The following is a 725934-nucleotide window of genomic DNA, read 5'->3' on the forward strand; positions in this document are numbered from 1 at the left end:
GGCAACTCACCCAACGGAACGATCACACCGGGCACCATGTACTCAGGAAGCCGCCCACCCACAAAACCCCGCAACCCCTCCACATCCAAGTCAACGCCCTCCACCGGCACCACAAACGCCACCAACCGCTTCGACGCACCCGAACCATCCACCAACACCGCAGCACCCCGAACACCCGGATGCCCCGCCAACACCCCCTCCACCTCACCCAACTCAATACGAAAACCACGCACCTTCACCTGATCATCCACACGCCCCAAAAACTCCACATTCCCATCCGGCAGAAAACGCGCCAGATCCCCCGTCCGATAAAGCCGCTCACCCACCCCACCAAAAGGACTCGCCACAAACGCCTCAGCCGTCAAATCAGGACGCCCCACATACCCACGCGCCAAACCCACCCCACCAATGAACAACTCACCCGCCACACCGACGGGAACGGGCTGGAGGAGGCCGTCGAGTACGTATGTCCGCATGTTGTCGAGGGGCCTGCCGATCGGCACGGTGTCGGGTACCGCGTCCCCCGGTTCGATGCGGTGGCAGGTGGCGAAGGTGGTCGTCTCCGTGGGGCCGTAGCCGTCCACCACCACCAGCTCCCGGCAGGCCGCGCGCACCCGGTGGACCGCGTCGGCCCGTACCGCGTCGCCGCCGGTCCACACCTCGCGCAGCCCGGTGAAGCACCCCGGGTCCTCCGCGGCGAACAGGTGGAAGAGCGCGGCCGTGAGCCACACCGCGGTGACACCGTGGGCGCTGACGCACTCCCGCAGCACCGCGGGGGTCACCGGTCCTGTCGGGGCGATCACGGACCGGCCGCCGGTGAGCAGCGGCGCCCAGAGTTCGTAGGTGGCGGCGTCGAACGCCTGCGGCGAGTGCAGCAGTACCCGCTCGTGGCCCCGCTCGAAGCGGCTGTCCAGGGCGAGCGCGGCGACGTCGGCGTGGGTGACGGCCACGCCCTTGGGCCGGCCCGTGGAACCCGATGTGTAGATCACGTATGCCAGGTCGTCGCCGGTGCAGAGCGCGGGCAGCGGGGTGTCGTCCCACCGCTCAAGTTCCGCCCAGACGTCCTCCACCACGAGGACCGTCGCGTCGGACTCCGGCAGCATCCCGGCCGACGACCTGGCCGCGAGCACCAGGCCGACCCCGGCGTCCGCCACCATGTACGCCAGCCGCTCCCCGGGATAGCCGGGGTCGAGCGGCACATAGGCCCCGCCCGCCTTCAGCACGGCGAGCACCCCGACGGCCATCTCCACCGACCGCGGCACACAGAGCCCGACCGGTGAGCCGCGGCGCACGCCGCGCTCGCGCAGCACGCGCGCCAGCCGGTTGGCCGCCCGGTCGAGCGCCGCGTACGACACCTCCTCGTCGCCGCGGACGGTGGCGACCGCGGCCGGTGTGCTGCGCACCCGGCGCTCGAACAGCTCGGTGAGGGAGGCCCGGGGGAGCGCGTGCTCGTTGCGGGGGCCCACGCCGGTGCCGACGGCCTCGCGGTGTTCGGCCTCGTCGAGCAGCGCGAGCTGCCCCACGGGCCGTCCCGGGTCGGCGAGCGCGGAGCACAGCAGCGTCTCGAAGCGGCCCGCCATGCGGGCGACGGTGCGCTCCTCGAACAGGTCGGTGCTGTACTCGAAGCCGATGTGCATGCCCTCGGGGGCGGCCTGGATCATGAGGGTGATGTCGAAGCGGGAGACGCCGACGCTCATGCCCTCGGCGATCAGGTCGTGCATCCACGGCTCGGGGCTCGCCACGGCCTCCGCGTGGTCGAGCAGGGGAAGGCTCTCGTCGGCGAACATCGCCTGGAAGACCGGGTTGTGGCCCAGGCTGCGTGCCGGGCGCAGCGCGTCGACGAGCCGTTCGAACGGCACCTCCTGGTGGCTCTGGGCGTCGAAGGTCTGCTTGCGCACCTGGAGCAGCACCTCGGCGAAGGTGGGGTTGTCGCGCAGGTCCACCTTGATGGCGACCGTGTTGACCAGGAACCCGATCATGGATTCCAGTTCGACGCGGTTGCGGTTGGCGATGGGCATGCCGATGACCACGACGTCCTGGCCGCTGTGCCGGGAAAGCAGGACGGCATAGGCGCTGAGCATGGTGATGTAGTGGGTCACCTGGTGCTCGCGGCTGACCTCGGCGACGCGCCGCGTGGTGTCGGCGGTGAGCCTGCGCCTGAGGAAGTCGCCCCTGAGGCTCTGCTCGTCGGGGCGCGGGAAGTCGGTGGGCAGCGCGAGGAGTTCGGGGGCGCCGGTGAGCTGTTCCTTCCAGTAGTCCAGGTGGAAGGCGAGGCGGTCCTCCGCCACCCAGCTCTGCTGGCTGACGGCGTAGTCGGCGTACTGCACGGCGGGCTCGGGCAGCGGGCAGGGCTCGCCCGCGGCCAGGGCCCGGCAGATCTGGACGAACTCCTCGCCGAAGAGGCCGATGGAGTAGCCGTCGAAGACCATGTGGTGGGCGCCGAGCACGAGAAGCTGCTGTGTCCCGGAGAGCAGCACGGTCATGGCCCGTAGCAGGGGGCCTTCGACGAGGTCGTAGGGCCGGTCCCACCAGCGGCGTATCTCCTCACGTGCCCGCTGCTCGCGCGCGTCGGCGGGGAGCGCGGACAGGTCGGTGACGGGGAGGTCGAGCCGCCAGGTGTCCGCGATGGTCTGCCAGACCTGGCCGTCCTCCTCGTGGAAGGTGGTGCGCAGCGGCTCGTGGCGGCGCACCATCTCGTCGAGTGCGGCACGCACGAGGGCGGTGTCCATGGCGGCGGGCAGCGGGATCAGCCAGTTGACGGTGTAGGACGTGGTCCCGGGGCGCATGCGGTCGATGAACCACAGGCGGCGCTGGTCGAAGGTGGCGGGCAGCGGGCCGCCGCGCGGCACGGGGGTGAGGGGCGGCGCCCCGACGGGCTGCAACTCGTCCTGGAGGCGCTGTAGTTCGCGTGCCACCTCGGCGATCGTCGGCAGGTCGAAGAAGAGGCGTACGGGTACTTCGAGGGAGAACACCTGCCGGATGCGGGCCGCGAGCTGCACCGCGAGCAGGGAGTGCCCGCCAAGATCGAAGAAGTTGTCGAGGACGCCGACGGGCGAGCGGGAGAGTATCTGCTCCCAGACGGAGACCAGCAGCGCCTCCGTGGTGGTGCGGGCCGGGACGCGCGCCGCGGACGCCCCGGCGGTGGCCGCGTCGGGCAGCACCAGGGCGCGGCGGTCGAGCTTGCCGCTCGCGGTGACCGGCAGGACGTCGAGCGCCACGAGGGCGGACGGCACCATGTAGCCGGGCAGCCGCTCGGCCAGGTACTCGGTGAGCCTGGGCAGCAGCAGGTGCTGGATCTCGGGCTTCAGCGGCTGGTTGACGTGGGCCGTCCAGTCGGGGGCCGCCGCCCCGGGCGGTGCGGGGGTGATCAGCTCGTGCTCGTCGGCGAGGTCCCCTCCGCCCGTTCCCCGGTGGGCGTCGGCGGGGACGAGCAGGGCGCGGAAGGCGCCGTCCGCGCCGTGGGCTGCCCAGTCGGGGACGGCCAGGTAGCCGGCCCGCGCGGCGAGGTCGCACAGGTCGTCGGGGTCGATGCCGTGCGTCGTCCTGTCCTGGTCACGCCATGCCTCGGCGGTCTCGGGTCCTGGGCCGCCCCTGAGCCAGGCGAGGGTGCGCACGGCGTGCTCGACGCGCGCGTTGGGGATGTTGTGCAGCCGCAGCCGCCCGGGGCGGGTGTCGGCGAGCAGCCGTTCGAGGCCCGCGGGGGTGAGGCCGTCGGCCGCCCAGTCGAGGACCGTGCCGCCCGGCGCCCGGGGAGCGGTGCGCGCGGGCGTGCCGACGTGGAGCACCACCTGGTAGCGGAACATCGACATCTCGTTGTGCTGGCGGCCCCCCTTGGGGCGGATCTCGACCCGGGTGACGCGCCCGGTGGCGCAGGCCCAGTCGCGGAAGAAGGCGGGCGCGACGGTCAGCTCCTCCTCCTCGCGCACCCGCTGCTGCACCCGCTGCCCGAGCTGCGCGCGCGTGGTGGCCCCCGGGGCGCGCTCCGTCTCGACGTCGGCGTGGAACGCGTCGAGCAGCGGGAGGCTGCGGACGTCCCCGACGATGATCCGGCCGCCGTCGGTGACGTGGGACAGGGCCGCGTCGAGGACCCGCAGCAGGTAGTCGACGTCGGGGAAGTACTGGACGACCGAGTTGACGACGACGGTGTCGACGGGTTCGAGTGCCAGCTCCCCCAGGGTGTCCGCCTCCGCCTGGTGCAGCGACACCGACTCCGCGAGGCCGGGGTGCGCGCCGAGGCGACCGCGTACCGCGGCGAGTGCGGCCGAGGAGAAGTCGGTGCCGTGGTAGCGCGCGCAGCCGGGGGCGAGCGGGAAGAGCAGCAGCCCCGTACCGCAGCCGATCTCCAGGACCGCGCGCGGGGCGTGGCCGCGTACCAGGTCGACGGTGTCGCGCTGCCAGGCGCGCATCTCGGCGACGGGGATGGGCAGCCCGGTGTAGCTGCTCGTCCAGCCGGAGAAGTCGTTGCCGTCCGCGGAGTCCCTGGCGGCGTCGGGGTCGAAGGAGTCGTACACCTCGCGCCAGCGCTCGACGCGGCGGCCCGCGAGGGTGTCCGCGTCGTCCTGGACGGCGGAGCGTGCGCGCCGCGGGTGCAGCACGACGTAGGAGACCAGGGACCGGTCGCCGCCGCGGTCCTCGTGGACGATCGTCGCCGCGTCCTGGACGACGGGGTGCTCGCCGAGGGTGCTGTCGATCTCGCCGAGTTCGATGCGGTAGCCGCGGATCTTGACCTGGGAGTCGGTGCGGCCCAGGAACTCCAGGTTGCCGTCGGGCCGCCAGCGGGCCATGTCGCCGGTCTTGTAGAGGCGTTCGCCGGGGGCGGCGGCGAAGGGCGAGGGCAGGTACTTGGACGCGGTCAGGCGGGGCTCGCCCGCGTACCCGGCGCTCAGGCAGGGGCCGCCGATGTAGAGGTCCCCCGGCACGTCGAGCGGGCAGGGGTGCATGCTCTCGTCGAGGACGTAGTAGCGCGCGTTCTGGATGGGCTTTCCGTACGGGATGCTGGACCAGGCCGGGTCCACCTCGCCGATGGGGAAGTAGTTGGACCAGACCGTCGCCTCCGTGGCGCCGCCGAGGCCGACCACCTGGACGTTCGGGAACACCTGGGCCAGCACGCCGGGCGAGTGGACCGGAATCCAGTCGCCGCTCATGAAGATCAGCCGCAGCGAGTCGGAGACGGTCAGGTACTCGCCCTCGTCGTCGGTGGGCAGCAGCGGGACCAGTTGCATCAGCGCCGCGGGGGCCGAGTCCCAGAAGGTGATGGGCTCCCTGGCGAGGTGGCGCAGCAGGTTGGCGGGCTCCCTGATGTCCTCGGCCGTGGCCATCCTGATGGAGCCGCCCGCGGCGAGGATGCCGAAGACGTCGTAGACGGACAGGTCGAAGGTGGGCGCGGTGACGAAGAGGATGCGGTCGTCCTCGCCCACCGAGAAGGTGTGGTTGACCCACTCGATGAGGTTCACCGCGGGGAAGTGCGCGACCTCGACGCCCTTGGGGGTGCCGGTGGAGCCGGAGGTGAAGATGATGTAGGCGAGGTCCTGCGGGGTGGTCCTGCGGGGCGGGTCGGCCACGGGCATGGCCGCGAGAAGGGCCGTGGGGTGGACGGTGTGGGGGACGCCGCCACCGGCGGGGGCCTCGGCGGCGGCGTCGGCTGAGGGTCCGGGGGGCGCGTCGGCGCCCGCCGGGTCGAGGCACACGACATGGGCGAGGGCGGGCAGCGGGTCGGCGCTCGCGAGGCGGGGCAGCAGGGAGCGCTGCGTCAGGACGCAGGTCACCCCCAGCGAGTCGATGATCCAGTGCCAGCGCCTGACGGGGGCGCCCACGTCCAGCGGGATGTAGGTGGCGCCGGACTTCAGGATGCCGAGGAGCGCGGGCACCAGCTCGGCCGAGCGCTCCATGACGACGGCGACCTGGTCGCCGCGGCCGAGGCCGAGGCGGATGAGGTAGTGCGCCACCTGGTTGGCCCGCTCGTTGAGTGCGCGGTAGGTCCAGCGCTCGTCCTCGAAGAGCAGCGCGAGGGCGTCGGGGGCGTCGGCGGCCCGCCGCTCGAACAGCTCGTGGATGCACAGGTCATGCGAGTAGGGGGTGTCCGTGTCGTTCCACTCGCGCACCAGCAGGGAGAACTCGGGCGGGGTGAGCAGCGTCAGCTCGCCCAGGCGGGCGTCGGGCCGCTCCGCGAGGCCCAGCAGGACGGTCCGCAGATGGCCCGCCATCCGCTCGACGGCGGGCGCGTCGAAGCGCCGGGTGTCGTAGTGGAGGGTGAGCGTGCAGCGCTCGCCCGGGGTGGCCACGACGCTCAGCGGGTAGCCGGCGTGGCTCTCCCGCCAGACCCGGCGGGTCCGCAGGCCCCCGGCGGGCCCCGGGTCCCCCGGCCCCGCCTCCTCCTCGTCCTCCACCAGGACGACGGTGTCGAAGAGCGAGGAGCCCGAGGCGATCCCGCTCCACTGCTGGATGCGCACCAGCGGGCTGTACTCGTGCGCGACGAGGCGCGCGTACCGGTCCTGGAGGCCCCGCAGCCACTCCGCGGCGCCCGCGTCCGGGGTCAGCCCGACGCGCAGCGGCAGCGTGTTGACGAGGAGCCCCACCATGGACTCGACCCCGGGCAGGGCGGCCGACCTGCCGGGGGTGGTGACCCCCATGACGACCTCGTCGGCGTTCTTGTAGCGGGCCAGGAGGAGGGCCCAGGCGCCCTGCACGACCGTGGCGAGGCGCAGCCCGTGCCGCCGCCTGGCCTCGTCGAGCGCGGCGGTCTCCCGCTCGTCGAGCACGAGGGCGGCCTGCCCGTACGCGACGGGGCCCGGGGCGCCCGCCGGGTCGGCGGCGGGGGCGGTGCGCTCGACGGGCAGCGGCGTCCCGGGCGAGACGGCACGCAGCTCCTCGCGCCAGAAGTCCTCGTCGGACCCGGCGTCCCGGCCCTCGGCCCCCTCCTGGCCGCCGCGGTGCTCCAGCCAGTCGACGTAGTCGGAGAACGGGGTCACGGGCGGCAGGTCGAGGGGGGTGCGGGTGCCCGAGGTGAGGTGCGCGTGGGCCCGCTCGACCTCGCGCAGCACCCGGGCCTGGCTCAGCCCGTCCATCAGGAGGTAGTGCAGGCTCCAGAGGAGCTGGTGGCGGCCGTCGCCGAGGCGGGCGAGGTGCAGCCGCCACGGCGGGGCGCCGCCGGGGTCGAAGCCGCGCGCCCGGTCCTCTTCGAGCAGCGCCGCGAGGCGCCCCGCGCGCTGCTCCTCGTCCAGGGCGCTCCAGTCCTCGGTGGTGAGGGGGACCTCGACGGCCGCAAGGACCGTCTGGCGCGGCTCCTCGCCCCCGGCGGCGTCGAAGCGGGTCCGCAGCGCCGCGTGCCGCCCCGCGACCAGCTCCCAGCCGCGGCGGAACGCGTCCACGTCGAGTCCGCCCACGACCTCGGACACGGTCTGGGTGTGGTAGAGCCCCGCCCTTTCCCCGCTGCCGATCTGGAACAGAATGCCCCGCTGGGCCGGCGACATCGGGCAGGAACTCTCGACCCGCCCCGCCTGCGCCTCGACAGGCCGGTTTTCCGCTGAGTCACGAGATGCACGCAAGGCCGAAATCCCCCGAAGTCATGGACGATATTCCGCGCGTTACGGAACCGGCCAGGGGAATACGCGCGCCCGTGGGCGCACACGCGCATTCCCTGGTTCCGCGACGGCCCCCTCGGGCCGTTCCGCAAACCGCGCATGGGCATGGTGAACCGCTTCGGGACCCCTGGCGGCGGACCCCGTGAATTCTCTCGTCAGGATGCGCCCTGAGCGCCTGGCATTCCGGAACTCCGCATTCCATGGACCGGCTCTGAGCTGTGCCGCACGGCCGAGCCGACGCCGATCGAGGCGACGGCTACGGGACCGGGCACAGGGCTGCGGCCTGCGGGGCCGAACGTGACCCTACTTGACATTCTTAATCCCCCGGGCGTTTCACGCCTTCATTTGAATGGCATGCTCATCCACCGAACAGCACCTGTCAACGGTTTGCATCCGGTGAACTGGATCATGTTCGAAGATGTTTTCCACATGCCGGTTACCGGGCTGACCTGCGCTAAGTCCCATGAAATCAGCGGGCGTCACGGGCGACCGCACACACGGGCGGCGGCAGCACTAGAAGAACTTCCATTCTTTGCATTGGACGTGAGGTGCGGCCCGGTGGCCGTGCGGGAGACTGGTCGTGCACGGTCGGCGGCGAGCACTGCGCGCGGCACCCCCACGGACGGGAGCTTCCTGCATGGCCCTCCTACTTCTGAACGCGGCCCTGATCCTGGCCGCCCTCGCGCTCGCGCACTGGTATCTGCTGCGCCGCCTGGTGAAGGACGTCTCCCGGGAGCGCGGCGGCTGGCGGCGCGTGGGCACCGGGGTCATCGCCCTGCTGGCGGCGACCACCGTGGCCGTACTGACCGTGGGGCCCGCGGAGGCGCCGTTCGAGGTCACCCGGGTGACGGACCTGACGGCCGCGGTCTGGCTGCCGGTGCTGCTCTACCTGACCCTCGCGCTGCTCGTCGGCGAACCGCTGCGCCCCCTGCTGCGGCGGCTGCTGGCCCGCAGGGCCGCGCGCCGGGCGGGCGGGCCCGGCGACACCGGGGCCGTCGCCACCGCGGGGGACGCCGCGGCCGCCGACGCCTCCCGCCGGCTGGTCGTCGCGCGCGCCGTCGCCATCGGGGCGACCACCCTCGCCATGGCGGGCACCGCGGCAGGCCGCTCGGGCGGCGGGTCGCCCGCGCAGCGGCCGGAGCAGCGCGGCCTTGAGGTCGCCTGGCCCTTCTCCGGCAGATGGCGGGTGCAGAACAGCCCGGCAAGGCGGGTGCCGAGCCACGGCACCCGGCTGATGGGCAGCAGCTACGCCATCGACTTCATAGCCGTGGACGAGCAGCACCGCACCGCGGGCAGCCGGAGCTGGCGCACCTTCCTCGCCTCGGAGCCGCCCGAGCTGTTCTACGCGTTCGGCAAGCCCGTGCACTCGCCCGTCGACGGGACCGTCGTCGCCGCCCACGACGCCGAGGAGGACCACGAGGCGCGCCGCTCCCAACTGGCCTTGATCCCCTACACACTGGGGCAGGGGGCGCGGCTGCGCGAGGGGGTGCACGCGATCGCGGGCAACCATGTGATCATCAAGCTGCCCGGCAGCGGCCACTGTGTCGCGCTCGCGCACTTCAAGTCCGGCTCGGTACGGGTGTCGCCGGGCGACAAGGTGGTCACGGGACAGCACATCGCCGACTGCGGCAACTCCGGCAACTCGACCCAGCCGCACGTGCACATCCAGGCGATGGACAGCTCCGACATCTCCCACGCCCGGGGCCTGCCGATGCTGTTCCGGCCGTTCCGCGAGTGGGCGTCGGGGCCCCGGGGGCGCTCCCGGGTGCGGGAGCGGACGGTGCCGGGGGAGGAAGTGGTGGTGCGCCCGCTCTCCGACGAACGGGCCTGAGACGCCGGGCCGCCGCGGCGGGGCGGCGGCGCCCCCGGCCCGGGGGTGTGCCGGGAGCGCCGCCTGCTCGTGGGTGGTGGCTCAGGGCCGCCTGGACATCATCCGGAAGGTGATGAGGAACCCGACGACGGTCCAGGCCGCGAGGACCGCGAAGGGGAGCCCCGAGACCCCGTCCGACGGGGTGTTGAGGGTGTCGCGCACCGCGTCCGCCATGTACTGGAACGGGAGCACCTTGTGGACCCCCTCGAACCAGCCGGGCAGCCGGGACGCGGGGAAGGTGATCGGCGAGAACATCAGCGCCACGAACACCACGAGCTGCGACATCATCCGGGCGGCGGGCGGCGCCATGCCGTACCCGATCCCGTATCCGAGGCCGATCGCGGTGAACGCGGTCAGCAGGATCGCGGGGACCACGAGCGGGCTGACGTCGAGGCTCAGGTCGAAGCGGAGTCCCGCGACCACCAGCGCGGCCACCATCCCGGGCAGCGCGGTGAGCAGCGCCACCGTCGCGTCCGACGCCATCAGCGCGCTCCTGGGCACCGGCAGCGAGCGGTTGAAGTCGAAGATCCCCTCCTGCTTCGAGGCGGCGACCTCCTGGGGGCCGATCACCATGCCGACGGTGATGAGCCCGAGTACGGGGGCGCCGGTCGAGAAGTAGAGCGCGGTGGCGTCGTCCATCTCGGGCACCAGATAGCCGAAGCCGATGATGATGCCCACCGCGAGGAAGGTCTGGATGACCAGGTTCAGCGGCAGGGTGGCGCGGCTGCGCAGCGCGGTCCAGCCCAGCAGCAGCCCGTAACTACGCAGCCAGTGGTTCACCCTGTCCGCCCTTCTCGCCGACGGCGCCATCCGCGCTGTCCACCAGGTGCATGTACACGTCCTCAAGGCCCACGGGCACCAGCCCGAACTCGTCGATGTCGCCCGCCGCGCGCAGCTCCTGCGCCCAGGCGAGCGCCGCGGTGGCGGCGTCGGAGTCCAGCGGCACCACGAGCCGCCGTGAGCTGCGCAGCAGCGGGCCCGCCGGGACGAGATGGGGCGGCAGCCCCGGCACGCTGCCGGGCGCCGCCTCGGTCAGTTCGAGCCGCAGCTCGCCCGCCGCCCGGGAGCGGAGCTGCGCCGCCGTGCCCTCGGCCAGCACCTTGCCCGAGCCCATCACGACGATGCGGTCCACGCTGCGCTCGGCCTCGATCACGTTGTGCGTGACGAGGAGGACGGCGCTGCCGCGGTTGGCCAGCTCCCTGATCTGCTGCCACAGCAGCCGCCTGCGGACGGGGTCCACGTCGTTGGTGGGCTCGTCGAGCATCGCGACACGGCCGGGCTCCGTGGCGGCCATGCCGAACGCGGTCAGCCTGCGCACGCCCCCGGAGAGCCGCTCGCCCGAGGTGTCGGCCCACTCGCCGAGGTCGAGCGCGTCGAGGAGTTCGGCGGTGCGCTCGGCCGCGGCCCGCTTGCCGAGGCCGCGGATGCGGGCCATCACCTTGATGGCCTGGCGGGGCGAGACCCCGGTCAGCGGTGCGTGCGCCTGCGGCATCACCGAGACCATCCTGCGCACCCGGGCGGGCTCCGCCACCGGGTCGCAGCCGTCGACCCTGATCGTGCCCGACGTCGGCACGGCGAGCCCGGCCACCTGGTTGATCAGCGTCGTCTTGCCCGCGCCGTTGTGCCCGAGCAGGCCGACCACCTCGCCCGCCTCGACCCGCAGGCTGATGCCGTCGTTGGCGCGTGTGCCGCTCCGGTAGCACTTCACGAGATCTTCGATGATCAGCAATGTTCCACCCGCTGCCGTTGATGGTGTCGCCGGGAGCCTTCCCCCGGCCGGTGCCCCCGGTGGCTCAACGGGGCACCTGGAGAAGCCGGTTGGGGCTGCCGTCGGCGGGCACCCCGCTCAGCGCGTCGCCGGCCGCGGCGCGGCCCAGCGCCTCGCCCACCCGGCGCGGGCCCGCGCCCCGGTGCTCGCCGAGGTAGAGCGCCGCCGCGCCCGAGGCGAACGCGGCGGAGACGGTGGTGCCCGACTGGGTGCTCGTGCCGCCGCCCGGCCAGTCCGACGCGATGTCGACGCCGGGGGCGTAGAGGTCGAGCCCCGGGCCGTGGTTGCTGAAGTCGGCGACCCGGTCGTCGCAGTCCGAGGCGCCGACGGTGATGCCCTCGGCCACGCGCGCGGGCGAGGCGTCGGCGACGTCCGCGCCGTCGGCCCCCGCCTCGAAGACGTAGGTGACGCCGGACGCCATGGAGGTGCGCACCGCCTCGTCGAGCGCGTCCGTGGCGGGCAGCCCGATGACCCAGTTGACCACCGCGGGCTTCCTGGCGTGCTGGGTGATCCACTCGATGCCGTCGAGCACCCCGTCGATGCTGCCGCCGCCGTCCTTGTCGAGGACCTTCACCGAGACGAGCCGGGCCTTCTTGGCGACGCCGTAGCGGGTGCCGCCGATGATCCCCGCCATGTGCGTGCCGTTGCCGTTGTCGTCGCTGCCGTCGCCGCCGAAGGCGTCGAAGCCGAACCTGGCGCGGTGGCCGAGGTCGGGGTGGCCGTAGTCGATGCCGGTGTCGACGAGGTAGACGTCGACGCCCCGGCCGCCGCCGCGCGGCGCGGTGTAGGAACCGTCGAGGGGCAGCGCGGGCTGGTCGATGCGGTCGAGGCCGCAGGTCGCGGCGGCGCCGCCGGCCGGGTGCCCGGGGCGGCCCCTGTGCAGGGGCGCGTTGCGCTCCACCGAGCGCACCCCGGGGTCGGCGGCCAGCCGCCGTATCTGCGCGTCGCCGCCGGTGACGAGGGCGCCGTCGAGCGCGTGCCCGTAGCGCTTCAGCACCCGTACGCCGTACGCGTCGGCGACGTCGGGGTGCGCGCCGTCCTTGAACACGACGACATAACCGGCGTCGGCCGCTTCGGCGGCCGCCCCCGCGGCGCCCGCGTTCGCGGGGGCGACGGCGGCCCCCAGGCACAGCAGAGTTCCCGCGGCCAGGGCACCGAGCATCCTTCCCCCGCGGGTCGAACCGGCTGATCGCATTTCTTCTCCTCACGCGAGAACTCACGGGGCACAGGCCGCGCCTCGCCGACCACAATTCCCGCAACCCCCCAAAACCGCAGGCCCCCGTGCGCGTTGCTACAAGAATTACCAGTGTGCGCGGCAGCGGGTTGCGGTACGCGCTCTTCGCCGCCCGCGCCCCGACACCCGCAATACGGTGCCGATGTGACGGGGGTTCCAGGGGATTCCCCGGTTGTCGCGGGTGCGGGGCGCGGCTACGTTCCTGGCGGATTCACCGGCGCCACCGCCATCCCGCGGGCACCGTCCGGTGTCCAGGACCGGCCGGGAGCGGGACGATCTTCCGCCCCGGGCGGTCACGGTGCCCCGGGCCCCCTGCGCGGGCCCGGGGCGACCAGCCGGTGGCCGCCCGCCGCGTCCGCCTCGACCAGGGCGGAGAGCCCCGGGCGTGCGCGCAGGGAGGCGAGGCGCTCCGGCAGCGACGCCCGCAGCGCCGCACGGCGCCCGCGCAGCACCTCCTCGGTGAGCTGGTCGGCGGAGAGCGTCTCGCCCTGGCGCCCGGCGAGCGCCGCCAGGATGTCGAACTCCTCGTCGGGCAGTTCTGTGGGGACGCCCTCGACCAGCACCGCGCGCTCCGCCAGATCGATCCGTACGGGCCCCGCGAGCAGCAGGCCGCCCGGCGGCTCCTCGGCCGGGGGCCGCGCGGGGCGCACACGGCGCATCACCGCCCTGAGCCTGGCCAGCACCTCGGCCAGGTTGTAGGGCTTGACGAGGTAGTCGTCCGCGCCGAGGTCGAGACCGCGGACGCAGGAGGCGTGGTCGCCGCGCGCGGTGGTCGCGAGGATCGGGACCGAGCAGGCCGCCCGCATCCGGCCGCACAGCGCGAAGCCGTCGCAGTCGGGCAGGTCGAGATCGAGCAGGACGGCATCGGGGGCGGCCCTGTGCAGCAGGTGGAGCGCGTCGGCGCCCGTGGTCGCGCACACCGCCTCGAAGTCCCGCTGTTCGAGCGCCGCGCACAGCGCCGCACAGACCCGTACGTTGTCCTCGACCACCAGCAGCCTCATGTCGCCCCCCGTGACAGTCAGAACGCCCGGAACCCCCCGGCGCCGGACGGCGGCCGGGCCGCCGCGGTCAGGCCCGCCGCGCCGCCACCCGCGCCTCCGCCCGCGCGGCGTCGTCCTCCTGGTCCCCCTGGTCCTCGGCGCGTACGTAGTCGGGCAGCACCCTGGGCGGCCAGGAGCCGATGCCGAACATCCCGAGCGAGTACGCCTTCGCCGCGAGCGCCGTGCGGTTGGGCACGTCGAACTGCCGCAGCAGCATGCCCACGTGGTACTCGATGCCCTGGCTGCTCAGGAACAGCCTGGCGGCGAGCCGGGCGGTCGCGTTGCCCGCCGCCACGCCTTCGAGGACCTTCGCGCTCAGCGGCGTGAGGCGCGCGCAGCCGGGGGGCGCGTCGTGCTCCGCGACCGCCTGCTCGGGGGTGAACTGCACCACGATCATCCTGGCCTGCCCCTCGTCGTCCGCGACGCGGAAGGCGGTGAGCCTGCCCCGTACCGCGCCGCCCTCGAAGCAGAGCGCGACGGTGCGGCCGACGAGCCGCCCCCTGTGCCCCTGCACCAGCCGCCCGAACTGGCGCAGCGTGTACTGGCGCACGCTCGGGTGCAGGAACTCCGCGAAGTCGCGGTCGCGGACCTCGCCCGGGTGGCGGGCGCCGAGTGCGCCGTTGACGGACCGCACGCGCAGCGACGGATCGAGGATCGCGACGACGACTCCCGAACGTTCGAGGAGCGAGAAGAAGACATCGCGGTACTCGTCCTCCTGGATTTCCTTTTCGGAGAACGCCCCGCCCATGCCGCGGGGTTCCGCGCGGGAATGCGGAACGCCGGTGCCGCGGAAGGCGTATCGTCCGGCCGCGTTACGCCGAGGGCCCGGCGCGGCGAATTCAGCTTCGGCCATGGCAGCCAGGCTCCTTCCCTTCACTTTTTCCGGCCCGGCGCGGCGCAGCCTAATGACGCGGAACGGCGCCCGGCAACGGCGGGGTACGGACGCCCCGTAACACTGTGGTCCCGCGGGAGAAGTTCGGAGCGGCCGCGGCCGCGGCCTCCGGCGGGCGGCCGGGCGCGGGGCCGCGACCGTGAGTTCCGCACGGCCGGGTGGGTGATACCGGCGAGTCACCCGGTCGGTGCACCGGTCGGTCACCGAAGTCCCGCGGCCCGTCCGGGGGCCGGAACGCGGCCTGCGCGGCGGCCGGTTCCGGCCGGCTCCGCCTCCGCGAACAGGCCGGAGCCGAAGGCGGCCCGCCCCGCGATCCCGTGCACGACGGGCACGAACTCCGCCCTGCCGGTCACCCCGAACCGCTGGTAGAGGCGCGTCAGTACCTTCTCCACGGCGCGCCGTGTGACACCGAGCGCGTCGGCGACATCCTGGCTGGTGTGCCCGACGGCGACCAGTGCCGCGACCCGGCGCTCCGTGTCGCTGAGCGGCCCGCGGCCGAGCACCACGGCGGCGGGCGAGGCGCCGGGCCCCCGGTGCCCGCCCGGCACCGGCGCCGCGTCGAGCAGCGAGGCGCCGACCTCCTCGGCGATCCGGTCGGCCTCGGCGAGCGCCGGGCCGTGCCCTGGCCGCCCCGCGGCCCGCAGCCGCCCCCCGTACGCGATCAGCGCCCTTCCCAGCTCCAGCCGGTCGGGGCCCTCTCTGAGCACCTCGACGGACTCGGCGAGCAGCGAGAGCGCGTAGCGGCCCTGGACGGCGCCGCCCCACAGCCGCAGCACCCGGCCGAGCGGCGCGTGGGCGCCGAACTGTCTGGCGCGCTCGCAGGCGTGGGCGAAGAGGCCGAGCGCGGCGTCGCGCTCGCCGAGGCGCCGCAGCAGCGTCGCGCACCACAAGTCCATCGGCAGCAGCACGTGGTTGGTCCAGCCCCCCGCCTCGGTGCGGCGCAGGGCGTCGAGCAGGAGGTCGGCGAGGGCGCGCAGTTCGGGTTCAGGCGCCTGCGGGGTCCGCAGCATCCGCAGCGCGAGGTCGTGCACCGGGGTCTCGGCCGCCTGGTCCTCCCGCAACAGCGCCCGCAGCCGCCCGGCCAGTACGGGATCGCCCGTCTCCAGGGCCGCGGAGGTCAGGGCGAGCGCGGTCAGCACGTCGTCGTCGCCGAGCACGGCGGGCGCCGCCACGGTGGCCGCGAGCGCGCTCGACCAGGCGTCAGCGAGCCGTCCCGCCCGCAGCGCGGTCAGCGTCCGCCACCCCAGCACATGGGTGCGCAGCCGGTCGTCGCCGCGCTGGCCCGCGGTGACGAGCGCCATGTCGAGCCAGCTCAGCATGGACTCGTCGGCGACGGAGGCCGCGGCCCCCGCGGCGACCATCAGCGCGGGGGCGGCGTATCCGGCGGCGGCCGAGGCGGGCTCGTGCTCCAGCATCCAGCGCACCCGGGCGGCCACCTCGGGCGCGGACAGCTCGCCGCCGAGGAGGCCGGAGAAGACGAGCACAGAGACGAGTTCGCGCTCCGCCACCCCGACCGGCCCGTGACCGGGCGTCAGCGCGCGCAGCCGCTCGACCGCGGCGGCCGCGGCGGGCCGCGTCCCGGCCCGGAAGAGCCGCGCCCTGGCCTCAAGGCGCATGGCGGAGTCGGCGGCGGCGGGTCCCGTGGCGGGCCCGACGGGCCCGGGCGGGCGGCACGGGTCGCCGTGGTCCTGGTACCCGGTGTGCCGCAGCATCTCCCACGCGGTCTGGGGCGCGGTGAGGAAGAGCGTGAGCGGTACGCACGCGGCGACCGCGGCGCGTTCGCCCGGCGAGGAGAGCAGGGGGAGCGCCTGGATGACATGGCGCAGCATGACGGAGGTGTCGGCGCCCTGCTCCGCGTCGGCGAGCGCGGCGAGGAAGTCACCGCGCTGCGGGCTGTCCGGCAGGAACTCGCGCAGCGCGCGGCGCAGACAGCGCGCGGCGAGGGAGTCGTCGCCGCGGCTCCACGCCTCGCACGCGGCCTCGCGCAGCACCCGGGCGGCCCCCGACCACTCCCCGGGGCTGACCTCAAGCAGCAGCGGCACGGTCTGCTCCGCGGGGGCGCCGCTCTCGTGCAGCAGCTCGGCGGCGCGCCTGTGCAGCCTGGTGCGGTCGGTGAGGGAGAGCGCGTCGTCGGCGATCTCCCGTACGCAGTCCCAGAGCACGGGCGGCGACGCGCGGTCGGCGGCCCAGCCGAGGCGCAGCAGCGTCCGCGCGGCGCCCGCCTCTTCGAGGGGGTCGAGGCCCGCGAGGCGGCCGAGCAGGCTCCCCTCGGCGGGCCCGCCGACCAGCGCGGCGCAGTGCGCGTAGCGGCGTACGGTCCCGGAGTGCCCGGTGAGGACGGCCGCCACCCTGGCCCACAGGTCGAGCGGCGAGGGCCGGGAGCGCGCGAGGGCGAGCAGGCCCGCCGCGGGGTGGCCGTGGAGGTCGTCCAGGCGGTCGAGCAGGGACGCGATCAGGGCGGGGTTGCCGCCGGTCGCCTCGGTCCACTCCGCCGCCTGGGCGCCGGTGAGGGCGATGCCGCGCGCCCGCAGCAGCGCGCGTACGTCCGCCGCGCCGAGCGGGCCCATCCGCACGATGTGGTCGGCGGCGGTCAGGATGTCCTGCACGTCCGGCTGCTCGGTGGCGGCCTCGCCCTCGCACACCGTGACCACGGTGAGCCTGGGGACGTCCTCCCGGCCCCCGCTGGACCGGGCGGAGCCACGTGCCGAGTCGGCGAGGCGGGTCAGCAGGTCCCGGTCGGCCCAGTGCAGGTCGTCGACGAGCAGCGCCGCGGGCCCGCCGTCCGGCCGCCCCGCCGCTTCGAGCACCACGGTCCGCCGGGCGCCCGCGCGTGCCGGTTCCGGACCGGGCGGCGGGGCACCGCCGCCGGGCGGGAAGCGGAGGCCGCCGTGCGCGGAGCGCCCAGGGAGCACGTCGTCCGCGGGGGAGGCGACGGGGAGCGGGAGGCCGGGCAGGGGGTCGGCGGTGAGGTCGGCGCCCGCGGGCGCGCCCATGGTGCGCCGCACCGTGAGCCCGTCCCTGGCGACCTCGTCGGCGACCGAGGCGAGGAAGGCGGAACGGCCCGTGCCCGGAGGGCCCGTGACCGCCACGAGCACGTCGGCGCCCGACCGCACGCGGGCGGCGGCCGCGCGGACGGCGGCGAGTCCGTGCGCCCGGTCCTGAAGTGGCACGTGAGCCTCCGTTCTCTCGCGGTACTGGGCGGATACGCCCCCGGTCACGGCGGGTGGGGACCGCCCGGAGCGGGTGGCGCGGCGGACCTCGCCACAAGCCGACACTCTTGTCGTATCGTAAAATCATGTGCGCGAGTTGTTCTGAGCACGTGTGTCCAGTTGTCTCGCTTATCTCGCTTATCTCGCACTCTGCTTCCCTCCCCGTCCCCCCGACCGGTTCCGCACCCGCCGTCCAGGCCCCGCGCCAGGACCGCCACCCGGGGTGCCGGGTCCCCGCCGACCGCGTCACGGCCCACTGCGCCGTCCTGACCGGCGCGCGGCGCGCGGTCCCGGTGGCCGCCCTCGCGCGCCATGTCGCCGACGCGTACGGACAGGGCACGAGCGTACGACGCGTGGTCTGCCGAACCGACGAGTCCGGCAAGGGCACTTCCTTCCTGCGGCGGCTGCTCGGACTGCCGCGCGGCGCCGCGCTCCCCGCGCACGAGGAGCGGCACGCGTACGGAGCCCTGGTGGACGAACTGCTGGCGTCCGGGCCCCTGGTCCTCGCCGTCGAGGAGGCACAGCGCTGCGACGACGCGGCGGTGCGGCTGATCGACGGGCTGGTGGGCGCGGCGGCCGGCCGGCCGCTGATCGTGCTGCTCGCCGCCACGGGCCGCAGCGCTGCCCCCGCCGCCTTCCGTGAGCTGACCGCGCGCGAGTACTGCACGGTCCTCGACGACGACACCCCGCAGCCCGGCGCCGCCACCCCCCGGGCCGACGCCGCCCCCGCGGCCACGGGCGTGTTCGCCCGGCACGAGCCCCAGGTGCTCAGGGTCGCGCTGGCCGCCTCGGTGCTGCGCAGCACCGACCCCGACCTCGTCGCCGCACTCGCCGGGTTTCCCGCCGGGGTGACGGAGCGCCGGCTCAGGACCGCGCGTGCCCAGGGGCTGCTGCCGCGGCGGATACCGGCACGCGGCGTCCCCGCGCTGCTCGGCGCGCTGCCCGCGAGCGCCGCCGAGCGGATGCGCGCCCAGGCCGCCGAGATCCTCAACGACGCCGGGCGGCCCGCCCGCGAGGTCGCGGAGCTGCTGCTCGGTCAGGCCCGCATCGACCGCCCCTGGATGACGGCCGTACTGAAGGAGGCCGCCGACGAGGCCAGGCACGAGGAGCCCGCGGCCGCGGCCGCCTGCCTGCGCCGCCTGCACGAGGCCGACCCGGAGAACGCCGCCCTGCGCACCGACCTCGCCACCGCGCTGCTCGACACCGACCCCGCGGCGGCCCACCAGCACCTGGCGGGCGCGCTGGCCTGCGCCGCGGAGCCCCGGCTGCGCGGGCGCATCGAGGGCGGGCTGCGGCTCGCCGCGTTCATGACGCACCGGGCCCCCGAAGGACCCCGGGAACTCGGCACCGTACTCGACACGTTGGGCCCCGGCGACGGGGACGCCTCCCTGGCACCCGACACCGCGGCCACCGCGCCGGTGACGCCCGACGACCCGACCAGGCAGCTCCTGGTCGCCGCCCGCGCGCTGCGCGCCGCGCTGACCGGCACCGGCCGCCGCCGCGCGGTCGCCGACGCCCGCGCGGTCCTCGGGTCGCAGCGGCCCCGCACCGTCTGGGCCAGGGTCGCCGCCGCCCGGGTGCTCGCGCTCGCCGACGAGACCGCGGACGCGCTCGACCATCTGCGCCGGGACGCCTCGGCCAGCGAGCGGCGCGGGGAGACCTGGGCCGCACAGCACGTCTCGTCGGCCCGTGCGCTGCTGCTGCTCGAATCGGGCCGCGCGCAGGACGCGGTGGCGGCCGCCACCCCGGCGGGCGGGGAAGGGGGCGGCGGCCCAGGACCCCTCATGCGGATCGTCCTCGCCCTCGCGCTCGTGGCCCGCGCCGACCTCGACAGGGCCGAGAAGGTCCTGCGCGACCTGCGCGGCTGCCGACTGGGCGACTCGGTCCTTGAGTACCACCACCACCTCATGGCCATGGCGCTCGTGGAGCGCGGCCGCGGCCGGGCGGAAAAGGCGCTCGACCTGACGGAGCGCTGCGGTACGAGCCTCGCCGCCGCCGGGGTGGAGAACCCGGTGTTCACGACCTGGTGGGTGCAGAGCACGGAGCTGCTGATGGAGCTGGGCCGCACCGGCGCCGCCGCCGAGCGCGCCGCGTTCGGCCGCCAGTTGGCCGAGCGGTGGCCGACACCGCGCAGCACCGGGCTCAGCCTGCTCGCCCGGGGCGTGTCGGCCGCCGCCGCCGAGCGGGTGGAGCTGCTCGCGGAGAGCGTCCGCGTACTGGCCGCAAGCTCCGACCGGCACGCCCACGCGCTCGCCGAACTCCGCCTCGGCACCGCCCTGCTGCGCCGCGGCGACGAGCGGGCCGCCCGCGAGCGGCTGCACACGGCGCGGGCCACGGCCGCGGGCTGCGGTCTGACCGCGGTGGCGCAGCGGGCGCGGGACGCGCTGGTCGCCGCGGGCGGCCGACCGACGCGCGCGGCGCTCAGCGACGCCGAGCGCCCGGTGGCCAGGATGGCGGCGTCCGGGGCCTCCAACAGGGCCATCGCCGACGCCCTGTGCCTGACCGTGCGCACCGTCGAGTACCACCTGACGAACGTGTACAGAAAGCTGGGCGTCGCCGGCCGCGTCGGCCTGGTGAACCGGCTCGCGCCGCCAGGACCGCGCGCGGGCGGTCCCACGCGCCCCGCGGACCGGGCCCGTTGAACCCGGTGCGCCCCGCCCCCGTACCCACCGGCCTGCTGGAGCGGACCGCGCAGCTCGCGGCGGTCAGGGCGGCCGTGCGCGAGGTGGCGGCAGGCGGCTCCGCGACCGTCCTCGTCCACGGCAGGCCGGGCACGGGGCGCAGCGCCCTGCTCGACGCCGCCGCCGCGCTGGCCCGTGGCGCCGGTCTCACCGTCGTCACCACGCCGTGGGACGCGGCACCCGGCGCGCCCGCGGCGCCGCTCGCCGTGCTCGACGACGACGCGCCGTGCACCGCCGCGCCGCCCGAAGACCCGGGCGAGGGCCCCCTGCTACGGGTGACCGCCACCACGGCGCCCGCCGCCGCCCCGCCTGAGCACCCCGGCCACCGGCGCGTACTGGCGCTGCGCCCGCTGAGCGCCGCCGCCGTGCGCGCCCTCCTCGCCGCGGCGTACGGGGACGTCGCGGCCGGGCGGCTGCTGCGGACCGCGCTCGCCGCGACCGGCGGCGTCCCCGCCGTGCTCTGCGCCACGCTGCGCCGGTGGCCCGCGCCGCCCCCCGCGCCCGACGAGTTCGCCGCCCTCGCCGACCAGGTCGGCAGGCACCATCTGCGCCGCACCCTGGCCGGGGCGACGGAGCGCACGGCCGCGCTGGTGGAGGCGTCCGCGGTGGCGGCGGGGGACTTCTCCTTCCGCCAGGTCGGCGAGCTTGCGGGCGTGCCGCCAGGCGACGACGGGCGGGCCCGCACCGACCTGGCGGCCACCGGCCTGTTCGACTCGGTGGCACAGCCGTGCCTCTACGACCGGCTGGTGGCCGAGCGCGCCCTCGGCCTGCTCGACGACGGGCGGCGGCGCGAACTGCACGAGCACGCCGCGCGGCTCGCCCGCCGCGACGGACTGCCGCAGGCGGTGCTCGGACGGCTCGTCGCCAGGACCCGGCTCACCGGGCCCTGGGTGCCCGCCGCCCTGTACGCCGCGGGCGTGCGCGCCAGGCGGCGCGGCGACGACGACGCGGCCTGCTACCTCGAACGCGCCGTGGACCACGGCCCCGACGAGGCGCTGCGCACCGACATCCTGCTGGAGCTGGCGAAGGCGCAGGCGCCGCTGCGGCCCGAGTCCGCCGACCGCACGTTCCGCCGGGTGCTGGAGACCTCGGCGCCCGACAGGTCAGCGGCCCGGCTGACCGCGGCGGACGCGCTGACCCTGCGCGGCTCCAGGGACACCGCACCGGCCCTCGGCACCGCGGCGGCCGACGGCTCGGTGCCCGAGGCGGAGCGGCGCACCCTGCGCGCGCTGCGGGAGCTGGCGCTCGAACCGGGCCGCCCGGCACCGGCGGCGCTCCCGGCGGCCGCCGCGGGCGGCGGGCCGCGGCGGGAGTTCGACGCGGCGGAGGCGGCCGCCGAGGCGTGGCACCACTGCCTCGCGGGGCGCGGGATCGGCACGGCACGGCGGCTCGCCGATACGGTGCTCACGCGCGCGGAGGGCGGACTCTTCGCCCCGCGCCTGGTGGCGGCGCGGGCCCTCGCCGTCGCCGAGGACGTCGAACGCGCGCGGCACGGGCTGCGGCGCGTCGAGGCCGAGGCGAGACGGCGGCGGATGGGGCCCGCGGTCGGCCACGCGCTGCTCAACCTCGCGGAGATCGCGCTGCGCACCGGCGAGCGCGCCGAAGCGCTCGACCGGCTCACGGAGGCCGTCACCGAAGTGCCGCGCCGGCACTGGCACCCCCGGGTGCTCCAGCGGCTGACCGCGCTCGAAGCGCTGATCGCCCTGGAGTCGGGGCGGCCCGACCTCGCCGAGAGCGTCCTCGCGAGCGCCGCCCCCGCCCGTCACGAGCACGGCTTCGGCTGGGCCCAGGTGCTGTTCGCACACGGGGTGTTCGCACTCGACTCGGGCAGGAGGGCGGAGGCGTCGGCCCGGCTGCACGAGTGCGGCCGCATCCTGCTCGGCCTCGGCTGCGTCAACCCCGCGGTCCTGCCCTGGCGACCGGCGCTCGCCCTGGCGCGCGCCCCCGTCGATCCGCATGGCAGCGCCCTGCTGCTCGCCGACAGCCTCGCGGCGGCCCGCGCCTGGGGCGCGGCGGGCGCCGTCAGCGCCGTCCACCTCTGGGCCGGGCTCGCCACCACGGGCGCGACGGCGCTGCGGCATCTGCGGACGGCGATACGGCTGCTCCCCGGCACGACCGCCCGCAAGCAGTGCGCGCGCACGAAGGCGGAGCTGGCGCTCGCGCTGCTCGACGCGGGCCGCCCCGGGGAGGGTCGGCGGCTGCTCGACGAGGCCGCCGGGGCCGCCGGGGGGCCGCCGGGCACCCGCGCCCTTGAGGTCGCGGACCGGTTCGCGGCGCTGTCCGCGGAGAACCGGCGGCGGCTGAGCCGGGCCCAGCTCAGGGTCGCGCTGCTCGCCGCCGACGGCCTCTCCAACAAGGCGATCGCCGGGGAGTTGGCGGTCGGCGTCCGCACGGTCGAGATGCACCTGACCGACACCTACCGGGCCCTCGGCCTGCACGGACGCGCCGACCTCGCGGCAGCACTCGGCCGCCCGTGACACCGCCCCCGCGCGTACGGCCCCGTACACACGGCCCCGTACGCATGGCCGCCCGCGCCCCCGCGGCTACGTGCGCAACGCCTCCCCCGAGCCGACAAGTCCCTCGCTCAGGGCGACCGCGACGGCCTGGGTGCGGTTGGGGCAGTCGAGCTTGGACAGCACGATCGCGAGGGTCCGCTTGGCGACGTGCTCCGACACCCCGAGGGCCACACCGATCTGCCGGTTGCTGAGGCCCTCGGCGAGCAGCTCCACCACCCGCTTCTCGCGCTCGGTCAGCAGCGCCCTGGGCCGCGGCGGCGACGCGTCGGCCCCGCCGCGCACGGCGGGCGCGGCCTGCCGCGGCGCGGCCGCGGCCCGCGGCTCAGGACGCAGCGTCTCGCCGCCCGCGACCCTGACCACCGCCTCGTCGAGACCCGCGGTGGTCAGGGTGTCCTGGTCGAGCACGCCGTCGCAGGGCACGGTGGCGCGCTGCGGCTCACCGCGCGGCAGCACCAGGACGACCCGGACCCCGTTCCTGCGCACGACCGCCGCGAGGTCGACGGCCCACGCCTCGTCCCCCTGCCCGCAGCCGTTGCCGCACCACAGCGCCAGCAGGTCGCTGGAGAGTATGAGCAACTGGATGGCGTCCTCGGGCCGCTCCCCGGTGAACTCCTCGGGCCGGAACACCGCGTAGTCCTGTACGTGCCCGGCCCGCGCGAGCATGGCCGCGAGCCCCCCGCGCGCCACCTCGCTGCGCGCCACCACCGAGACTCTGACCGACTCCTCGCCGACTCCGACCGATCCCTCGTCCATGAAGCGCTCCCCCGTTCCTGCGCCCGGCCACCCCGCGGGCGTCCACCACGCACCCTGCCGATTATTGCCCCCCTCGTCCACCCACGCAGACCAGGACAATCCCCCCGCAACCGACCCCCGCCCCCGGGAGCACCCGCCATACGAAACGGCCCCCCGGGAAGTCTCCCGGGGGGCCGCATCACGTCTGTGACCTGCTGGACAACGGTGTGGAGCCTAGGGGAGTCGAACCCCTGACATCTGCCATGCAAAGACAGCGCTCTACCAACTGAGCTAAGGCCCCTCGGGCGTCGGCCGCCGGGTGGGGAGGGCGGGCCGTGTGCCGGTGGACAGCGTACCGGGTCTTCCCCCGTATCCCGCAAAAGGATTGGGCTCCCCGGGCGCGACCACGCTCCGTAGGATGCCATGCACGGGGTTCGCTGGAGCGAACCCGGCGTTCTTGGGGAAGCGATGGGGAGACGCACATGGATGCCACACAGCAGGAAGCGACGGCGAGAGCCAGGGAGCTACAGCGGAACTGGTACGGGGAGCCGCTGGGGGCCCTCTTCCGCAGGCTGATCGACGACCTGGGGCTCAACCAGGCCAGGCTCGCCGGGGTCCTCGGCCTCTCGGCGCCCATGCTCTCCCAGCTCATGAGCGGCCAGCGCGCCAAGATCGGCAATCCGGCGGTGGTGCAGCGGGTCCAGCTCCTCCAGGAGCTGTCGGGGCAGGTCGCCGACGGGAGCGTCAGCGCGGCGGAGGCCACCGACCGCATGGACGAGATCAAGAGGTCACAGGGGGGCTCCGTGCTGAGCAACACCGGCGGCACCACGACGAGTTCCGGCGCGCCGACGGTCAAGCGGGTGGTGCGGGAGATCCAGTCGCTGCTGCGCTCGGTCGCGGCCGCGGGCGACATCATCGACGCCGCCGACTCACTGGCCCCGAGCCACCCGGAACTCGCCGAGTTCCTGCGGGTGTACGGCGCGGGACGCACCGCGGACGCGGTCGCCCACTACCAGGCGCACCAGAGCTGACGCCACCGCCGTCACCACCGGCACCGGCAACGCGAAGGAGGGCGACGCACCGCCATGGGTGAGGTCTTCGCCGCACGGTACGAACTGGTCGACCCGATCGGGCGCGGGGGCGTCGGCGCGGTCTGGCGCGCCTGGGACCACAGGCGGCGGCGCTATGTGGCCGCCAAGGTCCTCCAGCAGAGCGACGCCCACACACTGCTGCGCTTCGTGCGCGAGCAGGCGCTGCGCATCGACCACCCCCATGTGCTCGCGCCCGCGAGCTGGGCCGCGGACGACGACAAGGTGCTGTTCACCATGGCCCTGGTCACCGGCGGTTCGCTGGCCCATCTGATCGGCGACTACGGCCCGTTGCCGCACGGTTACGTCTGCGCGCTGCTCGACCAGTTGCTCTCCGGGCTCGCCGCGGTGCACGCGGAGGGCGTGGTGCACCGGGACATCAAACCGGCCAACCTGCTGCTTGAGGCCACCGGCACAGGACGCCCCCATCTCAGGCTCTCCGACTTCGGCATCGCGATGCGCAAGGGGGAGCCCCGGCTGACGGAGACCAACTACGTGGTGGGGACGCCCGGTTACTTCGCGCCGGAGCAACTGCTCGGCTCGGAGCCCGACTTCCCCGCCGACCTCTTCGCGGTGGGGCTCGTGGCGCTGTACCTGCTCCAGGGGGCCAAGCCCGACGCCGCCGCGCTGGTGGAGCGCTTCACCGCCCAGGGCACCCCGCCCGCGCCGAAGGACGTCCCCGAGCCGCTGTGGCAGGTCGTGGCGAACCTGCTGCACCCCGACCCCGCGGACCGCTTCCGTACCGCGACGGGCGCGCGCAAGGCGCTCCGCGCCGCCGCCGAGCTGCTGCCCGAGCCAGGACCCGACGACGAACTCATCGAGGTCTTCGACCAGATCGGACCGCTGCCCGCCGGGTACGGCCCCGAAGGGCCCCTGAAGCGGCACCGCAGGACGCCGGGCACACCGCCGGGGCGGCAGGAGCCGCAGCGGCGTGGCCCTGCCGGGATGTCGGACACCGGAAGCTTCCACCTCCCGCCGCCGCCCGGGGCCGACGGCGGCGGCCCTGGGGCGGGGCAGGGCGCGCCCCCGTACGCGGGCGGCGCGGACGCCGACGCCGGAGGAGCCCCCTCGGGGCCCTCGCACGCAACACCCGGCTCCCCACAAGCGACGCCCGGGTCCCCGCAAGCGCCCGGCTCCCCGCACGCGGCCTCGGGCCCTCCCCACCCGGCACCGGGAGCGACCCCCGCCGCCGGGCCGCAGCCGATGCCGATGTCGATGCCGATGGTCCCGGCGCCGCCCGCGCAGCCGCCCTCAGGCGGCCGCCATCTGCCCCCGCCCCCCGCGGCCCAGCCCCCCACACCCTCCTCCCCACCACCCCGGTCCCCCTCTTCTTCTCCTTACGCACCGACCCCCACTCCCACTCCCACCCCGGCCACCTCATCCGTCCCGCCCGCCACACCCCACACACCCGCCACACCGGCACCTTTCGCCTCCGCCGCCCACGCGGTCCCGGGCCCCGGCACCGCGACGCCGCACGGCACCCGCCCCTACACCTCTCCCGGCGGCTTCGGCCTGCCCCACCCGTCCGGCGAGGTGCTGCCGGGCGCCGAGCCGTCCGGGGGCCAGCAGGTGGCGGCGCAGGGCGCGGGGGCCGCGCCACGGGCGCCGCGCGGCGCGGGGCCCCAGCACCGTGCCGCCGCGGCCCGCAGGCCGGGCCCGCCGCGTGCGGTGGCCGTCCCGCTGCTGGTGCTGGCGCTGCTCTGCTTCGCGGTCGGCTTCTGGGCCCTCACCCAGACCTGAGCCCCCGCGCCCCCGGACTCCGTACCCCCGGGCCCCGGCGGCTCACCAGCCCCGGTATCCGCCCTGGCCCTCCTGGCCGCCCCCGGCCCCGTACACCCCGCTCGTATGGCCGTCGCCCCCGCCCTCCTGGGAGCCGTAGGCGGGGGGATAGCCGTATCCACCGGGGGCTCCGGCGACCGGCTGCCCGCCGGTGTCGGCGGCCGGGGCGGCTGCGGCGAGCCTGCGGGCGCGGCGGCGGGCCAGCAGGGTCCACAGGCCGAGCGTGGCCATCAGCAGCACCCCGAGGCCGAAGGCGCCCGCGGCGAGCAGCCGCATGGAGCGGGCGTCGCGCGGGCTGCCGCCCGCCGCCGTACCGCCCGGGGCCTTGGCGCCGCCGGCCCTCGCCTCGCGCTCGTCGGCGCTGGTGACGGTGAACTCGTCGGCGGGCGCGGGGGTGCCCGCGTACCCGGGTCCCTCCTGGGACGAGCCGTCCAGGGTGACGTCGAGGGTCAGCCCGAAGGGCCCGTCGCCGACCCGGTCGCGGACGTCGGAGGCGAGGTTCACGACGACGTAGTACCACCCGGCGAACCGGACGGAGGCGAGCCGGGCGTCGGAGGAGAAGCGGTTCGCGTACGCCACCGTGGGCAGCGGCTTCGGGGCCGCGGTGCGCTGGGACCCCGAGTAGGGCGCCACCGCGTCGTCGACGAGGCCGCGTACCGGGTTGTAGACGGACACCACGAGCGCCGAGGCTACATAGCCCGCGTCGTCGGCGCCCGGCGCGCTGCCCAGCTCCGCGCCGACGGACATCCGCCGGCCCCAGTTCACGGGGACCCGGTAGAAGAGGGTCTGCCCGGGCGAGATGTGGTCCTGCCAGCCGCCCTCGGTGAGCCCGCGCGCGCTGCCGAAGCCCGCGCCGCCGCGCCGCTCGCCGTGGCCGCCGTGCGGCGGTGCGGGGGAGGCGGGGGTGCTGTCGTCGGGCGGCGCGCCGGGCGGATCGCCCTTGAGCACGGGCTCGGTGGCGTAGTGCAGCTCCAGGTCCCAGGTGCCGCCGCCCGAGCCGGAGCCGCCGCCCCCGCTGACCCGCTCGACCACCGCGTAGTAGGCGCCGGGCGTCTGGCAGTTGCCGCTGCCGGGGTCCACGGGGCGCTGGGCGGCGGCGGAGATCGGGCGGGGGCTCTCGGTGGCGCCGAAGACGGCGTCCGCCGTGGAGCAGTCGTTGCCGTCGCGGTCCTGGATGTGCACCTTGATGCCGTCCCCGTAGGAGACGGCGGCGCCGGGCGGCGGCACGGCGGTGAAGGACACGTACGCGTTGTCCTTGGCGTCGAGGTCGACGCGGTAGTAGCGGGTGCCACCGGCGTCCCCCGCCGCGCCCAGGGTGCCGCGGTAGGTCTCCCCCGGGGTCAGTCGCTTCGCGCCGGAACTGCTCTGCGCGCCCTCGACGGCCTTCGCGCCCCGCGCGAAGGCGTAAGAGGACGACGGGAACGACGGGGACGCGGCATCCGCCGTGGCGGGTCCTGTGCCCGTGGCCGCGGCGCCGAGCGCCAGCGCCACGAGGGACGACGCGGTACGGGTCAGACGCGGGCGCGCCGTCCCAGGCCCCCTCTTCACTCGCCACCCCCGGATGTCCGCCGGTCACGCCCCCTGCCCCGTCCTGCCTAGGCCGTGTCGTTCGGATCTTCGCGGGGGTGCGACGCCAGCTACGGCACCTCGCCGCGTTGTCGGAACGTCCACGTACGCCCAGTACGAGGACGATCCTCCGCCTTGCGATGCACCGCATCTGACGCCGCACCCTGACCCACGAAGATCCAAACGACACGACCCAGCCGGGCCCGGCGCCCGGGTGCGGGGTCGGGCGGCGCGGGGCCCGCGGGCCATCCTGCCTCGCCGCGGGCTCCGGTGTCCCCGCAAGGGCGGTGAACGCGGGCCGTATCTGTCTTGTTCTCGACGGTTACGGCGCCCGGCTCCGGGTGCTCCGTGCGGGTGGGCGTCACTGGTTCACTTATGTGAACTGGGCGCGCCGGGAACGGGCCAGGGGCGCGGCCGTGCCCCGTAACGCGACAGGGCCCCCGCCGCAACCGCGGCAGGGGCCCTGGTGAGACAGTTCAGTGGGACTCACGAACCGTTCGGCACGGAGTCGGTCGCCTCCGTCCACAGATCCTGCTCGGCGCGATCCGCCTGGATCTGGCGGTACACGAGGAGCCCGCCGATGGCGGCCAGTGCGACCAGGAGAAGCTTCTTCACCGCGCGACCTCGTCTTTCCTTGACGTAGGGGACTTCTGGCGCCCGACTATACACACCGACCGATATCGATCGGTGACCTGGCCGGGCGCCTCAACTCCGGCTCCAGAGCGCCTTCGGCGGGCGATCCGGCGCATCCGCGGACCGGTGCGAGCGCCGGGGACGGCACCCCCCTCAGTACGACAAGCGTCTCACTTCGGTCATATGACGGCAGGTGGGGCCATCCGAGTGCTGTTCATCTGAAGATCGACGCGCCACGGGCGTCGGTCCACCACTCTCCGGGGCTCGTACACATCATGAGGAAAGTACGCAAATCGCCTGACCTGAAAGTGAGGGGCCATGACCGGCACCAGGGTCATGAAGCTGTGGACCGCACTCGTCTCCGCCATTGTCGCCGTGCTCACCGCGCTGGGGCTCGCCGCCCCCGCGGCAGCCGCCACCACCGCCGCTCCGCGGCCGACCGAGTCCTGCAACGGCAACGCCGACGGCGCCGGGGACCGCGCCGCGATCCCGGCGCACACACTGCCGGCTCCGACGCGGTCCGATCCGTACGGGAGCGCGCTGCCGCCGACGATGAAGCAGCGCATCAGGGCGGAGGCACACGGCTCATCGCCGTCCTGCCGCAGTTCGGCCTCCGGCTCGGGGCTGCTGGCCGGTGCGCTGGCGGTGACGGCGGACGCCGCCCGGTACGCGGCACGGCATGACACGGCCCGGCAGGGCACCGCGGTGCACGGCCCCGCGGAGGGCGAGCACGACGGCACCACCGCCGTCGTACGCCGCTGACACCCCCGGAGCGCCCCGCAGACGGCCGGGCCGTCACCGCCCCTCCCGCAAGACCTCGGTAGTTCTCGACAGTCTCGACAGTCCAGTCCTGCGCAGTTTCCGCCGTTCTTCTTCCGGTACGGCACCGACCGGCCGCCCCGTCGGCCCTCGGTCCCCCCGTGCTGCCCACCCTCACGGACAGCCACGGCGCCGCACCCCGCTCCGGCCCCGGCCTGCGTACCCGCGCGCCGGCGCGACCACCGAACGAACGGCCAGGCAAGCCCCTCCATGGGATCAGAAGGGCCCGGTGACTCGGGGGAGTCACCGGGCCCTTCCCCATGCCCCAGCACCAGACAGACAAAACGACCACCCAACAACACCCTCACCACAGATGGGGACCCGCAGACAACAACGCCCCCGCACCCAAGGGGAGGGGGGCCGCGGGTGGCGAAGCCCCCGCACCGCGAGGCGCAGCCGAGCAAAAACGACGAGGACGACCCGGTTCGCGCTTCCCGCGAACACAGATCGCCCTCGTCCGAGTGGGGCTAACAGGACTTGAACCTGTGGCCTCTTCCTTATCAGGGAAGCGCTCTAACCGTCTGAGCTATAGCCCCGCGCACTGCGCGTTGACCACTGAAGATTAGCGCAAGGACGCGTCAGTCCCAAAATCAATACCCGGCCCCGGGCAGCGGCTTCGGGGCTGCTGTCGCGCCGACGGCTACTCGTCCTCGGCGAGGGTCAGTTCAACGCCTCCGACAAAGCCCGCCGACAGGTTGTAGATGAAGGCGCCGAGCGTGGCAAGGGCGGTGGCGAGCACCACGTCGATGACCGCGATGATCGCGGTGAACATCAGGACCCTGGGCAGCGAGAGGAACGACTGGAGGTCGAAGCCGTTGGAGTCGTTGGACCCGGTGGCCTCGGAGATCGTCCCGCCGACGGTCGAGAAGACGCCCATGGCGTCCAGCACCATCCAGAGCACCGCGGCGGCGATGACGGTGCAGATGCCGAGGGCGATGGAGAGCAGGAAGCTGACCTTCATCACGGACCACGGGTCGGCCTTGGCGACGCGCAGCCTGGCCTTGCGGGTGCGCGGCACCGTACGCGCGCCGGTGCGCGGGCGGCGTACGCCCCCGGGGGCCGTCTGGTAGGCCGACGGCGGGTGGTAGGGGCCCTGCGGGGGACCCGGCCTGCGCTCGCCGGGGAGCGTCCCCGAGGAGTTCGCACCGCCCGCGCCGCCCGCCGAGGCGTCGTACCCCTCGGAGCCGCTGTATCCGGGGCCTGCCTGCGCCCCTCGGGTGTCCGTCACAATCCCCCCTGGGATCGGTGAGAGTCATTCTGCGAACCGGTGGCGGAGCCCCGGGCACCGGTGGCTCCGGTGCGTCCTGCTCCGGGGCCCGTGGCTCCGCTCACGGCGATTCACTCCTCGCGCTACTCGGCCTCGGGCGCCGTGCCCTCGTCCGTCCCGGTGGCCTCCGGGTCGTCGGCCGCCGCTGCCGGGTCGGCCGGGTCCTCGGGGGCCTCCCCCTCGACTTCCTCGGCCTCCCGGCCCGCCTCGGCGTTGCGTGCGATGCCGACCACGGCGTCGCGCTTGCCCAGGTTGATCAGTTGGACGCCCATGGTGTCACGGCCCGTCTCCCTGACCCCGCTGACTCGCGTACGAATCACGCCGCCGCCGAGGGTGATGGCAAGGATCTCATCACTTTCCTCGACCACCAGCGCGCCGACGAGCGAACCGCGGTCCTCCACGATCTTGGCGGCCTTGATGCCGAGGCCGCCGCGACCCTGGACACGGTAGTCGTCGACGGCGGTCCGCTTCGCGTACCCACCGTCGGTTGCGGTGAACACGAAAGTACCGGGCCTGACGACATTCATCGAGAGCAGTTCGTCACCTGCGCGGAAACTCATGCCCTTGACACCTGAGGTGGCACGGCCCATGGGCCGCAGCGCCTCGTCGGTGGCGGTGAACCTGATCGACTGCGCCTTCTTGCTGATCAGCAGCAGATCGTCGTCGGACGAGACCAGTTCGGCGCCGATCAGCTCGTCGGGCGAGCTGTCGTGCCCGGTCTGCGTGGCGTCCGTCTCACGGAGGTTGATGGCGATGACGCCGCCGGAGCGCGGGGAGTCGTAGTCCTTCAGCGGGGTCTTCTTCACCAGGCCGCCCTTGGTGGCGAGTACCAGGTAGGAGGCCGCCTCGTAGTCCCGGATGGCGAGGATCTCCGCGATGGACTCGTCCGGCTGGAACGCGAGCAGGTTCGCCACGTGCTGGCCGCGGGCGTCCCGGCCCGCGTCGGGCAGTTCGTACGCCTTCGCGCGGTAGACCCGGCCCTTGTTGGTGAAGAACAGCAGCCAGTGGTGGGTGGTGGAGACGAAGAAGTGGTCGACGATGTCGTCCTCGCGCAGCTTGGTGCCGCGCACGCCCTTGCCGCCGCGCTTCTGGGAGCGGTAGTCGTCGGTCTTGGTCCGCTTGACATAGCCGCCGCGGGTGATCGTGACGACGATGTCCTCCTCGGCGATCAGGTCCTCCATGGACATGTCGCCGTCGAAGGGGACCAGCATGGAGCGCCGGTCGTCGCCGTACTTCTCGACGATCGCGGTCAGCTCCTCGCTGATGATGCCGCGCTGGCGCTCCGGCGAGGCGAGGATCTGGTTGTACTCGGCGATCTTCGCCTGGAGTTCGTCGTGCTCCTGGACGATCTTGCGGCGCTCCAGGGCGGCGAGGCGGCGGAGCTGCATCTCCAGGATCGCGTTGGCCTGGATCTCGTCGATCTCCAGCAGGCCCATCAGGCCCCCGCGCGCGACGTCCACGGTCTCGCTGCGCCGGATCAGCGCGATGACCTCGTCGATGGCGTCCAGGGCCTTCAGCAGGCCGCGCAGGATGTGGGCGCGCTCCTCGGCCTTGCGCAGCCGGAAGCGGGTCCTGCGGACGACGACCTCGACCTGGTGCGCCACCCAGTGCCGGATGAAGGCGTCGAGGGAGAGGGTGCGGGGCACGCCGTCGACCAGGGCGAGCATGTTCGCGCCGAAGTTGGTCTGGAGGTCGGTGTGCTTGTAGAGGTTGTTCAGGACGACCTTGGCGACCGAGTCCCGCTTGAGGACGATCACGAGGCGCTGCCCGGTGCGCGAGCTGGTCTCGTCGCGTACGTCGGCGATGCCGCCGACCCTGCCGTCCTTGACCAGGTCGGCGATCTTCTGCGCGAGGTTGTCCGGGTTGACCTGGTAGGGGAGTTCGGTCACCACCAGGCACTGGCGGCCCTGGATCTCCTCCACCTCGACGACCGCGCGCATGGTGATGGAGCCGCGCCCGGTGCGGTACGCCTCCTCGATGCCCTTGCGGCCGACGACGAGGGCGCCGGTGGGGAAGTCGGGGCCCTTGATGCGCTCGATGAGGGCTTCGAGCAGCTCGTCGTGGGACGCCTCGGGGTGCTGGAGGTACCAGAGCGCGCCGTCGGCGACCTCGCGCAGGTTGTGCGGGGGGATGTTGGTCGCCATGCCGACCGCGATCCCGGCGGAGCCGTTGATCAGGAGGTTCGGGAAGCGGGACGGCAGGACGGTCGGCTCCTTGGAGCGGCCGTCGTAGTTGTCCGTGAAGTCGACGGTCTCCTCGTCGATGTCGCGGACCATCTCCATGGACAGCGGCGCCATCTTGCACTCGGTGTAGCGCATGGCCGCCGCCGGGTCGTTGCCCGGGGAGCCGAAGTTGCCGTTGGAGTCCACGAGCGGCATCCGCATCGACCAGGACTGCGCCAGCCTGACCAGCGCGTCGTAGATCGAGGAGTCGCCGTGCGGGTGGTAGTTGCCCATGACGTCGCCGACGACGCGGGCGCACTTGTAGAAGCCGCGCTCCGGCCGGTAGCCGCCGTCGTACATCGCGTACAGCACCCGGCGGTGGACGGGCTTGAGGCCGTCCCGTACGTCGGGCAGTGCGCGCGAGACGATGACGGACATCGCGTAGTCGAGGTACGAGCGCTGCATCTCGGTCTCGAGCCCGACGGGCTCGACCCGCAGCGCGAGGCCCGCGGCGTCCGGTGCTTCGTCGCCCTCGCCGTCGCCGGGCGTCATGGGGGGGTTCTCGTCGGCCATTGCCGTAACTCAATCCTTTCGGACTCTTCGCATCGGTCGTCGACCGGCTCCGGAGTCGTCGACCTGCTCAGATGTCGAGGAAGCGGACGTCCTTGGCGTTGCGCTGGATGAACTGGCGGCGGGCCTCGACGTCCTCGCCCATGAGGACCGAGAAGAGGTCGTCGGCCTGGGCGGCGTCGTCGAGCGTGACCTGGCCGAGGACGCGGTGGTCCTGGTCCATGGTGGTGATCCGCAGCTCCTCGGCGTTCATCTCGCCGAGGCCCTTGAAGCGCTGCACCGAGTCGTCCCTGATGCGCTTGCCCTGCTGGCGGCCAAGATCGATCAGCGCGTCGCGCTCGCGGTCCGAGTAGGCGTAACTGAAGTCGTCCCTGGTCCACTTGATCTTGTAGAGCGGGGGGCGGGACAGGAAGACGTGGCCGGCCTCGACCAGCGGCCGCATGAAGCGGAACAGGAAGGTCAGCAACAGGGTGTTGATGTGCTGGCCGTCGACGTCGGCGTCCGCCATCAGGATGATCTTGTGGTAGCGGAGCTTCTCGATGTCGAAGTCCTCGTGCACCCCGGTGCCGAAGGCCGAGATCAGGGCCTGGATCTCCTGGTTGTGCAGGATCTTGTCGACACGGGCCTTCTCGACGTTGAGGATCTTGCCGCGGATGGGCAGGATCGCCTGGTACATCGGGTCGCGCCCGGACTTCGCGGAGCCGCCGGCGGAGTCGCCCTCGACGATGAAGATCTCGCACTTGGTCGGGTCGTTCGACTGGCAGTCGGAGAGCTTGCCGGGCAGCGACGCGGTCTCCAGCAGGCCCTTGCGGCGGGTGAGGTCGCGCGCCTTGCGGGCGGCGACCCGGGCGGTGGCGGCCTGGATGCCCTTGCGGATGATCTCCGCGGCCTCGTTGGGGTTGCGGTCGAGCCAGTCGGTCAGGCGCTCGTGGACCACCTTCTGGACGAAGGTCTTGGCCTCGGTGTTGCCCAGCTTGGTCTTGGTCTGGCCCTCGAACTGGGGCTCCCCGAGCTTCACCGAGATGATCGCCGTCAGGCCCTCGCGGATGTCATCGCCCGTGAGGTTGTCGTCCTTCTCGCGCAGCAGCTTCTTGTCGCGCGCGTACCTGTTGATCAGGCTGGTGAGCGCGGCGCGGAAGCCCTCTTCGTGGGTGCCGCCCTCGTGGGTGTGGATGGTGTTGGCGAAGGAGTAGACGCCCTCGCTGTAGCCGCTGTTCCACTGCATGGCGACCTCGACGGAGAGCAGCCTGTCGGCGTCCTCCGACTCCATGTCGATCACGGTCTCGTGGACGACCTCGCCCTTGCGGGAGTTGAGGTAGCGCACGAAGTCGACGATGCCGCCCTCGTAGTGGTACGTCACCGTGCGCGCCTCGGCTGCCGTCTCGTCGACCGCCTCGCCGGCGTCGGCGCCGCTGGTGGCCTTCGCGGAGGCGCGCTCGTCGGTGAGCCTGATGGTGAGGCCCTTGTTGAGGAACGCCATCTCCTGGAAGCGCCTGGCCAGCGTCTCGAAGGAGTAGTCGGTGGTCTCGAAGACGTCCGGGTCCGCCCAGAAGGTGACGGTGGTGCCGGTGGTCTCGGTGGCCTCGTTGCGCTTGAGGGGGGCGGTGGGGACGCCGAGCTTGTAGTCCTGGGTCCAGCGGTAGCCGTCCCGCCTGATCTCCACGGAGACCCGGGTCGAGAGCGCGTTCACCACGGAGACGCCGACGCCGTGCAGACCGCCGGAGACCGCGTAGCCGCCGCCGCCGAACTTGCCGCCCGCGTGCAGCACCGTCAGCACGACCTCGACCGCCGGCTTCTTCTCCGAGGGGACGATGTCCACGGGGATGCCGCGGCCGTTGTCCACACAGCGCACGCCGCCGTCCGGGAGGATCGTTACGTCGATGGTGTCCGCGTGCCCCGCGAGCGCCTCGTCGACCGAGTTGTCGACGACCTCCTGGACGAGGTGGTGCAGACCGCGCTCCCCTGTGGAGCCGATGTACATGCCGGGCCGCTTGCGTACCGCGTCGAGCCCTTCGAGGACGGTGATGGCGCTGGCGTCGTAGGACGCGCCCTCGGGGGATGCCGGGGAGCCCGCTGCGAGCCCGCCGGTCGCGGGGGTGGGGATGTTCTCGATGGGGTTGCCGGAGTCGGCCACGAAGCGCCCTTTCTGGCACAGCACAACCAGGGTCCCGGCAGTGGCCGGAGCGGCTGCGGCGTGGTGCGTTGGTAAGCCTTGGTATGCCCTGACAAGCCGGACCGGCCTGGGTCGGCCTTGCTCGGTGGTGCGTGGTGCTACTCGTCGTACTCGTCGTATGCGTGGTGGTGGCGGTGTTCGCCCGCTGATCGCCTGTTTCTGATCTCGTTCGGACCTGGTGTCTCTGCTGGTGCGGTCGGTGTGGCTCGGCCCTGCCACCGGAAGGAGCGCCCGGCGATCGTTCGCCCGCCATCGGTTGATCGCCACGTGATCGCTCCTTGAGCGTTTGGCGATCGCACGATGATCGTGCGTTGATCGTTTACGGTCGTTCCGTCCGTTCCCCCGTGACTCTCTCCACGACGGGACAGGATTTCCCGCTCAGTCTACCGGTAGCGCCGAGTGCGATGGGGGTTTGCCGGTACCTGAGTCCGCATGTGCCGCCCTGAACCGGCCGCTACCGACTCCCCATATTCGGCCTGGGCCCCCAAGAGGCTCACAGCGGCACTCAGCGCTTCGGGGCGTCAACCCCCAGCTACCGCCGCCGCGGGCACGGGAAAGGATCATCCGTAGGTGTCGCCCGGGCCCTTGCTGCCGGGCGCCCTGAGCCTGCCGAAGCCCTGGTGGGGGCCGCCCTGGGGCCCCTGGACCTTGAGGAATCTCACGGTGCCGTGGCCCAGTTCCTCGTTGATGCGCGCCACGAGGCGGGGCGCGAGCAGCCGCACCTGGGTCGCCCAGGCCGTGGAGTCGCAGCGCACGGTGAGCACGCGCGCGTCGGGCGCCTCGTCGTAGCTCACCGGGACGCAGTGCCCGGCGAGCTGTTCCCCGACGATTCCCGGCCAGCGGCCCATGACGCCGCCGACCGCGGCCGGGGTCTCCCAGGCGCGCTCGGTGATCAGCCGGCTGATGGCGGCGCCCAGCGGCACCGGGTCGCGCCCGTCCGCGCGGGCGCCCGACCTGAGGCCGCCGCCGCGCCTGGCCTGGGTGCGCTGCTTCGCCAGCTCCCCGCGCTCCTTCGCGCGCTCCTTGGCGGCCCGCAGCGCGACCCTCGCGAGGTCCACGCCGGAGAGCCCGGCCGCCTCGGCGGGACCCGCGGCGCCGTCCGCCGCCCCGGCCGCCGGTTCGCCGGGCCGCTCGCCGTCCGGCGGCGGGGGCGCGCTCATCCGGGCTCCACCGCGCCGTCGGCGACCCGGAACCTGGTGCCGCTGAGCACCGCGGGCACGTCGTCCTCGACGGCGGCGGTCACCAGCACCTGCTCGCCGGGGGCGACCAGCTCCGCGAGCCGCTGTCTGCGGCGGCTGTCCAGCTCCGCGAAGACGTCGTCGAGGACGAGCACCGGCTCGCCGCTGCGGCGCCCCTCGCCCGGCGCGGGCTCGGGCGTCGCGTACGGGCTCTCGGCGCGCAGCAGGTCGTACGAGGCGAGCCGCAGCGCCAGCGCGCAGGACCAGGACTCGCCATGGCTCGCGTACCCCTTGGCGGGCAGGTCACCGAGCCTGAGGACGAGGTCGTCGCGGTGCGGCCCGACCAGGGTGACGCCGCGCTCGATCTCCTGGCCCCGCACACCGGCGAGCGCGGCCGAGAGCTGCTCGAACAGCTCCTCGCGGCGCTGCGCCTCGCCGGGCGCCGACGACCGGTACTCAAGGGCCACGGGGCCGCCGCCCGGGGCCAGTTGCTCGTACGCCTTGTCGGCGAGCGGGGCGAGCGCCGCGATCAGGTCGAGCCGCTGCGCGAGGAGTTCCGCGCCCGTGCGCGCGAGGTGCTGGTCCCATACGTCGAGCGTGGACAGGTCCATGGAGCGCCCGCCGTGCCTGCGGGCGAGCGCCGCGGACTTCAGCAGGGTGTTGCGCTGCTTGAGCACCCGGTCGTAGTCGCCGCGCACCCCGGCCATCCTGGGGGAGCGCGCCGTGACGAGTTCGTCCAGGAAGCGGCGGCGCTCCGAGGGGTCGCCCTTCACCAGGGCCAGGTCCTCGGGCGCGAACAGCACGGAGCGCACGATGCCGAGGATGTCCCGGGGGCGGGAGGCCGCGGCCCTGTTGACGCGGGCGCGGTTGGCCCTGCCGGGGTTCAGCTCCAGCTCGACCAGTTGCTGCCGGTCGTCCTGGCGGACGGCGGCGCGCACCACGGCGCGCTCGGCGCCCGCCCGCACCAGGGGGGCGTCGGACGAGACACGGTGGCTGCCGAGGGTGGCGAGGTAGCCGACGGCCTCGACGAGGTTGGTCTTGCCCTGGCCGTTGGGCCCGGCGAAGACGGTGACGCCGGGCCCGAGCGGTATCTCTGCCCTGGTGTACGAGCGGAAGTCCGCGAGCGACAGATGCGTGAGGTGCATGGCCGTGCGCCGCCCTCCCCAGGGTGTGGATCAGTTCTTCTCGACCGCGTGCCCGCCGAACTGGTTGCGCAGCGCGGCGATCATCTTCATCTGGGGCGAGTCCTCCTGGCGGGAGGCGAAGCGGGCGAAGAGCGACGCGGTGATCGCGGGCAGCGGCACCGCGTGGTCGATCGCGGCGTCCACGGTCCAGCGGCCCTCGCCGGAGTCGTCGGCGTAGCCCTTCAGCTCCTGAAGGTGCTCGTCCTCGTCGAGCGCGTTCACCGCGAGGTCGAGCAGCCAGGAGCGGATGACGGTGCCCGCCTGCCAGGAGCGGAAGACCTCGCGCACGTCGGTGACCGACTTGACGGACTCCAGCAGCTCCCAGCCCTCGGCGTACGCCTGCATCATCGCGTACTCGATGCCGTTGTGGACCATCTTCGCGAAGTGGCCTGCGCCGACCTTGCCCGCGTGCACGGCGCCGAACTCGCCGTCGGGCTTGAGGGCGTCGAAGACCGGCTGGACCTTCTGGACGTGCTCGGTGTCGCCGCCGTACATGAGCGCGTAGCCGTTCTCCAGGCCCCAGACGCCGCCGGAGACGCCGCAGTCCACGAAGCCGATGCCTTTGAGACCCAGCTCCACCGCGTGCTTCTCGTCGTCGGTCCAGCGGGAGTTGCCGCCGTCGACGACGACGTCGCCGGGGGAGAGCAGCTCGGCCAGCTCGTCGATGGTGGACTGGGTGGCGGCGCCCGCGGGGACCATGGCCCACACCACGCGGGGCGCCTGGAGCCGGCCCACAAGATCCTGGAGGCTGCCGACGTCGGCGGCGTCCGGGTTGCGGTCGTAGCCGATGACGGTGTGGCCTGCGCGGCGGATGCGCTCACGCATGTTGCCGCCCATCTTGCCGAGGCCGATGAGACCTAGCTCCATGGCGTTCCTTTACGTCTGCGTCGCGGTCTTGGCGGGGCGGGCGGCGCGCCGCCCGGGTCGAGCCTACGCCCGGCCCCGTCCGCGCAACTGTGGGCTCGGCCGCTCGGACGAGACCGTCGTCCCGCCGCCTTCGCACGTTCACCGAGCCGGTGTGACCTGGGGGTGTTCCCTCCCGCGCGGGCCGGTCAAGGCCCGCGCGGGAGGTGCGCCGTGGCCGGCCGGGGTCAGCCGGAGAGCCGCACCGGCATGATCAGGTACTTGTACGCGTCGTCCGCCTCGGCGTCCACGGCGGGCCTGCCGCTGAGCAGGGCCGGCTTGGTGGAGGTGGTGAACGAGAGCTGGGCGACCGGGGAGTCGATGGCGCTGAGGCCGTCGAGCAGGAAGGTCGGGTTGAAGGCGATGGAGATGTCGTCGCCCTCCAACTGCGCGTCGACCCTCTCCACAGCCTGTGCGTCGTCGCTCGACCCCGCCTCAAGGGTGAGCACGCCCTGCTCGAAGCTGAGCCGCACCGGGGTGTTCCGCTCGGCGACGAGGGCCACGCGCTTCACGGCCTCGACGAACGGGGGGGTCTCGATGACCGCGACCGAGTTGAACTCGGTGGGGAACAGCGTGCGGTACTTCGGCAGGTCGCCTTCGAGCAGCCGGGTGGTGGTCCTGCGACCCGCGCCCTCGAAGCCGATCAGGCCCTCGCCCGCGCCCGTACCGGTGCCGGAGAGCGCGATGGTGACGCTGTCGCCGCTGGTGAGCGCCTTCGCGGTGTCCAGCAGCGTCTTGGCGGGGACCAGGGCGACCGCGGATGTCTCCGACTCCTCCGGCTTCCACAGGAACTCGCGGACCGCGAAGCGGTAGCGGTCGGTGGAGGCCAGGGTGACGGTGTCGCCCTCGATCTCGACGCGGACGCCGGTGAGCACCGGGAGGGTGTCGTCGCGGCCCGCGGCGATGGCCACCTGGGCGGCGGCGGAGGCGAAGACGTCGCCCGGGACGGTGCCGGTGGCGGACGGCATCTGGGGCAGCGCCGGGTACTCCTCCACAGGCAGGGTGTGGAGGGTGAAGCGGGACGAGCCGCAGACCACCGTCGCCCGTACACCGTCTGTGGAGATCTCCACCGGCCTGTTGGGCAGGGAGCGGCAGATGTCGGCGAGCAGGCGCCCCGACACGAGCACCGTGCCCTCCTCCTCGACCTCCGCCTCGACGGAGACCCGCGCCGAGACCTCGTAGTCGAAGCTGGAGAGGCTGAGGGCGCCCTCCTCCGCCTTCAGCAGCAGACCGGCGAGCACCGGCGCCGGAGGACGGGCCGGGAGGCTGCGCGCCGCCCAGGCCACTGCGTCCGCGAGTACGTCGCGTTCCACCCGGATCTTCACCGTAAGCCGCCTCCTGCTGTCCCGGCTGCTCTCGCCCTGTCGGCTGCGCCGTCTGCTGTCGTCTGGTCCGCACCGGCGGGCCGCCGCTCTGCTGGCGGGCCCTCCGGCCGTCTTCGGGCGGTGTCCTCGGTCCCGGCGAGGGAAGGGCACCGGGGAACAGTCTGGCCCATGCCACTGACACTCGTGGCCCGTCGGGGTCAAGTCGGGCCAGGCGGCCGTGCGGCCTCCGAGGGCGAGTTGTGCACAGCCCCGGCTTCGAGACGGATTCCCAGGGCTAACTAGGTGGGGGTAGTAGTAGGGCTTGTGGAAACCGTGGATAACCGCGTTTTCCCAGCTCAGTGGCGGTTTTTTATCCACCGTGCCTGTGGGCGGCACCCGTGGATAACCATGCCTTCCTGTGGACGGGGGAAAGTTCTGCACACCCCGTGCACAGGGAGGGGCCACTTCTCCCCAGCCGCGTCCCCAGTTTTACCCACGTTCCCCACAGGCCATGCGCACCCCACGATGTGACGCCTTTCACTCGACCCGGTGAGAGGGCGCGTCGTGTTGCCGAACAGTGGACAGAGATGTGGAGAAGGGCGGAAAACCTGGGGACAAGCAGCCCTGGCCTGTGAGTTCGCGGTGGACAACGGGACGAGGGGCCCTGTGGACGGATCGGTGTCCACAGTCTGTGGAAATCTTCTGTCCACGAATCCACACCCCGCTGACCTGCCGGTACGAGTCCGGACCCGGCCCCGCTGTGGATACATTCTGGACAACTCCCACGTCCCCAGGCTGTGGAAGCGAGAAAGTCCGTCAATCTGTGGAGAACACCCGTAACCCGCCCGGGGATTCGAACAGCGGCGGATTCTGTACGAGCCGTGTTTCGGGCCGGGTGCGGGGCCGCGCGGGGGCGTGGGGGTGCGGTGGGGTGCGTGGCGTGGCGTGAGGCCGGGTGCGGGAGGGCGCCCTGGGGGGCGCCGCGGCACGGGAAAGCCGCCCCCAGGCTGTGGAGAGCGGGGGCGGCTCGGGGGTGCGGGGAGCGGCTGGCGGGGCTGGCGGGGGCCGGGCGGGCCCGGCGGCGGCCCGGAGTGCGGAGCTGGCGACTGCCGGGCGGGGGCCCGGAGTTCAGCCGTTCTTGATGCGGTTGGTCAGCTCCGTCACCTGGTTGTAGATGGAGCGGCGCTCGGCCATCAGCGCCCGGATCTTGCGGTCGGCGTGCATCACCGTCGTGTGGTCGCGGCCGCCGAACTGCGCGCCGATCTTCGGCAGCGACAGATCCGTCAGCTCCCGGCACAGGTACATGGCGATCTGCCGGGCGGTCACCAGCACCCGGCTGCGGGACGAGCCGCACAGGTCCTCGACGGTGAGCCCGAAGTAGTCGGCGGTGGCCGCCATGATCGCCGTCGCCGTGATCTCGGGCGCCGCGTCCTCGCCGCCCGGGATGAGGTCCTTGAGGACGATCTCCGTGAGGCCCAGGTCCACCGGCTGCCGGTTCAGCGACGCGAACGCCGTCACCCGGATCAGCGCGCCCTCCAGCTCCCTGATGTTCCGGGAGATCCGGGAGGCGATGAACTCCAGCACCTCGGGGGGCGCGTTCAACTGCTCCTGGACCGCCTTCTTGCGGAGGATCGCGATCCTGGTCTCCAGCTCCGGCGGCTGCACATCGGTGATCAGGCCCCACTCGAACCGGTTGCGCAGCCGGTCCTCCAGCGTCACCAGTTGTTTGGGCGGGCGGTCGGAGGACAGCACGATCTGTTTGTTCGCGTTGTGCAGGGTGTTGAACGTGTGGAAGAACTCCTCCTGGGTCGACTCCTTGTCCGCGAGGAACTGGATATCGTCCACCAGCAGGATGTCCATCTCCCGGTACCGCTTGCGGAAGCTGTCGCCCTTGCCGTCACGGATCGAGTTGATGAACTCGTTCGTGAACTCCTCGGAGCTGACGTACCGCACCCGGGTGCCCGGGTAGAGACTGCGCGCGTAGTGCCCGATGGCGTGCAGCAGATGCGTCTTGCCGAGCCCCGACTCCCCGTAGATGAACAGCGGGTTGTACGCCTTCGCCGGGGCCTCCGCCACGGCCACCGCCGCCGCGTGCGCGAAGCGGTTCGAGGCGCCGATCACGAACGTGTCGAAGAGGTACTTCGGGTTCAGCCGCGCCGTGGGCTCGCCGGGACCCGGCGCGGGGGCGGGCTGCGCGGCCAGCGGCCCCGGCGCACCGCTCGACGCGGGCAGCACGGGGCCCCCGGGACCGCCGTGCGGACCGCGCGCGCCTGGCAGGCCCATCACGCCGCGCGGCCCCGGGGGGCCGGGCGCCTCGCCACGGTCGCGGCGCTCGGGCCGCGGGTCGTAGTCGGGACGCTGCTCGTACTCCGCGCCCCGCTCGTAATCCCCGCTTCGCTCGTAATCCCCGCTTCGCTCGTAGTCTCCGCGCTTCGGGTCGTACTGCGGCAGCTCCGGTTCGTAGCCGCGCTCGCCGGGGTAGCCGCCGCGGTCCGCGCCACGGCCGGCGGAGCCGGGCGCGCGCTCGCCGTCGTAGCCGCCGGGCCGCTCCCCGCCGTAGGGGGAACGCTCCGCCTCGTAGCCGGGCCGCTCCACCTCGAAGGGCGGCCGCTCCTGCCCGTGGTAGTCGTGCCGGGGCCCGGAAGGCGTCGCGTACGGATCGCGCTCCGGGAAACCGAGCCGCGGCTGCTGCCAGCCGTACTCCTCGCCAGGCCGGGGCCAGGAGCCCGGCTCGCGGCGCTGGTAGTCCTGGTACACGGGCCGCGCCACCGGGACCTGCTCGCCGCGCGGCGCGGGCAGCGGGGCGTCGGCGTGCTCCCCCGGCTGCTGCTCGCCGCGGCCCGCGGGGCGCTCTTCGCCGCGGTGGCCGTACTGCTCGTAGTCGCCGAAGCCCTCGTATCCCTCGTACCCCTCATAACCGCCGCGCCCGCCCGGGCCGCCAGGCCCTCCGGGGCCGACGGGCGCGCCCTGCCCACCGGGGCCGCCCTGGGGCGCCGCGCCCTGCGGCTCCTGGTCCTCGTAGCGCCGCCGCGGCGCGGGCAGGGCCGGGGACTGCTCGACGCCCGCGGGCTCCGCCGGGTTGTCGACCGTGATCGCGATGCGGATGGGGCGCCCGCACTCCCGGCTCAGCGTCTCGCTGACCACCGGCGCGAGCCGCCCCTCAAGCACACCCTTGGCGAACTCGTTCGGCACCGCGAGCAGCGCCGTGTCGGCGACCAGCGCGAGTGGCTGGCAGCGCCTGATCCAGTGCTCGTCCTTCGCCTCCACACCGTGTTCCCTGCCACCCTGGCCCTCGCCCAGTAGCTGCTCCAGGACTCGTGGCCACACTGCGGCAAGATCGGCAGGTACGTCAGCCACAGGGGCACGCTCTCTCGCAGGTCCCACGAAGGTGTGGTTCTTGGGACGGATCGGAAGTGGATCTCGATGTTCCCCGGCCCGGCTCGGGCGGCGCCTGGGACGGCTGGGGCGTAAGAAGCGACACGGGACGGAAGTGGGGGCGGAAGGGGGAGCGAGGGACGAAACGGAGTTCAGTCACGGTAGTCAGGGCACCGTTTCGGTTCAAGTTGTTGTCCACAGCCTGTGCACAGTGTCTCCCGGCGCCGGACCGCCTGGCCCCCGCCCTCGCTGGTTTGACCGAATGGCGTAGCCCCGCGTACCGTGACCAGGTCGAGTTGTCGACGGCTGCTGCCGCCTGCCTCCGAAAGTCATGATCGTCCATACGGTCTTGAGGGCAGGGATCACCTCCGGGCGATCCCCCAGCGGTGCACTCGGGCGTGAGCGAGCTGATCGTGGGCGCACGGTGACAGCCGTGCGGCACCGCCACCCATCCATATTCATTACTGGAGCCCCCGAGTGAGCAAGCGCACCTTCCAGCCGAACAACCGTCGTCGCGCGAAGACCCACGGCTTCCGGCTGCGGATGCGCACCCGTGCCGGCCGCGCGGTCCTCGCGTCCCGCCGCACCAAGGGTCGCGCCCGCCTGTCCGCCTGATCGCACCGGTCATGACGTCGTGCTGCCTACCGAACACCGGCTGAGGCGGCCCGAGGACTTTGCGACAGCAGTACGCCGAGGACGCCGGGCCGGTCGCCCGCTCCTCGTCGTCCACCTCCGTAGCGGTGTCACGGACCCGCACGCACCTGGGGAAAGCGTTCCCCCGACGCGTGCGGGTTTCGTCGTGAGCAAGGCCGTGGGCAACGCCGTCATACGGAACAGGGTGAAGCGCAGGCTCCGCGACCTGATGCGCCACCGGCTGTCACTTCTGCCGCCCGGTAGCCTGGTAGTCGTACGAGCGCTGCCCCCCGCGGGCAGCGCCGATCACGCACAACTGGCCCGAGACCTGGATGCCGCGCTTCAGCGACTGCTGGGAGGGGGCGCGCGATGAAATACCCGCTACTTGCCCTGATCAAGCTGTACCAGTGGACCATCAGCCCACTGCTGGGGCCGGTGTGCCGGTACTACCCGTCGTGCTCCCACTACGGCTACGAGGCCATCGACCGGCACGGCGCGATCAAAGGTACGGGGCTCACCGCCTGGCGCATCCTGAGGTGCAATCCCTGGTCGCCCGGCGGTGTCGACCACGTACCGCCGCGCAAGCGACCACGCTGGCACGAGAGGCTGCGTGCGACCTGGCGCCTACGCAAGGGCGGGCCTTCCGCCACCGGCGAGCCTTCCGGGGTTCATCCCGCTGAGACCCACCCGGTCGCCGAGACCCCGTCCCATGCCCAAGGAGCCTGATTAGTGGACACGATTGCCAGCCTCTTCAGCTTCATCACGACCCCGGTGTCGTGGGTCATCGTGCAGTTCCACACACTGTTCGGCGCGATCTTCGGGCCAGATACCGGCTGGGCATGGGGTCTGTCCATCGTCAGCCTGGTGATCCTCATCCGGATCTGCCTGGTCCCGCTCTTCGTGAAGCAGATCAAGGCGACACGGGCCATGCAGACGCTCCAGCCCGAGATGAAGAAGATCCAGGAGCGCTACAAGAGCGACAAGCAGCGCCAGTCCGAAGAGATGATGAAGCTGTACAAGGAGTCGGGCACCAACCCGCTCTCCTCGTGCCTTCCCATCCTGGCGCAGTCACCGTTCTTCTTCGCCCTGTACCACGTGCTCAGCGGCATCGCCTCGGGCAAGAAGATCGGCGTGATCGACGACTCGCTGCTCCAGAGCGCCCGGCAGGCACACATCGCCGGTGCCCCGCTCGCGGCGAAGTTCCTCGACAGCGCCGACAAGCTCAACCAGCTCAACGCCAGCCTCACCGACGTCAGGATCGTGACCGCGGTCATGATCGTCATGATGTCGTTCTCGCAGTTCTACACGCAGCGGCAGCTCATGACGAAGAACGTCGACACCTCGGTGAAGACGCCCTTCATGCAGCAGCAGAAGATGCTGATGTACGTCTTCCCGCTGATCTTCGCCGTCTTCGGCATCAACTTCCCCGTCGGTGTCCTCGTCTACTGGCTGACCACCAACGTGTGGACCATGGGCCAGCAGATGTACGTGATCCGGCAGAACCCCACGCCCGGCAGCAAGGCCCAGGCCGCCTTCCTTGAGCGTCTGCTCAAGCACGTCACCCACAGCAAGCAGACCCGTAACCGCCGCGAGCGCACCGTCGTCAAGGCCATCGTCGCCAAGGGCCGCGAGCGCAACGAGTACGAGCGCAAGTTCATCAACGGGCTCAGCAAGGCCGGTCTCGCCGCCCAGGCCGACGGCACCGTGACCGCCGGCGACGGCGCCGTCGCGGTCGACTCCGAGACCGGCGACGCCACCTCGGGCGGCAGCGGCGGCGGTGCCCCGCGGCGCCAGCAGCCCAAGCGCCAGTCCAAGGCGCAGCGGCAGTCGGGCGGCGGCTCCGGCGCCCAGGGCTCCAGGCAGTCAGGGGGCGGCTCCGGCGCCCAGGACGACACCAAGGCGGCGGACGCGGCAGGGGACGGCCCCGAAGACGCCCAGGCGGCCTCCTCCGGCTCCTCCAGGGCCTCGGGGTCCTCCCGGGGCTCGGGCCGCAGCGTCGCCCGCTCCGGCAGCAACGGCCGCAGCGTCGCCCGCAGTGCCAAGGCGTCGCAGGAGAAGCCCCAGGAGCCCCAGGACGCCAAGCCGCAGTCCGGGAACCAGCCCAAGGGCAAGCCCTCCCAGAACAAGCCGTCCCAGGGCAAGCAGGGCGGCCAGCAGGCGGGTGGCCAGCAGGGCAAATCCGCTTCCGGTAACCAGCGCCAAGCCAAGTCCGGACAGCGCAAGGGCTCGTCTCGGCCCAAGCACCCGTCCAAGAAGTAAGAAGGAGTCCATCCGTGACGGAAGGCACCGCCTCCCCCACCGCCGCCGCCGAGCCCGGCGACACCCTGACCCGCCTGGAGCAGGAGGGCGAGATCGCGGCGGACTACCTTGAGGGTCTGCTGGACATCGCCGACCTCGACGGTGACATCGACATGGACGTCGAGGCCGACCGCGCCGCCGTGTCGATCATCAGCGACGCCGGAGGCCGTGACCTCCAGAAGCTCGTCGGTCGCGACGGCGAGGTCCTGGAGGCGCTCCAGGAGCTGACCCGGCTCGCCGTCCACCGGGAGACCGGCGACCGCAGCCGCCTCATGCTGGACATCGCCGGCTTCCGCGCCAGGAAGCGCGAGGAGCTGAGCGAGCTGGGCGCCAAGGCCGCGGCCGACGTGAAAAGCTCGGGCGAGCCCGTGAAGCTCCAGCCGATGACGCCCTTCGAGCGGAAGGTCGTCCACGACGCGGTCAAGGCCGCGGGCCTCACCAGCGAGTCCGAGGGCGAGGAGCCCCAGCGCTTCGTCGTCGTACTGCCCGCTTAACCAGCACGTCGTACCCGGCCCCGTCTGTCACTACAGGCGGGGCCGGTCGTTTCACCGCAAGCTTGAGACGCACCACAGCAACGAGATCCTTGGCCCGAGGCAGTCGGCCCCGCGGGGTCCGGCGCGGCATGGAAGGACGGCCCTCGTGACGGAGGCAGCGGAGCCACCAGCGGCTCCGGAATCGGCCCGCACGGTCTTCGGCGAGCGTCTCCCCGACGCGATGCGTTACGCCGAGCTGCTTGCCGAGACAGGGGTGCGCAGGGGGCTGATCGGCCCGCGTGAGGTGCCCAGGCTCTGGGAGCGCCACCTGCTGAACTGCGCCGTCCTGGGCGAGGTCGTGCCCGAGGGCGTCATGGTCTGCGACGTCGGCTCCGGCGCGGGGCTGCCCGGCATCCCGCTCGCCCTGGTCAGGCCCGACCTCAGGATCACCCTCCTCGAACCCCTGCTGCGGCGCACCAACTTCCTCCACGAGGTAGTGGAACTGCTGGGCCTCGACCATGTCACCGTCGTACGCGGCCGGGCCGAGGAAGTGCTCGGCACCCTGCCGCCCGTCCATGTGGTCACCGCCCGCGCCGTCGCCCCGCTGGACCGGCTCGCCGGCTGGGGCGTGCCGCTGCTGAAGCCCTACGGGGAGATGCTGGCGCTCAAGGGCGACACCGCGGAGGAGGAGGTGGCCGGCGCCCGGGCCGCGCTGGCGAAGCTCGGGGCCGAGCGGGTCTCGGTCATCCATGTCGGCGAGGATGTCGTCGAGCCCGCGGCGACCGTGGTGCGTGTCGAGGTCGGCGAGAGCCCGGGCGGTGTGCGGTTCGCCGCGAAGCGCGCCAAGGCCGCGAGAACGGGGCGTACGCGCCGCCGCCGCTGAGGGCTTGAGGGCTTGAGAGGAGCAGGAGCGTACGGCGGGGTCCCGCGGGGCGGGAGGGGGCCATGGGGCGTCCCTGTCGGCTCTGCGGTCCCGGGAGCCCCGCCGACGCTGACGTTTCGTCATACGCCACACAAGCTGCCTGCTTCCGCTCCCACGGAGTGTCTGCCCGGACCCGCGCCGATGGCTAGGCATCGTGTTTCACGTGAAACGTCGCTCACTGCTGCATGGCATCATCAGTCGGGGCCGCGCCGCGGCCGAACCCCGCGAGCGGAAGCCCCTGGGGTCCTTGGGATCACCGGTAAGGGTGACGGAGTTTTCCACAGATGCGGATTTCTCCACAGAAGACCGGGCCTCGCTGGTTCACGACCCCAAGGGCATGGGAGGCTCTGACTATCGCGAGCCTGAAGTCGAGGAGAGTGAATCCTTGCGGTCCGACGCCAATATCGCGGGACCGATGACCGATCCGGTCCCCGGCCCCCGTACCGAGACGGTGGGAGACGATGTTTCACGTGAAACACCGCCCCCGCTGGACGACACCCCCATCGGCCGCGCTGCCCAGTTGGCCATGGAGGCTCTGGGACGGGCCGGTGAAGGGCTGCCACGTCCGGAGCAGACCCGGGTCATGGTGGTCGCCAACCAGAAGGGCGGGGTGGGGAAAACCACCACCACGGTCAATCTGGCGGCCTCTCTGGCGCTCCACGGCGGCCGGGTCCTGGTGATCGACCTCGACCCGCAGGGCAACGCCTCCACGGCGCTGGGGATCGATCACCACGCCGAAGTCCCCTCCATCTATGACGTGTTGGTGGAGAGCAAGCCCCTCTCCGATGTGGTCCAGCCGGTCCCCGATGTCGAGGGACTCTTCTGCGCCCCCGCCACGATCGATCTCGCCGGTGCGGAGATCGAGTTGGTGTCGCTGGTGGCCAGGGAGAGCCGTCTGGAGCGGGCGATCCAGTCGTATGAGCAGCCGTTGGACTATGTGCTGATCGACTGCCCGCCCTCGCTGGGACTCCTCACCGTCAACGCCCTTGTGGCGGGCGCCGAGGTCCTGATCCCCATTCAGTGCGAGTACTACGCACTGGAGGGCCTGGGCCAGCTCCTCCGCAACGTCGATCTGGTACGGGGGCACCTCAACCCCAACCTGCATGTCTCCACCATCCTGCTGACCATGTACGACGGCAGGACTCGACTGGCATCGCAGGTGGCCGACGAGGTGCGCAGCCACTTCGGCGAAGAGGTGCTGAGAACCAGCATCCCGCGCTCGGTACGGATCTCCGAGGCGCCGAGCTACGGGCAGACGGTGTTGACCTATGACCCGAGTTCGAGCGGTGCCCTCTCCTATCTGGAGGCCGCCCGGGAGATCGCCCTGCGCGGGGTCGGCATCGAGTACGAACTGCCCGCGGGCACAGAGAATGATCAGCAGAGCATGGTGGAGGGGAACCAGTGAGTGAGCGACGTCGAGGGCTGGGGCGCGGCCTCGGTGCACTGATCCCTCCGGCCCCCACGGCCGAGAAATCATCGCCGCCGACACGCGGCGGCACACCCCCCGTCTCGGGCGGGGGACCCCTCGCCGGTGAGCGCGGGGTGGCGGCCGCGAAGGTGGCCACCCTCCCCCAGAGCACCGTCTCCCCCGAGGCGAGGGAGGAACCGGCGGCGGTCGAGGCGCCGGAGGAGAACGCCTCCTCACCGGACGCGTACTTCGCCGAGATCCCCCTGGAAGCCATCACACCCAACCCCCGTCAGCCCCGTGAGGTGTTCGACGACGACGCCCTGGCGGAGCTGGTGACCTCCATCAAGGAGGTCGGCCTTCTTCAGCCGGTGGTGGTCAGGCAGCTCGGGCCGAACCGCTATGAGCTGATCATGGGGGAGCGGCGTTGGCGGGCCTGCCGGGAGGCCGGTCTGGAGCGCGTCCCCGCGATCGTCCGGGCCACCGAGGACGAGAAGCTGCTCCTGGACGCCCTGCTGGAGAACCTGCACCGCGCCCAGTTGAACCCGCTGGAAGAGGCCAACGCCTACGACCAGTTGCTGAGGGACTTCAACTGCACCCATGACCAGTTGGCCGACCGCATCGGCCGCTCCCGGCCCCAGGTCTCCAACACGCTGCGGCTGTTGAAGCTCTCCGCCGCGGTCCAGCGGCGGGTGGCGGCGGGCGTCCTCTCGGCCGGGCACGCACGCGCCCTGCTCTCCGTGGAGGACTCGGAGGAGCAGGACCGGCTGGCCCATCGCATCGTCGCCGAGGGGCTTTCGGTGCGGGCGGTGGAGGAGATCGTGACGCTCATGGGCTCCCGCCCGCAGAGCGCCCCGAAGCAGAAGGGCCCCCGGGCCGGTGCCCGGCTCTCCCCGGCCCTCAACACCCTCGCCACCCGGCTCTCGGACCGCTTCGAGACCCGGGTGAAGGTGGACCTGGGCCAGAAGAAGGGCAAGATCGTCGTGGAGTTCGCCTCCATGGACGATCTGGAGCGCATCCTCGGCACCCTGGCGCCGGGCGAGGGACCGGTTCTGCACAGCGGTATTGCGGGCGAGGACGACGCGGAGGACGAGTCGACGGAGGCCGACGACGAGGGCAGCGGGGAAGCCCTCGGCTAGCCACCCGCCACGGAGGGGAGCGGGTCGTGTCCGGTCTGTGCCGGAACACGGCTCGCTCTTTGCTTTCCATCGGTATCGATGGAATCACATCATGGATACGATGCGATCAGGGACGGCCAAGGTCATCGGCGCCCCGGTGAGATCATCCACCGGACGCCCCGGGCGACCGTACCGGCCCCTGCCGGGGATCTGGGCTGGGCCCCGGTGACAGTGGTGGACAGTCTGCTCAGGGAACGATGCGCTCTCTGACGGCCGCCCTCGGCGCGGCAGCCGGAGGAAGTGAGGAACTGGCTTCATGGGGCGTCGGCTCGTACCGCTCACACTCGACAACCTTCCCGATCTCCCCAAGCGGTGTCGGCACTGTGTCTTCTGGGAGCTGGACCCCGTCAGCGGTGAGGCCGCCCTCAAGGCCGGCACCCCCGAGGTCGAGAAGGAGGCGTGGATCTCCGCCGTCCTCCTGGAGTGGGGCTCCTGTGGCCGGGTGGTGTACGTCGACGAGACCCCGGTCGGTTTTGTGCTCTACGCGCCGCCCGCCTATGTCCCCCGCTCCACCGCCTTCCCCACGAGCCCGGTGTCGCCGGACGCCGTCCAGCTCATGACGGCCTGGATCACCCCCGGGTACCAGGGGCAGGGTCTGGGTCGGGTCATGGTGCAGACGGTCGCCAAGGATCTGCTGCGCCGCGGTTTCAAGGCCATAGAGGCGTTCGGGGACGCGCGGTGGAAGGAGCCCGCCTGTCTGCTTCCGGCGGACCATCTGCTGGCGGTCGGCTTCAAGACCGTCCGCCCGCACCCCGCGTACCCCCGGCTCCGGCTGGAGCTGCGGACGACGCTCACTTGGAAGGAAGACGTGGAGATGGCGATCGACCGGCTGCTCGGCGCCGTACAGAAGGAGCCCGCTCTTCGGCCCCTCTGAGGGGCGCCCGGGTGCCGTCGTGAACAAGGAGAACGGGCCGACCCCGATGAGGTCGGCCCGTTCCATGTTTCACGTGAAACATCGGGGGCGGTGTTTCACGTGAAACACCGCCCATGCCTCGCGAGGAGGGTCACTCGGCGATGAAGTCCTCCAGGTCGCGCACCAGCGCGGCCTTCGGCTTGGCGCCGACGATGGTCTTCGCGACCTCGCCGCCCTGGTAGACGTTCAGCGTGGGGATCGACATGACGCCGTACTTGGCGGCGACCGCCGGGTTCTCGTCGATGTTGAGCTTGACGACCTCGATCTTGTCGCCGTACTCGCTGGCGATGGCCTCAAGCGACGGGGCGATCTGACGGCAGGGACCGCACCAGGCGGCCCAGAAGTCCACCAGTACGGGCTTGTCGCTCTTGAGGACATCCTGCTCGAAGGTGTCGTCCGTAACGTGCTTCAGAGTGCCGGCCACGGCGGGCTCCTTTGGTCGTTGGTGCGGGGTGTGGAGAGGGTCAGACGGTGGCGGCGACGGTCGCGGCGTCGGCCAGTCCGGCGAGGTAGCGCTCGGCGTCCAGGGCGGCGGAACAGCCGGTACCGGCCGCGGTGATCGCCTGGCGGTAGGTGTGGTCCACCACGTCACCGGCCGCGAAGACACCGGGGATGCGGGTACGGGTGGTGGGGGACTCCACCTTCAGATAGCCCTCGTCGTCCAGGTCGAGCTGGTCCTTGAACAGCTCGGTCCGCGGGTCGTGGCCGATCGCGATGAACAGGCCCGTCACCGGAAGCTCCGAGGTCTCCCCGGTCTTCACGTTCCGCAGCGTGAGCCCGGAGAGCTTCGGGTCGCCATGGATCTCGGAGACCGCGCTGTCCCAGACGAACGAGATCTTCGGGTCGGCGAAGGCGCGCTCCTGCATCGCCTTGGAGGCGCGCAGAGTGTCCCGGCGGTGGACGATCGTCACGGACTTGGCGAAGCGAGAGAGGAAGGTCGCCTCCTCCATGGCCGTGTCACCGCCACCGATCACCGCGATGTCCTGGTCCTTGAAGAAGAACCCGTCACAGGTGGCACACCAGGAGACGCCCCGTCCGGACAGCGCGTCCTCCCGGGGCAGCCCCAGCTTGCGATAGCTGGACCCGGTGGCGACGATCACCGAGCGGGCCTGGTGGACGGTGCCGGCGGTGTCGGTGACGGTCTTGACGTCACCGCTGAGGTCGACGCTCACCACGTCGTCCGGGACCAGCTCGGCTCCGAAGCGCTCCGCCTGCGCCCGCATCCCGTCCATGAGGTCGGGGCCCATGATGCCGTCGCGGAAGCCGGGGAAGTTCTCCACCTCGGTGGTGTTCATGAGCGCCCCACCCGCGGTGACAGCACCCTCGAAGACCAGCGGCTTCAGTGACGCCCGTGCGGTGTAGAGCGCCGCCGTGTAGCCGGCGGGCCCTGAGCCGATGATGATCACGTTACGAACGTCGCTCACGGCTTCATTCCTCGTCTCTGGGGACTGACGGTGTTCTGCTGGCGGAGCCATCCGGAGACTCTCACCCCACCCAACGGATACTACGGGGCGGGCATTCCCGGCCGCCCTGAGGGCGCGGGGCGCCCGCCCGTCCCCCGAGGTCGGAGGGCGTACGGGCGTGTCTCCACGGGATCGTCAGGAGTGGACGCGGCGCGGGGCGCGAGGGAGGGCTCGTCACCTTCGCGCGTAGCTGCCCGTCAGCAGAATCTGCCCCGGGTGGGCAAAGGACTCCCGGGTGCAGGAGGCGTCGACGATATAGGCCGACACCCGGGAGCTGTCGGTGGCATGCGGCAACACCACCAGAAAGGCGTCCACTCCCTCGAAGGTCCCGCGCTCGGCCGCCAGCGGCGGCTCCACCCGCCCGATGCCCTCCTGGACACAGTCCGGCACCCGTACGGCGGGCGCGGAGTCCTTGAGGGGCGACTCCCCCGCGGGCTCGTGCTCCGGGGACGCCATATCGAGCGAGGGCGCGGTGGCCACCGGGCCGGAGTCGAGGGACGGGCCGGTGTTCTCGGTGGACGGCTGAGCGGTGAGCAGGGAGCCGATCTGTGTCTCAAGACGGTCCGAGGAGAATGTCTCGCTGCTGGGCGACGGGGCCATCGAGGACGCCTCCGTACCGCCGTCCCGTCCGTCATCCGCGAGGGACTGGAGGAGCAGGGAGCCGAGACCGATCACCGCGGCGGTGAAGACCGCTCCCAGGGCGCGTGTCCTGCGCCGCCCGGCGCGGCCCCTGTCGCCGCGGCCGGGACCCTTGGCGGCACGCGGATGCCTGGTGGCGGCACGGGGGTGCCCGGCGGGGCGATCGGGGCGGGACGCGCCGCCCGGGGTGAATGTTTCACGTGAAACATGGCCGCCGACGCTTGCCGCCGGGGCGGCCGCCGCGGCTGCGGCTGCTTCGGTCTCGGCCGCCGTCTCTGCCTCGGCCGTCGCATCGGCTTCCGCCGCCGTCCCGGGCCCTGCTGCCGTCTCGGCTTCTGCCGCCGTCTCGGCGGTGGCGGCGGTGTCGGTCGCCGCCGACCGCGATGCCTCCGCCGCCAGGGCGAGGTCAAGGCGGGCGATCACGTCGTCGGGCATCGGTGGCGCAGGAGGGAGGGAGCCGAGGAGCGCCCGGATCTCCTCCAGGGCGGCGTAGGCACCACCGCAGTCTGCGCAGTGGGCGACATGCCGGTGCAGCTCCGTCGCGCGCGGCTCGGGCAGCAGGCCCTCGGCGAGCGAGGACAGCTCGTCTTCGTCGGGGTGTCCTGCCCCGTCGGTCATGCTCGTCACGCTCGCCCACCTCCTCGCCACACCGTCGCCGAATCGGCCGGCCCCTGGCCCGCCGGACTGTCTGGGGGTGGGACGGATGACTGGGGCCTCTGGTTCCTTGCTCTCCCTGCTTCCTTGGAGCCGTGTTCCTCCGCTTCCTTGGGGCCGTGTTCCTCCGCGGGAGGCGCCGTGCCGCCGCCGGGGCCCGAGGGCGCCGCAGGGCTCCCGGAGCGCCCGGGGCTCGCGGGCCCCGGCGGGGTGGGCCTGAGATGGGTGAGGAGGGGGAGCAGTCTCGCCCTGCCGCGGGCGCAGCGGCTCTTGACGGTGCCGACGGCCACGCCGAGTACCTTCGCCGCCTCCGCCACGGAGTAGCCCTGCATGTCCACCAGCACCAGTGCCGCCCGCTGCTCGGCGGTCAGGGTGCGCAGGGCCTGGAACAGCTCCCGGTGGAGGTCGTTGCGTTCGGCGGGGGCGGAGGCGGCCTCATGGGGCTCGATGAGTTCGTCGAAGCGCTCGGTGTCGTCCACCGAGGACGTTCTTCGGGAGGCGGCCTTCCGCGCCCGGTCGAGGCAGGCGTTCACGGTGATGCGGTGCAGCCAGGTCGTCACCGCGGACTGGCCCCGGAAGGTGTGGGCGGCGCGGTAGGCCGAGACCAGGGCGTCCTGGACGGCGTCGGCGGCCTCCTCGCGGTCCCCGAGGGTCCGCAGCGCCACGGCCCAGAGCCGGTCGCGGTGGCGCCGTACCAGCTCGCCGAACGCCTCGCCGTCGCCGGCCACATGGCGGGCCAGAAGGGCTTTGTCGGAGTCCTCCGACATGTCCTCCGCCCGCATCGTGCCCCCTGTCAGCCCGTCCAGGGCGCTCAGAATATAGGCGGCCCTGACGGCTGTAAACGGTGGGTCCCACGGGCGTGAAAAAGCGCAGCGCGGGTCCTGGAACGGACCAATTCGCGGTGGAATTCAGTTCACCGTGACCCGTCCGCGCGCCCACGACCTGGTGTGCACGGGCCCTGCGCGACGAAGAGACCCCCGGCGGGGCGCTCCCGCCGGGGGTCCGATTCGTATCGGTCGGCCGGTGGATTCCCTGTCGGCCGGTGGTGAAGTTATTGCGAAGGATTCCCGATCACCTTTATCTCGGAAATTCCGCCCCGGAATTGATTGGCGACGTCGTCGGGTGCGAGCGAGGTGATGTGCACCAGGACGTACTGGGTCTTCACGGACTTTCCGAGGCCCTTCTTGAGGGTCTTCCCGGCCTCGGCCAGCGGCGTCAGGCGCTGGGAGAAGTCCCCGAGGGCGCTCGGGTCCGAGGCGTCGGAGCCCGCCGCCAGGACCTCCACCCGCTGCCCCGCGCGGGACATGGTGATCTCAAGCCCCGTGACCGACTGCACGCTGCCCAGGTCGACGATGATGCCGCTGCCGTCCTTGCGCTGCGGGAGGTTCCCGAACTCGGGATAGCCCTTGTAGTAGTCCGTCACCCAGGCGGTGGAGGCGTTGCCGTCGATGGCGAGCGGTACCCGCTGCGGCTTGATCGTCGAGCCGTTGGGCGCGAACTCCGTCGCCCCCGCGATCTCCAGCGGCTTGCCGGGCGCCTCGTCCTTCTTGTCGCTGCCCGAGTCCGTCTCGGACGAGCCGCCGTTCTGGTGGCTCCCTGAGCCGCTGCGGTTCATGAGGGCGTCGGCGAGCTGCCAGCTCCCGAGCCCGAGCGCCACGATGAGCAGCGCGGAGACCGCCCACTTGAGGACCGTGCCGGTGCGGCTCTGGAGCGGTGGCGGAGGCGGCGGCGGGACCACGGCCGCGGTGGGGCGCTGCGGTGCCGTCCTGCGGTAGGTGCCCTGCTGGTACGTCGTCTGCTGGTACTGCGCGGCGACCGGGAAGACCGGCTCGGGCGGCGGGACGCGCGGCATCTCCGCGACGGCCTTCACCAGGTCCTCGGGCGTGGTGCACGGTGGCTCCTGCCGGGACGCCGTGGCGCCGTTGTTGGCGAGCGCCCGCATCGCCAGCTCGGAGAGCCCCCGGTGCACCCCGGCACGGACCTGGTCGGGCGCGATCAGCCCGACGCCGCGCGGGAGTCCGGAGAGGCCGTACGCGTCGTCCTCGTACGGCCAGCGCTCCGTGAGGGCGGCGTACAGCAGTGCGCCGATGGCCTCCGTGTCGGTGCGCCTCGGGGTGTCCGAGGTGATGCCGCGCAGCGCGGCGTTGACCGCGAGCCCCCTGATCCGCCACTCGCCCGTGGAGGTGCGCAGCACCGCGCTCGGGGTGAGCCGCAGATGGGCCAGGCCCTCCCGGTGGGCGGCGGCCATGGCCTGGGAGACCTGGCTCACCATGAGGTAGGCGTCGTGCACGGGCAGCGGGCCCGCGGCCAGCAGCGCGGTCATCTCGACGGCGTCGGGCAGCCACTCGTGGACCACGTAGACGAGGTCGTCCTCCTCGACGGCGTCGAGGACCTGGACGAAGCGGGGGTCGCCGAGGAGCGCGGAGGAGCGGGCCGCGGCGAGCACGGAGCGGGCCCTGGGGTGGGCCGAAAGCAGCAGGTGCACACCGACGGCGCGGCGCAGCTTCTCGTCGACCGCGCGCCAGCTACTGAAGCCGTCCAGTCGGGTGACGCACTCCTCCAGACGGTAGCGGTCGGCCAGCTTGTGGCCGCTGTGCAGGTCAGGCGCGGACAGGTGCACCGGCGCCGGCGGCTCTGGCTCGGGAAGCTGCTGGGTGGAGGTCGTGGAGCCGCCGCCCTCCCCCTCCTCCCCCGGACTGTCGCCCTCGGCGTTCTGAGTGTCCCGCGTGTCCTGGGCGTCCTGGGCGTCCTGGGCGTTCTCGGCGCCGTCGGCGCTCTCCGCCGCGTCGGCGGGTCCGTCGGGGGCGTCCGGGTCCGGGCTCTCGGAGGCGTCGCGGGGGGCCTCGGTGGTCCGCGGGGTGTCGGTGGCCGCCAGGACGTCGGGGACCGTCGGGGCATCGGCGTCGATCTCAGGGGCCTGCGGCCCGTCCCCCCGGGAGGCGTCGTCCTCGGGGGAGGCGTCCTCCGCCTCGGGGGAGGTGTTCTCCACGGTGGGCGCCGTGCCGGGGTCCTCGTCCGGCGCGGGGGCGTCGTCCTCGGCCGTGGGTTCCGCCGACGCCTGGGGGTCCACCGGCGTCATGGGGGCCGTGGTGTCCGTCGGGTCCCCGGAACCGGGGGCCCGGTCCGCCTCGTCCGCCTCCGTCCGGCCGTCGTCCGTGTCGCTGCGCTCGGGGCTCTGGGCCACCTCGTCGGCCGTGGTGCGCTCCGCCTTGGCGGTCAGCGGGGTGTCTCCGCTGGTGTCTGCCACGTCGACGGCAGACGTGCTCCGTTCCGCCACCGTCGTTCCTGCCTCCCCATCCGTTGCGCTCTGTACGACGCCAAACCCAATTGTGCCCACAGTCCGCCGCTTAGCACGACACGCGGCGGGTGGCGATGGTTGTGCGATCCACCGCCGTACCCCTGTCCCTCACGGCCTCCCGGCCGCCGCTCAGCGGCCGAGTCTGCCGCGGACCATGCCGACCATCGCGTTGAGTTCCTGGATGCGCATCTTGCGCGCGGCCACGTAGAACACGGCGAGCAGTACCGCGCCGCCCACCAGCAGCGCGGCGATCGAACCCAGCACCCCGTGCCCGAGAACGCGGCTGATCATCAGCCCGACCAGGCCCCCGATGAGGGCGGCGGGCAGCGACGCGATGCACAGCCGCGCGTAGGTCCGCAGCACATGCGCCCCGTCCAGGTCGCCGCCGAGCCTGCGGCGCAGCCGCCGCCAGGCGACCCCGACCCCGACGGCGTACGCGATGCCGTAGGCGGCGGCCATGCCGATGACCGCGTAGCGGGCCGGCAGCACCACGTAGCAGAGCGCCGCGGCGGCGGCGTTGACCGCGGCCACGATCACCGTGTTGTAGAAGGGCGTGCGGGTGTCCTCGAAGGCGTAGAAGCCGCGCAGGACGACGTACTGGACCGAATAGGGGATGAGCCCCACGCCGAACGCCATCAGGATGTAGCCCATGGACTGGGCGGCGCCGGTGCCGGTGGACGAGTACAGCAGTGTGCACATCGGAATGCCGAGGGAGACGAACGCGAAGGACACCGGGACGATCGCCACGGCGCTGGTGCGCAGCCCCTGGGAGATGTCGTCGCGGACGGCGCCCATGTCGTTGTCGGCGGCGGCACGCGCGATACGGGGCATGATCGCCGCCATCACGGAGACCGTGATGATGGCCTGCGGCATGCCCCAGATCAGTTGGGCGTTGGTGTAGGCGAGGAAGCCGGCGCCGCTCTTGCCCGACTGGTCGCCCGCGGCGGTGGACAGCTCGGTGACGACGATCAGGCCCGCCTGGTTGGCGAGGACGAACAGCATCGTCCACTTCGCCAGCTTCACGGTCTTGCCGAGGCCGTGGCCCCGCCAGTCGAACCGCGGGCGGAAGCGGAAGCTGGCCTCGCGCAGATACGGCACCATCGCGAGCGCCTGCACCACGAGCCCGAGCAGGGTGCCCATGCCGAGCAGTCGGATGCCGTCGGGCGGGATGGTCTCGACGCCCATGTGGGACTCGGCCGAGGTGCCGTACACCCAGATGAAGAGGCCGAAGGTGGAGACCATCACGATGTTGTTGAGGACCGGGGTCCACATCATCGCGCCGAACTTGCCGCGGGCGTTGAGGATCTGGCCCATCACCACGTGGACGCCCATGAAGAAGATCGTGGGCAGGCAGTAGCGGGCGAGGGTGACGGCGGCGCTGTTCGCGGCCACGTCGTTCGCGATGGTGGGGGACTGCACCCGGATCAGCAGCGGCGCCCCGACGACCACGATGACGGTCACCAGGCCGAGCGCCACCATGACCAGCGTCAGTAGCCTGCTGGCGTACGCCTCGCCGCCGTCGTCGTCCTCCTTCATGGAGCGGACGAGCTGGGGCACGAAGACGGAGTTGAGGCCGCCGCCGACGGTGAGGATGTACACCATGGTCGGCAGCGTGTAGGCGACGGTGAAGGAGTCGCCGAGCATGCCGGCGCCGAGCGCGGCGGCAATCACGATGGTGCGGACGAAGCCGGTGAGCCGGGAGACCAGGGTCCCCGCGGCCATCACGGCGCTCGACTTCAGCAGGTTGCCCGTGCGGCCCCCGGATCTCGCGGGCGCCGCGGCGGCCGGTGGCGGCTCGGCGGCGGGTGCCGCCACGGCCCCGGCCGCGGAGCCTGCCGCGGCGGGCGCGGGCGGGACGGCGCCGGGGGGCCGCCCCGGTCCGCCCTGCTGGTCGCGGTAGAGGTAGGCGAAGGCGTCCTGCTCCTGGCCGCCCTCGGCGGCGGCGCCCACGAGTCCGTCGACGCCCGGGTACGGGGCGGTTCCTGCGTTGTCGCCGTAGGGCGGCTGCCCGCCCTGCGCCCCGGGCCCGGGGCCCTGGGGGTTCGCCCAGAGGCGCGGGTCCTGCCCCTGCGGGTGCGCCTGCGGGGAGGGCGCGGGGGCGGCGTACGCCTGTCCCTGGTGCTGCCCCTGGTGCTGGGGCGCCGGGGCGCCGGGGTGCTGCGGGGGGTGTGCGGCCTGGTCGTAGAAGGCCCCCGCGGCCGGGCCCTGCGCGGCGGGGGCCTGGCCGCGGTACGGGTCCTGCGCGTAGGCGTCCTGGTCGTACATGTCCGGATACTGCTGCGCGGCGGGGGCGGTCCCGTACAGACGGGGGTCGGGCGCCGGCTGCGCGCCGGGCCCCTGGCCCTGGGACGGGGCGTACTGCTGGGGGTGCTCAGGCTGCTGGTAGGCCGCCGGGTAGTAGAAGGTGCCCGTGTCCTGGTAGCCGGGCTGCCCCATGTACAGCGTCGGGTCCTGGTACTGCATGGGGTCGTGGTACTGCTGCTGGTACGGGTCGGCGGCCGGGTAGCCGTAGGCGTCCTGGGGGGCGGCGGGCTGACGGGGGTCGGGTGTGCCGGGGTACTGCCCGCCGGCTCCCTCGCCGCCCGTGCCCTCACCAGGGTCACCGTTGTACGGCGCGTTCATGGATACCCCACCTCATCGTCCCGGGCCGACCAGCCGTGACTTCGCTCAACGGTCCACTCTCTCACCCGGGCCGGACACGTCGGCGGTTTCCGGTGCGGTGTCCGCTCCCTGGTCACCCGGCTGCTGGGAGTCGTCTGCCCGGGACCTGGCGCGGAATGCGCCGACGGGACCGTTTTCGTCCGGATTGGACGATGGCGGGGTTTCCTCTGCCTCGTCGTGCGCGCGGTCCCGGGCCGCTGTCTCGTCGTGCGCGCGGTCCCGGGCCGTGTCGGCGCCGTCGGACGTGCCGCCCGCCCCGTCGTCGGGCTCCCGGCCCTCATCCGCGTCGGGGCCGCCGTCCGAGGGGGCGTCGCCGGTGGCGGGCCCGCCACCGCTGCCGCCGCCGTCCTCGGCCGCCTGGCGCGCCGCTGCCCGCTTGCGCTGTGTGTACATCCGGAAGCCCGCGAGCACGAGCAGCAGCAGTCCGCCCGCGATGACCAGCATCACCGCGGGGGTGACCTCGGTGACGTTGACGTTGAAGGTCACCGCGCCGCCGTACGGGCGCCCGTCCTCGGTGTAGAGCTGCGCGACCACCGGCACCGGGCCGTTGGCGTTCGCGGTGGTGGTGAACTTCACCGACTGGCTGTGGCCGCCGGAGACCTGCACCGGCTGCTCGGTGTAGGGGTGGTCGCCGATCTTGAGCCTGGCCGGTTTGCTGGACGTCAGCCGCAGCATCAGGTGGTCGACGCCCTGGAGCAGGTTGTTCTGCACCGTCACCGGGATGGTGGCGCTGCGGCCCGAGAGCTTGGTCTCGGACTTCCTGATCAGGTGCACGCTCTGGGTGAGCCGGTCCAGATAGGAGGCCACGCCCCCGCGGAAGCTCCTGGCGTCGTCCTCCTTGCCCCGCCACGAGGTGGACATCTCCCGGTCCATGGCCCGCCCGAAGGGGGTCACCACCCGGGAGGGGTCGGTGAGGACGTCCTTGAACTCGGTGAGCTTGCGCTGGGTGTTCTGGATCGTCACGAAGTCGTCGGACGGTATGTCGTGGCCGCGCAGCCGTGCGGGGTACGAGCGCGGGACCTGGGTGGTGGCGCCCGGGTCGGGGTCGGCGTCGGCCGCCGCGGCCAGGTCCTCGGGCTGTGACCAGCCGCTGTCCTGGAGGGCGTGCACCGCGGCCGCCATCGCCTGGGCCTGGCCCGCGGTGGGCATCCGCTGGGGCGCGACGACGATGCTGCGCTGCTTGTCGGGCGCCTGCTCCTGGATCATCAGGCTCTGTGCGAGGAACTTCTGCACGGCCAGGGTCGTGGTGTCGGCGCGGGTCATGTCGCCCTGGAAGGCGGTGGACAGCCGGGAGTCGGCGACCACCGCGGTGGTGCCGCCGCCTACGGGACGGGCCGCGGTGGGGGTGTAGGGCAGGTTGCCCCGCTCCTCGAAGGTGTCGCTCCTCGCGATGACCGCGTCGGCGCCCGCCGAGGTGGCGACGTCCACGACGGAGGAGTCGAGGGCGCCGTCGACGGGCCAGGCGAAGTCGGTGTCGGGCTTCACGTGCAGGATGGTCCCGACGGTGCTCGACGCGACGTCGGTGGCGTCCTGGAGGTGGCTGAGCGAGCCCGAGACCGCCTTGCCGGTGTGGGCGAGGGACGCCAGGTCGGGATCGGCGAAGGGCAGCGCGACGACCTTGGCGCCGGTCACGGCGCTCTCCAGGTCGTTGAGCCAGTCCTTGGCGACGCCCTGGTTGGTGCCGTGGACGGTGGTGTCGCCGGGGCCCTCGATGTCGTAGCCGCGGGTCATGGCGTCGACGGAGGCCAGCAGGTCGGGGTCGATGACCCAGGTCACGTCGAGGTCGGCGCCGAGCGCCACCAACTGCTGGAGCCTGCCGCCCGGCGCGATCTCGCGGGCGAGCGAGTCGTCGTGGAAGACGGGGGTCTGCTCCTCGTTGGAGCCGGTCTCCGCGGTGATGTGGGTCGAGGAGATCAGCGGCCACAGATACGTGGTCTTCGTCTTGGTGCCCGCCGCGTCCGGCTGCCAGGGCAGGAATGTCCGCTGAATGCCGAGCGGCTGTACCCAGGGCTGCACCGACGACTGCCCGCTGACGGTGACCCCGAGCTGGTAGACCCCGTCGGGTCCGAGGTCGAGGTCCTTGACCGGGACGCGGATCGAGAAGGTGTGCGGGACCCCTGCGCGCAGCGTGCCGATCTTCTCCTGGTACTTCCCCGGGATCTCCACACCCTCGGAGATCGTTCCGAAGGCGTGGTCCTCCGCCGCGGTGTCGACCGCCGCCCTGCCGCCGAGCAGCGGGCCCGTCCGCAGCGCCATGAAGGCGTCCGTGACGGTGTGCCTGCTCTTGTTGGTGACCGTGCCGGTGACGGTGAGGGTGTCGTCGTCGGTGGGGGCGTTCGGGGTGAGCGAGTTCACGGTGACGTCCACCGTGCGCGAGCCGGTGGGCTCCGCCTTGGCCGCGGGGGACCCGGGCGCGGAGGCGTGGTCCTGGGCGCTCGCCGCGGGGGCGAGCTGGAGCAGACCCGCCAGGAGCGGCACCGCCGCGGCCAGCGCCCCCGCGCGCCGCAGCCACCGGCGGCCGGGTGAGGCACTGGTGCCCTGGAAGTCTGCCGCCTCGGCCACGCGTTCGCCCGTCCTCGTCGTGTGTGGTCGTCGGTAGGGATCAGTCGTCGGTGTCGGTCTTCTGTGGTGCGCTGCGTCGTCGGTCCCCGGTCGGTGCTCCGTACTGCGGTGTACGGCCCGGCGCGCCCTGGCATGGTAACGAGACACGCCGGGGGGAAGTGCCGGGCACTGCTCCACAAGATCGGACGACCGGTGCGGGCAGAGTACCGGCATCAGGGGGTACGGGCGTCTCCCAGGGGGCGCGTGGGAACGGCTCTCCGGGCTCTCCGGGCCCGCTGGGCGCCCCGGAGCCGCCGGGCTCCCCCGCAGCGCCGGAAATGCGGGAGTGGGCCTCCAGCGCGGCCACGTACCCTTTCCTGCTGTGCCGAACGCCAAAGAAGACCTCCCCAGTGCCCTGAGCCAGGTGCAGCGCCGTGCCGTGAGCGAGCTGCTCCGGGTCTCCCCCGTCGCGGACGAACTCGCCCGCCGCTTCGAGGCGGCCGGGTTCTCCCTGGCCCTCGTCGGGGGCTCCGTACGGGACGCGCTGCTCGGCCGGCTCGGCAACGACCTGGACTTCACCACCGATGCACGCCCCCAGGACGTCCTGCGGATCGTGCGGCCCTGGGCGGACGCGGTCTGGGAGGTCGGCATCGCGTTCGGCACCGTGGGCTGCCAGAAGGCGAAGCCCGCCGACGGCGCCGGTGGCGTGGAGGAGCCCTTCCAGATCGAGATCACCACCTACCGCTCGGAGGCGTACGACCGCACCTCGCGCAAGCCCGAGGTGTCCTACGGGGACTCGATCGAGGAGGACCTGGTCCGCCGCGACTTCACGGTGAACGCCATGGCGGTCGCGCTCCCGGCCAAGGAGTTCGTCGACCCCCACGGCGGGCTGCGGGACCTGGCGGCACAGGTGCTGCGCACCCCGGGCACCCCGGAGGCGTCCTTCTCCGACGACCCGCTGCGGATGATGCGGGCCGCGCGCTTCGCGGCGCAGCTCGACTTCGAGGTGGCGCCCGAGGTGCTGACCGCGATGACGGAGATGGGGGGTCGCCTGGAGATCGTCTCCGCGGAGCGGGTCCGGGACGAGCTGAACAAGCTCCTGCTGTCGGCGCACCCCCGCAAGGGCCTCAGCCTGCTCGTGGACACCGGGCTCGCCGACCATGTGCTTCCCGAGCTTCCCGCGCTGCGCCTGGAGCGCGACGAGCACCACCGGCACAAGGACGTCTACGAGCACTCCCTGATCGTGCTGGAGCAGGCGATCGCGCTGGAGGAGGACGGCCCGGACCTGACGCTGAGGCTCGCCGCGCTGCTGCACGACATCGGGAAGCCGAGGACCAGGCGCTTCGAGAAGGACGGGCGGGTCTCCTTCCACCACCACGAGGTGGTCGGCGCCAAGATGACCAAGAAGCGGATGACCGCGCTGAAGTACCCCAATGAGCTGGTGCGCGAGGTGACCCGCCTGGTCGAGCTGCATCTGCGCTTCCACGGCTACGGCACCGGCGAGTGGACCGACTCCGCGGTGCGGCGCTACGTACGGGACGCGGGCCCGCTGCTGTCGCGGCTGCACAAGCTGACCCGCTCCGACTGCACCACCCGCAACAAGCGCAAGGCCGCGGCGCTGTCCCGGGCGTATGACGGCCTGGAGGAGCGTATCGCGCGGCTTCAGGAACAGGAGGAGCTGGACTCCATCCGCCCGGACCTCGACGGCAACGAGATCATGTCCACCCTGGGTATCGGTCCCGGTCCCATGGTCGGCCGCGCCTACGGCCATCTGCTGGAGCTGCGTCTGGAGAACGGGCCGATGGAGCACGATGCGGCGGTGGCGGCCCTGAAGGAGTGGTGGGCGGCACAGGAGCAGTGATACTCCGCCCATAGGACGGCAAGTATCGATGTTTCACGTGAAACACGATGTTCGATGGGCCATCACGGACATGGCGAACATGGTGGACATGCGAAAGGGCGGTGTTTCACGTGAAACACCGCCCTCTGGCCGGCTTCCGACCGCTGTCGGCCGGACCGTGCGGGCGCCCCGTGGACGCCCGCACCGCTCCTACTTGTCCTTGAGGCAGAGCAGGAAGCTGTCGCCGCTACCGGTCTCGGTGTAGGCGTACTGGAACTCCGGCGCCTCGTCCTTGCACTTGTTCTGGGCGAGGGTGCCGGAGTACGAGCCGTCGACCTTCGCCAGCACCTTGTACTGCGCCTTGGAGTTGGAGCAGTCCACGACCTCCAGGTCCGGGTCGCTGTCGTCGGTGCTGCCGCGGTGCATGCAGTCGCCGACGGAAGCGGTGTCCGCGTCGTCGCGGCTGGCTATCCAGCCACCGATCGCCACAGCGACCACCACGACCGCGATACCGATGCGCAGATACGTCTTCATGCTGCGGCGAGGACGCTGCTGCGGCGTGGGCGCGGTCGGGCCGCCCTGGTTCATGTACGGCGACTGCTGCGGGTAGCCCGGCTGCCCAGGCTGACCGGGCTGGCCCGGCTGTTGCTGCGGGTAGCCGTATCCCCCCTGCGGGCCCGGCTGCTGACCCTGAGGGCCAGGCTGCTGACCGTAAGGATTCTGGCCTTGGGCGAATGGATTCTGCCCTTGCGGCGGCGTGCTCACTGAGGGTCCCCCTCGAACTTAGGCGCGTGGCGCGGATAAGACCCACGTAAGCTATCGGGCTTTTGGTGTCCTCTTGAAGTCGGGCCGGGCTCTGTGGCACTGATGTGACAGTTAATGCTCCCCAAACCGGGGCAAGACGACCACAATCCTTATGGATACCGCCACTCCCGTGACAAGAAGCGGAACATTTCCACTGCCCGGCGAGCGCCTCGGGCCTTGCGACAGCGGCGGCATGACCGACCGAAACCCGGCGTGACCCCTCCTAAACGGAGAAGATCTGGCCATCCCCCCACCCCACAAGGGGCGTTGCGGCCACGCCAGGAAAAGAGGCGGGTCCCCGGGCGGGTGTGCCCGGGGACCCTGGGACGTCCCCTGCGGAGATCCGGCAGGCGTCCGGCACGTTTCACGTGAAACCGCGTCTCACGGAACCAAGCGGACGGACCTCGTCGGGGGACTCTGGATCGTGCTGGGATCGACGCTCAGCGCTCAGCGCTCGACGGAGCCCCTGATGAACTTCTCCACGTTCTCCCGCGCCTCGTCGTCGAAGTACTGCACCGGCGGGGACTTCATGAAGTAGGAGGAGGCGGAGAGGACGGGGCCGCCGATGCCGCGGTCCTTGGCGATCTTCGCGGCGCGCAGCGCGTCGATGATGACGCCCGCGGAGTTCGGGGAGTCCCAGACCTCCAGCTTGTACTCCAGGTTGAGCGGGACGTCGCCGAACGCGCGGCCCTCAAGGCGGACGTAGGCCCACTTGCGGTCGTCGAGCCACTGCACATAGTCGGACGGGCCGATGTGGACGTTCTTCGCGCCCAGCTCCCGGTCGGGGATCTGTGAGGTGACGGCCTGCGTCTTGGAGATCTTCTTGGACTCCAGGCGCTCGCGCTCCAGCATGTTCTTGAAGTCCATGTTGCCGCCGACGTTGAGCTGCATCGTGCGGTCCAGGACGACGCCACGGTCCTCGAACAGCTTCGCCAGCACGCGGTGCGTGATGGTGGCGCCGACCTGGGACTTGATGTCGTCGCCGACGATCGGCACCCCGGCCTCGGTGAACTTGTCCGCCCACTCCTTCGTGCCGGCGATGAAGACCGGGAGGGCGTTGACGAAGGCGACCTTGGCGTCGATGGCGCACTGGGCGTAGAACTTCGCCGCGTCCTCTGAGCCGACCGGCAGGTAGCAGACGAGGACGTCGACCTCGCGGTCCTTGAGGACCTTGACCACGTCGACCGGCTCGTCGCCGGACTCCTCGATGGTCTCCCGGTAGTACTTGCCGAGACCGTCGAGGGTGTGGCCGCGCTGCACGGTCACCCCGGTGTTCGGGACGTCGCAGATCTTGATGGTGTTGTTCTCGCTGGCGCCGATGGCGTCCGCGAGGTCGAGGCCGACCTTCTTCGCGTCGACATCGAAGGCCGCGACGAACTCGACGTCACGGACGTGGTAGTCGCCGAACTGGACGTGCATGAGGCCCGGGACCTTGGTCGCCGGGTCGGCGTCCCTGTAGTACCTGACGCCCTGCACCAGCGAGGCGGCGCAGTTGCCCACGCCGACGATGGCTACGCGAACCGAACCCATTCCGGTTGCTCCCTGTGTGTTCTCGGTATGACCGATCATGCGGAAGAGGGCCTGCGACGGCGCAGATCCTCAATTGGCGGTGTCATCGGGCGTATCCGGCAGGGGGTCGCCCCCGTGCCGGGGCAGGCCGCCCGGTTTCCCCGTTGTCGGCTGCGGTCTGTCCTCCGGGGCGGCGGCGTCGGAACGCTGCCGGGGCTGACCGGAGCGCTCGCTCTCGATCAGTTCGTTCAGCCAGCGCACTTCGCGCTCCACGGACTCCATGCCGTGGCGCTGTAGTTCGAGGGTGTAGCCGTCGAGCCGTTCCCTGGTGCGTGCCAGCGAGAGACGCATCTTCTCCAGCCGCTCCTCCAGCCTGCTGCGGCGTCCCTCAAGCACGCGCATGCGGACATCGCGCGAGGTCTGGCCGAAGAAGGCGAAGCGGGCGGCGAAGTGCTCGTCCTCGTACGCATCGGGACCGGTCTGCGACAGCAGGTCCTCGAAGTGCTCTTTCCCCTCCGCCGTCAGCCGGTAGACGATCTTGGCGCGGCGCCCGGAGAGGGGCGCGGCGAGAGCGTCCTGGGAGGTGCTGCCCGGCTCCTCGGTCAGCCATCCGCTGGCGACGAGCGTCTTGAGACAGGGATAGAGCGTGCCGTAGCTGAAGGCCCTGAAGACCCCCAGTGAGGTGTTGAGTCGTTTACGCAGCTCATAGCCGTGCATCGGGGACTCGCGGAGCAGTCCGAGCACGGCGAATTCCAGGATGCCCGAGCGCCGGCTCATCGTCGTCTCCTCTCCGCCTCGCGGTGCGGGACGGGCCGCCGGGCCCACCCGCACGGTCCCTGACCGGCAGCGGTGCCGGTCTTTATGCCGTGCTGATGTATCGACTCGATACATCTCGACGATAGAACGAGCCCGGGGATGCGACAAGAGGGGAAACGGTGAACGCTGTCACATCGCTGATTAGTGGGAAGCAAGTTGCCTGATTTGCCATGAAGTTCTGCGCTACACGCGTTTTGACGGTGCGTAGTCTGTGCGCCATGCGTAACGCAGGGAACCGAGTGAGGACGCCGGTCGTCTCACTCCCTGGTGCAGTGCGGATGAAAGCCAGCAACCGCATCCGCATGTCGGGGGGAAACCGCAAACCGCTGCCGTGTCCAGGCGTGCCAGCGCCTGCCCGAGGAGTAGTCCTTCGATGAGCGAGCACCGTCGCAAGCCACCGCAGCCAGGAGGGGGCGGCCGCGCCGCCGCGCGCCGCGGCGCACCGGGCGGGCAGCCCCCCGGCCGCCGGGCCGCCCCGCGCGACGCCACGGGTTCCCCGTCCGACGGCTACGGCCCCACGGGGGCCTCCACGGGCGGCGAGCGGCCCCCCGGCGGCAGGGCAGAGGCCCGCCGCGCCGCACAGCGCGGGGGGCGGCGCAGGGCCGCAGAGGGCCCGGGAGCCGGTGGGGGCGGCGGCCGCGGCGGAGGGCGGCGCGCCGGTGGCCCCGCGGGCGCCCCGGGGCCGGGCCGCGGACGCGGCAGGGGCGCCCCGGTCAAGAAGCGGTTCATCGACTACCCGCGGGCGGGCAAGTTCGGCTGGCGCCACTGGGTGCCCTCATGGCGCCTGGTGACCGGTCTGTTCATCGGTTTCCTCGGCAGCCTGATGGCGATCGCGGGCATCGCGTACGCGATGGTGGACGTGCCGGACATCGCGAAGACCGCCAGAGCCCAGAACAACGTCTACTACTGGGCCGACGGCTCGGAGATGGTCGCCACCGGTGGTGAGGCGAACCTGAACCGGCAGATCATCCGCTACGAGGACATCCCGGCATCGATGCGCAACGCCATCGTCTCCGCCGAGAACAAGACGTTCTGGACCGACAAGGGCGTCGACCCGATGGGCGTCTCCCGCGCCCTCGTCAACATGGCGCGCGGCGGTGAGACCCAGGGCGGCTCGACCATCACCCAGCAGTACGTGAAGAACGCGCTGTTGGACGACCAGAGCCAGACCATCAGCCGTAAGTTCAAGGAACTCTTCATCTCCATCAAGGTGGGCGCCCAGGTCTCCAAGCAGGAGATCCTGGCCAACTACCTCAACAGCGCCTACTACGGCCGCGGGGCGTACGGCATCCAGGCCGCGGCCCGTACGTACTTCGGCGTGGACGCCTCCAAGCTCGACGCGAGCCAGACGGCCTTCCTCGCGGCGATCCTCAAGGGCCCCACGTACTACGACCCGGCCGGTGCCACGTCCATCGACCCCTCGGCGACCCAGGAGGCCAACACCAAGCGGGCCACCGACCGTTGGGGGTGGATTCTGGACCAGGAGGTCAAGGACGGCCACCTCAAGGCGTCCACGCGGGCCACGTACAAGGAGTTCCCGAAGCTCCAGGGCCCGCGCTCCAACCACCAGTTGAGCGGGCAGGTCGGCTATCTCGTCGACCTGGCGAAGGCGTATGTCATCAACAACGACATCGTCTCCGCGGACAAGCTCCAGCAGGGCGGCTACGAGATCCACACGACCTTCGACAAGAAGAAGGTCGGCGAGCTGGAAGACTCGATCAAGAAGGTCGAGAAGGAGAAGATCGACCCCAAGAAGCGCCCGGACACGGACAAGTACGTCCAGTTCGGCGGCGCCACCGTCTCCCCGAAGACGGGGGCCATCCAGGCGATCTACGGCGGTGAGGACGCCACCAAGCACTTCACCGACAACGCCGACGCCACGGGCGCCCAGGTCGGCTCGACCTTCAAGCCCTTCGTCCTGGCCGCCGCGATGCGCGACGGTGTGCGCGATCCGGAGGGGCAGGCGACCCAGACGCCCGACGAGCGGACCATAGTCTCCCCGCAGAGCATGTACAGCGGGAAGAACAAGCTCAAGATCAAGCAGTACGACGGGAGCGTCTGGACCAACGAGGAGGGCAAGGAGTGGCTCCAGACCAACGACGGCGGCGACAGCCTCGGCGCGCCCCCCGACTACAAGATCACCCTGCGCAAGGCCATGGAGCAGTCCGTCAACTCGGCGTATGTGCAACTGGGCATGGATGTCGGCCTTGACAAGGTGAAGCAGTCGGTGCTCGACGCGGGCATCAAGGAGAACAGCCTGGCCAGCTCCGCCTTCCCCTCGTTCTCGATCGGCACCTCGGACCCCAGCGCCATCCGCATGGCGAGTGCGTACGGCACCTTCGCGGCCAGCGGAAAGCAGCGGGAGCCCTACTCGGTCACCAAGGTCGAGTCGAAGGGCGACTTGCTCTGGAAGCACGAGGACAAGGCCAAGCAGGCATACGACTCGAACGTCGCCAACAACGTCACGGATGTGCTGGAGGACGTCGTCAAGAGCGGTACCGGCACCCCCGCGAAGCTTCCGGACCGCCAGGTCGCGGGCAAGACCGGTACCACCGACGGCAACAAGTCGGCCTGGTTCGTCGGCTACACCCCGCAGCTCTCCACGGCGATCTCCATGTACCGGATGGACGACAACGAGAAGAGCAAGGAGCGCAAGTTCCTTGAGATGTACGGCACCGGTGGCGAGGAGAAGATCCACGGTGCGTCGTTCCCGGCCCAGATCTGGCACGACTACATGACGAAGGCGCTCAAGGGCACCCAGCCGGAGAAGTTCGAGCCCGCCGAGGAGATCGGCGAGGTCGTCGGCAGCGCCCCGAAGCCGTCGGACTCGCCGTCCGTGAGCGACTCCCCGTCGACCTCGGACAGTCCCTCGCCGACCGAGACCGAGCCGTCGGAGCCGCCGAGCGAGACCCCCGACCCGACCGACACCTGCAAGGGCCAGTGGTGGGGTTGCAGCGACGCCGGACAGGACGGCGGTACGGACGCCGGACAGGACGGAGGCTCCACGACCTCGCCACCACCGGGAACGGACGACGGCGGTGACGACAGAGGCGGTGAGAACGCCGGAAACGACGCCGGTAACGACAACGGCGGAGGCATCTTCGGCTGAGGCCGACCGGCCGCGTTTCACGTGAAACATGGGCCGTCCCGTTCATCCGACGGGGCGGCCCATCCGTCTGTTCTCAGCCGGGTACGGCAGGATGTGCGACATGCCCAGCGCAGAGATGACGCCCACCGGCGCCCGTGAACCGGACCCCGTACGCCCCACGGCGGAGGACGCGGTGGCCGCGGCCGGGAGCGAGCTGATCGGCGGCCCCCTGGGGCGGTGGGCCCTGACCGGCACCTCCTGGTGGACCCCCGTACGGGTCGTCACCCTGGTGATGCTCGGCATGTTCGCGCTCGGCATGATCCAGAAGCTGCCCTGCTACGACGGGGCGTGGTTCTTCGGCGCCAGCTCCCAGTACACCCACGCCTGCTACTCCGACGTCCCCCACCTCTTCCAGGGGCGCGGCTTCGCCGACGGCCTCGTGCCGTACTTCGACCGCATCCCCGGCGACATGGACTATCTGGAGTACCCGGTCCTGACCGGTGTCTTCATGGAGGTCGCCGCCTGGCTCACCCCCGGCGGCGGCACGCTCCAGCACCAGGAGCAGGTCTACTGGATGGTCAACGCCGGGATGCTGATGATCTGCGCGGCGGTCATCGCCGTCTGTGTCACCCGCACCCACCGCGGCCGGCCCTGGGACGGGCTGCTGGTGGCGCTGGCGCCCGCGTTCGCGCTCACCGCCACCATCAACTGGGACCTCTTCGCGGTGGCCCTCACCGCGGCCGCCATGCTGATGTGGTCCCGCCGCCGCCATCTCGCCTTCGGCATCCTGCTGGGGCTCGCCACCGCCGCCAAGCTCTACCCCGCGCTGCTGCTGGGGCCGCTGCTCCTGCTCTGCTGGCGCGCGGGCGCCTGGCGGGCGTACGCCACGGCCCTCGCGGGCGCCGTCGGGGCCTGGCTGGTGGTGAACCTGCCGGTGATACTCCTCGCCCCCGAGGGCTGGGCGAAGTTCTACACCTTCAGCCAGGAGCGCGGCGTCGACTTCGGCTCCTTCTGGCTGATCATCGCCCAGCGCGCCAACCCGTCGCTCGCCACCGGGACCGTCAACACCCTGGCGACCCTGCTGATGCTGCTGTCCTGCGTCATCCTCGCCGCGCTCACCCTGACGGCGCCCCGGCGGCCGCGCTTCGCCCAGCTCGCGTTCCTGGTCGTGGCGGCCTTCATCCTCACCAACAAGGTGTACTCACCGCAGTACGTGCTGTGGCTGGTGCCGCTCGCCGCGCTGGCCAGGCCCCGCTGGCGGGACTTCCTGATCTGGCAGGTGTGCGAGGCCGGGTACTTCCTCGGCATCTGGATGTACCTCGCGTACACCACCAGCGGGGACAAGCACCGTGGCCTGCCCCAGGACGGCTACCACATCGCCATCGTCATCCATCTGCTCGGCACGCTCTACCTCTGCGCCGTTGTGGTACGGGACATCCTGCTGCCGGAGCGCGACCCGGTGCGGCGCTCGGGGGACGACGACCCCTCGGGCGGGGTGCTGGACGGCGCCGAGGACCGCTATGTCCTCGGGCACGCCGCCCATCCGCCCCGGCACGCCGCACACACGGCGAGCACCCAGGACGCCCCAGGAGCCCATGGAGCCGTCCGCTGGGGCCTGGAGCCCCCGGGAGCCCCGGGCGACTGACGGGGCCCGCAGACGGCCGTACGGCGGCTCACAGGGCCCGGAAGGGACGCACGGAAGCCCCGGAAGCGGCACGCGGGACACCCCGGAAGGGGCGCGGTGGGGCGGGAGAGGCCGGCGCGGCCGGGGTCAGCGGTCGACGATCCGGTCGAACTGGGTCGTGGTGTGCCGCAGGTGCGCCACCAGCTCCTCGCCCACATGCGGCTCGGGGGCGTCCGCGGACGGCACGAAGAGGATGGAGACCTGCATGTGCGGCGGCTCGGCGAACCAGCGCTGCTTGCCCGCCCACACGAACGGCGACAGGTTCCGGTTGACGGTGGCGAGCCCGGCCCGCGCCACCCCCTTCGCCCGCGGCATCATCCCGTGCAGCGCCTTCGGCGCCTCCAGGCCCACCCCGTGCGAGGTGCCGCCCGCGACGACCACCAGATAGCCGTCGGCCGCCGCCCGCTGCTGCCGGTAGCCGAACCGGTCGCCCTTGACCACCCGCGTCACGTCCAGTACCGAGCCCCGGTACTCGGTCGCCTCGTGGTCCCCGAGCCAGAGCTGGGTGCCGATCCGCGCCCGGAACCTGGTCTGCGGGAACTGCTGCTGGAGCCGCGCCAGTTCGGTCGCCTTCAGATGGCTGACGAACATGGTGTGCAGAGGCAGCCGCGCCGCGCGCAGCCGGTCCATCCAGCCGATGACCTCCTCGACGGCGTCCGTGCCGTCCGTGCGGTCGAGCGGCAGATGGATCGCGAAGCCCTCCAGGCGCACGTCTTCGATCGCCGACATCAACTGCGGCAGGTCCCGCTCGCTGACCCCGTGCCGCTTCATCGACGACATCACCTCGATGACGACCCGCGCCCCGACGAGCCCGTGCACCCCGTCGAGCGAGGACACCGAGCGGATCACCCGGTCGGGCAGCGGCACCGGCTCCTCACCGCGCCTGAACGGCGTCAGCACCAGCAGGTCCCCGCCGAACCAGTCCTTGATACGGGCCGCCTCGTACGTGGTGCCGACGGCGAGGATCTCCGAGCCGAAGCGGGTCGTCTCCTCCGCGAGGCGCTCGTGGCCGAAGCCGTATCCGTTGCCCTTGCAGACCGGGACGATCCCCGGGAACTGCTCCAGCACATGCTTGTGATGTGCCCGCCAGCGCGCGGTGTCGACATAGAGCGTGAGCGCCATGGCCGTTCCCGGAACCTTTCTGGTCTTCGTGGTCTGATCGGATCTGTGAACGGACATTGTGCCCGTTCCTGAGGCCGGGCCGCGCGACACGCGACGGCCCGTGACCCTCCGGTGACCCCCGTCTCCCGGTCAGCGGCGCGACATGTAGATGTCAAGTGCCTTGTGCAGCAGCTTGTTGAGCGGGAAGTCCCACTCGCCGATGTACTCCGACGCCTGCCCGCCGGTGCCCACCTTGAACTGGATCAGACCGAAGAGATGGTCGGTCTCGTCGAGGGAGTCGCTGATACCGCGCAGGTCGTAGACGGTGGCGCCGAGCGCGTACGCGTCGCGCAGCATCCGCCACTGCATCGCGTTCGACGGCCGCACCTCGCGGCCGATGTTGTCCGAGGCGCCGTACGAGTACCAGACGTGGCCCCCGACGACGAGCATGGTCGCCGCCGAGAGGTTCACCCCGTTGTGCCGGGCGAAGTAGAGCCGCATCCGGTTGGGGTCCTCGGTGTTCAGCGCCGTCCACATGCGCTGGAAGTAGCTCAGCGGGCGCGGCCTGAAGCGGTCGCGCTGCGCGGTGATCTCGTAGAGCCGCTGCCACTCGGCCAAGTCCTGGTAGCCGCCCTGGACGACCTCGACGCCCGCCTTCTCCGCCTTCTTGATGTTCCGCCGCCAGAGCTGGTTGAAGCTCTTGTGGACGTCCTCAAGGGACCTGTTCGCCAGCGGCACCTGGAACACGTAGCGCGGCTGTACGTCGCCGAAGCCGGCGCCGCCGTCCTCGCCCTGCTGCCAGCCCATCCGGCGCAGCTTGTCGGAGACCTCGAAGGCGCGCGGCTCGATGAAGTCGGCCTCGATGTCCCGCAGTCGCTTCACGTCCGGGTCCTGGATGCCCTTCTTGATGGACCCGGCCTCCCAGCGCCTGATGACCACGGGCGGCCCCATCTTGACCGAGAACGCACCCTGTTGCTTGAGGTGCGCCAGCATCGGGCGCAGCCAGTCGTCCAGGTTGGGCGCGTACCAGTTGATGACCGGGCCCTCCGGCATGTACGCCAGATACCGCTTGATCTTCGGGAGCTGCCGGTACAGCACCAGGCCCGTGCCCACGAGCTGACCGGTTCGCTCGTCGAACCAGCCGAGGTTCTCCGAGCGCCACTCCGCCTTCACGTCTGCCCAGGCCGGGACCTGCATGTGACTGGCCGAGGGCAGGCTCTGGATGTACGCCAGATGCTGCTCACGGCTGATGGTCCTCAAGGTCAGGCTCATTCGGGGCGCTCCTTGGGCTGGGGTCTCCCCGGGGGCGGGGTTCCGGCTCTCGCGGCGAAGCCTACTGCGCCCTCAGCCCACCCCGTTTGGGCATGCGCCACCTTCACCCCGCCGGTCGTCGGCCGAGGGGCGCGAGGGGTACGGGCGGCCCGGCGCCGTCAGCCGACGAGGCCCCCGAAGAGGCCGCCGTGGGCCATGCCGACGAGGAGGCCGAGCGCCGCCAGGCCCATGCCCACCACGAGGCCGGTGCGCTCGCGTGTCGTCACGGAGATGTACTGGCCCCAGGCACCCGTCAGGATGCCGACGAGGCCCGCCCAGGACGTGAGCAGGTGCAGTCCGTGGAAGATGGAGGAGACCGCCGCCGTGAGCCCGAGGGCGAGCGTCACCAGCAGCAGCGTGTCCTGGAGCGGATGGGCCCTGCCGTCCGAGGCCAGCAGGGACGAGGATGCGGTGGATCGCACTGCGTGTGCCATGGCACCTCCTGCGTAAGCGGCGCGTCGTAGCGCCCTGCACACCCGATGTGTACAGAGTGCGGACCAAAAGAGCCGGATTTCAACCGGAAGCGGGGGGCGAGTACTCTGTAGCGTCTGTGACGGTGTGGGCCCGGCTCCGCTGATCGCCGGGGAACGTCCGGGGCCCGAGCCCCGGGAAGCCGCCCGGCGGCAGCCGATGTCAGTGGCGGCCGATACCGTTGCACACGCATAACGACCCTCCTGCCACGGAACGACCGTGGCCGCTGAGACCAGAGGAGGTGGGTTCCACATGCGTCACTACGAGGTGATGATCATCCTCGACCCCGATCTGGAGGAGCGCTCCGTCGCCCCCCTGATCGAGAATTTCCTCTCCGTCGTCCGTGAGGGCAACGGCAAGGTGGAGAAGATCGACACCTGGGGCCGTCGCCGTCTCTCGTACGAGATCAAGAAGAAGCCCGAGGGCATCTACTCGGTCGTCGACCTCCAGGCCGAGCCTGGGGTCGTCAAGGAACTCGACCGCCAGATGAACCTCAGCGAGTCCGTCCTGAGGACCAAGGTCCTCCGTCCCGAGACCCACTGACCCCAGGCCCCGAGCCGTCGGGGCCCCGGGGTGAGCGGTTCTCGCGATCCGAGCAGCACAAGCAGCCAGCAGCAAACCCGCCGAGAGGTTCATCCATGGCAGGCGAGACCGTCATCACGGTCGTCGGCAATCTTGTCGACGACCCCGAGCTGCGCTTCACCCCCTCCGGTGCGGCGGTCGCGAAGTTCCGCGTCGCGTCCACGCCCCGCACCTTCGACCGCCAGACCAATGAGTGGAAGGACGGCGAGAGCCTCTTCCTTACCTGCTCGGTCTGGCGCCAGGCGGCGGAGAACGTCGCCGAGTCGCTCCAGCGCGGCATGCGCGTCATCGTGCAGGGCCGGCTGAAGCAGCGGTCGTACGAGGACCGGGAGGGCATCAAGCGCACGGTCTACGAGCTGGACGTCGACGAGGTCGGCGCGAGCCTGCGCAACGCCACGGCCAAGGTCACCAAGACCTCGGGCCGCGGTGGCCAGCAGGGTGGCTACGGCGGCGGTGGCGGCCAGCAGGGTGGCGGCGGCTGGGGCGGCGGCCCCGGCGGCGGCGCTCCCCAGCAGCAGGGCGGCGGAGCCCCCGCCGACGACCCCTGGGCCACCAGCGCTCCGGCCGGTGGCGGCCAGCAGGGCGGCGGTGGCGGCGGCGGCTGGGGCGGCGGCTCCGGTGGCGGTGGCGGCTACTCGGACGAGCCCCCGTTCTGACGGGGCAATCTCACACTTCTTGATCACACAGGAGAAACACCATGGCCAAGCCGCCTGTGCGCAAGCCTAAGAAGAAGGTCTGCGCATTCTGCAAGGACAAGGTCACGTACGTGGACTACAAGGACACGAACATGCTGCGGAAGTTCATTTCCGACCGCGGCAAGATCCGTGCCCGCCGCGTGACCGGCAACTGCACCCAGCACCAGCGCGACGTCGCCACGGCCGTGAAGAACAGCCGTGAGATGGCGCTGCTGCCCTACACCTCCACCGCGCGATAAGGGAAGGGTGACCGAGTCATGAAGATCATCCTCACCCACGAGGTCTCCGGCCTCGGCGCCGCGGGCGATGTCGTCGACGTCAAGGACGGCTACGCCCGCAACTACCTGATCCCGCGGAAGTTCGCCATCCGCTGGACCAAGGGCGGCGAGAAGGACGTGGAGCAGATCCGCCGCGCCCGCAAGATCCACGAGATCGCCACCATCGAGCAGGCCAACGAGATCAAGGCCAGGCTCGAAGGCGTGCGGGTCCGCCTCGCGGTCCGCTCCGGCGACGCGGGCCGCCTGTTCGGCTCCGTCACCCCGGCCGACGTCGCCTCGGCGATCAAGGCCGCGGGCGGTCCCGACGTCGACAAGCGCCGTATCGAGCTGGGCGCGCCCATCAAGACCCTGGGCGCCCACTCGACGTCCGTCCGGCTGCACCCCGAGGTTGCCGCCAAGGTGGACGTCGAGGTCGTCGCCGCCTGAGTCCCCCGGGACCGGGCGCCGCGCTGACGCCAGAGGGGGCACACCGACCGGTGTGCCCCCTCCGTCATGCCCGGCCCCGCTGGTTTCACGTGAAACACCGCCCCTCCGGGACCGGGGGGCAGGGACCTGCGCCCCACGTTTCACGTGAAACACTCCCGCACCCGACGGGCTTCGTGACCGCTCAGCGCGTCGCCCCGGTGACGATCCACCGCCCGGAGCGCGTACGCGCCCAGAGCGTCACCCAGCGGACCACCATCATCAGCGCCATCGCGCCCCAGAGCGCCCCCAGGCCGCCGTGGAACGTGGGCACCAGCAGCGCGGCCGGGATGAAGACCGCGAGCGTCACCAGCATCGCCCCCGCGAGATACGGGCCGTCGCCCGCGCCCATCAGCACGCCGTCCAGCACATAGACGATCCCGCACACCGGCTGGACGACCGCGGCCACCACCAGGGCGGGCAGCGCCGCGTCCCGTACGGCGGAGTCACCGGTGAAGAGCGGCACGAACAGCGGGCGCCCCGCGATGAGCAGGAGGCCCAGTACGGCGCCCGAGGCGATGCCCCACTGGATCATGCGGCGGCAGGCGTCCCTGGCGCCCGCCGCGTCGTCGGCGCCCAGATATCTGCCGATGATGGCCTGGCCCGCGATGGCGATGGCGTCCAGCGCGAAGGCGAGCAGGCTCCACAGGGACTGCACGATCTGGTGGGCCGCGATGTCGGCGTCGCCGAGGCGGGCGGCGACCGCGGTCGCGATCATCAGGATGGCCCGCAGGGAGAGCGTGCGGACCAGGAGCGGGGCGCCGGCCTGGGCACAGGCCCTGATGCCTGCCAGGTCGGGCCTGAGCGACGCCCCGTGGCGCCGCGCGCCGCGGACCACCACGGTGAGGTAGACGACCGCCATCGCGCACTGGGCGATCACGGTGCCCCAGGCCGAGCCCGCGATCCCGAGCCCCGCCCCGTAGACCAGGGCGGCATTCAGCGCGCCGTTGGCGATGAAACCGCCGACGGCGACGTACAGCGGGGTCCTGGTGTCCTGAAGGCCGCGCAGGATGCCGGTGGCGGCGAGCACGACCAGCATGGCGGGTATGCCGAGGGCGGAGATCCGCAGATAGGTGGCGGCGGGCGGTGCGGCGGTGTCGGAGGCGCCGAAGAGGTCGACGATCGCGGGCGCGGTGGGCAGCACGACGGCGATCACCAGGGCGCCGAGGAGCAGTGCGAGCCAGACGCCGTCCATGCCCTGGCGGATGGCGGCGGGCAGGTCCCCTGCGCCGACCCGGCGGGCGACGGCGGCGGTGGTGGCGTAGGCGAGGAAGACGAAGATGCTGACCGCGGTTGTCAGCAGCGCGGAGGCGACGCCGAGTCCGGCAAGCTGGGCGGTGCCGAGATGGCCGACGATGGCGCTGTCGGCCATCACGAAAAGGGGCTCGGCGACGAGTGCGCCGAAGGCCGGGAGGGCCAGTGCGACGATCTCCCGGTCGTGCCGTCTGCGGGCAGCTCGTGGCGTCGCGGGAGCCTGGGTCATGGCCGTCAATCTAATCTTCCACAGGTAACGGATGCAAGCCCTATGTGACCCTTACTTGTGGTGCGACGCGCGGGCTGTTGTGCAGGCTTTGTGGTGATCTTGGGCCGACCGGGAGACTTTTTCTTCTGCACAGCCGGTGGATGTCGAAACACCAGGTCAGTAGGGGTGTGGCAGAGGGTTCGTCCGCTTGTTCACAGAGCTGTCCACCGGCTCGTGCACAGGTTTTCCCCGGTTCTCCACAGACTGGGGCCCGTCATCCACAGGGCCTGTGGATAACCAGATTGGCTGACGGTGCGGAGCGGCCTACGGTAGTGCGGCGCCCGCCTCGTTCGGTGGCCCGGGAATCGCCACAAAACCGACGCGTCAGAACCGGAGTTGGGCCTCTTGCTTTGTCAGTGTCGTGCCGTAGGAAAGAAGGCGGTACGGCTAGGTCCGCACGGCGGACGCGAGGAGGTGGCCCGGTGAGCATTTCCGAGCCCTTGGACGACCCATGGGCCGACAGCGGACCGGGGGATCGTCTGCCCACTTCCCGCCGCCGCCCCGACCGCGGCCGTGACGACCAGCACGAGCGCGGCAGGGACGTGGACGGCTGGGAAGGACCCGGGTCGGGCTTCGAGCGGGTGCCGCCCCAGGACCTGGAGGCCGAGCAGTCCGTGCTCGGCGGCATGCTGCTGTCCAAGGACGCCATCGCCGACGTCGTCGAGGTGCTGCGCGGCCAGGACTTCTACCGCCCCGCCCACGAGACGGTCTACACCGCCATCCTCGACCTCTATGCCAAGGGCGAGCCCGCCGACCCGATCACGGTCGCCGCCGAGCTGACCCGCCGCGGCGAGATCACCAAGGTCGGCGGCGCCTCGTATGTGCACAGCCTGGTCCAGATGGTGCCGACGGCCGCCAACGCCGAGTACTACGCGGAGATCGTCCACGAGCGCGCCGTCCTGCGCCGCCTCGTCGAGGCAGGCACCCGTATCACCCAGATGGGGTACGCAGCCGACGGAGACGTCGACGAGATCGTCAACAGCGCGCAGGCGGAGATCTACGCCGTCACGGAGCAGCGCACCAGCGAGGACTACCTCCCGCTCGGCGACATCATGGAGGGCGCGCTCGACGAGATCGAGGCGATCGGCTCCCGCAGCGGCGAGATGACCGGTGTCCCCACCGGCTTCACCGACTTCGACTCCCTGACCAACGGCCTCCACCCGGGCCAGATGATCGTCATCGCGGCCCGCCCCGCCATGGGAAAGTCGACCCTCGCCCTGGACTTCGCCCGCTCCGCGTCGATCAAGAACGCTCTGCCCAGCGTCATCTTCTCGCTGGAGATGGGCAGGAACGAGATCGCGATGCGGTTGCTCTCGGCCGAGGCGCGGGTGGCGCTGCACCACATGCGGTCGGGGACCATGACCGACGAGGACTGGACCAGGCTCGCCCGGCGCATGCCGGACGTGACGGCCGCACCGCTCTACATCGACGACTCGCCGAACCTGTCGATGATGGAGATCCGCGCCAAGTGCCGCCGCCTCAAGCAGCGCCATGACCTCAAGCTGGTGGTCATCGACTATCTGCAACTGATGCAGTCGGGCGGCTCCCGGCGCGCCGAGAGCCGGCAGCAGGAGGTCTCGGACATGTCCAGGAACCTGAAGCTGCTCGCCAAGGAGCTGGAGATCCCGGTCATCGCGCTCTCCCAGCTCAACCGTGGCCCCGAACAGCGCACGGACAAGAAGCCGATGGTCTCGGACCTCCGTGAGTCAGGTTCGATCGAACAGGACGCCGACATGGTCATCCTGCTGCACCGCGAGGACGCGTACGAGAAGGAGTCCCCCCGGGCGGGCGAGGCCGACCTGATCGTGGCCAAACACCGAAACGGCCCCACCACCACCATCACGGTCGCCTTCCAGGGCCACTACTCCCGCTTCGTGGACATGGCCCAGGCGTGAGCCGACCGCACGCGCGGGCGCCCGAGACGCGTGGTCAGTTCCCATCGGCAGTGCTCATCGCGATCGACAGCGGTCATCGCGTGGCCAGTTGGTGTCGTCCGGGGTGAACGGGCGGTGGAAGGTGAAGGCGTGGGGTGTGGGGCCGTGGGTGTGGAGGTGGTCGAGCCGGGAGACCCCGTCACGCCAGAGGGGTATCGCGCCGTCGGCGACCCACCAGAACACATGACCCGGGTGTCCTGTCCTCTCGAACCAGTCGTAGCGCCTGTTCAGCGCCCCACGGTGCACACCGGTGTAGACGGCGTCGAAGGCGGGGCGCAGGCCGGTCCAGAGTGAGAGGGTCGTGGCCAGGGCGGCGGTTTCCGCCGTACGGCCCTTGTCGTACCAGGCCGGTACGGTGAACTCTCCCCACGCACCCCAGTCCGCCTCGAAGAGCCCGCCCCGGCTGCTGTCCGCCGCTTCGGCGTGGGCGAGGTATCCGGGGTGCTGACTGATGCTCCGGTAGACGGTCTCCCCGATGTCGTAGAACTCGCGTGTGAGAGGTGCGGGATCGGCGAGAGGTGACTTCAGGACGCCGAATGTGTACAGAGCAAGCCGCGGCATGCGTCTCTCCCTGGTCGGGGGTGCGTGGTGTGCGGGCGATCGCCGGGGACCAGGTGAAGGTAGCTGCCTGTGCGGGCCTTGTCGAAGTTGCGTTTTCCCTGTTCAAGTGGCCTCGTGTACAGGACATCGCGGGGCCGGTCGGCCGATGGCAGAGGGGCCCGTCGGGCGTGCCGACGGGCCCCTCTGACCTCCGGTCGGCCCGCGGTGCGGGGCCGACGCGACGCCGGGAGGCGTCACTTCATGGGCAGCGCCTCCGCCAGTTGACGCCACTGTGCGCGGGGCAGGTCGCTGCGGGGGTCGGCGGTGACCGTCTGTACGGCCAGGTGGTCGGCGCCCGCCGTCAGGAACTCGGTGGCGCGTGCGGCGATCGCGTCAGGGTCGCCGATCGCGAAGACCGCGTCGATGAGCCGGTCGCTGCCGCCGTCCCTGAAGTCCTCATCGGTGAAGCCGAGCCGTTCGAAGCTGCGGGTGTAGTTGGCCATCCTGAGGTAGTTCGCCAGGTAGCCGCGGGCGAGGTCGTATGCCGCGTCCCGGTCGCTGCTCACGATCACCTTCAGCTCCGGGGCGAGCAGCGCCTCGCCGCCCAGGACCTCCCTGGCGTGCGCGGTGTGCTCGGGGGTGACCAGGTACGGGTGGGCGCCCGCCGCGCGGTCCCGGGACAGCTCCAGCATCTTCGGGCCGAGCGCGGCCAGCACCCGCGCGTCGGAGGGGACCGGCACCGGCGCGGCGTCCAGCGCCGTCAGATAGTCGCGCATCGCCGAGTAGGGGCGCCGGTAGCGCTCCGTCATCAGGCTGTGGCTCACACCGAGGCCGAGCAGGAACCGCCCGGGGTGGTCGCGCTCCAGCACGGCGCGCTGGGCCGCGGCCTCCTCCGCCGTGTAGTCCCAGATGCTGACGATGCCGGTGGCGACGGTCAGCCGGGTCGTCGCCCGCAGCACCGGCGCCGCGAACGAGGCCGCGGGGCTGCCGCCGAGCCAGAGCGTGCCGTAGCCCAGCTCCTCAAGCTCGGCCGCGGCCTCGTCGAACTCTGCGGTGTACGCCGAGCCGTCGCCGCCGAGGGCGGTGCTCCAGGCGATGCTCCACACACCGATCCTGCCCAGCCGGTTCTGCTCTGACATGGAAAGCCTTCCTGTCCGGGGGGTGACGCGGCACGGCCGGGGGTCCGGGTGCGCCCCGGTCCCGACGCGGTGCCGCGGGGGACGGCGCCCTGGCCGTGTCCGCCGCGCCGTCTCTGTCCATGGTGGCCATGGTGGTCGCGGACGGCCGCCGGGCCGCCGGGCCACGCCCCGTACGCAACCAACTTCCCCCGCCCGTCTGTTCCCTGCCGGCGCAGCCACGGGGGCCGGTCGCGCCGTCCGGGCGCGCTGGTCGAGAATGCCCCCGGGGGCGCGCAGCGGCGCCGCGCGGACGAGAGGGGTGGGCGCGATGACGACGGCGGCACAGGAGGCGTTCCTGAGGGGGTTCCACGCGGCGTACCCGGCCGTGACCTCGCGGACGCTGGGCGGCGGACGGAGCGACGACGACAGGTCGGGCTACGAGATCCTGCGCGACCGGGTCGCCGGTGCGACCCGCGTCCTCGACCTCGGCTGCGGCGACGGCCACCTGCTGGAACTCCTCGCCACAGCCACAGCCACGGCGACAGCGACAGTCATAGACACCACCTCCGCCTCCGCTTCCGCCGCCGCCTCCGCGCACGCCCCCGCCCCCTCCACCGCCTCCGCGCACGCCCCTGCTCCCACCCGCAGGCTCGCGGGCGCGGACCTCTCGCGTGCCGACCTCGCCCTTGCCCGCCGCCGTCCCGCGCTCGCGGGCGCGGTCCTCGTGGAGTGCCGTGCCCAGGAGTTGCCGTTCGCGGACGGCAGCTTCGACGCCTGTGTCTCCCATATGGCGCTGATGCTGATGGGCGACATCGAGCGGGTGGTCGCGGAACTTGCCCGTGTCCTCGCGCCCGGCGCCACTCTGGCCGTCGCGGTCGGCGGCGGCGCCGCGGGGGGAGAGGCGTACGAGCTGTTCGTCGACCTGGTGCGCCGCAGGCTCGCCGCGGAGCCGGGCGGCGGGACCATCCCCGCGCTCGGCGACCGCAAGGCCCGCAGCAGGGAAGGACTCGACGGCCTGCTCACGCCCGCCGGGTTCACCCCCGTGGACTGGGAGACCGTACGGATCGACCTCAGCGCCCCCCTCGACGAGGTGTGGGACCGCCTCTCCGGGACCTACGACCTCGGGCCCCTTGGCCCCGCCGACCGTGCCGCGCTGCGGGCCGCCTTCCACACCGCGGCGGCGCGGATCACGGCGCCTGACGGCATCACCCCCTGCGCCATGAACCTCCGCGTCGCCACCGCCCGCCGCACGGGCCGACAGGCGCCCTGACGCCCCGAAATGCGCTCGACATCGCCGGGCGCATTGGGTGGACTGCGCCCATGACGACACCCCCAGAACCGTTGCTGCCCACCACCGGCCGGGCGCTGCTGCACCGTCTCGCGCGCGCACAGTCCGAGGGGCGCGCGCCCTCCGTGGCCGCCGCCGTGGTCAGGGACGGCGAGACTGTCTGGCAGGGGGCGCGCTCCTGCGTTCCCGACCATGCGCCGGATGGGAACGTGCAGTTCAGGATCGGTTCCATCACCAAGACGTTCACCGCGGTCCTGGTGCTGCGGCTGCGGAACGAGGGCGTCCTCGCGCTTGACGACCCGCTGGAGCGGCATCTGCCGGGCACCGGAGCGGGGGGTGTCACCATCCGCCAACTGCTCTCCCACACCGCGGGGCTGGCCTCCGAGTCTCCCGGGCCCTGGTGGGAGCGGACCCCGGGGGCGCTGCGGCCCACGCTCGCGGACGTGCTCGGGGAGCGGCCCTTCCGCCATGCCCCTGGCGCTCGCTTCCACTACTCCAACCCCGGTTTCTCCGCGCTGGGCTCGCTCGTGGAGAAGCTGCGCGGTGCGCCCTGGGAGGACGTACTGCGGCGGGAGGTCCTGGAGCCGCTGGGGCTGCGGCGCACGGGGCTGGAGCCCGAGGCGCCGCATGCCGGGGGCTGGGCGGTGCACCCGTGGGCCGATGTGATGCTGCCCGAACCCCTCGAAGACCTCGGTGTGATGGCGCCCGCGGGGGCGCTGTGGTCCACCACCGGGGACCTCGCACGGTTCGCCGCGTTCCTCGCCGCGGGCGACGAGCGGGTGCTGGACGCGGACTCGGTACGGGAGATGCGGACGCCCGCGGCGCCCTCCGAGGGCTCCGGCGTGGTGGACGGCTATGCGTACGGCTTCGGTATGGAGGTCTTCGGGCGCGGCGACCGGCTTCTGGTGGGGCACACCGGATCGCTGCCCGGGTTCCGGGCGTCGCTGACCCTGGATGTGGACGAGGGGCTTGCGTCCGTGGTGCTGGGCAACTGCACCTCGGGTCTCGCCGTGAGCGCCCTCGCCGCGGATCTCGTCTCCCTCGTCCGCGACGCCGAGCCCCGGATTCCGGAGCCCTGGCGGCCCGCCGGGGAGGTCGATCCGGCGGTGCTCGAACTGGCGGGGCCCTGGTACTGGGGGACCCTGGCCTATGTGCTGCGGGTGAGGGCCGACGGGATGCTGTCGCTCGAAGCCCTCGGCCCCGGCCGCGCCTCCCGCTTCGAGGCCGCCGCCGACGGTACGTGGACCGGTCTCGACGGCTACTTCGCGGGCGAGGTGCTACGGGCCGAGCGCCGCCCCGACGGTCGGCTCAGCCATCTCGACCTGGGCTCTTTCACCTTCACCAGGGAGCCGTACGACCCCGGCGCCCCGGTCCCCGGAGGGGTGGACCCACAGGGGTGGCGGGGGCTGCCCTAGGCCGGGGCAGTGCAGCGGCGTCGTCCCGTTTCCGTAGGGGGCGGCGTCCTGTCCGTTCTGGCGGCTGTGCCGTGTTTCACGTGAAACATGGCATCGGCCCGTTCGGTGGCGGGGGTCAGAGCGTCAGCTTGAAGCCGACATGGGTCGCCTTGAAGCCCAGGCGCTCATAGAAGCGGTGCGCGTCGGTACGGGACGCGTCGGAGGTGAGCTGGACGATCCGGCACCCCTGGCGCCTGGACTCGTCGACTGCCCAGTCGATCATCTGTGTGCCGAGCCCGGTGCCGCGCTCCGAGGCGGCGATGCGCACCGCCTCGATCTGGGCGCGTGCGCTGCCCCGATGGGAGAGGCCCGGGATGACCGTGAGCTGAAGGGTGCCGACCACGGTGCCCTCCCGCTCGGCCACCAGCAACTGCTGATGGGGGTCCTCCTCGATGTCCCGGTAGGCGGAGGCATAGGGCGCGAGGTCGTCGAGCGACTCTCGTGCGGCGCCCAGGGCGTCGTCGGCGAGCAGTCCCACGAGCGCCGGGAGGTCGTCGGCGGTCGCCGGCCTGAAGTCGAGTGGTTCCATGCCGGCGACTCTAAGCGGGCGGGTCAGGAGAGTTGGTGCCGGGTGCCGTTGGCGACGGCGTGCAGCTTGTCCGGGTTGGCCACGTTGTGGATGGCCGAGATACGGCCGTCCGCGTCGAAGTCGAAGGTCATCGTGGCGATCACGCGGTCCTGGCCGCGGAACACCAGCCCCGGGCCGCCGTTGATCCAGGTCAGCTCCGCCCGCATCTGTTCGGGCTCGATGCCCTGGTAGGTGGTGGTGCCGAGGGCGGCGAACCAGCGGGCCACGGTCTCCAGGCCGACGACCGGCTTGAGGGCCTGGCGGACCTTGCCGCCGCCGTCGGTCCACAGCGCCACGTCCGGGGAGAGCACTTCCATGAGGGTGTTGATGTCGCCGCCCGTCGCCGCCGCGAAGAACCGCTCGGTGACGTCGCGTTGGCTGGAGCGGTCCGCGGGGTAGCGGGGGCGGCGGGCCTGGACGTGTTCGCGGGCGCGGTGCGCGGCCTGCCGGACCGCCGGTTCCGAGCGCTCCACCGCCTCCGCGATCTCCCCGTAGCTGAAGGCGAAGACCTCCTTGAGCACGAAGACCGCCCGCTCCAGGGGGCTCAGCGTCTCCAGCACGACCAGCAGGGCCGTGGAGACCGAGTCCGCCGTGGCGATGTCGTCGGCGGTGTCGGGGCCGGTGAGGATCGGCTCGGGCAGCCAGGGCCCGACGTAGGTCTCGCGCTGGTGGCGGGTCGAGCGCAGCCGCTCCATCGACAGGTTGGAGACGATCCGGGCCAGGTACGACTTGGGGTCGGCGACCTGGGAGCGGTCGGCCGCCGACCACTTGAGCCAGGCGTCCTGGACCACGTCCTCCGCGTCGGCGGCGCTGCCGAGGATGCGGTAGGCCACGGAGAAGAGCAGGGTGCGGTACCGCTGGAAGGCGAGCTGGTCGGGGCCGTCCTGGTGCGGCTGGGTCACTTGGTGCTCCTGGTCCTGGTGTAGCGGCCGCCGTGCGGCCAGAAGGCGCCCGAGGCGGGCAGCTTCTTCATACGGGCGAAGGTCGCCCACGGCGCCGCGCTGACCGTCTCCTTGTACTTCGCGGCGCGCCTGCCGGTCAGCACGATCCTGCGCGGGCCGTCGTCGGGGCGGGTGAACTGCACGACGGCATCGTTCCTGCCCAGGCTGACGGGCGTGTGATAGTAGCCGAACCTGAAGGGCCTGGGCTCCTTGCCGGCCACGACACGCAGGATCGAGAGGGCCGCGTGCACACCGGTGGGCATGCCGCCCTGGCAGGTCCCGTGCATCACGCCGTAGCCCTGGCGGATCGCCGCGGCGTCGCCCACGGCGTAGACGTCCGGGTGGGAGACCGAGCGCAGCGCGCTGTCGGTGACCACGCGGCCGCGCTCGTCGACGGTCAGGCCCGCGGCGGCGGCCAGCGGTGGGACACGGGTGCCGCTGGTCCACAGCACCGCGGCCGCTTGGACGGTGGAGCCGTCGGCGAGTTCGACGCCGTGCGGCAGCACCTTGGCGACCTCGACGCCCGCGCGCACCCGCACCCCGAGCCGGGCGAGCGCCGCGTCCAGATGGGCCTTGGCCTTCGGGTGCATGTCCGCGCCTGGTTCCCGGCGGCCGAGCAGCTCCACCCGCAGCTCCGGGTACCGCTCGGCGATCTCCGCGGCGGCCTCGACGCCGGTCAGGCCGCTGCCGCCGACCACAACGCTCCCGCCGCCGAGCCCGGCGAGCCGGTCGGCGAGGAGCGCGGCGTCCTCCGGGCCGTCGAGGGTGTACGCATGGTCTTCCACGCCGGGCACGGCGGCGGTGTCCGCGGCGCTGCCCAGGCCGTAGACCAGGGTGTCGTAGCGCAGGACCCGGTCGTCGTCGATCCGGACGGTCCTCGCCCCGGGGTCCACGGCGGTCACCCAGCCGCGGACGAGGACGGCGCCGGTGCCGTCGAGCAGCTCAGGGATGCTCATCGCGGCCGTCTCCTGGCCGGTGGCGGTCATATGCAGCCGAAGCCGCTCGGTGAAGGTCTCGTAGGGGTTGACCAGTGTCACCCGCAGGTGTCCCCGCTTCCTGGTGCGGGCCGCGAGCTGGATCGTGGCGGAGAGCCCGGCGTAGCCGGCGCCCAGGACCAGGACCTCGTGCCGCCGTGCCGCTGTCGCGTTCATCGCTGTCTCCCTTCGGGCGGGCCGTTCCCGCCGTGCGGACGACCACGAGACGCGAGCTGCCCTTTCGATCGTGACCCGGGGCGATGGTGACCTGCGTCATACCCGTGAGAAGAGAACAGCGGCCCCCGGTCAGCCCGCCGCGACGGTCAGCGGCGCCAGCCGCAGCGTCCGGTCGCCGGGCAGCTCGGTCGTTCCGTAGTGCATGATCGCGATCTCGCCGGTGGGTGCGAGGCCCCGCTCCCCGAGCCATGCGGACAGCGCCTCGTGCCGTACGTCGACGTCGGCGCGCAGCGGGCGGTCCGTGTGCGCGGCCAGGGAGGCGACCAGCGCCCGGGCGGTCGTGAGGTCGCGGGCGATCAGCGGGCCGATCATGTCGGTGGACTCATTGGGCCAGGCCGCGGCGTAGCCGACCAGCTCCCCGCCGCTCTCGGCGACCCTGAGCTGCCGGGTGAAGGCGGGCAGCCTGGTGATCACATGGGTGCGGTCGGCGCCGAACGCCTCCTCGTCGAGCCGGAGGATCGCGGGCAGGTCCTCGGCGGTCGCGGGCCGGGTACGGCCGACCTCCTCCGTGCCCTCCGGGGTGAAGGCGCCACGCAGCGTCCTGGCGCGGCCCTGTGCCTTGAAGCCGGTCTCCTCGTAGAGCGGGCGGCCGGAGGAGGTGGCGTAGAGGGTGAGCGGAACGGCGCCGGACTCGGCGACCACATGCCGCAGCAGCCGCCGCCCGACGCCCCTGCGGGAGTACCGCTCGGCGACCAGCATCATGCCGATGGCCCGGAAACCGGCCCCGCCGCTCGGCTGCTCGTAGGTGGTCACGACACAGGCGCAGACCAGCCCACCGTCGGGGGCGTCGATGCCGTAGCCCCTTCCGGCCGCGAGCAGCAGGCTCCACTTGTGTTCTTCTCTGGGCCAGCCGCGGTCCTCCGAGAGATCCGCGCAGGCCATGAGGTCGCGGGGCGTCAGGCGCCGGATGGGGAGTGCGGTGAGGGTAGGTGTCGACACGCGGGTCAGGCTGTCGGATGCAGCGCCCTGGCGTCCACCTTTTTGCGGCCCGCTGACCGCTGCTTTCGGCCACGCCGGGTCAGGCCCCAGGGCTTGAGCACGGAGATCACGGTCATGAACAGATACGCGGACAGCGACACACAGGGCGGGACGAGGATGTCGGCCGTCACGGGCTGCCCGGCGATCGATTCCGCCGTCGCCCCGTTGACGTCGGGCCGCAGCGCGAACACGGTGAGCCCGGTGGCGACGAGCGTCATCCAGAACTTGGTGTAGACCCAGCGGTGCCTGGCAAGGCCCCAGGGGGTGCCGAGCGAGAGCACCGTCCCGGAGCCGAACGTCAGCAGGGCGATGGGGACGAGCAGCCAGTCGGTGAAAACCTTCATCGACCGGTACGACGCCTCCGCCACCTCGTGCGAACCGGCGGTGGTGGCGGTGACGGCGAGTGCGAGCAGCCCAAGCGCGAGCCCGAGCCAACTGACGGATGTGGCTACATGGACAACGAGGATGGCCCGTCGGGCCCGTCGGGGGAGTTTCACGTGAAACAGGCTCCCGCCCGGCCGTCCCCACGGCGTCTGACGGCGGGAGTAACCCCGCGTACTAGCGGCGGCGTATCCGGGGCCCCCGGCTGCTTCCTCGGGTGCCGTGGCGCCGGGTGGGGCCGCCCTGCTTGCCGAGGGTGCCGTGCCGCCGCTGGCCGTTCTCGTCAGCCCAGGTCGGGGGCGTGCAGGGCGCGTACGCCCTCGATATTGCCGTCCAGATAGTGCCGCAGCGAGAGCGGTACGAGATGGACGGAGGCGATGCCGACCCGGGTGAAGGGGACCCGTACGATCTCGTACTTTCCGCAGGGCTCGTCGATCTCGGGGCCGTGCCGGAGCGACAGGTCCATGGACGCGAGCCGGCAGACGAAGAAGTGCTGCACCTTGACGCCTGCCGCGCCGTCGTCCTCCCGGATGTGCTCCACGGTGTCCACGAAGCACGGGACCACATCGACGATCTTGGCGCCCAGCTCCTCGTCGACCTCACGGTGCAGTGCGTCGATGACGGTACGGTCGCTCGGCTCCACCCCGCCGCCGGGCGTGATCCAGTAGGGGTCGACCCCCGGCTTGGTGCGCTTGATGAGGATCAGGGCGTCGTCTTCCAGGAGAACGGCGCGTGCGGTGCGTTTGACCACGGGTCGGACGGTCATGGATGACAGTTTCGCCCGGCTCGTTCCACGTGAAACATCGCACTGCTGCACGCGGTACGCCCCCGGTCAGTACCAGTCGAGCGCGGCGTGCAGCAGCTCATCATGGGCCCGGGCGATATGGGGCAGGGCCAGGGTGCCGGTGCGGACCGCGAGAAAGTAGGTGCGCAGCGGCGGCACCACCGGGTCGAGCAGTGCCACCAGCACCCCCTGCTCCAGCGCGCCCGCGCAGAGATAGCGGGGCAGTACGGCCAGGCCCGCCCCGGCAACAGCGCAGGCGAGCACCGCCCGCAGATCCGGCACGATCACCGCGCCGGGCGCGGCGGGGGCGGCGTCGAAGACCAGCCCCCAGTACCGGGTCACCAGGGGCAGTGACTCGTGCACCTCCACCAGCGGCAGCCGGTCCAGCGTCGCTGCCGACTTCCGCCGCAGCCGCCCGGGGCCGATCCTGGCGGCCCAGCGCGGCGCGGCCACCAGGACGTGTTCCTCGTCGCACAGCGCGGTCCCGGTCAGCAGCGCCCCCCGGGGCCGTACCGTCGTGATCGCCATGTCCTGACGGCCCGCCGCAAGCCCCTCCAGGGCCTCCTCGGCGTGGCCGAAGCTGGCCCGCAGTGTGAACTCGGGGCCCTCGCGGGAGGCCAGTTCCGTCAGCGCGGGCACGGCGCGCTCCGCCGTGAACTCGGGGGTGCCGATGAGATGCAGAGAACGCGGCAGCACCGTGTCGTCGAGACCGGCCTCGGCGATGCCGACGAGCGCGTCCAGATGCGGCGCCGCCCGGTGTGCCAGCTCGTCGCCGATCGAGGTGGGTGTCACACCGCGGGCCCTGCGCAGGAACAGAGGGCGGCCCAACTGCCGTTCGAGCGCCTGGATCTGCGAGGTCACGGCGGGCTGGGACAGCCCGAGCAGCGCGGCGGCGCGGGTGAAGGAACCGGCCCGGTGCACCGTGACGAATGTGCGCAACAGGGCCAGATCCATGGCTTGGTCCCTTCCCAGGGCGTCCAGGACGAGCCAACTATAAATATGTCAATAGGCTCCTGTCGCTCCCGTGATTGGACAATGACAGAGAGTCAACTAGCCTTGGAGCAGTGGTTCTTCGCGCGGAGAACGCCCGGTGCGCCGGTGCGTGAAGAGTCGGCTGCGGCCCGAGCCAAGAGGGGGGAGGCTCGGGCCGTTTGACGCCTGCGCGCCCCCGGGGCGCGCCGTGATCAGCTCCCGGCGGCCGAGTCCAGTGCCCGCAGTACGTCTCCCACCAGGTCCTCGGTGTTCTCGACGCCCGCCGAGAAGCGGACGAAGCCCTCGGGGACCGCGTCGCCGCCCCAGCGCCCGCGCCGCTCCGCCGTGGAGCGCACCCCGCCGAAGCTGGTGGCCTCGTGCACAAGACGCAGCGCTCCCAGGAACCGTTCTGCCTGCTCACGCGAGGGCAGCGTGAACGACACCACACAGCCGAAGCGGCGCATCTGACGCGCCGCGAGCCGGTGCGAGGGGTCGCCCGGCAGCCCGGGATAGCGCAGCCCCGCGATCTCGGGGCGCTCCCGCAGCGCATGGGCGAGCGCCAGCGCGTTGGCGTCCTGCCGCTCCACCCGCAGTTCCAGGGTGGCGAGGGAGCGGTGCGCGAGCCACGCCTCCATCGGGCCCGGGATCGCACCCGCGATCTTGCGCCAGCGCCGCACCGCGGCGGCCGCCGCCGGGTCCCGGCAGACCACGTAGCCGAGCAGGACGTCCCCGTGCCCGGTCAACTGCTTGGTGCCGCTGGCCACCGCGAAGTCCGCGCCCAGCGCCAGCGGCCGCTGTCCGAGCGGGGTGGCGAGGGTGTTGTCGACGGCGACGAGCGCGCCACGCGCATGCGCCTCCCCGGCGAGACGGCGCACGTCACACACGTCGAGCACCGGATTCGACGGCGTCTCAAGCCACAGCAGCCGCGCCCCGTCGAGCGCCTTGAGCTGGCCGTCGCCGCCGGTCGGCGCCGTCCGCACCTCGACCCCGTACGCCGTGAGCTGCTCGCGCAGCAGCGGAAGGGCCTGGTAGCCGTCGTCGGGCAGGACGGCGACGTCGCCCGCGCGTAGCTGGGAGAAGAGCACGGCCGAGACGGCGGCCATCCCGGAGGCGAACACCACCGTGCCACCGGCGCCGTCCGAGCCCTCGGCGGGCGGTGCCTCAAGCTCCCCGACGGCCTGCTCAAGGCGGTCCCACGTGGGGTTCTCGTCGCGCCCATAGGTGTAGGGCCCCGTGGGATCGCCCGGCAGGTGGTAGTGCGCGGCGAAGACGGGCCCCGGCAGCGGGGGCTCGTGCTTCCGCGCCTCGGGCAGGCCCGCGTGGACCGCGCGGGTGCCGTCCCCCGCCGCCCCGGCGCCCCCGGCGGGCGTGCCGGTGCCCGCGCTCATGCCGCCTCGCTTTCCAGGGCCTCGCGCACCGTGCTCAGCAGGCCCTCGCTCGCCGACTCCACCATGCCGAGACATGTCCGAAAACCGTCGATGCCCCCGTAGTAGGGATCGGGAACATCCAGATCCCCGGTGTCCCCCGCATCGCGGCCGGGTTCGTACGCGCGCAGCAGCCGCACCTTCGCCGCGTCCTCCGGGGTCGGCGCCAGCCGGCGCAGCTCGCGCAGATGGCCGGCGTCCAGCGCGACCACCAGGTCGCGCCCGGCGAACCAGGACCGCCGGAACTGCCGCGCCACATGCTCCCGGGGGCCTTCGGGGCCGGGCCGCAGGGTGTCGTAACCGGCGTCCCGCAGCACCGAGAGCGTCCGCTCGTCCGCGCCGCTGCCCTCGTGCCAGTCGCCGGTCCCCGCGCTGTCCACCTCGACCAGGCCGTCGAGTCCCGCCTCGACGAGGCGGGCCCTGAAGACGTACTCGGCCATGGGCGAGCGGCAGATGTTGCCGCTGCACACAAAACAGACGTGGTAGGTCATCGGCGTCAGTCGCGGTCGGGGAGGAGGAGGTGGAGCACCCAGGACACGATCGAGATGATCAGACCGCCGAGCACCGCCGTCCAGAATCCCTGCACGTGGAAGTTCACGTCCAGTTTGTCCGCGACCCACGAGGTGAGCAGCAGCATCAGGGCGTTCACCACCAGCGTGAACAGGCCGAGGGTCAGGATGAACAGCGGCAGCGTCAGCAGCCTCACCACCGGTTTGACCAGGACGTTCACCAGCCCGAAGATCAGTGCCACGATGATCAGGGTCAGCGTCTTCCCGGCGACACTGCCGCCGGTCAACGTGATGTCGCCGATCACCCACACCGCGACGGCCAGGGCGGCCGCGTTGGCGATCGTCTTGACGAGGAAATTCACCATGTGTCTGATCGTGACAGACACACCGGAGCACACCCGAGGCCAAGGGGCGGATACCAGAGATGAAGGCATTCCGGCTGGACGAACTGGACGCGGAACGCGCCGCGAACGACGGCGCCTACCTCCAGTTCCTGCGGGAGCGGAACATGTCCGTCGGCCTGTACGCCCTGGACGCGGGCGCCGCCGACCCGCAGCAGCCGCACCGCCAGGACGAGGTGTACTTCGTCGTCAGCGGCCGGGCGTCGATCACCGTCGGCACCGAGACCACCCAGGTCGCCAGGGGCAGCGTCATCCATGTCGCGGCGGGCGTCCCGCACAAGTTCCACCACATCACCGAGGACCTGAGGGTCCTGGTGGTGTTCTCGCCGCCCGAGGGCTGACGCCGCCGGGGCTGCCCCCGAGGGCGGACGCTGCCCCGGACGACCGGTGTCGCGCGGTGTCGCGCCGGGCCTTCTCCTCCGCACGTCGGGGTCCTGGCCCCCGCTGCCCTTAGGGGACGGTTCAGGGGAGGGCAAGGGCCGCGGGAAGCCCCACTGCCCCGTCCGCCGCCCTACTATCGACAGCAGACATCCGGACAGGAGAAGGCCGGACCGGAGAAAGGCTGACGACAATGGCGGGACGGGGAATCTTCACAGGCTTGCCCTGGTGGCTCAAGTGGGTCGTGGTGCCCGTCATCGCGCTCGTGGTCTTCGGAGGGCTGATAGCGGGAATCGTGTCGTTCCTGGTGGGCCTGGTCTTCAAGCTGCTCATCTTCGTCGCCGTCGTCGGCGCCGTGATCTTCGTCGCGCGGAAGTTCATGGCATCGAGTTCGGACTCACGCGACGAGTGGTAGCCGCCGCCGGTCGGGGCACCGCCCCTCAGGCACAGTCGCACGGCGCTCGAAAACACTGCTGAAACCAGCACCGTACGGCCACGGCCGGGGCCCGGGACACCGTCCCCCGCGCGGGGGAAGTTCCCCCCGCGCACCCTGGCCGCGCGCGAACGCGCACTAGAGTCCCCCGAATCGACGCGGACACCCCGCCGTCGAGCGCAGACACCCCCGCGACCCCTCGCGGGCGGACCGCCACGCGCTGAGGGAGTGACCCCGGGCCATGGTCGACACACCGCCCGTCGGCAGCACACCACACCCGGCACCCCGGCCCGGCAGGCTGGCACAACCCCCACCAGGCGGCGGCGCCCGCGGCTGCCCCGACTGCACCCACCGCGCCACCACCGGCGGCGGGCGCGACAGCGGCCACGACGCCGACACCGGCGTCCCCGCAGGCCGCCCCACCCTCATCGGCTCCGTACAGCGCGCGCTCCGGCTGCTCGACGCCGTCGCCGCCCACCGCGACGGCGCCCCCGCGAAACAGCTCGCGCGCGAGACGGGGCTCGCCCTGCCCACCGCCTACCACCTGCTGCGCACCCTCGTCCACGAGGGCTATCTCCGCCGGGAGAGCGGTGTGTTCGTCCTGGACACCGCCTCACGCAGGCTCGCCGCCGCGGGCGGCCGACAGCAACGCCTCACCGGAATCCGGCAGTCACTGGCGCGCTGGCACGAAACCCTCGGCGTCCCCCTCTACTTCGCCGTCTACGACGAGGGCGAAATCGACGTGGTCGCCGTCGCCGACAGCGCGGGCCGCCCCGCCGTCAGCGAGTGGGCCGACTTCCGCGCCACCGCGCACGCCCACGCCATCGGCCTCTGCCTGCTCTCCCAACTCGACGACGAGGCCCGCCGCGACCACATCGCCCGCCACCCCGTGGCGCCCCTCACCCGCCACACCGTGCAGGACACGCCCGGTCTGCTGCGCCGCCTCGCGGACATCGGCCGGATGCGGCCCGTCGTCGAGCACCAGGAGTACGAGATCGGTACCGTCTGCGCGGCCGTGCCCATCACCGCGGGCCACACCGCCGCCACCCTCGCCGTGTCCCTGCCCGTGCGGCAGAGCCACCGGCTGCTGCCCATCGCCCACCGGCTCGGCGCCGAGGCCCCCGCGATCCTCGGCTCCCTCGATTTCTCTATCAGCATGTGAAAACTCACTCATTGTCATGACGTGAATACGGTGAGCAAGATGCCGGGGGTGTCAGGATGAGCGCCAGGATCTGCAATCCGGCCAGTCGGCGGCAAGCGACGGGGTACAGCATGCATGAATCGGTACAGGCGGAAGTCATGATGAGCTTTCTCGTCTCCGAGGAGCTGTCCTTCCGTATCCCGGTGGAGCTGTCCTACAGGACGTGCGATCCGTACGCCGTCAGATTCACCTTCCATCTGCCCGGCGACTCCCCCGTGACCTGGGCGTTCGGCCGCGAGCTGCTGTACGGGGGGCTGCGCGGGGCGTGCGGCGAGGGGGATGTGCGCATCGCCCCCGACTGCCCGGAGGACGAGGGCGAGTCGGCCGTGCGCGACACGGTCCTGATCCGGCTCCAGGTCGGCCACGAACAGGCGGTGTTCCGCGTCGGCGCCGCGCCCCTCGCCGCCTTCCTGGACCGCACGGGACGCATCCTCCCGCTCGGTGAGGAACGCGGTCTCGCCGACTACGACGCCCTCATCGACAGGGCGCTCGACCGCATCCTCGCGGAGGAGCCCAGCGCGGGCTGAGCAGGCACGCGACCGCCACCACCACTGCCGTAACGCTTCACCAGCACCAGCACCAGCACCAGCACCAGCACCCACCCGCCACCCCGCGCTTCCGGCCCCGCGCCCGCGGCCCCGGCGCCCCACCCCGCGCACCCCCGCCCCGGCGGCCCCGCGGCCCCGCGGCCTCAGTGCCTCCGTCGTCGTCCGCCCCCGCCGCTCCACGGTGCCCGTCGCCCCCGCGGCGCCGGGGTGTGGGCCTCGGCGCCCGGGGCCTGTGCCGGGAGCTGCGTGGCTGTCGGCCCCGGCGACGGGGCCCGGTCGGCCGACACCACCAGCGTCGCCAGCGCCGTCGTCACCGGGACCGACGCCACGAGGCCGATCGACCCGACCAGGGTCCGTACGATCTCCTCCGCCACCACCTCGCTGGTCGCCACCGCCGCCACCCCGCTGCGCGCCACCGAGAACAGCAGCAGCAGCGGCAGCGCCGCGCCCGCGTACGCGAGGACCAGCGTGTTCACCACCGAGGCGATGTGGTCACGGCCGATCCTGATCGCCGCCCCGTAAAGACGCCGTCTGCCCATCGTCGGATCGGCCGCGTGCAGTTCCCACACCGCCGACGTCTGCGTCACCGTCACGTCGTCGAGGACGCCGAGCGAGCCGATGATCACGCCCGCGAGCAGCAGGCCGCTCATGTCGATCGACGGATAGAGCCCGTGAATGAGCCCGGTGTTGTCGTCGGTGTTCCCGGTCAGCGAGGACCAGCCGATGAACACTGAGCCGAGCACCCCGATCAGCAGCAGCGACACCAGCGTCCCCAGCACCGCCACCGAGGTGCGCGCCGTAAGACCGTGGCACATGTACAGCGCGATCAGCATGATGGCGCTCGCCCCGACCACCGCCACCGTCAGCGGGTTCGAACCGTGCAGGATCGCAGGCAGGATGAAGAACGTCAGCACAAGGAAGCTCGCCGCGAGCGCCACGAGCGCCATGACGCCGCGCATCCGGCCCACCACGACCACCGCGAGCGCGAAGATCCCCGCGAGCAGCATCACCGGAACGTGCCGGTCCACGTCGGTCACCGAGTACTGGAGGTCCTTCGGCGCGTCCGGCGCGTAGGCGACCACGACCTTCTGGCCCTTATGGAGTTGGCGCGGCGCGTCCGGCTGCACGATCTCGGTGAACTCGCGCCCCTTGTCGGGCCCCGAGGCGACCCTGACCGTCGCCTTCCCGCAGTTCCGCGTGGCCTTCGCCCCCGAGCCGCCGGACCCTGCGGCCCCGCCGCCCGCGCCCGTGTCGCCCGTACCCGTGTCCCCCGTCCCCGCGTCGTGCTGCCCGGTGACCGATGCGCAGTCCACCTTCGCCAGCGCGACGACCTGCGCCTGCTGTGTCACCCGGTCGAAGCCGACGCCGGAGCGGTGGTGCGAGGGCGCGGACCCCGGCCACAGCACCACGAGGCCGGCCACCACCGCCACCGCGAACGGGATCAGCACGGCGGCGATCACCCGCCGCAGATGCCGCGACACGGGGGCCGGCGGGCCGTGCGAGTGGGAGTGCGCGTGCGCATGCCCGTCCGGCGCCGGGGGGTGGTGACCGGCGTGCGGCTGCGGTGGCTGCTGCGGGAAAGTCACGGCCCGATCATCGCAAGAGGAGGGGGCCCTCTGTTCAGCGCGGCCGAAACCGAGTTAGCGTGGTGGGGCATTTGCACCGCGGGAGCTCGGAGCACCGGGCTGAGAGGGCGCTGAATCCCCGCGCACGCGACACCGCCGTACGGCTCGACACCGTACGGGACGGGGCGTGCGGGGAGCGCTGCGCCGACCGCCGAACCTGTTACCGGGTAATGCCGGCGTAGGGAGTAGGTCTCATGACCGTATCGGACGCACACACGCCTGCCTCCGGGTCCACCGGGGAGAGCCTCGCCGACGGCGCGTCGGACGACGACCGCCGCGAACCGGCCGAATCGGCCGAAACGGCCGCCGTCGGCTGGCACAAGGCATACCTCGCGGGCGCGGAGGGCACACGCCCCGACATCCGGGTGCCGGTCCGCCGGGTCCACCTCACCAACGGCGAAGCCGTGACGCTGTACGACACCTCGGGTCCTTACACCGATCCGAACATCACCACCGACGTCCGCCGCGGCCTGCCGCCGCTGCGGGAGCACTGGATCACCGCCCGCGGCGACACCGAGGAGTACCCGGGCCGCCGGGTGCGCCCCGAGGACGACGGGCTCAAGCACACCTCGCCGCGCGGCGGTCTCCGCAACCTCGACGCGGTCTTCCCCGGCCGCTCCCGGGTGCCGCGCCGCGCGCGGGCAGGCCGCACCGCGACCCAGCTCGCGTACGCGCGCCGCGGCGAGATCACCCCGGAGATGGAGTACGTGGCGCTCCGCGAGAGCCTGCCGCCCCAGGCCGTACGCGACGAGATCGCGGCGGGCCGCGCCGTGCTGCCCGCGAACGTCAACCACCCGGAGACCGAGCCGATGATCATCGGCAAGCGGTTCCTGGTGAAGGTCAACGCCAACATCGGCAACTCCGCCGTGACCTCCTCCATCGAGGAGGAGGTCGAGAAGATGACGTGGGCGACCCGCTGGGGCGCCGATACCGTCATGGACCTGTCCACGGGGCGCAACATCCACACCACCCGCGAGTGGGTACTGCGCAATTCGCCCGTTCCGATCGGAACCGTGCCGCTCTACCAGGCGTTGGAGAAAGTGGACGGCAAGGCGGAGGAGCTGACGTGGGAGATCTACAAGGACACCGTCATCGAGCAGGCCGAGCAGGGTGTCGACTACATGACGGTCCACGCGGGCGTGCGCCTCGCATACGTACCGCTGACCGCGGGGCGTAAGACCGGCATCGTCTCGCGGGGCGGCTCCATCATGGCCGCGTGGTGCCTGGCGCACCACGAGGAGAGCTTCCTCTACACGCACTTCGAGGAGCTGTGCGAGATCCTCGCGGCGTACGACGTCACATACTCCCTCGGCGACGGGCTGCGCCCAGGCTCCGTCGCCGACGCCAACGACCGGGCGCAGTTCGCCGAGTTGGAGACGCTGGGGGAGCTGAACCGGATCGCCAGGCGGCATGAGGTACAGACCATGATCGAGGGTCCCGGCCATGTGCCCATGCACAAGATCAAGGAGAACATCGACCTCCAGCAGGAGGTGTGCGAGGAGGCGCCGTTCTACACGCTCGGCCCCCTCACCACCGATGTCGCCCCCGGCTACGACCACATCACCTCCGGGATCGGCGCCGCCATGATCGGCTGGTGGGGCACCGCGATGCTCTGCTATGTCACGCCCAAGGAGCATCTGGGGCTGCCCAACCGCGACGACGTGAAGACCGGCGTCATCACGTACAAGATCGCCGCCCATGCGGCGGACGTCGCCAAGGGCCACCCCGGCGCCCAGGACTGGGACGACGCCCTGTCCGACGCCCGCTTCGAGTTCCGCTGGGAGGACCAGTTCAATCTGGCCCTCGACCCCGACACGGCCCGCGCCTTCCATGACGAGACGCTGCCGGCTGAGCCCGCCAAGACGGCCCATTTCTGCTCGATGTGCGGGCCGAAGTTCTGCTCCATGAAGATCTCGCAGGACATCATGGAGAAGTACGGGGACAGGGTGGCGGAGCGCCCAGGCGAGGACGAGATCGCGGAGGGACTGCACCAGAAGGCGGAGGAGTTCAAGGCAGGGGGAAACCGGCTGTACCTGCCGCTGGTGGAGTAGGAGCGGTCCACGGCCGCACCGCGACGGGCCCGTTCGTACGACGGGCCGTTCGCACGACGGGCCCGTTCGTACGACGGCCCGTTCGCGCGGCGGGCGCGTCCGTACGGCGGGCGTGCCCGCCGGGAACCGCACTCCCCGCGCCGGTCCCTGCCCGGCCGGTGCGGGGAGGCGGCGGCTGTTCTATCTCCAATCTGCGTTGTTCCTAGAATGGCCGGGTGGAGGACATCGACGCGATCGCGGCGCTACAGGACCCGGTACGGCGCCGCCTGTACGAGTACGTGGCGGCGCAGGGCCGCGAGGTCGGGCGCAACGAGGCGGCGGAGGCGGCCGGGGTGGCGCGCACACTCGCCGCGCACCATCTGGACAGACTGGCCGAGGCCGGGCTGCTGGAGAGCGGCAGCCGCCGCCTGACCGGCCGCTCGGGGCCCGGGGCTGGCCGTCCCGCCAAGGTGTACACGCGGGCGCGGACCGAGCGGTCGGTCTCGCTGCCCGCCCGCGACTACCGCACCGCAGCCGAACTGCTCGCCGAGGCCGCCGAGCAGGCCGGTCTCGACGCCGGGCTCTGCGCGGCCGCCCGGCGCCGGGGCGAGGCCCTGCGCGGCTCCGCCGCGCCCTGCGGCGGCCTCGAAGAGGCCATGGAGATGCTGGCCGTCCGCGGCTACGAGCCGCACGTGGAAGGCGCCGAGGGGGCGACCGGGCCGACCGGGGGTTCGACCGGGCCGACCGGGGCGGCCGAGCGCGTCGTCCGTATGCGCAACTGCCCCTTCCACGCGGTCGCCGAACGCTTCCCGCCGCTCGTCTGCGGTATGAACCTGGCGCTGCTTGAGGGGCTGCTCGGCGCGGACGGTCCCGTACGCGCGCGCATGGACGCCAGGCCGGGCGAGTGCTGTGTGGTGGTCGAGGATTCTAAAAACAATGACGATTGACATAGAAAAGCGGGCCGTGCTGGGATGAGGCCATGACCGCATCCACGCCTGCCGCCCATCTCGCGCACCTCAACGTGGCTACGCTCCGCCACCCCCTCGACGACCCGCGCACGGCGGGGTTCGTCGAACTGCTCGGCCCGGTCAACGCCTCCGCCGACGGCGCGCCCGGCTTCGTGTGGCGACTCGTGGAGGAGGGGGAGGCCGACGCCACCCGGCTGCGCCCCGCGGGCGACAACGTCATCGTCACCCTGTCGGTGTGGGAGACCTCGGAAGCCCTGTGGGACTTCACCTACCGCAGCGGGCACCTGGAGGCGATGCAGCAGCGCCGCGAGTGGTTCGAACGGCATGTCGAGGCGCACCTGGTGCTCTGGTGGGTCCCCGTCGGCCACCTCCCGAGCGTCGGCGAGGCCCTGGAGCGGCTGGCGCACCTGCGGGTGCACGGTCCCTCCCCCCGCGCGTTCACCTTCGCCGCCTCCTACACCGCGGCCGAGGCGGCCCAGCACGCCCAGGCTCCGCGGTGACAACGAACCCCGCTCCGCGGGTGCGGGGAGCGGGGTTCGGAGGCTTGCGCGTGCGCGCGTTCGTCAGTTGGTGCGGCTGAACTTGCCGGCCCTGAGGCTCCCTACGAAGGTTTCGAAGGCGCCGGAGGCGATGGTGAGGGCCGGGTGGTGGGGGTTCTTGGAGTCGCGGACGGGGACCACGCCGCACGAGTTGGCGAGGTTCGCGGCGATCTCGACGCAAGCGCCGCCGTTTTCGCTGTACGAGGACTTGAACCAGCGAGGTGACTCGGTCACAGGTTGCCCTTTCGTAGCTGCTCCAACATGGCCACGGAAGCCGTCTGGGACAGGGCTTCTGCCTGCAACTGATGGTACGCCGAGAGCAGAGGCAGCACGGACTTGGTGTCTCGTTCGAGGTGGCCTTGCTGGGCGGACTCCGAATAGCACATCAGCGACCGGTCCGGCATGGTCAGAAGGTAGAAGGGCAACGAGACCGGGCGTCGTGCGCCGATGTCGAACGGGGCAAGTTGCAGAACGGTGTTGGGCCGTTCGGCAAACTCGATCAGGTGCTTCAACTGCTCGTCCATGGCAGCGGGCTCGCCGATGGGGCGGCGGATGCAGCTTTCGTCCAGCACTACGAAGATTTGCGGCGGGGGAATCCGGCCGAGTAGGGCTTGCCGTTCCACGAGGGTGGAGTCCCGGTCGTCTGCCTGCTCTGCCGTGATCCTGTTTCCCCTGACGGCGTGACTTGACAACGTCTCGGTGTACGAAGGCGTCTGAAGCAAACCGGGAACGACCCCGACCTCATACACCCGGATCTCCGAAGCCCGCCCCTCGTACCCCACGTACTCCGGGAACCCCTCCAACATGCTGCCGTTGCGGACTTCGCGCCATTCGCGTTCGAACGTGTCCGGCTTGTGTTCCAGGCCGAACACCCGGTCAAGGCTGCGTGCCAAACGCAGAGTCGGCACTTTGCGGCCGGTCTCGACGGCCGAGACATGGGTGGCCGAGTACTGCATGCGTGCGGCTAAGTCCTCCTGCCTCCAACCGTGCCGCTCGCGCATCCTGCGCACATGCGCCCCGAACGCCGCTTGGGGGCTGCTGTCCGGCTCCAGCTCCTTCAGGTTCAAAGGGTGTCACCAACCTTTTTCCGTACCAGACATATCGAAGGGTGCCCAAGTGTAGGGCGCTCCGTGTCTGTTGGGTAGTCGGTCGGTCACGGGGTGTGCGCGCGCTCAGGGGACGGAGAGCAGGAAGAACAGGGCGAAGGTGAAGAAGACGATGAGGAAGAGGATCTCGGCGGCGGCGTGGGCGTACTCGCGGCCCTCCCGGTGTGGCTTCGCGGTGGCGCGTTCGGGGCGCTCCGGAAGATAGGTGACGGTGGCGAAGTCCCCCTCCACCACCGTGGCGGGTCCTTCCGTCTCCTCGAAGCGCATGACGTCGCCCGCCAGGGTCCGGAACTCGTATACGTGGTGCATCGTGCTGCTCCCCCCGTTTCTGCCGGACCGGATGCTCACCCAGGTCCGTACGCAGCGCCCCTCCGCGTGCGCGCCGTGCCGCCAGATGCGTAGCTGCCGGGACAGCTTCACGACGCGCCGCACGAGCATGCTCACGGCGAGGCACATGAAGAGGATCGGGAGGAGTTGAGACATCGCGTCCATGCCCTCCACGATGGCCAACGCCCGGCGCCTGCCGCACGGTTGCGCCGGCGTCTGTGACGGTTTTGCAGCATGCTTCAGCAAAGATCCGAACGGCACGGCCCAGGTGTGTTGACCACAAGCGTTGTTGACACTCGTACCGGTATTGACCGGGGTGTGCTGAGTTACCGGTCGCCGTGCAGGTATCGGGTGATCATGGCAACCAGCTCCGTCTCCAGCCTTTCAACCTGGTTGGGGTGTGGAGTCGCCATGAGTTTGTGGGTGTTTATCTCCACGGTGCCCACGACAAGTTCTGCTGCCATGTCGAGGTCCTGTACCTGGACGTCCGGATGGCGGGCGAACACATCGCGTACCTGGCTTACCCGGGCTTTGCCATGCCGGTCGATCGCTTCGATCAGGTCACTGGAGACCGGCGCTTCCTCGATCATGATCCGCAGGAGCTGGGGGTCGTCGCGATGGTGGTCGATCGCGTCGCGGACCAGGGACCGGACGGCTTCCTCCAGGCTGCCGGGAGTCATGTCCAGCTCATCGGCTCCTGTCCATGCGCCGCGGTCGATGTGCCGGACCAGCAGCTCGGCGAGGATGGCGTCCTTGTTCGGGAAGTACTGGTAGAGCGAGCCGATGGACATGCGGGCCTGTTCGGCGATCCGGTTGGTGGTGCCGGCCGCGTACCCGTACTCGGCGAAAACGTGAGCAGCGGTGGTGAGGATGCGCTCGCGGGTGAGTTCGGCGCGTACCTGTCGGGGCTTGCGACGTGGGGTGAGTCGGCGGTCGGCGGGGGTCATCCGTTGTTCCTTCTGGCCGGTGGAAAGCGAGTAGCCAATAGCTGAGCTTTTACTCAGAATACTGTCATGAGCTGCGGAAACAAGCGGAACCAAAGCCTGGGAGCGGGGCGGTGATCCCCCGGGTGAGCCTCCCCAGGGAGCGCAGGATGATCACGTTGGAGGTGCGGCGCTGTCAGCCGGTCTCGCCCGGCTTCGCCACCGTCACCCTGGGCGGCCCCGACATCCGGCACCTCGTTCCAGGAGGCCCTGACCAGGCCGTCCGTCTCTTCTTCCCGAGGGAGGGGCAGCGCGAGCTGCGGATGCCGACCGCATCGAACGAGGCGTGGATGGCACAGGTCCTGCTGATGCCGAAAGCGGTCCGTCCATGGGTGCGCAACCTGACCATCCGGAGCCTGCGCCCGGTGGAGCGGGAGCTCGACATCGAGTTCGCCCTCCACGGCGACTCGCCCATGACCTCGTGGGTCCGCCGGGTCCGGCCGGGTGACCCTGCCGGGATCTTCGATCTCGGCTCCATGTACCGGCCGCCCGGACATGCCCGGGGGCGTCTGCTGGTGGGCGACGAGAGTGCGCTGCCGGCCATCTTGTCGATCCTGGACAGTGACCCGAGCCCGCCGCCCACCGAAGTCTTCGTGGAGGTGGCGAGGGCGCACGACATCCGGTCCGTACCCACGCCGCCCGGGGTGCGCGTCCACTGGCTCAGCCGCGACAGCGAGGTCCCGCGTCCCGGTGTCCGCGCGCTACAGGCGGTTGGTGATGCCGAACTGCCCGGAGATCCCCTCTATGCGTGGGTGGCGGGCGAGTCCCGACTGGCCACGTCTGTTCGGCGGCACCTGGTCAACGACCGCGGCGTACCCAAGCGGGACGTCTCCTTCTACGGCTACTGGCGACTGGGCCGGTCGGCCCCCGGCTGAAAGAACCCTCATGCAGCAGTACACCTTCGAGCCGGACTCGATGCACCGGCTGTCCCGCGTGGACGAGGTCGAGGCGGTCGTCGGCCGCCCGGCCGCGATAGTCATGAAGAAGCAGATCAGCGTCCTGGACGCAGGGTGCCGCAGCGTCCTGGCTCACAGCCCGGTCGCGGCCTGTGGCTACCAGGACACCGACGGCACCGTCCGCACCACCTTCGTCGGTGGCACGCCCGGATTCGCGCGCGTCCACTCCGCGCGGCGGTTCTCGTTCTCCGTTCCGGGGGCGAGTGTCGCCTCCGGCCCGGTCTCGCTGTTCTTTCTGCTGCCCGGGGTGGGCGAGGTGCTGCGCGTCAACGGCACTGCGTCCGCCCTCAAGGGTGGGGAGACGGCCGTGGACATCTCCGAGGCGTACGTGCACTGCGCACAGGCCGTCATCCGCGCCGGCCTGTGGGAGCCGCCCGCCCCGCTGCGACCCGCGGAGCCTGCCCCTGACCGGGGGCCGTTGGCCGGCCCGGGTATCAGCGACTTCCTGGCCGCCTCCCCCTTCCTGGCCCTGTCAACCTGGGACACGGAAGGCGGCGGCGACACCAGCCCGCGCGGGGAGCGGCAGACGGTGGCCCGCATCCTGAACGGCCGCACTCTGGTGCTGGCCGACCGCAAGGGCAACAGACGCGCGGACACCCTGCACAACCTGCTCCACGACGACCGGCTCGCACTCGCCGCCCTCGTCCCCGGCCGCAGCGGTGTCCTGCACATCCACGGGCGCGCCGCGATCACCGACGACGCCGCGCTGCTGGAGACCTTGGCCTTGCGCGGCGTGCCACCGAACCTCGCCCTCCTCATCGACGTGGAGTACGCGAAGATCCGCAGCAATGACGCTGTTTCCCGCGCCCGCCTATGGAACCCTGACGTACGGTCCGGCCGGGACTCGGCACCCGACATGATGGCCCTGGGCGGCGCCCATCTGGCCGCAGGCGCAGCCGAGTCCGGGCGTGCGTCCGCCTGGCTGATCAAGCTCATCACCGCCATTCCCGGCATGAGTCGGCTGATGCGGAAAGTGGCGGACCGCGCCTATGTGTCCGGGCTGCGTAAAGAGGGCTACGACGATGTCCGCGCCCCCACTGCCGCACGCCGTGGCGCAACGCCGCACGGTCAGGTGCCGCAGAGCCCACTGCGACCTGTGCGCATCTGCGAGATACGGCAGGAGACGTCCTCCACCCGCACCCTGGTGCTCGAAGACTCAGCCGACGAGACCAATCCGTTCCACTTCCATCCCGGGCAGTTCTTCACCCTGGTCACGGACATCGCGGGCCACCCCGTACGACGCGCCTATTCGGCCTCCTCGGCGCCGGGCACCACCCGGCTGGAGCTGACCGTCAAGCACGTTGAGGGCGGCCGGTTTTCCACACACGCCCATCGTGACCTGCACCCCGGGGACCGGCTCGCGGTACGCGGCCCCTCCGGCGCCTTCCACGCCCCGCCGCAGACCACTGAGCAGCTCGTGCTCATCGCGGCCGGCAGCGGCATCACGCCCATGATGAGCATGATCCGCGCCCGCCTGTCCGACCCCGCATCGGCCGGCAGGATCGATCTTCTGTACAGCAGCCGGAGCCCCGAAGAGATCATCTTCAGCGACGAGTTGACCCGCATGGAAAAGGACCATCCGGACCGGCTGGCGGTCACCCACGTCCTCACCAGCCGCGATGGCCGACTCGACGCCGAAGGTATCCGCCGATGGGTGACGGCCCTGCCGCTGACGGACAGCGCACATCACTTCGTCTGCGGCCCCGAAGCACTCATGGACACCGCGCGGGACGTACTGCGACAACTCGGCGTGCCGGACGAGCACATGTACCAAGAGCGCTTCAGTGGTGGCGCCCCCGCCGTGACCACGCAGGCACCCCGGGCGATGCGAGTCGAGAAGGACGGGAGCCTCGTCGGAGTGGCCGTGGTCGAACCCGGCCAGTCCCTGCTCGATGCCGGTCTCGCCGCAGGACTGCCCATGCCGTACTCCTGCACGGTCGGCACCTGCGGCGCATGCATGGTGCGTGTGAGCAGCGGCGAGGTCACGCAGCCCGAACACACCTGCCTCACCCGCAAGCAGAAGGCGGACGGGCGGGTACTGGCATGCGTCAGTTGCCCGTTGTCCGAGGTGACCCTTGATATTGCCGATCCGACGCCTCCCGGTCCACGCTGAGGCTCTCCCCTGCCCGCCGGGCATATCACAGCCATACGACACACCCCACGCACTTCTGCCCGCGCTCACGCGTCCATGGCCCACTGATGAGGTCTTCGTGCCCCACCCCCATGCCCGACTCACCGACGCCCGCTGACGGCCGCCGAAGGGCGCCGGGGCGGCCCGGCCGTTGCGGGGCGGCCGCGTGGGTCAGTCCGATTCGGGGCTGGTGAAGTCCGGGGAGTCGTAGTCGGGGCTGGTGTACTCCGGGCTGCTGTACTCGGGGCGGCGGGTCCTTGCCGAGCCGGTCTCGGGGCTGGTGAAGCCCGGCCGCTCGTAGCCCAGGTGCGGCATGCGTCCTGTGGGCTCGGCGGCCGGGGACGGCTCCTGCGCCTCAAGGCGCGCCAGCGCCTCCTTCAGAAACGGCACGATGCCGCGCTCCACCAGCGCGACGCGCCAGGCGTCCCTGGCCAGTTCCACGTCCTGCCGCAGCCTGGTCCCGGCGTCGGCGCGCAGCGAAGTGGAGCCGTTGCGCAGGGCCGTGACCAGCAGCGCGGCGCCCGCGAGCAGGATCGCGACGGCGGCGACCACGGCGAACACCCAGCCCACGGTCACCATCGTCGAGGCGAACGCGGGTGCCGGGTCGAGGAGTTCGAGGACGTAGCCGACCAGCAGGAAGATGAGCGCGGCCGCGCCCGCGAGCACCGGCGTCAGCACGGCGACGACCGCGACGAGGCCCGCGCCGTGCGGCTCGTCGGCGTCGGGCCCGACGACGGGGCCGCCGTGCCCCGGGCCGCCGCCCGTGCCCGGCATCAGCGCGAGCGCCTTCGCGCGCACGGGGCCGCGCCTGCCACGGCCGGTGAGCACGGCGCGCAGCTTCACGTACTGGCGGTACTCGGCGTCGGCGGCAGCGGTGATCTCGTCGGTGGCGTCGAGCGCCAGTGACCGCAGCCGGTCGCGGTCGAACCGGTGGCTGAAGGCGACCAGATCCGTACGGTGCGGTGCCGTGTGCAGCACCTCATCGAGAATCCGCTCGTACTCCTCGCGGTCCTCGGTCAGCAGGTGCGGAGCGCTGTTCATCTGCATCCCCCGATGCTCCGTAGGGCTGGCCCGCGCGGGGACGGGCCGTCGGGCAGAAACGGAGGGGAGCCTGCTACGGATGAACAGATGGTAGGGCGCGCGCCGCGCCCCGTGACAGGGGGTTTCCACAATTGGCCGCGCTGGCCAGCACAATCGGGCGTGCGTGCGAACCGGGGGCGTCTCCTCAGCCGGAGAGCGGAAGCTGACAGACCAGTAGTTTTCCGGCCATGGTCACCCCGCCGTCCATGGCGACGGCGAGTCCGTCGGCGTAGACGTGCGGCCCCTCCACCGCCGGGCCCGCGCTGTCCTCGCCGTCCTCGGAGCCGACCTCGCCCAGCAGGTACGGGATGGGGCTGTGGCCGTGCACGATGCGTGTTCCGCCGTAGGCGCCGAGGAGTTCGCGGACGGCGCCCGAGTCGTCGCGGAACGCGAAGCGCTTGGTGAACTTGCGGAAGAGGTCCCAGCACTCGTCGGCGTCGTTGCGGGTGAGGGTGTCGCGGATGGTGTCGTTGACCGCCTCGATGGAGTCGCCGTAGTCCAGGTAGGCGGTGGTGTCGGAGTGCACCAGCAGGTGCCCGTCCTCCTGCTCCATCGCGTCGAGCCTGGCCATCCACTGGAGGTGGTGGTCCTGGAGGCGCTCCATGTCCGTCTTCTGGCCGCCGTTGAGCAGCCAGGCGGCCTGGAAGGTGGCGGTGCCCGCGCCGGAGTTGACGGGGGTGTCGCCGAAGCGCTTGGCGCCGAGCAGCAGCAGCTCGTGGTTGCCCATGAGGGCCTTGCAGTAGCCGCCCGCGGCGGCCGCCTCCGCGGAGAGCCGCATGACCGTGTCGATCACGCCGATGCCGTCGGGGCCGCGGTCGGTGAAGTCGCCGAGGAACCACAGCCGGGTGTTCCCCGCCGACCAGGCGCCCGCGGCGTCGATGATGCCCTGCTCGCGCAGCGCGGCGAGGAGTTCGTCGAGATAGCCGTGCACGTCGCCGACGACGTACAGCGGGCCGAGGCCCTCGGCGGCGGCCGGGGCGGTGGGCTCGGGCGTAGGGAACGGGACCTGCACGGTGTCGCCCCTGTTGATCACCGGAAGATCGCGCTGCGTCGGGGTGTAGCCCTCGGGGGACTCGGCGGGCGGGGCGGTCGTCGCGCCTTCGGCGGTCTCCGCGTCGAGCGGCGGCTTGTGGAACCTGCCCTGGCTGAAGGCGGTGGCCGCGCTCGGCGGCACCGGGCCGCTCGCGGTGGGCGGCTGCCAGGAGGGCGAGTTCGGCGCGCCGGAGACGGCGGGGGGCGGCGGCGGGACCGCGAGCAGGACGGTGGTGTCGGAGGCACCAGGCGGCTCTGCGGGGGCCTGCGGCCGACCGGTCGCGGGGGGCTGCGGGGCGAAGGGGGTCTGGGGCCCGGAGGCGGGGGGCGCCGGGGGGGTGTGCGCTGCCGCGGGGGCTTGGGGCGCCGCGGGGGCGTGGGGCGCCGTCGGGGGCTGCACGGCCGCGGGCGCCCGGGAGGGGCGCGGGGCCTCCCCGGGGGCGTGGGGTGGTGTCGGGAGCTGCCCGTCCGTGGGCGCCTGAGCGGGGCGCGGGGCGTCCTCGGGGGCGTCGTGGGCGGGGGGCGTCGCGGGCGCGCGCGCGTCGTTCTGCGGCCCGGTGTCGCGTACGTACGCGGGCACCCGGAAGTCGCGCAGTGTCGCTGTCCGCGTACCGGGTCCTTGACCGGCCCCCTGAGTCATCGACCCCTCCACCATCGCGCCGCATCTGCACCGGGTCGGACTGCCTGGTCGCAGCGGCCCGCGGTGTCGTGCGCCCATCATAGGAATGCGGATCGCGCTGTGTGATGACCCAGGGGTGGTGAATCGGCGCCGGACTCCGTTTCCCGGGGGCATTCGCCCGAATTGGGGCGACCTCCGTTGCGGAACCGGCCGCTCCGACCGCAGCCGCCCCACCCACCACGGGAGCCGCGAGACCGCGAAGGGGGCGGCGGGGGCGGCCGGTTCGGGTCCGGGGGCGGGGCGATGCGCGTACGGGCACCGCCCGGGCCCGGCCCCACGCCGACGCACCACGCCCGACCGAAGCCACGCCCCCAAATCCACACCAAGCCCCGCGCGCCCCGCGCCTTCCTCGGAACCCGGAGCCCCTGGAGCCCCGAGACTCCGGGAGCCGGGGAGCCGGGGAGCCGGGGAGCCGGGGAGCCGGGAGACCCGAGAGTCCGGAATTCTGGAACTCCGACACCCCGGGACCCTGGAACTCCGGAACCCGGAACTCCGAGACCTCGACACCCGGAGACCCCGGAGTCCCGAAACCCTGGAACTCCGGGACCCCGGAGCCCCGTAACCCCCGACCTGGCCCGCCGCGGCGAGCGGCTGGTTCAGCCCAGGCGTGGCGAGCGCGGCGGGCTCACCCTCGTGCGTGGCTCGCGCCGCTGCGACGACGCCCGCACGATCAGCTCGGTCGGTATCACCTGCTCCACCGGCTGCTCGGCGTCGATGCCCTCGATGGCGTCGATGAGCAACTGGACCACCGCGGTGCCGATGCGCCGCGGCTTGAGCGAGAGCGTGGTGACCGGCGGCTCCGTGCTGGCGTACACGGTCGACTCGCTACAGCAGACGAGCAGCAGGTCCTCCGGGACGCGCAGCCCGTAGCGCCGGGCGGCGGCCAGCAGGTCGGTGCCGTTCGGATCGAACAGGCCGTACACCGCGTCCGGGCGGTCCGGCCTCGCCAGCAGCCGGTCGGCCGCGACCGCGCCCGCGCACGGGTCGTGCGCGGGGTAGCTCTCGTACACCGGGTCCTGCCCGACCCGGGCGCACCAGCGCAGGTACGCCGTCGTCGACAGGTGGGTGTACGTGTCCGTGGACGTGCCGGTGAGCAGGCCGATCCTGCGGGCCCCCGCCTCGGCGAGGTGGTCGAGGATGCCTGCGACGGCCGCCTCGTGGTCGTTGTCGACCCAGGCCGTGACCGGCAGCCTGCCTGACGGGCGCCCGTCGGAGACGACGGGTAAACCCTGCCGCACCAGTTCGGTGACGACCGGGTCCTGGTCGGATGGGTCGATCACGACCGTGCCGTCCAGGGCGACGTTCGACCAGACGTCGACCGGGCTGCGGCGGGATGTCGCGGGGAGGATCACGAGGGCGTACCCGCGCGCGAGTGCGGCCGACGTGGCGGCGCGCACCATTTCGGCGAAGTAGGCGAATTCGGTGAAGGTGAAAGGTTCATCCCCGTACGTGGTGACGGTGAGACCGATCAGCCCTGACTTGCCGGTCCTGAGCGTCCTGGCCGCGGCCGAGGGCCGGTAGCCGAGGCGCTCCGCGACCTCGCGCACATGGCGGCGGGTGGCTTCGGGGAGTCTCCCCTTGCCGTTCAGGGCGTCGGAGACCGTCGTGATGGAGACCCCGGCGGCCGCGGCCACATCTCTGATGCCCGCCCGGCTCGGCCGACGCCCGCCCTGGCGGGTCGTCTCCGCCCGGCTCACCTGGTGCTTCCCTGCTGCTGTCATGGCGAGCCGATAGTAGGGCTCATGGGGTGGGGTAGCGCGGACACCAATCCATGCATTGACAGGCACGTTTCTGCATGGCGGAAGCGCCATAATTGCCTTGGAAAGTAAGGGTGTTGAGCCCCCAACAGGAGAATGATCGTCAATAAGGGTCCAAGTGCCTGCCAAATGATCGATGTTTCGAAGAGGTCTCAACTCACCTTGACGAGGGATGCGCGCCACGGCGCAAGCCACCGGCGCGCGCCAGCCCGCGCGGCGCGCCCCTCGATCCGTCCGCCGACGGCACGAAGATCCACATATGGCCGTGGCCCCACCCGGCCGTCAGGCCGGAAGCCGGACCACACCCTGTGGACAACTCGCCCACTCGTTCGAGGTAAGCATGACGTGTGCCGGACAAGCTTGTCCAGACTTATCCACAGGCCGCACACCCTCCCGCCCCAGCACATAAAGTGAGCAACACGAACGCCAGTCCCGGAAGCGCGCCGAGCAGCATCGCGGCCCCGGCACCGAGCGCGGAAGAGCCCGAGCACAGAAGAAGGAGGACAGCCATGAGCGAGACGAGCCCCAAGCTGCGTGCGGCGCTGGACGGCATCCCCACCTACCGTCCGGGGCGGGCCGCCTCCCTGGCGTCCGCCCCCGGCGCGGCCCCCGCCCCGACGCCCTACAAGCTGTCGTCGAACGAGAACCCGTACCCGCCCCTGCCCGGCGTCATGGAGCAGGCCATAGCCACGGCCGGCTCGCTCAACCGCTATCCGGACATGGCGTGCACCGCCCTGGTCGAGGAGCTGGCCGACCGCTTCGGCGTCCCGCCAGCCCACGTCGCCACCGGCACCGGCTCGGTGGGCGTGGCCCAGCAGCTCATCCAGGCCACCTCGGGCCCCGGCGACGAGGTGATCTACCCCTGGCGCTCCTTCGAGGCATATCCGATCATCACGCAGATCAGCGGCGCCGCCTCCGCACGGGTCCCGCTCACGCCCGGGGACGCGCTCGACCTGGACGCGATGGCCGCCGCGATCAACGAACACACCCGCCTGATCTTCGTCTGCAATCCCAACAACCCCACCGGCACCATCGTCCACCGCGCCGCTCTTGAGCGGTTCCTCGACCGGGTGCCGTCGGACGTCCTCGTCGTCCTCGACGAGGCGTACTGCGAGTTCGTCCGCGACCCGGAGGTCCCCGACGGCGTGGAGATCTACCGCGACCGGCCGAACGTCTGCGTACTGCGCACGTTCTCCAAGGCGTACGGGCTCGCCGGGCTCCGGGTCGGCTTCGCCGTCGCCCATGAGCCGGTGGCCGCGGCGCTCCGCAAGACCGCCGTGCCGTTCGGGGTGAGCCAGCTCGCCCAGGACGCGGCCGTCGCCTCCCTGCGCGCCGAGGACGAGCTGCTCGGCCGGGTCGGCTGCCTGGTCACGGAGCGGGCCCGGGTCCTCGCCGCCCTCCGCGACCAGGGCTGGACGGTCCCGGAGACCCAGGCCAACTTCGTCTGGCTCCGCCTCGGCGAGCACACCGACGACTTCGCCGCAGCCTGCGAGGCGGCGGGCGCCATCGTGCGCCCGTTCTCCGGCGAGGGCGCCCGCGTGACCATCGGCGAGACGGCGGCGAACGACGTGTTCCTCCAGGCGGCGGCGGAGTTCCGCAAGGCGCTCTGAGCGGGGCCGCGGGGCGCGGCGGCGGCGACCCGGCCAGGGTCCGACGGGAGCGCGGGGGACCGCGCCGCGGCCTTTGAACGGGCGTCGGCGCCCGATGTGAGGCAGCTAACCAGCCGGCCTTGACATGCGGCCGTCGCGGCGAGTGCATAATGAGCTTGTGAATGTGAACGCATTCACAACCGCGTCTCATTGGTCCGGCTTTGATCGGGATCTGCCGCCGATCCATGGCGGCCGGTGCGGCGGGGCCCCGCTCGACCACGGCGACATAAGGAGTTGGCGGCATGCACCTGGCACTGGCGCCCGAGACCCTGGCGCGCTGGCAGTTCGGCATCACGACCGTCTACCACTTCCTCTTCATCCCGCTGACGATCTCGCTGTCCGCCCTCACGGCGGGGCTCCAGACGGCCTGGGTGCGGACCGGGAAGGAGCGGTACCTCAGGGCGACAAAGTTCTGGGGAAAGCTCTTCCTGATCAATATCGCGATGGGCGTGGTCACGGGCATCGTGCAGGAGTTCCAGTTCGGTATGAACTGGTCGGACTACTCCCGTTTCGTCGGTGACATCTTCGGCGCCCCGCTCGCCTTCGAGGCGCTGATCGCCTTCTTCTTCGAGTCCACCTTCATCGGGCTGTGGATCTTCGGCTGGGACAAGCTCCCCAAGCGGCTCCACCTGGCGACCATCTGGATGGTGTCGCTCGGCACCGTCCTCTCCGCGTACTTCATCCTGGCCGCCAACTCCTGGATGCAGCACCCCGTCGGATACCGGCTGAACAAGACCACGGGCCGAGCGGAGCTGACCGACTTCTGGGCCGTTCTGACCCAGAACACCGCGCTGACCCAGGCGTTCCACACCCTCTCCGCGTCGTTCCTGACCGGCGGCGCCTTCATGGTCGGCATCGCCGCGTACCACCTCATGCGCAAGAAGCATGTGCCGACGATGAAGACGTCGCTGCGGCTCGGGCTCGTCACGCTCGTCATCGCGGGCCTCATGACCGCGATCAGCGGCGACCAGCTCGGCAAGGTGATGTTCAAGCAGCAGCCGATGAAGATGGCCGCCGCCGAGGCACTGTGGGACGGGCAGAAGTCGGCGCCCTTCTCGATCTTCGCCTACGGCGACGTGGAGAAGGGGCACAACACCGTCGCGATCCAGGTGCCCGGGGTGCTGTCCTTCCTCGCCGACGACAACTTCACCTCCCATATCCCCGGCATCAACGACGTGAACAGGGCCGAGCGGCAGCAGTTCGGGCCCGGGGACTACAAGCCCGTCATCCCGGTCACCTTCTGGGGCTTCCGCTGGATGATCGGCTTCGGTATGGCGTCCTTCGCGGTCGGCCTCGCCGGGCTCTGGCTGACCCGCAAGAAGTTCTGGCTGCCCGCGGGGCTCCGGGTCGGCGACGACGAGGTCCCCCATCTGGTGCCGTACCGCAGGCCCCTCGGCGAGCGGTTCAGCCGCTGGTACTGGCGCATCGCGGTCTGGACGATCGTCTTCCCGCTGATCGCCAACTCCTGGGGCTGGATCTTCACCGAGATGGGCCGCCAGCCCTGGGCCGTCTACGGCCTCTTCCAGACCCGGCAGGCGGTCTCCCCCGGGGTCTCGCAGGGCGAGGTCCTGACCTCGCTGACGATCTTCACCCTGCTCTACGCGGTCCTCGCGGTGATCGAGGCGCGGCTGATGGCCAAGTACGTCAAGGCCGGGCCGCCGGAGCTGGCCGAAGCCGACCTCCATCCGCCGACCAGGATCGGCGGCGGCCCCGGCGGCTCCGACACCGACGCCGACGCCGACCGGCCGATGGCCTTCTCCTACTGAGCCCGCGCGCGTCGAAAGGAGCCGAGGGGCATGGAACTGCACGACGTCTGGTTCGTCCTGATCGCCGTCCTGTGGACCGGCTACTTCTTCCTGGAGGGCTTCGACTTCGGGGTCGGTATCCTCACCGGGGTGCTGGCCCGCGACCGGCCCGAGCGGCGGGTGCTGATCAACACGATCGGCCCGGTCTGGGACGGCAACGAGGTGTGGCTGCTGTCGGCGGGCGGCGCCACCTTCGCCGCCTTCCCCGAGTGGTACGCGACCCTGTTCTCGGGCTTCTACCTGCCCCTGCTGCTGATCCTAATCTGTCTGATCGTGCGCGGCGTGGCCTTCGAGTACCGGGCGAAGCGGGACGGCGAGCGCTGGCAGCGGAACTGGGAGCGCGCGCTGTTCTGGACCTCCCTCGGGCCCGCCGTGCTGTGGGGGGTGGCGTTCGGCAACATCGTGCGGGGCGTGAAGATCGACCGCAGCCTGGAGTACGTCGGCTCGTTCGGGGATCTGCTGAACCCGTTCGCGCTGCTGGGCGGCCTGGTGACGCTCACCCTTTTCACCTTCCACGGGGCGGTGTTCGCCGCGCTGAAGACCGAGGGCGAGATCCGGGCCAGGGCACGGCGGTTCGCGTCCTGGGTCGGGCTGCTGACGGCCCTCGCCGCGGCCAGCTTCCTGGTGTGGACACAGCTCCACACCGGCAACGGCAACAGCCTGGTGGCGCTGGTGGTGGCGGTGGCGGCGCTCTGCGGGGCCCTCGCCGCCAACGGGCTGGGCAAGGAGGGCTGGGCGTTCGCCCTCTCCGGGCTCACGGTGGTGGGCGCGGTGGCGATGATGTTCCTGGCGCTCTTCCCCGATGTGATGCCGTCGTCGCTGCACTCCGACTGGAGCCTGACGGTCAGCAACGCCTCGTCGAGCCCCTACACGCTGAAGATCATGACGTGGTGCGCGGGCATCGCCACCCCGATCGTGCTGCTCTACCAGTCGTGGACCTACTGGGTGTTCCGCAAGCGGATCGGCACCCGCCACATCACCGACACCGCACACTGAGGCCGGGCACCGAGAGCCGGGAGTGTTTCACGTGAAACCAATCGATCCGCGTCTGCTCCGGTATGCGAGGGCCACCCGTTTCTTCCTGATCGCCGTGGTGGCGCTCGGCCTGCTCGGGGCGGGGCTCGTGGTGGCGCAGGCGATGCTCATCGCCTCGCTGGTGGTCGCGGCGTTCCAGCACGGGGCGTCGGTCGGCGAGGTGCAGGGGCGGCTTCTACTGCTGGTGGCGGTCGCGGTCGGACGGGGTCTCGTCGGCTGGGCCACCGAGCTGGCGGCGCACCGGGCCAGCGCCGCGGTCAAGTCGGAGCTGCGGGGGCGGCTGCTGGAGCGGGCCGGGGCGCTGGGCCCGGTCTGGCTTGAGGGCCGCAGCACGGGGGAGTTGATCACGCTCGCCACCCGGGGCGTGGACGCGCTCGACGACTACTTCTCCCGCTGTCTGCCGCAGTTGGGGCTCGCGGTGGTGGTCCCCGCAGCGGTGCTGGCGCGGATCGTCACGGAGGACTGGCTGTCGGCGGCGATCATCGCGGGCACCCTGCCGCTGATCCCGGTCTTCATGGCCCTCATCGGCTGGGCCACGCGCAGCCGTATGGACCGTCAGTGGCGGTTGCTGTCCCGGCTGTCGGGCCACTTCCTCGACGTCGTCGCCGGGCTGCCCACGCTGAAGGTGTTCGGACGGGCCCGGGCGCAGGCGGAGTCGATCCGGCGGATCACCGGGGAGTACCGCCGCGCGACGCTGCGCACGCTGCGGATCGCGTTCCTGTCGTCGTTCGCGCTCGAACTGCTGTCGACGCTCTCCGTGGCGCTGGTCGCGGTCACCGTCGGCATGCGGCTCGTCCACGGCGAGATGACGCTCTACGACGGGCTGCTGGTGCTGGTGCTCGCGCCCGAGGCGTATCTCCCGGTGCGGCAGGTGGGCGCCCAGTACCACGCGGCGGCGGAGGGCCTGGCCGCCGCCGAGGAGATCTTCGGGGTGCTGGAGACACCGGTGCCGGAGCGGGGGACGGGGCGGTGCGCGCCGGGGGCGCCGCTGCGTGAGGTGCGCTTCGAGCGGGTGACGGTGCGCTATCCGGGGCGGGACGCCGACGCGGTCACCGAGGCGTCGTTCCGGGTACGGGCGGGCCGGACGGTGGCGCTGGTGGGGGCCAGCGGCGCGGGCAAGTCGACGCTGGTCAAGGCGGCGCTCGGGCTGCTGACCCCGACGGCGGGACGGGTCCTGGTCGACGGGGTCGACCTGCGCGACCTCGACCCCGCCGACTGGCACCGCCATATCGCCTGGGTGCCGCAGCACCCGCAGTTGTACGCGGGCTCGGTTGCCGAGAACGTACGGCTGGCGCGGCCGGACGCGAGGGACGAGGAGGTGCGGGCGGCGCTGGCGGACGCCGGGGCGCTGGAGTTCGTCACGGCGCTGCCGAGGGGCGCCGACACCCCGCTCGGCGAGGACGGCACCGGTCTCTCCGCGGGCCAGCGCCAACGGCTCGCCCTGGCCAGGGCGTTCCTCGCGGACCGCCCCCTGCTGCTGCTCGACGAGCCGACCGCCGCGCTCGACGGCGCCTCGGAGGCTGCGGTGGTGGACGCGGTCCGCAGGCTCGCCCGGGGCCGTACGGTGCTGCTCGTCGTGCACAGGCCCGCGCTCCTCGCGCTCGCGGACCGGATCGTACGACTGCCCGACCCCGCGGACGCGGGGGACTCGACGCCGCTCGCGGGCTCGGCGTGTGCCGCGGGCTCGGCACCGGTGGTGCCCGCTGCGGGCGCGCCCGCGGCGACGGAGGCGGGGCCCGGGGTGCGCGGGGCGGCCCTCGCGCCCGAGGGTGCCGCTCCCCCGCGTGAGCCGGGCGCCGCTCCGGACACCGAGCCGGGCGCCGGGCGGGGAGCCCTGGCCCGGGTGCGGGCGATGGCCGCAGGGCACCGGCGCGGACTCGCGCTGGCGCTGCTGCTCGGCAGCCTGGCCCCGGCGAGCGCGGTGGGCCTGATGGCGACGTCCGGCTGGCTGATCTCGCGGGCCTCGCAGCAGCCGCCGGTGCTGTATCTGATGGTGGCGGTGACCGCGACGCGGGCCTTCGGGATCGGGCGCGCCGCGTTCCGCTACGCCGAGCGCCTGGTCTCGCACGATGTGGTGCTGCGGATGCTGGGGGGCACCAGGGCGGCCGTGTACCGGCGCCTTGAGCGGCTCGCCCCCGCGGGGCTCGCGCCGCTGCGCCGCGGCGACCTGCTGGCCAGGCTGGTGGCCGACGTGGACGCGGTGCAGGACTACTGGCTGCGCTGGCTCGCCCCCGCGGGCTCGGCGGCGGTGGTGGCGGTGGCGAGCGTGGGGTTCGCGGCCTGGCTGCTGCCCGCCGCGGGCGCGGTGCTGGCCGCGGGCCTGCTGGCGGCGGGCGTGGGGGTGCCGCTGCTCGCGGCGGCGGTGGCGCGGCGCGCGGAGCGGGCGCTCGCCCCGGCCCGTGGGGCGCTGGCCACCAGGGTGGGCGACCTGCTCACCGGCACCGCCGAGTTGACGGTCGCCGGCGCGCTGCCCGCCCGCAGCGGCGAGGCGGCGCGGGCGGACGGGGCGCTGCGGCGGATCGCGGACCGCACCGCGGCGGCGACCGCGCTCGGCAACGGGCTCACGGCGCTGCTGACCGGCCTCACCGTGGTGGCGACGGCCCTGCTCGGCGTGCGCGCGGTCGCCGAGGGGCGGCTCGACGGGGTGGCGCTCGGGGCGCTGGTACTGGTGCCGCTCGCGGTGTTCGAGGTGGTGCTCGGGCTGCCGCTCGCGGCCCAGCAGCGGCAGCGTTCCCGCAGGAGCGCCGAGCGGCTGCACGAGATCCTGGACGCGCCCGAGCCGGTGCGGGAGCCGCGGACCCCGGTGGCCGCCCCCGCGACACCGTTCCCGCTGCGCCTCGCGGGCGTCACGGCGCGGTACGGGGACGGGCGGGCGGCGCTCACCGGCTTCGACCTGACGCTTGAGGAGGGCCGCAGGGTGGCCGTCGTGGGCGCGTCCGGCTCAGGCAAGACCACACTGGCCCGGGTACTGCTCAGGTTCCTCGACACCGGCACAGCCCCCGCGACCGGAACCGGCATCGCGACCGGAACCCAGACCGCGACCGGCACCGAGACCGGCACCGGCACCGGCACCGGTGGCGAAGGGTGCCCAGGACCGGGCGCGTACACGCTGGGCGGGGTGGACGCCACGGCGCTCGACGGGGACACGGTGCGCCGCTTCGTGGGGCTCTGCGCCCAGGACGCGCATGTCTTCGACAGCTCGGTACGGGAGAACCTGCTGCTGGCCAGGAAGGATGCCACGGGCCCCGAGGTCGCCGCGGCGCTCGCCGGGGCCAGGCTGCTCGGGTGGGCGCGGGGGCTGCCCGAGGGCCTGGACACGCTGGTCGGTGAGCACGGGGCGCGGCTCTCCGGCGGCCAGCGGCAGCGGCTCGCCCTGGCCAGGGCGCTGCTCGCGGACTTCCCCGTGCTGGTGCTCGACGAGCCGGCGGAGCATCTGGACGTCCCCACCGCGGACGCGCTCACCGCCGACCTGCTGGCGGCGACCAGGGGCCGCACCACGCTGCTGATCACCCACCGCCTCGCCGGGCTCGACGCCGTCGACGAGGTGGTCGTGCTGGACGGCGGCCGTGCGGTGCAGCGCGGCCCCTTCGCCGAACTTGTCGCGGCGGCGGGGCCGCTGCGTGACATGTGGGAGCGGGAGCGCGCCGCCGACGCGCTGCTCGCGGTGCCCGCCCCCGCACCCGCGCGTGAGCCCCTCGCGGCGGGAGCCGCCGGGGCCTGAACGGCGGTACCCCACTGGTCCGTACGGGGCAGCGGGTCCCCCGGGTGCGGCAGCGGGACGCGCACAGGGGCGGCAGGGCGGGACACGATCCGTGCCATGCGCTTTGTCCTTCATCGCCGTTCGCCGCTGCTCGTCCTGGTGCCCGCCGCACTGCTGCTCCCCCTCGCCGCGCCCGTCGCCGCGGACGAGGGGGCGGGCGCGGAGGTGGCGCGGCTGTACGCGCAGGCGTCGGCAGCGGCCGGGCGGTACGAGAGCGGGCGCAGGGCCGCCGCCGACCGTGAGGAGGAGCTGCGGCGCATCGAGGCGGACCTCGGCGAGAGCCGGCGCAGGACGGCGGCGGCACGCAGCGGGCTCGGCCGGGTGGCGCGGGAGCAGTACCGCTCGTCGGGCGGTCTGTCGGCGGTGGCGCGGATGCTGGCGGCGGACAGCCCCGAGGAGCTGCTGCGCGGCCGGCACATGGTGGCAAGGGCGGGCCGGGCCGCGCGGCGGGCGCTCGACGACGGGCGGCGCGCCGAGCGCGGCCTGGAGAAGCAGGAGCGGCGGGCGGCGGGGGCGCGGCGCGATCTGGAGCGGCGCAACACGGAGCTGGCCGCCCTGCGCAGGGGCGTGGCGGCGAAGCTGGACGCGGCGCGCGCCCGGCTCCAGGACGAGGCGGAGCGCTCGGTGACGGCGGGTCAGTGCCCGGGGGCGGCCAGGCTCGAACAGGACGAGCCGCCCTCGGGGCAGCCCTGGGTGGCGCCGGTGGAGGACTACGCGCTGTCAGCGGGCTTCGCCAGCGCGGGCGCGCACTGGGCGAACCGGCACACCGGGCAGGACTTCGCGGTGGACGTCGGCACACCGGTACGGGCGGCCGCCGAGGGCCGGGTGGAGCGGGTGTCGTGCGGCGGGGCGTTCGGGATGCAGATCGTGCTGCGGCACGAGGACGGCTATTTCACGCAGTACGCGCACCTGTCGTCGGTCGCGGTGGACGAGGGGGAGCGGGTGGCGGCCGGACAGTGGATCGGGCAGTCCGGCTCCACGGGCAACTCGACGGGCCCCCATCTGCACTTCGAGGTGCGGCTCACCCCCGAGCAGGGGTCGGCGGTCGACCCGGTGCCGTGGCTGGCGGAGCGCGGGGTGGTGGTGTGAGGCCGCCCGGGACCCTCCGGGCCCTGCGGGAGGGGCCGGGGGCGGTCAGGCGGGGGCGTTGTCGCGGAGGATCTGCTCGATGACGGCGGCGACCCCGTCGTCGTTGTTGGCGACGGTGCGCCCCGAGGCGGCGGCGAGGATGTCGGGATGCGCGTTGCCCATCGCGTAGGAGGTGCCGGCCCAGGTGAGCATGTCGAGGTCGTTGGGCATGTCGCCGAAGGCGACGACCTCGTGGGCGCCGATGCCGCGCTCGGTGCAGCACAGTTCGAGGGTGCTGGCCTTGGAGACGCCGGGGCCGCTGATCTCCAGGAGCGCGCTGCGGCTCGACCGGGTGATGGTGACGGAGTCGCCGACGGCGGCGCGGGCCAGGGTCAGGAACGCGTCGGGCCCCATGGAGGGGTGGAAGGCGAGGATCTTCAGCACGGCGCCGCGTGAGTCGGCGGCGGCGTCGGTGAGCAGCGCCACGGCGTCGGCGACCAGCGCGGGGGTCTCGAAGAGCAGCGGCGGGTAGCCGGGCTCCTGGTCGAGGCCGCCGGTGCGCTCCACGGCGAAGCTGGTGCCGGGGGCCGCGGTGCGCAGCAGCGAGACGGTGCGCAGGGCCGCCGCGCGTGCCAGCGGCCGGATCTTCAGGAAGCGCGGGCTGCCCGAGGCGTCGTGCAGGTCGACGAGCGCGGCGCCGTTGCCGCAGATGGCGAGGCCGTGCCCGTGGACGTGGTCGCTGACGACGTCCATCCAGCGCGCGGGCCTTCCGGTCACGAAGAAGACCTCGATCCCGGCCTGCTCGGCGGCGGCGAGCGCGGCCACGGTCCGCTCCGACACGGAGTGGTCGTCGTGCAGCAGGGTGCCGTCCAGATCGGTGGCGATCAATCGGGGCGGAACGGAGCGCGGCGGCATCCAGGCGGGTCGGGTAGCTGAGGTCACGGGACCATTCTTGCGTATACGTACGCACAGGTGTGATACGAGGGCACAGGTGTATGAGGCGGATGCGGGCGGCTGGCGGCAGGCGCCGCCGCCCCCGGCCGCGCGGGCTCATAGGCTCGCCCCATGAGCCCACGTCTGAGCACCGTCATCCTGCCCGTCGAGCGCTGGCACACCGGGGGCGGGGAGACCTGGCGGCGCGCCGAGGACCTGGGCTTCCACACCGCCTACACCTACGACCACCTCTCCTGGCGGGTGCCGTTCAGGGACCGGACGTGGTTCGGGGCGGTTCCGACGCTGACCGCGGCGGCGGGCGTGACACGGCGGGTACGGCTCGGGACGCTGGTGACCTCGCCCAACTTCCGCCACCCGGTGCCGTTCGCCAAGGAGTTGATGTCGCTCGACGACATCAGTGGCGGGCGGCTCACGGTCGGGATCGGGGCCGGGGCCACCGGATTCGACGCCGAGGTGCTGGGGCGGCGGCCATGGGAGCCGAGGGAGCGCTTCGCCCGCTTCGAGGAGTTCGTCGGGCTCCTCGACCGGCTGCTCACCCGGGACGCCACCACCTTCGAGGGGGAGTTCTACGCGGCCTCCGAGGCCCGCGGCATCCCCGGCTGTGTGCAGCGCCCCCGCCTGCCCTTCGCGGTGGCGGCCACGGGGCCGCGCGGTCTGCGGGTCGCCGCCCGGCACGGGCAGGCGTGGGTGACCACCGGCGACTGGAGGCTGAACGAGACGGGGACCCCGCAGGAGTCGCTGCGCGCCGTCCGCGGCCAGGTGGAGCGCCTCGGCGCCGCGCTGGAGGCCGAGGGCCGCGATCCCGCGGGGGTGGCGAAGATCCTGCTCACCGGCTTCACCCCGGAACCTGCGGCGCCGTTCGCGTCGGTCGACGCGTTCGTGGACTACGCGGGGCGCTACGCCGAGGCCGGTGTCGACGAGATCGTCATCCACTGGCCGATTCCGGACACGATCTTCGGCTACGACCCCGCCGTCTTCGAGCGGATCGCCCTGGAGGCCCCGGCCCAGCTCGGCGCCGGAGGACCCGCCTGACGGACGGCTCCGCGGGCCCGGCGGCTCCCCCCCCGCGAGGCCGTCTCAGAGGGTCAGCGCCGCCCGCACCGTGTGCTGGAGCAGCAGCGCGGTGGTGACGGGTCCTACGCCGCCGGGGACCGGGGTGAGGGCGGCGGCGGTGGTGGCGACGGCCGGGTCGACGTCGCCGACGAGGCCGCCGTCCGGGGTCGGGTTGGTGCCGACGTCGATGACCACCGCGCCAGGACGCACATGGCCGGGGGTGATCAGACCGGGGCGGCCCGCGGCGGCGACCAGGATGTCGCCGGTACGCGCCGTGCTGGCGAGGCCGACGGTGCGGGAGTGGCAGACGGTGACGGTGGCGTTGCGGTCGAGCAGCAGATGCGCGACCGGCTTCCCGACGACGGTGGAGCGGCCCACGACGACCGCGTGCCGTCCCGCCGGGTCGATCTTGTAGTGGTCGAGGAGCGCGACGACGGCCTCGGCGGTGGCAGGCGCGAAGGCGGGCAGCCCGGCGGCGAGCCGCCCGAGCGACAGCGGGTTCGCGCCGTCGACATCCTTGACCGGGTCGATCGCCGACGCCAGCCCCTCCAGGCGGGCGCCCGCGGGCAGCGGCGTCTGGAGGATGATCCCGTGCACCGTGGGGTCGGCGCTCAGCTCGGTCAGCCGCTCGTGGACCCGGGCCACCGGCGCCTCGGGCCCCAGGTCGGCGATGGTGCAGGCGAGGCCCGCCTTCTCGGCGCTGCGCGCGATCGAGCGCACGTACCAGGCGCTCGACTCGTCGGCGGTGGCCGTGACCACCGCCAGGTGCGGGGTGGTGCCGCGGGCGGTGAGGGCGGCGGCGCGCTCGGCGGCCTCGGCGCGCAGCGCGCCCGCCAGCTCGCGGCCCGGCAGCTCACGGCCGTGCCCTGTGCCGTGCTGGGCCGCGGCGGCGGGTTCAGGGGTGCCCTGGCTCATGCGGCGATCTCCTCGCGTACGGCGGCGGTGATCCGGTCGGCGCGCTCGCTCAGGGCGTCGACACGGGCGACGGACTCGATGAGCGCGTCGCGCACCAGCGGGTCCCTGACACCGCCGAGGTTGATCTCGACGTTCACCCGGGCCGTGGTGGCGGCGGCGCGCGCCGCCTCGGCCGCGGCGGCAACGTCGGTGATCACATTGCGGTTCCCGACGGGCAGCAGTTCCTCGGCGAGGTCGGTCAGCCGCGCCGCGGCGGCGATGACGTCCGCGGGCGGTACGGCGGCCCCGGCCAGCGCCCGGGCGATCGCCCCCGACCTGGCCTCCTTCTCCTCAGGCGTGGCCTTCGGGAGCGCATAGGCGGTGGTGACGGCGGTGAAGGCGCGGGCGTCGTCCTCGGCGAGCCGCAGCGCCGTGTCGCGCAGTTCGTCGGCCGCCGCGGTGACACGGGCGATCGCGGCGGCGTGCGCCTCGTACTTCGGGCCCGTGCTGTAGCGGGCGACCATCGCGAGGAGCGCCGCGGCCTGGGCGGCGTGCAGGGCGGCCGACGCGCCGCCGCCGGGCGCCGGTACGCGGGCGGCGAGCCGGTCAAGGAAACCGGCGACGGTCTCGTCGCGCAGGGGGAGTTCGGCGGGCGGGGGCTGTTCGTCGGGCATGGCGCTCGCTCCAGAACGATCGGTACCGGTTCCTGCGGTCATCCTTCCACGGAGGGCGGACGCCCGGGCGCCGCGCGCCCGCCCCGCCCACGGCGCCCCGGGGAACCACGCACCGGCGCGCGCCGCCCCGCCCCTCCACACACCGGCGCCCGCGCCGCCGCCCGGCACCCCCACCTCCGCGCCGCCCCGCCGCCCCGTCCCGAGCCGTGCTACCGTCTGACTGAGTCAGCCAACTAACTAAGAGGAGCCCTCATGATCGTGGTGACAGGTGCGACCGGCAACGTCGGACGGACCCTGGTGCCCCTGCTCGCCGAGCGGGGCGAGGACGTCGTGGCCGTCTCGCGGCGCGAGCGTCCTGAAGGGCTTGCGGCGGGGGTGCGGCACGCCAGGGCGGACGTCGGGAGCAGCGCGGCCATGCGGCCCGTCCTCGACTCGGCGGACGCCTTCTTCATCCTGCTCGGCGGGGAGTTGAACGGGTTCGGCGAGCCCCCGGAGGCGCTGGTCGGCGCGGCCCTGGACGCCGGGGTCAAGCGGATCGTCCTGCTCTCCTCGCAGATCAACGCCACTCGCCCCGAGGCCCCCTCGCACGGCAGGCTGCGCGCCTTCGAGGCCGCGGTGCGGGGTTCTGGGGCGGACTTCACGGTGCTGCGCCCGGGGGGTTTCGCCTCCAACGCGCTCGCCTGGGCGGAGTCCGTACGGGGCGGGCGCACCGTCCACGCGCCCTTCGGCGACGTGGCCCTGCCGGTGGTCGACCCCGCGGACATCGCCGAGGTCGCCGCGGTCGCGCTGTGCGAGGAGGGGCACGCGGGCGCCACGTACGAACTGACAGGTCCTGAGGCCGTCAGCCCGCGGCGGCAGACCGAGGTGATCGCCCGCGCCCTGGGCGAGGACGTCGCCTTCGTGGAACTCTCCCGCGCGCAGGCCCGCGCCCGGATGGCGCAGTTCATGCCCGAGGAGGTCGTCGACGGCACCCTGGACATCCTCGGCGTACCGCTCCCGGCCGAGCGCCAGGTCGGATTCGATGTGGAGCGCGTACTCGGCCGGCGGGCGCGGCCGTTCGGCGACTGGGTCGCGCGCAGCCTGTCGGCTTTCCGGTAGGCCCGGAGGAGTTCGGGGGCCGTACGGCCGGAGGGGCGCGGGCGGGCGCGGCCCGTACGGGTACGGCCCGTACGGGTACGGTGCGGTCGCTACGGGTGCGCGGGCCCGGGGAAGCGCAGGTACGCGGGGGGCACGGCGGCGGTGAGCCAGACGCCGTTGGCGCTGACGGAGAAGGTGTGGCCCGCGCCGTGCATGGCGGCGGCGTCGACCGTGAGCACGACGGGGCGCCCGCGCCGCGCCCCCACCCGCAACGCGGTCTCACGGTCGGGTGACAGGTGCACCGCGTGCCGGTTCATGGGCCGCAGGCCCTCGGCGCGTATCGCGGGGAGGTTGCGGGAGACCGTGCCGTGGTGGAGCAGCGGCGGCGGCTCGGACGGGATGAGCCCCAGGTCGACGGGGACGCTGTGGCCCTGGTTGGCGCGGATGCGGTCGCCCTCGACGGTGAAGCGGCGCTTGTCGTTGGTGCGCACCGCCTCGTCCAGTTCGGCGCGGGTGAAGCGGAAGCCGTGTGCCGCGGCGGCGGCGAGCAGGGTGGGGATGTCGGTCCAGCCGCCCGGGTCGAGGGCGAGACCGATGCGTTCCGGCTGGTGGCGCAGGTGCCGTGAGAGGTACTTCGACACCCGCACGGTGCGTGGTTCGTTCATCGTCCTCCCAGGGTGCCGGGCCGTCCCGGAAATCTTCCAAGTATTTTTGCCGTCGATGTTTGATCCACAGCCAAATACAGTTATCCACAGGGGAATTGCTGATTCTGTGGACAACCGGCGCGGCTCTTGCGGGAGTTGATCAACTATCGCCGTATCGACGCCATCTGCGGTGAGGGCGTCCAATGTCCCGGATTGCGGCGGTGCTTGGGTGTCGCACGGGTAAACCCGGTTTTCGCCGGGCGCTCGTCTCTCACCTGACGCTCCCTCACTTGCCGGTTCCCGCAGGGCGGTTGGCGGGCCCTCACATTGGCGGCTTGACCCGGGCCAGTGCCCGCGGCACCCCGGGCAGCAGTCGCGAGAGCGCGTACGCGGCGCGGGCCTCGGGGGTGACGGGCACCACCGCGCGGTTGTGGTCGACGGCGTCAAGGATCGCGTAGGCCACCCTCATCGGCGGGTAGTTGCGCAGCCCGTACAGCCTGGTCACCCTGGCCCTGTGGCGCTCCTGCCCGGCGTCGTCGGAACCCGCGAAGCGGGCGGACGAGGTGATCGAACTGGTCACGAAGCCGGGGCAGACCGCGCTCACCCCGATGCCGCGGCCCGCGAGTTCGGCGCGCAGCGACTCGGAGAGCAGCAGCACCGCCGCCTTGCTCGCGCCGTACGCGGGCAGCACCCGGGAGGGCTGGAAGGCCGCGGCCGACGCGGTGTTGACGATGTGGCCGCCCTGGCCGCGTTCCGCCATCTGCCCGCCGAACAGCCGGCAGCCGTGGATCACGCCCCACAGATTGGTGTCGAGCACCGCACGCCACTCCTCGGGGGTGGTGGCGAGGAAGGGGCCCGCGAGGCCGATCCCGGCGTTGTTCACCAGGATGTCCACAACTCCCCTGGTGGCGGCGGTGCGTTCGGCGAGGCGGGCCATCGCGTCGGCGTCCGACACGTCGGTCTCCTCGGCCCACGCCCCCGCGGCGCCGAGCCGCAGCGCGGCCCGTGCGGTGCGCCGTGCGCCCGCCCCGTCCCTGTCGACGGCCACCACCCTCGCCCCGGCCCGCGCGAACGCGAACACGGTGGCCTGCCCGATGCCGCTCGCGGCGCCCGTCACCAGTACGAGGCTGCCGCCGAACCGGCGCGCGTACCGCTGCCGCCGCCGCTCCCCGCGCCGCGCGTCCGCCGCGAGCCGGGGCGGCGCGACCGCGCGGGACTCCTCGGCCGCGGTCACGAAGTCGCCGATCCACACCGCCAGTTGGTCGGGCCTGGTGCGCGGCAGCCAGTGCCGTACCGGAAGGGAGCGGCGCAGCAGGTTCGGCGCCCAGCGCTCAAGACCGTCGAACAGGTGCGGGGAGAGGAACACATCCCGCTCGGGGACCACCAACTGCACCGGTACGTCGGTGAACGCGTCGGCGCGCGGTGCCCGCATACGGTGCGCGTTGTCACGGTAGAGCCAGGCGCCGTGTGCCGCGTCCGAGGGCAGCGAGTCCGCGGGGAAGCCGTCGCCCGCGGGCAGCCCCTCGGCGCGCCGCACCATGCCGGGCCACCGCCTGCCGAGCGGGCCGCGCCAGGCCAGTTCTGGCAGGGCGGGGACCTGGAGCAGGTACACGTACCAGGACCTGAGGGCCTGCCCGGCGAGCTGGGCGGCCCGCCCCGGCGTGGGGCGCCGCAGCCGCTCCCGGAACCAGTGGCCCATGTGGTCGAGGCCCGGCCCCGACATCGAGGTGAACGAGGCGATCCTGGCGCGGGCCCTCGGCACCGTCACGAACTCCCAGGACTGCACGGAGCCCCAGTCGTGCCCGACGAGGTGCACGGGCGCGCCGGGGCTGACGGCGTCCGCCACGGCCAGGAAGTCGTCCGTCAGCTTCTCCAGGGTGAAGCCGCCGCGCAGCGGCTCGGGCGCGGTGGAGCGGCCGTGGCCGCGCACGTCGTAGCGGACGACGTGGAAGCGGTCCGCGAGGCGTTCCGCGACCGGGTCCCACACCTCCTTGGAGTCCGGGTAGCCGTGCACGAGCACGACCGTGGGGCGCCCTGGGTCGCCCTGCTCGGCGACGCACAGCTCCACCGTGCCTGAGCGGACGCGGCGTTCCTTGGCCGGCGTGGGGTGCATGGCGGTCCTTCCCTGTGGTGCGGCGGGGCACGGGTGTGCCGTACCCCCTGGGGCGCGGGACATGGCCGCCCGCGGCCCTCCGGGCGGGGGCGTGGCGCCGTAGCCCCTGAGTCCCCCTACCCCTAAGGTTCCGTAGTCCCGAAGGCTGAGGCCGCACCGGCACCCTGGACTGACGCCCGGAAGCGGTGCCGCCGTTACGGTCACAGGGTGACTGTGATCGAGACCGAAAGCCTGAGCAAGCGGTTCCCGAAGGTGACCGCGCTTGACCGGCTCTCCGTGGATATCGGGCCCGGTGTGACCGGACTCGTGGGTGCCAACGGGGCCGGTAAGTCCACACTGATCAAGATCCTGCTGGGTCTTGCGCCCGCCACCGAGGGCCGCGCCACCGTGCTCGGTCTCGATGTCGCGACGAAGGGCCCCGAGATCCGCGAGCAGGTCGGCTACATGCCGGAGCACGACTGCCTGCCGCCCGACGTGTCCGCCACCGAATTTGTCGTGCACATGGCACGCATGTCGGGGCTGCCCCCGACCGCGGCCCGTGAGCGCACCGCCGACACCCTGCGCCATGTCGGCCTCTACGAGGAGCGCTACCGCCCCATCGGCGGTTACTCGACCGGTATGAAGCAGCGGGTCAAGCTGGCGCAGGCGCTCGTCCACGACCCCAGGCTCGTCTTCCTCGACGAGCCCACCAACGGCCTCGACCCGGTCGGCCGCGACGACATGCTCGACCTGATCCGCCGCGTGCACAGCGACTTCGGCATCTCGGTGCTCGTCACCTCCCACCTGCTGGGCGAGCTGGAGCGCACCTGCGACCACGTCGTCGTGGTCGACGGCGGCAAGCTGCTGCGCTCCAGCTCCACCACCGACTTCACCGGCGCCACGACCACGGTCGCCGTCGAGGTCACCGACTCCGACGAGCACCCCGACGGCACCGCGGCCCTCGGCGCCGCCCTGGCGCGGCACGGCATCACCGCCGAGGCCGGCGGTACCCTGCCGGGCGCGGGCCACACCCTGCTGCTGACCACGCAGGGCGAGGAGACGTACGACCTCGTGCGCGACCTGGTCGCCGACCTCGGGCTCGGCCTGGTCCGCATGGAGCAGCGCAGGCACCGCATCGCCGAGGTGTTCAACGCCGAGCAGGCCCCAGCGGCAGACGCACACCCCCCGGCCGCCGCCGTCGGCGGCGCCCCGCGGCAGAAGGAGGAGGCCCGCCATGGCCATTGAGCAGACGGCGGGCGGGCCCGGCACCCCCGAGCAGACCCGCATCCACGACATCGGCTACCGCAACTACGACGGACCCCGGCTGGGCCGCGCGTACGCGCGCCGCTCGCTCTTCTCCCAGTCGCTGCGCGGCGCCTACGGGCTCGGCAGGTCGGCCAAGAGCAAGGTGCTGCCGATCGTGCTGTTCATCGTGATCGCCGCCCCCGCGCTCATCATGATCGCGGTCGCCGTCACGACCAAGGCGCACGACCTGCCGATCCACTACACGCGCTACGCGATCTACCTCCAGGCCGTCATCGCGCTCTTCCTCGCCTCCCAGGCGCCCCAGTCGGTCTCGCGCGACCTGCGGTTTCGCACCGTACCGCTGTACTTCTCGCGGCCGATCGAGCACACCGACTACGTACGCGCCAAGTTCGCCGCGATGGCGTCCGCCCTCTTCATCCTCACGGCGACGCCCATGGTGATCCTCTACGTCGGCGCGCTGCTCGCCAAGCTCGACTTCTCCACCCAGTCGAAGGGCTTCCTCCAGGGGCTGGTCTCCGTGGCCGTACTCTCCGTACTCTTCGCCGGCATCGGGCTCGTCATCGCGGCCGTCACGCCGCGGCGCGGCTTCGGCATCGCCGCCGTCATCGCCGCCATGACCATCCCCTACGGGGCGGTCTCCACCATCCAGGCCATCGCGTACGACCAGGGCACCGAGGGCGCCGTGCAGTGGCTCGGCCTCTTCTCGCCGATCACCCTCGTCGACGGCTTCGGCACCGCGTTCCTCGGCGGCGACTCCTCGGCGCCCGGCGGCCTCGGCCCGGACACCGGCGTCGGGTTCGTCTACCTGATCGTCATCCTGGCGCTGATCGCGGGCTGCTACGGCGCTCTGGCCCGCCGCTACCGGAAGGTCGGACTGTGACCACCATCGAGATCGACCACACCTCGCGCTGGTTCGGGAACGTGGTGGCCGTCAACGACGTCACGATGACCATCGGCCCCGGCGTCACGGGACTGCTCGGCCCCAACGGCGCGGGCAAGTCCACCCTGATCAACATGATGGGCGGCTTCCTCGCCCCCTCGGGCGGCACCGTCACCCTCGACGGGCAAACGATCTGGCGCAACGAGCAGATCTACCGGCACATCGGGATCGTGCCGGAGCGGGAGGCGATGTACGACTTCCTGACCGGCCTCGAATTCGTCGTCGCCAACGCCGAACTGCACGGTCTCGGCCGCGCGGAGGCCCAGCGGGCGCTGGCCACCGTCGAGATGGAGTACGCCCAGGACCGCAAGATCTCCACCTACAGCAAGGGCATGCGCCAGCGCGTGAAGATGGCGTCCGCGCTGGTCCACGAGCCGTCCGTGCTGCTGCTCGACGAGCCGTTCAACGGCATGGACCCGCGCCAGCGCATGCAGCTCATGGAACTGCTGCGGCGCATGGGCGACGAGGGCCGCACGGTGCTGTTCTCCTCGCACATCCTGGAGGAGGTCGAGCAGCTCGCCGCCCATATCGAGGTGATCGTCGCGGGGCGGCACGCGGCCAGCGGCGACTTCCGCAAGATCCGCCGGCTGATGACGGACCGCCCGCACCGCTACCTGGTGCGCTCCAGCGACGACCGGGCCCTCGCGGCGGCGCTCATCGCCGACCCGTCCACGGCCGGTATCGAGGTCGACCTCAGGGAGAACGCGCTGCGCGTCCAGGCCGTCGACTTCGGCCGCTTCACCACCCTGCTGCCGCGCGTCGCCCGCGACCACGGCATCCGGCTCCTGACGGTCTCGCCCTCCGACGAGTCCCTGGAGTCCGTGTTCTCGTATCTGGTCGCGGCGTAGGAGGCCCATGATGTACGACCCGACTGTCGCCCGGCTCACCTACCGGGCCCTGCTCGGCCGCCGCCGGGCCCTGATCCTCTTCGCGCTTCCCGCGCTGCTCATCGTGATCGCGATCGCGGTACGCGCCCTCGTCGGCGCCGACGACCAGACCGCGTCCGACGTCCTGGGCGGCTTCGGCCTCGCCACCATGGTGCCGATCATCGGCGTCATCGCGGGCACCGGCGCCATCGGGCCCGAGATCGACGACGGCTCCGTGATCTACCTGCTGGCCAAGCCGGTGAAGCGGCCGACCATCATCGTCACCAAGCTGTTCGTCGCCATCGGCGTCACCATGGCGTTCTCGGCGCTGCCCACGCTCGTCGCGGGCCTCATCCTCAACGGCAACGGCCAGGGCATCGCCGTCGCCTACACCATCGGCGCGCTCGTCGCCTCCCTCGCGTACGCCGCGCTGTTCCTGCTGCTCGGCACCGTCACCCGGCACGCGGTGGTCTTCGGCCTGATCTACGCCCTGGTCTGGGAGGCGCTGTTCGGCTCCCTGGTGTCGGGCGCGCGGACCCTCAGCGTGCAGCAGTGGGCGCTGGCGATCGCGCAGAAGACGGCGCGCGGCGACATCGTCACCTCGGACGTGAGCCTCCCGGTCGCGGTCGTCCTGCTGGTCGTGGTCACCCTCGCGACGACCTGGTACGCGGGCCAGAAGCTGCGGGCGCTGAAGCTGGCGGGGGAGGAGTAGGCCCCCTCGCGGGGGCCGGTGCCGTGTCTGTCGGCGCCGGTGCCCGTGCCGGGTTCCGCGGTGTGCCGGTGGCCTCCCGCCCGTTGGGCGTGGGGGCCACCGCCGTGTGGTGGTCGGGGGCTTCCCCGCCGACGGCGGGGGCGGCTCGTCCGGTTCCGGCAGCGACAGGTACAGCAGCAACGGGCCTTCCAGCGCGCCGGTGAGCTGGAAGGCTTGTGATCCGGGCACGCCGGAACGGGCCGCGACCGTGCCAGTCCCACTGCGCGGGCGGCCTTCACGCAGGCGCCTGCTCCAGCAGGACCCCTTTAGCCAGGACCTCTTGGGTGCTCGGGTGGAGGATGCGCGGTTCGAACGCGCGCGGGATCGCCCGACTGCGGCGGCCGGGGCCGCGGCATGCCTTACCTCTCGGCCAATCCTCCGGGTGGGCGGCCCGCGCGGATGCGCGCTCGAAACGGCCGCCCCGGGCAGCTCGCCACGACCGGGGCTCGACGGAGTGCGGTGACTACTCCGGAGTCCCGGGCGAGGGCCGCCCTGTAGGGGGCTCGACGTGACGGTGAACGGTGACGCCGCGCCCCTCTCCCGGTCATCGGACGCCGATATACGGCGTACTGACGCCCTCCATCGTGCCCCGCACCGCCGCCCGACGCCACCGAATTAACGCGGCCCCTGACCCTTGCGACAGCGGGGAGTTGACGGGGCGCGCCCATCCCGGAGGCCCGTGTCCCGGCGCCCGCCGCTGCGGCGCCCTGCGGCGCCCAACTTCCGCGGCGCCCAGCCCGCGCGTCAGCCGCTCGGCCCCGCCCGCTCAGCCCCGCAGCATGGCCTCCACCGTGAGCGCGACGCCGTCCTCGTCGTTCGAGGCGGTCTCCTCGTCGGCGACCGCCTTCAGCTCCTCGTGCGCGTTCGCCATCGCCACGCCGTGGGCCGCCCAGTCGAGCATCGGGATGTCGTTGGGCATGTCGCCGAACGCGAGGGTGTCCGAGGGGCCCGAGCCGAGGCGCCGTGCGGCCAGCGACAGCCCCCTGGCCTTGGTGAGCCCGAGCGGCAGCAGCTCCACCATGCCCGCGCCCGCCATGGTGACCCCGACGAGATCGCCCGCGGTGTGCCGGGCGATCTCGGTCAGCTCGTCGTCGGACAGCCCGGGGCACTGGAGGTAGATCTTGTTCAGCGGCTCGGCCCACAGCTCGTCCCTGCTGGTCAGCGGGGCGTACGGGCCCGGTCCCTCGTGCACCGCGTACCCGGGGCCCACCAGGACGCTTCCGGTGGTGCCGCTGCGGCTGGCGGCCAGGGCCAGCGGACCCGTCTCCGCCTCGATCTTGGCGAGCGCGAGGGCGGCCACCCGGCGGTCCAGGGTGAGGGCGGTCAGCAGGCGGTCCGCGCCCGCGTCGTAGACCTGGGAGCCCTGGCCGCACACCGCGATGCCCCGGTAGCCGAGGTCGGCGAGGATGTCCCGGGTCCAGGGCACCGGGCGGCCGGTGACGATGATGTGCGCGGCCCCCGCCCCGGTGGCGCTCGCCAGGGCGGCCCGGGTGCGCTCCGAGACGGTGTCGTCGGAGCGCAACAGCGTGCCGTCGAGATCGGTCGCGATCAGTCGATACGGGAACATGCGCGGACTACTTCGGTTCCAGTACGGTCCTGCCGCCCAGGTAGGGCCGGAGGACCTCGGGGACCAGCACGCTGCCGTCCGCCTGCTGGTGGTTTTCGAGCAGCGCGACGATGGTGCGGGTGACGGCGCACAGGGTGCCGTTGAGCGTGGCGAGCGGGCGCACCTGCCTGCCCTCGCGCATCCGCACGGACAGCCTGCGGGCCTGGAACTCGGTGCAGTTGGACGCGGAGGTCAGCTCGCGGAACCTGCCCTGGGTGGGAATCCACGCCTCGCAGTCGTACTTCCTGGAGGCGGAGGCGCCCAGGTCGCCGGTGGCGACGTCGATGACCTGGAACGGCAGCCCCAGCGCGGACAGCCACTGCTTCTCCCAGGCGAGCAGCCGCTCGTGCTCGGCCTCCGCGTCCTCCGGGGCCACGTAGGAGAACATCTCCACCTTGTCGAACTGGTGGACGCGGAAGATGCCCCTGGTGTCCTTGCCGTAGGTGCCGGCCTCGCGGCGGAAGCAGGGGGAGAACCCGGCGTAGCGCAGCGGGAGCCGGTCGGCGTCGAGGATCTCGTCCATGTGGTACGCGGCGAGCGGGACCTCCGAGGTGCCGACCAGGTAGTAGTCGTCCTTCTCCAGGTGGTACACGTTCTCCGCGGCCTGGCCGAGGAAGCCGGTGCCCTCCATGGCGGGTGGCCGCACGAGCGCTGGGGTCATCATGGGGATGAAGCCGCCCTCGGTGGCCTGGGCGATGGCGGCGTTGACGAGGGCCAGCTCAAGCAGCGCGCCGACGCCGGTCAGGTAGTAGAAGCGGGAGCCCGAGACCTTGGCGCCGCGCTCCATGTCGATGGCGCCCAGCGCCTCGCCGAGTTCCACATGGTCCCTGGGCTCGAAGCCCTCGGCGGCGAAGTCGCGGGGGGTGCCGTGGGTCTCCAGGACGACGAAGTCCTCCTCGCCGCCGACGGGCACGTCGGTGTGGACCACGTTGCCGAGGGAGCGCAGCAGCCGCCTGGTCTCCTCGTCGGCCTCGTCACGCTCCGCGTCCGCCGCCTTGACCTGCGCGGACAGCTCTCCGGCGCGGCGCAGCAGCTCCTGCTTCTCGTCGCCCGCCGCCTTCGGGATGAGCTTGCCGAGCGACTTCTGCTCGGAGCGCAGCTCGTCGAAGCGCAGCCCTGACGACCTGCGCCGCTCGTCGGCGGACAGCAGGGAGTCGACGAGGGCGACATCCTCACCACGGGCGCGCTGGGAGGCGCGGACTCGGTCGGGGTCCTCACGGAGCAGGCGAAGGTCAATCACGGCTCAAGGCTACCGGTGCCCGCCGAGGCGTCACGAGCCGATATTCCCCTGAGCGAATTTCGCCCCTTTTGTTTCGTCGTGCTCCGTTTGCCGGAGCGCGGAATTGGCGGGGCGGCGCCGGTGTCCGTGGGTGGGTGCGGGTGCTTTTGAGGGCTCCGGGCGGTGAGTCGGCGGGGCGGTCGCGGGGGTCGCGCACCGCCCGGCGCCCGGCGTCAATGCGGGCGGCGGTATTCCCTGGTTCGGGGCACGGCGGGGCGGGTGCTTGACCCTACTGCGGTGCGGCAGTGGGGATTTGACGGGCCGTGCGGCCCCGGTTGTCCACAGCTTTCCACGGGTTCCGGGGAGTTATCCACAGGCTGTGTGGAAGAACTGTGGATCACGGAAGTGATCATTCCGCGTGGAATCCGCGGCCCGGATGCTTCCCCGTTCAAACCTCTTTCACGCCCGCTTTCGAGTGGAAATGGTTCACTCCAAAGAGTCATCTAGGGAAAGAGCGTGGACTGCGGATGATGCACACATGGCCGACAGGTGATGTGGGCCACTGTGGAGGGAGATGGCGTCGCAGGGCCGATTTGTCGACTGTGCCCCTCTCGGATGTCGACTTGTCCCCAGGGTCGCGAGGGTGCCTGTGGATAACTCTGTGGACAACTAAAATCCGCAGGTAGGATCGGATCGGGGGTGGCCCTCTCCTCTCGGGGGATGGCCCTCTCCTCGCGGGGTGGCCCTCCCTCCGCTCTCCGGCTAAGCCCGCCCGTCCCGCTAAGCCCGCCCGTCCTGGCAGCGGGCCAGCCATTCGGCCGCCGCGACGAACTCCTCGTCCGAGGTGCCGTGGCGCGGCGGCGTGGTGTCCTTCGCCGCGGCCCCGGCGCGCGGGTACGAGCCGAGGAACCGCACCCGGGGCGAGACCCGCTTGAGCCCCATCAGCGCCTCCGCCACCCTGCGGTCGTTGATGTGGCCCTCGGCGTCCATCGAGAAGCAGTAGTTGCCGATGCCCTCGCCGGTGGGGCGGGACTCGATGCGTACGAGGTTCACCCCGCGCACCGCGAACTCCTGGAGCAGTTCGAGCAGCGCGCCCGGATGGTCGACCCGCCCCTGCCAGACGACGACCGACGTCTTGTCGGCCCCCGTGGGCGCCGCGGGCCGCGCCGGGCGGCCGACAAGGACGAAGCGGGTGGCGGCGTTGGCCACGTCGTGGATGTCCTTGACCAGCGGTTCGAGGCCGTACGTGGGCGCCGCGAACTCCCCGGCGAAGGCGCCGTCGTAGCGGCCCTCCTGCACCAGACGCGCCCCGTCGGCGTTCGACGCCGCCGGCTCCCACAGCGCCTCGGGCAGATGCGCGGCAAGCCAGTTGCGCACCTGCGGCTGGGCCACGGGGTGCCCGGTCACGGTCTTCACGTCGGCCAGCGCGGTGCCCGGCCTGACGAGCAGCGCGAACGCGATCGGGAGCACGACCTCCCGGTAGATCATGAGGGGTTCGCCGGTGGCCAACTGGTCCATGGTGGCGGTCACCGCGCCCTCCACCGAGTTCTCGATCGGTACGAGGGCGGCCTCCGCCTCCCCGGCCCGTACCGCGTCGAGCGCCGCGGGGACCGAGAGCATGGGCACGAGTTGCCTGGTCGCCGCCTCGGGAAGCTGGCGCAGGGCGGCCTCGGTGAAGGTCCCCTCGGGGCCGAGATAGGTGTAGCGCGTCGCCGACATACCCGTCACCCTAATGCGGATGGCGCCATGGCTTCAGAGCCCTCCCGCCGCTCGCACGAAAGTACGGAATCGAGCCGCCCCGGGGCCGCTCCCGACCGGTGACCGCCCGCGACCCGGCCACCCCGGGAAACCCCTTCGAGCCCCCGCAGGGCCCGTAAGCCCTGCCGGCCCCACAAGCGCGGAAGGCCGCCGCCCCGCCTACCCCTCCAGCAACTCCTGCCCCACGTATCCCCCCTTCTCCGCCCCGCCCGGCACCGCGAACAGTCCGCTCGCCTCGTGGCGGATGTAGCGCGAGAGGGCGTCGCCGCGGTCGAGCTTGCGCTGGACAGGGACGAAGCCGCGCAGCGGATCGGCCTGCCAGCAGATGAAGAGGAGCCCCGCGTCCGGCGTCCCGTCGTCCCTGAAGCCGTCGTGGTACGAGTACGGGCGGCGCAGCATGGCGGCCCCGCCGTTCTGGTCGGGGCGGGTGATCCGGGCGTGGGCGTTCTCGGGGACGACGAGGTCGCCCCCGGCGTCGGTCTTCTCCAGCCGCATCTCGCTGTGCTCGCCGCCACCGGTCAGCGGGGCGCCGTCGGACTTGCGGCGCCCGATGACGGCCTCCTGGTCGCTGAGCGCCAGCTTCTCCCAACTGTCGAGCAGCATCCTGATGCGCCGTACGACCACATAGGAGCCGCCCGCCATCCAGCCGGGGTCGCCGCCCTCGGGCACGAAGATCCGCCGCTCGAAGTCGGACTCGGAGGGCTTGGGATTGTCGGTGCCGTCGATCTGGCCCATCAGATTGCGGGTGGTCATGGGGTGGACGGTGGCGCCTGGCGAGCGGTTGAAACCGTTCATCTGCCAGCGCAGCCTCGCCACGGAAGCGGCGTCCTTCTGGAGGGCGCGCAGCGCGTGGAAGGCGACCAGGGCGTCGTTGGCGCCGATCTGTATCCACAGGTCGCCCTCGCTGCGGGCCTTGTCGAGGTGGTCGGAGGAGAACTCCGGCAGCGGGGCGAGCTGCGCGGGCCGCCGCTCCTCAAGCCCCGTACGGGTGAAGAAGCCGCGGCCGAAGCCGAAGGTGACGGTGAGCGAGGAGGGGCCCGCGTCCAGCGCGACCCCGGTGTCATGACCGCCCGCCGCCGCCGTGTCCCCCGCCATCAGCCGCTCCGCGGTCGCCGACCAGCGCCGCAGCAGCCCCGCCGCCTCCTTGCGGCCGAGGCCGCCGCGCAGGTCGAAGGCGGCGAGATGGCCCCGGGCCTGCATGGGCGAGGTGATGCCCGGCTGATGTTTCCCGTGAAACATCGCCGCGTCCGCCCCGACCGAGGCCAGCGCCCCCTGCCCGCCCACGGCCCCCGACCCGGACCCCCCTGAACCGCCGGAGTCCGCGGCGGCATAGCCCCCGGCGCCCGCGGCGGCGCCCACCAGCAGGCCCGTGGCGCCCGCGGTGCCGAGCAGCCGCCGCCGGGAGACGCCGGTGGCCGCCTGGGCGGACGCGGCCGACCCGGTGGCGGGCCCGTCGGCGGGGTCGGCCGGGGGTGTGGAAGGTTCGGTCGGGTCGTGCATGCTCTCTCAGCCGATCTGCGCGTTCTTGCGGATGGTCACTTCGTCGATGTCGGAGGTGCGCACGGTCACCGCGATCTCCCACTGGCCCGCCATCGGGATCTGGGTGCCCTTCGCGGCCCACTTTCCGGTGGACAGGTGCTTGGGCGTGATCCGCAGCGGTCCGATGTGCTGCGCCTTGAGGGTCAGGGCGACCGTCACCTCGGGGATGTCGATGGGCTTGCCGTGCAGGTCCATCACCGTGATGTCGACATCGTTGCGGCCGGGGCGGCTGGGGTCGAGGCCGAGCATCACCATGCCCTGGCCGTTCTTGCCGCCGGTGTCGTAGGGCTCGTGGAGCGCGACGGGCGCCGCGGGCTGCTGCCCGCCGCCCGCCCCCTGGGTGCCGCCGTCGCCCGCGGTCGAGTGGGCGACCTCCTCCACGGTGCGGCCCGGCTCCGTGGTGGTCAGTACGGTGGTGACGCCGAGCAGGGCCAGCGCGACCACCGCCTCGGCCAGCACCGAGCGGCGCAGCCGCGCCCGCGCCGGGTCGGCGTCGCGCTCCCGCTTCCTGGCGGCGGCGTCCTCGGCGGCACGCTGCCTGGCGAGCTGCGCGGCCCGCACGTCCCCACCGGCCCCGTCCCCCGAAGCACCGTCCTTCGAAGCGCTGTTCTTCGCAGCCCCGCCCTTCCCCGAGCCCCCGCCCCCGGAAGCCCCGCCCTTCGAACCCCCGCCCGTCGCGCCGCCGGCCGCCGTACCGCCGCCGCCTCCCGTCGCCTTGCGGCCGCTGCTGCCGCTGCCCGCGGCCGCACCGGCTTTCGCCTTCTGCCCCGGCACCTTCGCCGCGGCCTTCCCCGCGCGCTTGCCCCCGGCCTTCGCCGCGCCGCCGCGCGCGCCGCCCTTGCGGGCCGCGGCGCGCGCCGGGGCCTCGGCGAGCCGCCCCGTCCAGCGCCGCGACCCGGCAGCGACGGCGACGATGACGACCACGAGGCCGACCTTCGCCAGCAGCAGTTGCCCGAAGGACGTGCCGGTCAGCGCCGACCAGGAGCCGACCTGCCGCCACGTCTGGTAGAGCCCGCTCGCCACCAGCGTCACGACGCTGCCGAACGCCAGCGCCGAGAACCGCCGTACCGCCGCGCTCTCCAGCGACGGCAGCCGGTAGAGCGCGGTGAGCAGGGCCGAAAGCCCGCCCAGCCACACCGCCACGGCCAGCAGGTGCACGATGTCCACGGGCATGGCGAGCAGCGTCTGCATGCCCACGGAGGCGTGCTCGGACAGCGCCCACGTCGCCGCGACACCCACGGCGATCACCGCGCCGCCGACCGCGAGCCCGAAGCGCAGGTCCCGGCTCCCGTCCGCCGCGTCCCCCGCGTCACCGCCGCCCCCGGCCTCCTCCGCCTCGACGCGTCTCGCGTACGTGCCGAAGAGCACCGCGATGAACAGCGCGGCCACCGCGAGCAGCAGCAGCCGGGAGACCAGCGCGGCCCCCGGCTTGGTCTCCAGCACGTCCCCGAGCAGTCCGAGATCGAAGATGTCCGCAACCTTCCCCGACTTCGTGTACGAGCCGCGCATCAGCAGCAGCGCCAGGGTGGCCGCCGTGATGACCACCCAGCCCGACACCACGAGGCGCTGGAGCGGCCGCGCCCCCGCGCCCCGCCGCCAGCACGCGAGCACGAACGTGCCCCCGCCGACCAGCAGCACGAAGCCCGCGTACGAGAAGTAGCGCGCGGTGTTGTAGAGGAAGCCGACGACCCCGCCGCCGGTGTCCTGGTCGGGCACGGCCGCCGCGGTGGCGGAGGGCGCGCCGACGGAGAACGTGAAGGCGCCGGAGACGGGATGGCTGTCGGCCGACACCACCTGGTAGGCGACGGTGTACGTGCCGCGGCCGAGGCCCGGCCTGAGCCTGACCCGGTAGGTGTCGTGCCCGGCGCCCGTCGCCCTGCCGTCCTCGACGCGCGTGCCCCGCGGGTCGAGCACCCGTACCGAGTCGTCGGCCATCGTGACCTCCTCGGAGAAGGTCAGCGACACCTGGGCGGGGGCGGTCTCGACCACCGCCCCCTGCTTCGGGTCCGTCCCCAGCAGCGCGGCGTGCGCCGAGGCCGGGGCGGCACCGGAGAGCAGGATGCCGAATACGCCGAGGGCGACGGCGGCGAGGGCGTGCGCCCACCGGGGCACGGAACGGGGTCTGACGGCCAGCGCGGCCAGCACGGTCTGCACGGTTCAGCTCCTCACGAGGATTTGCCGGGGTCGTACGTGGGCGGCTTCACCGGCGCCTCGACGGTGATCGCGCCCGACTTCCTGAAGTGCAGTTGCAGGGAGACGTGCTGGCCCGTCCTGAGGGTGCGGTCCAGCTTTTCGAGCATCACGTGGTTGCCGCCGCGGGCGAAGTCCAGGGTGCCCCCGGCGGGCACGGGGAAGGAGGAGCGTTCCTCCATCGTGCCGTCCGTGGTCGTGTGCAGGGAGACGTCGTCGGTGACGTCGGTGCCGACCGAGGTCAGGGTGTCCTCGCTGCCGGAGTTGGTGACGGTGAAGAACGCCGACGCCAGCTCCCTGGTCACCGGCTGCGGCACGAACGCGCCGGTTATCTTCAGGTGCGGCGGCCCCGACGCGGGGTCGGCGGCCTCGGAGTCGCCGCCGCAGCCCGCGAGGACGAGCGCGGCGGTGAGCGCGAGCGCGGCGGGCGCCGCGGCGCGTGCGGTCCGCCCGGTCACGGCTTCTCCCCCTTGACGATCTTGGGGAGGTCCTTGGTGTAGTCGTCGGCGGTGGCGTCCTCGTCGTACAGCAGATAGCCCGTGTTCGACTTCGGTGAGAAGGCGATCACCTGCGTTCCGTGGGTGGAGACGAGCTTTCCGTTCTTGTCCTTCTTCGTGGGCTCGACGCTGATGGCGAGGCTCCTGGCGGCGGCCTGGATGGTGGAGAAGTCGCCGGTGAGCCCGATGAAGCCGGCGTCCTGGGCCTTGAGCCAGGCGCCCATCTCCTTGGGGGTGTCACGGGCCGGGTCGGTGGTCACGAAGACCACCCGCAGCTCGTCCTGCTCGGCCTTCGGCAGCGCCTGCTTGGCGACGGCGATGTTGCTCATCGTCAGCGGGCACACGTCGGGGCAGTGGGTGTAGCCGAAGTAGATGAGGGTGGGGTGGCCCGCGGTCTCCTTCCGCAGGTCGTACTTCCGGCCGTGGGTGTCGGTCAGGACGAGGTCGGGCTTGGTGTACGGCTGGTCGAGCACGGTCACGGGGCGCTGCCGCGTGGTGGTCTCGACCTTCGCGGGCGCCGAGCCGTCGTCGTCGCCGTTGCCGCCGCCGCAGGCGGTCAGGGTCAGGGCGGCGGCGGCCAGCAGGAGGCCCGCGGTCAGGGTTTTCTTGCGCATGACTGAATGTCCCAGATGTCGTGGCCCAGGAATGTCCCGGGGTCCGCTGGGGACCCCGCGGGGGCGCTGTCGCGATCCCGGGCGCGCCGGGCCGCGCCGCCCCGAGGCGGCTGCGGCCCGGCGCCTCCGGCCGTACTCAGCGGGCGTTGCCGCGGCGGCGCGCGCGGACGCCGAAGGCGAGGCCCGCGGCGCCGACCGCGATGCCGGCGATGGCGAGTGCGCGCGCGGTGCTGTCGCTGGCGTCGGAGTCGTCGGACGCGGCGCTGGTGCTCCCCGAGCCGTCGGACCCCTTGTCCTTGTCGGCCGCGGGGGCGCCCTTGCTGCCGGAGTCGGCGGCGGTGAGCTTCAGGACGGGGGCCGGGTTGTCCGGCTCCTCCTGGCCCTCCTGCGCGGGCTCGATCCAGCGGACGACCTCCTTGTTGGAGTATGTCTGGAGCGCCTTGAAGACGAGCTGGTCGGTGTCCTCGGGCAGGCTGCCGACGGAGACCGGGAACTCCTGGAAGAAGCCCGGTGCGACGCCCTTGCCGTCCGCGGTCCAGGTCACCTTGGAGACGGCCTCGTCGATGGTGCCGCCCTCGCCCTTGAGCGGCTTGCTCAGCTTGCTCTTGGTGATCTTCACGGTCCAGCCGGGGACCGGCTGCGGTGACACCGAGGCGAGCGGGTGCTCGTCGTAGGGGAAGGTGACCTCCAGTTTCGTGGTCGAGGCGTTGTCCCGTTCGTTCGGCACCTTGAAGTCGATGACGGCGTAACCGCCCTGGGCCGCCTCGCCCTCGGGGGCGACGGTGACATGGGCGAAGGCGGGCGCGGTCGAGCCGACGACGGCCACCGCTGCGACGAGGGCGACGGCGCCCGCGGCGCGGACACGGGAAAGCTTCATTCGGGAACACTCCACAGTCAGAGGAATCGGCGGGGGACCGGCTTGCGCTGGCACCCGGAACCCGGCCCGCGACGCCGCTCCCTGCCGCCGCTCGCCGCGGCGGGGACACAGGGTCCGTACCGCGGGAGGGCCGCTCCCTCACGTGCCACCGGTCCAAAGCGGTGACGCGGGGGCGCTCACCCCGGCAACGCGGCGTGCCGCAGGGGCGCCGGACACGGCGCGGCGGCCGAGCGCGCGCCGCCGGGGCACCGGTGCTCCCGGGGCGGTCGTGGGCCGCGGGGTGCCGGCACGGGCGGGTGCGCGTCGTGCGATGCGGGGTGGGGCAGGGGGAGGGGGGCCGCGGGGTCAGGCCCCGGGCGCGGCGGCGAGCGGCGGCCCGCGCCGTACGACCGTGTGGTGGAGTGTGAGCGCGCCCGGCAGCCGGTGCTGGGGGCTGGGGGAGCGGCGGACGCGCGCGCCCGCGCAGGGCGTGGACAGGGGCCCCGCGTGCAGGGCGCGTACCAGGGCGAGCGCGGCACGCAGCGCGCGCCCCGGCGCGCCCCGGGCGCCCTCCTCCGCGGCGAGCGCCACCAGGCGCAGCAGCGCCAGATCGCCGCGGCGCAGCAGCCAGCCGGCCCCGGCGGCGGCCAGCACATGGCCGAGCAGCATCGGCAGCGACGGCAGCATCACCGAGGCGCCGTGCGCGAACGGCACCGGCACCCCGTCCGCGCCCCACAGGAACGCGTGACCCGCGCCCGGGGCGTGGGCGGCGTGCGGGACGGGGGCGGCGTGCGGGACGGGGGCGGGCGCCGGGGCGCCGCCGAGCAGCCGGGCCGCGTCCGCCACGAGCGAGGAGGTGTCGCCGCCGCTCATCGGCATCGCCATGCCGTCCATCCGCATGGCGGGGTCCATGGCCATGCCGCCGCACTGGCCGAGGCCGAACACGGTGTGCAGCGCGACCTGCCCCGCGGCGAGCACCGCCGCGATCCCCGGAAGCGACCTGGCGCGCCCGGCGAGCGGCACCGCGAGCGCGAACACCGCGGCGAACCCGACGAGCAGCGCCCGCGCCGGTATGGCGGCGCCCGAGGCGAGCGCGTGCCCCGCGGCGGACAACGCGACACAGGCCGCGGCGAACACCGCGGCCCTGAGCAGCCGGAGATCGACCCCGGCCCGCGTCTCACGCCTCTGGGGGGCACTCATGGCGCAGCCATCATCCCACCGGGGCCCCCGGCCGTGGGGGGCAGGTCCACAAGGTCACCCATGTCCGCCTCGTCAAGCCGAATCCACAAGATCACACAGAATCCCCATGACCCGCCAGAAGTCGGCCGATGCCCCACGCGGCCCCGTCCCCACCCGTTCGTCCCGGGCCCCGCGCACCCCGGCCGCCCCGCACCGTACGCCCGCCCCGCCCCGGCCGGGCGCACGACGCGCGCGCCGACGCCGTCCCCCACCTCCCTTCGTATACGGCCGCTGCGCGGCGCCCCCACGCCCCCACCCGCCGCGCCCGAACGGCACGCCATCCCCACAGGCCCCGGAAACCCCAGGTCGGCGCCGTCTCCCCGGCCGCCGCACCGGCCGTCGGCGGCTGCCGGTACGGCGCGTCACTACCGTGCCTTCCGCCACTCGCGCATCTGCCGTACGGGTGGCTTCCCGGCGACACCCGGCTTACGACCGCCGATGGGCGGCAATACGTACTTCTACGTCGATGCCGCAGCCAGGAGGCTGATCATGAGCATCTGGTGGTCGCTCCACTTGCCGCGGGAGGCCGCGAGCGTTCCGCTCGCCCGCCGCCTGCTCCTCGGGGCGATGGAACTCGCCGGGGTCGATCCCGACGTCTCCTTCGACCTCGCCGTCGCGCTGACCGAAGCGTGCGCCAACGCCGTCGAACACGGCGGCGGCGGGCGCGACACGCCCGGATACCGCGTCACCGCCTACCTCGACGGCGAGACCTGCCGTATCGAGGTCGCCGACTCGGGCCCCGGCTTCCCCTCGGGATGGCGCCGCAGAGTGCTCCGTCCGGCCCCGGACGGCGCCGAGCACGGCCGCGGCCTCGGCCTGATCCGGGAGCTGGCCGACCATGTGGAGTTCACCAACAGGCCCGCGTCCGGCGGCGCCGTGGTGAGCTTCGACAAGGTGCTCAAGTGGCAGCGGGACCCGGCTCCGGCGCCGCTGGCGGGGGTGTGACCCGCGCGGCACGCGCGGCTGTGAGGAAGGCGCCCGCCGCGGGGGAGAGCCGGTCGGGGTGCCAGACCAGGCGCTCCTCGCGCGCAGGACCGTCACGCACCGGAAGCACCCGCAGCCCGTCGAGGCGCGGCACGAGTCCCGAGGGCAGCAGCGCGACCGCGAGGCCGTGCCGCACCAGGCCCGCGATGTAGTCCATCGAGCTGACCTCGAACGCCACCGCCCGCCGCAGCCCGGCCGCCGCGAACGCCTCCTCCGTCTGGGCCCTGGCCACCGTCCCCGCCACCCAGTCGACGAAGACCTCGCGCGCCAGCCGCGCCAGCGTGACACCGCGCGGGTCTGCCGCCTCCGGGTCTGCCGCCAGCGGGTGCCCGGGCGCCACCACCGCGACATGCCGGTCCACGACGAGCGTGGCACTGCGCAGCCCCGGCGTCTCGAACCCCGGCTGCACCCCGAGGAACGCGAGATCGACCGTGGCGGTCCTGACGTCGTCCGCGAGACCCTCGCTGCGGCCCGTCCACAGGTTCACCCCGACCTGCGGGTGACGCGCCCGGTACGCGCCGAGCAGCGCCGGGATGTCGACGGCCGTGATGGTGCCGATCGCGCCGACCGTAAGACGCCCCCTGATCTCCCCGGTCGCCGCCGCCACCTCGGCCCTGGCCCGCTCGGCCGCCTTCAGTGACTGCCGCGCCGCCGGAAGGAACGCCTCGCCCGCCGCGGTCAGCCGCACCCTTCTGCTGGTCCGCTCGAAGAGCCGCGCGCCGAGTTCACGCTCCAGCTTCGCGATCTGGTGGCTGAGCGCCGACTGCACCACGAGACAGCGCTCGGCGGCGCGGGTGAACCCGCCGGTCTCGGCCACCGCCACCACGTAGCGCAACTGCTGAAGCTCCATGGCATCCATCGTGATCCGCGATCGATGGCATGACAAGGATGTGTTGGACTCATCGTTGCGGCCGGTCGCAGTCTGAGGCCATGACACCGCGCATCCCAGGAACCCGCCCCCGCCCCCGGCCCCGTACCGCCTCGTCGGCCCCCGCCGGGCACCGCGGGCCCGCCGCCCTCCCGGCGGAACCCGTCCTCACCCGTGGGCTGCTGCTGCTGCTGGCGACCGCCACCGGCCTCTCCTGCGCGGGCAACTACTTCGCCCAGCCGCTGCTCGACCTCATCACCCGCGACCTCGGCGTCAGCGCCACCCTCGCCGGGCTCGTCGTCACCGCCTCCCAAGCCGGCTACGCGCTCGGCCTGATGCTGCTGCTGCCGCTCGGCGACGTGCGCGACCGGCGGCGGCTCGCCGTCGGCCTCTTCCTCGCCACCGCCGCGTTCCTCGCCCTCACCGCAGCCTCCTGGTCGGGCCCGCTGCTGCTGGCGGGCACCCTGCTGACCGCCGTCACCTCGGTCGGCGCCCAGGTGCTCGTCGCCCACGCGACCTCGCTCAGCGCGCCCGCCGACCGCGGCAGGACCGTGGGCACCGTGATGGCGGGCATCATCCTCGGCGGCCTCCTCGCCCGCGCCTTCTCCGGCACCCTCTCCGAACTGGGCGGCTGGCGCACCGCGTACTGGGTCGACGCCGTCCTCATGGCCACGATGGCCCTCATCCTGTCCCGCCGACTGCCGTCCCCACGTCCCACGCCGTCCCACGGCACCCGGAAAACCGCTCCCACGCACGGCACCGGGACACCGTTGCGCTACGCGCCCCTGCTGCGCTCCACCCTCGCCCTGCTGCGCACCGAGCCCGCGCTGCGGCGGCGCGCCCTCCTCGGGGCGCTCTCCATGGCCTCCTACAGCGCCCAGTTGACCGGTCTGACCTTCCTGCTGACCCGGCCGCCCTTCGGCTGGTCGGAGGCCGAGGTCGGGCTCTTCGGGCTCGTCGGCGCGGTCGGGGTGCTGACCGCGTCGTCCGCGGGGCGGCTCGGCGACCGCGGCCATGTGCGGGGGGTGACGACCGCGGGCGTGGCGCTGTTCGCCGGTGGCTGGCTGCTGATGCTCGTCGACACCGCCTCGCTGGCGTGGCTGGCGGCCGGGGTGGTCACGCTGAACATCGCCCAGCAGTGCGTGCTCGGCAGCAGCCAGTACGTGATCTACGGGCTGCGCCCCGACGCCCGCGGCCGTATCAACTCCGCCTTCATGACGAGCTACTTCACCGGCGGCGCCACCGGCTCCGCGCTCGGCTCGCTGGCCTGGGCGCACGGCGGCTGGGGCGGGGTGTGCCTGCTCGGCCTCGCGCTCTCCGCGGCCACCGCCGTGCCCTGGCTCTTCGAGCGGGCCGCGGCGGCACGCGCCACCGCCTGAACCACCGTCACGACGACCGCACCGTCACGACGCACAGACACCACGACGCACAGACACCACGACACGCAGACACGATCACGACGCACCGAAGGAGACGCACATGCTGAGGATCACGGTGTTCGGGGCCGGGGGCCGGGTCGGCGCCAGGGTCGTCGCCGAGGCGCTGGCCAGGGGCCACCGGGTCACCGCGGTGGTACGGGACGCGGCGCGCCCCGCGGGGCCGCACCCCGGCGCCGTGTCCGCGGTCGGGGACGCGTCGGATCCCGCCGCCGTCGAGGCGCTGAGCGCGGACGCCGACGTGGTGGTGGGCGCCATCAGGCCCGCGCCCGGCAGGGAGCACGAACTGGCGCCGGTCGCCGCGGCGCTGCTGAAGGGCACCGCGGCGGCGGGCAGCAGGCTGCTGCTCGTGGGCGGCGCGGGCAGCCTGCTGCTCCCCGACGGCACCGCCCTCGCCGACTCGCCGGACTTCCCGCCCGACTGGCTGCCGATCGCACGGGCCTGCGACGAACAGCTCGCCGTCTGCCGCGCCGCCCACGAGGGCGACTGGGCCTACCTCTCCCCCGCCGCGCTCCTGGAGCCCGGCGCGCGCACGGGCCGCTTCCGGCTCGGCGGCGACGCGCTGCTGACCGACGCCGCCGGGGTCTCCGCGCTCTCCATGGAGGACCTGGCGGTGGCCCTGCTCGACGAGGCGGAGCACCCGCGGCACCACAACACCCGCTTCACCGCCGCCTACTGACCGCCGCCCCGCACGCGCGGGGGCCCTGCGGCGTACCCGCGCGCGTGCCGCACGGGACGGGCGCGCGGCCCGGGTCCCGGCCTCAGCCGCGCAGCCGCGCCATCCACCGCTCCACGTCCTCGGAGCGGCGCGGCAGCCCGGCCGACAGGTTCTCGTTGCCGTCCTCGGTGACCAGGATGTCGTCCTCGATACGGACGCCGAGGCCGCGGTACTCCTCGGGCACCGTGAGGTCGTCCGCCTGGAAGTAGAGACCCGGCTCCACGGTGAGGACCATGCCGGGCGCCAGGGTGTTGTCGACATAGGTCTCGGTGCGGGCCGCGGCGCAGTCGTGGACGTCCATGCCGAGCATGTGCCCGGTGCCGTGCAGGGTCCAGCGGCGCTGGAGGCCCAGTTCGAGCACACGGTCCACGGGCCCCTCGACGAGGCCCCACTCGACGAGCTTCGTGGCGAGCACGCGCTGCGCCGCGTCGTGGAAGTCGCGGTACTTGGCGCCCGGCCGCACCGCCGCGATGCCCGCCGTCTGCGCCTCGTACACGGCGTCGTAGACGGTGCGCTGGAGATCGGTGAAGCGCCCGTCCACCGGGAGGGTGCGGGTGACGTCGGCCGTGTAGAGGTTGTTGGTCTCGACGCCCGCGTCGAGCAGCAGCAGGTCGCCCGGGCGGACGGGGCCGTCGTTGCGCACCCAGTGCATCGTGCACGCGTGGGGGCCCGCGGCGGCGATGGTGCCGTAGCCGACGTCGTTGCCCTCCAGGCGGGCGCGGAGGAAGAACGTGCCCTCGATATAGCGCTCGCTGGTCGCCTCCGCGCGGTCGAGCACGCGCACGACGTCCTCGAAGCCGCGGACCGTCGAGGCGACCGCCTGACGCAGCTCGCGGATCTCGAAGTCGTCCTTCACCAGCCGCGCCTCGGAGAGGAAGACCCGCAGCTCCTCGTCGCGCTCGGCGGTGACCTTGTCGGTGAGGGCGGCCTCGATCCCGGCGTCATGACCGCGCACGACGCGCACTGGGCCCTTGGCACCTGCCAGGGCCTCGGCGACCTCGCGCACATCGGCCGCCTCGATGCCGTACAACTGCGCGGCCTCGGTGAGCGAGTGCCTGCGGCCGACCCACAGCTCGCCCTGGCCGCCGAGCCAGAACTCGCCGTTCTCGCGGTCGGAGCGGCCCAGGAGGTACAGCGTCGCGGTGTGGCCCTCCGGGGTGGGCTCCATGACCAGCACGCCGTCCTCGGTCTGGTCGCCGGTGAGGTACGCGTACTCGTTGGAGGTGCGGAAGGGGTGGTCGGTGTCGTTGGACCTGACCTTGAGCTTGCCCGACGGGATCACCAGGCGCTCGCCGGGGAAGCGGGCGGAGAGCGCGGCGCGGCGCGCGGCCGTCTCCCGGATCTGGGCGACGGGTTCGAGGCCGTGCAGCTCCGTGTCGGCCCAGCCGGACTTCATGTTCTCCGCCAGCTCGTCGGAGACGCCCGGGTACAGGCCGTTCTTCCGGGGCTTCGGCTCTTCGGCCGCGCCAGGGGCCTCATCGGCCGCCGGGGCGTGCGAGGTCTCCTGGGCCTCCGGGTTCGCCGGAGTCGCCGAGAGCTTTTCAGCCACAGTCTTCTCCTTCTTCGCCTCTCACCGGCTGTATGACCTGACGTGCTCGATCACCCGTTACCGGCGTGCGGTGACGCTTGGGACCCGTCCATCGTAAGTCCCGAGGTGAGGAAGGTGAGGGGGGTGCGGCCGAGGCGCTGGGGCGCGTGGGTGCCAGCGTTACACCGGGGCGTGCGCTCCCGCGGGCGACGGCGCGCGCGACATACGCGCGCGTGGCCGAAGACGGCCGCCCGACGCCGGGCCGCGCTCGGGCCGGGGCCGCGGCACGGCGGACCCCGCCGCGCGCCGCGCACCCGGCCGTCGCGGGGCGCGCAGCCCCCGGGGTGCGCGCCGCGCGCGGCGTCGGCTCAGTCGAAGCGGACGGCCAGCAGGACCACGTCCTCCTCGCCGCCGGAGTGGTCGAGGCCGTCGGGGAGCATGCACTCGAGTACGTGGTCGGCGACGGCTCCGGGGTCCTCGCGCAGCGCCGCGGGGATGTCGGCCGCGATGCCGCGCAGCCGCCGGTAGGCGAGGTCGGGGCTCTCGCCGGTGCGGTGCAGCAGCCCGTCGGTGCACAGCAGCACCGTTTCTCCTGGCGCGGTGCGCAGCTCGACGCTGGGCGCCTCCCAGCAGGCCAGCATGCCGAGCGGGGCGGACAGCGAGGTCTCGACGTACTCGGTGCGCCGCTCCCCCGTCACCAGCGGGGGGCAGTGCCCGGCCCCGGCCAGCGTGATCCTGCGCAGCACCGGCTCGCAGTAGGCGAAGAGCGCGGTGGCGCTGCGCACCGGCTCGGTCATCCTGAGCAGGAGTTCCAGGTCGGAGAGGACGGCCACCGGGTCCTCGCCCTCCATGACGGCGTACGCGCGCAGGGAGGCCCGCAGCCGTCCCATGGCGGCCACCGCGGCGGGGCCCGTGCCGGTGACGGAGCCGACCGAGAGCCCGAGGGCGCCCTCGGGCAGCGGCAGCGCGTCGTACCAGTCGCCGCCGCCGTGCGGCCCGCTGCGGTGCCGCGCGGCGAGCCGCACCCCCGGCACCCGGGGCAGCCGGGAGGGCAGCAGCCCGTCACGCACGGCGGCCAACGACGCCCGGCCCCTTTCGAGTTCGAGGAGCCGCGCCAGGTGCTCGGTGGCGTGGCGCAGATAGAGGCCGACGAGGTGGCGGTGGCGCTCCGCCGGCTCCGCCGGCTCGTCGTACAGCCAGACCACCGCGCCGAGCCGGCCCGCGGTCGTGGTGGCGAGGCCGCGCGCGTAGCTCGCCGCGCAGCCGAGGCGGGTGGCGACCTGGCGGGCGCGCGGGTCGAGGCCGCTGTGCGCGAGCAGGTCGCGCTGGACCAGCTCGCCGCCGTCGCCAGGCGCCGTCGCGAGGGAGTCGAGCAGCCGCCCGTGGGGGGTGGCGGCGCGCGGCACCGTCTCGATGTGGCCGAGGTCGGCGCGGCTCAGCCCGAGGCCCAGGGTGGTGCGCGGCCCGAGGCCGTCGGCGGGTTCGAGGACCACGAGGCCCCGGGGCGCGCCGACGAGCGCGGCGCCCGCGCGCAGCACCTCGTGCAGGGCGTCGTCCAGCGTGCCGACGCGGGCCAGCCGCTCGGTCAGCTCGTGCAGGGTGGTGAGGTCGGAGACCCACCCGGCGAGGCGGTCCTGGATGACGGCGCCGGGTGCGGGCAGCGCCGCGCTCCGGGCGGTGTCGGCGACAGCGTCCGTGGCGGAAGCGGAAGACATGGCGGGGGTCGCCGGGTTCGAAGAAGCGGCAGGGGTGGGCACCGCTGAATTGATTCCGGCCACTTTCGGCAGATGCGGGGCGCTCATGTTTCAAGGCTCTCGGGCTGGTGCGTAATGCGCGAAAGCATCGCAAACCCCCTGTCATTCTGCGCTGCTTGCCAGGTCTCCCCATCTACACACAGAGATACGGAGATGTCCAGCATTGTCCTGATGGGTTTCCTGGTGTCCATGGGTCGTGGTGAGTTCGTCAAAGTTGGCTGAAAACTGACTGAGGTAACGGCATATTGGGGTCGACTGGGTTTGTTCAACGAAGCGTCATAGCGCGTCAAAGCGGTCGTGATGGGTACGTACGTCATGACAGCGGGGACTTCGGCACGCGTCAGGAACTGATGCGTGGGTCCCGGCGTCATAACGTTGTGCGGCCGTGCTTCATCCTCCGGGGCGGAGGCGCAGAGCAGTACCGGCAGGGCGAAATCGCCAGGCACCGCCACCCCCCGCCACGTCCGATTTCGACCCGTCGCAGTATGGATGCAAGCGCCATGCAGTCCCTGTTCTTCCGGTGGCCAAGCCCTGCCCCGGTTCGGGAAGCAACGCGTCGGCGTGTACGCACAGTGAGTGATCAACACATGGTGTGATGTGCCTCTTGGCGTTCAACGGAAAGGAACGAGCGCTCATGCGCGAGATCCTCGGAAGGCGACGCAGGCTCCTGTCCAGGCTGCTGGGCGGGAGGTCCGAGATGACCGAAGCGGCTCTCACCTTCGCCACCCGGTGGCAGTGGCCCGTAATCCCCGGCGTGGGGCTCCAGCCCCGCAGCCGCACGCTGTGCGCCTGCCCCGACCCGGAGTGCACGGTCCCGGGGGCGCACCCCTTCGATCCCGGTCTGCTGGCCGCCACCACCGATGAGCGCATGGTGCGCTTCTGGTGGGGGAACCGGCCGACGGCGCCCGTGATCCTGGCGACCGGCGGGCGCGCCCCGTGCGCGGTCAGCCTGCCCGCGCTCGCCGCCGCCCGTGCCATGGCCGCGCTCGACCGCGACGGCATGCGGCTCGGACCTGTGGTCGCCACCCCCGAGCGCTGGTCGATCCTGGTCGCCCCGTACAGCCTTGAGCGGCTCGGGGAACTGCTCTTCGCCAAGGACTTCGTCCCCGGCGCGCTGCGCTTCCACGGGGAGGGCGGCTACCTCGCGCTCCCCCCGTCCGGCACGGGGCGCAGCAGGGTCCGCTGGGAGCGCGCGCCGCTCCCGGGCTCCGCGTCGCCGTGGGTGCCGGACGTGGAGGCGGTCGTGGACGCGGTGGTCGACGCCCTGACCGTACGGGGCGTGAGCGCGCCGGAGCTGTAGACCCGGGGCGCCCGAGGCCCGCCGGGGCCTTTACGGAACGTAGTGGGGTGTCGCTGTCCGAAACTGGACGGCGGTGCCCCTTTTTCTGTTGCCGTACGACGCCTGCACGGCCGATGCTCAGGGGTAAGCCTGCTTCCGCGTCACGAGCCGGAGAGACCGGAGAGAGAGGGGTCCGACGGCACCGCGGGCGGGGAGGCGTGTCCGCGAAGCGGTGCCGCGCTGCCGGAGGGCCGCGTGCCCTGCTGGTGGAGGCGCGTCCTGGCGCCCCGGAAATCCTCACGGGACGGCACACGCGCGGCGGCACAATAAGACCCGGTTGCTGGCGACGGGGGATGCACCAGCAACCGGGCTATATGAACGGTAACAAGAGATCGGCTGTACGCAAATTCGATCTCGGCCATTCACACACCGATTTACCTGCGTGGATGGAGAGTTGTGACGGGAGTCACCCCGTCCGCGCGGGGGTGCCGAGCTGAATGGTCGGTCAGCCGGGACGCGTACGCCCCCGGGGCGCGCAGACCCCGGCGGGCACCCGGCGCGACCCTCCGTCAGCTCAGCGTGACCTGCCGGTTGGTGAGCCCGCCGCGCGCCCGCCGCTCGTCCGCGCTCAGCGGCGCTTCGGCGGCGAGCGCCGCCGCGAGCCGCTCCGCGAACTCGGCGGCCGGCTTCTCGATGTCGTCGGCGCCCGTCCCCGACGGCAGGTCCCACACCGGCACCGTGAGGCCGTGCGCCCGGAACGAGCCCACCAGGCGGGTCCCCTCGCCGAGCCCCGACGTGCCCGCCGCGTGCAGCCGCGCCAGCGCGTCGAGCAGCCGCTCCTCGCCGTGCGGCATCACCCACCGCAGATGGTTCTTCTCCGCCGCCTCACACCAGTACGCGGCGTCCACACCGGTGAGCCTCGTGGTGGGGATCGCGGCCGCGTTCGCCCGTTCGAGGGACGCGGTGACCTCGGCCGACGCGTTGTCCGCGTCCGGCACCCAGAACTCGAAGCCGGCGTGCACCACGGGCTCGAACGCGCCCTCGGGGTCCAGCAGGTCCTGGAGCCTCGGCCCGTCGGCGGGGGCCCTGCGGCTCTGCACGGGCGCGCCGGGCTCCGCGGTCAGCGCCCGCCGCAGGGTGTCCGCGAGGTCCCTGCTGATGTCGCCCGACGAGGTGTCGTTCTGAAGGCCGAGCAGCACCGAGCCGTCGTCGCGGCGCAGCGCGGGCCACGCCATCGGGAGCACCGTGGCGAGCGTGACCGAGGGGACGTCGGACGGCAGCGCCTCGCGCAGCGTCAGCGGCGCCGTCGCCGCGGGCACCAGCTCCCGCAGCGCGACCCAGTCGCCCTCCGCGGGCAGCCCCTCGAATGGACGCTGCACCAGCTCGGTCACCGCTTGCGCCGCGGCCCTGCCGTGACACGCCTTGTAGCGGCGCCCCGAGCCGCAGGGGCAGGGCTCCCGCGCCCCGACGACCGGCACCTCCCCGTCCCGCACGCTCTGGGGGGCTCGGTTGGCCCTGGTCGGCACACGCTTCTTGGCCATCGTGGCTGTCTCCCGATTGCGGCTCGTCCAGTACGGTCCGCGAGCCTAGCCGGTCCGCCGTCGGCGCCCGGGAGCAGCGGCGCCGGTTCGCCGTCGGGCGTCGGGAGGAGTGGCGCCGGTTTGGCGCCGGGGCCCGGGAGGGGTGACGCCGGTGCGCGGTGGCGCGGGCGGGGCGTGCGGGGTGGCGCGGGTGGGGGTGCGGGGAGAGGTGTGCGACCGCCGGTGTGACGGGTGCGCGCGTCGGGCCGCATCCCGCCGTGCGGCCGCACGGCCGTACGGTGCCGGGGGCGGGCGCCGCGCCTGTCACGCGCGCGTTACGCGGCGTAACGCGGTGGACGTCCCGGGCGCGGCACCGAGTGCCGTGCGCCACGGGAGACCGTGCCTATTCGGCGTCCGCCAGGGCGGGAACCGGTGCGCGGTCGTCCCCGGAACCGGGCTCGTGCACGACGGCCCAGACCGTCACCTCGCCCTGTTCGTCCCTTACGCCCCACTCGTCGGCCAGGGCGCGGATGATCGTGAGCCCTCGCCCGCCGCGCGCCGTCACCGAGGGGGTGGCCGGAATGGGGCGGGTCGGCCCGCCACCGTCCGTGACCTCGACCGTGAGGTCGCCGCACCCGTCCACATGCCAGCCCGCGCGGACGTCCCCGTCGCCCGCGAGGGCGTCCCCCAGGGGCCTGCCGTGCCGGCAGGCATTGCTGAGAAGTTCGGAAAGAATGAGGACCGCGTCGTCGACGACCGTGTCGGGCACGCCGCTGATGCGAAGCTGAGCGCGCATCTTGCGCCTTGCCTCCCCCACGCCGGCAGGGCCATGGGGTACAGCCATGCACGACGACGCGGGCACCTTCTGTGCCACCATCAACGCCACCCCCGAGACCTCCTTCGCCCCACGCCACGGTGTGAATGCCCCATACGGGGGGACCGGAAACCGGCCAAGGGACGTGCTGTGGGGCACTCCGCGGACCGCGAGCGGGCGCCGTGCGCGCCGGAGTACGCCAGGTAACGCCCGTTATGGGGCTTACGGGTCCCGCGCCCGGCACCGTGAGAGCGCCCACGCTCCCCCCTCTCCCGAAGCCGGGGAAGGCGCCCCCACCTGCCCGAAAGCCGAGGGAGGTGCCCGAACGCCCCGCGCGTACCGGCACCGGGTGCCGCGGACGCGGCGGACCAAGGCGGCCTTTTGCGTACGAGACCGGCGCCACGGGTTCCGTATGACGTCCGGCGCGGGTGGGAGACCCGCGGCATGCGGCGTTACGCGCGCGTGACGGCCGCCGAACCACCACGCGCGCACGCGCGCGCCCGGACCAGCAGCCCACCCGGCCACCATGCGCGCACGCGCGTGTCTCAGCCTCTGCCCAACCGGTCGAGCACCTGCCGGGGCCTGTTGGTGATGATGGCGTCCACGCCGAGGGAGACGCAGAGATCGACGTCGTCGGGCTCGTTCACGGTCCAGACGTGGACTTCGTGACCGGCGGCCCTCAGCTTCTCGACGTAGCCGGGCCGCCCCCGCACGATCCGCAGCGAGGGCCCCGCGATCCCCACGCCCCCGGGCAGCCGGCCCTCGCGGTGCCGCGGCGAGACGAACTGCATCAGATACACGGTGGGCAGCTCCGGCGCCGCCGCCCGCACCCGCTGTAGCGAGCGCGCGGAGAAGCTCATCACCCGCACCCGCGCGCCTCCGGGGCGCGGCGCGTCGAGCCCGTAGCGGCGCAGCAGTGCGAGCAGCCGCTCCTCGACCTGGCCCGCCCAGCGGGTGGGGTGCTTGGTCTCGATGGCGAGCCCCACCGGCCTGCCGCCGTCCGCGGCCTCCGTGACCAGGCCGAGCAGCCGCTCCAGGGTGAGCACGGACGTCGCGGAGCCGTCGGCGCCCGTGTCGTCGCGCTCGGGGACCTCCTCCCACTCCCCGGCGCCCGAGGCGGCCGAGCCGCGGGCCTTCCAGGAGCCGAAGTCGAGCGCGGCCAGCTCGGCCAGCTCCAGCGCGGAGACGGCGCCCCTGCCGTTCGAGGTCCTGTTGACGCGGCGGTCGTGGACGCACACCAGATGGCCGTCGGCGGTCAGCCGCACATCGCACTCCAGGGCGTCGGCGCCGTCCTCGATGGCCTTGCGGTACGCCGCCAGCGTGTGCTCCGGGGCGTCCTCGGACGCCCCCCGGTGGGCGACGACCTGGATCGGCCGGTGTACTGCGTGCCTCATCGCGTCATGGTGCCACTCCGATGGGGTAGGCGCCCGGTCGGCGGCCCGCCGCGCGCCAGTGGGCCGCACGCGCGGGGCGCCCGGCCCTCCGCGGTCCGCGGGGCGGTACGCGGCCCTTCGCGGGCGGCACAGGGGATGCGGCCGTTCGGCGGGGCGTCAAGGATGGCATCCGACGCACAGCATCGGCTTATGGTGCCCTGACGTCCTGTAGGAAAAGCTTGACGGCGTACAACAGCACAGCTTGACCGCGCCGACCATGAACGAGTGCGACGGACCGTGAACGAGTACGACCGAGTGCCACCGACAAGGATCGACAAGAGACAGCCGTGGATCGAGGAGTAGAGCTGTGAGCACAGAGAACGAGGGCACCCCGGTACCCCCGGCGCCGTCCGTACCTCCCGTGCCCGCGGATTCTCCCGCGGCGCCCTCGGGGGGCGACCCCCAGAGCGCCCCCGCGGGAGCGAGCCCCGCCCAGCCGGAAGGCACCCGGCCTCCCGCGGGCCCGGCCCCCGGTTCCACGCCGCCCGCCGCCCCGTCGTCGCCCCCCGCGGGCTACCCCGCCGCCGCGCCTTACCCGCCCCAGCAGCCCCCCACCCAGGGCGCGGGGGGCCATGAGCAGCAGGAGCAGGCCGGGGCTTCCCACCCGGAGGGCGCGACCCAGGGCCAGGGCCAGGCGTACCCGCCGTCGGGCCAGCAGGGCCAGTACACCCAGAGCGCGTCGCCCGTCGGCGACTGGCCGCCCCCGGCCGCGCCCGGCTACGGCGGCGGTGGCGGCTCGGGCTGGGGCTCCTCGTACGGGCAGCAGGCGCCGGACGCGCGGCCGCAGCGCCGCGGCGGGCTGATCGCGGCCCTCCTGGTCGCCGCGCTCGTGGCGGGCGGCGTCGGCGGTGGCATCGGCTACTGGGCCGCGGACCGCAACGACGACGCCAGCAACTCCACGACGGTCTCCGCGGGCGACAGCGGCAACAGCAAGCGCGACCCCGCCTCGGTGGCCGGCATCGCCCAGCGCGCCCTGCCGAGCGTCGTCACGATCGACGCGGAGGGCGGCGGCGAGGGCAGCACGGGCACCGGCTTCGTCTACGACAAGCAGGGCCACATCCTCACCAACAACCACGTGGTGGCGTCGGGCGCGGACGGCGGCAAGATCTCCGTCACCTTCTCCGACGGCAAGAAGTACACCGCCGAGGTCGTCGGCAGGGCGCAGGGCTACGACGTCGCGGTGATCCGCCTCAAGAACGCCCCGTCGAACCTGAAGCCGCTGCCGCTCGCCGACTCGGACAAGGTCGCGGTGGGCGACTCCACGATCGCGATCGGCTCGCCCTTCGGCCTCTCCAACACGGTGACCACCGGCATCGTCAGCGCCAAGGACCGCCCGGTGACCACGAGCGAGAGCGGCGACAGCCAGTCCGCCTCGTACATGAGCGCCCTCCAGACCGACGCGTCCATCAACCCCGGCAACTCGGGCGGCCCCCTGCTCGACTCGCGCGGCGCCGTCATGGGCATCAACTCCGCGATCCAGCCGGGCGGCGGCGGTGGCGGCATGGGCGGCGAGCAGTCCGGCTCCGTCGGCCTCGGCTTCGCCATCCCGATCAACCAGGCGAAGAACGTCGCCCAACAACTGATCAAGACCGGTCAGCCGGTGTACGCGGTGATCGGCGCGACGGTCTCCGTGGAGGACAGCAGCCAGGGCGGCGGCAGCAGCAACGGAGCCACGATCACCGACCAGGGCGTGGACGGCGGCCAGCCGGTCACCCCCGGCGGCCCCGCGGCCAAGGCGGGCCTGAAGTCCGGCGACGTCATCACCAAACTCGACGACACGGTGATCGACAGCGGCCCCACCCTGATCGGCGAAATCTGGAACCACAAACCGGGCGACGAGGTAAAGATCACCTACACCCGGGACGGCAAGGAACACACGGCTGACCTGACGTTGGGGCAACGCAAGGGCGACGATTAGCCCTGCGGGGGCGCGTGTGTCTTGCTGGGGCTTTGCGGGGGCGTGTTTCCCGCTGAGTCCTGGGGGCGTGAGCGTGTCTTCGACCGGGCGCTGCTCGGGTAGGGCGTGAGCGCGTCTTCGGGGCGGGCGCCGGTGGGTCGTTGCGGGGCACGGGAGTGTCCTCGCTGCGGCGGGCTCTGCTCGGGTCGTTGCGGGGCGCGGGCGTGTCCTCCGGCGGGGGCCCTTGCGGGGCGGCGTGAGTGTGTCCTCGACGCGTGCCCTCGGGAGGGGCGTTGCGGGCGCGGAAGCTTGCGCCTGATGTGTGCCCTGCTTGGTCCCTGCGGGCGCGGAGGCGTCTCCGACGCGTGATCCGCTGGGTCCTTGCGGGGCGCGGCAGCACCCTCCACGCTTGCCTCGCTCCCGGTCACGCCCCGCGTAACCGAGCTTCGGAGCGCCGCCTCCCCGCGCGCGTCCGACACCGTGTGGCCGATCTCTCGCCGGGGTCGGCCACACGGCGTTCACGGAGACGCCCCGGCGGCGCGTGCCTCCCCCGGAGGCCCCGACGATCACACCGGACGCCCTCCCACCCCCACCCGCTAAGCTGTCCCCGCGCCCCCGCAGGCAGGTGGGCGCGGGGAGGCGTGCCCGAGCGGCCGAAGGGAACGGTCTTGAAAACCGTCGTCGTGGCAACACGACCGTGGGTTCAAATCCCACCGCCTCCGCAGCAGGTCAGCGTTAGCGCTGGTCAGAGGGCGTGAACCCGGTTCGGGGTCACGCCCTCTTTGCTCGGCCTGTCTCACCCTGATCCGGGGATGTACCGCCTCTGACCAGTGCGTGTGGGCCATACGCGGGCCAGGATCAGGGCCCCTCTGCCTCCTCCGGACCCTTCTGAATCAGGCTGTTGGCGTGGGCGGAACTGCCCTTCAAGAGCTTGGCGTAGAAGCGGTAGAGCACTGCGACGCTGTGGCCGGCGCGGTACGCACCTCCACCGGGTCCACGCCCTGTTTGATCCACAGAGATACGGCGGCATGGCGCAGGCGGTAAGGCACGGCGGCCATCTCGGACTTCAGCTCGGGGCGAGTGAGCACGGCTTCGCGCGCCGCATCCCAGACGCCGCAGTACTCGTTCGACGTGACCCGGCCGCCGCGCGCCGCCCAGAACAGACGACCGTCCGGGGCCACGCCGCGGGCGATGTGCGCCCGGACCATCCGGACGTAGATCGGGGGGGATCGGAACGGCGCGAACGGCGTTGCGGGCCTGGTGCTTGAGCCCGCGCTCGTCATGGGACTTCCCGCCGTCCGTCCACCCAGCCCCTACTTCCGGGTGGCTCTCAGAGACCAGTACCTCTCCCCAGGCGCCCGGCTCGCTCTCAGGTGGGAGCGTGAAGTCGTCCTTTCGGAGCGAGACGGCCTCGCCGGGGCGGGTGGCCACGTAGTAGATCGCGCCGAAGAACGTCTCTAAGTGCTCGCCGCGCGGGCCCTGCTCCGCCACGGCGCCGAGTAGCCGGCGCGCGAGCCGGGGGCCAGGGACGTACCTGAAGTCGACTTCGTCGGACGTGGACGGGGCCGTCCAGTCAACGGCAAGGAACGGATGCCGGTTCAGGAGCGCCCGCTCCTCAACCGCGTACCGAAAGGCGTTGCTGAGCACCATCCGCTTGCGGTTGGCAGTGTTCTCGGCGGCCGGGGCGCCGTTGAGCTTCTTCGACAGGGCGGCGAACGCGGAACGGATGTGCTCCGGCTTCGCGGCGTCACTGACCTTCAGAGAGTTGGCCGCGACCCAGTCGAGAGCCTTGCGCATGTCCTCCGGCAGAACCTCGGTCTCGCAGCGCGGCACCCAGTCGCCGCCTTCGGTCTTCGCCGCCCTGAACGCCCACTGGTAGAGCGCAGCGCGCAGAGTTCGGGGGTCCGGCTGAACGGCGGTGGTGCGCACGTAGACAGGCGTCACGACGGCGAGCGACTCGGCGATGCTCGCGCGGTGCTTCCCCGCCGCTCCCGGCCACTTCATCAGGGCGTACGCCATGGCGTGCTCGAACCAGGTCGGCATCGCCAGTGCGGCCAACTCCTGTTCGGGCAGACCCGTTTCCTCGTCGAACTGCTGGCCCCTGCGCAGAGCCTCCATGAGTTGCGAGCGGCGGCCATCTGCCTGCGGCTTGAGCGCAAAACTCTTCGAATGCCCCTCCTCACCTACGCGCCATCGAAGCTCCCAGGGCTTCGGGCGGCCGGTGCGGAGACGAGTGGACCACACGACAACGTCGTACGTGAGCATGTCTCTCCAGAGCAGGACAGAGCCCGCCCCTGAGGATCCAGGGGCGGGCTCGGGTTGACGGCAGGTCAGGCGGCGTTCTGCTCGCAGGTCTCCCACCAGGCATCCAGATCGGCGCGGCTGACGCGGAGCTGGCCGTTGGGGAGCTTGCGGAGGCGAGGGGCTTCGCCGCGGGCCCGCATTTGGTAGAAGGCGGCGCGGCTCATGTCGATCTCTTCGAGGACCGCGGCGAGCTTGAGCATCTGGGGGCGGGCCATTTCACTCCTCAGGGAGGTGGGGGCAACATGAAAAAGTTCGATGCACATTGCTCTGAGTCGCGACTCAGGCAAATGTGGGGCGAGGTTGTTCAGCGCTCGGTGCGCACGGTGATCCCGTTGTAGGTGATCACCTGTCGGCCGTAGGCATCGCGGGGTCGGCTGCGGTTGAGCTGGGGGACGACGGAAAGCAGGTTGCGGCCGAACATCTGCTTCGTGCCGGGGTGGACGCCGTTGTCGTCGGCCCAGTCCCGCCAGACCGACCACAGGGTTTCCACGGGCACGCTGCACGTGGCCCCGGTCGAGCAGCACTCGCGCACGAACGCGGAGGTGGGGGATGCGGTGTCCTGCATGGTCGCGACCGCGTCCCGGCTGGAGGTGGGCTGGGTGATGCGGCCGGTGCGCTCCAGGCGGGCCAGTCCTTCCAAAGCCCAGTTGGGGATGCCGGGCATCTCGGTTGCCAGCCGGTCCATGAGGGTGGTGTCTTCCTTGCCGAGCCAGGAGACCGTCATGTTGAGGACGATGAAGCGGCGAGCGATGACGCCGGATGAGTCCCCGAAGTGCGGCAGTTCGTTGGTCAGGATGACCAGCCGCGTGGGGAGCTTGCCGGTCCACATGTCGCGGTACTTGCGGTCGATGTCGATGGTGTCCTCACCGGAGATGGTCAGCAGCCGCTCGACCACAGCGGCGCTGTCGTTGCCGGACAGCCGTGCGTCCGCGATGACCGCCAGCGGCTTGCCCAGCAGCGTGGACAGACCGAAGTTCGTTCCCAGCCCCGCCAGCGTCGGCCCGGCCAGATTCTCGCGGCCGACCAGCTCTTTGAGGACGCGCGCGATGGTGCCCTTGCCGGAGCGGGACGGGCCGACCATGAGCAGGATCTTCTGCTGGTCGGTGCGGCCGGACAGGACGTAGCCGAACCACTCTTGAAGGGCTGCGACGGCCTGCGGATCGTCGGGCCAGATCTGGTGCAGGAACGCCTCCCAGCTCGGCGCGGTCGCGTCCGGGTGGTAGGGGAAGGGGACGGAGACCAGGTTGAAGAAGCCGGGTCCGTGCGGCAGAAGGGCCCGGTCCCGGATACGCAGCAGCCCGTTCTCACAGGCCACGATCGGACTGTCGTCGTGGTCCTCGGCGTCGGCGCCGATCCAGGCCGGCGCGTCGGTCTCGGTGGGCAGCAGCGTGATCGCGCCCATCGCGTCGAGCAGGTTGCCGATCTTCTGCTTCGTGGGCGCCCAGGGCCGTTCCTCGGTCTTGCCGTCCTTGCCGGGCGCCCGGAACACCACGTGCTCCAGCCGCTCGTACATGGCGGCCTTCATCTGCGCTTCGTCGACCTCGCGCCAGCAGGAGCCGTTCCAGCGCGTCCACGGCGCGCGCCAGCGGCGGCACACGAGCTGGCCGTTCTCCCGCTGCCAGTCCGGCAGGAGGCGGCGGGCGACGGCGAGCGGGTTGGACGGCGGGGGAAGTTCCTCCGTGTCGATGTTCTCGGTCATGCGGCGGCCCTTCCTTCCTCATGAGGTGCGGGGGTTCCGGTGCAGGTGGAGCGGTGCAGGTCCCACAGGTCGACCAGCCGGGCAACTTGTCGGGCACCCATCGCGCTGTCGGCGTATCCGCAGCCACAGGCACAGGCCGCGGTGGGGGTGCTGGCGTAGCGGGTGGACCAGCGGGCCCGGTCGTAGTGGTCGCGGTAGACCGGCGGGGCGTAGATGCGGATACCGGGCCGCTCCGAGGTCGGGTCGTCCGCGTCGTGGCTGGGTTGGTCGCGGCGGAAGCGGTCAGGGCGAAGGGCAGTGACGACGCCCTGACGGGCGACGCCTTTCGGCTCGCTCACGGTGGTCTGCGGTGCGGCCGGTTCGGCGGCGTGCGGCTGGTCGGGGGTGGGGTTGCTTTTACCTGCGGGGTGGGGTCGGGGGGCGGTCATGCCGTCCTCCGGGGCCAGGCGGTGCCGGTGGAGTAGTCCAGGGCCTTGCGGATGGTGTTGCGGCACTCGGCCGGCGACAGTCCTGCCGACTCGCCCCCGCAGGTAAAAGCCGCTTCGACGGTGGCGCGGTCGAGGTCTCCCCAGGCGACGAACCGGCCCACGGCCCTTACGGCGCGCAGCAGTTCGGCCTGGCGTCCGCCCTCGGCGGTCGTGGCCACGGTGGCGACTTCACGGGTGAAGACGGCGGCGGCGTACCGGTCGGTGTCCCGGTGCAGGGCGAGCCGTGACGGTGCCGTGACGGGCCGCTGAGGGGCCGTCAGGGCCTTTTGTAGCCATTCAGGCGTTTGCTACGGGCTGGTCGTCCAGGACCGTGTACGGACCGTGTGGGGTGGTGCTGCCGGGGGCGACGACTTGTCCGCCCCATGCCCGGGTGTCGACCTTGGGTGTGAGGGTGCCGGTGGTGTTGGTGAACCAGGCCCCGCGCGGGGCGGTGAAGTACAGGTGCTCACCGCCGCTGGGGGTCCGGATGCGACGGGTCGTTGGGACGGCGTGTCCGGCGCGCTCGCAGAGCGCCGCGAAGTTGGCCGCGCCGTCAGGCGTCCCTCCACCGGCCATCCACCGGCCGTCCAGGCGCACGGCCTGGCCGGGCAGGTAGTAGTTGCCCGCGCTTTCGCGCTGGTTGGGCCCGCCGTGCGGCCCGTCGGAGGCTTTCGGGGTGGGCAGCAGGTTCACCACCACCTCGTTGAGCGGCCGGGAGTTGGTGCCGAGCAGGTTCGAGGCGCCGGACTTCCAGTCCCGGGCCGCGGGAGTGCGCAGCAGGGCCACGGCGGTGCGCAGGTTCATCCCGCCCTGCCGCTTGGCCGACAGTCCGGGCCCGCCGGCCTTGCGCTTGTCCGGATGCAGCGGGCCCCCGTTGCGCCCCAACCGTGAGGTGGGGGTCTTCAGCAGCGGGATACGCGACGGCGAACCAGCGGTCCCGGCGGTGGCAGGCGCCGACTTCGGGATCTCCAGCGCGTAGGCACATCCAGCGTGCGTCCTACCCGATCGCGGCCAGGTCGGCGACGACGTCGAGTCCCTGGCTTCGCAGGGCGGCGACGTTCTCCAGGAAGACGAGTCGGGGTCGAAGTACGCGAATGGCGTGGGCGATGGTTTTCCAGAGTCCGGAGCGGTCACCGGCGATCCCTCCCCGAGGTCCGGCGTTGGGGATGTCCTGGCACGGAAACCCGGCGGTCAACGCTGCCGGGCGGGGCAGGAGGCTCAGGCTGTCCCAGTCGATGGCGGTGATGTCGCCGAGGTTGTGGGCGTGGGGCAGGCGGGTGGCCAGTAGCCGGGAGGCGGCGGGGTCCTTCTCCGCGACCATGACCGTGGGCAGACCGGTGACCGCGTGCACGGCCTGGTCGAGCGCGGCGGATCCGGTGCAGAAGCTGACGTTGCCGTCCTCGAACGATGCGGCGGGTTGCGTCATGCTGGGTGTCTCCAGTCCTGTTGCAGGGTGCTGGTGGGCAAGGGCGGCCCCGCGGCTTTGGCGAGACGAGGGGGCCGCCCTTGGCTTAGCTAGAACGGGGCGTCGTGCCGGTACCGGGCGTTGGTGACGATGTCGGTGTGGTCGAAGGCCAGGCCCCGGGCGTCTTCGAGGGGAATCCAGCGGACGGCGGCGGCGTCGTCTCCGGCCTGGGCGGTGGTGTCGGCGGGGACTGCCGTGAGGTAGGCGGCGGTGACGTACCGGCCGCGTGGGTCACGGCCGGGGGTGTCGTAGACGCCGATCACGGTCAGGTCCCAGGGGTCGACGCGGACGCCGGTCTCCTCCAGCAGTTCCCGTGCGGCGGCGGCCCGGGAGGTCTCGCCGGGGTCGACGTGACCCCCCGGCAGGGCGAGCTGTCCCTGATACGGCGGCCATCCCCGCTCGATCAGCAGGACGGTGCCGTCCCGGATGCACACCACGTCGGCGGTGTAGCGGATGGTCTCGAAGATCTCGGTCATCTGTGCAGCTCTCGATTCTCGGCTGGTCAGCCGTGGAAGTGGTTGCGCTTGAAGACGGCCTTTCGGATGTTGACTGTCGTCCCGCCCCGCGCGGCACCCAGCACCTGCACCGCGATGAACCCGCCGAACACCACGGCAGCCAGGATGATGAGTTGCTGGATCAGCGCGGCGAGTGCGGCGATGAACGTGGTGAGCAGCAGCAGGCCGCCGCACACGGCGAGGAAGCCGACGCCGCCGAGGGCGACGTTCACCGCGGCCCGGGAGACGACCGGCTTGACGATGACCGGTTCGGGCCGGGTCGGTCCGATGGCGTAGCCGGTGACGACCCGGCCGTCGGGCAGGACGATCGACTGCACGGCGGGGATGTGGCCCGGCTGCGCGGGGACGACCGGAGCGGTCTGGACGGGGTGTATCGGGGCGCGCTGGTGGACGATGACGGGCGCCTGTACGGCCGTTCGGTGGCCTGTTCGGGCAGCATGCATCCCTTCGGGCCGATGGCCAGGGAGGCGGGGACACCCCCTTGCCGGGGTGCTGTGGAGGGGGTTTCAGGGGTGCTGACCTGCGTGCCTCCCTGATTGATCCTTTTCGCAGGTCAGGGCAAGGGAGGTAGGGCAGGGAGGCGATCAGGGAGTTCTCCCTGCCTCCCTGCCCCGTCGGTGTCCGGCTCCCTGTCATCCGTCGGCGGAAGCGGAACCCTCGGCGTCGCGGTTGGCGAGTGCGCGGGCGACCCGGTCACGACCGACGACCATGCGCCCGTCGGACTTGTATGGGTCGGCGCCGGCGTCCTCCAAGACGCGCTTGAGGTCACCGAACGACCAGCGTCCGTAGGCGTCCTCGTTCAGGGCGGCGAGCCGCTGAAGCACGGTCTGGGTGAGCACGCGCGGCGCGTCGCCGACGACGGCGGCGATGTCGGCGAGCGGGTCGCGCTCCTCTCCCTGCTCGATGACGTGCAGGGTGGTGACGCCGTCGCGCAGGGCCTTGGCCCGGTCGGTGAGGGCCACGGCGTCGTCATCGGGGATGTAGTGCGTGCGCACGGTGATGGACGACTGGCCGGCGGGGATGGCGATGCCGTCGGAGGCGACGACCAGCGTTCCCCGGTCCAGGCCAGGGCGCAGCAGATTTGGCGCGGCCCCGCCGTCAACGGCCTTGTCTGCCAGGGCCATGGGGGCCTGCGACTCCGTGCCGAGCGCGAGGGAGACGCGGGTGTGGGCGCCCTCGCGGACCAGCTTGGGAAGGTTCTCGTTGGTCGGGTCCTGGGTGCCCTGCCACATCAGCACGTTGACCGCCCGGCCTTGGTTGTGAATCTTGCGGACCGCCATGAAGTAGCGGGAGTTGGCCTTGGAGCCGCCGTACGGGCGCTTGTCCTCGTCCTTGGCCGGGCACATGAACGCCACCTGTGCCTCGTCGACCAGCACGATCAGCGGCGGGAACTGTGTTCCGGGCGGCGCCTGGATCCGGCGGTTCATCTCCGCGACCGTGCCCTCGACCATCTCGGTGACCTGGATGACGTGCTCGTCCGTGGGTCCCTGGATGAGCGTGCGGGCGAGACCGTCGAACATCGCCCAGTCACCCACGCCCTTGAGGTCCCCCATCAGGAACGCGACCGACTTGTCCAGCGCCAGCCACAGCGCAAGGGAGCGCAGGGCAACGGTCTTGCCCTCGTTGGACAGGCCCGTGATCAGGAGGTGGCGCTGGTAGAGGGACAGGGCGGCGGCGTCGCCGCGCAGGTCCTGACCCCAGGGCGCCTTGCCCTTGCCGTAGTCGGCGGTCATCGTCTCGTCGGTGACCAGCGGAGACGGGCCGATCGGCTCATCGAGCGCACCCGAGTCGGCCACCCACAGGCGGACCGTGCGGGCCGCCTTGGGGATCGTGATGAACACCTCGTGTTCGTGGCGGGTCAGGTTCTCCGCGAGCTTCCGGCGACGCTGCTGCACCTCGATCGCCGACACCCCGGACGGAAGCGTCACGTCGACCTCGACACCGCATCCGGCGATCCGGATCGGTCCGAGCATGGAGGCGCCGGCATCGCCCATCTCCTTGATGGCCCTGCTCAGCGGCGCGACTCCCAGGTCGCGCAGGGCCTTGACCACGATCGACGACGTGATCGGTTCCCCCTCGGAGCTGCGGACGTTGTCCGGCAGCGCCCAGTACGGGGCAGCCTGCGCCCGCCGCCCGACCTCCCACAGCCCGAGCAGGGCGAGCAGCGGGCCCACCGTGATGAGCGGCCCCCAGGTGACCTGAACGATCGTGATGAGCAGGCGAATCAGCCCGACGACCGCCATCAACGGCGTGACCACGTCGGACGCATCCTTCGTGGCCACGGCCAGGGCGATGCCGAGCAGCAACAGACCGCCGATGCCGAGGCCGACGCCGGCGCCCTTGGCTGCGTCCACGGGTGAGGTGAGGAGGTCCATGCGGCGGCGGTGGCGGGCCTCGCGGTAGCGCTGCCCGCGCTCCTCCCACTCCTGTGCGACCTCGTAGTTCCCGGCCGCCTCCGCAGCCCGCAGCATGCGCTCGTAGCGGGCCGCGGTACGGCCGTCCCACGCCCGGCGGGCCACGATGCGGGTGCCGCCGAGCACGTAGGTGGTGTGGCGGACCGTCATCCGGCCGACGGTGCGGGTGCGCTCGTGGGCGGCGGCACGTCGGATGGCGCGGCCGGAGCGCACCCACAGGGGCACCCGGCGCGGCTCTGGAACCACGGTCAGCGTGGTGACGTTGGTGGTGGGTTCGGGGGTGGTGTCGGGGTTCTTGTGCAGGTGAACGACGTTGTCACTCATGCGTGTTGACTCCAGACAGCCCGGAAGCGGGCACGGGAAGCCAGGGCCCATGGCGGTGGGCCCCGACGCGGGAGGGTGGGGGGTTAGCGCAGGTGGGCGGCGAGGCGTTCGGTGTCGTACGCCTCCCGCTCGTGGTCCTTCAGGGCTCGCTCGAACTCTCGGGCCTCACGACGGGACTGACGCTCCACGCCGTAGGCGGCGCACAGGTCCCGCACGATCACGTCCAAGACGCCCCGGCGGGAGAACTGCATGGCGTGGACCAGTTCGTGCACGAGGGGGGTCGCGATGTCCTCGCGGGTGCGGTGCTGCTCGGCGTTGACCAAGACCAAGACCAACCCGTCCGCGCGGGGAATGGCGAGGCCGGCGGCGTCGCGGGCGTGGCGCAGGCTCTCGCGCCGGGCCTTGTCGATCCGGCGCCGGTCGGTGCAGCCGGACAGCTCGACCTCGGCCTGAAGACCGAGTTCGGCCATACCCTTGGCAATGGTCAGGGTGATGTCCACGTCGGGCATCCGGCCGTTCACGGCCCGGCTGACCTGCCGCATCGCGTCCGGGACGAGTTGCTTGGTGTCGCGTTCCAGGTCGCGGCGGCCCCGGAGCTGGTGCGTGGTGATGGTGTGCTTCACAGCGTCTCCGATCACGAATCGCCGCAGCTCACGCGGCAACAGTGGTGGGGTTGTTGTGGCAGGGCACGCACATGCCGAGCGAGACCGGGATGACGTATCCGGCATCGCGTCGGCACTTGGGGCAGGTGCGGCGTGCGGTGTTCGCACGGTCCAGGGCCGCCCGTCGCGCCGGCGTCATCGGACGCACGGGAAGCGCGCGGTCGATGCGGTAGAGGTAGGCGACCAGCGGGCCCCGACGGCGCCGGGGCCGCTCGATCTGCGCGGCCACATCTTGCCCGCCGGGGCGCAGGCCGCGCGCCCGGAGCTGTCGGCGCGTGGCCAACCCGTCCGGGGCGAGACGCCACCGGTAGACGGGCGGGGTGGCCATCAGGCGACCATCCGCTTCCAGGCGGCCCGCAGGCGGACCTCAGAGGCGGAATGCCCGGCGGCGCGGAAGCGCAGCGCCATCTCCCGGTAGGACAGGGCCGGATGCTCGCTGGTGCGGATCTCCTCCACCAGGACATCCAGAACGTCATCCGACAGAGCCGGGGCCGCCTCCAGGGCGGGGGCGCCGGTCGGCTCGCTCGGACCCCACACGGGCAGTTCTCAGCGGGCCGTGACGTCGGCCGTGACGGGACTCGTCACGCTGGTCAGCGCCCTACCCGTCTCCTCACCCTGGCGGGCACTTTCCAGCGTCGACCAGGCCCCGGCGAGGGTGCGGGCCGTGGTGGCCTGGACGCGTGCGACGCGTGCCCCTGCCGCCGTCACGGCTGTCAGGCGGGTCTCCTCGGTGGACGCTTCCGCCCGCAGTCGGGCGCGGGCCACGGCCGCGTCGTCGCGGGCCTCTTGCCGGATGCCCCTGATGGCAGTCAGGGCGTTGTCGGTGAGGGCGGTGCGCTCTCACAGGCTGTGCACCAGCCACAGGGCTTTGGCGGCGATGGGCAGCCAGGCCACGGCCAGCCACGCGCCGGCCGCATGGTCGACGGTCAGTGCGTGCGCGACGAGGACGCCGGCGGCCAGCAGGCCGAAGGACCAGCCGACCGCGGTGACGGCGCGGTCGTGGTCGCCTTGGGCGGCCAGGCGGCATTCGTACGCGAGGGTGGCCAGCCATCCCCCGTCGATACCGAGCCCGACGACCAGCGCGACCGGCCACGGCACGGCCGTGCCGAGCCACATCATGACCACGGCCAAGGTGAGCACCATCGATACCGTCGTCATTGCGACGGTGGGCAGTGCGGTCTTCGCCTTCACAGGGCACCCCCGGTGGTGAGCGGGGCGGCGAGGATGAGCAGTGCGCCGCCAGCGGCGGTCAGGTCGACCGCGCGCCGCAGGCAGGTGAACTTGGCGACCGCGAGCCGGGACAGTCCGGCGATGTCGGCGGTCAGATCCCGCTCCACCGCCGTGGTGATCTCCTCGGCGGTGAGCGTGGCCCACAGGGGGAAGCCGTGCCGGCCGCTCAGGTTCGGGCGGACCGAGCGCAGCAGCAGCCCGGACGCGCCGACCAGCAGCGCCATCCCGGCACCGCCCACGATGCAGGCGGCGGGATTGCAGCGTCCCCGCCCCGTGCGTTCGTGCAGGTCAAGCAGCAAGGCAAATGCCAGCACCTACACTTATGTACTCATGTGCAGGAGTGACATGTAAGAGAGTGCCTAACTCCTGTACATGAGTCAGCCCGCCGCGCAATTTTGCTGCGGCGGGTTGGGTGCCCGGAGGGTGGCGTTCAGTCGCCTGCTGGGATGCGATACTCCAAAACGAACTGGTCAGCGGCCATGAACGTGTCACAGACCTCGATGACGCGGCCCGCTTCAGATTCTGCGTTCCGCGTCAGGTGGATGATGGGCGATCCCGGGCTGAGGCTCAGCGCGACGACCTCTTGTTTGGTTGCCAGGCGGACGCGGACCGTCTCTGACAGCTCCTTCAGCGTATGTCCATGCTCCTCTAGTCGGGCGTAGATGCCACCGCCGCCGGGATTCTCCTCAAACAACTCCGGGATGTCCTTAGCCAGGTCCCACGGGAGGTAGGAGGTGGCTTCCTCGGTGGGGATGCCGTCGCTGAAGTAGAGGCGCCGCCGAGCCAGCACCTTTCCGTCAGCCGGGACCGAGAGCCGCTCTGCGATCTCCTCCGGGGCCTCTAGGGGGCCCACGTACAGGACGCTCACGCTGGGCTTGCTACCTGCCTGCTCGGCCTCAGCCGGGTAGGCGGCCTTGCCCGCGGTGCGGTGCGACCTGCGGAAACGGTCCGACGACTTCCTGCGTACGGGAGGGCGCCGCTTCACGTACGAGCCCTTACCGTGCCGCGTCTCGATCAGTCCTGTGGCGCGCAGCTCTGCGAACGCTTTGCGAACCGTTCCTTGGGACGAGGCGTACTTCTTGATGAGGTCGGTTTCGCTGGGTACCTGATCCCCTGGAGCGAGGATCTGTTCCTTGATCTGACGAACCAGGTCGTCCGCGATTTGTAGGTATTTCGGCTTGCCCGAGTCTCTGGAGGACGTGGGCATGTCCTACTGTTCCTCCTAAGCTCCTGTACATAAGCAACGCTACCCGGAGGGTGCGTCAATGCCGCGTCACTCGGTCTCGGTCGCAGGTGTAGTAGTGCGCGATGACGGTCGTGTCCTGGTCATCCGGCGCGCGGACAACGGCACGTGGGAGCCGCCCGGCGGCGTGCTAGAGCTGGGAAGAGCGTCCCGAGGACGGAGCGGTACGCGAGGTACTTGAAGAGACGGGCATCCGAGTCTCTGTCGAGAGACTGACCGGGGTCTACAAGAACATGAGCCGTGGCGTCGTCGCCCTCGTCTTCCTGTGCCGACCCGTGGCCGGCACAGAGCGCACTTCAAGCGAGTCGACCGCCATCCGATGGCTGACCCCAGAGGAAGTCGAGGAGGCGATGGGAGAAGTATACGCGGTCCGCGTGCTCGATGCCCTCGACGCTGCAACCGCCCCCCACGTCCGCTCACACGACGGTCGGCGTTTGCTCGAATCTGCCTGAACTGACCATTCGCCTGAACGCAGGCATGAGCGGCTGCAACGATGCTGGTATGTCGAAGCCTGGAATACCTCTCCATGCGGAAGCCATCCCCGACTGCTCTGAGCTGAAAGCCCACCACGCGGCCTACAAGAGAGCCAAGGACAACGACGCGATCTTTGTGTGCGTTGCGCGTCGCGGGCGTCGTTGGTCAGTGGAGCTTGACGCCATGGCCAGCAGGAAGCCCTACGTCTCAGACAAGGCGATGAAGATACTGGAATCCGCTGCCGAAACCCTGGTCCTGGATGGCACGGTGGAACAGGCGAATATTGGAGCTGACTACATCTCCATGTGGCCTATCGAGACCGAGGGCAGGGCGCGCGAGATCGCGGCGGCATTCCATGCTGCCTTGTACGGTCTTCAACTCCTTCACATGACCGTTCCCAGTCAGAGTGACGCGCCATAGGAGGCTGTCCTGGTCCAAGGTGCGTGCGGCCGAGGCTTGAGCGCGAGCACAGACACCCCATGCCGCCGCGCTCCGGTCGCTCGCCCCGGAGTGGCTCATCGAGCGCGGGTGGGAGGTGCGACGTGCTCGGGACGAGGGCGTAGATGCGTGCCCGCACTGCCGACCCGAAAATTCCCTCGGCGCCGATCGATGTATGACCTGCCGACCGGAGCGATGTCTCAGCTGAAGAGTGTTAGATCCTGGCCGTTGTCCTCGCCGGATTCACCCTCGCTGCCGCCATCAGACTCGCTTCCTGTGCTTGCGTGATCCGCAGAGATCTCACTTTCGAAGCGGAGTGCCCTCTCTGCAGAATCCAGCAAGTCAGCCCAGGTCAACACGTCAATTCGGTTGATGAGTGAGTCGTAAGTGCGAATTGTTTGGTCAATCATGGACCTCGTGACAGCTCCGACCTGCCGTGCAGGATCCTCCGGGATGTCCACGAAATCTTGATTCCCAATGATGACCGTTGCCCGGCCGCGCCGGAGATCGTAGTTGAGGCCGCTATTCCTGTATAGGGTTTCCAAGGCTGCGCCGCCCTCATCGAGCTGGCGGATGTAATTTGCCGCCTGCATAGTGGCCTTGTGTACTTCTTCGCCGGGGATTAGATGTTGCCTATGGCGCTCCACCAGATTCGGAATATACGACCCTTTGAGTTCGATGATGTGCAGTGAACCGTCAGCGCAAAACAGGGGGATGTCGTACCTGTCCATCGGGACGATCGATCCACGAGCCACCCCCGTGTACCTTCCACCGAAGATCCAGTAGTTTCCCCTAATCTTGCGGTGAAGATCAGTTTCGGTCGTGGCTGGATCGGCGATCATGCATTTCAGTTCGGCAATCAGAGCGCGCCGCTGAGAAATTACCGCAGTTTCCGCCGCCGAAAGGCCTGCCGCGCTTGAGGCGGCAGCAAATTGAACGATGCTGGAAATGTCTTGCCGCTGCGAAAGGGCGGCCCCGACTCCTGCGCCACTCAACCCGACCCTATCGAAAAAGTCGAGAACGCCAGAAACTGCTTCATCGGGGCTAACGTTGAGCGGCTCAAATGGAACGCGCCCAAAGTTCTCCACAATATTTGCCACGATGCTTTGAGATCTAAGGTCGGCAGACATGAAGTAGCCGCCCATGATGTTCCACTGAAAGCTATCTGGGGAGACGCGTTGTAGCAGCAATAGGGTTTTGCCAGTCCTTAGCGCCAGCTTTCGGGCCGCCCGATGCGTGGCTTCGTTTTCGTCCCTGCGTTTAATTAGGGCAACGACCACAGACGCTTGTAGGGCGGCATCCGACTGCACTGCGCGTACGCTAAAATTGGCGGCTTTGCTAATGTATGTGAAGTACACCCGAGAAGACGGCAGTTTGAGTAGTTTGGCCGTAAAGTCGCGCGCTTCGTTGTACTTGTTGTTGACAGGCTTCTCGTGCTCCCTGACGAGCAGTTCGCACAGATGCCCCAGGGTCTCCTCAGGTGTCATGCGTCGATTCTATGGCTGTGAACCGTAAGTGACGCGTGATTTTATTGAACTGCTCGGATGCGGACGCGATTAAGGTCCGCACCCGAGCGGGTGAGTCACGGCTGCCTGCCTCTGGCGGCGCGGGCGTAAATCCTCTGGTCCCTGAAATGCGTCCGGAGTATTCGGCTAAGCGGCCGAGGCTGCGTCAGCCATGTACTCGGAATGCTCTTTTAGAGCTTGCGAGAATTCTTCTCGGTAGCGAAGTCGGCTCTTGAGGAGACGGGTGTGGAACCCTGTGGTGGCGCGCAGACTCAACGGTGCAGCCTCATTAGCGTCCACGACGTCCAGCAGACTGCGATAGGGATGCTTCTCGGGCCAAAGGCTAGCTGGGACCGACCATCGCTCATCTGAATTTCCCCAGGCAGCTGTCGGCCACTTCATTCCCTTTGGGAGGATCAATTGCCCGGTCTCATCGACCTCTCCGGGGCTCTGAAGGCGTCGCCCTAGCCACGCTGATACGCCTACTGTGACGGCATTTCCAACTAGTTTCCACCGAACCCCGGGGCGGGCAACCTCAAGCGCCGGTTGAGTCCAGTCGCGGGGGAAACCTTGCAGCTCTTCTGCGTCCTCAATGCGTGGTGTCACAATGGCACGGCCGGGCTCTGCGTTGCACACCCACATGGCCGGTGACGATGGGATACCGAGCCCGGAACCGCTCTTGAGGGTGGGAAGTGCATCCTGTGCCCATCCCAATCCGGTGTTGCCTTCAGTCCAATAGAAGCCGAAGGCGTCTTCTCTGTAATCTGATTCGGGGCGTTCCTGAGCTTCGTCGGCAAACAAAACCGAGCGAGGATCTTCAGTGCGCGATGCGACGAAGATTACTCGATGGCGACGCTGAGGAACGCCGGTGAATCGAGAGTCGACCAGGCGATAGGCCCACGTGTAACCGAGCCGTTCAAATTCGCTGACCAGGTATTCCATGGCTGTGCCGCGGTCGAGGGCAAGCATGTTGCGTACGTTCTCGATGACTACCCATCGAGGAGAAGCGTCCTTCAGGAGCTCAAGCAGATGCTTGACCATCCCGGACGCCTCTCCATGGATGCCCGCAGTCCGGCCGGCCTGGGACAGGTCAGTGCACGGAAAGCCCGCAGTCACCACATCAACGTCAGGTAGGGCCTGCAGGGTCTGGATGTCATCGTGGAGCTCCACATCCGGAAAGCGGTGATTGAGAACAGCTTGTGCAGGTTCCCACCACTCGCAGAGCAGCTTGGTCTGCATGCCTGCTGCCTGAAGCCCTAGCTCAACACCGCCGATGCCAGCAAACAGCCCGGCAACGGTCAGCGGTCGAGTGGCGACATCGAGGTTCGGCATGGTGAAAATGATCCCACGTCCCTTCTGGTTGGTCTGACGCATGCGCCTCTTCCGCGCAGCCCGTACGCAGCGGTTGTCGTGCGTAGTCGAGTCATGTCCATACGTGATCGGCGTGGTCCGGGCGTGCCGGTCGGTGCCACCCACGGGTGGATAGGCTGGGTGATGTGGTGTCGTATGGCTCTGCTTCGAAGGACGGGCCGCAGGGAGTCCAGCGAGCGGGATCGGCAGTCCTGTGGGCCATGTGTGGGCCGAACCGGCAGTGCGAACGCATCGTTTACGCGTTCGTGCAGGTCGTAGTGCCTGCCTGATCCGATTGCGCAGCGGTCTTGAAAACCGTCGTCGTGGCAACACGACCGTGGGTTCAAATCCCACCGCCTCCGCGGCATTGAAGCGTGCGTGCGGCTCCTGACCTGGGTTGATGGTCGGGGGCCGTTGTCGTGTGCGGTGCAGGAGGCTGACGCGTGTGGGCTCTGGGTGCTTCTGGACTGTCCGTGGTCGTCACGTCGACCTGGAACGAGGCGTGCTCGGACGGCTCGCGCCGCGACGAAGGTGCCATCCCTATCCGCTGGCGAGGCTGGGTGATCTAGGCGCTGGGACCGGCGCGCCTTTCAGTACGCCCTGGGAGTCGTCGACCGCGAGTGTGACCATGCGGCACGCGTCCGGTGTGTTGTGGGACGCGATGACCAGGTCGCGCGGCAGTGCCGTGTGGTGCCTGTCTGACCTGTGGTCGGCGGCCGACTGCCCGCTCCTCCGTATTGCGAATGATGAAGGTGGTCGGGTCGTCGAGTAGGGAGGGGTGGAACGGGGCCGCGTTGCCTGTCCCGTTGTCCCAGGCCAGTGACCAGTCGTGCCGCCGACTCACCTTCTCGTCAGGCCGCGTGCCGTGCGGCGTGCCCACCATGTTCCTGCGGCGGCCAACGCTGTTTGCCACAGCAGGTGTTGGACGTGCCACGTCTGGTCCTGTGCTGCCGCATTGCAGACCGGTAGCAGCAGGGTGATCGCCGCCAGGGGGCCGCGGCCGTACCAGATGGCGGTCTGCCATGGGCCGGTGTTGCCCATGGGGGTGTCCGCCCCGACGGTCAGATGGAGCGGCAGGGTGCCGCGGTACGAACTCACCAGTGCGGCGGCGACGAGTGCGGGTACGCAGCCGATGAGGGACGCCGTCGTGCCGGGCGGGGCGCCTGTCAGGGCGCAGCCGGCCGCCCTCGCCGCCGTAGTGGTCAGCAGCAGTGCCAGGGGAACCACCGCGTGCAGGAGGGCGAGGGTGCCGAAGCTCCACCTGAGGTTGGTGGAGCGGCGGATGTCGTCGGTGTCCAGGCGGGCCGGCTCGGTCAGTTGGGCGGCGGCCAGGTAGAGCGCCGTCAGGGAGCCGAGCACCGCGAGCAGCCGCGGTGTCTCCCGCAGGGAGGGCGCGCCGTACGCCGCGCCGAGTGCGAGCGCGAGCCAGCCGAGGGACCAGCCGAGCCTGCGGGGGTGGCGCAGCAGTGAGCTGAGGTCGCGCCAGGGCACCAGCAAGGCGGGGCTGCGGGGCATGGGCAGCCGTATGAGTGGTGTGGTGCGCCGCGCCCGCAGCGCGGGCACCCCCGATCTGGCCTGTCTGAGGTCGAGCATGAGGACGGAGGCGCCCACCCGCGCGGCGACGGTCGCCCGCAGCCGCAGCGCCGAGAGCGGAATCCGGGGCAGCTCCCGCGCGCTCAGCAGCAGGCCCCACACCGCGGCGCCGACGGCCAGCAGCGATCCGGCGGCGGCCCGGGGGCCCAGGGCGCCGAGTGCCCACAGCAGCGGTTGGGCGGCCCATCCCCAGGGGCCCGACCAGAGCAGCACCTGTGCGAACCAGTCGGTCCCCGACCCGCGCCACTTCCACTCGCGCCAGGTGAAGACGGTGGCGGTCGCCGCGGCCGCTGCCACGAGCCAGCCCGTGGCGAAGAGGGCGGCGGCGGGCCGTGCCAGGGCCGCCGCGTGGCGTTCGACCAGGGCGCCGAGCGCGCACGCCACCAGAGCGGCGCAGCCGCCCGACACCGCGCCCGCTGTGGTCAACAGGGGCCATGGCCGGGGTGAGATGCCCTGGAGCAGGAAGCCGGCGAGGGCGCCCACCGCAGCGCCGACCGCCGACCACAGGACGGCGGAGGCCCGCAGCCTCGGCAGCAGCAGGGAGCGCCGGCCGACCCTCGACGGCAGCAGCAGATGAACGGTGGGGCTGTCCAGGACCACCGGGCCTCGCCACATCGCGCCGCGGGCCGCGAGGAGCAGCGCGATGAACAGGACGGTGGGGAGGAGAAGTACGGCTACCTCGGTGGCTGCGGCCGACAGCGGGTCCGTCGTTCCATCGGAATGCGCGGTGTGTGCGGTGTGCGACCAGTGGACCAGTGCCGGTACGCCCCAGAACGCGCCGAGCAGGACGATCACGTAGAGGACGAACCAGTAACTGCGGCGGCGTTCCTCGCGTGCGGGGGCGCGGGCGCCGCGCAGGAACCGCAACGCCTCGTCGGGCGCGTCCCCGTCGTCGGCCGTGCTTCCGATATCGGTCGCGTTCCCGTCGCCGGAGCCGGAGCCGGAGCCGGAGCCGGAGCCGGAGGCAGGGGCGAGGGCGGTGGGCGGTGGCGTCCGCGTTCTCGCCGTCCTCGCGCCCGGCCTCATACGGCTCATCGGCCCTGCCCCGCTTCGGCCTCGGCCCCCGCTCCGAGGTCGACGACACGGTCGGCCGCCTCGTTCAGTACCCGGTGGTGGCTGGCCATCAGGACCGCCGTTCCGGCGTCGCGGTGGGTGGCGATCAGTTCCGCCAGCCGTCGCCTGGCGCCCTCGTCGAGGCGCTGTTCCGGCTCGTCGAGTACGAGAAGGTCGTGCGGTCTGACGAAGGCGACCGCAAGGAGCAGCGCCTGGCGCTGCCCCGAGGAGAGCGCCGACGGCAGGTGGTCGGCCCTGGCCGTGAGGCGGTGCGCCGCGAGCACCCGCTCGACCGCGTCCTCGGCGGCCGCGCCCATCCCGTGCGACAGCGTCACGAGCCGCAGGTGCTCGCGCACGGTGAGGTCCGGGTAGAACGCCCCGGCGTCCATGGCCGACGACACACGCGCGCGGACCTCGGGGGAGTCCTCGTCGAGGGGGCGGCCGTCGAAGAGTACGGACCCCTCGCCCGGGGTGTCACGGCCGACGGCGACACGCAGCAGGGTGCTCTTGCCCGAGCCGTTCTCGCCGATCAGGCAGACGCATTCGCCGGGGTGCAGACGGAGGTTCACGCCGTCGAGGACGACCTGGTCGCCGTAGGCGCGTACGACGTCCTTCAGCTCCAGCAGGGGCGGGACCCGGGTCCCGGGATGGCGGCTCACCCACCCATGGTGCTCCGGCCCGCTCACCTACGGGCTCCCGCCCCGGCCCCCAGGCAGCGGGCTTCCCCTCACCCCGCGCCCGAACTCCACCCCATCCGCGCCGAACTCCATCCCCCGAAGCGCCCCCACTCCACCCCCCGCAGGGACAGCCCTCCTCACCCGCCACTCAACCGCCACGCGGAAGCCAGCGTCGCGCGGGCCTCGTGTTCTGTGAGGCCCGTGTGCTGGGCGGCGGAGATCAGGGCGGGGCCCAGGAGGTCGCCTAGGCCGTTCTCGTACGCGCGGCACGCCGCCCAGAAGAGGCGGGTGTTGCGCTGGCCCTCCTCCGCCGCGAGCACGAACTGCACCAGGCCGCTGCCGTCCCGGTGGCCGTGCGCCGGGGCCGCGTGGCGGGGGACGCGCGGCGCAAGCAGCCGCAGCAGGCCGGGCGGGCAGGGCGCGGGCGGCAGCCGGTCCGTGCCGGGTACGACGCCGTACACGCCGCCCGAGGCCAGCGATCCTGGGCCGACCAGATAGCCGCCCGCGCCGCGGACGTCGACGCCGGGGGCGAGTCGGCCCGCGGAGTTCGGCACGGGGGTGTCAGCGGGACCGCTGAGCCACAGGTGCCGGCCGCCGCGCGGGGTCATGACCGTGACCGTCTCGCCGAGTTCGAACAGGTGCCGCAGCGCCAGCTCGCGCAGCACCGACGACTCGGCCCCCGCGGCCGTCGCGTCGTGCCCGGGGGCGTCGATGTCGATCCCGATCAGGTGGTACGGGGGCACGCCGCACGCGATGCCGTACCCGGTGGCCCTGGGTGCCGCGGAGAACAGGGCGCGCACCCGGCCCGGGTCGCTGCTGGCGTCGTACACCCCGTGCCCGAAGCGCCCGCACGCGCCTCGGCAGCGGATCGGGCGCGGGTCGTCGTGGTGGGGGGAGCGCAGGGCGGGGAGCTTGGCGCGGGACAGCGGGAAGACGGCGAGGCCGCGCTCGGCGGCCGCCAGGGCGTGGTCGAGCGCCCGCTGTGCCGGAGGGACGGCGTGCCGGTCGATGATGGCCATAGCTCTATTTTCGTACAAGCGTTCGATGAAGGGAAGGGGATTGTTCGTCGGGTGGTCGCGCGCGGGTCCGCGCAGGACCCCTGGCGAAACGCTTCACCTCTTGGGGCGCCTGGGCTGCGTGGGGTGTGCCTCTGGTGCGCCCCTGTCGTCTGTGTTGGGGAGGTTTATCGACTTGTCCTCACGCTTGCGAGGGAATGGCGGCTTCCGGGGTGGTTCGGCGGGGTTCGGTGGGCAATTCTGATCTCGCGACGTCGTGATCCACCCGAGGGGGTCGGCCAACTCCCTTGGAAACAGCCGTACTTCGGTACGCCGGTGTTGCCGCACCGGTGCGTACTTCCTGGTCCTGGAGGAAAGAAATGGCAAGCATCCGTACCGTCCGCGTATTCGCCGCCGTTGCCGCAGTCCCGCTCGCCGCCGCCCTCTTCTCGGGTGTCGCCGCCGCCGACAACGGCTCGATCGCGGACGACGGATCGAACGCGGGCTCCGCCTCTGTGGTCGGCAGCGGCGTCGGCGACGACAACCTCGGCAACTCCGCCACCACCCAGCAGCAGGCGACCGGCGACGGCGCGACGAACAGCAGCAACACCGCCCAGGTCAACCACTCGGCGTTCACCGACATCGACCAGTCCAACCGGAGCGTCTCGATCGACTTCTCCGACTGGTTCTGATCCCTGACGGGTTCTGAGAGGTGGTCCGGCCGGAAGGCGGGTCCTGGAGCCCGCGGGGGCCCGGCCGGACCGTCGTTCCCAGGGGTGGTGTGAGGGTCTGCGCGGCGGTGCTCGGGGCACCGCCGCGCAGTCATGTCACCGTCCGCACGCGGCGCGCCGCCGTACCGCCCGCGCCCCCGGAGAACCCGCGCGCCCCCACCGCGAAGCCCATGCCTCCACCCTCCGCGACGGCTGTCTCTCCACCCTCCGCGGGGCGTATGCCTCCACCCTCCGCAAAGCCCGTCCCTCCACCCTCCGCGGAGCGCTTGTGTCCACCCTCAGCGGCGCACGCGCGGCCGTCTCCCACGAGGTCGCGAGACCCGCCCCCACCTGGGCCGCCGTCACCGTCACGGTCACGGCGCGGCACCGGCCGCAGACCCTCAGGGACGACCCCCAAGGGTCGCGCTCATGACCTCCACCCTGGGGAGGTGGGGTATTCCCCTCTCGTACAACCTGAGGCGGAGGCGGCTTCGGGACCTCCGGCCGATCCGCCGGGGACGCCCTCTTCATAGCGTTGAGCCATGACCGTTCTTGTGGGGCCCATCCGCACCTCCAAGACCGCGGAGCAGGCCCCCGCGGTCACCGCCACAGCCACCGCGGTCGCGGCGGCCACCGTACGGCGCGACCGGGCCGTGCGCCCCGCGCGCGACGCGCACCCGGGGCCGGACGCCCGTATCGCCCGCGTCCCCCGCCGAGCCCACCCGCCGAACGAGAGCTGGCAGGGCCGCGCCCCCACCGCCGACCCCACGGCCGCCCGCCGCACCTACCCCTCGTTCGCCTCCTACGTCCGCGCCCGCGGCCCCGTCCTGCTGCGTACCGCCAGATCCCTGACCTCCAACCCGAGCGACGCCGAGGACCTGCTCCAGACCGCGCTCACCAAGACCTACGTCGCCTGGGACCGCATCCAGGACCACCGCGCGCTCGACGGCTATGTGCGCCGCGCCCTCGTCAACACCCGTACCTCGCAGTGGCGCAAGCGGAAGGTCGACGAGTTCGCCTGCGAGGAGGTCCCCGAGCCCGACAGCGCGCCCACCGGCGACCCCGCCGACGGCCAGGTCCTGCGCGACGCCATGTGGCGCGCGGTGCTCAAGCTTCCCGCGCGGCAGCGGGCCATGGTCGTCCTCAGGTACTACGAGGACCTGAGCGAGGCCCAGACGGCCGAGGTGCTCGGGGTCTCCATCGGCACCGTCAAGAGCGCGGTCTCCCGCGCGCTCGGCAAGCTCCGTGAGGACCCCGAACTCGGCGACTCCGAACTCGGCGACCCCGCCTGACGGCGGACACCACGCCTCCTCCCGGACGCCGTGCGGACGGCCCCGCGCCGCTCCCGTCCCGGGCCCCCACGCCGTGCCCGTTCCCGGCTCGCGCCGCCCTCCTCCCGGCGGCCGTGCCCCCTTCGCCCCCGGTGGCCGTGCGCGGAGGGCGACCACTACTCGGCGGCCCCGAGCAGGGCGCGCCGGTCCCCGGCCCGCCGGGCCGCCGATCCCCCGGCCCGGCGGGCCGTCAGGGGAGCGCGGGCAGACGGAGCGGGGAGATGGAGCGCGGAGGTGGAGCGCGAGACCCCCGCGGGCCGCGCGATGCTGGCGTGCACTCCGGATCTCACGCGGGTGCGCGCTCCGGCGCCACGCGCGTACGCGCCCCTGGCCCGCGCTGATCGATCATCCTCCGTAGTGACATACCGGCCGGTATGCGCGCAGAATTCTGCGTGACTCCATGACGCGTGACGTACGCGCGAGCGCACACCGACCGGGAGGAACGCCGTGCAGAGCACGATGCAGGACGTACCGCTGACCGTGGCCCGCATCCTGGAGCACGGGGCGGGTGTCCATGCCGACGCCCGCATCACCACCTGGACCGACGAGGGCCCACGGCGCCAGACCTTCGCCGCGACCGGGGCGCGCGCCGCCCAGCTCGCGCACGCCCTGCGCGACGGCCTCGGCATCCGCGGCGACGACCGGATCGCCACCTTCATGTGGAACAACTCCCAGCATGTGGAGGCGTACTTCGGGGTGCCCGCCATGGGCGCGGTGCTGCACACCCTCAATCTGCGGCTGCCCGCCGACCAGCTCGTCTGGATCATGCGGCACGCGGCCGACCGCGTGGTGATCGTCAACGGCTCGCTGCTGCCCCTCCTCGTCCCGCTGCTGCCGAAGCTGCCCACCGTCGAGCACCTGGTCGTCGCGGGGCCGCCCGCCGACACCGCCGTACTCGACGACGTGCCCGACCGGATCGGGGTGCACGACTACGAGGAGCTGCTGCGGGAGCGGCCTACGCGCTTCGACTGGCCGGCGCTCGACGAGCGGGACGGCGCGCTGCTCTGCTACACCTCGGGCACGACGGGCGACCCCAAGGGGGTCGTCTTCTCGCACCGCTCCATCTACCTGCACTCGATGCAGGCGTGCATGACCGAGTCGATGGCCCTGTCCGACGCGGACACCAGCCTGGTCGTGGTGCCCCAGTTCCACGTGAACGCCTGGGGGCTGCCGCACGCGTCGTTCATGGCCGGTTTCGGGCTGCTGATGCCGGACCGCTTCCTCCAGCCCGCGCCGCTCGCCGCGATGATCGAGTCCGAGCGCCCCACGCACGCCGCCGCGGTCCCCTCCATCTGGCACGGCCTCATCGGGGAACTGGCCGCGCACCCCCGTGACATCGCGGGCCTGAAGCACGTCACCATCGGCGGCTCCGCCTGCCCGCCCGCGCTGATGACCGCCTTCGACGAGCTGGGCGTACGGCTCTGCCACGCCTGGGGCATGACGGAGACGTCGCCGCTCGGCACCGTCGCCAGGCCGCCCGCGCACGCCCTCGGCACCGACGAGGAGTTCGCCTACCGCGTCACCCAGGGCCGCTTCCCTGCCGGGATGCAGGCCAGGCTGACCGGTCCCGCGGGCGAACGGCTCCCGTGGGACGGTGAGTCGGCGGGCGAGCTGGAGGTACGGGGGCCGTGGGTGGCGGCCTCGTACTACGGCGGCGCGGACGGCGAACCGCTGCGCCCCGAGGACAAGTTCAGCGAGGACGGCTGGCTGAAGACCGGGGACGTCGGCACCATCAGCCCCGAGGGCTTCCTGACACTGACCGACCGCGCCAAGGACGTCATCAAGTCGGGCGGCGAGTGGATCTCCTCCGTCGAGCTGGAGAACGCGCTGATGGCCCACCCGGGGGTGAAGGAGGCCGCCGTCGTCGCCGTGCCCGACGAGAAGTGGGGGGAACGGCCGCTGGCCACCGTCGTACTCGCCGAGGACGCCGCCCCCGACTTCGGGGAGCTGCGCGCCTTCCTCGCAGGCAAGGTCGCCAAATGGCAGATCCCCGAACACTGGGCGATCACGGCCGAGGTGCCGAAGACAAGCGTGGGCAAGTTCGACAAGAAGACCATCCGCAGGCGGTACGCGGACGGGGCGCTGGATGTGACGACGCTCTGAGGGCGCGGCGCGGCGCGGCGCGGCTCAGCTCGGCGCGGCGCGGCGCGGCTCAGCTCGGCGCGGCGCGGCGCGGCGCCGGTAACCATGTGGTGCGGCCGGTAGCCATGCGAGGTGGCCGGTGGCCATGCGAAGCGGAGCAGTTGACCGTGCGGCCCGGGTGCCACGTGGCGCCGGGGGACGGGAGCAAGCCTGTTCCGTTTTGTCCCACGCGATCCCACGTCATCCCCCGCGTGGGACGGAATTCGTCCCATGGGACGCGGGGCCGCCACCGTGGGACGCGGGCCGCGCCGTGGGATATCGGGCGGGGCGCCGCTCCGGTCAGTTGGTGCCGATCTTCGCCAGCAGGTCCACGATCCGTCCCTGCACCTCCGTGCTGGTGGAGCGCTCCGCGAGGAACAGCACCGTCTCGCCCGCCGCGAGCCGCGGCAGCTCCGACTGGTCGACAGCGGCGGTGTAGACGACGAGCGGTGTGCGGTTCAACTGGCCGCCCGCGCGGAGCCAGTCCACGATCCCGGCCCGCCTGCGACGTACCTGCATCAGGTCCATCACGACCAGGTTCGGGCGCATCTGCCCGGCGAGCGTGACCGCGTCGGCGTCGGTCGCCGCGCGCGCGACCTGCATCCCGCGCCGTTCGAGCGACGCGGTCAGCGCGAGCGCGATCTCCGGGTGCTCCTCGATGAGCAGGACGCGCGGCGGGTGCTGCTCGCTGTCGCGCGGCGCGAGCGCCTTCAGCAGGACGGCGGGGTCGGCGCCGTACGCCGCGTCGCGGGTGGCCTGCCCGAGCCCGGCCGTGACGAGTACGGGCACCTCGGCGGCGACCGCGGCCTGCCGCAGCGACTGGAGGGCGGTCCTGGTGATGGGCCCGGTCAGCGGGTCCACGAAGAGCGCCGCGGGGAAGGCCGCGATCTGCGCGTCGACCTCCTCGCGCGAGTGCACGATGACCGGCCGGTAGCCGCGGTCGCTGAGCGCCTGCTGGGTGTTGACGTCGGGCGCGGGCCACACCAGCAGCCTGCGCGGGTTGTCCAGCGGCTCGGGCGGCAGCTCGTCGTCCATCGGCTGCGGCTGGGGCTGGTTGGAGACCTCGACCGCGCCGCCGGGGCCGTCCAGCGGCTCGGGGCCCTCGTCGGCGTCCTCGTCCGGCGCGCCGATCGCGTACGAGCGCCCGCCGCCCTCGGACGCCGAGGACGCGAGCCTGGAGCCGGGAAGCGGCGGCGGGGGCGTGTGCTGCTGCGGCGCCTGCCCGCCCTGCCTGGGGGCGCCTCCCGCGCGCGGGGGCTGCCCGGGGCGCGGGTCCTGCTGCTCCTCGCCCGGCTCCGTACGGGTGCCGAGCTTGCGGCGGCGCGCGGCGGGCTGCCCGCCCGGCGGCGTACGCCCCGGCGGCGCGGGCACCCCCGACGGCGGGGTGCCGCCCTGCTGCGCCGGTTCTGGCGAGCCCAGCGGGCGCGGCTGGCGCCCGGGGCGAGGGGCGCCGGGCGCGGGGTGCGGGGGCGTGCCCGTCGGGCGGCCGAAGGGCACGCCCTGGCCGAGGGTGCGCACGCTGAAGCCGCGGCTCTGCGTGCTGTTCGGGTCGTCGTCGGCCGGGGGCTCCTGCGGCGCACCGCCCGCCCGAGGCCGCGGAGCGCCGCCCGCGCGTGTGGGGCGCTCCATGGGGAGCGGGCCCGCCGCGGTGCCCGCGGCCGGGGTGTCCTCGGGCGGCGCGGGCCAGGGCCCGGGCGCGGGCCCCGGCAGCGCGAACGGCGCCTGGGGCTCAGGCGCCTCGGACGCGGACGCGCGGCGCGGATCGCGTCCCGGGCGCCGCCTCGGGTCGACGACGCCGCGTCCCACACCGGACCCTTCTCCCCGCCCGGCCCCGTGGGACGGCCCATGGGATGCTCCCCCGGCCTGGGGCACGGGTGCCACGCCCTCGGGCCCCTGCCCGCCCGGCCCGGCGTTCCGCGCGCGGCCCGGCTCGTGGTGCGGCGAAGTGGCCCCCGGGGCGCGGTCCTCGTACGGGTCGTCCTCGTAGGGATCGCCCTCGTAGGGGTCGGCCGGATCGGCGCCGTACGGGCCGTCCATGAAGTCCCCGGCACCTGCTGCGTTCGCGGTGTTCTCGGTGTGCTCGGCGTTTTCGGCGTCCGGATCGCCCGTGCCGTTCTCGGCCTCGAACGGCCCGTTCCTGGGGTCGTACGGCACGCGCGGGTGGCTCTGCGGCTCCGGCCTCTGCTGTGGGGGCCGGGCGCGGCGGCGGCCGGTGGACCCGGACACGGGGTGCGGCTGGGGCGGCGTGTGGTCGTCTGCGGGCGCGCGCAGCGCGGTGGCGTGCTGCCCGTTCTCCTGGCCCTGCTGCTGGCCCCGGTCGGCCTCCGCGGGCGGCAGCGCGAACATCGGCCGGGGCCCGGCGCCCTCGGGCGCCGCGGCGAGCGCGCGGCGTGCGCGCCGGCCGCCGGGGGCCGAGGCGCCCCTGGGGTCGACGACCTGCGGTTCCTCGGGGCGCTGCGGCTGCGCGGGGGCGGCGTGCGTGACGCCGTGGGTGGTGGTCACGGCCGCGGGCGCGCCCTGCGCGCTGCGCGCGGGCGGCACCGCCGCGATGCCGCCGGGCGGGATGGGGGCGCCGGGCAACTGGGGCGCGCGCGGGCCGACCCCGGCGGCCGGAACCGGTTCGCCGGGCGGCTCCTGCCCCGCGGGCGGCGCCGCGTCGGCCGCGGCCGCGGGCAGCGCGTGCCGGTGCTGGCGCGGTACGGAGCCCTGCTGGGCGGCGGTCTCTTCGGGCTCGGCGGCGCCCTGCTCCTGGCCGCGGCGCGCACGGCGCCCTGCGGGCGCGGGCGCCGCGGGCGGCAGCGCCGCCTGCTCCCCGGTGTCATGCCCCCCGCCCCTGCGGCGGCGGCCCGTACCGCCCGCGGTGCCGGTGTCCGCGGAGCCCGCCGGGGCCTCCTGCGGCGGTTCGGGGCGGCGGGCGCGCCGCCGTCCTGTCGGGGGGCCGTCGGGCGCGGGCGCGCCGCCGGGCCCCTCCCGCGCGGGCTCGCCCTCGCCCGACCCGCTGTCCAGGAACGCGTCGACCGACGACCGCCTGGCCCTGCGGCGCCCCGCGCGCGAGGTGTCCTCGGCGGGCGGCGCGGGCTCGTCGGCGGGGTCCTGGACCTGGTCGCCGTAGCCGGTGAAGGCGCCCGCGCCCCCGCCGACCGGCACTTCGAGCACGAACGCGGTGCCGCCGATGCCCGGCACCTCATGGGTCTGGAGGACACCGCCGTGGGCGCGCACGATGCCGCGCACGATGGGCTCGTGCACCGGGTCGCCGCCCGGGTAGGGGCCGCGCACCTCGATACGGACGACGTTGCCGCGCTGGGCCGCCGCCACGACGATCGTGGAGTCCATGTAGCCGCCCGAGCCGACGGGCGCGTTGCCGGTGGCGTCCACGCCCGCCACGTCGGCGATGAGGTGGGCGAGCGCGGTGGCGAGCCGCTCCGGGTCCACATCGGCCTCGATGGGCGGCGTGTGCACGGCGAACTGGGCGCGGCCAGGGCCGATCAGCTCGACGGCGCCGTCCACCCCCGCCGCGACGACCTGGTCGAGCAGCACGGTGCGCTTGGCGACCTGCTCGTCGCCCGCGTCGAGGCGCTGGTAGCCGAGGACGTTCGAGACGAGCGTGGTGATACGGGAGTAGCCCGCGGCCAGATGGTGCAGCACCTGGTTGGCCTCGGGCCAGAGCTGGCCCGCGTCGTCGGCGGCGAGCGCGGACAGCTCCCTGCGCAGCTCGGTGAGGGGTCCGCCGAGCGAGTCGCCGAGGACGGCGAGGAGCTGGTCGTGGCGGGCGGCAAGGGCCTCGTAGCGGTCGTTGCCGCGCTCGGCGAGCGCCGCGTACCGGTCCTTCTCGGCGGCCAGCTCCTCCTCGTGGCGCTCGGCGGAGTGGTCGAGTTCTGCCGCGTACTGCTCCTGGAGGCGGGCCAGCTCGTCGGCGTGCCGCTCGCGCTGCGCGGCCAGTTCCTCCGTGTGCCGCTCGGCCTCCTCCGCCTTCTGCTCGGCGAGCGTGTCGTACGGGCGCCGGTCGGTGAATGTCAGCACGGCGCCGACGAGTTGGTCGCCGTCGCGTACGGGGGCGGTCGTGAGGTCGACGGGGACCTTGTCGCCCTTCTTGGACCACAGCACCTGGCCGCGGACCCGGTGTTTGCGGCCCGACCTGAGCGTGTCGGCGAGCGGGGACTCGTGGTACGGGAACGGTTCGCCGTCCGCGCGTGAGTGCAGGACGAGCGGGTGGAGTTCCTGGCCGCCGAGTTCGCCCGCGCGGTAGCCGAGGATCTGCGCGACGGCCGGGTTCACGAGGACGACGCGGCCCTCGGTGTCGGTGCCCACGACGCCCTCGGCCGCGGCCCGCAGGATCATCTCGGTCTGGCGCTGGGAGCGGGCGAGTTCGGCCTCGGTGTCGACGGTGCCCGACAGGTCGCGCACGACCAGCATCAGCAGTTCGTCGGACGCGTATCCGTGACCGTCGTACGCCTGCTGGCCGTTCTCCAGATTCGCGCTCGTGACCTCGACAGGGAACTCGCTGCCGTCGGTACGGCGCGCCATCATGCGGCGCGGCTTGGTGCGGCCGCGCAGGTCCGTGGTGTCGGGGCGGCGCATCGAACCGGGGATGAGCCGGGAGTCGAACTCCGGCACCAGGTCGAGCAGGCCGCGCCCCACCAGGGCGGTGCCCGGGGCCTCGAAGGTCTCCAGGGCGATGGTGTTCGCGTTGACGACGGTGCCGTTCGCGTTGACCAGCACCAGCGCGTCGGGCAGTGCGTCGAGTATGGCTGCGAGGCGAGCAGCGCCTCGGGATGGCCTGCTGCTCACGACGACGCTTCCTCCCTGTTACCGCATCCGGCCGATCGTCCCGGCCATCTTGCCCCGCTGCCCGCGACGTGTCACGCGAGGGAGTCTACGGGCAGCGGTTGCGCTCGCGACGCCGGATGAGAACGAGTTCACCCCCCGGGGGACGGCCACGCGTCGTCACGGTACGTGTCCATTTGACGGCATGCCTGGTCATGAGCGCGACGCGGCGCGGGGGCGCGGGTGCCGCGAAGGGGAAACGGCTGGAAATGCCCCGTGGTGGTCACGGCTCACGAGGGGCGTGAAGGGGGGCGTGAAGCGAACACGCGCGCGCCGCCTGAGCGGTGGCGCGCGCGTCCACCGCGGAGTGGCGCCCCGGCCGGGGCCTGGTGGGCCGGCCGGGGCGGCGGGTCAGGCCGTGGGCGCCAGTTCGGGGAGGATCGGTACGGCGGCGTTCCAGCGGGCGATCTCGCAGCCGTCCGCGCGGGAGAAGCGGGAGTCCACGGAGCGGCCCCGCCACATGCCGGTGATGTGGGCGGTGGCCGGGCCGCCGTACTGCATGGTGCACAGGGCGCGCTTGGAGGTGGGCGCGAAGGGGTTGTCGCCCCCGGCGGAGAAGCTGCCGAGCCGCTCGCAGGCTTCACGCGCGCGTGGGTGGTCGCCGCTGTACGTCGTCCCTCCTTCTGCGTTGCACCGCAGTTCAAACGTTCCGTTCTGGCCTTCTCCCGCGTTGCTGACCTCAATGGTGAGGCGGTCGCCGGCGGCGAGGGCGGGCGGCGATGAGGGCGTTCCGCCGGGCGTGGCGGCCGGCAAGGTGGACACGGAGGGTGACGGTGCGGTGACGGCACCGTCGGGCGCGGCGGCGTGGGCGGCGCCGGCTCCGGCGCCCACCATGAGTGCCGAGGCGGCGGCGGAGGCGAGGGCGAGAAGGACGGTACGAGGCGGCATGACGGCTCCTGTGCATGCGGTCGGACGCTCCGCCGCCCACGGGCCGGGGCGGCGCACCGTGTCCAACGCCGCGGGCGCCCGTACGTTGCGCGCCCGGATAGGGCTTTGCCCCGTGCCGGTACCGCCTAGTATCGTAAGCGCCGATTGGTGACGCCCGGCCTGGCTGTGTCATCATCTGCACGCACCGCGCTCGCGCGGGCGAGCTGGAGGCGTCGCCTAGTCCGGTCTATGGCGCCGCACTGCTAATGCGGTTTGGGTCTTAAAGCCCATCGAGGGTTCAAATCCCTCCGCCTCCGCACCCCCGAAGCCCCGTGCCACTGCCGCCCGGGGCTTCGGCCGTTCCCGGCCCCCGGGGGCATCTGTGCAGGTCAGCACGGTGAGGCCAAATGGATTTCACCAGACGGCACGGGTCATGTAATGTTGTTCCCGCAAGCCGATCAGGGCCCAAAACCCCGATCATCACAAGAAAACACAAGCACTCGTAGCTTAACGGATAGAGCATCTGACTACGGATCAGAAGGTTGCAGGTTCGAATCCTGCCGAGTGCGCACAGGTAAGAGGCCCCCGGAGATGATCCGGGGGCCTCTTGCGTTGGGCCGTACAGCAGCGAAGTACAGCAACCAGGTCAGCCGCTACCGTCCATCGCGCCGGAAAGCTGATCCAGTGCCGAGGGCACCTCTTCTTCGCTCGCCTCCGCGTAGACCTCCATCGTCATGGCGATCTGCGAGTGCCGCAGAATGCGCTGAGCGACCTTCGGGTGCACCTTCAGGGCTACCAGGAGCGAGCTGCACGTGTGCCGGGTGTTCCGCAGCGGGATCACGCGGAGGCTGGCACGCCGAGCCCGCAGGGCGAACATCCGGGTGAGGTTCCCCGGCTCGATCGGCGTCCCGTACTTCGTCGTGAAGATCAGGCCGCGATCGTCCTGCCACGCATCCCCGATGGCCTTGCGGTCGCCGGACTGCTGAGCGCGACGCATCCGGAGCGCCTTCAGGCAGAGCGAAGGCAGGGGCAAGAAGTCGTCGGAGTCCTCGGTCTTGGTCTCCCGGTGCAGGATCTGCCGACCGGCGCGCTGGATCTGGTGGTCCACGTACAGCTCGCCGCGCTCGAAGTCGACGGACTTCCATGTCAGGCCCAGGACCTCACCCCGGCGGAGCCCGAGGCAGAGCACCAGCATCCACGCGGCGAACAGGTGGTCGTCCCGAGCGGCGGCATCGGCGAGGAACTGTCCGGCCTCGGCGACGGACCACGGCTTGATCCGGCGGCGGCGCGGCTTGGGCACCTTCACCAGGGAGGCGACGTTCTTGCTGATCTCCTCCTCGGTGACGGCATGGGTCAGAGCGGCTCGCAGAGCATCGCGGGAAGCCTGAATGACCCGGCGGGAGGGGTACGCCTCGCAGCAGTCCCCGACCGCGCAGCACTTCCGTCGGGTCGGCGCTCGCTTCGCATCCTTCTCCTGGGCGCAGCACTGGCAGACGGTCGCCAGCTTGGTCAACCACTCCCGCACATCGCGAACGGTCAGCCGGTCGAGCCGCTTCGCCCCGAGGTAGGGCGCGATGTAGAGCCGCACGCAGCCCTCGTATGAGACGTACGACAGCGGGGCAAGGTTCGGCTTCACGATCGAGTCGAGCCAGTACGCGAGGAAGACGGACACCGTGCGGTGCTGGGTGGCGACGGCTCCCTTCTTCGCCTCCGCATGGAGGTTCAGCCACTTGTCGTGGACCTCATCGCGAGTCTTGCCGTACGCGTACTTCCGGGCCCGCTTGCCGTCCGGCTTGGTCACCCAGACGTAGGCCGCGAAACCGTTCTTGTAGGGGTAGATGGAGCCCTCACCGTTGCCGCGCTTGCCGCTCATGCTGCCTCCCCTTCAGCCTGCTGGGCGAGCCGCTCGATGTACTCGTCCACGTAGCGGGGGAGGATGCGCCGACTGCGGCCGTCCTTGATGGAGCGGATCTCGCCGGTCAGCACCAGCATCTTGGTCTTGGAGAGGCCGTAGCCGAGCATTTCGGCGACCTCCGCCGTGGTGTGCCACTTCCGTTGGATCACTGCCGTGGTCATACGTCGGTTCCTTCCAAGGGCCAGTCGTCTTGCAGGGCTTCGCGGGCGAGTTCGCGGTTCTGGGCTATGCCGCGGCGGATGTTGGCGGCGAGCCAGGACTCCCCCGGGGTGTGGCCGTGTCCGGCATAGGTCCAGTGCGCGAGCGTGAGCGTGGTCTCCTCGGGGATCTCGTCGGGGTCGGGGAGGCCGAGGGCGGCGCGGTGTTGGGCGGCGCGGTAGTCGGCTCTCACCTGGCGGAGGGCGCCGAGGGTGGTGGAGTAGGCGCGGGATTTGGTGGAGAAGTGGCCGCGGAAGCCGAGCATGTGCGCCCACTCGCGGAGCTTGCGATCGGGGTACATGGCGTGCAGGTCCAGGCACGCTTCGATCAGGCGCCGGGGATGGTCGGGCACGTCAAGCAGGATCAGCGCCTCTTTGTTGCCGATGCGGCGGTCGACGGTGCCGGTGGTCTCGGCGGCTTTGGTGGCGTACTTGGCGACGTAGGAGGCGACGGCCTGTTCGGTGATTTCGGAGCCGTCGCCGAAGGCTTTGATCTCGCGGACGTCGAGGCGGTCGCCCCAGCAGAAGACGCGGGCTGGGAGCTCCCCGACGGCGTCCAGGTCGACACGGACCCGGGCAGCCGCGGCGTGGATCGCGTCGGTCAACAGGGCGACGCTCGCCCAGTGCGGCGGCGGGCTGTCGGGACCGTCCGGCCCGTCGAAGCGGACAACGGCGTGGAAGTGGATGGCGCCGCGCTTTTGGTATTCGGCGACCTTGCCGAAGGACACCTTCGACTGTTCCCGGGCTGCCTTCTGGGTCAGGCCCGCGCGGGCGGCGATCTCGCGGCGCAGGTAGATCGTGAAGAAGCGCCACAGCTCGGAGGCGTGGTTGTTCCACAGCACTGCCCCCGCGTAGTCGTACTTCTCGGGGGCGAGCGGAGTGCCCAACTCTGCGGAGTCCTCGGGGTGTCGGGTGCCGCAGCGGCAGGGCCGGTTGTCGGGCCGGTTGTGGACGGGGCCGAAGCTGGGGGCGGTGAGGGTGGCGAAGACGCGGGGGTGGTCGCGGATGGTGTGCGGGGTGCCCTTGTCGGGATCGCCGACGAGTCCGGCGCGGATGAGGTGGTAGGTGTCCCCGGCGTAGGTCCAGGCGCACGACGGGCAGCGCGAGGCCCGGCGGTTGCCGCACGCGATCCGGAGTCGGCCGCCGGGTTCGGTGTCGGTCGAGTAGGAGAACAGGGCCTGTCCGGTGGCGCGGTCGCGGGTGACGGTCGAGCCCGTCAGGTGGATCGGGTCGGAGCAGCCGCCGGTACGGCGGATCTGGTCTTGGATGCGGTCGAAGCCCGGGGACCCGGCGACCCTCAGCACGTCGGTGAGGGTGGCCGGGTCCAGGCCCGCCATGGTGGCGGTGTCGGTCATCGGGCGCCGCCCTTGCGCTTATTGCGGGGCCGGTCGGAGTGGTAGCGGCTGGTGCCCAGGTCCCGGCCGTTCTCCTGGTGGCGCGGGGCGTCGGGGTTGCGGTCGTTCCAGTCCTCGGCGCACACCTTGTGGACGGGCTCGCCGGAGTGGGCGCGCAGCGGGGTGGGCTTGCCGCACTGGGTGCAGGCGCAGTTCCCGGTGTGGTCGTAGTGCTCGCCGTTGTTCCAGTTCAGAAGTCCCATGCCAGTCACCGCCCTGCGCGAGCGAGGACGGAGGCCGGGGTGGTGTGGCCGTGGCCCTTGCAGGTGGTGCAGGTGGCGGTGAGGGTCTGGCGGGAGCCGTCCCGGTTGCGCAGTCCGGTCGTGATGGCGACGGCGGGGAAGCCGTCGCAGTCGGGGCAGATGCGTGCGCGGGCAGGGGTGGGCTGGGCCATGATGGAACTTCCTTCCGGATCGTTTGGTTCGGGCAGGAGGCACGGCTCCGGAGCGGACGAAACTTGGCGGTAGAGGCCGCTCCGGGGCCGGTCAGCGGTTCTTGATCTCGCTGTTCATGAGCGAGCGGATGACGAGCGCGACGATCGCGAGCGAACCCGCGGTGATCGCGACGGCGAGGAGCATGGAGACCAGCACGGCGCCGACGACGAGCACGGCCGCGGTGCCGCCACCCACGAGGAGCGCGAGGGCGCCGGGGGTGAGCTGCACGGTGGGCCGGTTGGTCGCGGCCGAGGCGGGGGCCGGGTGCGGGCAGGAGCAGGCGGCCGGGGCGTGCGTGTGGCCTTCCACGGCTGTGGTGTTGAGCGGGATGATCTGGCCGGTGGGCTGGTCGTTGACCGGGATCTTCGGGGTGAACACGGGGTGGTCCTCCTTTCGGGGTTAGTTGATGAGGGAGTCGACGGCGGGGCCGAGGAAGCTGTCGGCGATGAGGTAGCCGCCGAGCAGGAGCAGGATCACGAGCCAGAGCGGCGGGCGGGTGAGCTTGATGCCGAGCCATCCGACGACGATCAGAGCGAGCCAGAGCGGGACATCCATGGCGGTCTCCTAGGCCGGGCAGTGGTGGGTGCGGGCGGCGAGTTCGGCGCCGGAGCGGTTGTCGTATTCGGCGGAGAAGTCGCAGCGGGGTGCGGTGCAGGCGGCGGTGTGGCGTTCGCGGCCGCGGCCGTCGTAGAAGGTGGCGACCTGGACGGGTCCGAGCCTCTGCACGTTGCGGAAGCGGCGGTAGGCGGTCATGGCAGGCGGTCCTTTCAGGCGAGTTGGAGGTGGGCGGCGATCGAGTCGACGACCGGCGCGGGTAGGCCGAGTTGGGCGCGCAGGTTGGCGATGGGGAGCGGATTGCCGGTGGTCGCGTGGTGCTTGTCGGCGAGCTTTCGGGCGTGGTCCAAAAGGGCCGGCGGGACGCTCGCCGGGACCGGCGCGGGCTCCGGAGTGGGGTCGGATGCCGGGAGCTCCCGCGTGGCGGGTGCCTCGGGACGCTCATCGATTTCGGGCGCGGTGTCGGTGCGGTGCAGGTCGACCGCGGGTGCGTCCTCGGTGGGCTCCGGTGCGTCAGGCTCCGGGGCCGGGGTGGTGTCGGTGGGGCTGTGGACGAGGAGGGTGCCGCCGAGGAAGGCCAGCGCAGGCCATCCGGCGACGACGATCCGCAGCCAGGCCGGGACGGCGTTGAGGTTGAGGAGTCCGGCGGTGGCGACGTTGGCGCCGAGCGAGGCGAACAGGGCGATCACGAACCAGGCCCAGGCCGCGCGGTCCTTGCGGGCGGTGCGCAGCCGTCGCCAGGCCGCGACGAGGAGCAGGTCAACCGAGATCGGGTAGGCCCAGGCTTTCCAGCCGGACTGTCCGGCTGCTTCGGCGAGGTCGTGCAGGTGGGAGAAGGACAGGGCACCGGCAATCACGGCTTGGATGAGGACGGCGTCCGGGTGCAGTGAGCGGGCCATGGTCTTCACCTCCCTTCAGTTCAGAACAGGGCGAGTTGGGCGTGCGCGGTGTCCGGGGCGGTGGTGCGCGTGGCGGCCAGGACGCGGGTACGCCAGCGCATGGCGTAGTCGAAGCAGTTGGCGCAGTTCTTGTGGGTGTGACCGGGCAGCGCCGGGCGATGGCGGGCGTGGGAGCTCCAGGCGGCGGAGTCCGCGGAGGCCAGCAGATGGCCGACCTTGGCCAGCCCGAGGGTCTTGAAGCCGAAGCCATGCAGCTTCAGCCCGTGCGCCGCCATCGCGGTGACGATCGCGGCGCCCTTCTTCGTGGACTGCAGGCGGCACACCGAGCCCAGGCCGACGATCGGCTCTTTGCGGAGGTCGACTCCTGCCTTGTCGTACAGCTCCAGGCAGTCCTCTTAGGCCGGGATGGTGTCGCCCTGCACCACGGGGGCGATCTTCAAGTCGGGTGCGAGGGAGCGCAGTTCGAGGAAGTTGTTCACGGTGCGTCGCTGGTGTTCGGCGACGCTGAGGTGGGTGCCGACGAAGTGCTGTCCGTTGAAGGTGCCGCCGTTGATGATGGCGTCCTCGCACATCCAGTCCTGCGGGGCAGCCCAGTCATAGGGGCCGACGTGCTCCCAGATACGGCGCAGATCCGTGACGTACTGGCGGGGCGGACGCTCCCAGGTGCCCTTGTCCTTGAGTTCCATGAAGCCGCCGGAGTCCACCGCATACGGGCCGAGGGCCGGGTACAGCGTGACTGCGTTGGCGAAGTGCTCGGACTTCAAGAACAGCGGCTTGTCGGTGAGCTTGACCCAGTGCTTCTTGTGCGTGGTCAGGTAGAACCGCATCCCGGGAGCCCCCGTCGTGGTCAGGTGGAAGTGGTGGCTTCGCCGGAGCCGAGGCAGGTCAGGCACAGCCCGGTCTGCTGGCCGACGGCCTGGCGCTTGCGGCCGACGCGGACAGCGACGGAGACCTCACCGGAGCCCTTGCAGGTCGGGCACGCGGCGCTCTGCGGTTCGAAGGAGGGCTTCTTGACGGCGGCCATGGGTCGTTCTCCTTCCGGTGTCAGGCATGGGTGGGGTAGGGACCTGGCGCGAGGTGGTCACGCCAACCGGTGGAGTGGCAGCTCAGAAGGCTGCCGGGGCCTGTTTCGGCATGGGCGGGATGATCAGCGTCGGGTCGAGCGGCACGACCGGGCGGAAGGGCTCCAGGGCCGGGAGATCCGGGATCAGGTGGACGTTCTCCCGGCAGGTGGTCACGGTGTCGTCGACCGAGGTGAGCGGGGTTCGGATGCGTCCCCAGCCGCCGGAAGCATCCGCGGCGACGGCCTGGCCGGGGCGGTCGGCGGGGATCGTGCACGCGGCCGGTACCGACTCGGGGGCCACGTCGTTCAGCCCCATCTCGGCGGTCTGCTTGTCGTTGACGCGGTGCACCACGCGGCCGGTGAGCTGGGCGCGGAGCATGGTGGCGCCCTTGCCGAGTTCGGAGCCGAAGCGCTGCCCGCAGATCTCCAGGTAGATCCCGACCGCCCGGGAGAGCTGCGCGAGGCGGATTAGACCGGTGACGATGCGCTCGCGACGCTCCTCATCCTTCTTCGCAGAGATCAGGAAGAGTTCCGCGATCTCGTCGACCAGGACCACGACCGGCGCGGGCCGCAGGTACTCGGGGAGCTCCCACAGGTCTGAGACGCCGTGCTTGGCCAGCAGGTCGAAGCGGTCTTCCATCTCCGCAACCAGCACATCGATCAGTGAGGCTGCATCGTCCGGGGTCGTCGCCAGCGCGGACAGGCGCGGGGCGTAGCGGGACTGTTCGACCCCGCGCTTGCAGTCGATCCCGACCAGGGCGACCGGCAGTTGTGCCAGTCCCTTGATCAGGTTGCGCTGGTACATGGACTTGCCCGACTGGTTCGCGCCGAGGGTCAGCGCGTGCGGGATCTCGCGGTAGTTCCGCACGAAGGCGGTGCCGTCGTCGCGGAGGGCGACCGGCGCGATCAGATCGCGCGGAGTGGCCTTCTTCGGCATCTGGACCCGGCGCAGCAGGTCGAAGCCGGTCATCCGCAGTTCCACGAACCCCGGCTTGGTCGGGCGGACGTGGACGGAGCGGACGCCCCAGGCGTGGCGCAGCCGCTCGGAGGCGGCGGCCAGGTCGGCGGGCTCCAGACCGGCGGGCAGCCGGAGCGTGACCCGCAGGCCGGTCGACGTTCCCCACACGCGGCGGATCTTCGGAGCCACCGGCCGGACCTCGTGGCGGGCGACCCGGCGCGACATGAACGCCCGCAGACCGGACGGCTGCACTGTCAGCCCGCACACATCCATCGTGTTCCGGTACGAGAGGGCGAACCGGCCGTAGGTCAGCGGCAGGCCGACCGCAGCCCAGTAGGCGCGCGGGGCGCGGACCTTGGCGTAGCCGACGCCACCAGCCGCCGCTAAGGCACCCGACGCCTCCACCCACACGATCGGGTCAGTCATGATCAGGCCGCCGTCGTGATCGCGATGGCACGGAACGAGATCCCGTGACGCTTCTGGCCGTTGAACTCGTTCTCCCAGTCACGCGCCTTCAGCCCAGTCACCCGCACCGGCACACCCGGCGTCAGGTCCGCGGGGAGACCCGTCTCCGGGATCGTCACCTGGTAGAGGTTGCCCTCCCCGTCGTCCGAGACCAGCAGGCCCACGGTCGACAGCGGCGCGTTCGTCTCCCGGTCCATGGCCCGCTCGCCCGTCTTCTGGTTGACCAGCTTCGGCGTCGGCGCGGTCGCTACGAACACCACAGCGGTCTGAAGGTCGATCTTGAAGGACGGCATACAGCACTCCTTGCGATCTAGGGCGCACTCGATGAGCGAGCCCGCCCAACTGGCTTGAGCCACTTACTGGCTTAAGCCAGTTGAGCACACGCTGCGCTTCGGGTCAACAAGGTGGCTTGAGCCAGTTGCTAGACTGCGGGCATGACTCCGTCCGTCCCTCCGACTCAACAGCCTCCGAGCAGGCGAATTGCCGATGATCTGCGCCGCAGGATCGAATCTGGAGAGTTGAGCAGCGGGGACAAGTTGCCGTCGGAGCGTGCCCTTGCCGAGGAGTTCGGCACAGCCCGGAACACTGCGCGGGAAGCCGTTCGGATCCTTCGCGAGCAAGGTCTGGTTGTCGCGAAACACGGCAGCGGGGCATACGTACGCGAGCCTCAGAAGCTGTTCCGCTTCGGCAGTGATCGGTACTCGCTCAAAAACCGCGAGACGGGTCTCACGCCGTTCCGGCTGGAGTGCGCGCGGCAGGGCAAAGTCCCGAGGATCGACGTCCCGTCCATTGCCCGTGAGCGGCCACCGGCAGATGTTGCAGAGCGTCTGAAGGTCTCCGCAGACGAGGAGAGCGTGGTTCACCGGGAGAACCACTACTTCGCGGACGACGAGCCGGTACAGATCGTCTCGACGTACCTGCGCTGGGATGAGGCCCAGGGAACGCTCCTGATGCAGGCCAAGACCGGCAAGGACGGCATCTACGGACGGCTCCAGGACCTTGGGCACGTCATGACCCGCGTACGCGATGAGATCAGCGCCAGGATGCCGACACCGGCGGAGGCCGCGACTCTCGATCTACTCCCCGGCGTGCCAGTGCTCGATGTTCTGCACACCAGCCTCGACCAGGACGAAGTCCCCTTCGAGGTCTCGCGCTACGTCCACCGCGCCGACCGCACCGGGCTGCTCTACGAACTGCCCGTCGAGTAGACAGGAGCTCCTGATGGCATCCACGATCGTCCGCCCCTTCGAGAGCGATGACCTAGATCCCGCTGCTGCCGCGCTGGTTGAAGTCCATGAGACAGACGGCTATCCCGTGGAGGGGATCGAAGATCCTCAGGGGTGGCTCTGGTCTGACGATGTGCTGCGTGCGTGGGTGGCCGACGGTGAGGGGGAGGTCGTCGGGCATGTCGCCATCATGCGGCCGCGGGGCGAAGACGCTGTCCGGATGTGGACCAAGCAGAGCGGTGACGACGAGGCTCATGTAGCCGTTCTGGCGAGGCTGTTCGTCGTCAGAGCGGCGCGTAAGCACAAGACCGGAGAGCGCCTGATGGAAGCCGCGATGCGCTTCGCTCAGGAACGGGATCTACGCCTGGTGCTCGACGTCATGACGAAGGATGTCGCAGCCATGCGGCTCTACGAGCGGCTCGGCTGGCAGAAGATCGGCGAAGCCACTCACCACTTCGGAGACGGCCAGAGCATCCCTGCCGTTTGCTACGTCTCGCCCCCGACAGCCTGAGAGCTGTTACAAGTTTCTCTACCTCATCAAGCACCCGGCTGCGCTCCGCTCCGCCGGGCGGGCTTTCCGGCTCCGCTGGGGCGCCGCTCCTGCCTTCGGCCCGCTCCGCCCCGCTGCGCCGACGCCCGCCCACTGTGGATAGGCCCGGAGGTCATGAGTCGATCACCCGACATTTGCGGCCCACGGTCAGGGACATGCCTCCGGCGGGGGATCGGCCGGCACCGGGTGGGAGGGGGGCGCCGTTCCCGGCCGCGGGCACATCGTGGCGAGCGTGGGGAGCTCCCATCCCGTCCACCGTCGACCCAGGCAGAGCCGAGCAGACGCGGCCCAGGGGCGTCAAGGTCGTTCGTACAGTGGCGCGCTCCACCTTGACGCCCCTGAACCACGCCCGCTCCACGGTGTGTGGGTCGACGGCGGACGGGATGGGAGCGGGGGAAGTGGTGAGTTGAGGTAGCAGGCAAGCGTCAGCAACAAGTTGACGATCCCCTGGACAAGGTGATCTACCGTGCCGGTATATTTTCCGGCATGAATTCCTACCCGGAATCCCCAGAAGTCCTGTCAGGCTTAGGCGAGAAGGTCACGCACGGTCTGGCTAGATCAGTGAGGCTCGCTGCCGATGACCTGCGCACCTATCGCAACTGGAATCCCACGTGGGTGGCCGAGGCGAGCGAGCGCGGTCTAGCCAACTGGATCCATGATCGCCTGTGGGCCCACCTCACAAGCTTGCTCGACGGCCACCCCGGTGTGACCTTGAGTCACGGGGAGCCCACGCGCGAGGTGATCGTGGGCGTCGGCTATCGTCTGCGGGTCAAGCGGCATCGGGAAGATGGCCAGGTCAGCAGCTACGCCACACAGACGGCTCTGGAGTTCTTCGCACAGGGTGTGCAGGACACGTTTCCGGGAATGGAAGAAGTCCGTCTAGTCGCTGGCTACGAGTGGGAAGCTGACTCACGCGAGATCGGTGAAGCAGTGCTGTCGCTACGCGACGGTCAGGACAACGTGGTCTGGCTGGTGCCTCTGCCGGACGTCGGCCAAGCTGGAGGCACGGTTCAGCCTGTCCGTCCTACAGCGCCCGAACCTTCGCTCCCGTCGATCAACGTGCCTGCACCCGAGAAGCACGAAGCAACGGAGGATGGGTCGAAATGAGCAGTCTCGGCGAAGCGATCACAACAGCTCGCCGGGCCCTTGGTTTCACCCAGGAAGACTTGGCAGAGGCCGCTGGGGTGACCCAAGCGGCCCTGTCCCGCTACGAGAACGATCTACGCGAGCCCGAGAGTGAAGCCCTCGCCCGCCTCGCGGATGCTCTCGGCGTAACCGTCTCGTTCCTCAAGCACGCAGTTTCCGTTCGCGGCGCGATGGCTGTAGACGCTCATATGCGGAAGCGAGCGACCGCCAAGGCCACGACCTGGCGGCAACTGGAGTCCCAGCTGAACATGTACCGCATGCACGTCCGCCATCTGATGGAGGAAGTGTCACTCCGGGCACAGCAGCGCATCCCGACGTTTGATCCAATTGAAACGGACGCCGCTGACGCTGCCCGCATGGTTCGGATGCAGTGGCGCATGCCCATTGGCCCTGTGAGGTCGCTGGTTCGCTGGGTCGAAGCGGCTGGCTGCATCGTCCTCGCCGAAGACTTCGGGACGACACGCGTAGATGGGCTCTCTCAATGGGTGGACGACTACCCGGTGATGATGATCAACGTAGCGGCGCCCATTGATCGTGTCCGCCTTACCGTTGGTCACGAACTGGGGCATCTGTGCCTGCACTCCTCAGAGCCCATCCTGTCCATGGAGGAAGACGCGACAAGGTTCGCGGCGGAGTTCCTTATGCCTGAAGAGGTCATCCGCCCTCAACTCAGGAACCTCACCCTGGGCCGGTTGCATGATCTCAAGCGGGAGTGGGGCACATCGATGCAGGCCCTGATCGAACGCGCATACGACTTGCAAGTCATCACCTCCGCGAAACGCACGAGTCTGTACAAGTCCCTGAGTAACCGGGGTTGGCGAACCCGAGAGCCCTTGAGCGACGAGCTTCCACCGGAGACACCTGCCCTGGCCCAATCCATTGGCGAGGCCATGGCCGACAAGGGCCTCAGCCACGAGGAGATCGCCGAAATGGCCGGGTTCTCGAGTGCGGACCGGAACACCCTCTTCATCGCCCCCACGCGACGCCTGCGGGCAGTGTGAGCTCCAGCCGCAGAAGTCCGTGCCCCATCTGTGCCTGATAGACCGGTAACTCACGGGGAATCACGGCCGCCAGCAGGGACCGCCCACGACGAAGGCCCCGACCGATGTTCCTGGTCAGGGGCCTTCAACAACTGCGGTGGGTGTGGGATTTGAACCCACGGTGACTCTCGCCACGACGGTTTTCTAGATCGCTCGGATTTTGACTCGCCATTGAGAATCCGCCGACCCCTGCATCCCTTCGGAAAGCGTGAGGTTGACGAGGCTCGGTGAAGCCGCAGCGAGGCGTTAGTACTTGAATGGGTTGGGGCACCCATGGAGGCGGAGCGCAGTATGTGTTGGCAGAAACTTCAGGCAGCGATCGTAGAGTTGAAGCAGTCCACGCTGGCTGATTTTTGAGACCATTAGATCGTAGAGATCAAGCAATCTGATCACGTCGCCGACAGCGTACTCCACCTGATGTGCGCTTAGGGAATCCGCCATCCAGTCTGTAAAACGGATTTCCTTGTGGAGCTGCACGTTGAAGTGGTGAGCCATCAGATACTTCAGAGAGAAGTGCTCGGCAGGCGCAGACGGCTCCAGGAGTTTGGCGGCGATCTTGGTGCAGGCGATGTTGCGCGGCTCGACACCCCATGCGGCTGCCATGAATGACAGGTCGAAGGGCGCGTGATGGAATACCTTCAAGACCTGTTCGTCGGACAACAATTGGGCCAACATAGGCGGAGTGCTGCCAGCAACGTGAGTCACGACGAATGCACCCACGCCTTGTGCATGGATCTGGCACGTGCCAATCTGCGCTTCGCGAGGATCGAGCCCGTTGGTTTCGATGTCCCATGCAACTCGGCCGCTCTCCACCAGTTTCGCGTATATATCGCGAGGCAGGTCGTGGCAGAATACTTCAACGCGGCCTGCTTGCGCTTCATGGATAGACTTTTGTGCTCGCACCGAGAACCCCCTCCAGATCTTCCTCGAAGAAAGCAAATAGGGACCCACCTTTCCGGCACATGAAAGCCGGGAAGGATCCGCTCCGGTTGTCCTTATGGTGGTACAGCGTCACGACAAATTGATCGTCGATGCGGTAGGCGGAGAAGGCGCGGAAGACGGGGGTTGTCCAGATCTCTACGCGCCCCGTACGGCTGCCGTTTGCGTCAAACTTTTTGTACCCCTCGATCGCATCGTTAAGCCTGGTTCGAACATCTCCTTGGCTCAGGTTGAAGCGCGCGGCCAGCGACTTGACACAGGTGTTGTCGTTGGGGTCCGGGAGGCAAACCCGGATCTTTGCGCCGTTGCGGGATGCAAGTTGCTGGAGATTCGTTTGATTATTGTTACGCCAGGTTGTCGCCCAGGCGGCAAAGATGTCCAGGTTCTTGGCTGAATTCAGGCGGTCATCCCAGTCGACAACCTTCCTGTAGTCCGTGCCGATCGACTCAAGTCCGGAGCTGTGGACATCATGTTTCAGTTCCAAGACCTCAAGCATCTCCCTGAAGAATGACCGGCGGCCTACCAAGTCCCACAGGGTGGCCAAAGCGACCGAGGCGATGAGCAGGCCACCGAGTTGATTGGCTAGCACACCAAACGACTTGTGATCTTCGGACCAAGACAGCCCCGACACGTACAGCAGCCCCAACCCAGCTGCCAGGCCTCCGCTGGCCAGCAGCCAGTACTTCAGGTTGGTGACCAATCTGTACGGGTTGTTGGTTGCCATCCGGGTCCCCTCTCATGTCCAACGACGCTAGCCGGTGCCACTGACAGCGGGGCTGCTGCGTTCCGCCCGTGGGCTGAGCCAGACTGTATCCGCGCTGCACTCAGCGAACGCTCCGTTCGTGACCTTGGGAACTCCGGCAGCTGCCGAGCCGTCGCCCTCCTGGTCGTCTGTCACTGAGCCTTATTGGTGGGCGGAGCTGTACAGCAGCGAAGCACAGCAACCACAGCAACCGTCCCCGCCCCGTAGCGTCCCTGTAAACCCAACGAGCGGCGTATATGACCGCCATTGACCGATCTCTACAGAGCTACGGATCAGAAGGTTGCAGGTTCGAATCCTGCCGAGTGCGCACAGATGAGAGGCCCCGGGACGAAGTCCCGGGGCCTCTCGCTTTGGCGGCCTCGCAGCGCCGACCGGCGCTTCGTTTCCCACAGGGTGTGGATGAGTCTCGGCTTCCGTACGCGCGACGAGGGCGCGGAGGCGGAGCCATGGGGTCCGGGGGCCTGCCGCACGGCTTTGCAGACGATCCTGTTCAGTCCGTGGGTGCGTCAACGGGCCGCCGTGGCAGCCCCCATGCCCCCAGACCCATTCCAACGGCACCAATAGCGCCCCCGCACCTCCATGAGGGAGGATGGGGGTATGTCCTCGCGTTGGTCGATCGGGTCGCGTAACTCGGTGTTGTCCATCGGCTCCACGGAGTCCGTGCTGTCCATCGGGTCGGCCGGGTCCGCCCTCTCCATCGGGTCCGTGGCGTCGTTCGGGTCGTTCGGGTCGCTGGGTTCCGCCATGTCCGCCGTGTCGGTCGGTTCTTTCCAGTCCTTCGGGTCGTGGCTGTCCGGGCAGTCGAACGCCTCCGTGCTCTCCTGGCAGTCCAGCGGCGCCAGGCTCGCCCGCCGTGCGGACGGCACCGGACGGCCGCTGCCGCGGGCCGCCGTCGTGGTGGCCGTCACCGCCGCCGCGGGCCTCGGCTGGTGGCAGGCGCGCAGGGCGCTGCGGTAGTACCGGCGGCCGCCCGCCCGCCCCCGCGTCGTACGCTGAGGCGCGGGAGAGGGGTGAGGCGCTTGGGGCGGATCGTCGTCGTCACCGCGGTGCACGCGCCCTCGGCGCGCTTCCTGCCCGACGCCCACAAGTCCCTGCGCAACCAGGAACTCCCCGGCGGCTGGGAGTGGCACTGGGTGATACAGGAGGACGGCACGGGCGACGCCGTACGGCCGTATGTGCCCGACGACGCGCGCGTGTCGTTCCGGCAGGGGCGGGCCGGTGGCCCCGGTGTCGCGCGGACGCTGGCCCTGGCGCACGCCGAAGGCGCGTATGTGAAGGTGCTCGACGCCGACGACCAGCTCGCGGACGGGGTACTCGCGCGGGACATCGGCGTGCTCAGCAGCGACCCGTCGGTCGGGTGGGTCGGCTCGCGGGCGGTCGACCTGCTGCCGGACGGGACCACCGTCGACTTCCCCGGCGGCCCCGGGCACGGCCGCGTCGAGCGCGGCACGCTGCTCGGACCGTGGGCCGCGGGCGGTCACCTGCCGCCCGTCCACCCCGCGACCCTGTGCGTACGGCGCGAACTGCTGCTGGCGCTCGGCGGATGGATGGCGCTGCCCGCCTCCGAGGACACGGGGCTGCTGCTCGCGCTGAACGCGGTGGCGCGGGGCTGGTTCTCCTCCGAGGTCGGGATGCTGTACCGCAAGTGGCCCGGCCAGGTCACGGGGCAGCGGGCACACGGCGACACCGAGGAGCGGGCGGCCCGTATGGCGGTGGTGGAGGCGCGGGCGCGGGCCCTCGCCACCCTGGACGGCGGCTGTTTTCGGACAAATTGACACTGCCCGATGCCCCGGTTCCGGGTACGGGACCGGGCGAATCCGAGTACGGGACCAGCGAAGGGGCCGCCCGGGCACGAACCGGGAGGCCCCTTGGCGCCGCCCGTGGGGGGTTTGACGGCCCCGCCGCACGTGTGCGGCGGGGCTCGCTCGGTGCGGATCGGCCGGTCCCCCGGCTTCCCCCGTCTTGCTCCGTCCGGCCGTTCCCTGCCGAGCTGTGTCGACCGTGGCAAAAGCTCACGGCTCGTGGCAAGCGGATGGGTGACAGTGGGATGCTGGGACGGCTACGTCCCCTGTGAGCTGCGCACTTGATATCCCGGTGGGACGCGGGTGGGATGCTCGCGTCCGTGCTTTCGCGCATGCGCGCAGTTCACACGTCTGCGAGGCAGGATGACACCGCTGCAAGAGAACGAGCAGTTCGCCGCCCGGCTGCGGGCGCTCAAGGAACGTGCGGGGCTCAGCTTCGAGACGCTGGCCCGGCAGACCGGGATCAGCCGCTCCAGCCTGCACCGCTACTGTGCGGGCGGCAAACTCCCCGCCGACTACGGAATAGCGCATGCCATCGGCAGAGCCTGCGGCGCCAGCAAAGAGGAGTTCAGGGAGCTGCACCGGCTGTGGGCGATCGCCGACTCGGCGCGTAGCGGCGCCGGGACGCCGGCCGCCGACGGCGCCGAAAGACCGGGAGCGGACGGCACGCCGGAGGACGGCGAAGCCGGGGAGCCGGAGGGCGGCGGGGCCGGGGAGCAGGGGGAGGGGCCGGGCGGTCAGGACGGCCATGCCGGGTCCGACGCGTCCGGGGCGCGGGAGCGGCAGCACGGCGGGCAGGCGGCGGGGAGGGAACTGCCCGAGGTCACCGACGTGCCCGTGCCGCCGCGGCCGAGCCTCTTCCGGCGCAGACTGCGTACGCACCGGGTGGCGTTCGGCGTCATAGCGGTCGCGGCCGCGGGGCTTGTGACCGCCGCCGGGATAGCGCTGTTCGGCTCCGACGACGGGGGCGCGAAGCACCCCGCGAAGGGTGGCGCGCTCTCCTCCACGGTCTCCGTGCACGTCTTCAACGTCGAGAAAGCCTGCCGCGGCAGCGACCACCTGCCCGCGTGCAGCATCGGCCTCGCCAAGAACCCCCGTAAGAAGTACGACGCGGACAACGTCGTCACCCACCGGGTCTGGCACAACGACGTCCTCGTCGCCGACTGCGTCCTCTACGAAGGCACGATGGTCGCGGACGAGACGGGGGTCACGTCGAGCAGGTGGTTAAGGGTGCGGCTCAACGACGCTCCCGGCGGCCACGCCTGGCTCTCCGCCGTCCGCACCCACGACAGCCCCGCCCTGCCCACCTGCAAGGAGTAGCGCCGCCGCCCCCGGTGCGTGCCACAGGACCCCGGTCGCGGTGCAGGTCAGGGGCCGTTGTCAGACCCCCGGGTTACCTTCGGGAGCATGACGGCTGTGGTGTGTACGGGGGTCCGGTGGGGTGCGGGGGGCGCCGCCGTGCTCGGGGGGAGGCGTGCGCGACCCCAGGAGCACGCGGCGGCGGACCCCGGGCCGCGGGAGCCCGCGCTCCCCCTCGCGCCCGGGTGCGTGCTGGCGCTGCGGACCACGGGCCCCCGGCGCTGCCTCGGTGTCCAACGCGCGGGCCGGCACACACCCTGCCCCGGCGAGCGTGCCGTTCCCGCGCACCTCACCCGCGCCCAGTGCGAGGAGTGCGCCCGTGTCGACCGCGCGCACTCCGTCGCCGCCGACACCGCGCCCGCAGACCCGCGCACGTACCGGGTCTATCTGGCGTGGTTCGGGCCCGGCATGGTGAAGTCCGGCATCACGGCGGCCGAGCGCGAGCGGCTGCGGCTGCTCGAACAGGGCGCGGTGGCGTTCACCTGGCTCGGGCAGGGGCCCCTGATGGCCGCGCGGCGCACCGAGGAGCTGCTGCGGTCGGCCCTCGGCGTCCCCGACCGGGTGCCGTACGCCGACAAGCGGGCCGCGCGCTCGCGGCTGCCGTCCGCAGCGGAGCGGGCCGCCGAGCTGACGGCGCTGCACACCGCGGCCGCCGCACTGCTGCCCGGCGGGGCCGAGGCGCTCGACTGGCTGCCCGCCAAGGTCGTCGACCAGGCCGAGGACTTCGGGCTCGCCGGACTCCCGCCCGCGAACGCGCTCCTGACCGGGCTCGTCCCCGGCGCCGCACTCGGCGGCACGCTGCTCGCCGTCGCGGGCCCCGACCTGTATCTGCGCCAGAGCGACGGACGGGTCCTCATAGCCGACGGCCGGCTGCTCGCGGGCTGGCCCTTCACGGCGTCGGCTGCGCCCGGCGGTGCGCGTACGGACGCGGTCACCGACGCACCCGTACGGGAGCTGCCCGCCGAGCAGCCCGCCCTCTTCTGACCCGGGGCGCCCGGCCCCGAGGCGGCGGGGCGAGGCTGGACACCGCGCGGGGCCGCGGCGCAGGGTGGGGCCATGAGTGATCAACCGGGCAGCGAGGGCGCGGACTCCGCGGAGGCCGGTGCGGTGCGCCGCTTCTGGACGCGGCTCGGCCTGCCCGGACTCGTCGACGTCCACACGCACTTCATGCCGGAGTCCGTCCTGCGGAAGGTCTGGGCCTACTTCGACTCCGCGGGTCCCCTCACCCGCGTCGAGTGGCCCGTCGTCTACCGGTACGGGGAGGACACCAGGCTCGCGCTGCTCCGCGACTTCGGGGTACGGGCGTTCACCGCCATGCTCTACCCGCACAAACCGGGCATGGCGGCCTGGCTCAACGGCTGGGCCGCGCAGTTCGCCGCCCGCACCCCCGACTGCCTGCACACCGCCACCTTCTATCCGGAGCCCGGCGCCGAGGCGTATGTGCGGCAGGCCGTCGAGGCGGGCGCGCGGGTCTTCAAGTCCCATGTGCAGGTCGGCGCGTACGACCCCGGCGACCCGCTGCTCGACCCGGTGTGGGGGCTGCTGTCGGAGGCGGGCGTGCCGGTGGTGATGCACTGCGGTTCAGGACCGGCGCCGGGGAAGCACACGGGGCCAGGTCCTGTCGCGCGGATGCTGGCCCGCCACCCGCGGCTGCCGCTGATCGTCGCCCACATGGGCATGCCCGAGTACGGGGACTTCCTCAAGATCGCCGAGCGCCACCCCGGGGTCAGGCTCGACACCACCATGGCGTTCACCGACTTCGTCGAGGCCACCGCGCCCTTCCCCAGGGCGGAGCTCGGCAGGCTGGCCGACCTCGGCGACCGGGTGCTGCTCGGCAGCGACTTCCCCAACGTCCCGTACCGCTACGTCCACCAGCTCGACGCGCTCGCCCGCCTCGGCCTCGGGGACGACTGGCTGCGCGCGGTCTGCTACGGGAACGGGGCCCGGCTGTTCGGGGTGGGGACCGGCGCTGCGGCCGGTTGAGGAGGGGGCGGCCGACGGGGGTGACCGTCAGGCGGCGGCCCGTTGACGCGGTGGCCGTCCGGTGCGGGGGCGTCGCTCACGCCCGGGCGTGGACGCCCACGCCGCCCGAGACGGTGAGGTTGTCGCCCGTGATGTAACCGGCGGCGTCCGAGGCGAGGAAGGCCACCGCCTCCGCGACGTCCGCGGGGGCGCCGGCCCGGCCGAGCGGCACCTCGGCGGCCCAGGAGTCGAGCATCTCCCGGGAGACGCCCAGCCTGCCGTAGGCGGGGGTGTCGATCAGCCCGGGGCTGACGGCGTTGACGCGGATGCGGCGGGGGGCGAGTTCGAGCGCGAGGGCGCGGGTGAGGGGCAGCAGGGCGCCCTTGGCGGCGGTCATCGCGGCGCCGAGCCCTTCCCCCGCGCCCACCGTGATCACGACCGAGGCGCCCTCGCCGAGCAGCGGGAGCGCCTTGCGCAGGGTGAAGAAGGTGCCCTTGACGTTGATGTCGAAGAGGGCGTCGAAGGCGTCCTCGTCGGTCGACTCGACCGGTCCCGGGCGGGAGACGCCCGCGTTGAGGAAGAGCAGGTCGAGCGAGCCGAACCTGCGGCGTGCCGCGTCGACCGCCCGGTCGAGGTCGGGCAGCGACCGCGCGTCGGCCCTGACGACCGCCACGTCCTCGGGCAGCGCGGCGTTCGCGACGTTGTCGACGCCGGTGACCATGACGCGGTGGCCGCGGGAGTGCAGCAGTGCGGCGGTGGCCCTGCCGATGCCGCTGGTGCCGCCGGTGATCAGGGCTGTGGGTGCGGGCATGGTGCGTTCCTCCGTGTGGTCGGGTGCGCCCGGGGCTGGGGCGCGGGGGCGCCGTATCGGGACGGCCTCCCTTGGCAGCGTACGACCGTATGGCAGTGACTGCCAAGCAGCATATGAATGCCAGACCGCTATCCGACTGCCAGGTCTCGTGCGAGTGTCAACCTGGCAGCGCTCGGCTACTGTGGGGGCATGGACCAGGAAGCCAAGGCGGCGGCGGGCGCACCGGCCACGCTGTGGGACAGGACCAGGCGGCTCGCCTCGCGGGAGATCCTGGACACGGCTCTGCGGCTCTTCACCGAGCAGGGCTACGACGAGACGACCATCGCGCAGATCGCCCGCGAGGCCGGTGTCTCCCAGCGCACCCTCTTCCGCTACTTCGGCACCAAGGAGGAACTGCTCGGCGGGGACCAGGGCAGCTTCGGGCAGGTGCTGAAGGACACGATCGGCGCGCAGCCCCCGGAGGCCGGGGTCTGGGAGGTGCTGCGGGCGGGGGTCGCCGCCGTACTGGCCCTGCACGACAGCCGTGAGCAGGCACTGGAACGCTTCCGGCTCCTGCACCGCACCGCCTCGCTGCGGGCCGGCTGGCTGGAGAAGCGGCTGCGGTTCCAGGAGGAGCTGCTGCCGCTCGTCGCGGCCCGTATGGGGGCGGTCGGCGGTGCGGACCCGCGGGCCCGCGCGGTGCTCGCGACGTCGTTCGCATGCCTGGACGCCGCGTCGATGGCGTGGGTCGAGGGCGGCGGCGAGCGCGACCTCATGGACCTGTACGACGAGTGCCTGGCCGCGGTACGCGGCTGAACCGCCACCTCCGGTCCCTTTTTCTCAGGCAATTCACAGGTTTCCGAAAGGGAGCTTTCAGGGCCGCGGCGCACCGTGTCCTCATGACCGTGACTTCGCCCCAGAGGCGTGCCGAACCGCGAGGCTCGGACGGGAGCCCCGTCCGGGTGCTCGTCGTGGACAACGAGGCCGCCGTCACCGACCTGCTCGCCGTGGCCCTGCGCTACGAGGGCTGGCAGATCCGCAGCGTCGGCGACGTCGGCCGGGCCGTGCAGCAGGCCAGGATGTTCCGGCCCGACGCCGTCGTGCTCGATCTGATGCTGCCCGGCGTGGACGGGCTCTCCCTGCTGGGCAGGCTCCGCCGCGACCTCCCCGACGTCCCGGTGCTGTTCCTGACCGCGAAGGACGCCGTCGAGGAGCGCATCGCGGGGCTCACCGCGGGCGGCGACGACTACGTGACCAAGCCGTTCAGGCTGGAGGACGTCGTCGCCAGGCTGCGCGGGCTGATCAGGCGCTCCGGGGCCGCCGCAGGGCGCCGCGGGGACTCCATGCTCGTCGTCGGCGACCTCACCCTCGACGAGGACAGCCGCGAGGTCACCAGGGGTGGCCAGTCCATCCATCTGACCGGCACCGAGTTCGAACTGCTCCGCTTCCTCATGCGCAACCCGCGCCGGGTGCTCAGCAAGGCGCAGATCCTCGACCGGGTCTGGAGCTACGACTTCGGCGGCCAGGCCAACGTGGTCGAGCTGTACATCTCGTATCTGCGCAGGAAGATCGACGCCGGGCGGGAGCCGATGATCCACACCAGGCGCGGCGCCGGCTACCTGATCAAGGCCGCCGAGTAGGACGGCACCGAGGCCGCCGGGGCGGACGGCGCTCGGCGGACCGGGGCCGGAAGGGCTCCCGGAGCGCGAACGCCTGGGGATGGGCGTGCTCCGGGACTGTGGGGTGCGCCCGGGAGACGGTGCGCGGGCGGGGGTGCCCGCCGCGGCCTCCCGGGCGTACGGGACGGCGCCCCGCGGTGGTGCGCGGGGCAACGAACAGGGCGCGTGGTCGTGTTGTGCGACCGCGCGCTTCGGCGTTTCCCGGCGCGGTGCGCCGAGTTCCCGGGCGCGGTGCGCGGCCCCGTACGCACCGCCGGTAACGGAATCGTGTCCATGCCCGCATAGCATCGAGGGGGCGGGCCCCGCGAGGCCCGGTTCGGACACGGCCGTACGGGAAGGTACGGGAAGGGGTGGCCATGGCGGGGGCAGCCGACCGGACGAGGGCGGCGGGGCCGGGCGGGCGCCCGCAGCGCACCAGCGTCTGGCTCGACGGCACGGCGCGGCGCGGCCGTTCCGCGCGCAGGGCCGAGCAGCCGAGCGGCCTCGGGCGGGACCGGATCACCGAGGTGAGCGTGCGGCTGCTGGACGCGGAGGGCCTCGCCCGCTTCTCCATGCGGCGCCTCGCCACCGAGCTGAACGTGACCGCGATGTCCCTCTACTGGTACGTGGACACCAAGGACGACCTCCTCGAACTGGCCCTGGACGCGGCCTTCGGCGAGATCGCGCTGCCGGCCGCGGGCGCCGCGCGCGACTGGCGCGCCGAACTGCGGGCGCTGGCCGGGGAGTACCGCGCGCTGCTGGTGCGGCACCCCTGGGTCTCGTCCCTGGTTGGCATGTTCCTGAACATCGGGCCGCACTTCAGCGACTTCTCACGGACCGTGCGGCGGGTGATCGGGGGCACCGGGCTCTCGGCGGGGCGCCAGCGCGGGGCCATCGCCGCCGTCTTCCAGTTCGTGTACGGGTTCGGCACCATGGAGAGCCTTTTCCTGGTGCGGTGCGCCGCCGCCGGGATGACCGAGGACGCGTACTACGGGGAGGCGGTGGCCCGGGCGCCGCAGGGCCTGTGGCGCATGGCGGACGGCGGCGGCGAGAGCGCGGCGTCCGTACGGCAGATGCGGGAGAAGGACTTCGGCGTCGCCCTGGAACTCCTGGTGTCGGGGATCGAGGCGCTGCGGAGGTAGGGGTCCGGGCGGGACGGGTTCGTGCGGAGGTTCCCGGCCCCCGGGGTGGCCGGGGGCCTGGGCGGTGTCAGTTCGATGCCAGCTCAGGGGGGAAGCCGCCGGTGGCCACGGGGCCCCACTTCGCCGGGGTGATCCTGATGATCGACTTGCCCTGGCGCCGCATGGCCTCGCGGTACTCGGCCCAGTCGGGGTGCTCGCCCGAGATGTTCCTGAAGTACTCCACGAGCGGTTCCACCGACTCGGGGATGTCGAGGACCTCGGCGGTGCCGTCCACCTGGACCCAGGGGCCGTTCCACTCGTCGCTCAGCACGATGACGCTCACCCGTTCGTCCCGCTTGGCGTTACGGGTCTTGGCGCGCTGCGGGTAGGTGGAGACGACGATGCGTCCCGAGTCGTCCACGCCGCAGGTCAGCGGGGACGCCTGGGGGGAGCCGTCCGCGCGACGCGTCAGCAGGAGCGCGCGGTGCCGGGGGCGAACGAAATCGAGCAGTTCCGTTAGAGAAACGGTCGTATTTGTCGCGATGTTCGGAGCCATGCTCGCACCCTACGCCGCCCCGTCCCACCGCCCTCCGGAGCGGCGGACGCGGCCCGCCGGGCGGTGCGGACGCGGGGCGGCGGCGCCCATCAGCGGCCCGGGGTGTCCCGCTCACACCTGCGGCAGCGACTCGCCCTGCACCGCCTGGATGTCCAGCTCCACCCGCAGCGTGGTCCCGATGGCGGCGATGCCCGCCTGGACGACCTGGTTGTAGTTCATGGCGAAGTCCTCCCTGCGCAGCTCCGCGGTGGCGTGGAACGCGGCGCGCACCCCGCCCCAGGGGTCGGGGCCCGTACCGAGGTAGCTGAGGTCGAGGTCGACGGGGCGCTGCACGCCGCGCATGCCGAGGTCGCCGTGGACGGTCCAGCGGTCGGTGCCGGTGGCGGTGAGCCCGCTGGAGCGGTAGGTGAGGTGCGGGTGCCGCTCGGCGTCGAGGAAGTCGGGCGAGCGCAGGTGGTCGTCGCGCAGGGTGTTGCCGGTGTCGATGGACGAGGCCCTGATGACCGCCTCCACCCGGGACTTGTCGGGGTCGGCAGGGTTGTCCGCGATCTCGATACGGCCGCGGAACTCGGTGAAGCGCCCGCGCACGCTGGAGATGCCGAGGTGGTGGGCGATCGCGGCGACGGAGGAGTGGGCGGGGTCGATGGTCCAGGGCCCGGGCGGCGGCAGCTCCGTACCGCCCTGCCGGGTGAGGACGATCCGGCCCAGCTCCGCGCGGCCCGAGGCGGTGACGATGGCGGTGGCGGCGGTGGGGGTGTAGCCGATGGCGGTGACGATCACGGTGTAGGGGCCGGGCGGCAGCGTGACGGGGTCGCCGACGGCGCCCTCGTCGTCCGCCTCGGCCCGGCAGATCTGGTAGCCGCTCGGGTCGGTGACGGTGACCACGGCGTGCGGTACGGCCCAGTCGTCGCGGGTACGAATCCGTGCGCTGAGCGGCATGGTGTGCTCCTTGTTCGTGTCGGACGGCCTGGTGGGAACGGCCGCCGGGCGCCGGGGGTGCCCGCGCCGGTGCGGGCGCCGCGCGCGGGCCCGGCTCCGCGCGCCCGCGCGCGCCCGTGTCCGCCGCCGTCCGTGCGGCGGCCCCGCGGGGAGGGGAACCGGGGGCCCGGGCCGGGGGATGACCCGGGCCCCCGGGGCTTGCGGGGGTCAGTCGGACGGGTGGCCGAGTTCCACGTCGGCGCCGTCCACTCCGCTGCCCGAGACCCTGAGCCCGGTGGCGACCGGCGGATACCCGGTGGCGATCACGGTGTAGTCGCCGCCGTCGAGGTCCGCGAAGGCGTACTCGCCGTCCTGGCCGGTGGTGGCGCTGGCGACGACGTTGCCCGCGGCGTCGACGAGGGTGACCCTGGCGTCGTTCAGCGGGGCGCCCGCGGCGCGGACGGTGCCGCTGACCCTGGCCCCCGACTCCAGCTCGACCTCGACCCGGGTGGCGCCCGCGGTGCCGATCTCTACGGGCAGCGCGAGCGGCCGGTGCCCGGGGGCGTTGACGGCCACGGTGACGGTGCCGGGCACCAGTTCCGCGAAGGCGAACTCGCCGTCGGGGCCGCTCGTCCCGGTGGCCAGGACCTCGCCGCGCACATCGGTGACGATGACCATGGCACCGGCGACGGTCTCGCCCGTGGCGGCGGAGCGCACCGTGCCGCCGAGGCCGCTTGTGCCGCTGAGCAGGACGTCGAAGGCGACGGGCTCGTCGGCCACGACGACCGTGGAAGCCTGCGGCTGGTAGCCGTCGGCCGAGGCGATCAGCACGTAGGACCCGGCGCCCGGGGCGTCCACTCCGTACGAGCCGTCCTGCTGGGCGGTGGCGCGGCCGAGCTGGCGCCCGGTGAGCGAGATCAGCGTCACGGCGGCGCGCGGGACGGGGGCGCTCTCGACGCCGCGGACGAAGCCGTGCACCGGCACCCCGCGGCCGCCGGGGCCGCCGGGGCCCGGCTGCGCGGTGGCGGTCGCGGCGGCGGGGACGGCGGAGGCCAGGGCGCCGAGGCGCCCGGTGCCGTCGTGCCCGTCGACCGGTCCCGCCGCGGCCCAGCTCGGCACCCGCTCGGGGGCCGCGGGCGGCTCGGGCTCCTGCGCCGCCGCGGCGGCGGCGAAGGGCTCGGGGACGGGCTGCGGTGCCACCGCCGCGTCCGCCATGTCCGCCGGGCCGGCGGGGGCCGCGGCCGGGGCGGCCTCCTCCGCGCTCTGTGCGAGACCGCCCTTGGTGCGCAGCGGGACCTCCTTGATGAACAGGGTGATGAGGAAGGCGAGGAACGCCAGCGGCGCGGCGATCAGGAAGATGTCCGCGATGCCGTGGCCGTACGCGCTCTCCATCACGGTGCGGATCGGCGCGGGGAGCTTGGCGAGGTCGGGGATGGCGCCCGCCGAGTCGGAGCCGCTGGGCAGCGCGCCCGCGGCCTTGCCGCCGAGGCCGGCCAGGCCGTCCTTCACGTAGTCGCCGATCCGGTTCGACATCACGGCGCCGAGCGCGGAGACGCCGACCGCGCCGCCCAGGGAGCGGAAGAAGGTGACGGTGGAGCTGGCGGAGCCGAGGTCGCTCGGTGCGACCTGGTTCTGGGTGCACAGCACCAGGTTCTGCATCATCATGCCGATGCCGAGGCCGAGCAGCGCCATGAAGACGCCGATGTGCCAGTACTCGGTGTCGTAGCGCATGGTGCCGAGGAGCCCGAGACCCGCGGTCACCAGGAGGCCGCCGGAGACCAGCCACGCCTTCCAGCGCCCGGTCCTGGTGATGACCTGTCCCGAGACGGTCGACGACAGGAAGAGCCCGCCGATCATCGGGATGGTCATCACCCCGGACATGGTCGGCGTCTTGCCGCGGGCGAGCTGGAAGTACTGGCTGAAGTACACGGTTCCCGCGAACATCGCGACGCCGACGAAGAGCGAGGCGAGGGACGCCAGGGTGATGGTGCGGTTGCGGAAGAGGCGCAGCGGGATGATCGGCTCGCGGGCCCTGGTCTCGGTGAGGAGGAACAGCAGCCCGAGCACGATCGACCCGGCGACCATGGCGTAGGTCTGCCAGGAGAGCCAGTCGTACTTGTTGCCCGCGAAGGTGACCCACACGAGGATCAGGCAGACGCTCGCGCTGATGAAGAACGCGCCGGTCCAGTCCACCTTGACGTCGCGCTTGACGACCGGGAGCTTCAGGGTCTTCTGGAGCACGATCAGCGCGATGACGGCGAACGGCACCCCGACGTAGAAGCACCAGCGCCAGCCGAGCCAGCTCGTGTCGGTGATGACGCCGCCGAGCAGCGGGCCGCCGACGGTGGCCACCGCGAAGGTGGCGCCCAGGTAGCCGCTGTAGCGGCCGCGCTCGCGGGGCGCGATCATGGCGGCCATCACGATCTGCGCGAGCGCGGAGAGGCCGCCGACGCCTATGCCCTGGACCACGCGGCAGGCGATCAGCATGCCCGCGTTCTGGGAGAGGCCGGCGACGACCGAGGCCGCCACGTAGATGATCAGGGCTATCTGGACCAGCAGCTTCTTGGAGAAGAGGTCGGCGAGCTTGCCCCAGAGCGGCGTCGTCGCCGTCATGGCGAGGAGCGAGGCGGTGACGACCCAGGTGTAGGCGCTCTGGCCACCGCCGAGGTCACTGATGATGTGGGGGAGGGCGTTGGAGACGATCGTCGACGACAGGATCGCGACGAACATGCCGAGCAGCAGCCCGGAGAGTGCCTCCATGATCTGCCGGTGCGTCATCTGCGCGCCGTCGGATGCTGCTCCTCCGTGCTTGGCATGGCTGCCCCGCACACCGGCTGGTGTGGTCGTTGCCATGGATGTCCTTTTCTTCTTACGCGGGGATGGTGGGTCGGTCGTTCACGCGGGGGTGTGGGTGGCGGGCTGCGGGGAGTGCTGTGCGGGGTGGGGACCGCGGACCGTGGCGGTGCGGCAGTCGCCGAAGCTCTCTCTGAGCCGGGCGAGGAGCGAGCAGAGCCGCTCGACCTCCTCGTCGGGCCAGTCCTCCAGGCAGCCTTCGAGCGTGCGCAGATAGCGGTCCGACAGCTCGGCGAGCTTGTCGCCGCCCTCGGGGGTGAGCGCGAGTATGCGGGAGCGCTTGTCGTCGGGGTCCCGGGTCCTCGCGATCCAGCCGCGCTCGGCGACATGGGCCACGTGGCGGCTGGTCACGGACATGTCGACGGCGAGCAGTTCCGCGAGCCGGCTCATCCGCATCGCTCCGTGCTGGTCCAGGAGGCGCAGGACGGCCGCGGAGCCGGCCGGGCACTCGGGCGGCAGTGTGCGCGCGAGGCTCCGTTTGATGACGCCGATCGCGCTGAGCTGACGGGCCAGTTCCTCGTACTGACGCCGCGCGGCCATGGCACCTCCATTTGTTGCTCTAGGCAACCATAGGTCTACTTGGTTGCCGAAGGCAAATGAATAGCGGGATTCGTGGGTTAAAGGGTGGGCAAAGCCCGGGTTGTGGGCGTCTCCGCGCCGGAGCGTACGGCGTGCGTGGGGCGTGGGGGCGGGCGGTCGCGCTTGACGGGGGCGTGACAGGTCGATGCCTCGGGGGTGCGGGGACGCGGGTGCGGGCGGGGAGGGGTGTGCGGGGGTGTGCGCGCGCCGGGGCGGGCGCTCTCCGGTGGGGCGGATCAGGAGAGCGTACGCGGGCGCGTGGGAGCGCGGAAGGGTGGAAGGCGGGGCTCGGGGGGTACCAGGCCCGCGGTTGCGCGGGGGCCGTGCGGCGCGGGGGTGCCGGGGCGGAGCGCCCTGTCGGCCGGGGTGGTGCGGCGCCCTGCCTGCCGAGTGGCGCGGTGTCCGGCCGGCCGGGCTGCGCGGTGTCCTACGGGCCGGTCCGTACTGGTGCGGGAGTGGCCGCTCTTCCGCCTCGCCCCCGGGCTTGGGTGTCGTGCCCCGATTCGCTAGGGTCCTTGCTCATGGCACACAACCCCCAAGCCCCCCAGGGCCCCGAGGGCACACCTGATCCGGCGGGCAGCACCCAGATGTTCCGCGCGTTCGTGGACGAGGAGGCGCCCCGTGGCGCCGCCCCGCAGACTTCCTCGTCGGGCGGTCGGCCGCTGCTGATCGTCGGCGTGGTGGTCGCCATCGTCGTCGTCGCGGCGGTGGCCTGGCTGGCCTTCAAGTGACGCCGTCCGCGGGCCTCTTCGGGGCCCGCGGACGCGCGTGAGATTCCTCCCTGACCGCCGGTCAGTCGGAGATCAGGCCGTCCCTGAGCTGGGCCAGGGTGCGGGTCAGCAGCCGGGAGACGTGCATCTGCGAGATGCCGACCTCCTCGCCGATCTGGGACTGCGTCATGTTCGCGAAGAAGCGCAGCATGATGATGCGGCGCTCGCGCGGCGGCAGCTTCGCGAGCAGCGGCTTCAGCGACTCGCGGTACTCGACGCCTTCGAGGGCGGTGTCCTCGTAGCCGAGCCGGTCGGCGAGCGAGCCCTCTCCCCCGTCGTCCTCGGGCGCGGGCGAGTCGAGCGAGGAGGCCGTGTACGCGTTGCCCACCGCGAGGCCGTCGACGACGTCCTCCTCGGAGACGCCGAGCGCCGAGGCCAGCTCGGGCACCGTGGGGGAGCGGTCGAGCCGCTGGGACAGCTCGTCGCTCGCCTTGGTGAGCGCGAGGCGCAGCTCCTGGAGGCGCCGCGGGACGCGCACCGACCAGGACGTGTCCCGGAAGAACCGCTTGATCTCCCCGACCACCGTCGGCATCGCGAACGTCGGGAACTCGACGCCCCGTTCGCAGTCGAACCGGTCGATCGCCTTGATCAGACCGATGGTGCCGACCTGGACGATGTCCTCCATCGGCTCGTTGCGGCTGCGAAACCTGGCTGCCGCGTACCGCACCAGCGGAAGGTTCAGCTCGATCAGGGTGTCCCGCACATAACCGCGCTCGGGGCTGTTCTCGTCGAGGGCGGCGAGCCGTAGGAACAGGGAGCGGGACAGGGTGCGGGTGTCGATGGCTTCCGAGGTCTGGGGCACTACGGGCTCGGCGGGCTCGGCGTCTTCGCTCGTGCCGAGCGTGAGCACCTTCGAGCTGCCCTGGTCTGCGGACATGCCACCCCCTTGAGGTCGCGGACGGTCGCGGCTCTACGCCCCCACGAGGAAGCGTGCCTCCACCTGAATACCGGAGCGAAGGCCCCGGCAAACGCTGTTCCAGCAGAATGTCACATGTCGGCAACGCGCTGTAGTGACATGTCGACATCCAGCGGGTCGGTTTGTCCGCTGATAGTCACTCATGGGGCTTTCTCCGGGGGGATGTTCCGGTAAAGCTCCGGTAACCCTTCCGCCCTTTGAGACTACGCCTCGATCCTGTTTGCGGACCTCAGTCGAGCAAAGCTGCGGGCGAGCAGCCGGGAGACGTGCATCTGCGAGACGCCGAGTTCCGCGCTGATCTGGGACTGCGTCAGATTGCTGTAGTAGCGCAGCAGCAGGATGCGCTGCTCCCGCTCGGGGAGCTGGACGAGGAGGTGGCGTACGAGGTCGCGGTGCTCCACGCCGTCGAGGGCCGGGTCCTCGTAGCCGAGCCGGTCGAGCAGCCCCGGCAGGCCGTCGCCCTCCTGGGCCGCCTCCAGCGAGGTCGCGTGGTACGAGCGGCCTGCCTCGATGCAGGCCAGGACCTCCTCCTCGGTGATCCGCAGCCGCTCCGCGATCTCCGCGGTGCTGGGCGAGCGGCCGAAGGCCGTGGTCAGGTCCTCGGTGGCGCCGTTGACCTGGACCCACAGCTCGTGGAGGCGCCGCGGCACGTGCACGGTGCGGACGTTGTCCCTGAAGTAGCGCTTGATCTCGCCGACGACGGTGGGCATGGCGAAGGTCGGGAACTGCACCCCGCGCTCCGGGTCGAACCGGTCGATGGCGTTGATCAGGCCGATGGTGCCGACCTGGACCACGTCCTCCATGGGCTCGTTGCGGGTGCGGAAGCGCGCGGCGGCGTACCGCACGAGGGGCAGGTTCGCCTCGATGAGCGCGCCGCGCACCCGGGTGTGCTCGGGGCTGCCGGGCGTGAGGTCCTTGAGGCGGCCGAAGAGCACCTGGGTGAGCGCGCGGGTGTCGGCGCCCCTGCTCCTGGGCGCGGGGGCGGTCCTGGCTGCCTCCTCGTCGTCCGCCGGGGGCGCCTCCGGGGCCGCGGGAGGGTCCTCCGGGGGCTCGGGGGCCTCGGGCGCCTGCCGGTCGTCGCCGGGGGGCGCGGGCGCGTGATGCGGTGCCGTAGGCGCAGTACTGGCCTGCAAGGTCAACGCCACCCCTTCTGTCGGCACTCCCGGGCCGCCGTACGGCGCCCGTGGCGGTCCCGGCCGGGTGCTCGCCGGAACCCGCGGATACGGCATCGGGCGGAACGCGCCGGGACTGATAAGGAACCGCTCAGCACCGTTTAACTCATCCGTCAAAAGCGGTCATAGCATCACAAGACATGTGCACTGTGTGCAAGTACCCGATAGCACCGTGTTGGGGGCTCGGACGGGGCCGGGGCGGAGGCGGTGAACGGGGCCCGCGGGCGGGGCGAGCACGGCCTGCGCAGGGCCCGTGCCGGGATGTCGGCAGTCCCGCGTCCGTGCGCCGACACACGTGGGCCCCCGGCCCGTGAGGCGGGCGGCGGGGGCCTGGGGGCGGCGTCGGGGCGGCGCGGGGGCGGTGGCGACGCGGGGTCAGATCTCGTAGTCGGCCATCACCCAGGTGGCGAAGGCGCGCCAGAGGGCGACTCCGGCCTGGTGGGCGGGGTGGTCGAGGTAGCGGCGCAGCGCGGCGGCGTCCTCGACGGTGGCGTTGATGGCGAAGTCCTGCGCGATGGGCCGGTCGCTGATGTTCCACTCGGCTTCCCAGCCGGTCAGCTCGGGGATCTGCCCGCCGAGCGCCCTGAACGCCTCGACGCCCTCGGTGACACGGGGATCGTCGCGGGTGACGCCGTCGTTGAGCTTGAAGAGGACCAGGTGGCGGATCATCGCGTGCTCCCTGTCGTTCATGGCGCCGGTCGCGGGCCGGTCGTGCGGGGCCTGCCGTGGAGCCGGGCGCGGGGGCCGGTGGCGGCTCAGTGCCCGCCGTGGGCGGCCCAGGTGAAGAAGTCGCCTATGGAGTGCGCCGCGCTCGATATGGCCTCGAACCCTACCTGGACGTAGTCGGCCGCTTTGGCCGGGTCCGTGATGATCACATAGAGCGCGAAGACGATCACGATGAACATCAAGATCTTCACCCACTGCACGGCCCGGCCTCCCCTGCCCGCGGTCTCTCGGTCCCGGCTCTCCCGGCGTCCCGGTGTCGGTGTCGTCAGCGTCGACCGTGTCATCGGCGTCGGCTGTGTCGGCTGTGACTTCTGTGTCGGCTGTGACTTCTGGGTGCCGCGGGACCCTGCTGACCCACGGGGCCCGCTGCGCCGGGTGAGTCTATCCCGCCCCCTTCCGCGTCCGAAGGCGCCGGTGGCCGAGTAGGCGGAGGAGGGAGCGTGAGGGAAGGCGGGAGACGGCGTGCGGAGGGGCGCGAGGGGAGGGAAGGGGCGCAAAGGCAGGGAGCGGGAGCGGGAATGACGGGACGTCACGTCGTGGTCGCGGGCCGGTTCTTCGGCGACGGGCCGGGCGGTCGCGAGGGGTCCGGTGGCCGCGACGGGCAGGACGGCCACGACCGGCTTCATCGGCAACGCCCTGCTCGCCCTCCTCAGGCACCCGGACAGGCACCCGGACGCCCTGCGCCGGCTCAGGGAGGCGCCGGAGAGGATTCCGGGCGCCCTCGGCGAATCCCTGCGCTACGACGCCCCGGTCAGCGTCGCCACCTTCCGCCGGGCCACCGCCCCGACCGGCTCGACCTCGACCGCGAAGCCCGCGGGCACCTCTCCTTCGGCCACGGCGTCCACCGCTGCCTCGTACGTGTGAACTCCGGTGTCCGGGCGTCAGGCCGCGCTCTCGGCCGTCCCGGTGGTGTCGGTGGCCCCGGCCGCCCCCGCCTGCGTCCGGTCCTGCCGCGGGGCCACGGGGCGGCGGCGGGTCGGGATGCCGAAGGTCGGGTTGGCCACGCCCCAGGCCGCGCTCTTGCAGACCAACTCCTTGTAGAGGGCGGCGGGCCGTCCCCTGAGGGCGGCGCGTACCGCGCGGTCGTCGGCGGTGACGTACTGGATCAGACCGTCCTTGCGGCCGAGCGAGACGCACTGGTTGAAGTAGCGCAGCGGCACGTGCGGCAGCTTGGTGCCACAGAGGCGGGCCGCGACGGAGTCGGCCGCCTGCCAGGCGGTGGGGACGCCCGAGGCGCACGACATCCGCAGCGCCCCGCCGCCGGGCCCCTTGGCGAGCGCGGCGTCACCGACGGCGTACACGTCGGGGTGGGAGACCGAGCGCATGGTCCCGTCGACCACGATCTGGCCGTTGTCGGCGACTTCGAGGGCGGTGGCCCGTGCGATCGGGTGGGTGGCGAAGCCCGTCGTCCACACGGTGACCGCGGCCGGGACCGACGCGCCGTCTGCGGTGGTGACGTGGTCGGCCCCGACCGCGGTGACGGCGGTGTGCTCGCGCACGGTGACGCCGAGCCTGTCGAAGACCTTCCGCAGATGCCCGCGGCCCCTGTCCGCGAGCCAGTCGCCGAGTTCGCCGCGGGCGGCGAGGGTCACGTCGAGGTCGGGCCTCGCCTCGGCGATCTCGGCCGCGCTCTCCAGCCCGGTGAGGCCGCCGCCGACCACGAGGACCGGCGCCCCGGCCGCAAGACCGGCCAGCCGCTCCCGCAGCCGCAGCGCCCCCGGACGGCCCGCGACGTCGTGGGCGTGCTCGGCGACGCCCGGGACGCCGTGGCTGTTCCAGCCGCTGCCGAGGGCGTACACGAGCGTGTCGTACGGCAGCTCCTCGGTGGTGCCGGTGGTGCCGGTGGTGCCGGTGGTGTCAGTGGGGTCGCCGTGGGTGTCGGTGGCGAGGAGGGCGACGCGCTTCGCCTCGACGTCGATCCCCGTCACGCGGGCGAGTTTCAGCTCGACGCCGGTGCCGGCGAACATCCCGGCCAGTGGCCTCGGGCTGAGCCGCTGCCCGACCGCCAACTGGTGCATCCTGACCCGCTCGACGAAGTCCGGCTCGGCGTTGACGAGGGTGATGGCGACGTCCTCGCCGCGCAGCCGCCTGGCGAGGCGTCCCGCGGCGGAGGCCCCGGCGTATCCGGCCCCGAGAACAACGATGCGGTGCTGCATCTCCTTGCTCCTGTCTTGAGCGCTCCCGCCCTGAGCGGGCTCGCCCCCTGAACCGGGCGGCCCGCCGTTTCCTGACAGGGGCCCGGTGTGAAGCACCTCACACCGGGCTCAGAAGGCGCGGAGCAGGGGTTCCCCGTGGTCGGTGGCCGCCCACTGGCGGGTGGCGCGGCCGAGCTTGTCGGGGTTGACCTGGTTGCGGCAGGCGGCGATGCCGTGCTCGGTGACCTCAAGGCACATGACGCCGACGACCCGGCCTTCGACGACCGCCACGACGGCGGGGCCGCCGTTGGCGAGGGCGGCGTGGATCTCGGGCGAGCCGCCCGCGAGGTCGCGCTTGGCCTTGCCGGGGGTGAACAGGCCGCGCAGGAACTTCGCGACCGCGACGGCGCCCTCGAAAGGCTTCGCGCGGGCCGGGATCTTCCCACCGCCGTCCCCGACGGTGACGGCGTCGTCGGTGAGCATCCGTACGAGCGAGTCGGTACGGCCGCTGGTGGCGGCGGCAAGGAACTCCCCGACGATCCGCCGGGCCGCGGCCTCGTCGATCTCGGTGCGCGCCCTGCCGTCCGCGAGGTGCTTCCTTGCCCGGTGGAGGAGCTGCTGGCTGGCGGCCTCCGTGATGTCGAGGATGTCCGCGATCTCGCGGTGCGGGTAGTCGAACGCCTCCCGCAGCACGTACACCGCCCGCTCGTTGGGGGAGAGGCGCTCCAGCAGGATGAGGACGGCGTACGAGACCGACTCGCGCTGCTGTGCGGTGTCGGCGGGGCCGAGCATGGGGTCACCGGCGAGCAGCGGTTCAGGGAGCCACTGCCCGACGTAGGTCTCGCGGCGGGCGCGGGCCGAGGCGAGCTGGTTGAGGCAGAGGTTGGTGAGGACCTTCGTCAGCCACGCCTCGGGGACCTCGATGCGCTCGACGTCGGCGGCCTGCCAGCGGATGAACGTCTCCTGCACGGCGTCCTCAGCCTCGGCGGCGGAGCCGAGGACGCGGTACGCGATGGCCTCAAGACGGGGCCTGGCGGCCTCGAACAGGTCCACGTCGCTCCGGGGCAGGGACATGGGCGGATAGTAGCCGCCGCGGTGCGGGGGCGGGGCCCGGCCCCGGGACGCCCGGCGTGTGGCGGGCGCCCGCCCCCGGCGCCCGCCCCGGCCCCCTCCCCCGCCCTCACCAGGTGACGGGAAGCTCGTGCAGGCCGTAGATCACCGCGTCGTACTTGAACTTCACGTCCTCCAGGGGGATCGCCGCGCGCAGTGTGGGGACGCGGCGCAGGAGGGTCGGGTAGAGGACCTGGAGTTCCATCCGGGCCAGTGGCTGGCCCACGCAGTGGTGGGTGCCGCCGCCGAACGCCTGGTGCCTGCGGGCGTTGCGGGTGATGTCGAGGCGGTCGGGGTCGGCGAACACCCCGGGGTCGCGGTTGGCCAGCTCGCCGAGCAGGATGACCCCGTCGCCCGCGGGGATGGTGTGCCCCGCGACCTCGATGTCCTCCAGCGCGGTGCGGCGGCGGCCCAGGTGCACGATCGTCAGATAGCGCAGCAGTTCCTCCACCGCGTCCACGACGACCCGCGGGTCGTCGGTCTCGCGGACGGCCGCCAACTGCTCGGGGTGCTGCAACAGGGCCAGGGTGCCCAGGCTGATCATGTTGGCGGTGGTCTCGTGGCCGCCGAGCAGCAGCAGTACGCCCATGTTGGCGGCCTCGCGGGCGGTCAGCTCGCCCGTCCTCACCCGCGCGGCGAGCTTGGAGACCAGGTCGTCGGCGGGCTTCGCGGTCTTCTGGGTGACCAGGTCGTCCAGGTAGCCGGAGAGCGCCGCGTGCGCCGCGCCGCGCTCGGCCGCCCCGGCGGTGGCGGAGACCAGCAGCTTGCTGTTGGCCTGGAAGAACTCGTGGTCGTCGTAGGGCACCCCGAGCATCTCGGAGATCACCATGGACGGCAGGGGCAGCGCCAGCGCCTGGACGAGGTCGGCAGGTTTGGGTCCTTCGAGCATGCGGTCGATGAAGTCGTCCGTGATGCGCTGGACCATGGGGCGCATCGCCTCGACCCGCTTGATGGTGAACGTACCGCTGACCATGCGGCGCAGCCGGGCGTGCTCGGGGTCGTCCATGCCGACGAAGCTGAGGTCGCCCCCGCCGCCGTGGCTGTGCGCGGGGTCGATGGGGCTGGGGAAGTTGGGGGCGGCGAAGTCGACGCTGAGGCGGGGGTCGGAGAGCAGTTCCTTCTGCTCCGCGTGGCCGGTCACGGCCCACGGCGTCGAGCCGCCCCAGGAGCGCACCCGGGTGACGGGCCCGCGCTCGGCGAGGGCGCGCAGCTCGGGGGAGGGCGCGAAGGGGCACGCCGCCGAGCGGGGCGCGGGGAACGCGGGAAGGGTCTCGTCGATGTCGCTCTGGGGGGTCATCACTGAACTCCTGGGGGGTGGAGGGCCGTACGGCCGGGAGGGGGGAGCCTGGTCGGTTCTACGGCGCGGCGGGCTGCCGGGGGCGGGTGTACGGGGCGACCAGGTGGGCGCGCTGGAGCCGGGTCTGCTTGGGCATGTTCCAGCCGAGGACGCACTCGGGCCCCCGCGGGCCCTCGTGGCGGACCACGAAGCGTCCGCCGGCCGGATCGCCCTCCACGACCTCGGCCCGGGAGCCGCCGGACACGACCCCGTGGACCTGGAGCTTCACGTCGAACTGGTCGGTCCAGAAGTACGGCACCGGGGTGTACGGCACGCCCTCGCCGAGGATGTCCGAGGCGACCGCGAGCGCCTGCTCCGACGCGTTGGTCCTGTTCTCCAGCCGGAGCGGGCGGCCGAGCCCCGCGTGGTGCCAGCGGGCCACGTCGCCCACCGCCCACACCCCGGGGGCGGCGCGGCAGTACGCGTCGCACACGACACCGTCGTCGAGTACGAGGCCGCTGCCTTCGAGCCAGCCGGTGGCGGGCGCGCAGCCGACCGCGGTGACCACGACGTCCGCCGCCAACTCCGTGCCGTCGCTCAGCCGGAGCCCCGTCACCCTGCCCTCGCGGGTGTGCAGGGCGTCGAGCAGCACCCCGCAGTGCAGCGCGACGCCGTGCCCGCGGTGGAGTCCGGCGAGGTGCCCGGCGACCAGGGGGCCGAGCTGGTCGGTCATGGGGGCCTGCTGCGGCCCCACGAGGGCCACGTCGAGGCCCAGCAGGCGGGCGGTGGCCGCGGTCTCCGCGCCCAGGACACCATCACCGATGACCACGAGGCGTCTCGACGAGAGCAGTTCGGACCGCAGCGCGACCGCGTCGGCAAGGGTTCTGACCACGTGGGTGCCGCCGACGCCGTGCTGGGCGGGCAGGGTCCTGGCCGTGAGGCCGGTCGCGACGACGACCGCGTCGGCGCGGAGCGTCCGCCCGGCCGCCGTCGTGACCTCGCGCCGCCCGGCGTCGAGGCCGGTGGCCGGGTCGCCGAGTACCCACTCGGCGTCGAGCGCCGCCAGGTCGTCCGCGGCGCGCAGCCGGGCGCGCTCGGGCTCCCACGCCCCGCTCAGCACCTGCTTCGACAACGGGGGGCGGTCGTACGGCGGTTCCGGCTCCCCGCCGAGCAGGGTGAGGGCGCCGCGGTAGCCCTTGCGGCGCAGGGCCTCGGCCGTCGCGAGCCCCGCGGCCGCCGCCCCGACCACCAGGACGCGGCCCACCGGGCTCACGCGTTCTCCGCCAGGTGGATGCAGGCGCCGGGGCAGACGGCGGCGGCCTCGCGCACCTGCTCGTGCAGGTCCTGCGGCGGGGCGGCGTCGAGCAGGACGACGATGCCGTCGTCGTCGCGCTGGTCGAAGACCTCCGGTGCGATCAGCACGCACTGGCCGGCCCCGCAGCACTTGTCTTCCTCCACAGCGATCTTCACGGGTCTCCTTCGTCGTTCGTCGGAACAGGGCTTGGAACAGGGCAAGGGGGACCGACGGCCGCGCCCCCGGGACGGCCGCGGTCGGTCGGGCATGGGGGCGGTGGGGGCCGGGCCGCGCAGTCGGGCGATGCCGGTCGTATGGCGGCCAGTTGGGGACGGAGTCCGCCGCGTGGGCCCACGCGAAGGGGGCCGGGGCGAAGGGGCGGGGCCGGGCGTTACCCCCTGGTGGTGGGTGCGGTCAGGAGCCCCACGAGCGCGTCCTCAAGGGACTCGGCCGTGCGCTGCCACGAGGCGCCAGGTCTCGCCGTGCCGTCGGCCAGCGCCCGTTCCTGCTCGGCGCAGGTGTGGATGATCAGATGGCGGACCATGTCGCCGCGTTCGCGGCGCACCGCGGCGGGCACCGTGGGACCGAGGCATCTGCTCAGGCCGCGCAGGGTCCGCCAGAGGCTGTCGCGGGTGAGCGACTCGTCGGTGACGAGGGCGCGCAGCAGCGGGTCGGCCAGTACCTGTTCCGCGCAGCGCGCCAGCCACGACGGCACCCCGAGCGCGTCCAGGTGCTCGGTCACCGGGCGGACCATGCACCACACCCAGTCCCGCACGTCGCCGCCCTCGCCGACGGCCGCCACATGGCGCTGTCTGATGGCGTCGATCATCGTGTCGTGCCTGGTCATCAGGGAGCGTACGAGGGCGGGTTTGCTGCCGAAGTGGTAGCTCACCACGGTGGTGTTGCCCTGGCCCGCCGCCTCCGCGATCTGCCGGTTGGAGACCGCGGACAGGCCGTGCTCGGCGTACAGCCGCTCGGCCGCGGCCATGATCGCCTCGCGGGTGCCGGCCCCGCGGCCGCTCCGTGTCTCCGCCCCACGGGCGGTGCCGTTCACCATGGTGCCGTGACCCCTCACCAAGTGGCTCAATCAACTGACTTAATTGTAGGGACGGCCGGTTGCCAGCGCAATCTCCGGCCTTCGGGCCCCGGCCCTGGCGTCTCGCCGCCCCGGCCCCGTGCACCGGCGGGAGTTGGGGCGCACGCAGAACACCCCCCTGACGCGCGTCACCGCGGTCAGGGGGGTGTGAGAGCGGTAGCGGAGGGATTTGAACCCTCGGTGAGTTTCCCCACACTCGCTTTCGAGGCGAGCTCCTTCGGCCGCTCGGACACGCTACCGGGAGAGATCCTAGCCCACCGGGGGGCGTGCCCCGAAATCCTTTGCGGTGCGGGGTCAGTGCGCGGTCAGTGCGGGGGGCCGGGGGGCCGCTCGCGGTGGGTGCGGAAGAACGCGGAGAGGAGGCGGGCCGACTCGTCGGCGAGGACGCCCGCGATGACCTCGGGGCGGTGGTTGAGCCGCCGGTCGCGCACCACGTCCCACAGTGAGCCGACCGCGCCGGCCTTGGCGTCGACGGCCCCGTACACCAGGCGGTCGACGCGGGACTGGACGACGGCGCCCGCGCACATCGTGCACGGTTCGAGGGTGACGACGAGGGTGCAGCCGGTCAGCCGCCAGCCGCCGAGACCGGCCGCCGCCCTGCGCAGGGCGACGACCTCGGCGTGCGCGGTGGGGTCGGCGGTGGCCTCGCGTTCGTTGCGCCCCGAGGCGAGGGGCCGTCCCGTGGGGGAGAGGACGACGGCGCCCACGGGTACGTCCCCCGCCTCCGCTGCCTCACCCGCCAGCGCCAGGGCGTGGCGCATCGCCTCGTGCCAGGGGTCGCGCACCGGGTCGGGTTCCGGCGCGGGCCGCGGGTCCCGCGGTTCGCCCGGCACGGGTGGGGCGGCGGCTATCGGACGGTTTCCAGTACTTCCGCGGCGCCGAGGGTCTCGGCGATGTCGCTGAGGGCGTCGTCGCTGTCGAGGGCGAGCAGGTCCTTCTCGTCGACGCCGAGGTCCGTCAGAATCCCGAAGTCGCCGACGGGGCCCGCGGGCACCGCGTCGTCGTCCGGGGTGTCGGGTTCGGCGCCGCCGCCGTCCGCCCCGGCCGGCTCGCCGTCCTCGGTGCCGTCGAGGTCGAGGGCGTCCAGGTCCGGCGTGTCGTCGTCGGTACCCGGCTCCCGGCCGAGCAGTTCGTCGGTGAGCAGGATCTCCCCGTACGAGCTGCGTGCGGCCGCGGCCGCGTCCGACACGAAGATCCGGGGGTCGTCCTCGCCGTCCACCCGGACGACGCCGAACCAGGCGTCCTCCTGCTCGATGAACACGAGAACGGTGTCCTCGTCGGGAGAAGCCTCCCGGGCGAGGTCCGTGAGATCCGACAGGGTCTCCACATCGTCGAGCTCTGTGTCGCTCGCTTCCCACCCGTCTTCGGTGCGCGCGAGCAGTGCGGCGAAGTACACCGTGACTCTCCCACTGGTTAGGCGTGCCGGTTGGTGGTCCCCCCGGCGGCTGCGGGGCGGTGCTGGAGTGCCGTGACCCGCCCCATCGGAATCGTGGCAGAAAGAACGGCTTCAGGAGAGGTCTTCCGCCCGCTGTGTCCGCTCTTGTTTTCGCCAGGTTCGTTCTCCGGGCACCCGCACGGGTCAACTCCGCGGGTGGCCCGCGGCTCGGCTGCCCGGGGTCACCCGCGCAATCCACCGTTCGCGCCAGGACCGCGCGGACCTGGGTGCGGCTACCAACGGAAGGTTCGCATACGGACCGCGGCCTGCCGCAGCCGGGCCGCCCGCGCGCGGCGCGGCCGCACCCGCGCCCGCAGCTCCCTGGCCTCCCCCAGCTCCCACAGGAACTCCGCGCGCCGCCTGCGCCGTTCCCGCTCCTGCTCGCGGTGGCTCCGCTCGCCGTCTCCGTCAGCCATGGGCCCTCACCCCCGTAGTCACTCCACCTTCCCGCTCCCCGGCGGTTTGATGCGGCCACAGTGGCGTCAGGGGCCCGAGGGGGCGCGGTTAACCTGGGCGCATGCGTCTCCATGTCGTCGACCATCCGCTGGTCGCTCACAAGCTCACCACGCTGCGCGATCGGCGTACGGACTCGGCGACGTTCCGCCGCCTCGCGGACGAGCTGGTCACCCTGCTCGCGTACGAGGTGACGCGGGACGTCAGGGTGGAGCCGGTGGAGGTGGTGACGCCCGTGGCGCCCACGACCGGGGTGAAGCTGTCGTATCCGCGGCCGCTCGTGGTGCCGATCCTGCGGGCCGGGCTCGGCATGCTCGACGGCATGCTGCGGCTGCTGCCCACCACGGAGGTGGGCTTCCTCGGCATGGTCCGCAACGAGGAGACCCTTGAGGCGTCCACGTACGCGACGCGCATGGCGGAGGACCTGTCGGGGCGGCAGGTGTACGTGCTCGACCCGATGCTGGCGACCGGCGGCACGCTGGTGGCGGCCATCAAGGAGCTGATACGGCGCGGCGCCGACGACGTCACCGCGGTGGTGCTGCTCGCCGCCCCCGAGGGCGTGGCCGTCATGGAGCGTGAGCTGGCGGGGGCGCCGGTCACGGTGGTGACGGCCTCCGTGGACGAGCGGCTGAACGAGAACGGCTACATCGTCCCGGGCCTCGGCGACGCGGGCGACCGGCTGTACGGGGCGGCGGAGTAGACCGCGGCCGGGCGGGCCGCGGGGTGCGGCGTATCGGGGAGCGGGCGGCGCGCCGTGTCAGCAGTGTCCGGCGGTCGAGGGGGACGGGCTCGGCTCGGGGGTGGTGAGGGCGGCCAGGTCCTTCTTGGCCTCGGCGCCGGCCACCAGGCCGTCGAACTTGTCGCCGATCACCAGGTCGACGTCCCCGCCCTTGCGGGTGTCGGTGACGGGTGGGGCCCCCTTCACCTGGACGCCGAGCACGGAGAGCGCCTTGCCCTCGGCGCTCTTGCCGCCGATGAGCACCCCGGTGCCCTTCACCTTCTTGTCGTACTTGGCGGTCGCGTTGCCGACGTCGCCGATCTTGAAGCCGCGCTTCTCCAGCGCGTCCGCGGTCTTCTGCGCGAGGCCGCTGCGCGGGGTCGCGTTGAGGACGTTGACGGTGATCCGGCCGGGCTTCGGCAGCGGCCCCACCGGGCGGGCCGCCGCGGACGTGCCGGCCCCCGCCGTGCCCCGGCCCGCCGCGGTGCGTGTCCCGGTGCCTGCGCAGCCGGCCACCGCGGAGTCCTTGCCGCCGCCGGAGAACACGTCGACGAGTTGCAGGCTCCCCCAGCCGACCAAACCCACCACGACGGCGGTCGCCACCACGGAGAGCACGATCCTGCCGCGCCTGCGACCGCGCCTCATCCGGGGGTAGGTGTTCCCCGTGACGCGGTACTTGCCGCCCATGCCGGGGGGAGTGAGCATGCTCATGTCCGCAGCGTAGTGCGGTACAGCGGACATGCATACCGGATGATCATCGTATGACGTGAGGTCTTACCCGATTGGGTCACGGTGCGCGCCACCCGGTCGTACGCACGGCCGTGCCCGCGCCTTCGCGGGGGGTGCTCAGTCCAGTTCGAGTACGCGCGCGTGGAGCACCTGGCGCTGCTGGAGCGCGGCGCGCACGGCGCGGTGCAGGCCGTCCTCCAGATAGAGGTCGCCCTGCCACTTCACGACATGCGCGAAGAGGTCGCCGTAGAAGGTCGAGTCCTCGGCGAGCAGGGTCTCCAGGTCGAGCTGCCCCTTGGTCGTCACGAGTTGATCGAGGCGGACCGGGCGCGGCGCGACATCCGCCCACTGCCGGGTGCTCTCCCGGCCGTGGTCGGGGTACGGCCGCCCGTTTCCGATGCGCTTGAAGATCACACGGAAAGCCTACCGGTCCCGGCTCTCCGGGCGCAGCCGCGCGCGCCAGCGACGCCCGGGGAAAAGTTGCATTATTACGGGTGAAACGGGCGTGGGGTGTGAGGCGGTGCCGGGCCTGGGAACGGTCGTTGGGTGATGCACCCGGACGGCTATCCCCCGAACGGGTGAAGCGTTTTTTCCTCGCTCAGGTTCCGGCGGGTTTCCTGGCCTCGATGAGGAAGCGCGTGGAGTGCGCGACGAAGGGCCCCTCGGCGCGGATGGCGGCGTCGAGCCGGCGCAGCAGGCCGTGGTGGCGGGCGACGCTGAACTCGGGGACGATCCAGATCACCTTGCGCAGGAAGTAGACGACGGCGCCGATGTCGCAGAACTCCATGCGCAGCCGCTCGTACCGCAGGTCGACGACGTCGAGCCCGGCCTCCTCGGCCTCCGCGCGCGCCGCCTGCGGCCTGCGCGGCATCTCCTCCGGCGCGGGCTGGGGGCCCCAGAAGTACTCCGTCAGCTCCCCGACGCTGCCGGGGCCCACCTGCTGGGACAGGTAGGTGCCCCCGGGGCGCAGCACCCGGGCGACCTCCCGCCACCACACGCGTACCGGATGGCGGCTCGTCACCAGCTCGAAGGCGCCGTCGGCGAAGGGCAGCGGCGGCTCGTCGGAGTCCGCCACCACCACCGCGCCCCTGGGGTGCAGCAGCGCCGTGGCGCGGGCGAGGTTGGGCGGCCAGGACTCGGTGGCGGCCATCAGCGGGGGCAGGTGCGGGACGCCCGCGAGCACCTCGCCGCCGCCGGTCTGGATGTCGAGCGCCGAGCGCACCCGCGCGAGCCGCTCGCCCATCAGCCGCTGGTAGCCCCAGGACGGCCGCTGCTCGGTGGCACGCCCGTCGAGCCAGGAGAAGTCCCAGCCGTCGACGGAGACCTCGTCGGCCTCCGCGACCAGTTCGTCAAAGGAACGCATGGGCCGCAAGCCTGGCATGCCGTGGCGCGGGGCGGCGCGCGAATATCGCGCCCGCGCGGAGGGTCCAGGGGAGGGCCGCGGCGCGGGCGGTGACCGGGGCCGACGCGGTGTCAGAGGGGGCTGCCGACCAGCGCGTTCCAGCGGCCCTCGCGGCCGGTGAGCACGGTCGCCGTCAGGGGGCGCACGTCCAGGCGCCAGAAGGCGGCGGCGGGCAGTTCGAGCGCCGTCACGAGGGCGGCCCGTACCACGTCGGGCTCGACGACGGCGAGCGCCCGCCCCGTCGGCAGGCCCGCGAGCCAGCCGGAGACCCGGGCGCACAGCGCGGTCAGCGGCTCGCCGCCCGGCGGCGCGAAGCCGGGCTCGGCGAGCCAACAGGACACGGCGGCGGGCTCCGCGGCGGCGAGCGCGTCGAGGGTCCTGCCCCGCCAGGCGCCCACGTCGCGGCCCGCGAGCGCGGGCAGTGGGGCGGCCTCAAGACCGAGGGCGGCGGCCGTCTCGGCGCAGCGCACGGTGCCGGAGGCCGCCGCGCGCCCGGCCGCCGGCAGACGGCACGCGGCGCGCTCTGCGGCGGCGCGGCCCTCCGGGGTGAGGGGGTGGCCGTCCTCGAAGGCGGCGGTGGCGAGCGCGGTGCTCGCGGCGGCGGAGACGAGGGTCACACGGGTGGTCAACGCGGGGCCTTCCTTGCCCAAAGCGGCCCGGATTCACCGGATTCGGGGGCCTCCCACCGGGGATGGCCGCGGGTGAGGCGGTCTTGGCCGGGTCGCGGGCGGGAGGTACGGTTCCGGTGATATTCGCGCGTCACGACGGAACCCGGTGCGAGACCGGGGCGGTCGCGCCACTGTATGCCCGGCCAAGGCCGGGCGAGCCAGACCCGTCGTCACGCCAAGGCTCCACCTATCGGGACGCGAGTTCCCCGCAGGAGGTCTCATCATGGCGCAGTCGTACGCCCCTCCGGCCACCGGCCGGGCCACCCCCGCCGAGGACAACCCGCCGCTGCGGCTCCCCGTCAGGGCGATACTGCCCTGGGCCGTCTTCGTCGGCGTACTGATGCTCGTACTGCTCTACTTCGTCGGCGCCGAGCAGGGCGCCACCTCACTCTTCTCCGGCACCGACATCCACGAGTGGGTGCACGACGGCCGGCATCTGCTCGGCTTCCCCTGCCACTGAGCGGGGGAAGGGTGAACTCCACCGCCGTCGGAAAGCTTCTGGTGCGCGGGATGCTCGCGGGGCTCGCCGCGGGTGTGCTCGCCTTCGTCGTCGCGTACCTCCTGGGTGAGCCGCGGGTCGACTCCGCGATCGCCTTCGAGGACGCGCACTCCCACGAACACGGGATGGAGGTCGTCAGCCGCTCCCTCCAGTCCACCGCCGGGCTCGCCACCGGCGTCCTGGTCTACGGGGTCGCCTTCGGCGGGATCGCGGCCCTCGCGTACTGCTTCGCGCTCGGCAGGCTCGGCCGCTTCGGGCCGCGGGCGACCGCGCTGCTGGTCGCCGGGGCCGGTTTCACCGCGGTCTACCTGGTGCCGTTCCTGAAGTACCCCGCCAACCCGCCGTCGGTCGGCGACCCCGGCACGATCGGCAGGCGCACCGCGCTCTACTTCCTGATGATGCTGCTCGGCGTGCTGCTCGCGCTGGGCTCCGTGGCCGTCGGCAGGCGGCTCGCGCCGCGGCTCGGCGCCTGGTACGCGACGCTGGCGGCGGGGGCGGGCTTCGTGGTCCTCGTCGGCCTCGCGTACGCGTTCCTGCCGTCGGTGAACGAGGTGCCCTCCGACTTCCCGGCGATGCTGCTGTGGCGGTTCCGGGTGGCGGCGCTCGCCATCCAGCTCGTGATGTGGGCCGGTTTCGGCCTCGTCTTCGCCACGCTCGCGGACCGGCTGCTGCGGCCCGCCGACCCCGACACGGCCCACGGCGGCGCGGCGGCCCCCGCGGGTGCCGAGGGCGCGGGGCGCGTCGAGGCGGCGGAGGGGAGGGCGGCGGGGTGAGGCGGGGCGCCCTGCCGTGCGGGGGAGGGCGCCGCCCCGCGCGGACCGGTGCCGGTATGCGCGGACGGGTGCCGGTGCCGGTACGCGCCGTGGTTCTAAGCCGCCCTGCGTGCCGGGGCCGCGTCGTGCCGTAGTACCAGGACCGCCGCGTCGTCGGCGTGGCCGACGGACTCGGCCATGCGCATCACCGCGCCCGCGAGGTCGTCGGGGTCCGCGTCCGGATGGCAGCCCACCACGCCGCGCACCCGTTCGAGACCTTCCTCAAGGGGATACGAGGGGCCCTCCACCACCCCGTCCGTGACCAGGACGAACGCCCCCGCGGCCGTCAGCCGGTGCCGGGTCACCGGGTACCGCGCGCCCGCCATCACACCCAGCGGCAGCCCGCCCTCGTCCTCCGCGATCCCCGAGCGGCCGTCGACCGTCGCCCACACCGACGGAACATGCCCGGCCCTGGCCCCCAGCAGCTCCCAGCCGACCGGGTCGAAACGGAAGAAACTGCATGTCGCGAAGAGTTCCAGGCCGACCGTGTGCAGCAGGTCGTTCGCCCGGGACAGGATCTCCCCCGGGTCGGTGACCGCGGTCGCCACCGCACGCAGCACGATCCGCACCTGCCCCATGAAGGCGGCGGCCTCCACGTCGTGGCCCTGGACGTCCCCGATGGAGAAGGCGTAGCTGTCGTCCGCCATCGGGAAGCCGTCGAACCAGTCGCCGCCGATGTCCAGGCCGTGCCGCGCGGGGGTGTAGCGGGCCGCGGTGCGCAGCCCGGGGGCGGCGGGCAGCTCGCTGGGCAGCATCACGTTCTGGAGTGCCTCCGCCAGCTCCACCCGGGCCTGCTGGAACTCGACGCGCTCCCTCGCCTGGGCCGTCAGGCTGTCGAGACGGCTCAGCAGGTCGTCGGCGCTCGCCGAACCTGTGCGACGGCGTCGCCAGGGCATGGGCCGCTCCGAAGCTCACCCGGGGCCCGCGGGCCCCGGTTCCTGCGGGGGGACGGTGGCGTAGGGCCTCCTGCGGAGGACGGTCGGGTACGGGTTGTTCCGGCGGGGTGCGCCGGGGCGCCGCGGGTGCGGACCGTGCCGGGGGCGTGGATCGCGTCGGCCGTGGCGACGGACGTGCGTGCGAGCGCCGCCTTTCATCCTAGGAAGGTCCCGGCCGTTCTGCCCGCCGGGACCGTGCGGGCCCGCCCCGCGGCGGTTGCGTCCCCCGGCGGACCTGCCGCGTGTCCTGGCCGCGGCGGGCGCCGACGCGGTATCTCATGACGGGGTGCGCAGCAGATCGGATTGGTGGTCGTGGCCCCTGCGATGGATCGTCCTCGCGGCGGCGTACTACGGGACGGGCCGTCTCGGCCTGCTGAAGCGGCTGACCATCGACGGAGTCGTCGTCACCCCGATGTGGCCGACGATGGGGGTGGCCCTCGCCGCGCTGCTGCTGTGGGGCGTGCGGATGTGGCCCGGGGTGCTGATGGGGGCGCTGTCGATCTATCTGACGGGGTCGCCCTTCAAGCCCGAGGGCATCGCGATCTCCGTGGGCAGCACCTGCGCCGTGCTGCTGTCCTGGTGGCTGCTGCGCAGGGTCGGCTTCAGGCCCCAGATGGACCGGCTGCGCGACGGGCTCTCGCTGGTGTTCCTCGGCGGCTTCGCCGGGATGGTGATCAGCGCCTCGGTAGGGGCGTCCCTCCAGGCGTACAAGGGCGGCATCCAGCCCGGCGGCTTCTGGGCGGTGTGGTCCGTGTGGTGGGCCGGGGACGTGCTCGGCGTGCTGCTCCTGACGCCGCTGCTGCTGATGCTCGTACGGGGCAGGGGCCTCGTGCCGGAGGAGCGCTCTCTCGGCCGGATGGTGGAGGCGACGCTGCTGGGCGCCGTGGTGCTCGTGGCGACGCCCCTCATCACGCTCACCGGCACCCGGCTGCTCTTCGTGATGTTCCCCATGGTGATCTGGAGCGCCCTGCGCTTCCGGATGCCGGGAGCCGCGCCGACGGTGCTGTACACCGCCATCCTGGTGACCGAGGCGGCGACGGACAGCCGCGGCCTCTTCTCGGTGCAGTCGGTGACCGAGCGCATGTGGTTCGTGCAGGCGTTCAACGGTTCTGCCGTGGTGACCTCGCTGCTGCTGTCCACCCTGGTCACCGAGCAGCTCAAGGTCAGGCTGCGGATCGAGCAGGTCTGCTTCGAGCTGGCCGAGGTCGTCGACTACCTCACTCCGGGCGCCTCCGTCGCGCACTGGCCGCTGCGCGACGAGGCCACGCGGCGCGGCAGCACGGAGCTGTGAGGCACGCGAAGAGGGCAGTCGCGGGGTGCGACTGCCCTCTCGGGGGTGCCCGGTGCCGGTGCGGGGCGGCGGTGGGTGAGCGGCCCGCCCGCCGGGGGCTCAGGCGGCCACCGCCACCGCCGACACGGCCGGGGTGTGCAGCGCCCGCCGGGTGGTGACGAGCCCGGTCACCAGGGTCGCCGCGGCGCCGATGCCCGCGACCGCCAGCCAGATCCCGGGGCCCTGGTCCGGCAGCGTGGCGTCGGTGCGGACCATCGTGAAGGGGATGATCCCGGCCAGTGCCGCGACGGTCCCGAAGAAGAGCCCGGTCACGCTGAGGACGACACCCTCGGTGGCGACGGTGGCGAGCACCTGCCGCGGGGTGGACCCGGCGAGCCGCTGGCGTCCGAACTCGGGGCCGCGGTACGAGGTCGCCGCGTACAGGCTGTTGATCAGCATCAGGCAGGCGAAGGCGGCGATGATGCCGACCACGACCAGGTTCAGGGTCTGGAGGTTCTTGTCCTCGGTGGTCTGGGTGACCCCGGCCGCGTCGAGGGCGGAGTTCTCGACACCCTGCATGTAGAGGGTGGCGGTGGCCACCGCGGTGAACATGATCAGCGGCATCAGGATGCCGGAGAGCTGGGCGGCGCGCTTGCGCATGTTCTCCACCGCCATATAGCCGCCCGCCCCGGCCAGGGCCGCGATCGGCCTGCCGAGGCGCCCGAGGAGCGAGCGCAGCAGCGCGGGGGAGAGCGTGGCGAAGCCGACGGAGATCAGGATCGCGCCGTACGCGGGCGACGCCATCAGGCCGGGCTCGTCGGCGTCCATCGCGAAGGTGGTGGTGACCCCGCCGACCCCGGCGATCAGCGCGAGGGCGCCGCCGACGGTGCGCAGCCGGGTCCGCGGCGCCCGGCCGCCCGCCTCGGCCCTGGTGGCCCTGCGGACCGCGAGGAACGCGGCGCCGATCCCGGCGACCAGGTTCGTCAGCAGGCCCGCCGTCAGGGCGAAGGAGCCGAAGGTGTACGAGACGCCGTCGGAGATCTGCCCGCTGTCCTTGAACATGTCGAGCAGGACCCGGCCGCCGAGCATGGCGGGGCCGATCGCGAGCACGGTGCCGAGCAGCGCCACCAGGGCGGCCTCCCCGACGACCATCCGCTTGATCTGCGCCGGGGTGGCGCCGGTGCTGCGCAGCAGGTGCATCTCCGAGGCGCGCTGGCGGACGTTGATGGTGAGGGTGGAGGCGATCGCGAAGAACACGAGGAGGGTGCCGTAGCCGCCGACGACGGTCGAGATGGTCGTCAGGCTGTCGGCGCTCGCCTTGTCGACGCCCGCGGCGCCCGCGGTGTCGCGCAGGGAGTTGAAGGTCATGGTGACCCCGGCGCCGAGGAACGCCGCCAGCAGCGTGGCGAAGAACCGGCCGGGTCGCTTGCGTACGGAGCGCAGGGCGAGGGCGAGCATCGGTCAGACTCCCATCGGGACGTGGTGGGCGGAGACGTCGCCGAGGTGCGCCAGGCGCTCGGCCACGGCGTCGACGGTGGGGTGCAGCATGCTCCCGGCGAGGCGGCCGTCGGCGAGGAAGACCACCGAGTCCGCGTAGGAGGCGGCCACCGGGTCGTGGGTGACCATGACGACGGTGCGGCCGTGCAGCCGTACCGCCTCCTGGAGGAGGCGCAGCACGTCGCGGGCGCTGCGCAGGTCGAGGGCGCCGGTGGGCTCGTCGGCGAAGATGACGCTCGGCCTGGTGACCAGGGCGCGGGCGATGGCGACGCGCTGGCGCTGGCCGCCGGAGAGTTCGTCGGGCATGTGGCCGAGGCGGTCGCCGAGGCCGACGTCGCCGAGGACGGCGCGGGCCGCCCTGCGGTCGATGGACCGGCCGGCGAGCTTCAGCGGGAGGGTGGTGTTCTGCTCCACCGAGAGGGTGGGCAGCAGGTTGTACTGCTGGAAGACGAAGCCGATGCGGGTGCGGCGGAACTTGGTGAGCTTCGCCTCGCTGCCGCCGGTCATCTCGGCGCCGTCGACCAGGATCTGGCCGCTGTCGGGGTGGTCGAGGCCCGCGGCGCACTGGAGCAGGGTGGACTTTCCCGAGCCCGAGGGGCCCATCACCGCGGTGAAGCTCCCGGCGGGCAGGCTCAGCGACACTCCGTCGAGCGCGGTGACCGCGTTCTCGCCCTGGCCGTGGACCTTGGTGACATCCATGAGGCGCAGGGCCTCGGGGTGGGGTGCGGTCTCGGAACGCTTGCTGCGGAACATCTGGGTTTCCCCCTTCTCGGCGGCGGCGCCGCCCGCTTCTTCCGGTGGGTGCTTTCGGCGGTGCCGACTGCACTTAAGAAGTTACGGAGCGGGGGTTCGCGGCACATTGGGTCCACGACCCGAAGCGGGGGTGGTGTTGAGTGCACCATCGCAGGGGGGTTCGCGCCCGGCGGGGGCCGTCAGGGGGAGGCGGGCGAGCCGTGGCGGGGCGGGGCCCCGGGCGGTGGCGCCCGGTGTGCCCCGCCGGGTCAGACGGCGAACGGCACCGCGGCGTCCACGAGCGTGGCGTATCCGGCCTCGTAGGGGTGGCGGCGGTGGCGCCCAGAGCGCACCGGCTCCACGGGCGGCGCGGGGGAGAGCAGGCCCTCGCCCGCGAGGGACTGGACCCGCTGGAGCAGCGAGCCGAGGTCGACGCCGAGTTCGGCGGCGACGGTCTGGAGGTCGAGGTTGGACCGCCAGCTCCACAGCAGCACCGAGTCCATGCTGGGCGACCAGACCACACTGGCCGGAGGCTCGGGGGCGGCGGCCGGAACGTCGGGCGGCACCTCGGGCGGTGCGGGCATCTCCTCCCTGGGGTGCGGCACATGGAAGCCGAGCTGCTCCCCCATCAGGTCCTGCACCGAGGACGCGGGGACGGCGGTGAGGGGATAGGAGAAGGAGGAGAAGGCCGAGGCGGGGGTGGGGGCGGCCGACACGGCGGCGGGCGCGGTGTGCGCGGCAGGTGCGGCGGACACGGCCGGTGCGACCGGGGCCTGCTGGGCCGCGGGGGACGGGCCCTGCTGCGCCCCGGCTGCCGCCCCCGGCTGGCCCTGCGGGCCCTGCACGGCGACGAGCGGCGGTGCCGGCTGCGCGGCCTCCGCGGTGAGCTGCGGCTCCGGGCCCTGGGGGCCCCTGGTCAGCAGCTCCTCCGCCACGATGCGGGCGTCGCCGCGGCCGACGGTGCGGCGGGCCACCCGTACCTCGCGCTCGGTCAGACCCATCAGATCCGCGATCGTGCCGTCATGACCGACCGTGACGGCGAACGCGGCCAGAGTTCTGCTGCGTTCGGCCTGGGCCTCGTCCAATACGGCCTGGGCGTGCCGTACCCGCTCGTCACTGGCGCAGAATGCTTCCGCCAGCACGCTGTTGCGATCCCAGAATTCACGTGGTTCCACGATGAGACAACGCCGCCCATACGATGTTTCGTAACGCACTTACCGCATAAAGACACCCAAAGGAACTAGTGGACATTTTCGATTCCGGGTGCGGCGGGCGGCGCCGCCCCTCCGCGGAAGCGGGGGACCGGCGCCGCCGCGTCCCTGTTCACGGCCGGAATCAGCCCTGCGAGGTCTCCTCGAAGGACAGCTTGTGGAGCTGGCCCGGGAGGTCGTTGACCATGTACAGCTCACCGTCGACGTCCTGGCCGAAGGCGGTGACCTGGGTCGGCAGCACGCCGAGCGTGGCGTGTTCGTACGAGCCGTCGCCGTTCGGCCGCAGCGCCCACACGGTCGTCGAGCAGTAGTCGCTCGCGAGGTACGTGCCGTCGGCGAGGTCGCCGAACTCGGCGCCGTGGTAGACGAATCCGCCGATCACCGCGCAGCCCTCGTCGGAGGTCGGGTAGGTGAACACCGGCTCCTTGAAGACGGTGCCGTCGTCGCAGCGCTCCGGCTCGTGCTCGCCGGTGCCCTCGCGGCACGACCAGCCGAGGTTGGCGCCCGCGTCGGCCGCGGTCAGATGGTCGATCTCCTCCTGCGCGCCCTGGCCGACGTCGCCGATCCACAGCGAGCCGTCCTCGCTGTCGAAGGAGAAGCGCCAGGGGTTGCGCACCCCGTAGACCCAGATCTCGGGGCGGGCGTCGGCGCGGTCCGCGAACGGGTTGTCGTCCGGCACGCAGTACGGCAGGTCGCCACAGGTGGCGCCGACGTCGAGGCGGAGGATCTTGCCGAGCAGGGTGTTCAGGTTCTGGGCGTTGTTGGGCGGGTCGTCGGCGCCGCCGCCGTCGCCGATGCCCCAGTAGAGGTAGCCGTCGGGGCCGAAGGCGAGCTGTCCCGCGTTGTGGTTGGTGTTCTCCGCGTGGTCCTGGGAGAGCAGCGGGGTCAGGGTGCCGTCGGTGACGTGGTAGCGGGCGAGGGTGTCGGCGCCGTCGGGCAGCGCGGTGTAGGCGACGTAGAGGTCCTGGCTCTCGGCGAAGTCGGGCGCGGGCACGATGCCGAGCAGCCCGCGCTCGTTGTCGTCCGCGTCCACCACGTTCGTGAGGTCGGCGAGCGGTTCCTCGACGAGTCCGGACGCCGGGTCGTAGACCCGTATCCGCCCGGCCTTCTCCAGGATGAACAGCCGCCCGCTGTCGTCGTCGGGCGCGGCGATCGCGGTCGGCCGCTGGAGCCCGAAGGCGAGTTGCTCCGTGGTGACGGTCAGGTCGTCGAGCGGCGCCGCGGCCGTGGCCTGCCCGGCGGCGGCGAAGGTCAGCAGAAGCGCGGTGAGGGCGAGGCCGAGCCTGCCGAGCAGGCTTCTTCGTTGCGTCATGGCGACTCCAGAGGTGCGTGGGGGATTCCTCAGACGAAGGCGCGAAACGAGTTACGAAAACTTTGCACAACGGTGGCCCTCCGACGTTACCCGCTCAACTGGGTTGGGACCAGGGGGAGTCGGGGGCGCCGGGGCGGGATCTTTCGGGATGCGGTTCCGGCTCCGCCGGGGCGTGGCCGCGCCGGGGAGCCGGGACGGCGGGACGCGGCCGACGAGCCGGCGGAGCCGTGCGGGACGTCGGCGATGCCCCTGCGCGCTGCGGCATTGCTGCCGCGTGCGGAGAAGGGGCGCGTGATCGCCGGCGGTGCCCCGTCGGCGGCGCGGGCACGGCACCGCTCTTCCCTGAATGCTGTGCCCTGGATTCCTCAAAAACTGTTCCAGCGGACCCAGAATTTTAGCCCGGCCTGCGCACAGATTTAGTTTCGCGGCGGCCGCAATGGCGATATCCGGCCTGCCCGGCCTGCTCCGGCGTGCTACTGTCGTTCCCGGTTGCAGTTGTGGTTCCCAGTACTTCAGGTGCTTCGGGCGGCGTTCGCGCCGCCTGGCATTCCTGCGTATTTCCGGTCTTTTCCGGTCGGGGTAATCATCGCGGCGACACGGCATTCGCGAGGTGCGGATGCCGGTGCACTGCCCCGAAGGAGAATGCCATGAGTTCAGGTACCGTGAAGTGGTTCAATTCGGAAAAGGGTTTCGGCTTCATCGAGCAGGACGGTGGCGGCGCTGACGTGTTCGCCCACTACTCGAACATCGCCGCCCAGGGCTTCCGTGAACTGCTCGAAGGCCAGAAGGTGACCTTCGACATCGCGCAGGGCCAGAAGGGCCCGACGGCCGAGAACATCGTTCCTGCCTGACGCGGCTCATATACGTGCAGAGGGGGCCCGCATCCTTCGGGGTGCGGGCCCCCTCTGTATGCGTCGCGCGGCGCCTGTCTCGTCCCGGGCGGCTCAAAAGCTGCATTCTCCGCCCCCGAAGCGCCCCGAAAGGGGCGCAGGAGCGCATCCGGCTGCCGTGCGGCCGTACTTCCAGGTGACGTATCACCGTCGTATGGCCGCCTTTTCCGCGGGCGCCTGCGCAGACTGCACGCGATCGAGTTCTTTTCGCGTTCCATCCGGCCGCTTCTTGTGATTCTCCGTGCTGTTCATCGCTGCGGAAAATTCATTGATGTGTGCCGTATCAAGGAAGGCTCCCCATGAACCGCACAGGCCACCGATTTTCCGGTGCGCGCAGCGTGCGTCCCGCCCGGGTGCAGGCCGAGTTCGCCCTCCCCAGGACAGTCAGCCCCGCGCTTCCCGCCGTGGAGAGGTTCGCGGATCTCGACATGCCCGGGGCGCTTGTGGCCGCGCTCGGCTCGCAAGGCGTGACCGTGCCGTTTCCGATCCAGGCCGCGACGCTTCCGAACTCCCTCGGCGGCCGCGATGTGCTGGGCCGGGGACGCACAGGATCGGGCAAGACGCTCGCCTTCGGCCTGGCCCTGCTGGCCCGTACGGCCGGGCGGCGTGCCGAGGCCGGGCGACCGCTCGCGCTGGTCCTCGTACCGACCCGTGAGCTGGCGCAGCAGGTCACCGACGCGCTCGCGCCCTATGCCCGCTCCGTGCGCCTGCGGCTGGCCACGGTCGTGGGCGGGATGCCGGCCGGCCGGCAGACGGCCGCTCTGCGCAACGGCTCCGAGGTCCTCGTCGCCACACCCGGGCGCCTCAAGGACCTGATCGACCGGGGCCACTGCCGGTTGGACCAGGTGGCCGTCACGGTCCTCGACGAAGCCGATCAGATGACCGACATGGGCTTCATGCCACAGGTCACCGCCCTGCTCGACCAGGTGCGCCCCGGCGGGCAGCGCATGCTGTTCTCCGCCACCTTGGACCGCAATGTCGATCTGCTCGTGCGCCGCTACCTCAACGACCCCGTGGTGCACTCCGTCGACCCCTCGGCCGGTGCGGTCACGACGATGGAGCACCATGTGCTCCACGTCGACGGCGCCGACAAGCACGCGACGACTACCGAGATCGCCGCACGCGACGGCCGGGTGCTCCTCTTCCTCGACACCAAGCACGCCGTCGACCGCCTCACCGAGCATCTGCTGCACAGCGGGGTGCGGGCCGCGGCCCTGCACGGCGGGAAGTCGCAGCCGCAGCGCACCCGCACGCTGGCACAGTTCAAGACGGGCCACATCCGTGTGCTGGTGGCGACCAATGTCGCCGCGCGCGGCATCCATGTCGACGACCTCGACCTGGTCGTCAACGTCGATCCGCCGGCCGACCACAAGGACTATCTGCACCGCGGTGGCCGCACGGCCCGTGCCGGCCGGTCCGGCAGCGTCGTCACCCTGGTCACCCCCGGCCAGCGGCGGAGCATGGCCCGCTTGATGGCAGCGGCCGGTGTCGTCCCGCAGACCACCCAGGTCCGGGCCGGCGGAGGGGCCCTGCACCGCATCACCGGCGCACAGGCCCCCTCCGGCATTCCCGTCGTCATCGCCGCACCGGCGGCCGGACGCCGCCGCAAGCGCGGAGCGGCCCCGGCGGCCGCCGCCCCGCTTCGGTGAACCGGGCGGGCGCCCACAGCGGGCGTTGCGCCACCTGGTCGTCCGCGACGAGGACGGGCGGCGCACCGATATGTCACCCTGGCCCGCCCCGCCGATGTCCGCGACAGCCCCGGCCAGCTACACGGGCCGGACGCGGCTGCGCGATGTCGCCGACGACGCGGGCTCCGCGGCCGAACACCCGGTGCACCGCCGGTCGCCCGAAGACCCGTCCCCTACCGTGGACCACAGCAGCGCCCCGGCGCGCTCGCCGTCTCCCGCTGAACAGCCCACTCATCCCGCACGGCCCCGTCTGCTCCTTCTCTGTGAGGCATCATGCGCTGTATCATCGCCCGCTTTCCGTTCGACCTGACCAGAAACGGCGTGCTGGAATCGATGAAGGGCGTCGAGCCCGAGCCGGTCACCGACGACCTCGTCATCATCGGACGACGCCACTATCCGCCCAAGCAGGTCGGACAGGTCATCACCCGCCAGGACCGCCGGGACTTCAGCGCCGTCGAGGTCCTGAGAGCCATGACCAGCCTCCGCTTCACCTGCCGTACCCGCCCCGCCGCCGCACCCGCTCCCGCGGGCGACCCCTACCAGAGGGCTTCCGCCATGCTCGGCACACGGCCCGCCCCCCTGAACTACGGGCAGGTGTGAGCCGACCTCGTGCGGCGGTCGGGCGAGGGTCAGGCCGAGGTCTCGGGCTGGTTGTGACCGCGGAGTTCGTCGTTGATGCGCTGGGCTTCCTCAAGCTGGTCTTCGAGGATGATGATGCGGCAGGCCGCCTCTATGGGAATGCCGGAGTCGACGAGTTCGCGAGCCCGGCCGGCAATGCGCAACTGGTAGCGGGAGTAGCGGCGGTGGCCGCCTTCTGACCGCAGCGGGGTGATCAACCGGTGTTCACCCAACGCGCGCAGGAAGGCCGGTGTGGCGCCGAGCATCTCGGCGGCCCGGCCCATGGTGTAGGCGGGATAGTCGTCGTCGTCGAACTTGTCGGCAGGGCGGATACCGCGAGGGGGCATAGACCTCTTCTTCCGGGGACGCATCGAGGGGCCCGAGCGCCGACTGGCGCCCGGGCCCCGAGCTTTCAACACCATCTGCCGGCTGACTGCACCGGCTCACTTCATCCGCAGGGCCACCCGCGAAGGCGGGGCTGCGGGGATCGCGGTTGCGTGACCGGGGACCACCTTCCAATCCGGGGTCTGCGGTACCCGGGCGGACGTCGTCCCGACCCCGGGCGATCCTGATGGCGTTCTGCTCCTTACCTCTTCGATCTATCTGGTTCGATCTGTACTGACTGGTGACACGGGACTGCTGTGCGACCCCTGGGGTCGCTCGGCCCGGCAGCCAGCGGGAGAACCCACCACTTACGGCTCCACCACTCCGCTGCCGGACCGCTTCTGCACTGACTTGCCAGCGCGGCGCCTCACCTCTGCCGCGCCCTTCTGACTTCTGGGCTACGTGGAAAATGCTAGCCCCCGCAGACGGCAATGTCTACTCCGGCCGCTACAGATATTCTGTAGCTCCAGCCTGGCTGATCCTGCCTTCGACGGGTCCGGAAGTGTGACCCGCCCGGTTGAAGTGCCGCGCTGCGGGCACAAGCCTGAGTCGGCGGTGCAACCTACAGGCGGAGGCGGTGTTCCGCGTATGAGCGAGACGGAGACAGTCCCTGGCACATCAGCCCTTGGCACATCTGCCTCTGGCACATCAGCGGTGCGGCCCGTCGTGGTGGAGGACGACTGCCCCTTCGGTATCGCGCACGCCCGTGACGTCGCCCGCGCGTTCGCCGAGAGCCTCGTCCCACCTCCGGCCGCCGACCGGGGGGAGACCGTGGCCGTGGTGGTGTCGGAGCTGGTCACCAACGCGCTGCGGCACGGTGGGGGCCGCTACCGCATGCACCTCAGCGCTGACGCGGACGCGGTGCATGTCGCCGTCGGCGACCTCAGCCCCGAACCCCCGAGGGAGCGGGACCCCGACTACACGGACGGCACAGGCGGCTTCGGCTGGCACATGATCCGCTCCCTCACCAGCAGCGTCACCGTCATCCCCGGGCCGGGGCGCGGCAAGATCGTTTACGCGGTGATTCCGCGGTGAACGCCCGGCTCGACGGGACGGCGGACGCAGCGGCGTCCTGGAGACCGTCGCGGTCCCGTCAGCCCTGGCGCCCCCGGCGCCCCCCTCACGCCCTGATCGTCCCCGCCTCCTCCTCCCGTGGGCCCGGTACCGCCGCGGGGGGCGGGGGCGGGGTGGAGAGGCCGAGGCGTTGGTGGGTGAGGCGGGAGAGGCCGCGTACCGTGCCCTCGCTGCTGAGGAGTTCCATGAACGGGATCTGGATGTCGTAGCGGCCCTGGATCGACGCCAGGAGATGGGTGCCCATCAGGGAGTCGAGGCCGAACGAGTCGAGGCGCTGGTCGGGATCGAGGTCTGCCGGGTCCATCTGGAGCGTCGCGGCGATGAGTTCGGTCAGCTCCTCCGTCAGCCTCGTGAGCGCCGCGTCCGCGCTCAGCCCGCGCAGCTCCCGCAGCATCTCCTCGCGGTCGAGGCCCGCGGGCCCCGCGTCCTCGGGGACCAGCTCGCGCAGCCGTGCCCCCGTCTCCGTGGGCACCAGTGCGCCGACCCGGCGCCAGTCGTAGCGGCCCGCGCCCGCGACGTCCGCGCCCGTGCCGAGCAGCAGCTCCGCCGCGGCGAACGCCTCCCGCGGAGACAGCAGCCCGATACCGACGCCCTCGAAGTGCCGCGCGAGCCCGGTGCGCGCCACGTACCCCGTCTCGCCGAGCGCGCCCCACGCGACGGCGAGCGCCGGGCGGCCCGCGGCGCGGCGGCGGCGCGCCAGCGCCTCCAGATACGCGTTGGCGGCCACATAGGGCGCCTGCTTCACATTGCCGAACAGCGCCGTACCCGAGGAGTAGAGCAGGAACAGGTCGAGGTCGCGGTCCGCGGTGAGCGCGTCGAGCAGGGCGGCGCCGCGCAGCTTCGGCGCGAGGACGGCGGCCGTGCGCTCGGGGGTGAGATCGGCGAGCGGGGCGTCGTCGAGGAGCATCGCCGCGTGCACCACGCCCCGCAGCGGGCGCCCCGTGGCGTCGATGGCCGCGAGCACGCCCCGTACCGCTTCGGGGTCGGTGACGTCCGCCGCGTACGCCGTCGCCGCCACGCCGCGCGCGGCGAGTGCGGCCAGCAGCTCCGTGGCCCCGGGCGCCCCGGGCCCCGCCCTGCCGACCAGGGCGAGGTGGCGGGCGCCCAGGCCCGCGAGCCAGGACGCGGAGGCGGCGCCGAAGCCGCCGGTGCCGCCGGTGACCAGATAGGTGCCCGCGGGGTCGGCGGCGGGGGGCGCGGGGCGGGCCTCGACCAGCGGCGGCTCGTCCGTGTCGTCGAAGGTGACGACGACCTTGCCGATGTGGCGGGAGTGCTGGAGGAGGGTGAACGCCTCGGCGACCCGGGCCGCGGGGAACGCCGTGTGCGGCAGGCCGCGGTGGCGCTCCACCGCGAGTTCGGCGGCGAGTTCGGCGGCGAGCCGCCTGGCGAACGCGGGGTCGCCGAGCAGCTTGGAGATGTCCATGCCGAAGAAGCCGATGTTGTTGTCGAACGGGCGCAGCGCGAGCGGCCTGTTCTCGTGGATGTCCCGCTTGCCCAGCTCGACGAACCGGCCGCCGGGGCGCAGCAGTTCGAGCGAGCGGGCCAGGGCCTCCCCGGCGAGCGAGTTCAGGACGACGTCCACGCCCGCGCCGCCGGTCGCCTCCCGTACCTCCTCGGCGAAGTCGAGCGAGCGCGAGTCCAGCACGTCCTGCACCCCGAGGGCGCGCAGCAGGGCGCGCTTGCGGGGGGTGCCCGCGGTGGCGATGGCGCGGGCGCCGACCCGGCGCGCGTACCGCAGCGCCGCGATGCCGACGGCCCCGGCCGCGCCGTGCACCAGCACCGTCTCGCCCGCGGCGAGGTGCGCGAGGTGGCCGAGGCCGTAGTGCACGGTGAGCGCGGCGACCGGCAGGGTGGCGGCCTCCGCGAACGTGAACGCGTCGGGGACCCGCATCAGGCCCGCGACCGGTGCGACGGTGTGGGTGGCGAGGCAGGCGGCCGCGCACCCCGAGACGCGGTCGCCCGGCGCGAACTCGGTGACGCCGGGCCCGCAGGCGGTGACCTCGCCCGCGAACTCCACCCCGGGGCCCTTCTCGGAGAACGTGCCCTCGCACATCTCGCGCGGCAGCAGGCCCGTGCACTGCATGACGTCGCGGTAGTTGAGCCCGACCGCGCGCACCCGCACCGCGACCTCGCCGGGTCCTGGACGCGGCATGTCGATGTCCGCCCACGCCAGTTCGTAGGAGAGCCCGGGGTCGCGCACCACGAGCCCGAACGGCGCGGCGTCCGCGGGCTTCCCGCCGCCCGCCCTGCGCTCCCGCGCGGTGTAGCCGCGCTCACGCGGCACGAAGCGGCCCCGCGGGCTCAGCACGATCTCGTCCTCGGCGCCGGGGGCGAGGAGTTCGCGGGCGAGCCTGGCCGCGTCGGCGGCCGGTTCCGCGCCGCGCGCCAGGCTGATCCTGCGGCCCTCCAGGTCGGGGTGCTCGCTGCTGAGGCAGCGCGCCGCGGCCCAGGCGGCGGCGTCCGCGAGGCCCGACTCGCCCGCGGGGGCGGGCAGTCCGGCGTGCGGCCCTGTGACCAGCCAGAAGCGTGCGGGCGGCGCGCCCGCCCGCTGGGCGGCGGCGAGCGCGCCGAGCGCGGCGATCCGCCGGGTGACCGACTCCTGCCCGCCGTCGGCCCCCTCGGCGCCCGGCGACAGCAGCAGCACCACGTCGGTGGGCTGCCCCGCGGGGCCCGCCAAGGCGTCGGCGCCCGGCAGTTCGCCCGGCGCGCGCGCCGCCACGGCGGCGCCGCGCCCGCGCAGGTCCGCCGCGAGCGCGTCGAGCAGCGGCTGCCCCCTGTCGTCCTCGGCAAGCAGTACGTATACGGCGCCTCGCGGCGCGTGGGTGAGGCCGGGTTCGGCAGGCCGGTGCTGGTCGGCGGGGGCGTCGCAGAGCGCGCGTCCGTCGGCGGGCTCGTCGGGGAGCGCCGCGAGCACCACCGAGTGCTGGTCGTCGTCGCCGGTCAGCGCGACGTCCGTGAAGCCGTGCCCGGCGAGCAGCGCGGGCCACTCGGCACGCGGCACCACCGGGTGCTCGGGCAACTCGCCGAGCAGCGCGAGCAGTTCCGCGTCGTGCGTGGGCAGGCACAGCAGCCGCCCGCCGGGCGCGAGCAGCGCCACGAGGCCGGGGAGCGCGTCGGGCGCGGGCGCCTGCCCGGTCACCAGGAGGTCGAAGCCGCCCTCGGGCAGCCCGGGTTCGCCCTCGGCGCCCGCCCCCGGCGCATAGCCGGGGCACTCCCGGTACTCGACGAAGTCGTACCCGGCGAACCTGGCCCTGGCGGCGGGGAAGTGGGCGGAGCCGGTGTCGGTGAACAGGTAGCGGGTGGCGTCCGCGGGCAGCAGCGGCAGCAGTGCCGCGGTCAACTCGCCGCTGCCCGCGCCGGTTTCCAGGACCCGCAGCGGCCGGTCGGCGGGCCGTCCTTCGAGCGCGGCGGCGAGCAGCCGCGCCGCGAGCCTGTGGTGGTGGCGCAGCCCCGGCGTCGGCGGCACGGCGCCAGGCGCGGGCGCCGCCTCCGCCGCGACGGCTAGCGCGCCGACGAGCCCGGGCGCCACGGCGAGGCACCGTTGCCCCGCCTCCTCGGGGTCCGCGGCCTCGCCCGCCACCCGCCAGCCGTCGCCCGGCTCCCCGGCGAGCAGCCCGTGCCGCGCCATGAGAGCGACGAGGGCTTCCGCGCGCGCGGTGTGCATGCCGGTGGCGGCGAGATCGGCGATGGTGAACGGCGCGGGCAGCCGCGCCGCGAGCGCCCGCGCCCACTGGCGCGCCCCGAACTCCTTGAACGCGTCGAGCCCTTCGGGACGCGGCTCGTGGGGCGGCATCGGCAGCGCGGCGAGCGTGTCGGCGGGGGACGGCAGCGCCATGGGCGGCAGCGGCACGCCCGGGTGCGGGGCGGCGCGCAGCACCGTGTGGTGCACCGTCACCGGCACCGCGGTGCGGGCCGGGGCGCGGCGCAGCCGGCAGCCCTCGACCTCGGCGAACACCCGCCCCGCGGGGTCCGTGAGGACGAGGTCCCAGCAGACCTCGTCGTCGGTGCGGTCGCGCTCCCGCGCCCACACGGCGCCCTCGGCGGGCGGCTCGCCCCACACCCGTACGGCGCCGAGCCGCGCGGGCAGGAACACCTGGCCGGCCGCGAGCCTGTCCCGCAGCAACTGCACCCCGGCCTGGAGCGCGCCGTCCAGGACCGCGGGGTGGATGACGTACGGGGCGCCGGGCGCGGGGTGCCGGTAGCCGACCAGGCTCTCGCCCTCGCCCGCGTACAGCTCGTGCAGGACCTGGAATCCTGGCCCGTACTGGAGGCCGACGGCGGCGGTGGCGGCGTAGAACTCGTCGGCCGCGACGCGCGCGGGGCAGCGGGCCCGCAGCGCGTCGAGGTCGAGCGGTGCGGGCCGTGGGCGGCGCAGGACGCGCACGCGCGCGGTGGCGTGCGGGCGCGGCGCCGCGGTGGTGGCGTCGGTGCTTGCGATGGCGACGGTGCCGTCGTCGGGCCGCAGCGACAGGTGCAGGGTGACGCCGCCGGTCTCCTCCCAGGGCACCGCGAGCCCGCTGGTGACGGTGGTGTACTCGGCCTCCACCGGCTCCCCGCCGAGGGCGAGGCGGCCCGCGGAGAGCGCCATGTCCACGAAACCGGTCGCGGGCATCAGCGGCAGCCCGCCGATGCGGTGGTCGGCGAGCCAGGGCACGAGCACCGGCTCGACGGCGCCCTCCCACACGGGGTGCGGCGCGGGCACCCGCCTGCCGAGCAGCGGGTGCTCGAAGGCGCCGCCGCCGCTCGGCCGCGACCAGCTCCCGGGGCCGCCGACCCAGTGGCGCTGCCGCTGCCAGGGGTAGGCGGGCAGGTCCACGACCCGCCCGGGGCGCGGGAACCAGCGGGCCGCGTCGACGCCGACGCCGGAGGCGAGGAGCGCGGCGGTGGCGGCCGTGACGGCGCCCTCGGCGGCGGCGCCGCGCACGTCGCGGTGGAGCGTGGGCAGTACGGCGGCGCCCTCCGCGCTGCGGCTCAGGCAGCCGCGGAGCACCGGGTGCGGCCCGATCTCCAGGAAGACGTCGGCGCCGTCCGCCGCCGCGGCGGCCACCGCGTCCGCGAAGAGCACCGGGCGGCGCACGTTCTCCCACCAGTAGGCGGCGTCCAGTTCGGTGCCGGGGAGCTGGGCGCCGGTGACGGTGGAGTAGAGCGGCACGGCGCCCTCGGCGGGCGCGAGCGCTTCGAGGGCGCGGGCGAGCGGGTCGCGCGCGCCGTCCATGGCGGCGCTGTGGAACGCGTAGTCGAGCCCGAGGTCGCGGAAGAACACCCCACGTGCGCGAAGCTGCGTGCCGAGCGCGGCCAGCGCCTCCGTGTCGCCCGCGACGGTGGTGTCGGCGGGGCTGTTGCGGCCCGCCACCTCAAGCGCGCCGTCGTAGGAGGCGAGCACGGCGGCGGCCTCCTCCGGCGGCAGGCCGACCGCGGCCATCCGGCCGCCGCCCGCGAGCGGCGCCTGCACCCGGGAGCGCTCGGCCACCACCAGGGCCGCCTGCGCGAGGGTGAGCGCACCGGCCGCGTACGCGGCGGCCACCTCGCCGACGCTGTGCCCGAGCACCATCGACGGCTCGAAGCCCGCGGCGCGCACGGCCGCCGTGAGGCCGGCCTGCACGGCGAACAGCAGCGGCTGCGCGTGCTCGGTCGCCTCCAGCGTCCTGGCCGGGCGCGCGAGTTCTTCGGCGACCGACCAGCCGAGCAGCGGCGCGAGCGCGGCGTCCACGCGCTCCACCTCGCCCCGGAACACCGGGTCGGCGCCCAGCAGGTCCGCGCCCATGCCGCGCCACTGGGAGCCGTTCCCCGAGAAGACGAACGCCACCTGCCCGCGGCGCACGGCACGCGCGGTGCGCACCGGCGGCAGGGCGGCGCCCTCGGGCGGCGCGTCGGGCCCCTGGGCGGCGGCCTGCGGCGCGTCGTGGGTGCCGGGTGCGGTCTCCGGGAGCGCGGCGATCTGCGGTCCCGCCGGCGCCCCGGGGGCGGTCACGGGGCCCGCTGCCGCGTCGGCGCCGGGCTCCGCGGCGGCAGCCGGGGTGGCGCGCGCGGCGCGTGCCTGCGCCGTGAGGGCCGCGGCGGCCTCCGCCGCGCTCCCCGCGACCACGGCGGCCCGGAACTCGTGCAGGCCGCGGCGCAGGCACGCGGTGTGCGCCAGGTCGTAGAACTCGTCGGGCGCGGCGTCCGCGAGGCGGCGGCCCGCGCGCGCCATCGCCTCCGTCAGGGCGCCCGCGGTACGCGCGCTCACCAGGAACGGCAGCGGCCCCTGCGCCCCCGCGGGCGCCTGCGGGGCGGCCGCCTCGGCCGGTACGCCCCCGGTGTGGCCGCCGCGCGTGGGACGCGGCACGGCGGGGCCCTGGGCGCGCGGCTGCGCGGGCAGGCTCACCGGGCCCGCGGGCGCGGGTGCGGGCGGCGCGGCGACGATGACGTGCGCGTTGGCACCGCCGAAGCCGAAGGAGTTGACGCCGACCACGGGGCGCGGCACCCGCGCGAGCGGCCGGGTCGCCGTGGTGAGGCTGAGCCCGAGCCCGGCGAAGTCGATGTCGGGGTGGGCCGGTTCGCCGTGCAGGGACGGCGGCGCCGTGTGGTGTTCGAGCACCAGCAGCGCCTTGCAGAGGCCCGCCATCCCGGACGCGGGCTCCAGATGGCCGAGGTTGGTCTTCACGGAGCCGATCGGCAGCTCGCCGCTCATCCGCCGCATGCCGAGGGCGCGCCCGACCGCGCGCGCCTCCGCCGGGTCGCCGACCGGGGTGCCGGTGCCGTGGGCCTCGAAGTAGACCAGCTCGTCGGGGTCCACCCCGGCCTCCGCGTACACCCGGCGCAGCAGCTCCTCCTGCGCCTCCGAGCTGGGCAGCGCGAGGCCCATGGTGCGCCCGTCGCAGTTGCTTCCCGTGCCCAGGATCACGCCGCGCACCCGGTCGCCGTCGGCGAGCGCGTCCGCGAGCGGCTTCAGCAGGACGGCGCCGCCGCCCTCCGCGCGCACGAACCCGTCGGCGCGCGCCGAGAACGCCGAGGTGCGCCCGGTGCGGGAGAGCATCGACGCCTGCGAGAAGCCGATGTAGTGCACGGGGCTGAGCACGAGGTTGGCGCCCGCGCACAGCGCGGTGCGGCTCGTGCCGTCGAGCAGGGTGCGGCAGGCCCTGTCGAGCGCCACGAGCGAGGAGGAGCAGGCGGTGTCCACGGCCATGCTGGGCCCGCGCAGGTCGAACGCGTACGAGAGCCGGTTCGCGGCGATCGAGGACGCCGCGCCCGTCATCGAGTACGGGCCGACGTCGCGCGGGTCCTGGAGTGCGATGTACGAGCCGTCGGAGATGCCGACGTAGACCGCGGTGTCGCCGCCCGCGAGCGCGGCGGGCGCGACGGCGGCGTCGTCCAGCGCCTCGGCGGCCAGTTCGAGCAGCAGCCGGTGCTGGGGGTCGATGTACGGCGCCTCCTTGGGGGAGATGCCGAAGTAGCCCGCGTCGAAGGAGGCGATGTCGTCGAGGAAGCCGCCGGTGCCGGTGTAGCTCTTGCCGAGGCGCGGCTGCGCGGTGTCCACGAAGCGCGGCGCCTCGAAGCGGTCGGCCGGTACCGGGCCCGTCAGCTCGCGGCCCTCGCGCAGCGCCTCCCACAGTCCTTCGAGTCCTTCGACGCCGCCCGGCAGCCGGCAGGACACGCCCACGATGGCGACCGCGCGGTCCCCGCCGTTCGTCTCTTTTGGCTGCATACGTGCGACCTTCCTGGTACCCGGTGGCCCGGTACGCCCGCGACCGCAGTGGTACGGCCCGTCCGCGTCCGACGCGCTCACAACGTAGGCGCCGCGGCGCCGGGGCCCGGGGGCTTTACCGGGGGCGCGGGGCGCGGCGGCGGCGCGGTGCAGGGCGCGGCGCGGTCCCGGTGTTCACCCGATCGAGCGGTCCCCGTCGCGGCGGCCGGGGTACCTCGTGCGGGTGACGGCCGGTCGTGGGGCGGGCCAGGGGCGGCGGCCCCGGCACCGCACCCGGCGTCAACCGGCCTCCCCGGAGCGCGCGGTGTCTTTGACACGGTGGCCGGACGTCCCCGAGCGCCAAGGAGTCCCCGTGTCCGTCCTGATCACCGGCGCCACCGGCTTCGTCGGCAGCCGTGTGCTGCGGTACCTGCTGGCCGGCGGTGGTGACACGCCCGTCGTCGCGCTCGGCCGCGACCAGGACGGCCTGCTGCGGCGGCGGATCGAGGCGGCGGTGCGCTGGGCGCCCGGGCCCCCGCTGCCGCCGTACGCCTTCGACGCTCTCCGCTGCTTCCACGCCGACCTCGGGCTGCCGGGGCTCGGCCTCGGGGCGCAGGAGCGGGCCGCGGCGGCGTCGGGGGCCACCGCGATCTGGCACTGCGCCGGGTCGCCGAACCTGCACGGCGACCCGGGACCCGTCTACCGGGCCAATGTGCTGGGCACCCGCCGGGTGATCGAGCTGGCGGACGAGGCGCCGGGCGCCCGGCTCGTCCATGTGAGCACCGCGTACGTCGCGGGCCGCAGGCACCGCGGGCACGTCCTGGAGGACGACCTCTCGGGCGAGGCCGGTTTCCAGGTGTACTACGAGGAGAGCAAGTACCTCGCGGAGCGCATGGTGCGGGCCTGGGCGGCGGGCGGCAGGGCCGCCACCGTGCTGCGGCCGAGCCTGATGGTGGAGGACCGCCCGGTGCCCCCCGGGCTGCCGCAGCAGCCGCTCGGGGTGCTCGGCCGGTTCGTGGCGCTCTCCCTGCGCGGCGCGGGGAGCGGCGCGGCCCGGGCGCTCGGGCTGCGGCTGCGGGTCCCCGGCGACCCCGACGGCGCGCTGAACCTGGTCGGCGCCGACTACGCCACCCGCGCCATGGTCGCCGCCGCCGCCGCGGGTACCGGCCCCGGGGTGCGCACGCTGCATGTCACGCACCCCCGCAACACCCCGGTCCATCTGCTCACCCGCGCGATCGAGACCGCGTACCGGGGGGTGTCGGTGCGGGTGCTGCCGGAGGTGCCGCGGCCGACGTCGCGGGAGGCGCGGGTGGCCGAGGAGTTCGCCACCCTGCTGGCGTACACCGCGCAGCGCCGCACCTACGACCGTACGCATCTGCGCTGCGACGTACCGGAGTTGGACGAGCCGCCCGCGATCGACACCGAGTGCCTCGCGGCCGCCCTCGGGGTGCTCGACGGGGGGAGCGCGAAGCGCGGCGGCCGTCGTGCGGCCGCCGCGCGCGGAGAAGCCGTGACCGGAATCGAACCGGCGTAAACCGCTTTGCAGGCGGTTCCCTCAACCACTCGGGCACACGGCTGGGCGGGTGGTACGCGTACGACGTTAGGCACCGCCTCGCGTGTGAGGAAGGTCTGACGGCCTTCCGCAACGCGATCGCCACGGTGCAATACGGCTGCCATACGGCGTTCGCAAAGCGGCGATGTGGCGGTGGCGCGCGTGGGTGGTCATCGGCGATACGCGCGTGTGGTGGCCGTTGGCGCGTTGGCGGTGCGCGCGCGTGGCGGCCAGGATGGAGCAGGCGCGCGCCCGCGCGCGTACCTCGCGAACCACGGAACGGAGCACGCCATGGCGGACCTGAGGACGGTCGCCCCCGAGGCGGCGGCCCTGCTCGCCGAGCAGCACCTGGGCGCCCTCGTCACCCTGAAACGGGACGGCAGGCCCCAACTGTCCAACATCGTCTACGCGTACGACCCGCAGGCCGCCGTGGTCCGGGTCTCGGTGACGGACGACCGCGCGAAGACCCGCAACCTCCGCCGCGACGCCCGCGCCAGCCTGTACGTCACCACCGACGACCGCCGCTCCTACCTGGTGGCGGAGGGCGAGGCGGAGCTGGCCCCGGTGGCCGCCGACCCCGCCGACGCGACGGTCGAGGAGCTGATCGCCACCTACCGCGCCATCAGCGGCGAGCACCCCGACTGGAACGACTACCGCCGCGCCATGGTCGCCGAGCGCCGCCTCGTCCTCCGGCTGCGGCTGACCAGGGTCTACGGCCTCGCGGGCGGCGAGGGGGTCTCGGTCGACCTGGGGTGACGGGGGCGGCTCCCACGCCCGTCGAAGCGCGCGATCAGGGACGGCAATTCAGTGACGCTCTGGACGCGCAGGGTCGGGAGCGTCCTGGCGTCCTCGCTGTTCCACCGGATCGTGGCCCAGGGACCCCGGCGGATCAGCGCCGTCCGCATGCCGGCCGCCCGCGCGGGGGCGATGTCGTTGTCGACGCGGCCGCCGACGTGGAGGGTCCCGGCGGGCCCGCCGGGGGCCGCCCCGGCCACCCTGCGGAAGAATTCCGGGTCCGGCTTCGAGGCCCCCGGTCGTCCGACGTACCGATCATGTCGACGTCCTCGCCGAACAGTTCCCGCAGCAGGTCCCCTGAGCGGGCGGGCCGGTTGCCCGCGATACCGGGCCAGAGACCGTCGGCGCGCAGGGCGGCGAGGGCGTCGCGGACGTCCGGGTACAGGTCGTCCTCCCCGAACGTCTCCGGCCGCCCCGGCGACGGCGCGCTTCTCGCGCTCCGCGCCCAGGTCGATGCCGAGCCTGAACTCCTGGAAGGTCTCCCGGTGGTCGCGCCCCCGCGCGATGACGGTGCCGAACACGGCGTGGAAGGTGTGGCGGGCAACGCCGAGCCAGTCGGCCCAGGCGCCATACGCCCGGCTCTCGTCCACCAGGCCCTCCCCGACGTCGAAGACCACGGCGCGAATCACGAGGGGGCATAGCGGGACTCGGCGGCGCGGGGCGGGGGCGACGGTCCGCGGGGGGCGGGCGCCTCGTACTCAGGCAGCTCCACGTCCGCGCTGGCCCTCCCCCCTCGCCTCCTCGGGCAGAAGACCCGGTGGGAGACGCTCCGAGTGTGTTTGAGATCAGCAGTACCGGCTGCGGCGGTCACTCGGTGGGCGGTGCATGAGCAGGGCCGGGGAGGGCTGTCCGTCGGACCTGACGGACGAATGATGGAACGCGATCTTGTATCTGGCGCGCGTGGGCTGCCCCTGGAGGGGCGTCCCCCGTGCCAAGGAGACGAGTGGCTCCGACGCGGGAAAGAGGATCAAGGGCCGCAAGCGGTCCACCATCACCGACACCCTTGAAGTGAACCGTTCGCGGCATGAGCCCGTTCTTACCTTGCGATGCCGGAACGAGCGGAAGGCGTGAGCATCAATGACTGGCAACAATCCTCCTTCCCCACAACGGTCGTCAAGATCTCCCATGGACAAGGTGAACGATGCCTACGCCGGGGCCTACTACGAGGCGAAGAGAGTGGCCGAGCAAAGGGAACAACTACAGAACCAAATGGCCTCGCCGTCGGACCTGAACGCTGTGGCGCTACGCGAGCAGCAAGCCGTGGAGGTCGCGACAAAGTATTTCCAGGCGAGAGAAGCGTTCCAAAGTGCAAACATACGGACAGCGAACGACGTACAGAACAATCCGCAGGCTCAAATGGCCTTCAACAATGCACTTGAAACGCATGCAGCGTACATTCAGACATACTCTTCACTGCCCGCGCAGCCAACCGTCGCGCAGGCAGCTCAGATGGAAAATGAGAGGGGAGGAGCCGGTCAAGCACAGAATTCTGGTTACTCGCAGCAGTCATCGGCTCCGACGCAGGGCAACCAGGCTCAGAACCGTCGTCGTGCTGCCCGGCGCTGAGGCTGGGCACAGCGCCGGGCAGGACCGAGAAGTGCTCCCGGGCTCGGGCCGGGGCACTTCCCGGTTCCATATGAACGCATTCAGTACAGGTGATTGCCATAAAGCCCTTCTGTCTCTTTCCTGAGTGCGCGTTCGAGATCGGTTCAGCGGATGCGCAGTAGCGGCTTTCGGTCGGTCGCGGGGTGGGCCCGCCCCGGGTGAAGGGGACGACGTCGTCACCCTGGGAGGCGGGGGGATGAGCCCGAGATCACCCCGTGGGCGCTGGACACCGGCCACCGAGAAGCTCAGAACGTCCCCCCATCGACGAGAACGCGGCTGTGCCACCAGGCGCGACCCCGGCGCTACCGGCGCCTTGAAGGCCCTCCGGACAGGCCCCTGCCCGCGCCCTTGAGGCCCCGCTGCCCGGCCCGGGCGCCCGCCCGTGTGGTGCGGGCGCGTACCCGGGCCGGGTGCGGGTACGGCTCAGCCCCCGGACGGGGTGCCGTAGAGGCGGAGTTCGTAGAGCGAGTCGCCCCACTCCGAGACCCTGCCGGTGGCGTTCACCCGGACATAGCGTCCGCTGCCGTTCAGCGTGAGGTCCTGGATGTCCTGGGGACTGTTGTTGTTGGTGGTGATGGTGCGCCAGTTGTTGCCGTCATCGGATGTCTGGATCTCGTACGCGGATGCCGCCGCGGCCTCCCAGATCAGGGTGGCTCTGGAGAGGTCGTACGACTGCCCGAGGTCCACCTGGAGCCACTGCGGGTCGCTGAACTCGCTCGACCAGCGGGTGGTGATGTCGCCGTCGGTGGCGTTGGAGGCGGGGAACTGGTCGCTCTCGGCCGAGGACGCGGTGGTCGGCTTGCCCTGGGCGATGTTCTCGCCGCGGTCGTCGGCGGGCGGCTTGTTGTAGACGGCCACGTAGTCGACGTTCAACTGGCCGCCCGAGACCGTCGCCGCGTTGGGGCCGCCGCCGTAGGCCGCGGGGAACGCGCCGCCGATCGCCAGGTCGAAGATGATGTAGAAGCTGTGGTCGACCGCGTTGGACCAGGCCGCCTGGTCGATGTCGGCCGACGAGAGCGTGTAGTAGTTGTCGCCGTCCAGGTACCAGCGGATCTGCTCGGGCGAGGTCGACCTGTCGATCTCCACCGCGTACGTGTGGTAGCCGGTCTGACAGCCCGCGCAGGGCCGCTCGCCGCTGCCGACGCCGGTGGACTCGTTGCAGGGCCCGCCGGGCGACACCCCGCAGTGCAGGGTGCCGAAGGTGGAACTGCGGCCGTTGATGTCCTCCAGGATGTCCACCTCGCCGGAGCCCGGCCAGGTGACCCCGGTGCGCAGCGGGGCGCCGAGCATCCAGAACGCGGGCCAGTAGCCGGCCCCGTTGTCGGCGGTGACGTCGGGCTGCTGGATCGACGCCTCCATGCGGACCACGCCGCCAGGCAGCGCGCCGAAGCCGTCGGCCTGGGTCTCCACCCGGCCCGATGTCCAGCCGGTGTCGGGGTCGGAGCCGTCGTGCAGGGCCTTCAGCACCAGATGGCCGTTGCCGTCCGTGTAGACGTTCTGGGTGCTGTCGGTCATGGTCTCGATCTCACCGGTGCCGAAGGTCCAGCCCTCGCCGGTGTCGTAGCGCCAGGCCCCGGTGTCCAGGGCCGAGTTCGCCGGTCCTTCGAAGTCGTCGCTCCAGGTGGTGGTGAACCCGGGCGGCGCCGCGGGCACCGCGGACGGGCGCGCCGCGGGCGCGTCGGCGGACGCCGGGGCGGCGGGCGTGCCGCCGAGCGCGAGGGCGCCGACGGCCGCGAGTGCCACGGCCCCGGCACCGATCCGGCTCCCCGGTCGCCGACGCAGTAACGAAGCGCACATGCCTCTGAGAGACATCGGAAACTCCTTCTGGGGGTTCGCTTGGGTTCCGCTCAGGAGGGCGGTCGCACCAGCCGGAAGGAGCGCCGCGGTGATCGGATGTTAGTGAGAGCGCTCTCAGATGATTGGCCGGTTGGTGGGGGCATGTCAAGAGAGGGGGAGGGCTTGCTGCTTGGGGGGTGGGGGCGTGTCTCGTGTGCGCGGATGGGGCGTTGTGGATGGGGGGCGTGTCTCGTGGGGAGGGTGGGGTGTTGTGTGTGGGGGTGCGTGTCTTGCGGGGAGTGGGGGGCGTTGGGGTGGGGGGTGTGTTCTGTGAGGTGTGTTCTGTGGAGTGTGTTCTGCGGGGTGCGGGGTGCGGGGTGTGAGGTGTGAGGCGTGAGGTGTGAGGCGTGAGGCGTGAGGCGTCCTGAGTTTGCTTTCGACTTGACTTCGACGGAGGGCAGAAGATGACCACGCCGACCCGGCGGGCCGACCTGGAGCTGGTCAGGGCGGCAGCCGATGTCGCCCGTACCCGCTGCCGCGGCGACAACCACACCATGGCGGCGGCGGCCCGCGCCCGCGACGGCCGCATCGTCACCGCCGTGAACGCCTACCACTTCACCGGCGGCCCCTGCGCCGAACTCGTCCTCGTCGGCACGGCCGCCGCCCAGGGCGCGTACGACCTGGAGACGGTCGTCGCCGTGGGCGACCGCGACCGCGGGGTCGTGCCGCCGTGCGGACGCTGCCGCCAGGTGCTACTGGACTACTTTCCCCGGCTGAGGGTGATCGTGGCGGCGGATGGGGGAGTTGGGGGTGGGGGTGCGGGTGGCGTCGGTGCGAGTGTCGGTGGCGTAGGTGCGGGTGTCGGCGGGGATGGCGTGATCCGGGTTGTCCCGATTGTGGATTTGCTGCCCGCCGCGTATGTCTGGGGCGAGCATCAGTAGGAGGGCTTGGGGTTGGGGCGAGCGGTGGGCGGCTGGCGGCTGGTTGGCGGTTGATCGGATGGTCGGATGGTCGGCTCTCGGTCCGTGTGCGTGCGTTCGGAGGGACGGCCTCCTCCGCCGTGAGGGGGAGCGTGGGATGCCGCCTTACGGGGTGGGAGCGCGCCGCCGTTACGGAAGTGAGCCTCGCCAGGGGGCAACCGAAGTCGGGGGCCAGCAGGTTGAGGGTGTGACAGCGGGAAACCCCCGGCGGGCGAGGTGCGAGGTTCTTCAGGATGGTGGTGGCTGGCGGGCGGCCCTCGTTCGAGGAGTTCGTCTCGGCGTGCGGGCGCAGACTGCTGCGCGCCGCCTGGCTGCTGACCGGCGACGCGCACCTGGCCGAGGACCTGCTCCAGACCGTGCTGGCGAAGATGTGGCCCAAGTGGCACCGGCTCGCGGACCAGAGCCCGGAGGCGTACGCGCGCAAGGCGCTGATCAACACGTTCTCGTCCTGGTGGCAGCGCCGCTGGCGGGGCGAGGTGCCGTACGGGCGGCTGCCCGACTCCGTCACCGCCGACGCCTTCGCCACCGTCGATCTTGAGCACGCCCTCGCCGCGGCCCTGCGCGCCCTGCCTCCGAGGCAGCGCGCGGTGGTCGTCCTGCGCTACTTCGAGGACCTGAGCGTGGCCGAGACCGCGGCCCTGCTCGGCTGCGGCCCAGGCACCGTCAAGAGCCAGGCCGCCAAGGCCCTCAGGACGCTGCGCGGTTCCCCGGCGGTGACCAGCCTCGTGGAGGGCGGTGAACGGTGTGACCACGTCTGACCGCGGCCGGAGCCGGGATGACGGGCGGAGTTGGGACGACGGGCGGAGTCGGAGAGACGGCCGGAGTCCGGATGGCGGCCAGGGGCCGGAGGTCGGCCGAGGCCCGGAGCACGGTGGGTCCGGGGGGCGTGGCGGTTCGCGCGGCTCCGGTGGTTCTGGTGGCTCCGGTGGTTCTGGTGGTTCTGGTGGTTCTGGTGGCCCGGCTGGTCCGGCCGATCCGGCCGAGTTGGCCCGCCTCGGACCACCAGCGTGCCCGGGGGACCTCGGAAGCCCGGGGGACCCCAAAGACTCCGGAGACCCGGGGGACTTGGAGGGCTTGGAGGGCCTAGGGGCGCCGATGGACTCACGGAAGCCGATGGACTCACGGAAGCCGATGGGCTCACGGAAGCCGACGGACTCAGGGAAGCCGATGGACCCAGGGAAGCAGACGGACCCAGGGAAGCAGACGGACCCAGGGGAGCCGATGCCCCCGGAAGTGTCGACGGACCCGGGAGAGGACGGTTTCGAGGAGCGGCTGCGGGAACTGCTCGGGCGGGGTGTGCCCGAACTCGCCGCGCCCCCCGACCGTATGTCCCAGGTGATGCGGCGCGTGCTCCGCTTCCGGCGGCGCCGGGCCGCAGTGCTCACCGCCGTCGGTACCGTGGCCGTGGTCTGCGGTGCGCTGCTGCTGCCCAGGGCGGCCACCGAGGCATCAGCCCCCGTGTCGCCCGCGGCACGCCCCTCGTCCCCTGGGACCCCCTCCACGTCCCCGACCTCGGTGGACGGCGTACGTAACACGGTGGTCCAGGACGTCTCGGTGCCCCTGTCCGGCACCTGGCACGCCGTCGACGGCACCGACGAGGCGGCCGTCGTCCACGGCTACCTCGCCAACGGCCCCTCGGTGGGCAGCGGCGTCTGCGCGGGCGAAGCGACAGGCGACTACCCCTGCGTGCCCGTCACCCGTCTCACCCCGGGCGACGCGGTGGTCTCGTTCACCGTGGGCGGCATCCCCCTGCCGTCGCACGACGGGCGGGCGTTCGAGGTGGCGAAGCCGAAGGAGGCGGGCGCCGCCTGCCGGGCCATAGGCGGCACCGCGGAACTGCTCGCACTCGGCAGGGAGCGCCACGACTCCCAGGGCTCCCCGGCCGTCGACGCCCACGTCTGCATGCGGACGCCGGAGGACGAGGCACTGGCCGAGATCGTCAAGATCCTCGCCCTCTCCACCTTCGCGAACCCCCAGGACCAGCACGACGACCACGACGACCACGACGACCACAACGACCACAACGACCGGGACGACCGGGACCAGCCGAGCCAGCCGAACCAACCAGATCAGCCGAACCAGGCCGATCAACCCAATCAACGCAATCAACCCGACCAACCCGATCGACCCGATCCACGCCACCAACCGGAGTCCAGGACGACGCCCCCGCCCCCCAGCTCCGGCGCCAACTGACCACCCCTCCTTTCCTCAGGCCCCAGGCCCACCCCTTCCTCCTCCCTCCCCCGGCATCCGGCCCCGCACGGCCGGACGACGAAAGGCGGCTCCGATGCCCTCCCCCCAACCCCCGCGAACGCCGTACCGGCGAGCGGGCCGGTACGTGCTCTGCGCCGCCGTGCTCGGCGCCCTCACCGCCTGCGGCGCCGGTACGGACGGCACCCACCCGGCCGCAGGCAAGGCCGCGTCGCCCGCCGGGGCGCCGGAGCGGCAGCCGCGGGAGACCGTGCAGGCGCGGCGGCTGCCCGCGCAGGTTCCGGGGCTCGGGCCGAAGACCCTGGCCGAAGTGCCGGACGACACCCGGCAGGTTGTGGTCGCGAGCGGCGCGGGCAAGGACTCGTCCACCTCCCGGGTCACCGTCTACCGGCGCTCAGCCGACGGCTGGGAGGCCGGGCCGACCTGGTCGGCGCGGAACGCGGAGCGCGGCTGGAGCGACGACCACCACGCGGGCGACCTGCGCTCCCCCGTCGGGGTGTACGGCCTCACCGACGCGGGCGGCGCACTGCGCGACCCCGGCTCCAGGCTCCCGTACGACCGGTCAACGGGCGGGTTCCACGTGGTGGGGACGGGGTTCGACGGGGAGTCGCTTGCCGGGTCCTTCGACTACGTCGTCGCCATCAACTACAACCGCGAGCCGGGCACCTCACCCCTGGACTGGACCCGCCCGCTCGGTGACGGCAAGGGCGGCGGCATCTGGTTCCACGTCACGCACGGCGGCCCGACACACGGCTGCGTCAGCCTCTCCAAGGCCCACATGCGGGAACTCCTCAGAACCCTCGACCCGGCCGCCCATCCGGTGGTGGCCATGGGCCCCGCCCGCGCACTGGCCCGCTGACCCCGGGCACCGCCCCGGCCCCACCCACTCCGGCCGACCGCGTGCGCAGGTCAGCCGTGCCGGGGATCGCCGAGCGGGCGTGGCCTGGTCGGGCCCTCGCCGGGCAGCGAGCGGTACGGCAGCCCCACCAGCGCCTCGACGCGCCCCGGCGGGTAGGCGACGGGGCCGTGCCACTCCAGGAGCAGGATGGTGGCGTCGTCGTTCAGCCGCCCCTGGTGGTAGTCGAGGTGGTGGCGGATCAGCCGCCGCAGCACCTCGGGGACCGGGAGGTCCTGGCTCGCCTGGTACCGCATCAGGAAGTCGGTGAGCCGGGCGAGCCCGAACTCCTCGCCACCCGGGCTCCTGGCCTCGGTGACGCCGTCGGTGTACAGCAGCAGCCGGTCGCCGGGTTCGAGCTGGTCCTGCGCGAGGGTGCCGGGCATCCCGAGGCCCGTGCCCATCGGCGGGGCCGGCGGGCAGTGCAGCTCGATGACGTCACGGGCGCCGCGGAGCACGACCGGCGGGTAGTGGCCCCGGTTGGTCCAGGTCAGCAGCCCCGACGTGGTGTCCAGGTCGAGGAGGATGCCGGTGGCGTACCGCTCTCCGCCGAACTCCGCGAGCAGCGCGCGCTCCACGGCCTCCGCCGACTCCACGAGGCCGCCGTGCTGGCGGCGGTGGTTGCGGCAGGCCGCGGTGGCGAGCCCGGCCGTCAGCCCGGCGGCGAGATTGTGCCCCATGGCGTCGAACAGGCTCACATGCACGCTGTCCCCGGCCACCGCATAGTCGAACGCGTCCCCGCTCACCTCGTACGCCGGCTCCATCACGGCGCTGATCAGCACCCGCCCGGTGGCGAACGTACGCGGCGGCATCAGCCGCCACTCCATCTCCGCGGCGACGTTCATCCCGCGCCTGCGCACGAGACGCGCGTACGAGTCGCTGGTCCCCCGCTTGCTGACCAGCATCAGGGTGACGAGTGCCGCGAGGTCGCGGAGCTGGCGTGCCGCGGCCTGGTCCATCCGCGCCCCGGCGCCCGCGGTGACCCCCATGACCCCGAGCCGCTCGGTGCCGTCGAGCAGCGGCACCCACCACTGCCGCCCGTCGACCGTGACACAGCCGCTCTGGTAGGCGCGGCCCGCGGCGGTCCCCTCGATCGCGATGGCCCCGACGTTGTGCCCGGAGGCGACGTGCTCGGCGGAGCCCCGGAAGACCTCGTCTTCGCTGCCGGGCAGCCGCTTCCTGCCATCGGAGGTCTTGTCGTCGGGAGGCTTGTCACCGGGGACCGCTCCGTTGCCAGGGGCCGTGTTGCCGGTGGCTACGCCCCCGGGGGCCTTGTTTCCAGGGGCTGGGTCGCCGGGAGCGTCGTTTCCAAGCGGCGGGTTCTCAGAGGCTGCGTTGCCGGTGGCGTCGTTCCCAACCGATTCAAGCGCCCCGTTCCCAGGGGCCGCGTTTCTACGGGGCTGGTCTCCGGGCGCCCTGTCCGCGGCGGCCCCGTCACGCGAGGACCGGCCATACGGCGAAGCCTCCTGCCGCGAAGCCCTCTGCCGCCCACTCTCCTGCCGCGAAGCCCTCCGCTCCGATGCCCTTTGCTGTGAAGCCCCCCGCCGCGAGAACCCCTGCCCCGGCGGCGGATCACCCGAGCCACCACGCCCCGCGCCGTCGCCACTCCCCCCACCGCCCGGCCCCTGGGGGCCGCCGCTCGCGCCGCCGTGGGTCTGCTCGATACCGGCCTCGGACGCGGGGCCGCCCTCGCCGAGCGGCGAGAGCGTCTGCTGCTGGAGGTCGGCCAGGTAGACCCCGACCGACGTCCACCCGACCCGGGAGGCGTGCTCGCCCGCGGCCGTGGGGATCTCCTCAAGCGTGACCACGTGGCTGGCGGCGAGGAGGTCTCCCAGCACGGCCCCCCACTCGTCCCGAGCCACAGGCACCTCCGGCGTCTTTCGCGGCCGCGGGGGCCATGCCCGCCGTGACCGAACCGTCCCACTCCTCACCTTCCCGCCGGTGGCCCGGCTCCGCACGTGGGGAGGGTCCGGGGGGCCGCACCCGCGGGGGCCGGGCGCCGCCCCCCGGAGTCACTTGCCCGACCCGACGGGGTCGACGAGGATCTTGCGACCGCCACCGTCGGAGACCGGGATGTTGATGCCCGCGGAGATCGTCTTGGAGTGGGTCTCGTTGGGCGGGGTGACGACCATGGTCGTGAAGGTGACGCCGGAGCCGCCGGAGTCGTTCGGCGGGTAGGAGACCATGAAGTTGGTCTCCTCGCCCGGGGCCAGCTTGACGTTGGGCGCGGCGCGGTCGCTGCGCTCGGCGCTCACGGTGCCGTCCTTGCCCTTGAGGTCCACGCCCGCGAAGCCGTGCATGGTGCAGGAGCTGCCGCTCTCGTTCTTCATGTTGATGATCAACTGGCCCTCGCCCATGCCGTACGACTTGGTGAGGGACAGGTCGGAGGTCTTGCACATCGAGCTTGACCCGGAGCCGGAGCCGGAGCCGGAGTCGGACCCCGACCCGGAGGAGCCGGACCCGGAGGAGGAGCCCCCGCTGCCGGAGCCGGAGCCGGACCCGTCGGAGGCACCGTCGCCGTTCGCCGACCCGCCGCCCGATCCACCGCCCGAGCCGTCGTCCGAGGAGCCGCCGCCCTGGTTGTCCGAGGGTGTCTGGCTGGAGCTGCCGGTGGAGTCGCCGGCGTCGGAGTCCGAGTCGGGGTTGCACGCGGTGAGCGCGAGGCTCGCGGCCACGGCAGTGATGGCGAGGATCGAGAACTTGCGAACGCGCATTTCTACTCCCAGGGTCGAGCGCCGTCGCCCGCACCGTGCGGGCCGTCTGTAACGTCCGATCCAGCCCCCCACGCCTTTGTTCGCGCTCCCCGGCCGTCAAGACACGCCTGTGACATTCGGGCGGGCAGCCCGTGACATCGCGCGCCCGCACTGGGACCCGTATGCGTATATACGCGGACGGAACGTACGTGTAGCTGGAACGGACGCACGTACGCCCACCCGCCCCTCAGCGCCCGACCCGAGGCTCCCCCACCACCGCACCGCCGCCCTCCACCACCGCACCGCCGTCCCCCGCCCGCTCCGCGACGGCCGCCATGACGGTCTCGGCGACCCGGGAGGGCGGGACCCCGGTGGTGTCGAGCACCGTGCCCGCGCGGCGCAGCCACGGCAGGGCCTCGCGGTACTCGGCGAGGTGGTCGAGCCGCCACTGCCGGGCCCCGGCGCTCTCCGGCTCGGTGTCGGTCTCGATGCGCCTGACCAGCGTGGCCTGGTCCGTGTCCAGCACGAAGTGGTGGACGGCGATCCCGGCCTCCGTGAGACCGGTGTGCAGCTCCCGCCAGTACCGCTCGACCAGCACCGTCTGCGGGACGACCAAGGTCCCGCCGACGTGGTCGAGCACCTGCCGCGCGGTGTCGACCACCAGCCCCCGCCAGGGCGGCAGGTCCTGGAAATCCCGCTCGGCGTCCCCGAGCACGTGCCGGAGCAGGTGCCCGACCATCTCGGAGTCGAACAGCCGGGAGTCCGGAAGGCGGGCGGTCAGCTCCCGCGCGGTGGTGGTCTTGCCTGCGCCGAAGGTGCCGTTCAGCCAGATGATCACGGCCGCGATTCTACGTGGGCGGCCCCACCGGGCCCCGGCCCCGAAGGGGCGTTCGCGGGCCAGGGGCCCGACAGGGACGGCCGCCCGGCCCCTGACCCCCGAAGCCGCCGACCCCCCCGGGATCGTTACCCGCGGCGCGTCTGCTGTTGCTGCCGCTCGAAGACGCGGCCCATGAGGGTGGTCAGCAGTTTCCGCTCGGCGGGGGAGAGCGGCGCGAGGAGTGCGTCCTGCGCCTCGCCGAGCGCCGCGTCGAACCGCGCGAGCGCGCTCTCCCCCTCCGGGGTGATCGTGATGACGTTGCGCCGCCGGTCGGCGGTGTCCGGGGTGCGCAGCACGTACCCGCTCTCGGCCAGTTCGTTGACGGCCTCGACGACATAGCTGCGGTCGATGGAGCAGCGCCGCCCCAGCTCGGCCTGGCTCGCGGGTCCGAACTCGGCGAGGGCGGACAGCAGCGCGAAGTGGTAGCGCCGCGCTCCCACCGACTCGAACGCGTCGCTCACCAGCCGTGACGCATGGGTGGCGGTGTGGGTGATGAGCCAGCTCGGGGTCGTACGCAGCCGGGCAGGGGTGCGAAGGGGTTCGTTGCCACTCATGGTGACCAATGTAGCCGAAATTGATTGGCCAGACCCACGATCATCCTCTACTGTGGGTAGAGCCAACGTTGGCCAAGTCAACATTAATTCCCTGGAGGCCCCCATGCGCACCGCAAAACAACAACCCCCGCCCGACTACCCAGACCACCCCACATCCGAGCGGCGGGGCGGGTCCGCCGCTCGCCCCGCGCCCTGACCGCCGCCCCTCGCGACCAAGGAGATTTCATGCCACGCGGTCGAGCAGCCCCCGAGGGATCAAGCCCGGTCCGTGAGTTCCTCCGCGTATACCTGGGACAGCGGCTGTGGGCCCACGTACTGCTGGCAGTTGCACTGGCCGGCCTCGTAGCGCAGCGGCTTCTTGTCCTCGTCCCAGGCGGTCGGCACCTCGACGCGCTCATGGCAGCGGCCCTGCTTGTCGTGCTTGGCGAGGTGATGGGTGCAGCCGCATATCGGCTCGGGCGGCTGGTTCGCTGCCTCAAGCGCCAGGCGCTGCTGCTTCGTCGCCTCCATCAGCTCCAGTTTCCGCTTGTGCCGGTTGCCCAGCGCCGTGCGGACGGTGTCGGCGAGCCATGCGAAGCCGCCGGTCCAGAAGATGATGAGCACCCACCAGAACCAGTCCATCAGCCACCCCTCCCCCTGCCGCGACCGATACCTCGCCCGGCCGCCCCCGGCCCTCGGCACCGGGTGAGAGCCGAGCGTTCCTTCGAGGATAGGGGCGTCCAACTGCTTACGGTGAGCGGTTGGACAGGGAGCTTCACCGCCGGGCCCGCCCGGCCGGGCTGGGCCGGGCGGGAGCGGGCGCGAACCGGCAGCGGCGGGCGCGGGCCGCCGTCAGCGGACGTGGACCGTCACCGTCACGGTCTTGAGGACCGCGGGCAGCTTGGTGGTGTCGACCTTCAGGATCTCGCCGTTGTCGTTCTGCCCCGTGGACGGCGTCACCTTCTGGTGGACCGTCCAGGTGCCGTCGGGGTCCACGGCGATGGTGTCGATGCCGAAGTCGTCGTCGTTGGACAGGTAGAGCGTCTTGCCCGCGTCCGTGGTGGCGACGCCCTCGATCTTGTCGTGGGCGAAGAACGCGCCGCTGGGGTCGAGCTGGCTGACCAGCGTCCCGACGCCCAGATACGGCTGCTTCTGCGTGACCTGGACACCGGCGGTGGTGAGCGCGGCGAGGGCGTCGTCGGTGCCGTCCTTGCCGACGAGTGCCTCCGGCGACTTGCCGGCGACGGTCAGGCCGCTGACGTCGGTCGCGCCGTTGACGTCGACCTCGTACAGGGTCTTGCGGGCGAACGGCTCGAAGCCGCCGTCACGTTCGTCGACGAGGAACTTGGTGGCGGACAGCGCGGTGATCTCGCTGTTGGCGTTGCCGGTGTCGTCCGGGTCGTCCAACAGGTACAGGTACTGCCTGGTCCTGTGCGTGCGCAGATCGACGGTGACGATACGGGTGGGCGCGACCTTGGACGACTTGGTGTCACCGAGGTCGGGCTGCTGTAGCGCGGCCTGCATGATGCCCACAAGCGTCGAGCCGTCCGGCGTGACCGTCAGGCCCTCCATGCCCTTGTTGGTGGTGCGGTTGGCCAGCTCGGCCGGCAGATATCTCACGATCTTGTGGAACTTGTTGTCCTGGCTGTTCCGGTACGGGGTAAGCCGCCCCAGCTCGTAGCCGCGCGCGTCGAAGTGGGTGAGGTACGGGCCGTACTCGTCCGACACCCAGAAGGTGCCGTCGGGGAGCGCCACCAGGCCCTCCGAGTCGTAGCCGTACGGGTCCCGCTCGACGGGCCTGGGGTCGCCGCCGTTCGCGTTCGTCGCGGCGACGTCGTCGATGACCTCCTTGGTGTCGTGCGGCGGACGGCCGCTGTACGGGGTGCCGCCGAGCCGCTCGGGACCCTTCAGGGTGACCTTCCTGACCAGCTTGGCTTTGCCGCCCTGGAGCTTGAACTCGCCGATCTGCGGGGTGAAGTCGAGCAGCATCTCGGACTTGTTCCCGTCCGGCGCGTCGGCGTTGGGGCCACGGTCGGTGAGCCCGTAGAAGTGCCCCGCCCTGCCCGACACCGGGGCGAGCGACGAGCCGAAACCCTCGCCCGAGATCTCGGTGGTGGTGCCGCCGGGGCCTTCCACCTTCGCGAGCGGGGGGAGGCAACCGCCGTTCGCCTTCGCGTCCTTGAAGAGTTGGACGGCGTCGCTCGCGGTGTAGGTGAAGGTGTCCTCGCCCTTGAAACCGGCGTCCGGGGTGTAGGCGAACGTGCCGTCCGCGTCGACCGTCGCCTTCCCGTGTGACGGGTCGGTGTGCCGTACGACCGCGGTGGCGCCGTAGTCGTTCCGCAACACGTCGCCTGTCACCCTGCCGTGTCCTGAGAAGGTGTCGGGGTGCGCCCGGAAGTCGTGCGTCGGCGCCGACAGCCGGGCCTTGTCCTGGCCCTTTCCGTGGCCCTGGGCCGCGGCCGTGCCCGCACCCACCACGGCGACGGCGACGCCGATCGCCAGGACGATCCGGCCGCGCTTGCGAAAACGGAGTCTCGAAGTCATGACCTGAACTTGTCGGTCACCGGTGAACTCCGCGCCGACTCATGGTGAACCCTCCGGTCGGAATGTGCCGTTTCGGGGGAGCCGCCCCGGTGTCCCCGACTCGACCGGCCACCCGGCCCCGTCCTCGAAGGCCCCCGACATCCTGGCCCGCGCCCACCGCTTCGTATCCGACCACGGCTGGGCGGCCGTGGCCGTCGACGTGCCCACTCATGGCGACCGGCCGGAGGCCGAGGAGTACGACCGGATCGCCGCCGAGAACGAGGCCCGTGTGGCGGCGGGTGACGAACGGGTGCCGCGCGCCATCGGCACCAGCGGGGCGCCGCGGGTCCCCGGTGGTGCCGTGTCCGCAACTCCCCTACTTTTCCGCCGGGTCCGCGGTGTGCTCCGTGCTGGGGTTGGCAGTAGTGCCGGGGGTGGCGGGCCCGGTGCCCTGCCGAAGGGTGAGCAGCGTGATCTCACTCGGCGCGAAGACCCGGAAGGGCGGTCCCCAGAAGCCCGTACCCCTGCTGGTGTAGAGCTGCGTGCGCGCGCCGTGCCGGCTCAGGCCGTGCACCACGGGCTGGTCGATGCGGACGAGGAAGTTGAACGGCCAGATCTGGCCGCCGTGAGTGTGGCCGGAGATCTGCAAGTCGATACCGGCGGTGGCGGCCTGGTGCACGTACTTGGGCTGGTGGGCGACGAGCAGGACGGGCCGCTCGGGGTCCGCCCCCTCCAGCGCGCCGAGGAGGTTCGCACGGTGCCCGGCCAGCCCGGAGGACTCCGCGGTCACGTCGTCCACGCCCGCCAGGACGAGGGCGTCGCCGCCGCGCTCCACCACGACATGGCGGTTGTGCAGCGCGTCCCAGCCCAGCTCCGTCATACGGTCAAGCCAGCCCTGGGCCTCCCCGAAGTACTCGTGGTTCCCCGTGACGTAGACCTTCGCCAGCCGCGACCGGATCGTCCCCAGCGGCGCGGACTGCTCCCGGCGCTGGACGGGGGTGCCGTCGGCGATGTCGCCCGCGTGGACCACGACGTCCGCGTCCAGCGCGTTGACCGCCTCGGCGACCCGCGCCGACCAGTCGGCCCGGTCGATCGGCCCGTAGTGGGTGTCGGCCAGCACGACGACACGGGTCCCGTCCAACCCCCCGCCGAGCCGCGGAAGATGCACGTCCAGCCGCTGCACCCGGGGCACGCGCATGGCCTCGTGGTGCCCCAGGACCAGCAGTACGGCGGAGACCACCGCGACCGCCACGGCGACGCTCCGGGCCGTCCCGGTGCCGCCGACGCCGAAGCCGATCAGCACCAGGTGCACCACACCGCCCAGCAGCGACCAGGTGAACAGCACCCAGACCACCCCGAGCGTGCTGTCCGCCGCGCGGGCCGCCCGGTCGTCCCGCCGCTGCCCGTGGCCCCTGGCCATCAGGAACGGGAACGCGACCAGCCCGGCGGCGAAGACGACCGTACCGATCAGAAAGACCGGAAGCGGCCAGTCGGAACCGGACACGAACAGCGTCCACCACGGCAGGAAGAACAGCAGGCCGAGAACGAGAAAGACCACGGCCCCTCCCAACCGCCGCCGCAGGGACCGCCGACCCCCCGAGCCTTCCTCTCCGCCCCCGTCGACGGGCGCAGCCCCGTCTTCACCCTCCAGGCTCTCCAACTCCCCGTCGACCGCCGGGCTTTCCGCCCCTGACCGGATGGAAGATCCGCTCTCCGCCACGCTCCGCCCCTCACACCGCTGCCATTCGTCCCTCCCATCATCACCCCCGCGACACCCCACGGACTCACCCGAACGACACCGAACACGACCGAACAAGACAGATCCGAAACCGAGTTGATCCCGAGGCAGAACGAGATGAGTGGCGAGGCAGGGCGCGAAGAGTTGCGGTGCGCCGGGTCTCAGCGGCCCGTATCCGTGGCCTCCTCGACGAGCCCGGACGCGTTGGCGCGGCGGCGGGCCCGATGCTCGAAACGGGCGAGCAGGACGGTGGGCACGGCGGCGGCAATCGTGATCGCCAGCACCCACAGGAACGTGGTCCCGAATCCGTCCGCCTGCCCGGCGGGCGTGGGGTGGTGGCGGAGCCGGTCGTCGAGGACGACGGTGAGCACGGCGGTGCCGATCGCGCCGCCGACGCGTTGGAGGACGTTGAGCTGCGGGGTGGCGTCGGGGATCTTGCCCGGCGGCAGGGCGCGGTAGGCCGCGGTCATCGCCGGGATGATCGACAGGCCGAAACCGACGCCCCGGACGACCATGACGACGCACAGCAGGACGTACGGGGTGGTGGCGGTCAGGAACACGAACGGGATGGTCGAGACCACCAGGACGGCGGCGCCCGTGAAGGCGGTGACCCCGGCACCGTAGCGGTCGGTGAACGGCGCCGAGAGCAGCGCGCCCAACCCGGTCGGGGCGAGCAGGAGCCCGGCGAGGACCACTCCCTCGCCCCGTACGGTCTGGAAGTACAGCGGCATGAGGATCATCCCGCCGAAATTCGCGGCGCCGAGTGCGAACTGGGCGACCGACGCGGCGGCGAACTCCCGCTGTGCGTACAGCCGGAGGTCGAGCAGCGGGCGCCGCACCCGCAGGGCGTGTACGACGAAGCCGACCAGGGCGGCAAGCCCGACAGGCAGCGCGACGACGGCACCTGTGTCCAGCCCGGCCGCGACGCCGACCTCCGCCAGGCCGTACGTGATGCCCACGACCCCGGCGGAGGCCAGGACCAGGCCGGTCACGTCGAGCCGCCCCGCGTCGCCGCCCTTTTCCCGGGGCAGCAGCCGCAGGGCGAGCACGACGCCGACGACGCCGAAGGGGACGTTGAGCCAGAAGACCGCCCGCCAGTCGATGCCCTGGATGAGCAGACCGCCGACGGCGGGTCCGAGCGTCGGGGCGAGCACGATCGGCACCGCGATCAGGGCCATCACCCGCCCCATCTGCGCCTTGGAGGACTGCGCCGCCCAGATGACCGTGCCGACCGGCATGATCGCCCCGCCGCCCACGCCCTGGAGGACCCGGGCGGCGATCAGCATCCCCACGCTCTGCGAGCACGCGCACAGCACCGACCCGACGGTGAACACCGCCAGCGCGGCGACATACAGCCGGGCCGCGCCGAACCGGCGGGCCGCCCAGCCGGTCACGGGGATGACCGCCGCGAGCGCGAGGAGGTAGGCGGTCACCACCCACTGCACCGTCCCCAGCCCGGCGCGCAGGTCGACCGAGAGGGTGTGCAGGGCGACATTGACGATCGTCGAGTCCAGGAACGACAGCGACGCGCCGATCATCACCACCCCCACCGCCCGGCGCAGACCAGGCGAGAACGGCTCGGTGGCGCCGGTCACGACCACACCGCCCCCGCCGCGCGCACCACGTCGCGCCCGGCCGCCGCCACGGGCGGTCCGTACCGCTCCAGCAGGCGCTCGGCCCCGGTCATCACGTCGTTCATCAGCCGCCCACTCCTTAAGTTAGTCATGCCTAAGTTAGGGTGGCTGCTGTGCATGTAGAGGCCAATCGATACCCCGAATCGGCCAACCCGGCGGGGCGGACCGCGGGCGGTACGCCGGAGAGGTCCCGGCCGAAGGCCACCGCGGACCCGGCATGCCCGGAAGCGCCCCCGCCGACGGTGGGGCGGCCGCCGGTCTCACCCATCCTCTGCATCGACCGCGACACCGCCCACGACCACGAGCTGCTGCATCTGCACTCGCACCCAGAACCGATGCTCACGTGGAGTTCGACCGCGACGCTGATGGGTACGGTCGCCCACCGCGACTGGCTGATCCCGCCCGGCCACGGTCTCTGGGTGCCCGGCGGCATCGCGCACTCCGGCGCCGTACTGCACGCGGGCGAGATGGTGACCATCACCTTCGCCGCCGACGGCTGCCCCCTCGACTGGACCGAGCCCACCTGCTTCACCGTCGGGCCGCTGCTGCGCGAGATCATCACGCATCTGCACCACATCGCTCCCGGCGACGACACCCGTCCGGCCGCCGAAGCGCTCATGTTCAAGCTGCTCACCCCGCTGCCCGCGCACCACATCCACGTCACGATGCCCGCCGACCCGCGAGCCCGCGAGATCGCAGAACAGCTCATCGCGCACCCGGCCGACCAGCGTGAACTCACGGCCTGGGCCGACCACGCCCATACCAGCGTCCGCACCCTGTCCCGGCTGTTCCGCGCCGGGACCGGGCTCAGCTTCGCCACCTGGCGCACCCAGGTCCGCATCCGCGCCGCCATCCCGCTGCTGGCCGGCGGCACCTCGGTCAACACCACCGCCCGGGCAGTCGGATACCGCAAACCCAGCGCGTTCATCGCCGCGTTCCGCCGGGTCACAGGCCAGACCCCCGGCACCTACGTCCCCGCCGCCGGGGGCGAGGCCGCCCCCCACTCCCCAACTGCGCCACCGCGAACCCTCAACGCTTCCCGACACGCCTCATCCTGACAACTCGTCGAGACACGGGCCCTCGACCTTCTCCAACTCTCCGTCGCCGTCGGCCGGGGCGGGAACTTTCCACGAGACCGCCCGCCCCGGGCACCTGCCGGGGGAGGGGCGGCGGCCCGGACGGCAGCAACATGGCGGCCTCAGTAGGATTTCGGGCATGGCGATTCCTCGTGCTGGTGACCCCACCGACGCGGAAATGGCGCGCGCCGCGCAGGCAGGCGATGCAAGCGCACTCGGCAGTCTGCTGGTCCGCCACCGTCCGGCGCTCCTCGCCGTCGCCGTCAGCCTGATCGGCTACGGCCCTGATGCCGAAGACGCCGTACAGGAAGCGAGCATGATCGCCCTACGCCGGATCGGCGGCTTGCGTGATCCCGCCGCCGTGGCGCCCTGGCTGCGTGCGGTGGTCCGCAATGTCTGCCGCACGCAGCAACGGTCACCTGCACACGTACCTCTGGACAACAGCCGTGTCGCGCTGCTTCGTTCGACGGAACCGGGTCTCCTGGAACGGCTGGAGCAGCACGCCACGCGGGACTGGGTCTGGAAGGCCATGGCTGACCTGTCGTCCCCGCTGCGTCTGGTCCTCATGCTCCGCTACTTCAGTGGCGTAACGACGTATCAGGACATCGCCGCGGCCTGTGGAGTGCCGATCGGGACCGTTCGCAGCCGGTTGAGCGAGGCCCGTGGCAAGTTGACGCGGGCCCTGCTGGCGACTGCCGACACCGCCCATGACGACGCCCGTAAGGCCAACGCGGAGAGTCTTCGCCAGGCTGAGGAGTTGATGGCGGCGACACGGCGTGGTGAGCCCGAGTCCGCGCTGGCCACGTCCTGGCTGCCGACCGTGGCGCTGTCCGGACCTGAGGGCATTCGCTCCGAGGGATACGGCCTGCTCGCCCGTGGGCTTGAGCAGGACGTGCTCGACGGGGTCGGTCATCGCGTGACCAACGTCATCGCCAGCGGTGACCTCGCCGTCTGGGAGGTCACGATGCAGAGCCCGCCCGATGACCCCTTTCACTGTCCGCCCGGTGCGGCGTGGGTGATGCATCTGCGCTCCGGCTGGGTACGACAGGGGCGGTTGTTCCACGCCCGCCGCCGGGTCCCGGAGCACGCCTGCGTGGTGTGACGCGGGACACGTCACACACTCCGAACTTCCGTTCCGCCTCGCGCATCTGGTGGAGGCGAGCGCACGCGTGGCCGCCGACTCCGCCGACACAGCGGTGTTCTCGCCGTCCGGGCCGAACCCTAGTACGGAGAACGACATGCTTTCCTACCCGCGACCCTCCCACGCCCCCGAGGACCTCCCCGACCATCTTCGCCCGGCGATCGAGAAGTACCGCGACGACGCCGAGGACCTCCGTCGGCTGCCGAGCGAACTTGTCGACGTCCTTCGCGCCAGTGGGGCGTTCCGGCTCAACACCCCCCGCGAGCTGGGCGGCTTCGAACTCCCCGTGGCCACGAGCGTGGCGCTGATCGAGCGGCTTGCCCGGATCGACGGCTCGACGGCCTGGACGGTGTGGAACTTCAACGTCGGCTTCGCTGCCGCGTTCCTCGGCGAGGCGGGCGCGGAACGGGTCTGGAGCGGCGGCCAGGACCCGATGATCGCCCATTCGAGCCAGCCGGGTCACCTGGTGCCGAGCCACGAGGGGTTCCTGCTCTCCGGTGAGTGGAAGCTCGTCAGCGGGGCCGATGCGGCCCAGTGGGTGGCACTGCTGGCACTTGTCCTGGACGACGGACAACCGCGTATCACCGAGGCCGGTCCTGACGTGCGCTTCTGTCTGATTCCCCGCTCGTCGGCAGAGGTACGGGATACCTGGCACTCGACCGGCCTGCGAGGCACGGACAGCAACACCGTGATCGCCAGGGACGTACCGGTCGAGTCCGACATGACCCTCGCGCCCGGCGCGACGGCTCGTATCGACCGCCCGCTCTTCCGCGTACCGGTGATCAATCAGCTCACCTCGGGGGGCGCGGCTGTGACGCTCGGCCTGGCCAGGGCGGCGATGGAAGAGATGGCGGAGCTGTCCCGCACCAAGACCGGGCCGGACGGCGTGCCGCTCGCACAGCAGCCCCGCATCCAGGCCGCCCTCGGACAGGCCGGCGCACGGGTCGACGCTGCCCTGGCGTTGCTGCTGACCACGCTTGGCCGGCTGGATGCCGCGGCAGCGGCGGGTCGCCAGGCGACGGAGGCGGAGCGAGGCGCGGTACGAGGGGCGTTGCCCCACGCGGGCGAGACCGCACGTGCCGTGCTGACCTCGATGTACGAGTTGGCCGGCTCGGCCGTCCTGTACGAGTCGAATCGGCTGGGCAAGCTTTTCCGCGACGGCCACGCCGCGGCGCAGCACGCCATTCTGTCGGCGACCAACTACGAGCTGGCCGGTCGCACCGTCCTCGGCATCCCCGGCGCAGACCCCTTCCTGTGAACTGCCCGCTCGACGGCGCCGGTCCCGCGCCGCGGTACTGCGGCGAAGTCGTCGACGGATGCCTCACGACCACCGGAGTGCGCGCGCCAGGCCACCCCATTCGTCTCGTTCCCGTTCAAACGCGGTGCCACAGCTCAGCCGCTGCCGACACCGGTGGGACGGAGTCGTCCGTTTGCCCGGGCCGGACGGGCACGGTCACGACAATCGCGACTAGGGAGACCAGGAAGCCGGAGAGGCTCCGACCCGGAAGCACGGGTCGGAGCCTCGTGTCCGCTGGCAGGCCGTGGCGGAGGATACAAGAGGCGAATTCGTGCGGGGGGGGCTCAACGCGCTTTCCAAGTCTGTTGGTCACTCGCCAAGCCCTGTATGGGTGCGTTCACCTGCGTTCATTATGAACTGGCCTTCTCCGTCAGGACGGCTTTGGGTCTCGCCTGAACGGCTGTGAACGGGGCTGAATGAGACGGAAACTGAGACGGCCCGGCACGAGGCCGGACCCTCTCTACCTGGTGCAACCTTCTGATCCGTAGCTCTACAGAGTTTGGTCAACTGGGGTCATAGAGGTCACCTGGAGATCCCCGGGAGGCTGTACGAGCCATGGTCGGTTGATGTGGTTGCTGTGCCTCGCTGTTGTACGGCGGACGCGCGTACAGCGGAAGCGTGAAGCCTGCAATCTCGTATAGCCGGTTCTCAACTGCCGTCGGCTGGGTCTCGCCAGTGCCAGGGTACCGTTGGAGGCAGCCAAGGAGCGCTGTCGCTCCGGTCAAGCGCTGGAGCCTCGCAGTCATCAGGTAAGGGGCTTCCGTCGATCACGGCCTCCAGGGTGGACTGGACATAGCGCAGGTATCCGCGCACGTCGCGAATCTGACGCACGCGGTTGCTCTGGCCGATGCCTCGCCACCCGACGTCGTAGCCCAGCCGCACGAGAGTCCTGTACCGGGCACGAACGCGATCGTTGCCTATGGAGAGAAGGTCGGTTTGCATGCCTTGGCGGATTGAGCTGAGAGCCACTATGCAATGCTCACGAGCCTCGGGGCTCACCTGAGGTTCGTCCAGGGCAAGGTCTGGCAGTGACGGTAGCCATGCGTAAAGATTCGCGAGCCGTTCCAGGAGCCGCTGTGCGGCCTCGGCGGAGCGCTGCTGCGTCCATTGCCGACGCGCTAACGCGCTGGTGGCAGCTTCTTGAGAAGCAGCAAGTTCAGCCTGGGCCTCGATCGTCCTTGCGGTTTGCCAGCGTGCCACGTGCACCGTGATAGCTCCGCCGGTCAACGTTCCTATGAGTGCACCGACAGTCTGGCCTGCCAGATCCCCCCAGTTGCTCATGCTTCCAATCTTGAGCGCCTTACGTGGGCATCAAACCTTGCCGCCGAGCCTGGGGTGAGCTTGAACCAAGTCACGGGGTTGCCACGTGGACGGGCGTTCTGGACGGAGGCTCGGTGAGCGGCCTCGGCGGGCCGGGCCGCATTCACCGTAATCCCCGCCGTTCCCCGCTCGATCCGGTGCGCTTGTGGTGCGTGCCATGAGGGCTCCGAGGGGCATACGGCTGCACACACGCGAAGACCCCGGCCTCAGCGTCTCCGCTGTTGACGGGGTCGACGGGTACCTTGTGCAAGGCGTGCCCGGCAGGATTCGAACCTGCGCACACGGCTCCGGAGGGGGCTTCTGGCTCACGAAATGACGCAGTTGAGGGCACCTATTGAGATCACCCTGCCCACAGGTAGTCCAGGGCTGACGCTGATAGTCGGGTCAGGCCGTGCGGCGTACCACCCGTCACGAGGTCACAGCAGGAACCAGTAGCTCCGGCCCGCGACGCCGACGATAGCGGCCAGGACACGAGGAAGGCGGGCGAGGCCGACAGAGACACGAACAAGTTGAGGTGTCTCTCGATCGTTACGTGCAGGCGCCGGGGCACCCCCCGCAGGTTGAGATGACGGCGACGCTCTCGCTCATCCCTGCTGCTTGTGCATCAGAGGACAGGTGAGACCGCATCATGGCATGCCGTGGTAGCGGCTTCTCAAAGCTAACTAGACGCCGTCCAGTTACCGAAGAGCGGTCAACTCAGCCTGCAGGTAGGCCTGCTCTGGAGCTCCTGGGTCCTCTCGACTGAAGTCGGCATGACCCGTTCACACTTCAGCCAGCGACAGTCGGGCGAAGCGCCCCCGGAGCCAACACGTCTCCGGTCCCCACCGGCGTGCGGTTGTCGCATCTCCTCAGGCGCGATCGGTACTGACGCCTTCCACGCTCTGCAGAGTCTGGCGTGCGTGCACGCGGTCGTCTCGACAGTCCATGCATATCTCTCCGAGATGCACTTGCGAGTTGAGGAGTTATCACATAGCCTCTTCGAGGCGAGAGTTGACAGGCAGGAGAGTTAGACGCGATGACGCGAGATCGTTTAGTGCCTCACGAGCGCGAGTGCAGAGTTCGGGACTACTACGCTTCGGAACTCGCCCAACACCGTCCGGGTGAATTGCTTATCGCACGGGAGAACAGTTACGAGGGCACGGCCGTACGTGCGGACATGCGCACGATCGATCGGAGCGACGTCACTCGCCTGTGGGAGTTCAAGATTGGTGCGAGTTATGAGGCGCTTGGGCAGATACTGGTCTACGTGGCCATGGCGCGTCGTGCTGAAGAAGCTTCCGGCAACGACTGTTTGATCCGTGGCGTCATCGCAGCGTTCGATTTTCAACCTGAGATCGCGTATACCGTCGAGCGGATGAATCTTTCGATCGAGCTAGTCACTCTGTCGCCCGTCCTTGCCTATGCAGGTGGCATTCCGGCCTCTGCAGAACCCGCATCGCTTCCCGTGATTCCGGGCCAGTCGGGGCTGTTTGCCTCGATGGGCGTCGAGCTTTACTAGCAGGAGACGTCATGAGTACGCCGTTTATTAGTCAGCAGAAACTGATCAACACCGAGGAAATCCCTGAGGACGCGACGTACGGAGGTCTGCGCATCCTTCGTGTCAGCTCTGACGCGGAGGCGCGAGAGAACTTCGAGCAGCATCGCTACCGCTTCCAGCACGAGAGGGAGAAGCGACATGCTATCCGCGGCACGCTGTGCCTGAAAGGTGCGGTGGAAGGATACCGTATCTGCGTCACAGTCCATCCCAGCCTGCAGCAATTTACGGACCTCGTGAAGTACAACCCTTCCGATCCGCCACGCGCTGTCGACTATGAGGCCAACGGGATGAAGGCCGCCCACCTCAAGACGCAAAGCGATTTCAAGGGCGCGAAGGCCAGCAATCGTGGTGACTTCAGTCGGTACATCTTGGAGGCCGTCCGCGGTGAGCGGGTTGCATACCTTCCTACCGTCACCGGTTGGCAGTCAGTTGAGGAGTTCGAAGAAGATCCTCAGCCTATTTTTGTCTCGTTCGATGAAGCGAACCCGGCAGCCATCTACGGCGAGATCTACCTGCCAAAGCGGCCCATCATGCAGGCCGACGGACAGACCCAGACCGCAGCCCTGTTCGAAGCAGCGCAGAATCGACTCGCACTTCAGAGCGGTGCACTTGACACCTTCTTCGTGACGCTTGAGATCGAGTTGAAGGTTAACGTCGACGCGGCGGCCCAGAGTTTCGCAGATCGCAATGGACGCGGCACGAAGAAGAACACCAATTTGGTGGCGACATTCGACACCTCGTCCGCCCTGGCTAAGCTGCGCAACCAGGCAGTCAAGGGTACTATCTTCGAGGATCGCGTCGCAGATGGCCGCAGTACAGGAGCCACGCTCACCGCGGTGCAGAACATCGTCGACGCATCGACGCTCGAGCAGATACTGCTCAATGTGATCTCCCACGGCAACCGTAAGCGTGAACACATCAAGCACCATCACATCGAGGCGGTGTTGCCGTACTGCCGCGAGTTTCTGCAAACGTTGGAAGGTCAATTCGGGGTCGCCTGGAGTGATACCAAGCAGGCTGACACCTACCGACGGTTGTACGTCCATGGATGGGCATTTGCTCTCAAGGCCCTCGCGTTGGCCTACAATCAAGTGCGGCGTGAAAAACTGGGGCCGATCATGGACGCGATGCAGAAGGAGACTGCAACCGGAGACGACACGACTGAGCAGTTGGTGAAGAGGTTCACCGAAATCATTGCGGAACAGTCGGTTCCTTCTCCGGCGGTGTCCTTTGATGAGTTCAAGCGGCGTCTGGCTGCCATCGAATGGCGGCGTGACCGCCGCCATTGGATTCGGATCACAGGCTGCTTGCAGGAGAAAAACGGTACCAAGAAGACGGTGAAGCTGAAAAGCACTGGGGAGACCGTCGTCGCAGCGGCAGCCTCGAACACGCCAGCGCACATCGGCCATGTTGAGAACAAGATCCTTTCCGACACCTGGACCGAGCTCACCAGCAGCGAATCTGAGCCCATCAACTAGACCCCACACGCTGGCCGCGCTGATTAGGCGGCCGTGGGTTCTTAACTCACGGCCTTGCCGTACCTAAGGGCCGGCGCTACGGATCCCGCCCTGGATCAACTGGTGGAACCTTCCAGGAACAGTTTCACGCCCCTGGAGCCACGGAGAAATACCGCGACCTGGCGGAGATGGCGATTAACTCACAGATGGGCCCTCAGTTGCAGACCTGTCGCAACTGAGGGCCCATCTTTTATGAGGCGTCAGCATCTCGGATGACGACAACAGCATCGGCTGACGTCTGGAAGGGGCACTCCGGCGGACGTGGGGACTGTGGCTCGCTAAGGGCTGTCCCGTAAATGATCTCTGACTGGCCGCGGGTAGGGCGGTGTGCCGTACGGCCCTGCGGTTTATCCGGCGAGGGCGAGGTTGTGCATCCGTGTGATGCCGAGCATGGCGTGGTGGACGCCGTCGCCTTTGGGGCGGCAGTCGCGGAGGATCTTCCAGTTCTTCATGCGGGCGAAGACGTGCTCGACGCGGGCACGGGCCTGTTTGTGGGACTTGTTGTGCGCCTGCTTCCAGTCGGGCAGTTCCCCGCCTGTGCGGCGGCGGTGGGGCCTCACAGGCCCGGTGCCCGGATGACCGCCGTCGGCGATGGTCATGGCTGTGCCGACGGCGGCCTTCGTGCCGGATTCCTCACATGCCCTGCTGTCGTTGCGGTTGCCGGGCGGGGGTCTGCCGACCACGAGGACCAGTCGGGTGTCGGCATTGATGACGACCTGGTGGCTGGTGGGGTAGCGGTAGTTCTTGGACTGCTCTGCGACGCTGTGATCGCGGGTGGGGATTAGGGTGCCGTCCACGATCAGAACGGTGTCCTTGCCGGACCGCTTGCGGGGCTGGAGAGCGAGCCTCGGGCCGGGGTGGTCGATGATCCGGTCCGCCGCCGGCTTGGACACCCCGAACAGCGGGGCCAGTTGCCGCATGGTCAGGTTCGTCCGCCGGTACGCCGCGGCCAGCAGTGCCCGGTCCTCCAGCGGCAGACTCCATGGCCGGCCCTTGCGAACCGCGTCCGCACCCTCACGCCGCAGAACCGCCACCAGCTTCCCGAAGGCCCGCGGGCTCAGCCCGGTGAACGGGGCTATCCAGGACGGCTCCGACACCGTGATCACACCAGACACACCAAGATCATCTCATGTGTGACCAGCACTTACGGGACAGCCCTTAGTCCCCGGTCTGGGTGCTCACAAGCTCGATCGCCTGGAGGCTGAGCACCACGAACGCTTTTACCGGAAGATGCAGCCGGGAGGCAGTTCTGCAGGCACTGCCCACCACGTACACCGGACGATCCGCGTTGCGCTCGGCGAAGCGGTCAGGCATGGGCACATCGTCACCAATGTGGCGGAGATCGCCAAGGCTCCTCGTCTCGAAGAGGAAGACATCGAGCCGTACACGATCGAGGAGGTGCAGAGCTTGCTTGTGGAGGCGGTCAAGCTGCGGAACAGCGCCCGCTGGGTCGTCGCTCTTGCCCTCGGCCTGCGGCAGAGGGAAGCGCTCGGGGTGCACTGGGAGGACGTTGACCTGGCTGCTGGGGAGGGCAAGGGGTACATCTTTGCCTCACCGACCGGCGGGCCGTTGAGCCCGAACGCGGACTTCCACGTCTGGAAGTGACTGCTTTGGGACGCCGGAGTTCGGGACGGCCAACTTTATGACGCTCGTCATACCGCCGCGACCGTTCTGCTGATCCTCGGCGTTCCAGACGTAGTGATCGACGCGATCATGGGTGGGAACCCGGGGAGCGGCGCGGATGCGTGCTTGGTACGTGCAGGTGACGGGGACCATGCTCCGCAAGGTCACCCAGCAAGGAGGCGATGCGCTCTGGGTTCTGTCCGGTACTGGCGACGACACGGCAGAGACGGCCGACTGAGACGGACAACGTCGTGGGGCCCCGCTACAAGTAGCGGGGCCCCACGACGTATTGCCCGGTGAGAGCAATGGCGGAGGATACGAGATTCGAACTCGTGAGGGGTTGCCCCCAACACGCTTTCCAAGCGTGCGCCCTAGGCCACTAGGCGAATCCTCCGGCGGGAACATTACAGGACCCGGTGGGGTGCGGGCGAACTCGTTGTGGGGGGTGGGGATCGGGTAGGGTTGGGCGCAGCCCCTCGCGTGGCGCTATCTGACTGAACTCCCCCAGGGCCGGAAGGCAGCAAGGGTAGGTCGGCTCTGGCGGGTACGTGAGGGGCGTCAACGTGTGGGGCCGTGTGTCAGTGGGCGGCTATAACCTCGTATGCGTGTCGTCTCTCGCGCTGTACCGCCGCTATCGCCCGGAGTCGTTCGCCGAGGTCATCGGGCAGGAACACGTTACCGACCCGTTGCAGCAGGCCCTGCGGAACAACCGGGTCAATCACGCGTACCTGTTCAGTGGCCCGCGCGGCTGCGGGAAGACGACCAGTGCCCGGATTCTCGCCCGGTGTCTGAACTGCGAGCAGGGGCCCACGCCCACGCCGTGCGGTGAGTGCCAGTCCTGCCTCGACCTCGCGCGCAACGGGCCCGGCTCCATCGACGTCATCGAGATCGACGCCGCCTCGCACGGCGGTGTCGACGACGCGCGTGACCTGCGGGAGAAGGCGTTCTTCGGGCCCGCGTCCAGCCGTTACAAGATCTACATCATCGACGAGGCCCACATGGTCACCTCGGCGGGGTTCAACGCCCTGCTGAAGGTCGTCGAGGAGCCGCCCGAGCACCTCAAGTTCATCTTCGCGACGACCGAGCCGGAAAAGGTCATCGGCACCATCAGGTCACGCACCCATCACTATCCGTTCCGGCTCGTGCCCCCGGGCACCCTGCGGGACTACCTGGCCGAGGTCTGCGGCAAGGAGCAGATCCCGGTCGAGGACGGGGTGCTGCCGCTGGTCGTGCGGGCCGGTGCCGGGTCCGTGCGTGACTCGATGTCCGTCATGGACCAGCTCCTCGCCGCCGCGGGGGCCGACGGCGTGACATACGCCATGGCCACGGCGCTCCTCGGCTACACCGACGGCTCCCTGCTCGACTCCGCCGTGGACGCCTTCGCCTCCGGGGACGGGGCCGCCGCGTTCGAGGTCGTCGACCGGGTCGTCGAGGGCGGCCACGACCCACGCCGTTTCGTCGCCGACCTGCTGGAGCGGCTGCGTGACCTGCTCATCCTCGCCGCCGTGCCCGACGCCGCCGACAAGGGGCTCATCGACGCCCCCGCCGACGTCGTCGAGCGGATGCAGGCGCAGGCGGGCGTCTTCGGGGCCGCCGAGCTGAGCCGCGCCGCCGACCTCGTCAACACCGGATTGACCGACATGCGCGGCGCGACGGCGCCCCGGCTCCAACTGGAGCTGATCTGCGCGCGCGTTCTGCTGCCCGCGGCGTACACGGACGAGCGTTCCGTGCTCGCCAGGCTCGACCGGGTCGAGCGCGGGGTCCAGGTGCAGGTCATGTCCGGTGATCCCGCCCCGCCGGTCGCGTACGCGCCCGCTTCCGAGGCCCATCCCGAGGTGCCCGGGGCGGCGTCCGGGGCGCCGCCGGTGGCCCCGCCTGCCGCTCCTCCCGCTCCCGCCGCCGGTCCCGCTCCCGCCCCTGCGCCTGCCTCCGATCCCGGGCCCGGTGGGGGCGGGCAGGGTCCGGCCCCGGGGGCGGCGGCGCCGTCCGGTGAGGGTGCGGGGGCGCGAGGGGGGCGTCCCGGTGCCTGGCCCGGGGCCGAGCGGTCAGGGCAGCCCGAGAGGTCAGGGCAGGCCGAGCGGCGGCCCGGCGGCTGGCCCACCGGGGGCGCGTCCGCGGCCTCCCCGTCGTCCCCTCCGTCTTCCGCGCCCTCCGGGCTGCCTCGCGGGGGCGCGCCCGCGGGCAGTGGGGCGCCGTCCGGCGGGGGCGGACTCGACCCCAGGACGCTGTGGCCCGACATTCTGGAGACGGTCAAGAACCGCCGCCGCTTCACCTGGATTCTGCTCAGTCAGAACGCGCACGTCGCAGGTTTCGACGGCACCACCCTCCAGATCGGCTTCGTGAACGTCGGCGCCCGTGACAACTTCGCGAGCAGCGGCAGCGAGGACGTACTGCGGCAGGCGCTCTCGGAGCGGTTCGGGGTGCAGTGGAAGATCGAGCCGATCGTCGACCCCTCAGGGGGCTCCGCCCCGCCGCCGCCCCCCGGCAGGCCGGGCCCCGGGCCCGGCGGCTACGGGACACCGCCGGGGGCCGGTCCCGCAGGGCCCTCCGGCTTCGGCGGCGGTTCTGGCGCCGGTCCCGGGACAGGCGGTCCGGGGCCCGGACCGCAGGGGCCGTCAAGGCCCGGGCCGCCGCCCGGGGCCACGGTCGCACCGCCTCCCGCGCCGCCCGCCGGCGGCGGCCCCGGCCCCGCGTCAGGGCCAGGGCCCGCCCCCGGCGCCGGGCAGGCGCCGCCGCCAAGACCCGAGCGGCGCGTGGTCTCCCCCGAGGACGACGTCCCGGAGGAGGACGACCCCGACCTGGAGGAGAGCGCCCTCTCCGGACGCGAACTCATCGTCCGCGAGCTGGGCGCCACGGTCATGGAGGAGTACGGGGAAGGGGAGATGCAGGCGTGAGCGCACCGGGAGGGGGCCGGGGGCTCTTAAGCGGCCTGTCCCGGGCGCGGGCGGACGGCCGCTAGGCTGAACGGCGTGAAGGTCCTAGTCATCGGCGGCGGCGCCCGCGAACACGCCCTGTGCCGCGCACTGTCCCTCGACCCCGGCGTCACCGCCCTGCACTGCGCGCCGGGCAACGCCGGTATCGCCGAGGTGGCGGAGCTGCACCGGGTGGACGCGCTCGACGGCGCGGCCGTCGCCGCGCTCGCGGGTGAACTCGGCGCCGGACTCGTGGTCGTGGGCCCCGAGGCGCCGCTGGTCGCCGGGGTCGCCGACGCCGTACGGGCCGCGGGCATCCCCTGCTTCGGGCCCTCCGCGGACGCCGCACGCCTCGAAGGGTCCAAGGCGTTCGCCAAGGAGGTCATGGCGGAGGCCGGGGTGCCCACCGCGCGCAGCTACGTGTGCACCACCGCGGAGCAGGCCGACACCGCCCTCGACGCGTTCGGGGCGCCGTACGTCGTCAAGGACGACGGGCTCGCCGCGGGCAAGGGCGTCGTCGTCACCGACGACGTCGAGGCGGCACGCGCGCATGCGCGCGCCTGCGGGCGCGTCGTCATCGAGGAGTACCTCGACGGGCCCGAGGTCTCGCTGTTCGCGATCACCGACGGCACCACCGTCGTACCGCTGCGGCCCGCCCAGGACTTCAAGCGCGCCCTCGACGGCGACGCCGGGCCCAACACCGGCGGCATGGGCGCCTACTCACCGTTGCCGTGGGCGCCGGCCGGCCTCGTGGACGAGGTCGTACGCACGGTCTTGCAGCCCACCGTGGACGAGTTGCGGCGCCGCGGCACGCCGTTCGCCGGGCTGCTGTACGCGGGGCTCGCGCTCACGTCGCGCGGGGTGCGGGTCATCGAGTTCAACGCGCGCTTCGGCGACCCGGAGACCCAGGTGGTGCTGGCGCGGCTCATGACCCCGCTCGGCGGGGTGCTGCTCGCCGCCGCCGAGGAGCGGCTCGCCGCACTCGAACCGCTGCGGTGGAGCGACGACGCCGCCGTCACCGTGGTCGTCGCCTCGCACAACTACCCCGGCACCCCGCGCACCGGCGACCCCGTCGACGGGCTCGACGAGATCGCGGAGAAGGACGCCCCGCACGCGTACGTCCTGCACGCCGGGACCCGGCGCGACGGCGACACCGTGGTCAGCTCCGGGGGCCGGGTGCTCTCGGTGACCGCCACCGGCGCCGATCTGGCGGAGGCCAGGGAACGGGCGTACGCGGCCGTGGGACGCGTACGGCTCGCGGACAGCCAGCACAGGACGGACATCGCGGAGGCGGCGGCCGCCGGTGCCTGAGCCGGTCGGCGTCGGCGCCTGATCCCGGGCGGCGCCCGCGCTCCTGCCGCTGTCGGCGGCTGATCCGGTTGCCGTCCCCACGGGCGGCCCCGCCGCCGTACCCACCGGCGCCGCCGCCTCGGCGGCTGCCATGGTCGCCACTTGCGCCTGCTCCGGTCGCCACTTGCGCCTGCCCCGGTTGCCGCAGGCGCCTGCCCCGGCGGCGCCCGCACCACACCCCCGTTGCCATACGCGTCCCCGCCCCCTGCGCGGGCGCCCGGCGCGTTCTGCTCGCCCCCCGCTCGCACCCGGAACCGTGCGCCCGGCGTGCGCGCTCCCTCGCGTGATTTTTCGTACGCCGTCTGCTTCACCCCGGTGCCCGCCCCCGGCGAACAAGCCCTCCGCGGGGTGGCCGCCACCGCTCCACGTCCGTCCGCACGGCGCCCCTCACCGCCCCGACCAGGTCCGACGGACCACCCACCGGCGCTCGTACGACTTTCCAACCGGCGTTTGTACGGGAAAACATCGGCCCCCGCCCGGCGTGCCCCCTCACCGTGCGCCGTCACGCCGCCACGGAACGGTGCCAGAGTGGGCCTGCCCGCGCCGTTACCCCAACTCCGCCCGGGGGTTGGGGAGCCGCGCCGAGGGGATGGGGCTGGAGGGGGCCGAGCCATTCCATCGGGTGACCGCTGCGCCATCCGGCTGACGCGAAGCAGGGCCCCAACTAGGGTGCCGCGGAGGCATTCCGGCACTTGGCCCACTGACATTGCGATGTCGGTGGCGGGTGCCACAGTGGGGGAGTGAGCAATGCCAGGCTTGTCCGTTCGCGGTGGCTCCCAGAGCACAGGCGACACGGGCGATGCAGAAGGGGGTGACATTCGATCGTGTCCGGGATGGCGGTGGAGGCGGGCGCGTCCGCGCGTGCGCGGGCGCTCGCGGTGCTGCGCGTGCGCGGGTGGGCACTGGGCGCCGCCCTGCTGCCCGCGGCCGTGGCCGTGGTGCTGCTTGCGGGCGGCGCCACCGGGCACATCGAAGGGGACACATGGGACAGCGCGCGCTGGGCGGTGACCGCGTTCGCCGCCCTCGTGCTGCTCGCGGCGGCCGGGGTGGCGCTGGTGGTGGCCAGGGCGCGCCCCGCGGTCAGCCCCACCGTCGTACTGGCGGAGAAGTCGGCCCCCGACCTCTACCGCCTCGTGCGCGACCTCGCCGACCGGCTCGGCGTCCCCGCCCCGTCCGGCATAGCGCTCACCCCCGACTGCGACAGTTGGCTTGAGGACCGCACCCACCCCGCGCACGGCACGCCCAGGCACCCGCGCTCGGCACACCGGCCCCCCGAGGCCCCCGTCCTCGTCATCGGCTCTCCTTTCCTGTGGTGGATGCGGGTCGCGGAGCTACGCGCGGTGCTCGCCCCCGTGGTCGCGGGCACCGGCCCCTCGGCGCACCCCGACATAGCGGCCGCGCGCCGTTTCATACGGGGGCTCGACGCGGCGCTCGCGGTCGCCTCCACGCCGGGGCGCGGGCGGCTCACGGGCGCCGGACTGCGCGCCGTGGGCTGGGTGGCCCGCACCCTGCTGCGCGGCTGCCGGGTGCACGCGGGCGAGATGGAGCGCGCCGTCGCCGCCGCCGCGGCAGACCGCGCCCAGTCGGTGGACTTCGGCCTCAGGATCGTCGCCCAGGAGCAGGTCGGTCTTGCGTACGCGGGCTGGGACCGGCTGCTGACCAGGGTGGCACTGCCCGCCTGGCGGATGGGCCGCTGGCCGTCGCGGCTCGACGCGGGCGTGGTGGCCGCCCTCACGGAGCTGTCACGGCGGGACCGGCTCGCGGAGAACTTCGCGGCGAGGCTCGGCGAGCGCCCCGCCTGTGACCTGCTGGAAGAGCCCGGCGCGGTGGACGAGGCCGCCTCGCTGCTCGCCGCCCGTATCTTCCACGGCGGCCCCGCCAGGCCCGGCCCCGACTGGGCACCGGTCGACTGGGCCGCGTACCCGGACGAGGTCGTGGACCGCAAATGGCGCGCGGACGCCGCCAGGCTGCACCGCGTCCTCGACGGTCTCGCCCCCGACGGCGCCACCGGCGGCCATGGCGGCGCGGGCTCGCCCCCCGCGCCCGTGCTCGGGTACGCGGGCGCCCACGCCCGTGGCGGCACGGCGCCCCCCGCCCGCGCGCACGGCTTCGGGCCCGCCGCGAGCCACGCCGACTCGGCCGTGGGGGCACTGGCGCCGACGCTCACCCGGGTCATGGAGCACCTGGCGGGCGCGCCGGAGCCGGAGACCGTCGGCCCCCACATACCCGACGCGGACGGCGACGAGCCCGAGGGTCCGGGCGCCGCGCTCGCGGCCGGCCTCAGCGCCGAGCTGGCCAGGGAAGAGGCCGCGGCCCCCGACGAGTCGGCCGGGGTCACCGAGGCGGGCGGCCCGCAGGACGGTGCGCCCGCCTGGGACGGCGACGGCCTCCCCCTGCTCCCGGCGCAGCCCCCGCGCACCGGACGTGAACTGCTGGTCGACCATGTGACCGCGATGGTCTGCTGCGCCGCCGTGGACACCGCGGGCGCCACCCCCGGGCTCGACTGGCTCGACGGCCCCGCCCTGCTCGTCGACGGCGAACGCGCCGCCGACCTGGCCCCCCGCGTACACAGCCTCGTCGACGAGGGCGACCCCGAGCCGCTACGAGGCTGGCTCACCCGCCTCGGAGTACGCCCGGAGAAGCCCGTACGACTGGCTTAGCCGGGAGCCGGGAGCCGGGAGCCGGGAGCCGGGAGCCGGGAGCCGGGAAGCCGAGCAGCCGGGAGGGGAGCGGGCGGGCGGCCGGGGTGCCGGGGGCGGGTGGGCACCCCGTGAGAACGAACGCCCGGGCTGCCGCCGATCGCGCATCCCGCAACCTTGCTCCGACCCCTAGCCCGCCCCCTGGACCACACCCCGCCGCACCCACACCCCCTCATCGAACGCCAGTCCACCCCAACCCCCACAAGGGTGAAGTTTTTCGGTGATGTGCGCCGAAGGGCGGAAGGTCGGACGGGACCGCTCACGGGGGCTCGGGGGGCGCGTCGGGCCGGGCGCCGTGCGTGTGGGAGCGCGGTCGGCGGCGCCCCGTGCGCGGGGCATGCGACGGCGTACCGCCTCCGTCCAGCGATTACCCGGAGTTACCGATCGTATGGCCGGTACTTGCGCGACGTCGCGAAGCCGCCCTCACGACGCTCGGGTCCATGCCGGAGCACGGCGCAACTTGCTCCGCAACCGTCTCGGGCGGTCGACGGGTGTGAGGTTTTGCGCGGGTCAAGTCACGACGAAAGGTGACGAGGTGCCTGCGGTATGTGATGTGCTGGTGGGAGTTGTTCCCCGGGGAACTTGTCGGGGCGACGCGTCAGCCGATCGCGCCACAAGCGCCCGGCGGCACGGTTGCCACGACATCAACGGGGACCAGCGGCACGGCACTTCACGCCACATCACCCCGCGGGACCCCACCGCCGGGCCGTGCGCCTCCCGGCGCACGGACGCACCCACGCCGGGGCACGGCGACACCGGTTCGCACCGCCCGCGCCACCCGCCCCTACCGCCCACACCCACAACCCGCCGCCCACCCAGGCCGAGAGCGCCACCGCCACAGGCCGCACCGCACACCACCGCCGAGCCAGACACCCACCGCACACCGCACACCGCCCCCACGGGGCACCGCACCACCGGACCACCCGCGGTCGACCGCCGCGGTGTCCGGACCGACCGGCCAGGGCCGGACCAAGGCCGCTGGTCATCTGCGACAAGTACAACGGGGGACGAGGGAGGGGAGCCGCATGGGACCAGACCGGCCGGAGCGGCCCGAACACATCCGCCGCTGGGAGTCGGGCGCACTCGCGCACGGCGTCAGCGACCCCTTCGGACAGGGCCCGCTGCCCTGGTTGCGCGGCAGCGAGGTGTACTTCGACGACACGGGCCACGTGGTGCCCTGGTACGTCGAGCACGCCCCCGGCGCCGACGGCATCCCGGGCTCCCGCCCGACCGCGGGCCCGCGCACCGCGGACGACGTGCACCGGCAGATCAAGGGCTTCGCGTCCAACAGCGCGGTGGCGCCCGGCGAGGCCATCGACTTCCGGATCACGGTGGACCCGCCGCAGCAGTTCAGCGTCGACATCTACCGCATCGGGCACTACAGCGGCGACGGCGCCGCGCAGATCACCACGAGCCCCCGGCTCGCGGGCATCGCGCAGCCCGCGCCGATGACGGCGGGCCGCACGGTCTCCTGCCACCACTGGTGGCTCTCCTGGCGTTTACAGGTGCCGAGCTACTGGAACGTGGGCGCCTATGTGGCGGTGCTGACCACCCTGGACGGCTACCGCTCCCACATCCCCTTCACGGTCCGCGACGACCGCGCGGCCGACCTGCTGCTGTTGCTGCCCGACCTGACCTGGCAGGCGTACAACCTCTACCCGGAGGACGGCCACACCGGCGCCAGCCTCTACCACGCCTGGGACGAGAACGGCGCGCTGCTCGGCGAGAAGGACGCCGCCACCACGGTCTCCTTCGACCGCCCCTACGCGGGCGCGGGCCTGCCGCTGCACGTCGGGCACGCCTACGACTTCATCCGCTGGGCCGAGCGCTACGGCTACGACCTCGCCTACGCCGAGGCCCGCGACCTGCACGCGGGCCGTATCGACCCCTCCCGCTACCGCGGCCTCGTCTTCCCGGGACACGACGAGTACTGGTCGGCGCCGATGCGCAGGGCCGCGGAGCAGGCCAGGGACCAGGGCACGAGCCTGGTGTTCCTGTCGGCGAACACCATGTACTGGCAGGTGGAGTTGGCGGCGTCGGCGTCGGGGGTGGAGGACCGGCTGCTGATGTGCCGCAAGCGCCGCGGGCCGGGGCGCCCCGCGCTGTGGCGGGAGGTGGACAGGCCCGAGCAACTGCTGCTCGGCATCCAGTACGCGGGCCGGGTGCCCGAGCCGGGCCCGCTCGTCGTGGCCAACGGTGACCACTGGCTGTGGGAGGCGACGGGGGCGCACGAGGGCGACGAGCTGGACGGTCTGGTGGCCGGCGAGGCCGACCACTACTTCCCGCGGGTGCAGCTCCCCCAGCACCAGGACCGCATCCTGCTCGCGCACTCCCCCTACCGGGACACCGAGGGCAACCGCAGACACCAGGAGACATCGTTGTACCGGGCGCCCTCGGGGGCGCTGGTGTTCGCGTCCGGCACCTTCGCGTGGTCGCCCGCGCTCGACCGGCCGGGCCATCGGGACTCCAGGGTTCAGCGGGCCACGGCCAATCTGCTCGACCGCATCTGCAAACGCGACTGAGCCGTACGGAGTCGACCCCCGGGTCCCGAGCGGCCCCTCCCCGCGCGCGTGCGAGACAATCGCCTCGACATTCCGAGCGCCGGGAGGAAGACCGCTGTGACCGGATTCGTGGAAAAGCCGGAGCCGTTGCAGGTCCCGGGGCTTGTACATCTGCACACGGGAAAGGTGCGCGACCTCTACCGGAACGAGGCGGGCGAGCTGGTGATGGTCGCGAGCGACCGCATCTCCGCCTACGACTGGGTGCTGCCGACGGAGATCCCCGACAAGGGCCGGGTGCTGACCCAGCTCTCGCTGTGGTGGTTCGGCAGGATCGGCGACATCGTGCCGAACCATCTCATCGGCACCGACCTGCCCAAGGGCGCCCCGGCCGACTGGGAGGGCCGGGTGATGGTGTGCCGGCCGCTGGACATGGTGCCGGTGGAGTGCGTCGCGCGCGGCTACCTCACCGGCTCTGGCCTCGCCGAGTACCGGCAGACCAGGACGGTGTGCGGGCTCGCGCTGCCCGAGGGCCTTGAGGACGGCTCCGAACTGCCCGCGCCGATCTTCACCCCGGCGACCAAGGCGGAGGTCGGCGAGCACGACGAGAACGTGTCGTACGAGGAGGTCGCCCGGCGGACCGGCGCGGAGACCGCGGCCCTGCTGCGCCAGACCACGCTTGCGCTGTACGCGCGCGCCCGCGACCTGGCGCTCGACCGGGGGCTGCTGCTCGCGGACACCAAGTTCGAGTTCGGCTTCCACGACGGCGAGCTGATGGTGGCCGACGAGGTCCTGACCCCCGACTCCTCCCGCTACTGGCCCGCGGACGGCTGGGCCCCGGGCCGCCCCCAGCCCTCGTACGACAAGCAGTACGTACGGGACTGGCTGACCTCGGACGCCTCCGGCTGGGACCGCGCGGGCGAACTGCCGCCCCCGCCGCTGCCGCCCGAGGTCGTCGCGGCGACCCGCGGCAAGTACGTCGAAGCATTCGAACGTCTTACGGGGACCCCCTGGACGTGACCCGGCCGCGGCAGGCCCCCTGACCCGACGCCCCACGCCCCAGGCGCCCCGCCCGGGGCCGCCGGCCGCCGGGAGGCCGTGGGCGGCGGACACACGGCGAAGCCCCCGGTGGGAACCGGGGGCTCTCGGTCGGGTCCGGTGGGCCGGGCCCTGCTGGAGCGGACGACGAGGTTCGAACTCGCGACCTCAACCTTGGCAAGGTTGCGCTCTACCAACTGAGCTACGTCCGCATGGCGTGCGCTCACTATACCCAATGCCGTCCCCCGAACGGGTGCGGCTTTTTCCGGGAGGCCGCTCGGGAGCCCTTCGGGGGCGCGCCTCAGACCCAGCCGCGCTCCCTGGCCATGCGGACGGCGGTGTGGCGGTTCTCGGCGCCGATCTTGGAGGCGGCGGAGGAGAGGTAGTTGCGGACGGTGCCCTGGGAGAGGGCGGCGCGTTCGGCGATCTCGGCGACGGGGGCGCCGTCGGCGGCGAGTTCGAGCACCTCGGCCTCGCGGGCGGTGAGCGGGGAGTCGCCTGACGATATGGCGTCGGCGGCCAGCTCGGGGTCGACATAGCGGGCGCCCGCGTGGACGGTGCGGATGATCTCGGCGAGGTCCTGGGCGCTGACGGTCTTCGGCACGAAGCCGCGTACCCCGGCGGCCAGCGCCCGCTTGAGGTGGCCGGGGCGGCCGTGGCTGGTGACGATGAGGACGCGGCAGCCGGGCAGCTCGCGGCGGAGCGCGTCGGCCACGCCGACGCCGTCGGTGCCCGGCATCTGGAGGTCGAGGACGGCGACGTCGGGGGTGTGCGCCTTGGCCATGGCGAGGGCCTCGGGGCCCGAGGCGGCCTCGGCGACCACGGTGAGGTCGTCCTCCAGGGCGAGGAGGGCGGCGAGGGCGCCCCGGATCAGGTGTTCGTCGTCCGCGAGGAGCACCCTGACCGGTGTCTCGGTTCGCACTGTCACGCGGGCCGTCTTTCGTCGATGGCGGGTGTCACGGCCGGGGAGGCACCGGCGGCGGCGGGCTCCCCGGGGCGGTGGGTCCTCGGCTCCCTGGTGGCGAGGCGGGGCGCGGGCACGGTCGCCTCGACGCGGAACCTGCCGTCCGCGCTGGTGCTGGTGAGGGTGCCCTCGACCTCGGCAAGGCGCTCGCGCAGGCCCCTCAGCCCGGTGCCGCCGCTGCCGGTGCGCTGGCGCGGCGCGGTGGGCAGCCCGTCGTTCTCGACGGTGAGGACGACGCGGTCGCCGCTTCTGCCGAGCGCGACCTTGCAGTGGGCGGCGTCGCTGTGCCGCAGGACGTTGGTGGTGCACTCCCGCACCACCCAGGCCAGCGCGGAGTGCACGGCGAGCGGGAGGCCCGCGGCGGACCCGGTGACCTCGCAGTGGATGCCGGCGGCGGTGAGGACGCCCTGGGCGCCCGCCAGCTCCGCGCCGAGTTCCGCGTCGCGGTAGCCGCGTACGACCTCCCTGACCTCGCGCTGGGACTCGCGGGCGATGCGCTGCACCTCCGTCATCTGGTCGATGGCCTCGGGCCGCCCGCGGCGGGCGAGCTGGACCGCCAGCTCGCTCTTGAGGGCTATCACGGCGAGATTGCGGCCCATCACGTCGTGGAGGTCGCGGCCGAAGCGCAGGCGCTCCTCGGCGACCGCGAGGCGGGCGCGCACGTCCCGGTTGTTCTCCGCCTCCCACATCACCGACAGCGTCCAGGCGCAGGGCCGCACCGTCGTCAGCGACATCAGGGCGCTGGCCATGAGCGCGAGTGCCACACCGATCAGGGCCCCGCTGCTCATGCCGATCGCGGCCATGGTGGCCGTGACGACGCCCGTGCCCACCAGGGACCAGCGCAGGGAGGTGCGCACCGGCACGAGGAGCGTGTACGGCATCAGCAGGGGCACGGGGGTGAACAGCAGCGTCATATAGATGCTCGGCCAGCCGTGGTACACGGCCTGGAGGGTGATCTCCAGGGCCAGGGCCAGGCACATCAGGGCGAACGCCGGGCGCAGCCGCCGCAGCGGGAACTCGCCGCGCCGCAGGTAGTGGGCGACGGCTGCCCTGGTCTGCCGGTTGCCGAGCGCGCACTGCGCGATGTTGACGGGGATGATCAGGCAGGACAGCGCCAGCGGTGCCGCTTGGTGGGCGTGGCGGTCGACGAGCACGCCCAGCATCGTCGGCAGCGCGGACCAGGTGAGCAGCAGGAACCAGGGGAGCACGTCCATGGTGAGGTGCGAGTACGCGTCGACGCGCTCGATCTTGCTGGAGTTCGCCCACTTCTGGCGGTGCCAGTAGCGCAGGGCGCCGGGCGGGCGCGGTGTGGTGCGGCGGGGCCCGTCACCGGGGCGGCTCGCGGCCGGGGTGTGGGGGTCCTGGTCCGTCGCGACGTCCTGCTCCTGCATGGGTGCCTCACCGCCTTCTCTTCGCCTGGGGCCGGGCCTGGGGCGCCTGGGGCCGGGCCGGGGGCCGGGGGTGCGCCGCCGGTCAGCGGCGCGGCTCCCAGCGGAACCACCGTCGTACAGCAAACACCGCGATGGCCAGCCAGACCAGACCGGTCAGCAGCGCGCTGACGGTGTCGCCCGCGGAGAGGTCGCCGGTCCAGCCCGCCCTGATCAGGGTGATGGCGGGGGTCAGCGGCAGCCGCTCGCAGATCTTCGCGACGGTGTCGGGGAAGACCTCAAGGGGGACGAAGACACCCGAGCCGATCATGGAGACGAACATCAGGGGCAGGGCGGTGACCTGCGCCGTCTCGGCGGTGCGGCTGAAGGCCGCGGTGACCGCGGCGAGGCAGGCGCACAGCCCGATGCCGAGGACGATGCCGAGGATCGCCAGGTGCGGCGCGGGCGGCGCCGACATGTCGAGGACGATGGTGCAGATCACGGCGAGCAGGACGGTCTGGACGAGGGATATGCCGACGGTGGGCACGGCAGCCCCGGCGAGTATCTCCCGGTCCCGCAGCTCGCCCGTGCGCAGCCGCTTGAGGACCAGCTCCTCGCGGCGGCCGACGTAGACGGTGGTCAGGGATGTGTAGACGGCGAAGATCATGGAGAAGCCGATGCCGGCGGGCAGCACCACGGTGCCCAGGGTGAGCCCGGCCTTCTTCAGGTCCATGCCGTCGGCGGCCTGGCTGACGCTGAAGGGGAGGACGAGGGGGACGACGAGGGCGGCGAACAGGGTGCCCTTGGCGCGCCCGAGCAGGGTCAGCTCGGCGCGGGCGAGGGCGCGCATGCGGCCGAGGGGGGTGGTGCCGCGGCCCGCGCGGTGCGGGGGCAGGGCGATGGCGCTCATACCAGGGTCTCCTCGTGGGCGGGTGCCTCGGCGGTGTCGGAGTCGGGGGCGGGCTCGGTGCCCGCGTGTCCCGCTATGCGCAGGAACGCCTCTTCGAGGGTGGCGGACCTGATGTCGAGGTCGCGCAGCTCGACACCGTGGTCCCGGGCCCAGAGCAGGAGTCCGGTGGCGGAGTGCTGGAGCCGGTCGGTGGTGAGGACGGTCTTCCTGCCGGTGTGGGTCTGGCTGGTGATGCCGAGGTGTTCGAGCGGGGGGAGCTGGGCCCCGGGGTGGCCGGACGGCAGCTCGAAGGAGATGTGGGCGGGCTGGTGGGCGATGACGTCGGCGACGGTGCCGGTGACGGAGATCTGGCCGCGGTGCATGATGGCGAGCCGGTCGGCCAGCTCCTCGGCTTCCTGGAGGTAGTGCGTGGTGAGCAGGACGGTGGTGCCGGAGTCGCGCAGGGCCCTCACGAGTTCCCAGGTGTCGTGGCGGCCCTCGGCGTCGAGTCCTGTGGTGGGCTCGTCGAGGAAGAGGACCTCGGGGCGGCCGAGGAGGGCGAGGGCGAGGTCGAGGCGGCGGCGCTCGCCGCCGGAGAGCTGCTTCACCCTGACCCTGCCGCGGCTTCCGAGGCCGACCATGTCGAGCGCTTCGGCGGTGGGGCGGGCCTCGCTTGTGCATCCGGCCCACATGCGGACGGTCTCGGTGACGGTCAGCTCGGAGGGGAAGCCGCCCTCCTGGAGCATGACGCCGATTCTGGGGCGCACGGCGGCGCGCTGGGTGTGGGGGTCGTGCCCGAGGACGCGCACCGTGCCGGAGGAGGCGGGGGCGAGTCCTTCTAGAAGTTCGACGGTGGAGGTCTTGCCCGCGCCGTTCGTCCCCAGCAGGGCGAACAGCTCGCCGCGGGCCACGGAGAAGCTCACTCCGCGCACCGCCTCGAACCCGCCCCCGTAGACGCGCCGCAGATCGCTTGCCTCGATCACGCGATGATCCGTGTTCATGCCTCCAGCGTGCCCGCGGCCCGGGGGCCGGGGCAGTGCGTGGTGTCACCGGCCGTCATGACAAATGTCAGGGGGAGGGAGGGCATGAAAAAACCCCGGCGCGTGGCCGGGGTTCTGGAGCGGACGACGAGGCTCGAACTCGCGACCTCAACCTTGGCAAGGTTGCGCTCTACCAACTGAGCTACGTCCGCAGGGTTTTCCGGTGAGGGCTCAGCGTACCCGATGGACCGGGCGGCCGGGGCCTGATTACTGGAGAGCGGGTGACAGGAATTGCACCATGCGCCTCCCCCTTGGAAAGGGGGCGTTCTACTACTGAACTACACCCGCGCGGCTCCGGGCTTCCGGCCTTTCGGCCTTGCCCCTCGGCGTGACCCTGACTCTAGCCGATCTCAGGGGGCTGATGCCAAATCGGCGGCTCAGGGGGCCGTGCGGGCGCGGTCACCACAGCCCGAGCGCGGCCGCCAGCGCCCGCGCCTCGTCGGCCCACCGCACCATGAGGCCGAGCGTGGCGGCCTTCGCGGCGTAGAGGGAGTCGGTGTCGGCTGCGGGGGCGCCGCCGTAGGCGAGGTGCCCTTCGGACGCGGCGGCCTCCAGGGTGCGGGGGGCCAGCCACTCGTACTTGACCGGGAGGCGCAGATGCCGAGCCTGACCAGCCGGGGGTCGGGCCGGGGCCCGGCGTCGGCCAGGCCCCCCGGTAGGCGTCGGTGACGGCGGCGTCCAGTTCGTCCAGGGACTCGTGGGGGAGGAAGCGGTCGAGTACGGAGTCGGGGATCAGGTTGCCGACGTCCTCGCCGACGGCGCCGTCGCCGGTGAACGCCCAGTCGAGGAAGACGACTTCGCCGTCGGGGCGGCGGATGAGGTTGCCGGGCCAGACGTCGAGGTGGCACGGGGTGCGCGGGAGGCGGAGGCCGAGGCGTGCGGGCAGCCCACTGGTGGGCTCAGGAGACCTGTGTGGGCCTGGCGGACGCGGGAGTGCGGTAGCAGCCGGAGGCGATGCTCACGCGGATGCGCGGCGTGGAGGTGTGGGTGGCTGCGGCGGTGTCGGGGAGGAGTTGTGCGGTGAGCGAGAAGTGGTCGGTCTCGCGTTCCGCGGTGAGGGCGCGCGGGACGGGCCGGCGCCCCCTGGCCGTCCCGGTGCCCGTGGTCTTCCAGTGCAGTGCGGGCAGCGCCGCGCGCAGCCGCCGCAGGCCCGCTTCGAGGCGGTCGGTCTCGACGCCGTAGAGGGTCCAGCGGTGCACCACGCGGAACAGGTGGTGGTCCTCGGGGCAGGACGCGAGCCCCGGAAGGGTCTCGGCCGCCCTGCTGCCGGGGACGTCCAGGGCGTCCAGGATCTCGGTGGAGACGGACCCCGTGCCGGTCTTCGCGGTGGGCGGGTCGAGCACGGGCGGCGGGTAGCCGAGCCCGGAGGCGGGGCGTACGTACCAGGTGAGGGCGGCGGTGGCGGCCAGTGCGGCGACGGCGGCCACCGCGTACATGCGCGGCCTGCGCGCTTCCAGGACCCGCGCGGCGAACACCCGCAACACGAAGTGGACCTCCCTTGTCTGCCGTCTGCCCGATTGTCGGCCCCGTGGCCCCGGCGGCTCCCTAGACCTGTGGACCCGTGGGCCCGTTGATCCGCAGGCCCCCTGAGGAGCCCGCCCAGGCCGGTCGTGATCAAGCATGAGCGGCCTGACCTGCCTGGGCGGGCGGATCTGTCGGCCGGTCGCGTGGCCCGGCCGTGGGACCGCGGCGGCCGTTGCGGCCGTCTGCCCGCGCGGCGGCGCCCGCACCGGCGCGCGTGACGGCCCCACGCTAGAACGCCGTTGCGGTCTCCCGCTTGTGTATGCCCGTCAGGGAATCTGAGTACGGCGACTCATGGACACGGCCGGGGCGGACCTGACCGGCCCCGCGCTCAACTGCCGTACGCGCGAAGGAAGGTGTCCGCCGCCGCGGTGGCGACGGCGCGCTGCTCGGCCACGGGGACGCGGCGGGTGCCGAACCGGGAGCGGGTCTCGGCGGGTCCTGTGAGCAGGGCGACGAACTGTTCCGCCGCCTGGTCGGGAGGGCACTCGCGCAGGCGGCCCGCGAGGGAGAGCCGGGCGAACCGGTCGGCGAGCGCGTCGCGGACGGCGAGCCCGGTGCGTTCTATGACCGTCTCGAAGAGGTCGGGCATGCTCGCCGCCTGGGCGCTGCTAAGCCGCCGCAGCGCCGTGGCGCGCTCGCCGCAGCAGACCCGCAGCAGTCGAAGACCCACGTCCGTGAGGACGGCGCCGAGGTCGCCGCCGGGGTCGCGCAGCCGCTCGACGGCCGCCAAGTTGTCCGCGGCCACGGTGTCGGCCGCCGCGATGACCGTGTGGCGGAAAAGCGTCTCCTTGTCGTTCAGGTGGTTGTAGACGGTCGGCTTGGCGACGCCCGCCTCGTCGGCGATCTCCCGTACGCACGCCTGCTCGTAGCCGCGGCGCGCGAAGACGGTGAACGCCGCCCGGAGGATCGCCTGCCGCTTGTCGATGCGCCCGCGCGGCCCCGCGCCGCCCGCCGGTTCCGCGGCCCTTGACGTTCCTGAACTCATGAGTTCATTCTACGGGTGCGACCATCTAGGCCGTTTAACTGAACCAGTGAGTTCAATCGGAGATGCGATCATGCTTGTTCACATGCTGCGTTTCGCCTTCAGGGACGGTACGACCGAGGAGGAGAAGGAGCGGGTGCTGACGGTCATGCGGCGTACCGCGGCGCTCGACTCGGTGTCCTTCGGGGTCGTCGGGCAGAGCCTCGAACCCCACGGTGGCTTCACCCACGCGTACTGCGTGGGCATCGAGGGCCTTGCCGCGCTCGACCGGTACATGAACGACCCGGTCCATCTGGCGGGCGACCCCGAGATCCTGCCGCACCTCGCCAGGCTGGCGATCGGACCCGACCTCTGCGACGACGGCGATCCGGGCTTCGGCGACAAGGTCATGGCGCTGCACGAGCGGAAGGCGGCCAGGTACCCGGAGTGGGCGGCCCAGCTCGGACCGCTGCTCGTCACCGACGCGTGACGGCCCGCCCGCGACGCGCCAAGGCCCCGGACATGCGAAGACGGCCCCGGACATGCGACGGCCCCGGCCATGGGCGCGCGGGGCGCCGGGCCGGGGCCGTGCGGTATGGGCGGTATCAGGCCAGCAGGGCGGGGATGGTGGCCTCGTGGGCGGTGCGCAACTCTTCCAGGGGGAGTTCGAACTGCCCCTGGACGGCGATCGCGTCGCCGTCGACGACGCCGATCCTGGTCGCGGGCAGCCCGCGCGCCCCGCACATGTCGGTGAACCTGGTCTCCTCCGAGCGCGGTACGGCCACCACCGCGCGGCCCGCGGACTCCGAGAACAGCAGCGTGAACGCGTCGAGGCCGTCCGGCACCACCAGGCGCGCGCCCCGGCCGCCGCGCAGACAGGACTCGGCCACGGCCTGGATCAGGCCGCCGTCGGACAGGTCGTGCGCGGCGTCCACCATGCCGTCCCTGGACGCGGCGATCAGGATCTCGCCGAGCAGCCGCTCGCGCTCCAGGTCGACCCGGGGCGGCAGCCCGCCGAGGTGGTCGTGCACCACCTGCGCCCAGGCGCTGCCGTCGAACTCCTCGCGGGTGTCGCCCAGCAGGTACAGCAGTTGGCCGTCAGCGGTGAACGCGCCGGGGGTGCGGCGCGCCACGTCGTCGATCACGCCGAGCACCGCGACCACCGGCGTCGGATGGATGGCGGCCTCGCCCGTCTGGTTGTAGAGGGAGACGTTGCCGCCGGTCACCGGGGTGCCGAGGTCCCGGCAGCCGTCCGCGAGGCCCCGGACGGCCTCGGTGAACTGCCACATCACCGCGGGGTCCTCGGGGGAGCCGAAGTTGAGGCAGTCGGAGACGGCGAGCGGGCGGGCGCCGGTCGTGGCGACGTTGCGGTACGCCTCGGCGAGTGCGAGCCTCGCGCCGGTGTACGGGTCGAGCTTGGTGTAGCGGCCGTTGCCGTCGGTGGCGATGGCGACGCCGAGGCCGCTCTCCTCGTCCACCCGGATCATCCCGGAGTCCTCGGGGCCCGCGAGCACCGTGTTGCCCTGCACGAAGTGGTCGTACTGGGAGGTGATCCACGCCTTCGACGCCTGGTTCGGCGAGCCGACCAGGGCGAGCACCTGGCCGCGCAGCTCCTTCGGGTCGCGGGGGCGCGGCAGCGCCGCGGCGCCGTCGGCCTGGAGGGCGTCCTGCCAGGAGGGGCGCGCGTACGGGCGCTCGTACACCGGGCCCTCGTGGGCGACGGTCCTGGGGTCGACGTCGACGATCTTTCCGCCGCGCCAGAAGATCTCAAGCCGGTCGCCGTCGGTCACCTCGCCGATGACGGTCGCGATGACGTCCCACTTGTCGCAGATCGCAAGGAACCTGTCGACTTTCCCGGGTGCCACGACCGCGCACATGCGCTCCTGGGACTCGCTCATGAGGATCTCCTCGGGCGAGAGCGTGGAGTCGCGCAGCGGCACGTCGTCGAGGGTGACGGTCATGCCGCCCGAGCCGTTCGACGCGAGTTCGCTGGTGGCGCAGGAGAGTCCGGCGGCGCCGAGGTCCTGGATGCCGACCACCAGCTTCTCGGCGAACGCCTCAAGGGTGCACTCGATGAGCAGCTTCTCCTGGAACGGGTCACCGACCTGGACCGCGGGGCGCTTCGAGGGCTTCCCCGTGCCGGAGGCGCCGTCGGACGCCGTGTCGAAGGTCTCGGAGGCCAGGATCGAGGCGCCGCCGATGCCGTCGCCGCCGGTGCGCGCGCCGTAGAGGATGACCTTGTTGCCGGTTCCCGACGCCTTGGCGAGGTGGATGTCCTCGTGCCGCATGACGCCGACGGCGCCCGCGTTGACCAGCGGGTTGCCCTGGTAGCAGGCGTCGAAGACGACCTCGCCGCCGATGTTGGGCAGGCCGAGGCAGTTGCCGTAGCCGCCGATGCCCGCGACGACGCCGGGCAGTACCCGCCGGGTGTCGGGGTGGTCGGCGGCGCCGAAGCGCAGCGGGTCGACGACCGCGACCGGGCGCGCGCCCATCGCGATGATGTCGCGGACGATGCCGCCGACCCCGGTCGCGGCGCCCTGGTACGGCTCCACATACGAGGGGTGGTTGTGCGACTCGACCTTGAAGGTGACCGCGTAGCCCTGGCCGATGTCGACGACGCCCGCGTTCTCGCCGATGCCGACGAGGAGGGCGTCGGACTCGGGGGCCTTCTCGCCGAACTGGCGCAGATGGACCTTCGACGACTTGTAGGAGCAGTGCTCCGACCACATCACGGAGTACATGGCAAGTTCGGCGCCGGTCGGGCGGCGACCGAGGATTTCCCTGATCCGCTCGTACTCGTCCTTCTTCAGGCCGAGTTCCGCCCAGGGCTGCTCGATGTCGGGGGTGGTCGCCGCGTGCTCGACCGTGTCCAGGGGGGTGCGGCTCATGATGCGCTGACCAGGTTCTTGAGGACGGACGTGAAGAAGGGCAGGCCGTCGCGGCCGCCGGTGCCGACCAGCGGGTCCACGGCGTGCTCCGGGTGCGGCATGAGGCCGACCACGTTGCCCGCCTCGTTGGAGATCCCGGCGATGGCGCGCAGCGAGCCGTTGGGGGCGGCGGCGGGCGGCGGGTAGGCGCGGTCCGCGGTGGAGGCGGCGGGTGCGGGTGCGGCCGGTGCGGCGTCCGTGTAGCGGAAGACCACGCGGCCCTCGGCCTCCAGCATGTCGAGCGTGCGCGCGTCGGCGACGTACCTGCCGTCCATGTTCTTCAGCGGGATACGGATCTCCTGGCCCTGCGCGTAGTCGGCGGTCCACGCGGTGCGGGTGCTCTCGACGCGGAGGGTCTGCTCGCGGCAGAGGAAGTGCAGATGGTCGTTGCCGAGCATGCCGCCGGGCAGCAGATGGGCCTCGGTGAGGATCTGGAAGCCGTTGCAGATGCCCAGCACCGGCATGCCGGCCCTGGCCTGCTCGGTCAGCGGCTCCATGACGGGGGAGAACCGCGAGATCGCGCCGGCGCGCAGGTAGTCCCCGTAGGAGAAGCCGCCGGGGAGCACGACCGCGTCCACGCCGCGCAGGTCGCGGTCCTTGTGCCAGAGGGCGACGGGTTCGCCGCCCGCGAGCCGGACGGCGCGCCGGGTGTCGCTGTCGTCGAGGCTTCCGGGGAAGGTGACGACGCCGATGCGTGCGGTCACTGCCCGGCCGCCTTCGCGGCCGCGGCGCCCGAGTCGACGAGGACGTCGGTGCCGTCCTCGGTCTCCACCTTCACGGTGAAGTCCTCGATCACGGTGTTGGCGAGAAAGGAACGCGCCAGTTCGTGCACGCGGGCGAGGGCGGTGTCGTCGACCGGCCCCTCGACCGTCAGCTCGAAGCGCTTTCCCTGGCGTACGTCGGAGATGCCCTCGAAGCCGAGACGCGGCAGCGCACGCTGCACCGCCTGCCCCTGCGGGTCGAGGATCTCCGGCTTGAGCATGACGTCGACTACGACGCGTGCCACTGACACTCCCGGTGTGTGGTGCTGAGCAGGTCCGCTCAGCGTACCGGTAGAAAAAATCTACTCGGGTAGATATAGGGTGAGGAGCGGCTCGGGAGTGGAATGATCAAGGGCGGCGCACGGGGGCGGCCGAACGGTAACGAGCAGTTACGAAGCGTGCCGCCACCGTAAATATCAAGGAAAACCCCAGATCGACATTGAGCCCGGACACGCTGAGAGTTTTAAGCGGACTTCCCAATGCAATGCCGAGCACTGTACAAAGGAATTGGTCTTACCCGATCCTTTGCCCCAGCCAGCCGGACAGACGCCATCCTCGCATGTCAGCGCAGTGGTGTCGCACGAAGGGACCGATATTCGTGGCGCAGCGTGTTGTGGTCACTCTCCATGACGACATCGACGGAGGCGAAGCGGCGGAAACGATCGCCTTCGGCCTCGATGGCAAGTCGTACGAGATCGACCTCAATCCAGCCAATGCCAAGAAACTCCGGAAGGCTCTCGCGCCGTACATGCACGCCGGACGCAAGCGGGCGCGCACCGGCGGCAAACAGGCAAAAACCCTGAAGTACACGTCGGTGACCCCCGACCCGGCCGCGGTGCGCGCCTGGGCCCGCTCGCACCGTATGGACGTGCCGCCGCGCGGGCGCATCCCGAAGCGCGTTTACGAGGCATTCGAGGCCGCCAACTAGCTCTTCCCCGGGGAGGTTTGGTGAGATCCCGCGGCGGCTCTCCGTGGCGCCGCCCGGGTCCGCGGTAAGTCTTCCCGGTCGTGAATGGCACGGCGCCGGCAGCAGCGCGAGTTCCGCGCGGCCGGCGCCTTCGCGTTTCCCGGTGTCCGCGCGGGCGGGTGCCGCCGCGGGGCCGCCGGGCGCCGTTCCGGTGCCGGGTTCGCCTGGTGAACTACGGGGGTGGGAAGAAGTCGGCGCCGGGTGCGGGACTTCTTCACAAGTACTTCCGTTCGCGGCCACATGCGCGCGATTCATCGCCACATCTGACTGCGTTACGGCCGCGGGAGATGGCCGAATCCCAATCAACCGGCGGGGGTTTCCCGGATCGCGGAAGAGCGCAAGGCGCTCCTGGGCGCGGAACGCCCTCTTCCTCTTCCGGATGCCGCGCTTGTCGCGGGGGCGCGGCATCCGGGGCCGTGGTTCTGCGGCTCTGGTTCCGGGGCTCTGGATTCTCGGGCGGGGAGCGGGGCGGTTCTGGCGCGGGCGGGGCGGTTTGCGGACGTGTCGGTTTGCTTTACCGGTGGTCGGCGGCCGGGTGCGCGGCCGGTCGCCGGGTCGCGTGCGCGCCGGTCGCTTTTCCGGCTCGGGTGTTCTCCCGCCGTCCAGGCCGTACGTCTCCCGCAGCGGGACGTTTCCTCGCTCAGTGCTCGCGGGGCGTGCGGGGCCCGTCCTGGAGGTGGAGGGCGGTGACACCGGCGAGGATGAGGTCGATTCCGGCGAGGAACTGCTCGCGGTCGTCGTGCGCCCGTAGCTGGTCCCCGACGGCCCGGGTGAACGGGTACTCCTCCGCGTCGAGCCCTTCCCACGCCCGCGCCACGGAGCCGAGGATCTCGCCGCGGTCGGGGGCGGGCCCGAGGGCGCGGGCGGTCGCGGTGTTCGCGGCGTTCTGCCCGGCGGCGCCGAGGATGTACTCCACCAGCGCGGAGGCCGTCGCGAACCAGTGCTCCTCGGGCACGCCGAGCGCCTTGACCTGCTGCCCGACGCTCTCGAAGATCCGCGGCGCGGTCGACTGGTAGGGGAGCGCGGAGAGCTGCGCCGCGACCCACGGGTGCGCCTCGACCGCGTCGAAGAGGCCGAGCGCCACGGCGCGCACCCGGTCGCGGGGCGCGGCGCCGGCGGGCGGGGTGGCCAGCGCGGTGACGATGACGGCGTCGGTCGCGGCGCGCAGCAGCTCGCCCTTGTTCGCCACGTGCCAGTAGATCGCCCCCGCGCCCGTGGCCAGGCGCTCGGTCAGCGCCCGGAACGTCAGCCCGCTCTCCCCTGCCGTGTCGAGCAGCTCGACGGCGGCCTCGGTGATGCGCTCCCGGGAAAGGGCCTCGGTCCGCCGCCGCGGCCTGTGCGTCCGTGCTGCCATGCCGCCATTTTGACATGCCTGGAACGTTGTTCCAACATGGGTTCTGGAACGACATTCCAGTGCGGGCCCGTCCCGGTCACGGGCGGCCCCCGACCCCGGGAGGCACACATGCGTACCCCTGTCACGATCATCGGCGCAGGACTCGGCGGCCTCACGCTCGCCCGCGTCCTGCACGTCCACGGCATCCCGTCCGTGGTCCACGAGGCGGAGGCGTCGCCCGCGGCGCGCGCCCAGGGCGGGATGCTCGACATCCACGAGCACAACGGGCAGCCCGCGCTGCGGGCCGCGGGCCTCTTCGAGGAGTTCCGCGGCCTCGTCCTGGAGGGCCGCGAGACGACCAGGGCCCTCGCCCCCGACGGCACCGTCCTGTTCGCGGACGCCGACGAGAGCACCCGGGGCCGCCCCGAGGTGCAGCGCGGCGAGCTGCGGCGGCTCCTCTTCGACTCGCTGCCCGAGGGCACCGTCCGCTGGGGGCACAAGGCCGAAGGCGTCCGCGCGCTCGGCGGCGGCCGTCACGAGGTGCGGTTCACGGACGGCACCACCGCCGTCGCCGACCTGCTCGTCGGCGCCGACGGCGCGTGGTCGCGGGTGCGCCCGCTGCTGTCCGACGCGGTGCCCACGTACACCGGCACGTCGTTCGTCGAGACCTACCTCTACGAGGGGCCCGTACGGCACCCGGCCGCCGCGAAGGCCGTCGGCGGCGGGGCGATGATGGCGCTCGCGCCTGGCCGGGGGATATCGGCGCACCGGGAGAGCGACGACACGCTGCACACGTATGTGGCGCTGTCCAGGCCGCGCGCGTGGTTCGACGCCGTCGACTTCACCGACGCCGAGGCGACGGCCGCCAGGATCGCGGCGGAGTTCGAGGGCTGGGCGCCCGAGCTGACCGCGCTGATCACCGACGGCGAGACCGCGCCCGTGCTGCGCCCCCTCCACACGCTGCCGGTCGGGCACCGCTGGGAGCGGGTGCCCGGCGTGACCCTGCTCGGCGACGCCGCCCACCTCATGATCCCGTCCGGGGAGGGCGCCAACCTCGCCATGCTCGACGGCGCGGAACTCGGCGCGGCCCTCGCCGCCCACCCCGACGACACCGAGGCCGCGCTCGCCGCGTACGAGCGTGAGATGTTCCCCCGCGGCGCCGCGGAGGCCGCCGAGGCCGTACGCCTCCACGACCTGATGTTCGGCGAACGGGCGCCGCACGGCCTGATCGCCATGTTCAGGGGGGACGAGGACCCGACCCGGTGAGGCGCCCCCGGAGCCGGAGCCGGGCACTGCCCGTGGCCCCGGTGCCTCACCGCCCCGTCGCGGGAGGGTGGACGCCCTCCGCCGCGAGTATCGCCCGTACCTCGGCGAGCAGCCCCGGTGTCCCCGTGCCGAAGGCGGCCATGGAGTGCCAGAGGCTCTCCAGCGCGGCGCGCAGCGGGTCGGGGGCCGCGGCCGACCAGAGCACGGGCAGCGCCATGTGCCGCTGGGACACCCGCCGGGTGCCGTCCTCCCAGGCGATCAGCCGGTCGCCCATGCGGGGTTCCAGCCGCGCCAGCTCCAGCCAGACGCGCTGCGGATCGCCCCAGGGCTCCGGCGGCGGGCGCCCCGCCTCCAGGGCGCCAATCGCCGGGGCGGTCCACTCCAGCTCCCCGAGCCCCGCGGCGTCGTACACCCGGCGCGCCAGGAACAGGGCCAGGTCGCGCAGGAGCACGTCGTCGGCGGCGCCGACCAGGTGGACGAGCGGCGCGTCACGCTTCAGCAGGCCCGCGATGTGGCCCCCGACGTCGCGCAGCCTCCCGCTCGGCACCCTGCCGCCCCAGCGAAGGCGCTCGAACTCGGCCTCCCTGCGCACCTCCTCGCGCTCCCGCGCCTCCCGCTCGGCGCGCTCCGCCGCCGCGCGCTCCTCGGGTGTGGGGGGCGGCGGCCTGTCGCGCGCCACGCCGTTCCAGTACGCGGCAGTGGGTGAGGTCTCCCGTATCAGCCGGTCGGGCGCGGGCGCCGCGGGCCAGAGCTGGAGGAGATACCGCTCGGCGCACGGCTCGCCCCGGCTCCTGGTGTCGGCCTCGTGGCCCTCGTCCATGGCGAGGGCGGCGTAGCGCACCCGGTGCGGCATCCCGGCGAAGCCGGGCCCCGCGTCCACCTGGTCGTCGCACTCGTGGAGCTGGAGCAGGTCGGAGACCGGGACCAGCGACGCCTCGACGACCTCCTCCCACTCGGGTCCTACGGGCGGCCGCTGCCCGTGCAGCTCGACGGTGAGCGGTATGTGGCCGGTGTGCAGCCCCGTGACCAGACAGAGAACGCCGTCCACCGCGGCCCCGCACAGGCCCTGCTCCTGGCCCGCGAACGCGGCGTCGGAGGGCAGGTCGTACGAGTCGGGGTCGGTCATCACGTAGAACTGCGCGTACTCGACCCACATCTCGCCGCTGAACAGCGTCTTCACGGCACACTTCTCCCCCGGGACACCGGGCACGCCCTGTCGCAGGCCCGACCACCGACCATCATGGGGTGTGCCACTGACAACGCCCCGGCCGCGCGGTCGGCGCCTCGATTACCCTTCCCGGCATGCCGCCATCGAGGAAGCGTCCGCGCAGCTATGACGACGCCAAGGTCAGGGCCGCGGTCCTGGCGCAGTTCCGGCGGGTCGCGGAGGCGGTACGCGGGCTGTCGGGGGAGCGGCTGGCGGCGCCCGCGGGGCTCGGGGCGTGGACGGTGCGCGATCTCGCGGCGCATCTGACGATGTCCGTGGGCGCGGTGGCCTCCGCCCTGGAGCGGCCCGAGCCGAACAGGGCGGACCTCACCCTGCTCGACTGGGCGTCCACCACCGCGGAGCAGGCGGAGCCGATCGCGGCGGCCGCACGGCAACTTGCCGGGGGCGACCTGGTGGAGCTGTACGACGGTGTGGCGGAGCGGGTGGCGAAGGGCCTCGCGCAGGCGCCGCCCGACCGGCTGCTCGACACCCGTACCGGCGCCATGACCCTCACCGACTATCTGGTCACCCGCACCGTGGAGCTGACCGTCCACACCGACGACCTGAACCGCGCCACCGGGCTCGACGTGCCGCTGGAGCGGCAGGCGCTCGCCACCGCGGTGCGGCTGCTCGCCGACACGCTCGCGGCGAAGGCGCCGGGCGGGGCGACGGAGGTGCGGATTCCGCCGTTCGCGGTGGTGCAGTGCGTCGAGGGGCCCCGGCACACCCGCGGCACCCCGCCCAACGTCGTCGAGACCGACCCCCTGACCTGGCTGCGGCTCGCCACGGGACGTACGACATGGGAGGCCGCGCGCGAGGCGGCGAAGGTCGCCGCGAGCGGCGAACGTGCCGACCTGTCGGGGCTGCTGCCGCTGCTGGGCTGAGACGGGCCGGACGGACCGCCGACCGCGCCCCGGGCCGTAAGCCCCGCCAGCCGCGCGTCGGGCCGGAGCCTCGCCAGCCGCCCCCGGTCGTGCCCCGGCCGCCCTACGGCCTCACTGCTCGCGGCTCGGCGCGGGGACCGTGGTCGGCAAGTTGGCGGTGTCCAGGCAGTCCAGGCGCCGGGCGACGCGGCGGGCGGCGGAGTTGAGGACGGCCATGCGGTCGCCGCTCAGGTGCTCGCCGCGCAGTTGGCGGGCGCTCGCCCGCAGATGGGCCGCGATATACGGGGATGTCTTCTCTCCGTCCTTGACGGGACATTTGAAGTAGATCCTGGCCATGTTCAGACCGGTGGTGGCCGCGCGGTCGCCGATCGGGTAGCTGACGGTGTCCTGGACGCCGTCCCCTATGGCGAAGGCGCCGTTCACAAGGCTGAAGTCGATCTGGACCAGGGGGGCGAACTCCTCGCTCGACTCCGGGTAGACGAGGCACGTGCTGTGCCCCGTGCCGAACCTGCCGAGATCGTCGGGCCTGACGGCCTTGTCCACCGAGAAGTCCTTGTCGGTGTCCCCGAAGCGGTCGTCGTCGGCGAGCCGCCGCAGCGCACCGCCCGCCTCCTCGTCGAAGAGCCCGTCGCACACCTGGCCCGCGCTCAGCCCCGGGTCATCCTTTGGCGCCCCGTCCCCGCCTGAGCAGCCGACGACGGCGGCCAGCGCGAGGACGGCGGGCACGGGCCAGCGCAGAACGGCCCGGCGGAGCCGGTCGGACGTCATGACCGAGCCTCCCGCGCCTTCTCGGGCTTCGGCACGGTGGCCGGCAGCCCGGCCTCGTCCGCGCAGCCGGCGGCGTCGGCAAGATGCCGTGACATCGACAGCAGTATCTGCATGGCGCCCTGGGTGCCGGGCGCGTCAAGACCGTACTGCACGCCGTACATCCGGGCGACGACGAAGCCGGTGCGGTCGCCGCCCGCACCGGTCCCGCAGCGGAAGTGCAGGGCGGCCTCGTCCCGGCCGAGGAAACCGGCCGCGCCCACGGGATAGGAGAGGTACTTCGTGCCGGAGACGTCGTACGCGTCCTTGGTGGCCTTCTTGTCGGGAACCCGGCGCTCCGCCGCGAAGTTGACGATCACCACGGGCACCAGGCGGCCCTTGTCGTTCAACCGGTAGATGTCGCAGTGCGGGCGCGCGTCGCCGTTCTGGTGGAGGGCGGCGGGCCTGGCCGCGCGGTCCAGCGAGAAGAGCGTGTAGCCGAGCGCCGTCCCCGGCTTCTTCCCGTCCGCGTCCCCGCGCCCTGCGCCGCCCTTGCCGTCCGCGCCGTGCTGGTGGCGAACCCCGGCCCGCTCGGCGTTCTCCTTCGCCTCCTTCGCCAGCCGGGTGCTGACGGTCTCCGAGAACTCCTCCCCCTTCGCCAGCGCCCGTAGATCCGCGGCCGCCGACGCGTCGAGGCTCCCGTCGCATATCTGGCCCGCGGACACCGAGGCGAAGGGCGGATCATCCGCGGAACACCCGGCGGCCCCCATGAGCGCCGCCCCCGTGAGCACCGCCGCGCCCACCATCCCCGGCCGTCCGGCCCCGCCCCGTCTCCCGAACACCGCTGGCACCCGCCGGCCTCCAGTCACCGGCCCGCGGACACCCGCGGGCTCGTACACCCCGCATTGTCGGTCACGGACGACGGCGCGCCGCGCCCGGCCCCCGACGTGTCGACTCCCCAACTCCTCCGCGGTGGGCGGCCCGCCTCACGGCGGTGCCGCCGCCGCGCGGTAGCCGCCCGGGGTCTGGCCCGTCGTGCGGGTGAACGTGTCGATGAACGCGCTCGTGGTCGCCCAGCCGCACCGGCGGGCCGTCTCGGTGACGGTGGCCCCCTCGGCGAGGTGGATCATCGCGCGGAACACCCGGGTGCCCGCCCGCCACTGCGGATACGTCATGCCGAACTCGGAGCGGAACAGCCGCGCGAGCGTCCGCTCCCCGGCGCCGGCCCGCCGCGCCAGCCAGGCCACCGTCCGCGGCTGCGCAAGGTCCTCGGTCACCAGCTCGCACGCCCGCGCCAGCCGGGGGTCGCGGGCCACCGGCAGCACCATCGGCTGCGCACGCGCCCGGCGCAGCCGGTCGCGCAGCACCGCGCGGATACGGGCCGCCTCCGCGGGCGGGAGCGCCGGATCGCTGCACGCGACCGTCAGCTCGCGCACCAGCGCGTCGACCGCGACCACCGTGGGCGCGTCGGCGGGCAGTGGCGCGTCGTCCACCGCGAACGCCAGGGTGTGCACAGAGGTGTGGCCGTACACCCGGTGCTCGTGCCAGATCCCCGCGGGCAGCCACATCGCGCGGGCGCTCGACGCCACCCACGACGCCTCGCCGGTCCGCACCGCAAGCACCCCGGTGCTCACCTGGACGAGCTGATGGTGGTCGTGCACATGCCGTCCGATCACCTCGCCCGCGAGGTGATCGTGCGTGGTGGGCGCCGCTACCGACCTGGCGTGGCCGTTCTCCGACATCGAGCGGCAGAATACCGGAAGCGGGACCCGGGGCGCCCGCGCCAGAGTGGCCGTCGTGGAAGAGAAGCGGACTGCGGCTGCCGGGGCCCGCGCCCTCGGCCGGAAGGCGGGCGCGCGGCTGCGCGGGATGGCGCTCGACACCCGCCCGCTGCGCACCCCGGCCTATCGGCGGCTGCTGGCGGGGCAGGCGGCCGCCTATGTCGGCATCATGCTGACCGGGGTCGCCGTCCCGGTGCAGGTGTACTCGCTCACCCGCTCGTCGTTCTACGTCGGGGTCACGGCGATGGCGGAGTTCGTGCCGATCGTCGTCTTCGGCCTGTACGGCGGCGCGATCGCGGACCGCGTGGACCGCCGTGCGCTCTTCCTGCGCACCTCGCTGCTGGCCTGGGCGATGACGCTCGGGCTGCTCGTCCAGGCGGTGGCGGGGCTGCGCTCCCCCGCCGTGATCATCGCGCTCGTCGCGGTGCAGGCGGCGGCCTTCGCCGTGTCCTCCTCGACCCAGGGCGCGATCATCCCCCGTATCGTCCCCGCCGAGCAGGTCGCCGCCGCCAACACCCTCAACTTCACCACCGGCAACCTCGGCCAGGTCCTCGGCCCGCTCGCCGCGGGCGGTCTCGTCGCGCTGCCGTCCGGCTTCGCCTGGGCGTACGGCGCCGACGCCGCGCTGTTCACGCTGCTGCTCCACTCCGCGCTGCGGCTGCCGCCGATCAGGCCGCGCGGCGCCGAGCACTCGCGCGGGCTGCGCTCCGTGTACGAGGGGCTGCGGTTCATCGGGACGAACCCCGTACTGGTCATGTCGTTCACCGCGGACATCGCGGCGATGGTGCTGGCGATGCCGCGCGCGCTGTTCCCCGAGGCGGCGGCGGTGCGCTTCCACGGCGGCGTGGGACCGCTCTACTCGGCCATCGCGGCGGGCTCGCTCGTGGCCGGGCTGTGCAGCGGCTGGATCGGCAGGGTGCGCCGCCAGGGGGTCGCGCTGACCCTGGCCGTCATCGGCTGGGCGGGCGCCGTCGCGCTGGCGGGACTCGCCCACAGGCTGTGGACGGCGGCGGCGCTGCTCATGCTCGCGGGCGCCGCCGACCTGGTCAGCGCCGTCTACCGGCAGACGATTCTCCAGACCTTCGTACCGGACCGGATGCGCGGCCGTATGCAGGGCGTCTACACCGTGGTCGTCTCCGGCGGCCCCCGGCTCGGCGACCTCCGCGCGGGCTCGTTGGCGGCGCTCACCACGCTGGGCGTCGCCTGGTCGGGCAGCGCCCTGCTCTGTCTGCTGCTGGTCGCGGTGTGCGCCCTGTCCGTACGCCCGTTCTGGCGCTACGAGGCGCCACACCCGGCGGCTCCGAAGCCGCGCGCCCCCGGGGACGGGCCGCAGCCGGTACGGGCCGAGGAGCCGGGACCCGGCCCCGCCGCCCCCTCATGACCGTGAAGGCCCGCCCGCGGTGCCCGCGGCCCCGTGCGCCCCGCCCGCATCCGCGTCGCCCGCATCTGCCGCGCCCGCATCCGCGTCGCCCGAGCCGCCGCCGGGCTCCTCCGGTGCCTGCGGCCGCCGCAGCGCCCCGAGGACCAGCGGCATGTGCTTGCGGTGGGTGGCGATGAGGACCGCCGTGCCCGCGTCCTCGCACTCCAGGACCAGGCCACGGCCGCGGAAGTCGGGGCGCCCCTGGGGGTCGGTCCAGTACAGGGGGCGTACCCGCAGCGCCCGCAGGGTGCCGGGCGCCTCGTTGCGGAAGGCCGCCGCCGTGGGATCGGGGGTGGTCGCCAGATAGCCGGGCGCCACCACCAGCGTGCCGCCACCGCCCGCGTACGGGACGTCCCCCAGCACCGCGCCCGCGAAGTGCCGCTCCCCGGTGAGCGCCGCGGGCGCCAGGGCGATCGTGTCGTCGCCGCGCTGCCGCCACCGCAGGAACAGCGCCACCACCGCGCAGACCAGCGCGACCGCCGCCGCCGCGGCGCCGAACACCGCGAACGCCCTGCCTACCGAGGGCGTGGAGAGCGCCGCGAGCGGCCCGAGCAGCATGAGGGAGAGGCCCCCGAAGAGCGGGACGACGAGCTGCCAGGCGCCGGCGCGGCGGCTGCGGGGGCGCCGCCCCACCCAGTACCAGCCCCACCAGAGCACCGGCGCGAACGGCAGCAGGCCGAGGGCGGCGGCCAGCAGCGGCCTGTGGTCCTCGCGCGGGTCCGCCTTCGTGTAGCGGGGCCCCTGGCCCAGGTCGACGGTGCGTATCTGCCCGCGCCAGTACGTGACCTCGATCCGGGCGCCGGGACGGGCGCCGGGCACCTGCGAGGGCGTGCCGCGCAGGCTGGTGCGGGTGGCGTGCCCGTCGCTCTCGACGACGTACACCCAGAACACCGGCGAGCGCTTCGCCGTCTCCCGCCGTACGTGGTCGATGCGCGCCCCCGTCGTCCACAGGCAGTCGCCGTCGCGTCCGCCCCTCCCCGCGGCGCAGGGCGAGGCGGTGCGGAACGCGTGCTCGTCGGCGAGCGCGCCAGGCACCCCGATGGCGAGCAGCCCGGCGGCCGCCAGCAGACAGGCGACGGCGAGGACCAGGGCGGCGCGCTTGGCTCCCCGACTGGCCGGGGGCCCGGTGAACGGCGCGGAAAGTTCGGTCGAGGACATGTGGACATTCTGTGACGCCCGCACGGGTCCGCACCACGGGGGGTCGCGCAGTACCCGCGCCCCGCCGATGAGTTCTCGCGCGCGGGCGAGTCGACCAGGGTACGAGCGATTCACCAGACGGAGGCCCGCCATGAGCAAGCTGATCGTCACCGCGTTCCTCACCCTGGACGGGGTCATGCAGGCCCCCGGGGGCCCCGACGAGGACGTCGAGGGCGGCTTCCGGCACGGCGGCTGGCACATGCCGTACGTCGACGAGGACTTCATGGCCCTCATGACCGGTGTCTTCGACAGGACCGCCGACCACCTGCTGCTCGGCCGCAGGACGTACGACATCTTCGCCGGCTACTGGCCGCGCGTCACCGACGGGGACGACGCGATCGCCGTGCGCCTCAACACCATGCCCAAGTACGTCGCCTCCCGCACCCTGACCAGCCTGAAGTGGCACAACTCCCATCTGCTGCGCGGCGACGCCGCCGAGTCCGTGGCCGCTCTGAAGGAGCGCCTCGACGGCGTGCTCATGACGCAGGGCAGCTCCGACCTCATCGCCACCCTCCAGCGGCACGACCTCGTCGACGAGTACCGGCTGATGACGGTCCCCGTCGTCCTCGGCACCGGAAAGCGCCTGTTCTCGCCGGGCGCCACCGCCACCGCCTGGCGCCTCGCGGAGACCCACACCACCCCCGCGGGCATCCAGTACTGCCGCTACGAGCGCGCGGGAGAGCCCGGGTACGGCACCGCCGACGCCCCGCGGCGGCTCTGAGAGCACCCCAGCGGCGCCCGCGCCGCCACCCCCGCGGCACCCATGCCGCACCCGCGCGGCGCCCTCCGCCGCACCCCCGCTGTGCGATAACTCACCGTGTCCACCCCAGGCCCCCCGCCCCCGGACCTGCCGACCACCCCCCGGTCTCGCCTACACTCGGTGTCGTGCCACGTGGTGACGGACGACTCAGCCACGACCTGCTCCACGGCGAGAAGGGCCCCCAGGACGCGTGCGGCGTGTTCGGGGTCTGGGCGCCGGGAGAAGAGGTCGCCAAGCTCACTTACTTCGGGCTCTACGCCCTCCAGCATCGGGGCCAGGAGTCCGCGGGGATCGCGGTCAGCAACGGCTCGCAGATCCTCGTCTTCAAGGACATGGGCCTGGTCTCCCAGGTCTTCGACGAGACCTCCCTCAGCTCCCTGACCGGCCATATCGCGGTGGGCCACGCCCGCTACTCCACCACCGGCGCCTCGGTGTGGGAGAACGCCCAGCCGACGTTCAGGGCGACCGCCCACGGCTCGGTGGCGCTCGGCCACAACGGCAACCTGGTCAACACCGCCCAGCTCGCCGAGATGGTCGCCGACCTGCCCAAGGAGAACGGCCGGGCCACCCAGGTCGCCGCCACCAACGACACCGACCTGGTCACCGCGCTGATGGCGGGCCAGGTCGACGACGACGGCAAGCCGCTCACGGTCGAGGACGGCGCCGTCAAGGTGCTCCCGCACGTCAGGGGCGCCTTCTCGCTGGTCTTCATGGACGAGCACACCCTCTACGCGGCCCGCGACCCGCAGGGCATCCGCCCCCTGGTGCTCGGCAGGCTCGAACGCGGCTGGGTGGTCGCCTCCGAGACCGCCGCCCTCGACATCTGCGGCGCCGCGTTCGTCCGCGAGATCGAGCCCGGCGAGTTCGTCGCCGTCGACGAGAACGGCCTCCGTACCACACGATTCGCAGATGCGAAGCCCAAGGGCTGTGTCTTCGAGTACGTGTACCTGGCCCGCCCCGACACCGACATCGCCGGGCGGAACGTGTACCTGTCCCGGGTGGAGATGGGCCGCAGGCTCGCCAGGGAGGCCCCCGCGGAGGCCGACCTCGTGATAGCCACCCCGGAGTCCGGCACCCCGGCCGCCATCGGCTACGCGGAGGCGTCCGGCATCCCCTTCGGCAGCGGCCTGGTGAAGAACGCGTACGTCGGCAGGACCTTCATCCAGCCCTCCCAGACCATCCGCCAGCTCGGCATCAGGTTGAAGCTCAACCCGCTGCGCGAGGTGATCGCGGGCAAGCGGCTCGTCGTCGTCGACGACTCGATCGTCCGCGGCAACACCCAGCGGGCGCTGGTCAAGATGCTCAGGGAGGCGGGCGCCGCCGAGGTGCACGTGCGGATCTCCTCGCCGCCGGTGAAGTGGCCGTGCTTCTTCGGGATCGACTTCGCCACCCGCGCCGAGCTGATCGCCAACGGCATGACCGTCGAGGAGATCGGCCGCTCCATGGGCGTCGACAGCCTCTCCTACATCTCCATCGACGGCATGATCGAGGCCACCGCCATCCCCAAGGACGACCTCTGCCGCGCCTGCTTCGACGGCGTGTACCCGATGGAGCTGCCCGACCCCGAGCTGCTGGGCAAGCAGCTCCTGGAGACCGAGCTGGCCGCGGGCCCCGCGGCCACCGCCGCCGTGGACGCCGTCCGCCGCCCTTAGCGGCCGCGCCCGCCCGCGCCCCGTCGCCCCTCGCAGGCGCCGGGCGCCGGGCGGCCGTACCCGAACCTCCCCACCGAACCGAAGGCCCCCGTCATGTCTGAGACCCCAGGCGCCAGCTACGCAGCCGCAGGCGTCGACATCGAGGCGGGCGACCGCGCCGTCGAGCTGATGAAGGAGTGGGTGCGCAAGACCCGCAGGCCCGAGGTGCTCGGCGGGATCGGCGGCTTCGCCGGCCTCTTCGACGCCTCCCGCCTCGCCCGCTACGAGCGCCCGCTGCTCGCCACCGCGACGGACGGCGTCGGCACTAAGGTCGACATCGCCCGGCGCCTCGGCGTCTACGACACCGTGGGGCACGACCTGGTCGCCATGGTCATGGACGACATCGTGGTGTGCGGCGCAGAACCGCTGTTCATGACCGACTACATCTGCGCGGGGAAGGTCCACCCGGAGCGGGTCGCGGGCATCGTCAAGGGGATCGCCGAGGGCTGTGTGCTCGCCGGGTGCTCCCTCGTCGGCGGCGAGACCGCCGAGCACCCGGGCCTCCTCGGCCCCGACGACTTCGACCTCGCGGGCGCGGGCACCGGCGTCGTCGAGGCGGACGCGCTGCTCGGCCCCGAGCGGGTGCGCGCCGGTGACGTGCTCGTCGCGATGGGCTCGTCGGGGCTGCACGCGAACGGCTACTCGCTGGTACGGCACGTACTGCTGGAGCGCGCGGGACGCGCCCTGGACGAGCGGGTCGCCGAGTTCGGCAGGACCCTCGGCGAGGAACTGCTCGAACCCACCAAGATCTACTCGCTCGACTGCCTGGCGCTCGTCCGCACCGCCCGGGTGCACGCCTTCAGCCACATCACCGGCGGCGGGCTCGCCGCCAACCTCGCCCGGGTCGTCCCCGACACCCTGCACGCCACGGTGGACCGCGGCAGTTGGACACCGGGCCCGGTGTTCGACCTCGTGGCGGCCGAGGGCGGGGTGGCGCGCGCGGAGGCGGAGAAGACGCTGAACCAGGGCGTCGGCATGATCGCCGTGGTGCCGCCGGAATCCGCCGACGTCTGTCTCGCGACCCTCGCCGACCGCGGCGTCGACGCCTGGGTCGCGGGCGAGGTCACCGAACGCGGCGAGCACCCCACGGGCGCCGCGCTGACCGGGAACCACCCCCGCTGACCACGGTGGACACCATGAGCGGACGGGGCCTGGGAAGACGGCCGGTGGCGGCCGGCCCGGGGGAGGGCGCGCGAGACAGCACAAAACCCGGTACGGCCGTGTGGCCGGAACCGGGAGAAGTACAGTCGCTCGGCGTCACCCCCGCCGGGGACGGTCAGCGCTGTCGAAACGGTGTTCTGTGTCGCGCGGTCAAGCGCCGCGCCGCTGCGACGAGGGACCGGACTCGCCGTCCTCGTCATCCTCGTCGTCGTTATAGAGATCCGCGTACTGTGCGTACGGGTTATCGTCCTCGTCGTCCTCGAACGGCTCGCCGTTCGGCGGCTGACTCGAAGTCGATGCGCCCAGCTCGCTGGCCAGACGTGAGAGGTCAGTCCCACCGCTGTTGTACTTCAGCTGGCGGGCGACCTTCGTCTGCTTGGCCTTGGCCCGGCCGCGCCCCATGGCTCGACCCCCTCGATGACGGGGCTCGGTGGCCCCAGAGTCTTGACACGCGTTCATGATCTGGAACGGACTCTCCTCGGAGAGACCGGTCCGTAGGGCTTCAACCGTACCTGCTTCCGCGCCCATACGGTACGCCGCCCACAGTACGTGCCCCGGCACAACACCCGCGAGACGTTCCGTCCCCGCTGGTCAACGTCGATTTTAGCGTCTTCTGTGCGGCGACCCGCCGGGGGGTGGAGCGAACTCGCACCCGGCTCCCCGGCGGCGGGCGGGACGGCGATCGCCACCCCGCCCATTTGTCACCTTTGCCGCTGCTTGTCTGCCGCTGCTTCCGCGGTGCGGGCGGTGCCGACGGCGGTTCAGCCCGCCGCGGCCCGCACCGTCCCGCGCCCCTCCGCCATCCGCTGCTCCGCGATCCTGTCGGCGGCCGCGGCCGGGGGAATCCCGTCTTCCTTCGCACGTGCGAATATTGAAAGCGTGGTGTCGAAGATCCCGGCGGCCTTGGCGCGGCAGCGCTCGAAGTCGAAGCCGTGCAGTTCGTCGGCGACCTGGATGACGCCGCCCGCGTTCACCACGTAGTCCGGTGCGTAGAGGACGCCGCGGTCGGCGAGGTCCTTCTCCACACCGGGGTGGGCGAGCTGGTTGTTGGCGGCGCCGCAGACCACGGTGGCGGTCAGCGCGGACACCGCCGCGTCGTCGAGCGCGCCGCCGAGCGCGCAGGGGGCGTACACGTCGAGGTTCGGGGTGCGGATCAGCTCGTCGGTGTCGGCGGCGACGACGACCTCGGGGTGTTCGTCGAGCACCCGGCGCACGGACTCGTCCCGTACGTCGGTGATCACGACCCGGGCGCCCTCCTCCCGCAGATGGCCGACGAGGTGGCGGCCGACCTTGCCGACGCCCGCGACGCCGACGGTGCGCCCGCCGAGCCCGGGGTCGCCCCACAGATGGGCGGCGGACGCCCGCATCCCCTGGTAGACGCCGAAGGCGGTGAGCACGGAGGAGTCACCGGCGCCGCCGCGCTCGGGGGAGCGCCCCGTGGTCCACTGGCACTCGCGCGCCACCACGTCCATGTCCGCGACATAGGTGCCGACGTCGCACGCCGTGACATAGCGGCCGCCGAGCGTCGCGAGCGCCCTGCCGTAGGCGAGCAGCAGCTCCTCGGTCTTGATCCGCTCGGGATCGCCCATGATCACGGCCTTGCCGCCGCCGTGGTCGAGACCCGCCATGGCGTTCTTGTACGACATGCCGCGCGAGAGGTTGAGCGCGTCGCGCACGGCGTCTTCTTCGGAGCCGTACGGATGGAACCTGGTGCCGCCGAGGGCGGGGCCAAGCGCGGTGGAGTGGATGGCGATGACGGCCTTGAGGCCGCTGGCGCGGTCCTGGCAGAGCACGACCTGCTCGTGGCCTCCCTGGTCCGGGTGTTGGCCGGACCCGAAGAGGGTGTGCAGGACGCCGTCGGCTACGTCGGTCACGGTGGTGACTCCTCGGTATGGTGCGGCGGTTGGGAGATGCCCGTGGGGGTGGCGGGCACCCGGGGCCACACATTAGCCCCGCCCGGTCGGGTCCGGGTGCCGGGATCGTTCTGCGCAGTGCCGAGGATCACCCTCCGCCGCAGGCCAGGCATGGGACGATTTCCGGGTTGCCCCGCGGCGCCGGTACGACGGCGCGGCAGGCCGGCGCCGCCCATCCGGGAGGCACCGGCGGGCAGCGCCGGTCCGCACTTTTCCGGTCAGCCGTGATCGACCGTGATCGACAGGGGAGGCAGCACGCGTGCCGAAGGTGTCCTCGCTGATCGTCCCGTACGCGTCGTACCTGCGCGTGTACGAGCCGCTGGCCGCCTTTCCGGAACCGGAGCGCGGCCACTGGGCCCGCTACGCCGAGCGGGACGAGCGGCCCTCGTACCAGGACGAGCTGCGCCGCTCCCTGTCCGACCTGCTGCCGACGCCGCCCATCCCGGTGCCGGTGCACGAGAGCGACGACGCGTTCGTGGCCAGGGTCGACGGGGTGGTGTGCGTCTGCCCGTGGCGCACCAGGCTGCGCGGCTGGCAGGCGCTCGGCGATCTGGACGGGCAGTTGCTGCCCCCGGTGCTCGACGCGGTGCTGCCCCCGGTGGTGCGGCGGCAGGCCGCGGCGGACTACGAACACTGGCTGGCGCGCAACCCCGACGCCAGGCCCTGGATCAGGTCGGCGACCTGGCATGTGCCGCTGAACTGGTTCGTGCTGGTCTCGGACGACGAGCGGGATTTCGAGGAGAGCGCGAAGGACGCCCCGCCGATGCTGCGCTACCGCACCCCGATGGTGCAGGCGCGGCGGCGGGTGGCGCGCGGCCTCAAGGCGCTGAAGGAGGCGCTGGACGAGGGCCCGCTGATCGACGGACTGCTCGACGTGGGCCGCTGGCTTGAGGAGTTCCACCCGCGCTCGCTCGTGGAGCTGGACTACGGGGGGCTCGTGCACACCCTGGCCCAGGACCAGTTGTCCGACGACCACTCGGCGGCGGACGTGGCGGAGGGTATCGAGGCGCTGCGCAAGGGTGACGGGGAGGGCGCGGCGGAGGCGTACGCACGCCTCGTCGAGCGCTGGCGCGCCGTACGCGATCGGCAGCAGGCGAACTAGTAGGCGGCGGGCGTGGGCCCGTACGCGCGCGTGGACGGGTGGCGAACTCCGCGGATCGGGCAAAGGGCCTTAACGCCAACTTAAGCGGCGCATACCGTGAGGAAGCGCACGTACCGGGGTCTTGCGCCCAACGCATCCCCTCGTGTCAAAATAGGACAAGGGGCCCGGGGTGCTGCCCAGGGGTCTCCGACGTCCACCCATGGCTGGAATGTTCAGCATGGCATGTTCTGGGGGAATCTGTTGAGTCGTGATCGCGGGGTGACTGATCGTCACAGCCGCGTGACTGTCCGCTATGGCCCGGTCCATCGGCTTCCGTCGCGGATGAACACCTGGGAGGGCAATTCCATCGGTTTGGCCGACGCGGCTGGACAGATGGTGTAGTTGTAGTGCCGAGGACAAGCCGTTCGTCCTATAACCGACTCGACTCGCGTCCGCCATTTCGGGCAACGTGGGTCAAGGTGCAGAATTTAGAGGAATGAACCGAGATGGTTCGGTTCTCCCGAGGAGGCCGCTCATGACCGCTCGCACCCCTGAAGCCGAGCCGCTGTTGACCCCCGCCGAGGTTGCCAGCATGTTCCGCGTCGACCCGAAGACGGTGACGCGTTGGGCGAAGGCCGGCAAGCTCACGTCGATCCGCACGCTGGGCGGCCATCGCCGCTACCGCGAGGCGGAGGTACGTGCGCTGCTCGCGGGCATCCCGCAGCAGCGCAGCGAGGGCTGAACACCCGTATGACCCGGGCGAGAAGCGGGTTCCCCCACCCGTAGCGACCCCGGCACCGCAACAACTCCACACGGCGAGGGTGCTGCCCCAACAGCGCCCGCCTCCCCAACTGCCAAGCAGGGGCACGTCGTTGATCGCGCTGGACTCCGCCGGGTCCAGCGCGATCTTTTTTGTGCGTTTCACCGGGCCCCGGCGGGGCCGGTACGGGGCCCTTCGGCGGGGGTCGCGAGGCCCCGGGAGGTGTCCGTACAGGGTCCCCTCGGGACCCTGTCCAGAGAGTGCAATTGCACATATTAAATTGACTCGCCCCAGGAAGGGGGTATGTGGGGAGGTTCGGCGAAGATCTGAGGTGACACCAGTCACATGTCAAACTGCTTGCTATCGTGGTGACTTGGCGATATAGGGCGCGGTGTGTGACGTGTGCACTTCCAGCTTGGGCGACGGGGCGCCCGAGCGCAGCCCGGCGCGCCGGGCGAAGACCCGGTGTCGTGGGGGGTGCTGAAAACCGCGCGGCCGGTTTGGCGGTCAGACGGCGGCGGTGGCGTCGGCCTCGTCGCCGCTGTCGTGCGCGCCCTGGGGCTCCGGCGCGGTCAGCAGTCTCACGGTGGCGCTCACACGGGCCCCGAGGGGGGCCTGGGGGAAGGGGGCGGCCTCCATGGCGAGCCGCTGTATGCGGCGGCACACGGGGCAGTCGGAGGTCAGATGGCGGTAACTCGTGGCGGCTGCCAGATGGGCTCGCAGCAGAGCGCCGGTCTCGTGTTTCACGGATGCGGTCATGTGCCACCTCCCGGCGCCGCCGTGGACGGCGGCGGCCTCTCCTCTGGGTACCGGCCCGGCGGGGCGGCGTCAAGACGCGGTGCATAACCAAGCGCCGGAACGTATAGACACGTGGCGGGAGTTGAGGGAGCGGCATATGTCCGGTGGCGTGGCCCCCGCCATGGGCGCCCACGCCCGCCGTACGCCGGCGCGCACGACGGCCGACGGGGCGCCCTCGTACGGAGCCCGGCACGAAGAAGGCCCGCCATCCTCGGGGATGACGGGCCGTATGCGGTCCTGACGGGATTTGAACCCGCGGCCTCCACCTTGACAGGGTGGCGAGCACTCCAAACTGCTCCACAGGACCAGAAAACACGCGTGAGATGGGCTCTTCGCCGATGTCACGCGGCGAGTAGGACTGTACCTCAGCCGCGGACCACCGGTCGAACTCATCCTCCGTGACGGCCGCCTCACGCTCCGCGCGCGTTTCCTCGCGGCCCCCGGCACCCGCCCGACCGGCCCCCTTCGCGTCTTCGCGCCCCCGCGCCCCCGCGCCGACCGCAGCCGCGGACGGCGCCTACGGCACCTGGGCGTCGATGGCCTTCACGATCCGCTTGTCGGAGACCGGGTACGCGGTGCCGAGCGCGTGCGCGAAGTAGCTCACCCGCAGCTCCTCGATCATCCAGCGGATCTCCCGCACCTCCCGCGGCACCGGGCGCCCCCGCGGCAACTGCTCAAGCAGCCACGCGTACTCGTCGCGCATCTCGTGCACCTTCGCCATCCTGGCGCTGTCGCGCTGCGCGTTCGTCGGCATCTGGGTCAGCCTGCGGTCCGCCGCGACCAGGTAGCGCATCAGGTCGGGCAGCCTGGCGAGCCCCGCCGCGGTGACGAAGCCGGGGCCCACCAGCGCGTCGAGCTGCGCGCGCACGTCCGCGAGGTTCGCCAGCAGCGCCGGGCTGCGCGTCGACTTCAGCCGCCGCTCACAGGACTGCCAGGCGGCCAGCACCTGCTGCACCTGCCCCACCGCGCGCACCGTGGTGTCCACGATCTGCGCGCGCACCTTGTCGTACAGCTTGCGGTACGACTCCTCGTCCCAGGCCGGGCCGCCGAAGTCCCCGACCAGCTTGTCGGCGGCGGCCGTCGCGCAGTCGTCGAAGAGGGCGGCGACCGAGCCGTGCGGGTTCGCGGACAGCGCCAGCTTCTGCGCGTTGGTCAGCCGCTCCGCGGCGAACTTCGCGGCGTTCACCGGGATGTTCCGCAGCAGCAGCCGCCTGGTGCCGCGCCACATCGACTCCTGCTGCTCCGCCTCGGTGTCGAAGAGCCGTACCGACACGGTGTTCTTCTCCGGCCCCTCGTCGACCAGCGCCGGATACGCCTTCACGGGCTGGCCCGCGCGCCGGGTCTCGAAGACCCGGGGCAGCGCCCCCATGGTCCAGTCGGTCAGGCCCGCGCGCTCGATGCCCTCGCCGCCCGAGCGCTCCGCGGTCTCCGCCGCGGCCCGGGAGATGGCCTTGCGCGCGCGGGGGCGCAGCCGCTGCCGCAGCGCCTCCAGGTCCTTGTCCTCCGCGCCGCCCGGCACGCCGGTGAGCGCCCTGCGGTGCTCGTCCACCACGCGGAAGGTGACGCGCAGGTGGTCGGGCACCTTCGACCAGTCGAAGTCGTCCTGCTCCACCCGCACGCCCACCATCCGGTGCAGCTCCCTGGCGAGCGTCGCCGTCAGCGGCTCCCCCAGGGGCTCGGCGCGGGCCAGGAATGCGCGCGCGTAGTCCGGCGCGGGGACGTAGTGCCGGCGCACCGGCTTGGGCAGGGAGCGGATCAGCTCCGTCACCACCTGCTCGCGCAGGCCGGGGATCTGCCAGTCGAAGCCCTCCTCCGCGACCTGGTTGAGCACCTGGAGGGGGATGTGGACCGTGACGCCGTCCGCGTCCGTGCCCGGCTCGAACTGGTACGTGACGCGGAACCTGAGCCGGTCCTGGCGCCAGTGGTCGGGGTAGTCGTCCTTGGAGACGTCGCCCGCGCGTTCGTTGATGAGCATGGAGCGCTCGAAATCGAGCAGTTCCGGCTCCTCGTGGCGCTTGTGCTTCCACCAGGAGTCGAAGTGGGCGCCGGAGACGACATGTTCGGGCACGCGCTGGTCGTAGAAGTCGAACAGGGTCTCGTCGTCGACCAGGATGTCCCGGCGGCGCGCCCTGTGCTCCAGGTCGGCCACCTCGGACAGCAGCCTGCGGTTGTCGGCGAAGAACTTGTGGTGGGTGCGCCAGTCGCCCTCCACCAGGGCGTTCCTGATGAACAGCTCCCGGGAGACCTCCGCGTCGATCCGGCCGTAGTTCACCTTGCGCCGGGTCACGATCGGGACGCCGTACAGCGTCACCGTCTCGTACGCCACCACGGCCGCCTGGTCCTTCTCCCAGTGCGGCTCCGCGTACACGTGCTTCACCAGGTGCTGGGCCAGCGGCTCGATCCACTCGGGCTCGATGCGCGCGTTGACCCTGGCCCACAGCCGGGAGGTCTCCACAAGTTCGGCCGACATCACGTACCGCGGCGGCTTCTTGAAGAGGGCGGAGCCGGGGAAGACGGCGAAGCGGGCGCCGCGCGCGCCCACGTACTCGTTGACCCGGGAGGCCCTGCCGCCGTCCTTGGCCGCGGGCCTGGCCGCCCCCGCGGACTTCTCCTTGACATCCTTGAGGCCGATGTGCGACAGCAGGCCCGCGAGCAGCGAGAGATGGACCTGCCGGTCGGCGGCCTCCCGGCGCGCCTCGTCCGCGGCGCCCTCGGCGTCCCGCGCCCGCCCGGCGGCGTCGGCGTCGGCGTCCCGCGCGGACTCGATGCCCATCTGGCGCGTCACGGCGCGCAGTTGCGAGTAGATGTCCTGCCACTCGCGGATGCGCAGGAAGTTCAGGAACTCCGCCTTGCACATCCGCCGGAACGCCGAGGAGCCGCGGCTGCGCTGCTGCTCGCGCACGTGCCGCCACAGGTTCAGATACGCGAGGAAGTCGCTGGTCTCGTCCCTGAAGCGGGCGTGGAGCTGGTCGGCCTGCGCCTGCTTGTCGACGGGGCGCTCGCGCGGGTCCTGGATGGACAGCGCCGCGGCGATGACCATGACCTCGTGCACACAGCCGTTCTTCTCGGCCTCCACCACCATGCGGGCGAGCCTGGGGTCGACGGGGAGCTGCGCGAGCTTGCGGCCCATCGGGGTGAGCCGCTTGCGTACGTCCTGCTGGCTCGGGTCCAACGCGCCCAGCTCCTGGAGCAGTTGGACGCCGTCGCGGATGTTGCGGTGGTCGGGCGGGTCGATGAAGGGGAACTTCTCGATGTCGCCGAGCCGGGCCGCGGTCATCTGGAGGATGACGGACGCCAGGTTGGTACGGAGGATCTCCGCGTCGGTGAACTCGGGGCGGGAGAGGAAGTCGTCCTCCGAGTAGAGCCTGATGCAGACGCCGTCGCTGGTGCGGCCGCAGCGGCCCTTGCGCTGGTTGGCGCTCGCCTGGCTGACCGGCTCGATGGGCAGCCGCTGCACCTTGGTGCGGTGGCTGTAGCGGGAGATGCGCGCGGTGCCCGGGTCGATCACGTACTTGATGCCGGGGACGGTCAGCGAGGTCTCGGCGACGTTCGTCGCGAGCACCACGCGTCTGACCGCGTTCCCCGAGGGGCGCTGGAACACGCGGTGCTGCTCGGCGTGCGACAGGCGCGCGTACAGCGGCAGGATCTCAAGGAACCGGTACTTCCTGCGCTCCAGCGCCTCCGCGGTGTCGCGGATCTCCCGCTCGCCGGAGAGGAACACCAGGATGTCGCCGGGGCCCTCGCCCATCAGCTCCTCGACGGCCTCCGTGATCGCGGTGATCTGGTCGCGGTCGTCGCCCGCGTCGCCGCTCTCCCCGGCGTCTTCGAGAAGCGGGCGGTAGCGCACCTCCACCGGGTAGGTGCGCCCGCTGACCTCGACGATCGGGGCGTCCCCGAAGTGCCGTGAGAAGCGCTCGGGGTCGATGGTGGCCGAGGTGATGACGACCTTGAGGTCGGGGCGGCGGGGCAGGAGCTGGGCGAGGTAGCCGAGCAGGAAGTCGATGTTCAGGGACCGCTCGTGGGCCTCGTCGATGATGATCGTGTCGTAGGCGCGCAGGTCCCTGTCGGTCTGGATCTCGGCGAGGAGGATGCCGTCCGTCATCAGCTTGACGAACGTGGCGTCCTGGTCGACCTGGTCGGTGAAGCGGACCTTCCAGCCCACCGCCTCGCCGAGCGGGGTGCGCAGCTCCTCGGCGACGCGCTCAGCGACCGTGCGCGCGGCGATCCTGCGGGGCTGGGTGTGGCCGATCATGCCGCGCACCCCGCGGCCGAGCTCCAGGCAGATCTTGGGGATCTGGGTGGTCTTGCCCGAGCCGGTCTCGCCCGCCACGATCACCACCTGGTGGTCGCGCACGGCCGCCAGGATCTCGTCGCGCTTCTGGCTGACAGGCAGCTCCGCCGGATAGTCCACGGCGGGCACCCGCTCCGCCCGCGCCGCGAGCCTTTCCTCGGCCTTCGCGGCCTCGGCGGCGATCTCGGCGAGCACGGCGGCGCGGGCCTCCGGGCCCCGTATGCGGCGGGTGCCGTCGAGGCGGCGGCCGAGCCGGGTCGCGTCCCGCGCGGGCAGCGCGGCGATGCGCGCGGCGAGCGCGCGCACGTCGGGGTCGCGGTGGGCGGGAGGGGTCTGCGTAGACATACGGGACCCAGGATCTCACCTCGGGCGACGAACCGGCCAACGGGTTTCCGGCGGCTTCCCCTCGGGGGCGCACCGGTGGTAGGCGGGCGCGCGGTGGGCTCGTGCCGGGCGCGGCCCGTGTCAGGTGCCGCCCGAGGGGGCGGGGGTGCCGCCCGACTCGGCGGCGCCCGCCGCCGCCGACCGCTCGCGGCCGCCGGGGTGGCGGTGGCGCCAGATCCAGAACACCGCCGTCGACACCAGCGCCCACACCGCGAGCACCAGGAAGGGGAACACGTGCTGGTGGCCGCCGAAGTAGACGGCGGTGTGCTGGGCGTTCACCGACGCGCCGGGCGGCAGCCAGCGGCCGATCGTGCCCAGCAGCGACGGCAGCAGCGGCCAGGACACCGCGCCGCCCGACGACGGGTTGCCGAGGAGCACCATCAGGCCCCAGGTCGGCAGCATCGCCCAGCGCCCGAACAGGGTGCTGAACATGGTGGCGACCATGCCGCTCGTGAACATCGTCAGCAGCAGGATCGCCCACGACTCGGCGAACGGGAGCCTGAGCGCCCCCAGGCCCCAGTCGACCACCGCGGCGATGGTGAAGGCCCCGAGCGCCGAGTACGCCAGCGTGAACAGGACGCGCTCGACCGGCACCAGGGGCTTGGCGTGCGCCAGCAACTGCATCGCGCCCACGAAGCCGAGCACCACGGACGCCAGCGTGATGTAGAAGATCGCGAGCCCGCGCGGGTCGCCGGTCTGGAGCGGCTTCACGTCCCGCACCCGCACCGGGACCCCGGTCTCGGCGCCCACCTTGGGCGCGGCCTGCTGGAGCAGTTGCGCCACGGACTGCCCTGAGGCGCCCGACACGTCGAGGGTGACGTGGCCGCGGCCCCGCTCGACGGTGTTGTCGAGCACGGCGAAGATGCGCTGCTGCTCGATCGCCTCCAGGGCGGCGGCCCTGCTCTCGTACGGCCGCAGGCTCAGGCCCGCGTCGAGCGCCTGCTCCATCCCGGCGACGAACGCGCGCCCGCGCGCGGTGTCGGCCGCGCCGACGACACCGGTCGGGATGTGCCGGGGGGTCGGGTTCGCCATGTTGTACGTGTACGAGCCCGCGAACAGGCCGGCCGCCGCCGCGAGGATGAAGACCAGCACCGTGGGGGCGACGAACGGGGACTCCCGGAACCGGCGCCAGGGGCCGACGCGCTCCCGCGCGTGTGCGTGGGCGCCGGGCGGGGGCCCCGGCTCCCCCGCGTCCGGCCGCCGGGAATCATCGGACATATCGACACGTTAAGCGGCTGCGTGGGGGTGTGCTTGCGGTGCGCGCCCGCGCGCGTGAGGCCACGCCCGGCGGGGGCCCGATGCCGGTACGCGCGGGAGAGAGGGTGGTACGCGCGTACGGCCGATACGGGCGTCGTCGCAGCTCAGGGTGGTTCCGGGGATAAGGGCAACATAAAAGTTGAGTGTGCCCGACTCAGGTCTGTTGACTTGCGACGGCGCGTGGTGCATTGTTGAGCCAGTTCCACTCAAGTAGCTGGAGGATTGACATGGCACGTGCGGTCGGCATCGACCTGGGCACGACAAACTCCGTCGTCAGCGTTCTTGAAGGCGGCGAGCCCACCGTCATCACCAACGCAGAGGGCGCCAGGACCACGCCGTCCGTCGTCGCCTTCGCGAAGAACGGCGAAGTGCTCGTCGGCGAGGTAGCGAAGCGTCAGGCGGTCACGAACGTCGACAGGACCATCCGGTCGGTCAAGCGCCACATGGGCACCGACTGGAAGGTGGACATCGACGACAAGAATTTCAACCCGCAGCAGATCTCGGCGTTCATCCTCCAGAAGCTGAAGCGGGACGCGGAGTCGTACCTCGGCGAGAAGGTGACCGACGCGGTCATCACGGTCCCGGCGTACTTCAACGACTCCGAGCGGCAGGCCACCAAGGAGGCCGGCGAGATCGCGGGGCTCAACGTCCTGCGCATCGTCAACGAGCCCACCGCGGCCGCCCTCGCCTACGGGCTGGAGAAGGACGACCAGACGATCCTGGTCTTCGACCTCGGCGGCGGCACCTTCGACGTCTCGCTGCTGGAGATCGGCGACGGCGTCGTCGAGGTGAAGGCCACCAACGGCGACAACCACCTCGGTGGCGACGACTGGGACCAGCGCATCGTCGACTACCTGGTCAAGCAGTTCGCCAACGGCCACGGTGTGGACCTCGGCAAGGACAAGATGGCCCTCCAGCGCCTCCGTGAGGCGGCGGAGAAGGCCAAGATCGAGCTGTCCTCGTCCACCGAGACCAACATCAACCTGCCCTACATCACGGCGTCCGCCGAGGGCCCGCTGCACCTGGACGAGAAGCTCACCCGCGCCCAGTTCCAGCAGCTCACCTCCGACCTGCTGGAGCGCTGCAAGACCCCGTTCCACAACGTGATCAAGGACGCGGGCATCCAGCTCTCCGAGATCGACCACGTGGTCCTCGTCGGCGGCTCCACGCGTATGCCCGCCGTCGCCGAGCTGGTCAGGGAGCTGACCGGCGGCAAGGAGGCCAACAAGGGCGTCAACCCGGACGAGGTCGTCGCCATCGGCGCCTCGCTCCAGGCCGGTGTCCTCAAGGGCGAGGTCAAGGACGTCCTGCTGCTCGACGTCACCCCGCTGTCCCTCGGCATCGAGACCAAGGGCGGCATCATGACCAAGCTCATCGAGCGCAACACCACGATCCCCACCAAGCGCTCCGAGATCTTCACCACCGCCGAGGACAACCAGCCGTCGGTGCAGATCCAGGTCTACCAGGGCGAGCGCGAGATCGCGGCGTACAACAAGAAGCTCGGGATGTTCGAGCTGACGGGACTGCCCCCGGCCCCGCGCGGCGTGCCGCAGATCGAGGTCTCCTTCGACATCGACGCCAACGGCATCATGCATGTCACGGCGAAGGACCTCGGCACCGGCAAGGAGCAGAAGATGACCGTCACCGGCGGCTCCTCGCTGCCGAAGGACGAGGTCGACCGGATGCGCCAGGAGGCCGAGCAGTACGCGGAGGAGGACCACCGCCGCCGCGAGGCCGCCGAGACCCGCAACCAGGGCGAGCAGCTCGTCTACCAGACCGAGAAGTTCCTCAAGGACAACGAGGACAAGGTCCCCGGCGAGATCAAGACCGAGGTCGAGTCCGCGGTCGGCGAGCTGAAGGACAAGCTCAAGGGCGAGGACACCGCGGAGATCCGCACCGCCACCGAGCGGGTCGCGGCCGTCTCCCAGAAGCTCGGCCAGGCCATGTACGCGGACGCCCAGGGCCAGCAGGCCGCGGGTGACGCGCCCGGCGAGGGCGCCGAGCAGGGCGCCCGCCAGGACGGGGACGACGTCGTGGACGCCGAGATCGTCGACGACGAACGCAAGGACGGTGCCGCGTGACCGAGGAGACCCCGGGCTTCGACGAGCAGCACGAGCCCGCCGACATCTCCTCCGGCGCCACCCCCGACGACGCCGAGCCGAACGCCTCCGGGCCCTCCAAGGAGGGCGCGGGGGCCCAGGCCGGGGACAGCACGGTGGGCCTGACGGCCCAGCTCGACCAGGTGCGTACGGCGCTCGGCGAGCGCACGGCCGACCTCCAGCGGCTCCAGGCGGAGTACCAGAACTACCGCCGCCGGGTGGAGCGCGACCGTATCGCCGTCAAGGAGATCGCCATCGCGAACCTGCTCGGTGAGCTGCTTCCGGTCCTCGACGACATCGGGCGCGCCAGGGAGCACGGCGAGCTGGTCGGCGGCTTCAAGTCGGTCGCCGACTCGCTTGAGGCGGTGGCCGGGAAGATGGGCCTCCAGCAGTTCGGCGAGGAGGGCGAGCCCTTTGACCCGAAGATCCACGAGGCGCTGATGCACAGCTACGCGCCGGATGTCACCGAGACGACGTGCGTCGCGATTCTCCAGCCTGGGTATCGGTTCGGCGAGCGCACCATCCGCCCCGCGCGGGTGGCGGTGGCCGAGCCGCAGCCCGGCGCCAACGCCGCGAAGCCCGCCAAGGGCGACACGGACGGCGAGGGGCCCGACGACGCCGCCGACGCGGGACCCGACACGGACGGGACCAGCGGTGGCCCGGACGAGGGCTGACGCGGGCGCGCAGGAACGGGTGGCACACGAGCGGAAGGAGGGGCGTCGGGAGTGAGCACCAAGGACTTCATCGAGAAGGACTACTACAAGGTTCTCGGCGTCCCGAAGGACGCCACCGAGGCCGAGATCAAGAAGGCGTACCGGAAGCTCGCCCGCGAGTACCACCCGGACGCCAACAAGGGCAATGCCAGGGCCGAGGACCGCTTCAAGGAGATCTCCGAGGCCAATGACGTCCTCGGCGACCCCAAGAAGCGCAAGGAGTACGACGAGGCCCGCTCCCTGTTCGGGAACGGCGGCTTCCGCCCCGGCCCCGGCGGCGGGGGCGGCCAGCCCTTCAACTTCGACCTCGGCGACCTCTTCGGCGGCACCCCGGGCGGCGGCGGAGGCGGCGGCACCGGTGCCGGCGGCTTCGGCGGGGGCCTCGGCGACGTCTTCGGCGGCCTCTTCAACCGCGGCGGCGCGGGTCCCGGCACCAGGACCCAGCCGCGGCGCGGCCAGGACGTCGAGTCGGAGGTCACCCTCAGCTTCACCGAGGCCGTCGACGGCGCCACGGTGCCGCTGCGGATGTCCAGCCAGCAGCCCTGCAAGGCGTGCTCGGGCACCGGCGACAAGAACGGCACACCGCGCGTGTGCCCGACCTGCGTCGGCACCGGGCAGGTCTCGCGCGGCGGGGGCGGCGGCTTCTCGCTCACCGACCCGTGCGTGGACTGCAAGGGCCGCGGCCTCATCGCCGAGGACCCCTGCGACGTCTGCAAGGGCTCCGGCCGCGCCAAGTCGTCGCGGACCATGCAGGTGCGCATCCCCGCCGGGGTCTCCGACGGGCAGCGCATCAGGCTGCGCGGCAAGGGCAGCCCCGGCGAGCGCGGCGGCCCCGCGGGCGACCTGTACGTCGTCGTGCACGTGGACGCGCACCCCGTCTTCGGCCGCCGCGGCGACAATCTGACCGTCACCGTGCCCGTCACCTTCGCGGAGGCGGCGCTCGGCGGCGAGGTGAAGGTGCCCACGCTCGGCGGGCCCCCGGTCACCCTGAAGCTGCCCGAGGGCACCCCCAACGGACGCACCATGCGCGCCCGCGGCAAGGGCGCCACCCGCAAGGACGGCACCCGGGGCGATCTGCTGGTCACCGTGGAGGTCGTGGTGCCGAAGGATCTGTCAGGCAAGGCCCGCGACGCGCTGGAGGCGTACCGCGAGGCCACCGCGGGCGCCGATCCGCGGGCTGAGCTGTTCCAGGCAGCGAAGGGAGCATGACGCTATGGACGGCCGTCGTCGAAACCCGTACGAGCTGACCGAGGAGACGCCGGTGTACGTCATCTCGGTGGCCGCCCAGTTGAGCGGGCTGCACCCGCAGACGCTGCGGCAGTACGACCGCCTCGGTCTGGTGTCGCCCGACCGCACGGCGGGACGCGGCCGTCGCTACTCGGCCCGCGACATCCAACTGCTCCGCCAGGTGCAGCAGTTGTCGCAGGACGAGGGCATCAACCTGGCGGGTATCAAGCGCATCATCGAACTGGAGAACCAGGTGGCCGCGCTCCAGGCGCGCGTCGCCGAACTCCAGTCCGCGGTGGACGGCGCGGCGGCGGCCATGCAACAGCGCGAGGCCGCGGTGCACGCCTCGTACCGGCGGGACCTGGTGCCGTACCAGGAGGTGCAGCACACCAGCGCCCTGGTGGTGTGGCGCCCGCCGAACCGCCCCTCGGCGGGCTGAGCAGGCCGGAGAGCGCACGTGGGGAGGGCCCCGCCCTCCCCGCCACGGCCCCCCGGTCAGGGCTGCTGGAGGATGCCCGACTCGCCGATGAGGTAGCCGAGTTGGGCGCGGTTCTCGCTGCCCAGGGTGGTGGCGAGCTTCGCGATGTGCACCCGTACCGTGCGCACGTTCATGCCCAGACGGGCCGCGATCTTCTCGTCGGTGAGGCCGTCGATGAGCAGACGGGCGATGGCGCGCTGGCGCGTCGTCACCCCGTTCACCGACGGCTGCTCGACCGGGCGCGGCCACATCGGGGTCGCCATGTGCCACAGCCGGTCGAAGGTGGTCACAAGGAACTGCACCAGGCCCGGATGGCGGAGTTCGAGCGCCGCCGTCCTGTCGCTGTTCGCGGGGATGAAGGCGACCGAACGATCGAAGACGATCAGACGGTCGGTGACCTCGTGCAGGGTCCGCACCTGGACGTCGCCACGCAACTGCTCGTAGTGCGCGAGCACCGCCGACGAGTAGCGCGACGTGTGCTGGTACAGGGTGCGCATGCTGGCGCCCCGGTCGAGCACCTCCTGCTCGTGCGGCAGCGCCTCGCTCAGCCCCGCGGGGTCGCGCCGCCCGCCGGGCTGCACGGTCAGGATCTCCCGGGAGGCGTGGGCCGCCGCCCGCCAGAGGGCGGCGTTGATCCGGTCGTGGTCCCTGAGCACGGTGATCGCGCTCTGCGCCGCCGACGACGCGCTCTGCGCCTCAAGGGCCATCAGCGGTTCGAAGAGCGCCGCCACCTCCACCTCCCTGCGCCGCTCGCGCGCGATGCCGTCCTCGATGAAGCGCAGCACCTCGGGCAGCAGCACCGCGGGCGAGACCGGGCGCAGCCACGCCGCGTCGTCCGGGTCGGTGCGCCACGCCCCCACCCTGCCGAGGCACGACGCCTCGCCCGCCGCCGAGCGGGAGAGCCGGCCGTCCTGTAAGGCGCGCGCGTACAGGGCGAGGCAGGCCGCGCAGATGGCGGTGTCCCCGGCCCCGTCGCCGTGCTGGTGTGCGGGTTCGTGTCCGGGGTCCGCGGGGGGAGTGAGCAGGTCGCGTGGCGGCGCCGCCGGGTCAGTAGTCACGCTGTGGCTCCCGTCGAGGTCCTGGCTCCAGGATTCCCGATCGTGCGATGAGATAGCCCAGTTGGGCCCGGCTGCCGCTGCCCAGGGTGGCGGCGAGCTTGGCGATGTGCGCCCGGCAGGTCCGTACGTTCATACCGAGCCGCCGGGCGATCGCCTCGTCCACGTGGCCCTCCACGAGCAGCTTGGCTATGGAGCGCTGCACCCCGGTGATGCCGTCAGGGGCGGGGCTGTACGGGGCGGCCTCCTCGGTCAGGGGGGTGGCCCGCTGCCAGAACTGCTCGAAGACCGAGGCCAGGTACTCGACGAGACCGGGGTGCCGTAGCTCCAGGGCGACCTGGCGGTCACGGCGGGCGGGGATCACCGCCATGGTCCGATCAAAAATCAGCATGCGGTCGGTCAGTTCTTCGAGTGTTCTCACTTCCGCGTGATTGGGATCGATCTGCTCCAGATACGCGAAGATCCCGGGACCGTACCGCACCGTGTGCTGGTAGAGCGTACGCATCCGGACACCCCGGTCCAGCAGCCCTTGCACCCTGGTGAGCGACTGTGACAGCGCGTCGTAGTCCCGTACGCCGCCCGGCTGGATGCACAGCACCTCCTCGGTGCTCTGCGCGGTGGCGGCGTCCAGAGCGGTGTTGATGCTCTGGAAGCCCTCCAGGATGGTGATCGCGTGGGTGGTGGCCGGGGTCTGGGCGCTGAGCACCATGAATGGCTCAAAGGTGTCGGTGAGTTCCACCGTCAGCCGCCGTCGGTCCTGGATCTCGCGTTCTATGGGGTGCAGACGCTGGGAGAGGGCGGCGGTCGGCGGTACCGGGCGGAGCGAGTTCGGGTCGTCCGGATCGGGATGCAAAAGTGCGAACTCGATCAGACACGGTGCTGATTCGACCTCTGAACGAGCGATGCGGCCCGCGGTCAGTGCATGTGCGTACAGGCGCACGCCCTCATCGCATAGCTCGACAAGAGAGTGCGGATGTGTCGGCCTTGTGTCGATTTTGGACATATATCCACCCCTCAGGGTCCTGTACGTGCAAGAACATGATGCATCGGCCCTGTGGCTTCGACGTGCCCGAATGAGACATCGTCTTAGGGACGCGGGGGAGAGGACTCATCAGGTGAGGACAAGGCCGACCATGTCTAAGAAATTGCTTCGCTCGGTGCTTGCTGGTGGTTTTGCAGTCGCTGTCTTTGCTGCTGTGGCCCCGGGTGAAATCTCATGGACCAGTCACCCGTCGACGGTCGCGGGTGAGATCTCCTGGACGTCCGCTCCGTCCGACGTCTCCGCCACGACCACCAAGGAGATCTCCTGGACCGTCCTGCCCGCGGCCCACAAGGACGGCGAGATCTCCTGGACGGTCGCCCCGTCCGGTGCGGCGATCGCGAACGCATGAGCACGCCGCCCGACGACCGTTCCTTCCGGCGCGAGATGGCCACCGCCTACCGCTCCGGATGGCACTTCATCGACCTCGTGACGGCGATCCCCCACGCCGGCGACTCGCTGACGGTCACCCTCTTCGGTGAACCGGTCGTCATTGCACGCGACGGCGACGACGACATCCGCGCCTACCGGTGTCTGCGTCGCCCCCGCGGAGCACCGCGGCCGGTCAGGTGCGCCGTCCGATACGGGATGATCTTCGTCAACCTGGACCAGCGGGACCACCGGATGGTGGAGCCCGAGGTGCCGGGAGCCCCCCAAGCCATCTCCGCCACCCCCCGCAGTGCCTGACGCGATTCCCCCGTCGCAGTAGATCGCGCAGGTACTTCCCCCCCGCAGCGGCGTCACCGTGGACCTGAGACACGGTGGCGCCGCTGCCGCTTTCACCGCCGCCGTTGCCATCGCGGCCCCCGCCCCCGTCTCCGCCGGGCCGCGCGGTGGCGCGTCCCCGGGGCTCGCTGCCCCCGGGGTCGGGGGTCGGAGGGCTGCTGCGGTCCGTGGCGGGCTCCAGTGCGGGGTCCTTCCGCGCCGTGCGCGGGGTGCTGGCTTCGGGGTGTCGGGCGGCGGAGCGGGCGCCCCGGGGCCGCCGCCCCGGAGTGCCACCGGGGCTGGGGGCGGAGGGGCTTCGCGGTCGGAAACGTTTGCGGGACGGCGGGGGCCGGGGGGCTCGTACCCTCGGTACCGTCATATCCCGGCTGCACCGGTTCTGGCCGGTACCGCCGGTTCGCCCTGACGATCCCTCAGTGCCCGCCCGCCATCCGCTCGTCCCTGCTCTACATGGGCGGGCGCAAATGCTCAAGTGGTCTACGGATGTCACTAGTTCCCGGCGGAGCCAAGTATTCCGAACGCGCGGTGTGCGATTCTGACAGGTTGCGTACGCCCGCTCACACCCTGTGGAGCGCGGTGCGCGTCGGCGGCTCAGCGGGTGCCGAGCGCCGCGGTGACCGCGATCTCGATCAGCACGCGCCGGGCGTTGGGGCGCGGCGGGCGCCCGTAGCGCTCCTCGTACCGGCGTTCGCCGTCCGCGATCAACTCGGGCTCGGTGCGGATGGTGGCGTAGCCCTCCAGCGTGGCCCAGCGGCGGCCCTCGAACTGGCAGACCGCGACCCTGGCCCGCTCGCCCGCGCCGGTGGCCGCCAGCACGTGCCGCACCTTGGCGCTCGTCCCCGAGGCGATCACCCGCGCGGTGGCCTGCGCGGGGTCGTACGTCGCGCCGACCGGCACCACGTGCGGGCTGCCGTCGGCGCGCAGCGTGGTCAGGGTGCAGAGCCTGCGCTCCCGCCAGAACTCCCGGTAGGCGGGGTCGGGGTCGCGCGGATTGTGCAGGTACTTGGGCATGCGCCGAACCTACCGACGTCCCGGTTTCGCCCGACGGGCGCCCCTGGGGCCGACGGCCGCCCGCCGCCCGGCACCGGCCACCGCCGCCCGCCGTGCCGCTTTGGTCCCGTAAGCGCGGAAAGTCCCCGGACGGAGTGGCCGAGTCGGCCCCGCTCCCGGACTTGAGTGGAATACACTCAACTTTGTGCACGTTGTATGAGTCAGTATTGAGGACGGAGAACGGACGCATGCCGCCCCGGGGCGGCGCACCCCGGAGCGCGGGGACCAGGGAGAGAAGGGACCGGGAGGAGAACCGTGGACGCCGAGCTGACCAACAGGAGCCGGGACGCCATCAACGCGGCGACCGAACGCGCGGTCGCGGAGGGCAATCCCGACCTCACGACGGCGCATCTGCTGCTGGCGCTGCTTGAGGGCCAGGACAACGAGAACATCATGGACCTGCTGGCGGACGTCGGCGCCGACGAGAGCGCGCTGCGCGCCGACGTGGAGAAGACCGTCGCCGCGCTGCCCAGCGTCACCGGGTCCACCGTCGCACCGCCGCAGCCCGACCGCGAGATGCTGTCCGTGGTGGCCGACGCCGCGGCCCGCGCCAAGGACCTCGGCGACGCGTACCTGTCCACGGAACACCTGCTCATCGGGGCCGCCGCCAAGGGGGGCAGGACCGCCGAGCTGCTGACGCGGCACGGCGCCACAGCGAAGAGGCTGCTGGAGTCATTCCAGCGGATCAGGGGAGGACGCCGGGTGACAACCGCCGACCCGGAGGGACAGTACAAAGCGCTGGAGAAGTTCGGCACGGACTTCACGGCCGCCGCCCGCGAGGGCAAGCTCGACCCGGTCATCGGCCGGGACCAGGAGATCAGGCGCGTGGTGCAGGTCCTCTCGCGCCGTACGAAGAACAACCCGGTGCTCATCGGCGAGCCCGGCGTCGGCAAGACCGCCGTCGTCGAGGGCCTGGCGCAGCGCATCGTCAAGGGCGACGTGCCCGAGTCCCTGAAGGACAAGCGCCTGGTCTCCCTCGACCTGGGCGCGATGGTGGCAGGTGCCAAGTACCGCGGCGAGTTCGAGGAGCGCCTGAAGACGGTGCTCGCCGAGATCAAGGACAGCGAAGGCCAGGTCATCACCTTCATCGACGAGCTGCACACGGTCGTCGGCGCGGGCGCCGGCGGCGACTCCTCGATGGACGCGGGCAACATGCTCAAGCCCATGCTCGCCCGCGGCGAGCTGCGCATGGTCGGCGCCACCACCTTGGACGAGTACCGCGAGCGCATCGAGAAGGACGCCGCCCTGGAGCGCCGCTTCCAGCAGGTGCTGGTCGCCGAGCCCACGGTGGAGGACACCATCGCGATCCTGCGCGGCCTCAAGGGGCGCTACGAGGCGCACCACAAGGTGCAGATCGCGGACGGCGCGCTGGTGGCCGCCGCCACCCTCTCCGACCGCTACATCACCTCCCGCTTCCTGCCCGACAAGGCCATCGACCTCGTCGACGAGTCCGCGTCCCGGCTGCGCATGGAGATCGACTCGTCCCCTGTGGAGATCGACGAGCTCCAGCGCGCCGTCGACCGGCTGCGCATGGAGGAGCTGGCGATCGGCAAGGACACCGACTCCGCGAGCCGCGAGCGCCTTGAGCGGCTGCGCCGCGACCTCGCCGACAAGGAGGAGGAGCTGCGGGGCCTGACCGCGCGCTGGGAGAAGGAGAAGAAGTCGCTCAACGAGGTCGGCGAGCTGAAGGAGAAGCTGGACGAGCTGCGCGGCCGCGCCGAGCGCGCCCAGCGCGACGGCGACTTCGACACCGCGTCCAAGCTGCTCTACGGCGAGCTGCCCGGGCTCGAACGCGACCTGGAGGAGGCGTCGAGGGCCGAGGAGGAGGCCGCGCGCGACACCATGGTCAAGGAGGAGGTCGGCCCCGACGACATCGCGGACGTGGTCGGCTCCTGGACCGGCATCCCCGCGGGGCGGCTGCTGGAGGGCGAGACGCAGAAGCTGCTGCGGATGGAGGACGAGATCGGCCGCAGGCTGATCGGCCAGACGGAGGCCGTGCGCGCGGTCTCCGACGCCGTGCGCCGCACCAGGGCGGGGATCGCCGACCCCGACCGCCCCACCGGCTCCTTCCTCTTCCTCGGCCCGACCGGCGTCGGCAAGACGGAGCTGGCGAAGGCGCTCGCCGACTTCCTCTTCGACGACGAGCGGGCGATGGTCCGCATCGACATGAGCGAGTACAGCGAGAAGCACAGCGTCGCCAGGCTGGTCGGCGCGCCCCCCGGCTACGTCGGCTACGAGGAGGGCGGCCAGCTCACCGAGGCGGTGCGCAGGCGCCCGTACTCGGTGATCCTGCTCGACGAGGTGGAGAAGGCGCACGCCGAGGTCTTCGACATCCTGCTCCAGGTGCTCGACGACGGCCGCCTCACCGACGGCCAGGGCCGCACGGTGGACTTCCGCAACACCATCCTGGTGCTCACCTCCAACCTCGGCAGCCAGTTCCTGGTGGACCCGCTGAGCACCGAGGAGGAGAAGCGGGAGCAGGTCCTCGAAGTGGTACGGGCGTCCTTCAAGCCGGAGTTCCTGAACCGCCTCGACGACCTGGTGGTGTTCTCGGCGCTCAGCAAGGACGAGCTGAGCCGTATCGCGCGGCTCCAGATCGACCGGCTGTCCGAGCGGCTCGCCGAGCGGCGCCTGAAGCTGGAGATCAGCGACGGGGCGCTGGCCTGGCTCGCCGACGAGGGCAACGACCCGGCGTACGGGGCGCGCCCGCTGCGCCGCCTGGTGCAGACCGCCATCGGCGACCGGCTCGCCAAGGAGATCCTGTCGGGCGAGGTCAGGGACGGCGACACGGTACGCGTCGACACCTTCGGCGACGGCCTGCTCGTGGGCCCCGCGGGGGGCCGCGACGAGGGGCCGGGCGAAGGCGCAGGGGGAGGCCCCGGCGAAGGCCCTGGGGAAGGCGGGGACGGCACCGGCGCCGCCGGGGGCCCGAGCCTGGAGAAGACCTCCTGAGGCGGAAACGCGCCACGATGGGCAAACCATGGCGGGCGGGGGTTGCGGCCCCCCGCCCGCCATGGTGGAGGATGGCGGAATCCGTACGAAGGGAAATACACGGTGAGCATCGACCCGTCCTCGATTCCTAGCTTCGGGGGCAAGCCAGAGCCCGAGCCCCAGGGCCCTGTGGGCCCCGTCATCCCCGACCAGGACCTCGTGAAGCAGCTCCTCGACCAGATGGAGCTGAAGTACGTCGTCGACGACGAGGGTGACATCGCGGCGCCGTGGGAGAAGTTCCGTACGTACTTCATGTTCCGCGGCGAGAACGACCAGCAGGTCTTCTCGGTCCGTACGTTCTACGACCGGCCGCACAAGATCGAGGACAAGGCGCAGCTCCTTGAGGCGGTCGACGACTGGAACCGCCGCACCCTGTGGCCGAAGGTGTACAGCCACACCCACGACGACGGCACCGTCCGCTTCATCGGCGAGGCCCAGATGCTGGTGGGCACCGGGGTCGCCCTTGAGCACTTCGTGTCGTCCACGGTGAGCTGGGTGCGCGCGGCGATCGAGTTCGACCGCTGGCTGGTGGAGCAGTTCGGCCTCGACAAGGACCTCGACGACGCGTCGTCCGACGAGGAGAAGCCCGACGGGGACGCCTGAGGCACCCCCGCCACCACGCAGGCCCGGCCCGCACCCCCGTAGGAGGGGTGGGCGCCGGGCTTCGCCGTGTCGTGGGCGCGCGGCGCGGCGTCGCGCGCCCCCGCCGCTGCCGCGTGCGCCCCGGCCGCCGTACGAGGACCCTGCCGGGGCGGTGGTACGGGCGGCCCCGTGGGGGCAGAATCCCGGCTCATGGCGATTGACTACCGTAAGAGACCCATACCGGAAAAGGCCGCGGCGGCGGCCATCGGCGCCGAGCAGGTCGAGCGGCGCGCCCCCGGCCTCGTCAGCCTCTACAAGACGGCCGCGGTCTCCCTCACCAAGCACGCGGTGGCGGGCGAGCGCGCGGCGGTCTACCTCGTGCTCGACCGCTCGGGCAGCATGCGGCGCTACTACCGCGACGGCACGGTGCAGCGGCTCGCCGAGCAGACCCTCGCGCTCGCGGCCAACCTCGACGACGACGGCGTGGTGCCGGTCGTCTTCTTCTCCACGGACGTGGACGGTGTCGCCGACATCGGGCTCGACGACTACCAGGGCCGCGTCGGCCCGCTGCACGACTCCCTGGGGCACATGGGCCGCACCAACTACCACCTGGCGATGGAGGCGGTCATCGCGCACTACCAGAAGTCGGGCGCGAAGGACCCGGCGTTCGTGGTCTTCCAGACCGACGGGGCGCCCACCTCGAAGGCGGCGGCCGAGCGGGTGCTGTGCGAGGCGGCGCGGCTGCCGCTGTTCTGGCAGTTCGTCGGCTTCGGCGACGACGAGTTCCGCTTCCTGCGGCGGCTCGACGAGCTTCCGGTGCCGGGGCGCCGCGTCGTGGACAACGCGGGCTTCTTCGCGGCGGGCGTCGAGCCCGGCGCGCACTCCGACGCCGCCCTCTACGACCGGCTGCTCGGCGAGTACCCGCAGTGGCTCGCGGCGGCACGCGCGGCGGGCATCGTCCGCGCCTGAGGCCGGTCGGGCCCGAGGCGGTCCTGGCCGCCGGGCGCTGGCCGCCGGGCCGCGCGGACATGGCCGTCCGCGCGGCGCGGCGGGTCGGGGCAGCGGTGGTCAGGAGGAGGTGACCAGCGTCAGCCCGTAGGTGTTGAGGATCTCGTTGACGGGCTGGAACCAGGTGCGGCCGCCGCTGGTGCAGTTGCCCGTGGTGCCCGAGGTGACGCCCTGCGCCTGGTCGCCCGCGATGAACGAGCCGCCGGAGTCGCCCGGTTCCGCGCAGACACTGGTGCCGGTGAGCTGGGACACCGAGCCCTCGGCGTAGTTGACGGTGTCGTTCAGGGACTGCACGGTGCCGCAGTGCCAGTGGGTGGTGGACCCGGAGCGGCAGATCGAGGTGCCGACGGGCGCCACCGCGTGGCCGCGCACCAGCACGTCGGAGACGGTGCCCCAGCCGAGGACCACGGGCTCGGTCCACCAGCCGTTGCCGATGGTGATGTACGAGTAGTCGTTGCCGGGGAACGAGGAGCCCGCGAACGAGCCCATGGCGGAGCCGTCCCAGCCGGTGACGCTGGCGCCGGGGGAGCCGCAGTGCCCGGCGCTGACGAAGCCGCCGACCACCGAGAAGCCGATGGAGCAGCGGACGTTGCCGTTGATGTAGTACGGGTCGCCGCCCACGGTGCCCGCGGCGACGGTGCTCGGCGCGGGGTCGTCGGTGGTGTGCAGGTCGAGGAGGCCGGTGCGCTGTGCGGGGGCCAGGAAGCCGGTGACCGCCGCGCTCTTCTCGGCGCCCGCGGCGACATCGGCGACGAGGACGTTCTTGCGGGTGTCGATATGCCAGCCGTGTACCGCCGCGGGCACCTTGGCGGTCTTGGCCCGGCGGTCGAGCAGGGACTGGGCGCCGGCCAGCGCGTCCTGGGTGTGGGCCACGCGCACGGTGTCCGCGCCGGCGTCGTGGACCGCGCCCGCGGCGGAGTCCTCGGTGACGGCGACGACGAGCCTGCCGCTCTTCGCGTCGAACCAGGAGCCGCCGTAAGCGTCGCCCGCGGCCTTCTGCGCGGCGGGGGCGACGGCGGTGGCGTCGGCCTCCGCGTGCAGCCGGGCGGTGGCCTGGGCGGGGGTGAGCCCGAGGTCGTGGCGCAGGGCCTCGACCAGTCCTGGCGAGAGGCGGTCCTGTGCGGCGGGGGCGTCGGGGGCGTCGGCCGACGAGGCGGGCGCGAGGCCCATCAGGCCCGCCGCCGCGGCGAGTAGGAGGGAGGTTCCCCAGGCTATGCGGGATCTGCCGGACGGGGTCTTGGTACGCATGGTCACGCTCCTTCGCTGCCCGCGGACGGGCCGACGGAGCCGGACCGGGGAGCGCGGCGCGCCGTGCCACGTGGTGGCACCCGACACCACGGCACCGTGCCGGGCGGCGCCGTCCCGGCCGCATGGGGGTGGGGGGTCGGTACGGGACGTGCCCTCAGAGGGTCCCGGTCCCACCATGCACACGTCAACATCACATATCGGTCGCAAGAGGGGTGGGATCTGGCGGGCGGGGGGTGGGGGAGGGGTGCGTTCCGGGACGCGCCGGACATGGTGCTGACGACGGCCGCGCGCGCGGAGCACGCGGAGGAGAACCTGACCACCGCGTCCCGCCTCTTCCTCGCCCTGATGAAGCGGGACGACGGCGCCCGGTCCCTGCTGTTCGCGCTCCCCGAGGTGTTCCCGTGGGTACGGCACCTCGACGACGAGGAGGTCAGGGGGTTCACGGTCGAACTCCTCGAAGCGCTCTCCGACGCCGCGGAGTTGGGCGCGGGCGAGGCCGTGCACCGCGTGGTCGTCTCCTGGCGCGCCACGGCCCGCGTGAACGCCGATCCGGAACAACTCGCCGACGCCCACCGCCCCCTCGACGGCGAGCCCCTCGGCCAGGTCGAGATGCCGTCGTGAGCCCGAAGAAGGGGGACCGGGTCAGCGTCCCGCCGCTGACCGGCTGGAACGTCGTCTTCACACGACGGAGGCGGTGTCGGGCCGGGAGGAGCTGTGCCGCGCGGTGTCACCGAACGCCCACCGCTGTCTCGACGCACTGCGCACGGACCCCTGCTGGCCGGTCCGCTACCTGGTCAGCCCCGAGACGCTCACGGTGATCCTGGTCCACGCCTCCCCGCGGCACCCGGAGGACACCGAGTAGGCCGGGCGCCCCCTCACGCCCCCACCCGCCCCAGCCGGGACACCGCCTCGCGCAGTACGTCCTCGCGTTTGCAGAATGTGAAGCGTACCTGGCTGCGGCCTGCCTCCTCGTGGTCGTAGAAGACCGAGTTGGGGACCGCGACCACGCCGCAGCGTTCCGGGAGGGCGCGGCAGAAGTCGGCCGCGTGCTGGGGGGTCAGGGGGGTGATGTCGGTGGTGATGAAGTACGTGCCGGTGGGGCGGTGGACCTCGAAGCCCGCGTCGGTCAGGCCCTCGGCGAGCAGGTCGCGGCGGGCCTGGAGGCCGGTGCGCAGCGCCGTGAAGTACGCGTCGGGCAGCCGCAGCGCCTCGGCGGCCGCGTACTGGAAGGGGCCCGAGCTGACGTAGGTCAGGAACTGCTTCGCCGAGCGGACGGCGGTGACCAGCGCGGGCGACGAGGTGACCCAGCCGACCTTCCACCCCGTGAACGAGAACGTCTTGCCGGCCGAGCCGATGCTGACCGTGCGCTCGCGCATGCCGGGGAAGGTGGCGAGCGGGATGTGCTCCGCGTCGTCGTAGACCAGGTGCTCGTAGACCTCGTCCGTGACGACCAGCAGATCGCGTTCGACGGCGAGCCGGGCGATCTCGGTCAGTTCCTCGCGGGTGAGGACCGTACCGGTCGGATTGTGCGGGGTGTTGATCAGCAGCAGACGGGTGCGGGGGGTGAGCGCGCGGCGCAGCTCGTCGAGGTCGAGGCGGAACGTGCGCCGCCCCGGCTCGCCCTCGGGCCGCAGCGTCACCGGCACCCTGCTGCCGCCCGCCATCGCGATGCTCGCCGCGTACGAGTCGTAGTACGGCTCCAGGGCGACGACCTCGTCCCCCGGCTCCACCAGCGCGAGCAGCGCCGCCGCGATCGCCTCCGTGGCGCCCGCGGTGACCAGCACCTCGGTGTGGGGGTCGTACGACAGCCCGTACCAGTGCCGCTGGTGGTCCGCGACCGCGCGGCGCAGCTCCGGGATGCCGGGGCCCGGTGGGTACTGGTTGCCACGGCCCTCGCGCAGCGCGCGCACCGCCGCCTCCCTGATCTCCTCGGGGCCGTCGGTGTCGGGGAAGCCCTGGCCGAGGTTGATGGCGCCGGTGCGCACCGCGAGCGCGGACATCTCCGCGAAGATCGTGGTGCCGAACTCGGCCAGCCTGCGGTTGAGCAGCGGGCGGCCACCCGCGACGGCGGTGTCTCCGGAAGGGGTCATGCTCCTCATCCTGTGCCCAACCTCTGGACTTCCTCAACTCTGCTTTGGCCCCGCGGCGGCCGGGGCATGCCCCTGACACACGGGGAGTCCGGCGCCGGAGTGAGCGAGTCCTGCGGCGCCGGACAGGGACCCGGGAAGCGTTCGCGGAGCCCGCCGGGGGGCGGGGCCGCGGATGGCCGGCCCCGAGCGTCGGGCCGGTGACGGGGGAAGCACCGGCGGCCGCGGCCGCCGGACGGGGGAAGGAAAGGAGGTGGGGGCATGGCCTGGTTCGTCATCATTCTGGCCATCGTGCTCGCGGTCCTCGTCGTGGCGGTGATCGTCGCCGTCAGGGAGTCGAGGAAGAGCCGGGAGCCTGTCACCACACGTCCGTACACGATGTCGGCGAGCCGCCGCCCGTACCGGAGCGCGGCGGGCCGGTCCGGGTCCGGCGGGAGCTGGTGGGCCGGGGGCGGCGCCGTGTACGGAGGCTCGGAAGGCGGTTCGCACCACGGGGGCTCGCACCATCACGGGGGCTCCGACCACGGGGGTTCACACGGCGGCCACGCGTGCGGCGGGGGCCACTCGTCGTGCGGTGGCGGCAGCTCCTCCTGCGGGGGTGGTGGGAGCTGCGGCGGAGGCGGCTGACACGGGGCAGCCGACCCCGCCGGGGCCGTGTCATCCGGAGCACCGCGCACGCGCGGTCGCCGGACGGCATGGCCCGGGGCCCGGGGGCAGGGGGGAGCCTGCCGGGTCCATCGCTCGCGAAAGGCGCCCGCCGGGGCGAAACCCCGGCGGGCGCTTCGCTGTTGAGCGGGGTGCGCCGGGCGCCCCGGGGTTCCCGAGCCGTGGTTGAACGTTTGAACTGCTTGGCCCTCGGGGGGATGGAAACCTGGGTAAGTTGGGTAAAACCGCTGTGGCGACACCTCCGTTCATGATTCCCTTTTATCCGTCAATGCGGCCCTCGGGCATTGGTGGGCCGCGAGCCGGTCACCGGACGCCCGCCGCCAGGGGGGTATCTGATGGTTCCGGGTGGATCAGCGGGCGGCGCCCGCCCGCCCGGAGGCATCGGGCATCCGCCAGGCGGGAGTTCCGCTCCCGGCAGGACCCGGGACGGCTGGGCTCAGCTGCGTGGAGTCCCGCCGCGGGGCCGGTTTCACCTTCATCGCGTGCTAGCGGAGCCGACCCATGCTCACGACCCTGAACACCTCGTACACCGACACGCGTGCAACGGACCTCGCGTGGGCCCTGGGGCGCGAGCCACTGCCCGCGCTCGCCACACTCGACCTCGAACTCTCGGGCGCCAAGATGCAGTTGAGACTGCTGGGCGCCTCCCACCAGGTACTGCTCGAAGAGGCGCGCGGCGTCTGCTCCGAGACCGTCGCCTGCATCCCGGGCAGCAGCACCTCGCTGCCGCTCGGCGTCGCCAAGCGGTTGGGCGAGTGGGAGTACGAGTTCGCCGCCTGTGTCGAGACGTTGTCCCCCGGCCAGTTCGCCGGACGCGCGCAGGAACTGATCGCCCTGGTCACCGACCATCCCAACGGCCTGGCGGGGGTCTTCCCCGGCAGCCCGCACGCCTTCACCGCCATGCTGGCCCAGCGGGTGGACGAGCACGTCCACTGGCGGACCTGGCACGCCTACCCCCAGGAAGGACAGCTCGTCGCCACCCGCACCAGGGTCGGAGGCAGGCCCCGGTAACGACGCCGGGTCCGACCCGTTCCCCGCGCGGGCGCCGCTCGCCCGGCGGCGGCCGCAACCGCCCCGCCGGGGCGCGGACTTCACCCCCGCGCCCCGGCGGCAGCACCCACGCCCACATCCCACACGCCCCACGCACCCCACATGTCCCCAGCACCCCTGACTCCTCTGCAACCCCTGACTCCCCTGTAACCCCTGACTCCCCTGTAACCCCTGATCCCCCTGCCGTCTCCCGAGCCCGCGCCCGCCGGGCGCCCACGGGCGCCCGGACGGGACGCGCGCCCGCCACCGCTGCCGTGCGCCCGGCGCGCCGGAGCCCGCCGGGCCGCCGTGTGCTTCCGCGGAGCCCGCGGGCGCCCCGGCCGCCCGTTGCCACCCGTTGCCGCCGGGCCCGCCCGGTCCCCCCGGGGCCGCCGTCGGGCGCGCGGGTGAACGCTCGCTCGGACGTCCGGAGGGGTTCCCGGGGGTGATCGGGCCGCCCCGATGCCGTCTCCCCCGAAAAGGTGAACTCGTGGCTTGACGAGATCACGTCGTCACGTACCGTTCGCTGGGTGATCGAGCAACGCACCGCTTCGCCCTACGTCGTGAGGTCCGGATGCGGCGCCGCGCGGCTGCCCGTACACCCGGGGACGGCCCGCGTTCTGGTGCTCGCCGCCGTGTTCGTCTGCGCCGCCTGCGGACTCGTGTACGAACTGCAACTCGTCGCGCTCGCCTCGTACTTGATGGGCGACACGGTCACCCAGACCTCCGTCGTGCTGTCCGTCATGGTGTTCGCCATGGGCGCGGGCTCGCTCGCCGCCAAGCGGCTGCGCTGGCGGGCCGCGGGCGGGTTCGCCGCCGTGGAGAGCGCGCTCGGACTCGTCGGCGGGCTCAGCGCCATGGCCCTCTACGCCGCCTTCGCCTGGACCGGCTGGGCGGGCGACAGGGGCTCCGTCTGGCTCCTCGTGTTCTTCTCGCTCGTCATCGGCATACTCATCGGCGCCGAGGTGCCGCTGCTGATGGTGCTCATCCAGCGGGTGCGGCGGCAGGACGCGGGCGGCGCCGTCGCCGACCTGTTCGCCGCCGACTACGTCGGCGCCCTCATCGGCGGGCTCGCCTTCCCCTTCCTGCTGCTGCCGCGCCTCGGCCAGTTCACCGGCTCCCTGCTCACCGGCGCCGTGAACGCGCTGGCCGGCGGGATACTCGTGCTCGGCCTCTTCCGCTGGGACCTGGGCCGCCGCTCCCGCTGGCTGCTCATCACCAGCAACGTCGCGGTCCTCGGCGTCCTCGCCGCCACCGCCTGCCACGTCGACGACTTCGAACGGGCCGCGCGCCGCGCCCTGTACGGCGGCGACATACGCGTGGCCGTCACCACCGAGGGCCGGGAGGCCATCCTCACCGGCGGCGCGGGCACGCCCCCCGACCTCTACCTCGACGGGCGGCTCTCGCTGCGCGGCAGCGAGGAACCCGCCCTGCACCGCGCCCTCGTCGCCCCCGCGCTGCGCGGCCCCGACACCCGCGTCCTCGTGCTCGGCGGCAGCGACGGGCTCGCCGCGGCCGAGGCGCTGCGCGACCCCTCGGTGCGCCGGGTCGACGTGCTGACGTCGGAGGCGGACGTCGTGCGGCTCGCCCGTACCGACGCGGCGCTCAGCGCCCTCAACGGGCATGTGTACGACGACCCACGCGTCCGGGTGAGCGTCGGCGACGCCTTCCAGCGGCTGCGCCGCGACCGGCGCGACGGCGCCGGCACCCCCTACGACGTCGTCGTGTCCGATCTGCCCGCCCCCTCGCTCACCGGCAGTACGAAGTACTACTCGCGCGAGTTCTACGGCCTGGTGGCGAGGGTGCTCGCGCCCGGCGGGCGGTTCGTGGTGCGCGTCGAGGACGGCGGCGCGGGCGGCCGGGCGTTCTGGACCGCCGAGTCGACCCTGCGCGCCGCGGGGCTGCGCACCGTCCCCTACCGCGTGGGCTCCAGGGACGGGCTGCTCGCGGGCGTCAGCACGCCGCGGCTGCCCCCGCAGGCGCACACCGTGGCACGGCCCTCCGGGCCGCCCCCGGCGCCCTCCACCCTGGTCCACCCGCGCTACGGCGGGTGACCGCGCGGCGCCGGTGCGTACAAACCCCTGAGCGGCGCGGGTGCGTCCAGGGCGGGCGTGGGTAGGCTCGTTCACCATGGAGTACGAGGTGTTCGTTCCGGCGACGCAGGCGGCCGTGCGGCAGGCGCTCGCCGATCCCGCGCTGGTCGCCCGGGCGGTTCCCGGGCTCCAGCGCGATGCGGGCGAGGCCGGGCCCGGGCTCGCGGGGCGGCTCAAGGTGCGGGTCGGCGGTGGTTCGATCACCTACCGGGGCACGCTGAGCGTGGTGCCGGGCGACGGCGGCGCGTATACCGTCGCGGCCGAGGGCGTGGAGGCCCGCGGCGAGGGGCGCGTCACCGCCGCGCTCACGCTGCGGCTCGCCCCGGCCGAGGGCGGCACGCTGCTGACGTTCACCGGCACCGCCACCGGCGACGGCCGCCTCGCGGACCTCGACCCCTCGGTGGCCGCCACCGCCGGGCGCCGGGTGCTGCGGAAGTTCGGCGAGGAGCTGGCGGCGGTGGCACCGGCCGACCCCGCGGCACCGGGGGAGCCGCGGACACCGGAGGCGCCGGAGGCGCCCGGCGCCGGGGACTTGGCGGACCCGGGGGACTCCGTCCCCGAGGACGGCGCGTTCGACGACGACGCGCCCTTCGGCGGCGAGGACGAGCCCATGACACCCGCCGCCGTGTCCGAGGACGGCAGCGCGCTCGGATACGGCGGCGAGCCGCCCGCCGAGGCCGCGCACGCCCGCCGGACCATGATCGGGCGCAGCGCCGAGGAGGTCGACCACGCGCCGCCGCGCGGCCGTTACGCGCCCCAGCCCGCCGCGGGCGGTCTCACCGCCTCCGCCGCGCTGCGCTGGGCGGCGCCCGCCGCGGTGGTCGCCTTCGCCTCCGCCGTGGTGATCAGCCGGGCGCTGCGCAGGCGCCGCTGACCCGCGCCGCCCGCGACGCACCGGGCGGCCGCCGCCGGGACCACGGGGCGCGCCCCGTAGGGTGCTGCACCGTGCGAAGCGATGAGATCACGCTGACCGCGGGCGACGCGGAGGTGACGGTGGCCCCGGCGGGCGGCTGCCGGGTGAGCGGCCTCAGGCTCGGCGGCACCGAGCTGCTGCGGCAGGGGTCCAGGTTCGGCTGCTTCCCGATGGTCCCCTGGTGCGGCCGTATCGGGGACGGGCGGTTCAGGAACGGCGCCGAGACCCATCAGATGCCGCTGAACTCGCCGCCGCACGCCATCCACGGCACCGGCAGGGACCGCCCCTGGAACACCGCGAGGACCGCCGACGACGAGGCCGTGTTCACGTTCGACCTCGGCGACCCCTGGCCGTACAGCGGCCGGGTCACCCAGATCGTCAGGCTCGAACCCGGCTCGCTGACGCTGAGCATGGCCGTCGAGACCTACGAGTCGTCCTTCCCCGCGCAGCTCGGCTGGCACCCGTGGTTCCTGCGCCGCCTCGGACCCGCCGTCGCCACCGACGCCACCGACGGGGGCGGCCTCTCGGAGCCGGTCAGGCTCGACTTCCACCCGGCCTGGCAGGAGGAGAAGGGCGACGGCGCGGACGGCAAGCTGCCGACCGGGCGCCGCGTCGACCCGCGCCCCGGCCCCTGGGACGACTGCTTCGGCATGCCGGACGGCGTCGACGCCACCCTGACCTGGCCGGGGCGGTACGCGCTCACGGTGAGCAGCCGCGAGCAGTGGGTCGTCGTCTACGACGAGCAGGACGAGGCGGTGTGCGTAGAGCCCCAGACCGGCCCGCCCAACGGCCTCAACACCCTGCCGCGCCTCGTCACCCCCATCGACCCCCTGGAGACCGCGATGACGTGGACCTGGCGGCGCCTGTAGCCATGGGTACGACGGGGTTTTCACCGGTTCGGCCCGGCGGGAGTCCAGGATCGTAAGCTGAGCCCCATGACGGACCCACGTGGCGCGCTCGCGCGGCAGATCAAGGACAAGGCCGTGGTGCACGGCACGGTGACGCTCTCCTCGGGGATCGAGGCCGACTACTACGTCGATCTGCGCCGCGTCACCCTGGACGGCGCCGCCGCGCCGCTCGTCGGGCGCGTACTGCTCGACCTCACCGCCGACTTCGCGTACGACGCCGTGGGCGGGCTCACCATGGGCGCCGACCCGGTGGCGACCGCGATGCTGCACGCCGCCGCGGCCGAGGGCCGCACGCTCGACGCCTTCGTGGTCCGCAAGGCCGCCAAGGCGCACGGCATGCAGCGCCGCGTGGAGGGGCCCGACATCAGGGGCCGCCGGGTGCTGGTCGTCGAGGACACCTCCACCACGGGCGGCTCCCCGCTGGCCGCGGTCGAGGCGGTACGGGAGGCCGGGGCCGAGGTGGTCGCGGTGGCCACCATCGTGGACCGCGCCACCGGCGCGGCCGAGCGCATCGCCGAGGCCGGGGTGCCGTACCTCTACGCGTACGGCAAGGCGGACCTGGACCTGGACTGAGGCCGTGGTCCCGGGCGTGGCGGGGCGCCGAGTCTGGAAGGATGGGGCGCCGACGACGCCGACGACGCTGTCGCACCGCAGTCGGGAACGCCCGTCGCATCGGACGCGGCGGGCCCGGGTCAGGGCCGGTAGACAAGAGTTCCCCGCACATCACCCCGCACATCACAAGGAGCGGACAGATGCCCATCGCGACCCCCGAGGTCTACAACGAGATGCTCGACCGGGCGAAGGCAGGCAAGTTCGCCTACCCGGCCATCAACGTCACCTCCTCCCAGACCCTGCACGCGGCCCTGCGCGGCTTCGCCGAGGCGGAGAGCGACGGCATCATCCAGATCTCCACGGGCGGCGCGGAGTTCCTGGGCGGCCAGCACAGCAAGGACATGGTGACCGGCGCCGTCGCGCTCGCCGAGTTCGCGCACATCGTCGCGGAGAAGTACGGCATCACGGTCGCGCTGCACACCGACCACTGCCCGAAGGACAAGCTGGACGGCTACGTCAGGCCGCTGCTCGACATCTCCGCGCAGCGGGTGCAGGCCGGGCGCAACCCGCTGTTCCAGTCGCACATGTGGGACGGCTCGGCCGAGACCCTGGCGGACAACCTCTCCATCGCGCAGGAGCTGCTGGCCCAGGCGTCCGCCGCGAAGATCGTCCTTGAGGTGGAGATCACCCCCACGGGCGGCGAGGAGGACGGCGTCAGCCACGAGATCAACGACAACCTCTACACCACGGTCGACGACGCGATCCGCACCGCGGAGGCGCTCGGCCTCGGCGAGAAGGGCCGCTACCTGCTGGCCGCGTCCTTCGGCAACGTGCACGGCGTGTACAAGCCGGGCAACGTGGTGCTGCGGCCCGAGCTGCTGAAGGAGCTGAGCGAGGGTGTCGCCGCGAAGTTCGGCAAGGCGTCGCCGTTCGACTTCGTCTTCCACGGCGGCTCCGGCTCCAGCGCGGAGGAGATCGCGACCGCGCTGGGCAACGGCGTCGTGAAGATGAACATCGACACGGACACCCAGTACGCGTTCACCCGCCCCGTCGCCGGGCACATGTTCGCGAACTACGACGGGGTGCTCAAGGTCGACGGCGAGGTCGGCTCCAAGAAGACCTACGACCCGCGGACCTGGGGCAAGCTCGCCGAGGCCGGCATGGCGGCCCGCGTCGTCGAGGCGTGCGGCAACCTGCGCTCCACGGGCACCCGGCTGAAGTAGCCGCACGGCGCGGCCGTACGGGCGGCGCAGCCGCGGGGCGGGCGTGGGCGGGCGTGCGCCCGAGGACACCCGCGACACCCGCCGACGCGGGACCGGGGCCCGGTGGAGCTGCCTCCACCGGGCCCCGGCGGCGCTCCCGTACCGGCCGCGCGCCGCACCCGCAGGTCCCGCCGTCCCCGTGCGACCTGGGACACTCGGACGTATGGCCATTCACGAGAACCTGCTGGGGGGACCGCCCCCCACCCATCTGCCCGACGACCCGGAGCCGCGCGAGCTGCTGGCGAGCGGGACCGCGCCCGCGGACGTCGCCGCGCGCTACCCGACCTCGTCGCTCGCCTGGGCGCAGCTCGCGGACGCGGCGTTCGAGGGGGGCCGGGTCGTGGAGTCGTACGCCTACGCGCGCACCGGCTACCACCGCGGCCTCGACGTCCTCAGGCGCAGCGGCTGGAAGGGCCACGGGCCCGTGCCGTGGGAGCACGAGCCGAACCGCGGCTTCCTGCGCGCCCTGCACGCCCTCGCGCGCGCCGCGGGCGCCATCGGCGAGACGGAGGAGTACGAGCGCTGCAGCCAGTTCCTCAAGGACTCGTCGCCCACCGCGGCGACGACTCTCGGCTGATCCCGGCACCACCCCTGGCCTGCCTGTTCACCACGGTGACAGGCAGGTCTTGCTGTCTGCGGGGCGGCACCGGAAGATGCCAGTGGGGACCGGGGCCCCCGTGTCGCTACGGCAGGGGCGGACCGCTACCCGGAGCAGTACCGAGGAGTGGCGATGGCCCACCAGGTGTCGCAGCAGTCGTCCGCAGGACCGTCCCAGGAGGCCCACAAGGCCCGGTCCGCCGCCACCAGGCCGCCCGCCCCGGGGGGCGCGCACCCGGCCGGGGGCGAGGGACAGGCGGGCGGCGGGGGCTTTGCCCCTTACCTCGACTTCGAGGGCAGGACCCCGTACGAGGACTACGTCCAGGCGGACGTCCTCACCCATCTCCAGCGCCCGCTGTCCGACGACCCGGGCGAGATGGCGTTCCTGGTCACCACGCAGGTGATGGAGCTGTGGTTCACGGTGATCGTCCACGAGTGGGAGACCGCCCGCGGCGCGCTGCGCGACGACGACGTCCCTGCCGCGCTCGCCGCGCTCGGGCGCAGCTCCCGGGAGCTTGAGGCACTGAACGCGTCCTGGACGCCGCTGGCCAGGCTCACCCCCGCCCAGTTCAACGCGTACCGCTCCGCGCTCGGCGACGGCTCCGGGTTCCAGTCGGCGATGTACCGGCGCCTTGAGTTCCTGCTCGGCGAGAAGTCCGCGTCGATGCTGACCCCGCACCGGGCCGCGCCCCGGGTGCACGCGGAGCTGGAGCGCGCGCTCGCCGAGCCCAGCCTGTACGACGAGGTGCTGCGGCTGCTCGCGCGCCGCGGCCACCGGGTGCCCGCCGAGGTGCTGGAGCGCGACCCCGCCCTCAGGTACGAGCCGTCCCCCGGGGTCGAGGAGGTGTGGGTGCGCATCTACGCCGCCGAGCGGGACACGGGCGGGGGCGCCGACGAGGGCGCGGGCGAGAGCCCCGGCGAGGGCGGCGCGCGTGACGCCGACCTCGTGCCGCTCGGCGAGGCGCTGACGGACGTCGCCGAGCTGGTGTGGCGCTGGCGCAATGACCACCTCTCCGCCACCCGCAGGGCGATGGGCGCCAAGGCGGGCACCGGCGGCTCCGCCGGGGTGGCGTGGCTGGAGAAGCGCGCCGCGAAGAACGTGTTCCCCGAGCTGTGGACGGCGCGCGGCCGTGTCTGACACCCGGCGTCCCGCCGCCTCTTCCGCCCTCGCCCCGACGGCCGCTTCGAGCCCTCCCCCGGCGTCCGCCGCCCCCGGCGCGCTCGCCGCGCGGGCCGCCGCGCTCGACGCGGCCGACCCGCTCGCGGCGGTGCGCGGGCGCTTCGACGTCGGGCCCGGTGTCTACCTCGACGGGAACTCGCTCGGCGCGCTGCCGCGTTCGGTGCCGGGCCGGATCGAGGAGGTGATCCGGCGGGAGTGGGGCGAGCTGCGGATCGCGTCCTGGCGGCAGAGCGGCTGGTGGACCGCGCCCGAGCGGATCGGCGACCGGATCGCGCCGCTGGTCGGCGCGGCCCCCGGGCAGATCACGGTCGGCGACTCCACCAGCGTCAACGTCTTCAAGGCGCTGGTCGCCGCGGTCCGCATGGCCCCGGACGCCGCGGGGGGCGCGCCCCGCGACGAGATCCTGGTGGACGGCGCCACCTTCCCCACCGACGGCTACGTCGCCGCCTCCGCGGCCCGGCTCACCGGGCACACCCCGCGCCGGGTCGCGCCCGCCGACGTGCCCGCCGCGCTCGGCCCCCGTACCGCCGCCGTGCTGCTGAACCACGTCGACTACCGCAGCGGGCGCCTGCACGACCTGCCGGGCCTGACCGCCGCCGCGCACGAGGCGGGCGCGCTCGTGGTGTGGGACCTCTGCCACAGCGCGGGCGCGCTGCCGGTGGACCTCGACGCGCACGGGGTCGACCTGGCCGTCGGCTGCACCTACAAGTTCCTGAACGGCGGCCCGGGTTCGCCCGCCTTCCTGTACGTACGCCGCGGCCTCCAGGACCGCTTCGACTCCCCGCTGCCCGGGTGGAACTCGCACGCCGACCCGTTCGCGATGCGCGACGGGTACGAGGCGGCGGGCGGCGCGGCCAGGGGCCGGGTCGGCACCCCGGAGATCCTGTCGCTGCTCGCCCTCGACGCGGCGCTCGGCGTGTGGGACGGGGTGTCCCTCGCGGAGGTACGCCGCAAGTCGCTCGCGCTCACCGACTTCTTCGCGGAGTGCGTGGCCGGGTATCTGCCGCCCGGCGCGGTGGAGGTGCTGACACCGCTCGCGCACGGGGAGCGCGGCAGCCAGCTCGCGCTGCGCTGCCCCGACGCGGGCGCGGTGATGCGGCGGCTCGACGAGGCAGGTGTGGTCGGCGACCACCGGCCGCCGGATGTGCTCCGCTTCGGGTTCGCGCCGCTCTACGTGAGCTTCGCCGACGCGGAGCGGGCGGCGGGCGCGCTGGCCGCCGTGCTGGCGGAAACGCCGAGGGTGCCCTGAACGGGCCACCGCCCCGGCGCCGTGGCCAACCGGCCCGGCGCCAGGGCCCCTTCGGGGCGTGAGGGCCCCGCACCGCCCTGGTAGCGTCCCTTCGCACGGCCGTCGATTTCCAGCCCCGGCCGCCAGAGAGGGTTGACGTATGCCGGACGACGCCGCAGCCAGGGACGCCGCCGAGGAGGAGTCCGCTCTCGCGCATCCGGCCGTGCCCCCGGACGCGACCGCCGCGTACGGCGACCACCCCGACCAGGTCGTCGACTTCTACGCGCCGCGCGGCGAGACCCCGCTGGGTGGTCCCGCGCCGCTGGTGGTGGTGCTGCACGGCGGGGCGTGGCGGGCGCCGTACGACCGCGCGCACATCTCCCCGTTCGCGCACCATCTGACGCGCGGCGGGCTCGCGGTGGCCAGTGTCGAGTACCGCAGGGGGCCCGCGCTGCCCGTGCAGGGCGGGGGGCTGCTCGCGGGGAGCTGGCCCGAGACGTTCGACGACGTGGCCGCGGCCTTCGACGCGCTGCCCACGCTTGCCCCGAAGGCGCTGCCCGGCATTGACACCCGCCGCACCGTCGCCGTCGGGCACTCGGCCGGCGGGCAGCTCGCGCTGTGGGCGGCGGCCCGGCACGTGCTGCCCGAGGGCTCGCCGTGGTGCACCGCGGAGCCGGCCGAGCTGCGCGGGGTGGTGGCGCTCGCGCCCATCGCCGATCTGACCGTCGCGCGCGACCTCGGTGTCTGCGGCGGCGCGGTGGACCAACTGCTGGGCGGGGCCGAGCGGTTCGAGGAGCGGCGGGCCCAGGTGGACCCGGCGGCGCTGGTGCCCACCGGGATCGCCACCACGCTTGTGCAGGGGCGGGAGGATGGGACCGTGCCGGTGGCTGTGGCGGAGGCGTACGCGGGGGCCGCTGCCGCGGCCGGGGAGCCGGTGGGGGTGACTTTGTTGGATGGGGTGGGGCATTTTGCGGGGGTTGATCCTGCTGCGGATGCTTGTGCGGTGGTTGTTGCTGAGGTGGGGCAGTTGGTTTGGTGAGGGTGGGGTTGACCGGCCGCTCTCTCTTTGGGCGTGGTTCGTAGCCTCCGTCGCCGAATGCTCGTCCTCAAACGCCGGACGGGCTTGGGTGGGGGTTGCGGTTGGTTGTTCGGGTTCCCCACCGGGGGGGGTCCTCCTTGAGGGGGACCTCGGGGAACCCTTCTTCTTGGGGACGACCCCCGGGAGGGCGGTGCTTACGGTGTTGGTGTGACCGAGAGCCAGAGCCGTGCCCAGGAACTCAGGGCGCACAGTCCCGAATACGACTTCGTCCAGGAGGCGCTGCGGGGGCTGCGCGCCGACCTGTTGGACAGGGAGGCGTTCGCCTACCGGCCGCTGCGGCCCCGCAAGGTGCGCTTCCCGCTGGTGCCCGCCGTGGTGCAGCCCTGGGTCCCGCACCTGACCGTGCTGGTGCTCGCCCTCATCACCCTCGGGGTGGGTGCCGGGAGCGACAGCGTGGGCGGCTCGCTGAGCGCGCTCGTCCCCACTGTGGCGGTGCTGCTGACCCTGGTACGGCCGACGGCGGCCTTCTGGCTCTCGCTGCTCTCCGCGCCCCTCGTGGCGTGGTTCGGCGGCCTCGACGACGGCTGGCCCTGGCCCGACGGCGCCTTCGCCGGGCACCTCGTGGTGCTCTCCGTCGTCGCGCTGCGCACCCGTCCGCGCACCGCCGCCTGGATGTACGGGCTCAGCGTCCTCTACTCGGGGGCGGCCACCGTGTTCCACCCCGGGGCGGCGTACAGCACCGACGCGCTGCCGTTCCTGTTCTTCGCCGCGGTGTCGCTGCTCGTGATCACCGTGCGGGAGGTGCGGCGGGCGGCGCGGCACGAGCTGACGGAGGAGCGCATGGTCACCGCCGTGGAACGCTCCCGCCGCACCCTGCTCGAAGAGCGCAGCACCATCGCGAGGGAGCTGCACGACGTGGTGGCGCACCATATGTCGGTCGTGGCGATCCAGGCGGAGGCCGCGCCCTACCGGGTGCAGGACCCGCCGCCCGAGCTGGAGCGCGCGTTCACCGTGATCCGCGAGAACGCGGTCGCGGCCCTCGCCGAGCTGCGCCGCGTCCTCGGGGTCGTACGGGCCGAGGACTACGAGGCGCCGGACGCGCCGCAGCCCTGCCTCGCCGACCTCGACGTACTGGTGGAGAACGTCCGCGAGGCCGGGATGAAGGTCGGCAAGGCCGTCACGGGCGCGGTGCGGGAGCTGCCGCAGGGCGTGGAGCTTTCCGCGTACCGCATCGTGCAGGAGGCCCTGAGCAACACGCTGCGGCACGCGCCGGGCGCGGCGGCCGAGGTGGAGCTGGCGTATGTGCTCGGCGGCTTCGGCCTCCGGATCGTCAACGGCCCCGCCGAGGAGCCCGTACTGCCGTCGCCCGGCGCGGGACACGGTGTGACCGGGATGCGGGAGCGGGTGGCGATGCTCGACGGCGAGATGACGGCGGGGCCCACCGCGGACGGCGGCTACGAGGTCGCGGTGTTCCTGCCGCTGCCACGCGCAGAGGAGACCGCCGACACACCGCCGGGCCCTGTCGAGGACGCCGCCCCCGGCATACCCGGGCGGCCCGGGGACTCCGGGGCGACCGCCGGCGAAGGTCCGCGGGGCAAGGGGCGCTTGTGACCATTCGGGTGGTGGTGGCCGACGACCAGATGATGGTCCGCGAGGGCTTCTCCGTGCTGCTGAACGCGATGCCCGACATCGAGGTGGCGGGGGAGGCGGTGAACGGCAGGGAGGCCGTGGCCCGGGTACGCGAACTGGCGCCGCACGTGGTGCTGATGGACATCCGCATGCCGGAGATGAACGGCATCGAGGCCACCCACGAGATCATGGCCCTGGGCACGGACACCAGGGTGCTGGTGCTGACCACGTTCGACCTCGACGAGTACGTGTACAAGGCGCTGCGCGCCGGGGCGTCGGGCTTCCTGCTGAAGGACGCCTCCGCCCGGCAACTCGCCGACGGGGTACGGGTGGTGGCGGCGGGCGAGGCGCTGCTCGCGCCGACCGTGACCCGGCGGCTGCTCACCGAGTTCTCCCGGCTGGCCGAGGCTCCGGCGGCGCTCGGCCCGCGGTCCGACTCGGGACCGGCCGCGTACGGCGACCTGACGGAGCGCGAGACCGAGGTGCTGGCGCTGATCGCCAAGGGCCTGTCGAACGGTGAGATCGCCGGGCGCCTGGTGGTGGCGGAGTCCACGGTGAAGACCCACGTCAGCCGCATCCTGGTCAAGCTGGGCCTGCGCGACCGCACCCAGGCCGCGGTGTTCGCCTACGAGGCGCGGCTGGTCACACCGGGCTGAGCGCGGCCGCCGGAAACCCGGAAACCCGGAAACAGAGACAGGGGCCGTGGGCGCCGACACCGTCACCGGCACGGGCGGCGTCAGCATCAGCGTCGGCACCGGCAGCACCCGTACCGACCCCGTCCCCGGTGCTGGAGCTGAACCGGGCGGGCCCGGGGAGTGACCGCCGTCCCCGGGCCCTCCGTACCGCCCTCGGGACGGGCCCCGCTGTACCGCCCTCGGGACGGACCCCTCCGTACCGGCGGCCTCAGGACGTGAGGTCGCGGCGGCGCAGGGCCGTGAGGCCCGCCGTTCCCGCCGCGGCGGTGAGCGCCAGCAGGACCACCACGGGTGTCCACCGCATCCCGGGTCCCGGCAGCTTCGGCAGATGGCCGAAGGGCGAGAGGTCGAGCACCGCCTGCGGCAGGTCGAGCGCGGGTCCGAGCCAGCCGAGTGCCAGGCAGAGGCCCGCGAGCGCCCAGCCCGCAGGGGCGACGCGCGGCGCGGCGCCGTACAGCAGCAGGACGACGGAGGTCAGCGCCCACACCGCCGGTACCTGGACGAGCGAGGCGCCGAGCAGCGGCCCGAGGTCCCCGCCGTAGCCGAGCGCGAGGCCCGCGCCCGACAGCAGCAGGATCGCCACCGCGCCGCCGTAGGCGACCACGAGGTGTCCCGCGGCCCAGCGCACACGGCCGACGGGCCCCGCGAGCAGCGGTTCCGCGCGGCCCGAGGTCTCCTCGCCGTGCAGCCGCAGCACCGAGCCGACGGTGAACAGCACCGCCACCATGCCGAACACGCCCACCATGGCGGAGAGGAAGGCGTGCTCGATGCCGTCCTGGCCGCCGAGGCGCCGGAAGACCTCCGCGACCTGCTCGCTGTCCCCGACGAAGTCGGACGCCCCGTCGGTCACCCCGCCGAGCACGATCCCGCCGAGCAGGAACCCGGCACCCCAGCCGGCGAGCGCGCCCCGCTGGAGCCGCAGCGCCAGCGCCCCCGCGGTGGCGAGGCGGCCCTCGCGGGGCCCCGGCCTGGCCGGCAGGAAGCTCATGCCGATGTCGCGGCGCCCGGTGAGCACGTAGGAGACCGCGGTCACCACCGCGATCACGGCGGCGAACGGCAGCAGCACCCACCAGCGCTCACCCGCGTACGGGCGCAGGTTCTCGGCCCAGCCGATCGGGGAGGCCCACGTCAGCGCGGAGGAGCCATCGGCGGAACCGGCGTCGCCCGCGGCGCGCAGCACGAAGGCGAGCCCGATGAGCGCCGTCGTCAGGCCCCTGGCGAGCCGCGCGCTCTCGGTGAGCTGCGCGGTGATCCCGGCGACGGCCGCGAAGAGCAGCCCGGTGAGGCCCATGCCGAGGCCCAGCGCGAGCGCCCCCGAGCGGCCCTCGGCGGCGAGCCCGAGGGTGACGACGACGGCGATCCCGGCGTCGGCGACGAGCGCGGCGAGCAGCGCGGCCGTCAGCGGCGCCCGGCGGCCGACCATGGCGGCCGACAGCATCTCCTGGCGCCCGCTCTCCTCCTCGTCGCGGGTGTGCCGCACCACGATGAGCAGGCTCATCACACCGACGAGCGCGGCCCCGTACACCCCGTACCGCCACACCACGAGGCCGCCGGCCGAGTCGCTGAGCAGCGGCCCGTACAGGGATCTGAGGGAGCCGTTCGCGGCCATCTGGTGGACCAGGTCCGCGCGGTCGCGCGGCGTCGGGTACAGGCTCTTCAGCGCGCCCGAGCCACCGCCCACGGTGCCCCCGACCACCAGCACCCACAGCGGGATCAGCAGCCGGTCCCTGCGCAGTGCGAGCCGCAACAGCGCCCAGGTGCCCGCCAGTTGGCGCGACCCGGGGCGCCGGGCCGCGGCGGCGGGCGCGACCACCGCGCTCATCGCCCGGCCCCCTGCCGGTCCCGCTGCCCGGCCGCGGTGCGCGCCTCGGCGCCGTCGCCCGCGCCCTGGTCGTGGTAGTGCCGCAGGAACAGCTCCTCCAGGGTGGGCGGCGTCGAGGTCAGGGACCGTACGCCCGCCTCCGTCAGCGAGCGCAGCAGCGCGTCGAGCCGGTCGCTGTCGACCTGCGCGCGCACCCGGGTGCCGTGCACCTCCAGGTCGTGCACCCCGGCCAGCTCCGTGAGGCCCGCCGGCTCCCGTACGAGTTCCGCGGCGACGCTGGTACGGGTGAGGTGGCGCAGCTCGGCGAGGGTGCCGCTCTCCACGGTCGTGCCGTTCCTGATGATGCTGACCCGGTCGCACAGCTCCTCCACCTCGGAGAGGATGTGGGAGGAGAGCAGCACGGTGCGGCCCCGGTCGCGCTCCTCGGCGACGCACCGCTGGAAGACCTCCTCCATCAGCGGGTCGAGCCCCGAGGTGGGCTCGTCGAGGATCAGCAGGTCGGTGTCGGACGCGAAGGCGGCGACCAGGGCGACCTTCTGCCGGTTGCCCTTGGAGTAGGTGCGGCCCTTCTTGGCCGGGTCGAGTTCGAAGCGCTCGACGAGTTCCGCGCGCCTGGCGCGGTCGAGGCCGCCGCGCAGCCTGCCGTAGAGGTCGATGACCTCGCCGCCGCTGAGGTTGCGCCAGAGGGTGACGTCGCCCGGTACGTACGCGAGGTGGCGGTGCAGCTCGACGGCGTCGGACCAGGGGTCGCGGCCGAGCACCTGGGTGGCGCCCGAGTCGGCGCGCAGCAGCCCGAGCAGGACCCGGACGGTGGTGGACTTGCCGGAGCCGTTCGGGCCGAGGAAGCCGTGCACCTCGCCGGTCTCGACCTCCAGGTCGAGCCCGTCGAGGGCGTGCGTCCGCCCGAAGGACTTGTGGAGTCCCGAGGCGGTGATTGCCTTCGTCATGCCCGCGAACGTACGCTGCTTTCACAAATTTGTGAAGTTAAGGAAGTGTATAAACTTGGGTGCCGGGACGGCCAGGGGAGATGATGCGAAGCATGGCGACGGAGCGGGAACCTGGGCGGGCGTCGGTACGGCCTACACGGGGCGTGGAGCGAGGGGAGCCGCCCGCCGCCCGGCCGCCCGTCACCGACCCCCCGGCTGCCGACCCCGAAGGGGTCTCGCGGTTTGTCGAGGGCTTTGCCGCGCAGCTCGTCGAGGCCGGGATGACCCGGATGCCGGCCCGGGTCTTCGCCGCGCTCCTCGCCTCGGAGGAGGGCGTGCTGACCTCCGCCGAGCTGGGCCGCAGGCTCCAGGTCAGCCCGGCGGCGGTCTCCGGCGCGGTGCGCTACCTCGCCCAGGTCCACATGATCGCCCGCGAGCGCGAGCCCGGCTCGCGCCGCGAGCGCTACCGCGTCCAGGCCGACCAGTGGTACGAGGCCCTGACCAGCCGCGACTCGATCCTGCGCCGCTGGGAGGCGACCCTGCGCGAGGGCGTGGAGGCGGTCGGCGAGCACAGCAGGCCCGGGCGGCGCATGGCCGAGACCCTGGAGTTCTTCTCGTTCCTCGAAGGCGCCATCGGCGAGGTCATGGCCTCCTGGCGCAAGCACCGCGAGGCCCAGGGATGGGGCGGCGACCAGGGAGGATAGCGCCCGCGCGTGCGGTCAGCGGATGTGGGCCCCGTCGCTCCCGTCGCCCCCGGGCTCCGCGCCCGCCGGCAGCACAAGACCCCACGCGCCCGCCCGCGCCGTCCACGTCCTGGTGCGTACCGGGCCCGTGACCTCGATGTCCGCGTGGTAGCGGAAGTCGGCCCCCGAGACCGTCACCGTCCTGGCGTGGGCGCGCACCGCCACCGGCTCCGAACCGTCCGCGGGGCGCACCGCGACCCTGGCGAGCCCGTCGTCGGTGGGGCGCAGCGTCACGTCCTCCACAGGACGGTCGAGGTCGACAAGCGTCACCCCGTCCGCCTCCACCCGCAGCCGCACGGGCGGCGCCGCCTCCTGGGCGCGCGTCTGGCGCGGCGCGAGGCTGCGCACCAGCGACTGGCAGTGCTGGCGCAGCCAGGAGCCGCCGACGCCCGCCGGGGCCTGCGCGCCGTTCGCCACCGGTGGTATCCGCAGGTCGCCGAGGACCAGGCCGTCGCTGTCGTCCACCAGCAGGTGCAGCCGCCGCTCCGCGCCTTCCAGCACCGTCCGCGCCGCCGCGACCGCGCCCTGCGGCACCCCGAGCGAGCGTGCCAGCGACACCGAGGGGCCCACCGGCACCATCGCCAGCGGACAGGAGCCGAGGCCGCGCTCCCTGTACAGCAGCGACACCGCCCGCAGCAGCGCCCTGTCGTCCCCCACCACCACCGGTCTTCGCGAGCCGCGGCGCGTCAGCGCCCGCGCGAACTCCTCCGGGTCGTCGGGAAGGCACACCTTCGTGGCCGCACGGGCGCCGAGCACGTCCCTCGCGATCCGTACCGACTCCCCGTCGGTACGCCGGGCAACCGGATCGATGACCACGAGCAGCTCGTCGGAAGCCGACACCTCTGTCCTGCCTCGATTCCTCGGGTAGCATCTTGGTGCAAGAGCCCCTTGCGCTGTTGCGCCAGGGGCTTCGTCTATCTCGGGGCACCGGTCCGACGGGTCGCGGCCGACGAGGGTCGCCGGGCTGCGCGCGTGCGTACGCCCCCTGCCCCCAGGACATGCCCCGCCCGGAAGGGGTGTACGCCTGTGCCCGCACTTGTGCTGCTCGGTGCTCAGTGGGGTGACGAGGGCAAGGGAAAGGCAACCGACCTGCTCGGTGGCTCGGTCGACTACGTCGTCCGCTACCAGGGTGGCAACAACGCGGGGCACACGGTCGTCGTCGGCGACCAGAAGTACGCGCTGCACCTGCTCCCCTCCGGCATCCTGTCGTCGAGCTGTGTGCCGGTGATCGGCAACGGCGTCGTCGTCGACCCCTCGGTGCTGCTCTCCGAGCTGAGCGGCCTCGGCGAGCGCGGCATCGACACGTCCAAGCTGCTGATCAGCGGCAACGCGCACGTGATCACGCCGTACCACGTCACCATGGACAAGGTGTCCGAGCGGTTCCTCGGCAAGCGCAGGATCGGCACCACAGGACGCGGCATCGGACCCACCTACGCCGACAAGATCAACCGGGTGGGCATCCGCGTCCAGGACCTCTACGACGAGTCGATCCTCACACAGAAGGTGGAGGCCGCGCTCGACGTCAAGAACCAGATGCTGACGAAGCTGTACAACCGGCGCGCCATCACCGTCGAACAGGTCGTGCACGAGCTGCTGTCGTACGCGGACCCGCTGCGCCCGTACGTCGCCGACACCACGCTCCTGCTCAACGAGGCGCTCGACCGGGGCGAGGTCGTCGTCTTCGAGGGCGGCCAGGGCACCCTGCTGGACATCGACCACGGCACGTACCCCTTCGTCACGTCCTCCAACCCGACGGCGGGCGGCGCCTGCACCGGCACCGGGGTGGGCCCCACGAAGATCAACCGCGTGATCGGCATCCTGAAGGCGTACACCACCCGCGTCGGCGCGGGCCCGTTCCCCACCGAGCTGTTCGACGAGGACGGCGAGGCGCTGCGCCGCATCGGCGGCGAGCGCGGGGTGACGACGGGCCGCGACCGCCGCTGCGGCTGGTTCGACGCGGTCATCGCCCGCTACGCGACCCGGGTCAACGGCCTGACGGACTTCTTCCTCACCAAGCTCGACGTGCTCACCGGCTGGGAGCGTGTGCCGGTCTGTGTCGCCTACGACATCGACGGCACCCGGGTGAGCGAACTCCCCTACTCCCAGACCGACTTCCACCATGCGAAGCCGGTGTACGAGATGCTGCCGGGGTGGTCGGAGGACATCACGGGCGCGAAGACCTTCGCGGACCTGCCGAAGAACGCGCAGGCGTATGTGAAGGCCCTTGAGGAGATGTCGGGCGCCCCGGTCTCCGCGATCGGCGTGGGTCCGGGCCGCGACGAGACGATCGAGATCAACTCGTTCCTGTGACCTAGGGGGCCGCGCCCCGCGCGGCCCCCTGGCGGTGCACTGCGCCGGGCCGGGAGAAAACCGCAGGGGGATTCGCTCGTACTGCGCTATGTTCGAGGCGGTTCAAAGGGGGAAGAAGTGGCGAAGCTCAATCAGATCATCGCCGTGGAGAAGAGCGTCAAGAGCAAGTCGTACCAGGACCTCACCACGGCTCACCAGAAGGTGCAGAAGCCCGCGCTGCTGGCCGGGATCTCGCGGGCGTACCAGCCCAAGGACGAGGAGGGCGAGCAGCTTCCTCCGGAGTCCACCCGGGTCCAGATCCAGGCCGAGGACGTGCTGCGGGAGATGGCCGACTCGCTGACGCGGCTCTTCGACGTGACCGCCACGAAGGACTGGGCCAACTGCGAGGCGCGTGCCGACGTCACGGTGGACGGGCGCACGATCGTCGCGGACGTGCCCGTGAGTCATCTGCTCTTCCTGGAGAAGCAGCTCGTCGATCTGCACACCTTCGTCAAGAAGCTCCCCGTGCTCGACGCCGCCGAGTCCTGGTCCCAGGACCCGTCCACGGACTGGTGGAAGACGGACGCGGTGCGCACGATCCGCACCAAGAAGGTTCCGCGCAACCACGTCAAGGCCGAGGCCACCGAGAAGCACCCGGCGCAGGTCGAGGTGTACTACGAGGACGTGCCCATCGGGTACTGGACCACGGTGAAGTTCTCCGGCGCCCTCCCGGCGCGGCGGGTGAACGAGCTGCTTGACCGGGTCGAGAGGCTCCAGAAGGCCGTCAAGTACGCCCGTGAGGAGGCCAATGGCGTCGAGGTGACCGACCGGCGGGTCGGCGACGCGGTGTTCGGCTACCTCTTCGGCTGACGCCGGGGGGCGGCCCCATGATCGCCCCCGCGTGCGAGCGCGGGGGTGCGCACCAGGCGTGGACCGGCTGAGCCCCGGTACCGCGCGCGGAGCGCAAGCTGAAACTGAAGTTCAGCCTGACGACACGGTGGCAGTGAAGGTTCGAGTCCTTCCCCCGGCACCACATGCCGGGGTGGCCCAACTGGCAGAGGCACTCCGTGAATCAATCTCAGACTCTCGCTCCAGCTTCAGTATTTCCACCGATCGCCGGATCGAGGGAGACCGGACGACAGCCGTCGGATGCGAGTTCGAATCTCGCCTGCACCTCTGCGTGGTGCGGTAGTTCAAAGGAAGAACACGGTGGCATCACACTGATCCGATCTCTTAAACGCCATCGGCGTGTGCAAATGGGTGGCAGCCCAGGGGCCCGGGAGCTGGATATGACTCCCGGGCTCCGTCACGTCCGCGGCCGTGATGTGCGGGGCCGTCTGCCGCCCTGGCGCCGGGCGGTGGCCGTCAGGGCGTCCCGAACCACGCCTCAAGGGCCTCGTCGAGGCCGTCGCGCGTCGTGCCCTGCCAGGCGACGTAGCAGTCGGGGCGCAGCAGCAGTGCCGTGTCCAGCTCCGGTACGTGCGCCGTGTCGACGCGGGTGGACCAGGGGCCGGTGCCGAGGGTGCCGGTGGGGTCGAGGAGGAGGGGGCGCGCGGTGCGGGTCAGGCGGTTCAGACCGGGGAGGTCGGGGGCCCAGCGGCCGACGAGCGGGCCCTTCGCGGGCCCCATGTCGTAGGCGGTCTCGGCGCCTGACATCAGGTCCGCGACTCGGCCGCGTACCGCGGGCTCGTCGAGGAGTTCGCCGAAGAGTTCGCGCAGCGCCGTCACCTCGCCGCCGGGGCGGATCAGCAGCGACTGGGCCTGGGTGTGCATGGTGACCCGGCGGGCCGCGGGGGCGCGCTCCGACTCGTAGGTGTCGAGCAGCCCCCGCGGCGCGTGGCCGTCGAGCGCGGCGGCCAGCTTCCAGCCGAGGTTGACGGCGTCCTGGAGGCCGAGGTTGAGTCCTGGCCCGCCGATCGCCGAGTGGACGTGCGCGGCGTCGCCGAGCAGGAGCACCCGGCCCTCGCGGTAGCGCGCCGCGACCCGGGTGTTGCCGCCGAACAGGCGCCGCCGCAGGTGCGGCCCCCGGCCGGTCGGCGCGGCGAGCGGCACGTCGGCGCCGATGATCCGGCGCACGCTCTCCCTGAGCCCTTCGAGCGAGAACTCGCCCTCCGGGGGCTGTCCCCACTCCACCGTGGTGATCGCGGGATCGCCGCCGGGGAACGGCGCCCAGACCACCACGCCGGTCTCGGTCCGCAGGTGCTGGAACGGCGGCACGGTGCCGAACCCGGGCACGACAAGACCCCCGTCGGCCCCCACGAACTCCGGCGGCACGCTGACATGCCCGAAGAGCGACACCGAGTCGTCCGAGGTCACGCCGGGGAAGTCGATGCCGGCCGCCCGGCGCACCGCGCTGTGTCCGCCGTCGGCGCCCACCAGGTACGCCGCGTCGACGGGCGCGCGCCCCCGTATCTCCACCCGCACCCCGCGCCCGTCCTGGGAGAGCCCGGTGACCTCGTGGTCGCGCCTGGTCTCGACGCCGAGTTCGGCGGCGCGCTCCCTGAGCATGCGCTCGATCTCGCGCTGCGGTGCGAGGAGCGTGTGCAGTGGATGGCCGGGCAGATCGCCGAGTTCGAAGGGGAACGCGCCGAACACGAAACGGGGCGCGGGCTCCGGCGCTTTCCCCGGCCCGGCAAGGCGCTCGTACAGGCCGCGCCGGTCGAGCATGCGCACCACCTGGCCGACGAGGCCGTTGGCGCGCTGTTCGTCGGTGGGTTCGGCACGGCGCTCCAGTACGAGCGGGTGCCTGCCCGCGAGGGCGAGTTCACAGGCCAGCATGAGGCCGTTGGGCCCCGCGCCGGCGATGACGGCATCGAATGTCTCGGCCATGGCAGTACTTCTTTCGTTTCCGGGTGAAACTGGGCATTTCGGTCGGGTTCTGGGCAGGGGTGGGCGGCCCGTCGGCGAGACGGGACAGGAAAGGGCAGGAAGAGAAGATGGGAGGAAAGGGCGGGGTGGGGCGGGTGCGGACTTCTACGGGGTCACGCGGTCACGGGGATACGGGGGCGCTGGGGCACGCGGTCAGGGAGTCATGGTGTGGCAAGGCCCGTGGCGAAGCCGTGCAGGGCCTCGGTGAGCAGGGGGGCCATGGGGGACGGTGGTTCGGTGCGCAGGTGGTGGGCGGTCGCGGTGCCGATGGCCGCGGTGACCGCCGCCGCGACGAGGTGCGGGCGGAGGTCGCGGTCCGGGTCGGCGCCGGTGCGCTCGGCGACCGCCGCGGCGATCTCGGCCTCGGCGGCCGCCTGGGCGCGCAGCATCTCGCCCTGCACGGCCGGTTCCGCGAGCATCAGCCGTACGCCCGCCGTCCACTGCTCGGCGTCGGGCAGGGGGTGGGCGGCCGATTCGGCGTCCGGTGCGAAGTGCGTGGTGACCGCGCGTGTGATCGCGTCCCACAGCGGCTCGGCGGGGTGCTCGCGCAGCGCCGCGGCGATGCCCCGTACCCGATCGGTGTTGCGGGCGACGATCGCCTCGGCCTTGCTGGAGAAGTAGTTGTTGAAGGTACGGGGTGAGACCCCGGCGGCCTCGGCGATGTCCTCGACCCTGACCTCGGCGTAACCCCGCTCGACGGCGAGCCGGATCGCCGCCCAGCTCAACGCCGTCCGCGTCTCGGCCTTCTTCCGCTCTCGCAGCCCCATGACACAACAGTAACCCAACTTGCGCGCCTCGCAAATATGCGCACCAAGAAAAAATGCGTGCCGCGCAGATTTTTGCTTCGGGCTTCGGTGTGGCCGATGTCGCCGGGAGGAGGCTTCCGCCCCCGGCGCCACAGACCTCCGCCCCCGGTACCGGAATCCGGCGCCGGGGGCGGAGGTGAGGGGGCGGTTCTCCCCCGGAGGGTTGGGTCAGGGCGTCTCGCCCAGTTCTGCGTCCTCCACCCGGGCCTCCTCCTTCGCCTCCTCGATGTGTTCCAGGACGCGTGCGGTCGGGAGCTGTACGCGGAGGGCCAGGAAGTAGACGATCGCGGCCAGCGCCAGATTGACCAGGAAGCCCCAGCCGAGGCCGATCCAGCCCTTGCCGCCGTCGTAGTCGCCGACCCAGCTGATGATGGTGAGACCGATCAGCCACGGCATCACCCAGGTCGCGCCCGCCTTCCAGTCCATCTTCGGGGCCTGGCCCTTGTCCAGGATCTGGAAGACCGCGAGCAGGACGAAGCCGATGCCGATGGTGGCGAACAGCTTGTAGTTGGTGTTCCAGCCGGCCCAGTACACGATCAGGTTCGCGGAGTAGAGGCCGAGGAACGGGATGATGTCCCCGCCGGGGATGCGGTACGGGCGCTCGTGGTCCGGGATCTGGCGGCGCATGGCGGCCAGCACCAGCGGGCCGGAGCCGAACGACAGCACGGTCGCCGAGGTGATGAACCCGACCAGTTCCTGCCAGCTCGGGAACGGGAGGAACACGACCAGGCCGAGGACGAACGTCACGAGCAGACTGACCAGTGGGGCGCCCTTGGGCGTGGTCTTCGCGAGGCTCGCGGGCGCGTTCCGGTTGCGGGCCATCGCGTACGAGATGCGGGCCGTGACCGTGGTGTAGATCAGGCCGGTGTCGGCGGGCGAGATGACCGCGTCCACGTACAGGATGTAGGCCAGCCAGCCGAGGCCGATGGCGCTGGAGATCGCGGCGAGCGGCCCGAAGTCGTTGGCGAAGGCCAGGTTCAGCCAGCCGTGCGACTTGTCGAGGTCCCCGGTGGGGACGGCGCCGAGGAACGCCACCTCAAGCAGCACATAGATCACGCCGGTCAGCAGCACCGAGCCGATGATCGCGAACGGCACGTTGCGCCGCGGGTTGCTGGTCTCGCCCGCCAGCTCCACGCCCTGGCGGAAGCCCAGGAACGAGAAGGTGATGCCGGCCGTAGAGATCGCCGTGAAGATGCCCTTGGCGCCGCCGGGGGCGAACCCGCCGTACTCCTTCGCGCCGATGTTGTGGCCGTGGAACGCCGTGACGAAGAAGGCCACGATCACCAGGACGATCGCGAGCAGCTTCCACCACACCAGGACGTTGTTGACGCGCGCGAACCAGCGGATGCCGTAGTAGTTCAGCAGCACGAAGAACGCCATGGCGACCACGGCGACCCCATAGCCGAGCGCGGTCAGCGTGTACGCGCCGTTCGCCTCGTGGAAGTCGGTGAAGTGCGCCCATTTCGTGGCGTACTGGAGCGCGCCCTCGACCTCGATGGGCGCGACCGTCGCGGCCGCGATCCAGGTGATCCAGCCCATGGTGTAACTGGCGAAGGACCCGAAGGATATGTGCGGAAAACGCACGACACCGCCGGAAACCGGAAACATCGTGCCCAGCTCGGCGAAGCAGAGGCCGATGAGGAGGATCATCACCGCTGCGATCGCCCACGAGAAGATCGAAGCGGGCCCGGCTATCTTCGCCGCGTTCAGCGCGCCGAAGAGCCAGCCGGAGCCGATGATCGACCCCACACCCGCGAACAGCAAACTGACGCGGCCCATGTCTCTGCGCAGCGCTGGTTGCTCCGGGGCTCCCCCCGAAGGCTTAGTGATCGTGGCCATACAGCACACCCGTCCCTGAAAGAGACCCGTCCCTTGTGGGGCGCGGGTCTCGGTCTACTACTGGACGGCCCCTGCCCCGTGATCCACGGTCCATGCACCTTGAATGTTTATGGGAAGGGAGAGGGCTGGTAATGATCTGGTTTGCTTACCGGAGCGCGCACGCTTTCAGGCCGTCCGATATTTCGCACGGCAAATGGCCGAAGGCGCTCACGGTCCGCTTCCCCTCGCCTTCGAGCACGTATCCGAGGAAGCTGTTCGTCAGCGAGGAGTCGGGCGGGCTGCCGTAGGTGTACGCGTACTCGATCTCGTGGAACGGATAGCCGCTCGTGGCGATGGAGCCGATCGTCGGGCGGTGGCCGCCGAGGCTGAGACGGTGCATGTGCTCCAGGTCCTCGGTCTCGCGCAGCTCGCTGTAGCCGATCGCGCCGGGTAGCTGGCCGATCCGCTCCAGCACCTGGTCCGTGCTGTCCAGCTCGCAGCGGACCACCGGGACGTCGGGGTTCGTGCGGTGCACACAGTCCGTCGAGGAGTCGTTCAGCTCGAAGGAGTCGTTCAGCAGCCGCCGCTGGAGCGCCGCCCTGGTGCCCGAGCTTGAACCCCTGCTGACCAGGACGACGGGCTGTTTCGGACCCTTCTTGGTGATCTGTGACCAGTCGGTGATCTCTCCGGCGTAGATCCTCCGCACCTGGGCGAGGCTCAGATCGGTCACGGGCACCGAGTCGTTCACGACGAGCGCGAACGCGGACACCGCGACCTTGCTGGGGACGAGCCCGGTCAGCTCCCTGTCGGCGGGCCCGTCGGACAGCGCGATCACCGCGGGCGCGTCCTCGTGGGCGGCCCGCGCGTCCTGGCCGAGGCCGTCAAGCTCCCGGGTGCCCGCGGCGCTGCCGTGCGCCTCCACGTCGATCCTGGAGCCGGGGCAGTCCTTCATGTACGCGCCCGCCAGCGCCTCGGCGACCGGCTGGAAGGCGGTCGAGCCCACGATCCGCAGCCGGCCCTTCTCGCAGCCGCGCGGCGGCGGGGTGTCGTCCAGGAACAGGATGATGGCGCTGAGCCCGAGCAGCAGCAGGGTGAGGGCGCCCGCGAGATAGCGCCCCGGGCCGTGGAAGATCGGGGGCTTGGCGTCCACGCTCATGGAGCTGGTCCGCACCACCCGGCCGCCCAGGATGCCGCCCTGCACCTCCACCTTGTCCGGGTTGACCTCGCCGCCCGTGGTCACGACGAGGAGCTTGAAGTGCTGGCCCGAGTTGAGCGGGGTCTTGGGGATCAGCAGCCGGTTGCCCGAGTGGGTCAGGCCGGGGGTGAGGAAGTTCGTGAGGTGCTGGAGTTCGTTCGGTGCCGTCGCCGCGGCGGCCCGGACGGTCAGCCCCTCGGGGAAGACGACTTCGAGGCCCGGGCTGTTCTCGGGGCTCGCGTAGGAGTCGAGGGTGATGTCGTGCTTGCCATCGTTCTCGATGCGCAGCAGGACGAGCGTGGCGTCCCTGGGGACGTCGGGGAACAGCGGGTTCAGGGCGGTCACCAGGGAGGAGGCGCGGGCGGTGCCGATGGGCGTCGCCATCTGGACCCGGTACCCGATGCGCCTCCTCGCCGCCCACAGGCCCTGCTCGCGCCAGAGCACGTAGAAGGTGCCCGCGAGACCCAGGACGGACGTCCCGATCGCTACGACGTTCTCCGGCGTTAACCAGTCCACGGCTGCCCCGCACATCTGACCGACTGGGAAGTCCGGTCACGCTAAGGCGCCCGGGTGACGCGGTGGAACGCTTTCCGGGCGCCGTCGGCGAGTGTTCGCCAACGGTTCACGTGTGTGCGGGAGTTGGAGGCGGAGCGTTTGAGTCCGGGGGCCTGGGGCCGGGTGCGCGGGTGCCCCCGCGGGTGGTGGCCACGGGGGCACCCGTCGCCGTACGGGGCCGTGGGTCAGTCGGCCTTCGTGTAGGTGAGGGACTTGCCGTCCTGGTCGGTGGTGCGGCGCAGCCGGCCGTCGTCGAGCAGGGTGATGGTGGTGGTGCCGCCGGGCGCGCACGACGACAGCGGCTCGGCCGTGGCGACCGTCGAGGGGCCGGTGTGCAGCGGCCCTTCCGGCGACGGCTTCTCGGCGAGCGGCGCGTTGAACACGCAGTGGTATGTGCCGTCGGCGCCGAGGGGGCCGTCGGCGGTGAGGGACATCACCGTCTTGTCGACCTCGGCCTGCTGGATGACGAGACGCCTGGTGTCATCGGACTTGCCGGGCAGACTGGTCTCCCAGGTGCCGAGGAACGCGGTGGGCACGGCGCCGTCCCGCGGGGTGCCGGTGGGCGACTCGGGCGCGCTGGGGTCGGTGGCGGGGTCGCTGCCGTCGGAGCCGTCGGAGCCGTCGGAGCCGTCCGCGGTCCGGGAGGCGCCGGGCGACGGCTTGTCGGCGGCCCTGTCGTCGCCGCCGTCGCGCATCAGCGCGTACACCCCGGCGCCCGCGCCGACGGCGACGATCAGCGCGACCACCACCAGCAGCACGGTGCCGCGCCTGCCGTTCTGCGGCCCCTGCTGCGGCCCGCCGCCCACCACGGTCGGCCCGTACGGGTAGCCGGGCCCCTGCGGCAGCGGCGGCTGTGCGTACGGCGGTGTGGCGTAGGCGGGCGGCGGATAGGCGGCGCCGCCCTGGGAGCCGGGGTAGCCGTAGCCGGGCGCCGGGGTCTGCTGGGGGTAGCCGTACGGGCCCTGCGGGGCGGGGGCGTGGTGCGCCCCCGGGTGGGGCTGGGCCGCCGCGGGAGGCTGGGCTGCCGGGGGCTGAGTTGTGGGTGGCGGGGTCGTGGGCGGGGGCGGGGTGGTGGCGCCACCGCCGCCCGCGATCATGGTCGGCATGTGGTTGACGGCGGGCGGCCCGCCGTCGCCCGGGGTGCCGGGCGCGGCGGGACCCGGCTTGGGGGGTCCGGAATCGGCGGGGTCCTGTTTGGCCGGTTCCGGCCCGCCCTGGCCCGGTTCGCCGACGGCTCCTGGCGCTTCTGCGGCTCCCGCGGCGTGCGGGGTGGCGCCCGCGGGGCCGGAGGGGGCGGCTGCCGCCGCGTGGCTTGCGGCGGACTCGGCACCGGGGGAGCCGGGGGCGGGGGCATCGAGGGCGGGGGAGTCGGAGGCGCCGGAGGCGTCCACAGTACCGGGGGTGCCTGCGGCTCCGGGGGGCCCGGGGGTGCCCGCGGCACCAGGAGCACCGGAGGCACCAGGGTTCCCAGGCACACCAGCGGCACCGTAAGCACCACCGGCACCCGAAGCCCCAGGCGCACCGGACGCCTCGGGGTCACCCGCGCTCCCGCCCTGCGCGGCGGCGGCCCCTGCCGCGGCACCCGCGCCCGCTCCGGCCGCCGCGGCACCCGCCGCCCCCGCCTGGGGCTGTGCGAAGGCGGGCGGGGTGGGGGACGAGCGGGTCGGGTCCTCCGTGTCGAGCAGCCGTACCGCGTGCCGCCCGAGCTGGGCGACGAGGGCGCTGGGCAGCCACGGGTCGAGCGCGCGGCCCCCGGAGACGGTGTCCTGGGCGCCGGTGCGCCTGAGGATGTCGTCGAGGGTGGGGCGCACCGCCGGGTCCTTGCGGAGGCAGTCGGCGACCAGCTCCGCCAGGCCCTCGGGCAGCGCCGTGAGGTCGGGCTCCTCCTCCGCGATACGGAACATCAGCGCGTGCACACTGCTGTTGGCGGTGCCGAACGGCTGGGCGCCCGACGCCGCGAAGGCGAGCACGGAGCCCAGGCAGAACACGTCGCACGCCGGGGTCAGCCGCTCGCCCCTGACCTGCTCAGGGGCCATGAACCCCGGTGACCCCACGACCGCGCCGGTACGGGTGAGGCCGCCCTCGGCAAGGGTTTCGAGGGCGCGCGCGATGCCGAAGTCGATGACGCGTGGTCCGTCGATGGTGACGAGCACGTTGGACGGCTTCAGGTCGCGGTGGACGAGCCCCGCGGCGTGGATGTCCTGGAGCGCGTGGGCGAGGCCCGCGGCCAGGATGCGCACGGAGCGCTCGGGCAGCGCGCCGTGGTCGTGCCCCACCACGGTCTGGAGGGAGGGCCCCGCCACGTATCCGGTGGCGACCCAGGGCACCTCGGCCTCGGTGTCGGCGTCGAGCACGGGCGCCGTCCACTGCCCGCCGACCCGCCGCGCGGCCTCGACCTCCTTGCGGAACCTGCCGCGGAACTCCTCCTGCTCCGCCAGCTCCCGCCGTACCAGCTTCACGGCGACGGTGCGGCCGCGCTCGGAGCGCGCCAGATACACCTGTCCCATGCCACCGGCCCCGAGGCGCGCCAGCAGCCGGTACGCACCGATGCTGCGCGGGTCCCCCGCCGCCAGAGATTCCATCGCCTTCCCCCGAGTTTTCTAGGCAACGAGTTGAGCTTAATTGCGGTGGGCGGGGTGGTGCTCTGCCCTGGTCTCTACGGTTCCGTAACGGCCGAAGATGGTGGGAGCGCACACCTGGTGCGGTGCGCGCGGGGCGCGAAGCGTGCGGTCGTGCGCCGGGTGGCGGCGCCCGGGGGTCTGGGCAGTTTTCCGGGTGTTCACCTTGGCGAAGTCCTTGGTTCGTGCACGGTGTTGGCCTTTCTTGCCGAGTTGGTATGCGAGGAATGTCGATAGTGGGGGGCTTTGCTGGCTTCTGTGGGGGTGGTGAATGTCGGTAATGCCGGAAAAGGAAAGCGCCCGTGGGGTGTTGTGGGCGTGGGGCGGGGCGGTGGCGGGGGAATTCGCTACAACTTCCTCGCCGGTGCCGCTGTCTAACGGGTCGATAGCGAAAAGCAAGAAGCAAATTCCGGTCGGCAACGGCTGGGCGTAAAACGCCTGGTGGCAGGCCGGACACTCCCCATTATCCCGAAAGGCTGTTCACGCATGCGTACGAACAGAATCGTGGTCGCCGCCGCCTCCGCCGTCCTCGCGCTCGGCGGCGCCGTGCTCACTGCCTCCGCCGCCCAGGCCGACGAGCCGTCGGCCGCGCACCTCGTCCTCCAGGACAACGAGGTCTGGTACAAGGCCGCCCCCGGGCAGGTCAACCACCTCACCGTCGCCTCCGACGTCCGGAGCAACGACGACGGGTCTGCGGACTTCCTCATCACGTTCAAGGACGTGGTGCCGATCAGCGTCGACACCGACAAGTGCGCCTACCCGGCGCCCGACGACCACACCGTCGCGCTGTGCACCGTCCTCGCCCCGCAGAACTCCGACGACACCGACGACTACGACGTCGACCTCGGCGACGGCGACGACACCGCCGTCATCGACCCGGCGAGTACCGCGTACGCCACCATCCACGGTGGCGCGGGCGACGACGACCTGAGCGGCTCGGACGCGGTCGTGTTCCACGGCGACGCGGGCGACGACACCCTCGACGGCGGCGGCGGTGTGTGGTCCATGGGCCCGTACGGCGACGACGGCGACGACACCATCACCCACTGCGCCATGGACTGCTACGGCGGCCCCGGCAACGACACGCTCTCCGGCGGCGACCTGAACTCCGAGGAGTCCGATAACACCCTCCACGGCGGCCCGGGCGACGACGTCCTGTACGGCAACGACGGCAACGACGTCCTGTACGGCGGCGACGACAACGACACCCTGTACGGCAACGCGGGCGACGACCAGCTCTTCGGCGAGAACGGCGACGACGTGCTGTGGGGCGGCCCCGGCACCGACACCCTCGACGGCGGCGCGGGCACCAACGAGCTGCACCAGGACTGAGGCCACGGGCACCGCGCCCGAGGGCGCTCCGGCAGCGCGGGCACACGGAATTCCCCTGCCGGAGCCGCCCGGTACTGGCACCCTGGGGGAATGAAACCGGCCAGACGCGAGGCACGGGCACGGAGGCTGCTGCGGCGCGCCGCGGCCCGGCGCGAGGGCGCAGGCCGCGGCCCGCTCGCCGGGCGCGCCTGGCGGCGCCTCGTGGCCGCCGCGGGCGCGGGGCGGCCCGAGGCCCAGGACGCGATACGCGCCGTCGCGGCCGAACTGCCCCCGCGGGACGCCCGCGACCTGCTCGCGGCCGCCCCGCGGGAGGACACCGAGCGCGCCGCCTACCTCGCCCTCATCGGGCAGCACGAGCGGCGCCGCGCCCTCGACCCCGGCAACGGCCTGCTCGCGCTCGCCCACCGCGGCGCCGACGAGGACACGCGCCGCAGGCTGCGCGCCGCGCTGGCCGACACCGGCGACTTCGTCGCGCTGCACGCCGTCATCACCGGGGACAGCCGGGACCGGATCGCGGAGCTGCCCACCGCGGAACTCGGCCACCTGGCGCGGCGGCTGGCGCGCCACGGGCGCTGGCGCGAACTGCGCGCTCTCGCCTTCGACCTGCCGCTGGTCCACGCCGCCGCGGTGGCCGCGCTGCTGCCGCCCGAGCACCGCGGCGGCGAGCGCGGGCACGTCCTCGAACGGCTCGCCTTCGCCGGGCTCTCCGGCTACCTCGGCGACGTCGTACGCCAGCTCGAAGGGCGGGCTTACACCGAACTGTGGCGCCCGCGCGACACGGCGTGGTGGGTGACGGGCTCCTTCTCGCCCGACGGCACAGAACTCGCCCTGGCCGCGCACACCTACCCGAGGCCGCCCGAGCTTAAGCTCGTCGAGGTGCACACCGTCGACCTCGCCTCGGGCAGGACCGAGACGCGCTTCAGCGAGCACGTCCCCAACGACGCGACCGTCGAAGGCGTGGTCCACCTCGGCGGCGAGGTGCTGCTCCAACTCGTCGGCGCGGAACCGGGGGAGCGGCACACGACGGTGGTCCGTACCGCGGCGGGCCCTCCGGTGCGCCACGCCTTGCGGGACCGGATCTCCGGGTTGCGGCGCTCCGCGGACGGGGGCGCGCTCGGGCTGAGCACCGACGGTGTGCTCGTCTTCGTCCGCCCCGGCACCGACCGGCCGCGCCCCGGTCCCGGCGCCCCCTTCGGCCACGGCTCGGACGGACTGCCGTACGACGGCATGACCGCCGCGGTGACCGGCACCGCCACCTTCCCCGCGCACGGGCTGTTCGCGGCCGTCCAGCACGGCCGAGCCGTGGTGGCCGACGAGGACGGCCTGGTGGTCGCGGAGTTCGCCCTGGGCACGGGCGGCACCGAGGGCCCGCTGCGCTCAAGCCCGGCCGTCACGTTCGTGTCCCCCACCCGGATCGCCGTCTGCCACCTGGGCAAGGGGCCCGACGGGGGACCCGCCCTGCACACCGAGATCTGGGACTTCGCGGGACGGCCGCGGCGCGTCGACGCGCACGACGGCCGGCCGCTCGACAAGTGGCCCCTGGACTTCTGGCAGGGGCTGCCGCTTGACGGGGTCTTCGCGGGCAGGCTGTTCTGCGACGACACCGCCACCCGGCTGCACCGGGACGCCCCGCTCCTCGTCGGCGCCTCGGCCGGCGCCCCCTCCGCTGACGTGCGCCGCTTCGTCGCCCTCTCGCCGCGGCACGACGCGCTCGCGGTGCAGGCGGTGAGCGACAGGGGCGGCGACCACACCATGCGCGTCGAGCTGTACGCCCCCCATCCGCCCGCCGCGCGCGAGCTGATGAGGCTGCCGCTGCTGCACGCGACACCGCGCGACCTGGACGAGGCGCGGCGGGTGCGCGCGAGGATGTACGACCCCGCAGTGCGGGACGCCCTCGCCCTGCTTGAGTACTGCCTCACGGAACGCCTCGGCGGCGGCACCGGGTCGGGCGACGAGTCGCCGACGGCGGACGGGCCCCGGGACACCGCGGTCTGAACGGGCCCGCACACATGCGGGGGTCCTGCGGTACGCACGCCGGTTCCGGCGCGGCAGCACGGCTCCTGACGCCGGCTCAGGCGGGCTCAAGCGCGGCGCGGGCCGCCGCGAGGGTCCGTTCCGCGTACGCGCGGCCGAAGAGGACGGTGTGCACCAGCAGCGGGAAGAGCTGGTGGAGCGGGACGCGTTCGGCGCGTCCCGGTGCCAGGGGCGCCGCCTCGTCGTAGCCGCGCAGCACCTCGCCGAGCAGCGGGCAGCCGAAGAGGTCGAGCATGGCCAGGTCGGTCTCGCGGTGGCCGCCGTGCGCCGCCGGGTCGATGAGCCACACCGCGGGCTCGACACCCCACAGGACGTTGCCGTTCCACAGGTCGCCGTGGAGCCTCGCGGGCGGCTCCGCGGGCCCCGCCAGCTCGGGAAGCCGCTCGCAGACCCGCTCCACCACGGCCGCCTCCCGCCGCCGCAGCGTCCCGGCGTCCACCGCCGAACGCAGATACGGCAGCACCCGGTGCTCGGCGTACCAGCCAGGCCAGTCCCGGCCCGTGGCGTTGCGCAGCGGGGCGTCGCCGACGTAGGCGTGCTCGGGGCCGCCGGGCGGCGGGGCGCCGAACGCGGGCGCGCCCGCGCGGTGCAGGGCGGCGAGGCCGCGGCCGAAAGCGGCGGCGGCGCCCGCCTCGGGGCGGCCGGTCGCGACATGGTCGATGACGAGCCAGGACGCGTCGCGGCCCCGTACCCGGGGCACCGCGACCGTGTCCGCGGCGGCGAGCCAGCGCAGCCCCGCGGCCTCCGCGCGGGTCGCGCCCGGCGCGTCCGCGTGCTTGACGACCACCGTGGTGCCGTCCGCGAGCGCCATCGTCCGCGGGACGCCCGCGCCGCCCGGGTCCGCCACCGCGACCCCGGTCAGCCGTGCCACGGCCGCCTCGGCCCGCTCGCCCGCCCCGCCCATGCCACCACTCCCGTACCGTGCCGGTCCCGTGCCGCCGTGCCGGGCCGGGGAGACAGGGGGGCGCGGCGGCGCGGGGGAGGGCCCCTACGCCGGCTCGCCCGCGCTCCGCAGATCGCGGCCCGTCAGCGACAGTACGACGATCATCAGGCCGCCGCACGAGATGGCCCAGTCGGCGAGGTTCATGACGCTGAAGTCGCGCACCGCGATGAAGTCGACGACCGCGCCCCGCAGCCCCCCAGGCGCCCTGAAGAGCCGGTCCGTCAGATTGCCGAGCGCCCCGCCGAGCAGCAGCCCGAGCGCCACCGCCCAGGGCGCGCTGTACAGCGTCCTGGCCAGCCGCACGATCACCACGGCGACGGCCACCGCGATGAGCGTGAATACGAGCGTCGTGGCCTCGCCCAGGCTGAACGCCGCCCCCGGGTTGCGTATCACCCGCAGTTCGAGCCAGTCGCCGAGTAGCTGGACGGGCGCGTGGTGCTCCACGCCCGCGACCACCGCCAGCTTGCTCCCCAGGTCGACCAGATAGGCCCCCGCCGCCACCGTGAAGAGCAGCGGCGTCCGCCGCCCCCCGGGCGTGCGCCCCCCGGCCGCCTCCCGGCGCTCCCCCACGGCCCCTTCAGGCCCCATCGCGCTCACCACCCCGGAATCACGCCCGCCCCACGCTCGGCCCTGCGCGCAGTCTACGGACGGCCGTGCCGCCCCCGGCAGCGGCTCCCGTAAGCCCGGTGCGGCACGAACACGGGTGCGGTCGGGCCGCGTAGGGTTACTTCCTCGTAAGCACGTACGAGCCGTGCCCCTGGACGGTGGCCAGGGCCCCAGCGGCCCGGCGTCCGCACCCAGCCGGAGATGAGACACGCCACGATGCGCGGCCCCGCCGTCACCCGCAGCACCCTGCGCCAGCAGATCGCCGAGGCGCTACGCGACGAGGTGCTCGGCGGCCGCCTGCACCCGGGCAGGGAGTTCACGGTGCGCGAGATCGCCGACCTGTACGGGGTCTCCGCGACCCCCGTCAGGGAGGCGCTTGTGGACCTCTCCGCGCAGGGCCTGCTCGAATCGGTGCAGCACCGCGGCTTCCGGGTGCACGAGTACTCGGCCGAGGACTACCGGGGCATGGTCGAGGCCCGCGGCATGGTCGCCGACGGCATCTACCGGGAGCTGACGGGCCGCTACACCAGGGGCGAGCTGCCCATACCGGTGGCGGCGCTGACCGCGGTGCGGCGCAGGGGCGAGGAGGCCGGGCGCGCCGCCTGCGCCGGGGAGCTGACCGTGCTCATCGGCTACGACCTGCGTTTCTGGCGGGAGCTGAACTCCCTCTTCGGCAACCCCTACCTCGCGGCCTTCCTCGACCAGCTCAGGGTGCGCTGCTGGGTGTGCGCGGTGCCGGTGCTGCGGCGCGCCGAGGACCTGCGGGGGCGGCTGTGGGGCGGCCACACCGGCCTCGTCGACGCGCTCCTCGACGGCGACCCGGTGCGGGCGCACGGGGTCTTCTCCGGGTACAACGCGCACGCCCTCACCCTGCTGGGGCCGCCCCCCGGCGGCGAGTGCGCCCCCGGCGAAGGCGCCGCCCGCGGGGACTGACACCCGGCGGCTCCCGGTACCCGCACGCGCGCGGTGGAAAGCGCGGGCCGCTCCCCGGTGGACAGCGCCGTCGCACCCCTGGACTATTACCCTGCAAGGGGCGCGCCGGGGGGTCCCAGGGGCGGGCCGCAGGGTCCGCGGCCACGCGTGCGCGGACGAACCGTACGAGGAGTGCTTCTTGGCCTGTGACCTGTGGCTCGTCCCGCTCGTCGATGTGCTCTGCCACAGCCCCGACAACCCGTTCGCCGACGAACTCGCCCTCTACGACAGGACGCTGGGCGAGGCGGGACTTCCCCCGGTGCCCGTCTACTCGTACATGCCGGGCCTCTCGGGGGACGTGGCGCCGGTCGCGGGCTTCGACTACGACGCGCTGCACTTCCTGCGCCGCGCCTACCTGCTGCGGATGTGCGGCCTTGAGGTGACCCCGGTCGACGAACTCGGCGGCGACTACGAGCAACTGCTGGAGATGTTCGAGACGACGGCGCAGCAGTCCCACCTGGTCTGGCACTACGACCACGCGGGCGCCTACGTCCCCGTCGACTTCACGGCGCCGCTGTCCAACGACGAACTCCTTGAGGGCGGCGGCCCGCTGGGCTCCGCGCACGGGCTGCTGCGCGAGCTGGAGCACGTGGGCCCCTCGATCGGCATCGACCCGGCCAACCCGCCGCCACCGCCCGCGCCGCCCACCGCCCCCACGGAGCTTGAGGAGCGCTCGCCCGCGCTGCCCACAGGACAGGGCCCGTTCGCCAGGGAGCGGCACGTCTGGCTCGGCCTGCACGCGGCGGCCACCCGCAGCCTGGCCCAGGGCTCCATGATCCTCTTCAGCTAGGGCGTGTCGTCGGGACCAGGCCCTGTTCTGTTGGTCTTCGCGGGGCGGCGGGCGGCGTGGGGGCGCCCGTGCGGGCCCGAACGGGCTCCGTACGGACTCTGGTCACTCCCGCACCACCGGTTCCACAATTGGCCGGGACCGAGGGCGGGGGTGTGGTCAGTGCCTCCGCCGGCAACCGACGGAAAGGTCACACCCGTGCCAGACGTCAGGCCAGGACCCGACCCGGCAGAGCCCGACGGCCCCGACCGCCCCGCGCGTGCCCGCAGACGCCCGCCCGGGCGCCGCGCCGCGCGGCGGCTGCTCGCCGCGGGACTGCCCGCGCTCGCGCTCGCCGCAGCGGCGCTCCTGCCCGCACAGCCGGCCGGCGCCGCGGCCGCGCACCACGGCGGGCACGACGACCCCGCCCATACGGACGTCCTGTTCATCGGCGCCCACCCCGACGACGAGCACGGCGACCTCGCCGCCTTCGGGCAGTGGCAGGAGGACGACGGCGTCAGTACCGGCGTCGTCACCATCACCAGGGGCGAGGGCGGCGGCAACGCCGCCGGGCCCGAGGAGGGCGCGCCGCTCGGCCTGATCAGGGAGACCGAGGAGCGCACCGCCGTCGGTTACGCGGGCATAGACAACGTCTACTACCTCGACAAGCCGGACTTCTGGTACACCCTCTCCGCGCCGCTGACCACGAAGGTCTGGGACGGCGCCCCGCAGCAGCCCGACACCCTGGAGAAGATCGTCAGGCTGATCCGCGCCACCACGCCGAAGACCGTGGTGACCATGGACCCCCGGCCCTTCAACCAGCACGGCGGCCACCAGATGGCCGCCAGGCTCGCCACCGAGGCGTTCGAACTCGCCGGTGATCCGCACGCGTTCCCCGAGCAGCTCACCAAGGAGCGGTACCGCCCCTGGCGGCCCTCGGAGCTGCTGGCCCAGCACGGCTCCACCGACCTGCCCGTCGGCAGGCAGTGCGCCTCCGCGAAGCTCACAGACCCCGACACCGGGCTGCCGCTCAAGGGCGTCTGGGAGGGCACCAGGTCCAGGCAGCAGGGCGACACCTGGGCCCAGTTGGAGCGCGACGCCGCCCGCAAGTACGTCACCCAGGGCTATGAGTCGATGCCCGCGAAGGTCGACACCCCGAGGGACAAGCTCGGCTGCGACTGGTTCTCCGTCCTCGCCAGGCATGGCAAGCCCGTGCGCGAGCCCGTCACCGCGCAGAGCGGCCTCAAGCCGCTGTTCGAGGACTTCAGGGACTGGTCGCGCAAGGTCGGCATGCCCTGGCTCGCGAACAACGCCCAGCCCGACTACCCGGACGCCCCCGCCACCACCGTCCCCGAGGCCGCCGAGCGGCCCACCGTGGACGCGGCCGCGTCGCCCGGCGAGTACACCGGCGAGGAGCTGACGCTCCAGCACTGGCAGGACGACCCCTGCGACTCGGCCGCCGACTGCGCCGCCACCGCCAAACTCACCCGCTACGGCGACGACCTCTACGCGCTGGTGACGGTCGCCGACGACACCAAGGGCACCGCGCTCGACACCGAGGACTGCAAGCGGCACTGGCGCACCGACTCCGTGGAGATCGGGCTCGACCCGCGCGGCGACTCCGACGACACCTCCACGGTGTTCAAGACCGGCATCCTGCCCTTCACCGCGGACGGCGGCCCCTGCGCCGAGCGCGACGCGGACTTCCACCAGGGCACCGCGGCCGACACCGCCCCCGGGATGGAGGTCGCCGCCAAGGTCAGCGAGCCGTACACCGGCTACACGGTCGAGGTGAAGATCCCGCTCGGCTCGCTGCCCGGGGCCGTCGACCCGGCCGCGATGACCGCGAACATCATGGTGTACGACTCCGACACCCAGGACAAGACGGGGCAGACCAGGCTCGCGTGGTCGCCGTACGGCAGCGCGCAGGGCGACCCGTACGTCTGGGGGAAGACCGCGCTCGACGGCTACACGCCGCCCGAGCAGCCGCCCGCGGGCGACCCGGTGATCCCGCTTGAGGCCGCGCAGAGCGCCGACTCGCCCGCCTCCGTCGCCCAGTCCCACCGCACCGGCGTCCCGCTCGCCGCGGGGCCCCGCGTGCCCGGCCACCACGGGGGGCACTGAACACGGCCCCGGGGGTGACGGCGGCGCGGGCACCGGCCGCCGTCACCCCCGGGGCGTCTCCTGCTCGCGCTGGCAGTGCGGGCACCACACCGTGCCACGCCCACCGACCCGCCCCCGGGCGAGCCGGGTCCCGCAGCGCGGGCAGTCCCCGGCCGGGGCGTCGCGGTGCCCGGTCAGCCAGTCGCGGCCCGGCGGCACCCGCCCCGAGGCCACGGAGGCACGCAGGGTGGCCCGCATGTCACGGTGGAGCCGCCCGCGCTGGGCGTCCGAGAGGGCCGGCACCGGGGTGCGCGGGTGCAGCCTCGCCCGCCACAGGATCTCGTCCGCCAGCAGGTTGCCGAGGCCCGCGAGCACCGACTGGTCGGTCAGCGTCGGCTTGAGGCGTCCCCTGTGTCCCGCGAGCGCCGCGTCGAGGCCCGCCCGGGAGAGCGCGCCCGCGTCCGGGCCCTGGTCGCCGATCACCCGCCGCTCGTCCTCAAGGCCGTGCGCCAGCCACAGGCCCTTCAGCTTCCGCTGGTCGCGGAAGCGCAGCTCACGGCCGCCGCCGAGGACGAACACCACCCGGTCGTGCGGATGCCGCTCCCGGCCCCCTTCCGCGCACACCAGCTCCCCCGTCATCCCGAAGTGCAGCAGCAGCGTCGGGCCCCCGGTCGGCGCGAGCAGCCACTTCCCGCGCCGCTCGGGGCGCCCGAAGCGCCGCCCCGTCAGCTCGCGCCGCAGCCCCGCGGCCGTCATCCCGCGCAGCACCCCGCTGTCGCGCACCTCGACCCGCCGCACCTGGCGCCCGCCCGCGCAGCCGTCGAAGACCCTCAGGTACGCCTCCACGTCCGGCAGCTCCGGCATCAGGACCACCGCCCTTCCACGGCCTCACGACGGCAGGGCCGCACGAGTTCCCGTACGACCGGATTCGACTCACCCGAAAGAGTGCTGGAGCGGTCGCGCCCGTGAGCACGTAGGCTCGTGCCAGACGGGAGATTCCCGCCGGTCCTGCGCGGCGCAGCCGGCGCAGTGCGGTGACCGGCGCAGTGCAGTACGGACAGAGTGCAGAGTGCAGTACGGACAGGAAGCCAGGAGCTGATCGTGATTCCCGGTGGTGGCCAGCCCAACATGCAGCAGTTGCTGCAACAGGCCCAGCAGATGCAGGAGAACCTGGCCCGCGCCCAGGAGGAGCTGGCCGACGCCGAGGTCGAGGGCCAGGCGGGCGGCGGTCTCGTGCGGGCCACGGTGACCGGCTCGGGCGAGCTGCGCGGCCTGGTCATCGACCCCAAGGCGGTCGACCCCGAGGACACCGAGACGCTGGCCGACCTGGTGGTCGCCGCGGTCCAGGCGGCCAACGAGAACGCGCGCGAGTTGCAGCAGCAGAAGCTCGGCCCGCTCGCCCAGGGCCTCGGCGGCGGCGGCATCCCGGGCCTGCCGTTCTGACCTGAGCGCGGGCGCCCGCGCGGCGCCCCGCGGACCCGCGCACGCGCGGCGTCCCACGACCGAGCGAGACGCGAGAAAGGCACTCCGTTGTACGAAGGCGTGGTCCAGGACCTCATCGACGAGCTGGGCAGGCTGCCCGGCGTCGGTCCCAAGAGCGCGCAGCGGATCGCCTTCCACATCCTCCAGACGGAGCCCACCGACGTCCGCCGGCTCGCGCACGCGCTGCTTGAGGTGAAGGACAAGGTCCGCTTCTGCGCCGTCTGCGGCAACGTCGCCCAGGAGGAGCGCTGCGGCATCTGCCGCGACGCCCGCAGGGACGGCGGGGTCATCTGCGTCGTGGAGGAGCCCAAGGACGTGGTCGCGATCGAGCGGACCCGCGAGTTCCGCGGCCGCTACCACGTGCTCGGCGGCGCGATCAGCCCCATCGAGGGCGTCGGCCCCGACGACCTGCGGATCAGGGAGCTGCTCGCCCGGCTCGCCGACGGCGCCGTCACCGAGCTGATCCTGGCCACCGACCCCAATCTGGAGGGCGAGGCCACGGCCACGTACCTCGCACGCATGATCAAGCCCATGGGCCTGAAGGTCACCCGCCTGGCCAGCGGCCTCCCGGTGGGAGGAGATCTGGAGTACGCGGACGAGGTCACCCTGGGCCGCGCTTTCGAGGGGAGACGACTCCTAGATGTCTGAGACCACACGGACCACTGAGCCGGCGGCGGGCCTCGCCCCCGGGGCCGCGGACGGCGATCCGTCGGACTTCGCCGTCCAGATCCGGGACCAGGTGGAGAGCTTCATCGTCGCGGTCACCGAGGTCGCCAGGGGCGACGAGCCCGACTCGGCGATCCCCTACCTGCTGCTCGAAGTGTCGCAACTGCTGCTCGCGGGCGGCCGGCTCGGCGCCCACGAGGACGTGCTGCCCGACGAGCGCTACGAGCCCGACCTCGGGCCCGAGGGTGACGTCGACGAGTTGCGCGAACGGCTCGCCGGGCTGCTCGACCCGGTGGACGTCTACTCCGAGGTGTTCGACCCGTACGAGCCGCGCAAGGCGCCCGTCGCCTGCCGGATCTCCGACGACCTCGCCGACGTCGTCACCGACCTCAGGCACGGCATGGCGCACTACCGCGAGGGCCGCATCGCCGAGGCCCTGTGGTGGTGGCAGTTCTCCTACTTCTCCAACTGGGGCTCGACCGCCTCCGCCTGCCTGCGGGCCCTCCAGTCCCTGGTGGCGCACGTCAGGCTGAACCAGCCCCTCGCGGAACTCGACGGCCTCGACACCGACCAGGACATCGCCGAGGACGCCCTGGAGGAGGAGGCAGGACAGGTCATGGCGGAGGAGATCGCCCACCCACTGGGACTGCGCGACACCCGCTGACCGCACCCCGCGGCGCACCGGGGGCGGCCGGGGCGGCCGCCGAGCCCGCGCCACACATGCCCCCGCCCCCGCGCGCCTCGCGCGCCCTGGCCCCCGCACGCCCGGAGCCGCCCCCGGTGTCACGGAGGAGACCCCGCTGTCACGGAGGCTTCCGTGGGCCCGTATCGCGGGCGGGGGCGGGGGAATGCTGTGAGGCGGGCCACTTTTCGCGGGGGGCGGAGTGTGGCGGCGGGGTGCGGGGCAGGTGCGGTGAGGGGTCGGGGGGCATACGGTCCGAACGGAGGCCGCCCTGACCCCGGCAGTCGCATCGTGAGCCCTACGTCTCGCGATACGGGTGGCCAGGGCCCCGTCCCGGCCGCTCGGTAAAATGACCCTGGCCGCGCCCCCGCGCGCGGATGAACACGGATGGAGCGAGGAGCGCAGGTGGGCCTTGTCGTGCAGAAGTACGGAGGCTCCTCCGTAGCCGATGCGGAAGGCATCAAGCGCGTCGCCAAGCGGATCGTCGAGGCCAAGAAGAACGGCAACCAGGTGGTTGTCGTGGTCTCCGCGATGGGCGACACCACGGACGAGCTGATCGATCTCGCCGGGGAGGTGTCCCCGATGCCCTCAGGCCGCGAGTTCGACATGCTGCTGACCGCGGGCGAACGCATCTCCATGGCGCTGCTCGCGATGGCGATCAAGAACCTCGGCCATGAGGCCCAGTCGTTCACCGGCAGCCAGGCGGGCGTCATCACCGACTCGGTCCACAACAAGGCCCGGATCATCGACGTCACCCCGGGCCGCATCCGCACCTCGGTCGACGAGGGCAACATCGCCATCGTCGCCGGCTTCCAGGGCGTCTCACAGGACAAGAAGGACATCACCACCCTGGGGCGCGGCGGCTCCGACACCACGGCGGTGGCCCTCGCCGCCGCCCTCGACGCCGACGTCTGCGAGATCTACACCGACGTGGACGGCGTCTTCACCGCCGACCCCCGCGTGGTGAAGAAGGCACGCAAGATCGACGCGATCTCCTTCGAGGACATGCTGGAGCTGGCAAGCTCGGGCTCCAAGGTGCTGCTGCACCGCTGCGTCGAGTACGCCCGCCGTTACAACATCCCGATCCACGTCCGCTCGTCCTTCTCGGGCCTGAAGGGCACCTGGGTCAGCAACAGTCCACGAGAAGCGCAAGGGGAAAAGCAGGTGGAGCAGGCCATCATCTCGGGTGTCGCCCATGACACCTCCGAGGCCAAGGTCACGGTCGTCGGCGTACCTGACAAGCCCGGAGTGGCCGCGTCGATCTTCCGCACCATCGCGGACGCCCTGGTCAACATCGACATGGTCGTGCAGAACGTGTCGGCGGCGTCCACCGGGCTCACCGACATCTCCTTCACCCTGCCGAAGGACGAGGGCCGCAAGGCGATCGACGCCCTGGAGCGCGCCAAGGACGCCGTGGGCTACACCTCCCTGCGCTACGACGACCAGATCGCCAAGATCTCCCTCGTCGGCGCCGGGATGAAGACCAACCCCGGTGTCACCGCCACCTTCTTCGAGGCGCTGAGCAACTCGGGGGTGAACATCGAGCTGATCTCCACCTCCGAGATCCGTATCTCCGTGGTCACCCGCGCCGACGACGTCGGCGAGGCCGTGCGCGCCGTGCACACCGCCTTCGGGCTCGACTCCGACTCGGACGAGGCCGTGGTCTACGGGGGCACCGGGCGATGACCCGGAAGCCGACGCTCGCGGTCGTGGGAGCGACCGGGGCCGTCGGCGAGGTGATGCTCCAGATCCTGTCGCAGCGCGCGGACATCTGGGGCGAGATCAGGCTGCTCGCCTCCGCCCGCTCGGCCGGGCGGAGGCTCGCCGTGCGCGGCGAGCCCACCGAGGTGCTGCCGCTCACCGAGGACGCGCTGCGCGGCGTCGACGTCGCCCTCCTCGCGGTTCCCGAGGGCGTCGCCGCCGAGTGGGCGCCGCGCGCCGCCGCCGCGGGCGCGGTCGTCGTCGACGCGAGCGGCGCCTTCCACGCGGACCCCGAGGTGCCCCTCGTGGTCCCCGAGGTCAATCCGCACGCGGTACGGGTCAGGCCGCGCGGCATCCTCGCGAGCCCCGGGTGCGCGACCCTCGCCATGATCGTGGCCGTGGGGCCCCTGCACGCCGAGTTCGGCCTCCGGGAGCTGGTCGTCTCCACCTACCAGGCCGTCAGCTCGGCGGGCCGCGCGGGCGTGGACACGCTGCGCCGCCAGATGTCCCTGGTCGCCGGGACCGAACTCGGCACCCACCCGGGCGACGTACGGCGCGCGGTGGGGGAGAGCACCGGGCCCTTCCCCGAGCCGGTCGCGCTGAACGTCGTGCCCTGGGCGGGCACCCCGGGCGACGACGGCTGGTCCTCGGAGGAGATCCGGATCAGGGACGAGTCCCGCAGGATTCTGGGCCTGCCGAGGCTGCGGGTCGGCGCCACCTGTGTGCGGGTGCCCGTGGTCACCACCCACGCCGTGACCGTGCACGCGGTCTTCGAGGAGGAGATCACCGTGGCACGCGCCCGGGAGATCCTGGACACCGCGCCGGGCGTGGTCCTCTTCGACGACCCGGGCGCCGGCGAGTTCCCCACCCCCGCCGACGCGGTCGGCACCGACCCCTCCTGGGTCGGCAGGGTACGCCGCGGCCTCGACGACCCCGCCGCGCTCGAACTCTTCGTCTGCGGCGACAACCTCCGCAAGGGCGCCGCACTCAACACCGCGCAGATCGCGGAACTCGTCGTCGGCGAGCGCCCGTAGCCCGTCCTCGGGGCCGTCGAGCGCGTACGCGCGGGAACGGGCCGATGTCCGAACGGGCCGCCGTCGCCGCCCGATTGATCCCCGGAGCGCTGCCCGAACGGGCACCGGACGCCACGGGACGGTCACAAACGGAATCGGGTCCCCTGCGACCGCGCCGCGGCCGGAACCGTAGGATCGCCACGTCCCCGTCCTGTGGGTGTCCTGTGGACGTGTCACGGAGCGGGAACCACCCGGGCGCCGCCGGGCGTCTGCACCGTCGTCCGGCACTGGCGGCCCACCCGGGGGCAATCGGGGCATAAGGGGAGATCTGGTAGGCATGTTGGCGTACAGCCCACCGTCGGCAGAGGCACCCGAGGCCCCCGGCGCCGCCGGGATGCCGGATCGACCGATCGATGGGCGGTTTCTTGCGGGCCCGTACAACCCTGACGGGGGGAAGAGTGTCCAACAGGCGTGGCAGAGGTACTCGATTTCACGGCAGCGGCAAGCGCTTCGTCCCTGCGTCCAGGCCGAACGCGCTTTCCCGGCGGTATGCCGGTGATCGCTCCCATGCCCGCGGCGCGGCCGTCCCGTATGCCCAAGCAGCGCGAGGGCTCTGACGAGACGATGGCCGCAGGCACCACAGTCGATCACCTCACCGAGACCTACCGCGCCCACTACCGCTCGCTCCTCGGCCTCGCCGCCCTCCTGCTCGACGACACCGCCTCCTGCGAGGACGTCGTCCAGGAAGCCTTCATACGGGTGCACTCCGCCCGCAAGCGGGTGCGCGACCCCGAGAAGACCCTCGCCTACCTCCGCCAGACCGTAGTCAATCTCTCCCGTTCCGCACTGCGCCGCCGCATCCTCGGCGTCAAGCTGCTCTCCAAGCCGATGCCCGACATGGCGAGCGCCGAGGAGGGCGCGTACGACCAGTTGGAGCGCGACGCGCTGATCAAGGCCATGCGCGGCCTCCAGCGGCGTCAGCGCGAGGTGCTGGTCCTGCGCTACTTTGTCGACATGACCGAGGCACAGGTCGCCGAGGCCCTGGGCATATCGCTCGGCTCCGTGAAGGCGTACGGCTCCCGAGGCATCGCGGCCCTGCGGATCGCCATGGAGGCGCCCGCATGACCAGGCACGAGTGGGACTCCACGGGGGACGAAGCCCCCGAGGCCGAGGGCCCCACGCACTCCACGCCACCGCCCGACGGCGGCACCACCCGGGGACCCGGGGACGAAGCCGGACCCCGTGAGGCCGCCGGAGACACCGCCGCGGGCCCCGCTGCGGACGCCGCGGGGGGACGGGCCGCGGACGGGGACAGGGCGGAAGCCGATACCGGGGCTGAGGCCGAGGTTGACGCCGACGCGGAAGCCGGGGCTGACGCGGAGAGCGACGGCGCGGCCGAGGCTGACGCGTCCGACACCGCTGACGCGTCCGACACCGCTGACGCGTCCGACACCGCTGACGCGTCCGACGCCACCGACGCGTCCGACGCACCCGACCCCGACCTCCCCCCCCTGCCCTGGCTGAACACCCCCGCGCGGGAGGAGCCCCCCGCGGCCCTGCGGGGGACCGGCGCGTCGCACGATGTCGACGGGAGTGGGGAACTCGCCCCCGACGAGGCCGCGCTGCGGCGCCTCCTGCACGAGGCCGTCAGTGAGATCGAGCCCGACGACGGCGGCCTTGAGCGGCTGCGCCGCGCCATCCCGGCCCGTCGCGCGCGCAGGCGGAACGCCCTCATCGGCGCCGCCGCCACCGTCTTCCTCGTCGCCGTCGCCGTCCCCGCGCTCGTCCATGTCTCGGGCGCGGGCGGCTCCGACGACGACCACCCCGCCGTCGCCGGGCACGGCGAGGCGACCCACGGCGACAAGGACCGCAGCCAGGACCCCGACGGCGGGCACCGCGCGCCCCCGCCCTCCGGCAAGGGCGGCGACCACGACGACCACGGCAAGAACGACCACGGCAAGGCCAACGGCGGCGGCAGCGGCGGCGCGAACGGCGGGCCCGACCCCTCCGACTCGCTCGACTCCGCCGCGCCCGCCTGCTCGGCCGACCAGCTCGGCGGCGCCTCCACCTCCGTCAACCCGCCGGACGGCGCGGGCAAGGTGTACGGCTCCTTCACCGTCAGCAACGTCTCGGCGAGCGCCTGCACCATAGACGGCGAGGGCGTCGTCGCCACCTTCCCGCAGGGTGCCGCGAGCCGCTCCCGGGTCGGCGTGCTGGTGCACACCCCGGGCGACGCGGCCACCCAACTGCCCTCTCCCGCCCTGGAGCCGTCCCACGTGGTGCTCCAGCCGGGCTCCGGCTACCGGGTCGAGTTCGCGTGGGTGCCCTCGGGCAACTGCTCGCCCGGCGGCGGCGACGACAGCGGCGGCGGCGACGGCGGCTCCTCGCCCGACCCCTCGCCGTCCGGCGGCACCGACGGCGGCGACGACCCGACCGCAGGCGACGGCCTCAGCTCCCAGACGTACGCGGAGGAAGGGGGCACCGCGGACAGCAGCATCAGGGTGTCCCACACCGCGCAGCCCGGCGGCCCCTCGACCGGCGCCACCATCGCGAACGCCTGCGCGGGCACCCTGTACCACACGGGCGTCCTGCCCGCGTCCTGACGACCGGCACCGCGCACCGGGCGCCCACCGAGCGGCGGGGCGCCCGGTCGCCCGAGCCGACAGCCAAAGCTACCGGCGGGCCGCCCCTCCACCGGTGCCCGCCGCCGCACCGGCAGCCGTCTCCGCGGCGTCCACCGGGGGCGCAGGCGCCAGGCCGAGCCGCGCGTCCCGTGCCGCCTCCGTCTCCCGGCGCAGCAGCCGGAACCACATGAAGACCACGAAGCCCGCGAAGACGAACCACTCCCCGGTGTAGCCCAGGTTCTGGAACGCCTTCAGATCGAGGCCGCCGCCCTCGGGCGCCTTCGGCGGCACCGTCGTCATGCCGGGGTCGGCGCGGTCGAGGGTGAGCCACGCGTCGTAGACGCCGTACGGGACGAGGTTCACCAGCGAGGCGGCGCTGATCATGCCGACCTGGCCGCGCGGCAGCCCGCTCTGCGCGGTGACCCCGTCGGTGCCCGTCGTCTCGGACGCCTGCACCAGGCCCGTGACGCTCACCTCGCCCGAAGGCGCCGCGGGCGCGCGGTCGGGGCGGCCGGGCAGCCAGCCGCGCACCACGGGCAGCGCCCTGCCGCCGTCGGTGCGCAGCAGCGCCAGCACATACGAGCCGTCCCTGCCGTCGAGAGCGCGCCCCGGCACCAGGAACTGGTCCGCGTAGCGCCCGCCGGCCCTGGCCCTCTCGCCCGAGGTGTCCTCGCTCACCGGCAGCAGCCGGGCCAGCGGCCGCGCGGGCGCCCGGCGGGCGGAGGCGGCGGCGCTCGACGCCTCATGGTGGTCGTGGACCCGGTCCTCGAACCGGCCGAGCTGCCACGACCCCATGAACACACAGACGGGAATCGCCACGAGGGCGAACACGTTGATGCCCCACCAGCGGGGGGTCAGCAGGAACCGGTACACGCCTCCCACGGTACGGCGGCGCCCCTGGGGGCCCGGCCGCGGCCCCGCCGTGGCGGCTACACGCGGGTGTGCGCGAGCGCGAAGTCCAGCTCCGCGCGCACCTGCCGCAGCCGCTCCTCGATCACCAGCGAGCCGTGGCCCGCGTCGTACCGGTACACCTCGTGCTCGGCGCCGCGCGCCGCGAGCCCGGCCACGTAGTTCTCCACCTGGCGGATGGGGCAGCGCGGGTCGTTCGTACCGGCGGAGATGTACACCGGGGCCCGTACCGCGTCCACGTACGTCAGCGGGGACGACGCCTCGTAGCGCTCGGGCACCTCGTCGGGGGCGCCGCCGAGCAGCGAGCGGTCCATCGCCTTCAGCGCCTCCATCTCGTCGTGGTAGGCGGTCACGTAGTCCGCGACCGGCACCGCGGCCACCCCGACCGTCCACGCCCCCGGCTGGGTGCCGAGGCCGAGCAGGGTGAGGTAGCCGCCCCAGGAGCCCCCGGTCAGCACCAGGCGCTCCGGGTCCGCGAGGCCCGAGGCCACCGCCCAGTCCCGCACCGCGGCGACGTCCTCCAGCTCGATCAGGCCGACCCGGTGCTTGAGCGCGTCCGTCCACTCCCTGCCGTACCCGGTCGAGCCGCGGTAGTTGACCCGTACCACCGCGAAGCCGTGGTCCACCCAGGCCGCCGGGCCCGCGGCGAACGCGTCGCTGTCGTGCCAGGTCGGGCCGCCGTGCAGCTCGAACACCGTCGGCAGCGGCCCCGTCGTGCCCGCGGGGCGCTGCACCAGCGCGTGCACCCTGCCCGCCGGGCCCTCCACCCATGCGTCGGTGACCGGCACCGAGGCGGGCGCCTTCTGGCCCGGCGGTTCGAGCACCACACCGCCCGCGGTGGAGCGCACCACCGGCGGCTCGGCGGCCGACGACCACAGGTACTCGACGCTGCCGTCGGGCCGCGCGGTCGCCGCCGACACCGTGCCGCGCGGGGTGTCGATCCTGGTGAGCGCGCGCTCCGCGATGTCGTAGCGCCACAGCTCGCTGCGGGCCTCGTAGCCGTGCACGACGAGCAGCCCGGACGCGTCGGGGCACCACTCGGCCGACACATCACCCGGCAGGTCGAGCGCGAGGTCGCTCTCCTCGCCCGAGCGCACGTCCCACAGCATCGGCTCCCAGCGGCCGCGGCGCTGGTGCCCGACGAGCAGCCTGGTGTCCCCGGCGGCCGGCGCGAAACCCAGCGCGCAGAGGCCGAGGTCGACGCCGCCGCCCTTGGTGTCGTCGAGTTCCGCGACGGTGCTCCCGTCGGGGGCGATGATCCGCAGCGCGGCGTGCATCGCGTCGCCGTGCTCGGTGTGCTCCACGGCGATCAGCGTGCCGTCGTGGGAGATGTCCGCGACGTCCGCCGACTCCCGGTGCCGGTAGACCTCCACCGGGGCCGCCCCCTCCCGCACCAGGTGCAGGGTGGAGCCGTCCTCGTCGGTGGAGCGGCCGACGACGGCGGTACGGCCGTCCCTGGCGAGCGCGAGCCCGGCCGGGTACGACGGCGCGAGTCCCGGCGCGGCGGGCTCGTCCGCGGACGCGCCGTCCGCCGCGGGCCCCGGCTCGGTGAAGCGGCGGCGGCGCCACACGCCGAACTCGTCGCCGTCCTTGTCGTCGAACCACCAGATCCACTCGCCGTCGGGCGAGAGCGTGCCGTCCGTGGTGCCGTTGGCCCGCCGGGTGACCTGGCGCCGCTCGCCGGTCTCCCGGTCCCACGCGTACAGCTCGAACGTCCCCGAGGCGTTCGACACGAACAGGGAGCGCCCCGGCGCGTCCGCTGCCCATTCCGGCAGGGACACCCGGGGCGCCCTGAACCGCTTCTCCCAGTCCGGCATCTCGCTCATCCGCCCATTGTGACCCGGGGCCGGCCGTGCCCCCCGGGGCGGGTGTGGCAGGCCCCGCGGGGCAGGGCGGCGGCTCGGCGCCGGACGCGCGGCCTACAGGTCGAACTCGTGCGGGGGCAGGTCGAGCGTGAAGCACGCCTCGCGGACGACGGCCTGCTCGGTCTTGTCGAAGTCGCCGTCGGCGCCGCCGATGACGATGCCGATCTGGATCACGGCACGCGCCTCCGCGGGCTTCTTCTTGGCCTTGGCGATCTCCTGGAGGACGCCGACCTTGCCGAAGTCGAAGTCGGCGGCGAGCTTGTCCAGATTGGCCTCGAAGCGGCGGCGGAGGTCGTCGGCCGGGAAGTTCTGGAGCACCTCGTTGGTGGAGATGAGCTGGGCGACGCGCTGGCGCTCGGAGGGGTCGACGGTGCCGTCGGCGGCGGCGACGAGTGCGCACATCGCCATGCTCGCGTCACGGAAGGCGCCGCTCTTCAGGTCGTTCTTCTTCGACACGAGCTGTGTCTGCATCGTCGAGGCGGATTCCTTGACGCGGTCCCACAGGGCCATTTCAGAACTCCGGTTGAGTCGGAACGGTGTCTTACGGTCGCGGGGACCCGGCGGGCCCCTCACGCCGACAACTCTCCCCCGCGCCCGTGAGTTCCCGGCGGGCCGTGACCACGCAGGAGGGGGCCGGCCCGCCGTGCGGCCGGCCCCCTCCGGGAGGCGTGCCCCGCGCAGGGGGCGTGGTGCGTGGCGTCAGCCGTTGCCGTTGCCCGCGCCGTTGCCGGACAGCACCGGGATCTCGTCCAGCAGGTGCGACAGCGGCTCGTCGCCCTTGGCCTGGGTCGAGTTGTCGGCGCACTGCTGGTTCTGCGGGTTGGACAGGACGTCGACGTCCTGCACGGTGACCGGCACGAGGCCGACAAGCGAGCCGACGTTCGCCTTCACCGGCACGCCGAGGCACAGGTCGTTCAGGGTGCCCTGGACCAGCGTCAACTGCGGGCTCTGGTCGCCCTTCGCCGACGAGTTGCCGTACGCGGTCTGGGCGCCGTTGCCGTTGACCGTGGTGGTGCCGTCGTCGTTGCCCGCCGCCATGGCCTGGGGGGCGATGGTCGCCACGGCACCGGCGACGGAAACGGCCACAGTCGCGGCCGCCCACAGCTTCTTCATGATGGTTCCTTTCGAAAAGCGGACTCCGGGGCCGGAGGCTGCATGCTGATCAACTGCCCGGGGGCCACTCGGTTGCGGGCCATGACCCGTTCGGGGTAATCCCGCCGGGGAGAACTCGTCCGCACCCCGGGTGCGGAGTTTCACCGCGTCCCGGCGGAGGAACGGATGGTGCGGTGCGCCGGAAGCCCCGCCCGCGCGGGCGCCCGGCTCCCGGGCCGAGCGGACGATGAGGGGCGATGGCACAGAACGAGAGCGGCTGGCAGCGGCAGGGCTTCATCCCGGTGAGCAGGAGGACGCGCGAGAACCGCGACACCGAGCCCCTCTTCACCGAGCTTCTCGACTCCTGGCGGAAGCAGGGCAGGACGCTCCCGGGCCGCCCCGACCCCGAGTGGCAGGACCTCGTCTCGCGCGACTTCTGGCCCAGGGGACCCCGGGGCTGAGCCGCGCGCGGCGCGTGCCACGGGCCGGGAAGGCGGGAGGGCCCGCCGCACGGGCGGCAGGCCCTCCCCGGGGGGCGGCGGGCCTCAGCCGTTGCCGTTGCCCGCGCCGTTGGCGGACAGGATCGGGATGTTGTCGAGGATGTGCGACAGCGCCTCGTCGCCCTTGGCCTGCGTCGAGTTCTCGGTGCACTGCTGGTTCTGCGGCGAGGACAGCACGTTGAGGTCCTGGACCGTGACCGGCACGAGGCCGACCAGCGAGCCGACGTCCGCCTTGGCGGGCAGGCCGATGCAGGGCTTGTTCAGGGAGCCCTGGATGAGTCCGATCTGCGGGCTCATGTTCCCGTACGTGGCCGAGTTGCCGTACGCCTGCTGGGCGCCGTTGCCGTTCACGGACGTGGTGCCGCCGTCGTTGCCCGCGGCCAGAGCCTGCGGAGCGGCCGCGGCGCCGACGCCGACGACGGATGCGGTGATGGCCGCGGCGGCCATAGCCTTCTTGATCACGGAATATCCCTTCTGGAGGAGCCCCGTCCCGGAGCGCACTGCCCAACTCCGCTCACCCCGCATAGTTCTGTCCATTCACTCCGACGGCTTACACGCGGCCGCCCTTGTTGCCTTTGCACAGACGTTTCCGCAATCCATCGGATCGTATGAGGAAAAGGGTTCCGGGTGACATGGCGAAACCATTCCGGGGGTGCGGAGTTGAGCAGACGCGAAACCGTGCGTGTTTTGCCCGAATGAGAAAAGGAAGCCTGAAAATGCTCAAGAAGGTAATGGCCGCGGCCGCGGTCGCCGCTTCCGTCGTCGGTGCTTCGGCCATGGCCGCCCCCGGGGCGTTCGCCGCGGGCGACGACGGCGGCACCACCTCCGTCAACGGCAACGGCGCGCAGACGGCGTTCGGCAACTCCTCCACCGACGGCGACCAGAGCCCGCAGCTCAGCCTCGTCCAGGGCTCGCTGAACAAGCCCTGTGTCGGCCTGCCGCTGAAGGCCAACGTCGGCTCGCTTGTCGGCCTGGTGCCGGTCACCGTCCAGGACATCAACGTGCTGTCCAACCCGCAGAACCAGCAGTGCACCGAGAACTCCACGCAGGCCAAGGGCGACGAGCCGCTGTCGCACCTGCTGGACAACATCCCGGTGCTCTCCGGCAACGGCACCCTCAACGGGAACGGCTGACCCGGACCCCCGGAGGCCCGCCTCCGGCAGCCGTGCGCACCGGTCGCGCCCGCGTTCTCGGCGGGACCGGGGAGCGTGCCCGTGGGACCGGGCACCGCTCGTGACACTCCGTACGGCACCACCCCCAGGACCGCCCCTCCCTCCCGCGCCGCCCTCCACGGCGCGGGAGCGGAGCGGGCGGTCCTGTCGTGTGGCGCGCGAACCGGCGCCCGGCGCGCCCCGCACCACCCGGCGCGCTCCCATGCAACGCCGTGCACCCCCATGCACCCCCTGCAACCCCGCGCATTCCCTCCGCCGCCCCGATGTCCGGACCGGAGCCGACCCCCGAAGGGGCCCGAACACACGCACCCTTCTCGTACGGTGTTTCCCGCCCCGGCGGCGCTGGCGCGCGGCACCCCTGCCACGGTTCGCGGGGCGGACGCGAGGCCCCCGACCAGGGAACATCGACACGACGCACCGGCCCTGTGCCGTTTCTCCCCGGGATCTTCACCTCGATCCCGTCGATCGGGTGACTGTCGGCCGGTCGGGTGAATGTCGGGCGCCGGAACCCTTTCCGGGTTTCCTTCCTTCGATAGTGGTCGTTATCAGGAAACCGGCCGCAGCCGCGGGCCGCCCTCCCCCCTCGTGTGACGGCCCGCCCGCCTCCCGGCCCCTCCCGGAACCCGCGGCGGGGGAGAGCACCCGTCCGCCGGGCTCCGGTCCCGGGACCCGTTGCAACGTGGCCCCGCCCCCCACGGGCCGCCGCCATCGGCGGCCGCCGCAGTACCCGTACCAGCCAACCAGGCTGTGTCACCGCCGTCCCGGGGCGCGGGCCCCGGCGGCACTCCAACCGCGAGCAGGAAGACAACCACATGCGACAGGCCCTCAGTAAGGGAATGCTCACGGCGGCCGCGGCCGCGACGGGCATCCTGTCCCTGCCCGGCGCCCACGCGTTCGCCGACGCCGGCGCCGGCGCAGTCACGGCCAACTCACCCGGCCTGCTGTCGGGCAACGCCGTGCAGGCCCCGGTCCACGTCCCGGTGAACGCCTGCGGCAACACCGTCGACGTCGTCGGTCTGCTGAACCCGGCGTTCGGCAACAACTGCGCCAACGAGGACGCGCCCCCGCCGTCCCACCCGGCGCCGCCCAAGCCGCCGGAGCACCACAAGCCGCCCAAGCACCACACGCCCCCGCCCGCGCCCCCGCGCGAGGAGCCCCCGGCGCCCCCGGTGCACCACCCCGCGCCGCCCGTCCAGCAGGCCAGGACGCTGCCCGCGCCCGCCGCGCTCGCCGAGACCGGCGGCAGCCCCGCCACCGCGGTCGCCGCCGCGCTCAGCGGCGTCCTGCTGCTCGGCGGCGGGCTGCTCTACCGCAGGGGCAGGGCCGCCGCCCGCGGCTGACCCGCGCCCACGGGGCCGGAGCGGACCGCCATCCGCCCGACCCCGCCCCGGCCGGGGGGCGCACGAACCTCCCGGCCGGGGCGCACACGCACCGCTGCGCCGCCGAAGCGCCCCGCTGTTCGGGCGTGTTCGTACGAAGTCACCCGTACGGGGCACAACCGATGGCCGACGGCGGCGTTAACCATGAGCCGGGTGTTGTGATCCGGCAAGTCATCGAACGACCGAGGAGTCCTTCTTCATGTCGCGTACCGCGAAGGCATTTGTTCTGTCCACCGTTGCCGCCGCCGCTGTGGCCGGTGCCGCTGGCGTCGCTTCCGCCGACGCCGGCGCGCAGGGGGCCGCCATCGGTTCCCCCGGTGTCCTGTCGGGCAACATCGTCCAGGTCCCCGTTCACATCCCGCTGAACGTCTGCGGCAACACCGTCGACGTCGTCGGTCTGCTGAACCCCGCGTTCGGCAACACCTGCGTGAACGCCTGACGTTCCCTCAGTACCGCGCGCGGCGGCCCCCTCCCGGCACGGAGGGCGGCCGCCGTTCGCCGTCCCGGGCCCGCGCTGCCCGAACGGCCCCCCGCGTGCCCCGGATGGGCGGAGCCGCCCGCCGCGGCTGCGCCGCCCCGGGGCACCCCGGCCCACCTGGTGAAACAGACCCCGCCACGAGCCGTGGCCGTGACCTGACGCAGTGGATCGGTTGCGCACCGCGACCGCCGATCCCACGGTGAGCGAAAGACCCGACGCACCACCGGAAGGGACACCCCCATGCGTCAACTGCCCGTACGGCGCCTCGTCATCTCGGCGGCCTGCGCCGCGCTCCTCCTCGGAGGAGCCGCACCCCTCGCCGCCGCCGAGAACGGCGCCCCAGGCCCGGCGAGGCCGAACGCCGCCGCCCCCGTCGCAGGAACCGAGGCCCTGCTCCACCAGGCCACGACCCTCGGCGACACCGGGGGCGTGCTCGGCGCGATCTCCGACCTCATCGAGGCGGTGACCGGAGCCGCCGGCGGACAGCTCGGCACCCAGGAGGCGCAGACGCACTCCGACGCCGTACGGCACGCCATCGGCGACGCCCAGCGCGGCTCCGAGTCGGGGCCGAAGTCCGCGGGCATCCAGGACGCCCACACCCTGCCCGCCCGCTACGGCGCCGACGAGGCCAAGTCGCCGCGCGCCGCCGCCCCCGACCCGCGCGGCGAGGCCCTGACCACGTTGCAGAGCCGCGCCGACCGCCTCATCGAGGCCGCCCGCGGCGGCTCCGAGAAGACCGTCAAGGAGCGGGTGGCGCAGCTCGTCCAGGGCCAGGTCGACCTGATGGCCGCCACCCTCGCCGCCGACGGCATGCCCCGCACCAGCCTCCAGGGCCTGCCCGAGGCGCCCAGCACCGACGTCCACACCCTTCCCGACCCCACCTCCGCGCGCCCGGACCACCGCGGCTGACCGCCGCCGCCCCCGCGCGCCGCGCCGTACGCCCCACGGGCGCGCGGCGCGGCGCGCGCCCGTGGGCTTTCCCGGGCCATGGGGTTTCCCCGGCGCCTCCCGGTCGTTGTCCACGGCAGGCGGCACGCCGCCGAGCGCCCCGGAAGCACCACGAAAGGAACCCCCATGAAGTCCCTCAAGGTCGCCGCCGTCCTCGCGGGCTCACTGGCGGCGGCCGGCGCCGCGGCCCCCGCCTTCGCCTCCGACGTGACCCCCTCAAGCCTCAACGGCGGCGTCGACACCCTGCTCCGCGAGGGCCTGCGCAACCCCGAGCCGGTCAGCACCAACGCCCTCGACACCGAGCGGGAGGGCACCGCGCTCAACGCGCTGTCGCACGCCACCAGGTCCCTGAACGAGAGCGGCGGCGCCCTCGCCCCCCTCCTCGGCGGCCTCCCCCTCGGCCGCTGACCCACCCGCGGCCCGGCGCACGGGGGCCTGTCCGCCACCGGCACCGCGGACACGCCCCCGCCGAACGCCGGTTCGGGGCGCCGGGGCCCTTCGTGTGACGGCTCACCTCGGGTCCCCCACACGGGTGACGGTTGGTCCCGTAACGTACGGGTATGTCGCTACGGTGCTGCGATGACCCCCATCTCAGGTTCCCCCGGCACCTCAACTCCCCCCGCAGGACCGCTGCGTGCGGCCGACCTCGGCACCCTCGTCGTCATCCCCTGGAGCGGCGACCACCCCGCGGACGGCGGCCAGATGCCGTTCCTGCTCGCCTATTCGCTCGGCGACGGGCACGGCGGCCCGCACGGCTCGGCCGTCGCCGTCGCCGCCCTGCTGCACAGCGTCGGCCTCCCCGTCGGCGGCCCCGTCGTCGACGGCACCCAGCAGCCGGGCCTCCCCGTCACCCTGCTGGTGGAGGCGGGCCAGGCGGTGGTGACCATGCGCCACCTCAACGCCCAGTGCCCCGTGCCCCCCGAGTGGCTTACCGCCGTGCGCCAGCGCGGCCACGCCAGCTTCATCTTCTCCACGCTGCCCTGGCCCGAGGGCAGTCCCGGCACCCCGGTCACCGCCGAGGCGCTCCAGGCGTACGTCGGCTCCGAGGAGACCCTGAACGCCTCGGCGCACTGCCTGGTCCCCGTCACCACCCTGCGTTCCTGAGGGGCCGTCATGGACACCAGGACCACACCCCACGGACGGCACACCGCGCCCCCCGCCCCCCGCCGCGCCCCCGAAGCCGCGGGCGGCGCCGCCACGGGCGGGGACACCGGGGAGGGGCGCGTGCCGCGCGGGCTCGCGCTGCTCCTCGTGATCACCGGGGCGGCCGGTCTGCTGCCCTCCTGGGTGATCACCCTCGACGAGTTCGCGCTGCTGCGGGACCCCGACTTCAGCCCCGGGTGCAGCATCAACCCGGTGGTCGCCTGCGGCAGCGTCATGAAGAGCGCCCAGGCGTCGGTGTTCGGCTTCCCCAACCCGATGCTCGGCATCGCCTGCTACGCGGTGGTGGTCTGCGTCGGCGCGGGGCTGCTCGCCGGGGCGAGGCCGCCGCGCTGGTACTGGCTCACCTTCAACGTTGGCACCCTCTTCGGCGTCGGCTTCTGCACCTGGCTCCAGTTCCAGTCCCTGTACCGGATCAACGCGCTCTGCCTGTGGTGCTGCCTCGCCTGGGTCGCCACCACCACCCTGTTCTGGTACACCACCGCGTACAGCGTCCGCCGCGGCTTCCTGCCCGCGCCCCGGCCGCTGCGCACCCTGTTCAGCGAGTTCGCCTGGACCGCGCCGGTGCTCCACATCGGCTTGATCGGCATGGCCGTCCTCACCCGCTGGTGGGACTTCTGGACGGGGTGAACGCGCGCGGTCCGTACGGCACACGAAAGACCCCGCGGGCGGTGCGGGACCCGAGGGTCCCCGCACCGCCCGCGGGGTCTTTGACGCCGGGCGGGGCTCAGCCGAGGCCGAGCATCCCCAGCGGGCTGCCGCTCTGCTGCTGCGGGGCCTGCTGCGCGGCCTGCGGCGCGGACTTCGCCGAGGCGCCGCGGTCGGCCTGCGCCTGCGGGGCCTGCTTGGCGTCGTGGCCGTGGCCGTGACCGTGGCCATGGCCGTGGCCCTTGCCCCCGTCCACGTTGGCGCAGGTGTTGCCGAACGCCGGGTTCAGCAGCGCGATGATGTCCACGGTGTTGCCGCACAGGTTGACCGGCACGTGGATCGGGACCTGCACGGCGTTGCCGGAGATGAGGCCCGGGGAACCGACGGCGGCGGCTCCGGCACCGGCGTCGGCGAGCGCCAGCGAGGCACCTCCGAGCACCATGGCACCCGTACCGGCCGCGATGACGGCGGCCTTCGCGATGCGAGACATCACTAACTCCTTGGGGGTGTGGTCGATGAGGGTCGACACGGGACAGGACTGAAACCTGACAGGGGCTGAGCCGGGCGACCGTGATCACGTCGGCACGCCCCGTTCAACGCCACATCCCACGGTGAGTAACGGCATAACACGTGTGTGTAGGCAAACCGGGTGACGCGCGTACATCGAGTGACCGCCGAACGGCCCTCGCGGGGGCGTCCCCCGCCCGGCAGTGGCGCGGCGCGCCCCCTCCGGCGGTCCCGGCCCGCCGCCCCGCCGCGTCCCGGCGGCAGGTCCGCGTACGGCCCGCCGCCCTGGATGATCCTCCAAGGACCGGCCCGCGGTGTCTCATCTGCTGCGTTGTTCCTACAAGAAGCTTGCAGATGCAAGATTTTGCCGCCTATGTTGTCGCGTATGCCGTCGTACACCATTGGCCAGGCCGCGCGTCTGCTCGGAGTCAGTCCCGACACCGCACGGCGCTGGGCTGACGCGGGCCGCATGGCCACCCGCCGCGAGGACGGCGGGCGGCGCATGATCGACGGCCGCGACCTGGCCGCGTTCTCCGTCCGGCTCGGCCAGCAGACCGCCACGGAGGACTACGAGCCCTCGTACACCTCCGTGCGCAACGCGTTCCCCGGGATCGTCACCGCCGTGCGGCTCGGCGACGTCGCCGCCCAGGTCGAGATCCAGGCGGGACCGCACCGTCTCGTCTCCCTCCTCACCCGCGAGGCGGTCGAGGAGCTGGGCCTCGAAGTCGGCATGGAGGCGACGGCCAGGGTCAAGGCGACCAACGTGCACATCGACCGCACCTGATCCACCCGGGGCATGGGCCGCGAGGCCGCGCCGCCGCTGCCCGTGCGCCCGTACGACCGTCAGATTCCGCCGCTGCCGAGGAGTTCACGAGCCATGCCGACCACCCTCACCCCGCGCCGCGCCGCCGCCGCGCTGCTCACGGCCGCCCTGCTGGTCCCGCTCGCCGCCTGCGGCGACGACGACAGCGACGGCGGCTCCGCGAAGAGCAGCTCGGGCGGCTCGACCAAGGACGCCGGGGCACCGCCCAAGGCCGACCTCACCGTGCTCGCCGCCTCCTCCCTCACCGACGTCTTCAACGCCGCGGGCAAGCAGTACGAGAAGGAGAACCCGGGCACCAAGGTCAGGTTCTCCTTCGCCGGGTCCCAGGAGCTGGCCGCCCAGGTCAAGCAGGGCTCGCCCGCCGACGCGCTGGTCACCGCCGACACCAAGACCATGGACGGCCTCGCCTCCGACGTGAACAAGCCGACGGTCATCGCCAAGAACCGCCTGGTGATCGTCGTACGCGACGGCAACCCGCAGAAGGTCGCCAGCCTCAAGGACCTCACCGACTCCAAGCTGAAGGTCGTGCTCGCCGCGCCCGAGGTGCCCGTCGGCAACTACAGCAAGCAGGTGCTCGACAAGCAGCACCTGAAGGTCAAGCCGGTCTCCCAGGAGACCAACGTCCGCCAGGTCCTCAGCAAGGTCGAACTCGGCGAGGCCGACGCCGGCATCGTCTACAAGACCGACGCCGCCACCGCCCCCGACAAGGTCGACGCCATCGACATCCCCGACGCGCAGAACGCCATCGCCGCGTACCCGGCCGCCTCCCTCAAGGACTCCTCGCACGCCGAGGCCGCCGCCGCCTTCGTGAAGTGGCTGGCCTCCGCCGAAGCCCTCAAGATCATGACGGACGCCGGGTTCCAGCAGCCGTGACACCGAAGTCCCGCACCGCCGACGGCACCGACAGCGCGGCGGGCGGCGGCGCGGCGGGTCAGGGCGGGCCCGGGGGCACGGCCCCCGGGCCCGCCCCCCGCCGCAGACGCCCCAGGACCAGGGCGCCGCTGACGCTCGCCGTGCCCGCGCTGATCGCGGTCGCGTTCCTGCTGCTGCCGCTCGTCGGCATCCTCGCCAGGACCTCCTGGCACGGGCTCGGCCAGGACCTCACCAGCCACGAGTCCCTCCAGGCGCTGCGGCTCTCCCTCGTGGTGTCCCTCTGGGCGCTCGCGCTCTCCCTGGTCCTCGGGGTGCCGCTCGCCTGGATACTCGCCAGGACCGAATTCCCCGGCAAGCCGGTCGTGCGCTCCCTCGTCCTGCTGCCGATGGTGCTGCCGCCCACCGTCGGCGGCGTCGCCCTGCTGCTCAGCTTCGGGCGCAGGGGCGTGCTCGGGCCGCTCCTTGAGGACTGGTTCGGCGTCACCCTGCCCTTCCACACCTCGGGCGCGGTCGTCGCCGCGGCCTTCGTCGCCATGCCGTTCCTCGTGATCAGTCTGGAAGGGGCGCTCGCCGGGCTCGGCCCGCGCCACGAGGAGACCGCCGCGTCCCTCGGGGCGTCGCCGGTACGGGTGTTCTTCACCGTCACGGTGCCGATGGTCGCCCCCGGCCTCGCCGCCGGGGCCGCGCTGACCTGGGCCCGCGCGCTCGGCGAGTTCGGCGCCACCATCACCTTCGCGGGCAACCTCCCCGGCACCACCCAGACCCTGCCGCTCCAGGTCTACCTGCTCCTCCAGGACGACCCCGAGGCCGCCACCTCGGCCTCGCTGCTGCTGCTCGTCATCGCGATGGCCGTACTGGTCGGGATGCGCGGCAGATGGACGGGCCAGCCCCGCGGCCGCCGCCGCGTCCACGAGGCGGCAGCCCCCGGCGCCGAGCCCGCCGCCGCCCTCCCCGCTGAGCCGGAGCCCGCGCCCGCCCCCGCGGCGGGCGGCGCCTCGCTGCACGCCGGGATCACCGGCTTCGACGAGTTCGTCCTCACTGCGGACGCGGGCACCACCATCGCCGTCGTCGGGCCCAACGGCGCGGGCAAGACCACCCTGCTGCGCGCCCTGCTCGGCCTCACCCACCGCGCCCACGCCGAACTCCGCCTCGGCGACGCCGACGTCACCACCGCGCCACCGCACCGCCGCGAGGTCGCCTGGGTGCCCCAGGACGGCGCCCTGTTCCCGCACCTGTCCGCCCTCGGCAACACCGCGTACGGGCTGCGCGCGCACGGTGTGCCGCGCGCCGAGGCCCGCAGGGCCGCCCAGGGCTGGCTCGACCGGCTCGGCGTCGGCAACCTCGGCCACCGCAAGCCCGCACAGCTCTCCGGCGGGCAGGCGCAGCGCGTCGCGCTCGCCAGGGCGCTCGCCGCCCGCCCCAGGCTGCTGCTCCTCGACGAACCGCTCGCAGCCCTCGACCAGACCACCCGCGCCCAGGTCAGACACACCCTGCGCACCCATCTCGCGGGCTTCCCCGGCGTCTGCCTCATCGTCACCCACGACCCCGTCGAGGCCGTCTCGCTCGCCGACCGGGTCCTCGTACTCGACCACGGCCGGGTACTCCAGGACGCGCCCCCCACCGAGGTCGCCCGCCACCCCCGCTCGCCCTGGGTCGCCAGGATGCTCGGCCGCAACGCCTGGCCAGGCACCGCCACCGCAGGGGGGCTGCGCCTCGACGCCACCGGAACCACCGTGGTCGCCGCCCCCGACGGGCCCGCCCCCGCGCCCGGCGCCCCCGCCCTCGCGATCATCGCGCCCGAGGCCGTCGCCCTGCACCGGGAGCGCCCCGCGGGCAGCCCCCGCAACGTGTGGCCTGGCACCGTGCGCGAGGTGACCGCCGTCGGCAGCAGGCTGCGGGTGCTCGTCACCTCCGAGCACACCCCCGACCTGATCGCGGAGATCACCCCGCAGGCCGCCGCGGAACTCGGCATCGGCGACGGCAGCCGGGTCCATATGAGCGTAAAGGCCACCGAGATCGCTCTCGTGGCGAGTTGAGCGGCCCGCCTGGGCATGCTCACACCATGGTCTTCGTCGCGCACACCGTCACCCTCGAAGCCGTGCCACGCGCCTGGTTCACACGGCTGCTCGCCGTCGTCCACGACACCGCCTCCGCGACCAGGGCGGAGGGGCCCACGGTGCGGTTCGCGGGCGGCGAGCCCGTGCCCGACGTCCTCCTCACCCACGGACGGCACCTGCGCCCCGGCGCCCAGTACGGGCTCACCGAGGACGGCGCCACCGCGCGGCTCACCGTCCGCCAGTGGGACCGCGAGGGCGCCGTGCGGCTCGGCTACGCGGACGGCGGCGGTGCCCTCGGCCTCGATCTGGAACTGCGCAGCGTCGCCGCCCCCGCCGAGGCCAGGCTGCGGATACGCGCACGCGCCGGGGGCGTACGGATCACGGGCGACGCCGTCCTCGACCTCACCGGCTGGTGGAAGGCCGCCGCGGGAGGCGATGTCGCGCGGGCGCCGCTGCGGGCCACCGTCCGCCACAGGTTCGCGGTGCTCATCGTGCGCGTGGTGCCCCAGACCACCGACTCCGGTGCCTGGGAGCTGTCCTGCGGCATCACCCTCAGGGGCCGCGGCCCGCTGCGCCCCCTGGTCTCCGCGGCGCTCGCCCTGGCCCGCACCCGGGTCGCCGGGGCCGCCGCCACCACCGCGAAGCGCCTCGCGTTCCGCTGGAACCTGGTCGTACCCGTCGCGGTCGCCCAGGACCCGAAGGCGGTGGTGGAACGGGTGATTCCGGCGGGGCACCTGGGGACGGGGTGAGGGGCGCCTCGGGGGAGGCGCGGGAGGGCGGCGGAGCGGGCCCTCGTTGCAGCGGCCGCCGCGCGCGTCGCGCGCATGACATTGGCCGCCGTAGCGCGGCCCCCCGCTACTGAGGCCGTCGCGCGTCCGCGTGCATGAAGTCCGCGATGCCGCGCCGGGTCGCCGCGATGATCACCCGGTCCTCGGGGCCCAGCACCCGCGTCGACGGCAGCTCGCCGACCAGGATCGGCGGCTCCGGCGGCCTGCCGTCCTGCCCCTCGTCCCCGCCGAGCGCCACGATCCGCCAGTGCCCCGGCCGGAACGCGTCCGCCACCGTCCGCCCCTCCAACTGGGCGTGCCCCGCCACGTCCACCGCCGCGAACAGCAGCACCCGCCGCTCCACCGGCACCGCCCCCAGGATCTGCCGCCCCACCATCGCCGCCGCGAACGCGGGCGCCGCGAGCTGGGACACGCTGCGGATACGGGTCAGCGCCCGGGGGTACGCGGTGCGCAGCGTCCGGTACACGGCCCCCGCGAAGGGGTCGTCGTACAGCCGCAGCACCACCCGCAGGTCGGGCCGGATCGAGCGCCCGTACAGCGCGGCCTCCAGATTGGTGGAGTCGACGCTGGTCAGCGCGAGCAGCGAGGTCGCCCGCTGGATCTTCGCGGCCTCCAGGACGCCCTCCTCCGTGACGTCCCCGAGCACCACGGGCACCCGCAGCCGCCGCGCCACCGCGATACCGCGGGCGTTCTGGTCGGTCTCCACGCAGACCACCGGGATGTCCAGCTCCCGTAGCTGCACCAGCACCCTGCTGCCGATCTTGCCGAGCCCCAGCAGCACCACATGCCCCGAAAGCCCCCGCGGCGGGCGCCGCACCGCGCCACCGCTGCGGAACGTGCCCAGCGCCTCCAGCACCGCGGCCACCAGCACCGGGAGCAGCAGCAGGCCCAGCACCCCGGCCACCATCTGCAACACCTGGCGGCTGTGCTGCTCGCCGACCGCCGGGTCGTTGATGGCCAGCAGGTCGAGCAGCGTCAGATAGAGGGCGTGCAGCGGACGGTCCCCTGTGGTCAGCATCGACGTCACCACCAGCGCCAGGACCAGCGCCACCACCGCCGTGAAGGACCAGCGCAGCCTGCGCGACACCAGGTAGCCGAGCGCGAGCCTGCGCAGCGGCAGCACAGGGCCCGAGTAGGACACCGTGTCCAGCACGATCCGGCCCCTGCCGCCCGCCGCGGCCACCGCCTCCTCGTCCGGCAGCAGCTCGGGCGCCTCCGTGCCGCTGTCGTCCGAGCCCTCGGAGCCCGCGGGGTCGGAGGCGGTCGCCGACGTCAGCGCCAGCGTGGCCGCCCCAGGACCCCGCTGCCCCCGCGCCCCAGGGCCAACCTCGACGGCGCGCAGCAGCAGGCCCCCGGCGCCCACGACCTTCGTCGAGCCGGCCACCGCGGCCGCGGCGAGCGCGGGTGCCGCAGTGTCGGCGTCGTACAGCACCGTCGTGGACGAGTCCAGGTGTACGGCGGAGGTGGTGAGCGGCAGCCCGCCGGTCGGTGTGCCGCCCAGCCTCACCGGGGTGCCGGACGCCGGTGTCAGGTCGGGGACGGAGCCGGCGAGCAGGGCGGCCTGGTCGAGGAGCTGGGTGAGGTGCTGGCCGAGGCGCCGGTTGTAGAGGCGGATCACCAGGCGGAGCCGGGGGTTGACCCGGCGCGCGGCGAGGGCGGCGCGGATGTTGGTCTCGTCGTCGTCATAGACGAGCGCCAGCGCGGGGGCGCTCGCGACGCCCGCGTTCAGCAGCACCTCGTCGGTCAGCTCGGACGTCTCAAGCAGCGCGATCCCGTCGTCGTCCCCCGGCGGCGCGGCCGCCCCGCCGCCCTGGCCCGCGGCGCGCGACACCACCGCCGAGAGCCGCCCCAGCATCACCGCCGCCCTGGTGCGCGCGGCCCCCGGCATGCTGATGGTCCCCGGCGCCGACTCCGGTACGACGAGCGTGACGCGCTGCCCGTACACCCCCCGCAGCTCTCCGGCGAGGCGGTGCGCCAGGGTGTCGTCACCGCAGACGATCAGGTGCCCGGGGGAGCCGGGGGCGGGGGGCTGGGGGGACTGCTGCGGAAGAAGAGCCACCCCACGAGCATGCCGGGCGCTTCCCGCTGATCCAAGTCCGCACCGGGGCACGCGTGTTCGCGGGGGTGGGGGAGGCCGGGGGAGCGGGGGTGCGGCGAGGGGGTACGGCGCCGTGCGGCGGGGGTCCGTTACCCCGCTGCGCCCCCGCTGACACCCCCCATATCCCCGCGCCGAGTAGAGTCGGCCTCCATCCGACATCTGTGAGGACGGAACACTTGAGCGCCATCAGCATCGGTCAGGCCGTGGTACTCGGCGTCGTGGAGGGGGTCACCGAGTTCCTGCCGGTCTCCTCCACCGGGCACTTGAAGATCACCGAGGGGCTGATGGACATCCCGGTGGACGACAAGTCGGTGGTCGCCTTCACCGCGGTGATCCAGGTGGGGGCCATCGCCGCCGTGCTCGTGTACTTCTTCAAGGACATCGTGCGGTTCGTCAGCGCCTGGGGCCGCGGTCTGGTCAACCGGCAGGAGCGCTACCACCACGACTACAAGTTCACCTGGTGGGTGATCTACGCCACCATCCCCATCGTGGTGGTCGGGCTCGCCGCGAAGCCGCTGATCGAGGGGCCGCTGGCGTCGTTGTGGGTGGTGGCGGGGTCGCTGATCGTGGGCAGCGGGGTGATGTGGGCCGCGGACCAGATGGGGCGCCACAAGCGCGGTGAGGACGACACCTCGTTCAAGGACGCCATGCTCGTCGGCACCTCGCAGATCCTCGCCCTGCTCTTCCCCGGCTTCTCCCGCTCGGGCGCCACCATGTCGACGGGCCTCGTGCTCGACCTCGACCGGGTCGCCGTGACCCGGCTCTCCTTCTTCCTCGGCCTGCCCGCGCTGACCGGCGCCGGTCTCTACGAGCTGAAGGACGCGGTCGGCGGCGGGGTGTCCGCGCTGCCGCTCGCCGTGGGGACCCTGGTGTCGTTCCTGGTGGCGTACGCGTCCATCGCCTGGCTGCTCCGGTTCGTCGAGCGGCACTCGTTCAACTCGTTCGTGCTCTACCGCATCCTCATCGGCGCCCTCCTCTTCGGCCTCCTCGGCACCGGGGTGCTCGAAGCCTGACCCGCGCCCCGCCCCCGCCGTACGGCCCGTGCCACCGGGTCTGCACGGCGGGGGTCCGTGCCTTCCGGGCCCCTTACCGCCCGCCCCTTACCGCCCGCTCCGTTCCGCCGCTCCGTGCCGCCACTTCGCGCCGCCGGTTCCGTACCGTCCGGGCGCGGCACGGTCGGGGTGCCCGCCCGGCGGGTAGGAGCCAGAAGCGGCAGCGACCGCGCGGGGCGTGCTCGGTCACGGGGGGAAGGCGGGCCTGGGATGGCGACGGTGTCCTACGCGGAGTTACTTGCCCTCGTCACGCTCGCCGCCACCACCCCCGGGCCCGCCCACTCGGCCCGCCCGTGGGACACGGCTCCGGTGCCCCCGCCCGACCCCCTCACCGCCCTGATCGAGGCCGAGGCGGCAGCGGAGAGCGGCGGCGTCGGCCTGCGCGCCCTCTGGCAGCGCGCCCTGCGCGAACCGGGCGCGCCAGGGGCCCTCGCGGAGGTCGCCGCGGCCCTGGCCCGCCTCGCCGCGGAACACCCCGCACTTGCCGCCGCCCTCGCCCGCCTCGCCCACTCCCGCCTTGACCCGCCACCGGCGCCCGTACGACTGGACACACCACAGGTACCCGTACAGACCGAGCCGCCCGTACAGACCGAGCCGCCCGTACAGACCGAGCCGCCCGCACGGACCGAGGCCCCCGCGGCGGCCGAGCCGCCCGCGCAGGCCGCGCAGGCCGCCCCCGCCCCCGGCAACACCATCGGCGGTGGCGCCCACGTCCTCGGTCCCACGCTCCAGACGCACGCCGTGCACGGCTCCATCCACCTGCACGCGGCCCCCGCCCCGGCGCCGCACCGGGTGCCCCGCCAACTGCCGCCCGTGCCCGGCCACTTCGTCGAGCGGCCGGCCGATCTCGACCGGCTCGACCGGCTGCTCGACAGCGCGCGGCCCGGCGCGCCCCTGCTCCTCGTGGTGACCGGGGCCCCGGGCGTCGGCAAGACGACCATGGCCGCGGCCTGGCTGCACCTGCTGCGCGTGCGCTTCCCCGACGGCCAGATGTACGCCGACCTGCGCGGCCCCGCCACCGCCCCGGCGGCGCCCGCGGCGCCCACCGAGATCCTGGCCCAGTTCCTGCGGGGCCTCGGCGCGGCCCCGGTGCCCGCGGAACCGGCCGAGCAGATGTCGCTGTGGCGCTCCATGACCGACGGACGGCGCATGGCGCTCCTCCTCGACGACGCGCTCTCGGCGGCCCAGATACGCCCCCTGCTGCCCGGCGGCGACACCACCGTGACCGTCGTGACCAGCAGGAACCGTCTCACCGCGCTGGGGATGGACGGTGCGCGCTTCCACCGGCTCGGGCTGCTCAGCCCCGACGCGGCGCTTGAGGTGCTGGCCCGCGGCGCGGGCCGCCGCCGTACCGAGCGTGAGGCCGGTGACGCCCGCCGTCTCGTCGACCTCTGCGGGCGGCTGCCGCTCGCGATCTGTCTGGCCGCCTCCCGCCTGGCCGCCCATCCGCGGCACTCCATCGCCGCGGCGGCCGACGCCCTGGCGCACGGCCCAGGGCCGCTCGACGCGCTGCGCCTCGACGGCCGGGCGGCGGTACGCGGCGCCCTCGACGCCTCCTACGCCGCCCTTCCCGCCGACACCGCGCTCCTCTACCGCACCCTCGGCCCGCTGCCCGTGCCCCGCTTCGACGCCCGGCTCGCGGCGGCGGCCTGCGCGCTGCCCCCGGCCGAGGGCGAACGGCTCCTCGACGAACTGGCGGAGGCGGGCCTGCTGGAGGACGAGGGGCCCGAGCCCGACGGCTACCGGTTCCACGACCTCGTACGCGAGCACGCCAGGGCGCTGGCCGCCGACGACCCGCGGGGCCCGGCCGAGGAGGCGCTGCGCCGCGTCTGCGACTGGCACCTGTACGCGGCGGCCGCCGCCGCGAGGCGGCTGACCCCGGTGACGGCCGTGCTGCCCGTCGAGTTCCGCCATCCGCCGCGGCAGCCGCCGCCCTTCGACGACGACCCGGGGGCGCTGCGCTGGCTCGCGGAGCACCGCCTCGGTCTGCTGGCGTGCGTACGGGCCGCGGCGGCGAGCGGCTGGCACGACACCTGCTGGCAGTTGGTGGCCGCCTGCTGGCCGCTCTTCCTCAGGCTCGGCCACCACGACCTGTGGATCGAGGCGCACGAGACGGGACTTGCCGCGGCCCGCGCCTCCCGCCACCCCCGCAGGCTCGACGCCGAGCGGCGCATGCTGACCTCGGGCGCCATCGGGCTGCGCGCCGTGGGCCGGGTGGAGCGGGCCGCCGCGTGGTACGAGGCCGCGCGCACCGCGGCCAGGGCGGCGGGCGACACCAGGGACGAGGGCCAGGCCCTGCACGGCCTCGGCACCTGCCACTGGGACGCGGGCCGCACCGGGGCCGCCGTGGCGAGCCTGCGGGAGGCCGTACGCCTCTGGACGGAGTGCGGTTACCCGCGCGGTGTCGCGCTCTCCGGCATCGTCCTGGGCGAGATCGCCCTCGCCGGGGGCCGTCCCGGGGACGCGGTCCCGCACTTCGCCGCCGCCCGCGCCACCCTCGCCGCCGTTCCGGACCCCTATGACGCGGCCCGCGCGCTGGCGTTCCTCGGCCGCGCCAGAACCGCCGCGGGCGCGGTCGGGCAGGGCCGCGCCGAACTGCACAGGGCGCTGGGCGAGTTCGGCCCCACGGGCCAACCCCGTTGGCGGGCGCTGACTCTGGAGTGGCTGGGCGACGCGGACCTCGCCGCGGGCGACACACCGGCGGCCGTCACCCACTACCGCACCTGCCTCGCACTCCTCACGCTCAGCAACACCGCCGACGCGGCGCGGGTGGGGGAGAAGATCCGGGCGGCGGGCGCCGCCGACTCTCCCTGAACCGGGGAGTCGGAGCAGCGCTGGGGAGTTCGTCCCGCCGGTGGGTCGGCGGGACGGAGGGGGGTGGGGCTACATCTTCAGGCAGATGGCCGATGCGGGGGATGCTCCGAAGAGCATGAGCCCCAAGAGAACGACCACTACCTGGGCGATTCGTGCGAGCACGTGCTGGAACTCGTCTCCGACGTCAAGCAGATGATAGGACGAGTCATGATCGTGGCAGTCCCGCCACAGGGCTGTCAAACTGCCGCAAGATGCACAGTAGTCTCATCCGAAACCGCTTGACAGCCCACCGAGTTCGCGGAAAGGTTCCGCCTCCTACTGCTGCGTCTCCACCGCGGCCAGCGCCCTGGCCAGCGCCTCCCGCGCGATCGCGCTCTCGTAGGGGTCGCCCATCCGCTCCGCGACGTCCACGGCGCGCCTGAGGTGGTCCACCGCCGACTCCGCCTCGCCCATGGCGAGTTTGCTCTCCCCGATGCCGCGGTGCGCCATCTCCTCCTCGCGTGCCGCGCCGATGCCCTGCGCGATGTCGAGGGCCGCCGCATGGCACGACAGGGCGTCCTCGTACTGCCCGAGCCGGGTGTGGGAGCGGCCGATGCCGTTGAGCGCGTCGGCCTGCCCCCGCCGGTCGGACAGGGCCTGAAGCACGGGCATCGACGTGCGGTAGAGGGAGAGCGCCGTCGCCGCGTCCCCGCTCTCCACGCACGATTCCGCCAAGTTCGCATAGGCGATGGCCAGATCGTGGTGGTTCCCGGCGGGCCCGATGAGTTCGATGGCCTCTTCGAAGTTCCGGCGCGCCAGGTCAGGGCGCCGGGTGCGCATATGGAGGTTTCCCTCGTTGACGAGCAGCCGTCCGAGGCGGGTGTGGTCGCCGATCGCGCGCAACCGCGCCCCCACCACGTGGAACTCCGCCTTGGCCTGGGAGTAGTCGCCCAGGTGGAGATGGCACACGCCCATGTTTCCCCTGACGCGGAGCGTCCCCCTGTCGTCGCCGACGCTCCTGAGGAACGCGAGCGCGGTCTCGAAGGACGTCAGCGCCTCGTGGTGCGCGCCCGCGTACCACTGGAGCGTTCCCCGGGTCTCCAGGCTCTCGGCCTCCGCGGCGGTGTCGGAGGACTCCCGGGCCAGCGCCAGCGCCTCGTCCAGGGTGTCGAGCGCGAGTCCGTAGTCCCCGAACTGCGCGTGCGCCGCGCTCAGCGCCAGCAGCGAGCGGCACAGGGCGCGCCGGTGGCCCACCGCGCGCCAGTGCCCTGCCGACGCGGTCGCCACCCGCAGCCCGTCGCCCCAGTGGCACTGCTCGTCGAGGAACGTCACGAGGAACTGCCCGAGCACCGCGGCCAGTTCGGGGGCCCCGTGCTCCCGCGCCCGCTCCTCCACGCCCAGCAGGGCCTCGCGCTCCGCCGCCAGCCAGGCCGCCGCGCCCTCGGGCGTGGCAGGGAAGGGCAGACGGTCAGGGACCGGCTCGTAGGGCACCGCGGGTTCCAGCCGGTGCGGGTGGGCCAGCGCGTCGGCCGCCTGGGCCGCGCCGACGTAGAACACCGTCAACCGCGCCATCGCCGCGGCCCGTTCCGCCTCGTCGTCCTTCTCGACGGTCAGCGAGCGGGCGTACTCGTGCAGCAGGTCGTGGTAGGTGTAGCGCTCCTCCTCCTGCTCCTGCATCAGGGACGACGACAGCAACTCCTCCAGCAGGTCCTCCGCCTCCGGGAGCGGCACACCGAGCAGCGCGGCCGCGGAGTCGGCCGACAGGGCGGTGCCCGGATGCATGCTGAGAAGGCGGAAGGCCCGCCTGCCCGGCCGGGTCAGGGTGCGGTACGACAGCGAGAACGCCCGCGCCACCCCGAACTCGCCGCCCTGGGTGCGCAGGAGGTCGAGCCGTCCGGGGACGCGCGCGAGCCGGCCGTGCAGGGTGTTCAGCGTCCAGGCGGCGCGGTGCCTGAAGCGCGTCGCGGCCAGCTCGATCGCCAGCGGCAGATGCCCGCAGAGGCCGACGATCCTGGTGACCAGCGCGGTGTCCCGCGTCCTCGCCGCACCGGCGATGTTCCTGAACATCACCACGGCGTCGTCCGGCGGCAGCGCTTCGAGCAGCAGGGTCAGGGCGTCCGGGAGCCCGTCCAGTTGGCGCCGACTCGTGATGATCACAAGGGAGTTGGAGGTCCCGGGGAGCAGCGGCAGCACCTGGGCGGTGTCGGCGGCGTCGTCGAGGACGATCACGGTGCGGCGGTCCGCCACGACCGACCGCCAGAGCGCGGCGGCCCCGTCGACGTCGCCCGGGACGGTGTCCGGGGGGACGCCGAGCGAGCGCAGCAGGAAGACGAGCGCGTCGTGCGCCCCCATCGGCTCCTGGGTCGCGGAGTGGCCCCGCAGGTTCAGGAAGAGGCACCCCGCCGTGAAGTGCGCGGAACAGCGGTCGGCGAAGCTCACCGCCAGGGTGGTCTTGCCCGCCCCCGCCATCGCGGAGACCGTGCCGATGGACACCAGGGAGACCCCGTCGTCGACGGCGGGTCCGACCAGCTCCTCCAGACGGCGCATCTCGTCCGCGCGCCCCACCAGGGTGGTGACCCGGGGCAGCATGCGCGGGACCGGGAGCGCAGGGACCTCGGGGGCGGCCTGCTCCGCGGGCGCGAAGTGGCCGTTCGTAGCGGGGACTTCGGGGGCGGCCCTGGTGTCGTCGGCGGGGTCCTGCGCCTGTGCGCCGCCCGGACGCCGCGCGTCCGCGCCGGAGTCCTGGCCCGCGCCCTGCCGCCGTGGCGCCCGCTCCCCGCTCGCCCCCAGCGCCTCCCGCACCAGGTCGGCGGCCGGGCGGTCGGCGAGTATGCCCTCGTGGAGCCGGGAGAGGAGGGTGCCGGGGCGGGCGCCCTGTTCGTCCCTGAGCTGCTTGTTGATCCGCTGGAACAGCCGCAGCGCGTCGGTGTGGCGGCCACTGCCGTGGTACGCGAGCAGCAGACAGGCCGCGAGCGTCTCGTCGGTGGGGTGCCGGTCGAGCAGCGGGAGGAGGTCCGCGACCAGCGGGGCGAAGCGGCCGCGCCGCAGCGACGCGGCCCCGGCCTCCGCCGCGACGGCCACCCGTTCCTCTTCGAGGGCGGCACGGGTGCGCGCGGCCCACAGCCCCGCCAGGCCCGCCAGCGCCTCGCCCCGCCACAGCGCACCGGCCTCCGCGAACAGGGCCAGCGCCGCCGCGTCGTCACCCCTGGCGGCCGCGCTCTGGGCGCGGTCGCGCAGGCGGCGGAAGCGGTGCACGTCCACGGTGTCCGGGTCGGCCCGCAGCACATAGGTGTGCGAGCCGCTGGCGATCTCGGGCACCGGCGCCGCGGTGCGCGCGGCGAGCGCGGTCTCCCGCAACTGGGTGCGCATGCGCGACACATACGTGTACAGGGACTCGCGCGCGGTGGCGGGCGCGTCGTCCCACAGGCACTCGATCAACTCGTCCCGGGTCACGGGCCGTCCGGCACGCAACGCCAGGGCCGCGACCAGTCGGCGCCGCATGTCCGACGCCACCCGGTGCGCGTGCCCGTCCACCCTGAGCCCCACCGGACCGAGTAACAGGAAGTCCACCAGCGCCCCACCTCCCGCTGGTTCACATGACTGTCGTTTTCGCTACGTCAGTTTCGGTACGTCAGTTTCGATACGTCAGTGCGTCAATGAGCAGTGCATCGGCGCATTTCCGAGCGCGCTATTTCGTTTTCTATTGAGGCATGGAGAAAGACATCCTCACCAGGGGCGTCACTCCCACGGCCAGGAACTGGCCGGATTCAGCGGTGGCGGCGGGGCCGCGGCGGCCGTCCTGCCGGGCCGGTGCGGTCCGGCATGGCATGCAGGGACGGCCGAGGCGTCCCCCCACGGGCCGCCCCGGCCGTCCGTTCCCGGGCCCGCCCCGGGGCCGCTCGCGCGACCTGGGGGCGGGGCTGTCCGTCGGCGCCGGACCGCAGGTCCCGGGCGGTCGGGCGCCGACTCCTGCTACTGGCCCGCGGCCGTCCCGCTCGCGCCCAGGTCGTCCGCGTACGAGGCGATCCAGGCCAGCGGCGCGTTCCAGTTGATGGCCACCTCGTTGGTGGAGAACGACTGGATGTCGTCGATGTAGCACATCGCGGGCGCGCAGCCCTGCAACTTCGCCTCGGCCGTCGGGTCCTCAAGGCCGGAGTCGGGCCCGCCCGCCATCGAACCGTCCGGCGGGTGCGGCAGGTCGGGGTCCAACTCGTTGGCGAAGATGCGGTTGTGCTGGTTCTGCGAGAAGCGCGACCCGTGCCCGGTGACGTACGACTGGTTCATCGGGTTGTCGCCGAGCACGTAGTTCACCGCCCCGAGCACCGCGTCGCGGTACTTCGCCTCGCCGGTCAGGTCGGCGGCGGTGGCGAGCACCACCGCGTTGTTGAGCACCTGGCTGTTGGAACCCCACACGTACGCACCGCCCTTGGGCGCGTACGGCACCCCGTAGGCGCAGGCCGCCGCGTCCTCGGCGTAGCCGTCCGCGGCGTCCGTGACCAGGCCGCGGACGTCCGCGAGCTGCCCGTCGGTGAGGCCGCTCGGCACCGTCGCCAGGTCGAGCGCGCCGAGCGCCGCCGTGGAGCCCCAGGAGAAGCCGTCGGCGGGGAAGACGTCCCCGGGGTCGAGCGGCGAGTCCAACACCGCGTCCCGGTAAGTGTTCTCACCGGTCGTCAGGTACAACTCGGCGGCGGCCCAGTAGAACTCGTCGGTGACGTCGTTGTCGTTGTACGCGCCGCCGCCCACGGAGTCCGTCGCGGGAGCGTAGATGTCGGGGTGCGCGAGCGCCGCCTCGTACGCGGTGCGCGCCGACGCCAGGAGCTTGTCGGCGAAGTCCGCGTCGAAGTCCTCGAAGAGGCGGGCGCCTTGGGCGGCAGCGGCGGCGAGGTTCAGCGTGGCGGCGGTGGACGGCGGGTGCAGCTCACGCGGCTGGTCGTCGTCCTGCGGCTGGGTCGGCAGCGCGGTCCACTGGGCGTCGTGCAGCTTGTGGTGCGCCATTCCGGCCAGTTCCTCGCCCGCGGGCACCTGCATCGACAGCAGGAACTCCAGCTCCCAGCGGGCCTCGTCGAGGATGTCGGGGGTGCCGTTGCCCCGCTCCGGCACGCGCAGCGCGCCGTCCCCGAGCGCGCCGTCCCGGGTGTTCCCCGCGTACCGGGTGCGCTCGTACGCCGACAGCAACTGGGCCGTGGCGATACCGCCGTTGACGACGTACTTGCCCTGGTCGCCCGCGTCGTACCAGCCGCCCGCCGCGTCCAGTGTGTAGTCGCACGAGTCGTCGACGCAGGGCACGTCGTCGTCGCCGGTGTTCGGCGCGACGTTGAGGTGGCCCGCGGGGCGCGCGTACGCGTCGCCGATCAGGTCGCCGTCGATCGCGATGCCGCTGCGGTTGGCGTAGAAGTACTGGAGCGCGTCGGTGCGCAGCGACCCGAACACGTCGTCGCCGATGGCGAACGGCTCGCTGGTGTCGTCGCCGATCGTCACCGTGTAGCCCTCGCCTGGCGTGGTGACGTCGCCGAAGTCGAAGGTCTGCACGGTCTGCGCCGACGAGGCGTCCTCACCCGCGGGCGTGGTGGTGCCGGTGGCGACCTCGGCGCCGTCCGCGTCGTTCAGCGTCCAGGTCCTGCCGTCGGCGGCGGCGGTGACGTAGACGCCCTTCTTCGGTCCTTCGGTGAGGTAGCCGACCTGGTTGACGCGGACCGGGGAGCCGGTGTCCGGGTCGTACGGGGGGATCTCGGCGCCGCCGGTCAGCGAGATGTCGTCCACGCAGAAGGTGTACGCGTCGTCGCTGCCGCCGATCTGGAACGCGAGCTGCGCGACGTCGTCGTCCGTGGACGCGGTGAAGGTCTGCTCGAACGTCTGCGGCTCGTCGGTGAGTTGGTCGGCGGAGGTGAAGTACTGGGTGTACGGCTCCGCGGCCTGCTGCACGTTGGTGGTGATGGTGACGGGGGTGGTGGCGGTCGCGGTGTAGGTGAGCGCGTAGGTCTCGCCCGCGGTCAGCGGCAGCGCGTCCTGGCCGATGATGGCGTCCCAGGGGTTGGCGGTCCCGGCGGGGACGTCCGCGCAGAGCCGCCCGTCGACGACGGCCGCGGGGGTGTTCTCCGTCCACCACCAGGGGGCGGTGGCACCGCTTTCGAAGTCCCCGTTCTGGACGAGTTCGGGGCCCGCGGCGGCCTTGCCCTGCGCGTCGTCCGCGGCCGCGGCGGAACCCGAGAGCGCCGCGGCGACCAGGGCAGCCGCGGCTATCGCGGCGGATATACGGAACGTGGATCTGCCGCGTCGCGTGTGGTGCGGGGCGCGCGGCTCATGACTCGGAGATCCGGTCACGGCTCAGTCCTTCCGGATGTGGGGCTGGGGGAGGGGGGATGGGGCGGGGCTCGCGCGGGGCGGCGACGGGGCGCGGTTACGCCTGGCCCGCGGTGGTGCCGCCGGTCGTGGTGCCGACGTCGGTGCCTCCGCCGCTGTCCGTCAGGGAGACGTCGTCCACGCGGAAGGTGAGGGAGATTCCCGCGATACGCCGCCTGCGGCGGCGCGGATGCGACGAGTTCTCCATGGTTGGGTCCTTTCGTCGTGGGGGTTGCGAAATGACCTCTCGACGGGAGCGCCCCACGCGTTGGGGGTAGTGGGAGCGCTCCCATGAGGCATCCTCGCGGCCCACCCGAAGCGGCGTCAAGACATCGGAGAGGGCCGGACTTTCACCTTCGTGAGACGTCGACACCGTTATGCGGATGGGGTGTTTCGGATAGCGGGGATTGCGGGCCGGGAGCGGCTTGCTGTTTCGCGGGAATCAGCGGGCCTGCCTGGGAGGGGTTCGACGGAGGTGCCGACGGGCGGGGGTGGGGTGGGGTGGGTTCCGTGGGGTGGGTCGGAAGGTGGGGCGCGGGCTTCGGATCGCGCAGTTCCGCTTGGTTCCGCGTAGTGCCCTAATCCGTCGTCCCGTTCGCCTCACCGGCCGACCCGATTCCCGCCTCTCGCCGCGGGCCCGAATTCCCCTTTCGGTGGCGCCGCCCGGCGCGTAATCCCCGCGCTTTCGGAGGTGCAAGGTTTTTGCAAGGCAACTTCCAGGTTTCTGCCAGGGCTTTGACGGTTCGGATGGGGACCTCCCTCACAGCGGAGTTCCACGGCGCCGGTCGTGGACGGCAGTGAGCGGAAGGCACGTGATCCAGAACGCGTACATCCCGGGGAAAGAAGGACCACCGGCCGTTCGTCAGAACCGGACGGCCCTGAACCCACAGGCGGCAGGCGCACCACGCACCATCCGGAGCATCGCCACCGCACTGGCACCGACAGGCGAAACCTACAGCGGCAGGGGAGCGGACCGAAAGACGGACGGACCTCGGCAGGCACCGGAAGTACGAACACCGGGAGCAGGGCGAGCGTGGGGGACGCGGAAAGCACGGAGACCGCGGGGAACACGGGGAATTCAGTTAATTCGGGGAGCGCAGGGAACACGGGGGGAATTCATGTTCATCGCAGACAGGGCAAACAAACGGACGGAAGGGCCCGCGGCACAGGACCGGCCGGGGCAGCCCGGCCAGTCAGATCAGCCGGGCCGGGTGGATCAGCCGGGCCGGGTGGATCAGCCGGGCCGGGTGGATCGGTTGAGCCCGTCGAGCCAGTTGAGGCCGTCGAGCCAGCCGGACCGGCCTGACCAGCCGGGCCAGCCGGACCAGTCGAACCGGCTTGACCAGCCGGACCGGTCGAACCGGTCTGACCAGCCGGGCCGGTCGAACCGGTCTGACCAGCCGGGCCGGTCGAACCGGTCTGACCAGCCGGGCCGGTTGACGCAGGCGAATCAGCAGGACCAGGGGGGACAGGGGAACCAGAGCGATCACCTCGACCAGCCGGACCAGCCCGATCAACTCGACCAGATCGGCCAAGCCGATGAGTCCGGCCAAGTCGACGAGTCCGGCCAGCCGGACCAGTCCGACCAGGCTGCCCGGACTCACCGGCCGCACCGGCCCTGGAGTCGGGAGCGGCGTGAGCAGCCCGAGCGGCGTGAGCGGCGTGGTGGTCGCGGGCGGCGCGGGCGGCGTGGGGGCCGTCCGGGCGGCGGCCCCGCGCGGCGCCGTGACGGTGTCCACGGGCCCGTGAGGACCGGCGGGCGCGGCGAGGGCGGCCCGTGCCACAGGCGCGCCGCGGCGGTCGGCACGGTGCCTGTCGCAGTCGGCGGCCGGGGCGGCGCGGGCGCCGGAGGCGGTTCCGGTGGCCGGGAGTGGCTCACGATGGTCGGCGGGAAGCGGGTGCTGGCCATCGTGCACACCCTCACCTACCTCAAGCGGATCGTCGAGGTGCTCGACCTGCTTGAGGGCGACTTCCGCATCCAGGTGCTGTGCACCACGCCCCCGCATGTCTTCGGCACCGAGGTGCCCAGGTTCCTGCACCGCCTCGGCCTGCCGGTGGTGCCCTGGGAGTCGGCGAAGCGCATGACGTTCGACCTCGCGCTCGCGGCGGGTCCCGGCGGTGTGTCGGAGATCAGCGCCCCGCTGGTCGCGCTGTCGCACGGGGCCGCGTACCTGAAGCGGATCACCGAGGCGGGGCCCGCCGAGTACGGCGTCGCGGGGCTGCGCAGGCGGGACGTGATGCCGGACGGCAGGACGCTTCCCGCGGCGCTCGTACTGCCGCACCGCGCCGAGTTGCGGGAGCTGGCCCGCACCTGCCCCGAGGCGCTGCCGGTGGCGCGGGTCATCGGCGACCCGGTCTACGACCGCATCACCGACAACCTTCCGCTGCGCGCCAACTACCGCAGGGCGCTTGGTGTTTCGGCCGGGCAGGAATTGGTGACGGTGGTGTCGACCTGGGGCAGGCACTCCTCGTTCGGCAGGATCGACGCGCTTCTGCCGCGTCTGACAACGGAGTTGCGCGGCGACCACTACCGCACGGCGATACTCGTCCACCCCAACGTCTGGTCGGGGCACGGCCACTGGCAGATGCGGAGCTGGCTGGCGGAGGCGCGCAGGCGCGGTGTGGCGCTGATCCCGCCGGGGGACGACTGGCGGCCGTGGCTGATCGCGTCCGACCACATCATCGGCGACCACGGCTCCGTGACGGTCTACGGAACGCTCACCAACGCGCCCATCCTGCTGGCGAGTTCGCCCAGGGAGGAGATCAACCCGGCCTCTCCCGCGGCCACACTCGCGAGGACCGCGCCCGAACTCTCCCCTGTGCGCCCGCTCGCCGAGCAGCTCTCGTACGCGGCCTCCGACTACCGCAGGTCGGACTACGCGGCCATCGCGGCCCGGCTCACCTCCCACCCCGGTGGCTTCGCGCGCGGCATGCGCCGACTTCTCTACGAGCTGCTCGGCATCCCCAGGCTCGCGCACGAACCCGCCCCGGCACCGCTGCCACCGCCGTCCCCGCCCGGGGGCAGCGCCGGGGTGTGGGAGGAGTCGGCATGAGATGGGCCGTGGCCGTACGGCTGCTGGCAGGGGCCACGGACACGGCCCTCCTCGCCGCGGCCAGGACCGCGGGTCCAGGACCCGTACTGGCCGCCCGGCTGCTGACCCGGCACGGTGCGTACGGCGTACTCGCCCATGCGAGCGCCCCCTGCGCACCGCACCGGGCACCCCGGGAGCGCGAGGCGCAGGGACCGCACCGCGCCGCGGACGAACACCTGGCGGTGCTGGTGGGCCGACCGGTCCGACCGGTACGGCCGGTCCGGCCGCTGCGGCCCGACACGGCGACCGCTGCGGGGGAGCGCGCGGCGCAACCGGAAGCCCCGTGGGAGCCGTGGGCCGAGGTCCTCCGGGAGCCTCGGGCCGAAGCCATGTGGGTGGCTTGCGCCGACGTCCTCGTCGACACCGTCCTCCGTCCCTACGGAGCGGCCTCCCGCACCGCCGTGCGGCTGCTCTCCCGGAACCCGGGGGCCCTGCTCGCGGCGGCGCCCCTCGCCACCGGCGGCTGGGCGGTGGCACACCGCCGGGGAGTGCACGTCATCCCGTCGGGCCCCCGGCACGCCCTGCTGCCGTCCTGCCTGCACGGCTGGGCGGTGGCGGGACACGACGTCCGTGGGGTAAGGAAGGTGGTGGTACCCAGGGGCTGAGCCGTGGAGCGGTGGGGGGGGGGGGGGGGGGGGGGGGGGCGCCCCCCCCCCCCCACGCGGGCGGGGGGGGGGGGGGCGGCGAGCACGGGGGGCGGCGGGGCACGCCCGGCGGGGGGGGAGCGGCGGGCCGCCGCGCCGGGGGGGGGGGGGGGGCGGGGCCGGGGGGGGGGGGGGTGCCCGGGGGGGGGGGGGGGGGGGGGGGGGGGGGGGGGGGGGGGGGGCGGGCCCCCCCCCCCCCCCCCCCGCCACGTGAGCGCGACGCCACCGGTGCTCCTGCGGGGCCCGCGGGAACCGCCGGTCAGCGCAGGAACCGCCGGGCCACGGAGGTCGTCTTTGGCTCAGCGAGGTGCGGACCGCGAGGGCGGACCGGCCTCGGACTAGGTCGTGTCCGGCTAATTCGTGGCCCCGGCGGGAATTGTCAGACATGGCCTAGTGTCGGGGGCCTGGTGAGCATGTGGAGGAGGGCGGCGAGCGTGAGGGACGACGCCGTGGTCGGATGTACCGGCACGCTGGTGGTCGGCACCCGGGGTGCGGCCGGGCCCGGTGAGGTGCTCGTACGGGTCAGGGGCGGTTCGGAAGCGTTCCTCGCATGGTCGGAGGAGCCCCTTGCGCACGGCGCTACCGTGCTGGTGATCGACACCCGCGGTTCGCGGCAGGTCGACGTCATCGAGTGGACAGGGCCCACAGAGTAAATCGAGTGGACAGGGCCCACAGAGTAAGCAGCAGCAACCAGATCCATTGGACGCGGGGCGGGGGACCCGCCGGGCGCGTCGGATGAGGAGATGTAGATGTTCGGTTACCGCGTTCCAGCTCCCGACCAGGCCATGCTGATCTCCGGCGGCAGGCGTGGCCTCAGCGGAGCACCGTTCCGGGTGGTGACCGGCCACGGCAAGTTCGTACTGCCGGTCTTCCGCAAGACCCGTTTCCTGACGCTGGCCATGTGCGAGTCCGAGGTCGCGGAGACCTGTGTGACCCGGCAGGGGATCTCCCTGACCGTGCGCGCGGTGATCGCGTTCAAGGTCGGCAACGACCGCGAGAGCATCGTCAACGCCGGGCAGCGCTTCCTGTCCGACCAGGACCAGATGTCGGTGCTGACCGGGCGGATCTTCGCCGGCCACCTCCGTTCCATCATCGGCTCCATGACGGTCGAGGAAATCGTCACCGAGCGCCAGAAGCTGGCGACGGAGGTTCTGGAGACGTCGAAGACGGAGATGGCCAAGATCGGCCTGATCGTCGACTCGCTCCAGATCCAGTCGATCGACGACGGCGAGACCGGCTACATCGACGCCATGTCCGCCCCGCACAAGGCGGCCATCCAGCGTCAGGCGCAGATCGCGCAGGCCAAGGCCACCCAGGCCGCGACCGAGGCGGAGCAGGAGGCCGCGCGTAACCAGGCGGAGTACGCGCGCCAGACCGCGGTCGTACAGGCCGAGTACAGCGCGGAGGTCGACCGCGCCCAGGCGCAGTCGGCGCAGGCGGGGCCGCTCGCCCGCGCCCACGCCGAGCAGGAGGTGCTGGCGGCGCGCACCGAACTCGCCGAGCGTGCCGCGAAGTTGCGCCAGCAGGAGCTGGTGGCGGAGGTCGTCAAGCCGGCCGAGGCGGAGGCGGAGCGCATCAGGCTGCTCGCGCTCGCGGACGCCGAGCGGATGAAGATCCAGGCGGAGGCGGCGGCGTCGTACGACCGTGTCGCCCTCGACCGCATGCTGATCGACCAGCTCCCGCAGATCGTCAAGGAGGCGGCGTCGGGCCTGTCCGGCGCGAACGTCAACGTCCTCAACGGCGCCGACGGCCTCGGCGACCTCGCCGCGGGCCTCGTCGGCCAGGGCCTGACCATCCTCGACTCGGTCAAGCGCAACCTCGGCCCGAACAACGGCGACAAGAGCGACGCCCCGGCCCCGCGCCCGACCGGCGCCACCCCGATCGGCCTCGACTGACCCACTCCACCGACCCGGGGACGCAACACCCTGAGAACGGACGCGACACCCCGAGAGGGGAGCCCACACCCTCCCCTCTCGGACCCGCCCCGGTTCTACCTCTTCGACTTCGACCTGTCGGCGCTTGTTCGATCCGAGGCGGCTCACACCTCTGAGGACACCTGCCCAGGCACCTGAGGACACCTCCCGAGGCCCCAGGACACCTCCCGAGGTGGGTCACACCCCTTTGACGGCCATCTCCACGGCCACGTCATCCCCCACCGCGAGGCTCAGCCGCCGCCGCACCGCGACCTTCAGGGGCAGCAGGTACCCGCCGTCCCGCGGGAAGAGCGACGTCTCGAACTCGACCCCACCGATCCGCGCCCGCACCGGGATCACCCCCCACCCATAGCTGGCCATGGCGGCGACTTCGCGGATGGCGTCGCACTCGTCGTCGGGCACGGCGGCGAAGAAGTACGGCGCGGGACCGCGCCACTCCACGACCTGACTGTCGAAGACGAACTCCACGCCCGACTCCTTCTCCCTGAACGACAAGGCCGCTCAGCGTACCCAGGACGGTGGCGGCCGCAGCGGTAGAGACGGCGAGGGGGGAGGGGCGGCGAGGGGAAAGCGGATACCCGGCCTGTACCGCGACGCCGCCCGCCAGAACCGCGCGTTCATGCACCGCGCCGTCGCCTGGATCGCCCGGGGCGGCATCGACCAGTACCTCGACATCGGCAGCGGCATCCCCACCGCGCCCCACCTTCACCAGGTCGTCCAGCAGATCAACCCGGCGGCCCGCGTCGTCTACGCCGACAACGACCCCATCGTCCTACGGCACGCGGAGGCCCTGCTCGTCGGCACGGACGAGGGCGCCACGGACTACGTACAGACCGACGTCCGCGAGCCGGAGGAGATCCTCGAACACGCAAGGAGGTTCCTGGACTTCGACTGCCCGATCGCCCTCTCGCTGGTCGCCCTGCTGCACTTCATCCTCGACGACCAGGACCCGTACGGCATCGTCGCCACCCTCGTCGACGCCCTGCCCACCGGCAGCCTCCTGGTCCTGTCGCACGGCAGCATGGACTCCTTCCCCGAGGAGCGCGAGAAGAACACCTACGGCAGCGGCATCCCCTCCCGCTTCCGCACCCGCACAGAGGTGGAGCGCTTCTTCACCGGCCTCCCCTTCACACCCCCGGCCTGGTAACGGCCCCCGAGCGGTACCAAACTCCCCCTACCCCCCACCCCGAACCAAGCGCCATCTACGCGGGGGTGGCACGGGTCCCGTAGGCCGGGGGCCTTGAGGACTGGGTCCTGCCCTGAACCGAAGACCAGGCCACCGGGAGCCCATCGGTCGCCACATCCTCGACGACGAGCGAAACCGACGGCACGCCCCTCCGGAACCACGCGCACACGAAGTCACTCGACGAACCACGTAGAGCGGTTACGGGACTCATGGCCTCAAATCACTGTTGAGGGCGCGTGCTTGCTCAGGTAGCTCTTGAACGCCTTCCGGATTGCCGCTTGCAGATAGCCCGCCTGAGGAGAGTTGGGTACCACGTCCAGCTCGCATTCCCTGTTCCGGGCGTCGAGGTACCGGGCGATGCTCGATGACCTGGTGTTGGAGACGAACAGCTCGCTCTGGGGGCGAATATCCGCGCGCAACCCCTCGAAATTCCTCGCAAGACCGATACCGAAGTTCGATACGTAGTACTTGCACTCCACGATGAGCACGGCCTGACTTCCCCGCGGAGCAACGCCCTGTTCCCGGCTCAGGTCTGCCTCTTCAGCAGGCAGCACCAGAATGTCGCACTCGTGCAGGACACGCGACGAGCCGGTGACATAGACACCGAGGTGCACTTCGAGGGCAGGAGCGCCGTCGAACTCGATCACAGCGTGGGTGAAGGGCTGAATGGTGCTGTGCAGATGCCCGGGGCCTGTTCGAAAGACAAGGTGGGCCGTGGGCGCCCCATGGACGTTCTTGTAGGTGACGGTGGCCCCATGCCGACTCGCGGTGGCCACGATCAGAGAGAAGATGAAACCCTCGTAGACATCGCACGGCTGGGACGAGGAGTCATACGAGACCGCTCCCGCTGCCAGCAGGCTCTCGATTTCCCCGATCAGTTCATCGACGGTGCTCAATCGCGCACATCCCTTGCCATGTCGTCCAGCAATTCGGCGACGCGTGCACGGTCCTCGACAGACATCCGATCCGCCCGGAACTCCGTTTCGCCTCGGTGGGCGTGGGCGCTTTCGTGCGGGGCGAACACGACTGCTTCGGCGACGGCCCGGCTGCCGGAGTCGCTCTCCGGCTCGCTCCCGAGCACCTTCAGCGACGCCACTTCCATTTCCGGCAGCTCCACGAGCACGCGCCGCACCGCGTCCAGGAGGAGTTGGACGCGCTCCTCGTCGGTCATGGCCCGAGTGGCGATGACCAGCGTCCCATGCTTGCGCGGTGCATCGTGCGCGCCCGCATCCACCTCCCTGCTCTCCACGACCTCGTACCGGTTCGTGACCGAGGCCGTGTCCGTGCCCTGGACGTGACCGGCACGGCGCGAAGTCCGGCGGCGGAGGATCTTCTCCTCGGGCACCCCCGCAGCGATTGCCGCGTCGACGTCATCGAGGACCCAGGCCAGGGCGGTATCCCGCAGTGTCTCCCGGAGCCGCTGCTCTACGCGGCGTAGCTCGAACTGGTCCATATCCCCTCTTGCAAAGAACCGAGTGCTTGTACAGATCTCAGACTAAGCACCGACGCTGCGACGGCTCCTCTTACGACCTCTCGTGCGAGCGGGACGCAGCTAAGTCGCTGCCTGCACCGATCATCCGGGAAAGCCTCGATCGATGGCAATGAGTTTCGGATGTCCCCCAGAACTGGCGACGCCCCGGCACTTCTCCCGATCCTCCTTGACGGCGCATAGCGACAACGCGACAAGCGGCTCGACGCACGCGTACGGCTGCCTCGACTGACCGTCGACCGGTAACTCGCCCACGACGCTGGGGCTTCAGAGCGCAGCCAAAGATTCGCGGGCGGGAATCCCGGCCTCTATGTGGCCCGAAAACAACCTCCAAGATCGATGACTTACAGAACTGATCCTCCTCAGCCAGGCTCCGAAACGACCTCAGGCCAGGGGGAGACCCGCCGACGGTATCGATCCTCGACCCGACCTTTTCGAAGCACAGCACTACCACCCTCGAACGCCGAGCGTGCTCAGCGAGGCGGGGAAGATCGACCTGGCCTCCGGCACCGCAGTTCCTGACGAAACCGGTCCCGCCGGGCATAGAGTCCGCAGCCACGTAAAGACGCGCGACCCCTCCGCCGTCCACTCAAGCAGCACCCCGACGGCGACCCCTGCCTGCGCGGCAGGTCGCTCACACGAAGACCCGCGGGACGCGCACCCGCCGGGCGAGAACCTGGGCATGAGGGGGGTGAGGAGCTGAGCAACGGTCCACCAAGTGCCGTGATCCGATCAGCAAAACCGAACAGGGGCCTGATCCACAATTGGATCAGGCCCCTGACCTGGTACTACGGCGTCGGGGTGGCGGGATTTGAACCCACGGCCTCTTCGTCCCGAACGCGATCAGCCCCCGTGTGAGCTCGCCTTTTGCCCCTCGGACCTGTTCAGGCACCCCTGGTGGTGTCCATAGAAGTCCATGACAGTCCTCATGCGCTCGCCGAGTTTGGCCCCCTCTTTGGCCCCCCACTGTGAGGCTGAACCCCGCTCGTCGGGTCCTTCCCCCTGGGCGGTGTCCATCAGCACAGGGCAGTCCCTCGGATGCTCCGGCCAATCACTCCGAGGTACTCGACCCCGTCTCGGTGGCTCCCAGCAGTCAGGTTTGCTGAGACACGCCGATCGGCATGGATGGTTCATTTGGATGCGCAGATTACTGAAGTTGGGTATGGTCCTCGCGTGAGTGAGCAAGAAGAGGTCGTGGACGACCTCTCGAAGCCGGGTGTGCTTGCTGGCATCTCATGGGCGGTTAGCTCCGCTTACAGGTGGACGATGCAGGACTACAACCCCCGAGCCGGACATAAGCCAGGCTGGGTCGGCTACACGGCACACCAGTTGACCTGTGACCGGATGGACCGAGTCTTCTCCTGCGGGGACTACCACCTTCCCGTCGGCCTGCCGGCGGAAGCGGGGATGGACGCGGTACAGGAGGGCTTGCCCGATGAGGACTTTAGGGAGATGCCTCGCATCGCCCCTGGTCTAGTCACCTACTCGCCGCTGAACGGCTCGCCCGGATGGCTGTTCGGCTCCCGCAGATGGCTCCTTCAGTCGTTCCAGTACGGCGAGAGCCGCAAGATTCGCTGGGCTACCAAGAGTGAGACCAAGCGTCGAGTGGCTTCGTACCCCGACCCTGACCAGCCTGACCTGTTCTCAGGTGTTGGACTCGTGCTCGACGGCTTCGAGATTCCTCCGATCATCATGGAGGAGTCCGAGGGTGAGACAGACATCGTCACCCTCGTGCTCGCGCACAGCATCCACAGGGAGTTGAAGGAGCGGGAACTCTTCTTGGGGCGTCCGAACCTTGTGAGCCACCAGGCTTGGCACTGGAGGCACGACCTCATGGCCCATCCGCCGGCGCCCGGCGGGGGGATGCACATCAACAACGACCCGCAGCCCTACACTCCCAACCCGAACGATGTGGTTTCGGATGCTCCGGTACGCCTCCGGAAGACACCACAGGAACGCAACGGCAATGAAACGAGTGGTTGAGCATGAATTCTCGTCACCGGTCCTCTGTCCAGGTCGGTGATGTTGCGCAGCTCTTCGACGGCAGGCGCCTGCGTCTGGCTCGCCAATTGGCGGGGCTCCGCAAGAACGCTTTGGCTGACAAAGTAGGCAAGACGCCGACGGCAATTGCCTCGTACGAAAAGAACACGAAGCGGCCGGCCCCGGCTACCGTTGCGCAACTCAGCCTGGCTTTGGGCGTAGACCCATCCTTCTTCCTCCCCGGACCAGTCGAACTGCAATTTGCGGATGCCGTAGCGCATTTTCGATCATTGAGGTCAACCACTCAGTTGGCTCGAGATCAAGCTCTTGCATACGGTCTTGCGACCGTTGAAGTCTCAGCGACTCTCGAACGGCACGTAGAGTTCCCAATTACGGATGTTCCTCACTTTGAACTGAACGTTGAAGCGGAAACACCGGAGGAGGCCGCCGCGCTCCTCCGTAAGGCTTGGGGAATGCCTCAAGGGCCTCTTCCTCACCTAGTGCGAAGTGTTGAGAACCACGGCGTTCTTGTAGTTTTCAGTGCGCCTGGCAGCGCCTCCGTGGATGCCTATTCATTCGAGGGGATGTCCCGCCCCGTGGTTGTGTTGAATCCCGGGAAACTTGACTTCTACCGACAGCGCTTCGATCTTGCCCACGAAATGGGGCATCTGGTAATGCACTCAGATGCCGAGCCAGGGTCGGCGAAGATTGAGGCTCAGGCAGATCAGTTCGCTTCAGAATTTCTGATGCCTAGAGAGCAAATTGTTGACCTTCTTCCAAGCAAGTCAGACTGGGGTCAACTGCAGAGAATTAAGGAAACTTGGGGAGTCAGTCTGCAGGCGCTTCTTTATCGTTCACGGGCGCTTGGTGTGATGAGCGAGGTGACATACAGGAATGCGATGGTATTCCTCAGCTCGAAAGGGTGGAGAAGGAGGGAGCCCGGAGTGATGCCAATTCTGGAGCAGCCTTCCCTCCTTCCGGGCGCGGTTTCCCTCCTTGAAGACTCTGGAACTGATCAACGTGCCCTTGCAGATGAAGCACGTGTCCCTTTCGATCTATTTCGACAGATCTGCTCAAGGTTTCCCCTCCATGAGGGTGATGGTGTCGATGACCTCAAGGAATCGCAACTTCCCGCTGGCGTTGTATCGCTGTTCTCCAATCCGTAGTTATTCGTAATGGCAATTAAGTAGGGGTACCGACGTGACGTCGGTACCCCTACTTAATTGGTCGTGAGTTGGTCAATCGCCTTGCGGCGCTCCCTCTCCTGCTTCGTCCGAAACTGATTCGAGGTTCCCCTCTGACGGGGGAGCCATGACCAGGCGTGCGTGTGAGCGGAAACCCGAATCCAAATTTCCGACTGTCACTAGGAACCCGCAAACATCCGCGAGCAGTTTAGCTGCGAGAGGGTCGTACTGCGTCGAGAAGGCCACAGCGAGCGGTGATGATTCTTTCGCCACCTGAGCTTCCGATAGCCATTCAGCGTACCGGAGCTGTTTCGACGTGAGATATGGGCGGCGCAATTGGCGTGTCAGCAACTCCAGGAGTTGCGGATACCAGTGCGGAAGTACTCCGTCACCGGCTTCATCTACGAGATTCGGAGGAGCCAATCTGCGAAGCGCAGAGGCAAGTTTCTGCTTTTCTTGGAGGGCGACCTGCCCGCCAAAGATGTAATCCTGCAAGGACTCTGTAATATTGGTTGCATGCGCTGCTCTAACCCTGGAAATGGCGTGAGCCAGAGAGTGAATGTAGAGCCATGCGAAGTCATAAAAGATGGCGCGATGTGTTGGGTGGCTGGGGTCTAGACAGCGCGACGCTTCATGGAGGTGCGCTACGAGCTGCAGGAGATTTCTGTGCTCGTCGTAAACCCAGTAGTCGAATTGCCTATACTCAAGAAGCTTGTTGAGCTTCCTATCAAGGGTCGTGTACCCCTTCATGTAGCTGGAGACAGCCGTCTCGTCAAATAGTAGCGCCAGCGGCCCTTGGTCGAGAGGTACCTCTGTTGGATGGAACGTCTCCAATAGTTTCAGGTCAGTACTCTCCATAACCGAGATTCCCAACCGTCCTGAGAGTTGGCGTGATGCTGCGGTTACGCTCTTAGAGCGGACCATCCAAGCCTCGTCGGCGTCAAAGAAATCTGCGACACCGCGAATCCAAAACATCCGCTCAGTTGAACCTCGGCCGCTCGTCTTGCAATCAGCAATGATGCTGTGAACGCCAGATCCGGGTGTGATTATGATGCCAAGAACATCGAGGTCTGTGTAAGTCTCGTATGTCGTTTTCCCTCCCCTCCGAGTGCTGTTAGGGACGTATGAGCGCAGCGGGACGTCGACTCGTGTTGAGTAGCCCATGCGCCACAGGAGCCGTCGAGATTCTGTCTTGAGCCCCAGATCGAGTTCACTCATAGCGCTGCCCTTCCCATGGCAGTGTCCAGCACGGCCGCGTATTCGCGATCGGACAAGCTGAGCCGGTTTCGACGCCTATGAACAGTCTCCAGCGGAGCCCGGTAGGGAGAATCGAGCGATAGCAACGAACGAGCATCACTGTCATCGGCCCGATCCTCAAGAGGTTCTCCGAAAGTGAGGAGGTCTCGCGCAATCCGCACAGCTTCAAGATTATCGTCGGTTACAATCAGTTGTGGGGATACCCAGCTTCCTGAGGGAATGAAGTCAACGACCTGCATGCGATACAGAAGCTGATATTGGCGCTTATGCGAGCTGTGAGCGCCGAGTCGATGGCCGCGTCCAGGATCAAGTAGAGCGTTCAGTACGAGAACCGGTTGGCGCGTGCTTGTCACCCCGCCAAAATGCTGTCCACATCGCACACACGCCACCACCGCGAGCGCCTTCTCAAGGACATTTTTTCTCACGGTGAGAAGTTCGCGATCGGGTAGATAGGGAATGGTAGCGAATGGCTGCTCCTTTTTATCTGGACGTCGAACAGAAGGAGCTAGGACGAAGCCACGGCTAATCGCGTCCGCAAGTGCCGGGTATCTTTGCTCATCCAAAGGAAGCCCTTGGTGTGCTCTTACGGCCGAGAGCTCATCCCCGAACTGTCCTGAGCCGTGGTCGGTGAGGAGGCGCGCAAGAATGTCCGGGTTCTCGAAACCGAAGAAGGGAGAATAGAGCACTTCTCCCTCGATTAGGCTTACGCCTTTAACGAGTTGGGAAGCCTTCCCAACTTCCAGGAGCCGTGGGATGTCAGACCTGTCCAGGCCTAGCTCGTTCTCCAGTTCTTCCGTCGGTACGGGTGAAGTCGCTAGGCGATCGACTAGGGCAATGATCTCCTGTTCGAGCTGATTCGGCTCCCCCTCGCGCCAAGCTTCGCCCAGTAGATCATATAGGCGCTGATGAAAAGGAACAGATTCACTAAACGATATTATTTTGTTCCCTCGACGCTGGACATCGTTGATAAAACCGACTTTTTCCAGTATCTCTATCACGCCAGGGAAGGCGTAAGGGCTGAGGTCTAGCTGATCCGCTACAATCGTTTTAAGCGCGTCTGCGTCCGTAATTACATCTTGGCCGCGAATCAGACTAGCAAGGCTAGCTGCCATGCCAATTATTCGAGTCTCAGCCAGCGGCGTGAGAGTTGCGGAGTTCGGGTCCACATTGCGCAAACCGGTGTGTACATCTTGGCATCGAAGACCTTCTTGAAAGTGGTTCTCCACCCTGACCCGCCTCCACTTCGGCCTGCGCAGCTACCGTGTGGGCCGATTTCAACCACGGTGAGCAACAGGTGCTATGACACGATGTTATGTTGCGCTAGGCGGGAGCGCTCGGGATTCGCGACCTTGAGCTGGGCAAGGGTGTGGAAACTGCTGGTAACCGACTCAGCCCCGCCGCGTAGCCAGTGGGGCATGGTCAGCTCGACAGAGGTCGCAGCGACCTCTCACTGCTGCGGCAGGAACCCCGGCCTTTCCTGTCCGAGTGCATGCAGCCGTGCGAGATAGTCCTGTGCCCCCGGCTCGGGGCTGTACCGGCGGCGCATCTCGGCAGCAAGTTCACGACTGGTCATGATCAGTGAAGGCACCGACTTACGGTCCCCTTCGAGGGCCCGCTCCCCCATGACGAGTGCCTGCTCCAAGTCGCCTTCACGTGCCGCCGTGACCCCCAGCGTGACGCGAGCTTCAGCGTTACGCATCGGCGAGCGGTCGGTGCCGTCGAAGTCCGTTCCTACCCTCAGGACCTCTTCGGCGAGCGTGCGCGCGAGCTTGTCCTCGCCGACCAGGCGGTAGCAGTCCATCGCGTAGAAATCGAACTTGGCGGGGTCCACCACGAAGTGGTTGTCCAGGTTCTCGGGGTGCGGCATCGCTTCGAGCATTCGCCGCCCCTTGTCCAAGGTGACCTCAACCTGCCGGCGGTCTCCGAGCCGCGCCCATGCTTTGGCTTCCTGGGCAGCGAGCTGCACGGCCACGCCGTGGTGGGCTGCCGTCTCGGCTCCGGCCCGTGCCGCCGCGATGACGCCGCGGTAGTCGCCGGTCGTGAGGGCGAACCATGCCCGCATCTCGTGCGCCCATCCGGCGACCTCCGCATGGTCAGCCTCGGTCGCGAGCGAGAGCGCAGCCTGTCGCGTCGACTCGGCCGCGTGGCGGTCGCCCGTGTCGTACTCGACGCATCCGACCAGTAGGGCGAGCCAGCCGGACAGCGCGAGAACCTCGCGGTGTTGCGCGAGCGTGAGGCTCTTCGAGTGAAGTTCGACGACACGGCGAAGCCACTGCCGCCCTTCGATGAGAAGTTGCTCGCTCGGCATGAACGGGTACTCCGAGGCGAGTCGGTCCGTCGTCATCCGCAGGGCGTCAAGCGTGGCGTTGTCGACGTCGGACCGGTTGAGACGGCTCACGATCTCCAGTGTCTCCATGCCGGACGCTGCCAAGATCTCTTTGTCTCCGTCCCGCCGTGAGGGCGCCGGGAAGAGCGCGTGCGTCACGGTGCCGAACGTGGCCGCGATGATCGGTTGGTAGAAGTCGTTCGGTGCCTGGCCGGACTCCCAGTGCTTCCACTGGCGAATCATGCTCTCTTCTGCGGGCAGCTCCGTGGGAGCGTGCGCCCGCAGGGCCCTGACTGCGTCACGCTGCGACCAGTCGCGCGCCATCCGCTCAGCCGCGATGCGCCGCGCCCATGCGGGCCTGTTGTCGGTCATGCGCCCTCCTCCGAGTGCCTGCTCCGAGTCTCGCGCGCGAGCCGGGGGGACAGGGAAGGTGACAGGCGGGTGTCACCGAACATGTCCCCTCCTCCTGTTTGCCGTCCCCAGGCTGTCACTTACCTCTCAACTCCCGTTCTCTGCATGCTGGTTGCAGATCACGTACCACCCGGCACGGAGCGGTTTTCGAGCGCTTCGAGCCTGCCGCGGAGTTCCGAGACTTGGGAGGTGAGATGTTCGAGCTGACGCAGGACTTCGGGAAGGTCGACGCCGGCGTCGGCTTCGCTGGCGTCGATGGCCTGCTCGGGGTCACGGGCGTAGCTGCCGCGCGACGTGGTCAGGATGAGCCCGTCCTCGCGGAGGATCGTGAGGGCGCGCTGCACTGTCATTCCCGAGATCTTGAAGCGCGTAGCCAAGTCTCGCACGGAGCCCACATGGGCCCCCGGCTTGATGTCGCCGCGCAAGATCTCTTGCCGCAGGATGTCGGCCGCCTGCTCGGACTCCGGTCTGGGGTCGTCTTTCGAGATTTCAGCGCTCATCACGCCATCGAGCGTACCCACCACTAGTACGACCTAGCACGAATCTCCGGCACCCTCTTGCGCCGTGGTACGTGCTAGTACATGCTGGTACACATCAGTATGGCGGGCCTGGAAGGGCTTCGCCGGGCTGTCCCCGTAAGTGCTTGACCTGCAAGACCGCACGACCAGGAGCCCCGCATCGGACGGGGGGAGGCGACCCGGCGCCTTGGCATTAACTGGAGGGCTTAGACCGAAAGGTCACGTCTCCATACGCCTACTTCGAGGCCGGACAGCTCTACCTGATACGGGAGCGCGGTCGCGATGAAGGAGACACGCACTACCGCCCCGATGGTCGTTGACAGGGTTCGACTCCCGGTCGGGGCACTTTCCCCTGCCGCACTGCGGCTCGGGTTCTTCCGGAGTAGTCGCCGTCTCACCAAACGCCTGCGGCTCTTCGGCTCCGTGTCCCTCCCACTTCAGGAGCTGTCATGCGTACGTACATCGGCCACCAACAGGCCGTCTCTGCTGCGGACTTCGCGGAGTTGGCGCTCGGCACCCCGGTTGAGCTGTGGCTCGGGGTCGAGGGCGAAACGGACGAAGAGCGCGCGGCCCGCGAGGACGCGGCGCGCGACATCCTCGCCGACAACCCCGACCTTCCCGACGACCTGATTCGCATCGCCGCGCAGGTCATCGAGGAGAACCCGGACCTGTTCGACGTCATCCCCCTGACCCGCCCCGCCCGGCGCCGCCGCGCGGCACGCAAGGGGGTAGCGGCATGACGACCAACCCTGCTCCCGAGGCGCCTGCGTCCGGGGTGCCGCCGCTGACGAAGCCGGAGATGGGGCTCGCCGGGGTTGGCGCGCTCGCTGCGGCCGGCGTCGGCGCGCTCGGTCTGATCTCTTCCTTTGACGCCGTGTCAGCCGCCGCTGCCCGATGGGGCTTCCACGTTCCGTGGATGCTGCCGGTCGGGATCGACGTGGCCATCCCGGTGTTCACTGTCGCCAACCTGCTGTTGATCCGGATGGACATGGCGCTCGCGTGGGTGCGGTTCGTGCCGTGGGTGCTCACCCTGATCACCTGTGGTCTGAACATCGCCGCCGGACAGGGCATGTGGGCCAAGGTCGCCCACGGCACGATGCCGCTGCTGTGGGTGGTGTTCTCCGAGATCGGCGCCCACATCTACGCCGTGCGGATCGGCGCGGCCACCGGTCGCCGCATGGAGAAAATCCGCTTCTCCCGCTGGCTGTTGGCCTTCCCCTCCACGTTCGCCCTGTGGCGCCGCATGACGTTGTGGGAGGTCACCTCCTATTCCGAGGCCCTGGCGCGCGAGAAGGAACGGCAGTTGGCCCGTGCGGACCTGCGCGAGCGCTACGGCCGCAACTGGCGCTCAAAGACCCCGCGGCGCGAGCGCGTCATGCTGCGTATGGGCGACCTGGCCCCCGCTGCCGAGCAGGAGACGCCCGCGCCGCCCCCGGCGGACAATCCGCCGGCACCGGCCGACTCCAAGCCACGCCCGCGCCGCCAGACCCCCGCAAAGGGCAAAGCCAAGACACAGCGAACCTTCGAGGAGGCGGTGACCGAGGCGCGCACGGTCACCGCAGAGTGGACCGAGGCGGAGCTGACCGCGGACCGTCTGCGCACCACGCTGCATGTCTCGCAGGCCAACGCTCGCAAGCTGCGGGAGCAGTTGAAGGCAGAGCGCGCCGACGGCCGCCCGCTGCACTTCGTGGACGATGCGGAGGGCGACGGCACGACGGCTGAGGCTGCCTGATGTTCGCCAAGTGCTTCGACCCGACTGGCGCGAGGCACGGACTGCCCACCTATCCGTGGCGCTATGCGCCCGACGGGCTCGCCACCAAACGGCAGTTACGGGCGCGCGGCTTACGGCCCGGTGGGCAGGCGATCGCGGCGCAGATCCTGCGCCCGCGCTACCGGCGCGGACCGCTGGTCGCCTACCTCTACCGCGTCGACCGCGCCAAGCCCGTCCGGCCGATGACGCCGGGCATGTGGGCCGCGCTCGCCAAGGCGAACCGTGCTCGCCGCACTTGCCCCGCCTGCAGACAGGACGCCGGATACGTCATCCCCACGTCGCTCGGCATGTGCGTGCCCTGCGCCTACCCCGAGGAACAGCGCGCCGCTTGACCTGGACATCACGATCCGGCGGGGTCCGTCCGCCCACCTCCTACAGCGACGGCCGGGCCCCGCCTTTCCTCCCATTGGAAGGGACCCTCAGTGAAGCACCCTGACGACGACAACGAACTGTTCAACCGACTCGAAGCGGAGATGAGCGCCGACTCCGCGGGCGAGGTAGTCGACCTCGACAAGGCGCGGTCGGCCCGTTCGGGGTCGGCCGACCCGATCGCCCGACCCGACTCCGACCCGTCGGCCGACTCCGAGGCCGCGCGGTCGGGTACTGAGTCGGGCGACCCGGCCGCGCGCGTGATGGTCGACTTGCCGACCCCGACGGCCACCGGTCCGGGCTACCTCGGTCGGCTGCTCGGGGCACAGCGCCGTGCGGTCGTTCCCGTGTGGCTGCGGTCGGTGGCGGAACTGCGGACCGCCACCGCGTGGGTGGCCCGCTACTACGCCCACGCTGCCGGGTATCACGCGCTGCGCGCCCCGGTCTACGCCGCCCGGCTCGCCCTGCAAGCCCCGACCGGCGCCGCCCGATTCGTGGGCGGCACGATGCGGTGGGTGGCAGACCGCGAGGGCGAGCCGGTCCGACTCGCTGCGGTCCGCCGTGAGGACGCTGCGGAGTACTTGAAACTGTCGCGGCAGCGCGACGGACGGGTCCGACTGCGCACCCTCGTGGCCGTGCTCGCCATGTTCGTCGGGCTCGGCTCCGCGCTCGCCATCTACGTGCTTGCCCCCGACTGGCTTTAGGCGGTGTCGGTGAGCGCGGTCGTGATGGCGCTCGGGTTCGCCGGCCGCCGCGCGGATGCCCCGGTCATCCACCGCGCGGTGGAACTGCCCAAGGCGGTCAAGCTCACCAGTGACATCGTGCTGCGGGCGCTGGGTGCCCTCGGCATCCCCGCCATCAACCAGGCACAGGCCAAGGGGCGCGACGGGTTCGAGTTCACTGCCCCGATCACCCGTGACGGCCCCGGATGGCGAGCGGAGGGCAATCTCCCGTACGGCGTCACGGTGACCGACGTCATCGAGCGTCGCGACCGGCTCGCCTCCGGCCTGCGCCGCCCTCTCGGGTGCGTGTGGCCCGAGGCGGTACCGGATGAGCACACCGGTCACCTCGTGCTGTGGGTGGGGGACCAGGACATGTCTCGCGCCAAGCAGCCCAAGTGGCCGTTGGCCAAGTCGGGTTCGGTCGACCTGTTCAAGCCGGTCGCCTACGGCACCGACCAGCGCGGACGCTGGGTCGAAGCAACGTTGATGTACATCGCGGGTGTCATCGGCGCCATCCCGCGCATGGGCAAGACCTTCCTGCTCAGGCTGCTGCTGCTCATCGCTGCGCTGGACCCGCGCGCGGAGCTGCACACCTACGACATGAAGGGCACGGGCGACCTGGACCCGGTCGGCGACGCCGTCTCCCACCGCCACGCTGCGGGCGACGACGACGAGTCCATCGAGTACTGCCTGAACGACTTCCGGGCACTGCGCGAGGAACTGCGGCGCCGCACCAAGGTGATCCGCTCGCTTCTGCGGGATGTCTGCCCGGAGTCGAAGGTGACCAGCACTCTCGCTGACAAGCGCTCCCTGGGTCTGCATCCGATCGCGATCGGAGTGGATGAGTGCCAGGTGCTGTTCGAGCACCCCGAGCACGCCAAGGAGTTCGAGGAGATCGCCACCGACCTGGTCAAGCGCGGTCCTGCCACCGGCATCGTGCTGTTGCTCGCCACGCAGCGCCCGGATGCCAAGGCGCTGCCCACCGGTATCAGCGCGAACGCTTCGGCCCGGTGGTGCCTGAAGGTCATGGGTCAGCTCGAAAACGACATGGTGCTCGGCACGTCCGCGTACAAGCGGGGCGTGCGGGCGACCATGTTCGCCTGGGGTGACAAGGGCATTCACTACTTCGTCGGTGAAGGCTCGGACGCCCGGATCGTGCGCTCCGTCTACATCGACGGCTAGGGCGCCGAAGCCATCGGCGCCCGCGCTCGCCGCCTGCGCGAGGAAGCGGGCACCCTGTCCGGGCACGCGCTCGGGGAGGCACCCGAGCAGGTCACCAGCGCGTATGACCTGCTGCGCGACATCCTCGCCGTTGTGCCGGCCGATGAGCCCAAGGTGTGGTCCGAGACCGTCGTCGCCCGGCTCGCAGAGCTGCGCGAGGAGGTCTACGACGGCTGGGGCCCCGAGGGACTGGCCGCGGCCCTGAAGCCGCACGGCGTCTCCACGATCCAGGTGGGTCGCCGCGTCAAGGGGAAGGTCGTCAACCGGCGCGGCATCGACCGCTCCCAAATCGTCGCCGCGATTGCGGAGCGTGACGGAAAGTGGGACGCGGGCTGAGACTCCGGGGCCGCTAGCGCTAGCGGCACACACCGCTAACGTTAGCGGCCCCGCTAGCGCCCTAAACCCGCTCTGATCAGGCCGCTAGCGGATAGCGGCCCACCTGCGGAAACCCCTGAAACCCGCCTGGAAGGGCCCGTCATGACCCCTGTCCTGCTCGCTATCACCCTGATCCTCGGCGTAACACTGTGTTACATCGCCGTGTGTGCTGCCTCGCCGTTCGGCAACTGCCGCAGGTGCAACGGCTGGGGCTTCGCGATGAAGACCGACCGCAAGGGTCGCATGAAGCGCGGCAAAGACTGCCGCCGCTGCAAGGCCACCGGCAAGCGCATACGCGTCGGCCGCTGGCTCTACAACCGCTGGGCCCGCATCTACCGCGCCGGTACCCACACCTCCTGACCGGAAGGCTCCCGATGATCCTGAACGTCTCCGCCGTGCTGCTGTTCGGCGCTGCGTCGGCCCTCGCAGTCAAGACCAAGTCCGCCGGGGGCGGCGCGGCCATCGTTCTGTTCCTCTTCGGCTTCTTCGCCGCCGGGACCGGCGCGTACGAGCCCATCCACAACCTCGTGCAGGCGGGCGCCGAAGCCCTCAGCAACCTCGGCTGAAGAGGAGGCTCACCCGTGAATGACCCCGTCAAGTACGTCACCCCCGGTCGTCGTGAGGCGCCCGTGGAAGTCCACCGGCCCACTCCGCTCGCCCCGGTGCCGTCGGCGCCGGTCGTGCCTGTGCAGCCGGGCACGATCCCGGCGGTGACGAGTGTCGTCCTGCCGGATGGCCGCGTCGTCACCGGCTACGCCCTCGCACCCGTCAAGCCCGAGCCTGTCGCGGCCAAGCCGCCTGTCTCCCGCGCGGCGGTGAACATCGCCCTTGGGGGCATCGGGTTCGGTGCCGTTTGCGGTGGCCTGTTCCTGCTGACCGCGTTCATCACCGCCCTGACCGCGCTCATCACTCAGCTCATCACCCTCGCCGTCGTCATCTTCGGCGGCTGGGTCGCCGTACAAGTCTTCAGCGTGAGCGGCCACGGCAGCGGGACCACGGTCAACATCCGCAAGGCCGTCTTCAAGCGCAACGGCTTCCACGGCTAGCTACGCCCGGGGCGGGCGCCGTCTCACCACAAGCCTGCGCCCGCCCCGGTTCTCCAGTCCCTCCAAGAGAGCAGGAGACATCCAGCATGACCCATCACCTCGTCGTGCCGCCGGAGGGCGGCAACATCAGCCTGTGCACCGGCTCCGGTGCGCTGGACCAGGCTGTGGAAGCCGTCACCGGCCTGCCCACGATCATGGTCGGCGAGAGGGATCCGGCTGCTTCCCGGCTGCTCACGGCCCGCCTGCCCGGTGTGCACAACCTGGGTGACATCACGGCCGTCGACTGGGAGGCGCTGGCCGCCACGGTGCCGCGTCCGGCGGCGCTGACGGCAGGGTTTCCCTGCCAGGACATCTCCAACGCCGGACCTCGGGGAGGGATCGCCGGTGACCGCTCAGGACTCTGGAAAACCATCGCCCACGGAGCCATTCGCCACCTACGACCCCGACTCGTCTTCCTGGAAAACGTCGCCGCCCTGCGCAGCCGGGGACTCGACGTCGTCGCCGCCGACCTGGCCGCGATCGGGTACGACGCGCGCTGGATGTGCCTACGCGCTTCAGATCCCGAAGTCGGCGCCTGTCACCGGCGCGACCGCTGGTTCGCCGTCGCGTATCCCGCTGCTGAAGACCCCCACCTCGCAGTTGGGACGCAATGGAGGACCGCAGCATCCGGACAAGCGCAAGGCGGGCGGGCACGGGCCCACGCTGGAGGACGAAGTGGTGTTCTTGCTGCCCCCGACGGACGGCTGAGGCTGCTGCCCACCCCGGCCGCAGCCGACGGAACCGGCGGGCCCGGCACCTCCGCCAAGCGGCAGGGCGGCATGAACCTGCGCACCGCCGTGACCCTGCTGCCCACGCCGGCGGCCCGGGACTGGAAATTCGGCGCCTCCAACCTGCTCGGGACCAACTCCCGCCCGCTCAACGAGGTGGTGGTGAATCTGCTGCCCACCCCCAAGGCGTCGGACGGGCCTCACGGAGGGCCGAACCAGCGCGACAGCGCCGGGAACTACTACCTGCCCGGCTAGGCCGTGCGGCTGGACGGGCGGTGGGTGACCACCAACGGCACCGACTACGGGCCCGCCGTCCGGCGCTGGGAGACCGTCCTGGGACGCCCCGCACCCGAGCCGACCGAACCCGGCACCAAGGGAAACCGCCGGCTGTCCCCGGCGTTCGTGGAATGGATGATGGGCGCCGATCCCGGCTGGGTGACGGGCGCGGACCTGGACCTGTCCCGCTCCGACCAGCTCAAGATTCTCGGCAACGGCGTGGTCATCCATCAGGCCACCCTTGCCTATCGCACGCTGCTCGCCGTCGGTGCGCCCGAAGCCGCAGCCCCCGCCTCGTCCCAACTCGCCCTGGACATTGCCTAGATACGCCCGAGGCGGGCGCCGTCTCACCACAAGCCTGCGCCCGCCTCGGTTCTCCCGTCCCTCCAAGAGAGCAGGAGACATCCAGCATGACCCAACGTCGTGCATTCGGCGAGGGCCGTCCGGCCCCCGCCACCCCATCGAGCGCGACGGGGGTGACGGCATGAACCGTCACCTCCTCTTCGCCGCCCTGGACGCCGCAGAGCGCGGATGGGCCGTCCTTCCCCTGCGCCCCGGAGACAAGCGTCCGGCCCTGCACGGTGAGGACGTCTGCCCCGGCATCGGAGACTGCGCGGGCGGTCACCGCAAGTGGGAAGAGCGCGCCACCATCGACCCCGACCGCATCCGGCGCGCGTGGGGCGACCTGCCGTTCAACGTCGGCATCGCGACTGGCCCGTCCGGGCTGGTCGTCGTCGACCTCGACATGCCCAAGCGCAAGAGCAGTACGGACACGCCTAACGGCGTGACGACCTTTACGGCGCTCTGCGAGCGCGCCGGGCACGTCGTCCCCACCACCCGCACAGTGCGGACCGCGAGCGGCGGAGTCCACCTGTACTTCACCGCTCCGCCCAGCGTCCGGCTCGGCAACACCGCCGGACGACTCGGCAAGCGCATCGACACCCGAGCCTGGGGCGGATACGTCGTCGCCCCCGGCAGCCTTACCCCTATGGGCGCCTACGCCATCGTCAATGACATGCCGCCTGCGCCCCTGCCGGAGTGGCTGTGCACACATCTGACGGCCCGTCAGTCCTCACGGTTACTGATGGCTGCACCATCGTCCGTACAGGCCTCCAGGTACGCCGCAGCGGGCTTGAACGCGGAAACCGCGTCCGTGCGGCAGGCGCCGGAGGGCGAGCGCAACGCCACCTTGCTGCGGGCGGCGCGAGCCTTGGGGCGGTTCATCGCGTGGGGCGACCTTCCCCGGGAGCAGGTTGAGGAGGCTCTTCAGTGGGCGGGGGAGCAGGCCGGTTTGTCGCCGCGATCGTGTGAGTCGACCATTCGCAGCGGTCTGAACTGGTCCATTGCTCGAAACGGTCAGGGGAGGGCGGCATGAGCACCCCACCCCGCCATGCACTGAAGAGCCTTCCCGCCACCCCGACAGGTCCGTGCGCCGCCACACAAACCGTGCGCGGTCCGGCCGTGGGCGAGCCGAAAGGCGCCGCCCGTAAGGGCGTCCCTTCTGCTCTTCGTCCTGAGCCGCACGGGGGAGACGGCCGGTATCCAGTCGCGTGGCTGTGCATCTGCGCGCCGCGAGACGCCGTGCCCACCGCCACCTCGAAGTGCCTGTGCGGCAGGGACCGCAGCGCAGTCGGCCGCACGAAGGTGCTCGCCCTGATCGAAGACCACACCGCCCACCGCGACGCATGCCCGCTCCGCACCAACCAGGAAGGGAGGCAGGTGGCATGAGCGCCAATCCGCCGGCACCCGCCATGGACGGCTCCGCATTGCTCGACGAGGTGGAAGCCTTCCACCGACGCTTCAACATCTTCCCGCTCGATGCCGCGTACGTCGCCGTGACGCTGTGGGACGCACACGCGCACTTGCTCGACTGCTTCGACTCCACACCGCGGCTCGCGTTCCTGTCGCCGGAGCCGGGTTCGGGCAAGTCCCGCGCGCTGGAGATCGTGGAAACTCTCGTGCCGCAACCGATGGTCGCGGTCAACGCCTCCGCGCTCTTCCGCGCGGTCTCGGGGATGGAGGGACGGCCAACGATCCTGTTCGACGAGATCGACACCGTCTTCGAGCCCAAGGCCGGAGAGAACGAACAGCTCCGCGGCTTCTTGAACGCAGGCCACCGACGCTCCGGCGTCATGTGGCGCTGCGTCGGCGACGGAGCCAATCAGCAGGTGCAGGAGTTCCCGTCGTTCTGCGGAGTCGCGGTCGCCGGACTCGGCTCGCTGCCGGACACGATCCTGACTCGCTCGGTCATCGTCCGCATGCGCCGCCGCGCGCCGAACGAGCGGGTAGAGCCGTTCCGCCAACGCATCCACGAGAAGGAGGGGCACGAGTTGCGCGACCGGCTCGCCGCATGGGCACAGTCCGTGCGTCATCTGGTCGACGAGGTGTTCCCGGCCCTGCCGGAGGGCATCAGCGACCGGCCCGCGGACGTCTGGGAGCCTTTGCTCGCCGTGGCCGACGCGGCGGGCGGCATGTGGCCTGAGCGGGCCCGCGCAGCATGCATTGAGCTGGTCAACGCGGCCAAGACCAGCGACAAGGGCAGCATCGGCATTCGCCTGCTGACGGACCTGCGCGACTACGTGTTCAACGGCATCGACCGTCTGCCCACCGTCGCCATCCTCGACCGGCTGCACAGCCTCGAAGAGGCACCGTGGGCGGACATGAGCGGTAAGCCGCTCGATGCGCGCGGACTGTCGAGGATGCTGCGGGAGTACATGACCGCAGACAACACTCCGGTCGCGGCTCGCAACATCAAGGCTGGCGGCAGCGTCATGAAGGGCTACTACGCGACGGATCTTCACGACGCGTGGCAGCGGTACTGCCCACCCCCCGCGGAAAGTGCGCTACTTCCGCTACCTCCGCTACCGGGCAGGTCAGAGCCCTAAAAACGGTAGCGGATCGCGCTTCCGCATCCGCTACCGCGCCGCTCCATCCGCTACCTGCCCTGCGGCCACGAACCCGGGGCGGTAGCGGCTCCATCCGCTACCCGCACCCTCATCCGCTACCTAGATCATGCCCCTGACCAGGGCGGTAGCGGAGGTAGCGGAAGTAGCGGACCTGACAGGAAGGGGGGTTACCGCCCCCGGAACCCTGCCGAGGAGGCACCGCAGCATGGCCACGGTTGCTGAACCCGCCGAACAGCTCCTCTACCGCCCCGAAGAGGCGGCCAAGGCTCTGAGGATCGGACGCTCGATGGTCTACGAAGAGATCCGCCTCGGACGCCTTCAGACCGTCCGCATCGGCCGTCGCCGACTCGTTCCGCCGGAGTACATCGCGCAGTACGTCGAACTCCTCAAGCGCGAGGCAGAGTCCGCCGCCTGAATCCCAATCACCCCCCTTCCGCAGGGCCGCGCCCATCAGGGCGCGGCCCTGCCCTATGGAGGCACAACAGAAAATGAGCGAGACCCCGAAGCGCACCCAAAGGGCTGGCCATGGTGCGGACACGATCTACTGGGACCCCGTCAAGAAGAGCTTTGTGGGAGCCGTCTCCCTCGGGTACGCCCCGAACGGCAAACGGCGTCGACCCAAGGTGTACGGCAAGACGAAGACCGAAGTCCGCAACAAGATCCGGGACTTGAAGAAGGAGTTGCAGACGGGCGTCAAAGCGCCGGCCAACTACACGGTGGCCGACGCCGTGAGCGACTGGTTGGAGCGCGGCCTCAAGGGGCGCGACGAGAAGGGCACCATCGGCAAGAACCGCTCGATGGCGAACAAGCACCTGATCCCGTTCATCGGCAAGGCCAAGCTGAAGGAACTCAGCGCGGACGATGTCGACGACTGGTTGGACGACAGGGCCGAATTCCTCGCGACGCGAAGTCTGCGTGACCTGCTCGCCATCCTGCGCCGCTCCATCGCGCACGCTCAGCGCAGAGACAAGGCTGCGCGGAACGTCGCCCTACTCGTCACCGCACCGGAGGGGCGTCCCGGTCGACCGAGCAAGGCGCTGAACTTGGAGCAGGCGAAAGCAGTGCTCACCGCCGCGCGTCCGTCACGGCTGTGCGCCTACCTGGTCCTATCGCTCCTCAGCGGCGTGCGCACGGAAGAGGCACGGCCCCTCACCTGGGATCACGTCTTCCTGGAGTCGACGGAGGGCATCCCGCCCCACGTCGCGGTGTGGCGTTCGGTGCGCAAGCACGGAGAGACCAAGACCAGGAAGAGCCGGAGGACCATCGCGCTACCGAAGCAAGTGGTCGACGTCCTCGAAGAGCACCGGCGATGGCAGAAGCAGGAGCGGGCATCTAAAGGGATGGAGTGGAGCCCAACCGGTCGCGTGTTCACCACCCGGAGCGGCGAGCCGCTCGACGCGGCCAACGTCCGGCGTGACTTCAAGGCCATCGTGAAGAAGGCGGGACTGAAGCCGGAGTGGACACCGCGGGAGTTCCGGCACAGCTTCGTGTCCCTGCTCTCGGACCACGGCATCCCCCTAGAGCGGATTGCACTCTTGGTCGGACACAGCAGTCAGGCGACTACTGAGGCGGTCTATCGAAAGCAGCTCCGACCTGTGATCACGCAAGGTGCCGAAGCGATGGATGACATCTTTGCTCGATGGCAGGGAGCTGATGAGGCAGACGCGCGGGGAAGGAGGGACGTGGTGGATTAGACAACCTTTCCGTCCTGCTAGCGGCTGAGTTGCGCAGCATGGGGTTCGAACTCGTAACGAGCCCTCAGAAGGAAAAGGAAGGCTCGCCTTCCGCGTACGGAAGGCGAGCCTCGCCGGGGTCATCCTGACCTCGTCGGGCCAAGTTGGAAAGAGGGCGCCTACCCCCACGACCCCTCGCCGGCACAGTACCTGGAGCTGATCTCCGACAAATGGATTCGGTGCGCGCACCTACCCTGAGGCACAGGGATCCCAAGCCATGCAGCTATGGGACTTGATTACCGGGTGAACTCTCCGCAACTTCAGCCTGTTGTTCTGGGCTGCCGTCGCCTTCGTCACCCCATCTGACCTGAAGTCTGATCAACCGTAGGCGAGCTTCGCCGTGCGGAATGCCGTCTTTCCGTGCCAATCTGGCACCCAGGTAAGTCAAGACGTCGAGCACGAGGAGTAGAACTACGAAGCTCCCTGCCCAGAGAGCGACCGTCGTATAGGGAGTGGTTGTTACCCACTCGATGACGGCGGCCCCCATGGTTGATCTAGCTCTTCAGGGCGCGACAGGACAGCAAATCAGTCACCTGTCTTCAATTGTGTATCCCGGCCCCGGTCGACCGGGACACCTTGCCTTGAGTATCCCGCAGCACGACAGGCAGGATCAAGGACGGCTCCTGCACTGACACCTGCCATGACGCGTGGACTGCATCGCGGGGCAGGGGAGGCACTGAGCCAAAGCGTCTGTAGATGGTCTAGATCGGGCACTGCGGCAGGATCAACATCGTTTGGCCCCCTGTTTGGCCCCCGAACACGTCAGAGGACCAATCGCGATCATGCGATTGGTCCTCTGACCAGCGTCGGGGTGGCGGGATTTGAACCCACGGCCTCTTCGTCCCGAATGAGGTTCGGTTGCTGATCTGGCCTGCGCGGATGGCGTTTTCCCTGATCAGAGGGTCGGATTGCCGTGGTCTCGGGCGTTCTCGAAGGGGCTCGGGGAGCGGGTTGGCTCCCAGACGGCTCCCAAGGTGTCCTGCCGCTCGCATGGTGCACATGGATGGGCAGGCGTCGTGGTCAGCCAGTGGCTCTACGTGCCGTCCGCGACTCGGCGTCGAAGACTGTCGATGTAGTCCTGGTGCAGGATGCGTCGGCATCGCGGACGCTTCCCTGTGTTGATGTCCTCCACGTACTTGGCGAGGCGCTCGGGATTCTTCCCCGACCAGCCATGCGCCAGCGCCCACCCTTCCATGGCTTCACCGTCCATCCAGATGCCGGCGTCGTGCAGTGCAAGGAGGCTGCTCACGACCATGTCCTTCTCGTGACCTGCCGAGATGGTGTTGTTGTGATTGGCCGTCAACGTGAGGCCCCTCAGCGCCTCGACGACGACTGGATCGAGTTCGGGCGTCAGCTCCTCCCACGCCGAGCCATCGCCCAGGATGGATGGCTTCATGGATGTCACCCATGGCCTGATCTCGTCCTCGTTCCAGGTGATGATACAAAGCGCCCGGATGCGGCGGCCGCCGTATTGCACGAGCTTCCCGATGTCTTCCATGTCCGGCCAGGCCATGAGCACGGGACCGTTTCCACGGATGAACCCGCCGCCTCTGCCGCTGATGTGCTCGACGTTGGAGTGTCGGTTGACGAGTTGCTCCAACTCGGAGCAGTTGCTCAGATTCGACTTGAGGCTGGTCCATACGGTGAGCGTGTCACCGTCCTCCATACGCTCGCAGCACCAGTCGATGGCTCCGCCCACGCCCTCGGCGTCGTAGCTGGCGACAGCACACGGGTAGCTCACGTCGCGATCGAACATTCCTGCTCCCTGGTCAGCATGATCTTGCCCTCGGTGGAATTGAGTTGAGGCTCGCCGTGCCTGCCGATCCAGTCGGGGGCTCCCACAGGTCGTAGGAGCGGCTGAAGGACGTGTCGGCCGCCACGTGCTGGATGCCCCGGGAGAGTGCCTTGGCCCTGGCGGGGGTAGAGGTAGGGCGAGGCTTCAGCGGAGCGCTGAAAGGCCCCGGATGATCGATTTCTCAGATTGCGCGCATCCCTCCACGAAGCACGGCCGGGGCCCCTTTCCTTTGCCGACTGGCTTGTGAGCTTCCCATACAGCGTCCATGTCGATGCTCTTCATGGACTCCCTCATGCGCTTGAGTGCGTTATCTGAGAGGCGGGGATGCTTCTGTGATCCCATCTCGAAAACGTAGTAGCATTTTGGGTCCGTATCGATCCCTAGATGTTGACGCAGGGCAATTGATTTCGGGAGCGACAGGCCCAGCTTCTCGGCTAGATTCGTTGCCGACCAATGGAACGTCTTCTGAAGGTCGATTTCACGAATCGCGGCAGCGTCTGAATCCTTTCCTGCAAATTTAACTGGAGGTCCCTTCTTGTCGAACCGTACAGTCAGCGTCGGCCCTTCACCTGAAAACTCGGTGGAGATTTGTTCGAGGGCTGGAAAAACTGAACCCCTGGACTTCCCCTCGATCATCCCTTTCTCGACTCGATCGACGTCTCTCTCGCTGACAAGGCTCTCTGCAGAGGCGTGCCCCTCGATCGCGAGAAGTGTCCGGATCCTCGCCCGTGCCTCGTTCCGGGCCCTGCGCCCTGGCTGCAAGAGTTGCTGAATCTGAGTGAACTCTTGGTCGATCAGGATGTCGAGCCCCATAGGAGGCTCGGTGGAAATGGGAAGCACCCGTAGCGGAAGGCTATCCGCTAGTCGCTCCCCGAAAACTCGGTTCAAGAGGTCATCGAAGAGCGTGACGCCAGCGCGAGCATGGACGAACAGGATGGGTTCGCTGACGGAGTTGAACCAATGTTGCTCGTCATCGCGTAGCGCGTCGATCGCATGCAAAGTGCCGGCTTCTGCGTCAGTGATTTTTATGCCTGGCGCCTGGCGGGCTAGCTGTAGGCATTTTTCGAATCCGATCGAACGTCCAAGGCTCTTGTCGAAGACCGGCACATTATTGTGAACCAGTGCCGCTTTCAGGAGCATTTCAAATGAATGCTGGAGACTTAGCAGGACAGATGAGGTGCGGCCTTCCTCGTCAACTACGTTAAATGCGGAAGTCATTCTCTTGAGCGAGGCGAGAGCCTTTCGCTTCAGAACTCGCGTTGCCTGCTTCAAGCCTGCCTCCGATCGCGCGACGCTGATCGCATCGAAGCATGGAGGCGGCTGCAACGTCCATCGGTATGCGCCAGGTCCCTATAGGCAGAACTCTGGTCTCGGATCAGTTTCCTCCGACGCTCCGTGTGAGTAAGCTGTGGGAGCCAGGTCCGGACTCCCGGTAGCACCGGGAGAACCAGCCGAGCGCACCTAGTCTTCGCCGTCCGGAGGCGCGTTAGCAGTGTGCCCACCAGCGGAACTCCACTTGCTTCCACGCACGGTCCCGTGCGCCCAATGTTCGGAGTCGTCCGCATGTCTGCTCAGTTGACCATGGCCGCGCTCCGCGGCTTCCACTGCAAGCACACCCCTAGCAAGAGCCGCATCCTCGCTCTCGTCCATCACCGAGAGGGCCCTGCCTCACTGCATGCCGTTCTCACTTGCCGGCACCCCGAGCTCGCGCAGCAGGCAGTGGGCATCCTCCAGCAGGCCATCGGTTCTTCCGCCGAAGCTTGGAAGCCAGAGCCGCTGGAGAAGCTGTGCGCCCAGATGCCGGACGCTCCAGCCTCCTCCATCCGCAGTGCTGTACGGCACGCCCTCGCGGGCGCCTGGCCCATGCCTCCCGGCAGCTTTCTGAAGTGGGAGCAGATCGCCTATGCCGTTGACGACGACTCGGACGAAGACGACGCCGACGCGGTCCCGCGCGCTGTGAGTATCCCGAACGACGCCCGCCTCGCTGATCTGGCTGGTCCCGTCATCCGGGTAGGGGTACTCCGAGAGTTCCACGTGCATGACCAGCAGGCCGTGTTGAAGGCAGCCAGGAGCGCGGGCTGGGAGCCCCAGCTGAACGACGACCTTGAGGGCGACGACCCGCAAGACGTCGTCGGGGCCGTCATGTGGCTTGGGGAGTCCGACAGCAAGATCGATGGCGCGGACACGATCACGGATGTCTCCCAGGGCCTGCGGCTGCGCATCGAGGAAGGGCATGAGGTCGCCGACTGGAGCGAGGAAGCGGTGGTCGCCGACTTCGGTGCGGGCTTGCGGTACACAGCGGCTGTCCGCCGAGGTGAGCCGGCGACGGCGTCTACCAGGCAGAAGAGCCCGGACTTCGCGGCGATGTTCGCGACGGAGGCGCCGCATTGCGACGACCCGGAGTGCGAAGACGAGCGGTGCCAGTGGCAGCTCACCCCCCGAACCGCCGACGCCCTCTACACGGAACTGTGTGTGATCGCCGATCAGGCGTACGACGACAGCGAGGAACTTGGTGACAGGCCGGTAGTGCCAGACGAGCACGACGGCCACTGGGGAGTGTTCGCCTACCTCCCGAAGCTGACCTTCGCGGTTGACCTCCAGTGGCGCCGCCGGTTCGCCCGGGCCGCCGACGACCTGGCCGGTGACCTCGGACGTGGGCAGTGGCCGGAGCCCACCTGCACGGCCGAGGAACTTGCCCTTCACCTCGCCATCCGTGACGCGGGAGGCTGAGGGGACGAAGACGATGCCACTGGTGACCACGGGAGGCTGCCCAGCCACCGTGACGACTACGACTTCGACATGTGCTCCGAAGTGTTCTTCCAGGACACCGACGTGCTGATGCTCTACAACTCTCGTTTCGATGGCATCGAGGACCCGGACGGCGATGCAAACCAGCTCATGGCCATCGGCGATCTCCGTGGCGCTGTCTGGTTCGAACCTTTTCTGAACGTCCAGGCGCGAGATCCCCACCGTGGATTCCGCCGCTGATCGCTTAGAGATCCTGACCGGGATAGTTCAGGAAGTCAGGCTCTTGCCGCGAACCCGGAGGAAGCACGTGGTGCCTCGGGTCCGCTGGAGCGGCTCCACCCGACCGAGGTGATCACAGCCCGCCCTTCTTCTCCCGCATCCGCGCGGCGAACACGCCGAAACTCTCGATCCTGCACCCGCAATCCAGCACGTCCTCGATGCCTGCATAGCGGTATGTGGCACCCGAGTCGCTGTGCGCAGGCCAGGAAAAGGCGGCAGCTCGGAAGGTGTTCCAGATGCCGGTCAGTGGCTCCCGGTCGCGGGTGAAGTAGAGCTTGTTGGTTAAGGGCTGTCCCGTCGCTCCTGGCGGGCGCACGACGTCATGCGGCACCTCGTGGCGCTGTCGGAACGCCCGAAGAGTCACCCCCGCTGCTCGTCGGCGTCGTACAGGCGCCAGGCCGGCCAACGCACCGCTTCGGCTTCGCCGTCACCACCGCTCATCAGGTTCCGGCGCTGCAGCATGAGCCGGAGGTGGCGGGCCGCGTCGCCCTCCTTTTCCACTCCGCGATCGAGAAGTACGGCTTGGGGAGCTGCTCCGCCGACGCCACGCACCACGGCGTCCGCGGGATGCCCGTAAACGGTCTCGCCCAGCGTGACGGTGGACTCCTCCGAGCGGGAGAGAGTCCGGTACAGGCGTTTGAGTAGTACGTCCTCGTCTCCGCCACCCTGGGGCAGTCCGTCCCGCTCCGCAGCCTCCAGCAGCGCGGCGCCCACGCCTCCCCGCTGTCGCCAGAGTGCCTTGTCCCCCACCACGATGAGGTGACCGCGTGCCCGGGTGATGGCGACATTCCACAGGTTCAGCTGTTCACCGACCCACGCGACGGCGCCCGGGTGCATGCCTTCGCCGGCGACGAGGGAGAACACCATGACGTCGCGTTCGCCGCCCTGGAAGGTGTGCACCGTACCGATGCGCAGACGCTCCTCGTCGTACGGGCGCAGCCGCTTGCGCAGAGCTTCGGCCTGCGCCGTGAAGGGGGTGACGACACCGACGGTGGCGTCGGGCGGGAGCTGTTCCAGCAGATATCGGACGCTGGCGAGCACTTTGTGGATCTCGTCCTCGTTGACCCAGGAGCCACCGAACAGAGGGCGCGCGGCCTGCCCGGCCACATCCGTCCAGATGACGGCGGGGCGGCTCGCCAGAGCGGGACGGCCACGGGTGTCGGTGAGAACGGTCAGCCCACCGTCGTAGAAGAACTCGTTGGAGATCCCGGCGATGTGCGGATGACATCGGAAGTGCTCGTCGAGAAGCAGTGTGCCGCCCGCGGACTGCTCGGCCGCGTGGAAGGCGGAGTGACGCCGATAGGCGAGATGGTGCTTCTCTAGCCAGACGGACCGTAGCCCGTTCCCGCGGCGGATGAGAGCCTCGCGGTGCGGGCTGGTCTGCGTGATGTGCCTGAGCTGCATGGGGTCGCCGATGACCAGGGCGCGCCGAGCGCGGAACAGCAGCGGCAGGGCGTGGGGGATGGCGCACTGGCTGGCCTCGTCGATGATGACGAGGTCGAACAGGGCCGGGTCCGGGGGGAAGCGTCGGGCGGAGAGGCTGGTGACTGCCCATCCGGCCACCGCGGGCGCGCTCATCGACGTTCCCGAGTGCCCGATGGCCCTTCCCAACTGCGGCCAATCGCCGCGTTTGCCGTCCCGAGCCGTCAACAGTTCCATGATGCGGCGTCGCCCGGCCCAGGCAGCAGCTTGGACCTTGGTGGCGAGGAACGTGCGTGAAGCGTCCTGGACGGTGCTCTCCGCGTCGCGGAGAGCACGCGTGAGCGCTGTGTCGTCAACGGTGGCCGCGTGCTCGCGCCCGTCACGCCATTCCCCCTCGGCCGCAGCGAAGCCGGCGAGAGCCCCGCAGCCCACGGTGGGATCACCGGCGTACCCCTCCAGACCGGCCTTGCGCAGGAAGCGGGATCGGCGCCACGATCCGAGGAAGCGCGCGCGGGAATGGCGGCGTGCTCTGCCCTCAAGCTCCCTTGGCAGTGGCGGGCCGCCGAGCAGTTCCTGGAGTTCGGGGACCGTGATCCCGAGCTGTTCCGCGTGGTGGGCGCGGGCCTCGCCTGCCTGGCGAAGCCGCAGCTCGGTCTTGGCTACGTGGGCCAGATGCCGCCGCACCTCTGCCAGACGGTCGGTGGCCAGCACGGTCGCCATGGACGCCGTGGCCACGGTGGTGGACGGCTCAGGGCCGGTACGCAGCGCGTGGAGCGCGGCGGCCTCGTGCTCCGCGTTGTTCTTGCCGGTCTTCCGTGCCGAGCCGGTGCGTACGACGCTGCCGGGCACCAGCTCGTCGCAGCGGCGCCATACCTCGTCCACGGCATCGTTGTTGGTGGACGCGACCAACACGGTCTGACCTGCCGCGATAGCCGTGGCCACGAGATTGGCGACCAGCTGGCTCTTGCCGGTACCGGGCGGGCCTGTGGCCACGGTGAGGCGGCGGGTCATGGCGGACCGGAGAACCGCGCTCTGCGCCTCGTTGCAGGGCAGCGGAGTCACGAGGCTCGCTGGTTCGGGATCTGTGTGGGCGAGGCATCGGATGCGCTGCGAGCGCTGGGGCGCGAGCACCCCTAGGGCAGTCTTCTCAATCTGGTCCGTCTGTTTGGCGATGCTGGCGAAGTCGTTGAGAAGTCCCTTCGTGAAGTTCGTCTGGGGGCGTGCCGCGAACAGGACCGCGGTGTTGCGGGCCCCGTGGCCGGGTGTGCGGACGTCGATGCGGTCGGCGAGCTGGTCGGGACAAAGCTCCTGGACGCACGGCAGCTCAAACTCCTGGGCGAGGAGGTTGCGCACCTCCGCCGCCATACGGTCGTGCTGTCCTCGATGCCAGGACGGCTGAAACGTGTCGATGAGCTGGTTGGCCTCCTCCTCGCCCAGCCAGTCGTGCGCCAGCTGAGGATGTGGCTGGACAGGGCCGTACGGCTTCAGCCGTACCTCGCCCTCGCCTTGGACGATCTCGACTCGGCGTACCAGCAGGGGCGCGAACTTCGGCTGCCGCCAGGGGCTCCCGGTGCGAGGCCCGGTGAGGAGCACAGCCGGATAGCCAGCCCAGAGCTCGGCATCCTCCTCTGCCGCTGAATCCACCAGCGGGCCTGCTTCCTTGGGGAGCGCGACGCAGCCGTCGTCGTCGACATCGCCGGAGATGAACCTCTCCGCGCCGTCCAGGCACACGTACGACGTGCCCTGACGGTTCACGTCCATGAGAGGTGTCTCCGCACTCTCGGCCAGGACGCACTCGCGGTAGTAGTCCAGCAGGTTGGTCCAGGTGGGTTGTGCGTGAGCGGATTTCGTGGCGTGCGGTGGTGCAGCTTCTCCGACGGCTGCCTGGGGCCGAGAACTCAGAGGATCGAGGATGGGGGCCCGGCCGAAAGGGCTGTCCGCGATGACGATGCGGTCGTCGACGCCGAGCGCGGACTGTACCGGCACTTGACGCCCGCTTTCCTGGGCACGCATACGCCGGTTGACATAGTGGAACAGATCGCTGACCGTTACCCCGCTGCCGCCGTCCTTGCTGACCTTCCCCGTGCGCAGCGCCTCGATGACCTCGCCGGTGAACGCCGACGGCTTCACACCGCCGCCGCCCGCGTCCGCGTACGAGTCTTCCCCGGCCCGCGAGGACGACAGGACGTACACGCCCCTGCTCGTGAGCGGGGGCCGCTCGCCGGACTTGGCCACGGAGCCGTCAGCTTGCCGGTCCGACGTACGCAGACCCACGGCGAACCCGCCACTGCGGCAGCAGTCGATCATCACGATCTTCTGTGGCGCGACGCACTCCTCCAGCGCGTCGTTGAGGAATCCGGCGCTGACTCCGGTCGCGGACACCCGGTCGTAGTCGGTGTCCTTGGCGACGAAGTGAAATTCGCCGCCGTCACGTACGGTGCGTACACCGTGCCCGGAGACGTATACGAGCGCGAGTTCGTCCTCGTCGCGCTCTTGGAGGAACTCGCCGATGACTGCCCGCATGTCATCGGCGGCGAGATCGGATTCTGTCTGTACAGAGATGAAGTTGCCAATTTTGTGGTGCTTCAGGATCTGTGTGAGTCCCCATACGTCCGCCCTTACAGAAGCCAGCGAAGGGAAGCGGCCGTCGTCGTAGTGTTCGTTACCGATCAGGAGAGCCCGGCGCTTGTGGAAGCGGGTCACGCCGCGTCGTCATCCGATGCGGGACCGTCGTCGCCGGCGACCCGGTCTTGGAACTCACGGACCATGCGCTCCTGTGCGGCGTCCGGACGACCAGTGATCTCGATGGAGTCGTCCCCGACGGTGACCGCGACCTTGCGGTGCCGCTCCTTGGCGCACCACTCCTTGATCAGGGTGATCAGGATCTGGGATGCCGGACGGGCGACGGTGGCGGTGGTGGCCCAGAGAGCCACTTCGCCGACGCCAGCACCCTTACGGCCCGGTTCGGTGGGCCCGTCGGCGTCATGGAAGCCGACGATGAGACCGTCCGTCCCGTGCAGGGTCTCGTGCAAATCCCGGGTGAGACGCTCCTGTCGGAGTGTGTCGCCGCCTGTGGGTACGGCGAGTGTCCACGGCGATCCCCCGTCGCGCATGTGCTGCTCCTTGTGTTCGCGTGTGTGCTTGCCCAGTCCGTCCGGCGACTTTGGCACGCGGGCCTCTGTAAGAGACAGCCGAGGCCGAACGGGAGGGACGGCATCCGGCCACCTCTGAGCGTCGGAGGAGAGATGTCCGACCCGCTGCCCGGCCTTCCAGGAGCCGGCGCGGACCGTGAAGAGCCTGCTCCTCCGCTGGGAAACACCTCTCGTATCGGTCACCCCGGAAACCGGTTGTCGGGCGATGCCTTCTCTGGCACCACCCGTATCGCGAGTGCGGTGCCGTCCGGCCTGAAGGAACTCGCACCCCAGTCGTCGATGTCGTCCGGCTCGGGCCAGCCCTCCCGCCGTTCGTATGCCCTTCGGCGGTACTCCTCTACCTTGCCCTCCGCGAGCAGATCGTAGAGATCTGCGGCCATGCCGGAAAACGCTTCGACGCGCGTGCCGTTGATACGGAAGACCTGGTCAGTGCCGACGTATCGCTCCCCGGCAAAATAGGCTTTCGCGTCGTGGACACTGGCAGTCCCGGCGAAAGTGGTTTCGCTGAAGTGCTTGCGGCCCTGCTCGTCGATCAAATACCGGCCGACCGTCCCACCGCCGCCGGCCAGTGAGAGCTGCCCGGCGGAGTGTGCCCGGGCGACCACTCGGCCGAACCACGAGAATTCCTTCTCAGGGATCAAGAAGGCGTTGTGCCGTTCCGCTCCGCGTTTCGTCGGGAGGGCGACGGAGTCCACGTACGGCAAAGCCCGCCGCCCGATGGCCACATCGGCTGAATCCGCACCGGACGTCGGCCGTACCGGGAGCTCAACACCTCCACCCGTGTGCAGGACATGCACCGTCACACCGGTGGCCGCGAGGAACTCGGTCGAGGTCGTGAGCGCGGGAGTCGCATTCCACTGCCCCAAATGGAATCGCTCCACGCGCTCACTGCCCCGGGCGAGCTGTCTGTATGTCGTGCGAGAGCTCGCCGAGGTCTTCGGCTTCACAGCTTGGTGGTTGCCGTTCACGGTCACCACGAAGATCCGGGAGCCGTCATTGGGACGCCATACCTCCAGCAGGAAATCCGGCCGCGGTCTCGCGCCGAGGGTCCCGGCTGGCTTGGTCCGTGCGAAGCCGGGAAGCAGGACGGTTTCCGCGTCGACGATGCTGATCAGGTGGTCCGGATACCTCTCGCGAAGCGCCTGTTCCGCGACGGCGAGCCCGAACGCCCGGCCCAGCTCCCTCGCCTGCATGGCCCGATAGGACAGTTCGGGAGCCTTTCCTTCATCGGTGAGGCACAGGCTACCGTGCCGGTCGGCGGCGAAGGCCCGGCAGTATTTCAGCCCCTGCCAGTGCTCAGCCAGTCCCCTGCCTCGTCCTTGCCGGGACAAGGCCGTACCGCGCGCGAACGTTGCGAGCAAATCCCATGGAGTCAGCCGTAGGGGACCACGCTCGGCTCGGGGTAGTTGGCGCAGGTCCGGCTTGCGGGGGCCATGCCCTTCGTTTGAGGTCTTATTTTTCGCCCGCTCGCGGTCGACGGCATTGGCCGCTTTCCCTACTCCGGCTATCAGTTCGGGCGATGAGGTCACCTGCACGGTCAAAAGGTCACCGAGACGCCTGATCACATCGAAGGCCGTGGAGTCCATGAAATGGGACGGTAGGAACCCCTGATCCCGACGACAAGAATGCGATTCAGGCCATGGCGGTGCGGCCGCCCGTCTCCGTGAGTAGCTGGACGAGCTTCTTCTAGTTGTATGCCGCAGGTACGTGGCGATGCCGTGGTATCCCACGGTGGCGTAGCCCGCCCGGCCATGGGAAGGTTCCGTAGCCGGTGCCGCTGCTGTCAGCTGACTGGTGTTGTCTTCGCAGAGAATCGAGGACGTGCGACGTCACCGCTGTCAGGCGAAGAAGCCGCCATAGATAGGTGGGCGGAAGGGCGTCTGTCAGCCGGTCAACCCCCGGGGGCGCCCTCACCCCGGTCTGCCTTGGCCCGGCGGTACCAGCCGCGCAGCGACTCCGAGCTGATGCCGAGCTCCCGGGCGACCGCCGTGACCGTCTTGCCCGAGGAGTCGACGAGCGCGATCGTGTCCCGCTTTAACTCCTCGGTGTACCGCTTCGTGTACTTACTTCCCACCTGGTGCTTCTTCCTCTGGAACCTCAAGATCCCAGTCTCCAAGTGTCCACGATCAAGGGGAAGCTTCACCTGGCCCGATTGACCCCCATCGAGTACGAGACCATCGTGACCCTCACCCGCAGACCTGGCTACATAAACCCCGCTGTCACCCCTTCGTGCAGTCCCGGGGGGCGTGCCGCTGGTTTCGTACTATCTGGATCGAGGACGAGCGTTGTTGGCCCCCGGATGTTCCCCCACCGGACCACACGGTGTCGCATGTGCGTGCCGCCATTGACCTACTGCTTCTGCACATCGCCGACCAGGCAAGGACCCCCGCATGATGAGCACGATCAGTCTGCTGCACCCCGGCAGCATGGGCGCCGCCTTCGGCGCCCAGTTGCGCGCTCTGGGCTTCACCGTGCTGTGGTGTCCCGACGGGCGCAGTGACGCGACCCGTCGGCGGGCCGAGCAGGCGGGTCTTGAAGCCGCGGCATTGCCGGAACTCGTCTCCCGCTGCGACCTGCTGCTCTCCCTGTGCCCTCCGGCAGCCGCGGAGCAGGTCGCCGAACAGGTGGCAGAAGTCCGCGCGACCGGCGCGAGCACCGTCTACGTGGAGGCGAACGCGGTCGCACCGTCACGCGTGCAGGGCATCGCCGACCGCTTGGCACCGGCGGCGGTCATCGACGCCGCAGTCGTGGGATCGCCCCCGGCGGGTGGCAAAACCGCGACGCTGTATCTGTCCGGCCCCCGCGAGCAGAGCGACCGTATCGCCGAACTCTTCGCGGAGACCGATATACGAACCCACGTCCTCGGCGAACGCATCGGCCAAGCCTCCGCGCTCAAGCTCTCCTACTCCAGCTTCCAGAAGGTCTCTCGCGTGCTCGCGGCCGTGGCGTACGGAGCGGCCGAATCGTATGGGGTCGCGGACGAGCTGCTGGTGATCGCATCCAAGCGGACCCGCTCCTATCTCGTCGAGACCGACTACATTCCCAAGACCGCCGCCCGGGCCTGGCGTTGGGGCCCGGAGCTTGAGGACGCGGCGGCCCTCCTGGCCGACGCCGACCTCCCGGACGCCCTCATGCACGCGGCTGCCACGACGCTGGCGCGGTGGGAAGGCAACAGGGACGAGAGGCTGGGCGTCGCCGAGGCGCTGGAAGCCCTACGCGGTGAGCGGGATGGGGGCGATCCTGACTGATCGAATCGCGTGTTCGTGCAGTTCGTCGCTGTGCCCTCGTCAGGTGTGGGTCGACGCGGGGTGGACGATCGCGTCGATCATCTTAACGGCTTCGTGGGGTGCCGTGTCGTCCGTTTCCAGGCGTAGGTCCCACTGAGCCTGCGGATGAGCCGCAAGGTCGGTCCGGGTCGCGTCCCAGGCGGCCAGCCTGGCCGTCGTATCGGAGTCACCGCGTTCCGCTGAGCGTCGGGCGGTGGTCTCCCGCGAGCACCACAGCAAAACGCGTGCCCAGCGAGCCGGGAAGAGGGCGGCCAACCGCTCCACCCCCACCATCTGGCCCAGGTGGACGACGGGGACCGCACCGCCCGCCATGGCGGCTTCGAGTCCGGGCTGGTCGATGACGTAGGTGTTGCCGTACCGGTCATTGCGGTAGATGACGTTGCCGCGTGCCTCCAGGTCGGCCAGCTGCTGCGGCGTTCCCATCCGGTAGCCGTCGGTCTTCCCGCTGCCGATCTTCAACCGGGCGAACGGTACGTAGCCTGCGCCGAGTTCGACGAGAGCCGCGGTGACCGTGTCCTTGCCTGCCGCCGGCGGCCCGTACAGCAGGACGCCCTGCCTCACTGGAACACCCTCCCGAGAACCTGGCGCACCTGGTCTGTGAGGGAGATCGCGGAACCGAGCCGGTTGTCGACCGCCAAGTGGGGCACGACGGGGCGCAGTTCGAGGTCGATTCCGCTGGCGTACGTCTCCCAGTTCTGGAGTTTCCAACTGTCCCTGGCGGCCGACCGGGAGCTGATGTACTCGTGCATCGTCTCGATGTCGCACCGAATCCAGATGACCACCACGCGGACGCCGCGGGCCTCGCACCGGTTGGCCAGGCGTCGCATCCACCGGTGGTCCGTGGCCTCGGAGATGAAGGGTGCGCAGAGTACGGTGCTGATCGCGCAGTCAATGTTCACATACGCGGCCTCCAGCAGGCACTGGTACTCCAGCGGACGAACCTTCTCCAGGTAGAGATCGCTGTGCCGGTCGTGGGCCTCGCTGCCCAGCTCGACCAGGAGCCGCTCGACGAGCGGCCGTGTGATCGGATCCTTGTCCAGAACGGGCCATCCCGTGAGCTGCGATATGAAGCGGGCGAACTCCGACTTGCCGCTCCCCGCATAGCCACCGATCATCAGCAAGGTTGGTGCGTCCGGGGTGCCACCGGTGTATCGACGCTTCCAGGCATCGACGATCCTCCGCTGGACACCCGCCCCGTCGGCGTCGTCCCCGCTCGGTGCCAGCTGATGCAACGCCCGCTCCACGGCCAGGACATGGGCGCTGGAGTGCCCATCGCCCGACACGGTGAGCTTGAGCTTGGCGGCCTCCTCGGGAAGCGCGTTGCGGAAGCCGAGTTCGGGCTCGGAGGCGCGATACAGCAGGCAGTACGCGCGGCGGTAGTGCGGGTCCGGGGTAGACCTCGCCCTGCTCGTGCTGCCACAGGGTTTGGAAGTTGGCGGCCGGCACCGTGAGTCCCGCGGCCCGAGCCACCTCGCGCAGTTGCTCGCCCGCGCCTTCGAGCGTCAGGCCGTGGGCTTCGCGCTGCTCTCTCAGCTTGTCCGGGTGCCACCCCGGGCGACTCTTGGCCACCGCGCCTACCGCCTGCCCATTTCTGGTCATGTCCGGAGCCTAACTGGCTCTAACAAAAGCTGCTGATCATGAGGCTGTCGGCCTCTCTGCTCGTATGTCTGGGCATGGGAAACCGTCAGTCGCGGCCGTGGATCGTGTCGGATGGACTGTGGTCGCTGATCGAGCCGTTGCTGCCGAAGTCGGGTCCGAAGAAGGCCGAGGGCAGACCGCGGGTGCCGGACCGGCAGGCCCTGTCCGGGATCCTCTTCGTCCTGCACACCGGCATCCAGTGGGAGTACCTGCCCCAAGAGCTCGGCTTCGGCTCGGGCATGACCTGCTGGCGACGCCTGGCGGCCTGGAACGACGCCGGCGTCTGGGACCAGCTCCACCAACTGCTGCTGAACGAGCTCCGGTCGAAGAACCAGCTGGACTGGGAACGGGCGGTGATCGACTCCTCCCACGTACGGGCCGCACGCAGGGGCCCAAAAGCGGACCCAGCCCGGTCGACCGAGCACGGCCGGGCAGCAAGCACCACCTCATCGTCGACGGCCAGGGCATCCCGCTCGCGGTATCGCTGACCGGCGGCAACCGCAACGACGTCACCCAACTCAAGCCGCTGCTCGACAAGATTCCCGCCGTCGCCGGACGGGTCGGCAGACCCCGCCGACGCCCCGACGCACTGCTGGCCGACCGCGGCTACGACCACGACAAATACCGCCGCCTGCTCTGGCAACGAGGCATCCGCCCCGTGATCGCCAGACGGGGCGAGCCCCACGGCACCGGCCTGGGCATCTTCCGCTACGACGTCGAGCGCACCATCGCCTGGCTGCACGGCTTCCGCCGCCTGCGCATCCGCTGGGAACGACGCGACGACATCCACGAGGCCTTCCTCGGCCTCGCCCTCTGCCTGATCACCCACCGCCACGTCCGACGCCTTTGTTAGGGCCTCTAAGAGCGAGGCTCAGCGAGCCGCGAGCGAGGCCGAGAACAAATACCGGCGCGGGGATTGGCGCGACCCGGCACTCGGCCAGGAGACCTTCGGCGAGTACGCGAACCGCTGGTACGCCGCCCAGGACCTGGCCGCCTCGACCATGCAGAACTACAAGTGCCACATCGAGGAGCACCTGCTCCCAGACTTCGAGGACAAGGCGCTCGCGGGCGTCCTGCGTACGGACGTCGAGCTGTGGGAGAAGAAGGAGCGGGCCGCGTACGCAGCCTCCAGCGTCAAGACCTGGCGCTCGACGCTCCACCTGATCTTCGAGGACGCGATCGACGAGGGCCTGCTCACCTCCAACCCGGCGGCCCGACGACGCGGCCGGGGCAAGCGTGCCGGCCGCTCCCGCGACCGAGGACCGGAGAAGGTCGTCACCGACTCGCTCGGCATCCTGCTCACCGCCGAGAGGGCGGCCTTGCTCTCAGGCCGCGACGACGAGTTCGTCGCCACGGTCCTCAAGGGCTACACCGGCAAACGCTGGGGTGAAATCGTTGGCCTGGAAACGGAGTTCGTCCGCCCCACTGCCTTCCGCGTCGAGTGGCAGCTGTACGAACTCGACACCGGCGAGCTGGTCCGCTGCCCGCCCAAGGACGACAGCTACCGCAACATCGACTCGACGGACTGGCTGTCCGCCCTGGTCTTCAACCACATCGCCCGCACGAAGCCGACGCCGTGCCCCTGCCACGGCAGGACGTACGTCTTCCGAGGCCAGGGCACAGCTCGTACCGGTGGTCACCAGGGCGCCAAGCTCGTCGACGTGGCCCGCCGTGCCGAGGTCTCCACGGGGACGGTTTCCAACGTCCTCAACCACCCCGACCGCGTACGCGAGGACACCCGCGTACGGGTCGAACTCGCCATCGCAGAGCTCGGGTTCATTCGGGGCGGGGCCACGTCGGAGCACGCAGCCCACTGGCGCCGCAACGGCTTCGCCACCTGGCTGTTCACCCCGGCGGTGTCCGGCTGGTACCCGAAGAAGGCACCCCAGGAGGCCCGCCCGGTGCCCATCCTCGGCGAGCCGTGGCCCGGCATCCCAGCCCGAGGCCGAGGCGCCGCCGCTCGGGCGGACGCCTGCTGGCTCCCGATCGCCAAGGGCCTCACACCTCACGGTCTGCGCCACACCCACCGCACGATGATGGAGGACCTCGGCACCGAGAAGGTCCTCATGGACGAACGCATGGGCCACATCGACGGCTCGGTCTCCGCGCGCTACGCCCATGTCACGCCCGGCATGCGCAAGCGCCTCATGGCTGGCCTGACCGAGCAGTGGGAGACAGCGCTCGACGCACGGCTCGCGATGTGCACCACGTCGCCGGTAGGGGCGCTGGACTCGCTCTTGAAGGCGCGGCGGGCAGGGCTCTCATAAGGCAGACGTAGCCATCCAGGAGGTGCGCGAGGACACCAGTACACGAAGCGGAGGCCGCCGGGTGGGAGAAGGGCTTTACCTGGCCCGGTGGCTCATTTTCAGCGGGATGCTCAGACAATGAACCCGCCCGGAGCAGTGTCCACGGCGCTGCTTGAGCGGTTTGGCAGGTGGAGTCGTGCCGGTACCGGTTGGATGAATGGCGGGGGCCGCTGTTTGCGGCTGGGGCCTGGTGAGGCAGGGTGGAGGCCATGGTGACCTTGGCGAATACCGCAGTGGACGGTTCTGTGCGAGTGGCCTCTCGCGCGCTGCTGGAGCCGGGGAGCCAGGCGCAGGTCGCGTCGATCTGCGGGGTCGAGGCCCTGTGCTTCTACCGACTGGACGCAGCTGAGCACGCACGGCGAGAGCGAAGTTCAGCTGCGCCGTTGGCTCACATGGCCGACCTGGAATCTCTGCTGGCTCTGCCCGTGGGCATTGCTGTCCCAATGGACACGCTGGGTCCAAAAGAGCGGCGTGCTGTCCGGGCCCTGCCAGCTGGGGCTGCTGAGCGCAGCCGGAAGACCGTGGCCAGGCAGGCTGTGCGTCCCGTGCATGTGGATCTTGCTGTGGTCCGCGCCGCCAGCTTGCGTCAGGGGCTCGAGAAGGCTGGCCGCTTCGCGCCCTTCTGTCGCCGGGCTGTGCTGCTGGATCGCAGGCCAACTCGTCTGGATGAAGCTCTGGTGGAAGCTGACTTCTACGGAATCGGTGTGTTCGTCGCCTCAGGACGTGACGTTGAGCTGGTCCTGGAGCCGGAGGAGTACAGGCCGCCTCGACACACCGCTGCGGCCTGGTGGTTCGTCGAAAACCTGTATCAGCGGCTCCGGTCAGCTTCCGCCTTCTGATCGTTGGCGAGCTGCTCGGGTGCTTCGAGGGCCCAGCGGTCCAGTTGGGCAGGGGACTTGAAGGCGCCCGGTTGCCGGATTGACGCGTTGATCACCGTGTACTGACCCAGGGCCGTCCGGCAGCGGTCGTACCACCACTGCTGACGAGCGAGTCCGGGTTCGGCAGCGGCGAGGGTGCGAAGCCACTCCATGAGGACCGCAACATTGTGAGCGGCCGCCGAGGCTGGCAGGTCGCCGCGATTGCTCGTAAAGGCATCCAGAGCGCGGTTACCAGCGCAGGACGCGCAGTAACAGACCGGTGTGTCCGCGCCACCGTAGCGCTTGGCGATCGTCTCTCCCAGGAAGAACGCCATCAACTCGGGGAAGAGGACGTGCGGAGACCTGACAGGGATGCGCTTGTTCGTCTGTGTCTTTTCGCCTGGTGCGACGATGTGCCGGTATCGGCTACTCGTGCCGAAAGCAGTGAAGGCTGCACCAGCGGCCAGGGCGCCGAAGGCTGCGAGGTCGGTACGCAGGAGTGCCGCGTCGGGAACTTCCTCGACGAGCCGCTTGAGATAGGTCACGGCTTTGGCGTATCGGCCGAGGGGATCCATTTGTCCGCCCAGCATGATCGCCTTAGGGCCCCTGAGCATGCGCAAATAGGCGATGAGCTGGCGAGTCGACTCTTCGTCGCGCAACCAGGCGACATCGACAGGGGCAGCGAAGACCACTGTTGGGTCGTCAAGTTCCAGGACGCGGGTTACGGTCGCACGAAGGGCGTCCGAGTCTTCGGCCCTGATGTAGCCCGTGGGCGTCATAGCGAGCGTCGCGCCGGCATCGCGTTGCTCGGCCAAGGCAAGTTCCAGGGGGTCATCGAGGAACAGCGTGGGCTCGATCTCGTACGGGAACGGATCGTCTTCTGTTGCGACGCGAGTCTCGTACACAGCCGGGTCGATCAGGAGCGGGCTGTCGAAGCCCTCTTTGAAGCGTAGGGTGCCGGCCTTCTTCACTGCGTCGTCTCCGCACAGGACGAGTCCGCTTCGGCCGGGGTCCAGGTGCGCCTGAACGTAGTTGAGGCGGAAGGTACTGACTTGGACCAGCATGCGGCCGCGCAGCTGGCTCATGCCTTCCGACTGCCCTGCCTGGTCCGCAGCATCGGGAGGCTCGGTCAGATCGGAGCGAGGACGGGGCAGCGAGGAGGAGGGCTCGTTCATGGTCACCTTCGAGTGGCTGGGATCGATGATGAGTCGGCGCTATCGACGTATAGGCGCTGGAAGTCCTCCGGGAGGAGATGGGCACACGCTGCCGCGTCCTCAAGAGGCATCTGGCGAATAGTCAGCAAGTGCTGCACGAGAGCGGCGACTCGCTGAGGGTGTTCGGGGAGCACCTCGACCGGCTCTGTCGTCCGGTAGCCGAGCGCTGACATCTCGATCATCAGGGTGCGGTACTGCCATTCGCTGATGGTGTTGAGTGTCTGGGCACGGCGTAGGAGAGCCGACATTGAAACGCCCCAAGTGCGCTTGAGATCCGCCAGCCCAGATAGGTCGATCCCGTCTGAGAAGGACGCTCGGATATCGGCGGCCGGCATCAGGAACTCTGAGGCGAAGGCGTCTGCCTGCTTCTCTTGTGTGGACGCTGTCCCGGGTTCCGGGTGCATCACCATGTGTCCCAACTCGTGGGCGATGCTGAAGCGGCGACGATCTCCGGGGGCGCGCGTGTTGGTCAGCAGGAGCGGCTGTCGCCCCTCGGGCCACTGGCTCACGGCGTCCAGCAGGTCGCTGTCCAAGTCTTCGGTGAGTACGAGGGCGCCAGCGTCCTCCGCTACCCCAACCATGTCGAGCACGGGGCCGGGCGGCATGTTCCATTCCCGGCGGACCCGGCGTGCTGCGTCCTTGGGGGTCACGAGGTCGTTCAACGGGACCCTTAGGAAGCGCGACGGCTCCTCAGGTACGCCTGCCTCCGCTGTGAGGCCGTCCAACTGCAGTCGGGCCAGGGCTAGGTGAGCGTGGACGCGGCGTAGTGCAGAAGTAGACAGGGACGCCTTCTTGCGGTGATGAACCAAGCCCACCCCGATGCCACTCACCTTTGGGTCCAGGCAGAGCAGCGCTGGAGGATATCCAAGGGCGGCGGCATATAGGGCCAGACGATCGTCCCTAACGACGAGTCGCCCTGCTTCTGCACGGCTCACGTAGCCCTGGGACACAGGAGTCGCTTCCCCCTGAGACGCCTTAGTCATGGCGGCTGCGACTTCTACCTGGGTCAACCCCCGGGACTCTCGTGCCAACACGAGCATCCCCGGCTGTGCTTCCTGCCTGACCGCTGCCATGCGCTTCTCACCGCCTCATATCAGTCCTCGAAACAGTAGCACGAAATATTCCTCCGCTGATGCCTTGCCCGAACCGGATGGCGAGTGAGGTCCCTAGGGGGCGTTGACTCGGCCGGAACGGCGACGTGTGCGGAGCCAGTTGGGGTGGAGCTCCAGCTCCTGGAGCTCTCTTCCTGGGAGCCGCATCCTGAAGTCGGCTCCCAAATGGCTCCCAAAATGGTCCCCCAACGCAAATCAGGCCCGGTACTGATCTCTCAGTACCGGGCCTGACCTGGTGTTTCAGCTGTCGGGGTGGCGGGATTTGAACCCACGGCCTCTTCGTCCCGAATGAGGGTCGGGCGGGATCGACACCTGCGAATCCTGTAAAACTGCAGGTCAGGTGATTGGTCTGAAGTGGTGCGGAGAGGTTCCGGTTGGCCTCTGAGGGAAGATCATCTCCCAGGAATCTCCCAGCGAGGGGTGCAGTGCTCTCGAAGCCGTGGTTCCGAGCTGCGTAGCGCAAGTAAATTTGCTCGATTCTCTCTTTCGGCTGTGTTGCCCAGTCATGTGACGCACGAGAGCCCAGGGTTCCCGGCGGGAAGCAGCTTCACCTGTCCAACCGGAACACGTAGTGGGCGGTCGGCGGCGGCGTTCCACAGGACCACGTTGCCTTTGGCGACGCCGAACGAAAGGTAGGGGGTGCGTGGTACAAGCGCGCCACCCTGCTCGTTCAGGGCGTGAACCGAGACTGTGGGACGGACGCAGACCCAGTCCGCTGAGATACCGAAATACGGTGGAGCCTTGGTGCGATGAGAAGCTGCTCGCTTCAGCTTGTCGGCCGCATGCTGCGGTGACGCGAAGGTCCACTCGGCGGCTATGAGTAAGCCAAGGGTGAGGAAAAGTGCGGCCAGGGTGCCAGCGAAGACGCTCCGCGGCCGTATGAAGTGGAAGTAGCGCAGGACGCCCCAAACGGCTGCTATGAACAGGATCGCCGCAAGGGCGGGCCACAACAGTTTCACCGCCGCGATGAGCTGGTACGCCCCGCTGACCGCTGTCTCTTCCGGTGACAGAGACAGCTCGTCCGCGTAGCCGTCCTGCAGGATCCTATCGGTGAGGGGCAGAGCCGCCACGAGCAGTGTGGCGAGCAGGGGAAGCGCCGTCGCGGCCAGTATCTGCCATCGCCAGCGGCGCCCCAGCAGGATCAGACCAGTCACGTAGAAGCCGATTGCTGCCGTCGCCCAAGAGGCCCGGGAGTTGACGCCGTCGAAGAGCCCAGGGACGCCCAGTGTGTAGACGGCCACTACGAGGGTTGCGATGATGCAGATAGCTAGACACTGGAGCCGAGAGTGAGCCAAGGGCAGGGCGAAAGCCGTCCACCAGGCTGGGACGGCACAGAGGACAGCGAGGAACCAGCACACTGCGGCCGCAACGGGTATCAAGTGCTGAGCTGTTGACAGGAAGAGGGACATGGCGAGCAGTGGCCCGCCGAAGAGCGCCAGAGCCCTGTTGAGGGCGTCCTCTCCATGATGGATAGTCCCGGTGCGCCCCCGTCCGTCGAGCGGCCGCACGTCGAGGTCCGCTCGGGGTCCGTCCGCGTGCAGATGCCGGGCCAGGTGTCGGGCGGCGTCCTTGCTCGCATGGATGCGCACGCGGACGTCGAGCAGCCCAGTGCGCGCCGCGCACCAGCGCGTGACTGTTCGCCAAAGCCGACGGAAGCCCGGTACGACGGTGCCTTCGGGTTCGTGATCTGCCGAGTGCACCTGCCACTCGGGCTCAAGGACCCGATCGATCTCGTCACGCCGGAACAGCCGACCGTAAATCACAGTCTGTACCGACCGGCTCAACTCTGTGATCTGCCAGGCTGCTTCGCGGTCGGCACGCCAGGTGGAGCCCGTGATCGGTACTTCCACCCACCAGAACTCGCTGAAATTGACATTGGAGTCGAACGCCCGGAGGACTGTGCGTCGCTCCTTCGGGCTGAGCTCGTGGCACGTCCAGCCCAGCTCCCGTATCCACCGCATGGCCTTGTCCCATTGCGGCCTGCCGCCTTGCAGCTCGATCAGGGTGGTCACCGTGCAGTCCGGTCCACGGGGAATCATCGAGCACCCTCGATATGGTCGGCGAAGGGTTTTTCTTCAGCCAGCATGGCGGTGTCCGTCCTCAATCAGTCTCGATCGTCGGAGTCCAGAGAAACGACGATATGGCTCAGCACTGACAGGCAGGCGGTGCCTTCGCGGGTACGTCCCACTGTGGGTGCGTCAGGCTGACCTCCGCTGAAACCGCCGGCGTGGCGGATCCATCCGATGACTCGGTCTGACGAAGACCCTTCGCGTCCTGGCCCGTGGCTCAGGCCAGCAGGCCCGCTGTGTTCGCCGCCCTCTCGCCCAGTTCGTCTGGATCACCGCCTGGCTCAGTAACATTCCCGTGGCGCACTGCTACAACTTCAGCCAGGCAGAGCAAGAGCGGCTGGCACGCTGGGTGTGCGTCGCCACGCCTATTGGGCGAGCAGGATCTCGGTGATCGGTCCGCCGGTGACACCTGGCTCAAGCATGAGAGCTGGGGTGTATCGGGGCCTCCCAGGGGTCGCACCGTCCCACTCGTAGACGACGGTGCGCAGTGTGTTGAGGTATCGCCCTACGAGCAGAGCCATCGTGTAGGGGCCGTGAAAGGCGAGATGCACCTCCGCACGGCCGCTGTGTGCGGCAAGCGCTTTGATCTGTTGCGCGGCAGCCGTGCTGAGGCGTGCGGCCTCGCGCGGGTCGAGTCGGTCTTCGCCGGCGACGGAGATTTCGGCGGCCGCGGCGAAGCCCTCGCTGGACTCGTGCAGGAGCTGCTCGAATGCGGTCTGATCTGGATTGGCAGTCAGGCTGAGGAAGATCGCGACGCGGTCGTGGCGGTCGGGTGTCTGCGCTTGTTCGAGGCGAACTGGTTGCGTATGAAGTTCGCTGGTCAGTGGGTCGTCACCACTTTCTGCAGACGTCCACTGAGCGCCACGGGTGTCGACCACCTCGACATTGCCGATCTTGGTCTCGGGCAGGGCGGCTCCCAAGGCCAGGGCTACCGACAGGTGAGCTCCGCCAAAGACGCATACAGTTTGCGCGCCGGTGGCATAGACGGCGTCGCTGGTCAGGGGCAGTGTGGCCTGCAGGAGCTGAAGTCCCTCTCGCAACGGCAGACGCCCGTCGCTGGCGGCCCTGATGCGGATGTGCAGGTCGTCCTCGCCCGCGTCCATGGCGAAGGGTGCGGGGCGGGTCTGGACTCGGATCGTGAAGGCACGGTTCTGGCTGTGAATGGCGGGCTTGCGTTGTTCGACTCGGTGCATCAGCAGGTCGCGCACGATCTCGCTCTCGCCGGACGGCTGGAGCATGTTGCTTTGCTTCTTGTCGGCGAGGGTCCGGGAGGGAGCGAGTCTTAGGAGTCGGTCCGGTGCGCCGTAGTCGCACCGTGTATCGCTTCCCGCTCTGGCGGTCTTGTTCGCGATGCACAGACTGAAGGCGGGGTCCTCGTCCAGTTGGAGCAGCCGAGGCAGCTCACGTTCTCGGACGATGTCGCTGTGGACGATGTCCCGTGTCACGACGAGCACGGCTGCTGAAAGCCCTTGGGTCAGGGCTTGTTCGAGACGATCGGTCGTTGTGCCCGCGCGCAGGTCGGTATGGTCTCTCCACACGACGAGACCGGCCGCCCTCAGCAGATTCTCGATCGACTCGGCCTGCGGGGACCCGTCAGACTGCCGGTAGGAGATGAACACCGCGCCGTCAGGCCGGACTGCGCCCTTAGGCAGCGGCCCCAGCGCCTTGAATCTCTGCGGTGGCGGAAGGACCGTTGCTGCCTTGCCGGTGACGTGCCCCCATCGTTGGCGCCGGGTGATCAGTCCGGAGAAGGGGTCCGTCCCGCCGGGAGCGTAAACGAGGAGTGCGATCGGGCCGTTGTGCTCGCGGGCCATTGCCCGCATCGCGGCAAGGTCCGTCGGGCTCGGTCCGGACGGTGTGGGATGGCTGTGCCACTCGCCGACGTAGCCGGTTGGATCGTCGTCCGCTCGCTGGGCCAGGAACTCTGCGAGCAGCATGTTCGCCTTGACGCCATCGCGCACGTACCTGTGGGTGGACGCTCCATGTCCGACGACCACGAGGGCATGGGTGACAACGACGTTGGCGTCTTCCTGATAGCCGAGGAGGATGCCACCCGTTTCCCGCGGCAGCTGCTGCGCGGTCGCGGACGCGATGACCTCGTGTGCCGCCTGGCGCAGCTCGATCCGTGGTGCCGGCCGGGTCACTGGTGGTGGCTCCTTTGTGGTGCGGAGTGGAGGTGGCGCGACTCCCCTGCAGGATGGAGGGGGCGGTCCACGAGGAGTCCGAGGGCGTGGCGGACGGTTGCCGCTGCTGCCTCGATCACCGCGTGGGGCGGCGTTGGGGAGATCGGGCTTCCGCAGCCTGCTTCGAACAGTTGCGGTACCTCCGTGTCGGCTCTGGTCGTCGAAGGCGGCAGCGGTGCTGCGGCGTCGATCGGTGGCAGTACGTCGATGCGATAGGTCCTGCCGTCGTTTTGAAGCGCCGAAGACAGGACCCGTGTGCCCAGTGTCAGGGCGCTTACATGTAGGAGCGCGGTGGTGGCGAAGTCGGCGGTGGCGTTCACGACGAGGTCGTGGTTCCGCAAATGGTCGACCGCGTCGGCACCCGAGGCAAGGGCGCTATTGATGGTGTCGATGCCTGCGGCCAGCGCCTCGTTGTGCCTGACGAGGTGTCGCTTGACCGCTTCGGCTTTCGGCAGTCCGACTGCGTCGGGGCCGACGAGGTGGCGGACGAGGTTTCCCGGCATGACCACATCGTCGTCGATGAGAGTGAGGTGACGGACACCAGAGCGCACCAGCATGTCGGCGATGAACGAGCCCAAAGCGCCCACGCCGACCACGGCAACCTTGGATTCACGCAGTTCGGCAGCGAGGACGCCTGCGCGAGCGGACCGGGCGGCCTCGGTGTCTGCGCCCGAGCGCAGACGTGTGACGGCCGTGCCGCCCTCCTTCGTGGGCGTTACGTCCAGCACGATCGCGCCCTCGTGGGTGCCTCGTCGGTAAACCAGCACGCCGACCGCGACCGACTGCTGGCGAATTCTGCGGTCCAGATCCGCGTTCGAGCCGAGCCGGGCACAGATGTCTGCCCAGGTTCGCGGCGGCACGTCGACCTCGCCGAGATCGGCCACGTACCCAAAGCGGTCCTTGCTGTGCTTGAGGGCCTTCCTGGGACGGATGCCGTGCCTGATTCGCATCGTGTTGTTGCTGGCCGGGCTGAAGCGGACGGAGCGGTTGAGGTACTGGCCGAGGTCGTCGTAGAGGTAGAGGCGCCGGTCCGCGGACTGATGGAAGTACCGGTCGAGGTCGAGGTCGGGCCGATCGTCCGTCCATCCGGTGTCCGCGTGCTCGAACCATGCTGTGACGTGTTCGAGGAACGCCAGTGCCTCCATCCACCACAACCCGTCGTGATCTTCTTCAGCAACCAGGCACAGCGCGCCGTCCGAGTCACGGTGCCAGGACCAGGGCACCGCGTCGTGATCGACCGGCACCACCCTCGGCGGCCGAAACGGGAAGCGGGGCGGCAGGTCGATCACTACACGGGTCGTGCCCGCCGAGTGCGGGACAGGCCCTTCCCACCCTGCTTCCACCTCGTGGAACCCGGCGCGGATCAGGCCCTCCTCGAAGTGCAGCCGCGCGTAGGCGACGTACTCGTCGAAGCTGACAGAGGTCACCCGAAGGTCCTCTTGCCGGCAGGAACGACGCGGGCGCCGGGCGAGATCGCGGATGCCTTCTTGCTGCCGTCCTCGTTGAAGCCAGGGGGCATCGGGAAGACCGTATCTCCATCGCCGTTCTTTCCCAGCAGTTTCCCAAACGCCAGCGCGGCCTTGCCCGCGTCTTCTTCGGCGAGCGCGGCTTCTGCCGACGTCGCGGCGTCGTTGAACCGCGCACGTGCGGTGTCCAGTTCATCGTCGGTCGCGCGGATGTGGATGGTGTGTCCGGCCAGGGTCGGGTCGGTCACCGCGATGCCGTAGGTCACGAAGTTTTCTATGATCTTGCTGACCTCCCGGAGAGCGGAGACGTAGTACTCCGCCTGGTCGTTGCCCGAGACTGCACCTGAGGCGAACGCCTGGTAGGCGGCCATTTCGATGAAGAATCCGCCGGGCTTCTTCGTGCCGAGCAGGGCGCGACGAGTCTGGCGAAGCAGTTTGACGGTCGGTACGTAGTACTCGTCGTGGTCCGCGTTCATCGTGCTCGAGAGGTCCGTCAGCCCGTCTGGGTTGGTGCGCACCCACTCGTTCTCGTCGCCCTTCTGGGGGATCTCCCAGGTTCCGTCGCCGTAGGGGCGGGAGGGCACCGCGTCGACGAAGAGGTCGTACTCCGGGAAGGAGACCTGCAGGCTCCGGTCCTGACGCTTGGTGCGCCGGTGCCCGTCGGCGTCGGTGCCGAACTCTGCATGCAGGACCTTGAAGAACCTGTCGAGGATGTCCGTCGATGTGACGTCGCTCGGAACATCGGGCAGGCGCACGAACACGTCGACGTCCTTGATCCTGCGGATCGACACGTTGCGCTTGTAGGAGCCGATCAGGATCGGGCTGACGCCGTACTCGGCGAGCTTGGAGTCAGCCTTGAGGGCGTCACGGACGAGGCGATGCGCCTCTGGCGCGTTGGTCTTGTCGTCGCCGGGCTCGATGGAGCTCAACGCATCCTTGAACTGCTGCTTGAGGTGAGCCATCGGGCCCTCCGGTCTGGTCGTGACTGCATTGGTCTGCTGAGCCTGCCTCGCACCAATGGCAATGCGAGGCCCGTCGGCGAGGGACTGGCGGCCTACTTCTTCTTGCCGCCCTTGCCGGTGCTCTCGTTGGTCGTTGCCTTCGGGTGCCGCTTTACGGTGGCCTGCTTTATGAACCGGCCCGTGATGGCACTGCGGCCCCGCTTGCCGTTGGATGCGCTGCTCTTGCCCGCCATGGGCTGTCCTTCCGATCTTCTGCGGTGGCCTGCGGTAGCACACGCCACACCCTGTCTCGGGGTTTCGTTTACCCAGTAGGTGCATGAAATCTCATAGGCCTTGATCGGGAGGATAGCATGGAAGCAGTAGGTACACGGAAATGGATTCTGGGGTCGCTGGTGGAGATCGTCTTCGAGGACGCCGAGCTCGCCCGTCTCTGCAACAGCGGCCCTGCCCGCAGGGACCGTTTAGGCCCCGATGGGGCGACCACCCTGCTCCGGCGTCTTGGCCAGATGGCGGCCGCCCACCACCTGGCCGACCTGCGCCACGTTGCGGCCGCGCGGCTGCGGCCCGCAGCCAACGGGGACTGCTTCACTCTGCTGGTGTCGCTCGGTGATCACGGCGATCTCGTGGTCCGCCCGCGTGACGACCCGCCCCGCACCCTCGACGACGGCACCCTCAACGAGCACGCCGTACGCGCTGTGATCGTCGCAGCGATCCACCGCCCCTGATCTCGCCACCAGGCCCGCCCCGCAGCCTCGCCGACCGAGAGGCACTCACGTGACTCCGCCCTCCGCCCCGCACCCGTTCGCACCGGATGAAGTCCTGCCTCCTGGTGACACGCTGAAAGAACAGCTCGACGCCCTTGGCATTCCCCAGGCGGACCTTGCCCGCCGCACCGGACTGTCGACCAAGCACGTCAACCAGATCGTCCAGGGCAGCGCTGTCCTTACCCCCGACACTGCCCTTTTGCTGGAGCGAGCCGTCGGAATCCCGGCTTCGCTGTGGAACCAGATGGAGGCCGCCTGGCGCACCCATGTCAGCCGCACCCAGAGCCGTGAAGCCCTTAGCCATCGCCTCGACTGGCTCGACCGCTTCTCCCTGCAGGAGTTGGTCAAACGCGGCATCCTGCAGACGAAAGAGCGCACGGTGGACAATCTCGAGCGTCTGCTGGCGTTCTTCGGGGTCGCCGACCCAGAGATTGCAGAGAACGTGTGGGGCAGCTACCGGACTGCCTTCCGGCGTTCCACCGTCCTCACGCCGGACGACTACGCCACCGCCGTCTGGCTGCGCCAGGCCGAACTCCGAGCACGCGAAATCCCTTGCGCACCCTACGACCGCGCGGTCCTGCTTGAGCTACTTCCCCAGCTGCGCGCCCTGACCGTCGAGGAACCCGCCGTCTGGCGGACTGAAATCCCGCGCCTGTGCGCCCGAGCCGGTGTCGCGGTGGTGTTCGTTGCCGCGCCACCCAATAGTCGCGTGTCCGGCGTCACCCGATGGCTCACCCCTGAGAAGGTGGGAGTCGCTCTCAGCGGCCGATTCAAGAAGGACGACCACTTCTGGTTCACCGTCTTCCACGAGCTCGGCCATGTCCTCCTGCACGGCAAACGCCTCACCTTCATCGACAACACGAGCCGTGACGACGACACGACTCCCGAAGGAGACCGCAGTGAGGACGAGGCAGACGCCTTCGCCAGGGAAACCCTCATCCCGCCCGAGCACGCGGCTGCCTACAAGCAACTTGCCCAGCGCCCCATGCCCTTTACCAACATCACAGCCTTCGCCCGCCGGGCTGGCATCGCCCCAGGCATTGTTGTCGGTCGCCTCCAGCACGACGGCGTCCTGGACTGGAAGTACGGCAGCAAGCTGAAGCGCCCCATCGAGATCAGCCTCTCCGGCGATCTCGCCGCGGGCTAGCCGCCCCTGGACGTTTGACTGAACGCCACCCGCCGCGTAGCAGATAGGCAGGAACTGCTTGCTTCAGGCGAAGGCAAGCGCGCGATACTCCTCGACCGAAATCTGGACGACCCCAATCTTCATACGGGCCGTGTAGACCAGGCCGTCGAGATGGTCGGTCTCGTGGTGGATGAGGCAGCCTTCGTAGTGCTCGTCGGTCTCCTCGGAGCGGGCGGTGATCTTCGGAGGTTGGCCGCAGGGGTGTTCGCCGGGGCTGCACAACGGCTGCGGCCTTGCCGATGCCGATCTACGAGGCGGCGATGCCCCTGCCCTTGGCGAAGTGGTGGACCTGGGTGATGTGGTCCGACCGGCGAACAGTTCGTCGGTGATGCGCTCAGCATCGTCGCGCTCGGCGGGCAGGCTGAAAGAGCGGGGCCATTTCGCCCAGGACGCCGGTGCTGCGCTGGACGACTCCAGGGTCACGCATGCGCTGGCTGGGCCGTACGTCGGGCACTCGCACTTCCCGGCTTCCGTGCCACGTTCGGACCCGGCCCGGCGCCGCCCCGCCAGACGGTACCCAGCGTGTGGGTGCACAGTGATCCCGGCTTATTTTGGGACTTTCGGTGCTCCCAAGCCGCGTCTACAGCCCGATGCGGTCGGCAAGCAAATCCGTGTTTGTACTGCGTGGAACGGCCAGGGCCACCATCATGTACGGATCTCGGAGAGAGGCCGAATCATGACTACTGCTCTTGCAAAAGGTGGCAATACCGTCCTGACTGCTTCGGCTTGCCGTGTCACCCTCAGCTCCCCTACGACGGGCATTGATGTGTCCGCTGTCCTGCTCGGCCCGGACGGCAGGGTGCGGAGTGATGACGACTTGATCTTCTACAACCATGCTGCGCAGGACGGGGTCAGGCTGAACGGGCAGACCATCGTCGCGGATCTTGCCGCAATCCCGGAGACGGTGGACCGCGTTGCCATCGTCGCCAGCATCGATCCGGAGCTGCGGGTTAGGTATTTCGACGCGAGTAGCACCCCGCATGCGGTCATCGAGTGTGGCGGTGTTCGAAGTACCTTTGAGCCGCCGTCGCTCATGCATCGGGAGACAGTGGCTGTGCTCGTCGAGCTGTACCGGCGTGCGGGCGGCTGGAAGGCTAGGGCAGTGGGCCAGGGGTGGGACACGGGTCTGGCGGGGTTGGCGTCGGACTTCGGCATTGTTGTTGATGACCCTGGTCCTATCACGGCGGCTCCTTCAACCGTCACACCCGCGCGAAGCCGACAGATGTCAGCTGTGCCGTCACCGCCGGGGCCGGTGACGGCACCGGTCCGGCCGCCTGCGCCGTTGGGCAAAGTACTCCTGACCAAGGCCGGCCAGGCGACCATCGACATGCGTAAGGACGACCCGAGCCTTGTAGTGATAGCCACTCTCGAGTGGAACGGCGGAAGTGCAGCACGAAGAAGGGCCGGGGCAGACCTGGACCTCTACGCCCTCTACGTCCCTCGGAGTCTGGTCACCTCACCCGGGCAGCGCCCGGTCAAGACGGACCAGGTCGTTTACTACCGGCAACTCGGATCGTCAGTAGCGCCCCCCTACATCGCGCTGGACGGCGACTCCAAAGTGCCGGGTCTAGAGACGATCACCATCCGTCGCCCAGACCTCCAGGGCTACGTCCTGCTGTGCGCTTACAGCGCGGTGGAGAACGGAACCGGTTCTTTCAAGTCATACGGTGCTCAGGCGGTGGTCACGGATGGGCGCGGGTCCACGGTGACGGTGCCCTTGTTCAACAACCGCAACCTGTCCTACTGGGTCGCCATTGCCCTGATCGACTTCAATGTTCCAGGCGGTGTGCAGATCCGGCACGTGGAGAAGTACAGCGGAAACCACGTTGAGGCCCGACCCACGCTGTACTCAAGTGGGAACTTCCGTATGAGTACCGGAAAGATCGAGTTCAAGACGAGGTAGATCCGACGGCGGGCGTGGACCCTCTGAGGAGTGCGAGCCTGAACGCAGCGGCCTTCTTGGCCATCCCCTGCTTCCAGGGCGTTGGGTCCTCCTCGGCGATCTCCCGCCACAGCGCCGCAGATGCGGAACCGAATGCCGTCAGTGCCTCCGGATCGGTGTTCCGCCACGACGGGAAGCGGCCTGCGAACATGATCGCGTCCTCCGCCGGGTGGTCGGCGTCCATCAGCCTCAGCGCCAAGGCGCCTGGATCGATCCACGCCGCACCGCGCGTTGGCCACGCCCAGTCGACGAGGCGGGCATGCCCGTCGACGATCAGGACGTTGTGCGGTGCGAAGTCGGTGTGCAGCAGAGTATTGCCGCTGAAGTGCTGGAGGGTTCCGGGCGGAGCGTAATCCGCCCATCGGTCCACCGCGTCCTTGATCTCGATGTCGGCCGGAGCGGTGACCCGTTGCAGTTCGGTGAGCGCGGCTTCTACGAGCGCCAAGTCGGCTGAGCCGGGGCTGTAGTCGGCGTGGCGGCCGTTCAGGACCTCGTATCCGAGAAGGCTCCATCCGCCGACTTCCAGGTGCCAGTACAGGCGGGGACAGGACGTGGGCAGGTGGGGGGCGATCTCTGCCTCGCGACGCTGTGCTGCGACCTGCGGATGATCACTCGCGATGCCCTTCACGAAAACACTGCCGCTCTCGGTCTCCAGGACGGAGGCGACGCCGGAGTTCATGCCGCCGGTCATGGTCACCGCCCGATGCACGGCGCCGGTCTTGTCGGTGACAGCTTGGCGCACGTCGGCGGGGAGCTGATCGAAGGGAATGCGAGACATGGACATGCGCGGTTCCTCATGGGGCTCGGAGACAAGGGAGTGCCGCCCCGGCCAGGGTATGACCGGGGCGGCACCCATGGAGTGCGTACGCGAGCGGCGCGGCACCCGCCTGCGGTGTATCTAGTACGGCTGGTCGTCGCCGGCCGAGCAGCTGCACTCGGCGCCTTCGGCGGCCTCGTCCAGGTCGGCGATGATCTGGACCTCATCGTCGCGGATGGCCGCGGCGGGCAGGGGCACGGGCAGGGTGCCGACGGCTTCGTCGGTGGGGCGCCGGCCGATGGTGAGCAGCACCGGTTCGCGCGGCGGGGTGCGGGTTGTGATGGGTGGGGTCATGATCCGTAGCCTCCGTGTTGGCAGTAGAGCTCTCGTCGATCCCCCGCCTCCTGGTAGAGCTTGGCCAGCGGCCGACAGGTACGGCAGGTGCCGACTTTCGTGCAGCCGGAGCATCCACCGGTGCGGAGCTGTAGGGACTCGGCGATGGCGCCGAGTCGGGGGAGGGCGGCGACGCCCTCGGTCACGAGGTTCACGCTCGGGTCGCGGCCGACCTTGCAGACGGATGCGATGCCGTGCGGGTTGACGTGGAAGAACGTCCGGCCGGCATTGCAGCCGGTGAAGACGCTCCGGGGCTTGACGTGGCCCTCGGCCTGCGTCGCCAGCGGGTTCGCCTCGCCGTCGATCGTCGGCGACATGTTCGTGAAGACCTGGTGCGGGAAGCCGTAGCGCTCACACAGAGCCACCATCGCGTCGACCTCATGGGCGTTGTCGTCCGACACGATCACGTTCAGCCGGACCGGCAGCCGGTCCTGGTGGGCGGCGTCCAGGCCCTGGATGAACCGGCCGAACGCGCCGCGGTTGCGAGTGACCTTGTCGTACGTGCCCGCGGTCGCGCCGTAGACGCTGAGCGTGAGCCGGTAGGGGCGATGGCGTGTGAACAGCCCGCGGATCGGCGGCTTGCGCAGGGACGAGCCGTTCGAGGAGACCTGCACCATCATCCCGAGCTGGTGGGCGTACTCGTAGGCCGCGGCGAACTCGCGGTCGATCAGTGCCTCGCCGCCCGTGATCTGCAGCCAGAGCACGCCCGCGTCGCGCATCGTCCGCAGGAGCTGCTGCTTGCCCGCCCAGTCCAGGCCCTCGAAACGCTTCTCACCGAGGTAGCAGAACTCGCAGTCGTAGTCACAGCCGAGGTTGATTTCCCAGGACGCCTTCGCGTACCCGTACGGCGATCGCTCGCGGACGAGGACGAAATCGCCGACCGGGCCGTCAGGCAGTCCGATGCCCCATGCCTGCCGCGCGGCATCGGCAAGCCAGGCCGGCAGAGGGTCTCCGACATGGCTCGCGGCGCGCAGCTCCTCGTAGCGGATCCCAGGAATGCGCACACCGACCGCACGGCCTGGCTGAAGAAGGAGGTGCTGGGCGAGGAACGGGCTGGCCACGAGACGCGTGCTTGACGCGGCAGATGTCGCCCGATCCGGTGTGTCGGTTACGGTCATCGGACCTCCAGAGGGCGGTCGTCGCGGTTTGGGACGGGAGGGCCGATCGACTGTGCGGCGTCGCCCGCGGTCTTGAAACAGGACCAGATGACCTTCCCGAGTGGCGTACGGTCCCTCACTCCCCACTCGTCGGACAGCGTGGCCACTAAGGTCAGGCCCCTCCCGGAGATGTCTGTGGCCGCCGGCTCGCGTACGGTGGGCTGCTGGCGACGGCTGTCGTGCACTTCCAGGCGTACGCAGTCGTCGTCGATGTCGAGCCGGACGAGGAAGCCGTGCCCGCGGGCGGTGCCGTGGACGACGGCGTTCGTGGCGAGTTCGGAGACGCACTGGCGGATGTCCTCGGTGCGGCTCGTCAGGTCCCAGTCGTCCAGCACCCGGGTGGCGAACTCCCGTGCCTTGCGTACGGACTGGTGCCGAGCGTCGAAGAACTGCTGACGCGACTCGGGCATGGGGTGCCTCATGACTCCGTGCTTAGGGGGCGAAGTGGTGTGGGGAAGAGGCGGTGGGCGATCTGGCGGCGAGCTACGTGGACGGTTCCGATGCGGGGACGGCGGGCCAGCAGCAGGCGGGCGCCGGTGGCCTCGATACGGCGCGTGCGTTCGGCGGCGAGGTGCTTCGGCCCCAGGTGGGACAGGGTGGGGGCGATGACGCCGTAGACGTCGGGAAGGGCCAGCGCGTCCAGCAGACCGGTGAAGGCGGTGGAGGTCGGGTCGGTCGTCGCGCGCCTGTCCTTGAAGACGCCGGAGAGCTGCAGCTCATGGACCCGGCAGTACTCCGCCAGCGCCGTCCGTAATGCCGTTTGACGGGCTACAGAGACGCCGACCAGCCGCAGGAAGCCGTAGACGACGGGCCCGTTGACCGGGCGGTGCTCGGTAAGGAGTTCCATGCTGGTGACCGTCCAAGGGACTCGACGAAAGAGTGACCTCTTGAGCGTCGCCGTGTCCCACCGCGCAGGGAATCAGCGAATGTTCCACTTGCGCTCTACTTCCGCCCCACCGGCCGGACGCTTCTGCTTCCATGACTGGAGGAAGGGAGCGACGCGTGGCGACCGTGCACCACTGGACCGGCCTGGAGGCCAGAGCTTTACGGCTCGCCCTCCGCCTGAGTGTGCGGGCTTTCGCCGAGCGCCTCGGTCTCGCCGTTGCGACCATCTCGAAGTGGGAAAAGCTCCGGTCCGCGACCGAGCCCCGCCCCGACACCCAAGCCATTCTCGACACCGCGCTCGGCCGCGCCGATGCCTCCGTGCACCTGCGCTTCGAAACGCTTCTGTCGGAAATGGCTGGCCCCGGGCAGATGGCAGCCGGGCGCCGGGTGACGGCTGCCGGGCCCAGAGCCTGGGAGTACGAGTCGTGGACCGACGACCTGGATCGTGCCGTTGTCGCCTTGTCCCGGCAGAACTTCACCTTCGCGGACAGCCTGCTGGGCCGATGGCTCAACCATTTCACGGCCGCCGAACTCGACGACAAGGGCCTGTACCTCTACGCCCGATCCACCGCGTTACTCGGAGACCTCAAGCGCGATCAGGGCGCGGTGCTCGGACCACTGTCCGCACGCCACTCCTACGCGGGCGCGCGCTCGATCTTCACCCAGCTCGACATTCCCCGCCGTGTCGCCCAGCTCGATCTGTCCCTCGCGGTCGTCGCGGAGATGTCCGGTGACCTGGAGACGTCGGCCCGTACGTACGAGACGCTCGCCGTCGACGACCGGCTCTCTCGCCGTGACCGGGCCAGAGCCCGCCTGTGGGTGGGCACCGCACTCAGCAAGGACGGCAACCACGACTACGCGACCCGCGTGATGCAGGCCGCGACCCGTGAATTCGAAGACCTCACCGAACCCGACGATTGGTCGGTGGCCCATCAGAAGCTCGCCCTGGCCCGCCGGGGCGTCGGGGACCTCACCCAAGCCCTGCACTTCATCGACATCGCCCGAAGCAGCGGGAGCAGCGACTCACCGATGCAACGCGTACGACTGGACACCGCTCACGGCCACATTCTGCTGTCCGACGCGGTGACCCGCGATGATGGGTTACGCGTTCTCGGCCAGGCCGCTCGGACGGCCGCGCAGTACGGCCTCGTGCACCAACTGCGCAGTATCGAGAGCGTCAAGGCCAGCAGTGAGGGGCCGCCCGGGGCCCCGCCGACGGTGATCAGGGAGACGAACGCATGAGTGACAGCCAGCAGGTCATCACCGAAGACCAGTGGCACCAGGCCAAGGCGATCTGGGACTACCACCAGATGCACCACCAGGCCCACCCCGCGGACGTGGCGATCGGCCTGGGCAGCCACGACCTGGGGGTGGCCACGCGCGCCGCCGAGCTGTACCACGCGGGTCTCTTCCCCACGCTGGTCTTCACCGGCGGCAACAGCCCGACCACCGCCAAGGTCTTCCCACGCGGCGAAGCGGTCCACTTCCGCGAGCACGCCATCGACCTCGACGTCCCCGCCTCAGCGATCCTGCTGGAGCCCCACGCCGCGAACACCGGGCAGAACATCACCCTCGCCCGCGAGGTCCTGGCCGACGCCGGCATCACCCCGGAGAAGGTGCTGCTGGTCTCCAAGCCCTACATGGAACGGCGGTCGTACGCCACCGCCCGCAAGCTGTGGCCCGAGGTCGAGATGGTGTGCGCCTCGGAAACCCTGGAGTTCGACGACTACCTCAAGTCCATCGGCGACGAGAAGCTCGTGGTGGACATGCTCGTCGGCGACCTCCAGCGGGTGATCGAGTATCCGAAGCTCGGGTTCGCCATCGAGCAGGAGGTCCCGGAGGACGTGCATGCTGCGTACGAATCCCTCATCCACGCCGACTTCACCAGCCGCCTCATCGCCTCCTGAACTCTCCTCCCCGGGCAGCCTGTGCGCCATCCACCAGCCCAACTTCATGCCCCGGCTGACCACGCTGGCCAAGCTGTTCGCGTCGGACCACTGGATCGTCCTGGACGACGTGCAGTTCGCCCGCCGCGACTACCAGCATCGCGCCCGCATCGCCACACTCGACGGTCTTGGCCCGAACCGGTGGCTGACCATCCCCACTCACCGCCCCTCCGGGCGCGCCACCCTTATCAGAGACACCCTGATCGCCGACCCTGCCGCGGCCCGACGCAGAGCCTCATCGATCCTGCGCCAGCAGTACGGGACCAGTCCTCACTGGCCCGCACTTGACCGTGCCCTTCAGCCGGTCTGGAATGCGTTCGACGCAGGAAGGGTCGCGCCGGTCGCCACGGCCTCGACTCGCGCGCTGCTCGAACTGCTCGGCTGGCGGGGGCAGATCTTCACCAGCAGCGCCCTGCCCGCACGCACGGGTCGGTCCGAGCGGCTGGCCGACCTAGCCGACGCCACCGGCGCACGCGCGTACCTGTGCGGCACCGGCGGCATGACCTACCTGGACCATGCCCCCTTCACCGAGCTGGGAGTGGCCGTCGTCCCGTTTCTCTCGCCGGTCACTGGTCTGTGGGCCTCGGGGCGACAGACCAGTGCTCTGCGGGCATTGGCGTTCCGCGGCCCCGACGCTGTGGGAGCTCGTCTCCGGGCTCTCGCGTTCGCCCACGATGCGCTGGGGCGCGCGGCCTGACACCCGCTTCGTATACGGAAGCGGGTGTGATCAACGTCGACGTGCCTGTGGCGGCTGTGGCTGGGAGGCCGGCGCGACCGCTGCCGGGCTGACCGATGTGCCTTGCCGCCGTGCCGCGCTCCGCATCCGTGCCACTCGTGCACGGTCGCTCGGAACCGGCCTGGTGCTGAGCCGCTCGACGCGCCAGGTCAGTACCCGTGCAGGGCTGCGGGCGTCGTCGAGCGCCCGTTCGTCAGTGGCCTGCTGCAGCAGCTGCTTCGGATCATGCCCGGCCTTCTCGGCGGTCGCGAGGGCGGCGGTGAGGGCGTCGAAGACCGGGTCCCTGACCACCTGCTCGGCGTGGACAGGCATGGCCTGTCGGATGAGGAGGATGTGCCGTTCCACCGTCTGCTGGGGTGGCCGGCGCTGGGCGAGGACGGTCAGTGGTGCGGTGGCTGTCTGCTCGTAAGCGGCCTGCAGGTGGATCAGGGTCTGTTGGGCTGCGGCCACCTGTTGGTCGTGGTGGCGTCGCTGGTGCCAGCGGTGGGCGGCGATGACGACGAGGATCGCGGCGTCGAGGAGCATCGCGAGCAGGGCGCCGTCCTTGGGGGCGGGCTCGCGGACCATGGTCCGTACGGCGCTGCGCAGGGCGCGGGCGTGCTGGTGCTCGGCTTGGACGCGGGAGTGGGTGGCGCGCTCGAACGCCTCGGCTGCCTGTTGGAGCTGGGGGCGGATGGCCTGGGGTGCGCGCAGGGGCAGGGCGTCGAGGGCTTCGCCGAAGGCGGCCAGGTGGGCCTGAGCGGCTGCATCGTCATCGCCGTCGAGGTGGTGGGGGATGCGCTCCGCGACGGCGGTTGCCTGGTGCCACGGGTTCACCCGACGGGGGCTGTGCTGGGGTTCGGTGGCTTCTAGACGCTTGCGGATCTTGGGGAGGGACAGGTCGGGGGAGAGTTCGGAGCCGGAGTACCAGATCAGCTCCTGCTGGGCGTTGACGTCGCCGTCGAGGGCGACGGTGTAGCCGCGTACATCACCGGACGGGAAGTGCCTGATGTCCACGAGGATGCCGTCGGTGTGCTCCAGCAGGTGGACGAACTCCTCGGTGCTGGTGGCGGCGGCCACGGCGGTGCGCACGGTGGTGCGCAGGTGTTCGCGGGCGGTGCGGGCTTGGCCGGCGCGCTTGGCCTTCTCCTGCTCGGCACGGGTAGGCCGTTTCGCGGCTGTGCGATCCCCGCGTATGACCTGGAAGAGGCCGTACTCCTTTTCGACGGCTGCGAGTTCGCGGTCGGCGGTGAGGTAGTCGTTCCAGTGCCGGGCGGTGCGCAGGTCGGCGCGGACTGTGGTGGCGGCGATGTGGATGTGGTCGGGGGCGTGGCGGACGGCGACCCAGCGGCAGCCGTCCGGATCGCCGTCGGGTGCGATCCCGGTGGCGGCGACGATGCGGTGGGCGATGTCAGCCCAGTCGTCGTCGCTGAGGTGGCGGTCGGCCTTGGTGGCACGGATCGAGCAGTGCCACACGTGCTTCTCGGGTGCGCGGCCGAGCCGCTCGGCCTGCTTGACGTGCAGGTCGAGGTCGGCGACGAGAGCCCGCTTCGTGGCATCGACATCATTGGTGCGGCCGGGGTCGGGGGCGAAGCCGTCCCAGGAGGCGACCAGGTGCGGGTCGGTGTGGCCCTTCTTCTTCGTGTCGTAGAGGTAGCGGATCAGGTTGGCGGTGCCCTTGCCTCCGGTGATCTTCGCGATCATCGCGGCGCCTTGTGGCTGACGGCCTGGTTCGCGGCGGCCGCGATGTGGCTCACCGTCTCACCGACCGCGTCCAGGGTCCGGTCGGTCTGGGCGAGGAGAGCGCTGTCCCCAGGGTGTGGATGGCCGCCGGAGTTGAGCTTCTTGGCGATCTGGTTGACGTTGCGGCCGATGGCGGTGACCTGCTCGCGCAGGGCGTTGATCTCGTCGATGTAGTCGTCGAGCTGGGTGCGCTGGCCGGCCAGGGTGAGGTCGCCGTGGACGTGGGCCAGAGTGGCTGCGGCAACGTAGTGGGCGCCGCTGAGGTTCAGCGACGTTGCCTTGGCGCGTATAACGGCCTCTTCCTCTTCGCTGTAGCGGACGTCGACTCGTCCCTCGCGACGGCCGTTGGGGTCGGGCTTGCGACGTTGGGCGACGCGGTGCAAGGCGGCTTCTTCTGCTGCACGCGGCAACGGCATCTCGACGGCAGCAGTGATGTCGGCGATGGCGGTGGGCTGTTCCTGCTCGGACACCCCCTGGTGCCCGCGTGCCTCCGCCACCCCCGTGGCGGAGGCTTCCCCGTGAGACCGGCCCTTGGACGGTCCAGCGGGATACCTTGCTGCGCTGTTCAGGCCGGTGGTCATCTCCTGCTGCGGGATGGCGAGTTCGTGGTGCGGGTCGTGCATGGGCTGGTTCTCCGTGGAGTGCTGGGGGCGAGTGTTCGCTGTATGCGGGTGCCCCCCTCGTGCTTGTCGGCATGGAGGGGGGCGGCCAGGGCGTGCGCTGGATCAGGCGGTGGCGGAGGGGGCTGCGGCGGCTTCCCTCTGCTGGAACTTGGCGTCGTCGTACGTGCCGAGACGCTGGCCCCCGAAGCCATCGTCCGCGACAGGCTCGGGCCGACTGGCGCGCTCGGCCCGCAGCCGGTCGCGCACGGCGCCGGCGCGCGTCTGGGCGATCCGCAGTTCGCTGCGCAGGCGCTTGGCGGTCAACTGGTCGTCGCTCCAGTCGGCGGTCAGGCGGCGGCCTTCAGCGAGCACTTCGGCGTCGGTGCGATGGCGATTGGTGGTCGACTCAGCGTTGGTGAGACGCCTACCGGCCTTCTCCGGCGGGGCGGCTTCGGTCGACTTCGCCATGGTGGTCGACCGGGGCGGTCGGGCAGTGAGGGCCGACTCGTCGGCTCCGGTCGATCCGGTCATGTGTGCCTCGTCGACCTTCACGCAGGTCGACTCGGGCGGCTCCTCGGGGACCGGTTCGGCTCGGTCGGCCACCGACGGTGCGGCCTGCTCACTGGCGCGCTGGCCAGCGGATTCCTCTCGTTGCCGGGTGACCGACTGGGCCGAGTCGGCCGACTCGTGCTTGTGGTGCAGCACCTTTGCCACGAGGTCCGAGCCGAAGTAGATCGACCCGACTGGGAGTGACGTGGCCAGCAGTACGAGGGCCCAGTTCGCAGGGTCCCAGCTGGTGAGTCGACCCAGCCGGGTCGACTCGGTGTGCAGGGTCGGTATGAGGCCGTGGACGTAGTTCAGCAGGAGGCTGGCGATGGTGTAGGTCGCCAGTACTCGTAGCGCGAATGTCCGATCGGGGCCGGTCAGCACGAGTGTGGCGATGAGCGCGAGGGCCATGAGCCCGTCGACCACGATCGGGTAGAGCAGGGCGGCGGTGGGATCGGCGCCGATGGCGCGGGCCACGTCGGACAGCGCGTTCCACGAGACTCGGAAGGCCATGAGGACGACGGCAATCAGGCCGAGGACGAGGGTGGCGCGTGCGCCCGCCCGGCGTCCACTTCCAGGATCGGCAGCGGGGCGACGCTGATGCGAATCAGTTCGGCTGAGCAGGGCGGTGATGCGTGCAAGCAAGCGGGGGTGCTCCAGGTGGGCTTGAGGCGGCGGCCTTGGTGCGGGGGAGGGCAGGGCGTGGCCGCCGTGAGGTGCGGGGACTCGTACCACTCGTCGCGTGCCTGGTCAGCACAGGTACGAGTGGCGTGGCGATGTCGAGACGACTCGTTGCGAGGCGTTCACTCGTCCCCGTGCTGACCTGCGCGGGGACGAGTGGTGCGAGTGAAGTCGGGTCAGGCTGGGGTGCCGGGAAGGGGACCGTCGGCTGACGAGACGGACGCGTCTGCCGCCTTCGGCTCAGGGCAGTAGCGCGCCCAGGTGTCGAGGAATTGGTTGCGCGCGAAGCCCTTGGCCTGGGTGCCCTCCGGGAAGCGGCGGTTGGCCGAGCCGATGCCGTACGGCTTGAGCAGCAGCCGCAGGCCGCGCGGGGTCAGGCCGTTTGCGCCGTACTCCGCCCACGGTGCTTCCCTGTCTGCGTTCAGGGATTCCAACAGGTGTTTCGTGCTGAGCACGGCAGGGTCGCCGACGGCGGCGAAGGCGCGGCGGATGCCGACCAGGAGGCGGGTGCGAAGACCGCCTTCCTCGTCCTGGCCGGCCTCGTAGCCGGTCATGGTGCGGCAGGCGGTGCGGGCCAGCGCGGGCCAGTCACCTCCGGCGAGATCGGCGACGATGACCAGCGGTTCCCAGGTGTCCGCCGCGCGGTCCTCGACCGGCATCGGTGGCTCCATCTCCATGGCCAGTTCATAGAGCGGCTGGAGCCAGGCGGGGAGGCGATCGCGGATCGCGTTCAGGGCGGGTGTGTCCCGGCCGGTGCGGAAGGACGCCACCTTCTCGCCCGCTGCTCGGCGGCGCATTCGGATGACCACCGCACGGTCCATGATCGTGTCCGACAGGTCGCCGATCCCAGCCAGGGCCGCCATGGCGAAGGTGGGGAACTCCTGCACCTGGTGCTCGGGGCCGGACACTCGCAGTGTCGGCCGGCCGCGCTGGTGTCCGGCGTTGATGAGACCGCGGACCTCCTCGTTCTTCTCCGCGGCCTTGGTGGTGCTGAACATGGTGTCGGCCTCGTCGACCAGGAGAGTCGGCGGGTCGTTCCCGTCGATCGACCGGAAGATCGCCGCCGCGCTGGCGTTGACCGTGATCAGCCGGTTGTGCACGGTCTCGGTGACCACGTCTAGCAGGCGGGACTTACCGCACCGCTTCTCCGGCGCGACGATCGCCAGGCGCGGCGCGTGCTGCCACGCACGCTGAAGATGCGTCGCCGCGACCCACAAGGCCACCGCCGTGACGGCCTCCCCGCTCGGCATTGCCACGTACCGCTTCAGCTGCGCCCGAAGGTCATCCAGGATCTGCGCCCCCTCGGCTAGCGGCGTAGGCGAGGTGGTGTCGTCGGGGTCCTCTTCTGTGGGAGGCGCAGCAGCGCCGGACAGCTGGCCGGGGACGGCGACTGGGGGCCACGACGTGCCGGAGTCGTCCGGAAGGGATGGCGTATTCGGCTGGGCATCGGCCATACTGGGCATCAGCTCCTCTGCTTGCGGGCCATCTGGGACGGCAATCCCGGTCTCCGCAGGTTGATCGCTAGGGATGGCGGTTGAGAGGTTTGCGCTTGAGCCCCCGGCATCGCCGGGGGCTTCTTTCATGTCACGTGCGGGCGTGCGGACCCCTGAGGTCAGTGGGGTGGGGGTGCCTCCACTATGCCACACGATATGCAGGCCGCAGAAGTATTCTGCATATCGCAGTAGCGATGCTACTGTTTAGGCTGTGCTGCAAACCGCAGTGTGTCGCTACGAACGGAAGGAGCCGCCGGTGGCGGAGGAAGAACCGGACGAGGGCGTACTGCTCAGCGGCGAAGCGAACGTCGCAACCCGCATCAGGGTCGAGCGCGAGGCCCGTGGCTGGAGCACCAACGCGCTGTCCGACCGGCTCAACGAGGCCGGCTTCGAGATGAACCCGTCCGCGGTCTGGCGGATCGAGAACGGCAAGCGCCGCATCAACCTCGACGACGCCATCGGCTTCGCCGAGGTCCTCGGCATCGACCTGCGCAACCTCGTCGGGCCACCACAGCTGGCAGCCAAGGCCCGTGCCATGGAACTCATCGACGAGGTCGTGGACGCGTTCCGCGCGACCCAGAGAGCCAACATGGCCTTCACACAGGCGCGCGAAGCGTTCGACACCTACCTCGCCGAGCACCCCGACATCCGCGAGGAAGCCGACCTCATGGTCCAGAGCGCCATCGCGGAGGAGGCCAACAAGACCATGCTGAAGATGCACGGCCCTCCGCCCGGTGACAGCGACGGCCACTCCACCGACGAGGCATAGCCTCCGGCACCCCCTCCCGCCCTGGGCCCGCAAACCCCCAGGCCGGGCAGCTCACCCACATCCCTAGCGATCGACCGGCGGGTCGGCGTTGCCGCGCCCACTGCCCGCCAGAAGAGGACCCACCCCTTGCGCCAACCCGCGATAACCCCTGCCTCCGCACCGACTTCGCCCGCCGAGGCTGGCCTGCCGCGTCTCTATGTCCCCGAGGAAGTTGCAGCCGTCCTCGGTTGCTCCGCCTGGTGGGTCAAGGACCGCGCTCGCCGTCGGCTCATCCCGTTGACCCGCGTGGGCCGTGCGTACCGCTTCTCGGACGAGCACCTCGCGGAGATCATCCGCATGCACGAAGAGCGTCCGGCCCTGAACGCGCAGCGCCCTGGCGCCGCTCCCGCGCCCACGCATAAGCCGACCGCTCGTCACCGGCCCGATCCGGCCGTGCCCACCGTCCGGCTCCAGGCCCGGCCACCGCGCCGGATGACCAAGTCCCAGTACGGAACCGCTGCTTAACACACCCCACACGACAGAAGGGAGGGAAATCTGTGGGGTACGCAGAGAAGCGCAGCGGCTACTGGCGTGGCCGTTACAAGATCGAGGACGGCAGGTACGGCACCGTCGCCGATTCCACGGGCGCCGTGGTCAAGTTCGCCACCAAGCGCGAGGCCAAGCAGGCCGCAGACGCCGAAGAGGTGACCGTTCGCCGTGGCCAGTGGCGTGACCCGGGTCTCGGCCAGGAGACCTTCGGCGAGTACGCGAGTCGCTGGTACGCCGCCCAGGACCTTGCTGCCTCGACGATGCAGAACTACAAGCGCCACATCGAGGAGCACCTGCTCCCCGACTTCGAGGACAAGGCGCTCGCCGGCGTCCTGCGCACGGACATCGAGCTGTGGGAGAAGAAGGAGCGGGCGGTCTACGCGGCCTCCAGCGTCAAGACCTGGCGCTCCACGCTTCACCTGATCTTCGAGGACGCGATTGACGAGGGCTTGCTCACGTCGAACCCGGCGGCCCGGCGGCGCGGACGGGGCAAGCGCGCCGGCCGCTCCCGCGACCGAGGCCCAGAGAAGGTCGTCACCGACGCGCTCGGCATCCTGCTCACCGCCGAGCGGGCAGCCCTGCTCTCCGGCCGAGACGACGAGTTCGTCGCCACCGTCCTCAAGGGCTACACCGGCAAGCGCTGGGGCGAAATCGTCGGCCTGGAAACGGAGTTCATCCGAACCGCCGCCTTTCGCGTCGAGTGGCAGCTGTACGAACTGGACACCGGAGAACTGGTCCGCTGCCCGCCCAAGGACGACAGCTACCGCGACATCGACTCGACGGACTGGCTGTCGGCCCTGGTCTTCAACCACATCGCCCGTACAAAGCCGACGCCCTGCCCCTGCCATGGCAGGACGTACGTCTTCCGAGGCCAAGGCAAGGCGCGCACAGGAGGCCACCAGGGCGCGAAGCTCGTCGACGTCGCCCGCCGTGCCGAAGTCTCCACGGGCACGGTCTCGAACGTCCTCAACCACCCCGACCGCGTACGCGAAGACACGCGCGTACGTGTCGAACTCGCCATCGCGGAGCTCGGGTTCGTACGCGGCGGCACCACATCGGAGCACGCAGCCCACTGGCGTCGAAACGGTTTCGCCACCTGGCTGTTCACCCCGGCGGTCTCAGGCTGGTACCCGAAGAAGGCCCCGCAGGAGGCCCGCCCGGTACCAATCCTCGGCGAGCCCTGGCCCGGCATCCCGGCCCGAGGCCGAGGGGCAGCCGCTCGGGCTGACGCCTGCTGGCTCCCGATCGCCAAGGGCCTCACGCCCCACGGGCTCCGGCACACCCATCGCACGATGATGGAGGACCTCGGCACCGAGAAGGTCCTCATGGACGAACGCATGGGCCACATCGACGGCTCGGTCTCCGCGCGCTACGCCCACGTCACGCCCGGCATGCGCCGGCGCCTCATGCTTGGCTTGACCGAGCAGTGGGAGGGATCGCTCGACGCTCGCCGAGCGATGTCCCCAAGATCTCCCGTAGCAGCGCTGGAACGATTGCTCGTCGCGAGGGCGTGAGATTGACGGGGCCCCGAGGCACTAGCATCGGGGCCCCGTCAGGAGATGACGGATAGGGTGCCGGGCCAGAGGCGGCTCGCCAGATTGTTCGCTGCGGAGACCATCTGCGCGTGCGTAGGCTGCTCGGTCTCCGGGTCGAGAACGGTGGGTGGGTGCGGACTGTGTCGCCGGCCGACGATGATCGGTCGATTGGCCGGGAAGCGCCCCAGAACACGGGTCCCGTAGCGGCCGAGCTGATCCTCGACAGCCCGATCGAACTCGTCAGTCTCCTCGTCCAGGTTGTGGTGGCCCAGAAGCAGCACCCCTGTGAGAGGCCGTTGCGGGGTCCATCCACCCAGCTCCTGCTGGCGCCAATGCACGGCTGACTCGGCAGGCGTCAGTGGCACAGCTTGCCCCTCGACGCCCCCTTCCGCGGGTAGTTGGATGCTTCGCTCGTACGGCTCCGCCGAGTGAACAAGGATGTGCGCATCGGTACTCGGGTTGAGAGGTGCCTTCTCCAGGTGCTGCTCGAACCTACCGACCAGGAAGACTCGGTCGAAGGTCCGTCGGGCATGTACCAGGGCTGCCGCACCTTCATCGTTGGTCGAGGCGCTCAGTGACCACAGCTCGCCGGGTGCTGGGACGATGCGCAGGCGACGCCACCCTTCCGTCGTGTTCGGAACGGAAGCCGTGGCCCACGTAGGTTGGCCCGGGTCACGGAAGAGACGCCAGCTGGACCGATTCTCGGTCGTGATGACAGCAGCCGCTAGCCCCTGGGCCGCCCAGACGGAAGCGAGTTGTTCAGCAACCCATGCCAGATCGTCCCGGTGAACAGCACCGGATCGCCCGATTTTGGTGAGTCGGATGACGCTACCGCCCTTGTCCGCCTCATCTCCCTGCTCAGTGTTGCGGGTGTTGGCCGATCGCCGACTGACGTTTAGGGAGCCACCAATGGCTGTCAGCGGGCGAGGCTTGTGCGGAGCCAGATGTGGCCCTGCCGGCGCCTGGTGGCTACGAATCGTAAGGACACCCCGCCAGCCCCATGCTGCAGGAGGGGGCGCCAGCCGCACGGAGCATTCCTGGGTGCCGCAATCGTGGCTCAGAAGACGCAGACTGCATCCCACGACTTGGTCAGTAAGCACTTCGATAAGGCGGTTGTCGTCGAAGTGCCCGTAGCTCACGAGTCGTTCGACAATCCAGTCCAGCCCATAGTGCGACATCTCGGTCTCCACCCGCACCCCGGCACAGCCGGCCAAGCTGTCCCATAGGCGGGGACGCCGCAGCAGCGCGCTGCCCATGGCGTAGGAGGCGCTGAGCCTGCGAACCAGGCTGCGTGTGATGGGCGGTTGCCGTTTGGGCCCCGGTTCGGGGCACTGCGGATCCCACTGAGCAGTGTGCCGAGACTCTGCCAGGCGTTGCTCGTGGGCAGCCAGCAACGCGGCGAGGTCGTCCTCATGTGGACCAGCAACCCACACGGTTGGGACGAGGGATCGCCAGTTCCGCTCGTACAGCCACGTCCGGAAGCCGAACTGCAATCGTGAGTCAGCCACCTGCACGGACAAGCCCCGCACTCCGCGCCACGAGCCCCTCTGCGTGCGATATGGCAGCAGATCGAGCAGCGCCTGCACGTCCTCGGTCCGCTCAAGGCGAAGTACGAGGTTCTCGCCCACGGGCTTGGCCTCTCGTACACCGAAGGGGCGGGTCTGGCCATCGGCCGTGCCAAGGGCGGAGGCGAGCACGGACTCCAGGAGCGCTTGGTCCGCAGACGCGGTGGGGATCAGTTGGTCAAAGCGCTGAAGTCCGCCGAGTCGTTGCCGTGCACCTTCCAGTGACTCTCCGGTGAGTTGACCCACCGCATTGCTGAGCTGATCAATCCTGTACATGGCGTGCTCCTTCCGACTGCCTCCCGACCCAGGCAACGAAGGCGCATGTCGACGAAGCAACAGCACGCGGAATGACGATGGTTGATCGACGTAGGTTCTCTGCCGATGCTCAACGGTCGGGTAGGCGAGCATCCAGAACTGGCCGCGTCCGAGGCCAGGCGGCAGTAACGTAGCTCATCCACCTGCCAGACCACAACTGGGCGTTCAGGCGAGTACCCCTGAAATGCCGGAAGGGAGCAGCGGCGCTGATGCATCACGGGGTTTGATCCGCTCCGCTGTGTTGAGATCGGCTGTTGCCGTGCTCTTTCGCATGGACGTTGCTCCTGAGGAGGCGCGCTCGGCCGTAGCCGACGACTCAAGAATCGGCTGTCGGCACGGTGCCGGGTTCCGTTGTTTCTGCTGCCTGTTCCGGCTGAATGAGTTCTCTACGCTTTGCGGCCGCGCGGCGGCGTTCTGTTACCTGCCACCGATGGCGCCGGTGTTCAAGGACTGCCTTCCACAGCTCCAGTCGATGGCGGGAGTCCCTGGGGAACGTGAAGCGGAGAACTCCAAGGATGACAGCGGTCACCAGCATGGCTGCGGACTCGGGGTGTTGGGTGAGAAATGGCATGGATCAGCCCTTCTCGCCGAACAGCTCAAGCGAGGCAGTACCCAGTGTCACGCGGAAGGCGCCGCGAGTACGGGTAAACCTGGCGCCCTTGATCCCGACTTCCCGGTGAGTCAGGGCGATAGCCAGGTCATGCGGCTCTGGATATCCAGTCCAGCGGTAGACCCACGAGTCCCCGGAGCCCCAAAGCCGACGCATGGCGCCGTGCATCCTCACGTCAGACTTTCTCCTGTGTACTGCGCTGGGGCGGTCCAGAGGGTCCCAGGACAGACTGGTCGCCCAACGGCCCCGCCGGTCCGCCAGGTTGTAGCGCGAGACGAGACCAGCCAGCAGGGTCGTAGCGTCGTGCGACATAGGGGGAACCGCGGCCAGTGCACGACGCTCGTGATTGGTGACGTCGTGGTCGATCGTGAGATAGCGGTGTTGGGGAGAGAGGCTGCGCCTTCTGCCGCGGCGGCAACCGGCCGGGTCACCGGTGATCGTCAGCAATGCACCGGTGGGCAGGTGGCGCAGGCACAAAGAGCGCTGCCCGTGGCACTCGTAGCTCACCTCGTGTCGTAGCCCAGGAATGCCCCGTGAGCCAGCGCCGTCGGTAGTCAACAACCGGGTGGCCACGTTTTCCGGGGCACGTTCCGCCACCATCACCAGCTGGTCGTGACGGGGCGACATCACCGGGTCGTACGAGGCGACCACCACGTAGTTCCATTTGGCAGTTGGCCCCGTGTACACGTTGCCGTTGAAGAATGCGAGCGCCAGCAGGGCTCTGAAGGCACGCTGGTCATCTGAGCAGTGGTCCAGGCCCAACCCGAGGGTGTCATTGCCGATCGAGGATCGGGCGGCCGGGACACTCTCCCCGGTGTATTCGACACGGAGGGGGATCCGGTCCCGGGGCGCCATGGTGTGGACGGGGAGTGCGCCGAACTGATCTGCGGCGGTCATCCATGCCTGCTGGAAGGGGATGGCATCCTCGGACTCGCGTCGGATCCGGTGGGCGAGTTTGGCGATGTTCTTGTCGAGCGTCATGTCCGGCTCCTGATGGGCGCGTGACAGTGCTCCCGCTCACTGCGCCCCATAGGAGGAACAAACAGTTCTGCATCACGCGTGCCCGATGGCACTTTGCGCCCTCAACCCCGGGTAATTTGCGGGAGGAACCCGGGTCCGACGTAACAGCGAGCGTGGTCGCCTGATGGGGATTATAGCGCCGGACGGGGCGCGAACGGCAGGCTTTCGCTCTCGGGCGACCTGGTGAATGACAGCACCCGCTCGTGTGCATCGCCAGGACACGCGCACTGGTGCGATTGGCCGCTCGGCGCTGTGTCCCGGACTGCCCTCTGCGATCGGTCTTACGATTGGCCGTTCGCGAACGTGCAGATGCAAGGCAGCGCAGCCGAGACGGGCGGTTCCTGCTCGGCGGGCAACATCTAGGAGAAGTAGACCAAGATCTTCTCCCAGATTTCTCCCAAACGATCACCAGAGATGCAGGAGGGGCCCGACCCGCACTGCGGATCAGGCCCCTGACCTGGTACTTCACTGTCGGGGTGGCGGGATTTGAACCCACGGCCTCTTCGTCCCGAACGAAGCGCGCTGCCAAGCTGCGCTACACCCCGAGTGTCGTCAAGCTTGCTGGCGACGACGTTTACTCTAGCCCACCGTGGGCCGGAGGCGAAATCCGGTTTTGGGGGTCAGATGCGGGGGGTCAGGGTCAGGAGGGTGGCCTCCGGGGGGCAGGCGAAGCGGACCGGGGTGTAGCGGTTGGTGCCGCAGCCGGCCGAGACGTGGAGGTAGGAGGTGTGGTCGTCCGCCTCATGGGTGGAGAGGCCCTTCACGCGGTCGGTGTCGATGTCGCAGTTGGTGACCAGGGCGCCGTAGAAGGGGATGCAGAGCTGTCCGCCGTGGGTGTGACCCGCCAGGATCAGGGGGTAGCCGTCGGCCGTGAACGCGTCGAGTACGCGCAGGTACGGAGCGTGTGCGATGCCCATCGAGAAGTCGGCGCCCGGCAGCGGGCCGCCCTCGACCTGGTGGTAGCGGTCCCGCCTGATGTGGGGGTCGTCGACGCCGGTGAGGCCGATCTCCATGCCGTCGATCTTGAGCGCGCCGCGGGCGTTGGTGAGGTTGACCCAGCCCGCCTCGTCGAAGCCGTCGCGCAGCTCTGTCCACGGGTTGTGGATGGCGCCGACGGCGGGCGGATTGCCATTGAGGCCGTGCTTCTTCTGAGCTTTTTCGATCAGATACTTTGCGGGGTTGCGCCGCTTCGGTCCGTAGTAGTCGTTCGAGCCGAAGACGTAGGCGCCGGGGAACTCCATCAGGGGGCCCAGTGCGTCCAGCGCCTCCGGGACGCCTTCCGGGTCGGACAGATTGTCACCGGTATTGATCACGAAGTCCGGGCGCAGCCCCGCCAGCGAGCGCAGCCACCGCTGCTTCTTGCGCTGCCCGCAGACCATGTGCACGTCCGAGACATGGAGCACCCGCAGCGGCCGCATCCCGGTCGGCAGCACCGGCACGGTGATCCTCCGCAGCCGGAACGAGCGGACCTCGATGCCCGCCGAGTAGAGCAGGCCGGCGGCGCCGACCGCCGTGATTCCCAGGGGTACTCCGTATCGCGCGCGCATACACCCATCGTGTCAGACCCACTCCGGTCGGACGCATCCGCGGTGCCTGTGGAAAACCTCGGCGGGTGCCGGGCCGTACTGCGACAATCGAGCCATGACCACGCTCAAGTCGAAGCTCAAGGAAGACCTCACCGCCGCCATCAAGGAGCGCGACGAACTGCGCTCCGCGACCCTGCGGCTCACCCTCTCCGCCCTCACGAAGGAGGAGGTCGCGGGCGACGCCGCGCGCGAGCTGTCCGACGACGAGGTGCTGAAGGTGATCGGCCGCGAGGCGAAGAAGCGGCGCGAGGCCGCCGAGGCGTTCGAGAAGGCCGGGCGTGACGAGCAGGCGGGACGCGAGCGCGCGGAGGGCGAGGTGCTGGCCGGATACCTCCCCCAGCAGCTCTCCGACGACGAGTTGGAGGAGATCGTCGCCGCGGCGGTGGCCGAGGCCAAGGGCGCGGGTGCCGAGGGGCAGCGCGCCATGGGGCAGGTCATGAAGATCGTGCGGCCCAAGGTGGGCGACCGCGCGGAGGGCGGCCGGGTGGCCGCGATGGTGAAGAAGCTGCTGGGCACGGGCTGACTCCGTCCCCGCCCTCAGCCCCGTGAGGCCGTGAGGATCATCCCTCGCCCGCAGCCTCGCCCCCTCGGCGCCGTGAGTCCCTCGGCCGCGCCCCGGGGGCCTCGCCGCCTCGGGGCCCTGAGGTTCGTGTCTCGGCCTGCGCGGGCCCTGACGCCCCGGCGCCGTGAGGTTCGCGCCTCGGCCCGCAGCGCCCTCCCGCCCCCGCACCTTGAGGCCCCAGCCTCATGACGCACGGCTCACGCGGAGGGGGCGGGCGCGTCTCCGCCCCCGCCCCCTCCGCCACTGCTCTGCGGTCTACGGCCGCCTCCGGCTGAGCCGCGGCCGTCCGCGCGCTTCGCCCCACGGCCCCGACCGCCGCCGCGGCCTACGGCCAACCGCCGTTGTCACCGCCGTTGTTCCCGCCATTGGCCCAGCCGCCGATCTGGCCGCCGTTGTCACGACCGCCGATCTGGCCACCGTCGTCGCCCCCGCCGTCCTGGCCGCCGTTGTCGCCGCCGCCGTCGAGGCCGCCGATCACATCGGGCGGGGTCGAGTGGCCCGGATCGTCACCGCCATCGCCGTTGTCGCCGCCGTTGTCATCGCCCGGCTTGTCGTCGCCGTCCCCCGGCTTCTTGCCGTGCTTGTGGCCGTCCGGGATGTTGATCAGGTTGAAGCCGGGACTCGGCTTGCCCGCCAGGGCGCCCGCGACCGCGTCCTTCCAGATCGGGCCGGGGACGTCGGCGCCGTACACCTTGTCGTGGTAGACGCCACCGATGTTGATGTCGATCATCTTCTGCTTGTGCGCGGGGTCGCCGACCCAGACCGCGCCCGACATGTTCGGCGTGTACCCGACGAACCAGGCCGCGTAACGGAAGTCCGTCGTACCCGTCTTACCGGCGCTCGCCCGGTCGCTGAGGCCCGCCTGCTGACCCGTGCCGTCCTCGACCACGCCCTTGAGCAGGGTGTTGATGGTGTCGGCGGTCTTCTCCGACATCGCGCGCTCGCACGCCGACTTCGGGACCGGGATCGGCTTCTTGTCGGCGCCGGTGATCGACTCGATGGCGATCGGGGAGCAGTACGTGCCCCGGTCGGCGAAGGTGGCGTACGCGCTGGCCATGGTCAGCGGGGACAGCTCCTGGGTGCCGAGCGCGATCGACGGGTCCTGACCGAGCTTGGCGCCGTCGGCGCGGGCGACGCCCATCTTTCCGGCCATCTCGGTGACAGGACAGGTTCCGATCTGACTGATCAGCGAGACGTAATAGGTGTTGACCGACTTCGCGGTCGCCTCCTTCATGCTGAACGGGCCGACCTCGGACTCGTCCTCGTTCTCCAGCGTCTCGCCGTTGGTGTTCACCCACTGCTTGCCGTCGCACTGCCGCACGGGACTCGGGTACGCCATCTTGTACGGGGACGGGTACACCTTGGTCGCCGGCGTCCCGCCCTCGATGGCGGCCGACGCCACGATCGGCTTGAACGTCGACCCCGTCTGGAACCCGGCACCGCCGCCCATACTTTTGTCAACGGAGTAGTTGATCTGCGTCTGGTTCTTTCCGAATCCGTACGGACGCGACTGCCCCATGCCCAGGATCTTTCCTGTGCCGGGCTCGACCAGGCTGACCGCGGTGGCGACCTTGTCGTCGGCGTTCACATGCGCCTTGACCGAGTTCTCCACGGACTTCTGGGCCTGCGGGTCGAGGGTGGTGCGGACGGTCAGGCCGCCGCGGTTCCACAACTGGGCCCGTTCCTTCTTCGTCTTACCGAAGACCGGGTCGGTGAGGAACACGTTGCGCACGTAGTCGCAGAAGAAGCCCGCGCCCTGGACCGCGGTGATACAGCCGTTCTTGGGCTCGCTGATGTTCAGGCCGAGCGGCGCCTTCTCCGCCTTGTCGGCCTGCGCCTGGGAGATGTCGTGGACCTCGGCCATCCGCTGTAGTACGACGTTGCGGCGGCGGGTGGCCTCCTTCTCGTCGTTGACCGGGTCGTAGCGGCTCGGCGACTGCACGATGCCGGCCAGCAGCGCCGACTCCTGGACGTTGAGGTCCTTGGCGTGCTTGGAGAAGTAGCGCTGGGCCGCGGCCTCGACGCCGTACGCCTGCTCGCCGAAGAAGGTGATATTGAGATAGTTCTCCAGGATGCGCTTCTTGCCCAGTTCCTCTTCGACCTGGATCGCGTACTTCAGCTCTTTGACCTTGCGGCCGAGGGTCTGCTGGGTGGCCTGTGCGACCTTCGTCGGGTCGTCGCCTGCCTCCTCGATGAAGACGTTCTTCACGTACTGCTGGGTGAGGGTGGAGGCGCCCTGGGAGACGCCGCCGCTCTGCGCGTTCTGGTTCAGCGCGCGCAGGATGCCCTTGAGGTCGACCGCGCCGTGCTCGTAGAACCGCGAGTCCTCGATCGCGACGATCGCCTTCTGCATGTACGGGGAGATGTCCTGAAGCTTCACGACGGTACGGTCGCGTGAGTAAACTGTCGCGATTTGTCCGCCTTCGGCGTCCAGGATGGTCGTGCGCTGGCTCAGCGGCGGCTGCTTCAGATTGGCCGGGATCTCGTCGAAGCCTTCGACGGACCCCTTGGCGGCGAGGCCGAGTGCCCCGGCGGCGGGCAGGGCGATCCCCGCCATCACGGCTCCGGCGAGCACGCTGACACCGAGGAACTTGGCGGCCTGTTGGACCGGCGACAGTCCACCGCCCGAGCGCTTCATTCCCATGGGGGCAGCCTAATCCGTCGGCGACGGCGTTCGGAGGGGCGAGGGGCGCGTACCGTCGGAATTGTCCGGAGAGTTACTTCGGGGGTTGGGTATCCGGGGTCGGGCGGCGGCAGCCGCCGGGTCGGGGTCGCGCGGGGTGACCGGGAGGTCTGGCCGTGGCTCGGGAGGTCGGTGCGCGGGCCGACCGGAGGGCCTGTGCGGAGGGGTCCGTACCGCCCGAGTGGGCGGCGTGGACCGGCGCGTGGGGGGTGCGGGCGGGGCGTTCGCGAACAACCGCGCGCCGGACAATGCATCCGAGCCCGCCGGTACGGCACGTGTCCCCGACACCCCGCTGCCGTTGTCATAAGCAGTGGGCATCTGCCGCGCCGATAGATGCCGTCCCGTACTCAGCAGTCTTTGCAGTCGTATGTGAACAGCGGCCGTCGGCCCAACGATTCGACGGTACGAAGCCGTGACCCACCTACGTTTCGATTCGCCAGACAGGGGTGCATGCCTTGGCCTAAGCTGCTCTTAGCTGTCACGGCTATGCGGCAGCGCATCAAATCTCCGCGCAATCCGAGTACGACCTGGCTTTCCACGGGCCCCGCCAACTGCCCCGGAATGCCGGGTTGATCATGTATGTCCCCAGCTCACTCCGTTGGGTGATCTGCCGCGTACACATAGTCCGTTCGGGCCATTCAAGATTGGGCCCGAGGGGGGTGTTGCGCTGTGCCCGCCTTCCGTAACGTCCTCAACTGGCGGCGGTGAATATGCCGCTGCCGCCGTGGGGGAGCCTCGATTCGGGAGAGGACGGCGCCGGCATGGGCTGGGTAACCGACTGGAGTGCGCAGGCTGCCTGCCGCACTACCGATCCGGACGAACTGTTCGTACAAGGAGCGGCGCAAAACAGGGCAAAAGCGGTCTGCACTGGCTGCCCGGTGCGCACCGAATGCCTCGCCGACGCCTTGGACAACCGCGTCGAATTCGGTGTCTGGGGCGGAATGACCGAGCGCGAACGCCGTGCCCTGCTCCGCAGGCGCCCCACGGTGACCTCCTGGCGCAGGCTCCTGGAAACCGCCCGCACCGAATACGAGCGCGCCGCGGGACTGCTCCCACTCGACGCCGACACGCTCGACGACGACGCCCTGGACGCCGAGGAACTCGACCACGTCGAGCACCATGTCGACCACGGCACCAGGATCTACCGCAGGTACGCGGCCGTCGGCTGACCGAGCCACCCCGCTCGCCCGACACCTCCGCCCGACCGCCCCGGCGAGTCCGAACGTCGACCTGGCACGTCCACTGCCCGACGCCCTCGCGGGACGACGCCCGTCCGTCGGCACGTGCGACCCTGGCTCCGCGCCGCCCGCCCGGCCCCTGCCCCACCGGGCCCGTACTGCCATCTGGCCCGCGCGTACGCCGCCGTGCACTGCCGTAAGCCCAGAAGCGCGCTGCCGCGCATTCCTCCCTCTCGCCGGCCGCCCCCTCGGTGCCTGCTTCGTCAGCGCTTCCCGTACGGGCGCCCCAGCCCGCAACTCGCGCCCCTCCGTTTCCGCGCACCGCGTCTCCGCGTACCGCCGCCCGTCACCTCGGCGCCCGCGGATTCCCGCTGCTCCCCTGGGAACTCCGATCCCCTCAGGACTCCGAAGAGCCCGCCGGACTCCTGCCCGCCGCCAGCCTCCTGCCGATGTCACGCAACCCCGCCAAGTCGTGCACATCGCCGGGCAGTGCGGCCACTTCCGCGACGGCCACCTCGGGATGGCGCGCCGTAAAACGATCACGAGTGCGCTGCTCACGGGAGAGCAGCCGCATCCGCTCGGCGTGCAGCCGCAGCAGACCGGCCGTCAGCCGATGCACAGCCGCCGTATCCGGGACCGCGCCGTCACCGGCGGATACGGACTCTGAAGTTCCGGGTGCTTTACGGACGTTGGTGGGATTCTCGGACGACGCGGGATATTCGGGAGAGTTACGAACTCCAGCTTTCCCGTCCATCTGATCCACAATGCGGGCATTCTCAAGATTTTCGGCGGTGGCCCCCGCCTGGGGGCCCGTCCCAGGTCCCGAGCCCTCGTCCGGCTCCCTGTCCTCCTGGGCTTCTCCGTCTCCGCGGGGGCCCTCGTCGCCCTGGATTTCCACGTCTTCCTGGAGTCCGCCGTCTGCCGGGGCTTCGTCTTCCTGGGCCTCGTCCGGGTCCTCAAGCTCCGCCGTCAGCGTCTCCGCCGCCGCCAGCGCGCGCTCCGCCGACAACCGCGCCGCGCCACTGTCATGCACCCTGTTCAGCACAAGACCCGCGAGCGGCATCTTCTCCTCCGCCAGCCGGTCCACGAAGTACGCCGCCTCCCGCAGGGCGTCCTGCTCCGGCGCCGCCACCACGAGGAACGCCGTACCGGGAGCCTGAAGCAGCCGATACGTGGCGTCCGCGCGTGTACGGAAACCGCCGAACATGGTGTCCATCGCCGCCACGAACGTCTGCACGTCACGCAGCAACTGCCCACCGAGGAGCTTCCCCAGCGCACCCGTCATCATCGACATGCCCACGTTCAGGAACTTCATCCCGGCCCGGCCACCCACCTTCGCGGGAGCCATCAGAACCCGGATCAGCCTGCCGTCGAGAAACGAACCGAGCCGCTTGGGAGCATCCAGGAAATCCAGCGCCGAACGCGACGGGGGAGTGTCCACCACGATCAGGTCCCACTCGTCGCGGCTCCTGAGCTGCCCCAGCTTCTCCATCGCCATGTACTCCTGCGTACCGGCGAAACCCGCGGAAAGGGACTGGTAGAACGGGTTCTCCAGGATCGCGCGGGCCCGCTCCTTGTCCGCGTGCGCCTCGACGATCTCGTCGAACGTGCGCTTCATGTCCAGCATCATCGCGTGCAACTCGCCCGCGGGCTCACCGCCGTCCTCGGCGATCCCCTTCACCCGGCGCGGCACGTTGTCGAGCGAGTCGATCCCCATCGACTGGGCCAGCCGCCGCGCCGGATCGATGGTGAGCACCACCACCCGCCGCCCCCGCTCGGCCGCCCGCAACCCCAGCGCGGCCGCCGTCGTCGTCTTCCCCACCCCGCCGGAACCACAGCACACCACGATGCGGGTCGCCGGATCGTCCAGCAGCGGATCGACGTCGAGCCGACCCGCGTGCGCGAGCCCACGCTCCGCGGCCTTCCCACCGGAGCCGCCGCCCGCCTCGTCCGAATCCCGCCCCTCACCGGGCGCCCGCGGCGTCATGAGACTCCCTGGCTTCGCGGCGTCATCTCATCCCCTGCTTCCGCAGTTCCGCGGCGAGCCGGTAGAGACTCGCCAAGTCCACGCCCTCCGCGAGCAGCGGCAACTCGTGCAGCGGCAGCCCCAACTCGTCCAGCACCGCACGCTGATCACGCTCCAGCGCGAAACGCGCCGCGTACTCGTCGGCTTGCTCCAACAACGGCGTCACCAGCCGCTCCGCACCCCCGCTGCGCCGCGCCGACCCAAGCCCCGCCGCGGCCAGTGACCCCGCCACCACACCCCTCGGCATGCCCTCGCGCAGCAGGTCGAGCGCCTCCTCGTCCAGCAGCGCGGGCCGCACCATGTTCACTATCACCCGGCCCGTCGGCAGCCGCGCCGCGCGCAGCTCCCCGAAACCGTCGACGGTCTCCTGGACCGGCATCTCCTCAAGCAGCGTCACCAGGTGCACCGCCGTCTCCGGCGACTTCAGCACCCGCATCACGGCCTGCGCCTGATTGTGTATGGGGCCGATCTTGGCCAGCCCGGCCACCTCGTCGTTCACATTGAGGAAACGGGTCAGTCGGCCCGTCGGCGGCGCGTCCATCACCACGAAGTCGTACGCGAACCTGCCCCGCTTGTCCTTGCGGCGCACCGCCTCGCACGCCTTCCCGGTGAGCAGCACATCCCGCAGCCCCGGCGCCACCGTCGTCGCGAAGTCGATCGCACCCAGCTTCTTCAGCGCCCGGCCCGCGCCCCCCAGCTTGTAGAACATCTGGAGGTAGTCCAGCAGCGCCAGCTCCGGATCGATGGCGAGCGCGAACACCTCACCGCCGCCCGGGGCCACCGCGATCTTCCGCTCCTCGTACGGCAGCGCCTCCGTCTCGAAGAGCTGCGCGATCCCCTGCCGGCCCTCGACCTCGACCAACAGCGTCCGCTTGCCCTCCGTCGCGAGGGCAAGCGCGAGCGCCGCGGCCACCGTGGTCTTCCCGGTACCGCCCTTGCCGCTTACGACCTGGAGCCTGCTCACATATTCGAGACTAACCAGTCAGGGCACCGGCTACGCAGGTGGCCGTCCCACCTGTGGACAACTCCCCGCCTGTGGATAACTCCGTCACCCTCCCCTCCCCCTTATCCACAGCCCCCGCCACCCCCACCCCCCACCAGTTACAGTCGCCCCATGACCAAGTGGGAATACGCAACAGTCCCGCTGCTCGTCCACGCGACGAAGCAGATCCTGGACAACTGGGGCGACGACGGCTGGGAACTGGTCCAGGTCGTCCCCGGCCCCAACGCCGAACAACTCGTCGCCTACCTGAAGCGGGAGAAGCAGGGATGAGCGGCACGGTCGAGACCCGGCTCGCCGAGCTGGGCCTCACCCTCCCCGAAGTGGTCCCGCCGCTCGCCGCCTACCAGCCCGCCGTCCGGTCCGGTGCCTACGTGCACACCTCGGGGCAGCTCCCCATGGTCGACGGCAAGCTGCCCGCCACCGGCAAGGTCGGCGCGGACATAACCCCCGAGGACGCCAAGGACCTGGCCAGGACCTGCGCGCTCAACGCACTGGCCGCGGTGAAATCCGTCGCACACGACCTCGACCGCATCGCGCGCGTGGTCAAGGTCGTGGGCTTCGTCGCCTCGGCACCCGACTTCACCGGCCAGCCCGCCGTGGTCAACGGCGCCAGCGAACTCCTCGGCGCCGTCCTCGGCGACAAAGGCGTCCACGCCCGCAGCGCCGTCGGCGTCGCGGTCCTGCCCCTGGACGCACCCGTCGAGGTCGAGATCCAGGTGGAGCTGGAAGGGGACTGAGGGGGAAACGGGGGGAGTGGGGGGGAGGGGCCCCCGAAGAACAACTTGCGGGGGAGAGGGGTTCCCCTCAGGAAGAACCGCAGGAAGAACGACCCCGCCCGCCTCGGTCTCTTCCCGCCGCGGCCCCTTGCCCGCCCCAGCTTCTGCCGCCTCCCCTCGTCCTCTTCCGCTCCAGCTTCTTCCCCCTCCCGCGCTTCCCTTTCGGCTCCCGGCCCAAAGCTGCTTCAGCCTTTTCCGCTCCCGGCTCCGAGCCGCTCCAGTCCCTCCCGACCCAGCCTCTTCGGCCCCCAGCCCCAAGCCCGCTCCGGGTTCTCCCGCCCTCACCCCCTCCCCCCGCTCTCGATTCCTGTCGCTCTCGAACATCTGCTCCTCAGCCGTTAGCCTCCGAGCATGGCGAATGGGCAGTGGTATCCGGCGGAGTGGCCGGACCGTATTCGCGCGCTGGCGGCCGGGGAGCTTGAACCCGCCACGCCGCGGCAGGCCGCGACCGTCATGCTGCTGCGCGACGGTGAGAGCGGCGGCGGGCCCGCCGTGCACCTGCTGCGCCGCAGCGCCACGATGGCCTTCGCGGCCGGTGCGTACGCCTACCCGGGTGGCGGTGTCGACCCCCGTGACCATGACGCCTCGGTCACCTGGGCCGGGCCGTCGCGCTCCGAGTGGGCGGCCAGGCTCGGCCTCGACGAGGCGGGGGCACAGGCCGTGGTGTGCGCGGCGGTGCGGGAGACCTTCGAGGAGACCGGGGTGCTGCTGGCGGGCAAGGACCCGGACACCGTGGTCTCCGACACCTCGGGCGCGGACTGGGAGGAGGACCGGACGGCCCTGGTCGCGCACGAGCTGTCCTTCGGCGCGTTCCTGGAGCGTCGGGGGCTGATGCTGCGGTCCGATCTGCTCGCGGCGTGGGCGCGCTGGATCACCCCGGAGTTCGAGCCGCGCCGATATGACACCTGGTTCTTCGTCGCGGTGCTTCCACCGGGGCAGCGCACCATCCCGCAGGGCCCCGAGGCCACGACGGGGCCGCCGGGCGAGGCCGACCTCGCGGTGTGGCTGACGCCGGGCGAAGCGGCACGGCGATACGACGCGGGAGACGTGGTGATGATGCCGCCGACCATCGCGACCCTCCGCACGCTCTCCGGATATGCCACCGCCGATCAGGCACTGCGCGCGGCGGCGGAGCGCGATCTGGCGCCGGTGCTGGCGAAGGCGCGCCTGGAGGACGGCACCGTGGTGCTGAGCTGGCTAGGGCATGACGAGTTCACCAAGCGTGTGCCGACGGGGGGCTCGATATGACCGAGGCCGCCGCCCTCCCCGGCCAGCCGCGCGGGTCCGTGGTGTCCGGTGCCGCATCCGACCGTGCGGTCAACGTCCTCGCCCCGAATCCGTCCGCGATGACGTTGGACGGCACCAACACCTGGATAGTGTCGGAGCCCGGTTCGGGCCTTGCGGTGGTGATAGACCCGGGGCCGCTCGACGAGTCGCATCTGCGGCGGGTGGTGAAGACCGCCGAGGAGGCCGGGCAGCGGGTGGCGCTCACCCTCCTCACCCATGGGCACCCCGACCACGCCGAGGGCGCCGCGCGCTTCGCCGAGCTGACCGGGACGCGGATACGTGCCCTCGACCCCGCGCTGCGGCTCGGCGACGAGGGGCTCGCCGCCGATGACGTGATTGAGGTCGGCGGGCTTGAGCTGAGGGTCGTCCCCACTCCCGGGCACACCTCGGACTCGCTCTGCTTCCACCTTCCGGGGGATCGGGCGGTGCTCACCGGGGACACCGTTCTCGGCCGCGGGACCACGGTGGTGGCGCACCCGGACGGCAGGCTGGGGGACTACCTCGACTCGCTGCGGCGGCTGCGCTCGCTGACCACCGACGACGGGGTGGACATGGTGCTCCCCGGGCATGGTCCGGTGCTCGACGACGCCCGGGGCGCCATCGAGTTCTATCTCGCGCACCGGGCGAACCGGCTGGCGCAGGTCGAGACCGCGGTGGAGGCCGGATACCGCACCGCGCCCGAGGTGGTGGCCCGTGTCTACGCGGATGTGGACCCGTCGCTGTGGCCTGCCGCGGAGCTGTCGGTACGCGCGCAGCTTGAGTACCTGCGTGAGCACGGGCTCGTCTGAGCCGTCGAAGGCCAGGTCCGCCGTCGCGCCCCTCGGTCAGGGCGGACGGGGCCGCCAAGGGTGCCTCTGGGAGGTGCCAGGCTCCGCCCGGGTGGATTCGTGCCGTCGCGCTTTTCCGCACCGCTGTCATCATGTCACGTACCGTAACCGTCGGCACTGACAATGCGGGCTGACCTGCGCAGATGGCCTCGTCATGCAGGCGCCGGGCTCCACGCCGCGAGCCGCGCGCCGTGGAATCCAGGAATGGGTCCTCCCGGCCCGTACGCACCCACAGCGAGCCCTCCCCGGTTTGGCCCGCCCCCAAGCCCCGGCCCCCGGGCGCCCCGAAGGCGCCCCAGGGCCCACACGCCAGCCCGTAGCGGCGGCGGTCTCAGCGGGAGCGCTTGGCGAGGCGTTCGACGTCCAGGAGGATCACGGCGCGGGCTTCGAGGCGGAGCCAGCCGCGGCCCGCGAAGTCCGCCAGCGCCTTGTTGACCGTCTCGCGGGAGGCGCCGACCAGTTGGGCCAGCTCCTCCTGGGTGAGGTCGTGGACGACGTGGATGCCTTCCTCCGACTGGACGCCGAAGCGGCGCGACAGGTCGAGCAGCGCGCGCGCCACGCGTCCCGGCACGTCCGAGAAGACGAGGTCGGACATCTGGTCGTTGGTCTTGCGCAGGCGGCGCGCGACGGCGCGCAGCAGGGCGGACGCCACCTCGGGGCGGGCGTTCAGCCAGGGCAGCAGGTCGCCGTGGCCGAGGCCGAGGAACTTGACCTCGGTCAGTGCCGTGGCGGTGGCCGTGCGGGGGCCCGGGTCGAACAGCGACAGTTCGCCGATCAGCTCGCCTGGGCCGAGGACGGCCAGCATGTTCTCCCGGCCGTCGGGGGAGGTGCGGTGCAGCTTGACCTTGCCCTCCGTGACCACGTACAGGCGGTCTCCCGGGTCGCCCTCGTGGAAGAGCGCGTCGCCGCGTGCGAGGGTCGTCTCGCTCATGGAGGCGCGCAGCTCGGCGGCCTGCTCGTCATCGAGTGCCGCGAAGAGCGGAGCGCGCCGCAGAACGTCGTCCACGAAATCTCTCCTTGTCGACCTGCGTCGGGGCTTGGTGCTCCCCATTGTGCTGGACGGTCCAAACAGTGTGATCAGTCACAAGTCTGCCGTACTGGCGTCCGGTGCCATGGGGGAGGGGGCCAATTGGGGGCTGATCGCTCGGGTCAGGGGCGGATGTCGGTGGTGGGCTCTACGCTGGCCGGGTGTCCACATCGCCGGTGTGTACGCAGGCGGGAGGCCCGGCCAGTAGGCCGTGCGGGGTGTTTTCCGCCGTGGGCGAACAGGCCCCGTCGGAGTCCGTGGGGGCGGGCAGGCGCGGGACGGTGATGCAGGACGGATGGGTGACATCGGTGGAGGCAAGGTGAGCAGGGTGACGGGCGGGACGGGCGTTCCGGATTCGGCCGGGGAGGCCGCGGGCGGGACCGGCGCGAAGGGGCGGCAGGGCCGGTCCGGCGCGGCGGCGAAGAAGGCGGCCGACGGGAAGAGCGCCGCGAAGAAGACCCCTGCGAAGCAGGCCACCGCCAAGAAGACGGCCGCCAAGAAGGCGACCGCGGGGAAGTCCGCCGCGGGCAAGGCCCCGAGCGCCGCGGCGCCCAGCAAGGCGGTGGCGAGTACCGGCGGGGCGAAGGCCGCGGCGAAGTCGGCGGCCAAGAAGTCGGCAACCGGGAAGTCGGTGGCCGAGAAGTCGGTGGTCAAGAAGACCGCGGCGACGGTCCCTCCGGCCGACGAGTCGCACGCGGCCCTGGTGCGCCGGGCCCGGCGGCTGAACAGGGAGTTGGGCGAGGTCTATCCGTACGCCCATCCCGAGCTGGACTTCGAGAACCCGTTCCAGTTGCTGCTCGCGACGGTTCTGTCGGCGCAGACGACGGACCTGAGGGTGAACCAGACGACCCCGGCCCTCTTCGCCGCCTATCCGACGCCGGAGGATCTGGCCGCGGCCAATCCGGAGAAGGTCGAGGAGCTGATTCGTCCGACCGGGTTCTTCCGCGCCAAGACGAAGTCGATCATGGGGTTGGCTGCGGCTCTGCGGGACGACTTCGACGGCGAGGTCCCGGGGCGGCTTGAGGACTTGGTGAAGCTGCCCGGGGTGGGCCGCAAGACCGCGTTCGTGGTGCTCGGGAACGCGTTCGGGGTGCCTGGCATCACCGTGGACACGCACTTCGGGCGGCTGGTGCGGCGGTGGAAGTGGACGGCGGAGACCGATCCGGTGAAGGTCGAGGCGGTCGTCGCCGGGCTCTTCCCGAAGAGTGACTGGACGATGCTGTCCCATCATGTGATCTTCCATGGGCGGCGTGTCTGCCACTCGCGCAAGCCAGCGTGCGGCGCCTGTCCGATCGCGCCGCTGTGCCCTGCGTACGGGGAGGGCGAGACGGACCCGGAGAAGGCGAAGAAGCTGCTCAAGTACGAGAAGGGCGGTATGCCGGGCCAGCGGCTCAAGCCGCCGGCGGCCTATCTGGAGGCAGGCGGGATTCCCGCGCCGCCGCTGGGCGCGCGTTGACGGTTCGGAACGAACGGTGGGCCGTGGGCGTTGTCGTCCCGGTACGTACGGGGAGGGACAGGGATGCGATGACGCACACGCACCAGGCGCAGGGCACGCATGAGGCGTGTGAGGCCCCGGCCGTCCTGCGGGGCGGCGAGGAGCCGGTCCCGGGGTCGGGCGGGGGCGGTGGGGCGGGCTCAGGTTGGGCCCGCCGGGGGCCGCGTGACGGCTTCGGGGGCGTGCGGGAGGGTACGGGCGCCCCTGTTCTGCCCCAAGGCGCCGATGTGCCCTCTCACGGGGCGCCCGGAGGGCCCCGCGCCCGGGAGGCGCCCGTGGAGCTGAGCGCCGAGGGACTGCCGGACTGGCTCGCGCCCGTGGCGCAGGCCACCGAGACGGTGGACGCGGCCCAGTTGAGCCGCTTTCTGCCGCCGGAGGACGGCGGGGGGCGCCAGTCGGCCGTGCTGATCCTCTTCGGGTACGGCGAGGAGGGCCCCGAGTTGCTGCTGACCGAGCGGTCGGGCTCGCTGCGCTCGCACGCGGGCCAGCCGTCGTTCCCCGGGGGTGCGCTTGACCCGGAGGACGGCGATCCGGCCGTGGAGGGGCCGTTGCGGGCCGCGCTCCGTGAGGCGGAGGAGGAGACGGGGCTCGACCCGGGGGGCGTGCGGCTCTTCGGTGTGCTGCCGAAGCTGTACATCCCGGTGAGTTCTTTCGTGGTGACGCCGGTGCTCGGCTGGTGGCGTGTTCCGAGCCCGGTCGGCGTGGTGGACCCGGCGGAGACGGCGCGGGTGTTCACGGTTCCCGTGGCCGACCTCACCGACCCCGGCAACCGCGCGACGGCGATTCACCCGAGCGGGTATCGCGGCCCGGCGTTCCAGGTGGCGTCCACGCTGGTGTGGGGGTTCACGGCGGGTGTGATCGACCGGATTCTGCACTACGCGGGCTGGGAGCGCCCTTGGGACCGGGAGAAGCTGGTCGCGCTCGACCAGCACGCGTGATGGCGTCGCGGAGCGGCGTGTTCCGCCGGATGCGGAACGGTTCGTGTCGTGTGTGCGTGTGAAGAGGTGGGGGCGTGTGTCGTAGGGGCGCGCGGCTTCCCGGGCCACGCCCGGTGGAGTGTGCGCGGCGAGTGGTGCGGGCGGTGCGGCATGGTCGGTGGCGGACGGGCAAGTGATCAGGTGCACAGGATGAGCGGCCAGCGATGAGCTGCGGCGACATGAGGCGAGGCTGGGAACCGTGAACGGACTGGACTACCTGCTGCTCGTCGCGGCCGTGTGGTTCGCGTGGGTGGGGTATCGCCAGGGCTTCATCGTGGGCATTCTGTCCGTGATCGGGTTTCTGGGCGGCGGCCTGGTCGCTGTGTACCTGCTGCCGATCGTCTGGGACAAGGTCACGGACGACGCCGATGTCGGCACCGTCGCGGCGGTCGGCGCGGTCGTCATCGTGATCGTCTGTGCCTCGGTGGGCCAGGTGTTCACCACCCATCTGGGCAGCAAACTGCGTGGCCATGTCACCTGGTCGTCCGCGCGGGCGCTCGACGCGACCGGCGGCGCGCTGGTCAACGCGCTGGCGATGCTGCTTGTCGCCTGGCTGATCGGCTCGGCGCTCGCGGGGACGACGCTGCCGACGGTGGGCCGTGAGGTACGCGGTTCACAGGTGCTGCTCGGGGTGTCGAGGGTGCTGCCCGAGCAGGCCGACAACTGGTTCGCGGACTTCTCGTCGGTGCTCGCGCAGAACGGGTTCCCGCAGGTCTTCAGCCCCTTCTCGAACGAGCCCATCCACGAGGTCGACCCGCCCGACCCTTCGCTCGCCAACGGCCCCGTAGCCGCCCGCGCCAAGCGTTCCATCGTGAAGGTCGTCGGTACGGCGCAGAGCTGCGGCAAGGTGCTGGAGGGCAGCGGCTTCGTGTTCGGCAACCGCCGCGTCATGACGAACGCGCACGTGGTCGGCGGTGTCGACGAGCCCACCGTGCAGATCGGCGGCGAGGGCAAGCTGTACGACGCCAAGGTCGTGCTCTACGACTGGCGGCGTGACATCGCCGTGCTCGACGTGCCCGATCTGAAGGCGCCCGCGCTGTCGTTCACGTCGAAGGACGCGCAGAGCGGCAGCAGCGGCATCGTCGCGGGCTTCCCGGAGAACGGGGCGTACGACGTGCGGCCCGCGCGGGTGCGCGGCCGGATCACGGCGAACGGCCCCGACATCTACCACCGGGGCACGGTCCGCCGCGACGTGTACTCGCTGTACTCGACCGTGCGGCAGGGCAACTCGGGCGGGCCGCTGCTCACACCGGACGGGCATGTGTACGGCGTGGTGTTCGCGAAGTCCCTCGACGACCCCGACACCGGCTACGCGCTGAGCGCCGACGAGATCCGCCAGGACATCGACCAGGGGCGCACCGCGAGCCAGGAGGTCGACAGCGAGTCCTGCGCCCTGTAGCCGGCCGTGCCCGGCGGAGGGCGTGTCGCATCGGAATCCGGTGCTGAACGCCTCCGCCGGCGCGTGCCGTTCGATGGTGGTCTCTGCGGGGCTCCCCGCGCCCGGCCGCGTGTGCGGCGCGGACGCTAACCGCGTGTGTGGCGCAGGCGCGCCGAGACCCAGCGGGCGCGGCGGCGCAGAATGCGGGGGATTCCGATGACCTCGGTGGATGGCGACTGGCCCCCACCTGGCGAGCCACCTCCCTGAACACTGTTCAGCGGTGTGGCCGAGCGGCGATTGCGTGCTACGTCACTGTAGTCGTGCGTCCAGCTCATACCCTGACCTCTGCCCCTGCCTCAAGGTCCGTAACCACCCCCGGGACCCCCAATCGGCCTATGCGCCAGGCATTTGGCTGATCATAGGATCGCGCCATTCGGAAGGGCTCCCTGTTTCGCTTGTCCGAGACTCGTCAAGCACGGGAAATGCCTGCTCAGAGCCGTGTATACGGTATGCGTGGTCGGGGGTGCGTAAGGTGCTCCGGGGCGTCCAAATGGACGTATTTCAGCCAAACGCCGAGACGGGTGCGAGGGGTCGGCGGGGGTGTCTTATCCCCGGTCCACGCACCGCTACCGGACGCCTGCGCAACGTGCTCGGAAGCGGCCGCACCACACCCGGCCGCCGGAGGGCGCGGGCCGCTCAGCGGTCGGGTTCTGGGTCCTTCAGCCAGTTCACCAGTTCGGCGGAGAAGGCGATCGGGTCCTCCTCGTGCGGGAAGTGCCCGAGACCGTCGAACAGCCGCCAGCGGTACGGCGCTTCGACGTACTCCCCGGAGCCCGCCGCGCTGCGCGTACGCATCACCGGGTCCATCGAGCCGTGCAGATGCAGCGTCGGCACCCGCACCGGGCGCTTCATCCTGCGGTTGAACTGGATGCCGTCCGGCCGGGTCAGCGAGCGCACCATCCAGCGGTAGGGCTCGATCGAGCAGTGCGCGGTCGACGGGATGCACATGGCGCGCCGGTACACGTCCACCGCGTCGTCGTCGGGCACCTTCGGCCCCGACCACTCCCGGATCAGACCGCCCACCAGGGCGCCGTCGTCGGCGATCAACTGCCGCTCGGGCACCCAGGGCCGCTGGAAACCCCACACGTACGAACCGGCCCTGGCCTGCTTCAGGTCGGACAGCATCGCCGAGCGCCAGCGGCGCGGATGCGGCATGGACGCGACAGCGAGCCGGCGCACCAGCTTCGGCCGCATCACCGCCGCCGTCCAGGCCAGATAGCCGCCGAGGTCATGACCGACGAGCGCGGCGTCCGGCTCGCCGAGCGAGCGCACCACGCCCGTGATGTCGAGGGCGAGGTTCGCCGGGTCGTAGCCGCGCGGGGTGCGGTCGCTGCCGCCGACGCCCCGCAGGTCCATCGCGACGGTACGGAAACCGGCCTCCGCGAGCGCCACCATCTGATGGCGCCACGACCACCAGAACTGCGGGAAACCGTGCAGCAACAGCACCAGCGGCCCGTCCCCCAGCTCCGCGATGTGGAACCGGGCGCCATTGGCGGCGACATCGCGATGCGTCCAGGGGCCCTCGATACGCACGGCAGGGCCGGGGTGCTCCGAATGGGCGAGGGGCTCCGTCATGGGGTCGAGCGTGCCACAGAGGCGCCGCTGCCGCTGGGAAGTGCCCGAGCGTCCTCCACAGGGGGGACGGCGGGACGGGGGTGCGGCTTGGCGTTCTGGAGCACGGCCGCCGTCTCCTTGGCGGACGCGACCGCCTTCTGGGGCCCCTTGCCCTGCTTGGCCTTCTTCGCGAACACCGTGCCGATCAGCGCGAGCAGCCCGGCCACGACCACGTTCGCGGCGAACGACAGCAGGAAGCACACCGAAATGTGCCAGCCGCTCCAGGTCCGGATGCCGTAGGCGAGCGCGAAGCTGAGCATGGGCAGGGAGAACGTCAGCACGACAAGCGCCGCGCCGAACGCGCCGCCGCCCACCGCGCCCCGCTTCACATCCTGCCGTAGCTGCGCCTTCGCCAGCGCGATCTCGTCGTGCAGCAGGGCGGACATCTCGCCGGTCGCCGTGGCCACCAGTCGGCCGAGGCTGGGCTCGGCGCCGACCGGCTCCTCGGTTGCGCTCATCGCTACTCCCTCGCTCTGTACGTGCTTCTGTTCGGCCCCGGCCGGAACCGGACACCGGCGCCGCCCTTCCGGGACGGGGCACGGGGCCCCGCCGGGGCTTCTGCCCGCCGTGCGCCGGAATCTGACCCTGTGTGGGCCGCCGGTGGTGCTGACGCCGTGGTGCTCGTGGCCGATGCCCCGCGGGCCGCTTCCGTCGTATTCGGTTCCGGTGTGTCCGTTCCTATGCGTTTGTGCTCTCAGATCATGCCGGACGGCCGTCCTTCCCGCTCCTCCTGCCCGCCATTTCCGTACTACGCGCCCGGCCGGAGCCGTCTTTTCCGGCGCGTCGTGCCGCCGGGGCGGGAGACGGCGCAGGGCACCCGGCCGGGGTGGCCGGGTGCCCTGCGGTGTTCTGACGGTGCGGCGGATCAGTCCTCGGAGGGCGCCGAGGGCAGCTTCGACTGGATGAGGTCCATCACCGAGGAGTCGGTGAGCGTGGTGACGTCGCCCAGCTCACGGTTCTCGGCGACGTCGCGCAGCAGGCGCCGCATGATCTTGCCGGAGCGGGTCTTCGGCAGCTCGGCGACCGCCATGATCCGCTTGGGCTTGGCGATGGGGCCCAGCGTGGTGCCGACGTGGTTGCGCAGCTCGGCGACGAGGCCCTGGTCCTCGCTCGCGGTGCCGCGCAGGATCACGAACGCCACGATGGCCTGTCCCGTCGTCTCGTCGGCGGCGCCCACCACGGCGGCCTCCGCGACCGCCGGGTGCGACACCAGCGCCGACTCGACCTCGGTCGTGGAGATGTTGTGGCCCGAGACGAGCATGACGTCGTCGACGCGGCCGAGCAGCCACAGGTCGCCGTCGTCGTCCTTCTTCGCACCGTCGCCCGCGAAGTACTTGCCCTCGAAGCGCGACCAGTAGGTGTCGAGGAACCGCTGGTCGTCGCCCCAGATGGTGCGCAGCATCGAGGGCCAGGGCTCGGTGAGGACGAGGTACCCGCCGCCGCCATCGGGCACCTCGTTGGCGTCGTCGTCGACGACCGTCGCCGCGATGCCAGGCAGCGGGCGCTGGGCGGAGCCGGGCTTGGCGTCCGTGACACCGGGCAGCGGGGAGATCATGATGCCGCCGGTCTCGGTCTGCCACCAGGTGTCCACGACCGGGCAGCGGTCGCCGCCGATGTGCTTGCGGTACCAGATCCACGCCTCGGGGTTGATCGGCTCGCCCACGGAGCCCAGCACCCGCAGGCTGCTCAGGTCGAACTTGGCGGGGATGTCGTCTCCCCACTTCATGAACGTGCGGATCGCGGTGGGGGCCGCGTAGAGGATGCTCACCTTGTACTTCTGGACGATCTCCCAGAAGCGCCCCTGGTGGGGGGTGTCGGGCGTGCCCTCGTACATCACCTGGGTGGCGCCGTTGGAGAGCGGTCCGTACGTGATGTACGAGTGGCCGGTGACCCAGCCGACGTCGGCGGTGCACCAGTAGACGTCCGTCTCCGGCTTGAGGTCGAAGACGGCGTGGTGGGTGTACGACACCTGGGTGAGGTAGCCGCCGGAGGTGTGCAGGATGCCCTTGGGCTTCCCGGTGGTCCCCGAGGTGTAGAGGATGAACAGGGGGTGCTCGGCCTCGAACGCCTCGGGGGTGTGCTCGGCGGACTGGCGCTCCGTCAGGTCGTGCCACCAGACGTCGCGGCCTTCCGTCCAGCCCACGTCCTGCCCGGTGCGGCGGACGACGAGGACCTTCTGGACGCTCTTGGTGCGGGCGACGGCGTCGTCGACGGCGGGCTTGAGGGAGGTCGGCTTGCCGCGGCGGAAGCCGCCGTCGGCGGTGATGACGAGCTTGGCGTCGGCGTCGTCGATACGGGCCGTGATGGCGTCGGCGGAGAAGCCGCCGAAGACGACGGAGTGCGCGGCGCCGATCCTGGCGCACGCCAGCATCGCGATGACGGCCTCGGGGATCATCGGCAGGTAGACGGCCACCCGGTCGCCCTTGGCGACGCCCAGTTCCGTGAGACCGTTCGCGGCTTTGCAGACCTCGTCCTTGAGCTGGGCGTAGGTGATCGTCCTGCCGTCGCCCGGCTCGCCCTCGAAGTGGATGGCCACCCGGTCGCCGTGGCCCGCCTCGACATGGCGGTCGACGCAGTTGTAAGCCACGTTGAGCTTCCCGTCCGCGAACCACTTGGCGAACGGCGGGTTGGACCAGTCCAGAGTCTCGGTCGGAGCCGTCTCCCAGGTCAGCCGGCGGGCCTGCTCGGCCCAGAAGCCGAGCCTGTCAGCCTTGGCCTGCTCATACGCTTCCGCCGTGACATTGGCGTTCGCGGCCAAGTCGGCGGGAGGCGCGAACCTGCGCTCCTCCTTCAACAGGTTGGCCAGGCTTTCGTTGCTCACGACATCTCCCTTTCCCAGGGTGTCCGTTGTGTCCCAGACCACAGCTCATCAGAAGCATCCCCCGGTGACAAGAGCAGACAGTGAACTGGTTTAGACCTCTTGTCGTGGTGGAGTCGTGGCCGTGCTCACCGAGGCCACACGCTCTCATGAAGCCGCGGAACGCCTGCCTCCGGCACGGCGGACGGGACCCGCGCGCCATCGATCGGACGAGTCCCGCCGCCGCGCCGCCGCGGCTCAGGAAGACGCCTTCTCCAGGGCGGTGGCCGGGACGGGTCTGAACACCCCCTCGGCGGTCATCAGATACGCCTGGGCCTCTCCCACGTGGAAGTACATGCCGTGCAGTTCGAGCGTCCCCCGGTCCAACCCGTGGGCCACCGCGGGGTGTGTCCCGAGGTGTTCGAGTTGCTGCACGATGTTGGCCAGGCAGAGCCGCTCCAGGTCGTCCGCGGGGTCGCGGCCGGTGAGCCGTGCGGGCGGCCCGGCCTCCGGGCGCAGCCGCCGTACGCTCGCCTCTCCGTACCGCAGCCAACGCCGCAGCGGCGTGCCGTCGCCGCCGGGGGGCTGTTCCGCGCGCCCCGGTCCGCCGGGTGCCCCGGGCGCCGTGCCGTCGCCCGCGGTGGTGTCGGTGGCGTCCGCCCGGGGGAGCAGGGCCTGCATCGCGCCACAGCCCGAGTGCCCGCACACCGTGATCGAGCGCACCCCCAGCACGTCCACCGCGTACTCGATGGCCGCGGACACCGAGGCGTCGCCGCTCTGCTCGCCCGGGGGCGGCACGAGATTGCCGATGTTGCGCACGACGAACAGGTCGCCGGGGCCGCTCGACGTGATCATCGAGGTGATGAGCCGGGAGTCGGAACAGGTGAGGAAGAGGTGTCCGGGCCGCTGGCCTTCCCGGGCGAGCCGCGCCAGCTCGTCCCGGATCAGCGGGGCGGTGTCCCGCTGGAACGCGCCGACTCCGCTGACGAGTTGGCTCTCCCCGTGGGCGGGGCCCGGGGCGTCCGCCCGGTCCGGGGTGCGACCGGGCGGTACGTGCGCCTGTGTTGGGACACCGTCCGCCGCGTCGGTGGCCATGGACGGGGATGGGGACGGGGATGTCGAGGTGGGGGCGGAGGTGGTGGGTCCCTCCGGTGTGCCGAGGGCGGAACCCGCGACCGGGAGGGAGCGGCGGGAGTCGCAGTGGTGGTTGCGCCAGGGGGTCCAGGGGCGGCAGCAGGAGTGGGCGGCCCGCGCGGGCTCCGCGATACGCGCCCCCGCCCGACCGGTGATCTCCACGGAGCCGCCCTGCGCGAGATGGCCCGTCCGCCAGTCCTGTAGCGCCTCGTACGCGGCGTGGTCCATGAAGGAGCCGTCCAGCTCGACCACCGTGTGCCCGCGGGGCGGCACCAGGTGCAGGGTCCTGCTGAGGCGGGGCACGGCGAGGAAGGTGAGCTGCCCGAGCACCCGCACCCGGTGGCCGCCGTCGTGGCCGCTCTCGTGGGTGATACGGGTGTGCGCCAGCCGGTGCAGCGCCATGGCGACCGCGGCCGCGATCCCCAGGGCCACCCCGGTCAGCACCCCGAAGACGATCACGCCGAGCGTGGTGACCGCGTACACCAGGACCTCGCGGTGGCGGGTGAGGACGCGGATGTGGTGGAGGGAGACCATCCGGATGCCGATGGCCATGACCAGGGCGGCGAGCGAGGCGAGCGGGATCAGTTCGAGCGCGGGCACCAGCAGCAGCGCGGCGGCCACCACCCAGGCGCCGTGCAGCACCGTCGAGTTCCGGCTGACGGCGCCCGCGGCCACGTTGGCGGTGCTGCGCACCGCGACGCCCGCGACCGGCAGGCCGCCGAGCATCCCGGAGACCGTGTTCGCCGCGCCCTGCCCGAGCAGTTCGCGGTCCAGCCGGGAGCGGGGCAGCCGGCCGTGCAGGTCGGACCGCGCTGCCGCCAGCTTGTCCACCGCTACGGCGCCGAGGAGGGACTGCACGCTGCACACCAGGGTGGTGGTCAGCACCGCCGTCGCGATGCCGGACACGGGGCCCTCCGGCATGCCCGCGAGGGCGTGGCTGCGCCAGGTGGGCAGGTCGACCCGGGGCAGGGCGAGGGCGGTGGCGGAGGCGACGGCGGTGGTCACGGCCACGGCGATCAGGGCGGCGGGCAGCTTGGCCACCGCGCGGCGGACCCGCCCTGGCCCGGTCTGGAGGCGGCGGGCGAGCCGGGGCCAGGCGAGGAGCAGCAGCAGGGTGAGGGCGGCGGTGAGCAGGGCGGCGGGGTGGATGTGGGTGAGCTGGCCGGGGAGCGCGGCGAGGTTGTCGGGAACGGAACTCTGGGGGGTGCCGCCGAGGACGATGTGCACCTGGGCGACGGCGATGGTGACGCCGATGCCCGCCAGCATCCCGTGCACGATGGCGGGGCTGACGGCGAGGGCGGCGCGCGCCACCCGCAGGCAGCCGAGGAGGAGTTGGGCGACTCCGGAGAGGGCGGTGATGGCGCAGGTGGTGCGCCATCCGTACTGCTGGATGAGTTCGGCGGTGACCACGGTGAGCCCGGCGGCGGGGCCGCTGACCTGGAGCGGGGACCCGCCGAGCCGTCCCGCGACGATGCCGCCGACGGCCGCCGCGACGAGTCCGGCGCCGAGGGGCGCCCCGGTGGCGAGGGCGATGCCGAGGGACAGCGGCAGGGCGACGAGGAAGACGGCGATCGAGGCCGACAGGTCGGCCCCGGCGACTCGGGGGAGGAACCGTCGGGAGGGCGGGGGACTGTGGGAGGTGTGCTTGCGCGCACGCCGTTTGGCCGCGGCGCGCAGGGAGGTGCGTGCAGGCATGGTTGTCCGTCTCGTGTGCTGGAGAGAGAGGGAGAGATAACGGAGGCGGTGGCGGATCTGTCGTCCGAATGCCCTGGGCGCCGTGCGGGCCGGACGAAGGGGCCGTGCGTGCGCACACCCGTGGACCGGGTGCCGCACGGGCGGCTGGGCGTCTCAACTCTCGGTAAACGAACCGTAATGCAGAGTAAAGACCTTGTCTTCATAATTCGGACATATGGGTTAGCTATCCACCCTTCCGGGTGAATGGCCGCAGGTGGCGGGGGTGGGGTGGCCCCTTATGGCGCGGTGCGGGCGCCGCCCGGGCGCCGTGGGCGCTCCCTCTCCCTGCGGCCCGCGGCTGCGGAGGCGGTTCGCCGCGCGGGCGCCGTCGCGGTGTGACTGCGGTCGCGGTCGTGGCCGTGAGGGCAGGGCCTCCGGCGCGGTGGTCCTGCGCCGGGTGCGTAGGGTCGTCGTATGACTAGCAACGGTGTGTCCGCCGACCCGCTGGCCCCGCTCGGGGCGCTGCCGGGCGTCGACGCTGCGGTGTCCTCGGTGCGCGACGCCGTCGACCGTGTCTACGGGCACCGCGTCATGCGCCGCCGCGGCACGGAGGTCACCGCGGAGGCGGCGCTCCGCGGGGCGCGCGGCTCCGCGGCGCTCGCCGGTGCCGACTGGGCGCTTGAGGAGCTGCGCAGGCGCAGCGACTTCGGCGAGGGCGGCGAGGCGCGCACCGTCGGCGCGGCGCTGCGGCTCACCGCCGAGGTCGGCGGGCTGCTGAAGGTGTGGCCGCAGTCCCCGATGCGGGTCCTGGCGAGGCTGCACCTGGTGGCGGCGGCAGAGCAGGACGAGCGGGTCGGGCGGCCGCGTCTGGCCGGCGAGTCGGTGGACGAACCCCTGATCGGACTGCCCGTGCCCGGCCCCTCCGAGGTCGCCGACCGGCTGGAAGGACTGGCCGCGATCGTGGTGGCGGGCAGTTCGGCCCCGGCGCTGGTCACCGCGGCCGTGGTGCACGGCGAACTGCTGGCGCTGCGCCCCTTCGTCTCCTGCAACGGGCTGGTCGCACGGGCCGCCGAGCGGTTGGTCCTCGTGGGCAGCGGACTCGACCCCAGGGCGATCTGCCCCGCGGAGGTGGGGCACGCGGAAGCGGGAGCCGGGGCGTACGCGGCGGCGCTGGAGGGCTATGTGTCGGGCACTGCCGAGGGGGTGGCGGCCTGGATCGCGCACTGCGGGCGCGCGGTGGAGCTGGGGGCGCGGGAGTCCACGGCGGTCTGCGAGGCGATGCAGCGCGGCGCCGCCTGAGGGCGTGACCGCGTGCCGGGCGTGCCGGTGGTGGGCGCCGGTCCAGGCGGTGTGCCGTGGTGTGAAGCGGCGGGTGCCGACAGAAAAGCGGCGGTACGAAGAGTCGTACCGCCGCTGGGCATGAACATCAGGTGACCATGCGTCCTCGATGTAGTGCACATCGGGCCGGGCGCGAGGCCCGTTCCCGGTGCGGCTGGCCCGTAATCGACGGGTCGACGTCGCGTGGGTGCCCGGTGTTCATGCTCGGTCCGTGGGGCCGTGCTGCGATATGGGGGTTCCTCCCGGAAGTCCCTGGTCTCGCGGGCCGTTGATTCCTTTGTACTCCTGACGCGGTGCGGGGAAAACCCCCTCACCGACTTCTTTACTATTCGGGCGAATGGTGAGGAAAGGGGCGGCGTGGTACGGGTGTGGGCGGTCAGGCCAGGGCCGCCCGGCGGCGGTGGGTGTACCAGACGAGCCCGGCGGTGGCGGCCGCGGCGCCCACCGCGGCGGCGGCGACCAGCGCGGGGCGCGGCGGCACCCGCAGGGAGAACCGTTGCTTCAGCCGTACCGGACGGTGGAAGTCGAGTATCGGCCACTGCCGCGCCAGTGCCTCCCTGCGCAGCGCCCTGTCGGGGTTGACCGCGCAGGGGTGGCCGACGGCCGACAGCATCGGAAGGTCGGTGGCCGAGTCGCTGTAGGCGTAGCAGCGGGCGAGGTCGTACCCCTCGGAGGCGGCGAGTTCCTTCACGGCCTCGGCCTTGGTGGGGCCGTAGGCGTAGTACTCGATCTCGCCGGTGAAGCAGCCGTCGTCGCCGACCACCATGCGGGTGGCCACGACCCGGTCGGCGCCGAGGAGTTCGCCGATGGGCTCGACCACCTCGGCGCCCGAGGAGGAGACGATGACCACGTCGCGGCCCGCCGCGTGGTGCTCCTCGATGAGGGAGGCCGCCTCGTCGTAGATGATGGGGTCGATGAGGTCGTGCAGGGTCTCGGCGACGATCTCCTTCACCTGCTGGACGTTCCACCCGCGGCACAGCGCCGACAGGTACTCCCGCATGCGCTCCATCTGGTCGTGGTCCGCGCCGCCCGCGAGGAAGACGAACTGCGCATATGCGGTGCGGAGTACCGCCCTGCGGTTGATCAGGCCGCCTTGGTAGAACGACTTGCTGAAGGTGAGGGTGCTCGACTTCGCAATGACCGTCTTGTCCAGGTCGAAGAAGGCCGCTGTACGAGACAAGGAGTGGTTTTCCACGAGCCCGAGCATATGCGCCCGCCATTCGGCGTAAGCTGGGGCGTGTGGGTTTGCCTGAGAGGGCTCTCGGGTACACCATGGAAGTCACGGATCGTTCGCGACCGTGCTAACCCGGCCCGACTCCTCCCCCCCCGAGTCGGCCGTGGGGACGACCCCCGCTCTCCCCCCCGGCGGGGGTCGTCGCATGTCCGGAGGGGTGTACTCCCCCCTTCGCGGCCGTCGACCGCTCCTCCTGATCTTACTGCCCTCCTGCGGCACCCCTCTCAGAATCGTCACTCTCCGTGACTGTACCCCGGGTGCGCGGAGGGCTTTGTGATGTCCCTCCAGCCTCACCTGTATGGGTGACGAAGATATCCACAACTGCTGAGTAGTCCACAGATTTCGACCAAGATCCACACGATTTTCAGGATCGCCGCATCGTGATTCCTGCGTGCCCTGCTCGCGGAGTTCACGAAGGGTTCGATGTGCCGGTTCCAATGGCCGGTTCCAATCGATGCCTCGTATGGCGGTTCCACGCCCGCCACTTCGCCTGAAGGGCTTTCGCGGGCCCACGGGGGGCCTCGCGTAGAGCGCGGTGAAAGGGCTGAAAATCGTGGCAACACAGGAGACCGCCGACCGGAGCGCGCCGCCCGCGGGCAGGCAGCGCACGGGACCCCTCATCGTCACCGAGGACATCGAGCTGCTCGACGACCTGCTGCGCCTGTGCGCGGTCGCGGGCGCCCGCCCCGAGGTGAACCACGGACTCCCGCGGCACCGCGGCAGTTGGGAGACCGCGCCGCTCATCCTGGTGGGTGAGGACGCCGCACCGCGGCTGGCCGGGGCCACCAGGAGAAGGGGTGTCGTCCTCATCGGCAGGAGCGAGGCCGACACCGCCCTGTGGCGGCACGGGGTGCGGCTCGGCGCCGACCAGGTGCTCAGCCTCCCCGAAGGGGAGAAGTGGCTCGTCGACCGCATCGCGGACGTCGCCGACGGTGCCGACGAGCCCGCCTTCACGGTGGGAGTGCTCGGCGGCCGCGGCGGGGCGGGGGCCTCCACCCTCGCCTGCGCCCTCGCCGTCACCTCCGCCCGCCGCGAGGTGCGCACCATGCTCATCGACGCGGACCCGCTCGGCGGCGGCCTCGACGTCATGCTCGGCGGGGAGCGGGCACAGGGCCTGCGCTGGCCCGCCCTGGCGGCCTCGCGGGGCCGCCTCGCCGCGGGCGCCCTGGAGGAGTCCCTGCCCAGACTCCACTCCCTGCGCCTGCTGAGCTGGGACAGAGGGGACAGCGTCGCGGTCCCGCCCGAAGCGGTGCGCGCCGTCGTCGCCGCGGCCCGCAGACGCGGCGGCGCCGTCGTCCTCGACCTGCCGAGGCGCGTCGACGACGGCACGGGCGAAGCGCTCGCCCAGACCGACCTGGGACTCCTCGTCGTCCCCGCAGAACTGCGGGCCGTCGCCGCCGCGACCCGGGTCGCCGCGGCCACCGGCACCTCACTGCGCGACCTGCGGGTGGTCGTCGCACCGCCGCCAGGACACCGCTCGGCGGCCCTCGAAGCCCGGGAGGTGGCCGACCTCGTAGGACTCCCCCTCGCGGGTGAACTGCCGCATGAACCAGGGCTGTTGACTGACCAGGAGAGCGGGGCGCCCCCGGGCGGCGACGCCAGGAGCCCCCTCGCCCGCTTCTGCACCGCCCTCTGGGAGCGCCTGCCCGTACCGGAGGCCGCCGCATGAGCACGCACACCGACACGGCGCTTCTCGACGGCGTACGCCACTGGCTCGCCGAGCACGGCCACGAACCCACCTCCGCGCGCGTGGCGGAGGCCCTGCGCGCCCAGGGCCGCATCCTGGGCGACACCGAGGTGCTCGGCGCCACCGACAAGCTCAGGTCCGAACTCGTCGGCACCGGCCCCCTCGAACCCCTCCTCGCCGACCCGGCGGTCACCGACGTCCTGGTGTCCGCGCCGGACCGGGTGTGGGTCGACACCGGCGGCGGCCTCACCCCCGCCGGAGTCACCTTCCCCGGCGCGTCCGCCGTACGGCGCCTGGCCCAGCGCCTCGCCGCCGTCGCGGGCCGCAGACTCGACGACGCCAGGCCCTGGGTGGACGCCCGACTGCCCGACGGCACCCGGCTGCACGCGGTGCTGCCCCCCGTCGCCGTCGGCTGCACCTGCCTGTCCCTGCGCGTCGTACGGCCGCGCGCCTTCACCCTCGCGGAACTCGTCGCCGCGGGCACCGTGCCACCCGGCGGCGACCGCGTCCTGCGCGCCCTCGTCGACGCCCGGCTGTCCTTCCTGATCAGCGGCGGCACCGGGAGTGGAAAGACAACACTGCTCAGCGCGTTGCTCGGGCTCGTCGGGCCGGGGGAGCGCATCGTGCTCGCCGAGGACTCCGCGGAGCTGCGCCCCGACCACCCGCATGTGGTGCGCCTGGAGGCCCGCCCGGCCAACCAGGAGGGGGCGGGCCTCGTCACCCTGGAGGATCTGGTGCGCCAGGCGCTGCGGATGCGCCCCGACCGGCTGGTCGTGGGGGAGGTGCGGGGCCCCGAGGTGGCACATCTGCTGGCCGCTCTCAACACCGGCCACGAGGGAGGCTGCGGGACCCTCCACGCCAACGCCGCGGGGGACGTGCCCGCCCGTCTTGAGGCCCTGGGCACCGCCGCAGGGCTTGGCAGGGCCGCCCTCCACAGCCAGCTCGCCGCCGCGCTCTCCGTCGTACTGCACCTGGTGAGGGACCGCGCGGGACGTCGGCGTGTGGCCGAGGTGCACGTGCTGCGCAGGGACCCCGCGGGGCTGGTGGAGACGGTGCCCGCGCTGCGCTGGGGCTCCACCGAGTTCATCAGGGAGCCGGGCTGGCGGCGGCTGGCACCCCTCCTCGGGGAGCCGCCGCTATGACCGCGCTGTCCTGGGCCCTGGGCGCCCCGTCGGCCGCCGTGGGGTGCGCGGGCGCCGCCGCGTGGCTGCTCACCGGCGGTGGCGGCGCCCGCCGCAGGGCCCACGCCGTGCTCCCCGGGGCGCCGCCGCCCCGTGCCGCGGAGCGGTGGGCCGCCGCCCGGCACCGGCTGGCCGCGCTGCCCGCGTGGGCGGTCGCGTCGGGCGCCTGGTGCCTGCTGGCCGGGGCGTTCCTCGCGGTGCTCGGCCGCTCCGTGCTGCCGCTCGTGGCGGGCGCCGCGGCGGTGCCCCTGGCGCGGCGGTCGCGGTCGCGCCGGGAGGCGCGCGGGGCGGCGGACGGGCGCGCCGAGGCGGTGATCGCGCTGTGCACCACGCTCATCGGGGAGGTGCGGGCCGGGCAGCACCCGGGGCGGGCGCTGCTCGTCGCCGCGGGCGAGCCGGGGGTGCCCGCGCGGGCGCGTTCCGCGGTGCTCGCCGCGGCCCGGTTCGGAGGCGATGTGCCCGCCGCACTCGCCCGCGGGTCCCGGGCGCCCGGCGCCGAGGGGCTTCGGGGCCTCGCCGCGTGCTGGCGGGTCTCGGTCGACGGGGGAGCGGGGCTCGCGGCCGGTGTCGAACGGCTGGCTGCCGCCCTGCGCGCCGAACGCGACCAGCGCGCCGAGTTGCGCGCGCAGCTCGCCGGGGCCAGATCCACGGCCGCGCTGCTGGCCGGGCTGCCCGTCCTTGGGCTGCTGCTGGGCGGCGCGCTCGGCGCCGACCCGCTACGCGTCCTGCTGCACACGCCCGCGGGCCTCGGCTGTCTCGTCGTGGGCGGCGGCCTGGAGGCGGCGGGGCTCTGGTGGGTGGACCGGATCGTGCGGGCGGGGGAGGACGGATGAGCCAGGAAGTTATCCACAGGCTGGGGGCGGCGCTGTGTGCCGCCGCGGGGACGCTGTGGCTGCTCGACGCCGTGGCGGGCCTGCGGGGCGAGCGCCGATTGCGGGACAGGTGCGCGGCCGTCACGGGGTCGAGCCCGCCGGGGACGCGGCGGACACCGGCGCCCCGTAAGGACCGGCGCGCGTCGGCGGGGCGCGCGGGAGTGCGCCGATGGCTGCCGGTGGTGGGCGCGGTCTGCCTGGGATACGTGCTGGTGGGAGGCGTGGCCGGGGCGCTCGTCGGGGCGCTCGCGGGTGCCGTCGCTCTCCGTGGCCGACGGGGCGGCACACCGACCGCGGATGCCGCGGACGTGGCCCGGGCCGGGCGCGAACTGCCCCTGGCGGCCGACCTGCTGGCGGCCTGCATCACCGCAGGCGCCGACCCGGTCACCGCCGCGGGCGTCGTCGGCGACTCGCTGGGTGGCCCTGTGGGCGAGGGGCTCGCGCGCGGCGCTGCGGAACTCCGTCTGGGCGGCGCCCCCGGGGACGCCTGGCGGCGGCTCGCGGCACTGCCGGGCGCCGGGCGGCTCGCGGTGCTCCTGGAGCGCGCCGCGGACTCGGGGGCGCCCGCCGCGGCCTCCGTCGCACGGCTCGCCGCGGAGGCGAGGGCGGAGCGCGGACGCCTCGCGCTGGCCCGGGCCCGCAGGGCGGGAGTCCTGGTCGCGGCCCCCGTCGGGCTCTGCTTCCTGCCCTCCTTCATCGCCGTCGGCGTGGTGCCGGTCGTCATCGGCCTCGCCCACCGGCTGCTGGGCGGCGGCCCCTGACCACAGCAGCTCCACGACGACACCCGACACCAGTTCCACCGAAACGAGAGGGAGTTCCACGATGTCCGTGAAGGGAAACGGTATGCGGCGGCCGATGGTCGTACGGTCCAAGGCCGGGCAGGCGGCGATGTGCGAGGCACACCGGCACCTGACACTGAACGGCGGCGCGCCCGGCATCCCGCCCCGGCGCACGGTAGGGCGCGCAGGCCGCGCCGCGGGCGGGAGCGGCAGGCCGGGGGCGCGCGGGCGGCTGCGCGAGCTGTGGGACGCGCGCGCCCGACGGCTGCCCCGCGAGGGCGGCATGGTGACCTCGGAGTATGCGATGGGTCTTGTCGCCGTCGCCGGTCTCGCGGCGGTGCTCTACAAGGTCCTGACCAGTTCCTGGATGCGCGGGGTGCTCCAGGGCGCGGTGGAGAAGGCGTTCGATGGGACGTTCTGAGCGCCCGCGCCGTGACCGGGCGCCGACGGCCGTCACGGCCGCGCCGCGCCCGGCCCCGCGCGGGCGGCCCCGGCCCGTACGGCCCCGTGGCGACGGCGGCTTCGCCACGGTGGAGACCGCCACCGTGCTGCCCGCCCTGGTCGTCTTCGTGCTGGGCCTCGTCTGGGCGCTGCTGGCCGCCGCCGCGCAGATCCAGTGCGTCGACGCCGCACGGGCGGGGGCGCGCTCCGCCGCCCGCCAGGACCCGGACGCGTCGGCCGTCGAGGCCGCCCGGCGGGCCGCGCCGCGCGGTGCCAGGGTCACGGTCCGCCGCGAGGGCGAACTGGTCCTGGTCACCGTCGTGGCCGGGACGCCGGGGCCAGGGGCGCTCGCCCTGCGGCTGCGCGGCGAGGCCGCCGCCCTCGCCGAGGAGACGGTGGCCACCCGGCCCCGGGCGGCGCCCCAGACAGCATCGGAGGTGGGAGAGGCGTGAGGGGAGGGCGACGGGAGGCGTTGCGCCGGTCGCGGGAGCGCGGTTCGGCGACCGTGCTCACGCTCACGGTGACGGCGGTGCTCGGCGTGGTCTTCTGCGCGGTGCTGGCGCTGGCCCAGGCGGTCGAGGCCAAGCACCGCGCGGGCGGCGCGGCCGACCTCGCGGCGCTCGCCGCCGCCGACCACTGGCGGGCCGGCCGCGTGGGCGCCTGCGCGCGGGCGAAGCGGGTGGCGGCGGCGCAGCGGGGCAGGGTGGTGCGGTGCGCGCTGCGGGGGCGGATCTCCGAGGTGACCGTGGCCGCGGACACCGGCCCGTTCCACTTGGAGGTCAGGTCACGCGCGGGCCCCGCGGACACGGCCCCGGCGCCCGCCGCACCGGGCGCGGCGGAGGCTTCAGGGCGCCTCGGGGGCGACGGGCTCGCCCCGCGGGCCCGTGGGCTGGCTCGGGATGGCGGGGGCGGGCCCCTGGCCCGTGGGGGCGCCGCGGAGCAGCGCGTCGAGGAGGCGTACGGCGCCCCGCTTGTGGAGCGGGTCGTTCCCGTTGCCGCACTTCGGGGACTGCACACAGGACGGGCAGCCGGACTCGCACTCGCAGGAGGCGATCGCCTCCCGGGTCGCGGTCAGCCACTCCCGGGCCAGTTGGAAGGCCCGCTCGGCGAAGCCGGCGCCGCCCGCGTGGCCGTCGTACACGAAGACCGTGGGCAGCAGGGTGTCCGGGTGCAGCGGCACGGACACACCGCCGATGTCCCACCGGTCGCAGGTCGCGAAGAGCGGCAGGATGCCGATCGAGGCGTGCTCGGCGGCGTGCAGGGCGCCGCCGAGCTGCTCGGGGCCGATCCGGGCGGCGTCGAGCTGGTCCTCGGTGACGGTCCACCACACGGCGCGGGTGCGCAGCGTCCTGGGCGGCAGGTCGAGCTTCGTCTCGCCCAGCACCTCGCCGGTGACGAGCCTGCGGCGCAGGAAGGACACGACCTGGTTCACCACCTCCACCGAGCCGTAGCAGAGCCGCCCGTCCCCCCAGGGCACCTCGGAGTCGGTGGTGAGCACGGAGATCGCGGTGGTGTCCCTGGCCACCGTCGAGTACGGCGGCTCCGCGGCCTCGACCAGCGCGACCGAGTCGTCGAGGTCCAGCGCGCGTACCTGGTAGGTGCGGCCCTGGTGGAGGTGGACGGCGCCCTCGTGGACGGTGGTGTGCGCGGCGGAGGCGTCCACGGTGCCCAGCAGCCGCCCCGTACCGGACTCGACGACCTGGACCGGGGCGCCGCCCCTGCCGCGCAGGTCGGCGAGGTCGGCGGCGCGCTCCCTGCGCGTCCAGTGCCAGCCGCCGGCCCGGCGCCGCAGCAGCTTCGCCTCCTCCAACTGCGGCATGAGTCCGGGCGTGGCGGGCCCGAAGAGCGCGAAGTCGTCCTCGGTCAGCGGCAGCTCCGCGGCGGCGGCGCACAGGTGCGGGGTCAGGACGTACGGGTTGTCGGGGTCGAGCACGGTCGACTCGACGGGGCGGTTGAAGATCGCCTCGGGGTGGTGCACCAGATAGGTGTCCAGCGGGTCGTCCCGGGCGACGAGCACCGCGAGCGCGCCCTGCCCTGCGCGCCCTGCGCGGCCCGCCTGCTGCCACAGCGACGCCCTGGTGCCGGGATAGCCGCAGATCAGCACGGAGTCCAGGCCCGCGACGTCGATGCCGAGTTCGAGGGCGGTGGTCGCGGCGAGGCCGAGGAGGTCCCCGGAGTGCAGCGCGCGTTCGAGCGCGCGGCGCTCCTCGGCGAGATAGCCGCCGCGGTAGGCGGCGACACGCCCCCGCAGCGAGCCGTCCACCTGGGCGAGCCGCTCCTGCGTGATCACCGAGATCAGCTCGGCGCCGCGCCGGGAGCGCACGAAGGCGACGGTGCGCACCCCCTGGACCACGAGGTCGGCGAGCAGGTCCGCGGTCTCCGCGGTCGCGGTGCGGCGCACCGGGGCGCCCTTCTCGCCGTGGAACTCGGTCAGCGGCGGCTCCCAGAGCGCGAAGGCGAGTTCGCCGCGGGGCGAGGCGTCGTCCGCGATCTCCCGCACCGGCAGTCCCGTCAGCCGGCCCGCGGCGACACCGGGTTCCGCGGCGGTCGCCGAGGCCAGCAGGAAGACGGGCGAGGAGCCGTACCGCGCGCAGAGCCGCCGCAGCCTGCGCAGCACCTGGGCGACGTGCGAGCCGAACACGCCCCGGTAGATGTGGCACTCGTCCACGACGACATAGCGCAGCGCGCGCAGGAAGGAGGACCAGCGCGGGTGGGAGGGCAGGATGCCCAGGTGCAGCATGTCGGGGTTGGTGAGCACATACGTGGCGTACTGGCGTATCCACTCGCGCTCCTCGACGGGCGTGTCGCCGTCGTACACCGCGGGGCGCACCGACGTGCCCAGCGGCGCGGTGAGATTCTTCACGGCGCGGTACTGGTCGGCGGCGAGCGCCTTGGCCGGGGCGAGGTACAGCGCGGTGGCGCCGCGCCCGTTCGGGGCCTCCGAGCCGTCCAGCAGGGTACTCAGCACCGGGACGGCGTAGGCGAGCGACTTTCCCGACGCGGTGCCGGTGGCGACGACGACCGACTCACCGTCGAGCGCGTGTTCGGCCGCGAGCGCCTGATGTGCCCACGGATGATCGATTCCCGCCGCTTGTACCGCCGCGATGATCTCGGGTCGGATACGGTCAGGCCAGACGGCATGGCGCCCCTCACGCGGGGGCAAGTGCTCCGTATGGGTGATGCGCGCAGCGCGGCCCTGCCACGCGGCGAGGCGGTCGAGGACCGTGCGCGGGGCGGGCCGGGCGTCGGTGTTCGGCGGGGATCGATCGGGACGGTGATTCTTGGCCATCGGCACCGAGTGTGTCACTGGCATGACGGACAATGGGCCCAAGGCGTCGTACACGTCTGCCGTAAGTGATTGAATGCCATCGCGGCTGGCGATCCGTCCCGGGGTTCAAGCCGAGGTGTCCCGAGGGACGACCGCTCGATAGCAAGGTGCTGGAGGAGATCCGTGGACCTGTCCTTGTCGACTCGCAATGTGTCCGGCCCTGGTGGCGACCGTACGGTCGTCGAGGTCGGTGGCGAGATTGATGTGTATACCGCACCCAAGCTGCGGGAGCAGTTGGTGGAGTTGGTGAACGACGGCAACTTCCACCTGGTTGTCGACATGGAGGGGGTCGACTTCCTCGACTCCACGGGGCTCGGTGTGCTGGTGGGCGGGCTGAAGCGGGTCCGCGCCCACGAGGGTTCGCTGCGCCTGGTCTGCAACCAGGAGCGCATTCTCAAGATCTTCCGCATCACCGGCCTGACCAAGGTGTTCCCCATCCACACCTCCGTCGAGGAAGCCGTCGCGGCCACCGACTGAGCGCAGTCCCCGGGCCCCGCGCCCGGGATCACCACCACAGAGGGGGTCCGGCCGTGGGTCCGGCCCCCCGAGCACGGCCGTATGCCCGAGGGGGATGCATGGCAACCGTCGAACTCCGCTTCAGCGCGCTCCCGGAGCACGTCAGGACCGCCCGCCTGGTGGCGGCGGCGGTGGCGCGCAGGGCCGGGGTGGACGAGGCGGTACTCGATGAGGTCAGGCTCGCCGTCGGTGAGGCGTGTACGCGCGCCGTGGGGCTGCACCAGAGCAGCGGCGTCACCGCGCCGGTGCGGGTGCTGCTGATCGAGGAGGAGAAGCAGTTCTCCATCGAGGTCGGCGACGAGGCGCCCCGGCTCTCTCCAGGCGGAGCCGTCGCGGGCATCGACGACGCGGACGCGGAGAGCGAGGACGAGATGGGCCTCGCGGTCATCAGCGGCCTCGTCGACGACGTGGAGGTCATGGCCGACGAGAACGGCGGCCACATCAGGATGACGTGGCCGATCCCTCCGGCACCCGTCCTCGCCTGACCTCCGCTTCGACCCTTTCCGTCGCGTTCCGTCCGGTCCCTCCCGCCTGTCCCCTTGCGGGGCCCGTACCGCCGTTTCTGTGACGGGGCCCTGGGGTCAGGGGCGGGCTGGCGGTGTGTGCGCCGCGGCGGCGGTCGGTCGCCGTGTGCGCCGCCGGTCGGTCGCGGTACCGCCCGAGGGCCGCCGCGAGCCCCCGAAGGGCGCCGATGGACCGCCCGAGACGGGCGACTCCGCGCGAACCAGGACCCACTGGGCGTGAACCAGCGCCCACTGGCGCCCCGTCAGCCACACCAGGGGCCCCGTCCGTCACTCCCCAGGCGCATGAACACGGGCCGAAGATGGCCGGAAACATTCGGCCCATCCCGGCGCCCCGCGCTCCTCCCCGCGCCCCGCATCGCCGCGCCCCACGCCTTCCGGCGCCCCGTCGACGAGCCCTGTCCCGCCGCCCGCTACCGTTCCCCCTGATCGGCACGCCCGCGTCGACGCCGAACGTGCCGCGTCCGCGCCGCGGGGCCACGGGAGACCGTCCCGTCCGGCCACATCATGAACCGGCGGTCATCGGACGCAATATCTCGATCATTCCCTCGGATCGCCATCTGCCGGATTTCCCGCGGCGTTGATCCATGTGAATTTCCGGCCACCGAACGAACACCGGAACGGCATTCCGTGGACATGCGATCATCACCATAAGATCGTTGATCAAGTGTTTATAGATCATTCACCGGCGTCAATGCCTCAAGGCCATTACTTCTTTCGGTGGGACCGATCCCTCCGCGATCATTTGCTGAGAGGCAAGTCGGGCGCCCTCGCGTGTGCCGCCCACTGTTTAGATCCCGATCAGCTACCTACAATCCGTCCACATCTTGAGCTCAGCCCAAGCGTCAAGGAGGACGAATGGCGGGGCTTTTTACCCCTCAAAGGTTTGACCACCCCACGACCTTCGCGGCCGCCGCACTGACCGACGACAACCGGATCATCGTGGTGATCATCGGAGTCGTCGCCCTGGCGGCCCTGGCCGTGGCCGGAATCCTGGTACGCCAGGTACTCGCCGCGGGCGAGGGTAGCGACAACATGAAGAAGATCGCGGCCGCGGTGCAGGAGGGTGCGAACGCCTATCTCGCCCGCCAGCTCCGCACCCTCGGCGTATTCGCGATCGTCGTGTTCTTCCTGCTCCTGCTCCTGCCCGCGGACGACTGGAATCAGCGCGCAGGACGCTCGGTCTTCTTCCTGATCGGTGCCGTTTTCTCGGCGGCCACCGGCTATATCGGCATGTGGCTCGCCGTGCGCAGCAATGTGCGCGTCGCCGCGGCCGCGCGAGAGGCCACCCCGGCGGAGGGCGAGCCCGAAAAGGATCTCACCCTCGTCTCGCACAAGGCCATGAAGATCGCTTTCCGTACCGGCGGTGTGGTCGGCATGTTCACGGTGGGGCTCGGCCTGCTGGGCGCCTCCGTGGTCGTGCTGGTGTACGCGGCCGACGCACCCAAGGTGCTGGAGGGCTTCGGACTCGGCGCCGCGCTGATCGCGATGTTCATGCGGGTCGGCGGCGGCATCTTCACCAAGGCCGCCGACGTCGGCGCCGACCTGGTCGGCAAGGTCGAACAGGGCATTCCGGAGGACGATCCGCGCAATGCCGCGACCATCGCCGACAATGTGGGCGACAACGTCGGCGACTGCGCGGGGATGGCCGCCGACCTGTTCGAGTCGTACGCCGTCACCCTGGTGGCCGCGCTGATCCTCGGCAAGGTCGCCTTCGGCGACTCGGGCCTCGCGTTCCCGCTGATCGTCCCCGCGATCGGCGTCATCACCGCGATGATCGGCATCTTCGCCGTCGCGCCCAGGCGGAGCGACCGCAGCGGCATGAGCGCGATCAACCGCGGCTTCTTCATCTCCGCGATCATCTCGCTGGTGCTCGTGGCCGTCGCGGTCTTCGTCTACCTGCCGTCGTCCTACACCGACCTGGACGGCATCTCGGACGCCGCGATCGCCGCCAAGGACGGCGACCCGCGGGTGCTCGCGCTCGTCGCCGTGGCCATCGGCATCGTGCTCGCCGCGCTGATCCAGCAGCTCACCGGCTACTTCACCGAGACCAACCGGCGCCCCGTACGGGACATCGGCAAGACCTCGCTCACAGGACCCGCCACCGTCGTGCTCGCCGGGATCTCCCTCGGGCTCGAATCGGCCGTCTACACGGCGATCCTGATCGGCCTCGGGGTCTACGGGGCGTTCCTGCTCGGCGGCACGTCGATCATGCTGGCGCTGTTCGCCGTGGCCCTCGCCGGCACCGGGCTGCTCACCACCGTCGGCGTCATCGTCGCCATGGACACCTTCGGCCCCGTCTCCGACAACGCCCAGGGCATCGCCGAGATGTCCGGCGACGTCGAGGGCGCGGGCGCCCAGGTCCTCACCGACCTCGACGCCGTCGGCAACACCACCAAGGCCATCACCAAGGGCATCGCCATCGCCACCGCGGTGCTCGCCGCGGCCGCGCTCTTCGGCTCGTTCCGCGACGCGATCACCGACGCGGCGCAGGACGTCGGCGAGAAGGTCGGCAACGGCGGCCCGCTCAACCTGGTGATGGACATCTCCCAGCCCAACAACCTGGTCGGCCTGGTCGCGGGCGCCGCCGTGGTGTTCCTCTTCTCCGGACTCGCCATCAACGCCGTGTCACGCTCCGCGGGCTCGGTGGTCTACGAGGTGCGGCGGCAGTTCCGCGAGAAGCCCGGGATCATGGACTTCACCGAGACCCCGGAGTACGGGCGCGTCGTCGACATCTGCACCAAGGACGCGCTGCGCGAACTGGCCACCCCCGGGCTGCTCGCCGTGATGGCGCCGATCGCGATCGGCTTCACCCTCGGCGTGGGCGCCCTCGGCGCCTACCTCGCGGGCTCCATCGGCACCGGCACGCTGATGGCCGTCTTCCTGGCCAACTCGGGCGGCGCCTGGGACAACGCCAAGAAGCTCGTCGAGGACGGCCACCACGGCGGCAAGGGCAGCGAGGCACACGCCGCCACCGTGATCGGCGACACCGTCGGCGACCCCTTCAAGGACACCGCGGGCCCGGCGATCAACCCCCTGCTGAAGGTGATGAACCTGGTGGCGCTCCTCATCGCGCCCGCGATCATCAAGTTCAGCTACGGGGACGACGCCAACGTCGCGGTGCGCGTCGTGGTGGCGGTCGTCGCGCTGCTGGTCATCATCGGCGCGGTCTACGCCTCCAAGCGGCGCGGCATCGCGGTCGGCGACGAGAGCGGTGAGGACGGCGGCTCCGACCCGGGCGCCGGCAAAGGAGAAGCGCTGAACGAGTCGCCGGAGGCGGCCGCGGCCTCCTCCTGACCCGGCCGGTTTCCGGTCCGCCGCATCATTGGACGGGCGGGCGGACGGCGTGCACCCCGCGCCGTCCGCCCGCCCGTCGCCCTTGCCGGGCCCGCCCACCGCCGGGCGGCCACCCCGGGCCACCCGCCCCGAACTCCCCCAACTGCCGCGGGAGCGCTGTGTGCCCCCGTACGGCGTCCGCCGACCCCCAGGGCTCCCCCACCCCGTTCGCGCGGGCGTGCGGCGCCTGTACGTCCGTTCTGGCCTTCCTCGCCCGGAATCCGCCCCGATCCCTCGCGGCGGCCCGGTCGTGAGTCTTGTCTCCCGTGGCACACAGCGCCCTAAAAGATGACGAACAGGGGTACAAGCGGCAGACCGCGGCGGGGCCGTGTGCGGGCGCCGTGTATCTTCCGGGGCCGGGAGAGTCTGGGAAGGGAACCGATCCGTGAAGAAGAGGCTCGCGGCCGCGCTTTCCGGCAGCGCGGTTCTGGCGCTGGTGCTGTCCGGATGCAACGACGACGGCGACGACAAGATGAACGCCTGGGCCGACACGGTCTGCGACTCGGTCCGCCCGCAGGCGAAGAAGATCGCCACGGCCAACTCCGAGCTACAGAAGGAGACCTCGGGCTCCAGCAAGCCCGAGGACGTGCGCAAGGCCGACATCAACGCCTTCCGCGACATGTCCGACGCCTACAAGGCGATAGCCACGGGTCTCGACAAGGCGGGCGCGCCCCCCGTCGACGACGGCGAGAAGAAGCGGACGGACGTCGTCAAGGAGCTGAACGGCGTCTCCTCCTCCTACTCCGACCTCCGCCAGAAGGCCGAGGACCTGGACACCAAGGACCAGTCGGCGTTCGCCTCCGGGCTCCAGGAGGTCTCGCAGCAGCTCGGCTCGCTGAGCAAGACGGGGAACAAGGCCCTGAAGGAGTTCGAGTCCGGCGACGTCGGCAAGGCGATGCAGAAGCAGAAGAGCTGCCAGAGCCTCTCGGCCTCCGCCTCACCGTCGAGCTGACCCATCGCCAGGCGCCCCCGCCGGGAGGCCGTCCGGGCCTGGGGTGAGGCGGGGCACGCGCGCGGCGCACGCGCGTGAGGATTTCGATCAGGAGCATGCGCGCGTGGGACCCGATCAGCGTCACGCGCGCGTGGAGCCCGACGCGCCTCACGCGCGCGTGACAGGCGGCCATCGCCCGCCCCCGTCGCGGGCCATACGCGCGTACGGCCAGCCGCGCGGCCACGCGCGCGTATGGCCACCGACGGGGGCGCACTCACGGCATGCCGCGGCGACCGCGCGGCCCCGCGCGCGTACCGCCGCCCCGCGCCGAACCGGCCCCGCGCCGAACCGGCCCCCCGCCGACTCCGGCCGCTCCGCGGCAAGCCCTCCGGCTCCGGGCGTCGCGTTGTCGGCGGCAGCCGACACAATGGTCACGTGAGTACCGTCAGCGCGTTCCCGCTGCCCTCGTCCGCCCGCCCCGGCACCACCGCCCGGCTGCGGGACGTCCTGCTCGCCGCCGGCTTCACCGCCGATGGGCTCCTCGACCTGCTCGGCACCCCCGCGTACGCGGCGCTCGCCAGGGGCGAGACCGTCCCCGCACTGCGCGCCGCGCACGGCGACACCCCGCTTGAGGTCCTGGTCGGGCTCTTCCTGCTCCAGCGGACCGTGCCGCGCGGGCGCGCCGCGGCCGTGCTGCCCCTCGACGAGTGCGCCGAGGCGGGCTGGCTCACCGCCGCGGACGGCGGGGACGTCGCCGCCACCGTGGACGTGCGCCCGTACGGCGGCCCGGGGGGCGAGGACTGGTACGTGGTCTCCGACCTCGGCCGCGCGGTCGGCGGCGCGGGCGGCGCCGCGGGCCGCGACGAGGGCCCCGACCCGGCGGTCGTGCTCGGCGTCGGCGGCGCCTCCACCACCCTCGCGGGGCTCACCGTGCGCACCCCCGTCGCCTCCGCCCTCGACCTCGGCACCGGCTGCGGCATCCAGGCGCTGCACGCGAGCGCGCACGCCACCCGGGTGACCGCCACCGATGTGAACCCGCGCGCGCTGCACGCCGCGGGCCTCACCCTGGCCCTCTCCGGCGCCCACGCGCCCGAGCTGCGGGAGGGCTCCCTCTTCGAGCCCGTCGCCGACCGTACGTACGACCTCATCGTGTCGAACCCGCCGTTCGTGATCTCCCCCGGCGCCCGGCTCACGTACCGCGACGGCGGCCTCGGCGGCGACGACCTGTGCAGGACGCTCGTCCAGCAGGCAGGGGACCGGCTGGCCGACGGCGGATACGCGCACTTCCTCGCGAACTGGCAGCACGTCGAGGGCGAGGAGTGGACCGACAGGCTCCGCTCCTGGGTGCCGCGCGGCTGCGACGCCTGGATCGTGCAGCGCGAGGTCCAGGACGTCACCCAGTACGCCGAGCTGTGGCTGCGCGACGCGGGCGACCACCGCGGCGACGCCGCCGCGTACGCGGCGCGGTACGGCGCCTGGCTCGACGAGTTCGAGGCCCGCAAGACCAGGGCCGTCGGCCTCGGCTGGATCACGCTGCGCAAGTCAGGGTCCGACCGCCCCTCCCTCACGGTCGAGGAGTGGCCGCACCCCGTGGAGCAGCCGCTCGGCGACACCGTGGCGGCGCACTTCCGGCGGCAGGACTACCTGCGCGCCCACGACGACGCCGCCCTGCTCGCGGGCAGCTTCACCCTCGCCCCCGAGGTCGTACAGGAGCAGGTCGGGCTGCCCGGCGCTGAGGACCCCGAGCACGTGGTGCTGCGCCAGCACCGCGGCATGCGCAGGGCCACCGAGGTCGACACCGTGGGGGCGGGCTTCGCGGGCGTCTGCGACGGATCGCTCAGCGCGGGCCGCATCCTCGACGCGATCGCCCAGTTGATCGGCGAGGACCCCGTGCTCCTGCGCGACCGCACCCCCGCCCAGATCAGGCTCCTCATCGAGCAGGGCTTCCTCACCCCCACCGACCCCGCCACACCGCAGGAAACCCCCTAGGCACACCCGTCGCGCACCTTCCTCGCGGCGCTCCCGCGCGGGGTGTGAATCCGGTCGCATCGCGTCGGCCGGTGCCAGGCGCCCGCACGGCCCCGGCGCCCCGCCGCCCGCGCGCGCCGCCGCGGTGCGGGCCGCGCGGCCGATCAAGAGCCGAGCAGGCACCTTCCGGCAACTGGGAGGCCGCCCTCCATATGGGCGCGGCACGGGTCCGGGGGCTCCGGGCGGCAGGAACGGCGGTAGTCGGGTTACCGTTCGAGTGGCCGTTGTGGGCTTTTCCCGTTTGACACGGGGGCGGGATGTACCGTCACACTCCGCAGCGTCAGGAAGTGCCCACCGAGCGTCGACCGGAGAGAAGAGCGAAGTTGTCCCCGACCAGCGAGACCGCACAGGGCGGCCGCCGACTCGTCATCGTCGAGTCGCCTGCCAAGGCGAAGACGATCAAGGGCTATCTCGGCCCGGGCTACGTCGTCGAGGCGAGCGTCGGGCACATCCGTGACCTCCCCAACGGCGCCGCCGAGGTCCCCGACCAGTACACCGGCGAGGTGCGGCGCCTCGGTGTCGACGTCGAGCACGACTTCCAGCCCATCTACGTGGTCAACGCGGACAAGCGCGCCCAGGTCAAGAAGCTCAAGGAACTGCTGCGCGAATCCGACGAACTCTTCCTCGCCACCGACGAGGACCGGGAGGGCGAGGCCATCGCCTGGCACCTCCAGCAGGTGCTGAAGCCCAAGATCCCGGTCCACCGCATGGTCTTCCATGAGATCACCAAGGACGCCATCCGGGCCGCCGTCGCCAACCCGCGCGAGCTGAACCAGAAGCTCGTCGACGCCCAGGAGACCCGCCGCATCCTGGACCGCCTCTACGGCTACGAGGTCTCCCCCGTGCTGTGGAAGAAGGTCATGCCGCGGCTGTCGGCGGGCCGCGTGCAGTCCGTCGCCACCCGCCTCGTCGTCGAGCGGGAGCGCGACCGCATCGCCTTCCGCTCGGCCGACTACTGGGACCTCACCGGCACCTTCTCCACCGGCCGCCAGGGCGCCCCCGCCGACCCGGCGTCCCTGGTCGCCCGGCTGAACACGGTCGACGGCAGGCGCGTCGCCCAGGGCCGCGACTTCGACTCCCTCGGGCAGCTCAAGAACGCGAACATCCTCCACCTCGACGAGGCGGCCGCCCGCGGCCTCGCCGCCGCCCTCGCGGACACCTCCTTCGCGGTCCGCTCCGTGGAGTCCAAGCCGTACCGCCGCTCCCCGTACGCGCCCTTCCGCACCACCACCCTCCAGCAGGAGGCCAGCCGCAAGCTCGGCTTCGGCGCGAAGGCGACCATGCAGATCGCCCAGAAGCTGTACGAGAACGGCTTCATCACCTATATGCGTACGGACTCCACCACACTGTCCGACACGGCGGTCTCCGCGGCCCGCTCGCAGGTCACGCAGCTCTACGGGGCCGATTACCTCCCCGAAAGGCCCCGTACGTACGCGGGCAAGGTCAAGAACGCGCAGGAGGCGCACGAGGCGATCCGCCCCTCGGGCGACCGCTTCCGCACCCCGGCGGCGACCGGCCTCACCGGCGACCAGTTCCGGCTCTACGAGCTGATCTGGAAGCGGACCGTCGCCTCCCAGATGAAGGACGCGACCGGCAACAGCGTCACCATCAGGATCGGGGGAGTGGCGAGCGACGGGCGCGACGCCGAGTTCACCGCCTCCGGCAAGACCATCACCTTCCACGGCTTCCTGAAGGCGTACGTCGAGGGCGCCGACGACCCCAACGCGGAACTCGACGACCGCGAGCGCAGGCTCCCCGAGGTCGCCGAGGGTGACGCGCTCTCCGCCGAGGAGATCACCCCCGAGGGCCACTCGACCAAGCCGCCCGCGCGCTACACCGAGGCCAGCCTGGTCAAGGAGCTGGAGGAGCGCGAGATCGGCCGCCCGTCGACGTACGCGTCGATCATCGGCACCATCCTCGACCGCGGCTACGTCTTCAAGAAGGGCACCGCGCTCGTCCCGTCCTTCCTGTCCTTCGCCGTGGTCAACCTTTTGGAGAAGCACTTCGGCAGGCTCGTCGACTACGACTTCACCGCCCGCATGGAGGACGACCTCGACCGCATCGCGCGCGGCGAGGCGCACTCGGTGCCGTGGCTGCGCCGGTTCTACTTCGGCGAGGGCGACATCGAGGCGGGCGGCGCAGGCGCCGCCGAGGCGGGCAACGGCGACGGCGACCACCTCGGCGGCCTCAAGGAACTCGTCACCGACCTCGGCGCCATCGACGCGCGCGAGGTGTCCTCGTTCCCCGTCGGCAGCGACATCGTGCTCCGCGTCGGCCGCTACGGCCCGTACATCGAGCGCGGCGACCGCGACGCGGAGGGCCACCAGCGCGCCGACGTGCCCGAGGACCTGGCGCCCGACGAGCTGTCCGTCGAGTACGCGGAGGAACTGCTCGCCAAGCCCAGCGGCGACTTCGAACTCGGCACCGACCCCGGCAGCGGCCACCAGATCGTCGCCAAGGACGGCAGGTACGGGCCCTATGTGACCGAGGTGCTGCCCGAGGGCACCCCGAAGACCGGCAAGAACGCGGTGAAGCCGCGCACCGCCTCGCTCTTCAAGTCGATGTCCCTGGACACCGTCACCCTCGACGACGCGCTGCGGCTCATGTCCCTGCCGCGGACCGTCGGCACCGACCCCGAGGGCGTCGAGATCACCGCGCAGAACGGCCGCTACGGCCCGTATCTGAAGAAGGGCACCGACTCGCGCTCCCTCACCGACGAGGAGCAGATCTTCACCATCACGCTCCCCGAGGCGCTGGCGATCTACGCCCAGCCCAAGCAGCGCGGCCGGGCCGCCGCCAAGCCCCCGCTGAAGGAGCTGGGCGAGGACCCCGTCAGCGCGCGTCCCGTCATCGTCAAGGACGGCCGCTTCGGCCCGTACGTGACCGACGGCGAGACCAACGCGACCCTGAGGTCGAGCGACAGCGTCGAGGCCATCACCCCCGAGCGCGGCTTCGAACTGCTCGCCGAGAAGCGGGCCAAGGGCCCCGCGAAGAAGACGGCGAAGAAGGCCGCCAAGAAGGCCCCGGCGAAGAAGACGGCCGCGAAGAAGACCACCACCGCCAAGAAAGCGACGGCGAAGAAGGCGACCGCGGCGAAGAAGACCACCACGGGCGCCGCCAAGAAGGCCGCGAAGAAGGCACCGTCGGGGTCGGGGAGCGCTTCCGGCGGGGAGTGACGGCGCCTGGCGCGCACGCGTGTGTGTCGTGCGGTGGCCTTATGCGCGTGTGCGGGGTCGCTATCTCGCGCGTGTGATTCTGGCTTCCGCGGCTTCCCGCGTGTGTGGGGCTTCGCCCCGGCTCTTGCGCGTACGCGGCTTCGCCCCCGCGTGTATGTGAGGCTTCGCTCCCGCGCGTAACGGAGGCGCCGGGGCGCTGGACGGCGCACGGGCGGTGGTGGGTTGTCCTGCCGTGCGCCGGTTGTCCCTCGGGCCGCCGCGCTCGTGCCCGGGCGGCACCACGCCCTGTCGGTGGCTGCCGATAGGCTGGACGGATGACGCGTCCACAGCAGCCAACGGTCGACTCCACGGCCCCCGACGACGCCCTCGTCGCGGACTCCCGCGAGCGCGCCGTCCGCGCACTGTTGCGTGTGCCCCAGCTGAAACGGCTGTGGTCCGCGCAGCTCGTGTCCGGCATCGGCGACGTGCTCGCGCTGCTCGTCGTGGTGGCGCTGGTGCTCCAGGCCGCCGTCGCGCAGGGCTCGTTCGGCGGTGGGTACCGCGGCGCGGCGCTCGCCGTCACCGCCGTCTTCGCCGCCCGCATCCTCGCCGTGCTGCTCTTCGGCGCCGTACTCCTCGGCCCGCTCTCGTCGCTGACCGCGCCCGGCGGACCGCTCGACCGCCGCTGGACCATGTTCGGCGCCGACGCGGTACGCGCGGCGCTGCTGATCGTCGCCCCCCTGTGGATCGACTGGACCCCGGGCGACGCGCTCGCCGTGCTCCTCGTCACCGCCTTCGTGGGCGGGGTCGCCGAGCGCTTCTGGACCGTGTGCAGGGAGGGCGCGGCGCCCGCGCTCCTGCCCGCGCCCCCGCCCGAGGGCGCCGCCGTGCGCCCCCTGCCCGACCACATGGACGCGCTGCGCAGGCTCTCCTTGCGCACCGGTTTCCTGACGCTGCCGCCCGCCGCCGCCGCGCTGGTCGTCGCGACCCTCGTCGGCAACCTCTTCGGCTCGGGCATCGACTGGTTCGCCCAGCACCAGGCCGCGCTCGCCTCGTACGTCGCCGCCGGGCTCTTCGCCGCCTCGCTGTCGGTGCTCTCCTCCCTCGAACTGCCCGCGTCCGACACCCCCCGCGCGCGCAGCCCGCTTGAGGGCCTGCGCCGCCCGCGCACCGGCTCGGGCGACGGCCCCGGAATCGACAAGGGGCGCACGGGCGCGATCCCGCTGCTGGTCTTCGCCTGCGCCGCCGTCGCGGGCGCCGTCTCCGCCGCCGTCGCCGTGGCCGTGCTTCATACGGCCGACCTCGGCGGCGGCCCCGTCATGTTCGGCCTGATGGTCCTCGGCCTCACCGGCGGCACCGCGGCCGGTATCCGCTGGTCGCCTTCCGTCCTGCCGTCGCTGTCCCGGCGCAGGCTGCTGACCTTCTCCATCGCGCTCACCGGCGTCGCGCTGCTGGCCGCGGGCCTGGTGCCCGACCCGGCCACGGTGCTGATGATCCTGGCGTTCGCGGGCGTGTTCGCGGGCGTCTCGGCCAACACCGGGCACACCCTGCTCGAACAGGAGACGGAGACCGCCCGCCGCGCCCGCGTGACCGGCCATCTGCACGCGGTCGTACGGGTCTTCGTGGCGCTGGGCGCCGTCATCGCGCCCGTGCTCGCCGGGGCCATCGGGCGGCACAGGCTGGAGAGCGGGAAGTTCGTCTTCGCGCACAACGGCGCCGCGTTCACCCTCATGCTCGCGGGCGCGCTGCTGCTCCCGGTCGCCGCGCTGCTGCTCGCCCGCGCCGACGACCGCTCGGGCGTGACGCTCCGCCACGACCTGCGGGACGCGCTGCGCGGCGCCGACCCCGAGCAGGCGCCCGCCGCCACCGGCTTCTTCATCGCCCTCGAAGGCGGCGACGGCGCGGGCAAGTCCACCCAGGCCGAGCAGCTCGCCGACTGGGTCCGCGCCAAGGGACACGAGGTCGTCCTCACCCACGAGCCTGGCGCCACCCCGGTCGGCAAGCGGCTGCGCTCGATCCTCCTCGACGTCACCTCCGGCGGGCTGTCGCACCGCGCCGAGGCGCTGCTCTACGCGGCCGATCGCGCCGAGCACGTCGACACCGTCGTCAGGCCCGCCCTGGAGCGCGGCGCCATCGTCATCTCCGACCGGTACGTGGACTCGTCCGTCGCCTACCAGGGGGCGGGCCGCGACCTGTCGCCGACGGAGGTCGCGCGCATCTCGCGCTGGGCGACCGGCGGCCTCGTACCGCATCTGACCGTGCTGCTCGACGTGTCGCCCGAGACCGCGCGCGAGCGCTTCACCGAGGCGCCCGACCGTCTTGAGTCGGAGCCCGCCGAGTTCCACGCGCGCGTGCGCAGCGGATTCCTCACCCTCGCCGCCGCCGCTCCCGGCCGCTATCTGATCGTCGACGCCGGGCAGAGCCCGGAGTCCGTCGGCGCCGTGATCCGCCACCGCCTCGACGCGCTGCTGCCGCTGTCCGAGGCCGAGATCAAGGCGCGCGACGAGGCGCGCAGGGCCGCGGAGGAGGAGGCGCGCAGGCGCGCGGAGGAAGAGGCCGCCCGCAAGGCCGAGGAGGAGCGCAAGGAGCGCGAGCGGCAGGCGGAGGAGGCCAGGAAGCGCGCCGAGGAGGAGGCCCGCAAGCAGCGCGAGCTTGAGGAGGCCGCGCGCCGCGAGGCCGAGCGGCAGGCCGAGGAGGCCAGGAAGCGCGCGGAGGACGCCCGCCGCAGGGCGGACGAGGAGCGCGCGCGGCTGCTCGCCGAGGAGCAGGCACGCGCCGCCGAGGAGGAGCGCCGCCGCCGGCAGGCCGCGGAGGAGGAGCGGCAGCGCGCGGAGGCCGAGGCCCGCAGGCGCGAGGAGCAGCGCAAGGCCGAGGAGGCCCTGCTGCGGGCCGAGCAGGCCAGGCGTGAGGCCGAGGCGGCCGCCGCTGCCGCCGCCGCGGCGGCCTCGCCCGACAACGAGACGACGGTCCCCACCCCGATGGTCGGCCACACCCCGGGGGCCACGGACGCCCCGCCCGGGGCCACGGACGAGACCGCGGTGCTCCCGGAGGTGTCCGAGGGCGGTGCGCACGATTCCGGCCAGGGCCCCTCAGAGGCGGAGGACACCGCCGTCCTGCCGAAGCCGCCCGTCCCCGGCGACGGCCAGGGCGGCGCGGGCCCGGCGGGTGCCGCCGACGAGACCGCGGTGCTGCCCGAGGTGCCCGCGGAGGGCGGCACGCGTCCCGCGGGCGCGCACGAGCCGGTCGGCGACCGCGTACCGCGCGGCTACTTCCGCGACGAGAGCACCGGCCAGGACCCGGCGTCGACCCCGGTGCACGGCACGCCCGCGCACGGCACTCCGGCCCATGGCACCCCCGCGCACGGCACTCCGGCGGGGGGCGCGCAGGACCCGGGCCTCGGGTCCAACGAGCGCACCCGCGAGCTGCCCCAGGTCGACCCCGAGCAGGACGCGCGCAAGGGCCGCGGCCGCAAGCGCCCCGACTGGGCGGAGGAGACCCCGCTCGACGACCTCCCGACCCTCGCGGACGAACTCCTCGGCCCGCACGACGGCGAGGACGACCGGGGCCGCAGGCACTGACCAGGCCCCGCCACGGGGCCCCGCGGCCCGGCGCTCGACCGCGTTGTCAGACCCGTGCCCCACAATGATGCGTGGTGGCCGTGACGACCGTCGGCGTCGGCACGGCCCGGCATGGACCAGGGCGGGGCGGCCACCGCGCGCGGCGAGTCGCGAGGTGTCGTACGGCCGCCCGCGGCCCGCTGCGGACGTCGGCGGGCACAAGGCGCCGCGGCACGGGTGGCCCGGGGCGACGACGGGGCGGGAGCGCGGCATGGCGGACGCGATGGCGACGGGCGACGACGCGGGAGGTGACGGATGACCGTATGGGACGACCTGGTGGGCCAGGAGCGGGTGAGCGAGCAGCTCGCGGCCGCCGCCAAGGACGCCGACGCCCAACTGTCGGCCACCGCGGACGCCCCGCCCCCCGAGGCGTCCTCGATGACCCACGCCTGGCTCTTCACGGGACCGCCAGGCTCGGGGCGGGCGAGCGTGGCGCGCGCGTTCGCCGCCGCGCTCCAGTGCGTCAGCCCCGACCGCGCGCTCGGCGGCGCCCCCGGCTGCGGCTTCTGCGACGGCTGCCACACCACCCTGGCGGGCACCCACGCGGACGTCGAGATCGTCCGTACGGACCTGCTCTCCATCGGCGTCAAGGAGACCCGGGAGCTGGTGCGCCGCGCCCAGCTCTCGCCCGCGGGCGGGCGCTGGCAGGTCATCGTCCTCGAAGACGCGGACCGGCTCACCGAGGGCGCGGGAAACGTCCTGCTGAAGGCCGTCGAGGAACCGGCCCCCCGCACCGTCTGGCTGCTGTGCGCGCCCTCCCTTGAGGACGTGCTGCCCACGATCCGCTCCCGCTGCCGGCACCTGAGCCTGCGCACCCCGCCCGTGGCCGCCGTCGCCGACATGCTGGTCAGGCGCGACGGCATCGAACCGGAGACCGCGGCGTCCGTCGCCCGCGCCACCCAGGGGCACATCGGCCGCGCGAGGCGCCTGGCCACCGACGAGCGCGCCCGCGCCCGCAGGGCCACGGTCCTCGGCCTCCCGGGCCGCGTCGGCGACGTCGGCGGCTGCCTGCGCGCCGCCCAGGAGCTGATCGACGCCGCGGCGGAGGACGCCAAGCAGATGGCGGAGGAGATCGACGTCAAGGAGACCGAGGAACTGCGCACCGCGCTCGGCGGAGCCCAGGGCGGCAGGATGCCGCGCGGCACCGCGGGCGCCATGAAGGAGCTTGAGGACCGCCAGAAGCGCCGCAGGACCCGCACCCAGCGCGACAGCCTCGACCTGGCCCTCACCGATCTGACGGCGTTCTACCGCGACGTACTGGCCCTCCAGTTCGGCACCCGCCTGGCACTCGCCATGGAGGGGGAACGCGAGCGCGACCTCGCCGCACACCTGGCCCACACCACAGGCCCCGAGGCCACACTGCGCCGCATAGAGGCGATCGCGGCCTGCCGTGACGCCCTGGACAGGAACGTCGCGCCGCTGCTGGCGGTGGAGGCGATGGCGCTGGCGCTCCGCGCGGGATAGCGGGCGGCCTGGCGCTTTCGCGCGCGGGTCGGCGAGGCGGCCCGGCGCTCCGCGCGGGTGGCGGGGCGTGCGTGTGCGTGGCAACTGGCTCCGGGCTCGCTGGTACCGGGTGACACGGGGCCCCGGGACCTGCTGGAGAGGCATGGCAGAGGTGACCCCGGGGACCCGCCGGAACGGCGCGTCACGAGATCCCGGGCTCCGCCGAAGGCGGGCAGTACTTGCGCGGCCCACCGACCGGAGCACCGCGGACGACAATCCGAACGATCGGCTCGTAAACCACCCGAAGGAGCGTCCGGAGCGCACTCACCGTGTCCTTGTGGGTGCGGAGAGTTAGAGTCGCCGGGTGTGCACCAGTCACCGCCCCAGGGGCCTCCGTACCGCAGTCACCCTGCTCGCGACCGCCGGACTGCTGGCCACCGCGTGCTCGCCCGGAAGCTCCACGGAGCGGGTGGCACCGATGGCGGCACTGCCCGAGGCGATCCCGCAGGCCCTGTTGCCGTACTACACCCAGCGGCTGACCTGGCACTCCTGCGGCCCCGACGGCTTCCAGTGCGCCACGATGAAGGCGCCGCTCGACTACGACGAGCCGGGGAAGGCCACGGTTGACCTGGCCGTCTCCCGCAAGCGCGCCACGGACAGGAGCGGCCGCGTCGGTTCGATGCTCGTCAACCCGGGAGGCCCGGGCGGCTCCGCGATCCAGTACCTCCAGGCGTTCGCCGGCATCGGCTACCCGAAGAAGGTGCGCGCGCGGTACGACATGGTGGCCATGGACCCCAGGGGCGTCGGCCGCAGCCACCCCGTGGAGTGCCTGCCGGGGCGCGCGATGGACGCGTACGCGGCGACCGACACCACCCCCGACACCCAGGCGGAACGAAACCGCCTGGTCAGTGCCTACCGCGACTTCGCGGCCGGCTGCCGCAAGCGCTCGGGCGCGATCCTGCCGCACGTGTCCACCGTCGAGGCCGCCAAGGACATGGACATGTTCCGCGCAGTGCTCGGCGACAAGAAGCTGAACTACGTCGGCGCCTCCTACGGCACCTTCCTCGGCGCCACCTACGCGGGCCTTTACCCGGAGCGGGTGGGCAGGCTGGTGCTTGACGGCGCGATGGACCCCGCGCTCTCGGCCCGCCGGATGAACGTCGACCAGACCGCGGGCTTCGAGACGGCGTTCAAGTCCTTCGCGAAGGACTGCGTACGCCGCGAGGACTGCCCACTCGCCGACGAGAAGGGGACCGGCAAGAGGGCCGGAACCGAGAAGGAGGGCACGAGGGCGGCGACCGGGACCACGACACCCGACGAGGCGGCCGACAACCTGAAGGCGTTCTTCCGCCGCCTGGACCGCGCCCCCCTCCCCACCGGCACCCACGGCCGCCCGCTCGGCGAAGCCCTGGCCACGACCGGCGTGATCGCGGCCATGTACGACGAGTCGACCTGGGCCCAACTGCGCACCGCGCTCACCGCCGCCATCAAGGACAAGGACGGCTTCGCCCTGCTCGCCCTCTCCGACAGCTACTACGAGCGCGACGCCGACGGCCGCTACGCCAACCTCATGGCCGCCAACGCCGCCGTCAACTGCCTCGACCTGCCCCCCGCCTTCCACGACCCCGCAGGCGTCGAGAAGGACCTCCCCGAGTTCCGCAAGGCGTCCCCCGTCTTCGGCGACGGCCTGGCCTGGGCCTCCCTGAACTGCACCTACTGGCCCACCCCCGCCACCGGCACCCCCCACCGCATCGAGGCCAGGGGCGCGGCCCCCATCGTCGTCGTCGGCACCACCCGCGACCCCGCGACCCCGTACAAGTGGGCACGCTCCCTGGCGGGACAGCTCTCCTCGGCCCGCCTCCTCACCTACGAGGGCGACGGCCACACGGCATACGGCCGCGGCAGCACCTGTATCGACTCGGCGATCAACACCTACCTGCTGACGGGCAGGCCCCCCACCCAGGGCAAGCGCTGCACCTGACCGGGTACGGAGCACCCCCCGAAACTGTGTAGACTTGGCGCCGCCGCTGCCAGCACCATGGTGCACGGACGGCACGCCGCCTTAGCTCAGATGGCCAGAGCAACGCACTCGTAATGCGTAGGTCTCGGGTTCGAATCCCGAAGGCGGCTCAGCGTAACCCCAGGTCACGTAGTCCGTGATGTGGGGTTTTCCGTTGCTCGGGGCATGACGGGTCATACGGCCGGGTTGCCGTGACGTTGTCTGCGTGAGCGATGCATGAGCGGAGCCGCTCGGGACCTACTTCTTGGGCTTGCGGCGCGTGGCCTTCCGGCTGTCTTGGCTGGGCTTTCGCCCCACCCTTCTTCGGCGTGCCGCCCTTGCCCTCGCCAGCCTTCTTGGCCGCAGCCCTGGCCTTCTCCTTCTTCGCGGCCTTGCGCGCGGCCTCCTCAGCCTTGGTCTTGCGCTGGATTTGAGTCAGTGGGACGGCCCGCCTATGCGGCGGTCCCGGCCCGCGTCGTGGCCGGTTGCTGCCATCGCGATGCTCAGGAGGGCCAGGACGGTGAGGGGGAATGTCCAGCTCTGGGTGGTGTCGTGCAGGATGCCGCCGCCACGAGGTAGCCGATGGACTGGGCCATGCCCGCGAGCGCGGCGGCCTCGCCCGAGTTGCCTGCGCGCCGGCTCTGGAAGGAGAGGGTGAGGACGAGGCACGCGCCGCCGCCGAGTCCGAGCGGGGTGCATGCCACGACGGGCAGTGCGGGGGCGGCGGCCAGGACGGTGAAGCCGCCCGCCGCGAGGGCCGCGGCGCCGGCCGCGGTCCAGCGCTGGTCATGCCTGCCCGGGGTGAGCAGCGGCAGGAGGCTGCTGGCCGCCAGGGACACCACCTGGTAGGAGAACAGCATCTACCCGGCCGCGGTGCTGCTCGTGCCCCTGCTGATCAGGATGCTGGGCAGCCATGCGACGGCGGTGTAGAAGCCCAGCGATTGCGGGCCCATGAAGAAGGTGAACTGCCAGGCGACCCGGGACCGTCAGGGCACCGGGTGGTGGGTTCCGCCGGTGGCCGACTGCGGCTTGTCGCCCCGCATCCGGGGCAGCCAGGCGAGGAGCGACGCGACGGTGAAGACGACGCCCCAGGCCAGCGCGGTGTGCCAGCCGCCGGGCACGGTGGGCCGGTGGTGCGGAGACACCGGAGGAGACCGCGGCCATGAGGCCCATGACGGTCACATAGAGGGCGCTGACGCCCTGGATGCGGTGGGCGGGCACGCTCCTCCGCCTGATCAGCGCGGGCAGCAGTGCGTTGCCGAATGCGATGGCCGCGGAGAGGATCACCGTCCCCACGTCGAGCGCGCCGAGCGCCGTCACCAGCAGGCGGGCGCTGCCCAGCCGGTGGGAGGCGCGGGCGACCAGGGGCGACGTCGCGGCGAACGTCAGTAGCGGGAGGGTGCTCAGCAGCCCGCCCCAGCTCGATGTCAGGCCGCTGCCGCGCTCGATCTCCGGCAGCAGGGTGCCGACGCCGGTGAGGGGGTGCGCAGGTTCGCCGCCACCAGACAGATCGCGATGACGAGCCCGACCGGCACGGAGGGCCCGGCGGGGGCCGCCCGGTCGGGGGACGGCCGTCCCGAGGCGGGGTGGCGACGGGGCGCCGAGGGCGACCGCTGGCTCACTCGTCCTCCGTTCCGCGCGCCGTACCGGCCTCGTGCTCGCCGGTGAGCCGGACGAGCGCGGCCGCCGCGTCCCGGGCCGCGATCGCGTCGACGAGCCGCCGGTGCAGTCCTGCGTGCTCCTCGGCGCGGGTGGCGTCCCAGGGCAGGCCGCCCAGGGACGAGGTGAGCGCCGTGCCGAGGTGGTCGTACACCTCCATCAGCAGGTCGTTCCCGCTCGCCAGGACCACGGCCCGGTGGAACAGCGCGTCGACGCTCGCGGCCGCGGCGACGTCCTCGGCGGCGTAGGACGCGTCGGCTTCGGACAGCAGCTCCCGCAACCGCCCGTCGCCGCGGCGCAGCGTCGCGGCTCCCGAGGCGTACTCCTCCAGGACGGTCCGCAGCTCCGGCACCTTGTCCCGCTGCGCGGAACTCGCCCGCCGCACCATGACCGACTGAAGCTCGCTGGCGGAGCGGACATAGGAGCCGTCCCCGGCGCGGGGCTCAAGCAGGCCCAGGGGCACCAGCGCGCCGATCGCCTCCCGCAAGGTGCTGCGCCCCACCCCGAGTTCCTTGATGAGGACGGGCTCGGGCGGGATGCGCGTCCCCACCGGCCAGCCTGCTTCGATGTGCGAGCGGAGACTGTTTACGAGCTCGGCGGACAGGCTGGCCGGCCGCCACGGTGTGCGCGGCAGATGCGTGGGGTCGTCAGTCCGGTTGCCGCCGCCGCGGCAGCAGTCCCACCAGGAGGAGGGTCAGTAGGTTCAGACCCGCGAGGATCGTGAAGAGGAGTTGGGCTGCCTTCAGGGGGGAGTGGGGGGCCCGGGTGAAGTAGAGGGTGCCGAGGGCGGCTACTCCGGTGGCGGTGGCGAACTGCTGGACCGCGTTGAGGAGGCCCGCGCCCGTGCCGACTTCCTCCGGGGTGGCGTCGCCGAGGATGTAGTCGACCAGGGGGACGAAGACCAGGCCCGAGCCGAAGCCGGTCAGCAGGAGCGCGGGGGCCAGGTTGTGGATGGTGACCGCGGTGCCCCAGTGGGCCAGGGACCCGTACAGGCAGAGCAGGCCGGCGACGGTGAGGGACAGGCCCAGGTGCAGGGTGGCGCGGCCCAGCCGCTTCGCGAGCACAGCGCCGGCGAGCAGGACGGCGACGGTGGTGCCGAGCGCCCAGGGGATCAGGGCGAGGCCGGTGTGCAGGGGGGACCAGTGCAGGCCCTGTTGCAGCAGCAGGTTGAGGACGAGGACGAACGCGCCGAGTGCGGAGTAGAAACCGGCCACGATCGCCAGGCCGACCACGAAGCTGCGCCTGCGCAGCAGCGTGGGGGCGATGAGCGGGTGGCCGCTGCGCCGTTCCGAGGCGGCGAACAGGGCGAACAGGGCGAGTGACGCGGCCATCATGGCGAACGTCCAGACGGGCCAGCCGAGTTCGCGGCCCTGGATGAGCGGGACGATCAGCAGGGCGGAGGCGGCGGTGAGCAGGCCGACGCCGGTGAGGTCGAGGCGGGCGGTGGGGTCCTCGCCGCCGCGGCGCGGCAGCACGCGCAGCGCGAGCGCGGCGGCGAGGACCCCGAAGGGGACGTTGACCAGGAAGATCGAGCGCCACTCGCTGCCGAGGAGGTTCAGATGGAGCAGCCAGCCGGCCAGCAGGGGGCCCGCGACGGTGGCCACGCCCATCAGCGGGCCGACCGGGACCAGGGCCCTGCGCAGGTGCTGGGGCGGGAACACGACCTTCACCAGGGCGAGCCCCTGCGGGATCATGACCGATCCGCACAGGCCCTGCACGGTGCGGGCGGCGATCAGGAAGACCACGCCGGGGGCGAGGCCGCAGGCCAGTGAGGCCAGGGTGAAGCCGGTCATGCCGAGGAGGAAGAGGCGCCTGCGGCCGAGCAGGTCGCCGAGGCGGCCCGAGGTGACAAGGCCGAGTGCGAAGGCGGCCGTGTAGGCGCTCAGCACCCACTGCACGGTGACCTCGCCGCCGCCGAGGTCGGCGCGGATGGAGGGACCGGCGAGGTTGGCGATGCTGGAGTCGAGCAGGTCCATGACGTCGGCGAGGAAGACGACGGCCAGGACGAGGTACGCGGTGCGCGGCGGGAGCGTGGGGGTGGGGGCGGGAGGCGCCTGCGGGGGGCGCTGGGCAGTGGACACGAACACCGTTCTGACATAGGAACAGTGTTCGTAGCAATACGAATGGCGTTCTTAGTGATGCAGAACACTGTTCGTCGGTTCGCTAGACTGCCCGTATGTCACCTACTCCGCAGGAACGGCGCGCGGCCCGGCACCGGCTCGGCACGGGGGAGAGCGCGCCGGTGGCGCGGCGCGGGCCGTCCGGCGGGCGGAAGGCGCCCATCACGGTCGACTCCATCGTCGCCACCGCCTTCGGCATCGTGGAGCGCGAGGGGTACGAGGCGCTGACGATGCGGCGCGTGGCGACCGCGCTGGAGACGGGGCCCTCGTCGCTCTACGCGCACGTGGTCAACAAGGAGGACCTGGACGAGCTGCTGATCGGCCGGCTCTGCTCCTCGATCGAGCTGCCCGAGCCGGACCCCGCCGACTGGCGGCGGCAGATCATCGGCGTCTGCACCGCGCTGCGCGACCAGTACCTGCGCTACCCGGGCATCTCCCGGGCCGCCTTCGCCGCGGCCCCGTCCAATCTGGACACCCTGCGTGTGGCCGAGGGCATGCTCGCCATCCTGCTCGCCGGGGGTGTGGACCCGCAGACCGCCGCGTGGGCCGTCGACTCGCTCTCGCTCTACGTCAACGCGTACAGCCTTGAGGTCTCCCTGGCGAACAGGCGCAGCGGGCGCGAGGACGGCGGCTGGGTCGTCGGCAGGGACGAACTGCTGCGCAGGTTCGCCGCGTTGCCCGCCGACTATCCGCAGACCAGGCGGTACGCCGCCGAGTTGACCTCCGGGACCGTCGACGACCGCTTCGAGTTCGCCGTCGGCCTGATGGTGGACGGCCTCCCCGGCGCGCGGCCCCCCGCGTAGGCGGGGTCTGCCGTGGCGCCCGGCGTCCGGTGTACGGCGGCCACCGCGAGCCCCGCCGCGCGCCCGGCGCCCCGGTGAAAGCCTGCCCCCTGCCCGGCGCGAGCCCCGCCGCGTCCCCCGGCGCCCCTCCCGCCCCTTCTCGGTCTCCCCAGAAAAAGTGATATCGTTTTGCTAGTAGGAGATCTGATGCTGTCGTGAGGACAGGGAGGAGTCGTGGTGACCATGCCGACACCGGAGGACATTCGGAGGGAGATGCCGACCCCGACGATCGCCGAGTCGAAGGCGCGGCGGGGGTCGGGGGCCGCGGCGCTCGCGGCGGGCGTCATCGGGTGTGTGCTGGGCATCGTGCTGCTCGCCCTCACGGCCGTCGTGGGCGTCTGGGCGGTCGGCGTCGGGGTGGCGCTGCTGCTCGTGGGGCTCGCGGTGCTGCTCGGCCTCACCCCGGTGGCGCCGGGGGAGGCGCGCGTGGTGCAGCTCTTCGGCCGTTACCTCGGCACCATCCGTGAGTCGGGCCTGTGCTGGGTGAACCCGTTCGCCCGCCGCCGCAGGGTGTCGACCAGGGTGCGCAACCACGAGACGGCCTCGCTGAAGGTCAACGACGCGGACGGCAGCCCCATCGAGATCGCCGCCGTGGTCGTCTGGCAGGTCGAGGACACCGCGCGCGCCGCCTACGCGGTGGACGACTTCGTGGAGTTCGTCGGCATCCAGACCGAGACCGCCGTGCGGCACATCGCCACCAGCTACCCGTACGACGGGCACGGCGACGAGGAGTTGTCGCTGCGGCAGAACGCCGAGGACATCACGGCGCGGCTCTCGGCGGAGATCTCCGCGCGGGTGGAGACCGCGGGGGTGCGGGTCATCGAGTCCCGGCTGACCCGGCTCGCGTACGCGCCCGAGATCGCGCAGGCGATGCTGCGCAGGCAGCAGGCCGGGGCGATCGTGTCGGCGCGCAAGCGGATCGTGGAGGCCGCCGTGGGCATGGTGGACGACGCGCTCAAGCAACTGGAGCGCGACCAGGTCGTCGACCTGGACGAGGAGCGCAAGGCGACCATGGTGAGCAACCTGCTGGTGGTGCTCTGCGGCGATCGCGACGCCCAGCCGGTCGTCAACTCGGGTTCGCTGTACCAGTAGCCGCACCCGGGGAGGACCGATGGCTGAACGCAAGAAGATCCTGCTGCGGCTCGACCCCAAAGTGCACGACGCGCTGGCGCGTTGGGCGGGTGACGAACTGCGCAGCACCAACGCGCAGATCGAGTTCCTGCTGCGGCGCTCGCTGACCGACGCGGGACGGCTGCCGCGTGACGTGGGCGCCCTGCCGCGGCGCGGCCGCCCGCCGAAGCAGGACGCGGACGGTGCCGGGGGTGCCGGGGGCGAGACTCCCGAGGACGCGCCGCCGCCCGAGGACGCGCCGCCCCCCGGGACCGACGGGCGGCCGCCGCCCGAGGACGGCGGGGCGCGGGAGCCGCCGGGGCCCCGTGGCTCCCGCGGCGGGCCGCGGCAGCCGTGAGGCGGGGCCGGGCCGACGGCACAGCGCGCCGAGGTGTGTGGTGTGCGGTGGGTGGCCGGTGGTGGTGTGGACCGGGTCCGTCCGGTGGTACGTGTCGTGTCGCAGCCACGACCGCGGCCACCGGGCGGACCCGTGTCGTTGCCACCGCGCAGGTCAGCGGAGCCGGCCGTCGAGGTAGGCGTGGACGGCCCGTTTGGCCTCCGCCGTCATCTCCTCCTGGTCCAGCAGGCGGTGGCGCAGCACCATCGCCAGTACGGCGTCCGCGATGTCGACGGCGACCGCGATCGGCAGCCGGATATCGAGGGCCGGCTCCCCGAAGCGCTCCGCGAGCGTGGTGACGAGGCGGTCGGCGATGACGAGGTTGTTGTCGCGCTCCGGGTCGAGCAGCCGCAGGTCCACCACGTCGCCGAAGCGGATCGGCGCGAACCCCGGTGCGTCGTGCAGCATGTCGACGTAGGTGTCGATGACCGGGTCGACCGCGTCCCACCAGTGCTCGGGTGTGGCCTTCTCGATGCGCTCGGCGACTCGGGCCTCGAAGACTTCGAGGTTGCGCAGGGTCAGCCCGCGTACCAGGGCCCGTTTGTCGGGGAAGAACTGGTAGAGCGAGCCCACCGCGACACCCGCGCGCTCGGCGATGAGCGTGGTGGTGATGTTCCGGTAGCCGATCTCGTCGATCAACGCGGCGGCGGCCTCCAGCATCTGTTCGAGGCGCAGTCTGCTGCGCTGCTGTACCGGCAGCCGGCGCAGCCACTCGGCGCCGCACGGCCCGTCGTCCGCCACCGCGGAGAACTTCTTCGTCTGCCTCATGGCGACCACCTCCCTTCCGGGGACGGCTCCGTCTCCGGGATGCGGGGAACGCCACACGCCACCGGCCGTTCCCCTGCCCCGGGTTCGGGGAGGGGAGCGGCCCGTGGTTTCGGGTACCTCCCGAAACAGCATCGAGTAACGCGGCGGTCCCGGGCCGGATGTGAATGCGAATCAGTTTCACAGAACCGGCGGGAGCGCAATCGCGCGTATGCTCCGATGAAGATGCGATAAATTCCGTGTTACATCTCGGCTAACGAGCTTACGGAGCCTGCTGGTTTTTACTTGATGAATTCAGCCGGAAGTTGGGGCGGCCAGACGCCGGGCGTCAGTACGCCCAGTGAGTAGGCGCGCGAAACCAGCGCCGCACGGTTGCTGGCTTTCATCTTCTTGAGCATGGTGGCGACGTGGTATTCCACGCCCTGCCTGCTCAGGTAGAGCTTGGCGGCGAGATTGACCGTGGACATCCCCATGGCGATACCGATGAGGATGCGTGCGTCGAGTTCGGTCAGGAAGAACCGTTCCGTCGAGCGGCCTGGATGGCCCTCGGGCGGCTCGTTCCACTGGAGCATGACCAGAAGCGACAGTGCCCCGTCGTCCTCCCGTACCCCGACGGCAGTCAACTGAGCTGGGCAGGTGTGGCCATCCGAGCGCTCCGCGATGACGCGGGCCGAGACCCGCTCGCACCACTCGCCCGCCAGCTTGAGCAACTGCCTGCGCAGGTTGGATTTCGGCTCGTGCCGAATGAATTCGAAGATCTCGCGGCCGTCCGCCACGTCGTCGCAGCCACCGAGATCACGGTGGAATTGCTCGTTTGCTTCCCGTAGCCGCAGCTTGGAGTCGAAGCTCGCCATGCAGATGCCGGACCGCTCGAACAGTGATCGAAAAGCGTCGGCATCGCCTCTCGCCCGCAACTCTTCCGTATCGCGGACGATCTCGCTTGGTGTTGGCGAGATCAGAACCTCAGGCACAGCAGTTTCCCCCTTGTTTCCCCGTTGCCCCCGGTGCGTCCCCCGTTGAGGTTTGTTGCCGGCCGGATGAACTGCTTTCCGTTCCCAACAGCCGCAGATCAACGATAGGAAGCCCAATGAAACGTCGTCAACGGTAGCACCGTCGCCATAGGGCGCAGCGTTGTGAAACGGATTCACATTTCTCAGTTGGGGGGCGGAGTGCGGGGGCGGTGCGGGTACGCGCGGCGGGTACGAATCGGGTCAAGCAATTAATGTCCGGTACGTCTCCACGGCCGCTGTGCGCTGCGACGACCTGCGCTTCGGCGGATGGTGTGTACATCGAGTGCCGAGGGGGAGACGGTGGGTCACGGGAGCTACCGACCGGTCATGACGTGGCAGTTCGTGGCTAATGGGCCGGATGTGACTCGTGGTCCTCCCGTGAATTTTTTACTTCCCCAAGAGGTTGTATTGGCCGATTCTTGCGTATCCCTGGTTCCGGGACCGCCGCGCGGAGGCGGCTGATCAGGGCGCCGCCGCCCCCCGGTGACCTGTGGGTTCTTCGGCCGTACGACCGTACGCGGGCGGTGGGGCTACGCGCGTCCGGCAGAGGCGATGTCCTGATCTCTACGGCGGCTCCAGGGGGCGTCGGGCGTTCAGGACGCGGTGGCGGTGGCCGCGGACTCCCTGAGGGCGTCGAGGATCTCGGCCTGGTGGTGGTTGAGGTAGAAGTGGCCGCCGGGGAACACCCGCATCCGGAACGGGCCGGTGGTGTGCTGCTCCCAGGTGCGCGCCTCGTCGAGGGTGACCTTCTCGTCGGCGTCGCCGACCAGCACGGTGAGGGGGCAGCGCAGGGTCTCGCCCGCACGGAACTCGTAGGTCTCCACGGCGCGGTAGTCGCTGCGCACCGCGGGGAGGATCATGCGCAGGATCTCCTCGTCGCCGAGGACCGCGCCGTCGGTGCCGCTCAGGCTGCGCAGTTCGGCGACGAGCGCGTCGTCGGGGCGCAGGTGCACCCGCTCGTCGCGCACGGTCGCGGGGCCGCGGCGCCCCGAGGCGAAGAGCGCGGCGAGTTCCGTGCCGTCGGCCTGGAGCCTGCGGGCGGTCTCGAAGGCGATGACGGCGCCGAGGCTGTGTCCGAAGAAGACCAGCGGCAGGTCGCGCCAGGGCGCCAGCGCCTCGGTGACGTGGTCGGCGAACTGGTCGAGGGTGTCGAGGCAGGGCTCGGCCCTGCGGTCCTGGCGCCCCGGGTACTGGAGGCAGACCACGTCGAGCGAGGGCGCCAGCGCCTTCGACACCGGGAAGAAGTAGCTCGCGGAGCCGCCCGCGTGCGGGAAGCAGACCACCCGGGCGCGTGGGGTGTCCGCGGGGTGGAAGCGGCGCACCCAGGGTGCGTCGTCGCGGCCGGTGGCCGCCATGGGCTTGTTCACGGGATTTCCTCGCGTTTCGCGGGCACTCGGGTGCCGGTGCCGGGGGCCGGTGTGAGGCCGGTGCCCGGGGGCGGGGCCACGGTGTGTGCGCCGCGCCGAGTGGAGGTCACGTCAGCATAGCGGCCGGTTCCGGCCGCCGATTCCCCGCGCGGGCAGCGGAGTTGGGGGTGGGCCCGCGCGGGGTCCGCAGGGTGTCCGGGTGCGTACGAAGGGGATGTGCGCACCCGGACACCTACCCGGCCCGGGGGAGTGCCGGGGGTCTGGTCAGCTCCAGCGGAACACCTTGCCCGCGAGGGCGCCGATGGCCACGATGAACACCGCCATCACGGCGAGGTGGAGGGGCTGGACGCCGCTGCCCGTCCAGGAGTCCTGGAGCGCCTGGACGCTGGGCGGGAAGTAGTTGCCGATGTCGGCGATCCCGGAGGGCAGGATCGAGCGGGGCACGTACACACCGCCGAAGAACATGGTGGGGAAGAAGAGCAGCAGCCCGATGCCGTACGCGGCGCGGCCGCTGGGCGCGATGGAGGACACCAGCAGCCCGAGGGTCAGCAGGGCGACGATGCCCAGCAGGTAGGCGAGCGCGAACTCGGCCGGGTGCTGCGGCATCTTGACGTCGAAGCCGACGGAGCCGACGACCAGCATCAGCGCGAGCGCCACCACGGCGGCGGCGAACTGGGTGATGAGCTGCGCGGCCAGCAGCCTGGTGGGGTGCACGGGGGTGGTGGACATCCTGCGCAGCACCCCCTTCTCGCGGTACGTCGCCACGTAGGTGGGCAGGGCCTGGAGGGCGAGCACCGAGACGGTGATCACGATCATCGAGGGCGCCCAGTAGTCGATGAACCGCAGCCCGCCGTACTGGTCGTCGGCCTTGGAGGTGCCCGGGATGAGCCCGAACGCGATCAGCAGCACGGTGGGCAGCAGGATCGAGGTGAGCGCGGTGTACGGGTCGCGCAGGAAGAGTTTGATCTCGACGAGGGTCATCGCCCTGAGTGCCTTCATGATGCCTCCCCGACCCCGGCGTGCAGCCCGCGTCCGGTGAGCGCGACGAAGGCGTCTTCGAGGTTCGTCTGTTCCACGCGCAGATCGAGCGCGGTGATGTCGTGGCGCGCCAGCTCGGCGCTGACGGCCTGGAGCAGGTTGCCGGTCCCGGCCACGATGACCTGGGACTTGGTGTGTTCGATCGAGGTGACCTCGGGGAGGTGGTCGAGCAGCGAGTCGTCCAGCGGCTTCTCGGTGCGGAACCTGAGGCGCTGGCCCGCGTCGACCTGGGAGACCAGGCCCGCGGGGGTGTCCTCGGCGATGATCCGGCCCTGCTCGATGATGGCGAGCCGGTCGCAGAGACGCTCGGCCTCCTCCATGAAGTGGGTGACCAGCACGATGGTCACGCCGGTGTCCCTGATGCTCTCGATGAGCGACCAGGTGTCGCGGCGCGCCTGCGGGTCGAGTCCCGTCGTCAGCTCGTCCAGGATGGCCACCTCGGGGCGGCCGATGAGCGCGAGCGCGATCGACAGGCGCTGCTTCTGGCCGCCGGAGAGCTTCTTGAACGGGGTGTTGCGCTTGTCCGTGAGGTCCAGGAGGCGCAGCAGCTCCTCGGGGTCGGCCGGGTCCGGGTAGAACGAGGTCCACATCGTCAGGGCCTCGTGCACCCGGATCTTGTCGGCCAGCTCGCTCTCCTGGAGCTGGATGCCCACCTTCATCCGTACCGCGTGGGTGTCGGTCTGCGGGTCGTGCCCGAGCACCCTGACGCTGCCGCCGTCCCGGTGGCGCAGGCCCGCGAGGAGTTCGACGGTGGTGGTCTTGCCGGCGCCGTTGCGGCCGAGGATGCCGAAGATCTCACCCTGGTCGACGCTCAGCGACACGTCGTCGACGGCGACCTTGTCGCCGTACTCCTTCCGCAGGTTGGTGATCTCGATGACGCTCATGGCCCTCATTCCTTCGTGGCGATTCCCGGTCGCTTCCGGGCTCGGCGGCCGTCCGGCCGGGTGCCGGAGTGTGCGGCCGCGGCCGGGGTCCGGCAGCGGTGCCCGCCGCGTCGTCCCGCCCGCTCCCCGGGTGTGGGGCGGCCCCTCGCGGCTGGCAAAGTGATATCACAATGATAGGCACACGACATCGTGGCCCGCAACACCCCGCCGCACGGGCACACTGCCCGCTGCCGACGCACCCAGGGCGAAGTCTCGGCAGGACTAGGGAATTCAGGACCCCCGGCCGAGAAGACTGAGCGCCGTCTGATCGTCGTCCATCAGCCTGCTGCCGGTCCGTGCCCGCTGTCCGGACCCGCGGCCGCCCTGGAGGTAATGCGGTGTGACCCCAGTCGGTATGCCGGCCTGCCCGCCCCCGGACACCGTGGCTGACGCCCGGCCGGTGCGGACCGCCGCCGCGTCATCCCCGCTTTCCGCCGTCACCCGGCGTTCCGCGCCGTCGTCGAGATGGGTTTGAGTTGATGGACAACGAACAGAAGCTCCGTGACTACCTCAAGCGGGCCTCTGCCGATCTGCGACGGACCAAGCAGCACCTCGGGGAGCTGGAGGCGGCGCAGCGGGAGCCCATCGCGATCATCGGCATGAGCTGCCGTTACCCGGGCGGGGTGAGCAGCCCCGAGGACCTGTGGGACATGGTGGTCGAGGGTCGGCACGGCGTCACCGGATTCCCCGGGGACCGCGGCTGGGCGCTGGCGCAGGAGGCCACCGAGGCCACGAGCGCGGGCGGCTTCCTGGCGGACGCGGCCGAGTTCGACGCCGACTTCTTCGGGATCTCGCCCCGCGAGGCGCTGGCGATGGAGCCCCAGCAGCGGGTGCTCCTTGAGGCGTCCTGGGAGGCGTTCGAGCGCGCCGGGGTGGACCCGCACTCGGTCAAGGGCAGCAGGACCGGCATGTTCATCGGGTCGATGGGGCACCAGTACGCCCTCGGGCCCGACGACGACGTGGCGGGGTTCCAGCTCACCGGCGGCGCCAACAGCGTGCTGTCCGGGCGGCTCGCCTTCCTCTTCGGCACCTACGGGCCCGCCGTCACCGTCGACACCGCCTGCTCGTCGTCGCTCGTCACCCTGCATCTGGCCGCCCAGTCGCTGCGCTCAGGCGAGTGCTCGCTCGCGCTGTCGGGCGGCATCACCGTGATGTCGAGCCCGGTGACGTTCTCCGAGTTCGGGCGCCAGGGCGGGCTCGCCGAGGACGGCTTCTGCCGCTCCTTCTCGGACTCCGCCAACGGCACGGGGTGGGCCGAGGGCGTCGGTGTGCTCGTCCTCGAACGGCTCTGCGACGCGCGCCGCAACGGGCACCGGGTGCTCGCGGTGGTACGCGGCTCCGCCGTCAACCAGGACGGCGCAAGCAACGGCCTCACCGCGCCCAACGGCCCCTCCCAGCAGCGGGTGATCGAGCAGGCGCTGATCAACGCCCGGGTCTCCGCCGACCAGATCGACGCGGTGGAGGCGCACGGCACGGGCACCGCGCTCGGCGACCCCATCGAGGCGCAGGCGCTGCTGGCCACCTACGGCAAAAACCGCGAACGGCCGCTGCTGCTCGGCTCCGTGAAGTCCAACATCAGCCACACCCAGGCCGCCGCGGGCGTCGCCGGGGTCATCAAGACGGTCATGGCGATGCGGCACGGTGTGCTGCCGAGGACCCTGCACGTCGACACACCGTCGAGCCATGTGGACTGGTCGGCGGGGACCGTACAACTGCTGACCGAGAACCAGCCCTGGCCCGACACCGGGCGGCCGCGGCTCGCCGCCGTGTCCTCGTTCGGCATCAGCGGCACCAACGCGCACACCGTCATCGAGCAGGCACCCCCCGCCGACGGGGAGCCCGACGCCCCGGCGGCGGTCCAGGCGGGCCCCGTGCCCCTCGTGGTGTCCGCGCGCACCGCCGAGGCGCTGCGCGCCCAGGCCGGACGGCTGCTCGACGCCCTTCCCGCGGGGGACACCGCCGCCGACGCCCTGCGGGACACGGCGTACGCGCTGGCCACCGGGCGTGCCGCGCTCGACCACAGGGCCGCGCTGGTCACCGAGGACACGGGTGCGCTGCGCACCGCGCTCGCCGCGCTCGCCGCGGGCGAGCCCTCCGCCGCGCGCACCTCGGTGGCACGGGGCCGCCCCAAGCTGGCGGTGCTGTTCACCGGGCAGGGCGCGCAGCGCCTGGAGATGGGCCGCGCGCTGCACGCCAGGTTCCCGGTGTTCGCCCGCGCCCTCGACGAGAGCGCCGCCGCGTTCACCCCGCACCTGCCGCGCCCGCTGCTCGACGTGATGTGGGGCGAGGACGCCGCCGCACTCGAACGCACCGCGTACGCGCAGCCCGCGCTGTTCGCCGTCGAGGTCGCCCTGTACCGGCTCGTGGAGTCGCTGGGGGTGCGCCCCGACTTCCTCGCCGGGCACTCCGTGGGCGAACTCGCCGCCGCGCACGTCGCCGGGGTGTTCTCGCTCGCGGACGCGGCCACCCTGGTCGCGGCACGCGGGCGGCTCATGCAGGCGCTGCCCTCCGGCGGCGCCATGGTCGCCCTTGAGGCGGCAGAGGACGAAGTGGCGCCGCTGTTGACCGAGGGGGTGGCGCTCGCCGCGGTCAACGGGCCCACCGCCACGGTGGTGTCGGGGGAGCGCGCCGCGGTGGACGCCGTCGCCGCGCACTTCGCCGCGCTCGGCCGCAGGACCCGGCGGCTGCGGGTGAGCCACGCCTTCCACTCCCCGCTGATGGACCCGATGCTTGCGGAGTTCCGGGCGGTCGCCGCCGGACTCACCCGCACCGCGCCGCTGATCCCGCTGGTGTCGAACGTCGACGGCGCCCAGGCCGCCGTGGAGCGTGTCACCTCGCCCGACTACTGGGTGGAGCACGTACGCCGCGAGGTCCGCTTCGCTGACGGGGTGCGCCTGCTGCACGAGCACGGGGTCACCGCCTACCTGGAACTCGGCCCCGACGCGGTGCTCTCCGCGATGGTCGCCGACTGCCTTCCGGAGGGCGCGCAACCCGTCGTCATCGCCGCCGGCCACGCCAAGCGCCCCGAGGCCGCCGCCTTCGCCGAGGCCGTCGCCGGCCTCTACCTGGGCGCGGTCCCGGTCGACTGGCCCGCGTACTTCGCCGGTACCGGCGCCCGTACCGACTCCGCCGTCGAACTGCCCACCTACGCCTTCCAGCACCGCAGGTACTGGCCGCGCGGCGGGCACACCGCCACCGACCCGGCCGCCGCGGGCCTCGGCGCCGCACACCACCCGCTGCTGGCGGCCGCGGTGTCGCTCGCCGGGGCCGACGGGGTGCTGCTGACCGGGCGCCTCTCGCTGCGCACCCACCCCTGGCTCGCCGACCACCGGGTCGGCGGGCAACTGCTGCTGCCCGGCACCGCGTTCCTCGAACTCGCGGTGCGCGCGGGCGACGAGGTCGGCTGCGACCGCGTCGAGGACCTGACGCTCGCCGCACCGCTCGTCCTGCCCGAGCAGGGCGGTGTGCAGGTACAACTGTGGATCGGCGCAGCCGACGAGGGCGGGCGCCGCCCCGTCACCGTCTACTCGCGCCTGGACGCCGCCGACGACCTGCCGTGGACCCCGCACGCCACGGGGCTGCTCGCGGCGGGCGGCCGTGCGCTGCCGTTCGACACCGACGAGTGGCCCCCGGCGGGGGAGCCCGTGGACCTCACGGGGCTCTACGAGCGGCTGGCCGCCGACGGCTTCGGATACGGGCCCGCCTTCCGCGGCCTGACCTCGGCACGGCGGCACGGCGGCGAGGTGTTCGCCGAGGTCGCCCTGCCGGACGGGGTGGAGCCCGACACCTTCGGGGTGCACCCGGCGCTGCTCGACGCGGTGCTGCACGCCCTCGCGTTCGCGGAGCTGCCCGGTGCCGGGCGCGGCGCGCTGCCGTTCGCCTGGGAGGGCGTGACGCTGCACGCCACCGGCGCCACGGCGGTACGGGTGCGGATCTCGCCGCTCGGCGACGACACCGTGTCGCTCGCCGTCGCCGACGAGTCGGGCGCGCCCGTCGCCTCCGTCGAGTCGCTGACGGTGCGCCCCGCCGGGCCGGACGCGCCCGCGGCCGACGCCGCCGCCGGTGCCCTGTTCGGCGTCGACTGGGTGCCCCTCGACGGCAGTTGGCCCATGCCCGCCGCCGACGACCTCGCGGTGCTCGGCGCCGGGGACCTCGCCGCCGCGCTCGGCGCCACCGCCGTCGCACGGCCCGCCGACCTCACCGCGGGGGACGGCGCCGGGCCGCCCCGGCTCGTCCTGGTGGACACCGCCGCGCTCCCCGCGCCGGGCGACGACCCCGCGGCGCGCGCCCACGCGCTCACCGCCGCCGCCCTCGACCTGGTCCAGCAGTGGCTGGCGGAGCCCCGCCTCGGCGGCAGCAGGCTCGCCTTCGTCACCCGCGGCGCCACCGGCCCCGCCACCGCCGAGGGGCTGCCAGGCGCCGCGGTGTGGGGCCTGGTGCGCTCCGCCGCAGCGGAGAACCCCGGCGCGTTCGCGCTGCTCGACCTCGACCCGGGCACCGGTGACGGCGCCGACGCCCGCGCCGCCGGGATCGCCGCCGTCCTGCCCGCCCTGTACGGCGCGGACGAACCGGAACTCGCGCTGCGCGCCGGAAGGCCCGCCGCGCCCAGGCTCGCCCGGGTGCCCCTCGGGGACCGGCCGCAGCGGTGGCCGGGCGACGGGCTCGTCCTCGTCACCGGGGGCACCGGCGGGCTCGGCGGCATCGTCGCAAGACACCTCGCCGCCGCGCACGGGGTGCGCGGGCTGCTGCTGGTCAGCAGGCGGGGACCCGAGGCGCCGGGCGCCGCGGAACTCGTCGCGGAACTCGCCGGACTCGGCGCCGACGCGCGCGCGGTGGCCTGCGACGTCACCGACGCCGACCAGCTCGCCGCGCTCCTCGACGCGCACCATGTCACCGCCGTCGTGCACACCGCGGGCGTCCTCGACGACGGCGTCGTCACCTCGCTCACCCCACAGCGCCTCGACACGGTGCTGGCGGCGAAGGCGGACGCCGCCTGGCGGCTGCACGAGCTGACCAGGGACCGCGACCTCGACGCGTTCGTCCTCTTCTCCTCGCTGGCCGGAACCCTCGGCAGCGCGGGGCAGGCCAACTACGCGGCGGGCAACGCCTTCCTCGACGCGCTCGCCGCCCACCGGGCCGCCGAGGGCCTGCCCGCCGCCTCCCTCGCCTGGGGCGCCTGGTCCAGGGCCGCAGGGATGACCGGCACCCTCGGGGACGCCGACGTGGAGCGGCTGCGCCGCGCGGGGCTGCCCCCGGTGGGCCCCGAGGAGGGCACCGCCCTCTTCGACGCCGCCCTCGCCACCGGCCGCGCCGCCCTGCTCCCGGTGCCGCTCGACCTGGCCGCGCTGCGCGCCAGGGGCGCCGTACCGCCGCTGCTGCGCGGCCTGGTCAGGACCCCGGCGCGGCGCGCCGCGGCCCGCTCGGGCACCGGTAACGGGCTGGTGGACCGGCTGGCCAGGATGCCGGACCCTGGGCGCAGACAGACCCTCCTCGACCTGGTGCGGGCGCAGGTGGCCGCGGTGCTCGGGCACGACGAGGCCGCCGTCGAGGCGGACCGCCCGTTCCGCGACCTCGGCTTCGACTCCATGACCTCGGTGGAGCTGCGCAACCGGCTCGGCGCCGTCACCGGGCTCAGGCTGCCCGCCACCACCGTCTTCGACTACCCGGCCGTCACCCCGCTCGCCGACTACCTCTACGACGAACTCTTCGGCACCGCCGAGGCCGCCCCGGTGGCGGCCGCCGCCGTCGCGTCCGACGACGACCCGATCGTCATCGTGGGCATGGCCTGCCGCTACCCCGGCGGCGTCGCGGGCCCCGACGACCTGTGGCGGCTGGTCAGCCAGGGCACCGACATGGTCACCGGGTTCCCCGCGGACCGCGGCTGGGACGTCGACGCGCTCTACCACCCCGACCCGGACCACCAGGGCACCTCGTACGCGCGCTCCGGCGGGTTCCTCAGGGACGCCGCCGACTTCGACCCGCAGTTCTTCGGGATGAGCCCACGCGAGGCGCTGGCCACCGACGCCCAGCAGCGGCTGCTGCTCGAAGTGGCGTGGGAGGCGTTCGAGCGCGCCGGGATCGACCCGGTGGCGCAGCGCGGCAGCCGTACCGGTGTGTTCGCCGGTGTCATGTACAACGACTACAGCACGCTCCTCGGCGGCAAGGACTTCGAGGGCATCCAGGGCAGCGGCACCTCCATGAGCATCGCCTCCGGCCGGGTCGCGTACGCGCTCGGGCTCGAAGGCCCCGCGGTCACCATCGACACCGCCTGCTCCTCCTCCCTGGTGGCGCTGCACTGGGCGATGCAGGCGCTGCGCGCGGGCGAGTGCTCCCTCGCGCTCGCGGGCGGTGTGACGGTGATGTCCACCCCGATGGCGTTCGTGGAGTTCTCCCGCCAGCGCGGGCTCTCCCCCGACGGCCGCTGCCGCTCGTTCGCCGAGTCGGCCGACGGCGTCGGCTGGGGCGAGGGCGCCGGTATGCTGCTGCTGGAGCGGCAGTCGGACGCGCTCCGGGGCGGCCACCCGATCCTCGCGGTGGTACGCGGCTCCGCCGTCAACTCCGACGGCGCCTCCAACGGCCTGACCGCGCCCAACGGCCCTTCCCAGCAGCGTGTCATCCGGCAGGCGCTGGCCGCCGCCCGGCTCGGCGCCGCCGACGTGGACGTGGTCGAGGGACACGGCACCGGCACCACCCTCGGCGACCCCATCGAGGCGCAGGCGCTGCTGGCCACCTACGGGCAGGACCGTGAACGGCCGCTGCTGCTCGGCTCGGTGAAGTCCAACATCGGGCACACCCAGGCCGCCGCGGGTGTCGCGGGCATCATCAAGATGGTGATGGCGATGCGGCACGGCGTCGTGCCGAGGACGCTGCACGTCGACGAGCCGTCGACGCACGTCGACTGGTCGGCAGGGGCCGTCGAACTCGTCGCGGACAACACCGCGTGGCCCGCCGTCGACCGCCCGCGCCGCGCCGCGGTCTCCTCGTTCGGGCTCAGCGGCACCAACGCCCATGTCATCGTGGAGCAGCCCGCCGGCATCGTCGTGCCCGACCCGGCGGAGCCTGACATCGTGCCCGACGTGGTGCCGTGGGTGGTGTCCGCGAAGTCGGATGCCGCCCTCGACGGGCAGCTCGCGCGGCTGCGGGACGCCGCGCGCGACCTGTCGCCCGTCGACGTCGGCTGGTCCCTGCTCGACCGCTCGCTCTTCCCGCACCGCGCGGTGCTGCTCGCGTCCGCGGACGGTGTGGTCGAGGTGGCGCGCGGGGAGGCCGTGGGGCGTCGTCGCCTGGGGGTGGTGTTCTCCGGGCAGGGGTCCCAACGGCTGGGTATGGGGCGGGAGTTGTACGGCCGTTACCCGGTGTTCGCGGCGGCGTTCGACGAGGTGCTGCGCTACTTCGGCGGGCTGCGTGACGTGGTGTGGGGCGACGATGCCGAGGTGCTGAACCGCACGGGGTGGGCGCAGCCCGCGCTGTTCGCGGTGGAGGTGGCGCTGTTCCGGCTCGCGGAGTCGGTCGGGGTGCGGCCCGAGTACGTCGGCGGGCACTCCATCGGCGAGGTGACCGCGGCGCACGTCGCCGGGGTGCTGTCCCTCGCGGACGCGTGTGCGCTGGTGTCGGCCAGGGCCAGGCTGATGGAGGCGCTGCCGGGGGGCGGTGCGATGGTCGCGGTGGAGGCGACCGAGGCCGAGGTGCTGCCGCTGCTGTCCGACGGTGTGTCGGTCGCCGCGGTCAACGGGCCCGCGTCCGTGGTGGTGTCGGGCGAGGCAGGGGCCGTGGAGTCGGTCACGGACAAGCTGCGCGCCCAGGGCCGCAGGACCAGCCGCCTGCGGGTGTCGCACGCGTTCCACTCGCCGCTGATGGACCCCATGCTCGACGACTTCCGCGCCGCCGTCGCGGGCCTCCAGTTCCACGAGCCCCGCCTTCCGCTGCTGTCCAACCTGACGGGACACGTGGCGGAACCGGGGCTCGTGGCCGAACCCGGCTACTGGGTGCGGCACGTCCGCGAGGCGGTGCGGTTCGCCGACGGTCTTGCCGCGCTGCGGGACGCCGGTGTCGACACCGTTCTCGAACTCGGTCCCGGCGGGGTGCTCGCCGCGCTCGCCGCCGCGTGCGTGCCCGAGGCCACCGCCGTCGCCGCGCTCCGCAAGGACCGCGGCGAGGCCGCCGCATGGCCCGCCGCCCTCGCCCGGCTGCACGTGGCCGGTGTGCCGGTGGACTGGCGCGCCCAGTTCGCCGGTACGGCGCCGCGCCGCGTCGAACTGCCCACGTACGCCTTCCAGCACGACCGCTACTGGCCGAAGCGCTCCAGGACGGGCGCGGGGACCGGCGGCGGCGACCCGGTGGACGCCGCGTTCTGGGCCGCCGTCGAGCAGAGCGACCTCGACACCCTCGCGGCCGGGCTCGACCTCGACCAGGACACGGTCGCCGCGATGGTGCCCGCGCTCACCGCATGGCGCGGCAGGCGCAGGGAGCGCTCCGCGGCCGACGCGCTGCGCTACCGGGAGGGCTGGACCGCGCTCGACCAGTCGGGCAGCGGCCTCACAGGGCGCTGGCTCGCCGTGCTGCCCGCCGACGGCGGCGGCGCCTGGGCACAGACGGTGCTCGCCGCGCTGGCCGCGGGCGGCGCGGAGCCCGTACCGCTGCCGGTGGACGCGGCGGTGGCAGCCGACCGCACCGCGCTCGCCTCGCTGCTGCGGGCGTATGCCGACGATGCCGATGACGCCGCCGCCGACGCCGCGCACCCGGCCGACGCGGCCGGTGGCGCCGGGCCGGTCGCGGGTGTGGTCTCGCTGCTCGCGCTCGCCGACACCGGGGCGGACGACGTACATGGCGCGGATGGCATGGACGACGCGGACGGCGAAGACGGCGCGGGCGGCGTGCCCGCCGGGGTCCTCGGGAACGCCGGGCTGCTCCAGGCGCTCGCGGACGCCGGGATCGACGCCCCGCTGTGGCTGCTCACCCGGGAGGCGGTCGCCGCCACCGAGGGCGAGACACCGCGGCCCGCGCAGGCGGCGGTGTGGGGCCTCGGGCGGGTGGCGGCGCTGGAGTCGCCGCGCGCCTTCGGCGGCCTCGTCGACCTGCCCGCCGAACTCACCGAGCGGCACGGGGCGTTGCTGGTCGCCGCGCTCGGCAGCGCCGACGGCGAGGACCAGGTCGCGGTCAGGGACGGCGGCAGCCACGGCCGCAGGCTGACCACCGCGGGCACCTCCGTGGCGGCGCTCGACACGGGCACCCCCTGGGCGCCCACCGGCACCGTGCTCGTCACCGGCGGCACCGGCGCGCTCGGCGCCCGGGTGGCGCGCGACCTCGCCCGACGCGGCGCCCCGCACCTGCTGTTGGTCAGCAGGCGCGGCCAGGAGGCGCCAGGCGCCGCCGAGTTGGCCGCCGACCTGACCGCGGCGGGCACCGAGGTCACCGTCGCCGCCGCCGACGCGGCCGACCGCGACGCGATGCGGCGGCTGCTCGCGGGGCTGCCGGACGACCGGCCGCTGACCGCGGTGGTGCACACCGCGGGCGTGGTCGACGACGGCATGCTCTCCGGGCTCACCCCGGAGCGCTTCGCGGGCGTGTTCCGCGCCAAGGTGGCGTCCGCGCTGGTCCTCGACGAGCTGACCAGGGACGCCGGCCTCGATGTGTTCGCGCTGTTCTCCTCGGTGGCGGGCACCGTGGGCAGCCCGGGGCAGGCCAACTACGCGGCGGCCAACGCCATGCTCGACGCGCTCGCCGCCCGCCGCGCCGCCGCCGGGCTCGCCGCCACCTCCATCGCCTGGGGCGCGTGGGCGGGCGACGGCATGGCGGCGGACGCCGCGGCGGGGGAGCGCGGCGAACGCACCGGCATGGCCCCCATGGACCCGGCGCTCGCGCTGTCGGTGTTCGGCCGGGTCGTCACCGAGCCCGCCGCCACCGCGGTGGTCGCCGACATCAGGCTCGAACGGTGGCTCGCCGCCATGGTGGCCGTACGGCCCAGCCGGGTCTGGGCGGAACTGCCGGGCGCCGCCGACCTCCTGGACGCGGCCCGCGCCGCCGCCCTGTCCGGTGCCGCGCCCGGCGCGGAACTGCGGGCGCGGCTGCGCGAGGCGCCGCAGGCGCGCCGCACCGCGCTCGTCCTCGAACTCGTACGCGCGCACGCGGCGGGGGTGCTCGGCTACCCGGGCGCGGGCTCGATCGGCGCCGAGAAGGCGTTCAGGGACCTCGGCTTCGACTCCCTCACCGCGGTCGAACTGCGCAATCTGCTGGGCGAACTGACGGGCCTTCAGCTTCCGGCGGCGCTGGTCTTCGACTTCCCCACGCCCCGGGTGCTCGCCGAGCACCTGGTGACGCTGCTGCTCGGCGAGGAGGCCGAGGCCGCCGCGGTGCGCGCACACGGCGGCGGCGTGGGCGAACCGCTGGCGATCGTCGGCATGGCCTGCCGCTTCCCCGGCGACGTCCGCACCCCCGACGACTTCTGGCGGCTGCTGCTCGACGGCGGCGACGGCATCGGCAGCTTCCCCACCGACCGCGGCTGGGACCTCGACGCGCTGCTCGGCGACGGGCAGGCGCACGTCGACACCAGCCAGGGCGGCTTCCTCGCGGACGCCGGGGGCTTCGACGCGTCGTTCTTCGGGATCTCGCCCCGCGAGGCCCTGGTGATGGACCCGCAGCAGCGGCTGCTGCTCGAAGTGTCCTGGGAGGCGCTGGAGCGCGCGGGCATCACCCCCGCGTCGCTGCGCGGCAGCCAGTCCGGTGTCTTCATGGGCACCAACGGGCAGGACTACGCGAACCTGGTGCACTCCGCGCAGGAGGACGTCGGCGGGCACGCCGCCACCGGGATCTCCGCGAGCGTGCTGTCCGGGCGGCTCTCGTACACCCTGGGCCTCGAAGGGCCCGCGATGACCGTCGACACCGCGTGCTCGTCGTCGCTGGTCGCGCTGCACCTGGCCGGGCAGGCGCTCGGGCAGGGCGAGTGCGACCTCGCGCTCGTCGGCGGTGTCACCCTGATGGCGACCCCGGACAGCTTCGTCGAGTTCACCCGCCAGGGCGGCATGGCCACCGACGGCCGCTGCAAGGCGTTCGCGGAGGCCGCGGACGGCACCAACTGGGGCGAGGGCGTGGGCGTCCTTGTGGTGCGCAGGCTCTCCGACGCGCGCCGCGACGGCGACGACGTGCTCGCGGTGGTACGGGGCTCCGCGGTCAACCAGGACGGCGCCTCCAACGGCCTGACCGCGCCCAACGGTCCTTCCCAGCAGCGCGTCATCAGGCAGGCGCTCGCCAACGCGGGCCTCGCGCCCGCCGAGGTGGACGCGGTGGAGGCGCACGGCACCGGTACCACGCTGGGTGATCCGATCGAGGCGCAGGCGTTGCTGGCCACGTACGGGCAGGAGCGTGAACGGCCGCTGCTGCTGGGCTCGGTGAAGTCCAACATCGGGCACACCCAGGCCGCCGCGGGCGTCGCCGGGGTCATCAAGATGGCGCTGGCGCTGCGGCACGGGATGCTGCCCAGCACGCTGCACGTGGACGCGCCGTCGTCGCACGTCGACTGGACCGCGGGCGCGGTGGAACTGCTCACCCGCAACGAGGCGTGGCCCGGGACCGGCCGCCCGCGCCGCGCGGGCGTGTCCTCGTTCGGCGTCAGCGGCACCAACGCGCACGTCGTCATGGAGGCGGGCGATGTACTCGCGGACCCGGCCGCGGACACCGGGGAGCCACCGGCCGCCGACATCTCCGAGGAGCCCGAGGAGACCGGGCCCCGGGCGGTCCTGGACACCGCGGTGGTGCCGTGGGTGCTCGGCGGGCGCGGCGAGGCCGCCGTACGGGACAACGCCGGGCGACTGCTCGCACACCTCGACGCGTCGGCGGCGCCCACCGCATCCACCGCATCCACCGAGCCCACCGCACCGGCCGCCACGGCCGGTCAGGTGCCCGGCGCGGCGGACATCGGCCTCTCCCTCGTGCGGGACCGCGAGCGGTTCGAGCAGCGTGCCGTGGTACTCGGCGCGGGCGCCGACGCGCGCGCCGCCGCGCTGCGGGCGCTCGCCGAGGGCGCCGCCTCGCGCGATGTCGTCAGCGGCACCGCGGACGTGGACGGCAGGACCGTGTTCGTGTTCCCCGGACAGGGCTCGCAGTGGGCCGGGATGGGCGCGCGGCTGCTCGCCGAGTCCCCGGTGTTCGCGGAGCGGATCGCCGAGTGCGCCGCCGCGCTCAGCGAGTACACCGACTGGTCGCTGACCGAGGTGCTGCGCGGCGAGGCACCGCCCGAGGTGCAGGACCGGGTCGACGTGGTGCAGCCCGCGTCCTTCGCGGTGATGGTGGCGCTCGCAGAACTGTGGCGGGCGCACGGCGTCGAGCCCGACGCCGTCGTCGGGCACTCCCAGGGCGAGATCGCCGCCGCCTGTGTCTCCGGCGCCCTCTCGCTCGCCGACGCCGCCCGCGTGGTGGCGCTGCGCAGCCGCGCCATCGGCGCGGAACTCGCCGGGCGCGGCGGCATGGTGTCCGTCGGCATGCCCGCCGACGAGCTGACCGCGCTGCTCGCCGACTGGGGCGGGCGGCTGTCGCTCGCCGCCGTCAACGGCCCGCGCTCCGCCGTGGTCTCCGGCGACCCCGAGGCCCTGGAGGAGATGTCCGCGCGCGCCGCCGCGACCGGCGCCAGGGTCCGCACCATCGCCGTGGACTACGCCTCGCACTCGGCACACGTCGAGTCGCTGTACGACATCCTGCTGCGCGAGCTGGCGCCGGTCACACCGCGCCGCCCCCGGGTGCCGTTCTACTCGACCGTCGTCGGCGACTGGATCGCCGAGCCCGCGCTCGACGCCGACTACTGGTACCGCAACCTGCGCGGCACCGTCGGCTTCCACCAGGCCGTCGAGGCGCTGGCCGCCTCGGGGCACCGGGCGTTCATCGAGGTCAGCTCGCACCCCGTGGTCACCATGGCGATCGCGGACACCCTGGAGGAGACCGGCGAGCCCGCCCTCGCCACCGGCACCCTGCGCCGCGACGACGGCGGCATGGACCGGTTCGCGGGATCGCTCGCCGAGGCGTACACCCGGGGCCTGCCGGTGGACTGGACCGGCTTCTTCCCCGGCGCGCGCCGGGTCCCGCTGCCCACGTACGCCTTCCAGCACGAGCGGTACTGGCTCACCCCGGCCGCCCCGGTCAGTGCGGGGAGCGCCGAGGACGCGCAGTTCTGGGACGCGGTCGAGCGTGCCGACCTGGCGGCGCTCACCAGCAGCCTGCACGTCGACTCCGCGTCGCTCGCCGCGGTGCTGCCCGCGCTGACGTCCTGGCGCAGGGAGCGCGCGCAGCGCTCGCGCGTCGACTCCTGGCGCTACCGGGTGGCGTGGCGGCCGCTCGCCCACCTGCCCGCCGGGGTCCTCACCGGGGACTGGCTGGTCATCACCGCCGCCGCGCCGGGCGACACGGGCCGGGACGTGCTGGACGCGCTGACCCGCGCGGGCGCCACGGTGCGCACCCTCACCCTGGACGAGTCCCACGTCGAGCCGGACGAACTCGCCCGCGCGCTCGGCGACGCGCTCGCCGCCGGGGACGACGGCGCCGCGCCCACCGGGATCGTGTCGCTCCTCGCGTTCGCCGAGGACCACTCGGAGCGCTTCCCCGCGCTGCCGCTCGGCCTCGCGCTGAGCCTGCGGCTGGTGGCCGCGCTCGGCGCCCTGGAGACCGCCGCGCCGCTCTGGTTCCTCACCAGGGGCGCCGTCGCCACAGGACCCGCCGACCGGGCGCTGCGGCCCGCGCAGGCCCAGACCATGGGCGTCGCGTGGACGGCCGCGCTGGAACACCCGTCGCTCATCGGCGGCACCGTGGACCTGCCCGGGGAACTCGACGGGCGGGCCGGGGGACGGCTCGCCGCCGTGCTCACCGGCGGCGCGGGCGAGGACCAGGTGGCGGTGCGCCCCGCGGGCGTCCTCACCCGCCGCGTCGTACGGGCACGCCCGGGCGAGGGCGGCCAGGGCACCCCCTGGCGGCCCCGCGGCACCACCCTCGTCACCGGCGGCACCGGCACCATCGGGCCCGACCTGGCGCGCTGGCTCGCCGAGGCGGGCGCCGAGGACATCGTCCTCACCAGCAGGACGGGCCACGACGCGCCCGGCATGGCCGAACTCGTCGCGGAACTCGACGCGCTCGGCGCCCGCGCCGAGGTGGTCCGCTGCGACGTCGCCGACCGTGCGGCGCTGCGCGCGCTCCTCGAAGAACTCGGCGGCCAGGGCCGTACCGTGCGGGGCGTGGTGCACGCCGCCGCGGTGATCCGCCTCGGCCGCCTCGACACCATGTCACTCGAAGAGTTCTCGCTGGTGGCGCACGCCAAGGTGGCGGGCGCCCGCAACCTCGACGAACTCCTCGGCGACGACCTCGACGTCTTCGTCATGTACTCCTCCATCGCCGGTATGTGGGGCAGCGGCGACCATGGCGCCTACGTGTCGGCGAACGCCGCGCTCGCGACGCTCGCCGCGGCCCGCCGCGCCCGCGGCGCGCACGCCCTGTCGCTGCACTGGGGCAAGTGGCCCGACGACGTCCGCATCGGCGACCGCGACCCGTTCGGCGTGCTGCGCAGCGGCCTCGTCTACCTGGAGTCCGGCCTCGCGATGAGCGCGCTCGGGCAGGCGCTCGCCGACGACGAGACCGCGCTCGCGGTGTCCGACATGGACTGGCAGCGCTACTACCCGGTGTTCAGCGCCGCCCGCGGGACCACCCTCTTCGACGAGGTGCCCGAGGTGGCGCGGCTGCGGGAGGCGGCGCCCGACGAGCAGGGCGGCGGCAGCGGCCTGGGCGCGCAGCTCCGCGCGCTGCCGCCCGCGGAGCGCCGCCGCACCCTCCTTGACCTGGTGCGCACCGAGGCGGCGGCCGTGCTCGGCCACTCCTCGGCCGAGGCGCTGCCGGAGCGGCGGGCGTTCCGCGACGTCGGCTTCGACTCCGTCACCGCGGTCGACCTGCGCAACAGGCTCGCCCGCGGCACCGGGCTCAAGCTGCCCGCCACCCTGGTCTTCGACCATCCGACGCCGGTCGCGCTCGCCGCGTTCATCGCCGGTGAACTCGGCACGGGGGAGCCGGGGGACACCACCGCCGCGGTGGCGGCGCCGCCCGCGTCCGCCACCGCCGCCACCGACGACGACCTCGTCGCGATCGTCGGCATGGCCTGCCGCTTCCCCGGCGGCGTGGGCTCGCCCGAGGACCTGTGGCGGCTCGTGCTCGGCGGCACCGACGCCACCTCCGAGTTCCCCGCCGACCGCGGCTGGGACATCGCCGCCGCCTACGACCCCGACCCGGACGCGCCCGACACCACCTATGTGATGCGCGGCGGATTCGTCGCGGGCGCCGCCGACTTCGACGCCGGTTTCTTCGGGATCTCGCCGCGCGAGGCGGTGGCCATGGACCCGCAGCAGCGGCTGCTGCTGGAGACCGCGTGGGAGGCCGTCGAGCGGGCCGGGGTCGACCCCGAGTCGCTGCGCGGCAGCAGGACGGGCACGTTCGTCGGCGCCAGCTACCAGGGCTACGGCGCCGACGGTTCGGCGGACGGCGCGGGCGCCTACCTGATGACGGGGTCGTCCTCCAGCGTGCTGTCGGGCCGGGTCAACTACCTCCTCGGGCTCGAAGGGCCCGCCGTCACCCTGGACACCGCCTGCTCCTCCTCGCTGGTGGCGCTGCACCTGGCGTGCCAGTCGGTGCGCTCGGGCGAGAGCAGCCTCGCGCTCGCCGGTGGTGTCGCCGTGATGAGTTCGCTGACCAGCTTCATCGGCTTCAGCCGCCAGCGCGGACTGTCCCCCGACGGCCGCTCGCGCGCGTTCGCGGAGGCGGCCGACGGCATGACCCTCTCCGAGGGCGCCGGTGTCGTACTGGTGGAGCGCCTTTCCGACGCGCGCCGGGCCGGGCACCCGGTGCTCGCGGTGGTACGCGGCAGCGCCATGAACCAGGACGGCGCCTCCAACGGCCTCACCGCGCCCAACGGCCCTTCCCAGCAGCGCGTCATCCGCGCCGCACTGGCCACCGCTGGGCTCGCCGCTGCCGACGTCGACGCCGTCGAGGCGCACGGCACCGCGACCCCGCTCGGCGACCCCATCGAGGCGCAGGCGCTGCTCGCCACCTACGGGCAGGACCGTGAACGGCCGCTGCTGCTGGGCTCGGTGAAGTCCAACATCGGGCACACCCAGGCCGCCGCGGGCGTCGCCGGGATCATCAAGATGGTGCAGGCGCTGCGGCACGGCGTGCTGCCCGCGACCCTGCACGTGGACCGGCCCACCACCCACGTCGACTGGACCGCGGGCAGCGTCGAACTGCTCACCGCGCGGCAGGACTGGCCCGACGCCGCCCGCCCGCGCCGCGGCGGTGTCTCGTCCTTCGGGATCAGCGGCACCAACGCCCATGTCATCCTCGAACAGGCCCCCGCAGAACAGGCCCCCGTACCCGAGGAGCCGGCGGACGGCCGGGCGGGCGCCGCGGGCACGCCCGTCGGCGCGGTGCCGGTGCTGCTGTCCGCGCGCGGCGAGGAGGCGCTGCGGGCCGCCGCCGCCGGGCTGCTCGACCTGCTGGCGGAGCCGGAGGCCGCGTCCCTCGCGCTGGTCGACGTCGCGCGCGCCGCCGCGCTCGGCAGGGCCGGGCTCGAACAGCGCGCCGCCGTCGTCGCCGAGGACACCGAGGACCTGCGCCGCGGCCTCGCCGCGCTGCGCGAAGGGGAGCCCGCCGCGGGCCTCGTACGGGGCCCAGGACATGCCGACGGCGGCACGCCGCTGGCGTTCCTCTTCACCGGGCAGGGCAGCCAGTACGCCGGGATGGGCCGGGAGCTGTACGGTCGCTTCCCGGTGTTCGCGGACGCCTTCGACGCGGTGGCGGCCCACCTCGACGTGCACCTCGAACGGCCGCTCGCGGAGCTGGTGTTCGCGGAGCCCGGCAGCGACGAGGCCGCGCTGCTCGACGAGACCGGCTACACCCAGCCCGCGCTGTTCGCCGTCGAGGTCGCCCTGTACCGGCTCGTGGAGTCGCTCGGCGTGCGCCCCGACTACCTGGCGGGGCACTCCATCGGCGAACTCGCCGCCGCGCACGTGGCGGGGGTGCTCTCCCTCGCCGACGCCTGCACCCTGGTGGCCGCCCGCGGGCGGCTCATGCAAGAGCTGCCTTCCGGCGGCTCCATGGTCGCCGTTCAGGTGACAGAAAATGACGTCGTGCCGCTGCTGCGGGACGGTGTGTCCGTCGCCGCCGTCAACGGGCCCGAGTCCGTGGTGCTCTCCGGCGACGAGGACGCCGTGGCGGAGGTCGCCGCGCTGCTCGCCGCCGAGGGCAGGCGGGTGCGCAGGCTCCGCGTCAGCCACGCCTTCCACTCGGCGCACATGGACGCCATGCTCGACGAGTTCGCCAGGACCGCCGCCGCTCTCACCTACGGCGAACCCGCCATCCCCGTGGTGTCCTCCCTCACCGGGCTGCCCGCCACCGCCGCCGACCTCGGCTCCGCCCGCCACTGGACCGACCAGGTGCGCGGCGCGGTGCGCTTCGGCGCCGCGGTCGCCACCCTCGCAGGGCTCGGCGTGGACACCTTCCTCGAACTCGGCCCCGACGCGGTCCTGACCGGCATGGCGCGCGAGACCGTACCGGACGCGGTGCTGCTGCCCGCGCTGCGCGAGGGGCGCGGCGAGGGCGCCACCCTGGCCGCCGCCCTCGCCGGGCTGCATGTGCACGGCGGGGCCGTGGACTGGGCCGGGTACTTCGCCGGGACCGGCGCCCGCCCCGTCGACCTGCCCACCTATCCCTTCCAGCGGCAGCGCTACTGGCCCTCGCGCGGGCCGCTGCGGGCCGCGGGGCACCCGGTGGACGACGAGTTCTGGACCGCCGTCGAGCAGGCCGACCCGGCGCGGCTCGCCGGGGCGCTCGGGGTCGAAGGGGACGCGCTCGCCGGGGTGCTGCCCGCGCTCGCGGACTGGCGCCGCGGCCGCCTCGAAGAGTCCGTCGTGGACGGCTGGCGGCACCGCGTGAGCTGGCTGCCGCTGCCGGCGCCCCGCGCGCAGGCCCCCGCCGGCACCTGGCTGCTCCTCGTCCCGGCCGCGCCCGCCGCGGACGCCTGGGCGCGGGCGCTCACGGACGGGCTCGGCGCCGCCGTCCTGCCCGTGGAGGTCGCCGACGCCGACCGGGCCGCCGTCGCGGGGCGGCTGCGCGGCCTGGGCGCCGACACCGCGGGCATCACCGGAGTGGTGTCCCTGCTCGCGTTCGCCGAGGGCGCCGTCGCCGACGGCACGGTCCCCGCGGGCACGGCGCTCACCGTCGCCGCCGTACAGGCGCTCGGGGACGCCGGTATCGGCGCGCCGCTGTGGTGCCTGACCCGCGGCGCCGTCGCCGTGGGGCGCTTCGAGACGGTGACCGCGCCCGAGGCCGCCGCGGTATGGGGCCTCGGCCGGGTCGCCGCCCTGGAGACCCCGCAGCGCTGGGGCGGCCTCGCGGACGTGCCGGAACAGCCGGAACCCGCCGTGCTGCGCCGCCTGCTCGCGGCCCTCACCGCGGGCGACGGCGAGGACCAGATCGCGGTACGCGCCTCCGGCGTGTACGCGCGCCGCCTCACCCACGCGGGCGCCGCCGAGGGCGCCGCCGCCGGGCCTTTCGCCCCGCGCGGCACCGTCCTCGTCACCGGCGGCACCGGCGGCCTCGGCCGCCATGTCGCCCGCTGGCTCGCCGGGCTCGGCGCCCGCCACCTGCTGCTCACCAGCAGGCGCGGCATGGACGCGCCGGGCGCCGCGGAACTCGTCGCGGAGCTGGCCGAGTCCGGGACCGAGGCCACCGTCGCCGCCTGCGACGCCGCCGACCGCGACGCCATGGCGCGGCTGCTCGGCGCCCTCCCCGACGACCGGCCGCTCGGCGCCGTCTTCCACGTCGCGGGCGCCCTCGCCGACGGGGTGCTCGACACCCTCACCACCGACGACCTCGCCGCCGTACTGCGCCCGAAGGCGGACGCCGTACGGGTGCTGCACGAGCTGACCGCGGACCTTACGCTCGACGCCTTCGTGCTGTTCACCTCCACCGCGGGCGTCATCGGCGCCGCAGGACAGGGCAACTACGCCGCCGCCAACGCGTACCTCGACGCCTTCGCCGAGCACCGCCGCGGCCTCGGACTGCCCGCCACCGCCGTCGCCTGGGGCCCCTGGGCGCAGGACGGCATGGCCGAGGGCGCCGACATCGCGGTCCGTGTACGGCGCGGCGGCTTCACCCCCATGGCCACGGGGCGCGCGCTCGCCGCGCTCGGCAGGGCGCTGGAGCGCGGCGACACCGCGGTCACCGTCGCGGACGTCGACTGGGCCAGGTTCGCCGCCGTGTTCGGCGCGCTGCGCCCGCTGCCGCTGATCGGCGACCTGCCCGCCGTGCGCGCCGCCGCCGGGGCACAGGACGGGCCCGCCCGGGCCGCCGCGCCCACCGGCGGCGGCGCGGGCGGCCCGCTGCGTGAGGCGCTTGCCGGGCTGGCGCCCGCCGACCGCGAGCGCACCGTCCTCGACGTGGTGCGCGCCCAGGCCGCCGCCGTGCTCGGGCACGCCGACGCGTCGGGCGTGGACGCGGAACGCGCCTTCAAGGACCTCGGCTTCGACTCGCTGACCACCCTGGAGCTGCGCAACGCGCTCGGCGCCGCCACCGGCCTCGCACTGCCCTCCTCGCTCGTCTTCGACTACCCCAACGCGGGCGCGCTCGCCGCGTACCTCGTCGGCGAACTCACCGGTGTGCCCGCCGAACCCGCGCGCCCCGCCGTCACGGCCGCAGCCGACGTGTCCGACGACCCGATCGCGATCGTCGGCGTCGGCTGCCGCTTCCCCGGCGGCGTCACGTCGCCCGAGGACCTGTGGCGGCTGCTCGACGAGGGCGGCGACGGCGTCACCGGGTTCCCCACCGACCGCGGCTGGGACCTCGCCGCGCTCGCCGCGGGCGCCTCCGCCACCGCGCAGGGCGGCTTCCTCGACGGTGTCGCCGACTTCGACGCGGGCTTCTTCGGGATCTCCCCGCACGAGGCGCTGGCGATGGACCCGCAGCAGCGGCTGCTGCTGGAGACCGCCTGGGAGGCGCTGGAGCGCGCCGGGATCGACGCCACAGGGCTGCGCGGCAGCGCCACCGGCGTCTTCGTCGGCACCAACGGGCAGGACTACGCGTCCCTGGTGCGCACCGGCGCCCCCGAGGCTGCCGGGTACCTCGCCACCGGCACCCCGGCGAGCGTGATGTCGGGGCGGGTGTCGTACGCGCTCGGCCTCGAAGGGCCCTCCGTCACCGTGGACACCGCCTGCTCGTCGGCGCTGGTCGCCATGCACTGGGCCACCCGCGCGCTGCGCTCCGGCGAGTGCTCGCTCGCGCTCGCGGGCGGTGTCTCGGTGATGGCGAGCCCGGACGCGTTCATCGGGTTCTCCACCCAGGGCGGGCTCGCCGCCGACGGCCGCTGCAAGGCGTTCGCGGCCGCCGCCGACGGCACCGGCTGGGCGGAGGGCGCGGGCGTCCTCGTCCTGGAGCGGCTCTCCGACGCGCACCGCCAAGGGCACGAGGTGTGGGGCGTGCTGCGCGGCTCCGCCGTCAACTCCGACGGCGCCTCCAACGGCCTCACCGCCCCCAACGGCCCTTCCCAGCAGCGCGTCATCCGCGCCGCGCTCGCCGACGCGGGCCTCACGCCCGCCGACGTGGACGCGGTGGAGGCGCACGGCACCGGCACCACGCTCGGCGACCCCATCGAGGCGGGCAGCCTGCTCGCCACCTACGGGCAGGGCCGCGAGCGGCCGCTGCTGCTCGGCTCCGTCAAGTCGAACATCGGGCACACCCAGGCCGCGGCCGGTGTCGCCGGGGTCCTCAAGGTGGTGCTGGCGATGCGGCATGGCACCGTCCCCAGGACCCTGCACGTGGACGCGCCGAGCCCGCATGTCGACTGGGAGTCGGGCGCCGTCGAACTCGTCCGCGAGAACGTCGCGTGGCCCTCGGGCGCCGGGCCCCGCAGGGCCGGGGTGTCCGCGTTCGGCGTCAGCGGCACCAACGCGCACGTCGTCGTCGAGGAGGCCCCCGCGCCGCCCGCGGCGCCCCCGGCGGCGGAGCCCGCGGCCGTGCCCGCGGTGGTGCCGTGGCCGGTGTCGGCCCGCACCGCCGCGGCGCTCGCCGCGCAGGTCGAGCGGGTGACCGGCGCCGCCGCCGGTCTTCCACGCGCCGACGTCGGCCTCACCCTCGCCACCGCCCGCGCCGCGCTCCCGTACCGTACGGTGCTGCTCGCCGGGCCCGGCCGTGTCGCCGAGGGGCCCTCCGGGGTCGCCTCGGGCGCGGACGGCAGGACCGCGTTCCTCTTCACCGGGCAGGGCAGCCAGTACGCCGGGATGGGCCGGGAGCTGTACGGCCGCTTCCCGGTGTTCGCGGACGCCTTCGACGAGGTCGCGGCCCACCTCGACGTGCATCTCGAACGGCCGCTCGCGGAGCTGGTGTTCGCGGAGCCCGGCAGCGACGAGGCCGCGCTGCTCGACGAGACGGGGTGGACCCAGCCCGCGCTGTTCGCGGTCGAGGTCGCCCTGTACCGGCTCGCCCGCTCCCTCGGGCTGCGGCCCGACCTGCTCGCCGGGCACTCGATCGGCGAGATCGCCGCCGCGCACGTCGCCGGGGTGCTGTCGCTGCCCGACGCCTGCACCCTGGTCGCCGCCCGCGGGCGGCTCATGCAGGCGCTGCCGCGCGGCGGCGCCATGGTCGCCGTTGAGGCCACCGAGGACGAAGTGCTGCCGCTGCTGACCGGGGACGTGGCGCTCGCCGCCGTCAACGGGCCGGGGTCCGTGGTGCTCTCCGGGGCGCTCGACACGGTCACCGCCGTCGCGGACGCACTCGCCGCCAGGGGCCGCCGCACCCGCCGCCTGACGGTCAGCCACGCCTTCCACTCGCCGCTGATGGACCCCATGCTCGACGAGTTCTCGGCGGTCGCGTCCGGGCTCACGTACCACCCGCAGGAGATCCCGCTGGTGTCCACCGTGACCGGCGCCCCCGCCACCTCCGACGAACTGTGCGACCCCGCCTACTGGGTGCGGCAGGTACGGGACACCGTCCGCTTCGGCGACGGGGTCGGCGCGCTCCTCGACGCGGGCGTGACCGCGTTCGTGGAGCTGGGCCCCGACGGGGTCCTGACCGCGATGGCCGCGGGCACCGTCGGCGAGCGCGACGCGCTGCTCGTGCCGCTGCTGCGCAAAGACCGCGACGAGGAGACCGCGCTCGTCACCGCGCTGGCCGCGCTGCACGCCCGGGGCACCGCGGTGGCCTGGGGCGAGTGGTTCGCCGGGACCGGCGCCCGCCGCGTCGACCTGCCCACGTACGCCTTCCAGCGCAGCCGCTACTGGCCGCGCCCCACCGCGCCGCTCACCGCCGCGGGCGGCGACCGGGACGACGCCGAGTTCTGGGCCACCGCCGAGCACGCCGACGCCGACGCGCTCGCCGCGCTCGCCGCGGAACTCGACGTGGACGGCGCGTCCGTCAGCGACGTGGTGCCCGCGCTGTCGGCGTGGCGCCGCCGCCGCAGGGCGCGCGCCGCCGCCGAGGGCCTGCGCTACCGGGAGCAGTGGCTCGCGCTGCCCGCGGCCCCCGCGGCCACCGCGGGACGGCTGCTCGTCCTCGGCGGCCCCGGGTCCGACACCGACACCTGGCTGCCCGCCGTGCTCGCCGAGCACGCCGCGCACGTCGCCTACGCCGAACCGGGCGCCGACCTCGCGGCGTTCGCGGACGGGCGGCCCGACGCGGTGGTGTCGCTGCGCGCGCTCGACACCCCGGCGCCCGCGCCCGACGCGTTCCCCTCCGCCGTCCTCGACGAACTGGCCGCCGCCGGGATCACCGCGCCGCTGTGGTGCCTGACCCGCGGCGCCGTCGCCACCGGCGCGGACGACGACGCCCCGCAGTCGCCGCTCTCCGCCGCCCTCTGGGGCGAGGGCCGGGTCTGCGCCGTGGAGCGGCCCGACGCGTTCGGCGGCCTCGCCGACCTGCCCGCCGCACCCGACGAGGCGGCCGCAGCCCTGCTGTGCACGGCGCTCGCCGCCGCCGCTGCCGACGATGTCGCCGCCGAGGACGAGGTCGCGGTGCGCGCCGACGGCCTGTTCGGCAGGCGCCTGGTGCGCGCCGGGCGGCCCGCGGACGAGTGGCGGCCCACCGGGACCGTCCTGGTCGCGGGCGGCACGGGCCCCATGGGGCAGCGCGCCGCCCGCTGGCTCGCCAGGTCGGGCGCCCGCCACCTGGTGCTGACCGGCCGCCGCGGCGAGGACGCCGACGGCGCGCCCGCGCTCGCCGCGGAACTCACCGCCGCGGGCGTGCCGGTGACGCTCGTGGCCTGCGCGCCCGACGACACCGCCGCCCTGCGCACGGCGCTTGCCCGCCTGCCCGAGGGCGCGCCGCCGCTGACCGCCGTGCTGGTCGCCGACGACGAGCGGGGCGCCGCACCGCCCGCGGGCCTGACCGCGCTCGTCGCCGGGCTCGACGCGCTCGCCGCGGTCGCCGACTCCGCCACCGGGGACGGCGCACCGGGCGAAGGGCCCGCCGCGTTCGTGGTGTTCTGCCCGCTCGCCGGGACCGTGGGGCTGCGCGGCCAGGGCGCCGCCGCTGCTGCGGGCGCCGCGATCGACGCCTTCGCACGGCGCCGCCACGCCGCGGGAAGGCCCGCGCTCGCGGTGTCCTTCGGCGCCTGGCGCGGCGCCACCGGCGCACCCGACGCGCACCTGCGCAACAGCGGGCTGCCCGCCATGGACCCGGACGCCGCCCTCGCCGCGCTGCCCGCGGCGGTCGCCGACGGCGCCCCCACCGCGCTCGTCGCGGAGATCGACTGGGAGCTGTTCGCGCCCGCGTACCGCGACGGCGCGCCGAGCCCGCTGCTGCGCGGGGTGCCGGAGGCGGCCGCCGCGCTCGACGCGCTCGCCGCCGCCGGGGCCGCGGGCTCCGGGCTGCGCGCCGAACTCCTCGCGCTGCCCGCCGCGGAGCGCGAACCGCTGCTGCTGCGCCTGGTACGGGAGCGGATCGCCGACGTACTCGGGCACGAGGGGCCCGACGCGGTCGAGCCCGCCTGGCCCTTCCGCGACCTCGGCTTCGACTCGCTGACCGCGGTGGACCTGCGGACCCGGCTGGCCACCGCGACCGGCCTGCGGCTGCCCGCCACCCTGGTCTACGACCACCCGACGCCGACCGCGCTCGCCGCCCATCTGCGCGCCGAACTCCTCGGCGGCGACGACGGGTCCGGCGCCCTCGCCGCCGTGGCGCCCGCGGGGGGCGGGGCCGGGGACGACGACCCGGTCGTCATCGTCGGCATGAGCTGCCGCTACCCGGGCGACGTCGCCTCCCCCGAGGACCTGTGGCGGCTGCTGCTCGACGGCACCGACGCCACCGGGGACATCCCCGCCGACCGCGGCTGGGACATGGCGGCGCTGGCCGCCGGGGTGGCGCAGCGCGGCGGCTTCCTGCCGGACGCCGCCGAGTTCGACCCCGGCTTCTTCTCCATCTCGCCCGGCGAGGCCCTGGTGATGGACCCCCAGCAGCGCCTCGTACTCGAAGTGACCTGGGAGGCCCTTGAGCGCGCCGGGATCGACCCGTCGGGGCTGCGCGGCGGCGACGTCGGCGTCTTCGTCGGCGGCGGCAGCGGCGACTACCGGCCACTGACCGGCGAAGGCGGCGGCGACCAGTGGCAGACCGCGCAGTCGGGGAGCCTTCTCTCGGGCCGGGTCTCGTACGTCTTCGGCCTCCAGGGGCCCACCGTGTCCGTGGACACCGCCTGCTCCTCCTCGCTCGTCGCCCTGCACCTGGCCGCGCAGGCGGTACGCGCGGGCGAGTGCGAACTGGCGCTCGCGGGCGGTGTCACCGTGATGTCGACGCCGACCGTGCTGTTCGAGTTCGGCAGCCTCGGCGCGCTGTCGCCCGACGGGCGCTGCAAGGCGTTCTCGGACGGCGCGAACGGCACCGGGTGGTCCGAGGGCGCGGGCATGCTCGTCGTGGAGCGGCTTTCGGCCGCGCGCCGCGCCGGGCACCGGGTGCTCGCGGTGGTACGCGGCTCCGCCGTCAACTCCGACGGCGCCTCCAACGGCCTCACCGCGCCCAGCGGCCCCGCCCAGCGCCGGGTGATCCGCAGGGCGCTCGCCGCCGCCGGGCTCGCCCCCGGGGACGTGGACGCCGTCGAGGCGCACGGCACCGGCACGGAACTCGGCGACCCCATCGAGGCGCAGGCGCTGCTCGCCACCTACGGGCAGGGCCGCCAGCGCCCGCTGCTGCTCGGCTCCGTGAAGTCCAACATCGGGCACACCCAGGCCGCCTCGGGTGTCGCGGGCATCATCAAGATGGTCGCGGCGATGCGGCACGGCACCCTGCCGAGGACGCTGCACGCGGACACCCCGTCCACGCATGTGGACTGGGAGTCGGGCGCGGTGCGGCTGCTCACCGAGAACACCCCCTGGCCCGCGGCCGGCAGGCCGCGCAGGGCCGCGGTGTCCTCGTTCGGCGCCAGCGGCACCAACGCGCACCTCATCCTGGAGGAGCCGCCCGCCGAGCCCGCCGCGCCGCCCGCCCGGCCCGAGCGCGCCCCCGGTGTGCTGCCGGTGCTGCTGTCCGCGCGCACCGAGGCCGCGCTGCGCGCCCAGGCACGCGCGCTGGCCGCGCGGCTGGCCGCGCAGCCCGGCACGGCGCTCGCCGACGTGGCGTTCGCCGCGGCCACCACGCGCGCCGTGTTCGAGCACCGCGCCGCCGTCGTCGCCGAGGACCCGGGCGCGCTGCTCGACGGGCTCGCCGCGCTCGCCGAGGGGCGCGGCGGCCCGCGGCTGCTGACGGACACCGCGCCGCGCACGGGCCGGCTCGGGATGCTCTTCTCCGGGCAGGGCAGCCAGCGGCCCGGCATGGCGCGGGAGCTGTACGAGCGGATTCCCGCGTTCGCACGGGAGCTGGACGCGGTGCTCGCCGCCCTGGACGAGCACCGCGGCGACGCGCGCCCGCTGCGCGCCGCGCTGTGGGGCCACACCGCCGAGGACGCCGCCGACACCGACAGCACCGACAACACCGACGCCGCCGACGTGCTGGACGAGACCGGCACCACCCAGCCCGCGGTGTTCGCCGTCGAGGTCGCCCTGTTCCGGCTCCTCGCCTCCTGGGGGGTGACACCGCACCAGGTCGCCGGGCACTCGATCGGGGAGATCGCCGCGGCGCACGTCGCCGGGGTGCTCTCGCTCGACGACGCCTGCGCCCTCGTCACCGCGCGCGGGCGGCTCATGCAGGCGCTGCCGCGCGGCGGCGCCATGGTCGCCCTGCGGGCCACCGAGGAGGAGGTCGCGCCGCTGCTCACCGACGGGGTGTCGGTGGCGGCCGTCAACGGCCCCGGCTCCGTGGTGGTCTCGGGCGCCGCGCGGGAGGTGGACGCGGTGGTCGCCGCGCTGCCGGGACGCAAGAGCAGCAGGCTGCGGGTGTCGCACGCGTTCCACTCGCCGCTGATGGACCCCATGCTCGACGAGTTCCGCGCGGTGCTGTCGCGGCTGTCGTTCGCCGCGCCCGAGATCCCGGTGGTCTCCGCGCTCACCGGCGAGCGCGTCGGCGCCGACACCATCGCCACCCCCGAGTACTGGGTGCGGCACGCCCGCGAGGCGGTCCGCTTCGCCGACGCCGTACGCACCATGGTCGGCGAAGGCGTCACCACACTCCTTGAGGTCGGGCCCGACGCCACCCTCACCGCGCTGGCCGCCGAGACCGCGGCGGGGGCCGGGCACGGGCGGCAGCCGCTCGTGGCGCCGGTGCTGCGGCGCGGCCACGGCGAGGAGACCACCCTGGTCACCGCGCTGGCCGCCGCGCACGCCCATGGCACGGCGGTGGACTGGCGCGCCTTCTTCGCCGGAACCGGCGCCACGCCCGTGGACCTGCCCACGTACGCCTTCGAGCAGCGCCGCTACTGGCCCGACGCGCCCGCCGCGCCCCGCGCGGCGCACGCCGCCGACCCGCTCGCCGGGCTCGTCGACGACGGCCCCGCGGGCGCCGGGACCGAAGGAGGAGCCGGGGGCGCCGCCGCCGACTTCGCGTCGCTGCGCGACCTGCTCGACGTGGACGGCGACGCGCTCGCCGAGGTGCTGCCCGCCCTGCGCGACCTGCACAGGAGGCGCGCGGGCGAGGCCACCGTGGACGGGTGGCGGCACCGGGTGGGCTGGCGGCCCCTCGACCGCGGCGGCGCCGCGTCCCTCACCGGCACCTGGCTCGTCGTCGCCCCCCGCACCCCGGGCGCCGACCCGGGCGCGGACGCGTGGGAGGCCGCGGTGCTCGCCGCGCTCGGCCCCGACGCGCTGCGGGTCGCCGTGCCGGGCGCCGACCGTGCGGCGCTCGCCGCCGCGCTCGGCGCCGCCGCCGAGGGCCGCACCGTCGGCGGAGTGCTCGCGCTGCCGGGCGACGGGCCCGCCGCCGCGCACGCCGCGCGCACCGCTGCCCTGCTCCAGGCGCTCGGCGACGCGGGCGTCGGCGCCCCGCTGTGGTGCGCCACCCGCGGCGCGGTCTCGGTCGGCAGGACCGACCCGCCGCGCGACCCGGCGCAGGCCGCGGTCAGGGGCCTCGGCGCGGTCGCCGCGCTGGAGTTCCCCGACCGCTGGGGCGGCGTCGTGGACCTGCCCGAGCGCATCGACGCGCGCACCGCGGACGGCCTGCTCGCCGCGCTCGCGGGGCTCGAAGGCGAGGACCAGGTCGCGGTGCGCCCCACCGCCGTCTTCGGCCGCAGGCTGCGGCCCGCGCCCGTCGCGGGGGAGCGCCGCCGCTGGCGCCCCTCGGGCACCGTCCTCGTCACCGGCGGCTCCGGGGCGCTCGCCGCCCAGGTGGCGCGGGCGCTGGCCGCCGGGGGCGCGGGGCACCTGGTGCTCGCCAGCCGCCGCGGCCAGGACGCGCCGGGCGCCGCGGAACTCCGCGCCGAACTGACCGCGCTGGGCGCCGGGGTCACCCTCGCCGCCTGCGACGTCGCCGACCGGGACCAGCTCGCGGCGCTGCTCGCCGCCGTACCGGCCGACCGGCCGCTGACCGGGGTCGTGCACACCGCGGGCGTCCTGGACGACGGCGTCATCGAGGGGCTGACCCCCGACCGGTTCACCTCCGTGTTCCGGGCCAAGGCGGACGCGGCGCTGCTCCTCGACGAGCTGACCGCCGGGTACGACCTGGACGCGTTCGTGCTGTTCTCCTCGGCGACCGCCACCGTCGGCAACCCGGGACAGGCCGGGTACGCCGCCGCCAACGCGGTCCTCGACGCGGTGGCCGAGTCCAGGGCCGCCAGGGGCCTGCCCGCCACCTCGATCGGCTGGGGCGCGTGGGGCGGCGGCGGCATGGCGGGCGACGCCAGGGCCGTCGAGGCCCAGCGGCGCGCCGGGATCGCCCTCATGGACCCGGACCTCGCCTGCGCCGCGCTGCTCGAACTGGCCGCTGAGGACGAGCCGACGGCGCTGGTCGCCGCCCTCGCCGCACCGGGCGGCGCGCCCAGGGCGGGCCGGGTGCCCGCGCTGCTGCGCGACATGCCGGGCGCCGCGGCCACCGGCGCCGGGGCCCGCGCCGTGCCCGCGCCGCGGGAGTTCCGCGACCGGCTGCTCGCCACACCGCGCGCGGGCCGCCTCGACCTGGTGCTCGACCTCGTACGGCAGCGGGCCGCCGAGGTGCTCGGCCACACCGACAGCGCAGCCGTCGGCGCGGAACGGCCCTTCAGGGACCTCGGGTTCGACTCGCTGTCCACGGTGGAGCTGCGCAACCGGCTGAACGCGGTCACGGGGCTGCGGCTCGCCGCGACCCTCGTCTTCGACCACCCGACCCCGGCGGAACTCGCCGCGCACGTGCTCGAAGAGGCGCTGCCCGACGACACCGCCGCCGCCCCTGGCCCCGGCGCCGAGGCCGACGAGGCCGACGAGGCACGGGTCAGGGCGCTGCTCGCCTCGGTGCCGCTTGCCAGGCTGCGCGAGATCGGCGCGCTCGAACCGCTGCTGCGGCTCGACACGGCCGACGCCGAAGGCGCCGCGGACCCCGCGGCCCCCGGCGACGGCGACGGTGACGGCGGCGACGGCAACGACGAACTGATCGACACCATGACGGTGGACGACCTGGTGCGCGCGGCGCTCGACGGCGATGTCGGCGGCGTCGGCGGCGTCCTCGACGACAGCACCGACCTGCCCGACACCGACCCCTCGCTCGACTGACGGAGCTGACCATGAATACGCCAAGCGAGAAGGTCGTCGAGGCGCTGCGGGCCGCGGTCCGCGAGAGCGACCGGCTGCGCCGCCAGAACCGGCAGTTGACCGCCGCGGCCCGTGAGCCCGTCGCGATCGTCGGCATGGGCTGCCGCTACCCGGGCGGCGTCACCTCGCCCGAGGACCTGTGGGACCTCGTCGAGGGCGGCAGGGACGCCATCGGCGGCTTCCCCACCGACCGCGGCTGGGACGTGGAGGGGCTGCTCGGCAGCGCCACCGACGCCCGCGGCAACAGCGTCAGCCTCCAGGGCGGCTTCCTCGACGGGCTCGCCGACTTCGACCCCGGCTTCTTCGGGATCTCGCCCCGCGAGGCGCTGACCCTCGACCCGCAGCAGCGGCTGGTCCTGGAGACCTCCTGGGAGGCGATCGAGCGGGCCGGCATCGACGCGGCAGGACTGCGCGGCAGCCGTACCGGCGTGTTCGTCGGCACCAACGGGCAGGACTACGCGTACCTGATGATGCGCTCGCTCGACGACGCCACGGGCGACGTCGGCTCCGGCATCGCGGCGGGCGCGGTCTCGGGACGGGTCGCGTACGCGCTCGGCCTCGAAGGGCCCACCCTCACCGTCGACACGGCCTGCTCGTCCTCGCTGGTGGCGATGCACCTGGCGGCGCACGCGCTGCGGGCGGGCGAGTGCACGCTCGCGCTCGCGGGCGGCGTCAACGTGATGTGCACGCCCGGCTCCCTGGTGGAGTTCAGCAGGCAGGGCGGGCTCGCCAGGGACGGCCGCTGCAAGGCGTTCTCCGACGACGCGGACGGCACCGGGTGGTCCGAGGGCGTCGGCGTGCTGCTGCTCGAACGGCTCTCCGACGCCCGCCGCAACGGGCACCGGGTGCTGGCGGTGATCCGCGGCTCCGCGGTCAACTCCGACGGCGCGTCCAACGGCTTCACCGCCCCCAACGGCCGCGCCCAGCAGCGCGTCATCCGGCAGGCGCTCGGCGCCGCTGGCCTGACCACCGCCGACGTGGACGTCGTGGAGGCGCACGGCACCGGCACCCCGCTCGGCGACCCCATCGAGGCGGGCAGCCTGCTCGCCACCTACGGGCAGGGCCGCGAACGGCCGCTGCTGCTCGGCTCGGTCAAGTCCAACCTGGGGCACTCGCAGGCCGCCGCCGGGGTGGCCGGGGTCATCAAGCTGGTGGAGTCCCTGCGGCACGCCACCGTCCCCCGGACCCTGCACGCGCAGCGGCCCAGCTCCCACGTGGACTGGGAGTCGGGCGCGGTACGGCTCGTCACCGGCAACAGGCCCTGGCCCGACGCGGGGCGGCCGCGCCGCGGCGCCGTCTCCTCCTTCGGCGTCAGCGGCACCAACGCGCACATCATCGTGGAACAGGCCCCCGAGGCGGCCCCGGAGGGCGGGGAGCCGGGGGCCGCCGTCGCGCCGTCGGCGCTGCCTTATGTGCTGTCCGGCAGGACCGCCGCCGCCCTTGAGGACCGCGCCGACGCCCTGCTGGCCTGGCTCGCGCGCACCCCGGACGCGTCCGCCGCCGACGTCGCGCTGTCCCTGGCCACCACGAGGACCGCGTTCGAGTACCGGCTCGGCGTCACCGCGCGGGACCTCGGCGCGCTGCGGGACACGCTGACCGCGTGGCGGGCCAGGCCCACCCCGGGCTCCGCGGTCCCCGGCACCGCGACGGGGACCGCGCCCGGCCGGGCGCGGCTCGGGGTGCTGTTCTCCGGGCAGGGCTCCCAGCGCCTCGGCATGGGCCGCGAACTGTACGACCGCTTCCCGGTCTTCGCGCGGGCCCTCGACGCCGTGTGCGACCTGCTCGACCCGCTGCTGCCCGCGCCCGTACGCGACGTGATGTGGGGCGCCGACCGTGACCGGCTCGACGAGACCGGCTGGACCCAGCCCGCGCTGTTCGCGTTCGAGGTGGCCCTGTACCGGCTCGCCGAGTCTTTCGGGGTGCGCGCCGACTACCTCGGCGGCCACTCGATCGGCGAGATCGCCGCCGCGCACGCCGCCGGTGTCCTCACGCTGCCCGACGCCTGCCGGCTGGTGGCGGCACGGGCCCGTCTCATGCAAGCGCTGCCTTGCGGCGGCGCCATGGTCGCCCTTCAGGTCACCGAAGCCGACGTGGCGGCGCTGCTGCCGCCCGGGGTCACCGTCGCCGCCGTCAACGGCCCTTCGTCCGTCGTCGTCGCCGGGCCGGAGGCGGGGGTCGCGGCCGTCGCGGACGCCGCGGCGGCCAAGGGGCTGCGGACCAGGCGGCTCGCGGTGAGCCACGCCTTCCACTCGCCGCTGATGGAGCCGATGCTCGCGGAGTTCGAGGACGTCGCGCGCGGCCTCGCCTACGCCGCACCCGACATCCCGGTGCTGTCCAACGTGACGGGGCGCCTCGCCACCACCGAGCTGTGCGAGCCCGGCTACTGGGTGCGCCACGTCCGCGAGGCCGTACGGTTCGCCGACGGCGTCGCCGCGCTGGCCGCCGGGGGCGCGGGGGCGCTGCTGGAGATCGGCCCCGACGCGGTGCTCGCCGGTATGGCCGCCGAGTGCCTGGCCGACGGCGAACGCCCGGTGGCGGTGGTGCCCGCGCTGCGCCGCGACCACCCCGAGGAGGAGGCGCTGGCCGGGGCCCTCGCCCGGCTGTACGCGGCGGGCGTCCCGCTCGACCTCGCGGGCCTCTTCGACGGCACCGGGGCGCGCGTCACCGAACTGCCCACCTACCCCTTCCAGCACGCGCGCTACTGGCCCTCCGTGTCGGTGCGCACCGGCGACGCCGCCGGGTTCGGGCAGCGCCCCGCCGGGCATCCGCTGCTCGGCGCCGCGGTCGCGGTCGCGGGCAGCGGGGAGACGGTGCTCACCGGGCGGCTGTCCCGCGCGTCGCTGCCGTGGATCGCCGACCACGTCGTCGGCGGCCGCGTGGTGTACCCGGGCGCGGGCCTGCTCGACCTGGCGCTGTGCGCGGCCGACCACGCGGGCTGCGAACTCGTCCAGGAGCTGGCGCTCGCCGAGCAGTTGACCCTGGACGAGCGCGACGTCCGCGACATCCAGGTGTGGTGCGGCGCCCCCGAGGACGACGGGCAGCGCCAGATCGCGGTGTTCTCCCGGCAGGCGGGCGCCGACGGCGGCGAGTGGACCCGGCACGCGTACGGCGCCGTCGCCCCCTCGGCGCCGCAGCCGCCCCGTATGACCGGGTCCTGGCCGCCGCGCGGCGCGGAACCCGTCGACATCGGCGAGCTGTACCAGTGGTACGAGGACGCGGGACTGCGCTACGGCCCCGCCTTCCGCTGCGTACAGGCCGTGTGGAGGCTCGGCGACGACCTGTTCGCCGAGGTGGCGCTCGCCCCCGAGGCCGGGGACGCCGCCTCGTACACCATCCACCCCGCGCTCCTCGACTGCGCCCTGCACCCCGGGATCTGCCTGGACACCGCGGACCAGGGCCGGGGCCGCGTGCCCTACCTGTGGAAGGGCGTGTCGCTGCACGCGCAGGGCGCCGAGGTGCTGCGGGTCAGACTGTCGGGCGCCAGCACCGAGTCGGTGTCGGTCACCGCGACCGACCTGGCGGGTGACCCCGTCATCTCGGTGGACTCGCTGGTCACCAGCGTCCCCACCAAGTCCGCCGGGGGCGGCACCCGGGCCCAGGAGTCGCTGCTGCGGCTCGACTGGACCGCCGCCCCCGCCGAGGACGACGACCCGGCGGGACTCACCGGCGCCCGCGCCGCCGACCCCACCGCGCTCACCGCGCTCGCCGCCGCGGGACCCGTGCCCGACCTGGTGCTCGCCCCGCTCGTCGGCCGCCCCGCGGGCAAGGAACCCGACCCCGCGGTGGTGCACGCGCTGAGCGCGCACACCCTCGCCATGCTCCAACTCTGGCTCGCCGACGACCGGTTCGAGGGCCGCTGCCTGGTCTTCGAGACCCGGGGCGCGGTGGCCGCCGCCCCTGGCGACGAGGTCACCGACCTGGCCGCCGCCGCCTGCTGGGGCCTCGTCAGGACCGCCCAGATGGAGAACCCGGGCCGCTTCCTGCTGCTCGACACCGACGGCACCGCCGAGTCCGAGGCCGCACTCGGCGCACTCGACCGGCTGCGCACCGCGGGCGAGACCCAGGTCGCGCTGCGCGGCGGCGCACCGCGGGTGGCGCGGCTCGCGATGCTGGCGTCGTCCCAGGCGCTGCTGCCGCCCGCCCGCACCCCCTGGCGCCTCGGCGTCCGGCAGCGCGGCAGCCTCGACGCCCTCACCCTGACCCCCTGCCCCGAAGTCCTCGAACCGCTCACCGGACGCCAGGTGCGCATCGCGGTCGCCGCCGCGGGCGTCAACTTCCGCGACGTACTCAACACCCTGGGCATGTACCCGGGCGAGGCCGGTGTCCTCGGCTCCGAGGCCGCGGGCACCGTCACCGGGGTCGGCCCCGACGTCACCGGGCTGCGCCCTGGCGACCGCGTCACCGGCATGCTCTTCGGCGGCTTCGGACCCGTCGGCGTCACCGATGAACGGCTGCTCGTACGGGTGCCCGACGGCTGGTCGTGGCAGACGGCGGCGTCGGTGCCGCTGGTGTTCCTCACCGCCTACTACGCGCTGCGGGACCTGGCGGGGCTCGAAGCGGGCGAGCGGGTCCTGGTGCACGCGGGCGCGGGCGGCGTCGGCATGGCCGCGATCCAGATCGCGCACTGGCTCGGCGCCGAGGTGTACGCCACCGCCTCCGAGCCCAAGTGGGACACGCTGCGCGCGCTCGGCGTCGCCGACGACCACATCGCCTCCTCGCGCACCACCGGCTTCGCGACCGCGTTCGCGCCCGGGGGCGGCGTCTTCGACGTCGTACTCAACGCGCTCTCCGGCGAGTTCGTGGACGCGTCGCTGCGCACCCTCGCCGACGGCGGCCGTTTCGTGGAGATGGGCAAGACCGACATCCGCGACCCGGAGAGCATGCCGGGCGTCCGCTACCACTCCTTCGATCTGGGCTGGGTCGACCCCGACCGTATCCAGCGCATGCTGCTCGACCTCGTCGCACTCTTCGACGCCGGCACCCTGGAGCCGCTTCCCACGCGCGCCTGGGACGTGCGGCGCGCCGCCGACGCGTTCCGCTTCATGAGCATGGCCCGGCACACCGGCAAGATCGTGCTGACTGTGCCGCCGCCGCTCGACCCCGAGGGCACCGTGCTGATCACCGGCGGCACCGGCGGCCTCGCCGCGCTCCTCGCCCGCCACCTGGTCGCCGAGCACGGCGTACGCCACCTCGTCCTCGCCGGACGCCGCGGACAGGACGCCCCGGGCGCCGCCGAGCTGGGCGCGGAACTCGCCGCCGCGGGCGCCGAGGTGACGCTCGCCGCCTGCGACGTCACCGACAGAGAGGCCGTCGCCGCGCTGCTCGCCGCCGTGCGCCCCGCGCACCCGCTGACCGCCGTCGTGCACACCGCGGGCGTCCTCGACGACGGCGTCATCGGCTCCCTCGACCCGCCGCGCCTCGACCGGGTGCTCGCGCCCAAGGTCGACGGCGCGCTGCTGCTGCACGAGCTGACCCGGGACCTGGACCTGGCCGCGTTCGTCCTCTACTCCTCGGTGTCCGGCGTCATGGGCTCCCCAGGGCAGGGCAACTACGCGGCGGGCAACGCGTTCCTCGACGCGCTCGCCGCCCACCGCAGGAGCCTCGGCCTGCCCGCGGTGTCCCTCGCCTGGGGCGCCTGGGCTCCCGGCTCCGGCATGACGAGCGGCCTGTCGGCGGCCGACCTGGAGCGCATCGCACGCTCCGGCATCCCCCCGCTCACCCCCGAACTCGGCCTCGCCCTCTTCGACCACGCCATCGGCTCCGAAGAGTCCCTGGTGGTGCCGCTCGGCAGCCAGCCGGGCGGCGCGGCCCGCACCCAGGTGCAGGTGCCGGCGATCCTGCGCGGCCTCGTCCGCACCGCCCGCCGCACCGCCTCGTCGAGCGCCGCCGTGTCCGCGGGCGACCTCGCGCGGCGGCTGCGCGCCATGCCGCGGGACGAGGCCGGGCGCACCCTGCTCGACCTGGTGCGCACGGAGACCGCCACCGTCGTCGGGCACGCCTCGGCCGACGCGGTCGAGGCCGAGCGCGAGTTCCGCCAGCTCGGCATCGACTCCCTCACCGCCATCGAACTGCGCAACCGGCTGAACGCGGGCACGGGACTGCGCCTCACCGCCACCATCGCGTACGACTACCCGACCCCGGGAGTGCTCGCCGCGCACCTGCTCGCCGAACTCCTCGGCGACACCGAGGGCGAGACCCCGGGCGCGGCGCGCGCCGCCCGCACGCTGCCAGGCCCCGCGGGGGAGGACGACCCGGTCGTGGTCGTCGGCATGAGCTGCCGCTTCCCCGGCGGTGTCACCTCGCCCGACGACCTGTGGCGGCTGGTCGCCGAGGGCGGCGACGCCATCGGCGGCTTCCCCGCCGACCGCGACTGGCAGCTCGACGTCCTCGGCGGCGAGGGCCCCGGCGCCAGCTCCACGGGCGCCGGGGGCTTCCTCGACGCCGCCGCCGACTTCGACGCGGGCTTCTTCGGCATCTCCCCGCGCGAGGCCCTGGCCATGGACCCGCAGCAGCGCCAGCTCCTCGAAGTGTCCTGGGAGGCGTTCGAGCGCGCCGGGATCGACGTGACCCGGCTGCGCGGCACCGACACCGGCGTCTACATGGGCTCCAACGGCCAGGACTACAGCCATGTCGTGCTGCGCTCCGTCGAGGACGTCGAGGGCCACGCCAGCACGGGCCTGCCGGGCTCGGTGATCTCGGGACGGCTCTCGTACACGTTCGGCCTCGAAGGCCCGGCGATGACCGTGGACACCGCCTGCTCGTCGTCGCTCGTGGCGCTCCACCAGGCGGCGCAGGCGCTGCGCGCGGGCGAGTGCTCGCTCGCCCTCGCGGGCGGTGTCACCGTCATGGCCACCCCCATGATCTTCGGCGGCTTCAGCAGACAGGGCGGGCTCGCCTCCGACGGCCGCTGCAAGGCGTTCGCGGAGTCCGCCGACGGCACGAGCTGGTCGGAGGGCGTGGCCGTGCTCGTCGTGGAGCGCCGCTCCGACGCCGAGCGCAACGGGCACCCGGTGCTCGCGGTGATCCGCGGCTCCGCGGTCAACCAGGACGGCGCGTCCAACGGCCTCTCCGCGCCCAACGGGCCCTCGCAGCGCCGGGTGATCCGCCAGGCGCTGGACAGCGCCGGGCTCGCCGCGTCCGACGTGGATGTGGTGGAGGGCCATGGCACCGGCACCCCGCTCGGCGACCCCATCGAGGCGCAGGCGCTCCTCGCCACCTACGGCCAGGGCCGCGAACGGCCGCTGCTGCTCGGCTCGGTGAAGTCCAACCTCGGGCACACCCAGGCCGTCGCGGGTCTCGCCGGACTCATCAAGATGGTCGAGGCGATGCGGCACGGCGTGGTGCCGAGGACGCTGCACGTGGACGAGCCCTCGTCGCACGTGGACTGGTCGGCGGGCGCGGTGGAACTCGTCACCGAGAACACCGAGTGGCCCGCCGCGGACCGCCCGCGCCGCGCGGGTGTGTCGTCGTTCGGCCTCAGCGGCACCAACGCCCATGTGATCGTGGAACAGCCGGGGCCCGCCGCCGTACCCGAGGCGCCGGAGCCGGAGACCGCGCCTGGCCCCGCGCCCGAGGCCGTGCCGTGGCCGGTCTCCGCGAAGTCGGCGGCCGCGCTCGACGCACAGATCGGGCGGCTGCGGGACGCGGCGGTCGGCCTGCCGCCGGTCGACGTCGGCTGGTCGCTGCTCGACCGCGCGGTGTTCCCGCATCGGGCGGTACTGCTCGGTTCCCCGGACGGCGCCGTCGAGGCGTCCCGCGGCGAGGCCGCGCCGGGACGCCGCTCGGTGGGCCTCGTCTTCTCCGGACAGGGCGCTCAACGGCTCGGCATGGGCCGGGAGTTGTACGCCCGGTACCCGGTGTTCGCGGGGGCTTTCGATGAGGTGCTTGGGCATTTCGACGGGTTGCGGGATGTGGTGTGGGGTGCGGATGCGGGGGAGTTGAATCGGACGGGGTGGGCGCAGCCTGCGTTGTTTGCGGTTGAGGTGGGGTTGTTCCGGCTTGCGGAGTCGGTGGGGGTCAAGCCTTCGTATGTGGGCGGTCATTCGATTGGTGAGGTGGCTGCGGCGCATGTGGCGGGGGTGTTGTCGCTTGCCGATGCGTGTGTGCTCGTATCGGCGCGGGCGCGGTTGATGGAGGCGCTGCCTGCGGGTGGTGCGATGGTGGCGGTGCAGGCCACGGAGGATGAGGTTGCGCCGCTGCTGGGCGAGGGTGTGTCGATTGCTGCGGTGAATGGTTCTACGTCCGTGGTGGTGGCGGGTGTTGAGGCTGCGGTGGAGGCGGTGGTTGCGGGTCTGCTGGGGCGGAAGACGTCGCGGTTGCGGGTGTCGCATGCGTTCCATTCGCCGCTGATGGACCCGATGCTCGACGAATTCCGGGCGGCCATTGAGGGGTTGGAGTTCCGCGAGCCCGAGATTCCCGTCGTGTCGAATGTGACGGGTGCTGTTGCTGGGCCTGGTCTTGTGACGGACCCCTCCTATTGGGTGCGGCATGTTCGCGAAGCCGTACGTTTCGCGGATGGTCTGACGGCCATGCGGGAGGCCGGAGTTGACACACTCCTTGAACTCGGGCCCGACGGTGTGCTGACGGCGATGGCCTCGGCCGCGCTGGATGACGTCACCGCGGTGGCCGGGCTGCGTAAGGACCGGGACGAGCCGACCGCCTGGCTCACCGCCCTCGCCACGCTGTACGCGACCGGTGTGCCGGTCGACTGGCGGGCCGAGTTCGCCGGTACGGCGCCGCGCCGTGTCGAACTGCCCACGTACGCCTTCCAGCACGACCGCTACTGGCCGAAGACGTCGAACGCGGTCCAGCTTGCCGGGCGTGAGCCGGTGGACGCCGAGTTCTGGGCGGCCGTGGAGCGCGGTGACGTCGGCACGCTGTCCTCGGCGCTCGGGCTCGGCGAGGGCGCGGCCACCGAGGTGGTGCCCGCGCTCACCGAGTGGCGGGCGGGCCGCAAGCGGCAGTCCACCGTGGACTCCTGGCGCTACCGTGAGTCCTGGCGCCCGCTGACCCCGGCACCGGTGCCGGGGGCCCCGGGCACCTGGCTGGTCGCGGTCCCCGCGGAACTCGCCGACGACCCCTGGGTGCGGGCCGTGGTGGCGCTGCTCGGGGACGGCGCCGAGTGCGTCAACGTGCCCTGCACGGGCGCGGAGGAGGAGCGGGCGGCGCTCGCCGACCGGCTCGCGGGGCACGAGGACGACGCCGCGGGGCACACCGGCGTGGTGTCGCTGCTCGGCCTCGTCGAACGGCTCGACGGCGCGGTGCCCGTCGGCCTCACCGCGACGCTGACGTTCGTCCAGGCGCTGGCCGACGCGGGGGTGCGCGCCCCGGTGTGGGCGGTCACCCGCGCCGCCGTCTCCACGGGGCCTTCCGACGAGGTCGCCGGGGCGTGGCAGGCGGCGCTGTGGGGCTTCGGGCGGGTCGCCGCCCTTGAGCGCCCCCGGGAGTGGGGCGGGCTCGTGGACCTGCCCTCCGACCTCGACGAGCGCGCGGGGCAGCGGTTCCTCGCGGTGCTCGGGGCCCCGGAGGGACACCGCGAGGACCAGGTCGCGGTGCGTGCCACCGGGGTGTTCGGGCGGCGTATGGTGCCCGCCGCCGGTGTGCGCGCGCGGCCCTGGGAGCCCACCGGCACCGTGCTGGTCACCGGCGGCACCGGTGCGCTCGGCGCGCATGTGGCGCGCGACCTCGCCCGCCGCGGCGCCCCCCGTATCGTCCTGCTCAGCAGGTCGGGCACGGCGGCCCGGGGCGCGGCCCGGCTCGTGGAGGAGCTGACGGGGCTCGGCGCCGAGGTGTGCGTCGAGAGCGGCGACGCGGCGGACCGCGACGCCGTCGCCGCGGTGCTCGGCCGCATACCGGCGCGGCACCCGCTGACGGCGGTGGTGCACGCGGCCGGTGTCCTCGACGACGGCACGCTCGACGGGCTCACGCCCGGCAGGTTCCAGCAGGTGTTCCGCGCGAAGGTGGCGTCGGCGCTGGTGCTCGACGAGCTGACCAGGGACCTCGGCCTCGATGTGTTCGCGCTGTTCGCGTCGACCGCGGGCGCCGTCGGCAACCCGGGGCAGGCCGGATACGCCGCCGCCAACACCGTCCTCGACGCGCTCGCGGTCCGCCGCAGGGCCGCGGGGCTCGCGGCGACGTCGGTCGGCTGGGGTGCCTGGGCGGGCGGCGGCATGGCGGGGCGGGTCCGCGAGGAGAGCCTCGCCCGGCGGGTGGGCGCCGCGGTGCTCGCGCCCGAGCTCGCGGTGTCCGCGCTGTGGCAGGTGGTGGCGGAGCCCGAGCCCACGGTGGTGCTCGCCGACCTCCAGCACACCCAGGTGCTCACCGCGCTGCTCAGCCTGCGGCCCGCGCCGCTGCTCGCCGAACTCCCCGCGGCCCGCAGGGTCGCGGAGGCGCTGGCGGGGGCGCGCGCGGAGACCGAGTCCGCCGCCGCCGCGCTGGTGCGCGAGCTGCGCGGGCTCGGCGAAGCGGAACGCGTCGACCTGCTGCTCGACCTCGTCAGGACCGAGGCGGCCAGCGTCCTCGGGCACGGCGGCCGGGACGAGGTGAGCGCGTCACGCGCCTTCAAGGACCTCGGCTTCGACTCGCTGACGTCCGTCGAACTGCGCAACCAGCTCATGGCCCGCACCGGGCTCGCCCTGCCCGCGTCCCTGGTGTTCGACTACCCGACGCCGCGTGCGCTCGCCGTGCACCTGCTGACCGGGCTCCTCACCGGCGCGGACGACGACCGGGCTTCGGCGGCCGTCGCGGCGGTCACCGACGAACCGGTCGTCGTGGTCGGCATGGCCTGCCGCTTCCCCGGCGGTGTGGAGAGCCCCGACGACCTGTGGGCGCTGCTGGAGCGCGGCGACCACGCCATTGGCGAGTTCCCCGCCGACCGCGGCTGGGACCTGGGGCTGCTCGCCGGGGACGGGCGCGGCGCCAGCGCCACCCTGCGCGGCGGATTCCTCGACGGGGCCACCGACTTCGACCCGGCGCTGTTCGGGATCTCGCCCCGCGAGGCGGTCGCGATGGACCCGCAGCAGCGGCTGCTGCTCGAAACGTCGCGGGAGGCCGTCGAACGGGCCGGTATCGACCCGGAGTCGCTGCGCGGCAGCCGTACCGGGGTGTTCGTCGGCACCAACGGGCAGGACTACCAGCACTTGGTGCTCGGCGCCGACGAGGACCTGATCGGGCACGCGGGCACCGGGCTCGCCGCCAGCGTCATCTCCGGCCGGCTCACGTACACCTTCGGCTGGGAGGGCCCCGCCGTCACCATCGACACCGCCTGCTCCTCCTCGCTCGTCGCGATGGACTGGGCGGCGAAGGCGCTGCGCGCGGGCGAGTGCACGCTCGCGCTCGCGGGCGGCGCCACCGTGATGGCGACCCCGATGAGCTTCGCCGGTTTCACCCGGCAGGGCGGGCTCGCCGCCGACGGCCTGTGCAAGGCGTTCTCCGACGACGCGGACGGCACCGGATGGTCCGAGGGCGTCGGCATGATCCTGCTGGAGCGGCAGTCGGACGCCGAGCGCAACGGGCATCCGGTGCTCGCGGTGCTGCGCGGCTCCGCCGTCAACTCCGACGGCGCCTCCAACGGCCTCACCGCCCCCAACGGGCCCTCGCAGCAGCGGGTGATCAGGCAGGCGCTCGCGGGCGCGGGCCTCACCCCGGGCGAGGTGGACGCGGTGGAGGCGCACGGCACCGGCACCGTGCTCGGCGACCCCATCGAGGCGCAGGCGCTGCTGGCCACCTACGGGCAGGGCGAGCGCGCGCACCCGCTGCTGCTCGGCGCCGTGAAGTCCAACCTCGGGCACACCCAGGCCGCCGCCGGTGTCGCCGGGGTCATCAAGATGGTGGAGGCGGTGCGGCGCGGGACGCTCCCGAGGACGCTGCACGTCACGGAGCGCTCGTCGCGGGTCGACTGGGAGTCGGGGCAGGTGCGGCTGCTCACCGGCAACACCCCCTGGCCCGAGACCGGGAGGCCGCGCAGGGCGGGCGTGTCCTCGTTCGGCATCAGCGGCACCAACGCCCACGTCGTGATCGAGCAGGCGCCGCCCGCCGCGTCCGGGGCGCCCCGGCGCGGCCCGCTGCCCGAGTTGGTGGCGCTGCCGGTGGCCGCCGCCACCCCCACCGCCCTCGACGCCCAACTGGCGCTGCTGCGTACCCACTTGGCCGAGCACCCCGAACTGCCGCCCGCCGACGTGGCGTTCTCGCTCGCCACCGGGCGCGCCGCGCTCGCACACCGGGCGGTGCTGCTCGCGGACGGCACCTCCGTCATCGAGGCCGCGAGGGGCGCCGCGGGCGAGCCCGTCGCCGCGGTGATGTTCTCGGGGCAGGGCGCGCAGCGCCTCGGCATGGGCCGTGAACTTTACGGGCGCCACCCGGTGTTCGCGGACGCGCTCGACGCCGTGTTCGCGCACTTCGACCCGCTGCTCGACACACCGCTGCGCGACGTCGTGTGGGGCGACGACGAGGCGCGCCTCCAGGAGACCGGGTGGGCGCAGCCCGCGCTGTTCGCGCTGGAGGTCGCGCTGTTCAGGCTCGCCGAGTCGTGGGGCCTGCGGGCCGCCGCCGTCGGCGGCCACTCGGTCGGCGAGATCGCGGCGGCGCACGTGGCCGGGGTGCTCTCGCTGCCCGACGCCTGCGCGCTCGTGGCGGCGCGCGCCCGGCTCATGCAGGCGCTGCCCTGCGGCGCCATGGTCGCCCTTGAGGCCACGGAGGACGACGTCAGTGCGCTGTTGACCGGGGGAGTGTCGGTCGCGGCCGTCAACGGGCCGTCCTCGGTGGTGCTCGCGGGCGTGGCGGAGGAGGTGGACGCGGTGCTCGCCGCGCTGCCCGAGCGCAGGACCAGCAGGCTGCGGGTCTCGCACGCGTTCCACTCGCCGCTGATGGACCCGATGCTCGACGACTTCAGGCTCGCCATCAAGGGGCTGCGGTTCGAGGAGCCGCGCATGCCGTTCGTGTCGGCGCTGACGGGCACCGTCGCACCGCCCGCCGCGGTGGCCGCCCCCGACTACTGGGTCGAGCATGTGCGGGGCACCGTACGGTACGCGGACGCGCTGGCGGCCGTGCGGGACACGGGCGCGGGGCTGCTGGTGGAGGCGGGGCCCGGCGGGGTGCTCACCGGTCTTGCCGCCGAGGCGGCGCCCGACCTGGCCGCGGTGGCGCTGCTGCGCGGCGACCGCGGCGAGGACGCGGCGCTGCACGGGGCGTTCGCCCGGCTGTACACGGCGGGCGTGCCGGTGGACTGGGCGGCCCGCTTCACCGGCACCGGGGCCCGCCGGGTCGACCTGCCCACGTACGCGTACGACCACGAGCGGTACTGGCCCGTGGTGTCCCCGCGCGCCGGGGACGCGGGCGGCCTCGGACTCGACGCGGCCGCGCACCCGCTGCTCGGCGCCGCGGTGACGGTGGCGGGCTCGGACGAACTCCTGCTGACCGGCAGGCTGTCCGCCGACGCCCACCCGTGGCTCGCCGACCACCGCATCGACGGCGCCGTCGTGCTGCCCGCCGCAGGGCTCGCCGAACTCGCCCTGCGCGCCGCCGACCTGGCGGGCTGCGAGGGCGTCGAGGAACTGCGCTGCGCCGCCCCGCTCGTCGTCGGGGCGGGCGGCGTCGCCCTCCAGGTCCGAGTCGCCCCCGCCGCCGAGGGCGCCGAGGGCGTACGGCGCGTCGAGATCCACGCCAGGCCCGCGGACGGCGGCGCCTGGACCCGGTACGCGGAGGGCACCCTCGCGCCGCCCGGCATCCTCCCGGCGGGCCCCGCGGCCCCCGCGGGCGCCTGGCCGCCGCACGGCGCCGTCGAGGCCGACCTCGGACTCGACGCCGACACAGACGCCGACTCCGGTGAGGCGGCCGACGGTGTGGCGTACGGACCCGCGTTCCGGGGCCGGGTCGCCGCCTGGCGGCTCGGGGACGAGCTGTTCGCCGAGGTGGCCCTGCCCGGCGAACTGCCCGGCCCCGCCTCGTACGCGCTGCACCCGGCGCTGCTGACCGCGCTCGCCAGGGTGGCGGCGGCAGGGGACCCGGGCGCGGTGCCGGTCGCGTGGCGCGGTTTGCGGCTGCACGCCGACGGCCCGGCCGCGCTGCGGGTCAGGCTGACGCCGGCGGGCGGCGGCGCGTTCGCGCTGGCCGCCGCCGACCCCGCGGGCGGCCCTGTGCTCTCCGCGCACGCCCTGGTGCTCGCCGCCCCCGCCACCCCCGCGGCCGCCGCGCGGCGCGAGACGCTGCTCGGCCTCGACTGGGCGCCCGCGCCCGCCGTCGCCGCCGCCGAAGGCGCCGCCTGGGCGCTGCTCGGCGCCGCGCCGCCCGCCGTCGAGGCGGCGCTGCCCCGCACGGTGCGCGCGGCAGGACTCGCCGCACTCGCCGAGGCCGCGGGGCCCGGCGGCGGCGCGCTGCCCGACGCCGTGCTCGTGCCGCTCGCCGGTGCGGGCGGCGACCCGGGCGCGGACGCCGCCGCCCTCACGGCCAGGGCGCTCGCGGTGCTCCACGACGCCCTCTCGGACGCCCGCTTCGACGGGGTGCCCGTGGTGTTCCTCACCGAGGGCGCACTCGACGGCGGCGACCTCGCGGCCGCCGCGGCCTGGGGCCTCGTACGGTCCGCGCAGACCGAGCACCCGGGCCGCTTCTGCCTCGCGGACCACGACGGTACGGACGCCTCACTCGCGCTGCTGCCCCGGCTCCCGGCGCTGCTGGCCGACGGCGAGACCCAGGTGGCGCTGCGCGAGGGCCGGGCGCTTGCCGCCCGCCTCGCCCCGCTGCCCGCCGCCGCCGAGGACGGCGGCCGCGACTGGGACCCGGAGGGCACGGTCCTCGTCACCGGCGGCACCGGCGGCCTCGCGGGCGAACTCGCCAGGCACCTGGTCGCCGGGCGCGGCGCCAGGCACCTGGTGCTCGCCTCACGGCGCGGGCCCGCCGCGCCAGCGGCCACCGCGCTCCGGGACGAACTCGCCGCCCTCGGCGCCGAGGTGGAGATCGCCGCGTGCGACGTCGCCGACCGGGCCGCGCTCGCCGCGCTGCTCGACTCGATCGCGCGGCGCCGCCCGCTCACCGCGGTCGTCCACACCGCGGGCGTACTCGACGACGGTGTCACCGGCTCGATGACACCGGAGCGCATCGCCGGGGTCCTCGCGCCCAAGGCGGGCGCGGCCTGGCACCTGCACGAGCTGACCAGGGACGCCGACCTCGCGGGCTTCGTCCTGTACTCCTCGGTGGCCGCGGTCACCGGCGGCCCAGGACAGGGCAACTACGCCGCCGCGAACACCTTCCTCGACGCGCTCGCCAGGCGCCGGCACGCCGAGGGCCTGCCCGCGGTGTCCCTCGCCTGGGGCCCCTGGGCGCAGGGCAGCGGCATGACGGGCGCCCTCAGCGACGAGCAGATGAGCCGCATGGCGCGCTCCGGGATGCCGCCGCTGACGGTGGCGCAGGGCCTCGCGCTGTTCGACGCCGCGCTCGCGCAGGACGCGCCGTACGTGTTCGCGGCCAGGCTCGCGGCCGGTGGCGGCGGCGCGGCGGTGGCGGCCGGGACCGAGGTGCCCGCGCTGATGCGGGGCCTGGTACGCGGCGGCCGCAGGGCCGCGGCGGCGGCAGCGGACGCCGCCGCGTCCTCGCTCGCGCAGCGGCTCGCCGGCCTCGACGAGGACGGCAGGCTGCACGCGCTCGTCGACCTCGTACGGGCGCGCGCCGCGGCCGTGCTCGGGCACGCCGGGCCGGAAACCGTCGGCGCGGAGCGGGAGTTCCGCCAGCTCGGCTTCGACTCGCTGACCGCCGTCGAACTGCGCAACCAGCTCGGCGCCGCCACCGGCGTGACCCTGCCCGCGACGCTCGTCTTCGACTACCCGACACCGGCCGCCGCCGCCGGGTACCTGGCGGCGGAGCTGGCGGGCGGCGCCGCCGCCTCGACGGGGCACGCGGCGCTCGCCGAACTCGACAGGCTCGAAGCCGCGCTCGCCGCCGGGGACCCCGACGAGGTCACCAGGGCGGGCCTCGCCGGAAGGCTGCGGGTGCTGCTGTCGTCGCTGACCGCGGCTGACCCGCAGGAGGAGCGCGGCGGTCTCGCCGCACAGCTCGACGCGGCGAGCGCCGACGAGGTGCTGGCGTTCATCGACAACGAGTTCGGCAAGCGCTGAACGGGATCGGCAGGCGCCGGGGGCCGCCGCCCCCGGCGCGGGGCCACGCAGGATCGCAACAGTTCCGAGAAAGGTTTGGTCAGGCATGCCGGACGAAGACAAGCTCGTCGAGTATCTGAAGCGGGTGACTGCCGACCTGCATCAGACCCGGCAGCGGCTCGAAGAGGCCGAGGCCGGCCGTCAGGAGCCGGTTGCCGTCGTCGGCATGGCCTGCCGGTTCCCCGGCGGGGTGCGCTCGCCCGAGGACCTGTGGCGGATGCTGGAGGGCGGCAGGGACGGCATCGGGGACTTCCCCGCCGACCGCGGCTGGGACCTGGCGACCCTCGCCGGGCAGGGCCCAGGACGCAGCGCGACCCGGCGCGGCGGGTTCCTCGACGACGCCGCCGGGTTCGACCCCGGGTTCTTCGGGATCTCGCCCCGCGAGGCGGTCGCGATGGACCCGCAGCAGCGGATGCTGCTGGAGACGTCGTGGGAGGCGATGGAGAGCGCCAGGCTCGACCCGCGCTCGCTGCGCGGCAGCCGCACCGGCGTGTTCGTCGGCACCAACGGTCAGGACTACGTCCACCTGGTGCTGGCGTCCCGCGAGGACATGGAGGGGCACGCGGGCACCGGGGTGGCCGCGAGCGTCATCTCCGGGCGTCTCTCGTACACCTTCGGCCTCGAAGGGCCCTCCGTCACCGTCGACACGGCCTGCTCCTCCTCGCTGGTGACGATGCACCTGGCCGCGAAGGCGCTGCGGGACGGCGAGTGCGCGCTCGCGCTCGCGGGCGGCGCCACCGTGATGGCGACGTCGGCGAGCTTCGCCGGGTTCACCCGGCAGGGCGGGCTCGCCCCCGACGGCCTGTGCAAGGCGTTCGCGGACGGCGCCGACGGCACCGGATGGTCCGAGGGCGCGGGCATGCTCGTCCTCGAAAAGCTCTCCGACGCCCGCCGTAACGGCCATCCGGTGCTCGCGGTGCTGCGCGGCTCCGCCGTCAACTCCGACGGCGCGTCCAACGGCATCTCCGCGCCCAACGGCCCCTCCCAGCAACGCGTCATCGGGCAGGCGCTCGCGGGCGCGGGGCTCTCCCCCTGCGACGTGGACGTCGTGGAGGCGCACGGCACCGGTACCACGCTGGGTGATCCGATCGAGGCGCAGGCGTTGCTGGCGACGTACGGGCAGGAGCGTGAACGGCCGCTGCTGCTGGGCTCGGTGAAGTCCAACATCGGGCACACCCAGGCCGCCGCGGGCGTCGCCGGGGTCATCAAGGCGGTGCTGGCGCTCGGGCGCGGCGTCGTCCCCCCGACGCTGCACGTGGACGCGCCGTCCTCGCACGTCGACTGGTCGGCGGGCGCCGTGGAACTCGTCACGGCGAACACCGCGTGGCCCGCCGTGGACCGGCCGCGCCGCGCCGCCGTGTCCGCGTTCGGCATCAGCGGCACCAACGCCCACGTCATCCTCGAACAGGCCCCCCAGCAGGTTACGGAGCAGCCGCGCGCCGCGGCCGCGGGCCCCGCGGGGGCCGTGCGCCGTGCGGTGGTGCCGTGGCCGGTGTCCGCACGGAGCGCCGCCGCGCTCGACGCGCAGCTCGCCGCCCTCGACGCGTTCACCGCCGCCCGCCCCGACGTGCCCGCCGTGGACATCGGGCACTCCCTCGCCACCACACGCTCCGCCTTCGAGCACCGCGCCGTGCTCGCCGCGGGCCCCGACGGGGTACGTGAACTCGCGCGCGGCACCGCGGCGGCCCGCCCGCTCGCGGTCCTCTTCACCGGGCAGGGCAGCCAGCGCCCCGGCATGGGCCGCGAACTCGCCGCCGCCTTCCCGGTGTTCGCCGACGCCCTCGACACCGTACTGACCGCACTCGACCGGCACCTCGACCGGCCGCTGCGCGACGTCATGTGGGGCGGCGACGCCGACGCGCTGAACCGCACCGGGCACGCCCAGCCCGCGCTGTTCGCGTTCGAGGTCGCCCTGTACCGGCTCGCGGAGACCTTCGGGCTGCGCGCGGAGCAGTTCGCCGGGCACTCCGTCGGCGAGATCACCGCCGCCCACCTCGCGGGCGTCCTCACCCTGGAGGACGCCTGCGCGCTGGTCGCGGCGCGCGCCAGGCTGATGGACGCGCTGCCGCCCGGCGGCGCCATGGCCGCGGTCGAGGCCACCGAGGACGAGGTGGCGCCGCTGCTCTCGGACGCCGTGTCGATCGCCGCGGTCAACGGCCCCTCCTCCGTGGTGGTCTCGGGCGCCGCCGACGCCGTCGAGGACGTGCTCGCCCGTTTCACCGGCCGCAGGACCTCGCGGCTGCCGGTGTCGCACGCGTTCCACTCGCCGCTGATGGACCCGATGCTCGACGACTTCCGCACCGCCGTCGCGGGCCTCACGTTCACCCCGCCGCGCGTCCCCGTCGTCTCCCACGTCACGAGACGCCCCGTACGGGACGACGAACTGTGCACCCCCGACTACTGGGTCGAGCACGTACGGCGGCCGGTACGGTTCGCCGACAGCGTCCTCGCGCTGCACGAGGCGGGCGCGGGCGCCTTCCTGGAGATCGGCCCCGACGGCGTCCTCACCGCGCTCGCCCGCGAAAGCCTCGACGACGCCACCCCCGCCGCGGGCCCGAGGCCGGTCGCGGTCGCCGCGCAGCGCGCCGACCGCGGCGAGGAGCAGTCCCTGGTGGCCGCGCTCGCCGCGCTGCACACCGCGGGGGTGCCGGTGGACTTCGGCCCGCTGTTCGAGGGCACCGGAGCCCGCACCGTCGACCTGCCCACGTACGCGTTCCAGAACGAGCGCATGTGGCCCTCGCTCCAGGGCGCGGGCACCGCCGACGTGTCGGGGCTCGGCCTGGTCGCGGCCAGGCACCCGCTGCTGGACGCGGCGATGACGGTGGCCGCGTCCGAGCAGACCGTCCTCACCGGGCGGCTCTCCGTGGCCGGGCAGCCCTGGCTCGCCGACCACCGCGTCGGCGACGGCGTCCTCTTCCCCGGCACCGGCTTCCTCGAACTCGCCCTGCGCGCCGCCGACGAGGCGGGCTGCGCCGCCGTGGAGAACCTGGCGCTCGCGGTGCCGCTGATCCTCGGCGAACGCGACGCCTACCTGATCCAGGTCACCGTCGGCGCCCCCACCGACGGCGGCAGGCGCCCCGTCACCATCCACGCCAGGCCCGCGGCGGGCGGCGACTGGACCCGGCACGCCAGCGGCACCCTGGGCCCCGACGCCGTCCCCCCTGCCAACGGGCCTTTCCACACGGCCGTCTGGCCGCCCGAGGGCGCCGAGCCCGTCGAACTCGACGACTTCTACGTACGCTTGGCCAAGTCCGGCCTGGTGTACGGGCCCACGTTCCGCGGGGTGCGCGCCGCGTGGCGGCACGGGGGCGATGTGTTCGCCGAGATCGCGCTGCCCGACGGCGTCGAGGACGCGGGCCGCTACGGTGTGCACCCGGCGCTCCTCGACGCGGCCCTGCACACCACCGTCTTCGTGGAGCGCATGGGCCGCGGCGTGCTCCCGTTCGAGTGGAGCGGGGTGTCCCTGCACGCCACCGGCGCCAGGATGCTGCGGGTGCGCCTCGCGGGCGTCGGCTCGGAGGCGGTGTCGGTGACCGCGGCCGACGCCGCGGGCAACCCCGTGGTCACCGTCTCGGAACTGGGCCTCAGGTCCATGTCGGAACCGGCCGCCGCCGTCGGGCCGCGCTCCGAGGACAGCCTCCCGTTCCTGCTGGAGTGGGTGCCGCTGCGCGGCGCCGAGCCGGTCGCGGGCCTGCGCTGGACCATGCTCGGCGGCGACGCGTTCAGCCTCGCCAACCCCGTCCACCTGGCGGGCGAGCAGGTCGTCGGCTACGCGGACGCCCCCGACGACGGCGGCACCGCCCCCGACGTGTTCCTCGCGCCCGTCGCGGGCGAGGGCGACACCCCCGCCGCCGCGCACACCGCCGCCGCGCACGTACTCGACCTGGTCCAGCGGCTGTTCGCGCGCCCCGGGCTCGACGACGCCCGGATGCTCGTCGTCACCAGGGGCGCCCTCGCCACCGCGGGCGAACCCGTCACCGACGTCGCCGCCGCCGCGGTCTGGGGCCTGGTGCGCGCCGCGCAGGCCGAGAACCCCGGCCGCCTCGTCCTCCTCGACATCGACGCGGACGACCCGCCCGTACCGCTGCTGCTGACCCTCCTCGCCTCCGGCGAGCAGCAGGCCGCGATCCGCGGCGGCGCCCTGCTGACACCCCGCCTCACCAGGGCGGGGGACCGGGGCCTTCCGGCGCCCGTCGGCACCGAGTGGCGGCTCGGCCCGGCCCGCCGCGGCAGCGTCGAAGGACTCGGCATGCTGCCCCGCGACAGCGCCCCGCTCACCGGCCGCCAGGTGCGCGTCGCGGTGCGCGCCGCGGGCCTCAACTTCCGCGACGTGCTCAACGTCCTCGGCATGTACCCGGGCGAGCCCGGCGCGCTCGGCGCCGAGGCGTGCGGCGTGGTCGTGGAGACGGGTCCTGACGCGCTGCTGCTGCACCCGGGCGACCGGGTCGCCGGCATGCTGGCCGGTGCGCTCGGACCTCGCGGCGTCGCCGACGAGCGCATGCTCGTACGCGTCCCCGACACCTGGTCAGACGAGGTCGCGGGCTCCATCCCGCTGGTGTTCCTGACCGCGTACTACTCCCTGGTCGAACTGGCCGGCCTCAAGGCGGGGGAGCGGGTGCTGATCCACGCGGGCGCGGGCGGCGTCGGCATGGCCGCCATCCAGGTCGCCAGGCACCTGGGCGCCGAGGTCTTCGCGACCGCGAGCGAGCCCAAGTGGCAGGTCCTGCGCGACATGGGCCTCGACGAGGGCCACATCGCGTCGTCGCGCACCCTGGACTTCGAGAAGCGCTTCCTCCAGGTCTCCGGCGACCAGGGGCTCGACGTCGTACTCAACGCCCTCGCGGGGGAGTTCGTGGACGCCTCGGCGCGGCTGCTGCGGCCCGGCGGGCGCTTCCTCGAAATGGGCAAGACCGACATCCGCGACCCCGAGTCGCTGCCGGGCGTCTCCTACCGGGCGTTCGACCTCGGCCAGGTGGAGCCCGACACCGTCCAGCGGATGCTGCACGACCTGCTCGCCCTGTTCGCCGACGGAAACCTGGCGCCCGTGCCGGTGCGCTCCTGGGACGTGCGGCGGGCCGCGGAGCCTTTCCGGCTGATGAGCCGCGCCGAGCACATCGGCAAGTTCGTGCTGACGGTGCCGCGCACCTGGGACCGCGACGGCACCGTCCTCATCACCGGCGGCGGCGGGCTCGCCGGGGAGCTGGCCCGCCACCTCGCCACCCGCTGGGGCATGCGGAACCTGCTGATCGCGGGCAGGCGCGGCGCGCACGCCCCCGGCGCCGACGCGCTCGCCGCCGATGTCGCCGCGCAGGGCGCCGAACTCCGCTTCGCCGCCTGCGACGTCACCGACAGGGACGCCCTCGCCGCGCTCCTCGCGGACGTACCCGACGCGCACCCGCTGACCGCGGTCGTGCACACCGCGGGCGTCCTCGACGACGGGCTGATCGCCGACCTGACCCCGCAGCGGCTGGCCGCCGTGCTGCGGCCCAAGGTGGACGCCGCCTGGCACCTGCACGAGCTGACGAAGGACACAGGACTCGCCGGCTTCGTGCTGTTCTCCTCCGTGTCGGGCGTGACCGGCAGCGCGGGGCAGGGCAACTACGCCGCGGCCAACGCGTTCCTCGACGCGCTCGCGCAGCACCGCCGCGCCCTCGGGCTGCCCGCGACCGCGCTCGCCTGGGGCACCTGGGCGGCCCGCTCCGGTATGACCGGCTCCCTCAGCGAGGTGGAGATGCAGCGCCTCGGGCGCTCCGGCATGCCGCCGCTGACGGTGCCGCAGGGCATGGAGCTGTTCGACACGGCGGTCCTCACCGACGAGGCCGCGCAGGTGCCGTTCCTGCTCAACAAGTCCGCCCTGCGCGGCCAGGGCCAGGTGTCGCCGCTGCTGCGGGAGATGGTCACGGAACGCCGCAGGGCCACCGCCGTCTCCGACCCGGGCGCGGGCTCGCTGCGCGACAAGCTCGCCTCCCTCGACGAGGAGGGCCGCGGGGTCCTGCTGAGCGACCTGGTCGTCAACTACGCGGCCGGGCTGCTCGGCCACGCCGACGCGAGCCAGGTCGACCCCGACCGCGCCTTCCTTGAGCTGGGCTTCGACTCCCTCATCGCGATCGAACTGCGCAACCAGCTCTCCGACCTGCTGGGGATGCGGTTGCAGTCCGCGGTCATCTTCGACAGCAGGACCCCGGCAGGGCTCGCCGCCTGGCTGGCCGAGCAGGTGGCGGGGCAGCTCGACCGGGAGGCCGCGGCGGCGCCCGCGCGCACCGGCGGCGCGCCCGTCGAGGAGACCATCTCCGAGGTGTTCTTCTCCGCGGTGCGCTCGGGCCGGGTGCGTGAGGGCATGCGGCTGCTGACCGCGGTCGCCAACACCCGCCCCATGTTCGACAATCCTGCCGAGCTTGAGGAGCTGTCCACGCCCACCACCCTCGCGGAGGGCCCCGGTGAGCCGCGGCTGATCTGTGTGGCCGCGCCCGGCGCGACGGGCGGCGTCCACCAGTACGCGCGACTGGCCGCGCACTTCCGTGGTGAGCGCCAGGTCAGCGCGTTCCCGCTGATGGGCTTCGCCCTCGGCGAGAGCCTGCCCGCGACCCCGGAGGCGGCGATCAGGGTGCTCGCGGAGAGCGCCCTGCACGCGAGCGACGGCGAGCCGTTCGTCCTCGTCGGCCACTCCTCCGCGGGCGCGCTCGCGTACCTCGCGGCCAACATGCTCGCCAACGACTGGGACATGCCGCCCGAGGCGGTCGTCATGCTCGACACCCTCAGCTTCACGTACCGCACGGGCCAGGGCATCGACTTCGACAAGGTCGGCCACTTCTACTTCGCCGACATCGACGCGCCCACCGTCTCCCTGGACAGCGCCCGGCTCTCCGCGATGGCGCACTGGCAGAACAAGGTCGAGGAGATCGAGATCCAGCCGCCCACGGTCCCGACCCTGCTGCTGCGCTGCGGCCGGCTCGCGGACGGCACCCCGATCGACGTGTCGGCCCTGCCCGAGGTCCCGGCCGACGAGATCCGTGTCCTCGACGCCGACCACCTCTCGCTGGCGAAGGAGGACTCGGAGATGACGGCGGGCGTCATCAGGGACTGGCTCGCCACCCTGACGACCGGGGTCCCGACCGCCTGACCCGCCACGGACACCACGGGCCCGGGGGAGGGCTACCCCCGGGCCCGTGGCATGCGCCGCGAGCCGCCGCGGCCCAGGACCAGGGGGTGTGAGGGTGTCGAGGCTCAGGGGGGTGTGAGGTCGTCGAGGCGCGCCGCGAGGTCGGGGTGGGCGGCGGCCAGATGGGGGCGGGTCGCGGCCAGCGGGCCGATCAGCTCGGCGGGGTCGTGGTGGGCGAGCGCTTCGTGGAGCCTGCCGAGCGGGGGCCCCGCCGCGGTCGGCAGGTCGGTGAGCGCGGTGATCCGCCCGGCGATGCTGCGCAGGTCGGCCGCGTTGCGCCGGGCCCAGGTGGCGGTGGTGCGCGCGGCGGCGCGGCGCTCCCTGGTGGCCTGGACGCGTTGCTCCCCGGTGCTTCCCTCGGGCCCTGGACGGCCCCGCAGATAGCGGCGTTCCGCGGCCTGGCGGCTGGCGACGCCGAGGGGGTGGGCGAGGTCGGCCCAGCTCGCGCCCGCGTCGCGCGCGGTCTCGATGAGGTCCGTCTCCCATCCGGCGAGCTGCTCGCGCACCTGCCGCAGCAGCAGGAGGGAGGCCAGGACCTGCTCCGAGCCGACGTCATGGGCCCGCGCGGTGTCGTCGGCCTCGTGGGGTACGCCGCGCACGGCTTCTTCGATGGACCTGAGGGCCGCCGCGGCGGTGAGGAACCGCACGGGGCCGTTCGCGTGGGGGCCGTTCGCGTCGGGTCCTGGCGGGGCCGGCCGGTCGGCTGGGTTCACGGGCACCTCCCTCTACTGTCATCCTCTGGATGACACCGTGTTTGTCATCTACTGGATGACATGTTACAACGGATTCAGCACAGCGCATTGGCAGCAACTGCCCGACCATCCTGGAGGTGTTCTCCCATGTTGATGCGCACCGACCCCTTCCGTGAGCTGGACAGGATCGCCCAGCAGGTCATGGGCTCGGGAACCTGGTCACGTCCCTCCGCCATGCCCATGGACGCCTACCGCGAGGGCGACCAGTACGTGGTGGCGTTCGACATCCCCGGCGTCGCCCCGGACGCGATCGACATCGACGTCGAGCGGAACATGCTGACGGTCAGGGCCGAGCGCAGGCCCGCGACGAACGCCGACAGCGTGCAGATGGAGCTGTCGGAGCGGCCGCTCGGCGCCTTCTCCCGCCAGATCGTGCTGGCCGACACCCTGGACACCGAGCACATCAAGGCCGACTACGACGCCGGTGTGCTCACGCTGCGCATCCCGATCGCCGAGCGCGCGAAGCCCCGCAAGATCGCCATCGGCGGCGGCACCGACCGCAAGGTGATCTCCGGCTGACGCCGGTCCTGAACCGGCCGACGAAGGTGGCGGAGGACGGGCGTCCCCCTCTCCCCCCGGCCCGTCCTCCGCACGCAGCGGACCGCCCCCCCCGGTGGGCCGCGTCCCACCACGCCCCCCCGGTGACCGCACACCGGCACCACGACCCTGGTGACAGAAAGGCAACCACGCAGTGAAGCCCGACCAGAGCGCACCGCTCCGGCAGCCCTACGGCAGGGCGTACGAGCAGATGCTGGAGAAGGTCCGCTACGACGGCGCCTACCCCACCCGAGAGCGCGCCGACGAGGCCGTACGCCTCGTCCTCTCCGGCCTCGGACGCCAGCTCACCGGCGCCGAGCGCGCCGAACTCGCCGCCCGCCTCCCGCGCGAAGCCGCCCGCGTCCTCACCGGCCAGGTCCCCGACGCCCGGCCGCTGCGCGGCTGGGCCTTCGTCAAGGACCTCGCCACCCGCGCCGGTGCCTCCCCGGCCACCACCCGCTGGGACACCGGGTCCGTACTCTCCACGGTGGCGGACTACGCGGGCCCCGACCTGCTGACCCGCATACTCGGCCGCCTCCAGCCCGGCTACGCCCTGCTCTTCGGCCGCGCCGAACTCCTGCCCGCCGCATAGCCTTTGCCCACGACGTGGCCCGGGGCGGCGGCCCGCACCATCTGGCTACGCACGTGATCCAGGAGTCGATGCCCCGGCGTCGCCGCAGCCGTGGTCGGCGCACTCGGTGCGGAACTGGGCCAAGCTTGCAAGCGGTGTTGTCATCGGCCATGGCGCACGCTCTTCGCGGCCTGTCCACGTCAGATGAACCACGGCCCAGGGCAACGGCCGGTCCGCGACCCTGAACAGCACATCGTCGCAGCCTCGGCATCGTGCCGCAGCGGTGGCCTCCGCTCCGTGCAGAGGGTGTCCGGTGGAAAGCTCGCGATGCAACTCCCGCTCGACGTCGTGCATACCACCATCGGGCACCCACCACGAGGCGGGCAGGCCCGAGAGGTCATCCGGCATGTGCGGCATACCGGCATCATGACAGACCGCTCGGACCGACCAGCGCCACTCCGGCATCTGCCCCGCCCGCGCAGCCCGAGGGGGGACTATGGCCGCGTGGGAGCTGGGGGGATCAGGTCCGCCGTTGTTCGTAGAAGGGTGTGATTCGGGGTACTGCCCGCCGCGCGGTGCGGGGACGGCACATGGGCAAGGTCGATCACACGACCGCCTACGCGGTCAGTCCCGGTTGGAAGTAGCGCGGGGTGCGGAACAGCCCCGCGAATGTTCCGGGGCCGTGGCGTTCGTCCAGCCATGCGCCGAGCGTCGTCGTGTCGCCGCTGATGATGGCCTCGACCAGTCGCGTGTGGCATTCGTCTTCTTCTCCCGGGGCGAACTCCCCAAGGAAATGCAAGTACCGGCTGTTCACGCCTGTTTCGTAGTTCCGCAGAGCTGCCGCGTACTGTGTTCGCTCGGTGGATTCCGGCATGTCCGCCGCTCGTCGGCAGTCGTATTCGGTCAGCGTCCCTGTCACGTCCCGGAACGACAGCACGCCGAGAGCGTCCGTGGGTTCCGTGATGTCGAAGCGCTCGGCGGTTTTTCGGGTGAGGGAGCGCGCTTCCCTGTCGCAAGCGCCTTCCATGACGATTCCGAGATTGCGCGTGTGGCGGCTTCCATGTTCGTCGGCGACCGAGTACGCCTGGCCAGTTGCGCGGCGGTAGTTGATTCCGTACTGCGTACGCACGGGCAAGCCTGCCATTTCCACATACCGGCGACGTGATCCGTAGTGAAGGCAGTCATGGGCGTACGCGCGCAGCAGGTCGAGCAGCGCCAGGGCGGGGTGCTCGGGGGTTCGCCGTTCCATTGGTCCGTGCATGGTGATGACGGCGATCATCTGTAGATGCCGGTATCCCTGGTCCTGGTGATGGAATCCGCCGAACGCCCCGGGACGGGTGGATTCGCAGCCGACCAACACGCGATCGAGCGGCAGCAGGCGAGACAGCCCGTAGCCCGCGTACCGGCGCGTGGCATCCTCCACACCGGCGTGGAACGGCGCGGTGTCGATTCCGTCCGCCGCCCATCGGCTGAGGATTTCCGAGAGCGGGCGGAACACGTGAGCGGGGTGCTTGTCCGTGAGCGGGGACGCGTCAGCGCGCATGGCGGAAAGGGCCGCCATCGCTCGCGCTCCCGTGACGGACTCGTTCGGGGCGAGTTCCGCTAATCCGGGGAACTCGTCTTGATGAGCTGAATGTGAGACTCCTGCATCCCTTCCGGGAGCATGTCCGGGCTGAACCACTTCGCCTCCAGGATCTCGAAGCCGTCAATCTTGAGCGTCCCGCCCACGTGCAGAGCCTCGTACGCGATTTCCATGCGGAGCTTGTATCCGCTGGTTACCTGAACGAGTCGCCCCGGTTCCACATCAAGGCTCGTTTCTTCTTTGACCTCACGGACGATGGTTCTCGGAAATTCTTCGCTCTTGATGGCGTAACCGGTAGGAAGGCCCCACGGCCGGTCGGCCGGCCACATGCGGTGTTTCAGCAGAAGGATTTCCCCCGCTTCATTGCGCACAACGCCCGTGACGCCGACCATGAATTTGGCGTGGGCAAGCCACAGCACACGCCATTGCAACGGGCCGCGAATCAGCTTCCACATTCGCGCGACGATCCGCTTCATATGCACCCTTTCAATAAGGCAAGCACGTCCGGCGCTTGCGCGCTGCCGGCTCAACCTATGCTGCTCCCCAACGGGATGCAGTCCGGGCAGTCGTCCGGGTGGAACGGCGACTGCCCGATACGATGGGCGAAGAGAGGATGGGCACAGCGTCTCCCCGCCCAAGCTGGTGCACTCGGGCAGGTTCGCGACTCGCTCATGCCGACCCCTTCGCGTCGTCCGGATCACGACAACGCTAGGAGCGCCAGATCCTCAACTCACAGCCGATTGCACGTGATTGCACAGGAATCAGGTCAGCGAGGCCCGTGCCTTGTGGATCAGCGCCCGAGCCCGTGTGCCGTAGACGGCCATGTCGGCGAACGTCGTATACGCATCCGCGTACGCCTTGACCTCGCTGGGCTGAGTCAGCGTCAAGTAGCCAGAAACCAATTCCACGTTGACCTGCGCGTTGTCATAGATCCAAAAGTTCTCCACCGGAAGCTGTGGGCGTTGCTGAGCAATCGGGACAACCCCCAGGCTCACATTGGGCAGAGCACTCACGTAGAGCAGATGGTCTAGCTGTTCTTCTTGTGCTTCGGCACTGCTGAGCGTGTTTCTGAGCACTGGTTCCTCGATCAGGAAAGCGAAAACCCGCTGTCCTTCACGCAGCACTCGCTGCCGTTCCATGCGAGCGGCAACCGCGTCGGCGACATCGTCCATTGAAACTCGCTGTTGCTGAATAGTCCGAAGTACGTCCTCGGTGTACTGGTGAGTCTGAAGGAGTCCGGGGAGCGCCCACACGCTATATGAGCGAAACCGTCTAGTGCGCTGATATAGCGGTAGCCGTTCCTCTTGGGACCGTTTGAGTCCCGCCCGTTCCAGACGGCGCCACGTCAACCATGTACCCTCAGCGGCACGGAGCGAGGCGATGAGGTCGGCAGTGTGGTCCTCCGCATCGCACGCCCGACACCACAGCCGAATATCATTCTCACTCGGTTGGGTCTTCGCTGTCGAGATCCGTGAAACTTTGGACGGGTGCCAACCGCACAGGGCAGCGAGATCCTTGCCGTCCAGCCCGGCGTCCTTGACCAACTCCCGCAGCCGGCCGGCCAAAGCCTGCCGGGCCTCCTGGACACTGGATGATGCTGATCGCACTAGACCGGCTTGTACTCCTCGTGAGGTGTTGCCCGTGCCCAGACGGCATCGAATGCCTTGACGCACCACGCGGCCAGGGGCGCGTCGTTGACGTATTCGCGCTCCTTGAGAATACCGTCCCCGCTGAAGTGATGGAATAGCACCAGCTCACCGTCGAACACCCAGAAATCCACAGCGGGAACGGCGAGATCTTTGGCCTGGTGCCGCGGAAGCCAACGGACATCTTCACCAGCAGCGATATTGGTCAGCGCGTAGTCATATTCCCACCGAACGTACTCCGTCAGAGGTTCGGAAACCACGCGCGCACGACGAACCGATACCCCGCGCGACACTGAAGCCTGTACCACGTCGTGCCAACCCTCCCACCAGTCTGCCCGGTTGTCCGGCGTGAATGTGCGGCGGCCCTCACGCCATGCGAGGAAATCGGGATCAGTGCTCGCGTACTGATCGCGAACCTCCAGGTGGATCGCAGTTTGTCGCGTACGCGACAGCGGCTCACGTGCCGGGGGTTTCATCGTCGCTGCTCCCGTCCGGTCGCGAGATGTACTGGATCATGATCCTGGGCAGCCGAATGATGGCTTCGTGGTCCGGGACGTCCGTGCCGTGGCCGGGAATCGAACCGGCCTCCTGGCACGCTTTCACCTCCTCCTCGGTGGCTCGGTAGGACTGGATCAGCAGGTCTCCACTGTCCTCGTCCAACCAGATGGTGGGTGAGTCGTCCTTGCCGGTGTTGGGGATGATCCCGAGGAAACGCAAGCGCATGACCTCTCCTTGCGCCGATCCGATTGCAGCGGATTGCTTGAGCGTCGCCCACCCGGTACCGGCGGTCAAGGGGGCCTGACCACGGTGACGTTGACGCAACGCGACAGAGTGAGTCCCGTCCTGACCGCGGAGTTCGTCGCGCTGGTCGGTGATCTGTCCGGTTACCGTCCCGCGGGACTCAGGACGGCGGTTCCAGCAACCTGCACCGGCCTCGGCGTCCGGTCGCCCCCCACCCCCACCCCGCTACTCCCCCACCCCCGTCAAGCCGATCGCCCGGGACGGGCAGATGGAGAGGGCCATTTTGGCCGCTTTCAGTTGTTCGTCCGACGGTTCGGGTTCGAGTACCGTCACGAAGCCGTCCTCGTCCTGGTCGAAGACGTCCGGTGCGGTGAGCACGCACTGGCCCGCGCCCACGCAGACGTCGGTGTCCGCGGTGATCCGTTGTGTCGTCATGTCCTGTTGCCCGACCTCTCCACGTCGTCCGGGGCCTGCCCGTTCACCAGCGCACCGGCAGCGAGTTGAGGCCGAAGATCACACCGTCGCAGCGGAACGGCAGCTCCTCGACGCCCACCGCCATCGCCACCTCCGGGAGCCGTTCGAAGAGCGTCCGGTACGCGATGTCCAGCTCGGCCCGCACCAGGTTCTGGCCGAGGCACTGGTGCACCCCGTAGCCGAAGGCGACATGGTGGCGCACCGAGCGCTCGGGGTCGAACTTGTGGGGGCACTCGAACGCCGACTCGTCGTGGTTGGCGCCGCCGACGAGCGGCACGACGCCCTCGCCCTTCTTCACGAGCTGCCCGCCGATCTCGACGTCGTCGGTCGCGACCCGCAGTGAGACGAAGTCCGCCACCGAGTAGTAGCGCAGCACCTCCTCGACCACCCGCTCGTCGCCGATCCACTGCCGGTTCATCAGCAGCGTCATCAGGCCGAGCGCCATGTTGCTCGCGGTGGTCTCCTGCCCGGCGATCAGCAGCAGCATCGACGCGCCGGAGATCTCCATCGGGGACAGCGCCTCCGACTTCAGCATGACGCTGATCAAGTCGTCACCCGGGCGCTTCTGCCTGATCCTGATCAGCCGGTTGAGGTAGCGCATGATCAGCCGGGTCGCCTCGTCGCGCTCGTCGTGGCTCGCGTTCAGCGACACCAGCGAGCGGATCCTGGACTCGAAGAACCCGCGGTCGATCTTCGGCACCCCGAGCAGCGCCGAGATCACCAGCGAGGGCACCGGCGTCACGAAGTCCGCGACGAGGTCGGCGGTGTTCCCCGTCTCCTTGCCCTTCTCGACCAGCGCGTCGATGACACCGTCCACGACCTCCTGGATCGCGGGCCGCAACTGCCGCACCCTGCGCACCGTGAACTCCGGGATCAGCGCCTTGCGGAACCGGTCGTGCTCCGGCGGGTCGAGCGCCACGAACCAGCCGGGGATCTGGTCCTGGCTCGGCACACCGCCGGTGCGCCCCGTGCTGGGGAAGCCGGGGTGCGCGGGATTGGAGCTGATCTTCGGGTTGGTGAGGACGGCACGCACCTCCTCGTACCGGGTCACCAGCCACACCCTCGCACCGGTCGGCATCGTGGACCACACCAGGCCCTCGCGCTCCCGGTAGCTCGTGTACTCCGGCGGCGGTCCTGGGTTGCCTGGCCGCCGCAGCGGGAAATCTACGAGTTCAGCGCTCATCGCCATGTCCGGGGTTCCCATTTCGGTCAGCGGGTTCGACAGGTCCGCCGGATCGCCGGCCGCGCGGCGGCATGGTCCGACAAGGTAACGCTGACAGGTCAAGTCGAGGACTTTCCCTAACTTCGCTCCGCTACCGCCCCTGCCTACCTCCGCGCCCCCTGGCTCTAGGGAATTCCCAGCCCGCCCGCTCGTAGGGTCCAGCCGATGGCAAACGCGCACCGGTCCGGCTGAGGGGACTTGACTGATGAGGAGCCAAGCCGGCGATCCCGCGCCGGAACCGGTCGTCGTGGTGGGCATGGGCTGCCGCCTCCCCGGCGGTGTCGGCTCGCCCGACGAGCTGTGGCGGCTGTGCCTCGACGGCACCGATGTCGTCACCGAGTTCCCCGCGGGCCGCGGCTGGGACGTCGCGGACCTTTACCACCCGGACCCTGACCACCCCGGCACCACCCACACCGGGGTCGGCGGGTTCCTGCACGACGCCGACGCCTTTGACCCCGCCTTCTTCGGCATCTCGCCCCGGGAGGCGCTGGCCACCGACCCCCAGCAGCGGCTGCTGCTCGAAGTGGCGTGGGAGGCGCTGGAGCGCTCCGGCATCGACCCGCTGTCGCTGCGCGGCACCGACACGGGGGTGTTCGCGGGCGTCATGTACGACGACTACGCGACGTTGCTGCGCGACCCGGCGTTCGAGGGCTTCCGCGGCAACGGCAGTTGGCCCAGCATGGCGTCGGGCCGCGTCTCGTACACCCTGGGCCTCGAAGGGCCCACCCTCACCGTGGACACCGCGAGTTCCTCGTCGCTGGTGGCGCTGCACCTCGCGGTGCGCGCGCTGCGCTCAGGGGAGTGCTCGACGGCCCTCGCGGGCGGTGTCACCGTGATGGCGACGCCCGGCATCTTCGTGGAGTTCTCCCGGCAGCGCGGGCTCTCCCCCGACGGCACCTGCAAGTCGTTCTCGGACACGGCGGACGGCACCGGGTGGTCGGAGGGCGCCGGGATGCTCGTCCTGGAACGGCAGTCGGACGCCCTCGCCCGCGGCCACGACATCCTGGCCGTGGTACGCGGCTCCGCCGTCAACTCGGACGGCGCCTCCAGTTCCCTCACCGCCCCCGAGGGCCCCGCGCAGGAGCGCGTCATCAGGTCGGCGCTCGCCGACGCGGGCCTCGCCCCCGCGGACGTCGACGTCATCGAGGCGCACGGCAGCGGCACCCTGCTCGGCGACCCCGTCGAGGCGCAGGCGCTCCTCGCGACCTACGGGCAGGACAGGACGGAGCCCGCGCTGATCGGCTCCGTGAAGTCCGCCGTGGGACACACCCAGGCCGCGGGCGGTGTCACCGGGGTCATCAAGGCCGTCCAGGCGCTGCGGCACGGTGTGGTGCCCGCGATCAGGCACCTGCGCGCGCCCACACCGCGCGCCGACTGGTCGGCGGGCGCCGCCCGGCTCGTCACCGAGCACACCGCCTGGCCGGAGACCGGCCGCCCGCGCCGCGCCGCGGTCTCCTCGTTCGGGCTCAGCGGCACCAACGCCCATCTGATCCTCGAAGCGGCCCCGCCCGCCACCACGCCGGAGGCGTCCGAGGAGCCCGGGGCCGCCGGGGCCGCCGGGGCCACGGTGCCGTGGCTGGTGTCCGGCGCGTCCCGTGCCGCCCTCGACGGCCAACTGGCCAGGCTGCGCCCCGCCGCGGCCGGGCTGCGCCCGCTGGACGTGGGCCGCTCCCTGCTCGACCGCTCGCTCTTCCCGCACCGCGCGGTGCTGCTCGGCTCCGCGGACGGTGCGGTCGAGGTGGCGCGCGGGGAGGCCGTGGGGCGTCGTCGCCTGGGGGTGGTGTTCTCCGGGCAGGGTTCCCAACGGCTGGGTATGGGGCGGGAGTTGTACGGCCGCTACCCGGTGTTCGCGGCGGCGTTCGACGAGGTGCTGCGCTACTTCGGCGGGCTGCGTGACGTGGTGTGGGGCGACGATGCCGAGGTGCTGAACCGCACGGGGTGGGCGCAGCCCGCGCTGTTCGCGGTAGAGGTGGCGCTGTTCCGGCTCGCGGAGTCGGTCGGGGTCGAGCCCGAGTACGTCGGCGGGCACTCCATCGGCGAGGTGGCGGCCGCGCATGTCGCCGGGGTGTTCTCGCTGCCCGACGCCTGCGCCCTCGTGGCGGCACGTGCGCGGCTGATGGAGGCGCTGCCCCGCGGCGGCGCCATGGCCGCCGTGCGGGCCACCGAGGCCGAGGTCGCCCCGCTGCTCGGCGAGGGTGTGTCGATCGCCGCCGTGAACGGGCCCTCATCGGTGGTCGTCGCGGGCGTCGAGGCCGCCGTGGAGGCGGTGGCGGGCAAGGTGCGCGCGGAGGGCCGCAAGACGTCTCGGCTGCGGGTGTCGCACGCGTTCCACTCCCCGCTGATGGACCCGATGCTCGACGAGTTCGGGGCGGCCGTCGCGGGGCTTGACTTCCACGAGCCGGCCATCCCCGTCGTGTCGAACGTGACGGGCGCGCTCGCCCGTCCCGGGCAGCTCACCGACCCCGGCTACTGGGTGCGGCACGTCCGCGCGGCCGTACGGTTCGCCGACGGCCTCGCGGCCATGCGGGACGCCGGGGTCGACACCCTGCTCGAACTCGGCCCCGACGGTGTGCTGACGGCGCTCGCCGGTGACGCGGTGCCCGCCGTCGACGCGGTGGCCGCGCTGCGCGGGGACCGCGACGAGCACACCGCCTGGCTCTGCGCCCTGGCGCGGCTGCACGTGGCGGGCCTGGCCGTGGACTGGCGGACGCAGTTCGAGGGCCGCGGCGCCCGGCGGGTGGAGCTGCCCACGTACGCCTTCCAGCGGGAGCGCTACTGGCCCGCGGGCGCCGCGGGCACCGGGGACGCGCCCGGACTCGGGCTGCGCGCCGTCGCGCATCCGCTGCTCGGCGCCATGGTGCAGCTCGCGGGCGAGGACGGCCTCGTCTTCACCTCGCGGCTCTCCGTGCGCACCCACCCCTGGCTCGCCGACCGGCGGGTGATGGGCCGGGTGGTGTTCCCCGACACCGGGTTCGTGGAACTCGCCTTCGCCGCCGCCGACCAGGTCGGCTGCGGCCGGGTCGACGAACTCACCCTCGCCGCGCCCCTGATGCTGCCCGAGTCGGGCGCCGTACAGCTCCAGGTCCGCATCAGCGAGCCCGAGGACGCCGGGCGGCGCATGATGACGGTGCACTCGCGGGTGGACGACGCGGGCGACGAGCCGTGGACGCTGCATGTGTCCGGGTTCGTCGCCGCCGAGATCCCGGCGCCGCCGCGCGGCCCCGCCGCCACCGGGTGGCCCCCGGCCACCGCACGCCGGGTACCCGCCGAGCGCTGCTACGAGGACCTGGAGGCGGCCGGGTTCGAGTACCGGGGCGCCTTCCGCGGGCTGCGGGCGGTGTGGCGGGCGGGCGACGAGGTGTTCGCGCAGGTCGCACTGCCCGAAGGCGCCCGAGGCGGCGGGGAGTTCGGCCTGCACCCGGCGCTGCTCGACGCGGCGCTGCACGCGGCGGGCCTGGCGGACCTCGGCGTCGAGCCGGGCGCGCAACTGCTGGCGGTCGCCGGGGTCACCCTGCACGCGTCGAGCGCCTGCGAGGTGTGGCTGCGGCTCGCGCGCCGCGGGCGCGACACCTTCGCGGTGGAGATCGCCGACGTGGCGGGCGAGCCGGTCGCCACCGTGGACAAGCTGACCCTGCGCACCATGCCCGCGGGCTGGTTCCGCCAGGCGCCGATCGGGCCGGAATCCCTCCAGTGGCTCAACTGGGCCCCCGCCGACGGCGGTTCGTACGACGGCCAGGACGCCCTGGACGACGGGCGGTTCGGGGTGCTCACGGACTGCGGCGAGTTCGCCGGGATCGGGCTGCCCGCGTACCGCACCCTCGCAGAACTCGGCGCGTGCGGCGACCCGGGCTCGGTGCCCGGCTTCGTACTGCACCATGTCGCGGGCGGCAGGGGGCTCTCGCCCGCCGCGGTCCGCGACCTGACCGCCTCTCAGCTCGACCTGGTGCGCGACTGGCTGTCGGACAAGCGGCTCGCCGACTCCTGCCTGGTGCTGGTGACACGCCACGCCACCACGGGCGCCGACCCGGCCGTCGCCGCCCTGTGGGGCCTGGTGCGCTCGGCGCAACTCGACCACGGCGGCCGGCTGCTCCTGCTCGACCTGCCGGAACTGCCCGAGGAAACAGCCGACATACGGCCGGGGGCGCTCGGCGCGGTGCTGCGCCCCGTACTGCCCGCGCTGCCGGGGCTGCTCGCCGCCGGGGAGACCCAGCTCGTACTGCGCGGCGGCGCCCTCGCCGTGGGCCGTCTCACCCGGATGCCGGCCACACCGCCCGCCGCGGGCCGCCCGGGCACCGGGCGGTGGGACCCGAACGGCACGGTGCTGATCACCGGCGCCTCCGGCGGCCTCGGCGGCGAGATCGCCCGGCACCTGGTGGCCAGGCACGGCATCCGCAGGCTGCTGCTCGCGGGCCGCCGCGGCGTCGAGTCCCCCGACGCGCTCGCGCTGCACGCGGAGTTGACGGCGCACGGCGCCGACGTGGAGTTCGTCACCTGCGACGTCACCGACAGGACCGCGGTCGCCGCGCTGCTCGGCCGCATCGACGCGGCGCACCCGCTGACCGCGGTGGTGCACGCGGCGGGCGTCCCCGACGACGACCCCTTCGACGCGCTGACCGCACACCACCTGGGCGAGGTGCTGCGGCCCAAGGTGGACGCCGCCTGCCATCTGCACGAGCTGACCGCCCGCCTCGACCTGGCCGCGTTCGTCCTGTGCTCGGCGGTGACCGGTGTCATCGGCGGCGCACGGCAGGCCGCGGACGCCGCCGCCAACGCGTTCCTCGACGCGCTCGCCCGCTACCGGCACGGCCTCGGACTGCCCGCGGTGTCCGTCGGGTTCGGGCCGCTCACCCGGGCCGACGAGGAGTGGGACAGGCCGGGCGCGACCCCGCCAGGGCCGCTGACACCGCTCACCCCCGAGCGCAGCATGGCCATGCTCGACGCGGCCATGGCCAGCGGCGAGCCCGCCGTGGTCACCGCCGACTGGGACCCGGTGGCGCTGCGCGCGAGCGGCCCCGTGCCCGCGGTGCTCGCCGACCAGTTCCGCGGCGGCGACCGCGCGTCCCGCCCCACCGCCGCCACCGCCGCCACCGCCGCCACCGCCGCCACCGCCGCCACCGCGGGCCCCGCCGTGCCGGGGCCGCGCGCCCCCGAGGCGGTGTCGTTCGTGGAGCGGCTTGCCGGGATGCGGGAGGCGGAACGCACCCGCGCGGTCCTCGCGATGGTCCGCGACGAGGCCGCGCACGTCCTCGGGCACGGCGTCGGCACGGACGTCCCCGCCGACAGCGAGTTCAAGGCGCTCGGCTTCGGGTCGCTGACCGCGGTGGAGCTGCGGGGCAGGCTCGCCCGGGCCACCGGGCTCACCGTGCCCGCCACCCTGCTGTACGACCACCCGACGCCCGGGTCCGTCGCCGCGTTCCTCACCGGGAGGCTGGCCGTGGGGCGCGACCGCAGCGGCGGTGTCTTCGCCGAGGTCGAACGCCTGGAGACGGCGCTGTGGCCGTCGGGCGACGAGGCGCCGTGCCTGGAGCGCGGCCACGAGGAGCTGGCGCGGCGCCTTGAGGGGATCGCCGCCCGGCTGCGGGTCCCCGCGGGGCCCGAGGCGCCCGCACCGTACGCGGACGACATCAGCACGGCCCCGGTCGACAAGCTGCTCGACCTGATTGACGACGAATTCGACCTGTCATGAGCGGGCGCGGCCAGTGATGAGTGGGCACGGTCGGCGTTCACCGAGTGATGAGGATGGACCAGTGCGGGATGACCAGCAGGACAAGGTCGTCGACTACCTTCGGCGCGTCACGGCCGATCTGCGGCGTTCCCGGCAGCGGGTGCGGGACCTGGAGAGCCGGACGGCGGAGCCGATCGCCGTCGTCGGCATGGCCTGCCGCTTCCCCGGCGGTGTCACCTCGCCCGCGGACCTGTGGCGGCTGGTCAGCGAGGGCACGGACGCGGTGGGGGACTTCCCCGGCGACCGCGGCTGGGACCTCCCCGGTCTCTTCGGCGACGCGGGAGGGCCGCCGCGCTGCGCGACCCGCCGCGGCGGGTTCCTCGACGACGCGGCCGACTTCGACGCCGGGTTCTTCGGCCTGTCGCCGCGCGAGGCGCTGGCGATGGACCCGCAGCAGCGGCTGCTGCTCGAAACGTCCTGGGAGGCGCTGGAGCGGGCGGGTGTCGACGCGAACGCCCTGCGGGGCAGCGACACCGGGGTGTTCGTCGGCGCCTCGGGCACCACGTACGGCAACCTCCTCGGCGACGACTCGACGGGCTTCGTCCTCACCGGCACCGCGGGCGGTGTCCTCTCGGGCCGTATCGCCTACTCGTTCGGGTTCGAGGGGCCCGTCCTCACCGTGGACACCGCCTGCTCCTCGTCGCTGGTGGCGCTGCACACCGCGATGCGCTCGCTGCGCGCGGGACACTGCTCGACGGCGCTGGCCGGCGGCGCCATGGTGCTCGCGGAACCCGACATCTTCGTCGAGTTCACCCGGCAGGGCGGGCTCGCGTCGGACGGCCGCTGCAAGTCGTTCGCGGACGCCGCGGACGGCACCGGATGGGCGGAGGGCGTCGGTGTCCTCGTCGTCGAACGGCTCTCCGACGCCCGCGAACGCGGCCACGAGGTGCTCGCGGTGCTGCGCGGCTCCGCCGTCAACTCCGACGGCGCCTCCAACGGCCTCACCGCGCCCAACGGCCCCTCCCAGCAGCGGCTGATCAGGGCCGCGCTCGCCGACGCCGGCCTCGGTCCCGGCGACGTCGACGTCATCGAGGCGCACGGCACGGGCACCAGGCTCGGGGACCCGGTGGAGGCGCAGGCGCTGCTCGCCACCTACGGGCAGGACCGCCCGCGGCCCGCGCTGCTCGGCTCCCTGAAGTCGAACATCGGGCACACCCAGGCCGCCGCGGGCGTCGCCGGTGTGATCAAGATGGTGGAGGCGGTCAGGCGCGGCGAGGTGCCGCCCAGCCTGCACATCGACGCCCCCTCGTCGCACGTGGACTGGTCGGACGGCGCGATCGAGCTGCTGACCGAGGCGCGGCCCTGGCCGGAGACGGGCGCCCCGCGCCGCGCCGCCGTGTCCTCCTTCGGCATCAGCGGCACCAACGCGCACGTCATCGTGGAACAGGCCCCGGCCCCCGAGCCCGAGGGCACCGCCGAGAACGACGACGCCCCCGCGGCCGACACCACCCTCACGCTCCGTATCGCCCCCCTGACGAGCCCGGTGCCATGGGTGGTGTCCGCCCGCTCCGCCGCGGCGCTCGACGCGTCGCTCGCCCGGCTCACCGCGCACGCCGACACCACCGCGGCCACCCCCGCCGACATCGGCTTCTCCCTCGCGGGCCGCGCCGCCCTGCCGCACCGCGCGGTGCTCGTCGCCCGCCCCGACGGCGGCCGCACCGAGGTGGCGCGCGGGGTCGCGGGGGAGCGGCTGCTCGGCGCGCTGTTCGCCGGGCAGGGCGCCCAGCGCCTCGGCATGGGCCGCGAACTCCACGGCAGATACGCGCGGTTCGCGACCGCCCTCGACGACGTCACCGCGCACTTCCCCGGCCTGCGCGAGGTGCTGTGGGGCACGGAGCCCGAGGCGCTCGACAGGACGGGCTGGGCGCAGCCCGCGCTGTTCGCCGTCGAGGTCGCCCTGTACCGGCTCGTCGAGTCGTTCGGTGTCGTGCCCGAGTACGTCGCGGGCCACTCGGTCGGCGAGATCGCGGCGGCGCATGTGGCGGGGGTGCTGTCGCTGCCCGACGCGTGCGCGCTGGTGTCGGCGCGGGCCAGGCTGATGGAGGCGCTGCCACGCGGCGGCGCCATGGTCGCCCTTGAGGCCACCGAGGCCGAGGTGGCGCCGCTGCTGACGGGCGGTGTGTCGATCGCCGCCGTGAACAGCCCGTACACGGTCGTGGTGGCGGGCGCGGAGGACGAGGTGGCGGCGGTGGTCGCGGCGTTCGGCGACCGCCGCACCTCGCGCCTGCGGGTCTCGCACGCGTTCCACTCGCCGCTGATGGCGCCGATGCTCGACGCCTTCCGCGACGCCGTGAGCGTACTCACCTTCCACGAGCCCGAGATACCGATGGTGTCCATGCTGACCGGCGAACCGGTCACGAACGGGCTCCTCACCACCCCCGACTACTGGGTGGAACACGTCCGTTGCACCGTCAGGTTCGCGGACGGGGTGCGCGCCCTCGGCAGGGCCGGGGTGAACGCGTTCGTGGAGATCGGCCCCGACAGCACCCTCAGCACCCTCGCCGAGGACTCCCTCGACGCGGGGTCCCTCGCCGTGCCGCTGCTGCACAAGGAGCGCGCCGAGACCACCGCCCTGCACACCGGCCTCGCCCGGCTGCACACCGCGGGCGTCGGGGTGGACTGGCGGGCGCTGTTCGACGGCACCGGCGCCCGCCGTGTCGACCTGCCCACCTACCCGTTCCAGCGCGAGCGGTACTGGCCGGTCGCGGAACCGGCCGCCGCCCAGGACCCGGTGGACGCCGAGTTCTGGGCCGCCGTCGAGCGCGGCGACCTCAGCGGCCTCGGCGTCGCGGGCGACACCCTCGGCGCCGCCCTGCCCGCGCTCGCCGCCTGGCGCGAGAGCAGGGTGCGGCGCGCCGCGTCCGGCGACCGGCGCTACCGCGTCGAGTGGGAGCCGCTGCCCGAGCCGCCCGCGGACGCCGCGGGCACCTGGCTCGCGCTGGTCCCCGCGAGCGCCGCCGACGACCCGTGGACCCGGGCCGCCCTCGCCCTCCTCGGCCCCGCCACCACCCACGTCACCCTCGCCGAGGACCCCGAACCCGCCGCGCTCGCCGACCGCCTCGCGGCACTCCTCGCCGACACCGCCGCGTACACCGGCATCGTCGCGCTGCCCGCCCCGCAGGGCGCGGGCCCCGAAGGCGCCACGCCGCCCGCCCTGACCACCGCCCTCGCGCTCGTACGCGCCGTGCCCGCGCTCGGCGCCGAGGCGCCCCCGCTGTGGTGCCTCACCAGGGACGCCCTGCGGGTGCTGCCAGGGGACCTGGCGGCCGGGCTCGACGGCGCCGCCGTGTGGGGCCTCGGCCGGGTCGCCGCCCTGGAGCACCCGGCCGCGTTCGGCGGCCTCGTCGACCTGCCCGCCGACACCGCCCACCTCGACGAGGACGCCGGACGCAGGCTGCGCGGCATCCTCACCACACCGCACGGCGAGGACCAACTCGCCCTGCGCGACGACGGGATACGCGCCCGCCGCCTGGTGCGCGCCGCCGCCCCCCTCGGCGCCCCCGCCGCCGCGCCGCACACCCTCTCGGGCACCGTCCTCATCACCGGCGGCACCGGCGGACTCGGCGGCCATCTGGCGCGCTGGGCCGCCGACGCGGGCGCGGACCACCTCGTGGTCGTCGGCAGGCGCGGCGCCGCCGCGCCGGGCGCCACCGCGCTCGCCGAGGAACTGCGCGCCGCGGGCACCCTGGTCACCCTCGCCGCGTGCGACGTCACCGACCGCGCCGCGCTCGCCGCGCTCCTCGCCGCCGTCCCCGCGGAACACCCCCTCACCGCCGTCCTGCACGCCGCGGGCGCCATCTCGGAAGAACCCCTCGCCGCACTCGGCCCCGCCCGGCTCGCCGAGATCACCGGCGCGAAACTCGTCGGCGCCCGCAACCTCCACGAGCTGACCAGGGACCACCCGGTCGACACGTTCGTGCTGTTCTCCTCCATCGCCGGCATCTGGGGCAGCGGCGGCCAGGCCGCCTACGCGGCCGCCAACGCCTACCTCGACGCGCTCGCGGAACACCGCGCCGCCGCGGGCCTGCCCGCCACGGCCGTGTCCTGGGGCGCCTGGGCCCGCGCGGGCATGGTCGCGGACGCCGCGAGCGCCGAGCGGCTGCGCGCCCTCGGCGTCCTGCCCATGGAGCCCGAGGACGCCATCGGCGACCTGCGGCAGGCCCTCGACGAGGGCCTGACCACGCTCACCGTCGCCCGTATCGACTGGGAACGCTTCACCGCGGCGTTCACCGCGGTCCGCCGCAGCCCGCTCCTCGACGGCGTTCCCGAGGCCCGCCGGGCGGTCGAGGCGGCGGCCGCGGCCACCGCGGACGGCGACCCCGGCGACATCCGCCGCCGCGTCCTCGCCCTGCCGGGACCCGACCGGCTCGCCTGGGCCCTCGACCTCGTACGCGCACGCGCCGCCGACGTACTGGGCCACGAAGGCCCGGACGCGGTCGGCCCCGAGGCCGCCTTCCACGACCTCGGCTTCGGCTCGCTGACCGCCGTCGGGCTGCGCAACGAACTCGTCGCCGGGACCGGTCTCTCGCTGCCGTCCACGATCGTCTTCGACTATCCGACCCCGCACGCCCTCGCGGAACACCTCCTCCACGAGTTCGCGGGCACCGGCCAGGAGACGGCCGAGGAGCCCCCGGCGCCCGCGCCCGCCGCGGCCGACGACACCGACCCCGTCGTCATCGTCGGCATGAGCTGCCGCCTGCCGGGCGGCATCGACTCGCCCGAGGACCTGTGGCGCGCCCTGCTCGAAGGCGCCGACGCCACCGGCGACTTCCCCACCGACCGCGACTGGGACCTCGCGGAACTCCTCGACGACGAGCACGGCACGAGCGCCACCCGGCGCGGCGGCTTCCTGCCCGCCGTCGCCGGTTTCGACGCCGGGTTCTTCGGGATCTCCCCGCGCGAGGCCACCGCCATGGACCCGCAGCAGCGGCTGCTGCTCGAAACGTCCTGGGAGGCGCTGGAGCGCACCGGGGTCGACCCGGCGGCCCTGCGCGGCAGCCGCACCGGCGTCTTCGTCGGCAGCAACGGGCAGGACTATCAGCACCTGGTGTCCGTCGGCTCCTCCGCCGCCGACGGACACGGCCTCACCGGTCTCTCCGCGAGCGTCATCTCCGGCCGTGTCTCCTACGCGTTCGGCTTCGAGGGCCCCGCCGTCACCGTGGACACCGCCTGCTCGTCGTCGCTGGTGGCACTGCACCTGGCGGCGCAGGCGCTGCGCGCGGGCGAGTGCACGCTCGCCCTCGCGGGCGGCATCACCGTCATGTCGACCCCCGGCGTCTTCGTGGAGTTCTCCCGCCAGAACGGCCTGTCGGGCGACGGCCGCTGCAAGGCGTACGCGGAGTCCGCCGACGGCGTCGGCTGGGCCGAGGGCGTCGGCCTCCTCGTCCTCGAACGCCGCTCCGACGCGCTCGCCGCCGGGCACGACATCCTCGCGGTGGTCCGCGGCACCGCCGTCAACCAGGACGGCGCGTCCAACGGCCTCACCGCGCCCAACGGCCCCTCCCAGCAGCGCGTCATCACCTCCGCCCTCGCCGGGGCCGGGCTCACCGCCGCCGATGTGGATGTGGTGGAGGGCCATGGCACCGGGACCATGCTCGGCGACCCGATCGAGGCCGGGGCCCTCCTCGCCACCTACGGCCAGGACCGCGGGACACCGCTTCTGCTCGGCTCCGTGAAGTCGAACATCGGCCACACCCAGGCCGCGGCGGGTGCCGCGGGCATCATCAAGATGGTCATGGCGATGCGGTACGGGGTCGTCCCGAGGACGCTGCACGTCGACGCGCCCTCGTCGCACGTCGACTGGTCCGCGGGCGCCGTCGAACTCGTCTCCGAGAACACCGACTGGCCGCTCGTGGACCGCCCGCGCCGCGCCGGTGTCTCGGCCTTCGGCATCAGCGGCACCAACGCCCACGTCGTCGTCGAACAGGCCCCCCTCGCCACCGCCCCCGAGGAACCCCTCCCCGACACGGCCGCCCCCGCCACCGTCCCCTGGGTGGTGTCGGCGAAGTCCCCCGCGGCCCTCGACACCCAACTGGCCCGCCTCACCGCACACGCCGCCGACCTCGGTCTCTCCCCGGTCGACGTCGGCTGGTCCCTGCTGGACCGCTCGGACTTCGCACACCGCGCGGTGCTGCTGGGCTCGGCGGACGGCGCTCCCGAGCTGGTACGGGGGCAGGTGGCGCAGGCGTCCGGGCGGGGCTCGCTGGGGATCGTGTTCTCCGGGCAGGGCTCCCAACGGATCGGCATGGGGCGGGAGTTGTATGCCTCATATCCGGTGTTCGCGGGGGCTTTCGATGAGGTGCTCGGGCATTTCGACGGGTTGCGGGATGTGGTGTGGGGTGCGGATGCGGAGGAGTTGAATCGGACGGGGTGGGCGCAGCCTGCGTTGTTCGCGGTTGAGGTGGGGTTGTTCCGGCTTGCGGAGTCGGTCGGGGTGAAGCCCTCGTACCTCGGTGGGCATTCGATTGGTGAGGTGGCTGCGGCGCATGTGGCGGGGGTGTTGTCGCTGGCGGATGCGTGTGTGCTCGTGTCGGCGCGTGCGCGGCTGATGGAGGCGCTGCCTGAGGGCGGTGCGATGGTCGCGGTGCAGGCCGCCGAGGACGAGGTCACGCCGCTGCTCACCGACGGTGTGTCGATCGCGGCGGTCAACGGGCCTACCTCCGTGGTGGTGTCGGGCGAGACAACCGCGGTGTGGGCGGTGGTCGCCGGGCTGCCGGGGCGCAAGACGTCGCGGCTTCGGGTGTCGCACGCGTTCCACTCGCCGCTGATGGACCCGATGCTCGACGAATTCCGGGCGGCCATCGCGGGGTTGGAGTTCCACGAGCCCGAGATTCCCGTCGTGTCGAATGTGACGGGTGCTGTTGCCGGGCCGGGTCTTGTGACGGACCCCGGCTACTGGGTGCGGCACGTTCGCGAAGCCGTACGTTTCGCGGATGGTCTGACGGCCATGCGGGAGGCCGGAGTCGGTACGGTCCTCGAACTAGGCCCGGACGGCGTACTGACCGCGATGGCGGGTGCGGTGCTCGAAGAGGCCGTCGCCGTGGCCGGGTTGCGCAAGGACCGGGAGGAGCCGGCCGCGTGGCTGACCGCCCTCGGCTCGCTGTACACGGCCGGTGTGCCGGTCGACTGGCGCGCGCTGTTCACCGAGTTCGGTGTCCCGCTCTACCGCGTGGAACTGCCCACGTACGCCTTCCAGCACGAGCGTTACTGGCCCGCGGTGGTGCGCGGGGCCGGTGATCCGGCGGGGCTCGGGCAGCAGGCGCTCGGGCATCCGCTGCTGGGCGCCGCGGTGGGGCTCGCGGGGGACGACGGGCTCGTCTTCACCTCGCGCCTCTCGGTCGGCAGCCTCCCCTGGCTCGGCGACCACCGCGTCAAGGGCCGTGTGCTGTTCCCCGGCACCGGCTTCGTGGAGCTGGCGATCAGGGCCGCCGACGAGGTCGGCTGCGGGCGGGTGGAGGAGCTGACGCTCGCGGCGCCGCTCGTCGTGCCGGAGTCGGACGCCGTACAACTCCAGTTGCGGATCGGCGCGCCCGACGCGGTCGGGCGGCGCGCGGTCGGTGTGTACGCGCGGCCCGAGGGCGGTGTCGAGGCGCCGTGGACCACGCACGCCTCGGGATCGCTCGTCCCCGGCACCCCTGACGCGGCGCCCGCCACCGACCAGACGCCGTGGCCGCCGGACGACGCCCGGCAGGTGCCGGTCGGCGACTGGTACGACACCCTCGCCGAGCAGGGCTTCGCCTACGGGCCCGTACTGCGCGGCCTGCGCTCGGTGTGGGTGCGCGGCGACGAGGTGTACGCGGAGGCCGCGCTGCCCGGCGAGGCGGCCGACGCCCGGCGCTACGGCATGCATCCCGCGCTGCTCGACGCGTGTCTGCACGCGGCGGCGCTCGCGGGCCCCGACGCCGAGCCCGAGGTGCCGTTCTCCTGGGAGGGCGTGTCGCTGCACGCCTCCGGCGCCTCCCGGGTACGGGTGCGGCTCGTGCCCGGCGAGCGCGGGCTCGCGGTCGACGTCGCTGACCCGTCTGGCGCCCCCGTCATGACGGTACGGGCGCTGGCGCGCCGCCGCTTCGGGCGCGAACAGGCCGCAGGGGGCGCCGCGTTGACGCGTGACGCGCTCTTCGGGGTGGAGTGGGTGCCGGTGGAGGCGCCGGAGGCGTCGGGTGTGGCGCCGGTGGTTGTGGGGTCGGATGTGTTCGGGCTCGGGTTGGCCGAGGTGGCGGGCTTGGACGGGTTGGCCGAGGTGCCGCCGGTTGTGGTGGTGCCGGTGGTCGGGGCTGATGACGTGGTGGTGGATGCGCATGGGCTGGTGGCTTCTGTGCTTTCTGCGGTGCAGGGGTGGGTGGCGGAGGATCGTTTTGCTGGTGGGCGTCTGGTGTTTGTGACGCGGGGTGTGGTGTCGGGTGGGGATGTGGCTGCTGGTGCGGTGTGGGGTCTGGTGCGTTCTGCGATGTCGGAGCATCCGGGCCGGTTCGGGCTCGTCGACCTCGGCGAGGGCTGGACGCCGGAGGCCGTGTCGCGTGCCCTGGCCTCCGATGAGCCGCAGTTGACGGTGGGCGGCGACGGGGTGGCCGCGGCCCGGCTCGCGCGGGTGGCGCCCGGTGCCGCGGCCCCTGCGTGGGACGGCGACGGCACGATCCTCGTCACCGGGGGCACCGGCGGCCTCGGGGCCGTCCTCGTACGGCACCTGGTGACCGAGCACGGCGCGCGGAACCTGCTGCTGGTCAGCCGCCGCGGCCCTGATGCGCCGGGCGCCGCGGAACTCGTCGCGGAGCTGGCGGAGTTGGGCGCCACCGCGGAGGCGGTGGCCTGTGACGTCACCGACCGGGGCGCGCTCGCCGCGCTCCTCGACGCGCGCCCGGTGTCGGCCGTGGTGCACGCGGCGGGTGTGCTGGACGACGGTGTGATCGGTTCGCTCGACGCGGCCCGTCTTGATGCCGTGATGGCGCCGAAGGCGGATGCGGCGTGGCTGCTGCATGAACTGACCGCGGAGCGCGGTGGGTTGTCGGCGTTCGTGATGTTCTCTTCCATCGCGGGCACCCTGGGCACCGCGGGGCAGGCGAACTACGCGGCGGGCAACGCGTTCCTGGACGCGCTCGCCGTACACCGCCGTGCGCTCGGGCTGCCGGGCGTGGCGCTGGCGTGGGGTCCGTGGGACCAGTCGGCCGGCATGACCGGCACCATGGCGGAAGCGGCGGTGGCCCGTCTCGTCAGGGCGGGGATGCCGCCGTTCGCCCCCGAGGACGGCGTCGCGCTCTTCGACGCCGCCCTCGGCACCGGCGCGGCGGCCGTGGCGCCGGTACGCTTCGACACCGCGGCGCTGCGGGCCACCGGCTCCGTGCCCCCGATCCTGCGCGGCCTCGTCGGCGGGACGGTGCGGCGGGTCGCGGGCGCCGGGAGCGCGGCGGGCGCGGACGCGGCCCTGCTCGACCGGCTCGCCGGGCTCGGCCGGGCCGCCCGCCTCGACGCCCTGCTGGCGCTGGTGCGCGCGGAGGCCGCCCGGGTGCTCGGGCACGCCGACCACCGCGACATTCACCCCGAGCGCTCCTTCCGCGAGTTGGGCTTCGACTCCCTCACCGCCGTCGACCTGCGCAACCGGCTCATGGAGACCACGGGCCTGCGGCTCTCGGCGACGCTGGTCTTCGACTACCCCACGAGCGAAGGCGTCGCGGGGTACCTCGCGGCGGAGCTGTTCGGCGACGCCCCAGGCGCCGAACTGTCCCCCGGGACAGCCGCGTTGCCGTCGCTCGACGACGACCCGGTGGTCGTGGTCGGCATGGCCTGCCGCTACCCGGGCGGTATCGGCTCGCCCGACGACCTGTGGCGGCTGGTGGTCAGCGGCGAGGACACGGTGAGCGACTTCCCCGTCAACCGCGGCTGGGACGTCGAAGGACTCTTCGACCCCGACCCCGCCACCCCGGGCCGTACCCATGTGGTGCGCGGTGGATTCCTGCACGACGCGGGCGACTTCGACCCGGAGTTCTTCGACATGAGCCCCCGCGAGAGCGTCGCCACCGACGCCCAGCAGCGGCTGCTCCTCGAAACGTCCTGGGAGGCCCTGGAACACGCGGGCATCGACCCGCGCTCGCTGCGCGGCAGCCGCACCGGGGTCTTCGCGGGCATCATGTACTCCGACTACGGCTTCCTCACCCAGAGCGACGAGCACGCGGGGCTCCAGGGCAGCGGCAGCTCGCCCGCGGTGGCCTCCGGCCGGGTGTCGTACACCTTCGGCTTCGAGGGCCCCGCCGTCACCGTCGACACGGCCTGCTCGTCCTCCCTCGTCGCCCTGCACTCCGCCGCGCAGGCGCTGCGCTCCGGCGAGTGCTCGCTCGCGCTCGCGGGCGGCGCGACGGTGATGTCCACCCCCAGGACCTTCACCGACTTCTCCAGCCAGCGCGGCCTGTCGTCCGACGGCCGCTGCAAGGCGTTCTCCGAGTCCGCCGACGGCGTCGGCTGGTCGGAGGGCGTCGGTCTGCTCGTCCTCGAACGCCGCTCCGACGCGCTCGCCGCAGGGCATGACATCCTCGCGGTGGTCCGCGCCACCGCCGTCAACCAGGACGGCGCCTCCAACGGCCTCGCCGCCCCCAACGGCCCCTCCCAGCAGCGGCTGATCAGGCAGGCGCTCGCGGGCGCGGGCCTGAACACGTCCGACGTGGACGTGGTGGAGGGCCACGGCACCGGCACCACCCTCGGCGACCCCATCGAGGCCCAGGCGCTCCTCGCCACCTACGGGCAGGACCGCGAGATCCCGCTGCTGCTCGGCACGGTCAAGTCGAACATCGGGCACACCCAGGCCGCGGCGGGTGCCGCGGGCATCATCAAGATGATCATGGCGATGCGGTACGGGGTCGTCCCCAAGTCGCTGCACGCGGACACGCCTTCGTCCCATGTGGACTGGTCGGCGGGCGCCGTCGAACTCGTCGCCGAGCACACCGACTGGCCCGAGACGCAGCGCCCGCGCCGCGCCGCCGTGTCGTCGTTCGGCATCGGCGGCACCAACGCCCACGTCATCCTGGAACAGGCCCCCGGCTTCCCGGCACCCGAGGACACCGCAAGGCCGGCAGAACCGGTCTCCTTCCCGGTCCCCTGGGTCGTCTCGGCGAAGTCCCCCGCGGCCCTCGACGCCCAGCTAGCCCGCCTCACCGCACACGCGGCCGGGCGGGATCTGTCACCGGTCGACGTGGGCTGGTCCCTGCTGGGCCGCTCGGACTTCGCGCACCGCGCGGTGCTCCTGGGTTCTGCGGACGGAGCCCCTGAGCTGGTACGGGGGCAGGTGGCGCAGGGGTCCGGGCGGGGTTCGCTGGGTGTCGTGTTCTCCGGGCAGGGCTCCCAACGGATTGGCATGGGGCGTGAGTTGTACGCCCGGTACCCGGTGTTCGCGGGGGCTTTCGATGAAGTGCTGGGGCACTTTGACGGGTTGCGGGATGTGGTGTGGGGTGATGATGCGGAGGAGTTGAATCGGACGGGGTGGGCGCAGCCTGCGTTGTTTGCGGTTGAGGTGGGGTTGTTCCGGCTTGCGGAGTCGGTGGGTGTGAAGCCGTCGTATGTGGGTGGGCATTCGATTGGTGAGGTGGCTGCCGCACATGTGGCGGGGGTGTTGTCGCTTGCCGACGCCTGTGCGCTCGTGTCGGCGCGTGCGCGGTTGATGGAGGCGCTGCCTGAGGGTGGTGCGATGGTGGCGGTGCAGGCGACGGAGGATGAGGTTGCGCCGCTGCTGGGCGAGGGTGTGTCGATTGCTGCGGTGAATGGTTCTACGTCGGTGGTGGTGGCGGGTGTTGAGGCTGCGGTGGAGGCGGTGGTTGCTGGATTGCCGCCGGGGCGGAAGTCGTCGCGGCTTCGGGTGTCGCATGCGTTCCATTCGCCGTTGATGGACCCGATGCTCGATGAATTCCGGGCGGCTATCGCGGGGTTGGAGTTCCGTGAGCCCGCGATTCCCGTCGTGTCGAATGTGACGGGTGCTGTTGCGGGGCCTGGTCTTCTGGTGGACCCCGGCTACTGGGTGCGGCATGTTCGCGAAGCCGTGCGTTTCGCGGATGGTCTGACGGCAATGCAGGAGGCCGGAGTTGGCACGGTCCTGGAACTCGGTCCCGATGGGGTACTGACCGCGATGGCGGGTGCGGTGCTCGAAGAGGGCATCGCCGTGGCGGCGCTGCGTAAGGACTGGGATGAGCCGACCGCCTGGCTGACCTCCCTCGCCACGCTGTACACGATCGGTGTGCCCGTCGACTGGCGGGCGATGTTCACCGGCTCCGGGGCCCGGCGGGTCGCGCTGCCCACCTACGCCTTCCAGCACGAGTGGCTGTGGCCCGCCACCTCCGCACAGTCCCGGGTCGAGTCGCTGGGCCTTGAGACCGGTGGACACCCGCTGCTGGGGGCCGCGGTGCGGTTCGCGGACTCCGACGGGCTGCTCTACACCTCGCGGTGGTCGGTCGCCATGTACCCCTGGCTCGCGGACCATGTCGTCGGCGGCCAGGTGCTGGTGCCGGGCGCCGCGCTGCTCGAACTCGCGGCACGCGTCGGCGACCAGGTCGGCTGCCAGCGCGTCGAGGAGCTGACGATGGCGGCGCCGCTGGTGCTCTCCGAACGCGGCGCGGTCCAGGTGCAGTTGCGGATGGGGGAGCCGGACGAGGGCGGGCGCCGCACCCTCGGGATTCACTCCCGTGACGCGCACGGGGCCGACGACCTCTGGACCCTGCACGCCTCCGGTGTGCTCAGCTCCGTCCCGGCGAAGGAGCCGGACTTCGCGATGGTGGCGTGGCCGCCCGCGGGCGCCGAGCCGCTGGACATCGAGGACTGCTACGAGCGGTTCGCGGACATCGGCTTCGTCTACGGCCCTGTGTTCCAGGGGCTGCGGGCCGCCTGGACCAAGGAAGGCGAGCTGTACGCGGAGGTGGCGCTGCCCGACCGGGTACTCGACGCCGGAAGCTACGGGCTGCACCCCGCGCTGCTCGACTCGGGACTGCACGCCGTACTGCTTGCGGCGCTCGACGGGGCCGGCGGCCACGGCTCCGTGGGGGTGCCGTTCTCCTGGCAGGGCGTCTCGCTCCCGTCGTCGGGCGCGACGGCGGCCCGGGTCCGTATCCGCCATGCGGGCGAGGGCAGTTACGCGATCGCCTTCGCGGACAGCGTGGGCGGGGTGCTGGCCTCGGTCGAGACACTGGTCGTACGCGCGGTGAGCGGCGGCGGGGCCGCGGCACGGACGCGTGACGCCCTGTTCGGGGTGGAGTGGGTGCCGGTGGAGGTGCCGGGGGCGTCGGCTGTGGCGCCGGTGGTCGTGGGGTCCGATGTGTTCGGGCTCGGGTACGACTCCGTGGCCGACCTGCGGGGGCTCGTCGATGTGCCGTCGGTTGTGGTGGTGCCGGTGGTGGGGCGCGGTGGTGTGGTGGCGGATGCGCATGGGCTTGCGGCTTCCGCGCTCGGCCTCGTACAGGAGTGGGTGTCCGGCGATCGGTTCGCTGGTGGGCGTCTGGTGTTTGTGACGCGGGGTGTGGTGTCGGGTGGGGATGTGGCGGCTGGTGCGGTGTGGGGTCTGGTGCGTTCTGCGATGTCGGAGCATCCGGGCCGGTTCGGGCTCGTCGACCTCGGCGAGGGCTGGACGCCGGAGTGGGTGTCGCGTGCCCTGGCCTCGGACGAGCAGCAGTTGGCCGTCACCGGCGAGGGTGTGACCACGGCGCGGCTGGCGCGTGTCGCCCCCGACGCCGGGCCCGCCGTGGCTCCCGAGTGGGACGCGGACGGTACGGTGCTGGTCACGGGCGGCACCGGTGGTCTCGGTGCGCTGGTGGCGCGGCATCTGGTGGCGGAGCACGGGGTGCGGAGTCTGCTGCTGGTCAGCCGCCGCGGTCCCAACGCGCCGGGCGCCGCCGCACTGGTGGAGGAGCTTTCCGGACTCGGCGCCACCGCCGAGGTGATGGCGTGCGACGTCACCGACAGGTACGCCCTGGCCAGCCTCCTGGACAGCCGTCCCGTGTCCGCCGTGGTGCACACGGCGGGTGTGCTGGACGACGGTGTGATCGGTTCGCTCGACGCGGCCCGTCTTGACGCCGTGATGGCGCCGAAGGTGGATGCGGCGTGGCTGTTGCATGAACTGACCGCGGAGCGCGGTGGGTTGTCGGCGTTCGTGATGTTCTCTTCCATCGCGGGCACCCTCGGCACCGCGGGGCAGGCGAACTACGCGGCGGGCAACGCGTTCCTCGACACCCTGGCCGCACACCGCCGTGCGCTCGGGCTGCCGGGCGTGGCGCTCGCGTGGGGCCCCTGGGACCAGGCGGCCGGGATGACCGGCACCCTGGACGAGGCGGCCGCGGCCCGGCTGGCCCGCTCGGGGATGCCGCCGCTCGCCCCCGAGGACGGCCTCGCGCTCTTCGACGCCGCCCTCGGCACGGGCGCGGCGGCCGTGGCGCCGGTACGGATCGACGCGGCGGCGCTGCGGGCCACCGGCTCCGTGCCCCCGATCCTGCGCGGCCTGGTCCGCGGGGCGGGCAGACGGGCCGCCGCGGCCGCCGGTACCGCCGCATCCGACGCGACACATCTCGACCGGCTGGCCGCGCTCGGCCGCGCCGAACGCCTCGACGCGCTGGTCGCCCTGGTCTGCACGGAGGCGGCCCGGGTGCTGCGGTACGCCGACCACCGGAAGATCCACCCGGAGCGTTCGTTCCGCGAGTTGGGCTTCGACTCCCTCGCCGCCGTCGACCTGCGCAACCGGCTCATGGAGACCACGGGCCTCCGGCTGCCCGCGACGCTGGTCTTCGACTACCCCACGAGCGAAGGACTCGCCGGACACCTGGCGGCGGAGTTGTTCGGCGACACCCCCGGCGCCGAACTGGCGCCCGAGGCGGTTTCGTTGCCGTCGTTGGACGACGATCCGGTGGTTGTGGTGGGGATGGGGTGTCAGTACCCGGGTGGGGTGGCGTCGCCTGAGGATTTGTGGCGGTTGGTGAGTGAGGGTACGGATGCGGTGTCGGGGTTCCCGACGAACCGTGGCTGGGATCTGGAGGGGTTGTTCGATCCGGACCCGGACCGTGCGCGTACGTCCTACGCGCGTTCCGGCGGTTTCCTGCATGAGGCTGGGGAGTTTGACCCGGCGTTCTTCGGGATGAGTCCGCGTGAGGCGGTGGCGACGGATGCTCAGCAGCGGTTGTTGTTGCAGACGACGTGGGAGGCGTTGGAGCGGGCGGGGATCGATCCTGCGTCGTTGCGTGGCAGTCGTACGGGTGTGTTCGCGGGCGTCATGTACTCCGACTACGCCGGGTTGCTCGGCGGCGAGGAGTTCGAGGGGTTCCTGGGCAACGGGGCGGCGTCGAGCGTGGCGTCGGGCCGGGTGGCGTACACGTTCGGTTTCGAGGGTCCTGCGGTGACCGTGGACACGGCGTGCTCGTCGTCGCTGGTGGCGCTGCACTGGGCGGCGCAGGCGCTCCGTTCGGGTGAGTGCTCGCTCGCGCTCGCCGGTGGGGCCACCGTGATGGCGACGCCTGCCGCGTTCGTGGAGTTCTCCCGGCAGCGCGGTCTGGCGGCGGACGGGCGGTGCAAGGCGTTCTCGGAGTCCGCGGACGGTGTGGGCTGGTCTGAGGGGGTGGGCCTGCTGGTCCTGGAGCGGCGGTCGGACGCCATCGCAAACGGCCACGACATCCTCGCGGTGATCCGCAACAGCGCCATCAACCAGGACGGCGCGTCCAACGGCCTCACCGCCCCCAACGGGCCCTCCCAACAGCGGCTGATCCGCGAGACGTTGGCGGGCGCGGGCCTGAAGACGTCCGACGTGGACGTGGTCGAGGGCCATGGCACCGGTACGAAGCTCGGCGACCCGATCGAGGCCCAGGCGCTGCTGTCCACCTACGGGCAGGACCGGGAGAACCCGCTGCTGCTCGGCACCGTCAAGTCGAACCTGGGGCACACCCAGGCGGCGGCGGGTGTCGCGGGCATCATCAAGATGATCGAGGCGATGCGGCACGGCGTGGTCCCCAGGTCGCTGTACGCGGACGAGCCTTCGTCCCATGTGGACTGGTCGGCGGGCGCCGTCGAACTGGTCACGGCCAACACGGAGTGGCCCGTGGTCGACCGCCCCAGGCGTGCGGCGGTGTCGTCGTTCGGTATCAGCGGTACGAACGCGCACGTCATCCTGGAGCAGGGTCCCGGGGCAGTACTCGAACCGGCCGAAGCGACGACCGCCCCAGAACCTGTCACCGACCCGGTGCCGTGGGTGCTGTCCGCGAAGTCCCCCGCCGCCCTCGACGAGCAGTGGGCACGCCTGGCCGAGGCGGTCGCCGGGCTCTCCCCGGTCGACGTCGGCTGGTCCCTGCTGGCCCGCTCCGACCTCGACCACCGTGCCGTACTGCTGAGTTCGCAGGACGGCTCGTACGAGATCGCCCGCGGAGAGACCACCGGTACCGGCACGCTCGGCGTCGTCTTCTCCGGGCAGGGGGCGCAACGCCTCGGTATGGGGCGGGAGTTGTACGCGCGGTATCCGATGTTCGCGGCTGCCTTCGACGAGGTGCTGGCGTACTTCGACGGGCTGCGGGATGTGGTCTGGGGTGATGACGCCGAGGAGTTGAATCGGACGGGGTGGGCGCAGCCTGCGTTGTTCGCGGTTGAGGTGGGGTTGTTCCGGCTTGCGGAGTCGGTCGGGGTGAAGCCCTCACACGTCGGTGGGCATTCGATTGGTGAGGTGGTTGCGGCGCATGTGGCGGGGGTGTTGTCGCTTGCCGACGCGTGTGCGCTCGTATCGGCGCGTGCGCGGCTCATGGAGGCGTTGCCCGAAGGCGGCGCCATGGTGGCGGTACAGGCTGCCGAGGACGAGGTCACGCCGCTGCTCACCGACGGTGTCTCGATCGCGGCCGTGAACGGGCCCCGTGCCGTGGTGGTGGCCGGTGTCGAGGACGCCGTGGAGGCGGTGGCGGGGAAGCTGGGCGCCGAGGGGCGCAAGACGTCCCGTCTGCGGGTCTCGCACGCGTTCCACTCGCCGCTGATGGACCCGATGCTCGACGCATTCCGGTCGGCCATAGCCGAGTTGGACTTCCGTGAGCCCGAGATTCCCGTCGTGTCGAACGTGACCGGAACCCTCGCCGGGCCGGGGCAGCTCACCGACCCCGGCTACTGGGTGCGGCACGTCCGTGAGGCCGTACGGTTCGCGGACGGTCTGACGGCCATGCGGGAAGCCGGAGTTGACGCCCTTCTCGAACTCGGTCCCGACGGTGTGCTGACCGCCATGGCGGGCGCGGTTCTTGAAGAGACCGCCGCCGTACCCGCCCTGCGCAAGGACAGGGACGAGCCCACCGCCTGGCTCACCGCCCTCGCCACACTCCACACCACCGGCGTCTTCGTCGACTGGCGTGCGCTGTTCGCCGGTTCGGGGGCGCGCCGGGTCGCGCTGCCCACCTACGCCTTCCAGTCGCGGCCCTACTGGCCGAAGCCGCTCGCGGCGGCGGGGGACGCGGCCGGGCTCGGGCTCGTCGCCGCCGGGCACCCGCTGCTGGGCGCCGCGGTCGAACTTGCCGGGGGCGACGGGCTGTTGTTCACCTCGCGGCTCTCGCTCGCCACCCAGCCCTGGCTGGCCGACCACCGCGTGAACGAGCGGGTCCTGCTGCCGGGCACCGGCTTCCTCGAACTCGCCGTGCGGGCCGGGGACCAGGTCGGCTGCGGACAGGTCGACGAGATCATGTTCGCGACGCCGCTGGTGCTGCCCGAGACGGGCGCCGTACAGCTCCAGCTCGCGGTGGCCGCCGCGGGCGAGGACGGGCGGCGCGGCTTCGAGGTGTTCTCGCGGCCCGAGGGCGACGGCGCCTGGGCGCGGCACGCGAGCGGTGTGCTCGCACCGGGCGCGCCGGAGCCCGCCGCCGGGACCGGCGGGGCCTGGCCGCCGCCCGGCGCCGAGGAGGCCGCCCTCGACGGTGTCTACGAGACGGCGGCGGAGCGCGGCCTCGACTACGGGCCCGGCTTCCGGGGCCTGCGCAGGGCGTGGACACACCCGGAGCGCGACGGCGAGGTCTACGCCGAGGTTGCGCTGCCCGGCACCGGCGACGAGCCGGGCGACGGGGACGCGTTCGCGCTGCACCCGGCGCTCCTCGACGCCGTACTCCACCCGCTGTTCCTGATCTCGCGGCGGCCCGCGCTGCCGTTCACCTGCGAAGGTCTCGTGCTGCACGCGAGTGGGGCCAACGCCGCGCGCGCCGTGCTGCGCACCCTCGCCGAGGACGGCGAGTCGCGGACCGTGTCCGTCGAACTCACCGATGCCACCGGGGCGCCCGTCGCCTCGATCCGCGCGCTGACCCTGCGCGCCATGAGCGGCGCCGCACTGCCCGCCACGGGCGGCGGCGAGGACGACGCGCTGTTCCGCCTCGACTGGCAGCCCGTGCCCGAGCCCGACGCCACCGAGCCGCCGCGCTGGGCGGTGCTCGGCGCCGACCCGCTGCGCTGCGGCGGCACCGCCCACGCCGACCTCGCGGCGCTCACCGCCGCGCTCGACGCGGGCGCCGACACCCCGGAACTGGTCATCCTCACCGCCACGGCCGAAGCCGCCACGGCCGAAACCACCACGCACGAAGCCGCCATGCTCGAAACCGCCACCCGCGAAACCGCCACGGACGGCACTGCCACCCGCGAAACCGCCACGGACGGCACTGCCACCCGCGAACCCGCCGTTCCTGGCGCAGACTCCGGCGTCGCTGCCGCGGCGCACGCCGTCGCCCGGCGGGTCCTCGCCGCGGTGCGTGACCTGCTCGCCGACGAGCGGTACGCCGACACCAGGCTCGCGGTGCTCACCGACCGCGCCGCCGCGCTGCCGGGGGACCGCGCCACGGACCTGGCCGCCGCACCCGCGTGGGGGCTCATACGGGCCGCCGCGACGGAGAACCCCGGCAGGTTCCTGCTCGTCGACCTCGACGGGGCGCGGGACGCCGCCGACGTGCTGCCGCAGGCGCTCGCCACCGGCCTCGACCAGCTCGCGGTGCGCGGCACCGAGCTGTTCACCCCGCGTCTGGTGCGCGCCGCGGGCGCCCAGGACCTCGACGTGCCCGACACCGCCGCGTACCGGCTCGAAAGCGTCGGCACTGGCACCCTCGGCAACCTGCGGCTCGTCGCCTCGCCCGAGGCCGAACAGCCGCTGGGCGAGGGGCAGGTGCGGGTCGGGGTGCGGGCCGCCGGGCTCAACTTCCGCGACGTGCTCACCACCCTCGGCATGGTCACCGGGCAGAGCCTGCTCCTCGGCGGTGAGGGCGCGGGAGTCGTCCTCGACGTCGGCCCCGGCGTCACGGGACTCGCGCCCGGTGACCGGGTGATGGGCTGCTTCGACGCCGCGTTCGGCACCGTCGCCGTCGCCCACGCCACCTCGCTCGTCCCGATTCCGCGCGGCTGGGACTTCGGCCCCGCGGCCGCCGTGCCCGTCACCCACCTCACCGCCTACTACGGCTTGGTGGACCTCGGCGGGGTCGGCCCAGGCGACCGGGTCCTCGTGCACGCCGCCGCGGGCGGTGTCGGCGTCGTCGCGGTACGGCTCGCCCAGCACCTCGGCGCCGAGGTGTACGGCACCGCCAGCCCCGGCAAGTGGCATGTGCTGCGGGCCATGGGCCTGGACGACGACCACATCGCGAACTCCCGCGACCTCGGCTTCGCCGACCGCTTCCCCCCGATGGACGCCGTACTCAACTCCCTCGCCGGGGAGTTCACCGACGCCTCGCTCGGACTGCTGCGCGACGGCGGCCGGTTCCTCGACATGGGCAAGACCGACATCCGCGACGCCGACGAGGTGCGCGCCCGGTACCCGGGCGTCAGCTACCGGGTGTACGACATCGGCACCCTCGCCAGGCCGGAACCCGGTGTGCCGGGCGCGGCACCCGAGCGGATGCGGGAGATCCTGCTCGCCGTGCTCGACCTGTTCGAGCGCGGGGTGCTCGCGCCGCCGGAGATCACCAGTTGGCCGCTGCGGCGGGCCCCCGAGGCGTTCCGGTTCATGTCCGCGGCCCGCAACGTCGGCAAGATCGTGCTGACGGTGCCCGCGCCGCTCGACCCGGACGGCACCGTCCTCGTCACCGGCGGCACCGGGCTCCTCGGCGCCCACGCCGCCCGCCGCATGGTCGTCGAGTACGGCGCCCGCCGGCTGGTGCTCGCGGGACGCAGCGGCCCCGACGCGGCGGGCGCCCGGGAACTCTGCGCGGAACTGGCCGAACTCGGTGCCGAGGCACGGGTGGTGGCGTGCGACGCCGCCGACCCGCGGGCGCTCGCCGGGCTCCTCGCCGACATCCCGGCCGACCGGCCGCTCACGGCGGTCGTGCACAGCGCGGGCGTCCTGGACGACGGCGTCGCCGCCACCATGACGGACCGTCAACTCGCCGCCGTACTACGGCCCAAGGTCGACGCGGGCTGGCTGCTGCACGAGCTGACCAGGGACATGGACCTCGCCGCCTTCGTCCTCTACTCGTCGGTGTCCGGGGTGCTCGGCTCGCCGGGTCAGGCCAACTACGCCGCCGCCAACACCTTCGTCGACGCGCTCGCCGCACACCGGGCCCGCCTTGGGCTGCCCGCGGTCTCCCTCGCCTGGGGCCCCTGGGCCGCGGGCGGCGGCATGACGGGACAGCTCTCCGAGGCCGACCTGCGGCGGATGGCACGGGCCGGGATGCGCCCGCTGGAGATCGACGACGGCATGGCCCTGTTCGGACGCGCCCTGTTCGCGCCAGGACTCGGCGGCACGGAACCCGCGCTCGTCGCCGCCCGCCTCGACCACGACGCGCTGCGCGCACTCGGCGACCGGCTGCCCGGCGTGTTCCGGGGCCTGGTGCGCACCGCGCCGCGGCGGGCCGCGGCGAAGGACACCGCACAGCCCGCGGGGTCGCTCGCCGACCGGCTGGCCGCGACCCCGGCCGCCGACCGCCCCGCGGCCGTCCTCGACACGGTGCGCACCCAGGTCGCCGCCGTCCTCGGCCACGAGGGCAGGGAGGCCGTGCGCCCCAGGACGGCGTTCAAGGAACTCGGCTTCGACTCGCTGACCTCCGTCGAACTGCGCAACCGGCTCAGCACCGTCACCGGGCTCAGGCTCCCCGTCACCGTCGTCTTCGACTACCCGAACGCCGCCGAACTCTCCGCGTACGTCCTGGAACAGCTCGGCGACGGCATCGGCGACGGAGAGGACACGGGCGCCGACACCCTCGACGGGCTTGAGGCCGCCCTGCGGGACGGCACCGCGCCGCAGCCGGAACGCCTCGCGGCCCGGCTGCGGGAACTGCTCGACCTGTGCACACCGGCGGCCGGGGGGCCGCAGCCGGCCCGCCCCGATCTGGGCTCCGCGTCCGACGACGAACTGTTCGCGTTCGTGGACGAGTTGGGCTGAGGCGGCCATGACCCATCACTACGGCAAGGCGGGGGACTGATCCGGCATGGCTGACGAGGAGAAGCTGCGGGAGTACCTGCGGCGGGCCATCGCGGAGGCCCAGGACAGCCGCAGGAGGCTGCGGGAGAACGAGGAACGCGCGCGCGAGCCGATCGCGATCGTCGGCATGGGCTGCCGCCTGCCGGGCGGCGTCCGCGGCCCCGAGGACCTGTGGCGGCTCGTCGCCGAGGGCCGCGGGGCGGTGACACCGTTCCCCCGGGACCGCGGCTGGGACCTGGACGCGCTCGCGGGCGACGGGCCCGAGTCGAGCGGCACCACGCAGGGCGGATTCCTCGACGACGCCGCCGGGTTCGACGCCGGGGTCTTCGGGATCTCCCCCCGCGAGGCGCTGGCGATGGACCCGCAGCAGCGGCTCCTGCTCGAAACGTCCTGGGAGGCCCTGGAGCGCGCCGGGATCGACCCGCTGTCGCTGCGCGGCAGCAGGACGGGCGTGTTCATGGGCACCGCCTCCCAGGACTACGCCAACCTCGTGCTCGCGGCCCCCGGCGCCGACCTGTACGGCAGCACCGGCTACCAGGCGGGCGTCCTGTCAGGACGCCTCTCGTACGTGTACGGCGCGGTCGGCCCCACCGCCACCGTCGACACCGCCTGCTCCTCGTTCCTGGTGTCGCTGCACCTGGCCGCGCAGGCGCTGCGCGCGGGGGAGTGCGACCTCGCCCTCGCGGGCGCCGCCACCGTCATGGCCACACCCGCCCTGTTCTCCGTGTTCAGCAGGCAGGACGGGCTCGCCGCCGACGGGCTGTGCAAGGCGTTCGCGGACGCCGCCGACGGCACGGGCTGGGCCGAGGGCGTCGGCACCGTCGTCGTGGAACGGCTCTCCGACGCGCTGCGCCTCGGGCACCCCGTCGACGCCGTGGTGCGCGCGAGCGCGGTCAACTCCGACGGCGCCTCCAACGGCCTCTCCGCCCCCAACGGGCCCTCCCAGCAGCGCGTCATCCGGCAGGCCCTCACCGCCGCGGGCCTCGCCCCCGCCGACGTGGACGCCGTCGAGGCGCACGGCACCGGCACCCGCCTCGGCGACCCCATCGAGGCACAGGCGCTCCTCGCCACCTACGGGCAGGACCGCGACACCCCCCTCTACCTGGGGTCGGCGAAGTCCAACATGGGGCACACCCAGGCCGCCGCCGGGCTCGTCGGGCTCGTCAAGACGGTCATGGCGCTGCGGCACCGCGAACTCGCGCCCACCCTGCACGTCGACCGGCCCTCCACCAAGGTCGACTGGGAGGCGGGCGCCGTCGAACTCGTCACCGTGCGCCGCCCCTGGCCCGCCGTGGACCGGCCGCGCCGCGCCGGGGTGTCCGCCTTCGGGATCTCGGGGACCAACGCGCACGTCATCCTCGAAGAGGCCCCCGCCCCCGAGGGCGACGCCGGGCACGCGCAGGGCGCGCACACCCCCACCGTGACGCCCGCGGGCCCGGTGCCCTGGCTGCTGTCGGCGCGCGGCGCACCCGCCCTGCGCGGCCAGGCCGCCGCCCTCCACGCACATCTGACGGGCCTTCAGGAGCCGCCAGCCGCGGTGGACGTCGGCCACTCCCTCGCCACCACGCGGGCCGCGCTGGAACACCGCGCGGTCGTCGTCGGCGATGGCACGGGCGAACTCCTCGACGGGCTGCGCGCCCTCGCCGACGGCACCCCGGCGCCCGGCGTCGTCACGGGACGCGCCCAGCTCGACAGCGACCGCAAGGTTGTCATGGTGTTCCCGGGACAGGGCTCCCAGTGGGCCGGGATGGGGCGCGAACTCCTCGACTCGGCGCCCGAGTTCGCCGCCGTCATCGAGGACTGCGCCCGCGCCCTCGCCCCGTACGCCGACTTCGACCTCGTCGCGGCGCTGCGCACCGGCGAAGGGCTCGAACGCGTCGACGTCGCCCAGTGCGCCCTGTGGGCGACGATGGTCGCCCTCGCCGCCCTCTGGCGCTCGTACGGGATCAGGCCCGCGGCGGTCATCGGGCACTCGCAGGGCGAGATCGCCGCCGCCTGTGTCGCGGGCGCCCTCGGCCTCGACGACGGCGCCCGGGTCGTGGCGCTGCGCAGCCGCGCCATCGGCGCCGAACTGTCAGGCAAGGGCACCATGGTGTCCGTAGCCGCCCCCGTGGAAGAGGTCGAGCGGCGGCTCGCCGCCTGGGGCGGGCGCGCGTCCGTCGCCGCGGTCAACGGACCCGCGAGCGTCGTCGTGTCCGGCGAACTCGGCGCCCTGCGCGAGCTGGTCGAGTCCTGTGTCGCCGACGGGGTGCGCGCCAAGGCCATCCCCGTCGACTACGCCTCGCACTCCGCGCAGGTCGAGCTGATCGAGGACCGGCTCGCCGCCGACCTCGCGGGCCTCGCGCCCCGCGCGGGCGACGTGCCGTTCCTGTCCACCGTCACCGGCGAGTGGACCGACACCACCACCCTCGGCGCCCGCTACTGGTACGAGAACCTGCGCGGCACGGTCCGCCTCGAACCCGCCGTACGCACCCTGCTGGAGACGGGGCACGACCTGTTCGTCGAGGTCAGCCCGCACCCGGTACTGACGATGCCGGTACAGGAGACGATAGACACGGCGGCCACGGCGGCGACAGCGGCCGCCGCCTCCGGCGCCGTCGTCATCGGCTCCCTGCGGCGCGACGACGGCGGCCCCGCCCGGCTGCTGTGCTCGCTCGCCGAGGCGTACGCGCACGGGGCGCGGGTGGACTGGCACGGGCCGCTCGCCGGCGGCCGCCGGGTGGACCTGCCGACGTACGCCTTCCAGCACGAGCCCTACTGGCTGACGCCCGCCCCGTCCGCCTCCGACCCGGCCGCGCTCGGGCTGACCGGCACCGGACACCCGGTGCTGCGGGCCGCGCTGCCCGTCGCGGGCGGCGCCGCGGCCGTCCTCACCGGGCGGCTCGACCCGCGCACCCAACCCTGGCTCGGGCAGCACCTGTTGCTCGGCTCCCGGGTGGTGCCCGACACCGCCCTCGCCGACTGGGTGGCGCGGGCCGCGCAGGAGTGCGGCTGCGACACCGTGCGCACCCTGCGGATCGACCGGCCCCCGGTCGTCGGCGACGTACCGCTCGACGTCCAGGTCGTCACCGGGGCGCCCCGCGCGGACGGCACCCGCACCGTCGAGGTGCACACCAGGCACACGGCCGACACCGAGGGCCCCTGGACCCGGCACGCGGAAGGCGTCATCGGCGCGGCGCACCCCGTCGACGAGGGCGCCGCCTGGGACCGGCTCGCCGTCTGGCCGCCGGACGGCGCCACAGCGGACGACACGCCCCGGGCGCGGCCCGCGTGGGCAGCGTACGGGCCCGTCTTCGACTCGGTGGTGAGGACCTGGCGGCGCGGCGCGGAACTCTTCGCCGAGATCGCCCTCGACCCGGCCGCCCACCCCGACGCCGCCGCCTCGGCCGCCCATCCGGCGCTGCTCCAGGCCCTGTTGACCGCCGCAGTCAACGACGGCGCGGACCCCGAGGGCCCGCCGCGGCTGCCGTCGGTGTGGCACGGGCTGCGGATCGCCGCGCCGGGCGCGGGCGCGCTGCGGGTGCGCGTCGCGCCCGCCACCGGTGCTGGGGCGCTCACCGTCACCGCCGTCGCCGCGGACGGCGCCCCCGTACTGTCCGCGGCCGTCGAGGCCCGCACGGCAGAACCCGCGCATCTCGCCCCCGCGGCCCCCGGCGGCGGGCTCCACCGCATCGAGTGGGACCCGCTGCCGCTGCCGCCTGCCGCCGGAAGCGGCGGTACCTGGCCGGTCCTCGGCACCGGCACCGCCACCGACGCCCTGGCCGCCGCCGTACCGGGCGCCACCGCCACCGAAGACCCCACCGGCGCCGCGGCCCTGCTGCTGCCCTGGGACAGCGGCGACGGGGGCGACGCAGGCGCCAGGGGTGCAGGCGACGGGGGCGACAGCCACGATGACGGTGCGGGCCCGGTGCACGCCGCCGTGCACGCCGCGCTCGCGGCCCTGCGCGGCCATCTCGCCGACCCGCGCGACGACCTGCCCCCGCTCGCCGTGGTCACCCGCGCCGCGGTGGCGACCGCCGCGGGGGAGCGGATCGCGTCCGTCGCCGACGCCGCCGTACGGGGCCTGGTGCGCGCCGCGCAGTCCGAGTACCCCGGCAGGTTCCTGCTTGCCGACTGGGACGGCGACCCGCGCTCCGCCGCCGCCCTGCCCGCCGCGCTCACCGCGGCGCTCGCCGCCGCGGAGCCCGAGGTGGCGCTCCGCGAGGGCCGCGCCGCCGTGCCGCGCCTCACCGCCGCAGCCCCCGCGGGCGAGCCGCACTGGGACCCCGAGGGCACCGTGCTCGTCACCGGCGGCACCGGCACCCTCGGCGCCGCCGTCGCCAGTCACCTCGTCACCCGGCACGGCGTACGCGGCCTGCTGCTCGCGAGCCGCCGCGGCCAGGACGCGCCGGGCGCGCAAGCGCTCCGCGAGGAGCTGCGCGCGGCCGGGGCGCACGTCGACATCGCCGCCTGCGACGTGTCGTCCCGCGCCGAACTCGCCGCGCTGCTCAACCGGGTGCCCGCAGAGCGGCCGCTGCGCGGCGTCGTCCACACCGCCGGGGTGCTCGCCGACGCCCTGCTCGACAAGCTGACCGACGACGGTGTCGACCGGGTCCTCGCGCCGAAGGCCGACGCCGCCCTGCACCTCGACGCCCTCACCCGCGGCATGGACCTCACCGCGTTCGTCCTCTTCTCCTCCTACGCGGGCGTCTCCGGCAGCCTCGGACAGGGCAACTACGCCGCCGCCAACACCGCGCTCGACGCGCTCGCCCAGCGGCGCGCCGCCGACGGGCTGCCCGCGACCTCGCTCGCCTGGGGCGTGTGGCGCGAGGCCAGCGGAATGACGGGCGACCTCGCCGACGCCGACCTGACCAGGCTCGCCACCTCCGGCATGTCCGCCATCCCCCTGGACCACGGCCTCGCCCTGCTGGACACCGCCACCGCGCTGCCGGACCCGCTGCTCGTCCCCGTCCTCTTCGACCGGGCCGCGCTCGCGCGCACAGGACAGGTCCCGGCGCTGCTGCGGCGCCTGTTCCGGGTGCCGCCCAAGGCGGCCGCCCCCGGCGCGCCGACGGCGGGCGGCGGCGACGGCACGGACCTGGCGCGGCGGCTGTCGGGGCGCACCCCCGTCGAACAGGAGAAGATCCTCTTCGACCTGGTGGCCGCGCACACCGCGACCGTACTCGGACACCGCTCGGCCGACGCGGTCGACCGCGGCCGCGGCTTCCTCGACCAGGGCATCACCTCTCTGACCGCGGTCGACCTGCGCAACAGGCTGAGCGCCGAGACCGGCCTCGCCCTGCCCGCCACGATGATCTTCGACTTTCCCGCGCCCGCCGCGCTCGTCGCCCATCTGCGCGACCGGCTCGGCGCGGGCGGCGCGGGGACGGCGCGGGAACCGGTACTCGAACAACTCGCCGCCGTCGAGGCGGCGGTCGCCACCGGCGGCCTCGACGCGTCCGTCGCCGAGGCACTGGCCAAACGGGTCGCCACGCTCCACTGGCGGCTCGACGCGGGCGACACCCCGGCACGGGCCGGCACGTCCGACCTCACCGCGAGCACCGACGACGAGATGTTCGCACTCATCGACAAGGAACTCGGGCTCGCCTGAACCCCGGGTCAGTTCGCCCCCGTCATTGCTTCAAGCAGGAGGAACTTCCGGTGACGAGCACCGAAGACAAGCTGCGCGACTATCTCAAGCTGGTCACCGGCGATCTGCGGCAGACCCGTGAGCGGCTGCGCGCCGTCGAGGCGAGCCGCAGCGAACCCATCGCCATCGTCGGCATGGCCTGCCGGTACGCGGGCGGCGCCGACACCCCCGAGCGGCTGTGGGAACTGCTCGCCGCCGGGACCGACACGGTGGCCGAGCCGCCCGCCGCCCGCGGCTGGGACCTCGACGCGATCTACGACCCGGACCCCGACCGCCCCGGCACCACCTACGCCCGCGAGGGCGCCTTCCTCGACGAGGCCGCGGCGTTCGACCCCGAGTTCTTCGGCATGTCGCCCCGCGAGGCGCTGGCCACCGACCCCCAGCAGCGGCTGCTGCTCGAAGTGTCCTGGGAGGCCATCGAGCGCGCCGGCATCGACCCGCGCAGCCTCCGCGACAGCAGTACGGGCACCTTCGTCGGCGGCTACGACTCCAACTACCGCACCCTCGTCGGCTCCCACCAGCAGGCCGAGGGCCACGGCATCACCGGCATCTCGCCCAGCGTGCTCTCCGGCCGGGTCGCGTACATCCTCGGGCTCGAAGGGCCCGCGGTCACCGTCGACACCGCCTGCTCCTCGTCGCTCGTCGCCCTCCACATGGCCGCCAAGGCGCTGCGCGCGGGGGAGTGTGAACTCGCCCTCGCGGGCGGCGTCACCGTCATGGCCACCCCGGCGCCGTTCGTCGAGTTCTCCCGGCAGCGCGGCCTCGCCCCCGACGGCCGCTGCAAGGCGTTCGCGGACAGCGCCGACGGCATGGGCTGGGCCGAGGGCGTCGGCGTCCTCGTCCTGGAACGCCTCTCCCACGCCCGCGCGGCAGGCCACCGGGTCCTCGCGGTGCTGCGCGGCTCCGCGGTCAACTCCGACGGTGCGAGCAGCGGTCTGACCGCGCCCAACGGCCCCTCCCAGCAGCGCGTCATCCAGGCCGCGCTCGCCGACGCCCGGCTGCCCGCCGCCCATGTCGACGCCGTCGAGGGGCACGGCACCGGCACCACGCTCGGCGACCCCATCGAGGCGCAGGCGCTGCTGGCGACGTACGGGCAGGAGCGCGAGGACGGCAGGCCGCTCCTCCTCGGCTCCGTCAAGTCCAACATCGGGCACAGCCAGGCCGCCGCGGGTGTCGCGGGCGTCATCAAGATGGTCATGGCGATACGGGAGGGCGTGCTGCCGCGCACCCTGCACGTCGACCGGCCCTCCAGCCACGTCGACTGGTCGACGGGCGCCGTGGAACTGCTCACCGACGCCGTCGCCTGGCCGCAGACCGGCAGGCCGCGGCGGGCCGGTGTGTCCTCCTTCGGCATCAGCGGCACCAACGCGCACCTCATCGTCGAGCAGGCGCCCGACGACGGCGGCCAGGACGCGGAAAGCGCCGACGAGGTGGCGCCCCCGGTGCCGTCCGTGCTGCCACTCACCTTCTCCGGACGCACTCCCGAGGCGCTGCGCGCCGCCGCGTCCGCGCTCCTCGCCCGCCTCACCTCGCCCGGCGGCGAAGGCCCCGCGCTGCTCGACACCGCCTACTCCCTCGCCACCGGCCGCTCCGCGTTCGAGCACCGGGCCGTGGTCCTCGCCACCGACCCCGGCACCACCGCGGCCGCGCTGCGCGCCGCGGCCGAGGGCGCCGGGCACGCCCAGCTCGTCACCGGCACGGCCGCCGCGGGCGCCACCGCCGTCCTGTTCTCCGGGCAGGGCGCGCAGCGGCTCGGCATGGGCCGCGAACTGTACGGGGCGTTCCCCGTGTTCGCCCGCGCCCTCGACGAGGCCCTGGGCCACTTCGACGGCCTGCGCGACGTCATGTGGGGCACGGACGCCGCGTTGCTGAACCGCACCGGGTGGGCGCAGCCCGCGCTGTTCGCGGTGGAGGTGGCGCTGTTCCGGCTCGCCGAGTCGTGGGGTCTTCGGCCCGACTACGTCGGCGGGCACTCCATCGGCGAGGTGGCGGCGGCGCACGTCGCCGGGGTGCTGTCGCTTGCCGACGCGTGTGTGCTGGTGGCGGCGCGTGCCCGTCTTATGCAGGCGCTGCCTTCCGGCGGCGCCATGGCCGCCCTTCAGGCCACCGAGGACGACGTCACGCCGCTGCTGGCCGACGGGGTGTCCGTCGCCGCCGTCAACGGGCCCCGCTCCGTCGTCGTCGCCGGGGACGAGGGCGCCGTCACCGCGCTCGCCGACGGCTTCGCCGCCCGCGGCCACCGCACCCGACGGCTCTCCGTATCGCACGCGTTCCACTCGCCGCTGATGGAGCCGATGCTCGACGAGTTCGCCGCCGCGCTCGCGGGCGTCACCTTCCACGCGCCCCGCATCCCGCTGCTGTCCAACGTGACCGGCGCCCTCGCACAGCCGCGCGAGATCTGCACCCCCGAGTACTGGGTGCGGCACGTGCGCGAGACGGTCCGCTTCTGCGACGGCGTCACCACCCTGCTGCGCGAAGGTGTGCGCCGGTTCGCCGAACTCGGCCCCGACGGCGTGCTGTCCGCCATGGTCATGGAGACCGCCGACGCCCTCGGCGACGACACCACGGGACCCGTCTCCGCGGTGCCCGCGCTGCGCGCCGACCGCCCCGAGGAGCACGCCGCCGTCGCCGCGCTCGCCGCCTGGCACACCGCGGGCGCCACCCTCGACGGCGCCGGGTTCTTCGCCGGGCTCGGCGCGTCCACCGTGGACGTGCCGACGTACCCCTTCCAGAACGCCGACTTCTGGCCCGACGCCACCGCCGCACCGCAGACCGCGTCCGACCCCGCCGACGACCGCTTCTGGGGCCTCGTGGACGGCGACGTCGAGACCTTCGCCACCGCGCTCGACCTCGACGGCGACACCGCCGCCGCCCTCGTGCCCGCCCTCGCCGGCTGGCGCGAGAAGCTGCGCGCCACCACCACCATGGACTCCTGGCGCTACCGCGTCGAGTGGACACCGCTGCGCCTCGCCGACGGCGCCGGGCCCACCGGCACCTGGCTCCTGGTGCGCCCCGAGCCAGGCGCGGGCGAGAGCGCGGACGCGCTCGCCGACGCCGTCGCCGACGCCCTGCGCGCCGCGGGCGCCGGGGTCACCTGCCTACGGGCCGACGCGCTCGCCGCCGTCACCGGCACCTTCGGCGGCGCCGGGGCCCCCGCGGGCGTGGTCTCCCTGCTCGGCCTCGACGAACGCCCCCTGCCGGGGCACCCGGTGGTGCCCACCGGCCTCGCCGCCACCGCCGCCCTCGTCGGGTCCCTCGCGGACGCCGGCATCACCGCCCCGCTGTGGGTCCTCACCAGCGGCGCCGTCGCCGCCGGGCGCCGCGACCTGGTGACCGCGCCGCAGCAGGCCACCGTCTGGGGCCTCGGCCGGGTCGCCGCGCTCGAACACCCCACCGCCTGGGGCGGCCTCGTCGACCTGCCCGCCGCCCTCGACGAGCACACCGCCGCCAGGCTCGTCGCCGTGCTGTCCGGCAGGACAGGCGAGGACCAGGTCGCCGTCAGGCCCTGGGGCGCCTACGGGCGCCGCCTCGTGCACGCCCCCGTCGGCGACGCCAGGCCCCCGGCCCGGCTGCGCCCCGACGGCACCGTCCTCATCACCGGCGGCCTCGGCGACCTCGGCACCCACGTCGCCCGCTGGGCCGCCGCGGCCGGGGCCGGGCACCTGCTGCTCCTCGGCCGCCGCGGCAGCGACACCCCGGGCGCCGAGGAACTGCGCGCCGAACTCACCGCCGCGGGCGCCTGCGTCACCATCGCCGCCTGCGACGTCGCCGACCGCGACGCGCTCGCCGCCGTACTCGACGCCATCCCCGGGCACGCCCCGCTCTCCGCCGTCGTGCACACCGCGGGACTCATCTCCGACGACGGCGAGGTCGCCTCGCTCACCGGGGCCCGGCTCGCCCGCACCCTGGACGCCAAGGTCCTCGGCGCCCGCCATCTGCACGACCTCACCCGGGACATGGACCTGGACGCCTTCGTGCTGTTCTCGTCCGGCGCCGGGGTCTGGGGCAGCGGCGGCTTCGGCAGCTACGCCGCCGCCAACGCCTACCTCGACGCGCTCGCGGAGCACCGCGCGGCGGCGGGGCTGCCCGCCACCGCGCTCGCCTGGGGCACCTGGGCCGGGCGCAGCCGCGGCGCCGCGTTCACCGAGGTCGCCGACCGCTTCCAGCACCACGGCGTCCTGGAGATGGACCCCGCGCTCGCCGTCGCCGTGCTGCACCGCACCCTCCAGGACGGCCGCAGCGGCCTCGTCGTCTCCGACTTCGACTGGTCGCGGTTCGCGCCCAGCTTCACCCACTCGCGCCCGAGCCCGCTGCTGTCCGGGCTGCCCGAGGCCCGCGAGGCCCTGGCCGCCGGGGTGGCGGACGGGGTGGGCACGGGGGCGCTCGCCGGGCTCGACGGCGCCGACCTGCGGCGCGCCGCGCTCGACCTGGTGCGCGGCGAGGTCGCGTCCGTGCTCGGGCACGCCGACGCCGCCGCGATCGGCGCGGGGCGGCCCTTCCAGGACCTCGGCTTCGACTCGCTGACCGCCGTCGAACTGCGCAACCGGCTCACCGCCGCCACCGGACGCAGGCTGCCCGCCACCCTCATCTTCGACCACCCCACGCCCACCGCGCTCGCCGCGCACCTGGCCGCGGCCGTCTCCGGCGCGAGCGCCGAGCATGGCGAGGCGGCCGTCCGCCCCTCGGACACCGCCGACGACCCCGTCGTCATCGTCGGCATGGGCTGCCGCTACCCGGGCGGCGTCGCCTCCCCCGAGGACCTGTGGCACCTCGTCGCCGACGGCGTCGAGGGGATCTCCGCGTTCCCCGACGACCGCGGCTGGGACCTCGCCGGGCTCGCCGCCGGGGCCTGCGCCACCGACCGCGGCGGATTCCTCAGCGACGCCGCCGACTTCGACGCCGGGTTCTTCGGCATCTCGCCCCGCGAGGCGCTGGCGATGGACCCGCAGCAGCGGCTGCTCCTCGAAACGTCCTGGACCGCCCTGGAGTCCGGCGGCATCGACCCGGCCGGGCTCCGCGGCAGCAGGGCCGGGGTGTTCGTCGGCACCAACGGGCAGGACTACGCGCACGTGGTACGGGGCGCCGACGTGGACGGCGGGCACGCGGGCGCCGGGGCCGCCGCCAGCGTCATGTCGGGCCGTATCGCCTACGCGCTCGGCCTCGAAGGGCCCGCGGTCACCGTCGACACCGCCTGCTCCTCCTCGCTGGTCGCCCTGCATCTCGCGGCCAGCTCGCTGCGCGACGAGGAGTGCACCGTCGCGCTCGCCGCGGGCGTCAGCGTCATGTCCACCCCCGGCTCCTTCGTGGACTTCAGCATCCCCGGCGGGCTCGCCGCCGACGGCAGGGCCAAGGCGTTCGCGGAGGGCGCCGACGGCACCGTGTGGGCCGAGGGCGTCGGCGTCCTCGTCCTGGAACGCCTCTCCCACGCCCGCGCCGCGGGCCACCGGGTCCTCGCGGTGCTGCGCGGCTCCGCCGTCAACTCCGACGGCGCGAGCAACGGCCTCACCGCGCCCAACGGCCCCTCCCAACAGCGTGTCATCCGCGCCGCGCTCGCCGCGTCGGGGCTCACCCCCGCCGACGTCGACACCGTTGAGGCGCACGGCACAGGCACCACGCTCGGCGACCCCGTCGAGGCACAGGCGCTGCTCGCCACCTACGGGCAGGAGCGCGGCGCCTGCGGACCGCTGCTGATCGGCTCCGTCAAGTCCAACATCGGGCACAGCCAGGCCGCTTCCGGTGTCGCGGGCGTCATCAAGATGGTCGAGGCGATGGCGCACGGTGTGCTGCCCCGCACCCTGCACGTCGACCGGCCCTCCACCCACGTCGACTGGTCGGCGGGCGCCGTGGAACTGCTCACCGAGGCCGTCGCCTGGCCCGAGACCGGCAGGCCGCGGCGGGCCGGTGTGTCCTCCTTCGGGGTCAGCGGCACCAACGTCCACCTCGTCATCGAGCAGGCCCCCGAAGCCGGGGGCACCACGGACGCGCCGCCGCCCGCCGTCGCCCCCGCGCTGGTGCCGTGGCCCGCGTCGGCGAAGTCCCGCGCCGCGCTCGACGCCCGCCTCGCCCAGCTCACCGCGCTCGCCGACGGCGGCGCGCACACCCTCGACGTCGGCGCCGCGCTCGCCGCCCGCACCCCGTTCGAGCACCGCGCGGTCCTGCTCGCCACCCCGGGCAGCGACACCGCGCCCGTCGAGGCCGCCCACGGCGTCGCGACGGACCGCACCCTCGCCGTCCTGTTCTCCGGGCAGGGCGCCCAGCGGCTCGGCATGGGCCGCGAACTCTACGGCCGCTTCCCGGTGTTCGCCCGCGCCTTCGACGAGGTCACCGCCGAACTCGACGCCCGGCTCGAAGGCTCCCTGCGCGACGTCGTGTGGGGCGGCGACGCCGACGAGCTGAACACCACCGGATGGGCGCAGCCCGCGCTGTTCGCGATCGAGGTGGCGCTGTTCCGGCTCGCCGAGTCCCTCGGCATCAGGCCCTCGTACGTCGGCGGGCACTCCATCGGCGAGGTGGCAGCCGCGCATGTCGCCGGGGTGCTGTCGCTCGCGGACGCGTGCGTGCTGGTGGCGGCGCGTGCCCGTCTTATGCAGGCGCTGCCTTCCGGCGGCGCCATGGCCGCCCTTCAGGCCACCGAGGCAGAGGTCCTGCCCCTGCTGACCGGTGGGGTGTCACTCGCCGCCGTCAACGGTCCCGAGGCCGTCGTCGTCGCGGGCGACGCGGACGCCGTGGCGGACATCGCCGCAAGGCTGCGCGGCCAGGGCCGCAGGACGTCGCGTCTTCGGGTGTCGCACGCGTTCCACTCGCCGCTGATGGAGCCGATGCTCGACGAGTTCGCCGCCGCGCTCGCGGGCCTCGCCTTCCACGCGCCCCGCATCCCGCTGCTGTCCAACGTCACCGGCGCCCTCGCACAGCCGCGCGAGATCTGCGCCCCCGAGTACTGGGTGCGGCACGTGCGCGAGACGGTCCGCTTCTCCGACGGCGTGGACACCCTCCTCGGACGCGGTGTCGACGCCGTGCTCGAACTCGGCCCCGACGGCGTCCTCGCCGGCTCTGTGCAGGACTGCCTCGCCGTCACCGGGCGCCAGGCCCTCGTCACCCCGCTGCTGCGCCGCGACCGCCCCGAGGAGCGCGCCGCGCTCACCGCCCTCGCCCGGCTGTTCACCGGCGGCGTCGACGTCGACCTGGGCGCACTCTTCGAGGGCACCGGGGCGCGCCCCGTACCGCTGCCCGGCTACCCGTTCCAGCGGGAGCGGTACTGGCCGGAGCGGCCCGCGATGGCCACCGCGGAGACCGCGGACGCCGCACACGCCGAGTTCTGGGCCGCCGTCGCCCGCGGCGACACCGAGGAGATCGCCGCCGCGCTCGGCCTGGACGACGCCACCGTGTCCGCCGTGGTGCCCGCGCTCGCCGCCTGGCGCGAGCGCCGCCGCGACCTGGCCGCCGTCGAGTCGCTGCGCCACCACGACCGCTGGGTGCCGCTGCCGCCCGTCGAGACCGCCGCGCCGCGCAGGCTGCTCGCGCTCGTGCCGCTCGGCGCGCCCGCCGCGGAGGCCGCCGTCGCCGCGCTCGGCGCCGTCACGCTGACCGTGCCCGCCGTGCCGGAGCGCGCCACGCTCGCCGCCGCGCTGCGCGAGGCCCTGGACGTCATGCGCTACGACGCCGTCGTATCGCTGCTCGCGCTCGGCGCACCCGCGGCCGCGGCGCCCGCCGAGGGGCACGCGGCCGCGCTCACCGTGGTCCTCCAGGCCCTCGGCGACGCCGGGTCGGACGCACCGCTGTGGGCCGTCACCCGCGGCGCCCTCGACGCGGGCGCCCGCACCGACCCGCTCCAGGCCGCCGTGTGGGGCGTCGGCCGGGTCGCCGCGCTTGAGTACCCGCGGCAGTGGGGCGGCCTCGCCGACCTGCCCGCCGACCCCTCGGACGAGGACCTGCGCGGCCTCGCCGCCGCGCTCTCCCGCGGCGACGACGAGAACGAACTCGCCGTACGCGGCTCCACCGTCCTCGGCCGCCGTATCGTCCCCGCGCCCCCCGTGCGTGGCGACGACGGCTGGCGGCCCACCGGCACCGTCCTCGTCACCGGCGGCACGGGCGCCCTCGGCGCCCACGTCGCCCGCTGGCTCGCCGGGCGCGGCGCCCCGCACCTGCTGCTGGTCGGCCGCCGCGGCCCCGACGCGCCGGGCGCGGCGAAACTGCGCGCGGAACTGACCGCCGCGGGCGCCGCCGTCACCCTCGCCGCCTGCGACGCCGCCGACCGCGACGGGATGCGCGCGGTGCTCGACGCGATCCCCGCCGAGCACCCGCTCACCGGCGTCGTGCACGCGGCGGGCGTTCTCGACGACGGCGTCATCGAACACCTCACCCCCGACCGGTTCACGGCCGTGCACCGCGCCAAGGTGGACTCCGCGCTCGTCCTCGACGACCTCACCGCGGAACTCGGCCTCGACGTGTTCGCGCTGTTCTCGTCCGCGTCCGCCGCCATCGGCAACCTCGGCCAGGCCGTCTACGCCGCCGCCAACGCCGAACTCGACGCGCTCGCCGTGCGCCGCCGCGCCCTCGGCCGCGCCGCGACCTCCATCGCCTGGGGCGGCTGGGCGGGCGGCGGCATGGCGGCGGGCGACGCCGTGGGCGAGCACCTGGCGGCGCTCGCGCCCGAGGCGGCGCTCGCCGTCCTCGGCCGGGTCGTCACCGAGCCAGAGCCGACCGTCACCGTCCTCGACCTCGCCGACCGGCGGCTCCTGCACAGCAGGCTCTCCCGCGGCCCCGCGCCGCTGCTGTCCCTGCTGCCCGCCGCGCGCGACGCCCTCGCCGCCATCAGGGCCGCGGGGCGCGAGGCGGGCGACGACGGCACCGCGCTCGCCCAGCGGCTGCGCGCACTGCCGGCAGGCGAGCGCTCCGCGGTGCTCCTCGGCCTCGTCAGGGCCCGCGCCGCCGCCGTGCTCGGGCACGCCACCAGCGCCGCGGTCGAGGTCGGCAAGGCGTTCCGGGACCTCGGCTTCGACTCGCTGACCGCGCTCGAACTCCGCAACCAGCTCGCCGAACTCACCGGCCTCACCCTGCCCGCGGGGCTCGTCTTCGACTTCCCCACGGCCGGCTCCCTCACCGAGCACCTGCTCGGCCGCCTCCTCGGCGACACCGCCGACGAGGCCGCGCCCGCGGCGACCGCCACCGCCACCGACGAGCCCCTCGCGATCGTCGCCATGGCCTGCCGCTTCCCCGGCGGCGTCACCGGCCCCGAGGACCTGTGGCGGGTACTCGCCGACGGCACCGACGCCATCTCCGCGTTCCCCGAGGACCGCGGCTGGGACCTCGACGCCCTCTTCGACGGGGACGCCGACGGCAACGGCCGCAGCAGCACCAGGGAGGGCGGCTTCCTCACCGACGTCGCCGGATTCGACGCCGCGTTCTTCGGGATCTCGCCGCGCGAGGCCCTGGCCATGGACCCCCAGCAGCGGCTGCTGCTCGAAACGTCCTGGGAGGGCTTCGAGCGCGCCGGGATCGACCCCGCCGCGCTGCGCGGCAGCCGTACCGGCGTCTTCGTCGGCACCAACGGGCTCGACTACGCGGCGGTGCTCGCCGACGCCCGCGACGGTCGCGACGGGCACGCCGCGACCGGGCTCGCCACCAGCGTCATCGCGGGCCGCGTCGCCTACACCTTCGGCCTCGAAGGGCCCGCGCTGACCGTCGACACGGCCTGCTCCGCGTCGCTGGTCGCGCTGCACCTCGCCGCCGAGTCGCTGCGCCGCGGCGAGTGCGAACTCGCCCTCGCGGGCGGCGTCACCGTCATCTCCAGCTCCGGCACGTTTGTGGAGCTGAGCAGGCAGGGCGCGCTCGCCCCCGACGGCCGCTGCAAGACGTTCTCCGACGCCGCCGACGGCACAGGCTTCGCCGAGGGCGCGGGCATGCTGCTCCTCGAACCCCTCTCCAGGGCCCGCGCCGAAGGCCACGACGTGCTCGCGGTGCTGCGCGGCTCAGCCGTCAACCAGGACGGCGCCTCCAACGGGCTCACCGCGCCCAGCGGGCAGGCCCAGCAGCGCGTCATCAGGCAGGCACTCGCCAACGCCGGGCTCGACCCCGCCGACATCGACGCGGTCGAGGCGCACGGCACCGGCACCAGGCTCGGCGACCCCATCGAGGCCGAGGCGCTGCTCGCCACCTACGGCGCGGACCGCGACCCGGCGGCGCCGCTGTGGCTCGGCTCCGTCAAGTCCAACATCGGGCACACCCAGGCCGCCGCGGGCGCCGCGGGCGTCATCAAGATGGTGCTCGCGATGCGGCACGGGCTGCTGCCGCGCACCCTGCACGTCGACACCCTGTCCTCGCACATCGACTGGTCCGCGGGACCCGTGTCGGTGCTGACCGAGCCCGTCGAGTGGCGGACCGCGGGGGAGCGCCCCCGCAGGGCGGGCGTGTCCGCGTTCGGCATCAGCGGCACCAACGCCCACCTCGTACTCGAACAGGCCCCGGAGCCCGCGCCCGTACCCGATTTCGCCCTGCCCGACGACCCCGAGGACCCCGAAGGGCAGGGGGCGCCCGCGCCGCTGCTCGCCTACCCGCTGTCCGCCGCGTCCCAGGCCGCGCTGCGCGGCCAGGCGGCACGGCTCGCCGACCACCTCGAAGCCACCGCGGGGCTCGAACCCGTCGACGTGGCGCACTCCCTGACCACCGGGCGCGCCGCGCTCGACCAGCGCGCCGTGGTCGTCGCGGACGGCCTCGACGACCTGCGCGGCGCGCTGCGCGCCCTCGCCGACGGCGAGCAGCGCGCGGGCACCGTCACGGGGCAGGCGGCGGGCGGCGGCCAGGACCGTATCGCGTTCGTCTTCCCCGGGCAGGGCTCGCAGTGGGAGGGCATGGCGGTCGGCCTGCTCGACGAGTCGCCCGTCTTCGCGGCCCGCATGGCCGAGTGCGAACGCGCCCTCGCGCCCTGTCTCGATTGGTCGGTGACGGAGGTGCTGCGCGGCGCCGACGGCGCCCCCTCGATCGAACGCCTCGACGTCGTCCAGCCGGTGCTGTTCGCCGTCATGGTGTCGCTCGCCGCCGTCTGGCAGTCCCACGGTGTGCGCCCCGACTGTGTGATCGGCACCAGCCAGGGCGAGGTCGCCGCCGCCTGTGTCGCGGGCGCGCTGAGCGTCGAGGACGCCGCCCGGGTGATCGCGGAGCGCAGCAAGGTGCTCGCCGCGCGGCTCGTCGGCGAGGGCGCCCTCGCGTCGCTCGCGCTGTCCGCCGAGGCCGCCGCGGAGCGCATCGCCCGCTGGGACGGCAGGCTCAGCATCGGCGGCGTCAACGGCCCCGCGCTCGTCACCGTCGCAGGGGACGACGCGGCGCTCGCGGACCTGGCCGCCGAGTGCGACGCGGAGGGCATCAGGCTGCGCCGCATCGCCGCCTCCGTGCCCACCCACTGCGCGCTCGTCGACCCGCTGCGCGACAGCCTGCTGCGCGCGGTGCGCGGGGTGCGCCCCGCCACGCCCGAGGTGCCGGTGTATTCCACCGTCACCGGCGGCAGGCTCGGCGCCGACGAGTTGATGGACGAGGAGTACTGGTACGACAACACCCGGCGGCCCGTGCTGTTCAGCCGGGCCGCCGAGCTGATCTTCGAGGCGGGCTGCGGCACGTTCCTCGAAATGAGCCCGCACCCGGTGATGTCGTTCGCGATCGACGGCATCGCCGCGGCCCGCGGCGAGCGGCCCGTCGTCCTCGGCTCGCTGCGCCGCGGCGCCGGGGGCCTCGCCCGCATGCTCACCTCGCTCGGCGAGGCCCACGCGAACGGCGTCACGGTCGACTTCTCGCCGCTGTACGGCGGCGCCGCGCCGCGCCGCACCGAGCTGCCGACGTACGCGTTCCAGCACGAGCGGTACTGGCCGCAGCCCGCGGACCGCCCGGCAGGCGGCGCGGCGGGCGAGGTCGACGCCGACTTCTGGGCGGCCGTCGAACAGGGCGACGTGGACACCCTGGCGACCGGGCTCGAACTCGGCGCCGACGTCCTCGACGGGGTGCTGCCCGCGCTGCGGACCTGGCGCGGCAGGCGCCGCGACCAGTCCGCCGTCGAGTCCTGGCGCTACCGGGTCGCCTGGCGGCCCGCCAAGGTCACCGACCGCGCCCCGGCGGGGAGTTGGCTGCTGGTCACCGCGGAGGGCTGCCAGGACGCCGACGTGCTGGCCGCGTTCGAGGCGCGCGGTGTCACCGTGCGGCGGCTCGTCCTCGACGCCGCCTGCGAGGACCGCGCGGTGCTCGCCGGGCGCCTCGCCGACGCGTCCGACGCCGCCGGGGTGGTGTCGCTGCTCGCCGGTGCCCAGGCGCCCAGCGCGGGCCACCCGCGGCTGACCGCGGGCCTCGCGCTGACCGTCTCCCTCGTCCAGGCCCTCGGGGACGCCGGGATCGACGCGCCGCTGTGGTTCCTCACCCGCGGCGCCGTCTCCACGGGACGCACCGACCCGGTGCTCAACCCGGCCCAGGCCCAGGTGCTCGGCGTCGGCTGGACCGCCGCGCTCGAACTCCCGCACCGCACAGGCGGCGTGCTCGACCTGCCGGAGTCCCTCGACACCGTCGCGGGCCGCGCGCTGCTCTCCGTACTCGCCGGTGCGGACGGCGAGGACCAGCTCGCGATCCGCGCCGCCGGGGTCCTCACCCGCCGGGTGGTGCCCGCGCCCACCACCGACCGGGCCCCCGCCAGGCCGTGGACCGCGCGCGGCACCGCCCTCGTCACGGGCGGCACCGGGCAGATCGGCCCCGACCTGGTGCGCTGGCTCGCCGAACAGGGCGCGGAGCACATCGTCCTCACCAGCCGCGGCGGCACCGCCACCCCCGCCGTCGCCGAGGTCATGGCGGAGTTCGACGGCGTCGTCACCGTCGCCGCCTGCGACGTCGCCGACCGGGAGGCGCTGGCCGCGCTCGTCGCGCGGCTGCGCGCCGAGGGGCACGACATCCGCACCGTCGTCCACGCCGCCGCCGTCATCGAACTCGCCCACCTCGCCGACACGGAACTCGACCACTTCGCGAGGATCATCGACGCGAAGGTCAACGGCGCCCGCAACCTGGACGAGCTGTTCGCCGACGACGACCTCGACGCGTTCGTGCTCTACTCCTCCAACGCGGGCATGTGGGGCAGCGGCGAGCACGGCGCCTACGTCGCGGGCAACGCCTACCTCGCGGCCCTCGCCCACAACCGGCGCGCCCGCGGCCTCGTCGCGACATCCGTGCACTGGGGCAAGTGGCCCGACAACCTGGGCCTGTTCGGCGGCGTCGAGGACCCGTTCGGGGTGCGCCGCGGCGGTCTTGAGTACATCGAGCCGCGGCTCGCGCTGAACGCGATGCGCCGCCTCCTCGACGACGACGAGACCGCCGTCGCCCTCACCGACGTCAACTGGCCCCGCTACTACGAGGTGTTCACCTCCGGGCGCCCCACCACCCTCTTCGACGAGATCCCCGAGGTCCGCGCTCTCGTACGGGAGCGCGAGCAGGCCGCGGAGGCCGCCGACGAGGCCGAGTTCACCGCGGGGCTGCGGGCCCTGCCGCCCGCCGAGCAGCACCGGCGGCTGCTGACGCTGGTACGCGGCGAGGCGGCGGCCGTGCTCGGCCACGCGTCCGCCGACGCGCTGCCGGAGAAGCGGGCGTTCCGCGACGTCGGCTTCGACTCGGTCACCGCCGTCGACCTGCGCAACCGCCTGGTGGCCGTGGTCGGCACCCCGCTGCCCGCGACCCTGGTGTTCGACTACCCGAACCCGGTGGTGCTCGCCGACCACCTGCGCACCCAGATGTTCGGCGCCGCCGCGCCCGCCGCCGACCGGCCGCTGCCCGCCGCTGCCGCCGACGACGAGCCGATCGCGATCATCTCCATGGGCTGCCGCTTCCCCGGCGGCGTCGAGGCCCCCGAGGACCTGTGGCGGCTGCTCCTCGAAGGCGCCGACGTCACCTCCGGCTACCCCGCCGACCGCGGCTGGGACCTGGAGTCCCGCTACGACCCCGACCGCGACCGGCAGGGCACCACCTACGCGCTCAACGGCGGCTTCATGGACGACGTCGCCGGGTTCGACGCGGGCTTCTTCGGGATCTCCCCGCGCGAGGCCCTGGCGATGGACCCGCAGCAGCGGCTTCTCCTCCAGACGGCGTGGGAGACCGTCGAGCGCGCCGGTATCGACATGAGCACCCTGCACGGCAGCGCCACCGGCACCTTCATCGGCGCCGTCTACCCGGACTACCGCTCGATCGCCTCCCTCAAGGAGACCGAGGACTCCGAGACACACGCCGTGACGGGCGCAGCCTCCTGCGTCCTGTCGGGCCGCCTCTCCTACGTGTTCGGCTTCGAGGGCCCCGCGGTCACCCTGGACACCGGCTGCTCCTCCTCGCTGGTGGCGCTGCACCTGGCGTGCCAGTCGCTGCGGGGCGGCGACAGCACGCTGGCGCTCGCGGGCGGTGTCACCGTGATGTCGAGCCCCGCCGAGTTCGTCGGCTTCTCCCGGCTCGGCGCGCTCGCCCCCGACGGCCGCTGCAAGGCGTTCGCCGAGTCCGCCGACGGCATGGCGCTGTCCGAGGGCGTCGGCGTGGTGCTGGTGGAGCGGCTCTCCGACGCGCGCCGCAACGGGCACCCGGTGCTCGCGGTGGTCCGCGCGAGCGCCATGAACCAGGACGGCGCGTCCAACGGCCTCACCGCGCCCAACGGCCCCTCCCAGCAGCGCGTCATCCGGCAGGCCCTGGCCACCGCGGGACTCGGCGCGGCCGACGTCGACGTGGTGGAGGCGCACGGCACGGGCACCAAGCTGGGCGACCCCATCGAGGCGCAGGCGCTGCTCGCCACATACGGGCAGGACCGGGACGGCGCCCCGCTGCTGCTGGGCTCCGTGAAGTCCAACATCGGCCACACCCAGATGGCGTCCGGCGCCGCCAGCATCATCAAGATGGTCGAGGCCATCGGGCACGGCTACCTGCCGAGGACCCTGCACGCCGAGCAGCCGTCGAGCCATGTCGACTGGGACGCGGGCGCCCTCAAGCTCCTCGACGAGGGCACCGAGTGGCCCGACGCGGGACGGCCGCGCCGCGCCGGGGTCTCGTCCTTCGGCATCAGCGGCACCAACGTCCACGTCATCCTCGAACAGCCCACCGACCAGGACCCGGCGGACGGGGAACGGCCTCCCGCCGCGCCCCCGGTACGGCTGCCGTGGCTGGTGTCGTCGAAGACCGCGGCGGGCCTGCGCGACCAGGCCGCACGCCTCGCCGCGCACCTCACGGCCCACCCCGGCACGGCACCCGCCGACATCGGCTGGTCGCTGCTGACCGGCAGGCAGACCTTCGAGCACCGCGCCGTCGTCCTCGGCACCACCGCCGACGAGTTCGAACGCGGCCTGCGCGCGCTCGCGGGCGACGCCGCCGCGCCCGGCACCGTCAGCGGCGCCGTGGTGGAGAACTCGGCGGGACCCGTCTTCGTCTACCCGGGCCAGGGCTCCCAGTGGTGGGGCATGGGCCGGGACCTGCTGGCCGCGTCCGACGTGTTCCGCAGCAAGATCGCGGAGTGCGCCGAGGCGCTCGCCCCGCACATCGACTGGCCCCTGCTCGACGTCGTCGCCGGGCTCGCCGACGAGGACCTGATGTCCCGCGTCGACGTCGTACAGCCCGCCCTGTTCGCCATGATGGTGTCCCTCACCGAGGTCTGGCGCTCCTACGGGGTGGAACCCGCCGCCGTACTCGGCCACTCCCAGGGCGAGATCGCCGCGGCCCACGTCGCGGGCGCCCTCACCCTCCAGGACGCGGCCGCCGTCGTCGCGCTGCGCAGCCAGGCCCTGGTGCGGCTGTGCGGGCGCGGCGGCATGGTGTCCGTCGCCGACACCCTCGACCGGGTGCGCGCACTCATCGAGCCCTGGGGCGAGGCCCTGTCCGTCGCCGCCGTCAACGGCCCGGAGTCCACCGTGGTCTCCGGCGCCGCGACCGCACTCGACGCCCTGCTGCCGCACTGCGAGCAGCAGGGCGTGCGGGCCCGCAGGGTCAACGTGGACTACGCCTCGCACAGCGCCCAGGTCGAGGAGATCCAGGACGAGTTGGCGAAGCTCCTCGCCCATGTCGCCCCCCGCACCGCGACCGTCCCGTTCTACTCGACGGTCACCGCGGCCCGCTTCGACACCACCGGGCTCGACGGCGCGTACTGGTACACCAACCTGCGCGGCACCGTCAGGCTCCAGGACACCGTCACCGCGCTCGCGGGGGACGGCTACCGGGTCTTCGTGGAGTCCAGCCCGCACCCCGTACTCACCGGGCCCCTCGGGGAGACCCTGGAGGCCGTCGGCGGCGAGTTTGCCACCGTCGGCACGCTGCGCCGCGGCGACGGCGGCGTCCCGCGCATGCTGACCTCGCTCGCCGAGGCCCATGTGCGCGGCGTCGAGGCCGACTGGAGCACCGTCTACGACGGCGTCCACGCGCGCCGCACCGCCCTGCCCACCTACGCCTTCCAGAACCGCCGCTACTGGTGGGACACCGACCACGCCCCCGCCCAGGACCACGGCGAGCCCGGCGCGGATGCCGCGTTCTGGGACCTGGTCGGCACGGGCGACGCCGACTCGCTGGCCGCCGCGCTCGACGTCGACGCCGCCACCGCCGAGCGCGTCGCGCCGGGCCTCGCGTCCTGGCTTGAGCGCAGCCGCGCCAGGGCCACCGTCGACGGCCTGCGCTACCGCGTCGAGTGGACCGCGCTGCCCGACCCCGGCGGCAGGCCCCTGGGGAACTGGCTCCTCGTACTGCCCGAGGGCGGCGCCGACAGCCCCTGGGCCACCGCCGTCCGCACCGCCCTCGGCGTCCAGTGCGCCGCCGTCGAACTGCCCCCGGGCGACCCGGACCGCGCAGGCGTGGCACGCCTGGTCACCGAGGCCGCCGCGGGCATGGACACCGCCCCCGAGGGCGTGCTGTCGCTCCTCGCCACCGACGAACGCCCCTGCGCGGGGGCCCCGTCGGTGCCGCGCGGCCTCGCCGCCACCACCGCGCTCGCCCAGGCCCTCGGCGACACCGGGCTCGGCGCGCCGCTGTGGGCCGTCACCACGGGCGCCGTCAGCACCGGCCGCACCGACAGGGTCACCCACCCCGTACAGGCCGCCGTGTGGGGCCTCGGGCGGGTCGCCGCGCTGGAGCACCCGGACCGCTGGGGCGGCCTCGCCGACCTGCCGGAACAGCCCGACGACCGCACCACGGCCCGGCTCCTCGCCCGCCTCGCGGAACCGGCAGAGGACCAGGTGGCCCTGCGCCCCTCGGGGGCGCTCGCGCGCCGGCTCGCCCACGCCCCGGCCCGCCCGGCGACCCCGCCGCGCACGTTCGCGCCCACCGGCACCGTCCTCGTCACCGGCGGCACCGGCGGCGTCGGCAGCGAGGTCGCCCGCTGGGCGGCCGCCGCCGGGGCGCCGCACCTCCTGCTCACCAGCAGGCGCGGCCCCGAAGCGCCGGGCGCCGCGGAACTCGCCGAGGAGCTGCGCGCCACCGGCGCCCGGGTCACCGTCACCGCGTGCGACGCCGCCGACCGCGACGCCGTACGGGAACTCCTCGCGTCGGTGCCCGACGACCTGCCGCTGACCGCCGTGTTCCACGCCGCGGGCATTGTCGGGGGCGACAGCGAACTCGACGGCCTCGACACCGCACAGCTCGGCCTGCTCCTCGGCGCCAAGGCCACCGCCGCCTGGCACCTGCACGAACTCACCCTGCCCGGCGGCGCCCCCGGCACCGGCACGGGCGACGACACCGGCACGGGCGACGGCAGCGGCACGGGCGGGAGCCACGGTCTAGTTGATTTCGTCTTGTTCGCCTCAGGAGCCGGGGTGTGGGGTAGTGCTGGGCAGTCCGCCTACGCGGCCGCCAACGCGTCCCTCGACGCGCTGGCCCAGTACCGCGCGGACCGCGGGCTGCCCGCGACCTCGGTGGCATGGGGCACCTGGGGCGAGGCGGGACTCGTGGCAGAGGGGGAGGTGAACGAGCTGTTGCGTCGACTTGGCGTCCTGCCGATGCGCTCGGCCCTCGCGCTCGACGCCCTCCGCGGCGCCATCGAGGACGGCGACACCACGCTCACCGTCTCCGACATGGACTGGGAGCGGTTCGCACCGAGCTTCGCCGTCAACCGCCCGACCCGCCTCCTCGACGCCCTGCCCGAGGTGCGCGCCCTCGCCGCCGACGCCGACGACACCGCGGGCGACGGCGTGCCGCTGCTGCGGCAGCGACTCGACGCCCTGCCCGCCGCCGAGCGGCAGGGCGAACTCGTCGCCCTGGTGCGTGCCGAGGCGGGCGCCGTGCTCGGCTACGACAGCGGCGACGCCGTCCCCGCCGAGCGCGCCTTCCGCGAGTTCGGCTTCGACTCCGTCACCGCCGTCGAACTGCGCAACCGGCTGAAGGCCGCCACCGGGCTCAACCTGCCGGGCGCCGTGGTCTTCGACTACCCCAACCCGACCGCCCTCGCCCGCCATCTGCACACCGGCATGTACCAGGACGGCGCCGCCGCGCCCGCCGGGGACGACCCGGACGCGGAGGTCCGCGACCTGCTCGCGGCCATCCCCGTCAGCCGGCTGCGCAGCGCGGGCCTCCTCGACATGGTGCTGCGCCTCGCGGACGAGGAGCCCGAGCAGCAGGCCCCGGCGGGCGGCGGCGACGCGGGCGACCTCGGCGACCTCGACGCCCTCGACGGCGAGGACCTCCTCCGGCTGGCCGGAGAGAACACGCAGTGACCACACCCCTGGCTCTCGTTCGCACGACCCGGAGATCTGATGACCAGCGATAGCAACCGTTACGTCGAGGCGCTCAGGTCGTCGCTGAAGGAGATCGAGCGGCTCCGCCAGCTCAACCAGCAACTGGTCGACGGAGCCGCCGAGCCGATCGCCATCGTCGGCATCGGCTGCCGCTACCCCGGGGGCGTCGCCTCCCCCGAGGACCTGTGGAACCTGGTCGCGGACGGCCGGGACGCGGTGACCGCGTTCCCGGCCGACCGCGGCTGGGACCTGGAAGCGCTCGGCGGCGGCGGCGCGGGCAGCAGCCGCACCGCCGTCGGCGCGTTCGTCGAGAACGCCGCCGACTTCGACCCCGAGTTCTTCGGCATCCTGCCGCGCGAGGCCGTCGCGATGGACCCCCAGCAGCGGCTGCTCCTCGAAGTCGGCTGGGAGGCCCTGGAGCGCGCCGGTATCGACCCTGAGACCCTGGGCGGCAGCAAGACCGGCGTCTTCACCGGCACCACGGGCCAGGACTACATGACCCTGGTCATGGGCGCCGCCGACGACATCGGCGTCTACCGCAGCACCGGCTTCGCCGCCGGAGTGCTCTCCGGCCGCCTCGCCTACACCCTGGGCCTCGAAGGGCCCGCCGTCACCGTGGACACCGGCTGCTCCTCGTCCCTGGTCGCCCTGCACCTGGCCGTGCAGGCGCTGCGCGGCGGCGAGTGCTCCCTCGCACTGGCCGCCGGCGCCACCGTCATGAACACCCCGTCCCCGTTCGTCTCCTTCACCGCCCAGGGCGACGGCCTCGCGGGCGACGGCCGCTGCCACTCGTACGCCGAGTCCGCCGACGGCACCGGCTGGGGCGAGGGCGCCGCGGTGCTCGTCCTGGAACGCCTCTCCGACGCCCAGCGCAACGGCCACACCGTGCACGCGGTGGTACGCGGCTCCGCCCTCAACCAGGACGGCGCCTCCAACGGCCTGACCGCCCCCAACGGGCCATCCCAGCAGCGCGTCATCCGCGCCGCCCTCGACAACGCCAGGCTCGGCCTCGACCAGATCGACGTCGTCGAGGGCCACGGCACCGGCACCACCCTCGGTGACCCCATCGAGGCCCAGGCCCTGCTGGCCACCTACGGACAGGAACGCCCACACGGCAGACCCCTGCTCCTCGGCTCCATCAAGTCGAACATCGGCCACACCCAGGCCGCCGCGGGCGTCGCGGGCATCATCAAGATGGTCATGGCCATGCGCCACGGCACCGTCCCCAAGTCCCTCCACATCGACGCGCCCTCCACCCACGTCGACTGGTCGGCGGGCCACGTCCAGCTCCTCACCGAGGCCGTCCCGTGGCCCACCACCGGCGCCCCCCGCCGCGCCGGTGTCTCCGCCTTCGGCATCAGCGGCACCAACGCCCACGTCGTCGTCGAGGAACCCCCGGCCCCGGCCGCCCCCGACCCGGCCACACCCACCGGCACGCCCGCCGCCCCCGTCCCCTGGCTGCTCTCCGCCAAGTCCCCCGCCGCCCTCGACGCCCAACTCGACCGGCTGCGGACCGCCACCACCGGCCTCTCCCCGGCCGACGTGGGCCGGTCTCTCCTGGAACGCACCACCTTCCCCCACCGCGCCCTCCTCGTCCCCACCCCCGACGGCACCCTCACCGAGGCCGCCAGGGGCCAGGCGGCCCCAGGACAACGTTCACTGGGCGTGGTCTTCTCGGGCCAGGGGTCGCAACGGGTGGGGATGGGGCGTGAGTTGTATGCCCGGTTCCCGGTGTTCGCGGGGGCTTTCGATGAGGTGCTTGGGCATTTCGACGGGTTGCGGGATGTGGTGTGGGGTGTGGATGCGGAGGAGTTGAATCGGACGGGGTGGGCGCAGCCTGCGTTGTTTGCGGTTGAGGTGGGGTTGTTCCGGCTTGCGGAGTCGGTGGGTGTGAAGCCGTCGTTTGTGGGTGGTCATTCGATTGGTGAGGTGGCTGCGGCGCATGTGGCGGGGGTGTTGTCGCTGGCGGATGCGTGTGTGCTGGTGTCGGCGCGTGCGCGGTTGATGGAGGCGTTGCCTGCGGGTGGTGCGATGGTGGCGGTGCAGGCGACGGAGGATGAGGTCACGCCGCTACTCGCGGACGGTGTGTCGATTGCTGCGGTGAATGGTTCTACGTCCGTGGTGGTGGCGGGTGTTGAGGCTGCGGTGGAGGCGGTGGTTGCTGGATTGCCGCCGGGGCGGAAGTCGTCGCGGTTGCGGGTGTCGCATGCGTTCCATTCGCCGCTGATGGACCCGATGCTCGACGAATTCCGGGCGGCTATCGCAGGGTTGGAGTTCCGTGAGCCCGAGATTCCCGTCGTGTCGAATGTGACGGGTGCTGTTGCCGGGCCGGGTCTTGTGACGGACCCCGGCTACTGGGTGCGGCATGTTCGCGAAGCCGTACGTTTCGCGAATGGTCTGACGGCCATGCGGGAGGCGGGAGTTGACGCGCTCCTTGAACTCGGGCCTGACGGTGTGCTGACGGCGATGGCTTCGGCCGCGTTGGATGACGTCACCGCTGTTGCCGCCCTGCGCAAGGACCGGGACGAGCCGACCGCCTGGCTGACCGCCCTCGGGGGTCTGCATGTGGTGGGGGTGCCGGTCGACTGGCGGGTGCTGTTCGCCGGCTCGGGGGCGCGGCGGGTGGAGCTGCCCACGTATCCGTTCCAGCACGCGCGTTACTGGCCGACGGCGGCCAGGCGTGCCGGGGACGCCTCGGGGCTCGGGCTGCACGCCGTCGAGCATCCGCTGCTGGGCGCGGCGGTGGCGCTCGCGGGCGACGACGGCCTGGTGTTCACCTCGCGGCTCTCGCTCGCCACCCACCCCTGGCTCGCCGGTCACCGGGTCCTCGACCAGGTGCTGTTCCCCGGCACCGGCTTCGTGGAGCTGGCGATCCGCGCCGCCGACGAGGTCGGCGGCGGGCGGGTGGAAGAACTGACGCTCGCGGCGCCGCTCGTGCTGCCCGAGTCCGGCGCCGTACAGCTTCAGATCAGGGTCGGCGAGCCGGAGGACGACGGGCGCCGCGGCATCGGTGTGTTCTCGCGCGCGGACGGCCCGCAGGACGGGCCGTGGCTCCAGCACGCGTCGGGATTCGTCGCCGCAGGCTCCCGCGCCGACACGGCCGGGCCCGCGGAATCGGCGCTCGGGGACGGCGCGTGGCCGCCGCCCGGGGCCGAACAGGTCGACGTGAGCGGCATGTACGAGGAGCTGGCGCGGGCCGGCTGGGAGTACGGGCCCGACTTCCAGGGGCTGCGCGCGGTGTGGCGGCGCGGCGACGAGGTGTTCGCGGAGGCCGCGCTGCCCGAGGCCGCACATGGCACCGCCGCCGCGTTCGGTCTGCATCCCGCGCTGCTCGACGCGGCTTTGCACGCGGTCGCGTTCGCCGACCTCGGCGTGATCAGCCGGGGCGGGCTGCCGTTCTCCTGGCTAGGTGTGACCCTGCACGCCTCCGGCGCGACCGCGCTGCGGGTCAGGCTCGCGCGCACCGCCGAGGACTCGGTGTCGGTGCTGGTCGCGGACGCGGACGGGGCGCCCGTCGCCTCCGCCGAGTCGCTTGTGGTCCGCGCCGTCTCCGCCGACCAGCTCGCCGACTCGGGCCGGATCGACCGCGACTCGCTCTTCGAACTGGGCTGGGACCCCGTCGAGCCGCCCGCCGCCGCCTCGGGGGCGGTGCTCGTCGGGGACGACCCGCTCGGCATCGAGGCCGAGTGCCGTGCGGCGGGCGCCGTCGTCGGCCGGGTGCCCGCTCTCGCGGCGCTGGTCGACGTGCCCCCGACGGTCCTCGTCGAGATCGCCGCGGCCGCCGACGATACCGCCGACGACCTCGACCACCTCGATGACCTGGCGGCCGCCGAGGTCGCCGCGGCCCATGCCGCCGCGGCGCGCGCGCTCGCGCTGGTGCGGGAGTGGGCGGCCGACGACCGGTTCGGCGGCTCCCGCCTTGTGTTCGTGACCCGCGGCGCCACCGCGGGCGAGCACGTCGCCGCCGCCACCGTATGGGGCCTGGTGCGCTCCGCCATGTCGGAGCACCCGGACCGCTTCGCCCTTGTCGACCTCGAAGAGGGCTACGTACCCGAGCAGTTGGGCCGCGCCCTGTCCTCCCAGGAGCCGCAGCTCCGGGTCGGCGCCACCGGTGTCAGGGCGGCCAGGCTCGCCCGCGCGCCGCTGCCCCGCGACCCCTTCGCGTGGGACCCGGACGGCACCGTACTGATCACCGGAGGCACCGGCGGCCTCGGCGCGATCGTGGCGCGGCACCTGGTGGCCGGGCGCGGAGCGCGCCGTCTGCTGCTGGTCAGCCGCCGCGGGCAGGACGCGCCCGGCGCCGCGGAACTCGCCGCGGAACTCGCCGGACTCGGCGCCGAGACGGAGATCGTGGCGTGCGACGTCACCAGCAGGAAGGAACTCGCCAGGCTGCTCGCCCGCCGCCCGGTCGCGGCGGTCGTCCACACCGCGGGCATCGTGGACGACGGCGTCGTCGAGTCCATGACCCCCGAGCGCCTTGCCGCCGTGCTGCGCCCGAAGGTGGACGCGGCCTGGAACCTGCACGAGCTGACCGCCGATCTCGACCTGTCCGCGTTCGTCCTCTTCTCCTCCTCCGCGGGCACCTTCGGCAGCCCGGGCCAGGCCAACTACTCGGCGGGCAACGCCTTCCTCGACGCGCTCGCCGCCCACCGCAGGGGCCTCGGCCTGCCGGCGGTATCGCTGGCCTGGGGCCCGTGGGACCAGGCGGCCGGTATGACGGGCGCGCTGGACGAGGCCACCGTGGCCCGGCTCGTGCGCTCCGGGATGCCGCCGCTCTCGGCGGAGCAGGGCGTGGCGCTCTTCGACGCGGGACTCGCCTCGGGCCCGGCCCAGTTGCTGCCCGTCCGGCTCGACCTGGCGCTGTTCAGGGCGGCGGGCGAGGTGCCGCCGCTGCTGCGCGGCCTGGTCAGGGCCACCAGCAGGCGCACCGCCGCCGCGCTGCCCGCTGCGGCAGGCGGCCTCGCCGCACGGCTCGCCGCGCTCCCCGGGGACGAGCGCCGCGCCGCCATCCTCGATCTCGTACGGGGCCGTATCGCCGCCGTGTCGGGGCACTCCGCCGACGGCATCGACCCCTCGGCCGCCTTCCAGGAACTCGGCTTCGACTCGCTGACCGCGGTGGAACTGCGCAACCGGCTCTCCGCCGAGACGGGCCTCAGGTTGCCTGCCACCCTGATCTTCGACTACCCGACCGCGGCCTCCCTGGCCACATATCTGCTCGGCGAACTCGTCGGCGACGTCGACGAGGCGCCCGCCGCCCCGGTGGTGTCGCCGCTCTCGCCGGACGACGACCCGGTGGTCGTCGTCGGCATGGCCTGCCAGTACCCCGGCGGTGTCACCACCCCCGAGGACCTGTGGCGCCTCGTCGACGAGGGCACCGACGCCATCACCGGATTCCCCACCAACCGCAACTGGGACCTCGCGGGCCTCTACGACCCCGACCCCGACGCGCCCGGCAGCACCCACGTCACACGCGGCGGCTTCCTGCACGACGCGGGCGAGTTCGACCCCGACTTCTTCGGCATGAGCCCCCGCGAGGCCGAGGCCACCGACTCCCAGCAGCGGCTGCTGCTCCAGACCACCTGGGAGGCGCTCGAACGCGCCGGGATCGCCCCCGAAACACTGCGCGGCAGCCGTACCGGCGTGTTCACCGGCATCATGTACTCCGACTACCTGAGCCTCCTCGACGAGGGCTACGAGGGCTACCTCGGCGGCAGTTCGCCCGCCGTGGCCTCGGGCCGGGTCTCGTACACCTTCGGCTTCGAGGGCCCCGCGATGACGGTGGACACCGCCTGCTCGTCCTCGCTGGTGGCGCTGCACCTCGCGGCGCAGGCGCTGCGCGCGGGGGAGTGCTCCCTCGCGCTCGCCGGGGGTGTGACCGTGATGGCGACGCCCGGCGCGTTCGTCGAGTTCTCCCGGCAGCGCGGCCTGTCGTCCGACGGCCGCTGCAAGGCGTTCGCGGAGTCCGCGGACGGCGTCGGCTGGTCGGAGGGTGTCGGCCTGCTCGTCCTCGAACGCCGCTCCGACGCGCTCGCCGCGGGCCACGAGATCCTGGCGGTGGTACGCGGCTCCGCGATCAACCAGGACGGCGCCTCCAACGGCATGACCGCCCCCAACGGCCCCTCCCAGCAGCGGCTGATCCGCCAGGCACTCGCGGGCGCCGGCCTGTCCACGTCCGACGTGGACGTGGTCGAGGGCCATGGCACCGGCACCACCCTCGGCGACCCCATCGAGGCACAGGCACTCCTCGCGACCTACGGCCAGGACCGGGAGGGCGAGCCGCTGCTGCTCGGCACCGTCAAGTCGAACCTCGGCCACACCCAGGCCGCGGCGGGCGTCGCGGGCCTGATCAAAATGATCATGGCGATGCGGCACGGCGTCGTACCGAAGACCCTGCACGCGGACGAGCCCTCGTCGCACGTGGACTGGTCGGCGGGCGCGGTGCGGCTGGCCGCCCAGGCCACCGAGTGGCCCGCGGTGGACAGGCCAAGGCGCGCCGCCGTGTCGTCCTTCGGCATCAGCGGCACCAACGCCCACGTCATCCTCGAACAGGCACCCACGGCCCCCGCCGCACCCCCCGCCGCGGCAGACGAGCCCGGGACCGGCGTCGTGCCCTGGGTGGTCTCCGCGAAGTCCGAGGCGGCACTGGAAGCACAGATACGGCGGATCACGGAGGCCGCGGCCGACCTGGCACCGTCCGCCGTGGGCCGCGCCCTGCTCGAACGCTCGCCCTTCCCCCACCGTGCGGTGCTGCTCGCCGCACCGGAAGGCACCACCGAGGCATCCCGCGGCCGGGCGCTCCCGGGGCGCGGTTCGCTGGGTGTGGTCTTCTCGGGTCAGGGGTCGCAACGGGTGGGGATGGGGCGTGAGTTGTATGCCTCGTATCCGGTGTTCGCTGCGGCTTTTGATGAGGTGCTTGGGCATTTTCATGGGTTGCGGGGTGTGGTGTGGGGTGATGATGCCGGGGAGTTGAATCGGACGGGGTGGGCGCAGCCTGCGTTGTTTGCGGTTGAGGTGGGGTTGTTCCGGCTTTTGGAGTCGGTGGGTGTGAAGCCGTCGTTTGTGGGTGGTCATTCGATTGGTGAGGTGGCTGCGGCGCATGTGGCGGGGGTGTTGTCGCTGGCGGATGCGTGTGTGCTCGTATCGGCGCGTGCGCGGTTGATGGAGGCGTTGCCTTCGGGTGGTGCGATGGTCGCCGTGCAGGCGACGGAGGATGAGGTCACGCCGCTACTCGCGGACGGTGTGTCGATTGCTGCGGTGAATGGTTCTACGTCCGTGGTGGTGGCGGGTGTTGAGGCTGCGGTGGAGGCGGTGGTTGCGGGGTTGCCGGGGCGGAAGTCGTCGCGGTTGCGGGTGTCGCATGCGTTCCATTCGCCGTTGATGGACCCGATGCTCGACGAATTCCGGGCGGCTATAGCCGACTTGGAGTTCCACGAGCCCGAGATTCCCGTCGTGTCGAATGTGACGGGAGCGGTCGCTGAGCCCGGTCTCCTGGTGGACCCCGGCTACTGGGTGCGGCATGTTCGCGAAGCCGTACGTTTCGCGGATGGTCTGACGGCCATGCGGGAGGCGGGAGTTGACGCGCTCCTTGAACTCGGGCCTGACGGTGTGCTGACGGCGATGGCTTCGGCCGCGCTGGATGAGGTCACCGCTGTTGCTGCCCTGCGCAAGGACCGGGACGAGCCGACCGCATGGCTCACCGCCCTCGCCACGCTGCACACCTCCGGTGTCTCTGTCGACTGGCGGGCGCTGTTCGCCGACACCGGAACACAGCGGGTTCCGCTGCCCACCTACGCCTTCGCGCGGGAGCGCTACTGGCCCGGGGTGCGTGCCAACACGGGGGACGCGGCCGGGCTCGGGCTGCGGGCCGTCGGCCATCCGCTGCTCGGCGCCGCGGTCGCGCTGGCCGGTGACGACGGCCTGGTCTTCACCTCGCGGCTGTCCCTCGCCACACAGCCCTGGCTGGCCGACCACCGGGTGCTCGACCGGGTGCTGTTCCCCGGCACCGGCTTCGTCGAGCTTGCCGTGCGCGCCGCTGACGAGGTCGGCTGCGGCCGCATCGCCGAACTGACGCTGGCCGCACCGCTCGTGGTGCCGGAGTCGGGCGCGGTGCAGCTCCAGCTCAGGGTCGGCATGCCCGACGACGCCGGAAGCCGCGCCGTCGGCGTGTTCTCACGGCTCGACGGCGCCGACGACGCACCCTGGACCCAGCACGCCTCCGGGCTGCTCGCCCCGGCCGGTGCCGAGCCCGTACCGGAGCCGGAGGCCACCGCCTGGCCGCCCACGGGCGCGGAGCCGGTCGAACTGTCCGGCTGGTACGACGGCCTTGCCGCCCACGGCTTCGAGTACGGACCGGTGTTCCAGGGGCTCAAGGGCGCCTGGCGGCACGGCGACGAGGTCTTCGCGGAGGTCGCCCTGCCGGACCAGGGCGCCGACCCGGGCGGCTACGGGCTGCATCCGGCGCTGCTCGACGCCTCCCTGCACGCCATCGGTGCGGCGGGCATGGACATGCCGGTGGGCGGGGTTCCGTTCTCCTGGCAGGGCATGTCGCTGTACGCGTCCGGTGCCGGTGCGCTGCGGGTGCGGCTCGCACCGGCCGGCGAGGACGCGGTGTCGATCGTCGTCAGCGACACCGGAGGCGGCGTGGTCGCCACGGTGGACTCCCTTGCCGTACGGGCGATTTCGGCCGACCAGCTCAACGAGACCGACGGGCTGCTCAGGGACGCCCTGTTCGGGGTGGAGTGGGTGCCGGTGGAGGCGCCGGAGGCGGCTGTGGTTGCGCCGGTGGTTGTGGGTTCGGATGTGTTCGGGCTCGGGTTCGCCGAGGTGTCTGGTCTGGACGGGTTGGCTGAGGTGCCGCCGGTTGTGGTGGTGCCGGTTGCCGCGTCCGGTGGTGTGGTGGCGGATGCGCATGGGCTTGCGGCTTCCGCGCTCGGCCTCGTACAGGAGTGGGTGTCCGAGGAGCGTTTCGCGGGTGGGCGTCTGGTCTTTGTGAGCCGGGGCGGGGATGTTGCTGCTGGTGCGGTGTGGGGTTTGGTGCGGTCGGCGATGTCGGAGCATCCGGGCCGGTTCGGGCTTGTCGAGTTGGGTGAGGGGTGGACGCCGGAGGCCGTATCGCGTGCTTTGGCGTGTGATGAGCCGCAGTTGGTGGTGTCGGGTGGGGGTGTGACGGCTGCGCGGCTGGCGCGTGTCACCGCCCCCGACGCGGAGCCTGTCGGTGCTCCCGAGTGGGATGTTGACGGTACGGTGCTGGTCACCGGCGGTACCGGTGGCTTGGGCGCGCTGGTGGCGCGGCATCTGGTGGTGGAGCACGGTGTGCGGAGTCTGCTGCTGGTCAGCCGCCGCGGTCCCAACGCGCCGGGCGCCGCCGCACTGGTGGAGGAGCTTTCCGGACTCGGCGCCACCGCCGAGGTGATGGCGTGTGACGTCACCGACCGGGACGCCTTGTCGGGTCTCTTGGAGGCGTACGCCGTGTCCGCCGTGGTGCACACGGCGGGTGTGCTGGACGACGGTGTGATCGGTTCGCTCGACGCGGCCCGTCTTGATGCCGTGATGGCGCCGAAGGTGGATGCGGCGTGGCTGCTGCATGAACTGACCGCCGAGCGTCGAGGGTTGTCGGCGTTCGTGCTGTTCTCGTCTGCCGCCGGGGTGTTCGGTGGTGCGGGGCAGGCGAACTATGCGGCCGGTAATGCGTTCCTTGACGCGCTGGCGGCGCACCGGCGTGAACTCGGGCTTCCCGGCGTCTCGTTGGCGTGGGGCCCCTGGGACCGGGCCGCCGGGATGATGGGCGGGCTCTCGGACGACGACGTGGCCAGGCTGGCGCGTGCCGGGATGCCGCCGCTGGAGCCCGAGTTGGGGCTCGCGCTGTTCGACGCGGCGCTTGCCGCCGATGTGGCGGCGGCGGTTCCGGTGCGGCTGGATCTTGCGGCGCTGCGTGGTGCCGGGGCCGTACCTCCACTGCTTCGCGGGCTCGTCAGGGCGCCGAGGAGGCGTGCGGTGACCGCCGCCTCCAGCGGGCTCGTGGCGGATCTCGCCGGGCTCGACGGCGCACGGCGGCGGGCCGCGCTGCTCGACATCGTGTGCACCGAGGTCGCCGGGGTGCTGGGGCACACCGGCAAGGACCGTGTCGACCCCGCGCGCTCCTTCCGCGAGCTGGGCTTCGACTCGCTCACCGCGGTCGAGCTGCGCAACCGCCTCGGCGCGGCGACCGGCCTTCGGCTGTCCGCCACGCTCGTCTTCGACTACCCGACCGCCGAGGCCCTTGCGCTGCACCTGCGCGACGAACTCTTCGGCGCGGCAGCCGACATGGCCGTGCCCGTTGCGGTGCTGCCGCCGGTCACCGACGACCCGGTGGTCGTGGTGGGGATGGCCTGCCAGTACCCGGGCGGTGTCACGTCCCCCGACGACCTGTGGCGGCTGGTCAGCGAGGGCGCCGACGCCGTCGGCGACTTCCCCGTCAACCGGGGCTGGGACCTGGCGGGGCTCTTCGACCCCGACCCCGACCACGCGGGCACCTCGTACACGCGGGCGGGCGGATTCCTGCACGACGTGGGCGAGTTCGACCCGGCGTTCTTCGGGATGAGCCCCCGCGAGGCGGTCGGCACCGACGCCCAGCAGCGGCTGCTGCTGCGGACGACATGGGAGGCGCTCGAACGGGCCGGGATCGACCCGGGGGCGCTGCGCGGCAGCCGTACCGGCGTGTTCGCGGGCGTCATGTACTCCGACTACGGCTCGTTGCTCACCGGCGGCGAGCACGAGGGCTACCAGGGGCAGAGCAGCGCGGGCAGCGTCGCCTCCGGACGGGTGTCGTACACCTTCGGCTTCGAGGGGCCCGCGGTGACCATCGACACGGCCTGCTCGTCGTCGCTGGTCGCGATGCACCTGGCGGCGCAGGCGCTGCGGTCGGGCGAGTGCTCGCTCGCGCTGGCCGGCGGTGTCACCGTGATGGCGACGCCCGGCGCCTTCGTGGAGTTCTCCCGGCAGCGCGGCCTCGCGGCCGACGGGCGCTGCAAGGCGTTCGCAGAGTCCGCGGACGGTGTCGGCTGGTCGGAGGGCGTCGGGCTGCTGGTGCTCGAACGCCGCTCCGACGCGGTCGCGAACGGCCACCAGATCCTCGCCGTGCTCCGCGGCTCCGCCGTCAACCAGGACGGCGCGTCCAACGGGCTCACCGCGCCCAACGGCCCCTCGCAGCAGCGGGTGATCAGGCAGGCGCTCGCGGGCGCCGGGCTGCGCCCCCGCGACGTGGACGCGGTCGACGGGCACGGCACGGGCACCACCCTGGGCGACCCCATCGAGGCGCAGGCGCTGCTCGCCACATACGGGCAGGACCGGGACGGCGCCCCGCTGCTGCTGGGCACCGTCAAGTCGAACATCGGGCACACCCAGGCCGCCGCCGGAGTCGCGGGCGTCATCAAGATGATCGAGGCCATGCGGCACGGCGTCGTACCGGGCACACTGCACGTGGACGCGCCGTCGTCGCACGTGGACTGGGCGGCGGGCGCCGTCGAGCTTGTCACGGGCAACACCGGGTGGCCCGCGGTGGAACGCCCGCGGCGTGCCGCGGTGTCGTCGTTCGGGATCAGCGGCACCAACGCGCACGTCATCCTGGAGCAGGGCCCCGCCGTCGCGCCCGCGCCCGTCGGGGAGCCGGAGTCGGTGCCGGATACCGCGCCCTCGGTGGTGCCGTGGGTGGTGTCGGCGAAGTCGGCGGACGCCCTCAACCGCCAGGTGGACCGGCTGCGGGAGGCCGCCGCGGGGCTCTCGCCCCTCGACGTCGGCTGGTCGCTGCTCGCACGCGCACGCTTCCCGCACCGCGCCGTCCTGCTCGGCGACGGCGAACGCGCCCCCGAGGTCGCCCGCGGCGCCGTGGACGACACGGCCGCCGGGGGCCTGCTCGCCATGATGTTCTCCGGGCAGAGTTCCCAGCAGCTCGGCATGGGCCGCGAGCTGTACCGGCGCTTCCCCGTGTACGCGCGCGCACTCGACGCCGTCCTCGCCGAACTCGACGGGCTGCTGCCCGCGCCGCTGCGCGACGTGATGTGGGGCGAGGACGCCGAGGCGCTGTCCCAGACCGGCTACACCCAGCCCGCGCTGTTCGCCACCCAGGTCGCCCTGTACCGGCTCGTCGAGTCGTTCGGGGTAACCCCCGACCTCATCATCGGCCACTCCATCGGCCAGATCGCCGCCGCGCACGCCGCCGACGCGCTGACCCTGCCGGACGCGGCCGCGCTCGTCGCGGCCCGCGCCAACCTGATGCAGGCGCTGCCCTCCGGCGGCGCCATGGTCGCCCTTGAGACCGGTGCGGACGAAGTCGCGGAGGTGCTGGACGAACACGGTGCGCACGACGAGGTGTCGGTCGCCGTCGTCAACGGGCCGCGGTCCGTCGTCATCGCGGGACACGAGGAACCCGTGCTGCGCATCGCGGACCTCTTCAAGGAGCGCGGCCACCGCACCGCCAGGCTCCGCGTGTCGCACGCGTTCCACTCCCCGCTGATGGACCCGATGCTCGACGAGTTCCGCGACCTCGTCGCGGGCCTTTCGTTCGCCGCGCCCCGCGTCCCGCTGGTGTCCAACGTCACCGGGCGCGTCGCCACCGCCGAGGAGATCGCCTCGCCCGACTACTGGGTGGGGCATGTGCGCCGGGCCGTCCTCTTCTCGGACGGCGTCGCGGAACTGCGCCGCCACGGCGTCGGGACCCTGGTCGAGATCGGCCCGGACGGCACCCTCTCCTCCCTCGTCAACACCCTGCTCGGCGAGGACTCCGACGACCCCACCACCGCGCTCATCGTGCCCCTGCTGCGCAAGGACCGCACCGAGGAGGCCGCGCTCGTGACCGCGCTCGGGCGGCTGTACGCGGGCGGCACCGACGTCGACTGGCGGCGGATCTTCACCGGGACCGCGCCGCGCCGTGTCGAACTGCCCACCTACGCCTTCGAACCCGAGTGGCTGTGGCCCACCGCAGCCGTCGGCAGGGTCGGCGACGTACGCTCCGCAGGACTCACCGCGGCAGGGCACCCGCTGCTCGGCGCCGCCGTCGAACTCGCGGGCGGCGAGGGCCTGTTGTTCACCTCCCGGCTGTCCCTGCGCACCCACCCCTGGCTCGCGGACCACAAGGTGCGCGACCGCGTCGTCGTCCCCGGCACCGCGCTCCTCGAACTCGCCGTGCGCGCGGGCGACGAGACCGGCTGCGGCCGGGTCGACGAACTCACCCTGGCCGCACCGCTGGTGCTGCCCGCCTCGGGCGCCGTCCACGTCCAGGTGCGGGTCGGCGCCCCCGACGAGGCGGGCGGCAGGACCGTCGCCGTCCACAGCAGGCCGGAGGACGCCGAGGACCTGCCGTGGCGGGTCAACGCCTCGGGGCGCCTCGCGGTCGCGGCCCCGGGCGAGCTGCCCGGCGGCTTCGACACCGCCGTCTGGCCCCCCGAGGGCGCCGTCCGCGCGGGCCTCGACGGGTTCTACGACCGCAGGGCCGCCGCCGGTTTCTGGTACGGCCCGGTGTTCGCGGGCCTGCGCGGCCTGTGGCAGCGCGGCGACGAGGTGTTCGCCGAGGTGGCGCTGCCCGACGAGGTCACCGACGCCGCCGACTACGGCATCCACCCCGCGCTCCTCGATGCCTGCCTGCACGCCGCCGTCCTCGTCGGCTCGGGCGGCGGCGAGGCCGCCGTGCCGTTCTCGTGGGAGGGCGTGACCCTGCACGCCTCGGGCGCCGGCAGCGTACGGGTGCGGCTCACCCCCACGGGCGACGGCGTCGGTGTGGAGGCCGTCGACATGACGGGCGCGCCCGTCGCCTCCGTCGCCACCCTGGTGACCAGGGCCGTGACCGCCGACCACGGCGACGACCAACGGCCGGGCCGCGACGCCCTGTTCAGCCTCGCCTGGACACCGGCCCCGGTGCCTGCCGCACCGGCCGCGCCCGTACTCGTGGGCCCCGACCCGTTCGGCCTCGCCGCCGCCGCACCCGGCGGCGCCACCGCCCACCCCGACCTGGCCTCCGTCGAGGGGCAGCCGCCCGTCGTCGTGGCGCAACTGCGAGCGGCGGGCGACGGCGGGGCGGCCGACGCCCACGCCCTCACCGCGACCGCGCTCACCATGGCCCGCGAGTGGCTGGCCGCAGAGCGCTTCGCCGACAGCCGCCTGGTGTTCGTCACCCGCGGCGCCACCACAGGCGACGACCTCGCCGCCGCAGCCGTATGGGGCCTCGTGCGCTCCGCTTCGTCGGAACAGCCCGGCAGGTTCCAACTCATCGACCTCGCCGAGGACTTCTCCCCGGAACTCCTCGGCAGGGCGCTGGCCTCCGAGGAGCCGCAACTCGCCGTCGACGACCGCGCACTCCTCGCGGGACGTCTCCTGCGCGCCCCGCGCGGCGACGACGCCCCCGCCCCCTGGGGAGGCGACGGCACCGTACTGATCACCGGGGGCACCGGCGGACTCGGCGCCCTCGTCGCCCGCCACCTCGTCACAGAACACGGCGTCCACAGCCTGCTGCTGGTCAGCCGCCGCGGCCAGGAGGCGCCGGGCGCCGCCGAACTCGCCGCCGAACTCACCGCACTTGGCGCCGACACGGAGACCGCGGCCTGCGACGTCGCCGACCGCGCCGCGCTCGCCGCGCTCCTCGACACCCACCCGCGGATCACGGCCGTCGTCCACACGGCGGGCGTACTCGACGACGGTGTCCTGCCGTCGCTCACCCCCGAGCGGCTGTCCGCCGTGCTCCGCCCGAAGGCGGACGCCGCCTGGAACCTGCACGAACTCACCGCCGACCGCGACCTGTCCGCGTTCGTCCTCTTCTCCTCGGCCGCGGGCACCTTCGGCGGCGCCGGCCAGGCCAACTACGCCGCGGGCAACGCCTTCCTGGACGCGCTCGCCGCCCACCGCAGGGGCCTCGGCCTGCCCGCGGTGTCCCTCGCCTGGGGCCCCTGGGACCAGTCCGCGGGCATGACGGGCGCCCTGGACGAGGCCACCGTGGCCCGGCTCGTGCGCTCCGGGATGCCACCGCTGTCGGCGGACGAGGGCGTGGCCCTGTTCGACACCGCGCTGGCCACGGGCGCCCCGCGCCTGGTGCCGGCACGCGTCGACCTGGCCGCGCTGCGCGCGCACGGCGAGGTGCCGCCGCTGCTGCGCGGCCTGGTCAAGCCGCGGGTACGCCGCTCCGCGGTCGCCAGGTCCAGCACCGCGGCGGGACTCGCGGGACGCCTCTCGCAGCTCCCCGCCGACGAGCGCCGCGGCCGGCTCCTCGACACCGTCACCGCACAGGCCGCCGCCGTGCTCGGCCACGCCGAAGGCGCCGCGGTCGACGGCTCGCGCGCCTTCCGCGAACTCGGCTTCGACTCCCTCACCGCCGTCGAACTGCGCAACCGGCTCAACTCGATCACCGGGCTCAGGCTGCCGTCCACGGTGGTCTTCGACTACCCCAGCGCGGACGTCCTCGTCGACCACCTCCTCGACGAACTCTTCGGCACGGACGAGGACACCGCGGCGGGCACACCCGCGCGGACGCCCGCGCACACCACGGACGACCCGATCGTCGTCGTCGGCATGGCCTGCCGCTTCCCCGGCGGCGTCGAGACCCCCGAGGACCTGTGGGGACTCGTACTCGACGGCACCGACGCCATCACCCCGCTGCCCGACAACCGCAACTGGGACCTGGAGTCCCTGTACAACCCCGACCCCGACAACCCGGGCACCTCGTACACCAGCGCGGGCGGCTTCCTGCACGACGTCGGCAAGTTCGACCCCGGCTTCTTCGGCATGAGCCCCCGCGAGGCGCTGGCCACCGACCCCCAGCAGCGGCTGCTCCTCGAAAGCACCTGGGAGGCCCTGGAGCGGGCCGGCATCGACCCCCGCTCGCTGCGCGGCAGCCGCACCGGTGTGTACGCCGGGGTCATGTACAACGACTATGGGGTGCTGCTGCGCAGCAAGGAGTTCGCGGGCTTCCGCGGCAACGGCAGCTCGCCCAGCGTGGTGTCGGGCCGCGTCTCGTACACCTTCGGCTTCGAGGGCCCGACGATGACGGTGGACACCGCCTGCTCGTCGTCCCTCGTCGCCACCCACCTCGCCGCGGGCGCCCTCGGCCGCGGCGAGTGCTCGCTCGCGGTGGCGGGCGGTGTCACCGTGATGGCCACCCCCGGCGCCTTCGTGGACTTCTCCCGGCAGCGCGGCCTGGCCCCCGACGGCCGCTGCAAGGCGTTCGCCGAGGCCGCCGACGGTGTCGCCTGGTCCGAGGGCGTCGGCGTCCTCGTCCTCGAACGGCAGTCGGACGCCGTACGCAACGGACACCCGGTCCTCGCCGTGCTGCGCGGCTCCGCCGTCAACTCCGACGGCGCGAGCAACGGCCTCACCGCCCCCAACGGCCCCTCCCAGCGCCGTGTCATCCGCGCCGCCCTGGCCGACGCGGGCCTCGCCCCCGCCGACGTGGACGTCGTCGAGGGCCACGGCACCGGTACGACGCTCGGCGACCCCATCGAGGCCCAGGCCCTCCTCGGCACCTACGGCCAGGAACGGCCGCACCCGCTGCTCCTCGGCTCCGTCAAGTCCAACCTGGGCCACGCCCAGGCCGCGTCCGGAGTCGCGGGCCTGATCAAGATGATCATGGCGATGCGGCACGGTGTCGTACCGAAGACCCTGCATGTCGACGAGCCCTCGTCGCACGTGGACTGGTCGGCGGGCGCGGTGGCACTCGCCACCGCCAACACCGACTGGCCCGCGGCGGAGCGCCCGAGGCGCGCGGCGGTGTCGTCGTTCGGCCTCAGCGGCACCAACGCCCACATCATCCTGGAACAGGGCCCCACCACCCCGGCCGCCCCCGCCGCACCGGCGGAGCCTGCCACGGCCCCGGTGCCCTGGCTGGTCTCCGGAAGGACCCCCGAGGCCCTGGACGCTCAGATCCGCCGCCTGCGGGACACGGCGGGCGACCTGTCCCCGGTGGACGTCGGCTGGTCCCTCCTCGACCGCACGTCCTTCCCCCACCGTGCGGTGCTGCTGGCATCCGCGGACGGTGTGAAGGAGACGGCACGCGGCGAGGCCACGGGACGCCGCTCGGTCGGCGTCGTCTTCTCCGGTCAGGGGTCGCAACGGGTGGGGATGGGGCGTGAGTTGTATGCTTCGTATCCGGTGTTTGCGGCGGCTTTTGATGAGGTGCTTGGGCATTTTGATGGGTTGCGGGATGTGGTGTGGGGTGCGGATGCGGAGGAGTTGAATCGGACGGGGTGGGCGCAGCCTGCGTTGTTTGCGGTTGAGGTGGGGTTGTTCCGGCTTTTGGAGTCGGTGGGTGTGAAGCCGTCGTGTGTGGGTGGGCATTCGGTTGGTGAGGTGGCTGCGGCGTATGTGGCGGGGGTGTTGTCGCTTGCTGATGCGTGTGTGCTGGTGTCGGCGCGTGCGCGGTTGATGGAGGCGTTGCCTGCGGGTGGTGCGATGGTCGCCGTGCAGGCGACGGAGGATGAGGTCACGCCGCTACTCGCGGACGGTGTGTCGATTGCTGCGGTGAATGGTCCTGCGTCCGTGGTGGTGTCCGGTGCGACGGCTGCCGTGGATGCGGTGGTTGCTGGATTGCCGCCGGGGCGGAAGTCGTCGCGGCTTCGGGTGTCGCATGCGTTCCATTCGCCGTTGATGGACCCGATGCTCGACGAATTCCGGGCGGCTATCGCGGGGTTGGAGTTCCGCGAGCCCGAGATTCCCGTCGTGTCGAATGTGACGGGTGCCGTTGCCGGGCCTGGTCTTCTGGTGGACCCCTCCTATTGGGTGCGGCATGTTCGTGAAGCCGTACGTTTCGCGCATGGTCTGACGGCCATGCGGGAGGCGGGAGTTGACGCGCTTCTGGAACTCGGGCCTGACGGTGTGCTGACGGCGATGGCTTCGGCCGCGTTGGATGAGGTCACCGCTGTTGCCGCCCTGCGCAAGGACCGGGACGAGCCGACCGCATGGCTCACCGCCCTCGCCACGCTGCACACCTCCGGTGTCTCCGTCGACTGGCGGGCGCTGTTCGCCGGTTCGGGGGCGGGCCGGGTCGCGCTGCCCACCTACGCCTTCCAGCACGAGTGGCTGTGGCCCGCCACCCCCGCGCAACCGGGAGTCGCGGGGCTCGGGCTTGAGACCGGCGGGCATCCGCTGCTGGGTGCCGCGGTGCGGCTCGCGGAGTCCGACGGGCTGCTCTACACCTCCCGCTGGTCGGTGGCCACGCATCCGTGGCTGGCTGACCACGCCATCAACGGCCAGGTCATGGTGCCCGGCACGGCGCTGCTCGAACTGGCCGCGCACGTCGGCGACCAGGTCGGCTGCCAGCGCGTCGAGGAGCTGACGATGGCGGCGCCGCTGGTGCTCCCCGAACGCGGCGCGGTCCAGGTCCAGGTGCAGGTCGGGGCGCCCGACGAGGCCGGGCGGCGCGCGGTCGGTATCCACTCGCGCGATGCGCGCGCGACCGACGAACCTTGGTCGCTGCACGCCTCGGGGTTCCTTGAGTCGGCCGTGACGAAGGCCCCGGAGTTCGCGATGGCGGTCTGGCCGCCCGCGGACGCCCAGCCGCTCGCCGTCGAGGACTGCTATGAGCGGCTGGCCGGAATCGGCTTCGTATACGGGCCTGTGTTCCAGGGGCTGCGGGCCGCCTGGCGGCAGGGCGACGAACTCTTCGCCGAGATCGCGCTGCCCGAACAGGTCCTCGACGCCGGGAGCTACGGCCTGCATCCCGCGCTGCTCGATTCAGGACTGCACGCCACCCTGCTCGCCGCCCTGGAGGGCGCGACCGGTGACGGCGCCGCCGGGCTCCCGTTCTCGTGGCAGGGCGTCTCGCTCCAGCCGTCGGGCGCCACCGCGGCCCGGGTCCGCATCCGCCGTACCGGCGAGGGCAGTTACGCGATCGCCTTCGCGGACAGCGTGGGCGGGGTGCTTGCCTCGGTCGAGACACTGGTCGTACGCGCGGCCGGTGGCGGCGGGGTCGCGGCACGGACCCGTGACGCCCTGTTCGGGGTGGAGTGGGTGCCGGTGGAGGCGCCGGAGGCGGCCGGGGTTGCGCCTGTGGTGGTCGGTTCGGATGTGTTCGGGCTCGGGTTCGCCGAGGTGGCGGGCTTGGACGGGTTGGCTGAGGTGCCGCCGGTTGTGGTGGTGCCGGTTGCCGGGGCTGATGACGTGGTGGCAGATGCGCATGGGCTTGCGGCTTCCGCGCTCGGCCTCGTACAGGAGTGGGTGTCCGAGGAGCGTTTCGCGGGTGGGCGTCTGGTCTTCGTGAGCCGGGCCGGGGACGTTGCTGCTGGTGCGGTGTGGGGTTTGGTGCGGTCGGCGATGTCGGAGCATCCGGGCCGGTTCGGGCTCGTCGAACTCGGCGAAGGCTGGACGCCGGAGGCCGTATCGCGTGCTCTGGCGTGTGATGAGCCGCAGTTGGCGGTGTCGGGTGCGGGTGTGACGGCTGCGCGGCTGGCGCGTGTCAGCCCTGGCATCGAGCCAGTCGAGCCTGTCGAGTGGGACGCGAACGGTACGGTGCTGGTCACGGGCGGCACCGGTGGCTTGGGCGCGCTGGTGGCGCGGCATCTGGTGGCAGAGCACGGGGTGCGGCGTCTGCTGCTGGTGAGCCGCAGTGGTCTGGAGGCCCCCGGCGCGGGGGAGTTGGTGGAGTCGATCGCCGGACTCGGCGCGACCGCCACGGTGGTGGCGTGCGATGTCACGGACCGGGACGCCCTGTCCGGTCTCTTGGAGGCGTACGCCGTGTCCGCCGTGGTGCACACGGCGGGTGTGCTGGACGACGGTGTGATCGGTTCGCTCGACGCGGCCCGTCTTGACGCCGTGATGGCGCCGAAGGTGGATGCGGCGTGGCTGCTGCATGAACTGACCGCCGAGCGCGGGCAGTTGTCGGCGTTCGTGCTGTTCTCCTCGGTCGCCGGAGTGTTCGGTGGTGCGGGGCAGGCGAACTATGCGGCCGGTAATGCGTTCCTTGACGCGCTGGCCGCGCACCGCCGTGGCCTCGGGCTTCCCGGTGTCTCATTGGCGTGGGGCCCCTGGGATCAGGCTGCGGGGATGACGGGTGGGTTGTCGGGGGAGGAGGCGCGGCGGCTGGCGCGAGCCGGGATGCCGCCGCTGGCGCCCGAATTGGGGCTCACGCTGTTCGACGCGGCGCTCGCGGCGGATGTGGCGGCGGCGGTTCCGGTGCGGCTGGATCTGGCGGCGTTGCGTGGTGCCGGGGCCGTACCGCCGCTGCTGCGGGGGCTCATCAGGCCGTTGGCGCGGCGGACGGGCGCTATCGGGGCGGACAGTGCCGCCGCGCTCGTCGGGCGGCTCGAAGGGCTGGCGCGGGCCGAGCAGCATGCCGTACTGCTCGACCTGGTGCAGTCGGAGGCGGCCCGGGTACTCGGGCACGACAAGGCGAGCATCGAATCCGACAGGCAGTTCAGGGAGTTGGGCTTCGACTCCCTCACCGCCGTAGAGCTGCGCAACCGCCTCACCGCCGTCACCGGGCTCCAGCTCACGGCGACCCTGGTCTTCGACTACCCCACCGCCGATGGGCTCGCAGGACACCTCCTCACGGAACTGCTCGGCGGCGAGGCCGCAGGGGCCGTGGTGCCGGTGGCATCCATGCCGTCGTTGGACGACGATCCGGTGGTTGTGGTGGGGATGGGGTGTCAGTACCCGGGTGGGGTGGCGTCTCCTGAGGATTTGTGGCGGTTGGTGAGTGAGGGGACGGATGCGGTGTCGGGGTTCCCGACGAACCGTGGCTGGGATCTGGAGGGGCTGTTCGACCCCGATCCCGGCCGTGCGCGTACCTCGTATGCGCGCTCGGGCGGTTTCCTGCATGAGGCTGGGGAGTTTGACCCGGCGTTCTTCGGGATGAGTCCGCGTGAGGCGGTGGCGACGGATGCTCAGCAGCGGTTGTTGTTGCAGACGACGTGGGAGGCATTGGAGCGGGCGGGGATCGATCCTGCGTCGTTGCGTGGCAGTCGTACGGGTGTGTTCGCGGGGGTCATGTACTCCGACTACGCGGCATTGCTCGGCGGCGAGGAGTTCGCCGGGTTCCAGGGGAACGGCACCGCACCGAGCGTGGCGTCCGGCCGCGTGGCCTACACGTTCGGCTTTGAGGGTCCTGCGGTGACCGTGGACACGGCGTGCTCGTCGTCGCTGGTGGCGCTGCACTGGGCGGCGCAGGCACTGCGTTCCGGTGAGTGCTCGCTCGCACTGGCCGGCGGTGTCACCGTGATGGCCACCCCCGGGGCCTTCGTGGACTTCTCCAGCCAGCGCGGTCTCGCGGCCGATGGGCGGTGCAAGGCGTTCTCGGAGTCCGCGGACGGTGTGGGCTGGTCGGAGGGGGTGGGCCTGCTGGTCCTCGAAAGGCAGTCGGACGCCATCGCCAACGGCCACACCATCCTGGCCGTGGTCAGCGGCTCCGCCATCAACCAGGACGGCGCGTCCAACGGCCTCACCGCCCCCAACGGCCCCTCGCAGCAGCGCGTGATCAGGCAGGCGCTCGCCAGTGCCGGGCTCGGCACCTCGGACGTGGACGTCGTGGAGGCCCACGGCACGGGCACCACCCTGGGCGACCCGATCGAGGCCCAGGCCCTCATGGCGACCTACGGCCAGGACCGCGAGAACCCGCTGCTGCTCGGCACCGTCAAGTCGAACATCGGGCACACCCAGGCGGCGGCGGGTGTCGCGGGCCTGATCAAGATGATCGAGGCCATGCGGCACGGTGTCGTACCGAAGACCCTCCACGCGGACGAGCCTTCGTCGCACGTGGACTGGTCGGCGGGCGCGGTGGCACTCGCCACCGCCAACACGGAGTGGCCCGTGGTCGACCGCCCCAGGCGTGCGGCGGTGTCGTCGTTCGGTATCAGCGGTACGAACGCGCACGTCATCCTGGAGCAGGGTCCCGGGGCAGTACTCGAACCGGCCGAAGCGACGACCGCCCCAGAACCCGTCACCGACCCGGTGCCGTGGGTGCTGTCCGCGAAGTCCCCCGCCGCCCTCGACGAGCAGGCCGAGCGGCTGCGGAAGGCCGCAACCGGGCTCTCCCCGGTGGACGTGGGCTGGTCGCTGCTTGAGCGCTCCGGCTTCGCGCACCGCGCGGTGCTGCTGGCCTCGGCTGACGGCGCCGTGGAGGCGGCCAGGGGCCGGGCGGCCTCGGGGCGGCGTTCACTCGGCGTCGTCTTCTCCGGGCAGGGGGCGCAACGCCTCGGTATGGGGCGGGAGTTGTATGGGCGGTATCCGGTGTTCGCGGCGGCTTTCGACGAGGTGCTGGCGTACTTCGACGGGTTGCGGGATGTGGTGTGGGGTGCGGATGCGGAGGAGTTGAATCGGACGGGGTGGGCGCAGCCTGCGTTGTTCGCGGTTGAGGTGGGGTTGTTCCGGCTTGCGGAGTCGGTCGGGGTGAAGCCCTCACACGTCGGCGGGCATTCGATTGGTGAGGTGGTTGCGGCGCATGTGGCGGGGGTGTTGTCGCTGGCCGATGCGTGTGTGCTGGTGTCGGCGCGTGCGCGGTTGATGGAGGCGCTGCCCGAGGGCGGTGCGATGGCCGCCGTTCAGGCCGCGGAGGACGAGGTCACGCCGCTGCTCACCGACGGCGTCTCGATCGCGGCGGTCAACGGGCCCAACTCCGTGGTGCTGTCTGGCGAGACGGCGGCCGTGGACGCGGTGGTCGCGGCGCTGCCCGGCCGGAAGACGTCCCGTCTGCGGGTCTCGCACGCGTTCCACTCCCCGCTGATGGACCCGATGCTCGACGAGTTCCATGCGGCCATAGCCGAGTTGGACTTCCACGAGCCGGCCGTCCCCGTCGTGTCGAACGTGACCGGGGCCCTCGCCGAGCCGGGGCAGCTCACCGACCCCGGCTACTGGGTGCGGCACGTCCGCGAGGCCGTACGTTTCGCGGATGGCCTGACGGCCATGCGGGAAGCCGGAGTTGACGCCCTTCTCGAACTCGGTCCCGACGGTGTGCTGACCGCCATGGCGGGCGCGGTTCTCGAAGAGACCGCCGCCGTACCCGCCCTGCGCAAGGACAGGGACGAGCCCACCGCCTGGCTCACCGCCCTCGCCACACTCCACACCACCGGCGTCTTCGTCGACTGGCGTGCGCTGTTCGAGGGCGGCGGCGCCCGGCGGGTCGAACTGCCCACCTACGCCTTCCAGCGCGACGCCTACTGGCCGACCGCGACGGCGCTGACCGGGGACGCCTCCGGGCTCGGCCTTGAGGCGACACGGCATCCGCTGCTGGGCGCCGCCGTCGAGCTTGCGGGTGAGGACGGGCTCGTCTTCGCCTCCCGGCTCTCGCTGCGCACCCACCCTTGGCTTGCGGAGCACCGGATCATGGGCCGGGTACTGTTCCCCGGCACCGGCTTCGTGGAGCTGGCGATCCGCGCCGCCGACCAGGTCGGCTGCGGACAGGTGCGGGAACTGACGCTCGGGGCGCCGCTCGTGCTCCCCGAGACCGGCGCCGTACAGCTCCAGGTGCGGGTCGGGGCCCCGGACGAGGACGGCCGCCGTACCCTCGGCGTGCACTCCAGGGCGGCCGGTAACCGTGACGGCGCCTGGACGCAGCACGCCTCGGGCACCGTGAGCGCCGACCCCGCACCGGTGGCGGCGCAAACCGCACCGGGCGCGGTCTGGCCGCCGGCCGACACCGAGGCCGTCGACCTCGACGGGTTCTACGACGCAAGGGCGGAGGCCGGCTTCGCCTACGGGCCCGCGTTCGCTGGGCTGCGGGCGGTGTGGCGGGGCGCGGGCGAGGTCTTCGCCGACGTGGCGCTCCCCGAGGACGCCGCCGACGCGCGCGGCTTCCAGATGCACCCCGCGCTGCTCGACGCGTGCTTGCACGCCGCGATGCTGATCGGACCCGACCCGAGGGCGCCCGAACGGGACGAGGATGCCGCCACGTCGGTCCCGTTCTCCTGGACGGGCGTGTCGCTGCACGCCTCGGGCGCGGGCAGCGTCCGCGTCCGGCTGACCCGTACCTCCGGCGGTCTGCGCATCAGCGCGGCCGACGAGTCCGGCGCCCCCGTGATCTCCGTGGACACGCTCGCCCTGCGGCCCGTGGCCACCGACACCGGCACACCGGGCGGCATCGGCCGCGACACCCTGTTCGGGGTGGAGTGGGTGCCGGTGGAGGCGCCGGAGGCGGCTGGGGTTGCGCCGGTGGTTGTGGGTTCGGATGTGTTCGGGCTCGGGTTGGCTGAGGTGGCGGGCTTGGACGGGTTGGCTGAGGTGCCGCCGGTTGTGGTGGTGCCGGTTGCCGGGTCCGGTGGTGTGGTGGCGGATGCGCATGGGCTTGCGGCTTCTGCTCTCTCGGCCGTGCAGGCATGGGTGTCCGAGGACCGTTTCGCGGGTGGGCGCCTGGTCTTTGTGAGCCGGGGTGGGGATGTTGCTGCGGGTGCGGTGTGGGGTCTGGTGCGTTCTGCGATGTCGGAGCATCCCGGCCGGTTCGGGCTCGTCGAACTCGGCGAAGGGTGGACGCCGGAGGCCGTATCGCGTGCATTGGCGTGTGATGAGCCGCAGTTGGCGGTGACGGGTGCGGGTGTGACGGCTGCGCGGCTGGCGCGTGTCGCCACCTCCGAGGCGGAGCCCGTCGAGTGGGATGTTGACGGTACGGTGCTGGTCACCGGCGGTACCGGTGGCTTGGGCGCGCTGGTGGCGCGGCATCTGGTGGTGGAGCACGGTGTGCGGAGTCTGCTGCTGGTCAGCCGACGTGGTCTGGAGGCTCCCGGTGCCGGGGAGTTGGTGGAGTCGATTGCCGGACTGGGTGCGACTGCCACGGTGGTGGCGTGTGACGTCACGGACCGGGACGCCTTGTCGGGTCTCCTGGACGCGCACCCCGTGTCCGCCGTGGTGCACACGGCGGGTGTGCTGGACGACGGTGTCGTCGGCTCTCTCACGCGTGAGCGTCTTGATGCCGTGATGGCGCCGAAGGTGGATGCGGCGTGGCTGCTGCATGAACTGACCGCGGAGCGTGGAGGGTTGTCGGCGTTCGTGCTGTTCTCGTCTGCCGCCGGGGTGTTCGGTGGTGCGGGGCAGGCGAATTACGCGGCGGCCAACGCGTTCCTTGACGCGCTGGCGGCGCACCGGCGTGAACTCGGGCTTCCCGGTGTCTCATTGGCGTGGGGCCCCTGGGATCAGGCGGCGGGGATGACGGGTGGTCTGACCGAGGAGGAGGCGCGGCGGCTGGCGCGAGCCGGGATGCCGCCGCTGGCGCCCGAATTGGGGCTCGCGCTGTTCGACGCGGCGCTTGCCGCCGATGTGGCGGCGGCGGTTCCGGTGCGGCTGGATCTGGCGGCGTTGCGTGGTGCCGGGGCCGTACCTCCACTGCTGCGGGGGCTCATCAGGGTGTCGGCGCGGCGGGCCGCGGGTGCGGATGCCGCGGGGGCGCTGCGGGAGCGGCTTGCCGGGCTCGCCGGTGGGGAGCTGGGCGGTGTCCTGCTCGACGTGGTGCGCTCGGAGGCGGCCCGGGTGCTCGGGCACGCGGACAAGTCCGGCATCGGGGCCGACCAGCAGTTCCGTGAGCTGGGCTTCGACTCGCTGACCGCCGTGGAGCTGCGCAACAGGCTCGGCGCCGCGACCGGGCTCACCATGCCCGCCACCCTCGTCTTCGACTACCCGACGCCCGCCGACCTCGCCGACTGGCTGCGCACCGAGCTGGAACCCGAGGAGCTGACGCCCGAAGCCTCGCTCCTCGGGGCGCTCGACGAGCTGGAGAGGGCGTTCGGGGCCGCGGAGGTGGACGAGGCGGCGCACCGGCAGATCGCGGGGCGGCTCGAAGTCCTGCGGTCCAGGTGGGCCGCCGCACGGGGCGGCTCGGGCGCCGCGGAGCTGGACTTCGAAGACGTCTCGGACGACGACATGTTCGCCATGCTCGACGACGAACTCGGCCAGGGGTGAGCGCGCCGCGGGCAGTGCGCGCGAAGGACGCAGGAAAGGCCCGGGCGGTGGCCCGCCCGGGTGGCAGGAAGTCGGAGCGGGACCACCGTCCGGACGGGTTCTGGAACGAGGCAGGAGCGTTGGCGAGATGGACGAGATACTGAGCGCGATCGTGGACGGCGCGGAGTCGGACGACTTCCGAGCGCTGCCGATCCCCGAGTCGTACCGCGGCGCGGTGCTGCTCGCCGAGGAGACCGGCATGTTCGAGGGGGTGCCGTCCGACCGGAAGGACCCGGCGAAGGCGCTGCACCTCCAGGACGTGCCCACCCCGGAACCCGGCCCCGGCGAGGCGCTTGTCGCCGTCATGGCGAGCGCCGTGAACTACAACACGGTGTGGAGCGCCATCTTCGAGCCCGTGCCGACCTTCGCGTTCCTGCGCAGGTACGGCAAGGCGAGCGAGGAGGGCAGGCGGCACGACCTGCCGTACCACGTGCTCGGCTCCGACCTGGCCGGTGTGGTGCTGCGTACCGGCGTCGGCGTCTCAGGATGGAAGCCGGGGGACCGGGTGGTGGCGCACTGCCTGTCCGCGGGGCTGAACTCCGCCGACGGGCACGACGACACCATGCTCGACCCCGAGCAGCGGATCTGGGGCTTCGAGACCAACTTCGGCGGCCTCGCCCAGCTCGCCCTGGTGCGCGCCAACCAGCTCATGCCGAAGCCGCGGCACCTGTCGTGGGAGGAGGCGGCCTCGTCGGGGCTCGTCAACTCGACCGCGTACCGGCAGCTCGTGTCCCGCAACGGCGCCAGGATGAAGCAGGGCGACAACGTGCTGGTGTGGGGCGCGGGCGGCGGACTCGGCTCGTACGCCGTGCAGTTGGTGCACAACGGCGGCGGCATCCCGATCTGCGTGGTCTCCAACGCGCACAAGGCGGAGCTTGTCCGCTCCATGGGCGCGGAACTCGTCATCGACCGGGCCGCCGAGGAGTTCACGTTCTGGCGGGACGAGCGGACGCCCGACCCCAAGGAGCGCAAGCGGTTCGGTGAGCGCATCCGCGAGCTGACCGGCGGCGAGGACGCCGACATCGTGCTGGAGCACCCCGGGCGCGAGACGTTCGACGTGAGCGTGTTCGTGGCACGGCGCGGCGGCACCATCGTCACCTGCGCGTCCACGTCCGGCTACGAGCACCAGTACGACAACCGCTATCTGTGGATGTCGCTGAAGCGCATCATCGGCAGCCACTTCGCGAACTACCGCGAGGCATGGGAGGCCAACCGGCTCATCTGCAAGGGCATGGTGCACCCGACGCTGTCGAAGGCGTACCCGCTCGACGGTGTCGGCGAGGCCGTGACCAGCGTCCGCCGCAACGAGCACTACGGCAAGGTCGGGGTGCTGTGCCTGGCGCCCGAGGACGGCATGGGCGTGGAGGACGAGGAGTTCAGGGCCCGGCATGTCGAGGCCATCAACCGCTTCCGCACCCCCGACCCGCTCACCGCCTGAACAAGGCGCCCGGAGGCGCCGGATCGAGGGGGTGTGCGATCCGGCGCCGGTACCGGGAGGCGGTGCGCCCGCCACCCGGTAGGACGGTGTTCCGGGGCGGTTGGTCACGCGTCGGGGACCCAGCTTCCGTGGAATCCCAGCGGCACCCTGCCGGGGAGCTGCACCCGCGCCAGCGGATGGCCGTCGAAGTCCTCGGCGGAGAGGACGAGGAGGTCGGTGGCGCCGCGGTGCGGGTCGTTGACGTACGCGAGGACATAGCCGTCGTCCTCGTGGCGCGCGCCGCGCCGTGGCACGAACACCGGCTCCGATGCCGCCGCGCCCCGCGCGAACCGCCGCGTCCTGGTGCTGCCGCGCAGCATGTCGTGCTTGACCAGGTAGTTGCCGAACGACGCGTCGGGCGGCACCCCGTCCACCGTCTCGTACGCGGCCCACATCTCCCCCGCGGAGGTGGTGTACGCGTAGCGGTGGCGGCGGGAGACCAGCGACTCGTTGATCCTGGGGAACTCCTGGGGCCTGTCGTCGATGCGGTGGGTGCGCACGGAGCCCCGCCCCACGTCGATCGTCCAGCGGTCCAGCGCCGGGGTGCCGGTGGCGGAGGGGCCGCCGTTGCCGCGGCCCGCGGCGTAGAACGGCGCCGGCATGGAAGCGAACTCGACGACGACCGTGTCACCCTCGTCGTAGGCGTTGAGGGTGTGCGAGTAGTAGGTCGGGTCGACTTCGAACCAGCGCACCGCGCCGCCCGTCCGCGGCAGCAGCCCCACCCGCGTGGGGTGCTTCTCGTTCCACACGTACGGCACGGTGGTGCCCGCCGAGGGGTCGAAGGTGATCGGCACGTCCACGACCACCACGTACTTCCCGGTCAGCGCGAAGTCGTGCATCATCGGCGCGTCCGCCACCGGGATCTTCGTGGTGCGCGCCACCCGCCCTGTGCGGTCGATCATCAGGTGCCGTACGTGGTCCCAGGCCGGGTAGTACGTGATCGCGTGCAGCTCGTCGGCCCGCGCGTCGTACTTGGTGTGCGCGGTGAACGCGCCCTCCAGGGTGCCGCGGAAGTCGTGCGGGCGCACCGTGTTCAGGTCCCCGTCCAGCTCGTAGGGGAGCGGCCCGCTCTCCTGGCAGGCGAGGATGCGGCCCTTGTACGGGATGACGTGCGTGTTGGCGGCGAAGTCGTCCGGGGGCGTGCTGCCCGGGTAACTCTCGCCCAGCTTCTCCGCGACCGCGGCCGAGCGCACCCACCTGTTGCGGTACCACTCCGCGCGCCCGCCGCGCAGCCGCACCCCGTGCACCATGCCATCGCCGAGCATCCAGTGGTGGGCCCGCGGGTCCTCAAGGCCGAGGACGTTGGGGCCGTTGCGGAGGTAGCGGCCGTCGAGGTCCCGGGGGATGTGGCCGACCACCGGCAGGTCGAACGCGGTCAGTTCCTCGGTGACCGGCGCGAACGCCCCTTCGAGGAACGGGTACGACTCCTTGTCGGCCGCGCTCCCGCCCCCGGTGGCCGCGCTCGCCGCCGCCGCGTAGTGGCCGCCGGCGAAGCCGCCGACGACGCTGCCCGCCGCTGCCAGCGCCGCGCCCTGGAGAATCCTCCGCCTGCTGTGACTGGTCATCTCGTCGCTCTCCCCGTCCCGCGGGCCCCGCCCTCGTCGACGGGCGCCTCGTTCCGACAGGGAAGATCCTGCTCCCCGCCGGGCCGCGGGTCAGTGGGCGTGGGGCCCGGGGCGGGGGTGTTGCCAGCACCCCTCTTTCCCGGAGGCGGCGGGGGAGTCGGCGGCGCGTCCGCGCGGTGCGGGGGCTGCGTGGTGCCGGGGGTCGTGTGGCGCGGGGGCCGTCAGGTGAACGCTGCCCTGTGATCCTCGGCCCACCGTGCGTAGGAGCGCGGGGCGCGGCCCGTGAGGCGTTCGAACGCCGGGTCCACGGCGGCCTTGCCGCCCGCCGCCTGCCGCAGCGCGCCCGCCGCCAGCGCCTCCGCCACCCCCGCCGGATATCTGCGCCGCCAGCCCTCCAGCGCCCGGTCGAGGGGGAGTTCGCGGCAGTCGAGGGGGCGGCCGACGGCGCGCGCGAGCGCGGCCGTCTGCTGCCGCGCCGTGACCGCCTCGGGCCCCGTCAGCGGATACACCAGGCCCGCGTGGCCCGGCTCGGTGAGGGCGCGCACCGCCACCTCCGCGACATCCCTCGGGTCCACGCACGCGTTCGCCGAGTCGGGGAACGGCGCCCGTACGACGCCCTCCTCGCGCACCGAGCGCGCCCAGCCGAGGGTGTTCGTCATGAACGCGCGCGGGCGCAGCAGCGTCCAGCCGAGGCCGGACGCGCGCAGCGCGTCCTCGTTCGCCCGCTGCCAGGCGGTGACGAGATCGTCCGCGCCCGGATCGCCGACCGCGTGCGCGGAGAGCTTCACCACGTGCCGCACCCCGGCGCCGCGCGCCGCGCGCAGGAACGCCGCGTCGTGGGGCGCGGACGGGTCGGCGGTGACGAGGAACGCCGCCGTCACCCCCGCGAGCGCCCGTGCCAGCGAGCCGCCGTCACCGTACGAGCCGACGGCCACCTCGTACGAGCCGACGGCCGCCCCGGGCACGGGCCCCGGCAGCGCGAGCCGCGCCGGGTCACGCACCAGCACCCGCAGCGGGCCGCCCCGCCCGAGCAGCCGGGACGCCACCTCGCGCCCCACGGTCCCCGTCACCCCGGTCACCAGGATCACCGCAGCCCCCTCCACGCCCGCCGTCCCCACGCACGCTACGCGCGCCCCGCGCGGGTAGACGTGCCGCGGCCCGCGCCCACCGGGCGCAGTCCTCCGCCGTCTGGTCGTGCCGCACCCGTGCGGTTGGACCAGGAACGCCTGTGCAGCACAGTCAAAGGCTTGTGACTGCATAATGCCTGCACAGGTGCTAAAGTGAAGGCATGACCGCCATCACGATCCGGGATGTTCCGGACGACACCGTCAACGCGCTGAAGGTCCGCGCCGCGCAGGCGGGCAAGTCGCTCCAGGCGTACGCCCTGGACCTTCTCGCCCGGGAAGCCGCCAAGCCCACCCTTGTGGAAATGGCCACCCGCCTGGAGCGTGAGACCCGTACCGAGCTGAGCACGACCGACATCCTGGACGCCATCGAGGACGGGCGGAACCGGCGTTGATCGTCGTGGACTGCTCCAGCCTCGTACACTTCCTCCTCGACCAGGGCAAGACCGGAACCGCGATCCGTGAGCGGGTGAGCCGCGCCGACACCGTCGCGGCGCCCGGCCTGCTGGACTACGAGATCACCTCCGCCGTCTTCGGGCTGGCCCGCGGCCGCCGAGGAGACAAGCCGAAGATCACGGAGAAGGAGGCCTTGAAGGCGGTCGTCGATTACCAGGCCCTCGCCCTCGATCTGCACCCCACGCTCATCCTGTGGCGGCGCGTACGCGCGTTGTCGAACAATCTCTCCGCCTATGACGCCCACTACGCGGCCCTCGCCGAGAGCCTCGGCGTCCCGCTGATTACCAGCGACGCCAGGATCGGGCGCAGCGGGGCAACGCGCTGCGCGATCGAGACCTACGAGGCATCCGGCACCTGACCCCGCCGTCCCGCCCCGACGGGCGGCCCCAGGAGGGCCCTTTCGCTGGTGCTCCCGGACACGCGGGCGCGTGGCCCCGGGGTGCCGTGCCGTTACGGTGCCGTGTCGCCGGGGGCCGGCAGGCCGCGGCGCACCACCCGTACCAGCGGGGCCAGTTCGGGGTCGGCGGCGGCCGTGTCGAGGGCCGCGCTGAGGGCGGCGTCGTGGGTGGGGCGCGCGCCGTCGAGGAGGGCGAGGCCCGCGGGGGTGACGTCGGTGTAGATGCCGCGGCGGTCGGTGGGGCACAGGTAGCGCGAGAGCAGCCCGCGGTCCTCCAGGCGGGTGACCAGCCGGGTGGTGGCGCTCTGGCTGAGCACGACCGCGTCGGCGACCTGCTTCATCTGGAGATGGCCGCCGTCGCCGTCGTGCTGCCTGCTGAGGACGTCGAGCAGGGAGTACTCGCGGGCGCTGAGCCGGTGACCGGCCTGGAGCGCGCGCTCCACCGCCGCCTCGATCCGGCCGTGCAGCAGCGACAGCGCGCTCCAGCCGTGCGCGAGGGCGGTCATGGCCGGATCGGTGGCGGTCATGGCGGTCCTTCCGAGTTCTGCCCGGCATGAATCTGCCGGGCGTGTCGGCAACTGTACTGCGCTTGCGGTTATCCGTTGTGTGCAATTATTGTGTACGACGGTAAATTGCCAAGGAAAGTATTTTGCCGGGCCGCCCCGCCACTCGGAACCCCCGTCACGAAGGAATCCCATGCGCATCGACCTCACCGGCAAGTCCGCGCTCGTCACCGGCTCCACCCAGGGCATCGGGCGCGCCATCGCGGCGGGGCTCGCCGCCGCCGGGGCCACGGTCGCCGTGAACGGGCGGCGGCCCGAGACGGTGGCGGAGGCCGTGGCGGCGCTCTCGGCCGACCTGGGGGAAGGGGCGGGCGGCTTCACCGCGGCACCGGGGGACGTCTCCACCGACGAGGGCGCCGACGCCGTCGTCGAGGCCGCAGGGCCCGTGGACATCCTCGTCAACAACCTGGGGATCTTCGGCGCGAGCCCCGCGCTCGCCATCACGGACGCCGAGTGGCGCCGCTACTTCGAGGTCAACGTGCTCGCCGCGGTCCGTATGATCCGCGCCCTGCTGCCCGGCATGAAGGAGCGCGGCCACGGCAGGGTGCTCAACATCGCCAGCGACTCCGCGGTGGTCACCCCCGCCGAGATGGTCCACTACGGCGTCTCCAAGACCGCCCTGCTCGCCGTCTCGCGAGGCTTCGCCAAGGACGCGGCGGGCACCGGTGTCACCGTCAACTCGGTGCTCGCGGGGCCCACCCACACCGGGGGAGTCGAGGACTTCGTCTACCAGTTGGTCGACCGCTCGCTGCCGTGGGACGAGGCACAGCGCGCCTTCATGCGCGAGCACCGCCCCCAGTCGCTGTTGCAGCGCCTGATCGAGCCCGAGGAGATCGCGCACATGGTCGTCTACCTCAGCTCCCCCTTCGCCTCCGCCACCACGGGCGGCGCGGTACGCGTGGACGGCGGCTATGTGGACGCGATCCTGCCGTAGGCGCCGGGCCGCCGGGACCCGGCGGGGTGCCGTGGCCGGAACGCGCCCGTCCCCCGGGCATGAAAATCTCATGCCCGCCTCCTTCTCCTTTCACGTCCGGGCTCGTGAGCGCCTAACTGGGCGCCGCCCCCGGCGCGTGCCAAGGTCACCTACAGGGTTCCGGAGCCCCGGAGGGAAGCCGGGGGCGGGCCGGGGGGCCCACGGAGACCGGAGAAGCCGGAGATTGGGGGAGAGATGGAGATCGGTACTCTCGGGCCGCTGGTGGTACGGATCGACGGGACGTCGATCGTGCCCAGCGCGGCCAAGCCGAGGCAACTGCTTGCCCTGCTCGCGGTCAGCCCCGGACGCGAGGTGACCATGTCGGCCATCACCGAGGAGCTGTGGGACGCCGAGCCGCCCAGCGGCCCCGTCGGAGTCGTCCAGACCTACGTCAAGCAACTGCGCCGCTCCATCACCACCGCCCTCGGCCCCGCGCACGGCACGGACGCCAAGGCACTGCTGCGCCGCGGCTACTACGGCTACGCCCTCGACCTGCCGGGCGCCCCCTGCGAAGCACGCCGCTTCGAGGACCTCACCGCGCGCGGTCTTCGCGCCCTCGGCGAGGGCGGCCCCGAGGGCGACGAGGAGGCGTCCAGGCTGCTGACCCGCGCCCTCGCCACCTGGCGCGGCGACGCCCTCGCCGGCATCAGGGCGGGACGCCCGCTGCGCGCCGAGGCGCTGCGCCTCGAAGAGACCAGGTCGGCCGCGCTCGAAGGGCGTATCACCGCCGACCTGCGGCTGGGCAGGCACGCCTCGGTCGTCGGCGAACTCGCCGCGCTCGCCGAGCGCTTCCCGCTCCAGGAGAACCTGCACGCCCAGCTCATGCTGGCGCTCTACCGCTGCGGCAGGCCCTTCCACGCCCTGGAGACGTTCCGCAGGCTGCGCAGGTCGTGCGTGGAGGAGCTGGGCATCGAACCGTCCGCGCCGCTCCAGCGGCTGCACCGCGCCGTCCTCTGCGGCGACCCCTCGCTCGAAGCGCCCGCGCGCGAGGGCGGCACGCTGCATTTGGCGGCCTTTTAGCCACGTCGCACAAGCTGGGCGGGTACCGAAGGGGGCCGCCCCACCGCGCTCCGCGCACGCCCGCCGGGCCCGCCCGCCGCACCGCCCGCCCCGCTGGGGCAGGGCCGCGCCGCGGCGGCCTCACCGGCCGGACGCGGCCGCGCGCGTGCGGCGGCCCCCTTCGGCGCTCCCTGCGAGAGGAGACCCGAGCACGATGACGCGATACCTGTCACGGACCGGTGCCGAGTCGGCAGGGCACGGCATCCGGCTGCTCTGCTTCCCGTACGCGGGCGGCGGCGCCTCCGTCTTCGGACGCTGGCAGCGGGGGCTCGACGCGCACGGCGCGCGCGCCCAGGTGCTTCCCGTCCAACTGCCGGGCCGCGAGGGCCGGATGAACGAGCCGCGCTTCACCGACCTCGACGCACTCGCCCGCGACCTCGACGAGGAACTCGACGACGTACTCGCCGGGCCGCACGTCCTCTACGGCCACAGCATGGGCGCGCTCGCCGCCTACGCGCTCGCCCGCAGGCGCCAGCGCCGCGGCGCGCCGCTGCCCGCCGCGCTGGTGGTCAGCGCCTACCGGGCGCCGCACCTGCCGGCGCCGAGCATCGCGCGGCCCGACGCGAGCGACGAGGAACTGCTCGCCGGCCTGATCAGCCTCGGCGGCATCCCCCGCGCCCTGCTCGACCACCCGGAGTGGCTCTCCGCGCTGCTCCCGGTCGCCAGGGACGACCTGATGCTGTGCACCTCGCAGGCGGCCACGGGAAGCGGCGAGCCGCTGCGGATACCGCTGCACCTGTTCGCCGGGCTGCGCGACCGGCTGGTGTCCGTGCCCGAGGTCGTCGCCTGGCGGCGGCACGCGGGCCGCGGCTGCGAGATGCGCACCATGCCGGGCGGCCACTTCTTCATCCGCGCCCACGAGGACGCCTTCCTGCGCGAACTCTCGGTGGTCCTGCGCCACCACGCCGCGCGGGCGGAGCGCCGGGAGCGCATGCTCGCGGGTGCCGTACCGGCCTGAGCCCCCGCGGCCCGTACCGCACCCGCGCCGCGGGGCGGCCCCCCTCCCCCCGGGGGCCGCCCCGCATTTTCCCGTTCCCGGCCCCGGCCGCGAGGGGCGTCACCATGCCGAGCGCCCCCGCACCCAACCCCATGAAGGCGCCCCCACCGGTCCGCGGTGGGGGCGCCTTCGGGTATCGGGGCGGATGGGTGGCGGGGCCGGTGCTCAGCCCCGTACGGGCTCTGCGGGCCGGTCGGCCTGCTTCTTGTTGCGGAACACGAACAGGCCGTTCAGGAAGCTGAGTCCGAGGAACACGGCCAGCACCATGAAGCCGGACTGGAGACCGTCCACCAGGGCGTGGGCGTGGTCGGCACCTGCCGCGGCGGAGTCCGCCATCTTGTTGTTGAGCACCGTCACCGACACCGCGATACCGAACGCGGCGCCGATCTGCGTGGAGGCGTTGAGCAGCGCGGACGTGGTGCCCGCGTCCTCGTCGGTGGCCTCGGACGTGCCGATGACCGGGGTCGGGATGAGGCAGCACACGAGGCCGACGCCGAACGTCGCGGTCACCGGCAGCAGGAAGCTCCAGTAGCCGCTGTGCACGGGCATGCCCACCAGCATCGTCACCGTGCCCGCGAGGGCGACCGTGCCCACCAGGTACATCGGCTTCGGCCCGGTCTTGGTGATCAGGCTGGACGCGAGCGGCGCGAGCATCATCAGCGCGATGCTCACCGGCAGGTACGCGAGCCCGGTGCGCAGCGGGCTGTAGCCGAGGACGCCCTGCATCCACAGCGGCAGCAGGAAGAAGATCGGCATCATCAGCGCGGCCGTCAGGAACTCGCCGAGGCTGCCCGCGACGACCGACCGCGACCTGAACAGCCGCAGCGGCACCAGCGGCGCCTTGCTGCGCTGCTCCACGAGGACGAACGCCACCAGCAGCACGGCCGCCACGACGAACGAGCCCAGGGTGCGCCAGTCCGTCCAGCCGTGGTCCGACGTGGTGACGATGCCGTACACCAGCAGCAGCAGTCCGCCGGTGGCGGTGGCGGCACCGAGCATGTCCTTCGGCGGCCGGTTCGCGGGCGGCTTCGGCACCTTGATCAGGGCGACGGCGCAGGCGCCGAGCAGCACGCCGATCGGCACGTTGATCCAGAACGCGTACCGCCAGTCGGCGTTGACGATGGCGCCGCCGAGGATGGTGCCGACGGACGCGCCGATACCGATGACCGCGCCCCACACGCCGAACGCCTTGGCGCGCTCCTTGGCGTCGGGGAACACCGTCACCAGGATGGAGAGCGAGGCGGGCGAGAGCGCCGCGGCGCCGATGCCCTGCGCGGCGCGGGCGCTCAGCAGCGTGGCCTCGGAGTCCGCGAGGCCCGCGAACAGCGAGGCGGCCGTGAACAGCACCAGGCCGAACAGGAACACGGCCCGCCTGCCGATGACGTCGGCGAGCCGCCCGCCGAGCAGCAGCAGGCCGCCGAAGAGCAGCACGTAGATGTTCATGACCCACTGGAGCCCGGTGGTCGAGAGGCCGATGGCCTCCTGGAGCCTGGGGCCCATCACGTTGATGATCGAGGAGTCGATCGCGATGACGAACTGCGCCACCGAGATCACCCCGAGAATCCACCATCGCTTGGCGTGGGCGGGCCCCGGGGCGGGCGGCGCGGCCCCGGCCGCCGTCTCGGGCGGTACGCGCGGAACCGCGACCACCGGCTCCTGGGGTGTGTCCACGGACATGTTTCCTCCTGGCGGGCGAACGTGACGGAGAGAGGGGCCGCCGTTCGGGGACGACCGCGCAGGGACAGTAGGAGAGACCGCTGTAGCAAGGCTTAAGGCGCCCGGCAGTCGGGTGAGCCGGTCGCCCGATCGAACGCCCTCGCCATCCCATGTTCCGACATGATGAATAAAGTCGTCTTTGTCAGAATCATCCGGGTCCTGTGCGAGGGAGAACCATGGCGGAGACAGAGCGCGAGGCGCCGTCCGCGCCCGAGCCGGGGAGCGCCGGTATCGCCGCCGCCGACCTCCGGCGCGTCGGCATCGCCCTCGACCACTGGTACCCGGTCGCCGAGTCCCGCAGGGTCCGCCAGAACGGGACGCTCGCCGCCGCCTTCGCGGGCGAGCGCATCGCCCTGTACCGGGGCGCGAGCGGTACGGTCCACGCGCTTGAGGACCGCTGCGCCCACCGCCAGGTGCCGCTGAGTATGGGCGTCGTGGTGGGGGAGGCGCTGCGCTGCTGCTACCACGCCTGGGACTACCGCGGCACGGGCCGCATCTCACGGATTCCGTACCTGCCGAAGGGGGTACGGCCGCCGCGCGGGGTGCGGGCGTACCCGGTGCGGGAGGCGTACGGCCTCGTGTTCGTCTTCCCCGGGGACCCGGAGCGCGCGGCCACGACGCCGCTGCCGCGGCTGCCCGCGGCGCTCTCGCCCCGGCACCGCACGATGGTGTTCTCGCGCCGGGTGCGCTGCCACTACTCGTTCATGCACGAGAACCTGCTCGACATGAACCACCAGTTCCTGCACCGGGGCGTCCTCGGCAGGATCGAGCCCAAGCTCCTCGGGTACGACACCGGTGAGGACTTCGTCGAGGCCCGCTACCTCTTCAGCCACGCCGGAGGCAAGAAGGACCTCGGGGCCGGGCTGCTGAGCGCCGAGGGCAGGGGCGGCGCCGCCTCCCCCGACCGCATCACCATCCGCACCCAGTACCCGTACCAGCACCTCCACCTGGTGCAGGAGGGGACCGAGGTGCCCGCGTTCTCGCTCTTCGCGGCGTATGTGCCGGTCGACGCCGAGCAGCGGGTCAACCACACCTTCGGGCTGCTGTCGATCGAGAAGCCGCCGGTCCCCGGCGCCCTCCGGCTGGCCTGGCCCTTCATCCGCCGCTTCACCGAGCGGGTGTTCGCGGAGGACCGGATGGCGGTCGAGGCGGAGCAGCGGGCCTGGGACGAGCAGGGGGAGGACTGGAACCAGGAGGTCTTCCCGCTGATCCTGGAACTGCGCGACGTACTGCGTGCCAACGGCGTCCCGATCCGCCCGGACACGGGCCCGTGCGCCGCGGCAACGTCGGCGTGCGGCACACGGCCCACGTCCCTCTAGCGGAACACCGGTATCCGGGGTCCGGGCAGTCGTCCGGGTGCCGGTTCTAGCCGCTTACGGAGATGCTGGAGCTGCCGCTGCTCTGGTAGCCCTCGGTCGCAAGGATCATGTAGTAGGCGAAGCTGCCGAGGTTCAGGCCGTAGCGGCCCCAGCCGTCGAAGTGGTTGCCGGTGGTGATGGTGCCGCCGGTGCGCTTCTGCTGGCGCACGCTCCAGTACTGGTCGAACGTCTTGGTGCCCTCCACGGACGGCGCGTTGTACCGGGTCGTCCTGTACACGTCGTAGGTGCCGCCGTCGCTGCTGACGGTGCCCTTGTACTCGCCCGTGGGCTTGTACGTGCCGTAGTTCTCGACGACGTAGTACTCGACGAGCGGGTTGGACGTCCAGCCGTACAGCGCGAGGTAAGCGTTGCCCGACGGGTTGAAGGAGCCCGAGTACGAGACGTTCTTGCGGCCGCCGTTGGCCCAGCCCTTGCCGCACACGAAGTTGCCGACGTTGCTCCACTGCGTGCGGTAACTGCCGCCGGAGGACAGGGTCATGGAGACCGAGCCGCCGCCGTCCGTCCAGAACGAGTAGTAGAAGCCGTTGTCGGTGCCGGTCTGGTTGGTGGTGATGACGGTGTCGGCGCGGGCGCTGTCCGGCAGCAGCAGCGCGGACGACGCGGCGGCGGTGAGGGCCCCGACGCCGCCGATGAACCCTCTGCGGCTGAGCGCGGGGAACGTGCCGCCCTTGCGCGCGGCGGGTTCGTTCGTGTTCATGCTTCCTCCTCGTGGGGGCCGGCGGCCGGGCGCACGGTGCGGGTGCTCGGGGAGTGCGGGGGGGGACTGGGGGGTGGCCGACCGCGATGGGGGGCTGTCGATGCCGGACAGTGTTGGTCCGGGCACGCTGGACTGTCAACAGTTTCGACAGGCATACCGAAAATGTTGTTGGGGTGGGTGTAGGGCGTGCCCGGAGTCTTTGCAGGTGGAAGAGACTTGGGGGAGGCTCAGGGCCGTTTTGGGGCGGGCAGGAGTCAGATTGTGCGGCCTTGCCGCGATCTCATTCGCCGAAACTTTCGCGAACATTTGCGGTCACGGAAGCCCTCCGCCCCTGCCTCGCCCTTGTCGCCGTCTCAGCCGTCGCGGTCGTCTCTGTCGTCTCTGTCGTCTCTGTCGTCTCTGTCGTCCCCCTCACCGTCTCCGGCCGCGGCGATCTCCTCGGCCGAGAGTGCGGAGAGCTTCGTCAGGGCGCTCAGCAGGGCCTTGCGTTCGGTGGCGGTGAGGCGGGTCAGCAGGGCGTCCTCCCGGCGCTGGATCGCCGTCTGCGCCGCGTCGCGCACCCGGCGGCCCTCGGGGGTGAGCGACAGCAGCCGCACCCGGCGGTCGGAGGGGTCGGGTACGCGGCGGATCAGGCCGCGCTCCTCCAGGTCGTCGAGCACGCCGATGATCCGCGTCTTGTCCGCGCCGATCGACGCCGCGAGCGCGGCCTGGGTGCGCACCGGCTCGTCGTCGAGCCGCAGCAGCACCGAGTACGCCCACATCGTGAGGCCGTGCCGCTCCAGCACGGGCAGCTCCGCGGCCGTCAGCGCCCGGCCGAGCGGTACCACCATCGCCGCCAGATCCCTCGGGCGCGCGGCCCCGTCCCGGCCGGCCGTGCCGCCGTGGTCGTTCATGGTGCGGGAACCTCCTTGACAAATCGTAAGCGCGGGCAGATCGTAAACGTATGCCTACTAATAAGCATGTGCCCACGACCTGGCAGCCGCCCGCGGAGGCGCGCCTGCCCGCAGGAGTGGACCGTATCCGCACCCTGGACGCGCGCGCCGTCGCCCACAGCGTCGACGTCGCGCGCGGGATCACCCAGGCCGACCTCGGCCGCCCCACCCCCTGCGAGGGGTGGACCCTGGGGGACCTGCTCGCGCACATGACCACCCAGCACCTCGGCTTCGCCGCCGCGGCCGCCGGTGGCGCGCGCGACCTCGCGGACTGGGCCGTGCGCCCGCTCGGGGCCGATCCCGCCGCCGCGTACGAGAGCGCCGCCGCGGCAGTGGTACGCGCGTTCGCGGCGGTGCGCCCCGGCGCGGGCGGCCTCGCGCTGCCCGAGATCGCCCCCGGTGTGCCGTTCCCGCCCGAGCAGGCCATCGGCTTCCACTTCCTCGACTACGTCGTCCACACCTGGGACCTCACCGAGAGCCTGGGGGCGGCCTACCCGGTGGAGCCCGACCTGGTCGACGCGGCGCTGCCTTTGGCCCTCGCCGTCCCCGCGACCCCCGAGACCCGAGGCGAGGGCCGCGCCTTCGCGCCCACCCTGCCCACCACCTCCGCGGCAACCCCCCTCGCCCGCCTTCTGGCCGCGGTGGGACGCGCGGGCGGCGTCTGACGGGCCCCGGAGCGGCACCCCCGCGAGCGGTGTGGGTGTCGCCCCCGTATCGCAAGTCCCCCTTTAGCCCGTCCGGTGACGCTCCCCACCCCGGAGCAGTGACAGGACAGGTGATATCCGTGAACACAGCAGTGACCACCGCCGCCACGGAGCGGGTCGGGGCCCTGGACCGGCTGCGCGCCCTGAACGGTGACGGCCTGCTCGCCGCCGACTACCCCGCGGTGCCCGCGCTCCTCGCCGAGATCAACCAGTCGCCCACCGCGCTCGCCGACCTCGCACGGGCCGGGCGGCTCCTCGCCAGGCTCGATCCCGACCGCATCCGGGAACTGCACCCGGGGGCCGTGCCGATGACCGCGGCCGTCACCGGGCACGGCACCCTCGACGCGCTCACCGCGCCGCTGACCGCCCAACTGGCCAGGCACGGCATCCCCCTTCGCACCCTGCCCGCCGACTACGACTCCTGGGCGCGGGACCTCAGGGACACCACGAGCCCGCTGTACGCCAAGGACACCGACCTCGCGCTGTGCGTCCTCGACGCACAGGTCGTCTTCGACGAACTGCCGCTGCCCTTCGGCGTCGAGGACGTCGTGCGCGTCACCACCGCCAAGCTCGACCTCGTCGACCGGCTCGCGGGGCAGTACATGGAGCACGGCAGCGGCACCCTCGTGCTCAACACCGTCCCGCTGCTGCACACCCACACCCACCGCCTCGTCGACCACCGCTCCCGGGCCGAACTGTCCATCGCCTGGCGGGAGTTCAACACCGGGCTGCTACGGCTCCAGCTCAAGTACCCCCGGGTGCACACCGTCGACACCGAACCGCTGATCGCCGAGGGCGGCCCGGTGCGCGACGCCAGGCTCGCCGCCTACGCCAAGGTGCACCTCGGCGAGGACCTGCTCGCCCGCTACGCCCGCGAGGTCGGCCACCTCGCGCGCTCGGTGCGCGGCCGTACGAAGAAGGTCCTCGTCGTCGACCTCGACAACACCCTCTGGGACGGCATACTCGGCGACGACGGACCCGACGGCATCGCCGCCGCCTCCACCTACCGCGGCGAGGCGTTCCACGCCTTCCAGAAGGCGGTGAAGCAGATCGGCTCCCAGGGCGTGCTGCTCGCGGTGTGCAGCAAGAACGACCGCGACCCCGTGCTCGACGTGCTGCGCGGCCACCCCGACATGGTGCTGCGCGACACCGACTTCGTCCGGGTCAACGCCAACTGGCAGCCCAAGGACGCCAACCTGCGCGACATCGCGGCCAGGCTCAACCTCGGCACCGACAGCTTCGTCTTCGCCGACGACTCGCCCTTCGAGTGCGGCCTCGTCGCGTCGAGTCTGCCCGAGGTCGCCGTCGTACGCCTCGACGAGGAACCCGCCGCGCACATCGAGAAGCTGCTCGCCGACGGCTGGTTCGACACCCGGGAGCTGACCGCGACCGACCGGAACAGGACCGAGCAGTACCGCACCGAGGCCGAACGGCAGGACCTGCTGGACGGCGCCGGGTCCATGGAGGAGTACCTGAGGGAACTCGGCGTACGCGTCGACGTGTCGCCGCCCGCGGCGCACGAGCTGCCCCGCGTCGCCCAACTGACCATGCGCACCAATCAGTTCAACCTCACCACCCAGCGCCTCCAACTGGCCGACGTGCAGTGGCAGATGGCGTCGCCCGACCACATGGTGCTCGCGGTGCGCTCCCGGGACCGCTTCGGCGAGAACGGGCTCGTCGGCGTGCTCTTCGGCCGCCGCGCCGCCGACGGCTGGCACCTGGACAACATGCTGCTGAGCTGCCGGGTGTTCGCCCGCGGCATCGAGCAGGCCGCCGTCGCCTCCGTGCTGGCGCACGTCAAGGCCGCCGGGGAGGGGCCCGTGCACGCCGGATACGCGCCGACCGCCAAGAACGCGAAGGTCAGGGACTTCTGGCCGTCCCTGGGCTTCGCCACCACCAGCCGGTGCGAGGACGGGGTGCTGGGCTTCACCCACGACCTCGCGGAGCTGCCCGAGATCCCCGGCCACCTCACCCTCGACGTGTCCTTCGGCCCCACGTCCGGCTGACCCGCCCCGGCCGCCCCCGGCCACAGCGCCCCCACCCCACCGCGCACACCACCGGACCCCCGGCGCGTCACACCGCCCCGGGGGTCCGGCCGTTCCCCGGTGTCATCTCAGATTGACGGCACCCTCGCCGCTCTCCACCCGCAGCTTCAGGGCCCGGTTCAACTCCTCGAAGCCCTGGAGGGCCTGGCGGACGACGGAGCCGGTGAACGGGACCAGGACGCCCGAGAAGCGCTCGCTCTGCACCACGAAGGTGCCGCCGTCGCGCTCCTCGAAGGTGAAGCCGTGCAGCCCGTCGAAGACACCGGGCACCATGAACCTGCCGAGCCACTGGAGCTGCCGCCCCCGGTCGGCGACCAGCACCTTCGGGGTGAACTCCATCTCCTTGCCGCTCACCGGGAGACGGAAGGCCAGCCGCAGCCTGCTGCCGGGCGCGGCCCGCCCGGTGGCCCGCACCACGAACGGGTTCCACTCGTGGAACCTGGCGAAGTCGGCCACCCGGTCGTACACCTGGCCGGGCGGCGCGTCGATCTGCACGGACGCTGAGATGAGGCGCATCGGGGTTGCTCCTTCCGGGCGTCCCGCGACGGGGCCGCCGCACACGAGCCGTCCCGGGCGGGCTGGAAAGCTTGCCACGGGCCGCACTGCGAACGGCACACCCGGGTGGGACACCCCGAACGCTACCCACCCGCGCCCGATTTGGCCGCACGGCGCACACCCTCACACAAGCGCCCCCTTAGCGCCCCCTCGGACGATCGGTCACGTTCGAACCATCGTCGCTCGGCGGGTACGCCAGCGGATCTCGGAGAGGTCAGGGAACGACGTTGACAAGCTTCCGAACCTTCACGGAACTGGTCCTTTCGCGTACCGGCGCGCTCGCGGACGAGGACGCGTTCATCTTCCTGCCCGACGGCGCGGCAGGCAGCGGGCCCGAGCACCTCACGTACGGCCGCCTCGACCACGAGGCGAGGCGCATCGCCTCCTGGCTCCAGGAGCACGGCGCGGGCGGCCGCCAGGTGCTGCTGCTCTACCCCTCGGGCACCGGCTTCATACGGGCCTTCGCCGGCTGCCTCTACGCCGGTTCCGTCGCCGTCCCCGCGCCGCTGCCCACCGAGCAGGGCCAGCACTTCGCCCGGGTCACCGGCATCCTCAAGGACGCCGAGGCCGCCGCGGTCCTCACCGACGCGGCCAACGCCCCCGAGATCTCCGCGTGGCTGGCCGCCGAGGGCATGACCCATGTGCACTGCCTGGCCACCGACACCGACGGGTTCGGCGACGTCGACGCCTACCGGGTGCCCGACGTGACGCCCGAGGACCTGGCGTTCCTCCAGTACACCTCGGGCTCGACCAGCGACCCCAAGGGCGTCATGGTCTCCCACGCCAACCTCCTCGCCAACGAGAAGGCCATCAAGGCGTCCGTCGGCGCCGACTCCAGCACCCGCTACGGCGGCTGGCTGCCCTTCTACCACGACATGGGCCTCATCGGGCACATCCTCCAGCCGCTCTACCTGGGCAGCTCCGCCGTGCTGATGTCGCCGGTGTCCTTCCTCAAGCGCCCGTACCGCTGGCTGAAGATGATCGGCGACTACGGTGTGACCGTCGGCGGCGGACCCAACTTCGCCTACGACCTCTGCCTGCGCCGGGTCACCGACGAGCAGATGGCGACGCTCGACCTGTCGAGCTGGCAGGCCGCGTGCAACGGCGCCGAGCCGGTGCGCGCCGAGACGGTCCGCGCGTTCACCGAGCGCTTCGCGCCCGCCGGGTTCCGCCCCGAGGCGTTCTTCCCCTGCTACGGCATGGCCGAGACCACCCTGCTGGTCTCCGGCACCCCGCGCGGCACCCGCCCCGTCGTCCTCGGCGTCGACGCGGCAGGGCTCGAACGGGGCGAACTCGCCGACCCCCGCGAGGGCGCCGCCACCCGCACCCTGGTCAGCTCGGGCACCGTGCGCGCCGAGGACTTCGAGGTGCGCGTCGTCGACCCGGGCGAGCAGCGCGAACGGCCCGAGGGCGTCGTCGGCGAGATCTGGGTCAAGGGCGCGAGCGTCGCCTCCGGCTACTGGAAGCGCCCGCTGACCAACAAGGAGATCTTCGACGCCGCCGTCAAGACCGACGAGGGCGAGTCCACCGGCTGGCTGCGCACCGGCGACCTCGGCGTCTTCGAGGACGGCCAGCTCTACGTCACGGGCCGCCTCAAGGAACTGATCATCTTCGCCGGGCGCAACCTCTACCCGCAGGACGTCGAGCGCGCCGTCCAGGCGAGCGACAAGTCCCTCGGCATCGGCTCGGGCGCGGTGTTCGCGGTGGACACCGACCGGGAGCACCTGGTGGTGGTGCAGGAGGTGCGGGCCAGCGCCGTCAGCACCGACCTGCGCACCGTCGCCACCGGCGTCCAGCAGCTCATCGGCAAGGACTTCAACATCCCCGCGGGCAACGTGCTGCTGGTGCGCCCCGGCACCGTCCGCAAGACCACCAGCGGCAAGATCCAGCGCACCGCGATGCGCAAGCTGTTCCTCAGCGGCGACATCACCCCGCTGTACGAGGTGCTCGAACCCGCGGTGCGCGACATGGTCGCCGACGCCTCGGGGCGGCCCCTTGAGCCGGTGGTCTGAGATGGAGCACCCGCCGTACCGCCTCGCCGAGTCCCTTGAGGGCCACCTCGGCGACCCCGACGACCCGCGCAGACCCTTCTCGTACGCGCGCTGCCTCGAACTCGACGAGAAGGAGGAGTTCCCGGCCGAGATCTGCGCCCAGCTCGACTCCTGGGGCGTGCCCGACTACTACGTGCCCGCCGAGCACGGCGGCCGCCTGGAGAACTACGAGCAGATACTCCACCTCGTCCGCACCCTGGCACGCCGCGACCTCACCGTCGCCATCGGGCACGGCAAGACCTACCTGGGCGGGGTGTGCGTATGGGTGTCGGGCACCCCCGAGCAGGCCCGCCGCCTCGGCGGCGACATCCGCGCCGGGCTGCCCGTCTCGCTCGGCCTGACCGAGCGCGCCCACGGCAGCGACCTGCTCGCCGGGGAGGTCAGCGGCGACGCGGGGCCAGCCGGGTGGCGCGTCGACGGGGAGAAGTGGCTCATCAACAACGCCACAAGGGGCACCCTGCTCGCCCTGCTCACCCGCACCGACCCCGACGCGGGCCCGCGCGGCTTCAGCGTGCTCCTCGTCGACAAGCGGGAGCTGGCCGAGGGCACGTACACCCACCTCGACAAGAACCGCACCCACGGCATCCGCGGCGCCGACATCTCCGGCATCTCCTTCGACGGCGCCCTCGTGCCGCGCAGCGCCCTGGTGGGCGCGGTCGGCGGCGGCGTCGAGACCGTGCTGAAGGCGCTCCAGCTCACCCGCACCATGTGCGCCTCGCTGTCGCTGGGCGCCGCCGACCACGCGCTCGCCATCGGCCTCGACTTCGCCGAGGAACGCACCCTGTACGGACGTCAGTTGGCCGACCTGCCGCAGGCGCGGCACGTGCTGGTGACCGCCGCGGCCGACGCGCTCGCGCACGAGGCGCTCGCCCTGGTGGCCTCCCGCCAGGTGCACACCGCCACCGCGGAGCTGAGCGTCACCGCCGCCGTCACCAAGTACCTGCTGCCGAGCGGCACCGAGCGGGTGCTCGCCGACCTCACCAGGCTGCTGGGCGCCCGCGCCTTCCTGAAGGGCGTGTACGCGGGCGGCATGTTCCAGAAGGTCGAGCGCGACCACCGCATCGTGGGCCTCTTCGACGGCAACACCCTGGTCAACCTCAACTCCGTGGTGAACCAGTTCCGTTCACTGGTACGGGCCTACCGGCGCGGGCGCGGCGACCTGGCGGGCGCGAACGCCGCGTACGACCTGGCGGCCCCGCTCGCCCCGCTCGACCCCGCCGGGCTCTCCCTCGTGGCCAGGCAGGGCAGCGGCGTCACCGCGTCGCTGGCCGGCTCCGTGGCCGAGGTGCGCCGCAGGGCCGCGGCCGACCCGGCGCTCGCGGGCCTCGCCGACGCCGCGCAGCGGGCGCTCGCCGCCACCGGACGGGTGCACGACGAGATGGAGCGGCACCAGGACGCCCTGGGCGACGTGCCGCCCGCCGCCTTCGAGACCGCGCGCCGCTACGCGCTCTGCTACGCGGCCGCCGCCTGCCTCGGCCTGTGGACCCGCTCGGTGGACACCGTCCTCGCGGCCGCAGGACCCACCGCGCCGCTGTGGCGCGACGGTGTCTGGGCGCGCACCGCCCTCGACCGGCTCCTCGTACGCCTCGGGGAGCCCGGCACCGGCGACACCGAGGCGTACGGCGCGCTGCTCGAAGGGCTGCGGCGCTCGCGCACCCGCGGCGAGGTCTTCTCGCTGCTGCCGCTGCGCGGGGGAGCCGCGGCCGCCGCCCACCCGCCGCACGCCGAAGAGAGCACAGCAGACGACGCCGGGGACGGCGCACGGAAGGAAGCGGAGAGGACACCATGCTGACCGGTACTGAGGCCAGGGGAACGCCCGCGGGCGCGGGCGGCGGCCCCGCGGCGAACGCCCAGGAGGCCGTGGCCGCCGCCCGCGTCGCGGACATCGAGGACCGCCTCGGCGACCCCACGGACCCGGCGGGCCCGCTGAGCCACGCCCACATCCTGGAGGCCGACGAGGCCGGGGAGCTGTCCGCCGAGGGCGAGCGCATCCTCGACGGACTCGTCCTCAACGCCGACTTCGTGCCCAAGGAGGACGGCGGCCGCCTGGAGCGCGTCGACACCCTGGTGCGCACCATGCGGCAGGTCTTCCGCCGCGACATCGCGCTCGGCCTCGGCTACGGCGTGACGTCGTTCATGGCCGCGGTGAACATCTGGACCGCGGGCAGCGCGCGGCAGCGCCGCAGGCTCGCGGAGATCCTGCTCGACGGCGGCAAGGTCTCCGTCGCCTACCACGAGCTTGCCCACGGCAACGACTTCGTGCGCAACGAGTTCCGCGCCGACCCCCGCGAGGGCGGCGGCTACCTCCTCAGCGGCGCCAAGCAGGTCATCAACAACGCCGACAGGGCCCGCGCCTGGGTGCTGTTCAGCCGCACCTCCGACGCCCCGGGCAGCCGCAGCCACTCCGTCGTCTTCGCCGACCGGGAGACCCTGGACCAGGACAGCTACCGGGTACTACCGCGCTACGACGCGGTCGGGGTGCGCGGCTGCCACCTGTCGGGGCTCGACTTCGCCGGGACTCCCGTGCCCGCGGGCGCGCTCGTCGGCGAGGAGGGCAAGGGCGTCGAACTCGCCCTGAAAGCCTTCCAGATCACCCGCAGCGCGGTCCCCGGCATGGCGCTCGGCGCCACCGACACCAGCCTGCGCACCGTGGTCGGCTTCGCCCTCGGGCGGCAGCTCTACCGCAAGTCCGTCATGGACATCCCGCACGCCAGGTCCACCCTGTCGGGGGCCTTCCTCGACCTGCTCGTCAGCGACTGCCTCTCGCTGACCGCCACCCGCGCGGTGCACCTGCTGCCCGACGAGACCAGCGTGTACGCGGCGGCGGTCAAGTATCTGGTGCCGAAGCTCCTCGTCGAGGCCATGTACGACCTGTCGATCGTGCTCGGTGCCCGCTTCTACACCCGCGAGGGCGAGTACGGCATCTTCCAGAAGCACGTGCGCGACCTGCCGGTGCTCAGCCTCGGCCACGCCGGCTCGGCCGCCTGCCAGGCCACCATCATCCCGCAACTGCCCAGGCTCGCCAGGCGCGCCTGGTTCAGCGGACAGCCCGCGCCCGACGCCCTCTTCGACCCGCGGGGCGCGCTGCCGGGGCTGCCCTTCGGTGAACTGGCCCTCGCCAGCGGCAGGGACGGCCTCAGCGCCTCCCTCGTCGCCGCCGTCGACCAGCTCCCGAGCGGCACGCCCGAGGAGCGCGCGGTGCACGCCCTCGCGCTGCGGATGATGGACGAGCTGCGCCAACTCCAGGAGCACAGCCTGGCGTTGTCCCCCGAGGACCGCACCGCCCTGGCGAGCCCCGCGAGCTTCGCACTGGCCGACCGCTACGCGGTGCTCTTGGCCGCCGCCTCCGCCATCGGGGTGTGGCGGCGGGCCCGCGGCGGCGACGACGCGTTCCTCGCCGACCCGTCCTGGCTCGCCGCCGTGCTGCACCGGCTCGCGGGACGGCTCGGACAGCAGCGGCCCGACCTGCCGGCCGGCTGTGAGGCGCGCGTCCACGAGGAGGTGCTGCGCCGCTACCGCGAACGCCGCTCCTACGACCTGTACGACACCCCGATCGCCGGCTGACCGGGAAGCCGCCCCGGCCGGACGGGCTGTCGAAGACACGACCCAGGACCGCAGTGCCACCGCCGGACCGTAAAGACACCGCCAGAACTCGCCGAGGAGCACACACCATGTCCGCACCCACCCACACCACCGAGTCCCTGACCACCTGGCTGTCCGGCCGTATCGCCCTCTACCTCAAGCGCGAGGCCGCCGAGATCGACCCGACGGTGCCGCTGGCCGAGTACGGGCTCGACTCGGTCGCCGCGCTCTCCCTGTGCGGCGACGTCGAGGAGGAGTTCGACCTGATCCTGGAGCCCACCGCGGCCTGGGACTACCCGACCGTGGAGGCGCTGGCGGGCCACCTGCTCGACGAGTTCGCGGCCACCTCGGCCGAGGCGTCGGCGGCGTCGGGTGCTGCCCGATGACGGAGCCGATCGCCGTGGTCGGCGTCGACTGCCGGTTCCCCGGGGCGCCCGACACGGCCGCCTATTGGGACCTGCTGATGCGCTCGGGCGACGGTGTGGGACCCGTGCCGCCGCTGCGCTGGAGGGCGGCGGACTTCCACGCCCCCGAGGGCGGGGCGGGGCGTGCCAACACCGCCGAGGGCGGGTTCATCGACGACCCCGACGCCTTCGACCACGAGTTCTTCACGGTCTCGCCGCGCGAGGCCGCCGCGATGGACCCCCAGCAGCGGCTGCTGCTCCAGTCCGCGTGGCGGTCCGTCGAGGACGCCGGGATCTCCCCAGGACGCCTCGCGGGCTCCGACACCGGCGTCTTCGTCGGCATCATGGGCAACGAGTGGGCCCAACTCCACCTCACCGACTACGAGAACGTCACCGCGCAGCTCGGCTCGGGCAACGGCTACTGCATGGCCGCCAACCGGATCTCGTACCACCTCGACCTCAAGGGCCCGAGCCTCGCCGTCGACACGGCCTGCTCCTCGTCCCTGGTCGCGGCCCACCTCGCGGTGAACTCCCTGCTCGCGGGGGAGTGTTCGACGGCCGTCGTGGGCGGGGTCAACGTCGCCCTCACCCCGGCGCTCGCCATCTTCTACACCCAGGCGGGGCTCTCGGCGCCCGACGGCCGCTGCAAGCCGTTCAGCGGCCTCGCCAACGGCATCGGCCGCGGCGAGGGCGTCGGCACCGTGGTGCTGCGCCGGCTCTCCGACGCGGTCGCGGACGGGCAGCGGGTGTACGCGGTGATCCGCGGCACCGCCGTCAACCAGGACGGCCGCAGCAACGGCCTGACGGCGCCCAACCGCTGGGCCCAGCAGGACGTGCTCGCCGCCGCCTACCGCAGGGCCGGGGTGGAGCCCGCCGACATCGCCTTCACCGAGGGCCACGGCACCGGCACCGCGCTCGGCGACATGATGGAGGTCAAGGCGCTCGGCCACCACCACGCGGGGCGCGCGAAGCCCATGGCGCTCGGCTCCGTGAAGGGCAACCTCGGGCACACCGAGGGCGCCGCGGGCATCGCGGGCCTCATCAAGGTGGTGCTCGCACTGCACCACGGCACCGTCCCCGCCAGCCGCTACGCCACCAAGGAGAACCGCGGGCTCAAGCTGCGCGAACGGGGCCTTCGGCTCCTCAAGGCGCCCATGAAGCTGCCCGCGGGAACCACCGTGGCCGGGCTCTCCAGCTTCGGCATGGGCGGCACCAACGCCCACGCCGTGCTCCAGAGCGCGCCGCCCGCGGCCGCGCGCCCACGGGCGGACGACACGGTGGCGGCGGGCGCGGGCGCGGCCCTGTTCACCCTGACCGCGCCCACCGCGGAGGCGCTGCGCCGCAACCTGTCCGCGCAGGCCGACGCGGTCGCGGCGCGCCGCGCCCCGGTCGGCGGCCTCGGCTGGAGCGCCGCACGCGCCAAGCAGGGCCACCGGCACAGGTTCGCGGTGACGGCCGCCGACACGGGCGCCCTGGCCGGGGCGCTGCGGGAGGCCGCCGAGCGGCCCGACGTGTTCGCCCGGCTCGCCGCGGCCCCGTCCGGCAGCCCGCGCACCGCGTTCCTGTTCACCGGGCAGGGCTCCCAGTACCCGTATATGACAAGGGAGTTGTACGGGGACTCGGCGCTCTACCGGCACCACCTCGACGCGGCGGACGCGGCGCTCGCGCCGCACACCGGACGCTCCATCCGCGACCTGGTACTCGGCGGCGACGAGGCGCTGCACCGCACCGCCTGCACCCAGCCCGCCCTGTTCGCGGTCGGCTACGCGCTCGCCGCCACCCTGTCGGACCTGGGCGTACGCCCGCACTTCCTGCTGGGGCACAGCGTCGGCGAGTACGCCGCCGCGGTCCTCGCGGGGGTGTTCCCGCTGGAGGCGGGCGCCCGGCTGATCGCCGCGCGCGGCGCGCTGATGCAGGAACTGCCCGCGGGCGGCGGCATGGTGGCGGTCAGGGCGGCCGAGCACGAGGTCGCCGAACTGGTCGCGGCCGAGCCGCTGGTGTCGGTCGCCGCCGTCAACGGCCCCCGGGCCGTGGTGCTCTCCGGCGACCTGGCGGCGCTCGGCCGCATCGGGGACGCGCTCGGCGCCGACGGCGTCAAGACGACCCCGCTCACCGTCTCGCACGCCTTCCACTCGCCCCTGATGGAACCCGTGACCGAGCGCTTCGCGGCGGTCGCGGACGAGGTCGGCGGCGGGGTGCCCGAGGTGCCCGTCTACTCCACGGTGTATGGGCGGCAGTTGGCGGGCGAGGCGATGGACGCCGGGTACTGGGTGCGCCATGTCGGCGCCACCGTGCGGTTCGCGGACGCCGCCGCCGAACTCCTCGGCGAGGGCCCCACGCACCTGGTGGAGATCGGCCCCAAGGCCGTCCTCACCTCGCTCGCCAAGCGGCTCCCGGCGGCGCAGGACACCCCGCGCCCCACGACCGTACTGCCGGTCAGGGGCGCGGAGTCGGGCGGCGCCGACCTCGCCGAGGCGGTGGCCGCGCTCTACCGGGCTGGCCTCGACCCGGAGTGGGAGGCGTTCTACGCCGCCGCCGACCGCGGCCCGCAGCCGCTCGCTCCGTACGCCTTCTCGACCGAGCACCGCTTCTGGGCGCTGAACCCGGTCACCGCCCCGGACACGACGGCGCCGCCCGCCCAGGGGACTGAGTCCGGTCCCGCCGGGGCGGCGCCCGAGGAGGAGCGGGACGGCTCCGTCACCGTGCTCGCGCCCACCTGGGGGGCACCAGGGCCCGTGGCGGGGGCCGTGCTGGGCGCGGTGGGCCAGGTCGGCGGCTATCCGCCCGCCCAGCTCACCCCGCACCTCAGGCTCTACGAGGACCTGGGATTCGACTCCGTGATGGTCATGGAGCTGAAGAACCGGCTGGAGGAACGGCTGCCCGCCGTCGCGGAGATGACGGTGCAGGACCTGCTGCCCCGGCTCTCCTCGATCGGCGAACTCGTCACCTTCCTCGGCGAGCACGCGGCAACCGACACACGTGAGGAGAAGAGCGCATGAGCGAGCAGACCGGCGGCGCCGCGGACGGCACCGCGTACCTCGCCGCCATCGGCACCGCCCTGCCGGGCGAGGCCGTCACCAACGCGGTCCTGGCGAAGACCCTCGGCGTCAACGAGGAGTGGATCGAGGTGTTCATCGGCACCAGGACCCGGCACTTCGCCCGGGACCTGAACACCGGCGAGATCCGCCACTCGCTCGCCGACCTGTGCGCCCAGGCCGCTGAACGCGCCCTCGCCGAGCCCGGCGTGGACGCCTCCGAGGTCGACTTCGTCGTGATGGGCACCGCCACGCCCGACACCCTGATGCCGGCTACCGTCAACCACGTGGCCGACGCCCTCGGGCTCGACCAGGTGCCCACCTTCCAGCTCCAGTCCGGCTGCGCGGGGGCCGTGCAGGCGCTCGCCACCGCCCGCTCCATGATCGCGAGCGGCGAGTACCGCACCGGGCTCGTCATCGGCGGCGACGTGTGCAGCAAGCACCTCGACGTCAAACGCGACCTGAAGGACGCCGCGCCCAGCGACCTCGTCAACTTCGTGCTCTTCGGGGACGGCGCGGGCGCCGCCGTCGTCACCGACAGGCCCGTCGGCCGCCGCGTCGCGCTGCGCCGGGTGCTCAACCGCTTCACGGGCCTGGGCAGCAAGCCGGGACAGGTCATCGAGTGGTTCGGGCTCGCCGACCGGTACGACGACCGGCAGGCGCTGCGCGAGGACTACAAGGCGATCGAGGAGCGGGTGCCCGTCATGGCCACCGAGATCCTGTGGGAGCTGCTCGGCGAACTCGACTGGGACGCCGACGACCTGACGTATCTGCTGCCCCCGCAGCTCTCAGGACGCATGACGAAGAAGATCACCGAGGAGTTGGACGTCCCCGGCGCCACGGAGATCTCCTGCGTCGCGGACACCGGCAACAACGGGAACGCGCTGCCGTTCCTCCAGATCGAGAAGCTCTTCGAGAAGATGGCCACGGGCGAGAAGGCGCTGGCGGTGGCCGTGGAGTCCAGCAAGTGGATCAAGGCGGGCTTTGCCCTGGAGAAGGTGTGACCCGATGAACAGCCTGGAAGACTTCACCCGTATCGTCCGCGACGAACTCGGCATGCCGTTCACCGACGACCAGATCGGCAAGGACTTCGACGAACTCCCCGAGTGGGACTCGCTCTACCTGCTGAAGCTGGTCACCGCCCTGGAGGCGGCCACCGGGCGCCCCGCGCCCGTCGGCAGGGTCCTTGAGGCCCGCAGCCTGCGGGAGATCTACGACCTGGCGGTGGCCGTGTGAGCACCGTCCACACGGTACGCGCCCGCCGCCACACCCTGTTCTTCCTGGAGTGGGCCGAGCAGCAGCGCCCCGTGCACCTGGACACCGAGATCGACATGACCCGGATCGTGCGGCACCGCGCCGCCGCGCGCGAGCGCGGTGCCCGCTACTCGGTGGTCAGCTACCTGCTGCACGCCACCGGCCGGGTGCTCGCCCGCCACCCCGCGGCCAACGCGGTGATGGCGGGCCGCAGCGGGCGGTGGCGGGCGCCCCGTGTCGTCACCTTCGGCTCCGTCACCGCCAAACTGGCCCTCGACCGGCCGGTGGACGGCGAGCGCACCGTGCTCTCCGCGCTGCTGCCGGGACTTGAGACCGCGAGCCTCGACGCCGTACAGGAGCGGGTCGACCGCTACCGCGGCCGGGACGCCGCGGAACTGCCCGAGTTCGCGGGCGTACGGAAACTGGGCCGGGTGCCGAACCCGCTGGGCCGCGTCGCGTTCGCCGCGGTGCTGCGCGACGCGCGCAGACGGCCGGGCGTCTTCGGCACCGTGTCCGTCAGCTCGCTCGGCCACCGCGCCGTCGACGGGTTCCACTCCGCGGGCGGCACCGCCGTCACCCTCTGCGCGGGCCGTGTCACCGACCGGCCCGTCGTACGGGACGGCCGTATCGAGGTGGCCCCCGTGCTGCGGCTCGGCCTCACCTTCGACCACCGGGTGATCGACGGCGCCACCGCCGCCGACGTCCTGGGCGACCTCAAACACACCATGGAGGACTTCGATGCCGGGGCCGGGGAAGGAACGCGCGAACCGGACCTTCGGGGAGCCGGTGGAGATCTCGGGACCCTCGGGCGACTGGAGCAGGGTCCGCGCCGACCTGGAGGAGCACGCGACCGCGGTGCTCTACGCGCGCCTTGAGGACTGGCGCCCCGACCGCGCGGGCGGCCCCCGGCTGCGCGCGCTCCTCGGCCGGGACTGGGACCGCTACCTCGGCCTCACGCACCCGGAGGTGCGGCTGCGGTTCGCCTCGTCCCGGGCGCTGCTGAAGTGCGCCGCCGCGGTCGCGCTGCGGGTGCCGCCGCAGACGGTGGAGCTGGGGTACGGGCCGACCGGGCGGCCGTATCTGCGCGGCTACGACGGCGTGCAGATCAGCCTCAGCCACACCGACGACCTGCTGCTCGTGGGGCTCGCCACCGGCGGCGTCATCGGCGTGGACGCGGAACTGTCCGACCGCTCCATGTACGGGCCTGGGCTCGGCCGCCATCTGTGCACCCCGCACGAGGTGGAGCTGATCGAGGACATGCCCAGGGACGACCGCGACCCGGCGCTCGTGCGGCTGTGGACCCTGAAGGAGGCGTACAGCAAGGCCATCGGCCTCGGCATGCAGTTCCGCTTCACCGACTTCGGCTTCGACCCCGGGAACGTCCCGCGCGGGCTGCGCCGCCCGGACGGCAGCCGGGGCAGCGGAGACGAGTGGGCCTTTCGCACGTACTCCCTGGCCGAGCGGTACACGGTCAGCGTGGCGGTGGGCGAGGCGGGCTTCGGCGGCACCGTGGACACGGCCGCCGAGACCACCCTCGACATGACCATCGTGGAGGCCCTCACGGAGGCGCTGGGCACGGACGAGGACGACGACCCGTTCGAGTCGGAGGAGTGGTGGAAGTGAGCACCGGCCCGGCGGTGGCAGGGGCGGCGGGCCCGCGGGTCAGACCAGGGCGGTGACCAGCAGGGTGAAGGCCGCGATGATGACGGCGACGCGGACGTGGTGGAGGCGGTCCCAGCGGTTCATCTGCTCCTTCCAGTCGGCGGGCCGGTTCTCCGGGGTCCAGGTCTTGCCCCGGTTGTTGATCGGGACGAGCAGCAGGACGGACATGAGCACGCTCAGGAGGAGCAGCCCCCCTGCGGTGACGACGAGCGCCGTGCCGTGGTGGTGGCGTCCCGCGAAGGACCAGACCGCGACGAGGGCGAGGGAGGCGAGGTACCAGACCGGCATCACGGCGCCGAGCATCCGGCCCCCGTGGGCGCGGCCGAGCTGGCCGCTGTCGCCGGGGAGTGCGTCGAGGATCGGGTTGAGGACGAAGGCGACGGCGAACTCGACCCCCACCATCACGCCGACCACCACGGTGGTGACGACCTCAAGTGCGCTGAGCATGACGCCCCTCCATGAATCTAGTGCTGCTAGCTGATGAGTCAATGCTAGCCCTGCTGCCGCTTGCTTGTCTAGCGGTGCTAGGATCGGGGCATGTCGGTACAGGACCGCAAGCAGCGCGAACGGGCGGAGCGCGAGCGCCTCATCGTGGCGACAGCCCGTGAACTCGCCGAGCAGCAGGGCTGGGACGCGGTCACCACCCGTCGGCTCGCCGAGCGCATCGAGTACAGCCAGCCCGTCCTCTACAGCCACTTCCGCGGCAAACGGGAGATCATCGGCGCCGTCGCCCTCGAAGGCGCCGCCGAACTGGCGGCCGCGGTACGCGCCGCGGCCTCGGGCGCGCGCACCCCGCGCGGGCGGGTCGCCGCCCTCGCCCGCGCCTACCTCGCCTTCGCCGAGGCCAACCCGGCCGTCTACGACGCCGTGTTCCAGCTCGACACCGGCCTTCCGTTCGCCCACGAGGACACCCCCGGGCCGCTGAAGGACGCCTTCGCCGCCCTCCAGGAGAGCCTGGGCGAGGTCGCGGGGGACGGCGTCGACCCCGGGCTGTTCACCGAGACGTTCTGGGCGTCCCTGCACGGCCTGGCCACCCTGACCCGCGCGGGCCGCCTGCCGCCGCGGGACACCGGGCGCAGGGTGGAGCTGCTGGTGAACCGGCTCGCGGTGCTCTGAACCGCCCGTCCTGCGGGCGTACGGGCTACGGCCCGTCGGCCGTGTCGCGGGCCCTGCCGAGTTCCGCCGTGAACTGGGCGCCCGCGAGGAGGGCGAGGTTGGAGAGCCAGAGCCAGATCAGGAAGACCACCACCCCCGCCAGCGAGCCGTACAGCCTGCTGTAAGTGCTCAGCGAGGAGGTGTACTGGGCGAAGGCGGCGGAGACCGTGAACCACAGGGCCGCGGCCAGCACGCCCCCCGGCAGGCTGTGGCTCCTGCGGCGCGCCCCCACGGGCCCGGTGTGGAACACCACCACCACGAGCGACGCCACCAGGCACAGCAGCAGCGGCCAGCGCAGTACGTTCCACGCCCACTCGGCGGTCGAGTCGAGCCCGATCAGCCGGCCGGCCGCGTCCGCCACCGGGCCCGTCAGCAGCAGCACGAGGGCGCTGACGAAGAGCAGGCCGAGCAGGGTCAGCGCGGTCAGCAGGATGCGGTGCGCCCTGCGCCAGGTCGAGCGCGGGTCGTGCACCCGGTGCATACGGTGCAGCGCGCGGCGGCACACCGCCAGATAGCTGGAGGCGGACCACAGGGCGCTTGCCAGCCCGCCGGTCAGCAGCGTCCAGGCCGCCGAGTGGTCCCGCAGCGTCCTCGTCAGCACGCTGTGCAGGGAGCCGCTCGACTGCGCGGGCGCCCACTCGGTGACATGCGCGATGAAGTCCTGCGCGGTCCCCGGGCTGAACAGCGCGCACGCGATCACGGTGACGAGCATCGCGGGCAGCAGCGCGAGTATCGCGTAGTAGGTGAGGGCGGCGGCGTAGTCGGAGACATCGTCGCGCCACATCGACACCGGGGTCCTGCGCAGCGCGGGCCACCACGCGGCGGGCGGCCGGACGGCCCGCCACACCGGCCGGGCGCGCGCCGCGGCGGCGTCCGCCGCCGACCGTGCCTCACCGGACATGGGTGGCCCGGTGCCGCTGGGCGGTGATCCGGGCACTGGCCCGTACGGTGCAGGGGGCGGCGGCGGTCTCGGCCTCGGCGACGAGGCGCCGCAGGGCGGGCAGCACGGTGTCAGGGGTCACGTAAGGGTCGAGGCGCAGCACCAGGTCGACCCGGAGCGAGCCGCCGCGCCGGGCCCGTACCCGGCACCGGCAGCGGTCCACCCCGGGCACGGCACCCGCCCGCAGCGCGAGCGCGTCGGCGACGGCGTCGGTGCGCACGCTGCCCGACGGCGCCATGAGCGGGGCCGACGCCCGCCCGCCGCCGCCGAGTTGGCCCGCGCACCAGACGGCGAACAGCAGCGTGAGCGCGGCGGCGGCGCCGAGCGCCGTGGGCAGCCACCAGTCGTGCGCGCGCAACTCGCCGAGGGCCCCGCGGTCGAGCAGCGTGGCGTGCCGCGGGGGGCCCGGCCAGCCGTCCGGCAGCCGGGCGCCGGGGACGGCGCCCGTGAGGGCGAGCCAGCCGCCGCCGAGCAGCAGCACCGCCCCGGCGACCGCGAGCGCGAGCCGGTTGAACACCGCGAGCGCCGAACGCCGGCCGCGCGCCGGTGAGGTGGACGTCATGGCCGCGGCTCCGTGGGGGTGGTGCTGCCGCCGGGGGCGGGGGGTTCGCCGCCGGGGGGTTCGGGGGGCTGGTGGGCTTCGGGCAGGTGGGCTTCGGCGGGTTCCGGGGCCGTGGGGGCGGCGGGAGTCGCGGGAGCTTCGGCGGGCCCGGGTGTCGCGGGGGCGGCGGCCTCGGGGGCGGCGGGGGCGGCGGGGGCTTCGTGGGCTCCGGTGGGCTCGGGGGCTTCGGGAGTCGCGGGGGCCTCGGCGGGGCCGCTTCGGCGTGGTTCCGAGGTGTTGATGGCCTGGCGTACCCGCAGCCTCAGCCGGGGGGTGCGGCGCAGGCCGCAGGCGGCGAGGGTGTCGTGGGCCGTCGCGGCCGCCGCGGCCCGTCTGGCCGCGGTGTCGCCGAACAGCACCCCCACGCGCACGGCCGCGCGGCGCCGCCCGATCCGTACCGCCACCGCGCCGACCCCGGGCCCCTGCGCCACGGCGTCCCGTACCAGCAGGGCCACCGCGGTCCTGTCGACGGACGCCGAGAGCCGGGCGTCGCCCGTGACCACCGGCAGCAGCGAGCGGTGGCCGGGCGTGACCGCCAGCACGATCAGCAGCAGGCCGAGGACCGTGCAGCCGATCCCGGCGCCGATCGCCACCGGGCTCTCCGGGCCGTGCCGGGACAGCCAGTCCACCAGGTCGGCGCGCCACACCGAGGGGCCGCGCCCCGCGGCGTGCACCAGCGCCATGTCGAGGGCGAGGGCGCCGAACGCCACCGCGGTCGCCAGCGTCAGCAGCGCCATCGGCACCCGGCGCGGCGCCCACCAGCGGCGGGGCGTGCGTACCGCACCGCCCCCCTCGACACCCGCAGCGCCAGTCCCGGCCCCGTCCCCGGCGGGCTCCGCCGCCCCCGCCGGGCTGAGGGCGGTGACCCGGACGCTGGGGGCGGCCAGCGGCAGCCCGGCCAACTGGTGGGTGCGCTCGGCGACATGGCGCTGCACCTCGCGCACCGTCCCGGACAGCGGCGCCGGATAGGGCAGCGTCACATCGAGCGCGACCTCGGCCCGGCCGCCGCGTACCCGAGCGGCGCCGCGCACAGGGCCCGCCCCCGGCTCGGGCAGCGCCTCGGCCGCGGCGCGCGTCACGATCCGCCGCACCGCGCGGTCCGCGACCCGCGTGGTGCCCCGCTGGGCGGGCGGCGCTGCGGCGCGCCCCCCGGCGCCCGGGTCGGCGCGCCCGGGGCCGGGCCCGGTGGCGGTCATCGGCGGTTCCGGTCGAACGCGTCCCGCAGATCGCCGAAGCGGCCGCCGTCGCCGAGCCAGCGGCCCACCAGCCAGCCGAGCGCCCCGAGGGCGGCGACCAGCAGAAACGCCCCGAACCCCCCGAAGTACGCGGCGAACGCGAGCGCCATGCCCGCGACCATCCCCACGAACGACTTGTCCACGCTGCCCACCTTGTCCCGTCTCTCCTGGTCTCCCCTGCCCTACGCGGCCCACCGGGGGCACGCCTTCGGCCATGCGCCCCGGGCGTGCGCCGGGCGGGTCACTCCACCCGGGAGTCCACGCCCTCGGGCTCGGTGTCGTCGTCGGGCAGGTGGACGTCGTTGATGGTGACGTTCACCTCGACGACCTCAAGGCCCGCCATCCGCTCCACGGCCGCGATGACGTTCTCGCGCACGTCGCGCGCGACGTCCATGACGGCCACGCCGTACTCCACGACCAGGTCGATGTCGATCGCGGTCTGGCGCTGCCCGACCTCGACCTTCACACCGCGCCCGACGTTGGAGCGGCCGCCCGGCACCCGGTCGCGCACGGCGCCGATGGTGCGGGAGAGGCCGCTGCCCATGTCGTACACGCCCGGGATCTCCCGCGCGGCGGTGCCGGCCATCTTCACGATGACGACATCGGCGATCGAGGTGCGCCCGCGGGTGGCGGCGGGCTCGTCCGAGCCCTTGGCGCCGTCGGCGAGCGAGGTGGTCGCGGTCTTCGGGTCCCGCGCGCCGCGGGGGATGCCGGCGGCCTCGGTGCCCGGTGAGGTCTGCGTGGTCATGAGCACGTCCTCTCTGTCCTGTCGTCGTCCTGCCGGTGCCCCGCGAACCTCCGGTGCGGGGCCCCACGGTGGTGGGAACCGCCCGGGCGCGCCCTGTGACGCGGCAATCCCGGAAAACCCCGGAATTTTCTTCCGGACCCGCGGGCCGCCCCGACGCTCGCGTCACATCCTGGCGGCACGGGTGTCCTAGGACCTGTCCGGTAATTCGCGACCCCGGCGAGAATTACCGGACAGGGCCTAGGTGTATTGATCATGAGCGTTGTTAACGCTGGCGGGGCTTGATCATGGCGAAGACCTCCGGTGTGGTGGAGGTGTCGAGTCTTCACCGCAC

Annotated in this window: 517 protein-coding genes, 15 tRNA genes, 1 other RNA gene, 14 pseudogenes and 1 riboswitch; of the genes and pseudogenes, 259 read left to right on the forward strand and 288 right to left on the reverse strand. The window is 72.5% G+C overall.

Annotated elements, in window-relative coordinates; genetic code table 11:
• Positions 1-7469 (reverse strand): amino acid adenylation domain-containing protein (locus ACIBIW_RS04695; RefSeq protein WP_399331957.1); only part of this gene is annotated, 7469 nt, incomplete at its 3' end.
• Positions 7470-8217: 748 nt separating this feature from the next.
• Between ACIBIW_RS04695 and ACIBIW_RS04700 the strand changes: the two genes are divergently transcribed.
• Positions 8218-9411, forward strand: a complete 1194-nt coding sequence (locus ACIBIW_RS04700) for a M23 family metallopeptidase (RefSeq protein WP_399331959.1) — start codon at positions 8218-8220, stop codon at positions 9409-9411.
• 81 nt (positions 9412-9492) lie between these two features.
• Here ACIBIW_RS04700 and ACIBIW_RS04705 read toward each other — a convergent pair whose 3' ends face one another.
• The 6 genes from ACIBIW_RS04705 to ACIBIW_RS04730 form a co-directional block, all read right to left on the reverse strand.
• Positions 9493-10230, reverse strand: a complete 738-nt coding sequence (locus ACIBIW_RS04705; protein ID WP_399331961.1) for an ABC transporter permease — start codon at positions 10228-10230, stop codon at positions 9493-9495.
• Positions 10211-11179, reverse strand: a complete 969-nt coding sequence (locus ACIBIW_RS04710) for an ABC transporter ATP-binding protein (protein ID WP_399331963.1) — start codon at positions 11177-11179, stop codon at positions 10211-10213. Before ACIBIW_RS04710 ends, ACIBIW_RS04705 begins: the two co-directional genes overlap by 20 nt.
• Before the next feature lie 64 nt (positions 11180-11243).
• Complete coding sequence (locus ACIBIW_RS04715; protein WP_399331965.1) at positions 11244-12413, reverse strand: S8 family serine peptidase; 1170 nt, start codon at positions 12411-12413, stop codon at positions 11244-11246.
• A gap of 332 nt (positions 12414-12745) precedes the next feature.
• Positions 12746-13453, reverse strand: a complete 708-nt coding sequence (locus ACIBIW_RS04720) for a response regulator transcription factor (protein ID WP_399331967.1) — start codon at positions 13451-13453, stop codon at positions 12746-12748.
• A gap of 67 nt (positions 13454-13520) precedes the next feature.
• A complete protein-coding gene (locus tag ACIBIW_RS04725) occupies positions 13521-14240 on the reverse strand; it encodes a helix-turn-helix transcriptional regulator (RefSeq protein WP_399331969.1) in 720 nt (239 codons plus the stop codon).
• 344 nt (positions 14241-14584) lie between these two features.
• A complete protein-coding gene (locus ACIBIW_RS04730; RefSeq protein WP_399331971.1) occupies positions 14585-17554 on the reverse strand; it encodes an AAA family ATPase in 2970 nt (989 codons plus the stop codon).
• A 392-nt stretch (positions 17555-17946) separates the two neighbouring features.
• On the opposite strand from ACIBIW_RS04730, the gene ACIBIW_RS04735 reads away from it, so the two are divergent.
• A complete protein-coding gene (locus ACIBIW_RS04735) occupies positions 17947-20235 on the forward strand; it encodes a LuxR C-terminal-related transcriptional regulator (RefSeq protein ID WP_399331973.1) in 2289 nt (762 codons plus the stop codon).
• A 5-nt stretch (positions 20236-20240) separates the two neighbouring features.
• Complete coding sequence (locus ACIBIW_RS04740; protein WP_399332902.1) at positions 20241-22751, forward strand: LuxR C-terminal-related transcriptional regulator; 2511 nt, start codon at positions 20241-20243, stop codon at positions 22749-22751.
• 66 nt (positions 22752-22817) lie between these two features.
• Here the strand turns inward: ACIBIW_RS04740 and ACIBIW_RS04745 are convergent, their stop codons facing one another.
• Both ACIBIW_RS04745 and ACIBIW_RS04750 read right to left on the reverse strand, forming a co-directional pair.
• The gene (locus ACIBIW_RS04745) at positions 22818-23543 is read right to left on the reverse strand and encodes a response regulator transcription factor (RefSeq protein WP_399331975.1); all 726 of its coding nucleotides are present in this window, start codon (positions 23541-23543) and stop codon (positions 22818-22820) included.
• A gap of 207 nt (positions 23544-23750) precedes the next feature.
• Positions 23751-23823 (reverse strand) — tRNA-Ala (locus ACIBIW_RS04750).
• 181 nt (positions 23824-24004) lie between these two features.
• Here ACIBIW_RS04750 and ACIBIW_RS04755 point away from each other — a divergent pair.
• Positions 24005-24553 carry a helix-turn-helix domain-containing protein gene (locus ACIBIW_RS04755; RefSeq protein WP_399331977.1) on the forward strand — a complete coding sequence of 183 codons (549 nt, stop codon included), beginning with the start codon at positions 24005-24007 and terminating at the stop codon, positions 24551-24553.
• Positions 24554-24607: 54 nt separating this feature from the next.
• The gene (locus ACIBIW_RS04760; protein WP_399331979.1) at positions 24608-26350 is read left to right on the forward strand and encodes a protein kinase; all 1743 of its coding nucleotides are present in this window, start codon (positions 24608-24610) and stop codon (positions 26348-26350) included.
• A 42-nt stretch (positions 26351-26392) separates the two neighbouring features.
• Here the strand turns inward: ACIBIW_RS04760 and ACIBIW_RS04765 are convergent, their stop codons facing one another.
• Positions 26393-27937 carry a hypothetical protein gene (locus ACIBIW_RS04765; protein WP_399331981.1) on the reverse strand — a complete coding sequence of 515 codons (1545 nt, stop codon included), beginning with the start codon at positions 27935-27937 and terminating at the stop codon, positions 26393-26395.
• 504 nt (positions 27938-28441) lie between these two features.
• Entirely contained in the window at positions 28442-28570 is a 129-nt protein-coding gene (locus ACIBIW_RS04770) for a DLW-39 family protein (RefSeq protein WP_399331983.1), read from the reverse strand.
• A 336-nt stretch (positions 28571-28906) separates the two neighbouring features.
• Here ACIBIW_RS04770 and ACIBIW_RS04775 point away from each other — a divergent pair, with 336 nt between their 5' ends.
• Complete coding sequence (locus ACIBIW_RS04775) at positions 28907-29350, forward strand: DUF6344 domain-containing protein (protein WP_399331985.1); 444 nt, start codon at positions 28907-28909, stop codon at positions 29348-29350.
• 519 nt (positions 29351-29869) lie between these two features.
• Here the strand turns inward: ACIBIW_RS04775 and ACIBIW_RS04780 are convergent.
• From ACIBIW_RS04780 to dnaA, 9 genes are all read right to left on the reverse strand, one after another.
• Positions 29870-29943: transfer RNA gene (locus tag ACIBIW_RS04780), tRNA-Ile, on the reverse strand.
• Between the two features lie 104 nt (positions 29944-30047).
• The gene (locus ACIBIW_RS04785) at positions 30048-30635 is read right to left on the reverse strand and encodes a DUF3566 domain-containing protein (RefSeq protein ID WP_399331987.1); all 588 of its coding nucleotides are present in this window, start codon (positions 30633-30635) and stop codon (positions 30048-30050) included.
• Positions 30636-30757: 122 nt separating this feature from the next.
• Entirely contained in the window at positions 30758-33409 is a 2652-nt protein-coding gene (gyrA, locus tag ACIBIW_RS04790) for a DNA gyrase subunit A (RefSeq protein WP_399331989.1), read from the reverse strand.
• Positions 33410-33476: 67 nt separating this feature from the next.
• On the reverse strand, positions 33477-35564 hold the full coding sequence (gene gyrB / locus ACIBIW_RS04795) for a DNA topoisomerase (ATP-hydrolyzing) subunit B (protein ID WP_399331991.1): 2088 nt from the start codon (positions 35562-35564) through the stop codon (positions 33477-33479).
• Positions 35565-36139: 575 nt separating this feature from the next.
• Positions 36140-36739, reverse strand: coding sequence for a DUF721 domain-containing protein (locus ACIBIW_RS04800; protein ID WP_399331993.1), 600 nt, complete (start codon positions 36737-36739; stop codon positions 36140-36142).
• Positions 36736-37902, reverse strand: coding sequence for a DNA replication/repair protein RecF (gene recF / locus ACIBIW_RS04805; protein ID WP_399331995.1), 1167 nt, complete (start codon positions 37900-37902; stop codon positions 36736-36738). Before recF ends, ACIBIW_RS04800 begins: the two co-directional genes overlap by 4 nt.
• A gap of 30 nt (positions 37903-37932) precedes the next feature.
• A complete protein-coding gene (gnd, locus tag ACIBIW_RS04810) occupies positions 37933-38808 on the reverse strand; it encodes a phosphogluconate dehydrogenase (NAD(+)-dependent, decarboxylating) (RefSeq protein ID WP_399331998.1) in 876 nt (291 codons plus the stop codon).
• A gap of 224 nt (positions 38809-39032) precedes the next feature.
• A complete protein-coding gene (gene dnaN, locus ACIBIW_RS04815; protein WP_399332000.1) occupies positions 39033-40169 on the reverse strand; it encodes a DNA polymerase III subunit beta in 1137 nt (378 codons plus the stop codon).
• Positions 40170-41276: 1107 nt separating this feature from the next.
• Positions 41277-43505 (reverse strand): chromosomal replication initiator protein DnaA, encoded by a 2229-nt coding sequence (dnaA, locus tag ACIBIW_RS04820; protein ID WP_399332002.1) that lies wholly within the window; start codon positions 43503-43505, stop codon positions 41277-41279.
• Positions 43506-44000: 495 nt separating this feature from the next.
• Between dnaA and rpmH the strand changes: the two genes are divergently transcribed.
• The 9 genes from rpmH to ACIBIW_RS04865 all read left to right on the forward strand — a co-directional run bounded on the left by rpmH (position 44001) and on the right by ACIBIW_RS04865 (position 51306).
• Positions 44001-44138 carry a 50S ribosomal protein L34 gene (rpmH, locus tag ACIBIW_RS04825; protein WP_119296106.1) on the forward strand — a complete coding sequence of 46 codons (138 nt, stop codon included), beginning with the start codon at positions 44001-44003 and terminating at the stop codon, positions 44136-44138.
• 19 nt (positions 44139-44157) lie between these two features.
• Complete coding sequence (rnpA, locus tag ACIBIW_RS04830) at positions 44158-44529, forward strand: ribonuclease P protein component (protein ID WP_399332004.1); 372 nt, start codon at positions 44158-44160, stop codon at positions 44527-44529.
• A complete protein-coding gene (gene yidD / locus ACIBIW_RS04835) occupies positions 44526-44882 on the forward strand; it encodes a membrane protein insertion efficiency factor YidD (protein WP_399332006.1) in 357 nt (118 codons plus the stop codon). Before rnpA ends, yidD begins: the two co-directional genes overlap by 4 nt.
• Positions 44883-44885: 3 nt before the next feature.
• A complete protein-coding gene (yidC, locus tag ACIBIW_RS04840; RefSeq protein ID WP_399332007.1) occupies positions 44886-46415 on the forward strand; it encodes a membrane protein insertase YidC in 1530 nt (509 codons plus the stop codon).
• A 14-nt stretch (positions 46416-46429) separates the two neighbouring features.
• Positions 46430-46948 (forward strand): protein jag, encoded by a 519-nt coding sequence (locus ACIBIW_RS04845; protein WP_399332009.1) that lies wholly within the window; start codon positions 46430-46432, stop codon positions 46946-46948.
• Positions 46949-47093: 145 nt separating this feature from the next.
• Positions 47094-47810: a 16S rRNA (guanine(527)-N(7))-methyltransferase RsmG gene (gene rsmG / locus ACIBIW_RS04850; protein WP_399332011.1), complete on the forward strand. Its 717-nt coding sequence runs from the start codon at positions 47094-47096 to the stop codon at positions 47808-47810.
• 376 nt (positions 47811-48186) lie between these two features.
• Positions 48187-49254 (forward strand): ParA family protein, encoded by a 1068-nt coding sequence (locus ACIBIW_RS04855; RefSeq protein ID WP_399332904.1) that lies wholly within the window; start codon positions 48187-48189, stop codon positions 49252-49254.
• The gene (locus ACIBIW_RS04860; RefSeq protein ID WP_399332013.1) at positions 49251-50393 is read left to right on the forward strand and encodes a ParB/RepB/Spo0J family partition protein; all 1143 of its coding nucleotides are present in this window, start codon (positions 49251-49253) and stop codon (positions 50391-50393) included. The genes ACIBIW_RS04855 and ACIBIW_RS04860 overlap by 4 nt, the downstream gene beginning before the upstream one ends.
• Before the next feature lie 295 nt (positions 50394-50688).
• Positions 50689-51306 carry a GNAT family N-acetyltransferase gene (locus tag ACIBIW_RS04865; RefSeq protein WP_399332015.1) on the forward strand — a complete coding sequence of 206 codons (618 nt, stop codon included), beginning with the start codon at positions 50689-50691 and terminating at the stop codon, positions 51304-51306.
• 130 nt (positions 51307-51436) lie between these two features.
• Here the strand turns inward: ACIBIW_RS04865 and trxA are convergent, their stop codons facing one another.
• The 7 genes from trxA to ACIBIW_RS04900 all read right to left on the reverse strand — a co-directional run bounded on the left by trxA (position 51437) and on the right by ACIBIW_RS04900 (position 62622).
• Complete coding sequence (gene trxA / locus ACIBIW_RS04870; protein ID WP_399332017.1) at positions 51437-51769, reverse strand: thioredoxin; 333 nt, start codon at positions 51767-51769, stop codon at positions 51437-51439.
• Positions 51770-51809: 40 nt separating this feature from the next.
• Entirely contained in the window at positions 51810-52769 is a 960-nt protein-coding gene (gene trxB / locus ACIBIW_RS04875) for a thioredoxin-disulfide reductase (RefSeq protein ID WP_399332019.1), read from the reverse strand.
• Positions 52770-52982: 213 nt separating this feature from the next.
• Positions 52983-54074, reverse strand: coding sequence for an anti-sigma factor family protein (locus tag ACIBIW_RS04880; RefSeq protein WP_399332021.1), 1092 nt, complete (start codon positions 54072-54074; stop codon positions 52983-52985).
• Entirely contained in the window at positions 54071-54883 is an 813-nt protein-coding gene (gene sigM, locus ACIBIW_RS04885; protein ID WP_399332023.1) for an RNA polymerase sigma factor SigM, read from the reverse strand. Before sigM ends, ACIBIW_RS04880 begins: the two co-directional genes overlap by 4 nt.
• A 269-nt stretch (positions 54884-55152) precedes the next feature.
• Positions 55153-57378 (reverse strand): serine/threonine protein kinase, encoded by a 2226-nt coding sequence (locus ACIBIW_RS04890; RefSeq protein WP_399332025.1) that lies wholly within the window; start codon positions 57376-57378, stop codon positions 55153-55155.
• A gap of 150 nt (positions 57379-57528) precedes the next feature.
• Positions 57529-59664 (reverse strand): murein biosynthesis integral membrane protein MurJ, encoded by a 2136-nt coding sequence (gene murJ / locus ACIBIW_RS04895; protein ID WP_399332907.1) that lies wholly within the window; start codon positions 59662-59664, stop codon positions 57529-57531.
• A 402-nt stretch (positions 59665-60066) separates the two neighbouring features.
• Positions 60067-62622, reverse strand: a complete 2556-nt coding sequence (locus tag ACIBIW_RS04900; protein WP_399332027.1) for a DUF6049 family protein — start codon at positions 62620-62622, stop codon at positions 60067-60069.
• A gap of 361 nt (positions 62623-62983) precedes the next feature.
• Between ACIBIW_RS04900 and ACIBIW_RS04905 the strand changes: the two genes are divergently transcribed.
• Positions 62984-64462 (forward strand): CCA tRNA nucleotidyltransferase, encoded by a 1479-nt coding sequence (locus ACIBIW_RS04905; RefSeq protein ID WP_399332029.1) that lies wholly within the window; start codon positions 62984-62986, stop codon positions 64460-64462.
• A 189-nt stretch (positions 64463-64651) separates the two neighbouring features.
• Here the strand turns inward: ACIBIW_RS04905 and ACIBIW_RS04910 are convergent, their stop codons facing one another.
• From ACIBIW_RS04910 to ACIBIW_RS04920, 3 genes are all read right to left on the reverse strand, one after another.
• On the reverse strand, positions 64652-65206 hold the full coding sequence (locus ACIBIW_RS04910; protein ID WP_399332031.1) for a hypothetical protein: 555 nt from the start codon (positions 65204-65206) through the stop codon (positions 64652-64654).
• A 486-nt stretch (positions 65207-65692) separates the two neighbouring features.
• Positions 65693-66775 carry an inositol-3-phosphate synthase gene (locus ACIBIW_RS04915; RefSeq protein WP_399332033.1) on the reverse strand — a complete coding sequence of 361 codons (1083 nt, stop codon included), beginning with the start codon at positions 66773-66775 and terminating at the stop codon, positions 65693-65695.
• Between the two features lie 69 nt (positions 66776-66844).
• Entirely contained in the window at positions 66845-67531 is a 687-nt protein-coding gene (locus ACIBIW_RS04920; RefSeq protein WP_399332035.1) for a PadR family transcriptional regulator, read from the reverse strand.
• A gap of 412 nt (positions 67532-67943) precedes the next feature.
• On the opposite strand from ACIBIW_RS04920, the gene ACIBIW_RS04925 reads away from it, so the two are divergent.
• Both ACIBIW_RS04925 and ACIBIW_RS04930 read left to right on the forward strand, forming a co-directional pair.
• A complete protein-coding gene (locus tag ACIBIW_RS04925) occupies positions 67944-70679 on the forward strand; it encodes a transglycosylase domain-containing protein (protein WP_399332037.1) in 2736 nt (911 codons plus the stop codon).
• Between the two features lie 91 nt (positions 70680-70770).
• Positions 70771-72303, forward strand: a complete 1533-nt coding sequence (locus ACIBIW_RS04930; protein WP_399332039.1) for a glycosyltransferase family 87 protein — start codon at positions 70771-70773, stop codon at positions 72301-72303.
• A gap of 126 nt (positions 72304-72429) precedes the next feature.
• On the opposite strand, the gene ACIBIW_RS04935 is transcribed toward ACIBIW_RS04930, so the two are convergent.
• From ACIBIW_RS04935 to ACIBIW_RS04945, 3 genes are all read right to left on the reverse strand, one after another.
• A complete protein-coding gene (locus ACIBIW_RS04935) occupies positions 72430-73464 on the reverse strand; it encodes an alanine racemase (RefSeq protein WP_399332041.1) in 1035 nt (344 codons plus the stop codon).
• Between the two features lie 129 nt (positions 73465-73593).
• Positions 73594-74715: a lipid II:glycine glycyltransferase FemX gene (locus ACIBIW_RS04940; RefSeq protein WP_399332043.1), complete on the reverse strand. Its 1122-nt coding sequence runs from the start codon at positions 74713-74715 to the stop codon at positions 73594-73596.
• A gap of 158 nt (positions 74716-74873) precedes the next feature.
• Positions 74874-75188, reverse strand: a complete 315-nt coding sequence (locus tag ACIBIW_RS04945; RefSeq protein ID WP_399332045.1) for a hypothetical protein — start codon at positions 75186-75188, stop codon at positions 74874-74876.
• A gap of 289 nt (positions 75189-75477) precedes the next feature.
• Here ACIBIW_RS04945 and rpsF point away from each other — a divergent pair, with 289 nt between their 5' ends.
• The 4 genes from rpsF (at position 75478) to rplI (ending at position 77206) form a co-directional block, all read left to right on the forward strand.
• On the forward strand, positions 75478-75768 hold the full coding sequence (rpsF, locus tag ACIBIW_RS04950) for a 30S ribosomal protein S6 (protein WP_399332047.1): 291 nt from the start codon (positions 75478-75480) through the stop codon (positions 75766-75768).
• A gap of 95 nt (positions 75769-75863) precedes the next feature.
• Positions 75864-76463, forward strand: a complete 600-nt coding sequence (locus ACIBIW_RS04955; protein WP_399332049.1) for a single-stranded DNA-binding protein — start codon at positions 75864-75866, stop codon at positions 76461-76463.
• Positions 76464-76504: 41 nt separating this feature from the next.
• A complete protein-coding gene (gene rpsR / locus ACIBIW_RS04960) occupies positions 76505-76741 on the forward strand; it encodes a 30S ribosomal protein S18 (protein WP_003949403.1) in 237 nt (78 codons plus the stop codon).
• Positions 76742-76759: 18 nt separating this feature from the next.
• Entirely contained in the window at positions 76760-77206 is a 447-nt protein-coding gene (gene rplI, locus ACIBIW_RS04965) for a 50S ribosomal protein L9 (RefSeq protein WP_399332051.1), read from the forward strand.
• A gap of 181 nt (positions 77207-77387) precedes the next feature.
• On the opposite strand, the gene ACIBIW_RS04970 is transcribed toward rplI, so the two are convergent.
• A complete protein-coding gene (locus tag ACIBIW_RS04970) occupies positions 77388-78725 on the reverse strand; it encodes an MATE family efflux transporter (protein ID WP_399332053.1) in 1338 nt (445 codons plus the stop codon).
• Positions 78726-79186: 461 nt separating this feature from the next.
• On the opposite strand from ACIBIW_RS04970, the gene dnaB reads away from it, so the two are divergent.
• Positions 79187-80659, forward strand: coding sequence for a replicative DNA helicase (gene dnaB, locus ACIBIW_RS04975; protein WP_399332055.1), 1473 nt, complete (start codon positions 79187-79189; stop codon positions 80657-80659).
• 54 nt (positions 80660-80713) lie between these two features.
• Here the strand turns inward: dnaB and ACIBIW_RS04980 are convergent, their stop codons facing one another.
• Together ACIBIW_RS04980 and ACIBIW_RS04985 are read right to left on the reverse strand one after the other, a co-directional pair.
• Positions 80714-81259 (reverse strand): DUF3291 domain-containing protein, encoded by a 546-nt coding sequence (locus tag ACIBIW_RS04980; protein ID WP_399332057.1) that lies wholly within the window; start codon positions 81257-81259, stop codon positions 80714-80716.
• 233 nt (positions 81260-81492) lie between these two features.
• Complete coding sequence (locus ACIBIW_RS04985; protein WP_399332059.1) at positions 81493-82377, reverse strand: LLM class F420-dependent oxidoreductase; 885 nt, start codon at positions 82375-82377, stop codon at positions 81493-81495.
• A 307-nt stretch (positions 82378-82684) separates the two neighbouring features.
• On the opposite strand from ACIBIW_RS04985, the gene ACIBIW_RS04990 reads away from it, so the two are divergent.
• Positions 82685-83626 carry a class I SAM-dependent methyltransferase gene (locus tag ACIBIW_RS04990; protein WP_399332061.1) on the forward strand — a complete coding sequence of 314 codons (942 nt, stop codon included), beginning with the start codon at positions 82685-82687 and terminating at the stop codon, positions 83624-83626.
• 50 nt (positions 83627-83676) lie between these two features.
• Positions 83677-85059, forward strand: a complete 1383-nt coding sequence (locus tag ACIBIW_RS04995; protein ID WP_399332063.1) for a serine hydrolase domain-containing protein — start codon at positions 83677-83679, stop codon at positions 85057-85059.
• Between the two features lie 115 nt (positions 85060-85174).
• Here ACIBIW_RS04995 and ACIBIW_RS05000 read toward each other — a convergent pair whose 3' ends face one another.
• The 10 genes from ACIBIW_RS05000 to ACIBIW_RS05045 form a co-directional block, all read right to left on the reverse strand.
• Entirely contained in the window at positions 85175-85627 is a 453-nt protein-coding gene (locus ACIBIW_RS05000; protein ID WP_399332065.1) for a GNAT family N-acetyltransferase, read from the reverse strand.
• Between the two features lie 23 nt (positions 85628-85650).
• Positions 85651-86568 carry an RNA polymerase sigma-70 factor gene (locus tag ACIBIW_RS05005; RefSeq protein ID WP_399332067.1) on the reverse strand — a complete coding sequence of 306 codons (918 nt, stop codon included), beginning with the start codon at positions 86566-86568 and terminating at the stop codon, positions 85651-85653.
• Complete coding sequence (locus tag ACIBIW_RS05010) at positions 86565-87758, reverse strand: NAD(P)/FAD-dependent oxidoreductase (protein WP_399332068.1); 1194 nt, start codon at positions 87756-87758, stop codon at positions 86565-86567. Before ACIBIW_RS05010 ends, ACIBIW_RS05005 begins: the two co-directional genes overlap by 4 nt.
• Positions 87759-87887: 129 nt before the next feature.
• Positions 87888-88757, reverse strand: a complete 870-nt coding sequence (locus ACIBIW_RS05015; protein WP_399332070.1) for a GNAT family N-acetyltransferase — start codon at positions 88755-88757, stop codon at positions 87888-87890.
• 5 nt (positions 88758-88762) lie between these two features.
• On the reverse strand, positions 88763-89293 hold the full coding sequence (locus tag ACIBIW_RS05020) for a DUF2269 domain-containing protein (protein ID WP_399332072.1): 531 nt from the start codon (positions 89291-89293) through the stop codon (positions 88763-88765).
• Between the two features lie 167 nt (positions 89294-89460).
• On the reverse strand, positions 89461-89943 hold the full coding sequence (locus tag ACIBIW_RS05025; RefSeq protein WP_399332074.1) for an NUDIX domain-containing protein: 483 nt from the start codon (positions 89941-89943) through the stop codon (positions 89461-89463).
• 66 nt (positions 89944-90009) lie between these two features.
• Positions 90010-90915 carry a LysR family transcriptional regulator gene (locus ACIBIW_RS05030; RefSeq protein WP_399332076.1) on the reverse strand — a complete coding sequence of 302 codons (906 nt, stop codon included), beginning with the start codon at positions 90913-90915 and terminating at the stop codon, positions 90010-90012.
• Positions 90916-91145: 230 nt separating this feature from the next.
• Positions 91146-92321, reverse strand: coding sequence for a cystathionine gamma-lyase (locus ACIBIW_RS05035; RefSeq protein WP_399332078.1), 1176 nt, complete (start codon positions 92319-92321; stop codon positions 91146-91148).
• Positions 92318-92848 carry a low molecular weight protein-tyrosine-phosphatase gene (locus ACIBIW_RS05040; protein WP_399332080.1) on the reverse strand — a complete coding sequence of 177 codons (531 nt, stop codon included), beginning with the start codon at positions 92846-92848 and terminating at the stop codon, positions 92318-92320. Before ACIBIW_RS05040 ends, ACIBIW_RS05035 begins: the two co-directional genes overlap by 4 nt.
• 5 nt (positions 92849-92853) lie before the next feature.
• Positions 92854-93231, reverse strand: a complete 378-nt coding sequence (locus tag ACIBIW_RS05045) for a phage holin family protein (protein WP_399332082.1) — start codon at positions 93229-93231, stop codon at positions 92854-92856.
• Between the two features lie 59 nt (positions 93232-93290).
• On the opposite strand from ACIBIW_RS05045, the gene ACIBIW_RS05050 reads away from it, so the two are divergent.
• From ACIBIW_RS05050 to ACIBIW_RS05065, 4 genes are all read left to right on the forward strand, one after another.
• A complete protein-coding gene (locus ACIBIW_RS05050) occupies positions 93291-93608 on the forward strand; it encodes a cupin domain-containing protein (protein ID WP_399332084.1) in 318 nt (105 codons plus the stop codon).
• 230 nt (positions 93609-93838) lie between these two features.
• Complete coding sequence (locus ACIBIW_RS05055) at positions 93839-94060, forward strand: DUF5326 family protein (protein ID WP_399332085.1); 222 nt, start codon at positions 93839-93841, stop codon at positions 94058-94060.
• Between the two features lie 316 nt (positions 94061-94376).
• Complete coding sequence (locus ACIBIW_RS05060; protein WP_399332909.1) at positions 94377-95240, forward strand: IclR family transcriptional regulator; 864 nt, start codon at positions 94377-94379, stop codon at positions 95238-95240.
• 110 nt (positions 95241-95350) lie between these two features.
• Positions 95351-95806, forward strand: a complete 456-nt coding sequence (locus tag ACIBIW_RS05065) for an SsgA family sporulation/cell division regulator (RefSeq protein WP_399332087.1) — start codon at positions 95351-95353, stop codon at positions 95804-95806.
• A gap of 164 nt (positions 95807-95970) precedes the next feature.
• On the opposite strand, the gene ACIBIW_RS05070 is transcribed toward ACIBIW_RS05065, so the two are convergent.
• The gene (locus tag ACIBIW_RS05070; protein WP_399332089.1) at positions 95971-97413 is read right to left on the reverse strand and encodes a YibE/F family protein; all 1443 of its coding nucleotides are present in this window, start codon (positions 97411-97413) and stop codon (positions 95971-95973) included.
• A gap of 233 nt (positions 97414-97646) precedes the next feature.
• Between ACIBIW_RS05070 and thiC the strand changes: the two genes are divergently transcribed.
• The 3 genes from thiC to ACIBIW_RS05085 all read left to right on the forward strand — a co-directional run bounded on the left by thiC (position 97647) and on the right by ACIBIW_RS05085 (position 100950).
• The gene (gene thiC / locus ACIBIW_RS05075; RefSeq protein WP_399332091.1) at positions 97647-99503 is read left to right on the forward strand and encodes a phosphomethylpyrimidine synthase ThiC; all 1857 of its coding nucleotides are present in this window, start codon (positions 97647-97649) and stop codon (positions 99501-99503) included.
• Positions 99504-99718: 215 nt separating this feature from the next.
• Positions 99719-100429 (forward strand): helix-turn-helix transcriptional regulator, encoded by a 711-nt coding sequence (locus ACIBIW_RS05080; RefSeq protein ID WP_399332093.1) that lies wholly within the window; start codon positions 99719-99721, stop codon positions 100427-100429.
• Between the two features lie 32 nt (positions 100430-100461).
• Entirely contained in the window at positions 100462-100950 is a 489-nt protein-coding gene (locus ACIBIW_RS05085) for a DUF3291 domain-containing protein (protein ID WP_399332095.1), read from the forward strand.
• 63 nt (positions 100951-101013) lie between these two features.
• Here the strand turns inward: ACIBIW_RS05085 and ACIBIW_RS05090 are convergent, their stop codons facing one another.
• From ACIBIW_RS05090 to ACIBIW_RS05105, 4 genes are all read right to left on the reverse strand, one after another.
• Positions 101014-101223: a DUF397 domain-containing protein gene (locus tag ACIBIW_RS05090; protein ID WP_399332098.1), complete on the reverse strand. Its 210-nt coding sequence runs from the start codon at positions 101221-101223 to the stop codon at positions 101014-101016.
• Complete coding sequence (locus ACIBIW_RS05095) at positions 101220-102056, reverse strand: Scr1 family TA system antitoxin-like transcriptional regulator (protein WP_399332100.1); 837 nt, start codon at positions 102054-102056, stop codon at positions 101220-101222. The genes ACIBIW_RS05090 and ACIBIW_RS05095 overlap by 4 nt, the downstream gene beginning before the upstream one ends.
• A 105-nt stretch (positions 102057-102161) precedes the next feature.
• Entirely contained in the window at positions 102162-102587 is a 426-nt protein-coding gene (locus ACIBIW_RS05100; RefSeq protein ID WP_399332102.1) for a DUF3592 domain-containing protein, read from the reverse strand.
• A gap of 161 nt (positions 102588-102748) precedes the next feature.
• Positions 102749-103369: a TetR/AcrR family transcriptional regulator gene (locus ACIBIW_RS05105; protein WP_399332104.1), complete on the reverse strand. Its 621-nt coding sequence runs from the start codon at positions 103367-103369 to the stop codon at positions 102749-102751.
• 146 nt (positions 103370-103515) lie between these two features.
• Here ACIBIW_RS05105 and ACIBIW_RS05110 point away from each other — a divergent pair, with 146 nt between their 5' ends.
• Together ACIBIW_RS05110 and ACIBIW_RS05115 are read left to right on the forward strand one after the other, a co-directional pair.
• Positions 103516-104280, forward strand: a complete 765-nt coding sequence (locus ACIBIW_RS05110) for a siderophore-interacting protein (protein WP_399332106.1) — start codon at positions 103516-103518, stop codon at positions 104278-104280.
• 10 nt (positions 104281-104290) lie between these two features.
• The gene (locus tag ACIBIW_RS05115) at positions 104291-106474 is read left to right on the forward strand and encodes a 2Fe-2S iron-sulfur cluster-binding protein (RefSeq protein ID WP_399332108.1); all 2184 of its coding nucleotides are present in this window, start codon (positions 104291-104293) and stop codon (positions 106472-106474) included.
• 189 nt (positions 106475-106663) lie between these two features.
• Here the strand turns inward: ACIBIW_RS05115 and ACIBIW_RS05120 are convergent, their stop codons facing one another.
• From ACIBIW_RS05120 to ACIBIW_RS05130, 3 genes are all read right to left on the reverse strand, one after another.
• The gene (locus tag ACIBIW_RS05120) at positions 106664-107539 is read right to left on the reverse strand and encodes a hypothetical protein (protein ID WP_399332110.1); all 876 of its coding nucleotides are present in this window, start codon (positions 107537-107539) and stop codon (positions 106664-106666) included.
• Between the two features lie 178 nt (positions 107540-107717).
• Positions 107718-108830: a metallophosphoesterase gene (locus tag ACIBIW_RS05125; protein WP_399332911.1), complete on the reverse strand. Its 1113-nt coding sequence runs from the start codon at positions 108828-108830 to the stop codon at positions 107718-107720.
• Between the two features lie 1049 nt (positions 108831-109879).
• Entirely contained in the window at positions 109880-111004 is a 1125-nt protein-coding gene (locus ACIBIW_RS05130; RefSeq protein WP_399332112.1) for a LacI family DNA-binding transcriptional regulator, read from the reverse strand.
• A 545-nt stretch (positions 111005-111549) separates the two neighbouring features.
• On the opposite strand from ACIBIW_RS05130, the gene hisC reads away from it, so the two are divergent.
• The 5 genes from hisC (at position 111550) to ACIBIW_RS05155 (ending at position 120378) form a co-directional block, all read left to right on the forward strand.
• Complete coding sequence (gene hisC / locus ACIBIW_RS05135; protein WP_399332114.1) at positions 111550-112650, forward strand: histidinol-phosphate transaminase; 1101 nt, start codon at positions 111550-111552, stop codon at positions 112648-112650.
• Positions 112651-112931: 281 nt separating this feature from the next.
• A complete protein-coding gene (locus ACIBIW_RS05140; protein ID WP_399332116.1) occupies positions 112932-114455 on the forward strand; it encodes a cytochrome ubiquinol oxidase subunit I in 1524 nt (507 codons plus the stop codon).
• Between the two features lie 30 nt (positions 114456-114485).
• Complete coding sequence (gene cydB, locus ACIBIW_RS05145) at positions 114486-115490, forward strand: cytochrome d ubiquinol oxidase subunit II (protein ID WP_399332118.1); 1005 nt, start codon at positions 114486-114488, stop codon at positions 115488-115490.
• A 31-nt stretch (positions 115491-115521) separates the two neighbouring features.
• Positions 115522-119250, forward strand: coding sequence for a thiol reductant ABC exporter subunit CydD (gene cydD / locus ACIBIW_RS05150; protein ID WP_399332120.1), 3729 nt, complete (start codon positions 115522-115524; stop codon positions 119248-119250).
• A gap of 96 nt (positions 119251-119346) precedes the next feature.
• Positions 119347-120378 carry a peptidoglycan DD-metalloendopeptidase family protein gene (locus ACIBIW_RS05155; RefSeq protein WP_399332122.1) on the forward strand — a complete coding sequence of 344 codons (1032 nt, stop codon included), beginning with the start codon at positions 119347-119349 and terminating at the stop codon, positions 120376-120378.
• A 45-nt stretch (positions 120379-120423) separates the two neighbouring features.
• On the opposite strand, the gene ACIBIW_RS05160 is transcribed toward ACIBIW_RS05155, so the two are convergent.
• Positions 120424-121299: an HAD family hydrolase gene (locus ACIBIW_RS05160; protein WP_399332124.1), complete on the reverse strand. Its 876-nt coding sequence runs from the start codon at positions 121297-121299 to the stop codon at positions 120424-120426.
• Positions 121300-121422: 123 nt separating this feature from the next.
• On the opposite strand from ACIBIW_RS05160, the gene ACIBIW_RS05165 reads away from it, so the two are divergent.
• Positions 121423-122343 (forward strand): LLM class flavin-dependent oxidoreductase, encoded by a 921-nt coding sequence (locus ACIBIW_RS05165; protein WP_399332126.1) that lies wholly within the window; start codon positions 121423-121425, stop codon positions 122341-122343.
• A 45-nt stretch (positions 122344-122388) separates the two neighbouring features.
• On the opposite strand, the gene ACIBIW_RS05170 is transcribed toward ACIBIW_RS05165, so the two are convergent.
• The gene (locus ACIBIW_RS05170) at positions 122389-123279 is read right to left on the reverse strand and encodes a bifunctional 5,10-methylenetetrahydrofolate dehydrogenase/5,10-methenyltetrahydrofolate cyclohydrolase (protein ID WP_399332128.1); all 891 of its coding nucleotides are present in this window, start codon (positions 123277-123279) and stop codon (positions 122389-122391) included.
• Complete coding sequence (locus ACIBIW_RS05175; RefSeq protein ID WP_399332130.1) at positions 123276-123932, reverse strand: cyclodeaminase/cyclohydrolase family protein; 657 nt, start codon at positions 123930-123932, stop codon at positions 123276-123278. Before ACIBIW_RS05175 ends, ACIBIW_RS05170 begins: the two co-directional genes overlap by 4 nt.
• 252 nt (positions 123933-124184) lie before the next feature.
• Here ACIBIW_RS05175 and ACIBIW_RS05180 point away from each other — a divergent pair, with 252 nt between their 5' ends.
• Complete coding sequence (locus ACIBIW_RS05180) at positions 124185-125030, forward strand: NAD(P)H-binding protein (RefSeq protein ID WP_399332132.1); 846 nt, start codon at positions 124185-124187, stop codon at positions 125028-125030.
• An 89-nt stretch (positions 125031-125119) separates the two neighbouring features.
• Here ACIBIW_RS05180 and ACIBIW_RS05185 read toward each other — a convergent pair whose 3' ends face one another.
• The gene (locus tag ACIBIW_RS05185; RefSeq protein WP_399332134.1) at positions 125120-125674 is read right to left on the reverse strand and encodes an RNA 2'-phosphotransferase; all 555 of its coding nucleotides are present in this window, start codon (positions 125672-125674) and stop codon (positions 125120-125122) included.
• A gap of 301 nt (positions 125675-125975) precedes the next feature.
• The gene (locus ACIBIW_RS05190) at positions 125976-127766 is read right to left on the reverse strand and encodes an SDR family oxidoreductase (protein WP_399332136.1); all 1791 of its coding nucleotides are present in this window, start codon (positions 127764-127766) and stop codon (positions 125976-125978) included.
• A gap of 213 nt (positions 127767-127979) precedes the next feature.
• Here ACIBIW_RS05190 and ACIBIW_RS05195 point away from each other — a divergent pair, with 213 nt between their 5' ends.
• Genes ACIBIW_RS05195 through ACIBIW_RS05210 form a run of 4 tightly spaced genes read left to right on the forward strand, consistent with a single transcriptional unit; the run spans position 127980 to position 131529 of the window.
• Positions 127980-128990, forward strand: coding sequence for an ABC transporter ATP-binding protein (locus tag ACIBIW_RS05195; RefSeq protein ID WP_399332913.1), 1011 nt, complete (start codon positions 127980-127982; stop codon positions 128988-128990).
• On the forward strand, positions 128980-129891 hold the full coding sequence (locus tag ACIBIW_RS05200) for an ABC transporter permease (RefSeq protein WP_399332138.1): 912 nt from the start codon (positions 128980-128982) through the stop codon (positions 129889-129891). Before ACIBIW_RS05195 ends, ACIBIW_RS05200 begins: the two co-directional genes overlap by 11 nt.
• A complete protein-coding gene (locus tag ACIBIW_RS05205) occupies positions 129888-130799 on the forward strand; it encodes an ABC transporter ATP-binding protein (RefSeq protein WP_399332140.1) in 912 nt (303 codons plus the stop codon). The genes ACIBIW_RS05200 and ACIBIW_RS05205 overlap by 4 nt, the downstream gene beginning before the upstream one ends.
• A gap of 10 nt (positions 130800-130809) precedes the next feature.
• On the forward strand, positions 130810-131529 hold the full coding sequence (locus tag ACIBIW_RS05210; RefSeq protein ID WP_399332142.1) for an ABC transporter permease subunit: 720 nt from the start codon (positions 130810-130812) through the stop codon (positions 131527-131529).
• A 332-nt stretch (positions 131530-131861) separates the two neighbouring features.
• Here the strand turns inward: ACIBIW_RS05210 and ACIBIW_RS05215 are convergent.
• The 10 genes from ACIBIW_RS05215 to ACIBIW_RS05260 form a co-directional block, all read right to left on the reverse strand.
• A tRNA-OTHER gene (locus ACIBIW_RS05215) sits at positions 131862-131948 on the reverse strand.
• Between the two features lie 386 nt (positions 131949-132334).
• Entirely contained in the window at positions 132335-133135 is an 801-nt protein-coding gene (locus tag ACIBIW_RS05220; protein ID WP_399332144.1) for an HAD family hydrolase, read from the reverse strand.
• Between the two features lie 7 nt (positions 133136-133142).
• The gene (gene serS, locus ACIBIW_RS05225; RefSeq protein ID WP_399332146.1) at positions 133143-134414 is read right to left on the reverse strand and encodes a serine--tRNA ligase; all 1272 of its coding nucleotides are present in this window, start codon (positions 134412-134414) and stop codon (positions 133143-133145) included.
• Between the two features lie 759 nt (positions 134415-135173).
• Entirely contained in the window at positions 135174-136112 is a 939-nt protein-coding gene (pheA, locus tag ACIBIW_RS05230; protein ID WP_399332148.1) for a prephenate dehydratase, read from the reverse strand.
• A gap of 198 nt (positions 136113-136310) precedes the next feature.
• Positions 136311-137651 carry an iron uptake transporter deferrochelatase/peroxidase subunit gene (efeB, locus tag ACIBIW_RS05235; RefSeq protein WP_399332150.1) on the reverse strand — a complete coding sequence of 447 codons (1341 nt, stop codon included), beginning with the start codon at positions 137649-137651 and terminating at the stop codon, positions 136311-136313.
• 6 nt (positions 137652-137657) lie between these two features.
• Complete coding sequence (locus ACIBIW_RS05240; protein ID WP_399332915.1) at positions 137658-139835, reverse strand: copper resistance CopC/CopD family protein; 2178 nt, start codon at positions 139833-139835, stop codon at positions 137658-137660.
• 20 nt (positions 139836-139855) lie between these two features.
• A complete protein-coding gene (locus ACIBIW_RS05245) occupies positions 139856-140338 on the reverse strand; it encodes a copper chaperone PCu(A)C (RefSeq protein ID WP_399332152.1) in 483 nt (160 codons plus the stop codon).
• Positions 140335-140991, reverse strand: coding sequence for an SCO family protein (locus tag ACIBIW_RS05250; RefSeq protein WP_399332154.1), 657 nt, complete (start codon positions 140989-140991; stop codon positions 140335-140337). The genes ACIBIW_RS05245 and ACIBIW_RS05250 overlap by 4 nt, the downstream gene beginning before the upstream one ends.
• A 136-nt stretch (positions 140992-141127) precedes the next feature.
• On the reverse strand, positions 141128-141868 hold the full coding sequence (locus ACIBIW_RS05255) for a YcnI family protein (RefSeq protein WP_399332156.1): 741 nt from the start codon (positions 141866-141868) through the stop codon (positions 141128-141130).
• 345 nt (positions 141869-142213) lie between these two features.
• Positions 142214-143047: a hypothetical protein gene (locus ACIBIW_RS05260; protein WP_399332158.1), complete on the reverse strand. Its 834-nt coding sequence runs from the start codon at positions 143045-143047 to the stop codon at positions 142214-142216.
• A 528-nt stretch (positions 143048-143575) separates the two neighbouring features.
• On the opposite strand from ACIBIW_RS05260, the gene ACIBIW_RS05265 reads away from it, so the two are divergent.
• Positions 143576-144031 (forward strand): ATP-binding protein, encoded by a 456-nt coding sequence (locus ACIBIW_RS05265; RefSeq protein ID WP_399332160.1) that lies wholly within the window; start codon positions 143576-143578, stop codon positions 144029-144031.
• Here the strand turns inward: ACIBIW_RS05265 and ACIBIW_RS05270 are convergent.
• Positions 143985-144920: a LysR family transcriptional regulator gene (locus ACIBIW_RS05270; protein WP_399332162.1), complete on the reverse strand. Its 936-nt coding sequence runs from the start codon at positions 144918-144920 to the stop codon at positions 143985-143987. The two genes, ACIBIW_RS05265 and ACIBIW_RS05270, sit on opposite strands and share 47 nt — an antisense overlap.
• An 80-nt stretch (positions 144921-145000) precedes the next feature.
• Between ACIBIW_RS05270 and ACIBIW_RS05275 the strand changes: the two genes are divergently transcribed.
• Together ACIBIW_RS05275 and ACIBIW_RS05280 are read left to right on the forward strand one after the other, a co-directional pair.
• The gene (locus ACIBIW_RS05275) at positions 145001-146317 is read left to right on the forward strand and encodes an MFS transporter (RefSeq protein WP_399332164.1); all 1317 of its coding nucleotides are present in this window, start codon (positions 145001-145003) and stop codon (positions 146315-146317) included.
• A gap of 100 nt (positions 146318-146417) precedes the next feature.
• Positions 146418-147053 (forward strand): NAD(P)-dependent oxidoreductase, encoded by a 636-nt coding sequence (locus ACIBIW_RS05280; protein WP_399332166.1) that lies wholly within the window; start codon positions 146418-146420, stop codon positions 147051-147053.
• 82 nt (positions 147054-147135) lie between these two features.
• Here ACIBIW_RS05280 and ACIBIW_RS05285 read toward each other — a convergent pair whose 3' ends face one another.
• The gene (locus ACIBIW_RS05285) at positions 147136-148641 is read right to left on the reverse strand and encodes an aminopeptidase P family protein (protein WP_399332168.1); all 1506 of its coding nucleotides are present in this window, start codon (positions 148639-148641) and stop codon (positions 147136-147138) included.
• A 347-nt stretch (positions 148642-148988) separates the two neighbouring features.
• The gene (locus tag ACIBIW_RS05290; protein WP_399332171.1) at positions 148989-150422 is read right to left on the reverse strand and encodes a PP2C family protein-serine/threonine phosphatase; all 1434 of its coding nucleotides are present in this window, start codon (positions 150420-150422) and stop codon (positions 148989-148991) included.
• A 586-nt stretch (positions 150423-151008) separates the two neighbouring features.
• Here ACIBIW_RS05290 and ACIBIW_RS05295 point away from each other — a divergent pair.
• Positions 151009-151674 carry a bifunctional DNA primase/polymerase gene (locus ACIBIW_RS05295; RefSeq protein ID WP_399332173.1) on the forward strand — a complete coding sequence of 222 codons (666 nt, stop codon included), beginning with the start codon at positions 151009-151011 and terminating at the stop codon, positions 151672-151674.
• A 548-nt stretch (positions 151675-152222) separates the two neighbouring features.
• Here ACIBIW_RS05295 and ACIBIW_RS05300 read toward each other — a convergent pair.
• The 3 genes from ACIBIW_RS05300 to ACIBIW_RS05310 form a co-directional block, all read right to left on the reverse strand.
• Positions 152223-153194, reverse strand: a complete 972-nt coding sequence (locus tag ACIBIW_RS05300; RefSeq protein ID WP_399332175.1) for a DUF5926 family protein — start codon at positions 153192-153194, stop codon at positions 152223-152225.
• Positions 153195-153576: 382 nt separating this feature from the next.
• Positions 153577-154146, reverse strand: a complete 570-nt coding sequence (locus ACIBIW_RS05305) for an ATP-binding protein (RefSeq protein ID WP_399332177.1) — start codon at positions 154144-154146, stop codon at positions 153577-153579.
• A gap of 386 nt (positions 154147-154532) precedes the next feature.
• The gene (locus ACIBIW_RS05310; protein ID WP_399332179.1) at positions 154533-155381 is read right to left on the reverse strand and encodes a glycerophosphodiester phosphodiesterase; all 849 of its coding nucleotides are present in this window, start codon (positions 155379-155381) and stop codon (positions 154533-154535) included.
• 346 nt (positions 155382-155727) lie between these two features.
• On the opposite strand from ACIBIW_RS05310, the gene ACIBIW_RS05315 reads away from it, so the two are divergent.
• Positions 155728-157338: a trypsin-like peptidase domain-containing protein gene (locus ACIBIW_RS05315; RefSeq protein WP_399332181.1), complete on the forward strand. Its 1611-nt coding sequence runs from the start codon at positions 155728-155730 to the stop codon at positions 157336-157338.
• 614 nt (positions 157339-157952) lie between these two features.
• Positions 157953-158039, forward strand: a tRNA-Ser gene (locus ACIBIW_RS05320).
• Between the two features lie 136 nt (positions 158040-158175).
• Here ACIBIW_RS05320 and ACIBIW_RS05325 read toward each other — a convergent pair.
• The 15 genes and pseudogenes from ACIBIW_RS05325 to ACIBIW_RS05395 all read right to left on the reverse strand — a co-directional run bounded on the left by ACIBIW_RS05325 (position 158176) and on the right by ACIBIW_RS05395 (position 169604).
• Positions 158176-159582: a site-specific integrase gene (locus ACIBIW_RS05325; RefSeq protein WP_399332183.1), complete on the reverse strand. Its 1407-nt coding sequence runs from the start codon at positions 159580-159582 to the stop codon at positions 158176-158178.
• Between the two features lie 65 nt (positions 159583-159647).
• On the reverse strand, positions 159648-159836 hold the full coding sequence (locus ACIBIW_RS05330; RefSeq protein WP_399332185.1) for a helix-turn-helix transcriptional regulator: 189 nt from the start codon (positions 159834-159836) through the stop codon (positions 159648-159650).
• Between the two features lie 89 nt (positions 159837-159925).
• A complete protein-coding gene (locus ACIBIW_RS05335; protein WP_399332187.1) occupies positions 159926-161320 on the reverse strand; it encodes a phage/plasmid primase, P4 family in 1395 nt (464 codons plus the stop codon).
• Positions 161317-161748: a hypothetical protein gene (locus ACIBIW_RS05340; protein ID WP_399332189.1), complete on the reverse strand. Its 432-nt coding sequence runs from the start codon at positions 161746-161748 to the stop codon at positions 161317-161319. Before ACIBIW_RS05340 ends, ACIBIW_RS05335 begins: the two co-directional genes overlap by 4 nt.
• Positions 161745-161966 carry a hypothetical protein gene (locus tag ACIBIW_RS05345; RefSeq protein ID WP_399332191.1) on the reverse strand — a complete coding sequence of 74 codons (222 nt, stop codon included), beginning with the start codon at positions 161964-161966 and terminating at the stop codon, positions 161745-161747. Before ACIBIW_RS05345 ends, ACIBIW_RS05340 begins: the two co-directional genes overlap by 4 nt.
• 118 nt (positions 161967-162084) lie before the next feature.
• Complete coding sequence (locus tag ACIBIW_RS05350) at positions 162085-162591, reverse strand: bifunctional DNA primase/polymerase (RefSeq protein ID WP_399332193.1); 507 nt, start codon at positions 162589-162591, stop codon at positions 162085-162087.
• Between the two features lie 193 nt (positions 162592-162784).
• Complete coding sequence (locus ACIBIW_RS05355) at positions 162785-163213, reverse strand: DNA cytosine methyltransferase (RefSeq protein WP_399332195.1); 429 nt, start codon at positions 163211-163213, stop codon at positions 162785-162787.
• An 89-nt stretch (positions 163214-163302) separates the two neighbouring features.
• Positions 163303-163728, reverse strand: a complete 426-nt coding sequence (locus ACIBIW_RS05360; RefSeq protein ID WP_399332197.1) for an NUDIX domain-containing protein — start codon at positions 163726-163728, stop codon at positions 163303-163305.
• A gap of 26 nt (positions 163729-163754) precedes the next feature.
• The gene (locus ACIBIW_RS05365; protein WP_399332199.1) at positions 163755-164210 is read right to left on the reverse strand and encodes a hypothetical protein; all 456 of its coding nucleotides are present in this window, start codon (positions 164208-164210) and stop codon (positions 163755-163757) included.
• Positions 164211-164399: 189 nt separating this feature from the next.
• A complete protein-coding gene (locus ACIBIW_RS05370) occupies positions 164400-166505 on the reverse strand; it encodes an FtsK/SpoIIIE domain-containing protein (RefSeq protein WP_399332201.1) in 2106 nt (701 codons plus the stop codon).
• A gap of 83 nt (positions 166506-166588) precedes the next feature.
• Complete coding sequence (locus tag ACIBIW_RS05375) at positions 166589-167128, reverse strand: hypothetical protein (RefSeq protein ID WP_399332203.1); 540 nt, start codon at positions 167126-167128, stop codon at positions 166589-166591.
• Positions 167129-167156: 28 nt separating this feature from the next.
• On the reverse strand, positions 167157-167495 hold the full coding sequence (locus ACIBIW_RS05380; protein WP_399332204.1) for an RRQRL motif-containing zinc-binding protein: 339 nt from the start codon (positions 167493-167495) through the stop codon (positions 167157-167159).
• Positions 167495-168358: pseudogene (locus ACIBIW_RS05385) on the reverse strand (protein spdB). The gene ACIBIW_RS05380 and the pseudogene ACIBIW_RS05385 overlap by 1 nt, the downstream one beginning before the upstream one ends.
• Positions 168355-168684, reverse strand: coding sequence for a Pycsar system effector family protein (locus ACIBIW_RS05390; RefSeq protein WP_399332917.1), 330 nt, complete (start codon positions 168682-168684; stop codon positions 168355-168357). The pseudogene ACIBIW_RS05385 and the gene ACIBIW_RS05390 overlap by 4 nt, the downstream one beginning before the upstream one ends.
• A gap of 143 nt (positions 168685-168827) precedes the next feature.
• Positions 168828-169604, reverse strand: a complete 777-nt coding sequence (locus ACIBIW_RS05395; RefSeq protein ID WP_399332206.1) for a GntR family transcriptional regulator — start codon at positions 169602-169604, stop codon at positions 168828-168830.
• Positions 169605-169662: 58 nt separating this feature from the next.
• Between ACIBIW_RS05395 and ACIBIW_RS05400 the strand changes: the two are divergent.
• Positions 169663-170092, forward strand: a pseudogene (locus tag ACIBIW_RS05400) (NUDIX hydrolase).
• A 49-nt stretch (positions 170093-170141) separates the two neighbouring features.
• Complete coding sequence (locus tag ACIBIW_RS05405) at positions 170142-170534, forward strand: hypothetical protein (RefSeq protein ID WP_399332208.1); 393 nt, start codon at positions 170142-170144, stop codon at positions 170532-170534.
• 218 nt (positions 170535-170752) lie between these two features.
• Here the strand turns inward: ACIBIW_RS05405 and ACIBIW_RS05410 are convergent, their stop codons facing one another.
• The 5 genes from ACIBIW_RS05410 to ACIBIW_RS05430 form a co-directional block, all read right to left on the reverse strand.
• Positions 170753-172039 (reverse strand): Shedu anti-phage system protein SduA domain-containing protein, encoded by a 1287-nt coding sequence (locus ACIBIW_RS05410; protein WP_399332210.1) that lies wholly within the window; start codon positions 172037-172039, stop codon positions 170753-170755.
• A 165-nt stretch (positions 172040-172204) separates the two neighbouring features.
• A complete protein-coding gene (locus tag ACIBIW_RS05415; protein WP_399332212.1) occupies positions 172205-173431 on the reverse strand; it encodes a DNA cytosine methyltransferase in 1227 nt (408 codons plus the stop codon).
• An 816-nt stretch (positions 173432-174247) separates the two neighbouring features.
• The gene (locus tag ACIBIW_RS05420) at positions 174248-176035 is read right to left on the reverse strand and encodes a hypothetical protein (RefSeq protein WP_399332214.1); all 1788 of its coding nucleotides are present in this window, start codon (positions 176033-176035) and stop codon (positions 174248-174250) included.
• A complete protein-coding gene (locus ACIBIW_RS05425) occupies positions 176032-176712 on the reverse strand; it encodes an ATP-binding cassette domain-containing protein (RefSeq protein ID WP_399332216.1) in 681 nt (226 codons plus the stop codon). Before ACIBIW_RS05425 ends, ACIBIW_RS05420 begins: the two co-directional genes overlap by 4 nt.
• 155 nt (positions 176713-176867) lie before the next feature.
• Complete coding sequence (locus ACIBIW_RS05430) at positions 176868-177749, reverse strand: bifunctional DNA primase/polymerase (RefSeq protein WP_399332218.1); 882 nt, start codon at positions 177747-177749, stop codon at positions 176868-176870.
• 356 nt (positions 177750-178105) lie between these two features.
• Between ACIBIW_RS05430 and ACIBIW_RS05435 the strand changes: the two genes are divergently transcribed.
• The 4 genes from ACIBIW_RS05435 (at position 178106) to ACIBIW_RS05450 (ending at position 181869) form a co-directional block, all read left to right on the forward strand.
• Positions 178106-178417: a hypothetical protein gene (locus ACIBIW_RS05435; RefSeq protein WP_399332220.1), complete on the forward strand. Its 312-nt coding sequence runs from the start codon at positions 178106-178108 to the stop codon at positions 178415-178417.
• A 307-nt stretch (positions 178418-178724) separates the two neighbouring features.
• Positions 178725-178868 (forward strand): hypothetical protein, encoded by a 144-nt coding sequence (locus tag ACIBIW_RS05440; RefSeq protein ID WP_399332222.1) that lies wholly within the window; start codon positions 178725-178727, stop codon positions 178866-178868.
• A gap of 220 nt (positions 178869-179088) precedes the next feature.
• Positions 179089-179727 (forward strand): SigE family RNA polymerase sigma factor, encoded by a 639-nt coding sequence (locus ACIBIW_RS05445; RefSeq protein ID WP_399332919.1) that lies wholly within the window; start codon positions 179089-179091, stop codon positions 179725-179727.
• A gap of 486 nt (positions 179728-180213) precedes the next feature.
• Entirely contained in the window at positions 180214-181869 is a 1656-nt protein-coding gene (locus tag ACIBIW_RS05450; RefSeq protein ID WP_399332224.1) for a long-chain fatty acid--CoA ligase, read from the forward strand.
• Between the two features lie 318 nt (positions 181870-182187).
• On the opposite strand, the gene ACIBIW_RS05455 is transcribed toward ACIBIW_RS05450, so the two are convergent.
• Both ACIBIW_RS05455 and ACIBIW_RS05460 read right to left on the reverse strand, forming a co-directional pair.
• Positions 182188-186675 (reverse strand): PAS domain-containing protein, encoded by a 4488-nt coding sequence (locus ACIBIW_RS05455; RefSeq protein ID WP_399332226.1) that lies wholly within the window; start codon positions 186673-186675, stop codon positions 182188-182190.
• A 387-nt stretch (positions 186676-187062) separates the two neighbouring features.
• Positions 187063-187599: an SSI family serine proteinase inhibitor gene (locus ACIBIW_RS05460; RefSeq protein ID WP_399332228.1), complete on the reverse strand. Its 537-nt coding sequence runs from the start codon at positions 187597-187599 to the stop codon at positions 187063-187065.
• 205 nt (positions 187600-187804) lie between these two features.
• Between ACIBIW_RS05460 and ACIBIW_RS05465 the strand changes: the two genes are divergently transcribed.
• Together ACIBIW_RS05465 and ACIBIW_RS05470 are read left to right on the forward strand one after the other, a co-directional pair.
• Positions 187805-187895 (forward strand) — tRNA-Ser (locus ACIBIW_RS05465).
• A gap of 179 nt (positions 187896-188074) precedes the next feature.
• Positions 188075-188147: transfer RNA gene (locus ACIBIW_RS05470), tRNA-Arg, on the forward strand.
• A gap of 77 nt (positions 188148-188224) precedes the next feature.
• Here ACIBIW_RS05470 and xerC (ACIBIW_RS05475) read toward each other — a convergent pair.
• From xerC (ACIBIW_RS05475) to ACIBIW_RS05540, 14 genes are all read right to left on the reverse strand, one after another.
• The gene (xerC, locus tag ACIBIW_RS05475; protein ID WP_399332230.1) at positions 188225-189451 is read right to left on the reverse strand and encodes a tyrosine recombinase XerC; all 1227 of its coding nucleotides are present in this window, start codon (positions 189449-189451) and stop codon (positions 188225-188227) included.
• Positions 189448-189654, reverse strand: coding sequence for a helix-turn-helix domain-containing protein (locus ACIBIW_RS05480; protein ID WP_161303459.1), 207 nt, complete (start codon positions 189652-189654; stop codon positions 189448-189450). The genes xerC (ACIBIW_RS05475) and ACIBIW_RS05480 overlap by 4 nt, the downstream gene beginning before the upstream one ends.
• Entirely contained in the window at positions 189651-191045 is a 1395-nt protein-coding gene (repSA, locus tag ACIBIW_RS05485) for a replication initiator protein RepSA (RefSeq protein WP_399332233.1), read from the reverse strand. Before repSA ends, ACIBIW_RS05480 begins: the two co-directional genes overlap by 4 nt.
• Positions 191042-191287 (reverse strand): hypothetical protein, encoded by a 246-nt coding sequence (locus tag ACIBIW_RS05490; RefSeq protein ID WP_399332235.1) that lies wholly within the window; start codon positions 191285-191287, stop codon positions 191042-191044. Before ACIBIW_RS05490 ends, repSA begins: the two co-directional genes overlap by 4 nt.
• A gap of 5 nt (positions 191288-191292) precedes the next feature.
• Positions 191293-191478 carry a hypothetical protein gene (locus tag ACIBIW_RS05495; protein ID WP_399332237.1) on the reverse strand — a complete coding sequence of 62 codons (186 nt, stop codon included), beginning with the start codon at positions 191476-191478 and terminating at the stop codon, positions 191293-191295.
• Between the two features lie 91 nt (positions 191479-191569).
• Positions 191570-191896 (reverse strand): SpdD-like protein, encoded by a 327-nt coding sequence (locus tag ACIBIW_RS05500; RefSeq protein ID WP_399332238.1) that lies wholly within the window; start codon positions 191894-191896, stop codon positions 191570-191572.
• Positions 191897-191917: 21 nt separating this feature from the next.
• The gene (locus ACIBIW_RS05505) at positions 191918-192073 is read right to left on the reverse strand and encodes a hypothetical protein (RefSeq protein ID WP_399332240.1); all 156 of its coding nucleotides are present in this window, start codon (positions 192071-192073) and stop codon (positions 191918-191920) included.
• 9 nt (positions 192074-192082) lie between these two features.
• On the reverse strand, positions 192083-192271 hold the full coding sequence (locus ACIBIW_RS05510; RefSeq protein ID WP_399332242.1) for a mobile element transfer protein: 189 nt from the start codon (positions 192269-192271) through the stop codon (positions 192083-192085).
• Positions 192272-192285: 14 nt separating this feature from the next.
• Positions 192286-192972: a DUF2637 domain-containing protein gene (locus tag ACIBIW_RS05515; RefSeq protein WP_399332244.1), complete on the reverse strand. Its 687-nt coding sequence runs from the start codon at positions 192970-192972 to the stop codon at positions 192286-192288.
• A gap of 20 nt (positions 192973-192992) precedes the next feature.
• On the reverse strand, positions 192993-193295 hold the full coding sequence (locus tag ACIBIW_RS05520; RefSeq protein WP_399332246.1) for a hypothetical protein: 303 nt from the start codon (positions 193293-193295) through the stop codon (positions 192993-192995).
• Between the two features lie 72 nt (positions 193296-193367).
• Entirely contained in the window at positions 193368-193799 is a 432-nt protein-coding gene (locus tag ACIBIW_RS05525; protein WP_399332248.1) for a hypothetical protein, read from the reverse strand.
• A 20-nt stretch (positions 193800-193819) separates the two neighbouring features.
• Entirely contained in the window at positions 193820-193996 is a 177-nt protein-coding gene (locus ACIBIW_RS05530; RefSeq protein WP_399332250.1) for a hypothetical protein, read from the reverse strand.
• Between the two features lie 82 nt (positions 193997-194078).
• The gene (locus ACIBIW_RS05535; RefSeq protein WP_399332252.1) at positions 194079-195419 is read right to left on the reverse strand and encodes an FtsK/SpoIIIE domain-containing protein; all 1341 of its coding nucleotides are present in this window, start codon (positions 195417-195419) and stop codon (positions 194079-194081) included.
• Positions 195420-195421: 2 nt separating this feature from the next.
• Positions 195422-195751, reverse strand: a complete 330-nt coding sequence (locus ACIBIW_RS05540; RefSeq protein WP_399332254.1) for a hypothetical protein — start codon at positions 195749-195751, stop codon at positions 195422-195424.
• 141 nt (positions 195752-195892) lie between these two features.
• Here ACIBIW_RS05540 and ACIBIW_RS05545 point away from each other — a divergent pair, with 141 nt between their 5' ends.
• From ACIBIW_RS05545 to ACIBIW_RS05560, 4 genes are all read left to right on the forward strand, one after another.
• Complete coding sequence (locus ACIBIW_RS05545) at positions 195893-196666, forward strand: GntR family transcriptional regulator (protein WP_399332256.1); 774 nt, start codon at positions 195893-195895, stop codon at positions 196664-196666.
• Between the two features lie 13 nt (positions 196667-196679).
• A complete protein-coding gene (locus ACIBIW_RS05550) occupies positions 196680-197195 on the forward strand; it encodes a GNAT family N-acetyltransferase (RefSeq protein WP_399332258.1) in 516 nt (171 codons plus the stop codon).
• 525 nt (positions 197196-197720) lie between these two features.
• Positions 197721-198341, forward strand: coding sequence for a hypothetical protein (locus tag ACIBIW_RS05555; protein WP_399332260.1), 621 nt, complete (start codon positions 197721-197723; stop codon positions 198339-198341).
• On the forward strand, positions 198338-199381 hold the full coding sequence (locus ACIBIW_RS05560) for a helix-turn-helix domain-containing protein (RefSeq protein WP_399332262.1): 1044 nt from the start codon (positions 198338-198340) through the stop codon (positions 199379-199381). Before ACIBIW_RS05555 ends, ACIBIW_RS05560 begins: the two co-directional genes overlap by 4 nt.
• 285 nt (positions 199382-199666) lie before the next feature.
• Here ACIBIW_RS05560 and ACIBIW_RS05565 read toward each other — a convergent pair whose 3' ends face one another.
• The gene (locus ACIBIW_RS05565) at positions 199667-200323 is read right to left on the reverse strand and encodes a ribonuclease D (protein WP_399332264.1); all 657 of its coding nucleotides are present in this window, start codon (positions 200321-200323) and stop codon (positions 199667-199669) included.
• Positions 200298-201083, reverse strand: coding sequence for a hypothetical protein (locus ACIBIW_RS05570; RefSeq protein WP_382493413.1), 786 nt, complete (start codon positions 201081-201083; stop codon positions 200298-200300). The genes ACIBIW_RS05565 and ACIBIW_RS05570 overlap by 26 nt, the downstream gene beginning before the upstream one ends.
• Positions 201084-201719: 636 nt before the next feature.
• Here ACIBIW_RS05570 and ACIBIW_RS05575 point away from each other — a divergent pair.
• The 5 genes from ACIBIW_RS05575 to ACIBIW_RS05595 all read left to right on the forward strand — a co-directional run bounded on the left by ACIBIW_RS05575 (position 201720) and on the right by ACIBIW_RS05595 (position 206266).
• Positions 201720-202079: a hypothetical protein gene (locus ACIBIW_RS05575; protein ID WP_399332267.1), complete on the forward strand. Its 360-nt coding sequence runs from the start codon at positions 201720-201722 to the stop codon at positions 202077-202079.
• A 53-nt stretch (positions 202080-202132) separates the two neighbouring features.
• Entirely contained in the window at positions 202133-202897 is a 765-nt protein-coding gene (locus ACIBIW_RS05580) for a glycosyltransferase family 2 protein (RefSeq protein WP_399332269.1), read from the forward strand.
• Positions 202898-203287: 390 nt separating this feature from the next.
• Complete coding sequence (locus tag ACIBIW_RS05585; RefSeq protein WP_399332271.1) at positions 203288-204244, forward strand: helix-turn-helix domain-containing protein; 957 nt, start codon at positions 203288-203290, stop codon at positions 204242-204244.
• Between the two features lie 87 nt (positions 204245-204331).
• Positions 204332-205267 (forward strand): DUF2797 domain-containing protein, encoded by a 936-nt coding sequence (locus ACIBIW_RS05590; RefSeq protein WP_399332273.1) that lies wholly within the window; start codon positions 204332-204334, stop codon positions 205265-205267.
• A 72-nt stretch (positions 205268-205339) separates the two neighbouring features.
• Positions 205340-206266 carry an amidohydrolase family protein gene (locus ACIBIW_RS05595; protein ID WP_399332275.1) on the forward strand — a complete coding sequence of 309 codons (927 nt, stop codon included), beginning with the start codon at positions 205340-205342 and terminating at the stop codon, positions 206264-206266.
• Positions 206267-206342: 76 nt separating this feature from the next.
• Here ACIBIW_RS05595 and ACIBIW_RS05600 read toward each other — a convergent pair whose 3' ends face one another.
• Complete coding sequence (locus ACIBIW_RS05600) at positions 206343-207056, reverse strand: SDR family oxidoreductase (RefSeq protein ID WP_399332277.1); 714 nt, start codon at positions 207054-207056, stop codon at positions 206343-206345.
• A 189-nt stretch (positions 207057-207245) separates the two neighbouring features.
• On the opposite strand from ACIBIW_RS05600, the gene ACIBIW_RS05605 reads away from it, so the two are divergent.
• The 3 genes from ACIBIW_RS05605 to ACIBIW_RS05615 all read left to right on the forward strand — a co-directional run bounded on the left by ACIBIW_RS05605 (position 207246) and on the right by ACIBIW_RS05615 (position 209835).
• Positions 207246-207851: a TetR/AcrR family transcriptional regulator gene (locus ACIBIW_RS05605; protein ID WP_399332279.1), complete on the forward strand. Its 606-nt coding sequence runs from the start codon at positions 207246-207248 to the stop codon at positions 207849-207851.
• Between the two features lie 83 nt (positions 207852-207934).
• Positions 207935-208675, forward strand: a complete 741-nt coding sequence (locus tag ACIBIW_RS05610) for a response regulator transcription factor (RefSeq protein WP_399332281.1) — start codon at positions 207935-207937, stop codon at positions 208673-208675.
• A 395-nt stretch (positions 208676-209070) separates the two neighbouring features.
• Positions 209071-209835 carry a TetR/AcrR family transcriptional regulator gene (locus ACIBIW_RS05615; RefSeq protein WP_399332283.1) on the forward strand — a complete coding sequence of 255 codons (765 nt, stop codon included), beginning with the start codon at positions 209071-209073 and terminating at the stop codon, positions 209833-209835.
• 67 nt (positions 209836-209902) lie between these two features.
• Here ACIBIW_RS05615 and ACIBIW_RS05620 read toward each other — a convergent pair whose 3' ends face one another.
• The 4 genes from ACIBIW_RS05620 to ACIBIW_RS05635 all read right to left on the reverse strand — a co-directional run bounded on the left by ACIBIW_RS05620 (position 209903) and on the right by ACIBIW_RS05635 (position 214681).
• A complete protein-coding gene (locus tag ACIBIW_RS05620; protein WP_399332285.1) occupies positions 209903-210370 on the reverse strand; it encodes a PPOX class F420-dependent oxidoreductase in 468 nt (155 codons plus the stop codon).
• A 111-nt stretch (positions 210371-210481) separates the two neighbouring features.
• Positions 210482-211309, reverse strand: a complete 828-nt coding sequence (locus ACIBIW_RS05625; protein WP_399332287.1) for a YceI family protein — start codon at positions 211307-211309, stop codon at positions 210482-210484.
• Between the two features lie 207 nt (positions 211310-211516).
• Entirely contained in the window at positions 211517-214141 is a 2625-nt protein-coding gene (locus ACIBIW_RS05630) for an MFS transporter (RefSeq protein ID WP_399332289.1), read from the reverse strand.
• A 42-nt stretch (positions 214142-214183) separates the two neighbouring features.
• Complete coding sequence (locus ACIBIW_RS05635) at positions 214184-214681, reverse strand: MarR family winged helix-turn-helix transcriptional regulator (RefSeq protein ID WP_399332291.1); 498 nt, start codon at positions 214679-214681, stop codon at positions 214184-214186.
• 560 nt (positions 214682-215241) lie between these two features.
• Between ACIBIW_RS05635 and ACIBIW_RS05640 the strand changes: the two genes are divergently transcribed.
• Positions 215242-215451: a hypothetical protein gene (locus ACIBIW_RS05640; RefSeq protein WP_399332293.1), complete on the forward strand. Its 210-nt coding sequence runs from the start codon at positions 215242-215244 to the stop codon at positions 215449-215451.
• Positions 215452-215512: 61 nt separating this feature from the next.
• Here the strand turns inward: ACIBIW_RS05640 and ACIBIW_RS05645 are convergent, their stop codons facing one another.
• The 4 genes from ACIBIW_RS05645 to ACIBIW_RS05660 form a co-directional block, all read right to left on the reverse strand.
• Positions 215513-216367 (reverse strand): RNA polymerase sigma factor SigF, encoded by an 855-nt coding sequence (locus tag ACIBIW_RS05645; protein WP_399332295.1) that lies wholly within the window; start codon positions 216365-216367, stop codon positions 215513-215515.
• A gap of 242 nt (positions 216368-216609) precedes the next feature.
• Positions 216610-217551, reverse strand: a complete 942-nt coding sequence (locus ACIBIW_RS05650) for an RNA polymerase sigma factor SigF (protein ID WP_399332297.1) — start codon at positions 217549-217551, stop codon at positions 216610-216612.
• A gap of 402 nt (positions 217552-217953) precedes the next feature.
• Positions 217954-218247 (reverse strand): Dabb family protein, encoded by a 294-nt coding sequence (locus ACIBIW_RS05655; protein WP_399332921.1) that lies wholly within the window; start codon positions 218245-218247, stop codon positions 217954-217956.
• Between the two features lie 86 nt (positions 218248-218333).
• Entirely contained in the window at positions 218334-218504 is a 171-nt protein-coding gene (locus ACIBIW_RS05660; RefSeq protein ID WP_399332969.1) for a hypothetical protein, read from the reverse strand.
• 388 nt (positions 218505-218892) lie between these two features.
• On the opposite strand from ACIBIW_RS05660, the gene ACIBIW_RS05665 reads away from it, so the two are divergent.
• Positions 218893-219168: a hypothetical protein gene (locus ACIBIW_RS05665; RefSeq protein WP_399332299.1), complete on the forward strand. Its 276-nt coding sequence runs from the start codon at positions 218893-218895 to the stop codon at positions 219166-219168.
• Positions 219169-219185: 17 nt separating this feature from the next.
• On the opposite strand, the gene ACIBIW_RS05670 is transcribed toward ACIBIW_RS05665, so the two are convergent.
• The 10 genes from ACIBIW_RS05670 to ACIBIW_RS05715 all read right to left on the reverse strand — a co-directional run bounded on the left by ACIBIW_RS05670 (position 219186) and on the right by ACIBIW_RS05715 (position 227066).
• On the reverse strand, positions 219186-220460 hold the full coding sequence (locus ACIBIW_RS05670) for an NAD(P)/FAD-dependent oxidoreductase (RefSeq protein WP_399332301.1): 1275 nt from the start codon (positions 220458-220460) through the stop codon (positions 219186-219188).
• A 108-nt stretch (positions 220461-220568) separates the two neighbouring features.
• Complete coding sequence (sigJ, locus tag ACIBIW_RS05675) at positions 220569-221513, reverse strand: RNA polymerase sigma factor SigJ (RefSeq protein WP_399332304.1); 945 nt, start codon at positions 221511-221513, stop codon at positions 220569-220571.
• A gap of 106 nt (positions 221514-221619) precedes the next feature.
• Complete coding sequence (locus tag ACIBIW_RS05680) at positions 221620-222846, reverse strand: cytochrome P450 (protein ID WP_399332306.1); 1227 nt, start codon at positions 222844-222846, stop codon at positions 221620-221622.
• 58 nt (positions 222847-222904) lie between these two features.
• Entirely contained in the window at positions 222905-224098 is a 1194-nt protein-coding gene (locus tag ACIBIW_RS05685) for an NAD(P)/FAD-dependent oxidoreductase (RefSeq protein ID WP_399332308.1), read from the reverse strand.
• On the reverse strand, positions 224095-224295 hold the full coding sequence (locus ACIBIW_RS05690; RefSeq protein ID WP_399332310.1) for a ferredoxin: 201 nt from the start codon (positions 224293-224295) through the stop codon (positions 224095-224097). Before ACIBIW_RS05690 ends, ACIBIW_RS05685 begins: the two co-directional genes overlap by 4 nt.
• Before the next feature lie 215 nt (positions 224296-224510).
• Positions 224511-225176, reverse strand: a complete 666-nt coding sequence (locus ACIBIW_RS05695; protein ID WP_399332312.1) for a TetR/AcrR family transcriptional regulator — start codon at positions 225174-225176, stop codon at positions 224511-224513.
• 193 nt (positions 225177-225369) lie between these two features.
• Positions 225370-225454, reverse strand: a tRNA-Ser gene (locus ACIBIW_RS05700).
• A 66-nt stretch (positions 225455-225520) separates the two neighbouring features.
• Positions 225521-226048 carry a tRNA adenosine(34) deaminase TadA gene (tadA, locus tag ACIBIW_RS05705; protein WP_399332314.1) on the reverse strand — a complete coding sequence of 176 codons (528 nt, stop codon included), beginning with the start codon at positions 226046-226048 and terminating at the stop codon, positions 225521-225523.
• A gap of 14 nt (positions 226049-226062) precedes the next feature.
• Complete coding sequence (locus ACIBIW_RS05710; RefSeq protein WP_399332315.1) at positions 226063-226611, reverse strand: hypothetical protein; 549 nt, start codon at positions 226609-226611, stop codon at positions 226063-226065.
• Between the two features lie 272 nt (positions 226612-226883).
• Complete coding sequence (locus tag ACIBIW_RS05715) at positions 226884-227066, reverse strand: hypothetical protein (protein ID WP_399332317.1); 183 nt, start codon at positions 227064-227066, stop codon at positions 226884-226886.
• A 101-nt stretch (positions 227067-227167) separates the two neighbouring features.
• On the opposite strand from ACIBIW_RS05715, the gene upp reads away from it, so the two are divergent.
• The gene (gene upp, locus ACIBIW_RS05720; protein ID WP_399332319.1) at positions 227168-227803 is read left to right on the forward strand and encodes a uracil phosphoribosyltransferase; all 636 of its coding nucleotides are present in this window, start codon (positions 227168-227170) and stop codon (positions 227801-227803) included.
• A 57-nt stretch (positions 227804-227860) separates the two neighbouring features.
• Here the strand turns inward: upp and ACIBIW_RS05725 are convergent, their stop codons facing one another.
• From ACIBIW_RS05725 to ACIBIW_RS05740, 4 genes are all read right to left on the reverse strand, one after another.
• Complete coding sequence (locus ACIBIW_RS05725) at positions 227861-228532, reverse strand: LytR C-terminal domain-containing protein (protein WP_399332320.1); 672 nt, start codon at positions 228530-228532, stop codon at positions 227861-227863.
• A gap of 135 nt (positions 228533-228667) precedes the next feature.
• The gene (locus tag ACIBIW_RS05730; RefSeq protein ID WP_003999914.1) at positions 228668-228964 is read right to left on the reverse strand and encodes a type II toxin-antitoxin system VapB family antitoxin; all 297 of its coding nucleotides are present in this window, start codon (positions 228962-228964) and stop codon (positions 228668-228670) included.
• 184 nt (positions 228965-229148) lie between these two features.
• Positions 229149-229913, reverse strand: a complete 765-nt coding sequence (locus ACIBIW_RS05735) for a class I SAM-dependent methyltransferase (RefSeq protein ID WP_399332322.1) — start codon at positions 229911-229913, stop codon at positions 229149-229151.
• Between the two features lie 110 nt (positions 229914-230023).
• A complete protein-coding gene (locus ACIBIW_RS05740; RefSeq protein ID WP_399332324.1) occupies positions 230024-230581 on the reverse strand; it encodes a histidine phosphatase family protein in 558 nt (185 codons plus the stop codon).
• Positions 230582-230681: 100 nt separating this feature from the next.
• A riboswitch (cobalamin riboswitch) is annotated at positions 230682-230807 on the forward strand.
• Positions 230808-230843: 36 nt separating this feature from the next.
• On the opposite strand from ACIBIW_RS05740, the gene ACIBIW_RS05745 reads away from it, so the two are divergent.
• On the forward strand, positions 230844-231080 hold the full coding sequence (locus ACIBIW_RS05745) for a CbtB domain-containing protein (protein ID WP_399332326.1): 237 nt from the start codon (positions 230844-230846) through the stop codon (positions 231078-231080).
• 11 nt (positions 231081-231091) lie between these two features.
• Positions 231092-231892: a CbtA family protein gene (locus ACIBIW_RS05750; RefSeq protein WP_399332328.1), complete on the forward strand. Its 801-nt coding sequence runs from the start codon at positions 231092-231094 to the stop codon at positions 231890-231892.
• 95 nt (positions 231893-231987) lie between these two features.
• Here ACIBIW_RS05750 and ACIBIW_RS05755 read toward each other — a convergent pair whose 3' ends face one another.
• Positions 231988-232827 (reverse strand): PP2C family protein-serine/threonine phosphatase, encoded by an 840-nt coding sequence (locus ACIBIW_RS05755; RefSeq protein WP_399332329.1) that lies wholly within the window; start codon positions 232825-232827, stop codon positions 231988-231990.
• A 325-nt stretch (positions 232828-233152) separates the two neighbouring features.
• On the opposite strand from ACIBIW_RS05755, the gene ACIBIW_RS05760 reads away from it, so the two are divergent.
• Positions 233153-234157 carry an MASE1 domain-containing protein gene (locus tag ACIBIW_RS05760; RefSeq protein ID WP_399332331.1) on the forward strand — a complete coding sequence of 335 codons (1005 nt, stop codon included), beginning with the start codon at positions 233153-233155 and terminating at the stop codon, positions 234155-234157.
• 99 nt (positions 234158-234256) lie between these two features.
• Here the strand turns inward: ACIBIW_RS05760 and ACIBIW_RS05765 are convergent, their stop codons facing one another.
• The 4 genes from ACIBIW_RS05765 to ACIBIW_RS05780 all read right to left on the reverse strand — a co-directional run bounded on the left by ACIBIW_RS05765 (position 234257) and on the right by ACIBIW_RS05780 (position 238888).
• Entirely contained in the window at positions 234257-235594 is a 1338-nt protein-coding gene (locus tag ACIBIW_RS05765; protein ID WP_399332333.1) for an FtsX-like permease family protein, read from the reverse strand.
• A gap of 3 nt (positions 235595-235597) precedes the next feature.
• Positions 235598-236386 carry an ABC transporter ATP-binding protein gene (locus tag ACIBIW_RS05770; RefSeq protein WP_399332335.1) on the reverse strand — a complete coding sequence of 263 codons (789 nt, stop codon included), beginning with the start codon at positions 236384-236386 and terminating at the stop codon, positions 235598-235600.
• A gap of 248 nt (positions 236387-236634) precedes the next feature.
• Positions 236635-237540: a hypothetical protein gene (locus ACIBIW_RS05775; protein WP_399332337.1), complete on the reverse strand. Its 906-nt coding sequence runs from the start codon at positions 237538-237540 to the stop codon at positions 236635-236637.
• 160 nt (positions 237541-237700) lie between these two features.
• Positions 237701-238888, reverse strand: coding sequence for a PQQ-dependent sugar dehydrogenase (locus ACIBIW_RS05780; protein WP_399332339.1), 1188 nt, complete (start codon positions 238886-238888; stop codon positions 237701-237703).
• A gap of 647 nt (positions 238889-239535) precedes the next feature.
• Between ACIBIW_RS05780 and ACIBIW_RS05785 the strand changes: the two genes are divergently transcribed.
• From ACIBIW_RS05785 to ACIBIW_RS05795, 3 genes are all read left to right on the forward strand, one after another.
• Positions 239536-239739: a cold-shock protein gene (locus ACIBIW_RS05785; RefSeq protein WP_366568264.1), complete on the forward strand. Its 204-nt coding sequence runs from the start codon at positions 239536-239538 to the stop codon at positions 239737-239739.
• A gap of 338 nt (positions 239740-240077) precedes the next feature.
• On the forward strand, positions 240078-241427 hold the full coding sequence (locus ACIBIW_RS05790; protein WP_399332342.1) for a DEAD/DEAH box helicase: 1350 nt from the start codon (positions 240078-240080) through the stop codon (positions 241425-241427).
• A gap of 312 nt (positions 241428-241739) precedes the next feature.
• Positions 241740-242066, forward strand: a complete 327-nt coding sequence (locus ACIBIW_RS05795) for an SCO5918 family protein (RefSeq protein ID WP_399332344.1) — start codon at positions 241740-241742, stop codon at positions 242064-242066.
• A gap of 29 nt (positions 242067-242095) precedes the next feature.
• Here ACIBIW_RS05795 and ACIBIW_RS05800 read toward each other — a convergent pair whose 3' ends face one another.
• On the reverse strand, positions 242096-242431 hold the full coding sequence (locus ACIBIW_RS05800; RefSeq protein ID WP_399332346.1) for a MerR family transcriptional regulator: 336 nt from the start codon (positions 242429-242431) through the stop codon (positions 242096-242098).
• A 703-nt stretch (positions 242432-243134) separates the two neighbouring features.
• Between ACIBIW_RS05800 and ACIBIW_RS05805 the strand changes: the two genes are divergently transcribed.
• Positions 243135-243503, forward strand: coding sequence for an ATP-binding protein (locus tag ACIBIW_RS05805; RefSeq protein WP_399332348.1), 369 nt, complete (start codon positions 243135-243137; stop codon positions 243501-243503).
• Between the two features lie 85 nt (positions 243504-243588).
• On the opposite strand, the gene ACIBIW_RS05810 is transcribed toward ACIBIW_RS05805, so the two are convergent.
• The gene (locus ACIBIW_RS05810; protein WP_399332350.1) at positions 243589-251226 is read right to left on the reverse strand and encodes an SDR family NAD(P)-dependent oxidoreductase; all 7638 of its coding nucleotides are present in this window, start codon (positions 251224-251226) and stop codon (positions 243589-243591) included.
• A 352-nt stretch (positions 251227-251578) separates the two neighbouring features.
• Between ACIBIW_RS05810 and ACIBIW_RS05815 the strand changes: the two genes are divergently transcribed.
• Positions 251579-252739, forward strand: coding sequence for an SDR family oxidoreductase (locus ACIBIW_RS05815; protein ID WP_399332351.1), 1161 nt, complete (start codon positions 251579-251581; stop codon positions 252737-252739).
• On the opposite strand, the gene ACIBIW_RS05820 is transcribed toward ACIBIW_RS05815, so the two are convergent.
• Positions 252711-252782 (reverse strand) — tRNA-Cys (locus ACIBIW_RS05820). The two genes, ACIBIW_RS05815 and ACIBIW_RS05820, sit on opposite strands and share 29 nt — an antisense overlap.
• Before the next feature lie 266 nt (positions 252783-253048).
• On the opposite strand from ACIBIW_RS05820, the gene ACIBIW_RS05825 reads away from it, so the two are divergent.
• Positions 253049-253513, forward strand: coding sequence for a TIGR03618 family F420-dependent PPOX class oxidoreductase (locus ACIBIW_RS05825; protein WP_399332353.1), 465 nt, complete (start codon positions 253049-253051; stop codon positions 253511-253513).
• Here ACIBIW_RS05825 and ACIBIW_RS05830 read toward each other — a convergent pair.
• Positions 253468-254181: pseudogene (locus tag ACIBIW_RS05830) on the reverse strand (HAD family hydrolase). The gene ACIBIW_RS05825 and the pseudogene ACIBIW_RS05830 overlap by 46 nt on opposite strands.
• 496 nt (positions 254182-254677) lie before the next feature.
• On the opposite strand from ACIBIW_RS05830, the gene ACIBIW_RS05835 reads away from it, so the two are divergent.
• Positions 254678-255118 carry a hypothetical protein gene (locus ACIBIW_RS05835; protein WP_399332355.1) on the forward strand — a complete coding sequence of 147 codons (441 nt, stop codon included), beginning with the start codon at positions 254678-254680 and terminating at the stop codon, positions 255116-255118.
• A 462-nt stretch (positions 255119-255580) separates the two neighbouring features.
• On the opposite strand, the gene ACIBIW_RS05840 is transcribed toward ACIBIW_RS05835, so the two are convergent.
• Entirely contained in the window at positions 255581-256900 is a 1320-nt protein-coding gene (locus ACIBIW_RS05840) for a discoidin domain-containing protein (protein ID WP_399332356.1), read from the reverse strand.
• 497 nt (positions 256901-257397) lie between these two features.
• On the opposite strand from ACIBIW_RS05840, the gene ACIBIW_RS05845 reads away from it, so the two are divergent.
• The 4 genes from ACIBIW_RS05845 (at position 257398) to ACIBIW_RS05860 (ending at position 260983) form a co-directional block, all read left to right on the forward strand.
• Complete coding sequence (locus ACIBIW_RS05845) at positions 257398-257874, forward strand: cytidine deaminase (protein WP_399332358.1); 477 nt, start codon at positions 257398-257400, stop codon at positions 257872-257874.
• Positions 257875-258146: 272 nt separating this feature from the next.
• Positions 258147-258671 (forward strand): SigE family RNA polymerase sigma factor, encoded by a 525-nt coding sequence (locus tag ACIBIW_RS05850; protein ID WP_399332360.1) that lies wholly within the window; start codon positions 258147-258149, stop codon positions 258669-258671.
• Positions 258672-259134: 463 nt separating this feature from the next.
• Positions 259135-260106 (forward strand): hypothetical protein, encoded by a 972-nt coding sequence (locus ACIBIW_RS05855; protein ID WP_399332362.1) that lies wholly within the window; start codon positions 259135-259137, stop codon positions 260104-260106.
• Positions 260107-260200: 94 nt separating this feature from the next.
• The gene (locus ACIBIW_RS05860; RefSeq protein WP_399332364.1) at positions 260201-260983 is read left to right on the forward strand and encodes a L,D-transpeptidase family protein; all 783 of its coding nucleotides are present in this window, start codon (positions 260201-260203) and stop codon (positions 260981-260983) included.
• Positions 260984-261033: 50 nt separating this feature from the next.
• On the opposite strand, the gene ACIBIW_RS05865 is transcribed toward ACIBIW_RS05860, so the two are convergent.
• The 6 genes from ACIBIW_RS05865 to ACIBIW_RS05890 all read right to left on the reverse strand — a co-directional run bounded on the left by ACIBIW_RS05865 (position 261034) and on the right by ACIBIW_RS05890 (position 267666).
• A complete protein-coding gene (locus ACIBIW_RS05865; protein WP_399332366.1) occupies positions 261034-262857 on the reverse strand; it encodes a SpoIIE family protein phosphatase in 1824 nt (607 codons plus the stop codon).
• Between the two features lie 174 nt (positions 262858-263031).
• Positions 263032-263733 (reverse strand): DUF4232 domain-containing protein, encoded by a 702-nt coding sequence (locus ACIBIW_RS05870; protein WP_399332368.1) that lies wholly within the window; start codon positions 263731-263733, stop codon positions 263032-263034.
• Positions 263734-263959: 226 nt separating this feature from the next.
• Positions 263960-264550: an AAA family ATPase gene (locus tag ACIBIW_RS05875; protein WP_399332370.1), complete on the reverse strand. Its 591-nt coding sequence runs from the start codon at positions 264548-264550 to the stop codon at positions 263960-263962.
• Between the two features lie 125 nt (positions 264551-264675).
• Entirely contained in the window at positions 264676-265143 is a 468-nt protein-coding gene (locus ACIBIW_RS05880; RefSeq protein ID WP_399332372.1) for a MarR family winged helix-turn-helix transcriptional regulator, read from the reverse strand.
• 255 nt (positions 265144-265398) lie between these two features.
• On the reverse strand, positions 265399-265764 hold the full coding sequence (locus ACIBIW_RS05885; RefSeq protein WP_399332374.1) for a hypothetical protein: 366 nt from the start codon (positions 265762-265764) through the stop codon (positions 265399-265401).
• A 210-nt stretch (positions 265765-265974) separates the two neighbouring features.
• On the reverse strand, positions 265975-267666 hold the full coding sequence (locus ACIBIW_RS05890; RefSeq protein WP_399332376.1) for an esterase-like activity of phytase family protein: 1692 nt from the start codon (positions 267664-267666) through the stop codon (positions 265975-265977).
• A 139-nt stretch (positions 267667-267805) separates the two neighbouring features.
• On the opposite strand from ACIBIW_RS05890, the pseudogene ACIBIW_RS05895 reads away from it, so the two are divergent.
• Positions 267806-267961, forward strand: a pseudogene (locus tag ACIBIW_RS05895) (alpha/beta hydrolase); the annotation flags it as partial.
• Positions 267962-268021: 60 nt separating this feature from the next.
• Here ACIBIW_RS05895 and ACIBIW_RS05900 read toward each other — a convergent pair.
• Together ACIBIW_RS05900 and ACIBIW_RS05905 are read right to left on the reverse strand one after the other, a co-directional pair.
• Positions 268022-269203: a metallophosphoesterase gene (locus tag ACIBIW_RS05900; protein ID WP_399332378.1), complete on the reverse strand. Its 1182-nt coding sequence runs from the start codon at positions 269201-269203 to the stop codon at positions 268022-268024.
• Between the two features lie 341 nt (positions 269204-269544).
• A complete protein-coding gene (locus tag ACIBIW_RS05905; RefSeq protein WP_399332380.1) occupies positions 269545-270978 on the reverse strand; it encodes an MDR family MFS transporter in 1434 nt (477 codons plus the stop codon).
• 281 nt (positions 270979-271259) lie between these two features.
• Between ACIBIW_RS05905 and ACIBIW_RS05910 the strand changes: the two genes are divergently transcribed.
• From ACIBIW_RS05910 to ACIBIW_RS05920, 3 genes are all read left to right on the forward strand, one after another.
• On the forward strand, positions 271260-272075 hold the full coding sequence (locus ACIBIW_RS05910; protein WP_399332382.1) for an AraC family transcriptional regulator: 816 nt from the start codon (positions 271260-271262) through the stop codon (positions 272073-272075).
• Positions 272076-272232: 157 nt separating this feature from the next.
• Positions 272233-273195, forward strand: a complete 963-nt coding sequence (locus ACIBIW_RS05915; RefSeq protein ID WP_399332384.1) for an RNA polymerase sigma factor — start codon at positions 272233-272235, stop codon at positions 273193-273195.
• 136 nt (positions 273196-273331) lie between these two features.
• The gene (locus tag ACIBIW_RS05920; RefSeq protein WP_399332387.1) at positions 273332-274492 is read left to right on the forward strand and encodes an acyl-CoA dehydrogenase family protein; all 1161 of its coding nucleotides are present in this window, start codon (positions 273332-273334) and stop codon (positions 274490-274492) included.
• Positions 274493-275179: 687 nt separating this feature from the next.
• Here ACIBIW_RS05920 and ACIBIW_RS05925 read toward each other — a convergent pair.
• The gene (locus ACIBIW_RS05925; protein WP_399332389.1) at positions 275180-275812 is read right to left on the reverse strand and encodes a hypothetical protein; all 633 of its coding nucleotides are present in this window, start codon (positions 275810-275812) and stop codon (positions 275180-275182) included.
• 1195 nt (positions 275813-277007) lie between these two features.
• On the opposite strand from ACIBIW_RS05925, the gene ACIBIW_RS05930 reads away from it, so the two are divergent.
• Both ACIBIW_RS05930 and ACIBIW_RS05935 read left to right on the forward strand, forming a co-directional pair.
• Positions 277008-277349, forward strand: coding sequence for a hypothetical protein (locus ACIBIW_RS05930; RefSeq protein ID WP_399332391.1), 342 nt, complete (start codon positions 277008-277010; stop codon positions 277347-277349).
• 11 nt (positions 277350-277360) lie between these two features.
• The gene (locus ACIBIW_RS05935; RefSeq protein ID WP_399332393.1) at positions 277361-278866 is read left to right on the forward strand and encodes a DNA sulfur modification protein DndB; all 1506 of its coding nucleotides are present in this window, start codon (positions 277361-277363) and stop codon (positions 278864-278866) included.
• A gap of 386 nt (positions 278867-279252) precedes the next feature.
• Here the strand turns inward: ACIBIW_RS05935 and ACIBIW_RS05940 are convergent, their stop codons facing one another.
• Positions 279253-280020, reverse strand: a complete 768-nt coding sequence (locus ACIBIW_RS05940; RefSeq protein WP_399332395.1) for a transposase — start codon at positions 280018-280020, stop codon at positions 279253-279255.
• Between the two features lie 43 nt (positions 280021-280063).
• On the opposite strand from ACIBIW_RS05940, the pseudogene ACIBIW_RS05945 reads away from it, so the two are divergent.
• Positions 280064-280766 (forward strand): annotated as a pseudogene (locus ACIBIW_RS05945) (tyrosine-type recombinase/integrase); the annotation flags it as partial.
• A 68-nt stretch (positions 280767-280834) separates the two neighbouring features.
• Here ACIBIW_RS05945 and ACIBIW_RS05950 read toward each other — a convergent pair.
• Positions 280835-280922: transfer RNA gene (locus ACIBIW_RS05950), tRNA-Ser, on the reverse strand.
• Between the two features lie 73 nt (positions 280923-280995).
• On the opposite strand from ACIBIW_RS05950, the gene ffs reads away from it, so the two are divergent.
• From ffs to ACIBIW_RS05980, 6 genes are all read left to right on the forward strand, one after another.
• Positions 280996-281092: signal recognition particle sRNA small type (ffs, locus tag ACIBIW_RS05955), an RNA gene on the forward strand.
• Positions 281093-281133: 41 nt separating this feature from the next.
• A complete protein-coding gene (locus ACIBIW_RS05960) occupies positions 281134-283422 on the forward strand; it encodes a DNA polymerase III subunit gamma and tau (RefSeq protein ID WP_399332397.1) in 2289 nt (762 codons plus the stop codon).
• A 75-nt stretch (positions 283423-283497) separates the two neighbouring features.
• Positions 283498-284751: a phosphoribosylamine--glycine ligase gene (gene purD / locus ACIBIW_RS05965; protein ID WP_399332398.1), complete on the forward strand. Its 1254-nt coding sequence runs from the start codon at positions 283498-283500 to the stop codon at positions 284749-284751.
• An 872-nt stretch (positions 284752-285623) separates the two neighbouring features.
• Positions 285624-287450 carry a hypothetical protein gene (locus ACIBIW_RS05970; protein ID WP_399332923.1) on the forward strand — a complete coding sequence of 609 codons (1827 nt, stop codon included), beginning with the start codon at positions 285624-285626 and terminating at the stop codon, positions 287448-287450.
• Between the two features lie 1064 nt (positions 287451-288514).
• The gene (locus ACIBIW_RS05975) at positions 288515-290011 is read left to right on the forward strand and encodes a N,N-dimethylformamidase beta subunit family domain-containing protein (protein ID WP_399332401.1); all 1497 of its coding nucleotides are present in this window, start codon (positions 288515-288517) and stop codon (positions 290009-290011) included.
• Positions 290012-290107: 96 nt separating this feature from the next.
• Positions 290108-291007 carry a phosphoribosylaminoimidazolesuccinocarboxamide synthase gene (locus tag ACIBIW_RS05980; protein ID WP_399332403.1) on the forward strand — a complete coding sequence of 300 codons (900 nt, stop codon included), beginning with the start codon at positions 290108-290110 and terminating at the stop codon, positions 291005-291007.
• 154 nt (positions 291008-291161) lie between these two features.
• On the opposite strand, the gene ACIBIW_RS05985 is transcribed toward ACIBIW_RS05980, so the two are convergent.
• The 10 genes from ACIBIW_RS05985 to ACIBIW_RS06030 form a co-directional block, all read right to left on the reverse strand.
• A tRNA-Gly gene (locus tag ACIBIW_RS05985) sits at positions 291162-291237 on the reverse strand.
• Between the two features lie 89 nt (positions 291238-291326).
• Positions 291327-291947 (reverse strand): response regulator, encoded by a 621-nt coding sequence (locus tag ACIBIW_RS05990; RefSeq protein WP_399332925.1) that lies wholly within the window; start codon positions 291945-291947, stop codon positions 291327-291329.
• Positions 291948-291949: 2 nt separating this feature from the next.
• A complete protein-coding gene (locus tag ACIBIW_RS05995; RefSeq protein ID WP_399332405.1) occupies positions 291950-293380 on the reverse strand; it encodes a sensor histidine kinase in 1431 nt (476 codons plus the stop codon).
• A gap of 82 nt (positions 293381-293462) precedes the next feature.
• Positions 293463-294266, reverse strand: a complete 804-nt coding sequence (locus ACIBIW_RS06000) for an ABC transporter permease (RefSeq protein WP_399332407.1) — start codon at positions 294264-294266, stop codon at positions 293463-293465.
• Complete coding sequence (locus ACIBIW_RS06005; protein ID WP_399332409.1) at positions 294263-295246, reverse strand: ABC transporter ATP-binding protein; 984 nt, start codon at positions 295244-295246, stop codon at positions 294263-294265. Before ACIBIW_RS06005 ends, ACIBIW_RS06000 begins: the two co-directional genes overlap by 4 nt.
• A 115-nt stretch (positions 295247-295361) precedes the next feature.
• Positions 295362-295437, reverse strand: a tRNA-Gly gene (locus tag ACIBIW_RS06010).
• 64 nt (positions 295438-295501) lie between these two features.
• Positions 295502-295573: transfer RNA gene (locus tag ACIBIW_RS06015), tRNA-Gly, on the reverse strand.
• A 52-nt stretch (positions 295574-295625) separates the two neighbouring features.
• Positions 295626-296171 carry a phosphotransferase family protein gene (locus ACIBIW_RS06020; protein ID WP_399332927.1) on the reverse strand — a complete coding sequence of 182 codons (546 nt, stop codon included), beginning with the start codon at positions 296169-296171 and terminating at the stop codon, positions 295626-295628.
• Between the two features lie 13 nt (positions 296172-296184).
• Positions 296185-296769, reverse strand: coding sequence for a hypothetical protein (locus ACIBIW_RS06025; RefSeq protein WP_399332411.1), 585 nt, complete (start codon positions 296767-296769; stop codon positions 296185-296187).
• A 368-nt stretch (positions 296770-297137) separates the two neighbouring features.
• A complete protein-coding gene (locus ACIBIW_RS06030; protein ID WP_399332413.1) occupies positions 297138-297794 on the reverse strand; it encodes a TetR/AcrR family transcriptional regulator in 657 nt (218 codons plus the stop codon).
• Between the two features lie 82 nt (positions 297795-297876).
• On the opposite strand from ACIBIW_RS06030, the gene ACIBIW_RS06035 reads away from it, so the two are divergent.
• Positions 297877-298260 carry a Dabb family protein gene (locus ACIBIW_RS06035; protein WP_399332415.1) on the forward strand — a complete coding sequence of 128 codons (384 nt, stop codon included), beginning with the start codon at positions 297877-297879 and terminating at the stop codon, positions 298258-298260.
• 115 nt (positions 298261-298375) lie between these two features.
• Here the strand turns inward: ACIBIW_RS06035 and purL are convergent, their stop codons facing one another.
• Genes purL through purS form a run of 3 tightly spaced genes read right to left on the reverse strand, consistent with a single transcriptional unit; the run spans position 298376 to position 301703 of the window.
• Complete coding sequence (gene purL, locus ACIBIW_RS06040; protein WP_399332417.1) at positions 298376-300658, reverse strand: phosphoribosylformylglycinamidine synthase subunit PurL; 2283 nt, start codon at positions 300656-300658, stop codon at positions 298376-298378.
• Complete coding sequence (gene purQ / locus ACIBIW_RS06045) at positions 300655-301401, reverse strand: phosphoribosylformylglycinamidine synthase subunit PurQ (protein ID WP_399332419.1); 747 nt, start codon at positions 301399-301401, stop codon at positions 300655-300657. Before purQ ends, purL begins: the two co-directional genes overlap by 4 nt.
• Entirely contained in the window at positions 301398-301703 is a 306-nt protein-coding gene (gene purS, locus ACIBIW_RS06050; RefSeq protein WP_399332421.1) for a phosphoribosylformylglycinamidine synthase subunit PurS, read from the reverse strand. Before purS ends, purQ begins: the two co-directional genes overlap by 4 nt.
• 353 nt (positions 301704-302056) lie before the next feature.
• On the opposite strand from purS, the gene ACIBIW_RS06055 reads away from it, so the two are divergent.
• A complete protein-coding gene (locus ACIBIW_RS06055; protein WP_399332423.1) occupies positions 302057-302386 on the forward strand; it encodes an Lsr2 family protein in 330 nt (109 codons plus the stop codon).
• A gap of 679 nt (positions 302387-303065) precedes the next feature.
• Here the strand turns inward: ACIBIW_RS06055 and ACIBIW_RS06060 are convergent.
• Complete coding sequence (locus ACIBIW_RS06060) at positions 303066-303779, reverse strand: TetR/AcrR family transcriptional regulator (RefSeq protein WP_399332425.1); 714 nt, start codon at positions 303777-303779, stop codon at positions 303066-303068.
• A gap of 108 nt (positions 303780-303887) precedes the next feature.
• Here ACIBIW_RS06060 and ACIBIW_RS06065 point away from each other — a divergent pair, with 108 nt between their 5' ends.
• A complete protein-coding gene (locus ACIBIW_RS06065; RefSeq protein ID WP_399332427.1) occupies positions 303888-305024 on the forward strand; it encodes an FAD-dependent oxidoreductase in 1137 nt (378 codons plus the stop codon).
• A 46-nt stretch (positions 305025-305070) separates the two neighbouring features.
• Here the strand turns inward: ACIBIW_RS06065 and ACIBIW_RS06070 are convergent, their stop codons facing one another.
• Positions 305071-306204 carry a hypothetical protein gene (locus ACIBIW_RS06070; RefSeq protein ID WP_399332429.1) on the reverse strand — a complete coding sequence of 378 codons (1134 nt, stop codon included), beginning with the start codon at positions 306202-306204 and terminating at the stop codon, positions 305071-305073.
• A 122-nt stretch (positions 306205-306326) separates the two neighbouring features.
• Here ACIBIW_RS06070 and ACIBIW_RS06075 point away from each other — a divergent pair, with 122 nt between their 5' ends.
• Positions 306327-307115 (forward strand): sterol carrier family protein, encoded by a 789-nt coding sequence (locus tag ACIBIW_RS06075; protein ID WP_399332431.1) that lies wholly within the window; start codon positions 306327-306329, stop codon positions 307113-307115.
• Between the two features lie 111 nt (positions 307116-307226).
• Here the strand turns inward: ACIBIW_RS06075 and ACIBIW_RS06080 are convergent, their stop codons facing one another.
• The 3 genes from ACIBIW_RS06080 to ACIBIW_RS06090 all read right to left on the reverse strand — a co-directional run bounded on the left by ACIBIW_RS06080 (position 307227) and on the right by ACIBIW_RS06090 (position 309601).
• Positions 307227-307883 carry a hypothetical protein gene (locus tag ACIBIW_RS06080; RefSeq protein WP_399332433.1) on the reverse strand — a complete coding sequence of 219 codons (657 nt, stop codon included), beginning with the start codon at positions 307881-307883 and terminating at the stop codon, positions 307227-307229.
• Positions 307880-308701, reverse strand: coding sequence for a hypothetical protein (locus ACIBIW_RS06085; RefSeq protein ID WP_399332435.1), 822 nt, complete (start codon positions 308699-308701; stop codon positions 307880-307882). Before ACIBIW_RS06085 ends, ACIBIW_RS06080 begins: the two co-directional genes overlap by 4 nt.
• Positions 308702-308845: 144 nt before the next feature.
• Entirely contained in the window at positions 308846-309601 is a 756-nt protein-coding gene (locus ACIBIW_RS06090) for an AraC family transcriptional regulator (RefSeq protein ID WP_399332437.1), read from the reverse strand.
• A gap of 55 nt (positions 309602-309656) precedes the next feature.
• On the opposite strand from ACIBIW_RS06090, the gene ACIBIW_RS06095 reads away from it, so the two are divergent.
• A complete protein-coding gene (locus ACIBIW_RS06095) occupies positions 309657-311021 on the forward strand; it encodes an MFS transporter (RefSeq protein ID WP_399332439.1) in 1365 nt (454 codons plus the stop codon).
• Here the strand turns inward: ACIBIW_RS06095 and ACIBIW_RS06100 are convergent.
• Positions 311016-312218: a hypothetical protein gene (locus ACIBIW_RS06100; protein ID WP_399332440.1), complete on the reverse strand. Its 1203-nt coding sequence runs from the start codon at positions 312216-312218 to the stop codon at positions 311016-311018. The two genes, ACIBIW_RS06095 and ACIBIW_RS06100, sit on opposite strands and share 6 nt — an antisense overlap.
• A gap of 130 nt (positions 312219-312348) precedes the next feature.
• Here ACIBIW_RS06100 and ACIBIW_RS06105 point away from each other — a divergent pair, with 130 nt between their 5' ends.
• From ACIBIW_RS06105 to purM, 3 genes are all read left to right on the forward strand, one after another.
• Complete coding sequence (locus ACIBIW_RS06105; protein WP_399332442.1) at positions 312349-312978, forward strand: dihydrofolate reductase family protein; 630 nt, start codon at positions 312349-312351, stop codon at positions 312976-312978.
• Positions 312979-313142: 164 nt separating this feature from the next.
• Entirely contained in the window at positions 313143-314669 is a 1527-nt protein-coding gene (gene purF, locus ACIBIW_RS06110; protein ID WP_399332444.1) for an amidophosphoribosyltransferase, read from the forward strand.
• A 93-nt stretch (positions 314670-314762) separates the two neighbouring features.
• Positions 314763-315830, forward strand: a complete 1068-nt coding sequence (gene purM / locus ACIBIW_RS06115) for a phosphoribosylformylglycinamidine cyclo-ligase (protein WP_399332446.1) — start codon at positions 314763-314765, stop codon at positions 315828-315830.
• Between the two features lie 189 nt (positions 315831-316019).
• Here the strand turns inward: purM and ACIBIW_RS06120 are convergent, their stop codons facing one another.
• Both ACIBIW_RS06120 and ACIBIW_RS06125 read right to left on the reverse strand, forming a co-directional pair.
• Positions 316020-316271, reverse strand: a complete 252-nt coding sequence (locus ACIBIW_RS06120) for a DUF3073 domain-containing protein (RefSeq protein ID WP_399332448.1) — start codon at positions 316269-316271, stop codon at positions 316020-316022.
• Between the two features lie 359 nt (positions 316272-316630).
• Entirely contained in the window at positions 316631-317743 is a 1113-nt protein-coding gene (locus ACIBIW_RS06125) for a Leu/Phe/Val dehydrogenase (protein ID WP_399332450.1), read from the reverse strand.
• A 298-nt stretch (positions 317744-318041) separates the two neighbouring features.
• On the opposite strand from ACIBIW_RS06125, the gene ACIBIW_RS06130 reads away from it, so the two are divergent.
• Both ACIBIW_RS06130 and bldC read left to right on the forward strand, forming a co-directional pair.
• Positions 318042-318884, forward strand: coding sequence for a hypothetical protein (locus tag ACIBIW_RS06130; RefSeq protein WP_399332452.1), 843 nt, complete (start codon positions 318042-318044; stop codon positions 318882-318884).
• 514 nt (positions 318885-319398) lie between these two features.
• Positions 319399-319605, forward strand: a complete 207-nt coding sequence (gene bldC, locus ACIBIW_RS06135) for a developmental transcriptional regulator BldC (protein WP_399332453.1) — start codon at positions 319399-319401, stop codon at positions 319603-319605.
• 525 nt (positions 319606-320130) lie between these two features.
• On the opposite strand, the gene ACIBIW_RS06140 is transcribed toward bldC, so the two are convergent.
• The 4 genes from ACIBIW_RS06140 to ACIBIW_RS06155 form a co-directional block, all read right to left on the reverse strand.
• The gene (locus ACIBIW_RS06140) at positions 320131-320382 is read right to left on the reverse strand and encodes a DUF6274 family protein (protein ID WP_399332455.1); all 252 of its coding nucleotides are present in this window, start codon (positions 320380-320382) and stop codon (positions 320131-320133) included.
• Positions 320383-320653: 271 nt separating this feature from the next.
• Positions 320654-320728, reverse strand: a tRNA-Asp gene (locus ACIBIW_RS06145).
• Positions 320729-320938: 210 nt separating this feature from the next.
• Positions 320939-325057 carry an ATP-dependent RNA helicase HrpA gene (gene hrpA / locus ACIBIW_RS06150; RefSeq protein WP_399332457.1) on the reverse strand — a complete coding sequence of 1373 codons (4119 nt, stop codon included), beginning with the start codon at positions 325055-325057 and terminating at the stop codon, positions 320939-320941.
• Between the two features lie 120 nt (positions 325058-325177).
• Complete coding sequence (locus tag ACIBIW_RS06155; RefSeq protein ID WP_399332459.1) at positions 325178-326314, reverse strand: ABC transporter permease; 1137 nt, start codon at positions 326312-326314, stop codon at positions 325178-325180.
• A 266-nt stretch (positions 326315-326580) separates the two neighbouring features.
• Between ACIBIW_RS06155 and dnaK the strand changes: the two genes are divergently transcribed.
• Genes dnaK through ACIBIW_RS06175 form a run of 4 tightly spaced genes read left to right on the forward strand, consistent with a single transcriptional unit; the run spans position 326581 to position 330831 of the window.
• On the forward strand, positions 326581-328434 hold the full coding sequence (dnaK, locus tag ACIBIW_RS06160; protein WP_399332461.1) for a molecular chaperone DnaK: 1854 nt from the start codon (positions 326581-326583) through the stop codon (positions 328432-328434).
• Complete coding sequence (gene grpE / locus ACIBIW_RS06165) at positions 328431-329126, forward strand: nucleotide exchange factor GrpE (RefSeq protein ID WP_399332464.1); 696 nt, start codon at positions 328431-328433, stop codon at positions 329124-329126. Before dnaK ends, grpE begins: the two co-directional genes overlap by 4 nt.
• A gap of 51 nt (positions 329127-329177) precedes the next feature.
• Positions 329178-330374 carry a molecular chaperone DnaJ gene (gene dnaJ / locus ACIBIW_RS06170; protein ID WP_399332466.1) on the forward strand — a complete coding sequence of 399 codons (1197 nt, stop codon included), beginning with the start codon at positions 329178-329180 and terminating at the stop codon, positions 330372-330374.
• Positions 330375-330378: 4 nt separating this feature from the next.
• Positions 330379-330831, forward strand: a complete 453-nt coding sequence (locus ACIBIW_RS06175) for a heat shock protein transcriptional repressor HspR (protein WP_399332468.1) — start codon at positions 330379-330381, stop codon at positions 330829-330831.
• Between the two features lie 56 nt (positions 330832-330887).
• Here the strand turns inward: ACIBIW_RS06175 and ACIBIW_RS06180 are convergent, their stop codons facing one another.
• Entirely contained in the window at positions 330888-331928 is a 1041-nt protein-coding gene (locus tag ACIBIW_RS06180) for a LuxR C-terminal-related transcriptional regulator (protein WP_399332470.1), read from the reverse strand.
• Complete coding sequence (locus ACIBIW_RS06185) at positions 331918-332928, reverse strand: helix-turn-helix transcriptional regulator (protein ID WP_399332472.1); 1011 nt, start codon at positions 332926-332928, stop codon at positions 331918-331920. The genes ACIBIW_RS06180 and ACIBIW_RS06185 overlap by 11 nt, the downstream gene beginning before the upstream one ends.
• A 193-nt stretch (positions 332929-333121) precedes the next feature.
• On the opposite strand from ACIBIW_RS06185, the gene ACIBIW_RS06190 reads away from it, so the two are divergent.
• On the forward strand, positions 333122-333316 hold the full coding sequence (locus ACIBIW_RS06190) for a hypothetical protein (protein WP_399332473.1): 195 nt from the start codon (positions 333122-333124) through the stop codon (positions 333314-333316).
• The gene (locus ACIBIW_RS06195; RefSeq protein WP_399332475.1) at positions 333313-333651 is read left to right on the forward strand and encodes a hypothetical protein; all 339 of its coding nucleotides are present in this window, start codon (positions 333313-333315) and stop codon (positions 333649-333651) included. Before ACIBIW_RS06190 ends, ACIBIW_RS06195 begins: the two co-directional genes overlap by 4 nt.
• Positions 333652-334278: 627 nt before the next feature.
• Here the strand turns inward: ACIBIW_RS06195 and ACIBIW_RS06200 are convergent.
• Complete coding sequence (locus ACIBIW_RS06200; protein ID WP_399332477.1) at positions 334279-334698, reverse strand: pyridoxamine 5'-phosphate oxidase family protein; 420 nt, start codon at positions 334696-334698, stop codon at positions 334279-334281.
• 294 nt (positions 334699-334992) lie between these two features.
• Here ACIBIW_RS06200 and clpB point away from each other — a divergent pair.
• From clpB to ACIBIW_RS06215, 3 genes and pseudogenes are all read left to right on the forward strand, one after another.
• Positions 334993-337581 (forward strand): annotated as a pseudogene (clpB, locus tag ACIBIW_RS06205) (ATP-dependent chaperone ClpB); the annotation flags it as partial.
• A 210-nt stretch (positions 337582-337791) separates the two neighbouring features.
• The gene (locus ACIBIW_RS06210; protein WP_399332479.1) at positions 337792-338331 is read left to right on the forward strand and encodes a YbjN domain-containing protein; all 540 of its coding nucleotides are present in this window, start codon (positions 337792-337794) and stop codon (positions 338329-338331) included.
• Between the two features lie 189 nt (positions 338332-338520).
• Positions 338521-339279, forward strand: a complete 759-nt coding sequence (locus ACIBIW_RS06215) for a vWA domain-containing protein (RefSeq protein WP_399332481.1) — start codon at positions 338521-338523, stop codon at positions 339277-339279.
• Positions 339280-339378: 99 nt separating this feature from the next.
• Here ACIBIW_RS06215 and ACIBIW_RS06220 read toward each other — a convergent pair whose 3' ends face one another.
• On the reverse strand, positions 339379-340566 hold the full coding sequence (locus tag ACIBIW_RS06220; protein ID WP_399332483.1) for a S1 family peptidase: 1188 nt from the start codon (positions 340564-340566) through the stop codon (positions 339379-339381).
• 267 nt (positions 340567-340833) lie between these two features.
• Between ACIBIW_RS06220 and ACIBIW_RS06225 the strand changes: the two genes are divergently transcribed.
• Positions 340834-341187 (forward strand): prevent-host-death family protein, encoded by a 354-nt coding sequence (locus tag ACIBIW_RS06225; RefSeq protein ID WP_399332484.1) that lies wholly within the window; start codon positions 340834-340836, stop codon positions 341185-341187.
• A 103-nt stretch (positions 341188-341290) separates the two neighbouring features.
• Entirely contained in the window at positions 341291-341428 is a 138-nt protein-coding gene (locus ACIBIW_RS06230) for a hypothetical protein (protein WP_399332486.1), read from the forward strand.
• 13 nt (positions 341429-341441) lie between these two features.
• Here ACIBIW_RS06230 and ACIBIW_RS06235 read toward each other — a convergent pair whose 3' ends face one another.
• Entirely contained in the window at positions 341442-342656 is a 1215-nt protein-coding gene (locus ACIBIW_RS06235; RefSeq protein ID WP_399332488.1) for a pyridoxal phosphate-dependent aminotransferase, read from the reverse strand.
• A 258-nt stretch (positions 342657-342914) separates the two neighbouring features.
• On the opposite strand from ACIBIW_RS06235, the gene ACIBIW_RS06240 reads away from it, so the two are divergent.
• The 13 genes from ACIBIW_RS06240 to ACIBIW_RS06300 all read left to right on the forward strand — a co-directional run bounded on the left by ACIBIW_RS06240 (position 342915) and on the right by ACIBIW_RS06300 (position 356405).
• Positions 342915-343280: a hypothetical protein gene (locus ACIBIW_RS06240; protein WP_399332490.1), complete on the forward strand. Its 366-nt coding sequence runs from the start codon at positions 342915-342917 to the stop codon at positions 343278-343280.
• A gap of 540 nt (positions 343281-343820) precedes the next feature.
• Positions 343821-344330 (forward strand): DUF2617 family protein, encoded by a 510-nt coding sequence (locus ACIBIW_RS06245; RefSeq protein ID WP_399332491.1) that lies wholly within the window; start codon positions 343821-343823, stop codon positions 344328-344330.
• A 548-nt stretch (positions 344331-344878) separates the two neighbouring features.
• A complete protein-coding gene (locus tag ACIBIW_RS06250; protein WP_399332493.1) occupies positions 344879-346402 on the forward strand; it encodes a polyamine aminopropyltransferase in 1524 nt (507 codons plus the stop codon).
• A 76-nt stretch (positions 346403-346478) separates the two neighbouring features.
• Positions 346479-347315, forward strand: coding sequence for an SRPBCC family protein (locus tag ACIBIW_RS06255; protein ID WP_399332495.1), 837 nt, complete (start codon positions 346479-346481; stop codon positions 347313-347315).
• 71 nt (positions 347316-347386) lie between these two features.
• Positions 347387-348223, forward strand: a complete 837-nt coding sequence (locus ACIBIW_RS06260; RefSeq protein WP_399332497.1) for an aldose 1-epimerase — start codon at positions 347387-347389, stop codon at positions 348221-348223.
• Positions 348224-348289: 66 nt separating this feature from the next.
• A complete protein-coding gene (gene pyrE, locus ACIBIW_RS06265; protein WP_399332499.1) occupies positions 348290-348835 on the forward strand; it encodes an orotate phosphoribosyltransferase in 546 nt (181 codons plus the stop codon).
• Positions 348836-349014: 179 nt separating this feature from the next.
• Positions 349015-350037 (forward strand): class II fructose-bisphosphate aldolase, encoded by a 1023-nt coding sequence (gene fbaA / locus ACIBIW_RS06270; RefSeq protein WP_399332501.1) that lies wholly within the window; start codon positions 349015-349017, stop codon positions 350035-350037.
• 202 nt (positions 350038-350239) lie between these two features.
• Entirely contained in the window at positions 350240-350653 is a 414-nt protein-coding gene (locus ACIBIW_RS06275; protein WP_399332503.1) for a DUF3151 domain-containing protein, read from the forward strand.
• 153 nt (positions 350654-350806) lie between these two features.
• Positions 350807-351811 carry a tryptophan 2,3-dioxygenase gene (locus ACIBIW_RS06280; RefSeq protein WP_399332505.1) on the forward strand — a complete coding sequence of 335 codons (1005 nt, stop codon included), beginning with the start codon at positions 350807-350809 and terminating at the stop codon, positions 351809-351811.
• Between the two features lie 130 nt (positions 351812-351941).
• A complete protein-coding gene (locus tag ACIBIW_RS06285; RefSeq protein WP_399332929.1) occupies positions 351942-353102 on the forward strand; it encodes a kynureninase in 1161 nt (386 codons plus the stop codon).
• Between the two features lie 139 nt (positions 353103-353241).
• Positions 353242-354120, forward strand: coding sequence for an alpha/beta hydrolase (locus tag ACIBIW_RS06290; protein WP_399332507.1), 879 nt, complete (start codon positions 353242-353244; stop codon positions 354118-354120).
• A gap of 207 nt (positions 354121-354327) precedes the next feature.
• A complete protein-coding gene (locus ACIBIW_RS06295) occupies positions 354328-355731 on the forward strand; it encodes a sensor histidine kinase (protein ID WP_399332509.1) in 1404 nt (467 codons plus the stop codon).
• Positions 355728-356405 (forward strand): response regulator, encoded by a 678-nt coding sequence (locus tag ACIBIW_RS06300; protein ID WP_399332511.1) that lies wholly within the window; start codon positions 355728-355730, stop codon positions 356403-356405. Before ACIBIW_RS06295 ends, ACIBIW_RS06300 begins: the two co-directional genes overlap by 4 nt.
• A gap of 247 nt (positions 356406-356652) precedes the next feature.
• Here ACIBIW_RS06300 and ACIBIW_RS06305 read toward each other — a convergent pair whose 3' ends face one another.
• Positions 356653-358266, reverse strand: coding sequence for an ABC transporter permease (locus tag ACIBIW_RS06305; RefSeq protein ID WP_399332513.1), 1614 nt, complete (start codon positions 358264-358266; stop codon positions 356653-356655).
• Complete coding sequence (locus ACIBIW_RS06310) at positions 358263-359213, reverse strand: ATP-binding cassette domain-containing protein (protein ID WP_399332515.1); 951 nt, start codon at positions 359211-359213, stop codon at positions 358263-358265. The genes ACIBIW_RS06305 and ACIBIW_RS06310 overlap by 4 nt, the downstream gene beginning before the upstream one ends.
• Positions 359214-359305: 92 nt before the next feature.
• Here ACIBIW_RS06310 and ACIBIW_RS06315 point away from each other — a divergent pair, with 92 nt between their 5' ends.
• A complete protein-coding gene (locus tag ACIBIW_RS06315; protein WP_399332517.1) occupies positions 359306-359896 on the forward strand; it encodes a GbsR/MarR family transcriptional regulator in 591 nt (196 codons plus the stop codon).
• Positions 359897-359911: 15 nt separating this feature from the next.
• On the opposite strand, the gene ACIBIW_RS06320 is transcribed toward ACIBIW_RS06315, so the two are convergent.
• Positions 359912-360775, reverse strand: a complete 864-nt coding sequence (locus tag ACIBIW_RS06320) for a diacylglycerol kinase family protein (protein WP_399332519.1) — start codon at positions 360773-360775, stop codon at positions 359912-359914.
• Between the two features lie 186 nt (positions 360776-360961).
• Here ACIBIW_RS06320 and ACIBIW_RS06325 point away from each other — a divergent pair, with 186 nt between their 5' ends.
• Both ACIBIW_RS06325 and ACIBIW_RS06330 read left to right on the forward strand, forming a co-directional pair.
• Positions 360962-362245, forward strand: a complete 1284-nt coding sequence (locus ACIBIW_RS06325; RefSeq protein ID WP_399332521.1) for an adenylosuccinate synthase — start codon at positions 360962-360964, stop codon at positions 362243-362245.
• A 117-nt stretch (positions 362246-362362) separates the two neighbouring features.
• On the forward strand, positions 362363-363094 hold the full coding sequence (locus ACIBIW_RS06330; protein WP_399332523.1) for a hypothetical protein: 732 nt from the start codon (positions 362363-362365) through the stop codon (positions 363092-363094).
• Positions 363095-363589: 495 nt separating this feature from the next.
• On the opposite strand, the gene ACIBIW_RS06335 is transcribed toward ACIBIW_RS06330, so the two are convergent.
• From ACIBIW_RS06335 to ACIBIW_RS06355, 5 genes are all read right to left on the reverse strand, one after another.
• On the reverse strand, positions 363590-365053 hold the full coding sequence (locus ACIBIW_RS06335) for an FAD-dependent monooxygenase (RefSeq protein WP_399332525.1): 1464 nt from the start codon (positions 365051-365053) through the stop codon (positions 363590-363592).
• A 200-nt stretch (positions 365054-365253) separates the two neighbouring features.
• Positions 365254-365859 carry a TetR/AcrR family transcriptional regulator gene (locus tag ACIBIW_RS06340; protein WP_399332527.1) on the reverse strand — a complete coding sequence of 202 codons (606 nt, stop codon included), beginning with the start codon at positions 365857-365859 and terminating at the stop codon, positions 365254-365256.
• 207 nt (positions 365860-366066) lie between these two features.
• Complete coding sequence (locus ACIBIW_RS06345; RefSeq protein ID WP_399332529.1) at positions 366067-367737, reverse strand: APC family permease; 1671 nt, start codon at positions 367735-367737, stop codon at positions 366067-366069.
• A 145-nt stretch (positions 367738-367882) separates the two neighbouring features.
• Positions 367883-369427: a substrate-binding domain-containing protein gene (locus ACIBIW_RS06350; protein WP_399332531.1), complete on the reverse strand. Its 1545-nt coding sequence runs from the start codon at positions 369425-369427 to the stop codon at positions 367883-367885.
• A 224-nt stretch (positions 369428-369651) separates the two neighbouring features.
• A complete protein-coding gene (locus tag ACIBIW_RS06355) occupies positions 369652-372048 on the reverse strand; it encodes a serine/threonine-protein kinase (protein WP_399332533.1) in 2397 nt (798 codons plus the stop codon).
• Positions 372049-372570: 522 nt separating this feature from the next.
• Between ACIBIW_RS06355 and ACIBIW_RS06360 the strand changes: the two genes are divergently transcribed.
• Positions 372571-373416: a calcium-binding protein gene (locus ACIBIW_RS06360; protein WP_399332535.1), complete on the forward strand. Its 846-nt coding sequence runs from the start codon at positions 372571-372573 to the stop codon at positions 373414-373416.
• Positions 373417-373506: 90 nt separating this feature from the next.
• On the forward strand, positions 373507-375411 hold the full coding sequence (locus ACIBIW_RS06365) for a hypothetical protein (protein ID WP_399332537.1): 1905 nt from the start codon (positions 373507-373509) through the stop codon (positions 375409-375411).
• A gap of 76 nt (positions 375412-375487) precedes the next feature.
• On the opposite strand, the gene ACIBIW_RS06370 is transcribed toward ACIBIW_RS06365, so the two are convergent.
• Together ACIBIW_RS06370 and lspA are read right to left on the reverse strand one after the other, a co-directional pair.
• The gene (locus tag ACIBIW_RS06370; RefSeq protein WP_399332539.1) at positions 375488-376354 is read right to left on the reverse strand and encodes a fructosamine kinase family protein; all 867 of its coding nucleotides are present in this window, start codon (positions 376352-376354) and stop codon (positions 375488-375490) included.
• Between the two features lie 84 nt (positions 376355-376438).
• A complete protein-coding gene (gene lspA, locus ACIBIW_RS06375) occupies positions 376439-376981 on the reverse strand; it encodes a signal peptidase II (RefSeq protein ID WP_399332541.1) in 543 nt (180 codons plus the stop codon).
• Positions 376982-377200: 219 nt separating this feature from the next.
• Here lspA and ACIBIW_RS06380 point away from each other — a divergent pair, with 219 nt between their 5' ends.
• From ACIBIW_RS06380 to ACIBIW_RS06390, 3 genes are all read left to right on the forward strand, one after another.
• A complete protein-coding gene (locus tag ACIBIW_RS06380) occupies positions 377201-377932 on the forward strand; it encodes a GntR family transcriptional regulator (RefSeq protein WP_399332543.1) in 732 nt (243 codons plus the stop codon).
• Positions 377933-378110: 178 nt separating this feature from the next.
• Positions 378111-378761, forward strand: coding sequence for a hypothetical protein (locus ACIBIW_RS06385; protein WP_399332545.1), 651 nt, complete (start codon positions 378111-378113; stop codon positions 378759-378761).
• Positions 378762-378956: 195 nt separating this feature from the next.
• Positions 378957-380861, forward strand: coding sequence for a sugar-binding protein (locus tag ACIBIW_RS06390; protein ID WP_399332547.1), 1905 nt, complete (start codon positions 378957-378959; stop codon positions 380859-380861).
• 42 nt (positions 380862-380903) lie between these two features.
• Here the strand turns inward: ACIBIW_RS06390 and ACIBIW_RS06395 are convergent, their stop codons facing one another.
• Positions 380904-381704 carry an Fpg/Nei family DNA glycosylase gene (locus ACIBIW_RS06395; protein ID WP_399332549.1) on the reverse strand — a complete coding sequence of 267 codons (801 nt, stop codon included), beginning with the start codon at positions 381702-381704 and terminating at the stop codon, positions 380904-380906.
• Between the two features lie 237 nt (positions 381705-381941).
• On the opposite strand from ACIBIW_RS06395, the gene ACIBIW_RS06400 reads away from it, so the two are divergent.
• The 7 genes from ACIBIW_RS06400 (at position 381942) to ACIBIW_RS06430 (ending at position 388987) form a co-directional block, all read left to right on the forward strand.
• The gene (locus ACIBIW_RS06400) at positions 381942-382283 is read left to right on the forward strand and encodes a YbaB/EbfC family nucleoid-associated protein (protein ID WP_399332551.1); all 342 of its coding nucleotides are present in this window, start codon (positions 381942-381944) and stop codon (positions 382281-382283) included.
• A gap of 87 nt (positions 382284-382370) precedes the next feature.
• Positions 382371-382970, forward strand: a complete 600-nt coding sequence (gene recR, locus ACIBIW_RS06405; RefSeq protein WP_399332553.1) for a recombination mediator RecR — start codon at positions 382371-382373, stop codon at positions 382968-382970.
• Positions 382963-383652, forward strand: a complete 690-nt coding sequence (locus tag ACIBIW_RS06410) for a DUF5063 domain-containing protein (protein WP_399332555.1) — start codon at positions 382963-382965, stop codon at positions 383650-383652. Before recR ends, ACIBIW_RS06410 begins: the two co-directional genes overlap by 8 nt.
• A gap of 423 nt (positions 383653-384075) precedes the next feature.
• Positions 384076-385356: an aspartate kinase gene (locus ACIBIW_RS06415; RefSeq protein WP_399332556.1), complete on the forward strand. Its 1281-nt coding sequence runs from the start codon at positions 384076-384078 to the stop codon at positions 385354-385356.
• On the forward strand, positions 385353-386405 hold the full coding sequence (locus ACIBIW_RS06420) for an aspartate-semialdehyde dehydrogenase (protein WP_399332558.1): 1053 nt from the start codon (positions 385353-385355) through the stop codon (positions 386403-386405). The genes ACIBIW_RS06415 and ACIBIW_RS06420 overlap by 4 nt, the downstream gene beginning before the upstream one ends.
• Before the next feature lie 528 nt (positions 386406-386933).
• On the forward strand, positions 386934-387509 hold the full coding sequence (locus ACIBIW_RS06425; RefSeq protein ID WP_399332560.1) for a SigE family RNA polymerase sigma factor: 576 nt from the start codon (positions 386934-386936) through the stop codon (positions 387507-387509).
• Positions 387506-388987 (forward strand): hypothetical protein, encoded by a 1482-nt coding sequence (locus ACIBIW_RS06430; protein WP_399332562.1) that lies wholly within the window; start codon positions 387506-387508, stop codon positions 388985-388987. Before ACIBIW_RS06425 ends, ACIBIW_RS06430 begins: the two co-directional genes overlap by 4 nt.
• Before the next feature lie 69 nt (positions 388988-389056).
• Here the strand turns inward: ACIBIW_RS06430 and ACIBIW_RS06435 are convergent, their stop codons facing one another.
• The 4 genes from ACIBIW_RS06435 to ACIBIW_RS06450 form a co-directional block, all read right to left on the reverse strand.
• Complete coding sequence (locus ACIBIW_RS06435) at positions 389057-389881, reverse strand: SURF1 family protein (protein WP_399332564.1); 825 nt, start codon at positions 389879-389881, stop codon at positions 389057-389059.
• Between the two features lie 56 nt (positions 389882-389937).
• Positions 389938-391743 (reverse strand): S9 family peptidase, encoded by a 1806-nt coding sequence (locus tag ACIBIW_RS06440; RefSeq protein ID WP_399332566.1) that lies wholly within the window; start codon positions 391741-391743, stop codon positions 389938-389940.
• A gap of 93 nt (positions 391744-391836) precedes the next feature.
• Entirely contained in the window at positions 391837-392292 is a 456-nt protein-coding gene (locus tag ACIBIW_RS06445) for a tellurite resistance TerB family protein (protein ID WP_399332567.1), read from the reverse strand.
• Positions 392293-392481: 189 nt separating this feature from the next.
• Complete coding sequence (locus tag ACIBIW_RS06450) at positions 392482-392895, reverse strand: rodlin (protein ID WP_399332568.1); 414 nt, start codon at positions 392893-392895, stop codon at positions 392482-392484.
• 236 nt (positions 392896-393131) lie between these two features.
• Here ACIBIW_RS06450 and ACIBIW_RS06455 point away from each other — a divergent pair, with 236 nt between their 5' ends.
• Complete coding sequence (locus ACIBIW_RS06455; protein ID WP_399332570.1) at positions 393132-393335, forward strand: hypothetical protein; 204 nt, start codon at positions 393132-393134, stop codon at positions 393333-393335.
• Between the two features lie 84 nt (positions 393336-393419).
• On the opposite strand, the gene ACIBIW_RS06460 is transcribed toward ACIBIW_RS06455, so the two are convergent.
• A complete protein-coding gene (locus ACIBIW_RS06460) occupies positions 393420-393836 on the reverse strand; it encodes a rodlin (RefSeq protein WP_399332572.1) in 417 nt (138 codons plus the stop codon).
• A 254-nt stretch (positions 393837-394090) separates the two neighbouring features.
• On the opposite strand from ACIBIW_RS06460, the gene ACIBIW_RS06465 reads away from it, so the two are divergent.
• The 7 genes from ACIBIW_RS06465 (at position 394091) to ACIBIW_RS06495 (ending at position 399142) form a co-directional block, all read left to right on the forward strand.
• A complete protein-coding gene (locus tag ACIBIW_RS06465; RefSeq protein WP_399332574.1) occupies positions 394091-394507 on the forward strand; it encodes a rodlin in 417 nt (138 codons plus the stop codon).
• 851 nt (positions 394508-395358) lie between these two features.
• A complete protein-coding gene (locus ACIBIW_RS06470; RefSeq protein ID WP_399332576.1) occupies positions 395359-395886 on the forward strand; it encodes a chaplin in 528 nt (175 codons plus the stop codon).
• A 238-nt stretch (positions 395887-396124) separates the two neighbouring features.
• Positions 396125-396364, forward strand: a complete 240-nt coding sequence (locus ACIBIW_RS06475) for a chaplin (RefSeq protein ID WP_399332578.1) — start codon at positions 396125-396127, stop codon at positions 396362-396364.
• Between the two features lie 279 nt (positions 396365-396643).
• Positions 396644-397312, forward strand: a complete 669-nt coding sequence (locus ACIBIW_RS06480) for a hypothetical protein (protein WP_399332580.1) — start codon at positions 396644-396646, stop codon at positions 397310-397312.
• A gap of 165 nt (positions 397313-397477) precedes the next feature.
• A complete protein-coding gene (locus ACIBIW_RS06485; protein ID WP_399332582.1) occupies positions 397478-397759 on the forward strand; it encodes a hypothetical protein in 282 nt (93 codons plus the stop codon).
• A gap of 171 nt (positions 397760-397930) precedes the next feature.
• Positions 397931-398455, forward strand: coding sequence for a DUF5949 family protein (locus ACIBIW_RS06490; protein WP_399332584.1), 525 nt, complete (start codon positions 397931-397933; stop codon positions 398453-398455).
• A 9-nt stretch (positions 398456-398464) separates the two neighbouring features.
• A complete protein-coding gene (locus ACIBIW_RS06495; RefSeq protein ID WP_399332586.1) occupies positions 398465-399142 on the forward strand; it encodes a vitamin K epoxide reductase family protein in 678 nt (225 codons plus the stop codon).
• A 223-nt stretch (positions 399143-399365) separates the two neighbouring features.
• Here ACIBIW_RS06495 and ACIBIW_RS06500 read toward each other — a convergent pair.
• A pseudogene (locus tag ACIBIW_RS06500) lies at positions 399366-399650 on the reverse strand (chaplin); the annotation flags it as partial.
• Between the two features lie 402 nt (positions 399651-400052).
• On the opposite strand from ACIBIW_RS06500, the gene ACIBIW_RS06505 reads away from it, so the two are divergent.
• The 4 genes from ACIBIW_RS06505 (at position 400053) to ACIBIW_RS06520 (ending at position 404169) form a co-directional block, all read left to right on the forward strand.
• Entirely contained in the window at positions 400053-400451 is a 399-nt protein-coding gene (locus ACIBIW_RS06505) for a molybdopterin-binding protein (RefSeq protein WP_399332588.1), read from the forward strand.
• A 93-nt stretch (positions 400452-400544) separates the two neighbouring features.
• Positions 400545-401363: a molybdate ABC transporter substrate-binding protein gene (gene modA, locus ACIBIW_RS06510; protein ID WP_399332590.1), complete on the forward strand. Its 819-nt coding sequence runs from the start codon at positions 400545-400547 to the stop codon at positions 401361-401363.
• Positions 401364-401491: 128 nt separating this feature from the next.
• Positions 401492-403399 carry an ABC transporter permease gene (locus tag ACIBIW_RS06515; RefSeq protein WP_399332931.1) on the forward strand — a complete coding sequence of 636 codons (1908 nt, stop codon included), beginning with the start codon at positions 401492-401494 and terminating at the stop codon, positions 403397-403399.
• Positions 403400-403425: 26 nt separating this feature from the next.
• Entirely contained in the window at positions 403426-404169 is a 744-nt protein-coding gene (locus ACIBIW_RS06520) for a hypothetical protein (RefSeq protein WP_399332592.1), read from the forward strand.
• Between the two features lie 106 nt (positions 404170-404275).
• Here the strand turns inward: ACIBIW_RS06520 and ACIBIW_RS06525 are convergent, their stop codons facing one another.
• Entirely contained in the window at positions 404276-406210 is a 1935-nt protein-coding gene (locus ACIBIW_RS06525) for an NAD-binding protein (RefSeq protein WP_399332933.1), read from the reverse strand.
• Between the two features lie 272 nt (positions 406211-406482).
• Between ACIBIW_RS06525 and ACIBIW_RS06530 the strand changes: the two genes are divergently transcribed.
• Both ACIBIW_RS06530 and ACIBIW_RS06535 read left to right on the forward strand, forming a co-directional pair.
• Positions 406483-407319: an undecaprenyl-diphosphate phosphatase gene (locus ACIBIW_RS06530; protein ID WP_399332594.1), complete on the forward strand. Its 837-nt coding sequence runs from the start codon at positions 406483-406485 to the stop codon at positions 407317-407319.
• 249 nt (positions 407320-407568) lie between these two features.
• Positions 407569-410172 carry a tetratricopeptide repeat protein gene (locus ACIBIW_RS06535; protein ID WP_399332596.1) on the forward strand — a complete coding sequence of 868 codons (2604 nt, stop codon included), beginning with the start codon at positions 407569-407571 and terminating at the stop codon, positions 410170-410172.
• A 315-nt stretch (positions 410173-410487) separates the two neighbouring features.
• On the opposite strand, the gene ACIBIW_RS06540 is transcribed toward ACIBIW_RS06535, so the two are convergent.
• The 4 genes from ACIBIW_RS06540 to ACIBIW_RS06555 form a co-directional block, all read right to left on the reverse strand.
• Positions 410488-413721 (reverse strand): tetratricopeptide repeat protein, encoded by a 3234-nt coding sequence (locus ACIBIW_RS06540; protein ID WP_399332598.1) that lies wholly within the window; start codon positions 413719-413721, stop codon positions 410488-410490.
• Between the two features lie 402 nt (positions 413722-414123).
• Positions 414124-416403 (reverse strand): glycoside hydrolase family 9 protein, encoded by a 2280-nt coding sequence (locus ACIBIW_RS06545; protein WP_399332935.1) that lies wholly within the window; start codon positions 416401-416403, stop codon positions 414124-414126.
• Positions 416404-416548: 145 nt separating this feature from the next.
• Positions 416549-416698, reverse strand: coding sequence for a hypothetical protein (locus ACIBIW_RS06550; RefSeq protein WP_399332600.1), 150 nt, complete (start codon positions 416696-416698; stop codon positions 416549-416551).
• A gap of 985 nt (positions 416699-417683) precedes the next feature.
• A complete protein-coding gene (locus ACIBIW_RS06555) occupies positions 417684-418229 on the reverse strand; it encodes a hypothetical protein (protein WP_399332602.1) in 546 nt (181 codons plus the stop codon).
• Positions 418230-418298: 69 nt separating this feature from the next.
• Between ACIBIW_RS06555 and ACIBIW_RS06560 the strand changes: the two genes are divergently transcribed.
• From ACIBIW_RS06560 to ACIBIW_RS06575, 4 genes are all read left to right on the forward strand, one after another.
• Positions 418299-419543, forward strand: coding sequence for a hypothetical protein (locus tag ACIBIW_RS06560; protein ID WP_399332604.1), 1245 nt, complete (start codon positions 418299-418301; stop codon positions 419541-419543).
• Positions 419540-420187, forward strand: coding sequence for a hypothetical protein (locus ACIBIW_RS06565; protein WP_399332606.1), 648 nt, complete (start codon positions 419540-419542; stop codon positions 420185-420187). Before ACIBIW_RS06560 ends, ACIBIW_RS06565 begins: the two co-directional genes overlap by 4 nt.
• Positions 420188-420639: 452 nt before the next feature.
• Positions 420640-420879: a hypothetical protein gene (locus ACIBIW_RS06570; RefSeq protein ID WP_399332937.1), complete on the forward strand. Its 240-nt coding sequence runs from the start codon at positions 420640-420642 to the stop codon at positions 420877-420879.
• A gap of 96 nt (positions 420880-420975) precedes the next feature.
• A complete protein-coding gene (locus ACIBIW_RS06575; protein ID WP_399332608.1) occupies positions 420976-422121 on the forward strand; it encodes a flotillin family protein in 1146 nt (381 codons plus the stop codon).
• A gap of 216 nt (positions 422122-422337) precedes the next feature.
• On the opposite strand, the gene ACIBIW_RS06580 is transcribed toward ACIBIW_RS06575, so the two are convergent.
• Positions 422338-422628, reverse strand: coding sequence for a DUF1905 domain-containing protein (locus ACIBIW_RS06580; RefSeq protein ID WP_399332939.1), 291 nt, complete (start codon positions 422626-422628; stop codon positions 422338-422340).
• Positions 422629-422644: 16 nt separating this feature from the next.
• Between ACIBIW_RS06580 and ACIBIW_RS06585 the strand changes: the two are divergent.
• Positions 422645-423390: pseudogene (locus ACIBIW_RS06585) on the forward strand (SAM-dependent methyltransferase).
• A gap of 171 nt (positions 423391-423561) precedes the next feature.
• Here the strand turns inward: ACIBIW_RS06585 and ACIBIW_RS06590 are convergent.
• On the reverse strand, positions 423562-424242 hold the full coding sequence (locus tag ACIBIW_RS06590) for a hypothetical protein (RefSeq protein WP_399332610.1): 681 nt from the start codon (positions 424240-424242) through the stop codon (positions 423562-423564).
• Positions 424239-424799 carry a hypothetical protein gene (locus tag ACIBIW_RS06595; protein ID WP_399332612.1) on the reverse strand — a complete coding sequence of 187 codons (561 nt, stop codon included), beginning with the start codon at positions 424797-424799 and terminating at the stop codon, positions 424239-424241. The genes ACIBIW_RS06590 and ACIBIW_RS06595 overlap by 4 nt, the downstream gene beginning before the upstream one ends.
• 1209 nt (positions 424800-426008) lie before the next feature.
• Between ACIBIW_RS06595 and ACIBIW_RS06600 the strand changes: the two genes are divergently transcribed.
• The 3 genes and pseudogenes from ACIBIW_RS06600 to ACIBIW_RS06610 all read left to right on the forward strand — a co-directional run bounded on the left by ACIBIW_RS06600 (position 426009) and on the right by ACIBIW_RS06610 (position 427981).
• Positions 426009-426818, forward strand: a complete 810-nt coding sequence (locus ACIBIW_RS06600; protein WP_399332614.1) for a hypothetical protein — start codon at positions 426009-426011, stop codon at positions 426816-426818.
• 2 nt (positions 426819-426820) lie between these two features.
• A pseudogene (locus ACIBIW_RS06605) lies at positions 426821-427039 on the forward strand (helix-turn-helix domain-containing protein); the annotation flags it as partial.
• Positions 427040-427105: 66 nt separating this feature from the next.
• Positions 427106-427981 (forward strand): ImmA/IrrE family metallo-endopeptidase, encoded by an 876-nt coding sequence (locus ACIBIW_RS06610; RefSeq protein WP_399332941.1) that lies wholly within the window; start codon positions 427106-427108, stop codon positions 427979-427981.
• Positions 427982-428053: 72 nt separating this feature from the next.
• Here ACIBIW_RS06610 and ACIBIW_RS06615 read toward each other — a convergent pair whose 3' ends face one another.
• From ACIBIW_RS06615 to ACIBIW_RS06630, 4 genes are all read right to left on the reverse strand, one after another.
• Complete coding sequence (locus ACIBIW_RS06615; protein WP_399332616.1) at positions 428054-429217, reverse strand: hypothetical protein; 1164 nt, start codon at positions 429215-429217, stop codon at positions 428054-428056.
• Positions 429214-430368 carry a hypothetical protein gene (locus ACIBIW_RS06620; protein WP_399332618.1) on the reverse strand — a complete coding sequence of 385 codons (1155 nt, stop codon included), beginning with the start codon at positions 430366-430368 and terminating at the stop codon, positions 429214-429216. Before ACIBIW_RS06620 ends, ACIBIW_RS06615 begins: the two co-directional genes overlap by 4 nt.
• Before the next feature lie 335 nt (positions 430369-430703).
• Positions 430704-431954: an XRE family transcriptional regulator gene (locus ACIBIW_RS06625; RefSeq protein WP_399332620.1), complete on the reverse strand. Its 1251-nt coding sequence runs from the start codon at positions 431952-431954 to the stop codon at positions 430704-430706.
• A gap of 158 nt (positions 431955-432112) precedes the next feature.
• Complete coding sequence (locus ACIBIW_RS06630; protein ID WP_399332943.1) at positions 432113-432493, reverse strand: GntR family transcriptional regulator; 381 nt, start codon at positions 432491-432493, stop codon at positions 432113-432115.
• Positions 432494-432960: 467 nt separating this feature from the next.
• On the opposite strand from ACIBIW_RS06630, the gene ACIBIW_RS06635 reads away from it, so the two are divergent.
• The 13 genes and pseudogenes from ACIBIW_RS06635 (at position 432961) to xerC (ACIBIW_RS06695) (ending at position 443658) form a co-directional block, all read left to right on the forward strand.
• Positions 432961-433251 (forward strand): hypothetical protein, encoded by a 291-nt coding sequence (locus tag ACIBIW_RS06635; protein ID WP_399332622.1) that lies wholly within the window; start codon positions 432961-432963, stop codon positions 433249-433251.
• Positions 433248-434243 carry a DUF2637 domain-containing protein gene (locus tag ACIBIW_RS06640; protein WP_399332624.1) on the forward strand — a complete coding sequence of 332 codons (996 nt, stop codon included), beginning with the start codon at positions 433248-433250 and terminating at the stop codon, positions 434241-434243. Before ACIBIW_RS06635 ends, ACIBIW_RS06640 begins: the two co-directional genes overlap by 4 nt.
• Complete coding sequence (locus ACIBIW_RS06645; RefSeq protein ID WP_399332626.1) at positions 434243-434614, forward strand: RRQRL motif-containing zinc-binding protein; 372 nt, start codon at positions 434243-434245, stop codon at positions 434612-434614. The genes ACIBIW_RS06640 and ACIBIW_RS06645 overlap by 1 nt, the downstream gene beginning before the upstream one ends.
• A 90-nt stretch (positions 434615-434704) precedes the next feature.
• Positions 434705-436930: pseudogene (locus tag ACIBIW_RS06650) on the forward strand (cell division protein FtsK).
• A 141-nt stretch (positions 436931-437071) separates the two neighbouring features.
• Positions 437072-437329 (forward strand): hypothetical protein, encoded by a 258-nt coding sequence (locus ACIBIW_RS06655; RefSeq protein WP_399332628.1) that lies wholly within the window; start codon positions 437072-437074, stop codon positions 437327-437329.
• Positions 437330-437343: 14 nt separating this feature from the next.
• Entirely contained in the window at positions 437344-437535 is a 192-nt protein-coding gene (locus tag ACIBIW_RS06660; RefSeq protein ID WP_399332630.1) for a hypothetical protein, read from the forward strand.
• 15 nt (positions 437536-437550) lie between these two features.
• Complete coding sequence (locus tag ACIBIW_RS06665) at positions 437551-438015, forward strand: hypothetical protein (protein WP_399332632.1); 465 nt, start codon at positions 437551-437553, stop codon at positions 438013-438015.
• An 86-nt stretch (positions 438016-438101) separates the two neighbouring features.
• Positions 438102-439037, forward strand: coding sequence for a DNA cytosine methyltransferase (locus ACIBIW_RS06670; RefSeq protein WP_399332634.1), 936 nt, complete (start codon positions 438102-438104; stop codon positions 439035-439037).
• Between the two features lie 24 nt (positions 439038-439061).
• On the forward strand, positions 439062-439382 hold the full coding sequence (locus ACIBIW_RS06675) for a hypothetical protein (RefSeq protein WP_399332636.1): 321 nt from the start codon (positions 439062-439064) through the stop codon (positions 439380-439382).
• 160 nt (positions 439383-439542) lie between these two features.
• Positions 439543-440433, forward strand: a complete 891-nt coding sequence (locus tag ACIBIW_RS06680) for a bifunctional DNA primase/polymerase (protein WP_399332638.1) — start codon at positions 439543-439545, stop codon at positions 440431-440433.
• Between the two features lie 349 nt (positions 440434-440782).
• On the forward strand, positions 440783-441943 hold the full coding sequence (locus tag ACIBIW_RS06685; protein WP_399332640.1) for a DUF3631 domain-containing protein: 1161 nt from the start codon (positions 440783-440785) through the stop codon (positions 441941-441943).
• Positions 441944-442169: 226 nt separating this feature from the next.
• On the forward strand, positions 442170-442379 hold the full coding sequence (locus ACIBIW_RS06690) for a helix-turn-helix domain-containing protein (protein WP_399332642.1): 210 nt from the start codon (positions 442170-442172) through the stop codon (positions 442377-442379).
• A 73-nt stretch (positions 442380-442452) separates the two neighbouring features.
• On the forward strand, positions 442453-443658 hold the full coding sequence (xerC, locus tag ACIBIW_RS06695; RefSeq protein WP_399332644.1) for a tyrosine recombinase XerC: 1206 nt from the start codon (positions 442453-442455) through the stop codon (positions 443656-443658).
• 1072 nt (positions 443659-444730) lie between these two features.
• On the opposite strand, the gene ACIBIW_RS06700 is transcribed toward xerC (ACIBIW_RS06695), so the two are convergent.
• Positions 444731-445453, reverse strand: coding sequence for a hypothetical protein (locus ACIBIW_RS06700; RefSeq protein WP_399332646.1), 723 nt, complete (start codon positions 445451-445453; stop codon positions 444731-444733).
• Between the two features lie 183 nt (positions 445454-445636).
• Entirely contained in the window at positions 445637-446764 is a 1128-nt protein-coding gene (locus tag ACIBIW_RS06705; RefSeq protein WP_399332648.1) for a hypothetical protein, read from the reverse strand.
• Between the two features lie 291 nt (positions 446765-447055).
• Between ACIBIW_RS06705 and ACIBIW_RS06710 the strand changes: the two genes are divergently transcribed.
• Together ACIBIW_RS06710 and ACIBIW_RS06715 are read left to right on the forward strand one after the other, a co-directional pair.
• Positions 447056-448222: a hypothetical protein gene (locus ACIBIW_RS06710; protein WP_399332650.1), complete on the forward strand. Its 1167-nt coding sequence runs from the start codon at positions 447056-447058 to the stop codon at positions 448220-448222.
• Between the two features lie 69 nt (positions 448223-448291).
• Entirely contained in the window at positions 448292-448480 is a 189-nt protein-coding gene (locus ACIBIW_RS06715) for a hypothetical protein (RefSeq protein WP_399332652.1), read from the forward strand.
• Between the two features lie 112 nt (positions 448481-448592).
• On the opposite strand, the gene ACIBIW_RS06720 is transcribed toward ACIBIW_RS06715, so the two are convergent.
• The 5 genes from ACIBIW_RS06720 to ACIBIW_RS06740 form a co-directional block, all read right to left on the reverse strand.
• Complete coding sequence (locus ACIBIW_RS06720) at positions 448593-448850, reverse strand: hypothetical protein (RefSeq protein WP_399332654.1); 258 nt, start codon at positions 448848-448850, stop codon at positions 448593-448595.
• 29 nt (positions 448851-448879) lie between these two features.
• Positions 448880-452644, reverse strand: coding sequence for an AAA domain-containing protein (locus ACIBIW_RS06725; RefSeq protein ID WP_399332656.1), 3765 nt, complete (start codon positions 452642-452644; stop codon positions 448880-448882).
• Positions 452641-453054: a hypothetical protein gene (locus ACIBIW_RS06730; protein ID WP_399332658.1), complete on the reverse strand. Its 414-nt coding sequence runs from the start codon at positions 453052-453054 to the stop codon at positions 452641-452643. The genes ACIBIW_RS06725 and ACIBIW_RS06730 overlap by 4 nt, the downstream gene beginning before the upstream one ends.
• A 218-nt stretch (positions 453055-453272) precedes the next feature.
• Positions 453273-454679: a hypothetical protein gene (locus ACIBIW_RS06735; RefSeq protein ID WP_399332660.1), complete on the reverse strand. Its 1407-nt coding sequence runs from the start codon at positions 454677-454679 to the stop codon at positions 453273-453275.
• 305 nt (positions 454680-454984) lie between these two features.
• Complete coding sequence (locus ACIBIW_RS06740) at positions 454985-455209, reverse strand: transposase (RefSeq protein WP_399332662.1); 225 nt, start codon at positions 455207-455209, stop codon at positions 454985-454987.
• A gap of 274 nt (positions 455210-455483) precedes the next feature.
• On the opposite strand from ACIBIW_RS06740, the gene ACIBIW_RS06745 reads away from it, so the two are divergent.
• Positions 455484-456341: a DUF1932 domain-containing protein gene (locus tag ACIBIW_RS06745; RefSeq protein ID WP_399332664.1), complete on the forward strand. Its 858-nt coding sequence runs from the start codon at positions 455484-455486 to the stop codon at positions 456339-456341.
• Between the two features lie 39 nt (positions 456342-456380).
• Here ACIBIW_RS06745 and ACIBIW_RS06750 read toward each other — a convergent pair whose 3' ends face one another.
• Together ACIBIW_RS06750 and ACIBIW_RS06755 are read right to left on the reverse strand one after the other, a co-directional pair.
• Positions 456381-456941, reverse strand: a complete 561-nt coding sequence (locus ACIBIW_RS06750) for a guanylate kinase (RefSeq protein ID WP_399332666.1) — start codon at positions 456939-456941, stop codon at positions 456381-456383.
• Positions 456938-457495, reverse strand: a complete 558-nt coding sequence (locus tag ACIBIW_RS06755; protein ID WP_399332945.1) for an AAA family ATPase — start codon at positions 457493-457495, stop codon at positions 456938-456940. Before ACIBIW_RS06755 ends, ACIBIW_RS06750 begins: the two co-directional genes overlap by 4 nt.
• A 558-nt stretch (positions 457496-458053) precedes the next feature.
• On the opposite strand from ACIBIW_RS06755, the gene ACIBIW_RS06760 reads away from it, so the two are divergent.
• The 3 genes and pseudogenes from ACIBIW_RS06760 (at position 458054) to ACIBIW_RS06770 (ending at position 461163) form a co-directional block, all read left to right on the forward strand.
• A protein-coding gene (locus tag ACIBIW_RS06760) for an IS5 family transposase (protein ID WP_399332947.1) occupies positions 458054-458871 on the forward strand; the annotation gives its coding sequence in 2 pieces (ribosomal slippage) (positions 458054-458383 and positions 458386-458871; 816 coding nt in all).
• Position 458872: 1 nt separating this feature from the next.
• A pseudogene (locus ACIBIW_RS06765) lies at positions 458873-460285 on the forward strand (LacI family DNA-binding transcriptional regulator); the annotation flags it as partial.
• A 431-nt stretch (positions 460286-460716) separates the two neighbouring features.
• Positions 460717-461163, forward strand: coding sequence for a hypothetical protein (locus ACIBIW_RS06770; protein ID WP_399332668.1), 447 nt, complete (start codon positions 460717-460719; stop codon positions 461161-461163).
• Here ACIBIW_RS06770 and ACIBIW_RS06775 read toward each other — a convergent pair.
• The 8 genes and pseudogenes from ACIBIW_RS06775 to ACIBIW_RS06810 all read right to left on the reverse strand — a co-directional run bounded on the left by ACIBIW_RS06775 (position 461133) and on the right by ACIBIW_RS06810 (position 470420).
• On the reverse strand, positions 461133-462356 hold the full coding sequence (locus tag ACIBIW_RS06775) for a hypothetical protein (protein ID WP_399332670.1): 1224 nt from the start codon (positions 462354-462356) through the stop codon (positions 461133-461135). The two genes, ACIBIW_RS06770 and ACIBIW_RS06775, sit on opposite strands and share 31 nt — an antisense overlap.
• 2 nt (positions 462357-462358) lie before the next feature.
• Complete coding sequence (locus tag ACIBIW_RS06780; protein ID WP_399332949.1) at positions 462359-463057, reverse strand: ImmA/IrrE family metallo-endopeptidase; 699 nt, start codon at positions 463055-463057, stop codon at positions 462359-462361.
• Between the two features lie 198 nt (positions 463058-463255).
• Positions 463256-463468 (reverse strand): annotated as a pseudogene (locus tag ACIBIW_RS06785) (helix-turn-helix domain-containing protein); the annotation flags it as partial.
• 542 nt (positions 463469-464010) lie between these two features.
• Positions 464011-465519, reverse strand: coding sequence for a hypothetical protein (locus ACIBIW_RS06790; protein WP_399332672.1), 1509 nt, complete (start codon positions 465517-465519; stop codon positions 464011-464013).
• A 422-nt stretch (positions 465520-465941) separates the two neighbouring features.
• Positions 465942-467720 (reverse strand): SAVED domain-containing protein, encoded by a 1779-nt coding sequence (locus tag ACIBIW_RS06795; RefSeq protein WP_399332674.1) that lies wholly within the window; start codon positions 467718-467720, stop codon positions 465942-465944.
• On the reverse strand, positions 467717-469186 hold the full coding sequence (locus ACIBIW_RS06800) for a ThiF family adenylyltransferase (protein ID WP_399332677.1): 1470 nt from the start codon (positions 469184-469186) through the stop codon (positions 467717-467719). The genes ACIBIW_RS06795 and ACIBIW_RS06800 overlap by 4 nt, the downstream gene beginning before the upstream one ends.
• On the reverse strand, positions 469183-470187 hold the full coding sequence (locus ACIBIW_RS06805) for a nucleotidyltransferase (protein WP_399332679.1): 1005 nt from the start codon (positions 470185-470187) through the stop codon (positions 469183-469185). The genes ACIBIW_RS06800 and ACIBIW_RS06805 overlap by 4 nt, the downstream gene beginning before the upstream one ends.
• Positions 470188-470279: 92 nt before the next feature.
• Complete coding sequence (locus ACIBIW_RS06810) at positions 470280-470420, reverse strand: hypothetical protein (RefSeq protein WP_399332681.1); 141 nt, start codon at positions 470418-470420, stop codon at positions 470280-470282.
• Positions 470421-470537: 117 nt separating this feature from the next.
• Between ACIBIW_RS06810 and ACIBIW_RS06815 the strand changes: the two genes are divergently transcribed.
• Together ACIBIW_RS06815 and ACIBIW_RS06820 are read left to right on the forward strand one after the other, a co-directional pair.
• Positions 470538-470912 (forward strand): hypothetical protein, encoded by a 375-nt coding sequence (locus tag ACIBIW_RS06815; protein ID WP_240799334.1) that lies wholly within the window; start codon positions 470538-470540, stop codon positions 470910-470912.
• A 49-nt stretch (positions 470913-470961) separates the two neighbouring features.
• Positions 470962-472098 carry an ImmA/IrrE family metallo-endopeptidase gene (locus ACIBIW_RS06820; RefSeq protein ID WP_399332683.1) on the forward strand — a complete coding sequence of 379 codons (1137 nt, stop codon included), beginning with the start codon at positions 470962-470964 and terminating at the stop codon, positions 472096-472098.
• A gap of 63 nt (positions 472099-472161) precedes the next feature.
• Here ACIBIW_RS06820 and ACIBIW_RS06825 read toward each other — a convergent pair whose 3' ends face one another.
• Complete coding sequence (locus tag ACIBIW_RS06825; RefSeq protein WP_399332685.1) at positions 472162-472560, reverse strand: hypothetical protein; 399 nt, start codon at positions 472558-472560, stop codon at positions 472162-472164.
• Between the two features lie 253 nt (positions 472561-472813).
• Between ACIBIW_RS06825 and ACIBIW_RS06830 the strand changes: the two genes are divergently transcribed.
• Positions 472814-474040 carry a TerD family protein gene (locus ACIBIW_RS06830; protein ID WP_399332687.1) on the forward strand — a complete coding sequence of 409 codons (1227 nt, stop codon included), beginning with the start codon at positions 472814-472816 and terminating at the stop codon, positions 474038-474040.
• On the opposite strand, the gene ACIBIW_RS06835 is transcribed toward ACIBIW_RS06830, so the two are convergent.
• From ACIBIW_RS06835 to ACIBIW_RS06855, 5 genes are all read right to left on the reverse strand, one after another.
• Entirely contained in the window at positions 474027-474863 is an 837-nt protein-coding gene (locus ACIBIW_RS06835; RefSeq protein ID WP_399332689.1) for an aminoglycoside phosphotransferase, read from the reverse strand. The genes ACIBIW_RS06830 and ACIBIW_RS06835 overlap by 14 nt on opposite strands.
• 114 nt (positions 474864-474977) lie before the next feature.
• Positions 474978-475190, reverse strand: a complete 213-nt coding sequence (locus ACIBIW_RS06840; RefSeq protein WP_399332691.1) for a hypothetical protein — start codon at positions 475188-475190, stop codon at positions 474978-474980.
• On the reverse strand, positions 475187-476347 hold the full coding sequence (locus ACIBIW_RS06845) for a radical SAM protein (RefSeq protein WP_399332693.1): 1161 nt from the start codon (positions 476345-476347) through the stop codon (positions 475187-475189). The genes ACIBIW_RS06840 and ACIBIW_RS06845 overlap by 4 nt, the downstream gene beginning before the upstream one ends.
• Entirely contained in the window at positions 476344-476796 is a 453-nt protein-coding gene (locus tag ACIBIW_RS06850) for an ATP-binding protein (RefSeq protein ID WP_399332695.1), read from the reverse strand. The genes ACIBIW_RS06845 and ACIBIW_RS06850 overlap by 4 nt, the downstream gene beginning before the upstream one ends.
• An 8-nt stretch (positions 476797-476804) precedes the next feature.
• Entirely contained in the window at positions 476805-477233 is a 429-nt protein-coding gene (locus ACIBIW_RS06855; protein ID WP_399332697.1) for a hypothetical protein, read from the reverse strand.
• Between the two features lie 155 nt (positions 477234-477388).
• On the opposite strand from ACIBIW_RS06855, the gene ACIBIW_RS06860 reads away from it, so the two are divergent.
• Genes ACIBIW_RS06860 through ACIBIW_RS06870 form a run of 3 tightly spaced genes read left to right on the forward strand, consistent with a single transcriptional unit; the run spans position 477389 to position 479914 of the window.
• Complete coding sequence (locus tag ACIBIW_RS06860) at positions 477389-478513, forward strand: helix-turn-helix domain-containing protein (RefSeq protein ID WP_399332699.1); 1125 nt, start codon at positions 477389-477391, stop codon at positions 478511-478513.
• A complete protein-coding gene (locus ACIBIW_RS06865) occupies positions 478510-479178 on the forward strand; it encodes a YdcF family protein (protein ID WP_399332701.1) in 669 nt (222 codons plus the stop codon). Before ACIBIW_RS06860 ends, ACIBIW_RS06865 begins: the two co-directional genes overlap by 4 nt.
• A 46-nt stretch (positions 479179-479224) precedes the next feature.
• A complete protein-coding gene (locus ACIBIW_RS06870; RefSeq protein ID WP_399332703.1) occupies positions 479225-479914 on the forward strand; it encodes a WbqC family protein in 690 nt (229 codons plus the stop codon).
• 30 nt (positions 479915-479944) lie between these two features.
• Here the strand turns inward: ACIBIW_RS06870 and ACIBIW_RS06875 are convergent, their stop codons facing one another.
• From ACIBIW_RS06875 to ACIBIW_RS06890, 4 genes are all read right to left on the reverse strand, one after another.
• Positions 479945-481636: a relaxase/mobilization nuclease domain-containing protein gene (locus tag ACIBIW_RS06875; protein ID WP_399332705.1), complete on the reverse strand. Its 1692-nt coding sequence runs from the start codon at positions 481634-481636 to the stop codon at positions 479945-479947.
• Positions 481633-482298, reverse strand: a complete 666-nt coding sequence (mobC, locus tag ACIBIW_RS06880) for a plasmid mobilization relaxosome protein MobC (protein WP_399332708.1) — start codon at positions 482296-482298, stop codon at positions 481633-481635. The genes ACIBIW_RS06875 and mobC overlap by 4 nt, the downstream gene beginning before the upstream one ends.
• 102 nt (positions 482299-482400) lie before the next feature.
• Positions 482401-483336 carry a DUF2637 domain-containing protein gene (locus ACIBIW_RS06885; RefSeq protein WP_399332951.1) on the reverse strand — a complete coding sequence of 312 codons (936 nt, stop codon included), beginning with the start codon at positions 483334-483336 and terminating at the stop codon, positions 482401-482403.
• A gap of 344 nt (positions 483337-483680) precedes the next feature.
• Complete coding sequence (locus ACIBIW_RS06890; RefSeq protein ID WP_399332710.1) at positions 483681-484958, reverse strand: DUF3631 domain-containing protein; 1278 nt, start codon at positions 484956-484958, stop codon at positions 483681-483683.
• Between the two features lie 295 nt (positions 484959-485253).
• On the opposite strand from ACIBIW_RS06890, the gene ACIBIW_RS06895 reads away from it, so the two are divergent.
• The 3 genes from ACIBIW_RS06895 (at position 485254) to ACIBIW_RS06905 (ending at position 487808) form a co-directional block, all read left to right on the forward strand.
• A complete protein-coding gene (locus ACIBIW_RS06895) occupies positions 485254-485766 on the forward strand; it encodes a multiprotein-bridging factor 1 family protein (protein ID WP_399332712.1) in 513 nt (170 codons plus the stop codon).
• 126 nt (positions 485767-485892) lie between these two features.
• A complete protein-coding gene (locus tag ACIBIW_RS06900) occupies positions 485893-486270 on the forward strand; it encodes a helix-turn-helix domain-containing protein (RefSeq protein ID WP_399332714.1) in 378 nt (125 codons plus the stop codon).
• Between the two features lie 32 nt (positions 486271-486302).
• Positions 486303-487808 (forward strand): LacI family DNA-binding transcriptional regulator, encoded by a 1506-nt coding sequence (locus ACIBIW_RS06905; protein WP_399332716.1) that lies wholly within the window; start codon positions 486303-486305, stop codon positions 487806-487808.
• Positions 487809-487846: 38 nt separating this feature from the next.
• Here the strand turns inward: ACIBIW_RS06905 and ACIBIW_RS06910 are convergent, their stop codons facing one another.
• From ACIBIW_RS06910 to ACIBIW_RS06925, 4 genes are all read right to left on the reverse strand, one after another.
• A complete protein-coding gene (locus tag ACIBIW_RS06910) occupies positions 487847-489670 on the reverse strand; it encodes a hypothetical protein (RefSeq protein ID WP_399332718.1) in 1824 nt (607 codons plus the stop codon).
• Positions 489671-490283: 613 nt separating this feature from the next.
• Positions 490284-491300: a hypothetical protein gene (locus tag ACIBIW_RS06915; RefSeq protein ID WP_399332720.1), complete on the reverse strand. Its 1017-nt coding sequence runs from the start codon at positions 491298-491300 to the stop codon at positions 490284-490286.
• A gap of 510 nt (positions 491301-491810) precedes the next feature.
• Positions 491811-491884, reverse strand: a tRNA-Pro gene (locus ACIBIW_RS06920).
• A gap of 75 nt (positions 491885-491959) precedes the next feature.
• Complete coding sequence (locus tag ACIBIW_RS06925; protein ID WP_399332722.1) at positions 491960-492886, reverse strand: metallophosphoesterase; 927 nt, start codon at positions 492884-492886, stop codon at positions 491960-491962.
• 94 nt (positions 492887-492980) lie between these two features.
• Between ACIBIW_RS06925 and ACIBIW_RS06930 the strand changes: the two genes are divergently transcribed.
• The gene (locus ACIBIW_RS06930; RefSeq protein ID WP_399332723.1) at positions 492981-493448 is read left to right on the forward strand and encodes a GatB/YqeY domain-containing protein; all 468 of its coding nucleotides are present in this window, start codon (positions 492981-492983) and stop codon (positions 493446-493448) included.
• A gap of 364 nt (positions 493449-493812) precedes the next feature.
• Here ACIBIW_RS06930 and ACIBIW_RS06935 read toward each other — a convergent pair whose 3' ends face one another.
• The gene (locus ACIBIW_RS06935; protein WP_399332725.1) at positions 493813-496131 is read right to left on the reverse strand and encodes a transglycosylase domain-containing protein; all 2319 of its coding nucleotides are present in this window, start codon (positions 496129-496131) and stop codon (positions 493813-493815) included.
• Positions 496132-496931: 800 nt separating this feature from the next.
• On the opposite strand from ACIBIW_RS06935, the gene ACIBIW_RS06940 reads away from it, so the two are divergent.
• The gene (locus ACIBIW_RS06940) at positions 496932-497339 is read left to right on the forward strand and encodes a WhiB family transcriptional regulator (protein WP_399332953.1); all 408 of its coding nucleotides are present in this window, start codon (positions 496932-496934) and stop codon (positions 497337-497339) included.
• Between the two features lie 406 nt (positions 497340-497745).
• Here ACIBIW_RS06940 and ACIBIW_RS06945 read toward each other — a convergent pair whose 3' ends face one another.
• Entirely contained in the window at positions 497746-499335 is a 1590-nt protein-coding gene (locus tag ACIBIW_RS06945) for an ArsA family ATPase (RefSeq protein ID WP_399332727.1), read from the reverse strand.
• 22 nt (positions 499336-499357) lie between these two features.
• Positions 499358-500338, reverse strand: a complete 981-nt coding sequence (locus ACIBIW_RS06950) for an ArsA family ATPase (protein ID WP_399332729.1) — start codon at positions 500336-500338, stop codon at positions 499358-499360.
• Positions 500339-500488: 150 nt separating this feature from the next.
• Here ACIBIW_RS06950 and ACIBIW_RS06955 point away from each other — a divergent pair, with 150 nt between their 5' ends.
• The 4 genes from ACIBIW_RS06955 to ACIBIW_RS06970 all read left to right on the forward strand — a co-directional run bounded on the left by ACIBIW_RS06955 (position 500489) and on the right by ACIBIW_RS06970 (position 503228).
• A complete protein-coding gene (locus tag ACIBIW_RS06955; RefSeq protein ID WP_399332731.1) occupies positions 500489-500647 on the forward strand; it encodes a hypothetical protein in 159 nt (52 codons plus the stop codon).
• Positions 500644-501114 (forward strand): RidA family protein, encoded by a 471-nt coding sequence (locus ACIBIW_RS06960; RefSeq protein ID WP_399332734.1) that lies wholly within the window; start codon positions 500644-500646, stop codon positions 501112-501114. The genes ACIBIW_RS06955 and ACIBIW_RS06960 overlap by 4 nt, the downstream gene beginning before the upstream one ends.
• Positions 501115-501504: 390 nt before the next feature.
• Positions 501505-502401 (forward strand): NUDIX hydrolase, encoded by an 897-nt coding sequence (locus ACIBIW_RS06965; RefSeq protein ID WP_399332736.1) that lies wholly within the window; start codon positions 501505-501507, stop codon positions 502399-502401.
• Positions 502398-503228 carry an MBL fold metallo-hydrolase gene (locus ACIBIW_RS06970; RefSeq protein WP_399332738.1) on the forward strand — a complete coding sequence of 277 codons (831 nt, stop codon included), beginning with the start codon at positions 502398-502400 and terminating at the stop codon, positions 503226-503228. Before ACIBIW_RS06965 ends, ACIBIW_RS06970 begins: the two co-directional genes overlap by 4 nt.
• Before the next feature lie 370 nt (positions 503229-503598).
• On the opposite strand, the gene ACIBIW_RS06975 is transcribed toward ACIBIW_RS06970, so the two are convergent.
• Entirely contained in the window at positions 503599-504273 is a 675-nt protein-coding gene (locus ACIBIW_RS06975) for a Crp/Fnr family transcriptional regulator (protein WP_189936214.1), read from the reverse strand.
• Between the two features lie 316 nt (positions 504274-504589).
• Between ACIBIW_RS06975 and nth the strand changes: the two genes are divergently transcribed.
• From nth to ACIBIW_RS06990, 3 genes are all read left to right on the forward strand, one after another.
• Complete coding sequence (gene nth / locus ACIBIW_RS06980; RefSeq protein WP_399332741.1) at positions 504590-505750, forward strand: endonuclease III; 1161 nt, start codon at positions 504590-504592, stop codon at positions 505748-505750.
• Between the two features lie 314 nt (positions 505751-506064).
• Positions 506065-506727, forward strand: a complete 663-nt coding sequence (locus tag ACIBIW_RS06985) for an NUDIX hydrolase (protein ID WP_399332743.1) — start codon at positions 506065-506067, stop codon at positions 506725-506727.
• A gap of 238 nt (positions 506728-506965) precedes the next feature.
• Positions 506966-508165: a MarP family serine protease gene (locus ACIBIW_RS06990; RefSeq protein WP_399332745.1), complete on the forward strand. Its 1200-nt coding sequence runs from the start codon at positions 506966-506968 to the stop codon at positions 508163-508165.
• A gap of 125 nt (positions 508166-508290) precedes the next feature.
• On the opposite strand, the gene ACIBIW_RS06995 is transcribed toward ACIBIW_RS06990, so the two are convergent.
• The 5 genes from ACIBIW_RS06995 to ACIBIW_RS07015 form a co-directional block, all read right to left on the reverse strand.
• Positions 508291-508479 carry a hypothetical protein gene (locus ACIBIW_RS06995; RefSeq protein ID WP_399332747.1) on the reverse strand — a complete coding sequence of 63 codons (189 nt, stop codon included), beginning with the start codon at positions 508477-508479 and terminating at the stop codon, positions 508291-508293.
• Between the two features lie 361 nt (positions 508480-508840).
• Positions 508841-509779 (reverse strand): alpha/beta fold hydrolase, encoded by a 939-nt coding sequence (locus ACIBIW_RS07000; RefSeq protein WP_399332749.1) that lies wholly within the window; start codon positions 509777-509779, stop codon positions 508841-508843.
• The gene (locus tag ACIBIW_RS07005) at positions 509776-510276 is read right to left on the reverse strand and encodes a phage holin family protein (RefSeq protein ID WP_399332751.1); all 501 of its coding nucleotides are present in this window, start codon (positions 510274-510276) and stop codon (positions 509776-509778) included. The genes ACIBIW_RS07000 and ACIBIW_RS07005 overlap by 4 nt, the downstream gene beginning before the upstream one ends.
• Positions 510277-510683: 407 nt before the next feature.
• Positions 510684-512639 carry an acetate--CoA ligase gene (gene acs, locus ACIBIW_RS07010; protein ID WP_399332753.1) on the reverse strand — a complete coding sequence of 652 codons (1956 nt, stop codon included), beginning with the start codon at positions 512637-512639 and terminating at the stop codon, positions 510684-510686.
• A 234-nt stretch (positions 512640-512873) separates the two neighbouring features.
• The gene (locus ACIBIW_RS07015; RefSeq protein ID WP_399332755.1) at positions 512874-515444 is read right to left on the reverse strand and encodes a bifunctional SulP family inorganic anion transporter/carbonic anhydrase; all 2571 of its coding nucleotides are present in this window, start codon (positions 515442-515444) and stop codon (positions 512874-512876) included.
• A gap of 453 nt (positions 515445-515897) precedes the next feature.
• Here ACIBIW_RS07015 and ACIBIW_RS07020 point away from each other — a divergent pair, with 453 nt between their 5' ends.
• Positions 515898-516722, forward strand: a complete 825-nt coding sequence (locus ACIBIW_RS07020; protein ID WP_399332756.1) for an oxidoreductase — start codon at positions 515898-515900, stop codon at positions 516720-516722.
• Positions 516723-517137: 415 nt separating this feature from the next.
• Here ACIBIW_RS07020 and ACIBIW_RS07025 read toward each other — a convergent pair whose 3' ends face one another.
• The gene (locus ACIBIW_RS07025) at positions 517138-517968 is read right to left on the reverse strand and encodes an HAD family hydrolase (protein WP_399332758.1); all 831 of its coding nucleotides are present in this window, start codon (positions 517966-517968) and stop codon (positions 517138-517140) included.
• 580 nt (positions 517969-518548) lie between these two features.
• On the opposite strand from ACIBIW_RS07025, the gene ssd reads away from it, so the two are divergent.
• The 7 genes and pseudogenes from ssd to ACIBIW_RS07060 all read left to right on the forward strand — a co-directional run.
• A complete protein-coding gene (gene ssd, locus ACIBIW_RS07030) occupies positions 518549-519664 on the forward strand; it encodes a septum site-determining protein Ssd (protein WP_399332760.1) in 1116 nt (371 codons plus the stop codon).
• The gene (locus ACIBIW_RS07035) at positions 519661-520824 is read left to right on the forward strand and encodes a TadA family conjugal transfer-associated ATPase (protein WP_399332762.1); all 1164 of its coding nucleotides are present in this window, start codon (positions 519661-519663) and stop codon (positions 520822-520824) included. The genes ssd and ACIBIW_RS07035 overlap by 4 nt, the downstream gene beginning before the upstream one ends.
• Positions 520821-521696, forward strand: a complete 876-nt coding sequence (locus tag ACIBIW_RS07040) for a type II secretion system F family protein (protein ID WP_399332764.1) — start codon at positions 520821-520823, stop codon at positions 521694-521696. The genes ACIBIW_RS07035 and ACIBIW_RS07040 overlap by 4 nt, the downstream gene beginning before the upstream one ends.
• Entirely contained in the window at positions 521693-522496 is an 804-nt protein-coding gene (locus ACIBIW_RS07045; RefSeq protein ID WP_399332766.1) for a type II secretion system F family protein, read from the forward strand. The genes ACIBIW_RS07040 and ACIBIW_RS07045 overlap by 4 nt, the downstream gene beginning before the upstream one ends.
• Before the next feature lie 61 nt (positions 522497-522557).
• Positions 522558-522935, forward strand: a complete 378-nt coding sequence (locus tag ACIBIW_RS07050) for a DUF4244 domain-containing protein (RefSeq protein ID WP_399332768.1) — start codon at positions 522558-522560, stop codon at positions 522933-522935.
• Complete coding sequence (locus ACIBIW_RS07055; RefSeq protein ID WP_399332770.1) at positions 522922-523407, forward strand: TadE family type IV pilus minor pilin; 486 nt, start codon at positions 522922-522924, stop codon at positions 523405-523407. The genes ACIBIW_RS07050 and ACIBIW_RS07055 overlap by 14 nt, the downstream gene beginning before the upstream one ends.
• A gap of 53 nt (positions 523408-523460) precedes the next feature.
• Positions 523461-523694 (forward strand): annotated as a pseudogene (locus ACIBIW_RS07060) (Rv3654c family TadE-like protein); the annotation flags it as partial.
• Between the two features lie 105 nt (positions 523695-523799).
• Here the strand turns inward: ACIBIW_RS07060 and ACIBIW_RS07065 are convergent.
• On the reverse strand, positions 523800-526244 hold the full coding sequence (locus ACIBIW_RS07065; RefSeq protein ID WP_399332772.1) for a DEAD/DEAH box helicase: 2445 nt from the start codon (positions 526242-526244) through the stop codon (positions 523800-523802).
• Positions 526245-526406: 162 nt separating this feature from the next.
• Here ACIBIW_RS07065 and bldG point away from each other — a divergent pair, with 162 nt between their 5' ends.
• From bldG to ACIBIW_RS07115, 10 genes are all read left to right on the forward strand, one after another.
• Positions 526407-526760, forward strand: coding sequence for an anti-sigma factor antagonist BldG (gene bldG / locus ACIBIW_RS07070; protein WP_007823876.1), 354 nt, complete (start codon positions 526407-526409; stop codon positions 526758-526760).
• A 98-nt stretch (positions 526761-526858) separates the two neighbouring features.
• Positions 526859-527284 (forward strand): ATP-binding protein, encoded by a 426-nt coding sequence (locus tag ACIBIW_RS07075; RefSeq protein WP_399332775.1) that lies wholly within the window; start codon positions 526859-526861, stop codon positions 527282-527284.
• 894 nt (positions 527285-528178) lie between these two features.
• Positions 528179-530617: a sodium-translocating pyrophosphatase gene (locus tag ACIBIW_RS07080; protein ID WP_399332777.1), complete on the forward strand. Its 2439-nt coding sequence runs from the start codon at positions 528179-528181 to the stop codon at positions 530615-530617.
• Between the two features lie 424 nt (positions 530618-531041).
• Positions 531042-531608, forward strand: a complete 567-nt coding sequence (locus ACIBIW_RS07085) for a small secreted protein (protein ID WP_399332779.1) — start codon at positions 531042-531044, stop codon at positions 531606-531608.
• Between the two features lie 414 nt (positions 531609-532022).
• Positions 532023-533576, forward strand: coding sequence for a methyltransferase (locus tag ACIBIW_RS07090; protein ID WP_399332781.1), 1554 nt, complete (start codon positions 532023-532025; stop codon positions 533574-533576).
• 362 nt (positions 533577-533938) lie between these two features.
• The gene (gene topA / locus ACIBIW_RS07095; RefSeq protein ID WP_399332783.1) at positions 533939-536791 is read left to right on the forward strand and encodes a type I DNA topoisomerase; all 2853 of its coding nucleotides are present in this window, start codon (positions 533939-533941) and stop codon (positions 536789-536791) included.
• 314 nt (positions 536792-537105) lie between these two features.
• Positions 537106-540348, forward strand: a complete 3243-nt coding sequence (tmk, locus tag ACIBIW_RS07100) for a dTMP kinase (protein WP_399332785.1) — start codon at positions 537106-537108, stop codon at positions 540346-540348.
• 294 nt (positions 540349-540642) lie between these two features.
• Positions 540643-541851, forward strand: coding sequence for a DNA polymerase III subunit delta' (locus ACIBIW_RS07105; protein ID WP_399332788.1), 1209 nt, complete (start codon positions 540643-540645; stop codon positions 541849-541851).
• 343 nt (positions 541852-542194) lie between these two features.
• Entirely contained in the window at positions 542195-543811 is a 1617-nt protein-coding gene (locus tag ACIBIW_RS07110) for an alpha/beta hydrolase (protein ID WP_399332790.1), read from the forward strand.
• Between the two features lie 75 nt (positions 543812-543886).
• A tRNA-Thr gene (locus ACIBIW_RS07115) sits at positions 543887-543960 on the forward strand.
• A gap of 372 nt (positions 543961-544332) precedes the next feature.
• Here the strand turns inward: ACIBIW_RS07115 and ACIBIW_RS07120 are convergent.
• From ACIBIW_RS07120 to ACIBIW_RS07135, 4 genes are all read right to left on the reverse strand, one after another.
• On the reverse strand, positions 544333-544689 hold the full coding sequence (locus ACIBIW_RS07120; RefSeq protein WP_399332792.1) for a hypothetical protein: 357 nt from the start codon (positions 544687-544689) through the stop codon (positions 544333-544335).
• A gap of 126 nt (positions 544690-544815) precedes the next feature.
• On the reverse strand, positions 544816-544974 hold the full coding sequence (locus ACIBIW_RS07125) for a hypothetical protein (RefSeq protein WP_399332794.1): 159 nt from the start codon (positions 544972-544974) through the stop codon (positions 544816-544818).
• 473 nt (positions 544975-545447) lie between these two features.
• The gene (locus tag ACIBIW_RS07130; RefSeq protein WP_399332955.1) at positions 545448-546122 is read right to left on the reverse strand and encodes a FadR/GntR family transcriptional regulator; all 675 of its coding nucleotides are present in this window, start codon (positions 546120-546122) and stop codon (positions 545448-545450) included.
• Between the two features lie 13 nt (positions 546123-546135).
• Positions 546136-547569, reverse strand: coding sequence for an MFS transporter (locus ACIBIW_RS07135; protein ID WP_399332796.1), 1434 nt, complete (start codon positions 547567-547569; stop codon positions 546136-546138).
• A 95-nt stretch (positions 547570-547664) separates the two neighbouring features.
• On the opposite strand from ACIBIW_RS07135, the gene ACIBIW_RS07140 reads away from it, so the two are divergent.
• The 3 genes from ACIBIW_RS07140 to ACIBIW_RS07150 all read left to right on the forward strand — a co-directional run bounded on the left by ACIBIW_RS07140 (position 547665) and on the right by ACIBIW_RS07150 (position 549918).
• On the forward strand, positions 547665-548411 hold the full coding sequence (locus tag ACIBIW_RS07140; protein ID WP_399332798.1) for a TetR/AcrR family transcriptional regulator: 747 nt from the start codon (positions 547665-547667) through the stop codon (positions 548409-548411).
• A 222-nt stretch (positions 548412-548633) separates the two neighbouring features.
• Positions 548634-549542: an SPFH domain-containing protein gene (locus tag ACIBIW_RS07145; RefSeq protein ID WP_399332800.1), complete on the forward strand. Its 909-nt coding sequence runs from the start codon at positions 548634-548636 to the stop codon at positions 549540-549542.
• A gap of 19 nt (positions 549543-549561) precedes the next feature.
• On the forward strand, positions 549562-549918 hold the full coding sequence (locus tag ACIBIW_RS07150; protein ID WP_399332802.1) for a hypothetical protein: 357 nt from the start codon (positions 549562-549564) through the stop codon (positions 549916-549918).
• A 153-nt stretch (positions 549919-550071) separates the two neighbouring features.
• Here ACIBIW_RS07150 and ACIBIW_RS07155 read toward each other — a convergent pair whose 3' ends face one another.
• The 5 genes from ACIBIW_RS07155 to ACIBIW_RS07175 form a co-directional block, all read right to left on the reverse strand.
• The gene (locus ACIBIW_RS07155) at positions 550072-550725 is read right to left on the reverse strand and encodes a TetR/AcrR family transcriptional regulator (protein WP_399332804.1); all 654 of its coding nucleotides are present in this window, start codon (positions 550723-550725) and stop codon (positions 550072-550074) included.
• A gap of 278 nt (positions 550726-551003) precedes the next feature.
• A complete protein-coding gene (locus ACIBIW_RS07160; RefSeq protein WP_399332806.1) occupies positions 551004-551693 on the reverse strand; it encodes a LuxR C-terminal-related transcriptional regulator in 690 nt (229 codons plus the stop codon).
• Between the two features lie 632 nt (positions 551694-552325).
• Positions 552326-553087 (reverse strand): thioesterase II family protein, encoded by a 762-nt coding sequence (locus tag ACIBIW_RS07165; protein ID WP_399332957.1) that lies wholly within the window; start codon positions 553085-553087, stop codon positions 552326-552328.
• A 276-nt stretch (positions 553088-553363) separates the two neighbouring features.
• Complete coding sequence (locus tag ACIBIW_RS07170) at positions 553364-554098, reverse strand: ABC transporter permease (protein WP_399332808.1); 735 nt, start codon at positions 554096-554098, stop codon at positions 553364-553366.
• On the reverse strand, positions 554095-555021 hold the full coding sequence (locus tag ACIBIW_RS07175) for an ABC transporter ATP-binding protein (RefSeq protein WP_399332810.1): 927 nt from the start codon (positions 555019-555021) through the stop codon (positions 554095-554097). Before ACIBIW_RS07175 ends, ACIBIW_RS07170 begins: the two co-directional genes overlap by 4 nt.
• A 518-nt stretch (positions 555022-555539) precedes the next feature.
• Here ACIBIW_RS07175 and ACIBIW_RS07180 point away from each other — a divergent pair.
• From ACIBIW_RS07180 to ACIBIW_RS07190, 3 genes are all read left to right on the forward strand, one after another.
• Positions 555540-584162: a type I polyketide synthase gene (locus tag ACIBIW_RS07180; protein ID WP_399332812.1), complete on the forward strand. Its 28623-nt coding sequence runs from the start codon at positions 555540-555542 to the stop codon at positions 584160-584162.
• A gap of 11 nt (positions 584163-584173) precedes the next feature.
• On the forward strand, positions 584174-600304 hold the full coding sequence (locus ACIBIW_RS07185; RefSeq protein WP_399332814.1) for a type I polyketide synthase: 16131 nt from the start codon (positions 584174-584176) through the stop codon (positions 600302-600304).
• 85 nt (positions 600305-600389) lie between these two features.
• Complete coding sequence (locus ACIBIW_RS07190; protein ID WP_399332816.1) at positions 600390-607463, forward strand: SDR family NAD(P)-dependent oxidoreductase; 7074 nt, start codon at positions 600390-600392, stop codon at positions 607461-607463.
• 104 nt (positions 607464-607567) lie between these two features.
• Here ACIBIW_RS07190 and ACIBIW_RS07195 read toward each other — a convergent pair whose 3' ends face one another.
• Complete coding sequence (locus tag ACIBIW_RS07195) at positions 607568-608215, reverse strand: type III effector protein (protein WP_399332818.1); 648 nt, start codon at positions 608213-608215, stop codon at positions 607568-607570.
• A gap of 126 nt (positions 608216-608341) precedes the next feature.
• On the opposite strand from ACIBIW_RS07195, the gene ACIBIW_RS07200 reads away from it, so the two are divergent.
• Together ACIBIW_RS07200 and ACIBIW_RS07205 are read left to right on the forward strand one after the other, a co-directional pair.
• Positions 608342-608773, forward strand: a complete 432-nt coding sequence (locus ACIBIW_RS07200; RefSeq protein WP_399332820.1) for an Hsp20/alpha crystallin family protein — start codon at positions 608342-608344, stop codon at positions 608771-608773.
• 229 nt (positions 608774-609002) lie between these two features.
• Positions 609003-609383, forward strand: a complete 381-nt coding sequence (locus ACIBIW_RS07205; RefSeq protein WP_399332959.1) for a DUF2267 domain-containing protein — start codon at positions 609003-609005, stop codon at positions 609381-609383.
• A 595-nt stretch (positions 609384-609978) separates the two neighbouring features.
• Here the strand turns inward: ACIBIW_RS07205 and ACIBIW_RS07210 are convergent.
• From ACIBIW_RS07210 to ACIBIW_RS07240, 7 genes are all read right to left on the reverse strand, one after another.
• Complete coding sequence (locus ACIBIW_RS07210) at positions 609979-610923, reverse strand: hypothetical protein (RefSeq protein ID WP_399332822.1); 945 nt, start codon at positions 610921-610923, stop codon at positions 609979-609981.
• Positions 610924-610964: 41 nt separating this feature from the next.
• The gene (locus ACIBIW_RS07215) at positions 610965-611420 is read right to left on the reverse strand and encodes an NUDIX domain-containing protein (protein ID WP_399332824.1); all 456 of its coding nucleotides are present in this window, start codon (positions 611418-611420) and stop codon (positions 610965-610967) included.
• A 285-nt stretch (positions 611421-611705) separates the two neighbouring features.
• Complete coding sequence (locus ACIBIW_RS07220; RefSeq protein ID WP_399332826.1) at positions 611706-612551, reverse strand: helix-turn-helix domain-containing protein; 846 nt, start codon at positions 612549-612551, stop codon at positions 611706-611708.
• On the reverse strand, positions 612551-613066 hold the full coding sequence (locus ACIBIW_RS07225; RefSeq protein WP_399332828.1) for a DUF6879 family protein: 516 nt from the start codon (positions 613064-613066) through the stop codon (positions 612551-612553). The genes ACIBIW_RS07220 and ACIBIW_RS07225 overlap by 1 nt, the downstream gene beginning before the upstream one ends.
• Complete coding sequence (locus ACIBIW_RS07230) at positions 613047-613313, reverse strand: hypothetical protein (RefSeq protein ID WP_399332830.1); 267 nt, start codon at positions 613311-613313, stop codon at positions 613047-613049. Before ACIBIW_RS07230 ends, ACIBIW_RS07225 begins: the two co-directional genes overlap by 20 nt.
• 243 nt (positions 613314-613556) lie before the next feature.
• Complete coding sequence (locus ACIBIW_RS07235) at positions 613557-613766, reverse strand: ferredoxin (protein ID WP_399332832.1); 210 nt, start codon at positions 613764-613766, stop codon at positions 613557-613559.
• A gap of 43 nt (positions 613767-613809) precedes the next feature.
• Complete coding sequence (locus ACIBIW_RS07240; RefSeq protein ID WP_399332833.1) at positions 613810-614994, reverse strand: cytochrome P450; 1185 nt, start codon at positions 614992-614994, stop codon at positions 613810-613812.
• 268 nt (positions 614995-615262) lie between these two features.
• Between ACIBIW_RS07240 and ACIBIW_RS07245 the strand changes: the two are divergent.
• The 6 genes and pseudogenes from ACIBIW_RS07245 to ccrA all read left to right on the forward strand — a co-directional run.
• Positions 615263-620713: pseudogene (locus ACIBIW_RS07245) on the forward strand (SDR family NAD(P)-dependent oxidoreductase); the annotation flags it as partial.
• A gap of 16 nt (positions 620714-620729) precedes the next feature.
• Entirely contained in the window at positions 620730-642062 is a 21333-nt protein-coding gene (locus ACIBIW_RS07250) for a type I polyketide synthase (protein WP_399332835.1), read from the forward strand.
• A gap of 76 nt (positions 642063-642138) precedes the next feature.
• Positions 642139-647691 (forward strand): type I polyketide synthase, encoded by a 5553-nt coding sequence (locus ACIBIW_RS07255; RefSeq protein ID WP_399332962.1) that lies wholly within the window; start codon positions 642139-642141, stop codon positions 647689-647691.
• 50 nt (positions 647692-647741) lie between these two features.
• Entirely contained in the window at positions 647742-666407 is an 18666-nt protein-coding gene (locus ACIBIW_RS07260) for a type I polyketide synthase (protein WP_399332837.1), read from the forward strand.
• A gap of 39 nt (positions 666408-666446) precedes the next feature.
• A complete protein-coding gene (locus ACIBIW_RS07265) occupies positions 666447-692258 on the forward strand; it encodes an SDR family NAD(P)-dependent oxidoreductase (RefSeq protein WP_399332839.1) in 25812 nt (8603 codons plus the stop codon).
• A gap of 127 nt (positions 692259-692385) precedes the next feature.
• A complete protein-coding gene (ccrA, locus tag ACIBIW_RS07270) occupies positions 692386-693735 on the forward strand; it encodes a crotonyl-CoA carboxylase/reductase (protein WP_399332841.1) in 1350 nt (449 codons plus the stop codon).
• 104 nt (positions 693736-693839) lie between these two features.
• Here ccrA and ACIBIW_RS07275 read toward each other — a convergent pair whose 3' ends face one another.
• Positions 693840-695339 carry a carotenoid oxygenase family protein gene (locus tag ACIBIW_RS07275; RefSeq protein ID WP_399332843.1) on the reverse strand — a complete coding sequence of 500 codons (1500 nt, stop codon included), beginning with the start codon at positions 695337-695339 and terminating at the stop codon, positions 693840-693842.
• A 221-nt stretch (positions 695340-695560) separates the two neighbouring features.
• Entirely contained in the window at positions 695561-696427 is an 867-nt protein-coding gene (locus tag ACIBIW_RS07280) for an NAD(P)H-binding protein (protein ID WP_399332845.1), read from the reverse strand.
• A 200-nt stretch (positions 696428-696627) separates the two neighbouring features.
• Here ACIBIW_RS07280 and ACIBIW_RS07285 point away from each other — a divergent pair, with 200 nt between their 5' ends.
• Positions 696628-696858 (forward strand): FitA-like ribbon-helix-helix domain-containing protein, encoded by a 231-nt coding sequence (locus ACIBIW_RS07285; protein ID WP_399332847.1) that lies wholly within the window; start codon positions 696628-696630, stop codon positions 696856-696858.
• 5 nt (positions 696859-696863) lie between these two features.
• A complete protein-coding gene (locus tag ACIBIW_RS07290) occupies positions 696864-697277 on the forward strand; it encodes a type II toxin-antitoxin system VapC family toxin (protein ID WP_399332964.1) in 414 nt (137 codons plus the stop codon).
• 92 nt (positions 697278-697369) lie between these two features.
• Here ACIBIW_RS07290 and ACIBIW_RS07295 read toward each other — a convergent pair whose 3' ends face one another.
• Entirely contained in the window at positions 697370-697843 is a 474-nt protein-coding gene (locus ACIBIW_RS07295; protein WP_399332849.1) for a MarR family winged helix-turn-helix transcriptional regulator, read from the reverse strand.
• Positions 697844-698012: 169 nt separating this feature from the next.
• Between ACIBIW_RS07295 and ACIBIW_RS07300 the strand changes: the two genes are divergently transcribed.
• From ACIBIW_RS07300 to ACIBIW_RS07310, 3 genes are all read left to right on the forward strand, one after another.
• Positions 698013-698813, forward strand: coding sequence for an SDR family NAD(P)-dependent oxidoreductase (locus ACIBIW_RS07300; protein WP_399332851.1), 801 nt, complete (start codon positions 698013-698015; stop codon positions 698811-698813).
• 234 nt (positions 698814-699047) lie between these two features.
• A complete protein-coding gene (locus tag ACIBIW_RS07305; RefSeq protein WP_399332853.1) occupies positions 699048-699872 on the forward strand; it encodes a BTAD domain-containing putative transcriptional regulator in 825 nt (274 codons plus the stop codon).
• A gap of 193 nt (positions 699873-700065) precedes the next feature.
• Positions 700066-700869 (forward strand): thioesterase II family protein, encoded by an 804-nt coding sequence (locus ACIBIW_RS07310; protein WP_399332856.1) that lies wholly within the window; start codon positions 700066-700068, stop codon positions 700867-700869.
• 204 nt (positions 700870-701073) lie between these two features.
• Here ACIBIW_RS07310 and ACIBIW_RS07315 read toward each other — a convergent pair whose 3' ends face one another.
• Positions 701074-702585 carry a DHA2 family efflux MFS transporter permease subunit gene (locus ACIBIW_RS07315; RefSeq protein WP_399332858.1) on the reverse strand — a complete coding sequence of 504 codons (1512 nt, stop codon included), beginning with the start codon at positions 702583-702585 and terminating at the stop codon, positions 701074-701076.
• A 215-nt stretch (positions 702586-702800) separates the two neighbouring features.
• Between ACIBIW_RS07315 and ACIBIW_RS07320 the strand changes: the two genes are divergently transcribed.
• Positions 702801-703943 carry a Rieske 2Fe-2S domain-containing protein gene (locus ACIBIW_RS07320; RefSeq protein WP_399332860.1) on the forward strand — a complete coding sequence of 381 codons (1143 nt, stop codon included), beginning with the start codon at positions 702801-702803 and terminating at the stop codon, positions 703941-703943.
• 46 nt (positions 703944-703989) lie between these two features.
• Here the strand turns inward: ACIBIW_RS07320 and ACIBIW_RS07325 are convergent, their stop codons facing one another.
• The gene (locus tag ACIBIW_RS07325) at positions 703990-704700 is read right to left on the reverse strand and encodes a glycoside hydrolase family 11 protein (protein WP_399332862.1); all 711 of its coding nucleotides are present in this window, start codon (positions 704698-704700) and stop codon (positions 703990-703992) included.
• A 353-nt stretch (positions 704701-705053) separates the two neighbouring features.
• Positions 705054-705593, reverse strand: coding sequence for a MarR family winged helix-turn-helix transcriptional regulator (locus ACIBIW_RS07330; RefSeq protein WP_399332864.1), 540 nt, complete (start codon positions 705591-705593; stop codon positions 705054-705056).
• Between the two features lie 50 nt (positions 705594-705643).
• Here ACIBIW_RS07330 and ACIBIW_RS07335 point away from each other — a divergent pair, with 50 nt between their 5' ends.
• Entirely contained in the window at positions 705644-706297 is a 654-nt protein-coding gene (locus ACIBIW_RS07335) for a TIGR03086 family metal-binding protein (RefSeq protein WP_399332866.1), read from the forward strand.
• 119 nt (positions 706298-706416) lie between these two features.
• A complete protein-coding gene (locus tag ACIBIW_RS07340; protein WP_399332868.1) occupies positions 706417-708342 on the forward strand; it encodes an HAD-IIIC family phosphatase in 1926 nt (641 codons plus the stop codon).
• 102 nt (positions 708343-708444) lie between these two features.
• On the opposite strand, the gene ACIBIW_RS07345 is transcribed toward ACIBIW_RS07340, so the two are convergent.
• Positions 708445-708897, reverse strand: a complete 453-nt coding sequence (locus tag ACIBIW_RS07345) for an SRPBCC family protein (protein ID WP_399332870.1) — start codon at positions 708895-708897, stop codon at positions 708445-708447.
• Positions 708898-709163: 266 nt separating this feature from the next.
• Between ACIBIW_RS07345 and ACIBIW_RS07350 the strand changes: the two genes are divergently transcribed.
• The 9 genes from ACIBIW_RS07350 to ACIBIW_RS07390 all read left to right on the forward strand — a co-directional run bounded on the left by ACIBIW_RS07350 (position 709164) and on the right by ACIBIW_RS07390 (position 720885).
• Positions 709164-710948 carry a fatty acyl-AMP ligase gene (locus ACIBIW_RS07350; protein WP_399332872.1) on the forward strand — a complete coding sequence of 595 codons (1785 nt, stop codon included), beginning with the start codon at positions 709164-709166 and terminating at the stop codon, positions 710946-710948.
• A 1-nt stretch (position 710949) separates the two neighbouring features.
• Positions 710950-712779, forward strand: a complete 1830-nt coding sequence (locus ACIBIW_RS07355) for an acyl-CoA dehydrogenase family protein (protein WP_399332874.1) — start codon at positions 710950-710952, stop codon at positions 712777-712779.
• Positions 712773-714551: an acyl-CoA dehydrogenase family protein gene (locus ACIBIW_RS07360; RefSeq protein WP_399332876.1), complete on the forward strand. Its 1779-nt coding sequence runs from the start codon at positions 712773-712775 to the stop codon at positions 714549-714551. Before ACIBIW_RS07355 ends, ACIBIW_RS07360 begins: the two co-directional genes overlap by 7 nt.
• Before the next feature lie 107 nt (positions 714552-714658).
• Positions 714659-714955: an acyl carrier protein gene (locus tag ACIBIW_RS07365; protein ID WP_399332879.1), complete on the forward strand. Its 297-nt coding sequence runs from the start codon at positions 714659-714661 to the stop codon at positions 714953-714955.
• Positions 714952-717972 carry a beta-ketoacyl synthase N-terminal-like domain-containing protein gene (locus ACIBIW_RS07370; protein ID WP_399332882.1) on the forward strand — a complete coding sequence of 1007 codons (3021 nt, stop codon included), beginning with the start codon at positions 714952-714954 and terminating at the stop codon, positions 717970-717972. The genes ACIBIW_RS07365 and ACIBIW_RS07370 overlap by 4 nt, the downstream gene beginning before the upstream one ends.
• Positions 717969-719012 carry a 3-oxoacyl-ACP synthase III family protein gene (locus ACIBIW_RS07375; protein WP_399332884.1) on the forward strand — a complete coding sequence of 348 codons (1044 nt, stop codon included), beginning with the start codon at positions 717969-717971 and terminating at the stop codon, positions 719010-719012. The genes ACIBIW_RS07370 and ACIBIW_RS07375 overlap by 4 nt, the downstream gene beginning before the upstream one ends.
• Before the next feature lie 4 nt (positions 719013-719016).
• Entirely contained in the window at positions 719017-719244 is a 228-nt protein-coding gene (locus ACIBIW_RS07380; RefSeq protein WP_399332886.1) for a phosphopantetheine-binding protein, read from the forward strand.
• A 71-nt stretch (positions 719245-719315) separates the two neighbouring features.
• Positions 719316-720137: a 2-oxo acid dehydrogenase subunit E2 gene (locus ACIBIW_RS07385; RefSeq protein WP_399332966.1), complete on the forward strand. Its 822-nt coding sequence runs from the start codon at positions 719316-719318 to the stop codon at positions 720135-720137.
• The gene (locus tag ACIBIW_RS07390; RefSeq protein ID WP_399332888.1) at positions 720049-720885 is read left to right on the forward strand and encodes a 4'-phosphopantetheinyl transferase family protein; all 837 of its coding nucleotides are present in this window, start codon (positions 720049-720051) and stop codon (positions 720883-720885) included. The genes ACIBIW_RS07385 and ACIBIW_RS07390 overlap by 89 nt, the downstream gene beginning before the upstream one ends.
• 39 nt (positions 720886-720924) lie before the next feature.
• Here the strand turns inward: ACIBIW_RS07390 and ACIBIW_RS07395 are convergent, their stop codons facing one another.
• The gene (locus ACIBIW_RS07395; RefSeq protein WP_399332890.1) at positions 720925-721371 is read right to left on the reverse strand and encodes an anthrone oxygenase family protein; all 447 of its coding nucleotides are present in this window, start codon (positions 721369-721371) and stop codon (positions 720925-720927) included.
• 90 nt (positions 721372-721461) lie between these two features.
• On the opposite strand from ACIBIW_RS07395, the gene ACIBIW_RS07400 reads away from it, so the two are divergent.
• Positions 721462-722040: a TetR/AcrR family transcriptional regulator gene (locus ACIBIW_RS07400; RefSeq protein ID WP_399332892.1), complete on the forward strand. Its 579-nt coding sequence runs from the start codon at positions 721462-721464 to the stop codon at positions 722038-722040.
• A 25-nt stretch (positions 722041-722065) separates the two neighbouring features.
• On the opposite strand, the gene ACIBIW_RS07405 is transcribed toward ACIBIW_RS07400, so the two are convergent.
• The 5 genes from ACIBIW_RS07405 to ACIBIW_RS07425 form a co-directional block, all read right to left on the reverse strand.
• On the reverse strand, positions 722066-722980 hold the full coding sequence (locus tag ACIBIW_RS07405; protein ID WP_399332894.1) for a YihY/virulence factor BrkB family protein: 915 nt from the start codon (positions 722978-722980) through the stop codon (positions 722066-722068).
• Positions 722970-723581 carry a hypothetical protein gene (locus tag ACIBIW_RS07410; RefSeq protein ID WP_399332896.1) on the reverse strand — a complete coding sequence of 204 codons (612 nt, stop codon included), beginning with the start codon at positions 723579-723581 and terminating at the stop codon, positions 722970-722972. Before ACIBIW_RS07410 ends, ACIBIW_RS07405 begins: the two co-directional genes overlap by 11 nt.
• Positions 723578-724816 carry a DUF6286 domain-containing Asp23/Gls24 family envelope stress response protein gene (locus ACIBIW_RS07415; RefSeq protein WP_399332898.1) on the reverse strand — a complete coding sequence of 413 codons (1239 nt, stop codon included), beginning with the start codon at positions 724814-724816 and terminating at the stop codon, positions 723578-723580. Before ACIBIW_RS07415 ends, ACIBIW_RS07410 begins: the two co-directional genes overlap by 4 nt.
• A complete protein-coding gene (locus ACIBIW_RS07420) occupies positions 724813-724998 on the reverse strand; it encodes a hypothetical protein (protein ID WP_399332972.1) in 186 nt (61 codons plus the stop codon). The genes ACIBIW_RS07415 and ACIBIW_RS07420 overlap by 4 nt, the downstream gene beginning before the upstream one ends.
• A gap of 98 nt (positions 724999-725096) precedes the next feature.
• A complete protein-coding gene (locus ACIBIW_RS07425; RefSeq protein ID WP_399332900.1) occupies positions 725097-725603 on the reverse strand; it encodes an Asp23/Gls24 family envelope stress response protein in 507 nt (168 codons plus the stop codon).
• Positions 725604-725934: the final 331 nt, after the last annotated feature.

The sequence above is a fragment of the Streptomyces sp. NPDC050560 genome (genome assembly GCF_044457285.1).
Classification (GTDB): domain Bacteria; phylum Actinomycetota; class Actinomycetes; order Streptomycetales; family Streptomycetaceae; genus Streptomyces.

Bases quoted from the DNA above. Each gene is read 5' to 3' on its own strand.
- ACIBIW_RS04700 (WP_399331959.1), top strand. From the start codon at position 8,218: ATGGCCCTCCTACTTCTGAACGCGGCCCTGATCCTGGCCGCCCTCGCG.
- ACIBIW_RS04715 (WP_399331965.1), bottom strand. From the start codon at position 12,413: ATGCGATCAGCCGGTTCGACCCGCGGGGGAAGGATGCTCGGTGCCCTG.
- ACIBIW_RS04720 (WP_399331967.1), bottom strand. From the start codon at position 13,453: ATGAGGCTGCTGGTGGTCGAGGACAACGTACGGGTCTGTGCGGCGCTG.
- ACIBIW_RS04725 (WP_399331969.1), bottom strand. From the start codon at position 14,240: ATGGGCGGGGCGTTCTCCGAAAAGGAAATCCAGGAGGACGAGTACCGC.
- ACIBIW_RS04745 (WP_399331975.1), bottom strand. From the start codon at position 23,543: ATGGACGAGGGATCGGTCGGAGTCGGCGAGGAGTCGGTCAGAGTCTCG.
- ACIBIW_RS04755 (WP_399331977.1), top strand. From the start codon at position 24,005: ATGGATGCCACACAGCAGGAAGCGACGGCGAGAGCCAGGGAGCTACAG.
- ACIBIW_RS04760 (WP_399331979.1), top strand. From the start codon at position 24,608: ATGGGTGAGGTCTTCGCCGCACGGTACGAACTGGTCGACCCGATCGGG.
- ACIBIW_RS04775 (WP_399331985.1), top strand. From the start codon at position 28,907: ATGACCGGCACCAGGGTCATGAAGCTGTGGACCGCACTCGTCTCCGCC.
- gyrA (WP_399331989.1), bottom strand. From the start codon at position 33,409: ATGGCCGACGAGAACCCCCCCATGACGCCCGGCGACGGCGAGGGCGAC.
- ACIBIW_RS04800 (WP_399331993.1), bottom strand. From the start codon at position 36,739: ATGAGCGCGCCCCCGCCGCCGGACGGCGAGCGGCCCGGCGAACCGGCG.
- recF (WP_399331995.1), bottom strand. From the start codon at position 37,902: ATGCACCTCACGCATCTGTCGCTCGCGGACTTCCGCTCGTACACCAGG.
- gnd (WP_399331998.1), bottom strand. From the start codon at position 38,808: ATGGAGCTAGGTCTCATCGGCCTCGGCAAGATGGGCGGCAACATGCGT.
- yidD (WP_399332006.1), top strand. From the start codon at position 44,526: ATGAAATACCCGCTACTTGCCCTGATCAAGCTGTACCAGTGGACCATC.
- ACIBIW_RS04855 (WP_399332904.1), top strand. From the start codon at position 48,187: ATGGGAGGCTCTGACTATCGCGAGCCTGAAGTCGAGGAGAGTGAATCC.
- ACIBIW_RS04865 (WP_399332015.1), top strand. From the start codon at position 50,689: ATGGGGCGTCGGCTCGTACCGCTCACACTCGACAACCTTCCCGATCTC.
- sigM (WP_399332023.1), bottom strand. From the start codon at position 54,883: ATGCGGGCGGAGGACATGTCGGAGGACTCCGACAAAGCCCTTCTGGCC.
- murJ (WP_399332907.1), bottom strand. From the start codon at position 59,664: ATGTACGACCAGGACGCCTACGCGCAGGACCCGTACCGCGGCCAGGCC.
- ACIBIW_RS04915 (WP_399332033.1), bottom strand. From the start codon at position 66,775: ATGGGTTCGGTTCGCGTAGCCATCGTCGGCGTGGGCAACTGCGCCGCC.
- ACIBIW_RS04920 (WP_399332035.1), bottom strand. From the start codon at position 67,531: ATGAGCCGGCGCTCGGGCATCCTGGAATTCGCCGTGCTCGGACTGCTC.
- ACIBIW_RS04925 (WP_399332037.1), top strand. From the start codon at position 67,944: ATGAGCGAGCACCGTCGCAAGCCACCGCAGCCAGGAGGGGGCGGCCGC.
- ACIBIW_RS04930 (WP_399332039.1), top strand. From the start codon at position 70,771: ATGTGCGACATGCCCAGCGCAGAGATGACGCCCACCGGCGCCCGTGAA.
- ACIBIW_RS04935 (WP_399332041.1), bottom strand. From the start codon at position 73,464: ATGGCGCTCACGCTCTATGTCGACACCGCGCGCTGGCGGGCACATCAC.
- ACIBIW_RS04940 (WP_399332043.1), bottom strand. From the start codon at position 74,715: ATGAGCCTGACCTTGAGGACCATCAGCCGTGAGCAGCATCTGGCGTAC.
- ACIBIW_RS04945 (WP_399332045.1), bottom strand. From the start codon at position 75,188: ATGGCACACGCAGTGCGATCCACCGCATCCTCGTCCCTGCTGGCCTCG.
- rpsF (WP_399332047.1), top strand. From the start codon at position 75,478: ATGCGTCACTACGAGGTGATGATCATCCTCGACCCCGATCTGGAGGAG.
- ACIBIW_RS04955 (WP_399332049.1), top strand. From the start codon at position 75,864: ATGGCAGGCGAGACCGTCATCACGGTCGTCGGCAATCTTGTCGACGAC.
- rpsR (WP_003949403.1), top strand. From the start codon at position 76,505: ATGGCCAAGCCGCCTGTGCGCAAGCCTAAGAAGAAGGTCTGCGCATTC.
- rplI (WP_399332051.1), top strand. From the start codon at position 76,760: ATGAAGATCATCCTCACCCACGAGGTCTCCGGCCTCGGCGCCGCGGGC.
- ACIBIW_RS04970 (WP_399332053.1), bottom strand. From the start codon at position 78,725: ATGACCCAGGCTCCCGCGACGCCACGAGCTGCCCGCAGACGGCACGAC.
- ACIBIW_RS04980 (WP_399332057.1), bottom strand. From the start codon at position 81,259: ATGCCGCGGCTTGCTCTGTACACATTCGGCGTCCTGAAGTCACCTCTC.
- ACIBIW_RS04985 (WP_399332059.1), bottom strand. From the start codon at position 82,377: ATGTCAGAGCAGAACCGGCTGGGCAGGATCGGTGTGTGGAGCATCGCC.
- ACIBIW_RS04990 (WP_399332061.1), top strand. From the start codon at position 82,685: ATGACGACGGCGGCACAGGAGGCGTTCCTGAGGGGGTTCCACGCGGCG.
- ACIBIW_RS04995 (WP_399332063.1), top strand. From the start codon at position 83,677: ATGACGACACCCCCAGAACCGTTGCTGCCCACCACCGGCCGGGCGCTG.
- ACIBIW_RS05000 (WP_399332065.1), bottom strand. From the start codon at position 85,627: ATGGAACCACTCGACTTCAGGCCGGCGACCGCCGACGACCTCCCGGCG.
- ACIBIW_RS05010 (WP_399332068.1), bottom strand. From the start codon at position 87,758: ATGAACGCGACAGCGGCACGGCGGCACGAGGTCCTGGTCCTGGGCGCC.
- ACIBIW_RS05025 (WP_399332074.1), bottom strand. From the start codon at position 89,943: ATGACCGTCCGACCCGTGGTCAAACGCACCGCACGCGCCGTTCTCCTG.
- ACIBIW_RS05030 (WP_399332076.1), bottom strand. From the start codon at position 90,915: ATGGATCTGGCCCTGTTGCGCACATTCGTCACGGTGCACCGGGCCGGT.
- ACIBIW_RS05035 (WP_399332078.1), bottom strand. From the start codon at position 92,321: ATGAGCGCGGGCACCGGCACGCCCGCCGGGGGCGCCGGGGCGGCGGGG.
- ACIBIW_RS05040 (WP_399332080.1), bottom strand. From the start codon at position 92,848: ATGACCTACCACGTCTGTTTTGTGTGCAGCGGCAACATCTGCCGCTCG.
- ACIBIW_RS05045 (WP_399332082.1), bottom strand. From the start codon at position 93,231: ATGGTGAATTTCCTCGTCAAGACGATCGCCAACGCGGCCGCCCTGGCC.
- ACIBIW_RS05050 (WP_399332084.1), top strand. From the start codon at position 93,291: ATGAAGGCATTCCGGCTGGACGAACTGGACGCGGAACGCGCCGCGAAC.
- ACIBIW_RS05055 (WP_399332085.1), top strand. From the start codon at position 93,839: ATGGCGGGACGGGGAATCTTCACAGGCTTGCCCTGGTGGCTCAAGTGG.
- ACIBIW_RS05065 (WP_399332087.1), top strand. From the start codon at position 95,351: ATGCATGAATCGGTACAGGCGGAAGTCATGATGAGCTTTCTCGTCTCC.
- thiC (WP_399332091.1), top strand. From the start codon at position 97,647: ATGACCGTATCGGACGCACACACGCCTGCCTCCGGGTCCACCGGGGAG.
- ACIBIW_RS05085 (WP_399332095.1), top strand. From the start codon at position 100,462: ATGACCGCATCCACGCCTGCCGCCCATCTCGCGCACCTCAACGTGGCT.
- ACIBIW_RS05100 (WP_399332102.1), bottom strand. From the start codon at position 102,587: ATGGACGCGATGTCTCAACTCCTCCCGATCCTCTTCATGTGCCTCGCC.
- ACIBIW_RS05105 (WP_399332104.1), bottom strand. From the start codon at position 103,369: ATGACCCCCGCCGACCGCCGACTCACCCCACGTCGCAAGCCCCGACAG.
- ACIBIW_RS05110 (WP_399332106.1), top strand. From the start codon at position 103,516: ATGATCACGTTGGAGGTGCGGCGCTGTCAGCCGGTCTCGCCCGGCTTC.
- ACIBIW_RS05115 (WP_399332108.1), top strand. From the start codon at position 104,291: ATGCAGCAGTACACCTTCGAGCCGGACTCGATGCACCGGCTGTCCCGC.
- ACIBIW_RS05120 (WP_399332110.1), bottom strand. From the start codon at position 107,539: ATGCAGATGAACAGCGCTCCGCACCTGCTGACCGAGGACCGCGAGGAG.
- ACIBIW_RS05130 (WP_399332112.1), bottom strand. From the start codon at position 111,004: ATGACAGCAGCAGGGAAGCACCAGGTGAGCCGGGCGGAGACGACCCGC.
- hisC (WP_399332114.1), top strand. From the start codon at position 111,550: ATGAGCGAGACGAGCCCCAAGCTGCGTGCGGCGCTGGACGGCATCCCC.
- ACIBIW_RS05140 (WP_399332116.1), top strand. From the start codon at position 112,932: ATGCACCTGGCACTGGCGCCCGAGACCCTGGCGCGCTGGCAGTTCGGC.
- cydB (WP_399332118.1), top strand. From the start codon at position 114,486: ATGGAACTGCACGACGTCTGGTTCGTCCTGATCGCCGTCCTGTGGACC.
- ACIBIW_RS05155 (WP_399332122.1), top strand. From the start codon at position 119,347: ATGCGCTTTGTCCTTCATCGCCGTTCGCCGCTGCTCGTCCTGGTGCCC.
- ACIBIW_RS05165 (WP_399332126.1), top strand. From the start codon at position 121,423: ATGAGCCCACGTCTGAGCACCGTCATCCTGCCCGTCGAGCGCTGGCAC.
- ACIBIW_RS05170 (WP_399332128.1), bottom strand. From the start codon at position 123,279: ATGAGCCAGGGCACCCCTGAACCCGCCGCCGCGGCCCAGCACGGCACA.
- ACIBIW_RS05175 (WP_399332130.1), bottom strand. From the start codon at position 123,932: ATGCCCGACGAACAGCCCCCGCCCGCCGAACTCCCCCTGCGCGACGAG.
- ACIBIW_RS05180 (WP_399332132.1), top strand. From the start codon at position 124,185: ATGATCGTGGTGACAGGTGCGACCGGCAACGTCGGACGGACCCTGGTG.
- ACIBIW_RS05185 (WP_399332134.1), bottom strand. From the start codon at position 125,674: ATGAACGAACCACGCACCGTGCGGGTGTCGAAGTACCTCTCACGGCAC.
- ACIBIW_RS05190 (WP_399332136.1), bottom strand. From the start codon at position 127,766: ATGCACCCCACGCCGGCCAAGGAACGCCGCGTCCGCTCAGGCACGGTG.
- ACIBIW_RS05200 (WP_399332138.1), top strand. From the start codon at position 128,980: ATGGCCATTGAGCAGACGGCGGGCGGGCCCGGCACCCCCGAGCAGACC.
- ACIBIW_RS05210 (WP_399332142.1), top strand. From the start codon at position 130,810: ATGTACGACCCGACTGTCGCCCGGCTCACCTACCGGGCCCTGCTCGGC.
- ACIBIW_RS05220 (WP_399332144.1), bottom strand. From the start codon at position 133,135: ATGTTCCCGTATCGACTGATCGCGACCGATCTCGACGGCACGCTGTTG.
- pheA (WP_399332148.1), bottom strand. From the start codon at position 136,112: ATGTCGGCGACGCGCTACACCTATCTCGGCCCCGAGGGGACCTTCACC.
- efeB (WP_399332150.1), bottom strand. From the start codon at position 137,651: ATGCACGACCCGACCGAACCTTCCACACCCCCGGCCGACCCCGCCGAC.
- ACIBIW_RS05250 (WP_399332154.1), bottom strand. From the start codon at position 140,991: ATGCGCAAGAAAACCCTGACCGCGGGCCTCCTGCTGGCCGCCGCCGCC.
- ACIBIW_RS05255 (WP_399332156.1), bottom strand. From the start codon at position 141,868: ATGAAGCTTTCCCGTGTCCGCGCCGCGGGCGCCGTCGCCCTCGTCGCA.
- ACIBIW_RS05260 (WP_399332158.1), bottom strand. From the start codon at position 143,047: ATGAGTGCCCCCCAGAGGCGTGAGACGCGGGCCGGGGTCGATCTCCGG.
- ACIBIW_RS05265 (WP_399332160.1), top strand. From the start codon at position 143,576: ATGAGCATCTGGTGGTCGCTCCACTTGCCGCGGGAGGCCGCGAGCGTT.
- ACIBIW_RS05270 (WP_399332162.1), bottom strand. From the start codon at position 144,920: ATGGAGCTTCAGCAGTTGCGCTACGTGGTGGCGGTGGCCGAGACCGGC.
- ACIBIW_RS05275 (WP_399332164.1), top strand. From the start codon at position 145,001: ATGACACCGCGCATCCCAGGAACCCGCCCCCGCCCCCGGCCCCGTACC.
- ACIBIW_RS05280 (WP_399332166.1), top strand. From the start codon at position 146,418: ATGCTGAGGATCACGGTGTTCGGGGCCGGGGGCCGGGTCGGCGCCAGG.
- ACIBIW_RS05290 (WP_399332171.1), bottom strand. From the start codon at position 150,422: ATGAGCGCCCCGCATCTGCCGAAAGTGGCCGGAATCAATTCAGCGGTG.
- ACIBIW_RS05295 (WP_399332173.1), top strand. From the start codon at position 151,009: ATGCGCGAGATCCTCGGAAGGCGACGCAGGCTCCTGTCCAGGCTGCTG.
- ACIBIW_RS05300 (WP_399332175.1), bottom strand. From the start codon at position 153,194: ATGGCCAAGAAGCGTGTGCCGACCAGGGCCAACCGAGCCCCCCAGAGC.
- ACIBIW_RS05310 (WP_399332179.1), bottom strand. From the start codon at position 155,381: ATGAGGCACGCAGTACACCGGCCGATCCAGGTCGTCGCCCACCGGGGG.
- ACIBIW_RS05325 (WP_399332183.1), bottom strand. From the start codon at position 159,582: ATGCTCACGTACGACGTTGTCGTGTGGTCCACTCGTCTCCGCACCGGC.
- ACIBIW_RS05330 (WP_399332185.1), bottom strand. From the start codon at position 159,836: ATGGCCCGCCCCCAGATGCTCAAGCTCGCCGCGGTCCTCGAAGAGATC.
- ACIBIW_RS05335 (WP_399332187.1), bottom strand. From the start codon at position 161,320: ATGACCGAGAACATCGACACGGAGGAACTTCCCCCGCCGTCCAACCCG.
- ACIBIW_RS05340 (WP_399332189.1), bottom strand. From the start codon at position 161,748: ATGACCGCCCCCCGACCCCACCCCGCAGGTAAAAGCAACCCCACCCCC.
- ACIBIW_RS05350 (WP_399332193.1), bottom strand. From the start codon at position 162,591: ATGAACCTGCGCACCGCCGTGGCCCTGCTGCGCACTCCCGCGGCCCGG.
- ACIBIW_RS05355 (WP_399332195.1), bottom strand. From the start codon at position 163,213: ATGACGCAACCCGCCGCATCGTTCGAGGACGGCAACGTCAGCTTCTGC.
- ACIBIW_RS05360 (WP_399332197.1), bottom strand. From the start codon at position 163,728: ATGACCGAGATCTTCGAGACCATCCGCTACACCGCCGACGTGGTGTGC.
- ACIBIW_RS05365 (WP_399332199.1), bottom strand. From the start codon at position 164,210: ATGCATGCTGCCCGAACAGGCCACCGAACGGCCGTACAGGCGCCCGTC.
- ACIBIW_RS05370 (WP_399332201.1), bottom strand. From the start codon at position 166,505: ATGAGTGACAACGTCGTTCACCTGCACAAGAACCCCGACACCACCCCC.
- ACIBIW_RS05380 (WP_399332204.1), bottom strand. From the start codon at position 167,495: ATGGCCACCCCGCCCGTCTACCGGTGGCGTCTCGCCCCGGACGGGTTG.
- ACIBIW_RS05395 (WP_399332206.1), bottom strand. From the start codon at position 169,604: ATGCCCACGTCCTCCAGAGACTCGGGCAAGCCGAAATACCTACAAATC.
- ACIBIW_RS05405 (WP_399332208.1), top strand. From the start codon at position 170,142: ATGTCGAAGCCTGGAATACCTCTCCATGCGGAAGCCATCCCCGACTGC.
- ACIBIW_RS05410 (WP_399332210.1), bottom strand. From the start codon at position 172,039: ATGACACCTGAGGAGACCCTGGGGCATCTGTGCGAACTGCTCGTCAGG.
- ACIBIW_RS05415 (WP_399332212.1), bottom strand. From the start codon at position 173,431: ATGCGTCAGACCAACCAGAAGGGACGTGGGATCATTTTCACCATGCCG.
- ACIBIW_RS05420 (WP_399332214.1), bottom strand. From the start codon at position 176,035: ATGAGCCGTATGAGGCCGGGCGCGAGGACGGCGAGAACGCGGACGCCA.
- ACIBIW_RS05430 (WP_399332218.1), bottom strand. From the start codon at position 177,749: ATGGCCATCATCGACCGGCACGCCGTCCCTCCGGCACAGCGGGCGCTC.
- ACIBIW_RS05435 (WP_399332220.1), top strand. From the start codon at position 178,106: ATGGCAAGCATCCGTACCGTCCGCGTATTCGCCGCCGTTGCCGCAGTC.
- ACIBIW_RS05460 (WP_399332228.1), bottom strand. From the start codon at position 187,599: ATGCCGCCTCGTACCGTCCTTCTCGCCCTCGCCTCCGCCGCCGCCTCG.
- xerC (WP_399332230.1), bottom strand. From the start codon at position 189,451: ATGAGCGGCAAGCGCGGCAACGGTGAGGGCTCCATCTACCCCTACAAG.
- ACIBIW_RS05480 (WP_161303459.1), bottom strand. From the start codon at position 189,654: ATGACCACGGCAGTGATCCAACGGAAGTGGCACACCACGGCGGAGGTC.
- repSA (WP_399332233.1), bottom strand. From the start codon at position 191,045: ATGACCGACACCGCCACCATGGCGGGCCTGGACCCGGCCACCCTCACC.
- ACIBIW_RS05490 (WP_399332235.1), bottom strand. From the start codon at position 191,287: ATGGGACTTCTGAACTGGAACAACGGCGAGCACTACGACCACACCGGG.
- ACIBIW_RS05495 (WP_399332237.1), bottom strand. From the start codon at position 191,478: ATGGCCCAGCCCACCCCTGCCCGCGCACGCATCTGCCCCGACTGCGAC.
- ACIBIW_RS05505 (WP_399332240.1), bottom strand. From the start codon at position 192,073: ATGGATGTCCCGCTCTGGCTCGCTCTGATCGTCGTCGGATGGCTCGGC.
- ACIBIW_RS05510 (WP_399332242.1), bottom strand. From the start codon at position 192,271: ATGACCGCCTACCGCCGCTTCCGCAACGTGCAGAGGCTCGGACCCGTC.
- ACIBIW_RS05515 (WP_399332244.1), bottom strand. From the start codon at position 192,972: ATGGCCCGCTCACTGCACCCGGACGCCGTCCTCATCCAAGCCGTGATT.
- ACIBIW_RS05525 (WP_399332248.1), bottom strand. From the start codon at position 193,799: ATGCGGTTCTACCTGACCACGCACAAGAAGCACTGGGTCAAGCTCACC.
- ACIBIW_RS05530 (WP_399332250.1), bottom strand. From the start codon at position 193,996: ATGGCCGCCGTCAAGAAGCCCTCCTTCGAACCGCAGAGCGCCGCGTGC.
- ACIBIW_RS05535 (WP_399332252.1), bottom strand. From the start codon at position 195,419: ATGACTGACCCGATCGTGTGGGTGGAGGCGTCGGGTGCCTTAGCGGCG.
- ACIBIW_RS05540 (WP_399332254.1), bottom strand. From the start codon at position 195,751: ATGCCGTCCTTCAAGATCGACCTTCAGACCGCTGTGGTGTTCGTAGCG.
- ACIBIW_RS05545 (WP_399332256.1), top strand. From the start codon at position 195,893: ATGACTCCGTCCGTCCCTCCGACTCAACAGCCTCCGAGCAGGCGAATT.
- ACIBIW_RS05550 (WP_399332258.1), top strand. From the start codon at position 196,680: ATGGCATCCACGATCGTCCGCCCCTTCGAGAGCGATGACCTAGATCCC.
- ACIBIW_RS05555 (WP_399332260.1), top strand. From the start codon at position 197,721: ATGAATTCCTACCCGGAATCCCCAGAAGTCCTGTCAGGCTTAGGCGAG.
- ACIBIW_RS05560 (WP_399332262.1), top strand. From the start codon at position 198,338: ATGAGCAGTCTCGGCGAAGCGATCACAACAGCTCGCCGGGCCCTTGGT.
- ACIBIW_RS05570 (WP_382493413.1), bottom strand. From the start codon at position 201,083: ATGGCAACCAACAACCCGTACAGATTGGTCACCAACCTGAAGTACTGG.
- ACIBIW_RS05575 (WP_399332267.1), top strand. From the start codon at position 201,720: ATGTCCTCGCGTTGGTCGATCGGGTCGCGTAACTCGGTGTTGTCCATC.
- ACIBIW_RS05585 (WP_399332271.1), top strand. From the start codon at position 203,288: ATGACACCGCTGCAAGAGAACGAGCAGTTCGCCGCCCGGCTGCGGGCG.
- ACIBIW_RS05590 (WP_399332273.1), top strand. From the start codon at position 204,332: ATGACGGCTGTGGTGTGTACGGGGGTCCGGTGGGGTGCGGGGGGCGCC.
- ACIBIW_RS05595 (WP_399332275.1), top strand. From the start codon at position 205,340: ATGAGTGATCAACCGGGCAGCGAGGGCGCGGACTCCGCGGAGGCCGGT.
- ACIBIW_RS05600 (WP_399332277.1), bottom strand. From the start codon at position 207,056: ATGCCCGCACCCACAGCCCTGATCACCGGCGGCACCAGCGGCATCGGC.
- ACIBIW_RS05605 (WP_399332279.1), top strand. From the start codon at position 207,246: ATGGACCAGGAAGCCAAGGCGGCGGCGGGCGCACCGGCCACGCTGTGG.
- ACIBIW_RS05610 (WP_399332281.1), top strand. From the start codon at position 207,935: ATGACCGTGACTTCGCCCCAGAGGCGTGCCGAACCGCGAGGCTCGGAC.
- ACIBIW_RS05615 (WP_399332283.1), top strand. From the start codon at position 209,071: ATGGCGGGGGCAGCCGACCGGACGAGGGCGGCGGGGCCGGGCGGGCGC.
- ACIBIW_RS05620 (WP_399332285.1), bottom strand. From the start codon at position 210,370: ATGGCTCCGAACATCGCGACAAATACGACCGTTTCTCTAACGGAACTG.
- ACIBIW_RS05625 (WP_399332287.1), bottom strand. From the start codon at position 211,309: ATGCCGCTCAGCGCACGGATTCGTACCCGCGACGACTGGGCCGTACCG.
- ACIBIW_RS05630 (WP_399332289.1), bottom strand. From the start codon at position 214,141: ATGGCAACGACCACACCAGCCGGTGTGCGGGGCAGCCATGCCAAGCAC.
- ACIBIW_RS05635 (WP_399332291.1), bottom strand. From the start codon at position 214,681: ATGGCCGCGCGGCGTCAGTACGAGGAACTGGCCCGTCAGCTCAGCGCG.
- ACIBIW_RS05640 (WP_399332293.1), top strand. From the start codon at position 215,242: ATGGCACACAACCCCCAAGCCCCCCAGGGCCCCGAGGGCACACCTGAT.
- ACIBIW_RS05645 (WP_399332295.1), bottom strand. From the start codon at position 216,367: ATGTCCGCAGACCAGGGCAGCTCGAAGGTGCTCACGCTCGGCACGAGC.
- ACIBIW_RS05655 (WP_399332921.1), bottom strand. From the start codon at position 218,247: ATGATCCGCCACCTGGTCCTCTTCAAGCTCAACGACGGCGTCACCCGC.
- ACIBIW_RS05670 (WP_399332301.1), bottom strand. From the start codon at position 220,460: ATGCAGCACCGCATCGTTGTTCTCGGGGCCGGATACGCCGGGGCCTCC.
- sigJ (WP_399332304.1), bottom strand. From the start codon at position 221,513: ATGTCCCTGCCCCGGAGCGACGTGGACCTGTTCGAGGCCGCCAGGCCC.
- ACIBIW_RS05680 (WP_399332306.1), bottom strand. From the start codon at position 222,846: ATGACCCCCCAGAGCGACATCGACGAGACCCTTCCCGCGTTCCCCGCG.
- ACIBIW_RS05695 (WP_399332312.1), bottom strand. From the start codon at position 225,176: ATGGTGAACGGCACCGCCCGTGGGGCGGAGACACGGAGCGGCCGCGGG.
- ACIBIW_RS05715 (WP_399332317.1), bottom strand. From the start codon at position 227,066: ATGGCTGACGGAGACGGCGAGCGGAGCCACCGCGAGCAGGAGCGGGAA.
- upp (WP_399332319.1), top strand. From the start codon at position 227,168: ATGCGTCTCCATGTCGTCGACCATCCGCTGGTCGCTCACAAGCTCACC.
- ACIBIW_RS05725 (WP_399332320.1), bottom strand. From the start codon at position 228,532: ATGAGCATGCTCACTCCCCCCGGCATGGGCGGCAAGTACCGCGTCACG.
- ACIBIW_RS05735 (WP_399332322.1), bottom strand. From the start codon at position 229,913: ATGCGTTCCTTTGACGAACTGGTCGCGGAGGCCGACGAGGTCTCCGTC.
- ACIBIW_RS05745 (WP_399332326.1), top strand. From the start codon at position 230,844: ATGGCGCAGTCGTACGCCCCTCCGGCCACCGGCCGGGCCACCCCCGCC.
- ACIBIW_RS05755 (WP_399332329.1), bottom strand. From the start codon at position 232,827: ATGCCCTGGCGACGCCGTCGCACAGGTTCGGCGAGCGCCGACGACCTG.
- ACIBIW_RS05765 (WP_399332333.1), bottom strand. From the start codon at position 235,594: ATGCTCGCCCTCGCCCTGCGCTCCGTACGCAAGCGACCCGGCCGGTTC.
- ACIBIW_RS05770 (WP_399332335.1), bottom strand. From the start codon at position 236,386: ATGTTCCGCAGCAAGCGTTCCGAGACCGCACCCCACCCCGAGGCCCTG.
- ACIBIW_RS05780 (WP_399332339.1), bottom strand. From the start codon at position 238,888: ATGACGCAACGAAGAAGCCTGCTCGGCAGGCTCGGCCTCGCCCTCACC.
- ACIBIW_RS05785 (WP_366568264.1), top strand. From the start codon at position 239,536: ATGAGTTCAGGTACCGTGAAGTGGTTCAATTCGGAAAAGGGTTTCGGC.
- ACIBIW_RS05790 (WP_399332342.1), top strand. From the start codon at position 240,078: ATGAACCGCACAGGCCACCGATTTTCCGGTGCGCGCAGCGTGCGTCCC.
- ACIBIW_RS05795 (WP_399332344.1), top strand. From the start codon at position 241,740: ATGCGCTGTATCATCGCCCGCTTTCCGTTCGACCTGACCAGAAACGGC.
- ACIBIW_RS05800 (WP_399332346.1), bottom strand. From the start codon at position 242,431: ATGCCCCCTCGCGGTATCCGCCCTGCCGACAAGTTCGACGACGACGAC.
- ACIBIW_RS05810 (WP_399332350.1), bottom strand. From the start codon at position 251,226: ATGCAGCCAAAAGAGACGAACGGCGGGGACCGCGCGGTCGCCATCGTG.
- ACIBIW_RS05825 (WP_399332353.1), top strand. From the start codon at position 253,049: ATGGCGGACCTGAGGACGGTCGCCCCCGAGGCGGCGGCCCTGCTCGCC.
- ACIBIW_RS05835 (WP_399332355.1), top strand. From the start codon at position 254,678: ATGGACAAGGTGAACGATGCCTACGCCGGGGCCTACTACGAGGCGAAG.
- ACIBIW_RS05845 (WP_399332358.1), top strand. From the start codon at position 257,398: ATGACCACGCCGACCCGGCGGGCCGACCTGGAGCTGGTCAGGGCGGCA.
- ACIBIW_RS05850 (WP_399332360.1), top strand. From the start codon at position 258,147: ATGGTGGTGGCTGGCGGGCGGCCCTCGTTCGAGGAGTTCGTCTCGGCG.
- ACIBIW_RS05855 (WP_399332362.1), top strand. From the start codon at position 259,135: ATGCCCCCGGAAGTGTCGACGGACCCGGGAGAGGACGGTTTCGAGGAG.
- ACIBIW_RS05860 (WP_399332364.1), top strand. From the start codon at position 260,201: ATGCCCTCCCCCCAACCCCCGCGAACGCCGTACCGGCGAGCGGGCCGG.
- ACIBIW_RS05870 (WP_399332368.1), bottom strand. From the start codon at position 263,733: ATGCGCGTTCGCAAGTTCTCGATCCTCGCCATCACTGCCGTGGCCGCG.
- ACIBIW_RS05880 (WP_399332372.1), bottom strand. From the start codon at position 265,143: ATGAGTGGCAACGAACCCCTTCGCACCCCTGCCCGGCTGCGTACGACC.
- ACIBIW_RS05885 (WP_399332374.1), bottom strand. From the start codon at position 265,764: ATGGACTGGTTCTGGTGGGTGCTCATCATCTTCTGGACCGGCGGCTTC.
- ACIBIW_RS05890 (WP_399332376.1), bottom strand. From the start codon at position 267,666: ATGACTTCGAGACTCCGTTTTCGCAAGCGCGGCCGGATCGTCCTGGCG.
- ACIBIW_RS05915 (WP_399332384.1), top strand. From the start codon at position 272,233: ATGGCGATTCCTCGTGCTGGTGACCCCACCGACGCGGAAATGGCGCGC.
- ACIBIW_RS05920 (WP_399332387.1), top strand. From the start codon at position 273,332: ATGCTTTCCTACCCGCGACCCTCCCACGCCCCCGAGGACCTCCCCGAC.
- ACIBIW_RS05925 (WP_399332389.1), bottom strand. From the start codon at position 275,812: ATGAGCAACTGGGGGGATCTGGCAGGCCAGACTGTCGGTGCACTCATA.
- ACIBIW_RS05930 (WP_399332391.1), top strand. From the start codon at position 277,008: ATGCGCACGATCGATCGGAGCGACGTCACTCGCCTGTGGGAGTTCAAG.
- ACIBIW_RS05935 (WP_399332393.1), top strand. From the start codon at position 277,361: ATGAGTACGCCGTTTATTAGTCAGCAGAAACTGATCAACACCGAGGAA.
- ACIBIW_RS05970 (WP_399332923.1), top strand. From the start codon at position 285,624: ATGGCGGTGGAGGCGGGCGCGTCCGCGCGTGCGCGGGCGCTCGCGGTG.
- ACIBIW_RS05975 (WP_399332401.1), top strand. From the start codon at position 288,515: ATGGGACCAGACCGGCCGGAGCGGCCCGAACACATCCGCCGCTGGGAG.
- ACIBIW_RS05995 (WP_399332405.1), bottom strand. From the start codon at position 293,380: ATGCAGGAGCAGGACGTCGCGACGGACCAGGACCCCCACACCCCGGCC.
- ACIBIW_RS06000 (WP_399332407.1), bottom strand. From the start codon at position 294,266: ATGAGCGCCATCGCCCTGCCCCCGCACCGCGCGGGCCGCGGCACCACC.
- ACIBIW_RS06005 (WP_399332409.1), bottom strand. From the start codon at position 295,246: ATGAACACGGATCATCGCGTGATCGAGGCAAGCGATCTGCGGCGCGTC.
- ACIBIW_RS06030 (WP_399332413.1), bottom strand. From the start codon at position 297,794: ATGAGTTCAGGAACGTCAAGGGCCGCGGAACCGGCGGGCGGCGCGGGG.
- ACIBIW_RS06035 (WP_399332415.1), top strand. From the start codon at position 297,877: ATGCTGCGTTTCGCCTTCAGGGACGGTACGACCGAGGAGGAGAAGGAG.
- purL (WP_399332417.1), bottom strand. From the start codon at position 300,658: ATGAGCCGCACCCCCCTGGACACGGTCGAGCACGCGGCGACCACCCCC.
- ACIBIW_RS06060 (WP_399332425.1), bottom strand. From the start codon at position 303,779: ATGGCAGCACGGACGCACAGGCCGCGGCGGCGGACCGAGGCCCTTTCC.
- ACIBIW_RS06065 (WP_399332427.1), top strand. From the start codon at position 303,888: ATGCGTACCCCTGTCACGATCATCGGCGCAGGACTCGGCGGCCTCACG.
- ACIBIW_RS06075 (WP_399332431.1), top strand. From the start codon at position 306,327: ATGCCGCCATCGAGGAAGCGTCCGCGCAGCTATGACGACGCCAAGGTC.
- ACIBIW_RS06080 (WP_399332433.1), bottom strand. From the start codon at position 307,883: ATGACGTCCGACCGGCTCCGCCGGGCCGTTCTGCGCTGGCCCGTGCCC.
- ACIBIW_RS06090 (WP_399332437.1), bottom strand. From the start codon at position 309,601: ATGTCGGAGAACGGCCACGCCAGGTCGGTAGCGGCGCCCACCACGCAC.
- ACIBIW_RS06100 (WP_399332440.1), bottom strand. From the start codon at position 312,218: ATGTCCTCGACCGAACTTTCCGCGCCGTTCACCGGGCCCCCGGCCAGT.
- ACIBIW_RS06105 (WP_399332442.1), top strand. From the start codon at position 312,349: ATGAGCAAGCTGATCGTCACCGCGTTCCTCACCCTGGACGGGGTCATG.
- purM (WP_399332446.1), top strand. From the start codon at position 314,763: ATGTCTGAGACCCCAGGCGCCAGCTACGCAGCCGCAGGCGTCGACATC.
- ACIBIW_RS06120 (WP_399332448.1), bottom strand. From the start codon at position 316,271: ATGGGGCGCGGCCGGGCCAAGGCCAAGCAGACGAAGGTCGCCCGCCAG.
- bldC (WP_399332453.1), top strand. From the start codon at position 319,399: ATGACCGCTCGCACCCCTGAAGCCGAGCCGCTGTTGACCCCCGCCGAG.
- ACIBIW_RS06140 (WP_399332455.1), bottom strand. From the start codon at position 320,382: ATGACCGCATCCGTGAAACACGAGACCGGCGCTCTGCTGCGAGCCCAT.
- hrpA (WP_399332457.1), bottom strand. From the start codon at position 325,057: ATGTCTACGCAGACCCCTCCCGCCCACCGCGACCCCGACGTGCGCGCG.
- ACIBIW_RS06155 (WP_399332459.1), bottom strand. From the start codon at position 326,314: ATGTCCGATGATTCCCGGCGGCCGGACGCGGGGGAGCCGGGGCCCCCG.
- dnaK (WP_399332461.1), top strand. From the start codon at position 326,581: ATGGCACGTGCGGTCGGCATCGACCTGGGCACGACAAACTCCGTCGTC.
- ACIBIW_RS06175 (WP_399332468.1), top strand. From the start codon at position 330,379: ATGGACGGCCGTCGTCGAAACCCGTACGAGCTGACCGAGGAGACGCCG.
- ACIBIW_RS06185 (WP_399332472.1), bottom strand. From the start codon at position 332,928: ATGTCCAAAATCGACACAAGGCCGACACATCCGCACTCTCTTGTCGAG.
- ACIBIW_RS06195 (WP_399332475.1), top strand. From the start codon at position 333,313: ATGAGCACGCCGCCCGACGACCGTTCCTTCCGGCGCGAGATGGCCACC.
- ACIBIW_RS06200 (WP_399332477.1), bottom strand. From the start codon at position 334,698: ATGCCCAAGTACCTGCACAATCCGCGCGACCCCGACCCCGCCTACCGG.
- ACIBIW_RS06215 (WP_399332481.1), top strand. From the start codon at position 338,521: ATGGCGATTGACTACCGTAAGAGACCCATACCGGAAAAGGCCGCGGCG.
- ACIBIW_RS06220 (WP_399332483.1), bottom strand. From the start codon at position 340,566: ATGCGTACCAAGACCCCGTCCGGCAGATCCCGCATAGCCTGGGGAACC.
- ACIBIW_RS06225 (WP_399332484.1), top strand. From the start codon at position 340,834: ATGGTGCTGACGACGGCCGCGCGCGCGGAGCACGCGGAGGAGAACCTG.
- ACIBIW_RS06235 (WP_399332488.1), bottom strand. From the start codon at position 342,656: ATGACCCCTTCCGGAGACACCGCCGTCGCGGGTGGCCGCCCGCTGCTC.
- ACIBIW_RS06240 (WP_399332490.1), top strand. From the start codon at position 342,915: ATGGCCTGGTTCGTCATCATTCTGGCCATCGTGCTCGCGGTCCTCGTC.
- ACIBIW_RS06245 (WP_399332491.1), top strand. From the start codon at position 343,821: ATGCTCACGACCCTGAACACCTCGTACACCGACACGCGTGCAACGGAC.
- ACIBIW_RS06255 (WP_399332495.1), top strand. From the start codon at position 346,479: ATGGAGTACGAGGTGTTCGTTCCGGCGACGCAGGCGGCCGTGCGGCAG.
- pyrE (WP_399332499.1), top strand. From the start codon at position 348,290: ATGACGGACCCACGTGGCGCGCTCGCGCGGCAGATCAAGGACAAGGCC.
- fbaA (WP_399332501.1), top strand. From the start codon at position 349,015: ATGCCCATCGCGACCCCCGAGGTCTACAACGAGATGCTCGACCGGGCG.
- ACIBIW_RS06275 (WP_399332503.1), top strand. From the start codon at position 350,240: ATGGCCATTCACGAGAACCTGCTGGGGGGACCGCCCCCCACCCATCTG.
- ACIBIW_RS06280 (WP_399332505.1), top strand. From the start codon at position 350,807: ATGGCCCACCAGGTGTCGCAGCAGTCGTCCGCAGGACCGTCCCAGGAG.
- ACIBIW_RS06290 (WP_399332507.1), top strand. From the start codon at position 353,242: ATGCCGGACGACGCCGCAGCCAGGGACGCCGCCGAGGAGGAGTCCGCT.
- ACIBIW_RS06305 (WP_399332513.1), bottom strand. From the start codon at position 358,266: ATGAGCGCGGTGGTCGCGCCCGCCGCCGCGGCCCGGCGCCCCGGGTCG.
- ACIBIW_RS06310 (WP_399332515.1), bottom strand. From the start codon at position 359,213: ATGACGAAGGCAATCACCGCCTCGGGACTCCACAAGTCCTTCGGGCGG.
- ACIBIW_RS06315 (WP_399332517.1), top strand. From the start codon at position 359,306: ATGGCGACGGAGCGGGAACCTGGGCGGGCGTCGGTACGGCCTACACGG.
- ACIBIW_RS06335 (WP_399332525.1), bottom strand. From the start codon at position 365,053: ATGGCCGAGACATTCGATGCCGTCATCGCCGGCGCGGGGCCCAACGGC.
- ACIBIW_RS06340 (WP_399332527.1), bottom strand. From the start codon at position 365,859: ATGGGGCTGCGAGAGCGGAAGAAGGCCGAGACGCGGACGGCGTTGAGC.
- ACIBIW_RS06345 (WP_399332529.1), bottom strand. From the start codon at position 367,737: ATGGCCACGATCACTAAGCCTTCGGGGGGAGCCCCGGAGCAACCAGCG.
- ACIBIW_RS06355 (WP_399332533.1), bottom strand. From the start codon at position 372,048: ATGGAATCTCTGGCGGCGGGGGACCCGCGCAGCATCGGTGCGTACCGG.
- ACIBIW_RS06360 (WP_399332535.1), top strand. From the start codon at position 372,571: ATGCGTACGAACAGAATCGTGGTCGCCGCCGCCTCCGCCGTCCTCGCG.
- ACIBIW_RS06365 (WP_399332537.1), top strand. From the start codon at position 373,507: ATGAAACCGGCCAGACGCGAGGCACGGGCACGGAGGCTGCTGCGGCGC.
- ACIBIW_RS06370 (WP_399332539.1), bottom strand. From the start codon at position 376,354: ATGGGCGGGGCGGGCGAGCGGGCCGAGGCGGCCGTGGCACGGCTGACC.
- lspA (WP_399332541.1), bottom strand. From the start codon at position 376,981: ATGGGGCCTGAAGGGGCCGTGGGGGAGCGCCGGGAGGCGGCCGGGGGG.
- ACIBIW_RS06380 (WP_399332543.1), top strand. From the start codon at position 377,201: ATGAGACACGCCACGATGCGCGGCCCCGCCGTCACCCGCAGCACCCTG.
- ACIBIW_RS06395 (WP_399332549.1), bottom strand. From the start codon at position 381,704: ATGCCGGAGCTGCCGGACGTGGAGGCGTACCTGAGGGTCTTCGACGGC.
- ACIBIW_RS06410 (WP_399332555.1), top strand. From the start codon at position 382,963: ATGTCTGAGACCACACGGACCACTGAGCCGGCGGCGGGCCTCGCCCCC.
- ACIBIW_RS06420 (WP_399332558.1), top strand. From the start codon at position 385,353: ATGACCCGGAAGCCGACGCTCGCGGTCGTGGGAGCGACCGGGGCCGTC.
- ACIBIW_RS06425 (WP_399332560.1), top strand. From the start codon at position 386,934: ATGCCGGTGATCGCTCCCATGCCCGCGGCGCGGCCGTCCCGTATGCCC.
- ACIBIW_RS06430 (WP_399332562.1), top strand. From the start codon at position 387,506: ATGACCAGGCACGAGTGGGACTCCACGGGGGACGAAGCCCCCGAGGCC.
- ACIBIW_RS06440 (WP_399332566.1), bottom strand. From the start codon at position 391,743: ATGAGCGAGATGCCGGACTGGGAGAAGCGGTTCAGGGCGCCCCGGGTG.
- ACIBIW_RS06445 (WP_399332567.1), bottom strand. From the start codon at position 392,292: ATGGCCCTGTGGGACCGCGTCAAGGAATCCGCCTCGACGATGCAGACA.
- ACIBIW_RS06450 (WP_399332568.1), bottom strand. From the start codon at position 392,895: ATGAAGAAGCTGTGGGCGGCCGCGACTGTGGCCGTTTCCGTCGCCGGT.
- ACIBIW_RS06455 (WP_399332570.1), top strand. From the start codon at position 393,132: ATGGCACAGAACGAGAGCGGCTGGCAGCGGCAGGGCTTCATCCCGGTG.
- ACIBIW_RS06465 (WP_399332574.1), top strand. From the start codon at position 394,091: ATGCTCAAGAAGGTAATGGCCGCGGCCGCGGTCGCCGCTTCCGTCGTC.
- ACIBIW_RS06470 (WP_399332576.1), top strand. From the start codon at position 395,359: ATGCGACAGGCCCTCAGTAAGGGAATGCTCACGGCGGCCGCGGCCGCG.
- ACIBIW_RS06475 (WP_399332578.1), top strand. From the start codon at position 396,125: ATGTCGCGTACCGCGAAGGCATTTGTTCTGTCCACCGTTGCCGCCGCC.
- ACIBIW_RS06480 (WP_399332580.1), top strand. From the start codon at position 396,644: ATGCGTCAACTGCCCGTACGGCGCCTCGTCATCTCGGCGGCCTGCGCC.
- ACIBIW_RS06485 (WP_399332582.1), top strand. From the start codon at position 397,478: ATGAAGTCCCTCAAGGTCGCCGCCGTCCTCGCGGGCTCACTGGCGGCG.
- ACIBIW_RS06490 (WP_399332584.1), top strand. From the start codon at position 397,931: ATGACCCCCATCTCAGGTTCCCCCGGCACCTCAACTCCCCCCGCAGGA.
- ACIBIW_RS06495 (WP_399332586.1), top strand. From the start codon at position 398,465: ATGGACACCAGGACCACACCCCACGGACGGCACACCGCGCCCCCCGCC.
- ACIBIW_RS06505 (WP_399332588.1), top strand. From the start codon at position 400,053: ATGCCGTCGTACACCATTGGCCAGGCCGCGCGTCTGCTCGGAGTCAGT.
- modA (WP_399332590.1), top strand. From the start codon at position 400,545: ATGCCGACCACCCTCACCCCGCGCCGCGCCGCCGCCGCGCTGCTCACG.
- ACIBIW_RS06520 (WP_399332592.1), top strand. From the start codon at position 403,426: ATGGTCTTCGTCGCGCACACCGTCACCCTCGAAGCCGTGCCACGCGCC.
- ACIBIW_RS06535 (WP_399332596.1), top strand. From the start codon at position 407,569: ATGGCGACGGTGTCCTACGCGGAGTTACTTGCCCTCGTCACGCTCGCC.
- ACIBIW_RS06550 (WP_399332600.1), bottom strand. From the start codon at position 416,698: ATGGAGAACTCGTCGCATCCGCGCCGCCGCAGGCGGCGTATCGCGGGA.
- ACIBIW_RS06565 (WP_399332606.1), top strand. From the start codon at position 419,540: ATGAGATGGGCCGTGGCCGTACGGCTGCTGGCAGGGGCCACGGACACG.
- ACIBIW_RS06570 (WP_399332937.1), top strand. From the start codon at position 420,640: ATGTGGAGGAGGGCGGCGAGCGTGAGGGACGACGCCGTGGTCGGATGT.
- ACIBIW_RS06575 (WP_399332608.1), top strand. From the start codon at position 420,976: ATGTTCGGTTACCGCGTTCCAGCTCCCGACCAGGCCATGCTGATCTCC.
- ACIBIW_RS06595 (WP_399332612.1), bottom strand. From the start codon at position 424,799: ATGGACCAGTTCGAGCTACGCCGCGTAGAGCAGCGGCTCCGGGAGACA.
- ACIBIW_RS06615 (WP_399332616.1), bottom strand. From the start codon at position 429,217: ATGAGTGAACTCGATCTGGGGCTCAAGACAGAATCTCGACGGCTCCTG.
- ACIBIW_RS06620 (WP_399332618.1), bottom strand. From the start codon at position 430,368: ATGGCAGCTAGCCTTGCTAGTCTGATTCGCGGCCAAGATGTAATTACG.
- ACIBIW_RS06625 (WP_399332620.1), bottom strand. From the start codon at position 431,954: ATGACCGACAACAGGCCCGCATGGGCGCGGCGCATCGCGGCTGAGCGG.
- ACIBIW_RS06630 (WP_399332943.1), bottom strand. From the start codon at position 432,493: ATGAGCGCTGAAATCTCGAAAGACGACCCCAGACCGGAGTCCGAGCAG.
- ACIBIW_RS06635 (WP_399332622.1), top strand. From the start codon at position 432,961: ATGCGTACGTACATCGGCCACCAACAGGCCGTCTCTGCTGCGGACTTC.
- ACIBIW_RS06640 (WP_399332624.1), top strand. From the start codon at position 433,248: ATGACGACCAACCCTGCTCCCGAGGCGCCTGCGTCCGGGGTGCCGCCG.
- ACIBIW_RS06645 (WP_399332626.1), top strand. From the start codon at position 434,243: ATGTTCGCCAAGTGCTTCGACCCGACTGGCGCGAGGCACGGACTGCCC.
- ACIBIW_RS06655 (WP_399332628.1), top strand. From the start codon at position 437,072: ATGACCCCTGTCCTGCTCGCTATCACCCTGATCCTCGGCGTAACACTG.
- ACIBIW_RS06660 (WP_399332630.1), top strand. From the start codon at position 437,344: ATGATCCTGAACGTCTCCGCCGTGCTGCTGTTCGGCGCTGCGTCGGCC.
- ACIBIW_RS06670 (WP_399332634.1), top strand. From the start codon at position 438,102: ATGACCCATCACCTCGTCGTGCCGCCGGAGGGCGGCAACATCAGCCTG.
- ACIBIW_RS06680 (WP_399332638.1), top strand. From the start codon at position 439,543: ATGAACCGTCACCTCCTCTTCGCCGCCCTGGACGCCGCAGAGCGCGGA.
- ACIBIW_RS06685 (WP_399332640.1), top strand. From the start codon at position 440,783: ATGAGCGCCAATCCGCCGGCACCCGCCATGGACGGCTCCGCATTGCTC.
- ACIBIW_RS06690 (WP_399332642.1), top strand. From the start codon at position 442,170: ATGGCCACGGTTGCTGAACCCGCCGAACAGCTCCTCTACCGCCCCGAA.
- xerC (WP_399332644.1), top strand. From the start codon at position 442,453: ATGAGCGAGACCCCGAAGCGCACCCAAAGGGCTGGCCATGGTGCGGAC.
- ACIBIW_RS06700 (WP_399332646.1), bottom strand. From the start codon at position 445,453: ATGTTCGATCGCGACGTGAGCTACCCGTGTGCTGTCGCCAGCTACGAC.
- ACIBIW_RS06710 (WP_399332650.1), top strand. From the start codon at position 447,056: ATGTCTGCTCAGTTGACCATGGCCGCGCTCCGCGGCTTCCACTGCAAG.
- ACIBIW_RS06715 (WP_399332652.1), top strand. From the start codon at position 448,292: ATGTGCTCCGAAGTGTTCTTCCAGGACACCGACGTGCTGATGCTCTAC.
- ACIBIW_RS06730 (WP_399332658.1), bottom strand. From the start codon at position 453,054: ATGCGCGACGGGGGATCGCCGTGGACACTCGCCGTACCCACAGGCGGC.
- ACIBIW_RS06735 (WP_399332660.1), bottom strand. From the start codon at position 454,679: ATGGACTCCACGGCCTTCGATGTGATCAGGCGTCTCGGTGACCTTTTG.
- ACIBIW_RS06745 (WP_399332664.1), top strand. From the start codon at position 455,484: ATGATGAGCACGATCAGTCTGCTGCACCCCGGCAGCATGGGCGCCGCC.
- ACIBIW_RS06755 (WP_399332945.1), bottom strand. From the start codon at position 457,495: ATGATCGGTGGCTATGCGGGGAGCGGCAAGTCGGAGTTCGCCCGCTTC.
- ACIBIW_RS06770 (WP_399332668.1), top strand. From the start codon at position 460,717: ATGGCCGACCTGGAATCTCTGCTGGCTCTGCCCGTGGGCATTGCTGTC.
- ACIBIW_RS06775 (WP_399332670.1), bottom strand. From the start codon at position 462,356: ATGAACGAGCCCTCCTCCTCGCTGCCCCGTCCTCGCTCCGATCTGACC.
- ACIBIW_RS06805 (WP_399332679.1), bottom strand. From the start codon at position 470,187: ATGGCTCACCTCAAGCAGCAGTTCAAGGATGCGTTGAGCTCCATCGAG.
- ACIBIW_RS06810 (WP_399332681.1), bottom strand. From the start codon at position 470,420: ATGGCGGGCAAGAGCAGCGCATCCAACGGCAAGCGGGGCCGCAGTGCC.
- ACIBIW_RS06815 (WP_240799334.1), top strand. From the start codon at position 470,538: ATGGAAGCAGTAGGTACACGGAAATGGATTCTGGGGTCGCTGGTGGAG.
- ACIBIW_RS06830 (WP_399332687.1), top strand. From the start codon at position 472,814: ATGACTACTGCTCTTGCAAAAGGTGGCAATACCGTCCTGACTGCTTCG.
- ACIBIW_RS06835 (WP_399332689.1), bottom strand. From the start codon at position 474,863: ATGTCCATGTCTCGCATTCCCTTCGATCAGCTCCCCGCCGACGTGCGC.
- ACIBIW_RS06840 (WP_399332691.1), bottom strand. From the start codon at position 475,190: ATGACCCCACCCATCACAACCCGCACCCCGCCGCGCGAACCGGTGCTG.
- ACIBIW_RS06845 (WP_399332693.1), bottom strand. From the start codon at position 476,347: ATGACCGTAACCGACACACCGGATCGGGCGACATCTGCCGCGTCAAGC.
- ACIBIW_RS06850 (WP_399332695.1), bottom strand. From the start codon at position 476,796: ATGCCCGAGTCGCGTCAGCAGTTCTTCGACGCTCGGCACCAGTCCGTA.
- ACIBIW_RS06855 (WP_399332697.1), bottom strand. From the start codon at position 477,233: ATGGAACTCCTTACCGAGCACCGCCCGGTCAACGGGCCCGTCGTCTAC.
- ACIBIW_RS06865 (WP_399332701.1), top strand. From the start codon at position 478,510: ATGAGTGACAGCCAGCAGGTCATCACCGAAGACCAGTGGCACCAGGCC.
- ACIBIW_RS06870 (WP_399332703.1), top strand. From the start codon at position 479,225: ATGCCCCGGCTGACCACGCTGGCCAAGCTGTTCGCGTCGGACCACTGG.
- ACIBIW_RS06875 (WP_399332705.1), bottom strand. From the start codon at position 481,636: ATGATCGCGAAGATCACCGGAGGCAAGGGCACCGCCAACCTGATCCGC.
- mobC (WP_399332708.1), bottom strand. From the start codon at position 482,298: ATGCACGACCCGCACCACGAACTCGCCATCCCGCAGCAGGAGATGACC.
- ACIBIW_RS06885 (WP_399332951.1), bottom strand. From the start codon at position 483,336: ATGGCCTTCCGAGTCTCGTGGAACGCGCTGTCCGACGTGGCCCGCGCC.
- ACIBIW_RS06890 (WP_399332710.1), bottom strand. From the start codon at position 484,958: ATGGCCGATGCCCAGCCGAATACGCCATCCCTTCCGGACGACTCCGGC.
- ACIBIW_RS06910 (WP_399332718.1), bottom strand. From the start codon at position 489,670: ATGTACAGGATTGATCAGCTCAGCAATGCGGTGGGTCAACTCACCGGA.
- ACIBIW_RS06915 (WP_399332720.1), bottom strand. From the start codon at position 491,300: ATGACGCTCGACAAGAACATCGCCAAACTCGCCCACCGGATCCGACGC.
- ACIBIW_RS06925 (WP_399332722.1), bottom strand. From the start codon at position 492,886: ATGCGCGCGCGATACGGAGTACCCCTGGGAATCACGGCGGTCGGCGCC.
- ACIBIW_RS06930 (WP_399332723.1), top strand. From the start codon at position 492,981: ATGACCACGCTCAAGTCGAAGCTCAAGGAAGACCTCACCGCCGCCATC.
- ACIBIW_RS06935 (WP_399332725.1), bottom strand. From the start codon at position 496,131: ATGGGAATGAAGCGCTCGGGCGGTGGACTGTCGCCGGTCCAACAGGCC.
- ACIBIW_RS06940 (WP_399332953.1), top strand. From the start codon at position 496,932: ATGGGCTGGGTAACCGACTGGAGTGCGCAGGCTGCCTGCCGCACTACC.
- ACIBIW_RS06945 (WP_399332727.1), bottom strand. From the start codon at position 499,335: ATGACGCCGCGGGCGCCCGGTGAGGGGCGGGATTCGGACGAGGCGGGC.
- ACIBIW_RS06955 (WP_399332731.1), top strand. From the start codon at position 500,489: ATGACCAAGTGGGAATACGCAACAGTCCCGCTGCTCGTCCACGCGACG.
- ACIBIW_RS06960 (WP_399332734.1), top strand. From the start codon at position 500,644: ATGAGCGGCACGGTCGAGACCCGGCTCGCCGAGCTGGGCCTCACCCTC.
- ACIBIW_RS06965 (WP_399332736.1), top strand. From the start codon at position 501,505: ATGGCGAATGGGCAGTGGTATCCGGCGGAGTGGCCGGACCGTATTCGC.
- ACIBIW_RS06970 (WP_399332738.1), top strand. From the start codon at position 502,398: ATGACCGAGGCCGCCGCCCTCCCCGGCCAGCCGCGCGGGTCCGTGGTG.
- nth (WP_399332741.1), top strand. From the start codon at position 504,590: ATGGGTGACATCGGTGGAGGCAAGGTGAGCAGGGTGACGGGCGGGACG.
- ACIBIW_RS06995 (WP_399332747.1), bottom strand. From the start codon at position 508,479: ATGAGCTGGACGCACGACTACAGTGACGTAGCACGCAATCGCCGCTCG.
- ACIBIW_RS07000 (WP_399332749.1), bottom strand. From the start codon at position 509,779: ATGACGGAGCCCCTCGCCCATTCGGAGCACCCCGGCCCTGCCGTGCGT.
- ACIBIW_RS07005 (WP_399332751.1), bottom strand. From the start codon at position 510,276: ATGAGCGCAACCGAGGAGCCGGTCGGCGCCGAGCCCAGCCTCGGCCGA.
- ACIBIW_RS07015 (WP_399332755.1), bottom strand. From the start codon at position 515,444: ATGCCTGCACGCACCTCCCTGCGCGCCGCGGCCAAACGGCGTGCGCGC.
- ACIBIW_RS07020 (WP_399332756.1), top strand. From the start codon at position 515,898: ATGACTAGCAACGGTGTGTCCGCCGACCCGCTGGCCCCGCTCGGGGCG.
- ACIBIW_RS07025 (WP_399332758.1), bottom strand. From the start codon at position 517,968: ATGCTCGGGCTCGTGGAAAACCACTCCTTGTCTCGTACAGCGGCCTTC.
- ACIBIW_RS07035 (WP_399332762.1), top strand. From the start codon at position 519,661: ATGAGCACGCACACCGACACGGCGCTTCTCGACGGCGTACGCCACTGG.
- ACIBIW_RS07040 (WP_399332764.1), top strand. From the start codon at position 520,821: ATGACCGCGCTGTCCTGGGCCCTGGGCGCCCCGTCGGCCGCCGTGGGG.
- ACIBIW_RS07045 (WP_399332766.1), top strand. From the start codon at position 521,693: ATGAGCCAGGAAGTTATCCACAGGCTGGGGGCGGCGCTGTGTGCCGCC.
- ACIBIW_RS07050 (WP_399332768.1), top strand. From the start codon at position 522,558: ATGTCCGTGAAGGGAAACGGTATGCGGCGGCCGATGGTCGTACGGTCC.
- ACIBIW_RS07055 (WP_399332770.1), top strand. From the start codon at position 522,922: ATGGGACGTTCTGAGCGCCCGCGCCGTGACCGGGCGCCGACGGCCGTC.
- ACIBIW_RS07065 (WP_399332772.1), bottom strand. From the start codon at position 526,244: ATGGCCAAGAATCACCGTCCCGATCGATCCCCGCCGAACACCGACGCC.
- ACIBIW_RS07075 (WP_399332775.1), top strand. From the start codon at position 526,859: ATGGCAACCGTCGAACTCCGCTTCAGCGCGCTCCCGGAGCACGTCAGG.
- ACIBIW_RS07080 (WP_399332777.1), top strand. From the start codon at position 528,179: ATGGCGGGGCTTTTTACCCCTCAAAGGTTTGACCACCCCACGACCTTC.
- tmk (WP_399332785.1), top strand. From the start codon at position 537,106: ATGACGCGTCCACAGCAGCCAACGGTCGACTCCACGGCCCCCGACGAC.
- ACIBIW_RS07105 (WP_399332788.1), top strand. From the start codon at position 540,643: ATGACCGTATGGGACGACCTGGTGGGCCAGGAGCGGGTGAGCGAGCAG.
- ACIBIW_RS07120 (WP_399332792.1), bottom strand. From the start codon at position 544,689: ATGCTGTTCTCCTACCAGGTGGTGTCCCTGGCGGCCAGCAGCCTCCTG.
- ACIBIW_RS07140 (WP_399332798.1), top strand. From the start codon at position 547,665: ATGTCACCTACTCCGCAGGAACGGCGCGCGGCCCGGCACCGGCTCGGC.
- ACIBIW_RS07145 (WP_399332800.1), top strand. From the start codon at position 548,634: ATGCCGACACCGGAGGACATTCGGAGGGAGATGCCGACCCCGACGATC.
- ACIBIW_RS07150 (WP_399332802.1), top strand. From the start codon at position 549,562: ATGGCTGAACGCAAGAAGATCCTGCTGCGGCTCGACCCCAAAGTGCAC.
- ACIBIW_RS07155 (WP_399332804.1), bottom strand. From the start codon at position 550,725: ATGAGGCAGACGAAGAAGTTCTCCGCGGTGGCGGACGACGGGCCGTGC.
- ACIBIW_RS07165 (WP_399332957.1), bottom strand. From the start codon at position 553,087: ATGGCGGCCACCGGCCGCGACGACGCACCCTGGGTGCGCCGCTTCCAC.
- ACIBIW_RS07170 (WP_399332808.1), bottom strand. From the start codon at position 554,098: ATGAAGGCACTCAGGGCGATGACCCTCGTCGAGATCAAACTCTTCCTG.
- ACIBIW_RS07175 (WP_399332810.1), bottom strand. From the start codon at position 555,021: ATGAGCGTCATCGAGATCACCAACCTGCGGAAGGAGTACGGCGACAAG.
- ACIBIW_RS07180 (WP_399332812.1), top strand. From the start codon at position 555,540: ATGGACAACGAACAGAAGCTCCGTGACTACCTCAAGCGGGCCTCTGCC.
- ACIBIW_RS07185 (WP_399332814.1), top strand. From the start codon at position 584,174: ATGAATACGCCAAGCGAGAAGGTCGTCGAGGCGCTGCGGGCCGCGGTC.
- ACIBIW_RS07190 (WP_399332816.1), top strand. From the start codon at position 600,390: ATGCCGGACGAAGACAAGCTCGTCGAGTATCTGAAGCGGGTGACTGCC.
- ACIBIW_RS07200 (WP_399332820.1), top strand. From the start codon at position 608,342: ATGTTGATGCGCACCGACCCCTTCCGTGAGCTGGACAGGATCGCCCAG.
- ACIBIW_RS07205 (WP_399332959.1), top strand. From the start codon at position 609,003: ATGCTGGAGAAGGTCCGCTACGACGGCGCCTACCCCACCCGAGAGCGC.
- ACIBIW_RS07210 (WP_399332822.1), bottom strand. From the start codon at position 610,923: ATGGCGGCCCTTTCCGCCATGCGCGCTGACGCGTCCCCGCTCACGGAC.
- ACIBIW_RS07215 (WP_399332824.1), bottom strand. From the start codon at position 611,420: ATGAAGCGGATCGTCGCGCGAATGTGGAAGCTGATTCGCGGCCCGTTG.
- ACIBIW_RS07225 (WP_399332828.1), bottom strand. From the start codon at position 613,066: ATGAAACCCCCGGCACGTGAGCCGCTGTCGCGTACGCGACAAACTGCG.
- ACIBIW_RS07230 (WP_399332830.1), bottom strand. From the start codon at position 613,313: ATGCGCTTGCGTTTCCTCGGGATCATCCCCAACACCGGCAAGGACGAC.
- ACIBIW_RS07235 (WP_399332832.1), bottom strand. From the start codon at position 613,766: ATGACGACACAACGGATCACCGCGGACACCGACGTCTGCGTGGGCGCG.
- ACIBIW_RS07240 (WP_399332833.1), bottom strand. From the start codon at position 614,994: ATGGCGATGAGCGCTGAACTCGTAGATTTCCCGCTGCGGCGGCCAGGC.
- ACIBIW_RS07250 (WP_399332835.1), top strand. From the start codon at position 620,730: ATGAGTGGGCACGGTCGGCGTTCACCGAGTGATGAGGATGGACCAGTG.
- ACIBIW_RS07265 (WP_399332839.1), top strand. From the start codon at position 666,447: ATGACCAGCGATAGCAACCGTTACGTCGAGGCGCTCAGGTCGTCGCTG.
- ccrA (WP_399332841.1), top strand. From the start codon at position 692,386: ATGGACGAGATACTGAGCGCGATCGTGGACGGCGCGGAGTCGGACGAC.
- ACIBIW_RS07275 (WP_399332843.1), bottom strand. From the start codon at position 695,339: ATGACCAGTCACAGCAGGCGGAGGATTCTCCAGGGCGCGGCGCTGGCA.
- ACIBIW_RS07285 (WP_399332847.1), top strand. From the start codon at position 696,628: ATGACCGCCATCACGATCCGGGATGTTCCGGACGACACCGTCAACGCG.
- ACIBIW_RS07295 (WP_399332849.1), bottom strand. From the start codon at position 697,843: ATGACCGCCACCGATCCGGCCATGACCGCCCTCGCGCACGGCTGGAGC.
- ACIBIW_RS07300 (WP_399332851.1), top strand. From the start codon at position 698,013: ATGCGCATCGACCTCACCGGCAAGTCCGCGCTCGTCACCGGCTCCACC.
- ACIBIW_RS07305 (WP_399332853.1), top strand. From the start codon at position 699,048: ATGGAGATCGGTACTCTCGGGCCGCTGGTGGTACGGATCGACGGGACG.
- ACIBIW_RS07310 (WP_399332856.1), top strand. From the start codon at position 700,066: ATGACGCGATACCTGTCACGGACCGGTGCCGAGTCGGCAGGGCACGGC.
- ACIBIW_RS07315 (WP_399332858.1), bottom strand. From the start codon at position 702,585: ATGTCCGTGGACACACCCCAGGAGCCGGTGGTCGCGGTTCCGCGCGTA.
- ACIBIW_RS07320 (WP_399332860.1), top strand. From the start codon at position 702,801: ATGGCGGAGACAGAGCGCGAGGCGCCGTCCGCGCCCGAGCCGGGGAGC.
- ACIBIW_RS07325 (WP_399332862.1), bottom strand. From the start codon at position 704,700: ATGAACACGAACGAACCCGCCGCGCGCAAGGGCGGCACGTTCCCCGCG.
- ACIBIW_RS07330 (WP_399332864.1), bottom strand. From the start codon at position 705,593: ATGAACGACCACGGCGGCACGGCCGGCCGGGACGGGGCCGCGCGCCCG.
- ACIBIW_RS07335 (WP_399332866.1), top strand. From the start codon at position 705,644: ATGCCTACTAATAAGCATGTGCCCACGACCTGGCAGCCGCCCGCGGAG.
- ACIBIW_RS07345 (WP_399332870.1), bottom strand. From the start codon at position 708,897: ATGCGCCTCATCTCAGCGTCCGTGCAGATCGACGCGCCGCCCGGCCAG.
- ACIBIW_RS07355 (WP_399332874.1), top strand. From the start codon at position 710,950: ATGGAGCACCCGCCGTACCGCCTCGCCGAGTCCCTTGAGGGCCACCTC.
- ACIBIW_RS07360 (WP_399332876.1), top strand. From the start codon at position 712,773: ATGCTGACCGGTACTGAGGCCAGGGGAACGCCCGCGGGCGCGGGCGGC.
- ACIBIW_RS07365 (WP_399332879.1), top strand. From the start codon at position 714,659: ATGTCCGCACCCACCCACACCACCGAGTCCCTGACCACCTGGCTGTCC.
- ACIBIW_RS07370 (WP_399332882.1), top strand. From the start codon at position 714,952: ATGACGGAGCCGATCGCCGTGGTCGGCGTCGACTGCCGGTTCCCCGGG.
- ACIBIW_RS07375 (WP_399332884.1), top strand. From the start codon at position 717,969: ATGAGCGAGCAGACCGGCGGCGCCGCGGACGGCACCGCGTACCTCGCC.
- ACIBIW_RS07380 (WP_399332886.1), top strand. From the start codon at position 719,017: ATGAACAGCCTGGAAGACTTCACCCGTATCGTCCGCGACGAACTCGGC.
- ACIBIW_RS07395 (WP_399332890.1), bottom strand. From the start codon at position 721,371: ATGCTCAGCGCACTTGAGGTCGTCACCACCGTGGTGGTCGGCGTGATG.
- ACIBIW_RS07400 (WP_399332892.1), top strand. From the start codon at position 721,462: ATGTCGGTACAGGACCGCAAGCAGCGCGAACGGGCGGAGCGCGAGCGC.
- ACIBIW_RS07405 (WP_399332894.1), bottom strand. From the start codon at position 722,980: ATGTCCGGTGAGGCACGGTCGGCGGCGGACGCCGCCGCGGCGCGCGCC.
- ACIBIW_RS07410 (WP_399332896.1), bottom strand. From the start codon at position 723,581: ATGACGTCCACCTCACCGGCGCGCGGCCGGCGTTCGGCGCTCGCGGTG.
- ACIBIW_RS07415 (WP_399332898.1), bottom strand. From the start codon at position 724,816: ATGACCGCCACCGGGCCCGGCCCCGGGCGCGCCGACCCGGGCGCCGGG.
- ACIBIW_RS07425 (WP_399332900.1), bottom strand. From the start codon at position 725,603: ATGACCACGCAGACCTCACCGGGCACCGAGGCCGCCGGCATCCCCCGC.